Below are 914,111 nucleotides of genomic sequence, written 5' to 3' on the forward strand. Positions count from 1 at the left end.
CTGGCGGCGGAAATGCCCTGATCAAACGGATTGAGGACGAACCTGATCTCGCCTTTCGCAGCTATGGCCTAGACATGGCTCATAAGCACCGGCCCGAGATGAAGCTGCATGCAGGACTAGCCCATGGCGTGATTTTCGCGCCAGCAGTTGTGCGCGCCTATCGCGGTATGCTGGTCGAAGTGCCGCTTCACCTGGGCGCGATTGATAGCAAGCTAACGCCAGACCACCTGCGCGAGGCTCTGGCTGAAAATTACCGCCAGTCATCAATCGTTACCGTCGCCGCATCCGAGCCGCTGACCGAACTGAACGTGCGTGAAGGCGAACCAGCAAGCGATCTCGATGACGCTCTATGTCTGCGGCAATGAGGGTGGTTATCACGCACGCCTGATCGCGCGGTTGGACAACCTTGGCAAAGGCGCCAGCGGCGCGGCGGTTCAAAACCTCAACATCATGTGCGGCCTGCCGGAAACCACAGGCCTTCGCCTGCCCGGTTGAGTCCCTCGCGGCTAAGCAATTTCCCTAAGTCCCTGCCTAATTTTTAGGCAATCAGAGTCTGTGCTTTGGGCAGGCCTATACCTACAAAGCCGGGTGAGACATGATCTTGCGCTGCATCCAATTCAAACGAATGGCCCTTGCGCAGCAGGCCAGATCATCTAACCCAATCCATCACAGAGATTGGCACGATTCTTGGATCGCGCGTGTGACAGTATAAGGCGGCCATAACCGCCTGACAGGGGAGAGCGACCAGGCCGTGAAAAAAGTCGAAGCAATCATCAAGCCATTCAAACTCGACGAAGTGAAGGAGGCGCTGCATGAAATCGGCGTGTCCGGTATCACGGTTACCGAGGCGCGCGGCTTTGGCCAAGCAAAAAGGCCATACAGAGCTCTATCGCGGCGCCGAATATGTCGTCGATTTCCTACCCAAGGTAAAACTCGAAGTCGTCATCAGCGATGATCTGGCCGAACGTGTGGTGGAGGCTATCGCAGCCGCCGCGCAAACCGGCCGCATTGGTGATGGCAAGATCTTCGTCTCGCCGATTGAGACCGCCCTGCGCATCCGCACGGGCGAGACAAACGAAGACGCGATTTAAATTTCAACCACCTCTCTGCTCGCAAAAATGCGGGCGCAAACACCAGATAAGCTGGAGAATTACAGACCATGGCAAGTGCAAAAGACATCGTAAAACAGATCGAGGAACATGACATTGAATGGGTGGACCTGCGTTTCACCGACCCTAAGGGCAAATGGCAGCACCTCACCATGTGCGGCAGTGTTATGGACGAAGACGCGCTTGACGATGGTCTGATGTTCGATGGTTCGTCCATCGAAGGTTGGAAAGCGATCAACGAATCCGACATGATCCTGAAGCCTGATCTGGGCACCGCCTATGTCGATCCGTTCAGCGCGACTCCGACGCTGATCTTGTTCTGCGATATTGTTGAGCCATCTGATGGCCAGCTGTACGCCCGCGACCCGCGCTCCACCGCGAAGCGCGCTGAGGCCTATCTCAAATCAACCGGCATTGGTGACACCATCTATGTCGGGCCAGAGCCTGAGTTCTTCATGTTTGACGATGTCCGCTTTGAAGACGGATATGCCGGATCAGGCTTTGTAATCGACGATATTGAACTGCCAACCAACACTGGCAAGGAATATGAAGGCGGCAATATGGGCCACCGTCCGCGCGCAAAGGGCGGCTATTTCCCAGTTGCTCCGGTCGACAGCGCCAGCGACATTCGCGGCGAAATGGTCGCCACAATGATGGAAATGGGCCTGCCCATGGACAAGCATCACCACGAAGTTGCCGCCGCTCAGCATGAGCTTGGCATTACCTTCGGCAATCTCGTCCAAACCGCTGACCGCGTGCAGATCTATAAGTATGTCGTGCAGCAAGTCGCCCATGCCTATGGCAAGACGGCAACCTTTATGCCTAAGCCGATTAAGGACGATAACGGCAGCGGCATGCACACCCACATGTCGATTTGGAAAGACGGCGTGAACACCTTCGCTGGCAATGAATATGCCGGTCTATCGGAAACCTGCCTCTATTACATTGGCGGCGTCATCAAGCACGCGAAGGCTGTCAACGCCTTCACCAACGCCACCACCAACAACTACAAGCGTCTGGTCCCAGGCTTTGAAGCGCCGGTTCTGCTCGCTTACTCAGCGCGCAACCGCTCTGCCTCTTGCCGCATTCCATACGGTGCTGGCGAGAAAGCCAAGCGGGTTGAGTTCCGTTTCCCAGATGCGCTGGCGAACCCATATCTCGCCTCTGCGGCGCTTATGATGGCCGGTCTCGACGGGATCGAGAACAAGATCCACCCGGGCGAAGCCATGGACAAGAATCTCTATGATCTGCCGCCAGCTGAGCTTGCTGACGTGCCAACCGTTTGCGGCTCCTTGCGCGAGGCGCTTGAGGCTCTGGAAGCAGATCACGAATTCCTGCTGAAGGGTGACGTGTTCTCGAAAGACCAGATCGACGCCTATGCTGAGCTGAAGTGGGAAGAGGTGTCGCGCCTTGAAACCACACCGGCGCCGGTCGAGTTTGACATGTATTACAGCAGCTAATCCAGCGCTGACGCATCACATTAAGGGGGCGCTAAGAGCAATCTTGGCGCCCCTTTTGTTTGGCGCCTCACGCGCGCTGACACTACGCCGCAATACGCAGCAGGTTTCGCCCACTTTGCTTCGCTTGATAAAGGGCGCGGTCGGCCTTCTGCACTGCCTTTTCAACGCCCTCAATCTCGTCGACCGCTGCCAGCCCCGCGCTCATTGTTACCTGCTCTAAACCAGCGATATCCCATGGCTCCGCCGCGACCTCGACACGCAGTCGTTCGACAATGTCATGCGCGGCCGCACCGTCCTCACCGGGCAGGACCACGAGAAACTCTTCCCCGCCGATCCGCCCAACGCAGTCGCCAAGGCGCAATTGTTCAGAAACGATTTGCGCAACACGCTTCAGCACTTTGTCGCCTGCATGATGCCCATGATGATCGTTGACCGCCTTAAAGTGGTCAATATCGATAACTGCAATGGTCATAGGCGTGCCGCTGGCCTTGGCAACGCGGGCCGCTGCGCGCAGTTCGCCAAAGACCTTACGCCGATTGGCGATCCCGGTGAGCTCATCCGTTTCGGATAAACGCAGCGCTGTTTTCGCTTCGCGCAGCGCATCACGCCGCGCCACTCGCAAGGCTTCGAGCGTTTCGGTTTGCTCAGTTATATCCTGAAACGTTCCAAACAACCCTCGGAATGCGCCGGATGCATCATATCTGGGGCGGCCAATGCTGGAGACATAGCGGATGACGCCATCCGGTCTGACAATCCGAGCTTCATAGGCGAAGGGCACGAGGTCTTCCATCGCGGCCAGCAACAACGAGCGAACCCTGTCTCTATCTTCCGGATGATAACGGTTGAGCGAGCCTGCTTCCCCAAGTGGCATCGCCCCGACCGATTGTGGTTCACCTGGATCAATCCCATGAATATGGAACACCTCTTCTGACCAGATCAGTGTCGCATTGTCCGGCTCCAGTGCCCAGTGCCCCACTCGCGCCGTTTTCTCAGCCAGTTCGAGCAATTCGGTCGACTGGACGTAGCGATCAATCAGCTTCGCCTTTTCTGCCATCAGGGCCGACAGAGGCCAGACAGAACACAGCAGGCTAAGCAAATAGAATTGTAGGAACAACGTATCCCATTGCAGCGCGAATTCGCCGATCACCGGGGCTGAAAAATCGGTCTCCAATGTGGCAATCACCGCGATAAGGCTGATACTGATAGCGGCCCCGCGCGAGCCATAGGTGTAGGTCGCAGCGGCAATTGCGATCACTGGCAGGAACAGAAACTGCCCCTCGCCAAGGGCCAGTGCAGCCCAACAAACGATCCCGACGAAGCCGGTGAAAAGTACAAACCGAAGCACCGATCCGCACGAGACCTGCTTGAGTTTAAGTGGAAACTCATTCGCTGCTGCCACGATCAAAGGCGTCACGATCAGCATCCCTAGGCACACCGTCGTGAACCACACTACGAAGAAGGGCAGCGTCAATTCGCCAGCCAGTAAGGCCGCAATGGCCGCGCTCGCTGCGCTGCCAACGACGGCCGCACCGAAAAATGTCGCGAGCCAGCGTTGATCATCCAAAGTTCGCGGAACGCCAGAGGTGCGAATGACCAGCTGGCTGATCAAGAGCCCTTCGACCACATTGGCGGTAGTAAACGCGAGCGCCGTTCCAAGGGATGCACCATAAAGCACATTGGCAGCGATGCTGGCAGCGGCCACTGCAATAGCCATCGCAGCGATCTGATTTCGCCGAGCGAGGAGCAAAGCTGAAACGAAAACACCGCTGGCAGGCCAAACGGTGGCAACCCCGCTGACCCCCAATGCAATTTCAAAGGAGAAGCAGGCCGCCAGAAAATAGGCAGTTCCCACTATGCATCCGATTGCCCAGTTTTTTACCGGGGCGTCAATTTTGGAAGAGTTCCCGTTCATCCAGCGGGGCCTGCGCCACAAATGTTAAGATAGAGCTTTGCAATTGTAACTGGATGTAAAATTTGCATCGGTCGCTGCGCAAACTTTCCATTTTCCTACTTGCCTACAATCTGCCTAATAGGTTCGCCTCTGTTCCCATTAGGAGGCGACCGCCGTGCCAGATCTCACCCAAAAGTCTCGCAAGCCCTTATTCGACACCATCCGCGCGATGCTGGGCCGGGGCTTTCGCAAATCCGAAGTCGTCGCGCTTGATCGCGCAATTGATTGCGCCACCGGGGATAAGACGGCCTGCATGCCTGAGCGCAGCCATGTGTCCGTGCCGATTATTAAATCCGCGCGTTCTGGCATGCGAATTGGAGAGCAAGGCATTGCCATAATCAAACGGTTTGAAGGCTGCGCGCGGCTGCGCACTGATGGCTTGATAGAGGCCTATCCCGACCCCGGCACGGGCAGCGAGCCCTGGACCATCGGTTGGGGCGCAACCGGGCGCGGGCTTGGCGCGGATGACCGGATTGGTCCCGGCACCGTCTGGACTCAGGCAGAATGTGACGCGCGTCTGGAGGAAGACCTTGCGCTATATGCCGCCGACGTCGCGCACGCTCTCGGCGATGCCCGCACCAGCCAGGCTCAATTCGATGCCATGGTGAGCTTTCACTACAACACTGGCGCGATTGCCCGAGCCACCCTGACGCGCAAGCACAAGGCGGGCGATTTCGACGGGGCGATGCGAGAATTTGCCCGCTGGAACAAGGCTGGCGGGCGGGTGCTTAAAGGGCTGACGCGGCGCCGGGCTGCGGAGGCCAAGTTATATGCGTCTTGAGTGTTGCTGCGTCTGTTTTGGACTAGGCCGGAACCCAGCGCCAAGCCTGCTCAATAGTCGCGGCTAATCTCTGCCACCACGCTTTGCCGCCCAATGGTCGACACACTACCTAGCAAGGCCAGCCAGCGCGTGATCCGGTACTCCACGCTGGTGGCGCTGTATCCGCGTCCATCGGTCACGATCTCAACATAGACGCGGCGGCCAAGGTTCTTGCCCAGCGCCACGCCTGTGCCGCGGTTAAGCGCAGGATCGGCGCTGACAATGCGCAACTGATCAAGGCCTATCGCATTGCGCAGTGCGGCTAACCGGATCCACCCCGCCGCCGCCGCGCAGGCTCGCCAAGGCTGCGCCCAATTGCAGCGCATCGGTGGCGGACAGGCTGGTGATCGAACCGCCGAACAGCAGGCGAGCGAGGATTTCCTCCTCCGGCAATTGCGGGTTAGAGCCAAAGGTGATCTCTGGACTTTCGGAATTGCCGCCGATCGCCACCGTCACATTGACGCCATCCGCACTTGTAGCCGCCTCGATGTCGAGGCGCGGATTGATCGGCTGGTTCACGTCAAAGGCGATGCGCCCGCGCGTTAGGTCAAACCGCGTGCCGAGCAAAGGTGTAGGCTCCGCGCACCAACCGCGCCTCGCCGCCGATGCGCGGGTCGCTGGTCGTGCCGCGTAGTGCGATGTCCGCGCCCCATTCGCTGTCCAGACCCAGGCCATCGACGGAAATCCGGCTGTTTGTGCTGGCATCCACCAAATAGCGCCAGGTTGATGCAGAAGCGGTCCTGGGGCGCGCATCAATCGGCGTGTTCACTTCTCTGGTGCGCACCTCGGGCAGTGCCAAATCCTCGGCAGCAACGCCCAGCGCCCAGCTCGCCCGATTGATCCTCAACCGCCCGGCAATGGTTCCCCCGCTGCCATCAGAAATAATCCGCAAGGGTCCAGTCAATGTCGCGGACAGGCCATTGGCGTTGAGCAGGCGTGCATCATCCACCGCCGCGCGCAGATCGATCTGCGGCGGGCGGCCCGATTGCAGTCCGGCGAAATTGACCGACCCGCTCCCGCTGACAGTGCCGCCGCGCGCAGTTGTTCCGGCGAAACGGGCTAGGCGTAGGCGCGATCCAGCGAACTGCCCGCGCACAGCGACATTGGCGATATCTGTGCCAGACAGCGCGCTTTGCACCCGCAGATTGTCGCTCGCGACCCGGCCATTGAACACGGGGTTAGAAAGTGTGCCCGTCACCTTTGAGGAAACCGTCACCGGACCGGTTAGATCAAACGTTTCGATCCCGATCAGGCGCCAAACTCCCTCAGCCGGGCCGTTGTAGTTGAAATCCGCAGCCAGCTTTCCACGCCGCAGCCGCTCCATCAAAGCGCCATTCAGCGGCACCGCAGTAATGTCCGCCTTGACCCGGCCAAGCCGCCGCCCCTCTTCGCGCAGCACCGCGCCGCCGCTCAATCGGCTCGGCGTCAGATCCAGCACCGCAAGCACATCGACTGGGCGCGAGGATAGGACGAGACCGGAACGCGTGAAGTTCTTGATCTCAACCCTGGCGTTGGCGTTCGGCGGCGCGCTGCCCGTTTGGCGGTAATCGATCAGGCCAGAGATGACACCGCCAAAGCCAAGATCAGCAATCGCGAGATCGGCCAGCGAGAGCGGCATGTCGGCAAGTTTCGCCTGCACGGCGGTCTCCGCCCCGCCAAGCGCGCCCTCAACGATGGCATAGCCGCGGCCAAACCCGACCTGCGTTGGGGCAAGGCTCCAACCCTCCTGCCCCTCGGCCCGGGTCAGGACTGCGCGGCGAGGCATCGTAATATCGCGGCCTGCAAACTCACCCCGCGCCAGGAGCGCGAGGCGACGCGGCGCGATATCGCCATCAAACTTCAGCGCAAAGCGATCGCTCCGCCGTCCGGCAATCGACCCGGTCGCCTTACCTGTTCCATCGGTAACATCGGCCTTGCCCGCGAAGCGGCCGATGAACAGCGCGCCATATTCCAGGCCGGAGCCAGAGATGTCAGCATTGATGCGGCTGGATCCCTCGGTGAAGGCTCCGTTCGCGTTGATATCGGCGCTGGCCAAAGCCAAAGTGGTGGCCCCGCCAAAGCGCGCGCCGCGGACCGTCAAATCGGCGTCGAAGGCCTGAGCCGTCCCCTCTGGCACCAGCGCGATTGTCCCGCCAATGCCGCCGCCACTGAGCGTCAGATTTCCGCTTAGGCCGCGCTCTTCCAAAGCGAGCGCACCTGTCACATCAGTGCGCCAGATTTTGAGGCTTGAGATGTCGATCCGCGCCGGACCATCGCCGGGCAAGGCAAGGCCCAGTGCCCCTTTAAACGGGCCAAGCAGAGACCCCCCTCGGTATCGATCGCAAAGCCATTGTCACTCGGCGCAATCGCGACGCGGACATTGGCGAGACCAGCTGCGGGCAAGGGATCCGCGAAGACCAAAGTCGCGCGCGGGCCATCACCGCCGAACGCTCCATCAATCGTGAAGTCGCCGTAGTCCGCGTGCCGCCCGGAGCCGACAAGGCTAGTCGTGCCATCAACCACTCGTCCATCAGCAGCGAGAGACAGTTTCACGCTGTCCGCCTCCAGCGCGGTGAAGGAGAACGGCGAATTGCCACCGACCGAGAGCCCGCCGCGCAGTTTTATCGGGCCGCCAGCTACATTGGCGACCGTCTCATTGGCGATGCTGGACAGCTCGCCTGCAAAATTCGCTCGCAGGCTCCAGGGGATGTTCGCACCCAGTTTCAGCAGGACTTTTGCGGTCGCATTGGCACTGCCAATATCGGGCAGATCAAACCCGCGCGCACTGACCGGCCCGGCCAACGCATAAACCCCCGCCGACGTGTCACCTCGCAGCGTGAGATTGGCCCCAAGCGTTTCAAAGGCGAGGCGCAGGTTATCGCTGGTAAGGCGTCCCTCTCGCCAATCTAGGCCGCCGCGCAAAATGCCGCTGGTCAGCTTCGGGTCGAGCGCGGCAATGCCAGTCGTTACCCCGCCGCTGGTCGTATCGAGCGGCACCGACCAACCGGCTCCATCATAGCGCGCCGTGCCGGACTGGACGATATTGGCGACCTCAGTCTCGCCAGAGATAAGCGTGCCGATTTGCAGGGAATGCTCGGCCGCTAACTCACGGAATGGGCCGTTCAATGTTGCGGAAAGCCGGGTGTTTTGCAGCGAGACGGCTGAACCGAGCAGCGCAGGATCGCGCAGCAGAGCGCTCAGCCCAAAGCCATCAAAACGGTTGTCAGCCAGATCAACCGCGCCCTGGCCCCGCGCGAACAGTGCGGGGGTAGCCGCAGCAAACCTTCCGTCAAAAGTGCTGTCTTCCAGCGTTCCAACCAGCGACAGCGAAAGAGCATCGCCCAATGCCCGTGCCGCGATCCCAGTGCCGGTGATCGGCGGAGAAACCTGCCCCAACAGGCTGTATTCGCCCGCGCGATTGGTGATCTGAAAACCGGCGACGCGCGACGGATCTTCACCGCCCATCTCCTCCACCAGCAGATGGCCGAGCCATTTCTCCCATGTCCCCTCGCCATCAATGCGTGCGCGGTAGCCGCGATCAAGCCCCGCCATTTGCGCAATCACACCAGCGGCGGGCGCGGCATAGTCGAGCTTTATGTCGAACTCGTCGCCATCCGGCATGGCGTTCAGCAGCAGGGCGATGCGATCTTCGCGGCCCAAAGTGCCTTCCAAATCGACAAAGACACGACCAGAGCGGATGTCAGCCTCCGCCGACAGGTTCACTTGCTGCGCATCCTCACCGGCAATGCCTGGGGCAAGCGTCAGGCTGTCGATGGTCAGCTCATCAACGCGAATATCAAAGTCTGGCAGGATCGGTGCGTCTGGGTCGCCGGGAAGCAGCTCGGGCAACCGGCTGAGCGTGCCGCGCCGCGCGCTAAGCTCTCGAATGTCGATGCCGGTGGTCAGCCAGGCGAGCGGGTTCCAATTGAGATCAACCTCCGGGATCGCGAGGAATTCTCCCACCGGATCAAACACCGTCACATCGTGCAGCGTAGCCTTTCCGTAAATATCGCCCTCGATCCGCCCAACCTCAAAGCGCAGCCCTGATGCTGGCGCGACTTGAGCAATCTGATCGGTCACAAAGCGCTTGCCGATTGGCGTGCTCAAAAACGCGGCAGCCAGCACCAGCGGCAAGAGGATAATCGCCAACGCCCAGCCAAGCCGCTTTGCCCAGCGCCGCTTGCGCTTCACCGGTGAGCTGTCAGCCTGCGTCTCGATCACGGCTTCGTCGCTCATCAGAACGCCTGCCCCAGGCTGACATAGACGACAACCGGACTGTCGAACTCATTGGGATTGAGCGGCACGCCAACATCGACACGGATCGGGCCGAACCCGGTTTTGTACCGCGCGCCCACACCAGCACCGACGCGGATCAGGCCGAAATCCGGCGTGTTGTCGACCGAGACAGAGCCCGCATCAACGAAGGGCACCACTTCCAGTGCACCGTCGAACAAGCCCGTTTCGATCCGCGCTTCGAGCGAAAATTCCACTAATGAGCGCCCGCCTGTGGCTTCTCCGGTGTCGGGATTGCGCGGACCGATGGCTTGAAAGCCATAGCCGCGCACCGAACCGCCACCGCCAGCATAGAGCCGCCTTGAAGGCGCAATGGCATCAACACCCGCCCCCTGAATGGTCGCGAATTTCGCGCGGCTGGCAATTACAGTGGAACCGACCGATTGGTAGTAGGTCGCATCCGCTTCGCTGCGGAAATAGAAGCTGGTTGCCCCGCGCGATTGCGAAACCTCAGGCGCAAGGAAACCGGTAAGCCGGTATCCGCTTGTGGGGTCGAGCAGATCATCGCTGGCATCGATGGTTGCGCGGCCAAACAGCGCGCCAATGACAAAGTCCTGACGCGGGGATTCCGCGCCATCAATCCCTTGGTTGCGCTCATCAGAATACAGCAACTCGCCGCCCAGTGCCCAGCTGAATGGCTTTTGGAACAGCAGGTTGGAAAGCCGCTCAAATGTGCCGCGCAGGCCAATCGTGCGGGCATCCACCGCCTCGGTTTCAATATCACTGGCATAAGTATCGAGGGTAAGGACTTGGTCACGTGCGCGGAAATTGCCTCGCTTGAGGCTGAGGCTGGCCAGTCGTTCGCGCGTGCCGAGGATCCCGCGCAGGGTCAGCGCCCCTTCTGGCGGGAAGAGATTGCGGTGTTCCCACCCCGCCTCAACCTTCAGGCCATCCTCAGAGCCAAAGCCAATCGCGCCAGAAATCGTGCGCAGCTTGGCCTGCTCAATCCCAACATCGAGTGCGACTACGCCCGGCTCATCACCGCGTGGCGGAGTGATTTCTCTGGGCGTCACGGTGACCGTCGAAACCAGTCCCGTCGCTGTGACCGCCCGGCGCAGGTCAAATTCCTGACTGCGCCGATAGATATCACCCGGATCAAAGCGCGCAATCCGCGAGAGGTGCTTGCCAGACAGGAACTCCGGCTGGCTACTGGTGACTTCGCCGAAGACATATTTGCCGCCTGGCTCAACCGGCAGTGTCAAATCGCCCTCGCGCCGGGCGTGATCGATCAGCAATTCCGGCTCTTCGATCTCCGCAAAGGGATAGCCGCTTTCGCCCAGCGCCGTATCCAGCGCAATCTGCTGCTCAACAATCCGGTCGGCATACAGCGGGTCGCCAGGCTGGATCGCAAAGGCATTGCGCAGATCGAGATAATCGAGCGCGCTGGAAAGAGCGCCGAGATTGATCTCGCCAAAAGAGTATCGCGGGCCAGGCAGAATATCGAAGCGAGCACGCGGCCGAGCGCTGGCGGTGTCTTCACCGGGTCGAACGCCGGACAGTTGGCGGATCACCTGGCCATCGTAATAGCCATAATTGCGCAAAGTTCGCTGAAGCAGGTCTTGATCAGACCGCGCACGCGCCGCCAATTGCGCGATACTGGCCTCGCCGCCGCCCAGAGTTTCCACGGTAGAAAGTGCTTCAAATCGGGCGAGAAACGCCGCACGCTCAGGGAAACCCTCTGCATCGGCGGGAAAACCCAACTCCAATTCGTCAGATATGTCGAATCGGGCGAGCTCTGGCAGGTCGATGAGATCGGGCGCATCAATCTCCGCCAGCGCCTCGGCCTCAGGATCAGGGGTAAGCGGTTCGGGCACCGCAATCGTCAGCGTTTCGAGTTCTTCGGCGACCCGGTCCGGCGCACCCGCAATATCGGTCACGGGATCGTTCGCTGGATCAGGGTTGTCCAAGACCGTTGCGGCTGGCCCCGCGCCTTGCGTCGCCCAGCCTTCGGCATTCTCCACCGCGCTATCCGGGATCAGATCTTCAAGCGAACGCAGCGCTGGCGGAGCAGCAGGTGCTGGCGCTTCGCTTGGGCTTTCTTGGGACACTGCACCCTCGGCATTACCCTCGATGGCGCGTTCATTTTTGGCCGGTTGCACAACCTCTGGCGAGGCATTCTGCGCATAGGCATACGGACCATGCACAGCGCAGCCCATCGCCGCAGCAAGCCCGATGCCTCGCAATGTCAGAGGATTATGTCGCTGGAAATTTGACCGGCTGGCCGTCTTTACCGCGCGCGCCCTTGATCGGCTCGTCAAGCGAGTCTTTGGGCGCAGTGGCCTCAGCAATAAGCTCGCTTTGCTCTTCATCGGACATACGTTGCCAGCCGTCACGGGTCAGCCGTTCGAGCGGGCGATAGCGCACCTTATATTGCATCCGCGGCGATCCTTCGACCCAGTAGCCCAAATAGACATAGGGAAGCCCTTGCTCCGCAGCGCGCACTATGTGGTCGAGAATGATAAAGTTGCCAAGCCCCGCGCGGGCTTCATGATCGGGATCATAAAAGCTGTAAATCATCGACAGACCGTCGCCTTGGCGATCAGTCAGACAGGCACCGACCAACCGGCCTGGCTCGCCATTTCGGCTTGGCTCACGGTATTCGACAACATAGCTGGTGACCGGCGTATGCTCGACCATGTCAGCATAATCGAGTTCGTCCATTGCCGCCATGCCGCCATCGGGGTGGCGCGCGCCCAAATATTTGGCGAGCAGCTCAAACTGCTCATCGGTTGCCCATGGCCGGCACTCGGTAACAACGAGATCTTTGTTGCGCTTCATCAGCCGCCTTTGCGTACTGGAAGGCTTGAACTCGTCTGAGACAACCCGCACCGAAACACACGCCTGGCAATCAATGCAGCTAGGCCGATAGGCGACCGTTTGGCTGCGACGAAAACCAATCCGGCCAAGCGCTTCGTTCAACTGATCCGCATGCCCGCCTTTAAGCTCAGTGAAGACCTTGCGCTCGCTTTTGCCCGGCAAATATGGGCAAGGCGCAGGGCTGGTAACAAAGAAACGAGGAAAGCGGATCGGGGCCGTCACGAGTTTGCCTTGCGTCCTCTTGCAAAGGGTGAATCAGGGGATTGGGCGTTAAGACATTCTTATGCCTGTTTGGCCGCCGCAGTAAAAGTATCTTAACCACAAAACAGCGTTAATAAAGTCTTACTTTGCACATTTCGCCGCAGGAATGGCGCAATTGCGTGGGGTAAGAATTGGGATTGACGTCGATCCAGATACAGTTTGTGCGCCAGAGGTTAACGCGTAACTGAACGAAAAGCAGTCGAGATACGCCAGCGCCCTCAGGTTCGCAGAAGGGCGATCATGTGAGGCCAGCAATGTCTCAGAAGCGGCTTAAGCAAGCTCCGCCACGGTTACTTTGTAATCCGCCTCGCGTAGCGCCGCGACCAAAGCATTGAGTTGATCGGCGTCGCGTGCCTCGCATTCAATGTCAGTTATCAAGCCCTTCGCAGGCAGCGTGGTGAAGATGCGCTGGTGATAGATCTCGATGATGTTCACATTGTGCGCGTCGAACAGCCGCATGACCTTGAACAAAGCGCCTGGGCGATCCTGCAAAGTCACACGCAGACGCGCCAGCCGCCCTTGCCGCGCAAGATCGCGCAGAAGAACATTTGCCAGTAGGCGGGTGTCGATATTGCCGCCGCACAAAACCATGCCCAGCGACTTTCCGGCGAAGCGTTCTGGATGCTGCAAGACCGCGGCAAGGCCAGCCGCGCCCGCGCCTTCGACAACGGTCTTCTCAATTTGCAATAATAAGGCGACCGCCTTTTCCAGCGCTGGTTCATCAACCAACAGGATATCATCGACTCGATCTGCAATCACCTTGCTCGTGAATTCGCCGGGCTGTTTGACCGCGATCCCCTCAGCCAAAGTGTCGCCGCCGCAGATCCGCTCTTCGCCCTTGATCCGCGCATACATGCTGGGAAACAGGCTTGCTTGAACTCCAACCATTTCGATGTCCGGATTGAGCGCGCGGGCGACTGTAGACATACCAGAGATGAGACCGCCGCCACCAATGGGCGTGACCAGGCAATCAAGGTCAGACTTTTGTTCCAGCATCTCCAAGGCAACGGTGCCTTGGCCAGCGGCAACATGCGGATCGTCAAACGGGTGCACAAACGTCAGCCCCATTTCCTGTTCCAGCTTACGCGCATGGGCGTTGGCATCGTCAAATGTCTCGCCTTCGAGCACGACATTACCGCCGACGCTCTCGGTTTGCATCACTTTAACTGTCGGCGTGGTGCGAGGCATCACAATCGTCACCGGTACGCCCAGCCGCGTGCCATGATAAGACAGCCCTTGGCTATGGTTTCCCGCAGACGCCGCGATCACACCGCGAGTACGCTGTTCTTCGGTCAGTTGCAGCAAGGCGTTGAGGGCGCCACGTTCTTTGTAAGCGGCAGTGAATTGCAAGTTCTCAAATTTCAGCCAAATCTCTGCGCCGGTAATCTGCGACAGAGTTATCGAGTGCATCATCGGCGTTTTGACCACCGCGCCATCAATGCGCGCCGCGGCGGCTCGCACATGATCAAGGGTGAGGTCAGCAGGGCCGCAATTCGCAGGGGCTGATGTGATGGCAGAGGCAGATTGTGCTGTCATAGTGCCGGGGCGAGTAAGCCTTTGCAGAGCGAAGGGCAATTCCAATTGCGCGATCTGCTTTATTGGCAGCTAGGGCAATTGCCATTACTGCCTCGCCCCATGAGCAAAATCCAAGTGAATTCGGACCTGACAATCGCCTTTATCGGCCTTGGTGTGATGGGCGGCCCTATGACCGGGCATCTCGCGCGCGCAGGCCACAAAGTAAGAGCGTACAACCGTTCACCAGAACGCGCAGCCAGGTGGCAAGGTGTCTGGGCCAAGGAAGGCCTCGACGTCGCTTTCGCCGCATCACCTGCAGAGGCGGCGATCAGCGCGGATATCGTTTTTACCTGCGTGGGCAATGATGAAGACCTCGCCAGCGTGACCTTTGGAGAGACCGGCGTCTTGAGCGCGATTGCAGAAGGCGCTTTGCTGGTCGATCACACGACCGTATCAGCAGATATGGCCCGGCAGCTGGCGGCGGCCTGTACGGCCAAAAACGTGGATTGCGTGGACGCCCCAGTTTCGGGCGGACAGGCTGGCGCAGAAAACGGTCAGCTCGCGATCATGTGTGGCGGCAGCGAAGAAGCCTTGGCCCGCGCCGCTCCGATCATGGATTGCTACGCCAAATCCATTGTCCATGTCGGAGAAGTTGGTGCTGGGCAGACAGCCAAGATGGCCAATCAGATGTGCATCGCCGGTATACTTGCTGGCCTGTCCGAGGCCATAAGGCTGGCCGAGGCCGCTGGCCTTGATATGGACAAGACCTATCAAGCGATCTCTGGCGGGGCGGCGCAAAGCTGGCAAATGGACAATCGCTGGGCCACCATGGCAGCCGATAGTTTCGACTTCGGCTTTGCCATCGATTGGATGCGCAAGGATTTAGGCTATGCTCTGGACGAGGCAAAACGCCTGGGGCTGTCTTCACCCGTGACAGCGCTGGTCGATCAATTCTATGCCGAAGTGCAAGCGGGAGGAGGCGGGCGCCGCGACACCAGCGCGCTCATCACCCGGCTGCCGCAAACCAAGAAGGACTAAGACAGAGATATGATCCGCAAACTCACCGCCGCGCTCGGCGCCGCCACAGCTATTCTCGCGCTCAGCGCCAGTCCTGCTGCGGCTGACACGTTGGTTTATAATGTCGATGGCATCACCATAGGCGAAGACGGCGAACTGAAGCGGTTCGTCGGACTGGTGTTTGATGAGGAAGGCAAGATCACCGATCTGGTCGAGCGCGGTGAGGAGCGGCCCGGCGACATCGACTTTGGCGTGGACGGCGAAGGCCGGGTCATGCTGCCCGGGATGATCGATGCACACTTGCACGTCATGGGCGTTGGCTTTGGCGCGCTGACGCTTGATCTGTCGCAAACCACCTCGCTAGAAGACGCGTTGGCAAAGATCGCAGAATTCGCCGCGGAGAATCCTGGAAGGCCATGGATCCTTGGCCGCGGCTGGAACCAGGAGAAATGGGGCCTGGGCCGGTTCCCAACCGCCGAGGAATTGGATGCAGTTGTGCCTGATCGTCCCGTCTGGCTGAGCCGAGTGGATGGCCATGCGAGCTGGGCCAATACAAAGGCGATGGAAGCCGCCAGCGTAACAGCCGCCTCGCAGTCACCCAGCGGCGGGCGGATCATCCGCAAGCCCGGCAGCCAGGAACCAGCAGGCGTCTTCGTGGATGCAGCGGAAAGTCTGGTGAATGCGGTGGTGCCCCCGCCCCGCCCGGAAGACCGCGATCTGGCGTTGCGCAAAGCGCAGGAAATTCTCTTCGCCAATGGCGTGACCGCTGCGGCCGACATGGGCACCTCGATTGAAGACTGGCAGACCTATCGGCGCGCAGGCGACAATGGCACGCTCAAGATGCGGATCATGTCCTACGCCCGCGATATTGAGACGATGTCGCTGATCGGTGGGCCTGGCCCAACACCTTGGCTGTATGATGACCGCCTGCGCATGGGCGGGATCAAGCTCTATCTCGATGGCGCTCTGGGCTCGCGCGGGGCAACGCTGAAAGAACCCTATGCCGATGAGCCTGGCACACGCGGCCTGCCGCTGTTGTCGCAGGCGCAATTGCGTAATTTGATGAGCCGTGCAGCGCTCGATAACTTCCAGCCTGCCGTCCATGCGATTGGTGATGCGGCAAACTCCGATGTGCTGGCTGCGATTGAGGAGCTCAACTCAAGCTACACTGGCGATCGCCGCTGGCGGATCGAACATGCCCAGATTGCCGATCCAGCTGACCTGCCAACCTTTGGCAAGTTCGGGATCATCGCCTCAATGCAACCTCTACACCAAACCTCTGACCGCCTAATGGCAGAGGCACGGCTTGGGCCCGACCGTCTCGGCGGTGCCTATGCCTGGCGCAGCGTGCTGAATGTTGGAGGGCGCCTGGCCTTTGGATCTGACGCTCCGGTGGAACCTGCTGATGCCTTCGCCGGCCTTGCTGTCGCAATCAGCCGCACGGATGCGGATGGTCAGCCCTTTGGGGGATGGCGTGCGCAGGAAACGGTGAGCCGAGAGCAAGCTCTACGAGCTTTTACCGCGGATGCCGCCTTTGCCGGATTTGCCGATGGGCGCTTTGGACGCTTGATACCCGGCGAGCGTGCCGACTTCTTGTTGGTCGACCGTGATCCGATGCTGGCCTCACCCGAAGGCATCCGCGCAACCCAAATCAGCGAAGTATGGGTTGGCGGCGAGCAAGTCGTCGCGCGCTAAGCCCACGCGGCCTCTGCGCGGTTGCACGTGGCGCATCACAGGGCCATTGTCTGATTGATCACAAAGTGAATTGTTCGAAGCACACGGATACCCTGCTCTGGATAAAGTATTAAGTGGTCCTGGGTATGTTCGAGTTGAGCTACGAGGAGTGAGAACCGATTCGGTGCTCGCGTGCTATTTGAAGAGGGGCATAGTGAGCAGTTGCAGCATTTTTCGCACTCGAAAGTGCGTCAAAAATGCATCATGTCGCAGACTGTTTCGCTACACCTCTGATAGAAAAGGATTTTAAAGACCATTTTGGCTGCACTACATTGCAGATTAGGGTTGCCATGAAGAAATTGATCGCCTAATTAACCAACGAATTCCGAATTCAAGAAAATCAATCAGGAGAATATTGATGAAATTCCGTACGCTTGCCGCTGCAACAGCAGCAGTTTCGCTCGCAGCAACCCCGGCTATCGCAGAAGCCGCATTTGACCGTTCGGCTGCTCCAGTCGAAGGCGAAAGCGAACTCGAAGGCGGCTCGGGCATCATTATTGCAATTCTGGCAGCAGCAGCTGTCATTGCGGGCATCGTGATCGCTGCAGACGGCGACGACGATCCCGTCAGCGCCTAAGACGCGAAACACTATCAAGAAGAATTACGGGGTCCTTCGGGACCCCGTTTTTTGACCTTTTGGGAGATCAATCGGTGGGGCGATGGCCGCACGCTCAGCACAGGTTTAGGCCCTTAGTGTAATTGATGCTTTGAAGGATCGGATGTTAAGGCATGCTCGCCAGCAAATCTGCCAACATGCTTGGAACGATAGCACCAATGCGTTGCAGCTATTCTTCCACTGACCTTCATAGGGCGCGAAAACTATCTCACTTACAGCCCTCGGTCGGATTACGCCTAGATCAAATTCGCGTCCGCTATTGATGTGCTAGCCAAAGAACCAAGACTTGCCAGCGTTGGTGGCAAAGCGCTAAGCTTAAGCGAAAGCTCTAGACCTCGCCCAAATCGCTACGACCAACAGCCTCATCGTCATCTCCCCCTAAAGCAGCGGCAGACACGTCTCCGCCCTCCACAATGCTTCCTTCGTCCGACGCATCCGCATCTTCGCCCTCGGCACTTTCATCATTGCCACGCCCGCGCTCTTGCAAGCGCATCAGCACAAGCGATCCTTCGAACAGCAACAACAGAGGCACCGCCAGGATCACCTGTGAACCGGGATCAGGGGGCGTCACCACTGCAGCAAGCGCCACAACGCCGACAATCACATAGCGGCGAGCGGCAACGAATTGCGCCCGCGTGACGATGCCTGCCCGGTTCAACAGCAGCAGCAAGACCGGCAGCAGAAAGCTCATCCCAAAGGCGAGAATGAACTGCATCACCAGACTGAGATAGTCACCAGCAGCGGGTAGAGCCTCAATATTGAGACCGCCAGCTTCGCCCTCAAAGGTCAGAAACCACCGAAACGCCGTTGGCATAACAATAAAGTACGCCAGCGAACCTCCTGCTAAGAACAGCACCGGCGTTGCCAGTAGAAACGGCAGAAACGCCTTCTTTTCTTTCGCGTAGAGACCCGGCGCGATGAAGGCCCACAATTGGTTCGCAATCACCGGGAAGCTGATGAAGAACCCGGCGAATAGAGCGACCTTCAACTCTACGAAGAACACTTCATAAAGTTTGGTAAAAATCAGCTGGCCCTCGCCTTCAGGAAAAGCGTCTTTCAGAGGCTGAATCAAGAAGCCCAAAATCTCGTCTGCGAAATATAAGCAAACGCAAAACGCCAGTGTCAGCGCAATGACCGAGCGCACCAGGCGGCTGCGCAGTTCGATCAAATGATCAAGCAACGGTGCCTGCGTCTCGTCGATATCTCTTATGCCCAGAGCCATTGCCGATCTCTAGCCCTTGCTCTTCGACGAAGGTTTTGGCTTGGCCTTAGATGTGCTTTTCGAAGCGACTTCAGGCTTCTTTGCGGCCTTCTTAGCTTTGGGTTTCGGGCGCGCAGCAAGCGGCAGCTCCGGTTCTTTCGCCTCAGCTTCGGCGGCACCATCCGCTTTCTTTGCCGCCTTGGCCGCTGACTGACTGCTCGCGCTTGCCTTAGGTTTCGTGGTCGCCTTTGCTTCAGCCGTGGCAGGTTCGGGCGCTACGGACGTCGCCACTTCGGGCGCCTGGGCTTTGGGCGCAACAGGCGGAGGGCCAGTCATCACCGGCTCACCAACGGCGGCTTCTGCCGAGCCAGACTGGCGCTTCATGATCTCTTCGTTCTGCGCCTGCCACTTCTTTTCCATGTCCTCCAGATCGGCTTCGCGCACCATCGCATCAATGCCTGTGCGAAAATGCGAGGAAACCTTGCGGACCTTGCCAATCCAGCGGCCAGCCGTACGCATAGCCAAAGGCAAATCCTTTGGCCCGATTACGATCACCGCGACAATCACGATGACCAGCAATTCTGCGGCGCCTAAATCGAACATATTTAGCTGGTCCGGCGCAATGCCGCTCTCTGTTCAGAGGTTACTTGGACGCGTCTTTCTGCTCTGCAGATGCGGTCTCGCTCGTCGCCGCGCTCTTGTCCGCAGGCGGTTCAATTTGCCCGGCTAGCTCCGATGGCTTGGCCGCAGGGGCGTCGACGTCCTCGCTCATGCCCTTTTTAAAGCTGGAGATGCCTTTGCCGAAGTCGCCCATCATTTCTGAAATGCGGCCTCGCCCAAACAGGATGAGGACCACGACGGCGACGATGGCGATTTGCCAGACACTAAAACCCATGGGGGAATGACTTTCTCTGCTTAACCTAGAACGCCAATATAGGCGCGATGACGGCGCGGCGCCAGTCGCTAATCCAATGCATGCGGCGGAGAGTTGGTATCAGCATCAGCCGAGCCGGAGTTTTCTGAAGTTTCAACAGCGTTTGAGGTCTCTGCATCTGCCTCGTCTTGCTCCTCAGACACGGCATCGCTGCCCGATACTTCCGCCTCGTCTGTATCGCCAGTGTCCGGGCTCATCGCCTCTTCCAGCGCATCATCAACCGGGTCGAGCAGGCCAGCCGCCTTCAGCTCGTCAATGCCCGGCAAGTCGCGGCGCGAGCTTAGCCCAAAGTGATCGAGAAATTCCGGCGTTGTCGCATAAATAACCGGGCGGCCCGGCACATCGCGGCGGCCAGCCAGCCTGATCCAACCCGCCTCCATCAGCACATCGAGCGTGCCCTTGGCGGTCTGAACCCCGCGAATGGATTCGATGTCAGCTCGGCTAACCGGCTCATGATAGGCGATAATGGCAAGCACTTCGGTCGCGGCGCGGCTCAAACGGCGCACTTGCTCACGCTCTCTACGCAGCAAATGCGCAAGGTCCGGTGCGGTTTCAAAATGCCAGCGTTTGCCGCGCTCCACCAGATGGACGCCGCGTTTTTCGTAAAACTCGCTCAGTTCTTTTAGTCCATCGCGCACATCGGAATGGCTGATCCCGCCCAGATGCGTGCCCAATGCCTCAATGCTCATTGGCTCTTCAGAGGCAAACAAAGTCGCCTCTAGGCTGCGCGCGATCTCGCTCGGCCCTTCGATCACTGCGCGCTCACTTTCTCTCGCAGGCGGCGAATGCGCAGCGCGCCGTAGGCCTCTTCCTGAGACAGCTCTGCCCGGCCCAGCCTCGCTAGCTCAAGCGCAGCGACGAAGCTGGAGGCGAGCGCAGACTTGCGCAGTTTCGGCTCTGCATGCGGCGGCAGGAAGTCACGAATCTCCATCCAATCAAGCGTGACGCCCAGCATGGAAGAGACCCGCTCCAGCGCGCTGTCGAGCGTCATAACCGGGCGATCAGAGACGTGATAGATACGCGGCGCGGTGCGCGCCTTCACTTGTCCGTAAGCCTGGATCAGTGAGAAACTATCGCACTTCCACTGCGTCTTGCGATCGATCCGCAAACCCTCTGGTGCGCCGCGCGTGAAGATGTCGCGTCCAATCCGGTCGCGCCCCATCAGACGGGCTGCGGCCTCGCGCATCGCGCCCAAACGCTGGAGCCGCAATTGCAGACGCATCGCCAGCTCTTCTGGACTTGGGTCTTCCTGCTCATCCTTGGGCAACAGCAGCGCGGATTTGAGATACGCCAGCCACGCCGCCATCACGAGATAATCGGCGGCCAGCTCAAGCCGCATGGCCTCCGCCTCCTCAACATAGGTGAGGTATTGATCGACCAGCGCGAGGATCGAGATTTGCCGAAGGTCGACTTTTTGCCTGGCGCGCAAGGTCCAGCAAAAGATCGAGCGGCCCTTCCCAACCATCAAGCTCTAGATAGAGCGCCTTCTCACGCTCGCTCTTTTCTGACGCCGCGCCATCGGGATCGCCCCAATGCGCTTCGCCAGCGCTGTTCACGCTGCCTGGCTCCGGCTTTTCGCCGCTGCCGCCCTCTAGCATGAAGCCATCAGCGCTCATGCCGCCGCCTCCGCAATGTTCAGCAGAGCATCGCGTTTTGCGAGCAGGTCGGACGCCTCGCCCAAGTCATCACGCAGCTGAGTGCTTTCCAGCGCGCGATGGAGCCGCACCGCCGTCGCTTCAGACATGGCAGGCAGAACCTCAGCTATACCGCGCATATCATCCATCTTGCCCCAGCAATTGAGGATAATGTCGCAGCCCGCAGCATGCGCCTTGGCCGAGCGCTCTGGGATCGTGCCCTCCAGCGCTTCCATATCTATATCATCGGTCAGCAGCAGGCCGTCAAAGCCAATAGCCCCACGAATGATCTCGGCAATCACTTTGGAGGACAACGTAGCCGGATTGTCTGCATCCCAGACCGGGAATAGGAGGTGCGCCGTCATCCCCATCGGAACAGAATTAAGCGTCCGAAATGGAGCAATATCGCTCTCCAATTCCTCTGCGCTGGCATCCACTCGCGGCATTTCCTTGTGCGAATCCACTGTGGCTCGGCCGTGACCTGGCATATGCTTGATACAACCAGCAACTCCGCCAGTAGTCAGGCCATCAAGGGTCGCACGTCCCAAAGCGGCAACCTGCACGGGGTCACTGCCCAAAGCGCGGTCTCCGATCGCATCGGTTGTTCCCGGTTGGCGAACATCGAGCGGTGGGTGATAGGTGACCGTAATGCCCATCGCCGACAGTTCCAGCGCCATCGCATGGGCATTTGCCCGAGCGGCTTCGATCGCGCTGGCAGGTGCAATTTGATAGAGCCGGTCGAACGCCTCGCCTGCGGGATAATGCGCCCATTGCGGTGGACGCAGCCGAGCAACCCGGCCGCCCTCTTGATCGATAGAGACCAGCAAGCGGTCACGGCCATGCAGACTGCGCAGATCATCCGTCAACGCGCGCAGCTGCTCTGCATTGTCGCAATTTCGGCCAAACAGGATGTAGCCCGCCGGATCGGCCTCCTTAAAGAAGGCGCGTTCCTCCTCGGTTAGCGCGGGGCCAGAAAGTCCAAAGATGGCCGGTGTCATTGGCGAAACCTTGCAGGCGCGCCCGGTTCAATCAAGCGTGGTAACCCTGATCCGTGGGGAAAAGTGGCTGGACTTGTCGCCTCAACGCTTCACCTGGCAGGCAACGCCATCCGCCTTGAGATCGCTACAGAGCTTTTGCGCAGCGGCAAGATTGCCCGCCACCGCCTGCAAACGGTAGACCGTACCGATGTCCGCCTCGCCCTTTTGGACGCGGTGACGCACACCGCTGAGCACGCTGGTCTGACGCGTCAGCGTGACCCAGCCAGCCTCGGCCTTAGCGCGGGTGCCATAGGCGCCAACTTGCACGCCAACGGCGCTGCTTGCGGCGGGCTTATCCTCGGTGCTGCGGGTCGCGATGGCAGGGCCGGTGCTGCCCGAATTGGCGCCGGAGCCGCTGCCCGATGCAGTGCCGGCCGCATCAGAGCCGCCCGCGCCTGCACCATTTTCAGCGCCTGAACCGGCGCCTTCACCCGCTTCGGCGACTACGCCGTCACGGCTCTGGCCTTCGCCAACGGCCGGGGCGACATTGCCGGTACCTGCAAATTCTTTGCCACCGGGATCATCCGGACGCTCTTTATAAGGGCCCTCTGGCGCCACGATCGTGCTTCCATCGGCGACCAATTCCTGATCGCCGGTTTTGTTGGTGACGAACCACACCGCGCCGATCACACCGGCCAACACGACCAGCAGGATCGCGGCAAAGCCAATAATCCGGGCGGCATCTACCCCGCCATCATCATCTTCTTCGTCGGATTCCAGCCACGGCAGGCTTTCTTCTTCTGACAAGTCAAGTTCGGCTGCATCGCTCATAATTGTCGCCCGCAGACATCACCGCCCGCGGCCCCTTCCATTAAAAGCCTCTCGGCCCTCACATAGATTCCACCGCCTCAACGCCGAGCACGCCGAGACCATTACGGATCACTTGCCCGATTGCGTCAGCAAGGAAAAGCCGTGTACCCGTTAAACCAGCATCTTGTTCCAAGATGAAGCGCTTTTGCGGCGAATCATTGCCGAGGTTCCAGAAAGTGTGAAGCTCTGAGGCCAAATCATAAAGATAAAAGGCGATCCTATGGGGCTCGCGCGCCTTTGCGGCGGCCTCGATCTCACGCGGGAATTGCGCGGCAAAACGGATCAGAGCCAGCTCTTCATCGCCCAATTGCGCTAAATTCTTGTCCGATGGGGCCAGACCAGCCTCGGCTGCCTTGCGCAGGGTCGAACGGATCCGCGCATGCGCATATTGGACATAGAAGACCGGATTGTCCTTGCTCGCCTCGACCACCTTGGCGAAATCAAACTCCATCTGCGCCTCAGGTTTACGGGTCAGCATGGTGAAACGCACCACATCCTTGCCCACTTCGCTGGCCACATCGGCGAGCGTGACAAAGGTGCCAGAGCGTTTCGACATCTTCACCGGCTCACCGCCGCGCAGCAGCTGAACCATTTGCACCAGCTTGACGTCGAACGGGGTTGGGCTGCCCTGCCCTTCGCCCAGCGCCGCAACCGCGGCTTTGATCCGCTTAACTGTGCCGACGTGATCCGCGCCCCAGATATTGATCATCGCATCGGCGTTTTGCGCCTTTTGCATATGATAGGCGAGATCGGCACCGAAATAGGTCCAGGAACCGGAAGATTTCTTAATCGGTCGGTCCTGATCATCGCCAAATTTGGTCGAGCGGAACAGCGGCAACTCAACCGGCTCCCAGTCCTCAGGCGGGGCCTTGCCTTTAGGCGCTTCAAGCACGCCGTCATAAACCAGATCATGCTCGCGCAGCCACGCCTCGGCGGAATCGGGTTTCCCCTCGCGGTGCAACTGAGCCTCTGAGGCAAAGACATTGTGATGAATGCCCAGCACAGCCAGATCAGCCTTGATCAGCTCCATCATCGCATCGACGGATTGCTCGCGAAACAGCGCGAGCCATTCGCTTTCATCCGCGTTCGCGTAGGCATCGCCGTGTTCTTTCGCGAGCGCCGCGCCGAGCGGTTTCAAGTAGTCTCCGGGATAGAGCCCTTCTGGGATCGCGCCAATATCCTCGCCCAGCGCCTCGCGGTAACGCAGATGCGCGGAGCGAGCGAGCACGTCGACCTGACCGCCCGCGTCATTGATGTAATATTCGCGCACCACCGAATGGCTAGGCAAATTCGAGCAGGCTGGCTAGCGCATCGCCTACCACTGCGCCCCGGCAATGGCCCATATGCATTGGCCCGGTCGGGTTCGCAGAGACATATTCGACGTTCACCGTGGTGCCCGCGCCCATCTCAGAGCGGCCATAGGCGTCGGCCTTCGCAGCTATTGCAGCTAGCTCAGCCAGCCACGCAGCGGGATCGAGCCGCAGGTTGATGAAACCCGGTCCGGCGATCTCTGCATTGGTGATTTGCGGGTCCGCCTCAAGCTTCGCCGCGATTTTCTCAGCCAACGCGCGCGGATTGGTCTTCGCCTGCTTTGCCAGCACCATGGCGGCATTGGTTGCCAGATCACCATGGCTTGGATCTCGCGGCGGCTCCAGCGTAACATTGGCGAAATTGGTACCCTCAGGCAGCACGCCTTCCGCTTCCAAAGCCTGAAGCGCGCTGTGGGTCTTGGCCGCAAAGGCGGCGTAGAGTGTTGGTTGATCAGTCATAGGAAGCACGCGCTACCTTAATTTTCTGCTTGCGCAAGAGGATCGCGGTCCGAGCAACGGTCGCAGAGCGACCGCAAGGCCGACCGGCCGCCCGCAGCGACGCGACCTTTGGTCGCATGAGCGAGGAAATCGCACACCGGATGGTGTGCAGAACGACTTAACGCGTGGCGTTATAGGCCAGCTGCTGCTCAGTCAGTTGAAAGCCGACCAGCATTTCAAAACTGGTTCGCTGGATCGCCGCGCGGACCTCTGGTGCAGACAACGGATCAAGCGCGGCATCGACATCGCCAGGTCGTCGCTTGCGTGTGATCCGCTCACGGATATCGGCGGGCAAGGTCGCATCTGCACGGTTGATGTAAGAAGCAGCGGTTCCGCTGGCCTGCGCGCGCTCCTGGCCATCAGCGAAATTGATCGTCACTTCGCCAATGCGTTTTGAAACAACTGCGCTGCCGCCCTGCAGAACAGTAACGAAGTAAGGTACCGTGACGGTGCGTGCGCCGCGAACGTCGGTGCGGCGGGCCAGGACGTCAAAACTCGCTTGGCTGTAGACCTTCTCGCCGCCCTCATCACAGGTGTGGCGCAGATTCGTGATCGTCGCGGTCATATCCAGATTGGCCGCCGTCTGATCGCCAGCCGCACGAAACGCAGTGATATCGCCGGTATAGTCAGGAATGCCGACCGATGGGCAAGATGTCAGGACGGCGGTGATACCGACCCCTTGATCAACCACCAACTCGCCTTCGCGGGCACAGCCAGCAAGGGCAGCAACAAGAGCTAGAGCAGGCAAAATCGGCTTGCGAAACGTCATCAACTGGGTCGTCCTCGATTAATCGATCCAATGCGCACGCATCTAGTAGCGGCGCACCACAAAAACTGAAGTATCACGCCCTAGCGGCGGACGTCGCAAAGCGCTAGAGGGGGCGATATGAATGCTCCCTTTCCCAATTCCGATAATGGCGGGTCGTCTGCCCCAGGCGGCGGACAAGCTGACCAAACCCCGCTAACCCTGCTGATCGCGGCCCCGCGCGGCTTTTGCGCTGGCGTAGACCGGGCGATCGAGATCGTCGAAAGATCGATCGAGCGCTACGGCGCGCCGGTCTATGTGCGCCATGAAATCGTCCACAACAAATACGTCGTGAACTCGCTGAAGGCGCAAGGTGCGATCTTTGTTGAGGAATTGGACGAGGTGCCCGACGATGCCCCGGTAGTGTTCAGCGCGCATGGTGTACCGAAATCAGTTCCGGCTGAGGCGCAGCGGCGCAATATGATCTATGTCGATGCAACCTGCCCGCTGGTCTCCAAAGTTCACCGGCAGGCTGAGCGTCAGTTAGAGAAAGACCGGCACATCATCTTTGTCGGTCATGCGGGCCACCCTGAGGTGATCGGGACGATGGGTCAGGTTGACGAAGGCCAGATGACCTTGGTCGAGACTGTTGAAGACGTCGACAAACTACCGTTTGAAACCAATGATGAGCTTGCTTACCTGACGCAGACCACTCTGTCTGTCGATGATACTGCAGAAGTGATCGCGGCACTCGAATTGCGCTATCCCAATATTCGCGGCCCAAAGGCGGAGGACATTTGCTATGCGACCTCCAACCGCCAGGCCGCCGTCAAACAAATCGCAGGGCAATGCGACCTGTTGTTGGTGATTGGTGCGCCAAATTCCTCAAATTCGCTGCGACTCGTCGAAGTGGCAGAGCGGCTGGGCACGCCTGGCAAATTAATCCAGCGCAGCAATGAGATTGAACCTGCTTGGCTCGACGGAGTGGAAACGCTCGGCGTGACCGCCGGAGCCTCCGCACCAGAAATCTTGGTGCGCGAAGTGGTCGCCAAGATCACGGAACTGCGCCCGGTCAACGAACAGACAATCACGGCAGCGGAAGAGAAGATGGTCTTCAAGCTGCCGCGCGAATTGACCGACTAAGGCAGCGAAGCTCGCAGACGAATGGCGGTCTACACCCACCTTGGCGCTGAGGAATTGGCACAGCTGATCGCGCATTACGATGTTGGCGATCTCGTCTCGGCCAAGGGTATCGCCGAGGGCGTCTCGAACTCAAACTGGCTGATCGAAACGACGGGCAATGGCGCAGGCGGTTCACCCACACGTTTCATCCTGACCATGTATGAGCGCCGGATTGAGCTCAGTGATCTGCCCTATTTCCTAGGCCTACTCGATCACCTGTCAGCTGGCGGCTGCCCCGTGCCGCGCACCATCCATGACCGTGACGGCGCCGCGTTTCGGATGCTGGATGGCAAAGCGATCGCGCTGATCGAATTTCTTCCAGGTGTTTCACCAACTCAGCCAACTGTCGCTCAGGCGCGGGCAGTGGGCGGCGCGCTAGCGCAAATGCATCTCGCCTCGGCTAATTTTGAGCTAACCCGCGCCAATACCATGGGCTTTGCCGATAACCTTGCAGTGCTGGAGAAATGCGGAGAGGCGGGCCTTGCCAGCATCGACCAGGCACTTCCCGCAGTGCTAGGCCCAGCCAAGGCCGCAGCTGCGCTCGATTTATCCGCCCTTCCCATGTCCAACATTCACGCCGATCTGTTCCCGGACAATGTCCTGATGCTGGGCAATCAAGTTTCGGGCATGATTGATTTCTATTTCGCTTGCCGAGGCACCATGGCCTTAGACCTTGCGACCACCCATGCTGCGTGGTGCTTTGACCCTTCTGGCAAGCGCTACAATGCCGATCTCGGAAGCGCGCTGATCGAAGGATACGAGGCGGTTCGCCCGCTAGAGATCGCTGAGCGTGAGCTGCTGCCAGAAATCGCCAAGGGAGCCTGCCTGCGATTTGTCGCAAGCCGCGCAGAGGATTGGCTCGATACGCCGGATGACGCATTGGTCACACGCAAGAACCCATTGCAATTCGTCTCACGATGGCACTTTTACGACGAAGTGGGCCTAGGTATATTTGCGTAAGCTAACTATTCGGGCAATGGTGGATGCTATGAAACACGTCGAGATTTTCACTGACGGCGCCTGTAAAGGCAATCCCGGCCCGGGCGGCTGGGGCGTGCTGCTGCGCTTAGGCAAGCATGAGAAGGAATTGTCGGGCGGAGAACGCGACACCACTAACAACCGTATGGAGTTGATGGCGGCCATCAGGGGTCTTTCCGCTCTGATCGAGCCATGCTCTGTCGATCTCTATTCGGACAGCAAATACGTGCTCGACGGGATGACCAAATGGGTTGCCGGCTGGCAAAAGCGCGGCTGGATCAACGCCAGTAAGAAACCCGTTCGCAATGCCGATTTGTGGCATGAGCTAATCGACGTCTCGGCCAAGCATCAGGTTGAATGGCACTGGGTCAAAGGGCACAGCGGCCACCCAGAAAACGAGCGTGTCGACAAGCTCGCCAGCGATCAAGCAAACCGCGCGGCATCCGCCAGCGACGAAGAAGAGAGCGAAAACGCCTAAAGCGTGCTTGCGCGATTTGATGCGCGCCTAGTGACCGCAATCTACTGAGATCAAACAAAAGGCGGCGCACCATTCAGGTACGCCGCCCTCATATCAGTATTGTGCAACAGCAGCGGCGGCAATGCGCCAGCCGCCAATGCGACCTAGGTGTTGTCTTCGGTCGGCGCGCCAGGGCCATTCTTCTTGATCGAATCGATCGCATTTTGCGCGCTCGACTTGCTAGAATAACCTTGGGTGGAGAACATCACTTCTGAATTGTAGCTAAAGCGCACACGAAATTCGCCTGCTTTGTCTTTGTAGATTTCAAATTTATGCGACATCAGATTGTCTCCTGTAGTTTTGAATTCGTCCGCGATTCGAGAGCTTACAGATCAAAACAAGGTTGGCTAGGCATCGGTTGTAACAAAACGTTGCGGCGCGTAGCGCGCGCGCTCAATCCCGTTGGTCATTGCATCCACGCTCAGCCCCAAAAGCTCTTGTGCCGCCAACCGCGCCGCCGCGGGCGCGGTTTGAATACCAAAGCCGCCTTGACCTGCGAACCAATAGAAGCCGGGGGCATCTGTATCATAGCCATATACAGGCAGACGGTCCGGCACGAAGCTGCGCAAACCGGCCCAGCGCCGCTCAACATGCTCGATCTTCCAGTCGACGACCGTTTCAAAGCGCTCGATCGCGCGGGCGACATCCAGTTCTTCCGGCGCGGCATCGCACGGCTCACTGGGAATTTCGTCATGCGGACTCAGCCACAATCTCCCATTGTCCGGCTTGAAGTAGAACCCGCCATTAATGTCGAGCACCAGTGGTAGATCGTCCGTAGCTTCAGGTGCTACCCGCAATTGCACGACCGTGCGGCGCATGGGCGCAATCCCTAGCGGTTTGACACCTCCGGTGACTGCAAGCGCATCGGCCCATGCTCCTGCTGCGTTCACGACTCTTTCGGCCCCATAAGTTTCGCCGGATTCGAGCGTGACCGCCCATAGGCCGGTGTCGGGATAGCGTTTTAGTTTTGCTACACGCGCGCGGCAGACAAGGTCGACGCTGCGCTGGCGCATGATCTTGAGGTAATGTTGGTGCAGGCCCGCCACATCGATGTCCGCGCAGGCCGGCTCCCACACTGCATGACGCCATTCACCTCGAACATGCGGAACTTTGGCGGCAATCTCCGCGAGCGAGAGCCGCTCTATAGTGACGCCAGTGTCCGCAAAGGTCCGCTCAAAATCGGTAAGGGCACCGAGATCTTCATCCCGCGCCAAATGCACTGCGCCGCGCGGTTTCAGAAACCCGCCATCACGCAAATATCGCCCTGACGCGAGAGTGAGCGGCACCACGCCTGGCCCACCATAACACTCATCCCAGAAGGCCGCAGATCGCCCAGTTGAGTGGTATCCGGGCGCATCCTCTGCCTCCAGAACCAACACTTTGGCATGAGCGGACAGTTCAGCCGCAAGACTAGCGCCCGCTATTCCGGCTCCGACAACCGCAAAGTCATAGATTCCATCGGGCATCAGCTTGCAGGTTTAGGCGCGACCTGATCAAGAAACTCGGTGATTGCGTCCATTGCTCGGTCTCGCACCGCATCAACCTCGCGCAGTATCTCATGGCGAGCTTCTTCGCCAAAGGCGCACAGCTCTCCCTTGGGAAGGCGCTCTACCGCACGCACGCAATCGGCATGGCTCACCAGCTTATCTTCTGAGGTCGAGAGAATGAGCACCGGCACATCGACCGATTCCATTGCGCCGGGTGCTTCCAGCACTCTGGTCGAGGCATAGGCGCGTTCCACCCAGCCCCAACTGCCCGGCCCCATGACCAACTCTGGGCGGTGCTCCCGCCACCACAGCTCATCGTCATAGCGCTCATCATCATGGGTCAACAAAGTGCGACGGCGCGCGGGCATCTCGCCGGGCTTCTCGCTCCATTTCCACGCTTGCCGGGTTGGTTCGCCGACGACATTCATCAGCTTTGCCGCCCCGTGGAGCACCGCCAGTGGCAGCGGCGGCCCCGCCATGCCGAGCATGGGCGCGCTTAACACCACCGCCTTGGGCTGGACGCGACGTTCAATCAGTGCACGCATAACGAGATGCCCGCCCATCGAATGTCCGGCCAATACATGCGGTCCTGGCGTCTCAGCGATCCAATCCGACCAGAAATGCGCAAGATCATCCACCCAGGTCGCGAAATCATCAATGTGTCCGGTAACCTCGTCATCACCGAGCTGGCCAGAGCCCGCCTGCCCGCGCCAATCCGCCGCTGTTACGCGCCAGCCATCGCGGTGCCATTCATCCAGGCTTTCGAGATATTTTTCGTAATTGTCGCCTCGGCCTGGCAAAAACAGGATGGAGCCGCGCGGACTTTCATCGCCAGTTGTGGAGATCTGCCAATCAATCCGGCGCAATTCATGGCCATCTTGCGCATGCCAAATGCTCTCGCTGGCAGCAGCGGGAATTGCCCGGCGATCCATAATTACAACGCCTCTCGATCGGCGCGCCAAGAGGGCATTGCAGACGTCACTAATTTCATCCCTTCGGGGTTGGTTACTATTTGGTAAGTCATAATCTGTAGCAACACCCTTAGAAGGACCGACCAGACGAGCTGGCCGTCAACCTTTGGGGGCCAAATGTTTAGTGAGACTATCCAATACGGACTGCTGATTGCCTTGGCAATTGCGCTGTTGTTTGCAGCCTTTACGGACATTCGTAGCCGCAGAATCGCCAATTGGTTGAACCTAGCGATTGTCGTTGGCGCACCGGTTTTTTGGTGGGCCAGTGGCATGTCTCTGCTTCCGGAAGGGCCGAGCATTTTTAGTCCGACCAGTGTCGCCCTGCAGGTCGGCGTCGCACTCATAACCTTTTTTGCCATGGCTCTTTTGTTCGCGCTCAAGATGATGGGCGGCGGCGATGTGAAGCTGTTGGCTGCACTTGCGCTGTGGATCGAACCCGGCGCCTTCATGCAATTGCTGATCATCATGGCGCTGGCTGGCGGCGTGCTGACCATTGTGATGGCTGCTTATCATTTCATGCGTCAGCAAAAAGAACGCATCGCAATTCCATACGGCGTGGCCATCGCGGCCTAGCGGCCTGTGGGTCATTTATCCGAAGATTTTCTCCAGCGCGGCAATGGCTGCGAATTTGGGGTGAACCCGATTTTAACCAATCCGCGCTTAGAAGGCGCAAATCTACCCGCCCGTGAATTCATCTGGGCCATTACAAGGGGGCTATAAAGCCATGGACAGGAAGAAGCTTGTTTTGCTCATCGGAGCGCTGATCATCGCGGTCGGCACTGCCTTTGCTGCACGCAGCATGTTCGCAGGGGCCGCCGCCCCGGAAGTTGAGGCTGCTGCTGTGCCAGTCGGTCCAAAGGTCTTGGTTGCGCAGCGCGCGCTTCCAACCGGCACCATCATCACCGCCGATGCGCTGAGCTATCAGCAATGGCCGGAAGAGCTGGTGCAGGATGCCTACTTTATTGATGGCGAATCAGACATCACGCAATTGCTTGGCACTGTGGTACGTCACCCAGTCACCGCTGGCGAACCTGTGACTCAAGGCTCGCTTGTCAGCCCTGGCGATCGCGGCTTCCTCGCTGCGGCGCTTGGCCCAGGCATGCGCGCCGTTACAGTGCCAGTGTCGGCCAAGACCGGTGTTGCAGGCTTCGTTTTCCCGGGCGACCGTGTTGACCTGGTTCTGACCCAAACGGTCAAAGGTGAAGGCGCTGCGCTCAAGGCAGCGGAAACTGTACTGCGCAATCTACGCGTGCTCGCAACTGACCAGTCAACCGAAACAACAACAACCGAAGACGGTAGCAAGACCATCGTTCGCGCGTTCCGTACTGTCACCATCGAAGTGACACCGAAGATCGCAGAGAAGGTTGCTGTTGCACAAACCCTCGGCACGCTCAGCCTGGTTCTACGTTCGATTGCAGACAATCAAACTGAACTTGAGCGCGCAATTGCCTCTGGCGATGTGAAAATTCCAGAAGGCGCAACGCCTGAAGAAGAAGAAAAGCTCCTGCGTTCAGCGATGAGCCGTCCAAACGACAAGGGAACCACGTTCTCGACCGGCGGCGATGTATCGCGCTTCCAACGCAAGACAGTGCCTGCTCAGAATTCTGGGAAGGCGCGGGTAACTCCTGCCGCACCGGGCGTATCTGCGAAGATCAACGGTGCACCTGTGAACCGCGGCCCAGCCGTACGTGTCACTCGCGGCAAGCAAACCAGCGAAGTTCCAGTTGGCGGTGTTCGCGGTGCAACCACTTCCTTCCGTCAAGGCCAAGCGCAAAATGTGCGTGACGCCGGTCAGACTGCACCTGCTGCAGGCGCATTGCTGATCCGCTGAGGGAACAGAACATGACAAACCAGATCAAAAGTTTGGTTGCCGTCAAAACGGCAACATGGAAACCATCAAGGGGCTATAAAATGAAACGCCTGTCTACTGCAAAAATGCTGCTGGCCAGCATTGCCGCGCTTCCGCTTGTTGCGGCTCCGGCAAACATTGCCACCGCTCAGCAAGTGAACAGCCCGGATCAGGACGTTGTCCTGTCAATCGGCAGCGGCCAATTGGTCACCGTGCCTGGCGCGATGACGGATGTCTTCATTGCCAACGAGGCAATCGCCGATGTGCAGGTCAAATCGCAGCGTCAGCTGTATGTTTTTGGCCGCTCAGGCGGTGAAACAACGATCTATGCCAGCAATGCGTCCGGCAATGTGATCTGGTCCGCCAACATTCGTGTTGGATCGAACATTGGCAGCATCGATCAGATGCTGGCTCTTGCGATGCCGCAAGCCAAAATTGGCGTTGCGACCATGGGCACCAACACAGTTCTGTTGACCGGTACCGTGAAAGCACCGGAAGACGCAGCTGAAGCAGAGCGCCTTGTCCAAGCCTTTGTTGGCGAAGGCGCAAACGTAATCAGCCGATTGAAGACAGCGACACCGCTGCAGGTCAATCTCAAGGTGACGTTTGCAGAGGTCAGTCGCTCGCTCACTCGCGACATTGGCGGCAATTTGGCCACTTTTGACGCCTCAACTGGCGGTTTCCGCGGCGCCATAGGAAATGGCCGCAACTTTACCAACGGCGAAGTTAACTTCGCGGGCCCATTGGCCGCAGGTAATGGTGTAGCTCAGCCCGCTCTCGTTGGCGGCCGGATACCGCTCCTGCGCCCGGATGGCACCGTTGCTGTCGATCCTGTGACAGGCGCTATCTTGTTTGAAACACTTCCTGACATTGCAGGCACCGCTGTTAACAGTGCTGGCGGCACCACCTTTGGTGCTCTGGGTCAGCTCTTTGGCCTGGACGTCACGGCTGCGATTGATGTTGCTGAACAAATCGGCCTGATCACGACCTTGTCCGAACCAAACCTCACTGCGCTTTCGGGTGAAACGGCTAGCTTCTTGGCTGGCGGCGAATTCCCGATCCCAATCAGCGAGGGCCTCGGCTCGGTCTCAATCGAGTATCGCAATTTCGGCGTTAGCCTTGCCTACACTCCAACGGTTCTGGCCAATGGTCGAATTTCGCTGCGGGTTCGCCCAGAGATTTCCGAGCTTTCTACGCAAGGCGCGGTCACGCTCAACGGCTTCCAGGTTCCGGCTCTCACAATCCGCCGGACGGAAACGACTGTCGAGCTTGGCTCTGGCCAAAGCTTCATGATCGCAGGTCTGATGAGCAATAACTCACAGAACTCGATCGACAAAGCACCAGGCGTTGGTGACATTCCAATTCTCGGCAACCTGTTCCGGTCGCGCGCTTATCGTAAGGGCGAAACTGAACTGGTGATCATCGTCACGCCTTATCTGGTGAAACCAGTCAATGCGAATGAGATCAAGCTGCCAACGGACGGCTTCCGCGCGGCAAACGAAATCCAGCAACTGATCGGTTACCAAGACAGCGCCAGCGAAAGCGGTGCGGTTCGTCCTGGACCAACCGCTGCTGGCGACGAGAATGCACCGGAACCATCGGTAAGTTCTGCTGATCCTGCTGCAATTGTCCCCGGCTCTAGCCGCGAAGACGAACGCCGCGCCAAGAAAAAAGACCGGAAAAAAGACCGTCAGGCTGACGCCGCGGCTCCCGGCTTTAGCCTCTAATCGAAGTGAGAAAGGTAAGAATGATGCCCAAAGCAACTCACAGTAAGCTGGCCAAGCTGCCCGCTATTGCCATTGCCCTCTCGCTTGGAACGGTGCTCGCTGGATGCGGCGGTATGCCGACCGACCGGAGCCTCTACAGCACCAAGCAGCCGGTGATCGAGCGAACAAATTTCACACTTGATGTGCAAACCAACCGTTCGGGTTTGCCAATCTCGGAACAACAACGTGTCAACGGTTGGTTCGAGACTATGGAACTGGCCTATGGTGATCGCATTTCGATCGATGATCCAACCAACAACCCTGCGCTAAAGACTGCCGTGAGCGATCTAGCAGGTCGGTACGGTCTGCTGATCAGCGACACAGCGCCAACGACGGCTGGTTTCCTAAACCCCGGCCAGGCCCGCATCGTTGTGACCCGTTCAAGTGCAGCGGTTCCAGGCTGCCCCGATTGGTCAGCCACATCGGATATGAATTACAACAACGCTACCAGTCCAAATTACGGCTGCGCAATCAACAGCAATCTTGCTGCCATGATCGCTGATCCGGAGGACCTACTCGAAGGCAACAAAGGCACTGGCGAAACCGTCATCGCCACAAGCAACAAAGCCATCGACACGTTCCGCAACACTGCACCATCTGGTGCGGGCGGTCTGCCAGCAGCTTCAACCGGAGGGAATTGATCCATGAACGCGCCTTGGAATTCCGGACTACCCGGCAATCGTGATCCATTTGCGGCCTATATCTGCGATGACAACGCACTCGACGTCCTTCGTCCAGTGGTCATCGAAATGGGCTGGCAGCCAGAGAAGTGCAACAAAGGTGGACTGCGCAATGCGATCCAATCGCTGTCAGTCAGCGCCAGCCCTGCCATCCTGCTCGTTGATTTGTCTGAAAGCGGCGACCCGCTGAATGATATCAACGCACTGGCTGAGGTCTGCGAACCCGGTACTGTCGTGATCGCTATTGGCCAGGTCAATGACGTACGTCTCTACCGTGACCTGCTTGCCAGCGGCATTCACGATTATCTGCTGAAGCCGTTGTCTGCTCAACAAATCCACGATTCGCTGAATCAGGCTCTCAACGTCTTCACCTCGCCAAAAGCCGGCGAAGCGGAGCAAGTGCAGCGCCATATTTCGACCGCAGTGGTTGGAACGCGCGGCGGCGTTGGCGCGTCAACGCTGGCAACTTCGCTGGCCTGGCTGTTCAGTGATGAACACAATGCGCCAACCGCACTGCTTGATCTTGACGTGCATTTCGGCACCGGCGCACTTGCGCTGGATCTGGAGCCAGGTCGCGGTCTGACCGACGCGATTGACAATCCAAGCCGAATTGATGGGCTCTTCATTGAGCGCGCCATGATCCGCGCCAACGATAATTTGTCGATCCTCTCTGCTGAGGCACCGATCAATCAGCCATTGATGACTGATGGCGCGGCATTCTTACAATTGGAGGAAGAATTCCGCCAAGCGTTTGAAATGACTGTGATCGATTTGCCGCGCAATATGCTGATCAACTTCCCGCATCTGCTGGGCGAGGTTAACCTCGTTCTGGTTACCTGCGAGCTGACCCTGGCATCTGCACGTGACACAATTCGCGTTCTGTCCTGGCTGAAAACCAATGCTGCGCACGCCCATCCGATGGTCGTTGCCAACAAGGTTCAAAACGCCACCGCTGAGATCAGCAAAGCTGACTTTGAAGCATCAATTGAACGCAAGATTGATTTCGTAATTCCATACGACATCAAAGCCGCGTCCAATGCTGCGAAGCTTGGCCAAGTGTTTGTTGATGCCAACCGCTCGAGCAAATCCACTGCTGTTATCAAGCAGATTGGTGAGCGGATTATGGGCGCCGATGAAGACGATTTGGAAGCACTGACAGAAGAGAAGAAGTCGCTTTTGGGCGGGTTTGATCTGAAGTCGCTGTTGTCGAAGAAAGACAAGTCAGAGGCCGAACCGGCTGAATAACAAGCATTAGAGGGGCGGCTCGCGGCAATTATCGGCGCGGCGCTCCTCTCCTCGCTTGCTGATCGGTCACGCCTAAACAAGGAAAGGCGGGAAGGGAAAGCATGGATATCTTGCAAATCCTGCTCATCACTACGGTGATTTTTGCAGTCCTCGTTGGCGGCTACGTCCTCGCGACTGGCTCAAACTCGGGCAAGGCTCAGAAACGACGCCTTGAGGCCCTGAGGTATCGCCATTCGCAAAGCACCGACGCCAAAGTTGATGCGCAACTGAAAAAAGCGATCGCGGCTCGCAAGCCAAAGGCTCAAAAGGTCGCTGGCGCAAGCTCACGCACCGAAGCGCTGGCCATTCGGCTCGATCGCACCGGTAAGCCTTGGACATTGTCGCAATATCTCTATGCAACCCTTGGCCTTGCCTTGGTGTTTGCAGTATTGGTTTACATCAAATCCGGCGCACTTTTGCTCTCGCTTGGTGTTGGCCTATTGCTTGGTGCTGGCATTCCGCATTTGGCCGTGAATTTTATGATCAAAAAGCGCACTGCAATGTTCAACGCAAAATTTCCTGACGGCATTGAGTTGCTCGTCCGGGGCCTACGCTCTGGCTTGCCAGTTACCGAAACTCTGGGCGTTGTTGCGCAAGAAGTCGAAGGCCCAGTGGGCATCGAGTTCAAGGGCATCACCGAACGCATCCGCATCGGCCGCACTATGGAGGAATCGCTCCAGGAGACCGCTGATCGGCTTGGCATTCCGGAATTCAACTTCTTCTGCATCACGCTGGCCATTCAGCGCGAGACCGGCGGTAACCTGGCAGAGACACTGTCGAATCTGGCTGATGTTTTGCGCAAACGCTCGCAAATGAAGCTGAAAATCAAAGCGATGAGCTCTGAATCCAAAGCTTCTGCCTACATCGTTGGCTCGCTGCCTTTCATCGTCTTTGCGATGATCTGGTGGATCAACCCAGGCTATCTTGGCGGCTTCTTTACTGAGGATCGACTTATCATTGCCGGTCTGGGCGGCCTGACTTGGATGTCGATTGGTGTGTTTATCATGGCCAAAATGGTCAGCTTTGAAATCTAAGTGAGGGACGAGATACTATGATTAATCCTCAACCCGGCCCCACTTTGCTTGGTTTCGACGTTATTGTCGTCGGTACGATCCTGGCTGGCCTTGCTGCCTTTGCTGTGATCATGGCGATTTATGCCGCTGTGACGATCAAAGATCCGATGTCCAAGCGTGTTAAAGCGCTAGAAGAACGCCGCGACGAGCTCAAAGCTGGTATTGTCACTGGCAATACCAAAAAACGCGCCAGCCTGGTCCGTAAGACCGAAGGCACTGACAAGGTCAAAGAGCGCCTTGACAGTATGAAGATCCTGCAGGATAGCCAACTGCAAGACATTCAGCAGAAGCTGGCTTACGCAGGATACCGCAACAAAGAACTCGCGGTTTACGTCATCATGCTGCGAGCGATCTTGCCTATCGTAATAGGGGCAATCGCAGCGACCGTAATATACTTGCTCGATTTCTTCCCAGACTGGGGTGCGTTCAAGCGTGCAGGTGCGCTCACCGTGGCAGTCTTTGGTGCCTACAAAGCTCCAGAATTGTTCTTGTCCAACAAGGCAAGCAAACGGACGCTGGAAATCCAGCGAGGCCTTCCAGACGCGCTCGATCTGCTCGTTATTTGCGCAGAAGCCGGTCTTACGGTCGATGCCGCGTTTAACCGCGTCGCCAAGGAATTGGGCCGCGCCTATCCGGAACTGGGCGATGAATTTGCCCTCACCGCGATTGAGCTGTCCTTCCTGAACGAGCGGAAACAAGCGTTCGACAATCTGGCTTATCGGGTCAATCTTGACGCCGTCAAAGGCGTGGTGACAACCATGGTTCAGACCGAGCGTTATGGTACACCGCTGGCATCCGCGCTGCGGGTCCTGTCAGCAGAGTTCCGTAACGAGCGGATGATGCGCGCCGAGGAAAAGGCCGCCCGTCTGCCCGCGATTATGACCGTACCGTTGATTTTGTTCATTCTGCCGGTGCTGTTCATCGTTATCCTTGGTCCAGCAGCTTGCTCGATCTCGGATGCACTGATTAAGGAATAAAGTCCGACATCACTCAACGCGCCGCTTGGCATGGAGCAAGCTCAAACGGCGCACAGACGAAAGGCCCGGCTACACAGCCGGGCCTTTTTGTTTGGGGTCGAATTGTATTGGGAGGTTGGAGTCCGCGTCAGACCGCTTCACCACCCTCGCCCAGCAATCCGGCGCGCTCGCGCATACGGTGCAGCAGCTCGCGAAACTTCATCTGCTCATCAATTGTGAAATCGGCAAAGAGTTCGCTCTCGGTCGCCTGCGCCAGCGGCATCACTTCACGGTGAATGGCCCGCCCGTCTTCGGTCAGCTCCAGCAGGTGCGAACGTCCATCGCGCGCATTGGGAGCCCGGGCGATAAGCCCGCGTTCCTCAAGCACTTTGCAAGCTCGGTTAACCGCAACCTTATCCATCAAGGTCGCCTCGGTCAGGGCTCTTTGTGTGAGCCGCCCTGTGCCATCCTTGGCATCGCCAAGCACTGCCATCACCCGCCATTCCAGAATCTTCAGGCCAAAGCGTTTGCGATAGCGCTCAGCGATCAAGCTGCTGACAGCATTGGACGCAATTGACAGCTGGTAGGGGAGAAAGTCCGCGAGTTGTCCCGGCATTGTCGAGAGAGCGCCGGTTTGCACCGTACCCGCTCTCCTATGTTCGCCCCCTGCTTGGCTCACCTGTGCGCTCCGTTTGTTCGCTGCAACCTTATCACTCACAGCATTGGTTTCCCATGAAACCAGCCGCGAATGCAAGCTTGGCTGTTGAGCAGTCGCTATTCGTAAGTGACTTCGTCCCACCACGGATAGAAATCGGGCATGTCTTCGCTGACTTTGCCAGGATACATGGCTTTGCGTTTTTCAAGGAAGCTGGCGATCCCCTCTTTTGCATCCTTGCCGCGCGACAGCCGGTAAATTGCCCGGCTGTCAATCTTATGCGCTTCCATCGGATGATCGGCGCTGGCGAGCCGGTACATCATCGCCCGTGTCATCGCGACCGATACGGCGGAGGTATTTTCAGCGATCTCACTCGCAAGGTCGCGGGCAACATGCAGCAGATCAGATGGCGCATGGACAGAGCGCACCAGCCCGCCCGACTTCGCCTCAGCAGCATCAAACACCCGGCCCGAATAGCACCATTCGAGCGCCTGGCTAATCCCGACGATCCGCGGCAAAAACCAGCTTGAGGCCGCCTCTGGTACGATCCCGCGCCGGGCAAAGACGAAGCCATAGCGGGCGGTTTCGCTAGCCAGCCGGATATCCATCGCCAATTGCATGGTCGCGCCAACGCCCACCGCCACGCCGTTGCAGGCGGAGATCAGCGGTTTTTTGCTCTCGTAGAGCCGCAGCGTCAGCAATCCGCCACCATCGCGCACACGTTCATCAGACAGGTCATCGACTTCGTTCGGATCAGAGAACACTTGCCCTCCGCTTTCCGGGGTCAGGTCCGCGCCTGCACAAAATGCCTTTTCACCGCTGCCTGTGAAGATCACCGCGCGCACCGCGTTGTCTGCGTCGATATCATCCATCGCCGCTATGATCTCCGTCCCCATCGTGCGGGTGTAGGCGTTCATCTTTTCCGGACGATTGAGCGTGATGGTCGCAATGCCATCGGCCTTGTCGACGAGTATCTGGGTGTATTCGGTCATATTGCGTGCTCTCCTTCTCAACACACCTGACACACCTCTTTGAGGAAGAAAACTGTCCTTCTCAACAAGCTCTACACTGCTGGATTGAATACGAAGTCCGTTTCATCGCTAAGATCCGATCCTCGTCAAAGGCCCGCTATCCTCAGCGAGTGCCTTTGAATTGTTGAGGCACGTGGGTCTAGTCAGGGATAACCAACCGGTAGAGCGTTACGCGCTGGATCAAGCCTTTGTCGGTGCGGACCTCTTCCGCCACCGCGACAGATCCGTATCCGGCGGCAAGAGCGCGCCCAAAGCGTGCGCTTTCCTGACCGGCTTCGTGGTGATAGGTCAAAAGGCGGTCACCCGTGGTGCCATTGAGTACGACCAACCCGCCCCGTCCCGCCAACGAATTCGGCCAGTCGGGAAGGGCCGAAATCAGCAAATTTTGCTCACCGATCAGGCCCGATGGAAACCCTTCCCCACTGACTCCGTTCAAGATTTCATCAGACGTTGTTGGGGCACCTCGGTCCTCGAGCGTGAATAACAATTCGCCGCTGTCCAGATCATAAGAGTGCACACGCCCTGAGGGCCAATTCAAAGGACCCGTTTCGCCCAAACTCGATACATGTAGCCGACCATCCGATAGGACGAGTGACCGACCAAACATGGATGCTTTTTCCGATGCTAGGCCGATCGAGCTTGTATTGCAAAGAGCCATCTTTCGAATCGAAGACCCAGACCTCGCCGCGCGCATAGAGAGCGGTCGGCCCCGAGTGACCATTTGAAGCGATGGCGATATGCGTTTCGTTCATCGCGATCGTATGGCCAAAATAGCTCAGGCGGCGACCATTCTCGGGCACGTTTGGCTCGTCGATGGTAAGCAATATCTCCCCGGTTTCGGCGCTGAACACCCAAGCGCTGGCGCGTCTGTCCCTAGTTGTTGAAACAGACACGAGAATGCGCTCACCGTCCAAGGCCAGGCCAGCGATCCCAAACCACGCAGATTCCTCGGCGCGCGGGTTCTCTATGCGGCGCAGCAGCTTTAGGGTCTTCGCGTCGTAGACCAGCAACTGGCCGCCAGCTTCTGGTGAATGCTTACGATGAAGTACGGTGACAACAAAGTGATCATTCGCTGCGATCGCTTCGCCAAATCCGTCAAAAGGCCGTACATCAGGGTGATTGAGGACGTCGCCGGGCTCACCGCTTTCAATATCGAACGCGCGGATTACTTGATGCTGCCGATCCCCCTTGGGCATGAAGCCAGCCACCAGAACATGCTCTGGCGTGATCGCGAGTGTCGGCTCCAGCTTGAAGTCCGAACCATAGCCCCCGCCGTCATAGCTCCAAACCTTTTCGAGGCGTAGTCCGGCTCTATCCCCCTCCTCGGCGAGGGCGGGATTGGCCTTCAGGAAGGCGGCGATGATAACCAACGCGAAAAGGCGGAAGAGCCAAATGGCCCGAGATTGAAAGATCTTCTCGTAAGCCAACAGACCCTCCCGCCTTTTCTACTAAGCCCTGATAAACTGCCGTTTCAAGGATCCACCTTGGGCGGCAACCTAATCTAGGTTCATACCATCAACGCGGTGCCATACGGATACCGCCGTCGAGGCGCACGTCTTCGCCATTGAAGTAGCCGGTTTCGATCATCGTCATCGCCAGCTTCGCGTACTCGTTAGGGTTGCCCAGACGTTTTGGGAATGGAACGGAGGCTGCGAGTGCTTCCTTCACTTGCGGCGGTGCAGCGTTCATCAACGGGGTTTCGAAGATGCCCGGCAGGATGGTGTTCACCCGAATGCCTTCGCGCATCAGGTCGCGAGCGATTGGCAAGGTCATGCCGACAACGCCGCCCTTCGATGCGGAATAGGCCGCCTGGCCAATTTGACCGTCTTCAGCAGCGACCGATGCCGTGTTGACCATCGCGCCGCGCGCGCCGTCTTCATTAATCGGATCAAGCGTCATCATGCCGGCCGCCGATTTGGCGATGCAGCGGAACGTACCGATCAAGTTCACCTGAATGACGAAGTCGAAAGCAGAGACGGGAAAGTGCTTGATCTCGCCAGTTTGTTTGTCGCGGCTGGCGGTCTTGATCGCATTGCCGATGCCAGCGCAATTCACAAGGATCCGCTCTTGGCCGTGCGCTTCGCGCGCTTTGGCAAAGCCAGCGTCCACGTCTTCATCGCTGGTCACATTGACCTTGCAGAACACGCCGCCAATCTCGGCGGCCATTGCCTCGCCCTTCTCTTCGTTCATATCGAAGATCGCGACTTTGGCACCTTTGGCCGCGAGCGCGCGGGCCGTTGCCGCGCCGAGGCCGGATGCGCCGCCGGTGACGACGGCTGGGGTGTTTGCAGATACTTCCATTGCTTCAATTCCTCTCAAATGAGTTTGTATTCTTAAAGAGCCTCAACGATGGTGACATTGGCAACGCCGCCGCCTTCACACATCGTTTGCAGGCCATATTTCTTGCCATGACGTTTCAGCCCATGGACGAGCGTTGCCATCAATTTTGTGCCCGACGCGCCGAGCGGGTGGCCCAGTGCAATCGCGCCGCCATGCACGTTCAGCTTTTCTGGATCGGCGCCCGTGTGCTTCAGCCATGCCATCGGTACAGGAGCGAAAGCCTCGTTGACCTCGTAAAGATCAATATCGTCGATCTTCAGGCCAGCGCGTTCCAGCGCGCGGTCAGTTGCAAACAGCGGCTCTTCCAGCATGATAACAGGGTCGCCCGCCGTGACGGTGAGGTTGTGAATGCGCGCCATTGGCGTGAGATTGTGGCGTTTAAGAGCGTCTTCGCTGACCACCAGAACCGCAGAGGATCCGTCGCAAATCTGGCTGGCAGAGGCGGCGGTGATCCGCCCCTCTGGCGCGAGCAGTTTGACGCCCGAAATCCCTTCAAGCGTCGCATCAAAGCGGATACCTTCATCCACCGTGTGCATGGCATCGCCTTCCGGCGTTTCGATCGCAATCGGCGCGATTTCGTCTTCGAATGCGCCCGCCTCGGTCGCCGCGATCGCGCGCTTGTGGCTCTCCAGCGCGAATGCGTCTATCTGCTCTTTGGAGAAATCATGCTTCTTCGCGATCATTTCTGCGCCCATGAACTGGCTGAACTGAACGCCCGGATATTTCTCCATAACGCCAGGCGACATGTAATTGCCCAGCCCCTCTTTCATATGCAACGTCATGTTGGACCCCATTGGCACGCGGGTCATGCTTTCAACGCCGCTCGCGATCACGACGTCCTGCGTCCCGCTCATCACGGCTTGCGCAGCGAACTGGATCGCTTGCTGAGAAGATCCGCATTGGCGATCAATCGAAACGGCTGGCGTTGTTTGTGGCAGCAGCTTTGACGCGAGCACCGCCATCCGGCCGACCTGCCCGGCCTGCTCACCCGCCTGACTGACACAGCCGCTCACCACATCATCAATCGCGGTGGGATCAATGCCGCTGCGCTCAACAATCGCGTCGAGCGAATGAGCCAGAAGATCAACCGGATGAATGCCAGCAAGCCTGCCACCTCGGCGCCCTCCGGCTGTGCGAACGGCGTCAACGATATAAGCGGTGGTCATAGCGGCAAGATCCTCTCAAGGCAGTGTCCGGGCGGCCCCATTCTTGGACCTGCTCCATGTTATGGCCACCGGGGTAAGGTCCGCTTACGTAAACGTCAACCAAGATTCTGATGGAACCATGCACCTACTGGTTGACGCTACGAAGAGTGCCAGCAGCACTCAGTTTAAGCGCCGCACTCGCACACCGAACTTTCCATTTATTTTGGCTTTAAAACTGCCAAACGCTGCCTTTTCTATGATGACCGTATCGCCTGCTTTATAACGCTGACGACCCACAACCGACTCAGTCTGAAGCCAGCGAGCGCCATCTTCGAGCTCGAAAACGTAACGACCGTTGTCGCCGCGCTTAGCGCTGACCAATGTCGTTGTAATCCTATTCACCCCCTCGTCATCATCATCGCTGCCGCCGAATATCTTCAGCGAAGGTAACCGCAGACCAAACACACCGCGTCTGGCTTCTTGAATTTGCTCTCGATCTGCAATGACCAAATCGCGTGATGCTTGTGCCTCATAGACCCGCCCAACTTCACGATCAAAACACGCCAAGCGTGCCTCAGGATCTTCTAACTCGCGACATTGAAACATGCTATCGACTATAGCTGGCGTATCGCTGCCAATCTCCGATACGTCCTGTGCCTCAACAGAGGTTCCGGCGACCATAGCCACTCCGAAAACGATAAGGGCAAAATAAGCGCGCATTGAGTTTCCTTTCAGCTTCACAATTGTCACAGCAATTCCAAAAGGCAAACAGCTAAGTGTTAGCAAGCCAATTGTGAATGTCGAAAAGTCCCATGCGATCGGCTAATTTGCGTGGTTAACTGGGCGATCGAAGCAGTGTTGCAAAGCTGCTACACCAGGATTTCAATTTCGCGAAAGCTAAGTCGGATGCTTCCCATAGCCGCGCAAAGGCTTCTACGTCGAACCTAGGCAATAGCGGGTCCCTACGTGTTCGAGTCTTTTTGAACATAAGTAGTGTGCCTTTGCCGACAAATTGGATGCGTTTTGATGCTGACACTAAGGCCAGCATCAGGGACTGGATTGCATCTTGACGTATGTGAGCCAATTTTGGCTAGCATTATCATAAGGGTATGAAACCATATGAAGATTTCCAATCAACTCCGACTGAGTGCTGGTTCGCTCGCCGTTGGATTGGCATTGGCATCGGTTCCGGCCGTTGCACAAGACGCCGAAAGCGACGACGCAGTAGCTAGTGGCGAAGATGCCGAAAACGCTATTATCGTTACCGGCTCGAGGATCTCTAATCCGAACTTGGAGCTTTCGAGCCCGGTTGCAGCGGTGACCGCAGATGAAATTGATTTGCGTCAGGCAAACGTTGTCGAGGAATTCCTTCGTGAAATTCCTGGCGTGGTCCCAAGCATCGGTGCTCAGGTTAACAATGGTAACGGCGGTTCAACATTCTTGAACCTGCGTGGTATTGGCGCGAACCGCAACATCGTTCTTTTGAACGGTACACGCGTAATCCCAGCCGGCCTCGCTGGTATTACTAACGTCGATATCATTCCATTGGCACTAATCGAACGTACAGACGTTCTGACCGGTGGTGCTGGTGCGGCTTATGGTGCCGATGCCATTGGCGGTGTTGTCAACTTCATCACCAAGAGCGACTTCCAAGGCGTTGAACTTAGCGCAACTCAAGGCATCACTGAGCAAGGTGATGGTGAAACATTCCGCATTGATGCAACCATTGGAGGCAACTTTGATGATGGACGCGGTAACGCGACACTGAGCCTCGGTTACACCAATCGTTCAGAGGTTCTGCAGGGTGGTCGAGACTTCTCAGTCTTTAACGTGAGTTCAGTAACTGGCGCGCCTGGCGGTTCTAGCACCGCTGCGCCGACGCGCATCAACGTGCCTAGCTTGGGTGGCTTCCAACAGATTTCCGAAGATGGAAGCACTTTGGTGCCGTTCGACCGGCCATTCAACTTCAACCCGTTTAACCTTTTCCAACTCCCCTTGGAGCAGTTCCGCATCTTTGGTACGGCGTCATATGAAATCACCGATGGTGTTTCATTGTATTCTGAGGGTCTGTTCACGCAGAGTACGAACACAACAGCGATTGCGCCATCAGGTTCGTTCGGTGTGAACTCGCCTTTGCCGCTCAACAATCCGTTTCTGAACGACAACATTCGTAACATCATTTGTGCTGATCAAGGCATTTCTCAAGCAGCCTGTGATGCAGCCGGTGCTACGACGTTCGGTCCAACATTAGCTGACGGTTCTGCCAACCCAGACTTCTTGGCTCCGGTAACCAACCTCGCGCGTCGCTTCGTGGAATTGGGCCCAAGGCTTAATGAGCGTCAAACGCGTGTGTTCCAGGTAAAGGTCGGCGCTCGCGGCGATATTACCGACAGCATTGAGTTTGATGTCTTCGGCGCTTATGGTGAAAGCGACCTGCGCAGTGCACAATCCGGCAACGGAACGCGTACACGTCTTGATCAGTCTATTTTCTCGGTCGATGCTAATTCTTGTATCGACCCAACTGGTGGATGTGTTCCAATCAACCTATTCGGCCCAGTAGGTTCGATCACGCCTGAGGTTGGTGCATTCTTGGATGTTGGCAACTTTGCCTCCACAGCAACAAGCCTTGGGCAGATCCAAGGTTTTGTTAGTGGCGATTTCGGTCTCACTATCCCTAGCGCTGACCAGCCTGTTAGCTTTGTGCTTGGTGCTGAATATCGCGAGTACACCGCCTTTACCGCATCAGATTTGCTTTCGCAGACACCTGGCGAAGTTCTAGGCAACGGAGCAGCAAACCCGAACCAAGGTGGCAGCTTTGACGTCTCCGAAGTGTTCGGCGAACTCATTGTTCCATTGGTCTCCGGTGCTGTCTGGGCTGAAGAGCTCAACCTCGAACTGGGCGGTCGTATTTCAGACTACTCAACAACGGGTACAGAATACACTTGGAAAGCTGGCGGTAGTTGGACTGTCATCGATGGTTTCACCGTTCGCGGTAACTACCAGCAAGTGACACGTGCACCAAATATTGGTGAGCTTTTCGCACCGCAGATCACTGGTCTGGATAACAGCTCAGAAGATCCGTGTCAGGGCAACAACCCTGTTGTGGATGCTGCTCTCCAAGCTGTTTGCTTGGCACAAGGGGCACCTGCGACCACTATTGGTAATATCATCCCAGATCCAGCTGGTCAGATCAATGTAACCACTGGTGGCAATCCAGATCTGGGAGCGGAAAATGCCGACACCTGGACCATTGGTTTCGTCATTCAGCCTGTTGCAATCCCAAGGCTTTCGATCACTTTCGATTACTACAATATCAGTATCTCTGATGCGATTAGTAACCCGACCGTTGGTGATGTGTTCGCATCTTGCTTTGGCCAAGGCTTCAGTGGCGCTGGCGGCGCCCCTAACCTGCCAGCTGGCGCTGCTACATCTGATGCTTGTACAAGCATCGGGCGTAACCCATTCAGCGGAAATCTGTTTGGCGATGTTGCCATTACTCCGGGCCTCCCGCAGGTATTGACCAACCAAGGTGCTATCGAAACAGATGGGATTGATCTTGCGGTTAACTACTCGCGTGATGTTGGTTTTGCGGATTGGAGCATCAATGTTCTTGGTAACTGGACGAACCGTTCGACCTTCAATGCCAACGCTGGCGATCCTGCCTCGCTGAATCGTGAATGTGTTGGCTTTTTCAGCACTAACTGTAACCTTGCAGGTTCTATCCAACCTGAATTTAGCTTCACTACTCGCAACACCTTACAGTTCGAAAACTTCGACCTGTCGTTGCTGTGGCGCTACATTGACTCGGTTGAAATTGAACCAGAGGTTGCAGGTAACTTCCTGCCTGAGTTTGAGAGCATCGGTGCTGAGCATTACTTCGATCTGACGGTTCGCGCGAAAGCGACCGAGAACATCGAAATCACGCTCGCTGTTCTGAACTTGTTCGACAACTCTCCAACCGTAGTTGGTAGTGACGTTGGCACCACCGCCTTTAACAGCGGTAACGTGTTCCCATCGACATATGATCCACTGGGACGTCGTTTCTCGATCACGGGACGCCTGAAATTCTGACCTTTGAATGTCAGTTAAATCAACTAAGGGGCTGGCTTTCCGGCCCCTTTTTTATTTCTGGTCAACCGAGGGTACTCAACAAATCCTTGCACACCAGAAAGCCGTAGCGCGAACTCCAATAGCACTCCTTTACTCACAAGGCGCAGGCATTCTGAATGCCTAAATCACTCATACTAAAAGATTATCTATCGATTCGATTGCCTCTGACTACCTCGGCTGAGATAGCCTCCGAAGGCACAACTGGAATGTTGCAATTCTGATACACCATAGGTTCATTTTCAAAAGACGCGATGTAAGGCTTCACATTCAAACGCAGAGCGGTCTTTACTCCGCGCAGGAATAGCCTGCTCGGATTCTTGACGTTGCAGCGTCGGATTTGAGTTAGCTACTACCTTATCGAAAGGGAGGACATCATCGCAAAGTCGCACAACGCCTAGGCGATGAGTGCTTTCCTAAAGAATGCCCATTATCGCATTCACAAAAAAGATTTGGACCAATCATAGGGGTATGAAACCAAATGAAAATTTCAACACAACTCCGGCTTAGCGCCGGATCGCTAGCCGTTGGGCTTGCGCTCGCATCGGTTCCAGCTTTAGCCCAGGATGCCGAAACTGCTGAAACAGCAGACGGCGCGGCGGAAGAAGATGGCCCAGGAATCGTGGTTACTGGTTCGCGGATTGCGCGCCCAGAAACTGAAGGTGCAGCACCGCTTATCGCAAGCATCGGCGCTGAAGAGATTGAGCAACGCTCATTCAACAACATTTCTGAAGTTCTGAACGAAATCCCTGGCTTTGGTGTCGCGGTTTCGTCGAACGGCGGCCAAGCTGGCTTCTCTGTTGGTCAGAACTTTGCGAACCTGTTTGGTCTCGGGTCACAGCGGACTTTGACACTCGTCAATGGTCGCCGCTTCGTATCGTCAAACACAGCTTCCAACTTCAGCGGTGCGGCATCCGGACTGCAAGTTGATCTTAATGTAATCCCAGTCTCACTTATTGACGGTGTTGATGTCCTAACAGTTCGCGGCGCTGCAACTTATGGTTCAGACGCGGTCGCAGGCACAATCAACTTGCGTTTGAAAGACGACTTCGAAGGCCTGGAAACAACCACTCAATATGGCCTTTTTGACGACGGTGACGGTGAAACTGTCCGCACCTCGGTAACGGTCGGCGGGAACTTCGCTGAAGATCGCGGTAACATCGCAGTTAACTTCGAATACACCGATTCCTCAGGTATTCTTGCAACTGCCCGCGACCGTACATCGGCGCAATTGTTCCGCAGCGGCGACACACTACTGGTTAATCGTCGAATTTCAGCCCTCACTCGTGGCGGTATTCCGACACAGGGCTTTACATTTGGTTCGGCTTTGCCAGCCTTTGGTGCTGGCTTTACTGGCCCCGGCGGCGGTATCGTTCAGTTTGCACCTAACGGCGATCTTGTACCGTTTGACCTCGGTGAGACGAGCGGCGCAGTCAACTCTTCGGGCGGTGACGGACTGACGCTCGCTGACACTGCGCAGATTTCTTCCGCGCTCGAACGGTTGACGCTCTTTGCGACCGGTCACTATGACCTCACTGACAACGTACGTTTCTTCTTCGAAGCGAACTATGCCGATACCAACTCTACTGAATTGGCCAACCAACCCGTCTTCCAATCACAGCTGTTTGGCGGCGACTCAGGCGGCCTCGGCATTTTGTTGAGCAACCCGTTCCTGAACGATCAGGCTCGCGGCGTACTTTTGGCACCAGGCAATCTCGCTGACGCTGGAGGTGTTCAAGTGTTGAACTTCGATACCGATGGTGACGGTGTTGATGATGACACTCAGTTCTCGCTCCAACGCGCAAGCCTCGACTTGCTCGGCGGCAACAATGCGAACTTCGGTCAACTCGACCTGTTCCGCTCAGTCTTTGGGATTGATGGAAACCTTGAGCTTGGTGGACGCGACTACGCGTATGAAGTTTCTTATTCCTACGGTCGGTCGCAATCAATTGCGACCAGCACCGCGTTGGTACAAGAAAACTTCATCAATGCAGTTGATGCAGTCGCCGATGCAGACGGCAACATTGTATGCCGTGTAACTCGCGACGGACCGGCAGCTGCCTCGACTTCTGCTAACGTTGCAAACACTCCAGAAACACCTAATGCAGTTTCAGGTTGTGTGCCGCTTAACCTCTTCGGTGACGGCGCTCCATCAGCTGCTGCGATTGACTTCGTGACGACTGGTGTGACTTCGGAATCGGTAAACACACAGCGGATCTTCAACGCCAACTTTGGTGGTTCACCGTTCGACATCTTCGACAACCCAGTGTCGTTCAATATTGGTTTTGAGAATCGTAACGAGCGGTCGCGCTTCACTCCTGATGGCTTTTTGCAAGAAGGTTTGGGTCGCGCTGTCGCGATTTCCGAAGTTGTTGGTTCGTTTGAAACCAATGAGTTCTTCGGCGAAGTCTTCGTTCCAATCATCCAACCTGAGAACGGCTCGTTCGTTTATCGCTTGGAACTTGATGCATCACTTCGTTACATCGACAACAGCCTCGCTGGCTCCGATGAAGTTTGGACCGTCGGCGGTGTGTTTGCACCAATCGAAGATGTCACCTTCCGTGGAAGCTATACCGAGTCGGTTCGCGCTCCTGCGATCACCGAACTGTTCCTGCCGGCTGTAAGTGTATTCTCATTTGCAAACGACCCATGCGATGTGGATTTCGTCAACGACGGCCCAGATCCAGCAACACGTGCAGCTAACTGTGCCTCGATCGGTATTGATACGACGACTTTCGAATCTACCATTCAAGATGCTTCGCAAGAGATTACAAGCTCGGGTAACCCGAACTTGCTCAACGAATCATCAAGGGCTTGGACGGCTGGTGTCATCCTTCAACCTCGTTTCATTCCAAACTTCAGTCTCGCCATTGATTGGGTCGATATTGAGCTGACAAATGCGATTGTAACACTAGGTTTGACCGATATTCTGGCAAGCTGCTTTGACAGCACCAACTTCCCGAACACACCCACATGTGGTCAGTTCACTCGCGATGCGACTGGTCAGATCACTGGGGCGCTGACCGGAGATTCGAACGCAGGTTCATTGAACTTTGCGGGCCTGCAAGCCACGGCGCGTTACAATTTCGATCTGAACGACGTCTTTGGTGGCGAGAGCGATCTCGGCACTATCGGGCTTGTTGGTCGTTACTTCTATCAGGATGAATCGAACCAGACGATCGTTGACTCAACCACCAACTTCAACGGTGAGACGGGTGATTTCCGTCACGAGGCGAATGCAAGCCTTACATATCGTAACGGTGGCACAACCTTCTCGCTCACGGGCGTATACTTCTCGTCATCAATATTCGACCGAGACGAAGCGCCAGAGGACATCCAAGACTTCGACCGTCTTAGCGATTACCTCCTGATCAACACCACAATCCGCCATGAGATTGATGAACGAATTACAGTTCGTTTCACAATCGACAACCTTTTCGAAGAAGAGGCTCCGTTCCCATCGGCTGCGACTAATACCTTCAACGCAGGCATTCTTGGCCGCCGTTACACGGTCGGATTTACGGGCCGTTTCTGATAAGGGGACCCACGACAAAATAGAAAAGGGGCGGGAATTACTCCCGCCCCTTTTTTGCTCATCTTCTAGTGAGAAAAATAGGCAGCCTATTTCTTACAAAACCGCCCAAAATCTCTCTCGCCAGACTATCCGATCATTCTACACGGCGCATTCTCAACCATGGATTGTTACGGATCTTAACCAGAAAGCTCCCCAAAGAGGCACGCTTAATCAAGACTGTATCATCTACCCGAGGGCTTCTCGACAAACTGCGGCTGTCGGTCTGCTCCCAAATCGATCCATTGCTCAAGCGGATACGCCACTTGCCTCGACCAAACTGCCGAGAAGACACTATTGATGTGCTTACCTCATTGATATTTTGGGCCTCTTGGTCGTCGCCGCCAAAGAGTTTAATCTTCGGAAGATTGAAACCAAACAATCCCTTGCGGGCTTCTTTAACATCCTCGCGATCTGCAATGATCAGCTCGTTGTCCGCTTCGGCTTTGTCCAAAGCATCAACTCTGGCGTCATAGCAAGCCACCCGTTCTTCAATGGTTTCAATCTGTCGGCAATCAAGCAATTGAGAGAAAATCTCGGGTCGGTCAGTATCCAATTCTGGTTGCTGCTGTGACCAAGCAGGAGAAGCTTGAAATGCCAAAACTGCGCCGCAGGCAAGCGCCGCCGCTTTCACTAAGAGATTTTCCATAAAGGTCGCTTTCAAAGAAGGTCTGACAAGAAGTGGTGATGCTAACAGCGGTAGCCGCATGCATCAAACATCGCTTCCTTTTGCATACACTCAGCCCGCCCCTAACTCTCGACGTCCATCTTCAGCTCCCCGTCGCCTTCGTCGATCTTCACCGTCGAGCCATCGGGTACGCCGCCTTCCAGCAGCTTTTCAGCCAGTGGATCCTGCAGATAGCGCTGCACCGCGCGCTTCAATGGCCGCGCGCCATAGACCGGATCATAACCCACACGGCCCAGCCAGCGCAGCGCCGCCTCGGTCAGATCAAGTTCGATCTTGCGGTCCTTAAGCAGCTTTTGCACGCGCTTCACCTGGATCGCGACAATCGGCGCCATGTGCTCCATCGCGAGGCGGTGGAACAGGATAATCTCATCCAGCCGGTTGAGGAACTCTGGGCGGAAATGCCCGCGCACCACATCCATCACCTCATTTTCGACATCGGCCACCTTACCATCGTCGGGGAGGTTGGAGAGGAACTGACTGCCCAGGTTTGAGGTGAGGATGATCAGCGTGTTCGCAAAGTCGACCACGCGGCCTTGCCCATCGGTCAGGCGGCCATCGTCGAGCACTTGCAGCAGCACGTTGAAGACATCGGTGTGCGCTTTTTCGACCTCGTCGAACAGCACCACCTGATAGGGCTGGCGCCGCACCGCCTCGGTCAGCACCCCGCCCTCGTCATAGCCGACATAGCCGGGAGGCGCGCCGATCAGCCGGGCGACGGAATGCTTCTCCATAAACTCACTCATATCGATGCGGACCAGCGCTTGATCATCATCGAATAGGAATTCAGCGAGCGCCTTGGTCAGCTCGGTCTTGCCGACGCCGGTTGGGCCGAGGAACAGGAATGAGCCAAGCGGGCGGCCCGGGTCTTGCAGGCCGGCACGCGCGCGGCGCACGGCCTTGGAGACGGCGACAATCGCATCGGACTGCCCGATCACGCGCTTGCCAATGATCTCTTCCATCTGCAGCAGCTTGTCGCGCTCGCCTTCCATCATCCGTTCCATCGGGATGCCGGTCCAGCGGGCCACAACGCCTGCAATGTCCTCTTCGGTCACCTCTTCGCGCAGCAGCGCGTCTTCATTGAGGTCTTCGGCCTCTTCCAGGCGCTTCTCCAGCTCGGGGATCTTGCCGTAGGAAAGCTCACCGGCCTTGGCGAGATCGCCGACCCGCTGGGCCTGCTCCAACTCTAGCCGGGCGGCATCAAGCTCTTCCTTGATCTTGCCTTCAGCCTGGATCTTATCGCGCTCATTCTGCCAACGTGTGGTCAGCTCCGCGCTCTCCTGCTCCAGATTGGCCAGCTCTTCCCGCAAAGCGACCAGCCGGTCCTTGGAATTGGCATCGCCTTCTTTTTCAAGCGCGCTTTCCTCGATCTTCAACTGGATGATCCGGCGATCAAGCTCGTCGATCTCCTCCGGCTTGCTCTCCACCTCCATACGGATGCGGCTCGCGGCCTCATCCATCAGGTCAATCGCCTTGTCGGGCAGGAAACGGTTCTGGATATAACGGTTCGATAGCTGCGCCGAAGCAACCAGCGCACCGTCGGTAATCCGCACGCCGTGGTGCAGTTCATATTTCTCTTTCAGCCCGCGCAGGATGCTGATCGTGTCCTCAACGCTCGGCTCATCGATATAGACCATCTGAAAGCGCCGCTGCAGCGCCGGATCTTTCTCGACATATTTCTGATACTCATCAAGCGTGGTCGCACCGATGCAATGCAGCTCGCCGCGCGATAGGGCAGGCTTCAGGAGGTTGGAGGCATCCATACTGCCTTCACTTGCACCCGCCCCGATCAGAGTGTGCATCTCGTCAATGAACAGGATGATCTGCCCATCGGCGTTCTTCACTTCGTCGAGCACAGATTTCAGCCGCTCTTCAAACTCGCCGCGATATTTCGCGCCCGCGATCAGCGCCCCCATATCGAGCGACATCAGCGTGCGGCCCTTCAGGCTGTCCGGTACATCACCATTGGCGATGCGCAGCGCTAGGCCTTCTGCAATCGCAGTTTTGCCCGTGCCGGGTTCGCCGATCAGCGCCGGGTTGTTCTTGGTCCGCCGCGCCAGGATCTGAATCGTCCGGCGAATTTCCTCGTCCCGGCCAATCACCGGATCCAGCTTACCATCGCGCGCCGCCTGGGTCAGATCGCGGGCGAATTTCTCCATCGCATCGTAAGAGCTTTCCGCATTCGCGCTGTCGGCTTTGCGTCCGCCGCGCAGCTGGTCAATGGCGGAATTGAGGCTTTGCGGGGTCACGCTTGCGGCCTTCATCGCCTCACCAGCGGCACCCGATGCGAGTGACAGGGCGACCAGCAGCATTTCGACCGTCACATAGCTGTCCCCGGCCTTCTCTGCGATCTGCTCCGCATTATCGAGCACGCGCACAGTGTCATTGTCGAGACCAGGGGTCTGCTGAGCGCCGCCGCCGGTCACAACCGGGATCTTGCCCAGCCCCTCATCGACCTGGCTGACCGCCAGGCCAGCCTCACCGCCCGCACGCTGGATCAATCCTGCTGCCATGCCCTCTTCGTCTTCGAGCAACGCCTTCAGCAGGTGCAGCGGCGTAATCCGCTGATGGTTCATGCGGATCGCAACAGTCTGCGCGCTTTGCAAAAAACCCTTGGCCCGGTCGGTGAATTTTTCGAGATTCATAAAAGACCCCTCATTCAAAAAATAGCTGCCCTCAAAAGAGGTGTATTACTAGACTAGGTGGGTTCCCACCGGCGCTTTGCAAGTCCTGTATGCGACACCGCTTCGCAGTTGACCTTGTCTGGCATGCGGGCGATGCTGGGGCAAATATTGTCCCGGGAGAGGCACGTCGATGAAATGGTTTAAGCGCAGCGGGGCGACGCTGCTGGTATTGCTGATCGCGGGCTTTATTGGATTGGCGACGTGGGAGCCGTTTTTTGCCACCTCCGCTGAGGCTCCGGAAAAGAACCAATACAGCGCCGAGATCATTCGCGACGAATTTGGCGTGCCGAAGATTTACGGCAAGACCGATGCCGATGTCGCCTTTGGTGTGGCGATTGCTCAGGCAGAAGATGACTTTTTCACACTGCAGGATGTCGCGGCTATGTCTCGCGGACGCTACGGCGCGATTGCGGGCGAGGAAGGCGCGCAGTTCGACTTTGCTTATCACCTGCTCGATGCCCGCGGCACGGCGGACCGGCACTATGACGCTTTGCCAGCGGACACTCGCGCCTTGTTTGAGGCCTACGCTACCGGCCTCAACCAATATGCGGCGGACAATCCCGGCGAGGTGAAGCTAGCAAATCTGTTTCCTATGAACGGCAAGGATGTGGCCGCCGGATTTGCCCTGCGCCAACCGTTTTTCTTTGGGCTGGGCAATGTGATCGGGCCGCTGGTGGCTGGTGAAGAGCTGCGCCGCGAGTTTGGCCCCGACATTCCCGGCTTTCCCCGCGCGCCCGGACCAAGCAATGATGCACCGGGAGAGGCGCAAGCTGAGAGCGAACAGGCCTCCTACCGACCTCACCCTTTGCCCGCCGCGGGCGATGATGCCGGATTGCTGGGGTCCAACGCCTTTGCCGTAACGCCGGACAAGTCGGGCGGGCCGACAACACTGATCTCGAACTCGCACCAACCGCTGCGCGGCGGGGTCGCGTGGTACGAACTGACAGTGGAGAGCGAGGAAGGTTGGCATTTCACCGGGGCCAATTTCCCCGGATCGCCCTTCCCATTCCTTGGCCATAACCGGCACCTTGGCTGGACCAATACGGTCAATCGCCCGGACATGACCGACATTTACGAGCTGACACTGGACGAGAGCGGCACGCGCTACCAGCTTGATGGCGAATGGCGCGATCTGGAAAGCAAGACCGTGACCCTGCCGGTAAGGCTGGGCCCGATCACCCTGCCTGTGCGCCGTACGGTGCATCGCAGCGTCCATGGCCCGGTTATCATCAATGACAAGGGCGCCTTTGCGATCCGCTATGGCGCGATGGACAGCCTTGATCAGCTCGATGCCTATTACCGCCTCAACAAGACCACCAATCTGGAGGAATGGCAGGCGCAAATGGCGCGAATGGACATTCCCAGCACCAATTTCATCTATGCCGATAAGGCGGGTAACATCGCCTATGTCTACAATGCGGCGATCCCGGACCGGCCAGAGCTGGATGAGGTAGAGGCCAATTGGCGCGGCGTTCTGCCCGGCAATCGCAGCGATCTAATCTGGGAAGGAACGGTGAGCTATGAGGAACTGCCCAAGCTGATAAACCCCGCGTCCGGATGGCTCTATAACTCCAACAACGAGCCCTTCACTGCGGCGGGCGCTGGCAGCGACCTCGATCCGGCGGATTTCTCGCCCGTTCTGGGTGTCGAGCGAAAGCAGACCAACCGCTCGCGCCGCGCGTGGATGCTCTTGTCTGAGGCGGGCGTGCTCGATCGCGAAAACCTAGAGCGGATAAAATATGACGTGACCTATGAGCGCGCTGGCTATGTCGCGGATTTGTGGGATGCCTTGGAGGCGCTCGATCCGGCGGGCGACGCCGACCTTGCCGAAGCGCGCGATCTGCTGCTCAGCTGGGATTTCACCGCCGACAGCGAAGGCCCGGCCGACGCGCTCGCTCTGCTGATGATCCGAGAATATATGTCGGCCGAATATCAGAACAAAAACGACGCGCCCGACCCGCGCGAATTCCTGCTAGAAAAGCGTGCGCACCTGATGGAGCACTTTGGCCGGATCGATCCGCCCATGTCAGAGCTGCTGCGGCTGCGCCAAGGGGATGTTGATCTACCGCTCGATGGCGGGTCCGACACTTTGCGCGCCTCCACCACCTGGCAGGTAGATGATGACGGTCGATTGTCTCTGGTTCACGGCGACAGCTTTATCCAATGGGTTGAGTGGCCAACCGATGGCGGGCGGGTGTTTTCACGCTCGATCCAACAGTTCGGCGCGGCCATCACCCGGCCAGACAGCCCACATTACACCGATCAGATGCAATTGTTCGTCGATCATCAGTTGAAGCCGGTGTATTTCTGGCGCGACGACGTGATCGCCAACGCCGCCCGGCGATATACCGTTAGCAATTGAGCGCAATCATGCTTATTTGGCGACTATTCAAAATGATCGGGTCAAAACGATCAGGTTAAAACCATAAAGCCAATTTCAAGCACAGCTTCTTTGGGGACTATTATGCTTTCGCGTTTCACCACCACCACTTTCACCGCCATCGGCCTCGCGCTGGCAGCAACCGCAGCCGCGCCTGCTATTGCGGATAATCATGCCGCGGCCTCCGAGGTGACCAGCGACCTCAGCGATCTGGTTTCCCAGGTTGCCATTCCGTTTGAGGAATTTGAGCTTGAAAACGGGCTGACCGTGATCGTTCACGAAGACCGCAAAGCGCCGGTAGTTGGTGTTGCCGTATGGTACAATGTCGGTTCCAAAGACGAGCCTAAGGGCCAAACCGGCTTTGCCCACCTGTTTGAGCACCTGATGTTCAACGGCTCTGAAAACGCGCCGAACGACTATTTCCAATATCTGCAGGAAATGGGTGCTACCGATTACAACGGTACAACCAATTTCGACCGTACCAATTATTTCCAAACGGTGCCCCGCCCCGCGCTGGAACGCGCGCTGTGGCTGGAAAGCGACCGCATGGGCTATCTGCTAGGCGCAGTGACGCAGGCCAAGCTCGATAACCAGCGCGGCGTGGTGCAAAACGAGAAACGTCAGGGCGACAATCAGCCGGGCGGCCTCATATTCTACGAGATTCTCGACACAATGTTCCCCGAAGGCCACCCCTACAGCCATTCTGTGATCGGCTCGATGGCTGACCTTGATGCGGCGAGTATGGAAGATGTGCGCAATTGGTTCCGTGACAAGTACGGTCCGAACAATGCGACCCTGGTGCTGGTCGAGCGATATTTCTGCCGCCGAAGCGCGCCCGATGGTGGAAAAATGGTTTGGCCTGATCGCGCGCGGCCCGGTCAACAGTCCAGCAGAGGCCGCCGTGCCGGTTCTTGAAGAAGACGTACGCTCGGTCATGAAAGACAAGGTCGCAGCGACCACCGTCAACAAATATTGGGCGGTCCCGGGCATTACCTCTGACGAGCTGACGGCGCTGAACGTGGGCGCCAGCGTGTTCGGTGGGCTGTCCTCCAGCCGCCTTGACGAAATTCTGGTGCGTGAAGAGCAATTGGCCGTTGGCGTATCGGCGGGTAATTTCGACTTCCAGCGCGTCGGTATCCTGACCGTCAGCGCCACTTTGCGTCCGGGCGTAGAGCTCGCCACGCTGGAGGCGCGCCTTGATGAGCTGATCGCGGAATACATCGCCGAAGGTCCAAACGAAGACGAAGTGCGCCGCGCAGCGACCAGCTCCTTGGCTGGCACCATTCGCGGCCTTGAGCAGGTTGGCGGCTTTGACGGCAAGGCCGTAACCCTCGCGCGGGGCGAAGTGCTGGCCAGCGACCCAGCGTTTTATCGCACCCAACTGGACGTTCTCGCCACGCTGACACCAGCCGACGTCAAAGCAGCAATGCAGCGCTGGATGACCCGCCCTGCCTTTACTCTGGTGCTAGAACCGGGTGAGCGCGATGGAAGTTATGAAGAGGCAGCCTCGGTCGCAGCAGCAGATGCAGCCACCGATGAAGCGCCAGCTGATGACACTCTAACCGTTTCGGTTGAGCGCCCAACGCCGCCGATCGATACGGTAGCAGAGCTCGATTTTCCTGATGTGCAGCGAGCGACCTTGGCCAATGGTATGCAGGTCACCTACGCAAAGCGTGATGCAGTCCCTGCGACCTATGTCACGTTATCATTCGATGCAGGTAATGCGTCTGATCCCGCGGGCAAAGACGGGCTTGCTGGCCTGACGCTTGGCCTGTTTGACGAAGGTACGGCGGAAATGTCGTCACAGGACATTGCAGAGGCGCGCGAGCGTCTCGGCGTCAACATTGCTAGCAACACCAGCGCAGATCGCTCCACCTTCCAACTTTCCGCGCTCTCCGCGAACCTCACTCCATCACTCGACCTGATGTCGAAGATTATCCGTGAGCCAGCGTTTGATGCGAGCGAGCTGGAGCGTGTCCGCGCCCAGACCATCACCGGGATCAAACAGCAGATGAATTCGCCGCAAGGTGTGGCGGTGCGCGCGATTGGCCCGGAAGTGTTCGGCGCTGACAGTCCTTACGGCAACACCAGCACGGTTGAGAGCGTCAGTGCGATTAGCCGCGATGATCTGGTTACGTTCAAGGACAGCTGGATCCGGCCGGATAATGGCGAAGTCTTCGTGATCTCTGATCGTCCGCTGGATGAGATCGTCACCTCGCTCAACGCAGTGTTCGGCGATTGGACCGCTCCGGCAGAGACTAAGGGCGCTAAGAACTTTGGAAATGTCGAGGAGGCTGAAGGCAATCGGATCATCCTGATCAACCGTCCGAACTCACCGCAAAGCTTCATCCTTGGGGCGCAGCTAACCCCATTGGATGCAAGCGATCCGGCCTATGTCGACTTCACCAATGCCAACAACTCGCTAGGCGGCAACTTCCTCGCCCGATTGAACTACAATCTGCGCGAAACCAAGGGTTGGAGTTATGGCGTGCGCGGTGGAGCGCAGGCACGTGAAAACGCGGTGGTGTACCAAATCTCTGGCGGCGTTCAGGCCGATCGCACTGGCGATTCAGTGGCGGAGATGATCCGCGAAACCACTGAGTTCCTTACAGCCAATGGCGTGACCGACGAAGAGCTTGCTCGCAATGTTGCCGCAGAAGTTGGTGAACTGCCCGGCCGATTTGAGACCTCTGCCGCCGTGCTGCGCGCTTTGCAGACCAACGCCCAGTTTAAGCGCCCGGACAACTACCATGAGACGCTGGTAGATCGCTATCGCGGCCAAACCAAGGAAAGCCTGGACGCCGCCGCACGCGCCGCGATCAGCGCCGATAAATTCGTTTGGGTTGTCGTTGGCGATGCCAGCGTCGTTCAAAGCCAGCTGGAGCAGCTCGGGATGCCTGTGGAGGTGCGCGAGCTGCCTTCAGCCGAATAATCGCATGAGGTTATGTTCAGCCACTAAGCCGCTCTGGCGATAGTGGTTGAACACTACTGACACGCGTGTAAATGAGGATGCCAGAGTTTCTGAGCACCCCGCTCAGTCAAGACCAACGGAGAATATTATGTCACTTTCAGGTAGCTATACCACCACCGTTAAAAGCCCAATGGGCGACCAAGCTAAGCACATTCACCGTCGTCGACAATGGCGACGGCACGTTCAGCGGCAATATGGCCGACGGAATGGGTTCGATGGATGTTGAGAACGGTAAGGTCGACGGCAACACGCTGACCTGGGAAATGAACATGACTGTTCCAATGCCAATGAAGCTTGAATGTGAAGCCACCGTCGAAGGTGATACGCTGGCTGGCAACGTCAACGCAGGCGCATTTGGCGCAATGCCAGTGACCGGCACCAAAACTGCCTAAGCCACTCGCGTAATAGCGAATACAAGGGGTCGTCGGAGCAATCCGGCGGCCCTTTTGTTTTGGAAAGCATCTGATACCTTACTGTTTTTCTGTGGGGGAGGAAGATCATGAGACAACGATTGAAAAGACAGAGTATGGGATTTGCAAGTCTAGCCGCACTTGCCATTTTCACGGCAAATCCGGCTTCAGTGGCGGCGCAAGAAGCCGAAGCTGCCCAGTGCGAGTTGCATATCTGGCCGAGTGAAGCCTTCACCAGCATCGGCTTCAATATGGGCACTCTGTTTCCCGGTTTTGATGAAGCCGAAGTTGAAGAGCAGTTCTATCAATTGGCCGGGCAGGAATTGCAGTTGAAGGCGCTTGAGAACAGCGACATCAAAGGCACTTTAGGCCTTCCAGCCACCACGCAAGTCATCGTCCACGATAAGCTGGAGGATTATAAGGTCACGAAGAAGCGCAAAGAGCGACGCGCGCCTTCGGCGGCTCCGTGCTACTATGAACTTCATATCGGTTTTCATTACCTCGTCGAAGACGTCGTATGGGGCGATCGGTTCGCCAGCTATTTCGATTTCCGCCAATACAGCAATACCGATGAGTGGGATTTTCGCTACAAAGGCGAAGGCGCAAACAAGATGACGGCATTCCCCGTATCTGAAGAAGAAGATCTGGAAAGCATAACCGCAGAAATTCGCGTCGGGATCGAGCAGAACTTTGCCGAATATGCGGTCAAGGCGCGCAAGAAGATGGCCCGGAAAAGGCGGAAATAGAAACCGAAAACCGCCGCTGAATCTAAAGGCATTGGAAAATTATGCCTCAAGATTGTCGGATATCGACAATCTTGCCTGCCCGTGATGCGCTATATCCTTTGCCAGAGCGGCAATGCCGCAAGCGGGGAGGTCAGGCGTTCATGCTAATCAAGTTCGCATATCGTATCGCAGCGATCCTATCGAAAATTTCGCCGGGGATCGCGCGCTGGATCAATGGTTTTGCGATTGGCCGCCTGGTCAAAAAAACCCGCAGCCGCCCGCATCCCTGGAGCACGCTAAGCGAGCATGTCAGCTGGCGCGGCCTAACCGATCGCAGCTACAGCGCGCGGCACCTGCCCGCTGCCACCATTCCTGATTTGCCAGACAGCGCGCGGGTCGCCGATCTGTTCCGCGTGCCCGATGGTGAGGAACAGCGGTTATGTCCCAAATCGACCTGCCTGTTTCCGGCCTTCGCGCAATATCTCACCGACGGTTTCATCCGCACGATGATCTCCAACAATTTCGCCACTGGCGAGAGTTTTGAAGACCGCGCGCGCAACACCTCCAATCACGAGATTGACCTGTGCCCGCTCTATGGCCGCACCCAGTCGCAAGTCCATGTCCTGCGTACCCTGTCTCAGGTGCCTGGCAAGCGCGGCAAGCTGAAATCTGAGATCGTTAATGGTGAGGAATATCCGCTGCGCCTGTTCCAGCCCGGCGGCATGGAATTCAACCCGGGGTTTGTCGGCGAGGATGGTGAGCCTTTACTCGATACGCCACTGGGCATTGATCACACCACGCCTGAAATGCGCGAGACCCTGTTCGCGGTAGGCGGCGACCGCGCCAATGCCGCACCGCAAGTGACCATGCTCAACACGCTGTTCCTGCGAGAGCACAACCGGCTGGCTGATATGATCGCCTGCAGCCATCCCGATTGGAACGATGGCCGGGTGTTTGACGCCGCGCGCGCCTGCAACACCGTCATCTTCATCAAGATCGTGGTTGAGGAATACATCAATCACATCAACTCGACCCCGCTGATGCTAAAGGCTGATCCCTCCGCTGCGTGGAATGCAGAATGGAACAAACCAAACTGGATCAGCGCCGAGTTCAGCCTGCTCTACCGCTGGCATTCGCTGATCCCGCAGATGATGGTCTGGGCGGGAAAGACACTGCCCGGCGGCGCCTTGCGGCTCAACAATGCGGTGGTGCTGGAACATGGGCTGGCGAACGCTTTTGCCGATATTAGCGCCAATCAGGCGACCGAGCTTGGCCTGCACAACACCGCGACATTCCTGGTCGATGTGGAGGAAAGTGCCGTGAAGCAAGCGCGGCACAATGATATCGCGCCCTTTACCCGCTATCAGGCCGCCTTTGGCGAGGAACCTGCGAGCAGTTTTGCCGATATTACACCGGACCGCGCGCTGCAGAGCGAACTGGAGAGTCTGTATGGCACCGTCGACCGCTTAGAGTTTTACACCGGCCTGTTTACTCAGCCGCGCACAAAGGATGGCCCACTGCCATCGCTACTGCAAACCATGGTGGCGGTGGATGCGTTCTCACAGGCACTCACAAACCCGCTGCTCTCAGAGCACATCTGGGGCGACCCGACGGTCCGCCGGGATACCTTCACGCAGGAAGGCATCGAGGCGATCGAGGCAACATCCACCCTACACGATGTCCTGATCCGCAATGCAGAGGGGCTTGATGGCCGCTTTGTCGGGATGACCCGCGAAGGCTGGAGACCAGGGCAGGAGTAATCGGCTACGATCACCGCAAGCGACTTTTAGGATTGCATCGCCAATAAAAGCATGGAAATACTTCCCTGGGAATAGGGGGAAATATGAAGAATACACCACGCATTGCACTATCCGCGATGGCGCTCGCCATCACCGTTTCCGCATCCGCACAGGAGGCAGAAACAGCACCAGAGGCTAATGCCGCAGAGCCAACTTGCTCGCTGCATGTCTTTCCGACCATCGAAGGCCAGGCACAGAATATCGGCCTGTTTGGACCAGGTCTGATTAACCAGGCGATCAACAGCGACAAAAACATCTCCAATGCCGAGTATATGCGCGAGGCATTGAGTCCGCGTTTTCAGGTTGAATCGTTCAAAACGATTGACCTTGCCGAAGCTGTCGGCCTGCCAGATGGCACCGAAGTCATTTATGAAGTTCCCATTGCGGATCGCGACATAACGACAAAGGTCAAAACACGTCTGACTGACAGCAATGCCGAGTGTTACGCCGAGCTTATCGTGACGCAGAACCTCTATCAGAAAAAAATGATCTATGGCCGATCACTCAACAACCGGTTTATCTTCAAGGATTTCCGGGGCGGGCTAGAAAAGACCAAGATGATCAAAGGACGCGGCGGCAATGGCATTAGCCACTTCCCGCCAAAAACCGTTGAAGATCGTCCTGCCGCCGATGCAGATTTGCAAAGAGCATTCCTTGCCAACTTTGACGAATATGCAAAACGTTTCCAGTAAGCGCAGCATGCTAGGGGTGCGTTTGGCACTCGGCCTTCTTGCCGCATGCAGTGTTCAGCCCGCGTTCGCGCAGACTGAACGTTACATTGCCGCAGAAGACCGGGTGACAGAGCCCGCACGACCGATAGCTGTAATCGTCGCTCAGGAAGAATTGGCCACCAGCATAGAATTGGGGCGCATTGTTCCCAATGAAGGGGGTTTGCTCGGTGCTCTTGTGGATAGGACCCCCGAGAGGCTGGCACAAAATGCTGCTGCGAAAGCTTACGGCTTTGCTAGCCCATTGAGAGAGGCCCTAGGCAAATTTGATGCTGCGCCGTTGGCGCTGGCCGCGACCAAGCAAGCGCTTGTCCAATCAGACTGGTTTGCAGCCCCGACTCCGCAGGCCTATTCCGGCAGTTCCATGGCGATAACGACCGAAAACCCGCGGGCCGCTGAGGGCGATACAACGGTCAGCATGACCTTTAATATCGGGGCATTCGGCAATGAAGCGAATGACAGTATCGGTGCGATAAACTGGAAAAGAGAGAGTGAACGCCTCGAGCAGGAGTTCGCCGCAGCCCATACGGGCGCGAAGGAACTGGCGATCATCAGCTGGCGCTATCAAACGTCGGCTGACTTCACCAATATGCAGGTGATCGCCGATATCGCCATCAGAAGCCCCAAGGCACCTTTGCGCCAATATCAACAGCAGTTGATCAGCGTGGTTAAGCTACGCCGTCCGACTTTCGCCGAAGAGGACAATGTGGCTATCTGGGCAGCGAATGATGGGGCCTTGGCACGTGAGGCGCTCGAAATGGCATTTGCCCGCGCTGGCGAGGTGCTTCCAGCCGTGCTCGCGCTTGATGAGCAAGGGTACAAGAACGCGACGAACAAGAAGAAAAACCCTCGCGCAACAGGGGCGAATTTTTCCGGCCCTCAATTGCTGCGCGATGACAAGGGATCGGTCTTTTTTGCCAAAGATGGCGATCAACGGCTTCGCGCATTTGTAGCGGTTCAAACCATCCGCAATTGATCCGACAGACTGAGCGGTTTTTCGATCAACGAGACTTCGCCGAAAGGGCTTTCCAATTTAAGTCTAAGCCCTTTCGGCGGTGTTCTTTTCCATCTTTCGTGGACAGGCCTCTAAAACCTACCCCAGCTTATCCTTCAGGATTTGATTGACGACACCAGGATTGGCTTTGCCCTGCATCGCCTTCATGGTTTGTCCCACGAAGAAGCCGAACAGCTTGTCCTTGCCGCCCTTATATTGCTCAACCTTGTCCTCGTTATTAGCGAGGATTTCGTCGATCGCGGCCTCAATTGCGCCGGTATCGCTAACCTGTTTCAGGCCTTCGGTATCGGCAATCTCTGATGGCTCACGCCCGGTTTTCAGGACGATCTCATAGATCTCTTTCGCCTGTCCGCCGCTGATCTCGCCCGCATCCTGCATCTTCAGGATCGCGGCCTGAGCTTCTGCGGTTGCGTGCTCAGCATTGGCTTCATCGCCGAGCATTTTCATAACGCCCGGCGCGACGGATAGTGTCCAGTTCGCGACCTGGGTCGCGACCTTTGCCTCTGGCTTGCCAATCGCGCCTGCGACCGCTCCCAACAAAGTTTCAAAGCGTGCAAATGTCTCCACCTCAGCGGACAGCTCGCGTGCATTATACGGTGTCAGGCCCAGCTCATCAGTGTAGCGCGTGCGCTTCGCATCGGGCAGCTCTGGCAGGCTAGCACGGCATTCTTCGAGGAAGGAATCCTCAAGCTCAACCGGCAGCAAGTCGGGATCGGGGAAGTAGCGATAATCATGCGCGTCTTCCTTGCTGCGCATGGTCCGCGTGGTGCCGGTGGCGACGTCGAACAGGCGGGTTTCCTGATCAACCGTGCCGCCGCCCTCGATCAAATCGACCTGACGGCTGGCCTCGTATTCAATGACCTGCATGACAAAGCGAACGGAGTTCACATTCTTCGTCTCGGTCCGGGTGCCCAGCGGATCGCCCGGCTTGCGCACAGAGACATTGACGTCGGCCCGCATGGAGCCTTCCTCCATATTGCCATCGCAGCTGCCGACATAGCGCAGGATGCTGCGCAATTTGCGCACATAGGCGCCCGCCTCTGCGGGGCTGCGCATATCCGCCTTGGAGACGATTTCCATCAGGGCAACGCCGCTGCGGTTGAGATCGACATAGGACATGGTCGGGTGCTGATCATGCATCAGTTTTCCCGCGTCTTGCTCCACGTGGATGCGCTCAATCCCGATGACTTTGTCTTCCGGAATGCCCGCTTTCTCATCGGCTTCGACCAGCAGCTCACCCTCGCCCACAATCGGGTGGTACAGCTGAGATATCTGATAGCCTTGCGGCAGATCGGCATAGAAGTAATTCTTGCGGTCAAAGCGTGACCATTTGTTGATCTCAGCCTTGATCGCCATGCCGGTGCGCACGGCCTGACGGATGCATTCGGCATTGGGCACAGGCAGCATGCCGGGCATGGCTGCATCGACCAGGCTGACCTGCGTATTTGGCTCCGCGCCAAATTCGGTCGAGGCCCCTGAAAAGAGCTTGGAATTGCTTGTCACCTGCGCGTGCACTTCGAGGCCGATTACGACCTCCCATTCGCCCGTTGCGCCCTGAATGCGGTAGTTACTCATCAATCCTCCGATGGCTCGTCAGCGGGCCATTGCGCCGATGACGAGTGCAAGAAAACCAGATTGCTCAAGCCGGGATAGCGGCTGAATTCTTCTGCTTTGCGATAGCCGAGCTCCTCTAGCAATGCCATTGCTTTTGCGCGATGGCTTTCCTCGATTTCGGCGAAAATTGGCGGGGTGCAGCGCGCGAGGGTTTCGGCCATGCCGTTGATCACGGCCAGTTCGTGCCCCTCGGCGTCGATCTTGATGAAATCCACCTGCGTTCCGGCCAGCACTTTGTCGCCCCGTGCCAGGGTAATGCCTTGCGTCTTGCCGCTGCCCTTAGCCTGATGGTCAATCCGGGCAGCGCCCAGATTATTGGTGGTGAAGGCAAGCTGAGCCTCGCCGTCCTCATCCGATAGGCCAAGGGGGTGAACAATGGTCTTTTGCGTGAGACCATTGAGCGCAAGGTTGATTTCTAGCAGGGTCTGCGCCTCAGGATTGGGTTCAAATGCGATGATGCGATCCGCGCCAAGGACTGTGCCCGCAAACACCGCGTGATTGCCGACATTTGATCCGACATCGACATAGGTTCCGCCGCTGAAATAGCGGGCGATGATGGCGAGCTCTTCCGACTCATAGAACCGGCCGCGCACATGCTCTTGCTGGATCAGGTCACGCTCATTCCTGACAAAGAAGCGCGCAGTGTGCTCGCCGTGGGTGACGGGCGCGATGACCCCGCGCAGCTCACCCGCCGCTTGCTTGCCCCAGCCGAGCGAGAACCCGGCATAGCCGCCGGTGCGCGCACTCGTCATCGGGCGGATGGTGAGGCCGCGCCTGCTCGCGGCGCCGCGCGCCTTGGCCAGCAGTTTGCGGATCATGGCGCGGCGTCCTCAATCAATTGCTTCATCGCTTTTGCCCAAACGCTCCAATCCAGACGTTCCTCACTATCACGCAATGCCGCCGCCGACAGCGTCCGATAACGCACGGGGTCATTAGCGAGCGCCGTAATGGCCGCCGCGAAGTCCTCTGCCCCCGCGTCTGGCGGCAGGAGCAGACCGGTCTCACCGTGCTTCACCACCGTCTCCACCCCGCCTGTGGCAAAAGAGATGGACGGCAAAGCCATTGCCGCCGCTTCGGCGAACACCATGCCCAGCGCCTCTGCGTGGGTCGGCAGGATGAAGAGATGCGCGCCCGCAAACAGCGCCTCCAACTGGGCCGCCTCTGCGGGATCACCCTTATCGAGCCGCCCGTGGAAACGGACATTATCTGGCACTGGCCCGCGCGCAGCGGAGGCCTCTACCCCGACGATATCGAGCATGCATTCGGTTCCGCGTCGAGCCAGCAATCGTGCGGTCTCCAGCGCAATCTCGCCGCCCTTGCGATCCCACGCAATGCCCACGAACAGCAGCTTTATCGGGCCATCTGTCAGTGTGCGGACCTGAGGCGCATCCGGCTTGGCCATGTTCGGCCCCCAGGGCAGCACCGCGATCTTTGCCGGATTAATTCCAAAGTCTTGGCTCGCCGATGCCGCCGCCCAATCGGAGGGATAGGTCAGCCGCTGCGCCTGCTCCATTGCAGCGCGCTCCATCGCGCTGAACCCGCCGCGCACCCACGGCCATAGACGCTGCATCTCTGGGTAATAGCGGGTGAGCGCGGTGCTGGTCGCATCGGAAATGAGGATTTGCCGGGTGTCCTCTCCCAGCATGCCCGCGAGGCCAGAGGAGGCGGCGGAGACATAGACATCCGCCCCGCTTTGGCGCAGCCGCCGCCGCGCAGGCACGCTCGCCAGCCGGATCACCCAGCGCAGCATGCGAATATCGATCCGCCCTCCGCTAAGTCGCAAGATCAGGCGCGCAAACGGATGGAGGAAACGCGGGAACGGGCGGCGCTCAACATAGGTGACATCGCAGACCTCGCGCAGCGCGCTCAGCGCATAGTACGGCGTGCCAGACCACAATTTTATGTCGAACGGATCGCCGCCAGCGAAGAATGCGACTTTAGGCGAGCGTGTGGGAGTGGCAGCGGGCTGCGGCAGGGTAGAGGTAGGCCCAGAAGCCAGTTTAGCCATCCCCGCTCGTGTCAGTGCCCGCGTCTTTATCGGCGGGCTGAATGCGCTTGGCGGGGGTCGGGTTCTCCGGCGGTTCGCCTACCAAGCCCTCAGGTTCATCAAAGGTCGAGGCCTTGGGCAATGTCTTACCGCTCTCGCTGTCAAAGCGCGCCTCGCCGTGATCAATCGTCTTGGACAGATACATGGCGAGGCCCGCCAAAAGCACAAAAGCGACCAAAAACACCATGATGAATATGGCGGTGAAGGTCATCCTACCACCACTTCTCCGGTGCATGGTCGAACCCGGCGCGCTGCTGGATCGCGAGGCCCGCATCGAGCACAGTTTGCTCGTCATAGGCCTTGCCCACCAATTGCAGTCCGAGCGGCAAGCCATCGGAGTTGAGCATCGCAGGCACGCTCATCGCGGGCAGCCCCGCGAGCGACGCTGGCACGGCAAACACATCGTTCAGATACATCGTCAGCGGATCGGCATCGAGCGAACCTAATGGGAAGCTGGCCGTTGGCGTGGTCGGCGCGAGGATCAGATCGCACTCACTCCAGGCTTTCTCAAAGTCCTGCGCCACCAGAGCGCGGATTTTCTGCGCCTGGTTGTAATAGGCATCGTAAAATCCTGCTGAGAGCACATAGGTGCCGATCAGAATGCGGCGCTTCACCTCATCGCCAAAGCCCGCCGCACGGGTTTCGGCGTACATATCCTGCAAGCCAGCCCCATCGGGCAGATCGCGCAGGCCGTAACGCACACCGTCATAGCGCGCGAGGTTGGACGATGCCTCTGCGGGTGCGATAATGTAGTATGCTGGCAGCGCATATTTGGTGTGCGGCAACGAGACGTCGACGATCTCTGCGCCAGCATCTTTCAGCCACGCCTTGCCCTGTTCCCAGCTGTCGAGGATCGCCTGATCGGTGCCCTCCATCCGGTATTCACGCGGGATGCCGACCTTCTTGCCCTTTAGGTCAGCCGACAAGGCCGCTTCCCAATCGGGCACATCAACCTTTAGCGAGGTCGAGATCTTTCGGATCGAACCCCGCCATCGCGCCCAGCATGATCGCGCAATCTTCCACCGAGCGCGCCATTGGCCCAGCCTGATCGAGCGATGAAGCAAACGCCACCACGCCCCAGCGCGAGCAGCGACCGTAAGTAGGCTTAATCCCGCAAATACCGGTGAAGGCAGCAGGCTGGCGGATCGAACCGCCCGTGTCTGTGCCGGTTGCAGCAGGCGCGATCCGCGCGGCAACCGCGCTGGACGAACCGCCAGAAGAGCCGCCCGGCGACATGGCCGCATTCGTGCCTTCCTTGCGCCAAGGCGAGGCAACATTGCCGAAATAACTTGTCTCGTTGGAGCTACCCATGGCGAACTGATCAAGGTTCAGCTTGCCCAGCATGCCTGCGCCAGCAGCCCAGAGATTGCTGGACACGGTGCTTTCGTAATGCGGCGTGAAGCCTTCCAGAATGTGGCTCGCCGCGGTGGTTTGCACGCCCTCGGTTGCGAACAAATCCTTCATGCCGATCGGCACACCGCCCATCGCGCCCAGCTCTTCGCCCTTCGCGCGCTTCGCATCGGCCACGTCCGCTGCGGCCAGCGCATGGTCAGGCGTCGCAACGATAAAGGCGTTAAGCGCGCTCGCCTCTGCCACGGCGACGTTGAAGCCCTCCGCCACTTCGCGTGCGGTAAAATCGCCCTTGGCCACGCCATCGCGAATGGCCTTGATCCCGAGATTGGTAAGTTCAGTCATAATCCGTGAGTCCCCGCGAAGGCGGGGTTCTCAATCCGCACGCGCTTCGCCAGATAAAAAGAGGTCCCCGCCTGCGCGGAGACTTGCAAGTGTCGAAACACTGTCATTCAATCACCTTAGGCACACCGAAAAAGCCGTGCTCTGCCGCCGGGGCATTGGCCAACACATCATCGCGCCGCCCGCCTGCGGTCTTGGGATCGGCATCGATCACATCCGCGCGGAGGCGCAGCGCATTGGGTATGACCGCGCTCATTGGCTCAACACCGCTGGTGTCAACCTCGCCCAACTGCTCAACCCAATCGAGGATATTGCTGAGTTCTGGCGCCATACGCTCCAGCTCTTCATCACCCATCTTGATGCGGGCGAGCTTCGCAATCTTTTCAACGGTGGCTTTATCGACCGACATAGTGATCCGTCCTTTTGGCGACTATTGACCCGGCTGAATTTGCTGCGGCGCGCCTTCTGGTGGAGGACCACCGGGGCCGCCTGGACCGCCCAGCCCGGCTGCGCCCATGGCTTGCTGTAGAATGCCGAGTTTGCGCTGAAATTCTTCCTCCGTCATGAAGTCGACCATCTCAACCTCAAAAACCAAATCTGCACCCGCTGGGATCGGCGCATTTGGCGGCGGCGCATCACCGTAAGCCTGATCAGCCGGAATGAAGAGTTCGTATTGGCCGCCCTTTTGCATTTGCACCGCGCCATCGCGGAAACCGGGCAGCATCTGAGCAAGAGGCAGAGGATTGCCATCGGGGAAGATACCTTCAACCGGCAGCGGTATATCCTGAGATTCGTCGAACACCTCGCCCGTGTCCGCCAGCTTGCCCTTATACTTCACGAACACGACATCTTCTGGACCCGGCATTTCGCCAGTGCCCTCCACGATGGTGTCGAGCGACAGGCCCTTTGGCATGGCCGACCATGCCAGTGCACCGCCAATAAGAATGGCAATCAGCACGCCAAACCACAGCTTGGTCAGCGAGCCCTTGGCAATCGGTTGCAACTGAACGCGAGTAACTTCGGCCATGTATCGATCCTGATATAAAGGTGGCGCCAAACAAAAGGGCGCGGAATGAACCCGCGCCCTGATGGCTTATCATGTTGTAGCATTCAAGCGAATATCGCTCGAAAAACAGACGGCTTACTTAATGCCGTCGCGTTCCATACGCTTACGCTCAAGTTTGCGTGCGCGGCGCACAGCGGCGGCCTTTTCACGGGCGCGCTTTTCGCTTGGCTTTTCGTAGTGGCGACGCAATTTCATTTCGCGATAGACGCCTTCACGCTGCAGCTTCTTCTTGAGCGCGCGGAGGGCTTGATCAACATTGTTATCGCGAACCATGATTTGCATAAAGCGAAACTACCTTCTCAAATTCAATCGGGCCCGCACCATTCAGCGCGGGAAGCACCATATATAGAAACAACGAAAATTGCGCCGAATCCATACGGAACGGCTAAATCTGAATCGCGCCTAGTGGATTTGCGGCCCTATGGCAAGTTTTTGTGAGGGGGCGTCGGACCTGGCGGAGCAGCAAACTTGCAGCGGAGAATAAAATCGCGTGTGCTGGCATTGCGCAGATGACGAATGCAGCCACCCGGTCTAAGAGCCTCGCAATGTCTGCCACACTTTCTCCTTTTATGGCCACGTCCATTGTCGCGCTTGGCGGCGCCGTGGGCGCTGCGGGTCGCTATCAATTGGGCCGCGGCTTTGCGCATTTCGTTGGCGTACCAGGCACGCTTCCCTGGGCGACGTTGACCGCCAATGTGCTGGGCAGCCTGGCAATGGGCGTATTGTTCGGCTGGCTGGCACGCCATGGCGGCGCAAGTGAAAGCACGCGGCTGCTGCTGGGTGTGGGCGTGCTCGGCGGGTTTACCACTTTCAGCGCATTCAGCCTTGAAATGCTGCAACTGATTGAGCGCGGACAGGCGGGCCTTGCCATCGGCTATGCGCTGATCTCTGTTTTGGCGGGCGTCGCGGCGCTTTACGCAGGCCTTATCATTATGCGGGGTGCAGCATGAGCAATTCTGAAGCAGAAAATGCGGCCGGTGCAGACAAGAACGTGCGTCAGTTTACCGTTGGCGAAGATGATGATGGCATCCGCCTGGATCGCTGGTTTAAGCGCAATTTGCCGCAAATCGGCTTTGCCACTGTCTCGCGCTGGGCGCGCACCGGGCAAATCCGAGTGGATGGCAAAAGAGCGAAGCCTGAGGACCGCCTGAGCGAAGGGCAAGTTTTGCGCGTGCCGCCGGGCGGTGAGCAGAAAGAGCGTGGGCCGCGCCAGCGCCGCGAGCTGACCACGGAAGAAATCCAAGAAGCGCGCGATATGGTCATCCGCGAGACAAAAACCGCGATTGTATTCAACAAGCCGCCGGGCCTCGCGACCCAAGGCGGCAGCAAGACGCACAAGCATATCGACGGCTTGCTTGATGCCTTCGTCCCTGCAGAGGGTGAGTACAACGCCGGGGTGCGCCCGCGCCTCGTCCACCGGCTGGATAAGGACACCTCCGGCGTGCTGTTGGTGGCGCGCACTCCGGGCGCAGCGGCAAGTTATTCCAAGCGGTTTTCCGGGCGCAGCGCGCGAAAGGTTTACTGGGCGCTGGTGGTCGGCATTCCAGAGGTTTCGCAGGGCACGATCGACGCGCCGCTCGCCAAGCAGCCCGGCTCTGGCGGGGAAAAAATGCATGTCGATGAGGAAGACGGCCAACCGGCCAAGACCCGCTACCGCGTGGTGGAGCGGGCTGGCAATCGCACCGCATGGGTTGAGCTGGAGCCGCTAACCGGGCGCACACACCAACTGCGCGTGCATATGGCCGCGATTGGCAATCCGATTGTGGGTGACGGCAAATATGGCGGGCAAGACGCGTTTCTGACCGGTGCGATCAGCCGCAAGATGCATCTGCACGCGCGTCGCCTGATCATCTCAGAGCCGGGCCGGGGAACCACTGGTGATAAGAGCAACAAGGGCAAGGAAACCGGCGGCGGACGGCTGGATGTGGTCGCCGATCTGCCAGAGCATTTCGCCGCCAGCATGGAAGCGCTCGGCTTTGATGAAAACGCCAGCAATGCCGATCCCAACCTTGATCTTGCCCCGGAAAAAACCAAGGCGGAAAAGAAGCAGGTCGCGCGTCAGCACGCCAAAAAATACCGCAAGGAACGCCGGGGCGAGCGCAAGACCCGAACGGCTGGAACGCGCGGGAATACAGGCGGCGATCCCAAGGGTAAGAAGCGCAAACCGCTAAAGCGTTCTGGCAAGCCCAATGGCAAACCCGCAGGTAAGCGTAAATGAGCGCTGGCGCAGGCAAGCTCGCAGTGTTCGACTGCGATGGCACGTTGGTCGATGGCCAGGCGGACATTTGCGATACGATGGAACAGGCCTTTGAACGCGCCAAGTTGACCCCGCCGCCGCGCAATGACGTGCGCCGGATTGTCGGCCTCAGCCTGCCGGTCGCAATCCGCAATCTGGCCCCGGGAATTCCCGATGATGATGTGAAGAACGTCGTCGAGTTCTACAAAAGCGCCTACTTCGCGCGCCGCCAAGAGGGTCTGCTGCACGAGCCGCTGTATGACGGGATCGCCGACCTGCTTAACCGTCTGCGCGACGATGGCTGGCAGCTAGCCGTGGCGACCGGCAAATCGGATCGCGGCCTGGAGGCGGTGCTGGCCGCGCACAATATTCGCGGGCACTTCGTGTCCCTTCAAACCGCCGACCGGCACCCGTCAAAACCGAACCCTGCGATGTTGGAGGCCGCCGTTTTTGAAGCTGGGGCGCGCCCGCAAGATACGGTGATGATCGGCGACACCACCTTCGACATCATGATGGCCGCAGAGGCGAACATCCGCAGCATTGGCGTCGCCTGGGGCTATCACGAGCCGCATGAGCTGACCGAGGCGGGCGCAGCTAGCATCGCGGCGGAGGTTGGCGAGCTGGAGGCGCTGCTATGACGGACAAGCCGCCGATTGATAAAGAGCAACAAGCCAAACAGCGCCTCGCCATGATGAGCGGTGCGCGGTTCCTCGGCATTGGGGCGGTCATGCTGGGCATTGCGATGACGCGCGGCGTGGTGGAGGGCTATCCCGACTGGCTCGGATACGTCATCAGCGTCGCGGGCATGCTCTGCTTTTTCTTCGGCCCCTATGCGCTAGTGCGGCATTGGAAAGGCCCGAAAGAGTGAAGCGGTTCTACAAGCAAGTTGCCGTGACCCAGCTAGACGATGGCGCGGGCTGGCAAGTGACGCTGGATGGGCGCGGGATCAAGACCGTTCGCGGTGCGGCCCAGGCCGTGCCCAGCAAAGCGCTGGCCGAGGCGATGGCGGCGGAATGGTCCGAACAAGGCGAAAAGCTCGACACCAGCAAATTCGTCTACCGCGATATGGCCGATTACGCGCTCGATGTGGTTGCAAGCACGCGCGGTGATTTGATCGACAAGCTGCTAAACTACGGCGAGACCGACACTCTGTGTTACCGCGCCGACCCAGAGGATGCGCTGTTTGCGCGCCAGCAAGAGGTTTGGGAGCCACTGCTTAAGCCTTTGGAAGAAGAGAGCAATATCATCTTCACCCGGGTCAGCGGCATCGTTCATAAACCGCAAAGCAAGGCGGCGCTTGCCGCTTTGCGCACCCGGATCGAAGGACAAAGCGCATTTGCATTGGCGGGGCTGGAGGCGATGGCATCTTTGGCCTCTTCGCTGATCACAGCCATTCTGGCGAGCGAGCCGGGCGCGGACGCAAAAAGCCTATGGGATGCGGTGTGCGTAGAAGAATTGTGGCAGGCCGACCTATGGGGCAGCGATGAAGAGGCCGAAGAACGCCGCGCCAAACGCCGCGCAGACTTCCTCGCCGCTCAGCATTTTGTCGAACTTTCCTGCGCTTAGGTGAGAGCGGTCTAGCCCTCATTCATCCAAACAGTCACTTCAGCAGCAACCTGATTGGCCGCACGGTTAAGCGCTTGGCCGACATCACTCGGCTCTGCCAAGACGCCCGTCTCGACCGCTTCGAACCGGCGTGTCTCAAATTTGCTGTCCTCTGCCCCGCCATCGGTGGAACGGATCGCATCAAATTGCACCACCACGGCAGAGCGGGTCGCGTCATAGCCGAACTCGCGCAATGTCCCGCGCAATGCGCGCGGCGCATTCAGCGGCGTGTCCTCTGTGTCGAGCACCAATACGCCAGTTTGCATCCGTAGGCTTTCACCGATCAACCGGCGGAACAGGCGGGCGGGCTTTTCAACCCAGAATGCCTCTTGCAGATAAGCGATTTCCGTGTCGCTGACCTTCACCGGTACGCGCAGCACATCAAGCTTTGCCGGAACCTCTGGGATTAAAACTGCAATCGCGCCTTCCGCACTCGCCGCGCTGGTCGTCGCCTCGCTGGCGGTCGCTGTTGACGACAGAGTGAGCAGGCTTTCCGGCGGCTCTGAGCCTAGGCTGACGCAGGCGGAAAGGCCCATGGCCAGCGGCGCGAGCAATGCCAGTTTCGCAGGCCTCAATGCGGCGGGCAAACGGCCAGATGAACGGTTCATAGTGAGCGGCCCTCTCATGGCTCGTAATCCGGTAAAGTCTGACCCTGCAGCAGCGCACTTGCGCCCTGATTGTCGAGCTTTTCAGTAACATTGCGCAGCGCCCGGCTGGTCGCGCGCAGATCCTGCAGCGTCGCCTCGGCGCTGGGAATGGTGCTCTCGCGCAATTGCCGTGCGGCGGGCCGTGTATCTTCCAGCGTTTTCGCCAGCTCTGCCGCCGCCAGATTGGCCGAGGCGAGCGTACCGCGCAGTTCCTTAGACAGCGCAGTGCCTTCTTGATTGATCAGCGTATTGGTCGATTCGGTGATCTGCTCAAACGCATCGAGCGCCTCGCCCGCTTCACGCAGGGCGACCTCCAACTCTGTAAAGGTGCCCTCCAGCCGCGGCGCGGCATTGGCCAGCTCGCCCGACAAACGATTGGTGTTGGCCAGAATGCCAGAGATTTGCTCCTGGTTGTCAGGGCCAAGAATGGTGTTGAGCTGTTCCGTCAGGGTCGCCAACCGTTCCAATAGCAGCGGTGCGTTCGCAACAATTTCGCCAAAGCCGCCGCGACCCGGCGGGATTACCGGCGCGCCTTCTGGGCAGGCGGTCGTCTCGCAAGTGATCGCGGGCGCATCCTTGCGCGCCCCATCGAGCAGAATGGTGGAGACACCGGTAAAGCTGGCTTGAATGGTTGCCTCGGTCCCGACCAGGATCGGTACGTCTTCTTTTACCCGCACGCGCACGCGAACGAATTCCGGGTCTTCGCGAGACAAAGCGATTTCACGCACTTGGCCGACGGGTACGCCCGCGTAGGAAACCTGGCTGCCATTGGCGAGGCCGGAGACAGACTGGTTGTAGAAGATGTCATATTCGTTCTGTTCGCCCTGCCCCAGCCGCGCGATCCAGACGATAAACGCCGCCAGCGCCGCCAGCAGCACCAACGTCACAGCTCCTACCCAAAGGTGATTGGCCCGTGTTTCCATTACCCTACCTATGCCTGTCCATCGCGCAGCTTGTCCATGGGCTTGTCTATAGACTTGCCCATCTGTCTATCCCTGCTCGCCGCGCTGATGCGTCGATAATGCCGCGCGTCCGCGCGGGCCGCCGAAATATTCGGTGATCCAGGGGTGACCGGTTTCGATCAGTTCTGGGATGGTGCCCACCGCCACCACTTGCTTGTCCGCCAGCACCGCGACCCGATCACAAATCTCATACAAAGTGTCGAGATCGTGGGTGATCAAGAACACCGTTAGGCCAAGAGTTTCCTTCAACTCCTTGGTCAAGCTGTCGAAGGCAGCAGCGCCGATGGGATCGAGGCCAGCGGTCGGCTCATCAAGGAACAACAGCTCTGGATCGAGCGCGAGTGCGCGGGCGAGGCCAGCGCGTTTCTTCATACCGCCGGACAGCTCAGATGGATATTTGGCGATGGCATCTTCGGGCAGGCCAGATAGCAGCACTTTGTAACGCGCAATCTCGCGCCGCAGCTCATCATCAATGTCCGGGAAGAATTTCTTCAGCGGCACTTCGACATTTTCGCCCACGGTCAGCGTCGAGAACAAAGCCCCGCCCTGAAACATCACGCCCCAGCGGCAGCGCACGCCGAGGTCTTGATCGGGGTCGATCCCGGTGATCTTGCGACCAAACACCGAAATATCGCCAGCGGTGGGGATTTGCAGGCCGATGATCGAGCGCATCAGCACCGATTTACCGGTGCCAGATCCGCCAACCACGCCGAGGATTTCGCCTTGGCGCACTTCAAACGACAGGTCTTCGTGCACGGCAAAATCGCCGAACCGGTTCTCCAGCCCCTCAACCACAATCGGAGGATGACCGCTAAAGCGTGGGTGGAGCGTATCTTCCATACTCACCCCCAACCAATTTCGGTGAAGAACACGGCGAAAAACGCATCGAGCACAATGACCGCAAAGATCGCAGAGACCACAGCCATAGTGGTGCGCAGGCCGACCTGTTCGGAATTCCCCTCCACCCGCATGCCGTGATAACAGTTAGCCAGGCCAATGATCAGTCCGAACACGGGCGCTTTGATCAGGCCAACCCACAGATCATAGGTCGGCACAACCTCCTGAATACGCTCCAGGAAGGTGAAGAACGGAATTCCTAGCGAAAATTGCCCGACCACAGCACCGCCGATTATGGCGACGATTGAGGCGTAGAAACCCAGCAGCACCATCATGAATGTGGATGCAAGAATGCGGGGGATCACCAACACCTCTGCAGGTGAAATGCCAATGGTGCGCATCGCGTCGACCTCTTCGGTCAGTTTCATCGTGCCCAGTTGTGCGGCAAAGGCGCTGCCCGAACGTCCAGCCACCATAATCGCGGTCATCAGCACGCCCAGCTCGCGCAGGGTGATGCGGCCCACCAGGTTCACGGTCAGCGCCTCTGCGCCAAATTGCTCCAGCTGCACTGCGCCCTGCTGAGCGATCACAATGCCGATCAGGAAGCTCATCAGGCCGATAATCGGCAAGGCAGATACGCCAACCAGCTCCATCTGACGAACCATCGCCTTCATCGGGAAACGGCTGGGGTGGCGCAGCAAGCGGCCAGCGGCGATCAAGACCCGGCCAAGGAACCCGACAACGCCGATGATCCCGGCGCGCATGTCATAAACCAGCTCGCCCATCGCCTCTGGCACGCGTTCCCACACCGGCACGCGCGGCGGGGTGATATCGGCATCGCTGCCCGCCGTCTCGACCGCATTGAGCAGGCGCTTTGCGCGCGGGCTAGCCCCGGTGATTTCTGCCTGGTGATCGGCGGCGAGGCGGCACATCACCCAGGCGCCAATGGTATCGATTTCCTCCACGCCTGACAGATCAATGGCGGTGATCTCTTGCGAGAGACCGCTTAGCTCCCGGTCGAGCGGGCCGACGGAGGATACGAGCAAGGGTCCCTCGAGCGCCAAGGCAATGCGCCCGGCCTCGTCCTCGGTCACAGAGAATTGCGCGGCCCCGTCCATGGTTAAGGCTATGCGGACAAATTTCGCGCATCACAAGTCATCTGTGTCTGCACATACGAAACTCTCCGTTGCGTCGCAGCATGACGGCTGTATTGAGAAGTTGACTTTTTCTGAGGTCCGTAGCCTCCCACGCCCTCCGCCCTACCACCCGGAACCTACCGGGACATATCCGGGTGGTAGGGCGGAGGGTGCGGGAGGCTTGGCATCGAGCGTTAGCGAGCAAACGAAATAAACATGACCGACCAATTACCCACCACATTTAGCCCCGCCGATATTGAGGCGCGCTGGTACCAGCATTGGGAAGAGAAAGGCCTGTTCCGGCCCGAGCGTCCGGATGCGGAAGCCTTCACCATCGTGAACCCGCCGCCAAATGTCACCGGGTCGCTGCATATCGGCCACGCGCTCGACAACACGCTGCAGGACATCGTCGTGCGGTATGAGCGGCTGCGCGGCAAAGACGCATTGTGGGTGGTCGGCACCGACCACGCCGGCATCGCCACGCAAATGGTGGTCGAGCGCCAGATGGAAGAACGCCAGGACAAGCGCACCAATTATTCGCGTGAAGACTTCGTCGACAAGGTTTGGGAGTGGAAGCACGAAAGCGGCGGCACGATCACGCGCCAGCTGCGCCGACTGGGCTGCTCAATGGATTGGTCGCGAGAGCAATTCACGATGGACGAGCACTTCACTAAGGCCGTGCTCAAAACCTTCGTTGACCTCTACAATGACGGCCTGATTTACCGCGACAAACGGCTGGTCAATTGGGACCCGAAGCTGAAGACCGCAATTTCCGACCTTGAGGTGGAAACGCAAGATCTGAAGGGCAGTTTCTGGCATTTCAAATATCCGCTGGAAGACGGCGTGACTCTGGATGATGGCCGCGACTACATCGAGGTCGCGACCACACGGCCCGAGACGATGCTGGCCGATATGGCGGTCGCGGTGCACCCCACGGATGAGCGCTATGCCAGCGTCGTTGACAAGCATGTCGTGCTACCGATCACGGGGCGCAAAGTGCCGATTGTTGCCGATGAGCACGCCGATCCAGAGCTGGGCAGCGGCGCGGTGAAAATCACGCCGGGCCATGACTTTAACGACTTTGAAGTTGGCAAGCGCGCTGGGATCGCTGCGGGCGATATGCTCAACATGCTCGATGGTGACGCCAATGTTTGCCAGACCTCGGACGGGCGGGTGCCAGAGGAATTCCTCGGCCTGCACCGTTTCAAACGTGATGGTACGCCGGGCGCGCGCGAATTGGTGATCGAGCGGCTGAAGGAGCATGGCTTCCTCATCCCACATGTCACCAAGACAAAGAAGGGCGAAGAGGTAGAACTCGACGCTGAACCGCGCACCATTGCGACGCCATTTGGCGATCGCGGCGGCGTGGTGATTGAGCCGTGGCTGACCGATCAATGGTATGTCGACGCGGAAAAACTCGCAGCGAAACCAATTGAACAGGTGAAGTCGGGCGAGATCGAGATCATCCCGCAAAGCTGGGAGAAGACCTTCTTCAACTGGATGGAGAACATCCAGCCATGGTGTGTGTCGCGTCAGCTGTGGTGGGGGCACCGGATTCCGGCGTGGTTTGGGCCTGGGAAAAACACCGACGGTTCGCTTTTCGTCGATATGTCGGACAATCTCGGGAATGAGGCTTTTGTTTGCGAGAGCGAAGAAGCCTTTCTTGCCAAGGCTCACGAATTTTATGGTGAAAATGTCGAGTTTGTAGAACTCGCAAATTGGGCCGAACTAAGAAACTGGTGGATGGAGCATTGGGCCGACGATGAACTCCGCGCAAATGACGTTGGAAAAATCCCTTTTTTCCGCGATCAAGATGTCCTCGACACTTGGTTCTCTTCCGCGCTGTGGCCTTTCGCCACGCTCGGCTGGCCCGAGGAGACATTCGTTCGTGCTGAGCCTGTCGAAGTACGAGCGGATAACGACGTTTCCTCAGACGACACCGGCCCTTCGACAAGCTCAGGGCAAACGGTGCCGTTATTGGAAAAACACTTCCCCAACAATCTGCTGATCAGTGGCTTCGACATCCTGTTCTTCTGGGACGCACGGATGATGATGATGGGGCAGTACAATATGGGCAAAGCGCCCTGGCCCAAGCTGTATCTACACGGCCTGGTCCGCGCGGCAGACGGCGCGAAAATGTCCAAGTCCAAGGGCAATGTCGTCGATCCGCTTGGCCTGATTGACGAATATGGCGCGGATGCGCTGCGGTTCTTCATGGCGGCGATGGAAAGCCAGGGCCGCGATATCAAAATGGATAATGAGCGGGTCAAAGGATACCGCAATTTCGCGACAAAGCTCTGGAATGCGACGCGTTTCTGCCAGTCCAATGGCATTGGTGCATCCAGCACTCTGGCCGCGCCTGAGGCGCGGCTGGCGGCGAACCAATGGATCATTGGCGAGGTTCAGCAGACCGTAGAGGCGCTGGATGCGGCGATGGCCGATCTACGCTTCGATGCGGCGGCGAACACGATCTATCAATTCACCTGGTCGCGCTTTTGCGATTGGTATCTGGAGCTGATCAAGCCCGTCTTTGCTTCTGAATCCGTTCGCCCTGAGGTCCTGAGCCCGTCGAAGGGCGAAGGGTCGGATTCAGATGCCGCCCGTACTTCGACAAGCTCAGCACGAACGGCTGTGGAGGAAACTCGCGAGGTCGCCGGATGGGCGCTCGATCAAATCCTGGTTATGTTGCACCCGTTCATGCCGTTTATCACGGAAGAACTGTGGCATGCGCAAGGCGCGCTAAACGGCCCAGAAAACGGAAACCCTCGCAGCGAATATCCAATCATCACCGCCAAATGGCCCGATCCGCGCGCGAATGTCAGCAAGCCTGCAACCCAAGCGATTGACTGGGTGATTGAACTAACCAGCAACGTCCGCAGCGCCAAAAACGAGCTGGGCATTGCGCCCGGCGCGAAACTGGCGGCTTTCTTGCCAAGCGCATCGCAGCTGGCAAGCAGCACAATCGAGCGCAGCAGCGCCGCGATTGAACGGCTCGCCCGCCTGACCCCGGTGATCCTGGGCGAGGCGCCTGATGGCCCGGCCATGCAAGTGACCGCAGGCAGCGACGTGTTCGTAATACCCCTCGAAGGGATCATCGATATCGCCGAGGAAAAGGCTCGGCTGGAGAAAGCGCTCGCAGCAAGCCAGAAAGAGGCAAAGTCTCTCGAAGGCCGCCTGGGCAATGCGAACTTTGTCGAACGCGCCAAGCCCGAAGCGGTAGAGAAGGCCAAAGCCGACTTTGCGCATCACTCGGCCGAGGCAGAGCGGCTTACAGCAGCGCTGGCGCGGCTGGGGTAGTTTCCCGCCTCCATGCGTCCGTATAGATGCCACGGTGCTAGCTGGTTTCAAGTAAGCACTGGGGCTGTGCTATGGGCAGGTTTTGGGGGTGAAAGCGGGCATTCGGCTTTCCGACAACATGCTTGACTAGCTGAACACGTAAAGCCTTTACCTGCCAAACGATGGCTAAACCTCAGAGAATTTTTGTCCGTTTCGTTTGTTACCGCCGTGTTGAGTCCCAGAAACAACGACTTGGGTTGTTTCAGGCGTTCAATGAGGCAAGAGACTCTGATTTTGCACCATCTTGGGCACTGAAGCGGATTGGCGAATTGTCTGATTGGTTCCAGCAGAACTTGACGGTGCCGAGCCAATTTTCGCGAGGTAGCTGGAAAGGGCGTGGGCAGCCGGGACTTTCTTGGTTCAAGCCAGTTGCAACAGAACATATAAAACAAATGCACCAACTGAAACTAGCGCTGGAAGCCTGTGGCGTTCACGTGGATATTCTTACCACTCGTGATCCCGGCTACGTCATATGGCAGGATGAACATCAAGTAGTGGCGGAACCCGGAGCGCGAAAATTCTAGCGATAAGGTCCCAAATTGGGTCGATAGCGGAAGGTCGACTCTTCTCGAATGTGCTACATAGAGTAACGCTCTTCCATAGTTTCCTACGCTGCCGGGATATGCGAAAGGTGCGGGTTATGAGCTATGCTGCACCCCCCGCTTCAATCGATAAAACCGATTAATACCCGCGCCTGTGATCGATTGGTTTTAAGCTCTAAGACTGTGTTCCAGGTGTTCCAAGCGTGCATTCCTGTCGGTGAACCGAGTGAGGCCGAGCCACCCGCGCCCTCCACCCTTCCACCCGGATGGTATCCCGGTAGGCTCCGGGTGGAAGGGTGGAGGGCGCGGGTGGCTCGGTCACTCACAACAGAAAGCGCTCAACCATGAAGCTGGTGCTGGCCACAGACGGAGCGGTCGCTGATGGCGGTGGACCGGAGATCTTCGCCTCTTTGCAAGGCGAAGGGCCGAGCGTCGGAACCCCGGTCGCGTTCATGCGGCTTTCGCGCTGCAACCTAGCCTGCACGTGGTGCGACACGGCCTACACCTGGCGCTTTGACGAGAGCCGCCCGCACCGCGATGGCATCGCCTTTGAGCGCAAGGCCAATCAGGTGTCGCTGGAGGTTGCCGATGTCGCAGCGCGCGTCTTGGCGCTGGGGCAGAAGCGGCTAGTCATCACAGGCGGAGAGCCGCTGTTGCAAGGCGCGGCGCTGGCTGATCTGATGGCGCTCATCCCAGATATGGAGATCGAGATTGAGACCAACGGGACAACCAAAGCGCCGTCTCATGTCGACATCCGCGTCGATCAGTACAACGTCAGCCCCAAGCTTGCGCATTCGGGCAATGAGGGGAGCCAAGCGCTGATCCCGGAGCGGCTCGACTTCTACGCTTGTGACCCGAGGGCCTACTTCAAGTTCGTGATCGCTGCGCCCGAGGATGTGGAGGAAGTGATCGCCTTACAGACGCGCTATCGCTTCAAACCCGGGCACGTCTTCCTGATGCCAGAGGGGACCGATAGCGAGACACTGCGCACGCGCGAAGAATGGCTCAGCCCGCTGTGCCTGAAGCATGGCTTTCGCATGTCAGACCGGCTGCACATCCATCTGTACGGTGATGAGCGCGGAACCTAACCTTGGCTACGCCAGCGCTGGACAACGCGATTGACGACCTCTTCCTCGCCGCCACCTTCGGACCACAGGTCAACAAAGCTCGGGTCTTCAGATGCCGGACGCTTGCTCTCTTCCAGGTTGTCGAAGCTCACGCGGATCGGGATTGCGACACCCTCGCCGCAGATGATCACCTCGCGGTTGCGCAAGGCGGGAATGGAGTCGAGGAAGCCGCGCGCACCTTCTGGCATGGCCGCCTTCACGAAGGCTTGGTCGCGGTCGTTGTTGAGACGCATGGAAAGGATGGTGCCGCATTGTGACAACACGCCTTCGGCAAGGTCAGATGGGCGCTGGGTGATAAGGCCCAGGCTGATGCCGTACTTCCGGCCCTCTTTGGCGATCCGGCCCAGGATGCTGGCAACCGACGAACCATCTGAGTTCTTCTCGTTTGGAACGTAGCGGTGGGCCTCCTCGCACACGAGCAGGATCGGGCGGGTCTTCTCTTCGCGTCCCCAGATCGCAAAGTCGAACACCAGGCGGCTGAGAACAGCAACCACGGTCGAGGTGATGTCCGATGGGACGCCCGAAACGTCTATGATCGAGATCGGTTTGCCATCGCCAGGCATGCGGAACACCTTAGCGATAAAGTCAGCCATCGTATCGCCGACGAGCATGCCGGAGAACATGAACTGATAGCGCGGATCGGCTTTGAGCTCGTCGAGTTTCCCTTTGATCCGCATATACGGCGCAGAGGAGGTGGCCTTGTCGAGCTTGCCCATCTCATCCTGTAGCTTGGTCGCGAGGTCAGACAGGAGATACGGAATGGGCGAGTCGGCAGTGATCTTGCCCATCGTCTCCGCTAAGCGGTTCTTGGAGCGAGCATGCAGCAAGCACTTAGCGAGAATGTCAGAATCAACCTGACGTTCGTTGCCGTCGCTGGTGAGGAGGACTTCGCAATGCTCCTCAAAGTTCATCAGCCAGTACGGCATTTGCAGGTTCGATACGTCTAGGATGTGACCGGTTTGGCGGAAGGCTGCGGAATACTCGCCGTGAGGGTCAATCATGACGATGTGACCTTGGGGCGCGGCCTCACAAATGCGGTGCAGGATGAGCGCGGCGCTGGTCGACTTACCGGTACCGGTGGATCCCAGCAGCGCGAAGTGTTTGCCCAACATCGCGTCGATATACATGCCGGCACGGATGTCCTTGGTCGGATAGACGGTGCCAATCGTGATGTTAGCGCGGCCATCGCTGGCGTAGATCTGTTTCAGATCCTGCGTCGTCGCCGGATAAACCAGCGCGCCAGGAACCGGATAGCGTGTGACACCGCGGCGGAAGCCGTGGATACGCCCGGTTAGCTTCTCTTCCTGGCCTTCGCCAAGGAAATCGATATTGGCGGTGATGCCTTGATCGTTGCGGCGATCCTTGCGTTGGTCGCGCACATTAGCCAGCAACCAAGCATCACCGACACGGATCTTGATCTGGCTGCCGACCTGGCCAGCTAGCGCGATGGAAGGATCGACGTCTTCCATACATTCGGCAAGGCGCTGAAGATCGATGGCGACTTGAGAGCCTGCACCAGATATCTCCAGGACGACGCCAATCGGTTGCTTGGCATTTTCGTGAGACCTTTGCTCAGCGGCCGACAGCGAGCTTGGCTCAGCCGCAGCGGCGGGCTGCGGCGCTGGAGCCGCTGAAGGTGCTGGCGCGGTCGTAGCCGCTGGAGCTGCAGTTGGCGCAGGCGCACATGTGGCTGCGTTCATCCCTGCAACTGCCTCGTTAGCGCCATCCGTGGCGCGAGCACCGCTTTCTTGCGAACGTCCAAAACCTGGATTGCTCATATCGGTCATGAGATCACTCTTTCCCCAAAATTATCTGGGACGAGCGGTAACCATATTGGGGTTAAGATCGCGTCAAGATTGCCCGAAAAGCTGCGCCCTGCGCCGCGCTGTAAAACAGCTTAGACCTTCGCAAACACCCGGCCAGCAAACCACCCCATGAAAACCGACAGAGCGATTGCGCCCAGCCCATAGAGCAGCGCCCAGCGATTGGCGGCATTCACAACCCGCCCCTCTAGCCCGACTTTTTCAACCGTGATTGGCGCGGTCGCGCTGGCAAGCACCCGGCCATCAGCAATCGCGAAGGTTTCCGCTGTGTATTGCCCCGTTGTCACATTCGAGGGCAGGTTGATCCGCGCCTGATACAGCACCTTTTCCGTGATGCGGACGCCATTCATATCCTCTTTGTAGAGCCCCAGCCGCCTGCGCATATCAACCAAGCCATCGGAAAAACGGGTCTGCTTTTCCGGTTCAATCTGCCCGGAAGGGCTGAGCTGAATAAAGCTCGTGCCCAGCTCATAGATCGCGGCAGTACGCTCATCGACAATTTCAGGGATAGGGCGGGACGATGCGACCGCGAAGAATGCGGGTGCAGAGCGGAAATCAGTGCTGCCAGCGTTCATCCAAATCCCAGCAATGCGATCTTTCTCACGCAGGCGGATCGCCTCAGCCAGCCCTTTCAGAACAACCACAATATCGTATTCGGTGCCGCGTGCAGGGCCTGCCGGATCGACGATTGCACCATAGAGGAGCAGATCAGCTCCGGTGAAGCCTTGGCGAACCTCCACCCGGCTTTGACTGACTTCTGGCACCAGAATGGGCTCACGCTGAGCGCTCAAAAAAATCGCCGCAAGGCCCAGGAATACAAGGCGCGCCGCCGCCATCATAGCGGGCTCACCGTGTAAATCTCATCAGGCTCAATACCCAAGCCATAAAGCATGCGCAGCGCCACTAAGATCACGATCCCGGCCAGGATCAACCGTAGCAGCTCTGGCTTCGCCTTGAGCGCGATCTGCGTGCCAAATTGTGCGCCCATCACCGAGCCGAGCAGCAGCAGACCTGCCAAGACGATGTCCACCGCTTTGGTGGTCAGCGCATGAGTCATCGTCGTCACCATCGTCACAAACAAGATTTGGAACAGCGAGGTTCCCACCACCACATTGCCGCTCATCCCCAGGAGATAGAGCATTGCGGGTACCAGAATGAAGCCTCCGCCAACGCCCATCAGCATGGTGAGGATACCCACCAGCACGCCCAGGATAAGCGGCGCAAGCGGGGAGATATAGAGACCGCTGCGATAGAACCGCCAGCGGATCGGCAGATTGGCAACCAGTGGGTGGTGGCGGCGTTTGCGCGGCTGCTTGGTAGCGCCCTTGCGCGGCCATAGAGCCTCCACCGCTTCTCGCATCATCAGCCCGCCAATCGTGCCCAGCATCACCACATAGAGCACGTTGATCACGACATCGATCTGGCCAATGGATTGTAACAGTCGGAACAGCAACGCCCCGATCAGCGCGCCGACAACACCGCCGCCGACCATGACCAGCCCCATACGGTAATCGACACCATTACGCTTGCGATGCGCGAGCACGCCCGACACGCTGGCGCCGGTTACCTGCGTCGCCGCAGAGGCGGCCGCGACTGTTGGCGGAATGCCATAGAAAATCAGCAATGGCGTGGTCAGAAACCCGCCGCCAACGCCAAATAGGCCGGAAAGAATACCCGTCAGCCCGCCCAGCATGACGATGTAAAAACCGTTCACTGACAGATTGGCTATGGGCAGGTAGACATCCATGGCAGCGGAGTAGCCCAGCAAGCCTCTGGATTAAAGACAATGCTGCACGCAAACCCCGTTATTCATGAAGGGGTTGCGGTGAAGCCTCGCTCAAAAGCGAGTAGAGATGGTCGCAGCAACGCCTGACGACGGCGCAGCATCGCCAGACACACGCTCTCGCCAATCGACCGAAAGGCGCGCTGGCACCTGGCCAATGCGCACATCCAGGCGCGCGGTTGGCCCCAGATCGACCCGGTGAACGTCCGCCGCTTGCCCAACCCCTTGGTACCCGGCCCACGCGCCGCCGCCCACGCTGACGCGAGCCGATTGCGACGTGGCAAGATCGAACTTGGCGACCTCCCGCGTCACCGCCAGTTGGCCATCAACAAAGGCTGTGGAGCTGTCGCCGCCGACATATCCGCCTTGGGCATAGACTTCAGCTTTCGCGCCCACTGGCAAAGACAGCGGCGGGATTTCGGTCGTGGCAAAGGCAGCGCCGCGTACTTCGGTATCAAAAGTACCGTCAGTCACTCGCATTTCACCGTGCAAACGCAGTGGCACCGCGCCAATTGGACGTGCGGACACTCCGAGCGCAGCTTCGCTCTCTCCATTGCTGACCAGCGCGCGGTAGGCGCGAACATAGGCACGCGGATCATGACGAGAGCTAGGCACAACGCGATATTGCAGCACTGCGCCCGCTTGGCTCGCGCCGTAGACGGGAACCCGCCCTTGCGAAATCAATCCGGAATTGGAACCCTGACGCCAGAATGCCCAGGCATCGAGCGACCAGCGATCCGATTTGGCAGTGTCGGCGTCTCTGTCCGTACCGCTTTTCGGTAAGCTCCAGCCAGCGCCCGGCGCGTCTTGCATCAGTAAGCTAGGAGCGCTTGAACGCGCCCATGCCTCTTCAACCGCGCGCGGCAGCGGCAGCTGGCTCATCGCCGCCATCAGCAGCATCTGGTGGCCTGCCGCAATTTGCAATGTGTCCGAGAATATCTCTTTGCCGCGCAGCTCATCTGCGGTGAGGCCCATTGCAGGTGCTCTGACTTGAGCGGGCGCGATAAAGCCTGTGCTGGCGAGCTGAACCGGGCGTACCGCTCGCGCAGGTGCGAGATCAGGCTCAGACGGAGCCTCAGTCAGGATCGCATCAACCGATTTCGAAAAGCTCTCGGGTATGAGAAACGGGCTTTCCCACATCATAGCGCGGCCGCTGATCCATACAGCCAAGACAAGCCCAAGCATGGCGAGCGGCCCGCCACGGCGTGATTGCGAAACCTGGGTCATGATCGACCACCTGCTGGCTCGATCAGCCGGGCAGGCTGCGCCGAATGGTCTGTTTTGTCCCACACGATCGCGCGTCCAGCGAGCGTCCCGATGTAAGCCATCACTGCGCGGCGACCAGCCATGATCGAAATGACGTTGGCAACCGGAATGCGCAGGACCGCTCGGACACCCTCCGCCGTGCCATATTCACGCGCAGTGAATGCAAACCGCGAGGCCGAGCGCCAACAAAATGCGGCAAGATTCACCCAAAGCAGTACGATCGCCATCTGAGAAAACGGCAATGGCTCGCCATATCCTAGCTTGATCCCGAGCCAGATCGCAGCGGAAACAGCCAGCAAAGTATAGCCCATGATCAAAACCAGGGCGGTAAACGGACCGCGCCGGTCGCGCGCTCGCATCCAGCTCTCGATGAGACCTCCTGACCAGCCCATCCTGTCCCAACCTTGTAAGGCAATGCCGTGCACCCAACGGGTCTTCTGGCGCACCACCGTATCGATCCCATCAGGGAAGAATGCACGGGTCGCAATCAACCGGCCATTCGCGGCGCGTGCGCGTATGAAGCGCGACTTTCCGCCCATCTCTGTGATGCTGAGACCCATCTCATAATCCTCGGTCAGGGAATCCGCGACGAATGGCTGACGGTCGGCATGGCGCATGCGCAATTGCTCGATCGCCTCTCGCTCAATCGCGCAGCCAACGCCCGCCCCGGGCAATGCCGCGCCTAGAGCATCGCGCACCACCATGCCCTTGCTGTGGGATTCAGCGAATTCCTCGCAATAATGGCTACCTATCCAGCGGCTTTCCTCATTTCGCAACGCATGGACGGGAAGCTGCACGAATTGCGCGCCGCCCATATGCTGGCCAATATGCCGATCGAGCAGCGACAGTGCGGCGGGGTCGACCAGATCTTCTGCATCGTGGAACACGACCATATGATTGCGCACACCGCGGCGCCGCTCATCATCGCACATCGCAGCGTAAATCCGGTTCAGACAATCGGCCTTGGTACTGGGCCCGTCGCGGTCGTGAATCACGATGCGAAGGCGTGGATCGCCATTGGCGGCGTCACTGGCGGCCGCGATAGTAGCCGAGTCGTTGCGGTAACAGCCGACGTACAAACGCAGGCCCTTCTGAGGCCAGCGGCCCAGCACTTCAGAAACCGTAACGCCGATCACCTCTGCTTCGGACCAGGTCGGGATGAAGACCGCCGCATCGCCGCACAACTCGCGCGTTTCGTTTTCATCTTTTTCAAATTGTTGCGTTTTTGCACGCCCAGTGAGCTTCAACCACAACCAAGTAACGTCTATTAAAAGATCGTCGACTGCACCAATTAGGAAGAAAATACCTGCGAATAAAAGTAGCTCTTGCTGGAACAATACCAACCACTGCCAGACGTCAAAATTCATTACTTGCAAGGCTGCCCCCATCCCCACTTGTGTAAAACAACCTATCGCGCTCGGTTAAGGCTTGCAACGGGAGAAAGTTTTAGAGAGGGGGTAGAGCAACTATGGCTCAATCAAACTCCCCCTTACGCTCGGTGTTCGCGCCAGTGCGCGCCTTGTTCGTTGGCGATGCGTCTGCTGGCATACTGCTGATCCTTGTGGCGGCCGCCGCAATGCTGGCAGCCAACTCTTCCTTGTCGGGCGAATATCGCGAGCTATTCTATGGCGATCTGGCCTGGACGCCGATTGCAAAGCTCGATGATCTGCACCTCTGGATCAATGACGGACTGATGGCGATATTCTTCTTCGTCGTCGGCCTGGAGGTAAAGCGCGAGCTGGTTGGCGGGCAATTGTCTGACCCGGCTGCACGCAGACTACCCATGGCCGCCGCTGCGGCCGGTATGGCGGTCCCTGCCCTTGTCTATATCGCGGTTTCTGGCGGCGGAGAATATGCCAGTGGCTGGGCTATCCCTGCGGCGACCGACATCGCCTTTGCGATGGGCGTACTTGGTCTGCTGGGCAGCCGGGTGCCAGCATCGCTGCGCCTGTTCCTGCTAACGGTGGCCATCGTCGATGACATTGGCGCGGTGATGGTGATCGCCGTGTTCTATACACCGACGATCAAGCTCGCATGGCTGGTCGCCTCAATTGTCGTTTTCGGCCTAATGATTGCGCTAAACCGGATGAAGGTTAGCGTCTTTAGTCCCTACATCCTGCTCGCCCTGGTGCTGTGGTACTGTGTGCTCAACACCGGCGTTCATGCCACCATCGCTGGTGTTCTGGCGGCGCTCACGATCCCTATGCAGCGCAAGGATGGCAATTCCATGCTGGAGCGGCTTGAGCATGGGATGGCCCCGTGGAGCGCCTATCTGGTGGTACCCGTATTCGGTTTCGCCAATGCCGGCGTCTCGTTTCAGGGCATGGGGATTGGCGCATTGTTTGATCCGCTACCCGTGGCGATCGCAGCAGGCCTTGTGGTCGGCAAGCAATTGGGCATCTTCACAACGATTGTGATTGCGGAAAAGACTGGCTTTGCTCAGCGTCCGGAGGGCGCGAGCTGGGCGGAGATTTGGGGCATATCGATCCTGTGCGGGATCGGCTTTACCATGAGCCTGTTTATCGGCGGGCTCGCATTCCCGACCCAACCGATGTTCATCGAGGAAGCGAAAATTGGCATCCTTACCGGCTCGGCAATTTCGGCGGTGCTCGGCTTTATTGTCTTGCGTCTGACCACGACGCATCCCGATGCCGACTGTGACGATCAGGGCAATCAGCCCGCCAACACGTAAAGCGTAGGCAGCTCAGCCGCTCTAATCTGAATTACTCATTGGGCATACTCACCGCCATATGCGGGCGCCCATGCCCGATCAGTTTCCTACCAACTGCCGATATTTTCCATACTGGCCCACGGCTCTTGCGGTTCCAGATTGCCGTCCTGCAGCAGCTCAATCGAAACGCCGTCTGGTGACTTTACAAAGGCCATATGGCCATCGCGTGGTGGGCGATTGATGACCACGCCCGCATCCATCAGACGCTGGCACGTGTCGTAGATGTCCTCCACCCGGTAGGCGAGATGGCCGAAATTGCGACCATTGTCATACGTCACTGCTTCACTGCCATCTTCAGATGGCCAATTGTAGGTCAACTCAACTTCGGCCACGCCTTCCTGTCCCGGTGCGGCCAGGAAGATCAGCGTGAAGCGGCCCGCCTCGACATCAAACCGTCGCACTTCCTCCAGCCCGATCAGCTTAAAGAAATCGACCGTCGCATCGGGATCGGTCACGCGGATCATGGAATGAAGATATTTGGTCATGATGGGCCTTTTTCAGTTCAAACTCAGTTCATCGACAAATAAGCACAATTCATCGCATCAACAAAGGAGGATGTGATGACGGATACAGCGACGGATACGCAGCAAGAGATGGAGCGTGAAGGTGCGCGGCGCAAGGGCGGGATTGGCCGAACCACCACGCGATGGTTCGGCACAGCCGCCATCGCAGCAATCGGCATGACCTTGGGCGGGTATCTGCTTGGCGACGGGCTACTGCGAGCGAAGGAAGCCGAACGTTCTGTCACCGTACGCGGATTGGCCGAGCGCGACGTCACGGCCGATCTCGCCACTTGGACGATTTCTTACTCAGCCAGCGCGGCCAATCTTGCGGAGGCGCAAGGGAAAGTGCAGCGAGATACTCGCGCAATCGAAGGCTTCTTTAGAGGGCTCGGATTTCCAGCAGACAGTCTGCAACCGACCGGGGCTAATGTTTCGAGCCACACGAACCGAGGCGTTACGACTTACACCGTTCGTCAGCGACTCGCGCTGAGAACCGACAATATTGAACTCGCACAAAAGGCGGTTGCTAATCAGTTCGATCTGGTTGGGCGCGGTGTATTTCTGGAAGAAGGCTCTGGCATGAGCTACACCTTCACCAAATTGAACGACATCAAGCCGGAGATGGTAGCCGAGGCGACCCGCGATGCCCGCGCCTCTGCGGAGCAGTTTGCGCAAGATTCCGGCTCAGGCGTCGGCGCGATCAAGGATGCGACCCAGGGATACTTCTCTATCGAAGCCCGCGATGGCGATGGCGGCGGATGGGGCAAGAGCGACAGCCCTTATAAAAAGGTCCGTGTCGTCACCACGGTGAACTTCTCGCTTGATTGAGTAGGCGCTCAGCCTGACCTGTTTGGCACGAAATCGGCGGAGCACTCAATCCGCCCAAAACAAAAAGGCGCGGGGACAATGCGCATAGCCCCCGCGCCTTTTCTGCTCCACTCGCAAAAGTGGGATGTGACCCTAAGGGCCTAGATGTGATTAGATGCTGGCGCTCAATGTGAACACAACAGCATCATCGGTGAAGACACCGCCTGGATCGATCAGGCCATCGCCTTCGACACCAACGTACGAAATGCCGACGCTGAGCGGTCCGTGGACCGATGCTTCTGCACCGATTGACCAGTCAAATGCCTTGCTGTCATTCGTGAATGTCAGGAAGCCATCGGTGTAACCAAGGTGACCAGTTAATGTGATCGGCGTATTTGGGATTCCGACACCTACATCACCGTAGATGTAGAAGTTGTCAGTACTGCCGAGCGAATCCTGATCAGGCGCATAAGCGACGCCGACCGTTGTTTCAGCTGGACCAAATGTGAAACCAAGTGAGCTGTAGAATTCGATATAGTCGAAATCACCAGCCCCAGCGTCTGGATAGAGATAGGCGATCGCGCCCACATCTAGGCTTAGGCCTTCGGCGACATCACCGCTCCAACCACCGTATACGTCAACTTCAGTTGAACCAAAACCAACCGTGTCCTCATCAAGTGAAGAGGCCCAAGTGCTAGGCATAAATGCCGATGTCGGTTGAGAGATCGATGCCGCCCTGAATGGCAATTTCGCCGCCGGACAGGTCAACACCGCGGAAGCGGTATTCGCTGACCAAAGCAACATTAGCGGTCACTTCAAAACCAGCTTCGCCATCGGCATAGCTTGCTTTCGCAGCGTCAACCGGCGCGCTTTCGCGGTCAGTTTCACTATCAATAACGGTAGCAATTTCGGATGCTGCCAGGGCTGGAGTATTCTCGCCAGCTTCGGCTTCATTAGCAAATGCTGGAGCTGCAGAGAGGAGCAAACCAGCGGATAGAGATGCGGCGGAGAGGCCGCGTTTGGACGTGAGCATTACAACTTCCTTATGTTGTGTTGTTGCTTCGTCCCACCTGCGTCATCAGTGGTTACCAACTTATTTACGGCAATCTCATCTGAGTACGCAGTTTTCTTGCCCAGAAATGCCGCAGCGCACAAGAGAAATTGCGCATTCGCCTGTGAACAGTCGCAAGTGTGTGGATTTTGCATCACCCGGAAAGTGAACGCTCGATCAGTTGCTGTTCAGCCCACACTTGCCTAAAGCGCCCCGACGCCCAACTACGGGCGCGACCGCATTCTTATTGCACCATGATCAAAACGCTTCGCAAACTCTTCCAATCGCGGCCCGACGCGCCTTTGCCTGCCGTTCCTGCTGGGACGCGCTATTACGCGATTGGGGATATTCATGGCCGACTTGACCTGTTCAAGGCATTGATCAAAGCGGTTGAGGCGGATGATGCGGAAGCGGGCGAGGCCAATAGCCATGTTATCTTGCTTGGCGATCTGGTTGATCGAGGCGACGACAGCGCAGGTGTGATCGCGCGCGCGCGGAAGTGGCAGCAGAAGCGCCCTGTCCGCATTCTTGCAGGCAATCATGAGGAAATGTTCCTCGAGGCCTTTGATGATATCGATGTGCTGCGCCATTTCCTAAAGCATGGCGGGCGCGAGACAATTCTGAGTTACGATATCACGCCGAAGATGTTCAATGCGATGTCGCTCGAGGAACTGTTCAAGGCGCTGCCAGAGATCGTTCCGGCTGAAGAGCGTGCATATGTCGAAGCGTTCGAGGAAATGATAATCGCTGGCGACTATTTGTTCGTTCATGCCGGAATTGACCCTGCGCGCCCCCTGGATGAGCAGAAGCGCAGCGACATGCTGTGGATTAGAGATCGTTTTTTGCGGCACCAAGGCGGATTTGGCAAAGTCGTCGTGCACGGCCACACCATCTTTCCCAATGTGATGGACAATGGCCATCGGATTGGGGTCGACACCGGCGCCTTTCGCTCGGGCGTACTCACGGCGCTGGTGCTCGAAGGGACCGAGAGAAGAATTCTGCAAGCTGTTGATGATAATGGCACGATAAAGACATTCAACGAGGAACAAGTGCGATGAAAATTGCCATGGTTGGGTCGGGCTATGTTGGCCTGGTATCGGGCGCATGCTTTGCGGATTTTGGCCATGAGGTCGTCTGCATCGACAAGGATGACAGCAAGATTGCACGCCTCAAAGACGGCATCATGCCGATCTACGAGCCTGGGCTTGATAGCCTTGTCGCAAGCAATGTCGCCGTCTAGCCGCCTTTCTTTCACAACCGATTTGGCTGCTGGCATCGATGGCGCACAGGCGATTTTCATTGCGGTTGGCACGCCAAGCCGCCGCGGCGACGGCCATGCAGACCTGACCTTTGTCTACGAGGTAGCCCGCGAAGTCGGCGAACACCTAGCCAATGAAGCGGTGATCGTTACTAAGTCCACCGTGCCAGTTGGCACCGGCGATGAGGTTGAACGGATCATCGAAGACACCGGCACTGAGCATAAGTTCGCGGTCGTCTCTAACCCGGAATTCCTGCGCGAAGGCGCCGCGATTGGCGACTTCAAACGTCCCGACCGGATCGTAATAGGCGCGGAAGATGATCTGGGGCGCGAGATCATGCGCGAGGTCTATCGCCCGCTGTTCCTGAACGAATCGCCCATTCTGTTTGTTGGTCGCCGCACCAGCGAGCTGATCAAATATGCCGCCAACGCATTCCTCGCGACCAAGATCACATTCATCAATGAAATGGCCGATCTGTGCGAAAAAGTGGGCGCCAATGTTCAGGATGTCGCGCGCGGCATCGGCATGGACAATCGGATTGGTTCTAAGTTCCTCAACGCTGGACCGGGTTATGGCGGATCATGCTTCCCCAAGGACACGCTGGCGTTGCTGAAAACAGCTGAAGACTACGACAGCCCGACCCGGATCGTCGAAGCAGTGGTCAAGACCAATGAGAGCCGCAAGCGCGCGATGGGCCGCAAGGTGCTCGATGCGCTGGGTGGAGCGGAAAAGGCGCGTGGCAAGAAAGTCGCCATGCTTGGCCTGACCTTCAAACCAAACACAGACGACATGCGCGACTCCCCCGCGATCGCCATTGCTCAAACCTTGGGTGATGCCGGGGTAGAGGTTGCCGCGTTTGATCCCGAAGGCATGGAGATCGCCAAGCCTCTAATGCCGAATGTGATCATGTGCGAAGAGCCTTATGCGGCGATCAAGGACGCAGATGCTGTCGCTATCGTGACCGAATGGGATGCTTTTCGGGCGCTTGATCTGAGTCGGGTGAAGGAGCTGGCCAATGCGCCCGTGATCGTTGACCTGCGCAATATCTACAATCCGGATGATATGCGATCTGCTGGCTTCGATTACTCCAGTATCGGCCGAAATTAACCATAACTAACAATAAAATTTGGAATTTTCCACGTCGGTAAAACGCGGCTCAGAACCGCAGTTTCCCGGCTGTTAGCGGCTGCGCGTCGCAAAATAAAAGCACGTTTTTGTCGTTTGGTTCAGCGATCGTGCAGAATTCGAGTCGTGTTCATGGTTAAAATATTGTAACTTCCGAGTCGTTGATAGAAACAACTTAGTGGGGGTTTAATATGATTAAACGGTATGTTCTTTCCAGCGCAGGCGTAATCGGCATCGCAAGTGGGCTCTTAGCGGCACCTGCCTATGCCTCTGAAAACGATGGAGATAGCGAAGGTATCTCAACTGAAGCGCAAGGCGATTTCGTCGGTTTCAGAATCGAGCAGAGCAGCACCTCATTCGAAGTCCCTGAAGTTGTTATTCCAGCGGCAACCGCCACAATCGCCCGTACTTCGCGCACAAGCGGCGGCTATATCGGTTCGATCAGTGATCCAGAACAACGTCTTCTAGTCCGTGATGACGTTGGCGTCGATTTCGGCGATCCTGATAACATTGCGCCATATGCAGTGCACATTTTCCAGCAGCGCAATTCAGATGGCGGCGTGTTCTTCAACTGCTCAGGCAGCGTGATCAATCCGCGCACGATCCTAACTGCTGCGCACTGCGTTAACGGAAGTGATGGCCCAATCGCGACCACTTCGTCGGAAACTTATGGTTTGCCGGGTTCAGGAGCTGACACCACGCTGCTGATCTCGACAGGGCAAAGCAGCGCAGACCGCCTGTTTACCTATATTGATACGGGGGCAGGCTATGCTGATGGCGGCGTCGCTTCGAGCACTGACGTAGTGATTCATCCCACTGGCAACGCCGATAACACTGGTCTCGGCTTCCCATGGGCAGACATTGCTCTGATCGCAGTGGACACGCCGATCACCGATGTGCCGTCCTTGCCTCTACTGCTTACGCCGCTGTCAGAGCTCACTCACGTGGTGCAAGTTGGATATGGTACAAATGGCACCGGCCTGACCGGTGGTTCGAATACCGGTGACCGTTTCCTTCGCCGTGTGGGTGAGAACATGCTTGGCCTGCTCGGCAGCACAGCAGACTTTATCGATGGAGTTTTCCCGGCACTTGCGCCCTCATCATCATCCCTCGGGTTTGAAAGCCAAGTCTACTACTGGACCGACTTCGACAATCCTGGTCGTACGCCAGAACAACAAGCTGGTTGCGACTTCCCAGGCGATACAATCAGCTGCGGCACTCTCGAAGATGTGCTGGCAATCGATTTCTTCGATGGCGATGCTCTTCCTGGCGAAGCCGGCACGGGTCCTGGCGACTCAGGCTCACCACTTGTCGCTGATCAACTTGCGGAATTCCCGCTTGCGATCGGAGTTCTCTCGGGCGGGTTTGATTTCTTCGGCCTAGGTGGCACTTACAGCGACGTAAGCTTCTACAATCCGCTGTTTCCATTCTTCGAATTCATCACAGAGAACACGGCTTACAAGTATGTTTCTGCGAAAGCTGGAAACGGTCGCTGGTCTGATCCAAACCACTGGACTCAAGATCTCGATCCGGGCTTCTTCATCCAGGATGCCGATGGCAATATCGTGAATGGCATTCCAGGCGGAAACGAGCCAGGTATCACGGCATCAGGTCCGAAGCTTGGCACGGTTCTGGGTCAGGACATTTCAGGCTTCAGCACCGATATCACCCCAGGTTTTGAAGACATCCCAACAACGCTTCCTGAAAGTTCCGCTCTGCTTGGTCCGGGTTCAACCGGGTTTGTGCCAAACAACACAGACGGAACCCCAGGGACTGCGTTTGAAAACCCAGCGCAATATTTCGACGTTCTGCTGACCAATCGCGGTCGGACACGCGTCGACATTGATGTCGAGATTGATCGTCTGACGGTCGACAATGACCGCGCTGTGTTCATACTGCCTCGGCGTTACGAGTTCACTAGCATCATCGGCGTAGAGCAGTTCTCTGGCGAATCGCGCATCGACGGTACGTTGAACACAGGTCTTCTGACCTTGCTCGGCGGTGAGTTCGTCGGTCGCGGCACCATCAACACCAACGCATTCTTCAATGTGAACGGTTTTGTTGGTCCGAACCGGCTTGGCCAGGTTGGCACGCTGGCCATCAATGGTGACTATGTTCAAACCAGCGGCGGCTTCTTGTTCGCTGACTTTGAAACCCGCGGAAATCAAGTTACATCTGACTTGCTTGAAATCTCCAATCTTGCCGTCCTCGGCGGCAACCTTGTTGTCTTCAGCGAGCGCGGGACGCCACAGTTCGGCAGCACCTTCACTGTTCTAAGCGCAGGCGAAATCGACGGTGCATTTGACACGACCTTGCTGATTTCTCAGTCGCCACTGCTGACTGCCGAAAGCCGGGTTGAAGGCGGGGACGTCGTCGTCGAAATCGGCGCGCTCAGCTTGGCTGGCCTGCTCGGACAGGGTAGCTCACTGGCTTCACTTGGCACATCGCTTGATACGCTGCGGTTTGGCGGACGCTATGCTGAATTCGCCGCAATCTTCGATGTCATCGACAGTGCTGGCGCAGATACGCTTGGTGCATCGCTCGGCGCTTTGACGCCGATCAATGCGTTCAATCAGCAAACGATCGCGAACGGCTTTTCGCAGCGTTTCACTGGCCAAATCGCGCAGCGCACTCTCGCGCTTCGCGGTGCGAACAGCGCAGCGGCTGGCTTCTCTGCAGCGGGCAACGCTGGATTTGCAATGGGCGGTTCGGCTCCACAGCAAGACGGTCAGTTGGGTTTCTTCGGCACCGTTAGTGGAACCTTCCTCGATGCAGGCAGCGTCGACCGGTCTAGCGGTTCGAATGCCTTTGAGGAGGCCGCCTTTACCCAAGCGGGTGAACTCACCATTGGTGCAGATCTGCGGGTCTCGGAGAATTTCAGCCTTGGTGTTGCGATGACAAACATTCGCAACAGCGCAGCTGGAATTGGCGCTTCACGGCCAAATGAAGATGAAAGCCGGTCGGCTGCGATCTATGCCGCCTATCAAGCGGGCAATGGCTTTGCTGATATGTACTTCGGCTTTGCCAACCAGAACTATGGTACGGAACGCGCAGGCACTGCGGGCTTCAGCTCATCGTTCAGCAGCGCGCTTGGCCAGGCAGATGGTGAACAAAGCTTCGCCGGGGTTCGCCTTGGGTACGCATTCGACATCGCCAAGGGCTTTGAAGTTGGTCCAGTTGTGAGCATGGATTATGTTCGCAACCAGATCGGCGGCTACTCAGAGTTCGGTGCTGGCAAGCTCGGGCTTGATGTGCAGGGCCGCGATTTCACCTCGCTCGGCACGAAGGTTGGCCTGATGTCATCACTCGACCTTGATGTAGGACGCACTGGCAAGATCACGGCCTTTGGCTCGGTCGCCTACGCCCGCGAATTGGCGGACAATGTCGACACGGTTACGGCCAGCTTCTTCAGCGCACCAGATGCCGCATTCCAGATCAGCAACCAACTCGATCCAGAATGGGTATCGGTAAACGCTGGCGCTGAAATGGCTCTGTCTAGCCGCGTGAAGGCTGCGCTCTCGGTCACATCTGATCTTGGCCGCGGTGTCCTCACCAACAATCAAGGAAGCTTCTCGCTGAACTGGAAGTTCTAAGCTAGAAACTGACGCACACCAACAAAGGCCGGGTTCCCGACAAGGGTGCCCGGCCTTTTCGTATCGGGGCAGCATCAATCGCGCTGTGCCTTGCTCAAAACCTTGCAATTTGTGCTATCCGCTAGATAAGCGTCCGTAAGTGGATGCCCCCTTTGGAGAACACAATGATCGACACACTCGGCTGGCTGAGCACAATCTTCATTTTCGTGATCGGCTTGATTTTGGCAGGAGTAGTCATCCTGTTTTTCATCGACCGTTTTCAAACCGCCGATGCCGTGCGCCGCAACTACCCCGTTATTGGCCGTTTGCGCTACGTTTTCTCGGAGCTGGGTGAGTTCTTCCGTCAGTACTTCTTCGCAATGGACCGCGAGGAGATGCCGTTTAACCGGGCTCAGCGCGACTGGGTGTACGACGCTGCTGGTGCCAAATCCACCAATGTCGCGTTTGGCTCGACCCGCAATCTCGATCCCGTGGGCACGCCGATCTTCGTCAATTGCCCCTGGCCTACGCTGGAGCAGGACGCGGTTGAGGCGGGATCCCTGGTCATTGGCGAAGGCGCAGCACGCATCCCCTATGACGCCCCGTCGGTCTTCAACATCTCCGGCATGAGCTACGGCGCGCTGTCCACTCCCGCAGTGCGCGCGCTGTCGAACGGCGCGGCAAAGGCAGGATGCTGGATGAACACCGGTGAAGGCGGCCTCTCGCCCTATCACCTCGAAGGCGGCTGCGACATCGTCTTCCAGATTGGTACAGCCAAATACGGCGTGCGCGACAAGGACGGTAACCTGTCTGACGAGAAGCTGCGCGAGGTCGCCGCTCATGATCAAGTCCGCATGTTTGAGCTCAAGCTTTCCCAAGGCGCAAAGCCCGGCAAGGGCGGCATTCTGCCCGCTGCCAAGGTCAATGAGGAGATCGCCGCCATCCGCGGGATCGAGCCGCACACGGCCTCTATCTCGCCCAATCGCCATCCCGACATCGGCAATATTGACGAGCTGCTCGATATGATCGCCCATATTCGCGAAGTCACTGGCAAGCCGGTCGGCTTCAAGACTGTCGTCGGCGCTTACGGCTGGCTCGATCAGCTGTTCACGGCCATTGGCGAACGCGGCATCGCCAGCGCGCCCGACTTCATCACCGTGGACAGCGGCGATGGCGGGACCGGCGCTGCACCCCTGCCCCTGATCGACAATGTCGGGCTGACCCTGCGTGAGAGCCTGCCGATGATGGTCGACCTGCGCGACAAGCACGGACTGAAAGACCGCATCCGCCTCATCGCCAGCGGCAAGCTGGTGACACCCAGCGAGGTCGCCTGGGCGATGTGCGCGGGCGCTGACTTCGTGATTTCGGCGCGCGGCTTCATGTTTGCGCTCGGCTGTATCCAGGCGATGAAGTGCAACAAGAACACCTGCCCGACCGGCATCACCACCCACGATCCGAGCCTGCAGCGCGGGCTGGACCCGACCGACAAGGCGGTGCGCGTGGCCAACTTCGTCGAGCAGATGCGCAAAGAGGTGGGCGTGATCGCGCACAGCGTGGGCGTGCATGAGCCACGCGAGATGCGCCGCTATCACGTGCGGATCGTATGTGCCGATGGGCGTAGCCGCCCGCTGGATGAGCTGTATCCGAGTGCTGGAGTTCGCGCAGCCTGACACTCCACTCGCCGCTCGTAACACACGCTTGGAACGGCTGGAACACAGTATAGGGCCAAAAATCCAATCGATCACAGACGTGCTGATTGATCGAGTGGATCGATTAAAGGCCTGAGGCTCTGGGCAGCGCCGTTTGAGTCTTTGTATTGCGCGCTCGTATCCGCGAGCGCGATTTCCTCGGCCCTGCCAGGCCTGCGAGCGGCCGTTTTCTTTCGTCCTACCGCTTCGCTGTTTGAGGACGAGCGGACCTTGCAGTCGATTGATCGCCGACCGTGCTCCGCAACCAAGCCAATGGGTATGCGCAGGGTTTCTTGGTGCTCGTCCGATGGCCTGGATTGATCCCAGATTCTTTTGCGGTGAGCGTATTGCAGGGAGAAGCATGCCCCAGCCCTAACGGGCGCGCGCCAAGTAGGAAAATTTCTGCTCCCCGCTCCCTATCATCGTCATGCTGAATTCAGTTCCGCGTCCATCGCCAGTTCCGTGCTTTGTTCGTCGTACGGGGAATGGATCCTGGAAGCGCAGCTGGCCAAAGGTCAACCAAGTTCAGGGTGATGCGTTTTTTGTTCCGCAGCACATCCGTGCTGCGATTTGTTCTCCCTTCGGTCGTTCAGCTTCGCTTCCCTCGCGGCTTGCGGACAAGTCCGCGCCGCTGCGGGCGGGGACAAGCCCCTTGCGAGGCCTGCGGCCTCGATCCATTCCAAGCCAATTGGCAGGCTCCAGGCGTCTTGGCGCGATGTAACTGGCTTGGTCGCGGAGCACGGTCGCGCCAGCGATCGCAAGGGCGACGCCCGCCCGGAGCGCTTTTGCGCGGAGGAAAGCCAAGTGAACGGATGTGAACGCTTAGCGCCTGAGGCTAAAACAAAAAGTCAGGGGGCCTCATAAGCCGGGTTCTGTCTCCGCACGCGGTTTCCTCGAGGGGACCAGCCACGCGGCGGCAACCATTCATCTGGGCTACGGATTGCTCCGCAGCTCAAGCAGCCAACCCGGGTCTCTCAGAGCGAAGCGCTCCTGCCGCAAAACGGCGCGAGACCCCTATTTGGCCTTGCTCCGGGTGGGGTTTGCCATGCGGACCGTGTTACCAAGGCCCCGGTGCGCTTTTACCGCACCCTTTCACCCTTGCCTGTGACCTTTAGGGTCCATCGGCGGTATACTCTCTGTGGCACTTTCCCTGAGCTTCAGGCCCGAAAGCCCTCGCTCGGCGGGCGTTACCCGCCACCCTTGCTTCGTGGAGCCCGGACTTTCCTCGCACCTTCAAACCCGCTCATCCTGAGCTTGCCGAAGGAACGCGGCTGCCTTGGCCCCCTGACGAGTGGCGCTATAGAGAAGCATGCCCAATAAACAAAGGGCCAGCTTTCCTGTGAAAGCCAGCCCTCTGCACGTCATGTTCCAAGGTACGAGCGGTTATTCGCCTTAACCGCCAACATTCTCGGCGTTCTCATCGGTTGAGATCAGGAATTTCCAGATCAATGCGCCAATCGCGGCACCAACCAGTGGTGCGACCCAGAACAGCCACAGCTGACCCACAGCACCCGTCTCGGCATAGAAGGCAACGCCGGTAGACCGCGCTGGGTTCACCGAGGTGTTGCTGACCGGGATAGAGATCAGGTGGATGAGCGTTAGGCCAAGGCCGATCGCAATCGGGGCAAAACCGGCTGGCGCCTTTGGCGAGGTCGAGCCCAGAATGATGATCAGGAACATCGCCGTCAAAACGACCTCTGCGATCAGAACTGCGTTCATCGAATAGCCGCCCGGTGACAGCTCACCAAAGCCATTGGAGGCAAAACCGCCTGCGCCGCTCCAGTCCGCGGCTCCACTAGCGATCACGAACAATATGCCGGATGCGACGAATGCGCCCAGCACCTGAGCCGCCCAATATGGGATCAACTCAGCCCAGGAGAAACGTCCGCCAACGGCCAGGCCGAGCGAGACGGCAGGGTTGAAGTGGCCGCCAGAAATATGTCCCACGGTGTAAGCCATGGTCAGGACAGTCAGACCGAAAGCCAGCGATACGCCGACAAAACCGATCCCCAATTCAGGAAAAGCTGCTGCGAGCACCGCGGAACCGCAGCCTCCAAACACCAGCCAGAACGTGCCGAAGAATTCAGCGAATAGTTTTTTTGTCATTTTGGATCCCTCCCTCTCATTCTCGACGACCAGAACCGTCAGGGGAGCAGTGTTAACGCAGAATTCACCATAACGCTCGGCGAAATTATAAATTTACATTGCAGCGCCTGCGAGCGCAGCAGTCTGCGTTAGCGCGAGATCCCCCGATCCCGATCAAGCAGCAATTGAAACAGGATTGCGCCAATTTGTCCATCAATGACGCCATCGATCAGCTCTGGCCGCCAGCGGCGCTGAAACGCCTCAACCGCTTTGATACCGTCGGTGATGTCATAGCCATAGCGTTCCAGAGCGAGGTAAAACGCCCCATCATTGTCGAACGGATCGCCAAGTTCGAGCTTGGCTGGTTTGGCGAGAGTGAGGCCGCAGCGCGCGATCCGATCCCACGGGAACAGCTCGCCCGGATCGATCTTACGCGCCGGGGCAACATCGGAATGGCCGATCACATTCGCGCGTGGGATGTCATATTGCTTCACAATCCGCGCCATCAGCGGCACGAGCGCCTCGATCTGAGCCTCTGAAAAATCGCGGTAGCCAAGGCCGTGCCCCGGATGGTCAAGCTCAATCCCAATGCTGGCAGAATTCACATCACTCTCGCCCCGCCAATAGCTCTTGCCCGCATGCCAGGCCCGCTTTTCCTCAGGGACCAGCCGCGTGACGACACCGTCTTCGCTGATCAGGTAATGCGCGCTGACGCCTGCTCCCACGTCGCACAGACGCTCTATCGCGGCCTCGGCGCTTTCCATTTCGGTATAATGGACGACCAGCATATTGATCGCCGTCTTGCGGTCGTTGAAATTGGGAGAGAGCCGCTCTGCATGGACCAGCTCATCGCCAGTGCCTAAGTTCGGCTCCGATCCCGGCTCTGACCCCTTCCCCGGCCCAGCCACGAGCTTAGCCGATCATCCCGGCAGGCTGCGGCATAACCGCACCCATCACCAGAGCATTGTCATCCAGCTTATATTGCAGGCCGCCGCCGTTTTCTTCCGCCAGCATCGCAATCATATGTGCCGCCGCCGTGCGGCTCGACAGTTCTGTCGGCTTCAAATCGCCTTGCAAAGCGCTGCCGATATTCTCGTCGAAAGCGATCCTATTACCGTTCGCGCGAACCACAATCTCGACATTGCCCTCGTGCAATTCTGCGCCAATATCCATCGTCCCGCCCCGGATCAGCGCATCGAGCGCAATGTGCGCGAGGTTCAGCATCACTTTCACCGCAGGCTTGGGCAGGGTTTTCTCGGTGATGGCCCAATTGAGCTGCACTTCTTTGGCGTCCGAGGCGAGCGCGGCGATCACATCATGCGCTTCTTCCACTGGCACAGCCTCGCCAAATCCGCCCGCCGCGCCGAACGCGAGACGGAAGAATTTGAGCTTGTCAGTGCTGATCTTGGCGCTCTGTTCCAGCAGTTCGACCACCTTCTCGCGCATTTCGGGATCCTGCTCTTCAGCGAGCAGCTCTAGCCCATTGGCGAGCGCCCCAACGGGGGAGAGCATATCGTGGCAAAGCCGCGAGCACAGCAGGCTCGCGAGGTCAGTTGGCGAAGTCATGTTGACTGTCTTAGCCCTCCAAAGGCTGTCTGCAAAGCAATTCGAAGCCGCCTTCCACCGCGCGGTAGAGGCCAAGCGCGCCCTCGCCCGCTATCGCCCAGATCATTCCATCGCCCGCCGACATGGTTATGTCAGTCTTGGATGGCTGCGCTGGCCCGGTCGGGTGCGAATGGAAATAGCCCAAAACCTGCGGGCTATCACCCGTTCGCGCGGCGCGGTGCGCGTCAATAAGCGCCTGCGGATCGATTTCGAAATGGGTTTCCGGCGAAGGGTGGACATTGCGCGCCGGAATGAACCCGGTGACCTGCTTCGCGCCGTCTTGGGTGCGCGTGCCCGTCAAGATCCCGCATGCCTCCCGTGGGTGGGCATCGCGGGCTGCCTTGGCCAGTGCAGTGGCCACATCTCTTGTCACTGGGATCGCCATCGCGCATGGCCCTAGCATGAGCGGCGACAAAGTCATCACTGGCACAATTACGAACGCGGCGCGCCTCGATAAGGCGCTGGCCGAGGCGACCGAGCTGTCCCGTGCGCGGGTGCAGGCCCTGATCGCGGAGGGCCGCGTGACGCTGGGCTCGGCTCCGGCGACCTCTCCCAGCGCCAAGGTGAAGACCGGGGCCGAATTCTCGATCCATGTGCCCGCCGCCAGCGAAGCGGAGGCTCAGCCGCAGGATATTCCTATCGAGGCGGTGTTTGAGGATGAACATCTGATCGTGGTCAACAAGCCTGTCGGGATGGTCGTCCACCCAGCGGCGGGCAATGCCGATGGCACGCTGGTCAATGCCCTGCTGCACCACTGCAAGGGCGAGCTGTCCGGCATTGGCGGGGTTGCGCGGCCCGGCATCGTCCACCGGATCGACAAGGACACCTCTGGCCTGCTGGTGGTGGCCAAATCCGACGCTGCGCACGAGGGACTGGCGAGGCAATTCGCGGATCATTCGCTGCACCGCCGCTATATCGCGGTTTGCGCCAGCCACCCGGCGGCAAAAGAAGGCCGCATTGACGAGCGAATCGGGCGTTCTGACGCCAATCGCAAGAAAATGGCTGTGCTGGACAAGAATTCCTCGCGCGGGAAACATGCGGTCACCCATTATAGGGTATTGGACCGACTCGAATCGAGCGCGGTGATCGAATGCCGGCTGGAAACCGGGCGAACCCACCAGGTCCGCGTTCACTGTGCATCAATTGGCCATCCGCTATTAGGAGACCCAACTTACGGAAAGACACCCAAGACGCTGAAATCCCTGCTCACTTCGCTCAAATTCGCGCGGCAAGCGCTGCATGCGGCGGAATTGGGCTTTCTCCACCCGATTTCTGACGAAAAACTAAGGTTTCGCGTGGATTTACCGGAGGATATGCGGGAACTAATCGACGAACTGGGGCGTTTTAATCGATGAAAGTTGAAGCAAAACACAGCTAAGCAACGTATATGTAACCGTGTGGCCCGAAAAAACGGATGCTCATTAGAGGTCCAAACGCAGCGGGTTGACGCAAGAAAGGTTAGGAACACAGTGACTAAGACGAAAACGGCAGTCCCGGCCCTGAGCGGCGAGCAAAGCCTCAATCGCTATCTCTCCGAGATCAAGAAATACCCCGTGCTGACCGCTGAGCAGGAATATATGCTCGCGAAGCGCTATCAAGAACATGAAGACCCTGAGGCGGCATCTCAACTGGTGTCCAGCCACCTGCGACTCGTGGCGAAGATCGCCATGGGTTACCGCGGCTATGGCCTGCCGGTCAGCGACCTCATTTCAGAGGGCAATGTCGGCTTGATGCAGGGCGTCAAGAAATTCGAAGCCGATCGCGGCTTCCGCCTCGCGACCTATGCGATGTGGTGGATCAAGGCATCCATGCAGGAATTTATCCTGCGCAGCTGGTCGCTCGTAAAAATGGGCACCACCGCTGCTCAGAAAAAGCTGTTTTTCAACCTTCGCCGGATGAAGAAACAGCTTGAGGCGTACGAAGACACCGACCTGTCGCCCGAGGATGTGACCAAGATCGCAACCGATCTGGGCGTGCCGGAACAGGAAGTCATCAACATGAACCGCCGCATGATGATGGGCGGCGATGGCTCCCTCAACGTGCCGATGCGCAATGGCGAGGACGGTTCTGGCGAATGGCAGGATTGGCTGACCGATGATCGTCCGTTGCAGGATGAGATGGTCGCCGATGCTGAGGAAGCCAATGTGCGCCACGAAATGCTGGTTGAGGCGATGGACAGCCTGAACGAGCGTGAGCAGCACATTCTGACCGAACGCCGCCTGACCGAGAAACCGCAGACGCTGGAAGAACTCAGCCAGGTTTATGAAGTGTCGCGCGAGCGCATTCGTCAGATTGAAGTGCGCGCCTTTGAGAAGCTACAAAAGGCAATGCAGCGGATCGCAGGTGAGCGTTTGCTGCCTGGGGTGGCTTAAGTTCGCAGCGTACGCGCTAGATTGAATGACTACGAAGGGTCGGACTCGCTCATGGGCTCGACCCTTTTTCTTTGCGTGATTTCTTCGCGCCATCGCGTCTCAATTGAGCCATTCGCATCTATGATCTGCATTTCCTGAACAATGGAGCGTGTAATTTCCCCAAGTTCTGGTCCCACGGCAAAGGTGACCGTGAACTCACCAGAATAATTCTTCGCAGCCAGTTCTTCTTTCATCTCTTCTAATGATCGCGAGGAACCGCTCAGCTCTTCAAGAATCTCAAGCTGTCGCAACTCCTGAGTTCGCAAAAAGGCCGGATCTATCTGCCCGTTCGCGACAAAGGCCTGCTCATCAAGATCGCTTGAGACCTGCGACAAGGTCGCTTTGCCTGAATTGCCGCTGAGGGTGTAATTTGCCCCATCCTCGAGTCTAAGTGAGACCAGATCATACCTGTCGATCGTCTCAAGAATGGCGCGAGGGTCACATTCGATCTTGAATACCATCCAGGTGAAATAGTGTTTTCCGCAGACCTCCATTGTCGCTTCGATTTCTTCGAGAAAATGATCCCGGCGCGCTATCATCTGAGCCTCGTTCACAATCTTTCGATCGTCGGGGCCGCATCGGAGCAAGCGCACAGGAACTTGCCACTCTACAAGTGGGCGAGGCTGACCAGGATTGTCCACGATATCGAAAGACCGCTCCAAACAGCCATTCTCGCGCGCATGCACCTCTTCCACATAGAGATAACTGCCTCGGGAAGAACCTGAAGACATTTCGCCTTCTGATTTCGTTTCGTAAGAGATCAAGATTTCGTAGCGCTCAGCGGCGAACGCTGGCCCGCTCATGGCGAGCATCAGAAGCGCCGTATAAATGCCCGCAATGCGCCTAATCATACCTTATTCCTTAACTCGCAGGCGCCAAATCCAGCACCGCTGAAATCATTGCCTGTGTGCCCAATGTCACGCTTTCGCGCGGTGCGACCTTGAACAGCGGGGAGTGGTGCGATGGCACTGCGGGGCCGCCATTGTCTTCGGCATCGAACGCGGCCTGAGGGGTGCCGCCGACCGTGAAATAATATCCCGGCACGTCGAGTTCCTCGGTGACGAAATAGGCAAAATCTTCTGCACCCATGCCCTTTTGCTCCCATGGCTCGAAAGTGTCTGCGCCAAGATCGCGTTTCATCACCGCGTTGAGGCGGCGCGCGAGCTCCGTGTCGTTATTGGTTACCGGCGTGCCCTCGCTCACCTTAACCTCCACCGGCAAATCGTCCGGCAGGCCATGCGTCTTGCCCATGCCAACGGCAATCCGCTCAATCGTCTCGAGCAATTGCGCACGTGTTTCCTCATCATTGGCGCGCACGGTCAATTGCAATTCGGCGCGGTCAGAAATGATGTTGTGTTTGGAGCCTGCATGAAACGAGCCGACGGTGATCACGGCGGGCTTCAGCGGCTGAACCTCGCGGCTGACAATCGATTGTAGCGCGGTGACGATTTGCGATGCGATATAGACCGGGTCCTTGCCGCGGTGCGGGCTGGCGCCATGCGCGCCGACGCCCGGCACCAGAATATCGACCGAGTCCGCGCTGGAATATTGAATGCCTTCCGATGCGGATAGCTTGCCCGTGGCCAGGCCCGAATTCACGTGGAACGCCAGCGCATAGTCAGGCTTGCCAAACCGCTCGTACAATCCATCGGCCAGCATCGCCTTCGCCCCGCCAACGCGTTCTTCCGCGGGTTGGACGACGAACATGATCGTGCCGCTCCACTGGTCCTTCATCGCCATCAGACGGCGCGCTGTGCCGACCATGGAGGTGATGTGCACATCATGGCCGCAGGCATGCATAACTGGATATTCCTGACCATCCTGGCCGATTTGCGTCGCGGTGGAGGCGTATTCGAGGCCGGATTTCTCCACCACTGGCAGGCCGTCCATATCCGCCCGCAGCAGGATTAGCGGACCCTCGCCATTGCGCATCATTCCGACAACGCCAGTGCCGCCGACATTCTCCGTCACCTCAATGCCGACCGCGCGCAATTCCTCCGCCATGCGGGCAGCGGTTTTGCCTTCGAGGAAGGACAGTTCCGGGTGCTTGTGAAAATGGACGAACAGCGGCTCGAGATAGCTATCGTAATCCGCCTCAACCGCCTGTGCCAAATTGTGATAGTCGGCGGCGGCCGGAACCGAAAACGCCGCGACGGCGAGCGTGGCGGCAGAACCGGCGGTGCGAAGCAAATGCATTGAATTGTCTCCCGGAAACCTGTTGGCTTCAGGTTCAAGCATGGCCCTACCCAGATCGCAAGGTGTGCGTGATTGCGCCGCAAACAAAGAGCAATTAGAGGCGATGCTGTTATGCGCCGCAGCCTCTTCTTCCTCCTACGCTTTACGGCCAAGTTCCTGTTGTGGTTTTTTGGGATATCGCTCGCGCTGATCGTCCTGTTTAAATTCGTGCCCGTGCCGATCACCGCAACCATGCTGATGGATGAAAACTCCGTCACCAAGGATTGGGAAAGCCTGGACAATATCGATCCCAATCTGGTTGCCGCCGTTATCGCCGCGGAAGACAGCAAGTTCTGCACGCACACTGGCTTTGACACCGAAGCGATTGAAAAAGCGCTGGAATACAACGCAAAGGGGGGCCGCATACGCGGCGGCTCCACCATATCGCAGCAGACGGCCAAGAACGTGTTCTTGTGGCAGGGCGGCGGGTATTTCCGCAAAGGGCTGGAGGCCTATTTTGCCTTTGGCATAGAGAAAATCTGGGGCAAGCGCCGAATTATGGAGGTCTATCTCAACGTCGCAGAAACCGGCATTGGCACATATGGCGCAGAGGCCGGAGCACAGCGCTATTTCGGCAAGTCTGCCGCGCGGCTCGCCCCGATAGAGGCCGCCCGCATGGCCGCCGCCCTGCCCCTGCCCAAGAAACGCGCCGTTATCGCGCCCAGCGGATGGCTGGCCCGCCATGGCAACACGATCCGCGCCCGAATCAATGTGGTGAAACGTGACGGGCTGGATGATTGCGTCTACGATTAAGTGGATGGGGTCATCGCACGCACATAATCGTCATAATCACGCTCATGATGATGGGCACTCGCATGGTCATGCGCACAGCCATGCGCCGGGCCATTATGGGCATGGCCATTCCCACGCTCCGGCCGATTTCGGTATGGCCTTTGCCATCGGCATTGCGCTCAATTCGATCTTTGTCATTATCGAGGCCACATACGGCTTCCTATCGGGATCCATGGCGCTGGTCGCCGATGCGGGACACAACCTGTCCGATGTACTTGCGCTGATCCTGGCCTGGGTCGCCAATATCGCCTCGAAGAAGCCCGCCAGCGCGCGCTACACCTATGGCTTCAAGAGCTCCACGATCCTGGCAGCGCTCGCCAATGCGCTGCTGCTGGCGATGGCGATTGGGGCGATCCTGTTTGAGACCGCACACCGCCTGTTTGAACCGGCTCAGCCGCAAGGCATGGTGATGGTCGTGGTCGCCGGGATCGGCATTGTGATCAACACCGTCACCGCCCTGATGTTCATGCGGGGGAGCAAATCGGACCTTAATATCCACGGAGCGTTCCTGCATATGGCGGCCGATGCCCTGGTCTCGCTTGGCGTGGTAATCGCAGGAATTGCAATTATTTACAGCGGATCGGAGTGGATTGACCCACTTGTCAGCCTGATCATTGTTGGCGTAATTGCATGGGGAACATGGGGACTGGCCAAGGACAGCCTCAAAATGGGCTTGCTCGCCGTGCCTGCCGGGATTGACGAAGCCGATGTGCGGCTTCATTTGGCAGAGCTTGATGGAGTGGACGAAGTGCACAACCTGCATATCTGGCCAATGTCGACAACCGAGACCGCGCTGACGGCGCATCTGGTGGCGCCCGGCGGATGTGACGAAAGCTTTTTGCGCACAGTGACTGACCAGCTGGAACAGAAATTCGGAATCAGCCACACCACCATTCAAATCCACCGCAAGCGCGATGACGCGGGCTGCTGTTGATGGCGGATGGGCCCACACCGGCCAGAGCGGAAGCGCGCGAGGCGCTAAAGACGGCCATGGCGCGGCTGGCCGAGGGTGACCGCAGTGCGCTGGAAGATATTTATCGCGCCACACGGGTGAAACTGTTTGGGATTTGCTTGCGTATCTTAGGCGACAGGAAAGAAGCCGAGGACGCGTTGCAGGACGTCTATGTAAATCTGTGGCAAAGGGCGGATCGCTATGATCCCACCCGGGCGAGCCCGATCTCGTGGTTGGCGACGTTCGCGCGCAACCGCGCGATTGATCGTCTGCGCACGGGTAAGGTGCGCGGCGGCGCTGTGCCTGTGGAAGAGGCCGCTCCTCTGCCCGATCAGGCGCCGCTGGTCGACAGTCTGCTGGTCGATGCGGAGCAAACCGCACAAATTCACACCTGCATTGAGGGGCTGGACGAAAACGCGCGCGGTCACATTCGCGCCGCCTTCTTCGATGGAAAAACCTATGCCGAGCTGGCTGAGCATGCCGATGTTCCGCTGGGCACGATGAAGAGCTGGATCCGCCGCGGGCTGCAACGCCTGCGCGCTTGCCTGGAGGCGAGCGAATGAGCGACGAGAACGGCATGGACCGCGAAGAGATCAAGCGCGACGATCCGATGTTGGCGGCGGAGTTTTCGCTTGGCCTGCTGGAGGGTCAGGAATTGCTTGCCGCGCGCGGAAAACTGGCCAGCGATCCCGACTTTGCCTGGCGCAAGGAATGGTGGGACAATTGGTTCGCACCGTGGACCGATGAAATCTCCGGTGCAAAGCCGAGCGCAAAAGTGTGGGCTGAGATTGAAGCCCGCGTGCGTGCAGCATCAACCCATGCGGAGACAGGCCTGGACAGCGCCAATGTCGTAGAATTGCAAAGCAAGGTGCGACGCTGGCAATGGGTCAGCGCGCTAACCAGCGCAGCGGCGGTCGCGGCCCTTGCCTTGGTTGTCCTGCCGGCTGGTACGGACAGTGTTCCCACGCCCGGCGCGAGCGAAGCGCCGCAAATCGCGGCGGCGAACCCGCTGGTCGCGCAAGTACCGATTGGCGATACCGGTCTACGCCTCGATGTGACGTATATGCCCGATAGCGAGCGCATGTTGGTGGGCGCGATTGGCCTGACTGCAGACGGCGTTCACGATCATGAGCTGTGGCTGGTGCCAGCCGATGGCACCCCACTGCAATCCCTTGGCGTGGTGACGCCGGGCGAGGTCCGCAGTGTTACCCTGCCTAAGGAGATCACTCAGAATATGGGTGACGGCGCCGAGCTGGTGCTGACGCGTGAACCGATTGGCGGCAAGCCAGAGGCGCAGGATGCTCGAGCCCCGTGGTCGCACAGGGCGCATTCAATCAGGTTTAGACCGCAGGCTTTCCGCCCGCTCCGCTTACATTACCATTGGCGCGCCTGACGCCTGGCATGCCAAAGCTCTGCCAGAAACCGGGTGCCTTGCGGATCGCGGCAACATCCGTCTTACCATTGAACAGCAGCCGCAGCAGCGCAAACCGGCGGACCATCGTTTCATGGAACAGGATCACCGTTGCCGCCGCCGCGACCGTCAACAACGCCCATTCCAGCGCAATCGGCCATTCCACATGGGTAAACCCGCGCCCATAAATATAGACCAGACAATGGTGGAACAGATACATCGATAGAGCGCTGTCGGCGAGCCACCGGGTGCGCAGGCTGTCGTTTGAAAAGTGGCGGTAAAAGAACTGGATCAGGAACAAGACGAGTGTCCAGATCGCCAACTGGTTGAGGAACAGCATCGCCATACCGGCCGCGAAGCCTTGATCGGGGTTCGCATATGGTTGGAAAGCGAAGGCCAGCACCGCAGCAAACGGCATCCATGCGCGCCATGTGCGCAGCCGGTCAAGCAGGCTGAGCGAAAGCGCGGCCGCCACACCGAGCACGAAGAAGGGAAACTCGCTGATCAGCTTGTACCAGCTTTGAAAGCCGGGGAAGAGCAAATCATACCCACCCGGTACCTGGCTAGCGACGGCGAAATTCACAGTGTTGGCCGCAGCCAATGCGAGCACGAATAACGCAAAGGCCCAGCTTGATTTCAACCAGCCAGCGGCGCGGTCCACCATGCGCAGCGCGCCTGTGCGGATCGCAGCCCCCTTCGGGATTGCAGCCTGGACGATGGCCGAGAAGATAAACATCGGCACCAGGCTGACCAGGAACCACAGATGCAGCGACCATTCCCCGCTGACCCAGATCTGCGCGAACCCGCCGCTTTCAATCCAGCGCATCAGTCCGCTGTCGCCGGTCTTGTCATTCCAGCGCAGGTAATGTTCCAGCATGTTGAACGACAGCGCGATCGCAATCAGTGGAACGACAGTTCGCATAAAGCGATTGCGCAAAAACCCGCCCGGTGTGCGGCGCGCCAGCATGAGGACGGTGAAAAACCCGCCGACGAAGAAAAATGTCGGCGTGATCACCAGATGCAGACCGAAAATCACCCAATCGAAGAATTCATGGCGCTGTGCATTGCTGGTGATCCAGGGACGTGCAGGCGCGTATACCGTCGCCGCATGCAACGCGACCGACAGGAACATCAACACAGAGCGCATGCCGTCGATATCGTGATAATGTTGGGCTGGCTTCGAATTGGGCATTGAGGGTTATAGATCCGTCGCTTGATATTGAGAGCTGTGCTGGTCTGTCACACACTGCCTGCCACTCGCTTGCAATCGCACGCAAAGGCGCGTCCCAATTCGAGATGACGGCTCTTCAAAGCGTTAATCTCATGCCCTTTAAGAACCCCATAAAATCCGCGAAATTCAGAGCGTTTCCGTACAGTTTCTGTACCTGCGACAGAAAAATTTTCACATTGTCCGCATCCAGCACATGAGCGTTTGCGTAGCTCCCACCATGCAAGAACGGGAGGTCTTGCGGATAAAGGAGAACCCGAATGCCTAAGACCTCGACCAGTTCAATAGTTAAGGCCGCCGCCCTTGCAGCGATCGCCGCAACCACCGGCTTTGCGGTGCTGAACACCACCCCGCTTGCGGCTCATGGTCACAAGAACGCTGAGAAAAGTCAGCCGAACATCGTACAAACCGCCCAGAGCACTGGCGTACACAACACTCTCGTCGCTGCCGTGACCGCCGCGGATCTCGCAGGCACGCTCCAAAACCCTGGCCCATTTACCGTGTTTGCGCCGACCGACGCGGCGTTCGCGAAGCTACCGGAAGGCACGGTCGACACACTGCTCAAACCTCAAAACAAGGGCACACTCACCAACGTGCTCGTCTACCACGCAGTGTCCGGTGCGGTATCGTCGAGCGACCTCGTAAAACTGATTAACAAACATGGCGGCGAAGCGACAATCGACACGCTCGCTGGCCAGAAACTGACGGCACGTCTTGTCGGCGACACCATCGTGATCACCGATGCAAAAGGCCGTGCGACCGCAGTGACCACCGCCGACGTCATGACCTCAAACGGTGTCATCCATGTGACCGACGGCGTGTTCCTCCCCGCATAAGAACACCGCCTTCCCCCTTTCGCGCCGCTGCATCCTTCCCTTCCCTCCCACATGCAGCAGTGCAAACCAAGAACCCCGCTTGGCTGAGTGATCGGCGAAGCGGGGTTTTTCGTATTCCTATTCGGAAAGATCGAGATCGAAGTGCAGCACATGCTGGGCTGCGCCCAGCTTTCCATAAAGCGCGATAGGAGGCTCATCGCCTTTATCCGCCTGAACGAAAACCGCGCTTGTCCCGGATGCTTCGGCAATCGCCGCTAAAGACCGGAGCAAAGCCTCAGCAATGCCCATCCTGCGAAATGGCTCGGCAACCGCCAGATCATAAATGTAGATTTCTGAGCGCGCCTGCTCGAACTTTTGAAGGATATAAGCGCTCAGCGCGCCAACAACTTCGCCGTTTCGAAAGGCGGCAAGCTGAATGAAATCAGGCTTTTGGAGCAGTGCAGAGCAATACTCGTCATCCGGTTGATTGCGCTCATATTCCTCTGACTGCTCGAAAGCCTCAGAGTATACGCGCAACGCCGCGCGAAAGTCCGCCAGATCGGATGACGTTAGCCTACGGATCGAAACTCCGGCAGGCGGCAGCAAATTAAGCCGCCTCTTCCTTCTCTTCGCCCTTGCCGCCGAGTACCTGGACCGGCGCTTTTTTACCCTCGACCACTTCGGCATCGACCACAATTTCGGTCACGCCTTCAAGGTCGGGCAAGTCGAACATCGTGTCGAGCAAGATACCTTCGACGATTGAGCGCAGCCCGCGCGCGCCCGTCTTGCGCTTGATCGCGCGCTCCGCGATCGCTTTGAGGGCATCATCAGTGAAGGTCAGCTCGACATCTTCGAGTTCGAACAATTTGCCATATTGCTTCGAAATGGCGTTCTTAGGCTCGGTCAGGATGGTGACCAACGCATCGACATCCAGATCGTGCAGGGTCGCAATCACTGGCAGACGGCCAACGAATTCAGGGATCAGGCCGAATTTCAGCAGATCTTCCGGTTCGCTCAGTTCCAGCAATTCGCCTACATTGCGCTTGTCCGGGTCAGCAACATGATTACCAAAGCCAATCGAGCGCTTTTGCAGGCGATCAGCGATAATCTTGTCGAGGCCCGCAAACGCGCCGCCACAGATGAACAGGATGTTCGTGGTGTCAACTTGCAGGAATTCCTGCTGCGGGTGCTTGCGGCCGCCCTGCGGCGGGACAGAGGCGGTGGTGCCCTCCATCAGTTTCAGCAGCGCCTGCTGAACACCCTCACCCGACACGTCGCGGGTGATCGATGGATTTTCGGCCTTGCGGGTGATCTTGTCGATCTCGTCGATATAGACGATGCCATGCTGCGCTTTTTCAACGTTGTAATCCGATGATTGCAGCAGCTTCAGAATGATGTTCTCAACATCTTCACCGACATAGCCCGCCTCGGTCAGAGTGGTCGCATCCGCCATGGTGAACGGCACGTCGAAGGTGCGCGCCAAGGTTTGCGCGAGCAATGTCTTACCCGTGCCGGTCGGCCCGACCAGCAGGATGTTGGATTTCGCCAGCTCAACACCGTCGGCTTTGCCGGAATGCTTCAAGCGCTTGTAGTGGTTGTGAACCGCAACCGAGAGATTGCGCTTGGCGCTGTCCTGGCCGATCACATAATCATTGAGCGTCGCGAAAATTTCGGAAGGCGTTGGAACTTCGCCCTCTTTCTTGCTCGACGATGCCAGCCTTCGTCTCTTCACGAATGATGTCATTGCACAGCTCAACGCATTCATCACAGATGAACACGGTTGGCCCGGCAATGAGCTTGCGCACTTCATGCTGCGACTTCCCACAGAAGCTGCAATATAGGGTGCTCTTACTGTCAGTTCCGCTCAACTTGGTCATTTCCTATTGTCCTGGGCCTTCACTCGCACTGGTCTAAACTACAGCGTTTGTAATCCAATTACCAAACCGAGTGCCCGGTGGGGATTCGCTCAACAATATATAGGGCCGGTTGTGAATCAACATTAACGCGGCTCTTTTTGGGCGATTGCCCAGTTTTGGCGTCTTTAAAGTCGCACTTTGGCCGCCTGTGTCCCGGCGTGGGATGCCGAACGAGCGATTCTTAATCGCGATTCGGCCAGGCACGGCCAAAAAATGCGGTTCAGACCGCTCGCCTTATTCCGGCGCGCCGCCCGAACCCTTCTCATCATCGCCCGAGTCGCCCTCTGGACGGGTTTCAAACACTTTATCGACCAGACCGAATTTCATCGCCTCGTCCGCTTCCAGGAAAGTGTCGCGGTCCATCGCCTTTTCGATCTCAGACAGTTTCTTGCCCGTGTACTTCACATAGAGATCATTCATGCTCTTTTTGATCCGCAGGATCTCACGCGCCTGAATCTCAATGTCAGAGGCCATGCCGCGCGCACCGCCGGATGGCTGGTGGATCATGATCCGCGAGTTTGGCAGAGCGACACGCATGCCCGGCTCACCAGCAGCGAGCAGGAAGCTGCCCATGGAGGCCGCCTGGCCCATGCAAACGGTCGAAACGCGCGGTTTGATGTATTGCATCGTATCGTGGATCGCCATGCCAGCGGTCACAACGCCGCCCGGCGAATTGATGTACATCGAAATTGGCTTCGACGGGTTTTCGCTTTCAAGGAACAACAACTGAGCGGTGATCAGCGAGGCCATGCCGTCTTCAACCTGGCCAGTTACGAAAACAATCCGCTCTCGCAGCAGGCGGGAGAAAATGTCAAAACTGCGTTCACCGCGGCTGGTTTGCTCAACCACCATCGGCACCAATGCGCCGGTTGCCGGATCGCGAGTGAATTGCCCCTGGGTGCCGTGCGTTTCGCCAGAATTGCCGAACAGGTTGATCATGTGCTGGTGGTCCTTCTTTATCTCGGTTCTGCTATGTCGGGGGCACACGGAAAATGTTCAAGGGCCTTAACCTTCACCTGTGCATTCAATCACAGTTTCTTTTTGCGAGATCAGACGCGTGAACACACGCGCAAATGCCGCCAAACTGGAATGGGAATCCAGCCGGCGGCATTTCTGTATTGTTTAGTTTTAGCGCGGCAGCGGGCCGAGCCGCCACCTGTGTGTGAGCTTAAGCTGCGCGCACCTGTTTAAGGAATTCGGCGACCTGCTCACGCAGTTTCTCAGATTGGACTGACATTTCTTGCGAACTCGCGAGCATTTGCGTCGCTGTGCTGCCCGCGGTCATGGAAACTTCGCTCACATCTTCGATGGTCGCGCTGATATCTTGGGTGTTGCGGGCTGCCAAATCGATGCTTTGCGCCAGATCCTGACCAGCAACGGCCTGCTGATCGACGGCGCTGGCAATCGCGGTTGCAGTCGATTCCAGAGCAACCACTTCGGTTGAGATGAGTGCCAGCGCAGACGCGCTTTCACCGGTTGCGTCCTGCATTTCACGAATCAGACCCTCAACTTCTTCAGTCGCGCGTCCGGTTTGCGAGGCCAGCTCTTTCACTTCGGACGCGACGACAGAGAAGCCACGTCCCGCTTCACCGCCGCGAGCAGCTTCGATCGAGGCGTTAAGTGCGAGCAAGTTAGTGCGTTGAGCAATACCAGCGATCACTTCAACGATCTGGCTGATGCGATCTGCAGAACCGGTCAGACCGGTAATGGTTTCATCCGCTTTCGCCGCTGCTTCAGAAGCTTTGCGGGCACGCTCAGACGACGAGGCCGCCTGGCGGCTAACCTCATTGATCGACATCGCAAACTCATCAGATGCCGACGCCGCGCCAGTGATGCCGTCCGATGCTTGCTTCAGGCTCGAATTGGCGGCGTTAACCGTCTGGGAAGAAGATTCGACATTACGCGCCAGATTGGTGGCGGAATCTTCCATTTGACTGGAGGCGGCGGCCACCCCGGAGGCGACATCGCCAACAGTCTTTTCAAATTTGTCGGCGAGCGACTTGAGCAATTTACGTTGCTCTTCCTGAGAACGTTCGCGTTCTTCTTTGATTTCACGCTCACTCTCAAGCTCACGCTCTAGCTCGCGTTTGGCCTGCGCGTCAGCTTCGCTTTGAACGCCCCGCAAAACAGTAAGAGCAGCAGACAAAGTACCGATCTCATCTTCGCGCTCAGCCGATGGGATCTCAAGGTCAGTTTCACCAGCGGCGATCCGTTCACTAACATCGCTGATGTCAACGATAGGTGCGACCACCTGTTTGGCGACAAGACGTTTGCCCAGAAACACCAAGCCGAGTGCGATGAGCAAACCAGCGATCAACGAAGCGATCAGAACCTTGATTTCGAACAAACCTTCGCCAGAGGCGGTTTTGACGCGGGCGGCGGCGTCTTCACGCACCTCGACAATCAGGCCGACAGTTGCGTCGATTGCCTCATAGCGTGGTCCAAGAAAACTCTCTTGCAAGGCGATGTCACGCGGCGCATCGCGCACCTCACCCAGAATGGTGACGATGCCATTCAGCTCATTATCGAGCTGCAACACTTTGGGCATATAGGCTTCATCAACAGAACCCGCCGCAATCGCCAAACGATCATTCATTTCAACCGCTTCATTGGCATATTTGAACGCAAGTTCTATACGTTCGTTGTCAAAGTTTCTCGCACGATAAGCGCCCATCTCGTCTTTTGAGAGCGAGACGTTTCTGTTCATACTTGCCGTAAGAAATGCGACTTCAGTCAAGCTGGCAAGCGTGTTGGAGCGTTGCTCCATCCGCAGCGCACCAATGGTGCCCACTGCGCCGAGCACCAAAACCAGCAAGGCGAACATATTGAACACCCGGCCAACCTGACCATTAATCGAACCGCTTTCAAAACGGCTTTTGACCCACGACATGCTGAACCTATTACTCATAATGCATGTTAACCCATTGTTCCTGGGGCCACGTCAGGCGACATGCCTACGTAAGTTGCCCTAAAATCGACTTAGGGTTTAGCCGCACATGGTTAAGGATGAGTTAGGATGGGCGCAGCGAACGCGGGCCTCACCTGCGTGCTGCTTACCAATACAAACGAGCCGCAACCCATTATCTGGATCACGGCTCGTTTTATGTCAGAGCTTTGCCTGGCTTGCCCCGCCACATCGCAGGGGCAAAGCGACCGCGCGTTATTTCTTCTTCGCGGGCGCTTTCTTGGCAGCAGGCTTCTTAGCTGCTGGTTTTTTAGCCGGAGCCTTTTTTGCAGGTGCCTTCTTGGCGGCTGGCTTTGCATCCGCTTTTGCCGCCGGTTTCTTGGCAGGAGCTTTCTTCGCCGGGGCTTTTTTGGCCGCCGGTTTCTTGGCTGGTGCCTTTTTCGCCGCTGGCTCTTTCTTATCCGCAGCCTTCGCAGGCGCTTTTTTCGCTGCTTGAGCTTCTTAGCTGGTGCCTTTTTCGCCGCCGCTTTCTTGGCCGGGGCCTTCTTCTTGGCGGCTGGCTTGCTATCAGCGGCTTCATCCGCTTCGATTGCAGCTTGCAGTTCTTCCTGCGTCACTTCACGCTCGGTGACTTCCGCCTTGTCAAACAGGAAGTCGACGACCTTGTCTTCATAGAGCGGCGCGCGCAGCTGAGCAGCGGCCATTGGCTCTTGCTGAATATACTGCATGAAACGCTCGCGATCTTCTTCGCGATATTGCTGAGCAGCTTGCTGCACCAGCATTTGCATTTCTTGAGCGGTCACTTCGACGCCATTTACCTGTCCGATTTCGCTGAGCAACAGGCCCAAACGCACGCGGCGCTCGGCGATAGAACGATATTCGTCCTTCTCCGCTTCGATTTCTTTCAAAGCGTCTTCAGGTTTCTCTTCCTTCGCGGCTTCTTGCTGAAGCTGAGCCCAGATTTGCTCAAATTCGGCATCAACCATGTTCTCTGGAACGGCAAAGTCATGACCCGCTGCCAATTGATCGAGCAAGGCACGCTTCATTTGTGTGCGTGTAAGACCAGCAGTCTGCTGTTCCAGCTGACTCTTCATGATCTCTTTCAACTTGTCGAGATCATCTAGGCCGAGGCCTTTGGCAAAACCATCGTCGATCTTGGTATCGGTTTCGACCTTTACTTGCTTCACAGTGATGTCGAACTGAACCGCTTTACCGGCGAGATGCGCGGCCTGGTAATCTTCAGGGAAGGTGACGTCGATGGTCTTCTCATCGCCGGTCTTCGAACCCGTCAACTGCTCTTCAAAGCCTGGGATGAACTGGCCTGAGCCGAGCACCAATGGCGCGTCTTCGGCTTTGCCGCCTTCAAACTCTTCGCCGTCAAGCTTACCCACGAAATCGATGATCAGCTGATCGCCATCCGCTGCCTTCTTCGATTTGGCTGCGTCTTTGTAGCTCTTGTTCTGACCAGCGAGACCTTGCAGCGCTTCTTCAATCTGTTCGTCCTTCACAGGAACGACCAGCTTCTCGAGTGTCAGGCCATCGGTGCTTGGCGCTTCAACCTCTGGGAGAATCTCAAGCTCAACCGAAATCTCGGCGTCTTTGCCTTCTTCATAGCCCTCGGCCAGCTCAACCTTAGGCTGCATCGCAGGACGCAGGCCTTCGTCGGTGAGCAATTTTTCCAGCGAATCGCGAATCGTGTCGTTCACAACCTGCGCATGCAGCTGTTCACCGTGCATTTTCTTGACGAGATTGGCTGGCACTTTGCCGGGACGGAAGCCAGGCATTTGCACCTGCGGGGCGACCTTCTTGATCTCCCCGTCAATCTTTTGCGCCAATTCCTTGGCAGTGACAGTGATCTGATAGGCGCGCTTCAGGCCTTCATTGGTGGTTTGCTTGGTCTGCATTGGAAAAACTGAAACCTTCTCAACAATCTCGTAAGTTCAGATACTTAACGTCGCAACGACGTGTATCTGATATGCGAATTCTCAACACCGGCGCGGAAAAACATTGGTGCGGGCGAAGGGACTCGAACCCCCACATCTTTCGATACTGGTACCTAAAACCAGCGCGTCTACCAATTCCGCCACGCCCGCTTGATTGAACGAAGCCGCGCGGGAAACCAACCGGCCCCCGCGCGCATTGCGCTCGCCTCTAGTCTGGTGCGCGAAAAAGGGCAAGCGGAACGATCTTGTTCCGCCGCGCACCTGCGACTATGGACGCTCCAGAACTTTCAAACGCTTGTCCCCGCCGTCTTTGGCCAACCCATGTGCATATCGCCATGAGTGGCCAGAATATCAGCGTGGGCAAACTCTGGATTTGGATAAAGAGCATGACTGAAGAAACAAAGCCAACGGTCAAGCACCGACACGCCGCCAGATCATCTGTCTGTTAATCCGCGCAGCAAGCATTTCGATGCAGACGTTCTGCAACGCGGGATCGGCATTCGTTTTAAGGACCGCGTGCGCAACGATATTGAGGAATACTCAATTTCCGAAGGCTGGGTGCGCGTACAGGCGGGCAAGACGGTCGATCGCAAAGGCCAGCCGCTGACCATTAAATTGAACGGCCCGGTAGAGGCATGGTTCGAAGACCTGGGCGACAGCCCGCCCATTGCCAAAGCGGAATAGACCCGCCGCTCGCCTACACCGCTGCTGCGGCGCAGGCCTGAACAGGACAGCGCGCGAGCGGTAAGGACAGCATCATGACACCGACAGATAAACCGCAAGTCATCATTATTGGCTAAGCCCAATGTTGGCAAATCGACATTGTTCAATCGACTGGTGGGCAAAAAGCTTGCGCTGGTCGATGATCAGCCGGGCGTCACGCGTGATCGCCGGATGGGTGATGCCGAGCTTGCTGGCCTGGAATTCACCGTGGTCGACACCGCCGGGTGGGAAGATGAAGACCCCGACAGCCTTTCTGGCCGGATGCGTCAACAGACCGAGGTCAGCATTGAGGGTGCAGATGCGATCCTGTTCGTGATCGATGCACGCGCGGGCGTGACCCCGCTCGATCAAGAGGTTGCCCGGTTCCTGCGCGAACAGCGCGAAATCAAGGGTGAGAAAGTGCCCGTCGTGCTCGTTGCGAACAAAGCCGAAGGCAAACAGGGCGAGGACGGCATTCTGGAAAGCTACTCGCTCGGCATGGGTGAGCCGATCGGGGTTTCCGCAGAGCATGGCGAAGGGGTCGCCGATATGTTTGGCGCGCTGTGGCCGCTGATCGGAGACAAGGCAGAGGCGCTTAAGGCCGCAGCACAATTTGCACTTGATGAGGGCGAGGAGGCCCCGCTCGGTCCGCTGAAGTTGGCGATTGTTGGCTAGGCCGAACGCGGGTAAATCGACGCTGATCAACCGGATGCTGGGCGAGGACCGCCTGCTGACCGGGCCAGAGGCCGGGATCACTCGCGATTCTATTGCGGTCGACTGGGACTGGGCCGATCCCGATACAGGTGAGACGCGAGAGATCCGTCTGATCGACACCGCAGGCATGCGCAAGAAACGCAATGTGACCGAAAAGCTGGAGAAGCTGTCCGTCGCCGATGCCCGCCGCGCGGTGGACTTTGCCGAGGTCGTGGTGCTGCTGCTCGACGCGACTCAGGGGCTTGAGCACCAAGACCTCAAGATCGCCAGCATGTGCCTGGAAGAAGGCCGCGCGCTAATGATCGCTATCAACAAATGGGATATTGCTGAGGATCCCAGCGGATTGTTCAACGGCATTCGCCGCGCGCTCGATGACGGTCTGGCGCAGGTTCGCGGGCTGCCCCTGTTTGCGGTCTCTGCGAAAACCGGCAAAGGGCTCGACACCATGCTCTCCGGCGCGTTTGAAATTCGCGAAAGCTGGTCGAAGCGTGTGCCCACCGCCGCGCTCAACCGCTGGTTCGACGATGCGCTGGCGAACAACCCGCCGCCCGCGCCAAAGGGCCGCCGGATCAAGCTGCGCTATATCACGCAGGTCGGCACCCGCCCGCCGCGCTTTGTGGTGTTCGGCAGCCGTCTGGAAGTGCTCCCGACCAGCTACGAACGCTATCTTGTGAACGGCATCCGCTCCAAACTCGGCTTTGACGCCGTACCGGTGCGCGTATCGCTGAAAAGCCCGAAGAACCCCTACAATGCCAATCGCGGCGGAGGCGGCAATTACTCAAGCGGGAGCGACAAATCGTGATGCTGGATTTGCTGGCAGGGTCGAACATCGCGACCGACCTGCTCCAACGCACGCAAAATACCTCTGACGTGCTGCGCGCGGTTCAATTGAGCCTCGCCCCGGCCTTTCTCTTGGTCGGTATCGGCAGCATTATGAATGTTATGATGCAGCGGTTGAGCTGGGTCGCGGGCCGGATCGAGCGCCTGTCGGAACAGATCGAGGAAAAGCCCAATGCGCGCTCGACGAGCGAACGCGAATGGCTACGTGCGCGCTGCAGCATCTTGCACGCCAAGCGATCATGTTCTCCACGGCTGCAGCAGTCGTGATCAGCGTTGTGATCGCCGTGCTGTTTGTATCGGTCTATGTCGAGACACGGATCGGCACGATTGTCGCGGTTCTGTGGGTTATCACAATGGCGCTCTTGATCACCGGCCTTGTGCATTTCCTACGCGAGACACTGCTTGCCGCCCGCGGGCCGCAATCCCCAATGGAGTGACCCCCACGGGCTCACTTCTTCGCGTCGGGATAGCCCGTTCCGGAGATGTGATGTTGATACAGGCAAAGCGGGTCATTCAAATCCGTTGGCTTCGGGAACGGCTTTTTCTTCTTCAGCAAGAGATTGCTGATCAGGAAATCAAGAGTGGCGGCTTCCTGTTCGTGGTCGAGATCGAATGGAACGCCTTTGTCATCCAAAGCGGCACGGTCTGCCTGCGCCACCACAAGAGATGAGCCCCGCTGTTCAAGAGTGACGCGAAAGACCGCCATTCCGGTCCAACTTCGGAAAAAGAGCAGATTTGGCTCGTCGTAGTAGACAAACCATTTGTCCTCCATCTCGCACGGGATCAGGCCTCGCTTCAGCAGTCCAAACTCCAAAACCGAGAATGTGTCCCGGTAGGGAATTCGTACTGTCTCGCCAAAAGGTTTGTTCTTCCAGCTATCGCTGACGGCAATCGACATCACTCTGCGCCCGCTGGCTTGCTTTGCAGTTGCACGTAATTCTCCAAACCCATCCGCTCAATCATATCGAACTGAGTTTCGAGAAAGTCGACGTGCTCTTCTTCATTCGCAAGAATGCCAGCGAAGAGATCACGGCTCACATAGTCCCGAACCTTTTCACAATATTCAATCGCATCGGTCAGCAGAGGGATCGCGTCTTCTTCCACCGCCATGTCAGCCTTGAGGATCTCCTCAACCGTCTCGCCAACGCGCAAATTGTGGATCGCCTGAAAATTGGGCAGTCCGTTGAGGAACAGAATGCGCTCAGCCAGTTTGTCGGCGTGCTGCATTTCTTCAATGGATTCCCCGCGTTCATATTCGGCGAGTTTGGTGACGCCCCAATCGTCGAGCACGCGGTAATGCAACCAATATTGGTTGATCGCGGTCAGCTCGTTGGTGAGCGCCTTGTTGAGAAATTCGATGACTTTTGGATCGCCCTTCATGGGTGATGCTCCTTGAATAGATGGCGCGCTGTGGGGCGCGGATTGGCGGTGACACTGTTTTTGGTATGCGCACTATATGCGCGCAAAACCGCCACCATTCAAGGTATCGATCCATAAAAATGTATGATTTTCAGCTACTTGCGATGCCCTCGCAATAGCGCTTTGCCAGTTCAGATTGCGAGTTCTTTGCAAGAAGTAAGACGCTCAGCCACGAGGCGCACTTCATCCAGAATTTTGTCAGCATCTTGAAGGCATTGGCCGCAGTTGGGGCGCTTGCCGAGCTTTGCATAGACCGCTTCTGCATCGCCAGACGTACCGCGGCCCGCTTCACGCAGGTCAGATTCACGGATCGCATTGCAAATACAGATATACATGACGGCTTTTCGCTACTCCTGCGAATCAATTGCAAAAGCAATTTATGCGAATTAATCTCAATAGCAAGAGGATTCTATTTGTCCCGCATGTCATGCGGTGCGCAAAATCCTCGAAGCCTGCAGATAAGTCCTCGCCTCTGCGGGTGGACATGAGCCCTTGCGGTCGCCGACGCGACCGAACTCCGCTTCGTTATGTTTTGAGAGCAAAGCCTCTGGAGCCTACCGGGATAAAATCCGGATGGACGGATAGAGGGTGCGGGCGGCTGCGGTTCTAAAATGAAGGAGCCATCACCGCCTCATCGGGAACAATCTGCCATAGGTCAGGCAGCGCCAAAGCCATTCCAGCGGGCCATAGCGGAACCTATCCAGCCAAGGCTTCGACCAGGCCAGCATGATGATGCAAACAGCCAACACCACCATGTAAAGCTGAGGCCGATTGAGCTCACCAAACAGGCCCAAGGCCCAGCCGTGGAATACAAACAGCATCAGCACCGAGGTGCCGATATAATTGGTGAAGGCGGCGCGTCCTGCGGCGGACACCCGCTGTCCCAGCCATCCGGTCGCCTTGGGGGCGAATAGCACCAGCAATGCTGCCATTCCCAGAACCATCATCAGCCTGGGTAGCGGGCTGATACCCACAAAGGCGGCGAGCGTTCCGTAATAGGTGAAGCCGTTTGACCTGGCCCACAGCGCAATCAGCAGATGCAGCAAGGCACCGGTAACAAGGCCGATCCAGCCCCATTTGCGCAAGGTCAAAGGTGCCCAACCCCCGCTGAAAAATCCCATCCGGTAAAGCGCCATACCGAGCAGCATCAGGGGAAATGTCTCAAGCGCAAAGAACATCGCATTGCCGAAGAGATCAAACCCATGTTCCTGCGCGCGGTGCTGAACAAACCCGCCATAATCACCCGATTGCTTGATCTTCGTTTCAACCACGTAGTCAGCCAATGCTTCTTGCTTGGCGCTCTCCAACCCATCACGCATCTCGCTGAACGCGGCTTGATCCCCCATCGGCGTGTCGGCCACAAAGGGTAATGGCACCATCATCAAAGCGTAGACGATCGCGCCGACCAGATAGCCGAGCAGCCCGACCTTAAGCTGCGTTTCGGCCTGCCATTTGAGGCACGGCAATACGATCCACCCGACCAGCGCATAATAGGCCAGAATATCGCCCGCCCAGATGAAGAAGAAATGGATCAGACCAAACTGCAACAGCCAGAACAATCGCCGCGCCTGCAGCCAGCGCGTCTCGCCGCGCGCCCATGCCCGCTCCATAAACAGATAAAGCCCCGCGCCGAACAGGATGGTGAATAACCCCCGCATCTTGCCGTCTATCACGGTGAATTGCGCGACCCATTGCCACCCGCCAGGATCATTGGCGGGGACGAGAAACGCCTCGGGGAACATGTAAGCGCTAAACGGTTGGCCAAAGGCGATGATATTCGCGGCCAGAATGCCCATCACGGCAAGGCCGCGTATGAAATCGAGGCTGCTAATACGGTCTGCGGTTTTAGCAGGCCCTGCATCAGGCACGTCATCGCCAAACGTATGTTCGTCCGCTTGCTCGTTCAGCGTATCACTCATGCAGATCCCACCCTTTTCCGGGCTGCATGATAGCATGCCTCACCTTCAGGGAAAGCGAGGCTGTGGGTAGCGCGTGAGCAGCATTCGGGCTTTCACCGAACGGCCAAGCGTCATTTCTTGGTGACGAGACAGCCTTGACCTTGAGCGTTCAAAGTGTTGCAGGCCTTTTGCGCCGATGCGCGTGAGGCAAAACCGCCCGCTTGCAGACGCGTGACCCGGCCCGCTGGCACCAGAATTTTGCGCGCGCCCTGCAATGCATTGGAACCGGAAAGCTTTTTCCAAAGCCGATCAGCATTGCCAGCCACGCCAAACGCACCGAGCTGAACCCGCCAAGGGCCATTCCCGGCCGCGGCAACGCGCGGCGCAGGCGCAGCCGCGCGAGCCGGAACAGTCGCCGCCGGAGCAGCAGCAGTGCCGGCAGTCGTAGGGCCGTTAAGGCTAAAATTAGTGTTCAATTGCGACCCGTTTGACGAAGGGGCCGGTGTAGCTTGCGCGATCCTCGGCGCAGGCTGAGCGCCGGATGGCAGGCGATTAAGCTCCGCTTCGGCCAATTGCGCAGCGCGCAGCTTTGCAGCTTCTGCCTCCAAATCACGTGCGACCGACTGAGCCATTTGGCGCTGCTCAATCGGGATATAACGGTCCATTTGCGCCACGGCATCCTTTGCCTGTGGGAGCCCAGCAGAAACCGACAAGGTCAGAAAAGCATAGGCACGCACCCAGTCTTTCGGTGCGTAGTCGCCATTAAAATGCGCCAGTCCCAAAATATACTGCGCGCGCGGATCGCCGCGCTCTGCCGCTGCCGTTACCAACGGCATGGCTTCTGATTGTTCACCTTGCTGGAACAATAGCAGACCGTAATTATCGGCCGCCTTCACGTGCCCTTTGCGCGCTGCCTCTGCATACAGGGCACGCGCGCGCTCCACATCAATCTCAACCCCGCGGCCAAGGCGGTACGCCTGGGCTAGGTTGAACATCGCATCGGCATCGCCGCGCCCAGCCGGGCCGCGCCATTGCTCAACCGCGGTGACAAAATCGCCAGAGCTCCATGCGTCCACGCCCGCCTTCACATCAGCCAATGCCGGCGCTGCTGCCATAGCGATAGCTGCGACTGCACCGCTTACGGCCAGCCGCATCCCGGCAAGCACGCGGGCAGGTGCAGACTTAGAATCGGCATCAAAGGCAAGGAAATGGACCATGATCATTCTCTTATAAATAGCGTCAAAAACTGTTTTTACCGCGCGATTGCTGGCGCATCCGAGCGGGCAAGTGTGCCTTATAGTGAACGATCCGTTAGGAATTCGTTGCCATACCCTAATCGCAAGCAAGATGTTGGTTTCGCAAACCTCGTTAACTGTAAATTAGGGGTATCCTGCGATCTCAGTGTCATCCAAGCCGCAATCAGGCGGCGCCAACGGCCTAACAGGGGGACCAAGGCTTTGCGTGTACTAGCTTTAGCATCGCAGAAGGGCGGATCAGGGAAAACAACCCTTTCCGGACATCTCGCCGTCCAAGCACAGCGTGCGGGCGCTGGCCCAGTCGTATTGATCGACATCGATCCGCAAGGGTCGCTAGCCGATTGGTGGAACGAGCGTGAGGCAGAATATCCTGCCTTTGCTCAGACGACTGTTGCTCGCCTCGCCAATGACCTTCAGGTTCTGCGTCAGCAGGGCTTTAAACTGGCTGTGATTGACACGCCGCCAGCGATCACCATGGCCATTCAGTCAGTTATCGGCGTTGCCGAGCTGATCGTAGTGCCAACTCGTCCAAGCCCGCATGATTTGCGCGCTGTTGGTGCGACGGTTGATCTGTGTGAGCGCGCTGGCAAGCCGCTGGTGTTCGTCGTGAACGCCGCGACGCCTAAGGCGAAGATCACTTCAGAAGCCGCTGTGGCTCTGTCACAGCACGGCACCGTCGCCCCGATCACGCTGCATCATCGCACCGATTATGCCGCCTCAATGATCGATGGCCGCACGGTTATGGAAGTTGATCCGGAAAGCCGCAGTGCTGCTGAAATGACAGCGCTCTGGAAGTATATTTCTGACCGGCTTGAGAAGAATTTCCGCCGCACCGTATTCGCCGCACCTGGCACTCAGCAGCAAGCTGTCGGCGGTGGCCGTCCAGCTGGCGGTGGTGGCTTCGGTCGCCGCGTCGCTCAATAAAGGAGCACCTGCGCGATGACTGAAGCAAGCTTTGCCTCGCTGAATTCCGCGCTGCTCGCTCGTAAGGGCGGGGCCAAACCGGCTATGCGCCCTCAGCTCACCAACCTTCCTGATGCAGGCAAGCCTGCAAATCTGGAAGACCTGGGTTGGAACGATATGGGTGCAGAGGAAGAAACAGAGAACCAAGCGTCTAGCGCAAATGTGGTTCACTTGTCCCCGGCAGAACCCAATGACGCAGACGCTGAAGAGCATGAATGGGACGAAAACGCGGACACACCCGATGTGCTGCGCCAGCAAGAAGAGCTGGCCACGCGCATTGAAGGGGAAGCCGCCGAAGCGTCCGCAGCGGTGCCTGCCAAAAAGAGCAGCAAGCCCGCCAAAAAGCGTAAATCCGCGAAAGCATCCGGCAGTTCATCTGGCCGCCGCGCTGCTTTCACTTTGCGGCTCGACACCGATCGCCATCTCAAACTTCGCCTTGCTGCGACAATGCAGGGCAAGAGCGCACAAGCGGTTGTTACCGAAGCGCTCGACGCCATGCTGGAGCAGATCGACGACCTCGATACGCTCGCGCAGAAGATGAAACGCGACTGATTTGTTAACTTTTTGCATCGTACCAAGACAGCAGAGTTACTCACAAGGACTATGACCATGGACCGCAGCGAAACCTACAAAATGACCGGCCCGAAAATGAGCCTCATTGTTTCGACCGCACTTGCCAGCGTTGCGCTTGCAGGATGCACCACCTCGGCTGCACCGCCTGCCCTATCCTCTTTCAGCAAGGCGCAAACCGCGCTGGAAAAAGGTCAGGTCGATAAGGCTGTTACGCATGCTGAAGCAGCAGTTTTGGCTGATCCTCGCAATGCAGAATTCCGTGCGATGCTCGGCGCTGCTTATCTGGAATCGGGCCGTTTTCAATCGGCTGCAACCAGCTTTGACGATGCCCTGGAACTTGGCGACACCGATCCGCGTACTGTCCTCAGCTATGCGCTGGCTAAAACCGCGCTCGGCGACAAAGGCAGCGCGCTTGCGAAACTGGATGCATGGTCTTCTGATATTGATCCTGCTGATCTTGGCCTTGCCTATGCCTTGGCTGGCAAGCCGCAGCAGGGCGTCCACGTCCTGACCAATGCTCTACGCGGCGGCCAGAACAGTGCAAAGGTTCGTCAAAACCTCGCCTACACCTATGCCCTCGTGCGGCAATTGGCGCGCTGCCCGCGTTATGGCGGCAGAAGATGTGCCAGCTGGTGAAGTGAACAACCGGATTGCTGAATGGGCCGCACAAAGCGCGCCTGAGCAATACCAAACCCGCGTCGCAGGCCTGCTGCGCGTAAACCCAGCGCAAGATGGCGGCCAGCCGCAATATCTCGCGCTGAACAATTTCCCAAGCCAAGACGTAATGGTTGCTGAGGCGGCTGCTCAGGCACCAGCAAATGCAGTGGAGCCAAGCGCAAGCGAAGCTCTCGCCTTTGGTGTTTCGAACGACAGCGCCGTTGAAACCTTTGATCCGGCACCTGCCGCGGCTCCTACACGGGTCGCTGAAGCACCCAAGCCAGCACCGGCTCCAGCCCGCGCTCGCTTCGTTTCAAAACCTGTCGTGCAGGCTCTGCCTGCAAGCTACGCCAGTAAAGAGAAACGTCCGACACGAGTGGCTGCGGTGTCAAGCCAGCGCCGCATGGCAGCGGTCGCAAGCGGCTCTGCTGACACGCACATGGTCCAATTCGGCAGCTTCTCAAGCCGGGCCGAAGCCGACCGTGCATGGAAAATCTACCAGTCACGCTATCCGCAGCTGAAAAATCACGATGTCGTGATCACGCAAGCTGAAGTGAAAGGCAAAACCTTCTTCCGCGTCGCCGCCGCAGGCTTTGGCCTCAGCAGCGCACGCAGCATGTGCTCGACCGTCCGTTCGGCTCAGCAAAGGCTGTTTCGCCTATGCCAAGATCAACCCGCCAAAAGGTGCGATTGATCGCGGAGTGCGGATCGCAGCGCGCACAAGCTAAGATACAAAATCCCTCTGGAACTTTCCAGAATTCAGCAAGACTGCCCCCGGTGTCGCGAAACGCCGGGGGCATTTTTTTGGGTAACATATGCTGCGGGCTAGCTAGGTCAAACCACGACAAACGCCGCTCAAACGATTTGCACGCCGCCTTTGAACAGCGCCTTCACCCTGCCCTGAGTGCCTTGACGATCAAACGGGGTGTTATCGGCGGTCGCCGACATCTTGCGGCGATCGATGATCCACGGCGCTTCTGGATCGATCAGCGCAACATCCGCCTCCAGCCCGGCTTCTAGCTGGCTAGGCCAGCACGCCAAGCAACCGGGCCGGATTGCCTGCGAGCAATGCAAAGGCGCGCCCCATATCAATCACTTCATCGCGCACCAGGGTCAGCGTCATCGCCAGCAAGGTCTCTGCCCCGGCCATCCCGGCCTCTGCATCCGCAAAGGGCAGGCGCTTATCCTCTGGCCCGCGTGGATCATGGCCCGACGCAATCACATCGACGGTGCCGTCGCCAATCGCCGTAAGCGCCGCCTGCCGATCCGCTTCGCTGCGAAGAGGTGGTGAGAATTTCGCGAAAGTCGGGAATTGCACCGTGGCGAGATCCGACAGCATGAAATGCGCAGGGGTGATCCCGCAGGTCACATTCACGCCGCGCGCCTTCGCCGCGCGCACCAGATCAAAACCCGCCTGCGTGGTCACCTGACGAATATGCAGCCGAGCGCCTGACATTTCAGCCAGCGCAATATCGCGCGCGATCGCCAGTGCCTCTGCCTCTGCCGGAGCGCTCGGCAAGCCCATGCGGGTCGCCATTTCGCCAGCGGTCGCCGCTGCCTCGCCGCTCAAGGCATCGTCCTCACCATGCGCAACAACGACCAGATCAAGCATTGCGGCATATTGCAGCACGCGCAGCATCACCCCGGAATCCGCGATCCAGCGCCGTCCGGTGGCAATCCCTCTCGCACCTGCATCCTGCATCAGTGCGATCTCTGCGAGCTCTCGCCCCTCCAGCGCGCAGGTCGCTGCCGCCAGTGGATGAACCCACAGGTCTGGCTTACCGCTTTTGGCGATCATGCTGACCCGGCTGGGGTAATCGAGCGGGGGGGACTGATTCGGCATCAGAGCCGCGCGTGTGATACCGCCAAAATGAAACGACGCCTTGTCGATCCGGAACACGCCCAGATCCACCAGGCCCGGCGCGATTATCTGTCCGCGCGCATTGACCACTTCGTCGCCGTCCTGCGCGGCAATATCTGCACCAACTTCCGTGATCAGGCCGCCATCCAGCCGGATGCCGCCACTGACCAGATCGCCGGGCATCGCCAATTGACCGCCAGTGATTGTGAGAGGCCGTGACTGCTTCATGATGCACTCCCCTCGCCGATATTCCAGCCTTCAACCCCGCGCGCGCTGCGGGTCAGAATGTCAAGCGCTGCCATGCGGATTGCGACCCCCATTTCCACCTGCTGGGTGATGATCGACCGGTCGAGCATGTCAGCAACCTCGCTGTCGATCTCGACCCCGCGATTCATCGGACCGGGGTGCATCACCAGCGCATCTGGCGCCGCATTCGCAAGGCGCGCCTGCGTAAGGCCGTAGAGATGGTGATATTCGCGCTCAGATGGGATGAATTGCCCTTGCATACGCTCCGTTTGCAGGCGCAGCATCATCACCACATCTGCGCCCTTCAAAGCGTAATCGAAATTGTGGAACGGCTGCGCACCGATCGCCTCCACGCCTGCTGGCATTAAGGTCGGCGGTGCGCATAGCCGCACGCTTGCACCCAACGCTTGCAGGCACAGCAGGTTGGAGCGCGCGACCCGGCTGTGCAGGATATCGCCGCATATTGTGATGGTGAGCCCGGTAAAATCCTCTGCAGTCTCGCCGCGTTTGCGCAGCGCATGCCTCAGAGCCATCGCATCGAGCAGCGCCTGCGTTGGGTGTTCGTGACTCCCATCGCCCGCATTCAACACGGGGCAGTCAACCTTATCGGCGATCAATTGCGTCGCGCCGCTCGCCCCGTGGCGGATCACGATAGCATCAGGGCGCATTGCGTTAAGAGTGATCGCCGTATCGATCAGCGTCTCCCCCTTTTTTACAGAGCTTTGCGCAGCATGCATATTCACCACATCCGCGCCCAGTCTTTTGCCCGCAATCTCAAAGCTGAGCAGCGTGCGGGTCGAGTTTTCAAAAAACGCGTTGATAATCGTTTGCCCGGCCAGCAGATCGGTATGCTTGGAGGGTTGCCGGTTGAGCTCCACCCATTGCTCCGCAGACTCAAGCAGATAAAGGATCTCGTGGCGCTCCAGCTGGCCAATGCCAACCAGATCGCGGTGCGGGAAGGCCAATCGGCCCGCTGGATAGCGGCCGGAGCCTGTGTTTTCGCCGGACAATGTCATTAAAGCCATGCCTTTAGTCGAGGGCTGTCGCACGCTCAACCCATTGATGGGTAAGTTTTGCGCTGTTTGCGATGGAAGTTTGCGCAAAGCATGCCTAGTCTAGGCGAAACACGCGCATGGCGCGCGATAATTGGGAATGATTTCATGAGTTTTGTGGGCAAGGTTTGGAAACTGCTGGTCGGTGTTAAAGACGGGCTGGTGCTGATTTTCATGCTGCTGTTCTTCATGGCGCTGTTCGCGGTGCTTTCTGCCCGCCCCAGCCCTGGCCAGGTGCGCGAAGGTGCGCTGCTGATCGAGCTGGATGGCTTTGTTGTAGAAGAACGTTCCGAGATTGACCCACTGCAAACCTTCCTGAGCGGTCAGGCCCCTGTTGCCGAACACCAATCACGCGATCTGGTTACCGCGCTCAACGCCGCGGCATCGGACGATCGGATCAAGGCTGTCGTATTCGATCTCTCCTCCTTTGTCGGCGGGGGCCAAGTGCACTTGCAGGCCATTGGCGAGGCGATGGACCGCGTCCGCAAAGCGGAAAAGCCGGTACTCACCTATGCACTCGGTTACGGCGATGATCACATGCATCTGGCCGCGCATGCAACCGAGGTATGGCTCAATCCGCAAGGTGCCGCATTGATTGCTGGACCTGGTGGCAGCAATCTCTACTACGGCGATCTGCTGGAACGTTTGAATATCAACGCTCGCATCTACCGCGTTGGCACATTCAAATCCGCTGTTGAGCCTTACTCACGCAATTCCATGTCTGATGCCGCGCGCGAGAATCTGGCCGGATTGTTCGGTGCAATGTGGGAAGAATGGCAAGCCAACGTGAAGAAAGCCCGCCCATCGCTGGACCTTGAGCGGGTGACCAGCGATCCGGTGGAATGGATCACTGCATCGCAAGGCGACCTGGCCAAGGCGGCGCTTGACGCTGGCCTGGTCGACAAGCTGGGCGACCAAATTTCCTTTGGTGAGCGCGTTGCCGAGCTTTCAGGCGAAGACGCATGGAGCAAGAAACCGGGTGCCTTTGCAAAGGCTGAATTTGCCCCCTTCCTTGCCGATGTCACCCCATCGGCTTCTGGCAAGACCATCGGTGTCGTAACCGTCGCAGGCGTCATTGTAGACGGCGATGCCGAGCCCTGGATCGGCCGGTGGAGAGCGGATCGCCGGTATGCTCGACGAGGCGCTGGATGATGATCTTGCAGGCCTTGTCGTGCGGGTCGACTCCCCCGGTGGCTCTGTGTTCGCATCGGAAGAAATACGCCTGGCGATTGAGCGTCACCGGGCGAAAGACATTCCGGTTGCCATCTCATTCGCCAATGTTGCGGCCAGCGGCGGCTATTGGGTTGCAACCGCAGGTGATCGGATATTCGCGCAACCAGAAACGATCACCGGTTCCATCGGTGTGTTTTCCGTTCTGCCAACATTTGAAGGTGCTGCGGCAGAGCTTGGCGTGAATGCAGACGGTTATCGCACTACGCCATTATCGGGCCAACCTGATCCGATTGCGGGTTTCAGCCCAGAAGTTGACGCGATTTTGCAAGCTTCGGTTGAAAACACATATTCGGATTTCCTCGGCATTGTGGCGAAAGCTCGCAATATGGACAGCGCACGAGTTGATGAAATCGCGCAAGGGCGCGTTTGGGATGGCGGGACGGCGCGCCAACTCAAACTCGTCGATCAGTTCGGCGGGCTAGAAGAGGCGCTTGCTTGGGTCGCGGCCGAGGCAGAGCTTGAGGAAGACGGTTACAGTCCGCGTTTCCTTGGTGCTGGCACCGCGCAATACGATTCCCTGATCCGTCAAATGCTGACCAGCACCAGCCCGGAAACCGCGGGCACGCGCGGCGGCGATCTGTTTGCGATGGCCGCGCGGGAACGTGGCGCGCTGCTCGGCCAGCTCGCCAGCGACGTTGAGCGCCTGTCGGGGACGCCTGGGATACAGGCCTATTGCCTCGAATGCCCTGCGCCCCCCAGCGCCGCGCAGAATAGCAAGGGACAAGGCATACTGACCATGTTGAAGGCTCTGTTCGCGGACTGATGTGCGGGCGACTGCAATTGGGCGGCCTAAATTGCTAAGGCGATTCTATGAGACGAGAGAAGTGCGCTTCTAGGAGCCTTTTCCAAGACTCTACTTGCAGTCGACCTTAACCAAATCGGCGGCGGCGTTCTCTTTGGACGGGCACCGCTGCTGCATTCGCGCCCGCACGGCCTTGCGCACCCTCGCCCCAGTCGCTTGTTGGCACATCAAATGCGCGAACGTAATCGGCAAAGCGCTCTGCCACCTCATCCGCGCTCACATGAAAATCACTGAGCCGGTAGACATGCGGATGGCGCTTCAGCGATTTTGACCGCTCCAGATAATCTGCCATCTTGGCTTCTGCTTAGCCCCATATCGAGATCGAGGAAACGATAAATCCGCTCCATCTCACCGTGCCAATCGCGCTCCACATCGTCATATTGCACATCGATCATGCGCTCCGGCCCCAGCCCCTCGCGCGCCGCACGCATCCGCTCAATCTGCTGCTCGGTCTTAGCCAGCCAATCGCGCCCAATGCGTGCTGGATCAACATGATCGGAATAGATGATCGTCTGGTTCCAGGCGAGCGAGGCGGCGCTGCCAACAAGGCTCCTTGGATCGCGGTGGGTAAAGATCAGGCGCGCATCGGGAAACACATTCAGCAAGGCGGGCAGATCCAGCATGTGCTGCGGTGTCTTCAGGATCCACGGGCGCAGCGGAGAGGCTTGCTGTGACCAGCCGATCAAGCGCAGCAGATTGGCCAGATGGCGGTAAGCCGGCTGTCGCATCTTCGGCGGCGCACCACGAAGAATAGCTGGGCACTTGCCACTGCGCATCATGTTTCATGCCCCACATGCTGGAGACGAGCAGGCCCAGCTCCTCCTCCGGCTCAAAGGGGCCAGTGGGATGGATCGAGAGCGTGCGCGGATTGGCCGCCCGCGCGACCTTCATGATCCGCCGCGCCAGCACCGGACGGAAATCCTCCGCTTTGCCCGCCAGCACGTCTTCAAAATCCGGGCGCGGCACCGGGCTGATCGTTTCAAAACTGCGCATATGGGTGAACCGCCGATCGCTCGCCAGCAGGCGGTGCAGCCGCGTGGTGCCTGAACGCATCGGACCCACGATCACCACTGGACGCGGAATTGGCCGCTCCAAAATTTCCGGGAACCGGTCGAACCAGTGCTGCGCCCACAACCGGTCGGTCAGCACTTTGTTGAATTGCAGCACCGCGCTGTGCTGGCCTGCGAGATTGAGCCGCGCCTCACCGCGCACCGCATCCAGCAGCACCTCAAAGGGTCGCTCAAACCACGGATCGCCAAAATCGGCCAGGCCAGTCTTGCGCGCTGCGGCCTCCATCAACGCACCCATACTGAAACGCGCCGGGGCCAAAGCACCCAATCGTTCACCCGCACCAAGCAGGCGGTTCAGCCCAGCGATAAATACGGTTCTTTGCGGCGGCGCGACCCGTCCGTGCTGCATGAGGTTACCCTCTGTTATTGCCCCTGTTCGCCGCGTTTGCCCAGCGGCGCTGATCTGACGTCAGCCCTCTGGTCTAGCCGGTTTGGATCACCGCGCAACCTGGTGCAGGGCACTTGTCCGCATATGCACTGGAATTTGGCCAGCCAAGCGGGCATAGGCTGGCCCCATGCACGATATTCGAATTATCCGAGACGATCCCGCCGCCTTTGACGCCATTTTGGCGCGGCGCGGGCATGAAACTGTGGCACAAAACATAGTGGCGTTGGATGAAGAGCGCCGCGCGGTCGCAACCAAGTTGCAAGAAGGACAAAGCCGACGCAACGAGGCCTCTAAAGCGATCGGTCAAGCCATGGGCCAGGGCGACACCGCCAAGGCCGAAGCGCTGAAAGCAGAGGTCAGCGAACTCAAAAAGACGCTGCCCACTTTGGAAGAGCAAGACCGCGAACTGGGCGAAAAGCTGAAGATGGCTTTGCTCGTTCTGCCCAATGTGCTGGCTGACAGCGTGCCAGACGGGACAAGCGAAGACGACAATGTCTACTTGCGCGAATGGGGCGAGAAGCCGGTCTTTGATTTCAACCCACAGGAACACGCCGACATCGCCCCTGCGCTCGGCATGGACTTTGAGACTGGGGCGAAAATCTCTGGTGCGCGCTTCACTTTTCTGCGCGGAGATATTGCTCGTCTGCACCGGGCGCTGGGCCAATTCATGCTCGACACGAACACAAGCGAGCATGGCTACACCGAGTGTAATCCGCCGCTGCTGATTCGCGAAGAATCGGGCTATGGCACCGGCCAATTGCCGAAATTCGCCGAAGACCTGTTCCGCACGACAGAGGGCCATTTACTGATCTCCACCTCAGAGATGACGTTGGGCAATTCGTTCCGCGAGCAGATTTTTGAAGAGAGCGATTTTCCGATGCGGATCACCGCGCTGACCCCTTGCTTCCGCGCGGAGGCTGGCGCGGCGGGGCGCGACACGCGCGGCTTCATCCGCCAGCACCAGTTCGAGAAGGTCGAGTTGATCAGCGCCGCCCTGCCCGACCATGCAGCGGAGGAACATGCGCGGATCACCGCCATTGCTGAAGGTTTGCTGCAAAAGCTTGGCCTGCACTACCGGGTGATGGAACTTTGCGCGGGCGACATGGGCGCGACCATGACGAAGACCTATGACCTGGAGGTTTGGCTGCCGGGACAAGGCGCCTACCGCGAGATCAGTTCCTGCTCGGATGGCGGCACCTATCAGCCGCGCCGGATGAACGCGCGTTACCGCCCAGAAGGCGAGAGAAAGACCGAGTATTTCCATCTTCTCAACGGCTCCGGCCTGGCCGTGGGCCGCACTCTGGTGGCGATCATGGAGAACTACCAACAGGCCGATGGCAGCGTTCTTATCCCAGAGGTTTTGCATCCCTATATGGGCGGTGTGACCAAGCTGGAGCCTCAGGCAAAGGCAGGCGGCGCTTAATGCGCATATTGCTGACCAATGATGACGGCATCCACGCGCCCGGGCTTGAGGTGCTGGAAGAACTCGCGCGGCAGTTTTCAGACGACATCTGGGTTTGCGCCCCATCAGAGGAACAATCCGGCGCTGGCCACTCGCTGACACTCAATCAGCCAGTGCGCCTGCAGCAATTTGGCGAGCGGCGCTATGCCGTCACCGGAACGCCGACCGACAGCGTAATGATGGCCCTGCGTGAGGTGATGGACAGTCCGCCCGACTTGATCCTGTCCGGTGTCAATCGCGGTGCGAACCTGGGCGATGACATCACCTATTCGGGCACCGTCTCCGCCGCGATCGAGGGTGCACTTGCAGGCATTCGTTCAATAGCTTTCTCGCAGGTTTACTCGCGCCAGAGCATAGAAATCGCCGATCCCTTTGCCGCCGCCCGCCAATGGGGCGCAAAGGTGATTGAGCCGCTGCTTGACGTGCAATTTGCCGAGCGCACGCTGATTAATGTCAATTTTCCGCCGCTTAAGGCCGATGCAATCAAAGGTATTCGCGTGGTCCGCCAGGGCTTTCACGATTACTCACGCGGCAGCATTGTCGAGGGGCGTGACCCGCGCGGCAGCCGCTATTTCTGGTTCGGTCTGCACGCCATTGAGCACACGCTCGATCACGGCACCGACCTAGAGGCGATTGACGATAGCTACATTGCCGTTACCCCTTTGCAGCTTGATTTGACGCATTATTCTTCGCTCGACATTCTAGCGGGGAAATTCGCCGAATAGGGGCGCAGGACGGGGCATGGCTAAGCAACTCGACACTTTGTTACCCAAGGACGCGCCCAAGCAGCGCAAGTCCGGCTTTCGCCCGTTAAGACGCGCGGTCAGAATCCCGGTGTGGGGCGATTTAGGCATTCGCCTGGGCCTGGCCCTACTGCTGATTTCCATCGTGGTCATGATCCATTGGTTCGATCGCGGCGGATTGGTCGACAGCGTCGATGGCGAGGTCAGCTTTCTCGACATCGTCTATTTCACCATGATTTCGATCACCACCACCGGCTTTGGCGATATCGCCCCGGTTACGGACCGGGCGCGGCTGGTCGAGGCGGTAATCGTGACTCCAATCCGCTTTGCCGTGTTTTTCATCTTTGTAGGCACCGCCTACAATTTCATCATCAAGCGCAGCTGGGAGAAGTGGCGCATGAACCGCATTCAAGAGAAGCTCTCGAACCATGTCATCGTCCTCGGCTTTGGCGTTTCCGGCTCTGAAAGCGTTGCCGAACTGATCGAGCGCGGCATGGAGCCAAGCAATATCGTGGTCGTCGACCCGAGCGAGGACCGGCTCGTTGAAGCGGAAAAACTCGGCGTCAACGTGATGAACGCGGATGCGACCCGCGACCAGACCTTGAACGCGGTGCAGGTGGGCACCGCGCAATCGGTGTTGGTGTCCGCTGGCCGGGACGACACATCGATCCTGATCGTTCTGACCGTGCGCCATCTCGCGCCCAAAGTCCCGATCAGCGTGGTCGTACGCGCGGATGATAACGAGCTGCTGGCGCGGCAAGCGGGTGCAGACAATGTCATCAACCCGGTGCGCTTTACCGGCCTGCTGCTGGCAGGCTCTGCGCGCGGCGCGCATATCTCGGACTACCTCGCAGACCTCGCCTCTGTCACAGGTCGCGTCCAGCTGGTCGAGCGGGTCGTGACCGAAGAGGAATGCGGCTGCTCCATCGAACAGCTCAGCACGGGCGGGCGCGGCCTGCGCGTTTACCGCGACGGCCGGGCAATCGGCTTTTGGGAAGACGAATGCCAGACCTTGCAAGCAGGCGACGTGGTGGTTGAGATCGTCCCGAGCATGAACGGCGAGACCAAGGGCGACGGGCACTAAGCCGGGCGGCACGCCATCTGATCTCGCTTAATGCTATGGCAGATAAGCGTGAACGAAGCCCATCGCGGTGTAGAACAGCAGCCAGTAACCTGCATCAATGAAGAACAGCGCTTTGCCCTTTTGCGAGAACAGGTAGGCCGTGCCCAGAGCCGGCACGATAAAGCCCAGCGCAACGCCAAATGCGGTCATCACCTTAGCCTTCACAGATAGATCTGCATCCAGCAATTCGTAGCTGTGAAAGGTGTGTGCGAGAGCCCAGCTGGCGAGCAGTGAGAACGCAAATGCTCCGCCATAGATCAGACCCATATTGCCTTCTTTGATCTGTTCTTCGGTCAGGCCGACAGCGCCCATCCATTTCTTGCCCATGACCGGTCCGTACCAAATGCCGCCCACCACAAATCCGGCGAGCGCGGCCAGAAAAACGGCCAGCCAATTCACATCAAACAGGTTCATAATTACCTCTCCATCTTCTCGAAGGCCGCTCCACCCGCGCCCTCCACCCTTCCACCCGGATTGTACCGGAAACTGCTCCGGGTGGAAGGGTGGAGGGTGCGGGTGGCTATGGCACTGTTAGGAGAACGAGTGTAGGGGCGCGGCCAGATATGACGACAAACACATCAACCACCGCTTTGCCCGACCAAAAGAAGGTCGGCATGGTCTCGCTCGGCTGCCCTAAGGCGCTGGTCGATTCCGAACGCATCCTCACGCGGCTGCGCGCCGATGGCTATGCCATGTCGCCCGATTATGCCGGGGCCGACGTGGTACTGGTCAACACTTGCGGGTTCCTGGACAGCGCGAAGGAAGAAAGCCTGGCCGCGATTGGCGAGGCGATCAATGAGAATGGCCGCGTTATCGTGACCGGCTGTATGGGCGAGGAAGCCGACGCCATTCGCGCCGCGCACCCGCAAGTTCTGGCGGTCACTGGCGCGCATCAATACGAGCAGGTGGTGGAGGCCGTGCACGAGCATGCCCCGCCCAGCCAAGGGCCGTTTATCGACCTGATCCCGCAGCCGTCTGAGCACGACATCAAGCTGACCCCGCGCCATTACAGCTATCTCAAGATCTCTGAGGGCTGCAACCATTCCTGCGCATTCTGCATCATCCCGGATCTGCGCGGGAAACTCGCCAGTCGCCGGATTGACGCGGTGCTGCGCGAGGCGGAAAAACTGGTTGCCGCCGGTACAAACGAGCTGCTGGTGATCAGCCAGGATACGAGCGCTTACGGGGTCGATACCCGCCACGAAACCAAGCCCTGGAAGGGCCGCGAGCCGCGCGCGCATATGACAGACCTCGCCCGCGAGCTGGGCCAATTGCGCACGCAGTCGGGCCAAACGCCTTGGGTGCGCCTGCACTATGTCTATCCCTATCCGCATGTCGACAAGGTCATCCCGCTGATGGCCGAAGGCTTGCTGACGCCCTATCTCGACATTCCGTTTCAGCACGCTTCGCCCTCGGTTCTGAAACGCATGAAACGGCCCGCGAACGAGGCCAAAGTGCTGGAGCGGCTGCGCAATTGGCGCGATATCTGCCCCGATATTGCAATCCGATCGAGCTTCGTCGTCGGTTTCCCCGGCGAGACTGAAGACGACTTCAAATATCTGATCGATTGGCTGGAGGAGGCTCAGCTCGACCGCGTCGGCGCCTTCCGGTTTGAGCCGGTCGAGGGTGCGCAGGCCAATGCCCTGCCCGATCCCGTGCCAGAGGCGATCAAGGAAGAACGCTATACCCGGCTGATGGAAGTGACCGAGAGGATCAGCGCAGCCAAGCTAGCCTGGCAAAGTCGGCCGCGCCTTGCCGGTGATCATCGACGAGGTCGGAGAGCCGGATGAGGACGGTGATATTGGAGCGAGCGGACGATCTCAGGCCGATGCGCCTGAAATCGACGGCCAAGTGCATTTGCGCAATGTCCCAGCTGATGTGACGCAAGGCGACATTGTCACCGCTGTCATCGAAGAGGCCGATGCGCATGATCTGTTTGGCGTGATCGCCGAGCCTTAGGGCCAGACATCTAATTCTGGCTCGAGCCCCAGAGATAGAGACCGCCGATGATCAGCGAGATTATGAACAGCTGCTTCCAATAGGAACCAACGATCCCCGCAGGGATAAGCGGCACGAGATAAAGCGGCCATCCCTCCAGCTCTGAGTTATCCGAGAGATAGCCGAGCGTCAGCAGGTAAGTGACGCCAAAGAACACGTAATTGCCCGCAGTCCATTGCTTGGCCGTGCTGTGGGCGGCGGCCTGTTGCCGCGCCTTGGCAGGCTTTGCCCCGCGCTTCGTTGGCGCAGAGCCGCGCGCGGGCGATGGGTCCGTCACCGTTCCGGCGCCATGGCAATTCCAGCACGTGATCGTGTCGCGGTCACCAGTTCCGCTACCTCCGCATCCCATGCAAGCCTGGTTCATATGGCTGCCCTGGCCCGATCCGCCACAACTCGCACAATTGCGATAGCCATTGTCGATCTGGCCACCAGAGCAATATGGACAAACAGCCAACGCACCCTCCCCCTGACTTCAAGAATCGCGTGACACCAAGCTAGCGCACCAATCTTGAAACGAAAGAGGGATTCGATGCCTGTCGGGCCAAGACCATTCTGTGACACGTCATTAGACGAGCTTTACACGATCGCGATTGGCCCAATGGCAAAACAGTGGGTCGTGATGGAACATTTGCCCTCTCCGGACAAAACGGCCACTGGTTGTGGCTGCTGGGCGCGGGCTAGAAGCAGAGGCGAGCTGGCTGAATATCCCAGACGGGACAATTGGACCTGAAAGAGCGCAAGAAGCGCATATTTGAGGACAATGTGCCTGCCAAATTTGAGTGACCTATGCCCCTCGACATCCATGCGACCTTCACTTTCGAATTCGATGGGCCGGGCGATGCCTTGCTGCAGTTTGAGGTTGCGGAACTGCCCAGCCAGCGGATTCTCTCGCAGAACCTCGAACTGACAGACGAAGCAGCGAGCACTAAAGTGCCAGCGCATGATGGGATTGGCACACGCATTTGGGTGAGCAGCACTGGTCAGTCCGAGACCACATATCGCGCTAAGGTGGAGACGCAGCGTCCGCCGATAGAGCTGGCTACCCTGCCCCAGCTGGCCGTGAGGTCCATCACTGGAGAGGCGGCGCAATATCTGTTCGATTCGCGCTATTGCTCGGTCGGTCCGTTTCAAAACTTCGTCGAGGCGGAATTTTCCGGCACATCAGGTGGTACTCGGATTGCCGCAATTTCAAGCTGGTTGGCGGACAATATGCAATATGAGCCGGGAACAAGCGGCGAGCAAACCACCGCCACTGACAGCTTTGTCGCGCGCCAAGGGGTGTGCCGTGACTATGCCCATGTCCTGATCGCGCTGGCGCGGGCGTCGCAGATTCCTGCGCGCTATGTCGCCTGCTATGGCCCCGACGTAAGCCCGCAGGATTTTCACGCAGTGGCCGAAGTGTTTCTCGCCGATCCTGATCATCCGGAACACGGAGCATGGCACTTGGTAGATGCGACCGGGATGGCGAAACCGTCGGAGCTCGCAATTATCGGGGTCGGGCGCGATGCGGCAGATGTGAGTTTCCTCACAACGTTTGGTCCAGCGCGTTTTCTATCATCCAAGGTCGAGGTGAAGCGGGCTTAGTTTTGGGAACCGTGCCACCCGCTCCCTCCGCCCTTCCACCCGGATAGTATCCCGGTAGGCTCCGGGTGGAAGGGCGGAGGGAGCGGGTGGCTGCGGCTAAGGTCCAATAAAACGACAACCCAATCAAGAACTCCCGCGCTTCAGCAGCTTCACCGGCACGCGGCGTATCCCGGAATGCGGCCCGCCAGAGGTCACAGCCTCGACCAGCAAACGCCCCGCCTGATCCAAATCCGGTTCGATCGTACTGAGCGTCGGGCTGGACAGCTCACCCGCTTGCAATCCATCAAACCCGATCAGCTTGATCTCTTCCGGCATTTTGCGACCTGCCGCGTTCAGCGCCTCCAGCACGCCAAAGGCCAGCGCATCGCACACCGCGAATACACCATCCGCTGCAAAGCCATCGGCCAGCATTCGCTCCGCCGCCGCGCGCCCTTGGTCATGGCGGTCGTCTTCATCGCCGATTTCAACCAAATGCGCCTCTAGGCCAAGTTCTCTTGCACGAGCCAGAAAAGTATCCGCACGCTCTGCAAACTGCCGCTGTGTGCCGCCGCGCGAGCCGATACAGGCCAGTTTCGTACAGCCTTGCTCGGCCAGATGCTCTGCCGCCATGCGCGCGCCCGCATCATTGTCAGACGAGACCCAGTCGAGATCTCCCAGCGGAGAACCCCAATAGGCGACCAGCTCGCTGGTCTCGCCAATCCCGCGAAAGTACTCCCAAGCCGGACGGTTCAGAGTGGTGCCGATCACGATCAATCCCTCGGCCTGGCCGCGCTCCACGTAGTGACCAAACAGCTTGTCCTCATCGCCTTGCAGCGAAACGAGCACTTCCAGCCCGCGCTCGGCGGCCGCAGCGCAGACCCCGCCTAATAGCGCATAGGAAAACGGGTTCACATCGCGGGCATTGCCGCCCGGCTTGGTGATCACTACCGCTGCCAAAGTTCCGGTGTGCCCGCGCCTTAGCCGCGCGGCGCGCTCGTCAACGAAATAGCCGAGCTCGCTTGCGACCTCCAGCACGCGGCTGCGCGTGGCCTCGCTGATCACAGCCGAGCCGGATAGCGCGCGCGACACCGTCGACTGGCTCACGCCCGCCCGCTCTGCAACGTCAAAACTGGTAACCCGCGATTGTCTGCGCGCAGGATCCATCTTTCCCTCCCGATTAGCCTTGCTGGGCAATCTAGCTAGCCTAGCTGAATAGCTATGCGAACCTATGGCCCAGCAATGCGCTTCGCGCTAGAACCCAATCGCCGCAATCCATAGCTGCGGCGCGCGGGAGAATTAAACGCATGCCTGAACCCAAGCTCTCTGCTGATCGATTGCTCTTGTTTGGAGCGACCGGCGATTTGTCGCGCAGAATGCTGTTGCCGAGCCTTTGTGCATTGGATGCAGACGGGCTGCTCTCGCCTGATCTGAAGATCATCGGCACCGCGCGCAGTAACATGGACGATGCGGAATTTCGCAATTTGGCGCGCGAGGCGCTGGAAACCTATCTGCCTGACGAACGGCGCGGCGGAATGGCAGCATTCCTCAATCGTCTGTCTTATCAGGCACTTGATGCCAGCACGCTCGACGGGTTTGACGCGCTTGCGGACAAAGTGAACGAGGCCGAGCCCGAGCGATTCCGGCATGGCGATTTTCCTCTCAACCGCGCCCAGCCTGTTTGGCCCAACGATTGCTGGCCTGAAACACGCGGGGCTGACTGGTGACAATGTCCGCATGTGCCTGGAAAAGCCACTCGGGACTGATCTGGCGAGTAGCTGCGTCATCAATGACGCGGTCGCCGATGCATTCCCGGAAGACCGGATTTTCCGGATCGACCATTATCTCGGCAAGGAGACGGTGCAGAACCTGCTCGCCCTGCGCTTTGCTAATATTCTGTTCGAGCCGATCTGGAACTCGAACTATATCGACCATGTGCAGATCACGGTTGCCGAAACCGTTGGTTTGGAAGGCCGCGTTGCCTTTTATAACGATGCCGGGGCGCTGCGCGATATGGTTCAAAACCACATGCTGCAATTACTGGCACTGGTGGCGATGGAGCCGCCGACCAGCTTTGATGCAACCGCAGTGCGCGATGAAAAGGTAAAGGTGCTACGCGCCTTGCGCGAGGTTCAGGCCACCGAAACGGTGACGGGGCAGTATCGCGCTGGTGCTATCGGCGGCGAAGCCGTCCCTGGCTATGACGAAGAGCTGGGCAAGCACTCTGACACCGAGACATTTACTGCGATCAAGGCGCATGTCGACAATTGGCGCTGGAAGGGCGTGCCCTTTTATCTGCGCACCGGCAAACGCCTGCCCGAACGCGTGACCGAAATTGTCGTCAAATTCCGCTGCGTTCCGCACTCCATCTTTGAAGGCATGGGTGCAAGCATGCTGCCCAACCGGCTGGTGATCGGCATTCAGCCGGAAGAGAACATCTCGCTGTCTCTGATGGCGAAAGTGCCCGGTCTGGGCCAAGACGGCATTTCCCTACGCGAAGTGCCGCTCGACATTGCCATGCCCGATGCCTTTGTCGGCCAACACCGGCGGATCGCTTACGAGCGCCTGCTGCTCGATCTCATTCAAGGTGAGCAGACATTGTTTGTGCGCCGCGACGAGGTGGAGGCGCAGTGGCAATGGGTTGATCAAGTCCGCAGCGCTTGGGAAGCCGCCGGGGTCAAGCCGCAGACCTACACCTCGGGCAGCTGGGGGCCGAGCAGCGCCATTGCCCTAACCGAACGCGATGGGGTGACCTGGCATGAGTAATCTCAACGATGTGATCCACCGGGTGACTGAGCGGGTGATTGAAAATTCACGCGCTAGCCGCTCCACCTATCTGGAGCTGATTAAGCGCGAGGGCGATCGCCGCCCTGAGCACAAGGATGTGGCGTGTTCCAACCTCGCCCACGCCTTTGCCGGCGCGCTGGAAGACCAAGACGCGATGAAGGGCGGGCGCGGCCCGAATGTCGGCATTGTCTCCGCCTATAACGACATGCTGTCCGCGCATCAGCCCTATGGCCGCTATCCCGACCGGCTGAAGATCTACGCCCGCGAGGTCGGCGCCACTGCACAGGTCGCTGGCGGCACGCCCGCCATGTGTGACGGAGTGACGCAGGGCGAGGATGGGATGGAGCTGTCGCTGTTCAGCCGCGATGTGATCGCAATGTCGACCGGCGTCGCCCTGTCGCACCAGATGTATGATGGGATCGCCTGCCTGGGCATTTGCGACAAGATCGTGCCCGGCCTGATGATCGGCGCATTGCGCTTTGGCCATTTACCCGCAATTTTTGTGCCCTCCGGCCCGATGCCATCGGGCATTTCCAACAAGCAGAAACAGGAAACCCGCCAGCTCTATGCCGAGGGCAAGGTTGACCGGGACGCCCTGCTTGAAAGCGAACTTGGCAGCTACCATTCGCCCGGCACCTGCACCTTCTATGGCACGGCCAATTCCAACCAGATGATGATGGAGATGATGGGGCTGCATGTGCCCGGCTCTGCCTTCGTCACGCCTGGCACGAAATTGCGCCAGGAGCTGGACCGTGCAGCCATGCACCGATTGGCCGAGCTTTCCGGCACGGCCGAACGCACACTGGCGCAAGTGGTCGATGAAAAGGCGATAATCAACGCGGCGATTGGTCTGCTCGCCACCGGCGGATCGACCAATCACGCGATCCATATTCCGGCGATGGCGCGGGCCGCTCGGCGTCATTTTTGACTGGGATGATCTGGCCGAGCTTTCCAGCGTCGTGCCCTTGGTTGCCCGTGTCTATCCCAATGGTTCCGGCGATGTGAACCAGTTCCATGCGGCGGGCGGCATGGCCTATGTCGCGCGCACTCTGCTGGAAGCCGGATTGTGTCACGGCGATATATTGACCATGTGGGACGGCGGATTTTCGGCCTACACTGCGGAGCCTGTGCTGGATGCCGAGCAGAAGCTGAGCTGGGTCGACGTGCCCGAAAGCCGTGATCTCGACATGCTGCGACCGGCCAGCGATCCTGTACAGCCCGATGGCGGAATGAGGCTGCTGACCGGTAATTTGGGCCGCGCGTGCTTCAAGTCCTCTGCGGTTGAGCGCGAACGCTGGACCGTCACGGCGCCCGCGCGCATTTTCGAAACGCAGGCTGACGTGGTCGCCGCGTTCAAGGCTGGCGAGCTCGACCGGGATGTTGTGGTCATCGTTAGGTTCCAGGGGCCGCGCGCCAATGGCATGCCAGAACTTCATGCGCTCACCCCTTCGCTCACCGTGCTGCAAAATCGCGGCCATAAGGTCGCATTGGTCACCGATGGCCGGATGTCCGGCGCGAGCGGGAAAGTGCCCGCCGCGATCCACATCACGCCAGAGGCCAAGGGCGGCGGGCCGCTTGCCCATTTGCAAGATGGCGATGTGATTACCGTTTGCGCGGAGACCGGAGAGCTGTCGACCACCGCCGATCTATCGGCGCGCAAACCCGCCGCTGACCCGGCGCAGGAACAAGGCGTGGGCCGCGAGCTGTTCCGCATGTTGCAAAACCAGGCCGACGGGGCGGAGCAAGGCGCCTCCGCCATGCTCGCCGCGGCGGGGCTGTAAAGCATGAGCAGCACGGATATCGTCGCGGTTGATATTGGCGGCACGCATGCCCGCTTTGCCATCGCCAGCGTTTCAGCAAATGGCGCAATCGCACTGGGTAATCCGACCACGCTTCACACAGAGGACCATGTCAGCTTCCAAACCGCTTGGGAGGATTACCGTGATCGTTCTGGCGGCACTCTGCCCCAGAATGTTGCGCTGGCGATTGCTGGACCGATCACTGGCGAGGTGATCCGCTTCACCAACAACCCCTGGATCATCCGCCCTGCCCTGGTGAATGAGAAACTGGGCACCATCCGGCATACGATCGTCAATGATTTTGAAGCGGTCGCCTATGCAGTCGCGCGCCTGCCAGAGGAGCACTTTGTGCACTTGACTGGCCCGGAACAGCCGCTCGCCGCTACCGGCACACTGAGCGTGATCGGCCCTGGCACGGGTCTGGGCGTCGCCCATCTTTGGCGCGGGGCGAATGGGGAATTTCGCGTGCAGGCGACCGAGGGCGGTCACCTCGATTTCGCTCCAGTGGATGCTATTGAAGACGCGATCCTTGCCCGGCTGCGCAAACGCCACAATCGCGTATCGGTGGAGCGGATCGTCTCTGGCCCCGGCATTGTCGACATCTACCAAACGCTTGCCGCACTGGAGAACCGCACAATCGCCGAATGCGATGATATCGAAATCTGGACCAAGGGCACGTCTGGCGAAGACAGTCTTGCCGCCGCCGCTGTTGACCGCTTTTGTATGGCACTGGGCAGTGTGGCTAGGCGATATCGCGCTTGCCCAAGGCGGCTTTGACGGCGTCGTAATCGCGGGCGGACTTGGCTACCGGATTCGCGAAACGCTCGCTTCCTCTGGCTTTGCTGGCAGGTTCCGTCACAAGGGACGCTATCAAGAATTGATGGCCAGCATACCAGTCAAAATCGTCAGCCATCCGCAACCTGGCCTGCTCGGCGCAGCAACCGCATTTGCAAGAGAACATCTGTGAACACCAAGCCTTTGAAATCCGTTACTGATCTGCATGCCCGACTAAGCGATCTGCACCAGCAGACGCGCGAGACGCCGCTGTTCAATCCTGTGTTTCAGCTGGGGCTGGACCTCTCGCGCGCGCTCGAAGGCGGCAATGCCAATCTCGACGAGCTGGAGGCGATGGTGGCTGAGCTGGAATGCGCCAGCCTGCAATCGCGCGCCTCGCGCCTGCGCCGTCTGGTCTCGCCCGTTTCGAATGAGGCGAACCGCGATGCGCTGAACGCCAGCCTCTTAGGCGCGAGCGATTTTGCTAAGCTGCGAGCGCGCTGGGAGAACCCCAGCTTACACGCGGTGTTCACCGCGCACCCCACTTTCCTGCTGACGCCAGAGCAATCAGATGCGGTTGCCACCGCAGCCGGCAGCGACGGCGTTATCGGCAAAGAGGTGTGCGTCACCGGGACAGAGCGCCCGGCGATCACCCTGCAATATGAGCACGGACGCGCAATGCGAGCCATCGGCCATGCTCAGGATGCGCGCGATGCCATCGTCGGTGATGTGCTGAGCCATGCTCAGGCGAATTGGCCCGACCAGTGGCAAGAACTGGCCCCCGTACCGTTCCGCTTCGCCACCTGGGTCGGATATGACATGGATGGGCGGACCGACATCAAATGGTACACCTCCATCGGCTTCCGCTTGGCAGAAAAGGCGGAACGCCTGGGCCGCTATGCCGATAGCCTCGCCGCGATTGACGGCGAACACAGCCTGATCAAGACCCTGCGAGATGCCCAAAGCCATGCGGCCCTCAGCGCGCGCGAATTTACCAGCGATCTTAGCTCGCCCGAGGCGCTTTCGCTCGCCGCGAACCGGCTCACCGCTGACAATCCAGCCAAGCTGCTGTCGCTCAAGCCCTTGATTGCACAGCTGGAAGACGAGGCGAGCGCAGCGGAGGCCGCGCGCGCAGTTGCGCTGAAGACGCTGGCTGCGGCCATGCGCGCCGATGGCCTTGGCATGGCGCATGTGCATTTCCGCGTGAATGCGAAGCAGCTTCACAACGGCATCCGCCGCCGGATCGATCCGGACAACACGCTCGATCTCGCCAGCAAGGGCGCGATGGCAACCCTGCGCAAGCTGCTGGGCGAGGTGAAGCCGCTGCGCACCAATTTCGCTTCGCTCGCGATCGAAAGCTCCACTGCGATCCGGCAATTCCTAGCGATGGCGCAAATCCTGGGTTCTGTGGACGCGGACACACCGATCCGCATGCTGATCGCGGAATGCGAACAGCCATCGACCATTCTTGCTGCGCTCTATTTCTCAAAGCTGTTCGGGATCGAGGATAAGGTAGACGTATCGCCTTTGTTCGAAACCGAAAGCGCGCTGGAACACGGCGGACGTTTCCTAGAGGCGCTGTGCGCTGAGCCAGAATATCAGGCCTATACCCGCACGCGAGGCAGAGTGTGCATTCAAACTGGCTTTTCCGATGCGGGCCGGTTTGTGGGTCAAATCCCTGCCAGTCTCGCAATCGAGCGCCTGCAAGGGCGCATGGCACAAGCCATGGCGAAGAACGGCCTGAATGATGTCTCGGCGCTCATCTTCAACACACACGGCGAAAGCATGGGCCGCGGCGCGCACCCCAGCGGCTTTGATGACCGGCTTGCGTGGCCGCTAAGCCCGTGGGCCCGCAGCCGCTTTTCGGACAAAGACATCGTGCTGGAGCCTGAAGTCAGCTTCCAGGGCGGCGATGGCTATATGTTCTTCGCCACACCAGAGCTGGCCCGAGCGACCCTGACCCGGATTGCGACCGCACCGCTCAATGATCCGGCGGCGGCAGAGGATCCGTTCTACAGCCGTACGGACATCAGCCTCGATTTCTACCGCGCCATCCGCGCGAACCAGCGTCAGCACCTGCGCAGCCAGACCTATTCGCGCGCGGTCACCGCGTTCGGCTTGGGCCTACTCAATTCCACCGGCAGCCGCGTTTCACGGCGTCAGTCTGACCTGTCGGCGGATCGCGACATGTCGCTGCGCCAGATCCGCGCGATCCCGCACAATTCGATCCTGCAACAACTCGGCTATCCGGTGAATATCATTTCCGGCATCGGCAGTGCGGCGGATGGCAATTATGAAGAGCTAGCCGCTCTGATCAAAGAGAGCCCACGCGGGCGCCAATTGATCCGCTTGGCGCGTGCATCCAATGCGCTGGCCAGCATCAAAACTGTCGCCGCCCACGGCGAATTGTTCAATTCCGCCTATTGGGCGAGCCGACCCTATCGCGGCACGGAAAGCCATCTGTCCGCCGCGTGCGAGACCTTGGCCGAATATCTCACCAAAGATGACCGTACCGGGGTGTTCCGTGCGGCTCGCCTCGCGCTTGCGCGTCGACGCGCTCAAATTCCATCGCTTGCTCGATCTGATCCCAGACGAAGCGCCGCTGGAAGACCGCGAGAACACCCGCCGCACCATTGGCGCTGCTCAGGCGCTGCGCCTCGCGCTAATGCAGCATATTTTCCTACGCGCCGTTTCAATCCCGGCCTTTAGCCGCGCGAACGATATTAGCCGCGACGATGTGCTGGAGATGGTGTTCAGCCTCAGGATTGAAGACGCACTGGCGCAGCTCCGCCGTGCTTTCCCAACCTCATTCCCTCAGCCAGAGGATTTCGCCGTTGATGCAGCGAGCGATTATCCCGACGGGGACAATGAAGGTTACGCGCAGATTGGCCGTGATTACATCGATCCAATCGAGCGAGCTTACGATCTGATGCTGAGGTTGACGACGGCCATTGCCAACGAATTTGGCGCTCATGGGTGAGCCGTTAGAGCGGGACGAGTAGAAGCAAAAATCAGCTAACGAACGGCCTGATGTTAACATTTTCACATGGGGATCGTCTCGCGAAGGGACGCACAAGCGTTAGCCACTAGCGACTCACGAGATTTTACGGCATAAAGCGCGATATGTTAAAAATCATCAAATCTGCCCGCATTGCTGCCGCGGTCACCCTCGTCTCCCTGGCTGGTACATCAAGCCTAGCCGATGATCAGATTGCTGCCGCTGACGCGGCGGAGGCTGCAGAGCAAGTTGCCGATGCCGCTGCTCAAGAGGCAATTCGTCCAATCGACCCAACGACCGGCGGCGAAACCCTGGTGGTCGATCCAAGCCTGCCCACTCCATATGATGCAGAGGCCGCTGCGATTGCCGCCGGCCTGCCACCGATTGACGAGGTGGCACCTGAACTGCCGGTGCTCACGCCCCGCGCTGCTGGCCGGGAAGCCGGCGTGACTGCTGCCCGAACGATCTCACGCGAGGTGATCCAAGACGTACCTCCACCGCCGCCAGAGCCAGACGATCCATTCGTCGTCAACTCGATCCTGCCGATCGAAGGCAAGATTAGGTATGGCGAGTGGTTCTGGGACGAAAGCAATGCGCCCAAGACGGGAAAGCTGGTAATCACAGTTGATCTTGATGCCCGCGTGATCAGCGCATTTCGCGATGGCCACGAAATCGGCACCGCTGTCGCTCTGCTCGGTACAAAATCTCATCCGACCCCGCTCGGCACGTTCCCAATCCTGACGAAGGAAAAGGACAATGTGTCTGAGAAGTATAACAATGCGCCGATGCCTTACACGCTGCGCCTGACCTGGGATGGAATAGCCATTCATGGCTCACCAGTGCTCAACGGCTATGCCAGCCACGGCTGTGTCGGTGTGCCAGAGGAATTCGCAGCCAAACTGTTCGCTATCGCGAAGCGCGGCGACAAGGTTGTGATCACACGCGGCCAGATGATCGGCGTGGGGGACGCAATCATCTGATCCGCTGATGCGGTGTGCGCATTCCGCGCCGAGTGCTGCTTAATGCATCGCTCTGGGCGGTTCGGGGGCGAACCGCCACACCCGCATCATCATCCCCAAGTTCTCGATTTTTTCCGTTCCTGGCGTAATCAGCACGCCGGATAGTGAGGCATTTTCGCCCTCCCACAGGCGGTTGAACGCGCGGCCCGCTTCGCTGCGGCTCGCATTTCCACCCAGAGCAGCGATGATACGAATGATCGTCTCAATCGAAATCGCGCGTGGGACATTGGCGTAATATTTGTATTCGGGTGCGCCGCCGCTGCCCTCTTCTCGGTAAACCTGAGTTTCCCAATCCTCATCTGCGTACCATTCGATCGCGCGCCAGGCCTCGGTTAGATGCTGCGCGCTATTTGCCAAAGCGCTGGTATCGAGCCAATCAGCCTCTGCGATACGTACGCGCATCCGCGCCCGGTCAAACCGATCATCGCGGTTGGATGGGTCATCAGCGGCGATGATCCCGGCATCCGCTACAATCTGCTCCAGCTCTGCCTTGCGCCAGCTTAACAGCGGGCGCAGCAGCGCGATCTCAGTTTCGGGTAGCCTTGTCGCGGCGCGCACCCCGGCAAGACCGGACAGACCGCTGCCTCTGCCAAGGCGCATCAGCAGCGTTTCCGCCTGATCATCGGCGTGATGGGCAGTTGCAACCGCTCCAAGTTGATATTCTGCGGCCCACTCGGAAAGCGCGGCGTAACGCGCATCGCGCGCTTTAGCCTGCACATTGCCACGGGCAAGCTGGACACTCAGCGCGGTGAAAGGCACGCTGAGTTCTGCGCAAATGCGCTCCACCAATGCCACCTCGCTGGCGGCTTCAGCCCGAAGTCCGTGATTGACGCTGGCGACCGCGATTTCGCCGTCATTCTCGGCTGCGGATGCATGCGCAATCAGCAGCATCGCAAGACTATCTGCTCCACCTGAAACCGCCAAACCAAGCTGACCTTGGCGTTCATCCAGCGGCCACAGCGAGAGCAAATCCTCCCGCCATCGCCCGGTCAGGTCAGATGAGACCGCCCTATCAATTGCAGGTCACTCGCTGGCGATTGCGCTCATATTGGTTGGACAGGCGCCCGCTGGCTAGCGCTGGATAGGTCTCGCCAAACTCCGCCAATGCGATGCAGGCCCGGTTTGTATCATTGAGCGCGATCATCGCCTCTGAGAGATAAAGCAGGCTGTCGGCCGCACGCGGGGCCTGACGATCAGCCTGATAATTGCGTAGGAACCACTTGGCCGCCTCTTCCGGCATATTGTCGTCGAGATAGGCCCGGCCTAGCAAATTTCGGCCATAGGTTACGCGCCAATGCGAGCCATATTGCTCAACAAAACTGTTGAGCTGCTGGCGAGCTTCAGGGAAGTATCCAGCGTTCCACAAGCGAAAGCCATAGGAATATTCATCATCCGCTGGGTCTTCAGTGATCGGCTTTGTGATCGCCTGAACCGCGGCGAGGCGCTCAGCGCTTGGTCCGCTGGCGGCATTGGAGGTGCTATCACCGGCAGACTGGCTGCCCGTATCGGATGCACCATCGCTCATCGCGCTAAGATTGCTGTCCGATGCGCCAACGTCGGGTCCCGTGTCGATGCTCGGCACAGGAATGCTGCTCGATTCAAGCGCGGTCACGCGGGCTTCGACTTGACTGATCGAATTGCCATTCTGCTCTGCAAGGGCGGTCAGTTGCTGCAATTGCTGCTCCATCGCATCCAGCCGAGCGAGAATATCAGTCACCGCCGTGGTCGAATTGCTGTTTGCCGGGCGAGCTGTGGTTTCACCGGGCGCAATCTGCGGCTCAAAAAAGCGGCCATCGCCGCCAGGGAAGACATTGCGCTGGAGCGCGCGAATTTCCGCCTCAATCTTGCGCAGGCGCGCCTCAGAATTGTCCTGTGCCATAGCTGGTACAGGCGTGGTTGCGACGACCGCCGCGGCCAAACCAGCGGCGAGCAGTCGCCCTCCGGCCTTGGCGAAAAGAACACGGTTTGAAATGAGTGCGCGCATCTTTGATCTGGCTCCCTCTTTGCAATTGCGGCGCTTTACCAAGCGATTAAGACCCCCCGCCATGGCCAAAAGCCTCCGATCCTGAGGCTCTTACGGCAAGGCGCATGCGTGATTTGACGCAAAGCGCATGAATATAGTCCGAATCTGTGCCGAGGTCATGACGTCAAGTCGAGGGTCATAGGGGCTAAAATCCGTGGGTAAGATGCCCCAATACGCCAAATTGCAGCATGCGCAGCACATTTCCCGCCGCATACCGGCATAATTTTAGTCCAGGATGGCCAAATTCGTCCTACGTGTCTGGGGTCGCGTCTTCGCCAGCCTGCTGCGCGCGGGCAAGCAAAGCATCGGCAGAGATCGCAACATCGCGCATGATAAAATCATCCTCTGCCAATTTGGGCACAGACTTGCCATCAATGGTGATCGCAAAGGCATCAGGTCGCCCGGTCCATATTTGGGGCCCCTGCGCATCAGATGGGATTTCAAACCGTTCGCCGCTGGCCATTTGTTTTTGCAGCAATTGGTTATCGTTAGCGTCGTAGAACTTAACCCAGACGCCTTCTTCCAATGCCGTAAAGACAACCTGCCCGTCGCCGCTCGCCGCGCCCGGCGCGTTAGCGCCATCAACTCCGTCTACGGCGTTTTCGCCACCATCGGCCAAGACGGGCTCATCCCCCACCAGCGGCGCGGGGCCAGCACCAGAACCATAGTAGGACGAATAGAACGTCGCCATTCCGGCAATCAGCAGAACCGCCGCGAAGGCTCCTGCCCATGCAAGGCCAGAAGACGGCAGTTTCGCCGCATCACCCGGCTCCATGCCCAGCGGGACCAATTCGCGCCCAGCCTCTGCCGTACTGAGTTCCGCCCGAACCTGATCCGCGATCTGCGCCTCGTCCAACCCCATCATCCGCGCATAGGTGCGCGAAAAGCCAATCGCATAAGTGCGCGCTGGCAAGGCAGAAAAGTCTCCCGTTTCAATCACTTCCAGATGGCGTTCTGGAATGCGTGTTTCGGCTGTTACCTGCGTGAGCGAGAGACCGCGCTCCTTGCGCGCACGGCGCAATTGTGCGCCCACGCCCTCAAGAGGCAGTTCTTCAACCGCTGTTTCTTGTTCGTTGTCCATGACCCGAACCATACGACCTTTTGTTTGCGGGCCTTTGAACAGACCCTTATTTTTCCCCGAAGGTGCTAAACAGCAGACAATCGTTTGCAGCCTGCGCTGTCAAGCATTCTTGCAGTTCGCCGCAGCATCATTCCGACAGAACGGCGCTGACGCACGCTCAGTTAACGCACGAATACGTCAATCGGTTTCAATATCGCGATCAGCCGCCCAGCGGCTCAACTCATCGCGTAAATTGACGTTGGGGTCCGCCAGCCAGTCATTCATGCTCAGAGTTATGTCTTTAAGATCGACCTTGCGGACCAATTCCTTGATCGGACCAACCGCGGCAGGCGTAATTGAAAGTCGCCGAAAACCGATACCCAGCAGTGCCAAAGCCTCTAACCGGCGACCGCCCATCTCGCCGCATACGCCGAGCGCCACATCCATACCCTCGGTCGATTGGGTGACCCGCCGCAGGAACCGCATGATCGAGGGGCTGAGCCAGTCATAGCGTTCGGCGAGCAAGGGGTTCGCGCGATCCGCAGCAAACAGGAATTGCGTGAGGTCATTTGTGCCGACTGAGAGAAAACTCAGCTTCGGGCAGAGAATATCGAGCACTTCGGCAAGCGCAAGCACCTCCAGCATGGCACCATAATAAATCGCATCCGGGATCAGCTTCTTCTTGGACCGCATAAACGCGAGCTGTTCTTCAAACACACTCTTGGCCGCATCAAATTCCCAAGGCTCTGAGACCATTGGGAACATAACGTATAGCGGACGGCTCGCAGAGGCTTCTAGCAAAGAGCGCGCTTGAACCTTCAGCAGGCCCTCACGCTCCAGCGCCAGGCGCAAGGCGCGCCAACCCATCGCCGGATTCTCGTCATCATTTGCCTGGTTCGACGCAAGGTAAGGCACCGCCTTATCGCCGCCGATATCAACTGTCCGGAAAATCACCGGTTTATCGCCAGCCGCCTCCAGCACATCGCGGTAAAGCTTCGTCTGCCGCTCTCGCTGCGGCAAGGTGGCGGAGACGAGAAATTGAAACTCCGTACGGAACAGGCCCACACCGTCCGCGCCTGTCATGGCCAGCGAGCTCATGTCATCGCGAAGCCCCGCATTCATCATCACTTCGATACGGGAGCCGCAGCGCGTGAAAGGCTCCACATCTCGCAATTCCGCATAGGCGGCCTGCTTCTCACGGGATTTGGAAAAGCGCGCGTCAAATGCCTCGGCCATTTGTGCACTGGGCCTCACCGTCGCATTCGCCTTGTCCGCGTCGAGCAATATCTCATCGCCTTCGCGTATAACTCCGCGCAGGCCAGTCGCACGGCCGAGCACTGGCACGCCCATGGCCCGCGCAACAATCACGACATGCGCGGTGAGCGAGCCCTCCTCCAGGATCACGCCTTTTAAGCGGCGACGATCATATTCGAGCAATTCTGCTGGGCCCAGATTGCGCGCAATCAGGATAGTATCCCGGCGCAGACCCTGGCTGGCTGCCGTACCAAGCTGGCCAGAGACAATTCGCAGCAGCCGGTTGGATAAGTCCTCCAGATCATGCATGCGATCCGCCAACAGGGCGTCATCAATCTCGCGCATGCGCATCCGGGTGCGCTGCTGGACCCGCTCAATCGCGGCCTCAGCCGTCAACCCGCTGTCAATCGCCTCGTTGATGCGGCGCGACCACCCCTCATCATAGGCAAACATTTTGTAGGTCTCGAGCACTTCCTCGTGCTCTCCGCCGACCCCGAATTCCGCTTGACTGGAGAGGTGATCAATCTGCTCGCGCATCTTGTCGAACGCGCGGTAGACCCGTGCCCGTTCGGCCTCAATATCATCGGCCATAACCTGTTCGATCTGAACCCGCGGCTGGTGGTAGACCGCCAGCCCGGAGGCCAGCCCCTTCACCAAAGCCAGGCCGTTCAAGGTCTGCGTTCCGGTCAAACCCTCGGCGAGGCCGCGCGCTTCCTCCTCATCAACCAATTCGGCATTGGCGATCAGTTCAGACAGCACCATTGCCGTGGTCTGCAGAGCCTCGATCTCGATATCTTCGTATCGGCGCGGCTCAACATGTTGGACGCAAAGCACGCCCACGGCCCGTTCCCTGTAAACAATTGGCACATGCGGCAAAGGAGTGGAATTTCTCTTCGCCCGTTTCTGGGCGGTAGAGAAAGTCAGGATGCGCCTTTGCCTCAGCAAGGTTGAGCGTCTCAACCTTGTCAGCGATCGTTCCGGTCAACCCCTCGCCAATGGCCATGCGAGTCACGTGCACCGCTTCTTTGTTCAGACCCTTGGTCGCGAACAATTCCAGCATGCTTTCACGCAGCAAATAGATTGAGCACACCTCGCTGCTGAGAGTGTCGCCAATGATATCGACGACAGAATCGAGCTTGCCTTGCGCGTGCATACGCGAAGCCATCACCTCATGCAGGCGGGTGAGAATTTGACGAGCAGAGGCGGCGGCGGACATCACCGCTCCTAACTAGGCAATGGCGCCTGCAAAAGCAAAGCCGCCACCAAGTGAAATTGCGTTCGTAATGGTGGCTTTGGATGCGGGCGCGGATTTACGTGCTGTGCGACCAGATCGAAGTTAGATGCGCTGAATCTCTTCCTTCAAACGCAATTTGCGCTTTTTTAGCGCTTGAATAGTGGCAGCATCAGGCACGGGCCGGTTCATCTCGTCGCGCAATTGGGCCTCTAGCCCCGCGTGCTTTGTTTCAAGCGCATTGACGTGGGATAATCCTGCAAACGATGCCATAAATGATCTCCATCATGATGAGGTTAAATAAACCCCTGTTGGAGCGACTCGCCTGCGTGCGGACGAACCGCCGAGGGACATAGAACCATAAGATCGCCTGCTTGCAAAGCGGTACATTAAGGCCATTGCGTGGCACGTGGCTGGTATCAGGCAGGCACCCTCGGCAAAGTACTGCTTCTGCAAATTCACAATCATAGTTGGCCGGAGCGCTTCGGGCAGAAGTTTATTTGATAGGCTTATTGGTATCTTTGCGCGGATCGGCATAATGCGCACAAAGACCAATGCATAAGAACCCATAAGAAGAGTGATGCACCCGCATGAATAAGGCTGAACTTGAAAAGCGGCTGACCTTATTGGTGTCGGAGCACCGCGATCTGGACGTCGCGATTGATGCGCTGACAGAGGCGGGGCAGAAGAGCGGCTCGGTCGATCAACTGCAAATCGCGCGGTTGAAGAAACGCAAATTGCGGCTGAAGGATCAGATCGCACTGATTGAAGACCGCCTGCTGCCGGATATCATCGCCTAGACCGCTGCGCAAAAGGCGAGAAAAGCTAGCCGTTTGTGTGTCAGCACGGGACGGTTTATAATTTCGCTCAGATATTCTGGTTACCAAGCTGGCGGCACTTTCGCATCGAGCCTAGCAATCTGGGCCACATATGACCCGCACAACCAATCTCTCTCGCCCGATCATTGAGGCACTCTATTCCGAAGCTCTGGTGCTGGCGGATGATGTCCGCGCAGTGTTTGCACTGGGCGCCAAAGAGCCCGGTATGGGCGAAAATGACGAAGTGCGCCTTGCCCTCTCAATTGAGGGGTTGAAGACCACAACGCGCATGATGCATGTGCTGGCCTGGCTGTTGAATCAGCGCGCCTATTTCTCTGGCGAACTGACAGAGAACCAAGTTCGCCGCCACGGCGAATTGCCCGGTGACCGCGACAGTGATGCAGCGCAATTGGCTAAGCTAGAGCCGGAAACCCGCGAATTGATCGAAGAGACCGTGAAGCTTCATCACCGGATTGCCCGGCTTGACGAGGCATGGCGCAAGGGCTTTGAAGTGGCCTCACCAGCGCGCGCGTTTCAGGACAAGATCGGCCGCGCCTTGGGGCGTTTCGGCTAAGGATTTCTCCGCGCTTCGTGACCACCCGCGCCCTCCACCCTTCCACCCGGACGGTATCACGGTAAGCTCCGGGTGGAAGGGTGGAGGGCGCGGGTGGCTATGGCATCCTAAGACTAAGCCGCCGCCAGTGCCTTCTTCCAACGGGCCAAGCGGTCTTCACGCACATCATCGGACATTGCTAGGCGTAAAACTGTTGAGAGTGCCGCGCATCGCCTGCGCTGCCGTTGAGAGATCGCTGTGCATCCCCGCCCCAGCCGCCGCCAGCATCGCTGCGCCCAGCGCGGTCGTCTCGACGAATTCAGGCCGCTCGACGGTGATGTTCAGCACGTTGGCCAAATCCTGTGCCATCCAGTCATTGGCGCTCATCCCGCCATCGATCCGCAAGGTTCCCCAACCGGTGCCATCCTTGGCAAAGGCCGATGCGAGGTCATGCGTTTGATGCGCCATCGCCTCCAAAGCAGCCCTGGCCAGTTCCGCCTTACCGCTCGCAAAGCTCAACCCAGAAATAAGGCCGCGCGCCTCCGCCCGCCAATGCGGCGCGCCTAGTCCGGCCAGCGCCGGGACAATCGTGACCCCGCCCGTGTCAGAGATACTGCGCGCCAGTTCCTCTGTCTGACTAGCAACGTCCACAATGCCGAGCGAATCCCTCAACCATTGGACCAGCGAGCCAGCCACGAAGACCGAGCCTTCAATCGCATAGGTCCGCTGCCCGCCAATCTGTGTGAGCACAGTCCCAAGCAGGCGGTTTTGCGAGCGCGGAATTTGCGCGCCTTGATTGGTCAGCACAAACGCGCCGGTGCCGTAGGTCGCCTTGGTTTCGCCCGGCGACAGGCAAGCCTGACCAATCGTCGCCGCTTGCTGATCGCCGACCATGCCGGTGATCGGGATTGCCCGACCAAAGATGTCAGGTGACGTCTCAGCCAGGGCGCCAGACATATCGACCACCTCTGGCAAAGCGGATTGCGGCACGCCCAGCAATTCGCACAGCCCCACATCAAATTGCGCACCATCCAGCTCAAGCAGGAGCGTGCGGCTCGCATTGCTGGCATCAGAGATATGGCGTCCCGCTGTCAGCTTAAACGTCAGCCAGCTCTCAATCGTGCCAAAGGCCAAGGTGCCTCTATCCGCTGCACCGCGCACCTCGGGCGAATTGTCCATCAGCCAGCGCATTTTCGTGCCGGAGAAATAAGGGTCGAGCAGCAATCCGGTGCGCTTTTGCACATCCGCCTCATGCCCTTCCGCGCGTAGACCGACGCAAAATGGCTCAGTCCGCCGGTCCTGCCACACAATCGCGCGGGCCAGCGGCTCTCCGGTGTTTTTATCCCAAGCAACCACGGTCTCGCGCTGATTGGTGATGCCGATACAGGCGATGCGCTCTGCCCCGCCCGCTTTCTCGATCACAGCGCGCACGCAGGCCAAGGTTTTGTCCCAAATCTCGGCCGCATCATGCTCAACCCAGCCTGCTTCAGGGTAATGCTGCGTCAGCTCCTCCTGAGCGCTGCCGTGAAATGTACCTGCCGCATCGAACAGCATCGCGCGGGTCGAGGTGGTGCCTTCATCTAGGACAAGGATGTAATCAGACATGGGGTTCCCTCTATTTTTTTGCCTTTCCTAATCGGTCACGCAGCGACCGCAAGGCCGACAGAACTTCGTTGTGTTTTTCTGAGTACCGGAGTAAGCCACCCCCTCCACCCTTCCGCCCGGAATAGTTTCGGATACGAGCCGGGTGGAAGGGTGGAGGGTGTGGGCTGGCTAGGCAATTCTCGACAGAGAACTCAAACGCCTTCATACGCAAGTGCATGACCGGACTCCCTCAAAAACCTTGGCCGACGGGCACCGCTGAACAGCTCGATCCGCTGATCCGCCGGGTGCTTGCGCCCAATCCATCGCCTTACACCTACACTGGCACGCAGAGTTATGTTGTGGGCGCAGGCGACGATGTTGCGGTGATCGATCCCGGCCCCAATGAGCCCGCGCATATCGACGCCATTCTGGCCACAGTGGGTGAGGCGAAAATTGCCGCGATCATGTGCACCCATACGCACCGCGATCACTCGCCCGCTGCCGCGCCATTGGCGCAGCGCACTGATGCGCCGATTGTTGGCTGTGCGCCGCTGGTGCTGAAATCGGATCGTCCGCGCGCCGACGAATCTTTTGACACCACCTATGCGCCTGACCGCGTTTTGGAAGACGGCGAGCAAATGACCGGCACGGGCTGGACGCTCACCGCCGTGCACACGCCGGGCCACACCTCCAACCATCTGTGCTTTGCGCTGGAAGAGAGCAAAGCGCTGTTCACCGGCGACCATGTGATGGGATGGTCAACCAGCGTCGTCATCCCGCCCGATGGTGACATGGGTGAATATATGAAAAGCCTGGAGCGGCTGATGGCGCGCGATGACACAGTCTATCACGCGGCCCATGGCGCCGCGATCACTAAGCCTCAACAACTGGTGCGCGGCATGATTGGCCATCGCCGTCAGCGCGAAAATCAAATTTTGCGTCTGATGGGCGAAGCCGCCCGGCCCATCCCGGAGTTTATTCCGGCCATGTACAAAGGGCTGGATGAGCGGCTGATCCCAGCGGCAGAAATGAGCGTCGAGGCACATCTCATCGATCTGGAAAAACGCGGGCTGGCGGCCCAGGACGCAGGCGTTTGGCGTACGATCTGAGCTGGGCCTAAGCCACCAATTCTGCTCGATTTCACCGCATTTCCTACCTATATGACCCCAGCAACTGATTTTCACGGGATCTGATATTATGACCGCCCCAACCAAAGTGCCCTCTGGCAAAGACTTGCTGGCTGAAATTGATCGCCTGCGTAAAGAACGCAATGCTGTGATCCTGGCGCATTATTATCAGACGCCCGATATTCAGGACATCGCCGACTATGTCGGGGACTCGCTCCAGCTCAGCCAGATGGCGGCGGATACGGATGCGGATGTTATCGCCTTTTGCGGCGTGAAATTCATGGCCGACACCGCGAAAATCCTCTCGCCAGAGAAGATCGTCGTGCTGCCCGATATGGATGCCGGGTGTAGCCTGGAAGACAGCTGTCCGCCTGAGAAGTTCAAGGCCTTCCGCGAAGCGCATCCCGATCACATTGCGCTGACCTACATCAATTGCTCAACCGAGGTGAAAGCGCTTTCGGACATCATCGTCACCAGCTCCAGCGCAGAGACGATCCTGCAGCAGATCCCGGAAGAGCAGAAGATCATCTTTGGCCCGGACCGCCACCTTGGCGGCTATCTGGCGCGCAAGTTCAATCGCGAAATGCTGCTGTGGCCGGGCGTGTGCATCGTGCACGAGGCATTCAGCGAGACGGAGTTGCTCAAGCTTAAAGAGCAGTACCCCGATGCACCCATCGCTGCGCACCCGGAATGCCCGCCAACCATCGTCGATCATGCGGATTATGTCGGCTCAACCAGCGGCATTCTGAAGTTTGCCAAGGAATTCTCTGGCGACACGCTAATCGTCGCGACCGAGCCGCACATCATCCACCAGATGGAAAAGGCTTTGCCGGAGAAGAACTTTATCGGCGCGCCGGGCGCGGACGGAAACTGCTCCTGCAATATCTGCCCCTATATGGCGCTCAACACGATGGAGAAGCTCTATGTCGCACTGCGCGATTTGGAGCCGCAAATCGTGATTGAAGAAGAGCTACGCCTAAAGGCCAAGGAGAGCCTCGACCGGATGCTCGGCATGGCCGAGCGGCACGGTGGGCCTAGGCGATCTGGGCAAGGTCGCGTTCACGGCGGATTGATAGGACTCTCGGCAGGCGTGATCAGGCTGGCGGGGATACAATGCAAACAATCATTGAACTTTCGGGACGCATTGCGGTGTCTCTGGTTGTGGCTATTTTCTTCCTGCTAGTTGGATCTGCGCTCCACGTGACAAGCGCGATTGATGATGGTGCGCTAAGCAATCGAGAGGCTATCTGCCTTGATGCAGACGGGCTTGAAAAGCTCGCATCAGATCGGGGCGAACAAATAGAAGACTGGTTCTTTGTTCGGCAAATTCACTCACACTATTATTCTGGAATTTACACAGGCCCTAGCCTTGGCTGGCGCGGTGCCCTCATCTGGGTCGGAACCCGGGTCGCGATGAGTGCTTATGACCGGAGCCTAATTGCGAACCGTGGATTAGCTAATCTGCAGCGCTGCGCCGAGCGCGGCGAAACGATCTAACCCCGCTTCATTCTCGCAACCACCAAAGCGTTCCCCACCAGCACCATCCCAAGCAAATCGAGCGGCGTCAGCACTTCGCCAAATACGCTGTATCCGATCAGCGCCGCGACCGCGGGCTGGGTCAGCAGCGCCAGCCCGATGATCAGCGGCGGGAAATGGCCAAGCGAATAGACCAGCAGCCCCTGCCCGATCAGCTGACTGCTCACAAACAGGATCAGGACGGGTGTCCAATCTGTCGGCCAAACTGGCTCGCCCAGCGCCAGTGCCAGCACAAGCAACACCGGACACGCAAACACGCTGACCCAGACCAGCAGGCTCCACGAGCCAAACTGCGAGCGCGCGCCCTGCAAAGTGATCAAGTAAATCGCATAGAGTAGCCCCGCGGCGAGGCAAAACAGATCGCCGACAAAGGTCGAGGTCGAAATCTCCAGGCTGCGTCCCAATAGGATCGCAGCACCGGCAAGGGCACAGACAATCGCGAGCCATTCAAACCTGCGCGGCAACATGCGCGCCATGATGAAGCCCGAAAACAGCAGGATGATCGACCCGGCATTGCCGAACAGGGTCGCATTGCCCAGCCGGGTTAGCCCAATCCCGATATGCCAGCTTGCCAGATCCAGCGCGAATGCGGTCGCCCCAAGCGCCACCAGCACCAACGTCTTGCGCGGCATCCCGCCCAGCCGCTGACCGCTCATCCGCGCGAACAGAACCAGAAATGGCAGGGCGAGAAACAAACGCCAGAACCCGGCGCTGACCGGACCGGTGTCGGCTAACCGTACAAGCCAGGGCCCGGTTGCAAGGGCGATATTTCCGCCCAGCAAAGCCGCGAGCAACATCACCGCTTTCGCATCGAACAGCTTTTTTTGGGACGTCCCACTGTTTTCCATGCTTGCGCCCTAGCCCGCAATTCCCCAAGTGCTCAAACACAAAAGATTGCAAAAGAGGACCAATCCTATGCACGATGCTCTCTTCCAGCCGCTGAAAATGGGCGCGCTTGAGGCCAAAAACCGTATTTTTATGGCGCCGCTCACACGCGGGCGCGCGGCCGAACCCATGTTTGTGCCGAACGCCTTGATGGGCACATATTATCGTCAGCGCGCGGGCGCTGGCATGATCCTGACCGAGGCGACCGGCATCAGCCGCGAAGGCCTCGGTTGGCCATCAGCGCCCGGCATCTGGACCGACGAGCAGACCGAAGCGTGGAAACCAATCGTTGAGGGCGTGCACGAAGAAGGCGGGCTGATCGTCTTGCAGCTGTGGCATATGGGCCGGATCGTTCATCCCTATTTCCTCGATGGGAACCCGCCGCTTTCCGCCAGCGCGACGACTGCGCCGGGCGAAGCGCACACCCCCATCGGTAAGCAAGCCTATGCCGAAGCGCGCGCGGCTACGCTCGATGATATCAAGCGTACGATCGAGGATTATCGCCGCGCCGCTGAGAACGCCAAGAAGGCCGGATTTGACGGCGTGCAATTGCACGGTGCCAATGGTTATTTCATCGACCAGTTCCTGCGCGACAAGACGAACCTGCGTACCGACGAATATGGCGGTTCGCCTGAGAATCGCACGCGCTTGATGCGCGAAGTTCTCGAGGCACTGATCGATGTCTGGGGCGCGGACCGCGTTGGCATTCGCCTGTCGCCCAATGGCGATTCGCAAGGCACGGATGACAGCAATCCAGAAGCAACCTTTGGCGCGGCGGCCAAGGTCTGCAACGATCTGAACCTCGCCTTTGTTGAGCTGCGCCAGCCAGGGCCGGATGGCACCTTTGGCCAAACGGATGTTCCGCAACAGGATCCGCTTTTCCGCGAGCACTACAAAGGCCCGCTAATCCTCAATTCTGACTACAGCGCCGAGGAAGCGGATGCGGATGTGACCAGCGGTCGCTGCGACGCCGTCAGCTTTGGGCGCCCCTACATCTCCAACCCGGATCTTGACGTGCGGATCGCCAAAGGCGCGCATTTCAACCCGAACACGAATGTTCCGAAGAGCTGGTACTTCCCAATTGCCGAAGGCTACACCGACTATCCAACGTTGATAGAAGAGCAGGCAGCCACGGAAAACGCGGCCTAATTACTCGCCTGCGTCCTCTTCAGGGGCAGGTTCAGAAGGCGTTTCTGGGGCCGGAGCATCTGCGGATGTTTCGGCCTCTGCCGTTTCAGCCTCATCTTCACTGGCATCGCCAGCATCACTCGCATCGCTATCACCGCCCGAGGAGCTTGGCGCACCGCTTGCACGCGGGGCCAATGGCGATTGCGAGCGCACCTCCTCAAGGGGGAGCATGTCGTCGCTAATCGATCCGCCCAGCACTTCGCCTGTCGCTTCTGCCACCTCGCCGCTGCTGCTCGCCTCTGGCGCAGGATCATCACCGCACGCCGCCAGTGCCACGGCCAGCGGCGCAAGCATAAGCGGGTGGGCTTGAGTTATTGTGATGCGCATCGTCGTGCCTCGGCCTTATCGAGTGTTTCCAAAAACTCGCCAGCATGGGCGATCAGCGCCTCGTCCCATTTGGCGGGCGAAATGTCGAGGCCCAAGCGCGACAGGCTGGTGACCCCGTATTCTTCGATCCCGCACGGGACAATCCCGGTAAAATGGGTGAGATCCGGATCAAGATTGACCGAGAAGCCATGCATCGTGACCCAGCGGCGCACGCGCACGCCGATCGCTCCGATCTTTGCCTCGCGCCCGTCGACATCCCGTGTCCAGATGCCCACCCGGCCATCAACTGCCCAACTTTCCACCCCGAATTCGCGCAAAGCGGCAATCACCCAGCCCTCCAGCGCATGAACAAAGCAGCGTACATCTTTGCCGCGCCTATTCAGATCGAGCATAACATAACCAACCCGCTGACCCGGCCCGTGGTAAGTGTAGCGTCCGCCGCGCCCGGCCTTCACCACCTCAAATCGCGGATCGAGCAGCTCGTCCTCTGCGGCGCTGGTACCTGCGGTGTAGACGGGAGGATGTTCGAGCAGCCAAACCTGCTCACGCGCGCTTCCCCCGGCAATCGCCTGGTTGCGCGCCTCCATCTCTGCCAGGGCGTCAGTGTAGGGCACCTGCCGCTCCTCACGCCGCCAATCGATCGCGGTGATCGATGATGCGGGCAAGGTATCTGGTGATGTCTTGGCGGCAGCGGTCATATGATGATTGCTTGGGGGCATCGAGTGCGCTTATCAAGAGCGAAATTATCTAGGGGAAGTACACGTGAAGCTGGATATGGGCCAAGCCTGGACGCACGCAACCGCGATGCTCGGAGCCAATCGCGAGCTGGTGATTATCATCGCGGGCCTGTTTCTATTCCTACCGCAATTCGCATTGGCCGTGTTTCTTCCAGAAGCGGTGAACCCGCCGCCACCGGCAGGCGATCCTTCTGACTTCCAAGCGATCATGGATGCATCGATGAGCGCGATGAGCGAGCAGTACAGCAAGTACGGCTGGTTGTTCATCGGCATCACTCTATTTCAAACACTCGGAACCCTGGCATTGCTGACGTTACTAACGGACACATCCAGACCAACCGTGGGCGAGGCAATCAAACTTGGTGCACGCGGGCTGCTGCCTTATATTGGTGCAGCAATTATCATGGCGCTTGGCGCAGCTATTGTGATTGGCGTTCCGGTGGGCTTGCTAAGCGCGCTCGGCGGCCCGGCGGTTGCTCTCGCTGTTCTGATCGCAATTCCATTGGTCATCTATGTCGCGATCAAGTTCTCGCTCTACACCGCCGTGATCGCGATTGAGCGTGAGTACAATCCCATCAACGCGCTGAAGCGATCGTGGCAATTGACCAAGGGCAACAGCTTTCGCTTGCTGTTGTTTTTGTTCCTGCTTTTCCTCGCTTTTGGAGTCGTGTCGCTCGTCCTGACTTTGGTCACGGGTACGATCTTCGCCGCACTGGGCGGAACAATCGAGCAGATTGGCAACGGATTTATTGCTGCCTTGGTCAGCGCCGTATTGGGCGCAGTTTTTCTGGCCGTATTCGCAGCGGTCCATGCGCAATTGTCTGGCGATCAAGCTGGCCGTAATGTGCAGGATGTTTTTGAGTGAGGGCTGAGCAGCGCCTTACGCAGTCGCGGGTTTTGGCGGTTAGTCCTTAGGCTCTTTCCACGCCCAATAGAGCTTGCACGGCAGGATGTTGAGCCATTCAAAACCTGCATCAATGCGCTCAAAGAACTTCGCCGATTCATCACGAACTGCCGAGCTGAACTGATAGGCGAGGAATGCGCCGCCCGGCTTGATCACTTTGTAGGTCGCCTCGGCAATCTTGGTCGCAACGCCTGCAGGCAGGGTTGAGAACGGCAGGCCTGACAGCACATAATCCGCATCAGACAGGCCGAGCTCAGCCAAGTGCTGCTCGACATGCTCAGCCGAGCCAAGCACCGCATGAAAGCGCGGATCGCGGATCGTCTTGGTCAGATAGTCAATGTAGAGCGGATTGGTGTCAATCACGACCAGCGCGCCGTCCCCGCGCAGGCGATCAAGCACTGGGCGGCAGAACGTGCCGATGCCTGGGCCGTATTCCACGAACACCTCGCATTTGCCCCAATCCACTGGCTCCAGCATTTTTCGCACGGTAAAACGCGAGGATGGGATAATCGAGCCGACCATCCGGGGGTGCTCCACAAATCCGCGAAAAAACACCGCGCATTGCGCGCCGTAACGCTGCCAGCGTGCGCGCCAGCCGCCGCGGCTGCCAATTGCCAAATCTTCAGATTGCATCGAGTGGACCTATCGTCGCTTATGATAAGGGGGCAAACAAGAAACGCTGATCCGCCTTGCAGAGGCGCTAACCAATTGCAAGCCGAGGCGCGCTGGCCTAGCGCAACTGCGACCTATGGCCGATGCAAAACCCGATCTCGAAACTCAGCCCGACAATGCGCTGAACACCGCCAGCGAGGGCACGAGGCAAAGTTCGGTTTCGCGCGGCCGCATGACATTACTGTTCACGGTTATGCTGGTAACGGCGGCGGGCAATACGGCGATGCAGTCGGTCATGCCCTCGATTGGCACCGCCCTAGAGGTCAACGATGTCTGGATCAGCCTAGCCTACAGCTGGTCTGCGCTGTTGTGGGTGGTGTGCGCGCCGATATGGGCGCGCCGATCAGACAAGCGCGGCCGCAAATCGATGATGGCGCTCGGTCTTACCGGCTTTGTTGTATCGATGGTGCTATGCGGAGCCGCGTTATGGGCGGGTCTCGCAGGCTTTATGACGGCCTTTTGGACCTTGATCGCCTTTGCTGCGGCGCGCAGCCTGTTTGGCGGATTTGGCAGCGCCGCACCGCCAGCCGTGCAGGCCTATGTCGCATCACGCACGCCCCGGTCTGAGCGAACCAATGCGCTATCACTCATTGCCTCCAGCTTTGGGCTTGGAACGGTGATTGGGCCGGTGCTGGCTCCCCTAATGGTGGTGACATTTCTGGGCATTGGGCTGGTTGGCCCATTCTTGGGCTTTGCGCTGCTTGGTCTCGCGGCGCTGGTGCTGCTGCGCTTGTACCTGCCCAATGATGTACCGCAATTTGCCGCACGCGGGCAGGCCGCCTCCTATTCTGGAGGGTCTGAAGGCCTCGAACTTGATCCGGATGATGAAGAAATGGCCGGGCAACCTAGCGCACCTGATCGCCTGAAGTGGCTAGATACACGGGTGCGTCCATGGGTTTTGGCCGGGCTGATCGGGGGCCATGCACAGGCCATGATTATGGGTATTACCGGGTTCTTGGTACTCGATCGGCTGAACCTGCGGGCTGATCCGGAACAAGGCGCAACCTATGTCAGCCTGGTGCTCGCCTTTGGCGCAGTGGCGACCTTGCTTGCACAATGGGGGCTAATCCCGCGCTTTAAGATGGGACCACGCATTGCGACATTATCGGGCGTGATTGTTGCGGCGTTTGGAACTGCGATCCTGGGGGCAACCAACGAGCTATTCGGCTTGTCGCTTGGCTATGCCATTGCCTCTTTGGGTTTTGGATTGTTCCGGCCAGGCACAACAGCGGGCACGTCTTTAGCCGTGACGCGGGCCGAACAAGGGCAAGCATCGGGCATTGTAGCGAGCGTTGCAGGCGCGAGCTTTATCTACGCCCCCGCGCTTGGCGTATGGCTGTATGGTATCAATGACTGGCTGGGTTTCGGCCTGGTGATCGTTCTATGCCTGATTGTCGCGATCCTGGGCTGGCGAGGTCTTCAAGCCGACGCGCAACTGACCGGCAAAGAAGCTTAGAGGATCTCGCGCACCACGTCCTGCGGCTAGGCAGAGCCGAACGCCCTTTTCAGTCTCAACCAAAGGGCGCTCCAGCAAGGACGAATCCGCCGCCATCGCATCGAGCACAATATCTGCCTCGGCATCTGGCAGTCCGCGTTCCGCCGCATCGGTGCCGCGCAGACGCAGCCCTTGCTGAGGTGTAATTCCAGCATCCCTGTAAAGCTGAGCCAGCTTTTCGCGGCTCGGCGCGTCTTTCAAATACAGCACCACATTGAGCTCAATGCTGTCTTGCTCTTCGAGGATTGCCAGAGTTTTGCGCGAGGTGCCGCATTTCGGATTGTGCCAGATGGTCGCTTTCATAGGTGCCGTTCCGCTTAGTGTTTGGATGGATGTTTCAGGCGCCAGATAACCGATTGCGCACACAAAAACCACACTTGCAATAAATAGTATTGCGAATCATTTTCAATTCACTTGCAAATGAGAACGGCTTGCAATAGCAGCCTGTCCCACACTCTTTGGACGGAAAGATTCTCACCTATGAACACTCGCCTCTCCCGCGCTACTCTGCTGCTCAGCAGCGCATGTTTTGCATTCCCAGCTATGGCCGAAACGGCTGATGATGAGGGCGAGACAGGTTCCTCAGACGGAGCTCGGATCGTAGTCACGGGACAGGTGCTTCAATCAAACGAAGTCAATTCGGTGAAAACGCCGACCCCAATCATCGACGTGCCGCAATCACTGTCCATCGTGACCTCTGAGCAGATCACTCAGCAGGGCTTTGACAGCATCGGCGACATCATCCTTTACACCCCCGGCGTCACCAACTCTCAAGGCGAAGGGCACCGCGATGCAGTGGTCTTTCGCGGGGTGCGCTCAACGGCGGACTTCTACGTCGATGGCGTACGCGACGACGTGCAATATTATCGCGGGCTGTACAATCTGGAGCAGGTTGAGATCCTGCGCGGACCCAATGCATTGCTCTTCGGACGCGGCGGCACCGGCGGCATCCTCAACCGGGTGACCAAGAAGGGCGTGATTGGCGAACAATTTGTCGGCTATCAGGGCTCTATCGACACATTTGGCGCATTCTCTGGTCAAGTGGACCTGAACTTCGCCACCAGCGAAAGCTCCGCCTTGCGGATCAATGCCTCATACGAAAATCTGAACAATCACCGCGACTTCTTTGACGGAGAGCGGATCGGCATCAATCCGACTTTCCGCGCGGAGCTTGGCCCGGACACCATCATCGATCTGTCCTACCAATACGCCAATCACGACCGCTTTATCGATCGCGGCATCCCATCGGACAGCCTAGGCAATCCGGCGCGTCAGTTGGAAGACATCACCTTCGCCGACCCGGAAAACAACTTCCTCGAATTCGAAGCGCATGTGTTCCGCGGGACGATCCAGCACGCTTTCTCTGAGAATTTCAAAGGCAACTTCAACGTTTCCTATGGCGACTATGACAAGGTGTATTCGAACCTGTTCCCGGTGGGCTTTGATGAGACCACCAATGTCGTTGACCTCGACGGTTATATCGACACCACACAGCGCGAAAACTTCGTTCTCTCCGGCAATTTGGTCGGTGATTTTGAGACCGGAAGCCTTTCGCACACGCTACTATTCGGTGCAGAATACATTGACACGGTGAACAATAATGACCGTTTCAACACTTTGTTCGACACGTCTGATGACGATGTTGAGAGCTTCCTGGCGGTCCGTCCGGTGGCGATCAATAACTTCGTCGGCACCAACGCAGACGGCGACCCAACAGCATTCGCATTTTCCGCCTTGAACGATGACACAGAGGCTGATGTGCGGGTGTTCTCGATTTACATCCAAGACGAGATCGAAGTCACAGACTGGCTCAATGTCGTCATCGGTGGCCGCTTCGACAGCTTTGATATCGAAGTCCTCCGCCTCGACAATGGCGATTTCCGCACGCGTAAAGATGAAGAATTCTCTCCGCGCGGTGGCATCATCATCAAGCCGCAAGAAAACGTCTCAATCTATGCCAGCTATTCGGAGAGCTTCCTGCCACGTTCGGGCGGCCAGTTTGCCAATATCAATGGCAACAACAACATCCTTGACCCGAACACGTTTGAGAATATCGAGCTTGGTCTGAAGTGGGATTTCGCTGATGATCTGAGCTTTACCGCTGCGATCTTCGAAATCGAGCAATCCTCACCCGTCGTCTCTGACCTTGACGCCGGCACATTCGATATCATCGACACGCAGGTCCAAGGTTTTGAAGCGCAAATTCAGGGCCAGGTCACACCGTGGTGGTTTGTCTCTGCCGGATACAGCTATATTGATGGCGAACAGGCCAATGAAACATTGCGTCCGCGTGAACTGCCTGAAAACCAATTCTCCGTCTGGAACCTGTTCCAACCGACCGAGCGTTTGGGCATTGGTGCGGGACTAACCTATCAGGATGAGAGTTTCGCGGATAACGGCAATAACGTCACGTTGCCGGACTATGCACGGGTAGATTTGGCCGCGTTTTACGATGTCTCCGACAATCTGCGCGTTCAGGTGAATATCGAAAACCTGTTTGACGTTGATTACTTCCCGAATTCACACACCGCCGACAACATCACCGTGGGCGCGCCGCTAAACGCGCGCTTCACGATCAGCGGTCGGTTCTAGGAATAGCGCGAGCGGTCTTGCCTAGCCAGGCCCGGTAGGCCGCTCTATTCCTCCGGCGACGAGGTTTCTTCTGAGCTCGGCGCCGCTGCCGTGCCGAGGCTGCCATTGCCAACCCTGAGGGCGGGAACATTCTCCGCCGCGTCAGCCGAACTGATGCCCGGTGCAGGCGCTGCGCTAATGCTCTCTTGCCTGCGAACCACCCGCCCCGCGCGCTCAACCGCGCGGATCAGGCGCGGATAGACACCGCAGCGACAGATATTAGGAATAGCCGCTTCGATTTCCTGCTTGCTCGGCGCGGGATTGCGCTGAATGAGCGCCGCTGCGGCAATGACAATGCCCGGAGTGCAATAGCCGCATTGGATCGCTTGTTCGGCCACCATCGCCTGCTGAACAGGATGAGAGCGGTCGCGCGATAACCCCTCGATCGTGGTGATAAACCGGCCCTCGGCCTCAGCAATGGTGATCAGGCACGAGCGCAGCGCGGCGCCATCGACCAGAACCATGCAGGCGCCCACGCATGATCCTCCGCCGCAGCTTTTCGTGCCTGTAAGGTTCGCCGCCTCGCGCAGCGCGTAAAGCAGCGGAGTATCAGGATCCATGTCGAATTCGACTGGACGATCATTGACTGTCATGCGCGGCATCAGCGCATCCTAACCAGACAAACCTGCTCGACGATCAATCGCGCCAGGAAGTGTCGATCCGGTCAATCTTGCGCTTCCACGCCTCAAAATCGAACACGCCAGCACCGCCTTGGCTTTGCATGACGGAGATATCGCGCTGGTGCACATCGACGACCTCTTGCGGGACAATGTTGGGATTGCCCATGCCGAGGGTCGCGACCTGAATTTCGCAGGCGCGCTGGAGTGCCCACATCTTCACGAACATGCCCTGGATCGTTTTATCCATCACAACCGGGCCGTGATTGCGCAGCATCAAGATCGTATGATCGCCGAGGTTCTCGACAAGGCGCTCACCCTCTTCTTCGCGAACGGTGACGCCTTCAAAATCGTGATAACCAATCTGACCCTGGAAATTGCAGGCGTAAAAATTGGTCGGCATCAGGCCGTCTTTGTGGCTGCATACCGCCATTGTAGCAGTTGTGTGCACGTGACAGATCGCGTCTGCCCGCGCGCCCAAATGCTTATGAAAATAGGCATGCTGGGTGAAGCCGGCCTTGTTGACCATATATTGCGATTGCCCGACATTGTTGCCTTCAACGTCGATCTTTACAAGGTTGCTCGCTGTCACTTCATCATACAGCAGGCCGAAGGGATTGATGAGGAAGGTATCTTCCTCGCCCGGCACCTTAATCGAGATATGGTTGTAGATGGATTCGCCCCAGCCCAGATGGTCGAAAATCCGATAGCAAGCAGCGAGATCGAGCCGCGCCTGCCACTCTTCTTTGCTGCATTCGATGCTCGGTTTCAACTGGGTCGCCATTGGGCTCGCTCCTCAATACAAATTGTTGTTCGAAATACTTATCGCATGATTGCCGCGCGCGGCACAAGCATTTCGCCGATCACCGTCGCACTTTAGCGGCATTTCGCTTTGCCAAGCGGCGACAGCCCAGCTAGTCGCGGTGAGAAATGAGCAATACTGATCAGCCGCAATCGGCCGAACCCAAAAAGGTATCGGCCAAACTAGCCAGCGGCTCCATTCCCGGTCATTTGATATCGCAAACCATGCCCATGGTGATCGGTGTGGCCGCGATCATGTCGATTGGCCTCGTCGATTCCTATTTCATTGGTCAGTTGGGCAGCGCAGAGCTAGCCGCGATTGCTTTCGTCTTCCCCATATCTGTCGCGCTGAGCAGCCTTGGCGTCGGCGTAATGGTCGGCATCAATTCTGTGGTCGCAAGGGCGCTGGGCGAAGGTGACCGTGACAAAGCGTTAAGGCGGGCCAATTTTGGTGTGCTGTTTGCCATCGCGACCGGACTGGCGATTGGGCTTACCCTGTTCGCTATCCTCGATCCGCTGTTCAAGCTGATGAATGCGCAGGCGGAGCTACTGCCAATCATCAAGGTGTACATGCAGCCCTTCGCCCTGGGCTTTCCGTTGATCGTCATCATCATGGGCCTGAACGGTGTGCTGCGCGGACAAGGCGAGGCGCGCAAAACCAGCTATGTCTCGGTCACCTATGCGGCGGCCAATTGGGTGCTCGATCCCATTTTAATCACCGGCGCATTCGGTTTTGAAGGCTATGGGATTATCGGCGCCGCCTATGCGACCATCATTGGCTGGGTCTTGGGCCTGATGGTAGCACTTTACCTGCTGTCGCGCACGCAATTGCCCTTCAGCCCGTCGCAGCTACGCGGCGGCGCAAAACTTGAACCGATGCTGGCAATGCTGCGCGTTGGTGTACCTGCAGCATGCTCGAATGCGATCAATCCGATTGGGCTGTCGATCCTTACCGCTCTGATCGCCGCAGAAGGTCAAGCCGCCGTCGCGGGCTTTGGCGCGGCGGGGCGGCTACAGAGCTTTGCGGTGGTGCCGCTGCTCGCACTGTCTGGCTCAATTGGTGCGATTGTAGGGCAGAATTGGGGCGCGCAGCAATTCGACCGAGCGCGCGAGGCAACCCTTTATGCTGGCGGTTTCTGCATTATTTGGGGCCTAACGCTGGCCATTGCCATGGTCGCAGCCGGGGAATGGTTCGCCGATTTCTTCACCGAAGACCCGGCGGTCATCGCCGAATTCGCACTTTACCTCCAGATAGCTGCCTGGGGCTATGCCGGGTTTGGCCTGCTGATTGTCGCCAATGGCATTTTGAACGCGGTCGACCGGGCAAGTTTTGCTCTGTTCCAATCGGTCTCTCGCGTCTTCCTGATCATGCTCCCTGTGGCATTCATGCTGCAATCAGAACGGGGCAGCGCCGCCATCTACATCGCAGAACTCGCCGCAAACCTGTTTGGCGCGGTAAGCGCATGCCTGATTATCACCTTTGTTTTGCGCCGCGCGCGGTCCAGCTAACATGCACAAAACACGGCTTTGGTGACCGTTCGTTAACCATCGTGAGCCATAGAGACCTCTGGAAACAATTAGGGGCAATGGCGTCATGGATGACCTGCTGGCGGATTTCGTCGCAGAAACCCGGGAAATGTTGGAGGCTAGCGAAGGCGAGATCATCGCCTGGGAAGCCGATCCAACAGATCGCGCGCGTTTGGATACGATTTTTCGGTTCGTGCACACGGTGAAGGGCAATTGCGGCTTCTTCGATTTTCCGCGTTTGGCGAGCTTAAGCCACGCCGCAGAAGATGCCCTGTCCGATTGCCGTGCTGGTCGGCGCGAAGCCGATAGCGCTCTGGTGAGCGCGGTTCTGGCCGTGATCGACCGGATCGTGGAAATGGTCGACATTATCGAGGCTGGCGATGAAATCCCTGAAGGCAGCGATGAAGCCCTGATCGCCGCATTAGGCGAGAACAGCGACCTGACCGCAGGTGAGATTGACGGTTTGTCCGATCTGGTTGGTGCCGTTGAAGAGGTAGCCGCCGCGATAGAAAATGCGGAAGAAGGTGCTGCTGACGAAGGACAAGGCGAGCAAGAAGCCCCGCGCGCGCCTTCTCAAAATGCCGGTGTCCAGCGCTCCATCCGCCTGCCAGTTGACCTGCTTGACCGCGTGATGAGCGGCGTTTCCGACATGGTTCTGGCTCGCAATGACCTGGCCCACCGCCTGCGTCAGGCAGGCAACCAGCCAACCATTGATGGCCCGTTTGAGCGCCTGACCACCATTCTTTCCGATGTCCGCGATGCCATCACCCGAATGCGCATGCAGCGGATCGAAACACTTTACACCGCCCTGCCCCGCTTGGTTCGCGATCTGTCGGCCGATCTTGGCAAACAGGTGATGATCGATCTGGAAGGCGGCGATGTTGAGCTCGACCGTGAGATGATCGAGACCGTCCGCGATCCACTGACCCATATTATCCGCAACGCGATCGATCATGGGATCGAAGAGCCGAGCAATCGCATGTCAAAGGGCAAGCGCGAGATCGGCATTTTGTCGATTTCCGCTCGCCAGTCTGGCAACACGATCTCCATCGTGGTCAGCGATGATGGCGATGGTCTGAATGAAGAGCGGATTGCCGCCAAAGCGGTTTCTGTTGGTCTGATCACCGCAGCCGAGCGCGCAGCAATGAGCCGCGAGAAAATCCTGCAACTTGTGTTCGAGCCTGGTTTCTCAACCGCCGAAACGATTAGCAATGTCTCAGGCCGCGGCGTTGGCCTTGATGTGGTTCGCGATAATCTAGAGCGCGTGGGAGGCTCCATCAGTGTCTCCAGCACGCCTGGTGTCGGGTCGATGTTCACTCTGAAGGTGCCGCTAACGCTCAGCATCATTGCAGGCCTAACAGTCGAAATCGGCGATCAGCGCTTTGCCATTCCGCAAAGTTACATCGAAGAGATCATCGATTCGACCTCAAAGTCGCTCGATTTCACTCGCGTTGGCGAGACCGCTTTGATCACCTTCCGCGGCAACCGGATCCCATGCCTATCCTTGGCAGAGGTGCTGGGCCTACCGAGTACAGACATCGCCGAGGGTGAACACACCATGGTGCTATTGCGCTTGGCCAGCGGCGATCTGTTCGCCCTGGCGATCGACCGCATTCACCACCACGGTGACCTCGTGGTTAAACCACTGGCCCCGGCGGTCATGAACTGCGGCGTATATGCCGGTTCAACCCTGTTGGATGATGGACAACCGATCTTGCTGCTGGATGTGACCAATGTCGCAGCGGAACATGGTCTGGTCTCTGATGCCCGCACCCGCGTGCTGCAAGCGGCAAACGAGCAAGATCAGGACGCCGGTGAGGCGCTCAGCCGCGCCATGCTGTTCACCGATTACGAAGGCCGCAAGCGCGCCGTTCGTCTTGAGCTGGTCCAACGGATCGAAACCGCCAAGGCGAAAGAAGTCGACATTTCGCCGGATGGCAAGCGCGCCGTTATCGATGGTGTCATTCTGCCACTGGTCGGGCTGCCGAGCGGTCAAAAACCCACTGGCAAGATCCGTCTATTGAGGTTGTCGGACGACACGTGCGAGCTGCTTTACGCCGTACGCGAGGTTGATGACGCCGTTGAATTGCAAAATGCGCTTAAACCGGTCGATGATGATCCGCTGGTAGAGGCTCTCACTCTGGTTGATGGACAGACAATCGCGCTCATCGATGGGCATGAGATCTTTGCTCGCTATGGCGAGCCGCCAGAGCTGACAAGCAAGCCAACCTGTCATCTGCCAGACAGCGACTGGGCGCGCACAATCCTAGGCCCTCTGGTCAGCGCCGCCGGTTATGAAGTCGTAAGCGGCACAGACGAGGCAGGTGATATCGCCATCGTCCTGGATGACAGCGAACCAGATACGAACTTGGCCGAGGGTGAGTTCATTCGCCTTCGCAGCCATCCAGATACATCCGACAATGATGGCTCCATCTACCGCTATGATCGCGATGGATTGGTCGATGCGCTGCGCCGCGCACGCGCGGGAGGTAAGTGATGAACGATTTGATGGTCATGGTCGAAATTGGCGGCCGCCGCTGCGCATTGAACGCACATGATGTTTCCTCTGTAATAGAGCTTGGCGTGGTCACGCCTGTGCCACGCACAGCTGACTTTATCGCTGGGATCACAGCTATGCGCAGCCAATCGCTGACTGTAATCGATTGCCGCCGCGCCCTGGGCATGGATCCGAAGAAATTTCCGACCGATCATCGCGGTGCCGTGGTTTCGATCGCCAACCATTCCTACGCACTGATGGTTGATCGGATAGACGACATTAACACCGCTACGTCCGAAGCTGAGAATGTCAGCGGCGGGTTCGGGCCAGAATGGTCACGGATCACCACTGGGATGGTTGAAACCCCAACCGGCCCAGCTTTGCTGATCGATCTTGCTCTGCTCATCGCAGGTCCAGAATCTCTCGGAGCGGCTGCTTAAGACAAAACTTACGGGTGAGGCGTAAGCAACATCGAAGGAACAACAGGGGTCCTTATGAAAACGTGCCTGATAGTCGATGATCTCGCGTGTAATCCGGAAGGTTTCAAGACATATTCTCGAAACCCTTGGATTCGTCGTGGACGAGGCCGAAAACGGCCAGATGGGGCTTGATCGCTGTGATGAGCAAATGCCCGATGTGGTGCTGCTTGATTGGAACATGCCGGTCATGACCGGTATCGAGTTTATCACACAGCTGCGCAAGCGTCCGGATGGCGACAAACCTAAGGTCGTGTTCTGCACTACCGAAAATGATGTCGCGCACATTCGCGAGGCAATCCAAGCCGGTGCTGACGAATACGTCATGAAGCCGTTTGATCACGAAACACTCCAGATCAAACTGCAGCTGGTTGGATTCGCGTGAGCGCACACACACCCATATCTAAACGTCCTTTACGCAGGAATTCGCCCAGCAAAGAAACTGGCGATTCCTCTGTCAAAGTGATGATTGTCGACGATCTCGCTTACGGTTCGCACCGTTTTCAAGCGAATGGTTGAAAGTGATCAAGCGATGTCAATCGCTGGCACGGCGAGCAGCGCAGAACGCGCGATCGCAGAACTTAAAACCACACATGCCGATGTAATTCTGCTCGACCTGGAAATGCCAGGAATGGGCGGACTGGATGCCCTGCCAGAAATTCTCAAGACCGCAAAAGACACACAGGTCTTGGTCGTATCTTCGCTGACGCAAGACGGCGCAGAACACACAATGGCCGCCCTTTCCATGGGCGCAGCCGACACGATGCTAAAACCGCGCCCCGGCGGCTTCAACGAAGAATATCGCGAGCAATTGCTCAGCAAAATCAGAGCGCTGGGCAGCCATGAAGGCAAAAGCAATGACGCGGCTCCAACGGCGACAGCCAAAAAGCCAGCGAAGCGCGCAATTGCTCCAGCGAAGAAACGCCCAGAGTTGCTTGCCATTGGCGCATCGACCGGCGGCATCCATGCGCTCAATCTGCTGCTGCGCGATTTGCCACCGAGCTTCGACCTACCAATCCTGGTTACTCAACATCTACCAGCGTCTTTTATCCCAGTCTTTGCCCGCCAAATCGAAGTCGCATGCGGGCGCAAGACGATGGTCGCTGAAGAAGGCACCGTCATCACGCCTGGGGAAATCGCTGTCGCGCCAGGGCATGGCCACATGACGCTGCGTCGCAGTGGTGACCGCTTAATCACCAAAACATCGAACGCGCCTGCGCGAAGTGGATGTATGCCGTCTGTCGACCCCATGTTGGAAAGCATTGCCGAAGTGTGCGGCGGTCAAGCCTTGGCGATTATCTTATCGGGCATGGGCCGCGACGGTGCGCAAGGCGCCGAGGCACTTTACAACAACGGCGGCGTTGTTTTTGCGCAGAATGCCGACACCAGTGCTGTCTGGGGTATGCCAGGCGCGGTAACAAAGGCCGAGCCTCGCCAGTCTGGTCGGAACACCTGAGGATTTGCGTGAGGCGATGATCGCTCTTGCTGGCCCAGCGCGCGCGGATGCTGCAGCATGGAAGTAAGCGAAGCATCCCACCAGATTATCGCGGATCTCTTGGCCTCGCATACTGGGCAACACCTGACCGAAAGCCGCCGATGGCGAGTTGGCACGGCCCTCTCGGGTGTGTTCCGCGAGCATGGCATTAGCAATATCGACCAGTTGGTTTGCCTATTGGCAGATCAGGGGCAGGAAAGCCTCGCCCAAAGCGTGGTCGAGGCATTGCTCAATAATGAAACCTATTTCTACCGCGACAAGCCAACTTTCGATCAGCTACCAGACAATGTTCTACCAGAGCTCGCCGAAAAACGCGCAGCAGCTAAGCGTCTCTCGATTTGGAGCGCCGGCTGTTCAACCGGACAAGAAGTGCATTCAATCGCGATGATGTTTGCTGAGCAAGCAGCGCGTTGGCACGGCTGGACAATCGAAATTCTGGGAACAGATATTTCGCACAGTGCCATCGCCACCGCTCGCAGCGGCAGCTACACTCAGTTCGAAGTGCAGCGTGGCCTTAGCGTCGCGCAGATGCTGCGCCATTTTGATGAGACCACCACCGGTTGGCAGCTTCACGACGACGTCTTGGCCTACACCCGTTTTCAACAACACAATGTGCTCAAAGAGCCGCCTAGCCGCCAGAAATTTGACTTGGTCTTGTGCCGCAATGTGCTGCTGTATTTTGATCCTATCACACGCCAGGCAGCCTTTGAGCGTTTGCGCAGCGCGCTGGCACCTGATGGATTCTTGATGCTCGGCGCTGGAGAGACTGTGGTTGGGCAGACAGATGCCTTTGCGCCGATTTCAGGCCGCGCCAGCATTTACAGTCCGGTCTATGCTACTACTCAAGCCACACGCATGGCCGCGATCGGATAGATCACTCTTTACTCACATCGTCAAAGTGCGCCGACAAATTCGTTCATCAGCTACAAATTTTTCGAATGGCCCATGATAAAAGTGATATTTTTCAATAACTTCAATAAAACGCAATTTACGCTTCTTTAGCTAATTCCCCTTAGCAACAACATTCGCAAAAAAGCGCCATAGAGCGCAATACGGGGAAATTTTGGTGCTAAACAAATGGACAACTTTACGGCTCACGCCGTCTACGATGGTCGTCGCACCATTCGTAATTTTGTCACTGATCTTTGGCGCCATCTCTCTCATCGTCATCATGAGCGACGAGATCGAGTTTCGCTCTCCCTCAAGCCTTTTGATTGCTGGGATCCTCGTCTACGCGGCAACCATCTTCTTGCTCAGCCGCCTTGGCCTAATGCAGGCCCGCGAGCTGGAGGCAATGACCACAACCGACACGCTAAGCCAACTGCCCAATCGGCGCGCCTTGCACCAAGATATCGACAATGCTCTGCGCACGCCAACCGAGGTAGCGGTGGCCATTATCGACTTGGATAGCTTCAAGCAGGTCAACGATCACTTTGGCCATTCCGTTGGTGATCAGTTGATCCAGAAATGCTCCGACATTCTGCGATCCGCTAGTGAGCCAGAGGCGCGCTGCTATCGTTTGAGCGGCGATGAATTTGCAATTCTAATGGTCGGCGAAGTCGCGGGAACCATTCTGGAAGGCATGTCGCGCACCGTCCTGGAACAATTGGCCAAACCACTGGCGATCGGCGAACGCAGAATTCCCGTTGGAGCGAGCGTTGGCCTGGCCCGCTGCACGGGTGATGAGCCGGTCGAATCTTCAGAGCTCATGCGCCGCAGCGACGTCGCTATGTTCATGTCAAAGCGCGGCGGCAAGATGCGTTGCACTTGGTTTAACGAGAACTTTGACCGTCGCCGCGAAGCCGTACGTGAACTCGATGAGGGACTCCGTAAGGCTCTTGCAGAAGGTGAATTTGCACTGGCCTATCAACCGTTGGTGGATGCGGATGACGGCACGATCGTGGCGGTTGAATCACTCTTACGCTGGAACCGTCCGGACGGAGAAAACATAGGTCCAAATGTGTTCATCCCGGTTGCTGAGGAATCCGGCCTGATCAATGCAATCGGTCTCTGGGTTCTGCGTCAGGCCGTAACCGATGCCTTGTCGTGGGACGAAATCAAGTTGTCTGTGAACATATCAGCGGCTCAATTACGTAATCCCGAGTTCCCGGTCCAATTGGGGCAAATTCTCGAAGAAAGCGGCTTCCCGCCGCAGCGTCTCGAGCTTGAAATCACAGAAACCTGCCTCGTGCTCGACCCAATCGTGGCGGAGCGCACGCTCGATGTCATTCGCGGCTTTGGCGTCAATGTGGCACTAGACGATTTCGGCACAGGTTACGCATCAATTGGTTTCTTGCGCCAATTCCGGTTTGAGAAGCTGAAGCTCGACCGCAGCCTTGTGGTCCAAGCCGGTGATGATGAAGGCAGCCGGGCGATGATGCTCTCCAGTATCGCCGTGGCGCGCGCCCTTAAGATGGAAGTGACCGCTGAGGGTGTAGAAACAACAGCTCAGGCTGATTTGGTTCGCACGGCCGGTTGCGATCAAATCCAAGGCTGGCTCTATTACAAGGCCATGCCCGCTGGTGAAATTGCAGGATTGCTTACCTCACCGACTGGAGAGGCTGGAGGCGCAGCTGAGCTTAGCGACGAAACCGCGGCATGATTTATCAATAATAAAATTCAATTATTGATACTGCATATTTATTATATCCAATATCAAAAAATTCACTTCAAATATAAATAACGACAATCCTAACACTCTAATGAAGGATTTATAAAGGATTTTCGTTCAGGAATTTTATTAGACGACGACCTGAGTTGGGATATTCCGAAATGAACATTACGACGCAGCAGGAAGAGCTCGGACGGCTCGCAATGCCTGAATTTGCGCGCAAAATGGAAAAAGAGATCGCTGCTGAAATTGCGGATCTCGATCAGTCTACTGATCAAACGAACAAGAGTTTTCTCGACCGAATTAAGTGGTTTCGCAATTTGCGGATCGCTGGCAAGATCAAGGCAATATTCGGCACATTCTTTGCGGTTTGCTTCGCGATGACCCTCGTCCTCGGTCTCGGGCTAACCGAGCTGTGGCAGCGCACCCAGACCAATAATGAAATCAACAATGCGGTCCTCGCATCGGTTGATCTGCGCGGCACCACTGGAGAGCTACGCTACAATTCTGTTCGCTACATCTTCGGCGGCGAAGACATAGCGCTAGAGCGGCAGCGCGACAGTTACGAGGCGGCTCAAGCACAGGTTAACCAGATCGAAGGCATCGTCTCGGCGCAAGTTCCGCAAATGAGCGATCGACTGACGCAAATTCAGACCGATCTTGTTGCGTACAATGCCACATTCAACAATCTGCGAGATAGCTTGGAGCGAGAGGGTCGCAGCGAAGCATCCATTGCACTGTCTTACGAGCTATCAAACCAAGGCGATACTTTGTTTGCAGACTCACGGACTTTCGCAATCGACCTTTCTGTCTACGGCGAGCAAGTGCGCGAACGAGGTGTCGACTATTTCTTTGGCATGGTTGGGATTGTCGCTGCGCTCGGCTTCTGCGCGACACTAATCCTACTGCTCGGCCTGCGTTACATGTCGTTCGGCATTGGTCACAGCATTTCAGACATTACAGAAGGCATGAACCGCTTGGCCAAGGGTGATCCCAATTTCGAGATACGCGGTCATGGCCGCGGCGATGAAATCGGCGACATGGCGAAATCGTTGGAGCTGTTCAAACGGGCCAACCGCCAAATGGAAATCTGGGCCAGCGAGCGAGCAAAGCGCGCCGAAGAACAGATCCAAGAGCAAAAAGAGCGCGAGCAAGAGCGCGCTGAGAACGAGAAGCGCAAAGCGGAAATGCTCAATGAACTCGCCAAGCAATTCGAGCAAACCGTAGGCGATGTTGTCCAAGGCGTGGCCGCCGCATCAAGCCAATTGCAAGTCACCGCAACCAATATGGCCTCTTCCGCTGAGCAATCGAGCCAGCGCACCAGCGAGGTCGCGCAAAGCATGAAAGAAGCCAATTCCGGCGCGACCGCGGCGGCAGCAGCGAGCGACGAGTTTGCCATGTCAATTGGCGAGATCAGCCGTCAAGCGACCTCTTCAAGCGAGCTCGCTCGTCTGGCGACCGATGCCACCAACGAAGCAGACACGACCATTTCGGAACTCTCAGCCTCTGCGGAACAAGTTGGCCAAGTGGTAGAACTGATCCAGACTATTGCTCAACGCACCAATCTGCTAGCGCTGAACGCCTCGATTGAGGCTGCGCGCGGCGGCGAGGCAGGACGCGGCTTTGCCGTGGTTGCTAGCGAAGTGAAAGAACTGGCGATGCAAACCAGCCGTGCGACTGAAGAAGTCGCCGCGCAGATCAGCGCGATGCAGGATACAACCGGCGCAAGCGTCAATGCTCTGCGCGCGATTGCTAAGCCAGGTTCGCGATCTGGAAAGCACCGCGATCTCAATCGCCAGCGCCGTTGATCAGCAATCGGTCGCTGGGCAGGACCTCGCCCGAAGCATCGATATGGCTGCACGAGGAACAGATCAGGTGTCAGTCCACATTTCCGATGTGCGCGAATTGTCACTCTCAACCGGAACCGCCGTCGGCCAAGTGCTGACCAGTGCCACCGACCTTGAGGAACAGGCTGGCAGCCTGAAAGAACATGTACAGGCGTTTCTGACCCGCGTGCGTGCTGGATAAGGCCTCTACAAGCGCTCTAACGCGCTACCTCGGACCACGTAGACAGCCGAGCCACAACCGATCTCAGTGACAAATTTGGATACTTTGCAAACCGCTTCTGCGATTCGCTCTAAGCAACATTGAGACCGTTTGGCATTAAACTTAAAGCAGGCTAATTTTTCCTGATTGCGCCTGTTGAAGGCCCCATTTACTCAAAATTTACTGCTGCGACGCAGCAGCTGTGCCACTTTGCTGACTGCAGCCGTCAATCGCAGCGCCGTCGATAGTCTTCAGACTTCTTAATATTTTAACCATTCACATCAATCCAAGTCCAACTGACCCTCTGTAATCCATGCAACACGAAGGCGTCCCTGCACGCCGAATGATTGATTGGATGAACAGAATGGCTACCAAGTTTGCATCAGGAGTTGCTGGAATTGCGATAGCGGCATCGCTCGCAGCCCCTGCCTATGCCCAAGATCAAACGGTCGACGAACTTCCTGTTTTGGATGAAAGAGACCTCGTTCTTGCTAATGAACTGTCGGCTAACACACATCGCCTGTTACCACTGAATGCTAAGACGGCGCAGGAAGATATCCTTAGCTCGCCAGCATTCGCCGCTTGGTCATCAGATCAAGCCACCGGCAATGTTGTCACCGCGACCCCAATCAACGCGGCTATCAACACTGTTCGCACACCAACCGCTTCAACTGTTAACACCGACCTCAGCGCAAACACAGGCCGTGTGACGCTGCGCAGCATCGACCCATTCTACGGCGACATTAATCCCTTCTACGGCGACATTGGTGCATTCTACGGCGACATTGGCGCGTTCTACGGTGATATTAACCCGTTCTATGGCGACATTGATGCCTTCTATGGCGACATCAGCCCCTTCTACGGCGACATTGGTGCGTTCTGGGGCGATATTGACGCATTTTATGGCGATATCGGCGCATTTGATGCGACCAACCTGAAATTGCTAGGTGATTTCTGGGCCGAGAGCGGCGCTCAAATGGCCGCTGCCGATGAAGTCTGGGGCAGCCTCAGATACACCGAAAGCAACGGCCAATTCACGCCTGTCTATGATGGCACCCCGAACCGCATCCTCAATGCGCTTGGCACGCTCATCGACCAAGCCGAAGTTCAGTTTGGTGCAGCCTATGAAGCCGAAACTGGCCGCTCTTTCCGTGATGATTTCGTCACAGAGGTTCTCGCGCGTCACGGCGTTGACCTGAACGACCGGGTTTCGCTCGCTGGCAAATCAGCCAATGATCGCGCCGCATTCTTCCTCGATTGGCACGACAGCTTGATGGGCTATTCCGGGATCGATCATGTTGATCACTGGATGAATACGATCAACTGGACGCCCTCAGTTACGCAAATTCAAGGTTCAGGGAGGCAGGCCGTTATCGGCGTGGTCGATGGCAGCTTTAGCGCCGATTCTGACCTTGCTGATAACATTGCCTGGTCGGGCGGCGGCGCAACATCGGTCAATGGCCATGGCGCAGGCGTTGCCAGCCTGATTGCCGCTGCGCATGATGGCGAAGGTATTTTGGGCATCGCGCCACAGGCACAGCTCGCAACATACAATCCATTTGATGCCGATAACACCGCGACTTGGGCCGGAGTGCAGCAGGGTATTGAGGAACTGCTACTCGCATATGTTGGCGGCAACGACACAGGCTATGTCAGTGTCGTGAACCTGTCGCTGGGCGAGAGTGGTTGGGCGGTCTCACAAGGCTTGGCTGATGTATTGAACAGCAATCATCTGAGGCGGTACAATAATGAGACGACATATGTTGTCGCCGCTGGCAATGATGGTATTACGCAAACGGCTGATATTGATTGGGATTATTCCAGCGACACAACCTTTATTCTGGTTGGTTCGCTTGGTCTGAATGGTGAAATCTCCAGCTTCTCCAACCGTCCGGGCAGCGCATGTCTGCTCGACAGGGGCGTATGCGAAGCCGGTAATGAACTTTACAATCGCACGATTGTCGCACCGGGTGAGTTGATCCTTGTATCGGATGGCGCAGGCGGTGTGGTCCGCCGTTCAGGCACTTCCTTTGCAGCTCCCCTGGTATCAGGCGCAATTTCTCTGCTGCATGATCGTTGGACTTGGCTTGCACGCAATCCTGAAGAAACGGCAGAGATCATCTTCCGTTCTGCGCGCGATCTGGGCGTACCTGGAGTGGACGAAGTATATGGCCATGGGTTGCTGGACGTTGCAGCGTCGCAATCGCCGCTCGATTTCAATGCTTTGACATTCAAATCTCATCGCGGAAATGGCAAATCCACTGTCGCGGTCACCACTTCGGTCAGCGAGCTGCTCGGAGCGGGAATCCCAGGGCACTGGGAAACTGATGGGGCATTCATCACAGCGATCGAAAAGATCGGTAACACATACCGTGACTTTGCCATCCCGGTATCGTCACTCACATACGGCGGGACCACAGATGTGCTTGGCCGGGGTGAGCAGCGTTTCCAGGACTTCATCACAGGCCGGTTTGAAAATTGGTTGCTGAGCAAGGGCGCTGACAAGGATGGTAACGGCAAAGTTGGCGTGACCCAGATCACTTCTGCTGTTGCTCCAACTCGTGGCGAATGGAGCCTGCAATATGATATGATCGCACCGCGTCTGACTGATGAGGGTGCCATTGATCCTGTCCACACCGCAGCCAGCCTGACTGATCCGAGCGGCAAGTTCTCTTTCACCGTCGGTCATGGCCAAGGCGCGCTTTCGCTGACCGGACAACGTTTCGGCTTGATCAGCGATCACGATCAGGATGTTGGCGGTGTAAACCCCATTTTGGGTCTTGCATCGGGTGAAGTCTTTGGTTCTGCAAGCTTCAAGCCGACGCCCTCGACCACCATCACTGCTGGTTTCAGCGAGGAACGCGAAGATTGGCAAGATATCTCGGGTGTGTCGGAACTGCAGCGTGAAATTCAGCGTAACCTTGGCGCGCGCGAGGCGCGTGCCATGACCCTTGGCGTTGAGCAGAAGGTGACAGACAATGTCTCGCTCAACATTCAATGGACCAATCTGCGTGAAGATGATGCGCTGTTGGGTGTGCAAACATCCTCTGACGAATTCCTCGGCAATGGTTCAAGAACGGACGCTGTGACCATTTCTGCGACCGTCAATGTTGGCCAGGGCTTTTCATTCGACCTGTCGGCAACCGGAGCGGGCACCGATACTGCTGGCGGCCAATTGTTCGCGAATAGCAATCGTATCACCAGCACCGCTGGCCAGATCACGATGAACAAGCGCGGCCTGATGGGCAGCAATGATGTGTTGCGCGTCTCTGTCGGTCAGCCGCTAACAGTGGAATCTGGGCAGCTTGAATTTACCTCAGAACAGGTTGTTGATCGTGAGACCGGCGAATTGGGTTTTGTGACCCAATCTATCGGTATTGAAACAAAACGCCGCATGACAGGGGAAATTGTTTACGCAACGCCGCTAAGCAAGTCTTCGGAGTTAGGATTGTTCGGTCGCTACATCAGCGATGGCGATGGCGATGACCGCCGCAGCTACGTGCTTGGTGCGAGTGTCGGCCTACGATTCTAATCCGAAACGGCAAATAGTCCGACTTTGAAGGTATCTATCAAGGCGGAATGGGGAAACAGGGGACTGACATGAGCAGACTGATCAAAGGATGGACCGCACTGCTTGCGGCTGCATTAGCGGTCTCTATGCCGGTGTCCGCCGCGGCGACTGCCCCTGCCCCCGCTGGCGCATTCGAAGACACGATTGCTGAGGCGAAGTCCCTGATGATGGGCGATTCTGCACAGGCGCTTAAACTCGCCCGTGAAGCCAAAGATCTCGTTTCAGGCGACACTCAAGCTGAGGCCAAGTCACGCCTGACCGCGCAATGGCTCGAAGGCGAAGCCCTGATGCGGCTCAATCGCGGCGACGAAGCGCAAACAATCATCGCATCGGCATTGAACGAAGTGGCTGAAAGCTTCCCTGGCGACAAACTGCACGCTGATCTGTTGCGTTCGCAAGCTTCTTATAAGGCTCGACAGGCTGAATATGGCGAAGCTCTCTCGTTCTTCCTCGAAGCGGATGAGCGCTACAAAGCTCTGGGCGAAAACCGCAGCCGCGCGATTGTGCTGCAAAATATCGGTTCGCTCTATTCTGATGCGCGAGATTATGAACGCATGCTCGGCTATTACCGCCAGGCGGGCGAGGCCTATCCTGAAGACAACGCCCTCGCCCTCTCAGCACACAACAACACCGGCAACGCGCTGAAGCAGCTCGATCGGTTGGAAGAGGCCGAGGACGAATTTCGTCAGGCGCTATCGGTGGCGGGGAAGATGTCGAGCCCGCTGCTAGAAGCTCGGATCCTGACCAATATCGCATCGACCCAATATCTGAACGGTCAATATGCCGCTGCGGAAGACACGGCGGCGCGCGGCCTGCGCATCGCATACGACCAAGCGCCAGAATGGCGTCCATTCCTATATGGTGTGCGCGCACAAATCGAACTCAACCGCGGTGACCTGAATCGCGCCGGTGAATACATCGGCCGCGCATTTGACGGTCAGAAACTGGATGCGACCTCGCCTCTGTTCCGCGATTTTCACGATGCCGCCCACAAAATTTATTCTGCGCTCGGAGAGTACAAGCTCGCCGCCGATCACTTGGCCGCATTTCACCGGATTGAGGGCCAGGCACAGGACCTCTCCGCTGTCGCCAACAATGCCCTACTTGGTGCTCGCTTCGATGCAGAAAACAGAGAGCTGCGCATTTCGAAGCTGTCGGCAGAAAAAGAAGCGAACGAAGCCCGTCTGACCAGTGCGCAGAACCAAGTGTACTTGCTCTCAGCCGTCATCGGCCTCGTCATCGCTGCCTTCGTTGTCGCTCTCCTGATCCTGCGTACAGTGAACCGCAGCCGGGCCGCGATTAGCGCCGCGAATGAGAAGCTTACCTATGTGACCCAGCATGACAGCCTGACCGGGCTATTCTCGCGCGATCACTTCCGCAGCCAGCTTGAAAGCGTCTCTCAAACCTGCGCAGAAACCGGTGAACAAGGCGTTCTGATGCTGATCGACCTTGATCGATTTAAGCAGGTGAACGATGTGTACGGCCACGCGGTCGGCGACAAACTGCTGGCAAAAGTGGCAGAGCGTTTCCGCACTGCTGCTGGGCCAGATGCCGTTATCGGCCGTTTGGGCGGCGACGAATTTGGCCTGTTCCTGCGGCCATCAACCAGCATTGAAGAAGCAGCCAAGGTTGCTGATAAGCTCATCGAGCAAGTTGGCGAGCTTTACCAGGTTGGCGATTTCGAACTCGCAGTTGGCGCATCGATTGGCCTGACGTCAATCACCGGCGGCGTGTCCGACAGTGTGTTGATGACCAATGCTGACCTTGCTCTCTACGAGGCCAAGCACCGCGGCCGCGGCACCCACGTGTCCTATGCGAAGAGCATGCGTGATCGCCTCGAAGATCGCTCTGACCTTGAAAACGATCTCTCGGCTGCGCTTGAGAACGGCCAGCTGTCGATTTCTTATCAACCAATCATCAGTGGTTCGAACCGCGAAGTGATGGGCCATGAAGCCTTGATGCGCTGGAACCACCCCGAACGAGGCATCGTCCCACCAAGCGTGTTCATCCCCATCGCTGAAGAAGCTCTGCTGATAGAACAGCTCGGTGCGTGGATGCTACGGTCCGCATGCGCAGAGGCCGTAAACTGGCCGGAGCATGTCAAACTTACCGTCAATGTCTCGTCCTTGCAGCTTACGACCGGCGCGTTCCTCGCAACCGTGGTCGATGCGCTGGCTTCGAGCGGCCTTGCTCCAAATCGCCTGTTGCTGGAGCTCACTGAAACAATCCTGCTTGAAATGGACGATGAGCTTGAAGCTCAGCTCAAGAGCCTTCGAGAGCTTGGCGTGTCGTTTGCGTTGGATGATTTTGGCCGCGGTTATTCATCGCTCAACTACATCGAGAAAATGAACTTCTCGATGATCAAGATTGACCGCGATTTTGTGCAAGCTGCGGCAGCTGGTTCGCGCAAGAGCCAAGCGGTTGTGACCGCTATCGTCTCGTTGGCGCGCTCGCTGGAGATTGATGTGACGGCAGAAGGTATCGAGCAAGAAGAGCAAGCTGAAGCGATGCTTGCGCTCGGTTGCTCTTGCTTCCAGGGCTTCCACTTCGGGCGCCCTGAGCCGGTGGCGCATGACGGTTCTGAGGATGATGACGTCTCTGCTCTGAAAGTGGCTTGAGCGGGTTATACACCAACCACGCCAAGGCCGAGAATACGGTTCGATACCTTGGGGGAAAGAGTGGCCTGCAAACTGAAGTGGTAGTGGACCGCCCAACTTGCTTTCGCCCACTCAATACCCAGCATCCTTCGCATCTGCGCTAGCCATCGCGGTCGCCGGGGCAGCGGCGGCAGTGCGGATCAAAGTCTGAGCCTCAGCAATAGCAGCCACTTGTTCCATCTCGTCGGCCTGGATTTGCGTGCCCATCTCAAGCAAACGGCCACTGATCACGGTACCTGTGTTTGCCTCTTCTTCGACGGTCACGCCATTGCCGCTTGCAATCGCCTTGTCCCATTCTGCTCGAACCACCGCCCAGTACTCTTCAGTTGCTGTCCAGTATGCGTCAGCGGCTTGGGTCGGATAGCCGTCAAACGCGACATAAGTGTTAAGCACACTCTCCTGTACATAAGGCACTGCTTTACCATCGACCCACTTCATCTTGGTGTTGTCCTGCCAGTGAATCCAGCCGCCAGGAAAAGGCTGATGACGGTTGATCGATTGGTAGTGGTCATATTCGGGGCTGCGCGTGGCATCGCGCCGCGCGAGTGGCCGTACCGTCCAATTGGAACGCCAGCGACGCACGCCATTGGTGGTTTCCCACTGGCCCCAGCCAGCATAGCGCGGGCTGTCATCAACCTGATACACTGTTTGCGACCAACGGCCGACACGCATGGGCTCGGGCACATCTTCGAGCACCCATTTGCCCCTGCTGTTGTACGTCACGATTTGCTTGGGCTCATATTCCCAATCTTGCCGCCAATGCTTGATAACAAATGGATTTGCCTCTGGACCAACAACCAGCAGGTGCTGCAGCACGATCTTGCGGCCCGTATCCTCGATTACCCGCACGCTTTCGTGCCCGCCAGAGATTTTGGCATCAATCGGCTCATAGTCTTCGCGCCATGGCGTGGTTTCTTTCATGTCGAAAGTGACCTTGAAATCGCCCGCCATTGCCAGAATATCGGCACGGTCCGCCTCGAAAGAGGCGCTTTCTTGTGCGGCGGTGCGCTGGTCAATTGGAGCGTCGGCGAGCGCTGGACTGGCGGCGAGAGCGATGGCGCAGACAGCGCTGCCAATTAGGTTTGGAAGTTTCATGGGTTCATTCTCCAAAGGTCAAAAGGTGGCGCTAAGCGAGACGCTGAAATTGCGGCCAGGCTGAGTGAAGGCCTCGGTGATGTCGGACGTTTCGGTGAGGCCGCGAACATCGCTCCAATAGGAATAAGTCTCATCCGTGATGTTGAAGAGACCAGCTCTGAGCGTGAACATGTCGTTGAAGCGATAGAATGCTGTCGCATCAAGAATCGCGAATTCGGCCGGGCGAAAGCAGGCATCACTGCAAACGCCGACGGTTTCATTCGCCTCCTTACGCGCATTGTAAGTCACGATTAGGTCGCCGCCGAACCGGCGGTCTGGATCACGGTAGCCGATGCCGAACACTGCATTGAGCGGATCTATGGTTGAGAGTGCGGCGATGGGTGCGCCGGGCGACCTAACTTCACCATCGGCATAGGCGATTGCAAAACGGGCGCGAAAACCGTTTTCGGCTTGGTAACTGGCCCGTGCCTCGACACCGTGAACCTTCACGCTGTCGAGGTTGATGAATTGGAACACCGCTGGATCAAACGGAGAGAGACGGTCATGTTAACCTCACCAGAGAAGATCGGTTCTTCAACGCTGGAAGGCCTAAACTAAGGCAACGCCTAGCAGTAGCATGGGCGCAAACTGACCGAAGCGTAACTGAGAGGCAATTCGTCGCGGACTGGAGCCGGACGGTTAGGGACTCCGCGATCGACCTGTTGGACGTTGGCACTCACCGCGTCGGCGCAGATGCCGCTCTCGAATGGGGAGTGATTAGCGGTACTGTGGGTTATCTGCGGATAAACCGCTTCAGTGGATTCCTGGAAAAGTCTCCGTCAAGGCAAGCTGAACTCTCGGCCCTCAGAGAGAGCTTGGAATGCATGAGCAATGACCTCGAACCAACCGAACGAATAGTATTGGATGTCGCCCACAATGGCGGCGGCAACGACGCAGCGGCGATGACCGTCGTTGAACACTTTCTCGACCTGCCCCGCGATGTGTTGACCTACCGCGTCACTGGCGTGCCGGATCAAACCGTTCGCTTGTCGCCGTCGCGTGACAAAGAACCGAAGCGCATCCAACTGGTATCAAGCGAGATTACAGCGAGCGCGGCTGAGGCATTCGTCCTCATGATGCGCGCACTGCCGCACGTCGAACATGTCGGAGAGACCACAAGAGGCGATATCTCATCGCTTCTCCCGAAACCTCTACCGCGCGGGTTCCGCGTGACAGTCGCGTATCAGCAGGTGCTGGACGCCGATGGTAATTGGTACGAAGGCCAAGGAATCCTTCCCGAACGAAAGGTTGACCTATTCCCAGAAAACGGACTGTTCACCGGCTATGCGGATGCAATCCAGTTCCTCGCGGACGACGTAGGTTCGATGCCTTGAATCGATATTCTTCTCGAACGGCATCAGCGCGATATATCTACTCTTGGCTGGCGTCCGTTATGGGTCGTTAGTTGACGGTCCACTTTGCGATTTTTGACTACCTAAAGCAGACAGACCGTAATCGACCCAAATACAGACATTCGAAAGAGCAAGAATGGGTCAGGAGAGGTTTACTCCTGACCCAATAGTCTTGAGTTTTAGAACTCTCCTGCGATGCCTGCCCGCACGCTGGTGGAGTTGCCGCCTGCGTAGGTTACCCCTGCGGTGATGGCGAAGTCGCCTTCGAACCGATGCATCAGTCCAGCGGAGAAACCAACTTCGCCGCGGTACGTCGCGACATTGCTGGCATAGCTGGTTTTACCCGCTGCACTTGGGAAGTGCGGAGAGGCTTGCGCAGCGATGGAAGCAATGCCCCGCTGTGCATCGCGGTCAATTGTGCTGGTGAGGTCGAACAAAGTGTTCACCCTTCCTGACAGCGCATCGAACTGAGCGGTTCCCACTTGTGAAACGGTGTTGAGGGCGCGGCGGACATTGTCGACTGAGGCGGCGGTTGCAACGCTCTGGCGGCCAAGCGTGCCATTCGCGTCGACGGTCACCGCATCCACGGGGCCAACCTGCGCAGCCGTGGAGGCGTCAATGTCGCCAATCCGCACCGAGGATCCATCTCCGCCCAGCGCAACCTGATTGTTCGCAGTGGACGCTGCCTGAAAGCCAACTGCGGTCGAATTGTTGTGCGTCACGCTCGCCTCGCGGCCAACAGCGGTACCAAATTGTGCGGTTACCTCGCTTGAGCTGCCCACCGCTGTACCCGCGCTGCCGCTGACATTGGCTTGAAAACCAACCGCAGCCGCTGAGTTGGCTGTCGCAGCGATGTTCACACTAGTCCCAATGCCGGTCGAGAAAGCGCCCTCAACGCGGGCTGAGTTGCCGATTGCGGTCGCATTGAGCGACCGCGCTTGAGAACCCGTCCCAAAAGCCGACGTCCCGTTCGAAGTCGCGACCGAGCGCGCACCCACAGCCGTTGCCAAAGCGCCATTGGTCCGCGCCCTTGCGCCAAACACAGACGCCTCCTGACCAATCGCATTCGTACCCGACCCCACAGCACTCGCATCCTGACTGCTCGCAACAGAATCCGCACCAAGAGCAATCGACGCAATACCCGTCGCCTGTGCTCTGGCGGCACCGGCAAAGCTGCTCACACCGCTGGCAACAGACACTGCACCAATTGCAGTTGCGCCTTCAGCCGTTGATTGTGCCCCAGAGCCTCCTTCTGAACCCAAGTTGCCGCCAATAGCGGTGGCGCCCGTTGCGCTGGCGGCTGAACTGAATCCAACTGCCACAGAGGTTCCGCCGGTTGCATCGGCTCCCGCGCCAAAGGCAGATGCTCCGTCCCCGGTCGCGCTGCTGATCAAACCGACACTTGTCGCAAATGTCCCGGAAGCAGATGAGTCCTCGCCGAGCGCTACGGCTGCCGAGCCTTCTGCGGATGCGTCATGCCCGATAGCAATCGCTCCTCCTGAGGTTGTGCTTGCAGTGCGACCAATTGCAATTGAATCGTCTGACAAAGCATTGGCATCCGCACCCAGCGCGACCGCCGCACGGCCGGTTGCCTGCGCGCCCGTGCCGCCTTCGCCGTTCTCGTCGCCGCCGATTGCGATTGAGCCAACACCGCTCGCATTGGTGTTATTACCAAGCGCTACCGCGGAGTTTGCAGTCGCAGCAGCCTCTATGCCAATTGCGGTGCTTAAAGAAGAATCTGCGAAGGCGAGATCGCCAATTGCGATAGAGCCGAATCCACTGGCATCGGATTCTGAGCCGAGAGCAACCGATTCATTTCCGGTCGCCTGAGCGTTTTCGCCAACAGCGGTTGCACCATCACCGCTGGCCGTCGCGCCCGAGCCGACTGCAGTCGAAATATCTCCACGGGCGTTCGCTCGGCTTCCGACCGCCGTGGTGCCGAACATGCTCGCAACAGCGTCCGAACCAATGGCTGTCGCATTAATATCAGTGGCTTGCGCGCCCAGAGCGTCTGCGTCGTTGCTGTTGCCGCCAATGGCGGTTGCACCATTCTGCGTAGCGTTCGTAGCCACGCCAATTGCCGTAGAACCAGACCCAGAGGCGACGCTGTTAACGCCGAATGCATTCGAATTGTCGCCGCTCGCGTTTGCCGAAACGCCTACTGCAGTGGTTTGTACACTTGTAGCTCGGCTGATAGTGCCAACTGCCGTTGAATTTCCCCCAGTGGAAACTGAGTCTGCGCCAATCGCTGTTCCCCTGAGTGACGATGCATCGGCGCCTACTCCGCAAGCGAGCGTGTCATCATCACCATTGTCGTCGGTGGCATCGCCAGTGGTATCGACATTTGTATCGGCATTGCCATCACCATTGGTGTCGAGCAGGCAGGTTTCGGCCTGCGCGGGGTCGGGTTGGAAAGTCAGCGAAGCCAAAGTTGCTGTGGCGGCAGTCGAAAGCAAAAGTGTCTTTTTCATGTTTGGTGTCCCTGTCTTGATGTTTTTCACAAAACAGACGAGGCGCTTTGCTGCCCTGAAAGCAGCGGCCCAATGAGGTGTGACCAATTGGAAGGGTCGTACGATGACCAATCAGCCACACCTCACCGGCAGGGCGCCTCGTCTTCGCAGGACGTGATGACAGGCGACCGTTGTAATGAGCGTTGTAAAAAGCGTGGTAAGACCGTTGTAATTTGCGCTTTGATCCACTTTTCTTGCGAGAAAACGACCTTTTTCGGATTTTCAGCCAGATTTCAGGAAATCTTGGACCAGTTCAACGAATCGGGTCGAAGCCGGTTCTCGGCCCAATAACAGGTGATTCTGGCTCTCAACGCTGGCCAGCTGCGCACCCGGAATCCGCGATGCGATGGAGCGCCCTGTCGCAAACGGGATGCGCATATCCCCGCGGCTGTGAACCACCAACGTCGGGCATTGCACTTTTGCCAAGTCATCCCGCACATCGATGGTTGAGAACGCCTCCAGAAACCGCACGGCATTTTCTGCCGATGTGGTGAGGCGTTGAAACTCATCAAACCAGTCGAGTTCTTCCGGGCTCGCATCAGGCATAAAGGTGCGCGAGAAAACGTGGCGGTAGGCCGGATTGTCCATGCCCCATCCAGTTTCGGTCAGAACCATCACGGCCTCGCGTTCCCGCACTTGATCGGGGGTCGCGTCAAATCGCCACCCTTGATCATAGGCACCGAACAGGATCAGCTGAGAAACCCGCTCTGGGTACAGCGCGGCATAGCGGATCGACACGGCAGCCCCTTGGCTGATGCCCAGCAATGGGAAGCGCTCCAGCCCAGCCGCATCTACGACGCATTCTAAGTCTTCAACAAATTTGTCGAACGTGATCTCGTCGGCATCCCAATCGGATAGGCCGCATCCACGCTCATCATAACGGACGAAATTGTGCGACCTGGATAACTCTTTGAATAGAGGGCTCCACACCGGGGCATCCCAATCAAGCTCCAGATGGTTCAGCCAATTGGCCGCCTTTACCAACGGCGGATTGGCCGCATCGCCGACACTGGCCCAGGCGATCGAGACACCGTCACCGCTATCAACGAAACGGATTTGCTGCTCTTCAGGCGCGAGCAAATCGCGCGGTGTGGTGAGTGCTTTGTCGGCCTCCTGCTCGATCTCAAAGACGGGCGGTTCGATACCTGCTTCGCCAAAGGTCTTGCGCAGATGGCTAAGCCAGTCCAGTTGCAGCCGCGCGGCCAGCAGCATGGTATTTGGTTTCAAATGCAGTGTGGGCCGCCCCGCGCGAATAAGGCGTCTGCCGCATCCAACGCTCAGCCCATTTGTCCCGCGTTTGCCAGGGCAGTTCATCTTCCCTTGCAAAACGTTTGGCCACGCTGGCGCGCAATCCCACGTAATCCTGCCGGTAGCCCTCAAGCCAAGTCATAAATTCAGATTGATTGGGCAACTCGCAATCAACCAGCGGCAGCCCAGACATTGCCTTCCAAACCTCGTCCGCTTCTTTTTCGGTCTGGTAGCCGCAATTGGCGAGGTCGTTCAGCTTGTCTCTGTCAAACAGCGCTTGGCTGCTGTCGAACCAGATCGTATCTCGATTAGAATTGACCGGTTCATACCCGTCAGCGTTCACCAGTGTTCTGAGTTTTGAAAGCGACCAGCGAAGCCCGGCCAGGGGATCATCGGTGTTGTCCCAGAACAGCTCACACAGATCGCGCCGCGAATGCCGCTTGCCTGTGATCGCGAGATAAGCGAGCAGGGCGCGGGATTTGCGGGAAGATGGAAGCTCGAGAAGCGCTTCACCGCGCCGGATCTCAAACGGTCCGAATGTCTGAATCTCAAGCGTCATGGCTTACTGCAACCCTGATTTGCGACCCACACTTACGTCAATAGCAACCAGAGACAGGGGTCAAGCGGATAGCGTGGTTCCTTACGCTGCTATTCGCAGCATAGACTGAGCAACAAACAGTCTACGCGAGCTAACGTCTGCTCCCACCCCCATAGGGAGACGAGCTGCTAGGCGCGGGCTGCGGCTCACTAGCTGTCTATCAGTTTACTCGGTTTGATCGCCAAAAGCCGACAGTTCGCAAACGACCCAGTAACGGACGAAACCCTCACCCGGCCTTGCGAATGGATGTAGGAAGAAGCTTAAGCTGAACTTTCCAATAGTTCCTTCGCCAGCTTGGCAGCTTTGTTCTTTCCACTAAGTTTTTCCAAGTTGGAGCGCATCGGCTGCGAGAGCGGGAGGCCGCTCACAGCCTGCGTTTCACTCAAGCTTTCGAGCAGGTAAAAAGCGTTGCGCTGCGTAAAGTCGAAGCCCGAAAGCCAATGCTGAAGGGTTTGGCTGATTGCCAAAGCATGCAAGGGCGAGGCTTGCCCGACCTGCGTAAGGCTCGCGCCCACTCGATTGAATTTGATCCACTCGCCGTCCGCAAGCTTGGTCATAACTTCGCCAAACTCAACCGGGTCGAAGGTGCAGTTGTCAATCCCTTCGATCATCGCGTCGATCGCAAGGCCTTTCGCGTCAGCATCCTTCCCAACAAGGCCGAGAGCGAGCATCAGATGCCCTCCTTCCCCCCAAGGGCGACCTTTCACGAACAGCGCATCAAAAAGACCATAAGTGGGCGACCAATTGCTCGAATCCTCATCGATTCGTGCCATTAGCGCTTGCGTCGCACGGAAATAGGCGGCGGTTGCATCGAGTGGCCAAACAAAGGGAAGCAATTGCGAGACCCATACGCAATTGAGCTCAGATGACCAGAAATGGCGCGGCTTGGCATGTTGATTGGCTGCGGCGGTTGGAATGTCTCTCCAGTCCGGGACTGGTCTCAGCTTAGACTTGCCAAAACCGAGAGAGAACAGCTTCCCCTTTTTCGACCCTATGCTTTGCGGTCCTTCTGCCGCCGACACCGAAAACTGGAGCGATGGTACCTTCCAGCGCATGTTCTGATAGCTCTCAGCCTTGTGGGATGTCGACCATTCGTATCGCGCTGGCCTGACACTCCCTGGCCAATCATCCAGCACGCGCATGCTCGCGAACTCCTCGCTCCAATTGCGAGAAGGATCATGCGCACGGGCGGCGCAAATCCAGGCAGGATAATGGACTGCGTCATTCATTTCTGGATGCTCATCGCCGCCAAGCGCAAAGCGCGCAATCCTGCCTGTATCGCCGGGCACGGTTGCAATTTTACCTAAGGCCTCTTCGCGATTGTCAATTGCAAGCCGAAGGAGCGATCGGTGAAAATCGATCGAACCGGGTAACTCTGGATCCTCTGACGCCATTTGAAGACGTTCCACCCAGTCCAGCGGGTCGATCCAACCACCACGATGGGTTGGCGTGCAAAGGAGTTGCTTTGGTACCCGGTTCCCGACACTCACCGAAATCTCTCGCAAATGCGCGATCATTGGAATGAAGACGTTCTCACGAGAGTAGTAGGGGATGTCGTTGCTGTTCGCTGGGTGCTCGCTACCTTTTGCCCAGGAATAGATCAGCGCGCGCAGATTCTCGCCAACACCGGGAGGTGCTGACCCTATCCCGTTCTGACTTGGCACACCTTGGCTTATCCTATGGATCAATGGTGCGACACGCTGGTCGAAATCATCCGGGCGCTGGTCGGCAAATCGACTGATCGCGTCCACAATCCGCTCGATCTCATCCGCGCTATCGACCACTTCGACCGCATGAAAGGCAGCGTCGATCAACTCGCTCAGCGTAGCAATAGGTTCGATGCGGTCCTCGTCGAACAGAACTTTGGCTGAAAGGATGTCCGCGCTCAGCGCCTGATAGGATACTGGTGTAAGGGAGGCAGCTTCTGGCTTTACCGGTTCAAGACCGGACTTTGCCAAGAGCGCTGCAAACTGTCTCTGGTTGCTCGCAAGAACAAAGCTCGAAGCCGCGTTGATGCTCTCCCAATGCGCCTGGTCCAACACAGCGGAATTGGCGTCTAGCAACGCGATAGCCTTTTCCTGCACATCCGAGTTTTCGTGCCGCAATGCTTCGCTCACGCCCCCGAGAGCCGCCGGATCGATCGCGCCTGCTTTGCCGCAGCGTTTGATGATTCTCTCAAGCAACTTGAGCGCAGAGATCGCTGTTCCCTTTGCGGGATGCGCGAAAATCGCGTTCAGCTCACGAATTGCAAGGGTGGTATCGAGTTCACCAAATCCTTCGACCTTAGTGAGCATATCGACCGCAAATTTCTGCACATGGCCAACCTTATGGCAGAGCAGGTCGATCAAACCCGACTGGCGAAAGAGCAGTTCGTCTTTGGTCGGACTCAGGCTCTTGAAGAACTTGGAATAGCCAGACAGCTGGTTTTGTTTGATATCAGCTCGCAAGCCGGACAGCGCGAGATCGAGCAATTTTTCCCGACTGTAGTGCCCTTCATCAGAGAGCCTCTTGAGCGCGGCACTCCAGCTTTCCCAATCGTCACCTGCGCCTTTTTGTAGCCACGAGTTGGTGTTGAAGGCGTTAGTCTCCGCTCGAAAGAGGCCTTCGATATCGTCCAGCATGTCTGGTTCGTCGAGCAACTGTTGTGTAATTGGAGGGACACACTCATCCCTTCGAGGGCCGTAAAATCCAGTGCGCATCAAATGACCAGCGAACATGCGATAATAGCCATCGGCTTTGGGCTTTTCACAGGCACCGTTTTTGATCCATCGGCGAATGGTCGCGAATTCGAGATGGGTCCATTCCTTTTCGAGCTCGTGCTCGATCCAGTCGTTCAACCAATCTGGCTTGCGGTCGCCCAAAATGGCGTCCCGTTGGTCGGGGTAGGTGTAGTAGTCTTGCTTCTTGGCTGCGGAGAGCGGACCGCAGGCGTAGATCGCCAACGCGGCGCGTTTGGTCTCTTCACGGTTCCAGGGGCCATACCCCATTTTGTCTTTCTTTTTCACGGCAAGTTTCAGCGCCTCCGAAGCGCCCGCATTCACCTTGCCACGATTGAGTTGAGAGAAGAGCTTTTGCGCGGTGGTTGAAAGTTTGGCGCGATCGGCTTCGGGCATCCCGGCGAAAGCTCGAGGAATGTCGCGCGGGTCATCGCCAGAAAGGATCAGGTTTTCCAATTGCTCGGGGTTCATTGTGCAGCCCCATTTTTACTGATTTCCTCGTCCAACAATGAGGCGGCAAGGATATGTTTGCATGGGCCGCGCTGCCCCTGATACTTGCTGAACCAAGGACAGGTGCAGGCCTCACGATCCGGGCCAAAGCGGACACGGTGCATGGTGCCGGTACCTGCGACCTCGAAGATCGCGCTGCCTTCCTCATCATTCTCTGCCAGGCATTTGACTTTGCCTGCATCAATCAGTTTGCGCGCATTGATAAGGCGAGGCTGCATTGCCTCGACCTTGCCAAGATCAAAGGGTAACTCGCGATGGAAGTAATGCGCACCGCCCGCATCATAACCTGCAAGACCTCGGCTGCCGAGCACAGCGAGCGCGCCCTTGACGTCGTGTGGTGTGACACCCAAGTGCGCGGCAAGGCCTTCGGGATCGACTTCCGATTGCCATTTAAGGCCAGCTCTAACCTCCGCAATCACGGCCTCTTCTGGCGGGTTCGCAAGCGCTGAGAGCACCTGCCCTTCCCCAGAAAAGCCACGATAGACCTCGGGGCTGATAAGGAGGAAGAACGAGCCTTGCTCATAGCAAACCTCCCACGCGCTCGCTCCGCTGGAATCGTCAGCCCACACCTTCAAGGTTTTGGCCCGCAATAGAAGCGGTTCAATCACTTTCACACGATGCGTCCCTAGAATGGGCACCGCCCCGCGTTGCTCGCGCTGGCTTGCCCGGATCGAGCGTCCTGAGGAGATCGCATAGGTTGGGCGCTTGGGCCCGCTAGCCTTCGGGAGCGAGCGCAGGAAGCGCAGGGCATCAGCAGCAGGCACCTCCATCTTGAGGTCGAGCCGCGGCAAATAGGCCTGCACCTCGCTGAACCCCTTAATCCAGCGCAACGGCAACTTCACCTTTTTCTCTACCGTGCGCTCATTGCCTTTGGAGAGCACAACTTCATGAGCGCCAACCGCAAACTCAACTTGCTCATCATCGCGCAGTCGCAACAGCGCATTCCGCATGTCGGTATTGAAATCGACGTTGGTCGTACCGCGTCCGTGGCAATCACCTTCGAACACGCCTTCAGGCAAGTCGACGCGCGCGTAGACCCCGCAGCACCCGCTGAAACCTTCTAGCCGAAGCAAGTTTTCGTTGCTGGTCAGCACCGGGTCGAGATTGGGCGGGATAGGTAGAAAGAAATGCGTGCCGACAACTTCGCTCAGCACATAGAGCAACTCGCCGGTTATTCTGGGCTGGCGCAACTTGCCGTCGAAGAAGTGCGGCTTTGCGTGGTCAGCATCGCATGTCGCCAAAGAAAGCTGAGGCCTACCGTGATCGTTTGCCGCCAATCCCGATGGGAATGCATATTGATATGTGAAATCAAGCGAAGCTGACATGTGATCCTCCTGCGATTGGAAGACTAATCACCACTCAATTCATGTCAAAGAGAGATAGTCGAACACACCACCTTTTTCTGAAAGTTCGTTTAACCTAGACACGGTGAGCGACTTATCATCACGAAATGCCAATGTCCGCTTTCACTCCCAAAGAGCGGACTGGATCATGATCCAGCCGCAGTCCTGTAAGCAGTCCATCAGCTCTGTCGAGCTAACAGCCATAAGCGGACCGGCTGGTCACGACCCAGTTGCTGACATCGCGAAAAACTGCAATCACATTGGCATGCGCTGGCCATATCCACGAATACCGGAGTTGTGCAGAGGACTGCCTTCCTCTTTTGCAGAAGGCGAGAGGAAGTTTGATCGACGGGTCAAAGTTAAGTTCCCGGTTGGCAGTCGCGAAACCGACTTGATCTCTCAGGTTAGCGAAGCTGGTTTTGCTATAGATCGAAGCCAAGCCAAATGTCGTTCGGCGACAATTACTCGTGGCTTGATCATGAAGACACTTTGGTCTGTCCGGCTCTCAGCTGGACAATGAACTCGATCAAGAACGCTGTGACTAGGCTAAACAGAATAAGCCCGTTGGCTGCGATAATTCCGGAGAGAAGACGCCAGTCTTTGCCTATAACCACATCCCCAAAGCCGAGTGTGGTGAACGACACGACGGAGAAATAGACAGCCTCTTCCATGGTGTCGAATTGACCAAGGACCATAAACGCGCCTGACCAAATCCAGACTGAGACAGTAAGCGCACCGAGCATCCATAGTACGACGGCTGAAAGCGATACCATCAGCTTTAAGAGCCGATGACCAGCGACCATCCAGTCCCCCAGCCGTGTGAGAGCCATAGTGGCCGCGGCTATAAAGCCGACCGTTACAAAAATGCTGATGCAAACGATGCTAGCACCGACGAGCAATTGGATGACCATATTTCGCGTTTGCCTCAGTGACTGACGGTTGCTTACCCACGTAAATTGCTGCAGCACTTGTGTCGAGGCGCACGACTTTAGTCGATTCTTTTCGTTCAAGGGGAGCTACTTGGTGGGATATGCTCGGTGGAAGTTGGGTGCGATTGCCTTGCTGGCTGCGCTTGCGGGCTGCTCAGGCGGTGATGTCGATGATCCTGAGATCGTAAGGCCTGCGAAGTTGCTAACCGTCGAAGCCGCCGATGAACGGCTTGACGTGAGCTTTCCGGCTATCGTTGAAGCTCGAAGTTCCTCAACCCTTACGTTCCAGGTTGGCGGATTGCTCGAAGCCTTTCCGGTTTCCGAAGGCCAATTTGTGCGTAAGGGACAGCCTATCGCGCGGCTGTCGCAGCGCCGATACCAAAATGCGGTCAATTCTGCGCAGGCGCAGTTTGCGACCGCACAAGGTGAGTTTGACAGCGCAAGCGCGCTTCTCAAAGAGGATGCAATCGCCGCTATCGTTGTCCAACAACGAAGGGCGCAGCGCGATGTTGCAGCCGCCACGCTCGACAGCGCTAAGAAAGATCTTGCCGACACGGTCCTTCGCGCACCGTTTAGCGGAATCGTTGCAGAAAAACTTGCAGTTCGGTTTGAAAATGTGAGCGCACAGCAGGACATTGTGAAACTACAATCGACCGGCGCAGCAGAAGCCGTAGTGAGCGTACCGGCAAGCCTGGTTCCTCGCTTCGCAAATCGCGCGCCAACAGACGAATACGTGGTCTTGTCCGGCGCGCCTGATGTTCAGATACCAGGCCGTTTCCTTTCGGCTCGAACGCAGGCCGATACTCAGTCCCAAACCTTTACCGTAAAATTCGCGTTCGACCCACCTACTGGCGTGACGGTCCTTCCTGGAATGACCGGAACTGTGTTTGTGAGCCGCGACCTCTTGGCAAACGAATTGCAGGGTGATGGCGTGAGCTTACCTGTTGGTGCAATCCTGTCCGATGGGAAGGCGCGCTTCGTGTGGGTGGTGGATCGCAAGACCATGACGGTTTCAAAGCGCAAGGTTACGGTCGGAGAGGGTACTGGTGCAGAGGTGCCAATTACGGCTGGTCTAAAGCCAGGAGAGACCATAGTCGGCGCAGGTGCAGCTTATCTCCACGAGGGGATGAAGATTCGTCCCTATGAAGGTTGAGGGCGAGCGCAATGGGTGCCGCCGAATTCTCGATCAAGAACCGCTTGATCCTTTTCATTATCATCACGCTGGTGATGTCAGGTGGTTGGTATAGCTATCAGAACATTGCTCGCTTCGAAGACCCTGAGTTCACGATCCGCACCGCTCAAGTGGTCACTCAATATCCCGGCGCTACGCCCGAAGAGGTAGCGAACGAGGTCACAGAAACGCTGGAAAGCGCGATCCAGCAATTGGGTGAAGTGGATGAAGTCCGCTCCGTTTCTTCGGCGGGGCGCTCTGAGATCAGCGTTGATATTCTCTACAGTGCCTCTCCGACAAAAGATGACCTCCAGCTTATCTGGACCAAACTTCGCAACAAAGTGAACGATGCCACTGGCCAATTGCCGCCCGGTGCCAGCACGCCCTATGTCGCCGATGATTTTGGCGACGTTTACGGCCTGTCATACTTGGTAACAGGCGAAGGGTACTCGCCCGCTGAGACATACGAATATGTGCGCTCCCTTAGAACCGAGTTGCTCGAGGTCGAGGACGTTGCGAAGGTTCAGTTGTTTGGCGCGCAACAGGAGGCAATCTATGTCGAGGTCTCGCGTGAAAGAGCCAATGCACTGGGTCTTTCTGTCGAACAGATCTACGGCGATTTAGCTCAGCAAAACTCGGTCGTACCGGCTGGCGATGTTCAGTTTGGCGACCGCCGCATGACCTTTCAGATCACCGGTGAAATCGGCTCTGTAGATGCCATCCGCAATCTGGTGATCTCGACCGCAACCTCAGGCCAACTTGTGACCTTGCGTGATGTTGCGACTGTCACTCGGGATTACATTGATCCACCGGCCAATTTGGTCCGCTGGAATGGCAAGCCCGCAATCGCAATTGGTGTTTCGAATGTCTCTGGGGCCAACGTCTCAAAGATGGGCGAGGCAATTGATGCGAAACTGGAGGAAACCAAACCGCTGCGTCCAATCGGCATCGAGGTTCATGAGTTTTACCACCAGGGTAAGATCACGACAGAGGCTGTCTCAAACTTCGCGATCAATGTGATTGCCGCTCTCGTGATTGTACTGGTTACCTTGTTCTTCTTCATGGGGCTGCGTTCAGCCCTGATCATTGGGGCGACCCTGGTCGTCACCATTGCTGCCACGCTTGCAGTGATGTTCTTCTGGGGCATTCCGATGCACCGCATTTCGCTCGGAGCTTTGATCATCGCTCTGGGCATGCTGGTCGACAATGCGATTGTTGTGACTGAGGGTATCTTGGTTGGCACGCAGCAGGGCCGCAAGAAACTCGATATTGCTAAGGAGATTGTGGCGCGCACAAAATGGCCACTTCTTGGCGGCACTCTTGTCGGCATTATTGCCTTTGCTCCGATTGGTTTTGCCCCTGGATCGACGGCAGAGTTTACGGGTGATTTGTTCTGGGTGGTGATGATTTCATTGCTGTTCAGCTGGGTGTTTGCGATCACCATTGTGCCGCTCTTTGCTGATCTGCTGTTTGAGGAAAGCGATGGTCCCGCTGAGGAGAAGCCTGAGCACCCTTTCTTCACTCGCTATCGTTCCATGATGAAGCAAGTTTTGGCGAAATCGAACCTCGCAATCCTTGGCGTGGTTGCGATGTTTGTGCTGGCAATATTAGGGTTTAACTTCGTCAAATCTGGCTTTTTCCCGCCGTCCACCAGCCCACAAATAGTGGTCGATTTTTCGATGCCTGAAGGCACAGACATCTCGGTGACGAACGCAAATATGCGAGAGCTGGAGGGCTTTATCTCCGGCCTTGACGACATCGAAGGGGTTCAGACGCTGGTGGGGCAAGGCACGCTGCGTTACATGCTGGTTTACGCCCCTGAGTCCCCGAGCACAGCCTATGGGCAGTTTCTTATCAAGACAGCGAGCTACGATGCGATTGCTGGTCTACTGCCTCAAATCCAACAGCACATCGACGCCAATTTTCCGAATGCTCAGGCGAAAGTTTGGCAATTCCAGTTGGGCCCCGGTGGCGGCTCAAAGATTGAGGTCGAATTCTCAGGGCCAGAGCCTGCAGTGCTGCGTGAGCTCGCCGATAAGGCCAAGGCCGTCATGGCGGCCGATGGCCGCGCCATCTCGATCAAGGATGACTGGCGGCAGCCGGTTAGCGTCGTCGAAGTCGTCTACGATGCGGATAGCGGGCGCAGGCTGGGCATTTCCCGCGAAGACCTCGCTAGCGCCCTAAGAACGAACTTCTCGGGCCACGACGTTGGGGTTTACCGTGAAGGTGACCAATTGATCCGGATCATCTCCCGCGCACCGGCGCGTGAGCGGCTGGATGAGGCATCTTTGCGCGGCGTGCAGATCATCAGTCAAACCACTGGCCGTTCGGTGCCAATCCTCGAAGTCGTCGATGGATTTGAGACAAAGTGGCAGAATGCGAAACTGCGCCGGGTGGACCGTGTTTGGACCATCAATGCCCAGACCGATCCTTTGCCTGGTGAACTGGCCTCGACCCTTTTTGAGCGGCTCCGCCCGCAGATTGAGGAAATAGCGCTTCCCGAAGGATACCAGCTCAAATGGAACGGCGAGTTTGGTGACAGCGCAGAAGCCAATGAGAGCCTTGCCAGCACGCTTCCAATGGGCTTCCTCGCTATGGTGCTGGTGGTTGTGGTTCTCTTCAACGCGCTGAAACAGCCGCTGATCATTTGGCTGACGGTCCCGCTCGCTTTGATTGGGGTGGTGATCGGGCTACTCCTGACCGACACTGCAATGGAGTTCATGGCTATTCTTGGCCTTCTTTCGCTGTCTGGCCTACTCATCAAAAACGCCATCGTTCTGGTTGATCAGATGGACCTCGAAATACGCGAGGGTAAGCCGCGCTATGATGCTGTGCTCGACTCCGCTGCGAGTCGCGTTCGACCGGTTATGATGGGATCGCTCACGACTGTTCTCGGTGTCATTCCACTGTTCTTAGACGCCTTCTTCAAATCGATGGCGGTCGTGCTGGTGTTTGGCCTGACATTCGCGACCATCCTCACGCTTGTGATCATTCCGGTCTTCTACGCAAAGTTCTTTGGCATCACCTCAGATGAGACCGCGCAGCCCCAAGACGCTCCAGCCGAAGGAGCGACCGCATGAGCAAAATGGTCAGCAGAATAGCTCTTATGGCGGCCTTAAGCGCCTTGCTCGCATCCTGCGCTTCGGTTGGCCCTATCAATGACGCAGAGGCAGAACAGCGCGCTGTCGAGAGTGTGCCGCAAGTGCCTTCGCAATGGACCTCAGCGCGTGAAAGGCTGGGCGAAGTCAATGTCGGCTGGATTGCCGCGTTCGACGATCCAGTTCTGGAAGAATTGGTGGCGGAGGCGCAGCGCAACAATCGCAACTTGCGAGCCGCAGCTGCCAATGTGCGCAGATCGTGGGCATTGGCGCGTCAGGCCGGAGCGCCGCTCTTGCCAGCGGTTGGTGCTTCTGCGGGCGCTTCCCGTACAGAGATTATCGACGGCCCCGGCGATACGACGACTTTCGACGCTGGCATTCAAATCTCCTACGAAGTCGACATCTGGAACCGTATTGAGGCAGGACAGGCGGCAGCCATTGCCAGCGCTGAAGCGGCAGAGGCTGATTATCTCTTCGCGCAATACTCAATAGCAGGCGCGGTCGCGCGCAGCTATTTCCTAGCTATCGAGGCTCGCGAGCAAGTCACGGTCGCGCGCAGCGTAACCGACGCGCTAACTGAGATATTCCGCATCGTAGGACTGCGGTACCGTTATGGTTTTGCCTCAGCCTATGATGTTTCATTGGCGGAAGCAGATCTGGAATCGGCAAGAGACAGCCTCGCCGCTGCGAAGAACGGAGAGATTGAGGCGCTTCGAGCGCTTGAAGCTCTCGTCGGGCGCTACCCCAGCGGCCTGCTGAGCACGTCACAAACATTACCCATCCAGCCTGCTCCTCCAGGCGCAGGCTTGCCATCAGAATTGCTTGAACGTCGCCCCGATGTGATTGCCGCAGAACGCACCATTGCTGCGACGCTCAATTCTCGCTCTCAGGCCCGCGCTGCCAAGCTTCCTAGCCTGTCCCTATCTGGTTCTGTTGGAGGGGTCTCTTCAGAACTTGAAAATGTGCTCGATCCTGCAAACATTGCCTGGACGCTTGCGAGCAATATTCTCGCTCCGATCTTTCAGGGCGGCGCGCTGGATGCCGCCATTGACGCGGCTGATGCGGATGTCGATGCAAGCGTGGCTATCTACGCCGACACGGCCATCAACGCATTCAATGAGGTGGAGTCCGCGCTGGATCGTGGGGTATACCTGCGGGATCGCCGAGCGGCATTGGAGAACGCGGCTGCCCAATCACGCAACGCGCTTCGCCTCTCCAATCTCCAGTACGGCGAAGGTGAGATCGATTTGATCGACGTGCTGAGCATTCAGCAGCGAGTTTTCGGTGCAGAGAGCAGCTTGCTCGCAATCAAACGAGCCCAGCTCAATCAATACGTCGAGCTAAGTCTCGCGCTGGGCGGAGACTGGCGTGGTTCGTCGGCTCAATCTGAAACAAGCGAGTAGGCGCTTATGGAGTTCAATGGCGCAAATCTCCTGCAACTAGACAATTTCGTCACGTTGACGGTCGGGATTATCGTCTTGTTTGTTGGGATCAAGATCACCGACCGGATCGGATTTCTACAACGCTATAACATCCCAGAGCCAGTAACCGGAGGGATTGTCGCCTCAGCTATTGGGTTGTTGGCCTATTCTGTGTTCGGGCTTGAAGTGGAGTTCGACCTCTATGCCCGTGATATCTTTCTGATCTATTTCTTCACGACGATTGGCATCAACGCTCGCTTCAGTCAGCTTATGGCTGAGCGGTAAACCGCTTGTGATTCTGTTGCTTCTCACGCTCACATATCTCGCGATCCAAGACGGGGTTGGGTATCTTGCCGCAAGCGCCATGGGCCAGCCGAGCGGAGTTGGAATACTTGTCGGTTCAGCTTCGCTGGCGGGAGGGCATGGAACCGCGATCGCTTGGGCTCCGACTATCGCGAGCGAGCAAGGTGTCACCAACGCGCTGGAGATTGGCGTTGCAGCAGCGACAATTGGTCTAGTGATTGCCAGCGTCATAGGCGGCCCAATCGCCAAGTTCCTTCTAACGCGGCACAACCTCAAATCTGAGAGCGATAGTGATCTCTTAGTCGGCATAGAGCGGGGCAAGCAGGATACGACGTCGATAACTCATATCAATCTTATGGGCGCGATCCTGATCATCCATGTCGCGATGATCCTCGGTTATGTGCTCAACGAAGTTACCCAAGAGCTTGGACTGAAACTGCCACTGTTTGTCTCTTGTATGATGGTCGCGATCCTCATGACCAATACGATCCCGGTGATTTTCAAGAAGGTGCAATGGCCCACTGGCTCTAAAGCGCTTGCCCTCATATCCGATTTCTCCCTTGGATTGTTTATCGCCATGTCCTTGATGGGGATGAAGCTATGGGAGGTCGCTGGTCTTGCCTAGCCCGCTATTCGGCCTGCTCGCTGCGCAAGTTGTGGTGGCGGTCGCCTTCATCCTGTTTGTAGTCTTCCCGGTCATGGGGCGTAACTATTTCGCCGCTGTCCTGAGCGCAGGTTTTGCGGGGTTCTGCCTAGGTGCGACACCGACTGCCATTGCAAACATGTCCGCTGTCACAAAGACGCATGGACCATCGCCAACTGCCTTTATTATCGTACCATTGGTTGGGGCATTCTTTGTCGATGTCGCCAACGCATTCCTGATTCAGTTCTTCACCTCACTTTGACTGCCACTCACTTAAGCGAAGGAAATCCGATGAAATTGATTGCCGTTTTAGCCGTAGCTGCGTCACTCGCCGTGAGTGGATGCGCAACCACCGGAAGGATTTCTTACGACAGCGATCCTACCCAGGATTTCACACAGTACTCGACTTTCGCTTGGGCTGGTGAACGACCAATGTCTGTCTTTGGGGATCGTTTGGTTCCTTCTACCGTCCAGTCTCAGGTGGCTGAAGCGATAAAGGCGGAACTCGCTCAGAAGGGCTACCGGTTCACCACAAACGTGGAAGAAGCAAATTTCGCAGTCTCTTTCACCATCGGGACCCGCGATGATGTAAGTGTAGTACAAGTGGCTGATCCATTCTGGCAAAACAGACTGAATTGGGAGTGGGGCGCTGGTTACTGGCCCGTCTATGGAACATTTAGACCCACGCGAACCCAGGTTCGAGAATACACTGAGGGCACATTGGCAATTGATGTGTTCGATGTTGGTCGGAAGTCTCCCGTCTGGCACGGGGCGGGAACACGCAATCTCTCGAGGGAGGAGCTTCGTGGAGAGGCCAATACAACGTCTGAGGCTGTAGCTGCCATTCTGGTCGGCTTCCCACCAAGCTAAGGTCGCCAAGATGAGTTCAAAAGATGAGACATTCGCGCTTCTGAAAGACAGCCTCGATGAGGCGCAAGTGTCCGTGCGAGCGTATGACACCAAGGCGCAGATCGTCGGTGTGGGTTATATATTCGCATTGAATGTCATCGGTGACATTGGTCGGTTAGCATCAGAACCAGGCGGCGGCAGCGCAGTGACCATTGTTGCTGCCTGGTTTCTAGTGATTTTGCCGATCACGTTCTTCGGCTATGTTCTTTACCCGGTCAGGAAATCGACCCAGTCTGAAACTAACGATGGCCGGAAGCATATCTTCTATCTGCATCCGGAGCGATACGGTTCAGCACAGCAATTGATCGAAGCTGTCGAGGGCTGTGACCCTGTGGACGAGATCGCGCACGAGCTCATGCAGGTTTCGGAGTTGCGTGAAAGCAAGCGGAAGAGGTTCGTTGTGGCCCTGGCTAGTGCTGGCGTAACTTTCGCCGCACTCTTTGCCAGCCAGCTCTTAACGAGCGCCGATCTGCTTTAGTCGAGAATATGCTTCTTCAGCACTTCTAGTGCTTTCGCATCGGGCTTGTCGACGCATTCGAGCATCGTATTGACCACCGCAACTTGCACTTCGCGCGGCGACACATTCGCGTCAGCCTTCAGGCCTTTCGCATATCCAAAGAGCAGCACCATTGCGAAGCCTCTATCGTCTTCGCTCAAAGTCGTAAGATCCCAGCACAGCAGTGCATCAAGGTCTAACGGATCATCGGATTCCAGGCCGAAATCATTAACTTCGGACTCCAGACCGTTCTCGTCAGTCTCTTGAGCATGCACCGGAGCGAATGCCATAGCAATGGCCGCGAAACTGACGCCAAATTTCTGCATTATCTTCATTCTGCAAGCTCCTGTATCGACGCGCCCATGCAAGCATCGAGTTCAAGTCTATAGATCCGGGCTTTGCGCCGCTCTTCCTTCTTGGCTTCGCCTCGCTTGATCGCACCGACAATACCACCGATAATTGCGCCACGGCGCTCGGCTTTCTTGCGTTCTTTTTTGTTCTTCCCCGCAAGTAACCCGCCCAATGCCGCGATGCCTGACCCTTTGGCCGCACCTTCCAATGCGCCTCCTGGCAGATATTTGTTTGGAACACGGCCGTTATATCCAGAGAACTGCACCGCTCTTTGATGGCAGTACTCATAACGAGATTGCCTGTCTTGCGCTTGAGCAGGGGCAAGAGCTGCGCAAGCGAGTGCTCCACACAATAATCCAAGCTTGAATCGCAACCAAACCTCCCGCTAAATTTCACACTAACCTTAGCACTTAGTCGCAGATTGGAAAGCTTCATCTCAGCAGCGTGAACCGTTGGCCTAGAACCGCCATCACGGTGCCACTTTATGTCACCATCAATCTATCCGTGTTCGCCGAAAGGCGGCCCTGAAAACCTTGTGGGAGGGATGCTCATTGCAGTTTGCCTCGTTTTGTTTGTTTCGATGTCATTCCGTGGGTAAGTTGTGCCGCCATGGGGGCGAATAGAAAACCATTGGGCTCACCACGTGATTGGCTTGCGGCATGAGCATTGCTCGCAAAGTTCTTGCCGGACTGATTGTGTTGGTCGCGCTCGTAGCAGCATTGACAGTCTACTTCGTCTGGTTCCATATTCGGATCGAAGGCTACCCTGTGCCCGCTAGGCTGGAAACCAAGGCTACCTACGAGCAACAGGAATCCGTGGTTGTGAGCACGGTCTCGCTGCCAATGAACGCGATCCGGTTAGGACTCGAAAGGGATGTTCCGCGAAAGCTTGTGTCGATCAATGAACGGGTCGATGATTGTGTGCCGCGCGAGACCGTTCGCATACTAAAACAAAACCTGTTCAAGACGCCGCGTTTTGGATGCGACCTTGTGGGCGAAATCAGACGTGGGACAATCTCCTTTGCTGCAGGTGGTGGTTCAACGCTTAGCGCGCGAATGCCGATTAATGCGACAATCGAAATTCGTAACATTGGCGACGTGATCAAGCGCGAAACGGCGACAGCCGCAGCGATTGTAACGATGCGCGCGCGGCTTGGGATCGGGCGGCGCTGGCAATTGCAACCCGATATCGATCTTTCCTACGAATGGTTTGAAGAACCTGGCGTCGACTTCTTGGGGCAGCGCATCCGCTTCACCAAGCAAGCAGACCGGGAACTTGCGAAAATTCTGCCCAAGATTGAGCGTCAGCTTGCGGCGCAAATCGCCTCCACCGATGTCCGTTCAGAAGTTGATCAATTGTGGCGACAAGCATTCACCGTCGAGTCGATCAATCGTGAAGCTCCGCCGGTCTGGATGCGACTGTCTCCAAAAGGTGCGGGTGTCAGCAATCCCAGAATCGGACCAAGTCGCCTGGCGTTTGATGTCATGCTGCGCGCGAATGCTGAGCTATTTGTCGGCGACGAACCGAGCCGCCCCACACCAATCGCATTGCCCGGCAACATTGGTGTCCAGCGCGGCTCGGGCTACTCTCTTACAGTACCAATTCTCGCCGACTACGATCAGATAGAGCCTGTGATACTCCGGGCACTCCAACGGTTAGCCGAGAAAGGGATTTCGCGGGAAGATTTCGGACATCTTGAAGTGTCGTTTGAAAGCGTCGAGCTCTATGCGACGCACAATGGCCGGATCGCAGTAGGCATCGACACAGAAGTAGAACCCATCGGAAACATCACTGGAGGCATTTGGGGGCGTTGGCGCGGCGTGGTGTGGCTGACAGCTGTGCCTGTGTCGGAACCTGGAAGTGAGGTTATCAGGGTGCGCGACCTCGAACTCTATGGCGATATGGACAGCGATGTAGGCGACCTAGTGGTGCGGGTGATTGCAAGCGATGAAGTCCGCACTGAGATTGAAAGAGCTTTGGTTGAAGATTTCCAGAAAGACTATGACGAAGTTCTTGAGAAGGCGCGCGAGGGCCTGCGTTCGATACGGGTCGGTAAAGTGACACTTAGCTTTGGCGTGGACAAGGTTGAGCACGGAGCGATAACACCAACGGGTGAAGGATTGTTCATGCCTGTGTCGGCGACCGGATCAGCGCGCATAACCGTCCCAGTGAGGTAGCAACCAAGCTTACTGTGCTGTTGTTTCCTTTGATATAAGCTCGCCCCAAAGCCAGCCGAGAATGCCGCCAAAGACTACGAAGTATAGCAGCGTGACGAGCAAAGCGCTCACACTGGCACGGTCTGTCAGCAATGCGTATCCCGATACAGGAGCGCATGCGACCCAAATCAAAACTCCGTAGACGCAGCCCTTGCGTAGGCTTGTTGCATCCGGAAGCATATCCTTCACCAAGCCAAATATCGGCCCAAGTAGGAAGCTGCCCAGCAATACGTGCGCGACAAATCCGAAAACAGGATTGATGGGAAACAAGCCTTGTAGAATCGCTACTAGGTCGAGCTGAGGCAGTAGCCCGCTTATCCAGTTTGCAAGCATCAAGGTCGTAAGCGCACTGGTGGCAAGAAACCCGCAGGCTACCGCGCGACCGAATTGAAATGACATCGACTTCCCCCAAAACTTAGAGTGTCACACACCCTTTGGATGACGCTGGCTCTCATCCTGACGCTTGCACACCGATTACAGCACTCTTCACAATTCGTCACAACCTGGATGAAAGCGGCTCAAAGAACCCGGTGCTGAAGGCCAAACAACGACGCATTTGACAGGGGCGATCCAGGCACTTCGCCTAGCAGTCATTTTCATTGGTCTGCTTTCACCCCCAGTATCCGCCATCGTCAGATCAAAATGACTACGCCGCAAGCGGACGACATCGTCCTCCATACCATTCCAGTCGCCAATATCGCTCCTCGACACTCTCTGTCACGCTAGAGTGCGCATCAGCCTGCTTACTATTTGCCTACAGCTGGAACGCAAAAAAGCCCCACTGGTAACAATGAGGCTAATCTATTGTGGGTTTTCAAGGATACGATGGTTGCGGGGGTTGGATTTGAACCAACGACCTTCAGGTTATGAGCCTGACGAGCTACCGGACTGCTCCACCCCGCGGCACCGTTTGACGCCATTAGAGACGTCAAAAGGGCTGTCCTTGACGGATCAGCCCTTTGACTAGTGAATGGGTTTATCCCGCAATCCGCAAGCTACAATGCCTGGCAGCGACCTACTCTTCCATGCCTTAAGACATAGTACCATCGGCGCTATCTGGTTTCACGGCCGAGTTCGAGATGGGATCGGGTGGGTCACAGACGCTATGACCACCAAGCAATGAAGCTTGCGGAAAACGGGTTTAAATCGATGGACTTGGTTTAGTGTTCTTGGGCGTATCTGGCTTGAGAAATTCTCTACCAATCAATGAAAGCCACGCAGGGCTGACGTTGATGGTGCAAATTCTACAAGCGCGAACAGAACTATTAGGACTGGTTAGCTACACGCATTACTGCGCTTCCACACCCAGCCTATCAACGTAGTGGTCTACTACGGTTCGATGATACCTAATCTCAAGGGAGGCTTCCCGCTTAGATGCTTTCAGCGGTTATCCCGTCCATACATAGCTACCCAGCGGCACTCCTGGCGGAATGACTGGTACACCAGAGGTATGTTCACCCCGGTCCTCTCGTACTAGGGGCAACTCCTTTCAAGTATCGACGCCCACGGCAGATAGGGACCAAACTGTCTCGCGACGTTCTGAACCCAGCTCACGTACCACTTTAATTGGCGAACAGCCAAACCCTTGGGACCTGCTCCAGCCCCAGGATGTGATGAGCCGACATCGAGGTGCCAAACACTGCCGTCGATATGAGCTCTTGGGCAGTATCAGCCTGTTATCCCCGGCGTACCTTTTATCCGTTGAGCGATGGCCCTTCCACGAGGGACCACCGGATCACTATGACCGACTTTCGTCTCTGCTCGACCTGTCGGTCTCGCAGTCAGGCATGCTTATGCCATTGCACTCTCGCAGCCGGTTTCCAACCGGCCTGAGCATACCATCGCGCGCCTCCGTTACTCTTTAGGAGGCGACCGCCCCAGTCAAACTACCCGCCATAGAGGGTCCCTGGTCCGGATAACGGACCTAGGTTAGACATCAGAAAACAACAGGGTGGTATTTCACAGGTTGGCTCCACTCGGACTGGCGCCCAAGTTTCAAAGCCTCCCACCTATTCTACACAGTTCTTTCCTAATGCCACTCTAAAGCTGCAGTAAAGGTGCACGGGGTCTTTCCGTCTAACCGCGGGTACTCCGCATCTTCACGGAGAATTCAATTTCGCTGAGCATATCCTGGAGACAGTGGGGAAGTCGTTACGCCATTCGTGCAGGTCGGAACTTACCCGACAAGGAATTTCGCTACCTTAGGACCGTTATAGTTACGGCCGCCGTTTACTTGGGCTTCAATTCGGAGCTTGCACTCCTCCTCTTAACCTTCAAGCACCGGGCAGGCGTCAGACCCTATACGTCGTCTTGAAGCCGACTTAGCAGAGTCCTGTGTTTTTGATAAACAGTCGCTACCCCCTGGCCTGTGCCCCCTGATAAGAGTTGCCTCGAATCAGGGCCTCCTTCTTCCGAAGGTACGGAGGCAATTTGCCGAGTTCCTTCAGGATACTTCTCTCAAGCGCCTTGGTATACTCTACCTGACCACCTGTGTCGGTTTCGGGTACGGTCTATATGAAGAGGCTATTTCCTGGAACCGCTTGGCTGCTCCCTCAATCCAATAAGAGGAAACAACTTCCACGATCCGTCACACATCTTCAGGCCCACGAATATTAACGTGGTTCCCATCGACTACCCCCTTCGGGCTCGTCTTAGGGGTAAGCTTACCCTGCTCCGATTAGCGTTGAGCAGGAACCCTTGGTCTTTCGGCGAGAGGGCATCTCACCCTCTTTATCGCTACTCATGTCAGCATTCGCACTTCCGATATCTCCACCGTCGGTTACCCTTCGGCTTCATCAACTTACGGAACGCTCCGCTACCGCTGCAGTAAACTGCAACCCTAAGCTTCGGTGAATACCTTTAGTCCCGTTACATCTTCGCCGCAGGAACCCTTATTTAGACCAGTGAGCTGTTACGCTTTCTTTAAAGGATGGCTGCTTCTAAGCCAACCTCCTGGTTGTTTTGGGATTCCCACATGCTTTCGCACTTAGGTATTACTTGGGGACCTTAGCTGTAGGTTAGGGCTGTTTCCCTTTTGACGACGGACCTTAGCACCCGCCGTCTGTCTGCCAGACAAGACTCGATGGTATTCGGAGTTTGGTTAGGTTTGGTACCGCTCGCGCAGCCCTAGCCCATCCAGTGCTCTACCCCCATCGGCATACATCTGACGCTCTACCTCAATAGATTTCGCGGAGAACCAGCTATTTCCCGGCTTGATTGGCCTTTCACCCCTAAACACAACTCATCCGAGCATTTTTCAACATGCAACGGTTCGGCCCTCCAGTGCGTGTTACCGCACCTTCAGCCTGGTCATGCCTAGATCGCCGGGGTTCGGGTCTAATCCAACATACTCAGTCGCCCTATTCAGACTCGCTTTCGCTTCGCCTACACCTAACGGCTTAAGCTTGCATGCTAGATTAAGTCACTGACCCATTATGCAAGAGGTACGCTGTCACCCCCTATGGGGCTCCAACTGCTTGTAAGCATCCGGTTTCAGGTACTGTTTCACTCCCCTAATCGGGGTGCTTTTCACCTTTCCCTCACGGTACTGTGTTCGCTATCGGTCATGTACGAGTATTTAGGCTTGGAGGGTGGTCCCCCCATGTTCAGACAGAATTTCACGTGTTCCGCCCTACTCAAGTCCTTTTCAATCATTTTTGCATACGGGACTGTCACCCACTACGGTCTCACTTTCCAGAGAGTTCTGCTAATTTATGAAAAGGCACTGGCCTGGTCCGCGTTCGCTCGCCACTACTAACGGAATCTCGGTTGATGTCTTTTCCTCCAGGTACTGAGATGTTTCAGTTCCCTGGGTTCGCTTCACCAAAGCTATATATTCACTAAGGTGATACCTTATCCACCTCTCTCGGATCACCCGAAGGTAACCAGAAAGAAATGGTGAAGGTGGGTTTCCCCATTCGGAAATCGCCGGATCAAAGATTGCTCACATCTCCCCGACGCTTATCGCAGCGTGCCACGTCCTTCTTCGCCTGTACATGCCAAGGCATCCACCAAATGCTCTTACCTCACGCTTGAGAATCCACACCATCAACGACAAGCCTGCATAAAAGCTGCCGTCTTCATGATAGTGCAGAGAATTATCTCAGCCAGATAATCAATTTGATTGATTTGTGATGGCACCATCCCTCCAGCTAGAGCCTAAGCCCTTGCTAGCAAGACGATACCGCCACGGCATCGATTTAAAAACCCATTCACAATGTCAAATGATGTGCGGCCGAAGCCGCATACTCGCGATCAGAGTAAACTCTGCGCGAGATCCGCTTTCTTTTCATCCTGGAGTACGATCTAATTTGTCTGGTGGAGCCTATCGGGATCGAACCGATGACCCCCTGCTTGCAAAGCAGGTGCTCTCCCAGCTGAGCTAAGGCCCCTAAAGACCAGACAATAACTGGTAGGTCCGAGTGGATTTGAACCACCGACCTCACCCTTATCAGGGGTGCGCTCTAACCAACTGAGCTACGGACCTACACTCCTCGAGCGACCGTTAGACCGCGAGGGGCGTGAGCCAGCTCAGGTGTTTGCACCACGCGCAGCTTTCCAGCTGCCCGAGGGCAATCTCCAGTGATGAAAGGACATGAGGACGACGGCAATGTTCTTTGGAAGTCACGAAGCTCTTCCCGACGCAAGGTCAGGCGCTTTCGCAAATATCCTTAGAAAGGAGGTGATCCAGCCGCAGGTTCCCCTACGGCTACCTTGTTACGACTTCACCCCAGTCGCTGATCCCACCGTGGCTAGCTGCCTCCTAAAAGGTTAGCGCACTATCTTCGGGTGAAACCAACTCCCATGGTGTGACGGGCGGTGTGTACAAGGCCTGGGAACGTATTCACCGCGGCATGCTGATCCGCGATTACTAGCGATTCCGCCTTCATGCTCTCGAGTTGCAGAGAACAATCCGAACTGAGACAACTTTTGGAGATTAGCTCACACTTGCGTGATAGCTGCCCACTGTAGTTGCCATTGTAGCACGTGTGTAGCCCAGCCTGTAAGGGCCATGAGGACTTGACGTCATCCCCACCTTCCTCCGGCTTATCACCGGCAGTTTCCTTAAAGTGCCCAACTAAATGATGGCAACTAAGGATGAGGGTTGCGCTCGTTGCGGGACTTAACCCAACATCTCACGACACGAGCTGACGACAGCCATGCAGCACCTGTCACTAGGTCCCCGAAGGGAAGGAATCTGTCTCCAGAAACCGTCCTAGGATGTCAAAGGCTGGTAAGGTTCTGCGCGTTGCTTCGAATTAAACCACATGCTCCACCGCTTGTGCAGGCCCCCGTCAATTCCTTTGAGTTTTAATCTTGCGACCGTACTCCCCAGGCGGATAACTTAATGCGTTAGCTGCGCCACCCAAGCTCTATGAGCCCGGACAGCTAGTTATCATCGTTTACGGCGTGGACTACCAGGGTATCTAATCCTGTTTGCTCCCCACGCTTTCGCACCTCAGCGTCAATAATTGTCCAGTAAGTCGCCTTCGCCACTGGTGTTCTTCCGAATATCTACGAATTTCACCTCTACACTCGGAATTCCACTTACCTCTCCAATATTCTAGCTCACCAGTTTCAAGGGCAGTTCCGGAGTTGAGCTCCGGGATTTCACCCCTGACTTGATAAGCCGCCTACGCGCGCTTTACGCCCAGTAATTCCGAACAACGCTAGCTCCCTCCGTATTACCGCGGCTGCTGGCACGGAGTTAGCCGGAGCTTATTCTCTAGGTACTGTCATTATCATCCCTAGTAAAAGAGCTTTACAACCCTAAGGCCTTCATCACTCACGCGGCATTGCTGGATCAGGCTTTCGCCCATTGTCCAATATTCCCCACTGCTGCCTCCCGTAGGAGTCTGGGCCGTGTCTCAGTCCCAGTGTGGCTGATCATCCTCTCAGACCAGCTATAGATCGTCGACTTGGTAGGCCATTACCCCACCAACTATCTAATCTAACGCGGGCCCATCTAAAGGCGATAAATCTTTGGTCCGAAGACATTATCCGGTATTAGCTCAAATTTCTCTGAGTTATTCCGAACCTAAAGGCAGGTTCCCACGCGTTACGCACCCGTGCGCCACTCACCCCGAAGGGTTCGTTCGACTTGCATGTGTTAGGCATGCCGCCAGCGTTCGTTCTGAGCCAGGATCAAACTCTCAAGTTTGTGTCACATACAAAACCAGCACGAACCGAAGTTCGCTAGCCAGTCAAGCATGAGCTTCAAGGAGCCGATTACCTGCTGTCAAACGTAATGGATACGAATGAACATGCATCATTAAGGATGTGCGTGGTGCACTTCCAAAATGTGGCAATCGGCATAATTTAACCGGTATCCAGAGCCTTAAAATCCCTGGACCGGGCGCCGTCGCCCACATGTCCCTTCATCATATACTAACAATGTCAAAGAGCCATCCAACATAAGAAGCGGACAACAATGGTTCCCCGATTTGCACCGGGGGCCGGTTGTCCGTTTATGTTGGCGACCGTTGCGATCGAAGCCGGTAAAAGCCGTCAGCGCCGCGTCGGTGGAGGTCATCTAGGCGGGGACTGAGATTCGGTCAACGCCTTTTTGCAATTTTATTTCAAAGAACCTCAAAACCCACGCTTTTCCGAGGGTCTCACGGCACTCTAGCCTGCTTAAAATGGGGTCATACGGCTCCTTTTCAACACTTGGCCGCAATGAATCGACGAAATTGCTCACGCTGCATAGTCCGATTTGGCCATTTAGAAGGGCAGATTCTTCACCTTTTAAGGTTAAGGGCCAAGGGATGAGCGGGACGCACCCTATTTCCGAAGCAAATTCGGGCGATGATTCGCGCGCAGGCGATAACCTGCATGCCGCAAAGCTGGAGGGTGTGGAGCAAAGCACAGACGGATTTGCCGGACGCGTTCGCTCCGCGGTGAAATGGCGCTGGGGCACGCAGGTCGCGGCTCAGATCATTACCTGGACTTCGACCATATTGGTCGTGCGGCTGCTCGAGCCAACCGACTACGGCCTATTTGCCATGACCCAAGTGGTCTTGGCCGCGCTCGCGATCCTCAATGGACAGAGCTTTGCGACATCTCTGGTGCAGACCGAGAAGATTGACGAGCGGCGCATCGGGCAAATCTTTGGGCTGCTGCTCTTGTTCAACGGATCAATGGCGCTCGTGCAGTTTCTGTTTGCGCCTTATGCGGCCACTTACTTTGGAGAACCCTTGGTGGCTGACATGCTTCGGATCCAAGCGGTGATCTTCTTCACGGTGCCGTTTACCGCCCTACCCTCTGAGCTACTGGCTCGGCGATTGGAATTCCGCAAGCAAGGTCAGGTCAATATGGCCTGCGCCGCCATCGGAGCAATCACCGCTTTGTCGCTCGCATGGCTTGGCTTTGGCGTTTGGTCACTGGTTTACGCCCCGATCGCCATGTTCATTAGCCGGGCCATTGGGCTTTCCATCGCAGCGCGCCTTTTGGTGAAGCCGATATTCGATCCGCGCGGCGCCTGGGATCTCGTAACTTTTGGCGGCACGCTGACGCTCTGCCAAATCTTCTGGATCATCCAGAGCCAGAGCGACATCGTGATCGTCGGCCGCCAAATGTCGACCTATGACCTAGGCCTTTACTCAGAGGCCCTATTCCTAACCCTCATCGTCACTGGCAGATTCTTGCCGCCGATCAACGAGGTTGGCCTTGCCGCCTATTCAGAGCTGCACCGCGCCAACAAGCCGCTGGGCCCATACTTCTTGAAGACGGCGCGAATGGTCATGATGGTGACCGCACCTATATATGTCGGGCTGGCGCTTACCAGTGAAGCAGCCATATTGACGCTGTTTGGCGAGAAATGGGCCGGCATGATCCCGATTGTCGGCGGGCTTGCGCTCGCAATGCCATTCTTTGCGTTGCATCTGATCTGCTCGCCAGTGACCAATGCCATGGGGCGCACGCAGGTTTATCTAGCGACCAGCCTTTCAGGCGCCATCATTATGCCGATTGCATTCCTTTGGGGCGTTCAGTTCGGAGCAATGGGGCTGGTTCATGCTTGGTGGGTCGCTGCGCCATTGCTGTGCTGCATCACACTCTCGCTCACCTTACCACGCATCGGTGCCTCAACGCTCGCTCTTTTGAAGGAGGTAGCGCCAACCGCGATTGCTTGCGGCGCAATGGCGCTCGCCGTGCTCACTCTGCAAAGATACGCCGCTTTCGGCTCACCGCTGCTTGACCTGTTATGGAACGGGTTTGCCGGGGCAAGTGTCTATGCCGCCACTTTCTGGTTCGGTTGGAAGGTCAAAGTGCGCGAGACTTGGAATTTGCTGCGCAATCGGGGCGCTCAGCCAGCCTTGGCAAAAGATTAGTCCTGCCGCAAACGCAACCCTATCTCACTTCGGCTTGGGGAATCGCCGATCGTCTGATAGTCTAATTCCCTCAGGCAGCGCACGGCATCCCAGCATGCGCTCATGGTAGGACACATTATGCATTCTCTCTGGTACGGACCCGCACTTTCCCTGGCATTCATTGGCATGGGGCAGCAGCAGGGGGATCAATCGATCGCGCCCAACTTCACCAATCCGAACACCGAGATCTTAAGCCTTGAAGAAGAGCGCAATGAACGCATGACTGTGCCGGTCACTATCGACGGTGCTGGTCCTTACAACTTCATGATCGATACCGGCAGCCAGGCAACCGCTGTCACACACCGCATCAACAATGCGTTGGGCCTGGAATCGCTTGGTATGGCGACCCTAGTCGGGATGGCCAGCCGCCGCCCGGTCGAGGTGGTGGAATTGGACAGCCTGGAACTCGGGGGAAGCACGATCCACAATCTTGCGGCTCCGGTTCTCTACAGGGACCATGTTGGTGCCGACGGCATCATCGGGCTCGATACCTTGCAAGATTTCAGAGTGCTGATTGATTTCCGCGAAGAAACCATGGTGATTGAAGACGTCACCAAACAGAAAACCAGCCGAAGAGGCTTTGAAATCGTGGTGCGGGCGCGCCACAAGCTGGGACAATTGCTGATTACAAACGCGCGGGTTGAAGGAGTGATGACCACAGTCATTATCGATACGGGCGCGCAGGCTAGCCTCGCCAACAACACGCTGCGCAGGCGCATTCGCACCAAGCGCGCCGAAACCGTGCAGACCACTGACGTCAACGGCGTTTCCGCCTCTGGTGAAATGTCATTTGTAAGAAGACTCGAGATCGGTGGGGTCAATCTTAGTAATGTGCCGATTACCTTCGCCGACACACCAGCCTTTGAAGCGCTTGGCCTCAAGGACAAGCCGGTGCTGTCGTTGGGTATGAACCATCTGCGGTTATTTGACCGAGTCGCAATCGACTTCTCGCGCCAACGTGTGCTGTTTGACCTCCCACGCTCGGCGGACAGGGGATTACGCGACATAACGCATTCGGCCCGCTACAACTAAGCTCCAAGATTACACCACCCTCTTGAGAGCCTTGCGCTTGGCGTAAGGTGCGCCCACATGGTCGCCACCGATGCCGCCTGACACATCCACATCTGCCGACCATACAAACCGCCCGCCTGAGGCGGAAAGCTGGGCAACGCTAAAACGATTTCTCCCCTACCTCTGGCCCAATGACAATCCGGGCCTGCGCTGGCGCATCGTCATTGCGATGGTCCTTGTACTAGCGGCTAAGGGCGTCACATTGGCGCTCCCATTCGCCTATAAACATGCCGCCGATGCGATGGCCGGACCAGTCAGCGAGGGCGCAACCGTCGCTCTGGCATTGGTGGTCGCATACGGACTGGGCCGCTTCACCTCACTGCTGTTCGACAATTTGCGCAACATCGTGTTCGAGCGTGTCGGTCAGGCCGCGACCTTGAGCCTGGCGGAAGATGTCTTCCACCGGTTGCACCGTCTGAGCCTGCGTTTTCATCTGTCGCGCCGCACGGGAGAAGTCACCAAGATCATCGAACGCGGAACGAAGAGCATCGACATGATGCTCTACTTCCTGCTGTTCAACATCGCGCCGACCGCCATTGAGCTGATCGCGGTGGGAGTAATTTTCTACCTCAATTTTGGGTGGGAGCTGGTCGCCGCTACCGCCGTCACGGTGGTCACTTATATTGCGGTCACGCGCTGGATCACCGAGTGGCGCACGAAGTTGCGGCGCGAGATGAATGATCTTGATGGTCAGGCATTGCACCGCGCGGTCGACTCGCTGCTGAACTTTGAAACCGTAAAATATTTTGGCGCTGAGGAGCGCGAGGAAAAGCGCTACAGCCAGGCTGCTCGTGCCTATGCCGAGGCTGCAATCAAGAGTGAGAACTCACTCGGTCTGCTCAACATAACGCAATCGCTGATCACCAACGCTCTGATGGCAGGCGCGATGGCCTACACTGTGTGGGGCTGGAGCAAGGGCGAGCTGACAGTCGGTGATCTGGTGCTGGTCAACACCTTCCTGATGCAGTTGTTCCGCCCGCTCGATCTGCTCGGTTGGGTGTATCGCACGATCCGTCAAGGCCTCGTCGATATGGCTGAGATGTTCAAATTGATGGATACAGAGGTTGAGGTGCGAGATGCACCAGACGCTCCTGCGCTCATCGTTCGCCAACCTCATTTGGCATTCGACAATGTCACCTTCGGCTACGAGCCAGAACGGACGATCCTTCACGGGCTGAGCTTTGAAGTGCCGGCCTCCGGCAGTATCGCAATTGTTGGACCCTCGGGCGCAGGAAAGAGCACCATCGGGCGGTTGCTGTTCCGTTTCTACGATCCAACCTCCGGTCGGATCTTGATCGACGGCCAAGACATTGCTGAGGTCGCGCAAGACAGCGTGCGCGAAGCAATAGGTATCGTCCCGCAGGATAGCGTGCTGTTCAACGATACGCTGCATTACAATATCGGCTATGGCGCTGCCGGTGCGAACAACGATGTGATAGAGAAGGCCGCTCAGGACGCGGCGCTGACGCCGCTCATTGCTGGATTGCCCGATGGGTTTGAGACCATGGTCGGCGAACGCGGTCTGAAGCTATCCGGCGGCGAAAAGCAACGGGTGGCGATTGCTCGCACGCTTGTCAAAGACCCGCCAATCCTGCTGCTCGATGAGGCGACTAGCGCGCTCGATACGCGGACCGAGCAAGAAATATTGGCCACTTTGCGTCGCATCGCCGCTGGCCGGACGACCATCGCAATCGCGCACCGGCTGTCAACAATTGCCGATGCGGATCAGATCATCGTGCTGGAGACTGGGCGCCTTGCCGAGCAAGGCACGCATTCCGAGCTGCTCGGCAGGCGCGGTCTCTATGCCGAAATGTGGGCGCGACAGGCCAATGAGAGCGCAGAAGAGACGGCAGGCATTGCAGAGCGATGAGAGGCAAAACGCCGCTCACCGCTCCTCATGTCTGGTCTTTATTCGCCCACTGAGGCTGAACCGGATGGCTTACGCAAATCGCTCGCTGCTAGGTCAAGATCGTCAAAAGCGATCACCTCAACCTCGCCGCGCAGAGCCTGAAGATCTTCCAAGAAGTCCTCAGCCTTACCGACGATCACCAGCGATGTGCGATCTTTAGTCAAATATTCCGCCGCAACCTGTGCCGCTTCTTCAGCGCTCACATCCGACAAACGATCAGCGATCTGGAACGCCTCATCCGGCTCAAGCCCGCGCAGCATTGCACCAGCAACCAGCCCATTAAAGCCGCCGCTAGTTTCCAGGCTGCGAGCGATCGCTCCGCCTAGGAACAGGCGGCGCTTCTCGATTGCGTCTTCACTCGCTGGCTGAGCGCTCAGCTTCTCAAACTCATCGAAAAAGACCGCTGCAACCTCATCCGCCGTCGCGTGATCAGTCTGCGCGACTGCGCGCCAAACGGCTGCATCTGCAAGCTGAAGCATTTGGGAATAAGCGCCGTAAGCCAGCGCACGCTTGGTCCGAATCTCTTCAAACAAGCGCCCGTTGGAGCCTGATCCGAGCACGGTATTGGCCAGCCACACAGGATAGAAATCCTCATCCGAACGCGAAGTGCCTCGAACACCGGCAATCACAGCGGCTTGGCCAGCGTTAGGCATATCAATCACCAAGGTGCGCGGAGCAGTGCCGCTACCAGCAGGGTTCTGAACCTCGGCGGGCGGCGCGCTACTGGTCTGCCATTCGCCAAACAGATCCCCTGCCAACGTTGCCGCCTCGTCTGCGGTAATGCCGCCGCTCACCACAATCTTCGCCGATCGCGGATGCCAATAGGCGGCTCGACTAGCCAGCAAGTCTTCGCGGGTAATATTGGGAATACTGCTCACTGTGGCCACCCGGCCATATGGGGCATCACCATACATCACGCGGGTCGCGACCAATCCGGCCAGCGAGCTTGGATCGTTAAGCGTCGCGTCAAGTCCATCCAGCGCCCGTTGACGTTCCCGTTCCAATTCCTCGCTTGGGTAGCTGGCATTCTGGATGATATCGACCAGAACCTCTCCTGCTTTATTCAGATTGACCGCAGGCGCGGTAAGGCTGGCAAAGGTGCCGTCCTGGCCGGTACTTATGTTGAGCGAAGCACCAAGCGATTCCAATGTCACTGCAATTTCAGGAGCGCTCCGCGTTGTCGTTCCTTGATCGGCCAGGCTTGCAACAAATCCAGCAAGGCCTGCCTTGTCAGCCGGATCGCTTGCGTTCCCTCCAGGGAATACGACGGTGATTGTTGCGATTGGCACATCGCTGGTCTGGGTTGTGACCAGCGGAATGCCATTGGCCAGCGTGCTCGTCACAAAGTCGCTACGCACAACCTCCGGCGCATCAATAGGAGCCGGGGGTGCCATGCGCTCACCTTCAGGCAGCAGCTCCAGCGGTGCACCCGTGGCGGGCGGCACGGTTCCATAGTTAGGGCGCGGCACCGGATTAGCATAGCTGGACGGATCGTCCTCACCAGCAGCATAGGTCATGGCGACTTTCACATTCGGATCGAGCCATTTGGCAGCCACGCGTCGCACGTCTTCGGCTGTGACCGAAGCGATTCTGACTAGGCGTGCATCAGCGGCATCGGGATTGCCGGTTGAGACCAAAGCCTCACCCAGTTCAAAAGCGCGTCCACGCACAGTCTGACGCCTCGACAGAGCAGAGGAGAATATCTCGTTCTTAGCCTCGGTCAGCTCCGCTGCGCTCACCAGCTCTGTACGAACACGCTCCAACTCAGCGTTCAAAATCGCATTCGCTTCTTCGGAATTTGCCGTCGGGCTGAGCACCGCGAAATTGGCGATAAAGCCGCCGTCCATCGTCATTGTATCGAAATGCGCCGCCTGAACCGCTTTGCCGCTACGCACCAAAGCCGTGTGCAACCGGCTGCTCTGTCCACGCGACATGATCTCAGATAACACTTCGATCGCGGCTGCATCCTCGCTGCTAACAGAGGGCGCTTTCCAAATGCCGCCGACAACAGGCAGAGACACATTAGGCGCGGTTGCAGCGATTGAACGCGGTTCCGTGCGTATAGGTTCTTCGCCTTCGATCTTTAGGCTGATCGGATTGGCGCGCGGCTCGATATCGGCGAAATATTGATCGACCAACCCACGCAGTTTTCCTATTTCGAAATTGCCCGCAACGATCAACGTTGCCGTGTCGGGACCATAATAGGCCCGATGGAACGCCCGGGCGTCTTCCAATGTGGCCGAATCCAAATCTTCGATCGATCCAATACCAGGACGGCGCATCGGCAGCACATCAAAGGCATTCTCTGGAATCACGACCCGCTGAAGCCGGCCATAAGGCGGCGCAAGCACGCGGGTGCGCAGTTCCTCTTTCACCACATTGCGCTCATTCTCAAACACTTCGGCATCGACCACTGGGAATGCCATCCGCTCGCGGTGGGTCCACAGCATCGTCTCAAGATATTGCGCAGGCACCGTTTCAAAATAATTGGTGCGGTCGATCCAGTTTGAGGCATTGCGCTGGCCGCCAACATCCTCGGTCAGCTTATTGATCATGTTGTACGGCATATTCACCGTCTTGCGGCTGAGGATATGCTCGAACAAGTGCGAAAAGCCCGAGCGGCCTTCCGGGTCGTGTTTCGACCCAACCTTGTACCACAGCGACGTCGTTACGTTGGCGGTTGTGTTGTCTGGCAGGGCGATCACCGTCAGGCCATTGTCCAGCTGCCAACGAGTATATTCGATCTTGGGAGCAGAGAGAGTTGGGGCCTCCTGCGCGCCATCACCGGAATGGTCATCGGCAAAGGCGGGCGCGCTAAAGGCTAAGGCAGCGGTTGCAACGCTGGCAAGAAAAGTACGGTGAAATGTCTGAGTGATCATGCTTTCAGTCCCCGGTCATGAAAGTGTTGGGAACTGTTAGAGCCTTCTTAGCCTGTAAGCTCAAGCGATGATCGAGGCCTTGCTCGCCGAACGGCTGAGAATCATCGATCTGCGTCGTTGGCGAGTGCACTCAATATCCGGACCGCTTCGTCTCTGCGATCCCACGGTACAAACAGATGATCATGGTGAAACGCTGCAATGACATTGCAGGCGATGCCTGCCCCCGCCAACGCAGTGGATGCAGCGGCAGTTAGGCCCACACCTTCCAGATCAGAGTGCACTTGCAAGGTGATCCTCGCGAACCGGGGCAGGCCCGCCGCCATCTCCCATTCCTGGTCCAGCGCGAACACATAAGTCGTGCCCTCGTCCTCGTGGACGGAGGCGAACATGCCGCTCAGTTCAATCGAAAAATCGGTCCAGCGATCCTCCGACATGAACACATAAGGCAGGTCATGCAGCAACGGATCCATTCCCTTGAGCATGCCAGACAGGTCACTGATGGGTTTGCTCGTCATAGGATATACTTCGACAGATCGCTATTACCGGCAAGCTCAGTCAAGCGGCCACGCACATAATCCGCGTCGATTGTAATAGTTTCACCGGTGTGCTCTTCCGCTTCAAAGCTGATCTCTTCGAGCAGTTTTTCCATCACGGTTTGCAAACGCCGCGCACCAATATTCTCGATGCTCTCGTTCACTTGCGCGGCAATCTTGGCGATTTCCCTCACCGCATCATCCTTGAAATCCAAAGTGACATCTTCAGTCCCGATCAGCGCGCGATATTGCTCGACCAGATTGGCCTTTGTCTCGCCAAGAATGCGCACAAAGTCTTCTTCCGTCAGCGCGCGCAGCTCGACCCGGATCGGCAAGCGCCCCTGCAATTCAGGCAACATGTCCGAAGGCTTGGCCAAATGAAACGCCCCACTGGCGATAAACAGCACGTGGTCCGTCTTCATCGGGCCATATTTGGTGCTGACCGTTGTTCCTTCAATCAACGGTAGAAGGTCGCGCTGCACGCCCTCGCGACTAACCGAGCCGCCGCGAACATCAGAGACGGCGATTTTATCGATCTCGTCCAGGAACACGATCCCGTTGGTTTCGGCATTACGCAATGCCGTTTGCGCAACGTCATCATCATCGAGCCGCTTGTCCGCCTCTTCATCGACAAGCTTGTCCCACGCCTCTGGCACGCGCATTTTGCGGCGCTTTGTGGGGGTCTTGCCGAGCGCTTTACCCATCATATCTGACAGGTCGATCATGCCCATATTGCCGCCCATATTGCCCATATCAAACGGCATATTGGGCGTCTCGGTTACATCGATTTCGACCTCGACCTCATTCATCGCATCTTGCACAATTCGCTGACGGAAGCTTTCGCGGGTCGCCTCTGAGGCGTTGTCGCCGACCAATGCGTTGAGCAGACGCTCCATCGCCGCATCGGAAGCAGCTTCGCGGACAGCATATCGGCGGCGCTCTTTTTCAAGCCGGATCGCTTCTTCGGCCAGGTCGCGGGCAATCTGCTCCACATCGCGGCCGACATATCCGACCTCGGTGAACTTGGTGGCCTCGATCTTCACAAAGGGCGCTTCTGCGAGCTTAGCGAGGCGTCGGCTAATCTCCGTCTTGCCGCAGCCCGTTGGACCGATCATCAGAATGTTCTTAGGCGTGACCTCATCGCGCAGATCCGCGTTCAGTCTCTGCTGGCGCCAGCGATTGCGCAGCGCGACCGCAACAGCGCGCTTGGCGTCCTTTTGGCCGATGATATGCTCATCCAGCGCGGCAACAATTGCCTTGGGTGTAAGATTGTCTGTCATGATTATCCGTCAGGAAGAAAGAGGAAGCTCAGCGATCGGCGAACTTAAACCGTTTCGAGTGTCACATTGCCATTGGTAAAGACGCAGATATCCGCCGCCACTGCCATAGCCTTGGTCGCGATCTGCTCCGCATCTTTCTCATAGTCGGCCAGTGCTTTGGCCGCGGCGAGGGCATAATTGCCGCCTGATCCAATCGCCGCAATGCCGCCTTCCGGCTCCAGCACGTCTCCATTGCCGGTCAGCACCAGCAAGGTCTCGCTGTCTGCGACGATCATCAAGGCTTCAAGATTGCGAAGATATTTATCAGTCCGCCAGTCCTTGGCGAGCTCCACCGCCGCGCGCAGCAATTGACCAGAATATTGTTCCAGCTTTTTCTCAAGCCGTTCAAACAGGGTGAAGGCATCGGCGGTCGCGCCTGCAAAGCCAGCGACAACCTTGCCGCCCTCGCCAATTCTGCGAACCTTGCGAGCGTTGGGTTTCATCACGGTATTACCCATGGAGACCTGGCCATCGCCAGCGATGACGATTTTGCCATCGCGCTTAACGCCAACAATGGTGGTGCCGTGCCACTGGGTCAGGCCGTGGCTCGCCGTATCGTTACTCATGGCAGGCGATATGGGCGCTCAATTCCGGCAATCAAGCAAGCGCTATTGCGGTCCGCCCGGCCCAACGCCGGAGCCAACCGTGCCGATATTGCCAAACAGGTCTTCCAGGAAACCGCGCTCGCGGCCCAGGGTCGGCGTCTTATCACCATCAGGTGAGAGGAAGACGACTTGATCAAGTCCAGCGTTTTCGACGGAGGCGACATTGCCCTCTGCATCAAATTTAACCGCCAAAACGGAATGTTGGCGAATGCGCGGGCGCACCAATGGACGGCGGCCGGTGACGCTGGAGACATAATACCAGGTTGGCTCACCATATTGGCTGGTGAAGCTCGGGCGGCCCAAGGTACCCTCGACAGAGCGCTGATTATCAATCCCAGGTTGGACCGATTGAAGCAGGACGTTGTCGACGACATAGCCGCGCGTCTCTCGAATAGAAGAACACCCGGCCAGCACCAGTCCAGCACCGGCCACCAAGGTCAGCACACGTGCCTTACGCCAGATGTTCGCGCCCGCTGCACTATCAAGCCTATTCATCGTGTCCGCCAATCCTTCAATTCATGACCAATCTGGGGCCATCTATTGCCGCATTTCAGCGGCTTCCTATATCACATCTCGCAAGGCTTTAAGCGGCTGATCCGCACCTTGCAACGCCGCTGTCTATCGCAGCTGGGGTGAACTGGTTGAATTCTGGCTGAATGCGGCGGAGAATCGTGCCCGCGAGGCTGAATGTTGAGGCGAAAGGGCCCTGAATGTCATTCCTATCGAAACTGCTCGGCACGGCGCCTGATCCGCGTGAGAAAGTGCGACCCCTGTGGCACCGTGTAATCGAGCTTGCGCGTGAGCCAAGCTATTATTCTGAATGCGGCGTCGATGACAGTGTGGATGGCCGGTTTGACATGATCACCGCTGTGCTCAGCGTCGCGATTCTGCGCCTAGAGGCAGCAGAGATGCGTAGCGAAAGCGCTTTGCTCGCAGAACTGTTTGTTGAGGACATGGAGGGTCAATTGCGCGAATTTGGCGTCAACGATGTGGTCGTGGGCAAGCGGGTCGGCAAATTGATGGGCGTGCTTGGCGGCCGGTTGGGCGCCTATCGAAGCGCCTTTGGCGAAAGCAATGCCGCCAAAATTACAGACGCGGTCGTGCGCAATGTGACATTTTTAGAAGGCCGCGACGAAGCGGTATCGGCGACCTGTGTTTCGGGTAAGCTGCAAGAACTTTCGGTCCGTCTGGCCGCGCTGAGCGATGAGCAAGTGATCAAGGCAGACAGCGTAGCATGAGCGCGTCTGAACTCAGCCGAATGGTCAAGGTCCGTCCTCTGCCTGCAAAGCCTGTTGTGATTGAGGCAGATGACGCGGAAAGGAGCGCTCTGGCGAGCCGGTTTGCGCTGGCCAGCATATCCTCCTTAAGCGCCGAGATGTCTCTAGAAAGTGCTGCGACTGACGCAGTGCTGGCCAATGGGAAAATGCACGCCAAATTCACGCAGATTTGCGCCGTATCGGGCGAGGAATTTCCGGTCGAGGTGAGCGAAGAGATTGCGCTCAAATTCGTCGATGCGGAAACGACCCGCGCCGCCCTCGCCGATGCCAGCGAAGACCTCGAAATCGAATTGTCCGGCGAAGACCTCGACGAGATTGAATATTCGGGCGACGCCTTTGATCTGGGCGAAGCGGTCGCGCAAAGCCTGGGTCTAGCGATTGATCCTTACGCAGAAGGACCAAACGCCGATGCGGTCCGCACCAAGGCAGGCATCGTCGCGGAAGGCGAGCAAGACGGCCCGATGGCAGAGATGCTCGCCGCGCTTAAGAAGAGCTAGTCCGCCTTCCACGGATTGAAGAACAGCTCCTCGACCGCAACATCGAAATAGGCGGCCAAGCGGTACGCCATCGGCAGTGAGGGATCGTATTTGTCGGCCTCCACGGCGATGATCGTCTGGCGCGAGACCTCCAAAGCCTCAGCAAGATCAGCCTGATTAAGGCCCCGTCCTTTGCGCAGATCGCGCAGGCAATTCTTCATTCTGCCGCGCCCCGACCGCGAAATTTCCAGACGAGCCAGACAATAAGCATTCCGGCAAACTCGGCGCCGAATACGTACCCTGCTCCCATGCTCATTTCACTGTGCCGACCGGTCATCACTACCAGAGTGATCAGCATAACCACCGCACCGATATTTCCACCCCACCACCAGCTAATCAGTTGACCCTGCTGCTGCAGGTCATCGGTTTTTTGCCACCACAGCCAAGATGCGAAAGCAACGACGCCTGCAACCACAAACAAGGCAGGCAGGACAATTTCTGGATTCTCAACGCCGCCAGTCGCCGGCACGGTTCTTCCGATTATGAAACCCGCAACGAGAGCGGACCCAAAAGCCAAAGCAGCCGCCAGCCAAAACATCTTGCGATACGTCATTTACGCATTCCTCTATTGCAACAACAATGTAGAAACCTTTTAACATTTTATGAGAGATGTCAAACTCTTTTAACATTTCCCATTTCGGCAAACAAAAAGCCCCGCAGAATTGTCTGCGAGGCCCTTTGCTGTTTGGGTTGGTTCGAACCGATCAGAACGGGATGTCGTCGTCGAGGTCATCGTAACCTCCGCCGCCGCCAGCGTTCCCGCCGCCTTGATTGCCCCCGCCAGAGCCGCCCCCAGAACCACCACCGCCTTGGTTCCAGCCGCCTCCGCCTTGGCCGCCGCCGTAACCGCCGCCTGAGCGACCACCACCGCCGCCTTCGCCGCGACCATCAAGCATGGTCAACGTGCCATCAAAGCCGCGCAGCACCACTTCAGTGGAATAGCGATCATTGCCCGATTGATCTTGCCATTTGCGGGTCTGAAGCTTGCCCTCGATGAAGACCTTTGAACCCTTCTTGAGATAGTTTTCGACCACGTTGACCAGGCCCTCTGAGAAGATCGCCACGGTATGCCATTCGGTGCGTTCTTGCCGCTCGCCCGTGTTGCGATCCTTCCAGGTCTCGCTGGTCGCGATGCGCAGGTTGGCAACCTTGCCGCCATTCTGAAAACTGCGAATTTCGGGGTCAGCGCCCAAATTGCCGATCAGCATTACCTTATTGAGCGAACCCGCCATGTCTTGAAACCCTTTGCTTGTGTTGCTGGGAACGCGGCAATGCCCGCGGCCCGTGTTTGCGATTCCCTGATGTCATAAGCGAGCAGGCAAGCAGAGGCGAGCGCTGAACGCGCTTATCCACCTCCATCTTGACGGTAACCTTATGTGCTTGGGTAACGCAGGCGGCCCAGGAAGCGTGACAGGCTGAAGGTCTCGCGCTCGCCGCCTAAAAACTTTGCCTTGGCTTTTTCAAACTTCATGACGCCATCGATGCGGCGATCGAGGAAGGCATAGGTTGTCTCTTTGCCTTCGCTGTCGTCGTTCACGAACACGGCCAATGTCGCGCTGTAGATTCCGGCCAGGATCGTGCGCTTCGTATAATGGTTGTAATCGGTCGCGGTGTCACCAGCGAGCCGCCACATCAAGTCAGCCGAGCTCCAGCCGATTTTGAGCGATGCAGGCGCGTTGTGCGGCATGGCCATGATCGACAGCGCCCGGCGTAGAGCCTCATCCAGGCCATCGACTGCTTTCAAGCGGAACACGACCAGCTCACGAATGCGCTCGCGGATCTTCAGCTCACCGAGCTTTTCAGCGGGCCATTCCGCCTCCATTTGCGCGTCGATATTCTCGATCCACGCCTTGATCATATCCATCGCGCCGCCGGGATAGGCCAGCTTTGCGACATCTGGATCGGCGCCTGCCATATCCGCGGCGGCGAGCAGAGCCGTTTCGTTCCAGCCATCAAAGATGGCCGAGGCCGCGATATCCGGGGCCAACGCAACGCGCAGCTCATCCAGGGTCATGTCAGAAAAGTCGGTCATCTCAAAAAGAAGGCCCGTAGTTGCGATCCGTTCCCTTTTCTTCACGCTCTTTGTCGGCGCGGGTGAATTCCGCGAGGATCGCGCTGTTGGAATTCATCAGCTCAACATAGTCCCGCGCCGAACGCCCGGAATTGTCATTGCGGTCTGGGTCAGCCCCTTTTTCCAGGAGCAAACGGATAACCGCAGTGTCGCGTCGATGCACGGCGGCAATCAGCGGGGTTTCGCCAGCCTTATCGCTTACGTCTACCTGTGCGCCGCGTTTAACCAGTTCCTCCACCCCATCAACAAAGCCCAACGTAGTGGCCATTTGCAGCGGAGTTACGCCTTTCTTATCGCGGATATTGGGATTGGCACCGCGTTGCAGCAGGAAGCGCACCCAAACAGTGTCTCGCCTAGCCACCACGATGTGCAGGCCAGTCTCACCAGACGTGATGTCGCGGCTGTTGACGATGGTCGTCCCTGGCTCATTCAGAAAATCCGTCGCCGCATCCCCGTCACGGTCTTTCACGGCCTTTAGAAACTCAAACCCGTCGGAAAAACCCTGAGCTGCCAGAGGCGCTGTCATCACCGCTCCACCAAGTCCCAAAGCCATTGCTCCGCCGCAAGACAATACCGCCGCAGCGCCAACACTGCGCAAAAATGAGCGCCCCAAGCTTCTATCCTTTCACATTTCCTGCCAGATCATTATTGAGGACGCAGTTAAGCGAAGCCCCAATGTTTCGATCCGTTTGAACCAAGCCCAGTTAGCAGACCATGAACCAGCGCGCCAACACCTTGAATCCAGCACCGCGTTTTTTTGCGAGCCTTGCGCTTGCCGCCAGCCTGGCATTGGCAGGCTGCTCTGGCATGCCAAACCCTGCAGAAGACCCCGGGGAGCCGCCGCTGGCTGGCGCCGATATCGGCGGCCCGTTTGAGCTGATCAACTCCGCAGGAGAAACGGTGCGCTGGGCCGACTTTGATGGACAATACCGCATCGTCTATTTCGGCTTTGCCTTTTGCCCGGACGTATGCCCCACCGACGTGCAGCGCATGATCCAGGGGCTTGGCCAGTTTGCCGAGAGCTCTCCGGAGCGTACTGACAACATCCAACCGATCTTTATTTCCGTCGATACAGAGCGCGACACACCGGAGATCGTTGGCGAATTTACCTCAGCCTTTTCTGATGAGCTGATCGGCCTCACCGGCAGCGCCAAACAGGTAAAAACAGCAGCGGACAATTTCCGCATCTTCTACGAGCGCGGCGAAGACACGCCAGGCGGCGGATATCTGATCAACCACTCCGCCATCACTTATCTGTTTGGGCCTGGCGGCGAACCGCTCGCCACTTTACCAACCGATCAGGGGCCAGAGGCGGTTGCAGCAGAACTCGACAAATGGGTGAGCTAAGAGACGAATTTTGGACGCTTAAGCTGGCAGAGCTTAACCGCGCAGAATGGGAAGCACTATGCGATGGCTGTGGGCGCTGCTGTCTGCATAAAATCGAAGACGCTGACACGGGCGAGATCACCGACACCAATGTCGCCTGCAAATTGCTCGATTGCGAAAGCGCACAGTGCAGCGATTATCGCAACCGCAAGGCCTTCGTGCCCGATTGCCTGCGCCTGACACTCAAGATCGTAGAGGACGTCCCCTGGCTGCCCTCGACTTGCGCCTATCGGATACGTGCAGAGGGGCGCGATTTGCCCGATTGGCATTATTTGATCAGCGGCGACCGTGAAACGGTGAAACACGCCGGAGTGTCAGTGGCTGGCCGGGTTGTAAGCGAGAATGACGCTGGCCCGCTGGAACATCATATCGTCGAATGGGGCGAAGGCGTCGGCAGCTCGCCTTTTGTGAAGGCAGCATCATGATTGATTGGCTGCGCCGCGCCGAGACCAACACGCCCGTCACCCACGAGATTGAGCTGGGCGATCAGACCCTACCCATTGCGCTCAGGCGCATGAAAAATGCGAAGCGGCTGACCTTGCGTCTTGCGCCTGATGGCAGTGAAGTGCGCATCAGCATGCCTGCCTGGGCGCGCACGGGCGAGGCGATCAATTTTGCCCGCTCGCGCACCGAATGGCTAACCGAGCAATTGGCGCGCATCCCGCGCCGCTGTGTGCCCCAGCCTGGTGGTGAAATCCTGTTTCGCGGTGAGCCACTCGTGGTTGACTGGTCGCAGGATGCCCCCCGCCGCCCGCGCAAAATAGGCGATCAGATACAGATCGGCGGGCCGGAAAACGCGCTGGAGAAACGCCTCAAAAGCTGGCTCGAACGTGAGGCTCTGGCCCTGTTTGAACAAGACGTGTCGGACTATTGCGAGCGGGCCAAGCTGGAAAAAGTGCCGGTCGGCCTGTCGCGTGCGCAAAAACGCTGGGGCAGTTGCTCTGAGAAAAGCCGTATCCGTATCAATTGGCGATTGGTGCAGGCACCAGATTTCGTCAGGCGCTCAGTGGCCGCGCATGAGGTCACCCATCTGATCCATTTCGATCACAGTCCGGCATTTTACGCGCTGCTCGATGATCTCTACGAAGAGGATATCAGCCGCGCCGATCGCTGGTTGAAGGAACAAGGCCGCACGCTTTACGCCAGCTTTGGCTAAGGCGAGCGCTCGCTCAAAAGCATCTCTGGCATAGCGTCCATTTGCGCCCTATATTGCGGGCATGCTTTCGAAATCGCGTTTCAATCCAAAGGCCGGCATTGCAGACTTCTGGTCGGAGTTTCGCAAGCCTAATCCCTATCGCTGGCCGATCCTGTTCGTGTCTTCGCTGCCGTTTGCACTCATCATGCTGTGGGCGACATCGGAAACCGTATACCTACCGCCTGAACGCCCGAGCGTGACCTACATCACCAGCTTTGCGCCGGATCGCACTGACGAAGAAATCATCGCCTCCAACGAGGAAAATCAGACCGCGAAAGACGAGCGCGCAGCCAGGATCGCGGAATATGAGCAACGCAAACGCGACGCTTACAAGGCCCTAGGCGCAGCGAGCGGTTTTGACGTGGAAGAAATGGAGCGCCAAGCGGAGGCGGACCGCGCCGCAGAAGCCGCAGCCGAGGCGGCGCGTCTTGAGGCGCTTTCATCCCGCAACCAGCAAACATCCGCGGCGACCAGTGAAAGCGAAACACCATAGCTTTGCGGGCCGCACATTCCGACGATGTCTGGATGGAGGCAGCCGCCCGGCTGTCTGCTCGCGCCCGCCCACTCAGCCGCCCCAATCCAGGCGTAGGCGCGCTGATCGTGCACGATGGACGGCTAATTGCTCGCGGTTGGACACAGGCTGGTGGCCGCCCGCATGCAGAGGCGCACGCCCTATCCACTCTAGGCCCAGACGGCGCGAGGGGCGCGACCATCTACGTGACGCTGGAGCCATGCGCGCACACATCAGAGCGCGGGCCATCCTGCGCAGACCTACTTGTTGCAGCTAAGCCTGCGCGCGTTGTGATCGGACAGGGTGACCCCGATCCGCGCACCGCGGGCGCTGGCGTAGAGCGCTTGCGCGCGGCCGGGGTTGAGATCGCAGTGCTGGAGCACACAGGCGCACAGCGCAGCCTCGCTGGCTATTTGACGCGGGCCAAGCTTAGCCGCCCCTATGTGACGCTGAAGCTTTCTATGTCATTGGATGGCTGCATCGCGCTGGCCGACGGGACCAGCCAATGGATCACTGGCGAGGCTTCGCGCGCGCATGTTCATGCTCAGCGGGCTCGCCATGATGCGATTCTGGTAGGCGGCGGCACTTGGCGCGCGGACAAGCCACGTCTCGATGTTCGACTGCCCGGTCTTGAAGCGCGCAGTCCCTCACGCGTCGTGCTGACCCGTGGCAACGCGCCGGAGGGCGTTGAAGCCCTAAGCGCGCCAAGCGAGATCAGCGCACTTGAAAGCGTACAGCACCTCTATGTTGAGGGAGGCGCGCAGACAGCGACAAGCTTTCTGAAAGAAGACCTCGTTGACGAGCTACACCTTTACCGCGCGCCCATTGCCATCGGCGACGGCCTGCGCGGCCTAGGGGCATTGGAAATGAAATCGCTGGACGCGGTGCATGGCCGCTGGGCCAGCGCAGATCAACGCCAGCTTGGCAGAGACACGTTCACGTCGTATCTGCGTCAGCGCTAACAAGGAACGCATTCATGTTTACCGGAATTGTTACCGCCATCGGCACGATCCAGTCTCTCGATCAGCGTGGCGATTTGCGCGTTCGAATTGCCGCCCCATTGGACCCTGCCCGGATCGACATTGGCGCTTCTATCGCTTGCTCCGGCGTTTGCCTGACGGTGATTGATCGCGGCGGAGAGGCCGGTGATGCCTGGTTCGACGTGGATGTCTCAGGCGAGACTGTGTCCTGCACAGTAAGGGATATGTGGACCGAGGGCCGCACACTCAACATTGAGCCTAGCCTGCGCGTTGGCGACGAGATTGGCGGCCATATCGTGACCGGCCATGTCGATTCGATTGGTGAGGTTGTGCTGGCCAAAGAGCAGGGCGATTCCTGGAAAGTCGCAATCCGCGCGCGGGCCAGCATGGCCCCCTTCATCGCGGCCAAAGGATCGATCACGGTTGATGGCGTGTCGCTAACAGTGAATGATGTGCGTGATCGCCAGGATGGTGCCTGCGACTTTGCACTCAATATCATTCCGCACACCAGCGAGGTCACCACCCTTGGTCGGCTCACTACGGGTGATCAGGTCAATCTGGAAATTGACGTGCTCGCGCGCTACCTAAAGCGGATGCAAGGTCTGCAGGCGGCCCCTTAACTCTCATCCGCTTCGTCATCTGAAGCTTTCAAGACGAGCGTCCCAGAGGCGAAGCTCTTCGCAGTAATCTCATAGACGATGTGAAGCACCCGTTTCCCCTGATATTGAGTCAGTTCAGTGCGGCGCGAACGCTCTGCACCAATATTCTCGAGCGCAATGCGAGAACGATAATTGGTCTCACCCACCCGAAAGTCGACCCGCGCGACGCTCTCAAAAGCGTGCTCAAGCATCAATCGTTTCATCTCTTGATTGATGCCCCGACCCCAATATTTCGGGGCGAGAAACGTCCAACCGATCTCCACCGATCCGCCATCCACTTCGTCAAACACCTGAAACCGGGTCGAACCGATGATAGCATCTTTGGCTCTGTCGATGATCGCCAGAGCCCCGCCTTGTGCCATCGCATCGTCAAAAAATGGACGGAACACATCTTCCCGCCAGCGGTCATGCATCGGGTGCTGTTCCCACACGGCAGGATCAGAGGCGATGGCGAACAGCGCCTCCCAATCGTCTTCGTGCAGAGGTCTTAAGAGAACCCGCTCCCCTTCCAAGGTTGGCTGACGGTCCATTCGCGCTGCCCTTAACCGGTTACATCAGCGACAGCGGCAATGAATTTGTCAATATTGCCCATGTTCAAACCAGCGATGTTGATACGGCCCGATGCGGCCATATAAATTCCATGGTCTTCACGAAGCGTCGCCACTTGCTCCTTGCTCACCGGAAGAACGGAGAACAGGCCGTTTTGCTGACCCAGCGGCGCCAGATCGACCCCGCCAGTCTGTCCAGCATCTGCAAGGCGGGTCCGCACTTGGCGCATCCGCTCGCGCATGGTGTCCAGTTCATCGAGCCAAAGCCGTGTGAGTTCTCCATCGCGCAGGATCTCACGCACCGCTGAGCCGCCATGGTCAGGCGGCATAGACCAGCTTGCCCGTGCCAGTGCATTGGCGTTAGAGAACGCCTTATCGAGCACGGCCTGATCGTCGGCCATGATGTAAAACGCCCCAACGCGGTCGCGGTACATGCCAAAGTTCTTGTCGCAGCTGTAGGCGATGAAGGCCTCTGGCACTTTGGCTAGTACGCTGCGCAGTCCCGCTGCGTCTTCTTCCAGCCCATCGCCGAGCCCTTGATAGGCGGTGTCGATGATCGGGAAGATGCCTGTTTCCGCTATGGCATCGCCAATCGCGTCCCATTGTGCGGAGGTGTATTCCACACCCGTCGGATTGTGACAGCAACCATGCAGAAGAATACCCGAATTGGGTTGCGCAGAGCGAATGGCCTCTAGCACGTCATCAATATTGGCTGTCCCGTCCGCCTTGGCGTGTTCAAACGGAGCGAATTCAAGCGCAATGTCGCGAAAGATTTGCGCATGGTTGGGCCAACTTGGCGTGCCCATATACAGCCGCTCCAGCCCAGCCTTCTGCGCCAAAGCCGCCGCAAGCCGAACTGCGCCGGTCCCGCCGGGAGTTTGCATCCCCGCGATCCGCCCGCCCATCGTCGCATCATCACCAAAGATATAGGGCATCAGCGCATTGACGAAGCCCATGTCGCCTTCTGGCCCGAGATAGCTTTTGCTGTCCTGATTATCGACCAACCGCTGCTCTGCCGCCTTGATCGCAGCAAACACCGGCGTGTCGCCGTCATCCGTGCGATAGACACCGACACCCAGGTCGATCTTATCGGTGCGACTGTCGTCAGCGTAAAGCTTGATCAGCGCGAGCAGCGCGTCGGGCGATTGGGTTTCGAGTCGATTGAGCATAGCGCCATGCGCAATGCCGCGTGGCGAGCGATGCCGCAACCAGCTTTTGCGCTATTTTGGCTAAGTTATACGGAACAATTCCGGTTTTGCTTAGAACGGCAGCCAACGCTGCTTCTTGGAAAATTTCATGTAGCCTGCGTTAACGCCCAGCCGTAGGCCAGCACCGACCCGGATCGGGATCAGCACAACGTCGCCCTTGCGCATGTAGCTCGCGTGCATGCCGCCCACGAGATAGGCCTGACCTTCGCCCGCTGGATAGCGTTCGTAGAGCTCCTCAGTGTCATGCAAGTTGTAAACCAGCACGAAGGTGTTGCCCGCGTTTGCACCCGCATCAAAACCAATCGAAGGTCCGGTCCAATAGACTTTGCGCTGACCTTCGATCTTATGGTGCAACATGCCCGAGCCATAGCGCGCGCCAACGATAAACGCACCGCCAGCTTCGCGTCCGATGATATAGCCGTTGGGCTCGCCCTGTTTCTTGAGCAAATCTTCGATCAATCCGGCCAGACCCTCTGCGCCTTTGCCAAACACGCCCTCAGCCGCGCCAATCAGATCATCTTCGCCGTAGGTGTCAGCATTGGCGGCCTGGATCGATGGATCAGCCCCCACTTCACCGGCTGCATCGGGGTTCGACCATTCCGGGGCTGTTTGTGCATCGGTGGAGTAGGTGGCGAACTCATCATCGAAGGTCGGTTGAGCTAGGCTGCGATGCGGGAGCGGAAACTCCCCACTCAGTCGAAGCATTATTGTTCGCTGGTACTGGCACTGGGGCATTGCTGCCCGTTGCCGCGGCACTTGCAGGGTCGAGCAAATCGCCATCGATTGGAGCAAGATCAGTCTGCGCAGAGGCATCATAGGCCTCATCAGGATCGAATGACTCAACCCCTTGGGCCGCCAGGGGCGCGCTCAAAAGCGCGATACTTCCCGCAATAGCGAGACCCGTTCGAGTGATCAGCTGCTGTAAAACCATCAGGTTTGACCTTCCTATTTTCGTCTTCAGGCCTGTTCAGGGCCGAGCAGAGTCCTTTGCTGCCCGCACGACAATTGCCCGGCGATGAATCGAATCGAAAACGCGATGAAGCGAATCGATTTCCCGATAGATTGCGAAAATGCGACGCTTTAGAGCCAGTCTGATGCGCATAATCATGGCGCGAACCCGCCTATGCCGCCGATCAGATCAACACGATCCGCCTATCTTCGCAAATTTTTTGAAAAGAGGTACCTTGCCGCTGGCAATCGCCGCGCCTATAGCGCGCCTTCGCAGCGAAAACGCAGTGCGAGCGTTGCGGAGACGTGGGTGAGTGGCTGAAACCAGTTCCCTGCTAAGGAACCATACCTACTACGGGTATCGAGGGTTCGAATCCCTCCGTCTCCGCCACCATTCTTCAAAAGTTACGAGAGTGACCAGGCGGCGAAGACAAGCGCGCTGATTTGTAGCCCTGCCTCAATATGTGGCGGTTGCCGGGCTGACTTTCTTTTCTGCGTCTTTCGCCAACGCCTTTGTCAGTTCGTCTGCGCTCATCGGTTGGCCAAACAGAAAACCTTGAACCGCATCGGCCCCAACACGCTTGGCAACCAAAAGATCGACTTCGCTTTCGATCCCCTCCAGCAAGCACGCGACCCCCAAAGTGCGCGCCATGCCAGCGAGGGAGAACAGCACCTTCTCAGTCATGGGATCGCCTGAGTTCTCCATCAGCGACCGGTCCACTTTTAGCTTTTCAATTGGCAAACGCCTCAGATAGCTGAAGTTGGAATAGCCAGTGCCAAAGTCATCCAGAGCTATAGAGAAGCCAATCTCGGAAAGGCGCTTGAGATTGGTGGTCGCTTTGTCGAGGTCAATCATCATGGCCGTCTCGGTCACTTCAAATTCGACCAAGGCCGGGTCAATTTCAAACTCTTCAGCCATTTCAACTATCTGATCAATGCTCGGATCACTGATCAGATCGTGGCACGAAAGGTTGATAGCGATCGGCACCGGAGCTGACCACATCGATAGCGTGCGGAACGCCTGCTCGACGACCGTCAAAGTGATCTGCGTAATCAGGCCGCTTTCTTCTGCCACCTTAATAAACTTGCTCGGCTCCACTTCGCCGATAATCGGACTTGACCAACGCGCCAAAGCCTCCGCCCTGACGATCCGATTATGGCGCAAATCCACCTGCGGTTGATACAGCAGTTCAATTTCATCTGGCAGGCTCGCAAAGCGAAGCGCCTGCTCGACCTTGTAACGTTCATCTGCCTGCCTCGCATGGACCTCGGTGAAGACTACGGTGCGGTTTTTGCCTTGCTTTTTGGCCGCCATCAAAGCGTAATCGGCTTCATTGATTTGCGACCGTGCCCCTTGGGTCAAGTCCATCATCTTGCATCCCATGGACCCTGAGACGCGCACATAGCGCCCTTCGATCACATAGGATTTGGCGAGCTCTTCCAGCAATTCATCGCACCAGGCCCTGACTTCCGTTTCATCACCACTGGACTTGAGGATGATATTAAATTCATCACCGCCCATCCGGCTGACATGCGCCGTGTCACCGCAATGGGCCATAAGCCGTTCGGACACTTCCTTAAGCAGCAAATCGCCGACCAAATGGCCGTGCACATCATTGACCGCCTTAAATCCATCAAGATCGACTAGGATCAGCCATAGGTTTTGCACCTGTGCCTTTGGATCGTCGCGGCTTTCTTTTGCTTGGCGGCTGATATCATGCTTTGATTTGCGAAGAGCCTCGAAGAATGCGCGGCGATTGGGCAGGCCAGTTAGGCTGTCGGAGAGCGATTTGTGCCGCAAACTCTCGCCAACCACTCGGGCTTCTTCCAGTTGATGTTCAGCGTCGAGCTTTGAAGTGGCGATGTAAGTGATCGCTTTGCGCAGGTAATAGGTGATCGAGAGCGAGGCCATGATCGCGCCGAAAATCAGAAAACCATAGGTCGCCTGGTCACTCGTCTCAAGCCTCGGGACGTAGGTGAGGAAAGCGAGACATGCGAAGACGATTGAAAGCACGGATTGGCGCGTGCTGACGCTGGAAAGTGCAAACAGCATCACCAGAATCACGAAGTACACCATTTTTTCCGGCTCAAACATCAGATTGAGCGTTGTCACGACGTTCATCACAACCAAGAAGTTCAGAACGACCAGCAGGCGTTCCAGCATTTCGATCTCAGTCTTTTCACGCAGCCGAAAAAAGCCAACGACGGCAATAACAGAAGTTAGCGACGCGATGCCGACGACGGCCCAGAGATCAAAGCCTTCAAAATAAAAGAAATTAGTCGGCAGGAGCAGCAGATAGTACGCAGCAAAAACTGCGAAATAGCCACGAATAATCGGCCGATAGATCTCCTGCACCGCCGAGGCAGTTTTGGATGTCATTGAGGCTGATAGCTTCGCCATTGGCGTTTACGCTCCGAGATCGAAGGAAACCCAATAGATGTAAGTGGTTAAGGCGAGGTAAGCATTCGTACGCAGATTCTGCGGTCAAATCTTCATCAATTCTGAGATTTGTGCTATTGAAATGGCACCAAAGTAATGCCGTCAGCTGTTTGAATTAGGCGGAATGTTCTTCGCGCGCCAATTCATGCAGCCAATCGGCGTGACGCGGGGCTTTCTTCGTCTTTGACCATTCATCCAGCATCAGCGGGGCAACCCGCTTTAACTCCGCATATTGCTCGACTGTGCCGATGTCGGCGGCGAGTTCGACGCGGTGACCATTGGGATCGAAGAAATAGATCGACTTAAAAATGCCGTGATGCGTGGGGCCAAGCACATCGATCCCTTGCGCCTCTACATGGACCTTTGCCGCGAGCAATTCGGCTTCGCTACCCACCCGGAAGGCCAAATGTTGGACCCAGGCTGGTGTATTTTCGTCACGCCCCATATCTGGTTGATTGGGCAGCTCGAAAAATGCCAGAATATTGCCGTTCCCCGCATCAAGAAAGACATGCATATATGGATCATAATCACCCGTCGAAGGGACATGATCCTCGGCAAAAGCCGTCGTGTATTCCATGCCCATGACGCGGGCGTACCATTCGACGGTCTCTTTGGCGTCCTTGCAGCGGTAGGCGACGTGATGGACGCCGCCCAGTTTCACGGGATGGGAGTTAGCGGCCGCGCTCATTCAGCTCAGCTCTTTTTCAACATCAAGGACACCGCGCGCGACCTGATCGCGCTCAATGCTCTCAAACAGAGCTTTGAAATTACCTTCGCCAAAACCGTCTTTGTAGTCGCCCACGCGCTGAATGAATTCGAAGAAGACCGGGCCAATACGTGGTTCTGCGAAGATCTGGAGAAGCAAGCGAGGGCTGCCGCCTTCGGTCGTTCCATCTAGCAATATTCCGCGCGACTTAAGCGCTGCTTCGTCTTGACCATGGCCCGGCAGGCGTTCCGACAGCATCTGATAGTATGTCTCTGGCGGAGCAGTCATGAACGGCACATCCAGCTGCTTAAGGCTGTCCCAACATGCAACCAGATCATCACAGATCAGGGCAATGTGCTGAATGCCTTCGCCGTTGTATTCGCGCAGATATTCCTCGATCTGTCCCTTGCCGTTTTCGCCTTCCTCGTTCAGCGGAATGCGGATTTTGCCATCAGGTGCTGTAAGCGCCTTCGAAGTGAGGCCGGTATACTCGCCCTTGATGTCGAAATAACGGATTTCCTGGAAGTTGAAGAGCTTCTCATAGAAATCGGCCCAGTAGGCCATCCGCCCACCATAGACGTTGTGCGTCAAGTGATCGATCAATTGGAAACCGCAACCTTCAGGGTGCTTTTCGACGCCAGGAAGGTATTCAAAGTCGATGTCGTAAATAGACAGGCCTTCGCCCGCTTCATCAGCATAGCGATCAATAAGATAGAGGATCGATCCGCCAATCCCGCGAATGGCCGGAATGCTGAGCTCCATTGGGCCAGGAGCATTGGCAACAGGCTCTGCACCTTGCTCCAATACATGCTCATAAGCAGCGGCGGCATCACGTACACGGAAACCCATGCCGCAAGCGCCAGGGCCGTGCTCACGCGCAAAGTACCAAGCGGCGCTGCGCGGCTCATAATTCACGATTAGATTGATGCCGCCCTGACGCCACAGATTGACGTCCTTAGAGCGGTGCGTCGCTAAATGGGTGAAGCCCATGGCTTCAAAAACAGGTTCGAGCATGCCCTTTTCAGGAGCGCAAAACTCAACAAACTCAAAGCCATCAAGGCCAGCCGGATTATCGAACAGATCAGATGGATGCTTGGTCATGCGCGCGCCTACTCAAGAGCTAGTTGGTTACGTTTGTAACTAAATACTCTGTTCGTGGCACTATGTCAAAGGGCAAACGCACCGATTTTGGAGTGGAACCCCCAGGGCTAGACCCCAACGTCTTTGCTAAACGACGCGCCCAATATTGCGCCTGCGCTTATCCTGAGTGACGGCCAGTTTTGCGCCGAATGGTTGCCCTCCAAGAAAGGCCTTCGCGGTCGCTTCATCGCTGAGATCAGAATTGCCGCTCACACGCTCTCCATTGGCGTTCCGGCCGAGCCAGATGGCATCGCTGCCCGCCTTTGAGTGATTGATCGTATAGCTCTCAACCGTGGCGCTATCGAATGGCCCCTCACCGCGCGGCACTGCATTTGTGGCCATGGGCAGTTTCTCAAACCGGTCATTTGCTGACCAATCTGCGGGCTCGGCCGAGTAAATGCCAGTCGCATATTTGCTCATCCAGCCGCCATTTGCTCCGACCAAAGCGTATGCGCCGCGATTGCTGCGGACGCGCTCCACAGCCTCGCAAATCGCATGGGCTGAGTAATTGTTACCGGCACCGCCAAAGAACGGCAGCCCGCCGGTCAACGTCAGCCCGCGCGGGTCATCATGCGCGATGCCAAAATGCTCGCATTGGTTGAACACTGGGATCGCGAAACAGGAGTAAAAGTCGAGAAATTGCATCTCTGTCATGTTCCTGCCTGCGCGTTCCAATGCTGTCTCAACGCTGGCAATTGAGGCCGGATTGGCGGACAGATCTGGTCGCTGAGACAATTCCAACTCGGTCGCCGATGACACCGCATGGATATGCACCCATTGGTCTTCGGGCACGCCCAGCTCACGCGCTTTTCCGGCACTGGCGAGGATGATCGCGGCCGCTTGGTTCACCTGATCACGGGCAACCGTCATTCGCGCATAGGGTTCTGCAACAATCCGGTTGCGTTCCGTGATTGTTGCCAGTTCTTCGGCTGTGCGCTCTTTGGGGGCCGCTGCATGAGGATTGCTCGCCGCGACCTTGGTAAAAGGCGCAAACAGCTCACCAATCTCGCGGCGATATTCGTCGAGGTTCTTACCTATCTTCGCGCGCCGCGCGTTTTCGGCCAGGGCGTAGAGCGGGATGGCGCCGGTTGCGCCATGCGCGAACAGACCCAGCTCCATCAGCCCGTCATTGCCGAATCCGCGATCTTCGAGCTGCCCACCAACCTCTTCTGACCAGTCTGGCTTCTCGCCCTTCGCCGCTAGAGCGAGAAAGGTGGAGATCGCCTCTGATCCGACAATCGCCGCGCAATCGGATTTGCCAGCTGCAATGTCGCTCGCAAACTCGCCAACCAAATGCTGATTGTACTGGCCGCCAGTGGTCGAGAGGATCGCACGTTCAGGGTCCGCACCCACCCGTTTCGCAAAGCTGCGCGGAACATTATCCGATGCGCCAAAGGGCGGTTGGCGGTCCGGACGCGACATTTCAAACGCCCGGATCGCCGCCAGAGTATCAATCGCCGAAGCAACATCCCCGTCAGCGCCAGTGTCAGCAATGGCCGCCGCGAGAGCCCGCCCTCCCAGATCAGCATAGGACAGCGTTTCATAGCCGGCCTGCTGGACTCGCTCGGAATGTTGACCAACGCCAATAATGACGGGCGTGTTGTCAGCAATCATATACTTAGCCTTAGTCTACGAAGTCGGTCACACGCTCGACAACAATCGCCGGAGCCATACCGCCCGCAGCGCACATCGTGACGAGGCCGTAGCGCTTGTCTTGCCGCTCAAGCTCATCCACCACCGTGCCGATCAGGATCGACCCGGTTGCGCCAATCGGGTGGCCGAGAGCGATAGAACCGCCGTTCACATTGACCTTGTCCCAATCGAGATCGAGATCGCGGACAAATTTGGCCGCCACAACAGCAAACGCCTCGTTGATTTCAAACAGGTCGATGTCGTCTTTGGTCAGGCCGGCCTTTTCCAACACCTTCTTGGCCGCTGGCACCGGCGCGTTGAGCATCAACGTGGGGTCATCACCCATATTCGCCGTGGCAACGATGCGTGCCCGCGGCTTCAGTCCGTTTTTCTGAGCGTAGTCTTTGCTCGCGACCAGAACCGCTGCCGCGCCATCAACCACGCCGGAAGAATTGCCCGCATGGTGGAAGTTCTGAATGTCGACATCAGGATACTTCTGATTGATCAGCCCGCGGAATGTGGTGCCATTGGCATCCAGCGGAACGTCTGCGATCTTGGTGAATGCAGGTTGCAACTCAGCCAGCCCTTCACGCGTGGTTTGCGGACGCGGATACTCATCCTTGTCGAGGATCACATTGCCCTCATCATCGACCACAGGGACAACAGAGTTATTAAATCGGCCCGCCTCGATGGCTTCGGCGGCGCGCTGCTGAGAGCGATATCCGACCTCGTCCAATTCCTCGCGAGTAAAGCCCTCAATTGTGGCAATCGCATCGCCGCAAATGCCCTGATGCGATTGCGGATGAACGCTTTGCAGGCGCTCGTTATAGCTGCCCATCATTGGCGGCTTTATCCCAGCCTTCATCTTCTCCTGCGCCATAGCAGCGGTAAGGCTCATCATCTCTGTCCCGCCTGCAACCACGCAGTCTTCCATACCGCTCATTACCTGAGCGGCCGCCAAACTCACCGAGGTGATGCCGCCGCCACAAAACCGGTCGAGCGTAGTGCCGCTAGAGGTTATGTCATAGCCTGCATCGAGTGCAGCCATCCGGCCAAGATCGCCAGCCTGCATCCCGTCCTGCGTGGAAACCGACCAGATCACATCATCAACTGTGCCGGTGTCCAGGCTGTTGCGGTCCTTGATCGCCCGCATCACGGTTGCCGCGAGATGCTGCGGATGTTCTGCTGCCAAAGCGCCTTTACCCTGCTTGCCAATTCCGCGCGGGGTGCGCACCGCATCGATGATATATGCCTCAGCCATGATTTCCTCTTCCACTTTTCCAAATTGCAGTTGACGTGTCCGTAAACCGCCTGCACCACTGATACAAGAATTCAGTTTCAAATCGAAATGGCAAAATGAACCGCCATCAGAAAAATGGAGAGAGCGAATGAGCGAAGGCGCAACTCAAGAAGTGCTAACCGAGGAACGTGATGGCGTCTTGACCATGACGATCAATCGGCCGGAAGCCAAAAACGCAATGACGAAAGCGGCATCCGAAGCGATTGCCGCAGCGCTAGATCGGCTGGATGCAGAAGACCACCTGCGCGTCGGCATCATTACCGGCGCTGGCGGCACATTCTGCTCCGGCATGGATCTTAAAGGCTTCCTGCGCGGCGAGACCCCGAGCGTGCCGGGCCGCGGCTTTGGCGGACTTACGGAAAAGGGCCCGGCTAAGCCGTTGATAGCAGCTGTTGAAGGTTACGCGCTGGCTAAGCGGAATGGAGCTGATGATCTCTTGCGACCTGATCGTCGCCAACAAGGACTCGAAATTCGGCATTCCGGAGGCGAAGCGCGGCCTTGTCGCCGCAGCGGGCGGCCTCATCAAACTGCCAACCATGATCCCACCCAAGATTGCGATGGAACTGGCACTAACTGGTGAGTTCATCGGTACGGACCGGGCTTATGAATTGGGCCTGCTCAACCATGTGACTGATGGGCCAGCACTCGACGCGGCATTGGAACTGGCCAAGAAAATTACGGCTAATGGTCCGCTCGCGGTCAAGGTCTCGAAACAGATCGTCGCCGAATCCCGCCTATGGGGCGATGACGAGCGCTGGAAAGAACAGGCCAAGCTGATGGGGCCAATCTTCGTTTCGGAAGATGCGCGCGAAGGCGCAGCGGCCTTCGCCGAGAAGCGCGCGCCCAATTGGAAGGGTAAGTAGAAAATAGTTTTTGCTTGAGAGGCCGAGACCACCCCCGCCCTCCACCCTTCCGCCCGGATTATCCCGGTAGGCTCCGGGTGGAAGGGTGGAGGGCGGGGGTGGTCTCGGTGCACAGGAGAGAGAAATGCCAGTCATCAATGTAGCGCAGCCAGAATTCATGGAAGACGAAGAGATTTCGATCTTCGCTGACGCGGTTGGCAAATTTTATCAGCAACATGCGCCGGAAAAGCGCATCCTAAAATGGCGCGAAGACGGTCAGGTAGAACGCGAGTTTTGGAATGAGGTCCAGCGAAGCGGGTCTGCTCGGTGTCTCTGTGCCGGAAGAATATGGTGGGCATGGCGGCGATTTCCGTCACGACATCGTTGTGATCGACCAACAGGCAAAGCACGGCGTCGAAGGCTTTGCCGCCAGCCTGCACAACACAGTGATCCTGCCCTATCTCGTGCGTCACGCCACAGAAGAGCAGAAGAAGAAGTATCTGCCCAAGCTGGTGACCGGCGAGCTCGTCAGCGCGATTGCAATGACCGAACCCGGCGTTGGGTCAGATCTGCAAAGCATCACGACGACGGCGCTTAAGGATGGCAATGGCTACCGCATCAACGGCGCCAAGACCTATATCTCTAGCGGGCAGACAGCCGACTTCATTATCGTTGTCGCCAAGACTGACCCCAATGAACGCGCCAAGGGCATCTCGCTTATGCTGCTCGAAACCGAGGGTGCAGAGGGGTTCCAACGCGGCAAAAAGCTCGACAAGATCGGGATGGACGCGGCGGACACCTCAGAGTTGTTCTTCGACGACGTGTTCGTTCCAGCGGAAAATGTGCTGGGCGGGGTAGAGGGCAAAGGCTTTTACCAGCTGATGGGCGAGCTGCCTCAGGAACGCTTGATCATTGCCATGGGCGCGATGACAGGAATCGAAAAGGCGCTCGAGACCACCATGGAGTTCGTCAAGGATCGCAAGGCCTTTGGTCAGACCATCTGGGATTTCCAGAACACGCAGTTTGTGATGGCTGAGCTGGCTGCTCGCAGCACCGCGGCGCGGGTCTTCGTCAATCATTGCATCGCCTTGCACCTCAAGGGCGAGCTGGATGTGCCCACCGCGTGCATGGCCAAACTCATGGTCACAGAACTGCAGGGTGAAGTCGTCGACAAATGCCTGCAGTTCCACGGCGGGGCTGGCTTCATCAACGACTATCCAATCGCTCGCATGTACCGCGACTGCCGCATCACACGGATCTTTGGCGGCTCAAACGAAGTAATGAAAATGGTGATCGCCCGCGGGATGTAAGGTTCAGCGCACTACGCCGGACAGCACCCACACGGAAAATCTTACATATAAAAAGGGGCGGCTCGCTTATGCGGACCGCCCCTTCTCTTTGCCCTCTCCCAAAGGCAAATTAGCTGATCGACAAAATGGTCAGAACTTTGCTCGCACAGTCACGCCATAGGTGCGCGGCTCTTCGAGGAACGCACTGCGACCCTCAGTGCCCGCAGCGACTGAGCCAACCAATGGAGTGTTGAACGTGATCGCACGCGTCACCTCATTGGTGACATTGCGACCCCAAACCTCGATTGTGTATGTGTCACTCGGATCAGTGAAACCAAGTCGCAAGTTCAGCTTAGCGTTGGCGTCCTGAACGTCGAACGGAATAAGGCCAAGACCGTCTTGCGGATTGGTGCTCGTCCGACGGTCCGATTCATAGCGCAGGTTTGCATTGGCCAGCATGTTCCAGCCACCCCCGCTAATCGGACCATCATAGGTCATTCCAAAGATTCCCACGATTTCAGGTGCGTTGGTTAGCGAGGAACCGCACAACCCAGCAGCCGGATTGGCTCCACCTGCGGCAACAAAGCTTGCATCACAGTTTCCGCCATATTGCGCGTCCGTATATGTGACGGCAACTGAGTTGCTGATGTAATCGGTCCATTGCGCAAACAGCTCAAGCTCAATGCCTTTCGAAGAAACATCATCGACATTGAACGTCTGGAACTGTGTGCCAGTGAATTCGAGCACCTGAAAATCGGCCAGGTCGGAGTAAAACAGCGCGATATTAGCGCGTGCCCGTCCATCCAATAACGTGGATTTCAGACCGATTTCATAAGCATCAATCTCTTCCGAACGGAATCTGGGATCAGCTCCGCCGATCGCAGCCGACGCATCCAGGTTGAAACCGCCCGCTTTGTAGCCGTGCGTAAAACCAGCATAGAGCAGCAGATCCGCATTCGGTTCGTAGCCAACCTGCGCGGTGTAGATAAATTCATCGTCAGTGAACGTATCGTCAAATTCGACAGGCAGGCCTGCCGTCGCAGGGTTGGTTCCACCAAAAGGATCGGCTGGCGCTGCGAACACAAAGCAGTTGAGTGCTGCCCCTGCGCCCGCAATCGCCGGAATTTGCAAAGCGCCTGCACCAGCTGGGCCAAAGATGGGTGCCAGCGCACCGTTAATCGCGTCCAGCCCGGTAGTATCTCCGCCAGCCGCAGCACCAAGTGCCTGTTGAAGCCCGCCAAAGAACGCACGGCTCGCCGCGCACGCATTGCCGGTTGAACTCAGCTGATCGTAGCGAGCATCCTTCTGGTCATCGACATAACGCGCACCCAGAGTGATGCTCAATTCATCCGTCACATTGAAAATGTTGTGAGTGAAGACAGAGAAAGAAGTGCCTTCCTGTTCAAACCGGTTGAGACTTGACTGCGCTGCAATCGGGCTTTGCGCAAAGGCTCCCTGCGCAAAAGCCGCGTCGGTCGGATCAAGAACACCGTTGGAGAAGATTGAACCGGCATCGGCGACACCCTGGAGTGCAAAACCAGGCAGACCGAAGGACTGGCCGATCAGACTGCCAAACTCTGGCCCCAGACCGAGAGCGAACTCCTCGACAATCTGCTCGTCAGAGTAGAACACTCCGACCAGCCAATCGACTACGCCATCAAAGGCATCACCTTGCAAACGTCCTTCGACTGTCCAGGTTTTGATGTCGTCAAACGTGGGCGGTGTTCCGGCTGGGAATGTCGATCCTGACACGGAATAGACGAGCCCCCCATTAAAATCGTCCTGCCGGCTTTCGCCAAGGAAGTCGCGATAGGAGCCGATGATGGTCAAATCAGCACCACCCAAATCCCAGTTCAACTCGGCAGAGACACCCCATTGCTCGATATCGTTCTCGAAGCCCTGTGAGTTCGAAATCCGATCGAGCGGAAATGGGAACTCGTTAGTCGTTAAAGTCCCAGGCGCCTGCGTGCCATTAGGGAAAAGCGCATCTGAAACCGCCTGAGGCGCACCAGTTGCCGGGCGCAGGGTAACCGAATCACAGCAATTCTCATCAGTTTGCTGATAGTCGGCGATCAATCGCAAGCTTAAATCCGCGCTCGGTTCCCACAAAAGTTGGCCACGCAATAGAAAGCGATCTCGGTCGTTCGATTCTGTTCCATTGAACGGATTGGTCACGAAACCATCACGCTGGCGATAGGAGCCGCTAAAGCGAACACCCAACGAGTCCTCTACCAGAGGCGCATTTAATGCGCCTTGGACGTTGATCAGATCGAAATTCCCGTATGTCGCCGTCACTTCGCCGCCAAACTCGTCCAGTTCAGGCAGCTTATGGCGAACGACCAGCGCACCGGCTGTTGTATTGCGTCCAAACAGTGTGCCTTGGGGACCGCGCAGAACCTCTAGCTGAGCCACATCTACCAGCTCGCCAAGAGCGATCCCAGGGCGTGACTGATAGACACCATCGATGAACACCCCAACCGCGCTTTCAAGGCCAATGTTGTTGCCGGTCGTACCTACCCCGCGCAAGCGGATCGAGGTGCCCTGCGATTCCGTTTGAGAGGATTGAATATTAAAACTTGCAGAAACAGCGCCCAGCGTTTGGATATTTGCGATCCCTTGCTGTTCGAGCTGCTGCGGCGTGACCGCCGTCACGGCGATAGGAATATCCTGAACGTCCGATGCGCGCCGCGTCGCGGTAACGATAATTACGTTATCCGGAGCTTCGGGTTGAGCCGACGCTTCTGCGTCTTGCGCGAATGTCGGTACTGTGAATGAACTGCAGGCCATCAGACCAGCGGCGTAAGCCACGAACTTTTTCGTCATAGGTTTCCTCTCCAACAAACCGATGTCTTATTTTTTTAGACCGCAGACTAGTCACGCGCGAATTCAATTCGCAAGGGCGCGGCGCTAGTTCTCAATGATTGATGCAAAAATGCAACATATCGTGCTGCAGCGCAGCAAAAATGCAATTTCTGCTGCGCCTGCGAAATATCCTTGCGGGTTAGTCGGAATTAGTCCGCATGGCCGCTAGATCAGTTTTGCCGCTGAATTAAAAACCGTAACGCAGGCCAAACCACACAGTGCGCGGCACTCCGAGATCAATCGCACCGTTCGAATTGCGGGTGACGATTTCTTCATCCAGCAAGTTCTCACCGCGCAGCACAGCTGAGAATTGCCCGGCAATTGGCACTTGGAAAAACGCATCAAGAGTGGTTGCCGCAGGCAAGGACGTGGTTTCTTGATCGTCCTCGAACTGAGCGCCAGTGTGGCGCAGCGTACCTGCGAGCCGCCAACCTTCGGCTGATTGCCACGCAAGCGTCGCGGAGAAAGCAAGCTCTGGCGTTTGCGGAGGGCGATTGCCGTCGAGCGCGATCGATGCGCCGGATCCGGCGATCTCTGCATCCGTGTAGGCAAGCGAACCGTTGAAGGTCACCTGACCAAATTCGAGCCCAAGCGCGGCCTCAACCCCTTGCGCTTCAATGGCTGGCAGGTTTTGCCGCTGCCGCAAGGTTGGAGTGAGCGTCACGTTTGCAATGGCGTTCTCAACCTGATTATCAAACGCAGTCAAAGCCAGGCTGACATTCTCATTGGGCCGCCAATCCAAACCAATTTCAAACCCTTCGAGCCGCTCATTTTCAAGCGCTGCATTGGCCTGTGTCACAACAGGAAACACCACAAAAGGACGGTACAGCTCGTTCAAGGTTGGCAGTCGCAAACCAGTGTATGCCGCCGCGCGCAGGGCCAAACCGCCGCCAACATCGTAGGATGCGCCAGCACGCCAAGAGAGCGTCCAGTCGCTGCGATCGGGAGCGATCGTTTCGCTGACCGAAACCCCACCTGCATCGACAGCCCGGAAGAAGCCATCGGAGATTACTGTGCGGTCGGCCCGCAAACCACCCGTCAGCAGCAGCGCACCAATCTGCCAATCGTCCTCGACGAACAGGCCGAGATCGCTGTTGGTGCCGCCCGCGCGGCGGCGTTCGCGCAAATTGCCAGTGAAGGCACTGAACGCCTCCTCCTGAAGCTCACCATCAGAGCGGCGATAGTCCACGCCCAGCCGGACATTGTGACCGCCGCCAACCGGCGGGCGCACTTCGATTTTGCCGCCAAGCCCGGTTGAGGGCGTGTTGCGCTGATCAAGCACGCGCACAAAGCGGGTGGAGCTGATCACGATATTGGAGAAATTACGCGCCTGAACATAGGCCAACGCATCAAACTGCCAATCGCCTCGGCCCACGAATCTGATACTGGCGTCTTGGCCTTCGCTGGTCGAGATCAGCACCGTCAAAGCGGAGTGTGCGCGCATCGTCAAAGACCTGCACCCGCGCTTGCAATTCAACGTCATTGGTCAACGGCGCTGCGGCGCGCACTCCGACACTCCAGCTATCAAAAGCAGCCCGCGCTGTTGCGGGTACGCGTTGGTCCTGAGGCGTAGTGAAGAACCCCTGCCCGCGGTCCCACCGGCCGCTCACAACCGCAAAACCGGAGCCTAGATTGGCACCAAGACTGGCGCTCGCTTCGGTTTCCTCACGGTCGTTCACCAGCAGGCTAGCGTTCACCGGACCAAGCGTATCGAGGCCCGCGCTTTCAAGCTCAATCGTGCCAGCCAGCGCGCCCGCGCCAAACGGGCCAGAGCCGCCACCACGCGTAACGCGCACCCGGCCCAATTGCTCCGGTGCGATCGAACTGAGCGGGACGAAACCAAAGAACGGGTCGGTGATCGGCACACCATCAAGCACCACCAATGCGCGGCTTGTCGCATTGCCGCCTAGCGCCCTCAGGGTAACGCCCTGTGCGCTGGGGTTGGAAGAGCGGCTGTCGGAGCGGCGGAACTGCTGGAAACCGGCGACATTGCGCAACGCATCCTCGATCCGGCCAGAACCGGTGGCGATTATCGCATCGCGGTCAATTTCGCTCGACGCATAGACGCCGGTGGATGCTGCCTGCTCCAGCCCTTCACCGGTGACGACAATCACATTGTCATCGACATCGGAACCTTGATCTTGAGCATAGAGCGGGGCGGATAGAACGAGGGGGAGAGCGGCCGAGAGCGACCATCGTATTTTCAACATGGGCAGGCGCTTAGCGCAGCCGCACACGCAAGTCAGTTGCAAAATGCAATCGTGACTCGCTTTTACAGCCATCGTGTGCTTACCTCCACACCAATAGGAGAGAGAAGACGATGCTGGCCACTGCACCAGAGGTTGATGTTCTAATTGTTGGAGCCGGAATTTCCGGCATCGGCATGGCTGCGCACATGGAAATGAAATCGCCGCATCATTCCTATGCGATCGTCGAACAGCGCGACAATTTGGGCGGGACTTGGGATCTGTTCCGCTATCCCGGCATCCGGTCAGACAGCGATATGCACACGCTGGGTTTTGATTTTGAGCCTTGGCGTCACGAGAAAAGCATCGCTGATGCACCGTCCATCCTCGAATACCTCAACAAAATCGCCGATGAGCGCGGCATTCGCCAGCATATCCGCTTTGGTCACAAAGTGATCTCAGCCGATTTCCGCGATGACGAGGCCCGCTGGCATGTCGAAATGGAGTTGGGTGATGGCACCCGCACTCGCATCACCGCAAACTTCCTTTACCTCGGCTCTGGCTATTACGACTATGATGAGCCGTTCGACCCCGGGTTCGATCTGGGCGAATTTGAGGGCACGGTGCTGCACCCGCAATTCTGGCCAGAGGATTTGGACTACACCGGTAAGCGCGTGGTCGTAATCGGCTCCGGCGCGACAGCGGTAACGATCGTGCCTTCGATGGCAGACAAAGCCGCCAAGGTTACGATGCTCCAAAGAACACCCACCTGGATGTTCTCGCATCCTGCGAAAGATAGAATCGCCAATTTCCTACACAAGGTGCTGCCAGAAAAGCTCGCCTATAAGATCACCCGGTTCAAAAATATCTGGATGCAGGACTACGCGTTCAAAACAGCGCGCGACAAACCGCAAAAGGTCAAGGACAACCTCTACAAACGGATCGAGAAGGCGCTCGGCAAGCACTACGACAAGGCCGCCTTCACCCCGCCCTACAACCCGTGGGAACAGCGCCTGTGCCTGGTGCCCGATGCCGATCTGTTCGAGGCTATGAAAGCTGGCAAAGCTGAGATTGTCACTGGGCATATCGCAAAATTCGAGAAAGGCGGCGTGCGGCTGAAATCCGGGGAGCTGATTGAGGCCGACATTGTCGTGACGGCAACCGGATTGAAGCTCGCTGTCGCAGGCAAGATCGCGCTTAGCCAGAACGGCACCCCAACGGATCTCAGCCAGCGCTTTTATTACAAAGGCTGCATGTTCTCTAATCTGCCCAACCTTGCTGTGGTTTTCGGTTATCTAAACGCCAGCTGGACCCTGAGGGCGGATATCAATTCAGATTACATCTGCAGGCTGCTCAATCACATGCGCGAGACCGGCACAACCATTGCCACCCCCACCCTCACCCAAGAGGCGGAAGCGGGCTTGGAAGAGGATGATATTTTCGATTTCTCCAGCGGCTATATTCAGCGCGGCAAGCACATCATGCCAAAGAACGCGGTCGATTACCCGTGGCGGCTCAATCAGGAATATGTGCTCGACCGGAAACGGATGGCGAGCGACCCTCTGGACGATGGTTGGCTGAATTTCAGCAACACTAGAGAAGAAACAGGTGCATCAGGCGGTGAACTTCAAGCGGCGGATTAGGCACACACGCAAGAGCGCAAACGCTTGAGGTCAAAGCAAGACTCACCTAGGCCGTTCGCCCATGACCACATCGGATAAAATCTGGACTGCGGGCCTCGTCATTATCGGTGATGAGATCCTTTCCGGCCGCACCCAAGACAAGAACATTGCGCAGGTCGCATCCTGGCTGCAGGTGCAAGGCATCCGTCTGGCAGAGGTGCGGGTGGTGCCCGATGTCGAGGACAAGATTGTCGAGGCGGTCAACGCTCTGCGCGCTGACAATGACTATCTGTTCACCACCGGCGGGATAGGTCCAACGCATGACGACATCACAGTCGATGCCGTTTCCAAGGCGCTCGGCGTGCCCGTCGTGATCAATGAAGAGGCACGGGCATTGTTGACCCGCTATTATGAAGACAAAGGCGGGATCAACGAAGGCCGTCTGCGCATGGCCCGCGTGCCTGACGGCGCTGAGCTGATCCCCAATCGCATGTCCGGCGCACCCGGTATCCGGCGCGGCAATGTGATCTTGATGGCCGGTGTCCCGCATATCGCGGCAGGCATGCTAGATGCACTCACTGGCAAGCTAGAAGGCGGCGCGCCGCTTATCACAGAGACCGTCGGCTGCTGGATCGCGGAAAGCGAAGTTGCCAAACTGCTGGCCGAAATCGAACAGGCCCATGAAGGATGCCAGATCGGCTCCTACCCGTTCTTTCGTGAAGGCAAAGTGGGCGCCAATTTTGTGCTGCGCTCAACCGACTCAGAAACACTGAAATCATGCGTCGATGCGCTGTGCGATGGGCTAGCAGCAAGCGGCTATAATTTCACTCCGGGCGGCATTTAACCAGAAATCGGCAAAGATTGGCGCGTCCTTACAAGGAATCGCCGTTATTTCTATTTCGGACAAAAGCAAATTGCGTCATCTTCTCTTTGTCTAATCAAAGGGGAGATTGTGAGATGCCCAACCCATCACCTTCCGTCATTACCGCACTTTCCCCCAGTAATGTGCGGCCCTTGGGAAAGACTGCTGAAGGCCATCCGGTTGTTCGCGTTGAAGCGGGGCCAGATGGCGAACGCGCAGACTACATCATTGCAGACAGCCGGCGCGGTTGCGCTCGAAGGCGAAGCGATCAACCGGGCTGAGGCCAATTCCATCCAGGTGGATGACAATCTGATCGAAGTCGTGGCTCAGCGCCGCGCAAGCTTTGAACATGCCTATGTTGAGGCCTTGTTTGGCGGCCCACCGCCCAGCGGCACGATTGAGGACATCGTCAACAATGCGATGCGCTGGATCGCGATCCTGCCTGACAGCACGCGAGTGGACGTGAAGCGCGGCCTGTTCCTGTTGGAGCTGTGGCTGCGGCGCAGCTTCACCGAACTCTCAATCGCGGAACGCCAGCAGCGCCTGACGGACAAGATTGCCGAGGCTGATTTTGGAATCATCCGCTCGCTTGGGCGGCTAAGGACGGTGTTCTACTCCGCCTATTATCAGCAGCCCGGCAGCTGGAACGGCATCGGTTTCGTCCCCCCGCAATCGCGCGCCAATGCAAAGCCATTTGCAGACACCGATGATCTCACCTGCAGCGATCTAGCCGATACCGAAAACTGCGATTGGCTGGTGATTGGCTCTGGCGCGGGTGGAGCAGCCGCTGCCGCCGCGCTTGCAGCCAAAGGCGACAGTGTTTTGATCATTGAAAAGGGCGATTATTGGTCGACGGCGGAGATCCGCCATAGAGACGCAGAGCAATATGCTGGCATGTATATTGGCGGCGGCTTGATGACCTCCAGCAATCGCGAGATTGCGATCCTTCAGGCCGAGTGCATTGGCGGATCATCTCTGGTCAATAACGGGATTTGTTTCCGCCCCGACCAGGCCAATCCGCACCCACGCACGCAGGATGTGATCCAGCATTGGAAAGACGAATATGGCGTCGATGTGAACGCTGGCGGCAAGCTGACCGCAGCGTTTGACCATTTGTGGACTCGGCTCGGCATTGCAGAAATCCCCGAGGAAATATCAGGACCAAACGGCGCGCATCTACGCACTGCTTGGAATGCATTTAAAGCTCAGGGGCACGGCCGCGCGGACGATGCCAATGTCGAGGCCACTCGGTTTGAGAAGAACTATGGCCATGGTTCGCGCAAATGCTGGGGCTGCGGCTACTGCAATTCCGGCTGCGCCTATGATCGCAAGAGTTCGGTTGTCCAAACCCTGCTGAAAGACGCCCTAGCAAACGGTGCGCGGATTGCGGAAAACACCGCCGCCTTTCGCATCAATATTGGCTGGAACCTGCACAACAAGCCGGTGAAATCGGTTGAAGCGCGCCAAAACGGCCGCCATGTACGCATTCGCCCGGCCAAGGGTGCAATTATAGCGGCGGGCACTGGCGCGTCCTCGGCCCTGATGGAACGGTTCAATTTTGCCGATATTGGCGAGCAGATTGCCTGCAATCTGGCCTGCCCGGTGATCGCAAAAATGCCTCATCCGGTGAACAGTTGGGACGGCGTGCAGATGGGCACTTATGTCGACCGCGGCGATCACCTGATCGAAAGCTGGTTCCACCCGCCCGCCACTTTCTCTGCCTCAATGGGCGGATGGTTCGGTGAATACGTCCGCCGGATGGAATCCTATTCGAACCTCGTTTGTCTCGGCATCCTGATGCCTGTCAGCGATATGGGCGAGGTAAAAGGCGGACAGTTCAGGGTCAAATTGAAACGCAAGCACCGCGAGCAATTGCGCGGATTTGTGATCGATACCGTAAAGATGCACTTCGTGCGGCGGAGCAGAGGAGGTTTACCTACCCACCTCCAGCAATGTCACCGTTCGGCCAGGCGACGATATTGAGGCTCTGGTGGAACAGCACCTCAAAGACGGACACGACTTCATCGTCAGCACGTCCCACCCGCAAGGGGGCAATGTGATGGGTTCAAACCCCAACCGATCTGTGGTGGGCGCAGACTTGAAGGTGCATGGCACCGGCAACCTCTATGTCGCTGACGCGAGCGTGTTCCCATCTTCGATTCGGATCAACGCGCAAATGTTCACCATGGCGATGGCGCATTCTGTCTTTGCGTGAAGGGCCACCTTTGCATGACGGGATTGCGGCATGGGTCGCTCAAACGACCCTTTAACCCTTTTTCGTTATTCCGCAGGCGCGATGACGCAGGCCTTTATCACAATTGATACCGAGTATTCCGCCGGGCTGTTCACCGGCGTGAGTAAGGCGGAGCGGGAAAGCAATTTTGCGCGTTCCATCGCCTGCATTACGCCCGATGGGCTAAGCCGGGATCACGCACAAGCTTGCCAAGTTTGCCGAGCACAATTTGAAGGCTGTGTTTTTCGTCGATCCTATGCCTGCCATGATCTGGGGCATTGCCGCGATCGAAGATATTGTCGGACCAATCATCGAAGCCGGTCAGGATGTTCAACTGCATTGCCATACCGAATGGCTGGAATTGGCCGGTTCTGCCGCTGTCCTGAAAGACCGCACGGGCGGCAATATCAAGGACTTCACATTCGAAGAACAATGCCAGCTGCTCGAATATGCACGCGATGTGCTAATCGCGGCAGGGGCACCCAAACCGGTCGCTTTTAGAGTCAGCAATTATGGCGCGAACAATGACACATTGCGAGCGTTGGCCGCCATCGGAGTGCGCTATGACAGCAGCCATTGCCCCGCTCTGGTGGCAGGCGGCGCGTGCGAGATTGCGTTGACCGAACGCGACCGCTCGCCAATGCTGTATGAAGGGATCATCGAAGTACCTGTGGGCGCAATTGCGACCATCACCGGCGGTCTGCGCCACGCTCAGATAACCGCGCTTTCACTCGGCGAAATGACTGCGGCATTGCGCTATGCGCGCAGCACCGATCAACCCAGTTTTACGCTGGTGACACACAGTTTTGAGCTGGTCAATCGCACCAAGATGACGCTGAACCGGGTTGTGAACACGCGGTTTGAAGGGCTGTGTGAGGCGCTCGCGGAAATGGAGGGCGTCACTACCAGCAATTACCGGGACACCCCGCCGCTTCATGGCTCCGCCGCAAACCCGCTGCCGTCCAACCCGCTGCCCGCAAACCCGCTGCGCACTGGCTGGCGCATGGCAGAGCAGTTCGCATCAAACACGTTCTACGGCGCGCTTTGATGACAGGCGCAAGCACCTCTATTGACTTCACAGTCGGTTCGCGGCGCTTGCTGTCCATCGGCCGGGCGCTGTCGACCTGGGCCTTCACCTTGCAAGATGTGCTGGCAGCAGACGATGCGCCTTTAAGTGCGGCGAAGTCTGGGCCGGACGGACTGCGCATACTATCCGCACCGCAATCCGCTGTGGCCGCGATTCAGGCGCAATTCCCGCAGTATCTGATCGGCGGACGGCAGGATTATCAGCGCCACTATATCGATATGCGACCGGCGGTTTGTCCGAGTTATGAAGATTATCTCGCCCGCTTTTCCGGCAAGACTCGCTCCACCCTGCGGCGTAAACAGCGCAAGCTGGCGAGTGAGGCAGGCGAGGGCTTTGCCATTACAGAGCACCGGACGCCAGACGAAGTCGCCGCGTTTTTCGATGCGGCGCTGCCATTGTCGGCCAAGACCTATCAGGCGCGCCTGCTTGACGCTGGCCTGCCGGAAACGCCGGAGGCAAGGACCAAGCTGCTCACCAAGGCAGAAGCAGGCGAAATGCGCTGTTATCTGCTGCATGCTGGCCCCAAAAGTGCCAGTAAGCCGATCGCCTATCTGTCTCTGCCGGTAATCGGCGACACGCTTGTCTATGCACATCTAGGCTATGACCCGGAATGGTCGCGGTTCTCGCCAGGCACAGTGTTGCAGATGGAAGCGCTAGAACGCCTGTTTGCGGAAGCGCGCTTTGCCTATTTCGATTTCACGGAAGGCGACGGCGCGCATAAAGCCATGTTTGGTAGCGATAGCATAGACTGCGCTAGCTTCGTGATGCTGAAACCAAGCGTTGCCAATCGCACATTGCTCAGCGCTCGCGCCGGATTTGATGGTTTGGTTGCAGGGACCAAAAGCGTCGCAGGACGCTCAGGGGCATTGAGCAAATTTCGCGGCTTGCTCAGGGCCTAGATACAAAAAGGGCCGGAAGCTTCTGCTCCCAGCCCCTTCTATCAGTATGAACCAATTGGTTCCGGAGGAACCGCAAGGCCGACTGGCCGCCCGAAGCGATGCGACCGCAAGGTCGCATGAGCGAGGAAGCGAGAGCGCGGATGCACACTCGCCCCAAGTCAATTACGCGCCTTCGATCTCAGCGAAGTCGATCTTAACACCTGGGCCCATGGTCGAGGTCAGAGTGACCTTCTTCACATATTTGCCCTTTGCGCCCGATGGCTTGGCTTTGACAATCGCTTGTGTCAGCGCTTCAAAGTTTGCCTTCAGCGCATCGTCAGAGAACGACAGCTTGCCGATGCCGGTGTGGACAATGCCCATCTTCTCAACGCGGAACTCAACCTGGCCGCCCTTGGCGTCCTTAACGGCTTGCTCAACGTTTGGAGTGACCGTGCCCAGCTTCGGGTTTGGCATCAGGCCTTTTGGACCCAGAACCTTACCGAGGCGGCCAACAACGCCCATCATGTCCGGGGTCGCGATGATCCGGTCATAGTCGAGATTGCCAGCCTGCATGTCTTCCATGAGGTCTTCCGCGCCAACCTTGTCAGCGCCAGCGGCAGTGGCCTTGTCCGCGTTGTCACCGCGCGCAAACACAGCAACTTTCACATCTTTACCGGTGCCTGATGGCAGCGAGACCATGCCGCGAACCATTTGGTCAGCGTGGCGTGGGTCAACACCCAGATTCATTGCAATCTCTACAGTCTCGTCGAACTTCTTCGACGCATGCTCGCGCAGGGTCTTGATCGCATCGTCAACGCCGTAGAGTTTTTCTGAATCGAGCTCAGCACGCAGTTTTTGATTTTTGGTAAGCTTCACCATGATCAGCCCTCCACCACTTCGAGGCCCATCGAACGAGCAGAGCCCGCGATGATCTTCACAGCCTGGTCAATATCGTTCGCATTGAGGTCTTTCATTTTCGCCTCAGCGATTTCCTTCAGCGCGCTGGTCTTGATCGATCCAGCAACAACCTTGCCCGGCTCGCCAGAGCCTTTCTTCAACTTCGCGGCCTTCTTGATCAGGTACGATGTCGGCGGGGTTTTGGTGGTGAAGGTGAACGAGCGATCCGCATAAACCGTAATGGTCGTCGGGATCGGGGCATTCTTCTCAAGGTCCTGTGTCGCGGCGTTAAACGCCTTACAGAATTCCATGATGTTAACGCCGCGCTGGCCCAATGCTGGGCCGATTGGCGGTGATGGGTTTGCTGTACCAGCTGGAACTTGCAGCTTGATATAGCCTTCGATTTTCTTGGCCACGCAGGGCCTCCTTTCACACTGTCAGATGCGCGTTTCAGCTCACCTGCATGTTAAGCGGTCAAACAGCCCATTTGCATGAGCCTCCCGCACGAGATTTCCGTCAGCAATGCACAATGCTCTGCCGACGAAGCAGCGCGCATAACGCGGCACGGATAAAAAGCAAGCAAATTTACGGCCAGACGCGGTCTATAAACCAGCTTGCGAACGGCTTAGCTTGTCCCGCGCCGACGCGCTAGCTCCGCGCGCGGCGTTTTCATGCCCTTGGTCCGGCTGGTGAGGTGATATTTCCGGCATAGCTCACAGCGATAGGCACGCAGCTTAAACGGTGCCGCCTCGGCGGCCGCCTCAGCCTCATGGGCAGAGGCAAACCGCGTCTTCTTGCGGCAGATGGAAAGCTTGGTCTTCATAAAGCAGCCTTAGCCTAAGGCGTGGTTGTGACCTCGAAGTCATCTACCCAGGCCACGCCTTCGCCATCCATAATCTCTGTGCCCACTTCGATATCTGCAACATAGAACTGTTGAAGTCCGAGATCTTTGAATAGCGGGTCGCTAAGCAAGCTTGCCGCGTCAAATCGCATTTCGAATGACGGTTCTTCGGCTTTGATCGCCAAATAAATCCATTGGTTATCGTTTACGCCGGACGCGTCGCCCCAGTTTCGATCAAGCCAAACTGACCATTTCTGACCGCCATCCTCGATTACGCCGATGCGCTCACCAGCCGGATCCATCTGCCCTTTGGTCGCATAGGTCCAAAACATGATTTCGGCGCGGATGATCGCACGGTTTTGCTCATCACCGATCTCGGGACTGTCGACCAGCCACATGGTCGTCGCGATATTGTAATTGCCGTTTGAAACGACACGCAGCCTATGCGCAATTTCGAGCTTTTGCGTATCGGCCAGAGCCAATGGGAAACGATCGTCAATCTTGGGCAGCGGATCCCAAGGCGAAGAACCAATCTTTACCTGGGGCTGAGCGAAGATGTCGCTGCTGGAGTCCGGCCACCGCCAATACCAGCCATAGGTCGGATTATCGGCGTTGCCGCCTTCGACAATGCATTGGCGCCAATCGAAACCGCCTGCTGCGCCCTTGTTCCAGACATTGTTGTAATAGATCGCGCCGCCATGTTCGACGGATGCATAGTCAGCGCAATTGAGCTCGGTAAACTCAGGCAGATCGATAGGAATTGGCTCTTCAGCACAACCAAGCAAAGCCAACACACCGAGGAGCGGTGCGGCCTTTGCCAATCGATGCAAACGTGAACGCAAGGCGCCTACTTGACCAGTTCAACCTGTTCAAAGTCGAGTTCGACAGGAGTCGCCCGGCCAAAGATCGATACCGATACCTTGACCTTCGCCTTGTCGAAGTCGAGCTCTTCGACCACGCCATTGAAGCTGGCAAATGGCCCGTCGAGCACTTTGACGCTGTCGCCAATCTCGTAATCGACATTGACTTGCTGCTTGGGTGCAGCCTTCGCCTCTTCGACCCCGCCGAAATAGCGCGCGGCCTCTTTTTCGCTGATCGGTTGCGGCTTGTTGTTGTTGCCGAGAAAACCGGTGACCTTCGGGGTGTTTTTGACGAGGTGATAAATGTCGTCATTCATCCGCAGCTTCGCCAGAACATAGCCCGGCATAAACTTACGCTCGACCTGGACCTTCTTGCCGCGTTTCACTTCGGTGATGGTCTCGGTCGGCACTTCGACTTCCTCGACGCCTTCGGACAAGCCAAGCCGCTCAGCCTCAGAGATGATCGCCTCTTTGACCTTGTTTTCGAAGCCCGAATAAGCGTGGATGATGTACCAGCGAGCCATGATTAATCCCTAGAAAGTCGAAAATGAACCGGTGAGCCGAGCGGGAGGTGATCCTCGCCGCACGGTCAAATTATGCGAGTGTGAGAAGCCAGCTGACGATCCCGCTGAAGACAGAATCGACGGCAAGGAAGAACAACGACAAGATCACCATCATGATAAAGACGAAGATCGCGGTGCGGATCGTCTCTTCACGCGTCGGCCACACAACCTTGCTGGTCTCAGACCGAACCTGGTTCATGAACTCAGCGGGTGATGTTCTGCTCTTTTTCTCTTCGGCCATAATGCTAAGCCTTATCGTCCTTGAATACTCTCGCGGGTCTTTCCGCCATAGACTTTCAGGTAGGGTTCTACGCCGCCCCGAACAAGGTCCGGGAGGGGCTGGTCTGATTATCAATGTCTGAAAGACGGCTGCGTGCTTACTCGCGAGCCGCAGCAATAGCAAGCGCTCTCGCTCGCGAAATCCGAATTTGGAGGCTGCTCATAAGAGGAAAGTTAAAATGCTAGCCAAGGCGCAGGCACGGCTCTAGCGTGCGTCGCTTCATGCCCCTGGGATCACCGTGGGCGCTCGCTACAAATACAATTCCTTTGGGGGATCGCCGAATCATGGCAGCAACAGACACCGGATCTATGAGTTTGATTGATCGCGTCACCAATGTTTCAGACTTCATCTGGGGCGGCACGTGGAACGGCGAGCAGGTACTGCAGATCGCGGGTCAGCCAGTTCCGCCGATGACGATCATTTTGCTGGGCATTGGCCTATACATCATGTTCGGCCTGCGGTTCTTCCCAATCCGCCAATTGGGCAGTTCTTTCAAAGGGCTGTTCAAAAGCCGCAAGGGCGAAGGCGAGGGGGAGATCTCTCCATTTGCCGCACTGTCCACTGCGCTATCTGGCCAAGTCGGCACGGGTAACCTCGCCGGTGTCGCAACCGCCATCGCACTCGGCGGACCGGGCGCGATTTTCTGGATGTGGGTGACCGCGCTGATTGGTATGGCGCTGGCATTTGCTGAGGGCTCGCTCGCGATCCGATACCGCGAAAAGACCAGCGACGGCGTCTATCGCGGCGGCCCGATGAGCTACATTATGATGGGGCTCGGGCCAAAATACACCTGGCTCGCAATCTTCTTCTGTCTCGGAACTTTGTTCTCCGCACTTGTGACCGGCAATTCGATTCAGGCCAATGCGGTCGCGGATGGCCTCAACGAGCTGTTTGGCATTGAAGAAGCCATTGGCGGCGCGATTGTCGCCATCGCGGTGTTCATCGTGATCATCGGCGGGATTAAGTCCATCGGCGGCGTCGCGGAGAAGATCATTCCGTTCATGGCGGGTGCCTATATCATCATGGCAATCATCGCGCTGATCCTGAACATTGCAGACATTCCAGCGACCTTTGGCCTGATCTTCCACGGCGCGTTTAACCCGCAGGCGGCAACCGGCGGCTTTGCTGGCGCAGCGATCATGCTGGCGATCAGAGCCGGCGTTGCGCGCGGGCTGTTCTCTAACGAGGCAGGTCAGGGTTCGACCCCAATCGCTCACGCGGTGGCGCAAACCAATGATCCGCAGCAGCAAGGCCGCATGGCTATGCTGGGCACCTTCATTGATACGATTGTGATCTGCACCATGACCGCGCTGGTGATCCTGACGGTTCAAGGCGACTTCACTGGCGACGGTATTGCGGTGGCACATGCATGGAATTCGGACCTCGAGGGCTTTGCCATGACGTCCGGCGCATTCGCCGCAGCCTTCCCGATCGAGATCGCAAGCATTCCAATCGGAACGCTGATCGCATCGACGGCGCTGATCCTGTTTGTGTTCACCACACTGCTCACGTGGAGCTATTACGGCGAACGCGCGATCACCTTCATCTACGACCGTATCCCGGGCTCGACCCGGGGCGGCGAGAAGGTCTTGCACATGATCTGGCGCGTCCTGTGGTGCGTTGTGATCTACCTTGGCAGCACGCTCGACCTGACTTTGGTCTGGCGTCTCGGCGATATCTCAAACGCGGCCATGGCATTGCCGAACCTCTTGGCTCTGGTCTTACTATCGGGCGTGGTGTTCAAGCTCGCCCAAGGCGATAAGACAGCGGGCAAGGACTATCGGGCCGACACACCGGAAGAGCCTGAAGAGTACTAAGGCTGAGGTCGGCTCAACCAGCCGAGCCTCATCCCTTCACCAAAACCATTAAGGGCCGGTCTGCCAGGTACAGACCGGCCCTTTTTAGGGTATGAGACATGAGAAGCTATCGGACCGCGTCAAAGCGGCCCGTGGTTCAGCGTTTGAAAAACAAACGAACGAAGCGTTCGCCTGCGCCAGGTTCATCACAGTCCATCGGACGGATGGGGCCATGCTTTTTCCGCCGCAGCAGCTCATCAGTGTGTGGTCTAGGGCTAGACCAGCGATCTCGCTTGCTGCCGGTTGGGCTGATTACACCTGACAGACGCCTTTCCATGAATAGCTCCATGCTGCTGGCCTACCGAGATGGTCATCGCGCCGGGCCGGGGTTTCGTATGGCTCAAAGTCGTTCGCAAGGAACGACCGTTCAACTACGGTGTACCCCCAATTGACCCGCCAATAATTGTCGGAACGCGACAATCTCTCCGGCGGGCCAGTTTTCAGTGGCGCATGGGTCGCCGCCCAGCCAATCGGCACGCGCCCAAGCACAGCGCGCTCGAGTCGCTGGCGCTGTTTTTCGAATGTGGGAAAATGGCAGGGGCACAGAGACTCGAACTCTGGACCTTCGGTTTTGGAGACCGACGCTCTACCAACTGAGCTACGCCCCTGCATGGGCGGGCTGCGCATTAGATCAGCAAATCGCGATAGGCAACACAAGATCAACATACTTATGGTGAGGGCGCATCTCATCCTGCTATAGGCAGATGCGATATGCACTCGCCCTTCCCCTCGCCAATCCCGCCCGACATGCTGTTGCTCGCCTATCAAAGCGGCATTTTCCCGATGGCGGACCGGCGCGATGATCCTGATGTCTTTTGGGTCGAGCCGCGTGAGCGGGCGATTGTTCCGCTTGAGACCTTCCGCATGTCGAAATCACTACGCAAGACCGTGCGGCAGGATCGCTTCGCCGTCACGCTCAACCGCGATTTCTCCACCGTGATGCAGGCCTGCGCCGCGCCGCGTCCGGGCCATCCGGAGAGCTGGATCAGCGAGCGGATCATTGCCAGCTACAAAGAGCTTCACGCGCATGGATCGGCACATTCCATCGAATGCTGGATCACGCCAGAACAGGAGGATGGCAGCGCGCCAGTGCTCGCCGGCGGACTCTATGGTGTGTCGTTCGACCGGGTGTTCTGCGGGGAAAGCATGTTTTCGCGCGCGGACAATGCCAGCAAGGTCGCGCTGACGTGGCTGGTCGCACTGCTGAGGCACGCGGGATATGAGTTGCTCGACTGCCAGTTCATGACCGATCATCTCGCGTCTTTGGGTGCGGTCGAAATGCCTCAAGCAGACTATCTGGAACTGGTTCAGAAAGCCCGCGAAGCGCCGCCTCGGCTCAGTCTAAACCAAGCATTTAGAGAATTTGCCGATCCCGGCGCTCATTCCCCAGGTCACTCTTCTCCAGGAAAGGCCATCGCGCAATCTTTGACCCAGACGTCATAGACCGGGTGCTCAACCACATTCAGGCTTGGCGAGTTCTTAAACAGCCAGCCGGAAAAGACCGTTTCAAAATCATCTGATCCGCGCTCTTGCACCAGCACCTGGACAAAGGCGCCAGTTTCCTGAGGCATTTCCCATGGCGCGGTACGTTCGCACGCCTGAAGCCGGATCACGACCGGGCCAGAACGGCGGGTCTCACCCGGCTTGATCTCAAAATCCTGGCTGACATTGTTGCGCTTGTTCAGCAGACCAATGGTCGCCACCCGTTCGGTCATCGGGGTTGCACCCTCAACCTCTTCCACGTCGATTTCGGAAACTTCCGAGCCTTCTAAGCCTTCTGGTACTTCGGTGGCGCGGGCGGCTTACTCCGCTTCAGGAGTACCGCTTTCGCACGCAGCCAAGGCCAGCGCCAATACGGGAATGAAAGCCGCGCGCATCAGGCTCACCCCTCCGGGGTCCACGCCTCGTAATCTCCAACTGCGCGGGCGCGTTTGCCGCCCTTTTCCAGTGCGCCTTGCGGACGGTAAGCTTGCGCCGTGCCGGTCGCATTCGGAATGTAATCCGCTTCCCAGATCTTTGCCGGGGGCAGGTTACTCTCTGGTACATCATCGAACGAGCCATGCAGCCAGCCATGCCATTCTGAGGGCACTCGGCTGGAATCGTTGGCGCCGTCGTAGATCACCCAGCGCCGCTCACGACTGATATTGGAGCCATTTGGCTTATCGCCCGCACGCGGATTCTTGGCCTGGCGATAATATTTATTGCCCTGCGCATCGGTGCCAACATGCTCACCATTGCGGCCCGACCACAGAAGCGTACCGATGGTGGCGCCGTCCCACCAAGTGAAGATTTTTCCGAATAATCCCATGGGCGAAGCGATTAGTATGATTCGGTGCGGGCTTCAAGCGCCAGAACACGCGGATTTGGGCATTCTCGCACCCGCCGCGCGTCAGCAGGAGCGAAGGTTACTCAGGCAGCTTGTAAGTCACGAGGTCTCCGGGCTTGATGCCCAGTTCTTCTGACAGGCCCGCACGCACTTCAAACACCGCGCTGGCGATCCCTTTCGAAGGCACCGATTCGAGCGAATAGGGCACGGTGTTGGCGGCAATATTGCTGATCCGGCCATCAGTCCCGATAAAGATGATATCCAGCGAGAGCGGTGTGTTCTTCATCCAAAAGCTGCGCTGCTCCGGCGGGTAAGAGGGAAACAGCATTGCTTCATCATCGGCAAGCTCGGTACGGAACATCAGTCCGCGAGCCTGCTCTTGCGGGGTGATGGCAAGCTCTGTGTTGAACACATGCGTACCCGCCGCGCCTTCGATGGTGACGTCGATCACCTGCAAGGTTGAAACCGGATGATAGCGCGGTGCCTCTTGGGTCACCACGGTCGTATCAGCGCCACTGCTGGCCGATTGACTGCCCGCCGCCTCGGGCACAGCCTCTGCCGAGCGAGCATGCGGCAAGCATGGCTGCCAAAATAAGCGATGCAGACTTCACCACGGTCCCCCGCCCGTGCGGCCAAATTCCCCGCTCTCGCTGTCCTCGTCCTGCGCCTCGGCTAACCATTGTTCTATCTCTTCCTCGTTCTCAGCGCTCACAATAAAGCGCGCGGCGGCAAAGTCATGCCCGCCTCTTAGCATCGCTGCAATCTGCTTTTCGCGCAGCTTGGGGTCCATGTCTTTCTGGCAAAACGGGCCAAAGCGGCGTTTCTTTGCGAGCAATATCGCCGCATGTCTGGCTGCCGCCTCGCTGGGGGTCTGATCGCTGCGCACGCCCTCTTCAATACCAGCCGCATAGAGCGCTTGATCCACCCTCCTAGCGCCAAGGCCGCGCGCCATCATGTCGCGGCTCTTCGCCTTGGCATAGGCCGCATCATCGACATAACCCAGCTCGATCAGGCGCTCAACAATTGCGCGCACATCAAGCCGGGGCTGAGCGCCGTCGTCATCATCATCGGCCCCCGCGACCCCGCGTTCGCGAATTTTGCGCGCCAGATAGGCCTCAAGTTTGGCCCCGCTGGTCGCAAAACGAGCGACATAGGAAAGTGCTAAATCACGCAAGGAAGTTTCATCGAGCGGGCGGCGGCGACGGCTCGCTCGGTCGTTTCTTGCGCCATGTTTTGCGCGACTCGCCGAGAAGGGTTTGGTATCTTTTGAAACCATCTTGCCTTATTGGTGCCACACTCGTTATCAAATAGCTAAGTGTGGAGCGTGTTGGATTAGATGTCCAGCGCGCAACGCAGACGGGATTTGGCGTGCTATGCCGCGCTGTAACTGACGGGTTTCGCTAGAAAATTATGACCGACGCCGCATTGACGCCGACGCCGAATGATTGCGAATTGCCGCGCATCAGAGCGCAGTTTGAGACGTTCAACGACGCGATTGACTACGCTGCGAAGAGCCAAAAGGGCCTCAACTTCCATGATATGCGTGGACAATTAGAGCGCGTTTACCCCTATTCTGAGCTTCGCGAAGACGCCCTTGTTATGGCTCGCCGCCTCACCGCGAGCGGGATTGGCAAGGAAGATCGCATCGCCCTGATCGCGGAAACCGGACCGGAATTTGCCGCGCTGTTTTGTGCCTGCGTCTATGTTGGCGCGTGGCCCGTGCCTCTACCGCTACCAACCAGCTTTGGCGGCAAGGAAAGCTTCATCGATCAGCTTGCGGTGCAATTGAACAGCTCCGATCCAAAGATCCTGATCTATCCAGAAGAAATCGCTGAAATGGCGAGCGCTGCGGCGACACGCCAAGGTTGCCCCAGTGAAAGCTGGCAGGATTTCGTGAAACGCGAGGCGCCCGAATGCGAGCTGCCGAAAGCTGATCCGGAAGACATCTGCTATTTGCAATATTCCTCTGGCTCGACGCGCTTCCCCACCGGGGTTGCGGTGACCCACCGGGCTCTGCTGCATAATCTTTACGGCCATTCAACCAGCATGCAACTCGGCGAGAACGAACGCTGCGTCAGCTGGCTGCCGTGGTATCACGATATGGGTCTGGTCGGATGCTTCCTGTCTCTGATCGCCAATCAGGTTTCCGGCGATTATCTTAAACCAGACGCCTTCGCCCGCCGTCCGCTGGCATGGCTCGACGTGATCAGCCGCAATCCTGGCAGCACGCTCTCTTACTCACCGACCTTTGGCTATGACATTTGCGCGCGCCGCATTTCCAGCCAGAGCAATGTCGCGGAACGTTTTGACCTGTCGCGCTGGCGCGTCGCGGGCAACGGTGCAGATATGATCCGCCCGGACGTCATGCAAAGCTTCGTCAACGCCTTTGCAGACGCTGGCTTTAAAGCGAGCGCCTTTACCCCCTCATACGGCCTGGCCGAGGCGGTTCTGGCGGTAACTGTGATGCCGCCTGGCGAAGGCATTCGGGTTGAGCTGGTCGAGGAAGAGCGCCTGTCCGGCACGCCGCGCGACATCTCACGCCCGGCCCGCTACCGCGCGATCGTCAATTGCGGCAAAACCCTGCCCGATATGGAAGTCGAAATTCGCGGCGAAGACGGCCATGCGCGCGGCGACCATCAAATCGGCAAAGTCTGGTGCCGCGGCCCCAGCGTGATGCATTCTTACTTCCGCAATGAAGAAGCGACCGAGGATTGCCTGATCGATGGCTGGCTCGATACCGGCGATATGGGATATTTGGCCGACGGCTATCTGTTCATTGTCGGCCGCGCCAAGGACATGATCATCATCAACGGCAAGAACCACTGGCCGCAGGATATTGAATGGGCGGTCGAGCAATTGCCCGGCTTCAACCACGGCGACATCGCCGCGTTCTCGATCGAAACCGACAATGGCGAAGAAGCGCCCGCTGTGCTGGTCCATTGCCGCGTCTCCGACCCGGCGGAGCGCATTCACCTGCGCGAACAGATCGCTGACAAGGTTCGCTCTGTCACGGGGATGAGCTGCGTCGTGGAATTGGTGCCGCCGCGCACTTTGCCGCGCACCTCCTCTGGCAAGCTAAGCCGGGCCAAGGCGAAGAAGCTCTACCTGTCAGGCGAGATTGTCCCGCTGGAGCTGGCGGCTTAAGTCTATTAAGTTTGAGCAATCGCTCAAACCTGCTGAGCCACCCGCTCCATACTCGATAACAAACCTATTCAGACAGATCAGCCCAGCGCGCGCGCACTGTTCCAGAGCTCGCCTCGACGCGGGCCTGCAAGCCGTTTTCCGCCATCAGCTCGGCGGCACGGGCGGCATTTTCTGCATTGCCCGAAATCACCACAGGCACATCGAGCCTTTGCCCGGCCCAAGCCGTAACGAGCAGCGAAGTCATGCCTGCGGCTGTTGGCTCGCCCTCTTCAAATTCGATTGTTTCCGGCAGGCGCCCCATTGGTGGGAGCAGTTCGATAGTCCATTCTGGCTCAGTCGCAGCAATCCGTTCCTCCAGCGTGCGATAGGCGGACAAGGACGCACCATCGAGCCGCTTAGAACGCACCATCGCCTTGCGCCGCGTGCGATCAACCAGGACGTCCTCAACCGGAACGCCTGCGATCAGCGCCAATCGCTGAGCCAGGTTTTCCGCGCGCGCTGTCGCGGCGGCCTCTTCATTGGCGCGGGTGGCGGAAATTTCGGCCTCTTCAGCTGCGCTGGCGCTGGTTCCGACCTGGTATTGCGTCAGGGTCAGTTCAACCGGACGCCCCAGCTCAGCTCATCAATGCACGTTCAACATCCGTTTCCGCATCCGCGCGCAGTCGCGGCGTCAGGACGGTGGCATTCACACCCAGCCCTTCTCCGCCAAATTCAATCTCCATTTCGCTCAGGCGAGAGCGATCATCAAAGGTCTCAACGATCTCGCTGCGGACAATCCGCTGAGCATTCGCCTCCCACGCGATTTGGCTAAGCGACAGGCCCAAAGGCACGGCGAGCGCGATAAAGACCACCGCCACCATCAGATTTTGAAAATAGGTTTGCCGCTGGCTGAGCGCATGGCGGAAGCCATAGAGGCGCGCCATCGCCCAGGCGACCAGCGCAATCGTGATAAGGTTGGTGACATACAGCAACAGCGCGCCGGAGAAGACCGTCCAGTTCGAGGTCGCCAGGCCAAAGCCGACCACCGCAAGCGGCGGCATCAAGGCGGTCGCAATCGCAACGCCCACAATCGTGCCCTCGCGCCCGCGGATCATCGCATAGGCACCCGCCAGCGCCGAAAACAGCGCGACCATCAGATCAAACAAGTTGGGCCGGGTGCGCGCTGCGATCTCTGGCGTAATCGTCTGGATCGGCGAGAAAAACACGATCAGCGCGCATAGAGCGACCGCCATCACACTGCCCCAGGCCAGGCTGCGCGCGGATTGTTTCAACCACTGATAATCGCCAATCGCCAGGGCAAAGCCGAGGCCCATAATTGGCCCCATCAACGGTGACAGCAACATCGCACCGATCACCACCGCTGGTGAGGACAGCAGCAGGCCGAGGATCGCGATCCCGCCGCTCATCGCGGTCATAAACAGATAGCGCTCTGAAAGGGCGCAATCCTCGCGCCGCTTCTCAATCACGCTCGATTGCTGGACGGTCCCCACAACATCTTCGAGCCACCATCTCCGCCAGCTGAACAGGACACGCGAAAAGCTCGATTTTGAAGGGGTCGGATCGGGGTGGCCGGTCGCCTTGGAGGCCGCAGACGTACCCGCAGCCGATGACGCCGCCGCCATGGCCGAGCCTTGCCCCGTATTGCGCGCGGTGTCCTGATCCTCGCTCAAATCCGCCCTGCGATCCCCATCATTCTGCATGATTATGTCCGTGTCTTTCTATGCTCACCCCTATGCGGTTACGCGTAAAATCCCGCAAACAAAAGCATGCTCGCGAATGCCCGGCTGTCACGCCTGGGCCAGCGCACGCTTTTGAATGGACGCATGCCCAGCGATAAGGCACTATCTTGAATAGTGTGTCTTAGATTACTAATACAGTAAGAGAGATGCAGCCAGTTCAAGCCGCTGCCACCAGCATATAGGCTGGCGTAAGCCACGACTTCAGGGAGTTGAAGAAGCCCGATGAATACGACGGAAACCACCACCAAGACGGTCACCGATTTTGAATTGAGCCCGCCAGATCCCGTGCCAGCGGTTGCGCCGGAAAAGGCCGCAGGGCTGGTCCCGGTGGACGAGGAAAAGAAGTCCAAGCTCGATGAGAAGGTCGATGGCTTTGTGACGGAACTCGTTGCGGAGGACGCCAATTCACCAGCCTTTGGTGAAAAGGTCGATCAGATCACGCGCATGGGACAGGAGCAAATCCGCGCCGCTGCCGCAATGTCCAACCGCTTCCTCGATCGCCCAGTGCGCTCAATGGACGGTGACGGCACAGTTGGCGCCGATCTGGCGGAGCTGCGCCGCACGGTCGAAGACCTCGATCCCGGCCGCAAGGGTAAGCTGCTGGCGCCGCGCAAGCTGTTTGGCATAATCCCGTTCGGTAACAAGTTGCAGAACTATTTTGACAGCTACACCTCTTCTCAGGGGCACATTCAGGCCATCCTGGAGCGGTTGTCCTCTGGCAAGAAAGAACTGCACGAGGACAATGCAGCGATTGATGTCGAGCGCCAGAAACTATGGGCGGCGATGGGTGAGCTGGAGCAGATGATCCACATCGCCAAGAAGCTCGATGCCAAGCTTGAGGCGAAAGCCGATGAGCTGGATGCGACCGATCCCGCCAAGGCAAAAGCTCTGCGCGAGAGCGCGCTGTTCTATGTCCGCCAGCGCACGCAGGATCTGCTGACGCAAATGGCAGTCAGCGTTCAAGGCTATCTCAGCCTTGATCTGGTGAAGAAAAACAATGTCGAGCTGGTCAAGGGCGTGGACCGCGCCAGCACCACGACCGTGGGCGCATTGCGCACGGCGGTGACGGTGGCTCAGGCGATGACGAACCAGCGGCTTGTGCTGGGCCAGATCACCGCGCTCAACCAGACCACAAGCGACATTATCGATTCCACCAGCACGCTGCTGCGCGAGCAGACCGGCCAAATCCACGAGCAGGCAGCCTCCAGCACCATTCCACTGGAAACGCTGCAGCGCGCGTTCCAGAACATCTATGACACGATGGACGAGGTCGACGAGTTCAAGGTGAAGGCGCTCGCCAGCATGAAACAAACCGTCACCGTGCTGACCGATGAGGTTGAGAAGTCGAAAGGCTATATCGCCCGCGCGGAAGGACAAGCGCAGGCTGAGGCCAAGGTCTCCTCTGAGCCGTCATTGCTGGCGCTGGAGAGCTAAGGCTGGCGATGCAAGACACCACCACACAATCGGATCAGATCCTGAGCGCTGCGGGCAAGAGCCTGCAGGTGCAGCGCGAAGGCGGCACGCACCGGCCCGGCGATTCCATCGGCAAGGGCTCGGCGGGTGCCAAACGCAAGAATTGGCTGAAGCGAGCAAAATACTTCGCTGGCGCCATCCTGACGATCTTGGTCACGGCATCAATCGCTGGCGTGGTTCTGGATGGCATCGGCTTCACCGGCGTTATGATGGTCGCACTCGCGGCGATGGCGGCGGCCTTCGTTTTCGGAAATTATCCCAAGATCAAAATTCCCAAACGCACTGAGCTGAAGCAGGGCGAACCGAAACAAATGGTCGCCCGCACAGAGCTGTGGCTGGAGGCTCAGCGCCCCGCCCTGCCCGCACCGGCGGTGAAGCTGGTCGATGAGCTTGGCGTGCAATTGGATGCCCTCGGGCTGCAACTGGAAACAGTCGATCAATCCCACCCCAGCGTCGCCGAAGTGCGCGAGCTGGTGGGTGAATATATCCCTGAGACAATCGACAATTACCGCAAGATCCCGGAGCATTTGCGCAGCGAAGATCACGTCGGCAAATCGGCTGATGATCGTCTGGCTGATAGCCTTGGCAAGATCAGCGGTGAGCTGGACCGTGTCACCCGCCGCCTGGCGGAGGGCGCATTAGACGATCTGGCGATCAAGGACCGTTATCTCGAATACCGCTATGGCGGGGCAGAGGGGCTGGAGGACACACCGAAATGAGAATTGCCCTGCCGCACGAATTGGGGCGCGAGGAGGTTCGCCGCCGCATGCACGAACATGCTGGTGAAATTGGTGGGTTTTTTCCTGAAGGCATGGCCGAGGTTGAAACGTCCTGGCCGCATGAAGACAGAATGGACCTGCAAGTCAGTGTTTTCGGCCAGAGCGTTACCGGCTTTGTAGAAGTGGAAGACACACAGGCGATCATTGAGTTTGAACTGCCGGTAATCTTGAGCATGGCCAAACCGCTAATTGAAAAGGCCGTTCGAAAAGAAGGCGGCAGATTGCTCGAAAAGCACTAGAGCGTATTCCTTCCTCCCATGCAGCAGAGGCGGCGCGCTCAAACCTGTTTGGCGCTAATCAGCAAAGTCACCTTGGCATCGGAAAAGTCGAACAGCCTAAGGCCGCTCGCAACCACACATTCACCGGCTTGGGCGCGCGTATCGTCGCAATCGCCCGCCGCCTGGGCAGACCATCTGACCTCACCTTCGATTGGCAACACCAATATCGGGCCGTCAAAGGCCGCGCTGGTTTCTACATCCGGAACACCCTCAACCCGGTCGACACGGAAATGCGGCGCATCGAACAGGACCTGCCCTCGTTCGGCAATCGTGCCTGCATGCCTGGCCTCATACCTGCCGCAGCTCGCAACAGCCATCGCGCGCTCTAAATGCAGCTCGCGTGGGCGACCGTAATCATACAATCGGAAGGTGGTATCGCTGTTCTGCTGCACCTCGATCAGCTTCAATCCCGGCCCAATTGCATGGACCGTTCCCGCTGGCAGAAAGAACAGATCGCCAGCCTTCGCCTCATACCAGGTCAGCAGGCCTTCAATATCACCGCTGATCGCGGCCTGTTTCATCTGCTCAGACGTGACCGGCTCTTCAAATCCAATTGCCAGCTTCGCACCCGGCTCTGCATCCAGCACCAGCCAGCATTCATCCTTGCCCGCTTCATCGCCCTGGGCATCGTCATCACCGGGGTGCACCTGAACCGACAATTTCTCGCTGGTGAAAAGATATTTGACCAGCAGTTGTTCCAGCTCTGGAGGAGGTTCAAACCAGACCTCACCAACCAGCATCGGCTAAGCCGTCAGGGCCCTTGGTTCGCGCGACCGACCGGCGATCAAACGGCGAGGGTAAATTGGCCCGCCCCCACACCTTCTCAACCCGGCGCGTGGCAAGCTTGCGAGCGAAGTGGCCCGGCTCCATTTCGAAGCGCTTGGTTGCTGGATTAGGGCTCATTGCTCATTTGGTCCTGAGAGCTTGCCCACTTTCTGTGCGCCATCGCGGGTAGTTACCAATACCTCGTCGCCATCGACGATGATGCACACATCCTCAAGCCCAATTGCAGAAATACGCGGTCCATCGCTGATCGCGAGCACGTTTTTGCAATCGGCAAGCTCGCCATTTTCGGGGGCGACATTTCCGCTCTCACCACTTTGCAGTGCATCATGCAGCGCAGCCCAATTGCCAATGTCCGACCAGCCCATATCAGCGGGCACCATGGCGGCCCGCGCGGTGTTTTCCATAACCGCATAATCCACCGACTCGCCGGTGATCGCCGCAAAGGCATCGCTGGAAGGATTGAACCGCGCACCTTCCTCGTCACCATGATCGACAGCACGCCGAACCAGCTCCGCCATATCCGGGCGATGCGCAGTCAATTCATCCAAAAACGCCCCCGCACGAAAGGCAAAAATGCCTCCGTTCCAGCTGTAATCGCCGCTACCGAGATAGGCCCGCGCTGTCTCCAGATCTGGCTTTTCGACAAAGCGCTCAATCACAAAACCACCCGGCAAAGGCTCGCCGCGCCTCAGATAGCCATAGCCCGTTTCAGGGCGATCTGCCGCGATCCCAAAGGAAACCAGGTGGTCGTCCTCCGCCAACTCAGCAGCAGCACTAGCGGCTGCGCAAAAGGCCGCTGTGTCCGCAATGTGATGGTCGCTCGGGCACACCAGCATGATCGCAGTCGGATCAAGCCGCGCCGCAGCCAGCGCAATGGCCGGGGCCGTATTGCGTGCCGCCGGTTCAATGATCAGCTTTGCGGCGCAGGACATGTCCGCCAACTGCCGCTCTATCAGATCCGCATGCGCCTCACCCGCCACAACCATAGGCGCTGCGAACTGCCTGGCATCATTGGTCCGTTCAATCGCCTGCTGAAACAAAGTCGTCTCACCGATCAACGGCAGGAACGGCTTTGGCTTGTCCCGGCGACTAACCGGCCACAGCCGAGTACCCGCGCCGCCGCACAAGATAACAGGATGAATTTTGGCTGAGGTCATAGGGCAGGAGTCATAGCGCGAGAGGGACTAACGATGAGTAACAAGGGTCAGGACCCCAGGATATCAAAACCACCTTTGCCGCCAATAGAACGGCGCTGCAACAGGATTACCATTGGCATCTTGAGTCTAGCCGAAAACCCAGCCTGCCCTCGACCAGCTGGCAAGTGATGCGGTCGGCCTCTGCGTCCGGGCTAGCCCGGTAGATTGAGCAATTGCGGGCACGCCCATCAACCCCAACCGTCACTTTCACGATCACTTCGGTTCCGCGCCGCGCTTTGCGGCCACCCTCTGGAACTGGATAATCGCGCGCATTGTTGATCGATCCGGATATATGGACTGGCTTGCTGACAGCAATGCCCCCCTGCCCGCCGCCGCGATTGCCGCTGCCTGTGCCCAGGCCGCTGCCCGCTGCGCCCGTGCCATCGCCGGTCTCACGAGCGCCAGAATTGACCGCCGTGCCGGTGGAGGAGGCGCGCGGCTGAGGGCGGTCTTGCTTTACCGGCACCTTCGGAGTGGGCGCGGTGACGGGTTTCGGCACGGCCTGACGCCCTGGATCGCCTTGCGCGCCCTCATCAGGTTGCGGCTCATTTTCAGGTGGTGGCGGATCTGGCGGAGCAGTAATCGTTACCGAGAATGTCGAGACGACGCTGCGTTCAACCGATGCCGTCAAGTCAGGCGCAAAGGCACGGGCAAGACCATAGAGCGCGGCCAAATGAGCCAGCACGATGAAAACCAGCAAGGGCCAACGCGGTCGGCGGCCACGCGCCGCATAGTTCGCTTTTGCCATAACCTCCCCCATTGTCCTTTGCGTCTTTAGGTATTTGTCCGCATCTCAACGCGAACGCGGCGGTATGCACTATACGCCATTGTTCAAGGGTTAGCGATGGAGTGCAAGGTTCGTGCACGCAGTAAAACCCATAGAGCTGGCGCGCCTGGCTTGCTTTGCAATAGGTACGATCGACCGCCGAAGCGCGATGGGCGCGGCAATTGGCTTTGTCGTGTTTGCAGCGCTGGCGATCATCAGCCTCGAATTATCGCGTTTCGGCGGCGCTTTGGCCAAGATTTGGCTCCCGAATGCGGTCGCTGTCGCGTTTCTGCTGCGCGCCCGACTGAACAATGAAATCCCATTTTTGGCCGCGATCTTTGTGTCGGGCTTTATTGGCAATCTCAGCCCCGATTTCCCGCTTCATCAGCCGCTTGTGTTTGCCGCAGCCAATATCGTCGACATTGCGATTGTCGTCTCTCTCGTACGGCTAGCGTGCGGGACGCACCCCGACATGACCAACCTGGAGCATCTGGCCAAGATTGTCCTGGTCGGCGGGCTGGTTGGTCCTTTGCTGTCCGCATTCGTCGCAGTGCTAGCGATGGTTCCTGACATGGCGGCCATGGCTGACACGGTGAAGACATGGTTCCTTACCGACAGCCTCGGCATGGTGTTGATCGTTCCGACAGCCTTGCTCCTCTATGACGCCATCCGAAACTATCGACGCCCTGACAATGCGCAGCTAATCGAGCGATCAGTCTTACTGGTAGCTGAGCGCCGGTTGCGCTTTCCTGGTGTTCTACCAACCCAGCTATCCACTGCTGTTTCTGATCCCGCCGATCACTTTGCTGCATGCATTTCGTTTAGGCAGCACGGGTACTGCGATCTTCGTGGTATTGCTGGCGTTTGTCGCCATGGCCATGACCTGGAGCGGACACGGCCCCATTTCAGCGGCTAAGCGCGCCCGCTAAGATGCAGGCGCATCTGCTCCAGGCATTTGTCGCTGCCAACTTTCTAACAGGCCTGCCTGTTGCCGTCATTTTGGCTGGGCGCGAACGGATGATGGAGGAGTTGGAAATAGGCCGGCGTGAGCTAGCCCTATTGGCGGACAACACCACCGATGCATTGATGTGTTTTGACCTTGAGGGGCGCTGCACATACGCCTCGCCATCGGTTGCGAGCGTGATGGGAGAATCGCCGGATAACTTCATCGGGAAGCGGCCCAGCGACCGGACACACGAGGATTCTCGCGAACTTATCTCTGAAGCCCAGGAGCGCTTGATCTCCGGCGCAAGCACAAATGAGCGCTTCACCTATCGCCGCTTCTCCGACAGCGAGGACGGCCTGCCGGTTTTCATCGAGGCAGAATGCGCGATCGCTTGCAGCCCCGAAACCGGAGAGCGCGAGGGCATTGTTGTTTCAGCGCGAAATGTGACTGAGCGAGTGGAGCTGGAACTCCTGCTGACCCGCGCCCGGCGCAAGGCAGAGCGTGCAGCGCGGGCGAAATCAGAATTTCTCGCCAATATGAGCCATGAAATCCGCACCCCCATGAACGGCGTGCTCGGATTTGCGGAACTGACCTTGCAAAATGAGCTCGATCCAGAGCAACGCCGGAACGTGGATCTGATAGTGCAATCGGGTCGTTCCATGATGTTGCTGCTCAATGACATCCTCGATTTCTCCAAGATAGAAGCAGGGCAGATCAGCATCGACAAGCAGGCACTCGATCTTGATGCGACCCTGGAGGAATGCACCGCCCTGCACCGGCCAAGCGCCGAGAAAAAAGGCCTAGAGCTCCATTTCGAAAGCGAAGCAGACGAATCCTGGGTAACAACCGATGGGCTGCGTGTGCGGCAAATTGCCCTCAACCTGATCGCCAATGCGATCAAATTTACCGAGTTCGGCCGCGTCACGGTCAGCTATCGGATTGAGTCCGGCAAGATCATTGTTCAAGTGTTCGACACCGGAATCGGGATCAGTCCCGAACGCCTGAGCAGCATCTTCAAACCCTTTACTCAGGGTGAGAACAGCACAGCGCGCCGCTTTGGCGGGACTGGACTGGGCCTTTCCATCAGCCGTCAACTGGCTGAATTGCTGGGCGGGAGCTTGAATGTCCAAAGCGAGCCAGGGCGCGGCTCATGCTTCACTCTGGCACTGCCATTTTCCAAGGCCCAACCCTTGCCAGAACTGGAACCCGCATTCGAACCGCCAAAGCCAGAGCAGCTGCCGCGCGGATCGCGCATCTTGCTGGCGGAGGATCACGATGTGAACCGCCTGCTGGCCACGGAAATGCTCGAGCAATGCGGCCAGAACGTCTCGACCGCGCATGATGGGAATGAAGCGATCGCTATGGTGATCGACGCATACCTTCGCGGCGATCCCTATGACCTTGTCTTGATGGATGTGCAGATGCCAGGATGTGACGGTTATGCCGCAACCCGCGCGATCCGCGGCGAAGGGATTGGCGGAGATATTCTGCCGATCATAGCGCTCACCGCCAATGCGTTTCCCGAAGACATCACCGCTGCGCGCGAATCCGGCATGCAGGCACATCTCGCCAAGCCGCTCCAATTCACAAAGCTGGCCCATGCCCTTCAGCGCTGGCTACCGACCAGGATTATCGATGCCAGTCCTTCGGCTGAGCACGAAGACGATCCTCGACAACAACAGCTCGCGGATCGTGAAGGCGCGCCAGAAAGCCATGCTGAACTTGCAGCCAGCTCGCAGGTTATCGACTTTCCGCCCCCTCCAGGCGAGCAATTCCACTCGCATTCCCCCGCCTTGCTGCAACGGTGGGAAACCCGCCGTGAGGAGGCTTTGGAAGCGCTGCAAACCGCGCTCAGCCTGGGCGGTTTTGATGAAGAGCAAAAGGAGGAGGTGATGCGGCTGCTGCACAAGCTTGCCGGAACCGCCGCCATGTTTGGCGAGGCGGAGCTGGGCGACCGGGCTGCCATGTTGGAACGAGCACTGCGCAGCAAATTTGATCCTGCGGTCCAACTCAATTTGCTGCGCGATGTGCTCAGCATTGCCGAGGACCGAGACCAAACCTCAGCGCGAAGCGGCGGCGCTGGCGGTTAAACCAGTCCTCAAAACGCAAACGGCGGAGCCCGCTAAGGCCCCGCCGCTCGTTTGGCTAGTCAGTCAGCGACGAATTAGAATTCGTAGCGTGCACCAACTTGAATGCGCCAGATGCTGCTGTTCACAGCGACATTCGGTTCGGCTTCAAAACCGCGGAAGCTTTCGAGACGGTAACGACCTGCGTCATCGAACTCACCACGAAGCAAAGCTACGCGGCCATCAAAATCGCCAAATGACCGACGAACATTCCAGTCGCTGTCGAGCAAGTTCAGGAAGTTCGAGAAGTCAGCGAATATTTCAATCCGGTCGTCTTTGATCCCAGTCAGGCTTCCGATGAACGGCAGCTCTTGGGTGAGGCGGAAGTCCACGTCGAAGAACCACGGGTTGCGGCAAGTGTTACGGCTGATCGTTTGACCCGGTGTAAAATCACAATTTAGGTTTACGCGTTCACCATTCGGGATCACGAACCCATTGTTAATCGCGTCAAGGAAAGACGAGACATCCGCCAAAACAGACCCACCGATTTGTTCACCAGCTGCATTGAAAATCGGAGGTGCAATGTTCGGATCGTCGATGCCAGTTGGAATGTAAGCGAGAATGTTTTCCTCTGCCGAACCGCTATCGCGGAAGTCGGGTGAGCCATCGTCAAAGGTCAAGCTGTAAGGACGGCCTTCCGATGCGCGGAAGAAGATGCCGAGACCCGTATCATAGCCTTCGAAGAACTCCTCACGGAAGAACATCGACAGAGTGATGTTGTGACGCGTTTCAAAACCAGATTGCGAGATAGCCGGGTTTTGCGGATCGAACACAGCCGTTCCGTCAAACTGCGAGCCTGCGGTCGACGAACGCGAGTTGATCGTTTGCTCGCTGTCGTTGAACGCATAACCAAGGTTGACGTTCACGCTGCCGTTCTCGGTGAACAGACCTTCACTGAAGCGCTTGGTCAGGATGAATGACAGGTTGTGGCTGTCAAAGCTTGGACCATTGGTCAGTTGCAGGAATTCATCAAGACCGGTGCCAAAGCATGGATCGGTTACGCCAACGAATGTCCCGGCATCACGATCAAATGTCGCGTTACAATCGGTACGCAGTGGATCAATCGCCGCGATGATCGGGCGACCGTCCACTGTAAAGCCGTCCAATGCCTGACGGGTATCGACGACCTGCAGAAGGTCGCGAATTGCCAGCGTGTCGTTGAAACGGGTGTAGATGTAATCGACGTTCAGCTTCCAGTTTGAGAAGAACCCGGTGTCGGTGCCAAGATCAGTGGTAAAGCCGATGTTGGCGCGCAGCGCGGTTGGGATATTGAAGTCAGGATCGATGTTCTGAACCTCACCGCCACCAGCAGCAGCACCGGCAGCACCGGCATTGATAGCGCATTGTGGGAAACCGGTGAAAGCACCACCAGCAAGCACTGAGATCTGACCGGTAACAGGATCGATGTTCAGGTCAGCCGCGTCGCAATCATCAGTGTTGCCATTGACAGATGCAAAGCCATCGTTGGAAAACGCGTTTGAGAAGAAAACGACCGGATCACCGCCTGCAAAGACACCAACACCGCCGGTTACGCTGGTGTTTGAGAAGAAACCTTCATTGTCGAAATTATAAGTCGCGGAGAGGCGCGGCAAAACAACCGGGTCGATCGAGCCGAAGGACACGCTGTTGCTGAAACCGAGCCGGTCTACGAACAGCGGGTTGTTGCGCGGGGCATCGCCATCATAGAGCTGAACACGGACACCGGCAGACACGTCCAATTGGCTGTTTACTGACCAATCGTCCTGTACAAATACCGAGTAGACTGTGCGGCCAAACTGCGCCGCAGCATTGTTGATATCCCCATCAATACCGGTGCGGATCGTACCCCCGCCGATTGGATCGTCGAGATCCACGATATCGTCTGGCCCGTCAAAATCGCCCCCAGCGTCGACAACACCGAACGCACCTGCAAGCAGGCCTGCTTCAAAATCGGCAAGGCCGTCAAAAAACAAAGTGCCGGTCGCATTAATGGCAAACAAGTTGAATACTTCGAGATCATTGATCTCAGCGCCAAATTTCAGCTGATGATCACCTGCATCGTAGTTCAGAACGAAACGAGCTTGGTCAATCCGGGTGTTCAGCGCGTTGGCCGAACGGAAAATACCTGGGCCAGTTGCAAGACCACCATCTTCACCGTCAGGGATCAGCCCGTTTGTTTCGTTAGGGAAGCCAACAACAAGGCGAACAGTCGGATCATCCGTTTGCGCTTCGTTAAAGCCAACCGGACCTTGCACGTCGGCAACATCGGCGCGGCTGAGACGCAATTCGGTCGAAACCTTATCGCTCCAGTCAGAATACAGACGCACAGAGTAATAGTCCGAAACTGTACCTTCGTCTTCAAACGAGTTGATGCCAGTCAGCGTGTTACCGCCGCCATCGAACTCGACGTTGGTTTCTTCAAGACGCTGATAGGTTGCCTCAAGACGGTGATCATCATTGATGATTGCGTCGAGGCGGCCAAAGTAACGCACGTTACCTTCTGGCAAGGTTGTTGGGATCTCGCCAATGTCCTGACCATAGACGTCGCGCGCAATGCGAGCGAATTCGTCAAACTGGGCTTGAGTGACAAACTCATCCTCATCGGCAGCACCTGACCCAAATGGGCCACGGTTAAAGCCGTCTGCAATCGTCACTTCCTCGTAGCCGAGCGAGAAGAACAAGCGATCAGGAATGATTGGGCCCGAGAGGGTCGCGCCCCAGCGCTCCTCGCGACCGGCATTGATCGTCCGAACGCCGTCCGGGAACTCGAGCTCGTCGCCCTGAAGGCCTTCGTCAAAGAAAGTGTAGAATGCTGAACCGCTAAATTCGTTGGTACCAGCCTTGGTAACAACGTTGACGAGACAGCCGGTGAAGTCGGAATATTCTACATCGAACGGAGCGAATTCAACCGAGGTTTGCTCGACCACATCAAATGGCAGCGGCAGAGAGTTACGAGCGGCAAATGGCGTACCATTCAGGCCAAACACGTCCGACTGAATGATACCGTCAACGGTGAAAGTGTTGCCACGGTCATTGCCGCCGAGGCAGGAAATGCGATCAACGTCGTTGTTCTGCTCAAGGCTAACGCGTGGGTCGATGCGAATGATGTCGCGAACGTCGCGAGTGATGGATGGGAAGTTCTCTAGAGTTTGCGTGTCGAAGGCTGTGCCTGGGCCAACTGCGAGCTGGGTTACGCCTGCGCGGGCGCCGGTCACGATGATCACATTGTCGGTGCCGCCAGCAGCGCTAGCTTCGAGAGTGAAGCGGAATGCGGTGTTACCTGAAATGCTTGTGAAGACGTCTTCAACCGTCTGACCTTCAAAGCCAGGTGCAGTTACTGTGACGGTGTACGGGCCACCGGGCGGCAATGAACCGACGCGGAAGTTACCATCCGCTCCTGCCGTAACTTCGCGAACGGCGCCGGTGCGCGTGTCGGTGATGGTTGCGGTCGCACCTGGAAGCGCGTTACCGCTAACGTCGATTACCGAGCCTTCGATGCCGGATGTAATGCTTTGCGCGGCGGCTGGCGCTGCGATGGTTGCCGCGGCTGAGAGGCTTACGACGCTCGCCGCCAAGAGATATTTGAGTTTCATTGGTAGAGTCCCCTGATCACAGTGGATGGATGTGAACACGCCCCCAATAGGGCCGTTGCGGGACGCTAAAAAGACCGATTTGTGACAAATCCGTTACGCTATCCACTGCCTGAGCGGCCGAGCGCAATCATGACAGAGTTTTCCACCGCAAGACTCGCGGTTTCCTGCAGGTTAGCGGCCTGGTGTTGCTGCAGTGCAACAAAATATTAGATTCGTGACGATTTCGGTCAGTGGAGGGCTGATCAGGCCAGATTGATCTCGCGCAGGCGCTGCATCAGAAAGTCATGGGCTGAAATTGGCTCTGCGGGTGCCGAGTCGCTCGATGCGTCGGTGCAGCTTGCCAGCGGCTCGATCAGGTAATCAGGCCGGAAATGCAGGAAAAAGGCATAGAATAGCGCGATCTTTGTGCCGCCGGGCCGCGCGGGTTCACCACCCGGTGAGTGGTTGAGCGCAGGCGGCCATTCGTCAGCCGCTCCAGCATATCGCCAACATTGATGACCAGCGCGCCCTCAGGCACATCAATCGCCTTCCACTCGCCCGCCTTGGTCAGCAGTTCGAGCCCGGCCTCTTCTGCGCCGAGCAGCAAAGTGATGGTGTTGATATCGCCATGCGCAGCGGCGCGGATCGCGCCCTCTGGTGCATCGGGGCCGAGCGGCGGATAATGCAGCAGGCGCATCACCGAATTGCCGTCCTCAACCGTCGCTGCGAAGAAATCCTGCGGCAGTTCCAGATGCAGCGCAATCGCCTCCAGCGCGCGCGCGCCGGCCTCTTCAAACGCGGCGTAAAGCTCGCTGAAGGTGCCCTCAAATCCGCCCACCTCGGCGGGCCACACATTCGGCCCCATGAACTCTGCCAGCGGGTGATCGGCGGGCAGGCCCCGGCCAACGTGCCAGAATTCCTTCAGGTCATGGACGCTCGCATCCTTGGCCTTCTCCGTGCCGAACGGGGTGTAGCCGCGCGCGCCGCCTCCGCCCTCGATCTTATACGCCCGCTTGACCTTGTCCGGCAGCGCAAAGAACTCTTTCGAGAGCGCCTCGGCCCTATCGATCAGCTCTTGCGGAATGCCATGATCGCGCACAACCGCGAAACCATATTCGGCAAAGCTGCGACCAAGCTCGTCAGAGATCGTCTCCAGCGGCTGAGCCAGAGAGACAATTGCGATATCAGGGGCGGTATCAGTCATAGCGGAATACGTAATACGCGAAGGCCAATTGTTCCAGTCTAGAGCGGCAAGAACAGGCCAGCCAGCGCCGCGCTCATCAGGTTTGCCAGACTCCCAGCGGCCAATGCCTTAAGGCCAAGCCGCGCGATCACGGGCCGCTGGTTCGGGGCCAAGCCGCCCGTCACCGCCATTTGGATCGCGATGGAGGAGAAGTTCGCAAACCCGCACAATGCAAAGGTGACAACCGCACGGCTGCGCTCCGTCAGGCCTTCGACCGCGCCCAGTTCAATAAAGGCGACAAATTCGTTGAGCACGATCTTGGTGCCAAACAATCCGCCCGCAATCTGCGCCTGATCCCAGTCCGAAATCCCGATCAGGAACATCACCGGCGCGAACAAATAGCCGAGCAATTGCTGGAACGAGATGTCGGGATAGCCGAACCAGCCCCCAACCCCGCCAAGGAGACCATTGGCGAGCGCAACCAGCGCGACAAACACCATCACCATCGCGCCTACGGCCACGGCCAGCTTTACACCCGTGGTGGTGCCCTGGGCCGCCGCCTCGATGATATTGGCGGGCTTTTCGCCCTCTTCAAAGGTCTCCGACACAGTCGCATCGGCAATCAACGCGTCATGCGCCGCCGCCTCTTCGGGATCATCCGGCATGATGATCTTCGCCATCAGAATGCCGCCCGGGGCCGACATAAACGCCGCCGCCAGCAAATAAGGCACCGCCTCATCGCCCAAGAAAGACGCATAGGCGGCGAGGATCGTGCCTGCGACCCCGGCCATGCCGACGCACATCAAAGTGAACAGGCGTGATGGCGGCAAGGCGGCGAGATAAGGCCGCACGACCAGCGGGCTTTCGGATTGGCCGACAAAGATGTTGGCCGCGCTGCCCAGCGCCTCCACCTTGCTGATCCCGGTCAGCCAGCCAATCGCCCCGCCCAGCCAGCGCACCAGACGCTGCATAATGCCAAGGTAATAGAGGATCGAAACCAGCGCGGCGAAGAACACAATCACTGGCAAGGCTGCGATCAGGAACGTGTTGGCAAAGGGATTGCTACCCATCGGCCCGAACAGGGTCTCAATCCCCTGCACAGAATAGCTGAGCAAGGCGATCACGCCGTTCGACATAAATTCAATCGCGCCAACGCCAAAATCCGTGCGCAGCACCAGCAGCGCCATCAGCGCCTGCAGGGCAAAGGCGGCGCCAACCACGCGCAGTTTGATACGCTTCTTCCCATTAGACAGCAGAAAGGCGATGGCCAGGATCGCAGCGATCCCGATGAGGCTCATGACAAATGGCGGCATGTTTAAGCGCGAGGCTCCCCTAAATGCGCGTACCCTGCGCAAAGAACATGCGCGCCGCGATCTCTCGGCACGCGGGAGAGAACCTTGCCGCTTGCGCGCAAACAGTCAATTCTCGCGGGTGTGAGAGGCGTTGATAGCGCGCGCGCCATCGCTTTTCTTTTCCGCCCGTGGAACTTACACGTGATCCATGAACACAGCGACACCGGCGCAGGCCCAATCCACCAGCGAAACGTCCCCAGCCGCCAGCGCGGCCTAGCATGATACAGATGCCGCGCGGGCTGTTTGTCTATCTGATGCTGTATGGCGGGATGACGGTGCTGGCAGGCGTGTTGGCGTTTAAGCAAGTGCAATTGTGGCCGACCGATCTAGCGGTGGAATCGGGCATTTTCGCGTTTCTCATTCTGGTCGTCATTTCCAGCACAGTGTCACAGCTTTATGGTCAGAAATACGCAACCCGGATCGTTTGGCTGGGGTTTGTGCCGCTACTGATCGCCAGCGTGCTGATGCAATTGGTGCTGGCTCTACCGCCCTCAGTGGAAATGCTGAGCGGGCGTGCAGACGACCTCGCCGCGTTTGAACGAGTGCACAACACCGTATGGCGCGTATGGGCGGCGGGCCCAGCGGCCTACATCGTCTCACTGCTGCTCAATATCTGGATATTTGACCGACTGCGCGGCAGCGGAGAGGCCAGCACGATCGGCCTGATGATCCGCGGCGCAGTGGCCTCTGCGCTCAGCCAAGCGGTGGACTCGGTGATCTTCATCACTCTCGCCTTCTACGGCCTGTTCCCGATTATGGACCTGCTGATCGGACAAGTAATCGCCAAAGTGGCGCTGTCTATTGTGCTGGTGCCGTTCCTGATCACCGGCGGCGTGCGGCTGGCAAAGTGGCTTGATGCTCGGGGGTGAGGTTGGTGTTACCGGGGACGCATTGGTGTTGCCATTGTGATCCCGGCATCCTGAAACCATACGCGTCATCCTGAACTTGGTTGACCTGCGGTCAGCTGCGCTTCCAGGATAACCGCGGCAGCTAGCGCGAGACCGATAGGGTTATCCCGGATCAAGTCCGGGATGACGCTGGAGGTGTATCTGGCTGCTGACAAACGTAACTTGCGCCGCCGCGCTATCCCAAATCCAATCCCGTCATGCTGAACTCGTTTCAGCATCCATCGCTGCGCTCCAACGAAGATATTCGTCCTGAGGATGGACCCTGAACCAAGTTCAGGGTGACGAAACAAGACCAGGCACGGCAGCGCGTGGATTTTCCTACATGAGGGCGACTGGCTATGCCGGGCCTATGCTTTTGCTCGCCGTGCTCCAACATCCGATTAATCGAGTAAATCGATCAATCAGCCCATCTGTGATCGATTGGTTTTTCGCCCTAAGACTGTGTTCCATCCGTTCCAAGCGTGCTTCACCAGCGACGAACGGAGCGGCCATCAAGCGCCGCATGCCAGTCCTCAAGCTCTCCCGTGCAGGCGCGCTACTCGGCCAGGAACTGCGGGGTCAGCCGCTTGTTCGAGGCTTGCTCATAGGCATAGCCCGCCTTCAGCAGCAGCCCCTCCGACCACTTGCCCGCGTAGAAGCTGATCCCAATCGGCAGACCCTCGATCCCGCCCATCGGCACCGTCAGATGCGGATAGCCAGAGGTTGCAGGCAGCCAGCTCGCGCTGGGTCCGGAGAACGTGTCCCCATCGCCCAGGGTAGAGCGCCATGCCGGCCCAAGCGTCGGCGAGACCAGCACGGCCACGTCGTTCTCGCGCAGCAGCCGGTCGATGCCCTCAACGCCCGCAATCCGCTTGGTCGTCTTGAGCGCCTCCAGATAGCGCGGATCGGTGAGGCCCGCCTGGGCCCGCGCCTGCTCGAACAGCTCCTGGCCGAAATGCGGCATCTCCACCTCGGCATTGGCCGTGTTGTAGGCGATGAGATCGGCCAGAGTGCGCGTGGTCACGGCCTCCGGCGTGGTGGCGAGATAGGCGTTGAGATCGGCCTTGAACTCGGTCAGCAGGATGAGGAACTCCGCCTCACCCAACGCCTCCTGATCGCTGTCGCTAATGCCGCGAGCCTCGATCTCGACCAGCACTGCGCCCTGCGCCTCCATCACGGAGAGGGCGGCGTCGAACTGCTCTATGATCGCGGGGTTACCGCCCACCTGATCTCGCATCACGCCGATCCGCATGCCCTTGAGGCCTTCCGGAGTAAGCTCCGCCGTGTAGTCAGTCTTCTGACCATCCGCCTCTGCGGTCGCGGCATCATCCGGGTCGGTGCCGACCATCGCGGTGAGCATCATGGCCGCGTCCATCACGCTGCGCGTCATCGGCCCGGCGGTGTCCTGAGTGTGGCTGATCGGGACGACATGGGTGCGCGAAACCAGCCCGACGGTCGGCTTCAGACCGACCACGCCATTGGCAGAGGACGGGCACATGATCGAACCGTCGGTCTCTGTGCCGATCGTGCCCGCAGCCAGCGCCGCCGCCATGGCAGAGCCGCTGCCGCTGGAAGAGCCGCAGGAGTTGAACGGCAGGCGGTGCGGGTTCTTGACCAGCCCGGCGACCGAGGTCCAGCCGCTGGTGGAATTGGTGGAGCGGAAGTTCGCCCATTGTGAGAGGTTCGTCTTGCCCAGGATGATCGCGCCCGCATCCTTGAGTTTACGGATGAGCGGGGCATCGCGGTCTGTCACATTGTCGCTGAGCGCGGTGGACCCGGCGGTGGTGGGGACTGGGCCAGCGACCTCGATGTTGTCCTTCACCAGCAGAGGGATGCCGTGGAGGCTGCCCAACTCATCGCCATCGCAGCGCTCTGCATCGCTGGCCTGCGCGAGTTCCAGCGCGTCAGGCATCAGCGAGAGGACGGCATTGAGTTGGGGCCCGCCATCGGCATCGTCAAGCTTCTCGATCCGCGCAAGATAGGCTGTAACAATGGCCTCGCTAGAGGTTTCACCCGCCTCCAGCATGCCCGCGAGGTCCGCTAGGGAGTGGTCCTCCACATTGCCAAGATTGGCGCTGGCCGCGGCCAACTCTGGAACAGCGCAGGCGCCCGAACCGAAAGTGCCGCTAATCGCATCACACGCCGTTAGCGACGCACATGCCGCTACGCTCAAAACCACCCTACGCAGCATCAACCACCTCATCGTTTGTCATAATAACCCAAAACACAAAGGGCGAAGCAGTGTGGTAACTGCCCCGCCCCTTGGTGTCACTGTTTGCGTGCGCTTAATAGGTTGCGCGTGCGCCTAAGAAGAAGAACGTGCCAACCGGACTGACCGGGAAGGCTTGCTCTGTCACAAATGGGTTGCGGTCAAACACATTGTTGACGCCGCCATAAATGTCGACCGTGTCATTCAGATCATAGTTGAATGAAATGTCGTGAATGAACGCATCGCTCGAAAGGCCGTTTTCAGCAGTAAATTGGAAGGTCGGTCCATTACCGACCGACTCGATTTCCACGGCTCGCAGCCCCTGACTATCGAGATACGTCGTCGACCAAGTGAAGCTGAGCTTCTCATACTCAGCCGTCAGTCCAGCCCGACCCGCCCATTCTGGACGCTGCAATTCGCCAAGTTCAGGATCAACCAGAGTGATGTCGCTTGGGTCGAAGAAATTATTGAGCTTATCGACCCAGGTACCGCTTGCATTCAAAGTGAAATCAAGTGGGCCAATATCAAAACGATACTGCATTGATGCTTCGATCCCCGCAGTTTCCTGCCTCGCAAAGTTAATCTGCGACTGTCGCAGGAAGAGGAAGCCACCATTGTCTGTACGGCGATCCACCGCGGTGCAAAATGCGTTGTCGATCGATGAACTATCGACACAATTGTCGACAATGTCCTGCGCACTTACCGCGTTGATCGCGTCCTCAAGCTCGATATTGTAATAATCGACGCTCAGCACAAAGCCTGGCAAGAAACGAGGTGTGATCTGCGCCCCGACGGTCCAAGTCGTTGCAGATTCCTCTTGCAAATCCGGGTTGCCAGCGATTGAACCGGAGAAACGCGCCGTCAACGGGTCGACAAAGGAATATGTTCCGGTGCCTAGCGTCGGATCTATCCCAATGCTGGCAAAGATTGCCTCACAATTGGCTTGGCGCAAGCCAGGATCACTTGCCGTCGCGAGTTCCGCAACGTCGCAGGGATCAACAGGGCGGAAAGTCGCGCCTTGCGCCGGACTGAACAACTCAGAGATGTTAGGTGCACGAACCGCTTCTGCAAATGTTGCACGGAAAAGAATGTCTTCTGTCGGCGCCCATAGACCACCGACATTCCACGTGAAAGTGGTTCCCACAGACGAATAATCAGAATAGCGCGCCGCCCCGCTCAATTCGAGCGTCTCTGCGAATGGCACACCGGCAAGGATTGGCAAGCGCACTTCACCAAACAATTCATAAACAGTGAATTCACCGCCATCATTGTCAACCGTCGCATCGGGATCAAAGACCAGGGAGTTCGCCGCTGTTGGCAAGTCGCGGATCAAGTCGCCCTCAGTGGCATCCGGTGTTGTCACTGGAATCACACCGCGCACCAGCGGATCAAAATTTGATCGGCTGATTTCCTCGCGGAATTCAAAGCCGCCTGCAAATCCAATTGGACCGCCAGGTAGCTCAAGAAATGCACCAGTATCTCCGGTAAAGACCGCGCTGAAGACCATCTGCTCAAGCGTGAACTCATTCACTGTCGTGGTAGTGATGAAGTCGATCGCATCTTGGCTGATCGCGCCCACTCCGCCAAGGATATTGGCTGGGCGACACGATCCGTCACCAGGATTGAAAGTAAAGAAGCCAGGATCGCCCACCGGTATTCCAAATGGAGTGGTGGCTGGAGCAGTGGGATCAATGTCTGAACGGCAAATAGGATTGCCGGTTACCGGGTCTGAAACGACATCAATTGCCGCAAAGAAGCGATCGGTGATCACTCGGTTGGCATCGAATGATGTTTGATCAAAGCGACCGTAATTCCCGCTGATTTCATAACTGAAGTGATCAGTGATTTCGCCTTTGAGACCAGCGACAAAACGTAGGGTTTCAAACTCATTGCGATTGCGGTTTGGTCCCAAATCTGCGGGATCGCGCGTGATATAAAGACCTTCATCCGTGCCATTGCCAAAGAAGAGCGGTGCAACAAACTGCTCTAGCTCAGGCGTGATAAACGGGTTATCCGCCCGGATCGTCAGCAAATCATAAAAGGTGTTTGGCTGCGCCTGAAACTCCGCCGAATTGGATACAAACTTTCCTTCGAAGAAGAAGGTTGCTTCTGACGAAATTTCAAAAGTGAGATTAGCGTTCACCGACCAACGTTCAGTCTCTGGAATCAGTGAATTGACATCAAAGTTATTCGGAATGCCATTACCGCCAAATTGGTTGAAAGTACCGGTAACAAGACCGTCTTCGTAAACCGACAAGCTGCCATCATCATTGATCACCGCACAACCGCCAGCCAATCCAAACGCACCAGGATTGAAAGTGCTGTTAAAGCCCACCGAGCTTTCGAGGCAATCGGCGATTCCATTGCCATTGATGTCCGGTCCGTCAGAAAGGCCAATATCACCTGGCGCAATGACGCCTCCTGCGGCGGACAGTGAGAAACGAGGATCGGTCGCAATAAAGCGGGTCGTGGCGTTAGCAGCACGGTCAATCAATGCCTGCTCCGCTGGAGTTGGCGTAAAGCCTAGTCCGGTGGTTGGGATAAGCGAGCCGGGCGCGCTACCGTTAAAGTTCGGCGTATCAGCACCGCCTAACTCGCCGGCTTGGAACCGAAGTGCCGGGTTTGCTTGATCATCGAACAAGCCATTGTTGCGTGAAAAGTCGCGCTCGCCAAACTGCAGCTCATTCCCGCGGGCATATTCGCCCGAGACAACTAAATTGCCACGGCCATCTGCGAAGTTCACGCCCCAAGTAAGGTCGGTATTAATCCGAAATGAATCGCCACGCGACGAAAGTCCCCCTTGAATGTTTCCTTCGAAGCCCTCGAAATCATCACGCAGCACAAAGTTCACAACACCTGTAACAGCATCAGCACCATATATCGAAGATGCACCGCCGGTAAGCGTCTCGACCCGCTCGATCAGTGCAGTTGGGATCGAGTTGATGTCGACTGCTTGTTCACCTGCAACACCAGAAACGTGACGGCGACCGTTGACCAAAACCAAGGTCCGGTTGGCTCCAAGCCCGCGCAGGTTCAGAATCGATTGCCCAACAGCCTCGGAGAATACCCCATCAATGGATGCTTCTGCCGACGTCGACGTCGAAAGAGCAGGAATATCGCGCAGCACATCGACTACGTCGGACGTGCCAGTCTGTGTCAGCTCCTCGGCATCAAGCGCCAAGATCGGTGCCGCTGAGCCAATGTTTGGGTCACGTGCGATCCGCGAACCGGTAACAACAATAACTTGCTCTTCTTCGACCGTCTCTTCATCCGGCCCAGACTGCGCATGAGCGGCAAATGGCACCATGCTGGTCGCGGCAAGCAGCAGTGCGTGACCTGAAAGTTTGAAGCTGCGCATAAAATTCCCCTGTACGTTGTATTCTGTTCCCAGGAGAAAGCTTGCTGCAATGCAACATGGTGTCAAGATGATATGAGGCGGTTGGCGCTCGAAAGGCGTTTCAAAGGCAGTTTTGTTGCAAAAATGCACGCATCACAATCGTCCAGGAGCGTAGAGGGCCTTTTGGACGTGCGGCGATGTGTCTAATCCGACGTTACAGGCGCGGAAAAGCACTGTGTCGGTTGCTTACTCCGACTTGTAAACTTCGCCCTGCTTCATGACGAAGGTCACATTTTCGAGCAGTGAGATGTCCTCCAAAGGATTACCGCGGACCGCGATGATATCGCCCGAGGCGCCGACCTTGATCACACCAACATTTCCCTTTTGGCCCAAAGCTTCAGCAGCATTATATGTTGCTGCCCGCAGGGCTTCCGCAGAAGTCATGCCAAAACGCACCATGCGCGAGAGCTGCTTCGCGTTATCACCATGGGGGTAGACCCCGGCATCAGTACCCAGCACCATTTTCACGCCGGCTTCATGCGCCCGGCGGAAATTCTCGCGCTGCGTCTGGCCAGTCATCCGCTCTTTTTCCAGGCTTTCGGGCAAAATTCCCGCTGCCTCCCCCTCACCCAAGATGAACTCTGTGACGTAAATGTCCATCGACAGGAATGCGCCGTTCTCTTTCGCCAGCCTGATGCCTTCGTCATCAATGAAGCTAGCATGCTCAATCGTATCGACGCCCGCCTTCAGAGCATTGATGATGCCTTCGCTTCCGTGTGCATGGCTAGCGACCTTCATCCCGTGGCTGTGCGCTTCTTGGGTAAGCGCGGTCAGCTCTTCCAGAGTGTACTGCGGCGCACCAACTTTTGTCCCCTTGGACAGAACACCGCCGGTCGAGCAGGTCTTGATCAAATCGGCGCCAAACTTTCGGTTTTTGCGCACTTTGGAACGCGCGGCCCACGGGCTGTCAGCCACGCCTTCGCCAATTGCTTCATATTCTGGGGGCAGGAGATTGTTGTCCGAGCAATGCCCGCCAGTAATCCCGATCGGCGGACCAGAGACGAACATTCGCGGTCCAGGCACGTCGCCTTCTGCGATCGCATCGCGCAATGCGACATCGCCAAAACTGCCCGCGCCAACATTGCGCACCGTTGTAAACCCAGCCATCAGTGTGGTCTTGGCGTTCACCACGCCAGTGATCGTTGCGCGCTCATCAGAAATTGCGAGCCTGCGATAGCCATGGCTATCGGAATCGCTGGTCAGGTGAACGTGCATATCAATCAAACCTGGCATGATCGTCATTTCGCCGAGATCAATGACTTCATCAGCCTCTGCATCGGTCGCTTCATCGAAGGAAATATCGGTGATTACGCCGTCAGTGATTGTGATCACCGGGTCATTGAGCAGCCGCCCACTTTCCACATCGATCATACTGTCGGACGTAACAATGACCGTCTCCGCCACAAGCGCCGTAGAGCTGAGGAGCAATGATGAAGCGAAAGCAATGACCGGCAGTTTCAAGCATATTCCCCTTGTTGCATTGCAGCGAAAGCTAGCAGCTTTCCGGCGCGCGGCAAGAGCAAGCGCTAGGCTAGCTGGCTCCTTACCTTCAATACCGCCAGCGCGCCTGATCAAGTCGCCGCATTCTACCCGGCTGATACCGAGGCACGGAGCGACGCGTGGTGGCAGTTCAACAGCTGGTGGCTCGTCCGGCCTCGCCGAAATTCAACTCACGCTAGGCGAACAGGGCAATCTCGTCCGGTCAGGAAACATCCTCAAAAAGATCACAATGAGCAATCGGAGCAAGATGCGGCTGATTTCCCTGCCCAGGCGGGCAAGGCGCGATCACGGCTATATTCAGGTGATTTGCGGCACGAAATTGAGCTTTCTTCGCTATATTTCAAAGCTCAATCCTTATCCGGGTCAATTGGTGCCCGTGCCGGGCTCATCCCTGCGAAGCTTCCCGCCTCGAGAAGATGGCTATGAATTCAATCGGCATGCATATGGAGCGCAAAGGGCGACAAACACTCCTGGAGTCTTGAGGGGCAGCTTTCTTGCGATGGGAGAGGTTGGCCTTGGATCGACATATGTAGCCCTCATCGCACTCCGAAGGGACTTCGAAATTAGACGCGCCGAGACCGAGAATTGTCTATTCGACCATGAAAGCGCCGTCTGCCAACAATTCTTCAAAGAAACGAGACCCTCCGCCGCAGCCTATTTGGCAGCGCAGCTATTGACAATTCCGAGAGGTCAGTAGCGGGCGCTTCAGACAGGTCGAAGTATTGCAGCGTGATCCTTGCGAGAATTGATGCATGCAAACTCGCGAGGGCGGCTTAGGACTTCGATGCGATAATCGTCCAGATGCTTCCTCAAATGCGCTTCGAACGACGCTGTAGATAAGTATTGCCCCATCGCCACCAGTTGAACGGGCATGAGATATAAGAAAGCCACGTCGACTAGATTGGATACAATAGTCATTCAAGAACTTAGGAACGAAGGAACAAAGTGACTCAGATTTTCGTAACCTTGGCCAAAAGCACTTTGGGCGTGTGCAAAAGCAATTATTCTGATACTATTTTTCAAGAATCGGTTAGAGCAAATGGTGCGATTCATTGAGTGACAAGGTCCAACACAGCAAGCGATTATTCAAACGTCAACTAAGCGAGTTACTCGACGAAAACGACCTGCTCGACGAGAATACATCTCTGCTCATATGGCGGCCACGCTTTCTCCCAAATAATCTTGAAACACTCTTCACGACAATCGAGGAACGAAACCTTGGGATGGACATTGGTGAAGGTCTTGTCGGACGAGCCGCCGAAACCCGCGCTCAAACTGACGGACACTTCACCAAATCCGCAGCTACTCACCACCCCAAGTTGGTCGAAAAGTATAAATGGAAATCGTTTCGCGTTGTTCCCATTGTTCTTGATGGCACCCTTATCGGGATTTACGCACTCCACTCTAATGTGAAGAAGCAAAGCTGGCCCGTCACACCTGCCTTGCTTCACAATATGATCGAAATGGGGCTACTTCTCATCGATGACGCAACCAATTCGGATGTCAAAGACAAGTCACTTGAAAAATCGCTTTTGTCTTTAGAGGTGGGAAGGGCAGCTGAGGATCGCTTTCACGACATCAAAGAGACTCTCTTTATGGCAAACGGCGCCTTAGGCGCACTTAAGAAAAGTCGCCTTGATCCAAGAATGCACACAAAAAACCTCGGCATTGTTTCCAAGCAACTGGGTGCCGCAAAAGAACTTGCAGAAAAATATATTGAAGAGGCGCGCAACCCAAACCTCCTTGACCGTACTCCATTCGACCTAAGGTTATTGCTACGCGCGCGCGTCAAAGACCTTGAACTCCGTTCAAAGCAAAGAGCGTCTCACAGGCAAAGAAAGATCGACGTTCATCCAAATTTCCCAGATGAGCCGGTCATGATAAATGCAGATATAGATAGGCTCGACCGTGCAATTGGAAATGTTTTAAACAATGCGGAGCACTGGGTAATCAGATCAGTCAGTGGCACCGTGAGGATAGAAGTCCATTTGGATGCAGATGATGATTTTTGTTACCTGCGAATCTTTGACTCCGGCCCTGGGATAATTGAGCCCCAAAGAGCATTAGAAAAAGGGTACTCTCTTCGAGGAGGAACAGGCTTGGGGCTCTCTATCGCAAAACGAGTAGTTGAATTGCACGATGGATCACTTGATATCAGCAGTAATGTGCCTCATTGGACAGTGATCGATATTTTGTTACCACTGGCTCATGAGGGGTGAATATGTGTCGGGTACTTTGGGTCGACAACCACGCTGCAAACCTAGAACCGTATGCATCAGAATTGAAGTCGCACGACATCGAAGTCGACCTATTCGCAAACCCGGACGAGGCTATGGCCGAGTTAGAGGCTAAACCTGAAGCGTATTCTTGCATTCTTTTAGACATTAGATTCTACAAGCCCGATCAGATCCCTCAAGATGAGAAATCCATTCTCAACGGATTTGAGTTTCTAGATCGCCTCCAAAGCAACGGGCGTGCGCTTCCCGTCTGTGTCCTGTCATCGTTCCTACATTTGAAAGAGAATGAAGAGAGGCTGGCGGACTACACAAGCTCGGCGAAACTTCGAGGTATCGTATTGGACAAGTTTGTCGCGGATACGGACAGCGAGTTATTTCAATCAAAGTTTGTTGAACCAATTGTAGAATTCGTGCGGCTCGTCGAAGATGAAGGATTTGATCGCGGGATTCGATCATATGAAACACAGGTCAATGTACTAAGTCCGTTTCGCGTAAGTTACAGCAGGTACATTGGTCTGACGAAAAAACAGCAAGCGGCTTTGCGGCGTGAAGCCAAAGGTATTGTGTCGGGAGCACTTAGCGAGCTTAGGAAGCGGGAGGGCATCGTCTGGGCCATGTATCTGGGCTCCAGAAAGAAGCCATACCGTGTCGCAACAAGCGCCGACGAAATTCCCGATAGCGAAGATGTAAAGGCTCTAGCGCTTGAAAGAGACAGGATTCCCTTCCAATTTCGCACAGGGACTAAGATTGAGGACAGTTGGGGTGGTTGCGGCAGCTCACTTGAGCAAGGCTCCTACGCTAAGATCGCCATGTCAGCGAAGGGCGAAACTCAAGAAACGGAATGGAAGGTGCACTTTGATTCGGGAGCCTACGAGTCCTACTTTAGTTTAGAAGAGTTTTTGGATTTGGGGTTATTCGTTGATCCGGCTCTAATGATTGAAGATACGCATCGAGGTGTTGACTTCAGCTACCGCCGGGAACCAGTGCGGCTAAGGCTAAGAGACCCAGAAACCGATGAAACGATTTACGTTCACGCGCATCTGAATCTTGTTGAAGGATGGAGCGGCAGCCCCTTTCTCGCTCCTTGCGCCAAAGGCTGTACAGAGGGCACGCGTTTCTTCGTTGGAAGCGTGCGAAACTGTATCAATCGCCCAGGCTTGATAGGCAGATCATTCCTGATCGAAGGCAAATTGGTTGCAACATTTAACCCTCTTGCTCCAACGCTAAAGGTATCGACTGTTGAGTGAAGAACTTAAAGAAATCATCGTAACTTGTAGTTCCGGCATCCTCGGCCTGTTTTTCTTCGAGTTTCAGAGAATCTACAAATGCACGGTAGTCGGCAAACATCCTGTTCCCAACAACAGGCTTTGGTGGCACGCGTTTGGCCTTTCTGGTCTGGCAATCGTCTCTGCCATATTGGCATTGCAATTTGCCAAGGGCGAATTCGTGGAAGGATTAATCTTGGGCTTTGCAGCACCGAGCGGGCTCAAGGCAGTACTTTCCAAAGAAACGCCAGATTCTAAGATTGATGACAAATGGATCGAAGAGCTTGACGGATCGAGCGTCCGATCAAGGAGCGGAATCGATAGGAAAGCTGTAACTTGGCTAAACTCCTATTTCGACACAGGCCGTCTTGGCTAAGTATACGCTCCCGAGGAGACGTACGGCTTCCACAGACCGTCTCATACGAGTTACCCCACCATTTTGAGGCGTTAAATTCTCAGGACTCAAGAACCAAATGAGGCAGGAGAATTGAAATGACGATGGTAGGTTATGCTCGCGTAAGCAGCAGCTCACAGTGTTTAGAACTTCAAGAGCAACAGTTGACAGAGATTGGCTGTGTGAAGCTCTTCTCCGAGAAAGCTAGCGGTACATCAGCTGGCAGTCGCGACGCCCTTCAGGACGCGCTAGAATGGCTCAGAGAAGGTGATACGCTTGTAGTTACTCGGCTCGACCGCTTGGCTCGATCTGGCAAAGACCTTCACACCATCATCGATCAACTTCAGGCCAAGAAAGTTGGCTTCCGTTGCCTTCAGCAAGGCGCGGTGGATACTACGACTAGCATGGGAAAACTCGTTCTCGGAATTCTCGGCGCTGTGGCTGAGTTCGAAACAGATATCCGCAAAGAACGGCAACGCGAAGGTATCGAGAAAGCTAAGAAACGCGGTGTCTACAAAGGTCGTCCGGCAAGCATCGATGCATCTCAGATCAGAGCTATGAAATCGGCTGGTATGGGTGCGAGCACTATAGCCAAGGAAATGGGTATCGGTCGCGCTAGCGTTTATCGATTGCTAGCTCGCCCTGAATGACCTTGCCTTGAACTGGTAATATGGTTTCGTATTACCGCTCAAGGGCAAGGTTTCAAATATCATCGATCAGCAAGTGCGTCTTCGTATTGCCTACGGCTGATTTCAGCCGCGTCACAATTGGTTCCGTAGCTTCGGCACGACAGCTCCAATGACTCAGCTGCATTGCGCAAGTGGCCCAACATTTGGGGGTCGGCGGCACTTTCTATATCGGGCGCGCTTGAACCGACCGCAGCAATTGCCTCATCTGCAGCTCGCTCTAATTCGTCAAGATCGTCAGTGGAGCTAGCAGGGATGCTATTGCTTTCGCCTAGCAACTCACTTGTGGCCTGAGCGCTGGCCCGGTTGCCGATGCTGATCGCTGCTTCTGCGGCTTCTTGGTAGAAGCGAGCTTTCGCAAAGTCTCCATCCATCCTCGCCTCTTCATGAAGCCGAAATGCATTCCTAGCATCTTCAAGGGCGTTCTTGGCGTCGATATCCGCGTCCCCTGTAGGCACACGAACTAGACCATTGTGTGTCGTTGGTTGTGGGTCATGCAGAACGGCGTATGAAGCTCCGGCGAGCGCGACAGCTCCTAGCGCCCAATACAATCGTGATTTCATTTGATAGCCTCCCAAGTTTGAATGAAGAGGCATTCCCGGGCAAAGCCGGGTGTTAGTAACTCCATGCACGCACAGAGCGCCGCCACCTTTAAGCGAAAGCTCTGGACATACGTGTGCGGCCACCCGGCCAGAAACTTGACCGGCGCGTGCACTGTGAGGTTACTAAGCCCCACGGTTAGGATTCACCAACCGCAATGCGTTCATACGAATGAGAAATGTTTGGCGCAAGCTACTGAGAACATATATCGTACAGGCGTATCTGATATTGGAGTTCTGAAATGCCTGCCACGCCTGACAAACGAGATTGGGAAGCCGAAATCATTGAGCAGAATGACGCGGGTACACTCTTCAAGTTTCTTGCTGAATTGGAATATGAAGTTCGCAAAGAGGAAACGGGTGAATTGCAGAACTGCGCTATTCGGCTCCATAATGAGGGCCAGATCGACTTTCTGGCTCCCCTAGTCGGCATTGAAAACGGAGGTGATTTCGATTTCTTCGGTTTACAGCAGTTCTATTGCTCAATCATTCCCGAATTGAATGCAGAACCATTGGAGATGATTGATGCGGTATCGGCCTTAGTTAGAGCGGCTGGAAATGACCTAGCGGGAGGCTATCCCAACACGGCGATCAAACAATGGGCTGAGAAAAATCAAAATGCAAATCAGGTACTCGAAGCACTAGAGCCACTAACTGAGTCGAACCGATTTTACAGAGCGCTCTTTCTTCGCGCTGGTAGCGACTATGACTTTGATTGTTTCTTTGCTGTTGCTGTTGAAGGGCTCTCGACTGAATGTGAGCACCATCGTCTGGCAGCAATAATGGCTCTTGGCGATATGGGACTCGCTGACAAACCAGAATCTAGAGACATTGTATTAGAGAAACTCCTGTCTCTGGTGCCAACTGCAAATGACGGAGAGTCAGCGACGATTGTAAAGGTCATTGCCAATTTGTTTGCGGATGATGGCGGTGGCATCATGAATGACTCAATGCAGTAGATTGGATCGACTCAAGTTGGCCTGCGAGACTCCATGAGGAGGCAGGTTCAGCGTGGAGCTTTTCAATCTAGCGCAGCGCTGGACCTGCCATAGCACGAGATAACGGTCTGGCGCCCGGACCCATCGCTCTGCGATGGGCTTTCAGTATCGCCTCCCTCCAGTTCCACAACTTGTTGAAACGGATGATGAGGATGGAAGCCGGAAAGTGGCGATCCCAATTGCTGACTTACGCGCAGCCCTCAAGCACCCTAGTGAGACCAGCTATACCTTCCTTGAAGGCAAAAGGGACGCAACCGTTACAGCGGCGCGTCCCTTGGTGATCACTAAAACAATCTCAAATGCCCCATAAGCTTAGTTTGAACGACCGCACTTTGCAATGGAATCCTCAGCAGGTCGGCAGTTCTAGCCAATATCCGTTCTTACGAGCAGTTAGACTTGGGCACTTTTGCCGTGAGCGAAATGTTCGATGTTGGCTTCTGATGCTCAAAAAGCAGCCGTTCCGCTAACGACCAAAAAACGGACATCGACAACTCAATTCGTTCGTCAAACATCCGGGCATTGTACGGGGTCGGCAATGAAACCCTGTCAGCAGTATTGCGTATAGCTTTTACTTGCCGCTATGGTGATTTCGATATTCAGAAGGAGAGGCGAGTCTTGCGAAAGCCGAATTTTAACAGCGCAGCCGCGGCATTGACTCTAGCAGCTTTGTTTGCCTCACCTGCGCAAGCTAGGTTTTTGCAGACCGACCCGATTGGCTATGAAGATCAGGTCAATCTCTATGCTTATGTTGGAAACGACCCGATAAATGGTGTTGACCCAACCGGAGAATGCGAGGTCGATGCTGACGGTAATCAGGTGGGGGTATGTCCAACGACCACTCAAGCAGCAAACATCTTGTCAGGGCAAATGTCCAATCCAAACAGCATAGCGCCTCAAGTCGAAGCTTCAGCCGTTCAGGCGGGCATAAAAATTGAGTTCTCGGTAGATCCAAACGCTGGAAGCGACGCAACGTACTATGCCAACGCCGACCCAGAGGCTGGCTACAATGGTGAGCTATCCATTGGCTTGCAACAACACACCGCAATTGGAACTCTCGTAGATGGTGGCCCCGAAGGCGTTATCCCATTTCCGACCGACGAGGTGCTTGAGCACGAGCTTAGCCACGGGCTTGATGACGTCACAGGAACGTCAAGATACGGCTCTGGCACGATCGATGCCTCAGGCGCGACTGTAAACGTTATTCCCGCAGTTCCAGTTTTCGAGGGCTTTGATCCTCCGCCTGCGGTCAATCTAGGTCGGGGAGAAGCAAGGGCGGTCAATCGCACGAATGTCTATCGACGCAGCATGGGGCGGACTCGGCAAAGGACGCGGTATTGATGCGTCAGTTTGTAGCGATCAGTTCAGCATTCTTTTTCTTGGCGACCACTAGCTCTCCGAGCTTTGCGAGAGCAGTGCGCGATTGCCCACCGCTTGCCACTGACGCTATCGGTATGACTGTTGAAGACGTTGTAGAACAATCCAGCGATGTAGTTCTTGCGGTAGCCCAGGACTTTACATCGCCTGACGATCTGCCAAGCATCTTGGGTTTCTACGAATTCGACGTCGGCAGAACGATAAAAGGCGACATGGGCATCGGCCCTCTCCAGGTTCTCGGATTTCAGCCCTACTCGAATTTGCCACAACATTATATCGATGTAACAGCTGAACATGAGAGGCGGGGAAGCCAATATCGATCGACTGAGTTCAACAAAGTAAAAGTGGGCGATGCTTGTCATCTAGCCTTCAAGGGGCTGCGCGGTTATTCCTATCTGCTGTTCTTCAAAAATGATGAGCTTTGGGGCTTCAATGTCATAAACAATCGACAGCGTGATGCGCTCTTGCAGCGTGTTGAAGCGGCGGAGCAATAGGACACAATTGCCACGCCTTTTCGCTGCCTTCTGCGCGATTGCCGCACATGTGCTTTGGTCGGCACCTCTCGTCGCCCAATCCCCCGCCGAAGTCGTTCACGCTGTTATCTCAGCTCCTGACAGCCAATTGAGCTATGAGCAGGCGAAGGTGGCCTTCGACCGTATCATCGCTCCAGAGCTGGACGAGGCAGCTGTCACAGCCGAGATTGACCAACTCGCCAGTGCCGCCGATCGCATCGCGGCGGGCGGCAACGATATCGCCGAGCTTCAGGCGGTACGGCAGGTCATTTACGAAACGGGCGCATGGAACGAGGGTAGGCCGTTCGTCTACGACCATGACGACCCTTATGGTCAAGACCTGCGCAACAAGCTCCTCGAAACATACTTCGATACACGGCGAGGCAACTGCGTCTCGATGCCGATATTGCAGCTTATCGTGGCCGAGAGGCTGGGGCTGAACGTCTCGCTATCGACAGCCCCGCTTCACGTGTTCATGCGCTACACCAACCCGACCAACGGTCGCAGCATTGCAATAGAGTCTACAAGCGGAGGCCATCCCGCCCGCGAAAGCGAGTATTTCGAGCAGATGGGCGTGACGCAAGAACAGGTGGATAGCGGCATCTATCTCGGGGTGCTGACCAAGCGCGAGAGCATTGCCGTCATAGCCAGCACAGTCACCGAATGGCTGATGAGCCGCGGCCGATACGATGACGCAATAGCGGTCGCAGACGTACTTCTCGAATATTACCCGAGAGATGTTCACGCGATGCTGACACGCGGCTCGGCACATGGTGAGCTGCTGCGCACCGAGTTCATTGAGCGTTTCCCGAACCCGCAGACGATACCGCCCAGCTTGCGGCCGCGCTTTCAGATGCTCGCCAGCCAGAACGCGGCAGCTTTCCAACAGGCGGAAGCTTGGGGGTGGAAGCCATTGGCGCAATAGCGGATCGGCAACGTCCACTCCCCCCATAATCAGTCATAACACGATGGCTAGAACTGGGCCGGAAGCTGACATTCCGGTTTGGATCAACCAAAGCTGAAAAGCCGATGTTTCACTTCTAGGCAATCTCGAAACATCTCGATGTCGGCCCACATCCTTGGCGCCGATCCGTATTAATCTTGAGCTGGCTTACCTGATCGAACGGATCCGGCTGGCGCTGAAAACTGCCATCACAGCAAGTCCCGCGGAGATTTGCATGAGCGGAGTGAGCTCAGATTGAGACAAATCATTGGAACTAAGAATGATCGCAAGGCTTGGAGCGATGATAGCTGGCAGCGTGTTCGTGAGGTTCATAATGCCCAACGTTCTGGCCCGTGACTTGGAGCTAGCCAGCAATTGCGTCACGATTGCGGTGTCGATCGTAAGGAATGCCGTAAGTCCGGCAATGAACGCGATATAGGCAGCCAAGACCACGTTCCATACGGGCCACAAAACCATGCTGATCAGAGCAATTGCGATGGCACACGCCGCGCCGAGCACGAACGCCTTGCGGACGCGCAATCGATCAGAAAAATAGCCGATCAGCAAAGCAGTGAGAATTGCTACGGGGGCCGCGCCAGATGTCATGACGCCCATGGCTTGCTCTGCAGAGCTGGCCGGAAATTCCGCCTCGTATCTAACCACATCTTGTAGGTAGTAGATCAGATAGCCAAAGATCACCGCGCCGGACACTTGGATGCAAAATCGTGCAATCCAGGCCCAGACAAGGTCGTTCCCCGGAGAGCTATCCGTTCTGGCCAGCATCAGGTCGTGCGGCTCTGCATGAGCGAGGTTGGGCTGTGCCCTGGCTAGAATGAGCAATGGCACGATCAGGATAAAGATGATGATTGCGATCGCCAAAAGCCGCTGATCATTGTTTTGAAACAAAGGCCTGGTCAAAATAGCGACGGCGAAAGTACCAATCGGCAGCCCCATGTTGACCAGAGCCGCTATACGCCCCTTCGCGTGATGTGGGACTTTGTCAGCGATAAGCGCGCCCAGCGGTGAAAAGAGAAAGTTCAAACTCAGCTGGAACAGTACAATCGCAAAGATGAGCGCCGCCCACGAATTGGCATTGGCAAAGACCAGGTAGGATATTAGGAGTGCACCGAGACTGGCGGCTATCTGTACAATCCGGCTGCCGCGTCGTTCAAATAGTTTGTCGCTGACCCATCCCGCTGCGATATTGGCAAGGCTTGCGGTTATTGCCCCCGCGAGCAACGTGAAGCTGAGCAATAGCAGCTTGTCGTCTGGCGCAATCTCCTCCGCCCTGAGCGGCAGGATAAGAACCAAGAGCGGCACAAACGCGATGGTTGCACCAGCGTTTGCTGCAGCATAGCCAGCTACGAATAGGCCAAGTTTTGATGGTTTGTCGCTTGCCGTCATTCCGGAGCAGGTCCGGTCGTCCTGCGAATTATGAGCTCAAATGGAAGGGTGATTTCAGCCCCTTTTTGACTGTCAATCTTTTGCTCGATTAGTTCACTTGCGGCGCGGCGAGCCATAGCTGCAATGGGCTGTCGAATTGCGGTAAGCGGCGGCACGCTAAAACGGACGCCCGGTGTATCATCGAAGCTGATCACCGAAAGGTCTTCGGGGACGCGAATACCAAATTCGTCGGCTTGGTGCAGTACAGCGAACGCCATCTCATCATTGCTGGCCAGGATCGCAGTGGGCCTATTTTCTGACGCAAAGAGGTTCTTTGCCGCCAATTCGCCGGAAGCAAAGCTGAAGTCGCCCGGCTGCTCCCAATCTGGATCAATCGGCGAATTGGCCCCGGCCATTGCTTCACGATAACCTTTCAACCGCGAAGAAGACGCAAGATAGTCTGAGCTGCCCGCGATGAACGCAACTTTGCGATGTCCTAAACCAAGCAAGCATTGTGTTGCCGTTTGAGCCGCCGCCATGTCATCCATCACGATATTGATGCCGTCGGTTTTGTTTGAAGAACCGATCCGCGCAAAAGGCGTCCCATTGGCCATCAACAGATCGGCCAAGTCCTGATTTTCACTATGCGGGGGCGTTAAGATGACACCATCCGGGCGGAGCGACGACAGAGCGCCCGCCAATTGCTTTGCAGCAGCAGGATTTTCTGTGTCGACCAAGTCGAAGATGAGACGAAAGCCGTTCTTCTCGCATTCCATCATGCCGCCGAATAGCATTTGATCGACCCAGTCATTTCCGCGCCCGACGCCCCAATTATCCAGTGTCCGCGCCCGGTCATTGATCGCGAGAATCAAGTAGGATCGATTGCCCCCCATTCTGCGCGCAGCGATGTTTGGAACATAGCCAAGTTGGTCAATTGCGGTTTGGACCTTCTCTCTCAAAGCCACCTTTACATTCGGAGATTTGTTGATGACGCGCGAGACGGTCTGGTGCGAGACGCCAGCCGCCGCTGCCACATCTCGGATTGTTGGAGACTTTGTTCGCGATTCGCTCGCCAATTTCTTCCCCCTGAGACATGGGTGGACCATCCCGGCCACCATAATTCGCTGTGCACCCTACCAAAATTGTCACACAAAACCAGCAGAATGTGATCGTTCACATTTTTTGGTTGTGAACGATCACATTTTCATTCTATGCAAGAGTCATAGGCAATTCGCGACAAGCGAATGCAAGGGGAGAGGCAGGATGATTCTACGTCGTACAATTCTATTGGCAGGTGTCGCGGGTGTTGCGCTGGCGCAGCCGACTTTGGCTCAAGAGCAAGCCGCACAGGGCGAGGCCGAGCCAGCGGCTGAGGCCGAAGATACGAGTTCCGACAACTCAATCATTGTTACCGCCGATCGGCGCGAGCAATCACTGCAGGATTTCGCCGGAACTGCATTTGCTATTAGCGGCGAAGATCTGCGAGCCATCGGCGTGCAGAACGTCACCGACCTGCAAGAGAGCATTCCCGGACTTTCGATCGCCAACAACCAAGGCAATATCGAAGTCTTCATTCGCGGCATCGGCAGCACCAACAACACTGAACTGGGCGACCCCGCCGCAGCGTTTCACTTCGATGGTGTGAACATTCCGCGCCCGCGCGGCATCGGCTCTGCCTTTCACGATATTCAGCGTGTTGAGGTGAACGTTGGTCCGCAGGGTACGTTGCGGGGACGCAACGCGACCGCAGGCTCTATCAACGCAATCACTATCCGTCCCGGACTTGGCTCACTCGATGGTTCAATCGAGGCGGAGTATGGGAACTTCGATCACCTCTCTCTACGCGGTACCCTCAATGTGCCCATCGGTGACGATGTAGCGGTTCGTTTCTCTGGGCTCTATCTGGAGCACGATTCCTATTACAACAACGTCGGGCCTGTTCAGGGCATTGATGTCGCCGAGGCAGAAGAGAACTTTGCTGGCCGCGCTCAGATATATTGGGAGCCAACCGATCGCTTCTCAATTTTGCTCGCGGGCGAATATATCGATGAGGGCGGCACCGGCTATACCGGGTCCAACTTCGCGCTGCCGCTTGGCGTCGCTGAAGAGCTCTCTGAAATCGAAAATCGCGAAGTGTCCTTGGACGAGATCGGCATAGGCGATCCGCGCGATGTAATTGCGCGCGGAATCACTCCAATCTTGGACACCCAGCATTGGGGCATTCGCGCCCATATTCAATATGAGGGCGATGGCTTTAACATTGAATACACGGGCAGCTACCGGGACATTGATTATGATTACACCGCGACCACGCCGCTGACCCCCAATTTTCCGGGTGTGCTTGACCGGCTCGCAGGCATCCCGCTTGATGGCAGTGCGCCGGGTGTGGACCCAGCGATTATATTGGCGGAATCGCTCGACAATTTCTCACGCTTTCAATCGATCACAGATTCGCGCGCTCATTTCCATGAGCTGCGACTCTTCAACAACGATGGGCCTTTGATCTGGAGCTTGGGCGCACAATTCATCCGTGAGGACCAATTCTCGTTCCTGGCCTCGACCGGAGACCGCAGTCCGTTCTTCCAAGGCATTGAGTTTAACACCAATGTCGATACCGAATCCTATGGTGCTTATGCCGATGTGACCTATTCGGTAACGGACAAGTTTCGCGTGACTGGCGGCATCCGCTACACCGATGACAGCAAAGAACGCTCCGGCGTCGCTGCTCGCTATGGCATTGCTTTGGGTGATGACAATTTCAACTGCTGCTTTGGTGTTAGAGCAGGCACGGAAGGGTTTGAGTTTGCTGGCCGAGGCCGCACGATCTTCAATCCCGATACTGATGGTGATGGCACCATTTCAGAAGCAGAAACCTTTGCCTTTCACCGCAACGGCATCGCTGTGTTTGGCGCGCGCGACAACCTCGGCGCTATTTTGGACGCAGGTCCGATCCCGGGGCACTTTGATGATGTTCCCAATGGCGTTCCATGCCTGGATACCAACTCGGGTGACGGACTAACCTGTGATGGTTTCGCGGCGACAACTCAGTTTACGTTCTCTGTCCCGTTCCAAGGTCAGATATTTCAACAGGAAGGCAACTTTGACGATAGCTTCGTCGATTGGCGTCTACGTGCAGAATATGACATCACAGAAGACAATCTGCTCTACGCGTTAGTCGCCAATGGCCATAAATCAGGCGGTTTCAACGATAACATCGGTGATCTGGGGCCTGCTCCGACGTTCGATACTGAAAATGTTGTTCTCTATGAAATCGGCAGCAAGAACCAGTTTGATATCGGCGAAGTTGGTGTCCGTCTGAATGCGTCCCTCTTCTACAATGATTATAGCGATCAGGTTTTCACAGGCCTGCTGAGCGTTCAGACTGCGGTTGATTTCACCAACAGCTTTGGCGGCGATATCATCGCACCACCTGACGGCACCAACACAGATCTGGTTGTGTCATTCACCTTCAATGCCGCCGACTCAGAGATCTATGGTGCGCAGATAGATGGTGGATTTGATTTGCCACATAACATCAAGATAGACTTCTCCGCCCTGTGGCTCGAAGCTGAAATCTTGGATTCTGTCGCAATTCCGGACTTCCGTTTCCAACCTGATGTGGATGCGGTGAACTCCGGACTGCGCGAGATTGAAGGTTTCCGTCCGCCGCGCACTCCGCGTTGGCAGCTGAACGGCAAGATTTCACAAGTGTTTGAACTGCCGACGGGGCAATTGGATTACGTGATCTCGATGGGGTATCGCTCATCGCAGTTCCATACCATTTTCAACAGCAACCAATTTGACGAAAATGGTCTGAACCCGGTGCAGGTAACCAATGGCCGGTTGCTGGATCGGATTGATGGCTACTTCACCATGGATATCGGTGCGGGTTGGACGATCGATGACGAAGGCAAATACCGACTTGAGGCCTATGCCAACAATGTAACCAACGCGGTGCACGAGGCAGCGATCCAGATCACTCAGTTCGACAACACCCGGTTCTTCACCCGGCCGCGGACCTATGGTGCGCGCATCCGCGCCAAGTTCTAGGCGCTAGCAGCTAAGGGAATATTGGCGCTGTGCGAGGGCACACGCCGATATTCCCGCCGATTGTGTTGTTGGAGAGGATTGGCGAGCTATGATAAAATCACTCAGTATTTGTGTTCTCGCAGCCGGTTCACTGGCTGGAATTGCTGGCACTGCGCTTGGTCAAGATAACGCCGCGAACGCGCCGGATGTGGTCACGGATACGGCATCGACCGCGTCCAAAGCCGCTGGCGAAACCGTCGAAACGAAAGTTCCGATCGGCTATGAATTGGTGTGGTCGGATGAGTTCGATCAGCCCGGCCTGCCTGATCCGACGAAATGGAAGTACGATGTCTATCGAAATGCGGACGGCTGGTACAACAACGAAAGACAATATTACTCGGCCTCTCGACTTAAGAATTCACGGGTAGAAAACGGCCACCTGATCATTGAAGCTCACCGCGAGGAATTGAGCAAAGACGAGTTCCCCGACTGGGGCGGCCAAGATTACAGCTCCGCTCGTCTCATGACCAAAGGCTTAGGTGATTGGACCTATGGTTTCTTTGAGATCCGGGCCCAAATCCCTTGCGGCTTGGGTGCGTGGCCCGCGATCTGGACCTTGCCATCCGACCCCGATGTCGAATGGCCCTCCGGCGGGGAGATCGATATTATGGAGCATGTTGGTTTCGAACCCGGCACCATCCATCATAGCGTCCATACCACAGCTTTTAACTTCTCTCGCGGATCGCAGATGACGTCAAAGCACGATCTGCCCGCCGCGTGCGATGCAATGCAGAAATACCAACTCCTGTGGACGCCTGATTTCCTCCTGTTTGGCGTCAACGATCGACCCAAATGGCTGTTCAAGAAGGAAAGCTCGAACAAGAAGCGCTGGCCGTTCACAAGGCCGCAGCATCTTCTCGTAAACCTTGCAGTGGGCGGCAATTGGGGCGGTCAGAAAGGCCTTGATAACGACATTTTTCCTGCCCGGATGGAGGTCGACTACGTGCGTGTTTATCAACCATTGGCCCAAGCTGGAGATGAGCAATGATCCGCTCTTTGATTGCAATTGCCTCTTTGGCAATGCTGGCATCGTGCACGCTGACGCCCGATCCCATTGAGACGCGGGCACTCAAATTGCTCGAGCGAATGACCTTGGAGGAGAAAGTCGGCCAGATCATTCAGGCTGATATCGCCTCCGTCACTCCGCAGGATGTGACGACATATAATCTTGGCTCAGTACTCAACGGCGGCAATTCTGCCCCGGGCGGCGGGAAGACCGCCCTTCCAGAAGAGTGGATCGCCCTTGCAGATGAATATTGGGAGGCGTCGAAGGACACGTCCGATGGCGGTGTGGGTATTCCGCTTTTGTGGGGCACGGACGCAGTTCATGGCCACAATAACCTCCAATCCGCGACGATCTTTCCGCACAATATCGGACTTGGGGCGGCCAATGATCCCGAATTGATCGGACGGATCGCGCAGGTCACGGCCCGCGAAATTCGCGCCACGGGAATTGATTGGACCTTCGCCCCGACATTGGCGGTTGCCCGCGATGACCGTTGGGGTCGCACTTATGAAAGCTATTCTGAAAACCCGGAAATTGTCGCGAGCTATTCCGCAGCGATGGTCGAGGGTTTGCAAGGTAAATCGGGCGAGGATGGCTTCTTGCTGGGCGAAAACGTGATTGGCACGGCCAAGCATTTCATCGGTGATGGAGGCACGGGCCTTGGCATCGACAAGGGCGATACGCAGGGGGATCTTGCCGACGTTTTGGAGCTACATGGTGCTGGCTATGGCCCCGCTATCGATGCTGATGTGCAAGTTGTCATGGCGAGCTTCTCCAGCGTGAATGGCCGCAAGATGCACGGTTATCAGGAACTGCTTGATGATTATCTGCGCGGCGAACTGGGCTTTGAAGGCTTCGTTATTGGCGACTGGAACGGTCACGCGGAAATTCCGGGCTGCACGGCGACGAATTGCGTCGCGGCACTCGATGCAGGGCTCGACATGTATATGGCACCTGACAGTTGGCGCGGGCTCTATGACGAGTTGCTGGCAGCAGCGAAATCGGGCGAGCTCGATATCGACCGGCTTGATGAAGCTGTGCTGCGCATTTTGAAGGTGAAGATCCGTGCTGGCTTGCTTGATGCGGTCAAACCGTCAGATCGCGCTGCGAGTACGCCTGCTGCGTTGGGCGCGGATGAGCATCGCGCCATTGCCCGAGAGGCGGTTCGCAAATCATTAGTGCTGCTCAAGAACAATGGGTCAGTTCTGCCATTGCAACCGGGGCAAAATGTCATTGTCATCGGCAGCGGCGCCGACAGCATCCAACAGCAAACCGGCGGATGGACGCTCAATTGGCAGGGCACTGGCAATACGAATGACGAGTTTTTGGCCGCGCAGAGCATCTTTGCAGGACTGAGCGAAGCGCTCGAAGCCATAGGCGGCACGGCTACTTTAGCGAGCGACACCGACTCTTCCATCGATGCTGATGTGGCGGTCGTGGTCTTCGGTGAAGAACCCTATGCCGAATATCGCGGAGACCGATCAGATCTTGTCTATGAAACAAACGAAGGCGCTGATCTGGCATTGCTGAAATCGTTCAAGGAACGCGGCATACCAGTTGTCGCAGTGTTTTTGTCGGGCCGCCCGCTATGGGTGAATACCCATATCAATGCCTCGGATGCGTTCGTTGCGGCATGGCTGCCTGGGACAGAGGGTGGCGGCGTAGCCGATGTCTTGGTTGGTAATGCAGAGGGCGAAGCACGTCACGACTTTACCGGGACACTCTCCTTCACCTGGCCTGCTCTTGGAGATGGCAAACCGCTCAATGGGAAGGATGCAGACGGCGCGTTGTTCACCCTCGGCTATGGGCTCAATTACGGCTCGACAAAAGCGCTAGAGCGGTTCTCGGAGGATCCCGGAATTGACTTGAGCAGCGCCTTTGATGGGACAATCTTTGCTCGCGGAGATGCGGCTTCTGGGTTCAGTGTCTTTCTGGGCGACAGTTCGAATGCCAATATTCCGCTGACTTCACTCGCCGGGCAAAGCTTATCGGGCTCGATCAGGGTCAAAGGCGTTGATCACCTGGCGCAAGAAGATGCGCGAATGATCACATGGGACGGCAATGGCCAAGGGCAATACAGTCTTCGCGCCAATCGAGAGCTCGACATTGGCGCTTCTGATCTACCAGCTTCGCTTGATCTGGTGATTGAATGGAACGTCGAAACCGTCCTGACGAATAAGCTTGAGTTGATCGTGGGGTGCGGAGAGGGTTGCTCCGGTGTGCTGGGCATCACTCAAATTGCGCGTCAGGCAATCGACAGGGGATGGACCAGCGTTCGCGTACCTTTGGCTTGCTTTGAGCAGGCTGGACTCGACAAGGCGCTTGTGAAGACACCGTTCGCTTTACGGAGCAGTGGGCGAGCACAGATTTCAATCCATTCGGTTGTTTTCGAAGAGCGCGGTTCCGACCAGATCGAGTGTTCAATTTACGGATAAAGGCCGGTCTAAGGCATAGGAAGGCGCTCCTTACACGCGCTTTGAGGGAGACGAGGTTGTGACGCTTGAGACGATCGATGTGGTGATCATTGCTGGGTATGCGGTGGCGTTGCTGGGGATCGCTTTGGCGGTGAGCCGCGAGCCTAAGGGTCGCGATAAGAACACCGAAGATTACTTCCTTGCTGGCCGCGCTTTGCCGTGGTGGGCGATTGGTGCCTCGCTGATTGCATCGAACATTTCAGCGGAACAGATTATCGGTCAGTCCGGCCAGGGCTTTGCCGTCGGTATAGCGATCGCGGCCTATGAATGGCAGGCGGCGCTGGTCCTGATCATTGTTGCAAAGTACTTCCTACCGATCTTTTTGAAGCGGCGCATTTATACGATGCCGCAGTTCCTTGAGCAGCGGTATGGCTCCGGCGTGAAGACGCTGATGAGCGTGTTCTGGGTCGCGCTGTATACTGCGGTTAACCTCACCACGGTGCTGTGGCTTGGCGGCCTTGCGGTGGAAAGCCTGACGGGGTGGGGCGTGCTCACTTCTATGGCGGCGCTGGCTGCCTTTGCCGCACTCTATTCGCTCTATGGCGGGCTGAAGGCGGTTGCGCTGACGGATATCATTCAGGTTGTGATCCTGATCCTGGGCGGCTTTGCGATCACTTGGTTTGCGCTTGATGCTCTGCCAGCGGATGGCGCGCTGGGCGGACTGGGTTACCTTATGGGCGAGATGCCGGGCCACTTTGAGATGATCCTCGATAATGATCATCCCGCCTATAACGATCTTCCGGGCATCTGGACGCTGCTGGGCGGGCTGTGGGTGCTGCACTTTAGCTATTGGGGTTTTAACCAGTACATCATCCAGCGCGCGCTTGGCGCAGAGAGCCTGGGTGAGGCGCAAAAGGGCCTAGCGTTCGCTGCGTTCCTAAAACTGGTGGTGCCGTTCATCGTTGTGATCCCGGGTATCGCCGCGGTCATTCTGGCTCAGCAAGGCGCGCTTGACGGCGCGGCTTTGGCGGAGCGTTCAGACCGCACTTACGGCGAACTGATGGGCTTTGCGCCCGCTGGGCTGCGCGGCCTCGTGTTTGCAGCCCTAATCGCAGCGGTGGTGAGCTCGCTCGCCTCGATGATGAACTCGATCTCGACCATCTTCACAATGGATCTCTATCGCAGCGTGAAGCCCGATGAGACCGAGCAGCATTATGTGACCGTTGGCCGCGTGGCAGCCTTCACTGCAATGGCGCTAGCGCTGGTTCTGGCCCGGCCGTTCCTCGGCGGGTTTGAAAGCGCGTTTCAGACGGTTCAGGAATACACCGGCTATATCGCGCCGGGCGTGGTGATCGTGTTCTTGCTCGGCTTCTTTGATAAAAGGGCCAATGCGGCTTAGCGCCTTTACCGCGCTGATTGGGTCGGTTGCGCTGAACTTCATCGTCAACGCGGTTCTGCCTGATCTGCCATTTGTGGTGCGGATCTGGATCGTGTTCCTGGTTGGCCTTGTTGCCGCAGCCATCGTCTCACGCATGACGGCAGCACCGGATGAAGAGCAGACCGTCAAGCTGGGTGATATCAGCTTTATGACCACCGCATTGTTCAACACGCTCGCAACCATCACCATCGCTATCCTCATCGGCCTCTACGCATACCTATGGTAACGGAAGGCTAAGCGCAGTTCCGATTTCGCTCGCACCTAGAATACAAAGAGAGACGCAAGTTGGCCGCCTGAACGTCCGCTTTCAGGAACTAAGACCTCGAATGCTTGCGTCTTGGATTGGGGCGCATTTCTGCCGCGCAATGAGTTTGCTTTCCTCTTCTGGTTGCCCTGGTTCTGAGAAGTCGGATTTCGCCTCCGCAATTTTTCGTTGCTGATGGTTACCCCCGAAACTCTTTTGGCATACGCTCGAAGCACAGCTTTTCGGCTTTCCTCAAGTCGCTTACCAGTGTTTGATATCGAGGGAGCTCTTCAGTCCAAGAGCGGAAAATTTCGATCCGCTCATTCAGCTTTGGAAAGGTGCGAACCTTAGCGTAGCGATCTATCGCGTCGAACACTTCTTCGTGAAACGGCACTTGGCCGCGGTTGATTAAATAGGGAATCATATGCCTGTAAAAGCCACAAAAGCTGTTCCAAAGGTCGTGGTTTTGTAAGGCGTCCGCCCATTCGAGCAGCAAAACAATCGCGGCGAGCGTTTTAAAGTTCGGAAACTGCTCCAATTCGTAAAACATCCGATCAATTGACCGACTTAGGTCATCAGAACCATACCCACCTCGCAATACAGTTTGACGCACCGGATCACCAAGCGCTCCGATCTCCAGGATTATTCGGTCTTCATCGAAGTGCTCACCCGCTAAGATATCCCACATGCCAGTGCGGTAGATACTGCCTGAACCTGGAAATCTGAAATCAGTCATCGCTACGCGATACGCACCATTGTGCGGAGACGCATCACGCAAACCGCGCTTGTAGCGCTCCCACGTACTTCGGTCACCATTGCCGCCGTCTACCACTTTCCAAAACCAGTATGGTGATCGTCCGCCCAATCCTCGGGACGTTATTTCAAACCACACCTTAGTGCGCAGTTTCCCTATCGGACCAGCATGCGGTCGACCCTTCGCCATCTGGCTTGTTTATCTGCCAAAAAACAACGTGTCCAAAAAAGGGGAGCGAATGGCCACCTTAACAGATCGAATTGCTGTCGGCAGAAAGCGGGACGAATCGACTGCTTGAGGGCCAAGAGTGACGAAGTGGGACCACGAGGAAGACAGAATGCAGCAACTGATTGAAGCGCACGGACCATTGATGACTGGGCAAGCACTCTGGAGAACCCTTGGGTTCACAAGTGCTGCAGCTTTTCGCAAAGCACGTTCGCGTGGTCAGGTTGGTGTGCGGGTGTTCCAGGTCGAACACAGGCGCGGGACCTATGCTTTCACCCGAGATGTGGCCGAATGGCTCATTAAGTTAGATGAGGAGACCAGAACATGATGTAATCCCGAACAAGATACCCGGGAAAAACAAAGGCCCCACCGCGTTGGTGAGGCCTCTGTGCGATTGATCGCGTAGCAACATCAATCTGCTCCCAAAATTCCGAAAATGCAACCTCCGAATTCGGAGAAAGATTCTGCGCGCCGGTAATTGGCGCAATGGGAGACGTTCAATGCACCCATATCGTGCAATGCTTTATCAAGTCCTTGAAGGCCGTCTATCGGCCAATGCAATCGCTGCCCAACGCAATATGTCCCATCATACCGTCAGGCGGGCCATGACGATCATCGAGCAAAAATCGATTGATCGCCAGGCTATCGAGAGTTGGGACGATCACGAAATGATGACGGAATTCGGTTCTACTCGAAGCGCTCATCCTATCTTCGAAGAACCTGACTGGGACGCCGAGGTCGCCTATTTGCGGCAAGGATTCAGTCGTATAGAGGCGCATAATCGGTACGTCGAGAATGCCGAGCCAGGATCGGCAATGAAGTACCGGACATACTGCAAACGCATCAAAGATCATATTGCGACGCTCGACCCTGTGATGAGTCTCGATCATCCGCCTGCCTATGCGATGCAAACTGACTTTGCTGGCTATCAACCTAAAGCTTGGGACGGTGAGCCTGCCAATATTGTCACATTCCAACTCTTCATTGCCACCTTGCCTTTCTCGCGGTTGATCCACGCATCAATTACCCGGTCGCAGAAGGTGCGCGAGCATATTCTCGCTAACGTCGCAGCGGTTGAGTACTTTGGGGGCACCACGATTGTGATCACACCGGACAATTTGAAGTCCGCAATCATATCTCGGCCCAGGTTCGGTCCCGCTCGGGTGCAAGTAGACTACCAGGCTTTCGCTGACCATTATGGCATGGGGGTAGTTCCGGCTCGCGTTAGGAAAGCGCAAGACAAATCCGCAGTTGAAAATTCTGTGAAGCTGATACAGCGCAGCTTGCACCTTCGGTTCATCAATCGGCCTTTGCCTTCTCTGCCCGAACTGAGGCAAGCGCTCGGCGAGATCGTCGAAAATTGGAACTCACGCACGCTCAGGCGGGCGAATGGTCACAGCCGCCGTTCGCTTTTCGAAGCCGAAGAGCAATCCCACCTCCGGCCTCTCCCTGAAGATCGCTTTCAGCCTGCGGAAATGAGAGGCGAGGCACTCGTTGGGCGAGATTATCATGTGAGCTGGAAGGGCTGCTATTATTCGGTACCACATCAGCATATTGGCAAAAAGGTGTCGCTAAGGGCCAGTGACAAGACGGTCGATATCTCTTTGAATGGTCGAGAGGTCGCGGTCCATCCAAGGCTGCATCAAGTAGGCAAGCGCCAAACTGATCCACAGCATAGGCCGATTGCGCATGCGGCTCGTGCAGAACCGGATCTCGAGAAGTGGGCGCAGACATACGATGTCGCTGTCAGACAACTTGCTGCTGTCGAAATGGCAAAAGACGTGACCTCGCAGCAACGATCGCGGCGCACTGCTTGGATCAAAGACCTACCGCGCATCCACTCTCGACGACGGTTCGAATTGGCCTGTGTTAGAGCTGTCTCTTCCAACGACCTGCGTTTTGAGCACGTGCAGAATGTCCTTGAACGCGGAATCGAGTCCTCTCCGAGCGGCTCCCGGGCGTCCGGCAAATTTTCCCCAGACAAGAACGTAAGAGGGAATGATTATTACGGCAGACAAGGAGATGCGGCATGAGCATTGAAACAGTCCGCCAATCTCTTCGTGAATTGCGCCTCGACGGCATGTACGCAGCTCTCGACCAGCAAAGCACTTCAACGGCCTATGCGGAGATGGCGTTCATCGATCGGCTCGAGCATCTTGCGATCAGCGAGAAGCTCGAGAGGCAGACGCGAACCCGCCAAAGGCTTTTTCGTCAAGCGAAGTTCAAGCACAAGACCGCTGACCCGGCGGACATCCAGTTTGGCGGTGAGAGGGCACTCGACAAATCGCAGATCGCAGAATTGCTCACGTGCGACTGGATTGAGCATACCGACAATCTGCTAATTTCCGGTGCCACTGGGACCGGAAAAACATGGCTGGCATGTTGCTTTGGAGTAGCAGCGGTCAATCAGGGTCTTTCGGTCAAGTACTTTCGAACGAACCCACTCCTTGAGGAGATGCGTCTGTCCCATCACGATGGCTCAATCGCGAAACTCCGAGCGTCGCTTGTGCGGGTGTCGCTCTTGATCTTGGATGATTTCGGTATCGCGCCCGTAAGCGAAGACGCGAAAGAAGACCTGCTTGAGCTATTGGATGGCAGGAGCGACAACGGATCGACTTTGATAGTCGGTCAGCTCGATCCTTCCGAATGGCATAACTACTTGGACTCTCCGCACCTCGCGGATGCCATTGTAGACCGGCTAACCCAGAGATCGCACAAGCTCGCGCTTAGAGGGCCATCCCTGCGAGCACGTCGATAGTCAATGTGGTGGCGGGCCCGAATTTGGGTCCGCCATTTCATTCGCTTTCTAGCTAGTGCTTGCACAGGGCACCAAGGCCGGCACGGCGCTAACATGCGCTTGCCAGTCAGGTCGCCATGCAACAACGAGTCTAGTTGGAGGCTGCCTCTAGATGAGGATGACTCCTTTCAGATTTCGATGCAGCGAGCATTGGAGGCTCTAGCAAGGCCTGTACAAGAATTGTCTGTTCATTCCGTCGTTGAAATAATTGGAAGGAAACCAAGCCTAATCACCGAGAGCTTGCTGTTCGATCTAGCAAGCGTCATTGACGACCTAGACGTGAAGAATGCAGGCACAATCAAGGGTCTGGATTATGGCTTGAGTGCCATGATACGTGTTGGCGGAAGCCAGAAGGCTCTATGGCTGCTGGAACACGTTGTCGCCGGACAAGACGACTCTCTAGACCTTGGCGTATTTGATTCATTCCAACATGCAATCTTAGAAAAAGGCGGAGATGAACTCGGCGTGGCGATTGTTGGCTGGTTAAAATCCGGCGCACCACAGCTTTGCGAATTGGCGAACGAAATGGTCTCTGGTGTCGCTGGAGACCCAATGAGATTTTCTATCGATTTCGCGGCTTTGAAACTGGAAGATCGAGAACAAGTCTTCGTATGCCGAAAGGCAATTGGATACTTATTCTTCCATCCCGTGACAGCGGCATCGATCATTATCTCAATGCTACGATCATCGTATGGCACACTTGCTGATGAGCTGGTTCGCAACCTTTTTGACCCTCTGCTTCTGAATTTCTCTGGTGAAACTCGCAAGTACGTCGAAGAAGTGTCCAAAGACACAAACGACCCCGCCAATGCGTCTGCCAAAAAAGCACTCGTGCTCATTGATGAATACATAGACGGCTTGAGGTCAGTCGGAGATGTTGCCGAGCTCCGTCCATCAGAAACCGAGCGGTTAGTCGAACGGCGCCACCATGCTCAAAAGATGGGTACTGCCTACAAGGAAAGTGAGAAAAAATCCGTGTTCGCAAACCTCTTCACACGAAAGGTACTGCTGTATGGAAATGGTTCGATTTTCACCGTTCATGCGGCTGATGGGAAGGTTCAAAAGTCCGCCACGAAATTGGCAACTCACAGCGTGTCCATTGAGTCTCCACGTCAGCTTACGATTGACCCCTTCGATCTTGATATGACGCTTCGCGTGCTTCGCTCGGAAAGGTTGGCCAATGATACTTCTGATTAGGGAATACTTGGCATCGCTAAAGGAACGAGGAGAGCTGGATGCGATCTTGCCTGACCTCTTGACTGGGAACGGGTTCGAAGTGATTTCCAGACCATCTATTGGCACGTCTCAATTCGGTGTGGACGTAGCAGCAGTAGGTCAGGACGTAGACGGCCAAAAAAAGCTGTTCTTGTTCTCAATTAAATCGGGTGATCTCACTAGGACAGAGTGGAATTCCTCAGCAAAACAAAGCATCCGCCCTTCCTTGGACGAAATAAGAGATGGTTACATCCCAAGCAGGATTCCATCAAAATACAAGAATCTGAAAGTCGCAATCTGCCTTTGCTTCGGAGGTGGCGTTGCCGAAGAAGTTCAGCAACAACTGCGAGGCTACACCTCGCGAAACACTTCCGACAAGCTCGAATATCAGGAATGGAACGGAGACCTCCTTGCTCAAAAAATTGAACAGGGAATTCTTAGGGAAAACCTCTTCCCAAAAAGCTTTAGAGACCTGTTACGCAAGGCTTCTGCCATGGTCGAAGAGCCTGATGAGTCAGCACGTTATTTCCGCAGGCTGGTCAACGAGCTTACGGCTGGTGATGACCTCAACGATCACGATAAAATTAGGGTTGTGCGTCAGCTAAATATCTCTCTTTGGCTGCTTTTCGTTTGGTCGAGAGAGGCTGGAAATGTCGAGGCTGCTTACGTTTCTAGCGAGTACTGCATATTGAGAGCATGGGACGTCCTGAAAGATGTTCTGAATGGACGGCGTTCTAAGAAGCAAGAAAGCGCGGGCTATGCTTTCAACCAGTTGGTCGAGCTGAATTTTGCAATCTGGGGCGAACTGTATGGCAAGAAAATGCTCCCTTATGTCGGTGTTCGCGATGGCATCTCTTCCGCCGTTCAATCTCCGGTAGGGATAGATGTAAATCTCAAGCTTCATGAAACACTAGGGCGTCTAGCGCTGCGCGGTCTTTGGATGATTTGGCAAAACTCGTCTTCGAATGACTCCCCAGAGTTTCTTCGCGGGGAGGTGGAGGAGGTCGATAACCTCGCCGCCGAAATTGCTCAGCTAATCACTAACAATCGTGTCTTACTTCTGCCGATCTTAGACGATCATGCCGTTGATATTGGGCTTGCACTTACATTTCTCGCGTCACGAATAGGTTATCATGGACTAGCCTGCGAATATGTTACGGAGCTAAGCAAGAACATTGAGTTCGCGTTCAAAACGAACGGCCCCTACCCTACCTGCAAGACGTCGTACTGGGAGCTGGTCGAACACCCCAGCGAGAACACAGACGCATACCGTCAAGATGCGACTGCAGGCAGTGTGTTGATACCCCTGCTAGCATATTGGTCGGCTCGGCTAGGGTTATCGGAGAATCTATCTCGGTTGGCTCAGTTCGCGCAAAGTGAGCTTCAGCACTGCACACATCAATTTTGGTTTCCCGATAGTGCTTCAGAAAACGAGCTGTTTACTGGAACTCCACAGACCGGAAACATGCTCACCGACATTCCGATTACAGATAATTCCGAGGAGATATTGGAGTTTATCTCCCAGCACGTTCGCGAAGATGACGGGTTTCGTGAGCTGTCCTGTGTCCAATTCGGCCATTGGATAATTGTTCTCGTCGCGTGCCGATACAATCGATTGCCTGTCCCACCCCATATTTGGGAGAACTTCGATTTCCCTACAAATGAGCTGTCGCCTGGCGAGTAGTACTGCGCTCCTTCCTTGCTATTTGCTCGGCGACGAATGCGCTCACATATACTAAAAGGAAACTGCGATGGTAGCATTCAACACCGATGGCCCAGAACTTAGTCCGGTGCGCACGGCTCTAACTGACGATGACTACGCAGAAGGAAGCTACCTCGGCCTCCATACTACGGAATCCGCATCGATCTGGCTTTATCGGGACAACCGACTGGTCTGGGTAACTGGAGACTTTCCGCCCAACGTAGGGTTCTCCCACAGTGAAGCTGGTGAGCAAATAATTGGTTCGCCACATCTCACCTTGCGTGAGTTTTTAGATGGGCACGAGAGATTCGGCGCAGAGGTAGCTATTCAGCGGATGAAGCTGATGCCAGAACAGTTCCATCCGCGAATAGCACGGCCAGCTCCACACCATAACCTTGTCCCACCGGGTGAACTTCCGCTTCTCCAAGAGCAAAGAGACCCGCTGTTTCTATCTCTCGATCAACTTAGAACTATTGTCTTACGGCTCGAGAAAATCCTGAGCGTTGTCCATCCTCACGCCGAGAATTTTGGCGTGTATGGAAACACCATTCGCGACTTGTTGTTCCTTTGTTGCACAGAATGTGAAGCGCAGTGGAAAGGGATATTGAAGGCCAACAACTATGCCGGACAACCAAGAAATTGGAACCGTGGCGACTACCAAAAGCTCGCCACGCCAATGCGATTGAACGAGTATTTGATTAGCCTCGCTAAGTTTCCATGGTTGGGCACCTTCAGGCCGTTCTCAGCTTGGGCATCTGACAATCTAGCAAAACCTCAAGGTGAACGAGATAAGCTTGAATGGTTCGATAACTATAACGCGGTGAAGCATGACCGAGAGCAAGAGATCGCACGTGGCAACCTAAAGTCTGTGATCGAGGCCGTTTGTGCCACATGGGTCATGATGATCTCTCAGTTCGGCTTTGCTGGGATGCGTGAAAATTCCGACCTACATCGGTTTTTCCATTTCTATGAAGGCCCATCGTGGCAGCTTTCCGAGGCGTATTTCGCACCAGGACAAACCACAGCAGGCTGGAACCCTGTCGCGCTTCAACTTTGACCGCAAGGTTTAACAGCCAGATAGGTTAGCAATGCAACAGCCATTGCTACAGAGACTGCTACAGAGCCTCTATCACATCTCTATATATTTCAATATCTTAGAAAACTGGTGCCGCTTAGAGGACTCGAACCTCTGACCCCATCATTACGAATGATGTGCTCTACCACCTGAGCTAAAGCGGCGCCGGTGGGTGATAGTGGCGAACCACCCAGATATGTATCTTCCCAAGGGAAAGATGGAGGCCCGAGCCGGAATCGAACCGGCGTACACGGATTTGCAATCCGCTGCGTCACCACTCCGCCATCGGGCCAACCCTTTTGGTCTTACGACCTGCGGAGCGCGCGCACTAGCGATTCGCGGCGGCAAAGGCAATGCGCCTTGTGCCCTTTGCGCGAAGCGAGCGAGTTTCCGTAAGGGCAATCTGGACGCAAGCACTTTGGCGCGGCAGAGATGATAGCCATGACTATCGCGAGCCTTCTCGAACCGATCACCGGCAAGCCCGGCCCCGCCCGCCTGGAGCATGCCAGCGACTGGATGCAGGGACGCACTCTATATGGCGGCGCGTCAGCGCTGGTGGGATACACCATGGCAGTGCGTGCCTTTCCTGATCTGCCCCCGCTAAGGGCTGCGCAAATCGGCTTTGTCGCGCCGATCGGCGAAGAGATCGAACTGAAGGCTGAAATTATCCGGCAGGGGCGCAATGTCACTCAAGTCCGCAGCGAAATTTTAAGCGAAGGGAAAGTCGCGCTTACCGGCTTCTGGCTGTTCGGTACCGGCCGCGATCCCAATGCGCTGCGCCCCTCCAGCCCGCCAGACGATTGGCCCGGCGGCCCTGAGGAAGCGGCCCAAGCGATGGCCGGGCAGGCGCTAGCCTTCATCCAGAAAAATTTCGATGTGCGTTTTGGCCAGGACAAAGGCAAAGACCACGGCGCGACCGTGCGTCGATGGGCGCGGCTGACCGAAGACCACAGCCTCGACACCGTCAGCCAATTGGTGTTGATGGGGGATGTGATGCCGCCCGGTGCGATGCGGATTATGCAGCGAATGGGGCCGATCAGCTCGATCAACTGGTCGTTTAATGTGCTGGAACCAGAGGCGAGCAATCCCGATGGCTGGTATCTGGCCGAAAACGCCAGCCAGCACGCCGACGATGGTTATTCCTCAGAGCGACTACGGATGTGGAACAGCCAAGGTCGCCAGATGCTGGACGGGCTGCAATGCGTCGCGGTGTTTGGCTAGCGCAGCAGGCGGGTTAAGCCGCAGCTTCACACATCGTCGAAATTGGCCTTGCGCTTTTCCATGCCAGCCATCACCGCCTCGACCTGATTTTTGGTGCGCATGATCCCGTGCTGCTCAATGCTTTCCTCCATCAGGATCGTATCGGTGTCGCTTTCCAGCATACCTGCTTGCAACCGTTTGGCTGCCCGGATCGCATGGGGATTGCGATTGGCAATCTCGCTGGCGATCAGAGTGGCGCGCGCGACCGGATCTTCGTCAACGTGGGTTGCAAGGCCCAGTTGATGCGCCTCCGCTCCGGAAAACTCGCGATTGGTATAAATAAGCTCACGCAACACATCATCACGCACCAGCCCGCGCCACAGGGCATAGCCACCCATGTCCGGCACCAGGCCCCATTTCATCTCCATGATGGCCATACGGGTCTCAGGATGGACCACGCGAATGTCAGCACCGCTGGCAATCTGCAATCCCCCGCCAAAGCACACGCCATGCACCGCCGCAATCACCGGCACAGGTAGCTTGTGCCATTGCATGGCCACCTGCTGAAACTTGTTGGCATTGCCATAGGTCCGCTCGGTCAATTCCGGTTCATCCGGACTGGGTGGCCGCGAGAAATTCGACAGGTCGAGCCCAGCGCAAAACGCACGGCCTTCACCGGATAGGACAACCGCCCTCAGGCCCTTCATCCGCTGCAATTGGCTGCTCGCCTCAATGATCCGCTGAAACATCTCAGGATCGAGTGCATTCATTTTGTCGCCGCGAGTAAAGCGCACCTGCGCCACCCCATCATCACTCAGCTCAATCGCAATGCGATCATTGGAAGTCATTGCAGCAGCTTCGGACATTGTCTTTTCCCTCAAGGTCTAGGAAACGGGCGCTCCGCCTCATCTACCAAAAGACTGCCGCAAGGCGTTCCTCAAGTCCAGACACACCTTAGGGTTTGCCGCTGACTTCGTTCTCGTCATGCTCCGACGTTTCATTAGAAAATTTGAACACACCCGGTTCAGCGGGAACATCGAGGAAGTACCCACGGTTTTCATCCGTCACCAGGATGTGCGCCAGATCGAAACCAGCCAGTTTTGCCCGAACACGGGCGACGTGGACGGCAACACTATTGGTCTCTGGTTCGTACATTATGCGCCAAACATCGGCGAGCAATTGCTCTCGCGATAATGTAACCTGCGGCTCTTCAGCGAGCCGCCACAGCAGTTCAAATTCACGCGGATGAAGCCCGAGCCAGCGATCCTCGATCCGGCCATCGCGATGGAAAAGGTCCAGTGTTAGATCACCCGCCTCCCGAAATCTGGGGATCAGCGCGTCGCCATCAGGCACCAGATTATAGGCTGCGATCGAGCTCACGGCCCACTCCATGATGCAGCACCCCACATTGTACAACCGCCCCTGAATTCGGCCTACAGACAGAATAGGCGAAGTATTAACGCCATCCGCTATCTTAACTATGTTCGGTATTATGCATCTTAAAGGAATGTACAATGAATTCGTTCCCGGCCTCAGCTCGGCATTTTTCAAATGTCAAGTACATCAATTACTTGCGCATATCTGTGGCGTGATTTTCTTTGAAAGCACTGTGGGCGCCATTCAGAAACGCCCATCTCTTCGGGCACTAACAGTGTGGCGGCCCACCCTAAACCTCCCAGATTTGCGGGGGTGCTTTAAGCGCTAGCGTCCATGATATCGCTGAGCGCCTGAGCGGCGCTAAGCGCCAAGATAACAGCAAGAAGGACACCGAAGGCGATCCCAACAACCGCTGCTAGCCGGGCCAAGACCCCATAGCGGCCATCAAAAATGCCGAGCGAAATCTTGCTTTCGCTGGTTCCCGGGAAGCCCATCTGCCCGGGGAATTGAACCGGACCAATAAATGGCTTCACACCCGGGCTGCCTTCGCCTGCCCCTGATCCGGATGGTGAAGGCTTCGTCGCGCGATATTTCTCAACCAGCTCATTTAGGCTGCCAGCTTCATAGACGTCTTTAAGAGCCCTGATATGCTGATTGATGCGGGTCTCAGAAACCCCCATCTCCTGAGCAATAACTTTGATCGGGACGCGCCGATCAATCCGCTCGATAACGTCACGCTGCCGATCGGTTAATGGCCGTGGGTCGGCGGATGGCATTTGCCTCTCCTCAAATCGGCAGTGCTTTTGCGAAAAACGCTCGCCAAGCCATTCCGCTCCGAACCAAACTCAAGAATTTCTCTTTGAGCCATTCTCTATCTCAAGACGCCCCCGCGTTGAGACCAAGCGAGGCAAAATACTTTTTAATGTTTCTCGCCGCTTGCCTCAGCCGCTGCTCATTTTCGACCATCGCAATGCGTACAAAGCCTTCACCTTCCTCTCCGTAACCAACGCCAGGAGCAACAGCGACCTCCGCCTCGGTCAGCAGTTTTTTGGAAAATTCAAGGCTGCCCATCTCCGCGAGCGATGGCGGCAAAGGCGCCCAGGCAAACATAGAAGCCGATGGTGACGGAATGTCCCAGCCCGCGCGGCCAAACGCCTCCACCATCACATCGCGGCGTTTGCGATAGAGGTTGCGATTGCTTTCAACGATGTCTTGCGGGCCATTGAGCGCAGCGCAAGCCGCCGCCTGGATCGGCGTAAATGCACCATAATCGAGATAGGATTTCACCCGGGTCAAAGCGGCAATCAGCTGCTTATTACCGACCGCAAAGCCCATTCGCCAGCCAGCCATCGAATACGTCTTTGACATGCTGGTAAACTCAACCGCGACGTCTTTTGCCCCTTTCACCTGCATGATGGAGGGCGTTGGATTGTCGTCATAATAGAGCTCTGAGTACGCAAGGTCGGACAGGACCCAAACCTTGTTCTCGCGCGCCCAAGCAACCAGCCGCTCATAAAATGCAAGGTCGACAACTTCTGCCGTTGGGTTTGAAGGATAGCTCACAACCAGCACGCTGGGGCGTGGCACGGTGAAGTTCATCGCACTTTCGAGCGAGCGCCAATAATCTTCGTCAGGCGTCGTTGGGATCGCGCGAATAGTCGCCCCTGCAATGATGAAGCCAAAGGTGTGGATCGGGTATGATGGATTCGGTGCAAGGACGACGTCACCCGGCGCAGTGATCGCATTGGCGAGACTGCCTAGCCCTTCCTTCGATCCCATAGTAACCACGACTTCGCTCTCAGGGTCGAGATCGACCCCGAAGCGGCGACCATAATAATTCGCCTGAGCCTTGCGCAGACCCGGAATGCCTTTGGACTGCGAATAGCCATGCGCATTGGGTTTCGCGGCGACTTCGCACAATTTGTCTATCACGTGTTGAGGCGGAGGTTGATCCGGGTTTCCCATACCCAGATCAATAATGTCCTTACCTGCCGAGCGCGCTTCGTGACGCATCGCATTAACTTCAGCGATTACGTACGGCGGCAGCCGCTTCATACGGTAGAATTGGTCGTTCATTGCGATCCTTACCCAGTTTTGCGCAATCATCATAGCGACAGGAGCACGAATCAGTTTAGGCGATTAACGGTCGAAGTGGGAAGGCAATTTCGCTATTCTGCTGGGGAACGTCAGAGAACCCCCTATGGTGAGTTGGGAAAGCGGAGCACAAACGGCCATGTCACAAGACGATCCCTCCAACACAATGCTAGGGGGCGGCGAACCATTTCGCGCCTTTTTCGATATGCAGAGCGAGGCGATGCGAGAGATGTTTTCGCAAGCGACCAGCAACGGCGCGCCGGGCGCAGACAGCATTGGCGGCGAGAACAGCGGCGGCCTATTTAGCAAAACACCCTCTGCTGGCGAGCTGGCCGAATGGGCCAAAGCCAGTTCGGAGCTGCAGAAAATGTGGCTCGAATTTGCCGCCTATCAGGCCAGTGAAACCGCAAAGAAGGTGACGCAAGGCAGCAATCCTTTGGATCCAGCACAGTGGATGCTGATGACGCAAAGCCTTTTGAAGCAAGCACCGACCAATCCGCTGGAGGCGTCGGCCAAGCTTGCTCAGGAATCGCTGCAATTGTGGCAAGGCGTAATGGGCCGGTTCGCTGCGCCTATGGCTGGCGGCGTCGCGGCCGCCTCTAAAGGCGAGCCGCAACTGCCGCGCAAAGACCGCCGCTTCGCCGATCCAGCGTGGAGTGAGTATCCCGCCTTTGCTCTGCTGCACCAGACTTATCTGATGCTTGCGGAGCATTTCCAAGCTTCCGTCAAATCGATGAAAGGCGTCGACAAGGAAAAACGCCGCCAGTTGGAATTTGCAGTGACCGCTCTGGCGGAGGCGATGAGCCCGGACAATTTTCTGCTCACCAATCCGGTTGTGATGAAGCGCACGGTTGAGACGCGCGGACAAAATCTGGTGCGCGGGATGAAACACCTCATCACAGATCTTAAGCGCGGGCAGCTAACCCATACAGATGCCAATGCCTTTACCCTGGGTGAGAACCTGGCCGCGAGCCCCGGCAAGGTCGTGCACGAAACCGATCTGTTTCAGCTGATTCAATACAGCCCATCGACCAAAGACATCTATGACGTACCGCTGGTGATCTTCCCGCCATGGATCAACCGGTTCTACATCCTCGACCTGACACCAAAAAAGAGCTTCATCAAATGGGCCGTTGATCAGGGCCTGACCGTATTCGTGGTCAGTTGGAAGTCTGCCGATGAGAGCATGGGTGAAGTTGTATGGGATGATTATATCCGCTCACAGATCGAAGCGATCGATCTGGTGAGAGAGCGCCTGTCCGTTCCCGCAGTGCATACGATCGGCTATTGCGTAGCAGGCACCACGCTGGCTGCGACATTGGCTGTGCTGGAGCGCCGCGGCGAGGCGGACAAAGTCAAATCAGCGACATTCTTCACCGCGCAAGTGGACTTTGAGAAGAGCGGAGAGCTGAAACACTTCATCAAAGACGGCCATCTGGAAATGATCGATACGCTCTCTCCCAAGGGCTATCTCGATGGCCGCTATCTTGCGGCGACCTTTAACGCGCTGCGCGGCAAGGACCTGATCTGGAATTACGTCGTCAACAATTACCTGCTGGGCGAGGATTATCCCGCCTTTGACCTGCTGCATTGGAACGGCGACGTCACCAACCTGCCGTCCAAATGGCACAATGGCTATCTGCGCGACCTCTACCGCGACAATAAGCTGGTGGTGCCAGATGCGCTGTCGGCCGACGGCACACCGATTGATCTGACGCAGGTCAAAACGCCCAGCTTTGTCCAAGCCGGTAAGGAAGATCACATCGCGCCAGCGGAAAGCGTGTGGCGCCTGACCGAACATTTCAACGGACCGATGGAGTTCCTGCTCGTCGGCTCCGGTCATATCGCTGGCGTCGTGAACCCTCCGGCAGCGGGTAAGTATCAATATTGGCTAGGTGATAGCGAAGCAGGATCACTCAAAGCCTTCGTCGAGAGTGCAGAAGAGCATCCGGGCAGTTGGTGGCCGCATTGGCTGGGCTGGCTGGACCAGCAGGCGCCGGAAAAAGTACCTGTAAAGGGCAAGCGCAAGCCTGGTGGGCGCGGTGATACAGTCATCGAAGATGCGCCCGGACGCTACGTTAAAACCCGCTAAATATCTGCTTTAAAGCTATTTATTCACCTATTGTGCAGTGCACAAAAAATGCTTGACTTCGCAGTTGCAATCACTATTTTGTGCAGTGCAACATAAAGTGAGGTTACTATGGCTACCAACGCCCCATCTAAGATTGATGCTGCTGCTGAGAAGGCATATGCCGAAGCTGCTACAAAGAAGACTGTCAGCGAAACATCTGCTCCAAAGGCGGTTGACGCCGACGCACCGAAGCCGACCCCAAAGGCAGCGGTGGTGAAAAAAGCGGCCGCTGCTCCTGCTGCTAAGAAGACTGCGGCGAAAAAAGCACCTGCCAAGAAAAAGGCAGCCGCGAAGAAGACCGCTGCGAAAAAGAAGCCAGCGGCGCGCAAGGCAGCCCCTAAGAAGGTCGCCACTAAAAAGACCGCTGCGAAGAAGCCTGCTGCCAAGAAGGCACCAGCAAAAGCCGCAGCGAAGACCACAGATACCAATCCAGTCATCAAACTGAAGGACACCATCATGGCCACTGCCAAGAACACCGACATCACCGCGACTGCCAAAGAATTGGCCGCTGACGTCCAAACCCGCGTAAAGACCGCCGCTGCCAAGGGCACTGAGCTGGCAAGCGAAGTTGGCGAGTTCAACAAAGCCAATGTCGATGCCGTCGTTGAATCGGGCAAGATCCTGCTTGCTGGCATGCAAGACATGGGCCGCGAGCAAGTTGAAACCGGCAAGACCGTCGTTGAAACCGTCACCGGAGACGTGAAAAAAATGGCTTCGGTTAAGTCGCCAACCGAACTGATCCAGATGCAGGGCGAATTGACCCGCCGCAACTTTGACGCGGTTGTCTCTTACGGTTCCAAGCGCACCGAAGCATGGGTGAAGCTTTACAACGAAGCGTTCGCACCAATTTCGAACCGCGTTAGCGTAGCTGCTGAGAAAGTCTCGAAAGCTGCCTAATTCGAACATTCGAATTTGAACAAAGAGCTTTTCAGAGCCAGCCTCTCCACTCTCCCAACTGGCTCTCGAAAACGCGCGAAAGCGCCGGGCCGGATAGACCATCATGGTTTGTCCGGCCCCCTTATTTTTAAGCACTGAAATGAGCATGCCTGCGCCGCGAATGCGCAGAAACTGTACGGCAATCAGGCAAATCGTCTTGGTAAAACCTTAAGGTTGCGCAAGGCACCTTGCAGATGGACCAACCTTTCCGATATTGCACATCATGATGACTGACACTCTGCTTCTCACCCTCAGCCATGCGACCACACCTCTATTGCCGCCGCAATTGTCGGCTGAGCGATGACAGCGATGACGGGTCGGAGAGCGAAGTTGGTGTCGCGACCAAAACTCGCACAAAGCCAAAGAAACCCAGCCAATACAAAGTGCTGCTGCTGAACGATGACTACACCCCGATGGAATTCGTAGTGATGGTTCTGAAGCGCTTCTTCTCGATGGATTTGGAGCAAGCGACGCGGGTGATGCTGCATGTGCATCAAAAGGGCGTCGGCGTGTGTGGGATCTTCCCCTATGAAGTGGCCGAGACGAAGGTCAATCAGGTGATGGATTTTGCCAAGCAGCACCAGCACCCGCTGCAATGCACGCTTGAAAAGGCGTGAGGGTAGCGCGAGCCACTGAGCGCGCAGCCCGCTAGCCTTATGGGGCAGCCCACCATCCACAACCCGATCCGGTCGGCGAAAACCAGGAAAGCGTTTGGGGCTATCCGCGCCCAGCCATCGCGGAGCCGACCACCCGCCGGATTGCGATCGTGCATCGCGGTGTCACATTGGCCGATACCACGGCCGCTTTCCGCACGCTCGAAACCAGCCACCCACCAACCTATTACCTGCCGCAGGCAGACATCGCGATGGAGCATTTCAGCCCCAATCCGCGCCGCTCTCTATCTGAGTGGAAGGGGCAGGCAAACTATTGGGATGTGACCATTGGCGAGGAGCAGCTGGAGGAGGCCGCTTGGTCCTACCTCTCGCCCACGCCCGCATTTGAGAAAATCGCTGACTATATCGCCTTCTATCCCAACTTCTTCGACCAATGCATGGTTGATGGTGAACAGATCACGCCGCAACCAGGGGGATTTTATGGCGGCTGGATAAGCCAATATGAGGTCGAGCCCGTTCAAAGGCATTCCCGGCAGCCGGTTCTGGTGAGCCTTGCGGTATGGGGCTGCTACTCTCAGACCGTGCAGCTACCCTGCCCGATCAGTCAGAAGCCATACATCCACGACGCTTACGCAGACGGCAGATGACCCCGGTCAAAAACCTCGCTATGGGCCTTGATAAGACACCGCTTCGCTAGGGCAATTACCCGCGCGAACACGCCGCGAAACCTTTGGATGTGAAAGCCAGCTAAGCTCCCGTGCTCAACGCTTTTCCCAGTATTGATCGATATATCTTCCGGCTGGTGGTGTTTCCAATGCTGGGCGTGTTTGCGCTCGCCGCCTCGCTGCTGATGCTCGACAAAATGCTGCGATTGTTCGATTTTGTCGCGGTTGAGGGCGGCCCGATTGGCGTTGTTTTTAAGATGCTGGGCGCGCTGATCCCGGAATATGCCAGCCTCGCGATCCCGCTGGGCCTGCTGCTCGGTATTCTGCTTGCCTTTAGAAAACTGGCGACCTCCAGCGAGCTCGATGTGATGCGTGCCGTCGGCCTCAGCTATTGGCGGCTGCTGCGTGTTCCCTATGCGATCACATGCGTACTGGTGGCGATCAATGTGGCGCTGGTGTTTTATGTCCAGCCGATCAGCCGATATTATTACGAGCAGATGGAATTTGAGCTGCGCTCTGGCGCGCTCGGTGCATCGATAAAGGTTGGCGAATTCAACACTCTGGCCGACCGCATGGCTTTGCGAATTGAGGAAAGCGAAGACGAAGGACGGCGGTTGATCGGCATCTTTGCCCGTGTCTCAAACTCTCAGGATCAAGTGCTGTCGATCAGCGCCCGCGAAGGCGCGTTTCTGGCGACCAGCGACGATCCCAACACGATCATCCTGCGCCTGTCCGAAGGCACCATCGTACAAGACACCGGCAGCGAGACCCCGCGCGTTCTGTCCTTCAGCCGCCATGACCTGCCCATAGACCTGCCCGCGATTGAGGAATTTCGTGCGCGCGGCGATGCGGAGCGAGAATACATCCTGCCCGAATTGCTCAGGATCGGATGGTCAGATGACAATGTCGCAGAGCTGGACCGTGACGCCAGCCAGGCGAGCTTTCACTTCCGATTGGTCGAGGTGGTTATGATGTTCCTGATGCCGCTGCTGGCGGTGGCATTGGCGATCCCGCCCAAACGATCGACCAGCGCGTTGGGCGTGTTCGTCTCGATCGTGATGGTGGTCGCCTATCACAAGATCAATCAATATGGCGAAGACATTGCGACGCTGGGCCGGATAGACCCGATTATCGCATTGTGGGGCCCGTTTGTGGTGTTCGCCGCGCTGATCCTGTGGATGTATTACCGCGTCGCCCATGTGCCCGGCGGGCAAGCGATTGGCGCGCTGGAAACTGGCACTGCCAAAATCGGTAAGGGATTGCGCAAGCTGTTTGACCGGCGAAAGCCGCACCGACTGCGCGGGCCCGATCCTGACCCGCAACCATCACCAGCGGAATAGGCAGAGTATAGCCTCAATATGCAGCTCGACTTTTTCCCTTCGCGCACGCTCACGCTCTACCTGGCAAAGATGTTCGTCGTGCGGATCCTCGCGGTCCTGGTGATGCTGGTGCTGGTGTTGATGATGCTCGACCTGCTGTCGAACAGCGGCGACATCCTGGCGGTGCCTGGCAATGGCGATAGCGAGGTCTGGAGATATGCCAGCCTGCGCATTCCTCAGCTAATATCGCGCTTCCTGCCCTATTCTGTGCTGCTCGCGACGCTGATCACCTTGGTGACGCTGAACCAAAACAGCGAGGTCGTAGCGATGAAGGCCGCTGGCCTCTCTGCACATCAAGTGCTCTCACCTCTGCTGCTCACAGCCGCGTTGGTTTCGGTGATCAGCTTCGGTTTTCACGATCGCGTAGTGACCCGGGCGACCGCTACACTCAAAGCCTGGGAGGCAGCCGATTATGGTCCGATACCAGAGGCCTCCAGCATTAAGGCCAACGTTTATCTCACCGATGGTTCTAGCATTTTGTCTGCCGCCAGCCTCAGCGGCACGGGCGAACAAATCACCATGACCAATGTCACCTGGTATGAGCGCGCACCGGGCGGCATCATTCGCCAGCAAGTGCGTGCGCCGCGCGCTGTCTATGCCAACCCCGGCTGGAAACTGGAAAATCCAGTGAGCTTTGAGGTTGGCAGCGCGGACAGTCAGCCGCTGGAAAACCTGACCGTCGGAACAAGCATCTCGCCAGAGCGGATTGGCCTGGAATCGATCGATCCAGAGGCTTTGTCCTTCTTCGAGCTGTCAGAAACAATCGATGCCTATGAGGCCGCTGGCCGACGAACCTCAGAAATGAAAGCCAAATGGTGGCACAAATTGTCCGGCCCGCTATCCGCATTTCTGATGCCGCTGCTGGGTGCAATCGCCGCCTTTGGCCTCGCCCGATCAGGTCAATTGTTCGTGCGCGCGATCATCGGCATGGGTCTGGGCTTCGCCTATTTCGTGGTCGACAATGCCGCACTGGCGATGGGCAGCTTTGGCGGGTATCCGCCGTTCCTGGCCGCATGGGCTCCGTTCTTCCTGTTCTTCCTTGTGGGTGAGACCGTTCTCATACGGACCGAGGAATGAGCGGGTTCTCCATTCGCCTCTCGTGCAAAGAGGATGCAGAGCACTTCTTTCGTGTCGAAGATGATGCGGCGGAACTATTGCGCCAGGCTCCTGAGCTGGAGGGCATTCCGATCCCGCCTACATCCAGCGTCGAGCATCACATCAAAGCGATAGCGCATGGACGCTCGCTGACCGCCGTAGCTGGCGAGGAAATCGTCGGCTTTGCTGAAGCTGGCCCAGTTCGCAGGGAACTGCATTTGCACGAGCTCAGCGTATCACGACAACACCAGAGGCAAGGGATTGGTGCAACCCTGCTGGGCGCTTTGAAAATTGATGCGCGCAACTCCGGCTTCAAGGCGATCACACTCAATACGTTTCGCGATATCGCTTGGAACGCGCCGTTTTATGCGCGGCATGGCTTTGTTGAGGTAGAGAATTTTGAAGGGCGCCCGCATTTGGCTGAATCGCTGGAGGGTGCCGTCGCTTTAGGCATTCCCGCCGAGAGCCGCTGTGCGATGATCCATTTCCTCGATTGAGCGACCTCGCGGTGGTCATGAGCGCTTTCAGCCACGCTTTGCCGCAAGCCGGTTTAAACACACCCGCCTTCCTGCCTAAGCTGAGCGCCAAGCCTTGGGAGGACAAAAATGAAGTGCATTCAACTCATCGGCGCATTGGGCGCGGCCATGCTGCTGTCAGCCTGCGGCAATGGCAATGATGAAACCGCTGAGGCCTCAGCAGAGTTAATCCCGCTAGAGGATGTCGATGCGCCGACCGATGAAGAGATGGCTCTCGGCGTGGGCGCAGAGGATGCGGCCGATGGCGGCGGCAGCAGCAGCGGCAATGATGCGGTCTCAGGCCTCAACATCACCAGCGGGCCAGATTATGGCGGGGACGCAGCGAGCGGTTCTGACACGATGATCCGCGGCGAAAGCTCGCAAGAGATCGATGCCAAAGCGTCCAAACTGATAAAGGCTGACCCAGTTCAGTAGCCTTAGCCGTCGCCGCTCAGCGCATCATAGTGCTGCGCGCGATCCGGCCAACCAGCGGCAGCAGGCCGGGATGGTTTGCGCCGGAATAGGTTGAACCTGCACCGAACTCCGCCGCCAGCCGCCGATGCGCCTCTGGCAGGTCGTGATAGGGCATGGACGGCATAAGATGGTGGAGCGCATGATAACGCAGACCAACAGGCGCCCAGACCTCGGCAATCGGGCCGGGAGGCGGCACATTCACGCTGTCGAGGAATTGCGCGGTCACCGTCATCGGCTCACCTTCGTTCTCCCACAAATGCGCCACCAATGTGCGTAGCTGGTTGAGAACCGCAGTGAGTGACAGAATAGCAAGCGCGATCAGGAGTGGTTGCCAGCCAAACACCTGCGTGCTGGCGAGCAGCGCCCATGACCAGACGAAGACGCCCGCCTCTTGCCATTTCACCTGGCGAGACAGCTCACCCTTCGGCGGCTTGCGACGAAAATCAGGATTGATCGAAAGCGCGGAAAACCGCTCCCACACGAAAGTGCGAACCGGCGGGATAATTGCGCCCAATGGCACCAAGATCGCCGCGCGCACGATCAGAGCAATTGGCGCGAGAAACGCGACCAACACAAAAGCGGGCAAGCTCCACGGCTTCATCAGCGCGAGTGGCAGATATTCAGGATCTTCGATCGTGCCATAGCGTGTGCGAGTGTGGTGGATCGTATGCACACCCTCATACATGAAGCTGGGGGTCAGCAGCGGAATGCCAACCAGCAGGTTCCAGCCCTTGCGAAAGCCGGGCAGTGCATCGCGGTGAATATGTGTAAGCTCGTGGATGAACATCAGCGAGCGGTAAAGCGCCAAGGCCGCGACCAGACCGAACACAGCCGATAATGCGAGATTACCTGACAAGATCGCGCCTGCGATACCCGCGTATCCGACACCGGTCGAAATCAGCATGTCAGACCAGTAAACGCCCGCACGTGCTTCGCCCAAATCCTTGGTCAGGTCGCGCGCGGCGCGCAGCATATCTTTGTCGTCGGTCGTCTGGAACTGCGCACGCGTGGGCACATCAGCAGTGTCGCTGGGCACGTCCTTGGCAGGGATCAGAGGTTGCTCAATCATCGTTATTACGGTGCTTTCAATTCCGCCATTTAGGCGATCTTACCGGCGAGGACAAACGCATCCTGTTGGCAAGAGTGATCGATTCTCTTGCACGTTGGCCGCTGCCGGGACAAACAGACGCCTTGGCAATGGGCTGAACAAGGCGATCTGCGTGACCAATGCGCAAATAAGCATCGAAGCGGTAAGCGACAAGCGCGGGCGGGCGCAGTTCGTTGATTTGGGGCGAGAATTTGCAGCATCTGTGCCGCACCACGTCCCGCAATTGCGCTCTGAACTGCTGGAATTGGTCAACCCGGACAAGAACCCGTTTTTCAAGCACGGCAAGGCGCAACTGTTCATCGCCCACCGTGATGGAAAAATGGTCGGGCGCATTTCAGCACAAATTGACGAGCTGGCGCTGGCCATGCCTGCTGAACAGGGCTTTGGCCCGGGAACCGGTATGTTCGGATACTTCGATGCAGCCGACGAACACGTGGGTTCAGCTCTGCTGGAAAAGGCTCAGAGCTGGCTCGCTGAGCAAGGGATGACGCGCGCCGTTGGCCCGATTTCCATGGCCATGTGGGAGGAGCCAGGACTGTTGGTGAGCGGGCACGACCATTCGCCCATGATCATGATGGGTCATCATCCCGCGCAATATCAAAGCTGGATCGAAGACGCAGGCTACAGCCGCGCAAAGACGCTCTACACCTATGATCTCGACATCACGAAAGACTTCCCGCCGCTGGTGCAGCGGATCGTGAAGTCGGGCAAGCGCAACGAGCGGATCGCCATTCGCCGCGTCGACAAATCCAATTGGGACCGTGATGCAGAGATCGTGCTGTCGATCCTCAATGATGCATGGTCAGACAATTGGGGTTTCACACCCTTCACCCCGGAAGAGGTCGCCTATGCGGGCAAGAAGCTGAAGACAATCATCTTCGAACCGCTGAATATGATTGCCGAGGTTGAGGGAAAACCGGTTGCCTTCATGCTGACCTTCCCGGACATCAACGATGTGTTAGACAAGATTGATGGCAAGCTGCTGCCGTTTGGTTGGTTTCACATGCTGCGCTGGCTGCGCGGGCCGCGCGGATCAGGCATGCGAGTGCCCCTGATGGGGGTTCTAAAAGAAGTGCAGAACTCGCGCTTGGCAAGCCAGCTGGCCTTCATGATGATCAACGAGATTCGCGAGAGCGCCCACACCACCTTTGCCTCCAAGCGTGCAGAGATCGGTTGGATCCTGGAAGATAATCAGGGAATGGTTGCGATCGCCGACACGATCCAGGCAGAGATCAACCGCGAATATGCGATCTATGAAAAACCGATAGCTTAGGGGCGAGCACCCGGACATTCCGTCTTGCAGACTGTAACAAGAACACCGATCTGTCCGTAAGGTAGATTGTCGTTCGCTAGTTCAGCCAAGGGTGAAGCATGCTCTCATTTCGCAAAGGCAAAGCCGCCCTAGCCCGCCTTCCTCGGCGTGTTCTGGTGGTTGAAGATCATGCTGAGCATGGCCGCGTGCTGGAAGAAGCCCTGATCCACGAAGGCGTAGACGAAGTGAACATCTGTCCTTCAACCGCTTGCTCGCTTGAACGCCTGCGCTCCGGCTCGTTCGACGCGATTATCCTTGATGTGCATTTGGCCGACAGCGACATGGGCTGGGAAGTCGCGGAACTTGTCGATGCTGTTGGCGGCGATGCCACTCGCATCATTTTTCAAACTGACGATCCCAGTGAAATCCCGCCAGCGGTTCAGAAACTCGGCCCTGTCCTCACCAAACCATACGGGCCAGACGACCTCATTGCGATGCTGAAAACGGCCCCGCGCAAAGGCATGTTTGATCGGTTCCGTCGCAGCCGTTGAACTCAACAAAGCTTTGCACGAATACAAAAAAGGCCTCCACTCGGATGAGTGAAGGCCTTGGGATCGTACCACACGCCGCTTGGACGGGAGGGGGTCTCGGCGGTGATACAGACAAAATGCGCCGCCTTCGCTCTGGTTCCCGTTGCCTTGAAATTTTTTGGAAACTTGCCTTCCAGATCGGGCAAACCGGGATCGCCTTCGTTCCGGTAGCCAAGACATGCATTCGTCTGTGACATGACACCCGTTGCAACCAAGCGGGCGCGCGCCGCGTAACTGCAAGGAAGCTATAGAATAGGTGCACCAACCCGCTATAGAGGTGCTCAGATCCTTGAATGAAAGCGAACCAATGCCACTTGGCCAAGACATTGCTACCAATCTTCCTTATTTGCGGCGCTATGCACGGGCGCTGACCGGCGCGCAAAACACCGGCGATGCCTTTGTTCGTGCGACCCTAGAGGCGGCGCTGGCTGACGAGACGCTGAAGCAATCGCTCGAAGGCGGCCGGGTCGCATTATACGCTGCATTCAACAAGGTCTGGTCGAGCGCCTATATGGAAGTCGCCAAAGACGAAACACCAGCGGGCGAGCATGAAGCAGCGGCGAAAGCGCGGCTTGAGGCAATCACACCGCTCAATCGTCAGGCCTTGCTACTCACCACACTGGAAGACTTCACGTCTGCGCAAGCGGCGCAAATCATGGAACTTGAACCAGCAGATGTTGAACGACTGGTGCAAGAGGCGGTGAGCGAAATTGACCGCGAGACCAGCACCGAGGTGCTGATTATTGAAGACGAACCGCTGATCTCAATGCAGCTCGAAGATTTGGTCAAATCGCTAGGTCACACGATTTGCGGCACGGCGGCGACGCGCACGCAAGCGCGCGAGGTCGTCGCGGAAAAGACCCCAGGATTGGTGCTGGCCGATATTCAGTTGGCCGATGGCTCATCCGGCCTAGACGCAGTCGACGACATCCTGACGATTGGCGATGTCCCGGTGATCTTCATTACCGCCTATCCAGAGCGTCTGCTGACCGGGGATCGGCCAGAGCCAACCTATCTGGTGACCAAGCCATTTGAGGAACGGACCGTCAGCGCCGCCATCAGTCAGGCGTTGTTCTTCGGCTCCAGTAAACCGCTCGATTGATGTTCTAGGCAGGCTGCCCGATCAATCAGCCTGCCAATTGATCTCGAAGTTGAAACTCGCCAGCAGGGCGAACCGGCACGCGCATAGTGCAGCGCACGCCGCCAGTGTCGAAATGCAATTCAACCGGATGCCTTAATTCGTGAGCGACGATTTTCTGGATCAGTTCCGTGCCAAAGCCGCTTCCGCGCACCTCGCTCACCTCTGGTCCGCCCGCTTCCAGCCATTCCACTTCGGCCAAATCCGGATCGACCAAAGACCATGTGATCGACACCCGGCCTACATCATCGCTGAGCGCGCCATATTTGGCCGCATTGGTGGCAAGCTCGTGGATTGCCTGACCAAGGGTCAACGCGTCATTGGGGGCAAGCTCAACATCGGGACCTTCGATCTCGACCTCATGCTCTCTTGCTGCGCTGACATGCGCCAGCTCTGCTTTGACGACGGAGGCAATGGGTGTGGTTCCCCACTCCGAATTGGTTAGTAAATCGTGGGTCGCGGACAGGGCCCTGATCCGCCCGGCCAGCCCTTCCGCAAAATCATCCAGATTGTCTGCCCGGCGCCGCGTCAACGAAAGCAGCGAAAGAACGTTTGCAAGCGTATTTTTAACCCGGTGATTAAGCTCTCTAGTCAGTGAATTGCGGATCGAATGCTGTTCTTCGAAGAATTTCAGGCGCGCGTTGTCCTTGGCTATTTGCCGGGTCAGGATCCGCGCAAGCATTGCCAGCAAAGCGGCAACCGAAAGACCGAGCAGCAGAGTAACCACAGACAGCGGGGTCAGCAAAGCAGGCGTCGGGGCGGCCACTTCCAAACGCATAGTGCGATTGGCAATCTGGATCGGTCTTTCGATCACATTGCTAGTGGAGGCAGTGGAAGAACGCTCTGCAAGCAATGCAGCCTCATCCTCCATCCCGTCAAACAGGCGTACAGCCAGATCGTTTTCAATCGCCAAATCCAGCGCCGCTGCAAGGAACATGTTCGCGTTAAACGCGCGGTGGACAAAGCCCCCTAGCTCAACGTCAGCCGTATTCCCCGCCAGCACCGGCATAACAATCAGAAAGGCAGGAACCTCGCCGCCCTCCGGGCCAGCAATCATCAGCCTGCCAGAGGATGATGGTGCGCCGCTGCCTTGAACTGCGGTCAGAGTTTCTTGAAACATCGGGATTGCTTGCCCGTCAACATCGGCAGGGTCAGCGTGCGACAGCCAGCCCATTGGCCCTGCCCCTGGCACTTCAAAATCCCCCTCCATCTCAGTGCTAAATTGCTGGAGCAGTTCCGGCGTGGGCCGCCCGCTGCTGGACAGCACCACAGCGCCCGCGTGCATGTAAGACACGGCAATATTGGCTTCATGGCCAAGCTCAGATGCGATGGATGCGGCGATCTTGCGGGTCTGCAAGCTCTCGCTGTGGCGCGCACCTGTCTCAATCGCGAATACGCTGAGCAAGGTGACAACGGAAATAGCGAGAAAAATGATAGCAGGCACGGCGCTCGGATAGGCAATCAACCATTGCCGAACCCCGCCAAGCGGCACAGTATCTTTTCGTTTAGATGCCTTCGCCTGCATCAGTCCAAGCTCTTAGTTGTCAATGGCAGGGGAACAATACATAGACCGTATCGTTCCCAAATTCATATGTAGTAATGCCACCGATATGGCCTAACATGCCGGTGCCTTTCTCCTATCGCGGAGTATATCAGGATCAATTATGGCCTCGGGTAAAGAAATATCGCCGACTGACGCAGCGGCGGAAAAACCAACAAGCGCCAAGGCTATGGAGCAGCCACAATGGGCTGACGGGCTCAAGCAATTGTACGATTCCGTGGTCGAAGAACCGCTTCCCGACAGCTTCAAAAATCTGCTGTCTCAGCTTGATGTAACTGATCCAGATGATGCCAGTCAGAATGGGAATGGCTGATGTCGGTCGAGACCCGCAGCGCCTCTGAAAAAGCTGACTTTAAGCGCGAACTGACCGAGGTCGTACCGCATTTGAGGGCCTTTGCACGCGGCCTATGCGGCCGCCCCGACATGGCCGATGATCTGGTTCAGGAAACCTTGTTGAAGGCGTGGGCCGCGCAGGCCCGATTTGAGCCAGGCACATCAATGCGCGCCTGGACCTTTGTAATCCTGCGCAATGCCTATCTCACAGATATGCGGCGCAACCGTTTTCGCGGCGATTATGATGAGACGGTGGCAGAGCGCATCCTGACCGCGCCAGCTGGACAAGAAGAACCAATCCACCTGTCGGACATGCACCGTGCGTTGCTGACGCTGCCGCCGGAACGGCGCGAGGCCTTACTATTGGTAGGCGCGGGCGGATTTTCTTACGAGGAAGCCGCGCAAATATGTGGCTGCGCCGTCGGCACGATCAAAAGCCGCGTGGGCCGCGCTCGCTCCACACTCAACAGCATGCTGGCAGAGGGCAATATCCCTCAACGTTCAATCGGGGATGATGCCGCGCACCGCGCCATTCTAGAAGAATTGGACGATGTCGCTGCGGGCAATGGCGAAACCGCGAAGATCGATTAATTCACGCCCGACCTGCGGGCTTGCAAGAGCGTAACTTCAAAACTTCCCGCATCAGGCGCTTGGCGCGGCTTTGCAGTCCTGCAATAAGACCAGCGACAAGCTGGAATTGCCTGAAATGACGAGCGAAACACCCAACCCGCACCCAAGCGAGCCGAGCGCCACCCCTGCGTCAAGCAGACGGCTGGCCTTTGCTGAGCAGGAGGTGCGGCTGGTGTCGGCCCTGGTTTTGCTGATCGGGATCGGCCTGTTCCTCGCGCTACCCTTCGTTTTGTCGATTGGCTCGGTTGTGTTTTTGCCGCTGGTCACAGCGATCTTGCTCACCATCCTGCTTTCGCCGCTAGCGGACAGGCTGGCGCGGATCGGCCTACCCAATGTGCTCGCATCCCTGGGCGCGTTGATAGCGTTTCTGGCGGTCGTGCTGCTCGCCCTCGCGCTGGTGCTTCAACCCGCCCTTGCCCTGTTCGACACCTTGCCCGCCATTACTGAGCAAGTGGGCGCGCGTTTTGCTGAGCTGCGCGATCAGTTTGAATGGCTTGCCATCATCAACCGAGAGCTGGGCGAAATATTGGGCGAATCCGGCACACGCGAAGTCGTGCTCGCCACCCCAACCCTGCTCGAACAGATCGCTTGGTCCACGCCCAGCGTGCTGATCGAGGTCTTGATCACTCTGCTGATGACCTTCTTCATGATTGAGGCGCGCGTCCGGCTGAGGCGGCATTTGCTGTTTGACCGTTCTAGCTTTGGATCGAGCGTCAAGGCCGCGCGAGTGCTGCGCGAGGTGCAGGACCGGGTTGCCGCCTATATTCTCACCGTTGGCTTCATCAATGCCTGCATCGGCGTGGTTGTGGCCCTGGGCGCGTGGGCGCTGGGCGTGGAGGCGCCGATCATGTGGGGCGGGCTCGCTGCGATCCTCAATTTCGTGCCCTATATCGGCCCAATCGCCATGGCTGCCCTGCTCGGCATGTTCGGGATCGGCACCGCAGATACTGTGTTCCTCGGCCTGGTCCCGGTTACCGCTTACATCGTGCTTCACACGGTGGAGGCGAATGTCGTCACCCCATCAATTCTGGGTGCGCGCTTCACCATGAACCCGGTGATGATCTTGCTCGCCCTGTCCTATTTCACATGGATCTGGGGCGTGCCGGGCGCGCTCCTATCCGTACCAATCCTGCTGACGCTCACCGCATTGTTCGATCACATAGGCAGCCCCAATCTGATCGGCTTTGTGTTTGGCGAGCCCCTGTTTGGCAGCGAGCTGTTCAACCGCAGCCCAGAAGAGGAAGCTGGTCCGGCGGGTTAGCCCGGCAAAGCCTCAAGCCTTAGATCGGTCGACCGTGCCAGCCACCGCCACATTCATTGTGACATTGGCCAAAGTGCGCATGATATCGGGCAACATTTCCACCGCCACCAGCAATGCCAGCGGCTCTATTGGCACACCCATGGCGAGCGCGATCGGGCCAATCGATACCACGAAACTGATGGAGCCAGGCAGGCTGACCGAGCCGATGGAGATGACCACCGCCACGCCAATGCCGATCAGCATCAGCGGCCAGGATACCTCTATTCCGGCCAGGCTGGCGACATACAGCGCCACCGCCATATTCATCGCCACGCTGGTCGCGCGAAAAATCGCCACCGCCAGCGGCAGCACGAACTCGCTGGTTTCCTCGCGCAAGTTAAGCCGCCCAGCGCTGTCCAGCATTGCGGGCAGGCTGGCGAGCGAGCTTTGAGTGGAAACCGCGACCGCTTGGGCAGGCAGCACCGCTTTCGCAAAGCGTAGCGGGCTGACCCCGCCCAGCGCCCATGCCATCAGATAAGCTAGTATCAGGATAAATCCGCCCATCGCGGAAACGACCAGAATGTAATGAGCCAGCGTCGCAAACGCGCCGCCGCCACTTTTCAGGCCCACTCCAAAAGCCAGCGCAAACACGCCGAGCGGCGCGATCCACAGCACCCAGCCAATGATCATCAGCATGGTGTTGGCCAGCGCATGGAAAAAGCCCAGCATCCGCTCGCTCTGATCCTGGGGCAGCCGGGTCACGGCGACCGCGAACAGAGCGAAGAATATGGTGAGTGGCAACATCGCCGTTTCCGCAGCCGCAGCGATGATATTGGGTGCGATCAGCGAGGCGAGGAAATCGAGCACACCGGGCACTTGCTGCTCGCCGTCCGGAACGGCGGCCAAAAATCCGCTCGCGCTGTCTGGGATAGGCAAGGCGCCAAGCACTATCGGCATCATCAGGGCTGTGAACAATCCGCCTGCGACGAGCACAGCAAACACAAGAGCCAAAAATCGCCGCGCCGCTGCGCCCGCCCTCGCGGCCTCGGCCATTTGCGCAATGCCCAGCACCAGCAGCGCCGCGACCAGTGGGATGATCGTCATCTGCAGCGCCCGCAGCCACAGGCTGCCGATCAGCGCAACAATCTGCTGCAGCCAGTCGGTGATCCCACCGTCCGACAGCACCATGCCCAGCAGCAAGCCAGCGACCAATCCGGCAAATGTCAGCGCCACTGGCAGACGGATAGACGCCAGCTCATAACGCTGTCCGCTTGTCGCTGCTGCGCTTTGGCCTTCAACTTCGCTCAAATTCTGTCCCCTTTGGGCCTTGCGCCCTTCCATTCGTGCGATAACCGCGCCAGAAGCGCCTGACAAATCGGCTTTTGCCCCGCGCGCACCCGCGGCGGTGCTTTCATGGAGAGAACAGACACAGCCATGGCACGCAAATTCTTTGGCACAGACGGCATCCGTGGCCGCACGAACAGCGATGTGATGACATCGGAAATGGCGATGAAAGTGGGACAGGCAGCGGGCGCTCACTTCATGCGCGGCAAGCACCGCCACCGGGTCGTGATTGGCAAGGACACACGCCTGTCCGGCTACATGATTGAAAGCGCGCTGGTCGCGGGTTTCACAAGTGTCGGCATGGATGTGATCATGACTGGCCCGATCCCGACCCCGGCGATTGCTTTACTCACACGCGAAATGCGCGCCGATCTGGGCGTGATGATTTCGGCCAGCCACAACCCTTACGAGGATAATGGCGTCAAACTGTTCGGCCCGGATGGCTTTAAGCTGTCTGATGAGGACGAAATGCAGATCGAGGAATTGCTGGAGCTACAACCGGCGCTGGTCGATGCCTCGCAAATTGGGCGCGCACGGCGGATCGAGGATGCTCGCGGACGCTACATCCACGCGGTCAAGCAATCGGTCTCTGACGAGGTCAGTTTTGACGGGCTGAAGGTCGTGGTCGATTGCGCCAATGGCGCAGCCTATGAAGTGGCTCCATCGGCGATTTGGGAACTCGGCGCGCAGGTCATCACCGTCGGCGTTGACCCCAATGGCACCAATATCAATGACGGCGTTGGCTCCACCGCGATTGAGGCGTTGCAGGCCAAAGTCGTTGAGGAGCAGGCGCATATTGGCATCGCCTTGGATGGTGATGCAGACCGGCTTATCGTCGTTGATGAAAAAGGCCGCGCGGTCGATGGCGATCAGATCATGGCTCTCATCGCGACGCGGATGCATGAAAAGGGCGCACTGACGGGCGGCGGCGTGGTCGCCACCGTCATGTCCAACCTGGGGTTGGAGCGGCATCTTCAATCGCACGGCCTCACGCTGGAGCGCACGAAGGTTGGCGATCGCTATGTGCTGGAGCGCATGAAAGAGGGCGGATTTAACGTTGGCGGCGAACAATCGGGCCATATGATCTTGCTCGATCACGCAACCACTGGCGATGGTACGGTCGCCGCGCTTCGCGTGCTATCCAGTCTGGTGCGCGCTGATAAACCTGCCAGCGAGCTGCTGCATGTGTTTGACCCAGTCCCGCAACTGCTCAAGAACGTGCGCTATTCCGGCGGCAAGCCGTTGGAGAACGAAGCCGTAAAGCAGGTTATCAGCGAAGCGGAGGCAGAATTGGAAGGCAAAGGCCGCTTGGTCATCCGCCCATCCGGCACAGAGCCGGTGATCCGCGTGATGGCGGAGGGCGATGACAGCGACCAGGTTGAGGCGGTGGTCGGCCGTATTTGCGACGCCGTGCGTGCCGCCGTTTGAGTAGCAACTCAGAGGACCAAGACCATGCTGGAAATGCGCCCCGATTGCGAGAAATGCGGCATCGATCTGCCTGCTGAGGCACCTGGTGCATTCATCTGCAGCTTTGAATGCACGTTCTGTGCGGAATGCGCGGACGCGCACGATGACCAATGCCCCAATTGCGGCGGCGAATTGATGGATCGGCCCACCCGCACAAAGGCTCTACAAGAGAAATATCCGCCCAGTACGGAGCGTAAGTTCAAGGGATGAGCGAGAACGCACCGCCTGCTCCGCCGCGCATTTTGGCGATTGCCGGGTCCGATTCCTCTGGCGGCGCTGGCATTCAGGCCGACATTAAAACTATCACCATGCTGGGCGGCTACGCGATGACCGCCATCACCGCCGCGACCGCGCAAAACAGCGTAGGAGTGCAAGCAATCATGCCGCTGTCTGGTGACTTTGTCGCCAAACAGATCACCAGCTGCATCAACGACATCGGTGTCGATGCGATCAAGATCGGCATGCTGCATGACGCCGACATTATTGCGCATGTGGCGGACGCGCTGGAGCTGATCGACAGCCTGGTGCCGGTGGTGCTTGACCCGGTTATGGTCTCTACCTCTGGGGCGACCCTGATCGCGGATGAAGCGATTGAAATCATGCGCGAGCGATTGTTCCCGCGCGCCACAATCATCACACCGAACCTGCCAGAGTTACAGCATCTGGTCCGCCGCAACCTTGGCGATACGCGCCTGATTGAAGACGCCGCCGAAGAGCTGATCCGCGCCCATGGCTGCGATGTGCTGGCCAAGGGCGGACACACAGAGGACGCACGTATTATCGATATTCTGGTTCGCTCTGGCGAAGTGCCCAAGCACTTTGCTCAAGCCAAGATCGATACCCGCCACACTCATGGCACAGGCTGCACTCTCTCATCCGCCATTGCGGTGCTGCTGGGCCACGGCCAACCGCTCGAAAACGCAGTCCGGTTGGGGCAGACCTTTGTGAGACAGGCGATTGAAGCATCGCCAGGGTACGGCGTTGGCAACGGACCTCTAGGTCATCAGGCGGTGCGCAGCCTATGATGGAGCCGGTCATCCGAGTGGATGGCCAAGGCGCCAACCCAGTGCGGGGCCGCGTGCGGATCGATTGGCCGAAGGCCGTATGGAACGCTGGCATGCTAGGCGGGACTGTGGCTGCGCTTTTTGTGGCGAGCGGGCCTGCCATCGCGCTCTTCCTGGGGCTCACCTATTTCACGCTGCTGATCGGTCACAGTGTCGGCATGCACCGGATGATGATCCACCGGACGTTCAGGGCGCCCAAATGGCTCGCCAGAGCGTTGATTTATATCGGCACCTTGGTCCCATCGGGGATCATTCGCATCCATGACACCAGAGACTGGGCCCAGCGCGAGCCGCAATGCCATGACTTCTTCGCTCACCGCCGCTCACTGGCACGGGACCTCGCGTGGAACCTGTTCTGCAAATTTGAATTCGAGCGCCCGCCAAGGGTGGCAATCGAGCCTGAAATCGCCGATGATCCGTTCTACTGGATGCTCGATGCGACATGGCGATTGCACCAAATCCCGCTGGCCATCGCCCTATATTGGATCGGCGGCTGGGCCTTTGTACTCTGGGGCATATGCGCCCGTGTGTTCGTGAGCACGGCAGGCCACTGGACCATCATCTACTTCTGCCAAAACCCCGGCCCCGGCCGCTGGCTGGTGCGTGATGCGGGCATTCAAGCCTCCAACCTGCCCGGCCTTGGCCTCATCACCTATGGCGAGTGCTGGCATAACAATCACCATGCCTTCCCGGAATCGGCACGCATCGGCATTGAGCCGGGACAGGCCGATCCGGGCTGGTCGGTGATCGCCGGATTGGGACGTTTGGGCCTCGCCCATGACATCGGCACCCCGCGCCAGCAGGATCGCCGCGAAGATTTGGTTGAGCGAGGTCGCGCTTAGCAATTGATAAAAAGTGGCGTAGCCACCCGCTCCCTCCAACCCTTCCACCCGGAGCCTACCGGGATATCATCCGGGTGGAAGGGTTGGAGGGAGCGGGTGGCTACGGTCAGCTTAAGGGGAAAACCCTAGCGGTTCAGCTCGTAAAAGTCCGAGATGTGCGACCACGCCTCATCCGCTGTTTCGCACCAATGGAACAGCTCAAGGTCTTTCTTGGAGATCGTGCCTTCCTCGGCAATCGCTTCGAAATTGACCACGCGGTTCCAGAAATCCTTGCCAAACAGCAGGATCGGAATGGGCTGCATCTTGCCGGTCTGGATCAGGGTTAGCAGCTCAAAGAACTCATCAAATGTGCCGAACCCGCCCGGGAAAACCGCAACGGCACGCGCGCGCATCAGGAAGTGCATTTTGCGCAGTGCGAAATAGTGAAAATTGAGACTGAGATAGGGCGTCACATAGGAATTGGGCGCTTGCTCATGCGGCAAAATGATATTGAGCCCGATCGATTCAGCGCCAGCATCCGAAGCCCCGCGATTGGCCGCCTCCATGATCGATGGACCGCCGCCAGAGCACACGACAAATTGCCGCTTGCCGTCTTCAACGATCCCTTTTTCCGAGACCACTTTCGCCAGCTTATGCGCCTCGGTGTAATATTTCGACTTTGCCGCCAGGCTGGCTGCGACCTTCTGTTCGTACTCGCTGCCATTCTTGGCCGCCTCGACCTTCGCATCCGCTTCTTCGGGCGAAGGAATTCGGGCCGATCCGTACATCACCAGAGTGGAGCCAACGCGCGCCTCGTCCAGCAGCATTTCCGGCTTCAATAGCTCAAGCTGAAAACGCACCGGGCGCAGCTCATCACGCAGCATGAAATCGACGTCACGAAATGCCAATTTATAGGCCGGATGTTCGGTCTGAGGTGTGTGCTCAGGTGCTTCTTCAGCAAAGCGGATTTCCTGCTCTGCACGGTAAAACTTGCGATCTGTGAGGTCTTTTTCAGTCATATCAATGCCCTTAGGCGCAGAGCCATGCGCGGGCAAGCCGAGCTGAGATGCGACTGAGCCGAAATCGCTCAACACCCCCTTCAAATGCTCGCCTTAGTTGATAAATCTGCGTTGCTAAGCTGACGTCTTACCCGAGGGAGCTATCAATTGACCGCCAAATCAAGTTTTCCCAACTGTGTGCGAGCCTTTATGATCCTTGCATTATCAGCCTGTCTGCTGCCCGCGAATGCCGTATCGGCTCAAAGCTCGGCTGAATTAGCCGAGGCCCTTAAGGGGTTTGGACCTCAGACTAGCTTTACCTGTCAAACAAAGGCCAGTGGCATTCAAGGATGTTGGGATGTGCCTGCGTGTGGAACACTGGAGGAAACATCGCACCGGACGATCATAGAGTTTACCGCTGACGATTTTTTCCTCACGCATTTGATCCAGTACAATGCCCGGGGCTGCAAAGACCGTGATGTCGCTTTCGTGATAACTCAAACTCCACCGGAGGAATGGAATTCTATGTACGAGATGATGGATCGCGAGATACGATCTGGTGGACGAAGGATGATCTATCAGGACATTTTTTTCAAAATTGGCATGGACGCGATGGCTGGCGAGACCCTCGGCTATAAACTCGAGGGCGGGCAATTGTGTTTCTTGCCGTCACAAATCACGTCGAATGACTTCTCCACACTGAGCGATGGGCTGCTCGGCAAATGGGCGTATGAAGAAGAATACTTCTTCAGCGGGCAATATTTGCGGGACATGACAGCATGCCTCTCCAGGTCCACCCCCTTTTAGCGGATACCGAGAACCAGCACGCCGCGCCGCTTGCCCTAAGGCGCGCTATCCGTTAGTTTTCTTTTCAGGTCCTCGCGAGAATATGCACGCGAGAGGAAAAGAAAGAGTTGAGTATGGCGGATCTGTCTCCGCCGGACGGTTTTAAAAAGGCTGGCAGAAAAAGGGGACGCAAGTCCGGTAAAGTAGCCGATTTTCGCTACAAACGCGCCCACCAGCCCAATGAAAGCAAGCACCCCGCCCATGGTAAGCCGGGTGAGCATTCTCGCGGCAATCGCGCGGGTGGCCGATCACATCGCCCCAATGAAGCATACGCTGCACTCGACCTCGGCACAAACAATTGCCGGCTTTTGATCGCACGCCCTTCTGGCAAGGATTTTACCGTCATTGACGCGTTTAGCCGGGTGGTGAAACTGGGCGAAGACCTCGCCAGCACTGGCCGCCTGTCTGACGAGGCGATGGACCGCGCGCTGGGCGCGCTGTCGATTTGCGCAGACAAGCTGCGCCGCCGCAAAGTTCGCTTGGCACGCTCGGTCGCCACAGAGGCCTGCCGCAGGGCCAGCAATGGTGCCGATTTCATCGAACGCGTCCGCCAGGAAACCGGCATCGTGCTCGACATTATCAGCGCAGAAGAAGAAGCACGGCTCGCGGTTCTCGGCTGCCATATCCTGCTGGAGCAAGGTCACGGACCAGCGGTCATCTTCGACATTGGCGGCGGCTCAACCGAGCTTGTGCTGCTGGAACCGGGCGGCAAAGTCCCGCGCATTATCGACTGGCAAAGCGTGCCCTGGGGCGTTGTCTCGCTGACTGATACGGTCAGGCGCGGGGCCAACACGGCAGAAGGTAGAGCCGAACGTTATGCTGAGATGCGCCGCCGCGTATCCGAAAGTTTCGCCCCATTTGCTGAGCGCATCAGCGAGGCCGCCGCGCATGATGATATCCGCCTGCTCGGCACCAGCGGCACAGTTACAACCCTCGCCAGCCTGCATCTTGAGCTGCCACATTATGATCGCAAGGCCGTTGACGGTCTGATCGTGCCGTCTCGCTCAATGCGCGACATCAGCACGCGGCTTTCCACCATGTCGCCGGAGGAGCGCAGCGAGTTGCCCTGTATTGGCAATGACCGGGCCGATCTGGTGGTTGCGGGATGCGCGATTTTGGAATCGATCCTCGACCTGTGGCCGGCAAGCTGCCTGGGCGTGGCGGATCGGGGCATCCGCGAAGGCATTTTGCGCAGCCTGATGGCCGCCGAACGAGATGGAGAACGCAGCATGCGTGCCTTGCAAAAAATACGCGCGGGCGAGGTTCCTGTCGCCGGTGAAGCCGCCAAAAGCGGCGAGCAATAGGCGATGACGCGATCTGGCCGCGACCCTGAAAAGCGGGTGCGAAAATCGCGCAAGCGCACCGCATCATCAACCCGCTGGCTAGAGCGTCAGCTGAACGATCCCTATGTCAAAAAGGCCAAGGCGGACGGCTATCGCAGCCGCGCGGCCTATAAGCTGATCGAGCTGGACGAGCGCTTTGCCCTGATCCGAGGCGCCAAGCGCGTCGTTGATTTGGGGATTGCACCGGGCGGCTGGGCACAAGTGGTGCGCAAGCAAGCACCGCGCGCCGCAATTGTCGGGATCGACCTGCTGCCAACCGAGCCGATTGAAGGCGTCGCGATCCTGGAGATGGATTTCATGGCCGATCACGCGCCCGCTGCTTTGCAAGCGGAGCTGGACGGCAAGCCCGATCTGGTGATGTCGGATATGGCGGCCAACACGGTGGGCCATAAACAGACCGACCATTTGCGCACGATGGGGCTGGTTGAGGCGGCGGCATGGTTTGCCACGGAAAACTTGGAGGAAGGCGGCACCTTCATCGCCAAGGTGCTTGCAGGCGGCACGGACACCGATTTGCTCAACCTACTCAAGAAGCACTTTAAGAGCGTAAAGCATGCCAAACCCCCGGCAAGCCGCAAGGGATCATCGGAATGGTATGTCGTGGCTCAGGGATTTAAACCCGGCATGGAGGCTGGCTAAAGCCTGATAGAAAGACAGACGTGGCGCCGCCTAACGTATGCGAAGCGCTCAGCGCTTATTCTGCGGTCGCTTCTTCTATCTCAGCAGCTGCGTTTTGCTCAGCTTCCGCTTCTGCAACTTCGCCTGCTTCACCCTCGGCTGCATCTTCCTCACCGCTCTCATCAGCCACTGCTTCAACATAAGCTGGCACCTCTAGGCTAGAGCCGAGCGAGTTCATGTAGACCGCAACAGCGGCGCGGTCTTCAATCTTCGACAGGCCAGCAAAGCTCATCTTGGTGCCATCGGCAAAGCCGCGCGGGCTCTTCAACCAGGCATCCATTGCGTCCCAATCCCACACGCCGTCTTTGCTGGAAAGCGCCGAACTATAGGCGAAGCCAGCAACGCTCTTGCCAATCGGTTTACCCATAATACCATAGATATTGGGACCAACGCCGTTCGCACCGCCTTGATCAACCGTGTGACAGGCCGAGCATTTGGCGAACACTTGTGCGCCTTTTTCGACGGTGGTCTCCGTCATGTTCAGCGCCTCAGTCATGGTCATTTCAGCCTCAGCGGTATCTTCCACCACGCCTTCAATCTCATAGCCCAATTGCTCAGGGCGCTCCGGATTGTCAGCATGGAAATACTTCCCACTCAAAATCGAGAAGCCCAGCGCGATAATGCCTGCAAACAGCACCCAGCCAGCGGCGGTGTTAAAACGATCATCCATGGTGAATTGAGATCCGGTAATCTTGCTATGGTCAAAGTTGAGGCCGCTCTAATCGCCGATGCCCTTTGGTGCAAGAGTGATCGCAGCATTACGCATTGCAGCAAATGCAAGCGGGTCCAAGAGCGAGCTTGCGAGTGGGCCGCTCCCTCTCTAGCAAGCGTGGCTGTATGCACAGTTTTCCCGCTCCTGCCCTCGCCATTGTTGAAACCATGCGCGCCGCCGCCACCAAGCAGCCGGAGCGCGCGATCGCGTTTCAAGGATCGCCGGGCGCCAATTCGCACCGCGCCGCGACCGAAGCAGCAGCAGACTATCTGCCGCTGCCCTGCTTCAGCTTTGAAGATGCACTGGAGGCAGTGAAAGACGGGCGGGCGGCCCGCGCAATCATCCCGATTGAAAATTCGCAGCACGGCCGGGTTGCCGACATCCATTTCCTGCTGCCAGAAAGCGGCCTGTCGATTGTTGGCGAGTATTTCATGCCGATCAATCACGCGCTGATGGGGCTGGGCAGCGGGCCATTCGAAGCTGCCTACAGTCACCCGCAAGCGCTTGGTCAATCACGCTTTTTCCTGCGTGAACGCGGCATTGTTCCGCTAAGCTATGCCGACACGGCGGGGGCCGCCGCCTTTGTATCGGAGCGCGGCGATCCCAAGCTGGGCGCGATTGCTCCGGCGATTGCAGCTGAGCTTTACGGTCTCGAAATCGCTCTGCACAATGTCGAGGACAGCGCGGACAATATGACCCGCTTTGTGATTTTGGCCGAGACGCCAGAACGCGACGAAACGCTGGACGGCAGCGAGGCGATCACAACCTTTGTGTTTGAAGTCAAAAACATCCCCGCCGCGCTCTATAAAGCGATGGGCGGTTTCGCGACGAACGGCGTCAATATGACCAAGCTGGAAAGCTATCAAAAGGGCACGAGTTTCTCTGCAACCGCTTTTTACGCTGATATTCTGGGCGCGCCGGGTGATCCGGCGGTGGACCGGGCACTGGAAGAACTCGCGTTTCATTCCAAAGAATTGCGGATTTTGGGCACCTATAAACAGGGCCGTGCCCGCCAAATTACTTAGGCGATTCGCCAAATTCGCGGGCCAAGGGTCACGCACACACCCAATTGTTTAAGGATCGGGTGTTGCGCCCTGCAGCGCCCCGTGCCACGAACATGCCCACATGACGAGCGTAACAGGGACCAATTCAGGGCCAATAGAGGCCCCCGGCGATGGCTCTGCTGTTGGCGCAGACGATGCGGCGCTCAATCCCATCAACAGCGCGGATGCACCCGGTAGTTGGCAGGAACTGCGCAGTGATAGTGATATTCAATTTGAACAGATTGAAATCCCTCCTATCCCACCGCGCGAACCGGGCCGATTTGAAGAAGCGCTGCAAAGCCTGGCTGATTTCTTCAGCCCGCTTGGCGGTATGTTCGGAGGCGCATGGCCGATCTTGCGATGGGTGTTTCTGGCGCTGCTGATCGCGGCGGTATTGTTCATTATCTGGCGCATGTTTGGCCCGTTGACTGGATTGCGCGCGCGCATAGCCGAAGCGGAAGAAGAGATTGAATGGCAGCCGGACCGCGCGCAGTCGCTGGCCCTGCTGGAGGATGCAGACAAGCTCGCCGCCGACGGGCGTTATGACGAGGCGGTACACCTGCTGCTGCAACGCAGTGTCGGGCAAATCGCATCTGCACGGCCGGATTGGGTGGTCCCGTCCAGCACCGCGCGCGAACTGGCGGCATTGCCTGCCCTCTCGGACGCGGCCCGCGCCGCCTTTCGCACTATCGCAGAGCGGGTGGAGCAAAGCCTGTTTGCCCTGCGCTCGCTCGATGCTGGTGATTGGGAGGCCGCCCGCAAAGCCTATGCCGATTTCGCCTTGGCCAAGATCGAAGGCAGCCATCAAAAGCGCAATTTGATTGACCGCGACGCCGCGGCAGAGGCGGGCGCATGAGCGGCGCACTGCAACAGGCCAACAACCGGCGCGGCGGCGGTGGTTTCAGCCGCCGCATAGTGCTGGGCCTTGTGCTGTTTGGCTTCCTCGCCTTCATCGCCATGCTCTATTTCATCGGGGCTGGTGACACGCAGGGGCGCGGCAATAATGGTGCGGCCCACGCCGCCTCCAATGGTCTCAATGGCTATTCCGGCTTGGTCAAGCTGCTGGAGCTTGAAGGTGAAGCCGTCTCCACCTCACGCTCGCCAAGCGGGCTGGAGACGCCCGATCTGTTGGTGCTGACCCTGCCACAATATTTCGACAAGGATGAACTCGGCGAGATCCTGCAAAAGCGGGCCTATCTCGGTCCGACCATGGTCATCCTGCCCAAATGGTTCGCCAGTGGTTTCCCCCCGGAGCCGAAAGCCGGGTTGAGGAAGATATTGAGGACGATTGGGTCCAGTTAAACAGTGCGATCCCGTTTGATTGGAGCGAAAGTCTGCCCGATCATTATGCGATAGAGACCGAGCTAAAGAACGCAAAAGATGGACCCAACAATTGGGCGGGTCTTGAGCTAACCGGCGCATTGCCAACGGACACGAATATTGTTGTGACGGACCGCGGCAACGGTGCGGCTTTAGTGGTGAACCAGAGCGGGGAACCCCTCGCCCTGTCATTCCTGGTTGCGGATCAATTTGGCACCACCGGCGACAATGAAGAGGTGGTCTTCGTCGTCGAGCCTGATCTGGTCAACAATTATGGCCTCGCTGATCCCAGCCGCGCGGCGCTCGCTCTGGCGCTGATTGACGAGGCAAGCTATGGCTATGAATATCCAATCGTCTTTGACCTTACGCTCAATGGTTTTGGCGGTTCGACCAATCTTCTAACCTTGGCATTTCGTCCGCCGTTTCTGGCCGCCACCTTGTGCCTCATCCTGGCCATGTTGATTGTCGGCTGGCGCGCGTTCAAACGCTTTGGTCCGGCGGCGGCTAGCGGGCCGGACATTGCCTTTGGCAAACGTCGCTTGGTCGCCAATGGTGCGGGGTTGATCGTAAAGGCACGTCGCCTGCGCTTGCTCGCCGATCCTTACGTCGCGCTATCCGCACGGCAGCTGGCGAGCAGGCTGGGACTGACCAAGCCTGACGAAGGCACGATTGACGAGGCGGTTCGGCGTATATTGCCCGAAGATCCGCCATTTTCTGTGAGGGCGCAGCAATTGCGCGCCGCACGTTCACCATCCGATATTCTGCGCGCCGCGCGCGCGCTCAAAGAGCTGACAAGGAAACTCCAGAAATGAGCATGAGCCTCGAAGAACTGCGCGAACTGGCAGACGCGATCCGTGCCGAAGTGGCCAAAGCCATCGTCGGCCAAGACGAGATGATCGACCAATTGCTGATCGCGATGATCAGCGAGGGACACGTGTTGCTAGAGGGCCCTCCGGGCACAGCCAAAACCTTTCTGGCGCAGAGTTTTGCCACCGCGCTGGGCCTTGATTTTGGCCGTATCCAGTTCACGCCGGACCTGCTGCCGGGCGACATTCTGGGCTCCAATCTGTTCAACTTTCAAACCAGCGAGTTCACCCTGACGCGCGGGCCGATTTTCTGCGAGCTGCTGCTCGCGGATGAGATCAACCGCACACCGCCAAAGACACAGGCTGCCTTGCTGGAGGCGATGCAAGAACGCCGCGTCACTCTGGACGGCGAAACTCATCAGCTGGCCGAACGTTTCATGGTCGTCGCGACCCAAAACCCGATTGAGAACCAGGGGGTCTATCCCCTGCCAGAGGCACAGCTCGACCGGTTCCTGTTCAAGCTCTTGGTACAATATCCCGATGAGGCAGAAGAGACCAAGATCGTCACCAGCTATGGCCAGAAGCAAGGCCCGATCCGGCCCGCAACGCTCGGCGTGACGGCGGTAGCCGACACGGCAAAACTGATCGCGGCCAGCGGCGCACTGGACCATGTGACGGTTGCCGAGAAAATAACCGGCTATGTCGTGCGGCTGGTGCGGGCGACGCGCGAACATGCGGAACTTTCCGTCGGTGCGTCTCCGCGCGCCGCCGTGATGCTTGCCAATGCCGCCCGAGCGCGCGCAGCGTTGCACGGCCGCGCCTATGCCATTCCCGACGATGTGAAGGCGCTTGCCGTCCCCGTGCTGCGCCACCGCCTGACGCTCAGCCCAGCGGCCGAGATCGAAGGCCGCGATATTGAGGCACTGGTCGCTGAACTCATCGAAAGCACCGAGGCGCCGCGCTAAAACCATGGCTCTCGCTTTGCCCAAACTGGCAAATATGCCCAGCCTGCCGATCGTGCCGACAGAGCGCGCGGCGTGGCTGGCGGCTGGTTTTGCACCGGTCGCTTTGGTGATTGCGGCGATGGCGCCGGGCACATGGATCGCGGCCCCCGCGGCGGCGATTGTCCTGCTGCTGCTGATCGTGCTGGACGCGGGGTTGGCAGGGCGCCCTGGAGAGTGGGACGTTCGCGCCCCGCGCGATGTCGAGGTGGGCCAGCCTGCTGCACTCACCATGCTGGCAGAATTTACTGGCGGGCAGATCTCGCGGGTGGAAGGCGCGCTGGAATTTGACCCGCGGCTGGGCGGCGGCGGCCGCGCAGAGCTGAGCCTGACCCCGCATTCCACCGAAGATTATTACACCGGCACTTATCAGACCAAGCCGGAGCGGCGCGGCACCGCGCAGGTTCCGCGCGCATGGCTGCGCTGGGCCGGTCCGCTGGGTCTCGGCGCGCGCCAGCAAAGCCGAGAACTGGATACAGAGCTCAGGATCTGGCCCGATCTCTCGCCGGTGCGCAGCCGTGAGCTTCAGACATTTCTGCGCGATGCCCAAACTGGCCTGATCGCCAGGCGTATTCGCGGCGAAGGCACTCAATTTGAGGCTTTGTCGGAATACGAACCGGGCATGGACCGCCGCCGGATCGATTGGAAAGCCAGCGCCCGCCACACCAAGCTCTATGCCCGCGAAAACGAAAGCGAGCGCAACAATCAGATCGTCTTCGCGTTCGATTGCGGTCAGGCGATGTGCGAGCCGGTGGACGGCATGCCCCGCATTGACCGGGCGGTGTCCGCCGCCCTCACCGCATCCTACGTGGCGCTGAAGAGCGGGGACCGCGTCTCTCTGTTCGGTTTTGACCAGCGACCACAGGTAATGACGCCCTTCGTCGGCGATGCACGCGCATTCCACCGCCTGCAAAGCGCAGCCGCCTCGCTCGATTACACCAGCACAGAGCCGAACTTCACGCTCGCGCTAGCGACCCTGACCGCCAAGCTGCAACGCCGCTCGTTGATCATTCTGTTTTCCGATTTCACTGATCCGACCGCAGCGGAATTGATGATCGAAAGCCTTGGCAGGCTCGTCGACAAACATCTCGTATTGTTCGTCACCATCGCGGATAGCGAGCTGGAGGAATTCATCGCTGAAGAACCTTCAGACATCGCCATGCTCGCACGCAGCGTCACTGCCGATACCCTAGCCAATCAACGCCGCGTCGTACTGCAACGCCTGCGCCGCATGGGTGTCGATGTGATCGAGGCCCCGTGGGATCAGATCGGCTATCAGTTGATCGACCGATATTTCATGATCAAGAACAGCGAGGCGATCGGATGAAGGCCCCTGTTATCTCCAGCTGGTTTGGCAAAACCCAGATTGAAGCGCCCGCCGATATTGAAAGTGCTGCGCTGCGCTCCGACCGTTTCCGTTTGGAGCGTGAAGGCGATTGGCGGCGGCTTGAAGAGATCCTGAAGCGCATGGAGCGCGGCGGATTGCGGCGCGTGAGCGATGAGGATTTGCTCGCCCTGCCCACCCTCTATCGCACGGCGGCATCCAGCCTATCCGTCGCGCGCGAAACCTCACTCGATGCGTCGACCTTGCGCTATCTTGAGAGCCTGGTGCAGCGCGCCTGGTTTCAGGTTTATGGCCCGCGTCAGGGCTTTGGCGGCTGGCTACGCTCGTTCCTGTTTGGTGGATGGAGCCGCGCAGTGCGCGAGATTTGGCTGGAGATTTGCATCGCCTTGGCCGTGATGGTCGCCGGCACAGTGGTCGGCTGGCTGCTCGTGGTGCAAGACCGCGAATGGTATTTCCGGCTTGTGCCCACCCAATTCCTCGACACCCGCGTGCCGGGCGCCAGCCGCGAGGTTTTACAAGAATCGCTCGCGGTAGAGCAGGACGCCAGCGGGCTATCAGTATTCGCCGCCGGCCTGTTCAGCAACAATGCCGGGGTCGCGATCCTCGCCTTTGCGCTTGGCTTTGCCTTTGGCATCCCTTCGCTGATGCTGCTGGTGCACAATATGGCGGTGCTGGGCGCAATGTTGTGGCTGTTCGCGGGCCAGGGGCTGACCGTGGAATTCGCTGCATGGCTCAGCGTCCACGGCACAACAGAGCTGTTTGCGATCCTGCTATCCGGTGCGGCGGGCCTGCATATCGGGCGCTCCATGGCCTTTCCAGGCAATCGCTCTGTCCTAACCGCAGCGGCGGAAAGCGGACGGCGCGGCGCAACCGTGATGGCAGGCGTGGTGCTGATGATGGTGGTCGCTGCTATCTTGGAGGCTTTCCCGCGCCAATTGGTCGGCGGAATGGAAGACCGCTTCTTGATCGGCGGAACAATGCTCGCGCTGTGGCTCGCCTATTTCTTTGCCTATCGGCCCAAGAATATTGAGGACCCCGCATGAGCGCCGCGGCAGGCAGCTATGAATATGTCAACAAGAGACAGCGCACTCTGGTCACGCCGGAGGGCATAACCGTGCCAATCGTGGTCGCATCGCGCGGATCACGCGTCGGCGCTTTGGTCCTCGATTTCGTGCTGCTTTATGTGGGCCTGACGATCTTTGTCCTACTGATGGGCTGGATTGCAGGAGGCCTGTTCGACGAAGTCACAAGCGAAATGGAAGAGAGCATCTCTGGCGCTGGAGAGTTCCTCGTCATCGTCTTCATCCTAATATTGTTCCTCGCTCGCTATGGCTATTTCCTCGCCTTTGAGCTTGGTCCGCGCGGCGCGACCCTGGGCAAGCGCGCGACCGGAATACGCATCGCGGCACGCGATGGCGGACGTCTAACCGCAGAGGCCGTACTGGCGCGCAACCTGCTGCGCGATATTGAACTGTTCATGCCGCTGGTCTTCCTGATCTTCGCCCCCACTGGCGAGATGGGCAATGCGGGGCTAGCAGGTCTGGCCTGGTTCATGGTGTTCATGGCCTTCCCATTCTTCAACAAAGACGCTTTGCGCGCTGGCGATGTGATCGCGGGCACTTGGGTGGTCGAGGCACCGCGTACGAAGCTGGCCGAGGCGCTTTCTACGCAGGGCGCCGCGCGCGGGCAAAGCGGCGTTACCGGGGCGCTTTATGAGTTCGGCGATGAGGAGCTGTCGGTCTACGGCGAACATGAATTGCAGACGCTGGAACAGGTGCTGCGCGATGGAAGGGGCGAGGCGATTTCGGCAGTGCACGCCACCATTTGCGGCAAGATCGGATGGGATCCGGGCGCCGGTGATGAGCGAGCATTCCTAGAGGCGTTTTATGCGCAGCTGAGGGCCAAGCTGGAAAACGATATGCGCTTTGGCAAACGCAAACAGAACAAGTTCGCATGAGCAGGTCCGGCGATCCTGGCGGAGCACCCAAAGCCCAGCGGCGCGCAGTCCTATCGGGAATGCTGGCAAGCGCGGCGGCGGCCTGCGTACCGATTGACCAAAGCGCGCTCGGGCGCCTTTCGGCCCGGCTGCGCATTCTCGAGGCCGCAAGCGCGGGCGGCGCATTGGGCGCGGCCATCATCGATACCGAAACCGGCCAGTCGATCAGCCACAATGGCTCCGCTCGGTTTGGCCATTGCTCTTCATTCAAAACCTCGCTTGCCGCGCTGGTTTTGGCTCGTCACGCCTCCGGCGCGATTGATGCTGACCGGAATGTGCGCTGGAGCGAGGAAGAACTGCTGTCCTACGCGCCCTTCACCACACCGCGCCTTCAGCAAGGGGCGAGCCTGCGCGAGCTTGCCGAGGCGACGCAGAAAACATCCGACAACACAGCGGCCAACGTACTCCTCAGAGAGCTTGGCGGGCCAGATGCCCTCAACCAGTTCTGGCGCAGTATCGGGGATGAGACGAGCCGCCTCGACCGGATCGAGCCAGCGCTCAACAATGTGCCGTTGGGTGAGGTCCGCGATACCTCAACCCCGCTCGCCATGGCCCGCACCCTCGCCAAGCTGACCTATGGCAATGTCCTGCCATCGGAAGAACGCGAGCAATTGCGCCGCTGGATGGTGGACACGCAGACCGGGCTCAAGCGCGTGCGAGCGGGCCTGCCCGAAGGCTGGGCCGCGGGCGACAAGACCGGCACATCCTTCTGGCCGGGCATGGGCAGCCTGTATGTCGATATTGGCTTTGCCGAGCCGCCGGGCAGAGCGCCAATCGCCTTCGCCGCATATTTCCGCGCCAAGGATACGCATCAGCGAGTCGAGCCAGCCGCCGAGGCACTGCTGGCTGAAATTGGCAAAGTGCTTGTCGACTTTGCTCGCGGCTAAAAAAGGAGACTGGGCGGCTTAGGCCCGCGCCTCATTCGCCCGCAAAAATCGCCACTTCATTCACGCCGTCGCTGGTCGCCCGCCCGCGGTACATGCCGGTGGTGTTGAAGCTGTAGAGCGCATAGCCATCCGGTGTCACCAGGATCACGCCGCCGCTCCCGCCCAAATCCTTGACCTCGGCCATAACGGCATCAGCTTCCTCCTGCACGATTGCTTCGTCGAAGATGAATTCAGAGGCATGCACGATATAGGTCGGGTTGCCGTCGGTATCGAGCGGCACGGTCGCTTGCGCCGCGTCAATTTCTTTGCGGAAGCGGTGGCGCAGCCGCGAGCATATCTCTTTCGCCACGCCAACCCGGATGAAATATTCGCCAGAACCCGTGGCCGAGACCGCGCAAGAGCGGTTGTCGGCATAATTGCCCGCGCCAATCATGGGGGAGTCCCCGATCCGGCCCCAGCGTTTGCCAGTCATCCCGCCGGTCGAAGTGCCAGCGGCCAAATTGCCGGACAGATCAAGCGCCACCGCGCCAACGGTGCCAAATTTGTGATCGACATCAATCGCGGAGAGCTGACGCGCCTTCATCCGCACCAAAGCCTCGCGGCGATGCTCTGTCGCAAACCATTCCGGCCCGGCGGTCTCCAGCCCTTTGGCGGCCGCGAATTCCTCTGCGCCCGCCCCGCTCAGGAACACGTGGCGGCTTTCGGTGCGTACTTTGTCGGCCAGCAAAATAGGGTTCTTGATCGCCTTGACGCCCGTCACTGCGCCTGCGCTGCGGTCGTTACCAACCATGATTGAGGCATCGAGCTCGTTCTCCCCTTCCCAGGTGAACACCGCACCGCGCCCAGCATTAAACAGCGGATTATCCTCCAGCGGAACAATTGCTGCCTTCACCGCATCGACCGCGCTGCCACCGTCTTTCAAAATCTGCGTGCCGCGATCCAGCGCGTCTTGCAGCGCGGCCTCGTATTGTACCCGCAGCTCCGGCGTGATCCGTTCTGGATCAAGCGTTCCCGCCCCGCCATGGATCGCCAGCGACCAGCGCGGCTCGTTAGGGTCTTGAGCAAAGGCGGGAGCAGTTAGCGGGCCTGCCGCCACCAGACCAAGAAACAAACCCAAGGCGAAGCGCGTGATCGTCGTCTGCATAGGCGCGATCATACCTCTCATGCGCGAATAGGCCAGTCCCAATCCTCAGCCCCCCTTCAACAAAATTTACAACTGTTCGCTTTGTAGAAACCTACACGGCGTCTAGGCTGAACTTCAGTAATGAGGGGATCTCCTATGCAAATTGGCAATTATCAATTCGATCAAGCGCTTGCGATGGAACTGCTTGAAAAAGCAGCGTTCGCAGTCGCTATTCTGGTGGTCACATGGCTGCTTGCGAAAGCGGCTAAATGGGCTTTTGCGACACTCGTCGACAAGGTCAGCATCTTTCAACGCGCGACCGGTAGCGGTGAGAGCATCGGCACATCGCTTGGAAAAATCGTCTCGCTGCTGATCTGGCTGTTCGGCCTGCTCGGTATTCTTCAAGTGCTAGAACTTGATGGGGTCGCGGGGCCAATCAACGAACTGCTCAATAATATTATGAGCTATGTTCCCAACCTCGTTGGCGCAGGCTTGCTGCTGTTCATCGGCCTCTTAATCGCTGGGATCGTTCGCGATATCGCAACCACCGCCATGCAGACGATCAACCTCGACAAGTGGGCGAATAAAGGCGGCGTAGAGAACGTCACCGGCAATTCCACGATTAGCAAGACGCTGGGCACAATCATTTACGCCCTGATCGCTATTCCAGTGGCCATCGGCGCTCTTGGGGTGCTGAACATCGCGGCCATCTCTGGCCCAGCCACTGAAATGCTGAGCCTGATCATGGGCGCGATCCCGAACATCATTGCCGCTGGCGTGTTGCTGGGCATTGGCTACCTGATCAGTAAATTCGTGGTCGGCATTCTCAGCGAATTGCTGTCTGGCCTCGGCGTTGATCGTCCGATTGCCGCAATGGGCTTGCTTCCAGAAGGAACCAACGCCTCTGACGTGTTTGCCCGGGTTGCTCAAATCGCCATCATCTTGTTCTTCGCAATCGCTGCGACCAAGGTTCTTGGCTTCCCAGAGCTGACCGGTATCCTTGATCAAATCCTTGGAACGGGCGGAAACGTGGTGTTCGGCGCGGTCATCATTGGCGTTGGCTTCTTGATCGCTAACCTGCTGGCTAAACTGCTCGGCGGTTCCGATGGCGGTTCGATGGCGAGTTCAGTGGTGCGTTATGCCACCATCCTCGTCTTCACGTTCATGGGTCTTAGCAACATGAATGTCGGACAAGACATCGTGAACATCGCCTTTGGCGCACTGGTGATCGGCGGCGCGGTCGCTGCATCGCTGGCCTTCGGTCTTGGTGGGCGCGAATGGGCCGCCAAGAAGCTGGAGCAATTCGACAAGTAAACCGACTGCTGGCGTCCCCTGCGGGACGCTGGCCTAATCACATGACGGGGCGCGGTGGCTATGTTACCGCGCCCCAATTGTATGTGACAAAGGGATGGATCAAGCATGGACAAATTTGGCGTACAATCGACCACGGATGAAGTGCTGTCCGGCGTGGATCTATCCGGCAAGACCGTGTTCATCACCGGCGGCAATTCTGGCCTGGGTCTGGAGACGGCGCGGGCGATGGCGACCAAGGGCGCTCATATTGTGCTGGCTGGGCGCAATCAGGCAAAGCTTGATGCGGCGAAGCAGGGCATCGTGGCAGAAACGCCCGGCGCTCAGTTGGAGACGATCATTTGCGATCTCGGCTCGCTTGACAGCGTGCGCGCATGCAGCGCAGAGGCGACCGGGCGCTTTGCCAAGATTGATCTGCTGATCAACAATGCTGGCGTCATGGCCTGCCCCAAAGAAGCGACAGCGGACGGGTTCGAACGGCAATTTGGCACCAATCACCTGGGCCATTTCCTGCTGACCAAGGGGCTGATGCCGCTGGTTGAAGCGGGCACAAACAAGCGCATCGTCAACCTCTCCAGCCGCGGCCACCATATTGGCCCGGTTGATCTGGACGATCCCAATTTTGAAGATCGCGATTACAACGAATGGCTGAGCTATGGCCAATCCAAGACAGCAAATGTGCTTTTCACCGTGGGTCTGGAGGACCGCTTTGCCCCGCATGGCATCCACGCCTTTGCCGTGCATCCGGGCGGGATCAACACCAATCTCAGCCGGCATTTGAGCGAAGAGCAGGAGCAGGCATTGATCGAGCGGGTCACCAGCAGCGATCCGAACTTCGCCTTTAAGAGCATCCCCCAAGGCGCTGCGACGCAGACCTGGGCCGCAACCGCGCCAGAGCTGAATGGCAAAGGCGGGCTTTACTGCGAAGATTGCCATGTTGCCGAGATTGACGACCAATCCACCAAGGGCGGGGTGCGCAGCTATGCTCTGGATAAGGGCAATGCAGGCCGGTTGTGGTCGTTAAGCGAGCAGATGGTCGGCGAGAGCTTTAGCGCCTGATCCTTCGTCGCGACCGCGCTACGCCTCGGCCAAGAACTGCCGAACCAGCGCGAACACATCCTTCGCCTCGCGCGTGGGTGTGACCGCCATGAACACATGCGGTGCGCCCTCATATTCATAAAGCTTGGCATTCACGCCCGCATCGCACAGCTTGTGTGTGAAGGTGCGGCTGTCGATGATGAACAGATCGTGCTTAGGCCGGTAAAAATGCGGGTTGGCGGCAATTGCGCCAGTGCCTCGGGCGCAGCATATAGCGGGCTGCACTCAGCGCTGGCTGGATCACGCTCGTCAGCGAACATCGCACCGCAGCTGCGCAAGGTGCCGATCTTCAGCATGATGTCATGCGGCTCCACCGCCTGCATCGCGGGATCCGCCATCGTTACATCGAGCCACGGCGCAAACAATGCGAGCTTACCAGCCTGCGGACCGCCCGCCTTCGCCAGCTGCAAAGCCAGGCTGAGTGCCATGTGCCCGCCAGCGCTGTCGCCGCAGATCACGATCCTTTGCGGATCATGCGTTTCTGCAAGCTTGGCAAAGGCGGCATCAGCTAGCCTGTCCGCACGCGAATAATGGTTTTCCGGCACGACCTCATACATCGGCAAGGTAATGCTAACGCCCGCCTGACCGATCAATTCGGCGGCTAGCGGCCAGTGCTCCTTGAACATCGGCAGGATAAATCCCCCACCGTGGAAATAAAGCATGTGCCAGTCCGCTGGACCCGATTTGGGGTGTAAGGTGACAAGCTTCTGACCCTCAGCCTCCCAATGCTCGATTTGAAATTGCTGCTCAAACTTGGCTAGGCATGGGCGCGTCTTCGGGGAGTTTGCGCGACGCCATATAGGAGGCAAAATCTCCGGCATCATGCGGGAAAACAGCGCTTTTGCGCGACATGATCAATTTGACCAGCCGCATGGTCAGGCTTGCCTTGGCGCTGCGCAGTTCGATCGAGGTTCCGCTAAGCATGGTCTCTCCCTTTGACTCAGGTCAGGACCCATTAAGCACATGACCGTGGCTTGAGCCAGAATCTTTCAGGGCACGGAGCGAGCGACGAATACCTAAGCAGCGGCCGCTCTAGGCGAGCCCTATGATCAGCCCGTCATTGAGCCAGCGCCCCAGCATCGCGCCAGCTCGCATCGCCGCATCTGCGATGTCTTGCTCACCGGCATTGTCGCCCGCTAGCAGCATGCAGATCTCGCCATAGCTAGCGCCGCTTTGAACCGCGGAAAACGCGCGCGCTTGCTCTGCCTCGACCATCACAAAAACTGGTTGTTCGCCTTCGCGCCAAACCAGGCAGCCGCCGGGGCTTTCGAGCGTGAATTCGCCGAGTTCTGCGCCATCTTCACCCAGACTGTTCCAGATCACGGTGAGATCATGCGCCACCTCGCGCGCGGCGGCACGCGGTGCAAGCATCAGTTTCATCGCGCCCCAATCGGCATCGCCAAACTGCGCCGTTGCCGTGCCAAAACCTGTCCCATCCAACGGCTGAACATCCGCTGCAGTCGCCAGGCCCAGCATGGTCCATTCCAGCCAGGCAAGCTCGGCCACTTCCGGATTGTTACCGAACAACTGAGCGCAGCTTTCATCAAAGCCCGCACCCGCATCATCAATCGTCCAGCTGGCAGGAGGATTGGTGATCGCATGATGCGCAGCGACCTGAGCGAAGGGCCCATCGCCGACATAATGCTTCACCCGTTCAAACGTATCGCTGAGCGCATCCATCAAGGCAGAGCGATAATTGCCCCGGTAAACCTGCATTCCGGCAGCCTGTGAATTGCCCCAACCATCGGGCAGAGGCACGTTTTCATCGAGCACTTGCGCCATAAAGGCGGCCTGCTGCTGAGCGAGATCAGCGGCGCTCATGCAGGAACGGGCTCCAGAGCCTCTTTAGCCAAGCCGCGCGCACGCTCCAGCTCTGCCAGCAGTTCGGGCAGCGGCGGAATATTGTCATCACGTTCAATCATTGTCGCGACCGGTACCGGCAGCATGCGCAAAGCCTTGGTATAAAGCGCCCACACCTCGTCGCACACTTCGCGGTCATGCGTGTCGATAATGATATCCCGCTGCTCATTTGCCGGATCATGTCCGGCCAAATGGATCTGGCGAACGCGCTCCAATGGCAGGCCAGCAAGATAGTCATCGGCTGAAAATCCGTGGTTCTGGCTGCTGACATAGATATTGTTCACATCGAGCAGCAGATAGCAGCCCGTGCGACGCGCCATTTCCGACAGGAATTCCCACTCGGTCAGCTCGTCCTCGGGGAATGTGAGATAGCTGGAAGGGTTTTCGAACAGCATTGGCTAAGCCAAGGTGACTTTGCGCGCGATCAATATTGGCGCAGACCGCATCGAGAGCCTCCCCGGTCAGTGGAAGCGGTAGCAGATCATGGCTGTTATGTGCGCTCGTGCGGGTCCAGCACAGATGGTCTGACACCCACAAAGGGTCGATCCGGCGTTCCAATTGCTTGAGGCGGTCGAGATAATCGGCGTCCAATCCGCCCGCCGATCCAATCGACATCGACACCCCATGGATGATCACCGGGTGCTTTTCCCGCACCGCTTCAAGAATGCGCAATTGGCGCCCGCCTTCGATCATATAGTTTTCCGAGATCACCTCAACGAAGTCGACCGGCACATCCCGCCCGTTGCCGCGATCCAGAAAATCCTCGTAATGCGTACGCCTGAGACCCAGGCCAAAGCCGCCAAATGGCGCAATCGTTTCTTGTGTGGTTTGCATATCTCTTCCCGCTATAGCAGAAATTTAGCGGTCTAGTACGCTCACATTCCTCGTCCATTTGAAGGGTCGATTAATGGGCAGACGTGCAAGCGCACCAGACCGCTTGGCGACCGCGCGCTCATACTAGGGTTGAGCGCGCGTTCGCCAGACTTTGAAACATTGCTACGCTGCGGGTTTTAAGGCGCTGCCTTGCAATGCATGCTTCATGGATAGTGTTCGCGCGTGAGGGCGCAGGCGTTACACCTGCCCTTTAACAAATGACCTCCTGCCAAAGAAAAACAGAAAAAAGTGCCCACCTGTAACCATTGCATGTAGGGCCACGAACTCATGGTCAGTCCCGGCATTAAGCTGGACCAACACACCGATTAAGATTTTTGGAGAAACATCATGAACGCTAAGTCAATCGCCACCTTCGCTGGCCTCGCCATGACCGCCGGTATCGCAGCCGGACTTGCATCCACACCGGTTGCTGCGCAAGGTGCCAAAGAGAAATGCTACGGAGTTTCAAAAGCAGGCAAAAATGATTGCGCTGCCGGTCCAGGCACCAGCTGTGCAGGTACATCGACCCGCGATTATCAAGGAAATGCATGGACCTATGTCGACAAAGGCAGCTGCGTTAAAATCAGTACGCCTAAAGGCAAAGGTTCGCTAAAGCCGGTTAAGCGCTAAGCAGCGCGGCGAATTCTAGGAGGAATTTATGAGCAGCGTAATCTCACTATATGACCGGTTGGTCGGGCTGTTATCTGGCCGATTCTTTGAAGGGCTTGCGCTGCTCTTCACCCGTATCGCGCTCGCCGGAGTATTCTGGCGGTCGTACAAAACCAAGGTCGAGGAAGGCACGTGGCTTCAGATCAGTGAAGTGCAATACTTCATCTTTGAGAATGAGTTTGCAGGCCTTCCTTTGCCAACCAACATAGCGGTGCCGATGGCAACCTATGCAGAGTTTTTGTTCCCGATCCTGCTGGTGCTTGGACTGTTCACTCGGTTCTCAGCGCTCGCATTGATGGGCATGGCAATCGTCATCCAGTTATTCGTATTCCCTACCAGTGATCACTTCTTTGGCTGGGCTGTTACGATCATCGCTCTGGCGCTGGCTCTGGTCTCTCGCGGTGGCGGTATCTTCTCCGCTGACGCTCTGATCGCTAAAGCACGCGGCCAGTAACGGGAGACGGGGTTGTGATCGCTGACGAAGTCACCCTTGCCCGCCTGATGGCATCGGCACAAGACGGCGACAAAGCCGCCTACAATGTGCTGCTGTCAGAGGCGGGGATGTGGCTAGAGAGATATTTTCGCCGAGCGCGTGCCACCGTCCCAGCTCGATGATCTGGTGCAGGACGTGCTGCTGGCGATCCATCATAAACGGGCAACCTACGATCCAACCCGCCCGTTTATGCCGTGGATGGCCGCCATTGCCCGGTATCGCTGGGTCGATCATTTGCGCAAAGTGTATAAGCACGAGAGCAAAGAAATCGAAGATGACGATGCGGTGCAGGATAGCGACGAAGAAGTGACGCTGGCCCGGGTCAGTCTTGAGCGGCTGTTTAGCCACCTCAATGAAAGCCAGGCAGAGGCCATCGAACTGGTCAAAATCGAGGGGCTTTCGATCCGCGAAGCCTCCCAAAGAACAGGCCAGAGCGAAAGTCTGGTTAAAGTGAATATACATCGCGGCTTGAAGAAGCTTGCCGCGCTGGTTGAGAAAGCTGATTAAGATGAACACTACACGCGAAAACATGATTGCAGGGCTAGCTGACGATCTGGAACCGGTCCGCCGGATTACGGCTCAAGGCGGTCTGATGCTGGTGGGCTTTGCCACGCTGGTTGCCTTTGCCGTGTCAGTGGCCGTGTTCGACTTCTGGTTCGGCATGTTCGAAGGCAAGGCCTCCTCGTTCTTTTGGGTCACCAATGGCCTGGTCCTATTGCTTGGCGTAGCCTGCGCATTGGCTCTGGTCATGGGCGGATCTCCGCGCGTTGGCCAGCGTGAAAACGCCCCTGGTTGGAGCGCGGCAATGCTCGCTGTTCTGCCAATCACAGTGGCACTGAGCGTGACGACTGGTAGCCATGATCATGGGGAGCTGGTCACACCGGTTGCCTGGATGTGCACCAAGGCTTCGCTGTCTGCTTCATTGCTGGTTGGCTTAGCGTCCATCCTGTGGCTGCGCCGCAGCGCACCGGTCTCGCTAGAGCGGTCCGGCTGGCTGACAGGTACAGCAGCGGGCGCACTTGGCACCTTCGCTTATGGCATCACCTGCCCGGTCGACAGTGTCGCACACCTTGGCCTGTGGCATGTTGTGCCCGTGGCAATTGCGGCTGTCATTGGCCGGATCGTGGTTCCCCCACTGATCCGCTGGTAACGGCTAAACCTCACAGTAATTCAAGCGGCGGTCGGCGTTCAGTTGGCCGCCGCTTTTGTTTGCGCGCCCTTAGCCAACCCGCGCCTGCGTCATTGCCCCTGCCCATCAACGCGCCTATATCGCAAGGCATGTCTTCAATACGGCCCTGGCGCGATATCGAACGGCGGCAATGCCGCCAAATCATGGTTGGCGATGTGCCGGTAGGCGGCAATGCGCCGATCACCGTGCAGACCATGACCAATACCCCCACCGAAGATGCTGTCGCGACGCTCGATCAGATCCGCCGGTGCGAAGAAGTGGGCGCGGACATCATCCGGGTGTCCTGCCCGACAGAAGAAGCGACCGCGGCCTTTAGCAAGATCACCAAGGCTGCGCGCATTCCGATCGTGGCCGACATCCATTTTCACTACAAACGCGCGTTGGAAGCAGCCGACGGCGGCGCCGCCTGTCTGCGCATCAACCCCGGTAACATCGGCAGCAGTCAGCGCGTGGGTGAAGTTGTCCGCGCAGCCAAGGCCAATGGCTGCGCGATCCGCATTGGCGTGAACGCTGGTAGTCTCGAGAAGCACCTGCTCGAAAAATATGGCGAGCCCTGCCCAGAGGCGCTGATCGAAAGCGCGCTCGATCATATCAAGTTGCTGCAGGATCACGATTTTCACGAATTTAAAGTCGCCGTGAAAGCCAGCGACGTCTTTCTCGCAGTGGCCGCCTATCATGGTCTGGCGGAAACCGTCGATTGCCCGCTGCACCTGGGCATTACCGAGGCAGGCGGATTGATCGGCGGGACAGTGAAATCCTCGATCGGCATGGGCAGCCTGCTGTGGGCGGGGATTGGTGACACGATCCGCGTCTCGCTGTCGGCTGAGCCAGAGGAAGAGGTCAAAGTCGGCTATGAGATGCTCAAGTCATTGGGCCTGCGCACACGCGGCGTCCGCGTCGTGTCCTGCCCCAGCTGTTCGCGCCAGGGCTTTGACGTGATCCGCACGGTTGAGACGCTGGAGAAGCGGCTGGAGCACATCAAGACGCCCATGTCTCTGTCCGTGCTCGGCTGCGTCGTCAATGGCCCGGGCGAAGCGCGCGAAACCGATATTGGCCTGACCGGCGGCGGCAATGGCAAGCACATGGTCTACCTCTCCGGCGTGAAAGCGCATGCGATCGATGATGAGAACACACTCGAACACATTGTTAAACTGGTCGAGGAAAAGGCAGCGAAGATCGAGGCAGGCGAAGCCACCGCCTTTGATCCGCACGCAGTCGAGGCGGAAGCAGCGCCAGAGGCTGCCGAGTGATCAAACAATTGTTTGGCGGACTGGCTGGCGGGCTGTTGGTGACCGGCGGCGTCATGGCGGCAGGAACGCTGTCCACCTCGCACGACTATCCCGAGGCAAAGGCCTATGACGTCTCTGAGAGCGTGGACGCCGATGTCGATGCTGCGTTTGAACGGGCAGCAGCAAACGGTAAACTCGTTATGCTGGTGATGGGCGCAAACTGGTGCCACGACAGCCGCGCCCTTGCCGGCTGGCTTCAGACCGATCGCTTCGCCGCGCTGATCGACGCAGAATACGAACTGGTGTTCATCAATGTCGGCATGCCGCAATCAGGCGACGGCCATAATCTCGCGATTGCCCAGCGGTTTGGGATTGAGGACCTGCCCGGCACGCCCAATGTGCTGATCCTGACGGCTGAGAGCGAGCTGCTCAACGCGGACACGGCGACAACCTGGCGCAACGCCGCAAGCCGTGATGAAGACGCGATTTACGGTGAGCTTGAGGCCTGGAGCCGCTAGTAAGACGAAGCCGTTATGAAATCGCGGACGCAAAACCAGCGGGGCAAGCAGCCTGGCTGCCGGTCATGATGACAATCACAACCGGCGCCGATCACAGCTAGCCGATCGTGATATTTGAACCGTGCGGCCTTATTGGGCTTGGAACTCGTCTGGGCTTTCAGCTCTCCACTCAAGACCTTCAGGTAGTTTTCATAGATACTGCCGCTGCTCACGATCTTCAGATATCCGCCATAAGACGACACGGTTCCATCGGCGTCCTGTTTCACCATGACATAACCACCCGGCCCGCGCTCGCTTGCCGGTACAGTCGCCCACATATCCTGAAGCTGGAACACCGGTTGGCGGTTTACGACGCCGTTTTGCGCAACGGAATGAAGGGTCGTCGGCGTATCCGGATTGCCAGGCCAAACCAGTATCAACAGCGGATCGCGGCCTTCCCTCGCGCTAATATTGCCTGAGAAGCAGGGATTGCCTTTCTCCTGATACCCGAACCTGTCCACCGCGATGCTCAATCCCGTTGCGCTGCTCGGCTGCATTTCGCGGCGTTTTTTGCCCTCGGCAATGCAACTGCGCAAATGCTGTCTGGTGGCCTGTTGTTTCTTGAGGAAATCCTCGATCAGTGCGTCACCGCGCGCCTTTTCAGACGTCCGGCCAGTCCAGTTAACCGAAAGTGCCCAAGTGAGCATATTGCATGCCATGATGCTCTCTGAAATCTTAACTCCGCTGCTACCGGGCTGATAATCATAGGTCACTTTAACGCAGGCAATTGGCTCACCGGCGAAATCCATCCTGACTTCTTGAACATCGCTTTTTGCCGCGATCTTCCCCCTTCTTCGATACTGGCAGAAATACGTTCAACCATTGTCGAAGGGGTCTCATCCCGGTCGAACGGCCTGAAATTGAAGCTGGTTCGGATGGTCTTGCCATCGCCATAACTGCAGGCAACCGAATGCCCCTGGATGGTGTATTGCCTCCGCACATTCAGCGGCACACCAGAGGTCTCCACCGGACACTTCATGCTGGTTAGCCAGTGAACATAGGCATCACCCGATTGGATGAAGGCCTGCGCCGCATCGTTTTTCACCGGCTGAGCATAAAGCGAGCTGCCCGGCCGCGCCGCATCATATTGTGCCGACGCCTGTGACGCTGGCAGGCAAATCGCTGCTCCGCTGACCATTATTGTTGCGATAATATGTTTCATTACGACGCTCCCCAAAAACTATCCTAAAGGAACATTCGCTTAATGAACAATGTCTTAATGGCCGCATATTGACTTGAGCAAAGAGGCTCGCGAGTGATGCCAGGGTGCTCCACGTCGTTCATCACGCAGACTACATGGCCCCTCGTCCAGAGCGCGGCACCTTCAAATTCGACAAATATTATCTCGTCATGGAGGCGCTCAGGGAATTTGGGCGAGAGAGCGGCGCGGCGATCACGGAGCATGCGCCTTTGCCGATCCCGCGCGAATGGCTGGAGGCGGTGCACGATCCGGCCTATGTCGAGGAGGTTTTCACCGCCAGCGTCCCGCGCGAAAAGGAACGCCGCATCGGCTTTCCCGTCACCCCGCACATCGCCAGCCGCGTCGCTCACACCAATGGCGGAACGTGGCTCGCGGCGAAGCTGGCAATGGAGCACGGATATGCCGCAAACAGCGCCGCGGGCAGCCACCATGCGCTGGAGAACACAGGCGCGGGTTACTGCGTGTTCAACGATCTGGCCGTCGCCTCCAACCGCCTGATTGCGGAAGGGGACGCGGCGCGCATATTGATCGTCGATCTCGACGTGCATCAGGGCGATGGCACCGCTAGCCTCACCGCGCTACGCGATGATATTTTCACGCTGTCGCTGCATGCGGAGAAGAATTTCCCGGTGCGAAAGGCACGCTCTAATCTGGATGTGCCGCTGCCCGATGGTGTGGACGATGATGGCTATATGGCGGCGCTGACGCTGCATTTGCCCCGCGTTTTTACCGAGTTTACGCCCGATTTTGTGTTTTATCAGGCGGGCGTTGATCCCCATGCAGAGGACAAGCTCGGGCGGCTGGCGCTGTCGGACGAGGGGCTGATCATGCGGGACCGCTATGTCGTGCGCGAGGCGCGGTCACGGGGCCTTCCTGTGGCCAGCGCGCTGGGCGGCGGGTACGGCGATGATCAGGCGGAAATTGGTGCGCGCCACGCCCGGTCCATGCTGGCGATGGCGGATGAAAACGCGCGTGTTTCCGCGCGCGCGCCGCTCTTTAGAGAGGCTTAATCTCGCCCCGCTAAGCTGCGTGGTGATGGAACGTTTTATTGTCTTTGCGCTTGCCGCCTGCGGCTTTGCCTATCTGGCTGTACCCTCTGCTGATGAGGATGCATCCGAGAGCGATACGAGCGCGTCTGCATCGCGCTTTGGTGGTACTTCCTCTGCCCAATCACAATCCAACGCAGCATGGTCTGCGGGTGAGCACGTGCTGGAGCGAAAGCCGGATGGGCATTTTTACGCCTCTGCCTACGTCGATGGCGCGGATATTCGCATGCTGGTCGACACCGGGGCGAGCGTGATCGCTCTGACCGCGGATGACGCGCTGGCCGCTGGCCTGCAATGGGACGAGAGCGAAGTCCGCCATATTGGTGCAGGCGCAAGCGGCGCGGTGTACGGCGTGCCGACGCGCCTTAACGAGGTCGAAATTGGCGGCATGACCCGGCGCAACATCCCCGCCGTGATCATTCCAGAGGGGCTCAGCATATCGCTGCTCGGCCAATCCTATCTATCCAAGATTGGCACGGTCGAAATCGCCGATAATCAGATGGTTATGAGCGCGCAATAGCGCGTACTGGCGCTCGCTCACGCGGCCTCAAAAATAGATGTCGATGTAATCGGTTAGCCGGTCGCACCATTCAAATTCGCGCAAACGCCAATATTTGCGGTTCTGCGTTATGCCGAAACGCCATTGTTTATTCCCGCGGCAAAAGCGCTCACCATCTGGCGAACCGATGATCTTGATCTCGCCCTGAAACAGGAAATAGTCCGAGCCAATTTCCGAAATGCGCCCCTCCAACTTCAAGCCCGAGCCATCCTCGCCCTCTTGCTTGCCGGTCAGCCACCAGACCCCGTCTTCATCGATCGCGATGAACACCGGCCCGCGCTGCTTCCAGCTGATCCACTGCAGGGTTATGCCAGAATTACCAAACAACCGCTCAGCTGCTGCCTGATCCGTAATCTTGGTCGGCGTTTCAGGGATTTCCGCCGTCTCAACCGTGATGATCGATGGCCCCTCCGCCATATTCTTGCGGACGATGGAACGGTCGCTAAGCTCGGGCAGATCCACCGGGGCGGCATAGGCCGCTTCCTCTGGTTCTGGATGCGTTTCGACCGGCGGCTCTGGCGCGGGCTGCGGCTGTGCCACCGGAGGCGGCACCGACGGAGCGCTGCTGAGCTGAGGCAACGCATCCACTCACCAACAAGCACCCTGAAACCAAGGCAAAAACCAGCCCCATTCGCGCATTCATTCGCTCACTCCCAGCTTGCATGGCCTTGCATGACACAGCAAAAGACGCCACGCATTCCGCAATAAATTGCAGCGCAAGGGATACCAGAGCCATGGCCGAATTCGAAACGGATTATCTCGTTATTGGCGCTGGCGCGGTGGGAATGGCGTTTGCCGACACCCTGCTCGACGAAGATCCTGATTGCCACATCACCATTGTCGACAAGCATGCAAAGCCGGGCGGACACTGGAACGATGCCTATTCCTTTGTGACGCTGCACCAGCCGTCGAGCACCTATGGAGTCAATTCGGTGGAGCTGTGCACCAACCGGGTTGATGCACATGGGCATAATGCGGGCATGTATCCGCTCGCCAAGCATGCGGAAATCCTGGCCTATTACGAGCAGCTGATGAATGAACGTTTCCTGCCTAGCGGGCGGGTCACCTATCTGCCGCTGAGCGAGTATCATGAGGGCCATAAGGTCAAAGGCATTTTGTCGGGCGAAACCCGGCAGGTGAATGTCCGGCGCAAACTGGTGGATGGCACCTATTTCCAGACCTCGGTCCCCTCCACGCATAAGCCCGCTTATGAAATCGCCGATGGCACACCCTTCAGCATTCCAGGTGAGCTGCCGAGCCTTTGGAAGGGGGCGGATAATCTGCCTGAGCATTTCGTGATCCTGGGCGCAGGCAAGACCGCGATGGACACCGCCGTCTGGTTGCTGGAGGCGGGCGTTGCGGCGGACCGGATCGGCTGGGTGCGCCCACGCGACAGCTGGATGTTCAACCGCAAGTTCCTGCAACCGGCGGAGCATCACCTCGACCGCCTGGTTGATTTCCAGCGGAGGCAAATGCGCGCCGCCGCAGCCTCCGAAAACGGTGATGAAATGTTCGCAAAGCTGGGCGAAGAGGGTCTGATGCTGCGGATCGATCCAGAGACCAAGCCGGAAATGTTCCACTTTGCAGTGATCTCTGAAGGTGAGATTGAGATGCTGCGCGGCATTCAGCAAGTCTATCGCCAGGGCCGGGTCACGCGCATTGAGCCGGGCAAGATGCACTTTGCGAGCGAGGGCGTGGACGTGCCAGCACGCACCATGTTTATCGATTGCACTGCGTCGGCTGTGCCGTTTGACGCGCGCAGCAATCAACGCCCATTCTTCGATGGCGACACCATCACCCTGCAATTGGCGCAGTCCCCGTTCGTGCCCTATAGCGCATCGCTCGCAGCCTTCCTGGAGGCGAATTTCGACACCGATGACGAGAAAAACGCTCTAACCCCGCCTGCTCCGCTGACTGACACGCCGAGCACCTATCCGGCCGCGTTTCTTGCCAATTTGCGCAGCACCGGGCTGCTGTCACAAAACGAAAAAACCAATGCGTTTAACGCGCGCAGCCGCCTGCACCCGACCGGCCCGGCGGTGGCCAAAATGATGGCGGAAGGCAGCCCAAAACTCGCCGCGATTGCCGACATTGGCTCGGTCGTGAAGGAATGCATGCCGGGGATCATGGCGTTGGGGATGAAGGCCTTTGCCGAGCACAACGCCGCCCCGACGCGCGAAACCTCGGGCATGAAAAACGAGACCTAAAACTCACCCCAAAATTGATGTGATTTTTTGTTCACGAAAAGGATAGATTTGCGCTAGTAGTTTAGGGATGATGAAACGGCGCGATCTTCTCAAAACTGGCCTTGTCGCAGGCGCGGCCTTGGCTGCACCTGCATTGCCAGCGACGCTCGCGGCGCAGCCGATCAAAGGCTCTGTGCGCGACCGCAAGCTGTTCGATATTGCCCAGCGTGAGCTGAACCGGGCGGGCGCGGCGATCTGGAAACGCGACATCGTGGGCATTGCTGATTTCGGCGTGCACTCGGCCCAGCGGCGGTTTCACTTCGTTAACTTGGACCGTCAAGAGGTGCAAAGCTATCACGTCAGCCACGGCACCGGCTCTGATCCAGAGCATGACGGCTGGCTCAACAATTATTCCAATGTCGAAGGCTCCCACGCGACCAGCCGCGGTGCCTATGTGACGTGGGAATGGTATGTCGGGCGCTATGGCACATCCGTGCGGCTGGGCGGGCTCGACCCAACCAATGATGCGGCCCTGCGCCGCTATATCGTGATGCACCGCGCCAAATATGCAGAGCCTTCGCATATTGACCGCTGGGGCTTGCTGGGCCGTTCCAATGGCTGCTTTGCGCTGGGCGAGGAGCAATTCCGTATTGCCCTGCTCAACCTGTCTGGCGGGCGTTTGCTGTTTGCCGACAGCCTGGGCCTGAACGAGGATGGCAGCATCGCGCAGCGTCCTCAGCTCGAACCACTGCAGCCAGCGCGGCCTGGCGATGTTCAGCGCTACGCCCCGGGATCGTTCTAAGACGGTGTCTTATCGACCGAGCCATGCTGGGCTTGAGCTCAATATTGGATCAGCGCTCAGCGGAGTTTTGCCAGCCAGCCTTCAAGCTGCTGCCTGCGGTTCATTGTGCCTGTGGATTTACGTCGTCATTTCGGGATTTACCCCGCAATTCGAACTCAGTTTTCTGTCCATCGGATCGATTTTGGTCAGCTTCTTCCTCATGATGTTTTTCGGGATCATGATCGGCACAGCATTCTGTGCATTCTATATCACCGTGGTCGGCGTGCCCATTGCCGCGCTGCTGCGAGACAACATCGAAAAACCCACAGCCGCATGGATTTCCGTCGCCGCCGCAACGCTCACAGCGATTGCTGCGTCTTACCTAATGGCAGGAGGGGACTTCTCTTTGCAGGAAGCGGAGAGCCAGTATTGGCTGGCAGCGCTGCTATGCTACGCCATTCCAGCCAGCCTATTGTATCGCCAATCGGTCGTCGCCGCGCGGCAATTGAGCCAGTGGGCTAGCTAACCGCTAGCGCCTACCCCCCAACGCGCGGATCGTCCTCAATCACAATAACCTCATCGTCGCTCACATTGGTGCGATTGTCGACGCGCGGCTTGTCCAGGCTCGCGAGCACCGGCTTATCCCGTCCATAAATATCCTTGAAGGTCGACATGTTGCCTTCGATGTCGGACGCCATCGTGAAATAGGTGATGTAGGCGGGCATTTCCTTCTTGATCGGAACCTTGGTGTATTTGCCCGAGGTCGCGATCTCGACCGCCCTTTCCTTGCTCGCGCCCTTGCCCAGGATCGCCATCGTAATCGCCAGCTCCAACGCCCGCTCGGTGCGGATACAGCCATGGCTCAGCGCGCGATTAGCGTTCTTAAACAGATGCCGCGATGGCGTATCGTGGAAGAAGATCGCGTGGCGATTTGGCATTTCCAACTTCATCCGGCCCAGCGAATTGCCTGGCCCGGGCTGCTGAACCACGGTGATCCATCCGTTTGAATTCTTGGTCGCCTTATAGCCATTGCGCCGTGCCCAGGCAGGGTTGCTCAGCACCTTATTGCCCAGCCCTTCGCCCTTCACGATTGATTGCGGCACGGTCCAGGTCGGGTTGAACACCACGCCTGAAACCATCTCGGCCAGCTGCGGGGTCGCGGTGCGGCCCGGCTTGCCCACGACGGTGCGATAGGTGGAAATAATCTTATCGTTCACCGTCAGGCGCAGCTGATATTCCGGCACATTGGTGATCAGATATTGCTTGCCCAGATCGCGGGCGAGCCAGCGCCAGCGGTCCATATTCGCGCGGATCAGCTTGCGTTTGGCGGGTTCGCTCGCCGGTGTCTTGGCTAGCTCTTCCTTCAGCCGCGCATAATCGGGATGGGTCGGCGCAAGTTGCGCCAGAGTGCCCGCGATATCGCCGGTCTGAACGGCTTTTTCCAGCAGGTCTGCGGTGCGATAGGTGTCGCGGTCTGGGTCAACCACAAACCATTGTTTGCGCGCATCCATCGGCGTGCGGCCATCACGCATATCTTCCACCAGCCAGCGGAAATTTTTGGACGCCAGCATGTCGAGCTCTGCCGATGGACCGGAAGCCTGCGAAACTTTCAGCGCTTGCAGATCATAATCCGCCGGATCGAGGCCTTCGCTGGCAATGCCTTCGATCACCGCGATCAGAGCAGCGGCGTTTTCAGCCGTCCAAGCCTGAATATTCGGCTTTGGCGTGGGATCGAGATCGCCTTGAACGACGGGCGCGGAAACGCTGCCCGGAAAAGCCTCTTCAAAGCTGCCAGATTGCTCCTGCGCTGTCTCTTGAGGGGGAGTTTGCGTTTCAGCGGCTGGTTCAGCCTGCGCATCAGCAAGCAGGTCAGCAGGCTCGGCCTGCTGCGCGGAGGCGCCGCCAAAAGCGATCGCTGAAAGTGCTGCTCCAGCGGCAAATTTGCTGAGGAAATTACGCATAAATGTCTCTAGCATCCCAATACGCGCCGCCCGGTGACGGCGCAGTAACCATAGTTATAAGGCTCTGAAGCCCCCCGATTCAAGCGGATGTTTATGCGATATGCCCTTTCGCTTGGCTGAATCGCTGGAGTTTACACAAATTAACGAGAGGCGCGGGGACAGCCCGTGTGCAATCGCCCTAGCGGAGCCATGCGAACGTAGACCTCCACGCGAGTTTCCAAGTGACGCGCCGCCGATGCGCCATTAGGGGATGCCGCAATGCATAGCTCCCACCGTCTTTTGCCTTTTTTGGCCGCTTTTGCCGGGGTCGGGCTGCTGTCCTTGATGGATGCCTTTATGAAGGGCGCGGCACTTGCCGCCGGGGCCTATACCGCCACCTTGCTGCGCGCGCTGATCGGGGCGGCAATGATTGCGCCATTTTGGCTGGTCCCGATGCTGAGGAAGGGCGCAGCGCGGTGGCCAGAGCGCACCGTGATGAAGCTGCATTTGGAGCGCGGGATCATCTCCGCCTTTATGGCGCTCAGCTTCTTCTATGCGCTCACGAAAATGCCGCTAGCAGAAGCGATTGCTATTAGCTTTATCTCGCCGCTGATTGCGCTGTATTTTGCGCGCGCACTGCTGGGTGAGGAAATCCAGCCGCAAGCGATCTATGCCAGCATCATCGGCTTTATCGGCGCGATTGTGATTATCGGCGGACAGTTTGGGCGCGCGGAAATGAGCAATGATCTCATCCTCGGGCTGATCTCGCTGATATTCTCCGCCTTGCTCTACGCCTATAATTTCATCGTCATTCGCCGCCAGTCGCAGGTTGCCGGGCCGGTCGAAGTGGCCACCTTTCACAGCGGGGTCGGCGGGCTGGTGCTGCTCATCTTCGCGCCATTCCTATGGTCCACACCAGATCCAAGCGCGGTCGGGTCCATTGCGATTGCCAGTGCCTTCACCGTCACCGGCGCAATGGCGATTGCCTGGGCCTATGCCCGGGCGGAGGCGCAGGCGCTGGTGCCGATTGAATATTCCGGATTTCTCTGGGCCAGCGTGCTCGGCTGGCTATTCTTCCGCGAGGAAGTGACGCTGACGACGCTCGCCGGCACTGCGCTGATTATCGCAGGATGCTGGCTCGCGACACGCAAGACGCAGCCGGTTTCGCCAAGCAGCAGTGCAAGCGAAACCTTTTGAGGCCAGCTAGCTGCCCTGCACCGGATAGGGCCGCTGGCTAAGCTGCTGCTGATTGCCGAAGCGGCCATTGGTCTTGTCGAGGAAGAACGCCACGATCTCTGTCCGGGTCATACCGTCCAGCCGATGACCGGACCATTCGATCCAGCGGTTCCACGCTGTCGCCGAACCATAGCCAACATTATAGGGCTCACCAATCGGCGCACCGCCCAGCAGATAGCGCCGCTGGACCGTGCGAACGACTTCAGAATCGGGCTAAGCCGCGGTAGATCAGATTGAGCGACACCCACTTTGAGTCGTCATAGAAGGTGCTCATGTTGCAAATCCCGTACTGCCGGGGATTGGCGAAGGCGTTCTTTACATAGCTACGGCGGCCACGATCCTTGCATCCATGATAATATCCAAGCGAACCGAACACCCGAGCAAAATACTGCCGCTCGCTCTTGTTCATGCCAGTGACCATGCGGGCCAGGCTGTTGTGCGCCTCTGCCGCTGATTTGGCCGAAAAGCGCGTACCATCATCGGGGATGCTAAAGGTCGGCAGGGCATAAGATCCATCTGCCGTTTTATCGGCTCGCGGCCCAATTGCACTACCAATCAGGCCGACCGTTTCGTCCATGACTGTGGTGCAACCAGTCGCAGCGATCAACGCCGTGCCCAAAACAAGCGATCGAAAAACTCGTGTCATTTGCATATCTCCCCCGCACAATAGCCACTGCGCGCTAAGTCTTTTATTATGAATGCAAATTTAACGCAATTGCGCGCCACAGATGAGTGTAGTTGCGGGTATAATCACCATCACGGCCACCGTCATAGCGAACACAAAAAAGGCCGGATCAGCGCGCAAACGCCGATCCGACCAACCCCCTTGGTAAAGCCGGTTATGAACTCTACGGTTCGTTTCCAGCTGCGACCCGAGGGCTATTGGTTGCCCCCAATTGGACCAACGCCGCCGAGTACCCCTGTGGTGCCTCCGCCTGTTCCCCCGAAAAGGCGATGGCAGCCCCAAAACAAGCAATGACCATCATCACTGCGCCCAATAATCCGGCGCGTAAGCTGTTGATTTTCGCTTTGTGCGACTGCGCGTTTCTATTCATTTTTATCGCGTCCCTGCTGCGAAAACGCTTTTGCACCGAAGCTCGAGATTCGGAAAGTTAACTATTGTAAAATCTGAATTGGCGTGATTGCAGGGGCCACGCCGCACTTGACCTAGCGGCCAAGGTCTAGCAGGTGATCCAGCAGACATTTCTCCGGCGCGGAAACCGCCCGGAACACACCACAGACAAGGAAGAAACGCCTCGATGACACAGGTCGGCAAGGACACGCTCGCAACCCGCTCAACCCTCAATGTTGGCGGCACTGAATACGCTTATTATTCGCTCGCGAAAGCGGCCGAGCAATTGGGCGACGTCTCCAAGCTGCCGATTTCTTTAAAAGTGCTGCTGGAGAACATGCTGCGCTTTGAAGATGAGGGCTTCACCGTTGGCCGCGAGCATGCGCAGGCGATTGTCGACTGGCAGAACAACCCGGTCACCGGTAATGAGATCCAATACCGCCCGGCCCGCGTGCTGTTGCAAGATTTCACTGGCGTGCCGTGCGTGGTGGACCTCGCCGCGATGCGGGATGCGATCAAAGAACTGGGCGGCGACACCGCCAAGATCAATCCGCAGGTTCCCGTCAATCTCGTGATCGATCACTCGGTTATGGTCGATGAGTTTGGCCATCCACAAGCGATGGAAGCCAACATGGCACTCGAATATGAGCGTAATGCGGAGCGTTATGACTTCCTCAAATGGGGTTCGAAGAGCTTTGAGAACTTCTCTGCGGTTCCTCCCGGCACGGGCATTTGCCACCAGGTGAACCTGGAGCATATCGCCCAAGGCGTATGGTCGAGCAAGGATACCAGCGGCGCGATGGTCGCCTATCCTGACACGTGCGTTGGCACCGACAGCCACACCACCATGATCAACGGCCTGGGCGTGCTCGGCTGGGGCGTTGGCGGGATCGAAGCAGAGGCCGCTATGCTCGGTCAGCCGATCTCCATGCTGATCCCGGAGGTCGTCGGATTTAAGCTGGAAGGCCGCATGGCCGAAGGCATCACCGCCACCGACCTGGTGCTCACCTGCGTGCAAATGCTGCGCGAAGTGGGCGTGGTTGGCCGCTTTGTTGAATTCTACGGTCCGGGCGTTGCCAACCTCACACTCGCTGACCGCGCGACCATCGCCAATATGGCGCCGGAATATGGCGCGACCTGCGGCTTCTTCGGGATCGACGACAAAACGCTCGACTACATGCGGCTCACCGGCCGCTCAGAAGAAAACATCGCTCTGGTTGAAGCCTATTCGAAAGAGCAAGGCATGTGGTTCGACCCGGCGAATGAGCCAGTGTTCACCAATACGCTCTCGCTCGACATGGGTTCGGTGGTGCCAAGCCTGGCCGGGCCGAAGCGTCCGCAGGACAAGGTCATCCTTCCTGAGGTTGACGAGCTGTTCAATGGCGACCTCAAGACCACGTATAAGAAAGACGCGCCGGTTCGCGTCGGTGTTGACGGCAAAGACCACGATATTGGCGACGGCGACGTCGTGATCGCCGCGATCACCAGCTGCACCAACACATCCAACCCGGACGTGCTGATCGCCGCTGGCCTCGTCGCGAAAAAGGCGAATGAGCGCGGCATGCTGCCTAAGCCTTGGGTGAAGACCAGCCTCGCACCGGGCAGCCAAGTTGTGACAGACTATCTGGTCAAATCTGGCCTGCAAGATGATCTCGATGCCATCGGCTTTGACCTCGTCGGCTATGGCTGCACCACCTGCATCGGTAACTCTGGCCCGCTCGCTGCGCCAATCAGCGCGGCGATCAACGGCAATGACATTGTCGCGGCCTCTGTCCTGTCGGGTAACCGCAATTTCGAAGGCCGCGTTTCGCAAGATGTGCGCGCCAACTTCCTCGCATCGCCGCCGCTGGTCGTCGCCTATGCACTGAAAGGCACGGTAACTGAAGACATCACCGCCACCCCGCTGGGCCAGGATCAGGATGGCAATGATGTGATGCTGGCCGATCTGTGGCCAAGCAATGCGGAAATTGCCGAGCACCGCGCGGCCAATATCGACCGTTCGATGTTCGAAAACCGCTATGCCAACGTCTATGACGGCGATGAGCACTGGCAGGCAATCACAGTTGAGCCATCCGACACCTATCAATGGCGCGCGGGCAGCACCTATGTCGCCAACCCGCCATACTTCGAAGGCATGGGCATGGAACCTGCGCCAATCACCGATATCGAAGGGGCAAAACCGCTCGCGATCCTCGGCGACTCGGTCACCACCGATCACATTTCGCCCGCTGGCGCGATCAAGGAAGACAGCCCCGCTGGCTCCTATCTCAACAGCAATCAGGTCGCGAAGAAAGACTTCAACTCCTACGGCTCACGCCGCGGCAACCACGATGTGATGATGCGCGGCACCTTCGCCAACATCCGCATCAAGAACGAGATGGTCCCGGGCGTCGAAGGCGGCGAGACCACCTACAACAGCGAGCAAATGCCGATTTACGATGCCGCCATGAAGCACAAGGCGGACGGCACTCCGCTGATCGTGGTCGGCGGCAAGGAATATGGCACCGGCTCTTCACGCGATTGGGCGGCAAAGGGCACCATCCTGCTCGGCGTGCGCGCTGTGATCGTCGAGAGCTTTGAGCGGATCCACCGTTCGAACCTTGTCGGCATGGGCGTTCTGCCGCTGCAGTTTAAGGACGGCGACACGCGCAAGAGCCTGGGCCTTGGCTCAGACGACAGCTTCAGCATTCGCGGTCTGGCCGATCTGACCCCGGGCCAGGACGTGACAATCGACGTGACACGCGCCGATGGCAGTACCTTCAGCTTCACCGCGCTGTGCCGGATCGATACCGCGAACGAGATGGAATATTACCGCAACGGCGGCATCCTCCATTACGTTCTGCGCAAACTCGCAAGCTAAGAAAGCAAACGCGCAGGCTCGCACAGCAATGATTTCGATCATGGCGGCGAGCCTGTGCCTTGCTGCTTGCACATCTGAGGCATCAGAACAGGCGGCGGATGCAGCAACGGAAAATGCGAGCGCCGAGGCCGCAACCGATGCAGCCCCGGAAACTGCTGTGGTCGACCTCAGCGTCGAGGAACTCGCCATCTTCATGGAAAGCGGCCATCTCCGCCTCATAGATGTACGCACCGCCGAGGAGGTGGCTGAGGGCATGATACCCGGCGCAGAACACATCATGCTCGATGATTTTGATCCTGCTAAGCTCGATCAGCACGACATCCAGGAAGTCGTGCTTTACTGTCGTTCGGGTCGCCGGTCGCGGATTGCAGCCGAAAAGCTCGCGGCGCACACTGGCGAACCAGCCCAGCATTTGGGCGGCGGCATCATCGCCTGGCGTGAGGCGAACAAGCCAGAGACGACGCCGTAACCTCTAGGGTTTGGCCGACCGCAAACCGGCCGCATCATCGCCATTCACGATAAAGTCAGCCGCGTGAGCGCAGTTTTCCAGAAATGCTTCTGGGAGGATGATTTCATGCGACTGTTTCTGATGACTGCACCAATGCTTGCACTGGTGGCCACGGCAGGTGCCTCGGCCCAAGATCAAACGCAGCCGCAGCCCGACGTGTTGGAGAGTTCATCTCCACAAATCGACTTTCCCGCTTTTGCCGCGCTCACAGCAGAAGTTGCTGAGCTGCGAGAGCGGCGCCTTCTGCCCAAGGATGAGTTTCTGAAGCAAGCGCTCGCCGATGGTGCCCTATTGCTCGACACCAGATCTGCCGAAGCGTTCCGGCTTGGCCATATTGAAGGCGCAGTGAACCTGCCGTTTTCGGATTTTACCGAGGAGAAATTGGCCAAGGTGATCGGCGAAAACCGTGATCGTCCGATCTACATCTATTGCAACAACAACTTTAGCGATAATGTCGAACCAATCGGCCTGAAGGCAGCGCCGCTCGCACTCAACATCCCGACCTTCATCAATCTGGTCGGCTATGGCTATGACAACGTGTGGGAGTTGGACGGCGTGATGCCGATCGCGGACGTTCCATGGACGGGCGAGCCGATGTTTGCGCAGCTTCAGCCAATCCCAGAGCAAGCCACCCCGTAATGAAAAAGGGCGGCCCCAACGCGGAACCGCCCTTTTCATCAGGAGATCGTGTGAGCGCGAAGGCTCAATAGCGAGGCTTAGCCGCCGCGCTTAATCCGAAACTTCTTGCGGCCCAGGATCGCGGCTGCCGCCAAGCCAAACAGTACTGTCATCGGCGGTGCAGGGACTTCTGTGCCGCTGCTGGTGCCGCCCGAAGAGCTGCTGGAGCTCGACGAAGACGATGACGAGCTCGAAGAGCTGCTGCTTGAACTGGTTGAGCCGCCCGATGACGAGCCAGAGCTGGAGCCTGAAGAACTCGACGACGAAGACGAGCTGCCCGACGAAGAGCTGGTGCTGCTGGTCATATCACCCGAGGTGCTGCCGCCGCTGGTCGACATGCCAGACGTCGTGCTGCCGCCGGATGAGGATGAGCTGCTCGATGAAGAGCTGCTGCCCGAAGACGAGGAGCTGGACGATGCGCCGCCGGAGCTGCTGCCACCTGACGATGAACCGGATGAGCTACCTGAAGACGAGCCAGAGCTGGAGCCGCTAGAGCCGCCATTGCTGCCGCCCGATGAAGACGAACTGCTCGACGAAGAAGACGAGCTGGAGGAAGAGCTGGACGATGATCCGCCTGAGCTGCCACCGGTTGAGGTCATGCCCCCGGTTGTTGTCGAAGAGCCACTTCCGCCGCCAGAGCTGCCACTGCTGGAACCGCCTGATGACGAACCTGATGAAGAGCCGCTGCTCGAGCCAGACGAGCTGCCTGAGCTGCTACCGCCGCTGGAACCGCCCGAAGATGAACCCGATGAAGAGCCACTGCTCGAACCAGACGAGCTGCCTGAGCTGCTGCCACCAGAGGACGATCCGGACGAACTGCCCGAAGACGAACCTGAGGAGGAGCCACTGCTCGAACCGCCGCTTGAAGTCATCCCTCCAGTTGAAGTGTTGCCACCAGTCGAAGTGTTGCCGCCAGTGGAGGTGTTACCGCCGCCGGATGAGCTGCTGGAAGAAGACGAAGACGAGCTGGAAGAGCTCGAAGAACTCGACGATGACGAGGATGAACTCGAAACATTCCCAGACGAGCTTGAAACGTTGCCCGACGACGACGAAACATTGCCCGATGACGACGAAACATTGCCAGAAGAGCTTGAAACCTGGCCGGTTGAACTCGACACCTGACCAGTAGAGCTGCTCACTTGACCCGTAGAAGAGCTCACCTGTCCGGTCGATGTGCTGACCTGACCGGTCGAAGAAGACACATTGCCCGAAGAGCTAGACGTCGAGGTCGAAACCGCGCCGGTAGACGAGGTGATCTCACCGCTAGAGCTGGTTGAGGTAACCACGCCCGAAGACGATGTGGTCGAGGTTGAATTGTCGATATCAATAATGATGTCGCCAGAGGATGAAACGCCATCGCTGGTCGTGCCGCCGCCAGAAGTCGTAGTGCTGACCACAGAGACATCACCGCTCGACGAACCGCCGCCGCCGAAGAACCCGCCGCCAATAAAGCCGCCGCCGAAACCACCAAAGCCGCCGCTGCCGCCGATTACAATCGGAGCCGCGCTGCCCCCGCCGCGAATTGGCGGCAAGGGTGGAAGCGGCGCTGGAGCGTAAGCAACCTGAGCGATGGGCGGGCACTCAGCTGGATCGAAATAAGTCTGCACAATGCGGCCTGCACCAGCGCCAGCGACTGCACCAGCGCCTGATGCAGCGTTCGGACCACCAAAGCCAGACTGTTCTGGCTGGCACTCAATCGTGCGCTCTACGATACGCTGAGCGGCGCTGCTCCGGTGGAGGCAGTTGACGCGTGCGTGTCTTGATCAGTTGCGGCTCGCCCTTCACCAGACGGGTGCGGGTTTCGACCAGCTTCCCATCAATATTGGTGGTGAACTGCGGATCATCCGTGTTCATCGGCTCTGCCACTCGCACGGCGCCCCCGGTCATCAGGGCGAGCCCTGCGGCGGTGGCTGATAGCTTAGCTGCGGCCAGTTTGATCGACATGAGTTACGAACCTTGCATTTGCGTGGGCGGTTAAGAGGCGGCCCATCCGCTCCTTCACCAAATCCAATCTTCTCATGATGCTTGGGCAGGGCCGTGCACAACGCGGTTAACCATGAATCACAGCGGCTAACGCTGAAAATCCCGCCAAAAGCGTGGTTTTTCAGAGGGCCTGTCCCAGTTTGACACCGAATATGCGGACTAAGTAAGCCGCTGAGTTAGCCTGACGCGCTTAATCGCCTTCGCCAAACATGCTGGGCTGGCCATCGCCGCTAGCCCGATTCGCAGCCGTGGGCGCTGGCGGGGTCATTTCCAGATGTTCCCACCCGCCATCATTGAGCACCCGGCCGCGCGCTGTCCGCGCCAGCAGGCCAAGCTGGATCAGATATGGTTCGACCACATCCTCCACCGTGTCGCGCGGCTCTGCGAGACCCGCCGCCAGCGTCTCCACCCCCACCGGACCACCCTTATAAGTGGTTGCAATCATGGTGAGATAGCGCCGGTCCATCGCATCCAGGCCCAGCCGGTCAATCTCCAGCCGGGTGAGCGCATTGTCCGCGCCCGCGCGCGTCACCGTGCCCTCGCCCGCGACATGGGCAAAATCGCGCACACGGCGTAGCAAGCGGCCAGCCACCCGAGGCGTCCCACGCGATCGGCGAGCGATCTCACGCGCGCCCTGTTTATCAATGTTCAGACCCAGCAGCCGCGCCCCGCGCGTCACCACCTGATCCAGCTCATCATGGGTGTAGAAATTGAGCCGAACCGGAATGCCAAACCGATCGCGCAAAGGCGTCGTCAGCAAGCCTTGGCGCGTGGTCGCACCGATCAAAGTGAACGGCGGCAAGTCGATCCGCACGCTGCGGGCAGACGGCCCCTCTCCAATGATCAGATCGAGTGCGCGGTCCTCCATTGCCGGATAGAGCACTTCCTCGACGACCGGGTTCAGCCGGTGAATTTCGTCAATGAACAGAACATCATGCGGCTCTAGATTCGTGAGCAGCGCGGCGAGATCGCCGGCCTTTGCAATTACCGGCCCAGAGGTCGCACGGAAACCCACGCCAAGCTCATTAGCGACGATCTGCGCCAGCGTGGTCTTACCCAGCCCCGGAGGGCCAAAGAACAACGTGTGGTCCATCGCCTCACCGCGCGATTTCGCGCTTTCGATGAACACGCGCAAATTATCGCGCGCGGCCTCTTGGCCGATAAACTCCTTAAGCGATTTGGGGCGCAGCGCCGCATCCGGATCGTCCGGCTGCCGGTCAGGCGAATGGATCGGTGTCTCTTCGGTCATGCGCCCTCCTCTTCCTGTGGCATGATGCAGTCGCGCACGCCCGGCCCGTCAAGCAATGTGCCCCCTGCCTCCTCGCACTCGCTTTTGCCAGAGATTTCAACCGCGCCGCTCGCGCCGAGGATAAAGGCGACCACCACCACGCCCGCCAGCAATGGCAAGAGCCAGCGCGGGATGTTCAATCCAGGGCGAAGGTCATTGTCCTGCGTCAAAACGGATTCACCGTATAGCCGTTTTGCTGGAGCAAAGCATGAGTGTTCCTTTGGTGGTCATATTGAGTGCACAGAGTTCGGGCCGTCATGCTGAACTTGTTTCAGCATCCATCGCCCGTCACAAGGCACCTTGTGAAGCGCGATATCCAACCCTGTGTCTACATTCTGGCAAGCGGATACCGAGGCACGCTGTACACGGGTGTTACCTCTGACCTGCCCGCGCGCCTTTGGCAGCACCGCGAGGGAATCACTGGAGGCTTCACCAGCCAATATGCGGTTCACCGATTGGTTCATTTTGAGGTCTTCGGCGCAATGGACGGTGCCATCACCCGCGAGAAACAGATCAAAAACTGGCGCCGCCAATGGAAGATCAATCTGATCGAGGATGCCAACCCGCATTGCCGAGACTTGGCGGTTGATCTGGGCTTTGAGCCTTTGCCTCTGCGTGGCGATGGTGATGGTGATGGTGATGGTGATGGATCCTGAAACAAGTTCAGGATGACAGGGAGGTGATGTGGCAACTCTTCCATTATCGTCACCCCGGGCTTGATCCGGGGGCCATTGCCCTTGCAAAAAAGTTGAAAGCGAAGCTTGGTCGGTACAACCATACGCAAGATGGCGAACTTGAAAATTCTGGAACGGATGATCAAGACTTCGTGACATAACGGTCCAAACAATATGCAACGCAGAACAAAATCCCCACAGCCAGCCATTGCATAGCTGGGACGATAAGCATCACGATCGCATTTAACGGATCGGGTTCGACTGAAAACAAACCTGTCCATTGTAGATAGTAGCCCAATGCTGCGACCAAGATCACGGCGGAGTACAAGAGAATGGTAACCCATTCCGTAGCGAATTTACGGCCTAACCAAATGCCAATTCCAATCGGCAAAATCACCCAAAATCCCAGACCTACGATGAATGCGATAGATAACAAATCCAAGGGTTCATCAAACGCGCCAAGTTTGAGAAATAGGACCATGATCGCGGCAGAATACGCGCCACCGATCACGATGAACGGTAGCTTGGTCGACTCCTCCATCACCCCGCCGCCTTCTTCAGTGCCACCCGGATCAGATCGCCTTCCTTTGCATCCTCGCCCAGCTCGCTTTGCGCGCGGGCCACAGCCTGCGCCGCGACCGCTGGTTTGAAGCCGAGGTTCTCCAGCGCGCTCACCGCGTCCGCGCTTGCGCCGCCTGCTTGTGAGACCGCACCAACCGGCGCTCCCGCAATCCCACCGCCGGGCAGCGCGCCGGCCTTATCTTTCAGCTCGTTAACGATCCGACTTGCCAGCTTTGGCCCCACGCCCTGCGCCCGCGCGACTGTGGCCGCATCGCCGCCTGCGCAGGCATCGCGCACTTCGCCGGTCGACAGGGCAGAAAGGATCGCCAGTGCCACTTTGCTGCCCACCCCTTGAACGGTGGTGAGCAAGCGGAACCAATCGCGCTCTGCGCTTTCGGCAAAGCCAAGCAGGCGCATATCGTTCTCGGATACCTGCAAATCGGTGTGGATCGTGCAGGCCTCGCCCACCTCGCCCATCGCGGCGAGCGTTTTCGTGGAGCAATGGACCAAATAGCCCACGCCCTGAACATCGACGATGGCCCAATCCTCGCCCGTTTCATCGAGGCGTCCGGATAATTTCGCGATCATATTCGTGTTCCCTTGGACATGGTTTGTTCCTGCCTTAACCGCGCGGCTTTGACCAGAGGAAGTTGTTTGTTTTGCGCAAGCGCCGGTTTTTTGTTTGGCCTCCAGCGCCGGCTGTTCGCGTCCGCTCACTCAGGCTTCCGGCCTATCGGCCGACGCGCGGTCGCGCTTGCGGCTCGCTGGTCGCTCGCCGAACCATTCCAGGCCGGTCGCAGCGGCTTGGTCGCGGAGCACGGTCGGCGATCAGCCGACCGCAAGGGCGACTGCCCGCCCGCAGCGGCGCGGACTTGTCCGCAAGCCGCGAGGATATCGCAGCACGGATGTGCTGCGGAACAACAAACCCCATTTTCCTACCTCAGGGGCGATCGCTATAAACCTGCCCATGCAAACCGCCCCGCTCTTCGCACCTTTCACGCTTAATCGGAATTTCCGATCAATGGGAGCACCGGTGATCGATTGCTTTTCTTCTTCTAGACTGTGTTCCAGCCGCTCCAAGCGTGCGTCACGCGCGATGAACCGAGCCGCCTGCGCCCTCCACCCTTCCACCCGAAGCCTACCGGGACACAATCCGGGTGGACGGGTGGAAGTAACGGTAGCCATGCAACCAGAACAGACGCGCAGCCAAAGGTGGACAAACGCGGCGAGATTGGCGAATTGGGCGGCTATGAGTTGGAACACCTTCGGACGCGCATTGCGCTTCACCACTTGGGGCGAGAGCCATGGACCGGCATTGGGCGTGGTGCTCGACGGGTGCCCGCCGGGCATTGCGCTGAGCGAGGCAGACATTCAGCCGTTCATGGACGCGCGCAAGCCGGGCACGAGCAAGTTCACCACTCAGCGCAAAGAGGCCGATCTGGTGCGGATCCTTTCTGGCGTGTTCGAAGGCAAAACCACCGGCACGCCGATCAGCATGATGATCGAAAATACCGATCAGCGCAGCAAGGATTACGGCGAGATCGCCAAGAGCTATCGCCCTGGCCATGCGGACTATACCTATGATGCGAAATACGGGCACCGTGACTATCGCGGCGGCGGGCGCAGTAGCGCGCGCGAGACCGCGGCACGAGTGGCGGCGGGCGCGGTGGCGCGGCTGATCATCCCAGAGGTCACCATCACCGGCTTCGTGTGCGAGCTGGGCGGGGACAGGATCGACCGTGAGGCGCTCAACCTCAGCGAGATCGCAGGCAATCCGTTCTGGTGCCCAGACAGCTGGGCGGCGAAACGTTGGGAAGAGCTGGTCGATAGGGCGCGCAAGGATGGATCATCGCTGGGCGCAGTGGTCGAATGCGTCGCGGAAGGCGTACCTGCCGGATGGGGCGCGCCGGTCTATGCGAAGCTCGACAGCGATCTGGCCGCCGCGATGATGACGATCAACGCGACCAAAGGCGTTGAGATTGGCGATGGGTTCGAGGCAGCGCGGCTGAGCGGCGAGCAAAACGCCGATTCGATGAGCCCGGGCGCGGATGGCACGCCTGAGTATGCGAGCAACCATGCGGGCGGGACAGCAGGGGGCATCTCAACCGGGCAGCCTGTGGTGTGCCGCACGGCGTTCAAGCCAACCAGCTCGATCCTGACGCCAGTGGACTCGATCAACTCTGATGGAGAGGCCACCAAGGTCCGCACCAAGGGGCGGCACGATCCCTGCGTCGGCATTCGCGGAACCCCGGTGGTGGAGGCGATGATGGCGCTGGTGCTGGCCGATCACAAGCTGCTGCACCGTGCCCAGGTGGGCGGCGCATAGCATGCGGGCCTGCAATACAGATCAGCGCGCAGTGCGAACGGCGTGAACACTACCAAATGGCCTTGGCTTTCGACCAACGCCGATTGCCACATCACCCGCCATTGGCTAGCTAGCACGGCGCTTTGTCCCCCTCCAACGAACAAGCAGGTATCCCCATCCGCTCTTCCCCTTCTCAGCACTCAGACCACCACCTTGAAAGCTCGGCCAACGGCCTGGAGGAGGTAAGCTCTGGTAAGCCCCTGTAACCACCGCCGAAGAGGCTGAACGAGTGATCAACCCGCGCGCTCTGGCCCGTGAGCTGGCGGCGTTCCGGACGCCGCGCGTCTCGCGCAGCATCTGGGAAGTGGCCTCCACCTTTGTGCCATTTGCGGCGCTGCTGGGTGCGATGCTGTTCGCGGTTCAGGCCGGTCATACCATTGCCTTTGCGCTGACTCCGCTGGCAGGAATGCTGCTGCTGCGGTTGTTCATCATTCAACACGATTGCGGGCATGGATCGTTCTTCAAGAGCAAGACCGCCAACACCTGGCTCGGCCGCTCCATCGGCGTGTTGACGCTGACCCCCTATGATTGCTGGAGGCGCAGCCACGAACTGCATCATGCCAGCACGGGCAACCTCGATGCGCGCGGGTTTGGCGATGTCGATACGCTGACCGTGCGCGAATACCGGGCAAAGAGCTGGCTTGGGCGGTTTGGATACCGGCTCTATCGCCATCCGATTGTGCTGATGGGCATTGGCCCGGCCTATCTGTTCCTGCTCAGGCACCGCCTGCCGATTGGGCTGATGAAGGATGGATGGGTCTATTGGATCAGCGCCCTGGCCACCAATGCCGTTGCCGCAGCGCTGCTCATTGCGCTGGGCCTGATCTTTGGAGCCTATGTGACCGCAATCGTGTTCCTGCCAGTGCTGCTGACCGCCGCATCGGTTGGCGTATGGCTGTTCTATGTCCAGCATCAGTTTGAGGATGCGCATTGGGACACGCGCGAAAACTGGTCTTATCACGAATCGGCAATTGGCGGCAGTTCCTATCTACACCTGCCAGCCGTGATGAATTGGTTCACTGGCAATATCGCGATCCACCACATCCACCATCTGGTCAGCCGCATCCCGTTCTACCGGCTGCCCACCGCGCTAAAGGCACACCCGGAGCTGGCAGAAGTCAACCGCGTTGGCCCGCGCGAAGCGGTCAGCTCAATGTGGCTGGCGCTATGGGATGAGGATCGCCGCAAATTGATCAGCTTTCGCGAGGCCAAACGGCTCTCAATCTGAGCAAAGAACGCGGAAGTCCCAAGACGGTGAGGTGCGCAATTGGCCTTGCGACAAATCGATCCTGTCAATCAATCAGCGCATATTAATCGATTAGACAGATCACACTCAAACCGTCATCTTCTGCTCATAACCTTGGCTCACCCCCGAGTCTCAACTGGATAGGAGAATCCCGATGGATGCAAAGACTGGTGAAATGAATGGCTGCCCCTTTAATGGTGATGGCACGATGCGCTCGCTTTTGGGCCGGACCAATCGAGATTGGTGGCCAGAGGCAACCCAGCTTGAAATCCTCACTCAGGAAGGTCGCGACGCCAACCCCTATGGCGACGACTTTGACTATGCCGAGGCTTTCAACACAATCGATTACACTGCGTTGAAGGCAGACCTCACCGCGCTGATGACCGACAGCCAGGATTGGTGGCCAGCGGATTATGGCCACTATGGTCCGTTCTTCATTCGCATGGCGTGGCACGCAGCTCGGCACCTATCGCACCGGCGATGGCCGCGGCGGCGCTGGCAGTGGGCAGCAACGGTTTGCCCCGCTCAACAGCTGGCCAGATAATGGCAACCTCGACAAGGCGCGCCGTCTGTTGTGGCCGATCAAGCAGAAATACGGCAAGAACATCAGTTGGGCTGACCTGTTCATCCTCACTGGTAATGTCGCGATTGAATCAATGGGCGGCCCGGTATTTGGCTTTGGCGGCGGACGTGCGGACGTGTTCGAGCCGGAAAGTGTCTATTGGGGCACCGAAGAGCAGTGGGTCAACGAAGGCGTTGCCACTCGCATCCGTCCCGATGACGGCGCAGAGATCGAAAACCCGCTGGCAGCAATCCAGATGGGCCTGATCTACGTCAATCCAGAAGGGCCGGGCGGCAATCCTGATCCGCTGCAATCGGCCCGCGACATGCGCGAAACCTTCGCCCGCATGGCGATGAATGACGAGGAAACCGTCGCATTGACCGCTGGCGGCCACGCATTCGGCAAGGCGCATGGCGCGCAGCCGTCTGACACATTTGGCGGCGCTCCAGAAAGTGAAGAGCTGCACCAACAAGGTTTGGGTTGGCTGGTCGACGAGGAAGAGATTGCCAAGGGGCACATCACCACCTCTGGCATCGAAGGCGCTTGGTCGAACAATCCAACTGCATGGTCGCATGACTACTTCCGGATCATGTTCAAATATGACTTTGAACTGGTGCACTCACCGGCCGAGCGCTCAGCAGTGGACGCCAATCAATCCTGAAGAAGCCGACATGGCGCCGGACGCTCGCGATCCTTCGAAGAAGGTTCCGACCATGATGACCACTGCCGATATGGCGCTGAAGATGGATCCGGAATATCGCAAGATTTCCGAACGCTTCCTGGCCAACCCAGAGCAGCTGGATGACGCATTTGCGCGCGCATGGTTCAAACTGTGCCACCGCGATATGGGTCCAAAGGTCCGCTACATGGGTCCAGAGGTTCCAGAAGAAACCCTGATCTGGATGGACGCCGTTCCTGCCGGAACTGAGCCTGCTGAGAGTGCGGTTAACGCATTCAAGTCGGCCATCCTCGGCAGCGGCCTGACCGTCAGCGAGCTGGTCAAAGCAGCATGGGCCTCAGCTTCAAGCTATCGCAATTCGGATCACCGCGGCGGCGCCAACGGTGCCCGCGTGCGGCTCGCCCCGCAAAATGGCTGGGCGGCAAACGATCCCGATGAGCTGGGCAAAGTACTCGCCAAGATCGACGAGCTACGCGGCGACATCTCAATGGCCGATGCAATCGTGCTGGCCGGGTCGGCTGCGGTTGAGAAAGCCGCTGCGGACGCTGGCCACAGCGTAAGCGTTCCGTTTGCTGGCGGCCGCGGCGACGCGACCGACGAGCAGACTGATGCGGAAAGCTTTGAGCCGCTGGAGCCGTTTGCTGATGGCTTCCGCAACTACCTCAAGACGAAGGCTAGCGTGCGGACCGAGGAAATGCTGATCGACCGTGCGCATCTGCTCGGCCTGTCCATCCCGGAAATGACCGTTCTGGTCGGCGGTATGCGGGCGCTTGGCGCGAATGCTGGAGGCACCAGCCACGGCGTGTTCACGGACCGCGTTGGTCAGTTGACCCCGGACTTCTTCACCAACCTGCTCGACATGGGCACCAAGTGGACCCCGGTCGATGGCAGCGGCGATGAGGAATACATCGGCACCGACCGCAAGACCGGCGCCGAGAAATACCGAGCCACCCGTACGGACCTCGTCTTCGGCTCCAACTCGCAGCTGCGCGCGCAGGCAGAAGTCTATGCTGAGGCTGGCAATGAAGCGAAGTTCGTCGCCGACTTCGTCTCGGCATGGACCAAAGTCATGAACGCAGATCGCTTTGATCTGACCCATGCGAAATACCACGGCTGATCGGGCACAAGCCTGATCGGGTCGCAAGAAAGCCCTCGGCAGAAATGCCGGGGGCTTTTTATTTGGGACTTTGGGATGGGTCAGGAGGTTGATAGGGCCGCTGCCCTACGTCTCTACCGCTGCCGTTTCAGAACCAGATAGAGCGCACCTTCGCCGCCGTGGCTGCGATGCGCGGCTCTAACCGCAGAGATCGCACCAGTATGCGGTCCAGCGGCAAGCCAATCCAGCAGTTTAGCTCTGATCGCACCGCGTTTTTGCCCGCGATCCGCCGGGTACACCGGACGCGAACGCCCCGCAATCACCAATACGACCCGCGCATCCATCGCCCGCGCTTGGTCAAGCCCGCTGGAAAGCCGCGTGTAAGCACTGTCGAGCGTGTGGCCATGCAAATCGAGAGTGTAGTCGGGCACAATGCGCCCAGTTTTGAGTTTGCGATCCCAATGCCCATCAAGACTGGACGGGGCCGCCTTTGGCTGCGGGGCGGCAATAACCTTAGCGGCGGCGCGCGGGAGTTTCTTGGACTGCTTGCGCATTGGCGAGACCGGCTGCGGCGCTTTCAAGCCAGTCTTGGGCTTCGCCTTGGTCTGCACGCCAGCGGTTGGCTCTTGCGGCATCACAGGCCGCACGCGTCCCTCTAGCGGGGTTACGCTCTGCGCCAAATGCGCCCAAGCAGCAGCCTCTTGCTCATTGAGGCCGCGCGGGATGCTCATCGGTTGCTGTGGCGTTCCACTACGCCGCGCGGAAGCAGGATGAGCGCTTGGCCGCGCCCGCTCATACCGCCAGCGATCTGACGCGCGTCTTCGCCCGCCCCCCAAAAGGTGTCGAAGCGGTTCGGACCTTTGATTGCCCCACCTGTATCCTGCGCAATCCATAGGCCATCGGCGACATCGCGGTCGAGATCGAGCCAGACGGGCGCACCGTAAGGCACAAAGCGCGGGTCAACAGCGACCGAGCTTTCCCGACGCACCGGAATACCAAGCGAACCCAAGGGGCCATCACCAGTCAGCTCACGGAAGAAAATCCAGCTTTTGTTGAGGCGCATCAGCTCGCGGCCTTCCTCTGGATTTTCCCGGATATAGGCCATGATGCCTTGCATGGAGCCAGCATATTTGCCCGGCCCCTCGCCGATCAAACCCCGGTCCCGCATGACCCGGCCAACGCCGACATACTCACGCCCATTCTGCCCGGCGTAACCAATGCGGATCACTTCGCCATTAGGCGTCCGCAGGCGTCCGGAGCCCTGAATTTGCAGGAAGAAGAGCTCAACGGGATCGGCGGCCCAGGCGATGACGGGCACACGGCCGTCTAGCGCGCCCTCTTCAATTTCGCGGCGCTCGTAATAGCGCACAAATTCGCCCGCTTCATTGGTGCGTCCCAGCGGCGGACGCCCTGTGCGCTCTGCCTCGGGAATATCCGCCGTCCATCCGCGTTTCAGATCGCTCGGCATCGCATAGATCGGCGTCTGAAAACCAGGAGCCCGCGTGCGGCTTGCGCGGATTTCAGGTTCAAAATATCCGGTCGCAAAGGCCTCGCCTGTGCCGACAATGGCGGTTTCAAAATAGGTGGCAAAGAAAGTGTCGGCGGTGCCGCGATTGCGGGGGGCGGCCTCGCAAGCTCGCTGCCAATCGCTGGGCCGGGTCAGGCCGGTGGTGTCCTCACGCCGCAGCAGGCTGGGGCAGCTTTCGATAAATGAGCGCAGAGCCCCCTCTGCATCCGCCTGAGCATAGCCAAGCCCAGACACGAATGGGCCAGGCTTCACGCCCGCCATCAGCGCGCTGGTCGGCGCAGGTCCGGTAGGAGCAGGCGGCGCAGTGGGCGCGGTCACAGGTGGCGGCGGTGTCGTAACAACCGGGCCGCTTGGCGCGTTGCTTTCAGGGATTACGCGAACGCAGCCGGACAAGAGGACAGCGATCGCCAGAACCAGGCCTGTGCGCATTGTACTCTCCTTAGGGTCAGTGTCCGGTGAGGCTAATACTTAGCCTTCGTCGGTTTCGTCGAGCACCCAGTTTGGATCTTTATCGCTCACATTGCGTGAGAACACCCAGATGTCGCGGCTTTCGATCGCATCATCGAGCGAACCAGCGATCATGTTGCCGTCCTTGTCGCGCGTAACAGCCGCGATATCGGCCACGAACAACAAAGCAATCCGGGCCATCCGGCCATCAAGCTGCGCCGAGTGGATTTTCGTCTCTTCGATCCGGATCAACTTGTTGTCGAGGGTGTGGTTAACGGCCTCACGCTCATCAATAGCGGCGGAAAAGCCTTCAAACACATCGTCATCGCACAGATCGCGCAAGGTCTCACGGTCGCCCTGCCAGAATGCCTCAAGCACCATGGTGTAGGCTGCGCGTCCGCCCTCCAGGAACGAGGTGAGGTCAAACCGGCTGTCCGCCGCCGCGATCTCGCGAATGCCGCGTTCGACCGCTGGCAAGACGCCTGTGATCTCTGGTTGAGGATTGGCGGCCACCGGCACCGCCGCCGGGCTGGGCGGGGTGTGTGGCGGCTGTTTTCCGCTCGGCTCAAACCGGTTTGGAACCGATTCCTCTTCATGCTCTGCGCGGCGGCCAAGCACCGAATAGAGACGCAGCCCCAAAAATGCGGCGATCATGGCGAGGATGATAATTTCAACAATCACGTTTGTAATACCTGGTTGGTTTGGAATCACGCGGACACGCGATCTCCGAGTCCTACATACCTTAAGTGCCTTAAATAGGCGCTAAATACAAATCGACAACGACCTTTGACGTGCCCGTTAAAGGTTTTTGCCTGCATCTCATCCGGTTGCGAGCACGGCTCGCGCCTGCTAGGCGCGCCGCCAACCGAATACCTAATCACCCTGCGCGCTGTGCAGGCTTCACATTATCCATCATGGAAAGAGTTTAAAAATGGCCGAAGAAGGCGACATCCTAACCGATCTCAACAATCCAGCAAGCCGGCGCGAATGGCGCCGATAATCAACCCGCAGCTGGCCTGATTACACAATATGTCAAAGACTTGTCGGTCGAAAATCCGAATGCGCCAGACGTATATCAATGGCAGGATCAACCGCAGATCGACGTGCAGTTCAATATTGGCGCTGAACAAGTGAACGAGAATGTTCACGAGATCACGTTGAAAGTGAACATTGATGCCAAGACCGAGCAAGGCAGCGCCTATCTGGTAGAACTGGCCTATTGCGGCCTCATCGGTGTGCGCAACCTGCCTGAAGATCAGACCCATGCGTTCCTGTTTGCCGAAGCGCCGCGTCTGCTTTTCCCATTCGCTCGCCGCGTTGTTGCCGATGCCGTGCGTGATGCTGGCTTCCCGCCGCTGCTGATGGATCCGATTGATTTCAATGGCCTCTACCTTCAGCAGCTCGCTCGCAAGCAGCAAGAAGAAGCGGCCGCTGGCGGTGTGCCTGCTGGCGAAGCGTAAGGCGGACTTCTGCTTGGCTCAGCTCACAGGCTTTCAAACCGCTAGACCTGTGATAGGGCTGGTGCAGCCATGAGCCTGCTTAAAAATGTCGGAACCATTGGCGGGTTAACCCTCGCCAGCCGGGTCGCTGGGATGGCGCGCGAGATGATTTTCTCGCGTGTCCTCGGCGCCAATGACATTACCGACGCCTGGTTTCAGGCTTTCATTATCCCGAATGTGTTCCGCCGGTTGTTTGCCGAAGGGGCATTTTCGGCTGCTTTCGTGCCGATGTTCTCTAAGCGCCTGCACGGCGACGGCAGCATGGAAGAGGCGCGCTCGTTCAGCGCTGATGTGCTGAGCGTATTCTTACCAGTACTGATTGCGCTGGTGGCGATATTTGAGCTCACCATGCCGGGCGTCATCTGGCTGCTCGCAGAAAAGCCAGTTGACGAGAACACCTTCCCGATTGCGGTCGATTTCGCCCGGATCATGTTCCCCTATATTGTGCTGGTCAGCTTGGTGACATTGTTCACCGGCATGCTCAATTCGGTCTCTCGCTTTGCGCCCGGGGCCAGCTTTCCGATCATATTGAATCTGGTGCTGATCGCCGCCTTGCTGATCGGCGAGCGCTGGATGGCAACCGGCGCCAGCCTAGAGCAGGTCGCCTATGGAATCGCTTGGGCCGTCACCGGTGCAGGCGTGATGCAGCTTGCCTGGCTCTACTACTGGGTCAGGGTTGAGGGCTTCGAGGTCAAAATGCGCCTGCCGCGCTTAACACCGGAGGTGAAACGGCTCGGCATCATCGCTCTGCCTGCCGCGATTGGCGGCGGCGCTTATCAGATCAACACTCTGGTCCAGCTCTATTTTCTCAACCAGTTGGAGACCGGCGCGGTCAGTTATATGAATTATGCCGACCGGCTCAATCAATTGCCGCTCGGGATCATCGGCATTGCCTTATCGACCGCGATCCTGCCAACCTTGTCCAAATTCGTCGGCAGCGACAATCACGAGGGCGCATCGCAAGTCCAGTCTGACGCGATCGAACTCGCGATGCTGCTGACGCTGCCCGCCACAATTGCCCTCGCGATTTGCGGCGTGCCGTTTGTGACCATGATTTTTGAAGGCGGGCGTTTCGCGATCGAGGATGCCAATCAAACGGGCGCTGTCCTAACCGCGCTGGTGATGGGTCTGCCTGCATATGTGCTGATCAAAGTGCTGGTGCCGAACTTTTATGCGCGCGCCGATACGAAGACGCCGGTTTACACCGCCTTTGTCGCGCTCTTTGTGTTCATCACCTACAACATCCTGTTCCTGGAAGCATATGGCGTTGTCGGCGTCGCCTTGGCCAGCGCGGCCGGTGCGTGGATTAATGTCACAATCCTCTATGTGATCCTCGCCATGCGCGGGCACTACCGCGCCAATTGGCAGCTGGTCGGTCGGATCGCGCGGCAGCTCATCGCCGCCGCCGCAATGGGCGCGGCGCTGTATTTTACCAGCGGCATGCTGTCCGATTATTACTCCGCTGGTATCTTTGCCCGCCTGTTTGCACTCGCGGTGCTGGTCGGCGCGGCGGCAATCGTCTATTTCACCTTGGCTTTCGCTCTGGGGGCGCTCGACCGCGAACGGATCGCCAAGCTCACCCGCAAATCAACCTAAACTGAAAGAGCCTATTTCCCATGCAAGTCGTCTCCGGCATTCAGCCTACCGGCAATCTTCACCTCGGCAATTACCTGGGGGCGATCCGCAATTGGGTGAAGATGCAAGACGATATTGGCGACAATGGCCAATGCCTGTTCTTTCTAGCTGATCTGCACGCAATTTCACTGCCGCATGATCCGGTCCAGCTTAAGCAGTCGACGCTTGAGATGACTGCTGCCTTGGTCGCTTGCGGGGTCGATCCGTCACGCTCGGTTCTGTTCAACCAAGCGCAGGTTCCAGCCCATGCAGAAATGCAATGGCTGCTGAATGGAACGGCGCGGATGGGCTGGCTCAACCGCATGACTCAGTGGAAGGATAAGTCGGGCAAGAACCGTGAGGGGCAATCGATTGCCCTGTTCACCTATCCTGTCCTGCAGGCTGCTGACGTCTTGCTGTACCAGGCGACTCATGTGCCAGTTGGCGATGATCAGAAACAACATCTGGAGCTAGCGCGCGATATTGCGCAGAAGTTCAACACGGATTTCGCCTCTGAAGATGCGCCGGTCTTTACCCTACCCGATCCTTACATTCCGCCAGAAGCCGCGCGGATCATGTCGCTGCGCGATGGCACAGCCAAGATGAGCAAATCTGATCCGTCCGATCTCAGTCGTATCAACCTGACCGATGATGCTGATACCATCATGAAAAAGGTGAAGAAGGCAAAGACGGACCCAGAGCCGCTGCCAAGCGAGCTGGAGGGGCTGGAAGGCCGCGCAGAGGCACTGAACCTTGTGAGTATCTTTGCCTCGCTGGCAAGCATCAGCAAGGAACAGGTTCTGGTTGATTTTGGCGGTCAGGGTTTCGGAGCGTTCAAGCCTGCTCTCGGCGAGCTTCTGACTGAGAGTTTTGCGCCGGTTACCGCCCGTTTCCGGGAACTGATGCAGGACCGTGAAGCGCTCGATGCGATCCTCGCGAAGGGAGCGGCGAAAGCGCGCGAGCGCAGCGCGCCGACACTAAAAGCAACCTATGAGGCGCTTGGTCTGGTGCGTGGCTAGACATAGCTGCAGTCGCGATAAATCGTATTTTGCACGCTTAAATGCACGCGATTCAGTCATTACGCGTTCAAAATGCGTTCAGGCCACGTCTTTACACTTAGGCCTGCTGATGACAGCTTGCCGATTCGATGATGGGATTCGCACCAGGACTTTATGGCGCGAATGAAGGGAAATGGCGGCGGCAAACCATGAGCCTTTGAAAGCCATGTGAGTGATAAGAGGTAATGCCATGACCAATTCCGATACTTCCTCGGCGAAAACGCCAGGCCGCGCGCTATTGAGGCGTTTGGGACGTGCGAGCGTGCCAATGCTGCTGCTAAGCCTCGCAGCCTGCGCCACGCCGTTTAAGGCCGATGTCTCGCGCTTCCAAAGCGCGCTGCCCGCTCCGACTGGTCAGACCTTTGCAGTCGTCGCCGACGATCCGAAGCTCGCGGGTGGCTTAGAATTCGCGCAATATGCCGATTTCGTGGAATCGGAAATGGAGCGGCTCGGATATTCGCAGGCTGCGCCTGAAGCAGCGAACCTGCTGGTGCGTTTCGATTATGGGATCGACAAAGGACGCGAGAGAATTCGCACCACGAACGCTGGGTTTCGCAGTGATCCCTTTTTCAGCCCCTGGTATCGCGGATTTGGCTTAGCGCGGCTTCTATCGCGGTCGAGGTTTCCATCGCAGCCGTTTTGGCGGTGCCTGGGGATTTGGCTTCTATGATCCGTGGTTCGGCGGACCAGAAGTGCGCAGCATCACAGTCTATACGAGCGGTATCGATATGAAGATCGACAGCGCGGCGACCGGCGAGCGCTTGTTTGAAGGCAAGGCTGAGGCCGTCTCCAGCTCAAACCGGTTGCAATATCTGGTTCCGAATCTGGTGGATGCGATGTTCACAGACTTCCCCGGCAATTCGGGCGAGACTTTGCGCATCACCATTAAGCCAGAAAGCAAAAAAGTCCGCCGCACCGACTAGTCGGAAGGCCGATCACTCCTTTCCCTTGGACGGGATTGAAGAGGCGGTGCTGGAGACAGCGCCGCCTTTTTTGCGTTTGGAGCGCTGCTAAAGCTTGCCGTGGCCGCCGGTGGAACCAAATCCGCCCGCGCCGCGCTTCGTTGAGTCGAGCTCTTCTACCTCCACCCAGGCGCCTTGCGTAACAGGAGCCAACACCAGCTGAGCAACCCGGTCACCACGAGCAATTGCGAAGGGTTCACCGCCGTGATTGATCATGATGACTTTTAGCTCACCGCGATAATCAGAATCGATTGTACCGGGCGTATTGGGAACGGTAATCCCATGCTTCAGTGCGAGGCCGGAGCGCGGGCGCACCTGAATTTCAAACCCTTTGGGAATGGCGACCGCGAGGCCGGTTGCAACGGCATGGCGCGCACCTGGATCAATGGTGACATCTTCTGCCGCGACAATGTCCATGCCTGCTGCGCCGTCCGTGGCGTATGCTGGCAAAGGCAAGCCTTCTCCGTGAGGCAAGCGTTTCAGTTCAACGGAAATTGGCGCAGATGGTTCTACTCCGGCGCCCGGAGCACCCGACTGACCGCTCATTCGGCGGCCTCGGCGGTCAAAGTCTCTGCGATACGCTCTACCAGAGCCAGCGCAACCGCGCGTTTGGGCATCTTGTCGAGGCTCTCCACCCCTTCGCTTGAAACGATATGTACGGTGTTTTCATTGCCGCCCATCACATCGCCGGATACATCATTGGCCACGATCCAGTCGGCGGCCTTGCGCTTGCGCTTCTTCTTAGCGTTTTCGAGCACATTTTCGGTCTCAGCCGCAAAGCCGACGACCAGTTCTGGGCGATTCGAGCCTGCGGCAAGGTTAGTGAGAATGTCTGGATTTTCAGTAAGCAGCAATGCGGGAGGAGCAGAGCCGCGCTTCTTCATCTTCTCAGACATGTATTCTTTCGGTTTCCAGTCGGCCACGGCCGCCACCATCACGGCTGCATCTGCGGGAAGAGCCGCTTTCACCCGCTCTGACATTTGCGCAGCGCTCTCGACATCAATCCGGTCAACACCGGCGGGCGTTTGCAGGGCGACTGGCCCAGCCACCAGAGTAACCTTTGCGCCCAGCGCAGCGGCAGCAGCGGCAATGGCAAAACCTTGTTTACCGCTTGAGCGATTGGCGATGTAGCGCACCGGATCGAGCGATTCCCACGTTGGCCCGGCGGTCACGAGCACATGGCGTCCCTCAAGCGGGCGGTAGTTCGGATCAACATCAAAACCGCCGCCGCCCAGCGCATCATCCAGCGCGGCTTGAACGCCGTCCTCCAAGGATGCCACTGGCCCGGTCAGCTCGGGCGCGGCTTTGCGTTTGTCGACTTCGTGGTTGATCGCACTTGGATCCATCGGCGGCGCAGCGCCTGCTCCGCCCTTCTTGGCGAGCAGAGGCCCACCAAAGTCCGGATTGAACTCAGGCGCTTCTTCGATCTCACCGTCTTCGGCCAACTCCGCCGCCTCGGCATCATCGAGATCAGCCGCTTCGACATATTCGGTCTCGATCTCTTCATGCGTGCGCTTTGCGGTGGAACGCGGAATGATCATCGACAACAGGCCGCCCAGACCGCCGCTTTTGCTCTCCGGGTCTTCTTCTTCGTACTCCGGTTCAGGCTCAATCGCCTCCACCTCATACTCGTCGTCCGGTCCGTCATTGGCAGGCACAGCAACGGGAGTGGCCGCTGGCACGACCGGCTCTTCAACTTCAATGTCAAAGTAAGACGCAATTTCGCGCCAGATCGCATCCGGCTCTGGCAGGCGGCCATAGCCAAACTCGCCGCAGGCCATCGGCCCCTCATCGGGGTCCAGTACATTGACACCCGCCTGGCGCAGCCATTCGATATTGCGCTGGGTCGCCTCATGCTCCCACATGCGCACATTCATCGCCGGCACAGCCATAACTGGCTTGTCGGTCGCCAGAATCAAAGTGGTCGCCAGATCGTCTGCGATGCCAGACGACATTTTGGCCAAGAGATCGGCCGTCGCCGGGCACACGACCACAAGGTCAGCCTCACGGCTCAGCTCGATATGACCCATCTCGATCTCGTTCTTGAGATCCCAGAGATTGGTGTAAACTTGATTTTCGCTCAAAGCGGCGAGCGACATGGGCGTGACGAATTGCTGACCACCTTTGGTCACAACGCAAGTGACATCGCCGCCGCCTTTGCGGATCAGGCGAACCAGCTCGCAAGCCTTGTAAGCGGCAATTCCGCCGCCCACGACCAACAGGATTTTCGGCCGTGCTTCGGTCATTTTTGCGTCCTCACACATAGACTTACACATGGGCCGAGCAAGCAAACAATCACTCGCGTCACTCCCTCACATCACATTAACGCTGTTTCAGAACCTAGACGTACAGCGCCCTTGGGCCAAGCCCAAGCGAGTTCCTTGGGATACAATGGTTAATTAAGCTTGATCAATGGCACATTAAATCGAGTAAAATCAGCGATAATTTAACCGATCAAACCCAACGCCATCGCGCCGAACATCGCCCCTGCCCCGGCAACGCCCGCGATGAGGTACCCAAGCACACTGCCGCCCTGGCGCGGTTTGCGGTCGGTCATCAATGGCACATCGGGCAGCGGAGGCTGTTCTGGCGCGCCGCCTTTCGCTGGGAAGCGGTCCTCAATCCGGCGGATCAAACCGGGCAGACGCAGGAAGGTTTGCGTGTCTTCCTTAATCCGTTCGGCAACCGCGGCCTCTGGCCCCAATTCGTCGCGGATCCAGCCGCGAACATAGGGCGCTGATGTGTCCCACATATTGATCTGAGGGTTGAGCTGGGTCGCGATGCCTTCGACCATCACCATCGTCTTTTGCAGCAGCAGCAGATGCGGCTGCGTCTGCATGTCAAAATCCCGCGTGATCGCAAACAGCCCATCGAGCATTTGTCCAACGCTCAGCTCGCTCACCGGCTTGCCGCGCATCGGTTCGCCAACGGCGCGCAGTGCGGTCGCAAATTCGCCAACCGAGTGATAGCTCGGCACATATTGCGCCTCGAAATGAATCTCGGCCACGCGCTTATAATTGCCCGTCGTCAGGCCATAAAGGATCTCTGCGAGCCATTGCCGCGCGCGGCGATCAATCCGGCCCATGATGCCAAAATCAATCGCGACAATCGTGCCGTCTTCTTCAACAAACAGATTGCCTTGGTGCATATCAGCATGGAAGAAGCCTGCGCTGATCGCCTGCGTCAGAAAGGATATCACCAGGCGTTCGGCGATATGCGGCAGGTCGTGCCCCTGCGCTTTCAGCTCTTCAATCCGGCTGATCTTCACCGCATTGATCCACTCAACCGTCAGGACCCGGCCATTGGTGCGGTCCCAATCGATCTTTGGAATGCGGTATCCTTCGATCCCGGCCATGCCCTCGGCCAGCTCTGATGCAGAGGCCGCTTCGCGCCGTAGATCAAGCTCGCTATTGGTCCAGCGTTTGAAATTGGCAATTGTCAGGCGCGGACGCAGCCGTTCTGCTTCGCCGCCAAATGCCTCAAGGTGCGCCGCCGCCCATTCATAGGTCTGAATATCGCGCGCAAATTTTTCGCGAATGCCAGGCCGCAGCACCTTAATCGCAACTTCGCGGCCATCCGTGGTCACACCCTTGTGAACCTGAGCAATGGATGCCGCGCCCACAGGATTGGGGTCTATTTCGCGAAACAGAGTCTCCAGCGGCGCACCAAAGCTGGCCTCAATCACGGCCTTGATCTGAGCGAAAGGCACAGGTGGCAGATTATCCTGCAGGCTGAGCAGATTGTTCGCCGCTTCCTCGCCCACAATATCGGGCCGCGTGGCCAAAGATTGCCCCAGCTTGATCGCCGCCGGACCAATCGCGCGAAAAGCCCCCGCATAGTCAGGTGTGCCAGACTTGCCAGTGAGGGATATCCAGCGCGCCAGCTTGACCAATCGCCGCACAGGAGGCGGTGCATTGGGATCATTCTCGATACCGACGAGCGCACGGCGGCGAGCGAGCGTAATGCCCCACTTCAGCAGGCGGAGAAGATGTGTCGCGGGCTGCGTCACCCTAGATCTTCCACCCCGAGTGAATGGCCACTGCGCCGCCTAGGATCGGCTCCACCTTGGTGTTGGCAAAGCCCGCATCGCGGATCATCTGCTCAAACTCAGGCATTTTTGGGAAACGGCGGATCGATTCAGCAAGATAGCGATAGCTTTCTTCATCTTGAGCAATGATTTTGCCCATCTTCGGCATGATCTTATGCGAGTAAACGTCGTAAACCTCTTTGAAGCCCGGCCATTCCGTGGTCGAAAACTCCATGCAGAAAAAACGTCCGCCAGGTCGCAGAACGCGGTTTGCCTCACGCAGAGCCTTTGGAATATCAGTCACATTGCGAATGCCGAATACGACTGTGTAGGCATCGAAACTGCTGGAGGCAAAGTTAAGTTCCTCCGCGTTCTGGCACGACCAGACCAGCGAACCCTCATCGTCCTGCAAGCCCCGATCCATCGCCCGCTCAACGCCCACATCGAGCATATCCTGATTGATGTCGCACACCGTGATCGCTGCGCCGCTGGGCGCCATGCGAAAGGCGATATCACCGGTGCCGCCTGCCATATCGAGGATCGTCTCGCCCGCCTGCGGCTTCACCCGCCTGACAAAACGGTCCTTCCACAAACGGTGCATGCCGCCCGACATCGCATCGTTCATGATGTCATACTTGCCCGCGACGCTGGAAAATACATCACCAACGCGGCGGGTCTTTTCCTCTGGGGCCACTTCTTCGTAACCGAAGGATACTGTCTTTTCGCTCATGGCGCAGAGCCTTAGGGGAGTTTGTGCAGCGCGCAAAGCTTGTTACAGCGTATGTTTGTTGCGATGCTTTCGGCTTCTGCCGAAAGCGGCCGTAGCCACCCTTCCACCCGGAACCTACCGGGACACCATCCGGGTGGAAGGGTGGAGGGAGCGGGTGGCTACGGTTCGCGAGTATCAGCGAGCCTAAGAACAATGCCTGAATTACCAGAAGTTGAGACCACCGTTCGCGGGCTAGAGCGCTTTATGCTGGGTGAACGTATTTCGCGCGTCCAATTGAACCGCCCCAACCTGCGCCGTCCCTTTCCGCCAGACTTGGTGCAAGTGATGACTGGCGCAGTGATCACCGGCCTTTCACGGCGCGCCAAGTATGGCCTCATTGATCTCAATCGCGGCCAGTCGATGATCTTCCATCTGGGGATGAGTGGACGCTGGCGAATCGATCCTGAAACGCCCGACAAACACGATCATCTGATCATCGAGACAGACGATCATCAATTTGCGCTTTGCGATCCGCGCCGCTTCGGCTCGGTTGATCTAGTGCCGAGTGATGCGCTGGACCGGTGGCCGCAATTTGCAAACCTTGGGCCGGAGCCATTGGGCGATGACCTCAGCGTGGATCACCTGAAAGCTGCGCTGAAAGGCAAGACCCAGTCGATCAAATTGTGCCTGCTCGACCAGAAGATTATCGCCGGTCTAGGCAATATATATGTCTGCGAAGCTCTGTGGCGTTCTGGCATTCATCCCCGCAAGCAAGGTGGCAAGGTCACAAAGCCGCAGCTTGCTCGGCTGGTGCCAGCCATTCGCAATGTGCTTGAAACCTCGATCCGCGATGGCGGTTCGACCTTACGAGATTATGCGCAGCCCGACGGCGAACTGGGCTATTTTGCGACGCGCTTTGATGTCTATGACCGGACAGGTGAGGCCTGCCGCAATGAAGATGGTGGAACTATCAAGCGCATCGCGCAGGGCGGGCGCAGCACGTGGTTCTGCCCCAGGTGTCAAAAGTGAGCGCCGCTTAGATTGACGTACCCTCAGCCAGGGCGGCACCAAAATCATTGACGATTCGCAAGGCTGGCCCTATGTGCCGCGTTTTCCGGCGAACGGGTGAATTCCTGAGCGCCGATTCTTCGAGCAAACGATATTAGAGATCAGGCCATCATTGGTGGCCCGCAGAAACCGCGAGACAGACACAGATATGGCCAATACGCCGCAAGCCCGCAAACGCATCCGCCGCAACAATCGCCGTGCGGAAATCAACACAGCCCGCATGAGCCGTATCCGCGGTTTTGTGAAAAAGGTCGAAGCCGCTTGCGAAGCCGGCGACAAGCCTGCTGCTGCTGAAGCGCTCAAGGCTGCTCAACCTGAAATGGCTCGCGGTGTTGCTCGCGGCGTTATGCACAAAAACACAGTCGCGCGGAAAATGTCGCGTCTCTCAAAACGAGTCGCTGCGCTCTGATTCGCACCCACTCGCATCCGTATTATTGCGGAGAAATATACATAAGGGTCGGGCCGTATTGGCTCGGCCCTTTTTGTTTGCGGGAAACATGACAAGCCTGACACACTGAGAGCTTAGGATTCCCCGCGATTCGCGCGGTCATAAACCAAAAATTAAAGGTAATTCAGCGCGTTGAACGGAGGCCTGCGGGTCACAGCCGAGTCAATAGAAATATTTCTGTTTTTTTACATTATGCACCCTTGCCTGATGGTGAAATGCATAGGTACATCATAACTGACTCGGGGCGGGACAGCCTGGGTTTTTAAAGTTTGAATGAAGAGGGGAAACCCGGATCTTTGGATTCCGGGTCATGGGAAGGCTTTGCCTGTCATGAAGTTGGGGAAACGCTCCAGATCAGCGGCTCTGGAGTTGGCACAGGATTACGTACGATGGTTCATAAAATAGATAAGGCGCGGTCTACGCGTCGGAAAGCAGATGACGACTTGATGGAAGATTCCGAAGCTGTGAACCTCGCTGCCGATTGGTCAGATATCAGCCAAGGACTTCGCAAGGATCTGGGCCATCAATTGCACAGCCAATGGATCAAGCCGATCCAGGTTGGCGGCATTGATAAAGAGACCGGCACGCTCGATCTGTTTTTGCCAACTGAGTTTTCTGCCAATTGGGTGCAAGACCGGTTTCATGACCGCTTGCAACTCGCTTGGAAGATTGCGCGCAGCGAAGTTCGCAATGTTCGCGTGCAAGTTCACCCCGGACGCCGCCAATTGCCAGAGCTGCGGCTGGACAATGGCCGCCGCCCCGCCAATGACGCGGATGCCAGCGCAATCGCGATGGCTGCCGGTACGATTGGCGATGCAGGCTTTACCAGCTCCGTAGGGCTCGACCCATCACTGACCTTTGCCGCCTTTGTGACAGGCGAGGCCAATGTGCTCGCTTGCAATGCCGCGCAGCGCATGGCCGCAACTGAGCAGCCGCAATTTTCGCCGCTCTATCTGAAGGCTGCGACCGGCCAGGGTAAGACCCACCTGCTGCACGCGATTGGCCATGCGTTCCTGCAAGCCCACCCGCGCGCACGGATTTTCTACTGCTCTGCTGAGCGCTTCATGGTCGAGTTTGTCCAAGCGCTCAAAGCCAACCAGATGATCGAGTTTAAGGCGCGGCTGCGCAGCTTTGATCTGCTGCTGGTTGACGACATCCAATTCATCATCGGCAAGGCAAGCGCCCAAGAAGAGCTGCTCTATACAATCGATGCGCTTTTGGCTGAGGGCAAACGCCTCGTCTTTGCCGCTGACCGAGCGCCGCAGGCGCTCGACGGGGTTGAACCGCGTCTCCTGAGCCGTCTGTCGATGGGTCTGGTTGCGGACATCCAAGCAGCCGACATTGAGCTGCGTCGCAAGATCCTTGAATCGAAACTCACCCGTTTTGCGCCTCTCAACGTGCCGGACGATGTGATCGATTTCCTCGCCCGCACCATCACTCGCAACATCCGCGAGCTGGTCGGCGGCCTCAATAAGCTGATCGCTTATGCGCAGCTGACCGGCCAAGAGGTATCCCTGCAGCTCGCCGAAGAACAGCTGACCGATATTCTTTCGGCCAATCGCCGCCGGATCACGATTGATGAGATCCAACGCACCGTCTGCCAATTCTACCGGATTGATCGCAGTGAGATGTCGTCCAAACGCCGCGCCCGTGCCGTTGTTCGGCCGCGTCAGGTCGCAATGTATCTTGCGAAGGTGCTGACACCGCGCAGCTATCCAGAGATTGGCCGCAAATTTGGTGGCCGGGATCATTCGACAGTTATCCACGCAGTACGGCTGATCGAAGATCTGCGCACGCGCGATGCGGATATGGATGGCGATGTGCGTAGCCTGTTGCGCCAGCTGGAGAGTTGATTTTTTGAGGGCGGCCTAGCCCGCAAGATAGCTAAGCGGATGTGAACGCTGGCCCCTGAAGTTCACAAGAACCCAACAGTCTGTCGACAGGGTCATCAACAGCCTTGCCCACAGGCTGTCGACAGGCTGTGAACATGGTGCCAACAGGCGGTGCATGACTGTTTCCAGCGCCTTATCCCCTGCCCGCCTTGATCGCTTTGCGCGCCATATTGTGCTGCCGGAGATTGGCGGTGCGGGTCAGGTCGCACTCGCTGATAAACATATCGCGATGATCGGGCTTGGCGGGATTGGATCGCCTGCGCTGCAATATCTGGCAGCAAGCGGAATTGGGCGCTTCACACTGGTCGATGACGATGTGGTTGATACCAGCAATCTCCAGCGCCAGACTATTTTTTCATCCCGCGATGTTGGGCACGGCAAGGCTGTTTCGGCGCGCCGATGGCTGGCAAATTTCGATGACGAGATCGATGCGGAGATCTCTGACACCCGGATTGATCCTGATAATGCCCACGGCCTGATCGGTAGCGCTGATCTGGTGCTCGATGGCACAGACAATTTTGCCACGCGTTTAGCCGTATCCGATGCATGTGTGACGGCCGGTGTGCCTCTGCTCAGCGCAGCCGTTGGCCGTTTTCAGGGCCAAGTTGGTGCCTTTGCTTAGCCACCTAGCTGACCATGCCTGCTATCGCTGCTTTGTCGGCGATGCGTTTGACGCAGAAGACTGCGACACATGCGCGGAGGACGGCATGCTGGGCGCGATGGCGGGCTGGGCTGGCAGCTTTGCAGCCATGCAGGCCGTGCGCGTTTTGCTGAGCGGTGTGAGCGCCTTTGGCGATCCGCAATGGGGCAAAATTCATATTCTGGACGGGATGAAGCCCGGTATGCGCACGCTCAGCATTGCCAAAGACGCAGCGTGCAAGGGTTGCGGAACCTCAATCGCCTAACACCTCATCCACCCATTGCGGCACCAAAGCACTGGCCAGCCCATGGCGCGCCTCCGAAAAATGATGTGTACCCTCGCTTGGCTCCAGATTGAGTTCCAATGTCTGCACACCCGCTGCCTTTGCTTCCTGCACAAAGCCCGCCGCTGGATAGACCGCGCCGCTAGTACCAATGCTGACGAACAAATCTGCGCTCAGTAAGGCCGCGTAGATACGATCCATCTGATACGGCATTTCGCCAAACCACACGACATCCGGGCGCAGGGTCGGTGCCTGACAAACCGGGCATGGCGGGCGATCCGTCATCGGGGCATCCCAGGGCGAACGAATGTCGCATGATTGGCACAGCGCGCTTTTCAATTGCCCATGCATATACAGCACGTCACAGGCACCGCCGCGCTCGTGCAGATCATCAACGTTCTGCGTAACAAGCAGCACTTCACCGGCAAATTCCTGGCTCAACCGCGCCAGCGCGCGGTGGGCATCGTTCGGCTCTACTGTCGCCAGCGCTTCGCGCCGCATATCGTAAAACCCAAGCACCAGATCGGGATCACGCGCAAACCCATCTGGCGTCGCTACATCCTCAACCTTGTGCTGTTCCCACAGCCCGCCAGCAGATCGAAATGTATCAATCCCGCTCTCTGCGGAAATTCCTGCGCCTGTCAGGATGACGATGCGTTCAATGTCTGCCATGAGCCATCAAACACTTTGAATAGGTTGGTAGCAATGGCGGAAATCGGAATTATCGGCAGCAAGGGGCGAATGGGCGAAGCCTTAAGCCGGGCCATCGCGGATGCTGGCCATCAATTGGCGGGCGGCGTGGATCAAGGCGAGACGCCTGGCCCATTGGCGGCCGCGTCTGACGTGCTGGTCGACTTTTCCGCTCCGGCTGCATTGCAAGCCAACCTAGACGCTGCGCTTGCCGCCAGCACGGCGATTGTGATTGGGACGACGGGATTGGAAGCGGAACACTTCGCTGTGATCGAAAAGGCGGCTGAGACTATCCCTGTGCTTCAAACCGGCAACACTTCACTGGGCGTCACCCTGCTGGCTCATCTGGTGCGCGAGGCGGCGAGCAAGCTTGGCCCGGAGTGGGATATTGAGGTGCTGGAAATGCACCACCGTCACAAGGTCGATGCTCCCTCTGGCACGGCCAAGCTGCTTGGCGAGGCGGCGGCTGAAGGGCGCGGTATTGATCTTGCGAGCCATATTGAAAGCGGGCGGCACGGAAACACTGGCGCGCGCGCCGAAGGCGCAATTGGCTTTGCGGCGCTGCGCGGCGGCAGCGTTGTCGGCGATCACAGCGTCATTCTGGCTGGCGACGAAGAGCGCATTACCCTCTCGCACAGCGCAGAAAACCGCATGATCTTTGCGCGCGGCGCCGTGAAAGCGGCGGGATGGCTGATCGGTAAACCCGCTGGACGCTACACAATGAACGACGTTTTGGGATTGTGATCAACCGCCAATGACCAAAGACCAGATCTTCGAATTCTTCCGCCGTCTGGCTGAAGACAATCCAGAGCCCGAGACCGAGCTGGAATATGGCAATGCCTATCAGTTGGTCGTCGCCGTGGCCCTGTCTGCGCAGGCAACCGATGTTGGCGTCAACAAGGCGACGCGCGCGCTGTTTGCGAAAGTCGAGACACCGCAGCAGATGCTCGATCTGGGACTGGAAGGCCTCACCGAGCACATCAAGACAATCGGGCTGTTCAACTCCAAAGCCAAGAACGTCATCGCGCTCTCGCAGATCTTGATCGACGATTATGGCGGCGAAGTTCCCGATACGCGCGAAGACCTCGTCCGGCTGCCCGGTGTGGGGCGCAAGACGGCGAATGTCGTACTCAATTGCTGGTTTAAGCAAGAGACCTTTGCGGTCGACACGCATATCCTGCGGATGGGCAATCGCACAGGCCTGGCCAAGGGTAAGACGCCGGAGCAGGTCGAAGCAAAGCTGGAAAAGCGCGTTCCGCAGCCCTTCCGCCTGCACGCGCATCACTGGCTAATCCTGCATGGCCGCTATGTCTGCAAAGCACGAACGCCTGAATGCTGGCGGTGTCAGCTGGTGGACCTGTGTAGCTTCAGGAAGAAGGTGCTGGAGAAGCCGAAGGGGCGGTGAAAGCAGCTATTGTAGCGATAAATACGAAATGATACGTTATCACAATGCAGGCACGTCACATACTGATCGCCGTTTTACCACTATGCTTTGCCACTAGCGCATCAGGCACTTCACTAATCTGCAGTGATCCTGATCGCGCAGGTGTCAAGGGCAAGGCAATAGTCTCTCTCCCGACCGACGATATTAACATGCTAGACCGGCGCTTCGAATGGACTGCAGCGCGAATTGGATTGTTAACTTGGGGAGTCGGTACTTCCAGAAGAGGACGCGAAACAAGTCGCACACTCGGAATGCAAAGCCCCAAGGTAAGTGTTAGTATTAGCGCTAAATGGGAGCCGGGCCAAAAGGCTGCAATATTGATGGTCGAGCGTACATGCTACACTGACGATCTTGAGCCTTGGCAGCCTTATTGGCGTGCATTCTTGAGCGAGCTGCGCAGAGCGGGCTACCGTGTAAGAATGAGCTAAAAGGGAACCCACGGGACGAACGGATTAAACATCATCCGCGCTGATCATTTCCTCGCGGTCGATCTCGTCCAGCAGGCTCGCCACTGTGGTCGCTACGGCTGCATCGCCGCTCACATTGGTGGTGGTCCGCATCATATCCATGATCCGGTCAACACCGGCCACAAAGGCGATGGTCTCCAACGGCACTCCCACAGCGCCAAACACCAGCGCCATCATTATGAGGCCTGCGCCCGGAATGCCCGCTGCGCCAATCGCGCCGAGCGTCGCGAGGATTGAGATGAGGAAATACTGACCCCAGCTGAGATCCACACCAAAGATCGAAGCGCCGAACAGGGTCGCCAGGCCGAGATACATCGCCGTGCCGTTCATATTGATTGTCGCGCCAAGGCTGATCACGAACGCGGCGATGGAATTGGGAATGCCCAAGTTTCGCTCTGCGCAGCGCAAAGTGACGGGCAGCGTCGCATTGGAGCTGGCCGTGGAATAGCTCACCGCTACCGCGTCCACGATCCCGCGGAAGAAATCGATGATCGGCAGTTTCGCGATCAGTTTGATCATCGCCGAATACATGACGCCAATGATCAGGAAGCAGCCCAGATAGTTGAGCACGACAAGCCAACTCAGAGCCTTCAGGGCATCCACGCCGAGCGTACCCGCGACCCAAGCCATCAGAGCAAACACGCCAAACGGGGTCAGCTCCATCACGATCATCGTGACCTTTTGCATCACAATCGCGCCGCTATCGAAAATCTTCTGCACCGGCTCGCCGTCGCGCCCGGCCATCAGAATGCCGATCCCGATCAGGAGGGAGAATACGATGAGTGGAAGCACAGCGACATCCGCCATCACCTGAACCGGGCTTTCAGGGACGACGGAGAGCACCATATCGACGGCAGTGGTTTCGTTGGGTTCAGGCGTCGGAACTTCGGGCGTGCCAAGCTCTTCCTTGCTCGGGAAAAGCCCCAAATTCACAGCGGCGGTTCCAAGAGCCAAACCCAACCAGACAGCGATCTGTCCGCTCACCACAAACAGAATAATAGCGCGCCCACCAACCGCGCCAAGCTTCCGCAGATCGCCGATGGCCGCGACACCCGCGACGAGGCTGAAGAAGATCAGTGGGACGACCAGCATCTTGATCGACTTGATGAAGAAGTCGCCGATCCACTTGATACTCTCTGCTTCCGGCCCCCAGTAGAGGCCGAGAGCAATGCCCAGAATGAGCGCCCCGATAACGCGTTGCCACAAGGGAATATTGAACCAAGCCTTCAGCACATCTGCGCTCCCGCGTTTAGTCGTGTTTTAGAGCGGCCAAGGCCACATTCGTATATATCCGGGCCAGCGCATCCAAATCAGCAATGGCTACCGCTTCATCGCGCTTATGCATGGTTGCGTTGCAAAGCCCAAATTCAATCACTGGACAGACATTGCGCAGGAAACGCGCGTCCGACGTGCCCCCGCTAGTTGATGCCTCTGGCACGATGCCGGTTTCCGCCTCAACCGCATCGGCGATCATCTGCGAAAATGCCCCTGGCTCGGTCAGAAATGGCTCGCCCGAAATGATCGGCCGTGCTGCCCCGCCGTGGTTTTCGGCGATGGAGCTGACCCTGTCAGACAGGCTGGCGCCGCTGTGCAAATCGTTGAAACGGATCGAAATGCGCGCCTCCGCCTTTGCCGGGATCACATTGTGCGCCTTGTTCCCGACAGTCAGATCGGTGATTTCCAGATTGGACGGTTGGAACCAATCGGTTCCCGTATCCAAAGTAAGCGCATCAAGCTCGGCAAGCATCGCCACGAGCTTGGGTAGAGGATTATCAGCCAAATGCGGATAGGCGACGTGGCCCTGGGTGCCTTCAACGCTCAACCAGATATTGACGGAGCCGCGCCGTCCGATCTTCATCATATCACCGAGCCTGTTAACGCTGGTCGGCTCACCCACAAGGCACAGATCAGGCTGAATGTCCTGCTCGCGCATATAGTCGATCAGCGCGCGCGTACCGTGCAGCGCGGGGCCTTCTTCATCACCTGTGATGATAAAGCTGATCGTGCCCGCATCCGCTGGCACATCGGCAATGGCAGCGATCATGGCGGCGATCGCGCCCTTCATATCGACCGCGCCGCGGCCATACAGCAGATCACCTCTGATCTCCGGCTCGAACGGAGCGCTGGTCCAGCCCTCACCGGGAGGGACCACGTCCAGATGGCCTGCAAAGGCGAAATGCTTGGAACCTTCAGGCCCCTTGCGTATCGCGAACAGGTTCTCAACCGCTGCTTCATCGCTGCCCTCTGGGCCGTCGCCGCGCGTGAAACGATGCACCGCAAAGCCGTGCGGGGCCAGCATCGCCTCCATCGCATCGAACACCGTGCCGGTCGCTGGCGTAACGCTGGGCGCTGCGATAAGTCGCTGCGCAATCTCAAGAACTGTGGTCATCGTCGCTAGGCTTAGCAGGGTGTGTGACTTCGCCAAACCCGCTTTTCGCACTGGTGCGCCGATTATCGCCCGCGCCGCTCCGATTCCGGCAATGGTCCTGGGGCAAAAGCGCTTTCGAGCAGCTCGGCAATGCGGATGCCAGCCTGCTGGACGCGCCGCCGCGCGATCGGCACGCCTTTGACGATGTCCTCTTGGCTGAGGGCGGTCTTGTTTGGCAGCTGGCCTCCGCAAACATCCTGCGTGTCAAAGGCGGTCGGATAGACGAAATCGCGGGCAATCTTCCAGCTTTCCTGGCCCCAATCCGCCGGTGATCCGCCGCCCAGTTCGCTGCGTTCTGCTGCGCTGTAGGACCGAACAACAGGTCGCTCACCACTGGTGATCGCGCGCTCCGCCAGGGGACCATCCCAGATCCAATGCAGATTGAGACTGGGGACGATCCCATAGTCCGCCTCTCGGTCATTGCCGCCGCGATCATCCTTATCGCCCGAGTGCAGCGGCATATGAATGTCGCCCGCGAAATGGACCATGAAGGCCAGCGCTTCCAAGCGGATATGATCCGGCAGGCTTTCGTCGGCGAGGATGCGGTGGCTGCGCTCAATCTGGGCGGTGACGCAATTCCCGCCAGAGCAATTGGCGCGCGGATTGTAAGCCTCGCAAATCGGTGTCGTGCGGTAATGCCAGGCGGCGGTGTAGCCCCAGCGCCAGCGAGTCCGACGGACGCAGTCCGGCCAGACAGAGGCCTCTTCTAACGTGGAAAGCGAGCATTCCGGCGTGCCAAGCAGCGCCTCCGAGCGCAGCAATCGCGCTATCTCAGCGCGTGCCCTGGGCGAGATATTTGCCTCGCCGATCTCAGCAGTCTTGCCGTGCGCATAAAAACCCCAAGCGAAAGCGGGGTTTGGTGCAGCGAGCATGATTGCCAAGGCGCACAGCCACAGCCTTGCGAAGGCACGCATCAGCCGATCGTCTCGTACTGTTCAATCACCCATTGCTCTTCTTCAGAGGCTCCGATCCATTCCTGCATCCAGGCGTGTTCCCACAAGGCTTGCATATAGGCCTCTGCAAAGCCGGGAACGCCAATGCCGTAAGTGATGAAGCGTGAGACGACCGGCGCATAGAAGATGTCCGCAGCACCAAAGGTTCCGAACAGAAATGGCCCGCTGCTGCCGTACCGCGAGCGCGCCTCCGCCCATAGAGTCAGGATACGCACAATATCTTGGCGAGCTTCTTCCGAGACGTCTTCCAACTTAACCTTGCGGCGGACATTCATCGGCAGGTCTTTGCGCAGCGCGGCATAGGACGAGTGCATCTCAGCCACCATGGCGCGGGCCATCCCGCGCGCACTCTCATCCTTTGGCCAGAAACGGTCGCGCCCAACTTTGTCGGCGAGATATTCCATGATCGCGAGGCTATCCCAAATGACCTTGTCATCATCCCACAGGATCGGAACCTTGCCGTGCGAGGGTTGCATCTCGCCCATACCTTGCTTTTGCTCTTCCCAGCCTTCGCCGAGGATCGGCACCGTCAATTCTTCAAATGACAGCCCAGATTGCTTCGCCGCCAGCCAGCCGCGCAGCGACCAGCTGGAATAATTCTTATTGCCGATAATCAGCTTCATGACGGCTTGCTCCATCTTGCGGGGCTTAGAGGTTTGAGGCAATTATCCGCCTCGCTTTGCGATGCCCTAGATATTCAGTGTTTCGCTGTCGAGGCTGAACGGGTTACTTCTTGGCATCCAATCACAAAAAGGCTCTTCGCCCAGACATGGCTACACCACCATTCCACCTCGCCTTCCCGGTTGATGATCTTGCCGCCGCGCGTTCTTTTTACGGAGGCGTCCTGGGGTGCGCAGAGGGCCGCAGCAGCGACGAATGGATCGACTTTGATTTCCATGGTCATCAGATTGTTGCGCATCTGGCACCGGGTGCGGCTGGCGATAGCGCGAGCAATCCTGTCGATGGTCACGGCGTACCGGTGCCGCATTTCGGATTGGTCTTGGATATGCTCGCCTGGGAAGCGTTGGCGGAGCGGCTGAAAGACGCGGGCACAACGTTCGTGATCGAGCCAACGGTGCGCTTCAAAGGCGAAACCGGGGAGCAAGCGACGATGTTTTTTCGCGACCCTTCCGGCAATGCGATCGAGATGAAGGCTTTCGCCGATCCCGATCAGCTGTTTACGAAGTAATCTTTAGGTGAAGTAACTCTCACCCATAGCGTCCAGCAACACGGCTGCACGAAGCTCCGCAATACCCATGCCCTTCTCGCTGCTGGTGATATGCAGTTCAGGAAAGGCAGCCACATGTTTGCGCGCCTCAGCGGAAACCGCCTCTGCCGTTTTGGCTAGCTCGCTGGCTTTGATCTTATCCGCCTTGGTCAGCACCACGCGATAGCCGACGGCTGCCTCGTCGAGCATGGTCATCATTTCGCGGTCAACATCTTTCAGGCCATGGCGGCAGTCGACGAGCACAAGATTGCGAGCAAGAACGGGCCGTCCACGCAAATATTGACGGACAAGCTTCTTCCACGTCTCGACCACTTTGGGCGGCGCCTTGGCAAAGCCATAGCCCGGCATGTCGACGAGCCGGAACTGGGTCGGCTCACCCACCTCGAAAACATTTAGCTCCTGCGTCCGGCCCGGCGTAACCGAAGTGCGCGCGATTGAGCGACGCCCGGTTAGCGCATTCAAAAGCGAGCTCTTGCCGACATTGGAACGCCCGCAAAAGGCGATTTCCGGCACCGTCGGCTCGGGCAGGAATTTGAGCTGGGGCGCGGACAACAGGAAGTCGACCCGCCCGGAGAAGAGCTTGGAAGCGGCGCGCTCACGAAATTTCTGCGCCCGCTCCTCTTGCTCTTGCTGCTCTTTTTCTGGGGTCACGCCTCGCCCTTTGACTGGTCCTCAAGCGCTTTGCTGCGCTCCTTCTCGGCCTTTTCCTTCTCCGCAGCAGCGCGCAATTGCGGGTGCTTCGAATAGAGGTAGCTTTGCTGAGCCAGCGTGAGGATGTTCGACGTTACCCAGTAAAGCAGCAGACCGGCCGCAAACGGCGCCATCACGAACATCAAAATCCACGGCATGAAGTTAAAGATTTGCTGCTGCATCGGGTCCATTGCCGATGGGTTCAGCTTAAACGTGAGCCACATGGTCACACCAAGCAGCACAGCGAGCACGCCAATACCCAGGAAACCGGTCACTTCGAATGGCAGAAGGCCGAACAGGTTGAGGATTGTCCAGGGATCTGGTGCGGACAGATCCTTAATCCAGAAATCAACGAGCGGCTCGTGCCGCATTTCAATCGCCAGGATCAGAACCTTGTAGAGCGCAAAGAAGATCGGAATCTGAATCAGCAGCGGCAAACAACCGGCGAGCGGATTGACCTTCTCATCCTTGTACAGCTTCATAATCTCTTGCTGCTGCTTCTGCTTGTCGTCCTTATAACGGTCCTGGATCGCCTTCATCTTAGGCTGAACCGCCTTCATCGCGGCCATGCTGGCGAACTGCTTTTGCGCGATCGGGAATAGCAATCCGCGAATGATCACAGTGAGCAGGACAATCGCGACACCGAAATTGCCAACGAAATCGAACAGAGTCTTGAGCAGCAGCAGGAGCGGTTTCTCAAGGAACCAGAACCAACCCCATGAAATCGCCAGACCGAAGTCATCGATCCCGCTCTCCTCATATGAATCCAGCACCGCACTCTCTTTGGCACCCACGAACAGCTGCGTTGTTTGCTCAATGGATTGCCCGGCAGGCAGGGTGACAGCATCATAGATCAGATCGCTGCGGTAAATCTCTCCGCCTAGTGCACGGAAGTTGGTTTCGAAGTTTCCCTCGCCCGGGACAAGTGCGGAAAGCCAGTAGCGATCTGTAAAGCCAAGCCAATTGGCTTTCCCCTCAGGGGTGTAGCTGGGGACCTCGTCGAGGTCATCATACGCGTATTCTTCGTCGATCGTGCCGCCAAACACACCGACTGGGCCCGCATGGACAATAAATTCGTCTGCCGAGGCATTGGCGCTCGTGCGGTTGATCAGCGAGAATGGCTGAACCACCGCCGCAGCTTCGCCAGCATTGGATACGGTTTGCACCGCCTCCAGCATGTAGTTGTCATCAATCGAAAGCTTGATCGAATAGGTCAGTCCATCGGCGGCCGTGTGTGTTAGCGTGACCGGCGTATCTACGGTCAGCCTCTCCGCGTCGGCAGTCCAGACGACATCCGGGCCCAGCCGCTCAGCATTAGCGAGAAAGCCAAACTCAGCAAAATACTGGTTGTCGGTGCGATCCGGTGCGAACAGCCGCACTGGGCCGCTGTCATCGTCAATCGTCTGGCGATGATCCTTTAGGACAATGTCATCAATCCGCGCGCCAACAAGGTTGATTGAACCAGCCAGGCGCGGCGCATCAATCGCCACCCGTAGCGGGTTTTCCAAGGCTGCATCCAGATCAACTGGCCCCGCCGCAGGCGTCACGCCGCTGGGCAAGTCCGCTGCAACGACGCTGGTTCCCGGGACATCGCCCGCGCTCGCAGCCGCCGCTGGGTCAACCTCTTCGGTCGACGCCGTGATCGCGGCATCCGGATAGAACTGGCGCATGGCCACATCCCAACCGAGAATAAGCAGACCTGAAAGCGCTACGGCCAGCAACAAATTACGCTGATTGTCCAAGAGTAAATCCTGTTTGTGTGTTTGCCCGATTTGGCAGCAGGCGTGTTATATAGGTATGACAGTCAAAAATGCGAACTCAAGGGACGGGATCATATCCATGCCCGCCCCACGGATGGCAGCGCATTAGCCGCTTCGTCGCCAGCCATCCACCCTTGATCGCGCCATATTTCCCCAAGGCTTGGATCGCATATTGCGAACACGACGGCGCATAACGGCATGTCGGCGGCAAAATCCGGCTTGGCCCCCATTGCCACAACTTGGCGATAAAGATCAGAACGTGCTTCATGACGGAGTCGAACCACAGATCTTCTGGCTGGGAATTTGGCGCTTGCCGCGCCGCGGCCTGCGTCCACGGGCCGGATCGCCCTTCCCCGCCTTGGCGCGCTCCAGTGCATGCTCAAGCTCTTGACCCAGCGCGTCAAAGTCGCGCTCCACGCCGCCTGCTCGGCCAATCAGCACATGATCATGATCCGGCAGGCCAAACTGAGGCAAAGCCGCGCGCAGTATTTCGCGGAACCGGCGCTTCATTCGGTTGCGAACCACGGCATTGCCGATCTTTTTGGTGACGGTAATGCCATAGCGCTGACCCAAACCGCCATTGGGACGGGTGAGCAAGACAAATCCGGGCCGCGCCACACGCAAACCGCGATTCGCCGCCAAAAAGTCAGACCGCTTTGTAAGAACTTGAGCCATTAAGGTGCTGCTATACGCAGAACGGGCCCCCAATGGGAGCCCGCAGCATACGACGTCTCAGTCGTTAGCAAAAACTGCGCGTCCCAGCAGGGACGCCGACAGTCTAATTTACGCGCAAAGGGTCTTGCGGCCACGCTTGCGGCGAGCGCGCAGAACCTTGCGGCCACCTGGCGTTGCTTTGCGAGCGAAGAAACCGTGGCGGCGGGCGCGCACGAGATTGCTTGGTTGGAATGTCCGCTTCATATCGTCCTCGAAATCAGTGTGCTCAGCAATATGCTAATCTTTATTGCCGCGCGAATAAAAAGGGCCGCCTGCTGGCGACCGCATTACGAGCGCGCAATTATGGGAAAGCGTACCCTGAGTCAAGCATTGCGAGCTCAACATGAGCGATATCGTTGAATGCCAGTTTGATGGTCGGCATCATGATAAAGTTCAGATCAATCTGACGCTGGCGCTCAACCTTTGGAGCACGTGCAGGACGCTCGGGGCGCAGCCACGTGCGCATTTCGTCCGCGCCGAGCCATTTGGCGCTTTGATGCGGCACAGAATTGGTCATTGCGTAAAAGTCGCGCGCGCGCACATCGCTCATACCCATCTCAGTGTAGTAGTCGAGATAGAGACGGTTTTCCGGCGCGTCCGGAGCAAAGTCTTGTGGTTGACGACCATGGTTGTCGAGCCAGGAATGCACCGCAAACTCGGCGCCGTCTTCCATAGTGCGGGTCTTGCCCGCCAGGAACAGCTCAACCGCGCCAGAGCGCACAGAGCCGCCGTCGGGAACATGGGTGGAGATGCCAGCGGCGCGAATGGCGCGGCCCACGGCAAGGTTGGCAATGTCATCGCTGGTGCCCGGAGCCTCGATCATTTCAAGGTGCTTAAGACCTGGAAAATCGCGCAACATCGCGTTGAAGTATTGCGGGCTCATCCGGTTGGTTGATCCAACCACAGCGGCACGGCTCTCATCAAGAACTTGGAACGGACCATATTGCGCCAATGCCGCTTTCGCTGGCCGCGCAGCAGCCGGCTGCGGCGCAGCATAGCGGGCCGTCATCGCGTCGGCTTGCGGTTCCACATAAGTGTATTCGGTAATAACTGCGCTGCTGCCTGCCGAAACCGACTGGAAACTAGCGGGCGCAGCGGCTGAAGACTGCAGACGCACCCAGCGCTGAGCCGCAGGGTCCCATTCTTCCACCCAACGTTCCACCGCGACTGACCGCGATGCTGCAAATTCTTGCGCAGCGGCAACACTTGGCAATGCAAGTAAGCTGAAAATAGCGATGAGCAGGCGAGTAACATGTTGCATCCCTAATCTTTAGAATCGACATATTTTAGGAATGGCGAAGTTTTATGCTTGCCAAGACGTTTAGGAATTGCACCTATGCAATCGAATAGTGCGAATGAATGAGTTTTGGGTGGCTATCGCACTATAGTTATTAGGGGGTTACTCTTTGGTCGCGCTGGTCAAAACGGTCGCTTATCTCGGGCTCGAGGCGCGCGGCGTAGAGGTGCAATGCCAAGTCGCGTCCGGCTTGCCGCGCTTCACCGTGGTCGGATTGCCAGATAAAGCCGTCAGCGAAAGCCGAGAGCGAGTGCAGGCCGCACTGGCTGCGATGGGTCTAGCCCTGCCCCCGAAGCGGATCACCATAAATCTGTCTCCCGCCGATCTGCCAAAGGACGGCTCGCACTATGATTTGCCAATTGCGCTCGCGCTGCTCGCGGCGATGGGCGTGACCGATGCAGAGCAATTGGGGGACTGGCTGGCCGTTGGAGAGCTCTCACTTGACGGCCGAATTGTCGCCACGCCGGGCGCATTGCTGGCCGCACTGCATGCGAGTGAAAATGAAATCGGTTTAATCTGCCCGGCAGAGCAAGGCCCCGAGGCAAAATGGGCCAGCGGAATACCGGTATTGGCGGCTAAGGATCTGGTCAGCCTGCTCAATCATCTCAAAGGCACGCAGACCCTGGCAGAGCCAGAGCGGGGTGCGATAGAGGAAAAGCCGATTGGCGCAGACCTGAAACAAGTTAAGGGTCAAGAAACCGCCAAGCGCGCGCTCGAGATCGCCGCCAGCGGCGGGCACAATATGCTGATGATGGGGCCGCCGGGATCGGGCAAGAGCCTGCTCGCATCCTGCCTACCCGGCATTTTACCAGAACTTACACCGAGCGAGGCGCTCGGCATTATGTAGCATCCGCACCAAGATAGTGACTGATACCACCACAGACAATGCGCTATGTATCGCAGGCAATGACAGACTATATGATAAACGGCCTTGTAAAGCGCAGGGCAGAGCTAGCAGGCGAGATAGCCAGCACACACGAGGCGCTGTGCAATCTGGTCAAAGACCTTGCCGCCATCGATGATGCGCTGCGAGTGGTCGCGCCAGACATGCAGGTTGAAGCTATCCGGCCCAAGATGTTCCGCCCGCCAGAGGATTGGGCCTCACGCGGTCAAATGAGCCGTCTGGTGCTGACCATCCTGCGCCAATCGCATGATAAGCTAACCACCCGCGAGATAGCCGCCCAGATGATCCTAGAGCGCGCTCTGGACGTGGAAGACCAGAAGTTGCTCAACCTTATGACACGGCGTGTAGGCGCTGCCCTGCGGCACCAGCGCGACAAGGGGCGTGTGGTGCACAGCGAGGGGCCGGGGAACTATTTGCTTTGGAGTGTGGTGGGGTAGTTGGTCGTTAGACTAAATGACAATTCCACAGTGTCACGTTGCCGCTTGCATCATCGATTGAATAAGAAATTACAAATGGCGGGAGGCGTGCGAGACTTGGGCTTTCGTAAATCCAAATGCCGTCAAGTCTGGGATGGGGCACGCCTATCATGCGCGGATCACGCTTGGCCATATCCTCGAAATTTTGCAGGATTTCTAAGACGCCAAGCTGATCAAGATTGCCCAGACGCTGCCAATATGCGGCTTCGAAAATCTGAGAGTTTCGACATACCCATGGGGTTTCCTGTCGATCTCTCAGTTTCAATTTCGTCTATTCCTTTTTCTACCGCCTCGAATGCCTCTGGCGAAGGCTCCGTCGACAGAAGTAACGTAGCAGAATGATAGGGAATTTCCCCCCCATCTCTGCCATATCCCAAGGCATACTGTGACTGTATTCGCTGATGCTACGAGCAGTATGCTTACGGCAAACAAAATCGATTATATCGTCAAGAAAATTCGACTCAGTTTCATTGAGGACGTTCTCGGGTTTCGCCACAAGAGCGTGATATTCCTTTTTCAAGAAACCGTGATAGTTGACTTGATCGACCCTTATGTCACCAGCAGTAGTCATATCGCGTAACTGCGCGAGTAGCTGGTCTGCCATAGGGCCGTTCGGGCGCTTTCTGTAAGTTGCCCCGACCACAACCTGCCGCAAATGGGCATACATCAGCATATCAAGGAAATATAAAACCTTGTGGAGTTTCACGGCCCCAAGATCAGCAGGGTCACAAGCATGACAGACGTGCAGGATAACTGCACGCATCTTGTCCCGATTAAATTGAACCTGAGCCATAGAATTATATTGACACAAGTTGACGGCGAGGTCAATAAATAAGCTATTGATTAATAATGTTAAAATATGACTCCTAAATCAATGAGTTATGCAGCCCTCTGCCAGTACCCAGTCCAATCCCGGCTCTGGCGGCTAGACATAGCCGCCCCCGTCAGCGTCATCGCCTGTGACCCGTTATCAATCCGGCGGTTGTCTTCACGCCATGCCGCTTCACCAGCATATGCCTTGAGATAACGGCCTGCGATATGGTGGTGCGTCCCGACTTCCATCCGGCGCAGGCGTGAGAAGTAGCTTTCGGCTTGGTTGGTGCAAACGCCCTTGTCCATGAATTGGACGCTGTGATTGACGCGGTGGGCATCCCAGCCAGAGTGCAGAGCGTCCCAGCCCGTGCCCTCATCGGCATGGATCGTGGCGAGCGTTCCAACATGATCGCGAACGAACGGAACTGCATCGCCTTCATTGGCGACCACGAACGGCAATGACCGGCCACGGCGCTCACGCATGATGACCACACATTTGCGCTTGCCTGAGCGGTTCATTTTGAGGCGCAGGTCTTTGCGGTCGGCTTTCTTGTTTGCAGGCTTCACATAGCCGCCAAAATAGCCGCCATCGATCTCGACAACGCCGTTGAGCTTGGTTTCTGCGAACTCACGTTGCATCGCCTCGCGCAGCTTATGAAACAGCACGAATGCGGTCTTGTATTGCACGTCCAGATCGCGGCTCGCTTGTAGGGCAGACATGCCTTTAGCGCCGTTCACGAACAGCACGATTGCCGCGAGCAGATCGGTGAATGACAGCTTGCGCGAGGCAAAGATCGTTCCGCTGGTAACGCTGAACTGGTGATAGCAGGCCGAGCATTTGTATTTGCGGCGGCTCTTGAGGAAATAGTTATCAGCACAGCCGCAGCGCGGGCAGATCGCCTCACCATCGGTTTCAGGCCAACGCATCTCACAGAACAATCCGTAAGCAGCATCCTCGCCCATGCGAAAGACCTTCGCCAGTGAGAGGGTCCGAGCTTTAGCGGAGAGGAGAAAGTGTTGTGCCATTGTCATTGTTTCCAGTATGTATGCACTTTATATAGTGGCATTACGCACTGTTGTCAACGACAAATGTATCGCCTATGATGACATGCAGCATCATAGGAGTGAACATGCCGGTTCAAGACAAAGAATGGGAAGACAAGGTAAAGGGAATGCTCAAGGCGGAATTGAGCCGCCGTGGGATCACGTACGCACAACTAGTCGGTAAGCTCGCTGACATAGGCGTTATGGACTCTGAGCCGAATATCAGGAACAAGATCAGCCGGGGTAAATTTACAGCGGTGTTTCTTGTTCAATGTCTGACAGCAATCGGGGTTACAGACTTGCGCTTATAGGTGCCCTAGCCGCTTTGGTCTTCGTTTCATTGGGGGCCGGGGCTTTCTTTGGCTCGCTATACGCTCCCAATAAAAACTACTATCAAACAGAAGCTGCCAGCGGCAGTCAGACAAACCCAAGCCACTCCCCAAAGAATGGTTTGGCCGACGCTTCTGGCATCCCCGGCATTGTCGAGCGCTCGATAGCCAACCCAAAGCCCAAGGCATCCCAAGAACGCGAACAGCGCGATCTCGCCGCCCAAGAGTCCATGGCGACGTTCGCTTTTTGGATGTTCTGTGCGGTAATTCTTCAAACTGCGCTGGCTGGAGGTGCTTTGATCGCGCTTGTTAGGGATTTGCGTCAAAATCGTCGCAGCGTTGATGCTTACGTCCAAGCGGAAAGTTCCATGCTTGCGGGTGGAATTGAACTGGTCGGAGATGAGGGCCTTTGCATTGTTTACCGCAATATCGGGCGAAGCCCTGCCTTTGTCGCCATGTGCGATGTGGCTTTCGATCCCGGAGAGGGTAAAGTGATCTCCGCCCCGATGACGAACGTGAGTCATCCTCAAGGTATAGCTGTGGAGCCGGGAAAGACCTATAAATCCAGCCCCATCCGCCTTCCTGACAAGGTTTTGGTGAATGTAGTGTCTGCTGTACTGTTTAGGGACAATGTCCTCGGCTACCAAGTCAGCACAGTCACCATATCTCTTGAACGCCTCACTGGCGCTATAACCCCCATCTTCGGCTTCGACTTCAGCGAATGGAAGGAATGGGGCGATAAACTGAATCGCAGCCGCCAAAAATAATTTCAGAAACATCGAAGCGTACTCCTTATTGGAGCGGCATCGTTTGCAGTGCACCTGCCCTCATGTGTGAAGGCAACCGTCATCGGTTTGGTGCGTCTGCTACATAATGCCGGAGGCGCTGGAGGTGTCGATGGTGCAATCGGTCGCCGGATTGCTCGACAGCGGACGGATCAGCCGGTCACGGCCCTTCCGCGCACCGCATCACTCAGCCAGCATGGCCGCCTTGACCGGAGGCGGCCTGAAAGTCCGCCCTGGCGAGGTCAGCCTGGCGCATCTCGGCGTGCTGTTCCTCGACGAACTGCCGGAATTTCAACGTCCAGTGCTCGATTCCCTCAGACAGCCGCTGGAGACGGGCCATGTCGACGTCGCCCGCGCCAATGCGCACGTTACCTTTCCGGCCAGAGTGCAATTGATAGCCGCCATGAACCCCTGCCGCTGCGGCCATGCCGGCGAACCGGGCCATGTTTGCGCGCGCGGGCCGCGCTGCGCCACCGAATACCAAGCGCGCATCAGCGGCCCCTTGCTGGACCGGATCGACCTGCATGTTGAAGTGGTCGCGGTCAGCGCAATGGATATGGCCCTGCCGCCAGCGAGCGAAGGCAGTGAAGCCGTGGCGCAAAGAGTCGTAGCAGCTCGCCGGGTTCAGGAGGGACGCGGCGTTCGCTCCAATGCGGAACTCGATGGCGAGAAGCTGGAACATTATGCCTCGCCCGATGATCACGGTCGGCAATTGCTGATGCAGGCGGCGGAGAAGCTGCGCCTGTCAGCGCGCGGATATACCAGAATGCTCCGGGTCGCGCGGACAATCGCTGATCTCTCAGGAGCGGAGACTGTTGGACGTGCGCATATCGCCGAGGCGCTTAGCTATCGCCACCAACCCGCGCGCATGTAGAAAACAGGCAAGCCTCAGGATTAACCCGCCGCGCGCTTGGCGGCGGCCAGATCAACCACATCGCCGCGCGTAAGATCGCCCTCTGCCGACGCGATAGAACCATCGGAGCGTTTGCCGAGGTTTTCGCGCGCAACCAGCCACAGGTCTTCATGCGTCAAAATGCGTCCGTCATGAGCGAGGATTGACACCGGACCAATCGGCAGGCGGTCCTGCTCATCGACAAGCACGGGGCTTTCCTCCACCTCGACACCGTATTTCTGGCCCCATTGGCGAAGCGCAAGCATCGCAGGGAGCAAATCGAAGCCTTTGGGCGTCAGCCGGTATTCAATCTTGCGGCGGTCATCGGCGCATGGCTCTCTTTTCAGGATCCCATGTTCGACCAGTTTCGCCAGCCTGTTGGACAGAATATTGCGCGCAATGCCGAGTTCACTGAGGAACTCCTCGAAATGGTGCAGCCCGTTAAAGCTCGCCCGCAGAATCATAAATGACCAGCGTTCGCCCATAACTTCAAGTGCTTGCGGTAAGCCGCACTCGGTTAGTTCACGCAATGGCTCGCGGATATCGCCCATAATTCAGTCCTCTCCCTGAAACCTTTTTAGCGCGATTTTCAGATGACGCAAAAAGATTTCAGTTTTTAGTTGCAACTCAAAACCTAATCGCTTAGGTAGTGATTCGCAACTGGTTCTGAATTGCAACTGATTTAACGCCTCAAACAAGGAATGAACGATGACCTTCTCCCTTTCACGTTTCAGCCGCCTATCGGTTTTCGCAATGGCATTAGTTTACACTGGCCTGACATTCGGTGTGGCAACGGCGCCCGCGATGGCGAAAAGCGGCCCTTACTACACCGTAACTCTTGCTCAGCCCGCAGATGACAGCCGCACTGTCGCATCCGGCGTCGCTTGGTCATGCAAAGGTACCACGTGTGTCGCGAACAAAGGTCCTTCACGCCCACTTCGCATCTGCCGCGGCCTCTCACGTGAATTCGGTGAGATCGTGAGTTTTACCGCCAAGGGTGAAGAGCTGGCAGCAGACAAGCTGGCCAAGTGCAACGGCAAGTAAGTCGACCTAAAAGACCTCCTCTCGTCCGAAGCTCTCCAACTCGGACGATGAATGATGGCCCTCGGCGCTTCCCCAACCGGCGCCGGGGGTCTTTTATTGTAGGCCCTGTTGACCAACTCCATCGGGTCACGGCGATACAAGAAACGGCCAACTAGAGGAGTGAGGACGACGGACATGCTGTTGCATATTCAAGGACGAACGACGCTTAGCTGGCCGTTTCTTGTATCGCCCCATTAGGGGTTTGACCAAAATTCACCCTCACTGCGTTGCAATCACTTGAAAGTGCGCCGCACTTCCCGCGTGATCGCGCCTTGTGAAAGGCGAATTTTGCTTCAAACCGTGATCCCGAGGGAGTTGGTCAACAGGGCCTAGCCTGCCAAGAAGCCAGAGGAGCGCAATTGCGCTTCTAGATTTTGCGCATCGGTGAACAAATGCGCCGACCAACCGCGAGCCTGTGCCGCCTCAATATTCGCAGCATTATCATCGGTGAAGAACAGCTCTTGAGGCCCAAGACCACTTCGCTCCTCGACAAGCTCGTAAATGCGCGGATCAGGCTTTGCGACCTTCTCTGTGCCTGACACGATGATATCTTCAAACAGGTCAAAGATCGGATGTTCGGGGCGGAACATGTTCCAGAATTCATGCCCAAAATTGGTCAAGCAATACAGCGGCACGCCATCGGCATGCAGTCGCTTGACGATATCGTGCGTCCCCTCGACGGGGCCGGGCACGGTCTCGTTAAAACGTGTGGTGTAGGCATTGAGATGCGTCTCATATTTTGGGAACATTGCAATGCGTTCGGGAACCATGTCACCCAGCGGGCAACCGCGATCATGCTGGAAATGCCACTCTTCGGTCACGACATTGGCGAGGAACCAGTCGAGCTCTTCAGGGTCCTCGATCAGCTTTTCGAAAAGAGCCCGAAGCTGCCAGTGGAACAGCACGCGCCCCACATCAAACACGACCGCAGCCGGTGACTTACTCATTGGGAATGCTCCAAATACGGCAACGGCCCGCTCTCCATTGCGGAGGCGGGCCGGTGCGGTTGCTCAATTGCCTCTTGGACAATTGGCCATAACAGGACTGATTAGCCCTGACGCGCCTTGAAACGGCGATTGGTCTTGTTGATCACATAAGTGCGGCCGCGACGACGAATCACTCGGCAATCGCGGTGGCGGTTTTTCAGCGACTTCAGGCTGTTGCGGATTTTCATTGTCTGTCTTCCAAAAGGTAAGCGCGCCGGAGATAGCCCCGACGCGCGGAATTTGTTGAGCGGCCATTAGCGCCAGAGACCGCCAAGGTCAAGCAATCTAGGCCGTAAATTCATACGCCATACGACCTAGCGCAGATCTGACAGCTTTCGCTCCCACGCCAGCGCATGGGTGATAATCGTGTCGAGGTCAGCGTGCTTGGGCTGCCACGGCAAAGTGGACTGAATCCGCTTTGGGTCAGAGACGAGCGAATCGGGATCGCCAGCGCGGCGCCCTTGAAGCACGCGGTTAATCGGGCGATTCGTCACGCGATCAACCGCGTCCAGCACCTCAAGAACCGAGAAACCGCGGCCATATCCGCAGTTCATCGTGAGGGAGCGTTTGGGCTGCTCAATAAGTGCCTCAAGCGCCAGCACATGCGCCGCCGCCAGATCGCTGACATGGATATAATCGCGCACCCCCGTGCCATCGGTGGTGTCATAATCCGTGCCAAACACGCTCACCGATTCGCGTTTGCCCAGCGCTGCCTCAACCGCGACCTTGATAAGATGCGTTGCCCCAGCGGTTGATTGCCCACTGCGCGCCTCAGGATCAGCGCCCGCGACATTGAAATAGCGCAGCGCGCAGTAGTTGAGATCATGCGCCGCCGATACGTCCCCCAGCATTTGCTCGGTCATCAGTTTTGACCAGCCATAGGGATTGATCGGATTGCGCGGCGTGTCCTCGGTCACAGGCGATGTTTCTGGTACCCCGTAGGTCGCGGCGGTAGACGAGAAAATGAAATGCGGCACGCCTGCCTTGGTCGCAGCCTCAATCAACGCCCGGCTCTTCGCGGTGTTGTTATGATAATATTTCAACGGATTTTCGACGCTCTCAGGAACGATTATCGAACCCGCAAAATGCATGATCGCGCCCGTTCCCTGCTCGGCAAATATGCGCGCCAGCAACTCCCCATCCTCAATGTCGCCCTCGTAAAGCGGAACCCCATCGGGAATCGCAAAACGAAAGCCGGTTGTGAGATTGTCGATCACCGCAACTGGCCAGCCTGCATCTTTAAGCGCAAGCACCGCATGGCTGCCAATGTAACCGGCACCGCCTGTTACTAAAACTGGGACTTTAGAAAATTCGGTCATAGGAAGGTCTTAGCAAGCTACATGTGCAAAAGCGTAGATGGCTCATCGAAAGAAACGCAGTTTTGCACAATCGCGCCAATGGGTCCAAACAGTGCGCCGCTGAAACGGGATTACGCGATCAAACGTCGCACATATTTAAAGGAGGTCGACATGGCTCAATCCATTAGGAAACAAGCAGCAATGCTCATCGCATTGGTTGCCACCACCGCACTAGGCGCCTGCGCCACCGTTCCGCCGCCCAGCCCTGTTTCGGTAACTCGGTTCCATCAGCAAGACACGCTTGGCCAAATTGGCCAGGGCATTGTGTTTGTCGAAAGCGCGCCTGACGAGAGCAATGCAGACCTTGAACTCGCTCCATATAAGGCCGCGGTGGCAGCAGAGCTGATGGCGCTTGGCTACCGCGAGGGACCGCGCAACGAAGCAAACGCTATCGCCAGCATTTCGCTCGAACGTTTTGAAGCGCAGAGCGAGCGCCAAGACGGCGGGCCCGTTAGTGTCGGGGTCGGAGGCCGGACTGGATCGTTTGGCTCCGGCGTTGGACTAGGGATTGGGATCAATCTGGGCGGCGGCAGCAACCGCGCACGTATCGGCACTGAGCTGGCTGTCACATTGCGGCCCGCCAGCGCCCGAACATCATCTCCAGGTAACCTGTGGGAAGGGCGCGCTCAAATCGAAGTGTCGCAGGACACACCTGAAGATCAGGCAGCCTCAAGCGCACCAATTTTAGCAAAAGCCTTGTTTCGTGATTTCCCAGGGGGCAATGGCGACACCGTAACGATTGAATTGCAAGATATTGAGACGAGTGAGTGACAAAAATAGTGAATGACATTGCCATTGATGCCGAGTTTGACAGCGGCAATATCCAAGTTCTCTCCGTCTCCGGAAACACCGCCAAACTGGCCCTGCGCAAGGACCACATGTCGGAGTTTGCTCAGTGGTTCCATTTCCGGGTCACTTGCGCAGCCGACGAAGAGCTAACGCTGAAGATCACTGACCTTAATGATAGCGCGTTTACAGGCGGCTGGCCTGATTATAACGCCTGCGTGTCCGAGGATCGCGAATTCTGGGCGCGCGCGGCCAGCAGCTTTGACAAAAGCGAGGCCAATGGCACGCTAACCATCAGCTATGTCCCGTCTGGTAATATCGCTTGGTTCGCCTATTTCGCGCCCTACTCCATGGAACGGCATCATGACCTAGTATCAGAGGCCGCCGCTAGCGAAGGTGTAGACCTCCTACGCCTTGGCACCACTCTAGATGGCCAACCGATCGATTGCCTTGAAATGGGCGAAGGTGAACGTTCCGTCTGGCTCTATGCGCGCCAGCATCCCGGTGAAACACAGGCAGAATGGTGGATGGAGGGCGTACTGGAATGTCTGACCGATCCGACTGATCCGGTCGCGCGGGCATTGCGCCGCAAATGCCGCCTACACATTGTGCCCAATTGCAATCCGGATGGATCACGCCGCGGCCATCTGCGCACGAATGCAGTTGGCGTCAATTTGAACCGCGAATGGAACGAGCCGAGCGCCGAGAAATCGCCCGAGGTCCTCGCGATCCGCAATCATATGGACGCGACCGGCGTCGACTTTGCAATTGACGCACACGGCGATGAGGCGATCCCCGCCGTGTTTCTGGCAGGCTTTGAAGGCATTCCATCCTGGACCGACGAGCAAGGCGAGGAGTTCTACCGCTATCAACGCATTTTGGACCGGCGAACGCCAGACTTTCAAACAAAGCTCGGCTATCCAAAAGCCCCCGCTGGCAAGGCCAATCTCGGGATCAGCACCAATTTGGTTGCGGAACGTTTCGGCTGCACCGCCATGACTTTGGAAATGCCCTATAAGGATTTGGCCGATGCGCCAGAGCCAGAGCAAGGGTGGTCACCAGAGCGCTGTAAGCTGCTCGCCCGAGACTGCCTAGCTGCACTGCTAGAATGGTTGGATGAGCCGCAATAGGATTTTACATCCGGTTCAGTCTGCTCGCAGCCCGCGATGTGCTACTATCAAGCATATTGCATAAAAAGGGGATGAGACAATGGCCGCAAATTTGAACTGGAATCGCCGCGACATTCTGCTTGGAACAGGGGCGCTCGGCATTGCGGCAATGCTCCCTGCCCCTGCATATGCCCAAGGGCTAAGTCTGACCTCATTGCTGGGCAAGGCCAGCGACAGCGCTCTCGACCAGCTCGCGCAGCCCGGTGCCTTTTACGGCGATGAGGCCATTCGCATTGGCCTGCCCATCATCGGCAAGAAGCGCGGCGGACTGCTCGGCTCAATCCTGGGTGCAGGGCGAAAGCTCGGGATTCTTGATGGTGTCACTCGCCGGATCAATGATGCTGCCGGCATCGCGGCAGGCGAAGCCAAGCCAATCTTTCGCGATGCAATTGGCGATCTCTCGATCACCGATGCGCCAGGCATCATTTCGAAAGGTGATGGCGGCACACGCTATCTGCGCAGCAGCGCAAATGACACGCTGCAAGGCAAGCTCTCTCCGCTGGTCGACAGCGCGCTGGAAGAGCTGGGCGTTTATGGTGAGTTTGAAAAGCTATCGAGCCAGCACCGCTTTATCAGCGCGGCCGGGCTCAATCGTGAACGGATCAACAGCAGCGTGACCGATCAGGGACTCGACGGAATCTTCTCTTACATCGGCAACGAAGAGCGCGCTTTCCGCAAAAACCCGCTTGGTGATGTTGGCAAGGCCTTGGGTGACATTTTCGGCAATTAGGGCCCTGATCCTAAGCCAGATGTGTAGGCCCAAATGCGTGCGGGAGCAGCTGTGAGAGGGCGACGCGACGGATCTCATCCGCGCCGACGCACAAAATCTCCGGGTCGGTCCCGCCCAATTGCGCGAGCTCATTCAGCACCTGACGGCACCGCCCGCACGGCGTGATTGGCAGCCCGTCATCGCTATTATGCGGCCCAGTAACAGCCGCCGCTATCAGCCCGCCGCGCCTAGGCCATCAGCCATCGCCTTGGACACTGCGATCGTCTCCGCACACAGCGCGAGACCGTAGCTTGCATTCTCAACATTGGTACCGGTCACGACCGTCCCGTCGTCAAACAACAGCGCAGCCCCAACTGAATAATTGGAATATGGCGAGTAGGAATGCTCAGCCGCTTCGCGCGCAGCAGCCACCAGTTCGCCGACATTCAATTCTGGATGACCACCCATTCTATCGGCTCCTTTGCCGCTTCACTGACCAATTGGCTGTTAGCGCTCCATAGCAGCCAAGGCCGCCCGGCATAGGCCGGTTTTGCGCGGTCACGCTCCAGCCAAAGGTCGCGCTCAATATTGCCAGCCACCGAATGGCGTTCTTCAAACTCGCGGCTGATTTTTAGCACCACTGGCTTGCCCGCATGCATTTCGATCTGATTGATTAAAGTCATCAACTCACTTTCGACCGCTGCATCGCTGATCGCGTCTTCGCAGGTGTCAGCCACCATTGATAAGGCAATCGCTGGCGGCAGCAGGTCGGCGCTGCGCGGAACCATGCGAGTAAAGCGGGCCGATTGCGGGTCTGCACGTTGACACGGGTTGAACACATGCAGCATTCCGACCTTCATCCCGCTGCGCTCGGCCGCACTTAAGTGCTTCGCAAACTCAGGATCAGGCCGCGCAATCGGATCGCCCAAATCAAGATAGACGAATTGTCCGCCCAGCGCCTTGAGCGTTTCAAACCGGACGTTCTTTGCTCCACTGGCGACCACTGCGCCCTGCTCTGGAAAGACCGCCTCATCAGGCCGCCAACTGCGCATGTCCCACCAAAACCAAGCAGCATAGACGATCGCCAGCAACGCGAAGCTGGAAGCTGCGTACACCAGCAAGCGCCCACGGCGAGGTTTCCCCGTGCGCGCGGGGCGTTGCCGTTTGGCCTTGGTCTTGGAACGACTGCTTACCACGTCTTGTGCCCTGCCCTGCCTTCAGCCTTTGATATGCAAAACGCAGATCAGCGTGAACAATCGCCGGGCCGTGGCGAAATCGGTTTCCACTTTGCCTTCCAAGCGTTCAAGCAAGAGTTCTGCAGCATCATTATGAATACCGCGCCGCGCCATATCGATCGTCTCAATCTCTGACGGCGTCGCCTTGCGAATGGCCTGATAATAGCTATCGCAAATGGCAAAATATTCTCTAATCGGACGGCGAAAGCGCGCCAGGCCAATCACCAGACTTTCAAGCAGCGTTTCGTCTGTATCGCTGATATCCATCGCGAGCTTAGCCATCACGCACCGACAATTGCAACCGGTAAGGCCCATCTGAACCGCGCTCTGCACTGCGCAATGGCTTAAAGCTGTTTTCCTCGATCAGGTCATAAATCGCGACGCGCCGCTCCTGCTCAACATCTGCATTGCGCCAGAGGATCGTCTCCTCATCCAGCGCAACATGCGTGATGCGATAATTGCCCGATTGGCTCGCAGAAGATTCGCTTGGCGTGACCATTACAAGCATCGCCTTCGCAGATCGTATCGGGACAGTTCAAGCACTTCGATCAACCATCCCCGCTATCCACAGCCAAGTGAGGCGAATTTGCCGCCATTTGCCCTTGCGCCATTTCCCATCCGCTGCGCAAGAGACGCGCATGGCCGAACCTGAAATTCTTCTCCCCATCGATTCTCAAACCGACAATGCTCGCAAGCTGCCTTCTAACCTTGAGGCGGAAGCGGCGTTTCTGGGTGCAGTACTGATCGACAACCGGGTGATTGAGGAATTGCAGACGCCATTGCGCCCAGATCATTTCTTCGAGCCTTTGCACGACCGGATATACACTCGCATCCTCACTTTGATTGAGCGCAATGCGACCGCCAGCCCGGTCACACTGCGCCCGTATTTTGAGAGTGATGAGGCGCTGAAAGAGCTGGGCGGCACGAGCTATTTGGCTCAGCTGACCGCGAACGGCGCAGGCCTGCTCGCCCCGCGCGAATTGGCTCAGCAAATCTACGATCTCGCTCTGCTGCGGGAGCTTGTCAGCGTGGGCCGAGGCCTTGTGGAAGGCGCGCTGGATACCAGTGAAGAAGTCGATCCGATGGACCGGATTTCCCAAGCGGAAGCCGACTTGTTCAAAGTTGCCGAGGGCGCGGCGACGGGGAGCGAAGCCTCGACCTTCCGCGACGCGGCCCTCACCGCGATCAAGATGGCCGAGGCCGCGATGAATTCAGGCGGCGGGCTATCGGGAAAGACGACGGGCCTGGACTCGATTGATCGCAAGACATCGGGCCTGCACGCATCCGACCTTATCATCCTCGCTGGACGCCCGGGCATGGGCAAGACATCGCTTGCCACCAATATCGCCTTCAATTGCGCCGAAGCCCATTTGAATTGGGAGCAGGACGGCGGCGAGTTCAACTATGGCGCACCGGCGGCCTTCTTCAGCCTTGAGATGAGCGCCGACCAGCTCGCTACGCGTATCCTCGCCGAGCAAGCGGAGATCAGTTCTGAGGCTTTGCGCAGCGGTAAAATGAGTCGGGAGGACTTCCAGAAATTGTCCTTCGCCAGCCAGCGCCTTGCCGAACTGCCCCTCTACATTGACGACACGCCTGCTCTCACCATTGGGGCCTTGCGGACGCGCGCACGGCGGATGAAGCGGCGTCATGACATCGGCCTGATCGTAGTCGACTATTTGCAGCTGCTGCAAGGTTCGGGCCGCGCCAATGACAACCGGGTCAACGAAATCTCTGAGATCAGCCGCGGTCTAAAGACGCTCGCGAAGGAACTAAGTGTCCCAGTGATCGCGCTCTCGCAGCTCAGCCGTGCGGTTGAGCAGCGCGAAGACAAACGCCCGATGCTCTCTGACTTGCGCGAATCGGGCTCGATTGAGCAAGATGCCGACATGGTCTGGTTCGTCTATCGCGACGATTATTATCTGGAGGCTACCAGGCCCGATTTCCCGACCGAGGCGAGCACTCCAGAAGCGGTTGAGAAATACCGCGCCTGGGAAGAATCTTACGAGCAGGTCAAGAACAAGGCTGCGGTCAACGTTGCGAAGCAGCGTCACGGCTCGACCGGTATGGTCCCGCTGCATTTCCAAAGCGAGTTCACCAAGTTTACCTCGCCAAATCTGAAGGATTATTCGGATTACGGATACGAGTGATATTGAGGCGAAAGACCGACGTGGTTAGGAATTGAGCCTGCGTGCAGCCCAGGCATCCGCCAATCCGAAATAGAACCACAATCGCCAGCGCAGGCGCGTGAAGAAGGTGGCGTTTTCGCTGTACCACTCCGGCGTGATCGGCGTGCTCGCGCTCTCCAAGTGATCCATGAATTCACGCAAGCGCTCAGCCAGTGCTTCATCTTCCACCCGCACCATCAGCTCCAGATTGATCCGCACAGACGGGCGGTCCAAATTTGCGCTGCCAAAATAGCTGATCGCATCCACGACGAGCAGTTTCATGTGCAGTTTGCACGGGCGAAATTCGAAGATGCGAACGCCCGCTTTGAGAAAGCGATTGTACAGCAATCTCGCCGCTTCGATCGTCGCCATAATGTCCGACTTTCCCGCCGTAATCATTCGCACATCACCGTGCTTTGCGACGCGGGCCATTTGACGCCGAATGCTAAGCGGCGGAGAGAAATAGGCAGTCACGAAATCCAGCCTTGTGGCCTTCGCCAAGTCTTTCTTCAGCCGATACGCCCAATTCTGCGCACGCACGACCGGCCCGCCAAGTACGAGCTGCACCTGCTCGTCGCCGGGATCCCAATCTCGCACCATTTTGCGAATTCGGCGGAACTGTGCCCCTTCGCTTTCCACCCAGCTACAGATACTACCAAACCATTCGCCAAATCGGCCAACAACGGGGCCTTCAATTGCCACGCCAAGATCGCACCAGCCGTTCTTCTCTGGAGGGTCATAATAGTGGTCAGAGACGTTGGAGCCACCCGTCATCACCCGCGCGCCGTCGGCGATCGCGAATTTTTGATGGTTGCGAATAAGGTATCGCACACCCCAACGCGGAGAGAAGATGGAGAAACGTCCTCCGGCTCTTTCCAATGGTTCGAAGAAATCGGGCGGGGCATCGCTGCCAAAGGCATCCACGATCAGGTGAACCTTTACCCCGCGCTCAGCCGCCCTAACCATCGCATCGCGCACTTTTGTGCCTGAGGCATCATCTTGAAAGAGGTAATAAAAAACCTCCAGAGAGCGTTCCGCTTCGTCAATATGACCGAGCAAGGCGGCAAGTCTGTCTGAACCTCTGGGGTAGAACGTAAACATGTGGCCCTGAGCTTCCATCTGGAAACTATCTGAATCGCTGTAATCGCTCGTTGGCGTTTCGGCAGGATTGGGCGCAGGTTGCATAGGATCACCCTCTTAGTCCGCGAACCGCAGAAAGCTCGCATTTCTTGACTCAGACCGGCCCTGCGACTAACTGCAGCGCTCATTTTTCCGAAAAATCTAATTTAAGAGGCCAGTATGGCACGCGTTACCGTTGAAGATTGCGTAGACAAGGTTCCAAACCGTTTTGATCTGGTGCTGCTCGCAGCTCAGCGTGCGCGCGAAATCTCTGGCGGTGCGGAACTGACCCTCGACCGCGACCGTGATAAGAATCCGGTTGTGGCCCTGCGCGAAGTCGCCGAGCAGACGATCAAACCGAAGGAATTGAAAGAAGCGCTGGTTACCGGACTTCAAAAAATCCTTCCTGATGATGAAGATGATGCCGATGAAATCGGTTCGCTGAGCCAATCTGCGGAAGCCCTGCGGATTACCGCTTCGGCTCCGACACGCTCAACGTCGATCGGTTCAGACTACGACGGCAGCTAAGACTGCTGACACATTCACGCGCGCTTTTGTGCGCAGTTTACGAAAGAGGCTGCCGGTTGGCGGCCTTTTTTGTGCCTATCTGATCGCTTCTCCTCAAAATGATTGAAATACGGCAACCTCAGGTCTTTCGCCTTCGTCTTCATGCTGCCTATAAGGCAGCAGGTGGATTGAGGGGGCTATGAGCGACATAACCGAAGGCGTTGGCGCCGCGATTGAAGGGAGCATGGCCAGCCGCGCTGTCGAACCGGCACACGGCGAGAACGCTGCACTGAACGCAAACGGCGACGCCGTAACCACCTGCAAGAATTGCGGGTCCGAGGTGACCGGCGAGCATTGCTCTGCCTGCGGCCAGAAACGGCACATCCACAGCAGCCTAGCCGCAATCGCTCACGATCTTATCCACGGTGTCCTTCACCTGGATGGAAAGCTGTGGCGCACATTGCCAATGCTGGTGTTTAAGCCCGGCCAATTGACCCGCCGCTATATCGACGGGGAACGCGCGAAGTTCGTCAGCCCAATGGCGATGTTCCTCTTCACCGTCTTTCTGATGTTCGCAGTGTTCCAAATCGCTGGGATTAGCACACCAACCACCCTGCCAGAGAGCACCAACGTCTATATCTCTTTGGATGAAGCGCAAGAGCAAGTGATAGCGGACCGCGATGCTGCGGCTGAAGCGCTTGAGAACATGCCCACAGGCTCGCCAGGACGATTGGCAGCGGAGATTGCACTCAGAGAGGCGGAAGAAGCCGTCAAAGGAATAAATACGGTCGATGAGATGATGCCAGATGCCGCTGGACCGAGCTCACTCAATGGCACCGGTATCGACGCATTTGACGAGGGGATCATCAAGAAGTGGAATGAAAACCCGGGACTGATGCTCTATAAGCTCCAGAACAACGCCTATAAATTCAGCTGGCTTTTGATCCCTTTATCGATCCCATTCGTATGGGTCCTGTTCTTTTGGAAACGTCGTTTCAAGGCCTATGACCATGCGATTTTTGTGACTTACTCGCTGGCATTTATGTCGATGCTGTTCATCATCGTCTCGATGCTGATTTTGGCCGGGGTAAGCGAAGGCTGGATCGTCTTGATCACGTTTCTCATCCCGCCAGTGCACATCTACCGCCAACTTAAGGGTGCCTATAATCTGTCACATTTCTCGGCCTTTTGGCGAACGAGTACATTGCTAAGTATGATCATGCTGCCGATCACGTTTGGTTTCGCATGGCTGCTGTTGATGATTGGAGCGTTCTGAGCGCGATAAAAAAGCGCCGCAGCGGCTAAACGCATGCTCTCCTGATAGAAAGGGGCGCCTGAGTTGCCCCAGACGTCCCAATTTACTTGCATGATTTAGATCGAGGTTATGCACCCTGCGGTGCGGCCCCGCCTTTGTCATCTTTCGATCCAAAGCGCTTGCCCGCTTTCGGGATCGCAGAGCCATGGGCCGGTTGAACCACCGCTGGGCCTTTCGGCTCATCAGGTCGGTCCATCTTACCCGTGTCGAGCAATTGCTTGATCTCATCGCCGGTCAGGGTCTCATATTCGAGCATGGCCTGCGCCAAGAGGTGCAATTGATCCTCATGTTTCTTGAGCAATTGGGTCGCGCGCTTATGCGCCCCATCGACCAGGCCCTTGATCTCAGCATCGATCAGCTTGTTCGTTTCTGCACCGCCCATTGTACGGGCAGTCTGGCCCATGCCCAGATAACCTTCCTGGCTCTGCTCATATTGCAGCGGGCCAAGCTTTTCCGACATGCCCCATTTGGTCACCATATTGCGGGCCAAGTCGGTCGCATATTGGATGTCAGACGAAGCGCCAGAGCTAACCTTGTCGTGACCAAAAATGATCTCTTCAGCCACACGTCCGCCCATGCTGACAGACAGGTTCGCGTGCATTTTGTCACGGTGGTAGGAATAGCTGTCCCGCTCTGGCAGGCGCATGACCATACCCAAAGCGCGGCCGCGCGGAATGATCGTCGCCTTGTGGATCGGATCGGATGCTTCCTCGTGAACGGAAACAATCGCGTGACCAGCCTCGTGATAGGCAGTCATCTTCTTCTCGTCTTCGGTCATGACCATGGAGCGGCGCTCCGCACCCATCATGACTTTGTCCTTCGCATCCTCAAACTCACGCATGGCGACCAAGCGTTTGTTCCGGCGCGCGGCCAGCAAGGCGGCCTCGTTCACCAGGTTAGCCAGATCAGCGCCAGAGAAGCCAGGCGTACCGCGAGCAATCGTGCGAGGGTTCACATCCGGTGCCAGCGGCACCTTTTTCATGTGAACGCCAAGGATCTTTTCCCGGCCATCAATATCAGGGATCGGAACCACAACCTGACGGTCGAAACGGCCAGGACGCAGCAGCGCTGGATCGAGGACATCAGGACGGTTGGTAGCCGCGATGATGATGATGCCTTCGTTCGCTTCAAAACCATCCATCTCAACCAAGAGCTGGTTGAGCGTCTGCTCACGCTCATCGTTGGAGTTACCCAGGCCATGGCCACGCGAGCGGCCAACCGCATCAATCTCGTCGATGAAGACGATACACGGAGCGTTCTTCTTCGCCTGCTCAAACATGTCGCGCACGCGGCTTGCGCCGACGCCAACGAACATCTCGACAAAGTCAGAGCCTGAAATCGTAAAGAACGGCACGCCCGCCTCGCCCGCAATCGCGCGGGCTAGCAAAGTCTTACCGGTACCAGGCGAACCGACCAACAATGCGCCCTTCGGGATTTGACCGCCAAGCTTGGAGAACCGCTGAGGATCTTTCAGAAATTCGACGATTTCCTCAAGCTCTTCGCGAGCCTCATCAATGCCTGCGACGTCATCAAATGTGACGCGCCCCTGGCGTTCAGTCAGCATTTTAGCCTTGGATTTCCCAAAGCCCATGGCGCCGCCGCCACCACCTTTTTGCACTTGGCGCAGCGCAAAGAATGCGATCCCGAGGATCAGAATAAACGGCAAGGCCTGGATCAAGATAACCCAGAGCACATTCATTTGCTCAGGGGCCTGTCCGGCATATTTCACTTCGTTATCGTCGAGCAATTGAGTGAGTTGATCGTCACTCGGCACCGGAACAGTCGAGAACGTCTCGTCATTGTTCTTAAGTTTGCCGGTGATCAGGTCAGGCGCAATCTGCACCTCTGAAACGCGCCCTTCAGCGACTGCTTCGCGGAATTCAGAATACCGCATCTGCTGGCCAGGCGCAGCATTGGAATTGCTGAACATCGATACCACGACGAGCAGCGCCATGAAGATGCCGCCCCAAATCATCAATTGTTTGACCCAAGGGTTTGGGTTTTCAGGTGGTGTTTGCTGCGGGTCGTTTTCGTCGCTCATGCGCTCAGATTCCTTGTTCTCACCCGATTATGTAGGTGAGCAGAGATGAATGGCAAGACATCCTTATACGTATCGGATCATGCGAAATTGCGAACAGAATGATCTGTTTTTGCGATTCAAGCCAATTGGTTATGCTTTTACAGGCGAGTAGGCGCGCAGGAACACTTCGACTGCGCCGCTGATCCGGGCGTCCCTGGCCTCCGCCGTTATCACCTCACCAAAACGCTGTTCCAGGTCGCCCATTCCCTTGCACATTGCGACAAACTGTTCCGCGGCCAAGTCAGGATTTGGCACGGATAGCTCTCCTGACGCGTCAGCATGAGCAAGAAATTTACTGAATGCTCCCTTCATCCGCCAAGGCCCAGCTTCGAGAAATTCTCGCCCAATCGACGGATTGGTTTCTGTCTCGGCGGCAATTCGTCGCTCGAATTGGACCATTTCTGGGCGCGAAAGAAAGGCAAACATTGCCTCTCCAATCACACGCAGACGCTCTTTAATTGATGCGTTAGAGGCCGAATCGATCGAGAAATAGCCACGCATTTTTTCGCATTCATGGTCAACAGCTGCGGCGAACAACCCGCGCTTATCGCTAAAGTGATTGTAGATTGTGACCTTTGATACGCTCGAGCATCGGCAGCGATCTGCTCGATCGAACTTGCCGCAAATCCAACATTAAAAAAGGCGCGCGCACCGGCCTCCACGATTGCCTCTCGCTTCGCAATATCGACCGGCCTTCCGGTTCTTTTTTGAAACTGGGTTGACAAAGTGAACGGCTCCGTTCATTTAAACGCGACCGTTCAATAATGTGATAGACGTCACAAAGACGCAACCCCCTCTCGCCGTAAAGGTTCCCGCCACGTGCTTTGGATTGCGATACGAATGCTGACCGGCGATGCCCAAAAGTTCTACGGGCTATTGTTCGGTATTGGCTTTTCAACCCTGCTGATCACGCAGCAGCTGACCATCTTCGTGAATCTGGTCGAGCGCGGCGCAAGCGGCGTCTACAATGTACCAACGGCCAAGATTTGGGTGATGGATCCGGTCAGCCGAACGACCGATGTAAACTTTGCGATGCCTGCGACAGCGCTCGACCAAGTGCGCTCCGTGCCTGGCGTGGAATGGGCTGTCCCGCACCTGCGCGCCGCTGCAAACGTCCGCACAAGCAACGGAGATCTTGAAGGCGTCACAATCATCGGAGTTGATGATGCGAGCTTGATTGGCCTGCCTAAGAATATGGTTGAGGGATCGCTAGACGTTTTTGCTCAACCGGACACTGTCGTGATCGATGATGTCGGCATCAACAATATGTTTGAGGATGGGACCGATCCCATCGGCCAGAGACTAGAGCTCAACGACCAGCGCGCCGTCGTTCGCGGCGTTGCCGATGCAATCCCGAGCTTTACCAGCCAGGTCACGCTTTACACGAAGTACAGCCAAGCGCTCAATTACGTGCCGGGCACGCGCAACCGGATGAGTTTTGTGCTCGCCGGGATTAGCGATGGCGAAACCGCCGAAGGCGTCGCTGATCGCATTGAAGAACAAACCGGCCTGAAAGCCGAAACCCGCGACGAATTGGCGCAGGCCGGTGTGGACTTCATCATTGAGAACACTGGTATCCCGACCAATTTTGGGATCACCGTTTTGCTTGGCTTCATAGTCGGCGTGGCGATTGTTGGCCTCACTTTCAGCCTATTTATCAGAGACAATATTAAGCAGTTTGGGGCGCTCAAAGCGATTGGTGTGACCAACGCCAAGATCATCCGCATGGTCGCCGTCCAAGCGGGCCTCGTCGGCTTCATTGGTTACGCCATCGGTGTGCTGGGGACGGTAGGCTTTCTCTACGCTTTCTCGGGCAACCCCTTCTTCAAAGGGTTCTATATTCCCTGGCAAATCCCGCTGGTGAGCCTAGCCTCGGTCATCATCATCCTCGCGATTACAGGCTTTATAGCGATCCGCAGCGTGCTGCGCACAGAGCCAGCAGCGGTGTTCCGGTGAGCGATATGGCACAGACCCAAAGCGCTCCTAGCGAGGTACCACCGCGCGAGGCCGCGATTTGCGCTCGCGGAATCGTGCGCGACTTTCAGGCCGGGCAGTCCACGATCCGGGTGCTGCACGGTATCGATACCGATATTCAGCCCGGTGAGCTGACCTATGTCGTTGGCGAAAGCGGCTCCGGCAAAACCACCTTGATCTCCATCATGTGCGGGATCCTATGGCCGACCGAGGGCGAGGTTCGTGTGTTCGGCACCGACATCTACAATCTCAGCGACACAGAGCTTGTGAACTTCCGCCTGGAAAACATCGGTTTCATTTTTCAGCAGTACAATCTCATTCCCTCAATCGATGCGGCGGCCAACGCCGCCGTGCCGCTGATCGCCCAAGGCATGGCCATGGAGCCAGCGCGGCGCAAAGCGATCGAATTGCTCGATGCGCTCAACATCGGCGATCAAGCGAACAAGCTGCCCAAACAGCTCTCTGGGGGACAGCAGCAACGCGTCGCAATTGCCCGCGCATTGGTTCATGAACCCCGCCTTGTGGTGTGCGACGAACCAACCGCTGCATTGGACGCTAAGTCCGGGCGCAGAGTGATGGATTTGCTGCGTGAGGTTGCGGTCGCCGAAGACCGCGCCTGCATCATTGTGACCCACGACAACCGTATTTTCGATCTCGCTGACCGTATCCTCGTGCTTGAGGACGGGCGGGTCACACATGACGGCACAGAAATGCCGGACGACCACTAAACCTTTTTCGTTCTCCCTTCGAGGCACAGCCATGGCTATTTTACCTGAAAATCTCAGCTTCTCACGCAAGATCATGCCCATACTGGCCATCATTGGCCTGATTGCGGCGGTGTATTTCATCGTGACGGGCCTGCCCGATCGCGAGTTATCCGAGCCTGATCGTGAACCACCCAAAGCGAGCGGCGAACTTGCCAATTCAGCGCGCGTGGCCGAGCGCGGGCTTGGTCGAGCCATCGAGCGAGATTATCGATGTCGGGACGGCCCTCTCAGGCCTGATCGCCGACCTGCGGGTTCAGCCGGGCGATTTCGTTGAGAAGGGACAGCCGCTGTTTGTCGTTGACGACAGAGCCATTCGCGCTCGCCTCCAGGAAACAAACGCAGCCGTTGGTGAAGCCCGCGCGGCCATTCGCGAAGCTCAAACCGCGCGCAACAATGCACAGCGCCAACTTGCGCTATATACCCAGATCGACGATCCAGCCGCAGTCAGCCAATCCGAAGTCATTCAGGCCGAAGGCGAGGTTGCCGCGGCGACGAGCAGGTTAGAGCTTGCCCGCGCCCGCCTGGCCGCCGCGCAAGCTGGAGCGGCGAGTTCGCGAACCGAGCTTGGCCGGTTGACCGTGCGCGCACCCATTGCTGGCGAGATTCTGGCGGTGAACATCCGCCCCGGCGAGTTCGTCTCCAATCAGGGCGGCGGCAATTCGCTGCCCTTCATCCAAATGGGTGAGACACGCCCGCTCCACGTGCGGGTCGACGTGGACGAGAATGAAGCCGTCCGGCTGAGCCTTGGCGCATCGGCCATCGTCAGCCCGCGCGGCGCTGCAGATCGCCAGGTGGAGGCGAAATTCGTCCGCGCCGAGCCGCAGGTTGTGCCCAAACGTCAATTGACAAATAGCGCAGCAGAACGAGTCGATGTTCGCGTGCTTCAGGTCATCTATGCACTGCCAGAAGGCGATGCATTCCGTGTCGGGCAGCAGGTAGACGCGTTCATCCCAGCCCGCAGCAGCTCCAGCGATACCGCCGAGACACCTGACGGTGAGACGGAGGAATAGCCGATGGCCCGCCTCTCCTCCTCCGTGGTCCTACGCCGATCCTTCGCTGCGGCGCTAGCCCTCTCGCTCGGCGCCTGCGTCGCTGGACCTCCGCCAGAAATCGCCACGCCTGCGCCTGAGCTGCCAGAGAGTTTTCTCTTCGCGCCCTCAACCGAGACGAGCGCCACTCTGGCTGAGCTTTTACCAAGTGGTGACCCGGCGTTTCTTGATCTGTCCAGCCAGGCATTGGACAGCGCCCCCAGCCTTCAGGAGGCCTTGGCCCGCATCGATATTGCGCGCTCCGGCGCCCGGCGCGCTGGCGCAGCGCGCCTCCCGCTCGTCACCGGTGATGCATCGGCAACTGGCACGCGGATCAATCCCAATCAATTCGGCGACGGCGCGGCGCAGGGCGGCTTTATCGACACCGAACAGGTGCAATATGGCGCCAATATCGCGGCCAGCTGGGACTTGGATTTGTTCGGCCGTCTGCGTGCGCAAGAACGCGCGGCCATCGCCCGAATTGATGCCGCCAGCGCCTCTGCGGGTGCCGTCCGCTTGGCACTGGTCGCAGAGATCGCAACCGGCGTGATTGATTGGCGCACGTTCTCTCAGCGGCAAGAGGCGTTGGAGCAAGACGTGCTCGCCGCCGAACAACTCGCAGGGCTAGCCAAAACTCGCGAAGACGCCGGGCTAGCCCCCGGATTTGACCGCGTCCGCGCAGAGGCGGCGGCAAGCGCCTCGCGCTCTCGCTTGGCCGCTCTCACCAGCGAGCGGGTCCGCATCATTGGCCGCTTGGTCACGCTGACGGGCCAGAACGCGAGCTTCGTCACCGAGGCTCTGGAAAAGCAAGGGCCGCATGGGCGGGCGGGCGCTGGCACCAGCCGCCGTACCATCCCTGGTGCTGACCAACCGGCCTGACGTCTTGGCGGCGACAGCAGAGCTGGCCGCAACCGACGCAGACCTTGCCGCAACCGCGCGCCAGCGCTTTCCGCAGTTCACTCTTTCCGCCGCGCTCGGCCTGCTCGCATTCAACCTGGGCGATCTATTCGACTCAGCCTCTCTGGTCGGCTCACTCAGCGGAGGCTTGGCCGCGCCCCTGCTCGACTTTGGCCGGATAGAGGCCGAGATCGACGGCGCTGCGGCAACCAAGAGGGCCGCGTTCGCCGCCTATCGCGGAACGGTGTTTCAAGCCCTCGGCGAAGCAGAAACCGCCTACGGCCTGATCGAAGCGAGCGACCGCGAAGCGGATCTGGCGGTAAAGGAAAGAGACGAATTGCAGCGCGCAGCCAGCCTCGCCAATTCGCGCTACCGCGCTGGGCTAGCCGATTTCCTGACCGTGCTAGAAGCCCGCCGCGCCGCCGATGCAAGCGGAGAACGCGCCGCCGCCGCACTGGGCCGAGCGCAGCGCGCGCGTGTGCTGCTGTGGCAGGCATTGGGCGGGGAGCAAATGTAGGCGGCGGCCATCGGTCGCCGCAGCCTTCAGTTAACTTAACTCGAATACCTAACGACGGCTGACGCGCTGTCCTTCTTGCATGATCGATTTTTGCCGGTTTTAGCCCAGAGCCGACTTTCTGCTTTCGACCCAGTTTAAGACGTAGCGCCTCCATGGAGTTTTCGTCTGTTTTTGGGAGTCGGAACCGTTGATGGTAACGTTTCAAACTGGGTCGGGAGCTGAACGTCTGCTTCTCCGCATTGGCTGTTAGAAGCAGACAGTCGGCAATCGGCCCAGTTCAAGCCATCGTTCAACGTCCGAAGTTGGGGGTGAAAGCGGACAATCAGTTCAACTGTATCCTATGTAACACGTGGGCGCGCGAGGGTTGGATGCGCGCCCACCGTATGGGTGCTAGAACTTGGCTGTCGCCTCAATTGACCAGGTCGAAGGCTGCGCGCGGAATCCGATATCCTCGGTTAATCCAGCGAAATTGCCGGGATTGTAGTCAGCGTAGTATGCTTCACCGAGAATGTTGTTTGCGCTGAAGAATAGACCGAACCGGTCATTCTCGATCCCGACACGGAAGCTAACCAGATCTATAGCTTCTTGAACATCAACATTGTCCACCTGCCAAAATTTATCTCCGCGCAATTCCCAATCGCCGCGAATCAGCAAGTCAAGATCGTCTGTTAAAGCCGCATTGTATTGGAAGCCAAGATTACCATTGAAATCGGTCGTCTTGGGCGTCTTATTCCCGACCGTGCTTGGGTCAAGCGCGTTCGCTTTGATCTCGGTGTCGGTAGTGCCAATACCAGCGAAGATCTGAAGCCCATCGGCGACCAAAGCTTGGGCCTCCAGCTCAATGCCAAAGATGTCCACTTCGTCTATGTTGCCAATGATTTGTGATGCTGTTGTGGCATCCACAAAGAAGAACTGAAAGTCATCACTCTTGGAGAAGTAGATCGCTCCATTGATGATCAGACGGTTGCCCAAAGAGCTCGTCTTAAACCCGGCTTCGAAATTTTGAAGGTATTCATCATCGAACGCTGGAATAGCAGTACCAGGAGCGTTGAAGCCGCCTGAGCGGAAGCCCGTGCTGTAAGTACCGTATATGAGTGCGTCGTCGGTAAAACGGTATGTCAGCGTGATCTTGGGTTGAACAGCATCAAAGCTGTCAGAGACAGTACCCCCATTGATCAAATCGGTTTGCTCACGTTCATCGCGGTCATAGCGCAAGGCACCCTGCAAGATTAGGCTGTCTGTAAGGTCGTATTCAAAGTTCGCGTATACCGCGTAGGCATCATTGCTATCGCTTGCATTGTTGTTGATGATGACCAGTGCGGGATTATCGATTTGATCGCGTGAACCGACCCCGCCGGTGGTGGTTCCCTCCAGATCAATAAAACCACGTGTCTGAAGATCGCGGTTGGTGTGCAGATAATACGCCCCCAATATCCATCGGAAGGGAAGGCTATCATCGGACACATAGCGCAGCTCTTGGCTTAGCAATTCGACGCCGAGATCTTGACCTTGGCCCAGCTGAAGGTTCAGCCCCGCAAAACCATCAGGATCATCCACTGCGTTCGAGAAATCGAGGTCGCCGCGATAGTCTTCGGTCAGATCGGTGTATCCGCTGATCGATGAGAGTGTGCCTCCTCCTAGCGCGAAATCCCATTTCATTGTGGCTTCAAAGATGTTGCCAAACGTTAGGCCTTCGATGTTCACCGAAGGGGCTACGATTTCGTTGGCATTACCAGAAGCTACTTGAGCGTCGTAGATACCGCCAGCTTGAAAATCCCGATAGGAAGCGCGCAAATCGACCTCGACTGAGGGACTCAGCTCGGCGACAAATCGTCCACGCAATTCCCAATCGTGATCAACGAAATCAACGTTTTCCCCAGTGAAACTATTTTCAATTCTTCCATTGTCGGTGACATAGTTACCCGAGACACGGAGTCCCGCAGAATTACCAATTGGTGCCGAAACTGCAGCGCTCAAGTTCACAAAATCGCCGCGACCATAGATCGCCCGCGCCATGCCAGAAAAATCATCACCTGGACGCTTGGTTACGATGTTGATTGCCCCACCGATAGCATTGCGTCCGTACAAGCCGCCTTGCGGTCCCTTGAGAACCTCGATCCTCTCAAGATCGAACAGATTGAGCTTCAACTGCTTTTGATTGTTCTGCGGCACTCCATCAACGATGACGGCCACGGGGGAATCGGCATTGTTGATCTGCGTAACACCGCGCACCACAACGAAACTGTTAAGGTAGGTAAAACTGTCATCGAATGAGACGTTCGGGACGAGATCGATGAAGTCTTGTGTAGAGATGATTCCAGCATCTTCGATCTGATCTTCTCCAAAGGCGGCAACCTGGATCGGCACATCCTGCAGTTCTTGTTCGCGTGTTTGTGCAGTGACAACGATCGTGTTGAGCCCCTGCGTTTCCGCCTCAGCCTCTTCTTGTGCGACCGCTGGGCCAGCCCATGCCATCGCGATGGCACTGGCGATGCTACCCATCGCAGTCAGTTTCTGTTGTGAAGCCTTTTTCATATTGGTCCTCCCATCCTTTCGATCCTTTGTCACTGATTGTCTCCAATCAGCTGTTTCTTAACTCGCTGAGCGGTCGATATTTCTCTTCAATCTGAAATGCAGCTAAGCCCCATCACCTCAAGAGCAGCAGCCGTGGTCAATGCTGGCGGAGCACCGCACGCGATCACGGAAACACGTTGGCCATATGCCAGGCGCTCTGTCGGGATTGCCTGCCCGGTCTCAGTGTCGACAATCGTGATAAGGTCAGGGACAAGCGCGCGAAGCTGGCCGTTGATATAGGCCGTTAGATTTTCGTTCTGGAAGGCAATCGAAGCCTTGCCAGTCGCACCTACAGCTTCAATTGTGCATTCTCCGAATACCCAGCCATCGCGGGTATTGCGTTCCACGCCGGTTATCTTGCCAGAGTGGATGCAGCTCGGATCATCATAATATCGGTGCGCGTCGAGCGCGCTCAGTAGTCGATCAACTGGTGACATGTTACCATAGCGCTCACCGCTAACAGCCTCGCCTATTTCGATAGCCGCGCTGAGCGTGTAGTTGACGCAAGCTGTTCGAGCCTCAGCCCCTGTCATCGGATAGCATGACATGCATCCAGCAGCACCCATTACTGCCACGACTGGGCGGGCGAAATCTTCAGCCTTTTCGCCGCTCTCCGCCTCGAACAGCACAGTATTTCCGTGTTCGTCAGAAAGGGTCATCGGCGCGCAGGCAACGCTCGACCACGTTGAAGCTAGTCATCTGCAATTGAGGAAAGGCTCGTCCCATACCGTCTGCATTGAGAATGGGGAGTTGGCGCATGGCCGCATAGGCGACCGGCATCATCGAATTACAGCCACCAATCTCTGCAGAGGTGATGACACTCGCTTGCCTGTCTAGGTGCCGTTCAAGAGCGCGCACCGCCCTGTCCTGATCTTCGAGAGAGAAGAGTTTTTCGATCATCACAGTGGGCGCGCCCATCGCAGCTGCGACAAACACATTGTCGCTATCCGAAAGCGCAGTGGGATCGGCCAGCGGAACCGGACCGAACTGCGCCAAGGCTTCACGGCAAAGGAGCGAGCCGAGGTAGGGATCTCCTCCGCCACCAGTGCCAAGAAAGGCTGAACCGATTGCGAGGTGTTCAATGTTGTCTAGCGAGATCGCATCAATCATACTCCAGCTCCTTGCTTTCAAGATTGCCGACCGCGCGGCACACGATACGAGTTGCGCCTCCGGGCAAGTATTGAAGTGGGAAAGTCTCCAGATCGGTGATCTCGACTGACGTTTCTGATGCGCCCGCCTCTACTGCCTTATCGATTGCTTCGCCGCGGGCTTGCTCAAGCGCCTTTTCCCGATCTTCCTCAGTTTCGATGGTGAATATCCGGTCGATTTCACCGCTAACTTGGCCGATTGCAGCTCCAATTGCGTTGGCAACTCCGGCATGATCAGGCCGCAGCATCTCGGAGACGCCCGCAGGCTTTTCATTGACGAGAATACTACCGCCACCGACGAGGATCATCGGAACTGGATCAGGGTTCGTTTTAACCTTGTCGATCGCAGTGGCGATGATCTGCTGAATGCCCTCTGCGCTACCTGAAACCACTTGCAGATCTAGGTCAGCGAGAAGGGAAGGATCGCCAAATTCAACCCACCCCCAGCAACCGCAAGGTCGCTGGTTGTGAGCTGGTCTCCACCAAAAATGAGCGCTTCTTCGGTAAGAGCGAAACCAACAGAGTCCGGGCCTATCGTGATCTTGCCGTCGGTGAGGCGCACTCGCGACCCACCCCCTAGACCAACCGAGAGGACGTCAGGCATCCGAAAATTGGTGCGAACGCCGCCGACGTCCACATGAATGCTCGATTGGCGAGGAAAATTGCTAACCAGAACTCCGACATCGGAAGTCGTACCTCCGATATCTACTACGATCCCGTCCTTGATGCCCGTAAGCCAAGCGGCGCCGCGTAAGCTGTTGGTTGGTCCCGCGGCAAACGTAAGCACCGGATAGTGCCGCATCTGCTTGGCATCCATTAGGGTGCCATCATTCTGGCTAACGTAATAAGGGCAAGTAAGCCCGAGCGTCGAAAGGGCATCTGCGAACGCATTGGCTACCTTCTTTGCCAATGGCCGTAGACTTGCATTCATGATCGCGGCGTTCTCTCGCTCTATAAGCCCCGTGCGCCCAAGTTCGGAAGAAAGAGAAACCTCAAGCCGTGGTTCTGCATCTCGAATGATCTCCGCCGCCCGCCTTTCTTGCGCATCATTGAGTTGGCTAAAGATCCCAGAAACCGCGATTTGCGTGATGCCGTCGAGCGCTGCCGATCTCGCGATCCGGCCAACCTCTGCTTCGTCTAGTGGGGCAATCAGTCGTCCATCAAATTCGTAACCGCCACGAACAAGCTCGCCGCCAGCGAAGACTGATTGACGCACATCATCAGGCCATCCCGAAAACGGAGGTATTCCACGCGATGCTGGCAGTCCGAGCCGGATGCAGCACACCTTGGCCAGCTCGCGCCGTTGAATGAAAGCGTTCGTGAAATGCGTCGTGCCAATCATCACCGCGGAGATATCTTCCGGTGACGAAGCCTGTTGTGATAGCAGTGAACGGATTGCATCAACGATACCGCTACCGACGTCGCTGCTTGTGCGCACTTTGATCGATGCGACGACCCCCGACGGGCCAACAAGAACCGCGTCGGTGTTCGTGCCCCCTACATCTACGCCAATGCGCAATCCTCATCTCCCACCTTTGCCGCTGGGAGAATGCGGCGTGCAGAGAGAAACACAACCAACGTAGTAGGGAGTAGGCTCAGCCTACTTAGTAGTCATGCTCTGAACCTGTATATGCAGGACTACTCAAATTGGTAGCTCAAGCGATCTATATCCACCCCTTTTGCTTCGCAGAAAGCACCGCCGCAAGGCGGTCATGCACCCCGAGTTTTCGGAAAATATTTTTCAGGTGATAGCGGACACCGTGATCACTAATGCCAAGGTATCGAGCGATTTCTTTGTCTGAATCACCTTCAGAAAGCGCTGTAACGATATCCATTTCACGCTTACTAAGTTTGCCATTGGGCGAGCGAATGTCTTTCCGTTCCGTTCCGATCTCGGTCAAAATCTTGAGCTGGCTCTTGTTCAGTGTGCCTGTAGCAATTGATTCTTCGCTGTATTCAGGAATGATGGGGCCGACCACATCTTGCGCAACCAGCCGCATTCCAGTGTTGCTCGCCAATACAAGTATGCTCTCCAGGTGGGTCAATGCATCTCTCCGCTGATTGCAGCGATGGCAGAGGAGGAAAAGCGTCAACGAATAACGGAAATGCGAATGAGTGAGTGACTGCTCGATCGCTGCTTTGCTGGCCGAATGAAGGAGGGCAATCGCTTCTTCCGAACGACCCGACATATGGTGGCTATATGCTGTCGCAAGATTGTAGGTTTCGCGTTCCTGCCAGCTCCAGACATCTTCATTTACCAAGAAGCTATTGTCCATACTCTCGGCAAATTGATGGCCAAGAAGGCGCGCTTCACCTTCGAGACAAGCCCCAAGCCCCTTCAATAGGCGACCTACTCGGCCTAATCCTCGTGCATCGAGTTTTGCCTTTTCTGTTTCGAGGAATTCGATAGCCTTTGACAGACCTTGTTCGCGCAAGAGAATACGCGCCATCGGCTCATACGCCGCGTAGTAGATGTCGAACCACGCTTCTCCATCAGGCAATCGATTGCCTGATTTTCGCAGTGAATTGCGCGCACTTGTTAGGCGGCCAGTTTCAAATTCAACCTTTGAACTGAGCGCTGCGATCACTGTTTCTACGCCAAAGTCGGACGCAAACTCTTCGCGCCATATCTTGCGGGCGGCGGAGATGGCAGAGCGAGCCTGCACCATAGCGCCTTGCGCAATTTGGATGCCTGCCTCGTGGAGAAAGAGGAACATTATGTTGTACCGCGATCCAGCCCTCTCCGCCTCCCGCCTTGCTTCAATCAGGCTGGCGTTGGCGGTCTTGAACCTCGCTCGTTGTGAGTTCAGAATACAGCTAAGGGTTGCGAGAAATGATTGCCAAGCCGGTTCGGTAGATTGTTGAGCGAGCAAATCAGCCAGTAACTCAATGTCATGCTGGCGAGCAAGCGAGCAACCATACACCAAAAGCGTCACACGAATGATTTCGATTTCCGTCCTCATCGTGTCCGCAACGCTCGGGTCTGATGCAAGCTGTTGAAGCTCCACTTCCGCACGACCAATCTGTCCAAGTTTGAGGTCGACTATGCACCGCATCATTCTCAGGGCTGGAGACCTTGAAATCACGTCGGTGCTAGGCGTTTTCAACCAAGGATTGTAGATCTGAAAAGCCGCAGTGCACCCAAATAAGCAAGGCTCCGTGCTGCTCCGCAATTTGTGCAATCCTGTCTGGCTGGCCCGCGGCTGCTGCCAGTCTCGCTGCATCGCTCAAATTTCCATGTATTGAGCAACAGTCTACCAGCTCGATCATTGTGCGAACCTGGGCTTGTGGATCTTCCAGCTGTGCGTTCTCACGAACGAACAACTTCAGCGCCGGACTCAGCCAAATCACGTCATCCGATTGTCCAACCAATCCGCCGAGTTTGATCGCCAGGTTCGTTATTACTCGGTCATGGCATTCTGCGTTCCTCAACAAAATCTGGCTCGGTTGGGACAACAATGCAGTGCGACCCAGCGCTTCACGCTCTCTCTCGCTGAGAAGCGCCCAGATCTGAGTTTTAATGAACTCAAATAGGCCTGTTTCATACAGAATTTCGTGGTCTTGAAAGCTGCGCGCCAATTCACTTGACCGAAGAGCCCAGTCGATCAACATTTCAGCGGCAATCGGCCAATGACCTACAATCTCAGTGAGCCGATTGCGATCCATAACGCCACTAATTTTTGTAAACAGCTCCCTCCGCTCTAGATCGGTGAGCGCTAAGAAGTCAGATCCAAACCATTCCACATGACCGGCAGTGCGCAATCTTCCTAAATCTAAAATCGAGGGCTCGTCCATTGCGATAAAGAGTCGCTGACTGGATTTCGTTCGAACCAGCCGGTCCAGAGCTAGGCTAAAGTACTCTTTGTCAGCATCCGCAACATCGCTGACAAAGATAGCGGATATTTCAGGTCGCTCAATGATCGAATTCGCAGCTGCTCGGGGATCGTTGATATGATTGAGACGGTCGAAGAACAGCGAACTTCCGTCAGCCTGAGCTTCATTCCACAGCGCACCAAGCAATTTCCGTTTCCCGAATCCAGGGGGCGCGCAGAAGACGATGATCGGACGATCATTATCAATTCGACCTCTGATGCGATCAACTGTTTTAAGCATCAGAAACCCCTCAAATCTCGAGCTACTACTAAGTAGTATTTTAACCTCAAAAAGTCCACGCGGACATCGGTTGTCAGCAGTTTGGCCCATCAATTTCTCGCCGTGACAGGCCTGAGCGGTTTTGTGACCGATTTTGGGTCGAAAGCAGTCAGTCCGCTTTTGATGGAAGTCCAGACAAAGCAGACGGGCTGCTGATAGATGGCTTAGCGAGGTCGGCATTGGTCAGCCCTTGGGGGTGGAAGCGGACACAATTATATGCCGGCTTAGCTCAGTTGGTAGAGCACCTGATTTGTAATCAGGGGGCCGCGAGTTCGAATCTTGCAGCTAAGCACCACTTCTCGCTTCTATTTTTGCACCTAACGCGATCCTGCGCCCGATTGCATAGGCACCGTCGGGCCTGCGGGGAAGCATCCACCCTTGTGGTCCGCTTCCCAGTACCAATCTTCACTCGCCTCAAAACTCTCCTGCGATGCCTGCCCGCACGCTGGTGGAGTTGCCGCCTGCGTAGGTTACCCCTGCGGTGATGGCGAAGTCGCCTTCGAACCGATGCATCAGTCCAGCGGAGAAACCAACTTCGCCGCGGTACGTCGCGACATTGCTGGCATAGCTGGTTTTACCCGCTGCACTTGGGAAGTGCGGAGAGGCTTGCGCAGCGATGGAAGCAATGCCCCGCTGTGCATCGCGGTCAATTGTGCTGGTGAGGTCGAACAAAGTGTTCACCCTTCCTGACAGCGCATCGAACTGAGCGGTTCCCACTTGTGAAACGGTGTTGAGGGCGCGGCGGACATTGTCGACTGAGGCGGCGGTTGCAACGCTCTGGCGGCCAAGCGTGCCATTCGCGTCGACGGTCACTGCATCCACGGGGCCAACCTGCGCAGCCGTGGAGGCGTCAATGTCGCCAATCCGCACCGAGGATCCATCTCCGCCCAGCGCAACCTGATTGTTCGCAGTGGACGCTGCCTGAAAGCCAACTGCGGTCGAATTGTTGTGCGTCACGCTCGCCTCGCGGCCAACAGCGGTACCAAATTGTGCGGTTACCTCGCTTGAGCTGCCCACCGCTGTACCCGCGCTGCCGCTGACATTGGCTTGAAAACCAACCGCAGCCGCTGAGTTGGCTGTCGCAGCGATGTTCACACTAGTCCCAATGCCGGTCGAGAAAGCGCCCTCAACGCGGGCTGAGTTGCCGATTGCGGTCGCATTGAGCGACCGCGCTTGAGAACCCGTCCCAAAAGCCGACGTCCCGTTCGAAGTCGCGACCGAGCGCGCACCCACAGCCGTTGCCAAAGCGCCATTGGTCCGCGCCCTTGCGCCAAACACAGACGCCTCCTGACCAATCGCATTCGTGCCAGTGCCAACAGCGCTGGCATCCTGACTGCTCGCAACAGAATCCGCACCAAGAGCAATCGAGGAAGCACCGTTCGCATTCGCCTCTGTGCCGAGCGCAACTGCATTTATGGCGAGCGCTTGCGCACCTTCGAAATTCATGTCGTCGCTATCTCCGCCAATCGCGATTGCGCCATCAAAAGCGGCATCACTAAACGTGCCCAGCGCGATGCTTGCGCGCCCTGTGGCTGCAGCACTAGCTCCGATGGCCGTACTTCCCGCGCCGTCAGCTTGCGAAAGCAAGCCAAAGGCGCTGCTGGCGGAGGCGGAGGCAACGGCCTCTGAGCCAAAAGCCGAAGCCCCAAAACTGACCGCTACTGCATTAGCTCCTATCGATGTCGATTCTTCTCCAGAGGCTCTAGCAGAATGGCCAAAGGCCGAGGATCGTGATGCGGAACTCGATGCGGTCACACCAAAAGCGACAGACTGGTTTCCGTCAGCACTCGCAACCGTTCCCACTGCTATGGCATCAATCCCATCCGCTGAACTACTGGTGCCAATTGAAATGCTAGCATCCCCTCTCGCGCTCGCACCAACGCCCAAAGCTATTGTGCTTCCGACGGCAAACGCCCTTGACCCGATGGCAATAGCCCTTGAGCCGGTGGCCCTGCTTGATGCGCCGAGCGCCATTGCATCAATTTCAGATGCGGTCGCATCACTACCGAATGCTAGGGTGAAAGGGGCACGAGCGTCCGCATTGATGCCGAATGCGATACTCTCACTGCCTGTTGCATTTGCGCCTGATCCCAATGCGATACTGCTCAAAGCCGACGCTTCCGAACGCCTGCCAAGCGCTAGACTTGAAGAGCCGCTCGCTGCCGCCTCAAAGCCAAGCGCTATCCCGTTTGTGCTCGCGGCCGCAGTTTGCCCAATCGCAATGGCGTTGGTTGCGTTCGCTTCGCTATCTGCCCCAATTGCAATCGCTGCCATTCCTGTTGCCTGCGCGCCAAGCCCATCGGCATCAATATCGCCGCCAAGAGCTGTTGCACCAGCACCAGAACTTTCCGCAAAAGATCCAATTGCAATCGTGTCTCGAACTGATGCGTTTGCTCCATGTCCGAGCACTGTTGAGAACTCGCCAGCAGCAGATGTCTGTGTACCAATGCTCGTCGCGAAAGCTGCCGTTGCCCTGGCTGTGGAACCAACCGCAGTGGAGGCTGCGCCCGACGCAACAGCCGCATCAATGGCGCCGCTAGCGTCAATATCTCCGCCAACCGCCGTCGCTCCTGCGCCTGTGGCCTGAGCGCCGCTGCCAAGGGCAGTTGCTCCCTGCTGTGTGGCATCGGAATCCTCGCCCACAGCGACGCTTTCATCGCCGCTGGCCGTGGCGAACTCGCCCACCGCCGTTGACGCTACACCGCTTGCCTCGGCATCGCCGCCGACTGCCGTTGCTCCATTGGCTCCGCTGGCGTCTGAGCCAACTCCGCACTCAACCGACTGGCTGCCGCCAGTTGGGTTGGTGTTGCATTCCGCCGTGCCATCAGCGCGTGCTTGCGGGGCGGCAATCACAAACGAGCCCATTGCGGCCAGCATCGCAGTGCTGGCAAAGAACATTGTCTTCGTCATTGTTCATCTCCAAATTTTAGAGGGTTCTCAGCGCTTTTCCGGCTCAAGCATTTCGCCGGGGAACTGTGCATCATCGTCATCGCTCAGCGATGGGTTCTCTTCCGGCGTTTGATCCGGGATCGTGATGCTCTGCCCGCTGGGACGCTGAATGACAGGACGCTTGGGTGATAGCGCTGGACGCGCGGTAGGGGCCGTACCGCTGCGCGAAGGCAATCGCGATTTGCGCGGCACACTCATGCGTGCCTTGCTGCCCGAGAGGTATCCTACCTGAGTGCTAGCCGTCAGTGTTCCGTTCTTCGAGAACAGCGTGCACTCGGCCGGAGCCCGCTTCGGCAGAACAGTGCGCGGCTTGTAAGTAAAGCCGGTGCATGTTCCATCGCGATAACACGCATCTGAGCATGCTATCGGATCCTGATTTGGGATTTTCATCGTCCCCATCACAGTTCCGCCTGTAATCGCGCGGCCTGGATAGGGATTGAGCTTTGACACATCGGTAAGAAAGCTCAGCTTCGTGCCGGAGACCGCTTGAGTGAAGCCATGGCTACGGGTCGCCGCACGAGGCAATGCAATCATGCGCAATTGGCAGATCGGTTTGCGATTTGGCGCTTCCTGAACATAGGAATAGGCGTTGCAATTGCTGTCCGCGTCACAGGCCTTGCGGCATGTGATCGCATTCTGGCCGCGATTGCTCATCGTGATGGTATTGATGATATTGCCAGAGCGAATGAGATTGCCCTCTTCGATATAACCGTTTGAAACGCTGCCGATGGTCTGCGCAACGACTGCACCGCCTAGGCCGATACCGAGTAGCGTCAGGCAAATTGTGAAAAATGTACGCATGATTTCCTCCCTGAGAGGTGAGATTTATTGCTTTGTGATTTGAACGTTTGTGTCGCCGGTCATCTGCGCTTGAGCGAAGATGCTGCAGTTGCCTTGTCCGCCGAGCGTGAGCTGAATTTCAGCGAGGCCCGGAGGGCCGCCAGTCGCCGCACTGCCACCGCGCATCTCTGCCGCGGCCGCATAGAATGCGGCGACCTGTTCAGGCGTGCTGGCGGTGGTGAAAGTTCTGCCATCGACATTCATCGGCTGGGCGCCGCTGGCATCAGGCAACGCAGGCAGATCGCACGGCATGTCGCCGTTTTGCGATGCCGCCTCGCGCAATTTTGCCGAGAGCTCGACCGACGCCTGTTCAATGCCCGTCGCCATATCACTGGCGTCGTTGATTATGTCTTCCGCAGTCGACTCCGCGCCGTCGCAACCTGCGACTAGAATAGCCGGAATGCAGCACAGCAAAGTGCATGGCTTTTTCATCGATATTTCCCCTGAACAGTGTGATGGATCACGACCTTGTTTTATGGGGATGCCAAATGGAGCGCGCGGCCAGCGCTGTCATACACCAGATGGTGTATGCGCGTATTTTACTGTGGCTTTTTTAGGAGTAACTGCTGCTTTACGTAGCGATAGCGCTGGTTCAATCGGCGGCTGCGTGGGCCGCGACAGGAGTGCCAATATAGCCAGGAGAGCTGGCCTCAATATGCTGAATCACACGCCGAGCGATCTCTTCTGAGCGTTTGTAGAAATACATCTCGCCGCAATCGGGCAGCTCTGCAAATTGCGCCGCATCACCAAAGCTCAGCCCTTGCTTGAAATCTTCAAACGGGTGCACGCGATCTTGATCCGGCACCAGAAATAAAGACGGGCATTGGTCCTGCTCAAGCAAGCGCAGGATCGGATCGCGGGAAATGGTCAGCTCTCGCGTGTAGACCTCTGGACCTTGGACCAACAAATGGTGCGAGGCTGCGCGGATCAGGCCAGCGTTCTTGCCGCTGCGGAAGAATGCCCGGTCAACGCCGTCGTCCCCCATCAGCTTGTCGATGTACCAATCCACTCCCACGCTTTGCATATTGCGGTAGGCGATGCGGCTAAACGCTTTGAACAGGCGCGGGGCGCGGTGAGACACCCGAAACACCATCCTTTGATAACGGCGCATGCTGGGTTCGAGCGGCAAATGCGCAAACCAAATGTATCCCAGGCTGGTGAACGAACTGATCAGATCGGGGCGCTGCTCCACTGCGAGGCTTAGGGAAACAAGGCCGCTGCTAGCGGTGATGGCGGGAACTTGCTTCAACCCTAGGTGCTCACAGAACTCAGTGATTGCAAAGGCGCTGTCGTCAGCTGTACTGAGCCCCGGATCATACTCACTGTGACCAAATCCGGGACGTGAAGGGATCAGAACCTTCAGACCAGCATTACGAAACAATCGTTCGGCCTCTGGTGGGAAGATATGGCCCAGAGTGTGCCCATGGATAAACAGAACCGGCATTCCGTCTTGCGCGCCTTGCCAGCTGTAGGCGATCTCTCGGCCATCACTTCGCGTGAATGTCGCCTCTCGCCCAATCGGATTAGACCAACTGGCCAGCCTAGACTTGCTGTCGATCGCGGCGCGGGCGCACAGCAGGGAGAGGATCTGGAGCAATTGCGCCTGACTGGCCGATTGCGTCTTGGCGAAGACTGATTTCAGCTGCGTCTGCACGGTCGCCAAAGTGGTGCCTCGGTAGCTTGCAACGGCGCCAGTATCGCGCAGTTCGTAGAACTGGCGCGAAATTTCGCACTCGGCCCGGGTAAGGCCAAAGGCCTCCTGCAATTGCAAATCGACCGTGTCAGTCCAGGGGATATCGAGCATACGCAGGGCAATGCAGCCATGATCGCGATTGGTAGTCTCGACAATAATAGCCTCAGCCAGTTGTAACGGACCCGGTGCGTCGTCGTCTTCGGTGTAGCCCAAGCTGTCGAGCCGCAAGATAATCCGCCGGCTATTACCCCTGAGGCGAGCGCTGGCGGTGAAATCGCGGAACTGTGTGCGATAGACCGGGTCAATCATCTCAAAATCGAAGCTTTGACCTGGCCGGGCGTCAAACAATTCCGCGCCATATTCATTGGTAAGGATGATCTTGCCAAACGGATCAATCACTATCGCAGCGGTTGGCACTTCTTCTACTGCCCGCTCCAGCGGATCGCGCGACACGCTGCTGGATTGACCTTCGACAATGGTCTCGATCGTATCGAGCTCCCGGACCACGACATCACGCAAGCCTTCACCGTGAACTGGGCTTTGTGAATTGTAGCGGCGCTCCAGGGTTGCAACCAGATTGTCGAGCGCATCTGGCTCACCCGCAGCGCGGTACAAAGCAGAGACCAGAGCTATGTCGAGCTCCGCCAACAAGTCTTTGTGATTACTGGCTTTGACCCTCATCCGGCGAGACTATAACGGCGCAGTGTAAATACAAGCGCGAAGCGCGCATGCTCGGCGATTTTCTGATGAACGATCTCCAGTCCGCACTTGGGTTGTGAGCGAAAGGTCTGCTTTCTAGGTACGATCAACTAAAACCGGACGGTCTACACACGGCCCATTTGCAGATCACGCACGCGATTAGAAACTTTTCACTGTTCGGATGTATGCGTTTCGTCATGAGCAAGTTTGTCACATTCGAAACCCGACCTTCGACAATCAGAGCAGCTGACGAACAATCAGCAGCTCGGCCTGTATTTTCACTGCATTGCGTGCTGATGGCGCGCAAATCACCTCTCCTACTGCGAAATGGGATGCGTATGGCTGGTACGTCGAAGTCACGGATGGAGGCGTTCAACTTACCTGTATGATTCAGCGGTCAGATGAGTGGTTGCTAGTGTTAAGCAGCACGCGCAGTCTGGTCGATCGACTAATGGGGCGAAAGCACGAGGCTGAGCTCAACGTATTTGCAGTCGCCGTTGTCAGAGCTGTCGAAGAAGCGTTCAACGTTCGCGCGCGTCTGTTTCGGGACGAGCAGGCTTTTCGCGCAGGCTAGCTGGAGCGTCGCAAAACACCACTTGGCTATTGGAACTGATGCGTGAACAGAAGACTGGCAGGGGCAAAATGGCAGAGGATACCAAGAGCAAAATCATAGAACTCTTCGAAGCGGCCCGGGCCACCCCAGGGGTTGAATTTGATGAAGGCCATTTCCTGGACTATTTGCTGCCCGATCCAAAAGGGCAAGGTATTGTCCGAAATAGCTTTGCCTAGCTTGAGAAGATTCAATTCCTATATCGAACAGGTGCAGATCGAATTTAGTGTGTGCTTCTCGCTTCAAGATTTGGAAGCGAATTACTCGCTCGACAAATTTGCGAGGCGAACCGAAGAACTAAGCACGCGTCCAGCAGGCTCAATGCGATCGCTACAAAATCAGAAGAGGGCGGGTGCGGGTTTTGGGCCGATACTTCTGCTGAACATCGTGCTGCTCTTTGTCGGATTCGCCGTCCAGGATGTCTGGTGGGCGCTGGGTCTTGTTGTTCTGACGGCTGCCATTGCGAACATGTGGTTCCTTAAGTTTGCGTCAAAGAGACGGACTTATCTTCGAAAGCTAGAAGAGCTCATCTCAAAGAAGCAAGCTTGACGTGCGATTGCTAGTCGCTTGGTGAGAGGCTGGCTTCGGGCCTTGCTATGCCGAAAGCAGACAGTTTGCAATCGGCCCAGGAGCCGTAATGTCGGCGAGGCCCCGGTGGCAGCTACCACAATCGTTCTGCACCTTGAATTCCAAAGCTAGGCCCTCCTTTCAGGAAGGCTGACCTTTTCGAGATTTAGGATTACAGCGACGATTTGAGCATAGACTGGCCCGATTTCAATCTCGATGCACTTGACGGCTAGACGGAGACTCAGGGCTTTGGATCTCGATCGAGCGATACTCGATATGGAGTTCTATCTTAAGTGAGTCAGGCGCTTTGCGGAGACGGAAATCGAGTGACGCGCCCCAACTTCAGAATTCGGTCTACTGTGCCCGTTCCGCGCGCTCTCCAGCCCTCACCCAAGCTGCGATTCTCGACAAATTTGACCGCAGCCTATTAACATTATTGTTAATCAGAAAAGCCCCCTCAGCCCCCGAATTCTGCGACGAATGGCTATAAATCCAAGGTGAGTTGCATTGACTGCAATTCAAAACAGGCGCAATCTTCAAGGGTGTTCTGATGTCGCATCAGCGCATGTAGCATTGGGCGCAAGCAAGCTACGTTCCCTGAACCTTTAAGGCAGGGCAATTAGAGAAAAATATAACCATCGGGTCAGAAATCGGCACGCGGTAAGGCGTGCTGCAATTCTGGCTGCATGGGCGATTTTTGGAACGATGCGTGAGGTAAGGTGCGCGTGAGGTCGGCTGCTGCTGGCCGCAGAGGGGCAATGCCAGATGATGAAGCAAATTGACACGCAAGCGCTCATAAGTCGGGGGCACACACTCAACCGTGCGGTTCCGCCGCCCGCCGCCTTGCCGCCGTTGAGCGGAGCCATGCACGGCACCGATGCGATCCTTTCTGCCCAAGAACGGCTGAACAAACGCACCCATATCATGCTCGATAGGACTGGTGCGATCATCGCCATTGGCGAGCAGGCCAAGTCGAAAATTGCAGAACTGAACTGCTATTCGATCATAGATGGCCGGTTGGTCGGCAACAAGACCGACGCCAAGGAACCCCTGGAGCGCATGTTGAAGTTGGACGCGGGCGCAGTCGACAGCGCCATCATTCCCTGCAACACCTTGCGCGGTCATGTATTGCTGTCTGCTACCGGGCTTTGCCAAGATACCATTTTGGTCAGCCTGCATATCGCCAGCCCCGGCCATGGCGCTGAACTGGTCGACCTGACAAAGGCGTTTGGCCTGACGCCAAGCGAAGCGCATATCGTCGAATTGCTGCTGGGTGGTCACGGCCCATCCAAGATCAGCGAGGAGCTGAATATCTCTGTCCACACCGTGCGCGCGCACCTGCGCCATTGTTATGACAAGCTGGGCGTTAGCTCGCGCGAAGAATTGTGGCAGACACTCGCACCCTATCAAATCTAATCTACACAGTAATATACTGAAACGTGTCGTTTTTTTACAAATTTCTATAGTCATATTTGACTACTAAACCTGTGTGATGCGGCCGAAAACGAATCGGCATATAACTCCAATCATATTCAACGAACGGGTCGTCTGGAGCAATCGCTCCTTCGTCTTGGTCTGACGGCAAATATGCCGCGTACACCTTGGCGAACCACTGTATTTAACAGGGATAGGCGACATGTATATTCTACAAGAACTGCCAAGCTTTGCCTAGCCGCGCTGGTGTCCTAGCGACTGGTGCCAGCCTTTTGGCCATCACAGCCATCCCTGCCGCCGCGCAAGAGGGCGAGTTCCCTTCCAATAAGGATCAACACCCTGGCGAGATCGTATATGCTCGCGATGTGCCCTATGGCACGGCCACCCGGCGCATCGCGCAAGGTGAGGCCAGCACGGTTGCGCCCGATCAATCCAAACTCATCCTGGAATCAATGCTTATCGGCCTAGAGCCGATGTCCGATGCTGACCAAGCTGGTGTCACAGCCCCACTCTCCCGCACCCTGAATGTGGCGAACCAAGCGGTCAGCATCGGACTAACCCCAGTCACAGGGCCGCAAAGCTCTGGCGATTTCACCCGTTCTGAAAGTGGCGCGAGCTCGGCTGGCGGCATTGTGGGTCGCGGCCTCAGCGTCCTGCCATCCGCGCTCAGCGTGATCTCTCGCACAGCGGGGAGCGGACAATGAAAAGCGCGCGAACCCTTCTTAGCAGCGCTGCGTTGCTGCTGCCGATCTTGGCATCACCGCTTGCGGCGCAGCCAGCCGAGGCGGGGCAAGCCGAGGCAGAGCAAGACAGCATCGAAATCGCAGCGGACACGCTCAGCGACAATGGCGGACGCGTGGCTGTGAATATTGCCGCTGGTGATGGGAACCAGCAATTGGGCAGCGCCGTGGTGGCGATGGGCGATATCGCGATCACCGGCCACAGCGCCGAGCAAATGATGGACGTGCCCAGCGGCGCTGACCGCGCAACATCCATCACAATCGGCGCAGGCGCGCTGTCAAACAACACCGGCATGGTGAGCCTCAATCTCACCGTGCAGCACACACAACCAGTCAGCCAATTTGGCTGCACTGGCTCTAGGAAACAACGGAGTGGTCTCTGACCAGATGCTCGCCCAGTCGAGCGCTCCCACAGATCCGACGGGTTCACCAGCCCAAGCTCTCAAAACCAGCAATGATCGCATCGACATCGATGACGCTGCATTCGCTGGGAACAGCGGGCTTGTGCAGGTGAATGTTGTCGGAGGCGAGAGGAATTCCTCTGCCAACACCTTCGCGCTGAACATCTCGGCCGGGGGCAAACCTTGAACCGAAGCAATGGAGTAAGGACTATGAAAAAGGTAATGCTAGCTACGGTGGCGGTTTCGGCTTTGGCCGTAACTGCCCCCGCCATGGCACAAGACGGCGGCGAAGTTGGAGGCCAAGACGGCGAATCCAGCCTTGAAGTTGATCTGCGCTATGCGAACAACATCGACACCAGTGTGACCACCGATGTCACCTATGAGAAAGACGTCGCCCTTCGCGGTGCCGTTCGTCTCCGGGGGGAAATCGAAGTCGACAGCTCAGCTGTTGCGGTCACTGATGCGAAGCAATTCCTCACTGGCGTAGTGGTAAACTACCGCGAGGAAAATGAGCTCAACGGTGAAAACGGATTTGTCGATCCGGTTTTCGGCCAGGGCTATAGCGAGCCAGGCGATCTGCCAGGCGGCTTCTTCGATGGTGAATTGCAGCCGCAAATTCGCGCTGGATTCTTCGCGCCGATTATCAACACGGTTGACGCGTTCAATGTCGATTCCTCGGGTAACATCGGGGTCAACCTGGCGGCTGGTTATTTCAACCAGCAAATGAACAGCGCGTCGATTTCTGTGTCGGCAAACAGCGATCCTGAAGCATCAGGCGGTTGGGCAGAAGCGTCCACCACCGGACTGCAATCACTGATCGGTGTGGCACAATTCGCTGCTGAAGACTTCCTCGACGAAGATGATCCCGAAGCTGGCGGCGGCCGCAACAACTTCCGCGATCGCAACACCATTCTTGGTGCGACGATCACGGGTTCAGGCAATATCGGCGTCAACGTGGCGACAGGCAGCCTCAATCAGCAATCCAACCTGATGACGCTGGCCACCGCAAACGATGCCGATCTGGCAGAGGCCAATGCTGGTCTGGTTCAAACCGCTCTTTTGAGCCGGGTTGAGCAGCAAGACAGCATCAACTCGATCTCTGGTCTCGATGTCAGCGGTGCCTCAGGCAACATCGGCGTGAACTTCGCCGCTGGTGTCGGCAACCAGCAAACCAACTCGCTGACTATCGCAGCGTCGCAAGGCGGCGGTGACGCCGGCGGCGGCGGCGCTCCTGGCGACGGCAGCTAATCGATTGCCCGCGCGGGCGGGGGAGAGGAGACCTTACCTTCTCCCCTCCCCACCTTCCCCAGCCGCGCAAACGGCTTGGGGAAGGTCCCCCGCTCGCAAAAGCCCAGCTCGCACGAGTTAGGGAAGCCCTCTGCCCGAAGCATGGAGCAGGTTTACAATGTCTCAGAATTCACTCTTTCGGTCAAAAATGCGTGGACTCGCATTGGTAGGCGTGTGCGCGGCGATGGTTTCCGCCTGCAGCACCGCTCCGGCTGGAAAGACACCGGTCTGGCTCGGCCAGATCTCCCCAGGTTCCCCCGTGATCAGCGCGCAGCCGCGCAGCTGGAAAGCCCAGAAATTCGACCATCTCGTGCGGCAAGAAGCCGACTTTAGCTGCGGCGCAGCGGTGCTCGCAACGATATTCAACTATGCCTATGGGCACACCACGACCGAGCGGCAGGTGCTGGTCAATATGCTCAAGATCGCAGATCCTGACCTTGTCCGGCAAAAGGGTTTCTCGCTGCTCGACATGAAGACCTATGCGACCTCTCTCGGGATGAGCGCAGAAGGCTACCGGATTGATTACGATCAACTCGCCAGCCTGGAATTCCCCGCCATCGTCTTGATCGATGTGCGCGGCTACAAACATTTCGTCATCGCTCGCAAAGTCTTCGGAGACAGGATCGCGATCGGTGACCCAGCCCTCGGCAATCGCACAATGACCCGCGACAAATTTGAAAGCGCGTGGAACGGCATTGCGTTTGTCGTCGTGGGCGAAGGCTATGACCCGGACAGTGTTCTGGTCGATCCGCCCTCACCGCTTTCTGCGCGGCGCCTGCTGATGACTACCGCCAGCCTGCCCGCCACCGAAGCCGCCGAATACGGCTTTTCACCCGGATATGATTTTTGACCACCCTAGCGCCCCCAAAGGAGGATGCCATGCGCACGCCAACAGCCAGACAAACGGCTCTAAAATCGAGTGTCACAGCAGCGGCACTCTCCATTTCACTGGTTTACGCAGCGGGCTCTGCACCAGCGGCTGCGAAAGATCATTTCGCTTCGCTGGGCGATCTCGGCGCGCCGGTGGATGACGAGGAACTGGGCGAGGTCCGCGGCAAGTTCATCCGGCCAGGCGAGGTATCGTTCTTTGGCATTTCCATGGTCACCAGTTGGCAGGATGAAAGCGGGATCACCACGACCGCACGGCTGATGTTCAATGTCAGCTTTCTGGACAGCGGCAGCGGCGGCGATCCAGCTCCGCAATTGCTGGTGGGTTGGACCCGTGAGGGCGACCCAGCCATGGATGTGACAGACAGCCATTCCGGCTACACCCCCGTCATCACAGCGCAAGAGGTGCTGCCCGTGGGTGAGCTCGGCAGCACGCAGGGCGCAGCGCAAGCGAATATCATTGCAGGAGCAGACAACTCGGCGATCAACGGCATGCAAATCGCTTTGGTTCCGTCCTCAGACATCGCAGCGATGAACACCGATGGTCTCACCCCGATTACCGAGACAACCGGTACTTCGTTCGCCGATGGCGATGCTCTGGAATTCCGCGTCGGCACCAACGAGCTGGCGCTCGCACTGTCCGGTAATGGTGGCAGCGACAGCGCGCTGCAAAGCGTCGGCGGTGATCTCGGCCGGATGCTGCAGCAGACCACGATCAACAGCGATGGCAATCTGGTCGGCAATACCGCCGCGATCATCATCGGGACGGACATTGGATCGACCGATTTCAACGCCGTGCGGGCGACAGAGGCCCTGTCCGTGATGCGCGGCCACGGTTTCTAAGCAGCAATTTTCAAAGGTGGTAAGGCCATGAAAAAACTCTCTCTCATCACGCTGGCGGCGGCTGTGTTTGCGGCATCCGCCCCAGCCCAGGCAGAAAACGCCAGCGGGCAATTCGCCGTCGAAGGGCCGGGCCGAGCTGACCTGCGCCGCTTTCACCGATGCGCGCAGCGACAAAGGCTCAGCAGAATTCCAACGTCTCATTGGTTTTGTTGAGGGCTATCTCAGCGCTGCCAACCGCTATGAACCGAACACCTTTGATCTATCGCCGTGGCACAATGCGGCGGCGTTTGACCTGATCCTGGAAAAGCACTGCACAGACAATCCTGAGGATACGATCGTCGGCGTGGCGCAAAAAATGGTCTCTGCCCTGCGCCCAGTGCGCGTCGCCGATTATTCGCCAATGGTCGAGGTGGGCTCAGGCGAGAACCGCGCCTTTGTTTACAAGACGATCCTGCGCCGCACTCAGGCCGCCCTGCGCTCGCGCGGGCTGTATGAGGGCGAGGAAAACGGCAGCTACTCGCCGCAAATGCGCGATGCGCTGCTCGCATTTCAGAAACAGAGTGATCTTTTTGAGACCGGCGTGCCCGATCCGGCCACGCTTTGGACACTGCTCAATCCGTAACCACGGATGAGCTTAACCAGACGGGTCGTCAGGTAAGAGGACGAAAGTCATGGACCGCACATTTACACGAGCCGCCTTGATCGCGAGCAGCGCGGCCGCGCTCACGCTGCCTTTTTCGGCATCCGCTCAGGACCTTGAAACTGAGGTTGAGCAATTGCGCGCGCAAGTTACCGAGATGGAGGAGCGAGAGGCGCGCGCCAATGCACGTTTGCAAGCGTTAGAAGAGCGGCTGCTGCACATTGAGGCAGAACCAATTTCGCCGGACGAAGCGCTGACCATCAGAGGCCGCGCTATGCCCGCGCAGACCCGGCCAATGACGCTCAATCCCTCACTTGATAACTTCCGCGGGGCGTACCCTACGCTTACCCGAGAAGGCGAGGCCCGGCTGGTGCAAATCCAGCAGGCCGAGGACGCCGCCCAAGCCCCCGGACTGAGCGATCAGGCAGAGGAGGAGAGCGTTCAAAAGGCACCTGATGCCTCCGCAGCCGTGGAAGACATCGTGCAGGAACAACAGGGCCTCCAGACCAGCCGCTGGGGCGCTGATCTATCGGTCGGCTATTCCCGCTTCAGCGACGCACGAATCAACCTCGATGGCTTTCTGGCATTGGATGCAATCTTCCTCGGCACGATCAGCATTGACGAGGTGGACGCTGACATCTTCACCAGCGAGGCCACGTTGCGCTACGGCGCCAATGACAAGCTGTTCCTCGATGCCAGCGCACCATTCCTCTACCGCACATCGACCTTCCGCAGTGGCGGAGCTGGTGGCGCAGCGAATGCGCCAATTGAGGCCAGCGTTAGCGATGGCGGGCTTGGCGATATGAGCGTCGGTGCGAGCTATCAATTGCTCGCCGAAACGCTGCGCCGCCCGAATGTCGTGCTCAGCGGCCGGGTCAAAGTGCCGACCGGGCAAGAGCCGTTCGGGATTGATTTTGTTGAAGTTGTCGGCAGTGAAGGCAATTTACAGGTACCGGAAAAACTCGCCACGGGCAGCGGCGTTTACGGCGCATCGCTTGGCGTCTCCGTGCTCAAATCGCTTGATCCTCTGGTGGTGTTTGGCAGCGTGAATTACTTCCGCAATTTTGAGCGTAACTTTGGCGATATTGACGAGAGCCCCGGCCCGCAACCGGGCCGGGTCGATGTTGGCGACGCCGTGCAACTCGGCGCTGGCCTGGCCTTTGCGCTCAATGATCGATCGAGCATTTCCATGTCTTACTCGCAGCGCGTGGTTGCTCGCTCGCGTATCCGCCTGGAGGGGCAGGAGTGGCAACGCATCGTCGGTAGCCAGGCCAATGTCGCGCTGGTTAATTTGGGCGCCACGTTCTCGCTTGGACAACAGCTCTCACTGGTTTCGACCGTTGGAATTGGGCTCACCGATGACAGCCCTGATATGGTGGTCGGCCTGCGATTGCCGTACCGTTTTTGAAAACAGTCCGGCGCTAGCCGGGGACTCCTTGACACCGCACTAAGTAGAAAGGACCAATTTGGCGGTGTGTGGAGGTTTGCCTCACCGATTGAAGGCACGCTTTTCCCGCCGTCATACATTCAGAAACGATCAATTTTGGACGTTTCATTGGTGCAGCGATTTTGCCCGAATCGGGCGATGCCGTTAACCATGATACGTGACGAATCCAGATCCTCTGACTATCCAGCGGCAACACGCAGCCGACTTGCTCGCCAGTTTGACCGACCGTCAGACGGAAGTGATGGAGCATGCCGCGGCTCATTTGCCGAACAAAGAAATCGCCCGAAAGCTCGGCCTCTCGCCCAGCACCATTGAGCAACGCTTTCAATATGTGAAGGCAAAGCTTGAGACCACTGACCGCGCATCCACCATCCGCGAATATGTTCGACTGCGCGCAATATGCGGTCAAACCACATATGGTTTTTCCCATCTCGATCCAGAGCCTGCATTTGACCAATTGGGTGGCCAAGACGCGGTTCAAGAAAATCGACCAACCCCGCCAAATTTGGCCACTGATGACTATTCGTCGCTCGATTTTCCGCCCTCGCGCCTTGAGGTATTGGATGGAAAATACGGCCCGTGGTGGCGGTTACTGGTGGTCTTCACGATCGCTTTCACCGTCGCTGCCACGGCTTTGGTTGTCACCGCAATCAGCGTGACAGTCGGCGATATTCTCTGACCATGCCTGCGACCCTTAATGCACGATGGTGCGCATGGAGAATATTATGAGAATGACAGCACAAGACCTCGAACTTGCCAATCAAATCAGCGAGCTTAATCACCTGCTAGCCGCTGACACAGATACCAATCTGGGGCAAATCGGCGAACTACTCAGCCTCGCAACCAAGGCACGGATTGAGATGGATGTTGACGTCATCGACGGCCAACGTCCGATCAGTCACCTGACCGATGCGATGCGCAGTGTCGCCGAAGCCCGTAAGAGCCTTGCCTTGGCACACTCTGCGATGGATAAGCTCATTCAAGAACAAGCGGATGGCAATTGGATCTGCCCAGATAGGGCCTCCGAAACACAGCCTGCTCCAGTATTGAAGATCGCGAGATAAAACTTGGCATTGCCAGATTTCAACGAGCCGACCGTTGTACTGTTTTTCAGTATCCTAGCTTTGGCTGCCGCGTTGTCATTCTGGCGGGGCGGGGCGCCGGAGAAATCCGGCGCCTTTTTCATGGTTTGGATGATCCTCATCCAGAGCATCGCTTATGGCTCTGTTGCAACCCGATTCTGGGAAGTGGATCCTGTTGCATTGCTAGGCGATTCGATCCTGTTTGTGGGATTCGGCGCTATCGCGCTCAATGCAAAAAGGATCTGGCCATTGTTTGCTGCTGGTCTGCAATTGATCAGCCTTTCAGCCCATTTTGCGAGACAAGTCGAAGATGATGTGATCGCTTTAGCTTATGCAACGATGAAAGTTGTTCCAACTGGCCTGGTTTTGTTGTTATTGGTCATAGGCACCTTATTCCATCAACACAGGCTTAGAAAACTGGGCAAGGATCTGTCCTGGGCTGATTTTGAATTATGGCGAGAATTGTGGCGAGCACCTTCAAAGCAATATATCGACGAGCATCGGGTCGCATTTTCGCGCAGCTGGATCGGTGTGCCCATTGCTGTCTGTGGAATGCTCGTGATCTGCTATTGCATCAGCGCTTTGATGATACCTGAGACCCCAGAAATTGCTCTCGGTACGGTGACCGCCTTATCGGCCATCGGCGGCGCAGCAATTGTCGGCGGAACTTGGCTGCATCAGCGCGAAACAGCGCGACACTCAACTAAGACCAAGGCATTCCGCGACAAATGGAAATTCGGCGTACCCATGCCGCAATCATCTGGCGGCTAAAACTAGGCTGGTACGAGGGCTATCGGAGACGCGGCACACCAATCGAAAGATTTTCCTACGTATACGCGCTTTGCTATTTCAGCCGACATGATGATCTTGCCAAAACACCATTCCTACGGCCATTTTCCGGGTCTGGAACGAGCAATCGCCAAAAGTCACACATCCGGCAGCTTGTGTGAGATTAAACAATTGTTCTTAAGTGTGAAATTCCAAAAGTCACACTTTTGCAAATCGTATATGTGTTCCAAGCTGAAACCATCCAGTTCGAGGGTTTTGCAAAATTACCAAGGCATTTCAGCCACAAACGTGATAGGGCACTGACCATCAAACCATTGCACAAGGAGCTGCCCTATGTTGTCCAGCCGTCTTTCCCGCCCTGTCTTTGCGTTCGCAATGATCGGCGCATTGGCCGCCTGCGGCGAAACCGCCAACGACGCAGCGGCGCCCGAAGCGGTAGAGATCGCCAGTGAAGACGCCTCCATCATTGAGGTGCGGCAGGGCAACTTTGAAGAAATCGGCGACGCATTCAAGGCGATCCGCGGCCAGTTAGAAGCCGGCGCGCCAGACTTCGGCGTGATCGAGGCGAGTGCGGGCACGATCAACGCCAATGCGCAAAGGATCCAGGACCACTTCCCAGAGGGTACAGGCGTAGACTCAGGCGCGGATACCGAAGCGCTGGAGAGCATTTGGGAGAAACCTGAAGAGTTCGCAACCGCCGCGCAAAAGCTGGTCGACACCAGTGCCGCTTTGGCCGCAGCCGCTGGCACAGGCGATATGGCCGCAGTCGGCGAAGGGGTGAAGAACATGGGCGGGTCTTGTAAGGCCTGCCACGACAACTTCCGCCTCGATAAGGACTGAGTGAGGCACTCTGGCTGGGCCGTGTTGTGAGGTTGCAATCTGCGAGAAGGGCCTGCCTCGAACTGGCTCAGGAATGATCCATGTTGCGTCAGAAAACACCGATTTGGGATTGGCCTGTGCGACTCTCGCATTGGGGGTTTGCACTGCTCGTCCCGGCAATGTGGTGGACCGCCGAAAACGGCGAGATGGGCTGGCACATGCGCCTGGGCCTCGTACTTCTCGCATTGGTGCTGTTCCGTATCCTGTGGGGCTTGGTCGGCAGCGAGACGGCGCGCTTTAACAGCTTCCTTCGCTCGCCGTGGGCAGGTCTGCAAGACCTATTTGGGCGTTATAAACGCAACCCTTTGGCCATCGGTCATAGCCCGTCCGGCGGGTGGAGCGTTGCGGCTTTGCTTCTGGTAATGCTCGCTCAGGCCAGCATGGGGCTGTTCGCTGGTGACCCATATGACGGCGCGACAGGGCCGCTCAATTCGCTGGTCGGAGTGATGACGGCGGACTGGCTCACCGACTGGCACGAAACAGGCTTCTGGGTACTCGTCGCATTGATTGCGCTGCACTTGCTCGCAGTGTTTGGATACCAATTCCTTGGCAAGCGCAATCTCATCGGCCCGATGATCACTGGCGCGGCGAAGTTCGACAAACCAGTAGCGGGCAATGCCGGTGGATCGACATTCAGAGCGTTCATGTGCCTAGCGCTGGCAGGCGGCGTCGCAACGGCAATCGGTACTGGCTTGGTCGCACACTGGCTAAGCGGATAGCTGCGCAATCTCCGCGCCTTATACAAATACGATGCATTCACTCCGAATTTTGGGAAACAGCGGCACCGTCAAGCGTTGGGTCAGAAACGAAATGCACATTTCCACCTAAGGGAACCAATACGTGATTAACAAAGTGAGCGAAGCCCTACGCGACTTCCTCAAGCAGGAAAGCGCGGGCGGCATAGTCCTGATCGCGGCGGCGGCATTAGCCCTGCTGGCGGCGAATTCGCCCTTCGCGGCCGCCTATTTCGATGGCTTGAATACGCAAGTGACCGTCGCCGCCGGCAATTTCGCAATCGATAAAGCGCTAATCCTGTGGATCAATGACGGCCTCATGGCGGTATTCTTCTTCCTCATTGGATTGGAAGTGAAGCGCGAGGTTATCCAGGGCCAGCTATCTAGCTGGGACAAAGCCTCACTTCCATTGGTCGCAGCGATTGGCGGCATGGCAATCCCGGCGCTGATCTTCCTCTCGATCAATTCCGGAACCCCGGTAAACCAAGCTGGCTGGGCAATCCCAGCGGCGACAGACATCGCCTTTGCGCTGGGTATCTTGTCATTGCTTGGCCCGCGAGTGCCCGTTGCGCTCAAAGCCTTGCTGCTCGCGATTGCTGTAATCGATGATATTGGCGCGATTGCCATTATCGCCCTGTTCTACTCAGGCACGCTCGACACCGATATGCTGGTCGGTGCTGCGATCGCCTTTGCCGCCCTGGTAGCGGTCAACCGCATGCGGATAGGCTCCAGCATTCCCTACGTGCTGCTGACCATTGTGATGTGGGTCTTTGTGCTGAAATCTGGCGTGCACGCAACATTGGCCGGCGTTGCCGCAGCGATGACCGTCCCGTTGACCGCGCGCGGCGGCTCGGAGCCGCTGCTGCGGATGGAGCACGCTCTACACCCTTGGGTTGCGTTCATGATCATCCCAATCTTCGGCTTTGCCAATGCTGGCGTCAGCCTGTCGGGCATTTCTCCGGCTGATCTCGCCGCACCGCTACCGCTAGGCATCGCGCTTGGCCTGTTGATCGGCAAGCAAATCGGCGTCTTCGGGTTTGCCTTTGTTGCTGTGAAAGTCGGAATCGCCAAGCTGCCAGAAGGCGTCAACTGGAAGCAGATCCACGGCCTCTCTCTGCTCGCAGCCATCGGCTTCACCATGAGCCTGTTCATCGGCAACTTGGCCTTTACAGACCCAGCTCAGGTTGATGCGGTCAAGCTCGGCGTGTTGTCGGGATCGCTGGTGTCGGCTCTGGCGGGCTTCTTCTTGTTGAAGATTACCCTGCCCAAAGAGTCCGCCTCGGCTCCAGTGGAAGCAGCAAGTGTTGCGTCCTGATTTGAGGGCTTTACAGCACGGGGCATGAGAAAACCTGCGTTGAAGACAGTCGAAATTGGGGGCTGCGACCTAGCCTATTGGGAGTGGCCAGGCGCCCCAGAGAGCGGCGGATCACCGCTTGTCTTTGCGCATGCAACCGGCTTCCATGGCCGGGTGTTTGATCCGATCATCGAACGCTTTCCTGAGCGAAGAATTATCTCGCTGGATCTGCGCGGGCACGGCCAATCAGAAGGTGGACCAATCGCCAATTGGGCTGAAATCGCCGATGACATTGCGGCCATGCTAGCCCACCTCGACCTGAGTCAGGTGATAGGCATTGGGCATTCGATGGGTGCGCATGCATTGCTACAGGCAGCGCATGAACATCCACATCTCTTCAAACAGCATATCCTGTTTGACCCAACCGTGCTGCCACCCGAGTTCTATGAACTGGAGCAAGACCTGTTCACCGCCAACAACCCTCATCCCGCGGTCCGGCGAAAGCGCGAATTTGCCACGGTCCAGGCGATGATGGAGCGATTTGAGGATCGCGAACCTTACAGCCTGTTCGACCGCCGCGTGTTCGCCAATTATTGCCAATATGGGCTTGTGCCTGTTGCCAATGGCGATGGAATGGAGCTGGCTTGTTCGCCAGAGGTGGAGGCGGGCGTCTACGCCAGCAGCCGCAGCAACAGCGGCATTCATACGGCCGCTGCCAAGGTGGCCATTCCGGTGCTGATTGTGCGGGCAAAGCAGACAGGGCTGAACGACTTCAAATCCTCGCCAACCTGGCCCGGACTAGCGGCAGCAATGCCCAATGCAACCGACATGCACAGGCCAGACCGTACGCACTTTCACCCACTGGAAGATCCAGAGGATGCCGCACGGATTATCGCTGAGGCTCTGCTGCCCTGATGCACGCTTGTGCTCCAGCGACTATGCCGCCTCAGGGATGCTGTCACTGACACTGCCTGAGGTGCGCACAGATTGTGCCGCTTGCAACAGATCGTTTAGATCACCGCGGACGGTCACAATTTCGGCCAGGATCGGCTGGGTCATGTTGCGCCGGATCTGCGCCGCTAGACCGCCATAGAATTGCACCAAAGCTGCGCGCAAGGGATTGTCGGAGGCTACTCCGCGGCACAGCCACAGGGTGATCCCATGCGCGCGGGACAAGGGATCGCGCGCGGCTTTGCCGCCCGCTGCGCAGGCAAGCTCAGCCTGACGCAATGCCGCCACAGCCTCCTCCAAACATATCCGGGTCAGGTCATCGCCGCCGGATGCTTCAATCCGGGCATCAAGGTCGACCTTGCGATACGCCGCAGCGGGGTTTTGAGAAAATGGCCTCATATCCTATCCCCCTAGTTTCGGTTGAGGTCGAAATGGGCGCTCAGGACTACGAAGTTCTGCTGGGCGGGGTCAGCCTCGCTCACGGCCGAGTTCGCCCCGACCGTTTGCTGGCGATTGACGCAGGCGATGTCCGCCAGGGCCACGGCCTAACCGGCGAGGCAACGCGCGACCCAAGCTTTGACTGCCCGGCGATCTGGATCGAGCCGCGTGAGCGTGACCATGCAATTGCGGAAGGTTTCCTGACCGTCGATCCCAGCACAGTCATCGCCACCCATGCCAATCAGGCGCTGCTCGCACAGGCCCAGGAACTCCTCGGACCTGAGGAAGTGCGCGAATTGCTAGATGCGCTCAAAGAAAGCTCACCCAGCCTCGTTGAAACCGTCCATCCAGAGCCATTATCGCTGGCCGCGATCACCCGCATCTTCCGCGCCTTGATCGCCGATGGAATTGGTCTAGGCCATCCACAAGCGGTCCTCACCAGCCTCGCGCTCGCCCTGCAACGCACACAAGAATTTGACCTGCTAGTCGATGCAGTGCGCGCCGATATGGGCGCAAAGCTGATCGCGCGAATTTGTGAGCCGGGTGCGCGGCTGAGGGTGGCGACCCTGGATGCCAACCTCGAGGCCGCGATCCTAGGCAGCGTGCCAGATCCCGCCTCGGGCCAGCCGCTGATCGAGCCGGAATGCGGCAGCATGATTGCCGAAACACTCACCCGGATTTTGGAGGCAGAAGGCGAACCGATTGCACTGATTGTTCAGCCGCCTGTGCGCCTTTCGATCGCTACCCTACTCAGTCAACGAGTTCCGCGCTGTTTAGTGCTGTCGATCAACGAATTGCCAACGACCCAGCCGGTCGAGGTGGTCGGCGTGATTGGCGCGGAGGCTGAACCTCAATCGCCCGCTGATACTTTACCAGATGAAACAGCGGCGACGGCCGCCCAAGACGAGCCAGGAGCAATGGCCGCATGAAACACGATCCGAGCAGCCTTACGAGAACCGCGCCCACCGGGGCGGCGGGCTATGGTGCTTCAAACCGGGCAGAGATAGACGACCGCGTTCGCCGCTTCATGCCGCTTGTCCGCAGCACCGCCTGGCATGTCTATGGGATGGGCCGCGAGGGATTAGAGGTTGAAGACCTGATGCAGGTCGGTGTCATCGCGCTCACCGAATGCTCCATGCGGCATTCCGGCCCGACCGAAGATGGCTTTGCCGCATATGCGAAAATTCGGGTGCGCGGGGCAATGCTCGATCAGATCCGCAAGCTGATGAACGACAGCCGCACAGCGCGGAAGAAACGCGCCTATTACGAGGCTGCACTGAGCGAATTGCGCGCAGAACTGGGGCGCGAACCCAGCCGCGCAGAAATCGGAGATCGCCTGAAAATATCCGATGCCGAATTGCTGGAGATTGAGGCGTCCGGCGTCACCGTCACCTCAATCTCAGAGGAATATGATGAAACCAGCACGGCCTTTGCCAGCGACGATCCAGACCCCTTCGAAGTCTTGTCAGACATGGAAGACCGCGAGCGCTTGGTCCGGGCAATGACCGAATTGCCAGACCGGCTAAAACTGGTGTTGCAATTGTTCTTCGTTGAGGAAATGAACCTCACCGAGATCGCTGAGATTTTGGAGGTCAGCGTCCCGCGCGTGCACCAAATCAGAGCCAAGGCTCTGAAGGATCTGCGAGCTCTGATCGAAGCGGACTAGGCCCTATTGGCTGCCCCCATCACCATCTCCGTGGTTGTGGCCGCCGCCCGCATGGGTTGCCGCCTCTGATCCGCCAGCATTGCCGCCTTGGCCGCTTTCCCACCAATAGGCTCGGCGCCCACCAGTGCCGGTTGCGACTTCCTGCATAGTCGCGGTGTCGTACATCCGGCCCCCGATCATCACGCTTTCGATTTTGTCGGTGTCGCGGATATTGGCGGTTGGATCAGCGCCCAGCACCAGCAAATCTGCTAGCTTGCCGACTTCAAGACTGCCCACGTCCTTTTGCATACCGAGCGATTCCGCAGGCCAAATAGTCGCGGTTTTGAGCGCTTCAACCGGGGTCATCCCGCCGCGCGCAAAGGTCCAAATTTCCCAGTGAGCACCAATGCCAGGTTGCTGACCATGCGCGCCGATAGAAACCTTCACGCCGCGATCCGAAATCTTCTTCGCTTCGCGCGCAGCATTGTCGTCAACGAATGCCCATTCGGGTGCCTTAGTCCGCCGCGCGGTGGCCGCGAGCAGCACCTTGGGCGGGGTGTGGATCATCAGCGGATGTTCGAACACGTCGGTCGCTTGCCGCCAATAAGGATCACCGGCAAGCCCACCATACGTCACATTGAGCGTAGGGGTGTAATTCGAGTTTGATTGACCGAAGAATTGCAGCACGTCCTCGTAAAGCACATCGCCCGGTACATTGTGCTCGATAGTCGAATTGCCATCCGCGATGAGGTTCATATCCATCCCGAACAGCGAGCCACCTTCGGCGACGTTGAGCATATTCTCTTCGGCCGCTGCGCGCGCCACCATCTGGCGTTGGTCACGCCGGGGCTGGTTGTAGTTCTTTACCGAAATGCCGCCCTGCGCTTTGATTCGACGGACATGCGCGAGCGCATCTTCGTAAGAGTCGATCCGCGCATACACGCTCGGAGCCTTCGCACCGTAGATGATCTCTCCGGTAGAAAAGATGCGCGGGGCGAGCAACGTTCCCGCCATCTGCCGCTCGGCTGAAGCAAAGATAAGGCTGGAATTGCTCGAGGGGTTGTGCGTCGTGGTGGTGCCGAGCGCTAAATCTTGCACGAGGCTCCAGTTCTGCTGCGGGACCAAATCGCCCGTGCCGTGGGGGCCATGATGGTGCGCATCGACAAAGCCGGGCATGATCACCTTGCCGCTGGCATCGACCATAGCCGCGCCGTTGGGAGTGGCCACCTCGCCCGCCGCGCCAATCGCCGCAATCCGGTCGCCCTCGATCACGATCACGGCGTTCTCGATCATACCCGCATCTTGGGTGCCCAGCCCAGCGGCCATGGTCAGCACTTTCGCGCCGGTAATGACAACCGTGCCACTGGGCTTTTCAGCGGTAATTGTGATCGCCATCGAAATGCCGCTGTCCGGCTCTTCATAGCCATCTGCGTCATCCTCACCCTTGGGCGCGTTGCGGAAGAAATCGCTAACCTGCGCTTGCTTCAGCTCCGGCCCGATCGACCAGAACAAGGTCTCTCCTCCGCGTGCCCAGCCGAGGTAATCCGCCCCGCCGCTAGACACTTTGGTGACCGGAACAGGTCCCTTGGTCTCGTTCACATCGACCGGCTTGCCACCCGGAATAACCGGCATGGCAAACACTTCGTAATTCTGGCGAAAGGCGATGGTTTTGCCATCCGGCGAAACCTGAAAATCATTGACCAGAGTGCCGGTTGCATGGGTGCGCTTTTTCTCGCCATCAAAATCGGCCGACATGAGAGCCAGCTTGTCGCCATCGCGGCCGATCATGAAAATGCGGGTCGCATCCGCGCCGAATTGCGGGCGCGAGCCGGAGCGGGCGACCATTTTGGGCGCGCCGCCGCCAACGGCCTGCAGATAGATCCCGGTGTTCTCGGAAAATTCCGGCGCGGTGAGATAGCCGCCGCTGCGCTTTTCATAGGCGACCATGGCGCCATCAGGTGAAAAGGCGAGATTAGCGTAATGCCCTGGCTGCTGAGAGATTACCCGCGCGCCTGAACCGTCAGCACTGGCGACAACAATCTTACCCAGCCCCTCATCCGTCCAACGGACAAACGCGATGCGCGATCCATCGCGGCTGTAAGCGGGAAAGGCTTCGACAGCATCATCGCTGCCGCCGATCAAAGGACGGGCTGCGTCTCGGCCCCGCGCGGACTTCGTATAGAGCTTGCCAAGGCTCTCAAACACCACGCGGCTCCCATCAGGGGACAATGTGCCGAACTTCGCCATCTTGGTGGCAAAGCGATCAGGCGAGACCTCGATCTCAGGATGCGGCGCATCAGCAATTCCGCGCGTGTCGCTAATGCGGAACGGGATCACCACATGGCCGGACCCATCGCGGTTCACGCGGTTCAATTTGCCGCCCGCCCAGAACACGATGGATCGGCTATCAGGCGTCCAATCCATATTGGGATAGACCCCGGTTACCGCCCAGGTTTCCTGCACATCGAGGTCTAGCGCGCCGTAAACCATCCGCTCCCGCCCGCTGGCGATTTCCTTGACCCACAATTGCGAAGTGTCTTTGTCCCGCCGCACAAACGCGATCTCAGTTCCGTCAGGCGAAGGCGCAGGGCGCACAGCGCCGCCATAACCATCGACCGCCGTGGTCACTTCGCCTGTTTCCAGATCGTGCCGTTCAATCGCAAAGATACCGGCATTGGAATCCTGCGCATAGATAAAGGTGTTCCCCGGTGTCGTGTTGCGGGTGTAGTAAATCGCCTTGCCATCGGGCGCGAACACCGGCTCACCCAGCTCTTTCTGCAAGGCTTCGCTGGCGCGCTTCACCACCTGCACACCGCCGCCGCCAGAAATGTGGTACATCCAGATCTCACCCGTGCCGAGCGAACGCTGGGTCGTAAAATGCTTCTTGGCCGCAATAAAGCGCCCGTCCGGCGACCAAGTCGGCTGATTGAGCAGGCGGAATTCTTCCTTGGTCAGCTGACGTTTGTCAGAGCCATCGGCATTCATCACCCAGATATTGTTCGCCCCGCCGCGATCCGAGGTAAAGGCAATGCGCGAGCCATCAGGCGAAAAGCGCGGATGCACTTCCCAGCTTAGCCCCTCGGCAATGCGCGTAGGCGTGCCGCCGGTGATCGGCATGGTGTAGATATCGCCAAGCATGGTGAAGGCGAGCGTGTCGCCATCGGGCGCGACGTCCACGTCCATCCACGTGCCTTCATCGGTCTCAATCGGCACTTGTTCGACTGTCGCACCCTTAGGCGCTTCGATGTCCCATTCTTTGTCGTCCTGCGCGAAGGCCGCGCCGGGCATGGCGAGCATGGAACCCGCGAGAAGGGTGCCAATGACGTGAGGTGCGAAGCGGCGCATGGTAAGTCTCTCCCTGTGTTGGGACTGAGACTAGCGCGGCGCAACGATATTGCTAGAGCTTGATAGAAGTCGTTAGTCGAATTGCCCGCGTTTCGGCCCCAAATAGCCAAACAGATAGGCCGCCACCTTGCGCATCTGAATTTCCTCGCTGCCCTCCGTAATCCGATAGCGGCGGTGGTGGCGATAGATATGTTCGAACGGCGTGTGCCGCGAATAGCCGATGCCGCCATGAACCTGCATCGCCCGATCCGCCGCCTCGCAACACAGCCGGTTAGCCCAATAATTGCACATCGAGACCTTGTCGGAGATCGTCCGTTCGACCTCTTCGTGCGGCATGTTATCCATTTCCCACGCAGTCTTGAAAATCAGCAGACGCAGCATCTCGGCCTGCGTGGCCAGCTCGACCAACGGGAACTGGATCGCCTGGTTTTTCGCCAGTTCCTCGCCGAAAGGTTTGCGCTCCCGCGCGTATTTCACACTCTCCTCGATGCAGAACATCGCCGCACCGCAAGAACTCGCCGCCTGCCGGATGCGGTTCTGGTGGACGAAGCTCTGTGCCAGTGCGAGACCGCGCCCTTCCACGCCAAGGATCGCGCTGTCCGGCACCCACACGTCCTTGACCGAAAGCCGCGGGTGATCAGTGGGCATGTTAAAGGTCCACATCCACTCCTCGATCTTGATGCCGGGATTAGGGTTGGGGACTAGGAAACAGGTGATGCCGCTGGCATCGCCCGCTGCGCCGCCAGTGCGCGCGAACATCGCGCAATGGGTCGCGGCGTGCATGCCGGTGATCCACATCTTCTCGCCATTGATCAGCCAGCCATCGACACCGTCGCGTGCCTCACGCACTGCGTGTGTCTCCATATGGGTGGCGTCGGATCCGTGATGCGGCTCGGTAAGGCCAAAGGCGAGCCGCGTTCTACGCTCGAAACCTCCAAGGATGAATTCCTGTTTCTGTTCGTCGGTCCCCCATTGATCGAACATCGCGACAAAGGGGAAGTTACCGACGATCGAGTGCTCGTTCTGAAGGTCGTTGTGCAGGCCGAGACCCGCCCTCGTAAAGTGCTCGCGGATTACCGCCATCCAGAGGTTCGATCCGTCTTTGCCACCATATTGAGCAGGTGCTGAGAAACGCCAGTGTCCGGCGGCATCGGCGCGGCGCGTGGCCTCCTTGAGCAGTTCTTCCCACTCTTCGCGCGGCAGGCCCCCACGATCCCAATCGGTGCGCGAATGCTCGCGGCGATGGTCGAAGAAACGGATATTGTCGTCTTGCTGTTCCAGCGGCTTGATCTCGGCCTCAATAAAGGCGTCGAGTTCATCAAGATAGGCCGAGAGATCGGCGGGAATTGCGAAGTGCATTTAGTCTTCTCCAGTCCATAATTTCCACGCCGCTTCAAGCGCAGAGTATTTCGGCACATCCACCGTCAGCTTTTCCAGCGCTGCTTCCTTCATTTCGGCAAGAAGACCTGGTGATGCCAGCGTTTCGTCACCGCTTAGAATGTCCTGCGCCAATTCGTAATCCGAATGCGGCGGCAGAATGGCGTCGTCGCGTGTGATCATGCCCAGAGCGTTACGCGCCACCGCAAGCTGGAAACGATCATGTCCTTCGACCTTATCTTTAAGCGTGACTAACCATTCTGAGATCGCGGTCGCCATCTCTCCTGTGGTCGCTTCACCGCGTTCAGCTGCGGCAGAGATGTCCGGATCAACTTTCTGCGCACGCTCTTCCTCCGGCGCGTCCTCCTCCAGCAGCATCAGCAAGTCGAGTTCCTGCTCGCTCGTGCGCCTAGAGATCACCACGCGCTCCAGCATGCGGTCCTCACCGCTGCGCCAAAATTGCGCCATCTTGAGGCAGCCCAGAGCCCACCACACAGTGCGATGGATCAGCCAATAACGGAAGCGGGCGGCGTCGACTGTGTGGCCACTCTCGGCCTCATATGCGGCAAAGTATGCCTCCAGCGAGCCAAGCCCGAGTGCAGGCCGATCATACCGCGCAAACCGCCACACCGCCATGCAGCCAAAGGCCAGGTCTTCATGCGGATCGCCGAAATGCGCGAGTTCCCAATCAAGCACCCCTGTAAGATGCCCCTCCTCCGCCAGCAAATTGCCGAGTCTGTAATCACCGTGATTGAGCACGGGTTCGCAAGGCTCAGGACAATTGTCCTCCATCCATTTCAGACCTAGCGCGATGATCGGGCGGTCACCGCCCGCCTCCTCAAACTGCGCGCGCAGATCGGCAATGGCCTCTCGGTAGTCCATCACCGGCACCGCATCGGGCACATCATCGCGGGTCAGCGAGTGAATACGGGCCAGGTCCTGCGCCGCCTCTCGCAGCAGAGCATCCGCCTCGTCAAACTGCAGGATCACCTTAGGGTCGGCCGTGCCCGGCAATGCGCGCATCACAAAGCCGCTGCCAATGCCGTCCTCCGGCTGTAGCTCAGCGATCACCTCAGGCGCGGTCACACCGGCAGCATTTGCGGCGCGGATCACTGCTGCCTCGGTATCGTGACCAAACGGGCGATCATTCATAAACTTCAGGCTGGGCGCACGGCGCAGGACGAAGCCCTCGCTGTCGCTGAAGAACCGCCAGCTCTCCATAGTCGCACCGCCGGTCAGCCGCTCCAGCCCGACCGGAGCTTCCATGCCTGCGCGCGCCAAAACCCGGCTCAGCCCTTCGATCAGATCATTGGCGTCAAATGTCATCACTTCCCCTCACGTCCATTCGCTGTAAGAAGTGCACGCAGATAGGGCCGACCGCAAGCTCTTCGCTCATCGCAATGGGAAAGACCACGACCGCAATGAAGAAACGATACGTAGCGCTGAGCGCCCTCGCCCTGCTCGGAATTGGTGCAGGCACCGCGGCCTATGTCGCTAGTCCGACCGTACATGAGGGTATGGATGGCGAGACTCCGGAGCTGGGGCGCTATGGCGAGTATCAAGTCGGTACCGAGGAGACGGTGTTCAGCCTGCCCGGTCGGCTGACCTTCACCAAGTTGGGTCTGGCGAGCGGACAGGTCGAAGAGCACGTGCGCGAACTCAAGGTACGCATGTTCTATCCGGCCAGTGCGGCTTCTGGCGCAGAACCGATCACTTACGAGCACACCATGATGCCGCCAGCGATGGAGCCGGTATCGCTGGAGTACACCGGACGAGCTTTTGCAGGCGCGGAGCCGCTCTCAGACCAGCAATTTCCCCTGGTTGTTATGAGCCACGGCTTTAACGGCTGGAGCACGCAGTTCAGCAATCTGGCGGAACACATCGCCTCGCGCGGCTATGTCGTTGCCTCCATTGATCACGGCGATATGCGGATCGAGGGCGTAACCGACTTCCTCTATTCCTTTACCAAGGTCCTGGTCGATCGCTCTCTCGATCAGCGCCAAGTGCTCGGCGAACTGGTCTCGCGCAGCGCCTCTGGTCAGACAGGCGTATACAGTGCGATTGACCCAGAGCACATCGCGGTCATTGGCTACTCCATGGGTGGTTATGGGGCGCTGGCAACAGCGGGCGGCGACTATGACTATGACAGCGAGACCTTTGCCCAAGTGCCCGAGGATGCGCTGGCGCAACTGCGCGAAGCGGCGAGTGAGGATGCTGGGGTGGATGCCGTCGTGGCCTTTGCCCCATGGGGCGGACAACCGGACAACCGTGTATGGAGCGCTGAGACGCTAAGCCAGATCAGTGCGCCGGTGCTGATGGTCGCTGGCAGCGAAGATGACGTTTCCAACTACGCAGACGGCATTAGCTGGATTTTCGACCAATTGACCGGGACCGCTCGGCATATGCTGGTCTACCGCGAGGCCCGCCATAATACCGTCGGCAATGACTTCACCGTTCCGGATGATGCGCCGTTTCGCGTCGCGGAGTTCCTGGCCGAACCGGTGTGGCGGCAAGACCGCATCAACGGCATCAACCAGCATTTCGTCGCCGCTTTCCTCGACCTGCATTTGAAGGGCGATGCGGACAAGGCGAGCTATCTCGACGTGCCAGCGCCGAACTCCAACGACAGCAGCTGGGAAACCAGCTTTGGCGAACAGCTCAATGGCAAGTTTGCCGGACCGGACGAGCCAGAGCATTGGCGCGGTTTCCAGAACCGCTGGGCCGTGGGCCTCGATCTACTGCGCAAACCAGCGGGTGAATAGCGCACATTCTTAGGCAGGCACGTCCGCTCCAGACAGAGCCGCTTGGGCCAAGCACTGCTGCGCCTTCCATAGATCAGAGTTTGGTCGGTGTTTGGAACACAGTTCGCGTTTTCAAAAGTGTGACCTTTGGCAGAGAGGCACACGTTTTCAGAGCTTTAGAGCAGTTCGCGCGATGCAATGTGTGACTTTTGAGCGAATCGGCGCAAACCGTGCCTTTGCCGTTTAAAAATAGACGGTCACACCTGGTGATAGACGTTTCAAAGAGCCTCCAGCGTCCTATCGACACCGCTACGAGTAGGAAAACCGCGCGCTTGGTTGGTTTGCATTGGCGCCGCGCCTGCCCAACTCTCCCTGCACAAAAGCAAACGGCCACCCAGTTTCCTGAGCGGCCGCTGCTTAAATCGTAAAAGCTTGGATGAGCTTGGTAGCGCTGTCCTAGCTCAACTGTTTACGCATCCGCTTCGCGCGGGATTGCGGGCTGGGGTGCGTCTTCAGCAGATCAATTCCGCCGCCAGAGCTCAGTTCACCCAGTTTCTCCATCGCTGTGATGCAGGCCTGCGCATCATAATTATTGGCGCGCATAAATTCGATCGCATAATCGTCTGATTTACGCTCGGCCTTTTGCGAATGCTGTGCGGTGACAACATCGCCAAACATCTTGCCCAGCTCTGAATTGGCCAGCTGAGCGAACATCACTGCTCGCTGTACCGGCTACGCTAAGCGCTGCATCTTGTTGCAAAGAGCGCTTCATACGCTTTTTGCCATGCTCCAGCTTAACGTGGCCGATCTCATGACCGATCACACAGCGCAGCTCATCATCTTCAAACTTGTCCATCAGGCCAGCGAAGACACGCACCGTTCCATCACCCATGGCAAAGGCGTTCACGTCCTTCACAAGATAGGCCTTAATGTCGAGATCGAGCCCGTCGTAGCTGTCTAGCCCCTCGGTAAGGGCAGCCAGCCGCTGACCATAGGGATCATCCAAGGTGGCAACCGGGTTCTGGCTATCCATTTCCTCGGACATTTGACTGAAGAAAACGACGATTTCCTCATCAGAGAAGCTCGCCGCCTCCGCGACCTTCTTGGCTGATTTGACGACATTGCCGACATTAAACTGCGCCTGCAAAGGCATCGCTGCGCCCAGTCCAGCAACAGCAGCCACCGCTGCCAGCATTATGCCGCGCGACTTAGAAAATTTGAGCGCCATGATTGTGCGACCCCTCCTGATCAATAACATTCACATACCGGGATTATGCCGGAACATTGTCTTTCTTTACAGTAATTACTTGCGGATATGTAAATTCCTTCAGGCCTTCCTTGCCATATTCCGCGCCAAAGCCTGATTGCTTGTGCCCGCCAAACGGAGCGAAGGGTGACAAATGCATGAACTCGTTGACCCACACGGTGCCGGTTTCCAGCTGTTCTGCAATCTCAACGCCTTTGTCTGCATCGGCCGTCCAAACCGCACCTGCCAGGCCATATTCCGAATTGTTGGCACGCTGGATCACTTCTTCTTCGGAGGAGAATTTCATCAGCGGCATAACCGGGCCAAATTGCTCCTCGGCCACGATCCGCGCATCTTCCGGCGGATTGTCGAGAATGGTGATCGGCACGTAATAGCCAGAGCCTGATGGATCAGTGTCACCGCCGACCAGGAATTTATAGCCGTTGTCCTTGGCGTCCTCTATCAACTCAACCACGCGGTCAAACTGCTTCTTGTTCTGGATCGGTCCAACGCCGGTACCTTGCTGAGCGCCATCGCCCACCTTCACCTGGCTCGCATATTCGGCGATCGCAGCGGACAGCTCGTCATAGATATCTTCATGGATATATATGCGCTTGGCCGCGATGCAGACCTGGCCAGCATTCTGGAAACTGGACCAGAATAATTGCTCCGCCACCTTCTTGGGATCGGCATCCGGCATGACGATGGAGGCATCATTGCCGCCCAGCTCCAGCGTGATGCGTTTCAGGTCGGCACTTGCGCCTTCCATGATCTTCTTGCCCGTCGCGGTTGAACCAGTGAAGGTTACCTTGTCGATATCTGGATGCGACGTGATCATCGGGCCAAGATCATCATTGCCGGTGATAATGTTGACGACGCCTGCTCGGCACTTTGTCCGCGATCAGCTCTGCAATGCGCAATGTTGCCAGCGGTGTGAAAGGCGAAGTCTTGAGCACAATCGTGCAGCCAGAAAGCATCGCTGGTACGATCTTCTGGATCGCCATCATGACCGGAAAGTTCCACGGCACAATGCCGCCGACCACGCCGACCGGGACGCGGCGCGTACGGCTCAGGCGGGCATCGCTGTCTTCGTTGATCTCATCTTCCAGCTCGAGGGTCGATTGTGCCGCGGACATAGCGGCGGCCCCATAAATTTCGCCTTTGGCTTGCTCATGCGGCTTGCCCTGCTCGCTAGTCAGCAAACGGAACAGCTCGTCGGCATTTTCCTTGATCGCGCCGGAAATCGCCATAATCGCCGCGCGGCGTTCTTCCAGCGGGGTTTTCTTCCAGGTCTTAAATGCTGCGCGGGCTGCGGCGACCGCTTGGTCCAGCTCCGCCTGACCGCAGACCGGCACCTGGCCGATGACTTCTTCATTGGCCGGATTGACCACGTCGAGCACGTCGGTGGTGGAAATCATCTCGCCATTGATGAGATTTTTGTACTGGGTGACCATGGAAATGCCTCTCTCGAATCTTTTCTGGATTTGTGTTGGCAATCAACGTGGACCTTTGGCCAGCAAAGTTCAATCGCATTTGCAGGCTCACACGATAATGCTTGCGATCTCCAGCGACCACGATCAATTGCGGAGTGCAACCGAAAATCTGGCACCGGCCCGGAAAAGGAAGACGATATGTCCGACGCCCCAAACGACCTTGTCATCTATGGCAGCCCCATCTCTCCATTCGTACGCAAAGTTGCCAGTGTCTGCCTTGAAAAGGGCGCTGGCTTTGATGTCGAACCAGTCAACGTGTTCGATCCTCCACAATGGTTCAAAGACATTTCGCCAATGACGCGCATTCCCGTGCTGCGCGACCGCGCGGTCGCGGCTGAGGGAACAGACGGCACCATTGCCGATTCCTCTGCAATCTGCGGCTATATCGAGGCGAAGCATCCCAACCCTGCGCTCTACCCTGCCGAGCCATTTGCCCGCGGGCGGGCGCTGTTTTTCGAAGAATACGCCGACACCATGCTGGCTCCCGCCGGGGGTCTCGGCATCTTTCGCCCAATCTTCTTTTCGATCACCAAAGGCGAGGCGCCTGATCTGGAGACCGCGCGCGAGACATGGGCGACAAAACTGCCGCCAGTGTTCGAATATCTGGAGAGCGCACTGGGCGACAATGAGTTTTTTGCTGGTAACGCGCTGTCGATTGCGGATATTTCGGTCGCCTGTTGCCTGATGCAGGTTTCGCTCGTCGCTGAAACCCCGCTGAATAAATGGCCTCGCTTCGCAGCGCATTTTGAACGGATGCAGGCGCGACCATCGATTGCTCGGCCCGTTTGCTCAGGCGGGCAAAGCCGTTCGCAAAGCCTTGCCCGAACCCTTCGATCTGACTTAACGCTTTCTTGGCGGTTCCGCCCGCATCGGACACGCTCTTTCGCGCAATTTTTAAAGGATGAAACGCATGGCTTAGCCCATGGACAATCGGGATTATCGGAGGCTCGGGTCTCTACAATATCGAAGGGCTGAAAGAGCAGCAATGGATCGCGGTGGAGACCCCTTGGGGCGAGCCATCGGACGAGATTCTGTGCGGGCGGATCGGCGATGTTCGGGTGCGATTCCTGCCGCGTCATGGCAGGGGCCATCCAATTACCCCAAGCGAGGTGAATTCGCGGGCCAATGTGGATGCGCTAAAACGCGCTGGCTGCACCGACATTCTGGCCATTTCGGCGGTGGGATCCCTACGAGAGGAGCTGCCTCCGGGCCATTTCGTCGTGGTCGATCAGTTCATCGATCAGACCAAAGGGCGCCCCTCAACCTATTACGGCTCAGGCTTTGTGACCCATGTCTCCATGGCCGATCCGGTGTGCGGCTCAGCTGTCGCAAATGGCCGCCGATGCGATTGCCGAGGCGAAGGGCAAGGTCACCGCCGGGGCAACCTATCTGGCGATGGAAGGACCGCAATTCTCCACCCGCGCGGAAAGCAGAATGTACCGCGAATGGGGCGCCGATGTGATCGGGATGACCGCCATGCCAGAGGCAAAACTCGCCCGCGAAGCAGAGCTGCCCTATGCGCTGATCGGCATGGTCACCGACTATGATTGCTGGCGTGAGGGCGATGAGGTCGACGTGGCGCAAGTTGTCACCCAGATGCAGGCCAATGGCGATCTGGCACGCGAGATGATCGTGCGTTTGATCAATGCGCTGCCTGATGGGCGCAAACCCTCACCAATTGATACCGCGTTAGATGATGCAGTGATCACCGCGCCTGATGAGCATGATCCGGAATTGGTTGCCCGTCTGGATGCGGTCGCAGGCCGTTTGATCGGGCCGCTCTAACCCCGCGCTCAGCGACGTCAGTATTGGCGTGTGTCGCAAGGGCTTGCGCGGCGATCCATCCAGGTTCAGATCACCGGATCAGTGCAATCATATAAGTGCGAATCGCCAGCTGTGACGAACCTTCAACCGCTCGACCGATCTGATCTGCGCCGCGCCTATCGCGCGGAGGAAAACGCCTGCATTGCAGAGCGCATTGAGCAGGCCGCCCCCGCCTCGCGCCTGCATCAGGCCTCGGCTGAACTGGCGACCCAATTGATCGAGGGCGCGCGCACGAAAAAGGCCAGCGGGATCGATGCATTCCTGCAGCAATTCGGGCTCGACACAGAAGAGGGCATCGCCCTGATGTGCATGGCCGAGGCGCTGCTGCGTGTGCCCGATGCCGAGACTGCGGACGCATTGATCAAGGATAAGATCGGCGCAATCGATTGGTCGGAGCATTTGGGCGAAAGCTCCTCCACCTTCGTCAACGCGGCGACATTCTCTCTGATGCTGACCGGCGAGGTGATCGACCCGCCAGAGGCGCATCAGCGCGGCATGGGTTCCAGCCTGAAACGCGCGGTCAATCGACTCGGCGAACCTGTGGTGCGCAAGGCGACCTTGCAGGCGATGAAAATCCTCGGCGGGCAATTCGTCTTTGGCCGGGACATCGACGAGGCACTGGACCGAGCCAAGCCGGAACGCGCTAAGGGTCTCACGCACAGTTTCGACATGCTGGGCGAAGCGGCAATGACCTTTGCCGATGCCGCGCGCTATCGCGAGGCGTATGAGGGCGCGGTCGAAAGGCTTGCAAAAGAGGCCAAGGGAGGGATCGGACCTTCGCCGGGCATATCGGTGAAACTGTCGGCCCTGCATCCAAAGTATGACTTTTTGCATGCGGATCAGGCCCGCACCGACCTGGTTCCAATCGTTCGCGCGCTGGCCGAAAAGGCGCGCGATGCCGACATCCATTTCACCATAGATGCGGAGGAAGCCGAACGCCTCGAACTCTCACTCGACATTATCGAAGAACTGATGGCGGATGACAGCCTGTTCGTGCGCGCCGATGGATCGCGCTGGGAGGGGTTTGGCCTCGCCCTGCAGGCCTATCAAAAGCGCGGGCTGCCGCTGTGCGATTGGGCCGCCAAGCTAGCGCGCCGCCATGGCCGCAAGCTGTTCGTTCGCCTCGTCAAAGGTGCCTATTGGGACAGCGAGATCAAGCTCGCCCAGGTCGGCGGCCTCAGCGATTATCCAGTGTTCACACGCAAGCTTGCAACCGATGTCAGCTACCTCGCCTGCGCAGCGCGATTGTTTGAGCACGGCGATGTGATCCGCCCCGCCTTTGCCACCCACAACGCCTACACCATCGCCGCGGTCAAAAGCCTGGCCGCAGGCAAATCATATGAATTCCAGCGCCTGCACGGCATGGGCGAGGAGGTGTATGATGCGCTGGCCGCTCTGGAGGGTAACAACCGTACACCGGTGCGCATTTACGCACCGGTTGGCGGGCACAAGGAACTGCTCGCATATCTCGTGCGCCGCCTGCTCGAAAACGGCGCCAATACCAGCTTCGTGAACCGGATGGGCGATGCCGATATCGCCGCCGCTGATCTGGCCGGGGACCCGGTTGCCCAGCTGGCCGGATGCAGCCCGCTGCGCAATCTCAACATTCCCCTGCCCGCCGACATTTTTGAGGGCCGAACAAACAGCGCCGGGATCGACCTGTCAGACCCCCTGGCGCGCGGCCCGCTGGAGGTGCGCCTTGGCGAGCTGGCTCAGCAGCAATGGAACGCCAGCCCCACCTTTGTCAGTGAAGAGCCGGGCGAGATCGCGCCGATCACCATGCCGCATGATCTGGGCAGCCAGGTGGGCACGCACCGCGACGCGACGGCAGAGGAAGTCGATTATGCAATCACCAGTGCGCTCGCGATCCAGCCGGGCTGGGATGCGCTGGGCGGGGAAAGCCGGGCCGCGCTGCTCGACGAGGCTGCCAATCTGTTCGAGGCGCATTCGGCCGAATTCCTATCCCTATGCCAACGCGAGGCGGGTAAAACCCTGCCCGATGCGGTTCTGGAGCTGCGCGAAGCGGTCGATTTCCTGCGCTATTACGCGTGTGAGGCGCGCCGCCAATTTGCCGAACCGACCGTGCTGCCCGGCCCAACGGGCGAAGAAAACCTGCTATCGCTGCATGGGCGCGGTGTGTTCGCCACGATCAGCCCGTGGAACTTCCCGCTCGCTATCTTCATCGGCATGGCATCCGCCGCGCTGGCCGCCGGCAATGCTGTGATTGCCAAGCCTGCCGAGCAGACCCCGTTGATCGCGGCGCTGGCCGTGAAATTGTGCCATGAGGCGGGCATCCCGGCAGAGGCACTGCAATTGCTGCCAGGGGCCGGCGATGTCGGGCAAATGATCACCTCCGACCCGCGCATTGCCGGGGTGGCATTCACCGGCTCCACAGAGACCGCGCGCGCCATCAATCTGGCACTGGCGGGCCGCGACGGCCCGATCGCCACCCTGATTGCGGAAACTGGCGGGCAAAACGCGATGATTGTCGATTCCTCCGCCCTGCCAGAGCAAGTCGTGCGCGACGTTCTGGCCAGCGCATTTCAAAGCGCGGGCCAGCGCTGCTCCGCGCTGCGCGTGCTCTATTTACAAGAAGATGTTGCGGATGAAATGCTGGCCATGATCCGCGGTGGTTTCGATGCGCTGAGCATTGGTGATCCGCGCCAGCTCTCAACCGACGTTGGCCCGGTGATTGATCCCGATGCTCAAGCCGCGCTGGAACGCCATGTGGCCCGGCGAGAGCAGCTGGGCGGTACCGTCTGGCGGGGCGAACTGCCCAGCGGCACAGAGCATGGTTGCTTCGTCGCGCCTACAATCATCGAAATCGACTCTATCCTGGATCTGAAGCGTGAGAATTTCGGCCCTGTCCTGCATGTTGCCCGCTTCGCAGCGAGCGAGCTTGACCAAGTCGTCACCGATATCAACGCCACTGGATTTGGCCTGACTTTGGGTCTTCACAGCAGGATAGAGAACACCCGTAAGCGCGTGCAGGCCGTCGCGCGGGTCGGCAATTTCTACGTCAATCGCAATCAGATCGGCGCGGTGGTGGAAAGCCAGCCATTCGGCGGCGAGGGCCTGTCGGGCACCGGACCAAAGGCAGGCGGCCCGCACTACCTCGCGCGCTTCGCAACCGAACGCGTCAGTTGCACAGACACAACGGCGGCGGGCGGCAATGCCAGTCTTTTGGGCCAGCCTGCTGCGCCAACCCTTGCGAATTGAGCGAGCTTCGACTTATCACGCCGCCCATGAAACGGATCGCCACCCTCATCGTCACTCTGCTCGCTCTGATTTGGAGCGGGCCCGCCTTTGCGGCGGTGACCATGCATTTTCACAGCTTCAACGGATCGGTGCTGTTCGGGCGCTATCCCCATACCTTCATCGTGCTTGAAGGGACGCTGGGATCGGGCAAGGTGGTGAACGAGAATTATGGCTTCACCGCGAAGAAGGTCTCGCCCGCGATTTTGAACGGGCCGGTGGTGCACGATATCAGCGTGGAGAAGCCAAAATACCTCAAGAAAACCAACCGCCATTTCAGCGTGCGGCTGACCGATGCGCAATATGAGCGGGTGAAGGCCGAGGTGAGCAAATGGCGCAATGCGCCGGGTAAATATTACGACCTAGACACCCGCAATTGCATCCACTTTGTCGGCGCAATGGCGCAGATCGCCGGGCTAAAAGTGAATTACCCCGACAACATGCTGAGGCGGCCGAAGAAATGGCTGAACCATGTAACCGGGCTTAATCCGGCGCTGGGCGCGAAGGTGATTAAGTGAGGATGACGGGTGTCGACTTGTGGATTTGGCCACCCCGCATCCAATTTTTGTCGGGTAACTGGCATTGCCATCCGCTTCCCTAGCTAATAATTCAGGGCGATGCTTTGGAACATAATCGATAAGCGAACACGACCCTATCGATGGCGTGAGGTCAATGCGATTGTGGAGGCAACCGAGCATGACAACTCGTGTAAAGATGCCGACCAAGCGCCTGAAAGCGATCCCATGTCTGTAGTGGATTACGAGGCGCTTGAAGCTATTTCGGTTTCTGAAGCTGTAAAGTGGGCAGAGAGCCAGTCTTGTCCTGTAACTCTATATCTGTACGATTTAGGGAGCGGGTTCGCGAATGAAGAACACTTCTCAAGCCTAGAAGTGCGTTTCGACAACAATTAGCACCCCTAGTCTATCGCCTTGGTTCGGTTTCAATCTGCAGATCGCATTCTGCGGATAACATTTCATAAGCCAATTCCTCCCACACCTAAAATCTTGGCCGCGCTTGCCCCCGCGCGCTGCTTAGGGAATCAATCGCGCATGGCGATTCTTTCAGACAAGTGGATTAGGTCCAAGGCGCAGGATGAGGGCATGATTGAGCCCTTTGTTGAGGCTCAGCGGCGCGAAGGCGTCATTTCTTATGGCCTCTCTTCCTATGGCTATGACGCGCGGGTCGCAGATGAGTTCAAGATCTTCACCAATGTGAATTCGGCCACAGTTGACCCCAAGAGCTTTGACGCGGGCAGCCTGGTCGACCGCAAGACCGATGTCTGCATCATCCCGCCCAATTCCTTCGCTCTGGCGCGCACGGTCGAATATTTCCGCGTGCCCGAAGACGTGCTGGTGATCTGCCTTGGCAAGAGCACCTATGCGCGCTGCGGCATCATCGTGAATGTCACCCCGCTGGAGCCGGGCTGGGAGGGGCATGTGACGCTGGAATTTTCCAACACCACGCCGCTGCTGGCCAAGATTTACGCCAATGAGGGCGCGTGCCAGTTCCTGTTCTTGAAGGGCAATGAGCGCTGCGAGACGAGCTATAAAGACCGCGCGGGCAAATATATGGGCCAACGCGGTGTGACCTTGCCCCGGCTCTGAGTGCTAGCATCAGGCCAACGCTTACCAACTTAGGAACCTCGCCTGCCGTAACGGCTTTGACTCTCCCGCTCCGCACGCGCATCAAGTCTGCGCAAGAGGAGAGTTTTCGTATGGCTAAGACCGAATTCGACATCATCATCTATGGCGCCACCGGGTTCACCGGGCGGCTCGTTGCTGAGTATCTGAGCAATCATTATGAAAGCCGCGATGATGCGCCCAGCTGGGCGATGGCCGGACGCAGCCTGGAAAAGCTGGAGGCGGTTCGCGATGAAATCGGTGCGCCAGCGAGCACGCCATTGGTGGTGGCCGATGCCGATGACATGGCCAGCCTTGAGGCTATGTGCGAGCGAACCAAGGTCGTGCTGACCACGGTCGGACCGTACCAGCTTTACGGTGACAGTCTGGTCGAGGCCTGTGTCAAAACCGGCACTGATTACACCGATCTGTGCGGCGAGCCGACCTGGATGCGTGAAAAGATCGACCAGTTCGGTGATGCCGCCAAGGCCAGCGGTGCGCGCATCTGCTTCTCCAGCGGGTTCGATTCCATCCCCTTCGACCTCGGCGTGTTGATGGCTCAGAAAGAAGCGAAGAAGCGCTTTGGCAAGCCAGCTCCCAGAGTTCGCGGCCGCGTGCGTGCGATGGCGGGCGGCGCGTCAGGCGGCACCGTGGCCAGCATGACCGAAACGATGAAGGCGGTGGCCAAGAACCCCAAGCTCATCAATGTGCTGCGCAGCTCTTTCGGCCTCACCCCAGGGTTCGAAGGGCCAAGTCAGCCCTCTGGCATGGTCCCGACCTATGAGAAAGACCTGGACAAATGGGCCGCCCCGTTTGTGATGGCCGCCATCAACACCAAGAACGTCCACCGCACCAATTTCCTGCTCGGCCACCCATATGGCGAGGATTTCGTCTATGATGAGATGATGCTGACCAGCCCAGGCGAAGCGGGCAAAAAAATGGCTAATGCCGCCGCTGAGATGATGAAAAACCCTTTCGGCGCCAAGCCGCCTAAGCCGGGCGAAGGCCCAAGCAAGGAAGAGCGTGAGAACGGATTTTACGACGTGCTGTTTGTGGCCGATATGCCGGATGGAGAGAGCCTGCATTACGGCGTCAAAGGCAAATATGATCCAGGTTACGGCTCGACCAGTCGGATGATCGCAGAGACCGCGATTGGCCTGCTCAGTTGCCAGGCCGAAGGCGGCATTGGCACGCCAGGTTCCTTCATGGGCGAGGATCTGGTCAAGCGGCTCGAAGAGCATGCTGACCTGACGTTTGCTCTGGAGAATTAATCCGCGGCCAAAGCCGAAACGAAGCATAGAAAAAGGGCAGGCCTGGCATTCGCCGGACCTGCCCTTTTTATTGCGTTCCCGCTTAAGCGGCCAAGTTAGAAGCTGAAGCGGACGTTCGCTTTCAAATTGCGCCCGGCCAGCGGCACGAAATCCTTCGTGAAGCTTGCATGCCGAGCGGCCAACAACATCGAACAGATTATCGACGCCGACCACCAGAGTTACGTTCTCACGGCTCGGCAGAGGGCGCCAGGCCACCGATAGATTCACAAACGCAAATGCATCGGTTTCTGTTTCAAAGGCGTCGACATCGTCTTGCTCGCCAAACCATTGCACCTCTGCGCGCGCGTCAAACGCATCAGTTTGCAACTCCAGCGCACCCAGCAATTCAATCGGCGGAATGCGTGGCACTGCGGTGCCATCGTCAAGCTCTGCCTGAATGTAGGAACCGCGCAGGTCCGCCAGCAATTCCATCTCGCCCGTTTTGAACAATGGGAATTGGACGTCGCCTTCGATCCCGAAATAGTTCGCATCATCCTGAAGGAAGACGAACACTGGCAGACCGTCCTCTTCCTCGCCATTACCGGAGAGGAAGATGTAGTCGTCGAACCATTGGTTGTAGACGGCGACATTGAATTTCGCCGGACCCACTTGGCCCCGCGCGAAAACTTCAACGCCCCATGCGCTTTCGGTCGACAGTGTGGTGTCCCCAATTTCGAACTGCTGGGTCGCAATGTGTGGGCCATTGGCGAACAATTCTTCCGCCGCCGGAGCGCGTTCTGCGCGCGAGACATTTACGCCAGCGCGAAAGGCCTCGTCGGCCTCGTAGACCAGACCGAGTGCGCCTGAGAAATTGGTGAAATCACGCGAGACGCCCAGGTCCTGCGAGGAGACGTCGGTGAATTCGATCCGGCCGGCGGCCTCCAATTGAATGGGACCGGGGCCGAATTCCTGCAGCGCAAACAGCGCAAATTGATCGGTGGTGTTCGGGGCGACAAAGGCCTCCTCCCCGATCGCCTGGAAATCGCGGTAGGTGTATTGCAGGCCAATCGAACCGCGCGACGGCCCAGTTTCGCTTTGCGTCAGTTCAACCCGCGCCTCTACGCTTTCGACATCGAACACGGTGCCGATTTCATCGCCTTCAAATTCGGTGTGGGTGTAATCGGAATAGCCAAATCGAACCTTCAGCCGCTCAAAAAAGCCATCGCCCAGGTCGAGATCGGCAAGGAAGTCTGCACGGAATTGCTCGAGGCCGATGGTGACGATTTCCTCACCCTCTTCCTCGCCTTCTTCTCCCTCTTCACCTTCGCCCTCGGCGTGCTCTGTGCCCGGACGACCGGGGACACCATAGTCGGTGTCATAAAAGCCAATCGACGCGCCAAAGACGTTATTACCAGAGATAAAGCTGAGGCCGGCATTGGCAGTCCAGGTTTCGGTCGCAGAGTTGGGAATGACGCCGCGCGCTTCGGCTGCTTCACGCAGTTCCGCGGCCTCTTCAACCTCGCCTTCGGCTTCTTCTTCATCCGCCAGCTCAAAAATTTCATCGCGCAACTCCGGCGCGATTTGGAAACCACCGATCTCCAGATCATTGGTGTTGCGATAGCTGCCGTCGACGTGGAACACGAAATTGCTGCCCAGTGGCACGTCGAGTGATGCGCCAAGATTGCGCAGGTCGCTGGCGGTGTCAGCCGCCACAATCGCATCGAAATGCAGTGCCTCATCCGGGATCCGACGTGGAATGCGCTTATCGATCACATTGACAGCGCCGCCGATTGCCTGGCTGCCGAACAGAAGTACTGCCGGGCCGCGCAGAACCTCGATCCGCTCGGTTGTCAGCGGCTCAATCGTAGTAGCGTGGTCGGCAGATGTGTTGGAGACATCAGCCGTTCCCAGACCGTCGACCAGAATGCGCACGCGCTCACCTTGGAAGCCGCGCAGAACCGGGCGCGATGCACCGGGAGAAAAGCTGGTGGCGGACACGCCAGGCAACTTGGCCAGGACTTCGCCGATCTGCCCGTTCAGGTTTTTCTGTATGTCTTCAACGTCCAGCACGGATGTACCGGCGAGAACATCCAATTGCTCCAGCCCAGAGGCGCTGACGATGATGTTGCCTTCGTAATCGACTTGGCGATTGTGCAAATCGTCTGCGAGGCGTTCCTCGGCCTGATCAGCGTCTGGTTCCGCTTGCGCCTGGGCGGCGGCAGGAGTTGCAATCAGCCCAAGCGAAAGAACAGTGGCAAGCGCCAAATGAGAAGTTGTCGGTTTCATGATCGTCCCTGATCGAGATTATTGAATGTGATAACGTAACACGCCACTAGCAGAGGCGCACCTAGTTGCAAGCATGATCTTTGGTGCTTCGACGAATCGCTGTGAATGGCCGATGAGCAGCACGGCAAGCCGCCCTGCGCCGGGCGCTAATTCAAAGGTGCGAGTGTAGAAGCCGCGCCAACCATATGCGCTGCCCCAAATGCGGGATGCATCCGTCGAATAAAGAAATGGAGCGGGCGAGGCGATTCGAACGCCTGACCCCAACCTTGGCAATATTCGATGCGATGCTAAGTGTCTGTTGAAAAGCGATGAATGCTGGCGATCACTAATCCGAATATATGTGTGTGGGCTGCCGATCCTTGACCGTACTTTACACTCGTTGGTTTGACGAAAGACCTCTGGATTCTACCATCTCAGGCCAACATCAAACTGATCTGGCTAACGATGAAATCCAAAGATCGAGACGAAAAATATTTGAAAACAACAGTAGAGACGGCGCCTATACTCAAGGACGACAACAACTTCAGTAACAGTTGCCTATGAGCAGAGAGTAGAAAATTTTACAGAGAAACAAATTCCGATGAATATTTCATTCTTGGCTTCGACGCGGAGATTAAAACACCGGACGAAGCATTGCCATACGAATGTTCTCTCATAGCCTTTGCTCGCTAGAGCTGACACAAAATATCTTAAGAAAGGCCAACCAGACATAATTCGTCTACGGCAAATGCTCTGCGCGGCATGGCCTCAGTCCAAAACTGGCCTATGCCGCCGCGTCCGACGGCGGATGTCCTTTACAACCTGCTCCGCAGGTTACTTCGAGTTCGGCTTTTTGGTTCTCATCTTCGTTCCTTCGTCACCACGACGAGAACGAAAACACTCCTAAACCTCAACCACTAATCTGTGCCATAGGTGCTGACGGAGCACAGCCTGATCAGCTGATCAATTATGGCGCTACATGCCAGTCGGTTCGTGCACTTGGATACGCATCGTTAGCGCTCCTATGGACGGGTTAGCCGGGGTTTGATCCACGCTGGGTTGCGGGAGGGGGCGTGCGCGTTGCCGCCGGAGGATCACGGTTTGGTGCGGCAGGCGTGTTGGGTGTTGTAGTGGCAGGAGTACTGCCCGTTGGCGCCGCAGGAGAATTCTGATTTGTCGCACCGGAAGGATTGCGTGCCGGTGTCGCAGGAGCAGGGTTTTGCGCACTCACTCCATTTTGACCGCCCTGATTTTGGGCAGTGTTGTTGGCCCTGGTCGCTGAACTATTGTTATCTAAATCGATGTTCGGAGTATTGGGAGGGGTCAATGGTTGCCCTGGCGCGAGGCTCGGCGCTCGACGGCTCGCACGCGCGGTATCGCGCGCCTTATATCGCTCTTGGCGCGCTGCTTCAGCCTGCAACATCAACTCTGTCTCTCGGTCGGGATTGAGCGAATTTTGCCCAAGTCGTTTCTGCGCTTCACGGGAGGCGAGTCGGTCCAGGGGAACCTGATCAGTCCGAAAGTTGAGCTCGACCCGGCTGGTGAGGTCCGCACTCGCTGAAAGATCCTCGCTGGTCGTGGTATCATTGGTGCGGACATAGCCAATCGTCGAGCTCATACTTGCGGAGGCACTCCACCAACCGAAACCAACTTTCCCACTCGCGGCTATCGAATGACGCGTATCAAATGATGATGTATCGCGGTCTTGCGCGGCAGATGTTGCATCGATGTGGAACCGCATTCCCGCCGTGATCTTACCAGAATCTATGACAATCCGCTGCATTCCCATGCGGATCATAGTCGCAAGCATACCCTGACGATTCTTGGCAAGCGCGCGGCGAACAAAAGGGACGAGTGATTCCGCACCTCCCGTTGGCACTTGCGCGTCATGCTCAAGCGACAAAGCAGCGCGCAGCGCATCCTCGCTTGGTGGCGAGCCAACAGGTCTGATCCGCAAAGGTTCTGCGTCGTCATCATCATCTATGCTTGGGAAGTCGTCTTCTTCCTCGTCCTGCCCATCAATCGCGTAGCTAGTGGGAAACTGCTGAACCAACCAACGTCTCGCGGCGTCATCATTGCCGCCCAGTGAAGCGAAACCATCGAGTGACTGGGAAACACCGCGGATGAGCTCCAGATACTGCTGAAGCTGCTGTTGATTGGTGTCCACCATTGCCTTGAAGACGCCATTGATTAACTCGGCAACAAAGCGTGGGAATGAGATGGCTTCGAGCACATTGCGAGTGGTTTGACCTATTCGGTCAACTGCTGTGCCGGAAAAGGCATCTCCGGCATTCATCGCCTTGGCCGGGATTTTCTTATCGCCTGCTAGGCTCGTTGTCATTCAATTGCGGCGGCAAGGGCGCGTCAGAATTGCGCTGTGCGTCAATATCTTCTTCGAGCAGTTTTGCCGCTTCCGCGATGCGGACCAGCGAGTGAGCAATCTCACGCCGCGTTGGGCGATCCACACCATCAAAGCCATCAGCCTGAGATAAAACCGACTTGATCCCCTGGCGCGTTGCAGCGCTAGGTTGCGCGAGCTGCTCCGCCGTGGAGGATTGGCTGGCCATGCCTAGCGTCCAAGATCGAGCCAGGAGCCGGTCGATTCAGATGCGGAGCCTCCCTGCGCTTGGCGCGATCCATCAACCGCCTCGATAAGCGTAATCGTTTCATCCACCCAGTCGAGCGCCGCTGCCAGAACTGGAGCATCTGCAGTAGGGCGATGAGTAGAAGCATCTTTCTGTTCGAGAAAATCGCCCAACCAAGCGAGAAGAACCATCCCTGCACGCCCTCGCCGCAAATGATTAAGAGTCGGTCGTACAGGCCTTCGCTGCCGGCGATCAATTGCCGCGACGGATTGCCAAAGCGATCGAGCACCAAGTGCGGTTCGTATCTTTGGATGGTTCAGTATGGCAATGGAGCGGGACAGACTCGCAATAATGTCGCGCGCCATTATCAGCACCATATCATTGCCCGCCTGAACCAAATTTTCGGATAAGCGCCGAGCCGCACGTCGCATGTTAACCAGTGGGCCACCATCTGCAGCGTCAATAATTGCTTCGCAGAGCGCAAAAAGCCGTTCTTCAAATCCATTGTTGGTACCGCTGAAGCTGTCCACCACATCCGCTGGGGAACCGAACAGGCTCGCAAACAATGCCTGACGCTCCTCTGGCGCTGCACGTTCTTTTCGGTTCTCCCAGAATGTGACGATCAATCCGGTTGCATCGCCAAGATCATGCATGATTTGGCCCGAGCGAACCATTCGAGTCAGCGCGTCAACCGCTTGGATCAGGCCCGCAGATTCAAGGGCCGATGCCAAGTAGAGGCTCGCGACAGCTCGGATTTGCATTGGGTTGGCCGACGCCGCCTGTGGGATATGGATGACGCCCAGTTCGGACAGCATAACTGAATGCGCCTCAGCCGAAAGGAGCAAGTTTGCGGCATCTTCGACAGCACGCTCCACACTTAACGCGGCAGACGTTTCAAATGGGATGGCGCGGGTCATGGCGATTGTGTTCCGTTATCGATGTTTCCAGATGAGCTTCCGTCCTGCCGGTTGTCTTTGTCAGACGCTGGGGCTGCATTCCCCTGGATTGCGCCAATCATTTCCGGTGTCGCCATTTTCTCGAGCGGTAAGTAGTCGGACTTGAAGTTGACCCGCACCTCCCCTTGCATTTTGGCCGAGAGATCAAGGCGCGATTCGCTAGACTCATCCACGCCCGTTTTTACCGTTGCGACATGGCTGCGTGAGTTGGTGCTCACAGTTCCGCCGCCAAATCCAAGGAAGCTACCACCGCCAAAACTCGTCCGCTTGTGCCGCCTTGTCTGGCGATCATATGACGAGGCCTTGTAGTCGCGCTCCGCCAGATCGGTTGATCGCATATTGAACTTCACCTTCGCCGTGATTGAGCCATCGGTGACCACGATCCGGTTGATTCCCAACATCACCATTGAAGCGAGCAATTGCTGACGAGAACGTGCCATAATCAGCCGTGCACCATTGACGAGCCGCAATTCTTCTTGGTCGTCGCTTAGATCCTCGACCGGTCGGCCGGACATACCCATGGACTGGTGAATTTCTCGCATCCCCCCGTCATTGTCTTCATCTTTGGCGAGGAGGCGTGAATTGCCATCATCATCGACATTGACATCCAACAGGTCGGGAAAGCGATCAACCAGATAATCGCGTGCCTGCCCGACCCCGATATTCTCATTCATATATTCTTCGGCAGACTTCGCTACATTAGCTACCAGCTCGGCATAGGCCCGCATTTGTTCGATCGACGTTTCGACGATTGTTACGAAAACGTTCTGGATCAATCCGCCAACGAATGAGGGGAAGTCGACCTCATCAACTAGGCGGACAAATTGATCAGTTCCTTGTTGCGCTGCTCCAGCTTCGAAGTCCTTGCCAGCAAACCCGGGTGACTGCGCCAGGTTGCGTTTTACGAGTTCATTTGGATCGGTACGCCGCAGCGGTTCATCGCCTGAGATCGAGCTGCCTGTGCCTTTTGCGCAGGATCCTGCATCGCATCGCTGACGACGCTGTTAGGGTCATCAACATAAGCGAAGAGCTTGACCATGTTGTTGGCGAGATCGAGCTGTTCTTGCTGTTCCATCTCGCCATAGGCGGGAATGCGGGTAAGCATTTCGCGCACCATGGGGCGAACCCGGCGGATGGCCTCGTCGCTCAGGCCCTCCGGCTTTTCATCGTGTCGAGACGTGGCTTGCGGTGTATTTGGAGGGGCATCGCCTTCATGAACGGGCGCTGGCCCATCGCTTGGCTCCTGCCGCGCCGTGTATGCAGCTGTTTGCATGGCAGAATACCCTAGGCGTTTGCCGTCTGATTTTGAGCACTGGCGCCTTCCGCCTCGTAGACCGGACGGTTGTGATCAACCGGTTTTGACCGCATTTGAATCGATGCCATCATCTCGGGCGTGGCCATTTTCTCAAGCGGCAAATAGTCCGACTTGAAGTTCACTTCGACATTCCCGGCAAGGCTGGCACGTGCAGACAATTGGTCCGTTTGAGCATCCGAGGCAACCGACATCGCGGTGAGCACTGGCCTCTCGGCATACTTATATTTACCCTTGGTATAATATTCTGAATCCCGGGTCACATGGCGCTTGCGTCGGCGCCCCTTCCTTTCATAACTAGTGTTGCCGCTCGCCTCGAATTCACCTTCGCGATTGGCCATTTTCTGTAAGGAGCCGTCTGCATTCCGTGCAAAATCACGAGCCATTGCCGACCGTGATAGTTTACGCTGGCTCGATGCATTAAAATCATACAGAATGCGGGCCTGGATCTTACCATTGGTAACTACGATGCGATTAAGCCCCATCATCACCATGGTTGCGAGCAATTGTTGGCGCGCGGTCGCGATATGACTACGTGCAGCCTTGATCAGCTTGGCCTCTGCTTCGGGGTCTGAGACATCAATTGATGTGATGCCGCCCTCGACTAGCTCTCCCATAGTTTGCTGTACGCGGGAAAGTGCACTTTCCTGATCGACATTGTCGCGCAATTGCAATCGCGGTTCTTTCGAGTCTGAAAAGTCGTCTGTACCGATCGAGAAGATATCCGGAAACTGCTCGACCATCTGGTCGCGGCCGTCATCATCAGATGTGTTCTCGTCTCTGAACTGATTGAGCGACTTAGAAACATCCGCGACCATTTTCGAATAGGCTTCCATTTGCTCTATCGAGGAGGTCACTATCGAATTGAAGACGCCGTCGATTAACCCGGATACGAAATCGACGAAGTTGATCTGGTTCATGAAGTCAGCGGCAGCCTCTCCACCAGCTCTCACCGCACCTGCATCGAAATCGTCTCTACCGATCGCATCAACTGCTTCTTGCCCTTCGTTGAAACTTGTCGACGGATCGTTCATCGCCGCGCTGGTGACACTTTGCATGCCTTTGTCTGCGTCCGGTCCGCCGACAAGAGCATCCGCGATAAGCGCGGTGTCACGTGCGACCTGTTTTTGCTGCGCAGCTGGCAACTGCCCGAAAGCTTCGGATCGGCTGAGGAGATCTTTGACTTGCGCACGCACTTCGGGCCGCGGGGTCGGGCTGTCATTGATCGACTGGGCCGCGCCTGTATCGGCCGGCATCACACGGGCAGTTTGAGCGGTCATGGTTCAATCCTTTCTTGCGCCCATGTAGGACGCCGGGGAAGCGGCTCAGGCCGCGATAGTTTGCGAGCCGAGCCGTGCCGCCGCTGGAGAGATTTCAAATTCGACAGGTCTTAGGACCAAGTTGATTTTGGCAGGCCCTTTGGTGCCGATCCGGATGCCCAGGATCGAAAACCGCCCTGGCCAGACATTGTCTTCGGGAGTGAACGCTTCGAGGAAACGCTCGAGAGCGGTCAATTCAGCCGGACGTTCACGCAGATTCATGGTCAACAATTGCAGAAAGTTTGGCGGCACATCCGAGATCGCATCAAGCATGATCTGCATTTCCATCTCGACGCCCTCCGGACCGCGTCCGAATGCGACCAGCGTCGAACCGCCAGGCAGTTCAAACCGGCCACCGAGTGCGACCCCGACAACTTGCATGATCGGCGCAATGCGATTGCCAAGGCCGATTTCGCGCATCATGGGTTCCAGATCCGCCAGTCGAATGCCATTGGTCAGCAGGAAGCTCATCCACTGCGCACCGCTGGTCCGTCCAGCAATTAATGTGGTGAAGACCGGCTTCAATCCAGGCAAAGCCGCCATTGCATTGCCAACCAGTCGGGCGAGGTTGGGATTCACGATAATGTTGCTAGGATCGCTACTTTCATAGCTGACGGTCGCAGTCTCCAGCCCGTCGCTGTCAAAGCTTGATCCGAAGAACGCCCCATATTGCAGATTATTACTACGAGTTCCGCTGCGAAAGGGTTCACTCGCCTGGTCGAACCATCGCAAAGCTGCGCTGCCGAATTGCTGGTCAAGCAGCCCGCGTGCTTTTTGACTGGTGAAATCACGCTTGTCAGCGGGTCGTGCATGTGGACCGAGCGGTTCCATCTCGAATGACAAGACGCCCGGGCGCCGCGCAAGAAACTGCGACTGGATGGGTGCCGCTCCGGGCGAAAGCGCATTGCGAGCGTATGCCGGATCGTCTTCAGGGTCATGAAAACTGTCATCAATGACCCGCCCGACATAGTGGGACGGATCGGCAGTACGCAGGGAATGCGCGGCCTTTAAGAGTCGGGACTTCACCCGGTTGGCCAAAGGTTGGCTATGCATGATCTATCTCCAAGTTCGATACTCTCGTCGCTGCGCCTCAATATGCGGCGTAGCCAGACCGATCGTGGCCATTGGCCATCTGCGGTTGATGACCGAAGCTGACGCCTAAACCTGCGCCTTCGAGCAGATCGCGTGCGATCGACGGCATCTGGATTGGCTAAGCTTGGCTGCTGGGGCGACTCGCGTGGCTGCGACATCTGTTCAATCCGAATGTCATCCAGCGCAGAATCAGCAAGCCAAAGCTCGCAAGCGTTGATCAGATCATAGTCGGTTGGATGCGAAGTGGCGGTTTGCCCAGCCATCCGCGCGGGCGGATTGGATACATCCTTCAACTCAATGATTGGCATTGTCGGATCACGCAGCCGGTCAAGATTGTCACCTAGCCAGCGGACACAAATTGCACCGCTTGTAGCAAGCGTACGATATTTGCTGGAGTTGCGAGCACCGCCAAGCTCAACCTGTGCGATCTGGTCGATAACGCCCCACATATCGCGAGCACCAAAGGCGCTACGGACTTCTGGATCAGACAAAAGTTTGATCATCTCATTGATCTGCTCTTGCAAATCAACAGCGGCGTAGAATGCCATGCCATAGCCATGCAGGGACATGTTGGTGACCAGGTCACGCGCAGCCTTCTTCACCTGTTGCTGATTGATCGCCGAGGGCAATTCTGACCGCAGCAATTGATCAACCCGGTTCTCACGAACCAAGGAAGAAACCGAGGAGACAAAACGCAGCCACAAATCCTGGAAATCACTGTTTGAAGAAGCGCCTGGTTGGCCGCTCGGCAGGCCCAGCGTCATGGCATAGAATGTTTGCCGCTCAACCTCGCTCATCCGGTTGGGCGCATTACGCCAGTAATTGTACAGCTGAGTGCCAGCCGTCCCGCGGGTCAGAGTGATGTAGCCTTGCTGCGACATCTCTACCAGCTTGTCGACGACTTGAAATGCTTTCAATTCCTCAAACATTGACGCGAAGATCATAGGGCCCATCAGATAGATATTATCTGCCACCACATTGTCGTCGATCCATGAATTGAGGTCGGGCAGATCAATCGCCATCTCATGCAAAGGGATATCGCTTTGATCATCCGGCCCAAGATCGGTTGAGCGATCCAACAGCTCATCGACAAATGGTTTCAACTTGGGATTGTCCGCAGAAATGTTGCGATCAATCAGATCGCTGACGACATCTGCAAATTGCTTGGTGAATATGTTTGGGGTCTGACGGGAATTGACCCGCACATCATTGATGGTGATCAGCAAAGTCCGCTGAGCAAGGTCCATCTGTCCGGCGATCTTGCCCAATGCGCTGTAAAAACCCGCCAAAAATTTGGCCATATTGGGGTGATTGGTGTCTGGCCCGGTTTCCGGCTCATTATCCGTCCCAACCGATAAGACAGGAGGTGTGGCGACCTTGCGAGAGCACAAAATGCCATAAAGCAACGCGCTGCGGACCATCTGCCTGTCATGATCAAGGTTGTCGAGCGCTGGCGTGAAACCGATCTGGCCATTACTGTGTTCGACGGTCACCGGCGTTAGATTACCGTCATTGCTGCGCAAGGCGTGGCGCAGGGCGACAAACAGCGGATCAATATAGATACCACGGCCTGGTTTCAGTGCGGCTAGTGCCTTAAGTCGTTTGAGCTCTTCAATATCGGGCTCACTTAAGACTCTGCCGTTTTCCACCCGTCGATTGATTTGCTCTAACCGCTGGCGCAGCCTTTCGCGCGCTTTCTCTTCGCGGTTTTGAATATCGACAAATCGCGTCTTGTTCGGAATATTCGGAGCGCTGGTTCCTTCGCTTGCCATATTAATTTCCTTTCGTATTCGATGCGTAATCTTTGTTCTAAGCAGGGCTGAATGGGATGACGGTTAGCTAGGCATGGGCCGTCCCTCCGAATTCAACACTAGGATCGGCGTCAATTGCCTCATCCAGCATGGCTAAGGCGCGGCCACCGTCGAGAATTCCAGCACCATGACCTTGGGTATTGCCTTCTCGATGGGTGCGAGCACTGGTCGTTAGTAGCGTCTTCACATCGCGCGGCGAAAGCGGTGCTGAGCGGCGTTGCGCGCGGGAATGAAGTAGGGCTGCAACCGATGCGACAAACGGCGCGGCGAAGCTGGTTCCGGTGGCGCGTTGATAGCCCTCAAGGTGGGCCGTTCTCACCCTTTCACCCGGGGCGCATAGCGCTACATGATCGCCGCTTGTGCTAAACTCGCTAACCGTTCCGTCAGTACTGACAGAACCGACCGCCACAACTTCAGGGAAAGCGGCTAAGCCAGTAAGTGCGCCGATCGCCGCTATTTCCCGCTGCTGCGACCAGAGTACATCCCTGAGCGGTCGCAAACTCCACCGCCTCGCGATGCGGCTTATCCAATGTCGGATCAAGAGAGGCATCGTCGGTTCCAAAACTCATATTGATGACTTTCGCGCCGAGTTGGACTGCCATCACCACACCAGCATCAAGATCGCTAATCGCCCCGACCCCTACAGGGCGCTTCTTACCTGGAAACAAAGCGGCTCCAAGCGAGCGAATGGGCAGCACTTGGCATTCACCAGCCATACCGGGCGGAATGTGCTTGCCAGCGGCCCCGATAATGCCAGCGCAGCCTGTGCCATGGCCGACATGACGATCGGATGGATCGACATCAGCCCCGGCATTGTCACCCAACAGAGCAATCCCACCAGCCAGTTCGTCATGCCCGAGCTGTACGGTGTCAAAACCGCTGCGTAGCCCGCGTGAAAACTCACGATGGTTGGGGTTCACACCGCTATCGACAACGGCCACAATAACAGCTGGATCGCCTGGTTCGCGGGCCAAGGCCTGTCGTCCATTTATTGCGTCGCGATGCAGCCAGCCACCTTGATCGTCACTTCGGACATTGTCGAAACGCGAGCCAAAGGTATGTTCTTGGTTATCCCGCTCTTCTGAAGACAGCGGCTCATCCATGCCCAAAGCAACAAGATAGTTTGGTGTTGCGCTTTCCACGATATCCAATTGGCGCAACGAAATGGCCATCGAACCAACATGTGTGCCCGGCTCGACATCAAGCCGTAGCACGCGTGATATGCCGCAAGCTTCCTCTGCGTTTGTGTAATTGCGGTTGCGTTCACCGACGCGCAACAGCGCGCTTTTGGCGCTGTGCAATCGGCTGATCCGAACAGCGCCGCCAAAGGTGCTGGCCACGCGATCAAACGCCGCATGCCCGGTTCTATCAACAGCACCGCAAACGCCTTGCCGGACATCAAGTGCCGCGGGCAGATGATCGGGCGTTTCACCTGATTTTAAGCGCACCAGAAGGCTGGTCGGGGACGCATAAACTCCGGTATAGTGATGCCATGGCTGGACCATGCGAGGCAGTCTGATCATTGGACTAACTCCTTCACTTCACCATTGACCGCGTTCGCCGTAGAAAGTGGCTCACCTTGGGTATTGGCGTCTATGTCGAACCACAGATCGGTCTTCGATTTGTCATCGAATGCGAGGCTCAATTGACCCCCGAACTGATCGCTACGCGGTGTCAGAACGATATCCGTATCACTTGCCTGAACGACACCAACAGCTTCGCCATTGATCTCCGCGCGAGGCGGCTGGCCGTCGCGGATGAGATTGCGGCCACGAATGCGCAGCCTGCGTCTCCCATCGGAGGTCCGATCCTCGGCCTCAACGCCTTTCACCTCAGGTCGGGTGGCCTGCGATAAGACTCGCTCAAGCTTCTCGATGGGCAACCGCGTTATGCGCCCTACTGACCGCCCGAACCCTTGCTTACGCACCTCACGAAGCTGCGAGACGGTGCGAACGCCAATTCCGTCAAGCCGGGTTAACTCATCGGCAGTCAGATCGACCGATGCCTCTTCCAACAGAGTATCGTCTTGATTGTCAGTAGACAATTGAATCGCATTTTCTTCAATCATCGGCTTGGTAATCGCCGTGAAGACCAGATGCAGGGTACTCGCGTTGGTGTCGCCTGATCCTGCAGGCTTGATGCGGACCTCACCTGAATCCATTTCGACATGGGCTTTCAGATCCATCGAAATGTCTTTGATCGCGAAGGTTAGCGGCAGACTGTCATTCTGCGCCTTGAGTGTCATGCGAGCTTGCGCGGTGTCTAGCTGCGACTGGACTGCCTGAATGAAGTCTTCCAGCGCGACGATTGAGGTAGGCTTGTTCCTCATGCCACACCCCCTGTAACGATGGTTGCGACCAGGCGGCTTACCGGCACATCAAAGTCGCTTCGCATGCGCGTGCGAGGGCTGTCAGCCAAAACCACCCAATCGCCGTCGCGATGTTCAATGACTGTCTCAACCGGAAGATCAAACTCGACAGAGCTTGCAGCCACACCGACTTGATCGAGGTCAGTCGGACGAAGCGAACCAGACTGCCGCACGCCGTCCATCAATTCGACCAACATATCATCAAGGGGGCGACGTGGTGCGATCATCCTGTGGCCCCCGGCGGCGGCGTCACTTGCACCGGTGCAATCGCACCAGGTTGCGGGGTGGCAGATTGTGGCACAGTCGGTTGCGGCTGTGGTTGCTGTACGGGTTGGGCGCTGGGTTGAGGTTGAACAGCTTGCGGCACTTGAGCTGCTGGCGCCACCGCTGCTGGCTGCTGAGTAGGCGCTATTTGTGTGTTAGCTTGCTGCGGCTGACTGGCGACTTGCCGGGCGGCCTGAGTCAAAGCAGGCCGTGCCGCTCGCTCCAGCAGAGTTTGTTGTGCGTCATCAACAAAGCGATCGAGCGGCAGCGTTTCGCTCGAGAAGTTGATTTTGACCTGGCCAAACAGATCCGCGACGAGCGAGCTGTCCGTTTGCGCGTTCACACCAACGGTGGAGACCTTGGTCGTCGATGCTTGATATGTCGTGCTACCCCGGGTCGCCCAGCTTCCCGAGGATGAACCCGCCGGATCATCGCTCACCGCATAGTCTACTCCGCTATGATCGGCAGCTGCGGCACGGAGCCGCATTCGCGCTGTGATAGAGCCATCGTCAACCTTGATCCGATTGAGACCCAGCATGACTAAAGTTGCGAGCGTTTGCATCCGATCGCGAGCCATTCTATCACGGGCGCGAGGGACCAGCTGTTCATCAATCAGTTCTGAATTCAGAGATTCCCCGGCCAAGTCGAATTCAGCCAACCAGTCAGGAGAAAGTTCATCGCCAAAGGTATCATCGCTGCCCCGCGGTAGCACCGCATAACCCCCATCATCCTGCGCCAACTCAAGGTCGCCAGGATGCTGTGAAACAAGCCAGTCTTTCGCCTGATTTACAGAGATGTTCTCATCACGAAACTGTTCAAGTGGTTTCGAAATAGCCGAAACAAGATCGGAAAAAGCTTCCATTTGCCTGATGGATGAATCGACCATCGCGTCCCATGTTCCGTGGATCAACGAGGCTACAAACTCTGGAAAATCAAGCTCGTCAGAAAGAGAGCCTGCCCGCCGCCCGATTGTCTGCGTCGCAGCCTCGCGGGTCGCCGAGGAAGAGTCACCATTTTCACCTTGCGCGCTCAAGAAGCCGTCATCCTGGCTGCTGCCAGGTTGATCGTTGCTTTCGTCTCGGCTCCAGAAGCCACCGCCAGACATCGCTTGCGATCGCGCCGCAGATCGACGTCCAGTACTCGGCGGTGCCGGAGGGAGCTTGGGAGCGTGAGGCACTCTCTGCACCTCTACTCAGCGGGGATGAGCGCGGGATCACTCGCCTCAAGCGCTGAGGCCTGGATCCAATCACCACTCACTTCGAAAGTGCCGTCCCCATACAGTTGGATATGGCGTTCAGCGATGACATCAGAGCCTATCGTTCTGGTAAAGCGATAGGTGAAAGTAAGCCGGAGACCGGCGGCACCATTGCTACCATGCGACCGGTCATCATCCATAATCCTTGCACGGACTGAGAGCCCCCAACCGACCGCGTCGTTCACGCCAATATTGGTAATAGAGACATTGCCAAGCGAGGTGCCGTTATACTGCCAATCAATCTGGAACCAGGCGTTGATGTCATCGACAAGACCGCCAGCCGTTGGCCAATCATTGAGCATGATAGGTGCGGCATTCTGGAACGGTGCCGGATTGCTGGGCACAATATTGCCAGGGTGTTTGATCTCACGGAATTGATCAAGTTCCCAGCTAACATCGCCGCGATTGTCACGTATTTTGGTCAGCACCAAGCGACCTGCTGCGACACCGGCAGAGGTCCGGGTGCGGCTCGAACTTGCAGCATTGCCTGAAGCGTCATTGCCGCCGCCATCCATAGCGCGGGAACGAGGTGGAGGAGCGGGCGGCAATGCCGCCTCTTCTGACGAGTGGGGATTATCCGATCCCATGGATAGGGCCGAAGTCTGAATCCAGTCGCCCGACACTTCATAGGTCCCGTCACCGTACAGCTTGACGATACGCCGTGCGATTACCTCCGAGCCAATTGTCCGGCTGAAGCGGTAATGGAAAGTGAGCTTGAGCGCCGCTACATTGCCAGAATGGTGCACCATATTGTCGTGCATGATCTGTTCGGTAACGTGGAGACCCCAACCCACTGCGTCATTGACGCCCATATTATCAACGCGGACATTGCCTAGCGACCGACCGTCATACTGCCAGTTGACCTTGAACCATGCGCTGATGTCGTCAACCAGACCGCCTGCGACAGGCCAGTCATTGAGCGAGACCTGCTGGCCATCGCGCACGGTGCCACGGTTCTGTGGCACTTGGTCACTAGGATGTTTCCAGCCACGCAGCTGGTCGAGCTCCCAACTGACGTCGCCTTCATTGCTGGCGATGCTGTCAATGACGAAGCTGGCTGCGGCGATCGCGACGGTGGCTGTGGCGCCGCCATCCATGAGGTGTGCATGCGGCTGAGGCGCCGGTGCCAAACGAGTGGCCTCACCGCGACTGTCGCAGTCTGCGTGACCCATCGCAAAGCCTTCAGGCGCAGACGCAGTCGAGGTGTTGGCTGTTCGACCTTGTGGGATGCCGGGTGAAAGTATTTGGACAAATGTCTCATCTGCATTGCCCCGCGCGCCCAGCTCATATTCGCTGGAAAAGCGTGCGTAATCCATTGAGCTGCGGCTGCCACCATGCGCCGGATCGAGATAGCGGACGTGATATTGACCATCCAGTTCATACATCCCAACAACCAAGACGGCGTGGGTGTTGCCGGTCGCGCTACCAGTTGATTTGCCGACATAGAGTGGCCCAAAGTCAGCGATCAGATCCCAAAAGGATTCGGCCGGAAAACTCTGTGGTGGATGCGTGTTCAGATTCAGCTTGGCAGCGACATCGTCGCGCTGCGACCACGGCAAGACTTGATTGATATCGTGACCACACAAATCAGCGATCTGCTCTGGTGACATACTCACCCCATCGCGCCAGCCCACAAGCATCGCCAGCGTCGTTGCCCAACATGCCAATGGCGTTGGCTGCGCCAGCAGCTCGACTCCATCCCAATTGATGCTGCGGCTTGGTGTGCTCATCGCAACCGGCCCGCGATAATTCATTGGATCGGCAAGATTGCCATTGCTGGGCATTTGCGGCTCAGCTTGCAAAGGCGGATCGAGCACATCGAGCAGTGGAGTGACTTGGGTTTCAGGAAGGCCTAGATCAAGCGCTTGTCCAATGCGGTCAGCAAAGGGGCCACTGATCCGTTTGGCGCGCTCGCGAGACTGTCCAGGCAAATACGGCATGACCGCCTGATTGCCAGCACCATCCATTGCGGGATCAACGTGCATATCGTCACCAAACGCTCTCGCCGCTTGTTCGCGACTAGGCAGTTCGGGAATATCACCGAAACCATCGTCATAATCGGCGGAGTCGGGCAACTTGTTTGGTTCTGCACGCCCGTTTGCTGGCGATGCGGATGGCGCGCGGCGAGTTGGCTCAGCGCCCGGCGTCGCCCTATCGCCCGTCCATTCCATAATTGGAGTAGTGTTGGCCACGTTGCCACCGAAATTGCGCCGGAGCGAGCGTCCTGTGAAACCTGACAAGGAAACATAGGGGCTTCCTTCGCGGGGTACCGCATCTACCTCAAGCGGGCCGCCCTCAGCCGATCCCGTCGCAAGAGCGAAGAACAGCTTATCCTGACCGATAAAGCGCGCGAGGATCTCTGGTGGGACAACGAACACACCCTCGCCGCGCGGAATTGAGAGCATTCCATGCTCTCGGCTAGTATAGAAGTTGGCGGCAGTACGCTGATCGCGCTGGTCGGCTGCAAACAACCTTATGTTGGTGGCCAGCACCACTTCCGCCTGGGATTGTGGACGGCTGGTTTTGATCGAGAACCCAAGGATTGGAAAGCGGTCGTTTACCTGCATGCGATTGGGACGGATTTGTGCTGTCATGACATCTCACCTGTCTTTCTTGGGATGGGTTGCGCGTCGTTTGTTTTTGCGACGTGGCATTGAGCGCAGTTCGCGTGCGCGTTCTTCGAATTGGTCGGGCAAGGATCGCAATATGATGTCGAATGAAGAGCCACTTTCGACAATGGCTCTGATCGGGCCATGCTCAGCCTCATGCTCGGTCACGGCGTGGCTGAGCAGCTCTGACAACATTTTCGCGTATGAAGGGGAAATGGCAACTCGCGTGTGGATCGAGATGTCGCTTGGCACCAGCTTGGTCAGATGGCCGGAACTGCCCCAACTCGATGAGAAATTCATAGAGGTTATGAGCAACCTCAAAATAGTTGACGTAAAGCGAGACCGGATCGCCACGGCGAATTGCCACACCGTCAAGTGCCTCTGGCTCGCTCATTAGATTGTTCTGCCATCTGTCATTACGAAGCATAGACAGCAGGATCCATGCCAAGATAAAGTATAGTTGTTTTTCAATTATTTATGTGATTTGAACAATCCGATGACCTGTAACATGATACGCTGATGTTACATTCAATGTGTCACAAAGAACCGCATCCAATCAGGCGTCTGAATCACCATCTTCTCGTTTAGATTGGCTGTCTGAGATATGATATTTGGTCAGCTTTCGATACAAAGTCATCCGAGACCAGTGGAGTGATTTCGCTGCCTTTGCCTTGTTCCAATTGGTCTTCTCAAGCGCTGCCAGAAGACGCGCACGCTCATCCCTTCCTGTAAATCGATAGCTCCGCCGGAGGCGTTCGAAGGCCCGCGGAATATCGTTTACAGTGACTAAGCCGTCGGGTGGGTCAATGAAAACGCCTTCAACGAAATTGCGAACCTCGCGAATATTGCCTGGCCATTCATAGTTTGAAAGCACGTCGAGCAGCTTTGGATCGATGCCAGAAACATCTTTGCGTCGCTCGCGGTTGAAACGACTCAGGAAGTGATCGACATAAACCGCGATGTCTTCTGGCCGGTCCGCCAGACAGGGTATGTCGATCCTTGCAACATTCACGCGGTAATAGAGGTCATCTCGAAATTCGCCATCTGCAACTGCCTCTTCTACGTCAACATTGGTGGCAGCGATAATCCTGACATTGAGTTTGAGGGGTTTCGAAGCTCCGATCGGAAAGGCTTCCTTTGCCTCTAAAAGACGCAGTAGCTTTGTCTGGCTATAAGGGGACAACTCACCAATCTCGTCGAGGAATAAAGTCCCATGGTCGGCCATCTTGGCCTTTCCATCGCGCGATAAGGTGGCGCCAGTAAAGCTCCCTTTTTCGAAACCAAACAACTCTGCTTCAAAGAGGCTGTCGGGGATCGCGGCACAGTTCAATGCGACAAATGGCTTGTCTTTCCGATCGCTTGAGAAGTGTATCGCCCTCGCAAAATGCTCTTTTCCCGTTCCTGTACTGCCAGAGATTAGAGTTGGGGCATCAGACCGTGCTATTTTAGGTATTTCGGAGCGAAGTGATCGAATTGAATCACTCTTTCCTAATATATCTGTAATAGAAAGGTCCACGGCTCCTCTTCCCGCGACCAAATCTCACGCTTGATTTTGTTTTATGCGTGATTGGGAAATCGTTAAAGACTTCAGTTTCGAAGATCGATTTGAGACTATGACCCTCGATCCGAGTCGGTCAACTCTGTTAACCAGCGCTCCGTCGCGACCTGATCTCGTCCGGTAGCATATTCACTCGCGACCTATGTAAACCGTATCAGTCTTCGTGTGACAAACCTTGAAGCGGCTTCCAGTTCATCTTTCCGACGAGTGCTCCGTCTCAACCGGTCTCGAACAGATTGTCATCGGAATTGCGATCAACATATTTGTTGTAGGGGTCGATCCCGACATATGTCGGTTGCTTGTCAGTGACGATCCGAATTTGCTGCTCCCCACTCTTTACCGGCTGTCGCTCCATCAAGAGGACATTCGATTTATCGAACGCCCCGAGGCCAGGTCGGGCCGTAAACGCACCCACTTCTATCTGGTCGGCTAGCGGCGCTTCTGTCTCAGCACCTTCTCCATCGGCATAGAATTTGGCCGCGCTCACCGTGATGACTGTTTCCCATGAACCATCTGGCAATTCGCTGCTCTGTGCTTCTTCAACCTTGAGATCATACAGCGTGATCTTGCGCAGCAGATCCTCAACCAGCTGGCGCTCTTCAGTATTGCGGGCGAGGCTTTCAAAGCCCTCTACCAAATCGGTTGAGATCGCATAAGGAGGCCCCTTGAAGCGATAGCGATCGAGCAGCTCAGACAGCATCACATTGACGCGGTCTTCGCCAAGCCTGTCCTGAAGCAGATACATAACGACTGCGCCTTTGCGGTAGTGGATGTAGCCCTGATCCTCAACCTGGACGAGCGGTAGCTCTTCAATCGCTTCGCCGCCTCGTGAAGTGAGGTAATTATCGAGCTCAAATTTGAGGAAGCGCCGCATTTGGTCTTCCCCATAAATCTCCTTCATCACCATCATCGCGGAATATTGCGCCATGGTTTCGACCAAGATCGTCCCGCCCTGTTGGTTAGCGCTGATGATCTGGTGCGCCCAATATTGGTGGGCGACCTCGTGGGCGACAACATAAGTCACTGCATCAATGTCACCTTCATCAGCATAGTCGGCGACGAACCCTATACTCTCCGAATAAGGCATCGTGCTAGGCGAAAGCCTGCGCGAAACTGGCGTAGCCGGGAAACTCAATGATGCGCGCATGCGGGAACTGATATGGTCCCAAATTTGCCCGGTAGTATTTGAGCGATTTTTCCAAAGCATCGAGCATTCGCTCAACATTGGTGTCGTGCGTCTCGTGGTAATAGACCTGCAGCTCTACGCCATCGACATTGCGCGTCGCAATTTCGTAGTCGGCGGACTGAATGGAGAAGAACGAGAGGATTGGACTTTCAGAAACGAAGCGCGCCGTACGCCTGCCCCCTTCGACCTCGTCCGATACGCGCACACCCGGCGCAATGGGCGTTTGGCCAGCATCGGTCGTCACCGTGATGTCAGCTGTAACCCAGTCTGCGCCAACATAGTTCTCCTGCCTCGACGCCTCGTCTCCAAGCGGCGCAGGGCGTAGCTCAGATGGTAGATCATATTCACGGCGCGTCGCCCGATCTTGCAGCAGGCCCGAACGGTTCATGCCGATTTGCGGCGCGAATTCTGAATTGTTCAGGAAGGTGCCGTTCTTCACAAGGCGCGTATCGTTCCCGCTTGCACGGATGCCGCGTTGCCAACGCCTAGTCTCGAAAGTCAGTTCGCTGGTCGCCCCAGGGGCCAAGGGCTCATCGAACCGATAGATGCGGTACTTGAACTTCTCATCATTGGTCTCGAGCGTAGCGCCCGCCACCTCAATGCCCAGGATTTCGGCATCTGCATCTGGCAGGCGCACATGCAGATGCTCAATCACCTCGTCGGTGTCATTGAGGATCGCATAACGTCCCCTCGCCTCCATCCGTATCTCCTCAGGAAAGAGATCAACCTCGAGGCTGACTTGCGTGACGGTAAGCTGCACCAGAGTTTCGTACTGGAGGTACTTTTTCTCATATTCAGCAAGCGTCGCTTCATTGTCGTCGCTAGTCCGGTACTGCTCCACCCGATTCATCTGGTTGAACAGATAACCGCCAGTAACAGCAGCGAGCAGAACGCCAACGCCCAACATGGCACCTGCAGGCGATTTAAGGCCCTCGGGCAATCGCTTCAGGCGCGGCTTCAGCGCAGCGTCCGCGCCGCGGCGCCACAGCAAGTGCGCGAGCACAGCAAGGATCAGCGCGAAAGCGCCCCAATATAGCCTCAGCCCCCACCCAAGAGCATCCCCAACGGCGTTCCCGTTGATGTCGGAAACCGGGTTTCCGCCCGTCGAACCGTAGAGATAGAGCGGATGCTCAAAGCCCAGGCTCGACAGTACAAGCTGCGCTACGATGTAGATCACCATGACGCCCCAACCGACGAACTTATTCGGGCTAAGCGCCTGCACAAACACGGCAAGGATTGCGGTAATCAGCATGTTGATAGAAAAGGGCAACAGGTACCAATCGAGGTACTTGCCGATCTCTGGCGTGGCCCCGCGAATGGACTGGATCAGGACGGCTGACATGACACTTGCCAGAAGTGCGGTGAACAAGACGACGCCGACAGCAATCGTCTTTGGCACCATGTAACTCCACCCGGGGACCGATGTGGAATCAATCAGCTCATGCATTTTGCGGTCGCGGTCACGCCACACCAGCTCGCCAGCATAGTAGATGGCGATGATAACCGGGATGATGCCGAAACCGCCCTGCAGGATAGGAATGACCGTAAATGTCAGCGGACGACTGGGCGTGCCATACAGCTGATTGCCGAGGAGCAAAGCGCCCGATGTATTGAACAGACCGACGAGGATCAGAACGAAAAATGCCGGGTGTTTGATGACCTGCGCTACCTCGAACCGGGTCCGAGTGACCAGCCGCGCCCATGCGCTATTCTCTGGACGCAGAGCTGGGAGAGTGTCGACAATACGCGGCTCAACCTTGGCAAGCTTCGCCTGCTTTTTGGCTTCCCTCCGCAGCTTGCGCTTGGAGACGCCCTTCTCTGTGAAGCTGAAACGCCAATAGGCAAGGCCCAGCATCACCAATGCAAAGCTGATCCAGATGATACGATTAGCCAGCAATCCGCCTTCTAACGCGGGTACCAGAACATTGGATTCCGCCGCGGTCCAATAGCGGGTCGCATTAGCAAGAGCACCAAGACCAAACGGCTCAAACAATGCCGCGGTATCTTGCAAATCAGGCTAAGCCCTGGACTGCTGAAATCAGAACCGTCCAAAGGACCAGGAACGCCACAACCGCGACATAGGTGTACATCATTGACCGGGTCATGGTCGCCACTGCGAAGAACAGCGCGCAGACCATAAACATGCCTGGCAATGCGAACACGAAATAGGCGCTGGCGTAGTACGATAGCTTGTTCGGTCCGAGAGTTTCTGGATCGACCCAGGGCATAAGCGAACCGAGCCAGATCGCCAGCGGGACAGTCGCAAATGCTAGAGCCGCAGCTAAGAATGCGCCCGAAAATCGCCCAAGCAAATAGTCGAATTTCCCGACCTGCGTCGAACGGACCATTGGCCCAAAACCGCTCTCATCATCACGCACAATCACATTCGCCACAAATGCGGTAGAGACGAACATGAAAAACACCGTCAAAATCAGATGCGTCTGAATGATGGCAAGCGGGCTGTTGGCGTTAACATTTCCGCCGCTGCCGATCTGAATGTCACTGCTGGTCGCCGCACCAAAGGTGATCAGGAAGAATATGACAGCGGCAACCCAGAAAACTGGATTACGCAGCTGATAGCGCAATTCGAATGCGGTGATTTTACCGAACATTCCGATCCTCCTCAGGCCGCTGCAGAAGCAGTAGGAACATCACGGCGCGAATGCGCAAGCGTCGAGAAGTAGACATCTTCGAGGCCTCCATCGATGCCCGTAAAACCGTCTCCCGGATCGTTATTCGACAGGATGTGCACGATGGTCCGTCCGGCGAAAAGCCGGGTCGAGATGACTTCGTACTGCTCCCGCACCTTTTCGAGGTCAGAACGGTCAATCGTCTTCGCCCAGACGGTGCCACGGGCTCTTTCGATCAGGTCTTTAGGGGCGCCTTCAAGCTTGATTTCGCCCTGTACGATCACGGCCATGTTAGGGCAAAGGTCCGATACGTCCTCAACAATGTGGGTTGAAAGAATGACCACAACGTTCTCACCGATTTCGGCTAGCAGGTTGAGGAAGCGGTTGCGCTCTTCCGGGTCTAGACCGGCGGTTGGCTCATCAACGATGATAAGCTGAGGGTTGCCAATCAAGGCCTGAGCAATGCCAAAACGCTGCCGCATACCCCCAGAAAAGCTCAGGCAATGGCCTTCTTACGCACGTCCCACAGGTTCGTTTGCGCCAGTAATGTTTCGACCGTGTCTTTTCGTTCGGAGGAGGACGCGACACCTTTGAGCACGGCCATATGGTCGAGCATGTCGTAAGCGGAAACGCGCGGGTACACGCCAAAATCTTGCGGCAAGTAGCCAAGCGTTTCGCGTAGTTTCTCAGGTGTAGCGAGCACATCGATATCGCCAAATTTAATCGTGCCTTCGCTCGGTGTTTGCAGCGTGGCGACCGTCCGCATCAGAGTGCTCTTGCCCGCCCCATTGGGCCCCAACAGGCCGAACATCCCGTTGGGTATGGTCAGCGATACGTTGTTAAGGGCTCGTGTTCCGTTCCCATAAACATGGGTGACGCCGTTCAGCTCGAGCATAATACAATCCCTCCGTTTGGGAGAGAGGTATCAGGGTGTAATACATTGATAAAGCGCCTCTGTCGAAAAGTATGTGTTGTTCGACCTTGGGTCGCTTCATTGCCTTGCTTCACCCACGATGTCACATTCAGACAGACCGTGCATATTTCCAACATCTGGATCGAAACTGACAACCTGCTTCCGAGCTCAATCATCCAACCAACAAACTGTTGCCTTCCGGCTCCTGGTCCTCGCCATCCGTTCAAGCGAGTTCGGTAATGGGTGAATGCGATTCTGGAAGCCCAACGCAAAGCGATGGGTCCGGGTGCCAGCCCGTTATCTTGCGCTCAGGCAGAGCCGGCGCTGCGCTAGATTGAAAAGCTCCACGCTGGCCCTGCCTCCTCAAATGAGTCAGCTCAGTCAGCAATCCGGAGCCACTTGGGATTGAAAGTGCGAGTCAGAAGAAATGGCGTCAACAGTCACCTGAACTCCCGAAGATGTCTAACCAGCGTTCTCCACGCGTTGAGAATCGAAATGGAGCCATCTTGAGACTTGGGTTTTAATCCGAGGAAATGTCGGGATCCGGATATCCGAAGATGATCCAAACATGCACGAAATCAGCGACCGAGAAAACGGCGTTAGAATAAACCACTGGTTTTAAGAAGAAAATGGAGCGGGCGAGGCGATTCGAACGCCCGACCCCAACCTTGGCAAGGTTGTGCTCTACCCCTGAGCTACGCCCGCTCACTGACGCTCTGCGTGGATGCGATAGATTCGCTATTCCTCGCCGGGGAGGTGGGCAGCTAGCAGCGAGCACGCAGGCCTGCAAGTCTAAAAGTCATTTGCCGCAAAAAGTCTCATGGTTTGGCAACTGACCGATTGCCAAACGCGCCCGCACCAGCAAAACTCAGACCTTCACATTCATCGCCCCGCGCCCCACATTGCGTGGTGTCACAGCAATTGCGCACATACGCGCGGCACAAACAGGAGCAAACCCCTTGGCCAGCATGGGTCTCAATCTTGAAGAGCAAAAGGCGGTTGATCGGTTCCGCACTGAAGTGGTCGAGCCGTCACAGACGAAACTGGTGATCCTAGACTTTTGGGCGGAATGGTGTGGGCCGTGCAAGGCGCTGGCCCCGATGTTGGAAAAAGTCGCCGCTGAATACGCCGACAAGGGTGTGGTTCTGGCGAAGCTCAACGTCGATGAAGAGAAATTCATCGCCGGTCAGTTTCAGGTCAAGTCTATCCCGACTGTCTACGCGATGTTTCAGGGTCAGCCGGTTGCCGACCTGACCAGCGCGCGTAGCGAATCGCAATTGAAGGGTGCGCTTGATCAACTGCTCTCGCAATTGCCAATCCAGGCAGACGCGGCCGATGGCGAACCCCAAGGGCCTACGCCAGAAGAAATCGAGCAAGCCATCGGCATGGCGGAGCAATCGCTGATGGAAGGCGATGCGGACCGTGCGGCGGGCATGTTCGCACAGATCACCGAATTTGCGCCCGGCCATGCGATTGCGCATTCTGGCCTGGTCCGTGCGCTCATCCAATTGGGCAAGACCGAGGAAGCGGGCCAGGTTTTGGCTGCGATCGAAGAAGACGAGAGCCTGGCGAAAGACCCGGCGATTGCCGCGGCCAGAAGCGCGCTCGATCTTGCCGGAACGCAGGTTGACGATGGCGAGCTTGCCGGACTGCAAAGCGCCGCCAAGGCCGCACCAGAGGATATGGATGCGCAATTGGCCTATGCCGAGGCAGCATTTGCGGGCGGAGAGCGCGATACCGCGGCTGACACGCTGCTGGCCATGGTCACCGCTGACCGTGAATGGAACAATGGCGCGGCGAAAGCCAAGCTGCTGCAAATCTTTGAAGCCACCGGCCTGGAAGACGAATGGGTTGTCGCCACTCGCCGCCGCCTGTCAAAGATCCTGTTCGGCTAAGCCCAGCATGACCACCCGCCTCTCCATCTTCCCCCTGCCCGGCGCGATCCTGTTTCCAGGATTGCAATTGCCGCTGCATATCTTTGAGCCACGCTATCGCTCGCTGGTGGGTGATGCCTTGGTGCGGGACCGCAAGATCGCTCTGATCCAGCCGCAACGTTCAATCGACGGCGCACCGCTCTATACGATCGGCTGCGTCGGGCGCATTGGTGAAGTCGAGGCGATGGAAGATGGCCGCTACAACCTGATCCTTGAGGGCGAGGCCCGCTTTAAGCTGATCCGCGAATTGGATGTCGCCACCGCCTTTCGCCAGGTCGAAGGCGAGCTGATCGAAGATGACGAGAACGACGTGCTGAGCGCGATTGAGCGCGCAGGCTTTGAACAAGAGGCGCGCCGGTTCGCGAGCGCACAGGGTTACAGCGTTGATTGGGATTCGGTCGAACGGCTCGATGATTTCTCGCTCATCAATGGCGTCTCGCAAATCGCTCCGTTTGATCCCGCGTCCAAGCAGGCATTGCTTGAGGCTGAGAATATCCATGCCCGCTGCGAACTGCTGATCCAGCTGATGCAATTCTTTGGCCACGGCGATGGCGGCGAAGAGATTATGACGCTGCAATAGGTCTGGCGCGGTCCATCCGGACTGCGATTTCCTCGCTCATGCGATCAAAGATCGCCTCGCTGCGGGCGGCCACTTGGCCTTGTGGCGCATCGGATCGATTGGACCGACGACCCAGCGGCCTTTGCAACCCCAAGTCGCAGCTCAACACTGGCACCCTGCCTCCAACCGAACTAAACGGTTACTTATGAATGTTCAGGTCTTTGCCACTCGTGGTGAGCGCACCCGCGCCCACATCGTCTCTGTTGCCGTCAGCCTGTTCTGGCGCCGCAATTTCCACGGCGTTGCCGTCGACGAGGTGGCCAGCGCAGCGGAAGTCAACAAAGCCACCATCTATCGCTATTTCGCCGACAAGCGTGATTTAGCCCTCGCCGTTGTCAAACAGCATGGAGCCGCCACTCTGGAGATGGTTTTCCAGTCCAGCGCGGAGCACAATCCAGCGCCGGAGGCCCGCCTCGCAGGCATTTATTATCATATCTACAGCGTGCATGCTGAACTTTGCAAAGAAGAGGGCGATGTGCATGGCTGCCCTATTGTCGGCCTCGCGCTGGAGCTTGGCCAGGACATGCCAGAAGTGCGCGTTGAGGCAGCACGCATATTCGACGCGGTCGAGGCGCATATGCGCGAAATCGCGGCGGATGCCATTGCCTCTGGCCATGCAGCAGGCGATCCAAAGATGCTGGGGCGCACGCTTACTCAATTGCTCCACGGAGCTTTCACTTCAGCGCGCCTCTCATCCGAACCAGAACGCATTCTGGACGCCGGTCACGCCTCGCTCAGCCTGATTGGCTTTCCCGAAACAGACATTCTTGACCCGAAGGCGAATTGATCATGAACCTGCCAATATACTCCGCACTCCTGGGTACTTTCCTGATAGTTTTGCAAGTCGGCTTAATGCTGAGCGTTGGCCTGCACCGATCAAAAGGCCAATTCATTGGCAATGGCGATGACCGCGATCTGGAGCGCAAGGTGCGCCGACATGGCAATCTGGCTGAAAATTCCGGGCTTTTTCTGGCGGTAATTGCCCTGCTTGAGATAATGGTGGGGCAAACCACATATGTCTTCGCGCTATGCGTCCTGTTCGCCGTGGCTCGCGTGCTTCACGCGCTTGGATTTTCATCGCTCGCAGGGTCGCACGGCGAAGATCTTTCCGGAGGCCGCAAAGTCTTCGCAGGAATGCGGGCCATGGGCGCGATGGGCACACTGCTAACCGCGGTAGGCCTGACCTACGGGATCCTTTCAAACTTGCCCGCGGCGGTCTAACTCAGGAAATCGCCGAGCCGCCCAGTGCAAACGCACCGCGCAGGCCGTCAATCACATATTGCGCCGCGAGCGCCGCCAGCAAAACGCCGAGCAAGCGGGTAATCACCGCCTCCACCTTATCGCCAAACACGCGCATCAGCGGACCCGCCGCTACCAGCGCAATGGCCGTAATCACGAGTACCAATCCAAGCGCCGCGAACACTTCGATGGTTTGAGCGGTTCCATCCGCCTCGTTCATCAGCAGCATGACGGCGGCGATCGCGCCGGGCCCAGCAAGCATCGGCATAGCCATTGGGAAGACGGACACGTCCTCAATTTCTGGGTCGGCGCTGATCTTGTCGGCGCGTTCATTGCGGCGCTGCGTGCGCTTTTCAAACACCATCTCAAACGCGATCCAAAACAGCATCAGCCCGCCCGCAATGCGGAACGAGTTGAGCTCGATATGCAAGGCCGACAGCAGATCTTCGCCAAAGAACGCAAAGATCACGAGAATGACGGCGGCAATCCCGCTGGCCCGCAGCGCCATATTACGAGCCTGGGCGGGTGTCGCCCCCTTGGTCAAACCAGCATAAATCGGCGCACAGCCGGGCGGGTCGATCACGACAAACAGAGTGACAAAAGCCGATACGAAAAGTTCGGGCAACATGGTCCTTATTCCCTTGTCTCAAGCGCCAGGTTAAGAGACTCGTCATAGGCAGTCTGCCAGCTACCCTTGCTCAGATAGTCGAGCACAAACCGGCGGCGCGTATCGCTGTATTGCAGCCAACGCCAACGCAAAGTGCCATCGCGCGACAGCTTTCCGCCCTCGGTGTAGCCATCGCCAATTATCACAGGTGGCGGCGGCGGGATGGTCTCGCCGCGGCGCGAGCAATCGGCCACATCCGCGCGAATGGAATCGAGCGCGGTCACCACAATATCGCCCTCTTGCGGAGCCTCGCGCGGTGGCGGCTGCGGGTTGTCTGGACCGAATATAAAATAGGAGTAGCGATAGTCGTTCTCCGCCTGACGCTCCCACACGGCGATGTAATTGCCAACAATTCCATCCTTGTCGCGGAAGCGCCCCTGACTGACAGCAGTCGCCCCATCACAGCTCATCCAGACACTACGCGTGCCCCATGCAGGAGCTTCGTTGGGATCATTGTTGAAGCCGTTAGCGCTGGCCACACTAACCAGGCCTTCACCCAAATGGATTTGGCCGCCCAGAGTGGCGAATTGCTGTAACGCGGTACGGACACCTTGCTCCTTGCCGGTGCGGGAAAATGCAATCTCGGTCGCAACAATACGGCTTGGCTGAGCCTCGCCCGGTGCACCGACGAGAGCGCGGTTGATGACTTCATTTGACGGACCGCGCTGCGGAGCGCCGCAGGCTGATAACGCGGCCAAGCTGGCCAGCACCAATGTGCGATTAAATGCGCGGATCATCAACTACTCCGTTCGTGCTGAGCCTGTCGAAGCACTGTCCTTATTTCTACACCGACGCTCTTGGTAACAGAACGGCCCTTCGACAAGCTCAGGGCAAACGGGATTTTGCTTATGCTAAAGCCCCTCCGGCACGGCGAGGTCCGCATTGCGATGTGCGGCGACCAAAGTGTTGCGCAGCAACACGGCAATCGTCATCGGGCCAACCCCGCCAGGCACTGGCGTGATCGCAGCGGCCACTTCGCTGGCCTCGTCATAGGCGACGTCGCCCACAAGTCGGCCTTTCTCCGCGCCGGGTTCTGGCGGCAATCGGTTAATGCCAACATCAATCACAGTCGCGCCATCCTTTAGCCAGTCTCTGCCGATCATCTCTGGCCGACCAACTGCCGCAACGACGATGTCCGCGCGCTTAACAACGCCTGCCAAGTCCTTGGTCCGGCTGTGCGCGATAGTGACGGTGGCATTGGCATCAAGCAACAGTTGAGCCATCGGCTTACCGACAATGTTGGAACGACCAATAACAACCGCCTCGAGCCCGGAAAGGTCGCCCAGCCGGTCGGTCAACAGCATCATACAGCCCAGCGGAGTGCACGGGACAAAGCCCGATTGTCCAACCGACAGCTTAGCCAGCATTGATCACGTGGAAACCATCAACGTCCTTATCCGGACTGATCGAAGCAATGATCGATTGCTCATCGAGATGGCCAGGCAGCGGCAGTTGAACCAATATGCCATCGACCGCTTCATCATTGTTGAGCTGATCCACTAGGGCGAGCAAATCCGCCTCGCTCGTGTCTGCGGGCAGGCGGTGTTCAAAGCTTTCCATACTGGCGGCGACGGTCGCCTTGCCTTTGGAGCGGACATAGACGTTGCTCGCCGGATCCTCTCCCACCAGCACCACGGCCAGGCCCGGCTTGCGCCCGGCGGCTTCGGCAAATGCCGCCGCCGATGCGCCAACGCGCTCGCGCAATTTGGCCGCGAAGGCTTTTCCGTCAATTCGTGTGGCGGTCATTCTGGCATGCTTCCGATGAAATTGAGTGAGGTCAAACGCTGTTAATCACTGCGCCCAGAATGATCAGGATAATTTGCAGCGTGATGATCAGCACAAGAGGCGAGAAATCAATCGCACCCGTTGCTGGCATGATGTTGCGGATCGGGCGCAGCACCGGGTCCAGCAGGCTGTTAATCGAATTGTAGAACGACATCAGAAACTGATTGGATGGGCTCACCACGTTAAAGGCGAACAGCAGGCCAATCACAAATTGAATGATGATGAGCATGATCAGCGCGCTCGTGAGCAGCGAGACAATGTCGTAAACGGCGTATAATCCTTGCATCATTTGGTCTTTTCATTGGTGGGTGGGGCATCGCATGCACCACTCGGTTGAAGTCCCTAAGGCCGTATTACCCGACTAATACGCTTCATTCCAGCTTTAACAGTGGTTTTACGCGTGCACCAGCGTGCCAGCGCCGCGTGCTGTGAAGAATTCCAGCAGCATTGCGTGCGCCACCCGGCCATCCAGCACAACCGCCGCTTCACAGCCGGATTCGACCGCTGTTACGCAAGTCTCCAGCTTGGGCACCATGCCGCCTTTGATCACGCCGCTATCACGCAATGTGCCGATTTGCTCCGGATTGAGATCGGTCAGTAATTCGCCATCTGCATCAAGCACGCCCGCCACATCGGTGAGCAGGAACAGACGCGCCGCACCCAGCGCCGCCGCAATCGCGCCTGCCATCGTATCGGCGTTGATATTGTAAGTCGCGCCGTCTTCCCCGGCGGCGATAGGCGCGATGACCGGGATCATTCCGGCGGCAACAGCAGTGTCGATCACGCTGGTGTCCACCTCTGCCGGTTCGCCGACAAAGCCGAGGTCTACCACCTGCTCAATATGGCTTTCCGGATCGCGCGTGGTCCGTTCCACCTTGCGTGCGCGCACCAGCCCACCGTCCTTGCCAGAGATGCCTAGCGCCTTGCCGCCCGCCTCTGCCAACCAGCCGACCAACTGTTTGTTGATCGCGCCGGACAGGACCATCTCCGCGACCTTTGCGGTCGCTTCATCGGTAACACGCAGGCCATCCACAAAGGTGGTTTCAACGCCGAGCTTCTCCAACATCTCACCAATTTGTGGGCCGCCGCCATGGACAACGACCGGATTAATCCCGACCGCCCTGAGCAGCACAATATCTTCTGCAAAATCACGCGCAGCCTGAGGATTGCCCATCGCGTGCCCGCCATATTTCACCACAAAGGTGCGCCCGGCATAACGCTGAAAATAGGGCAGCGCCTCGATTAAGACCTGCGCCTTGGCAATCTCTTGGGCTTGCGTCTCGCTGGATGCGGTCATGGATAACGCTCTTCTTTGTTCAAATTTCGCGGGCGCCTTGAGGCCATTACAACCTCGGCGCTAAGCGCAGCGCTTAGCGGCTAACTCGCTCGCTGGAAAGCGCTGTGCAGAGCTGCAGCCACGCCAAATCGCACCTTCGGGCTTGCAATTGAATTGCATGGGCGCTTAGACCTTTAAAGCGCGGACTGCGAACTGCTCATGAGGCGGTGTATGCGTTACCCCGCCGACTGGAATTTCTGGAGGACAATATGATCACGACTCGCACTAAAGGTTCATTCACTCTCGCAATCGCAGCAGGCCTTGCCGCAGCATGTTCAGGTGGCGGTTCAGCCCCAGCTGCTGAAGAAGAAGCTGCAGCAACCACCGAAGCAGAAGCTCTCGCAGCGGCCGGTGGCGGCGAAAAAGAGAAGTGCTTCGGCGTTTCGCTCGCTGGTAAGAACGACTGCGCTGCAGGCCCAGGCACGAGCTGCGCTGGCACAAGCACCGAAGACTATCAAGGCAACGCCTGGACCTATGTTGATGCTGGCACATGTGTCGACATCGAAACGCCAAATGGCAAAGGTTCGCTGACCGAGATCACTGCCTAAGCTGGCGAATATCTGGGCAGAGGCCCGGATCTGATATGTATGAGGGCCGCTGGGAGCAATCCTTAGCGGCCCTTTGCTTTGGCAGGCTACGCTCAGGCTTTGCTTTGCCGCTTGTGGCGCTGCTACATGGCGGCGATGTTCAAACGACGATCAGGCATTTCGCGCAGAAGCTGGTGGGCAACGGCGCGTGTGATTGTGCTGGCTCTGGCCGTAACCGCGCTGTGGTGGTTCGTGTATCGCCCGCTGACCGCTGAGGGTGAATGGATCAGAATTGAGCAAGACTACGGCCTATGTGCCATGCGCAGCGATAGGGCCGTCCAAGGTTGCGTGATTGATGGCGATACGCTGGCAATCGGTTTTGGCGAACGGGCCCGACGGATCCGATTTACCGGGTTCGACGCGCCAGAACTGGACGGGGCCTGCGAGGCGGAACAGACGCGCGCCATCCAGGCTCGCGATTTCCTCCATACGTGGCTGAACGACGCGGCGTTTGAATGGAGCGGCGCGGACCAGCCGCCCTATGACCAATATAACCGCGAGCTGCGCGAGGTAAGGCGCAAGCAATCTAGCAATCGCCATGAGTACTTGGCTGAAACCATGATCGGGCGCGATCTTGCCGCCCCATCCGGTTGGGGCACGACCCCGCGCAATTGGTGCGAATGAGAGCACAGCAGCCTGCCTCTTCTCCCCCGGGTGCAGTTGCACAACCCGCACGGTTCGCTACGTAGAAGCATATAGACGCATCTCATGGGGGATCACGCAATGAACGATACCAACACCAACAGCCCGGAGCCAAGCTCTGGCAATCGTCAGCCCACGCCGCATAACGGAGGCTTTGACGCCAACCGCCCCACCATCATCAGCCTGCTCTATCTTGCTAGCTTTCTGACCGGGATCACAGGCATTGTTGGCGTTGTGCTTGCCCATATATGGCAGGGCGAAGATCAAGAACCGTGGATGGCCTCGCACTTCACCTATCTCATCCGCACCTTCTGGATCGGCTTCGTCGCCTCGATCGTCGCAGGTCTGCTGACCATCGTGCTGATCGGCTTTCTGCTGCTTCCAGTTATCGCCGTTTGGGTTGGCGTGCGCAGCGTGATGAGCTTCCTGAAAGCGCAAAAGCAAGAGCCTATGCCGGACCCAGAGACGCTGGCGTTCTAAGGCCGGACGAACACCGCGCTGCTTGCAGCGTTTGACCCACAATCGGGGCTTAGCCATGCGCTGGCCCCGTTTCGTATCTGAGTGCTGGGCAGTGATACCATTCACTCATCATGTCCGCAGACGGCGCCGCGATACGTAGCAGCCCTAAGGATTCGACCGGATAATGCCTTGAGCCTTGCTGGGCCATTGCATGGGGATGGTTCTCCGCACCCTCCCCTTCCACCTGCGCCTGACTTGCGCGTCCCTGGCCGCGTTCATCACCATGGCCTTCACTTCGTCGCTGAGCGGCATCGCCCAAGCCCAAGCGAGCGAAGTCGCCGACACCGAACGCGCCCACTTCCCGGTCTGCGTCGGCTCTGGCCGGATCACCTGCATCGTCGATGGCGACACCATCTGGTATCGCGGGACCAAGATCCGCATCGCCGATATCGACACGCCAGAGGTCTCTCGCCCCGCCTGCCCGCGTGAGGCGCGCCTCGGCGATCAGGCGACTGCACGCATGCAGGCACTGCTGAGCGCCGGACCATTCAGCCTGGGGCAAAGCGCCGATGGTCGCACGTCTGATCACTATGGCCGCGCGCTCCAGGTGGTGACCCGCAATGGCCAGAGCCTGGGCATGATGCTCGTCCGCGAAGGCCTCGCCGAGGAGTGGGGCGGGCCGCGCATCAACTGGTGCTGATCGGGTGGCGCGGGCCGCGCCGCGCTGATACCACGCGGTATGATCACCATCCTCAGATTCGCCGCGCCAGGCATCGCCGCCCTCTCGCTCACCGTCGCTTGCACCCAGCCAGCCGAAGACGTAGCGCTGCCAGCGGCCGCTGACACTCAGGCTGAGTTCTGGGCCGCGCTCTCCACCCATTGCGGCAAGGCCTATGCTGGCCAGCTCACCAGCGAGGACGAGGCGGATGCGGACTTCGTCGGCAAGGCCATGGTCATGCAGGTCCGCGAATGCAGCGATACGCGCATCGCCATCCCCTTTCACATCGAGACCGAGCCCGGCGTTTGGGACCGATCGCGCACCTGGCTGATCACCAGGACCGATGCCGGTCTGCGCCTTAAGCATGATCACCGCCACGAGGACGGCGAGGAGGACGAGGTCACCATGTATGGCGGCGACACCGCCAATGCCGGCACCGCCATGCGTCAGGAGTTCCCCGTCGATGCAGAGAGCATCGCCCTGTTTGAGCGTCCTCAGTTCGGCGACACGTACTGCGCCTCTGTGGTCAACATCTGGAGTGTCGAGGTCGACCCAGCGGACAGCGAGACGCCCACCTTTGCCTATACCCTCAACCGCCCAATCCGCATGGCCCGTGACAAGGGCGATGATGGCTCCTGCCCGGGCCGCTACATGGGCCGCACCTTCCGGGTTGAGTTCGACCTGACGAAGGAGGTGGAGGCCCCGCCCGCCGCCTGGGGCCAGGTGTAGGCGCACGCTCCGCGCCATCTCACCCGCGCTCGGCTCGTCGCTGCTGAGCCACGCTTGGAACGCCTGGAACACTGTCTTAGCGCTTAAATTCAATCGATCACAAAGCGTGCCTTTGATCGCTTTTTCCGATTGAAACTGCACGTGATCCATCCACGCTGTATACCCGCGCAGGGTCCCTGTAGGAAAGCAATGCTGGCGACCTGATGCCTCGGTTCAGCGGCCCCAATCGTCCGAACCGCCCTCGTTAAGGGCATTCTCGTCACCGCCGCACAGACAGAGCTGCGCACGGCCTATTCGTCATCGGGCCTGTGGTGTAGCGTGAAGCGTGCGCTAGGCCGCGAAGGATGATCCAATGGCAAAAGTAAACGCATGCGATGTGCCGGAGGGCAGCCTGCTCGCCGAATTTGGCGGGCCGGATGATTACCGCGATTGCTTTGCGCGCGCGGTGCCGGGTGAGGTGACGTTGGCGGCGTTTATCGAGCGGTTTTATTGCAGCATGGCGTTCCGGCCGGAGCGGTTGGCGCTGGGCCTGATCGGACGCGGTGCGAGCAATGCAGACGCGGCAAAGCTGGCGCGCGGCGAAGCGCAGACCTTCGCGGCGTGGAATGTGGTGGATCGGTGGGAGACTGATGCAGAAGGCTTGGTCGCGGAGCACGGACCCGGAGGGTCCGCAAGGGCGCCAGAAGTCGGGGGCGCCCGCCCGCAGGCCCGCGAGGGCCGAGGAGATCGCACGCCGGATGGCGTGCGGAACACAAACAACCCGCAAATCCTGCTGCGTGATTTCTCTGGCGCAACCGCAAGCTGGCTCTCGGTTCAACCCGGCGAGGGCAGCACGGTATTGATGTTTGGCAGCTGGCTGACCCGGCCCGACCGCCCGCTCGTCAAAGCCGCGATCCCGTTTCATGTGTGGTATTCAAAGGTACTGTTGGGCGGGGTTTAGATTGTCAAGTCAAGTGGTAGATCAGAAATGTCTCGAAGACGCTTTCCTGCGATCATTGTTTCCAACTGCTCAATTCGGTCGTCACCACCAACTATATGCAGTGCTCTTTGCAACTCAGGCAACGCAAAGTGGTAGACACAATCTAAATCGCCTGTGCCAAGCGCCAAAGATGCAAGCCGTCCGGGGGTTGGCTCACCAGTCACCACACAAATATGTGGCAATCTGCCCTTTCGGTTTCGAACGAGATTTAGACCCTCTGACCGCGCGTTTTGAGCACGATCACTTCGGATGGTCCACTTACAACTTATCGAAGCATGCAGCGTGCACAACTCTTGGTTGACAGCGCGGATGCTCGAATGACGTCCCGTTACTTTATCAACTAGTTGACCGTTAGCATTAATTTGTTCGTCGCCTTCCGGCTCGCGCCCGACGACAACATCTGGTTTAATCAAATAATCCGACCCAAGAGCGGTTGCCATTTGTGGGTATTGAGCAGCAAGCTGTTCAAGATCATCAAGGTGAGAATATTGGTCAAACTCGGCGATCTGCCCACCTTTCCTTACGAAAAACTTGCCTGGTCTGAGACCAGAAAAGCGTTCAAAAGAAGTTGCTACAAAACGGGCACAAATCTCTTCAAAGCTTGATCCAGCAGTTTGGCCGGGCAACTTCTCAGCAGTTGACACGTCTCCAATCTCGTCGAGAAGAGCAAGAGCTATAGCTTTGGATACTCTACTTCCTCTATCAGCATTACTTGGAACGCCATTTGCGTCGACCGTCAGTATCGATCCAAGAAGTGTCGCGTGAAACTCTCGTCTTGCTTCGGTGAGAAATGCAGTCATCAAGCCGCTGCCGTCACGGGAAAGAGGCCTTTCGCGTTAAGCGTCATCTTCAGTTTTTGTGCAACAACTTTGGCCACTGGCGGCGGAAACGCGTTGCCGATTTGACGATAACTGGTCGTCTTGCCACCGGAGAATTGCCAACTATCCGGAAAGCCTTGAATTCGTGCCGCCATTCTCAATGTCAATCGAGGCATGCCAACAAAGTCCGGTTCAGGAGCGTCGTTTGCCAGACTTTTTCCCTCTACACCGAGCGAAGCCCATGCACGGCGCGCACGTGTCGGGCCTAGATCTGGCCCTCCATGCTTTTTTGACCCCCCAACAAGCGTTGGGGCAATTTCATTTGCCCGCTCGGCCCACTGATCAGCTCCACGCCAGCCGTTGGATGCCATTAAGTCCCGCAGACACTCGCCGACGGTAGGCGGATTTTGTGGCTGGACTTCCGGCCAGTCGAAAGCGTCTACAAGTTCTTTTCGAAGCGCGACAATCACCACTCTTGGGCGGAGTTGTGGTACGCCAAAGTCAGATGAATTCAGCAACCGCCAATCGACGTGATATCCAAGTTTCGAAAGCTGCCTTTTAAGCTGCCCGCGATAGTCTTCAAATACAGCAGAAAGAAAACCGCGGACATTTTCTATCATTACTGCTTTTGGTTTAATCTCATCAATCAGTCTGATCGCCGCAGGGAACAGGTTACGCTCGTCTTTCTCGCCAAGCTGCTTCCCAGCAACCGAGAATGGTGGGCAAGGCAGTCCCGCCGTTAGCAGTTCTAAGCCTTGGAACGGCCTTCCATCGAATTCCGCCATATCCGTTGCTCGAACGTCCCAATGAGGGCGGTTGAGCTTCAGCGTCTTGGCAAACTCAGGTTCAATCTCGACTAGCGCCTCATGCCGAAACCCGGCTTGCTCAAGACCAAGAGCTTGGCCGCCAGCACCGGCGCAGAATTCGATGGAATGCATGCGATACTCCCTATCTATCGCAAGCGATATGTTCTTTGTCTGTTCCGGTCAAGCGGAACCCTACTCCGCCGCTTCGGTTTCTCCGAACATATCCGGGCCGCCTTCGTCCGCTGCCTCTTCGTTCGCCGCGTTCGCTTTCTGGCGGTTGTCGAAGCTGGACCACACGGTATTCCAGTCGCCCTTGGTTGCGCCCTTTGAGTATTCGGTCGCGCGGGTTTCAAAGAAGTTCGCGTGCTCAACGCCGTTCAGTAGCGGGCTGAGCCATGGCAGTGGGTGCTCATCAATCATGTAGATCGGCTGGAGGCCCAGCTGGCCCAGACGCCAATCGGCGATGTAGCGGATGTACTTCTTGATTTCCTTCGCGCTCATCCCGTTGACCGGGCCCATTTCAAACGCGAGGTCGATGAACGCATCTTCCAGCCGCACGGTCTTCTGGCAGACATCAACGATGTCTTCCTTCACCGCCTTGGTCAGGCAATCACGCTCTTCACAGAAGGTGTGGAACATCTTGATGATGCCTTCGCAGTGCAGCGATTCGTCGCGCACGGACCAGCTGACGATTTGCCCCATACCCTTCATCTTGTTGAAGCGCGGGAAGTTCATCAGCATCGCAAAGGACGCGAACAATTGCAACCCTTCGGTAAAGCCGCCGAACATGGCGAGCGTGCGGGCAATATCCTCGTCGGTGTCGACGGTGAATTGCTGCATGTAATCATGCTTGTCGGCCATTTCCTCATATTCGAGGAAGGCGGAATATTCGCTTTCCGGCATGCCGATCGTATCGAGCAGGTGGCTGTACGCCGCGATGTGCACCGTCTCCATATTGGAGAATGCGGTGAGCATCATTTTGATCTCGGTCGGCTTGAACACGCGGCCATATTTGTCGTGGTAGCAATCCTGCACTTCGACGTCGGCCTGAGTGAAGAAGCGGAAGATTTGCGTGAGCAGATTGCGCTCATGCTCAGTGATCTTTTGCGCCCAGTCGCGGCAATCCTCACCCAGCGGCACTTCCTCTGGCATCCAGTGGATTTGCTGTTGACGTTTCCAGAAGTCGTAAGCCCACGGATATTCGAACGGCTTGTAGGTCTTGCGGGCTTCGAGCAACGACATGTGGTGTTCCTTAGATTGGTGTTCTTTGGCTCTTATAGGGAATCAAACTACGAAACCGAAGGCAAGGAGGTTGATTCATGCGGGGATAAACCGTGCAAAATGTGAGTCGAACCGTGTGGGGGCATCCGTCCTCTTCCGCGCCCTTGCAGCCCATGCAACGGCCCCGCGCGCGTCTGGTGCAAGTGCCGCCATCGGCGCGCATAAAGTGCATAGCATATTACGCGATCCTAACCCAGAATTAAGCACCTCTTGCTAGGCGCGCGGTAATGGGTGTTTTACGGCAATTCTTTCCAGCACATGGTGGGCTGGTGCGCGCAGCAAGCGAGGCTGCTGGCTCGGATGCGGGCGGCCATGCTGGTGCGGCGCCTGCTCGCGTGTCTGATCGAGCGCCTCAAACACTGCCAGCGGCCACCTTTGCGCCCGCTCAAGGCAGCGGCGATGCGCCTAGCCAGCGATACAGACACCAGCGGGCCGTATCTCGACGCTGCGGCGCTCGACACGGTCATCCGCGATGGCTCTGCCGAAGGCTCCTGGCCATTGCCGATCCGCCAAAGCTATGCGCTCGAGACCGTGGCGCGGCAAAAATCTGACCATCGGTTCTTGTTCGTTCTCGGGTTTTTGATCGGGCTTGCTACGATCCTGCTTGATCTGATGATCCACCCGGCAATAGCCGCCGAGGGGGCCTTCTTAAGGGCAATTGTAATCATTCCCATCACCGCTCTTGGCCTGATGGCTGGCGCGCGCGGATGGCACAGGCTTATGTCGGTCTGCCTGGGAATAGCCCCGATCGCATTTGTCGCGGTGATCGTCCATCTGGCGTTACAAATGCCGACAGAAAATACCGCGCGCTATCTCACTGCCACGGGACTTATCATTGGCATCGCCAATATCGTCTTTCCGTACTCCATGCGCCAGTTGTTGGCGTTTAACGCCGCCTTTATTTGCGCCGCATTTGGCATGGTGATGCTTGGCAGCTCTGATGGTTTTACGCACTATCTGGATTACCTCGCCCTGCTGTTCGTGGTGAGCGGCGCGACTCTGCCGCTGGCATACCGGATCGAACGGCTGCGCCAGCGCAATTTCCTGCTCAGCCTACGTGCCTCCGAAACATCGCGCGAGCTCACGTTAGCGAACCGGGCTTTGCGCGAATTGTCAGAGCGAGACCCGCTCACCGGGATGGGTAACCGGCGCTATTTTGAGCAGGCCTTCGCCAAGAAGATCACACCGGCGGGCCAGGCCGATGATGCGGGCGCCATGCTCTCAAGTGGCCGTATCGCGATCATGATGATTGATCTGGACAGCTTCAAACTGTTCAATGACACCAACGGACACCGGGCGGGCGATCAATGCCTGCTGCTGGTCGCGCGCGCATTACAGCGCGTATTCAGCGATAGCGATGGAATTGTCGCGCGCTATGGCGGAGAGGAATTTGTCGCTGCCATTCGCGAACGCGCGCCCGGCGATGCCGCGCGCCTGGCGGAGGAGGTTCGCCATGCAGTGGCGACCATGAAGCTGCCTGCCAATGTGAACAACACCTCGCGCATTACCACATCGGTGGGCGTAGCGCTGTCGCCAGCCACAGCCACGCTGCCGCGCGAAGATCTGATCGAGATGGCGGATGCGGCACTTTACAATGCGAAGCGAAGTGGCCGTGACCGAATTGAAGTGGTCGAGGTTGCAAAGCCGATGCGCCTTAGCGCTTGATGGCCGCGCGCCGCATGGCTCGCCTAATCAGAGCGGCGGCTCTTTGATCCGAAGAAGCTTCCCCCGCCCAACACCGTGATGCCAAGGAAGAAGCCAAAATCATACCAGGCGCCTTTATTGGGCACGGCGTAGACGGCAATGTCCGGATTGAACAAAGACCCTATCCAGGCCCATGGAAAGACGAACCCATGCCATAGGCCCCACAGGAAACCGGGCGTTCCTTCATCACTGGCGACCCCGGCATCAATCTGGCTGGCGCAGGCGGACAGCAGCACAATCAATCCAGCCGCGGTGAGCACGCGCAGCGGGCTCATGATAGTCCCGCCTCAATTCCAATCCAGATCTGTGGTTGCATCGCTCAAAAAACCTCGATTGCGCCAACATCCGGCAAGACAAATTTCAAGATAACATAGGCCAGCAAGGGAAGCGAAACGGAAGCGAGCATCATCAGATTGACGACATTATCGCGCATCATCCCGCGCGCTCGCATGAACATGAAAATCGGAATGTCTATAATCGCGACAAACAATAAGAACCCAGGCAAAACAATATCTAAGCTCATTTTATCCTCGCGCGGCTTGGGCGGGTAATGCGGCGTCTAAACAAAGCGGCGGGCCGATCCGCCCCTGCTTTCGTCGCGGTAAGCCTTTGCCGCCGCGTTCCAATCCGCCGCAGCCAACGCGGTGAAGACACGGTCTGGCAATGGTCGGGTGAAGGCCAATCCGGCATTGCCGCCAATTTGCCAGGCGACCTCGGCCAGATGCGGACCGGTGCCCGCGATATACAGGCGAACATATTCGCCGAGCTTAAGGCGCCCCTGCCGGTCGTGGATCATGCAGCCGCCAGCGGACAAATCCTCAAGCTCCACATCCCACTGCATCCCGCGCGATGTGCGGTATGATCCAGTGGCGTTGAGCGGGACACGTGTAGATTGCCGGGTTTTCATAGCGTTAGGCATACAACCATGAGTTTGATGCAAAGAAAAGCCCCTATGCACAATTGCTTGATATGAAGGGCGAATGCGGGGCGTGGATCACCCAATTGAATGCAAAGTCTCTGGGCGAAAACGCCATGAAAAAGCCCCCGAAAGCGTGACGCTCGCGGGGGCCTTTATCATTGAATTGACTCTGCGAACTCACTGGCAGCTGAGGCACTCATCATAATCTGTTTCTGGCACACCCAGATCCGCCTTCAGCTCAATCTCTGGTGCGTCGGCGGTGTTGTCAGCCTCCACTCCGCCGGCAAAGCCTGCGCGCTGGATTGATTTGGAGCGGAGATAATAGAGCGATTTGATGCCCTTCTCCCACGCCTGGAAGTGCAGCTGCATCAAATCCCATTTCTCGACATCGGCCGGAATGAACAGGTTCAGCGATTGCGCCTGGTCGACATAAGGCGAACGGTCCGCGGCGAATTCGAGCAGCCAGCGCTGATCGATTTCAAAGCTGGTTTTGAACGATGCCTTTTCTTCGTCGGTCAGGAAGTCGAGGTGTTGGACGCTGCCGCCCTTCTCCAGGATCGAATTCCAGACATTGTTGGAATCCTTCGACTTCTCACGCAGCACTTTTTCCAAATATGGGTTCTTCACGATGAAGCTGCCCGATAGGGTTTTGTGCGTGTAGATATTCGCCGGGATCGGCTCGATACAGGCACTGGTGCCGCCGCAAATGATCGAGATCGACGCGGTCGGTGCAATCGCCATCTTACAGCTAAAGCGCTCCATCGCGCCCATGTCTGCCGCATCGGGGCAAGGCCCGCGTTCCTGCGCCAGCAGCATGCTCGCCTCAGACGCCTTGGCCTGAATATGCTTGAACATTTTGAGGTTCAGCGCCTTGGTCATCGCGCTTTCAAAGCCGAGCCCCTTCGATTGCAGGAAGGAGTGGAAGCCCATGACGCCCAGACCCACACTGCGCTCACGCTCTGCGGAATATTTGGCGCGGGCCATCTCGTCCGGCGCGCGGTCGATGTAGTCCTGAAGCACGTTGTCGAGCATGCGCATCACGTCTTCGATGAACTGCTTGTCGCCGTTCCACTCATCCCATTTTTCCAGGTTGAGCGAAGACAGGCAGCAAACAGCCGTGCGGTCATTGCCGAGGTGATCAATGCCGGTTGGCAGAGTGATTTCGCTGCACAGGTTGGAGGTTGAAACCTTCAGGCCCAGATCGCGGTGATGCTTTGGCATCATGCGGTTCACCGTGTCGCTAAACACAATATATGGCTCGCCGGTTGCCAGACGGGTCTCAACCAGTTTCTGGAACAGGCTGCGGGCATCGACTTCGCCGCGCACTTCACCGGTCTTTGGCGATTTTAGGTCAAACATGTCGCCAGAACGGACCGCTTCCATAAATTCGTCGGTCAGCAGCACGCCGTGGTGCAGGTTCAACGCCTTGCGGTTGAAATCGCCCGATGGCTTACGGATTTCGAGGAATTCCTCAATTTCCGGGTGCGATACGTCGAGATAGCATGCCGCAGAGCCGCGCCGCAGCGAACCTTGCGAGATCGCCAGAGTGAGGCTGTCCATCACCCGCACGAACGGGATGATGCCGCTGGTCTTGCCGTTTAGGCCAACCGGTTCACCAATGCCGCGCACATTGCCCCAATAGGTGCCAATGCCGCCACCTTTGGAGGCCAGCCAGACGTTTTCATTCCAGGTGCCAACGATGCCATCGAGGCTGTCTGACACAGAGTTCAGATAACAGCTGATTGGCAGGCCGCGCGAGGTGCCGCCGTTCGACAGGACCGGGGTTGCCGGCATGAACCACAGCTTTGAGATATAATCATACAGACGCTGGGCGTGATCCTGATCATCGGCATAGGCATCGGCCACGCGGGCGAACAGGTCCTGGAAACTTTCACCAGGCAAGAGATAGCGATCAATCAGCGTTTCTTTGCCGAACTCGGTCAGATTATTATCGCGCGATGGATCGGTTTTCACGTCGAATCGGCGGTCATTGACCTTCTTGCTGTCAGGTTCAGCCGCAGCTTTCGCTACCTCTGCAACCGCGCCAGCCAAGGCCTCGCCCGCTTTCGCGGCGACCAATTCTTCGCTGCCTCTATCGTCTGCTTGCATATCCATCGCCTGCTTTTCGGTTGTGCTGCCTTCGCCTGATGATTTGGCCTCTGCTGGGGCCACATCAGTCTGCTGGTCGAGACCGTCGGTCACACCCATGGCTGCATCGTCTCCGTTCCGAAAATCCATTTATCCTTGCCCCGCTTATGCCTCGCAGTGGTTTTATCCTTACCCATGCGATGTTCTTTATGTGTTCGACTCGGCAGGACGTGTCCCACCTAGCATTAAAAGTACCCCAGGGCGCGGATTACTTATCCCCGCTACCCACAGCCCCAGCCGCATTTTGCCCGATCTTCAGACCGAATCTGCCCCCATCGCAGATATGGTGTCTGCGCCTGACTTTAACTAGGTCTTGTGGGTGTCCTTGCGGCAAGAACCACTAAATACTGAATCAGAGGGGCCTCAGACGCAAGAGGGTAAATGTAAATTTACCATGTCGATCGGCTCAAACGGCTGGTGTGTTATATCGCTGCAACGCCGCGACGCGCCGGAAATGCTAGGGTCGTCAAACGCGCAAGCCCTAAAATGAATCTGCGAAAAAATTTTTGCGGGCAAAACCGTGATGAAGACCCTTTGAATCATTCGAATCGAACCGCGCAATTTTTGAATATGCCTGAGCCTGCAGTCGCAAAATGACGCAGGCGTCCCCTGATCATGAGGGCGAGCGAGACGCAATGAACAGATCAGCGCTCCAGCGCAGCTTTAGCGGATCCGTGTTAAAGCGCTCTTTTGGCGTGTCGGTGGTGGTCGGCACCGCATTGACCGCTATCAATCACGGCTCATGCGATTAATGCGTCCTGACCCTAAGCCGCGACCGTTTCACTGGCACTGGCCGACGCAGCATGTTCGGCGATCTCGCCTGCGATCTGATCAATCAGCGGCACCGGCAGATCATGGCCCCAGCCGGGGATCGTTACCAGCTTTGCGCCTTTGATCGCTGCTGCGGTTGCGCGGCCGCCTTCGACCTTTACCAGCGGATCATCCTCACCGTGCAGCACCAATGTCGGCGTGCTGACACTGGCCAGTCGGGCAGTGCGATCGCCATCGTCAATGATCGCGGCAAGCTGGCGCGGCAGGCCAGCGGGATAGACGCTGCGCTGGACCCCGGCGCGCACTCGCTCACGCTGCCAATCGGGATCGGCGCGGTAGCCGGGCGAACCAATCGCCTGCACCACCTTCATCCCGTGCTCGACCAGATACTCTTCCTCTATGGAAGTCAGCGGCGCTGTGAGTGTTTCAATCGCCTGCTTGTCCGCCTGGGGCAATTTGGGATCGCCCGTGGTGGAGAAAATCGAGGTTAGCGAGAGCAGCTTATGCCCATGATGCACCGCCATCAATTGCGCGATCATCCCGCCCATGCTTGCGCCAACCACATGCGCCTGGCTGATGCCCAAGGCATCGAGCAAGGCCGCGCCATCATCGGCCATATCTTTTAGCGTGTAAGGCACCTTTGCGGGCCAGCCGATCTTTGCGCGCAGCACCTGCCACACCACGCCGGGCGCCTTCGCACCTTCAAATTTTTGAGACAGGCCAATGTCGCGATTGTCATAGCGGATCACGCGGTGCCCCTTGGCCACCAGCGCCTCAACCAGCTCAATCGGCCACAAGGTCATTTGCGCGCCCAGCCCCATCACCAGCAGCACAGACGGATGGCCCGCTTCGCCATGCTCTTCGTAAAACAGTTCAATTCCATTGGCCGTGATGCTGGGCATATTGGGTGTTTCCTCTCATTCTTACGAATGACGATAACACGCGATTCTGCCCGGGCAAGATGACGTAAGGGAAGCCAAAGCCACGCACCGCAACCCGCCCCTTGTTTTTGGCAAGAGGCGGGCGCGGGTCATGCCGCCGAGGCGGCAACTGAGAAAAGCATCAGGCCACTTAAATCCCGACGGTGATGAATTCGCGGCTCTCATCGGCGGAGGCCAGGCGGGTGCGCTCTGACTTTTTGAGTTCGGCGGCCAGCCGATCATGGATATGGGCATTGTCGGCAAAGATGATACTGGCCAGAAAGCGCGCCTTCGCCCGGTTCGCCACGGGCACTTCGTCCAGCGTGTCGAGTTTGCGCACCGCGCGCTTGGCCAGCCGCTCGGCGATCCAATTGGCGCCGCTCTTGTACAGCTTTATATTATCGGCCCTGCCGTCTTCGCCCAACGTAAAGCTGACCTGGACGATACCATTGTTGGGCCGAAGCCTTGCTGAGCTCGGCCTATGCGAGAGTGCACGGTTTAGATCGCGCGTTGTCTTCTCTCGCCACTCCGCCATCGCAGGCTTGGATTGAACAACGATGGGCTCATCACCGCCTGCCAGTGCGGGGGTAGCGGCAGGCAATGACAGCATCAGCGCAAATGCGCTGCTGGCGGCTAGTTTGGTAAGGGAATTCATTGGATCATCCTCTATAAGGTCTCTGGATGATCGGCCTTGAGACCGTCAGCGCCGAGCACAGTCCCAACACTCGTGCAATGGCATCTTTGGTCGATCGGACGCGGCGGATTTGTGCTACTCAGCGGGAAGAGAAAAGCACAGGGGATCTTCCGCTCGCGTCCAATTGCAAACTGGAACAGGGTTGGGGGCAACGCAATTGCCGCTCGCTTAGTGGGCGATCAGGCTGGACGAACGACGGCTGTGATCGGCGAGCGGGGAATATGGACCGACGAAGGGAAAGGCGTCTTATCCAGGGCGGCGGGGGTACGCAGCGCGAGACGGCGGTCCGGCAAGCACGTTCAAGGCCGCCAGTCAGGCCCAGCGACTGGGAAGCCTTCCGCCTCCAGTTGATCGAGAACGCCGTTCTCCTCAGCCAGCACGCGCAAGGGAACAACCGCCAATGTCACCCCCGTCTCGCCGCCAGCCTCGGCAATCATACCAGTCCATTGGTCGCGTATTTCCGTGCCCAGTTCTTGATCCGCCCACGGCCAGCATTGGCCCAGCGCAATCTCCAGCGGGTTCGCCATCACGGCGGGCACATCAGAGCTGCGCCAATCATCGCCGCGTTTCTCAATCAGCTCCGGCCCGATTTCCGTCGCCGTCATCGCCGCCTCCAGACACGGGATGTGTGAGGCAGGCTCTGCCGCGGCCAGATCATCGAGCAGGTCTTCGCCGCGAAACCGCTCTGGGCGGATAATTGGCACATCGGCCTTATCCGCCGCCTTGCGCACGATGTCAGTCGCATCTTTAGTAGTTTCATCATCAAAATCGAGCCGCCGCGCGAGCAGGTCAAACGCTGTCATCAAGAAACTGCCGCGGGCATAATCCTTGTCATAAGTCGTCTCCAGCGCGCTCAGCCGCGCCAGTTGCGTCTCATCAAGGTAGTCTGCTGCAACGGTTTTCTTGGGCAGCTTGGTAAAGCTCCCGCCGCTGAAAATCAGACGGAAGACATCGCCTGGAGACACCTTGGGCTGGGCGCGGATGATCACGCGCTGCGCCTCGCCCGCAACCTCTTTCAACCGGTCGGGCTGCCACGGCGTTGCCTTGGGCACGGCGGCAATCTCGCCGACCAAAATGATAGTGCCGCTTGCCGTGTCGATCGTCCACATCGGCGCACCGGAACGCTGAGCGGTAACGACGATTGAATTGGTGGTGCCGCCTTGCGGCGGCTCTTGGGCCAAGGCAAATGTGGGGCAAAGACTTATCAACCAGAATACGCACCCAAATTGAAGGAAAGACCGCATCAGGCGCTCAACCCCCTCGCCCTAAAAAGTGATACGAAAGCGCGATTTAGCTTAGTCGACATAAACGGCAATAGGATCAATGAGAGTTTCGTTCGGCAATAGATTATACATAGCGTTATCAATGCCAACGACAGCGTCCTGCAAACTGAGAAGCGCCCCCCGAAGGTTTTCATTGTCGATTTCAGGCATGTCAGCGCTTTCCTCGCCAGACCGAGAAACCTGACCGATAATAACTAGATCACGCTCGGTTCGCCTACCATACTTCCTTATCATTAGACCTAATGGTTGACGAAGAAAACTCCGGTCCAACGCGGCCGTAAACAAACGATCATCTTGTTCGATCATGATCTCCAAAGAATCATCAAATGCAAACTCGAGCATCTCGGACATCGCCTTGGTGACCCTTGAGTCCAATTGCAAATTCATCGACTTGGCGAGCTCAATGATGGCTTTATCGCCTTTAACAACTGCCTTCTGCTTCGCATTCCGATTCCGGTCGAGGGACTCTTCGGACAAGCCCCTCATCTCCCCAGTTTCTGCATCAATCACCTGCGTTATGACTAAGTTCTTTCCAAATTGATTGAACTTTTCAAACAGCATCCGAGCGTGTGGGATATCTTGAATAATCGCTTTGCCACGAACCTCTATGAACCTAGATGATTCTCCGTTCCTAGGAACGCCCAAAAGAGATTGCTCGCGCAGTTTTCGCTCAACCAAAGAAAAGGCATGATCAGAGAGGGTTTTGGTTTCAGCCCGCCCTATGCTTGACCTGAAAATGGCACCCAATTTCTCGCCGCTACCTATTGGGCCTTTTTGGCGCTCTTCCCGCTCTTTCTCATCATCAACAAACGACGATATTGATTCGACAAATCCGTCAAAAAGCTGCGATGAAACAGAAACTAGCTTGTCAGTATCCAGGTAGAGAAACTCTCTAATCAAATTTGTTTCGCTCTTTAAAGCGCTCATAGTGATCTTTCCTTGTACGTATAAGGCTCCACAGAGACAGCCCGACTCCCCATACCGAGACTGTGATGGCAAGTATTTCCGTGACTGCAAGGAAATCAATCATCTACTCGCCCCCAAAATTGAACGATGGCAAAGAAAGCAAGGCCCATTAAGCACGATACGCTCGCCAGTATCACTGCTATCCGCAAGACTCGCCCTTCTTGTGCGGATGGCATCAGCCCTGCTTGGTGCGCCAAGAGGAAACCGTATACAGTAATGAATAGCAGTGAGAGCCCATTATATGCGGTTCGAAATTTAAAGGATCCGTCACTCAAATCCTCGATTTCATTTATCATAGAGACATGGACAACGAGGCCTAGAGTAATCAGGTCCCCACTAAAGAATGGCTCAGTTTCTCCGTTTGAAATGTAGAAAGCAATGAGTCTAATCACCGCAGGAAGTAGTCCGACCCCCAAAGTGTACATGAGCCACTTGACGAAATTCGGCTTTCTCTTGATCGTACTCAAGGCACCAGCACCGTATCCTGCGGCACCTCGTCCATCTCCGGATAATCGAGCGTGTAGTGGAGGCCCCGGCTCTCGTGCCGCGCCAGTGCGCTCCTTACGATCAGCTTGGCCGCCTGAAGCAGATTGCGCAGCTCAATCAGGTCGGTGGTGACGACAAAACTGCCGTAGTAATCCTCAACCTCTTGGCTGAGCAGATCGATCCGGTTGGCCGCGCGCTCTAGCCGTTTGGTGGTGCGCACGATCCCGACATAGTTCCACATGAACCGGCGGATTTCGGTCCAGTTTTGCTTGATGACAACTTGCTCGTCGCTGTCTGCCACGCGGGTCGCGTCCCACTCGCGGATAGTGGGCGGCTGCGGCAGATCAGCCCATTTGGACAAAATGTCTGACGCCGCTGCTTCGCCGTAAACAAAGCATTCCAGCAGACTGTTTGACGCCAGCCGGTTCGCGCCGTGCAGGCCGCTTTCGGTGCATTCGCCCGCCGCCCACAGGCCGGGCAGGTCGGTGCTGGCATCCAGGCCAACGACCACCCCGCCGCAAGTGTAATGCTGGGCCGGGACAACCGGGATCGGCTGGCTCGTCATATCGATCCCCAGCCCGGTCAGTTTTTCATCAATGGTCGGGAAATGCTCGCGCACAAATTCCGGCGGCTGATGGCTGATGTCGAGATGGACATAGTCGAGACCATCGCGCTTGATCTGATCATCAATCGCGCGCGCCACGACATCACGCGGGGCCAGCTCCATCCGCTCTGCATCGTAATCCGCCATGAACCGATGCCCGGTTTCCGGATGGAGCAAATGACCGCCTTCGCCGCGCACCGCCTCTGTGATGAGGAAGTTTTTGACCTCCAAATTATACAGACACGTCGGGTGAAACTGCATCATTTCCATATTGGAGACGCGGGCACCCGCGCGCCACGCCATCGCAATGCCGTCGCCGGTTGCCCCGCGCGGCGCAGTGGAAAATTGATAGACGCGCCCCGCGCCGCCCGCCGCCAGCACGGTCGCCCGCGCAACATGGCTTTCGACCTCACCAGTTTCCTCGTTCAGAGCATAAACGCCCCAGACATGGCCTGCGCCGGAATAGCTGGTGCGGTGGCGATCCGTGATAAGGTCAATGCAGGTCCGCCCGGCCAACATGGTGATGTTCGGATTGGCGTTCGCGGCGTTGAGCAACGCCTCTTGCACCGCCCAGCCGGTCGCATCATCGACGTGCACGATGCGGCGATGCGAATGCCCTCCTTCGCGCGTCAAATGCAGATCGCCGGAATCCTGGTTAAACGGCACGCCCAGCTCAACCAAACGGTCGATGCTCGCAGGCGCCTGCTCGATCACAAACTCCACCGTCTCACGGTCGTTTAGGCTGGCGCCCGCCACCATCGTATCGCGCACATGGTTTTCAAATGTGTCGCCCGCATCCAGCACGGCGGCGATCCCGCCCTGTGCCCACGCGGTCGATCCGCCGGTCAGCGAACCCTTGGCCAGCACCAGCACGCGCTTGGTCTCTGCCAGCGCGAGCGCAGCGGTGAGGCCCGCCGCGCCAGAGCCGATAACGATAATGTCATACACCTTACGTCCAGACAAAATAATCCTCCGCCCAGGTGGAGCGTCCAAGTGCGGCGTCTATCTGCACGCTATCCCAGTTGCCCAAGCTGGTGAGAATAGAAAGGCTACAGTGCTTAAGCGAACCGTCGACCAACGATGGACGCCATATACTGTTATTTTTCCTTTTGCTTTTCAAGATTGTCAATCATTTTGGTTGTGATTTGGGACCACCCTAAAAACATCCCGATGCCGACACAAATGATTGGGAACCAAGTGGTAAATTCGCTACCGGTAATCGCCAGAACAACACCAATAATCGCTGCAATGCCCGGAACTATCCTGAGCTTTCTCATCAAAACCGCGATTTCCTCGGGTGATTTTTGTTCTGCCATCAATTTACTCCTAAACCGTTTCGCTGACGAGCGCGCATAGCGGGCAAGTCCATTCCTCAATAACGTGTCGAACTCTTTTGGCTAGTTTGCTGTTACCGTATGGTTTCATAAGAGTTTCATAGTGGTAACAACGCGACCAGTGACCTTAGACTCACCTATGGGATAAGATGCCGTCAGTCATTGTGCGTCATGGCTGTCCTATTGCGGCGCTGCAAGTCTACAGCTTAGCCCGCGACAAGACGATCAAAGCGCATAGCAATCGAGATCTTCAGCGACGCTGACGGGGCCAGAGTAACTCTTGGCAATCGCGGCAAGGCCATTTTCCAAATCATCCAACGACCGCTTCATATTATGCGTTAGCACCACGCGCGCAGGCGCCACTGCGCCCGCCAGCTCGCCAATTTCCTCTGGCGTGCGGTGCAGACCGCGCGGCTGGCCCGCCTGACCATTGATCACGTGGTGCGCGAACAGGATCGTGGGTTTGCTACCGGTAAGCTCGCTGGCAAATCGCTCGCTTTGCGCGCTTTGATCTCCGGTGATGACAAAACTTGCCTCGCCCACTTCCACCGCAAAGCCCAGCGCCGGGGCAGCGGCATGGTTCACCGGATAGGCAATTACCGAATAGTCGTTCGATACGTCTAGGCCTGCAGGTTCGCCCGCGCCTTGATCGGCCGCGATATCAGTAACGAGCAGCTCGCGCTTATTCTCGCTACCGTCGTCATAACCGCCGAGATAGGCAAAAGCGCCGCCATCTTTGGAAAGCAGGCGATCCATAAATTCGCTGGTGCCGGGGAAGCGTTCCGCGCCATCGGGGCCGTAAACCAGCAGCGGCAAGCCGGGGCCTTCAAACCCACCAGTGTTCAGAATACCTGCAAGGCCGCCAGCATGGTCCCCATGCAAGTGGGTGAGCAATATCGCATCGAGCGTGGCGACCTTGCCGCCTGCCTGAGCGAACCTCAGGAAACTGCCGGGTCCCGCATCGATCAGCAGCCGCGCCTCGCCGTCGATCCACAGCAGGTAGCTGGTGCCTGCACGGTCTGCCTCTGCAATCGGTCCGCCGCTGCCCAGCACTTGCAAGGCGGCGCCTTCGCTGGGGCATTTGGCAGGCTGCTCACCGCGCGGAATATTGGTGACCACGGCAGTGTTTTCAGCAGTGGAGGCCTGAGCATCGCTGCCGATGCTGGCCAATGAGCATGCACTGAGCGCAAGAGCCGCCAATACAGTGCTGGTCGTTCTCAGTGCGTGCATCTCAGTTCTCCTTTATTGGCGGCCAACCCTAGCTCGTGAGCTGGACGAACACATCCTCCAGGTCCGCCTCGCGCGTGGTCACATCCTCAATCGTCAGGCCCTGGCTTTGCAGAATCGCCAGCACCTGGCCTGCGTTGAGTTCGTCCTTGTCATAGGTCACCTCGACCCCGCGCTCACCCGCAAGCTCTACCTTGGTAAAGGCCTCATGCGAAGGCGCTTTGGTAAGGTCGGCATCCACTGTGACCGCGACGATTTTCTCGCGCGCCATATCCACCAGCTCACGCGTCGGCTTGTCCGCAATCAGCTCACCATGGTTGATGATCGCAATCCGGTCGCACAATTCCTCAGCCTCTTCTAGGTAGTGCGTGGTCAGCACGACCGTGACACCATCATCATTGAGCTGGGTGACCAGCTCCCACAATTGCCGCCTCAGCTCCACATCCACCCCGGCAGTCGGCTCGTCCAGCACCAGGATCGGCGGCGAATGTACCATGGCTTTTGCCACCAGCAGCCTCCGCTTCATCCCGCCGGACAATGTGCGGGCATAGGCATCACGCTTATCAGCGAGGCGGACAGCGGCGAGCAATTCCTCACTGCGCCGATCCGCGGCCGGAATACCGTAAAATCCGCCCTGGTTCTCCAGCACTTCATAGGGCGTAAAAAACGGGTCAAACACGATTTCCTGCGGGACAATGCCAATCGCGCGGCTGGCGTTGCGGCGCTGGCTATCAATGTCAAAGCCCCAGATGTTCACATTGCCGCCGGTCTTATTGACCAGCCCGGCAAGCGTGTTGATCAGCGTGGATTTGCCCGCGCCATTGGGGCCAAGCAGACCAAAGATCTGGCCTTGCGGCACATCAAAGCTCACATCATTGAGCGCGAGCTTGCCCTCTGCCTCGCCACCTTTCGCGCCCTTTGGCGCGGCATAGCGCTTGGTCAGATTCCGGATCGAAATTGCGGGCTCATTGCTCATGCGCCTCCCCATAAACGAGCGCCGTGCCTGCGCAAGGCCTGCGATACGTAGATAGCGCGCAAACGAACGATTGAATTTGCGCCACTTCGCGATTATCGCGCTTGGCCATGAATACCGCTCCACCAGAAGTGCTGATCGTTGAAACCCGCCGCGTGAGCTGTGACGGGGCCAGCGGCATTCGCGGCGGCAAGGACTATCGCCCTGCCGCATTGGGCCATCCGCGCATCTATCTGGAGATTGACGAGCACGGCTATGTCGATTGCGGCTATTGCGACCGGCGCTTTGTGCTGAAAGGCGGGCCAGCCGACGGCGTGGACCAGGCCAGCCTGCCTGATATTTCAGAAGGCGGCGATCCCGGCCACCGGTAATGGACCCAAAATGCCTGACGGGGCACGACCAAAACCAACCCCGCATGCCCAACCCACGCGTGCGAAGAGTCAGCCATCGTTCACCTGACACGCTTTATCTGCTATGGCTTAGGGTCTTAGCGTAGGAGAATGTTCATGGTTCGCTCGTCTAAATTTCTCGCCCTTGCCGCCGCCAGCCTGGCCGGTGCCGCTGCGCTTGGCACGCCCGCTGTGATGGCCAAAGACAAGCCCACTGGCGAAGAGAAACTGGAAAAGATGCTTGAAGGACGCGTCGCCGGTGAACCGGTGCGATGCATCCGTGAGAAGGCCAACCGCAGAATGCGTACGATCAATGACACGGCCTATGTCTATGGCAGTGGCAACACGATCTATGTTCAGCGCACACGCCGTCCGGAAAGCATTGATGATGATGATATTCTGGTGATCCGCAAGTTCGGCACATCACAGCTGTGCCGCCTGGATCAAATCACCACGGTTGATCGGTTCAGTGGTTTCTTCACCGGCGCGGTCTTCTTTGAGGATTTTGTCCCCTACACCCGTGCGGACAAGGCGGAAAACGCCGACAGTTAGGCATTTTCTTACGGAGCAGAGCAGGCGATCCTCTCTGGCACGTCAGTCTTATAGCGCTCTTCCAATGCATCGCGGTAAGCGCGCCTGCGTGGACGCAGTTCATCAATCGGCGGCATAGATGCAGCCAAGACATCATCCAGGTCTTGCCGGATGTTGGCCTGCGCCATTTGCGTGACTGATACCTTATACTGGCTGAGGACCTCTTCAGCCTCTGGTGCCCAATCACCATCGCTCTCACTCAGTAAAGCGGCCAGTTCCTCGCGGCGCCAGTGCGCCTCTTCGCTACGCTCGGTCGGGGTTAGCATCTCTTTATACAGCGCGCTTCGCTCGCTTGCCGACAGATCACGCGGTGCCGCAATGACCCGGCGCGGGTTGAGGGCAGCATTGGCAGCGGCGCTCGGCGAGCGATCCGGCAAGGTCAAACTGGCAGTAATCCCAGCGATACTTGCCGACTCTTCCACTATGGGTAGCCGATCTTCCATAAAATTGCGCACCCGCGCGGCGCCATGAACCTCTCCGAGAAGCCAGCTAAGAATGCAGGGTGCCGCCATCGCCAAAATCCAAAACTCAAGTGCGATAAATTCCTGCATGGGCAGTCCCTGACTGAGCGCCAGCATCTTAGCCGGTGCAGCGTTTTTCCAAGTTTTCGATCCCTCAGCAGGCCTTTTCCGGCGCGCTGTTCAACCTAACTACCCGAAAGGTCGCGCTGTTTTCATTCGGTTGACTACGAAGCGCGGCATTAAGCAGCCACAAACCATAGCTCACGCATCGCCGAAAATCGCCGCGTTATCTTAGTTTGCAAGTGGTTTTGCGCTCGCGTTAGGGGATGCCCTTAAGCCGACATTTGCCCATTCATGCGCGCCAGGATCGTTTCCGCTTCACTCATGATGCCATCGATCAATTCCTGGCAGGTCGGAATGTCATTGATCAGGCCAGCGACCATGCCGCAACTCCACGCGCCCTTATCCATGTCGCCTTCCATCATGATCGATGGATAAACGCCTGCGACCTCATCGATGATGTCCTCAAATTTGAGGTCATCGCCAAGCCGCTTTTCCTTCTCGATCAGGCGCTCAACCGCGGCATTGGTCATCACCCGCTCTGTGTTGCGCAGTGGGCGCATGACCAGCCGGGTATCGAGTTCGGATGCGGCAACAATCGCCTTCTTCACGTTTTCGTGAACGGGCGCCTCCTGCGTGGCAATAAAACGCGTGCCCATATTCATGCCTTGCGCGCCCATCGCCAGGCTGGCGACGAGTGAACGGCCATCAGCCATACCGCCAGAGGATACGAAGGGAATTTCCAGCTCATCGGCGGCGCGCGGCAACAGGATGAAGTTTGGAATATCATCTTCGCCTGGGTGCCCGCCGCATTCAAAACCATCGACGCTTACCGCATCACAGCCGATTTCTTGCGCCTTAAGGCTATGGCGCACGCTGGTGCATTTGTGGATCACCTTGATCCCGGCATCTTTCAGCGGGGGAAGCAATTCAGATGGGTTGCGGCCAGCGGTCTCCACCACTTTCACGCCGCCTTCGATCACGGCCTTCACAATCGCTGGATAGTCTGGCGGGGTCAGCGTCGGCAGGATGGTGATGTTCACGCCGAACGGCTTGTCCGTCATATCCTTGCAGCGGGCGATTTCATTCGCGAGGTCCGCTGGCGTCTTTTGCGTCAGGCCGGTGATAATCCCGAGGCCGCCCGCATTGGAAACAGCCGCTGCCATTTCAGCAAATCCGACATAATGCATCCCACCCTGAATAATCGGGTGCTGGATGCCAAACATTTCGGTGATTGCGGTTTTCATAAGCGTGATCCTCTCGCATTTGTATCTTGAACGCAGGGATTGCGAAGAATCGCGCCGCTTGCAAGCATGCTTTTGGGGAGGGCGTTGCTAAACGGAGCGCGCCGTAGCGTAAGGTGCGAGGCCCGCCGTCACCTTGCCGCCCGCGACGCATTCACCGTCAATGCAATGCCGCCCAATATCATCGCGCCGCCAATGACGGCGCCCATCGTCAGCGCCTCTGCCAGAAACAGCGCCCCGCCCAAGGCTGCGACCACAGGCGTTGCCAATTGCACGCTGGCGACCGTCGCCAGGGCGAGCTGAGGTGCAACCTTGTACCAAACCACATAGCCCAGCGCCGATGTGACCACGCCAGAGATTACCGCCAGCAATACGCCGTCCCAGCGCGGCATAGTGCCATCGAGCAAGAGCATGGGTGCGACGATAACGCTGGCGATCAGGAAATATCTGGCGGTGCTGCCTGTTGCTCCGCCCGGCGCGGTACCCGACCCGCGCCCGATCAGAGTGTATACGCCCCAGGCCATGCCTGCCCCCGCCATCAGCAGACCAGGCAGAAGGCCCGCCGCGCTGCGTCCCGCCTCCCAAGGCGCGAGCACATAGACCAATCCGCCCAGCGCCAGCATCAGGCCAAGCCAGCCACGCGCGATCAATCGCTCTCCGCGAACCACTCCGATGGTGATGATCGTTGCCTGGACAAAGCCGAACAGGATGAGTGCGCCGATCCCGGCACTCAAATGCAGATAGGCAAGCGAGAACCCGGCGACATAGGCCGCAAGCGCAAACGCCCCGGGCAGATCGCGATGCGATGGCCGCCCGCCCAAAAACGGCAAGAGAACCAAGGCTCCCGAAGCCAGGCGGATCGCAGAATACGCGCCTGCCTCTATCGCGCCGTCAGCCAAAGCGGCCCGCGCCAGCAGCGAATTGCCGGCAAAGGCAGCGACCGCGAGCGCGGCAAGCAATCCGGTCAACAGTGCGCCCGCCTTCATGGCCGCTCCGCCCGGCCCGTGTCGCAATATTCGCCCGCGGGGCATCCCTCACATGCGGCTTTGCGTGGGCGGCAATGCGTCTGTCCCAATTTCTTGAGCAGGAGGTGGTGCTCGTCCATGTCCTCTGCGCTCCATTCCGGTGGCACAATCGGCATCAGCGCATCATAGGTGCGCGCAGTATCCGCTTTGACCGGGACAATCCCCATGCGCTGCATGATCCGCCGGTGATGCCCGTCAATCACCATCGCTTTGCGATTGAAGGTGCTGGCATTCATCACCCCGGCGCTGTTCTTGCGCGCGACGCCGGGCAGCGTCTCCAGCCACGCCATCGCATCCTCGGTGGGCAGGTTGGAGAGGTGCCGCAGATCAACCGAGCCGCATTCTTCAATGATCGCATTCAAGCATTGTTTCAGCCGCTTTGCTGCCACGCTGGGGAAGGTCTGGCGCTGCAATCGCGCCTCCAGCTCCGCTTCATCTGCCTCGGCCACTGCCTCCCACGATCCATATTCCGCCAGCAAAGCGTCGGTCGATGCGTTGGAGGCCGCCGTCTTGGTCTGCGCGCCGATCACCCCGTGAACCAGCACCCAGACAGGATCGTGCCGCTTATCAGCCGGGCGACTGATCCGTCCGAATGACGCGATCAATCCCGTCTGCAAACGGCGCAGTGTTTCGGTGCGCGGATCAGAGCCGAGGTCGAGCTGCATATCCCTTCCTTAGCGTGAAAAGCGAGGCTGCATAGCGGGCTTAGATTTGCGACTCGCTGGCGCGCCTCATTCATGGCACGATGACACACCCCGCCCGATAAAGGTCGCATAGGAGAATTGCCCGATGACATCCGCCCAAGCCCCAATCGCCTCGCCCTTCGGATATCGTTCAACCGCGCGCGAAGTGGCGGACGGGATCGACCTGTCCGGCAAAGTGGTGGTGGTAACGGGCGGCTATTCCGGCCTTGGGACCGAAACCGTGCGGGCGCTCGTTGGCACTGGAGCGAAGGTGATTGTCGGCGCGCGCCGGGTGGAACAAGCCCGTGAGGTCTTAGCCGATATGCCCGGCGAGATCGCAATCCTAGAGCTTGATCTCTCTGCGCCCAGCTCAATCGACGCCTTTGCAATCGCGCTGGCCGAACGCACGGACCGCGTGGATATTCTGGTCAACAATGCCGCGATCATGGCATGCCCTCTGGCGCGCGATGAGCGCGGATATGAGGCGCAATTCGCGACCAACCACCTGGGCCATTTTCATATGACCGCACGCCTCTGGCCGCTGCTGAAGGCGGCGGGCAATGCCCGCGTTGTTGCGCTGTCATCGATCGGGCACCGCCTCAATGGGCTAGACCTGGAAGACCTCAATTTCGAACGGCGTGATTATGACAAATGGCTCGCCTATGGTCAGGCCAAGTCCGCCAATGCGCTGTTCGCGCTCCATCTCGACAGACTGGGCGAGCCGCATGGCGTGCGCGCCTTTGCCGTCCATCCCGGCGGGATCGCCACCCCGCTCCAGCGCCATTTAACGATGGAAGAACAGGTCGCCATGGGCTGGTATGACGAGGAAGGAAACGTGCACGAGGCGTTCAAATCCACCGAAGAAGGCGCCGCGACCAGCACTTGGTGTGCCGTCTCGCCGCTGCTTGAGGGGATGGGCGGCGTCTACTGCGAGGATTGCAATATTGGCGCGATGGCGAGCGAAGACACGCCGCGCGGCTCCGGCGTCTATCCGCATATTCGCGATGAGGCCTTGGCTGAGGCTTTGTGGGTCAAATCAGAAGAGCTGACCGGCGTTCAGTTCGCGGCCTAAGCGCGCGCCTTACGCCGGATGATCCAACCGCTCAGCGCCAAGGCAATACAAGGCAGCCAGATCCATCTAAGCTCTGACGCCAGCGTCACCACCCCGCGCACGGAGAAGAAATCCGCCCCAATGGGAGAGACGCGCACAGGCGTGTAAGGCGCAAAGATGCGGGCGTTGTCGAACGGCCACCACAATGCCGCGCCCAGCCCGCCGCTGGTCAGCGTGTCGAGCAGGCCGTGGCTGGCCATCGCAAAGGTCAGGAACGCCCAGGCACCCAAACTTCGCGCCTCTTTCCAGATCAGCGCGGTGGCGGCGGCGAACAATGCGGCAAAGGCGAGCGAATGCGTAGCGCCGCGGTGCCCCCATTCATGCGCATAATCGATCCCTAGGGGAAAACCGATGACATCGGCGTCAGGCAGGATCGCAAAGGCAGACCCGGCAATGGCAAGCTTTGGCGAAATGCGCCCGCGCCCCGTAGCAGCGGCAATGGCTAACGGAACAATGGCGTGGGTGAAGATGGTGGGCATTACAGAGTGGTACCTCTTGCTTTGCGCTTGTGCGATGGCAGCGGGCTGACCACCAAGGACCGCGGGAACAATCCGTTCGTCCTGAGCCTGTCGAAGGATGAACGTTGAGAGATCACTTCACGAACGCTTCGAGCGAGCAAGAACCGATATCTTTTCCCAATCCCCTTCAATCAACGCCTCTTTCTTTGCGCGCGACCACCCTTTGATCTGCCTCTCCGCCGCCAATGCTTCGTGCCTGGTTGGAAAGTTTTGGCTCCACACCAAGGTGACGGGCCTACGGTTTCGGGTGTATCCAGCGACCGAGCCTGATTGATGCTGAGCCATGCGCAATTCCAAATTGTCGGTATGACCGGCGTAATAACGGCCATCCGCGCATCGCAACATGTAAGCCCAGAATTCCATTTGCAAATTCTATGACATTTTCGTCCTTCGACAAGCTCAGGACGAACGGAAGAAGGGAAACGGTGGATCAATCCGCGTCGCGAATCACTCCCATTCAATCGTGCCCGGCGGTTTGCTGGTGTAATCATAGACCACGCGGTTGATGCCCTGCACTTCGTTGACGATGCGGGTTGCGCAGCCGGTTAGGAAGCTGGCGTCGAACGGATAGACATCCGCCGTCATGCCGTCGGTGCTGGTGACCGCGCGCAGGCCGCAGACATTGTCATAGGTGCGGTGGTCGCCCATCACGCCGACGGTTTTGACCGGCAGCAGAACGGCAAACGCCTGCCAGATGGCGTCGTACAATCCGGCATTCCGGATCTCTTCGAGATAGATCGCATCCGCCTTGCGCAGGATATCGCAGCGTTCTTTGTTTACTTCGCCCGGAATGCGGATCGCGAGGCCCGGACCGGGGAAGGGATGGCGGCCAACGAATTGCTCATCCAGGCCAAGTTCCCGGCCCAGCGCGCGCACTTCATCCTTGAACAGCTCTCGAAGCGGCTCGACCAGTTCCATCTTCATCCGCTCTGGCAGGCCGCCGACATTATGGTGGCTCTTGATCGTCACCGATGGCCCGCCGGTGAAAGAGACGGACTCAATCACATCGGGATAGAGCGTGCCCTGCGCGAGGAAATCGGCCCCGCCCAATTTGTTCGCCTCTTCCTCAAACACGGCGATAAACTCGCCGCCGATGAATTTGCGCTTCGCCTCTGGATCAGAGACACCGGACAGGCCCGCCATAAAGCGTTCCTCCGCGTCTACCACCACCAGCGGAATGTTGTAATGATCGCGGAACAAGCTCTCAACCTGCTCCCGCTCATTGAGGCGCAGCAAGCCATGATCAACGAACACGCAGGTTAGCTGATCACCGATTGCTTCGTGGATCAGGATCGCGGCAACAGAGCTATCGACCCCGCCGGATAGACCGCAAATCACCCGACCAGAGCCAACCTGCTCACGGATTTCGGCGATCTTTGTCTCGCGGTAAGCGGCCATGGTCCAATCGCCCGCCAGCCCGCAGACCTTATGCACGAAGTTCGCCAACAGCTTCCCGCCATCGGGCGTGTGGACGACCTCTGGGTGGAATTGCGTGCCGTAATATTGCCGCTGCTCATCGGCGATCACCGCAAAGGGTGCGCCGTCGCTGGTCGCGACAATCTCAAAGCCGGGGGCAAATTTGGTAACCTTGTCGCCGTGGCTCATCCACACTTGGTGGCGCTCGCCCTCGGCCCAAAGCCCGTCGAACAGAGCGCAAGATTTCGTCACGGTTAGGAACGCGCGGCCAAATTCGCCACCGTCTCCGGTCTCGTGGCCGGGCCGCACTTCGCCGCCCAGCTGGTGCGACATCACCTGCTGGCCATAACAAATGCCCAGGATCGGCACGCCGGCATCAAACAGCACCTGCGGCGCGCGCGGGGAACCCTCGTCCGGAACGCTGGCCGGTGATCCAGACAGAATAATGCCCTTCGGCTTCATCCGGTGAAAGGCTTCCTCCGCCAGAGTGAAGGGGGCAATCTCTGAGTAGACCCCGGCCTCGCGCACGCGGCGCGCAATCAACTGGGTCACTTGGCTGCCGAAATCGACGATTAGGATGGAATCGGGCGTATGGGTGTCTGACATGCGGGCCGGGTTAGGCAGCGGCTGCGGCCAAGTCCAGTGGTGCACGAGCGGCTTTGCGCAATCATGCGAAGCGTGCATCAATTATGTTGCAAAAAACGCAAAGACTTTGCGAATTTTGGCATTTGAGTTCGATTGCATGAAACACCATTTGTCTCTTGCAACAACGAACTGAGCCTCCTCTCCCGCTCTCTTCGTTGTCGCACCGGTGATGGCCAAGCTTCCCTCGCTGGCCATCACCAGCCTGCTTATCGTCCCCAGTCACGGGGCAAAGCGAGTCGGCGGACGCAGAGCCTGAGGCGCGAGCAATCGCGCAGCACGGCAGAAACGAACGTCGCCCGCCCGCCAGCGCCCTCCCCCGGGTGCATGATGCGGACCCTCCCTTCCCGTGCGAAGGGGGCGATAAGCCCAGCAGGCATAAGAGACGCGGTCGACTTGTCCTCCCTCAGGGCCTTCCCTCGGCCCCTCTGGCGGCCGCGTCTCGATTGCCTGCGATCTACATATCGAACGGGACGGTCTGAATTGTGCCGCTTACGCGGCGCGAAGCACCCTCTGCGCCTGACCATCTGCGAAATATGTGGTCGTGGATACGTAATGAACACACGGCAGTGTGTAACTTTATTGCGGTCCCTGCGAAACTATAGCCGACACCAAATTCAAGACTCATTCAAAGGAATTCAAAATGCGTATCATCTCTGAGAAAATTCTCGCCCTGACCGTTGCCCTCGCCGTAAGCGGCGCTTCGTTTCAGGCCATCCTCGTCTAAAAATCAAAAATAATTATTTATTTTATTCAATGACATAGACGATTAATTACGAAAAAGTAAAAAAGTTCGCGTTGGTCTGTAACGCAATCGGCAAACCCCGCGAACTCTCATATGCAAGCCCGAGAACAACCCCTCGGGTCGCACAATGCGCGGTCACTGGCTCACCCCCCTGACCCCCCTGAAGCTGGTGGCCGCGCCCCCTCTCATAAGAAAAGACGATCTGAGTGAACGAGCTCAGCCTATCCTGCGAGAGACTCTGCTTGCTCACGCAACTCCGTCTTCAGCAATTTACCAATGTGGCTGCGCGGCATTTCCGCAATCACATGCAATTGAGACAGCCGCTGGGTCTTGCCCAACCGCGCGTTCACCGCGCCGCAAATCTTGGCTGCATCGCGCGCCGCCTTATCCAGCACAACAAAGCCGACCGGCGTCTCACCCCATTGCTTTGATGCGATCCCAACCACGGCTGCCTCGACCACGTCTGCTTCTTTCTCCAACTCCGCCTCCAGATCGCTGGGGTAGATGTTAAAGCCGCCAGAGATGATCATATCTTTGGCGCGGCCGACCAGCTCGACAAAGCCTTCCGCATCAACCCGGCCAATATCGCCCATCCGCATCCAGGCCTCGCCGGTTGCGGGATCGGTCCATTGCGCCTCGGCGGTTTTGCCCGGCTGGTTCTTATAACCCGCCATCATGGTGTGCGAGCGCCCGATGAGGTTACCGGGTGTGCCAGCAGGCACAGGCTGATCCTCATCATCCAGCACTTTGAGCTCGCTGCCCGGGGCGGGCCGCCCAACCGTGTGCAGCTTGTCTGGGAATTCGTGACACGCCAGCAGGCACACGACCCCGCCTTCCGTCATCGAGTAAATCTCGATCAAGCCGCCCGGCATGCGGGAGAGCACCTCACGCTTCAGCTCAGCGGAGAAGGGCGCAGAGGTGCAATATTTGAGCGCGAGCGAAGTCAGATCAAAATCGTTAAACCGCGCAAAATCCATCAGCCGCTGATATTGCACCGGGACCAGCATGGTCACATTGGTGCGGTCAGATTGAGCATGGGTGAGCCAGCGCTCGCAATCAAACTTGCCCATGATGCGCACGGTCCCGCCTGCCAGCAGCGGCGGCAGGAACGCGACCATGGTGGTGTTGGAATAGAGCGGCGTGCTGGCGAGCGAACGAACCTCCAGCCCCGCCTCCAGATAAGAGACAGCGGTCGTGGCAAATTGCCGCCACCGCATTTGATGCGAATGAACGATCCCCTTGGGAATGCCAGTTGTCCCGCTGGAATAGATGATGTTGAAGGCATCTTTCGGATCCGGTTTAAACGCTGGGGCATCGGTGCCCACGGGCGCCATCCAACTGCCCACATCTTCGAGCGGCACGTGCTCAAGCTCTGGCAGGAACGCCGCGCCCAACTCATCTGCTTTCGCAGTGTCGATAAACAGATGCCGTGCACCGGAATCTTTCGCCATCCCTGCCAATTGCTCTGGCGATGCGCTGGTTGTGAGCGGCGCGGCGACCCCGCCTGCGCGCACGGCGGCCAGAAAGACCACAGCGTAATTGATGCAGGATGCGCCAAGGATCGCGACCGATTGCCCGCGCTCCAACCCCGTTTCCACCAGCCGCGCAGCAAGCCTTGCCGTAAGTTGGTCTAGCTCAGCCCAAGTAATCGAACTCTGCTCGTCAAGCAGAGCGAGCTTATCGGGCTGGATATCGGCCCATGCGCTGAGGATTTCGGGAAAGGAGCCATGGGGCTCCGTCAAACGGGCAAGCATTGTGTTGGTGATCATATCGGCAAACCTTAATGCCCCGCGCGCGCTGCGCAATGGTTCAAGATAGTAGCATAATCCGTTAAGGCTTGCCTGCAAGAGTGCACAAAACACCCGCGAAAGGCACCAAAGACCAATGGCACATCAATGGATTAATGCAGCGAAGGTTTGCCTCACCAGCGCGGCTCTTGCCTGTCTCACCGTGCCTGCTCTGGCGCAGGATGCGCCGCAGCAAGATCAAGCGAAGCAAAGGGGCGGCGAGCTAACGCGAGAGAACGCACCGCAAGGCCTGCGCCGTGTCAGCGGCCCGAGCATTCTCGTGATCCTCGCCCATCCAGATGATGAGGTGACCATCGCACCGATCCTTGCCCGGGCGGCCCGCGATGGGGCGGACATCAGCCTGGTTTTCGCAACCAGCGGCGATGCCGGGCCGGGCACCAGCAGCCTGGAACCCGGCGAAGAGCTGGCCCGCCTACGCGAAGGTGAAGCGCTATGCGCGGCATCTGCCTTGGGCCTTGAGGACCCGATATTCTGGGATTTGGGCGATGGCACATTGGCTGATCAACCGCGCGATCCCAACAGCGCATCGCGCCAAGCGCTCGCCAAGATTACCGTGATCGTCGCGCAAAAGCGCCCGCAAGTGATTATGACCTGGGGGCCGGATGGCGGGTATGGTCACGGCGACCACCGCATGATCAGCGCGGCTGTCACGCAGGTTGTGCAGGGAATGGAAGGGCGCCGACCAGACCTGCTCTATTCTGCCATTCCCGCCGGATCGCGCCCTGATCTGCCAGAATTTGAAGCCTGGGCCACCACGGCCCCCAACCTCGTGACCGACCGGCTGAGTTATCAGCCTCAAGATGTGGAAGCCGCCGCGAGCGCAATTGATTGCTATAAAAGCCAATTCAGCGAGGAAGCTCGCGCTGCACTTGCTCCGCTATTGCATCGCACGATCTGGCGAGGGTCAGTGCATTTCCGGCTCGCCTTTCCAGCGCAGCGATAGTCGCGGCGGCGACGGAATCGTCTAGCGGGATCCTAATTTCGCATCTGGTCCATAATCTCGCGCAGTTGCGTCAAGAGTGGGTGGATTTTCTCGAGCAATTCTGGCGGCACTTGAGCATTCGTATCCGCAATCGGAGCGGCCAATCCGGCGATGCATTGTTCGCGCATGGATCGTCCCTTGTCCGTGATGCTCACCCGTTTTCCGCGCCCATCGTCTGGGTTTGCCGTGATCTCGACCAATCCCGACCGCTCTAAACGAGACAAGGTGTTGCTCATGGTTGGGCGGCTGACCTGAAAATCCTCGGCCAATTGCGCGGGAGTGCGATATTCATGGCCCAAGCGGACAAAGTGATTGAGGATACCGAACTGCGCGATGCTCATGCTGCGCGGCAAGACCTGTGTGAAGGCATGGCTGGCCAGCTGATCAATGATCCCGATTTCGGTGAACACACCAAATGCAAGCTGGTCGGACGAGGTCATGCCAAACGGGTCTCCAACGGCCAGCGCGGTGCCGGGCCTGTCACTGGTCCATAGCCCACCCGCGCCAGCATCTGAACCCGCTCTGCCCCGCTTGCACCCAAAAGGCTGTGTACGCGGCGGTACATCGGCTGAACCTCGGCATATTCCTGTAAGCTCTGGCTCATCGGGTGCATGCCCAGGCTCAACGCGGTGGCCTGCAAATTCGCCCGAACATATTGGCGACCCGCCTCAAGTTGGTCGGCGCGCGAATTGCCTGGCGTTGTGATCCAGATCAACGCTGGGATAGAGCCATAGGTTCGGCGCATCATATCGAGCCCTTGCTGAAAGCCGGAGCTTTGCGGGTCGGCCAAGTCTGCGCGGGTCACGAAACCCGTCAGCTCACCAGCTTCGATCATCGGGCCGTGCAATTCGATCCCATCTGGATTTGCATCCACCTCTGCATGACCAATCCGCATCAGTTCGACGCTCTCCATATTGGCGGCGTGGGTCGTCATCTCGGTCTCAATGCCGGCAACGATCTCTGCACGTAGCTGATCAAGGAATGCGCTATCGTTGGAGAATGATCCGCCCGATGCGGTGATCGCTTCCAGATCTTTGCGCGCGACCTTCCGCCCTAAATCATATTCCTCTTTGTTGGAGCGGCGCCGAACGATTTGCGGGAACAACAGATCGCCTTGCGGCGCGGTGCTGGGCGCGAAAGTAAGACGCGCAATCGGGCGCGTGTCGAGCGCGCTTGGGCTATCGCCTTCGGGGAAAGGATCGATCGTCATCTCCACCCCGCGTTGGGCCGCGGCGATACGTGCGGTTTCCAGGAATGTCCCAAAACCGATGGTTATTTGGCGATCAAACGGATCGGTAATCGGCAGATCGCGTGACAGATCAGTGGTGATTATCGCTTCGTCTTCACCAATCAACTGGATCACCCACGGTTGGCGATTGTGCGGATTGGGCGCCAGGATCGCATGCCGGAACGCATCGAGCCTCACATCCTGCGGTGGAGTAGGATCGAGATCCCATGGGCCAAAGGCGGTTTGCGGCGTGCGCGTAACCCGCCAAGCCCCGCCTGCTGCCACCAATGCCATTCCGCCTAAACCTGCGGCCAAAATGCCTCTGCGCGAAACCGCCATCTCTCACCTCCAATATTTGATTAGATAGCTAACTATCTTAAGATAGAGAGAAATGCAAGTGGCCGGTTTTGGCACACCGGCAGGCCGCGATTTGCATGGGCAAAAATGGTTGGTGGAAAAGCCCCTTCCAGGGGCGGCAAAAGCTTGGGGTTCGCCCGCAGAGCGCCTATATGATAGGCATGGATGAGAACACCCCAGAAACACCCGAAAACACTCCTGAAACCGGCTCCAGGCCGGAAAAACAGCAGGGCGAATATGGCGCCGATTCGATCAAGGTTCTGAAAGGCCTTGATGCGGTGCGCAAACGCCCTGGCATGTATATCGGCGACACCGATGACGGGTCGGGCCTGCACCACATGGTGTTTGAGGTATCGGACAACGCAATTGACGAAGCGCTGGCGGGGCATTGCGACCTCGTACTGATAGAGCTCAACGCCGATGGCAGCGTTTCCGTAGAGGACAATGGCCGCGGCATTCCCGTTGGCATGCACAAGGAAGAGGGCGTGTCCGCCGCCGAGGTCATCATGACCCAGCTGCACGCGGGCGGTAAGTTCGAAAACACCTCTGACGACAATGCCTATAAGGTTTCTGGCGGCCTGCACGGCGTGGGCGTTTCCGTGGTCAACGCTCTGTCAGAATGGCTTGAGCTGAAGATCTGGCGCGATGGCAAAGAGCACTGGATGCGCTTTGAGCACGGCGATGCGGTGAAAAGCCTGGAAGTGCTGGGCGACGCACCCAAGGTTGATCAGAACCCGGACGACAATGGCTTTAAGAAGGGCACCCGTGTGACCTTTATGGCCAGCGAGACGACGTTCAAAAACGTCACCGTGTTCGATTTTGACAAGCTGGAGCACCGCTACCGCGAGCTTGCCTTCCTGAACTCCGGCGTGCGCATTCTGCTGCGCGACAATCGCGGCGAGGAAGTGCTGGAGCATGATCTGTTTTACGAAGGCGGGATCGCCGCATTCGTGCGCTATCTTGATCGCAATAAAGAGGCGCTGATCACCAATCCTATCTCTGTCTCGGCAGAGAAAGAGGGCATTGGGATCGACGTCGCGCTGGAGTGGAACGACAGCTATTACGAGAACGTCCTCACCTTTACCAACAACATTCCTCAGCGCGATGGCGGCACGCACCTCGCCGCCTTCCGCGCGGCGCTGACCCGGACGCTCAACAATTACGCAGCGGCCAGCGGCCTGCTCAAAAAAGAGAAGGTCAGCCTGTCGGGCGAGGATATGCGCGAGGGCCTGACCGCGATTGTCAGCGTCAAATTGCCTGATCCGAAGTTCTCCTCACAAACGAAAGACAAGCTGGTCAGCTCTGAAGTGCGCCAGCCGCTGGAATCGCTGATGGGTGAGAAGATGACCGAATGGCTGGAGGAAAACCCAGCCGAAGCGAAAATCATCGTCCAAAAGATCATCGATGCCGCCGCCGCTCGCGAAGCTGCCAAACGCGCCCGTGAGATGAGCCGCAAGGGCGCGATGTCCGTTGCATCCCTGCCCGGCAAGCTCGCCGATTGTCAGGAACGCGACGCGACCAAGGCCGAACTGTTCCTGGTGGAAGGCGATTCCGCTGGCGGCTCTGCCAAGCAAGGCCGCGACCGCAAGACCCAGGCGATCCTTCCGCTCAAAGGTAAGATCCTCAATGTGGAGCGCGCGCGGTTTGACCGGATCATCTCATCGAAAGAGGTCGGCACACTGATCCAGGCGATGGGCACCGGCATTCGCGATGAGTTCAACCTTGAGAAGCTGCGCTATCACAAAATCGTGATCATGACCGATGCCGACGTCGACGGCGCGCATATCCGCACCCTGCTGCTCACCTTCTTCCACCGGCAAATGCCAGAGATCGTAAAAGCCGGACACCTCTTCATCGCTCAGCCGCCGCTGTACAAGGTCGCGAAGGGCCGAAGTGAGGTCTACCTCAAGGATGACCGCGAGCTTGATCGTTATCTGATCCAAGGCGGATTGCAGGGCCGCGTGCTAGACAGCGGCAGCACGCAGCGCAGCGGCAATGAGCTGGAGGCGCTGGTCGATCACGCGCTTCGCATGCGCAATCTTATCGCCTTTGCGCCGCGCCGCTATAACTCCGCCATTATCGAGGCGATGGCGCTCGCCGGGGTGTTCAATCCCGATGATCTTGGCTCTGGCGCCGCGCTCGATAAAGCCGCTGCGCGCCTGCAATCCGGCGATGCGGACGCGAAATGGAGCGCGCGCCGTACCGAAGATGGCAGCATTGCCTTTGAGCGGTTGTGGCGCGGCGTCACCGATGCGCATTTGTTTGAGGCGAAGTTCCTCGAAAGCGCCGAGGCGCGCAAAATGCACAGCGTCGCTGGCGAAGAGGCAGATGTTTACGAGACACCCAACGTGCTGATCAAATCCACTGCCAGCGATAGCGATGATGCAAGCGAAGAGAGCGGTGATGACACGCCGGTCGCCGCCAGCAGCGATGATGCGATCACCCGCCCGACAGAACTGCTAGATGCGGTTCTGACCGCTGGCCGCAAAGGCCTCTCGATCAGCCGCTATAAAGGTCTGGGAGAGATGAACGCGGAGCAATTGTGGGAAACCACGCTTGATCCAGAGGCGCGCGTGTTGCTGCAGGTAAAAGTCGAAGACGCGGACGTAACGGATGAGATTTTCACCCGCCTGATGGGTGATGTGGTGGAGCCGCGCCGCGAATTCATTCAGGACAACGCTCTCAACGTCGCGAACCTTGATGTCTGACGACTTCAAGAACCGCTTGGGACTCTGAACGTCGCAAACCTGGATGTGTAGGGGTTAACGGAGCCGATCCGCGGCTTCTAAAACCCTTACCCATCCATCATCGCTGGCGGGCCTTATGGCGCGGAGACTCTTGAAACCGCCCGTGTTTTGGCCGAGATGGAACGCTATGAGCGAAGCCCATCACAAAACCCCGCTAGAGCAGTCCAGTTTCCTATTGCTGGTCGCCGCTGTCACCGTCCTGCTGCTGGTGATTGTCTGGCCGTTTTTTAACCCACTGCTGTGGGCGGCGCTGGCCGCGGTTATGTTTCGCCCGCTGCACCGCTGGGTTCTGGCACGCGTTGGCGGACGGATGAACCCCGCCGCCGGGATCACCATGCTGATCATCACCTTTGCGGTGCTGCTGCCTGCGATGTTTATCGGCGGATTGGTGATCGACGAGGCAGCAAGTGTCGTCGCCGCATTCCAAAATGGCGAGATCGACATCGCCGCATGGTTCAACACGGTATACACCGCAATTCCATTATCGATCCGTGAGAATCTGGAAACGTCCGGTTGGACCGACCTTTCCAATCTTCAGGCCCGGGCGCAGGAGGTGATCGGCGAAAGCGCCGGGATTATCGCACGCCAAGCGGTCGCCGTGGGTGGCGGCGCGCTCGGCTTTTTCCTCAGCTTCACCATCGGGCTGTATGTGACATTTTTCCTGCTGCGTGATGGCAAGCGGGTGGGCGAGACAATCCTCTCCAGCCTGCCATTGGAGCGGCCGATCGCGGACCGGTTAGCAGAGCGCTTCCTCTCTATTGTCCGCGCCACAGTCAAAGGCTCGTTAGTCGTTGGTGTGGTCCAAGGAGCATTGGGCGCGATCACATTCTGGATCGCAGGCATTCCCTCGGCCATCCTCTTCGGCGTAGTGATGGCGATCCTGTCGTTGATCCCGGCGGTCGGCACGGCGCTGGTGTGGCTGCCGGCAGCCATTTATCTGCTAGCGGTTGGTGAGATATGGCAGGGCGTATTCGTGCTGTTTTCCGGAGCATTGGTAATCGGCATGGCCGATAATGTGCTGCGCCCCATTCTGGTGGGCCGCGACACCGGCATTCCCGATTGGATCATTCTGGTTACGACATTGGGCGGGATCGCTTTTGCAGGCTTTTCCGGCATCGTTCTCGGCCCGCTGGTCGCGGGACTTTTCCTTGCCAGCTGGTCAATCCTACAGGAACAGCGCGCCGAGGGCGAGGAGAGCGCTCCGGCCTCACCCGCCGCCTGAGTCGATGCAGTGATGGATTGAAATATGCGTGTATCCTGCCCATGTTGTGCGGGTGAGAGACAGCCCAGCAATATCGGATAGAGCCCAGTAATGCAGTCTGTGGTGAAACCCGGCAGTCAGGCCGAGCAGGTCGGGCGGCTCATTCTGGCGGTGGTCGTGATCCTGTTCATCCCGGCACTGCCGTTTGGCAATTACATCATCTATCCATTCTCAATCCTCACCACATGGTTCCACGAAATGGGCCACGGGATGACCGCGATTTTGACCGGTCAGGAATTTGAGCGACTGCTGATCTATGCCGATGGATCGGGCGTCGCCGAAAGCCGCCTCGACAGTGATGCCTGGCCCCTTCACCAGAGCCGCGATTGCCGCTGGCGGTCCGTTGGCGCCCAGCGTGGTTGGCGCGGCGTTGATCCTGGCCAGCGCCAATGCGAAATATTGGCGGCTAGCTCTCCTCGCGCTGGCTGGAGCAATCGCGATCTCCACCGTGTTCTATGTCCGCTCCGGCGTGGGTCTGGCGATGCTGCCACTGGTCGGCGCGCTGATCGGCGTGATCGCGTGGCGCGCGCCCGATGGACTCGCCCGCTTTGCACTGCAATTTCTCGGCATGCTGGCAGCGATGAGTATGCTGCGTGATTTCGACTATCTGTTTACCGAGCGCACGGTGATCGGCGGCAATCCCATGCTGTCGGATACCGGCGCAATTGAAGCGGCGCTGTGGCTGCCGCATTGGTTCTGGGCGGCGGCCCTGATTGCGACATCCACGCTGATGATCGGGGCGAGCCTGAAATATGCGCTGTCTGACAAAAGCAAACCGCGCAGCCCCCTGCCGCGCCCCAACAATGTGCTGCAATTTAGGGACCGTAAGGATTGACGTTCGCTGGCAGCGCTAGGCCACGATCCAGCCTATGTCGCTATCCTGATCGTGTTGACCCCGCCCGCTGAACCACCCGCTTCGCCAGACAATCCGACAAAGATAGTGTCGACGATCCGTGCAAGCTTTTCTTCGGTCAGCTTATCGCCCAGCATTACCAGAGCATCGGGCATGGTGTAGATGCTGACCATCTGATTGATCAGCGACAGTGCCTCATCAATCTCCAGCCCGGCAAAGAAGCCATCAACCTGAGCCTCGGCAATCAATTCACACAGATAGTGATCGGCAAGATCAATATGCGAGCGAATGCGTTCGAAATTTTCCGCGCCCAACTCACACAGGATCTCGAAATAGGCCGGGTTCTCGTGGTAGCGATCGCGCGAGATCACAAACCGGCGACGGAAAAACTCATATATCTTGCGATTGGGCGGCAGGTCACTGGCCATCACTTCTTCAATCGCGGCATTATTCGGCTTCAGCCAATGCGCCGCGACCGCATCAAAGAAGTCATCTTCATTCTCGAAAATCTCATCGAAACGTGCGCGCGACAGGCCGGTTTCCAAGACCACGGTCTGCATTTCGATTGCGCTGCCGCGCTGATCCACCAGGTCAAGCGCAAGCTGCGCAATTCGTTCGCGCTCGCTCTCGATTGTATCCTTGGTCAACGGCATCTGGACTACCCTCCTAATCCTGACGCTTATGTAGGGGCGCACCGAGGCGTGTTAAAGGCATAAGGCAGCACTTTTGCAGGTTGGATTGGTAAATTATGCGCCGGGCAGTTTCATTCGACCGTAATCAGACGTCGTTCTTGCCATCAATGATGGCCTGGGCCTGAGCCTCCAGCACTTTATAGCGCGGATAGTCAGGGATTTTCGACAGCAGCCACTCAGCGATTTTCATCAAGTCTTCGCCGTAATTCCCGCTTGGGATCATCGGTGGGCCAAAGCCAATCGTCTTCTTCTCATTGTCGGCATAGGCCGGAACAATCGGCACACCGGCGGCCTGAGCGATGTGATAAAAGCCGGACTTCCATTTGCCATCGGAAGAACGTGTGCCCTCCGCTGCCATCACCAGCGCCAGCTCTTCGCGCGCGGCAAATTCCTCGGCGACTTGCTCAACCGCACTGTTGCTCTTGGTGCGGTCGACCGGAATGCCGCCCATATCGAGCATGAAATTGCGCATGATCCCCTGGAACAGAGTGTGCTTGCCCATGAAGTTCGACTTCACCTGTTCAACATCGGTCGCACCAGCGAAGAAGACGAAATCCCAATTGGAGGTGTGCGGCGCGCCCGCGATGACATATTTCTTTATGTCTTTGGGCAGCGGGCTGATGACTTTCCAGCCGTTCCAATTGTAGATCAGCAGGATGATGCGGCGCACGATCCGCGAGAGGATCGTCGGCTTGCGCAGCTCTTTGCTCGGTATGGTTTCGGTCAATTCTCTCTCCCCCAGCAACTGGGTGAGGGCGTTGTGCCCTTATTGTAGGCAGTTACGCAAGGGGGAGAGGGATGGTTTCAGCCAAAGACAGTCAGTCCCGATAGCTTGGAGGAATCTCTTCCCACTTAGCCTTATCAGGTTGGCTCTCACCATCCAAAAATTGGCAAAAGGCATCGATCATCTCTTCACGCCCAAACAAGTGAATTTCGATGTCCTTGGCCCAAAACTGCCACCAATGCCTCGGGAAGATGTGTTTCGGGCGGTCCGGTGTAACGCCCCGATACCATTGGTTTGGATTCGGCCCACGGCGCTCAAGATAGAAACCCACTTCCCCCGAAGGTTTTATAAACGCCATAGTGTGGAGGTAGTCCTTCTCAGTCTTCTCAAGCTGAGCGATCCACCCATCCGACACCTTTTCGGAATCAAGAGCGCAACGCAATTGCTGCTCTGTCAAACCCTCAAGCCCGACATTCTCCGTCCAGAATTTCATGAATCACATCCTGAACACACCAAAGCTTGGGCGCTCTGGAATCGGCGCTTCGAGCGTCGCGGCGAAGGCTAGACCCAGAACGTCGCGGGTCTGAGCGGGGTCGATTACCCCATCATCCCACAGGCGCGCGGTCGCGTAGTAGGGATTGCCCTCATCCTCATATTTCTGGCGGATCGGGGCCTTGAACGCCTCGGCTTCATCGTCGGACCATTTGTCAGCATCGCGGTGAACCGTGGCGAGCACCGACGCAGCCTGCTCTCCGCCCATCACGCTGACCCGCGCATTTGGCCAGGTGAACAGGAAACGCGGAGAGTATGCCCGCCCGCACATGCCGTAATTGCCAGCACCGAAAGACCCACCGATCACCACGGTGATCTTGGGCACGGTCGCTGTCGCAACTGCCGTCACCAGCTTCGCGCCATGCTTGGCGATGCCCTCCGCTTCATATTTGCCGCCGACCATAAAGCCGGAAATATTCTGCAGGAACAACAACGGAATGCGGCGTTGCTGCGCCAGCTCGATAAAGTGCGCGCCCTTTTGCGCGCTTTCGGAAAACAGCACACCGTTGTTGGCCAGGATCGCGACCGGCGTGCCCCAGATATGCGCAAACCCGCACACCAAAGTGCTGCCGTAATGCGCTTTGAACTCGTGAAACTCGCTGCCATCGACCAGCCGTGCGATGATCTCTTTCACATCATAGGGCGCGCGCACATCATCCGGCACGACAGAGTAAAGCTCGTCCGCGTCGAACTTTGGCGGGCGCGGGTCTTTGCTCGCAATATCGCTTGCGGCTCCTGTGTTTTCGCCAAGGTGCGAGATGATGTCGCGCACAATCGTCAGCGCGTGCTCATCATTTTCGGCCAGATGATCGACCACGCCGGATTTCTTGGCATGCAAATCGCCGCCGCCCAGATCTTCGGCGGTGATTTCTTCGCCCGTCGCCGCCTTCACCAGCGGTGGACCTGCGAGGAAGATCGTGCCCTGCTCTCGCACAATCACCGTCTCGTCCGACATCGCCGGTACATAGGCGCCGCCTGCGGTGCAGCTGCCCATGACGCAGGCGATTTGCGGAATGCCAGACGCGCTCATGTTGGCCTGGTTGAAGAATATCCGGCCAAAGTGATCGCGGTCTGGAAAGACCTCGGCCTGATGCGGCAGGTTGGCCCCGCCGCTATCGACCAAATAGATACACGGCAGGCGGTTCTCCTGCGCGATTTCCTGCGCACGAAGGTGCTTTTTGACTGTCATCGGATAATAGGTGCCACCCTTCACGGTCGCGTCATTGCACACGATCATCACCTGACGGCCCGACACGCGGCCAATCCCCGCGATCATGCCGGCGCCGGGAATATCGGTATCGTAAAGACCATTGGCGGCGAGCTGGCCGATCTCAAGGAATGGCGAACCGGGATCGAGCAGGCGTTCAACCCGTTCCCTTGGCAGCAATTTGCCGCGCGACACATGGCGCTCTCGGCTGCGCTCTGATCCGCCCAGGGCAGCCTGCGCAACGCTCGCACGCAGATCGCTCGCCAGCGCCCGGTTATGAGCGGCGCGCGCCTTCGCCTCTGGCGCATCGCAGTCGATTTTTGACGTCAACACAGGGGCGGTCATCTGCAAGCTCCGATCAGGGCGAGAATTCCGGCAACCGCCATGGGTATCCAGCCGGGGTGTTTGAAATGAGAGGTCGCAATATCCGCTAGACCCAGGGCGATCCAGAACAATCCAATCAGCACCACCAGTCCGCGCGGTGTGTCTGGCCAGGCCACGGCGGCGGCGCTCAAGATCATAAAGGCGGACAGCGCGTGCCACAGATAGCGCAGAAGGATGGGAGCGATTTCCATGTCAGGATGCGGGTTGCCGCCTTCAAGCATGGGACCAAGCACCGAGTTCACCCCGCCGGTCGAGTGCAAAATCGCAGTGATCGCCATCACCGCGGCCGACAGCAACAGCCAGATTGACGTTCCGATCAAGCGTCGTCCCCCAAGCCCTTTACAATGATCGATTCCGCTGTGCTGCCCGCATCGCGGAATTTGCTGCGCGACACATGCCGCTCTCGGCTGCGTTCTGACCCGCCAAGCGCGGCCTTTGCCACGTATTCGCGTAGATCGGTTGCAAGCCCGCGATTGCGCTCCGCCCGCACTTTCGCCTCAGGGCTTTCCATATCGAGCTTGGATGTGAGAGTGGGTGCGGTCATTGAGCAGAGCGCCTCCATTGGGATTGATCACAGCGTGGGTCTGGTTTCCGTCGATTAGAACGTATACGGGCACATTCCATCGCCGCTTCGGTAAAATCAGACGGTTCAGGAAGCCAAGCTAGGCATTGGGCAGCCTTTGGCATTCAACAACATTATTCCTGAGTTTATCGCGAGCCATCGACTGTTCATCCAGATAGCGCGCACTGTTTGTGGGTGTCCCCCAGAACCACTCACCTCATCTCTGGCATCAATTGCTGCGATCTGTTTTTCATGCTCGACAATTTGCGCCATGATCTTCTGGCAATCTCCCGCACTAGCAAGCTGCGCGACTCTGGCACTTTGTGAGGGATCAAGCGAAGCAGGCTGTGCTGCAAGGCCCGTTGACACCTGTAGTATTCCGAGGCTGCAAATAGCTGATACTAAGAATTTTTTAGACATAGCACTCTCCGCTTTTACCAAATTGTATTGATTGGATTCACCCAGCCGCCCCAATCAGTTCGCGCCCGATCAGCATCCGGCGAATTTCGTTCGTGCCAGCGCCGATATCGAGCAGCTTCGCATCGCGCATATAGCGCTCCACCGGCCAATCCTTGGTGTAGCCCGCTCCGCCCAGCGCTTGCACGCTTTCAGCCGCCACGCGGAACGCATTTTCACTCGCTAGCAGGATCACGCCCGCGGCATCAAACCGGGTGGTCTGATCGCCATCGCACGCCTTGGCCACGGCATAGGTGTAGCTCCGCGCCGATTGCAGTGCGACATACATGTCGGCAACCTTGGCCTGCATCAATTGGAAGCTGCCGATTGGCTTGCCAAACTGCTTGCGCTCGCGAAGATAGGGAATGACGCAATCGAGGCAGGCCTGCATAATGCCTAGCTGAAGCCCAGCGAGCACCACGCGCTCGTAATCCAGCCCGCTCATCAGCACGCCGACGCCGCCGTTCACCGGCCCCATCACGCGGTCTTCTGGAATATGACAATCGTCAAAAACCAGCTCTGACGTGGGTGAACCGCGCATGCCGACCTTGTCGATCTTCTGACCGATGGAGAAACCTGCATCACCCTTTTCGATCAGAAAGGCTGTGATCCCGCGCGAGCCCGCATTGCCGTCGGTTTTAGCATAGACCACCAAAGTGTCCGCCTCTGGTGCATTGGTGATCCAGAACTTGGTGCCATTGAGCACATATCCGCCCTGAACAGCTTCAGCCTTCAGCTTCATTGAGACCACGTCCGACCCAGCGCTCGCTTCGCTCATCGCCAGCGATCCGACATGCTCGCCGCTGATCAATCCGGGCAGATATTTCGCCTTTTGCTCTTCATTGCCCCACCGGCGGATCTGATTGATGCACAGGTTGGAATGCGCGCCGTAAGACAGGCCAACGCTGGCCGACGCTCGGCTGACTTCCTCAACCGCGATAACATGCTCCAGATATCCGAGCCCAAGTCCGCCATCGGCTTCATCGACGGTCAACCCGTGCAGGCCCAGCTCACCCATTAGCTGCCACAATTCGCGCGGGAACCAGTCTTCGCGGTCGGCCTTTTCTGCCAGCGGCATGATCTGCTCATCGGCAAAACGGCCAACGCTGTCGCGGATCATCTCGGCCGCTTCGCCGAGCTGAAAATCAAAGTCTGGGGTGGCGCGCATTTTTCATTACCTTGCGTGAAATAATATGTTCCACTCGCCATATCATTGCGCGGCCTAAGCGCAAACTCTCTAAGCACGCTTCCCTCGGTGCTGAACCTCAATTTGAGCTCAGACGTGATTACTGTATGTGAGGCCTGAAAGGACCTGTTCCCTGACACTTTTGGACTCGCCCCCCTGGCCATCTGACCAGTCTCCCGCAAAGGAGTTTTGCGAAGAGCGCAGCCGACTACGCGTGCTGGCGAGCTTCGATCTGGACGGTGTGAGCGGCGATCCGGAATTGGTGCGTTTGGTCAAGTTTGCCGCGAAATTATGCGACGCTCCGTCGGCATCGGTCAGCCTGGTCGAGGAAGAGCGGCAGCGCTTTATCGCCAGTGAAGGGCTGGACATAACCGAAACCCCGCGTTCGACCAGTTTTTGCGCACAAACCATGCTCGGCGATGATCTGCTGGAAGTGCTCGATGCAGCCCATGACGCGCGGTTCCAGGACTATGCTTTGGTGCGTGAGGCCTCGCACCTACGCTATTATGTGGGGGCACCGCTGATCTCGTCCGAAGGCGCGCCGATGGGCGCCCTATGCGTGACCGACACGGACGCACGCTCGCAAGGTCTGTCAGAGTTGCAGCGCGGCGGACTGATCGTGCTGGCCGACGCGGTAAAGCGACGCTTAGAGGCGCACCGGCAGGCGCATCTGGCCGTCTTTGAGCTTAAGGAAAGCGCAGAGCGCGTGCAGTTCATCCTCGACGGCGTGCCCGATATCGCCTGGTCGGCTGCGCCCGGCCCAGTGTTTGACAATTTCAACGCGCGTTTCACAGAGGTAACCGGAGGCGCGCCGCCCAGCGGCGTGGATGATTGGCGCGCATTCATTCACCCTGACGACTTCGAAGCGTCCTTGGCTAAGTTCCAAAAGGCCATGGCGACCGCCAGCGAATTTGCCGATGAGTGGCGCCTGCGCCAGGCCGATGGCTCTTACCGCTATGTCATCTCGCGCGCAGTTCCGTCGACCGATGATCCGGCCACTGCGCGCTGGTTTGGCACGCTGACCGACATCGACGATCGTTACCGGATGTCGCAAGAGCGCGAGTTACTTGCGGGCGAGCTGGCGCACCGGATCAAGAACATCTTTTCGGTGATCACCGGACTGATCTCACTGCGGTCGCGCGGGGATGATGCCAATCAGAAATTCGCCGAAGAACTCAACACCAATCTTCGCGCGCTCGCCCGGGCACAGGAATTCGCCATGCCGGTCAGCGGAAGCCGCGGCGAAACGCTGGCCGATTTGTTGCGCGTATTGATGGCCCCATACGGCGCGGACAGCTCTGATGTCGTCAGCATTGCCGGCGATAATGTCGACTTTGGAGGGGGCGCGGCGACACCTCTGGCACTGATATTCCACGAGCTGGCAACCAATGCCGCCAAATATGGCGCGCTTAGCGTTCCCGCAGGCCGGGTGGCGATTGATATCAGACAAACTGGCAATGATGTCACAATCACATGGAGCGAAATTGGCGGACCTAAAACTGCCGAGCCGCAGGAAACCGGCTTTGGCTCGCGCTTGATCAGCATGGCCATCGATCATCAATTGGGCGGCTCCATGACCCAGGACTGGCAGAAAAGCGGCCTGATCATCACAATAAGTGTTCCGCGAGAGCGCCTAACCCAGTAGGCTCCTTGCCATGCTCTTACGATCACGCACATTCAGCCTTTTCGTCGGCGGCCTGTCTTTCACGCTCGCCGCCTGCGCACCAGCGGAGGACAGCAGCTCTGATGGTGCAGATACGGCCTCTGAAACACCGAGCAATAGCTCCGCACCGACTGCAGTATCCAACGATGCGCCAATGGCGAAAACCGGCTGGGTCGCAATTGGAACAGACGGCGCGGTCTACACCACATTCTTTGACCCCGATGGCACGTACCGCGATTTTCGCAATGGCGATCCCGTGCAGCAGGGCAGTTGGGAACGGCGCGAGGATGCGCGGCTGTGCCTGATCCCTGCGGGCGAGCAAGTGCGCGGAGAATGCTGGTCAACCGGCGCGGTGGATGATGAAGGCAACATGCGCACCGTCGATGGGACGGGCCGAGCGATTGAGCTGAGACGCGTGACCTATATCGCGCCAGCAGTCCCTGCCCAAGATAACGACGTGGCGGACAATGCCGAAGGCGAGGGTGAGGGTTAAGCCATCACCTCACCTACCTTGCTGAAATTTGAGGGCGCCAGTCGCCAATACGGCGATGTGATCGCGGTGGGTTCAGTTGACCTCGAGATCGCCAAGGGCAGCTTCGTCGCTTTGGTCGGGGCATCCGGATCTGGCAAATCGACGCTCCTCAAAATGGTCAACACTTTGGAAGTGCCGAGCGCTAAGCAAAGTGCTATTCGCGGGCGATAATGTCACCGCTCAGCCGCCAGCGGCTCTGCGCCGCCGGATCGGCTATGTCTTTCAAGGGATCGGCCTGTTCCCACATCTGCGCGTGGGAGAGAACATCGCAATCGGTCCGCGCCTCGCGGGTGAGACTTTGGACGCACAGCGCATCACGCAGCTGCTCGAACTGGTGGAACTGGAAGGCGCAATGGCGAATAGAATGCCGGACGAGCTGTCTGGCGGTCAGCGCCAGCGGGTCGGCGTCGCCCGTGCGCTAGCGATTGAGCCGGAATTGCTGCTGATGGATGAGCCGTTTGGCGCGCTCGATCCGATCACGCGCGATGCCCTGGGCGAAACGGTCAGAGAGCTGCATAAGCGCCTCGGCCTCACCACCATCATGGTGACCCACGATATGGCCGAGGCTCTGCTGCTGGCGGACCGGGTGCTGGTAATGGAGACCGGCGCGATTGTTGCCGATGAAACGCCGCGCGCCCTACTTGCGGGCAAAGGCGGAGACACCGCGCAAGGCCTCGTCGCGGTGCCGCGCCAGCAAGCGGAAAAGCTCGCAGCGATGGAGGCGAGCGAGCCAAAGTGAGCGAATTTCTCGACATACTCTTTGGCCTTGGCGACAAGCTGACTGCGCATATCGTGCTAGCGGCCAGCGCGATTGGCCTTGGCATTGCGGTTGCTCTGCCGCTCGCAGTCTGGGCCAGCCGCTCGCGCCCTGTCGCACGGGTCGCATTGGGCTTTGCGAGCCTCGTTCAGACCATCCCGGCGTTGGCATTGCTCGCACTGTTCTTCCCAATCCTGCTTTCCTTACGCGCCGTATTTGGCGAAGGCCTACCCACGCTTGGCTTCCTACCTGCGCTGCTCGCGCTCGCGCTCTATGCGCTGCTGCCGATCCTGCGCAATGCCGTGACCGCACAGGCCAATCTCGATCCCGGCGTGCTGGAGGCGGCCGACGGCGTCGGCATGACCAGCTGGCAGAAATTGCGCATGGTCGAGGCCCCGCTATCCGCACCCTTCATCATGGCCGGCATTCGCACCGCCAGTGTATGGACCATTGGCGCGGCCACGCTCTCCACCACGATTGGCCAGCCCAGTCTGGGCGATCCGATCTTTGCCGGGCTGCAAACGCAGAACTGGGCGCTGGTGCTGGCAGGCTGTTTTGCCAGCGCGGCTCTGGCGCTGATCGCGGACAATTTGCTTGGCCTGATCGAGCGCGGCCTTGCCCGCCGATCGAAAGTCATGTGGGGCAGCGGGCTGATCGCGGTTGCCGCTGGTATTGTCGCAGCGCTCAGCGTGCAATTCGGCGGGACAAAGGAAGACATGATCATCATCGCGTCGAAGCAATTCTCCGAGCAATACATCCTCGCGCAATTGATCGGATCGCGGCTGGAGGCGGCGGGCTATGCAGTTGAATACCGCGACGGCCTGGGCTCGGCCGTGGTGCACAATGCGGTCACCAGCTCAGCGATCGATATCTCGGTCGATTACACCGGCACGATCTGGACCAACAATTTGAAACGCACCGACAATCCAGGGCGCGAGGCGATGTACCAGACCATCAAGGACTGGGAGGCGGAGGAGAACGGCGTGCTCGTGCTCGGGCGGCTGGGGTTTGAGAACGCCTATGCCTTCGCCATGCGCGAAGATCGCGCAGCGGAATTGGGCCTCACCTCGCTGGAGGATTTGGTCCGTGTCGCCCCTCAGCTAACGGTTGGCGGCGATCCCGAATTCTTCGAACGCCCAGAATGGATCGCGGTGCGCGATGCCTATGGCATGCGCTTTGGCCAAACGCGCAATTTCTCGCCAACCTTCATGTACAATGCACTGACCTCTGGCGAGGCCGATGTGATCAGCGCCTACACCTCCGACGGGCGCATTGCGGCGGACCGGCTCGTGGTGCTGGACGACCCACGCGAGGCTTTGCCCAGCTATGATGCGATGCTGATGATTTCGCCGCGCCGGGCGAATGATGCGGCGCTTCTGGCGGTGCTTGAACCGTTGATCGGAGCCATCAGCGTCGATGCCATGCGCGAGGCGAACTTCGCCGTCGACCGGCAAGAGGATAAGCTCAGCCCGAAAGAGGCGGCTGAGCAATTGGCCGTTGAACTAGGCTTAGACTAGCGCGCTTTACGCCACAGCTGTGTTTGGCAAAATGGGCCGATACATCCCTTCACTTCCAAGACGTTCGCGCTTTTGCGGCGCAAGACTGAACGATAGCTTTTGCCATCATTTGGATCGTAAATGCGTCCGCGCCAAACATCGCCATCTTGTTTGAAACTGGTCAGGATTGGCAGGCCCAGCAGCTTGCGGTTCCGCTTTGCTTTGTCAGGATTGTAAATATCACGCTGATCGGCCCCATCAGGCGGAGTGATAAGAAAACGTGCGATCCTGCCGCAGGTGGTTGCACCGCATTTGCCAATAGAAACGACCGCATCTTTATCTTCCGTAACCCAGCGCCCCGAGATCGGATCAGCGGCGTAGGCCGGGCTGGCAGTCGCCGCGATGGCAGCCAGAACGGGGGCGACGATAGCAAAGCGCAGCTGCATCATATTCTCCAAAATTATAGGCACGGTTATAAAAGAGCATTCGCAGGCGGAGCGCCAGTGGTTACAACCCGCTCAAAAGCCGGCGCCATGCTTGGGCCAGCCGCCGCCCGACAGGCCTATGACCTTGAACAGCTCACCCATTTGCCCGGCCTCCACCAGCCGGTCTCTTTGTCGTTGAAGCTTGGCCGCATTTTCTGGCGATTGCCGCTGCAATGCCTCCAGCCGCGCATCGATCCCGAGCGCGCTCAGCCATTGCCCCTGCGTGGTCAACCCCATGACATTCGCACCGTGCTGCTCCGCCGTCTCGCTTAGCTGGCCAAAATCGACATGCGCGGTCAGGTCTGCCTCACCCGGCGTGGCAAAGACATCGACCTTTTGATGCGCACGGATCGCTTGCAGGGTTGAGCCGGGAATGAGTTTCGCCGCGCCATAATCCACCACCAGCGCCGCGCCGCCTTGACCTGTGAGCCGCTCGGCAATCTCGGCCATAACGCTCGCGGCGGCAGGACAAGTCTCGATCAATGTGCCTTCAGCGGCACCGCGCCACTGCTCCGGGACGGCGGCATCCATCGGCTTGTCACCGGCAACGAAGACGAGGTCGTCGCCCTCCAACCCGATCATCCGTTCGCGCCAGCCGCCGGGCGTGCGCAGCAATTGGCGGATCGGCAGCGCATCGAAAAATTCATTCGCCACCAGTAGGATCGGCGCATCATCAGGCAGGCTGCCAACATCATCGTGATGCGTAGCGCCAGACATGGCGCCGCGTTGAACGGCGCGCAGGCTTTCCGACCCCTCAACAAAATGCACTTGAGGCTTAAGCCCGAAACGCGCCGCCGTGCGCAGAGCATCACTAGCCAGTGTGCCGCGTCCTGGGCCAAGCTCGACATAATGGACATGCTCTGGTGAGCCCATTTGCGACCACAGATCCGCCAGCCACAGGCCGATCAGCTCACCGAACATCTGGCTGATTTCAGGCGCAGTGATAAAATCACCGCCACTGCCCAGCGGATCGCGGCTGGTGTAATAGCGCGCGTTGCTCTCACCCATGAATTGCGGCAGGCTGATCGGCCCAGTCTCTCGGATCAACCGGCGAAACATGGCCGTCAGCTCGCCAGTGGCGCGCTCACTCATGCGGAGGCCGACGCGCTCCCGCCGGTGCCGACAGGCTTTTTCATGACTGCATACGCCGTTACGGCCAGACCGATCAGGATAATTGGAATGGTCAACCATTGACCCTGGCTAAGGCCGGTCTCAGTGACCCGGTAGGCCAGCTGAGCATCGGGCTCGCGGAAGAATTCATTGATAAAGCGTGCGCTGCCAATGCCGAGCAGGAACACGCCCGAGAGCAGCCCGCGGCGATAGCGCGCGCCGGTTTTCCAGAACAGCAGCAACAAAATAATGAGCAGCAGCAGGCCTTCGAGCCCCGCTTGGTAGAGTTGGCTGGGATGGCGAGCGACTTCGCCTCCGCCGGGAAAGATCATACCCCAGGCAACATCCGTCGGGCGGCCCCACAACTCACCATTGTTGAAATTGGCCAGCCGTCCCAGGAACATACCCATCGGTACGGTGGTGCAAACATAGTCGGCGACCCGCACGAAATCGAGCTTACCAGACCAAGAGACCCAAACCATCGCCGTGAGCACACCGAGAAGGCCGCCGTGGAAGCTCATGCCGCCGTCCCACAGCCTCAGCAGCTTCCAGCTGACAAAGCCATCTCCGCTGAAATCGGTAAACAGTTCAGGCTGATAGAACATGGCGTAGCCCAATCGCCCACCCAAGATCACGCCAAGTGTGCAATAGAAAAACAGATCATCGGCGTGCCGCTGAGCCATCGGCGCGCCGGGCTGTTTGAGCATTTTGGACACGTGCCAATAAGCAAAAATAACGCCCAGCAGATAGGCCAGCGAATAATATCGCAAGGTGAAGAAGCCTAGATCAATGCCCGGCGTAAATCCAAGCTCTGCCCAATAGATTGGGTCGGCGGCGCCGCTGGCGGCGAGTAATGACAGCACGAAGCGAACCTCTTATTCACGCAAATGAGACGTCAAAGCGCCTTTGACGCGTCCTTGATGCGCGGCTTTTGGCACAGCGAATGGCCCGGGGGAACCCTCCGTTATCGGTGCGCATTACAAGTAAGAGGAAAACGGGCGTCGGTTTGCGCTTGCCGCACGCTGGCGCTCACCTAAAAAGAATAAAAAGATAAGGAGAGAGATTCGCATGCCCACACAGCTGGACACTGCACTTGAGGCGATCATCGGAGAGTTGACCAAAGAAGGTCAGCCATTTGTCACCAAACAGGTTGAACGTGGCGGGGTAGAAATGCCCGCATTTCTGGGCGCGCCGCCAACTTTGGCGCATTATTTCGCGCATTTCTGCAACGAGCACAAAGATGTCGAATTTTTGGTCGACGGCGATCTGCGCATGACCTTTGGCGAATGCTGGCATGCGGCGACCCATGTTGCCCACGGTCTAGCGACCCAGCATGACGTGCAGAAAGGCGACCGGATCGGGATCGCGGCGCGCAATTCGGCCAATTGGATGATCGCCTATATGGGCATCATCATGGCTGGCGGCTGCGCGACCTTGCTCAACGGTTTCTGGTCGGGTGATGAGCTCGCCTACGGTATTCGCTTGGCTGAATGCAAAGCGGTGGTGGTTGATGCGGGCCGGGCAAAACGTCTGGAAGGCAGTGATCACAACGCCAAGCTGATCATGATGGAGCACGACTGCGCGCCATCGCAGGGGCTCAAGGCGACTTGGGCTGAGGGGCAGACCGCCATGGCGATGCTCGGCCAGTTGGGCGCAGATGACCTGGCGACCATTCTCTACACCTCTGGATCGACCGGCCAGTCGAAAGGCGCATGGTCCGATCACCTCGGCGTGGTCAGCGGTACAATGAACTATGTAGCGCAAAGTGCGATGGCCAAGCTGTTGCTGGAAAGCCAAGGTCAGGAACTCACTGACCAGCCATGCGCGCTGATCGCTGTGCCGCTTTTCCATGTAACCGGCGAAATTCCGCTATTCCTCCAATCCTATGCGATTAGCCGCAAGCTGGTGCTGATGCCGAAATGGGACGCAGAAGAAGCGCTGCGCCTGATGGAGGCAGAAAACGTAACCTATTTCGTTGGCGTTCCGCTGATGAGCTATGAGATGGCGACCCATCCAAACCGCAGCAGCTACGATCTTTCCGCTTGTAAGAGCTTTGCCGCTGGCGGGGCGCCCCGCCCGGTTGAACACGTCAATAAAATCAAAGAAGCCTTCCCAGAAGGCTTCCCGCTGCTCGGCTATGGCCTGACTGAAACCAATGCGGTGGGCTGCGGCAATTTCAACGAAAATTACATAGCGAAGCCAGGATCGACCGGCAAAGCCAGCCTGCCACTGGTTGATCTGCGCATCCTCAATGATGACGGCGATGAGCTGGCTCAGGGCGATGTTGGCGAGGTCTGCATCCGCTCGGTCGCGAATTTCCGTGGCTATTGGAACAATGACGAGGCAACCGCCGCCGCTTTCACCGACAATCAGTTCTTCCGCACCGGTGACCTCGGTTATCTCGATGAAGACGGTTATCTCTTCATCGTCGACCGCAAGAAAGACATCATCATTCGCGGCGGTGAGAACATCACCTGCATCGAAGTGGAAGATGCGATCTATGCACATGCAGACATCGCGGAATGCTCTGTTTTCGGCCTGCCGGATGAGCGCATGGGCGAAGTGCCAGCAGCGATTTTCCGCGTGAAAGACAGTGCGGCGGCGATGAACCAGGCGCAGTTGCGTGAGTTTCTGCTCGACCGGATTGCGCCGTTCAAGGTACCATTGGAAGAGCATATCTTCGTCTCAACCGAAGCGCTGCCGCGCCTCGGCACGCAGAAGATCGACAAGAAGAGCCTGCGCGAGCAATTCACCGCGCAAATGGAACAAGCATGAGGGCGCCGGGCACGCTGCATAAAGCATGACGGCTGTGCCCGGCCCTGCGAAAACGCCGCGCGTGCCTCGGCAGCGCGCGATCATCGATCGCCGTGCTCTGGCAGAGCAGGTCACTGCTCTCGCTGAGGAGCGCGGAGCCGATGGGCGCACTCAGATTGTCGAGACGCTGCGCAGCGCCTTGGACGCGGGCCGCGCGGAACTCTCTGAACGGCTAAAACAAAAGCCCTCTGCCGGACATGAATGCGTCGCGGGCCATGCCTTTCTGGTCGATCAATTGGTGCGGGTGATCCACGATTACGTAACCAGCCATGTCTATCCCGTCGCCAACCGCACCACTGCGGAACGCCTCTCAATCCTGGCGGTCGGCGGTTATGGCCGCGCGGAAATGGCGCCGCATTCCGATGTCGACATCGCCTTTATCACCCCGATGAAGCGCGCGCCCTGGTGCGAGCAGGTGATTGAGGCGATCCTCTATCTGATGTGGGATTTGGGCCTCAAGGTCGGACATTCCAGCCGCACCATTGCCGACACGATGAGCATGGCCCAGGAGGATCTGACGATCCGCACCGCTCTGCTCGAAGGGCGCTTCATCTGGGGCGACCAGCCGCTCTATGACCAGCTCAGCTCCCGTTTCTGGAGCGAAGTAGTCAGCGGCAGCGAGCGGCAATTCCTCACCCAAAAGCTCGACGAGCGCAACGAGCGGCACAAGCGGATGGGCAACAGCCGCTATGTCGTGGAGCCGAACATAAAAGAGGGCAAAGGCGGCCTGCGCGATCTGCAAACATTGTATTGGATCGGCAAATATATTCACCGCGCCCGCAACGCCGCCGATCTGGTCGATGTCGGCCTGCTGACCAGCCAAGAATATCGCAGTTTCCGCCGCGCAGAAGGATTCTTGCTCGCAGTGCGATGTCACATGCACGATCTTACCGACAGAGCTGAAGATCGATTGACCTTTGACCTGCAGCGGCAGGTAGCAGAGCGAATGAATTTTGCCGATCGGCCAGGCAAGAGCGCCGTTGAACGCTTCATGCAGTTCTATTTCCTGCAGGCGAAACGGGTGGGCAGCCTGACCGGCGTGTTCCTGGCTCACCTGGATCAGAAGTTCGCAAAGAAACGCGCCTCCAGCGGCTTTTTTGCAGGCTGGGGTCAAAAATCTCGTACGCTCAAAGGCTACACAGTGTTTGGCGGCAAGATTAAGGCCCCGACCAACAAATGGTTCCGCGATGATCCGGTCCGCCTGATTGAACTGTTCCAACTGGCGGAAGCGGAGGGTCTTGAGGTTCATCCCGAAACCATGCGCCAGGCCGACCGTGACAGCCGCCTGATCAACCGCGCAGTCCGCCGGGATAAGCGCGCCAATGCTCTGTTCCTATCGCTGCTTGGGGGCCGCAATGATCCTGAAACGGCATTGCGCTGGATGAATGAGGCAGGCGTTTTTGGCCGATTCGTCCCCGATTTTGGCCGCGTAAACGCTCAGATGCAGTTCGACATGTATCACCACTATACCGTCGACGAACATACGATCCGCGCGATTGGCCTGCTCAACAAGATCGAAAAGGGCGAGCTGAAGGACGACCACCCGCGCGCCACGCGGATCATTCACAAGCTCAAATCGCGCCGCGCGCTGTATGTCGCGGTGCTACTGCATGACATTGCCAAGGGAAGAGGCGGCGATCATTCGGTTCTAGGTGCAGAAGTCGCCGAAGAGCTGTGCCCGCGCTTTGGCCTGGACGAAGAAGAGACAGAGTTGGTCGCGTGGCTGGTGCTGCAACATCTGCTGATGAGCTCCACCGCGCAAAAGCGTGACCTCACTGACCCGCAGACCATCGAAACCTTCGTGGCGGAGGTGCAAAGCCTGGAGCGTCTGCGCAATCTGGCGATCCTGACCGCAGTCGACATTCGCGCGGTTGGCCCCGGCACCTGGAACAGCTGGAAAGGTCAGCTGCTGGGCGAATTGTTTGACGGAGCGCAAGAGCGCCTCCGGCTTGGCCATATGCGGCATGGCCGCAAGGAACGCGTTGCTGCCAAGAAAGCAGCGGCGGGCGAATTGCTGGGCGAGAAATCGGCATTGGTCGAGGAAGTCGGCGATCTGCTGAGCGATGCCTATTGGATCGCTGAACCGGTGGACATCATCGCGCTGAACCTGGTTCAATATGATGTAGCCCGCAAAGTTGAAGACCATCTCTCGATCCATTGCGAAGTCTATGAACAGCGCGGCGCAACCCTCGTCAGTGTGATCGCGGCCGATGATGCGGGCCTGTTTTACCGTATTGCTGGCGGCATCCATCTGGCCGGTGCAAACATTATTGATGCCCGCATTCACACCGCGAAGAGCGGTTATGCCGTCGATAATTTCCTGGTTCAGGATCAACATGGCCAGCCGTTCAGCGAAGACACACAAATTGCGCGCCTGAAGACAGCGATCACAGACGCGCTGACAGGCAAGACATCTTTGGTGCCGAAGCTGGCCGCACGCCCCCTGCCGCACCGCCAGTCAAAGGCGTTTTCCGTCGCTCCGCGGGTCAATTTCGACAACGAAGCCTCTGGCCGCTTCACCCTGATAGAGGTGACTGCGCGCGATCGTCCGGCTTTGCTCAACCGCTTGGCCCATGCGCTCTATCAGTCGAACCTGATCGTCCATTCGGCCCATATCACCGCCTATGGGGAGCGGGTGGTGGATACGTTCTATGTGACTGATTTGACCGGTGCGAAGGTCAAGGCGGCAGAGCGGTTGAATGAAATTCACAGCGCTCTGCTAGAGGCAGCAAGCGACGAGAAGCAGCGCCAGTTGGAGAAGGTTTGAGGGTTGCTACGGCCGATTCAAACCAAGCTAATCGTCTGCCATCACTAGCAGAAACGCAATTTTACGGTCATCAAAACCAACAAACGCCCATTCAAAAACCGCATCTGAGATCGGGTTCCAAAGTCCATCAAAACGATTGCTTAAAACGGTCAGTCGCGCTGGCCTAAACGCGTTAATAAAGTCAGTAGCGCAGGTGTGTGCTCTCGCTTTTCCCAACCACTCGCTGCTAGACATAACCATGTCATGCGCTAGCGCATCGGCCATGACGTTGAGCGCAGACCTGGCTCCCCTAGAACCTCGAGCGGCGTCGAGCAGCTCCCAATTGTAGCCGATTGGCCCAAAGCCAAATTTCTTTATGTATTCGTCAGCAACTTGCTGCGGCGGATCAAAACTCTCTTCAAAGCTATCCCAATGAAACACCGTTCGAGCATGCGTCTCTAGTGGCTCACGCCAACGCGCAATGAAGGCCTCCAGACCTGCACGCTCATGTGGCATAAGGTCGCTCATCCACGCGCACCGAACAGGGCCGTGCCTACCCGCACATGCGTCGCGCCCAGCTGGACCGCCGTCTCATAATCGCCGCTCATCCCCATGGAGAGGCCCGCAAGGCCATTGTCCTGTGCAATCTTATGGAGCAACGCAAAAAACGGCGCAGGCTCAATATCGGCAGGCGGCAGGCACATCAGACCTGCGACCGGAATGCCCGCCTCGCGCACTTTGGCCAGCAAATCCGGTAGATCAACAATAGCGCAGCCTCCCTTTTGCTCTTCCGCGCCAATATTGACCTGGATAAAACACGGCACCTTTCTGCCCGTCTTGTCCATCGCCTTGGCCAGAGCTTTCAGCAGGCTTGCCCGATCAAGCCCATGGATACAGTCGAACAGCTCCACCGCATCCTCCGCCTTGTTGGACTGCAATTGCCCGATCAGATGCAGCTCCACATCGGGATATTGCGCGCGCAGTGCGGGCCATTTATCCTGCGCCTCTTGCACGCGGTTTTCGCCAAACACACGCTGCCCCTCCTCCAGCAGCGGCACAATCCGCTCTGCCGGATGGGTTTTGCTGACTGCGATCAGGGTGACATCCTGGGCTTCACGCCGCGCAATCTTGCACATCTTGGCAATTTTGGCCTGCACTTCGCCAAGCGGTGTCTGAGCTATTTCCATATCGTCTTGTCCTTTGCCCGCGCTATAGCGGAGCCATGGCGTCACACCAGACCATCGCTGCTGAGCTTGCCCAATTTGTGGCTCATCTCTGATGCGCGCAATGATGCTGGGCTGGAGCAGACCTTGCGCGCATCGCCGCGCGGCAGCGGGTTTATCTATCGCCATTATCATTTAGGCGACCCGGCTCGGTGGGAGCGATTTCGCGCGCTGCGCAAGGTTGCCAAGGCGCGCGGACATGTGGTCATTTTAGCCGATAGCGCGCTGACCGCGCGGGAATGGGGCGCAGATGGCATTTACGGTCCGGTCCGATCTTTGACCCCGCGCCGCTCAGACATGCTGCATCTCGCCACCGCACATGACCTGCGTGAAATTGGCCTTGCGAACCGCTTTGGCGCGGATGCTGTGCTACTCTCACCGGTGTTCCCAACCCGCTCTCATCCCGGCGACAAAGTGCTGGGAACTGCTCGTTTTCAGAGCCTTAGCCTGTATTCCCATGCGCCTGTCATCGCATTGGGAGGGATGAATGCTCAGCGTGCAAAGCGGCTAGCGTGGCACAATCATTCTGTGCGCTGGGCCGCAATCGACGGGCTTTCTTGAGCTATCTGTAAGAGGACCGTTACCGCCCGCACCCTCCACCCTGCCACCTGGATCAGCTTCGGAAAACATCCGAGTGAAAGGGTGCAGTGCGTGTATCCAAACCAGCCAGTTTCACCGTACTATCGCTCTTGGCTTGACCCCGAGTCCTCGCTCTGCGATTCTTGGGTGACCAATTCAAAGGACGCGAGAACATGGCGACACGGGCCATCAACACCAGAAAAGCCAATCCAGACTGGCGGGCAGCTTTCCGCCGGTCGATGCGCCGCTTTGCGCAGATGACAGGCGCGGCCGCGCTGATCGGGACGCTCGGCTTTCTCTCGCTCTCACTCGCCAGCTACACCCAAACCGATCCCAGCCCCTCAACCGCCGCCGCGGCCAACGAAGTCAGCAATTGGATGGGTGTCTGGGGCGCATGGGCGGCCGACCGGGTTCTATTCGCATTTGGCCTGACCGCGATTCTGCTCTTGCCGCTGCTCTATATCTCGGCGCGCAAATTGTGGCTCGATGTTGAAAACGGCGATGAAGAAGAGACCACGCGCTGGTGGCTGCCCACTGGCCTGCTGCTGATCGCAATGGTCCTGCTATCCACTGTGCTGTCGCTCGCCTTTGACGGGACGGGCGGCACTTTGCCCGCACAATTGGGCGGCGTTTCGGGCTTGCTTGGAGCCTCCGCCATCGAGGCAGTGGCTGGAAGGTTCGGCGAAGGTGCACAAGGTTGGGTCATCCTGGGTCTAGCGCTCGCTTCACTCGCCGCCGGTGTAGCGCTGCTCACGCGTATCTTCGCGATTGATTGGCGGGCGCTGCTGACGCTGCCAGACTTTGTACGCGGCAAATTGCTAGCGCGCGTGCCCGGCTTTGGGGGCCTGCCCGATGGGCCTGACCTGTCGCTGCCCAAGCTGTCCAGTGAGCCTAAAAAGGCCAAAGCCAAGGGTAAGGACAAGGCCGAGCCGGTCATTGAGCCATCCCCGCGCCGCGCCCCGGAGATCACCGATCCGTCTGCCCCGCCAAAACGCGCGGCCATGGCCAAAACAAAGCAGCGCGATATGTTCGCGACCTATGATCTACCCAGCCTAGATCTCCTCACCCCGCCGCCAGAGGACTTCGCGCCCAGGCTCGACAAGCTGGCGCTGGAACGCAATGCGCGCCTGCTGGAAAACGTGCTCGACGATTTCAATGTGAAGGGCGAGATCACTGCCGTTCGCACTGGTCCCGTCGTCACCATGTACGAGCTGGAGCCTGCGCCGGGCATCAAGGCCAGCCGGGTGGTTGGCCTGGCCGAAGATATCGCGCGCAACATGTCGGCCATTTCAGCCCGCGTCTCGCCGATCCCGGGTAAGACCGTAATGGGCATTGAGCTGCCGAATGCAGACCGGCAAATGGTGATGCTGAAAGAGCTTGCTGCCTGCGCGGACTTTGCCGAAAGCAAGGGCGCATTGCCGATGATTCTGGGCAAGGACATCGCCGGTGAGCCGATCATCGCCGATCTTGCAGCGATGCCGCATTTGCTCGTCGCAGGCACCACCGGCTCTGGTAAATCGGTTGGTCTCAACTGTATTCTGCTATCGCTGCTCTACCGCTTCACGCCGCAGCGGAATGCCGCATGATCCTAATCGATCCTAAGGTGCTGGAGCTGGCGAGCTACGACGACATTCCGCACCTGCTCTCACCCGTGGTGACAGAGCCGCACAAGAGCGTGCGGGCGCTCAAATGGGCGGTTGAGGAGATGGAGCGGCGTTATCGCATGATGTCCTCGGTCAACTCGCGCAATATCGGCAATTTCAACGAGAAGGTCAGCGCGGCTGCGGCCAAGGGCACGCCGCTGGGCCGCCGCGTGCAGACCGGATTTGATCCAGAAACCGGTGAAGAGCTGTATGAAGAAGAGCAGCTCGATTATGAACCATTGCCGCTGATCGTGCTGATCGTCGACGAGCTAGCCGACTTGATGGTCACCGTCGGCAAAGAGATCGAGGTTCTGATCCAGCGCCTGAGCCAGAAATCGCGCGCGGCCGGTATCCACCTGATCATGGCGACCCAGCGCCCATCGGTCGACGTTATCACCGGCGTGATCAAAGCCAACTTGCCGACCCGCATCAGCTTTAAGGTCACCAGCCGCATCGACAGCCGCACCATTCTGGGCGAGCAAGGCGCAGAGCAACTGCTGGGCAAAGGCGACATGCTTTATAAGCCAAACACCGGCGCGATGATCCGGGTCCACGGTCCGTTTGTCTCGGACGAAGAAGTTGAAGCGGTGGCTGACTTCTGGCGCGCTCAGGGCAAGCCTGACTATGTCGATGCGGTCACCGAGGAGCCGGAAGACGGCGGCGGATTTGCCTTTGAAGACGAGATGACCGCCAGCGACGATCCGGCCGAGCGCAAGTATCGCCAGGCCTGCCAGGCAGTGTTTGAAGCGCAAAAGGCCAGCGGTTCCTGGCTGCAACGGCAAATGGGCGTCGGCTACAACACGGCAGCGAAATGGATCGAGCGGATGGAGAGCGAAGGTCTGGTCGGCCCGGCAAACCATGTCGGTCGGCGCGAGATTTACCGCGATCAGGATGGCAACCCGCTGTAGGTCGATTGGCAATGCCCGATGAGACCATGCAGACGGGCGAGCGGAACCACGCGATCATCCTGTTCGATGCCGAATGCGTGCTGTGTTCGGCGAATGCTCGGTTCGTTCTAAAATTTGACCACACGGCTCATTTTCGCCTCGCCTCCATGCAAAGTGATGTTGGCGCCGATCTGTTTAGGCGTTTCGGCATTGACCCCAGCGATCCCGACACAATCATCGTGGTTGAAGGCGCGCATGCCCGGCGCGACAGCGATGCGGTGATCGCCATTTACGAAGGGCTTGGCTGGCCGTGGAAGGCGGCAAAAGTGCTGCGCATATTCCCGCGCGCGATGCGCGATCCAGTCTACCGCCTGATTGCCCGCAACCGCTATAAGATCTTTGGCAAGCGAGAGACCTGCTGGCTGCCGCCGGAGCATTTGCGGGACCGCATGCTGTGAAGACAGCGCTGATAATCGGCGGCTATGGCGGGTTCGGGGCCCGGCTTGCGCGGCGATTGGACGCAGACGGTTGGCACCTCATCATCGCTGGCAGAAGCGCCGAGAAAGCTGATGCAATGGCCAGCACATTGCAGTCCGCCAAAGGAATTCGGCTCGATCGCAGCGGTGACATTGCCCCATGTTTGGAGGCTCACACCCCCTTTCTCCTCATCGATGCAGCCAGCCCCTTTCAAGACAGCGATTACAGGGTGCCTGAGGCCTGCTGCGCACTCGGAGTGCATTATCTCGACCTTGCTGATGCGCGCGCATTTGTGACCGGCATCAGTGCGATGGATGCGCGAGCACGCGACGCGGGCGTGGCGGTGATTTCAGGGGTCTCCAGCGTCCCGGCGCTGTCTGGTGCGGTGCTGCGCGGCCTAACCCGAGACTGCGAGGCCGTGACGCGGGTCGACATGGCGATCAGCGCCTCTGACAAGGCCAGCGCAGGCACTTCGGTCGCATCGGCGATCCTGTCTTACGTGGGTCAGAAGCTGCGCATCTGGCAGGGTCAGCGGTGGGGAACCTCGCATGGCTGGCAGCAGGTGGAACGAATAGGACTGAAAACTAAGGACAGCACGCGTATCTCGCGGCTGGTGGCTCTGGCGGATGTGCCCGATCTTGACCTCGTCCCCGCCTCTCTGCCTGGAAAGCCGGCGACACGGTTCAGCGCCGGGCCTGAGTTCGGCTTTCAGGTGGTTGCCATGTGGCTGCTCAGTTGGACGGTGCGCTGGAGCTGGCTGCGTTCTTTGGTCGGATTGCGCAGGCTATTGCTGCCGCTGCAAAAACTCACCCAGCCATTTTCCAACGGCAACAGCTTTATGACGGTGTGCGCGTGCGTGAAAAGCTCCGACGGGTTTGAGAAACGCGCATGGCATCTCATAGCAAGGGATGGAAACGGCCCGGAGATCCCGGTCTTCGCCGCGCAATTGCTGGCCAACGCATTGGCAGGTGCAAAGGTGACCGCTGGTGCAAGAGCGGCCCATGAAGAGCTGACGCTTGCTCAGTTTGAGCCGCTGTTCAGCGAGCTTGACCTGGAGACGAGCGCTAGCGCGGTCCCGTACATTCCGCTCTACAAAAGAGTGCTCGGCAATAGCTTCGAGCGCCTACCCAAAGCCGTGCGAGACTTACATATGCTCTGCGGAGACGCCGGTGCGCAGGGAAGTGCCACGGTCACTCGCGGGACGAACATTCTCGCCCGGCTGATTGCCGCCCTCATCCGCTTTCCAGAGGCGGGAGAACATCACCTGCACCTTGAATTTCGCGAGGATCATGGCCGCGAAAAATGGATCCGCGATTTTAGCGGACGCCGGTTTCACAGCGTTCTGGCAGAGGTGGACGGTCATTTGACCGAACGCTTTGGCCCATTGCGTTTCACCTTCGATCTGCCTGTCAGCGAACAAGGATTAGAAATGCAGATCACGCGCTGGACGGCCTTTGGCATTCCCATGCCGATGATGCTCGCGCCGCGCGTAAAGGCCAGCGAGACCCAGGATGGCGAAGACTTCATTTTCGATGTGGCAATGGCCCTGCCGCTGATCGGCGATCTGGTCCATTACAAAGGGCGGCTGCGGCCGATCTAGTCGGCGTTCCATAGCCCCAAAAGCAAAGGGCGCGGCCCGGCGTCAAGCCAGACCGCACCCCAAGCGCATATTGTGTCGCTGATTACTCAGCCGCTGGCGCTTCCAGCTCAGCCTTGGTCAGTGTCAGAAGGTCGGTTACCCGCGCTTCGTTCGCCGCCATCACGTCGGCTGGCGATGCGACCAGGCCGATCTTGGCGAGCGGGCCGTCAGCCTTCCAGTTCTTCACCCATTCAGCCAGGTATAGGTCGAGGCCTGGGATCGCGTTCATGTGGTTTTTCTTCACATAGACATAGAGCGGACGCGCGCCAGGATAAGCAAAGCTGGCGATGTTGTCGTATGTCGGATCGACTTCGTTCATCGGCAGGCCTTTGACCTTGTCGGCGTTCTCTTCGAGGTAAGAGAAGCCGAACACGCCGACCGCACCGGGATCATTTTCGATCTTTTGAACGATCAGATTGTCCTGCTCGCTCTGGTCAACATAGGCACCGTCGCTGCGCACTTCGGTGCAAACCTGCTGATGTTTGTCTTTATCTTCCGCTTTCAGTGCTTCCATTTCTGGATTGCTGTCACAGCCAGCCTCAAGCACCAATTCTTTCAGCGCGTCGCGCGTGCCAGAGGTTGATGGCGGGCCGTAAACCAGGATCGGCTCAGCAGGCAGCGATGGATCAACATCGGCCCAGGTCTTGGCTGTTTGCTCGCCGCCATATGGGCTTTTTGCCAGCGCTTCGTAAACGATCCTTGGTGTGAGGTTCAGCGTGATGCCGTCTTGCGCAGCGGCAAAAGCAATCCCGTCGAGGCCAACTTGCAATTCGATGATGTCATTAACACCGTTTGATGCGCAGGTCTCAAATTCACTAACCTTCATACGGCGTGATGCGTTGACCATGTCGGGTGTGTCGGCGCCTTCACCGCCGCAGAACAGCTTAATGCCGCCGCCAGAACCGGTGGATTCGATCAATGGTGATTTGTAGTCAGGGTTCGAGCGAGCGAAACTCTCTGCCACTTGCTTGGCAAATGGATAGACCGTCGACGAGCCAACAGCGCGGATCGAATCGCGGGCACCGCCACCACCAGCGCCTTCGCTGCAACCAGCGACTGCGACCGAAGCCATAAGAGAGATTGCAATTGTTTTAGTGAGTTTCATCAGGATAGTCCTTGATAGAAGAATTCATGGGCGCGCTATGCGGCCTTTGTGACATGCTTATGACAGCAACAGGCGAAACGCAGAGCGTAGCCCGCCATGCCGCCGCCGCGTAATTAGAAGTCGATCTGAGCGCGAATGCCAAAGGAATCCACGCCGTAAGACGTGTCACCCGTGGCCGTTGGCAAGACCGCATCATTGTACTGCAGGCGACCGTAATTTGCGAGCAGCATGGTGTAATCGGTTGGCTTCCAAGCCAATGAGACGAAATAGCCGTTTTGCTGACCACCCAGGATCGGCCCATCATTAAGGTCCAAATAATCATAACGGAGGTTTAGCTGAAGCGATCCAAAGCCGCCTTCACCAACCGGATTCGCTGGCTTAGAGCGGCCAAAGACCCCACTCTTGTACCCGCGTGTATCCCCTTTGGTCAGGTAGTAACCAACGCTCGCATAACCGCCGAAAAATGTCGGATCGGAGGCCGCCAGCGGGGTGTCGACAGTTTGCCAGAAAGTTTCGGCCTGTGCATGAAAACGCCCAGCAAGTACCGCAGCCTCTAACCCAACGCCCAACTCACTTTCCGCCGCAAAATTACCGGTGCTTATGAACCGGTCAGAGGTGAAGTGGACCAGTGGCCGTTGGCGATAACGAACCGTGCTGCCGTCTTCGAGACTGTTGTAATGCAGCGAGCCGCCAAAGTGCAGCTGTGTATCGCCGACCTTGGGCATGAACACCGCCCGGCCATCCACGCTCCAATTTTGATTGGAGAGATCATCCATATTGTCAGTGAACACCCCGCCTTGCAGCAAGACATCACCCGCGTTGTATTCCGCGCCAATCCCGACGCGGCGCTCAAAACCAAACGCATCGGTAAAGGCAGCACGTTCTAGAAAAGTTGTGTGGACGCTGCTGGTGAGTTCTTCCAAACCTTGGAAGGTGTTAAAATGGCCAGCACTGATCTTAAGGCCGTCATCCTTATACGTGATAATCGCATCGGTGACGGTTAGATCGCTTCCGGCAAAATCAACCTCCACTTTGTAGCCAAAGCCTCCGGGAATTGAACCCGACACACCCAAACGCGCTCGGCGCGCTTCGCTGCCAAAGCCTTCATTGCCGGTGGCACCGTCCGGCGCGTTCACAAAGCCCGCATCATATTGCAAACGACCACGTGGCTTGAAGCTCCAACCGCCTTTGCCTTTGATCTCTGGCGCCCCTTTAAAGGCAATGGTGGTTCCATCGTCTTCTTGCTGAGTTTCCTGAACAGCCGCGATCGCCGTTCCGGCGGACTTAGCCTCGGCTTTCGCCGCCACGGCCTCCGCTTCGACCTCTTCCAGCTCACCTTCGAGCTGATCAATTCTGGCCGCCATTGCGGCCATTTGCGCGCGCATTTGCGCGCGCATTTGCGCCATTTCTTCGCGCAGATCGCCGCCGTCTTGAGCGCTGGCAGGGGTGGAAACCACCATGGCGCCAGCGAGTGCAATAAGTGAAGTTTTACGTGTCATTGGATTCCCCAACCTTTGCAGATTCGAGACGCCTCTATGACCGGTATGCGACGGATTAGTGACAATCGCTGCCATAACTTTTCAACAGGCCAAACATTGCAGCGGTGCCGCACGGCTCACCGGCGCCACACGACCCGCATCGCCTGACCAAGAGCCTCAGAGCGAATACTTGGAAGCATTTGTCACAGCGCGAAAAACGTCGGATTTTCTTACAAGATTTTAACCTGCTCTAAGGAGTTTTACCGTAGTTAACATCTCGTGACACGGGTGGGTATTAACGATCTTCTTCTGGCGCTGATTTTCGCGCTGACGGCCGCACTGGGCATGTCGCCCGCTGCAGCGGCAGAAACGCGTGCGCCGTGCATTGTCTCAGGTGTGTTGGTGGACGCATCGGGTCAAACTCCAAAAGTTAACGCGGCGGCCAACACCGAGCAGAACTGGAATTGCAAACCCTTAACCAATGAGCCCGCTGGCGGGGATTGGACTTTGCGGTTCGATATCGCTGAGGGCGAGACCGCACCCAAAGTGCTCTACACACGGCTCGGCCATTTCGATCAGCTCGATCTGGCGGTGCAAGACGTCAACGGTCGCTGGACATATGAGACGAAAACGCTCGCCGATATGCACAGCGTGATCGGCTCTCCGTACATTTACACGGACCTGCCGGGCAGCGCCGCGCCGCCGCGCCAAGTGCTGGCCGCTTTCACAGGCAATGGTCACGGCCCAACCCTCACCCGGGCCAAGCTGATCGAAGAAGCTCCTGGCCTCAGTGAGGGCGACGTTGCTGCTTTGCTGGCATTGGCCGCCTTGATCGGCGTGCTGCTGATCCCGATCGCGCTCGACGGGGCATTTTTGATGGTGCTGCGCCAGTCCTTCCTCGCTTGGCACATTGCTCTTTCAGTTGTGTTTGCCATCATGATCGCGACGCGGGCCAATCTGTTTGGCCTGCTGATGCCCATGAGCGCCGAGGTTTTGCGCATCGGCCTGATCATGAGCATGGGGTTGGGTGTGGCGGTCGCGCTGATGTTCACCCGCAGTTTCATTGAACCGGGCAAGATCTCGGCCAAGCTCCATCGCATCATTCCTTATGCAGCAGTTTGGACCGTCGCGGTCAGCATCATCCATGCGGCATCCTTGGATGTGCTTCGCCCCCTTGGTGGTAATTTCCATTCATTCAGCATGGCCGTACCGATCATCGTGCTGGTCATGGCATTGGTTGATGCCTGGCGCCGGGGCAGTCGTTCGGTGAAGTTCCAGGTGTTCGGTTGGGCGCCCATGTTCTTGGCGACCTTCATCCAGATTGTGACCCATGTCTTCCCACTCGGTGTGCAACAAGACGCGCTGCCAATTTTCTATATCGGCATTCTGTCAGAGGGCATTGGCACAGCTTTGGGTGTGGCGGACCGTTTCCTACAGATCCGCCGCGAGCGTGACCGGGCCCTGCGCGATGCGCGCGAGCTCACACATTTGTCAGAACATGATCCGCTCACCGGCCTGCTCAATCGCCGCGCAGTGGAAACGCGCTTCGATGATCTGCGCGAGCAAGGGTTTGACACATTCGCTTTGCTTGATCTCGACCGCTTCAAACTAGTCAATGACAGGTTTGGTCACCAGGCTGGCGATGCTGCTCTAACAGCCTGCGCGGATGCAATTCGCGGCGGCGAGAACCGCGATCTCGATTGCGGTGCGCCTGGGCGGCGAGGAATTTGTGATCCTGCTACGCGGCAAGAACACGCGCCAGCGCGCGGAGGCTTTTCGTGAAGCGATCCCGGTGCGAATTATGCATCAGGTTGAGGGGCTGGATATGCCAGTCACCGCCAGCATGGGGCTGATCGAATTGCCGCGCCATGACACGACTATGATGACCTTTGATGACATGTACGCCCGCGCCGACATGCTGCTGTACGAAGCGAAGGCCGCTGGCCGCAACCGCATGAATTATGAGCGTCTGACCCTGTTTGCAGGCTCACCCAAGAGAAGCGCAGAAAAAACCGCCGCCTAACCAGCAGCCGTCGATGCTCGCCAAGCGCGATATCGCTTTGCCCGCTGCGCCGCGCGCCATTGATCGGCCAGCAATGCCCGAATAGGCCAACCGCCATTCCCGGCCGGATTTCCCTTGGCCATACTTTCCAATTGCGCCTTGGTCAGGGCCATTGTTGCCAGCGCTTTCAACGTATCGTTCGACCAATTGGCCTCTGGCAATTTCACATCCGCATTCTGTTTAGTTTGCCAATGTTTAGGCAAAGCTGGATCAGCAGCCAGCGCGCGGGCAATGCCGAGCAACTCGACACCGAAGCCGTTCTCGTCCTGCGTCAGCGCTGCCTCTGCCACGTCCAGCTTTGTAATCCCGCCCGTCACCATGATCGGCATGTCCGCGACCTTGGCAATATCGCGGGCAAAATCGACGAAATAGGCTTCGCGCTTCTCGGTTGAAGTGCTGGGCGCTTCCTCTTGTGGATTGCCCTGCATCGCCGGGCTTTCATAGGATCCGCCGGACAGCTCCACAAAGTCGATCCCGCGCCCTTTGAGCCATTGGACCACCTGGCGAGCATCTTCAAATTCAAAACCGCCACGCTGAAAATCAGCGGAATTGAGCTTAATTCCGACGCCAAAGCCTTTGCTCACCCGCGCGCGGACAGCATCGACGATTGCCAGCAGAAAGCGCGCGCGGTTTTCCAGACTGCCGCCCCACTCATCGCTGCGCTGATTGGTCAGCGGAGAGAGGAACTGGCTGACCAAATAACCATGCGCACCGTGAATCTGAACACCATCAATGCCAGCCGCCTCAGCCAGCTCCGCTGTGTCAGCAAAGCGGGTGATGATCGCAGCTATCTCATCCGTTTCGAGCGCGCGAACCGGCGCAAATAGAGAAGAGAACTTGCCCAGGTTAAGCTCCACACCCGATGGCGAGACAGCGGTTTCTCCCATGTTCTTATAAAGCTGACGGCCCGGATGACTGATCTGCAGCCAGAATTGACCACCGCCTGATTTGGCCTGCGTCGCCCAGTGTTTGAACGGGGCAAGATCAGTGCCCTTTTGCAGGACAACGCCGCCCGGCCCGGTCAACGCGGATGGATCAACCATGACATTGCCCGACAGGATCAAACCTGCGCCGCCATCCGCCCATTGCTGATAGAGGCTGAACAGCTTCTCGCCCGGCAATTGGCCAGGCTGGACCGCAAGGTTCTCCTCCATCGCCGCCTTGCAAATGCGGTTGGTCAGTATCGTGCCATTCGGCAGCGTCAAAGGTTCAAAAAGCAGGTTGGTCATGAGTTCTCACTGATTTGAAATGGAGCAATGACTTCGGGGCGCACGCGGGCCAGGCGCTGGCTCGCGCGTTCCAGCATCGCCCATGTGGTGCGGGCCGCGACGATCACTTGGCCGCTGGCATCGCGAAACTCGACAAGGCGGTCTGACTTTGCGCCCTTGGGAGGGTCGGGGATCCAGGTGGTACCCTCGCACGTCTCGCCGCTGGCGATATTGCCGCGATAATCGATCTCATGCCGGATCACGACCCAGAAGAACGCCTCAACATGCGCAGGATCAGCCGCCGCCTCCCAATGCGCGGTCGCAAGGTCCTGGATCCACTGGACCCAGACCGAATTGTTCACATGGCCAAGCTCGTCAATATGCTGCGGCTCAGCAGTGAAGGTACGGGCAAAGGGACGGTTCACGCTGCTGCCACGCCAACGCCGAGCGTGCCCAAATCATGGCGAGCCTGCGCCGCATCAGAGAATAATCTTGCCTCCATGCCGACCGCCTCGGCGCCATCGACATTGGCTTTTACGTCATCAAGAAATACACTCTCAGCGGCATCAATTCCCGCCGTATCGAGGAGCCAGCGATAGATCCGTGGGTCTGGCTTGAGTATGCCCAACTCGGCAGAGACGGCCGCAACTTCGAACAAGGACCAAAATTCGAGAGTCTCCTTCAAGTGTGCCACAATTTCATGGACGTTGTCGGTTATCGCAAACAGGCGATAGCCCGCCGCACGGAGATCATGCATTAATTCTAAGGTGTCGGTCTTAAGCGGAAAACTGGCCATCAACTGATCGTAGAGTTTATCAATGTCACTCGGACTGAATTCATAGTCGCAGACATAGCGATCCTTCGCCTCAGCTAGGCTTATCTCGCCGCGATTAATCGCAAGCCAAAGCGGGTTGCCGCGTAATGGCGAGACATATCTATCCGAACAAACCCGTTCCGATCCGAGCGCCCGCTGCTCAATACCGAGCGGGTCCCACGGAACGATCACATTCCCGACATCAAACACGATATTGCGGATCGTCACGAAGCTCACTCTCCTTCCGTCATCCCCATCTGCCACAGGATGAAGGCGAATTCTTCGGCCGTTTCGCGCAAGGAATTCCACCGGCCCGATTGGCCGCCATGCCCCGCGCCCATATTGGTCTTCATCAGCAGGATATTGTCATCGGTCTTCGTGTCGCGCAGCTTGGCGACCCATTTGGCCGGTTCCCAATAGGTCACGCGCGGATCATTGAGGCCCGCTGTCACCAGCATCGGCGGGTAGTCCTGAGCCTTCACCTGATCATAGGGCGAGTAGCTGAGGATATAGGCAAAGGCCTGCTTGCTCTCGATAGGATTGCCCCATTCCTGCCATTCGCCAGGGGTCAAAGGCAGGCTCTCATCCAGCATGGTGTTCAGCACATCGACAAACGGCACGTGGCTGACGATGGCGCCATATTGCGCCGGGTCTTGATTGATGATCGCGCCCATCAATTCGCCGCCTGCCGAGCCGCCGCTGGCGGTAACTTTACCCTCTGCGGTGTAGCCCTGAGCAATCAGGCCGCGGCCCACATCGACGAAATCGTTGAAGGTGTTGGTGCGCTCATTCAGTTTGCCCTGAAGGTACCAGCGCCGCCCCAGGTCATCGCCGCCCCTGATATGGGCGATGGCATAGGCAAAGCCGCGATCAACCAGGCTGAGGCGCGTGGTCGAAAAGCCCGGCGGCACGGCATAGCCATAGGCACCGTAGGCATAGAGGTGGAGCGGGCCGGGGCCTTCTACGCCTTGCATAGAGAGCAGATCCTTGCGGTCTTTGCGGTAGACGATGCTGACCGGCACCATCGTGCCGTCGCGGGCCTCAACCTCCAGCCGCTCTGTTGCGTAAAGGCTGGCGTCATAGCCGCTCGGGATTTCCTGCTGCTTCAACAGTGTGAGGTCAGCGCTCGCCACGTCATAGTCATAGACAGAATCCGGTGTGATCATGCTCTCGTATGACAGGCGCAGGGTCGACACGTCGTATTCAGGATTGTTGGACAGACCTGCGTTATAGCTCGCCTCGGGAAAGGCGATTGGCTTGACCACCGTCGGCGCGTCATATTGCCGCAGCTGGATCTGATCGAGGCCGTTCAAACGCCCCTCTGTCACGAAGAAGTCCTTAAACAGCTCAAAATCGGTGAGATAGAACTTGTTGGAGCCCGCAATCACCGTTTCCCAATTGCCCGGCGCATCAATGCTGGCCTTGGCCAGACGGAAATTGATGTGCTCATCATTGGTCCAGATGAACAATTCGCCATCGCGCACATCGACCGAATATTCGACGCCCTTTTGCCGCGCTTTCACGAGGATCTGCTCGCCGGTCGGATTGTCCGCACGTACCAGGCGCACTTCGCTGGTTTCATTATCGCCGCTGGCAATCACCAGCCAGTCTTCCTGGGCGGTCAGGCCGGTGCCGACAGAGAAGCTCTCATCGGCTTCCTTGTAGAGCACAACGTCCTCTTCCGATGGCGTGCCGATGACGTGCAATTTCGCCTCGAGCGTGCGCCAATTCTCGCTCGATGGGCCGTAGACCAGCGCAGTGTCATTCGCGACCCAGGTCAGGCCGCTGCGCAGGTTGGGAATTTCGTCATCTAGCAATTCGCCGGTCCGCAAATCCTTGATCCGCCCGGTGTAGCGTTCTGCTCCGCTGGTGTCGGTGGAATAGGCCAAGTATCGGCCATTCTGGCTGATCGAGGCCGCGCCAAGGCGGAAATATTCCAACCCCTCGGCCAGCACGTTCTCGTCCAGAATTAGCTGCGGCTCAGCTGCGTCCCCATCAACCACCGCTTTGCGGTAATGCTTGCGGTATTGCGCGCCCTCTTCAAACTCTGACCAATAGAGGTAATCACCATCCTTTTGCGGAACCGTGCTATCGTTTTCCTTGATGCGCGCGCGCATTTCGGTGAAGAGCGCCTCGGTCAGGCCCGCCTGCGAGCCCATATTCGCCTCAAACCAGGCGTTTTCGGCCTTCACGTAATCCAGTACATCTTCATCATCGATCACCGGATAGGATTGATCTTTGAGCCAGTGATAGGGATCAGAAACCGTGATCCCGTGATGGGTGAATGTGTGTTCGCGCTTTTCCGCAATCGGCGGAGAGGTAGGGGCCGTCTGGCCCGTTTCACTGGTCACGTTGGGTTGGTCCTCTTGAGTCATTGCCTGGGCGGATTGGAGCGGCAGAGCGGCCAGCGCGATGGCTAGCGTGAATTCGCAGGCTGACACGCTCGAAAGCGAGGGCATACGAGTGCTTGCCATGGGTTTAGCCGATCCTTTGCCAAATTATCGCAGCGCTTTAAACACCGCGCGCTGCAAACTATGCTATTGTCATAGCCGAACAATTGCGCGTCGCAAGCGCACGCCCCGTTAGGAAACGACCAAATGCTGATGCAAACCCATGAAGCCCGCCTGTCCGCCCTGCGTGAGGAGTTGAAACGCCGCGATCTCGCTGGCTTTGTCGTACCCATTTCCGATGAGCATATGAGCGAATATGTTGGCGACTATGCTCAGAGGCTTGCCTGGCTCACCGGGTTTGGCGGATCGGCCGGTTTTGCGGTCGTCACTCTGGATCATGCCGCAATGTTCGTGGATGGGCGCTATACGGTGCAAGTCCGCGATCAGGTCGACGGCGCGCTCTACGAATATCGCAGCATTCCGGGTGACAACTTCACGGCATGGCTGGCCAGTAACGCTGAGCAGGGCGCGAAGATCGGCTATGACGCATGGCTGCATACGGCAGGCTGGGCGAAGCAGGCTGGCGCGCAGCTCAAAGACAGCGGGCTGGAACTCGTCGCGACCAGCAGCAATCCGATTGATGCCGTGTGGCAGGATCAGCCAGAACCCTCGCTTGCCCCCGCGATTGTTCACGAGGATATCCATGCGGGCGCCAATTCGGCGGAAAAGCGCGCGCAAATCGCCGATTGGCTGAAAGAGAATGGCCATGATGCGCTGGTGGTATCGGCGCTCGATTCGATCGCTTGGTTGCTCAATATTCGCGGACAGGATGTGACCCATACGCCGGTGGCATTGTCCTATCTGATCGCTCATGCTGATGGCCACGCGGAGTTGTTTATTGCGCCTGAAAAAGTCACTCCGGAGCTGGTTCAGCATCTGGGCAATGCGGTCACGATCCGCGCGCGCGAAGAATTCAGCGCGGCACTGAATGAAATGGGCGGCAAGAGCGTGAGCGTTGATCCCAATTTCGGCGTGGCGGCCATTGCCCAAACCCTGACCAAAGCAGGCGCGAAAGTGGCGCTGAAAGCCGACCCGACGATCCTAGCCAAAGCGATCAAGAACCCGGTCGAGCAGCAGGGCCACCGCGACGCGCAGGCGCGTGACGGGGCGGCGGTTGCCCGCTTCCTGCGCTGGCTGGAGGTGACCGCGCCAAGCGGCGAGGTGGACGAGCTGGCTGCGGCAGCGAAGCTGGAAGAATTTCGCCGCGAGCATGAGGGTTTGCGCGATCTTTCCTTCGACACCATCTCAGCCGCCGCTGGTCATGCCGCGCTGCCGCATTACAAGGTCGATGAAGACAGCAATATCGCCATACCGCCCGGCAGCATTTATCTGGTCGATTCCGGCGGGCAATATTCCGACGGCACGACCGATATCACCCGCACGGTGTGGATCGGAACAGCCGATGGCAGCGCAGAACCAAGCCAGGAAATGCGCGACCGCAACACACGCGTTCTTAAAGGGCATATCCAGATCGCTAAAGCTGTATTCCCACAGGGCACCAGTGGCGGGCAATTGGATGCGCTCGCGCGGCAATATCTGTGGGAGGCAGGCGTCGATTACGCCCACGGCACCGGCCATGGTGTCGGCAGCTTCCTCGCCGTGCACGAAGGGCCTCAGCGCATTGCGAAGCCGTCGGGCGGGCAGGCTGGGACAGGGCACGAACTGCATGCCGGCATGTTCCTCTCCAACGAGCCGGGCTATTACAAGCCCGACGCCTTTGGCATTCGGATCGAGAACCTGGTGCTGGTCGAGGAACGCCAGATTGAGCAGGCGGAGGGCACCTATCTGGGGTTTGAAACGCTTACTTTCGTGCCGCTGGATCGCAAGCTGATCGACAAGGCGCTGCTGACACAAAGTGAGATTGCCTGGGTCGACGGCTATCACGATCAAGTGCACGCTTTGCTTGCCCCGCAGCTGGATGGCGAAGACCTTGCGTGGCTGGAGCGGGAATGCGCACCGCTCTAACCGGCGGTATGCAAACGTTAATCTAGAGCGCTTGCGATCCTCTCTTTGTTCCTGTAATGTTCCATTCATCGAGTCGTATTGGTGCTGGGCCGATGCGCGCATTTTGAGGAGGAACAATCATGATCGGCTATGTAACCCTGGGCACCAATGATCTGCCGCGCGCAGCGGAGTTTTACGACGCCATTGCAGAGCAATTTGGCGTTGGCCGCATGATGGAATTTGAGACATTCATCGCCTGGGGCTCGATGGGCGGCGCACCGGGCGTTGCCGCGACCAAGCCATTTGACGAGCAAGAAGCGACCGCAGGCAATGGTACGATGGTCGCATTGCAGGTTGATAGCCCGGAAAAAGTGCAGGCAGTCTATGATGTGGCAATGGCGAAGGGCGGCAGCGACGAAGGCGCTCCGGGGCCGCGCGGCGATGATGGCTTTTACGCGGGCTATTTCCGCGATCCTGACGGCAATAAGCTCAACGTCTTTTGCATGACCCAAGGCGGCTAAATTCAGCCGGAGGAGCATATCATGACCGCGCGCAAATTGAGCGATAGCTTTATCCATCTGGGGTTGGGCGCAAGCTCACATCCACAGCCACCCTTTTCTGGCATGGAATGGTATGCCGATTATGGCGCGCGGCATGGCGAGGACGGGCCGGAGGGACGGCTCGTCTCGCAGCACAGCTTTACTGAAAGCTGGGACGTGTGGGAAATGCATCCAAGGGGCAGCGAAGTGGTGATTTGCACTGCTGGGCAGATGGTGCTGACCCAAGAGTTTCCCGATGGGAAGATAGCAAAAGTGCCGCTTACCGCCGGTGAATATGCGATCAATCCGCCGGGTGTCTGGCACACTGCAGACGTGACCAGCGAAGCGACCGCGATCTTCATCACCGCCGGAGAGGGAACTGAGCACCGCACTCGTTGAGCCTGCGCCATAGCCGCAGACTGTCGGCGAGATGAACAGTCAGGTGTGACTGATACAAAGCGCGACAATTTGGCAGCGATCCGAGATAATCCTGCGACATGCACGGCTTAGAAGGGGTCTTATGAGCTGCGGTGGACGCATAGAGCGACATACCCCTGCGTAAAAAGCCAAACCTTCCCCAAGGACTGGCTAATAGCGGGCCTTCGCTTCCTCCCTGCGAAGAGCCAAGCCAGTGCGCCGCCGCGGCTCTTCTGATAGACCTTCAACGAGGAGCAATACGCATGAAAAAGATCACCCTCACATTGTCCGCTGCGGCACTGGCACTTGGTATTGGCGGCGCAGGCGCTGCTATGGCCGACCATCACGGCGGCAAAGGCAAAGCAGACGCAAACGGCGACGGTGTCGTCTCATTGCAGGAAATGAAGGCGAAGAGCGCTGAGCGCTTTGCCAGGTTGGACGCCAATTCTGATGGCGTTTTGAACGCAGAAGATCGCACAGCCAAACGCGCAGAGCGCTTTGCCGCCGCCGACACCAACAATGATGGCGAGCTGTCCAAAGCCGAAATGGCCGCAGCGCGCGAGGCCCGAAACGCGAAACGCGAAGAACGCCGAGCCAAGCGGGCCGAAAAACGCTTTGCAAGACTCGATAGCGACAACAGCGGCGGCGTAAGCCAAGCTGAAATGGCCGCTGCCAAGGAGACGCGCAAAGCACGGCGCGGTGCGCGGCACGGAGGCGATAGAGCCGCGCGCGGTGGACGCCGAGGCGGAGACCGCATGATGCGGATGATGCGCCGAGCCGACACCAATAACGACCAAGCGGTTAGCCGCGCAGAATTTGATGCCGCGATTGAGGCCAGGTTTGCCCGGATAGACGCCGATGGCTCCGGCACAATAACCGCCGAAGAACGCAAGGCTGCCCGCGAAGCCCGCCGCGCTCAGCGTCAGGAACGTCGCGGAGCACGCTGATAGCGCCGCGAATTGGCGCAAAGCACAAGGCCCGGCCCGCTCGCCGCTCACTTACGAGTTGCGCAGCGGGTCGGCACGCGCCATTCCCGCATGGCATAGACTATGACCGATCCGGCCCACACCTCGATCCTGCTCGTCGATGACGAGGCGACCCTGCGCGAACCGCTGGCCGAATATCTGACGGGTCAGGGCTTTACCGTCACCGAAGCGCAAAGCGCCGCTGCCGCGCGCACGGAGCTGCTCAAGGCCAAGCCCGACATCGTTCTGCTCGACATCATGATGCCGGGCGAAGACGGCCTTTCGCTGTGCCGCCATATGGTCGAAACCCAGCAATTGCCCGTCATCCTGCTAACCGCGCGCGGGGAGCCGACCGACCGGATCGTCGGTCTGGAGCTGGGCGCGGATGACTATGTCGTGAAACCATTCGAACCGCGGGAGCTGGTCGCGCGCATCCGCTCTGTCCTGCGCCGCGCTCAGCGGGGCCCTGCCGCACCTCTAGATGCTCAGGATCTCCATTATAGCTTCGAAGGTTGGTCGCTTGACCCCCTAAAGCGCAAGCTGACCGATCCAGAAGGCATCACCGTGCCCATTTCAACCGCTGAATTTCGGCTGCTGCGCGCTCTGCTCGATCATCCACGCAGTGTGCTGGACCGCGATCAATTGCTCGACATGGTTCAAGGGCGCGAGGCACATTTATTTGACCGAGCGGTTGATAATCAGGTCAGCCGCCTGCGCCGCAAGATCGAGGTCGACAGCCGCGATCCACAATTGATCCTGACGGTGCGCGGTGGAGGATACCGCTTTGCCGCTCAGGTCACCCGCTTTGCATCCGATACGCCCGCATGAAGCGCCTGCTCCCTCAAAGCCTGCTGGGCCAGGTGATGCTCGTGCTGGCGATTGGCCTGATGGCTGGACAGGCGATATCCGCTGCCTTGCTGTACCGCGCGGCGGAGCAGCGCCGCGAAACCGGCCTGGTCAGTGCGCTGGCGTTTCAGCTGGTGGCGGAAAGCGGACGATCAGATCTGACGGGAAGAGAAGCGCGCCGAGCAGCACGCCGCGAAGCGCGCAGAGCAGACCGGATCGCACGCGGATTGCCGATAAGGGACCGCCGCACTGACGGCGAAGGCAGACCTGGAGGCCGTCCCTTTGCGCGGCCATTCAGGCTGGGCATTGAATACACCGAAAAACTTCCAATTGGTGCCCAAGAACCGCGACTGCCCGATTATGAAAGCGCGCTGCGCGAGGTTTTGACCCAGCAAGATGTTGAGGCCGGATATATCATCATCGCGCGGCGGATCGCGGGTGATGATCCGTTTGTAAAAAAGCGTATGCAGGATCGGCCTCGCCTGCGCTCACCGGGATGGGAGGAACGACCGATATTGGTTGCCGCCATCCAGCGCGCCGATGAGGCCGGATGGCTGATTGCCCGCGTCCCAGAGCCGCGCGCACCGCGCAATGCGATTGGTACGATCCTCCTGCAAACTGCCGTTATCTTCGCCATTCTGTTTACGCTGCTCTATTTCGTGCTGCGGCGGATCACCCGGCCATTGGCGGCACTCACGGCGCGGGTCGGTGACTTTTCGCGCCAGCCCGATCAAGCGGTGAAACTGGAAGAACGCGGGCCCGGTGACATGCGGCGGCTGATCGCGGCGCATAACGCGATGGAGGCGCGGATTGCCGCCTTGCTCGACGAGAAAGACGTGATGCTCGGCGCGATTGGTCATGATCTCAAGACGCCTCTAGCGGCCTTAAGAGTGCGGATCGAAAGCGTGCCCGACGACACCCAGCGAGAGCGCATGGCGGACAGCATTGAAGACATTACCAAGACGCTGGATGACATTCTGGTGCTGGCCCGGGTCGGCCGGGTGAACAACGGTTTTGAAGATGTCGATCTGGCGGCACTGACAACCAGCGTTGCCGAAGAATTTGAGGATCTGGGCGAGCCGATCACGCTCGAAGATCCTCCGCGCCTGGTGGCGCGCGCGCAGGTCACATGGCTAAAGCGGGCGCTGCGCAATCTCATCGCCAATGCCCTGCGCTACGCCAAGAGCGCGAAGGTCTCTCTTCTCGATGAGGGTGAAGCGATCATCTTGCGCGTCGATGATACGGGTCCCGGAATTCCGCCGAGCGATATTGAGGCGATGATGGAACCCTTCACACGCGGTGAGACTTCACGCAACCGCGCAACAGGCGGCGCGGGCCTGGGCCTAACGCTGGCGCGCGCCATTGCTGAACAGCACGGCGGGACGCTGACACTTTCCAATTTGCGCGAGGGCGACACGGTCAAGGGCCTGCGGGCAGAGATTGCGCTTCCAAAGGGCGAAAACACAGGGCAAGGATAGCACCAAACAATACAACCGGAGTGCCCCCCTTGCCCCATACTCTCTACGCCGCCCCGATCTCGCTCTATTCCGGCAAGGCGCGCAGCTATCTCGATTGGAAGCAGGTGGATTACACCGAGGTGCTCTCCACCCCGGATGTCTATGCCAAGGTCATCATTCCGAATGTCGGGCGCCCGGTAATCCCGGTGATGCAAAATGATGATGGCTCGATCCTGCAGGACACCACGTTGATCATTGATCATTTTGAAGCCAGTGAAGGCGGGCCGTCAGTCTATCCGGATACGCCGCGCCAGCGACTAGCCGCGCTGCTGCTCGAATGCTTTGGCGATGAATGGCTGGTGATCCCGGCGATGCATTATCGCTGGAACTACAACGAAGAGTGGGTTTACGGCGAATTTGGCAAAACCGCGCTGCCCGATGGTACGCCGGAGGAGCAATATGCGACCGGCAAAGAGCGTGGCAGCATGTTCCGCGGCTTCGTTCCTATGCTTGGCATCAATGACGCAACAATCCCGGCGGTTGAGGCGAGCTATGAGGCACTGCTGGCCGATTTGGACGCGCATTTCGCGGTGCATCCTTTCCTATTGGGATCGCGGCCCTCGATCGGGGATTTGGGCCTAATCGGGCCGCTCTATGCCCACCTTTACCGCGACCCAGCATCGGGCGAGATTATGGAACGATTGGCTCCGCGAGTGGCCGAATGGGTCCGCCGCATGGTCGATGTGAAGGCGCCGCTGTCGGGCGAGTTCCTGTCCAATGACGAAATTCCCGAGACGCTGCTGCCGGTGCTGGCGCGGATGATGGGTGAGCAAGTGCCCTATCTTGCGAAAGTGGCGAACATGTTTGGTGAGTGGCTGGCCGCCAATCCGGACACGGAGATCCCCCGCGCGGTTGGCATGGCAGACTTCACGATTGAGGGCACCAGTGGTCAACGCATCGCAGTGCCCTTTAGCCTGTGGATGCTGCAACGCGGGCTCGACTATCTCGCCTCGCTCGAGGGGTCAGGCCGCGATGCCTGCGAAGAAATGCTGCGTTCGGTCGGCGGCGAAGCGCTGCTTCAATTCAAAATGCCTGCGCGGCTGAAGTTCGAAAATCACGTTCTCAAAACCGCTTGATCGCTGAGTCAACGGGCCAGCGGGCGTTCCTTATCGCCGTATAGCTCCCCTGCGGGCGAGCCGATCAGAATGCTATTTTCTGTCGCGGAATACCGCATCTCACTGGTCAAAAGGGCACGAAATTCAGCGTCCTTTATGTCATCCGCGCTGGTGCAATTTTCACCTTCGGTCACAGCCAAATCTACGATGCTAATCCGGTTTCCATCCAGCACGTATCCACCAACGAAGGAGGCGCAGCTGAACTTCGCGGTGACTCTGTCGTCACTAAATCGAAGGTATTGATTATCCAGCGTTTTAGTATAGGCTGATCGCTCTGAATTTAGTAGAAAAGCCTCCCATGTGGTGCCTGACAACGGCATCTGGTTAGACGCTGTTACTTCCGCCTTTTGCAGAGCTCCTTCTATAGTTACGGTACCAGTTACAGTACCATCATGCTCAGAGATCAGCATGATCCGACCATTGCCCAGATCACGGGCCGTAAATCCACCGCCAACTATCTGTGCCACCGTCTGGCCCTGCGCCAGCATTCTACGCCCCCTTGAGGTGTTTGCCGTGCACCCCTTTAGTGTCTGCGAACCCGGACCAGCGAAGTATCGCGCGCCATTGGCAAGGCCTTGGCCAAAGTAGCTGTTGCAGCCATCATAGCCGCCATATTCAGATGGGCTAAATTGCACACTGAAGCTGCTCAATGCACGCTTACCATTGACCGCAACCACCATATAGCCGCCATTCAACCGCTCTGCAGTCGGTCCGCTGTTTACAGCTATGCCCGGATCGGATGCGATGGGACCAGGTGTTGCACAACTGGAGAGCGCAGCCGAAATTCCGAATAGGGTGAAAGCCAGCTTCATCGCATCAAGCCCCCGATAAGGTTCCTCACAAATCGCCCAGCCACCGGCCCGGCCAGATCGGTCGCGATGGAACCCACCGCAGATTTGATGCCGGATTTCATCGGGTTGGCGCGCGATTTCTTGCCGAGAATTGCAGAGGCAGCTGCACCTGCCATTCCGCCCGCGGCCACTTTGGTGCCGCGCGACAATGCCTTTTCCCACATGCTCTTGGTCTTGCGCGGGCGCTTGCGCACCTCTTCCTCGCCTTGCTCCTCAACCTCCTGCGCGGTTTCAGCGGCATCGGCGGTTTTGGCAGCTAGAATTTCCTCTGCGCTCTCGCGGTCGATCGCCTCGTCATATTTGTTTTCAAACGGGCTGATCGATTGAATAATCGCGCGCTCTTTGGCGGTCACCGGGCCGAGGCGCGAACGCGGCGGCTTGATCAAAGTCCGCTGCACCACGGTCGGCGCGCCATCTTCGTCCAGGGTCGAGACCAGTGCCTCGCCCACTTTCAGCTCCGTAATCGCTTCTTCGACATCGAGGTCGGGATTGATCCGGAATGTTTCCGCCGCCGCCTTGATCGCGCGCTGATCGCGCGGGGTGAAGGCGCGCAAGGCATGCTGCACCCGATTGCCCAGCTGGCCCGCGACCTCTTCGGGAATGTCGATTGGATTTTGCGTCACGAAGAATACGCCAACGCCTTTTGAGCGGATCAGGCGAACGACCTGCTCAATCTTTTCCTCCAGCGCTTTGGGCGCATCATCGAACAGCAGGTGCGCCTCATCAAAGAAGAACACGAGCTTGGGTTTCTCAGGATCGCCAACCTCGGGCAGGCTCTCAAACAGCTCCGCCAGCAGCCACAGCAGGAAGGTGGCGTACAGTTTCGGGCTACGCATCAACTTGTCGGCGGCCAGCACGTTGACGATGCCGCGCCCGGTTTCATCACATTGCAAGAAGTCGTCGATTTCCAGCGCAGGCTCGCCAAAGAAGTAATCCGCACCTTGCGCTTCAAAGCTCAGCAATTGACGCTGGATCGCGCCGACCGATTGCTTGGACACGTTCCCATACTTGCCGGAGAGCTCCTTGGCGTTCTCATTGGCCCATTGCAGCATGCTCTGCAGATCGCCGAAATCAAGCAGCAGCAGACCATTATCGTCGGCATGGCGGAAGATGATTTGCAACACGCCTTCTTGCGTGTCGTTGAGATCGAGCAGGCGCGAAAGCAGCAGCGGCCCCATCTCCGAAATGGTCGTGCGGATCGGATGACCTTGCTCGCCGTACAGATCCCAGAAGACCACCGGATTATCGGAATAATCATAGTCGTCCATGCCAAGCTCTTTGGCGCGCCCTTCAAGCTTGTCAGCGTGTTTGAACTTTGCACTGCCGGGCATGGCGATGCCAGACAGATCGCCTTTTACGTCAGCGACGAACACCGGCACACCATTGGCAGAAAAGCTCTCAGCCAAGCCCTGCAAGGTGACCGTTTTACCCGTGCCGGTTGCGCCCGCGATCAATCCGTGACGGTTCGACCGGCTGAGTGCGAGATGCTGATTCTCACCATTGCTGCCCAGCCCCAGAAAGATTTCGCCTGGAATATCGCCCATGTTCGGATACCGCCCTTTTTATCATTTTGTCTTACCGAATGTGTGAAGTGAGAGGGCCAAACGGTCAAGGTGTCGCTTGCACGCAGTGACGTATGCCGCGACATAGGTGGTCGACTTGAAGCGTGGATGCTCTAAAGGCTGGGCACATGGGTGAGGCTACTGCGTTTATTCTGCTGGACGATGCGCGCGAGGAAAATGCCGATGGCGCCGCCGCCGCGCCTGCGCGCCTATATGAAAACCCCCGCCAGATTTTCGCCGCCTACCGCCCGGATGAGGTAGAGCGAGCCTTAACTGATGCGCGCGCTGCGCAAGCTGAGCAAGGCGGCGAGCTGGCGGGTTACATTGCCTATGAAGCAGGCCACGCGCTAGAGCCGAAACTGGCCAAACTCGCCGCCAATCGCAGCGGTGCAAACGGTCCACTGGTGTGGCTCGGCCTGTTTGATAGGGCAGAGGAAATCCCCGCTGGCAATGTGCCAGGCTGGCTGGCTATGCGCGCTGAGGACAGCTGCACTGACACAGGCGGCACGGGCGCGTCCTCGATCGGTCCGCTCGACCCCGGACTTTCCCCCGGAGGATACTCCAAAGCGTTCGAGGCGTTGCAGGAGGCGATCCGCGCAGGCGATATTTATCAGGCCAATCTCACCTATCCGCTGGCCGGATCGTACCGCGGCGATCCGCTGGCGATCTATGCGCAGCTGCGCAGCGCGGCGAGCGCTGGCTATGGTGGGATTGTGTTTGATGGCTCGCATTGGCTGCTAAGCTTCTCTCCAGAGCTGTTTGTCGCGCTCGATGGCAAAGATGCCAAAGCCAAACCGATGAAGGGCACGCGGCCGCGCGGGCATGATGCCGCGTCCGATGCGGCGCTGGCCGATGATCTAGCGACATCGGAGAAAGACAAAGCGGAAAACCTGATGATCGTTGACCTGATGCGCAATGATCTCAGCCGTATTTCAGAGCCGGGCAGCGTGCGGGTTGACAAGCCCTTTGCGGTCGAGAGCTATCCGACATTGCATCAAATGGTCTCTACGGTACGCGCCCGCCTGATACCAGAGAACGGCCCGGTTGATCTGGTGCGCGCCCTGTTTCCCTGCGGATCGATCACCGGCGCCCCAAAAATCCGCGCGATGGAGCTGATCGGCGATTATGAGCGAGACGCGCGCGGGCCCTATTGCGGCGCAATTGGCAGGATTGATGCCGATGGCTCGGCTGCCTTCAACGTCGCCATTCGGACCCTGCGCCTCACCCCAATTGAGAACGCACAAGGCAATGCCGTACTGGGCGTGGGTTCCGCGATTGTCGCCGATAGCGAGATGATCGCCGAGCGGCGCGAAAGCGAGGTCAAAGCCGGGTTCGTGCGGCGCGCCTCACCCGATCACACAGCCCCGCAAGTGGACCTGATTGAGACCATGCGGTTTGAGCCGGAAAGCGGGATCGACCTGCTGGAGCTGCATCTGGGCCGGATGAAAGCGAGCGCGGCGACGCTGGGCTTTTCATTTGATCGCCACGCGGCGCGCAATCAGATTCAGGCCCTGTGTTTTGATCTGGAGACCGCGTGCAAGGTTCGCCTACTGGTCTCTCGGCTAGGCTCGCTTGCTTTGGAAACAGGGCCGCTGCCTGCGCCCAAAGGCAAGGGGTTTGAGTGCATCGCTCTACCGCTGCCGCTGGATCCGTCAGACTGGCGTTTGTCGCACAAGACGTCCGACCGCAGCTTTTACGAAGACGGGCTGTCTGCCGCACGCGCTTATGGCGCAGATGAAGCCATCTTCGTGCGTGACGATGGCCTCGTGACAGAGGGCAGTTTCAGCAATGTCTTTGTGGCAAAAGACACTGGCGATAAGGATAGTGTGCTGCTGACCCCGCCCGCCACACTCGGCCTGCTGCCTGGAATATTGCGCCAACATCTGATCTCTGAAGGCCGAGCAGTCGAAACGGAACTCACACTTGCCGATCTCGAAAATGGTTTTGTGCTAGGCAATGCCTTGCGCGGGCTAAACCCAGCCCGGCTCAAACTTTCATAAAGGCGCCCTGCCCAATGCTCCCGATATTGTTCGAAGATGGCGAGGCCCTAGTGATCAATAAGCCTGCCGGCCTGCCAGTGGATCGTCCGCGGCGCGGCGGACCCTGCCTATTCGATCACCTTGATGAGCTGAAATTGGGATTTCAGCGATTGCCGCATGCGGTTCACCGGCTGGATACAGACACCAGCGGCTGCTTACTGCTGGCTCGCAATCCCAAGGCGTTGAAGCGTTTCAACAAGGCGTTTGAAGATCGCGCCGTTTCTAAGACCTATCTGGCGGTGCTCGACGCGGTGCCAGCGGAAAACTCTGGCACGATTGAACTGGCGCTGTCTAAGATTAGCTCGGCTGAAAAGGGCTGGCGCATGATCGCGGCGAAAAAGGGCAAGCCTGCTATCTCGCATTGGGAGGTGTTGCAGACAATTGGCGAGGGCGACAAACAGCGCTCTCTAATCCGCTTTCGGCCAGAGACCGGGCGCACGCACCAATTGCGGGTTCACGCGCTCCTGGGCCTGGGCGCGCCGTTGCTGGGCGATCCGGTTTACGGGCCGGTGCGCGGGCAGAACAAGGGCGCAGGCCGCACCATGCTGCACGCTGAAACCATTGGCATTGCGCGCAGCACCAAGCCGACGATCACCGCCCATGCTCCATTTCCGGAGGATTTCGTGCGTGCTGGCCTGACTGCGCCCGCTCCGCCCGAGGTCACCGAACCCACCATCAACGCCGAACAGGACGATGGATAAAGATCTGCTCGAACGCGCGCACGCCCAGGCGCAGGAGAGCTTCCTCGCAGGCTCTGGCCCGGGCGGGCAGAACGCCAATAAGGTCGCGACCGAAGTGCAGTTGCGCGTCAATATTTACGCTCTGCGCCTGCCCCCGCCGGTGTTTGCGCGGCTCCGAACAATCGCGGGTAGCAAGCTGACGGCGGCCGGCGAACTGCTGATCACGGCGCGCGAACATCGCACGCAGGAGGCCAATCGCGGCCTAGCCCGAGAGAAGCTGGAAAGCCTGCTGGAAGAGGCCCATAAGCAGCCCAAGCGGCGAGCCAAAACCCGGCTCAACCGGGTGGGCAAGACCAAGCGGCTCAAATCGAAGAAAGCGCGCGGCACAGTGAAGGCCAATCGCGGTAAGCCCAGCCGCTCTGATTGGTAGGCTCACGCCCGCGCCGAATAGTCAGATTTGCTTGACTCTGGGCGGTGAATCGATAAATGGCGCGGCTTGCAAGGCGATGCTCCGCGCGTCGCCTGATTTTTTTCGGCTCAAACCCGTTTGCCTGGGTGGGCCCACCAGATAGAATTAGGATAACGCGATGGCGAAGCCCGCAACCGTCAAGATCAAGCTCGTCTCGACCGCCGACACGGGTTTTTATTACACGACCAAAAAGAACCCGCGCAACATCACCGAAAAGATGGTGTTCCGTAAGTACGACCCGGTTGTTCGTAAGCATGTCGAATTCAAAGAAGCCAAAATCAAGTAAGCTTCTGACCGCGGCTCTCCAGCTGATCGTAGCCGATCAGGCGGCCTGCGGTACTCCAGACCTTTAGCGGATGCGCCCCGCATACGGCGCCCATGACCGCGCTTTGGCGCGGTTTTGCGTTATTAGGCCCGGCTGACCGCGTGTATCCCGCTTAAGCGCTTGCAAAATGCTCAGTTCAGCCGCAGTTCAACGCCAACGCATTACTCGCAGGGGTTATGAGCATGAACCTTTTTAGATTTTCTAAGCCCTTCGCCGCCGCTACCGCGAGCGCAGCAGCAATTGCCGCCGCTTTTGGCTTGCCCGCAGAAACCAGCTTTGCCCCTGCACCGCCTGCCTATGCACAAGCGAATGATCTTGATGTGGCCGTCGGCGCATTGCGCGCGATCTCAACCATGAAGGCCGATTTCTCGCAAATTGACCGTCAGGGCAATGTGATCGCGGGCGAAATGACGCTGAAACGGCCGGGCAAAATCCGCTTCGAATATGAGAAGGGGACCGACCTGCTCGTCGTCTCCAACGGCAAATCGCTCTATCTGATCGATTATACCGTTGATCAGGTCGAACGCTGGCCGATCAGAAATTCGCCGCTCGGTGCGCTGCTAGATCCCACCCGCGATGTGAAAAAATTCGGCAAGATGATGCCAACCGGCAATGACGATGTGATCAGCGTCGAAGTGCGCGATCCAAAGCGGCCTGAATTTGGCGTGATCAATATGATCTTTGTTCGCGACGGCACCGCACCTGGTGGATGGCAGTTGACCCATTGGGTCGCGCTTGATTCGCAGAATCACCGAACTACTGTTCGGCTAAAGAATCATCGCTATGGCATGTCGGTTGCTGACAGCGCATTCAGATTTAGAGATCCACGCAAATCATCTCGTCGACCGGGTTGAACGGTTTGACCGCGTTTAGTTGTAGGAATACGACAAAGCCCGGCACATATTCATTTACCTGTAAGGCGAATAGGCGTAATTTTCTTTTGCAAATCAGTTGAGGGCGGGTTTCCCCCCTGTTGCCCCAACCCTTGTTCAGGCTGATTTGTACAAGCGTGACGAACGCTCACATGGAACCCTTGCCCCATTGCCCCCGGGGTGAGGGTTTTTTGTTTTCTATTCGCCTTATGCTTGCTGCGAATTACAAGCCGTTCGGCTTCCGGTGCTCACGCACAAAAAGTGCGCTGCGCGCCGGTTCCAACGGCTCACAATTCACGCTGGCGCCTAAGCCAAATATCTTTCTGCTTTATTCCCAGCCGAAGGCGCTGCGGATGATATCGTACACAACGTTCTGTTCGATCACGCCGCGCGCTTTGTCTGCGCCGGGGCCTTGGGCATAAAGCGCCACGTCCTCACCAGCGTGGGTCTCGCTACCCGTCGGTATTGCGGATTGCTGGCGCGCATTGATGCCTGTTTCTGGAATCGGGCGTTCGGCCAGGTTTGCGATAGATCCCGGTCCATTCGCATAGCCAAGCGTCGTATAAGGCCTGCCATCTTCCGCCTTTGCCGCCTCGGCCACTTCAGCGCCGCCGCTCTCTGGCGGGACAACGAGGCCAAGAATGTCATTCCCGCGCCTCGGATAACCAGCGATGGTGAAGACGTGGCTGTGATCCGCCGTCACCATGATCAGCGTTTCTTCCGGATCGGTATTGTCGATTGCATATTGGATCGCATTGGCGAATTCGACTGTCTCTTCCAAAGCAAATCCCGCTTTGCCCGCGTGGTGGCCGTGATCAATCCGCCCGCTTTCGACCATCAGGTAATAACCATCCGGATCAGACTTAAGCCGCGCAATAGCTTGGCTAGTCATTTCGGTCAGGGTTGGCTCGCTCGCGCCCTTGTCACTGCCGTCCATCCGCTCTGCCATGTATGTCATATGGCTGGGCGAAAAGAGACCAAGCACCGGCTTGTCCTTTGGCGCTGCATCCAAACCAGCAGCATCGCGTACAAGGGTGCCGCTGGTGCGAGCGACCCAGTCAGCCGGAAGGTTTGCATTGGAGTTCAACCGGCGGCTCCCATCTTCAACCCCATCTCCAAAGAACAATGCAGACCCGCCGCCCAGCGCCACCTGAAAATCGGCGTTAATCAACTGCGTCGCGACATCATCGCATCCCAGCCCGCGTTGATCCTCTGGAATGCCATTGTCCGCTTCCCAATTGCGATCGGCGCTGCGCGCATAGACACTCATGCGGCGTCGCATGCGTAATCCGCGCGGTGGAAACGATGCCCAAAGCAAGGCCTCGCCGATTCACTTCTTCGCCCAGAAGAGGCAAGGGATTGGCAAGGCCCGACGCACAATCGGCTCGAACGACATCTGGTCCTACGCCCAGCACACCGATTTTCGTCTTTTGCCCTGAATGCATTGCGGTGGCTGTGCCCGCGCTATCGGGCACCTGCGCGTTGGTGTTATAGGTCTTCACCAGCGCGACATTGTCGAACTTTTCAAACGGCAGGACATATTCCTCGCCCGATTGTCCGCGTTTTTGCCCGGCATAAATCCGCGCGGCAGTGATCGTCGAGATACCCATGCCATCGCCGATGAACAGGATGACGTTCTTGGCTTTCTTGGGCGCAGGAGCCTCATCTGCGGCCACCGGTGTAGGCGTACTCACCACCCCTTGTGATCCATCAGCATAGGTACATGCGCCTAAAGAGAGCGCAGCCCCAGTGATCAGCAGATTGAGCGAGCGGGTGAGTTTCATAATTGGACCTCTCAGGAAAATCTCGACCTTCGCTATCGCGTTTCATTGCGACGGTAAAATGAAAGCTGGCGTTTCTTGTTGAGACGAGGCGTCGCCTGTTGTTGAGACGAGCCATGCGTGCGGACTGGCTGGGTTCATAAACAGACACGCTAGATTTTGTGCCCAGCTCTGCCTAAGCCTGCGCGCATGATCTCTATTGCCACTTGGAATATCAATTCTGTCCGCCTGCGCCTGCCCCAAGTTGAGCGCTTTCTTGCCGAGCATTCGCCCGACGTCCTGTGCCTGCAGGAAATCAAATGTCAGGAGCATCAGTTTCCCGCTGAGGCGCTGGCTAAGCTAGGTTACGAACATATCGCGGTGCACGGGCAGAAAGGCTATCACGGGGTCGCCACGATCAGCCGCGTGCCCCTACGCGAATATTCGCGGCACGATTGGCAGGCCAATGGCGAGGCGCGCCATGTCGGCGTTGAGCTGCTCGATGCGCCAGAGGGCAACGCCATGATGTGCCTCGACAATGTCTATGTGCCCGCGGGCGGCGATGTCCCCGATCGCGAAGTAAACACCAAATTCGGCCAGAAGCTCGATTTTCTAGCCCGCATGACCGATTGGGCTGGCTCGATTGAGCAGCCGACAATGATCGTAGGCGATTTCAATATCGCTCCGCTGGAAAGCGACGTGTGGGGACACAAACAGCTCTTGAAAGTCGTCAGCCACACACCGCTGGAGGTGGATACCTTAGACAAGTTCAAGGCCGCCCATCAATGGGTCGATGTCGGGCGCGAGTTTATCAAAGACCCAGAACGTTACTATAGCTGGTGGTCGTACCGCTCGCCCGATTACCGCAAGAATGATCGCGGGCGCAGGCTTGACCATATGTGGGCCAGCCCGGCGCTGGCGGCCAAGGCGTCCGGCCACCGCATCGTCGAAGATGCGCGAAGCTGGGAGAAGCCGTCTGATCACATTCCGCTAATCACAGAGTTTTCGTTCTGAGCGAGGCGCCTGCCTCCGATCTCTCACCCGCTCGGCGCGCGGCGCAAGCGGTCGATGCCTTGCGCCATGGCTGGCCCTTGGCCTTTGCCGGTGGGCCGGTCTTGCTGCCGGTGGAAACCGCGATTGCGCGAGACGCCACTGCGCCGCAAATGCTGATTTCGGCGGCACGGGCAGCGACCCTGAAGCTCGCCAATCAGCGTGCTGCCGCTGTCCCGCACGCCCCGGTCCTGATCTGCGGTGGAGATTCATTCAGCCTGCGAGAGGCTTTGCCGATTGCGGACCCGGCGCTAGATCTTAACAACCCGCTGAAGGGGCCCTTCCGCGCGGAGAGCTTGGACTGGGAAGAGACCGCCGCTGCCGCGCTCGAACTGGCGCGGATCGCAGGGATATTGCCCGCCTTCCTGGTCAATCCAGATAATGCTGGCGAAGCGCAAGGTATCGCTGCATCCGACCTTGCCCATTATTCCGCCACAGGCGCGCTCAGCATCGCGACCCGGGCGCGGCTGCCGGTGAACGCCAGCGATACGGCGGAGATCGTCGCCTTCCGCTCCAGCGCCGATACACGCGAGCATGTGGCGCTGATCATTGGCGCGCAAAGCGGCGACAAACAGCCGCTGGTACGACTTCATTCTGAATGCCTCACTGGCGATATCCTGGGCAGCCTCAAATGCGATTGCGGGCCTCAGCTCGACGCGGCCCTGGCCGCCATGGCCGAAGAAGCCGCATCCGGCGGCTGGGGCGTGCTGCTGTATCTGAGGCAAGAGGGCCGCGGGATTGGCCTCATCAACAAGCTGCGCGCCTACAGCCTGCAAGACGCCGGATTTGACACGGTTGAGGCCAATGAGCGCCTGGGACTGCCCGACGAAGCGCGCGATTTCCCGATCGCGGCGCGAATGCTGGAATTGCTTGGCGCGCGCACCATTCGGCTGATGACCAACAATCCGCGCAAGGTTGAGGCGCTGACAGCAGCAGGTGTCACAATCAGCGAGCGTGTGCAGCACCAACTGCCCGATAACCCGTTCAATGCCCGCTATCTGGCGACCAAGCGCGACAAATCAGGGCATTTGCTGAAATGACCGCAATCACAATCCGCCCCGAGGCACCCGGCGATCAAGGCGCGATCCATGAGGTCACAGAGCAAGCCTTTCGCCCGATGCCTTTCAGCGATGGCAGCGAGCCACGCATTATCGATCAATTGCGCGATGACGGCGATCTGACACTGTCACTGGTCGCCGAGGATACCATGCAGATCGTCGGCCATATTGCCTTTTCACCGGTGACCATCACCGACGCGGCCACCGGTTGGTATGGCCTAGGCCCGGTCGCCGTGCGGCCTGAACTGCAGCGGCAGGATATTGGTGGGCGGCTGATCCGGCGCGGTATTGCCGACATGCGAGAGCGCGGCGCGAGCGGTATCATTCTGATCGGCAGTACGGACTATTATCCGCGTTTTGGCTTCAAGCATGAGCCACAGCTGACCTATGCTGGCGGGCCAGCGGAATATTTCCAATGCCTGTTGCTGGAAGGCAAGTTGCCCAAAGGCGAGGTTAAATACGCGCCCGCATTTGGATGATCCCAGGCGCCCAGCGCCCTAGCGCTGTTGATATTGCGTCACGCCATCCATCAAGCGGTTGCCAGACATAACCACCTTTGATCCGGTCCAGTCCGCCAGAAACGTGCTGGATCGGCTGAGGCCGGGCACAAAGCGCGCCTCATTGTTCTGGACCCGCAAGCCATCGGACGGATGCAGGACTGTCTCCGCACCGAGCGCGATGAAGGCTGAATAATTCTCTTTATCGCGGCCCTGCACAAACCAATTGCCGGTGATCGTGCCGCGCGCGCCGGCTGGCAGGTCGATCATATAATTGGTGCCGCGCCCACTCGCATCGTCGAACGAATTGCCTCGAATCGTCACCTTCCCAGACCGTGCTTTCACATAATGCCCGCCAGTTCCGCGTTCGAATCGGCTGTCGACCACCGACAGCTCGCCATAATTGCCGACATAAATCGAATGCGCACAGCCTGCCGAATGTTCGCATGTGCCCAGCCCGCTAAAGGTCGAGCGGGCGATATAGATGAAGCCCCGAGCGTCATCAGCGGTGAGAATTCCTTGCTGGCTGTCTTCGAAACTCGAATAGGCGATGTTGAGGCTGCCACGTTCCAGCCGGATTCCTGCACCATTGCCATCAGCGACTGAAATGCCCCGAAAGGTCAGCCCGCGAATCTCTGCGCCATTGCCGCGCAGCACCAGCGCCGCTTTACCTTCGCAAGCCCTGCGCTCAAAGACGGCACTGCCTGCCTTTTCCGCTGTGTAAGTGATCACGCCAGCTTCCTGAACGGCGCATTGGCGGTAATTGCCAGGAGCAACTGAAATGGTCGCCTTGCCCGATCCGACGGCACTCACGGCGCTTTGCAGCGAATTGTAGGAGCGCCCGGTCTCGACAATGGTGAAGTCCCCGCCAGCCTGCTGAGCGACGGCGGAAGGAGCGCATAATGCGAGGGCGAGGGCGGATGCAGCAAGTTTGTAGTTCATGAACGTGAGGATAGCAGCGCCTTCGCCAAGCGCCGCCGAGCAATCACTTGGCGTCCCTGCGCGGTACAACTATCGGCCAGAATGTTGAATTCGCGCTTGGCGAGCAGGGGCACAGGCGGCTACACCAGCGCCGGGCAAAGGTGGGGACGCGCCCTACCAAAACAAATCAGGGTCACTCAGGAGGAAAACCCATGAAGAAATTGACAAGCATGATCGCAGTGGCTGGTGCCACTCTCGCACTCGCCGCCTGCGGCAGCGCGGACGACGCATCGGTGGATGCAACCGCCGATACGGTTGAAATGCCAGCGGATGAAGCGCTTGAGCCAATCGTAGAAGAGCCGGTTGAAGATGCCGCGGCGGTCGCAGAAGAAGTCGATCCAGCCGATACCGCCGTTGACGAGGCAACCGCCACCGAAGCAGCAGACGCAGCCGCAGTGGTAGCCGACGAAGCAGCAGCCGCTGCTGAAGCCGCCGAAGCAGCCGAAGCAGCCGGCGCGAGCCTGGATCAAGTGGTGGACGCGGCCGAGAATGCTGCTGAAGCTGTTACTGAGTAATCCGCTCAAAATGATTGGGAAGTGGGCCTTGGCCAGAAGCAGCGAAAGCAGCCGCGCCGCCGCCCGCTTCCCATTTTCCCGCGCCGCGATCTGCGCACCGTTCACGCTGGCTCTGGCCGCTTGTGGCGGTGAGAGCGGTGATACGGGGCCCGGCGCGGTAAGCGAAGGCGAGGCCCAGGCGCTCGATGAAGCCGCAGAAATGCTGGATGAACGCCGCCTGCCGCCAGAGGTGCTGCCAACCGCCGCGCCTGACATTCCAGACCCATCCCAAGCAAATGGCGAAAGCGCGGACGACAGCACAGGCGATAACCCGCAATAGCCCGATCGCATAAACGCCAAAGGACGATTTCGATAATGAGTGCAGGCCAAGCCAATGCTGGGATGGATCACGATACGTTTGAGCAATTTGCCGAGCAGCTCGACCGCTATGTCAAAGAGCGCCTGATCCCGGCCGAAAACGATGTGATCGAAAACGACGCAATCCCGCCAGAGATCGTCGATGAGATGCGTGAGATGGGCCTGTTCGGGATTTCCGTGCCTGAAGAATATGGCGGTGCTGGTCTGAACACCCGGCAATATGCCCGCGTTGTAAACGCCATGAGTTATGCGGCGCCCGCCTATCGCTCAATCTTCTCAATCAATGTCGGCATGTTTGCGAGCGCGCTTAAGAACGGCGCGACCGAGGCGCAGCGGGCCGAATGGTATCCGCAGCTGGTCGAAGGCAAGATCGCTTGCTTTGGCCTGACCGAACCTGGTTCGGGCAGCGACAGCGCCGGTCTGCAAACCACCGCAACCCCAGACCCCGATGGCAATGGTTGGGTGCTCAATGGCACCAAGCGCTACATCACCAACGCACCGCATGCCGATGTCGCATTGATCATGGCGCGGACCGAAAAAGACAACCTGCCCAAAAACGCCCATGTCAGTGCATTTCTGGTGCCGATGAACAGCCCAGGTATTTCAACCGGTTCGCCGGACAAAAAGATGGGCCAGTCCGGATCACACATTTCCGACATCATGCTAGATGATGTGAAAGTGCCCGGCGACGCTTTGCTGGGCGGGGAAACCGGCAAGGGCTTTCGCTTTGCGATGCAGAGCCTCGACAATGGCCGCATTTCTGTTGGCGCGGCGGCAACCGGCTATGCCCGGCGCGCGCTCAATTCTGCGCTACGTTATGCCAATGAACGCCAGGCCTTTGGCGAGCCGATTGCCCGCTTTCAACTGATCCAGGCGATGCTGGCCGACAGCGAGACCGAGATTTATGCCGCTGAATGCATGATGCGCGATGTGACCGAACGCGCGGATCGCGGCGAGAATATCATCACCAAGGCGGCCGCGTTCAAAGTCTTCGCATCGGAGATGTGTGGCCGTGTGGTGGACAGAGTCGTGCAGATTTATGGCGGCGCGGGTTACCTCGCTGAATATGACGCAGAGCGATTTTACCGCGATGCGCGGATTTACCGGATTTACGAAGGCACCACGCAAATTCTCCAGCTCCAGATCGCCAAGCATATGCTGCGCGAATGGGAAAGTTTGAATGGTTGAGTTTTTGTTTCCGCACGCCATCCGGCGCGCGATTTCCTCGCTTACGCGACCTGAAGGTCGCATCGCTGCGGGCGGGCAGGCGCCCTTGCGGCTCGCAAGCGAGCCGATCGGAACAAGACATAGGATTAAGCTCTAACCCGATGTACCAACTCCTCAATGACCTCTCGATCGTCGAAGTCTCCAGCTTTGTCGCATCGCCAACCGCTGGCCTATATTGCGCGCAAATGGGGGCCGAGGTGATCCGCGTCGATCACACGGCGGGCGGGCTCGATTACGACCGCTATATGCTGACCGAAGAAGGGCGCAGTCTTTCCTGGGAGAACCTCAACCGGGCCAAGAAATCGGTCGCGCTCGATCTGCGCAGCGGCGAGGGCCGCGAGCTCTGCGTCGAGCTTGCCGCGAAGACCGGCCAATGCATCACCAATTTGCCGGAAAAGAGCTTTCTCAGCCACGCGGCGATGCAGGCGAAACGTGACGATATGATCAGCGTGCGCATCATGGGCTGGCACGATGGTCAGCAGGCAATGGATTTTACTGTCAACGCAGCCGCGGGATATCCGCTGATGACAGGCCCGGAGGAATGGGATGCGAAGACCGCACCTCCGGTCAGCCAGCCGCTGCCAGCATGGGACTTTATCACCGGGGCCTATTCAGCCTTTGCCTTGATGACAGCGCTTCATAATCGCACCGCAACAGGGCAAGGGGCCGAGATGCGCGTGCCATTGGGCGATGTCGCGATTGGGACGATGGCAAATTCGGGCACCATGGCGGAAATGCTCTATCGCGGATCGGATCGCGAGCGGCTGGGCAATGCGATCTGGGGTGCGTTTGGACGCGATTTTCAAACCAAATGCGGCACCCGCTTTATGGTTGCCGCACTCACTCCCAAGCAGTGGGCCGAGCCTGGTCAAGGCATTCGATGTGGCGACGCCAATCGCCGCGCTTGAGCAGGAATTGGGCGTTGATTTCAAGGCTGGCGACCGGCCGCGGTTTGAGAATCGCCACCGCCTGTTTGACCTGTTCCAGAGCGCCGCGGAAATCCAAGACTATCCAGCGCTTTCCGCCCGCATGGCTGCCGAAGGCTGCACCTTCGAGAAATACCGCTCGCACCACGAGGCCTCAACCGATCCGATGCTGGTGGACGACAATCCGCTGTTCGGCCCCTCGCCTACGAACCCATCGGGCTTCGAATATCCGGCGACCCGCAGCTTTGCGAATATGCCGGAGCATCAAGCCGGAGACCCCGCGCCCGCGCCATTCCTTGGCCAGCATTCTGAAGAAGTGCTCGCCGACCGGCTCGGCCTGTCATCGGGCGCTATTGCTAAGCTGGTGGATGCAGGAACCGTCGCTTTGTCCGATTCAAACGCCAATTACGAGAACCGCTAATGACCCGCCGCGCAGCCATTGTTTCGCCCCTTCGCACCCCCGTGGGCAAGTTTCTGGGTGGTCTATCCAGCCTGGATGCCGGGCAATTGGGCGCAGTCATACTCAAGGCGCTGGTGGAACGTAGCGGGATTGATCCGGCACGGGTCGATGATGTCGTATTTTCCCAAGGATACGGCAATGGCGAAGCGCCCGCGATTGGGCACTGGGCCTGGCTCGCAGCGGGCTTGCCATTGGAAGTGCCAGGATATCAGCTGGATCGGCGCTGCGGATCAGGCCTGCAAGCGGTCGCCAATGCGGCGATGATGGTTGAAACCGGCATGGCCGACGTCGTGGTCGCCGCAGCGGGTGCGAGAGCATGTCGAACGTAGAGCATTACACAATTCAGGGCCGCGGCGGTGCGCGAATGGGCGACATCACCCTGCATGATCGCCTGTCTCGCGGACGTTTAATGAGCCAACCAATCGAGCGCTTTGGCGTGATCACCGGGATGATCGAAACGGCGGAAAACCTAGCCAAGGACTATGAAATCACCCGCGAGCAGGCAGATGCCTATGCCGTGCGCAGCCACCAAAACGCCGCCGCCGCATGGGAGGCGGGCAAGTTTGACGAGCAATTGGTGACGGTTGATGTGCCGCAGCGGCGCGGGGACCCTGTGATCGTTGCGCGCGACGAAGGCTTTCGCGCCGATGCCACCGAAGAGAGTTTGGCCAAATTGCGCGCGCTCGATCTGAAGCGTGATCCAGACGCCATCGTCACGGCTCGGCAATGCCAGCCAGCAAAACGACGCAGCGGCCGCCTGTCTTGTAGTGGCCGAGGACAAGCTTGAAGAATTGGGCCTAGAGCCAAGCCTGTGGTTTGGCGGATGGGCCGCGGCGGGCTGCGACCCGAGCCGCATGGGCATTGGCCCCGTGCCAGCGACGCAGCGCCTGTTCGAACGGCGCGGCTATAGCTGGGACGACATTGACCTCGTGGAACTCAACGAAGCCTTCGCGCCGCAAGTGCTCGCGGTGCTCAAAGGCTGGGGCTGGTCAGAGGATGATAGCCGCCGCGAGATCCTCAACGTCAATGGTTCAGGCATTTCGCTCGGCCATCCGATTGGCGCGACCGGTGGGCGAATTCTTGCCGATATGGCCGCTGAAATGCACCGGCGCGGCGCACGATATGGCCTCGAGACGATGTGCATCGGCGGCGGGCAAGGCATCGCTGCTGTCTTTGAGCGCGCCGCCTAATGAGCGGATATGAGGCATGGGTCGGGCGCGAGCAGCGCAGCTCTGATCGGCTGGATGAGGGATTGGCTGCACGCTGGTTGGCGACTTTTATGTTGGACGACCCGAACCGCCCGTGCCCTCCACCCTTCCACCCGGAGCCTACCGGGACACAATCCGGGTGGAAGGGTGGAGGGCACGGGCGGCTCGGGATTCCAAAACTTCTTCCCCAAGGCATCCATCTCGCGCTTTGCACTCCGGACGCGCCAACCGCAACTCTGGGAGAGGACGGCCATCCGGCCCGCGATGACAGCATGGACAGCTTCCTGCCGCCGGTTCCAATGCCGCGCCGAATGTGGGCCTCCAGCGCGATCAAATTCATCTCGCCAATTCCCCTTGGTGCCAGCATTGCGCGCACCAGCCGCATTCTATCCGTGGATGTAAAATCAGGCGGGTCGGGAGAGCTGGTGTTCGTCAATGTCGGGCATGAGGCGAGCGCTAATGGTACGCTCGCCGTCAGCGAAACTCAGACCTTGGTTTACCGTGAGGCTGCACCGGTAGACGCACCGGTATCGCCGCCGCCGCTCGGCAAGGGCACGTTCGATCCCGCCGAGTGGGACGCCCACCGGGAGCTTACCCCCGATCCGCGCCTGCTGTTTCGCTACTCAGCGCTGACCTTCAACTCGCACCGCATTCACTATGATGCGCCCTACGCTGAAGCTCAGGAGCGCTATCGCGGCTTGGTCGTGCATGGGCCGCTAACCGCCTCCTTGCTGCTGCAATTGGCGGCGCGCGAGCTGGGCGAAAACATTCTGCGCAGTTTCAGTTTTCGCGGCACTTCGCCAGCTATTGCCGATGAACCGCTACACCTGGTGATGCGGCGATCCGATGATGGCTATGAGATGGGTGCCTTTGCTGCGGATGGTCGCCAAGTCACCAAGGCCAAGGCGAGCACATAATCGCGCCTTAGCTTTGCTTTGGCGGCCGCCCACGGCGGGGCGGCTCGCTGCGCTCCAGCTTGATCCCGCGCGCCGACAAAGCTTCACGCAGGAGCATTTCAATCTCAGCATTGGCTGAGCGTAATTCGGCGGCAGCGAGGCGTTCTATCGCCGCATGCACCGCCGGATCGAGTCTCAGCGCAAAAGCCTTTTTCTTCGGTGCAGCCATGGCTGCCTCCCGTTGTCACGGTTTATTGGTAAAGCGTGCCTGCGTTGACCACTGGCTGTGCTTCGCGGTCGCCGCACAGAACGATCATCAGGTTGGAAACCATGGCCGCACGCCGCTCATCATCTAGCTCGACGATGCCGTCGCTAGACAATTTGCCGAGCGCATCCTCGACCATACCAACCGCGCCAATCACCACCTTCTTGCGCGCGGCGATCACCGCATCGGCTTGCTGACGGCGCAGCATGGCGCCCGCGATTTCTGGGGCATAAGCGAGGTGAGTAAGGCCCGCTTCATCGACGATAATCCCGGCAACGATCAGCCGCTCATTCAGCTCTTCGCGCAGCTCAGCGTTCACGACATCGGCGCTGCCGCGCAGAGTTGTTTCATCCTCGTCCGACATATCGTCATAGGGGTGGCGCGCGCCCACAGTGCGGAGGCCCGCCTCGATCTGGATGTTCACAAACTCCTTATAATCGTCGACATCAAACACTGCCTGCGCACTGTCCGACACGCGCCACACGACATTACAGGCGACCTCAATCGGATTGCCGCGCAGATCGTTGATCTTGACCTTTTCGGAGTGAATGTTGTGGGCGCGCACACTGACTTTCTTCTTGATCATCCATGGCCAGACCCATTGCAGGCCCTCATCGCGCACCGTGCCGCGATATTCGCCAAACAGAGTGATCACCGCCGCCTGATTGGGCTGGATCATGAAAAAACCGATCGAACCGATCAAAACAACCAGAATCCCCAGCACGATTGTGCCAACAAATGCCAGCTTTTCTGGTTTGGTTGCGCCGCTTTCTGGAACCACGCTAAAGATAACGAAGAGCACCAAGGCCGTGACCACCGCCAGCACTGCGAGCATGACGTAGCCATTGTAGGCAGATCCCGCTCGCTCGCTGCTGCGGGTCATAATGTTGGTTGTATCGGACATATCATGCCTCCTCTGATATAAATATGATATCATAATTATATCATGGAGCGATTTTGTCAATCCTAGTCAGGAAAGTCGGCAATCGGCTCGATCACGCCGTAGCTCTCCGCCTTGGGCGCGCTGCTTAGTTTCGGAAAGTCGATCTCTGGCGGCTCAACATGGGTGTCCGGCAAGCGGTCGAGCAGATCGCGAATCAGTGTGAGCCGCCCGCGTTTCTGATCGTTGAAATCAACCAAGGTCCACGGTGCGTTGTCGGTATGGGTCGCGCGCAGCATGGCTTCGCGAGCGCGGGTGTAATCGTCGTATTTCTCACGCGCGGCCAGATCGACCGGCGACAATTTCCAGCGTTTGAGCGGATCTTCCAGCCGCTCGGCCAGGCGTTCTTCCTGCCGTTCCTGATCGGTTGTCAGCCAGTATTTGAACAGAAGAATGCCACCATCGGTCAGCATTTTTTCAAACACTGGCGCCTGCTCCATAAAGGCGGCGACCTGCGCCTTGTTCGCATAGCCCATCACATCTTCAACGCCCGCCCGATTGTACCAACTGCGATCGAACAGTACGATTTCACCGGCGCAGGGCAGATGCGCAATATAGCGCTGGAAATACCACTGTGTCTGCTCATCCTCGGTCGGCTTGCTCAGCGCGACTGTGCGGCATTGACGCGGGTTGAGCTTGTCCTGCACCGCGCGGATCGCGCCGCCTTTACCAGCGGTATCGCGCCCCTCAAACAACACAACGATCCGCGCGCCTGTCGTGCGCGCCCAGCGCGCCATTCCAACCAGCTCTTCCGTCAGCGGCTCCAGCGCCTCGCGAAATTCCTTACCCTTCATGCGCCTGCCTCTCTTGAGCGATTTACCCTTGCACTATCGCGGTGGTAGTCCAAATCTGAAGGCTATGGCTACACTAAGCGAACCCGAAACCGATTTTGCGCGCCTCCCCGATCTGCCGGAGGACGTTTTTACCGCGCCGCTCCAGAAACCTGACCATTTGGGTGAGGATTGGATTGAGCCTGTGCAGGCGCATTACCGATCAGAAGATCACGCGATCTGGAACGATCTGTTTGCGCGGCAGATGAAGGTTCTGCCCGGGCGCGCGGCAAGCGCCTTTATGGCGGGCCTTGAGAAGCTCGATCTGGGGCGCGGCGGCGTGCCGGAATTTGGCAAATTGTCTGAGGAATTGAATGCGCTGACGGGCTGGACGGTTGTGCCTGTGCCAATGCTGATCCCTGATCACGTGTTCTTCTGGCACCTTGCCAATCGCCGCTTCCCAGCGGGCAATTTCATCCGCACGCGAGAGACATTTGACTACATTCAGGAACCCGACGTGTTCCACGACGTATTCGGCCATGTGCCGATGCTGACCGATCCCGTGTTCGCCGATTACATGCAGGAATATGGCCGTGCCGGGTGGAAGGCGATGCGCTATAACCGTCTAAAGGCGCTGGGCGCGCTTTATTGGTACACGGTCGAGTTCGGCCTGCTCGAAGAGACAGACGGCATTAAGGCTTACGGTGCCGGCATTTTGTCCGGCCCCACAGAGGTGGTGTTTGCGACCGAAGCGAAGAGCCCCAACCGCATCATGCTCAATGTCGATCGGGCAATGCGCACCGACTATGTGATCAGCGATCTGCAACCTACCTATTTCGTAATTGAAAGCTTTGAGGATCTTTACCGTCAAACGGTGGAGCGCGATTTTGACCGACTTTATCGCAGCCTCGCGGCAAGCTTCACTTATGCCAACAGCGCGGTGATCGATGTCGACAATGTGGTGAACCGCGGATCACAGGAATATCATCTGCGTGGTGGGCGCGGGAGCAATGCGGATCCTGTGTGATTCTTAGTGTTCCGCAAATGCATCCGCGTTCGCGATATCCTCGGGCCTAATCGGCCCTGCGGGCGGCCAGTCGGCCTTGCGGTCCGCTGATCGCGAACCGTGCTCCGCGACCAAGCCACAACTACTATTCTCTAAAACTTTACTACGAAGATGAGATTATAGGCGGCCAGCACGACCAGCGCCGCGAGCGCAGCCACGCCCAGCGCCATCCAGCCAAGCGCCCCAAACAGCGCGCCGCCGTTCATAAACAGCCCGCCAATCGCGCTCGCCAACAGACCCAGCCCAATATTGCGAAAGATGCCGCCCGCCTCCTCTGTGCGGACCAGGATTGACGCGAACCAGCCCAGCAGCGCGCCCATCACAATCAGTATCAAAATCGCCATTGATCGCTCCTCACGCGGTTTAGAAAATAATCAGCAAGGCGGCGCCCATCGCCACGCGGTAAAGCACGAAAACCAGCATCGATGCTTTCTTGAGGAAGTTCATCAGGAACGCCATCGTCAGGAACGCCGCGACAAACGTCAACACTCCCGCTATCAGCGCTTCAAATGCAAGTTCGCCGCCTGCCTCAAAAATCTCTGGTACGATCAGTACACCTGCACCGGCCACCGCCGGGATCGACAAGAGAAACGAAAAACGCGCCGACTCAACCCGGCTGTATCCCAGCGCGCGGGCCGCCGTCATCGTGACGCCAGAACGGCTTGTACCGGGAATAATCGCCAACGCCTGAGCCAGGCCGACGATCAAGCCGTCACGCCAGGTCATATCCTCAAAGCTCTTATGATCGCGCCCGAAATAATCCGCGATGCCCAGCAGGATGCCATAGAAAATCAGATTGACCGCGATCAAATCGGTGAAGCGGATCGACGACATCAGATCATCATCAATGATGGTGATGCCAAACACGCTTTCCGCAAAGCCATTGAACAGGCCCATCTTGATCGACAGGCCAAACACCACCGCCGGAATCGTGCCGAGCACAATCCACCAGAACAATTTGCGCTCTGACGGTGCTTGCCCAATGCCAACCGATGCAAAGCCGCCGCGTGCAAGCACGACCACATCCTTGAAGAAATAGACGATAATCGCGAGCAGAGACCCAACATGCACCGCCACATCGATCAGCGGGCCCTGGTCAGAAAAATCGGTCAAATAGGGGATCAGGATCAAATGGCCTGACGAGGAAATCGGCAGGAATTCCGTGATCCCTTGGACGACCGCGATGAGAAGCAATTGCAGGAATGTCATGACGTCACTGCCTTGGCATGCGGCGGTGCCAAGTCAATTTTTTTGTTGGATTTCGGGTCTAGAACCAAGCCAGCCTTGCGGGCTGCCCGAAGGCAGCCCGTTTCAGCTCAAACTACACGTTTTAGCGCGCGCTCAATTACCAGATTTTCACGCGTTCTTCTCGCGGGATGTACATCGCATCGTCTTCGGTCACGCCAAAGGCTTCGTACCAGGCATCCAGATTGCGCACGACGCCGTTCACCCGATATTCCTCTGGGCTGTGCGCGCCGGTGCGCAGACGCAGGCGATAATTTTCCTCGCGCTGAGCCGAGCGCCAGACCTGCGCCCAAGCCAGGAAGAACCGCTGATCGCCGGTGAAGCCGTCGATCACAGGCACGTCTTTGCCTGCCGTGGCAATCTTATAGGCGCGGTAAGCAAGCGACAGCCCGCCAACATCGCCGATGTTCTCACCCAGCGTCAGGCGGCCGTTCACACAGGTTTCGCCTTCGTCAAACGGGCAGAACGAACTGTATTGCGCGACGAGCGCATCACCGCGCTCATCAAAGGCCGCGCGGTCTTCATCGGTCCACCAATTGCGCAGTTTTCCGGTACCGTCGGACTTGGATCCCTGATCGTCGAAACCATGACCAATCTCATGTCCGATCACCCCGCCGATCGCGCCGTAATTGACCGCAATATCAGCGCTCACGCCAAAGAATGGCTGTTGCAGGATGGCGGCGGGAAAAACGATCTCGTTCTTGGTCGGGTTGTAATAGGCATTGACCGTTTGCGGCGTCATAAACCACTCGGTCCGATCAATCGGCCCGCCCAGTTTGGAGATATTGTCTGCCAGATTCCAAGCCCCGGCGGCAATCGTATTTTCCAGCGGATTGTCGGCGGTAATCTCAAGACCGGGATAGGTCTCCAGATTGTCACGGTAGCCGATCTTGGGATCGAAACTGTCGAGTTTCGCCTTGGCCTCGACCTTGGTTTCCGCACCCATCCAATCGATCTCTTCGATGGATTGCGCCATAGCGAGGCGCAGATTGGCGACCAGTTCGTCCATCGCGGCTTTGTTTTCAGCTGGAAAATAGCGCTCAACATAGCTCTTGCCGACAAGTTCGCCCAAGGCGCCCTCAGTGGCATCAATCGCGCGCTTCCACCGCGGGCGCTGCTCTGGCGTACCACGCAGTTTCTTGCCGAAAAATTCAAAGCGCGCCGTGTCGAAACGGGTCGGCAAGACAGCGGAATTGTTCGAAAGGAATTCCTTGATCGTCCAGGCCTGCAATGTCGCCAGATCGGTTTCGGCCAGCACTTCAAACATGCCGGGCAGGCCTTTGCCAATCTTGGCGACAGTTGCCTCATCCAGGCCCAATTCCTTGATCCGCTCCTCGCTGGGTGGGATGGTGCCAACGACATAAATCGGCGATTTCGACAGACCGATTGTATCCATGATCGCACCCACCGGAATGTCGCCAGCCATCGCGGCCATTTCTTCCTTGGTCACAGCGTTATAGGTGAGGTCACGGTTACGGCTGACGGTGCGGTCCCACAGCACTTCTTTCGCGAGCCGTTCTTCAAACGCATAGACCGCAGCCGTAGCGCCCGCAGGATCAGCATAGCCCGCCTCGCCAAACAGGAAGGTGAGATAATCCTTGTAGAGCTTGATCGTCTCAAGCCCTTTCTCGCTGGTGTCGGTGTAATAATCGCGGTCTGGCAGGCCAATTCCGCCCATGCCGATATAGGCGACATAGCGGTCTGGCTGTTTCGCATCGACGTTTACAAACCCGCCGATGGGCGATGAATACCCTGGCGTCGCCCACAGCATCGCGAGATCATCCAACGTGCTCGCAGCGATGATCTTGTTGAAATAGGGCTGCGCTGGGGCAAGGCCAGCCGCATCAATCGCTGCGGTGTCCAGGAACGCGTTGTGCGCATTTACAATCCGCTGCTCGTCATTGCTGAGCGTGGCCGGGTCTTTCGCGACCAGCTCGTCGATCAAAGCCTTCACATCACTGGTGCTTTTCTCGCGCAGCAGGTTGAACGCACCAAAGCGGCTGAATTCAGCTGGTAGAGGGTTGGCATCAAGCCATTTTTGATTGACGTATTTGAAGAAGTCATCGCCGGGATCAACGTCGGCGGAGATCAGCTGAGGATCAACGCCCCAAGCGCCAAAGCTCATGGTTGGGGTGCCGGGTTCTTGGGCCGCATCGGCCGCGCCTTCTGCAGCTGTGTCGTCCAGAAGAGTTTCAATAGCTGCATCCGCATTCGCATCATGCGTGGTGCCAGCGAGTGCCGGATTGGCGCACATCAGGGCGGCGAGCCCTGCGCTGAGAAGAGCTGTCTGTTTGATCATATTACCAGTCCCATGGTTATCGTTATTCTAAATTCCACCCCAGCCTCTTTAACCCGCGCAGCTCAGTAGAGTCGACGTTTGTCCGATTGCAGTCGCAATTGGTCGATTAGTTGGTGGTGGGAGAGGTTGTTTTTGAACCACGCCACTCGCCTCCCCAACCGGCCACCAATGGTAACTACCAGAATTGGTGGCCTGGTGGAGAGGCGGGTGGCTACGGTCGAGGCCCCAAAAGCTACGCGGCCTGATCGCTGGCAAATTGCAGCTTCGCGAGCCGGGCATAGAGCCCGCCTGCCTTTACAAGGGCGTCATGCGTGCCTTGTTCGGCAATCTTGCCTTCGTCGAGCACAATAATCCGGTCCGCCTTGCGCACAGTCGCCAGCCGGTGAGCAATGACCAACGTCGTGCGGTCGGTCATTAGCTGATCAAGCGCCTGCTGCACCAATTGTTCGCTTTCCGCATCAAGCGCGCTGGTCGCCTCGTCAAGGAGCAGGATCGGCGCATCTCTCAAAAGAGCACGCGCAATCGCCAAACGCTGTTGCTGACCGCCGGACAGCTGCGTTCCGCCTTCACCCAGATCGGTGTCGAGCCCTTTCGGTAGGTCGCGCAGGAACCCCACAGCATTGGCAGCGCTCGCCGCCTCCCAGATCGCCTCGTCATCGGCATCCCAGCGTCCATAGCGCAGATTGTCACGGGCATTGCCGCTGAACAGCACGCCGTCCTGCGGCACGAGTGCGAGGCGTTCGCGCAGGTCCGCCGGGTCCGCTTTCGTCAGAGGAATGCCGTCCAGGCGGATGGTGCCGGATTGCGGATCGTAAAACCGCTCAACGAGTTGGAAAATGGTCGACTTGCCCGCGCCTGATGGACCAACAATCGCGACTGTCTCGCCCGGCTCAACCTCCAACGTGAAGTCGTGCAGCGCGGCGACTTCCGGGCGGCTGGGATAGCGGAATGTCACATTGCGAAACGACAGATTGCCGCGCGGCGGCGTGGGCAGCGCCTGCGCCCGTTCTGGGCTGGAAATGGTGGGTTTTGCATCAAGCAATTCAGCGAGTCGGCTCGCCGCGCCCGCCCCGCGCAGTAGATCGCCATACACCTCTGTCAGGGCGCCAAATGCGCCCGCTACCAGGCCGCCAGTGATCACAAAGGCGAAGATCGTGCCGCCCGATATGGTGCCATCGCCAACCGCAATCGCCCCGCGCCACATCAACAAAGTGATCGCGCCGAAAATCAGCATGATGATGACCGATGTCATCGCTGCGCGGATCATGATCCGGCGCTTAGCGGTGTTGAACGTCGCCTCCACCGCCTCGCCAAAACGGTCCGCCTCGCGCGCTTCCTGATTGAAGCTTTGCACGATTTTCATTCCGGCCAGAACTTCAGTCACCATCGCGCCAACATCTGCCACGCGATCCTGGCTGGTGCGCGACACGTTGCGTAGCCGCCGACCGAACACCGTGATCGGGATGATCACCGCCGGAATGACCAGCATCAGGCCCAATGTCATTTGCGGCTGCAGGTAAAACAACAGCGCCGTACCGCCAATCGCCATCAGCGTGTTGCGCAAAGCGATCGACACAGTCGTGCCGACAACCTGCTCAATCACCGCTGTATCCGACGTCATCCGGCTGGAGATTTCCTTGGGGCTGTTCGTTTCGTAAAAACTGGGCGCCTGACGCAGCAGATTGCGCTGAACCGCACGGCGAATATCGGCCACCACACGCTCGCCGATCCAGCTAACGAAGTAGAACCTGAGCGCCGTGCCAATGCCCAGCACGACGACAATCATCAGCAGATATTGAAACGCAGAATTGATCTGCGCGCTGGTAGCCCCGCCGCTAAATGCCTCATCAATGATCACTTTGAAGCGCCATGGAATCGCCAACGTCGCCGCCGCTGTGATCAGTAATGCGATCAGCGCCAGCGCAACCTGAGTGGGGTATTGCGCAGCCGCGGAATAGATCATCCGCAGCGGGCGCAGCGATTTTGCGGGTTTTTCGGTGGTCTCACCGGCACCCTCCACCTCGGCCCCGCGCGCCTTGCGCCCGCGACCAAACAGTCCGCGCCTTTGCGGCGGCGTATCGTCTGCTTGTGTGAGATGCCCGTCCATCGAACCGCCCATCTAGGGACAAACCGGCGGGTTTTCACGTGCAAAATCGCATATTCCCACCGAAACAGCCCAAAACTGGTGGAATCGTAAAATATTGTGCATTGCACAATTGTTCATAAAGGCCCACCTATACCCGCCAAGCGCCCGGCGAAGAGGCGCCTTCTTGATACGGGTTTTGGCTCGATACGGGTTCTGAACGGCCCGGCGATCTCGGCGACAGAACTCGCGCAGAGCCACAACAGGGGAACGACTTGCTTTACCACGCCTATGAATTGCAGCGCAGCTGGATGAATTCGGTCAGCTCGCTGGCATCGATCAGCGCATCTATCCTGAACAATCCAGCCAATCCGCTGGGCAAGTTTGGCGTGGGTTCAATGGCGGCCAATGCGTTGGATGTGTTCGCCCACGCCACCGCGCCTTATGGAAAGCCTGCCTTTGGCATCACCGAGATCGACATCGATGGCAAAATCTATCCGGTGATTGAGGCAACGGTGGTCAATCGTCCGTTTGGTGATCTCAAGCGCTTCCGTTTGGACGGCGTTGATGATGCCAAGGCGAAAAAGCGCCCCAAAATGCTGATCGTTGCCCCGATGAGCGGGCATTATGCAACTCTGCTGCGCGGCACAGTGGAGCGGATGCTGCAAAAATTTGAGGTCTACATCACCGATTGGGCCGATGCCGCGACAGTGCCCATGCACGAGGGGAATTTCGACCTCGACGATTATATCGACTATTTGATGGAGTTCCTCGAATATATCGAGGGCCAGCAGCCAGGCCAGCGCCCGCATATGCTGGCGGTGTGTCAGCCATCGGTGCCAGCCTTTGCCGCCACTGCGCTGCTCAACCAGCACAAATCAGCCGCCGCGCCCGCGACGCTCACCATGATGGGTGGACCAATCGATACCCGCGAAAGCCCAACTACGGTCAACGATCACGCGATGAACCGCCCGATTGAATGGTTCCGTCAATCCGTCATCACCACCGTACCGATGAATTATCGCGGCGCCGGGCGTAAGGTCTATCCCGGCTTTATGCAGCTGTCCGCCTTCATGAGCATGAACCTGCAAAGCCACATGATGAGCCATTACGAGATGTTCAAACATCTGACCGCGGGCGACGATGCGAGCGCGCAAGCGACAAAGGATTTCTACGACGAATATCGCGCCGTGTGCGATATGACGGCGGAGTTTTACCTCCAGACGGTCGAGGAAGTGTTCCAGAAGCACTCGATCCCCAACGGCACGTTTGAGCATAAGGGCGAGGTGGTCGACCTAACCCAGATTACGGGCACCGCCCTGCTAGCCATCGAAGGCGAACGCGATGACATTTCAGGGATCGGCCAGACCAAGGCGGCGCTGAAGCTCGCGACCGGCCTATCCGAGAAGAAGAAGCGCTACTACATGGCCGAGGGCGCCGGACATTACGGCATCTTCAACGGCAGCCGCTGGCGGACAAAGGTCGCGCCGGTCGTGGAAGAGTTTGTGGCGGCGCATTCGGGGTAGGGCCTTCCGCCTCATGCAGAGATCCGCTTCCGACCCATTTGCGGACATATCAGAAGTGTGATCTAGTTCGCATTATGCGAAGTTCGATAACAGGCTTTTCCATTCTCCTACTACTAGGAAGTTCTTTGATCGGATGCTCCACTGAACCGGACATCCGGAGTCATCTAGGAAATGGTGACGAGCAACCTCCAAAACCCATAACCGAAGACGAACGCATCTTTATCGAGGTTCGTGGCGACCATTACGATCAAGGCAATCTTCGTAACAACCTCGCCGTAACAAATGTCTTTATCGAGATTAGGCCAGACCGGATGATCTATTCGAAGAGATTTACCGCGACCTGGGCCAATGATCTCGTACCGGAGATGGAAATCGAATCACTGGATCGCCAGCCACTTTCCGAGGACGAATATCAGACCCTGCGACAAAGTCTTTCGGCTTATGGACCTGCTACACATTCTGAGACAGACTTGGCTCTAACCCCCAAAGATTGTGCGATTTCGATTCACGGAGTTTCTCAGGCATTCATTTCTTACGGGAGCAGTTTTCAAGAAGCTAATGGCCGCTTCGTTTTTCCAAGCCATTGTGAGAGCCCGAGCGGCCAAGTTGTCAAACACGATCTCAACTCGATCTTGGCTAGCCTACCACCACTTAAAGGACTTGAAGGCTATAGAATAGATTGACGGTATGACGTCTGCTCCAACCCCCCAATAGCTGTCGTTGGCGGTAACTTGGTATTGCCGCCTCTAACCCTCAATCTTCGGTGTCCGGAAAAACAGCCGTTTGATCACTCGCCGCGCCCACAGCAGCAGCAGGACCACCAGCACCAGCAGGACCAGCGCAATTCCGCCCGCCACCAGTGGATATTCGTAAGCGACATAAAGCAGGCCCACGGTCGCGACGTCTTCTGCGCTGGAGGCCATCACATTGCTGACCGGCTCGGGCGAGGTGTTGACCACGGCGCGCGCACTCGCTTTGCCGCCATGCGCCAGAAAACTCGCTCCGCCCCCCAGCAAAAACGCGACCACCTGCATCGCCGGGTCCGAGGGATCAACGATCGCCAGCGCCAGCAAGGCCCCGCCAACCGGGCGCACCAAAGTGTGCACCGTGTCCCAAATGCTATCGAGCCACATTACCTTGTCGGCGAAGAACTCCGCCAGCGCGCCGAGCGCTGCAATGCCCATCACCCATGGGTTTTCGAGTACGCCCAGGCTGGCGAGATGCTCTGGGATTGGAATCGCATCGAGCCGCATCGCAAGACCCGTTGCAAACACGCACAGATAGAGCCGCCAGCCGCTGAGCAGACTGACACTTCCCGCAATCCCGATGATTTCCATTATGCCCATGGGACGAGTGTAGCCCTAAATGCCCAGAAAGAAAAAGGCGGCGCAGGATCACTCCCACACCGCCTCACAATCTTGCCTTTGGGCCTAGCCACCCGCGCCCTCCGCCCTTCCACCCGGATTATCACACCGGGTTAGTATCCGGGTGGAAGGGCGGAGGGCGCGGGTGGCTAGGAAACGGGGAAGCCGGATGGCCTCCCCGCCTCACAAATCAAAACACCTCGAACATACCAGCTGCGCCCATGCCGCCGCCGACGCACATGGTGACGACGACATATTTCGCGCCGCGGCGCTTGCCTTCGATCAGGGCGTGTCCGGTGCAGCGTGCGCCGGTCATGCCGTATGGGTGACCGATCGAGATTGAGCCGCCGTTGACGTTCAAGATGTCGTTATCAATGCCGAGCTTGTCGCGGCAGTAGAGAACCTGGACGGCAAAAGCTTCGTTAAGCTCCCACAGACCAACGTCTTCCATCTTTATGCCGGTTTGCTTGAGCAGCTTCGGAATGGCGTAGACCGGACCAATGCCCATTTCGTCTGGTTCTGTGCCCGCAACCGCCATGCCGACATAGCGACCAAGCGGCTGGAGACCCTTTTGCTCAGCGAGCTTGGCTTCCATCAGGACGCTGGCCGACGATCCATCAGACAGCTGCGAAGCGTTGCCGGCGGTGATGACCTTGTCCGGACCCATCACCGGGTTGAGGCCCGCAAGGCCCTCCAGCGTCGTCGAAGGGCGGTTGCCTTCATCCTTGGTGATCGTCACTTCCTGCTGCGAAACTTCGCCGGTTTCCTTGTTCTTGACCATCATAGTGGTGGTCACCGGGACGATCTCGTCGTCGAACTTGCCCGCTTCCTGACCGGCCGCAGTGCGCATCTGCGATTGCAGCGCATATTCATCCTGCGCTTCACGGCTGATGCCATAGCGTGCAGCAACCGTTTCCGCCGTTTGCAGCATCGGCATGTAGACATCTTTATGCATGGCAAGCAGCGATGGATCCATCTGCACGCGCATTTCCGGGGTCTGGACCATTGAGATCGATTCCTGACCGCCGCCGACGACGATATCCATATTGTCGACCACGATCTGCTTCGCTGCGGTGCTGATCGCCATCAGGCCCGAAGAGCACTGGCGATCGATGGTCTGCGCCGCGACGGAAACCGGAGCGCCGCCGCGAAGAGCGACCTGACGGCCGATATTGCCCGCCTGCGTGCCCTGGGTAAGGACTGCACCCCAGACAACATCGTCGATTTCAGCGGCATCGATGCCGGCACGCTCTACTGCTGGGGCGAATGAAGCGGCACCAAGGGTGGCGCCAGGGGTGGCGTTAAAGCCGCCCTTATAAGCCCGGCCAATTGGGGTGCGGGCGGTGGAGACGATGACTGCGTCACGCATGGGATATTCCTTTTTTATGTATGAGTCCCCGCGACGGCAGAGACCTCTTTGAGTTAGTGCTTCACGGAGGGAGAACCCCGCCTTCGCGGGGACTCACGGCTTCCTTAGACGAAGAACTGAGTGATCCACTCGCAGATCAGGGCGGGCTTTTCTTCGCCTTCGATCTCGATCGTAATCTCGCAGGTCTGTTGCCATTGGCCCGGGCGCTTTTCGATCATTTCGGTCAATTTCCAATGGCCGCGAATGCGCTTGCCAGAGCGGACCGGAGCGATGAAGCGGGTTTTGTTGCCGCCATAGTTCACGCCCATCTTCACGCCTTCAATCTTGGGCATGTCAGAATTGGCGGACAGGTACGGGATCATCGACAAGGTCAAAAAGCCATGCGCGATGGTGCCGCCAAACGGCGTCATCTTGGCGGCTTCTTCGTTGATGTGAATGAACTGGTGGTCGCCGGTCGCGTCAGCAAACTGGTTGATGCGTTCCTGGCTCATTTCGGCCCATTCGCTGGTGCCGAGAGTTTCGCCGACCTTTGCGGCCAGATCTTGGGGGGTCATGATCGTGTCTCCTGCCAAAATTACGCGCTTCTGGCCCGAATCTGGGCGCGGCGCTTAGGCGGAGTAATGGCGCATCATAGGCTCAAGCGCAATGAGGTTTCCGTAAACGTCAACTTGCCGTTACGGCATTGGCGCTAGCTGCCGCGGCTTGCCCACTTCCGCGCGCTTTGCGACGCGCGCTGGCACCAACATGACCCGACTTTTCCGGGCCATTCTTGAAACGTTTCGAATCAAGCCTGCGGCAATAGGAATAGAGGGCAATCTGCAGGCCAATCAGCTTATAGAACATCGGCTGGTAAGCGATCCCCTGGAACAGCGCGCCAGTTAGGTAGATCAGGCTGGCCAGTTGCAAAGCGACGGCCAGGGGCGCAATCCATCCCTCTCGCTCGCTCGTCTGGTCTTTCCAGCGGCTGCGAATGCGCTCCATCTGCCACACGCCCAACCCTTGCAGCCACAGCCAGATCGCAAGGCCTGGCCAACCTTGTTCACCCAGCAGCTCAAAGATTGAGGAGTGGAACGCGCGCGCCTCGTCTGTCACATCGCGGTATTCGACCGAAGTCGTATTGCCGACCGCCTCACGCACGGGCAGTTCGTAAGTGAAGGAATTGCCGAGGTAGGAATCAAACCCGCCACCAAACGGCTTTTTCGAGGCGTATTCATAAGTCCAGGTCCACACCGCCACACGGGTAGAGGCGCTTTCATCCCCGCCCGGTTGAGCGATAGTGGCCATGCGCTCGTAATAGCTTTGCGGCAGAAACGGCAGTGCGATAATGCCCAGCACTCCGCCAGCAGCCATAAACAGCACGCGCCGTTTGACATAGCGCAGCAGCAGCAAGCCCAGCACAGCGATACAGACCAGGCCGGTGCGCGCTTCTGTACCGATCGGCACCAGCAATGAGGCAAAGGTGAGCGCCACGGCAAATACATTGGCCGACCAATGTTTGGGCAGGATCGTGCCAAACCGCACAAGCCACCAGATCAGCGGGATCAGGCCGATCGCAACCGTCGCCAAGGTCGAGCTTTCGTAAAGGCCACTGTTGTCATCGACGAAGAAATTGAGGTTTTCATAGCCCCCGCCGCCCAGCACGGTTTTCATCCCCGTGCCGATCACAATGGTCGCAACCGACAGGACAATCACCAGAGCTAGCGCCTCCAGCCGTAATCGCGTGGTGATGGTCAGCGGCATAAAGATCGCAAACAGTAACGCCTTCCACACCCATTCCCATTTGGTCTGCGCAGCCTCAGGGAAATCGGCGTTTTGCGTCGTCCACCAGCAATAGATTAGCAGCGCCAGCATCAACGCCTGACGCAGGGAGAAGCGCGCGCCCTCCTTACGATCGAGCAGCAACCAGCCGCCAAATGCCGCGCCAAAGGCGATGAAGGACACCGGAATTGAGGTGATGATCGAATAGCCGATCCGCTGCGGCGCAAGAATGTCGATATAGACATAGAGTAGCACCCACAAATAGGGGCGCCTAAGGCCAAGCAGCAGGACAAAGCCGATAAAGGCGATGAAGATGAGATCGAGCATTAGGCCGCCGTCTCATCTGGTGCAGGCGGGATGGAATTGAGCGTTTCACCGCGCGCGGCCTGTTTGCGGGCCGCCAGCGCGTCTTTGCGCCGCTGTTCCTCGGCCGCCTGATTGTCCGCAATCGCCGGATCCACGTCCAGATCATCGCGCCACACCAAGCGCAGCAGCGCAATGGCTAGCAAGCCATGGCCGAGTGCAAGGGCGAAATAATCGATCATTCTACGCGTGGTTCCCGCATGATTTATGGCAGGCACAATCACCCGCATATCAGGCGCTCTAACCAAACGCAGTTGACGTCCCGTTAAGGACAATCAGGCATAGCATCCTTATTATGCGCGTCCTTCACGTTCTCGACCATTCACTGCCGCTGCATTCCGGCTACACCTTTCGCACCCGCGCCATCCTAAAGGCTCAGGTCGCGATGGGAATCGAAGTGCGCGGGATCACGGGCCTGCGCCACAGTGATGACGGCGCTCTCAGCGATCCAGAAGTGGTCGATGGCCTGACCTTTCACCGCAGCACTGGGATGGCTGGCGGCCCTCCGGTGATCAATGAAATACGCGAGATGACGCATTTGTCGCTCTCAATTCAGGAACTCGCCAAGGACTGGCGACCCGACATCATCCATGCCCATTCCCCGGCGCTCTGCGGGGGTGCCGCGTGGCGTGCGTCTCGCGCGCTTGATGTCCCGTTCGTCTATGAAATCCGCGCCTTTTGGGAAGACGCAGCGGTTGGCAATGGCACGGGGCGCGAGGGATCGACCAAATACCGCATGACCCGCGCGCTGGAGACACAAATCGTCCGCCGCGCCGATGCGGTCTTCACCATTTGCGACGGGCTGCGCAGTGACCTGGTGCGGCGCGGGATCAATCCGGGCAAGCTTGGGATTATGCGCAATGGCGTGGATATGGCCATGTTTGGCGATCCGCCGCCGCGCGATGAGCGGCTTGCGAGCAAGCTCAATATCGAAGCTGATACGCCGGTAATCGGCTTTATCGGCAGCTTCTATGCCTATGAGGGGCTGGACGATCTGATCGCCGCCATGCCCCGCCTGCGAGAGCAGCAGCCGGGCACCAGGCTGCTGCTGGTGGGCGGAGGCGAAATGGAGGCTGAGTGGCGCGAGCAGGCTGCAAACCTGCCCGATCCCGATGCCGTAATCTTCACCGGGCGGGTGCCGCATTCCGAGGTTGAGCGTTACTATTCACTAATCGATGTGCTGGCCTATCCGCGCAAGCACAGCCGCCTCACTGATCTTGTCACTCCGCTGAAACCGCTGGAGGCCATGGCGCAGCAACGCATTGTCGCCGCGTCCGATGTTGGCGGCCACCGCGAGCTGATCACACACAATGAAACGGGCTTTCTCTTCCCGCCAGACGATCCCGCCGCCTGCGCCGATGCGCTCGCCAATATGCTGAGCGCGCGCGAACGCTGGGACGGGGTGCGTATGCGCGGATTGGAGCATGTTCGCCGCAGCCACGACTGGGCGCAAAACGCCAAACGTTATCGGGACGTTTACCAAAGCTTGCTAGCCACACGGGAAGCAATGCCAAACGCCATGGACGGCGTGGGCGCGAATAAACTTGGGGCGAATGGGTAAAATGGGCTTTCGCGAAGATTTGCACAGCAAGAGAGAAGCCGCGCGTGAGCGCGCCGAGCTGGCGGCTGAGGATGCTCACCGCGAGGGCCAATCCCTGTTTGAGCGGTTGAAATCCAAAGGTCGCACAAAGGTTGGACCTGCGAAAAAGCGGCGGGCCTCTAAGACTTCGATCGCAGCGCATAAGGCGTTTGTACCGCTACTCGCTGGATGGGGCGCAGCCTTGGCAGGTTTGACAGTCGCCATTCTGCCCGCACCCAGCATCACCGCCATCATGCACACCACTCAGTTGACCGTTTTGGGCGACGCGGGCCGGATCGTGCTCGCACTGCTTGCGGCTCTCTTTGGCGGATTGATCGCCTTTGCGATTGCCCGTGTCTGGAGCAATTCGGCATCGTCACACCGCTTTAGCAACACAGCCGGGCTAGACAGCGAATACGACCAGCTACGCCCGATTGATCCGAGCGCAGAGCTGGGCAGTGAAAGTCTCGATTCACCGATTGATCCAGAACTCACAGCTGATTTTGCCGCCGAACTCGCTGACGAGAATGCAGAATTGATCGAGACAGAAGAGTTTGAGCACGAGCTTACCGAGCCAGAATTTGAGCAAGAGTCATTCGAAGCAGAAGTTGAAGCCCTAGCTGAAGAATTCGCAGACGAATCAACCGACGTGCCCCTCGACGAGCCACTCGATCTAGGTATGATCGCCGAGGTTCTGCCAGAGGATGAATTGGTGCTCGACACCGAGGCTCCCGAGCCAGAAGTGCACGTCCAAGAACCCGAGCAAGCGTTGGAAACTGCGCCGCCCCTGCCCGAGGACGCACCAGATTTCCTGCGCGGTGCCGCACTCGATAGCCTGCGCCAGATCCCTAAGGACGAGCTCAGCCTGATGCAGATGGTGGAGCGCTTTGCCGCTGCGCTGCATGCGCACCAGGCGATCCACGGCGAAGGCGCTCAGCCGCGCCGCGATGCTGCTCTTGCCGAAGCCTTGCGCGCATTGTCTCTCTTCACCGAAGGCGAGGCCAAGATGGCGCAAATCCCAGCAGCCGCTGCGGTGGCCGATGGATCAACAAGCCTCGAGGGCACGGCCGCCCTTGGCGCAAGTGGCTTTTCTGAGCGTGCTCAGCAGACCGAGCGCGAATTGCGCGATGCTCTGGCGAAATTGCAGAAGCTCAGCGGCGCTGCTTAGTTTGTTTTACGCACGCCCATCCGGGCGCGCGATGTCCTCGCAGCTTGCGGACAAGTCCGCGCTGCTGCGGGCGGCCACAAGGGCCTTGCGGTCCGCTGATCGCCGACCGAGCTCCGCGACCAAGCCAGATAGAGGGCGCTGGTTCGACGCCACAGGCGTTGCAAGGGGCTTGTGCCCGCCCGCAGCGACGCGACCTTCGGGTCGCATGAGCGAGGAAAGCCAAGTGAACGGATGTGAACAGCTAGCGCTTGAGGCTAAACAAAAACGCAACAAACCCCCCACTTACTTGAGCGGTGCGCAATCGCGCTAAAGCTCAGGCATAGCTATGCGAAAGAATGCTACGTTCTTCGCGGTTGCAAAATCTCGATTCTGTCGGCAAAAGGCTCCCAAGCGATGCGGATCGCGCCCCTTGAGGGTCATTCCGCGTGCATTTCTGCCTAGCCACAAGCCCACCGGGCCTGTCGCCAGTGCCGGCGATCTGACAGAATGGATTTTTCGATGGGACAGCCCGCGGCCCAAGGCCTTTATGACGCTCGAAACGAACACGATGCCTGCGGTGTCGGCATGGTCGCGCATATTAAAGGCGAAAAGAGCCACTCCATCATTGAGCAATCGCTCGAAATTCTGAACCGCATCGACCACCGCGGCGCCGTGGGCGCAGACCCTCTGCTGGGCGATGGCGCCGGTATTTTGCTTCAGATTCCAGACCCTTTGTTCCGCAATTGGGCAGCAGAAGCTGGCTATGATCTGCCCGCAGCGGGCGATTATGCGGTGGCGATGTGCTTCATGCCTCAGGACGCCGCGGCCCGCGCATTCGTAACCGAGCAATTTGAGAAATTCACTGCCAAGGAAGGCCAGCGTTTTGTTGGCTGGCGCGATGTCCCAACCACGCTTGATGGCCTGGGCAAAGCAGTGATCGATTCGATGCCTGTAATCCAACAGGCGGTGATCGCGCGCGGCGAAAACTGCGCCGATCAAGACGCGTTTGAGCGTAAGCTGCTGGTGATTCGCAAGCAGGTGCAAAATCCACTCACCAAACTGGCTGAAAAGCATGACCTGCCCGGCCTGACCCAGCTTTATCTGCCCAGCTTTTCCAGCCGCACCATCGTCTATAAGGGCCTGCTGCTGTGCGATCAGGTTGGCAGCTTCTTCAACGATCTGCGCGATCCGGCCTGTGTTTCTGCGCTCGGTCTGGTGCACCAGCGCTTCTCGACCAACACCTTCCCCAGCTGGCGCCTGGCCCACCCGTTCCGCCTGATCGCGCATAATGGCGAGATCAACACGGTGCGCGGCAATGTGAACTGGATGAACGCCCGCCGCCGCACGATGGAAAGCGATCTGCTGGGCGTTGACCTTGATAAGATGTGGCCAATCATCCCGCACGGCCAATCCGACACCGCCTGCCTCGACAATGCGCTCGAGCTGCTGCTCGCCGGCGGATACAGCCTCGCCCATGCGATGATGATGCTGATCCCAGAGGCATGGTCCAAGAATGAGCTGATGGATCCAGATCAGCGCGCGTTCTACGAATATCACGCCGCGCTGATGGAGCCGTGGGATGGCCCCGCAGCGGTGGCCTTCACCGATGGCCGCCAAATCGGCGCGACGCTGGATCGCAACGGCCTGCGCCCGGCGCGCTTCTGTGTCACCAAAGACGACATCGTCTGCCTCGCCTCCGAAAGCGGCGTTTTGCCCTTCGCAGAGGAAGACATCACCCGCAAATGGCGCCTGCAACCGGGCAAGATGTTGCTGATCGACCTGGAGCAGGGCCGCATCATCGAAGATGACGAGCTGAAGGCTGATCTAGCGGGCGCAGAGCCCTATGCCGATTGGCTCAAAAAGGCTCAGTTCAAGCTGGAAGATATCGCCGATATCGAACCGGAGCTGTCCGAAGTGGTTGAGCGCGATGAGGCGGATGGCAATTCACTGCTGATACGCCAGCAAGCCTTTGGCTACACTCAGGAAGACATCTCGCGCTTCCTCGAGCCTATGGCGGTGAACGGCGATGATCCGCTGGGATCGATGGGCACCGACACCCCGATTGCTGTGCTGTCCAACAAGTCGCGCCTGCTTTACGATTATTTCAAACAGAACTTTGCGCAGGTCACCAACCCGCCGATTGACCCAATCCGTGAAGAGCTGGTGATGAGCCTGCTGTCGATGATCGGCCCGCGCCCGAACCTGCTTGGCCGAGAGGCTGGCACGCACAAGCGGCTGGAGGTGGAACAGCCGATCCTGACCAATGATGATCTGGCCAAGATCCGCACGGTTGAAAATGCGCTGGACGGTGCATTCCGCTGCGCCACGATCGATATGACCTGGGATGCGGAGGCCGGCGTCGAAGGCATTGAGCTGGCGATTAAGGAAATGTGCTGGGCAGCGACCGAGGCGGTGCTGCAAGACCATAATATTCTGGTACTGTCAGACCGCGCACAGAATGCGGACCGCATTCCCATGCCTGCCCTGCTAGCGACTGCTGCGGTGCATCACCATCTGGTGCGCCAGGGCCTGCGGATGCAGACCGGCCTGGTCGTGGAAACCGGCGAAGCGCGCGAAGTGCACCATTTCTGCGTGCTCGCAGGATACGGCGCAGAGGCGATCAACCCCTACATGGCGTTCGAAACGCTGGAGGATATTCGCCGCAAGAAGCACCTGGAGCTGGACCCGCGCGAGGTTGAGCAAAATTACATCAAGGCAATCGGCAAAGGCATCCGCAAGGTCATGTCCAAAATGGGCATCTCGACCTATCAATCCTATTGCGGGGCGCAGATTTTTGACGCGGTTGGCCTGTCGACCAGCTTTGTCGAGAAATACTTCACCGGCACAGCGACCACCATCGAAGGCGTCGATCTGGCGCAGGTTGCCGAGGAAAGCGTGCGCCGCCACGCGCAGGCTTACGGTGACAATCCGATCTATGAGAGCATGCTCGATGTTGGCGGCATCTATCAATACCGCCTGCGCGGGGAAGAGCACGCCTGGACGCCTAAGAACGTTGCCGATCTTCAGCACGCCGTGCGCGGCAACAATCCGTCGAACTACGAAGAATTTGCCAAGAGCGTGAACGAGCAATCCGAACGCCTGCTGACCATTCGCGGGTTGATGGAATTCAAGAAAGCCGATGAGGCGATCCCGCTTGACGAGGTTGAGCCAGCATCGGAAATCGTCAAACGCTTTAGCACCGGCGCGATGAGCTTTGGCTCGATCAGCCACGAAGCGCATTCAACCCTGGCGGTCGCGATGAACCGGATTGGCGGGCGCTCCAACACCGGCGAAGGCGGCGAGGAGCCGTTCCGTTTCAAGCCGCTGGACAATGGCGATTCCATGCGCAGCCGGATCAAGCAGGTGGCCTCGGGACGGTTTGGCGTCACAACGGAATATCTCGCCAACTCCGACGACATCCAGATCAAGATGGCGCAGGGCGCAAAGCCGGGTGAAGGCGGTCAGCTGCCCGGGCACAAGGTCGACAAGCGGATCGGCGCGGTGCGCCACTCAACACCGGGCGTTGGCCTGATCTCACCACCGCCGCACCACGATATTTACTCGATCGAAGACCTCGCTCAGCTGATCCACGATTTGAAAAACGTGCAGCCATCGGCGCGCATCTCGGTAAAGCTCGTGTCCGAAGTGGGCGTGGGCACGGTCGCCGCTGGCGTTTCAAAAGCGCGCGCGGATCATGTCACCATCTCCGGCTATGACGGCGGGACTGGCGCATCGCCGCTGACCAGCCTGACGCACGCCTAGCAGCCCGTGGGAAATTGGCCTCGCCGAGACTCAGCAGACCCTGCTGCTCAACGATCTGCGCAGCCGCATTGCCGTGCAAGTCGACGGCGGCCTGCGCACCGGACGCGACGTCGCGATTGGGGCCTTGCTCGGCGCAGACGAGTTTGGCTTTGCCACCGCCCCGTTGATCGCGGCAGGCTGTATCATGATGCGCAAGTGCCACCTCAATACCTGCCCGGTTGGCGTCGCCACGCAGGATCCAGAGCTGCGCAAGCGCTTCACCGGCCAGCCAGAGCATGTCGTCAATTACATGTTCTTCGTCGCTGAAGAGCTGCGCCAAATCATGGCCGAAATGGGCTTCCGCACGGTCGATAAAATGGTTGGCCGCGCCGACCGTCTCGATATGAGTCGGATGCACCGCCATTGGAAGGCAAGCGGGATTGATCTCTCGCGCCTGCTGCACATGCCTGAGCTGCCAGAAGGCGCGCCATTGCAGCACACCGAGGGTCAGGATCACGGCCTGAGCGGCGCGCTCGACAATGCGCTGATCGCGGATTGTACTGAGGCGATTCAGGCGAAGAAGCCGGTCCAATTGACGTACGAGATCGCCAATAAGAACCGCACCGCTGGCGCGATGCTATCCGGCAAAATCGCGGCAACACATGGTCATGAAGGCCTGCCGCCGGAGACGATCCGCATCAATTTGAGCGGCGTCGCAGGCCAAAGCTTTGGCGCATGGCTGGCCCATGGGGTCACGCTCGATCTGTCGGGCGATGCCAATGACTACGTGGGTAAGGGTCTATCAGGCGGGCGCATCATCGTACGTCAGCCTGATGCGGCAAGCCGGGACCCAAGCGAGAACATCATCGTCGGTAACACCGTGCTGTACGGCGCGATTGCGGGCGAGGCTTACTTTGGCGGTGTCGGTGGCGAGCGCTTTGCCGTGCGCAATTCCGGCGCGATTGCCGTGGTCGAAGGCGCAGGGGACCACGCCTGCGAATATATGACCGGCGGCGTTGTTGTGGTGCTGGGCAAGACTGGCCGTAACTTTGCCGCTGGGATGAGCGGCGGCGTGGCCTACGTCTATGACCCGGATGGCACGTTCGAAAGCCTGGTGAACAAGGCGCAGGTCGATCTGCTGCCAATCTCTGCAGAGCCTGACGCCGAAGACGGCACCGGACGCCCGGCGCAGCGCGCCAGCTCTGTGCATGATTTCGGTATGGGCGACATGCTGCGCCACGATGCAGAGCGGCTCAAGATTTTGATCGAACGCCATCAATTGCACACAGGCAGCACCAAGGCTGGCGAATTGCTTAGCAATTGGGAGCAATCGCTGAGCCAGTTCGTCAAGGTAATGCCGAGGGATTATGCACGCGCGCTAAAGGCTCTCGAAGCGGAGCGCGAAGAAGCCGCCTCGGTCGCAGCAGAATAGAAACAGAGTAGACACCATGGGCAAAGACACCGGATTCCTCGAAATCGAGCGGCGCGAGCGCGACTATCTCGACCCCAAGGAACGACTGAGCAATTACCGCGAATTCGTGGTTCAGCCCGATGATGCGACGCTGTCTAATCAGGCGGCGCGATGCATGGATTGCGGCATTCCCTATTGTCACAATGGCTGCCCGGTAAACAACATGATCCCGGACTGGAATCATCTCGTTTATGAGAACGACTGGAAGAACGCACTTTCCGTCCTCCACTCGACCAACAATTTCCCGGAATTCACCGGCCGCATCTGCCCCGCCCCGTGCGAGGCGAGCTGCACGCTCAACATCGTCGACCAACCAGTGACGATCAAATCGATCGAATGCGCGATTGTCGATCGTGGGTGGAAAGAAGGTTGGATCGAGCCGCAAATGCCCACCCAAAAGACCGGCAAGACCGTCGCTGTGGTCGGATCAGGCCCCGCTGGCATGGCCTGCGCCCAACAATTGGCGCGCGCTGGCCACACCGTCACCATGTTTGAGAAAAGCGACCGGGTCGGCGGGCTGCTGCGCTATGGCATTCCTGACTTCAAAATGGAAAAACAGCTGATCAACCGCCGCTGCGTCCAGATGGAGGCCGAAGGGGTTGAGTTTAAAACCTCAAAAGAGGTCGGCGTCGACGTGTCGTTCCAGAGCCTCAATGAAAATTACGATGCGATTGTCCTGTCCGGCGGCAGCGAAGACGCCCGCGCGCTCTCCATTCCCGGTGCGGAAATGGACGGGGTGCGCCTGGCGATGGAATTCCTGACCCAGCAGAACAAGCGCAATGCCGGCGACGAAGAATTGCGCGCCGCCCCGCGCGGCAGCCTGCTCGCAACCGGCAAAGATGTGGTCGTGATCGGCGGCGGGGACACCGGCTCTGACTGCGTTGGCACCTCCAACCGGCAGGGCGCGAAAAGCGTGACCCAGCTGGAAATCATGCCCAAGCCGCCTGAGAAGGAAGACAAGGCGCTGACCTGGCCCGATTGGCCGCTCAAACTGCGCACCTCCTCCAGCCATGAAGAAGGCGCGAACCGCGATTGGGCGGTCCTGACCAAGCGTGTGGTTGGCGACGGCGAGAAAGTTACCGGCATTGAATGCGCGCGGGTCGAATGGGTTGACGGTCAGATGCGCGAAATCGTCGGCAGCGAGTTTACAATCCCGGCTGATTTGATCCTGCTCGCTATGGGCTTTGTCGGGCCGAAGAAAACCGGCCTGCTCGATCAGGCAGCGGTCGAATTGACGACGCGCGGCAATGTTGCAGCGAACGAAGATGACTACGCCACCAGCGTGGAGAAGGTCTATGCCTGCGGCGATATGCGGCGCGGACAGAGCCTGGTCGTCTGGGCCATCCGCGAAGGGCGGCAATGCGCGCGCAGCGTCGATGAGGCTCTGATGGGCGCAAGCTCTCTGCCACGCTAAGAGAAACGACAGTTTCTATGGCGCGCAAATTTCTCATCACTGGTTGCTCCGGTGGTGGGAAATCCACACTGCTCGCCATCTTGTCTGACCTCGGTTTTCCGGTCGTCGAGGAGGCTCGGCAGGCGCGTTGTCGCTAAGCAAGAAGCTGCGGGCGGCTCCGCCTTTCCCTGGAGCGATATGGCCGCGTTTCTGCGCGAGGTCGAAACTATGGCAGCCGCTGATATCGCCAAAGCAGTGGACGCCCCCGGTCCGGTTTTCTTTGATCGCGGCCTACTCGACACCGTTGCAGCATACGAATTTCATCTGGGCGATCATGACGCCGCTCGGCGCACTCCATTTCGTGACCTGACGGCCTACTATGCCAAGCAGGTTTTTATCGCCCCACCATGGCCAGAGATTTACATTAACGATGCCGTTCGACAGCATGATTTTGAGCTGGCCGTGCGCGAATATGAATACACGCTCTCAATCCTGCCGCGCCTCGGATTCGAACCGGTGTTCCTGCCACTTTCAGAGCCACAGGAACGCGTACGATTTGTCCTAAGCCATATTGGCGAAGAATGGCCTCACCCTAACCTTGGTTGAAGTGCTGATCGATAGAACACTTTTCTCCGCAGTTTTGAGTGTCTAATCGCGCTCGCAGTACCGGGCATTATTGCTAGTGTGTTCTATCAATTTCTTGACCGCTCAATCAATTGCGCCAATCAGCAGTTCTATTATTGAGTGACACCAAGTTTGAGCTAAGTGCTTGACCAGCCAGTTCTTGTAAGGCACCAAAGCATAATACGGTGGGAGAGAAGCGATTGCCTGCGCAATGGCGCGGTGGATTGCACAAGACACTATGCGGGTCGTACCGATAAGTTCGCACAAATTTCGATGTACGCGTCTCACCTTCATTGCTGCAGCAATGAGCGCAGGACTGCTTGCTGCCACCCAGCCTGCGGTTGCTAAAACCACGCTTGAGGATGAATTTGACGCGGTGTTTGCTACAGCTGTAGCTCATTCGGAACAGGCCGATCCAGTTCCCGAAACCATAGCTGCATCCACAGCCGCATCGCAGGATGCCGCAGCACCCACGCCTCTGCCAGCACTTGTGCCCGTCGCCGCACCGCAGGCTCCACCGCCGTCCAAGCCGATCGAGGCCAAGCTCGCCATCTCTCAATTCGTTGATGTTCCCGTCGCTGGCAATGCGCCCGGCACGGTGCGCTACAGTGGCCGGGCCGATGCCTATATCGACATCCAAGGCAGCGCCCTGGGCCTTGATGACAGCTGGACATTCACGCTGCGGCCCGAGTTCACTTGGGGTCAGGGTTCCAACGGCGTGATCGGTCTGATCCCGAACAACACCGCCCTGTTTCGCGGCGAGGATGCGGGCGATTTCGACATCTCGGCCAGCGTTTCCAAACGCTGGAAATCGGGCACCAAGCTGACCGTGGGCAAGGTCAATGTGCTTGACCTCGGCGGGAAGCTACCCGTGGTTGGCAGCAATGGGCACTATGGATTCCAGAACCTCAGTGTCGCCCTGCCGCCATCCGCAATCATCGCGAACACACTCACCGGCGCACTGCTGGAGGTGCCGACCGACAATGCGCTTTACCGTTTGTGGGTGTATGATCCGGATCTCGCAGTTTGAACGGACCGGGTTTGAAACCGCCTTTGGCAGCGGGGTCGGATTTCTCGGCTCTGTCACAGTGCCGGTAAAGATTGGCGGCAAGCCGGGCTATTATGCGCTCAAACTGTCGGGCTCGACCCGTAATGATATAAATGCAGGGTCACTGCCAGCGGCATTGATCCCCGCGCCAGGATCCAGCTTTGGCAATACGCGCGGCGAGTTTGCCGCCGTATTTGCCGGCTATCAATTCCTCGATGTCTATCCAGAGGCACCAGGCAAAGGCTGGGGCATTTTTGGCCAGGTGTATGGCTCGCTCGGCGATCCGACCTTCCTTGATTACAGCGGTTTTGTCGGCGTTTCCGGAAATCCGCGCGGCCGCCCGCAAGACCGATTTGGCGCGGCAGTGTTCCAATATTCCCTGACAGACGAGCTGGTGAGCGTGCTCGCCACGCGGCTCGGCCTGGAAGACGAGCGAGGCGTCGAACTGTTCTACACAGTGGGCGTTGCTGATACATTCGAGGTTACCGCCAACACCCAGCTTATAGACAGCGCGGTCGCAGCGCGCGATACAGGCGTGCTGTTGGGGATGAGGCTGAATGCGACCTTCTAAATTTGCTGGAATGGCAGTGCTGTCGATGTTGGCGCTGTCAGGCTGCGTGCAGGGAAGCCACGTCCAATCGGCAGACCGCAGCGCCAAGCAAGAACAGCTGATACCAGCGGTTGCTCCCCTAGCACGGCTCCCAAGATTGATTTCGTGGGACGTTATGACGGTGGATCTTTTGAGACTGCGATGGGCATGCTGATCAATGACGATGGCACGTTCCATTGGGGCCTGTCCGTCGGATCACTAGACATGCGCGCGCGCGGAACGTGGGATCAGGAAGGCGAGGTGATCATCCTCACCTCCGCTCCCAAACCTGTTCCACCCGAGTTCAACTGGCTTGGTTCCGAAACATATCCCGGCGCACCAATGGTGAAAGTGGTCTGGGCGAGCAATGCAGAACCCTTCCAATACGCCACCGTCCTGATCGATTGCGCGGATGGCACGCGCTTGATCGATCAGGTTCCCTCAGAAGGATGGTCGCCACCCGAAGGCGAATGCCCAAAACCCGTCTCGCTGAGGCTGGAAGAGGGCATTTATGATGTCCAATCACAGATCTATGATCTGAGTGAATTCGGCTGGACGCCGGGCAGCACCATCACCTTTACATTCAAGCGCAATGATCTGGGCGTAGCGGATTTCACGGGGATGGTCGGCATCTTGGACGACAATGTCCTGAAATTCGCACCAAGCGCCGGATCGGATCCGCGGCTGGGACAGTTGGAATTACGTAAGATACCGCCGCACCTTTACGACCCTGTGGTTCCTGCGGAACCTAAAGCGTCGCAAGAGGCTGAAACGCCCTAGCCCTAACCCTCACCACCCGCGCATTTCACGCAGGTTGGGACGCTCGGATCGTGGCGCAGGCGCGCCTCTGCAATATCCTCACCGCAGGTCGCGCAATACCCCCACTCATCCTCGTCCAAGCGCTCTAGTGCAGAGGCAATGCGCATGCGTTCGCCCGCGCGGCGGCGCTCCTGTGCCTGAGCCATGGCCTGCTGCTGCATCGCATCCATCCGGCTTAGGCGTCCGACGCTGTCCTGTTGCAACATCACGGGCGCGCGGCTTTCGGTGCTGATGCGGTCTTCCTCTGCGAGTTCTTCCTGCCGTTTGAGCAGGGCGGTGCGGGCCTCATCCTGGGTCATAATCGGACTTTCCTACAGCACGCGGTTTGAGGCAAGTTCGCGCGATGATTTACCTCGCTCTACCCTGCCGCAATTCCAACATTTCAAAAGTCACACTTTGTCATGCGCGGATCGTCGCAAGCTGTTATAATCACTATTCTTTTCACCAAAAGTCACAGATTCGAAATTCGCATCTGTGTTCCAAGCCGCTACAGCGCCCAATCAATCGGTGTGAGGTCGTGGCTTTCAAGGAAGGTGTTGATTTGGCTGAAGGGTTTGGAGCCGAAGAACCCGCGATAGGCCGACAAGGGGCTGGGATGCGGACTGGTGAGCACCAGGTGATGCGGGGCCCCGCCAAGGGCCTTCACCCGGCCCGCCTTCTTCGCCGCATGACTGCCCCACAGCACAAACACGCATGGGCTTCCGCGCTCCGCCACCGCCGCAACGCAGGCATCCGTAATCGCGTCCCACCCGCGCCCGGCATGGCTGCCCGCCTGCGCGGCCTCAACCGTCAGCGTGTTGTTGAGCAGCAGCACGCCTTGCCTGGCCCAGGGTGTGAGATTGCCGGTGGTGGGCGGCGCGATTCCCAGGTCGCTCTCCAGCTCTTTGAAGATGTTGGCAAGCGAGGGCGGAGCCTTCACTCCGTCTTGAACCGAGAACGACAGGCCATGCGCCTGGCCTGGTCCGTGATAGGGATCCTGACCCAGCACCACCACGCGCACATCCTCCAGCGGGGTCATCGCAAGCGCGGCGAGGCGCTGCCCACGCGGGGGATAGATGACCTTGCCCGCATCCTCCTGCGCACGCAGCCAACCGCCAAGCCGCCGCGCCTCAGCACTGGCCAGCACTGGCTCCAACGCGGCGCGCCAGCTTTCAGGGATCGGATCTCTGCTCATACATCAAAAGCTACACTGCCCGCGCACCCTCGCGCTATGTCCTCTTCCCCTCTTTCCCCAATGCTTCTAGGAGAATGAGCTTATGACAGTCCATTTCCATGAAGAAGACCTGCCCGCAGGCGTACTCGCCGATGGCCCAGTGGCCGTTGATACTGAAACCATGGGCCTGATCACCCACCGTGATCGGTTGTGCGTGGTGCAGATCAGCGATGGCAAAGGGGACGAGCATCTGGTGCGCTTTGGCCCGGATAGCGACTATGCCGCACCCAATCTGAAGGCAGTGCTGGCGGACCCTGCGCGGATAAAGCTTTACCACTATGCCCGCTTCGATCTGGCCGCGATCCATTACTATCTGGACGTGATGGCCGCACCGGTGTTCTGCACCAAGATCGCCAGCAAGCTGGTGCGGACCTACACCGACCGCCATGGTCTGAAGAACCTGGCCAATGAGCTGCTGGGTGCAGAGATATCCAAACAGCAACAATCGAGCGATTGGGGCGGACCGGAGCTGAGCGAGGCGCAGCGTGAATATGCGGCCTCTGATGTGCGTTACCTGCACGCCATGCGAGAGGAGCTGATCAAGCGGTTAGAACGCGAAGGGCGCACTGAGATCGCGCAGGCCTGTTTCGACTTCCTGCCAACGCGCGCACTGCTCGACATGGCGGGTTGGTCAGAGCATGACATCTTCAGCCACATGTAAGGCAAGGCTGGGCAAAGCACTCTCATGGTCATCAAACGGCGCATCGAAACAAGCAAGGCAAAGGCGCTTCGCGGCAAGCGCCAACACTTTGCCGCGCCTGGTGGCTCGCATGACAAGCTCGTCGGCTTCTTGGCCCGCGCTTTGCCGATGGGCGTTGGGGTCATGGCGGCGTTGATGATCATCACCCCGCTGTCGCCGCGCGGCGAAATCTCATTCCTGCTCGACCGCAACAAAGTGGCGATGATCAGCGAACGGCTCAGCGTGGATAACGCCATGTACCGCGGGCGCGATGAACGCGGACGACCGTTCTCGATCCAGGCTGGCGAAGCGGTGCAGCGTTCCAGCGCCGAGGGCATCGTGCGCATGGACGATCTGATCGCGCAATTGCTCTTGCCAGAAGGGCCTGCGAGGATCAGCGCTCCTGGTGGGGCCTATGACATTGATGAAGAGGTCGTTGATGTTGACGGCGCCGTAAGGTTACGGGCCGCCGATGGCTACACCATGACCGCGCGCGGCGTGTCCGTTGACCTTGAAGAGCGCGCGATGCGCGGCGACGACGGGGTCGAGGGTGCTGTGCCTGCTGGCACTTTCAGCGCCAACGCACTGAGAGCGGACCTGTCTGCACGCACGATTACGCTGGAAGGCAATGCAAAACTGTCCATGATACCGGGCGAATTGAGGATACCATGACGCACACCGCACCCCCTTCACTGACCCGCACTGCCGCCCGCTGGGCGCTGGGCGGATTGGTCGGCACCGCTGCCTTTATGGGCGCGATCCAGGTCGGCGCCCAGGGTATTGCCGCGCACAACAGCCGCGCCCCGGTGGACTTCGACGCGGGCCGGATTGAGCTGCAAGATCGGGAAAATCGCGTGGCTTTGTCGGGCAATGTGATCGTGCGTCAGGCTGGCCTCACCGTGCAATCGAACCGGATGCTGGTGAATTACAGCGACAGCGGATCACTCGATATTCAGCGTATTACAGCAACCGGCGGCGTCACCGTTTCGCGCGGTGATGAGCGGGCGAGCGGCGATGTCGCGATCTATGACTTTGGCAGGCGGATCATCACAATGTCAGGCAATGTGCGGCTCGCGCGCGGCGGCGACCGGTTGAACGGCGGGCGCTTGGTGATCGACCTTAGAACCGGGCTTTCCAGCGTTGATGGCCGGGCATCGGGCGGTCCAGCTGGGACTACACAGGGTTCAGATGGCCGGGTAACGGGCAGCTTCTCCGTCCCGCAAGACGGCGAATAAGCGGCGCTCAAAAAGCACGGTCGTGGCGCAGCACCGACAAAGTGCGCAAAGTGATCTCCACATCGCGGCGCAGGGTCCAGCCGGCGATATACTCAAGGTCGGATTGAAGGCGATCGGTTAGGTCGGATTCCCGCTCTGTCGCGCCCCGATGCCCGCGCACCTGAGCCAGCCCGGTTAGACCAGGTTTGAGCGAATGGCGCCGCCAATATTGGCCATCGACCTCCCAAAACAGCTTGTCGCCCGCCTGGCTGCCGAGCGCGTGAGGACGCGGCCCAACAATCGACATCTCACCGCGCAACACGTTCCAGAGCTGCGGCAGCTCATCAATGCTGCTAGAGCGGATGAACCGGCCAATGCGGGTTATACGATCATCGCCGCGCGCGGTTGATCGCTCGCCGCTCTCATCCCCGCTTTCCGGCCGCATGCTGCGAAATTTGAGCATGTTGAAAAACTCATTGCCACGCCCAACGCGCCGCTGAGCGAAGAGCACAGGCCCGCCGTCCTCCAGCTTAATCAGCAGCGCAAACACAGCCAGCACAGGTGACAAAACGATCAGGCCGATCGACGCAAGAACGATGTCGTAACATCGCTTCGTCGCGCGGGCCCGCATGCGGAGCGGCCCGGTCGACACGACCAGTGAGGTTACATCCTGCACATCGTATCGCTGCACGCCCATCGCTCCCAAGCGCTGCGCAGGCTCACTCAGAATCTCGCCAAATACCCCAACAGATTTGAGCAGGATCGCCCATTGCTGACGCCGCAGGGAGGAGCTGGAAATGACCACATTGTCTTGATTGCGCAGCAATTGCCCAATCTTGTCGCGCATATGCGGATCGTGGCTGCCCGGATCGAGGCCCAGTTCACGCGCGTCAATCACGGTCGCGTCGCGCAATGCAAAGGCGGGGCCGCCATCATCAATGACGAGATAATTGCGGATCTTCCCGCCCCAGAACCGGGCGATAAACGCAACCAATCCACGCCGCGCCAGCGCCATCAAAGTAAAGGACAAAATGAGCCCCAGCGACATTGAGACCCGCGAGAACTCCGCATTGGCTTTGGCGAAAAAGGCGAGAAAGTTGAGCAGGCCAACCGATATCACCAAGGCGACCGCCAGTTTTCTGACCGCATAGCCCCAGTCGGTGAGCGACCGGGCGCAATAGCTCGTATTGTAAAGCGCTATCGTAAAATAGATCGGCAATAATATCGCCGTCGCCAGCACGGCGCGTGGTTCCCACCAAATGTTTTCATAGGCGAAAGCCGCAAATACAAATCCGAAATGCAATAAAATCAGATCGATGAGTAGCATTGCAATATAGGCGCGAAGTCGCCGACGCTCCAACGAGGGCGCCGATTGTAGCTGTGTCTGTTGCGACCGCGCACTAGCGACAATCGGTCCCGACAGCTTATTCATGATCCTATCAGCATCATTTCTACGACCCCGGTATTTCTACCTAAGGGAGAGTCTAATGCAATTGGATCAGCAACGCGAATTTTATGCCGAGCGTTATGCCGCAAGAATTCACCGCCTGGCAGCAAATCTGGCGATCTCCGCAAGACCTTGGGCGAGCAGCATCTCCGCCGCCTGACTGTTAGACAGCAAAGTCCTGTGCATTTCGACCAGGCGCGGGATCAGCCGATCCAGCTTGCGTGCATGCCATTTCGTCAATTGCTGACGGATGTCGCGCTCCTCACGCCAAAATATGCCGAGCTGCGCCTTTTCGCCCTTACCCAGATTGTCGAGTGAACCGCGCGGGCCAAGCTTCGCGGTGATCTGAGCCAATTGCGCCGCACGCCGCTCTATCGCGAGCAGTAAGCCCACGGGGTTCAGGCCCAGCTCCCGCATGCGGCGGATTTCGCGATCAATCCGGGGCAGTTCTCCGCCCATCACCGCATTGACGAGTGGCTGAAACCCTTCTTCCTCGGTAGCGGCACCAATCTCTCCATAATCTTCGATCGAGGCGGTCTTCGGCTCAAGCGGATCAGCACCGCAATAAAGCGCGAGCTTGGTCACTTCTGATTGGGCCAACCGCACGTCAAGGCCGACCGCGCGCGCAATACGCTCCGCCAAATCACCGCCCAGTCGCAGACCCGCAGCATCCGCCATTGCCCGCACTGACACCGCGACAGAGGAAAGGTCCGGCGGCCAGAACATAGCGACCATACCGTCTTTGCGTTTCTCGATCAGCTTGGCCGTGCGCGCTTTATCGGTGGCGGAGGTGGCAACGATCAGGACCGGAGCCGCCTCACCCGCACCTGCTTCGCCTGTCTCGATCAAGGCTTTGACCGCATCATGCGCTTCATCGCCATTGGCGCGGACAAACAAATGACGCTTATCGCCAAACAAGGAGCCAGAGCGGGCCTCATCCCCCAACATCGCCGGGTCTCGTTTGAGGTCACCGCCAGAGATCTCGATCCGCTCGCCCGCGTCGGGCAGGCCTTCGATAATCTTGGTGGCGGCTGCAGACGCCCCTGCCTCATCGGGTCCGCAGAAAAAGAAGATGGAGCAATTGGCAGCGCCGCTGGGTAGGCCGCGTGCAAAATCGCGCTGGGTCGCCTTCATTGGCCCGCTGGCGCGCTACCGACCGTCTTGGCTTGTGCGCGCAAAGTCAGGGCGATCTGGGTCACCATTCGGTCCGCCACCTCTTTGGAAAGGTTTTCAAGCGCGGTCTGCTCCGCCGCAATTGTCGCAAATTCTGAGGAGACCACATCAATGCCCGCATCTGCGCCAGCAGTCGCATCGAGCAGGATTTCGCCGCTGGCAATATCGATCAATTGATAGCGCGCGCGCAGAATGCGGCGCTCTCGGCTGATCGTGTCATCATTGAGCACACCCAGCGCCTCAAGCGCATCATCGAGCCGCACGTCTAACCGGTAGCGCGGAGCGACAGCGCCCGACACTTGCAAACGGTCCTCCAACGCCCCGCGCAGCAGCCACCCGCCGCGCCCGGGAATGGTCGGGATCTGTACCGCGGCCAGTCCATTGGTCACCCCCGCATTGGTGCCGTCGCTCGAATAGAGCGGTTGCAGGCCGCAGGACGCCAGAACCGGCGACAGCGCAACACACGCGAGCAGGGCAAGTGCGCGGCGCATCATGTAACGATGTTCACCAGTCTATCAGGCACCACGATCACTTTGCGTATCTCCGCTCCGTCGAGTGAACGCTGGACCTTCTCGCTCGCCAGCGCAAGCGCTTCGAGGTCTTCTTTCGCAGCCCCTTTGGGCGCGGTCAGTGTATCGCGCAGCTTGCCCTTGTGTTGGACCGCGATGGTGACTTCATCCTCAACCAGCATGGCTGGATCATGCACGGGCCAGGCGGCGTCCGCGATCAGGCCGCTTTCATTCTGCCTCAACCAGATCTCTTCGGCCAGATGCGGCATCATCGGGCTGACAAGATGCAGGATGGTGCGGATCGCGAAATTGCGACTTTCACTGGGGGGCGCTTTTTCCGCCGCTCCGGTAAGCTCGTAAATGCGCGCGACCGCTTTGTTAAAGCTCAGCGCTTCGATGTCTTCAGCGACCGCAACCACGGCCTGATGAGCCTTGCGAGCGAGCGCTTTGTCTTCGCCTGAGGCGGCAGGATCAACGCTTTCGAACAGGCGCCAGAGCCGCTGTACAAACCGTCCGCAGCCTTCAATCCCGGCCTCTGACCAAGGCAAGTCGCGCTCTGGCGGGCTGTCGGACAGCATGAACCAGCGCACTGCGTCTGCGCCATATTCATCGATAATTCCATCTGGGTCGACGACGTTTTTCTTCGACTTGGACATTTTAACGACGCGGCCGACTTCGACTTCGAGACCACTGTCGGTCTCAAAAACCTTTCCGTCACGACGCACAACTTCGTCGGGCGAAACCATGTATGACCGTGGCAGTGTCGTCCGGCCTTCGTTGTCAGGGATGAATACCTTATAGGTCTCATGCGTCACCATGCCCTGTGTGAAGAGCGCAGCGAAGGGCTCAGCCACATCGATCTTGCCGATATGCTTGAGCGCGCGGGTCCAGAACCGGGCATAGAGCAAGTGTAGGATCGCGTGCTCGATCCCGCCAATATAATGCTCCACCGGCATCCATTTCGCGACTTCTTCTGCGTTGAATGGCGCATCCACAGGCTGGCTGGCAAAGCGTAGAAAATACCACGAGGAATTGGTGAACGTATCGAGCGTATCGGTCTCGCGCCGCGCATCACCGCCACATTTGGGACAAGCCGTCTTGCTCCAGGTCGGATGGCGTTCCAGCGGATTGCCCGGCGTCTCAAAATCAACATCGTCGGGCAGCGTGACTGGCAACTGATCTTTCGGCACGGGCACAACACCGCAAGTATCGCAGTGGATGAAGGGGATCGGTGTGCCCCAATATCTCTGGCGCGAAACGCCCCAATCGCGCAACCGCCAGACAGTGGTGCCATTGCCCCATCCGCCCGCTTCTGCGCGTGCATTCACCTCGGCCTTAGCAGCCTCAACACTCATACCATTGAGGAAGTCAGAGTTGACGATCACACCGTCTCCGGTGGCCGCTTCGCCCTCAAATGGAGCGTCAGCTTCGCTCACGTCGCTGGCGACAACGCGCGTAATCGGCAGGTCATATTTGGTTGCGAATTCAAAGTCGCGCTGGTCATGGCCTGACACGCCCATCACCGCGCCCGTGCCGTAATCCATCAGCACAAAATTGGCGATAAACACCGGTAGAGGCTCACCAGTGAAGGGATGCTTCGCCGTAACGCCCGTATCAAAGCCGAGCTTTTCAGCGGTTTCCAACTCTGCTGCGGTTGTTCCGCCGCGCTTGCATTCTTCGATAAAACTCGCCGCCGCTGGATCGCTCGCGCCGACTTGCTGCGCCAATGGATGATCGGCCGCTACCGCACAGAAACTTGCGCCGAAAATCGTATCCGGACGCGTCGAATAAACCGGCAGCTTGTCGCCATTTGAAAGCTCAAATGAAAACTCAAGACCGGTGGATTTCCCGATCCAGTTTTCCTGCATCAGCCGGACTTTCTCAGGCCAATCTTTCAGTTCACCCAGGCCATCGAGCAGTTCGCCTGCAAAATCAGTGATCTTTAAGAACCACTGATCCAGCTTGCGCTTTTCAACCTCAGCGCCGCTGCGCCAGCCCTTGCCATCAATCACCTGCTCATTGGCGAGAACGGTCATGTCGACCGGGTCCCAGTTCACCTCGCTGCTGCGGCGATAGACCAGCCCGGCTTCATACATGTCGATGAACAGCGATTGTTCATGGCCATAATATTCTGGATCGCAGGTCGCGAACTCGCGCGTCCAATCAAGCGCAAAGCCGATGCGCTGCAATTGCGCTTTCATCGCCGCGATATTGGCCCGGGTCCAGCTGCCGGGATGGACCTTCTTTTCCATCGCCGCGTTTTCAGCCGGCATGCCGAACGCGTCCCACCCCATCGGATGGAGCACTTCGTGTCCGCGCATCTTCTTATACCGCGCCAGCACGTCGCCCATGGTGTAATTGCGCACGTGCCCCATATGGATGCGGCCCGAGGGATAGGGGAACATCTCAAGGATGAAGCTCTTAGGCTTGGACGAAGAGCTGTCAGCGGTAAAAGTGCCCGCCTCGCTCCACGCACGTTGCCAGCGCCCGTCGGCCCTGGACGGATCAAAACGCGTATCAGTCATGAAACCCCGCTAGGGAAATTTGGCTTAGCTGGCTACAGCTTTGCGGCGCAGATCGCGCGCTTTCGTCAGGATAATGTCTTCCAGCTTCTGAACGGTCGCGGCCTGTACCGGCGCATCGACCCATCCGCCACCCTGAGCGACCTGACGACTGGCGGCAACGCGCAAGGCATCGGCGCGCAAATCCTGATCAAGGATGGTCACGGTCACTTTCACGCGCTCGTTCGGATTGCTGGGGTTGGCATACCAATCGGTAACGATCACGCCGCCCGCACTGTCGGCTTGAAGCAGCGGAGCAAAGCTGACGGTTTCGAGAGATGCGCGCCACAGAAAGGAATTGACGCCAATCGTATTGACCTGAGAGGCGACCATATCCGCCTGCGGACGTTCGCCGCCGCCACATGCAGCCAGGGAAGCTGCTCCCAATCCGGCAAGAAAGACGCGGAACGAATAAGAAAGCGTATTTTGAGCGCGGGTCACAGCGGTAAATTCCTTTTGCATCACGAACAGCCTCTATAACCTCACGGGCCAGCGCGGCAAGCGGTCACGAGACCAATCGGGGCCAATTATCCGCGTATTCTAGCGCGGCATGCGCCTTTATAGCGGCTGAACTGCGGCATTGGACGGCAAAACATTCTGCAAATCCAATTGTGTGCACAATGCAACAGATTCGTTTGAGTCTTGCCAAAAACGCTAGGTCAAGGCGGGATTCAACCTCCGGAGGATTGCCTAGAGGCTGCTCATAGTTCTATTATTCCTATTGCTGCATAAAAGTAGCGAGTCGTTTCGGGGCAAACTCAGCCAATGTTCAGGCAGGGGATGCTTTGATCAGAACGATAATGATCGAAGGATTTTGAGTGAACGCCATGGCAGGCAAGGGTAACCAGATTGGAAGTAAGGCGCAGCGCAAGCTGCCGCTGATGCTTGCCGCTGGTGCGCTGGCACTGGGTGTTCCCTCAACCGGCCTTGCCCTGGTCAGCCTCACAGAGAGCGTGCCCGGGCTGGAAACATCCGCACTCGACATTTTCACACCCGCATCGGTTGATCCAGAGCTTGCCGCGATATTCGCAAGCAAGGATGGCGGCGACGGCATGCGTTTCACCCCAGCTGGTACCGCGAGTTCTGGCAATGGTGATCGCACGGTAACCGTCGCTGTTCGAGTGGACAGCGATATCGCTGAGGCAATCTCCGTGCGCTCTGCAATTGACGCGGCGCCCGGCGTAGGCAGCGGTATCGCAGCCGTGCAACCCACGCGTTATAACCTTGGCATTGCGCGCGGTTATGACAGTTTTGCCCGGCCAGTCGCGCTGCCCGACACGGTTCGAAACCTGTCTATGCCTGACCTTGCAACGTTTGAGCCTGCTGGCCCAACCGCCAAGGACAAGCCAAGTCGTCTTCAGCCGCGGATCGAGCTGGAAAGTGACAATGTTGCAGGTACCTCGCCCAATACGCTGGGATCGCTTGAGCGGCAGACCCTTGATGTGGGCGGCGCTTACCGGATTTCACGCAACCTCAATGTGACGGCCGGTGTGCGCCTGTCGCAAGAGCGCGATCGTTTGGATCCGCTGACCAATGCCGAACAAGACAATCAGGCTGTTTACGTCGGAACTCAGTTCAAGTTCTGATCGGCCTCTCGCTCGTTCGGGCTACAGAAATTCGTATGCAAGACCTCGCTTTCGCGGGGTTTTTTGTTGCCTGACGTTACGGCAAGGGTATCCCTGAGATGGACAAACGATTCACAGGGATGACAGGCATATGAGCAAAGTAGCAATCGTCACCGGAGGCACACGCGGCATCGGAGAGGCCATATGCCAACGCCTTAAGCGGCAAGGTCACACTGTCATCGCCAATTACGGCGGCAATGATGAAAGCGCGCGGGCCTTTACCGAGGCAACCGGGATCCCCTCAATGAAATGGGACGTGGGTGATCACGAAGCCTGCCTCGACGGCTGCGCCAAAGTGGCCGAAGCGCATGGTCCGGTCGATATCGTCGTCAACAATGCCGGCATCACGCGCGATGGCACTTTGCACAAGATGAGCTTTGACGACTGGAATGATGTTATGCGCGTCAATCTGGGTGGGTGCTTCAACATGGCGAAGGCAACATTTCCCGGTATGCGCGAGAGAAACTGGGGCAGGATAGTCAATATTGGCTCAATCAACGGACAAGCTGGCCAATATGGCCAGGTCAACTACGCCGCCGCCAAATCCGGCATCCATGGGTTCACCAAAGCTCTCGCACAGGAAGGCGCCAAGTTCGGCGTGACCGTTAACGCCATTGCTCCCGGCTATATCGACACCGATATGGTCGCAGCTGTTCCAGAACCTGTTCTAGAGAAGATCGTCGCCAAGATACCCGTAGGACGTTTGGGCCAGGCGGAAGAAATTGCGCGCGGCGTTGCCTTTTTCACCTCGGACAATGGCGCTTTCATGACCGGCTCCACCATGAGCATCAACGGCGGCCAGCATATGTATTAGGATCAGGCTGGGTCAGGCATCTGATCCCGGCGCAGGTTCAGGATCGGGGTCTCGCGGGGCAAACTCCCCCAGCAGCGCGGCCGCTGACCAAACTCCAAGAGTGATCACGAGTTTCTCGTCAACGCCCTCGATCGCTTTTTCGACCAGCCCCAGCCACGCATACGCGGCCATAAAGACCGTCAGTTGCACGGCCAGCCAGATCCGCCGTGTGGTCTTGGAGACCATCAGGATGAAGCCGATCAAGGTGGCGGTGATGAACAATAGGATCGCATAGTCGGACGAACTCAGATCGGTCAGTCCAGCAAAGTTGACGCCAACAATCGCACCAAAGAACAGATTGAGCGCATCGACCGAGGCTCGATATTCGGATTCACGCAGGCGGCCGGTGTCGCCCAGGCTTTTTGCGATCTCTTTCACACTCTGCGTAATCACCCCCTTGCGATCAGCCATCAGCAATCCCCTTATCCGACTTCTGCACTGCAAGACTTAGCGCTCTGGCGCGAGATGGGAAGCCCACCGGGGACCACGAGCGGATTTGAAGGGCAGACTACTTCAGGCGAAACTTTCCGCGCGCGTCCTCCACTTTATCGCGCGCCGCACAGCCCGGAGCATGGTCATTCACCAGACCCATCGCCTGCATAAAGGCGTAGGCCGTCGTGGGGCCGACAAACTTCCAGCCGCGCTTTTTCAGATCTTTGGAAAGAGCCGTGGATGCACCGGTTGAGCCTAGCATGTGCTTGCCATCCCAAAGGCGCTCACGCGGCTCAAACTGCCAGAAATATGTCGCCAGAGAGCCCTCATCTTCAACCATTTCGATCGCACGCCGGGCATTGTTGATCGTCGCCTCGATCTTGCCGCGGTGGCGAATGATCCCCGTGTCTTGAAGCAAGCGTTCAACGTCCGTTTCGTCGAACTCCGCCACTTTGTGAAAGTCGAAATCATGAAAGACGGCGCGAAAGTTCTCACGCTTTTCCAGGATCGTTCGCCAGCTCAACCCCGATTGAAAGCCCTCCAGGCAAATCTTCTCAAACAGGCGGCGATCATCGCCAACCGGATAGCCCCATTCCGTATCATGGTACTGCTCATATTGCGGTGTCGCGCTCGACCATCCGCAGCGCGCAACTCCATCCTCGCCCGTCACTATCTCGACCATTTCACCCTCCGAATTTCTAGTAGAGAGCACCAGATCGCCGGACGCACGTCAATCGCCAATGGGCAAGGCACAGCCAGTGCGCTATCGCTGACGGCGCTATGGCGGACACACCCTATCACCCTCCGGTCAAACGCTCGGTTGAGATCGCCGGGCATAAGACCTCGATTAGCCTGGAGCCGATATTCTGGGATATGCTGCGCCGCGCAGCAGAGGCAGAAGACGTCCCGATCAATGCTCTGGTCGGGCAGATCGACGAAGAGCGGATCAAGGCTGAGACCCCGCCGGGCCTCGCCGGAGCTATCCGCATTTGGCTGGTGAGCGGGAAGGATGGCCATGAATTTGGCAGATAGCGGCTACTTGCACTTACCGGGATTGATCAAACAGAACCTATCACAATGGCATGAGCTTACGCATGCCGAATTCGCACTGCACAAACCTGGTCATCGAATTTCGTCCAACCCCAACCTAGCATCAGCCATTGTGGGCTTGCTCAAGGAGCCAGATCTTCAAGCCGAAATGCGCGGGCGCTGGCGATGTGTTCGAGCAATCGCCTTCAATAAAACTCCAAGCAAGAACTGGGCTCTTGGATGGCACCAAGACCGCACAATCGCAGTCAAATCAAAGGCAGACACCGAAGGTTTTGGCCCGTGGTCTGAGAAAGACGGCATCACCCATGTCGAACCTCCATTCAATTTGCTGGAACGTATGGTAACGCTAAGGCTTCACCTTGATGACGCCGATGAAGACAATGGAGCGCTTCTTGTAGCACCGGGGAGCCACCTGAATGGGCGCATTCCTGAAGTCCAAATTTGCGAATCTGTTGCTAACGCTGGAAGTGTAAGCTGTATCGCCAAAGCAGGTGACGGTTGGCTCTACGCGACCCCAATTCTTCATGCTTCGGGTCGTTCTATGGAGAACTCCGCCAGGCGAGTGCTTCACTTAGACTTTTCCAAAGATGCTTTGCCTGGCCCACTAGAATGGCACGGGATCGGTTAGTTCATCCTCAGTCGTCGACCCGCTCAATATCCGCGCCGACCAGCTGAAGCTTCTCCTCCAGCCGTTCATAGCCTCGATCAAGGTGATAGATCCGGCGCACTGTCGTCTCGCCTTCCGCCGCGAGCGCCGCGATGATCAGGCTCATTGAGGCGCGCAGATCGGTTGCCATCACCTCTGCGCCAGTCAACTCAGAGGGGCCTTTCACAATTGCCGTACGGCCCTCGGTCGCAATATCCGCGCTCATCCGCGACAGCTCCGGCACGTGCATAAAACGGTTCTCGAAGATCGTCTCTTTCAGCACGCTGGTGCCATGCGCCTTGCAAAGCAGGCTCATCAATTGCGCCTGCATATCTGTGGCGAGGCCGGGGTAGGGCGCAGTGATGAGGTCAGTAGCCTTTAGCGGTCCGTCGGCGCGCACCGTCATGCCGCGCGCGTCTTCTTCAATCTCCACCCCGATATTGCGCAGCGCATTATTGGTCGCAGTCATCTCGCTGGCATTGGCGCCTTCGAGCCGCACTTCGCCGCCTGTGATCGCCGCCGCGCAGGCATAGGAGCCCGCTTCGATCCGGTCGGCCATCACCTTATAAGTCGCGCCATTGAGGCGTTTGACGCCGTGAATGGTCAGATCAGATGTGCCGATCCCTTCGATCTCTGCACCCATCGCGGAGAGCAGATTGCACAGGTCAACAATCTCTGGCTCGCGCGCAGCGTTGAAAAGACGGCTTGTACCATTGGCGAGCACAGCCGCCATCAATGCGTTTTCGGTCGCTCCGACAGACACCACTGGAAAATCAAAGTCCCCGCCCGGCAGCCCGCCATCGGGCGCAATCGCTTTTACATATCCTTGCGCCAGCTCAATCTCTGCGCCGAACGCTTCAAGGGCCTTGAGGTGCAGGTCAATCGGGCGATTGCCGATTGCACAGCCGCCCGGCATCGAAACCGTCGCTTCGCCTGCGCGCGCCAGCATCGGCCCAAGCACCAGGATAGAGGCGCGCATTTTGCGCACCAAATCATAAGGCGCGACATTCGAAGTCAGGCGCTGAGCCTCAAAGGTGACGACCCGGCCAAAGTCCTCTGGACGCTTGCCCTGAATGCTCACCGAGACACCAAATTGACCCATCAAATGCTGGAACCCGTCAATATCCGCTAGCCGCGGCAAATTGCGCAAGGTCATGGGTTCTTCGGTCAGCAAAGCACACGGTATCAACGTGAGCGCCGCGTTCTTCGCGCCAGAGATCGGCAGAGTTCCTGAAAGGCGATTGCCGCCCCGAATAAGCAATTTGTCCATCGTCATGCCTTAGCCAAAAACGCGTGCCGCGCAAACGGCATCTCCGCCCGCCATGCACGCGCCAGTTGACGCGCCTCTGCTTGCGTCCGTATCCCCGGGCCATGACCAATCACAACGCCACCACACCAAAGCCGATCAAGAAAGCGGTTTTCCCCGTTGCTTAGCCTTGGCACGCGCTTCTTGCCTGCGACCAAAGCGATCCCGAAGGAACTGCTGCCCATCGTTGATCGTCCGCTGATCCAATATGCGGTGGACGAAGCGCGCGAGGCCGGAATCGAGCAGATGATCTTCGTCACCGGCCGCGGCAAAACCGCAATCGTTGAGCATTTCGATGTCGCTTATGAGCTGGAAAGCACGATGAGCGAGCGCGGCAAAAAAATGGCTGTGCTCGAGCCGACCCGTGCCACCCCCGGCGATATCATCACCGTTCGCCAGCAAGTGCCGATGGGTCTTGGCCATGCGATCTGGTGCGCACGGGCGATTGTCGGTGATGAGCCATTTGCGATCTTCCTTCCCGATGAGCTGATGATTGGAAAGAAAGATGGAACCGGGTGTATGAAGCAAATGGTCGATGCCTATCAGCAGACCGGCGGCAATCTGATCAGCGTGCTGGAGGTGCCGCGCGGCGAGGTCTCAAGTTACGGCGTGATTGATCCGGGCGCAGAGAATGGAGCGCTGACTGAGGTGCGCGGGCTGGTTGAGAAACCCACCGTGGATGAAGCGCCATCCAACAAAATTATCTCAGGACGCTACATCCTACAGCCAGAGGTGATGCGCACGCTAGAAACACAGGGCAAAGGTGCAGGCGGCGAAATTCAACTGACCGATGCAATGGCGCGAATGATTGGCTCGCAGCCATTTCATGCGGTGACATTTGATGGCAACCGTTACGATTGCGGCAGCAAAGTGGGTTTTGTTGAGGCAACCCTAGCCCTGGCATTGGAACGCGAAGATATGGGTGCGGAAGTGCGCGCTATGGCAACGAGATTGTTGGGTTAGCTTCCCTCGAACCCAAAAGTCGTCATGCTGAACTTGTTTCAGCATAACCATAAGCAAAAAGGCGCTGCCCCAGATAGCACAGCGCCTTGATTTGCGATGGACCCTGAAACGAGTTCAGGGTGACGATGTATGTTTACTCAGCCGCTTCGTGACCTCCGCCGCTGCCATCCGCCAAAGAGGCACCTGGCTTTGGCGCGTGATCCGCTTCCGCTTCGATAACCTGCTTCTCAACATCGCTGAGAACTTCAGTCAGTGTTGGCGCCCCGCCATCATCGCTCTCTTGCGCCGCCGCTTCCACGAGTGATCCGAGCGAGGAGCCATTGAGGCCCAGCTCTTTCATCAATCCATCAAGCACCGGAGCCTGAGCGCGGTAAGCAAGAGCTGCGGAAACCGCATCGGTGGCAAGGTTGCCGGAACCGCCGCCTGCGCCGCCGCCATCATTGGCCGCGCCATTGCCAGAGCCGCCATTGGTGAGCCCGTCGACCTGAACGATCTTGATCGAGTCGATCGCTTCCATCGGTTTCGCGCTTTCACGGATAACCTCTGGCAGCACTTTGAGCAGAGCCAGCTTGGTCTGCAGGCTAATTTGATCCATCGAGAGGATGTTGGCCGCCTCGTTGATCGCTTCCTGACCGGCTGCCTCGACCTCAAAGCGGACCCGGTCAGCCTCGGCGCGCAGGATTTCAGCATCCGCGTCGCCCTTTGCCTCAAGTCGGGCTGCCTCAGCACGGTTGGTTGCCGCGTCTTTCTCAGCTTCAGCCTCGACCTTGATGCCAATCGCTTCGCGCTCCGCAACTTTCGCCGCTTCGATCAGTTCAATCTTCTTCTGACGTTCGGCAATCTCGCTCTCACGAGAGGTCGCAACCTGCTCTTCAGCAGCAACCGCTTTGGCACGGGCCGCATCGGCCTCAGCCTTGGCCTGGCTTTCCTCGCGTGACTTGTTCTGAACCGCGATCTGCTGCTCTTGGCGGGCAATTTCGAGCGCTCGGGTCTGATCGATCCGGGCTTCCTCAACCAAACGATCCGCTTCGATCTGCTGAGCATCGACCTGCTTTTTCGCCTCGATCTTCGCCGCATCGGCTTCGCGCTGGCGCTCTGCCTGCTCGCGGGCAATTTCCGCCATTTGAGCCGCACGGCGCACTTCAACCTCGCGTTCCTGAGCAAGCCGTGCGTATTCCTGATCACGGCCGATTTCGAACGATTTGGCATCGGCCTCTAGGTTCTTCGTTTCCATCTGAACCCGCGTGTCTTGCTCAATATCGTTGCGCAATTTCTTGCGCGCTTCAATTTGCTCGGTCAGCTTGGTCAGACCCTCGGCGTCAAACGCATTGTTGGCGTTGAAGTGCTCAATGCTCGTCTGGTCGAGACCAGTCAGCGAGACCGATTCGAGTTCCAAACCATTCATGGCCAGATCGTTTGAGGAGACTTGCTGCACCTTTTGCACGAAGTCCGCGCGCTGTTCGTGCAGTTCATTCATGCTCATTCCCGCCGCAACGGAGCGCAACGCATCGACGAATTTACCTTCGACGAGATCTTTGAGCATTTCTGGCTGCATAGTGCGCTGACCCAGGGTCTGCGCGGCCATCGCAATCGCTTCGGAGTCCGGGCGGACACGGACATAGAATTCCGCCTTCACATCGATCCGCAAGCGGTCGAGCGTGATCAGTGCCTCTCCATCGCGGCGAACCACCGCCAGCACCAAAGTGTTCATATTGACCGGCATGGTCTCGTGAAAAATGGGTAGCACCAGCGCGCCGCCATTCATCACGACCTTCTCGCCGCCAACACCGGTCCGCACAAAGGCGATTTCCTTCGATGCCCTGCGGTAAAGCCGCATCAGGAAACCGATAACGATGATGAAGAACAACAGGCCTGCGCCTATGAGTATAGCTAAGTCAAAAAATTCTGGCATTTTCTCTCCTATGAGGTTTCGATTTTGGGCTGAACCTAGTTCAATTCGAGCAAGCGATTTTCGTAGCGAATGGCGAAGAACGTTCCTTCTTCGCGGCGCACCAGCAGAACTGTTTCGCCTTCGCGCAATTCCGCGCTCGGATCATGGGGCTCAACCATGACAAAATGAGGTTGCTTGAAACGATCGAGCACTTTGGCCCGCGCTGGTGACCCGGCGCGCGCGGTACCCGTCTGGATGATCGCATCGCGCCTGATTAAGCTGCTCAGCCCAACCGCGCTCGTCTCATCCTTGGGCAGCAGCGCACCAACCGGCCTGACGAAAGCAGCATTGGCGGGCACGGCGGCAAATCCAGCAAGCGGCGCGGCCAGCCATGCGGGCAGCGGTGCGCCGAGCAAGCCTGCGATCACGGACTGACCGATCACACCAATTGACGCAAAGACCAGCAGCAGACCGGCGAGCCAGATCAGGAAGGGCACTCGGCCAAACCCAAGCAGGCTGAGCAATCCATCCATAAACCCGCCGGATGTGATGGCTTCGATACCATCAGTATCGACATCAACATCGAGATCTAAATCAACGTCGACATCTGCCCCATCAAACATATCCGCCACGCCCACCACTTGCGCGATGGCTATGATCGCGAGCAGCATTAATGCGATCGCAAATGGCAGATTGTGTATCTCAAACAGGCTCAACGGCCCGTCGCTGCACCAATAGCAACGCCTCTGTTCCAAGTTTTTCCCATGAACGCAGTGTTAACACATGTTGCAAGCAAATGACAGGAAAATCGTGATGGCAGATTGAATAATGCGCAAACGCCATCAATATTGTTATTCAGACCTTGTTTTATTGCAACCACTCCCCATATCGGGGGATTAGGAGGCTGCAATTCGCAGCGGCAAAGCCTTTAAACCACCAACAAATGTCGACCTGGCGCGTTTGGCTTCTCCGGCCAGTTCAACACTTTCAATCCGGTCGAGCAATTCTTCAAACAGAATACGCATTTCAAGGCGCGCGAGATGCAATCCCAGGCACTGATGCGCGCCCGCGCCAAAGGCGAGATGCCGATTGGGTGAGCGCCCAGCGTCAAAGCGTCGTGGGTCAGGAAATTGCGCCGGATCATGATTGGCCGCGACGTAATTGATCATCAGCCAATCGCCCTTGCGAATTTTCTGCCCGCAAAGCTCCACATCCTCAGCCGCAGTGCGCATGAAGTGTTGCACCGGAGAGGTCCAGCGAATCGCTTCTTCAACGATACCGGGCAACAGGCTGCGATCGGCCCTTACCCGCGCAAATTGCTCTGGATCTTGGGCTAGTGCCATCATCGCACCAGCGGTCGAAGCGCTGGTCGTATCATGCCCAGCCGCCGCAAGAATAATGTAATAGCCCATCATATCGCGGTCGTTGAGCGGCGCGCCATCGACGGTCGCATTGGCAATCACGCTCGCCACATCGCCCGTAGGCTTGGCGCGCTTCTGCGCTGTAATCCTGGCAAAATAGGCCTCAAAATCTTTCACGGCTCCGGCAACCAACTGCGTGATCTGCTCCGGCGTCATATTCGCCATGCCCGACTGATTTAGCTCATCGTCCTGTCCGCCAAACATCTGCTGGGTCAGCATCAGCATGCGCGGCTCATCCTCCTCGGGCACGCCGAGGATCTGCATCACCACATGCAAGGGATAGGGCGCAGATACGAGCTTGACGAAGTCAGCATCCGGTCCTGCCGCTAGCAAGCGGTCGACCGTCCGCTTTGCCAGACTGCGGATCTCCGCCTCAACCGTGCGCAGGTTCTTGGGCATGAACCATTCCTGCGTCAGCTTGCGATATTTCATGTGGATCGGTGCATCAAAGGTGACGAGGCTGGCTACCATATGCTCGCTGCCGCCGGTCATGGCCTTGGCGAATTCGATCCCCTCATCGAGCGAGAACACCACCGTTTGCGGATTGTTGAGAAAGTTCTGATTGTCTTTCGACACTTGCATCACCGCGTCATAGCCCGTGACCAGCCAGAACGACCGGTGGAGCCCTTCTTCCCCCTCAATCCTGACAACCGGCGTTTCAGCTCGGATCGCATCGAACCGGTCGAGCAGGCTGTCCCACTCAGCATAGCTCGCCGGGTCAATCACCGCGCGGGCCAGCTCCGCATCCAGCACTGGAACGTTTGTCATCAGGCCCCTCCGGCTCTTATTTTGGCTTCATATTCATCTCTCAGCTCGCGCTTATAGAGTTTACCATTGGCCTCACGCGGCAGATCGGGGCGGAAATCAAACAGTTTGGGCATTTTGATGCGCGCGAGATTGGGGGCGAGAAATTCGCGCAGCTCCGCCTCCAACCCCTCTCCAGCATCGCCCATATCCACCGGCTGCACCACGGCGACAACCTTCTCGCCGAGATCGGGGCAGGGTGCACCAATCACGGCCGCATCCATCACTTTAGCGTGGGTTTGCAGCAGGTTTTCCACCTCCTGCGGATAGATATTGACCCCGCCAGAAATGATCATGTGGCTCTTTCGATCGGTCAGATAGAGAAAACCGTCCTCATCGACATGGCCGATATCGCCCAATGTCATCCAACCTTTAGGATGCATCGCCTCGGCGGTCTTGGCCGGATCGTTGTGATAGGTCGGCAGGATATCGTTTTCGAAATAGATCAGGCCATCTTCGTCAGGACCAACCTCCTCACCATCGGGGCCGCAGATATGTAGCTTGCCATGGATTGCGCGGCCAACACTGCCCGGATGAGTCAGCCAGTCCGGCGCCTTCACCAGGGTCATGCCAATGCCCTCGCTACCAGCGTAATATTCATTCACGATCGGACCCCACCACTCGATCATCTCTCGCTTGATTGGCACGGGGCAAGGGGCGGCGGCATGGAGCGCGCGCTGATGGCTGGAAAGATCATATTTGGAGCGCGTCTGCTCATCCAATTTCAGGAAACGCACGAAATGGGTCGGCACCCATTGACTGTCGGTGACCTTGTACTTCTCGATCGCGGCCAGCGCATTTTCCGGATCGAACTTCTCCATTAAGACGACCGTCCCGCCCAGCCGGTGGACTGTTGAGCACCATCCGATTGGTGCAGCATGATAGAGCGGCGCTGGCGAGAGATAGATCATCGAACCATCTGCTGGCATACCAGCGCCCATCATACCCAGCGCCATGAGAGGATTGGGGGCCTGCGGATCGGGATCTTCTGGCGGAGCGGGGCGCACGCCCTTGGGCCGCCCGGTCGTGCCGCTGGAATACAGCATCACAAGACCAGCGGTTTGCTCAGCCAATGGCTCGGGAATCTCAGCGCTCAATGCCGCGGCGAAATCCTGCGCATCTCCGCTGTCCATTATCAGCATGTCGAGATCCGGACATTCCACCCGCACCGCCTCCAACACATCGGCGAATGCCCCCGATGTAATCAGCAGCTTGGTTTCGCTGTCTCGAAGGATATAGGCGATTTCTGGCCCGGTCAGCCGGGTGGAAATCGGCACCAGCATCGTTCCCGCTCGCTGAGAGCCCCAGATGATAGTGAAATACTCCATCCGGTTCTCCAGCAGAACCGCGAAGGCTTGATCCGGCTTCACACCGCGCGCGCGCAGCAGGTGCGCGAACTGATTGGCCTGGTTTTCCAGCTCACCAAAAGTCAGCGCCTCCCCGCTGCTCGCCATGATTACAGCGGCTTGGTCTGGGCTGTTTTGCGCATGCGCAATTGGATGCAGGCTCATCGATATCTCTCCCATGCGGCGCATTGAGGCCGTCAGTTGCGAGACGAAACCTAGCTTGCGCAGCGCAGCTCGCAAGTCAATTCGCAGAAATATTAGGTGCCGTTGAACGAGCGGGAACGCGCCCAGAAAAAAGGCGGCGGGATAACCCGCCGCCTATGTTCGAACACCCTCTCCAATGTTCGATCCCGCGTTCAGCGGGTAAACTCTTAAAAGCGCGCTGAGCCCCTAAGGGCTTATTCGCCGCCGCGTCCTTCAAGGACGGCCTGACGGTCAAATTGCTGCTGCGCTTGTGTCTCTACCATATAGGGAATGGGATTGACCGCAACCCCATCAATCCGCACTTCATAATGCAGGTGCGGGCCAGTGGAGCGGCCGGTTGAACCGACATAGCCGATGATGTCGCCCTTTTTCACACGCTCACCAGCGGCAACCGCCAGTTTCGACATGTGGGCATAGCGCGTTTCAAGGTCAGCGCCGTGATCGATGCGAATGTAAAGGCCGTAGCTCGAGAACCATTGCGCCTTGCCAACAATACCGTCAGCGGTTGCAAAAATTGGAGTGCCTGTTGGCGCGGCAAGATCAACACCTTTGTGAGCCCGGCGTTGGCGCAGAACGGGATGATTGCGCATGCCGTATCCGCTGGTCAGTTTGAAACCGTCCAATGGCATCCGTGATGGGATAGCAATGCTGGGTTGTTCAGTTGGAGCGTTTGGCCCCGCGTTATCGAGCGCCTGCCAGTTGGCGAACAGCTGCCTGAACTGCACGTCGCCGCTCGTCAAATTATCATCCTGGGCCGCGCGGATCGGCTCGCTAATATCAACAGCAGCGTTAGCTGAACTGTTAGCTGAAGCTGGCGCTGCAGCGGCGATTGCCGCCATGCCAAATGCGCTCAAAGCAGCTCTAACAATGTGACGCTTCGTAAGCGTTGTCATCAAATGATGCCCTAAATTTCGGCGCAATTGCGCCCGATTCCGTTTCGAAAGGACTTATTCGGGTTCAAATCTTAAAGAGCAACTTAACTGTAGAACTCCCGCGATAAACCGGCTGCAAGACGCGCTGAGTCGTTAAATGGCGGTTTAACGGCGCCCCGAAAGTAAGTTTTTACTAACCTTTTCCACGTGGATTCGGGCGATTCCTGCGCCTTATCGGCCAATGCGATAAAGTGTTTGGTGCCAAACGCGACATGGCGAATTTCGTCGTCAAGGATCTCGCGTCAAAATTTTTGCGCCGTTCTCATCACCTGCTGCCCGGACCCGCTCTAGGGTCGCTGGCGTGACGTCCAATCCCCGCGCCTCCAACACCATTGGCACAATAGCGAGACGCGCCAGGACATCATGCTTGGTCTCGTCTGCCGCCTGCCACAGTCCGCCATGGGCTGGCAGCGCGCCGTAATAGCTGCTGAGCGTCTTGAGCTTACGGTCGAGCAGAGCGAAATGCATCGCCTCATCAGCGGCAACACTCAGAAAATCAGAGACAAATTCCTCACCCATCTGCTCGCCGAAACGGCCCGCCATATCGAGCGCGAGATCAATCGCGACGAACTCTATGTGGGCGAGGCTATGCCACAGCGCGATCCGGCCGCGCTCTGATCCACCTTTGCCGCGCTTGGGCATCTGACTGGGCGGCAAAAGCTCCGGCTCGCTGGGGCGCGCGGGCTCATCTGGCATCGTGACGTCAAACTGCCATTCGAGCGCGCCCTTGTTCCAGCGGCGTACGACGTCGCGCGTCGCAAAGCATTTTGCGCGCGGATCAGCGGTGAGCAGTGCGCCGCGAATGGCAGAGGCCAAGGATTGCATTGGAGCTTAGAGCGCCTTAGCGGCTGCGAGCACTTCTTCGGCGTGGCCTTTGACCTTCACCTTGTTCCAGACCTGCGCAATCCTGCCGTCTGCGCCAATCAGATAGGTGGTGCGGACCATTCCCATATAGGTCTTGCCGTACATCTGTTTCTCGGCCCAAACGCCGAGCGTGTCAGACAATCCGCCTTCTTCTGCATCGGTCGCCAGCGGAGTTGTGAGATCATGCTTGGCAATGAAGTTCTGATGCTTCTTTGCGCTGTCCTTGCTGACGCCAAGCAGCTCCGTTCCCGCCGCATCAAAATCGCTTTTGAGCGCAGTGAAATCCTTCGCCTCGGTAGTGCAGCCCGGCGTGTTGTCCTTAGGGTAGAAGAACAGCACCAGCTTCTTGCCGTGGAAATCCGACGGCTTAACCGTGCCGCCATCGGGCGTGCCCATTTCAATATCGGGCAGGGCGTCACCAACGCTCGCAAAATCGCTCATTCGTCAATCTCCAATTGGTGCTCGAGAATCGCCTCCCAAGCTTTGGCGACCTCATGCCGCGCCTCGGTTAGGCTGCGCAAGAGGCCTTTGTAATTCTGCGCCTTGCAGGCCCGCGCCAGCGCATCGGCAGCAGCGGGCGGAGGCTCTTTACCATCAGGCGCAAGCAAGCGCCCCGCCACCAGAATACGGGTCATCAAATCATAGGCTGCGATCAGAGGTTGCGGCAGAACGCCCTCGTCCACCAGCATGGGAATGGCCGCACCAAGATCAGGATTGAGCCCCTTGCCATCGCGCAATTGCAGGAAGTGGATGAGGAACTCAAAATCAACCAACCCGCCGCGCAGCAATTTCACATCCAGCGGCCCGCGAGCAGGCTTATGCTGCGCCATTTCACTCCGCATGGTCAGCACATTTATGCGCAGTTCCGCCGGATCGCGCGGCTTACAAAGCACCCCGGTGATGATTTTGTTGAGCTGGTCGCGCTCCGCCTCTGGCCCGATCAAAACTCTCGCTCTCGCCAGCGCCATATGTTCCCAGGCCCAGGCCGCCTCGCGCTGATATTTGGCGAAGGCTTCGAGCGATACCGCCAGCGGGCCTTGGTTCCCCTGCGGGCGGAGCCGAGTGTCCACTTCATAAAGCGCACCTTGCGCCGTAGGGACAGATAGGGCTGCGCTAATGCGGCTGGCCAAGCGGTTGTAATAAAGCGTTGCGCCAAGCGACCGTTCACCGTCGGACTGCGCATCGAAATCGCCTGAGAACAGATAGATAATGTCCAAGTCAGATGCGTGAGTCAGCGCCCCACCACCAAATCTGCCCAGCCCTAAGACGCAGACCTCGCTGCCGTTGATCTGTCCGTGCACCCGCTCGAATTCGCGCGCGGCTGCATCCGCTGCCATTTTCAGCCCCGCCTCGGCCACGCGCGACAGACCGCTCGCAATGTCGATCGGATCGCTCAGCGCCTCGATCAGCTGCACGCCGAGCGCAAAGCGCTGCTCGCCTGTGACCACGCGAATAGCGTCCAACTGCGCCTCGTAATCATCGCGGGCAGCGATCCGCCGCATATCTTCGGCAATTTCGCAGGTAGAGCCGGGCAGCTCCAACGCGCTTTCATCGATCAGAATGTCGAGCAGTTCCGGGCGGCGGCCAAGTTCATCGGCGAGCATGGGCGACAAAGTGAGCGCGCCGACCAATTGCGCCAGCAGCGCCGGGCGCGCGGAGAGCAGGTGAAACAGGTTGATCGCAGAAGGCGCATTGGCGAGCACACTCTCCCACCGGGTCAGCGCGCGGTCCGGGTCATCCGCCCCAGCAAAAGCAGCCACCAGTTCAGGCAAAAGAGCATCGAACGCCGCAAGTGCTTGCGGGGTACGCAAACACTGATAGCGCCCCTCACGCCATCCCCTGATCCGCGCCGCCAGCCTGTCCGGCTCAGCAAAGCCCAGATTGCTCAATTGCTCCGTCAAGGCTTCTGCTTGTGGCGGCTCTGGCACGGGTGGAGAGGCGCTGACGTCATCGCCGATGAGCTTGTCATAGACCGCGCCTACCGCCTGCGTCAGCGCGTCCAGCTCTGCAATCAGCACCGCGCCACCTGCCAAGCCGTCAAGCCGAGCGACCGCATCCAGGGCCGCGCCTTCGGGTAAGACATGCGTCTGGCGATCGTTCACCATTTGCAATCGGTGCTCAATCACGCGCAGACGGTCATAAGTCGACCCCAGCAAAGCCGCTTCATCGCCATCAACCCGGCCAGCCGCCACCAGAGCATCGAGCGCCGCGCACGTGCCCTTCACCCGCAGGCTGGGATCGCGCCCACCATGAATAAGCTGATGGGTTTGCGCGAAGAACTCTATCTCACGAATGCCGCCGCGCCCGCGCTTCACATCAAAGCCAGGACCGGGGCGGAGCGGGCCGTCATGGTTTGCACGGATCTGTGCGGTAAGCTGACGGATTTCTTCGATCGCGCCGAAATCCAGACTGGATCGCCAAACGAAGGGCTGAATCCGCTGTAGAAACGCTTCACCTGCAGCGATGTCGCCAGCGCAAGCGCGCGAACGGATAAAGGCCGCACGCTCCCACGCCAAAGCAGCGCTCTCATAATGGGAAAGCGCCGCGCCTTCTGAAACGGCCAGTGGGCTTACCTCGCTGGCTGGGCGCAGCCGCAGATCGACCCGAAAAGCAAAACCATCAGCAGTGTTTTCGGACAGCAATTGCACGATCTGGAGGGCATAACGCGCGGCTGCCTCGCCCGGCTCATCCTTGGTGCGGCGCGGCAGTGTCTCTGGATCGTAAAGCAGGATCGGGTCAATGTCGGAGGAGTAATTGAGCTCTCGCGCACCCTGTTTGCCCAGCGCCAAAGCATAGAGCCCCTGCGCTACCTCTCCACCGGTGCGTTCTGCAATAACATGGGCAATCGCCAGGTCGAGCGCACGGTCGGCACAGTCAGACAATTCCTGCATCACGCGCGTGAGCGAGAAGGCCCCGGCCAGATCACCTATGCCCAGCGCAACTGACAGAGCAATCCGCTCTCGCCGCAAGGCAACGCCCAGATCATCCGCGCCATCACCAGCGCACTTCGCCCATGACAAAGCGCCCTCGGCATCTCCGCCACCCAGCAATTCGGCAAGCTGCGGCATCCGCTTTAGCCCGCGCGCCAGAAACGGCGCCTCGGCCCGCGCCCGCGCCAATGCCCCATCCCAATCGTGCAAATTTGCCTGCGCCATCTCCGTCTCAATGGCGCGCGAACGCTGGTCTCGCAAGCGCTCCTGCGATCGATCAGGCGCGCATCGCGCCTTGCGGGCCGCGCTCCGCTCTGCAAAAGGTGCGCGCAATGATTTTGGATAAGAGGAATCACCGACAATGATCAAACAAGCATTAAAGCTTGGCGGATTGGCCGCTTGCGCACTTGCGCTGACGGCATGCGATGCGATGAGCTCGCTCGGCGGCGACACTGGCATGGACGGGATGGACATTCCTGAAGTGGCGGCAGGCGAGCTGTCTGAAGAGACAATGGTCGACATCACGCGGACGCTTTCCAGCGACGAGTTTGAGGGTCGTATGCCCGGCACCAAAGGCGAGGAACTGACCGTTGCTCTGCTGACCGAACGTTTCGAAGCCGCTGGCCTTCAGCCCGGCAATGGCGAGAGCTGGGTACAGGAAGTGCCGCTGGTAGAAATCACCGGCAAAAACTTTGCGCCGCTCACCATCACCAATGGCGATACCGATCTGGTCTATGATTTCGGCAGCGAATGGGTCGGCGTAACCTACCGCGAAGATGCGCAAACGCAGCTGACTAACAGCGAAATGGTGTTCGTGGGGTACGGCATCAACGCACCAGAGCGCGATTGGAACGATTACGAAGGCGTCGATGTCAAAGGCAAAACCGTGGTCGTGTTGGTCAATGATCCTGACTATGAAACCACCAGCCTTGAAGGCAAATTCAACGGCCGCGCGATGACATTTTATGGCCGTTGGACCTACAAATATGAAGAGGCCGCCCGCCAGGGCGCAGCAGGCGTTCTGATTGTCCATGACACCGAACCTGCAAGCTATGGTTGGAACGTGGTTGAAAGCAGCTGGTCCGGCCCGCAAGCTTATCCCGCTCGCGGTGACAATCCTCCGCCGCTCACCACGATGAATGGCTGGATCCAGAAAGAGGCTGCGCGCGAATTGCTGGCCGCAGCAGGGCAAGATCTCGACGCGCTGACAGCTGCGGCGAAGACTGAAGGATTTGAAGCGGTTGAGCTGGGCATGTCAGCCTCCACCAGTTTTGAAAACGACATTCGCACGTTCAAATCGCAAAATGTCATCGGCGTTCTGCCGGGCAGCGAAGCGCCTGACGAATACATCATCCACACCGCGCACTGGGATCACCTTGGCCGCTGTAAACCAGCTGCAGATGGCGATGACATTTGCAACGGTGCGGTCGACAATGCGACCGGTACTGCGGCCTTGGTCGCTTTGGCCGAGGCGCATGCGAAAGCTGGCGCGCCTAAACGTAGTCTCGTGTTCCTGGCCGTGACGGCTGAGGAATCCGGCCTGCTCGGCGCATATTACTATGCCTCAAACCCAGTGTTCCCGCTGGATCAGACGGTTGGCGGGATCAACATGGATGCCTTCCAGGTTGCTGGCCCAGCCAAGGATGTGACCGTAGTTGGCCCGGGCAAGTCTCAACTCGACGCCTTTATGATGGCGGCGCTTGAGGCCGATGGCCGCACCATGACACCCAATCCGAAGCCAGAGGCGGGCTATTACTACCGCTCTGATCACTTCGCCTTTGCCAAGCAGGGCGTGCCAATGCTCTATATTGATGGCGGTGAAGACCTGGTCGAAGGCGGCATTGATGCGGGCGCTGCGGTGGCCAAGGATTACACCGAAAACCGCTATCACGGGCCAAAGGACGAGTTCAACGAAGAGTGGGACTGGTCCGGCGTGATGGGCGATTTGCAATTGTTCTACCGGATCGGGCGGATGATGGCGGAAAGCAGCAGCTGGCCGAATTGGAACGAAGGTGATGAGTTCAAAGCCACTCGCGATGAAAGCTGCGCCAGCGCCAAGACGGGCTGCTGATTCAGCACCCGTTTAGCTGACGAATCGAAAGCCGGTTCATGACCGTCCTGATGCCTCCTGAATGGGCACCGCAGGAATGGTTGTGGATCGGCTTTCCGCATCTGGCCGAAGAATGGCCGGGTTTTCTTGCGGCTGCACAGGAACAGATCGCGGCCTTTGCCAACGCTGTGGCTGACAGCGGTCAGGCAGTGCGTCTGCTCGTGCGCGATGAAGCGCACAAAGCCCGCGCCCGCGCTCTGGTGAGCAAGGCGGTGAAACTGGAACAGCGGATTTACGGCGATATTTGGCTGCGCGACACGGGGCCGCTGATCGTGTCAGATAATGGCGAGCGCGCCGCGCGCCGTTTTGGCTTTAATGGCTGGGGCGGCAAATATGAGATGGCGGGCGATGAGAGCATTGGCGCAGAATTGGCGCGAGATGCCGATCTGCCCCTCAAAACCTCGCCGATGATATTGGAAGGCGGCGCGGTGGAAGGCGACGGCACCGGGCTGTGCGCGGTGACTGAGCAATGCCTTTTGAACCCAAACCGCAATCCCGGCATGTCGCGCGCAGCGATCGAGGCGGAGCTTGAGCGCACGCTCGGGTTCGAACGGGTGCTGTGGCTCGGCGATGGCCTGATCAATGATCACACTGATGGCCATGTCGACAATCTGGCGCGCTTTGTTGGTCCCGGCCTGCTCGTTATTCCGCATGCCACGGGCGATGATGATCCCAACGCTGCAATCTATGCCGATGCAAAGCGCCGCGCCGAAGCATTTGGAGTGGAGGTGGTGACCATCCCATCGCCCGGACTGATCCTGCGCGATGGCGAGATTGAACCAGCAAGCTATGTAAATTTTGCCATCACCACGAACCTCGTTGTGGTGCCGACCTTTGGCTCAGTGCATGATGCGGAGGGCGTCGCGGCAATCGCCGCACTATTCCCGGATCGGCAGACCATCGGCCTGCCAGCGGATGCCGTGCTCGCTGCAGCGGCGGCGGATTTCACTGCGCCAGCCAGCAAATGCCCTCTGCATTCATTTAGCCAATTGTGGTTAATCTTAACGACCTGTTAGCATTTGCCCGCGAACGTAGGTCTCATGGACAAAGCAATCGCCATTACTCGCAAGCCTTTGCAGCTTGCAGCGGCCCTTCCGGCCGATATCGCCCGCTCAGTCATTGTGCTGGCATGCGGCGCGGCGCTGATCTTTGCCGGGCAACCGCTCCCACTGTAAGCTTCCCTCGCTGTAACCAAACAGCAAATCCCAACGAATATCCCCACATTGCTCAGCGGATATTTGAGGGACGCGCATGACAAAAACTCTACTCGGTCTGGCCATCGGCTCCGCCGCGTTGGCAATCGCTTCTGTCGCTGCGCCAGGTTTCAGCCAAGAGCAAAGCCCGCCTGAGCAGACCGGAACTTTAGGCGAGCCTGTCCTGTTGGAATTGTTCACCAGTCAGGGCTGTTCATCCTGCCCTCCTGCGGACCGGCTGTCGGCCAAGCTGGCGAGAGAAAAGGACCTCGTCGTGATCGCTCGTCCGGTCACCTATTGGGACCGTTTAGGCTGGAAAGACACGCTTGCGCGCGAAGATAACACCAACCTGCAGCGCGACTATGCGCGACGCGGGCTCGCTGGGTATAACGGCGTCTACACCCCGCAATTGGTGATCGATGGAGAGCTCGGCCAGGTCGGCTCCAACGAGCGCATCAATCGCCGCCATATTGCGCTGGCGCGAGGATCACAAAGCGCCGCCATTCGCATCAAGCCAGCAGGCGGATTGGGCTATGGCATTGGCCTCAGCGGAACAGCCGAGAGACCCGCCGAGCTGGTGCTGATGGCGGTATCGAGCGAGGAAAGCGTCGCGATTGGCCGCGGAGAAAACGGCGGCCGCCGCATCTCCTACACCAATGTTTTGCTGGATGAAAAAGTGCTGGCCCGCTGGGATGGCGGCACGGCAAGTGTTGAGCTGCGCCAAGACAGGCTAACCACACCGGGAGCAGATGCGCATGCTTTGGTCCTGCGCGAGCCAAACGGCGGGCGAGTGCTCGCCGCGCGCTGGGTCCGCTAAAACAGACGGGTGAGAGCCGCGAAGGCGGCAGCGAACAGCACCAGGCCTACAAAACTCCGCCAGACCGTATCGCTGATCCGGCCATAGGCGAGGCCGCCTAGCCAATTGCCAAATATCACAGCGGGAAACAGCCCGGCCGACAAAAGCACCACTCGCTGATCAATCACGCCAGTCAAGGACCCTGAAATAATCGCTGCGATCGAAGCAATCGTGAAGATCAGCAGCATCGAAGCCTTGGCCGTGTCGCGCGGGATCGCCCGGCCGACGTAATAAGGCACAACCGGCGGCCCTGGCATGCCAGCAAAACCAGTGAGGATACCGCTGGTCAGTCCGGTTGCCCCTGTCTGGAGCGGGCCGGGAACGCTGGCTGAACGCTGAGGCAAGAGCACCAGCGCAAAGGCTGACAAGGCTACCATTGCGATGAGCAGCCGCGCGAGATCATGCGGCGTCACAGACAACAGCAGCAATCCCGGCGCGGTTGTGACCGCTACAAGACCGCTGATCATCCATGCGGATTTTTCAGCGCCCAGCACCAAGCGCCTGATCTCCAAAAGACCGATAAACAGCATCAGGAAATTGGCGATCATCACCGCCTCAACCGGGGTCAAGGCTAGCGCCAAAACCGGCACCAGCAAGATCGCCATGCCGAACCCGGCCAGCCCGCGCACAAAAGACGCACCGATAGTCGCTGCGAACGCCGCCGCAATCTGCGCTGCATCAAGCCCGGCCAGCCATTCCATGATCTATGCGATCAAATGCGCTCAGGCGCAAAGATCAGGCGGGGTGGCCGCCTTTGTGATCAGCGCCAGGGCGTCATCCAAAGACAGCACTTGCTGGTCTTTCTCACCCAAGGTCCGCAGGGCAATCGTGCCCTCTTCTTCCTCGCGCTTGCCGACCACAAACAGATACGGAACCTTCGCCAGCGAGTGTTCGCGCACCTTGTAGTTGATCTTCTCATTGCGAAGATCGCCTTCCACCCGGATGCCTGCCGCCTCCAGCTTCGCCATAACCTTTGTGGCATAGCCATCAACGTCCGACACAATCGGCGCAACCACGGCCTGAACCGGGGCAAGCCATGCTGGCAAACGGCCAGCATAATGCTCGATCAGAATGCCGATGAAGCGCTCATAAGAACCGAAAATCGCGCGGTGCAGCATAACCGGGCGGTGCTTGCCGCCATCCTCACCAACATAAGTCGCATCGAGACGGTCGGGCAGAACGCGGTCACCCTGGATCGTGCCAACTTGCCATGTCCGGCCAATCGCATCAGTCAGGTGCCATTCCAGCTTTGGCGCATAAAACGCGCCTTCGCCGGGCAGCTCTTCCCAGCCATATTCTTCATTGTCCATGCCCGCTTCGGCCACGGCATCTCGCAATTCTTGCTCCGCCTTGTCCCAATCGGCATCAGAGCCGAAGCGCTTTTCCGGACGCGTGGCGAGCTTCACATGATAGGTGAAGCCAAAGTCTTTATAGACGCCGTTTGCAAGCTCACAGAATTTGCGCACTTCCTCAACCACTTGGTCTTCGGTGCAGAAAATATGCGCATCATCCTGAGTGAATTGACGCACCCGCATCAGGCCATGCAGCGCCCCGTGCGGCTCGTTACGGTGACAGCAGCCCATTTCACCCAGCCGTATCGGAAGGTCGCGATAAGACGTGATGCCTTGCTTAAACACCAGCACGTGGGCCGGGCAATTCATCGGCTTGATCGCCATCCAATCGGCGTCTTTTTCAACCGCAGGTTTAGCCGGGCCATCGCCGTCTTCGTCCACTTCCGGGACCATATCAGGCACGGCAAACATATTTTCAGCATATTTGCCCCAGTGGCCGGATTGCTCCCACTGTCGAATATCCATCAGCTGAGGCGTCTTGATCTCGCGGTAGCCCCCGCCGTCCATCTTGCGGCGCATATAGGCCTCTAGCTCGCGCCAGATCCGGTAGCCCTTAGGATGCCAGAACACGCTGCCATGGGCTTCTTCCTGAAGGTGGAACAGATCCATCTCGCGGCCCAATTTACGGTGATCTCGCTTGGCGGCTTCTTCCAACCGATGAAGATGCTGTTTGAGCTGTTTCTTGTTGAGCCAACCAGTGCCGTAAATCCGCGTGAGCTGCGCATTGCGCTGGTCCCCGCGCCAGTAAGCGCCCGCCACCCGCATCAGCTTGAAGGCAGCTGGATCCAGTTTGCCCGTGGAGGCCAAATGCGGCCCGCGGCACATATCGAGCCACGCCCCTTCGCTGCGTGGTTCGCCTGACCAATAGACCGTCAGCTCTTCGTTCTCGGGCAGCTCCTTGGCCCATTCAGCCTTATACGCCTCACCGTCCGCTTCCCATTTCGCGATCAGATCAGCGCGCGACCAGACCTCGCGTACCAATGGCTTATCGGCGGCGATGATCTCGCGCATTTTCTCTTCAATCGCGGGCAGATCATCCATGCTGAATGGCTCGCGGTCGGCCGGAGCCATCACGTCATAGTAAAAGCCATCATCGGTCGCGGGACCAAAGGTGATCTGCGTGCCGGGATAGAGCGCCTGCACGGCCTCAGCGAGAACGTGCGCAAAGTCATGGCGCGCCAGTTCCAGCGCATCGGCCTCATCGCGGCTGGTAATCAGCTCAAGCTCAGCGTCACCCTCGAACGGGCGACCAATATCGCGCACCTCGCCGTTGACGCGCGCGGCCAGCGCAGCCTTGGCCAAGCCCGGGCCAATCGCGGCGGCCACATCGGCCGGCGTGCTGCCTTCCGGCATTTCACGCAATGTGCCATCGGGCAGGCTGATTTTGAGCAATTCGGTCATCGTTCTTCCGTCTTGTTTGCGTTCACGCCCATGACACACTCACGCGCGCGCTTGAAGAGCGGTGTCTTGGTAATTTCAGCTCTTTCAGGAGGCTGACACCGCGCCGCCCGAAACCGAAAGTTCGGGGCGCGGGTGTGGCTGGATCAGACCAACAGCAACCGGCCCCGGAAATCCGGGGTGGTGGTAGTGGTGGTGGTAGTCACACGGTTGGCCATGAGCGCAGATATAGGCGCGGCGAATGGCGATGTCATTACCCGTGTTTAGCAGCACTAATCGGAAAGCAACCGCTCCATTATGGAAAGTTTGCTTGACAAATATACGAATCAATGACAAGTATACTTTCCATAGTTGAAAGGGAGCTTTACCAATGACAATTCGAAACAAAGCTATGCTATGGGCCGTGATCATCATCACCGCCGCAATATTTCTGGCCGCAAGTGAGCTAAGCAATGGCGCGTCCTTTGGGATCATAGGCGGCCTGAGCGGCGCAGCGATGGGCATGCTCAACGGTGGGTGCAAGAGCAATTCAAAGTGCCTGCTATGAGCGGGGCAACAACAGAAAGCCGGGGCGTTTTGGGCCGCGGACCAGTGTTCTGGGGCGTGTTGATGCTCATCGCCTTTGGCATCAGCGCTGCGCTGAGCATTTCGGGCGCAGTAGAGGGAGCGGCTGAGATCATCCTGATGATCGTTCCAGCAGCACTGATTGTTCCACTGTTCACCTCCGCCAGCAGACGGATCGATTCAGGCGGTGCGGGGTGCCTGAAGGGCGAGGCGCAAAGGCGCTATCTCAAACGCATCGCAATTTCGACCAGCTGCTACATGGTGGCGATGGGCCTGCTCGTCTATGTCGATAAGGCAGAAAATGTGGATGTCGCGATCAGGATACTGGTCGCATTGCTACCCGGGTTTGGCGTGATTGGCGTGTTTTGGGCCATCGGACGCTTGATCGTCGAAGAGCAAGACGAATTCATCCGTATGCTCGTCGTGCGCCAATCGCTTATCGCCACTGGATTCGCCCTCAGCCTCGCTGCGGTCTGGGGTTTTCTGGAAACCGCCGATCTGGTTCCGCATGCCGACGCCTTTTGGTGGCCGGTGCTGTGGTTCCTTGGCCTTGCCATCGGAGCGGTTTCCAACCGTATCCAATACGGCACATGGGGCGCGGTGTAAGCGCCATAACCATCATAAATTTAGGAATTCTACCATGAAGATGAAAATAAGCAGGCTCGATTGGTTTCTTGTTCTACCCCTGCTTGCCTCAACCGTAATGATCGCAGAGATCGACCCACCGCGTGTGAGCGCAATAAATCTCACCCAGTGGGAGCAAGCGGGCATTCTTGTCCCGATAACGCTGATAGTCAGCCTTCTGGTTGCGATCGGCGCAGCAATTGATCGGCGATGCAGCGAAGAATATCTTTTTCAGATCATGGCCAATGCCGCATTGGTAGGTGTCGCCGCTTCTATGTTCGTGCACATGTTCTGGATCATCGGGACCAAAGTCTTTGACCTGCCTGATATGTCTGCAGAGAACGTGGTCGGGGTTACCATGCTGGCCCTGACACTTAGCTATTACTGGTTCCGCTTCAAAGGCATCAGCCAGTGAACAATCGCCTCAAAGTGCTGCGCGCAGAGCGCGATTGGAGCCAGCAAGACCTCGGAGACAGGCTCGGCGTCTCGCGCCAATCCGTCAATGCGATTGAGAAGGGGCGCTATGACCCGTCCCTGCCGCTCGCGTTCAAAATCGCCGATGTGTTCGGCCTTGCGATCGAGGATATTTTCAGCCGCGACTAAACCCTGCTCGCCGCCAAAGCGCTCCGATCGCATGCATCCCGCTTCACCCGGTTGCGTATGACCCCAGTGCGCCGAGTGGAGCGGGTTTTGCCGCGTCAGCCCCCTTGCGCGCACACGCTGCCTGCAGGCATGAGGGCGCACATGAGCGATATTCGATTTCACGAGTTTGACGATGGGCGGAAAATTGCCTTTCGCCACATTGCAGGCACCGGCCCGACAGTGGTCTTTCTGCCCGGCTATATGTCGGACATGGACGGAGGCAAGGCGAGCGCAATGTTCGCACGCGCGGCGGAATTCGGGCGGGCCTGCCTGCTGCTCGATTATTCGGGCTGCGGGCGGAGCGATGGCGACTTCGCCGATGGAACTCTGTCCCGATGGCGCGATGAAGTGCTTGCTTTGATCGAGGCCTATGTCGATGGTGACGTGCTGCTGATCGGCTCATCCATGGGCGGCTGGCTGATGCTGATGGTGGGTGAGGCATTGGGCAAGCGGCTGACCGGGCTGATCGGCATCGCGGCTGCTCCCGACTTTACGACATGGGGCTTCACCGACGAGCAGCGCGGACAGATGGCAGCGGACGAAGTGCTGTATGAAGATAACCCTTACGGGCCAGAACCAACGCCCACCCATCCGGGCTTTTTCGCGGATGGCGAGGCCAATCTGAAACTGGACAGCGAGGTCGCGATTGATTGCCCGGTTCGGCTGCTGCACGGCCAAAAGGACGAGGATGTGCCATGGGAAATCAGCCTGCACCTTTCCAAGGCGATACGTTCGGACAATGTACAGGTGACCTTTGTCAAAGACGGCGATCACCGCTTGTCGCGCGAGAATGATATCGCGCTGCTGCAAGCGACGGTCGATCAATTTTACTAGGCGAATATCACAGTGTCTTTTTCCAGCGCGCTCATCCTCATGCTGCTTCAGGTTGGCCCCAACCCCAGCGCTGGCGCGATCCAGGGTGCACCCGATGAGCTGCTCAATCGCCCACCGCGCACCACGAATGAAATTGCCCCGCCGCAACCCACCGATCCGCTGAGCATTTGGCTGGCCGATTGCCTTGATCTAGTCGAGAGCGACCCGGCCCGCGCCCACACCAAAGCGCAGATCGAGCGCAACCAAACATCCGGCGCGGCCAGGGTCATCGCCAATCACTGCCTGGGGCTAGCCGCGACAAAGCTGAACCTGTGGGACGATGCGACTGCCGCTTTCATCGCGGCCCGCGATGAAACGCCTGCGGAAGAGCCGAGAGCGCGGGCACGTTTTGGCGTCATGGTAAGCAATGCCGCCCTGGCAAACACTCTTTGGGCAGACGCCTACAATATTTTGAGAAAGGCACGCATTGACGCCAAAACTGCTGCGTCTGGTGCGCTCCAAGCAGCAGCAGCACTTGATATGGCTCGCGCCCTGGTTGAGATTGATCAGCCAGAAGAAGCACTCATCGAATTGGACAATGCGACACGCTTCATGCCTGGCGACGCGGAGGCATGGCTGCTCAAAGCAACGCTACTACGGCGCGAAAACAAACTGCCCGAGGCGCAAACGGCGATTGAGAAGGCGGCTGGCCTTGCCCCGCTTGATCCGCAAATCGGGTTGGAGGCGGGTGTGATCGCGGTGCTGGATTCGCGCGATGATGCCGCCCGCGCCAGCTGGCAATCGGTGATCGACACTGCGCCCAGCAGTCCGCAGGCAAAGGCCGCTAGCGGCTATCTGAAACAGCTGGGCCCTGTTACACCAGCCCCATAGTAAGAGGGCTGACATGACCGAATTTTCTGTGCTTGATCTGATCCCGGTTCGCGAAGGCGGGAATGTGGCAGAGGCTTTGGCCGATGCGACTGATCTGGCGCGCGCGGCAGAGCGCATGGGTTGCAAACGCTTTTGGGTGGCGGAACATCACGCGATGGATGGGATCGCGGGCGGCGCCACCTCTGTGGTGCTCGCTCATATCGGCAATGCGACCCGCCGGATCCGGATCGGCTCTGGCGGGATTATGCTGCCCAATCACACGCCGTTCCAGATTGCTGAGCAATTCGGCACATTGGACGCCTTGTTCCCGGGCCGAATTGATCTGGGGTTGGGAAGGGCACCTGGGGCCGGGCCAGAATTGCAGCGTGCCTTGCGCAAAAACCTGCATCAGGCGGCTGAATATTTCCCGCAGGATGTGGCGGAACTGCGCGCGCTTCTGACCGGCGATCCCGACCTGCCAATCGCAGCCACTCCGGGCCTGGGCGCTAGGCCGGAGATGTGGATGCTGGGCTCCAGCCTGTTTGGCGCTCAACTCGCAGCTAAACTCGGCCTACCCTATGCGTTTGCCGCGCATTTCGCACCCGATCATTTGGATGCTGCGCTGGAGCTGTACCGGAGGGACTTCGAACCGTCAGACGCGCTGGATCGCCCGCATGTCATGGTGGCGATGAACGTCTTTGCCGCGCCAAGCGAAGAGGAAGCCCGTCTGCTTGCCTCAAGTCAGCAGCAAAGTTTTGTTCGGCTGCACAGCGGCAATCCCGGCAAACTGCCACCACCGATTGCACAATACACCTCGACCCTGCCCGCGCCAGCGCGCGCCATGCTCAACCATATCGGCCAAGCAGCAGCCATCGGCACCGCCGATATGGTGGCGAGCCAAGTCGGCGATTTCATCAAACGTACCGGCGCGGATGAGATTATGTTGTGCGGCGCGACCTATGATCCAGCGGCCCGAATTCGCTCGCTGGAAATCACAATGCAAGCGCTTCGAACTGGAGAGAAGGCCGCTTCAACCGCGACGTAAGTCTAAACAAAAAATTTTGCGCGGGCAGGTGTTCGACACGGTTGCGCGACTAAGCCAATCTCGACTATCGTTGATGGAATAATGCGCTCACGCATAATATAATATCAAAGGGGCGAAGATGGTTTCGAAACCCGCTAAAAAGCTCGCAGGAAAAGCTTCAGCCAAATTAAAATCGGTGCGCAATCCGCGCCGCAGCAAGCATCATTCCGCGCTGTCAGACCGGCTGAGCAATGCGATCCTGCCCGGTGATACGCCCTTTGCCAAGCGAGCGCTGGAAGAGGCGACTGCGTTTCTGCTGGCCGCAGCCGAGCAGCGCGAGATAAATCACGCGCCGCTCGTCATGGAAACCGAAACCGATGAGCGGCGCATTATGCGCATCGCTCTGGTCAATGACGATATGCCGTTTCTGGTCGATTCGGTCGCCTCTGCGCTCGCGACCCAAGGAGTGACGATTGACCGGCTGGTGCATCCGATCATTTCAGTGAAGCGCGATAAGTCGGGCAAACTTACCGAACTCGGCTCTGGCGATGCGCGCGAATCGATGATCTATATCGAAACGCCTCGGATCGACGCGCGCCAACGCCGCGAATTGCTCAAAGAACTGCGGCTGACTCTGGGTGATGTCCGGGCCGCCGTAAATGATTGGCCCAAAGTGCAATCCGCCATGGAGGCGGATATCGGGCGCATGAAAGAGCCGGAATTCAAAGATCTGCTGACATGGCTCAACAGCGGAATGTTGACTCAATTGGGCCATGTAACCCGCCGCCGCGATGGCAGCCAATCCGGCCTGCTGGGGATTTGCCGCAAGAGCGCACGCGCTTTGCTGGCCGATGCGTCATACGATAAAGCATTCAAGTGGTTTGGGCAGAAACGCCCCAATGGCCGCACGCGAGAGCTGCTGATCATCAAATCGAACCACGCGGCCAAAGTTCACCGGCGTGTGCCACTCGATCTGTTTATCGTTCCAATCCGCAAGCAAGGTAAAGTCGTTGCCTTGTCGATTCATACCGGCGTGTGGACCAGCGCCGCGCTTGCCTCCGCGCCCGCCGCCGTGCCGCATCTGCGCGAAAATCTTGACACGCTGACTAAAGAGCTTGGCTTCAACCCTTCCGGGCACACCGGTAAAGCGCTGGTCCATGCCTTTACTGCTCTGCCGCATGATTTGCTGATTGCGTTCAACCGCGCGGACATTGGCCGCCTGGCAACTACTATGATGAGCCTGGTTGATCGGCCAAGGCCGCGCTTGTCGCTCGCAAGTTCGCAGTTGGGCCGCCATGTGTTTGCCTTTGTGTGGCTGCCGCGAGACTTGCTCTCCACTCAAGTGCGCTTGCAAATTCAGGAGCTGCTGACCGCCGAGGCGGATGCGAAAGTCCTGGATTGGAGCCTGGAGGTCGAAGGTGGCAATCTGGCGATGCTGCAATTCGTACTCGACATTCGCGAAGCCAAAGCAATGCCGGAAGAGGATGAGCTGGAAGGCCGCCTGGAAGACATGCTGCGCGGATGGGGTGAGGGCGTTGAGCGCCATCTTGCCAAGAGCGAAGACCCTGCTCGCGCAATGGCGATTGCGGCGCGTTATGCCGGTGCGTTTCCGGCCAATTATCGCTTGCTTTATGGCACCGCCGAGGCAGCGACTGATATTCGCCGGATCCGCGCCCTCAGTGCACGCACCAGCGGCGATGATGCCATCCAGCGCGATGTGCGATTGTACCATCTCGACGGTGATGCAGCCGACAATCTGCGCCTCAAAGTCTATCAAAGCAGCGGCGCCTTACCCTTGTCTGATGCAGTGCTGGCGCTGGAGAACTTCGGCTTTCGCGTGATCACAGAAATCCCAACCGCGCTTGACGATGGCACGCTCGGCTCGATCCATGATTTCACTCTCGCTTTGCCAGGAGGAGATGAGGCTGCTCCGCTACTGGAGCGTGCGGATATTATCGAGCAAGCAATCGCCGCCGTGCTGAATGGCAATGCGGAGGATGACCCGTTCAACCGTCTGGTGATCGGAGCGGGCCTAAGCGCGCAGGAAGCCAATTGGCTACGCGCCTTCTACCGCTATCTGCGCCAGACCGGTATGGGCTTCACAATCTACACCGTGGTCGACGCGCTGGCCGCCGCCGTGCCGGTAACCAAGGCGATGATCGCGCTATTTGCCGCGCGTCATGACCCCAAATTTAAGGGCAACCGCGAAGAGGCGGAAAAGAAAGCGCAGTCCGACTTTTCACGCGGGCTGGCCAAGGTGTCCGCGATCAATGATGACCGGCTGCTGCGGCTTTACAATGCAGTTATTAGTGCGATCCTGCGCACCAATGCGTTTGCCGATGCCGCGGTGGAAGCGCTGGCATTTAAGTTCGATTCTGCGCAGGTGCCCGGTCTGCCAAAACCCGTGCCATGGCGCGAGATTTTCGTCTATTCCCGGCGGGTGGAGGGCATCCACCTGCGGGCTGGCGTGATTGCGCGTGGCGGCCTCAGATGGTCAGACAGGCGCGATGACTTCCGCACCGAGATCCTGGGCCTCATGAAAGCGCAGCGGGTTAAAAATGCAGTGATCGTTCCGACCGGAGCGAAGGGCGGCTTTTATCCAAAGCAATTGCCATCACCAGCGAAGGATCGCGATGCCTGGGCCGCAGAGGGCCAGACAAGCTATGAGATTTTCATCCGCACCCTGTTGTCGATTACGGACAACATTGTGAAGGACAAGGTCGTCCACCCAGAAGGCGTGGTGGTGCATGACGGCGAAGACCCCTATTTCGTGGTCGCCGCGGACAAAGGCACCGCGCGTTTCTCCGACGTTGCCAATGGCATCGCAGAAAGCCGCGATTTCTGGCTTGATGACGCCTTCGCCAGCGGCGGCTCAAACGGTTATGATCACAAGGCCATGGGCATCACCGCGCGCGGCGCGTGGGTCTCCGTTCAGCGGCACTTCCTCGAAATGGGGATCGATGTGCAAAGCGACAGCGTCCGCGTGGCGGGCTGCGGCGATATGTCGGGCGATGTGTTCGGCAATGGCATGCTGCTGTCGAAGGCGATTAAGTTGGTTGCGGCGTTTGACCACCGGCACATCTTTATCGATCCCGATCCCGACCCGGCGCAAAGCTGGAAAGAACGCAATCGTCTGTTCAATCTGCCGCGCTCAAGCTGGGAGGATTACAATTCGAAATTGATCTCCAGCGGCGGCGGTGTGTTCTCGCGCGATCAAAAGAGCATCAAGCTGCCCAAGAAAGCACGCGAAATGCTTGGGCTTGAAGAGGCTGAGATTGCGCCCGATGATCTGGTGGCGGCGATCCTCAAGGCGGAGCTTGATCTGATCTGGTTCGGCGGAATTGGGACGTACATCAAAGCCGAAAGTGAAGGCGATGCAGCGGTTGGCGATCCCGCCAATGATGCGTTGCGCGTAACCGCCACCGAAGTGCGCGCGAAAGTCATCGGTGAGGGCGCAAACCTTGGCGTGACGCAGGCAGGCCGGATCGCATTCTCGCTAAATGGCGGGCGGGTGAACACCGATTTCATCGACAATTCGGCCGGTGTTGATTGCTCCGATAACGAGGTGAATATCAAGATCGCGCTCGCTGCTGCCAAACGCGATGGCAAGCTGACCGAGAAGAAGCGCGTCTCCGTGCTGGAATCGATGACAGACGAAGTCGCGGCAATTGTACTAGAGGATAACCGCCTGCAAGCGCTAGCATTGTCCATTGCGGAGGCTGGCGGCTGCGAAGCGACCGCGTCTTACACGCGCCTTATCGAAACGCTCGAAGACATGGCCGATCTTGATCGCCGGACAGAGGGACTGGCATCTAGCGAGGCGTTGATCCGGCGCGCGGGCGAGGGCCACGGAATGACCCGGCCAGAGCTTGCGGTGCTGCTGTCCTCGGCCAAACTCGCATTGCAGGATGCGATCGAAGAAAGCCCGCTATCCGCCGATAAGGCTATGGAGGATGCGCTGATAGCGCTGTTCCCAGAGCCGATGCAAAAGGGTTATGCGAAGCAAATCAGGCAGCACCGCTTGCGGCGCGAGCTGGTAGCAACAGAACTCGCCAACCGCATCATCAACCGCATGGGCATATTGCCCGCATTCGAACTGGTCGAGGAGGAAGGTGCCTCGCTGGCCGCGGTGACCAATGCTTTTGTCGCTGCCGACCAATTGTTTGGGACGCGGGCCATCTGGGAAGAGCTCGACAAGGCCAAGATGAGCGAAACCACGCGAATCATGCTGTTCGAGCGGGTCGCCATCGCCTTAAGGGGCCATATGGCGGATTTGTTGCGCGCTGGCGCGGCCAAGCGACCGCCCGCTGAATTGGTCGAGGAATTGCGCGCCGGTATCGAGGAATTGCACGATGCCACGGACGCTATGCTGGCCGGTGAATCGCGCCAACAAGCGAACAAAATGCGCAGCGAGCTGGTCGAAGCGGGAACTCCCGAGACGATTGCCAAAAAGGTCGTGCATCTGTTCGAAATGGACGGCGCAATTGGTCTGGCGAAGCTCGCGCGCGACGCCGATGTTGCGGCGCTGCAGCTCGCCGATGCCTTCACCGACATGGGCGTGCGCCTGGGCCTCGACTGGGCCCAGGCAACCGCTGCGCTGATGGAACCATCGGATGTTTGGGAGCGCTTGTTGGTCGCTGGGTTAGCGCGCGATTATCAGCAGATGCGGTTCGATTTCCTGCGCCAACTGGTTCGGCGCAAGAAAGGCAAGGCTGATCCGGCCCATGCGGTGGAGCAATGGGCGAGCGACAATGCGCCCGCGATCCGCCAGTTTAAGGCAATGGTTGGCCGAGCAAAAGCGCACACGCCGGTGGCCCCCGCTGTGCTCGCACAAATCGCCAGCCAGGCACGCAATTTGCTCGATCCTTAGGTCATAATCGCCCGTCCGATGCGCGCAATACGCTTGACCTAAGCCAATTTTGGGGCAAGCGTTCGCGCCATGGATAGCGCCGATATCGTAATCGTGGGCACCGGGCATGGCGGCGCGCAAGCGGCCATTGCCTTGCGCCAACAGGGGCATGAGGGTTCGATTGTGCTGGTTGGGCGTGACGCCGCGCCGCCATACGAACGCCCGCCTTTGTCGAAGGAATACCTCGCCGGGGACAAGCCGTTTGAGCGGATTTTGATCCGGCCTGAGAAGTTCTGGGCAGACAAGGATATCACCCTGCATCTGGGCCAAGGGGTCATCGAAATTGACTGGATGGCGCATGAAATCGCACTGATGGATGGCAACCGGATTGGCTATCGCAAGCTGATCTGGGCAGGCGGCGGCGATCCGCGCAGGCTCCCTTGCCCAGGCGCCAATTTGAGCGGTGTCTTCTACGTCCGTGACAAGCGCGATGCCGATGCGATGATGGCTGCGATCAGTGGCGGCGCGAAGCGCGCAGTTGTGATCGGCGGCGGCTATATCGGGCTGGAGGCAGCCGCTGTGCTGCGCAAGCTGGGCGTCGAGGTTACCTTGGTAGAAGCTCAGGCGCGCCTGCTGGCCCGCGTTGCTGGCGAGGAACTATCCGACTTTTACGAAGCAGAGCACCGCAGTCACGGCGTCGACATTCGGCTCGGTGCGAATGTTCAAGAAATATCCGAAACAGACGGTCAGGCCAGCGGCGTCTTGCTGGAAAGCGGCGAAATGCTCGAATGCGACATGGTTGTCGCAGGGATTGGCATTATCCCCTCCGTAGCGCCTCTGATCGCGGCGGGTGCTGCTGGATCGAGCGGCGTTGACGTCGATATCTATTGCCGCACAACCCTGGACGACATTTATGCGATCGGCGATTGCGCTGCTCATGCCAATGATTTTGCCGACAGCGCAGTGATCCGTCTGGAATCGGTGCAAAACGCGCATGACATGGCGAACACAGCAGCGCGCGCGATTATGGGCGATAAGCAACCCTATCACGCCCTGCCATGGTTCTGGTCGAACCAATATGACCTTAAACTGCAAACCGCAGGCCTCAGCCTGGGTTACGACGAGACGATCCTGCGCGGCGATCCAGCTGCACGCAAATTCTCGATCGTCTATTTGAAAGAGGGGCGGCCGATAGCCTTCGACTGCGTCAACGCGATGAAGGATTATGTTCAAGGGCGAAAATTGCTCGAAAGCGAGGTCAAGGAAGTCGATAAGGCCCTGCTCGCTGATCCCGAAGTGCAGCTAAAAGAGCTCCGCTAAACCGTTAGTGACGGTTCTACACGACAATCCGAAAGAGACATTTTCATGCAAACAGAGGATGGCGGCTCCATGCTTCAGGGGCTGAAGGTACTGGACCTGACTACGGTTGTGTTTGGCCCCTATTGCACGCAAATCCTTGCTGACCTTGGTGCTGACGTAATCAAGGTCGAGGCACCGGGCGGCGATGCGTTGAGACATTCCGCTAGGCCCGCAAAGACGGCCGGGATGGCGCCGAGCTTTCTCGCTCTCAATCGCGGCAAGAAATCGCTGCCGCTCGACCTGAAGGACGACGAGGCGAAAGCGCAATTGCGCGAGCTGGTGGCAGAAGCAGATATGCTGATCCACAATATCCGCGCAGAAGCGATCGAACGGTTGGGGTTCGGATATGAGGCGGTCAAGACGCTCAACCCCGATATCATTTACGTTCATTGTGTCGGCTTTGGCTCCGATGGCCCATATGGCGGATTGCATGCCTATGACGATGTGATTCAGGCGGCGAGCGGCGCGGCCACCCTGCTGCCCCGCGTCGATGGCAATGAAAAGCCGCGCTATTTGCCTTCGCTGATTGCAGACAAAGTCGCCGGATTACACGCCGCCTATGCTTCAATGGCGGCGATGATCCACAAGCTGCGCACGGGGAAGGGACAATTCCTCGAGGTGCCGATGTTTGAGGCGTTTTCGAACTTTATGTTGAAAGAGCATTTGGGCGGACTGACATTCGATCCACCAGTCGGCCCAGCCTGCTATGCCCGTCAGATTGATCCAGACCGCCAGCCTTTTCCGACCAGCGACGGCTATATCTCCATCGTCCCCTATCAAATCGACCATTTTCTGAAGGTCGTGGCACTGCTCGGCGATGAGGAATTTGCGAAGGAGGCGCGGTTCCAAAGTGTCAAAGGGATCGTCGAAGGCAGCAGCGATCTTTATCGCCGCATTGGCGAGCTGAGCGCGCAAAAAACCACCAACGAAGTGCTAGCGATAATGCGCGCGGCGCGAATGCCCGCCATGCCAGTGCGCGATATGCAGGATATGACCGCGGACCCACATTTGGACGCTGTTGGCTTTTTCGAACGCAGCGAGCATCCGACCGAGGGCACGGTGCTGAACCTGCGCGAACCGACCCGGTTTTCCGAATGGAGGCCCACAGAGCCGCGACCAGCGCCCAATCTGGGCGACATCTCGGACGGCTTCGATAGTTAGGGTCTTGGCCCTAGCCAGTGGGAAGCTGCTTCAAGGCCCAGCGCGCGGCGTCCGCAACTACGGGATCGGCGTCGCTTAGTAAGGCCTCCACGGGTGCAATCAGTTCGGCATCACAGCTGTTTCCTGCGGCATAAAGGCAATTGCGCACAAACCGATTGCGGCCAATCCGCTTAATCGGGGAACCGGAAAATACGCTGCGAAAGCCAGCGTCATCTAGCGCTAGCAATTCAGCCAGACGCGGTGCGGCGAGTTCAGCGCGCGGCAGAAATTCGCGTGCAGCGTGAGCGGACTGCGCAAATTTGTTCCACGGGCACACCGCCAAGCAATCGTCGCAGCCATAGATCCTGTTGCCCAGCGCGCCGCGAAACTCCTCCGCAATGGGGCCCTTGTGCTCAATCGTTAGGTAGGAAATGCAGCGCCGCGCATCGAGCCGATAGGGACTGGGAAAGGCGTCGGTTGGGCACGCATCGAGGCACGCTCGGCACGATCCACATTGGTCCCGCTGTGGCTCGGTTAAGGGCAAGCCCAGCGTGGTGTAGATCGCCCCAAGGAACAGCCAGCTACCATGCTGCGGACTGACCAGATTGCTGTGCTTGCCTTGCCACCCGATCCCGGCCGCTTCACCCAGCGGCTTTTCCATTACAGGCGCTGTGTCGACGAAGACTTTGACTTCGGCCTCCGGCGCCTCCGCCACCAGCCAGCGCGCCAACGCTTTGAGGCGTTTTTTGACCAGATCGTGATAATCCTTGCCCTGCGCATAGACAGAGATGCGCGCCCGCTCTCCATACGCCTCCAGCGCTAAGGGATCATGAGACGGCGCATAGCTCATGCCGAGCGCAATCACCCGCTGCGCCTCTGGCCATAGCCCCTGCGGCGAGCGGCGGTGATGCTGGCGAGTATCCATCCACTCCATAGAGCCGTGATGCCCCTCGCCCAGCCATTGCTCCAGCCGCTCTGCGCGCACCGGATCTTCTGCCGCACTCGTCACTCCAAAGGCGGCAAAGCCAAGCTCGCGCGCTTTGTTTTCAAGGCGTTTGCCAAGATCAAGTGTTGCGCCTGCGTTAACCACGCTTAGGGTTACTCCCGTTTAGGCCCGCCCACTAACGGTGCTGGCCATGGATATGGCGGTAAGCGATCAATCAATCTTGAGCAATGAGCAGAAACCTCTCGCGATCGAAGCGCGCGGGCTCGTCAAACGCTTTGACGGCACATTGGCCGTGGGCGGGGTCGACCTCGAAGTGCCTGAAGGCGCGATCTATGGTGTGCTCGGCCCCAATGGCGCGGGCAAGACCACGACGCTGCGCATGTTGCTGGGCATTATTGATCCAGACGAAGGCGTCCGCCGCGTGTTCGGATATGACCAACCGCACGATATTGGTCGCCTGATCGGCTATTTGCCGGAAGAGCGCGGCCTGTACCCGGCGATGAAATCCATCGAAGCGATTGCATTTATGGGCGCCTTGCGCGGCCTGCCGCTGGCCGAAGGGCGCGTGCGCGGGCTGGAACTGCTCGAACGCCACGGGCTGGGCCACGCCGCCGAACGCCAAATTCGCCAGCTATCGAAAGGGATGGCGCAGACGGTGCAATTGCTTGGCACGCTGGTGCATCAGCCGCGTCTGGTCGTGCTGGACGAGCCATTTTCGGGACTTGATGCGATCAACCAAGGCAAGCTGGAGGGAATGATCCGCGCACTGGCCGATGACGGCGTGACGGTGATCTTCTCCACCCATGTGATCCACCATGCGGAGCGCCTGTGCGAAGGCGTGGCGATCATTGCCGGAGGCGAAGTTCCCTATGCCGGCAGTGTTGAGGCCGCCCGTGACCGGATCCCGGCGCAGGTCCGGCTGGAAACACGCGCCCGCGAGGGCGGCTGGACCGCTGCCTTGCCAGAAGACACCCGGCGTACGGGCGATTTCTTCACCTTCTCTCTGCCTGACAGCGGGATTGAGCCTTTGTTGCGGACCTTGATCGAAGGCGATGCAGGCATCCTTTCACTCTCGATTGAGCGGGCCGGTTTGCATGATGCCTTCGTCCATATCGCGGGCGAGGCGGCGGCCAGGCAGCTCGAAGTGGATGCCGCCGCATGGGGAGCAAAGCTGATGAGCAATTTTGATCAAGCAGCAATTGCCGCCAAACCTCGGTTGAGCTATTTTCAGGCGGCATGGGTTGTGGCTCGGCGTGACTTCGTCGCTGTGCTGTTCAGCCGCGCATTCCTGTTCTTTCTGATCGGGCCACTTTTCCCGGTTCTAATCGGCGGACTGGCAGGCAGCATCGGCAAGACCACATCACAGCAAGCCGTCAGCGTCGAAATCGGCTTGGCAATGAGCGCGGCAGATAACGCCGCGATGGAGGCTGCCGCCGAAACGCTCCGCCCGCAATTGGGCAGCGCCTCACCGGTGCTCAAACGCGTACCTGAAGCTGAAAGCACCGCTGATTTTGACGCCCGCGCATTCCTCGACACCGGCGGGCGCAGCTATGTCGCGATCCTGACCGGCACCTTAGAAGAACCCAAGCTGGTCGGCACGCAAAGCCAGGTCGACCGCTGGAAAGGCCGGATTGAACTGCTCGCGGCCACCGCCAGCGCCTCGGCGCCCAGCCGCTATCCCGATGCGACCAGCGAGATTGTCGTCTCCAGCGGGGCATCCGACCGGTATAGCCGGGTGCGCACGGCGCAGGCCGCGCAAATGGTGCTGTTCCTGCTGACCATCTTGCTAGGCGGTATGGTGTTGTCCAACCTTGCCGAAGAAAAAGGCAATAAGATCATCGAAATTCTAGCCGCCGCCCTGCCAATGGATGCGGTCTTCATGGGCAAATTGTTTGCCATGCTGGGCGTTTCCTTCGTCGGAATTGCGGTATGGGGCACAACCGGATGGGCATTCTGGGCGGTCGCCGAAGACGCCATTGTCACCGTCACACAGACCAATTTCCGCGATCTACCCGGCCCAGCGATAGGCTGGCCGATGTTCATCGCGCTCGGCATCATTTATTTCTCGATGGCCTACCTGCTGCTCGGCTCGCTGTTCCTCACCATTGGCGCCATGGCCAGCAGTGTGCGCGAGGTCCAGACCATGTCGATGCCAGTCACCATGCTTCAAATCATGGTGTTCTTCCTATCGGCCGCGAATATCGGGCAGACCGGCACACCGTTGGAACTGACATCCGTGGTTTTCCCGCTGTCATCGCCCTTCGCGATGATGGCCAGAGCAGCGTTGGAAGAAACGCTATGGACGCATGCAGTCGCGCTAGTTTGGCAGGCATTTGCTGTGTTCATCCTGATCAAGGGCGGCTCCACACTGTTCCGCAAGCGAGTGATGAAATCGGGACCAGGCGGCGTGAAAAGGCGCCGGTTTTGGCGGCGCAAACCGCAAGCGGCTGAACCTGCTGAATAGGTTCCTTATCGCAACTGACTATTGACACTGCTGTCAGTTAAGGCACCATGCGACTCACCAGAGCGGCCAAAGCCGCCGGATAGGAGAGAGACATGGCAACGATTGCGCCGCCTGCGAGCGATCAGAATTCCGCACCTGAATGGCGCACGTCGCCCACGGCGCATGAAGCGTTGATGGAACATTTTGCCAAGCATCCCGAAGAACGTCCGCAGCATTCGCACAAATGGGACGTCAGCCGATCAGACATCTATTACGAAGATCGCTGGCAGCCGATCTTCAAGGAAATGCAGGATGCAGGCCCGCTGCACTACATCCCGGAAAGCCCTTACGGCCCCTATTGGGCGGTCGTCGGACACAAGGCGATCCAGCACATTGAGGCTCTGCCAGAGGCGTTTTCCTCCAGTTGGGAATATGGCGGCATCACCATTCTGGAACGGCCAGAAGATGAAGAATTGAAGCCAGAAGAAGAGCGCTTCGAATTGCCGATGTTCATCGCCATGGACCGACCCAAACACACCGGACAGCGCCGCACAGTTGCGCCCAAATTCACGCCCAGCGCGATGACCGCGATGGAAACCGACATCCGCGCGCGGACCGGCGAATTGCTGGATTCGCTGCCGCGGGGCGAAGCGTTTGATTGGGTCGACAAGGTTTCAATCGAGCTGACCACTGGCATGCTCGCTCTATTGTTCGATTTCCCATGGGAAGACCGCCGATTGCTGACATTCTGGTCGGACTGGTCAGGCGATACAGAATTGGGTTCGATCCGCGAGTTGGACGAATACAGGCGCGGCATCCTGCACGAAATGGCGGCCTATTTTCAGCAGCTCTGGGTCAGAAAAACGCAGGAAGAACCCGGCGATGATCTGATCTCAATGATGATCCATTCTGATGCGATGAACCAAATGAGCCCGCAGGAATTTATGGGCAATCTGGTGCTGCTGATCGTGGGCGGAAATGACACCACTCGCAACACGATGAGCGGGATTGTCCATTCCCTCGACAAATTTCCTGATCAGCGCAAATTGTTCGAAGAGCAGCCGGAACTGATCCCCAATGCGGTGCAAGAATGCATCCGTTTCCAAACGCCGCTGGCACATATGCGCCGCACCTGCACCGAGGACACTGAGGTATTTGGCCAGACCATCAAACAGGGCGACAAGGTCGTCCTGTGGTATCTTGGCGCAAACCGTGAAGAGACGGTGTTTGAGAACCCGCACAAGCTCGACATTACGCGCGATAATGCACGGCGGCACATCGCCTTTGGCTACGGTATTCACCGCTGCGTCGGGGCGCGGTTGGCCGAATTGCAATTGAAGGTCTTGCTCGAAGAGATGCACAAACGGCGCATGCGCGTGCATGTCGCCGGCGATGTTGAGCGGGTGCGCGCAAACTTTGTCCATGGCTTCCGCACATTGGAAGTCGAAATCACCGAATTCTAGGCATATTTAGGGGGGAATTTTTCGCAAAAATTGTAACCTTTTAACCTGCGTGTGCGTATTTACGGATGATAGAATTCCTGAATCTAAAGAGTTACGCCATGACAGACACCAGACAAGACTTTGTCTCGCACCGCCGCACGTTCCTCGGCCTACTCGGCCTAGGCGCGGCTATGCCAACGCTCGCCGCTTGTGGCTTCTCGCCGGCGCAGGCCAAGAGTTTTCCCATCGCGCGCAGCGACGCAGAGTGGCGCAAAAGGTTGACCCGCGAAGAATACCGCATTCTTCGCGAGGCAGGGACAGAGCGCGCGTTCACCTCTCCGCTCGACAATGAAAAGCGCAAGGGTACGTTCGTTTGTGCTGGCTGCGGCAACGAACTCTATTCGTCTGCCACCAAATACGACAGCAAGAGCGGTTGGCCGAGCTTTTGGAAGGCTTTGCCAGGAGCGGTCGGGACGGCCACCGATTATAAGATTGGCTATCCCCGAACCGAAGTGCACTGCGCCGATTGCGGCGGGCATTTGGGCCATATCTTTGGTGACGGGCCAGAGCCGACCGGCAAGCGCCATTGCATCAATGGTCTAGCGATGGATTTTGTCCCGGCCTGATAGAGCGGCCAGATGGGCGCGAGCTTAGTCGCGCTTAATCCGCCAGACTTGCAGGCTGCCTTTTGTCTCTAGCTTGACCGGCTCCAGCCATTGTGGCGCGGCGCCATCACGCACGCGGGCGATAAGTCCATCTGGCGCATTGTCGGCGTAGAACATCGGCTCTCTGCGATCGGCACAGACGGCAACATAGGCGCTGCCGCGACTGATCAGTTTTTCGCGCGCCTCATCGGGACTGGCCATCCAGGTCTCAATCACAAAGCGAATGCCGGCATCGCCGCGATGATGGCCCGAGCCAACAATTGTGTGCTCTGTTTCCAGAAGCAGGCGCGGGGCAATGTCGAGCGGGGAGAATACTTCACCGGCGGGTAAGGCGCGCAATTGCTCAGCCGCTGCGGCGATTTCGCATTTGGAGGCGGGCGGCGGTGAAGGCGGCAATGAACCGCCCAGTAAAGTGGCGCGCGCCGGGATCGCGAGACCCAGCAGCATGATGGGGATCGTTGGCAACAGAGCCATCATCACGCCAATCAAAGCCATCACCCGCTTTGGCACTTGCTGCATCACCCGGATGGCGCGCAGCCATTGGCCCGCCTGCCATGCCAAAGGCACAGCGGCGAGCGTAATCGCGGCGGCCCCAGCGCGGGAAACCAGCAAAGCAATCGCCGTAGCCGCAAGCAACACCAGCGTATATTCGGTCCAGAACCGGCGCAGCCATTCATGCGAACGCGACACCAGATTGAGGGCCGCAAAAATGCCAATGATTGGTGTGACAATCAGATGCAGGGCCGGACTGAAGGACAGGCTCCAAAGCGGCTGCCCTTCGCGAACACGGTCATGCCACAGCTTATCCACGACAGGATCGAGAGTGGCAAATCCGCCGCCTGCGCATTGCGGCGCAGTGCCAAGCAAAATCGCAATTGCGCCGCCGCCAACAACGCCAAATCCAAGCAGTAGCGCAGGCAGAGGCATGGGTTCAGCGCGCGCCAAAACCGTGAGAGCAAGCGCGCCCCAACCGAACATGCCAAGATGCACCAGGCCGATCGCATCGCAATAGACCGCTAAATCACCGATCCCTCGTGTGGAGAGAAACAAAGCGAAGCTCAGCAGCGCCAGGGATTGCATGGTCGCGAGCAGCCAGATGCGATCATTGCGATTGCGCAGCCAGCGGAGTGCCATGACGCCGCAAATCACCGCCGCCAGCGGCAGACCCTCAATCGAGATCGAGAGCCAGATCGCAAGCGCCCCGCCCGTAGCCCAGCCACCCAGGCAGGCATTGCGCGCCATCATGCCGTTTATCGCAGCCAAAGCGCATACAATTTGCCAACCATGATGATCGATCCGCATTGGTGAAAGTTGAAACAGCAGCGGCATCGAAACCGCCAAGACCAGACAGGTGGTAAATGTCTCGCCTTCGCCCAAAAGTCGCCAGGCGATGCGGGCTGCGAACAGCATCACAAACGCCAGGGTCACAAGCGGCACTATGATCAAGGCCGCAGTTTCCGCATGGGCGCCGCCGATCAACGGGGTGAGAGCAAAGATGATCGCCGCCAAGGGCAGATCGACCAAGCGCGACCAATGCATGGGCACGCCGCCATTTATCGCATCAGCGCGGTATTGCGTGAGGTCAAACCAGCTTTGCCCGGCCAGCAAATCGCGCACTTGAACAAGGCGCAGGGCATCGTCAGGTCCCGAAAACTGCATTCCTGTAATGGCGCCCCATTTCACGGTAATCAGGAACGCGGACAGCGCAAGCCACACAATCCCAACCCGCATCAACAGGCCGGGTGCAAACAAAGATCGGCGGCGCTCGGTAAGCATCGCTTTACCCTTGCGCCTCGGAACGGAAAACAACTTTGCTGCGCAGCAGCCACGTCGCAGTGAAGGCGACAACAATCGCAATGCCCTTGGCGATACGCGGATCCAATCCGGCCCAATCACCCAAGCCCACAATCGTGATCGTCAGGCCAAGGCCAACCAGAGCCGAGGCGACAAACAGCGCCTTTTGCCGGGTGCGAGCGCTGCCGCGCTCAGCCACATTGTCCTGAAAGACTGCGCGGCTCGACATCAACCAATGCGCGAGGATCCCCAGGCTATAGCCAATCGCCGAAGCGACAGCGGCGATCATGCCCAAAGATAGCAGCGCGAGAAAGCTGCCAACATCGACGGCCAAAGCGCCAACGCTGGCAAAAATGTAACGCAGAAAACGCAGGTCACGCAGTTTGACAAAAATCTCGGTCATCCGGCCCTCCATCTTCTGTCTTTTGCTTCAAGTTCGCCGATTGCAGAGTCGTAGAAACTAAGGGCGGCGCGGCAATTCGGGCAGACCGCCTTGCCTCGCCCGCTTCCTCTTCACGCAGATTTCTTGATCCGCTCTGGCACGTCGCGCATCGAATTGAGCGCGGCGGCCTGATCTTCGGTCACTGGCTTCTTGGCGGCAACATCAGGCGCCATTTCCGGCGCGGCTTCGCGCGCTGGCAGAGCCACTTCTTCGCCTTCATCGCCCGCTTCGTGATACTCAGCGTCTTCGTTGACACACCAGGTGTCGTAAACGCGCTCACCAGCCAGAATGTTCTCAACCGTCAGCATCGCGGTCATCATCGCGTGATCCTGATTGTTGTAGCGGTGCATACCGTTGCGGCCAACGAGGTGGAGTGACGGATGCTTCTCTTCCAGCTCCATTCGCATGGAATCAACATTGGTCTCGTATTCGTCGTCGTAAACCGGATAGGCTTTTTCCTGGCGGACAACCGCGCCGCTGACGACCATCTTTGGATCGCACAGGCCGAGGATTTCCATTTCCTTGGTCGCTTGCGCGATCAGATCTTCATCAGAGGATGACCATAGGCCGTCCCCTTCAAAGCAGAAATATTCGAGGCCAACACAGGCCATTTCATCGTCAGGGATCATTTCCGGTGACCAGCTGCGGAAGTTTTGCACGCGGCCAACCTGCACGCGGTCATCATGGATATAGATCCAATTGTCCGGGAACAGATCTTCTGACTTCACCATCAGAGCCACGGTCAGGAAGTCGCGATATTTGAGCTCGTTCGCCTGCAGGCTTGATTGCGGCAGCGGATGAAGCCGCTTGGACAGCTCACGCATTGGCGCAGAGCTGATCGCGTCCCTGGCACGGATTTGAACTTTGCCGTTCGCCCCCTGAGCCGTCATCGACCAGCCGCCATTGCCGTCGCTGGCGAGTTGATCGAGCGCATGGCCCATCAGCACCTGGCCATTGCCGGTCGCCAGAATCTTATCGCGCGCCGCATCCCACATCATGCCCGGGCCAAGCCGCGGATAACGGAAGGTTTCGAGTAGCGTCTTGGTTTCCATGCCATCGTTCGGCTTCTTGTTAAGGCCGAGCGAACGCTTGAGACCATCGGTGACAGCGCTCCATAGTGAAAGGCCCTTGATCCGCTGAGCCGCCCAATCGGCACTCATTTCATCACACGGCATGCCCCACACCTTCTCAGTGTAGGTTTTGAAGAAGATCGAATAGAGCTTCTTGCCAAACTGGTTGGTGGTCCAGTCTTCAAAGCTCTTCACATCTTTGATCGGGAACAGCTTGTAACGCAGATAGCTCAGCATGCACGCGGTCGAGCGCAGGATGCCAAGATTGCCGAGCGCTTCGAACGCACGCAGCGGGTAGCTGTAGAACTTGCCCTCGTAATAGATGCGGCTCATGCGCGGGCGCTGGATGAAATCATCCGGCAGGATCTCATTCCACAGATCAACGACCTGTTGGCTTTTTGAAAAGAAGCGGTGCCCGCCAATGTCAAAGCGATAGCCCTGATGCTCCACCGTCCGGCTTATGCCACCAACATAGGTTTCGTCTTTTTCGATAATTGCGACTGTTTTTCCCTGCTTTGTCAGCAGATAAGCAGCCGTCAGACCAGCCGGACCTGCACCGATGATCGCTACATCGACGTCAAGAATTCCGTTCTGTGTCGTAACACCCTGTTGCATTCGGGCCCCCATTTAGATTTCCATCCTGGGGAGTGAAGGAAAATGGTTAGCAGGCCGTAAACGTACCGTCGGCGCAGCACAGAATTTACGAATGTGCTGTGGGCTTAGTCATGGCTGAGCAAAACGGGCGCTTGCAATTCTGCGGCCAACCGCGCGAACTCACCCAAAGTGTAGGTGTCATCAAACACCACGCCATAATGGTTGTCACGGCGCCAACGCACTTTTGCGCGCACCTCTTTGAGGCCTTCACCTGAGATTGTGACGGTCTGATCGATCGCAAACAAGCCATCACATTCAAGCCGTGCGCCTTGCTGGGATAAGTTCTCAACAAACGCCTCATACTTTCCGGCAATGGTCGCCACATCCACCGGGAAGTACATGCCCAGCCGCATCCCGCGCTTGGGATATTCACCGGCCTCCTCGACCAGTTTTGCGACATCCACTGGCTGAGCGAACTCAAACCCGGCTTCATTGCCGCGCTCCCACACGCTGCGGATCTCATAGATCGCGCCGCTGGGCATATGCAGCTCCATCGTCTCGCACGAAGGCAGGTTGTGAAACATGCGAACGCTGATGCCGGTTTCAGAGACGTCGCGAATGACGCAGACAAATTCGCCTTGGCCGGAGATTAACTTCGCCGCACGAATGAGAATAGTCACCCGCTGCGCCCGGCGTGCGTCATCGACCGCATTTGGTGCGGTGTCGTCAAACTCAGGCGTTTTTGCCGCTTGATCCATGCTGCATTACCGACCTTAAATACCAGATGATCTGGCGCGCCTGCCCATTCCACGGGCCAACTCTAAGGATAGGATTAAAGCAAATCGGGTTAAGAGCAGGATAACGTCGTCATAGGGGCCTGATAGATCGCGATATTCTGTGAGTTCAGAGCGCCGCAATGCCCGGATGAGAGGTGGTGCGGGTGGCGGGACTCGAACCCGCACGATCAAAAGATCAGGGGATTTTAAGTCCCCGGCGTCTACCATTCCGCCACACCCGCTTTGCCGCTGCCCTAGCGAGAGATTTGACGCGCTGCAATGCACGAGCAGCCATGGACATCCGCGCCGTCATGCGCCAGCAGAGCCTCAAGCAAACCGGCAGCGAAAAGGCGAGGGCGCACAGTGGCAGATGCCAGCGAAATCATTGAAACGATCCAGCCCGCGGTCACCCTGCTAGGGTTGGGAATTGGTGCGGCGCTGGTATCGCGCGCCTGCCGCCTTAACCCCATCGTTGGCTATCTTGGGCTTGGCCTCGCCATTGCCGCATTGGGATACAAGGACGCGTTCAGCGGGCCAGTTGTGGTAACCTTGGCAGAGGCCGGGGTGATGTTTCTGCTTTTTAACCTAGGCCTGCACTTCTCACTTGGCCGGATCCGGGCGGAGGCACGCAATATCTTCGGGTTTGGCAGCCTTCAGATGCTGGTGGCCGGTGGGGGCTTTGCTCTGATCTTCCTCGCTATTGGTCTGCCGGCAGCCTTCGCGATCATAGGCGGGTTCGCCATGGGCCTGTCCTCTACAGCTGTGGTTATTGGACTCGTGCGGGAGCGCGATCAGGAAGATTGCCCGGTGGGGCGCGCTTCACAATCGATCCTGATCTTCCAGGATATCGCCGCGATCCTGTTACTCGTTGCTGCTGGCGCATTGGGCACAGGCGGCGCGCTGGCCCCGCAATTGGGCTTAGCTGGCGCAAAAGCACTCGCCGCCTTTGCCATCGCCGTACTCTTCGCCCGTTACCTAACGGGGCCATTGTTCCGCCTGATCGCGCGGGCAGGCAGCTCTGAGGTTTACACCGCAACCGCACTATTCATTGCACTCGCCGCTGGATATGCGACCGGGATCGCTGGACTATCGCTCACACTCGGGGCGTTTCTAGGCGGAATGGCGGTCGCAGATTCGCGCTATCGGATCATGGTCCAGACAGAGATCGACGCCTTTCGCGGATTGTTCCTGAGCTTTTTCTTCATCTCTGTGGGCTTGAGCATTGATCCGGTGCTGCTTGCGGAAAACTGGATGCTGGTCCTCGCAGCAGCGGCGGGCCTCATCACGCTCAAATGCCTGTTCAACGTGCTGGCAGGCCTTGCCAATCGCTGGTCTGTTCCAGGCTCGATTCAGCTCGGCTTTCTGTTGGGGCAAGGCAGCGAGTTTGCGCTGGTACTGTTTGCCCTACCGGCCATCGCTGGACTGATTGAGCCACGCATGCTGGCGATATTGGTGACAGCCATTGCGATCAGTCTGGCGGTCACACCGTTCATTTCAAACCTCGGGCGAACCTTTGCTGGTAAGCTGCGCACCGGGCCAGCGGACAAGAAACTCGCCGGTGACAATGCCCCAGTGGTTATTGTGGGCTTAGGCCCTTCGGGACGGGCGGTGGCCGATGCGCTGACGCTGAATGGAATTGGCTATCTCGCAGTGGAATCGGAAACTGCGCGCTTCGAAATCGCGCTCGCCGATGGCTATCACGTGCATCATGCGATTGCCGCGGACCCCCGCAGTTGGGATGCGCTGGGCATGGCCAAACGCGAGGTTGTACTCGTGTCGACGGGCAATGTTCAGATCACTCGCGAACTGACACCACTGGTCGAAGAACGGCTGCCGGATGTGCGCCGGGTCGTCTCAGCGCGCGGACCGGCCGAAGTTTCCGCGCTTGGCGACAGCCGTGCGAGCATCATCGACGTGACAGCGCAGGGCGGAATTGAGCAGGTCGTTGAGGCCGTATTTTCAGCACTGGGGATTGAGCGCAAACGCCAAGCCGGACCTGGCGAACTCCAAGCAGAAATGATGCAGGACGCAGCATAAAGGCCGCGCAAAAGCGCAGACAATCACAACAACGATTTTGGTGGGCGCTTACTCGCCGTTGAGGCGGCGGCGCATTTCCTTGCCCGCCTTAAAGTAAGGCACGCGTTTCGCGGGAACACTCACTGCTTCGCCAGTGCGCGGGTTGCGGCCCTGGCGTGCTTCACGTTCACGGGTCGAAAACGCCCCGAAGCCGCGCAGCTCGACGCGGCCGCCTTCGGCCAGTCGCTGCGAAATCTCGTCAAAGAAAATGTCGACGACTTGCTCAATCTCTTCAGCGCGCAGCTCAGGATTGTCCTTGTGCAGCGCTTGGAGCAATTCGGATCTGATCATGTCAAACTCCTGGCATACGTCAATTCTACGACGCCGCCCGCGGGGTCACCCCCAATTATTGCCTAACCCCGACCCGCTGGGTTGCGAACTATGCAACGCACACTGGCAGAGCCGAGCCATTCCTGCAAGTCAGCACCGAAATATTACCGCGCCAAATAGTTCATTCTTAGCAATCAGGCGAGCCCAAAGCGCTCAATATATTGTATTTGCTTACAAACACTCGCGCCGCACTTGCTTAATTTGCCTCTAAAGTATCGACCAATTCCGCCAAATCAATGCCCAACCGTTCCATCCGGCTGCGGATTTCTGGCCATTCTTCGCGCAAAAACTGCTCACGCTCGCTCGAACACAGCCTGCCCGCCGCACCAGAAACGACATACATGCCGACCCCGCGCTGAACCTCGACAAGGCCGTCATTTTGAAATTGCTGGTATGCTTTGGCGACTGTCAGTGGATTGGCCCCCTGTTCCGCCGCGAGCGCTCTTACCGATGGCAACATCTCCCCTTCCGGGTATTTGCCTTCGATGATGGCGGCGGCGATCTGATCGCGCAGCTTAAGATAAACGGGTCGACTTTGGCTCATATGTCCTCGCTAGGTGCATCAGTGACATAATACACTCATGCGCGTCAAGTTCCCGGACAATTCGCTATTGCCGCGATTTTGCGGCCAGCCGCGACGCATTTGCGTGCAACTAAGGCTTCACAGGCGAGAAACAGCCGCTAGGGTGCGCTCCATTCTGGTCCCCTGGGGAGGGCGACCACACGAGAGGGATTACACACTCAAATGGCAACTCAACAACTTGCTCATGGGGACAGCGCGGGGACTATCCTCGGCCACCCTAAGGGCCTCTTCGTCCTATTCTTTGCCGAAATGTGGGAGCGTTTCTCCTACTACGGCATGCGCGCCCTGCTCATTTTCTATCTGACCAAGCATTGGCTGTTTTCAGATAGCGATGCAGGCATCATCTACGGCGCCTACACCGCGCTGGTCTACATCACGCCGGTCGTTGGCGGGTATATGGCAGACAAGGTGCTGGGACAGAGAAAAGCGGTGGCCTTTGGCGCTGTTCTGCTGACGCTGGGCCATTTCTTTATGGCCTTTGAAGGCGAAGCTGCCGCAGGCAATACCGACAATCCGGTGATCTATGTCTTCTGGCTGGCTTTGGCGCTGATTATTGTCGGCTCAGGCTTCCTGAAAGCGAACATCTCTGTGATCGTTGGACAGCTTTATCCGCGCACGGACGTGCGGCGTGATGGCGCTTACACGATTTTCTACATGGGCATTAACTTGGGTGCTGCGCTTGGCTCTTTGCTGTGCGGCTACATCGGTGAGACCTATGGCTGGGCTTATGGCTTTGGTTTGGCGGGGATCGGCATGCTGTTTGGCCTGTTGGTGTTTACCTGGGGCAAACCAATGCTGCTTGGCCGAGGCGAACCGCCTAAACCTCTCAGCAAAGCGACCGAGTGGAAGATGTACGGCATTGGCGCGGCGCTCGTCGCGATTTGCTGGGCACTCATCCAATATCAACAAGTCGTCGGCTGGCTGCTCGGTATATTTGGGCTTCTGCTGGTGTCCTATGTGATCTTCACTTCGGTCACCAAGCTTGACCCAGAAGACCGCGACCGGATTTTCGCAGCGATGTTCTTGATCATCACATCGATCATTTTTTGGGCTTTGTTTGAACAAGCGGGCTCGTCGCTCAACCTGTTCACCGATCGTCACGTTGATCGCGGCGGTGTGCCTGGCTTCGACATTCCAATCGATCAATGCGATCTATATCATCCTGCTCGCGCCATTGTTTGCGACAGCTTGGACATGGATGGGGCGCAAAGGTGTGGAGCCGTCCTCGCCATTTAAGTTTGGCCTCGGCGTCATTCAGGTCGGATTGGGTTTCTTGGTGCTGGTTTGGGGCGCAAGCTCGGTCGGCATCAATGTGCCAACGCCGGTGATCTTTATCTTCCTGATCTACCTGCTGCACACCACGGGTGAGCTTTGTCTTTCACCTGTTGGCCTGTCAGCGATGAACCGCCTGGCGCCTGCGCACATGGCTTCACTCATCATGGGCATGTGGTTCTTTGCTTCGGCAACGGGCAACTTCGCCGCTGGCCTAATCGCAGCAGCCACAGGCGCGGAAGGCGTCGGCGAAGAAGCGGGCAAGCAAGTCGTTCTCGATGTCTACTCGACCGTGGGTTGGGTGGCCGTTGCAGTTGGCATCGGCGTGCTGGTTATCAGCCCGTTGATCAAAAAGCTGATGCATCTCGACACGCTCACAGACGACGAAGGTCTGGCTGGCGCAGCAGAAGCCGGTTTGGAAGCGCAAGAGGCAGGCATTCGTCCGGCCACGCGTCCGGCAGAATAATAGGAAAACGGGGTAATATGATGCGAGCAAAAGCGCTTCTCATGTGTGTGGGGGGCGCTTTTGCGCTCAGCGCCTGCACTGCGGCCGGATCGTCCGGCGAGAGTTCGGTCCAATCGGCCTCTTCCGCCGATACTGGCGATACGCGTACGGAGTTTCTGGGTGAAGACGGCAACGTGCCCTTCCCTTCAACCTATCGCGCCTATCCCGGTGCCGACACCTTGATCATCCCGACCACCGTTTTTGACGGTACAGGCGGGCGGATTGACAATGGCTGGGTGCATTTTCGCGACGGCAAGATCGTTGCTGTTGGCGGGCCAACCACGGCACCGCCAGAGGTAGCAAACGTTGTCGATGGCTCGGATAAGTTCGTAACGCCTGGCATCATCGATATTCACTCGCACCTGGGCGATTATCCCACCCCGTCTGTCCCCGCGCACGGCGATGGCAATGAAGCCACCTCGCCCACCACGCCGGACGTTTGGACCGAGCATTCGGTCTGGCCGCAAGATCCCGGCTTCAGCCGTGCGATGGCCAATGGCGGGATCACGTCACTGCAGATCCTGCCCGGCTCTGCCAATTTGATGGGCGGGCGTTCTGTAACGCTCAAAAATGTGCCCAGCCGCACGGTGCAAGGCATGAAGTTCCCTGGCGCACCATACGGCTTTAAAATGGCCTGCGGCGAGAATCCAAAGCGCGTCTATGGCGGGCGCGGGCGCAAGCCTTCGACGCGGATGGGCAATTTCGCAGTCAATCGCCAGACCTGGCTCGATGCGATCGCTTACGCTGAGAACGATGATCCCAAGCGTGATCTTGGCCAGGAAACATTGGTCGGCGTGCTCGACGGCGATATCCTGGTTCACAACCATTGCTACCGCGCGGATGAGATGGCGCTGGTGATGGATATGGCCAAGGAAATGGGCTATAAAGTCAGCGCGTTTCACCATGCGGTTGAAGCCTATAAGATCGGCGATCTGCTGCGCGAAAACGGCGTGTGCAGCGCGATCTGGGCCGATTGGTACGGCTTTAAGATGGAAAGCTATGACGGGATTCCGCAAAACGCCGCCTATCTTCAACGCGAAGGCGCCTGTGTGGTCATCCACTCAGATGATGAAAACTCAATCCAGCGTTTGAACCAAGAAGCTGCGAAAGCGCAGGCCGCTGGTGCTCGCATGGGGGTCAACATCAGCGATGCCGATGTGATCAGCTGGATCACTTTGAACGCAGCCAAGGCGATGGGCATTGACGATATGACCGGCAGCCTCGAGCCCGGCAAAATGGCCGACGTCGTGCTGTGGAATGGCGATCCGTTGAGTGTGTATTCACGGCCAGAGAAAGTCTGGGTCGATGGCGCGCTGCTCTACGACGCGAATGATCCAAAACGCAGGCCGGTGAGCGATTTTGAGCTTGGCCAGCCCGGTGCAGGAGATGTGAAATGATGAAGCGTCTTTTGACCAGCGCGGCCTGTGCCGCCATCGCACTTGCCGCTCCTGCCGCTGCGCAGGATGTGGCCATCGTCAATGCCACGGTCGCCAGCGGTGATGGCAGCGAGCCTGTCGCCGGCAGCCGGGTCATCGTCCGCAATGGAACGGTGTCGGTCGTTGGCCCCAACGCTCCAGTGCCCGCCAATATTCCAACAATCGATGCGGGCGGCGCATTCGTCACGCCTGGTATTGTAGCGGCGGTGACTGACCTCGGTCTGTATGATGTGGGCGCAGTTGGCGCGAGCAATGACAAGTCAGCAGGCGATGCTCGTTTCAACGCGGCGCTTGATGTGGCACCGGCGATCAATCCCAGCTCTCAGCATGTGAAGGTCAGCCGCGCTGGCGGCGTCACCCGAGCGCTGGTTACTCCGTCGCACGGCAATTCGCTGTTCGCGGGACAGGGCGCAGTGATTGACCTTGGGGCTGATGCCAATGCCGTGATGCAAGCCAGGGCTTTCCAACTGGTCGATCTTGGCGAGACGGGTGCGCGCCTATCCGGAGGCAGCCGCACGGCCGCCTACGTTGAGCTGGAAAACGCGCTGCGCGAAGCCCGTGCCTTTGCCGCTGGATCGTGGGAGGGCGAGGAAGCGCTGCTTACCCGCGCAGACGCCGCCGCTCTGGTGCCGGTGATCAATGGCTCGCAGCAGCTCTATGTCGAGATTGAGCGCGCCGCCGATATTCGCAATGTGCTGGGCCTGAAGCGGACCTATCCAAAGCTTGATCTGGTGCTGGTTGGCGCAAGCGAGGGCTGGCTGGTTGCGAGCGAAATTGCCGCTGCCCGCGTGCCCGTGATCGCCGATGCGCTAGATGATCTACCTGCCAGCTTTGAGCAATTGGGCGCAACCCAGTCCAATGTTGGCCGCATGGCGGCGGCGGGCGTAAAGGTCGCGATTGGGCGAATGTCCGGAGGCACAGATGGCCATCCGCGTAGCGCCGCACAATTTGCTGGCAACCTTGTAGCTTTGGGCAAGGTTCCCGGCGCGAGCGGACTTTCCTGGGGTCAGGCCTTCGCCACGATCAGCTCCATCCCGGCGGAGATTGCTGGACATGGCGGCAAGTTCGGCGTTCTGAAAGCGGGCGCAATCGGCGACGTCGTGATCTGGGACGGCGACCCCTTGGAGGTCGATTCTGTGCCAAGCCGAGTGTTCATTGCCGGTATCGAACAACCGCTGGACAATCATCAGAGCGAGCTGGCCAAACGCTATCTCGATCTGGATGAGAGCCAGTTGCCAAAGGCGTATGACTGGTGAGCCGGGTTCTCGCTAGCGCCGCTTTGTGCGCCTCACTCCTCGCCACCACGCCCGTCTTCGCGCAAGGCGAAGCGCCGGAAAGCACCGTCGACAATGCGCAGAGCCTGTCATGGCACACCGCTCAGCAAACCTATCTGCTAGGCCTGAAACCCGCCGATGGTTGGCGCTATATCGATGGCGGCATTCGTTGGCGCTGGCTAGAGTACAATGGCGGCGAAAACCGCCCCAGAGTCTCGGACACTGTCACAGTTCATTACGAAGGCGCGCTGATCGATGGGACTGTATTTGACAGCTCCTATCGGCGCGGACAGCCAGCCACATTCCCACTGGCGCGGCTGATCCCGGCGTGGCAGCTTACCATCCCGCAAATGGCGGTGGGTGAGACCATTGAAATCGCTGTTCCGGCAGATCTCGCCTATGGAGCACAAGGCAGCAGGTCTATTCCGGGCAATGCAACACTGATCTTCAAAGTTGAACTGATCGGGATCGCTGAATAGGAGCGGTTACGCAAGTAAGTCAGGCCGACGCGGCGGACCATTGCCCCGGCGCTTCGCCATCATCGAACAGGTGCTCTGCACCCCATTTGGCCATCTCGGCATAGAGCGGGACCAAGGCGCAAGCGCTTTCGGTAAGCAGATAGCGTGCGCGCTTTCCTGTTGCGGGTTCGCGCGTGATCAGCCCCGCTTCTTGCAGGATCGCAAGGCGCGATGTGAGCGCAGCCCGGTTGACGTCGAGCCGAGCAATGAATTCTTCAAATCGCTCAGCGCCCAAGAACGCCTCTCGCAAGATCAGCAAGATCCAGCGGTCTCCCAGCAGCCGCGCTGCACGGCCAATTGGGCATGGGGCGCGAGAGGCACGATACGTTTTCATACAGGCATTCCTGAAAGCCAGTGTCAGTAATGTGTCTGTATATCAGACTTGCGTGAAATCATAGCAAGTGGCACATAACATCTGTTTTGCAGACTTTATGTGGGGAAGCGCTATGAATCGAAACCGATTTGACAGCCCTGAAGCCGCCATCGCTTATATGAAAGCGGTCGCGGTCAAGAAATCAGGCTTCAGCAACTGGCTGGACGTGGAGCCGATCAAAGTGTGGCAGGGCGAAAGCGAGCTAACCCTAGAACTGCGGCCTGAAATGCAGCAGCATCACGGCTTTGCCCACGGGGCAATCGTCGGTTTGATGGCCGACAATGCCTGCGCCTGGGCTAGCGCTTCTGTTGTGGGCGACGTTGTCACTGGAAGTTATACGATCAATTTCCTGCGCCCAGCCAAGGGCACAAGGCTGCGCGCGAAAGGTATAGTGATCAAACCAGGCAAACGCCAAGTCGTTGTCCGAGCGGATGTTTGGAGCGAAGGCGGAGATGAAGCCCAGCACGTGGCCACAGCGCAGGCGACCATCATTCCAACCGGCATACCCTCACAAACAGTGCCGTGACACTCGCCGCATAGCTGAGGCGATTTGCCGCACGAGCCTCTTCAATGTTAGACTGCCCTTCATGAATAGCGCTTTGGTTGAACTCGCCGTCGCCAACGCCGCCTTTGTCGGCACGCACTTTGCCATGTCGCACCCGCTGCGCGCGAGCCTTGTCCGCATAACAGGCAAAATCGGTTTCCAGATCCTCTACTCACTCGTAGGCGCGGCGACGCTCGCTTGGGTCTATTTCGCCTTTGTGGAGGCGCCGGGCGGCGACTTGCCTGGATCAGGTGAGATCGGATGGATCCTCGCAATGGTCTTGATCTTGCCCGCGCTGGTCTTGTTCGCCGGGTCTTACATCGGCAATCCGGCCTTGCCCACTCCCATGGCAGAGGAGCAAGCTCGTGCCGAGCCCAAGGGTGTTTTCGCGGTCACCCGCCACCCGATGATGTGGAGCTTTGCTCTGTGGGCGGCATCGCACATCATCCTTCTGTGGTCCTGGCGCACCATAATCGTTGCGCTGTCGATGGGGTTTCTGGCGCTCGTGGGCGCAAAAATGCAGGATCGCAAGAAGCAGATGCTGATGGGTGATGCTTGGGTGCAATGGGAAAGCAAGACAAGCTATTGGCCGCGTTGGGGCAAGCTGTTCGGCGCGGGCGCTTTGCCATGGACCGCCGGGCTGATCCTGTTCGTGTTCCTGAGCTGGCTGCACACGCCGCTCGGTGGAATTTCCGCAGGCATCTGGCGCTGGTTTTAGGGCAGCACTCGCTCCGCCACATCGTTTGCAGCCGTCAGTTCCAGAGCGAAAATCCAATCGGCCCGCGCCTCGCCAGAGCTACGCACAAACGACAGCTCGTGACCCAGCCCATCGAAGGATTGAAACTGAGCATTGGACGCCGCTTCAGCCAAAGCGCGGCCCTGTCTTTGCGGGATTAGGCCATCTCTTGTTCCGTGCTGCACCAGCACCGGGATACTGAGCTGCGTAATCTTATCCAGATTGCGGTATTGATCACGGACCAGTGGCTTTGCCGGGAGCCACCAAAGATTAGCCGCCGCTGCCTCTGGCAGAGACGTGAACGGCGACACCAGGATCAGCGCCGCTGGATCATGGCGCAGAGCCATTTCCGTCGCCACCCCGCCGCCAATGGAATTGCCAACAATCACGGTTTGCGCAGCCGGTATGCCGAGCGCGCTCAACCAAGCAATGGCCGCATCGCCATCTTTATAGAGACCTTCCTCGGACGGTTCACCCGGATTGCCGCCATAGCCGCGGTACTCGACCATCAGCACACCAAATCCGCGTTCTGCCAGCGCAGCATTGGCCACGCCCGCTCCGGTCAGTGATCCGCCATTGCCGTGGAAGTAAACAAGCGTTGGTAAGCCGTCGCTCGCCACACGATAGAACGCTCGCAATGCCAAGCCATCCTCGGTTGTCAGCGAGACCTCTTCATAACCGGGGATCAGCGGTGCGGCCTCCTGCGGGGCAGGATAGATCATCTTCGCTTGCATCGTCCAAAGCAGAATAATCAGCGCCAAATACAGCGCCGCGCCCACCACCAGCAAGCGGATCAGGATCGCAGTCATGCTGAACTATTCGCCTTTGAACTCAGGCACGCGCTTCTCAATCAAGGCCGCGACACCTTCGGCATGATCGTCGGTCATGTGCATCAGCGCTTGGGTGTTGGCCGCCATTTCGAGAGCACTGTCGTAGCTGACTTGTTGGCCCTGGCGCAGCAGCATCTTGGCATGGCGTAGGGCATGCGGCGGCATGGCCGCGACTTTGGTCGCCAAGGCGCAGGCCTCCTCCATCAAAATGTCGTGTTCGACCACGCGGCTGACCAAGCCCCATTCTTCCGCCTTAGCTGCGCCGATCACATCGCCGGTGTAAAACAGCTCGGACGCACGGCTTTGCCCGATGACGCGCGGCAGGATCCAAGTGCCGCCATCGCCGGGAATAATGCCAAGCTTTAGGAAGGTGACACCGAATTTCGCTTTGTCGGAGGCGATGCGAATATCGGCAAGGCAGGCGACATCACAGCCGAGCCCGATTGCTGGGCCATTGACCGCCGCGATCACGGGCACGCGCAAGCCATACAGTGCACGCAGCATGAGGTGGATGTTATCGCGGTAACCGTCCGATATGGAGGGCGCCGACCCACCGAACGTGCCGGTCTTGCTCTGCATCGCTTTAACATCGCCACCCGCCGAAAAGGCACGGCCAGCCCCGGTCAGTATGACGCAGCGCACGTCCATATCGCGGTTGATCGCATCGCAGGCAGCGCGAAATTCATCGCCGTCGCCGGGCGCACCCAGCGGATTCATGGTGTCCGCGCGGTCGATGGTCAGTGTGGTGACGGGACCGTCACGGCTGATAGCAAGCAATGGCATGGGTATCAGGAGACCGCCTGCCAGAAGGGATGTCAACGGAAATTCGAGGAGATTGAAGGGGCTAGTGGCCCGGCAAAGCCTATGTTACGGGCAATCTTGGGTTGGGGGCTGGAGAATAGTAAATGCCTAGCCTTCCGTTAGCGGTCATAACATCACCGTTGTTGTTGAACCAGCCGGTGGCGCATATTGCGGCCCCGACGCCCTCGCTTCTGCAAGAGGTCTTGATCTCCTCGTCGCACATCGATGATACGGCTGTTTCGCTCATTCCATCGAACTGGTCGCTCGCCGCTAAACAAGACACGGTAGAAAGTCCGCCCACCGCAGAAACTCAACCCGGAGACGAACCACAACCAGGGCAAGATGCCAGCGAGAAAGGCGAGCCAGTCAACGAGATCATCGTCGAAGGCGACTATGGCCCTACTGAAGGTGATCCGCTGGAACGCATAAACGCCGACGCCTTTCGGATCACACAGGGCATCGACGAAGCTGTCGTCGGGCCGCTCGCCTACGCCTATCAAGACGGATTTCCCGGCCCGATCCGCGATGGTCTGCGCAATGCTGTGCGCAATTTGGGGGAGCCGAGCAATGCGCTCAACTTCCTATTGCAGCTCAAGATTGGCAAAGCGATTGAGACGGTCGGCCGGTTCGCAATCAATTCAACCCTCGGAATTGGCGGTTTGTTCGATCTCGCAGGTGAACCGGGAATCGGCCTGCCTTATCGGCGCAACGGCTTTGCCAATACGTTTGGATATTACGGGATCAACTCTGGGCCTTATCTCGTACTGCCGCTCGCAGGTTCCACCAGCGCCCGCGATGTAATCGGCAACAGCCTGGATAACCTGTTGCTCCCCACACTTGTCGGCGGACCTTTTTCAGATCCGGCCGTCGGCATTCCATTGTTCGCGGTCAGCTCGTTGCAGTCACGGCTGGAAATCGATGCACAACTAAGACGGATCAATAATTCGGACGATCCCTATGCTTCCATGCGCGACGGCTACCTGACGGAACGCGAAGCCACCATCCAGGAGTTTCGCGATGGATCACCCTTGCAAGGTATTCCAGACACTGAGCGACCTAATGGCGAGCGGTTGATGCCAATCGCGAACGATCCCACACCAGAAATCGAAGAAACTAGCGCTCAAGACAGCAGTGCGGTTTGCGTGAACAGCCTCAACATCAGCGAACTGCCATGCAAGCTGAGTGAAATCGTGTTGGTGCAAACCCGCAAGAGTAGCCCAACGCGATAAGCCGGACCTAAGCCCGCGCACCTTCCACCGCTGCTGAATTGTGCTTCAGCGCTTTCAGCACGCAATCGACGATTTGCGGCGCGTTGAGGCCAGCTTCGTCATATTGCTTATCTGGCGAATCCTGATCAATAAAAATATCGGGCAAGCGCAAAGTACGGACCTTCAAAGCGGTGCCGCTATCGCCATCGGTTAGGCCTTCATCGCTGGCATAGGTCAGCACATGTGCGCCCAGCCCGCCAATCGCGCCCTCTTCGACCGTCACCACAACCTCATGCGTGCGCATCAGTCTGGCGATCAAATCCTCATCCAGCGGCTTGGCAAAGCGCATGTCGGCGATGGTCGTCGATAGGCCCTTCGCCTCTAGCTGATGGGCGGCCTTCTTGGCCTCTTCCAAGCGGGCGCCGAGCGAGAGGATTGCAACCTTGCAGCCCTCACGCACGATCCGGCCTTTGCCGATTTCCAGCTTCTGCAGCGTCTCTGGCATCGGTACGCCGACGCCACTACCGCGCGGATAGCGGAAAGCGATTGGCCCCTCGTCATATTCTGCCGCAGTGTAGGTCATATGCGCCAGCTCTGCTTCGTCAGCCGCCGCCATCACCACCATATTCGGCAGAGTGGCGAGATAGGTGATGTCGAAACTGCCCGCATGGGTCGCGCCATCGGCTCCGACCAGGCCTGCGCGGTCAATCGCGAAGCGCACTGGCAGGTTCTGGATCGCGACGTCATGCACCACCTGGTCATAGGCGCGCTGAAGGAAGGTTGAGTAAATCGCTGCGAAGGGCCGCATGCCCTGCGCCGCCAACCCAGCGGCAAAGGTGACGCCGTGCTGTTCAGCAATGCCGACGTCAAAGCTGCGCTCTGGATGCGCGGTGGCAAAGCGGTCCACCCCGGTACCGGATGGCATGGCAGCGGTAATCGCACAGATCCGATCATCCGTCTCCGCCAGCTTCGCCAGAGTGTCGCCAAACACGTTTTGGTACGCGGGCGGGCCAGCCGCGCCCTTTTTCTTCTCACCTGTGACCACGTCAAACTTCGGTACGCCGTGATATTTGTCGGCGCTTTCCTCAGCGAATTTATATCCCTTACCCTTGGTGGTAACGACATGGATCAAAACCGGGCCTTCGGATGTGTCGCGCACATTTTCCAGCACTGGGATCAGATGATCGAGATTGTGGCCATCGATCGGGCCGACATAATAAAAGCCGAGCTCTTCAAACAAAGTGCCGCCGGTCACCATGCCGCGCGTGTATTCCTCTGCCTTGCCGATCGCTTCATGCATCCGGCGGCTCATTTTCTTGACCGCCCGGCTCGCAAGACTGCGCAGGCCGAGATACTCACTGGAGGAGACCATCCGCGCAAGATAGGCCGACAGTCCGCCAACCGGCGGAGCAATCGACATGTCATTGTCATTGAGGATCACGACCAAGCGGTTGCTTGGCCTGAGCCGCATTGTTCATCGCCTCATAGGCCATGCCGGCGCTCATCGCGCCATCGCCGATCACTGCGATCCCGCGCCCCGGCTCACCCTTCAACTTGTTCGCCACCGCAAAGCCGAGCGCAGCCGAGATCGAGGTGGAGCTGTGCGCGGCGCCAAACGGATCATATTCGCTTTCCGTCCGCTTGGTGAAACCAGACAGGCCGCCGCCGCTGCGCAAGGTGCGAATGCGGTCACGACGCTCGGTCAGGATTTTGTGCGGGTAGCATTGGTGGCCCACGTCCCACACCAGCTTGTCGTCGGGTGTGTTGAACACATAGTGGATCGCCACGGTCAGTTCGACCACGCCAAGACCAGAGCCGAGATGCCCGCCAGAGACGCTGACCGCATCAATCATCTCTTCGCGCAATTCATCAGAAAGTTGGCGGAGTTGCTCGGCCTTAAGCTCCCGAAGTTGCGCAGGATTATCGACTGTATCGAGCAGCGGAGTGTCAGGCTTGGATGTCATTTGAAGAGCCTTACACCTTCAAAACAAAACTGTCGATGAACGCTTTGTCGCTAGTGAGGCACGGTTTATCGCCATCGCATGCGGCAAATGCAACGCTGTGTCGCCCACCTGTCGTTTAGGTGCATGCGCGGCACAGACCGCGAATCTCCAACACCGGGCGGCGCGTTTGAAAATCCCGCGCGCTGGCAAGGCTGCGCACTGTGCGGCTGACTTCATCATCGTCAATATGCGCGGTATCGCCGCATTCGTCGCAGACGAGGAAGATGCAATCATGGGCGCAGCCAGGATGCGTGTTCGCAAGATAGGCGTTTGCGCTTTCCACCCTTAGCGCGAGATTGTTGCTCACGAACAGATCAAGAATGCGGTAAACGCTGTTGGGCGCGACGCGCTTTCCGCGTGATGCAGAGAGGTTATCGGCTATATCGTAAGCGGAGGCAGGCCGTTCATGCTTGGCGAGCTCGGTAAACACCGCCTCGCGCATGCCGGTCCATTGCTCGCCCGCTGCGACTAATGCGGTTCGGGCGGCCTCAATCAGGTTCTCGCCAGAATGCTCTTCGTGTGAATGGTGATCGTGCGCTGTTGCCATGGCTCAGGATATAGCCATGCTTGGCAGATTACGCCAGATGTATGGGGAACAGATCTAAGTCGTCACGGACTTACTCAGCCGCGATGATAAACTCGCTTGAAGCTGGAACCGGATCAAATTCCTGCATTTCCGCCGCCTGAGCCGGGCTAGCGAATTCGCCGCTCAACCCATCGGTTGCGCTCAAACCCACCAGAACAGCGCCAACGGCAAAGCCGACGGCGAAGCTGCGATAAAGGTCAGATTTGAACAGTCCCATGGGGCGTCTCTTGCGGTTTGGTTGTTGTCAGTGGAGGGCTTTAGCACCCAGCGCTTTCCAACTCGTGAACGATGGCTTCAGACTGTGTTTCGCTAAATCACTCGCAAAAGTTACGCGTGAACGCGCAAAAAGTTGCCTTTTCGTTTTCCGCAGCACCTGCGTGCTGCAATATCCTCGGAATTTTTGTTTCGCCTCAAGCGCTTAGCGTTCGCATGCGCTCACTTGGCTATCCTCCGCGCAAAGCGCTCCGGGCGGGCAGTCGCCCTTGCGACGCCTACGGCGTCGATTCAGTCCAATTCTACTGCTTTGGTTGCGGAACTCGGTCGGCGAGGAGCCGACCGCAAGTCCGACCGGGCGCCAGCAGGCGATCCGTAGCGAAGCGAAGGGATATCGCCGAGGACGAGGTCGCGGATGCGCCCTCGCAAAACTAATGCCTAAAGTGCCGCATCCCAGTTAACACCATCGCCAGGCCTGCCTCATCTGCTGCTGCGATCACTTCCTCATCGCGGATCGATCCGCCCGGTTGAATGACGGCGGTCGCCCCCGCTTCGGCGGCTGAGATCAGGCCGTCAGCAAACGGGAAGAAAGCGTCTGAAGCAACTGCACTGCCCTGAGTGCGCGGCGCATCCCATTCATAGGTCTCAGCCGCTTCTGCCGCTTTGATCGCGGCAATCCGGGCCGAATCGCGCCGGTTCATTTGGCCAGCGCCAATGCCAGCGGTCGCCCCGTCCTTAGCATAGACAATTGCGTTGGACTTTACATGCCGAGCAACTGTCCAGGCGAACAGGCAATCCTTCAACTCTTGCTCCGTTGGCGCGCGCTTGGTCACCACTTTCAGATCGTCCGGCAGGACAGCACCATTGTCACGCATCTGCAACAGCATACCGCCCGCAATGGTCTTCATCATAAAGCCGCCGCGGCGCGGATCCGGCAAAGTGCCACATTCGAGTACGCGCAAGTTCTTCTTCTTGGCGAAGATTTCACGCGCCTCAGCGCTCACCTTTGGCGCGATGATGACTTCAGTGAAGATACTGGCGATCTGCTCTGCGGTCGCGCCGTCCAGCTCTGTATTGACCGCCACAATCCCGCCAAAGGCAGAGACACTGTCGCACTTGAGCGCCGCATCCCATGCCTCGACAAGGCTGGAACCTTGGGCGACGCCGCAAGGGTTGGCGTGTTTGACGATCACAACCGCTGGGTCGCTCCCAGCGAATTCCGCCGCCAATTCCAGTGCCGCATCCGCATCGTTCAGATTGTTGTAGCTGAGCGCCTTGCCCTGCAATTGCTCCGCCTGCGGAACACCCGCTGCACCGGCGGATTGCGGAACATAGACCGCCGCCTGCTGATGCGGGTTCTCGCCATAACGCAAAGTGTCGGAGCGTTTGAACGCTATCGGCATAGTGTCGACAAAGGGCGTCGCTTTCAGCGCCTCTGCGCCCAGCGGATTGGTAAAGGCATCGCCGAACGCAAACCAATTGGCAATCGCCGCGTCATAGGCGGCCGTGCGAGCATAGGCCTTGCCCGCCATACGGATTCGAAACGCATCTGACGTCGCGCCGTCATTGGCGTCTAGCTCTTCCAGCAGCTCTGCGTAATCGGCGGCGTCGGTCATGATCGTCACAAAGCCGTGATTTTTCGCCGCAGAGCGAACCATGCTTGGCCCGCCAATATCAATGTTTTCGATGATCTCCGCCCGATCCGCGCCCTTCGCAACGGTCGCTTCAAAAGGATAGAGATTGACGACAACCAGATCGATTGCACCAATGCTGTGCTGATTCATCGCGGCAACGTGTTCGTCATTGTCGCGTAGCGCGAGCAATCCGCCGTGCACCGTCGGATGCAGGGTCTTCACCCGGCCATCCATCATCTCTGGGAAACCGGTGAGGTCAGAAACATCGCGCACGTCCAGGCCCGCCTCACGCAGCGCCTTTGCCGTGCCGCCAGTGCTGACCAGCTCAACGCCTCGCTCTGCCAGGGCCTTGCCCAGCTCTGCCAATCCGCTTTTGTCGGACACCGAAAGCAGTGCCCGTTTGATCGTTTTATCAGCCATAGATGTCGGCCCTTGGGCCTTACCCCATTTTCTTAAGCAGCCAGGAGAATTCTCCTCCACTGCGCGATGTCATACCTTCGATAACCAATTGCTCGGTCGCATGCGGCGCGCCCGCGCCGTCGACCCAGAGACTGTCTTCGCAGTTCAAAGTCGCCGTCTCATCATCGCCGCGCATGCGGAATTGCCACAGGCCGCCATCTGGCAGCAGCAGGCTCGCCCCGCGCTTATCATCGGACAGATGCACCTCAACCCCGCGCCCCAGGTGGAAACGGATGGCAAAGCTGATCTTGCCCCGCTTGGTCTTGCGCGAAGCGGGCAGCAATACGTCCTGACCGGACAGCTCCGTGCCGTCGCTGCGCAGCGCCAATGTGCGACGATGAGTCAAGCCAAAGCGAGCGGCATAGCCATCGTGACTGGCTTCGATCAAAACCGCCGCATGGCTGCCTTTGCCAGAGCTGCCCTCGCCAATCAGCCGCCGCTCAACCTCTACCAGTTCGGCACCTTTGCCCAGCTTACCATGCAGTTTGACCGCAGTGGAATTGGCATCGTTTAGCACCAGAGTGGAATGCGCCGCCGTTGCGCGCAGGCCCTGGCGAATGCGTGCAGGAATTTGGCCGCCAGCCAGCGCCGAACCACCGCAATTGACGACCAGACGCTGAGGCCCGTCGGACATTTCAAACGCCAATGTGGATGCGCAGCCGCAGCGGGTATGGCGCGCACGGGGCGGCGGGGCTGCGTCAAATTGCACCACCGTTTGGCCGCCGCGCAGCCGCTGATACCCCCAATGTTCGACATCTTTTAGCGGACGAGCACGAATGCCGCTGGCCGCAATCAAGGCCGAAACCCGGTCCGCGCTGATCGCACCATTGCCCTGCCAATTGCCCAGAGCTCCATCGCCGTGGCGCAAGGTTAAAAGCGGCGGCACGAGCAATTCGCGCATCACACCAAAGGCTTGCGGAGGCTCAATATTCGCCGCTTCATAGCAAGCGTCGAGATCGATCAGCAGCGCGAGGCTGAGCATTTGGGCATCGGGACAGCGCGACAACACGCCGCCATCTTCCGCCACCAGATCGCCCAGTGCACGGATCAGGCCAGCCTCGCCATAAAGCCGCGCGAGGGCGCCCCTCTGGCAGCAGCAATCCCGCAGCAGTGATCGCGGACCAGCCCGCAAGCTGACCCAGGCCGCTGACTCCGCTGTTCGAGACATTACGATCAAGCCAGCGCGCAGTATCCTCGATCACGCTGAGCAGCCGCGCCTTGAGCTTTGGATCGCCGCCCGCCAGCACCAGCGGCGCATGAACCAGCCAGGCGAGCAGTCTTTGCCCGGTCAGCTCCACATCCCATGCCCGGCCTTTGCCGGTCGATGGGCAGGCATTGAGCCAGGCACGTGTGATCCGCTCAGCCACAGGCACGCAGTCTTCGCGCGGTGCGCTGCACGCGAGAGCGCGCAGCCAGCCAAATCCGTGAACCAGCTGATCAAACACGGGGCCAAGGCGATTGGAGGAATCAAATTCAACCCGGGCGATGGGCAATTTCGCACCATTGATCAGGAAATGCCCCGCCCTCAGCGCAATACCAGAAGACCGGTCCCCTTTGAGCGGGCTGTCGACCGTTGCCAAAACGCGCGTCTTGCGCGGGCGACGAAACGGAGCCGACAGAGCATGACCCGGCACTCCAAGACGGTAAGCAAAGCGGAGCATAGCCTCGCCCGGGCTGGCCCGCGGGGCAATGACATCGGTTAGCGCGAGCGCGCGGTCGGCGGCCAATGGAGCAGGGGTCTCGCCATATTTGTGTGCGCCGTCAGGACCATCACCAGTCGGTGCAATCAACCGCTCATCACCATCGGGCAGCGGGATCGCAAGACTGGGCTGGCGCTCATCCGTTTCTGTTTCGCTGGACTGAACGGGTGCATTTACGCCTGCTTCGTCGCGGGCCTCCCCCTCAGTGTCGCGAAACAGCGAGTCCATCACCCCTCGCCCTTAAGCGCGGAAATGTTGGCGGCGTAATGATCTGGCCCGCCTTTAAACGTGGCCGAACCGGCGACCAGCACATCGGCCCCGGCATCAACGCACAGCCGAGCGGTTTCCGGGTTCACCCCGCCATCCACCTCGAGGTGAATATCGCGGCCCGTCGCATCAATCATCGCGCGAATGCGCTCAATCTTGGCCAATTGCGAATGGATGAAGCTCTGCCCGCCAAAGCCGGGATTGACGCTCATCACCAGGATCAGGTCGGCAAGGTCAATGAGATTGTCGAGCACATCCACCGGCGTACCGGGGTTCAAAACCACGCCCGCCTTTTTGCCTAGCGCCCGGATCGCCTGCAGCGTCCGGTGGCAATGCGGCCCAGCCTCTGGGTGAACGGTGATGATATCCGCACCCGCCTCAGCGAATGCCTCTAGATAGGGATCAACCGGCGAAATCATCAAATGCACATCGAATGTCTTGGCCGTGTGCGGGCGCAGCGCCTTCACCACATCAGGACCGATAGTGATATTGGGCACGTAGTGGCCATCCATCACATCAATGTGGATCCAATCGGCACCAGCCTCATCGATCGCGCGCACTTCCGTGCCAAGCTGCGAAAAATCAGCCGATAGAATAGAGGGAGAAATCAGCGGTGCTGCCATGACGGGTCCATTGCCGTGTGTCCTAGCGACACGAAATTTGCACTATGCCAGGTTAATGCCGAAGTAAGGGTGCGCGAATCGGCTAACAACAGCCGTTTTGCCCTTTTCCACGGGAGTTAAGCCGAGCTGCGCCTCTACCAAGCCTGAACGCATCAAATCAGACAAATTCAGCCGCAATTCAGCGCGGCACGGGCATAAGCATTGTCATACGGGCCCGGCAATGGGCCAGAAACGCTGCGTCTCAAAACGGCGCAGCGGGGGCAAAAGACAGAATTGAAGGTTAGTATGAAGACTATTTTCGCAGGATTGAGCGCGCTTGGACTGGCGCTGACAGGCGCTGCTGCGCTGTCCACTCCGGCTGCCGCGCAGGGAGAATATCGCCAGAAGATCTCCAATGACATGCGCAAATGCGCGCCCGGCAAAGGGCCCGCGGTCCGCGTGACGGTGTCCGGCATCAAAAGCGCAACCGGCAAGGTGCGGGTGCAGCTCTATCGCGGCACCAAGGCCGAATGGCTCGCGAAAGGACGCTGGCTCAACCGGATTGAGGTGCCTGCGCGCAAAGGCAATATGACGTTCTGCGTCCCCGTGCCCGCTAGCGGCAGCTATGCAATTGCCGCGCGCCACGATGCCAATGGTAATGGCGAGACCGATATTCGCCAGGATGGCGGTGCGATGTCGCGCAACCCGTCGATCAATATCTTCAATCTGGGTAAGCCGAGTGTCAGCAAGACACGCTTTAACGCAGGCACAGGCGTCAGCTCGATTGCCATTCAGATGAAGTATTTCGGCTAGACCTCAACCCTGACGGCGGTGCCGCCACAGCGCAAACAGCACGCTGGGCGCCGCCAATAGAGGGTATTTCTCACGGAACGGCGTCACTTCAACCGGCATACCGGTGTGGCGCTCCACCTTCCACGCGGCATAGCGCGCCGCGCCGTCGAAGGTCGTGCTGGCCTTGATCAGGCGCAGGAAATTGAGCGGTTTGCCAAGCCGCCTACGCTTGCTCCACCAGGCCAATATCCGCGCGCGCTCTGCTTCCGGGAGGTGCGGCGTCAAACGTTCACCATCACGCTCAAATGCGATGCCTTGCGCGGCAAGGGCAAGCGGCAGCAGGCCAGAAAAATGCTCCGCATTAACCGAGAGAATATCGTTCTCACGCCCCGCTTTTTCGACCCGGAATTCCGCTTTGTACGTCGCCTGGAACAGTGCGCGCCAGTAATCCTCGGCATTGCCGGTTTCGGGTCCTAGTGCCGCGGCCAATCGTGCCGCAGTCATTGCCGCCTGCGCAGCAGCAGCCATGACGTCAGCCCGCGCGGCGGCGTCGCTGGTCCAGATCAGAGCGCTGGGCTGAACGAAGCGCGCCCAAATCGTGGTGTCGGTCAGCTCACCTGCCGCCGCTTTCGCAAAGGCCGCCAAGGACATGGTCGCGACTTTGGCCCTTAGAGTCGTGCCACCGGCAATCTCTCGCTCATGATAGCTGACGCGCGGCCAAATCCGCTCGATCTGATCACCGGGAAGCAGCACGTAAAAGTCGAGCACACCGTCAAGCGATCCTGTGCGCAAATTGGATCCATAGAACAACACCGCCCGCGCGCCCGCTGCCTCGCCCAGAGTGGCCGCAAAGGCGCGCACTTCATCGCCAATTGGCGCGGCCAATTGTTTGGCGATGCGCGCCTCAAGCGCCGCTGGCGCCTGCTCCTGCGCGTTCACGGGGTTACGAATTCCAGCTCTTGGCTTTGCTCGATCCGATATTTCCCGGCCGGGAATGCCTCGCCGTCCAAGATCACCTGACCATCAATATCGAGTGTAAAGCTGGGCGCGCTAACCTGGTGAATGCCGCGTTCCCGCAGGTTTTTCGGCGTCCAGCCGCGCGTCAAAATCGGCAGCAAAGCCGCGGTCCGGCGAGAGATCTGATCAAGCGCGACGAGCCGCAATCCCTTGGTCAGCTTGCCAAATGGCTTAAGCCCCGCAGGCAAACGCTCCAAAGTGGAGGCAAACAGCAGCTGCTCGGCGTTTGGGATCACCGTGTCCGCTATGCTCCATCAAGGCGCTGTTCGGCCCAAGCCTAAGTTCCATTTCAGCGCCGCGGCGCCAGACATTGCCTCGCGAGCCGAGCAGCGATTGCAGGATCACCCAAGCGGTAGCCACGGCAACGACAACGGAATCGAAAGCGCCCAGTCGGTGCGCGCTTTGGCCAGTTTGCGTGGTTGCCCGCGCAAAAGCGCCCGCGCCCATGATAAAACCCAAAACGCGCGCCTTTGGTCCGGTCAGCGCGGTGAGCGCCATCGGGCGGCGCATAATCCGCCCGCCATTGTCCAACGCGTCAATCGCGCCTTGCAGCGTCCAATCGAGCGGCACGTCGAGATCAACGGTCAGCGCATTGGTCTTACCCTTAGGCAACACAGCAATTGGCGGCCAATCGTCGCCAAAAATGCTCTGTCCGCAGGTCAGCACATCACGCACAGTGCCATCGCCACCATTGATGACGAGCAGATCAATTCCGCGTTTCGCCAGGCTAGACAGGGCCTGAGGCAGTTGATTGCGATCACCAGGTTGAACGATGAAGACATCCGGGCTGATCCCGCAGTCAAAATCCTGGCCCTTATTGCGGTGGCTGCGCGGGTTGTAGATCACGCCAACGGTTGGCACTTCACCCGGCGCGCGCGCGCGGCGCGGCTTTGATCCCGGTGCAGACACGGCTCCGCGCGCAGCATCTGGCTGCGAACTCTGCGGAAATTCGTATATCGACGTGCCCATAATTGCGGCTCCTAGCGGCAAACAGGGTTAGTCTGCCAGAAATTTCTCACCCGGCTGACGTTACGGTTGGCGGGCGCGGCTGGTTACATCGGGGCTAAATTGCCGATGACAAGCCCGTATTTGCGATCGGCGGAGGCACATGTGCACCAGATACGGCGCGGCGCGCGCAATTCGGGCTGGCCCGCAGGGGGTGAGCGGGGTTAGACTGCGGCCCATGCTTACATCCGCGCTCATTTCGCCCGACCTTGCCGCCTCTGCCGAGGAGCTTGCGCCTGACCTTATTGCGCTGCGCCGCGCGATCCATGCCGAACCGGAATTGGGGCTCGAAACGCCCAAAACGCTGGCCAAAGTGCGCGAAGCACTGGCTGATATTGACCTTGAATGGCGGATTGGCGCCTCTTGCACCGGAGCGGTCGCAACTCTGAAAGGCGCGAAACCGGGCACGCCGGGGCGCGAGCGGGTCGTCTTGCGCGGCGATATGGACGCCTTGCCGATGGCGGAGAAAACCGATCTCGAGTTTGCCTCCACTATCCCTGGGCGAATGCATGCCTGCGGGCATGATACCCACACCGCCATGTTGGTGACTGCAGCCAAGCTGCTTGATGCGCGCCGCGCCGATATCGCGGGCGAGGTCGATTTCATGTTTCAACCGGGCGAGGAGGGGTATCACGGCGCGCGCTTCATGCTCGAAGACGGATTGCTTGGCGGGGACGACGAGAGTGAACGCCCATTGCCGGACGCAGCCTTTGCACTGCACATCATGCCAAACGCGGCATACGGCGTGCTCGCGGGCAGGCCGGGTCCGCTGATGGCGGCGGCCGATCAATTCACAATCACGGTGACGGGTAAGGGCGGCCACGCCTCTATGCCGCATGATTGCGAAGATCCCGTACCAGCCGCCGCGGCGATCGTTGGCGCGCTGCAAGCCATGGTAACACGGCGCTTCAATGCCGCCAGCGCAGTCGTGGTGACTGTGACGCAAATCCACACTGGCACGGCGCATAATGTCATCCCCGATGACGCCGCTGTGTCAGGGACGATCCGCACTCTAACCGCAGAAAACCGCGTAAAAGTGCACCAATTGATAGCTGACGTCACTTCGAGCACAGCAGCGGCCTATGGCGTCACGGCGACCTGCGAGATCGAACCTGGCTTTCCAGTGACGTTATGCGATGGGCGCGCGGTGGAGCTGGGCCGGAAGGTTGCTAGCGCTTTGAGTGACAACGGAGCAGATGCCTGGCGCGACCTCGCCGACCCGATTATGGGCGCGGAGGATTTCTCTTATGTGCTTGAGAAAGTGCCGGGCGCGATGTTCTTCCTCGGCGTGGCCCCAGATGGCGAGGATTGGAGCAGCTGCTGCGCCATTCACTCGCCCCGCATGCATGTCGATGAAAGCGCACTGCCCAAGGGCGCAGCGATGCTGGCTGGCTGCGCGCTGGAGTTTCTCGAAAACGGATGGGCGTGATTTGAAGCGTCAAAACTCAGTCGGCCCGCCATCCCTGCACCATTCGAGCTGGAACATACCGGGCGAGCGACAAGCGTGGCATAGGCCTAGATCATAACCCTAGAATACGAATGGGAAGCGAACGACCGCGCGCATATCGGTCGCGTCATCGGTAAGGCCCGCTTCGATCCCGAAATTCACGCTCGTCTTTGGATTGATCTTATAGGTCGTCCCAAACAGAAAGCGCCCAATCTGGAGATCACGTGACCTCTGAGTAACCGATTCCGCACCTTCGGTCAGCGCCCGTGTTGTGGTCTCGGTTCCAAAGCCCCAGCTGTGCGCATAGCCAAAGTTAAGCGACAGTCGCGGATTGAGCGCAAGGCCGACGCCGGCGCTGAAGGAAAGGACGTCACCGGGATCCACTCGTTCGATCTGCACTGGCGGCAATACCGCATTGACGTCACGTGCGAAGTTCTTGGTATAGCTCAAGCTACCGAACAAAACGCCCGGATCGCTTGGGATAATGGCGGTGATACCCGGGGTCACGCCCCAGAAACCTGAGCCGGTCGCCGCTTCACTCGCTTCACCAAATTGGTTGCGGTTGAGTTCGAATGGGCCTCTTCCGGTTGGAATGTCCACCTGTAGATTGCCGATCAGATAGGCGCCAAAGCCCTTGGGAGCGTGCAATTGCTTGCGTAGCAGCACTTCGACATCGCCGATGCCATAACCGTTGGCGCTGTTGTCAATCTCGCGCGTGTCGCCATTCGCATCAGGCCCAGCCACAGGCGTCAGGACTGAGGTGTCCCAGCGGGCGATAAACGGCACATCAACGCCAATTTCCAGATCATCGGTCAGGCCATATTGCAGGCCGACCTTTTGGGTGAACACGTCCTGGCGGCTTTCGTTGATATCAAACACGCCGACGAGGACGGATTCGACCACTTCGACACCGCGGAAGAGTGCACGGTTACGGTCAGCGCGGGCATAGCTCCACTCGACCTCACCGCTCAATTTGCCCTTTTTGGTGATAGCGCTTCCCTGACGGCCCAGCGCGGCAATTTCTGGTTGGCGATCGGCATCTTCCGGCGCAACGCCCACCGCGCCTTGCGGACGGCCCTGGGAACCGCCTGTTTGCGCGTTCTGAGCACCTTGTGGGGCCGCAGTGGCAACACGGCGCGGCGCGGCACCAGACTGAGCCTGAGAAGGTGTAGCGGCCGCACGGCGAACCACGGGTTCTTCGCCTAGAGCAAGCGCCAAGCGTCGCTCCATCGCGTCCAATTGGCTTTGCTGTGCCCGAAGCGCGCTGATCTGCTGCGCGATCGAATCCCGTTGAGCTGACACTTCAGCGCGCAATTGCGCCAGTTCAGCCGCGTTTGTCGGGGTTTTAGACTGTATGTCCGGATTTGACGCTACTTGAGCCGCAGGCTTGGCCGAGCGCGTGCCAACAGGCTGCACGACGGGCCGCGAAACCATCTCGATTTCGCGCGTCGGAGTGCCAGCGCCTTGCCCTGCGTTCTGGGCAGCGGCTGGCCCTGCGAGCAAAGCGGCGCCCATAAGAGCGAGGCTCAGAAATGCGTTGCGCATTGTGTATTACCATCCGTCCGGACAGTCGCGACTAAGGTCAGTCGAAACTGAAGTTTGCTGCATCCTCAGCAAGCGCGCCCAGAGACGGTATGAGCGAACCAATTTGACCAACAACCGTTCTCGACAAATCGAGATCAATGGACGTGACGGTCGAAATAGCGCGGTCATCGGCGGAATTGGTGATAATACTGCCGGTCGTCCGGCCTGCCAGGTGAACAACCTGGGTTTGAGGAACCGAAATGGTTATACGGCTACCTGTATCGTCGCCCTCGGCTTCCACCGAAACGTTCTGAGACACTTGCTCAATCGATACAACGGGTCCGCCCTGAGCCAGCACATAGGACGAGCGCAATACGAGCTCTCCATCAATGCTGGTTTCCTGGGTGATGGCCAAGTCCAGATCGATGCCACCGGGAAGAATAAAGCCGCCGCGTTCACCAGCCAAAGCAGCGTCATCCATCGCCGCAACCGCGCCAAATGGCGATTGCGCAGCGACAGGTGCAGCCACAAAGGCAAGTATCACAGCAAGAAAGCGAATAAATCGCATCGTTAAAATTCCCCGTAACCCGGCGCGGTAAGGTTCAGAACTTGCTGACTCACCGGCTGGAACATGCCCTGGTCCGCCCCAAATGCTGCGACGCGGCCCCATTGCGCGTCTGCATTAAAGGCAAGATGGTTAATATTTGCTCCACCTGTCACGACAAAATAGACGCCGTTCCAGGTTTCTTCGAATTCTTCGCGGTCCATCCGGCGCAGCCCCAGCGAGGGATCTCCGACCAAGACGAAACCGTCTTCAATGCCCTTGACCACCACGAAATGGCGGTATCCACCCGGCGCGATCAACGCGATCCCAGGGGTTTCAGCCTGGCGAACTTGGTCAAGCGAGACCTTATAGCCATTTGCGTCAATTCCCTGAGCGCCAAGGTAACGTTTCATGTCGAGCAGCGAGAAACCCTGTTTCTGGATTGCTTCCTGATCGCCATCACGCCACATGCCGCGAAACACCAGACCTTCACCTTGATCGCGGCCATAATGGTACGTCAGCAGCGTTGCGAGCGCGGCAGAACCGCAACTGAAATCAAACTGCTGGCGAATAACCGTGTCATAGCGGGTTTCGACCATGCTGCGCGGCGCAGTTTCCAGCGCCAGCGTGCTAGGCATGCGTTGTGAGCTGAAACCCGCCGTCATCGACGGGCACAGCGGCACAAGCAGGCAGGAGCATAGCCCCTGCCATTGCCGTGATCATTCGTGAAACGCCGCCAAATGCCATATTACAATCCCAGCTTACTGAGCCGGAAGCGCGATGTTCACTTGAACAGCGGCGTTGATTGCCACGTTATTGCCGGTGTTGGCATTGAGAATGGTTATTCCATTCAGATTGCTAAAGGCACTATCGCTGATTGAGATCGTACCCGTGTTCGAATTGTCGCCGACGCTATTGCCGCCAACGCTGTTCGTCTGATCCGAATTGGTCAGCTGGGTCAGGTCTTCACGGCCAGCGATTTTCGCCAGCTTGCCCTCATCCACCGGAGTGGCGTCAGCAAACACTGGCTTTGCCACAGGCGCAGTCTGCTCTGCAGGCGCTGATTTGGCGTCTTCGGCAAGTGCCGGAGAGGCTACAGCAGCGCAAGCCATTGCAAATGCCATGCTAATCTTAGTCATAGCTTTAACTCCTTGTTTTCAGGTGCCCACGCCAGCCCACCTCTGTGGGCAGGCGGCGCAAAGCAAACCTGAAAGCGACTTAGTTTACGTCGAAGTTTTCGCTCGACACGGCAATCGTAACGCTCGCATTTTGCGAAGCGCCAACGCCGGTGTTTTGGTTGAGAGCGTTCAGGCCTGAATAGTTGCGGAAGGCATTGCCTGAGTTGCTAAGACGGTTCACGAAACGAGCCGAATCTTCAACGTCGCCAAAGTCCACATCAACGCCGGTTACAACGTTAGACAGGGTCGCTTCTGCAACGATCGCATTGTCATTGAAGACATTGTTGCTGTTGAAGTTGGTGTTCGCAGTGAAGGTGTCCGAGTTGTCATCGAAGCTGTCATTGAACGTGCGCTCTGAGTTGTCGCTGCTGTTGACCGAATTGTCATTGTTGCTGTCAACGAAATCGCGGTTGTCATCAAAGCTATCGTTGAACTCACGGTTTGAGTTGTCGTTGAAGCTGTTGTTGTCCGAATTGTCATCGAAGCTGTCGTTGAAGTTGTCGGTGTTGTTGTCGAAGCTGTCTTCAACAACCGTCACGTCTGTGTCCACGACTACAACATCGTTGTCGACGTCGACGTCAGTGGTCGAGCCAAGCAGCGTCCTGAGCGAAAGCTGAGGTGCTGGTCGCTAGTACAGCAACAGCGGCAAAGATTGCAGTTTTCATTACTTGGTCTCCTAAACGAATCGTGGACACCGATGTGCCCGTCGCTCAGCAACAATACGGAGGAACCCTGTTACAAAAGGGAAACCTATGTACCTAAAAGGAAGTTAATTTTGGGGTCCTGACGCCCGGTAGAGCGGGTTTTAGGCCCCTTAATTTTGGTCTGTTGGATCGCGCCAAAACGAATCGCAACCACTCCCCGTTTGAGCGGTGATCACGTGCTCTTTGCCCCCTTAGAAGCGATAGCCAATTCGGACGCCGACACGGATTGCATCATCATCAAAGCGTTCATCATTGGAGGATTTGATGCGGTATTCCGCACTGGCATTGGCATAGAGCCCGCGCGATGCGCGGCCCCAGGCAAGCTCCACCGCGGGCGCAACATAGCTGTCTTCGCGCAATGCGCCGCTGGGGTCACCTTGAGCGATGCGAGCGTCATAATCCCACTGGCGATATTCGAGCGACGGGCGCAGCCGCAGGCGCTTGGCAATCGGTAGGCTGTATTTCACCCGCGCGCTTTGACGTTCAAAGCTGCGGCGCGGCTCGTTATCGCTTTGCATGTCTTCTTGGCGAACATCCAAACGGACCCAATGATAGCGGCCAAGGCGGCGGTTGTATTGCGCAGTCACCTGATAGCCATCACCATCACCGCCCACGCTCGTATCATACTCACGCTCACGGTATTCGGCGGTTACGCGCACCCGATCGTTGCCACTTTGCCATTGAACGCGCGCGCCTATGCTCGTTTGATCTGCGCTAAATGCCTCCAAAACAGCGATATTTTCAAAGCGGCGCAGATGGCCGCGCAGCTGAACTTCCTCAGAGACTTGATGCGTCACGTGCAAACGACCAACCGCGGTTTCCAATCCATCGCGGGCCTCGTCGCGAAACTCAAAGATACGTCCTTCGGCCTCCGCCCGAACACTTGTCGTCTCGCTGAGGTCAAATGTCACGCCAAGCCGGGCGCGCACGCCCACGCCAGAGCTGTCGATTGCATCGCCCTGATCAAAATCCACGTCGGATTCGACCCCGCGAATTTCGACCAACCCATCAAATTGGACGCGATCCACTGAGGCAGCTTCTTCAACGACCACTTCTTCTTGTGGTTCGGCCACCTGTGCGCCCGCAGGCGAACCCAGTACAGCCAGGGCAAACGCTGGCGCCAGCCATGTCATGCGCTGCGGCATCGACGTCCAGAACGGAAACTTCACGGTTTGATCCTTTCTTTGAGGCTTTTTGCAGCCTTCCGGAGATGCTCTTGGAGCTCCTCCTCATTCATTCCAGCTTCGATCAGCGAATGCTCATGCGTGCGCGCCATCTCGCTCAGTTTGGGATCGCCAAAAGTGCTCGCGGTCCCCGCTATCTGATGAAGCAAGTGCCTAATTTCATTGATGGTTGCATCGCTAAAGTCGGAGTTCTTAAGCGCAGCTTCGACCAGTTTGAGGGTGCGCGTATTACGGTCTCGAAATTGCTGCTCCAGCGCCTCGAGTAGTGCTGGCTCAATGGTGGTGGTTGATTTTGCCGACTGCTTGTCAGCCTTGTGGCCCCAAGCCTCCAGCGTCGCACCCAGATCCTTGAGCGCGACCGGCTTGGCCAGGAAAGCCTGCATTCCGCAGGCGCGGTAAGAGCGGATTTCGTCAAAACTGGTGGCGGCGGTGACTGCGATAATAGGCAATGCCTCAGCATCGAACCCGCGAGCGCGCAGGCGCCTGGTCGTCTCAACACCGTCCAAAATCGGCATCATTACATCGACCAACATTAGCGAATACGGCCGTCCGTCGGCTTTCGCGGTCTCGACCATGTCAATCGCCTCCAGCCCATTGGCGGCAATATCCATATCGACTGAGAAATGCTCAGCCATCGCCCGCATCGCCTCGGCGCTGATCGGCGTGTCTTCGGCCAACAGCACGCGCAGCGCTTTTGCGCTGGCACCAGCTTTTGCGGTCGTCCACTGGGTGTTTGATGCTTCTTTCACCCGGCGCTTATGTAAGAATATGATTAAGACCGAGCTAACGATGTTTGCCTAAGCCAGAACCCTAAAAGCGTTCACTCCTTCGTGACGTCATTTTAGGTGCCGTGCGCCATACAGCCACCAGTGGTACGTGGGCCGTGTAGCCCCCTTAATAAACAAGCCTGTGATGATTAACGTATAATTAGTGATAATTCCTTAGCGCCAGACCCTGAATAGTAACCATGAAAGGCAGCTTTGCTGGCTGCTTGGCCGGATTGTTTCGGCCGCGCCCACCAAGACATGGCCGATTGAACGGCCAGTTTGACTGGGAAAACTAAGGGGGTCTGGGGCATATTGGCAGTTGGGTAAGCATCGCCATCATTCTCGCATCCGTCCGCATAGCGGCAAGAGCGAATGAGGCTGCGTCATCCCATTATCTGCTGATCCCACACATATCGTGACCGCGCTTTCGCCCACACCTACCCTGGAAGACAGCAAGCCATCAGGCGGTGCGCATGCGCGCGCGAACACGCGCAACTCGCGGCGCATGCGCGCTGTCCGGCGCGAGCTGCTGGGCCAATGGCTTGGCCCGCTGCTGGTCGCGATTGCACTGGCTGCCCTTCATCAGCTTGGCGCCTTTACGCAAGTGGATGGGCGGTTCTTCGATGCCGTCACCGTCAACCAAGCGGGCAGCCAGCCCAGCGTCGTGGTGATCGAGCGTGATCCCGCTTTCGCCGCGCAAGACCCAGCCAAGTTCACAGCATTGGAACGCTCGCTTGCCAATCTTGGCGTTGAGCGGATCGGCTATCTCAGCGCTGACCGTGGCCGCGTCGCCTCAAGCGCTGTTCCCGTCATCATTGGCCTGCCAGCGCAGCAACTACCCGAAAATGAAAGCTGGAAGCTGGAAGCCACAGGCACTGTCGGATCGGCCATACCCACGGCGCGGACCTTGGCTCCGGCGCAATATGGCATCAACCGCGTGCAATCAGCGACCCTTCCTGGGCGCAGCGAGACCATAGCGGTGTTTGACGCAGCACTCGCTGACAAAAAGCCGCCACGCGGTGAATTTCTGGTGCCGATGCCAAACCGTCAAAGCATCCCGATCCTGAAGGCCAGCCAACTAACCAACGGCGAGATCCAGCCGGGCGAGTTAGCCGGTCTGGTCGCCATGGTGGTTCAGCCAGAGGCGCTGCGCGGATCGCTCAGCACGCCGCTTAGTCCGAATGATCATTCCACCAGCGAGGCGATTTTCCGCGCCCACACAGTGAACGCACTCAGGACAGATCAAATCAGCTATTACGCCCACGATTGGCAGGTGTGGGTAATGCTGCTCGCGCTCGGCGCGCTGCTATCGCTGGTCTACCGCGAGACCGATCCCAAGCGGCTGGCGGTGCTCATACCCATCAGTTTCAGCCTGTTGATCGCCGCGGCCTGCTGGGCCGTTTTGCTGTTTACGGCCACTTTGCTGCCCGTGGCCGCACTGATGCTGGCCCCATGGATCATCACCTTCCAGCGTGTGATCGAGCGCGAAACTTCGCAAGATCGCCGCTTGGAACGCACCGCCTCGCGCGCGGTGCAAAGCTCATTCAATCGCTCGGCCCTGCGTGAAGGCGCACGCCTGCCGCAGCTGCTGGGTTCCGCCGCACAATATGCCGGGGTTGAGCGCAGCCTGTTGGTCGAATTGCTACCCAATGGCCAGCTACAGCCGGTCGCGGGCAACAACGCCTCGATCGAAGACATTGCCATTGCGCCAAAACAGCTCGCCGCGATCTTGAAGGACCTGCGCGCGACCTTTGCGGTGCGCGATGCCGCCGATATCGTGCCTAGCTGGGCAGGCGAAGCACGGATCGGCTGGGTCGGCGCGGGCGATCAGCAATTGTTCTGGCTCCACACCCGACCAGACACCGCCACACCGGGCAAATCGGCGCATCTGGTGCGCGCAATTGTCACAAGTTTCCGCGAGCTGTTCCGCTGGCGCGCTGATCTCAACGCGCGGGCCAGCCAGGAAAGCCGCTATCTGCCGCTCGATGATAAGGTCGCAAGCGCCATCGCACTGGTCGCCAACGAATCTGAGCAAGTGCGCCGCGGGTTCGACACGATCGACACCGCGGTTATCATCTTCCACCTGATCGGCTCTCCCCTGCACGCCAATGAAGCGATGCAGGAGCTGTACCGTGAGGCAGGGCTCAACCTGTTCGACACCTCGCTGTCAGAGGCTTTGCTGGCGCTCACTGAACTCGATGCAGAGCGTGTCGAGGCCCTGATCGAAGACCTGATGCTCAACGGCTCTGAAATGCGCATGCCGATGCGTGATCTGGGCGACGGCAATCGCCAGAGCGAGCGGATGCTGCGCCTCGCCGCACCTGTCAGCCATGCGCACGGCGCGGATCGTATTCTGGTGCTGGAAGCGATTGATATGCGCGATGTGAACCGCGCCGCTGACCTGCGCAAAGCGGTGGCGAAATTCATCGATCTGCAATTGCGCAATGATTTTGAAGCGATCCTGCTTGGCTCTCAGCTCGCCAGTGATGAGCGCCTGGCCAGCGAGCAAGTGCGCAGCGTGGTTGAACGCATTAGCGAAACCGCCCGCCGCGCCACCAGCCGCCTTGACGAAGTTGCTGGCTTGATCCGCTCTGAAACGCGTGACCTGACCGAGGCCTGCTATCCAGTGGACGCCGCCGCTGTTGCCAAAGATGCGATTGCCCGCGCCTCCACTCTGGCAGATGAGCTGGGCGTTATTATCGAAGCGGAGCACCCAAGCGTCAGCGGTTTCACTCTGGCAGAGCCCAATGCGCTGGCTGATATGCTGGTCGCAATGCTGCGCGTGGTGATCGCCGATACGCCGCAGCACGGCGTGGTCAAACTGAAGCTCGAGGAGCTGCAAGGGCGCACACACATCCGGATTTCTGGCGGCTTTGGGATCGGCTTTGACCGGCTATTGTGGCTGATCGCCAATTACGAAGAAGGCGCGGTCGGCGAATACCGCGTGATTGGCGAAGGTATGGCCAAGGTCACGCGCTGGTCGGCCAGCGTTTCCTATTGGGGCAGCCAGTCCAATGGCTTTGGTTTTAACGTAGATTTGCGAGGGGTCGGCTGATGGCGGCGCGTATTCTGGTGATCGATGACGATCCCATTCTGGCGGGGCTGTTGCAGCTGACGTTGCAACTCGAAGGCTATGAAGTCGACGTGGCGAGCGACGGAGATGCGGGCCTTAAACAGGTGAAGGCCACACGCTTTGACTTGATCCTGCTCGATCTTGTCATGCCGAAGATTGACGGAATCAAATTCCTGCGTCTGCTAGCGGAGAGCGACGCGCATCGCCCGCCGGTAATGATCGTGTCCTCTGCAACCGAAGAGAAGCTGACCGAGCAGCACCTCGCCCTGGGCGTGGTCGATATTGCCCGAAAGCCAGTGGAGCCTGCTGAGCTGGTCAAGCGCGCCGCGCGCGCGCTGGCTGGCGGAACCGCGCCTGTCTCGGCTGGCACAGCAGCGGAGCAGGGCTGAGACGAGCGCGCCGTGGACCTTTTTCCTCTCACCATATTTCCTGAAGGCGGATTGGCCGGATCGATCATCACGACCGTGTGGATCGGTGTGTTCGTCATGTGCTTTTTCAACCTGCGCTATGGCTGGGTGCTGTCAGGTCTGGTGGTGCCGGGCTATCTCGTACCGCTGATGATCGTGAAGCCGTTTGCGGCGCTCGTGATCAGCGTCGAGGCGGTGGTCGCTTACCTCATCGTCTGGGTTTTTTCTCAAAAGCTCGCGCCGGGCCGATTCCCCAGCTTGTTTGGCCGCGACCGCTTTATGGGCCTCATACTCGCCAGCATCGCAGTGCGGCTATCATTTGATGGCCTGCTGCTGCCGGAATTTTCCGGCTGGCTAGAGGAAAACTTTGACCGGCGGATCGATTGGGAAAACAATCTGCAAAGCTTCGGCCTCGTCATCATCTCGCTGATGGCGAACCAGTTTTGGAAGCCGGGGCTGAAGCGCGGCCTGCCGATGGCCTGCGTTACGATTGGCCTCACCTATCTGATCGTGCGTTACGGTCTGATGGAGATTACCAATTTCCGCATCAGCGGCGTGTTCTACCTCTATGAAGGGCTGGCAAGCTCGATCCTCGCCGGTCCCAAAGCCTATATCATCCTGACACTGACTGCGCTGATCGCGAGCCATTACAACGTCAAATATGGCTGGGATTTCTCCGGTATTCTGATCCCGGCGCTAATCGCGCTGCAATGGTATCAGCCGACCAAAATCCTGACCTCGTTCGGCGAAGCCATCCTGATCTATTGCATCGCGCGAATGATCCTGCAGCTGCCGTTTATGGCTAATGTCACGCTAGAGGGCGGGCGCAAATTGCTGCTATTCTTCAACATCAGCTTCGCTTGGAAAATGGCGCTGGGCTGGTTCATCGTGTGGCAGGGTATAGACGTAAAGACGACCGATTTCTTCGGTTTCGGCTATTTGCTCTCCACACTGATCGCGATCAAAGCGCATGATAAAGACATCTTCCCGCGCCTTGCCCGCTCAACCTTGCAGGTCAGCCTGGCTAGGCGCAGTGATCGGCAATTTCGTAGGGTTCACGCTGACCGCTGCGACCGCGCGCGCACCGTGGAACGATGGACCTATCCAAGCCGACGGTCTGCGATCTGGCCATTCGCCCCAACTCAACGCACTGATCGTGAACGCGGTTGGCGATGCGCACACCCGCATGATGCGCGGCGCGGCCCAGCCCCTGTCGAATGAGGGGCGCAGAACCCTCTCGCGATTGGTCGAATTGATCGAAGAAGGCGTGCCTGAAATCGCGCCGGAATTCCACCAACGCGCCAGCGGTTGGCGTCTGCTCAGGATCGAGGATGGACGCCTGGCGATCATCCGCGATGACGACAAAGGCGCAGAATTGCTGGTGTTTGACCCCAATGCTGCACGCGACGAGGCGATTATTCTGCCCGACCCGACGGCCATGCCAGGGCTCGCCAATGCCGCCCTCGCCTTGCAGCGCAATCAGGATGCTCGATGGCTGGTGCTCGCCGCGCCTGCGCCAGCCGGTCGAACCAGCGACAGCAATGTCGCGCAGATATTCATCGATGCGACTGAGACCGCACATATTGTGATCAGCGCAGCAGGTCCGGGCTCTGCCTCACGCTTTGCCTTTGCCGATGGCGCAGCCGCCGCCGCCAATGTTGCGGCGCTGCGCCAAGTTGCGCCTGACCTAAAAGTCAGCCTGGCTGGCGAAGGGCGCGGACTGCGCGGTGATTACGCGACATTGGAGCTGAGCGAGGCGTCCTTGCGCCATATCGCCAGCCTGACCGCGCCCGCTCGACGAGCGGAGCAGCCCAAAGTGTGCACTCTGTCCCGCAGTGCGGCCGAAGACAGCCATTGGAACGACCTGCCTCAGCTGGCCTTTGCCCGGTTTGAAATTGCCGCGCCCATGATTGAGCGCGTGCGCGCTGGTGAAGCACCTAAGATCGCCAGTGCGGCGGCGCAAATGGCCGGCATGGACATCACCCGCTGCCGCTTCGGCTCCAAAATACACTGGAGCCTGTCTGCCGCTGGCCGCGATGAAGGCAATATCTTCCTCGCCGAGGGGCAAGAGCCACAAAAGGCAGTTTTGACCTTCGAAAACTCACGCGGTGTCCTACCCGCTAGAATTGGCGTAGCGGTGCACCGCGAATGGAACTCCGGCGCATTATTTGTCGCCACTCGAAGCGACAGTTTCCTGCGCGATCCGAACACAATCTTTGATGTAACATGGCAGGAATGGGTCCGCAGCCAAGAGGGCGTGGCTGACCCCATGATATTCCAACTGCGCGCCCGCCCACGCGAGGCGGTCGATTATCAGGGCGGTGTTGATGTGCTCGTTGCGAAAGATCGGATCGGGCCAGAACAGCCCGCGTTTGGCGAGGTTATCTCGGCCCTGCGCAGCGCCGGGTTGCGCGCTGAAACGGTTACCAATGCCCACCATCAGGCGGGCATGGAGGCCCGCCCCAGCATGTCGCTGCGCTATATCGAAAGCACCAGCGAACGGCGCTATGCCTTTGGCTGGTTGATGTTCTCTGGCATCGGGGAGCGGGCGGAATGACCTTATCCCAGCTTGCCAAGACTCTGGTGTTTTCTTTGCTGGCGCTGGCATCTGGCTGGGCCGGACGCGAATACGCACTTCCGCTCGCCAGCTATCTTACCGATGTGCGCGATATCACCGCGCGCGATGCCCGCATTTCTAAGCGCTCCATTGTCTACCGCATTCCAGAGAATGAACCGCTCGCCTTCAGCTTTTCCCAGCTGGCGACCAAGGCCAAAATCCTGCTCGCCCCCTCAGTAACAGAAGACGTCCGCGGCCTGGAGAACGGCTTTGTTTACGGCTTGCGGATGCGCTGGATCGGCGCAAATGGCGAAGAAATTTCCGTCCATGATGCCTATCTTCAGGCGGATTCCCCCGATGTCGTGTTTGCCTCGGGCAACACTTGGCGGTTCTTCCGCACACAGCCAGAATTGGTTGCCGAGCAAGACCAATTGCTGGTCGAAAGCCCAACGCCCGCTGCGCGGCTAGAGCTGGAAATGTTCGACATTGACCGCGGCATTCTGGGTGTCGATGTGCAGGTTTTTGAACAGCACACCTATCTCGGGTCTCAGTCTCTGGCGGCTTACCAACGGCTGAACGATGAAACGCGCGAACGGATGGCTGAGCCTAATGCGTTTCCAACCGATATGCTGACACGCGATGAGCGCCTGCATCTTGGCCGCAATCAATGGCGCGCGGTTGGTCCATTGGGCATTAGCGGGCGCGATTACACTATGCTGGTGCTATATGAGGCATCGCGCGACGATATCTCGGACAGCTTTGGTGAAGGAAGCGCGCCATGAGCCGCGCGAAGCCAATATTGGCGGGCGGTGCAGCGGCGGCGATTGTCGCGGGCGCGGCCTATCTGTTCCCCCCATTTAGCGGGGTTCAGGGCACAGCCATGGCAGGCAATGCTGAGCTGGCCCGCGCGCAAAGCGCCTTTGCAGAGCTGCTCAGCGGCAACAAAGGTGGCTTGGCAGACCTTGAAGGGATGGGCCTTAAGGCATCGGCCGTGCCCGACGCGCCGGACGCTGTGCTGCTGAGTGAAGGCACTGGCGATTGTCAGGCACGCGGAATTTATTGGGTCCGCGAAGGAGCCGCTCGACCGCTGGCGATCGCCGCGCCGCACCGCGGATCAGACCGCCACACCGGTAGTCTCGCTTCCGCTTTGTTTCTGGAAACAGGCGCGCAGGCCGCCGCCTGGAATTCTGCGCCGCGTCGCAAGATCAGCGGGTGCGAGCACGCGCTCGATCTGGTCCGCACCAAGGATCATTTGTTCAGCGCCTTCGCACTTGGCTTTGCTGAAGCCGCGCCAAACGGCCTGAACGTGCAGTTGCACGGGTTCGACGGGGAACGCCGAGACAGCATAGCTGCGCAGAGCGCCGGCATGATCCTCAGCAATGGCACCGAAGAACCGAGCGAGCGGCTGCTGGATCTGGCGGACTGCCTAAGCATCGCCTTCGCGCCCGTTCCTGTGCTCGTCTATCCCGGCGACACTGGGGAGCTGGGCGCGCTCTCGAATGCTCAGGGGCAATTGCTGCGTGAGGCCGGGTTTGACGGTTTTGTCCATATCGAAATCTCCGCTGGCCTGCGCGCCGCAATGGTCGAAGACGGCGCCTTACGCGCAAAGTTGGCCGCATGTCTGGTGGAGGCCTCGGCATGAGCGTCCACGCCAAGATTGAAGCTGGGCTCGCCGCGCCTCAGGAGCGCATGCTTGCGGACCGCTTGGCAGCTCGGCCTTGCGCCTAAAATGCGCCCCGTTTTCGAGGATGTACACGCTGAAATCTTGGCGATGGCGTCCAAGCAAAGTGAATTTGCCGATCCACGTACGCACGCCGAATTGCTCGCGCGATATTGCACCAAACAAAGCGATTCCATCGCCGCACTGGCCAATGCCGAGCGCGAGTTTCAGACCCGCCACGCCAACGCCATTGACCAGGCCGAACAGCGCGCCGCGATCCTTGATTTCGCCCGTGCATTGGGAGCGGACCGCAAGCAATTGAACAGCGACCGCAAGGCGTTCGATACCTATTTCGATGCCGATGCGGCGGTTGAGCGGTTCCATAAACGCGTTGGTGAACGCGAGCGCGCCCTGGCCCATGCGGTTGAGCGGCTCGGCCTGATCGCCGCCGATGCGGTCGCGGCTGACCCCATGATGGTCCACACCGCATTCTTCGTCGATCTGTTCGACGATCTGCTGGACGCGATGCGCAGCTGGCGCGGGGATGCGCGCATCCGCTACGCCGCACACACCTGCCTCGCGACCATCGCCAAGCAAATCGACCATTGGCCCTTTGGCGCCTGGCTGGAGGCTGTACTGAGCGCGACGCGCCGGGTGTGCCTGGATGAAAGCGAAGATGTATGGGTGCAATGCGCCGCCTTTGACGCACTGCTCGCGCTTTCGCCCAAGTCCATAGCGACCGCAGTGAACGCTCGGCTGAAGCAGCCGCTCTCGGCCAAGCTGGCGCGTGCGGCGGACAATGAGCTGTTCCTGCGTCGCCATCTGGTGCGCCTGCTGAGCGCAAACTTTGCGCTCGATGAAGCGTTTGCGAGGTTGCTGAAGAAACTGGGCGAAGACGAAAGCGGCGCCGTGCGTCAATCGCTCGCCGATACACTGCACCTGCTGCCAAAGCCTGTCGCGGCTGAGACGATTGTCGCCCTGCGCGATGATAGCGACACGCAAGTTCGCGCCGCAATCTTCGCCGATGTCCCGCGCATGCTGCGGGCGATGACGCCGGACATTTACGCCGCACATATCGGCCATATTCTGGCTCATGACAGCGATGAATTCGTGCTGCGTATCACACTCGATGCAGCATCAACGCTTGCCGCCTTCTGCCGCCAGTCGGACGATCTGGGATGTGACCAGACCATCGCTCAAATCCGCCAGCATATTGCCATGTTTCAGGCGCGCCGCCTTTCGCCCAAGCTGCTGCGCTGGGCTGATGACGCGGCTGAACGGGCATGGCTGATGTCAGACCTTGATGCGCTCGAGATTGCCGAAGCCATCCGAGAGGTCACCCGCGACCAGTTGGAGGCGGAAATCCGCCCGATCAAAGCACTCAAACCTTGGCTCGACAAAGACAGTGAGCAGGTCGGTAGGGTGATGGCCGTGCTCGCTCAGAACGATTTTGGCCTCTCGCTTAAGACCGGTCGCCGTCCGCGCATTCAGCGTGGCGAATGGATCAAACGGCGGCTGTGGCGCGTCCTGTTCGAAGGGCGCAATTCCGCCACCGATAAACGCCAGGCGCATATTCACACCACCGGACGCCATTATTTCGGCGCGATACTGGCCCCAAGCGCACGCATGGCCGAACTCGCCCCCACTAAAGTTCCGGGCGAACCCCTGTTTGAAAGCAGCGAGGGCGGCTGGCGCAATTACCTGCCACTGATCGATATGGTGCTGGCTGCATTGGACCAAGGCGAGCCGATTGAGATATTCACCAGTGCCGGGATCACAACCCTGACCCCGCTCGCTGGCCTGTACAGCCGCGCGCGCGCATTCTGGCGCATCTCGCGCGGGTCTGCGCCGCTCGCCAATCAGCGCAACCGAGAGCCTGCGGAATTCCTTGAGGCCCTGCGCGACCATGGGGTCGAGACCACGTTTCGCGGCTATGACGCGGACAGCCCAGCCAATCCCGAAATCGCCAAGTTTTTCGGGGCGGAGGAGCCAGCATGATCGATACGCTCGCCCCTCTCGCGGACAAGGCTCTGGTCTATGCCTCCACGGTCTATGAGAACAATCTCATCGAGCTGGCGATCTTCCTTATCGCCGCCAGCCTGTGGTTCTTCACCCGGCATATCGCGCTTGGCTGGTACGCTCGGCGTCTGCGCAAATCGCTGAGCCTGGTGCTGGGCGGTTGGGGCACGCGCGGCAAATCCGGCACGGAGCGGCTGAAGGCAGGCCTGATGAATGCGGTTGGCCCCTCTATCGTATCCAAAACCACTGGCTGCGAGGCAATGTTCCTGATCGGCACGCCGTTTGGCGGCCTCACCGAAATGTTCCTGTTCCGCCCCTATGACAAGGCGACCATCTGGGAGCAATTCAACCTGATGAAGACCTCCAAGGGTCTGAAAACCCGCGTGTTCCTATGGGAATGCATGGGCCTCAATCCCGATTATGTTCGCGTGCTGCAGCAGGATTGGATGCGCGACGATATTGGCACTATCACCAACACCTATCCCGATCATGAGGACGTCCAAGGCCCGGCTGGACGCAATATTCCAGAGGTCATGTGCGAGTTCATTCCGAACGGATCGCAGCTGCTCACGACCGAAGAGGAAATGCTGCCTATCCTGCAAGAGGGCGCGGCCAAAGGCCAGACAGACATGCGCACTGTAGGCTGGAAAGAAGCCGGACTGGTGCATCAGGATCTGCTCGACCGTTTCCCCTATGAAGAGCACCCCTATAACATCGCCCTGGTAACCGCGATGGGCGATGAGCTGGGTCTGGGCCACGATTATTGCGTGCGCGAAATGTCGGACCGGGTGGTAGCCGATTTGGGCGTGCTCAAGACCTATCCGCGTTCCACGATCAATGGCCGCACACTGGAATTTATCATGGGCATGTCGGCCAATGAACGCTTTGGCGCGATGGGCAATTGGGACCGGATGGGCATGGCCGAACATGACCTTGCGAAAGACCCAGAGATCTTCATCAGTACCGTCGTCAACAATCGCGCCGACCGCGTTCCGCGTAGCCGCGTGTTCGCGCGCATGCTGGTGCATGATGTCGCGGCCGACCGCCACGTGCTGATCGGATCGAATGTCGAGGGGCTGATTGGCTTCATCAACGAGGAATGGGAGGCCTATGCCGCCAACCTCACCCTATTTGAAGATGACACCGAGCCACTGGCGAAATTGGAAGCCCTGACCAAGCATCAGCGCATCGCTCAGAACCAGGCGAGCCTCGATGGACTGCTGACAGCTATGCTTGCACCGCAGGCAGATGTGCTGAGCGCGGCAGACGCGATTGCAGCGGCCAAATCTAGCCAGCTCGCCGAGACATTGAGCGGCGCCGGCGTCCAAAACTACGAGGCCATTCTCGCGCATTACGAAACCATGGCAGAAAACACGCGCGCCCTCGCCGAGCTCCAGCAAGCGGTCGCCGAAGGCGGCGATCCGGCTACTCTTGATGCACAAATGCACGCGCTGCTGAGCAAAGCCTTCAAGGCCAAGCTGCTGCCGGTACGCGACACCTATACGAAGGGTGAGGCGATTGTGCGCCTGGTCGCCGACAGCACCCCACCGGGCCTAACCAATCGCATCATGGGCATGCAGAACATCAAGGGCACTGGCCTTGACTGGGTTTACCGCTGGCAGGCGTGGGAAACGGTCGCCAAGGCGTGCGAGCAGCTCGCCTCTGACGAGCCGACCGAGATTGAGCGTGGATACCGCGCGCTCGCCAGCTTCCAGGAGTTCGGCATTCTGAGCGAACGGGCGGTTCTGGAAAGTATCGCGTCTGCCCGCACGCACCTCAATTCCCTGGCGAGCATTTCGCCAGCGCAATTGGACGCTCTCACCGCGCGGCTCGACAAACAAGTGCGCGCACAGGATCCGATCGACGCGAATGACGATGGCAGCGATGATGAAGCGCGGAGCGCCCTTAAAGAAACGGCCGATCGTCTGATCAATATGGCGGAGGGCTTTATCGACCCGAGCGATGCCGTGCGCCGCCGCCGTACCTCTGACAAAATCTACAAGGCACTGATCGCGGAGCAGGTATCCCTGCAACGCGCGGCGGCAGAACTCAAAGAAATCACCTCACGGCAAAAAGGCGGCTGGCTGTCCAAATCGATCAAACAGCGCGGCGGTCGGCTGCTCTCATTCAGGAAAGCGGCGTAATTGCGGGACTTGTGAAGGTGCATGCGAGTGACGGCTGCTTTGTGAGAGGCGTGTGGAGTGTGGCACGCGCCGAGATCTGAGATCTCAAAGCACCACACCAAAATGGCGCACCTAGAAGGAGAGACTTCGAACGCGCTTTTTGATACTTTAGCACAATGGAACGACCATCTCAAAGCTTCTGACTTGAAGGGAAATGATGGGCCGAAACCATGACGGGTTCGGTTCACGAGACTTTCAATGAGGCGGCTGGTAGCAAGCGAGAAAAGCCTGATTATGGTAAGCCTGTATCTGTGCGCTTCACACAAGAAGAGCGATTAGAGCTTGAGCGCAAGGCGGGTGACTTGACGCTCAGCGCCTATGTGCGAGCCCGCTGTATCGGCGAAGAGGCCTCTGCGCATCGCACACGAGGCAAACGTCCCATCAAGGACTTTGAGGAACTGGGGCGAGTGCTGGGTGCGCTTGGTCGCTCTCAGCTTTCTAACAATCTGAACCAACTGGCTCGGGCTGCGAATAGCGGAACGCTGGAGCTGCCACATCAGACGCAGGCTGCGATTGAAGATGCTGCTGGCGATATAGCCTTCATCCGCGAGTCTCTCGTTAAGGCCCTAGGCCTACAGGAGCGTGCGCCATGATCTTTGTCGGCAATTCACGCGGGGGCGGTCAAAACTTGGCTCGCCATTTGATGAGCCCTGAGAATGAGCATGTGACCGTCCAGGAGATTTCCGGCTTCTCTGGCGATGATCTGGCCTCAGCTTTCAAAGAAGCGGAAGCGACAGCACGCGGAACGCGCTGCCAAAAATACCTGTTCTCGCTCAGTCTTAATCCTCCGGCTTCTGAAAAGGTTGGAACTGATGTTTTCCTGGACACGATAACAGAAGCGGAAAAACGGCTCGGCCTTGCTGGCCAGCCGCGAGCTGTGGTCTTCCATGAGAAAGGCGACCGCAGGCATTGTCATGTCGTATGGAGCCGCATTGATTGCGAAGAGATGAGGGCCATTCCCCTAGCCTTCACAAAACGCAAGCTGATGGAGCTCTCGAAGGAAATCTATCTTGATAGAGGTTGGGAAATGCCGGGTGGCTTCATTCAACCCGCATTGCGAGACCCGAAGAACCTGACACTTGCTGAATGGCAACAAGCCAAGCGGGTTGGGCAGGATTCTCGTGAACTCAAAGCCATCTTCCAATCGTGCTGGAAACAATCAGACGATCAGAAGTCTTTTGGTAATGCGCTCCAGCAACATGGCCTTGCTTTGGCTAGGGGAGATCGTCGTGGCTTTGTCGCTACCGACATCAATGGCGAGGTTTATGCCATCGCGAGATGGTGCGGCGTAAAAACCAAAGACGTGCGCAATCGTCTTGGCGAAGCCAAGGCTTTGCCATCGCTGGACCAAGCGCAGGCGAGTTTAGCTGAACGCGTCATTCCTAGCCTTCAAAAACTCGAAAAGGCGCAAGCCCAACAACGCAAGCGCCTTTTGGAGCAGCAGGAGCGTGCAGTGTGGGAACTCACCGCAAAACACCAAGCTGAGCGACATGCCCTGAGCGATCGTCACGAAAAACGCGCATTCAGGGAGCTCGAAATTAGACAAGCCCGCTTCAATAAGGGGTTGCGCGGTTTGTTTGATCGTATCACTGGCGCTCACAGCAAGATGAAGAAGCAAAACGAATTTGAAGCTTCTCAAGCATCGAAGCGTGACCAACAAGAGCGCGATACAATAGTGCATCGCCATCTGAGCGAAAAGCGCGACAGCCTGAAACGCAACAGCGATGTCCTGAAAAAAGCACAGCGCCTAACACGCGAGCTGGGTCGCGATCTCACGCGCCTCAAAGAAAGGAGTGGTGCTGATCGTCCTTCTGGCAGTGGGCCCGGTCGCGATGTCCGTTAGTTGAGTGACCGTCTCAAAAGCAGCTATTCGGCAAACGACTCAAATACAGACATTCGAAAGAGCAAGAATGGGTCAGGAGAGGTTTACTCCTGACCCAATAGTCTTGAGTTTTAGAACTCTCCTGCGATGCCTGCCCGCACGCTGGTGGAGTTGCCGCCTGCGTAGGTTACCCCTGCGGTGATGGCGAAGTCGCCTTCGAACCGATGCATCAGTCCAGCGGAGAAACCAACTTCGCCGCGGTACGTCGCGACATTGCTGGCATAGCTGGTTTTACCCGCTGCACTTGGGAAGTGCGGAGAGGCTTGCGCAGCGATGGAAGCAATGCCCCGCTGTGCATCGCGGTCAATTGTGCTGGTGAGGTCGAACAAAGTGTTCACCCTTCCTGACAGCGCATCGAACTGAGCGGTTCCCACTTGTGAAACGGTGTTGAGGGCGCGGCGGACATTGTCGACTGAGGCGGCGGTTGCAACGCTCTGGCGGCCAAGCGTGCCATTCGCGTCGACGGTCACTGCATCCACGGGGCCAACCTGCGCAGCCGTGGAGGCGTCAATGTCGCCAATCCGCACCGAGGATCCATCTCCGCCCAGCGCAACCTGATTGTTCGCAGTGGACGCTGCCTGAAAGCCAACTGCGGTCGAATTGTTGTGCGTCACGCTCGCCTCGCGGCCAACAGCGGTACCAAATTGTGCGGTTACCTCGCTTGAGCTGCCCACCGCTGTACCCGCGCTGCCGCTGACATTGGCTTGAAAACCAACCGCAGCCGCTGAGTTGGCTGTCGCAGCGATGTTCACACTAGTCCCAATGCCGGTTGAGAAAGCGCCTTCTACCAGAGCGGAGTTGCCAATAGCGGTCGCGTTCAAGGCCCGTGCCCGTGAACCCGTCCCAAAGGCCGACGTCCCGTTCGAAGTCGCGACCGAGCGCGCACCCACAGCCGTTGCCAAAGCGCCATTGGTCCGCGCCCTTGCGCCAAACACAGACGCCTCCTGACCAATCGCATTCGTACCAGACCCCACAGCACTCGCATCCTGACTGCTCGCAACAGAATCCACACCAAGCGCAATGGCATCATCAGCCGATGCTGTAGCATCCGTGCCAAGCGCAATGGAGGCAGAACCGGTCGCTTGAGCTCCATCGCCAAAGAGGTCATCACCGTCTCCGCCAATTGCAATGGATCCAACTCCCGTTGCATTGGCGCGTCCTCCAATTGCAGTCGCGTGCGCACTGCTAGCCCTAGCGAAATACCCAATGCTTGTCGCTTCGAACTGAGTGGCTTCTGAGTCCACGCCCAGCGCAACCGCATTGGTGGCAGTAGCTCTTGAAAGCGCACCAATACTGGTGGATCGCAGCCCCGTGGCCTGCGTCAAATAACCCAAGGCGCTGGCATTTTCTGCCGTAGCAGTTGAATTGGCGCCAATAGTGGTGGAATGGGTGCCTCTTGCAAAAGCCCCAACGCCAAAAGCGCTAGCTCTGTTCTGCGATGCTTCTGAGCCGGAACCAACGGCGGTAGAGAACGTGCTAGAAGCTTCGGCACTTGAACCTAGTGCAGTCGCGCTTTCTTGAGTCGCCTCGGCTCTCTGACCAATGGCGGTTCCATTCACGCCGCTTACTAGCGCTTCGTGTCCAACCGCTGTTGCAGCCCCTGCGGCGCCCCCCACAGTGCGTGCGCCAATAGCAATACTTCCTCTCCCGCCATTGGCAATCGCATCCAGACCGATTGCGATTGAGTCTTGAGCGGAGGCTCTTGCTCCATTGGTGCCGCTGTCTGCGGAATCGGCGCCAATGGCTATCGTACCTGCGCCATTGGCCAATGCGAGATTGCCTATTGCAATGGAGCTAGAGCCTGTAGCTCGGGCACCCACTCCGCAGGCGACGCTGTTGTCGCGATTTAACGAGTCCGCTCCACCATCATTGTCGCGGAATGTAATGTTGTCATCGGCATTGCCATCATTGTCGCGGTCGAGCAGGCAATCGTCTGCCTTGACCGTTTGCGGAGTCACTATCGTTGCTGACACCGCAACGACGGCCGCTGCCCCCATCAAAATTCTGCGCATATGTTTTCTCCCTGATGTCATTCACGGGAGCGGGATAGTTAGAGGTTTTTGAGCTGTCGTGAGGCGGATCCCTCATATTGTATTATTGGAGCCGAATTTGGTTGGTTTGGCGAGGAAAATGAGGGACTATCCCTCTTCAGATCGGCAGGCCAAGGTCTGTTTCGGCAATAGGAGGCGCGCTATGATTTCGAGGAGGCTACAATTGGCTGGATTGGTCCAGCAGGCCTTCTTTCAGAGCATAAGCGATCAATTGAGCGACCGAGTGAACATCAAGCTTGGCCATCAGTCGGGTGCGATGATTGTCGACCGTTTTGGCACTCACGCCCAAACGCTGCGCGATTTCGATATTGTTGTATCCGTCGGCAATCAAATGCAAAACTTGGCGTTCGCGCGACGTCAAAGGAGCTGCTTTGGACAGCTTTTCCAGTACGGCAAGCGTATCTTTGGAAACATAGGAGCCGCCGTTCAAGACAACTTTGAATCCCTTGCGCATTTCATCCGGCGCGTCCGACTTCAGAAACAACCCATCAACCTCTGCGGCGATCCAATCGGCAAGATGTCCTTTGGCAGTAAAGCCCGTAATAACAACAACGCGAGTCTGCGGACTCCACCGGCGCACTTCAACGAACGCTTCCATACCCTTGGCAAGGGGCATGCCTGCATCAAGGGTAAGCAATGCCGGCTGCAATTCCTTGGCCAGCGAAATCGCTTCCAAGCCGTTTTCCGCCTCACCCACAACTTTGACGTCAGAAGCTTCTTCGAGGATCGCGCGCAAACCGTCACGAACAACCGCGTGATCATCCGCGATCACAGCGTGATGTGGGCCAATCGGCAATGACAAGCGTACCTCTCCTCAAAAGCATAGCAACCCTATGCCCGTGGTTTGCCATTGTCTTGTATTTTGTGCTCGGCATTACACCGATTGCTGCGCAGACGCTCGAGCTAAACACGGACAATGATGATGTAGATATCATTCCACACTTGCTAATCGTGGGCGATCATACCTTCGATTTCCAAGACAATGCGCAGCGACAAAGTGTGGCGCAAAATGCGCTTGAGGCGCCAGAATTTGAGCTAGTCACTCAAGAAAAGATGGGCGAGCGGCTTTGGGCTTATGTGCGGATCAAAAATGCGTCGGAAAGCGGCATAAGTAGGGTTCTGGATTCGGAGCATTTCACGAATAGGGGCTACGCGGTTTATTTGGAGCGCGCTGGCATACCGGAGCTCATCTTGGATTCTCGAGAACCGGCCGTTGAGATCAAAGATCGTCTACGTCCAGAACTCTTCCTTGCTTCCAATCCTATCGTTCTAGAGCCTCAAGAAACGGTCGGATTATGGGTTCAATTCGAATCAAAAAGCGGTGACAGCGCATTCCCAATGTATCTGAGGTCTGAGGCCATTTTGACGGATCATCGGACTAAGCACTCCAAAATCAATCTAATGTTCTATGGAGTGAGCGTCACCCTTCTTATTTTTCTAGTACTTTTGTCATTTCTACTTAAGTCTCGACCTGCTCGTTTCTATGCCGTTTTCCTTTTAGGAATGATATGTCTTAACCTGCAACAGGATGGATACTTCAGCTTATTCTTATACTCGGGTGATAGTATTTGGAATGTCTATACGCGGATGTTCTGGCAGGTGATTATGGTGGTGTTCTACCTGCTCTTTATGACCTCGTTTCTGAACCTCAGAAACCGCCATCCAATCCTATCCAAAGTCCCTGCCATCTTCATTCTTTTCGTTTTTCTCTACGGCCTTTCCTATCCGATCTGGGGCGTAACGGAACTGTACCGCTATGGTATATCAGGAATCGGCGTGATCTTTGGTTTTCTGAGCGTCGCATTCATCGTCTTGGCGTTCAAAGCAAGGACCGATGGAAGGTGGTTTTTTGTGGCTGGGGTTGGGATTTTTCTCAGCTATTTAGCATATAGCCTCGCCAACGGATTCCTCTGGGAATATGGCTTCAACTTTGAAGTGATCGCGACGGTGAAGGTTTTGCAGTTGCTGGATGCTTCGGTGTTTTCCGCTGCGATGCTGCGTCAAACATTTGTCCTGCGCCAGCAGCGCGATGCGGCGTTAAACAGCGAATTGGCAGCAACGCAAGAAAGCCTGACCGCAACACGGCTTCAGCTCGAGGCTGAACGAGATCGAGACCGTGCAAAGGTCTTGGCTGAGAAGCATAGAGAGCGATTGGCCATGACCAGCCATGATCTTCGGCAACCGCTTACTAGCCTGCAACTCGCGCTCGAACAGGCCGAAACATCTGATCCTGATCTCAAAAGCAAACTGGCATCGGGTTTGGAATATCTCAATGTCGTGCTGGGCTACACACTTAGGAGCACAAGGCCGAGTGCAGATGGTGCGGATGAACATGTGGCACCAACCGAAAAAGTTCCGATCCAAGTCGTCTTCGACAATCTCGAGCGGATGTTCGGTGCCGAAGCGAAGGCAAAAGGACTGGAACTGAGATTCGACCCCTCTGCGGCGACCGTAAGAACTGACGCCATCGCACTAGTTCGCATGCTGTCCAACCTTATCTCCAACGGAATCAAATACACCGATGAAGGTTTAGTAGAAGTTTTGTGTGTCGAAGAAGGCGATAGTGCCTCAATCAAGGTTCGTGACGGCGGGAGTGGCTTAACCGAAGCGCAATTGGCACGTTTCAAGGAACCCTATGAGCGCAATGAAAGCGATGACGACGGAGAAGGTTTGGGTCTACATATTGTCACAACAATGGCGAAACAGTCGAGTTTACTATTCGATGCAGAAAGCTCCGTAGGTGAAGGCACGGTCTTCAGGTTGGGCGGCTTTCCGATATGCACTTAACGTCCGCTTTCACTCCCAAAAACCGGACATTGAAGACCGGAAGGTGAGTGACTGCTTTCGGACGCGGTCTCGTTGTGCTCGAACGTCCAAAACTGGACCGTGTTTGGACGTTTTCTTATGCCAGAGCATTAACAATAATTCTGCTGAGAAGCATCAGATCGGTAATTTTTTCGGGCTGAAAATGCTGGTGCGAGATCAGAATTTGATCTCGTCTCGAGTGCAAATTGATTGCAGCGCTTCCGTCAGCAAATTGCCTTGTTTTCTGTCTTTGTTCCCGCCCTCAAAACTCAAGCCATCTTGATTCTGTATTCCTATGGAACAGCTTCCCCTAGCTTTCGGCTTGGTCCTCGTGGACCGAGAACAGAAAATGTGCGGACAACCTATCGTATTGCGATGGATGCTCACTCTAGGAAATTTTCGACTTGACCTATTTACTTCAAAATACTCTTATGCAGTCAAAGGGGAGAGCAAAAATGAACCGACATTCTTTGTACGTGGGGTCATCGCTTGCTGCTCTTTGTTTGGCCTACGCCGCTAATGCTCAGCAAAGCACAGAAACTTACTCATATGATGCTTTGGGTCGATTGATTACCACCAAAACGGTTGGCGGCCAAAACAATAATGATACGCATTCCATTTGTTATGACGACGCGGGCAATAGGACGCAATATTTAGCAACTTCCAATGGCTCTGCCGCGAGTTGTTCGGGCGCAACCCCTCCTCCGCCACCTCCGCCTCCGCCGCCTCCGCCACCTCCGCCTCCGCCACCTCCGCCACCTCCTCCGTGGGACGACTGTGGGCCGTATATCTGTTTCTAGCTGTCAACGATTTAGGGATGCGCAGACAATTTCGGTGAGAGAGCAGTGCGAATTGCAAACAAGCACTGAGTTTTTGAAGTGATTGAGAGAATGATGAGAAGATCAATATCGAAACAAACAAGCGCAATTGTTTGCGTTGCATTGGTAAGCGCCTCGATTGCGTTTTCCTTTTCAGGTTCGTTAGTATCCAAAGCGTATGCACAAACACCAACGCTAATCTGCATGGATCGAATGACCAGCGGACGCCCCAATGGGGATTTACGCTTCAAAGCTATTCTGAAGCCATCATTTCAGGGAGCGTTCGCAGAAAGTGGGTATGAAGTTGCCGAGTGCGATGCGCTTACCAATGACGTGGTGGTATATCGCGATCAACTCTGCGGTTTTGCTGACAATGCACCGCAAGAAATCGCGCACAGATTTACGAGCGTGCATGGTGTTTCAGCTCGGTTGTTATGTGATGCGGTGCTCTGAGCGCTTCGCTCATTTGGCTGTTTGTCAAAACTGCTTTCGCAGCGGGATGCGAATGAAAACGGGAGGTCAAGGGTGGGAAAGGCTTGGATTGGGCGGTTGAGCGTTATTGGGTTTGGGCTACTCGCGTTCACGTCGACCAGTGCGTTAGCGCAGTATGCCAATGATGACATCACCGATCTGACGCCGCCTGAAGTGCCAATCGTTGATGATCATTTTGTAAATATCCAAACAAGTGCCCTAGATATTACGGTTCCAGGCCTCACCATTGGGCAAGGAAATTTGACGCTTGCATACAATGTTAAGACCGAAGGCAGCTATTTTCGTGGCGGACACTACAATGGCTATGAGGGCTTTATCCAACTTTGTGATGTCGCGGACCAGTTGAACTACGGCCGCGGATGTCGGTTCTATGGTGGCGGCAACGCACTGCAGGTGCGATTTGGTCATTTGCGCGAAACTTTCTATCAGTCCGGAAATATTTGGAAGCCTGCGAACCAACGTGGCGCTAAGTTTGAGGACCTGGGTAGCACCTGTCTTTACACCACGCGAGACGGTGTGAAGGTGCGATATGAATCAAGGCGGGAAACAGGTCGCCCCCATTGTTTAAGCAATGAAATCCTGGATGTAACATATCCTGATGGCCGCGAGCACGTCTATACAGGGGCCGGAACGAACGATCTTGCAGCGACGAACATTCGAACGAACTACGGTTTAATGCTCAAAATGCGCAGCGGAGCCAATTCGAACGCGTTTAATCGAGGAATAGATGAGGTCGATGCAGTCAATCTTGCGGTCGATTATTGCGTCGAAGATTTGGTGTATTGCGATTTCAGCAGAGCTTGGCCATCGGTGAAAATCGAGAAGCGCGCCTTTTCGATTTCGCCTGCGGAAAACTATCGACCGAATTACGGATACATCGGCAGCCTCAACTACGAAACCGACGTCATTGATTACATGGGCAATACGACCCGTTTTACAATGGACAGCCTCGGACGGATTAAACGCTACCAACCTGCCGGTAGCACACAAGCTCCGTATGTTTACGTTTACTGCACTGAGTTGAACGCCTCGGATAGTGGCCAAAATATGGTCAACTGTTTCAATCCTCCGGAGTATTATAGGTTTCTCGATGGTGATTGGACGGCGAGTGGGTCTATTGATCCAAAGCTCCTTGAGCGCAATTATCATCGCAACAAGATCACTAACTCTTCTCTCTATTCTAATACCATCGAGTACATAAATAATAGCACCAGAGACGGTCCATCTTATTTGCCCTTCACACGCTGGACTGCTGGTGGATCAGGGGGGACTGCGCGAAGAGTTAGAGGAACAGGCAACTCAACGCCTGGCCTCCCGCACTATGGCGGTGCGACTATTTCGGTATCGGACAACAGAGGTAACTATGCTCATTATGAGGCAACCAATCGCAATTTTGTAAAGACCGTTGCATCTGATGGCCAAACGCCTGTTACCCTTGACTACGATAGCCGCGGCAATGTTATCAAAACATCTCAACCTCTGAATTCACAGCCCGGTTCACCGCGCATCGAAACGACCGCTTCCTACAGTTCCACCTGCTCCAATCAGGTGGTTTGCAACAAGCCCAATTCGACTACTGATGCGAAAGGCAATACCACCAACTATACATATGACCCCACTCATGGCGGCGTGCTCAAGATAACTGGCCCTGCCGATACCAACGGCATTCGTCCTCAGACTCGGTTCTTCTACACCAAGCGCCATGTTTGGACGAAAAGCAGTTCGGGCGGGTACAGCAGAGAGCCAACCGGCATTTGGCTCCTGACATCCCAAGAGTTCTGCAAGACCACAGCGGCGAGCGGAAATGGCTGTACGGGCGGCGCGGCGGATGAGGTAGTCACTACCTATGATTACGGCCCTGACAGTGGTCCCAACAACTTGTGGCTGCGCGGTATGGTCGTGACAGCAGATGGGCAATCACTTCGGACCTGCTATCGCTACAGTGCCTGGGGTAAGAAGCTGAGTGAGACCCAGCCAAAAGCCGGCCTGACTTCGTGCCCTGATCCATTGATGGTCGCAGCTCCTCCAACGCCGCCACCGCCACCGCCTCCGCCAGAGCCAACACCACCTCCATCTCCTCCGCCATGCATCACCTATGTGAACTGCTGATTAGTGGGAGACAGTAAGATGAAACTGACTGGTCTATCCGCACGCAAATTTGCCTTTGCGCTTCTTCTTTCAGCGAGCTTTGGGAGCACCTCAGCGGCCAGCGCGCAGTCTGCTCCATCGGACTACACAACTGTTGTTCGCTATGATGCGTCTGGCTAAGCAAGCAGGTACTATCGCTCCCGATCCAGACGGGACTGGGCCACTCAAGCATGCAGCTACACGCACTTCGTATGACGACGAAGGCCGACCGATAAAGGTTGAGACTGGCGAACTGTCTAGTTGGAAGAGTGAAGCACTTGATCCCAGTGACTGGGGTGGATCATTCACGGTCTTGAGTAGCACTGAAACGAGCTATGACCCTTATGGCCGTAAGAGCAAGGTAGTTACAAAAGGTAATAATCACGTAGCAACAAGCGTTGTCCAATATAGCTATGACAGCGCGGGTCGCCCACAATGTACAACCGTGCGGATGAACCCATCACAGTTCAACAGCCTTCCAACCAGCGCGTGCTCACTCGGCACCCAGGGATCGCATGGCCCCGACCGGATCGAGCAGACGACTTATGATGGTCAATCCCGCGTTCTCAAGATTGAGCGAGCCGTAGGTACGCCGCTTCAACAGGATTATGTCACTTACACTTATGAAGGTTCCGATCGTGTCCCGCAAACAATCAAAGACGCGAATGGCAACTTAGCAAAGCACACTTACGATGGCTTTAAGCGGCTCGTCGCTTGGCAATTCCCGAAGAAATCAAATGGCGCAGAGACCGCGCCTTGCAACATCGGGACAGTAACCGAACGTAGCATTGGCGGTGTGCTGGTTTCTGGCCCTGTCGATGCGCGTGGCTCAAGCGACGACTGCGAAAAATACAGTTATGATCGCAATGGCAATCGAGTTCGTCAGGTAAAGCGCGATGGCTCGGTGATCAATTACGAATACGACAACCTCAATCGCATGACCAAGAAGCTCGTGCCTGCACGATCTGGTCTCAACACGATCCACACCCGCGATGTCCACTACAGCTATGATCTACGTGGGTTACCGTTTGTCACTCGTTTTGACTCGCTTTCAGGACCGGGGCAGGTCAATTTCTACGACGGCTTCGGGCGGTTAAAGCATACGCATGACAACACATCCGGGATCGGACGAAACCTCAACTATTTGCACGACGCCAACGGCAATCGGACGGAAATCAAGCATCCTGATCTGCAGGTCTTCCGCTACAATTACGACAAGCTCAACCGGCTTGCGGGGATCAGGCAAGGCTCCACTTGGCTAGGCAATTTCTGGTATAACCAGCGCGGGTTGCCCGATCGGCTGTCTTGGCAATACCACGCTTTGAGCGATCATATGCGCAGCTTTGAGTATGATGCGGTTGGGCGGCTCGAAGAGATTGATCTCGATGTCCATTACGGCTCATCTGACGTCACCTGGAATTACACCCGCAATGCGGCCTCGCAGATATCGAGCGAGACGCAGAGCAATGATGCCTACAGCTGGGATGGTCACGTTAATCTCAATCGCAGCTACACGACCAATGGTCTCAATCAATATGAGAGCGCTTAGCTCAGCCAGCTTCACTTACGATGCCAATGGCAATCTAACCTCTGATGGTACCAACACTTATACCTATGATATTGAGAACCGCCTGGTACGGGTGGTGGATGGCGATGGCCATGCTGCCAATCTCTACTACGATCCGTTGGGCAGACTTTACCGCACGACGTCAAACAAACCGGGCTACGGTCAAATAAATTACCTCTATGATGGCAATGCGCTGGTCGCAGAGTATCTTAGCAATGGCACTATGGCCAAGCGCTATGTTCACGGCGCCGATCCGGGCGCGGATGATCCGCTGATTGAGTACCAAGGCGCGTCGATCTCCAACGCCCATCGTAAGTTCCTCCATGCTGATCCGCGAGGAAGCATCGTCGCAGTAACTGAATACCGCGGCGCCACCATCGCAAAGAACACCTACGACGAATACGGCATCCCGGGGTCTACCAACACTGGGCGGTTCCAATACACCGGCCAGGCGTGGTTTCCAGAGATCGGCCTCTATTACTACAAAGCCCGGTTCTACTCACCGACGCTGGGCCGGTTCCTCCAAACCGATCCCATCGGATATGAAGACCAGTACAACCTCTACGCATACGTCGGAAATGATCCTATCAACGGCGTTGATCCGACGGGGCTGCAAGCGGCCTCGTTACCGACAAGCTCATGCAACGAGCAAAGATGTACCGTAACTTGGCAAACCAATACGCCAGGGGGACACATATTGTCTCAAGCAGCAAAGGGAGCTGTTGCCGTTTGGAATGCAGGCGTTGCACTCTACAATGGCAACAGCTCAGATACCAGCGATGAGAGCGTCCCAGCTCCAGTCACACAGGCTGATGTAGAAAAGCGGCATGAGGGCGTAACCGTCTACAGAGTTTGGGGTGGCGGAGCTGGACCGAATGGTCGTTCTTGGACCCCCATCGACCCACGCAGCCTCCCTGATGTGCGCGACAATCTAGGTTTACCTGACGTAAACACAGCGGAAAACCTGACAACTGGGAGGCTTGTTGATACAACTGGCATAGTTGTAAAACCGGCCGATCCGCTTGATGGGAATCGTGGAGGGGCACCTGAAATTTTTGTCCCAAATCCGACGGCGCAGGTCGAGGTATTAGATCAGGAACCATTCGATGAGCGACAATAAAGAGAACTTAAGTGGCATGACAGTCAACGAACGTTTAGGCGTTCGCGGTCTATTTGAGGCATATGACGAGGCGGTCAAAAATCGTGATCGATCTCGCTTGGCTGAGATTTTACGCCAAGTGGAGGTTGACGAACCCTCAATCGCTCTGACGATTGCAAAGCAAATTGGCTAATGCTCGACATGGTCTTGTCAGACTAACTCGGGATTTCTGATTTGACGTGCTCGCGGCTGACTTTGAGCCGCAAGTCGAGAGCCAAACCGCCAAGCCCGTTCGAGGGTTTTAGCTGATCACCTGAAGGCATTAGTTTTGTGGTGATGATGCATGTCCGCTTGCACCCCCAATCTCGGTCATTACAAGCAGCACCAGTTGGTGACGAAAGCGGACATTCACAATTGTGCCGGTCCACCAATCCAATCGGCGGGAGCTTGGTCGAGGGCTTCCAAAGGGGCTGCCGAAACGCCCCTTTCGGTTATGGGGTCAAGGGGAGCTCGAAGGCTCCTTTTGTCGATGGGATTTCACAAGGGAGCTGCGAAACGCTCTCTTTGATCTTTCTGAAAGAAGCGATGGGTTTGCAAAGGGAGAGCGAAGTCTCACTTGCGAGTGATTGACCGACGATACGGTCTTTGGTGCGGAATATGGCTCTGACATCTGGCCTATTGCCAGATCCTCAGGATGCCTGCTTGCCGCGCCAAGGGCGAGAGGGATGCAACGGGAGAGCGCTTAGCGTCTCCCTTGCCAAGGTCAGCGTTGTTCAAAATTTTTCAAATTTTGTAATACAACGCACACCTTGCCTTCGTTCTTATTCTATCCGTGTAAGACAAAGTTGCCTTTGTAGTACAAAGGCCAGCCTCAAGCTCAGAGGGCAAATAGCTCCACCCTCACCGCCTCGTCAAAACCTGGCTGGACAGACCACCGGCTCAACAGGCACTAAAAGGGGGCGACGCCCCGCCGACAGGCCGCGTCGCCAAGCTACAGATTAACGCCGAGCATACCACGTGCCCTTGCCTTTGCCGTGCTGTGCCAGATGACCCGCTTCGACGAGAGCAGCGAGATGCTTCTTCACCGTATTGCGATTGGCACGTGTAAGATCGACTATCTGCGCATTGGTCAACCGACCATGCGCGCGCGCCAACTCCAAGATTTTGAGAGACAGCTCGGGAAGCTGCTCAATGATGATCTTCTCACGCTTGATCTTGGCTTCTAGGCGCGCCTTTTGTTGCTGCAAGGCGCGAAGGAAGAAGGTCACCCATGGCTGCCAGTCGGGCGTATCAGTGCGGATGGTTCCCTGAGTTTGGCGAAGAGCGAGATAGTAGGCTTCCTTCGACTGCTCGATCACACTTTCGAGCGAGCTATAGGGTACGTAAGCGTACCCGCCTTGCAGCAGCAAAAGCGTCGTTAAGACACGGGAGAGCCTTCCGTTTCCGTCTTGGAAAGGGTGGATCTCCAAAAAGACCACCACGAAGATCGCCGCAACAAGCAGAGGGTGTAAATCCCTTTGCTGCTGGCGATCGCGTGTCCATTGCACCAGCTCCTCCATTAAGCGCGGTGTGTCGAACGGCGATGCGGTTTCAAACACCACGCCGATCTCACGGCCCTCTTCATCAAAGGCGCTCACATTGTTGGGCGATGTTTTGTAGTCCCCGCGATGGCGCTCGTCCTTCTGGCTATGCGCCAGAAGATCACGGTGAAGTTGGCGTATATGGTTCTCTGTGAGGGCTATGGCATCGGCATTGCCAAAGACGGTTTCCATCACCGCCGCATAGCCTGCGACCTCTTGCTCGTCGCGGCTATCAAAGCGGTTGATGTCGATATTGGTTAGAAGCTGCTCAACCTCTCGGTCTGACAGCTTACTGCCTTCGATCCGAGTTGACGAGCCTATGCTTTCGATGGTGGCCACACGGCGCAGCGCTGAGAGCCTTTCGGGAGCAAGCGTGCCAAGGGCCTTCCATGCGCCTTTGAACTCATCGATCTCGGCTATGAGAGATAAGATTTCAGGAGTGATTTCTAAACTGTCGGTGCGGTTGGGCATATCCATAAATATACCCATATTTATCCAAAAAGCAAGATGCACCCAAAAAGATAACCATAAATACCCAAAGCGCAATCGTAGCCATTTGATCATCTATAGGTGACCAAATACGCTACCCGGCTTCACATCTATGTGAAGATTAGTAGCAGTGGATGCAGCCACCGCTCAAAGGAGCGATAGCTGCATATCGGCAGGATCAGCGATGGCGTAAACATCGCGCGCCATCATCATGGTGGCTTTGCCTTCAAAGATAGGCTTAGCGGTCACAGGATTGTGAATGTCTCGGCTTGCCCAGATCTTGAGGCCTGATCCTTGGAAGGTGATGTGGAGCTGGCCCGGACCACCAGACCCGCCAAAGATTCCGAGCGAAGCAGCAAGCGCGGATGCGAGCGCCTTGTCGCTCATCCCGTTTTCAATCTCATTGGCACGGCGTTTGGCAAATCCTGAGGTCGCTTTGCGAAACGCTTTCTCGCGTTCCTGCGCTGTAAGAGGCGTAGAGCCGCTCACTGAGCGGCTCTAGCTTGATTTTCTTCGATTGGGAAAAGGTAGAACCCATCATCGATCACCTGTTTGCCGGTGAGCCGAACGTAAAGGCTTTCTTTGCCTTCTCGCTCATAAGCGACACCGAGGCGAATGAAGCGGGCTTTATCGCCATATCCTGTGCGGGTCTTGACCACGTGACTTGGCTGACTTGGGCTTGGACGGTTTTGGTTTTGAGTGTTGGATTGTGCGTCTGACATTTTATATCTCCTTGTCATCTTGGTTGCTGGCCGGATCGTCCGGCCTATGACCGACCGATGGCTGCGTGCGACCTGATCATGACAAGGGGCAATACGGTCTGAGCGCTAGCGCTCAGAGTGGTGCGAGCAGCCCCTTGCATGCCCGGCAGGGGCGAAGCATCGGGTCCAAGCTGCTAACGGCGTAGAGGGAAAGGCAGGACGCTCCGGTCTAGTGGCGCGGTGTGCTTCAAGGAAGATGATGGAAGAACAGCACAGCCTACAACACAAAAGCCCCGCTGGAGCATGGCGGGGCTCTATGGAATTCTTCAAGTACCCTGCCTAATGCAGGGTCACGAGACCTGGCGGCTCCTTCAAGAGCTGCTCGTAAGCGTCAAGGATCTGCATGCGGGCATCATGCGTCCTCTTGCCATCGAAGAAGTGGTAGAGATTCCTTACCGAGAGCTGATCGGTGTATATTCCCGTCTCGCCGGTCTCGCGAAGAACGCGGCGGCGATTGGCCTCAACAATCCTCGTGATCTCGGAATGGTAGAGCGTCATTCCAACCTCAAGCTCAAGCTTCCGTTTGGCCAAAGAGTTACGAATGTAATTACGATGGCCGGGGGTGTAGATCGTGCGAACGATGATCGGCGGGTTGGATTCAGAAAAGATAGGCATAGCGGGATTCCTCAAATTGGGGTGGCGGATAAAACGTGAAGTCAGGGTGGTGGCAGTCTCGTCTTATTGAGGAGAGCTGCTCACTGGCTTTGGCGGGGTATTTGATTGGAAGGATCACACTGTCCTCCTATGTTTGAGTGGAAGGTTGAGGATCGGACGCAAACCGCCCGATCCTCGGCTTGATTAGAGGGGAATACGGTCGACGGCGCCGGATTCATAAACTGGGTTGCGGCTAGTTGCTTCAGGGCGAGAATGCGCGCGCGGCTCATGACCAAATGGGGTAGGAGCAGGAAGAGGTGCCGACGGGGCAGCTGGAACCAGTATCACCAAAAGCGTCACGACTAGGATTGGCAGGCACTCTATGATCACACTGACTGAGATTAGCGGTGCAAGATCACCAGAGTGCTTCGCGATAAGCTCGAAGCCTTCTACCTCGCTTACCTCTTGAGGGTTGCGCAAAGTTTCGGCTTCCAAAGCGGGCAGTTCACCGCTGATCCTACGCGCAGGCGCTGCAAATGCTTCTGTGAGTTTGCGTTCAGCTTGCGCGGATAGACCAATCCGTCCCCAATCCTTTTGCAAAGAATCCGAAAGGCTTCGCAGAAGCGGGATCGGTATTTGGGAGTTCAACTCCTCTGATGTTGAGTTCAGCTGCGCAGTGAGTTCGCGAATGCGCAGGCTTTTCTCTTCAAAGCTCAAAGAACTCTCGCTTTGAACGATGCGCAGACTGCTCAGGAGCTGTCGCCCAGAACGGATCAGGGGGCCAGCTTCCGCCCGCGTGGCGATAAGCTGTGTAGTCGCACGCTCCGCTGCTGTTTCTACACCGCGCAATTCTACGGTGGTCCGGCCAATACCCGAAGAATCTCCAGACACTGCACCATTGGCTAGCTCTTGAGCGTACATGCCCTGTGCCGTTGCACGTATTGTTTCAGCCAAAGGCAAGAGGCTTTCCGCTTCGGTGGCTGCTTCGGACTTCGCCAAAAACATGGCTTGTGCCTCTGCAATGACTGCCTCGTTTTCCAGAACGCGAGCCTCTGGCGTTGCCAAATACAAAACAGAGGTTGTTCCGCTAAAGCATCCCACAAAGGCCGCAGCGAACAGCCAAAGCATGAAAATGCGTGGTAAGCTTTCTGCTGGAGCATTTGGCACGACCCTCGTACCGATCAGGTTCAACCCGATAAGGGTGACTAAAAGCACCGCAGAGATAATGACCGAGACCAGCCAATCAGATGCATCAGCCTGATCGGCCCTTTGGGTGCCCAGCAAATATAGAAAGGTGAAAAAAGTTGTCGCTAGGGCAGCAAGAATTGTGCTGGCGATTAGAACATTGTGAACACTGGCTGGAATGGCCGTTTTTTGACCATGCTGCGCTTGAATACCCATGTGAACAACTCCTGCTTGATCGAGCCACATTGGCCCGTGATACAGGATAGCTAATATAGATCATGGCTTAATTCAAGTTAATTCATGACTTAAAGTTCCGTCGGTCTGGCGCGCGTCATCTTGGCCCCATGGGATGATTTTGATTTAGGAAGTCTAATACAGCTTGCTCTACGAGGGCACTCTGACTGACACCCGTAGCCTTCACCGAGCTTTTTATACGGTCAATAAGTTCTACGTTGAGGTTGAACTGAATCGGCTTGAACTGGCCACTCGGCCCCGTTCGCCTTTGCCTACCAACCTTCAACCCGCCGATTTCTTGATCACTTTGGGCCTGCTGTTCGACCACAGCTTCGTCAGGTCGAGCAACCCTCTCTTCTAAAGCTGCTAAACGGTTTAAAATGTCAGTTAGCTCTTTACCTTCCATACTCTTCGGGGGCGCGGTGCTATCATCCTCCCCTTTATAAGCAGCATTTATATCATAATCACTATAGTATTGAAATATAATATTACTGAAGTTCTCTGCTGGGATGCGATCTGCATTCAACGAAGAAATAATATTGCTTTCTATGTCAACAAATAGAGGCGGCAACCCCTCGGTCAATTTCTCAAACGCAATGAAACTGAATGCGCCCTCCTTTGAACCAGATAGCGTGGTGTAGAGCTCATGGACGGATGGGTCAGTTTCCAGCGATTTCTCTAGAAGATTCTTTGTGATCAAGTCACGAGAGCGTTTTTCCGGCTTGAAATAAGTCTTATTGATAAGATGGCCGCAAAAAAGCCCCTCTCGTTCATTGAGCGGAATATATACCGGGGAGTACTTTGGATGATATGCTCCAAGGGCATCTGGTTTTGAAGACGGCCGCATCACCAAGATTTGTTTGGCGCGATCCCTCTTGCCCTTGACCGCGTCCAGCTCCAAAAAATCGACCTTGCTCAATTCAGCAGACAGAAGCTCTTTGCCTATGATGGCCGATTGCACTTCTCTTCCACTCTCGTCAGCTGAACCTTCGAGATCGTTGTTTTGATTTCCACGTCGGAGTACGCCGACAGGCACGCCTGCACGATTTCCAAATATAGCGTCTGCAAGCTCTTCTTCAGGTGTCATGGAAGCCTTCTTCCGTTCTTTATAAAGGCAAAGCATGTTTTTAGCATTGCAAACCATGGCCTGTCTATATTAAGTCATGATTTATATCGAGTGTTCGTACCTTCGCTCGCCTCCTTTCGACGAGGCCTTTCCTATTAGAGAACCCAATTAGTGGTTCATTGGTTTCACATTCATTGAACGCCTGAAGCGGCGACCTTACGCGTCCAAATATCTGACCTCTTTTCCTGTCATCAAAGACAGGAGAATCATGATGGACGACAAGAAGAAAGAAACCCCGCAGCGCTCGCGCACGTTTCCGATGGGTGAACCCAAAGAGTTCAGCCAAGTAAGGAATCCTCCAAGGATTGAGCCTATGCAACCCGTATCGCAGCCAAAGCGTTGGCTGCGTATGCTGGCAACCTTGGGTGCACCCGGACTCGTATTGATGGCGGGCATGGCAACGGTTGAGGTCTTTGCACCCGAAGACTGGAAGCCAAGCGTCATGGTCGGCGAAGCCATCGCTAAATATGAGGTGACGGTCATCCGCGAAACGCTGATTGACCGGGCGGAGGCCGAAGAGAAGATCGCCGAGGCCCGCGCTGATGGTGAGCGACAAGCTGAAATCAACTTTCAGGCACAACTGAAAGAACTAGAGTTCACCTATCAAGTGAAACTTGCGCACGCTAATGCGCAGTTTCAGACAAGCATGGACGCATACCAGGCGCTCTATCAGCGCGCCAACATGATTCAGCAGGCGACGTTGCAGATGGAAGCGACTGTTCTGCAATACCGGCAACAGCAAATTGCTCAGACACAGGCTGGCAAGAGCTTTGTCGCCAATGCTGCGGATATTGGCTGCGTGTTTGTGCCAGAGATGTGTGCGGTCAGCGATGAAATCCGTGAAGACATAGCGGATGAGTTGGTTCAGGCTGGACGGCACGGCGCAGGTAGCATCGCACAGAGTTATCTGCGCGATATGCCTACAGCAGCCGAGCTTCAGACACGTATTCTGTCTGCCGAACCCCAAAAAACCAACTAATGCGATCCCCGAGCCTAGAGATAGACTCGGGGCAGCTCATTCAAGGAAGACGATATGTCCATGCGAAACGGTTCCTACGCGCGCATTGTTGACGGCATGGGTTCGGGGAAATCTCAGGTCAATGACAACACCCCTACTAAAACCAAACCATCGCCAAGCTCTGCTCGACCAGACTTTAGCGATAGCAAGTCCAATCAAATGGAACGCAAAGCCGGGCGCGCCATGGAAAAGCTAGCGCCAACACCTGATCGCGCGCCGCAGCCGCGCGGTATGGGCGAGCGAGCCGTCAATCGAAGCGCGCATTACGCAAAAATGCACAAGGCGCATGAAGAGAACCGCAAGCCAGCAAAATCACAAAAGCTTCGGGATGCTATGGAGCAAAAGGTGCATAAAGCCGGAAAGAGCTTGAACCAGCGTCAAAGCGAAGCTTCCCAAAGCAAAGGCCTTGGAAGATAAGCCTTGCGCAAAGCGCTAAGGGGGCAAGCATTAGCGCGTCAGCCTATCAAACATCTCATCTTCAAAATATGGCGTCCGCCGGATGGCAAATGGCCCCTCGCCTGACACAAATGCAATTGCCATTCCGCTTTCACGGTTGAAATAGCGCGCCAGCTCATCCGGCGTCATAAGCGGTGTCTTATAAATCTGCTCAGACTTAGAGATTCCTTTTGTAGCAGAGCTATTCTCGCTTTGCTGATTGGTCAGAGAGCTATGCTGCGAGCCCCCTTCTGTGCGACCTTGCGACTGGCTGTTTGCTGTCGAGCGTTTCATCCGGCGGTTGAACACATCGAAGAGCGATTGCCCGCCTTCGACTGCCGCTGTTTCGCTAAGCGGTGCCATGTCGGATTTGGATTGTGAGCTGCTGTCAGAGAAGCTCCGGCCTTCGCTTTGGCTTTCACTGTTGCTGCTTGATTGCCCTTCTGTTTGAGATTGGCTTTGCCCTGCATTCTCCCGAATGATTTCAGTTTCGCCGATGCGCCTGGATAGCCATTCAAGCGTGGTTAGATCACTGTTTGCAAAAAACGTCATCGTTCCCGCATTGGCAATGAAGGTCTGCCAGCTCTCTTTGTAGTGCTTTTGCATCTGCGAGAGGTCTTGCACGATGGGCCATAGCTTAACGCCATATCCAGCCATAAGGCCCGCCGCTTTTTCCAGCATTTCCATATGACCTAGCGAGGCGAACTCATCGAGAATAAACAGCACTGAATGCCCGCACGCGGGCTTCTCAAGTCCAATCTCTTCCATACGGAAGAGCATGACCGAGATGAGAAGCCGCAAGAACTGAGCATGTGTCGGAAACATGCGAGCGGGCAAGCAAAGATAAAGGGTCATCCCGCCTTTCGCGGTTTTGATCGCATCGATATCGAAATTGCTTGTCCTAAGCGCGTCTTTGATTCTCGGAGTGCCAAGGAAGCGCAAATTGCGCCTTGCCGTGCTAAGCACACTACCGCGTTCATTGTCGCCCATCTCATTGACGCACTGAGCTGCGCCAATGATCGCGTCACGGACATCGGGGTTAGCGGCGTCGGATAGCGACATATGCGACCACAGAGCCGAGAATGGATTGGGAGCTACAGGAATGTAGCCCTCTTCATCGGCACGCTTTTCCATTTCGGCGGCAAGCAGAACTTCCGCAAATTCTGGATCGCCTTTGTTTAGGAGCTGATGCACCCGGCCAAGATTACGCTCCGATGCCGTTTCCGTGTCGCACACATGCAAGATAAGCCCAGCAACTAGGTCACGGGCGGATTCATCCCAATGCGAATCCTTCTGATTGGTCTTAACGACCAGGCTGTCTGCGATCATGCCTACAATATCGATGGCTTCGTCGCTCTCGATATTGACTAGATCAAATGGGTTGAAGCGTCCGATAAACTCTTCATTGAGGCCTGACTCGCCAAGAGGATCGATAGCAAGCACGGTGTGGCCTGTCTTAGTAGCGCGGTGCTTTGCGGTAATTGCCGCATTCTCACCCTTTGGATCAATAACAACCGCGCTTCCTGGCCACAGGAAGAGATTGGGCACAATCAGTGAGGTGCCCTTACCTGACCTGTTACCTGCTGCTGTAAAAAGGTGACGATCATCGGTGATGCCGATCCGCTCGCCCCTGCCGTTTTGACCAAGATAGACTGAACCGTGCTGATAGCTATCTGTCGCGGGGCACCACCGCGCGCTTGCTAGCAATTGGGATTTGGAGCTTCCAACACCGCGAGGAGGCTGGAACGGGAAGCGGGTATTCGTGGGCACGCAAGAATTTCCTTCAGAGTTTGAAAGAGCGTACAAGTTGGCAGAGTAAGGCCTCCATCCAGTAGTCATGAAACTAGAACGCCCGAACTACGCAACAGATCGCCTAAGCCTGTGGATCGTTTGGTATTCTGCGCCTTCAATGCTCGTCGCTGCTGTATAATCAATACGATGACGATTTACGTGCCGATCACTGATGAAATACGCGAAAAACTGATCTCGGAGCGTAAACGCACAGGTGTTGGACCGACAGCGCTTATGCGCGGGACGGCACATGACCCTGAGCGCCCCACTACGCTCAAGGGTCACACAATATCGCTTTGGCTCAGCGGTAAAATCGAGAGCGCGCGGCAAAGCCAGCTGGACTACGTCTTAAACAAATGGGCATCCCTACCGGATGCTGAAAGCAAGAATGCACGCACGCCAGAAGAACGCATTGCTCTCACATATGAACACCTAGGCATCATCGACAAAGCTTGGTCCGATGGTTTGCTGCCTGACAAGATATTGCAGTGCTCTGATGTCCCCGAAGGATTGAACGCGACCATCATCCGCACCTGGAAGGATCGGCGCATAAAGTCCGCTGCAAAGCCCTATCTTGGGTTCGTTCTGCGGCACTGCACAGCCCTTGCCTCAAACTAGATAAAATTTGAGCTAAATTTGCTTCAAATGCGAGCATTTCCATAATCTTTTTTAAGACTTTCTCTATATAATTTAATGAGTTGGGAGAAACGCGCGGTTTAACCGCCTCCTGGAGGAGAACAAAAAAGAATTACGGAGTCTGACAAATGGTCGGATCACTTCTAAATCACATGAATGACCCTTTCGCCAGATTGGAATCTGAGCAGAGCTTGGTCGATTTCACCCATTTTGGCGGTGCAAGAGCATTCGATACAATGGGGTTTGCCGATAGCGAAGGCGCGGCGAGCGGACGTGCTGGTACGCAAGAAGTCGATAGCGAGAAACTCGAGAAGTTGGAACTTCAGCGTCAAAAGCGCGTAGAGCGCGATAAAACCAGTGAGCTGATTGAGCTTGGATATCAGCTCAGACAATCACGCACTGAAAGCATCACCGTTGGTGGTATCAGTCTTTCAATTGGTGAATGGCAGGATATCAAAGACACGCTTAATGATCCTGCGAAGCTGGCGTTACTTAAAGAGCAAATGCGCGCTCAAGGCAAAACTGAGGCCGAGATTGATGAGAGTATAGATGTCGCCAGAATGGCATCGAATATTGCGGTCAAGAAATATCAGGGCAAACCACTTACATCTGAAGAGCAAGCGTTCGCAGACAGCTTGGAAAATGACCCTGCAACCCAGCAACAATTTGACCGCGTTGCAGAGGATGTCGCAGCTATGAGCAATAGCCGATTAGAGAGCGATCGCAGCTTAAACGAAGGTCAAAACGCAGAGATAGCTGATCTTGATTCTAGCGCTGCAAGAGAAGTCTTTGCGGTGAAGGTTGTACAAGATAGCGACAGCATTGAGATTGCTGAGGCATCTCGACAGTCAGCGTCGTTTGGAAATGAAAACCCTTTTGCCAGTGCTTACACTCCATCAACCGACTTCAACGCCAGTGCATCTGGTATAGAAACCGTCGCAGCTGCGCCTCAAGCTATCGTTGACAGTGGAGCCAAGCCAGTTGGACTAGCGAACGGTTAGAGCAGCAACTTGCTGCGGGAATGCTTCCCTATGGGCATCTAGAGCATTTTGGCGAACAAGCGGGCGTAAATCCTTGGCATTATTTGTGCCGACAACCCCATCAAAGCGTGGCTCACTTCTCGCATAAATCTGAAAACCAGCATCGCCTTCTAGACCGTTTGTGTCTGGCGCGAGCACAAAAGCTATCGGAATTCCGATACCTGCCAAATCTCTAGCGGCATTATAAGCTTCTTGCTGAATTGCACGAGTGCCACCCCAAACCACAATGGCGACCTTGTTGTGAGAGGCATTGGCCACGATGTATCTGGCATCATCAATGGCGCGATCTTGTATCCCGATAAACTGAACTGCAGCCTGGGGCGCTTGAGTTGCTGTGACACTGCTAGCTGTCGTAGTGGCTTCACTGTTTGTTGCTGTCTCAGTTTCTTCAGCGCATGCAACAACCGGAGTCGCCAGCATTGTAGCTGCCAAAAAACTCCCCAAAACTCTTTTCGCCAGTGACGCCATTTTCATACCCATAAACTCTGTGTTTTATGAGCCGACAATAACGACCGTTTTTGTCAAGCTGGGCATGAGCGAGGAGGTTCCGGTAGAAAGATGCCAAACGAAAAGCCTTGAAATAATTACAATTTTCTAGTAGTTTACAATGAAATCGCAGTGCTAGAATGGTCTAGCCGCAATTGGGGAAGAGCCGCCAGAATTGACCGTGACAAAAACGGTCCTTTTTGACAGATACGGCCTAGGTTTTGAGGAACTCTTCGCTACAATCCAATGTGAGAACCTGCGCGAAAATGACATGGCCATCAGAGCAAATAAGCGGGTCGGATATGCGCGGGTATCAACCACCGATCAGTCGCTAGAACTGCAATTGGATGCACTGACGAAAGCTCAGTGCGATCACATTTTTAGCGATGATGGCATTTCAGCGATTGCGCGTTCGCGGCCAGGATTTGAAAAAGCGCTCCATCATCTTAAACGCGGCGATACGTTGGTGCTGTGGAAGATGGATCGCGCCTTTCGCTCTCTTCGCCATGCCCTTGATGTCTTCGAAAACTTTGAAGAACGCGGTATCGAGTTTCTAGTTCTGACCGAAGGTATAGATACAACAACTCCTATGGGGCGGTGTTTCTTCCAAATCCGCAACGCGTTTGCTGAGTTGGAGCGCTCGCTGATCTCCGAGCGCACCAAAGCTGGTCTTGAGGTGGCGCGCAAGCGCGGCAAGCGATTGGGACGCCCACCTGCTCTATCCTCTCAGCAAATACGTGATGTGCGAACGCGCAGGCTCGCCGGTGAAACCATGACCGCAATGGCTGCACAGCACCGCGTCAGCGAACGCACGCTCTATCGCGTTGTGAATGGATGCTAGCGAGCTTGGGCAAAGCGTCCTTCTAAAGCGCGAACAGATCCCCTTGCTTGGACAGCAATTCATCCAGCCAAATAAGATGCGCAAAATCATTGAACAGGTGATTGTGCTTGAGACTGATATTGGTGTGAATGTCGGCGCATGATGGCTCACACGGTTCCGCCCTCTCCGTGCGGAATGCCGCCAACTCTCGCGCTCGCGCGCGGTAGCCGCTTACATCTCGTGAGAAATCTTCCAGCACTTTGGCTCTGATCGAGCGCAGAGCGTGTGAGCGCTGTGGTTCAGGCCTATCGTCTGCGGTCGTGATATCTTCCCGCATATAGCCTCGATAACCGCTTTGACTCGCGCTCTGCTTAATTTGCTTGAGCGTGAGCACCTTGCCGCCAAGATTGTAATACCATGGATGGCCTGCACCATATCCGCCGTGCGTGAATTCAATTGGTTCTTTTCTCTGGCACATATCAATGCGCCCAAAAGACATGAACCTGATCGAAGGCTGTCTTTATCGTTAGAACGTCGCTTATCTCGAGGTCACGCGCCATCTTCTCATAGTCGATGTAGAAGGCGAGATTTTCAGGGATGGAAGCACCTTGCTCAGTAAGCTCCTGCGCAAAGTCTGACAGGCTTTCATATTCACCTACATAGTGATCTTCGAACGCTTTCTTAGCCTCGTCTAGCTCGCCATAGTGTTCCAGAATCTTGCCGCCGAGCGCTCCATGCTCATCAATGAATTCGGCTATCTCTGAAACGCTCTCAAAGCCTTCATATTCTGACACTGAGTAGCCTTCAAAGCCCTCGTAATCATGGATTGCCCATTCTTCTGCATCCTCAATCGGAGAGGCCAAAAGCATCGTGCTCACCTCTTCCCAGATGTCATAGGGATCTTGGTTTGCATCAATCCACTTCCCGTGCAGTTTACCGTTATTGTAAGCGGCTAAACATGCCACATAGATTCTGATTTCTCCTTGGTTGTCTGTCATTTTCTTCATCCTTTCCTTGGGTTTGGGTTCGTCATGAACCCTTGCCTTCCGGCGAGGATGGGTGTGCAAACGGCGCGGAAAAATCGCGTCTCTAGTGGTGCGGGCGCAATGCAATGAGCCACGGTAGAGCGTCTATTTTTATCGAAGTGCGCTGAGGGCAAGGCCCTAAGAACGCGTCAGGGATCAAAGCCTTTGGCCGAGATCATTAGCTCGGTTCACGAGAGCCCGCTTGGACGCCAAAAATCAAATAAGAAGCTCTGCTTTGCTCAAGCTTCAGCAAAAGCGATACAAGCTCATGCACATGTCTTTGCTCAAATTGAGCCTGCCTTTCGGCCTGTTCGAAGGTCGGTTTTAGTCCAAAGTCTGCTCTTGAAACATCAAGCCCATGTATGGGCTGCTTCTCATATGGTTACGCTTCAAAGATGAATGATGTCAGATCAGATTTGTCTGCTCCTGTCTCCATCGAAGGCCGCAATGGTTGCGGTCTCAAAAGGAGAAAGACAATGCACGAAATATTCAACATCGCATCGCTGGCGAAACTGTCAAAAGCTGAGCTGTTAGGCTTGTTGGCAAACTGCCAAGCGAAATTGGCTGAGCCTCAATCCGAACCAGAGCAAGCGGCGATCCGATCGAAGATCAGCTTAATCCGTCTGGCGTTGACGCATGGCTAAGCGGGGGCCGCGCAGCTAAATACGTTCAAGACGATTGACCTTTCTTTTCAAGCGGCAGCTTTGCGCCCCATATTCAGTCATGCATTGCCGTCTAATAATTTCCTGAAAGCAGACGTTTGCTAAACTGGCATCACGCACTCGCGAGGCAGTCCCGGAGCGCTTGGTGAATGTCACCGGTGCCACCCTGTGTGTTCGCTAGAAGTGCTGCAGTGGTGTTTGTTCTGGGCGCGTGAATCCAGTAAGCTCCGAAGCCTGAAATAAGCCCTGCGTGTGAGTAGTATCGCTCGCCTGCTTGGACCCATGTGTTCATGCCCAATCCATAGCCAAGTTCTGTTGTGTTATCGGGCCATGGCAGCGGATCAGAGCCCGGCGCCGTATACAGTCCATGCTGAACGAGTCGACCATCGCTCAGGACGGCATGCCGTGTCATTTCTGCTAAGCTTTCAGCACTAACGATTATGCCATTGAACAAGGCATCGCTGAATGAAAGAAGGTCGTTCACGCGGGAGCGCAACCCGCCTGCAGCAAATGGCATAGGCTCGAACCCTGTTTCGACAAACTTATCATCTGACATAACGTAACCCTTAGCCCAACGTGGCTTGGGGCGACGTGGGTCTTCCAATTCTGTCAAAATGGCACCAGCTTCTGATAGAACGAGTCTTTGCAGAGCCTCTTGATATGTCTGGCCAGTCACATTCTCGATGATCGCACCCAAAAGCAAGTATCCGCTATTGGAGTAGTCACGTTGGGTTCCTGGGTCGAATAGAGAAGTCGTATCCATTCGTGCCAACCACCTATGTGCTTCACGATCACTCATGAACTCATCGGGCGTGTTGAATGGTAGAAGGCCCCACCAATTCGGGATGCCTGAGGTGTGCGTCAACAAGTGGTAGATTGTAATTTCATTGGCTCGGGGAAAATCTGGAAAGTAGCGTTCTATTGTCTGATCAAGTGACAAATGCCCGAGCTCTTTCAGTTTGAGAACCGTGGTCGCTGTTAGAGGTTTGGTGATCGATGCGATCCGAAACTGAGTCAACTCATCGACAGGCGTTTTGCATTCTGTGTCGGCATAACCAAAATATGCCGCTTTTCGATTATGACCATCGCTGACACCGATCGAGATTCCAGTAACTTGATCATCCGAGACCAAACGTTCCGCATCGTCTGACAGGTTTGCGAAAATTCTCTTAATACAAGTTCCATCTTCCCCATCTTGCCGACTTGTATCCCTCTGAGCCAGTGCAATTGTGCCCGGTAGCAAAGAAGCACCCGCTACAAGCATCAGCGTACGTCGTGACAAATTCAACATATGGACTCCATCAGTATCTAAGGTGTTCTTTGATAATCTGCCCACGCATGGGTGACTTGTCCGTTTCGCGGAAAAGCTTGCCGAATTCGCGGATACTTGATTTTGGGGCGCTCTAGACTTGATCGCGCTTCAAGTCCCTCCGGTACTCGGACGGTGTCACACCTTCGCTGTGTTTAAACGCGCGGTTGAATGGCGACAGCGATTTGAAGCCGCAGTCCATCGCAATCGTGAGGATTGGAAGATGCTCCATATCTGGGTCTTCGAAGCACTTTTTGACCGCTGCAATTCGACATGCGTTTATGAAGACGCTGAAGTTCTGGTGACCGAGGGTTTGATTGATGAAGGCGCGCAGCCGATGCTGCGTAACACCCAATTGCTTTGCCAGGCTGACAATCGTCAAGTCGGGGTTTTTGAAATACTCTTCTTCGCCCATCAATGCGTCAAGCTGCATTGCTAGATCTTGATCTTGCGAGCTTGGACTTAATGTGCGGTCTGATACTGTTTGAAAGTTGAAAGCCGCTTTGTCTGCCTCAAGGAGCCAGTAGCATGCCCATACTATTGCAGGCCAAATCGTCGCTATCCAAATTGTCGGCCGTGGAGGATAGGTCGAATTGATCAAAACAGCTTCAACCAGAGCAGCGCTGAGCGCAACAAAGGCTATGACAAGCACAAAATAGAGACGAGCGCGGCGGCGATTCTCGAGCAAATCATCCGCACGCCCCCGCAAGGCCGTAAGGACTAAGTGCCCCATCAGAAGCAGCGAGAAGAATTCCGATAGATAGATGAAACGCAGCGGCTCCGTCGTGATCAGATTGAACTCATGCAACCTTACGATCAGGATCGGCACGCAGTAGACGCATGCGACCATCAAATGGACAGGGCGCAATGCAAAGCTGGATTGGAAGAGAGACAGGGCAAAAAGCCAAACGAAGACCAAGTGAGGAACATCAAGAAATCGCACTATCACATGCAAGGCCTCAGGCAGCTTTAGCTGGTCTATTGTGAGGCCCAGAAACGCAGCCGCGACTGTGAGGCACGCCATGAACAGATACGGAGCGCCAGGCCAACTGCGTAAGTCTCGAATTGTGAATGTAGCCAGCAAGAGCAGAAGGCCAACGCCCGTAAATCGTATGAATGCATCAACGAGGATCATTGTAGGTATCAGTGGTCAGGCAATTGAGGAGCGTCGTGGATGAGCTGCTGCCAGCGTTGCCTTGTCCTTTAGAGGTGCTTTTGGCGTCCGACTTGCCGCGAAGTAAGCTCAGTGATGGCCTCAATCCGCTTCCTTCCATCAGGTTGTAGCCAGATAATTGCTAGCGCCCCATAGCATCAATCCGAGTCGCAAATGCTGATCAGAGCTTTCCAGCTCTTATCCACTTGCTAAGCCTCCCCCAATTTTTGACGCAGTTGAAGAGTTCAAGTTTGAGGTTTTGTGACTGAGGGTATTCGTCACACGCGCTGAAGCTGGCGAACGCGATATTGACCATTTCATCGAAATAGGACGGAATTTCCTTGCTCTCGTCGCATTCATCACTTGATCTACGCCAAAACTCATCATTTTGGTTTGATGCCTCGACATAATACTCGTCGAAAGAGCAAAATCTAGGACTCGGAATAAAGTCTGGATCAGGATCCAAGATTGGTTCCGCTATTTGCGGCAGGATGGCCGCATCCAGAGCAATCAATTCGTTCCATTTATCTAACGACGTAGTACCGGTCATGGTTTTGGAGATATAACCGCCAGAGGTGCCTTCTGACTTGCGCCATTGACGGGTCTTCGCGCCTACTCGCACGATACGTTTCACGTAATCCACCTTTATCTCAATTGAAATTCGGCTAGATTTCCTCTCATTCTCTCTCCTTACGTAAGTTCCGCGCCGAACGCTTCGCTCATGCCAATCGAGTTCTGAAAGCGATCCATAACCCGCCCAATCATCGGGAAATGTCCGATCATTTTCTGGATCCTCAGCCGATAGAGGGCTTGAGACGGCTAAAGCCCAAATGACAAAAAAGGTGCGAACCAAAGACAAGAGCATACCTTTGAAGTATGAGGAATCAGGGTCTGTAAGATCGACGGTACTTCGCGAAAATTGAAGCGAAAGTGCTGCTTGTACAACTGGATGGCCTAAGCGAAATTGAAAGTCAAAAGCTTGATCGTAACATTCTCCGCCGACTGAGCGAATGCACATGAGTTATCGCAAAGTTTTGAGGAAGATGGACATGCTCATCCGCCGTACCCTCACCGCCTCATTCCGCAACGGGTACAGTTAGTCTGACAACACCGTCCTGTGAGATGCTGTGGGAGAGATACGTGATAGTGAGCGCGCCAACCTGACTATCCAGAACACGATGCGTCGGATTGTCGAGAATTACCTAGTTGTGCTCGGCGGCTTGCTCCCGGACGATATTGTTGCGAAGTTCGAAGGCCGCGAGGCGCAGATTTGCCGTTCCCTTTTTCCTGGACTCACGATGGATCCCATACTGCGCATGATGAAATCTATCTCGCCGCAGATGACAACGCCGTGCAACAATACTTAGGTGTGTTTGAAAGGGTCCTCATCAAAACCGACCACCAAGCGCATTACGACATGATGATGCGGATCGAGAGCGACAGTTTGTCGGCGGCCGCTGAAGCGGCGCAAGACAAAGCGGAAGCCTGAGTCCATGATCTGAAAGAAGCGTCCTACACGCTCCCAAAGTTCGACGCTTGATCCTTTTGCCTCTTCGATGATGGGAGCCGCATAGCCAAGGTGATTAGCATAACGGCCTGCAGGCGGTCGTGACCTGCATTTCGGCTTTCCACGATCCAGCCACCGAAACCCGACCGACTGCTTCCGGCCCACCTTGAGCCATCGCTAAGCGTCGTATTCTGGGGGTGGAAGCGGACGTCGGCTCGCGAATTAGAACCAAGCTCTCAATCCGAAAACGAACTTCAAGCCATCCGGGTCGTCGCCAGCGGCTCTGGCGATGTCAGCGGTTTCTCCCAGCGCAGCCTCGTATTCGATGCCCACATAGGGCGCGAACTCGCGTTCGATCTCGTAGCGCAGCCGAACACCCGGCTCGATCTTGGTGATCCCTTCACCGATACCGCGTTCTGGAATGTCTTGTGCCGACAGTTCAACCTCGAGGCGTGGCTGCACGATGAGGCGCTGTGTGATGCGCTGGTCGTATTCGCCTTCCAAGCGCGCCGTAAGGTCGCCGCGATCCGACAGGAACAGCGCACCATTGACATGGAACATGTAGGGCGCGAGACCCTGCACACCGACAACCAGATGACCGCGTGTGTCCGGCTCAGGATCAAAACGCACACCCGCTTGCAGATCGAAGAAGGGGCCGATTGCGCGGCTATAAAGCGCCTGTATCTCTGCATCCTCCAATTCGCCGCCAAACACGCCTTCGCCCTCGGTTTTCAAGACGAAGCGGTTGATGTCGCCGCCGTAGAAGGCTTGCGCGTCCCAGACATATCCACCCTCATCGCCGTCCGCCGCGATGCGTGCTTCAAGTCTCTCGATGAGAACGCTACCCGTGCGCATCCCGCCATTCTCGCGGGCTAGGTTCTCGCGGCTTGGAGCCATCGCATCGGCACCCCAGATCGCATCGGCTGCATGCCGAGGACCTTCCAAGGCTCGCGCAGGCACCGCGTCTTCCGGCGCAGCGCCGGGAACAGACTTGTCCGTAGTCGCGCCGTGCTGGCTGTGATCCATTGCCCCATGATCCATGGTGGAATGGTCAGCGTGCTCGTCCTGCTTGTCGTCGCCATGGCCGGAGTGATCCATTGAACCGTGGTCCATTGCGTCATGGCCGTCGTGCTCATCTTTCGGCGGGCACTGTTCGGGCGGAAGGTGCCCCATTGCGCAGTGATCCATTTCCGGCTGCGGTCCGCTTCCATGAGAGGAATGATCCTGCGCAGCTAATGGCGCGCATAGCGACGCGGCAATCAGTGCCGCGCCGACAGGCCAAAGAGCGCGCATCAGCCCAAAGCCCCATCGGGGAATGGACGCACGGTCACGACCTGCATCATCCCTGCGTGCATGTGGTAAAGCAGGTGGCAGTGGAACGCCCAGTCTCCCGGCTCGTTCGCGGTGAGATCGAATGTTGCTGTGCCGCCCGGTTGCACCACCATCGTATGCTTCAAGGGCTGGTGCATATGGTCCGCGCCGTTCACCATCTCGAAGAAATGGCCGTGCAAGTGTATCGGGTGGGCCATCATGGTCTGATTGACCAGCTTCACACGGACACGCTCATCATAGCCGAAGCGGATTGGGTCATCGGTGACGGACGTGAATTTCTTGCCGTCAAAGGACCACATGTAGCGTTCCATATTGCCGGTGAGATGTATCTCCATCTCTCGTTCAACTTCGCGGTGTGGATTCATGCGCTTGGCCTTAAGGTCGGTATAGCGCAGCACGCGGTGGGGAACTTTGTCGAGGCCAAGTCCGGGGAAGTCCATCCGGTCAGTCGGCATCGGCGCGACCATATCGACGCCGGGGCCAGCCTCAACATCATCGGGCAGAAGCGAGGTATTGCGCATGTCGTGGTCCATACCGCCCATGTCGGGGCCCATCTCTGCATGAGCAGCGTGATCCATCATGCCCATGTCAGTCATGGTCAGCGTCGGTATCTTGCGCAAGGCAGGCGGTGTGGCGATGTGCCCCTTGTGGCTGGTGAGCGAAGCCACACCCATTCCGCTGCGATCCATCGCTTCAGCAACGATAGCGTGGCTGCCGTCAGTCGGCGCGACAATCACGTCATAGGTTTCCGCGACGCCGATCTGGAACTCGTCCACTTCGACTTCGTCCACATCCTGCCCGTCGCATTGGATCACCGTCATCGGCACGCCGGGGATGCGGACGTTGAAGAATGTCATGGCGCTGCCGTTAATCACTCGCAGCCGCACGCGTTCGCCCGGCTTGAACTCCAATTGCAGATCATCGGAAGGACCGTGTCCGTTGATCAGGTAGGTGTAGGTCTGGCCCGACACATCCGCGATGTCGCGCGGGTTCATGCGCATCTGTCCCCACATGCGGCGCATTTCGCCCGACATGTCGCCCTCGGTCGCGCTTTGCATTTGGTTTTGGAAATAGTGTTCGCCAACCTTTAGCAAGCGCATGATCTGGTGCGGGTGGATTGGCGTGAACTCTGACAGAAGCACCACATAGTCGCGATCATAGCGCGGGGCTGGCTCTTCGCTTTCGATGATGATTGGGCCGTAGTGACCAGCCTGTTCTTGCAGCCCAGAGTGTGAATGCCACCAATAGGTGCCGGTCTGACGTATCGGGAACTCATAGGTGAAGGTCTCGCCCGGCTTAATACCGGGGAAGCTGACACCGGGCACTCCATCGAACTGAAATGGCAAAAGAAGCCCGTGCCAATGGATCGAACTGTCCTCGTCCAGATTGTTGGTGACGTGCAGCCGAACGTCCTGTCTCTCGCGCAAGCGGATCAGCGGGCCGGGCACCGTGCCGTTCACGGCAAAGGCATGACCCGAACGTCCGCCAGTCATGAAATGCGCATCGCCAATCGAGAGGTTGATGTCCTCGCCAGACAACTCTCCAAACCCTTTGCTGGCATGTGGCATTGATTGACCACGCGCCCAAGCAGGCATGGGAAGCGACGATGCTGCGGCCAGTGCAGCAGTGCTGCTGATCAGGTTGCGGCGGGAGAACTGGGGCATGGCGAACGTCATCTCTGTTGTAGGATTGCCAAGACCTATATATACCCCCTAGGGTATTTCAATCGGGAACGGCAATTGACCAAGAAAACAATAGCTACGCTGAACCGCCTCAAACGGATTGAAGGCCAAGTGCGCGGCATTGCGCAAATGGTCGAGGACGACCGCTATTGCATGGACATCCTGCACCAGATTGCAGCGATCAAATCGGCATTAGCTAAGGTGGAGACGCAGGTGTTGAAGGACCATGCGGCGTGTTGCGTTGCTGAGGCTATTGCCAGCGGTGACGAAGGCGAGCAGCGCGAAAAGTTCGAGGAACTCGTGGACCTGTTGGAGCGGACGCGGAAATAGCGGTTAAGGAGACTAAAGCCCCTCGATCTTTTCATGTCGGCCTGTCTCACACTGGCCATGATCGTTAAGCGCTTCCATCACTCGGCATTCACCGACCTTTCCCCCTTCACAGCTTTGGGTGATCCGCTCTAGTTCTCGCTCCAGGGCTTGAAGCTGTGCGATGCGTTCGCGGACAACAGCGAGTTGTTTCTGGGCAGTTTTGTTAACAGGCCCACAGTCATCGTCCGGCACAGCTTGAAGTTGGATCATGCTCCTTATGGCGTCTGGCGAGAAACCAAGGTGGCGGGAATGCCTGATGAAGGTGACCCGCTTAAGATCCTCTTCTCGATACATTCGCCGACCGCCCGCGCTCCTCTCAGGCTTGGAGATCAGCCCAACCTGTTCGTAGTAACGAATGGTCGTGATCTTGACCCCTGAGCGCTCCGAAAGCTCACCAATTGACATTGATTTCATAGGTTTGTCACTTTTCGCTTGTTTCTACAGCCACTGTAGCTTGTATCGAGCTGTCTGTCATTACGACTCAGGATAAAAGAGCGATGTCAGGCTGCTGCGAAGAGAAAGTGTTTGATGGGCTATCGCCCTCCTACAAGCGCGCATTGATTGCTGTCATAGCGATCAACGCGGCCATGTTCGTTGTCGAGATGTGGGCAGGAGTGACCTCAGGCTCGCAAGCCTTGAAAGCCGACGCTTTGGACTTTGCCGGAGATGCGGCGACCTATGCCCTTAGCTTGGCCGTGATCGGGGCAGCTGTTCGAACGAGAGCAATAGCCTCTCTCGTAAAGAGCGGATCGCTCGCGCTGATCGCCATTGCGGTTCTCGGCATGACAGCATTACGCTTTGCAGAAGGCTCGCCTCCCGAAGCTCAGACTATGAGCTTGGTCGCACTTCTCGCGCTCGCCGCAAATGTCGCGAGCGTCATCATTCTGCTCAAATGGCGTGATGGCGACAGCAATGTCCGCTCGGTTTGGTTGTGTTCTCGCAATGACGCGATCGGGAATGTTGCTGTGATCGTTGCAGGGCTTCTGGTCGCTGTAACTGCTAGCGCTCTGCCAGACCTGCTCGTGGCTATTCTTCTTGCAGGGCTTTTCCTCCGTTCGTCCGTATCAATCGCTCGCCAAGCGCTTTCAGAAATGGGTTCAGCTGATGTCAAACCCGGCTGCACGGTAGGAGGGAGCAAGAATGTCCAATAGCAATCAGATGCGGATCGTTTCATTCCTTGAAGCTGAGTATCGCTATGCGCGCAGCGCCGCCGAGGCGGGCAAAACGGAAAAAGCATGGCGACACTTGGAGCGCGCACATATTGTCGCCCAAGGAATGCTCTTGCCTCATATCTATTCGCATTGGCGTATGCTTGTGCTTGCAGCCAACACGGCAGATTTTCGCGAGATGTTCGGGCAGTTTATGCGCCTCGCCCTTGCGCCACTAGGCAATCTCACCGGTCGGCTCCCCATTGGCAACACAGGCCGCTCAGATGTGAGCGCGTTCGTCCAAATGGATATTCCTGCCGATCTTCAGGCCATTCTCGAAGACCCAACCAAACAACCGTCAAATTGATAACAACCCTCCGAAAGACCTCTTGTGACCTCTCCTCTTCGCACCCCAATATTCTTGAGCGCCGTCGCCTTTCTATCTCTCCCGTCATCTGGCTTTGCGCAGGACCAGTCAGCCCCTGCTTCTCCTGCTGATGAAGCCGAAAGTGACCAAGCTGATGCCGCGCAGGAAAGCGACGATTACGACCAGGCCGAAGATGAAGACGTCATTATCGTACAAGGCATTCGTCGCCCCCGCCGAGTGCAGGATCAGCCTGTTCGTGTCGAAGTGCTTCCACGGGAAGAGATCGAAGAAAAGGCGATTATGCGCCCGGGCAACATTGCCACCCTTGTGAATGAAACGGGCGGCGTCCGGGTTCATATCACTTCCCCGGCACTCGGTGATGCGAACATACAGATTCAGGGTCTGGAAGGACGCTACACTCAGCTTCTCGCTGACAACTTGCCTTTATTTGGCGGGCAGGCCTCGTCGCTCGGCTTGTTGCAAATCCCACCAACTGACCTTGGGCAAGTAGAGGTAATCAAAGGCTCGGTATCCGCACTTTATGGCGCGTCGGCGCTTGGTGGGGTCATCAACCTTATATCCAAACGACCGGGCGATGCCTTCGAGGCTGAGGCGCTGTTCAACATCACCTCGCGAAATGGGCAGGACTTCACGAGTTATGTGGCAGCGCCTGTCAGCTCCAATCTCGGATTGTCGTTGACGACAGGTGCGCACAGGCAATCAGCTCAGGACATCGATGGTGACGGTTGGGCAGACATGCCCGGCTATGATCGTTTCGTGGCGCGTCCAAGGTTGCAATTCAACGGAGACGACGGAAGCTCGGTTTACCTAACGCTTGGAGCAATGACAGAGGATCGCGCTGGCGGTACTCTGCCGGGCCGCACCGTGCCTGACGGAACAAGTTTCGTGCAGGCACAAGATACTGATCGCTTTGACGCAGGCGTGGTCATCAGCAAGCCATTGTCCGACAGCACAACCGTTGGCGTGCGCGGTTCGGCCATGCAGCAGGATCACATTCACCAATTCGGCGATGTGGTGGAAGACGATCGTCATATCAGCGTTTTCGGCGAGACCTCCGTCACAATCATCGATGGTGCCACGTCACTGGTTGGCGGTGTCGCCTTTCAGTCGGATCGTTACCGTTCCGAGACCTTTCCTGCCTTCGACTACACTTATGATGTGCCGGGTCTCTTTGGTCAGGTCGAATATGAAGCATCGCTTGACCTCACACTGGCTGCCAGCGCTCGTGTCGATTTTCACAACGAGTTCGGCACTCAGTTCAGCCCTCGGTTTTCCGCGCTCTACAGGCCGGGAAATTGGACGATCCGTGGCTCCGTTAGCAGAGGCTTCTTCGCGCCCACGCCATTTGTAGACGAGATACAGGCTGCGGGCTTGTCACGGCTAGAACCACTTCGCGATCTCGAAGCAGAGACGGCCCAAACTGCCTCGCTCGACTTCAGCTATTCCGATGGCCCATGGGAAGCGAATGCAACGCTCTTCGGTGCCAACATAGACAATGCAACCCGACTTGTAGAGGTTGCGCCTGAAAGGGTTCAGATCGTCAACATCGACGGAATCACGCGAGTGCGCGGCACTGAGCTTCTCTTGCGATACAAGAACGACGGTTTCACAGTCACCGGAAGCTATGTTTTTGTAGATACAAGCGAACCTGATCCAAGCGGAACCGGTCGCAGCCAGCTTCCCTTGACGCCAAAGCATACGGCGGGGCTTGTCGCCATATGGGAAGAGCATGGCAGTCATAGACTAGGCTTCGAGGCGTACTACACTGGCAGGCAAGAGCTGGAGGACAACCCCTTTCGCGAGCGCTCACGCTCCTTCTTCTTTCTCGGGCTGCTTGGTGAAGTAACACGGGGCAACGTGAGCTTCTTCCTCAATGCCGAAAATCTGCTCAACATTCGCCAGACCCGCTACGATCCGCTTTTGCTGCCACAGCGAGCCGCGAGTGGGGAATGGACGGTCGATGCCTGGGCACCGCTTGAGGGTTTCACGCTGAATGGGGGTTTCCGCCTCAAGTTCGGTAGTTGATGATTAGTATTACCGAGGTGTGGTTCGAATGGGCGCTCTTTGGCGTCTCGGCTAGCGCAATTATCCTTATCTTCGCGCTCGCGGCAGTGGCTGCATTGCGAAACGACTTCCAGTTCTTCCCGCCGCCAGGCAAGCAAAGCTGGCAACATCGCACGTTCCTTGTTCTCTTTCGGCTCTTCCTTTACCCGCTGATTGCATTGACTGCGGTTGTATTCGAGCCAGTGCCTCAATCCACCTTTGCTCTGCACTACGGTTTAGGCGGGCTGTTGTTTGTTTGCGGGTTCGGAATGGCCGTCTGGATCACTCTACAAATGGGCTGGCGCAACGCCTTTGGAGAGAAGCGCGGCCTTGTCACTGATGGTTGGTTTAGGTTCAGCCGTAATCCTGTTTACGTTGCAACTGGGATTGGGCTTACGGGCTGGGGTTTGATCGCCAACCAATTACCAGTGGCGATCCTGCTGGTTGCTTGGGCTGTCCTCTACGTGTTTGCGCCATTCTTCGAGGAACCCTGGATGGAAGCTCAATATGGCGAGGCCTATCGGGAATATAAATCAAGAACTCGGCGGTTCGTTCGATGAAATGGCAGAACCTCTTCGTAGCCGCGTATCCTCTTTTAGCAGGAGCAATGCTCCTCGGGTTGGGATTGCTCACGCTGATCCGACCTGAAGTTCTCGAATACTATTCGATTGGTGTTGGCACTGCCTCGGCGCGGACGGCCGTTCGAGCGATGATCGGGGGTGGCGAGATAGGAATTGGATTAGTCGTGCTAGCGGGCGGTAGATTGGGGTTGTTGGCCAATCAAAGGTGCGCAATCGCGGCAATCATCTTCATCTGTGTTTGCCTAGCGAGGCTGTTGGGCGCGGGAATTGAAGGCGATTTGCATCTAACTAGCCAGCCACTCAGGGAGGCTTTTGTGGAGCTAATTCTCGGCTGTCTTGGCGCAATCGCGGCAATCATGAATCGTAAGGTTGAATTGAACGGCTGAAACTGGGTCGTTAGCAGAAGGTCTGCTTTGCCACTGGTGAGCTGAAGAGTGTGCGAACCACTTTCGGCCGAAGTGACTGATTCTAGTTGCTCTAAATAACGGATGTGGGTCAGAACTGCCAGCTTGCTGAGGATTCCATTGCACGTTGCGCTCGTTCTCGCTAGCTTACAAGCGTATTAGAGGTTGCTATAGTAATCACAAAGGGACGCACCGCTGCTACGGTTGCGTCCCTTTTTGCTTATGTGGAAGGCTTAGCCGATCTCCCAAGCGCGCTTGAGGGTAGTAGGTGAGTCAGCAATGAGCACCGCCAAGTTCCGGCCTCGACCCTCGACATCCGTTTCAGCAGGTTAGGCAACTGGTGGAAGGAGATACTGAAAGCCCATCGCAGAGCGATGGGTCCGGACGCCAGACCGTTGTCTCGCGCTAGGGCAGGTCCAGCGCTGCGCTAGATTGAAAAGCTCCACGCTGAACCTGCCTCCTCATGGAGTCTTGAAGGCTAAAGCGAGTCGGTTCAACTTACGGCGCCGAGTCATTCATGATGCCACCGCCATAACATTCAATCGAGGCTAGATTTTGCATGTTTGCGAGCCTCACTCCCTCCACTGGGCCTTTGCGTAGACGAACATTTTGGAAAGGCTTGGTCCCAAGAAGATCGCCGCTGGCCCTTCCCGGTGTCTCAAATGAAGGCCGCTGCACAATCGCATAAATGGCAATCGTCGGATTTCGAAAAGATACGAGAGCAAGCACAACTGCTGCCCGGGACCGCATCAATCTCTTGGCGCAATGCACTCGATGAAGATGAAGATGCGGTGCGAGAGTGGGCGGAGAGCTGGCAAAGCGAACAGCAAGAAGACTCATTTGATGATCAATTTCTGTCAGATGCGGAAGCGCTGGCAGAGTTAGAGAGGAAGCTGATTGATAAGAAGCCAGCCGTAAGAAATCGAGTGAGCAAGTCGATCGAGAGGGGCTCAATTGGCGACAAGCTAAAGCGTCACAATGGCTTTAAGTGCCAAATCTGCGAAGCCTTAGGGCTAAATCCGATCGGATTTAAGAAACTCAATGGCGATCCATATGTCGAAGCCCATCATGCTACTCCCGTGGCTGACCTGGAGGTTGGATCACTTTCTGCCTCCAACATCATGATCATTTGCCCAAATCACCACCGACAAATGCACTATGGAGAAGTCGTTTTAAAACGAACCACTCACACTTTTGAGCTGAGAATTGACCAAAGAGAAATCTCCATTCCCCGTTTCAACATGGAGGAAATCGCGAGCAAGCGTGAGTAGGCTGCGATTGCTATATGCTTATTTTTCTTCTGTAGCCCGATGGCAGGGCGGGTAACCCATTGAAATAATGGCGCACCCGAGAGGATTCGAACCTCTGGCCTCTGCCTTCGGAGGCACAAATATGGTGCATTATGCTGCAACGCAGCAAAACAAAAATGAACTCTAAACAACTATTTTTTATAGGTTAAATTGACTTCTTAGAGTTGCAAATCGTTCGCATTTGTTGCACTGCGTTCACACCTCCTGCACTTACATTTCACTTACGGATTCGCTACTTTGTGATCGAAGGAAAGATCGCAATGCATGCAGCGCTTAACAATTCCGTGGCATTGAGGGCAGCGGCCAAGGCGAAGCCGTACGAATTGCGCGACCCTAAATTCGGCGGGCTTCTGCTTCGAGTCCAACCATCGGGCGTAAAGACCTGGTATCTCGAATTTGAACGCGGCAAGCGTATTCGGCTCGGCCGCCTCACAAGTATGGGATATGGTGAAGCGGTTGAGGCTTCAAAGAGCGCACTTGGCCCCTATTGGGCCGGTGTCGATCCGCGCATCGAGCGCCAGAAGCGCAAGCAAGTCTCAACTTTCGGCGAGTTCATCGATGAGCACTACGCCGATTGGGCTCGGGTCCACCAGAAGACAGCCGAGGCCAATCTCAAGCGCCTAAAGGTTGCTTTCAAGAAGTTTCTCAAGATGCCTATGGCGACCATCTCGCCACTCGATATGGAACGCTGGCGCGCCCAGCGCATGAAAGACGGCGTCAAGCCCAACACCATCAATCGCGACATCACAGCGATCAAGGCGGCGCTCAATCGCGCAGTCGAATGGGAACTGATTGCAGTGAACCCGATCGCCAAGGTCAAGAAAGCGCGCGAGAACAAGGAAGTCCGTGTTCGATACCTGGACGAAGCCGAAGAATATCGCCTGCGCGCCCAACTGAAGAATCGCGAAGACAGAATGAGGAATGAGCGCGACACAGCCAATCAATGGCGTCGCGAGCGCGGCAGAGAGCTTTTGCCCAGCCTACGCGCCTTTCCTTTCAGCGATCACCTAATGCCGATGGTCCTTCTATCGCTCAATACGGGTTTGCGGCGCGGTGAACTGTTCGACCTCAAATGGTCGCATGTAAATTTCGATCGGCGTATCGTTACCGTGTCGGCTGAGACTGCAAAGTCGCGCAAGACACGGCATATTCCACTTAACGCAGAGGCCTATGAGACTCTTAAATCCTGGCGCTCGCAATGCGACCTCGGCAACAGCCGTGTGTTTGAAAGCGAAGACGGCGCGCGCTTCGACAACGTCAACTCCTCGTGGAAGAAGTTGCTCACTGACGCGAAGATCTTGGATTTTCGCTGGCACGACATGCGCCATCACTTCGCCTCGCGTCTTGCTATGGGCGGGGTTGACCTCAACACTATTCGCGAACTGCTCGGTCACAGCGATTACGCGATGACGCTGCGCTATGCTCACTTGGCTCCAGAGCACCGACGCGAAGCTGTCGAGGTCCTCGACAAGCCCAGACCGCACCTCAAGATCGTGGCCGCGAACTGATGCTGACGGTCTTGGAGCGATATTCGCTGCGCAGTGAATATTGCGATTTGAATGAATTTGGAGCATCGGGATCGGCATGTGATCCAGCGCACCCGAATGCAGAAAGCCATGCTCGGCTGCATTGGACCAAAGGTCAACTTCTGATTGACTTTTTCACCTCTCGCGCATATCAATCAGCCAACAGAACCCGCCACGCCTCTCAACGATGCGCACCAGGCGGGTCATTTTTTGCCCAAAATCCGTATGGCAGGAGGCCGGATTGATGCCGCCTAAGCCGCTCTACAACAAGCCCTCACTTTCGTTGGCCGATCAAATCGCGAAGCTTGAAGCAAATGGCATGGTGATCGACGATCACGCCATTGCAGAACACTGTTTGCAGCACATCAGCTACTACAGGCTAAGCGCCTACTGGCTTCCGTTCGAGCATCCAAAGGGCCAAGCTGGTCCGAGATTCCGGACAGGCACCAACTTCCAGACCGTACTCGAGCTCTACGAATTCGATCGCAAATTGCGCCTGCTCGTTCTCGACACAGTCGAGCGGGTTGAAGTAGCGGCTCGTGGTGCTTGGGCATACGAGATGGCGATGCTGGGAGATGGCTTCTCCTACCTCGAACAAGCAATCTATGCCGATCATAACAAGTTTAATCGCAACTGCGCTCGACTTGATAAGGAAGTTGCCCGATCAAAAGACACGTTTGTCCGTCACTACAAACGCGAATATTCTGGTCCGGCGAGGCCACCAGTTTGGATGTCATCAGAACTGCTATCGTTCGGACTGTTGTCGCAATGGTATGCGGCGCTCAAGGAACCGAGCCTCCGGCAAAAAGTCGCGGATCCCTTTGATCTCGACGAAGTAATCTTCGTGACGTTCCTCCACCAGTTGGCGATTGTCCGGAACATCTGCGCCCATCACGGGCGGTTGTGGAACCGAACTCTCGACGTTTCACTCAAACTGCCGAAGAAATCACCACCGGAATTGGCAACGGCTTTGAACCGTGCCGCGCCGAAAAAATCTACAACACGTTGGCGATGATCCAGCATTGTCTGGACCGCGCAGAACTGGGCAACACATGGCGCGAACGGTTGCAAAGGCTGGTTGGTGAAATGCCCTTTGGCGACCCACAAATGATGGGCTTCCCAAACGACTGGGCTGACTACAAGTTATGGGGCGACACCAAATAACGTAAAAGACGCTCATGGACGGGCTTGCCGCTCAGCCGCCGCCTTTCGTTACGCCGCGTATCGCCCATCCTTAAGCCGTCTTGCCTGGCCGATAGCAGTAAGCGAGTCGAGGATTGGGCGCACGCTGGCGGCGCGTTTGCCTTTGAATGTGCGGGCGACATCTTGCGGGGCAAGCGGTACTGTTGATGAAGAAAGGACAGCGGCGACGGCGCTGACTTGTTCGGGCAGCTTTTTGGGCCACGGCACGACATTATCGGGCACGGGAGCGGAGGTTTCGCCAAGGTCAAGCGTTTGCGAGACAGGTGCCTGATAATCGGGGGCCTGATAGTCCGGGCGCAGCCAACGGATCAGTCCCTTGGTTTCCTCAGCTGCACGCTCTTTGTTGAGCGAAACCAGACGGGTGAGGATCTCTTCATCGGAAAGGTCGGCGGGCCAACCATACGCTTCGGCGGTTTGGCGGTCGATTGTATCGTGATGCTGGCGGATCAAAGTTACAAGGCCGCGATCATGGATGTCGCGTTCATCATCGGTCAGCGCGCGGCCCTTGCTGTCATTAGCGCGCAAGGCTTCGAGCACATTGTATATCTTGGTGAGGGTCAGGTCTTCATGTTCAGCCAGCACCCGCTTGCGCAGCGCATCGAGCGCTTCGGCTTCTGTGCGGATTTTGTTTTTCAAGGGTTCGGGTACATCTGCGGGGAAGGGAAATTTACCAAAACAATCCGAATGATTGTAGTTTGAGTCGTTTCCAACACCGAGCCAACCCCCAGTACGCAATGCCCACACAAGGTGTATTCGACTGCTAAGCGTGCCAAGAATGTAAGCATCCCTCGTACCGATACCTATGATCTTCGCATCCAAGATCGTATCGCTAGAGACAAATGTAAAGATACGATGTTTTGCGGTTCTACACGTCGCAATTGCTCGATCGATCCCAGTCAGAGCACGACGCAAAGTAGGCGCATTTTCTCCAAAGAGCCACCAATTGTCCCTTCGTGTAGCGCGCCGGTTTTGATCACGCTCCGGTTTGACCAAGTTCACGAGGTGCTGATACAACTGGGGAGCCGTTTCAGACGCCTTAGCGGCGGATAATCCGTAAAAATCGACGACCCACTTCTTTTCATGTCTCTGCACGAGGTCGCGCCCAATCAAATAGGGTTTGAGATGCGTAGGAAGCTGATCTTGATTGATTCCGTACGCATCTAATTGCGCTTCGGACAACCTAAAGCCAAGTCCTAGCGGGTTCATTCCTTGCACAGCTAACCGCTCGTTGGCGCGCAATTCATCGGCATCTTCGAGGCTTGCACCAACACTCAGGTCAGAGTTTATTCGTAGGCCATTTGCCGATTCCATATTGACCCAACGCTCACCATACCCGTTGGGAATCAGGCCTTCATCAATGACTTCTTGAAAGATCGGTTGGCCTGAGCTTCCCGCTGTCGTCATTGCTATGCGCACATCCGCGCCATCCGCTCCGTCCACCCAAGGATGATCCGGAATCGCGAAGAGAAGTTTGCACTTAGCCTTTTCGATGACCGAGCGATTGAATGTCTGCGTAATCGAGTTGGTCGTTATAAAGCCGAAGCGTACCGTTTCACTTCTGACAGTCGCTGCGGCTGAAATCGCCCACCAATACATGACGAAATCAACTGACTTACTGATCTTTGGATAAGCCGCTCGGACAGCTTCCGTATATCCATCGCCCAGCCTTTCTCTCATACGCTTATTACCAATGAACGGCGGATTCCCGACAATGAAGTTCGCCTTTGGCCAGGTTGTCGCGCGGGGCTTGATGTAACGATAGAGTTCCTTGCGGCCCGTTTCGTCAGGGACCAACTTCCCCGTGACAAGATGCTCTTTAAAGCTCACCCCATCCCAAATGGTGAGCGCATTTCCCTCCTCATCCCTCTCGAGCACACGGTCATCATAATCAATCAGCGCATCGCGATTCTCGATCGTGCGAATGTCCTTCAAGATCGGCTCTGGCGGCGCGCGGTCTTTGCCGTTTACCCGGAAGTGCCATTGGAGATAGCCGATCCACAGCACCAGCTGCGCGATGGCGGCGGCGCGCGGGTTGATCTCGATCCCGAGGAAGTTCTCCGGCGTGATCGTGTGGCCAGTGATCTCTGCCACATATTGGTCGTCACCCAGCTCGACGAGCAGATCGAGCACTTCGCCCTCCAGTTCCTTCATCCGCGCCATGGCGACATAAAGGAAGTTGCCGGTTCCGCATGCCGGGTCCAGCACGCGGGTCTGGGCGAGCTTGGCGTGGAACCCCTCCACCAGATCTTTTGCCTCCGCCGCTTTCTCTGAACCGATAAGCTCGGAAGCAGCAGCGCGAACCCCGTTCCAGTCAGCGCGCAGCGGCTCCATAATAGTGGGGCCAATCAGCCGCTCAACATAGGCGCGCGGCGTGTAATGCGCGCCAAGTTTAGCCCGCTCTTTGGAGTTGAGTGCGCGTTCGAGCAGAGTGCCGAAAATCGCTGGTTCAACCTCAGTCCAGTCTTTGTTTGCAGCTTCGATGAGAACCTGAAGCTCTTCGGCATCCAGGGGCAATGCTTCGGTATTCTTGAAGAGGTATCCGTTGAACTTGCGCACCTGCAATGCGAGCGCAGGTGAAAACTCGCCAGAATCCATGGCCTTCCAAAGGGCGGTTAACGACATCGGCAGATTGCCGAGATTGCCTTGATGCGCTGCAAGGAGGTTTTTGAAGCTGTCTTTCGGCAGAAGGACTTCGGTGTCTTCTGCGAACATGGTGAACAGCACGCGCATCAGAAATCCGCTAACTGTTTCAGCATCGTGAGTGCGCTCTAAACGCTTAGAGAGGTTTGCCAAGAGATCGGCAATCTCTCGCGTGACCACTGCGGAACGCGACGCTGGGTCGAGGCTTTGCGGATCGGTCCAAATTCTGGCGAGGCGCTCGCGCACTTCCTCCTTGCGCAAATCCTCCAACATGATGCGATAACCGGCGCGGTCGGGGAATTGGGAATAGGCTTTGCCAGTGCCGGTGAAATCGGCGTAGACCTCTATGCAATAACCGATGTCCGTGACGAGCAGGAAAGGCGGCCAGCCATGCTCCGTAGGCAGCGCTTTGGCGTAGCGTTCGGCCTGCCCCTTGGCCTCTTGCATCGCCTTTGCCCAAGACGGCGTACCCCGACGCGCTGTGCCTCGCGCAACGCGGGCCTTGGCCGTTTGACCGAAAAGATCGAGATCTTCATCACCGCCTTCAACGGCGACGCGGTCCGCTTCGCTGCCTTGTTTGGCCTCAAGAACGAAACAATCGCGCTTGTAGCAATCTATCCGGCCAAAGCTTTGGGTTCCATCGCCATTGTCTTGGAACACTCGCCGCTCGAACACATAATCATTGGTCGTGTCGTCAGCCTTTGCCCCGCGAGGCGTATCGACGCCGAGAAGTTGAGTCAGGCCATTGATAAACAGTTGGGTGTTGGCGAGTTCGCTGCCGCCCGTTTCGCGCCAATCGGCGATGAATTGTTCGATTTGTTCTTCGGAGGCAGTCATCAAGTCCTTGTAGTCAAAAGACAGACTACGCGGCAATTGCAATATGGGCTCAACTCCCGCTTTGCTTTGCCGATTGTAAGTAGTCGGCTGCCTTTGTAGCTGCACTCGCGGCGGTAAAGATCGCGCGGTTGTCGGCCTTGAGCACCTTGAGCCAATTGGCGAGATAGCTGGCGTGGTCCGGACGTGGACTCGTGGAAAGGCCAAGATCGCCGCATAGAAAAGCCGAACCAAGCTCGGCGACCAGTTCCTCCATGGCATAGGCCTCGTCACCAAACCGCTTGCCAAACTTGCGTGCGAGCCGGTGGTCTGCGCCAGACCAATGGACAAGTTCGTGGAGCAAGGTCGCGTACCAATTCTCGCCCGCGCTTCCGCTGGCGGTGGCAAAGAACCGCTCACGGTCGGGCATCGTGATAATATCGGTCGAAGGGGTATAGTGAGCGCTTTCGCCTTGGATGCGCACACTTGCACCCGTTCTTTCGACAAAGGCCTGCGCTTGCGGGATGGGGTCAAACTCTTCCCCTTCCGGCGTATCGGGGATCTCATATCCTTCGACCTGGCTGACATTGAATACATGGGAGGCCCGCGCGAAGATGCGACCACGGCTCTCGTCTTCCTTGGTCTTTTCATCCTCGCGCTTGTCCAGAACCTTGTAGAACACAATCGGTGAGGCCTTCTCGCCTTTCCGGACTTGTGCTCCGAGTGACTGCCACTGGCGATAGGTCGCCCAGAGCCCATGGCCGAAGTCTTGCGCCTCAGCGCTGGCCCAAAGGGCAAGGACGTTGACGCCGCGATAAGCGTTTTTGCTCACAGCGTTCACCGGTCGTGAGAGCGGCGCAGTGCTGCGATGCCAAGGGAGCGAGAATTTCTCAGTGCCATGTTCTAGAGCTTCGATGATCTGGTTGGTGATGGTGTCGTAAATGCTGGTAGTATTGGTGCGAGCCATGTTGAAAATCCTTCGTCCAATCGTTGGGAACGCGGACAAAGGGACGGGCCGAATTGGCCAGGTGGGTCAGCAGTTAAGCGGAACAGGCAACACGGGAGGGCTTCAGCCCTAATGGAGCGGGCAGGCTGTTGATCCCATCAGGCTCGGCCTGTCGAAAGGGAGCAGTTCATTCCATCGAGAGGACCAAGGACGCCATGGCCTGCCGCCGCCGGGGCTTTTAATCACCCCAAACCAGCTCCCATGGCCTTGGATTTGCTGGCCTCAGGAGTGCTCGGTGCCATGGCCATCTGCTTCTCACCTGCACGTTCGTAGATCGCGCGGATGAGCTTCGCCTTATCGTCTGTGACAATCACTGCCTGTGTTTTGGCGCGCGAGAGCGCGACATAGAGCATTTTCTGATCGACCAAATTGGTGGAACGGCTGTCGGCATGGATCAGGACGCGGCTTGCAGTCTGGCCTTGGGCAGCGTGGGCCGTCTGGACATAGGCATGGCGCAGATGGGAGTCGCGAGGATCGGAGAGATCGAGTTTTTGCTCACGCCCGTTGGCGAGCTTCATCGTTGCGAGGCCGCGAACGGAATCGATGCGGGTGATAGTGCCGCCAAGTCCATTGACCCGTCCAGCCTTGCGATCGTTACGCGTGAACTGCACCTGATCTCCAGTGCGCAATTCCATTGGCTTGCGCTCGAAGACCTCGGCCTTGCCAGCGCCCCATTGTCGGGGACGCCAATCAATCGCGCGTCCATCGCCGCCTTCCAAGGAAACGCTCGCCTGCTCTCGATCGACAGAGGCAATCGTGAAGCTCTCACCTCGGCGCACACCTTTGGCGGTATAGTCGCGGCTGAACCGGACGACATCGCCAACATCATAGCTTGCAGCCTCTCGGGCCTCGGCACGGGTAAAGCCTTTTGCCTGAAGTGCTTCAAAGCGGACGGCATCTGGCGATAGTTCACTGCGCTCGGCAAGCTGAGCGCGGACCAAATCGGTGAGGCTATCGCGTCCTGCTCGTGATGGCTCGATCATTAGCGTTCGCGCACGTTCTTCTGGCGATAAGGCGAGATACTGCTCGGCCATTATGCCAAGGCGTTCATCTGCTGATGCGGCTTCAATGACTTTCCCACCGCCATTTTCCAGAGCCGCGAGAGCCTTACCGGCATGGCCTTCAATTGAAGCCATAACGGCTTCTCGGGTTTGCGTGTTAGTCTGCCTAACGACCTCTGCGAGTTTCGCGGTCGCCATGCCAGCTTGCTGCAACTGGGCAAAGGCTGCACCTGCGCCAACGGAACCCAACTGCTTCACGTCGCCGACCAGAACGAGCCGGGCTTCCGCTTTATCGGCACGGGTCAAGAGCTTCGCCATGTCGTGTGCCGATAGCATCGAGGCTTCATCGACTATCCATACAGCGTTCTTACCTGTTTCCTTAGCTTCGGGGGCGAGCAAATGCCTTGCCACCGTGTCGCCGCGTAGGCCAAGTGCTTCACCCAGCACGGTGGCTGCCGATGCTGTGGGCGCAAGTGCCGTTACCTCCAGTTTGTGCTTCTTGGCCTCACGGGCATATGTCGCGAGCACGGTCGTGGTTTTGGCAGTCCCGGCGTAGCCTTGAACAGCGGTGATGCGATCCCGCGAGGTTAGCAGATCTGCGGTTGCCCGCTTCTGGTCATCGGTCCAGGCATAGCCAGAACGCGCCGATTGGCGTGCAGCGCGCTCGATTGTTCGTGCCGCCGCCACCGGACTGCTCAGCGATTGCGCCATGCCGCGCCCTGCTTCGGCGAGCCGCAACATCGTATGCTCTGTCTCGATGGCCTGAGGCGTCGTGAACCCGCCAAACTCCGCCCCGCGCCGGTCCAGGAAGGCGCGTTGGACGAGCCCGCCTCGTTCAGCAGCCTCGACAATCGCGGCGCTGATTACACCGTGCCCGACCTTGCCAAAGGTGAAGTCCCCAGCCTCGCGTGCAAGCGTGCTGGCTGAAAACACAGCTTCTCGCTCGGACAGCTTGGCAGCGGCCCAGACCACTGCCTGCCGCGCCAGCAATTCCGGGCTGGCGGTAGCTTCGCTGGTTTGAGCCCGCTCTCTCGCTTCACCGATCAGCTTTGCCCGTGCCGCCCTGTCGAAACCATTGGTATCAGCGGTTGCCCGCCAGTCAGCGCGCAAGGTGCTATGATCTCGCATGGGTCTTGGCCTCGCGCGTATCAAGCGCAGCGATCTGCTTTTCGGCAGCGCTTGCCTCTGCGCGGCTCGAGCCGCGCTCGGCAAGCCGGGCGTCGATCGCTGCGGTGCGCTGGCTCAGCGCGTCGATAGACTTTTCTGGGATACCTGCGATCTCGAAAAGCGAGTCCCCTTCGACACGGCTCAGGACATGCTTTCCTGCCTCGATCTTGTATCCCAGCGCAGCAACGCCATGCGCCAGTTCCTGCCGGTAGATCGCGCCGATCTCCTTTTGCAGCTGGTAGAAGGCACGCGGCTCAAGACTGCGCCAGTTGCCATCCTTGTCCTGCGTCGCGTTGATGATCACGCCGTGGGTATGGAGCTGGGGGTCTTGTGACCGGCTCGTCGCATGACGGAAAGTGGCGATCGCAAGATTGCCAGTCGCCTCGCGCTCGACCACGCCGCTCTGCCTGACCCGCGTTGCCGCCATGTGTTTCTCAACATGGGCGAGCGCCGTCTTTACCGCTTTCCCATGCGCTTTGATCAGCCGCTTGTCTCCGGCAACCTCGGCCATGATCGAAACCGACTTTGGAGCCGAAAAGGTAATGTCCCAGCCTGGACGGTGCTCGACTTTGCCTTCACGCACAGTGCCCAGCTGCTTGCCCGCGATCTGACCTTGGAGCAGTTCGCCAAATCTCTGGCGATCAACCTCTCCCGGCAAGCCAAGCTTCTCCGCCGCCTCACCAAACCACTCTGAGGGAGCCATACCGCCTTCGGCATAGTAGTCGTCGGTCTCATAGTAGCTTGCAGCCTGAGCCGCGCTTGACAGGGCAGAGACAGTGGCGACCATTATACCGGCCCTTGCTGATTAGCGCGCCCATTCTCGCTTTCAGCTTCGTCCTCGCCGACCTGCGAGCCTTTCGCGATCTCACTCACCTTGCTCCAAAGCGTGTCCGCAGGATCACCGGGGATGTAGCCAGGCTGGCGCGCTTCGCCGCGCTGCGTGATGTGGTCAGCAGTGAGACTGACCTTGGTCACCGGAAGCCCGTCTGGCAGCAGCAAATAGCCTTTGTAAGGACTAAGCCGCAGATCACTTTCGAGCACTGCTGCACGAAACTGGCGCTGCGTTGCCATGGTTGTTCGCGGACCCTGATTATTGATGGCAAGCGTATCGGTTGCAACGCGCATTTCGATCTCGCACTGGCCGATGGTTTCGCTCGCCCATTTGCGAGTTTCCTGATCCACCGTTTGCAAGAAGAGCTTGGTGTTGCAGCAAGCAAGCATGGCTTCGGCAATGTTCTCGCCGTAGCGATTGCGCATTTGTCCGAGCGCCTGAAAGGTGAGCACGATCGCTGCGCCAAATTTGCGACCTTCAGGTAAGAGCCGGGCCAGGTTCTCGACGCGGGGAAGATCGGCCAGCTCATCGAGTACAAACCAAATGCGCCTGTCTGAAGATGGTGAAAGCCCCAGCACCGCGCTTGCGGCGCATTCGAGCCAGCAGGCCATAAGGGGTTTGGAAGCCTCGAAGTAGTCTTCCTTGCGCGGTACAAATATCCAGGGCTTTGCGCCCTTGCATTTGTCCAGATTTACAATGAATTCGCGGAAAGAAAAGGGATCGCCCTCGTCCTGCTTGACCTTCAAGAACTGGATAAGGTTGGCAGCCTTAGCAAGCATAAAGAGCACGCTGCCGGTGGCCCGATCTGCGTCATCAGCAAAGGTACGAGCTGACGATGTGTGCCCCAGCCATTCCTTCAACTGCTCTTTGCTTTTGACCTGTAGGGCTTCGAGCAATGCTTCAAGGCTGCAGTTCTTTTCCGCCCATAAAGAGCGCATCATATTGGCGACGAGAATACGGCTCGTCTCAAGCCAGACATCATCATCCTCACTGCCCGTTTCTGCCACCAATTGGCGCGCGATACGGTCTGCATCAGCGGGGTGCGAAATCTCGTCAAAAGGAGACCAATAGGTGCAGCGCGCATCGAAGGGATTGAGGATAATGTCGCCGCGTGCCGGGTTGTAATAATGCGCGATGAACTCTCCGCTCGTGTCATAGACAAGGGCCGCCTCACCGCGAGCTTCGATCCCATCGAGCATTTGCCGAAGGACAGTCGTCTTCCCGCTTCCGGTCGTCCCCAGAAAGGCAAAGTGACGGGTCTCCATGCGCTGCGGGACCGGGACCGGACCGATACGAAGAGCATCTCTGCCACTAAGCAGAGTGGTCTGCGCAGCAACATCGGTTTCATCAGCCAAATGGGTTCCTCCTATGACCCTGTCGGCGAGCGTATCTTTGCCTTGCTCCGCCATGGTGCGCTTGATGAAGTGGGACGCCAGAACCCCGATGCCGAGCCCCGCAAGCGCGCCGCCTATGACCAGTTTCATAGCCTTCTCAAAGGTCGCGGCAACCAGCGGCTCACTGGCAAACGCTGATGCCGAAACAGTCCAGCTTTGACCGTCCATCGAGACCTTCATCATCATATCCTTGCCAGAAAGATCACCCAAAAAGGTGAGCAGGCTCGCCCCTATGTACTGGGCCGCAACGGTGACCTCTTCGGGCATCAGACGTAGCTGAGGCACGATGATCGCTCCGGCCAAAGACGAGACAAGAATGAGCTTGGCAAAGAAGCCAAAGCGCTGCTGCCAGTGCGCCATGCGCACCCGCCAAAGGGCATGGGCGCGGGTGACAAAATCGATCCCATAGCTCATGACTTCGGCTCCAGCGCCAGGGAGCGTTGGCGCTCAAAAGCGGCCCGCGCTTCGGCGGCAATGGCCTCATCAGACTGCTTCTTACCAAGCGCTGCATTGCGCGCATAAGCATAGGCTGCGCAGGAAGTGAACAGAGCCCGGTCAAGCACCCGCTCGGTCTCTGCGAGGCGTTCCGATATGGAACCGATCTCGCCTGCCAGCTCGGCCAGATCAGTCTCCTTGTCCATGCCATGCAGCAGCGAAAGCAAACCCGCTTCCACCACTCTTGCGAGCATGGCGTATTGGGACAGGCCGCGCCGCTTCGCAAAGTCAGCAAGCAGCCTGTGCTGCGACGGATTGAGGCGCACCGTCTGCGCCCGCGCGCTCATCGGTCCGCTCCGGTTGAGATGCTATCCGCCATCGCGAAGAATGGCGCAATTGCACGGGTCTGCAAAAGGCAAACGTCGCGAGATGCTATCAGCATCTCACCAAACCCGCAGAAATCCTCAATGCACCCGTGCGTGGGGTGTGTATCCATTTTCCGGGCTCGATGCGTAGCATCGCGGCCCTCTCTCATTTCCATCTTTGTGAAGTTTTTATCCATCGCAGACATCCTCCTTCTGTGCTGTTGGAGGCGTCGCAGACAGGATCAGATTGCGGGCGACATCATCGTCGAAGTAGCGCTCTCGAGACTGGCGGGAAGGCAACTGCCGATGCGCCATATCGGGGCGCGTGAACCAGCGAAGTAGTGCCTGGTCGATCGATGATCGGATTTCTTCTGCGAGAGTGTTGGTCTCTTCTGGCGTGAGGTCCAGCCACCCGAACTCCGTGCGCAGCTGGCTGCCGAGCGGATACCCGGTTCCAGCTCTGCTTTGGTAGATTGGGCCTTCGACTGTGAGGCCGCACTCGTGGCCCTCAAACCGATCTAGAACGGGACGCTCATACCAGAGCCACGGCCTTAGTGTATGTCGCCGGGAGCGCCCATCAGCATTGTCTGCAACAAGCAGTTCGACGAGTCTGGCAGTGCGCCCTTTGTCATCAATGGGAACGCGGGCGATGATCCAGCCCTGCTTTAACAAGGCTGTTTTAATCCATGATCGGATAGACATTTGGGAGTATCTTTCTGCGGACCATTGCCCGCATTAGCGGGGTCAATAGCGGCGCATAGGGAGGGCCTCGATCCAGTCGTCGATATCTGTCGACCGCCAGCGGATACGTCCACCGCCAATGTCTATCGGATGAGGAAAGGCACCCTTGCGAATGCGCCTCCAGATCGTCGTTCGGCTGCGAATGCCGGTGAGGCGCATGACCTCATGGCAGGTGAGTAGTTCGATATTCGACATGACAGATTCCTTTGCTTCAAGGTTCTGTCACCGTTGCCGCACTCCCCTCGCGACGTTGGGTTGGTTCTCAAATTGCCGTTGCGGACCGTGCGATCAGATATTCAACTCAGCGCCACCGTAGGCTTGGGTGACGCGAGCAAGGCTATGCGAATCGCAAGGGTGTAGGAAAGAACAAAAAGAGATCAAATCTCGTTCCGTCTTTGCATGCAGACCACTTCGGATGCTTTGGGATGCTATGAGACGCGAAACAAATTTCGAGCAGCATTCAATCGACCGAGAGTGAGTCAGCAATGCGCCCTAATGTCGGCCATTTGATGGACATTCTGCTCGCCCTGAAAGCGGACAGAACCTGTTCGACCGCGCGCTCATGACAAGAATTGGCAATTACTAATCCAACACTCCGTATTAGGATGGTCGACGCACGAACGAGGATCGAAAACTGTTCACGACGCTTCGTAAGTCAGAGGCTGCCGCATAAGCTGCGGGTATCACCAATAGCGTGAGGAACGTTGACGTTGTGAGACCGCCGATAATGATGAAACCCATTGCGTTTCTCCACTCGGCTGCATCTGACTGGGCCAATGCAACGGGCATCAGCCCGAAGACGGCAGCCAATGCTGTCATGAGTACAGGTCGCAAGCGTTCCGGCGCGGCATCGCGCATGGCCGTGGCCGCGTCTTTACCCGCCTGTCGGTATTGGTTGGCAAGATCGACAAGCAGAATGCCGTTTTTCATGACTATCCCCATAAGCGCGATCATGCCGATCTGGGCGAACAGGCTCATCTCCTGTCCCGCCGCCCACATCACGAAATAGGCGCCGGAAAAGGATAATGGCGCTGTTAGCATGATGATAATGGGTTGCCCGAAGCTGTTGAACTGGCTCGCAAGGACAATGTAGAGCGCGACGATCGCCAATGCGAAGGCAAAGATAATCGCCTCGCTGGTTTCGGCGAGCCTGCGAGCAGTGCCTTCCATTTGCGTTGTTAGATCTGCTGGCGCTGGTCTGGCGGCCAGTAGGTCTTCCGCATCGGATACCGCAACGCTCAACGGCACACCCGGTGCCGTATTTGCGAGCACTGAAATCTGGCGGGAGCGATCAATACGTTGGATTTCAGCAGCGCTCAGCGCAACATCTATATCGGCAATCGCGGCCAGATCGACCAGCGTGCCCTGCCCAGTTCTGAGCGGTATGGCCTCGATATCGCTCAATTCTTGCCGCCCGCTTTCCTCCATTCGAACACGAACGTCATAGCGGCGCCCATCCGCCTCGAAGGTTCCGGCATCGCTCCCACCGACAAGCGTAAGCGAAGCGGCGGCCAAGCTGCGCGCCGAGATACCAATATCTGCTGCGCGCTCTCGGTCGAGCACAATTTGCAGCTCGGGTCTGCCGCCCTCATAAGTTGAACGCACGTCGACGAAATCGGACCGCGCGGCCAATTCGCCTTCGATCAATTGCGCGTATTCGTTGATTTGGGCGGTATCCGCCCCGGTAATGATCAGTTCAATCGCTGTCTGCCCAACCCCGGCGCCTGATACCCAGGGAACTTCCGCCACCGACACTTCCCGAGCTGTCGGAACATTGTGGAGCATCGCCTCGCGCGCGAAAGTCATCACGTCGTTTTGCGTTGCCTCCCGGGTGCGCTTGTGCGTCAAGCCGACATAGACATCGAGTTCATTGACCTTTGGATTGGTCCCGCTGCCTGCGCTTACGAAAACAAGCTCGACCTCCGGATTTTCGCGCAAGGCCGTATCGACCTGTTGCGCAGCATCTCTCGCCGCAGCGACCCCGGTATCGAGCGGGAGCTTAACCGTCGCGAGAAATTCCGACCGATCCGTAGTGGACATGAATGTGCTGGGGACAAGCGCAGCGAAAAAACCACCCAAGAACACGCTAGCAAGCGCTCCGCCAAGCACGAGGTAATGGCGGCGGATCGCCCATGACACTAACCTTTCATAGCGTTTGCGCATCCCGACATGAAACTGTTCAATACGTGCGAACCTGCCACTATCTGCATGTTCGGGACGCAGCAACCGTGCCGATAGAGCAGGCGTGAGAGTGAAGGCGACCAGCATCGAAACGCTGACCGAGAATACGATAGCCAAGCCATACTGGAAGAAGAAACGGCCCACGATCCCTTCCATGAAGGCGATCGGCACGAACACCGCCAGCGTCGCAAAAGTCCCTGCCAGCACGGCCAACGCCACCCGTTTGGTAGCCGCATGGGCAGCTTCGGCTGCCTCTGCACCTTCATCCACATCGTTTTGAACCGCTTCGACTACGACAATGGCGTCATCCACCAGCAGGCCGATGGCGACCGTAAGCGCCAACAAAGTGACCATGTTGATGGTAAAGTCGAATGCAGCAAAGGCTACGAAAGTTGCGATAATCGAGGTGGGGATGGCCAGCAACACGATTATGGTCGCGCGCCAGCTGAGAAGGAAAAGAAAGGTCACCGCGACCACGAGCACCACAGCAATGAAAAGGTCGAACAGCACGTCACCGATGGCTTGTTCGATGAAGCGCGAAGTATCACGCGCGATGACGAAATTGACGCCTTTGGGAGCCGTCTCACGAAGGGTCTCGATCTCTGCACGGATTTGCTCTGCTACCGCAACGGTATTCTCGCCGCTCTGCTTACGCACTTCGAGGACAACGCCTGGTTCACCATCGAGTTGTGCATAGCTGGTCTCGTCTTCAATCGAGTCCTCAACCCGTCCGACGTCGCCGATCCGTACGGTCTGTCCATTGGGCCGATAAGCGATCGGAATTGCCGCGAATTCTGCCGCGCTTTGCGCTTCGGCGAGGGTCCGGATACCGAATTGGCGCGTGCGTCCTTCCGTGACGAGGCGCCCTCCGGGCAGCTCGGCATTCTCGCGCTGGATTGCGCCAAGCACGTCATCCGCTGTGACCCCGCGTGCGCGCATCGCAGGCGCATCGAGCCAGATACGCATTTCACGCTCGCGCCCTCCGATGAGCTCAACCGAGCCTACCCCGGCAACGCGCTGCAAACGTTCTTTCACCTCTTCGTCCGCGAAAGTGGTTAGGTCGCGGATAGGCATTTCACCCGATAGAAGGACCGAGAGGATTGGCGCGGCATCGGGATCGACCTTCTCGATCACGGACGGCTCGGAATCTGTGGGCAGATCGGCTCCCAGCCGCGACATCTTGTCGCGCACTTCCTGTGCCTTTAGATCGGCATCTTCCTCCAGCTCGAATTCGAGATTGACGATGCTGACACCGTCGGCGCTGATCGAGCGCATCTGACGAAGCCCAGCGATTGTATTGAGCTGTTCTTCAACGATGTCGGTGACTTCGGTTTCTACCGTACCGGGTGATGCACCGGGCAATGTGGTGGTCACAGAAACATAGGGAAATTCAACTTCTGGAAAAAGGTCAACGCCAAGCCGATTAAATGAGACGAGCCCCAGCACAACGAGCGATGCGATAAGCATCGTTGCAAAGACCGGGCGTCGGATCGATACGTCCGCGAGCCACATATCAGTTCAGGTCGCCGGTTTGGCGAGGTTCTACCAGCTCGCCGTCTCGTAAGGAAGCTCCCGGATCGAGGACAAGCTCATCACCCGGCTCCAGCCCCGTTCGAATGCGAATGCGGTCGAGATCGAGACTCTCAAATGTGACTTCTTGGCGCTGTGCTTTCCCATCGGCCACCACGAAGACATGCGCAGCGGAGCTGTCGCCGAGGATAGCAGTGCGTGGCACAATGATAGCTTGCACTGTTGGCACGTCGATTTCGGCTCGCGCGGCCAGACCGGAGCTTATGCGGTAGTTCGGATTGGCGATGGGTAGCCGCAATTCGACCATCCGGCTTTCGGGATCGACCCGGTCGTTGATGATATAGACAATGCTATCGAGCGGCTCATCGAACCCTTCGATGTAGACACGAGCGGGCATATTTCGCCGGAAGACGTCAACATATTCCTGCGGCGCGTTCACGATGGCGGCAACCGTTCCGAGTTCTTGCAATTGGAGTGCCGCTGATTGTCCTCCCATTGAAAAGCGGTTGTTGAGATAGACCCCTTCATCGACGAACCTGGCTGTAACTACGCCATCGTATGGCGCTCGCGTGATGGTATCGGACAACGCTTGCTGCGCGGTGCCGAGCGCCGCCAAAGCTTGTGTTTTTTGCGCTCGCGCAACGGCAAGTTCCGTTTCGACCGCATCGACCTGCGCTTTTGATACGAAACCCTTAGGTGCAAGCGCGATAACCCGTTCGTAGCGCCGCTCTGCCTCGATCGCTTGGGCATTGGCGAGATCGACGGCGGCCTGCGCTTCGGCCACGCGCCGCTGGTAGTCAGCCTGACGGATGCGAAAGAGCGGTTGGCCGCGCGATACCCTGTCGCCGACCTTCACGAAAATGCGCTCAACCGGCCCCTCTGCAAGCGCCCCGATCGAGCTGCTTTGCTTGGCCGCGATGGTGCCGAATGCTTTCACCGGGTCGGCGAGCAATTCGGTTTCGACGGCCAATGTCTGAACTTTGCGCGGACCAGACTGCGTTTCTTGGTCGGCCTCGATTTCGGCCACATCACCGGAGCATGCGGCAAGAGCCAAACAGAAAGCAGCTAGAGTGGCGCGCGCTAACATATGTAGGCCCCCCTGCCGCTGGCGATCAGTTTGCCTTCCGGTCCAACTATCCGGCTTTCGGCAACTGAGATTTGCCTTCCGACCTTGACCACTTGGCCGGTCACAGTGAGCGGCCCAGAAGTCGCCGGGCGATGATAGTCAACTCTAAGATCGGCGGTCGCTTTCGCTGTCACGCCTTGCGAGAGCAAAGTGTAAAGCCCGGTGAGGTCAATCAGCGAAGCAAGCACCCCGCCATGAACTGAACCGATCATCGGGTTCGAGATGATCTCTTCGCGCCATGGCATTTCCAGCTCAATCTGCTCGCTCGAACACGACTTTACCGTCAGGCCAAGCCATTGATGAAATGGAGCAATCCGCAACAGCTCATCAAGGCGTTCGCGATCGATTGGACCCTGCTCCTTGCTCATGCTGTAGCACCTTGGGGTGGATGATGGCGGGTTAGGAAATCGAGGATCGCTGCCGAAAAGGCATCGTTGGCGTCACCCACGACCATATGCGTTGCGTCTGCGATGTCGGAATATTCGGTGTGCGGGACTAGGTCGCGCAAATGCGCCACCGCCTCTTCGGAAACTAGATCGCTCGATCCTCCACGAATGAGATGCAGCGGCAGCGAGAGTCGACTGGCCGCATCGCTTAGCGCATCGAATTGCCGATCCTGATGAGCCGGATCGCTTCGCTTCGCGGTCATGATATTGCGGATAAAGGCTGGGTCCCAGTGCCAATAGTAACGACCGTCTTCCTTCTGCCGCAAATAGCGCCGTAGACCTTCTCCAGCCCTGCGCTTACGGCGATGCGGCATGTAGCTCGCGATGACTTCTGCCGCTTCTTCAGGCGAAGAAAAACCAGTCTCGACGTGCTCTTCCATGAAACCGACCACACGCATCACACCGCCCGGTTCCATACGCGGCGCGATGTCGACAAGAGTCATTGATGCAAAGCTGTCTGGCGCAAGATGCCCTTCGGCGATCATTCCGGCGATTCCACCGAGAGAAGCACCCACTAGCGCTGGGGCGCGGTCCATCTGCGAGGCGATTGCAACGAGGTCAGAAGCGAAGTCTCGAAAATCGTATGCTCCGCTCGCAGCCCAATCGCTGTCGCCATGACCGCGCATATCGATCGCAATTGCGCGGTAGCCAGCTTTGGCCAGATCACCTGTCACGCGCTTCCACGCACGGCGCGTCTGCCCGCCGCCATGTGCCAGCAGGATGGGCATCGCACCCTCGTCACCAACCGCCTCTGCGGCAAGGGAGAGTCCTCCCGCTCCATCAATTCTGGTGGTCAAAATCTCCATATCGCAAGCCACTATATTGTAAATTGCTTTACAGTAAATGACTTTATCTAAACCGATGCTGTGTTAAGGTGCCTTGCATGGCAACAAAGCTCGACCACGATCCCGATGAAAAAGCGGCGGCATTCCTGACCGATCAAGACCGGTTGGTTTTTCTCTTGGAAGAGCTGACAAGACGATTGCGCCGAACCTTCGATACCTCAGTCGAACAGTTTGGACTCACTCGCACCCAGTGGCGCGCATTGGCCTATCTCTACCGCACACCCGGCATGACCCAGACCGAACTGGCCGGGAAGCTGGAGCTGGAGCGTGCAAGCATCGGACAGGCTATTGACCGACTAGAAGAGTTGGGCCTGGTAGAACGGCGCAGCGCCAAAAACGACCGCCGAGTGTGGCAGGTGCACCTGCGACCCGCTGCAATCGAGTTACTCCCACAGATGCGAGTCGAAGCGGATCAGGTCTATGCGCGCTTGCTTGCGGGAATAAAGGGCGAGGACTTGGAAACGTTCAAGTCCACCTTGGCCGCAATGCAGAGCAATCTGGGCGATGCCTAACGGGCGGAAGAAAATTGCTCATTGCGAGCTAGATTCGGTGCCAACACCGAGAAGCGGGGGTAATTCTGCTCATTGGCCTTTTGTGTCCGCAAATAGGTCGTAAGCAAAATGTCTGGTTTATAGCTGTGATTGGCCAAAAGCAGCCTGACAGCAATCGGCCCACGTTGAGCCATCGCTCACCGACTGAAATTGGGGGTGAAAGCGGACATTGCCAAACTGCCGTTTCAGAGTTTGGCCTGCCCCATTATGGTGGTCCACCGGTTAAGTTAGAGTTCCGACCACAACCGTCCACGCTTGCCTGCTTCTGCGGCACCTTGAGCCCCTCACGTCGCCATATCCGTTCAAGCCGCTTGGTGTTCACCAACCAACCTTCATTGCGCAGCAGTGCTGTGATCTGACGGTAGCCATGGCGGCCATATTGCTGAGCTAGGCGGACAATCACCGATGTCAGTGGCTTCTCATCTGCAGGTTGCGTTGGGTCGAGCGGTGCTGGCCAACGACCTTGTAGGCACGACGTTGGGACACGCCCAACACCTCCTGCACATGATCGATGGCCAGTCGACGCCGTGAAGGCTTAGTACTTTCCCTCCACAACCTCCTTCAATACTAGGGCATCCAGCGTCAGATCAGGCACCGCTTTCCTATGCCGCTGGTTCTCCTTCTCCAGATCCTTCAAGCGCCTCGCCTGGTTCACCTTTAGTCCGCCATACTCACGTCGCCAGCGGTAGTAGCTCTGCTCCGAGATGCCCAGCGACCGGCTGATCGCACCAACCCTCTCTCCCTGCGATAGCCTCACCTTGGCCTCACGCAGCATCCCGACAATCTGTTCTGGCGTGTATCTCTTCCGTGCCATTCTCAGCTCCTTTCAAGCTGTAAATAGCCAAAATCCTAACTCTCAGTGTGGCTCACTTTCCTAGGGGCAGGCCAGGGTGCTGTTAGGCGCAATGCGCGACCCTTGCAGTCAGTCTGACAAGACCAATAGCCGTGCAAGCGGGCCGCCCTTGTCGGAAGAGTGCGAGCCTTGGTTGTTAGTATAAGGACGATCCCCGTCCCAACTAACAAATTGATCGACGACTTTATCGGCTTCGATATCGGTTAAGGATACGCGAGAATATGACATCTCACTGGGCCAAGCGAGTTGGTCTCGTTCGGCAGCGAGTAGATATTCAGCTGTTGATGTATCGACTTCTTGAGCGGTGATGCATATCGTCAAATCTGATGCAATATGACGATCATCAATTTGGCTTGTCAGTTTTGCCTCCCTACCAAGGCAAGCGTCTTCATTATATCCCCGTTGATAACGGATGATTGGACTCTCCCCAATCTCAATGAAATCTAACGTTCCGTCTCCAACCTTCACTAGGAACGGCGCATAACATTGTTCAAATGAGTGAGAGCCAAAACAGGAATAGGCAGCTTGCTCGACTCTCGAAAAACCAGGATCGCGAATACGCAGACTTTTTACCGTAACATCCTGACCAATAGAAGTTTGTCTTTTCGGAGAATTTCTAAAATCACTCTCTTGGAGGCTGGCAACTGGATATTGCGCAAAATACAGAGCACCAAGAGCAAGGTAGCCCCAAATCCCCCAGACAAGAGGGTTGGATGCGCGGCGAAATCGAGGAAAGAACTGGAGAGCCAAACAGACGGCCAAGCTGATGAGGAAGATCAAATTCAGAGCCAAAAAATTTGCGTAATCTTCGGTCAAAAACATGCCAATCCTCCGAACTTCGAATGTCCCATAACGTTAGTCCGGCCGCACCTTTCGATGTCATGCGTCTCAGCGGATGAGTCGCAAGCTAAAGGCTGACCTTCCGTTCCGTCCAATCGGCGGCGGCCACCTCGCTAGCCGCCTGATTTATCACCGCTTTCACCTATCGACCACGAATGCTCTGCCGTAATCGGCCTTAACCGCACCCTTGGCCCAATCCGCCATCAGATCGTAATAGTCTGGCGTCACTTGGGTCATTTCACGTGAACCATCATCGCGTAAAGTGTATTCCCACATGCCGTGATCAGTGTCCGGGAATGTGTAAATCGTGATGTCTTTGCCTTCCTGTCTGAGAGTGGACAGTCTCTCTAACGTAAGATCAATCGGTGCTTCACGATCTTCGCTTAGCGAGAACCCAAAGTTGAGGCACATCAACGCTTCGCATCACAGCCATTGGGTTTAGCGTCCAGTCAATATCTAGATCGTTGAAGCGTGGGACGCCATTTTCAGCCAGTTCCGCTGCAGACGTCTTCAAAAAGACACCGCTATATCCCCCTTGGATCACTGAGAACCAAGGTTCTGCAGAGTACCTTCGTTGAAGATCGCTTAGTTCATCCAGACCATCGGTATAATCGGATGAGGCAATTCTAGCTGTCACGTCGGTAATCTCAACCGCTGCCGCCAGAACGCTCTCTGGGTATCCTGCGTCACGAAGTTCCTTTTGGACCTGTGCTGCATCTTCTTCCCGAATATCGGCAACAAGGCCGTATCCAATGCTGATGAAATCAGCCCGCGCATCTTTGGCGGCGAGCGGTGCGATCCACCCTCCTTGGCTCAGCCCTACGAGACCGAGGCGCCCAAACCGGCCTTCGGCCAATCGCTTTGCCTCTCGAGAAGCCGCCACCAAGTCCTTTGCAAGCAATGGAAAGTTCTGACTGTATCGGCCCTCAGACTGTCCCGTACCCCGCTTGTCATAGACGAATACCGAGATGCCACGTCCCACCATCTGATACGGATCGCGCGCCCGCTCAATCCAGGCCGTATCTTCGGAGCCATGTGCAAACACCAATAGTGGCGTGCTATTATCGGCACCAATCGGTTCAATAAGACGGCCGGTTAGCAGAATGCCATCGGCGAGAAAGTGGGTGTCGGTTTGGATGATGGGAACTCTATCCCAGACTTCAGCACTTTCAATACGCACGTCCCCGTCGCCGCATTCTACCATTGCTCCCGGCGATTGAATATTGCCCAGAATGCCATCGTCGAAGCTATACGCGAAGCCCTCACCAGACCGGGTTATCGCTACAAATCGCCTGGCGTCGGTCCGATAGATTCCGACCTGGCATGCCAGAGGCGAGAACTCCCGCGTCGCCTGTGGTGTTCGCAGCTCAGAAGCGGTTTGCAAAGCAGGCATGCAAGCGGATGTGAAAAGGGCGCATGCGAATAAAGGAGAGTTTCCTAGTGTCATGTTTATGTCATCCGGCGTGAGTGAGATAGATCAACCTACTCTCTTGTTTGTCCAATTGGCGATTGGGCTACATTGTTATCAGCACTCTTTGTGGTCAGCGGGGGCCAAAGGATAAAGAGAATGATCAGCATAGTACTCAACCCGGCCGGTAGAAATATACTCCATGGCTGCAGCGCGATCATGACATTGCCTCCAGCTGCGGAAAGCAAGGCACCGAAACTGCCAAGCATTTTGACGATGTGCTCGTTCAACCATGAGCGTTTCAGCCAAGCTGCTCCGCCAATATTGCGCAGAAGATCATAGAAGGAGAATGCAAACATATTCCCAAGAGCGGAATAGCTTATTGTTGCTGCGTCCTGTGGTCCGGCCTGGATTAGAGCGATGATTCCTAAACCAGCAAGAATGGCGGCGCATGAGAGAGCGTTGTCGAAGGTCTTTGGTCCGCTCGTCCGAATAGTAAATACACGCACAGCGGAGATCAGCAGGTAGCTCGCAGACAGAGTCAGGGAGGCAAGGAGGGATCTAAAGCCGAAGACAAATGTACCAATGACGGCTGTCACCAACGCAACGGACATGACGAGCACGAAGAGCTTGCCGACGCGACGGTGCGTTGCACCTCCCTTGCGAGAGAAGATTTGATAAATGCCCAGCAAGATTGCCAAGGTTCCAAAGCTGACGTGGATGAGAATATTAAAATTATGTGCGAAGCTGTAATCAGCAAGCACCTCTAGCCAGTGCATAGCAGAAGTATCCTTGTTATGATGCTGTCTTTCCGTCAGAATTATGGGCTACAGGAAAATGTTGTGAAGTCGCTAGAAGCCGAATTGTACGCGGAATTCGCAAGTGGTAGCGTAAAGCCGCTGGCGTTTCGCGAATGGTAGAGAGATCAAAGCCTGTTTCACGCATGCGAGGGAGGACGCGCGCATTGGAGGGCGCGTTCATTCTGATTCTTGGTTTAGGGATCGGCCTTGCCGGGCCTTATGGTACTTTCGTTTCCCTCTCTTTGGAAACGCGTCTTTTATACTGGGTGACCATGCTGTTCGTGCCCTGGTGTATCTGGCAGGGGTTAAAAGCTCTTGTGATGCTGATTGCTCCGAGTTCGTTTTCACCGCGCCTGATGACAGCCTTGTTGATGCCTGGCTTTGCGATTGTCGGTTCGGCTTTCGGCGTACTGATGAATTGGCTCTTTGGCTTGATGCCAATGGATATGCCCTTCCTGCAGGCTTGGCCTATCGCGCTGGTTGCTTGGCTTGGCTTTTCGTTTCTGATCGTTTTACCACTTTTGATACTTGGTCAGGAGATCAGCCGCACCAGTGAACGCGAGGGCGCGTCCAAGGCAATAGACCTTCTGAAGCGCAAGCTCCCAGCAGAGCTACAAGCGAGCCCTCTCATCGCTATGAAAGCAGAGGATCATTATGTCCGTGTCTATGCTGAGACTGGGGATACATTGATCCTGATGAGTTTCGAAGATGCGCTCATCGCAGTGGCAGGGTATCAAGGCGTACAAACACACCGCTCCTGGTGGATTGCACTGGATCAAGATATTGCCAAAGCAAAACTACACTCGCTTGGCGCCTCTATTACCCTTAGACAAGGGGTTAGGGTTCCGGTCAGCCGCAGGCGTAAAAAAGCTGTCAAAGCGGCCTTGGCAGGGTTGGTATAGCGCCCGCTAGTCAAACACTGAACTTTCGACTTTTTTGGGTCGGAAGCGGAAGGTCTGCTTCAGTACACAGTCTCGGCCAAGCCGACATTTCTGCAAGTCATCTCACAGCGCAAAGCCAAGCCGATTCGTACAAATTTGGACAGTTACGAACCTTTATGGACGCACGAGCTTGCAAAAACTGCTGATTTTCCGGGGAAAAATCACGGCCTGCACTTATATTTCACTTACGGCCCTCCTCGGCGAAATTGTGCGGCGCGGCAAGTGTTTGAAAAAGCTGGCGCACCCGAGAGGATTCGAACCTCTGGCCTCTGCCTTCGGAGGGCAGCGCTCTATCCAGCTGAGCTACGGGTGCCACGACGCCTCACGGCATCTGCGGCGCGCGTCTAGCAAGCTGATCACCGCCGCACCACCCAAAAACGCGTTTCGCGGCGCATTTGCCTACGCGCGGTTAACCGATCGGCAATACGCCTAAGCTAGTCCGGATGGCCTTATGTCAGCATTTTATCCCGACCAAGCTCGCGCCATGCGCCGCGCCGCAGCAGCACCCAAGCCGCAAGCCCAATTTGCACAAAATTGGCGGCACCTGCACGATCAAGCGGGCGAAGTGGCTGAGCTTGCCGAGCTATCGGGCGAAAAGTTTGAAGGCGAGATCGCTGCGTTTCCCGGCAATCTCTCGGATGCTGGAAAAACCGCTCAGGAACTGGCCTGGCAAGGGATCGAAGACATTGATGCGATGTTGCAGCCGGGGTTGACCGCTCTACGCACGATCACCGCGCGCGGCCAGGATGCGTCGGTGCCGGCGCTGGCGCTGTGGCGTGAGTTTCACTGCGCGCGCGGCGCGATGTTGCGCCTGATCGGCGTGGATCACAGCGCGGCGCTTGGGCGGAATGCCGCCTGAAATTAAGCCGAACACAGCGCAAGAGGCTTGACCAAGTTCTTGCTATGTTCCAGTTTCATTGAATGACCAGTGAGACCTCCACCACCATCGATTCGCAGCGCCCCGGCGGTTCAGCGGCCAGCCCGCCCCCTGTGACCGCCAAAGAAGCGGCGCGCGGGATCATGCGACTGTTTGCGCGCAATGACATTTGGTGCCTGCCGGAAATGCCGCTCAAAAATGGACGACGGGCCGATCTGATGGGGGTCGATGCCAAGGGGCAGATCGTGATCGTAGAGATCAAGGTCGCGCGCAGCGATTTGCTCGGCGATAGCAAGTGGCCGGATTACCTGGATTTCTGCGATCGCTTTTTCTGGGGGCTTGCGCCCGGATTGGATCGCAGCCCGCTGGAAAGTGAGGCCTATCAACCGGACGCCTGCGGCGTGATCGTCGCCGATGGTTATGATGCAGAGATCCTGCGCCATGCCCCATTACAGCCGCTCGCACCGGCACGCCGCAAGGCACAGGTGGAGCGCCTGGCCAGAGCGGCGATGCGGCGGCACACCGCAATACTCGATCCTGACTGCAGCGATCTGGCACTCGGTTAGGTTCGCGGGCAGCCGCCCGGTCGGCCAGCAAGCGACCACCGCACAAGCTCATAGGCAAAGCGCCTGTTCTGCGTCATAGTCCGCGCGATGGGCATGGTTTATGATTGAAGGCTATAGCATCCCGGTCACCATTGCGCTGAGCAGTGCGGCAGTAACCGTGATCATTGCTCTGCGCTATCTGCTTACCAGCGGATTGTTCGACCTGCTGACCCGTAAGGCCCGGCCCGGCCTGTATGATGGGCAAGGCAAACAGATCGCGCGCGAAATTCGCTGGTCGCTGCTATCCGCTGGGATATTCGGCGTGCCCGCTGCGGCCGCGATCTGGAGCTGGCGGCATCACGATCTCACTTTCCTTTACAGTGATATAAGCGACTATCCGCTGTGGTATCTACCGGTGTCGCTGATGCTCTATCTGCTGGCGCATGACACCTGGTTTTACTGGACTCACCGGCTGATGCACCGCCCGCGCTGGTTTAAGTTGGCGCACCGGGTCCACCATGACAGCCGCCCGCCAACCGCCTGGACGGCGATGAGCTTTCACCCGATTGAGGCGGTGAGCGGCGCGATCATCATCCCGCTGCTGATGTTTGTGATTCCCATTCACGTCGTGACTTTGGGCATTGTGCTGACCGTGATGACGGTGATGGGCGTGACCAATCATATGGGGTGGGAGATATTTCCGCGCTGGATTGTTCATTCCGCGTTGGGGAATTGGGTGATAACAGCCAGCCATCACGAGCGACATCACGAGGATTATCAATGCAATTTCGGACTTTATTTCAGAATATGGGACAGGATTTGCAAAACCGATTCTGGATTGTCGCGCCGTATAGTCGAACAGGCCGGACACGCGCCGGGATGAGCCGGATCATCGCCTCCAGCCTGATCACAGGCACAGCTGCGACGGGCATGGCCGCCCCAGCTCAGGCGAGCGAGGTGGAGATCTCGATCACCAATATTCGCTCGACCAAAGGCGTGGTCCGGGCCTGCCTGACCAAGCATAAAGAGAGCTTTCCCAATTGCCGCAAAGACCCGAACGCCCTGCGCGTGGTCGTACCGGCCACCAAGAATGCGAAGATCCGCTTCACCGGCGTTGCACCGGGCACCTATGCGATTGCGCTGCTGCATGATGAAAACGACAATGGCAAAGCGGACCGCGCCCTTGGCATGATGCCCAAGGAAGGGTTCGGCTTCTCTCGCGACGCAAAGGTTCGCCTGGGTCCGCCCAAATACAAGGACGCCGTGTTTGAGCATGGCACCGCCAATCAGGCGATGACCATAAAAATGCGCTACTTGCTCTAACCCCCCATGGCGCAAAACTATGGCAGGCTGACGCCAGCCCGCCGGAAAGCCTTCTGAGCGGAGCGGAACCCTAACTTCCAGGCTAAGCAAAACACCACGACGTCAATCCAGCAAACCGGCGGCATGCGCGCTTAAAGACGCCTTTTTTGATGACGGCACAACTTTCCCGCGCAACTTAACGACATGTTTACCATGCACCTTCAAAACGCTCCCAAGAACCGTTTAAAAAGGGGCAATTACGGGCCATGGACAATCTTCGGGGCGCTTTCGATTCTACGGAACCAGCCGACGACAATCAGGATTGGGATACCGGTGAAGAGCAGGACGCACGCGACCTGCCGCCGGATCTCGATCGGCCAGGATGAGCGCCGCATGCAAGTGCGCGCTTACAATCACTGGGCCAGCCTGCTGGGTGAGCGCAATTTCCCCGCGATTGATTCGCTAGAACCGGAAAGCCTGCCTGATTTCGGGCCCTATTCGGTTGTGCTCGATTTCTCATCAGGCATCGATGATCCCGCTGTGCGCTTTCTGGGCGGCCTACTGGCCGAGGAATGCGGTACAGACGGCCATATCTCGCAGCTTTCCGATGTTCCGCCGCGCTCTTTGCTGAGCCGGATTACCGATCACTACATGCAAATTCTCGCCAATCAGGCCCCGATTGGTTTTGAAGCGGAGTTTGTGAATCAGCGCGGCGTTGCGATCCTGTATCGCGGCATCTTGCTGCCATTTTCCAGCAATGATGACACCATCGATTTCATCTATGGCGTGATCAATTGGAAGGAAATGGCCGATCAGGTGACAGCTGATGAGCTGCTGCTTGAAATTGATCAGGCGCTGGAAAGCGAAGAAGAAATCGAAGCCGAAGCGGATGAGCCGCAAAAACATGCCGCCGACGCGCTTGCTGAATGGGCAGATTCATGCCGACGACCGAAATGAGCGAAGCCGCAAGCCACGAACCCGCTGAGTCAGAAGTGCTGGACCTGGATGTGGTGGCTGAAGAAGAAGAAAAATCACCACTCGACCTAGGCGAGTTTGCCAGCATCGCATCAATTGGCGGCGCTGCAGGGTCCGCTGAAGAGGACGCGGAATACGGCGAAAAGGACAGTGCCGATCTGCCGATGCCGAGCTTTGGCGATTACGGCCTCGACGAGCCGGAAGACGAAGACGAGGAAGAAGACAGTTCAGCCGATTATGGCTTTGCCTCGTTGACCGATTACATCGAAGCACCGACCAAAAAGGCCAAAGCGCTGGAAATGGATCCGGACGAGCTTGAAAGCGAAAACGCTGAGATGGGTTCGGGCGAATACAATCCAGCCGATTACAATGCTGGCAATGACGATGCGGCGGATTACGCCCAGGATAACGCAGAACCAGAGCATGTCGCAGACCTACGCCCGCTCAATCCTGTCCCCGCTGCACCTGTTGCTAGCGAGCCTGAGCCGGAAGCAATCGAGCCGGTGGCTGAAGAAGCCCCGATTGAAGAGGCTCTTGCTGAAGAACCAGAAGCCATCGAGCCAGAGCCTGTGGCCGAGGAAGCACCCGCCGCGCCAGCCGTCCCGCAGCGCACGTCGCTTGAGGAAGTGGCTGATGCGATCAGCCTCGCCGATGAATTGCCAGAGGACGCAGGTCTGTATGATTGCCTTGCCTCTGCACGCGAGCTGGCTGAGACCGCCAACGCAACTGAAGATCGCAGCCGCCAAGCGCTTTATGCCGCTGTTGGCCGCGCCTATGACTTCTCGCTCGCCGCCAAGGATGCGCCAGAGGATTATGCTGAACTGATCGCGGAAAGCGGCCTAACCGTTCAAGAACGCGCGCCGATGACCCCGGTTGTGAAGCTGGTGTTTGGCAGCGATTACGACAAAACGCGCCTTACCGAATATGCGACCGTCCTGACCCATGCACACCGCGTTGGTTTGGAACGGGGCAGCCTCGCTGGCTTCCTGCGCGAAGCCGAAGGCGGTCTCAAAGGTGTCGTCAGTTCCGAGCGCCGTCTGCGCCGTGAAGAAGCCGGCAAGCCGGTTGAAGAGGCGGGCAAGGTCCGCGCTGAACTCGCTAATAAGCTGCGCGAGCTGGAAGCTCTCACCTTAGAAGCGCTGAGTCATGAAGGACCAGAATTTGGCCTGGTCATGGTTCGCCGCAATGAGCTGGGCGAAGTCGAGCTACTTGGTGAGATCGAGCAAGACATTCCGATGATCGAGCGCGCCGCTCGCAAGCTGGTTGGCTAACACAACACCGCCAGAACGAACTACATCGCTGCAAATTTTTGACGCCTTCGGCCCTATACGCATGGGACCGGAGGCGTTATCGCGCGCGCTCTATTCAATCGAAATCCTCTGGCGGAAACAGACACAATTGGGCGTGCTGCGCTGCGCAAGAGGCCTTTGGGGCAAGCAATGAAAAGCAAGAAGGTGCGCGTTATGCTGTGGGTGCTTGGCACGATCGTGGCGCTGGTTTTGGTGAGCGGATTGGCGCTACAATTTGCGATTTCGCGCAATGGCCCCGCCGTGCTGACTGCGGTCGATCGGTTAACCGGCGGCACAGACAATGTGGTCCTGCTGACCGAGGCTTCTATCGGCGAGAGTGAGGCGCAAAACCTGTTCGTCTGGGGGCCTGAGAACGCTGGTGAGGACGCAGCGAAGCGCCCAGTCCTATTGTTCGTTCACGGAGGCAGCTGGCGCTCTGGCGATCCGGAAGATTATGGCTTTGTTGGCCGCGCTTTCGTGCCCAAAGGTTTTGTCGTGGTGCTCGCCGGATACCGCTTGCACCCAGAGGCGGTCTATCCCGCGATGCTCGAAGACGCTGCTGGCGCTATCGCCTGGACCAAGACGGAAATCGCGCAATTTGGCGGCGATCCAGAACAGATTGTGGTCGCCGGGCATTCTGCCGGGGCGTATAATGTCGTTATGGCTGCGCTGGAGGAGCAATGGCTCGGCGCGCACGGCCTCAGCACCAGCGATATCGCCGGCGTGGTCGGCCTGTCCGGCCCCTATGACTTCTATCCATTCGACAGCGATTCGACGATCAACACATTCGGTCCCGCTGATGATCCGGAGGCGACCCAGCCGGTCAATCACGTGCGCGGCGATGCCCCACCAATGCTGCTCATCCACGGGGAGAAAGACACGTTGGTCTATCCGCGCAACACGCGCGAGCTGGAGAAACGCATTACGGCGGCTGGTGGCAGTGTACGGACCAAATTCTACGCCGAAATGGAGCACAACGACCCGCTGATTTCCATGGCTGCGCCGTGGCGAAATTCGCGTGATGTCGACGAAACAATTGCACTATTCGCCAAAGAAGTTGGCGCGCAGGCAAAGACTTCAGTTCCGGTTCAGGACGAGATCACGCTAGTCCTGCGGGCATGCGCGCGCTTTTGCATCCTTTCGCCCGGCCTTCGTCTCGTTTAGCGACGGCGGCATTCGCACTGCTTGCCAGTTTCGCACTGGCGATAGAGACCGCCTCTGCCCAATCGATCCTGCGCGATGCAGAAACCGAGGCCCTGCTGGCCGATATGGCCGCACCCTTGATCGAGGCGTCCGAATTGGAGCCGGGCAATGTCGATATTGTCCTGATCAACGACCCCTCAATCAATGCCTTCGTCGCGGGCGGCCAAGTGGTCTACATCCACTCTGGCCTGATCGATGCCGCTGATACCGCCAATGAAGTGCAAGGCGTGATCGCTCACGAGCTTGGCCACATCACTGGCGGGCATATCGTGCGCTTTGGCGAAGGCGCGAGCGCGGCTAGCAATATCTCAATCCTCTCGCTGCTGATCGGCGTTGGCGCGGCTCTGGCCGGGGCCGGTGATGCTGCACTCGGCGCAATTCTGGCGGGCCAAAGAGCGGCGCTCGGCCGTTTCCTGGCGTTCAGCCGGGTGCAGGAAAGCGCCGCCGATGCGGCGGGCGCACGTTACCTTTCAGAAGCCGGAATTTCAGGCCGCGGTTCGATCAAGTTCTTCGAAAAGCTGCAAGGTCAGGCACGCCGTTATGGCTATGCTCGCGACGACGAGGCGGAATTCACCCGCACTCACCCGCTTTCAAGCAATCGCATTGCCCGCCTGCGCGAGGCCTATACCGTTGATCCTGCTTGGGACGCCCCCGATGATCCTGCGCTTCAGGCCCGGTTTGAGCGCGTAAAGGCCAAGCTTTATGGCTTTTTGAAAGACCCGAAACGCACGCTCAACCGCTTTCCAGAAAGCGACACCAGCATCGCTGCGCGCTATGCCCGCGCTTATGCATTCCACAAGGATGCCCAGATCGAGCGCGCTCTGGCAGAGGCGGATGGCCTGCTCGCAACCGATGCGAACAACCCCTATTTCCTGGAAGTGAAGGGGCAGATCCTGCTCGAATCCGGCCAGCCTGAAGAGGCGCTGATCCCGCTGCGCCGCGCAACCGACATCACGCTCAACCAGCCGCTGATCGCATCAATGTTTGGCCATGCCCTGATCGCGACCGAGGATGAGGCAAATTTTGCCGAAGCAGAGCGCGTTTTGCGCGCCGCTGTCACGCGCGATCGGCTCAATCCCTTCGCCTGGTATCAGCTCGGCGTGGTCTATGCCGCACGCGGAGACATGCCGCGTGCGCGCCTTGCCAGCGCCGAACAGCAGGTGATGACGCGGCGCTATCCTGAGGCCTTGCGCAGCGCACAGGCAGCCGAGGCAGGATTGCCGGTGGGCACGCCAGACTGGATCAGGGCGCAGGACATTTCGCTGCAAGCGCGCAGCGAACTGGAACGGCTGCGCGATAGCCGCTAAAGCGCGGCCAAGAGCAGCCACGCCTTTGCTGGCCACGCAAGAATTGGGAACAGCATTTTGATCAAGACACTCGCAACCGCGTTTCTGGCGCTCGTCTTTGGCTTTTTGGGTGCAGCGACCTGGTCCTATACGGGCCTGGCCGACAATCGCACCCGTGCCTTCATGATGGAAAATCCTGAAATGCTGCCCGAAATGGTTGAGGCGCTGCGCGACAAGGAATCCGCCGAGCAACTGGCCGATGTCCGCAGCGAAGTCGTCACCCCCTTCCCCGGCGCGGTGATCGGCAATCCCAATGGCACCAAGCTCCTCGTCGAATTTACCGATTACAATTGCCCCTATTGCGAGGCGAGCCTTGAGGATGTGAACCGGCTGGTCGCGGAAGACCCCGAATTGATGGTGGTCGTGCGCGAATGGTCAATCTTTGACGGCAGCGAAGGCGCCGCACGCATGGCCTTGGCGGCCGCGATACAGGGTAAATACGCGGCTTTCCACGAGGCAATGTTCCGCCTTGGTCCGGCGACACCTGAAACGGTTGAAGCGGCCGCTCGCGAAGTGGGCCTCGACTGGGAAAAGGCACAGGCAGATGCGGTTTCCGACACAGTGAGCGTGGAACTGGCCCGTAACCTCTCGCTTGCTCAACAGCTCGGCTTTTCCGGCACGCCCGCATGGGTCACCGGCAATAAAGTGATCGGCGGCGCGGTCGGCTATGACGCGCTGAAAGAAACGCTGGGTGAGGTCGGCGCAGAAGCGCAATATTCCTCTGGCGCCTAATGCTTGGGCAGGGTCAATTTCGGCTTTGGACGCTAACCGGCACGATTGCCTGTTTGATGATAGGCACGCCCGGATTGGCGCAGGATGAAGCCAAGCCCGCGACGCCGTCAGAGCCAAATTATTCCGCAAAGCTGACCGCACTTAAAGAATATCATGCGCTCGACCAAAGGTTGCAGGATGTCGGTTGGCGTTTGGTGCGCGGGAACGCTGATTTTTGTTCAAAGACTGTGCAATCTATCGGTCTGCAATTGCAGGACATGGTTGCCTTTAAAAAGCCGACCTCGCCGCGCGCCACCCTGGGGCTATTCGGCGACTTCGCGGTTCAGACGGTCGCTCGCGGATCACCCGCTTGGAACGCAGGCGGGCTAGGTTTTGGCAGAGAAATCACGCGGCTGAACGGCCAAGAGATCAACAGTTGGCCCGCAGAGGAGCGCTCCCATTGGCAGCGCCTCACTCGCGCGCATGACTTTATCGACACAGCGCTCAGGCAGGATGGCCGTATCATGATCGGGCTGGCGAGCGGCGGCGACCTGCTGATCCCATCGGTGAAAGCCTGCGCCACACGCTTTGAGTTGGCCGGAAGCAGCAAGCGCGCGCTTGCCGAGGGCACCCGCGTCGTGATCGGGGCGAAATTTGTCGGTTTCGGTTATGCAGAGGATGAATTCGCCGCCGCGATCGCGCATGAGCTGGCGCACAATCTGCTGGGCCACAGGGTGTGGCTCGATGCCAATGGCCGAAAACGCAAAAATGTGCGCCTGACAGAGCGTGAGGCCGACCGGCTGATGCCATGGCTGCTCGCCAATGCGGGCTATGAGCCGAGCGCGGCACACCGGTTCATGACCAGATGGGGCCCAAAACACGATGGCGGCCTGTTTCGCGGGCGCACGCATGATGGCTGGGACGAGCGAGCCGAGTTCATTCAGGCAGAGGTCGAGTTGATCGAAGCCCTACAAAAATCGCCCGCGTTTGAAGGGGCCGATTGGCGCGCAGACTTCCGCCGCGAGATCGATCCCGAAAGCCCGCGAAAGTAGGGGGCGCGCCCTCGCGACACGCTCAAAGCAACTAACTGACTAAACCTTTGGGCAGCCCAAACCGCTCAATTCTTTGTGCAATCGGCAGTTTTCCGAGGCAGAAAGTGCGGTCCGCGCGATCACCCGCAGGCAAAACTAGCTGCCATCCATCGCACAATTCGTCTACAAGGGTCGGCCATGGCAATGCTACCCATTCAGCCTACGCCGTTCTTTGCCAGCAAGAACAGAGCGTTCTGGACCCTCCAGCTCTCCGGCTGGGGCGGCTATTTCCTGCTGAGGACCGTTGTCGCGGTGGCAAATGATCAGCCACTCGATCTGGTAGTCCTGCTGCTGCTCACAACCATAACCGGCTTTTCCATCACGCTCGTTTTGTCGGTGATCTATCGCCAGCTAATTGGCCGCCAACCCATCGTAACCTGGGGAACGACGGCCGTCGCCGTGCTGGTTGCGGTCATCATTCACGCCTCAATCGATGCCTGGGTGCAGAGCCTCTATATCGGCGGCGCGAGCGAGACGAGCTTCGCACAGCGCCTGATTGGCAGCTCCTTCATCCCGCTAACCCTGCTGGGCGGGTGGAGCGCGCTCTATTACGCGATCAGCTACTTTCTGACCGTCGAAGAGCAAGCCGACCGGCTTGAGCGGCTGGAGGCGCAAGCAACCAGCGCTCAGCTGGCAATGCTGCGCTATCAACTGAACCCGCATTTCCTCTTCAACACTCTAAACTCGATCAGCACTTTGGTACTCCTGAAACAGACCGAGCCCGCCAATGCGATGCTCACTCGCCTCTCCAGCTTCCTGCGCCACACTCTGGTCAGCGAACCGGGCAGCCAGGTGACCCTGGCGCAAGAGGTCGAAACACTGCAGCTTTATCTCGATATTGAGCGGATGCGGTTTGAAGAGCGGCTGCGCACCAAATTTGCGATTGAAGATGACGCGATGGACGCGCGCCTACCCTCTATGCTGCTGCAACCCTTGGTCGAAAACGCAGTGAAATACGCCGTTTCCCCCCAGGAAGAAGGCGCGCAGATCACCCTTTCCGCCAGGATCATGGCCAGGCGCCTGCGCATCACAGTCGAAGACACCGGCCCCGGCGCGAATGCGCCCGTCCGGCACGAGCTGCTCGATTATGAGCAGGACAAAGCCAACCAGCCGGTCTCCACCGGCGTCGGCCTGGCCAATATTCGTAACCGCCTGATGCAGGCTTACGGTCCCGATCATAAATTTGAGACCCGCTCCGACCCAGGCGGCGGCTTTGCCGTCACAATTGAAATCCCCTTCCAGATGGAAGATGAATTTGCACTTGGCCCTGATGCTCAAGCTGCAACTGCAACCGGCTCCGACCCCGCGGATGCCAATTCTGCCGCCCCCGGCACCAACCCCCAGCCAGCGTCGGTGATTAGGCTTAATCCCAGACGCGCCATTGGACCTGCTGCATGACCATACGCACAATCCTAGTCGACGATGAAAAACTGGCCATTCAAGGCCTGCAATTAAGGCTTGAGCCTTTTGACGATGTCGAAATTATCGACACCTGCTCAAACGGGCGCGAAGCCATTCGCAAAATCAAAACGCAAAAGCCCGATCTGGTGTTTCTCGACATCCAGATGCCCGGCTTCGATGGATTTTCTGTCGTCAAAGGCGTGATGGAAATCGAACCGCCCCTGTTCGTGTTTGTTACCGCCTTTGAAGAGCACGCGATCCGCGCGTTTGAGACCAATGCGGTGAATTACCTGATGAAGCCGGTCGACGAAGATAAGCTCGCCGATACGCTGGAGCGGGTGCGCCAACGCATCACGGAAAAGAAATCGGCTGAAGAAGCAGAAAAGCTCAAAGACGTGCTGGCCGAAGTCGCACCGGACAAAGCCGATGAGTTCTGCGAAGCCGCAGCGGAAACGTCCGAACGATTTGAGAAGCTGATCAATGTGAAGGATCGCGGACAGATCTTCCGCGTCGAGGTCGAGTCGATCGAACATATCGAGGCGGCCGGTGATTACATGTGCATCTACACCGGCGACAATTCGCTGATCCTGCGCGAGACGATGAAGGATCTGGAGCGCCGCCTTGACCCGCGCAAGTTCCAGCGGGTGCACCGCTCCACCATCGTGAACCTTGATCAGGTCCGCCAAGTAAAACCGCACACCAATGGTGAGTGCTTCCTGGTGCTGGATTCAGGCGCAGAGGTGAAGGTGAGCCGCAGCTACCGTGATGTGGTCGCCCGCTTTGTGCATTAGTTTGTTTTGCGCAGATGCATCTGCACCTGCGCCCGGCGTTTGAGGGTCAAAAAGAAAAATCCATGCGCTTGAGGCAAAACAAAAAAACCGCCACACAGCGTAGATGACCCAATTCACCATCCCCGGCTTTGACCTCGACCAATTCGTCCGCAGCACTTTGGCGGAGGACTTGGGAGAGGGACTGATCGGCGGTGGGCGCGATGTCACCTCGGAAAGCGTGATCCCCGCCGATGCCCGTTTCGCTGGTGTAATGGACAGCCGCGATGCGATCGTCGTCGCGGGACTGCCCATTGCCGAGGCATTTTTCCGCGCGCTGGAGCCAGAGATCGAGATTGAGTTGCTCGCGCAAGATGGCGATGCGGTGGAGCCGGGCACCGACCTTATACGGCTATCGGGCAATGCGCGCGGCCTCCTAACCGCAGAACGCAGCGCGCTCAATACGGTCCAGCACCTCTCCGGCATTGCCACCATGGCCCGCGAATATGTGACCGCGATGGATAATCCCGATTGCACCTTGCTCGACACGCGCAAGACCATTCCCGGCCTGCGCCATCTGGAGAAATACGCCACCCGCATGGGCGGGGCGAGCAATCACCGCATGGGCCTGTGGGATGCCGCGATGATCAAGGACAACCATGTCGCCGTCGCAGGCTCCGTAGGCGAAGCCGTGCGCCGCGCGTGGGAGGCCGGGGTGGAGCACATCATCTGCGAGGTTGACCGGCTCGACCAGATCGGCCCGGCCCTGCAAGCGGGCGCGCATCATCTGCTGCTCGACAATATGTCGCCAGAGACCCTGCGCGAGGCGGTGGCGATGATCGATGGCCGCGTGCCGTGCGAGGCATCGGGCGGGATCAACCTCGACACGATCAAGGCAAAGGCTGCCACTGGGGTGCAATTCGTCTCGGTCGGGCGCCTGACGCAAAGCGCACCCGCGGCTGACATAGGCCTCGATTTCAAACCGGTATGAAGATTGCTTGTCGGGCTCGCACAATAGCCGCAGCAACCAAGGGCGCCCCGGGATGATCGAGCAAATACGCTTGCGGCCATGGCCAATCCACGGATTTGCGGTGATTTTTCTGGGCGTAGGCCTGTGGGCGCTGATTGGCGGCCTCAACGACATTGACGGGTGGCTTGCCCAATATCGCAGTATGTTGCCTCAATTCCCATGGGATCGCGACTGGATCATCGTCGTCCTTTCAGCCCGGTTCTCAATCGTCTGCATTCCCGTAGTCGCGATCTGGTGCTTTCACAGCGTGGTCGCGCGTGTTCTGGTGTGCGCATTTACTCTAGTCCCGCTGATGGGCATCATCCGCCAGCTTGGCGGTGCATTGGATGCCCTAAGTTGGGACGCGATGGCCGGAGGCGGGCTTCTGGTCGTGGGCTGTGCGCTGCTATATTCGCCATCAGCGCGCGCATGGTTCACGCCAGAACCCCTGAAACAGGAGGCTGTATTCGAATGAGAATGATCGCGCTCCTCGCCGTCACGGCCATGGCATTGCCCACAGTTGCACACGCCCAGGCCTATCAATGTCAGATGCCCCGAATCAGCAACGTGCCGCAGGTCTCACCAAATGGGCAGACGCGCAAATTGCCGATCACTGGCTATACTATGGCGCTGAGCTGGTCGCTCAGCCTTTTGCCGCACGCGGAAGGACAGTCGCTCGCACTCTACACAATGCAGCGGCGACAACGGCAGTTTTGGCCTGATCGTCCATGGCCTGTGGCCTGAAAGTGGGCGGACATGGCCGCAATGGTGCCCCACGCAGGGGCGCCTGACGCCCACCGAAACGCGCCGCAATATGTGCATGATGCCCAGCACCCGGCTGGTCGCGCGGCAATGGGCCAAACACGGCAGCTGTATGACCAAGCGGCCCGACACCTATTTTAAGGTAACACGGATTTTGTGGGAGAGCCTGCGCATTCCCGACTATGATCGGATCAGCCGCGAGGACGGCCTCACCGCCGGGCGCATTCGCCAGGCGTTCGCCGATGCCAATGGCGGGTGGAGCGCCAGCCAAGTGGGCGTGAAGCTAAACCGGCAAGGCTGGCTGGAAGAAATCCGGTTGTGTTACAATAAACGCTTTCGCCCCGCCCGCTGCACATCCAGCCGTTACGGCGCAAAGGACGGCGTTCGGGCGAAGATCTGGCGCGGGCTTTAGAAATTCTGTCTGCGGAGGCAGCGAACAAGGCGTTCTTAATGATTTCCACGTAAGACGCGATGGAACGCTGCCCGGCGGATCGCGCATTGCGACCCGTTGGCGCACGAATTTCCAAGCCGCATTGGGCAAATTTTGGGCGATCTTATGAGTGTCGGTGAAGTCTTAAGAAAATGGGGTCTGGTGCTGCGCGGCAAACGCTCAGCGACACGTCCTCGGCTAACTTCGCGCTTGCTGATTACAGATTTGGCGATTGCTGTCGTGCTTGTGGCTGGCGCCTCATTCGTGGCTCAATACGGCTTTAACAATCGCGAACTGGTGGCCACGCAAACCTCTCTGGCCGAAGTCGAAGATATCATCAAAGACCAGCGAGCGGCGGCGTTTGAAACTCATGTAGCCGCTTCTGCACTGCGAGAAAGCTGGGACATGTCATCACGCGAAGGGCAAATTGAGCTGCGCGGTGACCTCAAAGCGGCCAGTGCAGATTTCTCCAAAATGGCAAGTCAGTTGACCGGCGATCCACGCATCAACTCTGACCCGGACTTTGAAAGCGGGCCAATCGCCATGGAGCAGCTTTCGGCATTGTCCGCAGAAATGCTAGAAGCCAGCCAAGCAGGCGAAAACAGTCAAATCCGGCGTAATATCGCCATTGAGCTGGCTAAGCAACTATCGCTTCCTGCTTGGGATCCTGGACAGTGTTGAAGCCAATGCTGGCAAACGGCTCGATGAAAACCAGGTTGAAATCAGAAATCAAACCGAAACTCTCGTCCTCGTTATTTCGATTGGCGTCGGTATTTTGATCATCGCGCTGCTTTTGCGCGTTGCCTTAACTCGGCGTTGGATTGTTAAGCCCGCGAACAATCTCGCGGAGATTACGACCGAATTTGCGAACGGCGATGTGTCTCGTGAAGTGCCTGAAATGCACATTGATGAGCTTCAGAAAATTGGCGATGCACTCGCGGTATTTCGCCGTATGAGCATGGAAGCAGAGGATCTGCGTAAGCAGTCTCACGAAGCCCGATTGCGCGAGCATGAGGCCCATATGGAGCTGGAGCGTAAAGAACTGGAAACGCAAAAGCGTATTGATGCAGAACGCCAAACGGCGATCATGGATATGGCGAAAAGGTTCGAAACGTCGGTTTCAAGCGTGGCACGCGCTGCCAGCAAAGCCACATTAGAGCTCACCGAGACGGCCGAACAGCTTGCCAATGCAGCGACTGATGCTGGCCGCCAAGCGAGCCAAATCTCCGCGACCTCTGGCGAGGCCACACAAAACGTTCGGTTTGTGGCCTCAGCGATTGAAGACCTCTCTTCATTCGTTCGGGAGATCTCTGACCAGGTGAGTAAGCAGACCAGTCTGTCACAGGCGGCCCAGCAGGATTCTGTGTCCAGCGTTTCCTCGGCTCAGACGCTGGAACGGGAGGCGGCAAGTATTGATAACATCGCCAATGTGATCGTTGATCTGGCCGGGCGCACCAATCTGCTGGCGCTCAATGCCTCCATTGAGGCGGCCCGGGCTAGCGAAGCGGGTGCTGGCTTTTCCGTCGTGGCGTCGGAGGTCAAAAGTCTGGCGCAACAATCAAGCCGCTCCGCTTCTGATATTGGCGGCGTACTAAGCTCTGTGAATGGCGAGGTCGAGCACGCTGTGCACTCCATAACCGGCGTTGCAGAATCGCTCGAGCAAATCAGCAAGATTGCCCTGCAAGTGACCAGTGCGATGGGCCAGCATGAGAGCGTCGCGACCAACATATCGAAGCATGCTGCTGAAGCGGCGACCGGGACCGAGCGGGTCAATGCAAAGATTGTCGACCTTGCGGCGAATGCTGAACAGGCTGGCCAGCTCTCTCAAAAGGTAAAGGGCGCAGCCCACGAGCTGGGGCAGCAGGCGCAGGAACTGGACAAGGCCGCCCAGGAATTCGCGCAACTTTTACGAGTGGCATAGCGGACAGTCGATCGCGACTGAAACGCGGCGCAGGCTAGCCTCAAGCTGGGCCGTAATGGCTGGCTGGGGGCGGCTGAAGGGGTTTTAGAAACCCTCCCGTCATGACGCACTTAGCTACATGCAGAAGGCTGTGCGTCAGGTTCACCCTTGGCAGCATAAAACTTAGAATACAGCTCGCAAGGAACATCGCCCGTCGGTCGGACCATCTCCAACATCTGGCCGCCACTATCGACAAAGAAGGTCGCTGCTTTCGCGGATCGACCATTAAAATCAGCATTCAAGATAAGTATTCCGTAGGCGCCGCTCCTCGCGGCTTCATGCACATCTAAATCGCTCGCAGCCTCCGCCATCAGCGCCCTAAATTCCGCATCACCCATCTGAGCTTGCGCATCGGTCATTTGCTGTTCGAAGGTCGCAGGATCGTCTGTCAGCTGGGCGGCTTCCGCGATTTTCCCTTGGGCCGCATTCTCTCGCACGCTTACATAGACCGCCTGCATATCATCAGAGGTGGCAAGGGCTTCAGAACCGCAACCTGCTAGCAAGCCTGCGAGACCAGTTATAAAGAGGATGGAATGGCGCATATTGGCAAGTCCCTTCGTTGGAATCGGGCGTATGCTAGAGCCACTGCGTTTGAGCTTTATTAACGGGAAGGCCAGTTTTCCGGATCGCAAAGGGCCGACGATCACCGTGACGCGTTCAGATCGGGCCGTTACAGCACGAGGGACGAGGCGCGGCAAAATCTAACGGGAAGAGGTCACCGCCGCTCCTGGAAAAACGCGCGCAGCAATTCCGCCGCCTCTGCCTCGCCCATGCCGGAATAGACCTCTGGCCTATGCAGGCATTGGTCCTGTTCAAACACGCGCGCGCCGTGCTCAACCGCGCCGCCCTTGGGATCGCTCGCGCCGTAATAGACCCGCGCAATCCGGGCATGGCTGATCGCGCCTGCACACATCGCGCAAGGCTCCAGCGTCACATACAAATCGCATGTTCCCAGCCGATCTTGGCCAAGCTTCGTCGCGGCCTCGCGCAAGGCGCGGATCTCTGCATGCCCGGTGGGATCGGGGGGCTGGCGCGTGGCATTGGCCGCGACCGCGATCACTTTGTCACCCTGCATCACAACCGCACCGACCGGCACCTCACCCGCCTGTGCGGCTTCGTGCGCCGCCTCAAGGGCGCGCATCATCGGTTGCGGAATGGGCCAGCGGGTCATAAGCGGTCGCTATACGGCGCAGCGAATAGGCGCAACTTTGCTTGACGATTCGCATTGTGGAGGCTATCCGCGCGCCTTTCCGGGAACACCCGAACTTTTTAGGCGGCCGAATCACTTGGCCACCTGTCACTGTGAACAGACGAGAGATATCATGTCGCGCATTTGCGAACTGACCGGCAAAGGTCGTTTGACTGGCAACAATGTTAGCCACGCCAATAACAAGACAAAGCGCGTGTTCTTGCCGAACCTGCAGCACGTCACTCTGCTCAGCGAAACGCTGGAGCGGGGCTTTAAATTCCGCGTATCGACCCATGGTCTGCGCTCGGTTGAGCACAATGGCGGGCTCGACAATTGGCTGCTGAAGACCAAGGACGACAAGCTGTCTGCCAATGCACGCAAAGTGAAGCGTGAATTGGTCAAGGCGCAAAAAGCCGCCGCATAAGGCTGGCGAGCGGGCCGGATTTACCGGCTGCGTTTTCCTGACGGATTTTAGAAAGGGCGTGCGGGCGAAGGCCTTGCGCGCCTTTTCATTTGCCTGCGGCAGATTCGTTTTGGCCAGGCTGCGGGCGGCCCGCGTCGCCTTGCGGTTCATCGGGGGGCCAGGCCAACCTCAGCAGCAAGGTGCGCTGAAACGCGGAGACATTGTCATCGGCGATGAGATAGAGCGAGCCTGCCAGCGGGGCGTCTTCATCCTCTGCGTCCTCTACAGAACCATCGCCCTGCGCAGGAGCCGGGTACGGCACGAACTCTATCCCCTCAAAATTCTCGCCCCAATAGGCGTTGCCAAGTGTCGCCAACACGCCGCCGCCCCAGACTTCGCCCTCGGCAATCTCACCGGGGTCAGCGCGCACGAGGCGGGCATAGAATCTGGCTGGGAACGCATATTCTACCCGGCGCTCCAGAATGATCACATCGCCATCCGGCAGCAGAGCAGCATCGACCGGCGAATAGCCAGGGGTGGTGAAGAAGCGGAACTCTATCGCCTCGGCACCCTCCACCGGATCGCCTGAAAACAGCAGACCGGGGCGATTGGTCCGGCCGTCGCCTTCCGGAGCCTCGCCCAATACAAGAAAGCGGCCATCGCCGAGGCGGACAATGGTCTCAGGCCCGCTGTTGCGTGACCAATTGGCCATTTGCGGCGGTTTGGTGCGCTTGATTATGCCATCGGGCGCGATCCGCTCGATCACATTGCCATGCTCATAGGCGGCCCAGATCGTGCCAGTTTCGGGATCGCGGGTGAAAGCCTCGAGGTCAGCAATGCCGCGCCTCACCGCGCCATAGCCAGGTGGGAAATCGAGCACGGTGCCATCAGACACTGGCACGCCACCGACCATCCGTAAATGCATGACGCGGCCGCGGTCACTGCCCGCATAGAGATCGCCATTACCCAGCAGAATGAGCGCGGAATAGCCGCCGAAATGCGCGTTTTGGGAATCAAGCTGCCACGCACCGGTGATCCTTAACGGCCCGGTCACGCCGGAGCGCTGATCAATGTCGATCACCTCAACGCCAGCGCCGTATGAACTCGATTGATCAGTCCGCAGCCATGTGCCCGGCGCAAGGCCAAGCACGACCGCTAGAATCAGGATTTTGCGCCCCATTGTGGCTGGATGTCCTTGCCGTTTAAGCCGCTCTATTGCGGGCCGGTAAACAGCAGCGGGTCCAGACGGGTGTCATGCCATTTCAGGCCCCAGTGCAAATGCGGTCCCGTCGCACGCCCGGTGGCGCCAACATTGCCGATATATTCGCCTTGCTTGACCGCCTGCCCTTCCCGCACGGCGATTTTCGAAGCATGCAGAAACGCGCTGTTGAGCCCTGCGCCGTGGTCTATGATGATCAGGCCGCCCTCGAGGCTAAAGCCAGTGCGCGCCAGAACCACAACGCCATCGGCGGGGGAGACGAACAGCACACCATTACCGGGCGCGATATCGATCCCGGAGTGGTAGGAGCCCGGCTCACCGCGATAGATCCGCTGACGCCCGAATAAGCCCGAAATCCGCCCCTTCACCGGCCAGATAAAGTCCTGCTTCCACCCTTCAGCGCCGGTTACCTTCTCCCGCGCCGCCTTGATCGCTAGCCATTCCGGCTCACGCTTTTTCCACCATGCCTCGCTCGATCGGCCCGTACCGCGCGCCACATTGACGCGTTGGATGTTCCATTCGCGCGGAGAGATCGCCAGCTCTTCGGTAACAGTCTCACCGTTCTCCAAAGTCGCGGACAAAGTCAGACTGCCGGGGCTGTCGCGGTCAAAGGCGGCGAAGAAATTGCCGCTGCCTGCGCTAATGCTGAGCGTTTGGTCACCCAAACTCGCCGACACCGTCCCGCGCGGCACACGCCCGCGAATATACCCGCCTTGGGTCAGCTCGCCCGAAAAACTCAGTTGCGGCTTGGTCTTCGCCAGAACCGAAGCGGGCGCAGTGCCGATCCGCTCTGTCGCCGGTTTCGGCTGCGGCCGCGCGTCTTCGATGGTGGCGGTGTAGGCTGGCTGCGTTTGAGCAGGGTCAGCCGTAGCCGATTCCGGCGTGCTCGCCTCCCCCGAGGCGCAGCCGAGCAGGCCAAGCACCACAGCAAGGCCAGCGCCGCGCAGACTGCCCAGCAACGCGATCATATCTCGCCCAGCAAACGCTTGGTTGAAATCTCGCAGGTTGCATAGGCCTCTTGCCGATCCGCGCTCCAATAGCGTAGCTCTTCCAGCGGGATAACCTCGCCGCTGACCGCGCACAGCACGTGCTGGCCCGGTCTCAGAACCCGAAAGGTGGAGGGGCCATAATGGAGTTTTGCGGCTTTATCGCCCGATGACATCAACATGATTTTTTCTCTAGCATGGCGAGTTAATCAAACAAATCCGTTTGCGCCGCGTTGCCGGGCTTAGACGGTTTCGCGCGCCGTTTCGCTGGCCTAGGCGCAGGCGCGGCCGGTCCAGGCGGCTGCTCAGGTGGCGGTGCAGACTGCGCAGAGGTGCCAGCTTCACCGCCTGCTATCACCTCTAGCTCGCCGTCCTTGAATTGAAGCTTAAGCGCAGATTCCTGCTGCGCCTGCGCCTTACCGGTCAGCGCGCGGCCTGCGCCATCGCGCACAATGGCATAGCCGCGCTCCAGCGGTTTTTCCGGGTGAAACTGGCTTGCGAGCCGCGCCAGCGCATCCAGCGTCTCGCGCTTTCGCACCAATGGCTGCTCCACCAAGGCCGGCACCAGCCGCACTTGATCGAGCCTCCGCCGCGCATCCTGCGCCCCGCGCCGCAATATCGCAGGCGACAGGCGCGCCGAGACCCCGGCCAGCGCCTCGCGCCCTTGCCCCGCGCTCATTGTCAGGCCGCGCCGCAGACGTTCGGCCAAATCATCGAGCCGCTGGGTCTGCGGCTGAAGCAGGTTTTCCGGCAGCGGCAGGCGCTGAACGCGCGCCTCCAGCCGTTCGCGCCCAAGCTCCACCGGGCGGTGCACCGCGCGGCGTTGACGAGTGGCAAAGTCGGATAGGGTCGCGGCGAGATCTGCCCGCACGGGCACGGCCATTTCCGCCGCTGCCGTGGGTGTGGGCGCGCGGCGATCCGCCGCATAATCCACCAATGTCGTATCGGTCTCGTGCCCGACCGCCGAGATCACCGGGATCGTCGAGTCCGCAACGGCGCGCACCACCTCTTCCTCGTTAAAGCCCCATAGGTCTTCGATCGAGCCGCCACCGCGCGCCACAATCAGCAGGTCGGGACGCGGGGTTGGCCCGTCCGGCCCCATTTCCGAAAAGCCCCGGATCGCGTTTGCCACTTGCGATGCAGACCCCTGCCCCTGAACCAGCACCGGCCAGACCAGCACGTGGCTGGGGAAGCGATCCGCCAGGCGGTGCAGAATATCGCGGATCACAGAGCCCGTGGGCGACGTCACCACGCCAATCACGCGCGGCAAATAGGGCAAAGCCCGCTTGCGCTCGCTGGCAAACAGACCCTCTGCCGCCAGTTTCGCACGCGTCTTTTCTAGCAGAGCCAGCAGCGCGCCCTCGCCTGCCAGCTCCAGATTGTCGATCACGATCTGATATTTTGAGCGGCCCGGATAGGTCGTCAACTTGCCGCTGGCGATCACATCCAGCCCGTCTTCCGGGTTAAACGCCAGCTTCGACGTGTTGCCGCGCCACATCACCCCGTCGATCACGGCCTTTTCGTCTTTCAGCGCACAGTACATATGGCCCGAGGCGGCGCGCTTTACGCCCGACATTTCGCCGCGCAGCCGGACATAGCCAAAGCGATCCTCGACCGTGCGCTTCAGCAGACCAGAAATCTCGGTGATCGACAGCGGCTGAGCGTTGTCGCCCTCTCGCTCTCGCGCTACGAGATTGGCCTGTTTATCACTATCAATCGGCGGGGAAGCCATGAATATCCTTTTACTTGGGTCGGGCGGGCGCGAACATGCGTTAGCGTGGAAGCTGGCGCAATCCCCGTCATGCACAAAGCTACACGCTGCCCCCGGCAATCCCGGCATTGGCGAGGAAGCAGAGCTGGTCACTTTGGATGCCAGTGACCATCTGGCGGTCGCGGCGTTCTGCGCGGAAAAGGCGATTGATCTGGTGGTGATCGGGCCGGAGGCCCCGCTGGTCGATGGCCTGGCCGATAGCCTGCGCGAAGGCGGCACCGCCGTATTCGGCCCCTCTGCCGCCGCGGCTCAGCTGGAAGGCAGCAAGGGTTTTACCAAGGAGCTGTGCGACCGCGCGAATATCCCCACAGCTGGCTATGTCCGCACGACCTCGCTCGACGAAGCCGAAGCTGCGCTGGCCAAATTTGACGCGCCTTACGTGCTGAAGGCCGATGGGCTGGCGGCGGGCAAGGGCGTGGTGATCGCCGAAACCCGTGAAGAGGCCGAGGCGGCGCTGGCGGATATGTTCGGCGGACGCTTTGGCGCGGCGGGCGCAGAGGTGGTGATCGAGGAGTTTATGCGCGGGGAGGAGGCAAGCTTCTTCGCAATCACCGATGGCACCGCGATCCTGCCATTTGGCACCGCACAAGATCACAAGCGCGTGGGCGAGGGTGACACCGGGCCAAACACTGGCGGTATGGGCGCTTATTCGCCGGCCCCCGTGCTGACGTCAGAGCTTCAATCCCGCGTGATGGACGAGATCATCACGCCGACGGTTGAGACCATGCGCGCGGAAGGCATGCCCTATTCCGGCGTGCTTTATGCCGGCCTGATGCTGACCGAAGCGGGGCCAAAGCTGATCGAATACAATTGCCGCTTTGGCGATCCGGAATGCCAGGTGCTGATGACGCGGCTGATCAGCGATTTGGCCGAGATCATGCTGGCCTGCGCCAAGGCTGAACTCGCCGGGTGCGAGGCAAATTTCTCACCGGCCACGGCGATGACCGTAGTGATGGCGGCGAAGGGCTATCCCGGCACCCCGGAAAAGGGCGGGCGGATCGATCTGGGCCTGGCAGAGGCACTGCGCGATGGCGGCGCAGCCAAGGTGTTCCACGCTGGCACGGCGATAGTCGATGGACAGCTCGTGGCGAATGGCGGGCGCGTGCTCAACGTTACCGCCAAAGGCATGAGCGCCACCGAGGCCCAGAAAACCGCCTATGGCGCAGTTGATGCGCTGGATTTTGAGAGCGGCTTTTGCCGGAGGGATATTGGCCATAGGGAAGTGGCGCGTGAGGTTGAGCGAGAGGCCTAGCTGAGGCACTGATTTTCCTACTTGGAGAGCGCTTGCTAAGGCTAGCACCGCTCTTTCACATCGTCAGACCCCAGCAGCTCTTGATCGACAAATCCGATTATGCGCGCCTGCATCAATCGAATCGATTTTCGGCCCTAGACTGTGTTCCAGCCGCTCCAGGCGTGCTTCAGCAGCGGTGAATGGAGTGAGGCTTACCAATTGTGCTAGCATGAACCAGCTCGAACCCGTCAGGGTTCGCAAGGGCGACTGCCCGCCCGCAGCAACGCGGCCGTTAGGCCGCATGAGCGAGGAAACCGCAGGTCCGGATGGACCTGCGCAACGTCAAAGCCTCTCTGCCATCATCGCCTTCATGTCTGCTTCGAGACGCGGGCCATAGTGAGAGATCACTTCAGCGGCCGTGATTGCACCGCGCTTCAGACAGCGCGTCAACGGCTCTCCCTTTGCGTAACCAGAGAGGAAGCCCGCAGCGAATTGATCGCCTGCCCCAGTGGTATCGACGACCTTGTCGACCGGCTCAGCGGCAACCTCGGCCCGCTCACCGTGGGCAACAGCAATTGCGCCGTGCTCACCCCGGGTGGCGACCAGCACAGGCACCTTGCCAGCCACCGCCGCCACACCTGCTTCAAAGTCATCCTCACCCGTCAGCGTTGCAAGCTCACTTTCGTTGACGAACAGTATGTCGATCAGGCCAGCATCAATCATCTCGCGGAAATCGTCGCCATGGCGATCAATTACAAAGCTCTCACTTGCCGTAAAGGCGATCGTGCGGCCCGCTGCGCGCGCAACCTCGATGGCGCGGCGCATGGCGCGGCGCGGCTCCTCTGGATCCCACAGATAACCTTCAAGATAGAGGATCGCACCACTCGTAATCAGCTCTTCATCAAGAGCGGCAGCAGGCAGAAATTGGCCCGCACCAAGGAAGGTATTCATCGTGCGTTCGCCATCTGGCGTCACGAAGATAAGGCAGCGCCCGGTTGCAGGCTCACTGCTGCGCGCAGGGGTATCAAAATCGATACCAGTCGCGCGCATATCATGGCGAAACACCTTACCCAGCTGATCATCCGCCACCTGGCCAATAAACGCGCATTGCATGCCGAGCGTTGAGAGACCTGCGAGCGTATTCGCAGCCGAACCACCAGACATCTCTCGCGCCGGTGGCATCGCCCTATAAAGCTCCTCTGCGCGCGGTTCGTCGAGCAGCATCATGCCGCCGCGATTAAGATCAAGCTCTTCAATCAGTTCGTCTTCGCAGGCGGCGATCACGTCCACCAAAGCGTTCCCAATGGCGATAACATCATAGCGCGGCTCGTTTACGGGTTCTGACACAGCAAAGTCCTGTTTGGCTAAAAGTCTGAATTGCGCCGCAGCGCCTAGCCCGCCTGAGGGCGCAGGCCAAGTGTTACCGGACGACCCTTGCTGAGCGCCGAGTTTGACTTGCACGCGTGGTTCTCGCAACGGTGACACTATGGAAGCGGTCATCACGGCATTGGCGAAGGCATTTGCACAGCTGATCGACCGGGCTGTGCTGAAGGTGCTAGCCAAATCGCTGCTGATCACTTTAGCGATCTTCGCCGTGCTGGGCACGGGCATGTGGTTCGTGATTGAGACCATGGTGGAGCGCTGGATTGCGCCCTACAACAACGCGGATTACACCGGCACAATCACGGCAGGAGTGACGGTGGTGATTACGCTGCTGATGGGTTGGTTGCTGTTTCGCGTGGTGGCCCTCGCCGTGCTGCAGTTCTTCGCCGATGAAATCGTGCGCGCAGTGGAGCAGCGCCACTATCCGGACGCCGCAAGCACAGCGCGCGACCTGCCGTTTCGGGAAGACCTCAGCAACAGCCTGCGCGGTATCGGCCGGGCCGTAGGCTTCAACCTGCTGGCTCTGCCCGTCGCGATCATCCTGTTGTTCACAGCCATTGGCCCCGCCTTAGTTTTCCTAATCGTCAACGCAGTGCTATTGGGGCGCGAACTCACTGATATGGCGTGGCTTCGGCATCGCCTGCCGGACGATACCGGCACCCCAGTGAGTGCGCTTCAGCGATTGGCGCTGGGCGGGGTGATTGCGGGATTGATGCTGGTGCCTTTTGCAAATCTGCTTGCCCCGATCCTGGGCGCCGCTGCGGGCACCCATTTGACGCACCATGCACGCGGCCGCTTGACCCGCGATCAAAGAGGCCGCGGCGATGCGTAAAGAGATTGGCCTGGCGGCGACATTGCTGCTTGGCGCCTGCGCCAGCACTTCAGGCGGCGGCTCCACTCAAAGCCCTGGCGTGACCCGCACTGGCCCGCTGACCACCACCGTGCGCGGTGAAGACCTACCCGCGGGCGGCGGGTTCAGACCTCCGACAGTGCAAAATGCCGGGGGTCTGGGCGGCGTAATTGGGGCGCGCGCAGAGCAGCTCACCGCCAGCTTTGGCGATGCCCGTATTGACTTGGTCGAGGGGGACGCGCGCAAGCTGCAATTCGCAGGCGAAGGCTGCGTACTCGATGTCTTCCTCTACCCGTTGGAGCCGGGCCAAACACCGACCGCGACCTATGTCGAGGCGCGCAATCCACAGGGCGGCACCAGCGTGGATGAGGCAAGCTGCGTACGCGATTTGGCCCGCCGCTAAAGCGCACTCAACTGCGGCCTCGCAAGCAATGGTAACCCGGCTTTAAGCACTTTTGCGCTAAACCTCAGGGCAATTGCGAAGGGAATTTGACACGCCATGACAACCCAATTTGCCGATCTCACCCGCCGTGCCAGCGAAGACGGGCACATCTCAGCTGAAGAATTGCTCTCTTTGCGCCAACTCGGCTGGGGCGATGGGATTATCCACCGCGCAGAAGCAGAAGCGATTTTCGCGATCAACAATGCGCTCGAGAACTCTGGCCCGGAATGGACAGACTTCTTTGTCGAGGCGATTGGCGAATTTGTCCTCAATGGCACCGATCCGCGCCTGATGTGCGATGAAGATGAAGCCAAATGGCTGATCGCTCAGATCGATCACGACGGCAAAGTCGACAGCATGGCCGAACTCGAAGCGATCGTTCGCATCATAGAGCGTGCGCAAAACGTGCCAGACACTCTCAAGCATTACGCGCTGAAACAGGTTGAAAACGAAGTGCTGACCGGCACCGGCCCTACCCGCGATGGCGGCGAATTGTCGGATACCCATATCAGCGCGGCGGAATGTAAGATCCTGCGCCGCCTGATCTTTGCCAGCGGCGGGCACGGCACAGCCGCCGTCACCCGGTTCGACGCAGAAATGCTGTTCCGCCTGAAAGACGCGACCAAAGACGATGCAAATGCGCCGGAATGGGCCGATCTGTTCGTTGATGGCATCGCAAACTACCTTAAGGGCTTTCACCTCGCCCATGCTCAGATCAGCCATGAGCGCGCCAAAGAGCTGGAGGCGTTCATCGCCGACAACAGAGCGAATGTTGGCCGCTTCATGGGCAGAATGGCGAAATCAGCACCGGACGTCGCCAACAATTTTGGCAAAGTGTTTGGCAAAAAGAGCTCGAATTCTCAGTTCGAAGAACGCGCCGCTGAAGGCAATATCGTGACCGAAAACGAGAACGCCTGGCTGCAAGGCATGGTCGATGCGGACGGCGAATTGGATGCACTTGAACAAGCTCTGATCAAACGCCTCAGCGAAGAGGGCTGAACGCCCAGCTCTGCGGGAAGCTCAGGCAAGCGGCTTTTGCAGCCGATCCTGGCGCGGCCTAGACCATAAAGCTTTCGCCGCAGCCGCAAGCGCCCTTGGCATTGGGGTTCTCGAAAGTGAACCCAGCTGTGAAGTCGTCTTCGACCCAATCCATGGTTGAGCCGACCAGATAGAGCACGCTCGCTCCGTCGATGTAGAAGATGCCGCCTGGCGTTTCGATCTTCTCATCCATCGCTACCTCTTCGGTGATATAATCAACCGAATAAGCGAGGCCGGAGCAGCCGCGACGCGGGGTCGACAGCTTCACGCCAATCGCATCGTCCGGTGCTTTGCTCATCAGCTCGGCCACGCGCGCCTCTGCGCCCTTAGTCAGCGTGACAGCCGCGGGGATCTTGCGCGTCTTGGTTTTGAAATCAGTCATGCCGCCAACTCCTTCTGCCAAAACAAAGCATGGCCTTTGTTTGGGTCCAGTTGATAGTCGCCGTAACCCAACGAGCTGTATAGCGCCTTGGCAGGCTCATTCCCGCTCAGAACTTCCAACGTAACTTTGCACGCTCCGTTTTCAGCTGCGATAGCCTCAATCTCCGCAAACAAGGCCTTGCCCAACCCCCTACCGCGATAGGCCGTTTTGACCACAATATCGTGAATGTTGACGAGCGGCTTCGCAGAAAACGTCGAGAATCCAAAAAAACAATTTGCCAGTGCGGCTGGCTCCCCATCGCAATATGCTATCAGGGAGAAAGCGTTCTGTTGCTCCTGCAGACGCGCAGCAAGGTTGGCGCGAACTTCGGGATCGAGGGGGTTCCTCCCCCATTGGATCGAGCGCATAATAGCCCAGCAAATCAACTAGATCTGCAGCATCTTGTCGATCAGCGTAGTCGGTCTTTTGGATTGTCACGGCACTCATCACAGCATTCCTAACTCAAGCCGCGCCTCATCGGTCATCTTGTCCGGACCCCAAGGCGGATCCCAGACCAAATCAACTTCGGCATCGCGAACGCCCGGCACGCTTGCCGCGCGCAATTCCACCTCGCCCGGCATGGTTTCCGCAACCGGGCAATGCGGCGTTGTCAGCGTCATGGTGACGGTCACATCGGCCTCGTCATCCACCTCCACGCCATAGATCAAGCCCAGATCATAGATATTGACGGGTATCTCAGGATCGTAAATTTCCTTGAGCGCATCGACGACCGCCTGTTGCAGATCACCGCCCGCGCCGCCGACCTCCCCGGTCGCCGGGGCCTGAGCCAGAAAGCCCTCAAGATAGTCGCGCTTGCGCGGCTCATCAGACACGGCCTCAACCTCTGCGTCAGGGTCAATCGCATCATCCACCCGCGCGCGCTTTGGCTTATTCGCCACCACGTCCTCGTTCGGCGCAGGGGCCGCGACAAATTTGGTGTCATCTTCTGGCTTGTTCATTACGAAGTTCCCAAAAACAAACGACGCGTGCGCGCAATCCCTTCGAGCAGCGCATCAACATCATCATCATTCGAATAGAGCGCGAAACTGGCCCGCGCAGTTGCTGGAACACCCAGATGCTCCATCAGGGGCTGTGCACAGTGGTGTCCCGCCCGGATCGCGACATTGGCCTCGTCCAGGATCGTGCCCAGATCATGCGGGTGAATATCGTCGATCGCAAAGCTGACGATGCCTGCGCTATCCGCAGGGCCGAACAGGCGCACATCATTCATCGCGCCCAGTTCCTGGCGCAGCCGAGCGACCAAAGCGCTCTCCCGCGCATGGATCTGGTCTAGGCCCACGTCGCTGACATAATCAGCCGCCGCCGCAAAGGCGATTGCCTCAGTGATGGCTGGCGTGCCTGCCTCGAACCGCTGCGGCGCAGGGGCGTAGGTCGTCTTTTCAAAAGACACCCGGTCGATCATCGCGCCGCCGCCTTCCCAAGGGGGCATGGCGTCCAGAATGTCCGCCCTAGTCCAAAGCGCGCCGATCCCGGTCGGGCCATAAAGCTTGTGCGCTGAGAAAACGTAGAAATCGCAAGTCAGCGCCGCCACATCGACCGGCATGTGCGGGGCCGACTGACAGCCATCGAGTAGCAGCTTTGCGCCGACCTTATGCGCCAGACCGGCTGCGCGCTTCGCGTCCAGAACAGAGCCCAAAACATTGGAAACATGACCAAAGGCGACCAGCCCATGCCGCTCAGTCAGCATGGCTTCGGCTGCGTCCAGATCAATCTGGTGATCATCGGTCAGCGGGCAGACATCGATATGCGCGCCGACACGCTCAGCGAGCATTTGCCACGGCACAATATTGGAGTGATGCTCCAGCTGAGAGAGCAGGATCCGGTCGCCAGCGCCAATGTTGGCCTGTCCCCAAGTGTTCGCGACAAGGTTGATCGCCTCGGTCGCACCGCGTGTGAACACCAGCTCGTTTTCCTCACCGCCAATGAAGCCGGCAACCGTGCGCCGGGCGCCTTCGTAGGCCGCAGTCATCTCCGCTGAGCGCGCATAAACGCCGCGGTGAACGGTCGCATAATCCTCGCCCATCGCGCGGGCCATCGCTTGGATCACCGCCTGCGGCTTTTGGGAGGTCGCAGCGGTGTCGAGGTAATGCCACGGCGCACCGTCCCGGCCGACCAGGCCAGGAAAGTCAGCGCGGCGCAGATCGCCAGCGTCGCGGGTCAAGGCAGCGGGCGCGTTCACAGCGCGCTCCTCTCCAGCGCGGCCAGCGCCACATCCAGCAGCTGCGCTTGCGCATTGGTGTCGTCCATCGCCACCAAAGCATCGCCAATAAAGGCCTGAACGAGCAAACGCTGAGCAACATCAGGAGCAATCCCGCGTGCGGCCATGTAATATCGTGCATTCTCATCGAGCTGACCCATGGTAGCGCCGTGTGCGCATTTCACATCGTCGGCGAAGATCTCGAGCTGAGGAACGGCGTTGGCGCTCGCGCCTTTTTCCAGAAGCAGCGCCTTAAAGTCTTGGGCCGCATCGGTCTGTTGCGCATGGCGTGCGACGTTAATCTCACCCAGGAAATTGCCCGAGGCGGTGCCCCAATGCACGCTGCGCACCGTCTGGTTGCTGGTCCCGTCTGGCTCTGCATGAATGGTCTTGGTCACGAACTCGCGGGTGGCATCGCCGCCGCCAATCGTCACGCCGCCAAATTCAAAATGCGCCGCGCGGGCCAATGTCACTTCAATCTCCAGCCGGGCTGAGCCGCTGGCTGCATTGACCGCGAAGAACTCCGCTCGCGCGCCTTCGCACAGCGCCACGCGCAGCCGCGTAACCGCAGGCGCATCGCCGTCCAGCACAAAGGTCTCACTGAGCGTCTCGCCCGCTGGCACCGCAATTTCACGCCAAGTGTTCAGCGCGGCGGCGCCAATCGCCTCTGCCGCTGAAATATCGGCATAGCGCCAGGCCTCATCGTGCCGGGTTGGAAGGGTGGCCAGTTCGTTCACGCCGCCGCCCCAAGGTTTTCGGCCATAACCGCGTCATAGCCTTCATTCTCAAGCCGCAGAGCCAGCTCTGGACCGCCGGTTTCGATAATCCGGCCATCGGCAAGCACACTAACGAGGTCAGGCTTCACGACGTCAAGCAGACGTTGGTAGTGCGTGATCAGCAGCACGCCCTTATCCGCTGCGCCGCCTTCTGGGCGCATGATGGCATTAATGCCCTCACCCACCACGCGCAGCGCATCGATATCAAGCCCGCTATCGGTCTCATCCAGCACCGCCAGCGACGGGGCAAGAATGCCCATTTGCACCATTTCAGCGCGCTTTTTCTCACCGCCGGAAAAGCCGACATTCACGTGCCGTTTTAGCATGTCCATATCCATGCCAAGCAGGCCTGCCTTTTCCTTGGCGAGTTTCAGAAATTCCACGCCGGACAACGGCTCTTCGCCGCGCACTTTACGCTGAGCATTGAGCGCCTCGCGCAAGAACTGCACATTGGAAACACCGGGGATCTCAACCGGATATTGGAAGCCGAGGAACAGGCCAGCGGCTGCGCGCTCATGCGGGTCCAGATCCAGCAAATCTTGGCCCATGAACTCGACACTGCCGCCGGTCACTTCGTAACCCGGCTTTCCGCCCAGCACATTGGCGAGCGTCGATTTGCCCGCGCCATTGGGACCCATAATCGCATGCGCCTGGCCGGGATGGATTTCGAGGCTCAATCCTTTGAGGATCGCCTTACCGGCGGTTTCGGCGTGGAGGTTTTCAATCTTCAGCATTGCAAATCTTCTCTTAAATAAATGTCTGTCGCCAGCTCGGCTCAATCGCGGCGGCGGGGGTAATCTTGGTTGGGGTTTTCTTCGCGGTGCGCGCGTGCTGCGTCCTTCTTGTCGCCGATCCGCATCCGCATGCCGATGGTGATCCGCTCCAGCACCTTGTCCATGTTTTCCAGGATGTGCTCGGCCTTGATCCGCATCACGCGAATGCCGACCGCCTCCAGGCTTTTGTCGCGCCGCTTAGAGATCGCCAGATCATCATCCTCTTCCTCGATGATGATCGCCATGCCCAGATTGTGACAATTGAAGTCAACAATCGCGCTGCCGACGACTGCGAAGCGTTTGAAGGTGTAGCGCCCCATATCGGCATCCGCGAATTTCGCCGCGAGCGCCTTGTTAGCAGGGCTCGCAAAGCGCCGCATTTCGCGCGCACGGTCATGCAGCGCGTCGAGGCGCTTGTCGGAGATTTTCCACCCGCGCCCCTTTTTGTTGAGGGTCTCAGGGTCAATCGCTTCGTCAGAAGGCTTGAGGGCGAGTTTCTTGCGTTCAGTCATTGGTTCGCATCTCTCTCACTTTGAGACAGTCGAGCCTCGACATCGGACTTCACTAAGTCACTCAAACCCAGAGAGTCAGAAGCCCATACCACGGTTATCGCAAAAGAGAGTATCGCCGCACCTATCGTTTGCATTGTGAAGAATGTTCCAATCAATCCCCATTTAAGGTCAGCCTCAACGGCATCCGAGGGATTTAAAAGTGGGTGCCCACGTGTAGCGATCAACCGCAATAGCATCCAAACAAGGCCCGCAGTTATCATTGAAAAGAAGAGGAATGTGATCACCCCACACTCCCTTCAAGCGAGATCGCCAGCAGCTTCTGCGCTTCGACCGCGAATTCCATTGGCAGCTCTTTCAGCACATCTTTCGCGAAGCCGTTGACGATCAAGGCCACAGCCTCTTCCTCGTCCAGCCCGCGTTGCTGCGCATAGAACATCTGATCTTCGCTGATCTTGCTGGTGGTCGCCTCGTGCTCGATCTGAGCGCCGGGGTTCTTCACCTCGATATAGGGCACCGTGTGCGCGCCGCATTCATCGCCAAGCAGCAGGCTGTCACACTGCGTGAAATTGCGCACGCCGTCGGCATTGGGGCCAACCCGCACAAGGCCGCGATAGGTGTTGTTCGACTTGCCAGCCGAAATACCTTTGGAGATGATGGTCGAGCGCGAACCCTTGCCATTGTGGATCATCTTAGTGCCGGTATCGGCCTGCTGGAAATTGTTGGTGACCGCAACCGAGTAAAACTCGCCCACGCTGTCTTCGCCATTGAGCACGCAGGATGGATATTTCCACGTCACTGCAGAGCCTGTTTCGACCTGCGTCCAGCTGATCTTTGAGCGGTCACCCTGGCACAGCCCGCGCTTGGTCACGAAATTGTAGATCCCGCCCACGCCTTCAGAATTGCCGGGATACCAGTTCTGAACGGTGGAATATTTGATCTCGGCATCTTCCATAGCGACCAATTCGACCACGGCGGCGTGCAGCTGGTTCTCATCACGCATCGGCGCGGTGCAACCTTCGAGATAGGAGACGTAAGCGCCTTTCTCGGCGATGATCAGGGTCCGCTCAAATTGGCCGGTGTTCTCCGCATTGATGCGGAAATAGGTGCTGAGCTCCATCGGGCAGCGCACGCCTTCTGGCACATAGACAAATGTGCCATCGGAAAAGACCGCGCAGTTAAGCGTCGCGAAGTAATTGTCGCGCTGAGGGACCACTTTGCCGAGCCATTTTTTGACCAGTTCTGGGTATTCCTTGATCGCCTCAGAAATCGACAGGAAGATGACGCCTGCCTTCTTCAGCTCTTCGCGGAAGGTTGTCGCGACGCTGACGCTGTCAAACACGGCGTCCACCGCGACCTTCTTTGCGCCTTTAACCCCGGCGAGCACCTCTTGCTCGCCAAGCGGAATACCGAGCTTGTCGTAGACGGCCTTGATGTCCGGATCGAGATCATCGAGCGAATCCAGCTCGACCTTCTTCGTCGGCGCGGCGTAATAATAGGCATCTTGATAGTCGATTTTCGGATAACCGACCTTGGCCCAATCCGGCTCTTCCATCTGCTCCCACAGGCGGAACGCCTTCAGCCGCCAATCGAGCATCCATTGCGGCTCGCCCTTTTTGCCCGAGATAAACCGCACCGTGTCTTCGGTGAGGCCTTTTTCGGCAAATTCGGTGTCAATTTCCGCCGACCAGCCATGCTCATATTCCGCCGCATTGGCGGCAGCCTCTTTGGCCTCGGCGTCCATTTCAGGCGCATCGGAAAGCGGGTTTTCCTGAATATCGAGATTATCGCTCATACCAGTTCCTCTGCATGCACCAGCTGCGTCAGCGGAATATCCGCCAAGGCGCCGCGCAATGCGGTGTTGATGATCGGCCAATGCGGTTTCATTTCGCAAGTGGCCTCAAAGTCGCAATCGTGGGAATCGACGCAGGCGGTGAGAGCGATCGGCCCCTCTACCGCTTCTATGATATCAACCACGCTGATCGCCGCCGCCGGACGCGCCAATTGCAATCCGCCGTGCGCGCCGCGAACCGATCGCAGTAGGTTTGCGGCGCTGAGCTTTGACACGAGCCGCTGAACCGTCGGCACAGGCAGGCCCGTTTCCTTGGCCAGTTCAGCCGCGCTCACCCGCCCATCGCCGCAATGGCTGGCGGCCTGGCGCATGATAATCACGGCATAATCGGCAAGGTTTGAAAGGCGCATGGCTCGCTACGTTTCCAGAGTGATGACACGGCCAAAACTCTTAATCGGACAGATTCGTTCCGAATTGCAATTAAGAGCGAATTCATCCGAATTCAACGCAAATGCGCCTGTTGCGAGTCGTTAGCGCCTAGCGCGGTTTTGCCTTGGGCCGTAAACTCACGACCCGTCTGTCATGATCGCCAAGCGCTTATTGATGTAGCGCTCCACATTCTCTTCCAGAATATTGAGCGGAACCGGCCCAGTTTTCAGAACCACATCGTGAAATTCGCGGATATCGAACTGACCGCCCAGCCGGGTCTTAGCCTGCGCACGCAGCTCCATAATCTTCAGCTTGCCGATGGTATAGGCCGTCGCTTGGCCCGGATAGACGATGTAACGTTCAATCGCCTTGCGAATATCACCGTCGGGATTGGGCGTGTTATCCGTGAGATATTGGATCGCCTCCTCCCGGCTCCAGCGTTTGTCATGGATGCCGGTGTCCACAACGAGGCGGCAGGCCCGCCAAAGCTCCATGCCCAGCTTAGCCAAAATCGGAATAGGGATCGGTGTAGAAGCCCATGTCCTTGCCCAACTCTTCAGAATAGAGCCCCCACCCTTCGGTGTAGGCGGTGACCCCGCCGAACCGGCGGAACGGTGGCACATCGCCAAGCTCCGTCTGAAGCGCACGCTGCAAATGATGGCCGGGTGAACCCTCGTGATAGGCCAGCGCCTCCAGCTCGTTCTTGGACATATCGCGTAGATTGTAGAGGTTCACGTAATAGGTGCCGGGGCGTGATCCATCCGGCGCCGGGCTTTGGTAGAACGCCTTGCCTGCGCTCTTTTCACGGAATGCCTCAACCGGCTTGATCACCATCGGCGCCTTAGGCAACACCGCGAAATAGTCCGGCAGCTTCGCCTCTAGCTTGCGCAGCACCGCATTGGCATCGGCGAGATAGTCTTCGCGGCTGGTGTAAAAGAAGCGGTCGTCGTTGCGGGTGAACTTGAAGAAGTCCTGTAGGCTGCCCTCAAACCCGACCTTGGCCATGATCGCGCGCATCTCACCGTGGATCCGTTCAACCTCGCTAAGGCCGATGTTGTGGATCTCATCAGCGGAGAGATCGGTGGTGGTGTAGTTTTTGAGCAAGGCTTCGTAGTAGGCCTTGCCCTCGGGAAGCCGCCACACGCCGTCATCGGTGGGCGCGATGGCTTCCTGGCGTTTCATCTCAGCTAGCAGCGCTCGCAAGGCCGGAGTGGCTGTCATCACCCAAGCTTTGGTCGCATCCATCTTAAGCGCGATTGTAGTGTCATCACCCAATGAGAGCGCATCGACCTTCTCACCAAAGTCGTTCAGCACAGCGTTATCGTCGCCGGCATTGAGCAAGTTCTCGATGTCGGAGATCACATAGGGATAGACCCATTTGGGCGGCATCACGCCATTCTCCGCCCGCTCACGCGCTTCGACCATGAGCGTATCAATCACCGCGCCCAAGCCCTCTATCCGACTGATGTACGCCTCGGCATGCTCGGCGGTGTCGACCCGGTGAATGTTGATCAAAAAAGCAGGAAGTTGGCTCTGCGCTCCGCGCATCTGATTGAACAGATAGACATTCTTGCGATATTTATGCGTGCGTGCGCTGCGCTCCGCCATCGCTTCGAACAGCCGAAACGACAGCGCATCGTCACCTGACAACCCATCGAGATTGTATCTATCACGCAGTTCGCTGGCGGTGTTTTGCAGCAATTGCGCTTGGGCAACCGCACCCGCATCGCTGTAATCATCCCACTCGCCATAGGCTGTATCACGAATACCGCGATACGCCTTACCTTGAGGCGATAGAACCAATTGCGCTTCGTCATATTGCTTGAAAAATGCGCCCATTGTCGGAGCTGCATCGGCGGTCAGCGCGGGCTTGTCTGCGCTGGCGAGCTGCTGCTGCGCGGTGGGCGCACAAGCGGAGGCAGCCAAGGCAAGAGTGGAGCTAAAGACAATAGCGAAGCGTCGCATAGATATCCTCATAACTGGTAATGGCAGCGTTGGCGGGGCAAATTTCCGCAGGTCCTAGCCCAGTTCGCGAAAATTCTTCAGGTCGATCATTTCATTCAAGAATGGGCTGTCATCATCGCTCAACCGCGCTGGGGTGCGCCCGGCAAAACGCTGGATCTCGCGAATCATATGCGATTGATCGAAAAATGCATCGGCCAATTCTGCCTCATATTCAGGCGTGAGCTGCGGGAAGGACAGCCATGCCGCAGCTCTCAAGGCGCGGTATTTGCGCGCGAGCGCTTGCGGTGGGAGGCCAAAATACCGCTCGACCAGGCGCTGAACCTGCCGTTCGGAATAGGACGCCGCCGCCATCAAGTCCGCCAGATCCGGATTGAGCGACGCACCCAGCCACCGATTCACTGTTCGAATCAACTCATTGTGGCGTGCCTTGAGTGGCCGTACCCGGCCTTCTATAAATGCACCGATTTCAATTGCGCATTCGCGCCCGCTGAATTTACCTGCACGATATCCGGCATTGAGACGTTCACCCATGGCCACAACTTCGCCGCCGAGTACGGTGCGCGCCTCGATCATCCGATCTCGATGCTCGCCTGCATGCAAGCCAGTGAGTGCACCCCAGCCTTGCGGGGTGAGGGCCGCACCAATCACATGAAATGGTCCTTCAACAACAATCGGCGTTGCAGTTGAAAGCGGCGTGAGCATTGCAATTGCTGGGTTGGAATCTCGGCGCCCATTCGGGAACAGCATTTCGCCCCTTCCAAGCGGGAAAAGTGAGAGATGGCCGATTGAGGCTTAGCTGAATGTCTCGGATTTCCGCTTCTTCACAGCGAAAGTGATACAGGGTTGTCACATAATCACTGATCGCGGATGGCGGCGCGATGTACTCAATAGAGATGAGGGATGCAGGGGTAAGCTCAAACCCCGCTTCAGAAAAATCAGACTCGCTCTGAATCGTTGTTGTGGAGTGATAGTCAACCATTACGAGCGCCTCATCGGGCGAGGCCTAGCCGCTTCCCCTATGATTTAACACAAAAAAAGGACGGCTCTCAAACGAGAACCGTCCTATTGAAGTTGAGGAACTCTTCGCATTGCTGCTCCGAGCCCTTCGGGTCGCACGCATCATGTAGGACAGAAATACGGCGAATAATTGTATGCAAACGACAAATTGCAGTCCCCCCCACAATTTTTCTGAATTCTGTTGCGCAAACACCCTCGACAAGCATGCAAATATTGCGATAGCGCGCAGTTATGTTGTTTCGCTTTTTACGCCCGGCAATTTTCTCGCTTGATTCGGAGAAGGCTCACCGACTCGGGGTGACCGCGCTCAAAGCGTCGCCGCTGCGCGCCACCTCACAAACGGGGCCGGGCGCAATCGAGATTGCTGGGCTGCATTTTCCCAACCCAGTCGGGGTGGCAGCCAGCTTCGACAAAGATGCAGAAGTTCCGGATCAGCTGCTCGGCCTAGGCTTTGGTTTCACCGAAGTCGGCTCGATCACCCCGCGCCCGCAAGCTGGCAATCCAAAGCCGCGCCTGTTCCGCCTGGTAGAGGATAGGGCCGTCATCAATCGCATGGGCTTTAACAATGGCGGCGGTGCAGCGGCACTTGCCCGGTTGGAGCGGCGCAGAGACAACCCTGGTATTGTCGGCATTAATATCGGCGCGAATAAGGATTCAGAGGATCGCATCGCCGATTATGCAGCGATGGCGCGAATGATGACCCCGCTCGCCAGCTATCTCGCAGTGAATGTTTCCAGCCCCAACACCCCTGGGCTGCGCGCGCTGCAAGACGAAGGCGCGCTCAGCGAATTGATCGACGCCGTGATCGAGGCGCGTAAAGAGGCCTGGCACAGGTCTCACAAAACTGCCGCCGATCTTCCTCAAGGTCGCCCCAGACCTGATGCAGGATGATATTGATGCAATCGCCCGGATCGCTCTGGACAAGCGGCTGGGCGCGCTGATTGTCTCCAACACAACCATTTCGCGGCCAGCACTGCGTTCACACCATGCGGGTGAGGCCGGCGGGCTTTCCGGTGCGCCATTGCGCAAACTGGCGCTCAAACGCGTGCGGGATTTCCGCGCAGCGACCGGCGGCGGCATCCCGCTGGTCGGCGTTGGCGGAATTGCCAGCGCCGAGCACGCGTGGGAGCGCATTCGTGCGGGCGCCAGCCTGGTCCAACTTTATTCTGCCATGGTCTATGAAGGCCCCGGCCTTGGCGCTCAGATCGCGCGCGGTTTAGAGCGGTTGATGAAACGCGATGGGTTCACCAGTATTGCAGAGGCAGTCGGAACCGAATAGCGCTGCGAAGCATGATCAAACGCCTTTCTGCAAGTCTCGCCGTCGTTGCTCTTCTCACAGGCTGCTCAGCCTACAGCTCTCAAAGCTCTGCCAGCAGCACCGCCGCACCAGCTGAGCCTGTCCTCACCGGTGCGGTGAGCAGCGCCGATCCGCGCGCCACCGCCGCCGCACGAAGCAATCCTGGCCAAAGGCGGCTCTGCCACCGATGCCGCGATTGCAGTGATGCTAGCACTGACCGTGGTGGAACCGCAAAGCTCAGGCATTGGCGGCGGCGGCTTTCTGGTCCGGGCCGATGGCAAGGGCGGCGAATTGCTGACCTATGATGGCCGCGAAACCGCGCCTGCAGCGGCAACCGGCACACGCTTCCTCGATGAAAATGGCGAACGCTTGCCGCGCGAGTTGCGCGTCCTTTCCGGCCTCAGTGTCGGTGTGCCGGGCAATCTTGCCCTCGCAGCAAAAGCGCATGCAACGCACGGCAAATTGCCTTGGGCAGACCTGTTTCAGCCCGCCATCGCTCTGGCTGAGGATGGCTTCCGCATGAATGTGCGGCTCAACGAATCGCTGTCTGGCCGCAATAAAGGACGCGCCGGGCTGACCGCAGAAGCGCGCGCCGTTTTCTTTGGTGCGGATGGCGAACCGCTGCCGGTTGGCTCCATCATCCGTAATGGCGAGCTGGCCGAGGCGCTCACGGATCTGGCCGAGACCGGGGCAGAGGCGCTGTATGATCGCAATGCTGCGGATTTGGCGGGATATATCGCCGAAAAGACGCCGCAAGATGGCAAGATGACCACGGCGGACATCACTGGCTATCGGTCCAAACTGCGCGATCCGGTCTGCGCGCCCTACCGCGAATATCAGGTCTGCGGCATGGGTCCGCCCTCATCAGGCGGCGTTGCGGTTGCGCAAATGCTGGGACAGCTAGAGCGTTTTGACCTGGGCGCACTTGGGCCAGAAAGCCCCACATTCTGGCACCTTTTTCTGGAATCTCAGCGAGTCGCCTATGCCGACCGCGAGCTGTATATTGGCGACAGCGATTTCGTGAGAGTGCCGGTGAAGGGTCTGGTGGATCCCGCCTATGTCGCGAGCCGCAGTGCGCTGATCAGCCCATCGGCCACGATCACCGACCTCAAACCAGGCACGCCTCCTGGGGCCCCTCTTGCCCGCGCAGATGGTAACGAGCCACTGGAGCAGGGCACGACCCATTTCTCCGTGGTCGATGGCAATGGCAATGCGGTCAGCTACACCTCAACCGTGGAGGGTGCGTTTGGATCAGGCCTATTTTTTGGCGGGTTCTACCTCAACAATGAGCTTACCGATTTCAGCTCCACTCCGTTGGTCGATGGCAAGCCGGTCGCCAATGCGGTCGCGGGCGGAAAGCGGCCCCGCAGCTCTATGGCACCGACAATCGTACTTGATCAAAAGGGTGACGTTATCCTGGTGATTGGCGCGGCAGGTGGACCGACCATTCCAGTGCAGGTCGCTCGCTCCATCATTGGCGTGATCGATTTCGGACTAAGCGCACAGGACGCACTGGCTCTGCCGCTGATTATGTCGTTTGGCGAAACCGCCGTGATTGAACAGGGCTCCATGCTGGAGGATATGCAGGAAGAGCTGACAGCGCTGGGCCACACACAGATCCGTGCTTTTGGCCCGCCGCTAAAGGCCAACGCATTGCGCCGTACATCGGATGGTTGGGAAGTGGCCACCGATCCGCGTATCGCACCAAAGCTGGTCTATACTCGCTAGCGGCGTTGCTAGGCCGTGGAACTCGGCTCACCACCGATGCATTACCTCTTCAAACCGGCAAGCACCATTGACGCTTGCGCTAATTCTGGGCGCGCCTAATCTGCGCAAAACTAGAAAACTGGTGGGGGAGCCAAATTTCAGTGCCGCAAGACACGCATCTCAACGACATCGATAATGCGAACAATCTCGTCGAATTGTTCCTGAAACGCGCGGATGAAAAAGGCGATGCGCCGTTTCTGGGGCGCAAAGCCAATGGCGAATGGACCACGCAAAGCTGGCGTGAGGTAGCAGAGCAGGTCTGCTTGCTCGCAGAGGGGCTGCGCCGGATTGGCCTGAAAGTCGGGGACCGCGTGGCGCTGGTCTCAGAAAACCGCCCCGAATGGTGCATTTCCGATCTCGCTGTGATGGCCGCGGGCTGCATCACTGTGCCAACCTACATTACCAATACCGAGCGCGATCATTGCCACATCCTGGACAATTCCGGCGCGCGCGTGGTGATCGTCTCGACCGAAAAACTGCTGGCCCCCGTGCATGGCGCGATCCAATCGACCGGCATTGCCGACCATGTGATCGGCATCGAAGATCTGCACCGCAAGCAATCAAGCGGCTTTGAGTACCACAACTGGGACAGCATGGTGGCGGGCGATCCGGCCCAGGCCCGCGTAGCCGTGGAAGAGCGCCTTAAGGGCATTACGCGCGACACCACCGCTTGTCTGATATACACCAGCGGCACCGGCGGCGCCCCGCGCGGGGTGAAGCAGCATCATGGCGCGATCCTGTGCAATGCAGGAGGCGCAGCTGAAATCCTGATCAATGATTTTGGCATTTCCGACGAACGTTTCCTGTCGTTCCTGCCTCTCAGCCACGCTTATGAACATACGGGCGGGCAATATCTGCCAATCTCCGTCGGGGCAGAGATCTATTACTCGGAAGGCCTAGAGAAACTCGCCAGCAATATCGAGGAAGTGCGCCCGACCATTATGGTCGTGGTCCCGCGCCTGTTCGAAGTGCTGCGCAGCCGAGATCCTCAAGCAGGTCCAAAAGCAAGGCAAGCTCGCCAATTATCTGATGGACCGCGCACTGACGATTAGTGAGAAAGCCGCCGAGCGCGGTAACAAGCGCAAACGCGATAAGCCGATGGACTTCATCGTTGAGCGCACTTTGCGCCCAAAAATCCGCGACAAATTTGGCGGCCGGATCAAAGCTATGGTTTCTGGCGGAGCGCCGCTCAACCCAGACGTTGGCACATTCTTTGAGGCAATGGGCCTCACCATGCTGCAAGGTTATGGCCAGACCGAAAGCGGCCCGGTGATCAGTTGCAATCGCCCAGCAACTGGCCTGAAGATGGACACCGTCGGCCCGCCGATGCGCGGGGTGGAGATCAAGATCGCCGATGATGGCGAGATTCTGTGCCGCGGCGAGTTGGTGATGCATGGATATTGGCAGAATGACGCCGAAACCGCGCGCACGCTTATGAGAGATCCCAATGATCCCAATGGTGCGCCGTGGCTGCACACGGGCGACATCGGGCATCTGGATGAAGCAGGCCGGATCGTGATCACCGACCGTAAGAAAGACATGATCGTCAACGACAAGGGCGACAATGTTGCCCCGCAAAAGATTGAAGGCATGCTGACCCTGCAACCGGAAATCGCGCAGGCGATGGTGAGCGGGGACAAGCGGCCCTATGTGGTCGGCCTGGTTGTGCCGGACGCAGAATGGGCGGTCGAATGGGCGCGCGCCAATGACGAGAAGTTCGACATGACCGCTCTGCAAGACCTTCCGGCCTTCAAGACCGCTGTTCGCGCAGCCGTTGACCGGGTGAACACGGATTTGTCGGTGATCGAGAAGGTACGCCAGTTCACCTTTGCTGATGAAGCGTTCTCAATCGAGAATGAGGAGATGACGCCGAGCATGAAAATACGCCAGCGATAAGATCCGTGACCGCTATCAGGACAAGATTGGCGGGCTGTATCGGAGCTAAGAGGCGTGTTGGCTACAAACGCGATGTGGGGAAAAGTGATCGTCCTAAACGGGGTGTCCAGCGCGGGAAAAACCACGCTAGCTCGATGCCTCCAAAACAGATTTAGCGATCCTTACTTGCACGTTCAGTTAGATGCTTTTTGGAGCATGACGCCAGAGAACATCCCAGCGAATTCTGTGAATTTTCCCAATATGAAGTTAGCGATGGCGAGATCAGTCAGAGCAATGGCGGAGACTGGTCATAACGTTATTGTAGATATCGTCCAAAATGGCGCCAGCTCCCACGACCATTTCGTCCGATCTCTCGCGGCGATTGATACACTCTTTGTTAAAGTCGAATGCAATCTAGAAGAGTTGGAACGGCGCGAAAAAGGACGCGGCAATCGAAAACTAGGCTTAGCGAGATCGCAAATCGCTACTGTGCATGACGGTATCCACCATGATCTTGAACTCGACACATGGGCAATACCTCTAGAGGATTGTGCTGATCTTATTAAAGCTCACCAAAGGCGCGGGCACAAGTCTTAGTCTGGGTTGTGAGATCGCGCTCAGCAACCAATTTCAAACCAGCTCAGCTTCCTCGACATATTCCGGATAGAAGCTGGGCGTTTCATCTGACCATGCAGGAGCCGTTGCCGCCGCTTCACTAAGCGATTGCAGCAGGACCTTGCGGCGTTCCGGCTGAATTTGCGGCAAAGCGCTGGCCGCACAGAATGCTGCGGGAAGAAACGGGCGAGCTTCTGCGCCGAGCAAGCGCTCGTAGAGGAAGCGAAACGCGGAAAAGCTGGTGATCGCATCCGCTTGTAGGTCGAAGGTCGCCATGCGGATCAGCTTGCCGATAAAAACCTCGGTGTCGGCCATACCATGCTGAGCCGGGACCAACGCACGCAAAGATTTGAGATCCTGATAGGCAACATATTGGCGGCGGATCGCGGCGTTTTCTCGCGCATCACGGGCCCACAGCTTAAAGGCGTCCTTGCGGCTCAGACCAATGTCGAGGCTGCACTTGATATAGCGCTGCTCAGCGGCGCTAAAGCCTGCGAACTCGCGCATTTCGCCGATTGCCATAGATGTACTGCCCACGGTCGCCATGAAAGTCTCCTCTGCGTTGAAGACGGTCATCGCGGAACTTGGTTAATAGGTAGTAACCCGTAGGTAAAATTTGTTGAATCGGCGTTTTGTTTTGCACGCCCATCCGGGCGCGGGTGGCTCCGGTCCATGGGAAAAATCCCTAGATCAATCCAGCCAAAGGCGAGCTGGGATCGGCATATTTGCGACGCCCCATACGGCCCGCCAGATAGGCATCGCGCCCAGCCTCCACCGCCAGTTTCATGGCGCGCGCCATGCGGATCGGATCTTTCGCCTCAGCGATGGCGGTGTTCATCAGCACCCCATCACAGCCGAGCTCCATCGCAACCGCCGCATCAGACGCCGTGCCAACACCTGCATCGACCAGCACCGGCACGCTTGCGCCTTCGACGATCAGGCGGATGGTCACCTGGTTTTGGATGCCTAGGCCTGAGCCAATCGGCGCGCCAAGCGGCATAATCGCCACTGCGCCCGCATCCTCCAATTGTTTGGCAGCGATCGGATCATCGACGCAGTAAACCATCGGGTGAAAGCCCTCTTTGGCCAGTACTTCTGTGGCTTTCAGGGTTTCGCGCATATCCGGGTAAAGCGTGCGCGCCTCGCCCAACACCTCCAGCTTGACCAGATCCCAGCCACCTGCTTCGCGCGCTAGGCGCAGCGTCCGGATCGCATCATCTGCCGTGAAACAGCCAGCGGTGTTGGGCAGATAGGTCGTAACCTTCGGATCAATGAAATCGGTCAGCATTGGTGCTTTGGGATCGCTCACATTGACTCGGCGCACAGCAACGGTGACAATTTCCGCGCCGCTCGCCTGCAATGCATCGGCATTCTGCTGAAAGTCCTTGTACTTACCCGTGCCGACAATCAGCCTCGAGTGGAAGGTCCGGCCCGCCACGCTCCAACTGTCATCGCCCGAGACGCTTTGCTCGCCGCCGCCCACGAAATGCACGATTTCTAGAGCGTCCCCGTCCGCCAAGGGCGCCTGTTCAAGGGTTGAACGCGGCACGATCTCACCATTGCGCTCGACGGCCACTTTTTCAGGCAATAGCTCCAATTCGCGCACGAGGGTGGCGATTGTGTCAGCGCTGGTCTGGCGGATGTCACCATTGAGGGTGATGCTTTTTTCTGCAGTCATGTGCGCCGAGATAATGGCATCGCCGCGCGGCGCAAGCATAAGCGCATATCGGGTGGCAATGGACGCGAGTAGCGGGCGCGAATTAGCAGCAAAATCAGCGCACTAATGCGTTGCGGCTTGATTAGTGGGCGTGCCGCAAATTGAGCACATGCCCGCAAGTGACGAGGGAAACGCCGATAATCGTAAGGACGGCTTCCTGTACGCCATGCGGCACAGCCAAAGCGCCGCCCATGAAAGTCAGACCCGTCATAGCGATCACAAAGGGCGCCGCCTGGCGGTGCTTAAGCGCACCCCAACCAATCGCCACCGCTGCCACAATCAAGGCAATCACAAGGCCAAAACGATGGAGGTCCGGCGAGAGCAGGAACTGTCCGCCGACACCCAATCCCGACACAATAAAAATCGTCGCGACGCAATGCAGCGCGCACAGGCCCGAGAGCCAAATGCCGGCCCGGTCGAACCGGCCGCGAATCGAGGTATTGGTGTCGGTCATGATGACTGAGGACCATGTATGTAATATTATACCATTCTGCAAGCAGAACTAGATCAAACGCTGTAAGCCGGGGTGCCTGGTTGCAGGATGCGCAAGGCCATTTGCGATCTACATACTTGCACTTCGCCACTGCGCAGGACACTTAGACGCCCGAAATGGCATCTTCGCTTCATCCTGCTTCATCCACTGTGGCACCCGCCGCCGGGCTAGGCCGCCCGCTGGTGCTTGTGCGCTGGCTGATGATCGTGGCCGCAATGGTTGTAGTCATCGTGATGGTTGGCGGGATCACGCGTCTTACAGAAAGCGGCCTGTCGATCACCCAGTGGGATTTGGTTTCCGGCGTGCTCCCACCGCTGAGCGAGGAGGCATGGCGGACAGAATTCGATCTGTACCGCCAAACGGGCGAATACCGGTTTGAAAGCGGCCCTGCCGGAATGGATTTGGAAGCCTTCAAACTCATCTATTTCTGGGAATGGTTCCACCGCAATCTGGGGAGATTGATTGGTTTGGCATTTGCGCTCCCGATGGTGTGGTTTTGGGTGAAGGGGGCGATCCCCAATGGCTATAAGATTCGTCTGTTCGCGCTGCTTGCCTTGATTGGATTTCAAGGGGCGCTGGGGTGGTACATGGTGTCCTCCGGCGTGGGCACAGACCTCACTGATGTTAGCCATTTCCGCCTCTCGGCACATTTGCTCACCGCCTTTTTCTTGCTGGGCGGACTGGTCTGGACAGCGCTCGATCTGAGAGCTTTGTCGCGCGATCCGCAGGTCAAACCCGCTCCGCTCACTGCTCCAGCATTGATAGTGGCTGGTATTTTATTTGTGCAATTGCTGCTCGGCGCATGGGTCGCCGGCCTTAATGCCGGGCACGCCGCCTATGATTGGCCGCTCATGAATGGGAGGCTCATTCCCGAGGTCAATTTCACTCAAGGCGTATTGTGGACACTGACCCATGATCCGTTTTTGCTGCATTGGTTGCACCGCTGGTGGGCCTGGATCGCAGTCGCTGCTCTGGTGTGGATCGCGCGGCGCGTGCGCAAGACCCATCGCATGGCGTCCATCGCCGTGCACAGCGCCTTTGGCGTCATGGTGCTACTCGGCATTGCGACCGTGCTGAGCGAGGTTTCTTTGTGGATCGCCGTCGCACACCAACTGACCGGGGCGTTGCTGGTCGCCAGTCTCGCCTGGGCAATGCACAGTGACGGGCAAAACGCACTGGCAACTGTGCGGGTATAAGGCCTGAAATTGCGCTACACCGGGTGAATGACTGACCCAGCGACCGATACCAACTCCGCCTGTTCATCTGCGCTAATATGGTGCCCGTTCCCCGATCGCGGCAGCGCGCGTGACGTGGCAGGCGTACTGCTGGAAGAAGGCTTGATTGGCTGCGCCAATATGATCGGCGGGCTCGAATCGATCTTTAAATGGCAAGATACAATCGAGACGAGCAGTGAAGTGGCAGTGCTGTTAAAAACACGCGGCAATCTGCTCAATCGCACTATTGAACGCCTTGGTGTATTGCATCCCTACGATAGTCCAGCAATACTTGGCTGGCACTGTGACGCGGCCCACCATAAAACAGAAACATGGTTGGCCGCGCTTCAGCCGCGTTAGAATACGTTAAGGTGGGTAACGATGACTGAATTCACTCGCCGGGCCGCCATAGGCTCGGCACTTGGAGCGCTCGTGGCGGGGGCAACCACGTCTAGCATACCGGCAATGGCGGCGGGCCGCCTGACTATCCCGGCAAATTCTATGCGACTTATGCGGCGGATTGAGCGAGAGCTGCGCGATGGAAAGATTCTGTCGGTGACCCGCCAATGGCAGGTCAACTTCTCCGCCCAAGGGCGCGGCATTGCGATCAATGGCCAGCAAATCTTCGCAAAAGTCGACGCGCCAGAGCAACTTGCCCAACTAGCCGCGATTGAAGAAGCCCGCTCAACCGACAGCATGTTTCCGATTCTGCTCGGCGAGGCAGGGGAGATCCTTGCCGCTGCGGCACATCGACCAGTCAGGAAGACGTCGATGCCGCAATCAAAGAAGCGGAAAGCATGATCAAGCGGCACAGTAGCTCAGCGACCCAGCGGGCGCAGCGCATGGCTTACCTGGCGCAATTGCAGCAGACTGGCGGCACGTTGCTTGAGCAGATGCCCCGCGATCTGTTCTATCCCAGCGAAGAGACAGTTCATTCCATAAAGCCGGTCAATTTGCCCGATGGCTCGCACGGGGAGTTTGAATTTAGCTTTTCGGCCCGCTGCGCGCCGGGCGAGCGCTGGCTTGCCCACGCCAAGCGGCAGATTATCACGCGTATTGGCGATGATGAGCGCCACTCGAGCGAAACCTGGGCGCTGAACGCATAAACAGCGCCTCGCCCCTCAATTGCTGGTGAAAATTTGCTAAGGTATTATTTTACCTCTCCCGAAACGCCCGGTTTTGCTTGACTTTGAGCCGTCTTAGCGACAAATCGCGCCTCATATCGGTAAGGATATGCTGAAAGGCGTACCTTTCGATTCGCAGCCGCGGCCCAAACGCCCGGCTGTTTTGATTTTTCAGGCCTCTTTTCTCCCGAATGGCGGCCTTAGGTTTAAGGAAAAGCCCATGAAGGCGCTCAGCAAGCAGACCCGGTCGATCAAACCGGCCGAGGTCGATAAGAAATGGCATATTATTGATGGCGAAGGACTGGTCGTTGGCCGTGTTGCTTCTCTCATCGCCAATATCCTGCGCGGCAAGCACAAGCCGAGCTACACCCCGCACGTTGACTGCGGTGATCACGTGATCGTCATCAATGCCGACAAGGTGAAATTCACCGGCAACAAGATGGCCAACAAGATCTATTATAAGCACACCGGCCACCCTGGCGGCATTAAAGAGACGACCCCGAATAAGATTCTGGAAGGTCGTTTTCCTGAGCGCGTGCTTGAAAAAGCTGTCGAGCGTATGATCCCGCGTGGCCCATTGGGCCGTGCGCAAATGCGCGCGCTGCACCTCTACAACGGCACCGAGCATCCACATGATGGGCAGAACCCAGCCGTGCTCGACGTTGCATCCATGAACCGCAAGAATAAGGTCTCTGCATAATGGCCGACGAAAAGAACACCGAAACCGAAACCGCGCCAGAAGCTGCGACTGAAACGCCAGCAACTGAAACCGCGACGGAAACCGTGTCTGATCTCGCAGATCTTAAGGACATTGCTGGCGATGCACCTGCAGCCGATGCCGCGGAAATCGCTCAAAATCCTGCTGCGCCCCTGCGTGAGCAAGAGCTCGACCAATATGGCCGCGCTTATGCCACTGGTCGCCGTAAGGATGCGGTCGCCCGCGTTTGGTTGAAGCCAGGTACAGGCAAGGTCACCATCAACGGCCGCGAGCAAGAAGTGTACTTCGCTCGTCCGACCTTGCGTCTGATTATCAACCAGCCATTCTCGATCACCGAGCGTGAAGGCCAATACGACATTGTCGCAACCGTTCGCGGCGGCGGCCTGTCCGGCCAAGCTGGCGCGGTAAAGCACGGCATCAGCCAAGCTTTGACCAAATATGAGCCTGCACTGCGCTCTACGGTGAAGGCCGCTGGCTTCCTCACCCGTGACAGCCGTGTGGTTGAACGTAAGAAATATGGCCGCGCGAAAGCCCGCCGGAGCTTCCAGTTCTCGAAACGCTAATCACGTTCACTGCGAACAAAATACGAAAAGGGCGGCTCTCCGATGGAAGGGCCGCCCTTTTTCTTTGTGTGGTATAAAGTCTGGTCAGATCGTGATCTGGTCCAACCGCCGTCAAGCAGCAATCATTTATTCTGGTTGCAGCAGCGTCATCGCCCAGGCCAGGCCAGTGCCAGCCAGAAACAGCGGCCAAGACCACAGGACAGCATATTCGCCCATACGCATATTGTGGATCGCCAGAAAACCCCCACTTGACCCTTGTGAGCCAATCACCAGCGCCACAACATATGTCAGCACGCCGCCCAAAATCATTGCTTTGATAGCATTCATGACCAACACTCCTCTGCCAAATCACATACGATCCATACTGCCGCACATTCGCGGTTTGACGAGCGATTAGCGAAATATGCCTAACATCTGGTTTCCATCCTGATCAGCGGCAAAATGAGGCGGGGTGCTTACTCAACCTATCGGCGGATCACCAACCACGCGCAATTCGGCAGTGATTGATCCGCCAGGCTCGCAATTGAGCACCTGATAACAAGGGGGTGCCCCATGCCGCAGGCGGGTCGAAAGGGTGCCAACTCCGATCATCCGCATGGAATGCCCACCACGAGATCGCACCTCATCGAACGGCGTATGCACGTGCCCCGATATCACGGCATCTGCGCCGAGCCGATGCGATGGCCGCAAAGGCCTCATCACCGCCGATAGTGGGATTGCCACCGGCGTTCTCTGGACCGAGCAGCGGATGGTGACACATCACAATCTTTGTACGTGGATCGCCTCCGAGCTCTTTTAGCTGCGTCACGGTGCGGGCCAAGGGCCGCCTACGCACAAACCCATCCGACCACGGAAAGCGCGGCTGCACACGCACCGTGGAGACGAGCGGAATAAGCACAACATCATCTGAATTGAGCTGAGCACCAGCCTGGTTAGTCAGCGCGCGGTAGCGCCGATAGGGATCGGTAAAACGCTCCCACAAGTTGTAATAGGGCATGTCGTGATTGCCAGCCTGCAGCACAGTCGGCGCGCCTAGCGAACGAAACCACTGCGCCGCATCAGCATATTCGCTGTGCTTGGCCCGTTGAGTCAAATCACCAGTGCACACAACCGCATCCGGGCGCTCTTGCTGGACCGCGGCGGCCACAGCGCCCAGCGCGGCGCGATCCTCAACACCAAAGTGCACATCGCTGATATGAAAGAGCCGAGTTGCCATAGCCCAAAGTGACAAGCGGGATTGCCGCAAAAGCGCAAGCGCAATCTGCTCCCTGGCCGACCCCTTAGATCTGATCTGACAAGATCAGCCAAGCTGCCAGCGCATTGAGCCCGCTGTATCCCAGATAAACCCAAACCAGCATGGGCCAACCATTGGCGGCCAGCATCATGGCGGCCAGCAAGACCATGAATTCGGTCGCAAGCGTCAGCTTCCCGCCTAGCATATGCACAAACCATGGCATTTGCCCAAGCATTGGGTGGCCGCTTTGCAGCACCGCCTGGTGCAAAGCGAAATTCCCCACGCCAAGGGCAAAAATGATCATCACCGGCAGCATGGCTGCACTATGGCGCAAACGCTGGTCTGCTGGAAAGGGTCATTCGTCGGGCAGTTTATCGCATCTGTCCGAAACGCGCCGCACCAGTCGAGCGACATTCTGCCGCGAACGAGCACCGAATGACCGCTCGTCTGCATTCCCCTAATTCTGATTGTGCAAGGGCGGTTACGGCAACCCCATTCGAACCCCCGCTCGAACCGGGCCGTTTCTTGCAAATGGAGGAATTTATGTTGAAGACAGTTTTGACCACTGCGGCCCTTGGCCTTGCGGTCGTGTCTACCCCCGCCCTTGCTGGTCCAAGCGACAATCCAAGCGTTGAGATCGCAATTGCCGATATCAATCTCGCCACACCGGAAGGTCAAGAACGACTTGATCGCCGAGTGAAAAAGGCAGCACAAGCCCTTTGCGGGGTGGGTACACGTCGTTCCGGCTCGCGAATCCCGTCAATGGACAGCAAGCGTTGCTACGCCAAGGCGATGAAAAGCGCCGAACAACAAGTGGCCACCCTGATTGAAGCCCAACAACGCGGCGGTTGATCCCAACATTCTAACAAGACCCCTATGAGCCTGAATTCAGGTCCATAGATGACGGCTCGAGCCCTAACCAGTCCCAGGGTTCGAGTCGTCTTTTTAATGTAAGGGGCGAGTGCAGTTCGGCGTCCACACGCTCAACAATCATTAGGCGCCCTAACGCCCCGCCATTCCCTTCACCTTTGAGAGATAGGTCCGGCCAATCCGCAGGGCTTCACCATTCTGCAACTCAGCAGACCACACCCCCAAACCATCATGACGCAGACCGCGAATGTTGTCGCGCCGCAAAATGGTAGAGCGGTGAATGCGGATGAATTCCTCGGGGTCCAGCCGTTTTTCCAGACCGGCAATGGTTTGGAGCAATAGATAAGACTGCGGCGCTTCATCAGTACCAATGTGCAGCCGAACGTAATCACGCTCGGCATCGATCTGATGCACCTCGCTGACCGCGACACGCAGCAATTCGGAGCGATGCGGAACCCACAGCTCATCCAGCCATTTGCTGGTCTTCTTGCCCGTCTCGCCGTGGCGGGCAACGGCTCGCTCAATTGCGCGGCCTAGACGGTCAGCAGAAACGGGCTTCAGGACATAATCAATCGCCTCTAGATCAAAGGCCTCTACCGCAAAGTCATCATGCGCCGTCACAAAGATGACTGCTGGCGGGTCTTTCATTTTGCCCAGCTTCTTGGCGACCCCGAGGCCATCGAGTTCTGGCATGGTCATATCGAGCAAAATCAAATCTGGGGTCAGCGCCTCGACCAACCGCAAGGCCGCGGCCCCATCGCTGGCGGTGCCAACCACATTGATCGAGCCGAGTTCGGCGCAAATCACCTGAATGCGCTCAACCGCCAGGGGTTCATCATCGACAATAAGCGTGCGCAATGCGCCGCCAGTTTCTTCGCTATCAGCCATTTTTGGTCAAAGGTATCCGCAGTTCTGTCTTATAACCGCCATCGATCGGGCTCGAACTCAGAACAATATCTGAACCGAAGCGTGCCTCCAACCGATCGCGCACATTGGCAAGGCCAATTCCGAAGCCATGGCTGGCATTTGCCGGAACGCCGGGCCCATCGTCGCTCACTGTTATTACCAGCCGATCAAACTCCTCGCGTGCCTTAACCGTGATAGTCACCGGGCGATTCACAGCAGACACCGCATATTTGACCGAGTTTTCGACCAAGGGCTGGAGAATCATGCCTGGCACGCGTGCATCCACAAGATCATCGGGCAGATCAAAATCGCAAATCAATCGCTCTGGAAAGCGCACCGCCTCAATGTCGAGATAGAGCTGCTGCAAGTCAAACTCGTCCTTGAGCCGAACGTCAGAGGTTGGCTCATCCGCAAGGCTGTGACGATAAAATCGCGACATGGTCTGGATCATACGCTCTGCCCGCTCTGCCTTGCCGGTCATCACCAAAGCGGACAGCGAGTTCAGCGTGTTGAACAGGAAATGTGGATTCACCTGATAGCGCAAAGACCGCAGCTCAGCCGCCTCTGCAGCGGACCTGAATTCCTGCCCGCGCCGCTCCGCCGCCCGAGCCTGATAACCTGCAAGAATTGCAAAATAGAGCGATGCCCAGGCGAGCAGCAAGAAATAGCGCCCAAGCGCTATATCGAACACTGCCTTCCACACATCCGCGCTGGTTTGCGCAGGAACGAGGATAACGCTTTCAGAATCGAGGACTGGATCGGTATCATCCGAGCCTTCCGGCCCAGGGCGTATCACTGGAACGTCAACTAGCAGATTACCTGCCTCATCACGGCGCATATTCACGCCACTTTGTTTCTCTGCGTACTTTCGCTGTTCAGTTTCTTGGATGTCCTGGAAGACCAGATGATTCGTCTTGCCGATCGCAAACGCAACCGGAACAGATAGGATGATCGCGGCCATCACCTTGATCCACACCGCTTTATGATCAAACAGCCGCAGCATACCCCACAGGGCAATCGTCAGTGCAATGCCAACCATGGACACGATGCCGCGCCGCCACGCCATTTCGACCTGGAGGTCGAACTCCATTACAAAACCGCGCATGGTGATGAGGGCAAAATAGGTCGCCCACATCACGATCATCGACAGCAGCACCATGCGGAAAGGCACGGTCGGTCGGGTTTCAGTGGTTTTTGAGATGCGCATTAGATCACCGCAAATAGCGCGCTCGGGAAAACATAGCCAATTTCTCGTCGGACACGGTCATGCTTTGGTCGAATGCCGGTCATAGGAGGATCATCCCTCCAAACTGGCATTCGAGCCGAATTCACGCGCTTACCTTGCTCAAACCCGCCTCTAAGCCCTTGGTTTGATCATTTCCGCAGGGACGATCCACTGGGAAAATTGCTCTTCCGTGAGCAAGCCAAGCTCCATGCCCGCCTCCTTTAAAGTCGTGCCATCAGCATGGGCCTTCTTCGCGATCTTGGCGGCATTATCATAGCCAATATGCGGATTCAGTGCGGTGACAAGCATCAGGCTCTCATTCATCAGCTTGTCGATTCGGTCGGTGTTTGCGGTGATCCCAGTCACGCAATTGTTGGTGAAACTGCGCGCCGAATCGGCCAACAGGCGCACCGACTGCAGCACGTTGTAGATCATCACCGGCTTGAACACGTTAAGCTCCAAGTGGCCGTTCGATCCCGCCACGCTAACCGTCGTGTGATTGCCCATCACTTGAGCGCAAACCATGGTCAGCGCCTCGCATTGAGTGGGGTTAACCTTGCCCGGCATGATGGAAGAGCCCGGTTCATTCGCTGGCAGGGCAATTTCGCCAAGGCCGCTGCGAGGACCAGAGCCAAGCAGGCGAATATCATTGGCAATCTTCATCAGACTGACGCCGATCGAGTTAAGCGCCCCAGAGAGCTCAACCAACGCATCGTGAGCCGCCAAAGCTTCAAATTTGTTCGCTGCCGTTACAAAGTCATGCCCGGTCAGTTTCGCTGCATGAGCCGCGAATTTCTCTGCGAAGCCGGCCTTGGAATTGATCCCAGTGCCGACCGCAGTCCCGCCTTGAGCAAGCTCCAGCACCCGCGGCAAAGCGTTTTCGAGCCGGGCGACGCCATATTCGACCTGCTTCGCGTAACCGGAGAACTCCTGGCCCAAGGTGAGCGGAGTCGCGTCTTGCAAGTGCGTGCGGCCAATCTTGACGATATCCGCGAACGCCTGGGCCTTCGCGTCAAGCGCAGTGTGAAGCCCGCCAAGTGCCGGGATCAACTGCTCCACTGTTTCGCTCGCCGCGGCTATATGCATCGCCGTTGGGAAGGTGTCATTCGAGGATTGACCCATATTGCAATGGTCATTGGGATGCACGGGGTCTTTGCCGCCGTGCTGACCGGTAAGAATCTGGTTCGCGCGGCTGGCGATCACCTCATTGGCGTTCATATTGCTCTGTGTGCCAGAACCGGTCTGCCACACGGACAGCGGGAATTGGTCGGCCAAAGTGCCGTCGATCACTTCATCGGCCGCCACGACGATCGCCTCGCCCAGTTTCGCATCGAGCACGCCCAGATCCATGTTGGCGAGCGCCGAGGATTTCTTCTGAATACCCAGCGCCTTTACGAGCGGCGCAGGCATAGTCTCATCACCAATTGCGAAGTTTGCCAAGCTGCGCTGAGTTTGCGCGCCCCAATGGCTAGCCGCCGGAACAGAGACTTCGCCGAGCGAGATCGGTTTCAATACGCACCGCGCCTTCGCCCGCTGCACCCATATTTTTAACGTCGCTCATCGAAGACATACTCCATTCGGTCTATTTTAGGCTCCCATAAGCACTGCTAATCGTGAACGTCAAAGCCCTTGGCGCTGGCGGTGCGAACAGCTAAACGTCTTGACGCGCTGTATTGCTGGAGTAATACAGCTCTCGTGGAGTGAACATGACTGAGTTAAATGCACCTGTCGCCCGCAAGGCTATGATTGACAGCCAGCTGCGGACCAGCGGCGTGAATGAAGAATATGTGCTGGCGCGCATGAATGCCGTACCGCGTGAGAATTTCGTGCCTGCCGAGGCGCGTCCCGTTGCTTATATGGACCGCGCCGTGCCGCTGGGCGATGGCCGCTATCTCTCATCGCCCGTTGTGCATGGGATGATGCTGACCGAGGCCGCTCCGAACAAAGACGACAGCGTTCTGGTGGTCGAAGGCGGAACGCAATATTTTGCAGAGTTGATTGGCCCACTGGTCACCGATGTTCAGCAGATCAGCGCCGAAGACGCTTTAGCCAAGAATTCACGCAAGACATTCTCTCTGATCGTGGTCGATGGCGCCATTGAGCATCTGCCAGACAGCCTCGCTAAACGGCTCGCCGAAAACGGCCGGATCGTCACTGGTATTGTTGAGAACGGCGTCACCAGGATCGCATCGGGCCGCAAGGTGGCCGGTTCAGTCACCCTGCAAGCGGTGCACGATATCGGGATCCCGGTTCTGCACGAATTTGACCAAGCGAAAAGCTGGAGCTTTTAACGCATGAAACGCGCGCCTCTGCCAAACATCCGCCGGATGAGTTCTCTGGCCAGCATTGCTGCGGCGCTCGCCGCCGGGGCGATAGCTGCGCCTGCACAAGCGGATACGCTGCGCGATGCCTTGGTCGAGGCCTATAAGACCAATCCGACACTACAAGGCGCGCGGGCAGACCAGCGGGCGACCGATGAAGGCGTGCCAATCAACCGCGCCAACGGATTGCCAACCGCGACCGTAACAGCGACCCATATCGAGTTTGTGCGCCGCTCGGCCAACTCATTCACCGCGCCGGAACGCAACCTTGGCGTCAATGCGGCATTGCTGGTTCCAGTCTATTCTGGCGGAGCCGTACGCAATGCTGTGCGCGCCGCCAAAGAGCGGGTCGCGGCTGGCCAGGCCACTTTGCGCAACACCGAAAGCACCGTGTTCAGCCAAGTGGTCGCCGCCTATATGGATGTGCTGCGGACGGAGGCCCTGGTCGCGCTAAGCGCCAATCAGGTCGAAGTGCTACGCATCAATCTGGAGGCGACCAGTGACCGATTTGAGATCGGCGATCTGACCCGCACAGATGTGGCGCAATCGCAATCACGGCTCGCACTGGCCGAGGGCGATTTGAGATTGGCTGAGGCCAACGTCATCTCAGCGCGCGAGGTCTATTTGCAATTGGTTGGCAAAGCGCCCGGCACGCTGATGGCGCCGCCGCCGCTGCCCGGCCTACCGGAAAATGTTGGCGAGGCCATCGTAACCTCGCTTGAAAACAATCCCAATTTAATCGCTGCCAAAGAACGTGCTGAGGCCGCAGGATATGACACTGAGGCAGCTGGCGCCGGGCGCCTTCCAACAGTGGGCCTGTTCGCCAATGGCGACTACAGCGATTTCTTCGGAACACTCGGCGGTCCGGTTTCGTCGGACTTCTCACAAAGTGAGAAGACAGCGAATGTCGGCGTCCGCGTGACGATCCCGATTTTTCAAGGCGGGCTGACCGCCGCGCGGCAACGCCAGGCGGGCGCACGCGAATCCTCTGCTTTGGAGGCTGTGATCGCCTCTGAACGCAGCGTCATTCAGGAAACTCGCTCAACCTATTCCAATTGGCGGGCCGCCAATGCGGTGATCGAAAGCTCACAAGTGGCCGTGGAGGCTGCTGAGCTCAGCCTGGAAGGCGTGAAAGCGGAAAACTCGATCGGCAATCGCTCGATCCTCGATGTGCTCAATGCGGAGCAGGAATTGCTCTCTGCTCGGGCGCAATTGGTGACTGCGCGGCGCAATGCCTATGTCGCTGGGTTCTCCTTGCTCGCCTTGATGGGGCAGGCTGAAGCACGCGATCTTAACCTCGATACTGGCGGCGTGTTATACGACCCGCAAGTTAACTATGAGCGGGTGCGCGGCAAAATTTGGGACTTTGATCGTGACCCAGAACCTTCGCCAAATTCGACCAGAACCGTTGACATTCCGGCGGCTGACGCGAAGATCGGCCCCACATTAGATTCAGACGAAGGCAATTGACACGCGGCTAACTATCCGTAACTGCGTCTGAAACTTAGTTAACATTACCAGCGAGCTAAGAGCAAAAAATGGCGCAAGATAACGAAGCTTCGGTCGAAGAAATCCTCGAATCAATCAAGAAGGTGATCGCCCGCGATAACCGCGAAGGCGCGTTGGAAGCTCGCCGTCGGCGCGAGGAAGAGGCTGAGCGTGCGGATACAACCAATGTTGCTGAAGACGCCGACGAAGTGCTCGATCTGGCGGAGATGGAATTCGCCGAAGACGTGGATGCCGATGATCAGGTAGGCGACGATGGCGAGTTTCTGCTGAGCGAAAATCAAAGCGAAGATCACGACCCGCAGCTCACCAATGAGGCGGTGCGCGGCGCAATGCGCGAGAACCTGGAAGCTTTGGCGATGCTGGCGGAGCCTGGCGCGCAACCGCAGATCGTTCGCTCTGGCGAGACGTCGCTTGAAGGACTCACCCGCGATCTGATGCGCCCAATGCTGGCCGAATGGCTCGAAAAGAACCTGCCCGGTATTGTTGAGAAGCTCGTCCAGGCGGAAATCGCCCGGATCGCTGGCAAACGCGGCTAGTTTTTGCGTCTTTGCGCGCTTCGCCGCATGTGAAACTCTAGCCACAGACGAACCCAGCGGTTAGGCCTGCTGACATGATAAAGCTCATGTCGCATGTTGCCGTATTTTCGGCGCTCACCGCCGCCTCGATTTTCGCATCGTCGCTTGCCGCCGAAGGCCATCCGAAGGACATTCCCGGGGTGGAAACCACCCCAATGTCAGCGGAGGATTTGATCACAACGCCGCGTCTCGGCGGTCCTATCGTTACGAATGATGGGCGTTTTGCGATTTACCGAGTAACGCGGACCGATCCGGCAAGCCTTAAACGCACGCCGAGCCTTTACCTGCTGGACCTGCAAGAGCCGGGCAAAGCTCCGATGTCTCTCAACTTGGGGCTCTCGGCCAATTCGCTCGCTTTCGGCTCCGACAATTACCTCTATTTTCTCTCTTCAGAGCACACAGACAAGAGCCAGGAAGAACGCAGCCGCATTTGGCGGGTCGCGTTAGAGGCCGATGGCAATGTGACTGGCCCGATATTGGTCGCTGACATGCCGCTTGCCGATATTCACGGCTTCAAACTGTCGCCGAATAGTGACCGGATTGCGCTATGGGCGCCAATCGCCCGTGATTGCCCGACCTTTGGCTGCAATGCGGACGGCAAAGCCCATCTGCCTGGGCCGGGAACGGGAAGGCTCTATGAGGGCGATGGCGGGTTCTTCCGCCATTGGGATACCTGGTCAACGTCTGGCACCTACAATCGGGTATTTGCCTTTGATCTAGCGGATGGCGTTGCCACAGGCGAGGGTGTGCCGATTGATGGCGCTGATCCGAAAACCGGCCTCACGGGCAACACGCCCACTATGCCATTTGGCGGCGGCGAGGATATTGTCTGGGCACCGGATGGATCGGGCATCTATTTCGTCGCCCGCGAAACCGGAGCGAAAGAACCTACCTCAACCGATCTTGATATCTATTTCTCCGACCTGTCCGGCGGAGCGCCAATCGAGCTGACTGCCGCGAACCAAGCGGTCGACACCGGCCCTGTGCCTTCGCCCGATGGCAAATATCTCGCCTATGTCGCGATGGCACGACCGGGATACGAATCCGACCGCACGGTCGTGCATCTTCGCAATCTCAAGACCGGTAAAACCCGCGCGCTGACCCAGGACTATGACCGCGGCTTTGGCGGACTTTCTTGGACGCCAGACAGCAAGGCAATTCTGGCCACGGCCGCTGATGTACTCGATACACCCGTGCTCAAAATCGACCCAAAGACCGGCGCGGTCGAAAAGCTCGACCTGATGGCTGGCAATGAAGCGCATATCGGCAATGTCACCCCATTGCCCGATGACCGTTTGCTGTTCACACGCGATTCGATTGGCGCTCCCGCGGAACTGTTCCTCTCAGACGGATATGGACAGGCCCGGCCGCTGACCGATGTCGCCACAACCCGTACCGGCAAGATGGCATCAACGGTGACCACACGTTTCAGTTTCTCTGGCGCAGGCGGTGACACGGTTTGGGGCCAGATCACGCGGCTTGAGCAGCAAACCGGCCCGATCCCCGCGATCCTCTACATCCACGGCGGCCCGCAAGGCTCATTTCGTGATGGGTGGTCAAGCCGCTGGAACCCTCGCGTTCTCGCAAGCCAGGGCTACGCCGTAATCTCAGTCGATTTTCATGGCTCCGCTGGATACGGCCAAGACTTCATGGACGCGATCAACCGTGATTGGGGCGGCAAACCACTCGAAGACCTGCAACTGGGCCTGGACGCGGCGCTTAAGCTCGACCGCCAGATCGATGGCGGCAACGTCTGCGCCATGGGCGCGAGCTACGGCGGCTATATGGTCAATTGGATCGCAGGAAACTGGCCGGATCGTTTCGCTTGTCTGGTCCAGCATGACGGCCTGTTCGACATGCGCAGCTTCTATTACTCGACCGAGGAATTGTGGTTCCCCCGTTGGGATTTCGGTGGATCATACAGTGAGGCACGCGAAACTTACGAGCGCTGGAACCCGGTCAATCACGTCGACAAATGGCAAACGCCAATGCTCGTGATCACTGGTGAGAAGGACTACCGCGTCCCTTACAGCCAAGGCCTGCAAAGCTTCACCGCACTGCAGGAACGCGGCATCCCCTCGCAATTGCTGGTGTTCCCGGATGAGAACCACTGGGTTCTGGGCGCGGAAAACTCGCTGCAATGGCACGAAACCGTTTTCAATTGGCTTGACCAATGGCTGGTGCAGAACGTCGAGACGATCAAAGAATGACGGATGCGGCGAACGAATTGAGCCTGCTCGCGGCGCAAACCGCATTATCCAAGAAATATGGCGCTGAGACCGAGCGTCATATCTTTCTGTGCGCGCTCAGCGAAAAGCAAAAGTGCTGCTCGCCAGAGGCAGGGGAAGAAGCCTGGACCTTCCTCAAGACGCGGATGAAAGAACTCGGCCTGATCGGGCCCAAGCGCACGTCAGAGCATCCGCGCGGGCCCGGCGGCGGCGTCCAGCGCAGCAAAGCTGATTGTTTGCAGATTTGCTCTCACGGACCAATTGCCATCGTTTGGCCGGATGAGGTTTGGTACCACTCCTGCTCGCCCGCCGTATTGGAGCGGATCATCAAAGAACATCTGATCGGCGGCGAACCCGTTGAAGAGTTTCGCCTGCAACCGGCACTGCGCGCGGGTTAGCCAGCAGGCGAGCGCTCAATCCTCATCGCGCTTGCTCCATAGCTCATCAGGATCGGGCAGTTTGTTGTCGACCGATTCGTCATGGCCCGTCCCATTGGACAGGAACACCAGCCCCATCAACCCGCCGCCGAGGAGCATCGTGAAGCTGATACCGAGTGCCACCGCGATATAGAAATGGACCGAAATCGCGCCATTGAATTTATACAAGAGAGCCAGCGCGATCGCCACGACGCCAATCGTCACCCCCATCAGCAAGCGCATGATACGGCGATACCGCGCCCAAGCGTAAGCGGCGTTTTCCGGATCGTCGAGCGGGGATTTTTTGACCATGCCCCCCACATGCGCCGGGGCTGGTGAGGATTCAATAGGCTTGCGATGGACCTAAAGGCGCTTTGAGGCTGCTAACGCGCGGCTGACGCCCTAAGTTAATCTGCGGATTCGCTTTTTTGCGATTCAAGTGGCATGTTTTGCAAGTCGTCATAGGAGGCCGCGCATCATGACAATCGCCAAAATCATCGCCAAACGATCTGCTTCGGATATCATCGCCTGCAACGTTGATACGCCGGTCTCGCAAGCGGTGACGATGCTGGCGGGTAAAAGGATCGGTGCCTTGCCAGTATTGGACAATGGCACGGTCGCTGGAATTCTGTCTGAAAGGGACGTGATTTACCGGATGGCGGAGGAAGGCGCGAGCTGTCTTAACAAGACGGTTGGCCAGATCATGACATCGCTGCAGCGGTGACGGTTGAGCCTTCGACGACAATCGATGATGCCCTGGCGCTAATGACCCGGCGGCGTTTCCGCCATTTCCCCGTGATCGACAACGGCGCGCTGTGCGCCTTCATCTCCATAGGCGATCTGGTGAAGAACAAAATTGACGAGGTTGAGCACGAAGCCGAGGCTCTGCGGACCTATATTCAAACTGGCTAATGCGGTGCCATTGGCGCGGTAGTGCTTGAGGATTGGGGCAAGGCCGCCTAAATTAGACCTATCATGGCCGAAACACTCACACTCACTCCCTCTGCGGCGAAGCGCGTTGCGCTGATCGCGCAGAAGCAGAAAGCGCCCGCAATTCTGCGCCTATCCGTGGAGGGTGGGGGATGCTCGGGTTTTCAGTACAAGTTTGATCTGGCCAAAGCGCCCGATAATGATGACAGCGTTAGCGAAACTGACGGCGTGAAACTGGTGGTTGATCCGGTCAGCCTTGACCTTGTCGGCGGCAGCGTAGTCGATTTCGTCGAATCGCTAGGCGGTGCGGCGTTTAAGGTCGAAAACCCCAATGCGGCGGCCGGATGCGGCTGCGGCTCCAGCTTCGGGATTTAAGTTAGACCCGCAAGGCTGTTTGGGCCATTACGGCTTTCATGAAAATTGCGACCTATAATATTAACGGGATCAAAGCCCGTCTGCCGCGCCTCAAGGAATGGCTCGCCGAAACGCGCCCCTCCGTGGCTTGCTTGCAAGAGATCAAAAGCCAAGATGAGGGCTTTCCGGCAAGCGATTTTGAAGAGCTCGGCTATCACGCGGTCTGGCATGGCCAAAAGAGCTTCAATGGCGTCGCAATCCTGACCGATGGCAAAGCGGGCTATCATCCGCCCAAAGAGGTGCAACGCGGCCTGGGCATTAATGGCCCGAAGGAAGGCGAGGGCGAGCAATCGCGCTATCTCGAGGCCGACATCACGGACAAGGACGGGAACACGACCCGGATCGTGTGCATCTATCTGCCGAATGGCAATCCACTGCCAGGGCCGAAGTTCGATTATAAGCTGGCATGGATGGAAAAACTGCGCACTCGCATGAGCGCAATCTGGGCTGAAGAAGTGCCTGCTGCAGTGCTCGGCGACTACAACGTGATCCCGGAAGATGATGACGTGTTCGCGGTAAAAGCCATGGCGAGCGATGCTCTGATGCAGCCAGAATCGCGCGCCGCCTACGCCAGACTGCTAGGCGATGGCTGGACCGACGCGGTGCGCACGCTCAACCCGCGCGGCGGCGTGTGGACCTATTGGGACTATCAAGCGGGCGCATGGCAGCGCGACCATGGCTTCCGGATCGACCATATTCTGCTCTCGCCGGAGATGGCCGATCGCCTAAGTGCTGTGGGCGTCGATAAGGAACATCGCGGGCGCGAGAAAGCCAGCGATCATGCGCCTGTCTGGGCCAGCTTTAGTTAGCCTCGTCCTAGCCACCCGCGCCCTCCACCCTTCCACCCGGAGCCTACCGGACACTGATCCGGGCGGAAGGGTGGAGGGCGCGGGTGGCGGTGGTTCTCCAAAACAAAAGCCCCCGCTGTTTCCAGCGAGGGCTTGCTAAACTCTTGAAGATCAAATTACCGGTAGAAGATATGGGTATTGATTGAGGCTCGCTGCGTCTTGTTGCGGCTCCATGAAGGACGCACATATTTCGCATGGAAATAAAGTGAATCGTCCGCCTCGGATTCCCACATCGCATCATGCGCGATTTGAGCAATCGCCTTGGCGCGCTTCCACGCAGCCGTACCGGTTCGAATGTTTGGCATCCGGCCGCCTTTTACGAAAGAGAATTGCGAGCGTTGATAGACAACACCGCAATAGCTTCCCGGGAAGCGGCGATCATCGGCGCGGTTCATAACAACCTGTGCGACGGCCAGCTGACCTACAAGCGGCTCACCGCGCGCTTCGAAATAGACCGCTCCTGCAAGACAGCGCAGTTCTTTGGACAATGTACCAGAGGTATCGATTTGACCGACAAGCTCACGCAGCGAGTCCGCTGTTGGCGCGGCCTGAGGGATCAAAGAAGCTTTATCGTCGTCTTCCAGTGTCTCCGCGGCCAGTGGCTGAACCACTTCCTGCGAAATGAAGACGGTATCGCTGCTCTCAGCGACCTCAGGGACGGACACCACTTCGGCGTCGCTTTCCTGAGCGACAGCGCCGGACATGTCGGCACTGGAGAAACTGATGGTGCCGATCGCGACAATCGCGGCTGCACTCAAAGAATAAGTCTTGCGACTCATGAACAATCACATTCTGTGCGGTGAGCAAGCTCCGACGCAGGCTAAGACCTGTTGCGAGTGTATTCGCGAATTAAGAGAGGGGTCTAAATATGCCTACCGGCTGCCCCCCGTCTGCGTGCTAGTTTGCCGACCTTATCGCCGTGTCAAACCGCCTACGCTCTTGGAAGCTATGCAGCCAGTTAGTCGCAACCGAAACTATGTCAAGTTAATGGAGGTTCGATGCGACGAAGCGTTCCGGGTCCGCGACGTCCACCTCCAGTATCCAATTATCGGGGTCTTGCGAGCCTCTACGATCCAAATATTCTGTAAATTCGTATGGTTTTTCAATATCTTGGATTTTTGTAGCAACAAAGGAGCGTGACCCATCAAGCTGCGGCATCCGCTCGTAAAGTGTTGCGTTTTCACCGCGATACATGGTTACCACGAGGATCGTTCCAGCGTCTCTCTCACCTTTGGAAAGCACCGTCGCCATGCCGCCCTGCTCCTCTGCAGCGCGTATCAAACCGGTGATTTCGATATGGGCAGGCAGCCGCGCGTCCATTTTACTCGCCTGAGGTGCCGGGGGCAGAGGTGTATCCAGAGAGGCTGGAAAGCGCGATCCGTGAACGCATGAATGTGCCGGTACCGCGGCCAATTTCATCGCCCTCTGCGTCAACCAGCCGCGATTCGGCTACAAACACGCGGCGTTTTCCGCTCACCCATCGTCCTTCGGCCACGACCTCACCCGCCCTGACAGGCTTGGTGAAGTGCAGGTTGAAACTGGTCGTGAGCAAAAAACGATCGGTTGCCAGGGTGTTGGCCGCATAAAAGGCCGCATCATCGAGCATTTTGAAATAGATCGTGCCGTGAGCCGCACCAGCGGCGTGAAACACATCTTCGGTGATGGTGAAAATCAGGCGCGAGCGCCCTTCCTCCAAAATCGCCAGCTCAGAAGCGAATTTCCCATTGATCGGAGCCGAGTTATACAATTGTTCAAGCGCGCGGTAATGCCGCTCAGCGCCTCCAGAAGAGGCCTCTGCGCCAGAACCGGTCGCAGGCTCGCTCATATGATCCTCAGGCGGCATCACGCAGGAATTGATTGGTCAAAACCGAATAAAGCGCGTCTGCATCCGGCGCCTCGAGCACCGCATCCAGGATCGCATCATCGCGCATTAGTCGCGAAATGGTCGCCAAAGCATGCAGGTGAGTCGCGCCCGCATCTTCTGGCGATACCAAGCCGAAAATCAGACTGACAGGCATGGCATCAGCCGCAGCGAAATCGACCGGTTGCTCCAGACGCAGAAGCACCACAGTAGGGCGCTTTACTTCGCGAGAGCGGCAGTGCGGAATCGCAACGGCCCGGCCAAAGCCGGTGCTACCAAGCGCCTCACGCTCTTCCAAACGTTCAAGGATATCCACGCGGTCAAGACCATGAACTTCCGAAAGCATTTCAGCAATTCGGCTCAGGACTTCCTGGCGCGTTTCCAAACGAGCCGAGGCGACCGCCTCGGGCAGCAATCTCAGATTTACATCCATCGCAAAAATCGTGATCCTAATTCAGTCACTCGCATTTCATAACCACATCACCGGGTGTTGCCGCTGTCCTGCGCGGCGCTTCTCCTGCGGTCATGAAGGGGCAATTCTGTCAGCAGGGGTGCTGCGCTGCCCTATCGCGGCTCAACCCAACCGATTGAGCCATCTGAGCGGCGGTAAACCATATTATGCCTCTCAGTGCCAGCATTTTTGAAGAACAATGCATTCGTATCGCGCAAATCCAGCATCATGACAGCGTCCGCAACGCTGTATGATGGGATGTCTGTACTGGTCTCTGCGACCACCAGAGGCGCATCAGCCACGACCTCTTCTTCGGGTTCGTCAGCTGCTGCAAAGATGGTGTAGGCCGCCTCTTCTTCTCGCTTTGCATGGTCGGCTTGCTCATGCCGGTCGTTAAGGCGGCGTTTGTAGCGGCGCAACTGCTTGTCGATCTTGGCCGCGGCATTGTCCAGCGCTTGATGCGCGTCATGCGCGTCAGCCCGAGCTTTCAAGATCAGCCCCTGCATCACATGCGTCACAATGTCGCATGAGAACGCGCCTGCAGGCGCTTTGCCAAAGGTAACGTGAGAGGAGATCGCTCGGTCGAAATATTTATCGACGATGCCGCCCAAACGGTCTTCGACATGCTCCTGCAATGCCGCGCCAGTTTCCACTTGATGCCCTGAAACCCGGATATCCATTGTGGCTGTCTCCTTTGTTGTGTTCGACCCAAATGCCCCAAATCCAATGCGCGCGTTATGATGTGAGAGAACTCAACGCGCCCAGATTGCCTTTTCAATTCCGTCCACGAACGCTTTATGCCGCGCCAATTCATCCGGCGTTGCGGCATGCGGGCGCGGTTCGCGGCGATCACGCCGCTTTGCTGCTGCAGCCAAAGCCGCTGCTGGCACGCTGACATCTTCCCGGCCGCTCGCCGCGTCAGATCCACCGTCCGACGCCAGTCCTAAGCCAATCTGGCGGCCACCGGTCAGCTCGACATAGACCTGCGCCAGCAATTCCGCATCGAGCAGCGCCCCGTGCTTCACCCGGTGGCTGCGATCAATGCCGTAACGCGTACAAAGCGCATCCAATGACAGTTTGGAGCCAGGATGTTTCTTACGCGCCAAGGCGACTGTATCAACCATCCGGTCCAGCGAGATCGGCTCCATCCCGATCAGCACCAGCTCATTGTTCAAAAAGCCAAAGTCAAAGCTGGCGTTGTGCGCAACCAGCGGCGCATCGCCCAGAAACTCCAGCAATTCAGCTGCTGTATCCTTGAACAAAGGTTTGGTCTCAAGGAATGAGATCGACAGGCCGTGAACTGCCTCTGCCGCCTGCGGCATATCGCGCTGAGGATTGTAATAGGCGTGATAGCTGGCGCCTGTTGGCACCCGTCCCACCATCTCAACACAGCCAATTTCAACCATCCGGTCGCCTGTCTTAGGATCGAGGCCGGTGGTTTCTGTATCAAAGACGATTTCACGCATTGGTGGTACTATCGGACCAAGATTGCGAAGGCGCAAGAGGTCAATTGAAGCAGCTTAACCCAAATTGGTGCCATTAGCAGGCGGTTAGCCCAAACCGCGTAGTGCGTCAGGCGGCGTTAGTGGTTAGCTGCGCAATCAATTCGCTGACCGCGGCCTCGGTTTCCTCCAGCGAAGTGCCTGTATCAATCACATAATCAGCACGTTTGCGCTTTTCAGTGTCGGGCACTTGCAGGCCGAGAATATGCTCAAATTTCTCCGCCGTCATGCCAGGGCGGGCAAGCACGCGCTCGCGCTGGGTCACTGCAGGGGCGGATACAACCACGACCGCGTCGACCGCTTCATTGCCGCCACCTTCAAACAAGAGTGGTATATCAAACACGAGTAGCGGGGCAGCGGCATTGTCTTGCAGGAACTCGGCACGTTTCTGACCGACCGCTGGGTGCACAATTCCCTCTAGCTGTCGCAGCTTTTCTGGCTCTGCGAAAACCAGTTTCCCCAGCGCCTCTCGCTCGACCCCATTTGGTCCTGTCGAACCAGGAAACGCGGCTTCAATCGCGGGCAGCAATGATCCGCCAGGGCCCTGCATCGCGCGCACTTCGGCATCAGCATCAAACACGGGAACACCTTGTGCCTCAAACATGGCCGCGACGGTCGATTTGCCCATGCCGATTGAACCGGTGAGGCCAAGGATGAAGGTTTTGCTCACTGAGATATCACCTCGCGTAGCTTTGCATCGTGATCGCGGGGCGGAGCTTGCCCGAAAAACTTCTCGAACGCCGCTGCCGCCTGTCCGATCAACATCGACAGCCCATCAATTGTCGGAAAACCTGCCTTGGCGGCATTCTGCAAAAACGGAGTCTCAACCGGGTCGGTGACGATATCATAGGCAATGCTCCCGGGCGGCGCGTGGCTCCAGTCAAACACCAGCTCTGGGCTGCCTCGCATCCCCAAAGGCGAGGCGTTCACCACCAGATCGAGGCATCTGTCGCGGTCATCAAAGGCAAAGTCGCTGGGGCGTGCGAAATGATCGAGCGGGGCGGTGTAATGCTCCCCCTCAGGGTGCAGTTCTTTCAGCAATTGCTTTGCCTTGGCTTGATTGCGCGCGGCGATCACGAGGGTGAAGCCATACGTCGTAAGCGCGGTGATAATAGCCCGGGCCGCTCCGCCGGTCCCAATGATGCGCGCCATACGGAACAGATGCTCGCCAGCCAGAATATCCTGCAAGGGCTCTGTAAAGCCAGCCGCATCAGTGTTTGCCCCAATCAGCTCCCCGTCCTCGCCGCGATAGACCGTGTTGACCGCACCGATTGTCTTAGCGTCGCCCTCAACCTGATCGAGAAGCGGGATCACCTCTTGTTTTAGAGGCATGGTGATGTTGCAGCCGCGCCAGGCCGGATCCTCACGGCGCTCAGCGATATAGCTGGCCAGATCAGCGCTGGTTACCCGGTGAGAACGATAGTCTGCGTCAATCCCGAGCTGTTTGAGCCAAAATCCATGGATCAAGGGCGATTTGGACTGCACAATCGGATCGCCAATCACCTCGGCATAGGGTTTTGTGGCGCTCATGAGGGGAGCACGTCCAATTCGCGCAGCGCGCCGAGCACAGGCAGTAGCGGCATGCCCAGCACGGTGAATTGGTCGCCTTCAATCGCCTCGAACAATTGCACGCCCATGGCCTCAATCCGAAAACACCCCACCGTGAAGCCGATCTCTGGCCATTCCTGGGTCAGATAATGCTCAATGAAATCCTCGGGCAGCTCGCGAACATGCAATTTCGCAAGTGACGTCCCGCTCCATTCGCATGTGTTTGCTCGCACCAGCGCTGCCGCGCTGTGCAGCTCAATCGCTTTGCCGGAGAAAAACCGCAAATGCTCCGCCGCATTCGCGCGGTCGGCTGGCTTGTCGAAGCGCTGACCGCCAGCCACCACCAGAGAATCACTGCCCAAAACCAACGCGCCAGGCTCGTCCGCCGCAATCGCCGCAGCTTTCGCGACCGCCAGCGCTTCGGCAATCTCATGCGGAGCAGAGCCCGCCATTTCCTCCTCAAGCGCTCGCTCATCAATCGCAGCGGGACGCGCTTCGTAGGGTACTCCGGCTGCATCAAGCATCGCGCGGCGAGAGGCCGATTTAGAGGCCAATATGAGTTTCGGGGCGGTGGCACTCATATCGGCTTGGACGTCCCATCAACCGGGCGATCTCGGCGCTGTCGTTCTTGCACCAGACGAATAATCGCCGCCGCGCTCTCCTCGATTGAGCGGCGTGTCACATCAATCACGGGCCAACCATTATCGGCAAACATCCGGCGGGCAAATTGCAGCTCGTCCTTCACGCGGTCACCGTCAACATAGGACGTCTCCGTGCCTTCATTGAGCGATAGCAAGCGGTTGCGGCGGATTTGGACCAAGCGCTCTGGTGCGGTGGTAAGGCCGACGACCAGCGGATGCCTAAGGCCGAAAAGAGCCTTGGGCGGAGGGCTTTCCACCACAAGCGGGATATTCGCGACCCTATAGCCGCGATTGGCGAGATAGATGCTGGTTGGTGTCTTTGAGCTGCGCGAAACCCCGGCCAAGACAATGTCGGCCTCTTCCCAATTTTCCCAGCCAATGCCGTCGTCATGCGCAATGGTAAACTGGATCGCCTCAACCCGCTTGAAATAGGCCTCGTCCATCAAATGTTGGCGCCCCGGGCGACCATGAGCTTCTTCGCCCAATTGCGTCTCTAATGCTGCTGTAACACCATCCAGCACGGGAACCGCTGGCAGACCGAGCTGCCGGCAATGCTCCTCCAGCCGGGCGCGAGTATCGGGATTGACCAGAGTGAACAGCACCAGACCAGGATTATCAGCCAGGTCGGGCACAATCCGGTCAAGGTGCTGGCGCGAGCGCACCATCGGCCAAAAATGCCGGTTTACCTCGGGATTATCGAACTGCGCCAGGGCTGCCTTGGCGATCATTTCCAAGGTTTCGCCGGTGGAATCCGATACAAGGTGCAGATTCAGCCGGTTCATAGCGTGTGGTGTTTGATCCTTGGGCGGCGATTTGCCAATTTCATGCTGTTTAGCCAGTGTGCTTTATCATCGGCGCGAGCATGTTGATAGACACTGGTATAAACCACGGGAGAAACCAGTCGACAAGATCGGGGACCGGAGTCATGCCCAGTGGCAGGCATTAGGGCCGCACGTTTGTCGACATGGGACAATGGTTTTAGACAGGCTGGGGAGAGCGGGGATAAGAATGGCTTGACCACATGAACACCTAGATTCGCGTTCACCTTTGGGTCTGTTCAGAGTCGGAGAAATCAGGCAGAGGCCGGTAATTCCCGATTTCCACAGGGCCAACAAACTCCTACAAACCTTATATAAATATATATATATTTATTGATTGGAACCGATCTATGCCGGGCATCTTGCTCGATACTCTTAAGGGAACCAAACAGGAAAAGGCTCCCATTTGGCTGATGCGACAGGCCGGTAGATATTTACCCGAATATAGGGAGTTACGGGCCGAAAAGGGTGGCTTCCTTGAGCTCGTATATGACAGCGAGGCTGCAGCTGAGATCACGGTCCAACCCATTCGCCGGTTCGGCTTTGATGGAGCGATCCTGTTTTCCGATATTCTCATCGTGCCACATGCCATGGGCCAAGGCCTTGCGTTTCTTGCAGGCGAGGGCCCTAAGCTCAGTCCCACTTTACTGGAGGCGAAGCTTGAAGATTTCACTGCGGCGCCAGAGCGGTTTGATCCCATTTATGAGACGGTGCGGCTAACGCGCGGTATGATCAGCGAAGAAGTGACCATGCTGGGTTTTGCGGGCAGTCCATGGACGGTCGCTACCTACATGATCGCCGGCGAGGGCAGCAAAGACCAGGGCAAAGCGCGCCTGTTAGCATATCGCGATCCGGCCCGGATGCAGGCAATCTTGGACGCGATTGTAGATGTGACTATCGGCTATTTGCGCGGCCAGATCGACGCCGGGGCGGAGGCTGTGCAATTGTTTGACAGCTGGGCGGGCAGCCTTGCGCCAGATGAATTTGAGCGCTGGGTTATCGCGCCCAATGCAAAGATTGTTGCCGCAGTGAAGCAGTCACACCCAGACACTCCGATCATTGGGTTTCCTAAGGGTGCGGGCGCGAATCTGCCCAGTTATGCACGTGAAACCGGGGTCGATGCGATCGGGATGGACGAAACGCTTGATCCAGACTGGGTCCATTCGGTGTTGCCCGATGGCATGCCGGTGCAGGGCAATTTTGATCCTTTGCTGCTGGAGGCGGGCGGCGATGCCGTGAGCGCCCGAGCAAAACTGATCCTTCGCGCTTTCGCCGAGCGTCCGCATGTCTTCAATCTGGGGCACGGCATTGGCCAGTTTACGCCGATCGAGCATGTCGAAATCCTGCTTGAGACCATTCGGGGCTGATCAGGGGATGAAATTCACGCCAAGTCTCCTTACACAGACCCTATGCAGGATCCTCTTTCGTTGATGTATGTGTGGCTCAAAGCAGGCCATGTGATTTTCATGGTGTTCTGGCTGGCGGGGCTCTTCATGTTGCCGCGCCAATGTATCTATATTCTTGATCACGCCAGCGGCTCTGAAGGTGAGGCGAAATGGGCGGAGCGCATGGGAAAGCTGCGCAAAATCATCATGACGCCCAGTCTCATAATCGTGTGGGTTTTGGGTTTGACTTTGGCCTATTCCACCGGTGCATTCACGCAGGGCTGGTTCCACGTGAAACTGGCCCTGGTGCTTGCGCTCACGGGCTATCACGGCTGGTTGGTTGCTCAGACGAAAAAGATGGCGCGGGGTGAGCGGCCGCTGACCGAAAGGCAATTGCGCATATTCGGCGAGGTGCCCGGTCTGATCCTCGTTCTGGTCGTGGTGCTGGTTTATACGCGGCCGTTCTAAACGCAGCTAATGTCGCGATATCAGGTTTTCCCCAGACTTATCCGTTGCGTTACACCTGGCCTTTCTCAGCTGAGCGGCAATTCGGCAATTGACCTGAGCGCGCGGCTCTCATATTTTGCAATTCATCAATCCGGCTTTGATGGCGTGACAATCGCGTTATCAGGTCTGCTTTCTCCAAGCCCAAGCCTGTTCGCAAACCAGCGATCTGGCACCTCTTTTTGAAAGAGGCACTGGCCCGCCGGTCATCTCGAAGACGGAACGTAAATTACTATGCATCTTAAAGACTTAAAACTGAAAACCCCTGCTGAACTCGTCCAGATGGCCGAAGAATTGGGCGTTGAAAGTGCCTCTACCATGCGCCTAGCAAGACCTGTTGTTCAGCATCTTGCGCGAGCTGGCCGAGGATGAAGAATACAACGAAGATATCATGGGCATTGGCACGATCGAGGTGCTGCAGGATGGCTTCGGCTTTCTGCGCTCGCCAGAGGCCAATTATCTCGCTGGCCCAGGCGATATCTACGTTTCGCCCAACCAAATTCGCAAATGGGGGTTGCGCACTGGCGACACTGTCGAGGGGCAAATCCGTGCACCAAAGGAGGGCGAGCGCTATTTCGCGCTGACCGATCTCACCAGCGTGAATTTCGAAGGCCCGGAAAAGGTGCGGATGCGCACCAATTTCGACAACCTCACCCCGCTTTATCCAGATGAAAAACTGACGCTGGATCAGGCCGACCCTACCGTCAAAGACAAGTCTGCTCGGGTGATCGATATCATCTCACCTCAGGGCAAAGGCCAGCGTGCATTGATTGTTGCGCCGCCGCGCACGGGTAAGACGGTTTTGCTGCAAAACATTGCGAAAGCGATCACCGACAATCATCCGGAGGTGCATCTTTTGGTGCTGCTGGTGGATGAACGCCCGGAAGAAGTCACCGATATGCAGCGCAGCGTTAAGGGTGAAGTTATCTCTTCAACCTTTGATGAGCCTGCCAATCGGCACGTTCAAGTTGCTGAAATGGTTATCGAAAAGGCAAAACGCCTGGTCGAGCACAAAAATGATGTAGTCATCCTGCTGGACTCAATTACACGCCTTGGCCGGGCCTACAACACGGTTGTGCCTAGCTCCGGCAAGGTTCTGACCGGCGGCGTGGACGCCAATGCTCTGCAGCGCCCTAAGCGCTTCTTTGGCGCCGCGCGTAACATTGAAGAGGGCGGCTCGCTGTCCATCATTGCAACCGCGCTGATCGACACAGGTAGCCGGATGGACGAGGTTATCTTCGAAGAATTCAAGGGTACGGGTAACTCTGAAATCGTGCTGGATCGCAAGGTGGCCGACAAACGCATCTTCCCAGCACTGGATGTTGGTAAATCGGGCACTCGTAAGGAGGAGTTGCTGGTTGAGAAGGACAAGCTCTCCAAAATGTGGGTGCTGCGCCGGATCCTGATGCAAATGGGCACGGTTGATGCGATGGAGTTCCTGCTCGACAAGATGAAGGATTCCAAGACCAACGAAGATTTCTTCGAAACGATGAACCAGTAAGCGCTGGCTGGCGATATGCTGAGGCAATATCTCTATATCAGCACGGCGCCGAGCCTCTCGCGGGAGGAAGTGGAATCGATCCTCACCAGCAGCATCCGTAACAATCCCACTCGCGGGGTAACGGGCTTATTGCTCTATAACGGACGCAATTTCCTTCAGCTGCTTGAAGGGGAAGAGGCTGAACTCGTTGAGCTTATGCTGCGGATTTCCTATGATCCGCGCCATTCTGGCCTATCTTTGCTTGATCGGCGCAATATTGCTGAGCGGGCGTGTTCGGGCTGGGCGATGAAGCGCATTTTAGTTGCAGAACCGGTTGAAGAGCGTCAGCGCTTGCTGGAGGCAGACCTTCCAGATGGTTTGGAGTCCGAAATACGCAAATTAATCGTGAATTTTGCGGTTTTGAACTAGGTATGGGCTTCGTTCACGAGGTGGGCTGGAATAACCTCTTCCTAAACTGCGTAGTTGCCGACTGATACGACTCATTGCGCTTCGCCAATGCCAAACCAAATGCTACATTGCAGAACGCAGAGCGCAAATGCTTGGGCGATAAGCCCGCGAGGATGGAGAGAGCACCCGATGAAGGTCAATATTGAGATTGATTGCACGCCAGAGGAGGCGCGCAGCTTCATGGGCTTGCCCGATGTGACCGAAGCCAACAACGCTTATGTTGATAACATCACCAAAGCGATGAAGGGCGTGAGCAGCCCGGATCAGTTGCAGGAATATGCACAAGCCTTGGCACCTATGGGTCAGATGGGGTTGAAGATGTTTCAGAACTTTGTTGAGAACGGGATGCGGGCAGGGGCGATGGGTGGATCATCACGCTCCAAGAAAGATAAGCCTGACGATTAAAATATTGAATTCAATACCATAATTGGATCTGTATTGAATGAGTGACACCATCTTTGCGATTTCCAGCGGTGCGCCGCCCGCTGCTATTGGCGTCATCAGGATCAGCGGTTCTGAGGCCGGATCTGCGCTTCGTAAACTGGCTGGGCAAGACTTCACTGCCCGCCGCGCGACACTTACGACGTTACGAGATGGCGACGGGGATACGTTGGATCAGGCACTGGTTTTGTGGTTCCCTGGCCCAGCAACGGCGACCGGCGAAGATCTGGCGGAATTGCATTGCCATGGGGGCCGGGCGGTCTTGGCTGCTGTTTCAAGGGCTTTAGAGGCGATTTCGGGCCTTCGTGCTGCAGAGGCCGGAGAATTCACTCGGCGCGCTTTTGCCAATGGCCGAATTGACCTCGCAGAGGCGGAGGGGCTTAGTGAGCTCCTTAGCGCAGAGACGGAGCTGCAGAGAGCCGCCGCCATCCAGATGGCGGGAGGGGCCTTTTCCGATCAGGTTGAGGCATGGCGCACCGCTGTTTTGCGGCTTTCCGCGCAATTGGAGGCGGCGCTCGACTTTTCGGATGAAGACGATGTGTCACAATTGCCCCCGCAATTTGCCGAAGGTATCGGGGTGTTGTCGCAAGAGCTGGAGGAATGGCTGAGCCGCCCGCGAGCCGAGAAACTGGGGGAGGGCTACCGAGTGGTGCTCGCCGGTCCGCCCAATTCTGGCAAATCAACCTTGTTTAATGCTCTGATTGAAAGCGAGGCGGCGATCACATCAGATATCGCGGGCACCACGCGCGATGTGATTGAGCGCAATGTGGCCATTGCGAGCGTCCCTTTTAGTTTCGTCGATACGGCAGGCCTTCGTGATGAGAGCGAGGATACAATCGAGCGGATCGGTATCGACCGCGCCCGTGAACAGTTTGCGCGAGCAGATACTGTTCTGTGGCTTGGACCAGAGGGCGAGGGGCCGGAAAGGGCTTGGGAAGTGGCGGCCAAGAGTGATGCGCCTGATTATCAGGCGAAACCTTCTGCGGATTACATATTATCAGCCACCAAAGGTGCGGGCGTCGATGAGTTGAAGCAGGGCTTGGTTGAGGCGGCGCGGGCAGCTTTGCCGAAACCCGGCGAGGCGGCGCTTAACGCGAGGCAACACGCAGTCCTGTCGGATGCCGCTCAGGCATTGCGCGGAGCGATTGATCAAGGCGATCCCTTGCTGTGTGCTGAGGAGCTAAGACAGGCTCGAGGTGCGTTTGATCGCCTCATCGGCCGTACGACCACGGAGGATATGCTGGATACGCTGTTTGGGCGTTTCTGCATCGGGAAATAGGAAAAGCCTCTCCTGATCGAGAAGTGCGGCGCACAAACTACCCAATTCGAGCGGTGTTTCACGTGAAACAGCTTTGACCCAAGCCGCGTGACGCCCTATCTGGCGCAGCATGCATAACTTTGATGTCCTGGTTATTGGCGGCGGTCACGCCGGTGTGGAGGCTGCCTGTGGGGCGGCCCGCATGGGCGCACGCACTGGGCTGGTCAGCTTCGATCTGGGCGCTATTGGGGCAATGAGCTGCAATCCGGCGATTGGCGGGCTGGGGAAGGGGCATTTGGTTCGGGAAGTCGATGCGCTCGACGGTGTGATTGGCCGAGCGGCAGACGCCGGAGCAATTCATTACCGTATGCTCAACCGCTCTAAGGGTAGCGCTGTCTGGGGACCTCGCGTTCAAGCCGACCGCGTGCTGTTCAAGGCTGAAGTCCAGCGGATTGTTAAGGCGCAGGCGAATCTAACGCTGATCGCGGGGGAGGCTGCTGCGCTTCGCCTCGAGAGCGGGCGTGTTGCTGGGTTAGAGCTTGCTGATGGTACAGTGCTGGATGCGCCGCGCGTCATCCTTTGCACCGGCACCTTTCTGGGCGGCACTTTGTTTCGCGGCGAAGAGCGCTTTACTGGCGGGCGCATTGGCGAGAACTCCGCTCAGCGTTTGGCGGAGCAATTGCGCAGAGCGGATCTGCCAATGGCGCGGCTCAAGACGGGTACGCCCCCGCGGATAGATGGGCGCACAATTGATTGGGCTTCCCTGCCAGAACAAGCCTCCGATTATGAGAGTTGGACGATGTCCGCGCTCACCGAAAGGCGAGCAAATCCTCAGGTCTTCTGCGCGATCACTCGGACCACGGAGGCGGCGCATGATGCTATTCGCGCAAACCTTCACCGGTCCCCGTTGTTCGCGGGCGCGATCGATGCAGCCGGTCCACGCTATTGCCCTTCGATCGAAGATAAGATCCACCGCTTTGGTGATCGCGACGGGCATCAGGTGTTCCTGGAGCCGGAAGGGCTGAACACTCATTTGGTCTATCCAAACGGGATCAGCACATCCCTGCCGGTAGATGTTCAGCACGATATGGTTCGCGCGATGGCTGGACTGTCGAAAGCGGATATCGTCGAGCCTGGCTACGCGGTGGAATATGACCATATTGATCCACGTGCACTTACGCCCGACCTTCAGCTGCGAGCGATCCCTGGCCTCTATTGTGCAGGTCAGATCAATGGGACTACCGGCTATGAAGAAGCGGCCGCGCAGGGTTTGATCGCGGGCCTAAATGCCGCCGCTGCAGAGACTGATCGCCAGGCACCAGTTCTGGACCGTGCCAATTCCTATATCGCGGTAATGATAGATGACCTCACTCTCCAAGGGGTGAGCGAGCCGTACCGAATGCTCACCTCACGTGCTGAATACCGCCTTCGCCTGCGGGCCAACAATGCTTCGACGCGTTTAACGAAGCTGGGTGTCGAAGCAGGGTGCGTGTCAAATGAGCGCTCAAAATGGTTTGAGCAGCGGGAGGCTGCGCGGACAGTTTTGGCGCCCTTGTTTGCGCAAAAGCTTCATTCCAAAGATCTGGCTGAGGCAGACCTTCCTGTCCGGCGTGATGGTGGTGAGAAGCCCGTCTCGGAATGGCTAAGACATGACGGCGTGGAATTTGCTGACCTGATGCCTTGGGTAGACACCGAACTTGCCGAGGCGCTTTGCGCTAACACCGATCTTGCTGATGAGATGGCCGAGGATGCCGCGTATGAGCCTTATCTCGCCCGTCAGGAGGCGGAGCTAAGAGACCTTCGTGCAAGTGAGAATCTGGCGCTAGCAGGGGACTTTCCGTTTGGCGAGGTTCCAGGGCTCTCATCTGAGATGATCGAGCGACTGACCTCTGCCAGGCCGCCAACCCTAGCTGCCGCGGGCCGTGTGCCGGGGGTGACCCCAGCGGCTCTATCGGCTTTGTTGGTTTATGCGCGTCGCTGGCAAACTGCGGCATGAGCGAACCGAATATCATTGAGACAGAGGAGCAGGCACGCGCTTATGTTAGCGAGTGGGCTGACGCTACGGCAATCAAGCGGTTAGAGCATTTTTCCACGCTGCTTCTCGCTGAAAACAAACAACAAAACTTGATATCGAAGCCCTCTGAAAGTCAACTATGGCAACGGCATATTGCTGACAGCGTCCAGCTTCTACAACATGTTTCACGTGAAACACGTGAAGATCGCACAGGTGTGCCGTGGCTCGATCTAGGAACAGGCGCAGGCTTTCCGGGGATAATTTTGGCTAGCTTGTTACCTAACATCCCAATAGTTCTGGTCGAATCACGGGTACGCCGCGTTGAGTTTCTGGAGCGTGTGGTGACCGAGCTTGACCTCAAGCGATGCAGCGTAGTGGGTGAACGTCTGGAGAAGATAAAACCATTTCCGGTCAATGTGATAACCGCGCGCGCCTTCGCACCGCTTGATAAGCTTCTCCGCCTTTCGCATCCGTTTTGTACCTCCCATACGCGTTATATTTTGCCAAAGGGGCGCTCCGCATCGGATGAGTTGGCCGGACTAAAAGCTCGCAATCGGCGGAAGTTCCACGTGGAACAATCATTGACCGATCGCGAAGCAGGTATCATCGTAAGTTTGTGATTTGAAATCGTCGCTTCGAATGGTTTCGTTTGCGGCGATTTTAGACTCACTTGAGCGCAAGCCCCCCGCAATTGGGGGCTTTTGTGCTTAGAGTTTGCTGGTTCAAGCACGAGTTAAGGAACGCGTTAAGATGCTGACAATCGCAATTGCAAACCAGAAGGGAGGGGTTGGGAAGACGACCACTGCCATCAATATTGCAACAGCGATGGCGGCAACGGGTTGGCGGACGCTGCTGATTGATCTCGATCCTCAAGGCAATGCATCGACTGGCATGGGTGTCGATGCGAATGATCGCGGCCTGTCGAGCTATGACCTCTTGGTCGATGAGATTGCTTTGGAAGATGCGGTGGTGCCGACCAGCATTCCTGGTCTCGATCTGGTTCCGGCGACGGTGGATTTGAGCGGTGCTGAAGTAGAACTAGTTTCTGTCGAAGAGCGGACTGGGCGTCTAAAAGCGGCGTTGGCTAATCACAGGGAGCACGACATTTGCTTCATTGACTGCCCGCCGTCTCTGGGTCTGCTGACACTCAATGCCTTGTGCGCGGCTGACACTCTGCTTGTGCCGTTGCAATGCGAATTCTTCGCGCTCGAAGGTCTCAGCCAATTGCTGCAGACGGTGGAACGGATTCAGCAGCGCTTCAACCCTGATTTAGGTATTATTGGCGTTGCGCTCACAATGTTTGACCGCCGTAACCGCTTGACCGATCAAGTCGCCGATGACGTGCGAGATTGCCTAGGCAATTTGGTATTTGAGACCGTCATCCCTCGTAACGTTCGCTTATCCGAGGCGCCGAGCCACGGGTTACCAGCGCTTGTTTATGACCATTCCTGCACGGGCAGCCGGGCGTACATCGCGCTAGCTCGAGAACTAATCGGACGATTCCCGCCAGAAAGGAAAGCCGCATGAGCCGCAATGTAAAACCGAACGCGAACCAATCTGGCGAGAAGATCGAATTCTCTGTACCGCATCGTGCACCTAGTGATCGTAAGAAGAAGCTCGGTAAGGGCCTCGGAGCGCTGTTGGGCGAAACTCAGCGTGAAGAGCCGCTTGTTCGTAGCGATATTGCGCAAGGCTCTGATAAAGCGATGAAAAGTGGAAATGCGAAGCCAGTCTCTGGCCTCGCGGCTCTACCAATTGCCTCGATTAGCCCCTTGCCAGGGCAACCACGCAAACATTTTGATGATGCGGCGCTTGCAGAACTGGCCGCTTCGATCGCGGCACGCGGTGTTATCCAGCCAATCATCGTGCGGCCGCGCGGCGAGGGCCGTTATCAATTGGTTGCGGGCGAGCGTCGTTGGCGGGCCGCGCAGAAGGCGCGCTTACATGAGATCCCAGCGCTTGTTCGTGAACTGAATGACCGCGAAGTGATGGCGCTGGCTCTGATCGAGAATATTCAGCGTGAAGACCTCAACCCAGTCGAGGAAGCGCGCGCTTATCAACGCCTTGCTGATACTGAGGGTATGACCCAGGCCGAAATTGCCCGCATGGTCGATAAATCACGCAGCCATGTTGCGAATTTTCAGCGGCTTTTGGGCCTTCCTGGCGCAGTGCTCGATCTAGTAGAGGGTGGCAGACTGTCGATGGGGCATGCGCGCGCGCTCATTGGGCAGGAGAATGCGGCGAGCCTCGCTCAACAGGCGGTGAACGATAATCTGTCTGTGCGTGAGATTGAGCGCATGGTTCGCAAGGTTGCTGGGAAAGTCGCGACGAAGGCTCCGAAAACTCAGGTGGGTGGACGCGACCCCGCGAATGACGCCGATATCGAAGCGGTGCAGCGTCATCTGGAGGAATTTCTGGGTCTGACCGTCCGGATTAAGGCCGATGCGGATCCGCGTTCTGGTGCAGTTACTATCCGCTATCGGACGCTCGATCAGTTGGATCTGGTGTGTCAGAGGCTAACGGGCGGCGACATCTAGGTTTCTCAGATATCCGTTGCACAAGATATCCCATATCTAAATCAGTGATTTAAAGTTTTCGCAGCTTTGCACTTCTCGCCTGTAGAAAGTTGCGCCGCGCAACTGCGCTCATCTAGTGCGCCGGGTTGAATGGTATCTTGCTCACGGGAAGCGTATAGCAAAGCACGCGAGACTCGCTGAGAGTCCCGCATGCTGCTGTATCAAGATATGACGGCGACTAGATCCGCCGACCCAACCTAGTTCTTGATCATTTTGATTGGACGCGGCGCTGGCAAGACCCGTGTTGGCTGCTTGATCATGCGAGGCTCAGGAATTGTCCGTTCACGCACTGGCTCTGGCACAAATTCCTCGCGCACAGTTTCGCGAACGATCACCCGTTGCCGCTGCGTGGTTTGAACGGGAACTAGAACAGTTTGCTGTACGGGTTGCGCTTGGTAGCAATTGCAGCCGCCATAGCCATAAGCAGGTGCAGCAATGGTCCTGCTGGCAAAACGTTGAGGCGGTGCGGCAACCAATCCAGTGTTATTTTGCAGATAATCGTTGAGCGCTGCCTCGCAATCATAACGATCGTCATCATCGCCGTCGCCGATCAAGGTGCCAATCGCCAGGCTAAGCCAAGCCGCCTGTACCCGCACCGATCAAAGTGCCAGCCAAACGCTCACCGCTTGATACCCGGTTGCCAATAATGCCGCCGGTGATTGCGCCGAGTAGGCCGCCAATAATGCCGCCCTTTTCCTTGCCATCGCGGCCGTCAGTGCGGCGGCGGCATTCTGCGAGCCATTGTTCACGTTCAAACACCACTGGCTGAGATACTGGGTAATACTGCACCGGCGCAGGTTGACCAAAACCACTATCCGTAGGCGGGATCGAGCGTGTCGCCGTGCGCGGTGTGATGTACCGTGTGCGGATGACAGTTTCGACCCCGTCTTCGCCGATGATGACTTCTTCGGTCTCACCCAAGGTCCGGCCGCCGGTTTGCGCTGGAGCAATGGAAGTCTCTGACGTTGGGGCTGGTGCAGTTTGAAGGTCCGCCGGGAGCGATTGAATCTCTCCCTCGGTCATCACCACCTCTGCCTGTGCGAAAGCAGGTGCGGCGCTGGCCAAAGCCAGCCCGGCGACCGGTACGCTGAGGCTGCGAAGCGCGAAATGGAGTGTCGACATCAAAAGTTTCCCCTGTGCTTATAGAGCGATCATGAGGCACGATATCGTGCGATTCGCACGCTGAACCCATGGCAAATTGTTAGTTACTATCAACTAACAGACCAAACCAGCCAAACAGGAGAACTGTCTCTTTTCGGGGCGATTAAAGGTGGAACTGCTGCGGTTGACCAGTAAGTTTAGCTGACTTAGGGCTAAATTCGATTCTCTAGCAACGCGGCAAGGGCCTCTAACCCGCTTGCATCCTCTTTGGTGAAGCGCGCTGCCTCCGGGCTGTCGCAATCGATCACTGCAATAACCTCACCATCGCGCATCACGGGCACGACAACTTCGGATTGGCTGGCGGCATCGCAGGCAATATGCCCAGGGAAGGCGTGGACGTCCTCAACCAACTGAGTTTCCCCAGTTGCAGCGGCTGCACCGCACACACCTTGGCCAAAAGGAATGCGAATACATGCAGGGCGGCCGACAAAGGGCCCAAGCACCAGCTCTTTTTCCGTCCCGTTTCGAACCACGCGGTAAAAACCTGCCCAATTGAGCCGGGGCACAAATTCCCAGATCAGCGCCGCGACATTCGCCATATTGGCAATGCTATCGTTCTCTCCGGCCGTAAGGGCGTCGGCGGCATCGGCCAATTGCCGATAAAGTTCGGCGGGCGCGAGGGTCTCATCAGGTTTGAAATCATACATGGCGATAGGCTGTCTAATCGCTTCCCCCATTGCCGCAAGGCCATGCCTCTTATATCGCAGGGAACTATGGCTATTATTCGTAAAATTCTCATCGCTTTTATTGTCCTGCTTGTGATCCTGGGCATTGCCGGTTTCTTTTTGACCCGCGGTGACACGGCGGATCTGTCGGTTGACGAGGTTGCGGGGACGGACCCAACCTTGGGAGAGCCTGATCCGGAGAGCTTCCCTACGGTGCAGATCGCAAAGCCGGTTGGCTGGGAAGAGGGCGCCTTGCCGGTGGCTGCTGAGGGACTGACCGTGACGCGATTTGCCGAAGGTCTGGACCACCCACGCGTGCTGTACGGTCTGCCGAATGGCGATGTGCTGGTCACTTTGACTCGGTCACCGAAGGCAAAGGATGATGGCGACGGTGGCATTATGGCCAGCATCCGCGGCTTTGTTGCAGAATATCTGTTCTCAGAAGCGGGCGCTGCTGGCGATTCGCCCAACCAAATCGTTCTGCTGCGCGATGAAGACGGCGACGGTGTCGCCGAAAAGCAGGTCGTCATCCTGTCCGCTGGGCTCGATTCCCCGTCCGGGATGAGCTGGAACGATGGCACGCTCTATGTTGCCAATCACAATGCTGTGCTGGCGTTCCCCTATGAACTGGGGGCGGAAGCCGTGACAGGCGAGCCGACAAAGCTGATGGATCTGGCACCGGGCGGCGGGCACTGGATGCGCAATATGGAGCTGCATCCGGACGGCAACCGTCTCTATGTCGCTGTCGGTTCGGTCAGCAATATCGGCGAAAGTGGGATGGAAGTCGAAGAAGGCCGGGCAATGATCTGGGAATATGATCTGACGGCTGGGCGTCAGCGCCAGTTTGCCGTCGGTCTGCGTAACCCCAACGGGCTGGACTTTAGCCCATGGTCGGGCGAGCTGTGGACCACGGTGAATGAACGCGACATGCTCGGCTCTGACCTAGTTCCTGACTATCTGACGAATGTACCCGTGGGCGCGCAATATGGCTGGCCGTGGCTGTATTATCGCACCAATATCGATCGCCGGGTCGAGGCGCCTATGCCGGCCTATCTCATGGAATATGCGCGTTACCCCGAATACGCGCTTGGGCCACATGTCGCCGCGCTGGGTCTCGTCTTCACCAAGGAAGGTCACCGCATGGGCGATGGCTTTGCCAGCGGTGCCTTCATTGCGCGGCATGGCTCATGGAACCGCAAGCCGCCGTCTGGCTATGACGTGGTCTATGTTGCCTTTGATGAACGCGGCAATCCTACGGGTAAGCCGGTGCCAGTGCTCACCGGCTTCCTGAATGAGGACGGCACAACAAAGGGCCGCCCGACCTGGGTTGAATGGGGCGGGGATGGCTCTTTGCTGGTGTCCGACGATACCGCAGGGATCATTTGGCGCGCCATTGCCCCCGGTGCGGAAGCGGGTGCCGCGATTGGACGTTTGGAAGGTGAGCGCTTGCGACCACAGCGAGAGCTAAGTGGCAATCCCACGGCCAGCTTTGGCGAGGATGACTTTGCACGCATCCAGCCTGCGGAATAGCGCCTCGCCCTAGACCTGGACCTCATGCAAAAGTCGCGCGGCGCAACATCGCTGCGGATTCTTTCCGCTCCGTTTAGCTTGCGAGTTTGTCTGCGCTCAGGGCGTAGAGCAGGTCTGATCCGCTGATTGCGCTGGCCTTTAGCCCGGCGGCTTCTGACACGATATGATCGAGGAAGAAGCGCGTCGTCACCGGCTTGGTCTCTGCCAAAGCAGGTGCGGCCCCTTCGGCCACCGCACGCACTTGGCGCAGCATTTGCCACCCTGCGACTGCCACGGCCACCATAGTGCAGAACGCGGTGCTGCCAGCCAAGCGATCATCCAGGCTTGCCTCATCACGCATCCAGCGGGCGATATTCGCGCAATCGCTGGCAAGCCCAGCCAGACCGACTTCGTCGCTCGCGTCTCGGGCGATCTCTTCAAACAGGCCAATCACTGTTTCGCCGCCGGACATGCCCAGCTTGCGCGTTACCAGATCGGCGGCCTGAATGCCGTTGGTGCCCTCATAGATCGGGGCAATCTTGGAATCGCGCCAATGCTGCGCCGCGCCGGTTTCCTCAACGAAGCCCATGCCGCCATGTACTTGAATACCGATGCCTGACACCTCGACGCCGATGTCGGTGCCCCAGGCTTTGACCAGCGGAACCAGCACTTCGGCGCGCTCACCAGCGGCTTCATCGCCGATCGTGCCGCGATCCACTTGGCTGAGCGCAGTAATAGAGCAGAGCGCGCACGCCTTCGGTTAGGGCTTTCATGCGCAGGATCATGCGCCGCACGTCGGGATGTTCGATAATCGCAACCGGGGTTTTGTCTGACGAGCCAGCGCGGGCCGATTGGACCCGGTCCATCGCATAAGCAATCGCTTGCTGGGTCGCGCGCTCAGCGATTTGTGCGCCCTGGTTGCCGACGTTGATCCGCGCATTGTTCATCATCGTGAACATGGCCATCAGACCGCGGTTCTCAGCACCAACCAGCTCTCCAATGCACTCGCCATTGTCACCATAGCTCATCACGCAGGTGGGGGAGGCATTGATGCCGAGCTTATGCTCAAGACTTACACAGCGCACATCATTGCGATTGCCCAGTGATCCGTCGTTATTGACGTGGTATTTGGGGACGAGGAACAGCGAGATGCCGCGTGAACCCTCTAGCGCATCGGGCAGTCTTGCGAGCACCAGGTGGATGATGTTCTCGGCCAGATCGTGCTCACCCCAGGTGATGTAGATCTTTTGGCCAGCAATCTTGTACTTCCCGGCGTGCTCACCCTCTGTGATAGGCTCTGCGGTGGAGCGCAGCGCACCCACATCGCTGCCCGCGCCTGGTTCGGTGAGGTTCATGGTGCCGGACCATTTGCCGCTAACCAGATCGGGCATGTACTTTGCCTGCTGATCCTTGCTGCCATGGTGGCCGATCGCCTCAATCGCGCCAACGGATAACATCGGCAGCAGGGTGAAGGCCATATTGGCGGACCCGAGGTTTTCCAGCACATTGCAAGACAAAGTAAAGGGCAGGCCTTGGCCGCCGAATTCCTCCGGCGAGGCGATCGCGTTCCAGCCTTGCTCGACATAGGCGCTGTAGGCGGGCTCAAATCCCTCTGGCAGACGCACCGCGCCATTTTCCAGCTTTGCTCCCTCAAGGTCGCCCACACGGTTGAGCGGCGCGAACTCACCCGCAGCAAACTGGCCCACGCCATCGACAATCGCCTCGACCAAATCGGCCTCTGCACTGGCAAAGCGCTCGCTTTGCGCCAGCTCTTCGATCCCGGCATTCACTCGGATGGCGAGCAATTGGTCTTGGGTAGGGGGCGTGTAAGGGGTCACGGGCGTGGGTCGTCCTTTGATTGGGTGCATTTCTCGGCTGGAGGCCGCCTGCCTCTTGGCAGCGCTTGCGCTTGAATATAGCGCAGATGGCATGAGCGACAAGAACCTTACGGAAGTGCTGGATGCTGATGCGCTGGGCATCGCTCGCGCGGCGGCGATTCTCGAATCGGGCGGGCTTGTCGCAGTGCCGACAGAGACGGTTTATGGGCTCGCGGCGAGGGCGGATAGCGCGGAGGCCGTGGCAAAGATTTACGCTGCCAAGGGACGGCCGGATTTCAACCCGCTGATCGTTCATGTGCGGGACTCAGTGCAGGCGGGTATGCTGGCCAAGTTGTCAGATGCGGCACGGCCGCTTGCCGAGCAGTATTGGCCCGGCCCGCTAACCTTAGTTTTGCCCTGCAGGCCAGAGGCAAAGCTCGCTGGCGCAGTGACGGCAGAGCTGCCGACGGTTGCGGTCCGCGCGCCTGCGCATCCTGTGATGCGGGCCTTGCTGGAGGCTGTGGATTTCCCGCTTGCCGCACCCTCGGCCAATCGCAGCGGGTTTATTAGCCCCACCACCGCGCGCCATGTGCTTGCCTCGCTGGATGGCCGAATTGATCTGGTTCTGGATGGCGGGCCAACGCAGGCGGGCGTTGAGTCGACAATTGTCGCTGTTCGCGGCGATGGTAGCTTGGAAGAATTGCGGCCCGGCCCTGTGGTATTGGGGGGGCGCATCGCGCGAATGTGAGTGGTGTTGAAGCCCCTGGTCAGCTGGCCAGCCATTACGCGCCGGGCAAACCAGTGCGGCTGAACGCTCATCATGCCGAGACTGGTGAGTTTTTGATCGGATACGGTGATGTGCTTGGCGATTGCACTTTGTCGGCAGCGGGCGATCTGGCCGAAGCCGCTTCCCGCCTCTATGGCTGCTTGCATATGGGCGCGGCGTCGGAAAAGCCGCGCATCGCAGTTGCGCCTATCCCAGAGGATAGCATTGGCATTGCGATCAACGACAGATTGCGCAGAGCAGCAACTCCGCCGGACTAATCGTCTTCCGGCTCCAGTGGGACGCTGGGTAGGATTTCCTGCATTTCGGCATAGGTCGCTTGAGCCTCATCGCAGGCCGCATCATCGCCTTCGCGGCATTCCTCGATCTGCTTGTCGTATTTGCGCTCAAGCTTGCCGAGCTGTTCCTCGCGGCGGCGAATTTCGCGCCCGCGGTTCTCGTCAGCCTCGGATTGGCTGGTGGTCGCAACATCCACGGCCTTGCCGGCCACCTTTACCGGCGCCGTCACTACGTCGAGCGCAGTGCGGGCAAGGCAGCCGCTCAAAGCGATGCTTGAAACAAGGGTGAGGGCCAGGGTTGAGGCAGGATGGGGCGCGCGCATACCGTGCTTGTCGCGCGCATCCCGCCGCTTGGCAAGTGAGGCCGCCGCCGGATTAGCTCTCGTCTGCCTCGTCTTGCGGTGTTTCTGTTTCTGTCGCTGGTTCATCTGCGGCCGGTTCTGCATTGGAGCGTGGCGCGCAATTGAGGTCGCCTGATCCCACTGCGTTGAGTTCGCACTGGGCGCTACCGAACACGTTGATATCGCCTGATCCCGCAATCGTAGCCTCGACCGTGCCATCAGAAGAGAAGGCGACATCGCCTGATCCACCAATCGTCACTTCGGCGCGTTCGGTTGTTAGATCATCGAGGTTTACGTTGCCGTTGCCGCCGATGACCACTTCCAACCGGTTTGCTGAACCTGCGCCGTTTACCGTGCCAGATCCGCCAATGTTTACGTCCAGCCGGCTGGCATCGAACTGCGCAACAGTTACACTGCCGGAGCCGCCGATGTTGATCGATGCGCTATCAGCCATAACCGGGGTTTCGACATTGCCGCTGCCGCCGATATTGATGTCGCGTGGTGCAGGCATGGTGATGCGAACGGTTGTCGAACCGCCGTTGTCCCAGCCATCTTCGCGGTAAATGGACAGATCGCTGCCATCGAGTTCGAAGCGCAAAGTTTCGGTCGCCTCTTCATCACCCTCGACCGTGATGTCGAGCGTTTCCCCTTCGGTGATGATGACCTTGTCCGGTCCGGCAATGGAGAGCGTATCAGGCGCCGCACCGCTCATCTCGAGGTCGGCCAATGGTACGCCGTCACCGCCGCCGATATTGATGTCCACTTCACAGCCTGAGAGTCCGAACCCCAGCAACAGGACAGCGACGGGTGCGATGCGTTTCGAAGTGGATGTCAGCATTGGGGATCCTCCAGGAGTATTTGAATGGCGTGTTAGTCATATAATACACTAGATGCGAAGGTTCAAGCACTGGCTTGGATTCTGATGCGCAAATGAAAAGGGGCCACCTACGACAGGCAGCCCCTTTGAAACGGTCCAATATAAGGGAGGCTTAGCTCTCCTCTTCCGGATTGTCGTAATATTGCGGCGCGTGTTCGCGCAGCACATCGAGAATTTTCTCAAGTGCGGTTGGCTCGTCGGTCTCTTCCATCGCGGCGAGTTCGCGTGCCAGACGGCTGGAGGCGGCTTCAAAAATCTGCCGCTCAGAATAGCTCTGCTCTGGCTGATCTTCAGGACGGAACAGATCGCGGGTAACCTCAGCGATCAGCACGATTTCGCCAGAATTGATCTTCGCTTCATATTCTTGTGCGCGGCGCGACCACATGGTGCGCTTGACCTTTGGTTTGCCCTTGAGCGTTTCCATCGCTTCTTTCAAAGTCTTGTCGCTCGACAGCTTGCGCATACCGATCGCCTCGACCTTATTGGTGGGCACCCGCAGGGTCATCCGCTCTTTTTCGAAGCGCAGCACATACAGTTCGAGCTGCATGCCGGCGATCTCTTCGTTCTGAAGTTCGATCACGCGGCCAACGCCGTGTTTGGGGTAAACGACATAGTCGCCAACGGTAAAAGCAGGCACATTGCTTGCCATGCGAATTCCTTTCAATTGGCTCAGTTCAATTGCAAGTAGCCGACATGTCTTTCAGCGGCGCTGCGATGTGCAAACGCCGTCCAAAACATTGCCGGATCTGTTGCTACTGGTCTGAAACCTTCCTGTTTTTCGACCCGGCGCCGGGACCAACCAGCGCGGTTGAACAATTATATAGCACAACCGCAACAAAATTGCAGAATCGCAACTCTATTGGTCGCCTGTCAGCGTTTCTAATGGTGGGAACGGATGCCCTTGCAGGATATTCGTTACGCTCTCGCTATGGCCGACGTTCAGGCGTTAGTCGCCTTCGCCCGGTGCCTCGCTAAAGTACTTCTCAAACTTGCCTTCAACGCCTTTGAAATCATCGGCGTCTGCGGGCGCTTCCTTCTGGCTCGTGATGTTGGGCCATTCAGCGGACAGCTTGGTGTTGAGCTCTAGCCATTTCTCCAGGCCGTCTTCGGTATCAGGCAGAATCGCCTCTGCTGGGCATTCTGGTTCACACACGCCGCAATCGATGCACTCGCTGGGATTGATCACCAGCATGTTGTCGCCTTCATAGAAGCAATCGACCGGGCACACTTCGACACAATCAGTGTATTTGCATTTGATACAGGCGTCGGTGACGACGTAAGTCATGAGGTAAGGCTTTCTTTCGATACCGTTTCGAGCGCTGCTAGTGCGCTTTACCCAGCGCGGTCAAGCTCGCGGTAGTGCGTGCGTGCTTCGTCGGGTGATCCGCGCCGCTTTGGCAGCGATGTGATCTCAACTACGCGCACTTCATTACCGATTGCTAAAGTCAGCACATCGCCTGCTACAACATCTTCGCTAGGGCGCATCACATGCTTTCTATTGCAGCGTAAAGAGCGGCTTGCGATCATCTTTTGCGCGCGCGATCGGGTCCGCGCGAGATCTGAGATAGACCAGCAAGCGGTCGAGCCGCATTAGCGCAAGAGATCCGCCAAAGCATCGAAGGCACCGCTGGCTTTGGCAGGGCCAGTGTCGGGCTTTTTGCTGCGGTTTTGCGACCGTCCCAGGGGTGGGCCTTTGCCCGCCTTGCTGTGCTTCGCGCCCTTGTTCTTGCCGCCTGCGTGCTTGTGGTCTGCGCCAGCACCTTTGTTTTTGGCATTGAGGCGGCGTCGGCGCGGATTGTCCTCTCCAGCGCGCTTGGGCCGCCAGGTCCAGCTGTCCGGTGCGGGCGGGCCAAATGCACCCTCGGCCAGCGCACGGGCGCGTTGCACTCTAAAGCCAGCAGCGCTTAGCAGGCGGCGGGCGTTGTCTTCCTCAAGACCAATCGAGACCGGCAGCGCGAGATCAAGCCCAAACTTCAGATTGCGCTGCTTGCCCGCCTTTTCTTGAGCCTTGCCGCGCGCATCAAAGGCGGCGCGGAAAATCTTCTCCGCCAGATCAACCCGGATCGCCTGACTGTCGAGCTGGAAGATATCCTGCAGGCAGGCCCTTTGCCTCGGGGATGACCGGCAACATGGCAGGATTAAGCGGACGTTTGTCGACACCCAGCGCGTGCAACAATTGCCGCGGGGCCGGTTTCAGCAAAGGCGCGGCGAAAATGTCGAGCGCGCCAAAAGTAATGCCCAATTTGCGCAGGAACGGACGCATTTCTTTAGGCAGATGTTCCAGCCCGGCCTTTTCACGGGTCACCACGCCGCGTGCATCGATCAGGATGTGCAGCAGAGCGCGCGCTTGCGATCCAGCCTCTGGGTCACGCGCCGCCTCGGTCAGCTTGCGCAATGGCTCAAGCGGTTCTAGCTGCCCTGTCAGCCATTGAGTCAGACCTGCTTCCAATGCGGTCCTCGGTACCTCTGGCAAGGTCGAGATATCGCGTGCCAATAACAGGCGCGGCGCCGCAAAATCCTCTGGGCCAGAGTTCGCTGAAAAGCTGATCTCGGCCAAAGTGCGATCCTGCCAGCGGATCGCACCGCGTGACAATTCCAATTCGCCAAGCCCCTCGGCCAGCAGCCAATTGGCCCGCTGGGTCAAGATAGTCGGTAGTGCTTTCTCCCCAGCAGCGAGCAGCATTTTCCGGTCCGCCACGGTCGCATTGGGGTCGACTACAAAGCGAAACCCATCGAGCCGACCAATCGGCTCGCCCTCAACGCACATTTGCCCATCGGGCTCCAGCGTAACTGGCAATGCATTGGCATCCTGTCCCAGCGACTTCATAAGTATTGTCGTCCTCCGATTGACGAACCTCTCGGTGAGCCGCCCATGCAGCGCATCCGATAATTTTGCTTCGACCGCGCGGGCGCGCGCAGCCATCTCATCTCGCGCCAGCACCCAATCGGGGCGCTGGCAAATATAGGCCCAGGATCGAATCGCAGCGATCCTACCCTGCAGTGTATCAATATCACCCTGCGTGCGGTCCAGCTCTGCGATCCGCGCCGCGACAAAGTCTGCGCCGATATAGCCATCGGCCATATCTTGCCAGAGCCGCGCGACGAAACGGGCATGATTGTCAGGGCCGATTTGCCGGAAATCAGGAAGACAGCATGCTTCCCAAAACCGCCGGACCTGCCCGCTGCCGCGAACCGTGCGGCCCAGATCATCCTCGGCCAGACGTTTCAGAACAGCGAGGTCAATCGCTCTGGGGGCTGCCGTCAAAACATTACTTTGAGGCTTGCTCTCTAGATCCCCGATCAAAGTGCCAATGCTGTCAAAGCGCGGCTCCGCCTCGCGCCAGAACAGCTTAGTAAGCGGCGCGAACTGATGTTCCTCAATCGCGTAAATCTCGTCCTCAGCGAATTCGAGCAGGGCGCCATTGCGGGTGCCGCCCCCGGCAAGGGTGCCGAAACTGCCATCGGTCTGGTGCCTACCCGCCCGTCCGGCGATCTGCGCCATCTCCGCCGGAGTGAGGCGGCGTTTGCGGCGGCCATCAAACTTACTCAGCGCGGCGAAGGCTACATGATGCAGATCGAGGTTGAGGCCCATGCCAATCGCATCGGTGGCGACGATGTAGTCAACCTCGCCATTCTGGAACAATTCGACCTGCTTATTGCGGGTTCGCGGCGATAGTGCGCCCATCACCACCGCTGCGCCGCCTCTGAATCGGCGGAGCATCTCAGCCATCGCGTATACCTGTTCGACTGAAAAGGCGACGATCGCGCTGCGCGGGGGCAGGCGCGACAGTTTGGTTTGGCCTGCATGGGTGAGGGTGGAGAAACGTGGGCGTTCGACCAACTCAGCGCGCGGGACCAGCTGTTTGATGATTGGCTCCAGCGTGGCTGAACCGAGGATCATCGTCTCTTCGCGGCCGCGCGCATTGATCAGCCGGTCGGTGAAGATATGGCCGCGCTCCGGATCCGCACCGATCTGAGCCTCGTCAATGGCGACAAAAGCGTGATTGCCTCCGGTGCGGTTCATCGCCTCCATCGTGCAGCAGAAATAGCGTGCGTTTTCCGGCTCGATCCGCTCTTCACCCGTAATCAGCGCGACTTGCGCATCGCCCTTGATCGCGCGCACCCGGTCATAAACCTCCCGCGCCAGCAACCGAAGGGGAAAGCCCATCATCCCGCTGGAATGGGCGCACATCCGCTCGATCGCCAAATGCGTCTTGCCAGTATTGGTCGGCCCGAGCACGGCTCGAACGCGGCTATCGCTGTGATTTTGGCTGGGGTTCCAAGAGTGTTGGGCAGTCACATTTCCGCTTGTGTCACCGCGATCGGCCTGCTGCAATAACCCGCGGGTAATCCCTTGGGCAGGTTCTCCACAAGTCACCGCTTGGGCGAGTCCTTTGGTCGTGAGTTAAGGCAGCATTTACTTTAATCGTGCAGGAAATCAGCCAATAGAGGTGATGCGCCACCAGATTCGGCTGTGCGCAGGATTAGCAAGCCTTGCCAGTTTTAGGATGCGAGTTGGATCACGCACGCGACATTGCTGATGGCGAAATCGCCAGTTCTGCAGATTCTGCGGAACTGACGGGCGTGGCTGATGCGAATCTCAAGGCTCCTGATGCGGGCGCATGCGAAGCGCAAGGTGACGCAGACCTGTTTAGCTATTTTGGTGATGACGCTCCGCAAACGGACGATACCGGCACCGCCGTTTCTACCAAAGTTTCGCTGAATCGCGCTGGCACTTGGCGCGATCGCTATGACGAATGGAAACATTCAGTCGAAGATCGCCTAGCCGGGATTGATCTTGCTCCTGACTTGGCAAGTAATATCGGCAGTCGCCGCTGGTTCCGTGGGTTCGGCACTATGGTGGGCCTGGCCGCTGTGGCGCTCGCCTTCTGGCCGGATATGAGCCCGCTTGAGGCCCGGCCAGCGATGAAAATTGATGCTGCCGCCCATGATGAGCTGCGCAGCCAGATGATTATGCCGCTGGCTCTGGGCGCCGATTCTGGTCGCCGGATGAGCCCAACGCCTGAGGTTATTCCGCTGGCCAGCGCGCCGGAACGCCCACAAATTGAGCTGGTTTCCATTTTGGCAGAGGGTGACAGCTTTCAAAGCATGCTCCGCCGTGCAGGCCTTTCGTCTAGCGACGTTAGCCGGGTAAGCGAGCTTGTTTCTGGTGCAATGCCGCTCAGCGAGATCGATGCTGGCACGCAAATGGACATTATCTTGGGTCGGCGGGAAGCGGATGGCGCACCTCGCCCGCTTGATGAGCTGTCCTTCCGCGCCCGGTTCGACCTGGAATTGGCGATCACTCGGGAAAGCGGGGCTTTGGCGCTCGAACGCAATATCATCCGCGTGGATGAGACACCTTTGCGCATTCGCGGGACCGTGGGTGATAGCCTGTACCGCTCCATGCGTGCTGCTGGCGCTCCAGCCAGCGCCGTGCAAGATTACATCAAGGCGATTGATGAGCAGATCGATATGGACCGCGAGGTTCGATCGACCGACGAGTTCGATATGATCATTTCATACCGCCGCGCCGCCACGGGCGAACGCCAGGCGGGCAAATTGCTCTATGCTGGCGTTGATCGCGGCGGAACGTCCAAGACGCAATTGATGCGCTGGGGCGAAGATGGCCGTTTTTATGAGGCTTCTGGTGTTGGTGAGCAGCGGGGCGGCTTGGTCGCCCCTGTACCCGGCCCGATTTCTTCGCGCTTTGGCATGCGCCGCCACCCGATCCTCGGCTATCGTAGGATGCATTCGGGCATGGATTTCCGCGCGCGCCATGGCACTCCAATCGTTGCCGTTACCGATGGGCGCGTGACCTCGGCTGGCCGTGCTGGCGGCTGCGGCAATGCGGTGAAGCTGGATCATGGCGGCAATCTGTCAACCCGCTATTGCCATATGAGTAGAATGTCAGTCAGCCGCGGGCAAAATGTCCGGCGGGGCCAAGTGATCGGCTATGTTGGTTCAACCGGCCTCTCCACTGGCCCGCATCTACACTATGAAATGTACCGTGGCGGCCGTGCGATTAACCCGGCGAGCGTCAAGTTCGTTACACGAGCGCAATTGTCTGGCGAGGAGCTCAAGAAATTTCGAGCAGCCCTTGGCCGTTTGAAGACCGTTGAACCCGGCCTAGCGCTCAAAGACCTGACCCCGACCAGCGACGAGGTGGCAGAGCCGCTGCGCGAGATCGAGAAGCTCGATACCGTCAAAGAGGTGGAATAGCGCGCCTGTTTTTAAAGAGGCTTGCTTCTCCACCTAGCTCCAGAATTTGAGGCGTGATTGCACGCGCTCAAAAATTGCGGCAACAGGTTGCCCATGACTGGCAGCTATCCCAACACCCGCCTTCGCCGCACTCGCTCCACCGGATGGAGCCGTGCCTTGCATCGCGAAACCGTGCTGACTTCGGCGGATTTGATCTGGCCCTTATTTGTCACTGATGGTGAGGGAGTGGAAGAGAAGATTGCGACGCTGCCCGGCGTCTCGCGCTGGTCGGTTGACGGCATTGTGGAGCGCGCGAAAGAGGCGATCGCTCTGGGTATTCCGGTCATCGCCTTGTTCCCCAACACTCAGGCGGACAAGCGCAGCGATGACGGCGTAGAGGCGCACAATCCCGACAATCTGATGTGCCGTGCGATCCGTGCGATCAAGGCAGAGTGCGGCGATGAAATCGGCGTGCTGACCGATGTCGCGCTCGACCCCTACACCGCGCATGGGCAGGACGGTCTGCTCAATGATGCGGGTTACGTGATGAATGATGAAACGGTTGCGATGCTGGTCGATCAGGCACTGAATCAAGCGGAGGCGGGCGCGGACATCATTGCTCCGTCAGACATGATGGATGGGCGCATTCACGCAATCCGTATGGCGTTGGAAATGGCCGGGCACACCAATGTCCAGATCATGAGCTATGCCGCGAAATATGCGAGTGCTTTTTATGGGCCGTTCCGCGATGCAGTTGGCTCTGGCGGTCTGCTGAAGGGCGATAAGAAAAGCTATCAGATGGACCCTGCCAACACCCTGGAGGCCTTGCGCGAGGTGGAATTTGACCTAGCGGAGGGAGCCGATAGTGTAATGGTGAAGCCGGGCCTCGCCTATTTGGATATTGCAACACGCGTGAAGGGCCAATTTGGCGTTCCTGTGTTCGCCTATCAGGTCAGCGGCGAATATGCGATGATCGAGGCTGCTGTCGCGGCGGGCGCGGGAGACCGCGATGCTCTGGTTATGGAGACATTGCTGGCGTTCAAGCGCGCGGGATGCTCTGGGATACTCACCTATCATGCCGCCCATGCGGCACGCCTTTTGAATGGCTGACTTTCGCCACGAGACGGAGCGGCTCGTCCTGCGCGATTGGCGGGAGGATGACTGGCCCGAGTTCTGGGAAGGCACAAACACGCCAGCGGTGATGCAATGGCTGGGGGGTGTGATCGACGGAGCCGGTCAAGACAGCGCGCGCCGCCGGTTAGAAGGGTATCATGCCGATCACGGCCACACTTTCTGGGCGGTAGAGCGTAAATCAGACGGAGCAATCCTGGGATTTTGCGGCCTAAAGCGCTGCAATGAACCCAAGGGGCCAATCGGCGATATGGAGGCGGGATGGCGCCTACGCGAGAGCGCATGGGGCCAAGGCTACGCGAAAGAAGCGGCTTTGGCTTCGATTGAGATCGCCTTTCGCAAATTTGGCGCGCCCCATGTCATTGCGCTGACAGTGGATGGCAATGCCGCAAGCTGGGGTCTTATGAAAAAGATCGGGATGCGGCGCCGACCCGATATGGATTTCCCAGACACCGTCTCTTGGGCAGAAGGCGAAAACATAATCGTCTATCGAATCGAGAAAGACGAGTGGGAAGCACAAAATGGGTGAGATTGTGCTGACGACCGAGCGATTGGAGCTGCGCCAGATTGGCAAAAATGACCTCGAAGCACACCTACAGCATCTCAATACCCCAGCTGTGATGGCCAAGCTGGGCGGTCCGCGCACGGCTGAGCAGTTGGCGGAGAAGCACGAGGCCTCGCGCGCTGGTTTCGCGCAGGATGACTTCGGCTTCATGTTTGCGTTTGACCGCAAAACCGGCGATCTGGTCGCGCATTGCGGGATGAAACGCGTTTCTAACCCGCTTGCGCCCAATATTGGCGATCATGAGATTGGCTGGCTCGTGCGCGAGGATCGCTGGCGCCAGAGTCTGGCAGAAGAAGCCATGCGCGCCGTGATCAATTGGGCGTTTGACACGCATAGCGCTCCGCATCTGGTTGCGCTCACCAGCGAGAGCAATATCGGCAGTTGGAAACTTATGGAGAAGCTCGGCATGCAGCGTCGTCCAGAGCTTGACTTTGATGATCCGTTCTTTGCCCCCGAACACAATCCAACCATTCAATACTCGCTCACTCGCGAGCAATGGGAGAACCATAAATGAACTCCGCCTCGCAGCACCCCGGTGTCAATATCATCGCTATCCACGGCAAGACGCCCAAGATTCACGAAACCGCGTTTATCGCGCCTGGCTGTACCATCATAGGCGATGTTGAGATCGGCGCAGGCAGTTCGATCTGGTACAATTGCGTGCTGCGCGCGGATGTTGCGCCAATCCGCATTGGCGAGCGGACCAATGTGCAGGATGGCAGCGTGCTGCATTGCGACGGGCCAAAACCGGGCGATCCCGATGGCTGTCCGCTGATCATCGGGGATGACGTGCTGATCGGTCATATGGCGATGGTGCACGGCTGCACGATTGCGGACCGCGGGTTTGTGGGGCTGGGCGCGATTGCGATGAATAAGTCCGTTATCGGCTCTGACGCCATGTTGGCAGCGGGTGCGATGCTGACCGAGGGTAAGGTGATGGAGCCGCGCATGCTGTGGGCAGGTCGCCCGGCGAAGCCGCTGCGCGAGCTAAACGATGCAGCGATTGCAGGCATGCGGCTGGGCGTGGCGCACTATGCCGAGAATGCGAAGCACCATGCTGAGGCGGTAGGCGAGGCGCTGGGATAACACCTCGCCGCGCATTTCCGCCTAACCCTGCGTGTTCAGATGCCGCAGCATGTGCGGCACCAGATCGGCCTTGCCGAGCTCTACACCCAGGCTGCGCATAATCGCGTAGGCGATGCTGGTGTGGAAATAGAAGTTCGGAAATGACCAGTCGGCGACATAATCGGTGACGGACAAGCGAAATTTCATCCCGTTTGGCAGTGCCAGATCGACCATGCTGTCGTCAGGCAGGAGTGTTTGTTCATCAAAGGTATCGAGCATCGCCAGAGTTTCAGCAATCCTCGCTTTTGCCTCCGCCAGAGTGGTTGGATCATCTTCATTCGATGCCAGTTCAGCGCTTGAGATCGTGTTTAGCGATTGCCGCGGAAAATTGACCAGCATCCGGATTTGTGTTGCGAAAGGCAGCATATCCGGCGCGAGGCGGCCATCAATGATCGTATCGGCGACTTCGTGGGCGGCTGCTTTGTCCAGCATTCCAGACAGTGCGGTGAGCATATTGCGATAGGTAGTGATGGGCATTGTGACCTCCAGTTGCATTTTGCAACTTAGATGCTGGGCGTGATTGGTCAATCCCTGATGAGCGACCTTAGGTTGTCCAACCAGTCCGCTTCATGCACTGGCTTGTCCCAGCGGATGCGGTGGATGCGCGGGAAGCGCATGGCCAAGCCGCTCTTGTGGCGCTTGCTTGAATGCACACTGTCGAAGGCAACCTCGAAGACCAGTGTGCGCTCCACCTCGCGCACTGGGCCAAACCGATTGAGGGTTGTCTGGCGCACAAGCTTGTCGAGCTTCTTCAGCTCGGCATCGGTGAAACCGGAATATGCCTTTCCCACGGGCAGCAATTCTGCGCCTGCGTCTGGATCGCCGTCCCAACATCCGAACGTGTAGTCCGAATAGAAGCTCGACCGCCTGCCAGAGCCGCGCTGCGCATACATCAGCACGCAATCCACCAGCAGCGGGTCGCGTTTCCACTTATACCACAGGCCGACCTTGCGCCCGGCGATATAGGGCGCGTCTCTGCGCTTCAGCATCAGGCCTTCGATTGCATCCTGGCGAGCACCTTCGCGGATTTCGGCGAGATGCGCAAAGTCGCGCGCCGCAACTATTTGCGAAAGGTCAAAGTGGCTGTCCGGAAGTCGCGGCATCACCGTCTCCAAAGCTGTACGGCGTTGCTCCCAACCCAGGTCGCGCAGATCTTTGC

General features: G+C 57.7%; 826 protein-coding genes, 12 tRNA genes, 3 rRNA genes, 1 other RNA gene and 61 pseudogenes (2 of these 903 cut by a window edge). 448 read left to right on the forward strand and 455 right to left on the reverse strand.

Annotated features, from left to right (window positions below):
• The 3 genes and pseudogenes from argC to glnA form a co-directional block, all read left to right on the forward strand.
• Positions 1–495, forward strand: a pseudogene (gene argC, locus AC0V6Z_RS00290) (N-acetyl-gamma-glutamyl-phosphate reductase) (it extends 439 nt beyond the left edge of the window).
• Between the two features lie 256 nt (positions 496–751).
• A pseudogene (locus AC0V6Z_RS00295) lies at positions 752–1,091 on the forward strand (P-II family nitrogen regulator).
• A 68-nt stretch (positions 1,092–1,159) separates the two neighbouring features.
• On the forward strand, positions 1,160–2,569 hold the full coding sequence (glnA, locus tag AC0V6Z_RS00300; protein WP_472639465.1) for a type I glutamate--ammonia ligase: 1,410 nt from the start codon (positions 1,160–1,162) through the stop codon (positions 2,567–2,569).
• A gap of 82 nt (positions 2,570–2,651) precedes the next feature.
• Here glnA and AC0V6Z_RS00305 read toward each other — a convergent pair whose 3' ends face one another.
• On the reverse strand, positions 2,652–4,421 hold the full coding sequence (locus AC0V6Z_RS00305) for a sensor domain-containing diguanylate cyclase (RefSeq protein WP_472639466.1): 1,770 nt from the start codon (positions 4,419–4,421) through the stop codon (positions 2,652–2,654).
• A gap of 214 nt (positions 4,422–4,635) precedes the next feature.
• Between AC0V6Z_RS00305 and AC0V6Z_RS00310 the strand changes: the two genes are divergently transcribed.
• Positions 4,636–5,301 carry a lysozyme gene (locus AC0V6Z_RS00310; RefSeq protein WP_472639467.1) on the forward strand — a complete coding sequence of 222 codons (666 nt, stop codon included), beginning with the start codon at positions 4,636–4,638 and terminating at the stop codon, positions 5,299–5,301.
• Positions 5,302–5,351: 50 nt separating this feature from the next.
• Here AC0V6Z_RS00310 and AC0V6Z_RS00315 read toward each other — a convergent pair whose 3' ends face one another.
• The 7 genes from AC0V6Z_RS00315 to AC0V6Z_RS00345 all read right to left on the reverse strand — a co-directional run bounded on the left by AC0V6Z_RS00315 (position 5,352) and on the right by AC0V6Z_RS00345 (position 14,226).
• On the reverse strand, positions 5,352–5,570 hold the full coding sequence (locus AC0V6Z_RS00315) for a hypothetical protein (RefSeq protein WP_472639468.1): 219 nt from the start codon (positions 5,568–5,570) through the stop codon (positions 5,352–5,354).
• 4 nt (positions 5,571–5,574) lie between these two features.
• Complete coding sequence (locus tag AC0V6Z_RS00320; RefSeq protein ID WP_472639469.1) at positions 5,575–5,907, reverse strand: translocation/assembly module TamB domain-containing protein; 333 nt, start codon at positions 5,905–5,907, stop codon at positions 5,575–5,577.
• Positions 5,888–7,603, reverse strand: coding sequence for a translocation/assembly module TamB domain-containing protein (locus AC0V6Z_RS00325; protein ID WP_472639470.1), 1,716 nt, complete (start codon positions 7,601–7,603; stop codon positions 5,888–5,890). The genes AC0V6Z_RS00320 and AC0V6Z_RS00325 overlap by 20 nt, the downstream gene beginning before the upstream one ends.
• Entirely contained in the window at positions 7,540–9,555 is a 2,016-nt protein-coding gene (locus tag AC0V6Z_RS00330) for an AsmA family protein (protein WP_472639471.1), read from the reverse strand. Before AC0V6Z_RS00330 ends, AC0V6Z_RS00325 begins: the two co-directional genes overlap by 64 nt.
• Positions 9,555–11,756 carry an autotransporter assembly complex protein TamA gene (locus AC0V6Z_RS00335; RefSeq protein ID WP_472639472.1) on the reverse strand — a complete coding sequence of 734 codons (2,202 nt, stop codon included), beginning with the start codon at positions 11,754–11,756 and terminating at the stop codon, positions 9,555–9,557. The genes AC0V6Z_RS00330 and AC0V6Z_RS00335 overlap by 1 nt, the downstream gene beginning before the upstream one ends.
• Positions 11,757–11,805: 49 nt before the next feature.
• Complete coding sequence (locus AC0V6Z_RS00340) at positions 11,806–12,651, reverse strand: arginyltransferase (RefSeq protein ID WP_472639473.1); 846 nt, start codon at positions 12,649–12,651, stop codon at positions 11,806–11,808.
• Between the two features lie 309 nt (positions 12,652–12,960).
• Complete coding sequence (locus AC0V6Z_RS00345; protein ID WP_472640805.1) at positions 12,961–14,226, reverse strand: threonine ammonia-lyase; 1,266 nt, start codon at positions 14,224–14,226, stop codon at positions 12,961–12,963.
• A gap of 99 nt (positions 14,227–14,325) precedes the next feature.
• Here AC0V6Z_RS00345 and AC0V6Z_RS00350 point away from each other — a divergent pair, with 99 nt between their 5' ends.
• The 3 genes from AC0V6Z_RS00350 to AC0V6Z_RS00360 all read left to right on the forward strand — a co-directional run bounded on the left by AC0V6Z_RS00350 (position 14,326) and on the right by AC0V6Z_RS00360 (position 17,533).
• The gene (locus AC0V6Z_RS00350; RefSeq protein ID WP_472639474.1) at positions 14,326–15,243 is read left to right on the forward strand and encodes an NAD(P)-dependent oxidoreductase; all 918 of its coding nucleotides are present in this window, start codon (positions 14,326–14,328) and stop codon (positions 15,241–15,243) included.
• 9 nt (positions 15,244–15,252) lie between these two features.
• Positions 15,253–16,917 (forward strand): amidohydrolase, encoded by a 1,665-nt coding sequence (locus AC0V6Z_RS00355; protein WP_472639475.1) that lies wholly within the window; start codon positions 15,253–15,255, stop codon positions 16,915–16,917.
• A gap of 397 nt (positions 16,918–17,314) precedes the next feature.
• Positions 17,315–17,533, forward strand: a complete 219-nt coding sequence (locus AC0V6Z_RS00360) for a hypothetical protein (RefSeq protein ID WP_472639476.1) — start codon at positions 17,315–17,317, stop codon at positions 17,531–17,533.
• 367 nt (positions 17,534–17,900) lie between these two features.
• On the opposite strand, the gene tatC is transcribed toward AC0V6Z_RS00360, so the two are convergent.
• From tatC to AC0V6Z_RS00405, 9 genes and pseudogenes are all read right to left on the reverse strand, one after another.
• Positions 17,901–18,794 carry a twin-arginine translocase subunit TatC gene (gene tatC / locus AC0V6Z_RS00365; RefSeq protein ID WP_472639477.1) on the reverse strand — a complete coding sequence of 298 codons (894 nt, stop codon included), beginning with the start codon at positions 18,792–18,794 and terminating at the stop codon, positions 17,901–17,903.
• Between the two features lie 9 nt (positions 18,795–18,803).
• Positions 18,804–19,376 carry a Sec-independent protein translocase protein TatB gene (tatB, locus tag AC0V6Z_RS00370; protein WP_472639478.1) on the reverse strand — a complete coding sequence of 191 codons (573 nt, stop codon included), beginning with the start codon at positions 19,374–19,376 and terminating at the stop codon, positions 18,804–18,806.
• A 40-nt stretch (positions 19,377–19,416) separates the two neighbouring features.
• Complete coding sequence (locus tag AC0V6Z_RS00375) at positions 19,417–19,668, reverse strand: Sec-independent protein translocase subunit TatA (RefSeq protein ID WP_472639479.1); 252 nt, start codon at positions 19,666–19,668, stop codon at positions 19,417–19,419.
• A 68-nt stretch (positions 19,669–19,736) separates the two neighbouring features.
• On the reverse strand, positions 19,737–20,396 hold the full coding sequence (scpB, locus tag AC0V6Z_RS00380) for an SMC-Scp complex subunit ScpB (protein ID WP_472640806.1): 660 nt from the start codon (positions 20,394–20,396) through the stop codon (positions 19,737–19,739).
• 62 nt (positions 20,397–20,458) lie between these two features.
• Positions 20,459–21,305 (reverse strand): annotated as a pseudogene (locus AC0V6Z_RS00385) (segregation and condensation protein A).
• A 14-nt stretch (positions 21,306–21,319) separates the two neighbouring features.
• Positions 21,320–22,339 (reverse strand): beta-N-acetylhexosaminidase, encoded by a 1,020-nt coding sequence (nagZ, locus tag AC0V6Z_RS00390; protein WP_472639480.1) that lies wholly within the window; start codon positions 22,337–22,339, stop codon positions 21,320–21,322.
• Between the two features lie 81 nt (positions 22,340–22,420).
• On the reverse strand, positions 22,421–23,149 hold the full coding sequence (locus tag AC0V6Z_RS00395; RefSeq protein ID WP_472639481.1) for an SPOR domain-containing protein: 729 nt from the start codon (positions 23,147–23,149) through the stop codon (positions 22,421–22,423).
• Between the two features lie 58 nt (positions 23,150–23,207).
• Positions 23,208–24,957 (reverse strand): annotated as a pseudogene (gene argS / locus AC0V6Z_RS00400) (arginine--tRNA ligase).
• Positions 24,958–25,114: 157 nt separating this feature from the next.
• A complete protein-coding gene (locus AC0V6Z_RS00405; RefSeq protein WP_472639482.1) occupies positions 25,115–25,765 on the reverse strand; it encodes a hypothetical protein in 651 nt (216 codons plus the stop codon).
• Positions 25,766–25,882: 117 nt separating this feature from the next.
• On the opposite strand from AC0V6Z_RS00405, the gene ispH reads away from it, so the two are divergent.
• The 3 genes from ispH to rnhA are packed head-to-tail and all read left to right on the forward strand — an operon-like array spanning position 25,883 to position 28,379.
• On the forward strand, positions 25,883–26,884 hold the full coding sequence (gene ispH / locus AC0V6Z_RS00410; RefSeq protein WP_472639483.1) for a 4-hydroxy-3-methylbut-2-enyl diphosphate reductase: 1,002 nt from the start codon (positions 25,883–25,885) through the stop codon (positions 26,882–26,884).
• Positions 26,885–26,905: 21 nt separating this feature from the next.
• Positions 26,906–27,883, forward strand: coding sequence for a homoserine kinase (locus AC0V6Z_RS00415; protein WP_472639484.1), 978 nt, complete (start codon positions 26,906–26,908; stop codon positions 27,881–27,883).
• Positions 27,884–27,911: 28 nt separating this feature from the next.
• On the forward strand, positions 27,912–28,379 hold the full coding sequence (gene rnhA / locus AC0V6Z_RS00420) for a ribonuclease HI (RefSeq protein ID WP_472639485.1): 468 nt from the start codon (positions 27,912–27,914) through the stop codon (positions 28,377–28,379).
• A 143-nt stretch (positions 28,380–28,522) separates the two neighbouring features.
• Here the strand turns inward: rnhA and AC0V6Z_RS00425 are convergent, their stop codons facing one another.
• The 3 genes from AC0V6Z_RS00425 to AC0V6Z_RS00435 form a co-directional block, all read right to left on the reverse strand.
• Positions 28,523–28,699: a YegP family protein gene (locus AC0V6Z_RS00425; RefSeq protein WP_472639486.1), complete on the reverse strand. Its 177-nt coding sequence runs from the start codon at positions 28,697–28,699 to the stop codon at positions 28,523–28,525.
• Between the two features lie 66 nt (positions 28,700–28,765).
• Positions 28,766–29,884, reverse strand: coding sequence for an NAD(P)/FAD-dependent oxidoreductase (locus AC0V6Z_RS00430; protein ID WP_472639487.1), 1,119 nt, complete (start codon positions 29,882–29,884; stop codon positions 28,766–28,768).
• Positions 29,884–30,837 carry an alpha/beta fold hydrolase gene (locus tag AC0V6Z_RS00435; protein ID WP_472639488.1) on the reverse strand — a complete coding sequence of 318 codons (954 nt, stop codon included), beginning with the start codon at positions 30,835–30,837 and terminating at the stop codon, positions 29,884–29,886. The genes AC0V6Z_RS00430 and AC0V6Z_RS00435 overlap by 1 nt, the downstream gene beginning before the upstream one ends.
• A 156-nt stretch (positions 30,838–30,993) precedes the next feature.
• Here AC0V6Z_RS00435 and AC0V6Z_RS00440 point away from each other — a divergent pair, with 156 nt between their 5' ends.
• The 7 genes from AC0V6Z_RS00440 (at position 30,994) to AC0V6Z_RS00470 (ending at position 38,505) form a co-directional block, all read left to right on the forward strand.
• Positions 30,994–31,449, forward strand: a complete 456-nt coding sequence (locus tag AC0V6Z_RS00440; protein WP_472639489.1) for an A24 family peptidase — start codon at positions 30,994–30,996, stop codon at positions 31,447–31,449.
• Between the two features lie 151 nt (positions 31,450–31,600).
• Complete coding sequence (gene cpaB, locus AC0V6Z_RS00445; protein WP_472639490.1) at positions 31,601–32,707, forward strand: Flp pilus assembly protein CpaB; 1,107 nt, start codon at positions 31,601–31,603, stop codon at positions 32,705–32,707.
• 80 nt (positions 32,708–32,787) lie between these two features.
• Entirely contained in the window at positions 32,788–34,452 is a 1,665-nt protein-coding gene (locus AC0V6Z_RS00450) for a type II and III secretion system protein family protein (protein WP_472639491.1), read from the forward strand.
• Between the two features lie 23 nt (positions 34,453–34,475).
• Entirely contained in the window at positions 34,476–35,132 is a 657-nt protein-coding gene (locus tag AC0V6Z_RS00455; protein ID WP_486176421.1) for a CpaD family pilus assembly protein, read from the forward strand.
• A gap of 3 nt (positions 35,133–35,135) precedes the next feature.
• Positions 35,136–36,416, forward strand: coding sequence for a CpaE/TadZ family protein (locus tag AC0V6Z_RS00460; protein WP_472639493.1), 1,281 nt, complete (start codon positions 35,136–35,138; stop codon positions 36,414–36,416).
• 101 nt (positions 36,417–36,517) lie between these two features.
• A complete protein-coding gene (locus tag AC0V6Z_RS00465) occupies positions 36,518–37,489 on the forward strand; it encodes a type II secretion system F family protein (protein WP_472639494.1) in 972 nt (323 codons plus the stop codon).
• Between the two features lie 17 nt (positions 37,490–37,506).
• Entirely contained in the window at positions 37,507–38,505 is a 999-nt protein-coding gene (locus AC0V6Z_RS00470) for a type II secretion system F family protein (protein WP_472639495.1), read from the forward strand.
• A 127-nt stretch (positions 38,506–38,632) separates the two neighbouring features.
• Here the strand turns inward: AC0V6Z_RS00470 and AC0V6Z_RS00475 are convergent, their stop codons facing one another.
• The 7 genes from AC0V6Z_RS00475 to AC0V6Z_RS00505 form a co-directional block, all read right to left on the reverse strand.
• Entirely contained in the window at positions 38,633–39,100 is a 468-nt protein-coding gene (locus AC0V6Z_RS00475) for a MarR family winged helix-turn-helix transcriptional regulator (RefSeq protein WP_472640807.1), read from the reverse strand.
• A gap of 158 nt (positions 39,101–39,258) precedes the next feature.
• Entirely contained in the window at positions 39,259–40,131 is an 873-nt protein-coding gene (locus AC0V6Z_RS00480) for a crotonase/enoyl-CoA hydratase family protein (protein ID WP_472639496.1), read from the reverse strand.
• Positions 40,132–40,309: 178 nt separating this feature from the next.
• Positions 40,310–40,606 (reverse strand): hypothetical protein, encoded by a 297-nt coding sequence (locus AC0V6Z_RS00485; protein WP_472639497.1) that lies wholly within the window; start codon positions 40,604–40,606, stop codon positions 40,310–40,312.
• Between the two features lie 67 nt (positions 40,607–40,673).
• A complete protein-coding gene (locus AC0V6Z_RS00490) occupies positions 40,674–41,597 on the reverse strand; it encodes a YncE family protein (RefSeq protein ID WP_472639498.1) in 924 nt (307 codons plus the stop codon).
• Positions 41,598–41,685: 88 nt separating this feature from the next.
• Positions 41,686–42,471, reverse strand: a complete 786-nt coding sequence (locus AC0V6Z_RS00495) for an SDR family NAD(P)-dependent oxidoreductase (protein WP_472639499.1) — start codon at positions 42,469–42,471, stop codon at positions 41,686–41,688.
• A gap of 32 nt (positions 42,472–42,503) precedes the next feature.
• The gene (locus tag AC0V6Z_RS00500; protein ID WP_472639500.1) at positions 42,504–43,676 is read right to left on the reverse strand and encodes an acetyl-CoA C-acetyltransferase; all 1,173 of its coding nucleotides are present in this window, start codon (positions 43,674–43,676) and stop codon (positions 42,504–42,506) included.
• A 159-nt stretch (positions 43,677–43,835) separates the two neighbouring features.
• The gene (locus tag AC0V6Z_RS00505; protein WP_472639501.1) at positions 43,836–44,441 is read right to left on the reverse strand and encodes a hypothetical protein; all 606 of its coding nucleotides are present in this window, start codon (positions 44,439–44,441) and stop codon (positions 43,836–43,838) included.
• Positions 44,442–44,774: 333 nt separating this feature from the next.
• On the opposite strand from AC0V6Z_RS00505, the gene AC0V6Z_RS00510 reads away from it, so the two are divergent.
• Together AC0V6Z_RS00510 and AC0V6Z_RS00515 are read left to right on the forward strand one after the other, a co-directional pair.
• Positions 44,775–47,726 (forward strand): TonB-dependent receptor domain-containing protein, encoded by a 2,952-nt coding sequence (locus tag AC0V6Z_RS00510; RefSeq protein WP_472639502.1) that lies wholly within the window; start codon positions 44,775–44,777, stop codon positions 47,724–47,726.
• A 517-nt stretch (positions 47,727–48,243) separates the two neighbouring features.
• Positions 48,244–51,297 carry a TonB-dependent receptor domain-containing protein gene (locus AC0V6Z_RS00515; protein WP_472639503.1) on the forward strand — a complete coding sequence of 1,018 codons (3,054 nt, stop codon included), beginning with the start codon at positions 48,244–48,246 and terminating at the stop codon, positions 51,295–51,297.
• Positions 51,298–51,430: 133 nt separating this feature from the next.
• On the opposite strand, the gene AC0V6Z_RS00520 is transcribed toward AC0V6Z_RS00515, so the two are convergent.
• Together AC0V6Z_RS00520 and clpB are read right to left on the reverse strand one after the other, a co-directional pair.
• The gene (locus AC0V6Z_RS00520; RefSeq protein ID WP_472639504.1) at positions 51,431–51,982 is read right to left on the reverse strand and encodes a hypothetical protein; all 552 of its coding nucleotides are present in this window, start codon (positions 51,980–51,982) and stop codon (positions 51,431–51,433) included.
• A gap of 101 nt (positions 51,983–52,083) precedes the next feature.
• The gene (gene clpB / locus AC0V6Z_RS00525; RefSeq protein WP_472639505.1) at positions 52,084–54,663 is read right to left on the reverse strand and encodes an ATP-dependent chaperone ClpB; all 2,580 of its coding nucleotides are present in this window, start codon (positions 54,661–54,663) and stop codon (positions 52,084–52,086) included.
• Between the two features lie 169 nt (positions 54,664–54,832).
• Between clpB and AC0V6Z_RS00530 the strand changes: the two genes are divergently transcribed.
• The 7 genes and pseudogenes from AC0V6Z_RS00530 to AC0V6Z_RS00560 all read left to right on the forward strand — a co-directional run bounded on the left by AC0V6Z_RS00530 (position 54,833) and on the right by AC0V6Z_RS00560 (position 64,691).
• Entirely contained in the window at positions 54,833–57,064 is a 2,232-nt protein-coding gene (locus AC0V6Z_RS00530; RefSeq protein WP_472639506.1) for an acylase, read from the forward strand.
• A gap of 102 nt (positions 57,065–57,166) precedes the next feature.
• Positions 57,167–60,014: pseudogene (locus AC0V6Z_RS00535) on the forward strand (M16 family metallopeptidase).
• Positions 60,015–60,141: 127 nt separating this feature from the next.
• Positions 60,142–60,445: pseudogene (locus tag AC0V6Z_RS00540) on the forward strand (hypothetical protein).
• Positions 60,446–60,579: 134 nt separating this feature from the next.
• Entirely contained in the window at positions 60,580–61,209 is a 630-nt protein-coding gene (locus AC0V6Z_RS00545; protein WP_472639507.1) for a hypothetical protein, read from the forward strand.
• 140 nt (positions 61,210–61,349) lie between these two features.
• Complete coding sequence (locus AC0V6Z_RS00550; protein ID WP_472639508.1) at positions 61,350–62,948, forward strand: peroxidase family protein; 1,599 nt, start codon at positions 61,350–61,352, stop codon at positions 62,946–62,948.
• 83 nt (positions 62,949–63,031) lie between these two features.
• Complete coding sequence (locus tag AC0V6Z_RS00555; RefSeq protein WP_472639509.1) at positions 63,032–63,679, forward strand: hypothetical protein; 648 nt, start codon at positions 63,032–63,034, stop codon at positions 63,677–63,679.
• Positions 63,642–64,691 carry a hypothetical protein gene (locus AC0V6Z_RS00560; protein ID WP_472639510.1) on the forward strand — a complete coding sequence of 350 codons (1,050 nt, stop codon included), beginning with the start codon at positions 63,642–63,644 and terminating at the stop codon, positions 64,689–64,691. The genes AC0V6Z_RS00555 and AC0V6Z_RS00560 overlap by 38 nt, the downstream gene beginning before the upstream one ends.
• Before the next feature lie 117 nt (positions 64,692–64,808).
• On the opposite strand, the gene gatB is transcribed toward AC0V6Z_RS00560, so the two are convergent.
• The 8 genes and pseudogenes from gatB to rpsU all read right to left on the reverse strand — a co-directional run bounded on the left by gatB (position 64,809) and on the right by rpsU (position 71,431).
• On the reverse strand, positions 64,809–66,305 hold the full coding sequence (gene gatB, locus AC0V6Z_RS00565) for an Asp-tRNA(Asn)/Glu-tRNA(Gln) amidotransferase subunit GatB (protein WP_472639511.1): 1,497 nt from the start codon (positions 66,303–66,305) through the stop codon (positions 64,809–64,811).
• Positions 66,305–67,162: an FkbM family methyltransferase gene (locus AC0V6Z_RS00570; protein WP_472639512.1), complete on the reverse strand. Its 858-nt coding sequence runs from the start codon at positions 67,160–67,162 to the stop codon at positions 66,305–66,307. The genes gatB and AC0V6Z_RS00570 overlap by 1 nt, the downstream gene beginning before the upstream one ends.
• A complete protein-coding gene (locus tag AC0V6Z_RS00575; protein WP_472639513.1) occupies positions 67,159–68,352 on the reverse strand; it encodes a glycosyltransferase family 4 protein in 1,194 nt (397 codons plus the stop codon). The genes AC0V6Z_RS00570 and AC0V6Z_RS00575 overlap by 4 nt, the downstream gene beginning before the upstream one ends.
• Positions 68,345–68,602, reverse strand: a complete 258-nt coding sequence (locus tag AC0V6Z_RS00580; protein WP_472639514.1) for a hypothetical protein — start codon at positions 68,600–68,602, stop codon at positions 68,345–68,347. Before AC0V6Z_RS00580 ends, AC0V6Z_RS00575 begins: the two co-directional genes overlap by 8 nt.
• A gap of 1 nt (position 68,603) precedes the next feature.
• Positions 68,604–70,086, reverse strand: a pseudogene (gatA, locus tag AC0V6Z_RS00585) (Asp-tRNA(Asn)/Glu-tRNA(Gln) amidotransferase subunit GatA).
• A gap of 103 nt (positions 70,087–70,189) precedes the next feature.
• Entirely contained in the window at positions 70,190–70,492 is a 303-nt protein-coding gene (gatC, locus tag AC0V6Z_RS00590; RefSeq protein WP_472639515.1) for an Asp-tRNA(Asn)/Glu-tRNA(Gln) amidotransferase subunit GatC, read from the reverse strand.
• 21 nt (positions 70,493–70,513) lie between these two features.
• Positions 70,514–71,110 (reverse strand): FKBP-type peptidyl-prolyl cis-trans isomerase, encoded by a 597-nt coding sequence (locus AC0V6Z_RS00595; RefSeq protein WP_472639516.1) that lies wholly within the window; start codon positions 71,108–71,110, stop codon positions 70,514–70,516.
• A 114-nt stretch (positions 71,111–71,224) separates the two neighbouring features.
• Positions 71,225–71,431, reverse strand: a complete 207-nt coding sequence (rpsU, locus tag AC0V6Z_RS00600) for a 30S ribosomal protein S21 (protein ID WP_006834591.1) — start codon at positions 71,429–71,431, stop codon at positions 71,225–71,227.
• Between the two features lie 263 nt (positions 71,432–71,694).
• Here rpsU and crcB point away from each other — a divergent pair, with 263 nt between their 5' ends.
• The 5 genes from crcB to AC0V6Z_RS00625 are packed head-to-tail and all read left to right on the forward strand — an operon-like array spanning position 71,695 to position 74,951.
• Positions 71,695–72,099, forward strand: a complete 405-nt coding sequence (gene crcB / locus AC0V6Z_RS00605; RefSeq protein ID WP_472639517.1) for a fluoride efflux transporter CrcB — start codon at positions 71,695–71,697, stop codon at positions 72,097–72,099.
• Entirely contained in the window at positions 72,096–73,367 is a 1,272-nt protein-coding gene (locus AC0V6Z_RS00610; protein WP_472639518.1) for an RluA family pseudouridine synthase, read from the forward strand. Before crcB ends, AC0V6Z_RS00610 begins: the two co-directional genes overlap by 4 nt.
• Complete coding sequence (locus tag AC0V6Z_RS00615; RefSeq protein ID WP_472639519.1) at positions 73,364–74,023, forward strand: HAD-IA family hydrolase; 660 nt, start codon at positions 73,364–73,366, stop codon at positions 74,021–74,023. The genes AC0V6Z_RS00610 and AC0V6Z_RS00615 overlap by 4 nt, the downstream gene beginning before the upstream one ends.
• Positions 74,020–74,253 (forward strand): hypothetical protein, encoded by a 234-nt coding sequence (locus tag AC0V6Z_RS00620; protein WP_472639520.1) that lies wholly within the window; start codon positions 74,020–74,022, stop codon positions 74,251–74,253. The genes AC0V6Z_RS00615 and AC0V6Z_RS00620 overlap by 4 nt, the downstream gene beginning before the upstream one ends.
• The gene (locus tag AC0V6Z_RS00625) at positions 74,250–74,951 is read left to right on the forward strand and encodes an ATP12 family chaperone protein (protein ID WP_472639521.1); all 702 of its coding nucleotides are present in this window, start codon (positions 74,250–74,252) and stop codon (positions 74,949–74,951) included. The genes AC0V6Z_RS00620 and AC0V6Z_RS00625 overlap by 4 nt, the downstream gene beginning before the upstream one ends.
• Positions 74,952–74,962: 11 nt before the next feature.
• Here AC0V6Z_RS00625 and AC0V6Z_RS00630 read toward each other — a convergent pair whose 3' ends face one another.
• The 4 genes from AC0V6Z_RS00630 to AC0V6Z_RS00645 form a co-directional block, all read right to left on the reverse strand.
• On the reverse strand, positions 74,963–75,598 hold the full coding sequence (locus tag AC0V6Z_RS00630; RefSeq protein WP_472639522.1) for an ABC-type transport auxiliary lipoprotein family protein: 636 nt from the start codon (positions 75,596–75,598) through the stop codon (positions 74,963–74,965).
• Positions 75,599–75,612: 14 nt separating this feature from the next.
• Positions 75,613–76,560 (reverse strand): MlaD family protein, encoded by a 948-nt coding sequence (locus AC0V6Z_RS00635; RefSeq protein WP_472639523.1) that lies wholly within the window; start codon positions 76,558–76,560, stop codon positions 75,613–75,615.
• Between the two features lie 66 nt (positions 76,561–76,626).
• On the reverse strand, positions 76,627–77,439 hold the full coding sequence (locus tag AC0V6Z_RS00640) for an ABC transporter ATP-binding protein (protein ID WP_472639524.1): 813 nt from the start codon (positions 77,437–77,439) through the stop codon (positions 76,627–76,629).
• Positions 77,440–77,441: 2 nt separating this feature from the next.
• On the reverse strand, positions 77,442–78,554 hold the full coding sequence (locus tag AC0V6Z_RS00645) for an ABC transporter permease (RefSeq protein WP_472639525.1): 1,113 nt from the start codon (positions 78,552–78,554) through the stop codon (positions 77,442–77,444).
• 234 nt (positions 78,555–78,788) lie between these two features.
• On the opposite strand from AC0V6Z_RS00645, the gene AC0V6Z_RS00650 reads away from it, so the two are divergent.
• The 3 genes from AC0V6Z_RS00650 (at position 78,789) to AC0V6Z_RS00660 (ending at position 83,538) form a co-directional block, all read left to right on the forward strand.
• Complete coding sequence (locus tag AC0V6Z_RS00650) at positions 78,789–81,869, forward strand: valine--tRNA ligase (RefSeq protein WP_472639526.1); 3,081 nt, start codon at positions 78,789–78,791, stop codon at positions 81,867–81,869.
• 161 nt (positions 81,870–82,030) lie between these two features.
• The gene (locus AC0V6Z_RS00655; RefSeq protein WP_472639527.1) at positions 82,031–82,432 is read left to right on the forward strand and encodes a hypothetical protein; all 402 of its coding nucleotides are present in this window, start codon (positions 82,031–82,033) and stop codon (positions 82,430–82,432) included.
• Positions 82,433–82,794: 362 nt separating this feature from the next.
• Positions 82,795–83,538 (forward strand): 7-carboxy-7-deazaguanine synthase QueE, encoded by a 744-nt coding sequence (locus AC0V6Z_RS00660; RefSeq protein ID WP_472639528.1) that lies wholly within the window; start codon positions 82,795–82,797, stop codon positions 83,536–83,538.
• Here AC0V6Z_RS00660 and AC0V6Z_RS00665 read toward each other — a convergent pair.
• The 5 genes from AC0V6Z_RS00665 to AC0V6Z_RS00685 form a co-directional block, all read right to left on the reverse strand.
• Positions 83,535–85,364, reverse strand: coding sequence for an ATP-binding protein (locus tag AC0V6Z_RS00665; protein ID WP_472639529.1), 1,830 nt, complete (start codon positions 85,362–85,364; stop codon positions 83,535–83,537). The two genes, AC0V6Z_RS00660 and AC0V6Z_RS00665, sit on opposite strands and share 4 nt — an antisense overlap.
• Before the next feature lie 110 nt (positions 85,365–85,474).
• Entirely contained in the window at positions 85,475–86,239 is a 765-nt protein-coding gene (locus AC0V6Z_RS00670; protein ID WP_472639530.1) for a TIGR02186 family protein, read from the reverse strand.
• Complete coding sequence (locus AC0V6Z_RS00675) at positions 86,236–87,147, reverse strand: sulfite exporter TauE/SafE family protein (RefSeq protein ID WP_472639531.1); 912 nt, start codon at positions 87,145–87,147, stop codon at positions 86,236–86,238. Before AC0V6Z_RS00675 ends, AC0V6Z_RS00670 begins: the two co-directional genes overlap by 4 nt.
• A gap of 90 nt (positions 87,148–87,237) precedes the next feature.
• A complete protein-coding gene (locus tag AC0V6Z_RS00680) occupies positions 87,238–88,410 on the reverse strand; it encodes a hypothetical protein (protein ID WP_472639532.1) in 1,173 nt (390 codons plus the stop codon).
• A complete protein-coding gene (locus AC0V6Z_RS00685; protein ID WP_472639533.1) occupies positions 88,407–89,816 on the reverse strand; it encodes a glycosyl transferase family protein in 1,410 nt (469 codons plus the stop codon). Before AC0V6Z_RS00685 ends, AC0V6Z_RS00680 begins: the two co-directional genes overlap by 4 nt.
• A 101-nt stretch (positions 89,817–89,917) precedes the next feature.
• Between AC0V6Z_RS00685 and nhaA (AC0V6Z_RS00690) the strand changes: the two genes are divergently transcribed.
• Positions 89,918–91,141: a Na+/H+ antiporter NhaA gene (gene nhaA / locus AC0V6Z_RS00690; RefSeq protein ID WP_472639534.1), complete on the forward strand. Its 1,224-nt coding sequence runs from the start codon at positions 89,918–89,920 to the stop codon at positions 91,139–91,141.
• 86 nt (positions 91,142–91,227) lie between these two features.
• On the opposite strand, the gene AC0V6Z_RS00695 is transcribed toward nhaA (AC0V6Z_RS00690), so the two are convergent.
• Positions 91,228–91,665 (reverse strand): VOC family protein, encoded by a 438-nt coding sequence (locus AC0V6Z_RS00695; RefSeq protein ID WP_472639535.1) that lies wholly within the window; start codon positions 91,663–91,665, stop codon positions 91,228–91,230.
• Positions 91,666–91,860: 195 nt separating this feature from the next.
• Between AC0V6Z_RS00695 and AC0V6Z_RS00700 the strand changes: the two genes are divergently transcribed.
• Positions 91,861–92,511: an SIMPL domain-containing protein gene (locus AC0V6Z_RS00700; protein WP_472640808.1), complete on the forward strand. Its 651-nt coding sequence runs from the start codon at positions 91,861–91,863 to the stop codon at positions 92,509–92,511.
• A 150-nt stretch (positions 92,512–92,661) separates the two neighbouring features.
• Here AC0V6Z_RS00700 and AC0V6Z_RS00705 read toward each other — a convergent pair whose 3' ends face one another.
• Both AC0V6Z_RS00705 and AC0V6Z_RS00710 read right to left on the reverse strand, forming a co-directional pair.
• The gene (locus tag AC0V6Z_RS00705) at positions 92,662–93,192 is read right to left on the reverse strand and encodes a TorF family putative porin (protein ID WP_472639536.1); all 531 of its coding nucleotides are present in this window, start codon (positions 93,190–93,192) and stop codon (positions 92,662–92,664) included.
• Positions 93,185–93,523: a TorF family putative porin gene (locus AC0V6Z_RS00710; protein WP_472639537.1), complete on the reverse strand. Its 339-nt coding sequence runs from the start codon at positions 93,521–93,523 to the stop codon at positions 93,185–93,187. The genes AC0V6Z_RS00705 and AC0V6Z_RS00710 overlap by 8 nt, the downstream gene beginning before the upstream one ends.
• A 272-nt stretch (positions 93,524–93,795) precedes the next feature.
• On the opposite strand from AC0V6Z_RS00710, the gene AC0V6Z_RS00715 reads away from it, so the two are divergent.
• From AC0V6Z_RS00715 to AC0V6Z_RS00730, 4 genes and pseudogenes are all read left to right on the forward strand, one after another.
• Positions 93,796–94,599, forward strand: a complete 804-nt coding sequence (locus AC0V6Z_RS00715) for a metallophosphoesterase family protein (protein ID WP_472639538.1) — start codon at positions 93,796–93,798, stop codon at positions 94,597–94,599.
• Positions 94,596–95,907: pseudogene (locus AC0V6Z_RS00720) on the forward strand (UDP-glucose dehydrogenase family protein). Before AC0V6Z_RS00715 ends, AC0V6Z_RS00720 begins: the two are co-directional and overlap by 4 nt.
• A gap of 209 nt (positions 95,908–96,116) precedes the next feature.
• Positions 96,117–99,518 carry an autotransporter domain-containing protein gene (locus tag AC0V6Z_RS00725; RefSeq protein ID WP_472639539.1) on the forward strand — a complete coding sequence of 1,134 codons (3,402 nt, stop codon included), beginning with the start codon at positions 96,117–96,119 and terminating at the stop codon, positions 99,516–99,518.
• Positions 99,519–99,682: 164 nt separating this feature from the next.
• The gene (locus AC0V6Z_RS00730; protein ID WP_472639540.1) at positions 99,683–101,167 is read left to right on the forward strand and encodes an FMN-binding glutamate synthase family protein; all 1,485 of its coding nucleotides are present in this window, start codon (positions 99,683–99,685) and stop codon (positions 101,165–101,167) included.
• A gap of 863 nt (positions 101,168–102,030) precedes the next feature.
• Here the strand turns inward: AC0V6Z_RS00730 and rnpB are convergent.
• From rnpB to AC0V6Z_RS00755, 5 genes are all read right to left on the reverse strand, one after another.
• An RNA gene (gene rnpB / locus AC0V6Z_RS00735) (RNase P RNA component class A) lies at positions 102,031–102,472 on the reverse strand.
• A gap of 105 nt (positions 102,473–102,577) precedes the next feature.
• On the reverse strand, positions 102,578–103,291 hold the full coding sequence (aqpZ, locus tag AC0V6Z_RS00740; protein WP_472639541.1) for an aquaporin Z: 714 nt from the start codon (positions 103,289–103,291) through the stop codon (positions 102,578–102,580).
• A gap of 128 nt (positions 103,292–103,419) precedes the next feature.
• Positions 103,420–104,058: an N-acetylmuramoyl-L-alanine amidase gene (locus AC0V6Z_RS00745; RefSeq protein ID WP_472640809.1), complete on the reverse strand. Its 639-nt coding sequence runs from the start codon at positions 104,056–104,058 to the stop codon at positions 103,420–103,422.
• 124 nt (positions 104,059–104,182) lie between these two features.
• Complete coding sequence (locus AC0V6Z_RS00750; RefSeq protein ID WP_472639542.1) at positions 104,183–104,836, reverse strand: histidine phosphotransferase family protein; 654 nt, start codon at positions 104,834–104,836, stop codon at positions 104,183–104,185.
• Between the two features lie 10 nt (positions 104,837–104,846).
• Positions 104,847–105,248 (reverse strand): M67 family metallopeptidase, encoded by a 402-nt coding sequence (locus tag AC0V6Z_RS00755; RefSeq protein ID WP_472639543.1) that lies wholly within the window; start codon positions 105,246–105,248, stop codon positions 104,847–104,849.
• 28 nt (positions 105,249–105,276) lie between these two features.
• Here AC0V6Z_RS00755 and AC0V6Z_RS00760 point away from each other — a divergent pair, with 28 nt between their 5' ends.
• Both AC0V6Z_RS00760 and rpoH read left to right on the forward strand, forming a co-directional pair.
• Positions 105,277–106,230, forward strand: a complete 954-nt coding sequence (locus AC0V6Z_RS00760; RefSeq protein ID WP_472639544.1) for an RluA family pseudouridine synthase — start codon at positions 105,277–105,279, stop codon at positions 106,228–106,230.
• Between the two features lie 114 nt (positions 106,231–106,344).
• Entirely contained in the window at positions 106,345–107,247 is a 903-nt protein-coding gene (gene rpoH, locus AC0V6Z_RS00765; protein ID WP_472639545.1) for an RNA polymerase sigma factor RpoH, read from the forward strand.
• Between the two features lie 29 nt (positions 107,248–107,276).
• Here rpoH and AC0V6Z_RS00770 read toward each other — a convergent pair whose 3' ends face one another.
• Together AC0V6Z_RS00770 and AC0V6Z_RS00775 are read right to left on the reverse strand one after the other, a co-directional pair.
• Positions 107,277–108,050, reverse strand: coding sequence for a hypothetical protein (locus tag AC0V6Z_RS00770; protein WP_472639546.1), 774 nt, complete (start codon positions 108,048–108,050; stop codon positions 107,277–107,279).
• 97 nt (positions 108,051–108,147) lie between these two features.
• Entirely contained in the window at positions 108,148–109,482 is a 1,335-nt protein-coding gene (locus tag AC0V6Z_RS00775; RefSeq protein WP_472639547.1) for a M20 metallopeptidase family protein, read from the reverse strand.
• 111 nt (positions 109,483–109,593) lie between these two features.
• Between AC0V6Z_RS00775 and mtgA the strand changes: the two genes are divergently transcribed.
• From mtgA to AC0V6Z_RS00795, 4 genes are read left to right on the forward strand one after another with little or no spacing between them, the layout of a single operon-like run.
• Positions 109,594–110,274 carry a monofunctional biosynthetic peptidoglycan transglycosylase gene (mtgA, locus tag AC0V6Z_RS00780; protein ID WP_472639548.1) on the forward strand — a complete coding sequence of 227 codons (681 nt, stop codon included), beginning with the start codon at positions 109,594–109,596 and terminating at the stop codon, positions 110,272–110,274.
• Positions 110,275–110,278: 4 nt separating this feature from the next.
• Positions 110,279–111,247, forward strand: coding sequence for a cation diffusion facilitator family transporter (locus tag AC0V6Z_RS00785; protein ID WP_472639549.1), 969 nt, complete (start codon positions 110,279–110,281; stop codon positions 111,245–111,247).
• On the forward strand, positions 111,247–111,828 hold the full coding sequence (locus tag AC0V6Z_RS00790) for a sigma-70 family RNA polymerase sigma factor (protein ID WP_472639550.1): 582 nt from the start codon (positions 111,247–111,249) through the stop codon (positions 111,826–111,828). Before AC0V6Z_RS00785 ends, AC0V6Z_RS00790 begins: the two co-directional genes overlap by 1 nt.
• A complete protein-coding gene (locus tag AC0V6Z_RS00795; RefSeq protein ID WP_472639551.1) occupies positions 111,825–112,658 on the forward strand; it encodes an anti-sigma factor in 834 nt (277 codons plus the stop codon). Before AC0V6Z_RS00790 ends, AC0V6Z_RS00795 begins: the two co-directional genes overlap by 4 nt.
• On the opposite strand, the gene AC0V6Z_RS00800 is transcribed toward AC0V6Z_RS00795, so the two are convergent.
• Positions 112,606–113,868 carry an acyltransferase family protein gene (locus AC0V6Z_RS00800; RefSeq protein WP_472639552.1) on the reverse strand — a complete coding sequence of 421 codons (1,263 nt, stop codon included), beginning with the start codon at positions 113,866–113,868 and terminating at the stop codon, positions 112,606–112,608. The two genes, AC0V6Z_RS00795 and AC0V6Z_RS00800, sit on opposite strands and share 53 nt — an antisense overlap.
• 296 nt (positions 113,869–114,164) lie before the next feature.
• Here AC0V6Z_RS00800 and AC0V6Z_RS00805 point away from each other — a divergent pair, with 296 nt between their 5' ends.
• Positions 114,165–114,740 (forward strand): fasciclin domain-containing protein, encoded by a 576-nt coding sequence (locus AC0V6Z_RS00805; RefSeq protein ID WP_472639553.1) that lies wholly within the window; start codon positions 114,165–114,167, stop codon positions 114,738–114,740.
• A gap of 117 nt (positions 114,741–114,857) precedes the next feature.
• Here the strand turns inward: AC0V6Z_RS00805 and AC0V6Z_RS00810 are convergent, their stop codons facing one another.
• From AC0V6Z_RS00810 to AC0V6Z_RS00840, 7 genes and pseudogenes are all read right to left on the reverse strand, one after another.
• Positions 114,858–115,301, reverse strand: coding sequence for a GNAT family N-acetyltransferase (locus AC0V6Z_RS00810; RefSeq protein ID WP_472640810.1), 444 nt, complete (start codon positions 115,299–115,301; stop codon positions 114,858–114,860).
• Positions 115,302–115,326: 25 nt separating this feature from the next.
• Entirely contained in the window at positions 115,327–116,463 is a 1,137-nt protein-coding gene (clpX, locus tag AC0V6Z_RS00815) for an ATP-dependent Clp protease ATP-binding subunit ClpX (protein ID WP_472639554.1), read from the reverse strand.
• The gene (locus AC0V6Z_RS00820; RefSeq protein WP_472639555.1) at positions 116,369–116,596 is read right to left on the reverse strand and encodes a ClpX C4-type zinc finger protein; all 228 of its coding nucleotides are present in this window, start codon (positions 116,594–116,596) and stop codon (positions 116,369–116,371) included. The genes clpX and AC0V6Z_RS00820 overlap by 95 nt, the downstream gene beginning before the upstream one ends.
• Before the next feature lie 273 nt (positions 116,597–116,869).
• The gene (locus AC0V6Z_RS00825) at positions 116,870–117,574 is read right to left on the reverse strand and encodes an ATP-dependent Clp protease proteolytic subunit (RefSeq protein ID WP_472639556.1); all 705 of its coding nucleotides are present in this window, start codon (positions 117,572–117,574) and stop codon (positions 116,870–116,872) included.
• Between the two features lie 229 nt (positions 117,575–117,803).
• Entirely contained in the window at positions 117,804–119,525 is a 1,722-nt protein-coding gene (locus tag AC0V6Z_RS00830; RefSeq protein ID WP_472639557.1) for a methyl-accepting chemotaxis protein, read from the reverse strand.
• A 270-nt stretch (positions 119,526–119,795) separates the two neighbouring features.
• Positions 119,796–121,444: pseudogene (tig, locus tag AC0V6Z_RS00835) on the reverse strand (trigger factor).
• 104 nt (positions 121,445–121,548) lie between these two features.
• Positions 121,549–121,633 (reverse strand) — tRNA-Leu (locus AC0V6Z_RS00840).
• Between the two features lie 240 nt (positions 121,634–121,873).
• Between AC0V6Z_RS00840 and AC0V6Z_RS00845 the strand changes: the two genes are divergently transcribed.
• From AC0V6Z_RS00845 to AC0V6Z_RS00860, 4 genes and pseudogenes are all read left to right on the forward strand, one after another.
• Positions 121,874–122,167 (forward strand): DUF3297 family protein, encoded by a 294-nt coding sequence (locus AC0V6Z_RS00845; RefSeq protein ID WP_472640811.1) that lies wholly within the window; start codon positions 121,874–121,876, stop codon positions 122,165–122,167.
• A gap of 74 nt (positions 122,168–122,241) precedes the next feature.
• Positions 122,242–123,701: pseudogene (der, locus tag AC0V6Z_RS00850) on the forward strand (ribosome biogenesis GTPase Der).
• Positions 123,701–124,006 (forward strand): DUF2721 domain-containing protein, encoded by a 306-nt coding sequence (locus tag AC0V6Z_RS00855; RefSeq protein ID WP_472639558.1) that lies wholly within the window; start codon positions 123,701–123,703, stop codon positions 124,004–124,006. Before der ends, AC0V6Z_RS00855 begins: the two are co-directional and overlap by 1 nt.
• Positions 123,979–124,176: a DUF2721 domain-containing protein gene (locus AC0V6Z_RS00860; RefSeq protein ID WP_472639559.1), complete on the forward strand. Its 198-nt coding sequence runs from the start codon at positions 123,979–123,981 to the stop codon at positions 124,174–124,176. Before AC0V6Z_RS00855 ends, AC0V6Z_RS00860 begins: the two co-directional genes overlap by 28 nt.
• Before the next feature lie 11 nt (positions 124,177–124,187).
• Here the strand turns inward: AC0V6Z_RS00860 and AC0V6Z_RS00865 are convergent, their stop codons facing one another.
• The 5 genes from AC0V6Z_RS00865 to AC0V6Z_RS00885 form a co-directional block, all read right to left on the reverse strand.
• Entirely contained in the window at positions 124,188–124,637 is a 450-nt protein-coding gene (locus tag AC0V6Z_RS00865; RefSeq protein WP_472639560.1) for a hypothetical protein, read from the reverse strand.
• Positions 124,637–125,119: a bacterioferritin gene (gene bfr / locus AC0V6Z_RS00870; RefSeq protein ID WP_472639561.1), complete on the reverse strand. Its 483-nt coding sequence runs from the start codon at positions 125,117–125,119 to the stop codon at positions 124,637–124,639. Before bfr ends, AC0V6Z_RS00865 begins: the two co-directional genes overlap by 1 nt.
• Before the next feature lie 170 nt (positions 125,120–125,289).
• Entirely contained in the window at positions 125,290–125,493 is a 204-nt protein-coding gene (locus AC0V6Z_RS00875; RefSeq protein WP_472639562.1) for a (2Fe-2S)-binding protein, read from the reverse strand.
• A 288-nt stretch (positions 125,494–125,781) separates the two neighbouring features.
• Positions 125,782–127,077, reverse strand: coding sequence for a DUF418 domain-containing protein (locus AC0V6Z_RS00880; RefSeq protein ID WP_472639563.1), 1,296 nt, complete (start codon positions 127,075–127,077; stop codon positions 125,782–125,784).
• 110 nt (positions 127,078–127,187) lie between these two features.
• Positions 127,188–128,273, reverse strand: coding sequence for an SPOR domain-containing protein (locus AC0V6Z_RS00885; protein ID WP_472639564.1), 1,086 nt, complete (start codon positions 128,271–128,273; stop codon positions 127,188–127,190).
• A 240-nt stretch (positions 128,274–128,513) separates the two neighbouring features.
• Between AC0V6Z_RS00885 and AC0V6Z_RS00890 the strand changes: the two genes are divergently transcribed.
• From AC0V6Z_RS00890 to AC0V6Z_RS00905, 4 genes are read left to right on the forward strand one after another with little or no spacing between them, the layout of a single operon-like run.
• On the forward strand, positions 128,514–129,236 hold the full coding sequence (locus tag AC0V6Z_RS00890; protein ID WP_472639565.1) for an AAA family ATPase: 723 nt from the start codon (positions 128,514–128,516) through the stop codon (positions 129,234–129,236).
• A gap of 15 nt (positions 129,237–129,251) precedes the next feature.
• Positions 129,252–129,827, forward strand: coding sequence for a hypothetical protein (locus tag AC0V6Z_RS00895; protein WP_472639566.1), 576 nt, complete (start codon positions 129,252–129,254; stop codon positions 129,825–129,827).
• Positions 129,828–129,884: 57 nt separating this feature from the next.
• Positions 129,885–130,484 (forward strand): tetratricopeptide repeat protein, encoded by a 600-nt coding sequence (locus AC0V6Z_RS00900; RefSeq protein ID WP_472639567.1) that lies wholly within the window; start codon positions 129,885–129,887, stop codon positions 130,482–130,484.
• Positions 130,456–131,199: an SPOR domain-containing protein gene (locus AC0V6Z_RS00905; protein WP_472639568.1), complete on the forward strand. Its 744-nt coding sequence runs from the start codon at positions 130,456–130,458 to the stop codon at positions 131,197–131,199. The genes AC0V6Z_RS00900 and AC0V6Z_RS00905 overlap by 29 nt, the downstream gene beginning before the upstream one ends.
• A 161-nt stretch (positions 131,200–131,360) precedes the next feature.
• Here the strand turns inward: AC0V6Z_RS00905 and AC0V6Z_RS00910 are convergent.
• Positions 131,361–132,594: pseudogene (locus tag AC0V6Z_RS00910) on the reverse strand (dihydroorotase).
• A complete protein-coding gene (locus tag AC0V6Z_RS00915) occupies positions 132,591–133,628 on the reverse strand; it encodes an aspartate carbamoyltransferase catalytic subunit (protein ID WP_472639569.1) in 1,038 nt (345 codons plus the stop codon). The pseudogene AC0V6Z_RS00910 and the gene AC0V6Z_RS00915 overlap by 4 nt, the downstream one beginning before the upstream one ends.
• Before the next feature lie 144 nt (positions 133,629–133,772).
• Between AC0V6Z_RS00915 and AC0V6Z_RS00920 the strand changes: the two genes are divergently transcribed.
• Positions 133,773–134,816, forward strand: a complete 1,044-nt coding sequence (locus tag AC0V6Z_RS00920) for a S49 family peptidase (RefSeq protein ID WP_472639570.1) — start codon at positions 133,773–133,775, stop codon at positions 134,814–134,816.
• Positions 134,752–135,660, forward strand: a complete 909-nt coding sequence (gene sppA / locus AC0V6Z_RS00925; protein WP_472639571.1) for a signal peptide peptidase SppA — start codon at positions 134,752–134,754, stop codon at positions 135,658–135,660. Before AC0V6Z_RS00920 ends, sppA begins: the two co-directional genes overlap by 65 nt.
• A 106-nt stretch (positions 135,661–135,766) precedes the next feature.
• Here sppA and AC0V6Z_RS00930 read toward each other — a convergent pair whose 3' ends face one another.
• The 3 genes from AC0V6Z_RS00930 to AC0V6Z_RS00940 are packed head-to-tail and all read right to left on the reverse strand — an operon-like array spanning position 135,767 to position 137,118.
• Entirely contained in the window at positions 135,767–135,991 is a 225-nt protein-coding gene (locus tag AC0V6Z_RS00930; protein ID WP_472640949.1) for a hypothetical protein, read from the reverse strand.
• Positions 135,927–136,295 carry a sulfotransferase family protein gene (locus AC0V6Z_RS00935; RefSeq protein WP_472640812.1) on the reverse strand — a complete coding sequence of 123 codons (369 nt, stop codon included), beginning with the start codon at positions 136,293–136,295 and terminating at the stop codon, positions 135,927–135,929. The genes AC0V6Z_RS00930 and AC0V6Z_RS00935 overlap by 65 nt, the downstream gene beginning before the upstream one ends.
• Positions 136,186–137,118 carry a sulfotransferase gene (locus tag AC0V6Z_RS00940; protein ID WP_472639572.1) on the reverse strand — a complete coding sequence of 311 codons (933 nt, stop codon included), beginning with the start codon at positions 137,116–137,118 and terminating at the stop codon, positions 136,186–136,188. Before AC0V6Z_RS00940 ends, AC0V6Z_RS00935 begins: the two co-directional genes overlap by 110 nt.
• A gap of 166 nt (positions 137,119–137,284) precedes the next feature.
• On the opposite strand from AC0V6Z_RS00940, the gene serS reads away from it, so the two are divergent.
• From serS to AC0V6Z_RS00955, 3 genes are read left to right on the forward strand one after another with little or no spacing between them, the layout of a single operon-like run.
• Positions 137,285–138,580 carry a serine--tRNA ligase gene (gene serS, locus AC0V6Z_RS00945; protein ID WP_472639573.1) on the forward strand — a complete coding sequence of 432 codons (1,296 nt, stop codon included), beginning with the start codon at positions 137,285–137,287 and terminating at the stop codon, positions 138,578–138,580.
• Positions 138,580–139,344: a 5'/3'-nucleotidase SurE gene (gene surE, locus AC0V6Z_RS00950; RefSeq protein ID WP_472639574.1), complete on the forward strand. Its 765-nt coding sequence runs from the start codon at positions 138,580–138,582 to the stop codon at positions 139,342–139,344. The genes serS and surE overlap by 1 nt, the downstream gene beginning before the upstream one ends.
• Positions 139,345–139,360: 16 nt before the next feature.
• Positions 139,361–140,446 (forward strand): potassium channel family protein, encoded by a 1,086-nt coding sequence (locus AC0V6Z_RS00955; protein ID WP_472639575.1) that lies wholly within the window; start codon positions 139,361–139,363, stop codon positions 140,444–140,446.
• Positions 140,447–140,479: 33 nt separating this feature from the next.
• Here AC0V6Z_RS00955 and AC0V6Z_RS00960 read toward each other — a convergent pair whose 3' ends face one another.
• Positions 140,480–140,899: a DUF1761 domain-containing protein gene (locus AC0V6Z_RS00960; RefSeq protein ID WP_472639576.1), complete on the reverse strand. Its 420-nt coding sequence runs from the start codon at positions 140,897–140,899 to the stop codon at positions 140,480–140,482.
• 149 nt (positions 140,900–141,048) lie between these two features.
• Here AC0V6Z_RS00960 and rimO point away from each other — a divergent pair.
• Positions 141,049–142,444: pseudogene (gene rimO / locus AC0V6Z_RS00965) on the forward strand (30S ribosomal protein S12 methylthiotransferase RimO).
• A gap of 10 nt (positions 142,445–142,454) precedes the next feature.
• Here rimO and AC0V6Z_RS00970 read toward each other — a convergent pair.
• Positions 142,455–142,937, reverse strand: a complete 483-nt coding sequence (locus AC0V6Z_RS00970; protein WP_486176422.1) for a hypothetical protein — start codon at positions 142,935–142,937, stop codon at positions 142,455–142,457.
• A 332-nt stretch (positions 142,938–143,269) separates the two neighbouring features.
• On the opposite strand from AC0V6Z_RS00970, the gene AC0V6Z_RS00975 reads away from it, so the two are divergent.
• On the forward strand, positions 143,270–144,067 hold the full coding sequence (locus AC0V6Z_RS00975) for a transglutaminase-like domain-containing protein (protein ID WP_472639578.1): 798 nt from the start codon (positions 143,270–143,272) through the stop codon (positions 144,065–144,067).
• 123 nt (positions 144,068–144,190) lie between these two features.
• Here AC0V6Z_RS00975 and AC0V6Z_RS00980 read toward each other — a convergent pair whose 3' ends face one another.
• Positions 144,191–145,210 carry a LacI family DNA-binding transcriptional regulator gene (locus AC0V6Z_RS00980; RefSeq protein WP_472639579.1) on the reverse strand — a complete coding sequence of 340 codons (1,020 nt, stop codon included), beginning with the start codon at positions 145,208–145,210 and terminating at the stop codon, positions 144,191–144,193.
• A gap of 140 nt (positions 145,211–145,350) precedes the next feature.
• On the opposite strand from AC0V6Z_RS00980, the pseudogene zwf reads away from it, so the two are divergent.
• The 5 genes and pseudogenes from zwf to AC0V6Z_RS01005 all read left to right on the forward strand — a co-directional run bounded on the left by zwf (position 145,351) and on the right by AC0V6Z_RS01005 (position 153,381).
• Positions 145,351–146,809: pseudogene (gene zwf / locus AC0V6Z_RS00985) on the forward strand (glucose-6-phosphate dehydrogenase).
• Positions 146,802–148,611, forward strand: a pseudogene (edd, locus tag AC0V6Z_RS00990) (phosphogluconate dehydratase). The pseudogenes zwf and edd overlap by 8 nt, the downstream one beginning before the upstream one ends.
• Positions 148,612–148,614: 3 nt before the next feature.
• Positions 148,615–149,596 (forward strand): annotated as a pseudogene (glk, locus tag AC0V6Z_RS00995) (glucokinase).
• Positions 149,593–152,383: pseudogene (locus AC0V6Z_RS01000) on the forward strand (phosphoenolpyruvate carboxylase). The pseudogenes glk and AC0V6Z_RS01000 overlap by 4 nt, the downstream one beginning before the upstream one ends.
• A gap of 143 nt (positions 152,384–152,526) precedes the next feature.
• Positions 152,527–153,381, forward strand: coding sequence for a L,D-transpeptidase family protein (locus AC0V6Z_RS01005; RefSeq protein WP_472639580.1), 855 nt, complete (start codon positions 152,527–152,529; stop codon positions 153,379–153,381).
• 39 nt (positions 153,382–153,420) lie between these two features.
• Here the strand turns inward: AC0V6Z_RS01005 and tilS are convergent, their stop codons facing one another.
• The 5 genes and pseudogenes from tilS to AC0V6Z_RS01030 all read right to left on the reverse strand — a co-directional run bounded on the left by tilS (position 153,421) and on the right by AC0V6Z_RS01030 (position 159,261).
• Complete coding sequence (gene tilS, locus AC0V6Z_RS01010; RefSeq protein WP_472639581.1) at positions 153,421–154,389, reverse strand: tRNA lysidine(34) synthetase TilS; 969 nt, start codon at positions 154,387–154,389, stop codon at positions 153,421–153,423.
• Positions 154,390–154,432: 43 nt separating this feature from the next.
• Complete coding sequence (locus AC0V6Z_RS01015; protein ID WP_472639582.1) at positions 154,433–155,404, reverse strand: tetratricopeptide repeat protein; 972 nt, start codon at positions 155,402–155,404, stop codon at positions 154,433–154,435.
• Between the two features lie 289 nt (positions 155,405–155,693).
• Positions 155,694–156,524 carry a helix-turn-helix domain-containing protein gene (locus AC0V6Z_RS01020; RefSeq protein WP_472639583.1) on the reverse strand — a complete coding sequence of 277 codons (831 nt, stop codon included), beginning with the start codon at positions 156,522–156,524 and terminating at the stop codon, positions 155,694–155,696.
• A 177-nt stretch (positions 156,525–156,701) separates the two neighbouring features.
• Positions 156,702–158,973, reverse strand: a pseudogene (gene ptsP / locus AC0V6Z_RS01025) (phosphoenolpyruvate--protein phosphotransferase).
• 120 nt (positions 158,974–159,093) lie between these two features.
• Complete coding sequence (locus AC0V6Z_RS01030) at positions 159,094–159,261, reverse strand: YdcH family protein (protein WP_472639584.1); 168 nt, start codon at positions 159,259–159,261, stop codon at positions 159,094–159,096.
• A gap of 317 nt (positions 159,262–159,578) precedes the next feature.
• Between AC0V6Z_RS01030 and AC0V6Z_RS01035 the strand changes: the two genes are divergently transcribed.
• Together AC0V6Z_RS01035 and AC0V6Z_RS01040 are read left to right on the forward strand one after the other, a co-directional pair.
• On the forward strand, positions 159,579–159,788 hold the full coding sequence (locus AC0V6Z_RS01035) for a YdcH family protein (RefSeq protein ID WP_472639585.1): 210 nt from the start codon (positions 159,579–159,581) through the stop codon (positions 159,786–159,788).
• A gap of 130 nt (positions 159,789–159,918) precedes the next feature.
• Positions 159,919–160,380, forward strand: a complete 462-nt coding sequence (locus tag AC0V6Z_RS01040) for a DUF1465 family protein (protein WP_472639586.1) — start codon at positions 159,919–159,921, stop codon at positions 160,378–160,380.
• A 113-nt stretch (positions 160,381–160,493) separates the two neighbouring features.
• Here AC0V6Z_RS01040 and glpK read toward each other — a convergent pair.
• Positions 160,494–161,964, reverse strand: a pseudogene (glpK, locus tag AC0V6Z_RS01045) (glycerol kinase GlpK).
• 215 nt (positions 161,965–162,179) lie between these two features.
• Here glpK and AC0V6Z_RS01050 point away from each other — a divergent pair.
• Together AC0V6Z_RS01050 and nadA are read left to right on the forward strand one after the other, a co-directional pair.
• Positions 162,180–163,052, forward strand: coding sequence for an MBL fold metallo-hydrolase (locus tag AC0V6Z_RS01050; protein WP_472639587.1), 873 nt, complete (start codon positions 162,180–162,182; stop codon positions 163,050–163,052).
• Positions 163,053–163,140: 88 nt separating this feature from the next.
• Positions 163,141–164,143 (forward strand): annotated as a pseudogene (gene nadA, locus AC0V6Z_RS01055) (quinolinate synthase NadA).
• Between the two features lie 420 nt (positions 164,144–164,563).
• On the opposite strand, the gene AC0V6Z_RS01060 reads toward nadA, so the two are convergent.
• Positions 164,564–165,454, reverse strand: coding sequence for a DMT family transporter (locus AC0V6Z_RS01060; protein WP_472639588.1), 891 nt, complete (start codon positions 165,452–165,454; stop codon positions 164,564–164,566).
• A 67-nt stretch (positions 165,455–165,521) separates the two neighbouring features.
• Here AC0V6Z_RS01060 and AC0V6Z_RS01065 point away from each other — a divergent pair, with 67 nt between their 5' ends.
• Positions 165,522–166,640 (forward strand): alkene reductase, encoded by a 1,119-nt coding sequence (locus AC0V6Z_RS01065; protein WP_472639589.1) that lies wholly within the window; start codon positions 165,522–165,524, stop codon positions 166,638–166,640.
• Here AC0V6Z_RS01065 and AC0V6Z_RS01070 read toward each other — a convergent pair whose 3' ends face one another.
• Together AC0V6Z_RS01070 and lipB are read right to left on the reverse strand one after the other, a co-directional pair.
• Positions 166,641–167,006, reverse strand: a complete 366-nt coding sequence (locus tag AC0V6Z_RS01070; protein WP_472639590.1) for a hypothetical protein — start codon at positions 167,004–167,006, stop codon at positions 166,641–166,643.
• Positions 166,991–167,704: a lipoyl(octanoyl) transferase LipB gene (gene lipB, locus AC0V6Z_RS01075; RefSeq protein ID WP_472640813.1), complete on the reverse strand. Its 714-nt coding sequence runs from the start codon at positions 167,702–167,704 to the stop codon at positions 166,991–166,993. Before lipB ends, AC0V6Z_RS01070 begins: the two co-directional genes overlap by 16 nt.
• A 64-nt stretch (positions 167,705–167,768) precedes the next feature.
• Here lipB and AC0V6Z_RS01080 point away from each other — a divergent pair, with 64 nt between their 5' ends.
• Positions 167,769–168,608 carry a DUF7847 domain-containing protein gene (locus tag AC0V6Z_RS01080; protein WP_472639591.1) on the forward strand — a complete coding sequence of 280 codons (840 nt, stop codon included), beginning with the start codon at positions 167,769–167,771 and terminating at the stop codon, positions 168,606–168,608.
• 39 nt (positions 168,609–168,647) lie between these two features.
• Here AC0V6Z_RS01080 and AC0V6Z_RS01085 read toward each other — a convergent pair whose 3' ends face one another.
• On the reverse strand, positions 168,648–169,280 hold the full coding sequence (locus AC0V6Z_RS01085; RefSeq protein ID WP_472639592.1) for a class I SAM-dependent methyltransferase: 633 nt from the start codon (positions 169,278–169,280) through the stop codon (positions 168,648–168,650).
• Positions 169,281–169,395: 115 nt separating this feature from the next.
• On the opposite strand from AC0V6Z_RS01085, the gene AC0V6Z_RS01090 reads away from it, so the two are divergent.
• A complete protein-coding gene (locus AC0V6Z_RS01090) occupies positions 169,396–170,775 on the forward strand; it encodes an MFS transporter (protein ID WP_472639593.1) in 1,380 nt (459 codons plus the stop codon).
• On the opposite strand, the pseudogene AC0V6Z_RS01095 reads toward AC0V6Z_RS01090, so the two are convergent.
• Positions 170,772–171,117, reverse strand: a pseudogene (locus tag AC0V6Z_RS01095) (ArsC/Spx/MgsR family protein). The gene AC0V6Z_RS01090 and the pseudogene AC0V6Z_RS01095 sit on opposite strands and share 4 nt — an antisense overlap.
• Before the next feature lie 177 nt (positions 171,118–171,294).
• Between AC0V6Z_RS01095 and AC0V6Z_RS01100 the strand changes: the two are divergent.
• A complete protein-coding gene (locus AC0V6Z_RS01100) occupies positions 171,295–173,406 on the forward strand; it encodes a TonB-dependent receptor (RefSeq protein ID WP_472639594.1) in 2,112 nt (703 codons plus the stop codon).
• 44 nt (positions 173,407–173,450) lie between these two features.
• Here AC0V6Z_RS01100 and AC0V6Z_RS01105 read toward each other — a convergent pair whose 3' ends face one another.
• Together AC0V6Z_RS01105 and AC0V6Z_RS01110 are read right to left on the reverse strand one after the other, a co-directional pair.
• Entirely contained in the window at positions 173,451–174,047 is a 597-nt protein-coding gene (locus tag AC0V6Z_RS01105) for a (2Fe-2S)-binding protein (protein WP_472639595.1), read from the reverse strand.
• A gap of 34 nt (positions 174,048–174,081) precedes the next feature.
• Complete coding sequence (locus AC0V6Z_RS01110) at positions 174,082–174,846, reverse strand: class II aldolase/adducin family protein (RefSeq protein WP_472639596.1); 765 nt, start codon at positions 174,844–174,846, stop codon at positions 174,082–174,084.
• Between the two features lie 146 nt (positions 174,847–174,992).
• Between AC0V6Z_RS01110 and AC0V6Z_RS01115 the strand changes: the two genes are divergently transcribed.
• The 11 genes and pseudogenes from AC0V6Z_RS01115 (at position 174,993) to AC0V6Z_RS01165 (ending at position 191,704) form a co-directional block, all read left to right on the forward strand.
• Positions 174,993–176,372, forward strand: coding sequence for an MATE family efflux transporter (locus AC0V6Z_RS01115; RefSeq protein ID WP_472639597.1), 1,380 nt, complete (start codon positions 174,993–174,995; stop codon positions 176,370–176,372).
• A gap of 85 nt (positions 176,373–176,457) precedes the next feature.
• Positions 176,458–178,887 (forward strand): chemotaxis protein CheA, encoded by a 2,430-nt coding sequence (locus tag AC0V6Z_RS01120; RefSeq protein WP_472639598.1) that lies wholly within the window; start codon positions 176,458–176,460, stop codon positions 178,885–178,887.
• On the forward strand, positions 178,887–179,327 hold the full coding sequence (locus AC0V6Z_RS01125; RefSeq protein WP_472639599.1) for a chemotaxis protein CheW: 441 nt from the start codon (positions 178,887–178,889) through the stop codon (positions 179,325–179,327). The genes AC0V6Z_RS01120 and AC0V6Z_RS01125 overlap by 1 nt, the downstream gene beginning before the upstream one ends.
• Positions 179,328–179,381: 54 nt before the next feature.
• A pseudogene (locus AC0V6Z_RS01130) lies at positions 179,382–179,748 on the forward strand (response regulator).
• Between the two features lie 147 nt (positions 179,749–179,895).
• Positions 179,896–180,819 carry a chemotaxis-specific protein-glutamate methyltransferase CheB gene (cheB, locus tag AC0V6Z_RS01135; protein WP_472639600.1) on the forward strand — a complete coding sequence of 308 codons (924 nt, stop codon included), beginning with the start codon at positions 179,896–179,898 and terminating at the stop codon, positions 180,817–180,819.
• A 57-nt stretch (positions 180,820–180,876) separates the two neighbouring features.
• Positions 180,877–181,731, forward strand: coding sequence for a CheR family methyltransferase (locus AC0V6Z_RS01140; RefSeq protein WP_472639601.1), 855 nt, complete (start codon positions 180,877–180,879; stop codon positions 181,729–181,731).
• A gap of 235 nt (positions 181,732–181,966) precedes the next feature.
• Positions 181,967–183,460: a putative bifunctional diguanylate cyclase/phosphodiesterase gene (locus AC0V6Z_RS01145; protein ID WP_472639602.1), complete on the forward strand. Its 1,494-nt coding sequence runs from the start codon at positions 181,967–181,969 to the stop codon at positions 183,458–183,460.
• A gap of 170 nt (positions 183,461–183,630) precedes the next feature.
• Positions 183,631–185,277: a methyl-accepting chemotaxis protein gene (locus AC0V6Z_RS01150; RefSeq protein WP_472639603.1), complete on the forward strand. Its 1,647-nt coding sequence runs from the start codon at positions 183,631–183,633 to the stop codon at positions 185,275–185,277.
• 43 nt (positions 185,278–185,320) lie between these two features.
• Positions 185,321–185,497: a hypothetical protein gene (locus tag AC0V6Z_RS01155; protein WP_472639604.1), complete on the forward strand. Its 177-nt coding sequence runs from the start codon at positions 185,321–185,323 to the stop codon at positions 185,495–185,497.
• A gap of 382 nt (positions 185,498–185,879) precedes the next feature.
• A complete protein-coding gene (locus AC0V6Z_RS01160; RefSeq protein WP_472639605.1) occupies positions 185,880–189,047 on the forward strand; it encodes a S8 family peptidase in 3,168 nt (1,055 codons plus the stop codon).
• A gap of 68 nt (positions 189,048–189,115) precedes the next feature.
• Complete coding sequence (locus tag AC0V6Z_RS01165) at positions 189,116–191,704, forward strand: EAL domain-containing protein (RefSeq protein ID WP_472639606.1); 2,589 nt, start codon at positions 189,116–189,118, stop codon at positions 191,702–191,704.
• A gap of 111 nt (positions 191,705–191,815) precedes the next feature.
• On the opposite strand, the gene AC0V6Z_RS01170 is transcribed toward AC0V6Z_RS01165, so the two are convergent.
• Entirely contained in the window at positions 191,816–192,838 is a 1,023-nt protein-coding gene (locus tag AC0V6Z_RS01170) for a DUF6607 family protein (protein ID WP_472639607.1), read from the reverse strand.
• An 18-nt stretch (positions 192,839–192,856) separates the two neighbouring features.
• The gene (locus tag AC0V6Z_RS01175; protein ID WP_472639608.1) at positions 192,857–193,354 is read right to left on the reverse strand and encodes a TonB-dependent receptor domain-containing protein; all 498 of its coding nucleotides are present in this window, start codon (positions 193,352–193,354) and stop codon (positions 192,857–192,859) included.
• Between the two features lie 251 nt (positions 193,355–193,605).
• Between AC0V6Z_RS01175 and AC0V6Z_RS01180 the strand changes: the two genes are divergently transcribed.
• Entirely contained in the window at positions 193,606–194,211 is a 606-nt protein-coding gene (locus tag AC0V6Z_RS01180; RefSeq protein ID WP_472640814.1) for a S41 family peptidase, read from the forward strand.
• A gap of 197 nt (positions 194,212–194,408) precedes the next feature.
• Here the strand turns inward: AC0V6Z_RS01180 and AC0V6Z_RS01185 are convergent, their stop codons facing one another.
• From AC0V6Z_RS01185 to AC0V6Z_RS01215, 7 genes and pseudogenes are all read right to left on the reverse strand, one after another.
• Positions 194,409–196,700 (reverse strand): hypothetical protein, encoded by a 2,292-nt coding sequence (locus AC0V6Z_RS01185; RefSeq protein WP_472639609.1) that lies wholly within the window; start codon positions 196,698–196,700, stop codon positions 194,409–194,411.
• A 261-nt stretch (positions 196,701–196,961) separates the two neighbouring features.
• Positions 196,962–197,951 carry an alpha/beta fold hydrolase gene (locus AC0V6Z_RS01190; RefSeq protein ID WP_472639610.1) on the reverse strand — a complete coding sequence of 330 codons (990 nt, stop codon included), beginning with the start codon at positions 197,949–197,951 and terminating at the stop codon, positions 196,962–196,964.
• Positions 197,914–198,546 carry an AfsR/SARP family transcriptional regulator gene (locus AC0V6Z_RS01195; protein WP_472639611.1) on the reverse strand — a complete coding sequence of 211 codons (633 nt, stop codon included), beginning with the start codon at positions 198,544–198,546 and terminating at the stop codon, positions 197,914–197,916. The genes AC0V6Z_RS01190 and AC0V6Z_RS01195 overlap by 38 nt, the downstream gene beginning before the upstream one ends.
• Before the next feature lie 299 nt (positions 198,547–198,845).
• Positions 198,846–199,727: a DUF7825 domain-containing protein gene (locus AC0V6Z_RS01200; RefSeq protein ID WP_472640815.1), complete on the reverse strand. Its 882-nt coding sequence runs from the start codon at positions 199,725–199,727 to the stop codon at positions 198,846–198,848.
• Positions 199,728–199,799: 72 nt separating this feature from the next.
• A pseudogene (locus AC0V6Z_RS01205) lies at positions 199,800–201,773 on the reverse strand (DUF6493 family protein); the annotation flags it as partial.
• Positions 201,770–203,137 carry an SWIM zinc finger family protein gene (locus AC0V6Z_RS01210; RefSeq protein WP_472639612.1) on the reverse strand — a complete coding sequence of 456 codons (1,368 nt, stop codon included), beginning with the start codon at positions 203,135–203,137 and terminating at the stop codon, positions 201,770–201,772. The pseudogene AC0V6Z_RS01205 and the gene AC0V6Z_RS01210, both read right to left, overlap by 4 nt.
• Positions 203,138–203,631: 494 nt before the next feature.
• Positions 203,632–204,066, reverse strand: coding sequence for an ion channel (locus AC0V6Z_RS01215; protein ID WP_472639613.1), 435 nt, complete (start codon positions 204,064–204,066; stop codon positions 203,632–203,634).
• Between the two features lie 112 nt (positions 204,067–204,178).
• On the opposite strand from AC0V6Z_RS01215, the gene AC0V6Z_RS01220 reads away from it, so the two are divergent.
• Genes AC0V6Z_RS01220 through AC0V6Z_RS01255 form a run of 8 tightly spaced genes read left to right on the forward strand, consistent with a single transcriptional unit; the run spans position 204,179 to position 212,107 of the window.
• Complete coding sequence (locus AC0V6Z_RS01220) at positions 204,179–205,237, forward strand: efflux RND transporter periplasmic adaptor subunit (RefSeq protein WP_472639614.1); 1,059 nt, start codon at positions 204,179–204,181, stop codon at positions 205,235–205,237.
• Between the two features lie 11 nt (positions 205,238–205,248).
• The gene (locus tag AC0V6Z_RS01225) at positions 205,249–208,335 is read left to right on the forward strand and encodes an efflux RND transporter permease subunit (protein ID WP_472639615.1); all 3,087 of its coding nucleotides are present in this window, start codon (positions 205,249–205,251) and stop codon (positions 208,333–208,335) included.
• Complete coding sequence (locus AC0V6Z_RS01230; RefSeq protein WP_472639616.1) at positions 208,332–209,756, forward strand: TolC family protein; 1,425 nt, start codon at positions 208,332–208,334, stop codon at positions 209,754–209,756. The genes AC0V6Z_RS01225 and AC0V6Z_RS01230 overlap by 4 nt, the downstream gene beginning before the upstream one ends.
• Before the next feature lie 6 nt (positions 209,757–209,762).
• Positions 209,763–210,059: a sodium/glutamate symporter gene (locus AC0V6Z_RS01235; protein WP_472639617.1), complete on the forward strand. Its 297-nt coding sequence runs from the start codon at positions 209,763–209,765 to the stop codon at positions 210,057–210,059.
• Between the two features lie 7 nt (positions 210,060–210,066).
• Positions 210,067–210,702, forward strand: coding sequence for a sodium/glutamate symporter (locus tag AC0V6Z_RS01240; RefSeq protein WP_472639618.1), 636 nt, complete (start codon positions 210,067–210,069; stop codon positions 210,700–210,702).
• Positions 210,695–210,982 (forward strand): sodium/glutamate symporter, encoded by a 288-nt coding sequence (locus tag AC0V6Z_RS01245; RefSeq protein WP_472639619.1) that lies wholly within the window; start codon positions 210,695–210,697, stop codon positions 210,980–210,982. Before AC0V6Z_RS01240 ends, AC0V6Z_RS01245 begins: the two co-directional genes overlap by 8 nt.
• A gap of 29 nt (positions 210,983–211,011) precedes the next feature.
• Positions 211,012–211,590 (forward strand): DUF4136 domain-containing protein, encoded by a 579-nt coding sequence (locus AC0V6Z_RS01250; RefSeq protein ID WP_472639620.1) that lies wholly within the window; start codon positions 211,012–211,014, stop codon positions 211,588–211,590.
• 10 nt (positions 211,591–211,600) lie between these two features.
• The gene (locus tag AC0V6Z_RS01255) at positions 211,601–212,107 is read left to right on the forward strand and encodes a Pycsar system effector family protein (protein WP_472639621.1); all 507 of its coding nucleotides are present in this window, start codon (positions 211,601–211,603) and stop codon (positions 212,105–212,107) included.
• On the opposite strand, the gene AC0V6Z_RS01260 is transcribed toward AC0V6Z_RS01255, so the two are convergent.
• Positions 212,104–212,460 (reverse strand): hypothetical protein, encoded by a 357-nt coding sequence (locus tag AC0V6Z_RS01260; RefSeq protein ID WP_472639622.1) that lies wholly within the window; start codon positions 212,458–212,460, stop codon positions 212,104–212,106. The two genes, AC0V6Z_RS01255 and AC0V6Z_RS01260, sit on opposite strands and share 4 nt — an antisense overlap.
• Positions 212,457–212,849, reverse strand: coding sequence for a hypothetical protein (locus AC0V6Z_RS01265; protein WP_472639623.1), 393 nt, complete (start codon positions 212,847–212,849; stop codon positions 212,457–212,459). The genes AC0V6Z_RS01260 and AC0V6Z_RS01265 overlap by 4 nt, the downstream gene beginning before the upstream one ends.
• Positions 212,850–213,135: 286 nt before the next feature.
• Between AC0V6Z_RS01265 and AC0V6Z_RS01270 the strand changes: the two genes are divergently transcribed.
• Complete coding sequence (locus AC0V6Z_RS01270) at positions 213,136–214,653, forward strand: DUF4403 family protein (RefSeq protein WP_472639624.1); 1,518 nt, start codon at positions 213,136–213,138, stop codon at positions 214,651–214,653.
• A gap of 9 nt (positions 214,654–214,662) precedes the next feature.
• Here the strand turns inward: AC0V6Z_RS01270 and AC0V6Z_RS01275 are convergent, their stop codons facing one another.
• From AC0V6Z_RS01275 to AC0V6Z_RS01305, 7 genes are all read right to left on the reverse strand, one after another.
• The gene (locus AC0V6Z_RS01275; protein ID WP_472639625.1) at positions 214,663–215,091 is read right to left on the reverse strand and encodes a DUF6789 family protein; all 429 of its coding nucleotides are present in this window, start codon (positions 215,089–215,091) and stop codon (positions 214,663–214,665) included.
• Between the two features lie 427 nt (positions 215,092–215,518).
• Positions 215,519–215,595: transfer RNA gene (locus AC0V6Z_RS01280), tRNA-Met, on the reverse strand.
• A 99-nt stretch (positions 215,596–215,694) separates the two neighbouring features.
• Positions 215,695–215,809: ribosomal RNA gene (rrf, locus tag AC0V6Z_RS01285) — 5S ribosomal RNA — on the reverse strand.
• 128 nt (positions 215,810–215,937) lie between these two features.
• Positions 215,938–218,726, reverse strand: a 23S ribosomal RNA gene (locus tag AC0V6Z_RS01290).
• A 281-nt stretch (positions 218,727–219,007) separates the two neighbouring features.
• Positions 219,008–219,083, reverse strand: a tRNA-Ala gene (locus tag AC0V6Z_RS01295).
• A gap of 18 nt (positions 219,084–219,101) precedes the next feature.
• Positions 219,102–219,178: transfer RNA gene (locus tag AC0V6Z_RS01300), tRNA-Ile, on the reverse strand.
• 188 nt (positions 219,179–219,366) lie between these two features.
• Positions 219,367–220,852, reverse strand: a 16S ribosomal RNA gene (locus AC0V6Z_RS01305).
• The 16S, 23S and 5S rRNA genes sit together here with 3 tRNA genes alongside, the layout of an rRNA operon.
• A gap of 604 nt (positions 220,853–221,456) precedes the next feature.
• Here AC0V6Z_RS01305 and AC0V6Z_RS01310 point away from each other — a divergent pair.
• The 3 genes from AC0V6Z_RS01310 to AC0V6Z_RS01320 all read left to right on the forward strand — a co-directional run bounded on the left by AC0V6Z_RS01310 (position 221,457) and on the right by AC0V6Z_RS01320 (position 225,999).
• Positions 221,457–223,019, forward strand: coding sequence for a lipopolysaccharide biosynthesis protein (locus AC0V6Z_RS01310; protein WP_472639626.1), 1,563 nt, complete (start codon positions 221,457–221,459; stop codon positions 223,017–223,019).
• Positions 223,020–223,136: 117 nt separating this feature from the next.
• Positions 223,137–224,090: an aspartyl protease family protein gene (locus tag AC0V6Z_RS01315; protein WP_486144564.1), complete on the forward strand. Its 954-nt coding sequence runs from the start codon at positions 223,137–223,139 to the stop codon at positions 224,088–224,090.
• Positions 224,091–224,160: 70 nt separating this feature from the next.
• Positions 224,161–225,999 carry an ABCB family ABC transporter ATP-binding protein/permease gene (locus tag AC0V6Z_RS01320; protein WP_472639628.1) on the forward strand — a complete coding sequence of 613 codons (1,839 nt, stop codon included), beginning with the start codon at positions 224,161–224,163 and terminating at the stop codon, positions 225,997–225,999.
• A 38-nt stretch (positions 226,000–226,037) separates the two neighbouring features.
• On the opposite strand, the gene AC0V6Z_RS01325 is transcribed toward AC0V6Z_RS01320, so the two are convergent.
• The 5 genes from AC0V6Z_RS01325 to AC0V6Z_RS01345 form a co-directional block, all read right to left on the reverse strand.
• Positions 226,038–228,917, reverse strand: a complete 2,880-nt coding sequence (locus tag AC0V6Z_RS01325) for a M16 family metallopeptidase (protein WP_472639629.1) — start codon at positions 228,915–228,917, stop codon at positions 226,038–226,040.
• Between the two features lie 101 nt (positions 228,918–229,018).
• Positions 229,019–229,432: an ACT domain-containing protein gene (locus tag AC0V6Z_RS01330; protein ID WP_472639630.1), complete on the reverse strand. Its 414-nt coding sequence runs from the start codon at positions 229,430–229,432 to the stop codon at positions 229,019–229,021.
• A complete protein-coding gene (gene hslU / locus AC0V6Z_RS01335; protein ID WP_472639631.1) occupies positions 229,429–230,730 on the reverse strand; it encodes an ATP-dependent protease ATPase subunit HslU in 1,302 nt (433 codons plus the stop codon). Before hslU ends, AC0V6Z_RS01330 begins: the two co-directional genes overlap by 4 nt.
• 44 nt (positions 230,731–230,774) lie before the next feature.
• Positions 230,775–231,335: an ATP-dependent protease subunit HslV gene (hslV, locus tag AC0V6Z_RS01340; protein ID WP_472639632.1), complete on the reverse strand. Its 561-nt coding sequence runs from the start codon at positions 231,333–231,335 to the stop codon at positions 230,775–230,777.
• Between the two features lie 42 nt (positions 231,336–231,377).
• Positions 231,378–231,869, reverse strand: coding sequence for an outer membrane protein assembly factor BamE (locus tag AC0V6Z_RS01345; RefSeq protein WP_472639633.1), 492 nt, complete (start codon positions 231,867–231,869; stop codon positions 231,378–231,380).
• Positions 231,870–232,084: 215 nt separating this feature from the next.
• On the opposite strand from AC0V6Z_RS01345, the gene AC0V6Z_RS01350 reads away from it, so the two are divergent.
• Entirely contained in the window at positions 232,085–232,612 is a 528-nt protein-coding gene (locus tag AC0V6Z_RS01350) for a ubiquinol-cytochrome C chaperone family protein (protein ID WP_472639634.1), read from the forward strand.
• A complete protein-coding gene (locus AC0V6Z_RS01355; RefSeq protein WP_472639635.1) occupies positions 232,609–233,148 on the forward strand; it encodes a YceD family protein in 540 nt (179 codons plus the stop codon). The genes AC0V6Z_RS01350 and AC0V6Z_RS01355 overlap by 4 nt, the downstream gene beginning before the upstream one ends.
• Here AC0V6Z_RS01355 and AC0V6Z_RS01360 read toward each other — a convergent pair.
• The 5 genes from AC0V6Z_RS01360 to AC0V6Z_RS01380 all read right to left on the reverse strand — a co-directional run bounded on the left by AC0V6Z_RS01360 (position 233,145) and on the right by AC0V6Z_RS01380 (position 235,871).
• Entirely contained in the window at positions 233,145–233,348 is a 204-nt protein-coding gene (locus AC0V6Z_RS01360) for a helix-turn-helix transcriptional regulator (RefSeq protein WP_472639636.1), read from the reverse strand. The two genes, AC0V6Z_RS01355 and AC0V6Z_RS01360, sit on opposite strands and share 4 nt — an antisense overlap.
• Positions 233,345–233,740: a hypothetical protein gene (locus tag AC0V6Z_RS01365; protein WP_472639637.1), complete on the reverse strand. Its 396-nt coding sequence runs from the start codon at positions 233,738–233,740 to the stop codon at positions 233,345–233,347. Before AC0V6Z_RS01365 ends, AC0V6Z_RS01360 begins: the two co-directional genes overlap by 4 nt.
• Before the next feature lie 151 nt (positions 233,741–233,891).
• A complete protein-coding gene (ssb, locus tag AC0V6Z_RS01370) occupies positions 233,892–234,419 on the reverse strand; it encodes a single-stranded DNA-binding protein (protein ID WP_472639638.1) in 528 nt (175 codons plus the stop codon).
• Positions 234,420–234,559: 140 nt separating this feature from the next.
• Positions 234,560–235,219 carry a COQ9 family protein gene (locus AC0V6Z_RS01375; protein ID WP_472639639.1) on the reverse strand — a complete coding sequence of 220 codons (660 nt, stop codon included), beginning with the start codon at positions 235,217–235,219 and terminating at the stop codon, positions 234,560–234,562.
• 1 nt (position 235,220) lies between these two features.
• A complete protein-coding gene (locus tag AC0V6Z_RS01380; RefSeq protein ID WP_472639640.1) occupies positions 235,221–235,871 on the reverse strand; it encodes an ankyrin repeat domain-containing protein in 651 nt (216 codons plus the stop codon).
• Between the two features lie 101 nt (positions 235,872–235,972).
• Here AC0V6Z_RS01380 and AC0V6Z_RS01385 point away from each other — a divergent pair, with 101 nt between their 5' ends.
• From AC0V6Z_RS01385 to AC0V6Z_RS01410, 6 genes are all read left to right on the forward strand, one after another.
• Complete coding sequence (locus AC0V6Z_RS01385; protein WP_486176423.1) at positions 235,973–236,605, forward strand: SCO family protein; 633 nt, start codon at positions 235,973–235,975, stop codon at positions 236,603–236,605.
• Positions 236,593–237,069, forward strand: a complete 477-nt coding sequence (locus AC0V6Z_RS01390) for a YcgN family cysteine cluster protein (protein ID WP_472639642.1) — start codon at positions 236,593–236,595, stop codon at positions 237,067–237,069. The genes AC0V6Z_RS01385 and AC0V6Z_RS01390 overlap by 13 nt, the downstream gene beginning before the upstream one ends.
• Positions 237,066–237,800: a M48 family metallopeptidase gene (locus AC0V6Z_RS01395; protein WP_472639643.1), complete on the forward strand. Its 735-nt coding sequence runs from the start codon at positions 237,066–237,068 to the stop codon at positions 237,798–237,800. The genes AC0V6Z_RS01390 and AC0V6Z_RS01395 overlap by 4 nt, the downstream gene beginning before the upstream one ends.
• 61 nt (positions 237,801–237,861) lie before the next feature.
• Positions 237,862–238,332, forward strand: coding sequence for a hypothetical protein (locus AC0V6Z_RS01400; RefSeq protein WP_472639644.1), 471 nt, complete (start codon positions 237,862–237,864; stop codon positions 238,330–238,332).
• Between the two features lie 32 nt (positions 238,333–238,364).
• Positions 238,365–239,312, forward strand: coding sequence for a bifunctional diaminohydroxyphosphoribosylaminopyrimidine deaminase/5-amino-6-(5-phosphoribosylamino)uracil reductase RibD (gene ribD, locus AC0V6Z_RS01405; RefSeq protein WP_472640816.1), 948 nt, complete (start codon positions 238,365–238,367; stop codon positions 239,310–239,312).
• A gap of 14 nt (positions 239,313–239,326) precedes the next feature.
• Positions 239,327–239,950 carry a riboflavin synthase gene (locus tag AC0V6Z_RS01410; protein ID WP_472639645.1) on the forward strand — a complete coding sequence of 208 codons (624 nt, stop codon included), beginning with the start codon at positions 239,327–239,329 and terminating at the stop codon, positions 239,948–239,950.
• Here AC0V6Z_RS01410 and AC0V6Z_RS01415 read toward each other — a convergent pair.
• The 3 genes and pseudogenes from AC0V6Z_RS01415 to AC0V6Z_RS01425 form a co-directional block, all read right to left on the reverse strand.
• Positions 239,947–240,519 (reverse strand): GNAT family N-acetyltransferase, encoded by a 573-nt coding sequence (locus AC0V6Z_RS01415; protein WP_472639646.1) that lies wholly within the window; start codon positions 240,517–240,519, stop codon positions 239,947–239,949. The two genes, AC0V6Z_RS01410 and AC0V6Z_RS01415, sit on opposite strands and share 4 nt — an antisense overlap.
• A gap of 11 nt (positions 240,520–240,530) precedes the next feature.
• Entirely contained in the window at positions 240,531–241,706 is a 1,176-nt protein-coding gene (locus tag AC0V6Z_RS01420; RefSeq protein WP_472639647.1) for an amino acid aminotransferase, read from the reverse strand.
• Between the two features lie 90 nt (positions 241,707–241,796).
• Positions 241,797–242,676 (reverse strand): annotated as a pseudogene (locus tag AC0V6Z_RS01425) (EipA family protein).
• A gap of 317 nt (positions 242,677–242,993) precedes the next feature.
• Here AC0V6Z_RS01425 and AC0V6Z_RS01430 point away from each other — a divergent pair.
• Positions 242,994–243,084, forward strand: a tRNA-Ser gene (locus tag AC0V6Z_RS01430).
• Positions 243,085–243,150: 66 nt separating this feature from the next.
• On the opposite strand, the gene AC0V6Z_RS01435 is transcribed toward AC0V6Z_RS01430, so the two are convergent.
• From AC0V6Z_RS01435 to AC0V6Z_RS01455, 5 genes are all read right to left on the reverse strand, one after another.
• Complete coding sequence (locus AC0V6Z_RS01435) at positions 243,151–245,073, reverse strand: putative bifunctional diguanylate cyclase/phosphodiesterase (protein WP_472639648.1); 1,923 nt, start codon at positions 245,071–245,073, stop codon at positions 243,151–243,153.
• A gap of 175 nt (positions 245,074–245,248) precedes the next feature.
• The gene (locus tag AC0V6Z_RS01440; RefSeq protein WP_472639649.1) at positions 245,249–245,821 is read right to left on the reverse strand and encodes a VOC family protein; all 573 of its coding nucleotides are present in this window, start codon (positions 245,819–245,821) and stop codon (positions 245,249–245,251) included.
• The gene (hppD, locus tag AC0V6Z_RS01445) at positions 245,822–246,940 is read right to left on the reverse strand and encodes a 4-hydroxyphenylpyruvate dioxygenase (protein ID WP_472639650.1); all 1,119 of its coding nucleotides are present in this window, start codon (positions 246,938–246,940) and stop codon (positions 245,822–245,824) included.
• Between the two features lie 126 nt (positions 246,941–247,066).
• On the reverse strand, positions 247,067–248,593 hold the full coding sequence (locus tag AC0V6Z_RS01450; RefSeq protein ID WP_472639651.1) for an acetyl-CoA acetyltransferase: 1,527 nt from the start codon (positions 248,591–248,593) through the stop codon (positions 247,067–247,069).
• A gap of 10 nt (positions 248,594–248,603) precedes the next feature.
• Complete coding sequence (locus AC0V6Z_RS01455; RefSeq protein ID WP_472639652.1) at positions 248,604–249,872, reverse strand: acetyl-CoA C-acetyltransferase; 1,269 nt, start codon at positions 249,870–249,872, stop codon at positions 248,604–248,606.
• Positions 249,873–249,999: 127 nt separating this feature from the next.
• Between AC0V6Z_RS01455 and AC0V6Z_RS01460 the strand changes: the two are divergent.
• Both AC0V6Z_RS01460 and AC0V6Z_RS01465 read left to right on the forward strand, forming a co-directional pair.
• Positions 250,000–250,774: pseudogene (locus AC0V6Z_RS01460) on the forward strand (crotonase/enoyl-CoA hydratase family protein).
• A gap of 124 nt (positions 250,775–250,898) precedes the next feature.
• Positions 250,899–252,063: pseudogene (locus AC0V6Z_RS01465) on the forward strand (acyl-CoA dehydrogenase family protein).
• 129 nt (positions 252,064–252,192) lie between these two features.
• Here the strand turns inward: AC0V6Z_RS01465 and AC0V6Z_RS01470 are convergent.
• A complete protein-coding gene (locus tag AC0V6Z_RS01470) occupies positions 252,193–254,865 on the reverse strand; it encodes a TonB-dependent receptor (RefSeq protein ID WP_472639653.1) in 2,673 nt (890 codons plus the stop codon).
• Between the two features lie 226 nt (positions 254,866–255,091).
• Positions 255,092–257,114, reverse strand: a pseudogene (locus tag AC0V6Z_RS01475) (TonB-dependent receptor plug domain-containing protein).
• A 110-nt stretch (positions 257,115–257,224) separates the two neighbouring features.
• Between AC0V6Z_RS01475 and AC0V6Z_RS01480 the strand changes: the two are divergent.
• The 6 genes from AC0V6Z_RS01480 to AC0V6Z_RS01505 all read left to right on the forward strand — a co-directional run bounded on the left by AC0V6Z_RS01480 (position 257,225) and on the right by AC0V6Z_RS01505 (position 263,793).
• A complete protein-coding gene (locus AC0V6Z_RS01480) occupies positions 257,225–258,733 on the forward strand; it encodes a flavin-containing monooxygenase (RefSeq protein ID WP_472639654.1) in 1,509 nt (502 codons plus the stop codon).
• Positions 258,734–258,794: 61 nt separating this feature from the next.
• Positions 258,795–259,556: a competence/damage-inducible protein A gene (locus AC0V6Z_RS01485; RefSeq protein ID WP_472639655.1), complete on the forward strand. Its 762-nt coding sequence runs from the start codon at positions 258,795–258,797 to the stop codon at positions 259,554–259,556.
• Positions 259,557–259,778: 222 nt separating this feature from the next.
• Entirely contained in the window at positions 259,779–261,557 is a 1,779-nt protein-coding gene (locus AC0V6Z_RS01490) for an FAD-dependent oxidoreductase (protein WP_472639656.1), read from the forward strand.
• Positions 261,558–261,564: 7 nt separating this feature from the next.
• Positions 261,565–261,789 carry a GMC oxidoreductase gene (locus AC0V6Z_RS01495; protein ID WP_472639657.1) on the forward strand — a complete coding sequence of 75 codons (225 nt, stop codon included), beginning with the start codon at positions 261,565–261,567 and terminating at the stop codon, positions 261,787–261,789.
• A 247-nt stretch (positions 261,790–262,036) separates the two neighbouring features.
• Positions 262,037–262,855 (forward strand): polysaccharide deacetylase family protein, encoded by an 819-nt coding sequence (locus AC0V6Z_RS01500; RefSeq protein WP_472639658.1) that lies wholly within the window; start codon positions 262,037–262,039, stop codon positions 262,853–262,855.
• Positions 262,855–263,793, forward strand: a complete 939-nt coding sequence (locus tag AC0V6Z_RS01505; protein ID WP_472639659.1) for a GNAT family N-acetyltransferase — start codon at positions 262,855–262,857, stop codon at positions 263,791–263,793. The genes AC0V6Z_RS01500 and AC0V6Z_RS01505 overlap by 1 nt, the downstream gene beginning before the upstream one ends.
• 162 nt (positions 263,794–263,955) lie before the next feature.
• Here the strand turns inward: AC0V6Z_RS01505 and rplA are convergent, their stop codons facing one another.
• The 6 genes from rplA to secE all read right to left on the reverse strand — a co-directional run bounded on the left by rplA (position 263,956) and on the right by secE (position 267,174).
• Positions 263,956–264,651: a 50S ribosomal protein L1 gene (rplA, locus tag AC0V6Z_RS01510; protein WP_472639660.1), complete on the reverse strand. Its 696-nt coding sequence runs from the start codon at positions 264,649–264,651 to the stop codon at positions 263,956–263,958.
• A gap of 2 nt (positions 264,652–264,653) precedes the next feature.
• Positions 264,654–265,085 (reverse strand): 50S ribosomal protein L11, encoded by a 432-nt coding sequence (rplK, locus tag AC0V6Z_RS01515; RefSeq protein WP_472639661.1) that lies wholly within the window; start codon positions 265,083–265,085, stop codon positions 264,654–264,656.
• Between the two features lie 209 nt (positions 265,086–265,294).
• On the reverse strand, positions 265,295–265,492 hold the full coding sequence (locus tag AC0V6Z_RS01520) for a hypothetical protein (RefSeq protein WP_472639662.1): 198 nt from the start codon (positions 265,490–265,492) through the stop codon (positions 265,295–265,297).
• A gap of 14 nt (positions 265,493–265,506) precedes the next feature.
• Positions 265,507–266,352, reverse strand: a complete 846-nt coding sequence (locus AC0V6Z_RS01525) for a GH12 family glycosyl hydrolase domain-containing protein (protein ID WP_472639663.1) — start codon at positions 266,350–266,352, stop codon at positions 265,507–265,509.
• A gap of 5 nt (positions 266,353–266,357) precedes the next feature.
• A complete protein-coding gene (nusG, locus tag AC0V6Z_RS01530) occupies positions 266,358–266,894 on the reverse strand; it encodes a transcription termination/antitermination protein NusG (RefSeq protein WP_472639664.1) in 537 nt (178 codons plus the stop codon).
• 70 nt (positions 266,895–266,964) lie between these two features.
• Entirely contained in the window at positions 266,965–267,174 is a 210-nt protein-coding gene (secE, locus tag AC0V6Z_RS01535; protein ID WP_472639665.1) for a preprotein translocase subunit SecE, read from the reverse strand.
• A 323-nt stretch (positions 267,175–267,497) separates the two neighbouring features.
• Here secE and AC0V6Z_RS01540 point away from each other — a divergent pair, with 323 nt between their 5' ends.
• Positions 267,498–269,030, forward strand: a complete 1,533-nt coding sequence (locus AC0V6Z_RS01540) for an alanine/glycine:cation symporter family protein (RefSeq protein WP_472639666.1) — start codon at positions 267,498–267,500, stop codon at positions 269,028–269,030.
• Positions 269,031–269,601: 571 nt separating this feature from the next.
• On the opposite strand, the gene AC0V6Z_RS01545 is transcribed toward AC0V6Z_RS01540, so the two are convergent.
• Positions 269,602–269,677, reverse strand: a tRNA-Trp gene (locus AC0V6Z_RS01545).
• A 103-nt stretch (positions 269,678–269,780) separates the two neighbouring features.
• Between AC0V6Z_RS01545 and aat the strand changes: the two genes are divergently transcribed.
• The gene (aat, locus tag AC0V6Z_RS01550; RefSeq protein ID WP_472639667.1) at positions 269,781–270,512 is read left to right on the forward strand and encodes a leucyl/phenylalanyl-tRNA--protein transferase; all 732 of its coding nucleotides are present in this window, start codon (positions 269,781–269,783) and stop codon (positions 270,510–270,512) included.
• Here the strand turns inward: aat and AC0V6Z_RS01555 are convergent.
• From AC0V6Z_RS01555 to AC0V6Z_RS01570, 4 genes are all read right to left on the reverse strand, one after another.
• Positions 270,461–270,784, reverse strand: a complete 324-nt coding sequence (locus tag AC0V6Z_RS01555; RefSeq protein ID WP_472639668.1) for a DUF2155 domain-containing protein — start codon at positions 270,782–270,784, stop codon at positions 270,461–270,463. The genes aat and AC0V6Z_RS01555 overlap by 52 nt on opposite strands.
• 167 nt (positions 270,785–270,951) lie before the next feature.
• Complete coding sequence (locus tag AC0V6Z_RS01560; protein WP_472639669.1) at positions 270,952–271,377, reverse strand: NADH:ubiquinone oxidoreductase subunit NDUFA12; 426 nt, start codon at positions 271,375–271,377, stop codon at positions 270,952–270,954.
• Between the two features lie 97 nt (positions 271,378–271,474).
• Positions 271,475–271,972, reverse strand: coding sequence for a DUF192 domain-containing protein (locus tag AC0V6Z_RS01565; protein ID WP_472639670.1), 498 nt, complete (start codon positions 271,970–271,972; stop codon positions 271,475–271,477).
• A gap of 30 nt (positions 271,973–272,002) precedes the next feature.
• Positions 272,003–272,569 (reverse strand): regulatory protein RecX, encoded by a 567-nt coding sequence (locus AC0V6Z_RS01570; RefSeq protein ID WP_472639671.1) that lies wholly within the window; start codon positions 272,567–272,569, stop codon positions 272,003–272,005.
• A gap of 236 nt (positions 272,570–272,805) precedes the next feature.
• Between AC0V6Z_RS01570 and AC0V6Z_RS01575 the strand changes: the two genes are divergently transcribed.
• A complete protein-coding gene (locus AC0V6Z_RS01575; RefSeq protein WP_472639672.1) occupies positions 272,806–274,539 on the forward strand; it encodes a fatty acyl-AMP ligase in 1,734 nt (577 codons plus the stop codon).
• A 64-nt stretch (positions 274,540–274,603) separates the two neighbouring features.
• Here the strand turns inward: AC0V6Z_RS01575 and AC0V6Z_RS01580 are convergent, their stop codons facing one another.
• Positions 274,604–275,011, reverse strand: coding sequence for a hypothetical protein (locus tag AC0V6Z_RS01580; protein ID WP_472639673.1), 408 nt, complete (start codon positions 275,009–275,011; stop codon positions 274,604–274,606).
• Between the two features lie 142 nt (positions 275,012–275,153).
• Positions 275,154–276,239, reverse strand: a complete 1,086-nt coding sequence (locus AC0V6Z_RS01585) for a TIGR00341 family protein (protein ID WP_472639674.1) — start codon at positions 276,237–276,239, stop codon at positions 275,154–275,156.
• Between the two features lie 261 nt (positions 276,240–276,500).
• Here AC0V6Z_RS01585 and AC0V6Z_RS01590 point away from each other — a divergent pair, with 261 nt between their 5' ends.
• The 3 genes from AC0V6Z_RS01590 to AC0V6Z_RS01600 are packed head-to-tail and all read left to right on the forward strand — an operon-like array spanning position 276,501 to position 278,769.
• A complete protein-coding gene (locus AC0V6Z_RS01590; RefSeq protein ID WP_472639675.1) occupies positions 276,501–277,712 on the forward strand; it encodes a toxic anion resistance protein in 1,212 nt (403 codons plus the stop codon).
• A gap of 8 nt (positions 277,713–277,720) precedes the next feature.
• Positions 277,721–278,470, forward strand: a complete 750-nt coding sequence (locus AC0V6Z_RS01595) for a hypothetical protein (protein WP_472639676.1) — start codon at positions 277,721–277,723, stop codon at positions 278,468–278,470.
• Positions 278,467–278,769, forward strand: coding sequence for a polyhydroxyalkanoic acid system family protein (locus tag AC0V6Z_RS01600; protein WP_472639677.1), 303 nt, complete (start codon positions 278,467–278,469; stop codon positions 278,767–278,769). Before AC0V6Z_RS01595 ends, AC0V6Z_RS01600 begins: the two co-directional genes overlap by 4 nt.
• 38 nt (positions 278,770–278,807) lie before the next feature.
• Here the strand turns inward: AC0V6Z_RS01600 and AC0V6Z_RS01605 are convergent, their stop codons facing one another.
• The 3 genes from AC0V6Z_RS01605 to AC0V6Z_RS01615 form a co-directional block, all read right to left on the reverse strand.
• Positions 278,808–279,548, reverse strand: a complete 741-nt coding sequence (locus AC0V6Z_RS01605; protein WP_472639678.1) for a class I mannose-6-phosphate isomerase — start codon at positions 279,546–279,548, stop codon at positions 278,808–278,810.
• Positions 279,549–279,707: 159 nt separating this feature from the next.
• Positions 279,708–280,751, reverse strand: a complete 1,044-nt coding sequence (locus tag AC0V6Z_RS01610; protein ID WP_472639679.1) for a mannose-1-phosphate guanylyltransferase — start codon at positions 280,749–280,751, stop codon at positions 279,708–279,710.
• Positions 280,752–280,857: 106 nt separating this feature from the next.
• Positions 280,858–281,538 carry a hypothetical protein gene (locus AC0V6Z_RS01615; protein ID WP_472639680.1) on the reverse strand — a complete coding sequence of 227 codons (681 nt, stop codon included), beginning with the start codon at positions 281,536–281,538 and terminating at the stop codon, positions 280,858–280,860.
• A gap of 112 nt (positions 281,539–281,650) precedes the next feature.
• On the opposite strand from AC0V6Z_RS01615, the gene AC0V6Z_RS01620 reads away from it, so the two are divergent.
• Entirely contained in the window at positions 281,651–282,472 is an 822-nt protein-coding gene (locus AC0V6Z_RS01620) for an MASE1 domain-containing protein (RefSeq protein ID WP_472639681.1), read from the forward strand.
• A 14-nt stretch (positions 282,473–282,486) separates the two neighbouring features.
• Positions 282,487–284,592, forward strand: coding sequence for a PAS domain-containing hybrid sensor histidine kinase/response regulator (locus AC0V6Z_RS01625; protein WP_472639682.1), 2,106 nt, complete (start codon positions 282,487–282,489; stop codon positions 284,590–284,592).
• Positions 284,593–284,666: 74 nt separating this feature from the next.
• Here the strand turns inward: AC0V6Z_RS01625 and AC0V6Z_RS01630 are convergent, their stop codons facing one another.
• The 3 genes and pseudogenes from AC0V6Z_RS01630 to AC0V6Z_RS01640 all read right to left on the reverse strand — a co-directional run bounded on the left by AC0V6Z_RS01630 (position 284,667) and on the right by AC0V6Z_RS01640 (position 290,675).
• Positions 284,667–288,200, reverse strand: coding sequence for a TonB-dependent receptor (locus AC0V6Z_RS01630; RefSeq protein WP_472639683.1), 3,534 nt, complete (start codon positions 288,198–288,200; stop codon positions 284,667–284,669).
• Positions 288,201–288,442: 242 nt separating this feature from the next.
• Positions 288,443–289,383 (reverse strand): annotated as a pseudogene (locus AC0V6Z_RS01635) (isopenicillin N synthase family dioxygenase).
• Between the two features lie 38 nt (positions 289,384–289,421).
• The gene (locus AC0V6Z_RS01640) at positions 289,422–290,675 is read right to left on the reverse strand and encodes a NupC/NupG family nucleoside CNT transporter (protein ID WP_472639684.1); all 1,254 of its coding nucleotides are present in this window, start codon (positions 290,673–290,675) and stop codon (positions 289,422–289,424) included.
• A 257-nt stretch (positions 290,676–290,932) separates the two neighbouring features.
• Between AC0V6Z_RS01640 and AC0V6Z_RS01645 the strand changes: the two genes are divergently transcribed.
• Positions 290,933–291,583 carry a queuosine precursor transporter gene (locus AC0V6Z_RS01645; protein ID WP_472639685.1) on the forward strand — a complete coding sequence of 217 codons (651 nt, stop codon included), beginning with the start codon at positions 290,933–290,935 and terminating at the stop codon, positions 291,581–291,583.
• 574 nt (positions 291,584–292,157) lie between these two features.
• On the opposite strand, the gene AC0V6Z_RS01650 is transcribed toward AC0V6Z_RS01645, so the two are convergent.
• The 3 genes from AC0V6Z_RS01650 to AC0V6Z_RS01660 form a co-directional block, all read right to left on the reverse strand.
• On the reverse strand, positions 292,158–293,792 hold the full coding sequence (locus tag AC0V6Z_RS01650; RefSeq protein WP_472639686.1) for an amidase: 1,635 nt from the start codon (positions 293,790–293,792) through the stop codon (positions 292,158–292,160).
• A gap of 94 nt (positions 293,793–293,886) precedes the next feature.
• Positions 293,887–297,168: a TonB-dependent receptor domain-containing protein gene (locus tag AC0V6Z_RS01655; protein ID WP_472639687.1), complete on the reverse strand. Its 3,282-nt coding sequence runs from the start codon at positions 297,166–297,168 to the stop codon at positions 293,887–293,889.
• A gap of 225 nt (positions 297,169–297,393) precedes the next feature.
• Complete coding sequence (locus tag AC0V6Z_RS01660; RefSeq protein ID WP_472639688.1) at positions 297,394–298,668, reverse strand: Xaa-Pro dipeptidase; 1,275 nt, start codon at positions 298,666–298,668, stop codon at positions 297,394–297,396.
• Between AC0V6Z_RS01660 and AC0V6Z_RS01665 the strand changes: the two genes are divergently transcribed.
• The 5 genes from AC0V6Z_RS01665 (at position 298,652) to AC0V6Z_RS01685 (ending at position 303,253) form a co-directional block, all read left to right on the forward strand.
• The gene (locus AC0V6Z_RS01665) at positions 298,652–299,404 is read left to right on the forward strand and encodes a hypothetical protein (protein WP_472639689.1); all 753 of its coding nucleotides are present in this window, start codon (positions 298,652–298,654) and stop codon (positions 299,402–299,404) included. The genes AC0V6Z_RS01660 and AC0V6Z_RS01665 overlap by 17 nt on opposite strands.
• 355 nt (positions 299,405–299,759) lie before the next feature.
• Positions 299,760–300,926, forward strand: a complete 1,167-nt coding sequence (locus AC0V6Z_RS01670; RefSeq protein WP_472639690.1) for an ATP-binding protein — start codon at positions 299,760–299,762, stop codon at positions 300,924–300,926.
• Positions 300,927–300,988: 62 nt separating this feature from the next.
• Positions 300,989–302,191, forward strand: a complete 1,203-nt coding sequence (locus tag AC0V6Z_RS01675) for a response regulator (RefSeq protein ID WP_472639691.1) — start codon at positions 300,989–300,991, stop codon at positions 302,189–302,191.
• On the forward strand, positions 302,184–302,585 hold the full coding sequence (locus AC0V6Z_RS01680; RefSeq protein WP_472639692.1) for a hypothetical protein: 402 nt from the start codon (positions 302,184–302,186) through the stop codon (positions 302,583–302,585). The genes AC0V6Z_RS01675 and AC0V6Z_RS01680 overlap by 8 nt, the downstream gene beginning before the upstream one ends.
• 122 nt (positions 302,586–302,707) lie before the next feature.
• Positions 302,708–303,253 carry a recombinase family protein gene (locus AC0V6Z_RS01685; protein ID WP_472640817.1) on the forward strand — a complete coding sequence of 182 codons (546 nt, stop codon included), beginning with the start codon at positions 302,708–302,710 and terminating at the stop codon, positions 303,251–303,253.
• A gap of 59 nt (positions 303,254–303,312) precedes the next feature.
• On the opposite strand, the gene AC0V6Z_RS01690 is transcribed toward AC0V6Z_RS01685, so the two are convergent.
• The gene (locus tag AC0V6Z_RS01690; RefSeq protein ID WP_472639693.1) at positions 303,313–303,852 is read right to left on the reverse strand and encodes a hypothetical protein; all 540 of its coding nucleotides are present in this window, start codon (positions 303,850–303,852) and stop codon (positions 303,313–303,315) included.
• 278 nt (positions 303,853–304,130) lie between these two features.
• Here AC0V6Z_RS01690 and AC0V6Z_RS01695 point away from each other — a divergent pair, with 278 nt between their 5' ends.
• From AC0V6Z_RS01695 to AC0V6Z_RS01710, 4 genes are all read left to right on the forward strand, one after another.
• Positions 304,131–304,847 carry a hypothetical protein gene (locus AC0V6Z_RS01695; RefSeq protein ID WP_472639694.1) on the forward strand — a complete coding sequence of 239 codons (717 nt, stop codon included), beginning with the start codon at positions 304,131–304,133 and terminating at the stop codon, positions 304,845–304,847.
• Between the two features lie 558 nt (positions 304,848–305,405).
• The gene (locus AC0V6Z_RS01700) at positions 305,406–306,224 is read left to right on the forward strand and encodes an RHS repeat-associated core domain-containing protein (protein ID WP_472639695.1); all 819 of its coding nucleotides are present in this window, start codon (positions 305,406–305,408) and stop codon (positions 306,222–306,224) included.
• Positions 306,221–306,754: a hypothetical protein gene (locus AC0V6Z_RS01705; RefSeq protein WP_472639696.1), complete on the forward strand. Its 534-nt coding sequence runs from the start codon at positions 306,221–306,223 to the stop codon at positions 306,752–306,754. The genes AC0V6Z_RS01700 and AC0V6Z_RS01705 overlap by 4 nt, the downstream gene beginning before the upstream one ends.
• Before the next feature lie 7 nt (positions 306,755–306,761).
• Complete coding sequence (locus AC0V6Z_RS01710; RefSeq protein WP_472639697.1) at positions 306,762–307,697, forward strand: transglutaminase family protein; 936 nt, start codon at positions 306,762–306,764, stop codon at positions 307,695–307,697.
• A gap of 186 nt (positions 307,698–307,883) precedes the next feature.
• On the opposite strand, the gene AC0V6Z_RS01715 is transcribed toward AC0V6Z_RS01710, so the two are convergent.
• Positions 307,884–309,119: an MFS transporter gene (locus AC0V6Z_RS01715; protein WP_472639698.1), complete on the reverse strand. Its 1,236-nt coding sequence runs from the start codon at positions 309,117–309,119 to the stop codon at positions 307,884–307,886.
• Positions 309,116–310,174, reverse strand: a complete 1,059-nt coding sequence (locus AC0V6Z_RS01720) for a LacI family DNA-binding transcriptional regulator (RefSeq protein WP_472639699.1) — start codon at positions 310,172–310,174, stop codon at positions 309,116–309,118. Before AC0V6Z_RS01720 ends, AC0V6Z_RS01715 begins: the two co-directional genes overlap by 4 nt.
• A 187-nt stretch (positions 310,175–310,361) precedes the next feature.
• Here AC0V6Z_RS01720 and AC0V6Z_RS01725 point away from each other — a divergent pair, with 187 nt between their 5' ends.
• The 5 genes from AC0V6Z_RS01725 (at position 310,362) to AC0V6Z_RS01745 (ending at position 318,271) form a co-directional block, all read left to right on the forward strand.
• Positions 310,362–313,148 carry a TonB-dependent receptor gene (locus tag AC0V6Z_RS01725; protein ID WP_472639700.1) on the forward strand — a complete coding sequence of 929 codons (2,787 nt, stop codon included), beginning with the start codon at positions 310,362–310,364 and terminating at the stop codon, positions 313,146–313,148.
• 88 nt (positions 313,149–313,236) lie between these two features.
• Positions 313,237–314,175: a glycoside hydrolase family 16 protein gene (locus AC0V6Z_RS01730; protein ID WP_472639701.1), complete on the forward strand. Its 939-nt coding sequence runs from the start codon at positions 313,237–313,239 to the stop codon at positions 314,173–314,175.
• The gene (locus tag AC0V6Z_RS01735; RefSeq protein WP_472639702.1) at positions 314,172–316,628 is read left to right on the forward strand and encodes a glycoside hydrolase family 3 protein; all 2,457 of its coding nucleotides are present in this window, start codon (positions 314,172–314,174) and stop codon (positions 316,626–316,628) included. The genes AC0V6Z_RS01730 and AC0V6Z_RS01735 overlap by 4 nt, the downstream gene beginning before the upstream one ends.
• A gap of 58 nt (positions 316,629–316,686) precedes the next feature.
• Positions 316,687–318,006, forward strand: a complete 1,320-nt coding sequence (locus tag AC0V6Z_RS01740) for a sodium:solute symporter family transporter (RefSeq protein ID WP_472639703.1) — start codon at positions 316,687–316,689, stop codon at positions 318,004–318,006.
• Complete coding sequence (locus AC0V6Z_RS01745; protein WP_472638090.1) at positions 317,996–318,271, forward strand: hypothetical protein; 276 nt, start codon at positions 317,996–317,998, stop codon at positions 318,269–318,271. The genes AC0V6Z_RS01740 and AC0V6Z_RS01745 overlap by 11 nt, the downstream gene beginning before the upstream one ends.
• Before the next feature lie 217 nt (positions 318,272–318,488).
• Here AC0V6Z_RS01745 and AC0V6Z_RS01750 read toward each other — a convergent pair whose 3' ends face one another.
• On the reverse strand, positions 318,489–319,121 hold the full coding sequence (locus AC0V6Z_RS01750) for a hypothetical protein (protein WP_472639704.1): 633 nt from the start codon (positions 319,119–319,121) through the stop codon (positions 318,489–318,491).
• 647 nt (positions 319,122–319,768) lie between these two features.
• Here AC0V6Z_RS01750 and istA point away from each other — a divergent pair.
• From istA to AC0V6Z_RS01775, 5 genes are all read left to right on the forward strand, one after another.
• Positions 319,769–321,301 carry an IS21 family transposase gene (gene istA / locus AC0V6Z_RS01755; protein WP_472639705.1) on the forward strand — a complete coding sequence of 511 codons (1,533 nt, stop codon included), beginning with the start codon at positions 319,769–319,771 and terminating at the stop codon, positions 321,299–321,301.
• On the forward strand, positions 321,298–322,026 hold the full coding sequence (gene istB, locus AC0V6Z_RS01760) for an IS21-like element helper ATPase IstB (RefSeq protein ID WP_472639706.1): 729 nt from the start codon (positions 321,298–321,300) through the stop codon (positions 322,024–322,026). The genes istA and istB overlap by 4 nt, the downstream gene beginning before the upstream one ends.
• A gap of 189 nt (positions 322,027–322,215) precedes the next feature.
• Positions 322,216–323,262, forward strand: coding sequence for a hypothetical protein (locus tag AC0V6Z_RS01765; RefSeq protein ID WP_472639707.1), 1,047 nt, complete (start codon positions 322,216–322,218; stop codon positions 323,260–323,262).
• A 7-nt stretch (positions 323,263–323,269) separates the two neighbouring features.
• Positions 323,270–324,964: a hypothetical protein gene (locus AC0V6Z_RS01770; RefSeq protein WP_472639708.1), complete on the forward strand. Its 1,695-nt coding sequence runs from the start codon at positions 323,270–323,272 to the stop codon at positions 324,962–324,964.
• Positions 324,965–325,031: 67 nt separating this feature from the next.
• On the forward strand, positions 325,032–326,039 hold the full coding sequence (locus AC0V6Z_RS01775; protein WP_472639709.1) for a hypothetical protein: 1,008 nt from the start codon (positions 325,032–325,034) through the stop codon (positions 326,037–326,039).
• A 106-nt stretch (positions 326,040–326,145) separates the two neighbouring features.
• On the opposite strand, the gene AC0V6Z_RS01780 is transcribed toward AC0V6Z_RS01775, so the two are convergent.
• Positions 326,146–326,221, reverse strand: a tRNA-Thr gene (locus AC0V6Z_RS01780).
• Positions 326,222–326,275: 54 nt separating this feature from the next.
• Positions 326,276–326,349: transfer RNA gene (locus AC0V6Z_RS01785), tRNA-Cys, on the reverse strand.
• 149 nt (positions 326,350–326,498) lie between these two features.
• On the opposite strand from AC0V6Z_RS01785, the gene AC0V6Z_RS01790 reads away from it, so the two are divergent.
• Positions 326,499–327,278: a thioesterase family protein gene (locus tag AC0V6Z_RS01790; protein WP_472639710.1), complete on the forward strand. Its 780-nt coding sequence runs from the start codon at positions 326,499–326,501 to the stop codon at positions 327,276–327,278.
• Between the two features lie 26 nt (positions 327,279–327,304).
• Here AC0V6Z_RS01790 and AC0V6Z_RS01795 read toward each other — a convergent pair whose 3' ends face one another.
• The 4 genes from AC0V6Z_RS01795 to AC0V6Z_RS01810 form a co-directional block, all read right to left on the reverse strand.
• Positions 327,305–328,123, reverse strand: a complete 819-nt coding sequence (locus AC0V6Z_RS01795) for a crotonase/enoyl-CoA hydratase family protein (RefSeq protein WP_472639711.1) — start codon at positions 328,121–328,123, stop codon at positions 327,305–327,307.
• A gap of 88 nt (positions 328,124–328,211) precedes the next feature.
• Entirely contained in the window at positions 328,212–328,637 is a 426-nt protein-coding gene (locus AC0V6Z_RS01800; protein ID WP_472639712.1) for a winged helix-turn-helix domain-containing protein, read from the reverse strand.
• Between the two features lie 314 nt (positions 328,638–328,951).
• A complete protein-coding gene (locus AC0V6Z_RS01805; protein WP_472639713.1) occupies positions 328,952–329,410 on the reverse strand; it encodes a helix-turn-helix transcriptional regulator in 459 nt (152 codons plus the stop codon).
• 100 nt (positions 329,411–329,510) lie between these two features.
• Positions 329,511–330,710: an LL-diaminopimelate aminotransferase gene (locus AC0V6Z_RS01810; protein WP_472639714.1), complete on the reverse strand. Its 1,200-nt coding sequence runs from the start codon at positions 330,708–330,710 to the stop codon at positions 329,511–329,513.
• Positions 330,711–330,834: 124 nt separating this feature from the next.
• Between AC0V6Z_RS01810 and AC0V6Z_RS01815 the strand changes: the two genes are divergently transcribed.
• The 8 genes from AC0V6Z_RS01815 to AC0V6Z_RS01850 all read left to right on the forward strand — a co-directional run bounded on the left by AC0V6Z_RS01815 (position 330,835) and on the right by AC0V6Z_RS01850 (position 338,498).
• Positions 330,835–332,820, forward strand: a complete 1,986-nt coding sequence (locus AC0V6Z_RS01815) for a PHA/PHB synthase family protein (RefSeq protein ID WP_472639715.1) — start codon at positions 330,835–330,837, stop codon at positions 332,818–332,820.
• Positions 332,821–332,928: 108 nt separating this feature from the next.
• Positions 332,929–333,756: a phasin family protein gene (locus tag AC0V6Z_RS01820; RefSeq protein WP_472639716.1), complete on the forward strand. Its 828-nt coding sequence runs from the start codon at positions 332,929–332,931 to the stop codon at positions 333,754–333,756.
• Between the two features lie 296 nt (positions 333,757–334,052).
• On the forward strand, positions 334,053–334,412 hold the full coding sequence (gene clpS / locus AC0V6Z_RS01825) for an ATP-dependent Clp protease adapter ClpS (RefSeq protein ID WP_472639717.1): 360 nt from the start codon (positions 334,053–334,055) through the stop codon (positions 334,410–334,412).
• 167 nt (positions 334,413–334,579) lie between these two features.
• Positions 334,580–335,056, forward strand: coding sequence for a DUF427 domain-containing protein (locus tag AC0V6Z_RS01830; RefSeq protein ID WP_472639718.1), 477 nt, complete (start codon positions 334,580–334,582; stop codon positions 335,054–335,056).
• 110 nt (positions 335,057–335,166) lie between these two features.
• Positions 335,167–336,414: an LPS export ABC transporter permease LptF gene (gene lptF / locus AC0V6Z_RS01835; protein ID WP_472639719.1), complete on the forward strand. Its 1,248-nt coding sequence runs from the start codon at positions 335,167–335,169 to the stop codon at positions 336,412–336,414.
• Positions 336,415–336,432: 18 nt separating this feature from the next.
• Positions 336,433–337,530: an LPS export ABC transporter permease LptG gene (gene lptG, locus AC0V6Z_RS01840; RefSeq protein WP_472639720.1), complete on the forward strand. Its 1,098-nt coding sequence runs from the start codon at positions 336,433–336,435 to the stop codon at positions 337,528–337,530.
• Positions 337,527–338,045: a GNAT family N-acetyltransferase gene (locus AC0V6Z_RS01845; protein WP_472639721.1), complete on the forward strand. Its 519-nt coding sequence runs from the start codon at positions 337,527–337,529 to the stop codon at positions 338,043–338,045. Before lptG ends, AC0V6Z_RS01845 begins: the two co-directional genes overlap by 4 nt.
• A gap of 108 nt (positions 338,046–338,153) precedes the next feature.
• A complete protein-coding gene (locus tag AC0V6Z_RS01850; protein ID WP_472639722.1) occupies positions 338,154–338,498 on the forward strand; it encodes a hypothetical protein in 345 nt (114 codons plus the stop codon).
• A gap of 16 nt (positions 338,499–338,514) precedes the next feature.
• On the opposite strand, the gene AC0V6Z_RS01855 is transcribed toward AC0V6Z_RS01850, so the two are convergent.
• The gene (locus AC0V6Z_RS01855; RefSeq protein WP_472639723.1) at positions 338,515–339,606 is read right to left on the reverse strand and encodes a fatty acid desaturase family protein; all 1,092 of its coding nucleotides are present in this window, start codon (positions 339,604–339,606) and stop codon (positions 338,515–338,517) included.
• Between the two features lie 151 nt (positions 339,607–339,757).
• On the opposite strand from AC0V6Z_RS01855, the gene AC0V6Z_RS01860 reads away from it, so the two are divergent.
• The 3 genes from AC0V6Z_RS01860 to AC0V6Z_RS01870 all read left to right on the forward strand — a co-directional run bounded on the left by AC0V6Z_RS01860 (position 339,758) and on the right by AC0V6Z_RS01870 (position 342,589).
• Entirely contained in the window at positions 339,758–340,918 is a 1,161-nt protein-coding gene (locus AC0V6Z_RS01860; protein ID WP_472639724.1) for an N-acetyltransferase, read from the forward strand.
• A 98-nt stretch (positions 340,919–341,016) separates the two neighbouring features.
• Complete coding sequence (locus tag AC0V6Z_RS01865) at positions 341,017–341,448, forward strand: response regulator (RefSeq protein ID WP_472639725.1); 432 nt, start codon at positions 341,017–341,019, stop codon at positions 341,446–341,448.
• A gap of 346 nt (positions 341,449–341,794) precedes the next feature.
• Positions 341,795–342,589: a response regulator gene (locus AC0V6Z_RS01870; RefSeq protein ID WP_472639726.1), complete on the forward strand. Its 795-nt coding sequence runs from the start codon at positions 341,795–341,797 to the stop codon at positions 342,587–342,589.
• Positions 342,590–342,614: 25 nt separating this feature from the next.
• Here the strand turns inward: AC0V6Z_RS01870 and AC0V6Z_RS01875 are convergent, their stop codons facing one another.
• Complete coding sequence (locus AC0V6Z_RS01875; RefSeq protein ID WP_472639727.1) at positions 342,615–344,150, reverse strand: sensor histidine kinase; 1,536 nt, start codon at positions 344,148–344,150, stop codon at positions 342,615–342,617.
• A gap of 139 nt (positions 344,151–344,289) precedes the next feature.
• Between AC0V6Z_RS01875 and AC0V6Z_RS01880 the strand changes: the two genes are divergently transcribed.
• From AC0V6Z_RS01880 to AC0V6Z_RS01890, 3 genes are all read left to right on the forward strand, one after another.
• A complete protein-coding gene (locus tag AC0V6Z_RS01880; RefSeq protein WP_472639728.1) occupies positions 344,290–344,499 on the forward strand; it encodes a NepR family anti-sigma factor in 210 nt (69 codons plus the stop codon).
• On the forward strand, positions 344,499–345,110 hold the full coding sequence (locus AC0V6Z_RS01885; RefSeq protein WP_472639729.1) for a sigma-70 family RNA polymerase sigma factor: 612 nt from the start codon (positions 344,499–344,501) through the stop codon (positions 345,108–345,110). Before AC0V6Z_RS01880 ends, AC0V6Z_RS01885 begins: the two co-directional genes overlap by 1 nt.
• A 70-nt stretch (positions 345,111–345,180) precedes the next feature.
• Positions 345,181–346,410 carry an AI-2E family transporter gene (locus tag AC0V6Z_RS01890; protein ID WP_472639730.1) on the forward strand — a complete coding sequence of 410 codons (1,230 nt, stop codon included), beginning with the start codon at positions 345,181–345,183 and terminating at the stop codon, positions 346,408–346,410.
• Between the two features lie 12 nt (positions 346,411–346,422).
• Here the strand turns inward: AC0V6Z_RS01890 and AC0V6Z_RS01895 are convergent, their stop codons facing one another.
• Positions 346,423–347,697 carry a dicarboxylate/amino acid:cation symporter gene (locus tag AC0V6Z_RS01895; protein ID WP_472639731.1) on the reverse strand — a complete coding sequence of 425 codons (1,275 nt, stop codon included), beginning with the start codon at positions 347,695–347,697 and terminating at the stop codon, positions 346,423–346,425.
• Positions 347,698–347,823: 126 nt separating this feature from the next.
• Between AC0V6Z_RS01895 and glmM the strand changes: the two genes are divergently transcribed.
• Genes glmM through AC0V6Z_RS01915 form a run of 4 tightly spaced genes read left to right on the forward strand, consistent with a single transcriptional unit; the run spans position 347,824 to position 351,106 of the window.
• Positions 347,824–349,161: a phosphoglucosamine mutase gene (gene glmM, locus AC0V6Z_RS01900; protein ID WP_472639732.1), complete on the forward strand. Its 1,338-nt coding sequence runs from the start codon at positions 347,824–347,826 to the stop codon at positions 349,159–349,161.
• A gap of 24 nt (positions 349,162–349,185) precedes the next feature.
• On the forward strand, positions 349,186–349,410 hold the full coding sequence (locus AC0V6Z_RS01905) for a DUF1272 domain-containing protein (RefSeq protein ID WP_472639733.1): 225 nt from the start codon (positions 349,186–349,188) through the stop codon (positions 349,408–349,410).
• A complete protein-coding gene (thiD, locus tag AC0V6Z_RS01910; RefSeq protein ID WP_472639734.1) occupies positions 349,407–350,225 on the forward strand; it encodes a bifunctional hydroxymethylpyrimidine kinase/phosphomethylpyrimidine kinase in 819 nt (272 codons plus the stop codon). The genes AC0V6Z_RS01905 and thiD overlap by 4 nt, the downstream gene beginning before the upstream one ends.
• Positions 350,222–351,106 carry an acyl-CoA desaturase gene (locus tag AC0V6Z_RS01915; protein ID WP_472639735.1) on the forward strand — a complete coding sequence of 295 codons (885 nt, stop codon included), beginning with the start codon at positions 350,222–350,224 and terminating at the stop codon, positions 351,104–351,106. Before thiD ends, AC0V6Z_RS01915 begins: the two co-directional genes overlap by 4 nt.
• A 125-nt stretch (positions 351,107–351,231) precedes the next feature.
• Here the strand turns inward: AC0V6Z_RS01915 and AC0V6Z_RS01920 are convergent, their stop codons facing one another.
• Complete coding sequence (locus AC0V6Z_RS01920; protein WP_472640818.1) at positions 351,232–352,104, reverse strand: LOG family protein; 873 nt, start codon at positions 352,102–352,104, stop codon at positions 351,232–351,234.
• A 339-nt stretch (positions 352,105–352,443) separates the two neighbouring features.
• Here AC0V6Z_RS01920 and AC0V6Z_RS01925 point away from each other — a divergent pair, with 339 nt between their 5' ends.
• The 3 genes from AC0V6Z_RS01925 (at position 352,444) to AC0V6Z_RS01935 (ending at position 354,911) form a co-directional block, all read left to right on the forward strand.
• Positions 352,444–352,890 (forward strand): hypothetical protein, encoded by a 447-nt coding sequence (locus AC0V6Z_RS01925; RefSeq protein ID WP_472639736.1) that lies wholly within the window; start codon positions 352,444–352,446, stop codon positions 352,888–352,890.
• A gap of 113 nt (positions 352,891–353,003) precedes the next feature.
• Positions 353,004–354,233 (forward strand): Ppx/GppA phosphatase family protein, encoded by a 1,230-nt coding sequence (locus AC0V6Z_RS01930; protein WP_472639737.1) that lies wholly within the window; start codon positions 353,004–353,006, stop codon positions 354,231–354,233.
• Positions 354,234–354,236: 3 nt separating this feature from the next.
• Positions 354,237–354,911, forward strand: coding sequence for an RlmE family RNA methyltransferase (locus tag AC0V6Z_RS01935; protein ID WP_472639738.1), 675 nt, complete (start codon positions 354,237–354,239; stop codon positions 354,909–354,911).
• A 55-nt stretch (positions 354,912–354,966) separates the two neighbouring features.
• Here the strand turns inward: AC0V6Z_RS01935 and AC0V6Z_RS01940 are convergent, their stop codons facing one another.
• Positions 354,967–355,620 (reverse strand): c-type cytochrome, encoded by a 654-nt coding sequence (locus tag AC0V6Z_RS01940; protein WP_472639739.1) that lies wholly within the window; start codon positions 355,618–355,620, stop codon positions 354,967–354,969.
• A 167-nt stretch (positions 355,621–355,787) separates the two neighbouring features.
• Between AC0V6Z_RS01940 and AC0V6Z_RS01945 the strand changes: the two genes are divergently transcribed.
• From AC0V6Z_RS01945 to bla, 9 genes are all read left to right on the forward strand, one after another.
• Positions 355,788–356,687, forward strand: a complete 900-nt coding sequence (locus tag AC0V6Z_RS01945; protein WP_472639740.1) for a prephenate dehydratase — start codon at positions 355,788–355,790, stop codon at positions 356,685–356,687.
• A gap of 100 nt (positions 356,688–356,787) precedes the next feature.
• A complete protein-coding gene (locus AC0V6Z_RS01950; RefSeq protein ID WP_472639741.1) occupies positions 356,788–357,561 on the forward strand; it encodes a hypothetical protein in 774 nt (257 codons plus the stop codon).
• Positions 357,558–358,007, forward strand: a complete 450-nt coding sequence (locus AC0V6Z_RS01955; RefSeq protein WP_472639742.1) for a hypothetical protein — start codon at positions 357,558–357,560, stop codon at positions 358,005–358,007. Before AC0V6Z_RS01950 ends, AC0V6Z_RS01955 begins: the two co-directional genes overlap by 4 nt.
• The gene (locus AC0V6Z_RS01960; protein ID WP_472639743.1) at positions 357,932–358,837 is read left to right on the forward strand and encodes a hypothetical protein; all 906 of its coding nucleotides are present in this window, start codon (positions 357,932–357,934) and stop codon (positions 358,835–358,837) included. The genes AC0V6Z_RS01955 and AC0V6Z_RS01960 overlap by 76 nt, the downstream gene beginning before the upstream one ends.
• A 2-nt stretch (positions 358,838–358,839) precedes the next feature.
• Positions 358,840–359,796, forward strand: a complete 957-nt coding sequence (locus tag AC0V6Z_RS01965; RefSeq protein ID WP_472640819.1) for an AAA family ATPase — start codon at positions 358,840–358,842, stop codon at positions 359,794–359,796.
• A 34-nt stretch (positions 359,797–359,830) separates the two neighbouring features.
• Positions 359,831–361,159 (forward strand): DUF58 domain-containing protein, encoded by a 1,329-nt coding sequence (locus tag AC0V6Z_RS01970; RefSeq protein ID WP_472640820.1) that lies wholly within the window; start codon positions 359,831–359,833, stop codon positions 361,157–361,159.
• Positions 361,156–362,220 (forward strand): stage II sporulation protein M, encoded by a 1,065-nt coding sequence (locus AC0V6Z_RS01975; RefSeq protein WP_472639744.1) that lies wholly within the window; start codon positions 361,156–361,158, stop codon positions 362,218–362,220. The genes AC0V6Z_RS01970 and AC0V6Z_RS01975 overlap by 4 nt, the downstream gene beginning before the upstream one ends.
• Positions 362,217–363,134, forward strand: a complete 918-nt coding sequence (locus AC0V6Z_RS01980; RefSeq protein ID WP_472639745.1) for an RDD family protein — start codon at positions 362,217–362,219, stop codon at positions 363,132–363,134. Before AC0V6Z_RS01975 ends, AC0V6Z_RS01980 begins: the two co-directional genes overlap by 4 nt.
• Positions 363,131–364,060 (forward strand): class A beta-lactamase, encoded by a 930-nt coding sequence (gene bla / locus AC0V6Z_RS01985; RefSeq protein WP_472639746.1) that lies wholly within the window; start codon positions 363,131–363,133, stop codon positions 364,058–364,060. The genes AC0V6Z_RS01980 and bla overlap by 4 nt, the downstream gene beginning before the upstream one ends.
• Positions 364,061–364,091: 31 nt before the next feature.
• On the opposite strand, the gene AC0V6Z_RS01990 is transcribed toward bla, so the two are convergent.
• Entirely contained in the window at positions 364,092–365,204 is a 1,113-nt protein-coding gene (locus tag AC0V6Z_RS01990; protein WP_486176424.1) for an isoaspartyl peptidase/L-asparaginase family protein, read from the reverse strand.
• Positions 365,205–365,339: 135 nt separating this feature from the next.
• Here AC0V6Z_RS01990 and AC0V6Z_RS01995 point away from each other — a divergent pair, with 135 nt between their 5' ends.
• A complete protein-coding gene (locus AC0V6Z_RS01995; RefSeq protein WP_472639748.1) occupies positions 365,340–366,497 on the forward strand; it encodes a mechanosensitive ion channel in 1,158 nt (385 codons plus the stop codon).
• A 105-nt stretch (positions 366,498–366,602) separates the two neighbouring features.
• The gene (locus AC0V6Z_RS02000; protein ID WP_472639749.1) at positions 366,603–367,553 is read left to right on the forward strand and encodes an SDR family NAD(P)-dependent oxidoreductase; all 951 of its coding nucleotides are present in this window, start codon (positions 366,603–366,605) and stop codon (positions 367,551–367,553) included.
• A 131-nt stretch (positions 367,554–367,684) separates the two neighbouring features.
• Here the strand turns inward: AC0V6Z_RS02000 and AC0V6Z_RS02005 are convergent, their stop codons facing one another.
• The 4 genes and pseudogenes from AC0V6Z_RS02005 to bufB all read right to left on the reverse strand — a co-directional run bounded on the left by AC0V6Z_RS02005 (position 367,685) and on the right by bufB (position 370,286).
• Positions 367,685–368,254, reverse strand: a complete 570-nt coding sequence (locus tag AC0V6Z_RS02005; protein ID WP_472639750.1) for an alpha/beta hydrolase fold domain-containing protein — start codon at positions 368,252–368,254, stop codon at positions 367,685–367,687.
• 85 nt (positions 368,255–368,339) lie between these two features.
• Positions 368,340–368,516, reverse strand: a complete 177-nt coding sequence (locus tag AC0V6Z_RS02010) for a hypothetical protein (RefSeq protein WP_472639751.1) — start codon at positions 368,514–368,516, stop codon at positions 368,340–368,342.
• A 108-nt stretch (positions 368,517–368,624) separates the two neighbouring features.
• Positions 368,625–369,413 (reverse strand): HvfC/BufC family peptide modification chaperone, encoded by a 789-nt coding sequence (locus AC0V6Z_RS02015; protein WP_472639752.1) that lies wholly within the window; start codon positions 369,411–369,413, stop codon positions 368,625–368,627.
• Positions 369,410–370,286: pseudogene (gene bufB / locus AC0V6Z_RS02020) on the reverse strand (MNIO family bufferin maturase). The gene AC0V6Z_RS02015 and the pseudogene bufB overlap by 4 nt, the downstream one beginning before the upstream one ends.
• Positions 370,287–370,673: 387 nt before the next feature.
• Between bufB and AC0V6Z_RS02025 the strand changes: the two are divergent.
• From AC0V6Z_RS02025 to AC0V6Z_RS02050, 6 genes and pseudogenes are all read left to right on the forward strand, one after another.
• Positions 370,674–370,955: a BufA1 family periplasmic bufferin-type metallophore gene (locus AC0V6Z_RS02025; protein ID WP_472639753.1), complete on the forward strand. Its 282-nt coding sequence runs from the start codon at positions 370,674–370,676 to the stop codon at positions 370,953–370,955.
• 28 nt (positions 370,956–370,983) lie between these two features.
• Positions 370,984–371,448, forward strand: coding sequence for a DoxX family protein (locus tag AC0V6Z_RS02030; RefSeq protein WP_472639754.1), 465 nt, complete (start codon positions 370,984–370,986; stop codon positions 371,446–371,448).
• A gap of 14 nt (positions 371,449–371,462) precedes the next feature.
• Positions 371,463–371,994: pseudogene (locus AC0V6Z_RS02035) on the forward strand (sigma-70 family RNA polymerase sigma factor).
• 1 nt (position 371,995) lies between these two features.
• Positions 371,996–372,637: an NrsF family protein gene (locus AC0V6Z_RS02040; RefSeq protein WP_472639755.1), complete on the forward strand. Its 642-nt coding sequence runs from the start codon at positions 371,996–371,998 to the stop codon at positions 372,635–372,637.
• Between the two features lie 128 nt (positions 372,638–372,765).
• Positions 372,766–373,926, forward strand: a complete 1,161-nt coding sequence (ispG, locus tag AC0V6Z_RS02045) for a flavodoxin-dependent (E)-4-hydroxy-3-methylbut-2-enyl-diphosphate synthase (protein ID WP_472639756.1) — start codon at positions 372,766–372,768, stop codon at positions 373,924–373,926.
• The gene (locus AC0V6Z_RS02050) at positions 373,923–374,423 is read left to right on the forward strand and encodes a thioredoxin family protein (RefSeq protein WP_472639757.1); all 501 of its coding nucleotides are present in this window, start codon (positions 373,923–373,925) and stop codon (positions 374,421–374,423) included. Before ispG ends, AC0V6Z_RS02050 begins: the two co-directional genes overlap by 4 nt.
• Here the strand turns inward: AC0V6Z_RS02050 and AC0V6Z_RS02055 are convergent.
• Entirely contained in the window at positions 374,420–375,211 is a 792-nt protein-coding gene (locus AC0V6Z_RS02055) for a hypothetical protein (protein ID WP_472639758.1), read from the reverse strand. The genes AC0V6Z_RS02050 and AC0V6Z_RS02055 overlap by 4 nt on opposite strands.
• Positions 375,172–375,624: a hypothetical protein gene (locus tag AC0V6Z_RS02060; RefSeq protein WP_472639759.1), complete on the reverse strand. Its 453-nt coding sequence runs from the start codon at positions 375,622–375,624 to the stop codon at positions 375,172–375,174. The genes AC0V6Z_RS02055 and AC0V6Z_RS02060 overlap by 40 nt, the downstream gene beginning before the upstream one ends.
• A gap of 134 nt (positions 375,625–375,758) precedes the next feature.
• On the opposite strand from AC0V6Z_RS02060, the gene AC0V6Z_RS02065 reads away from it, so the two are divergent.
• Together AC0V6Z_RS02065 and AC0V6Z_RS02070 are read left to right on the forward strand one after the other, a co-directional pair.
• Positions 375,759–376,673: a histone deacetylase family protein gene (locus AC0V6Z_RS02065; RefSeq protein ID WP_472639760.1), complete on the forward strand. Its 915-nt coding sequence runs from the start codon at positions 375,759–375,761 to the stop codon at positions 376,671–376,673.
• 25 nt (positions 376,674–376,698) lie between these two features.
• The gene (locus AC0V6Z_RS02070; RefSeq protein WP_472639761.1) at positions 376,699–377,229 is read left to right on the forward strand and encodes a retropepsin-like aspartic protease family protein; all 531 of its coding nucleotides are present in this window, start codon (positions 376,699–376,701) and stop codon (positions 377,227–377,229) included.
• Positions 377,230–377,256: 27 nt separating this feature from the next.
• On the opposite strand, the gene AC0V6Z_RS02075 is transcribed toward AC0V6Z_RS02070, so the two are convergent.
• Positions 377,257–377,808 (reverse strand): hypothetical protein, encoded by a 552-nt coding sequence (locus AC0V6Z_RS02075; RefSeq protein WP_486176425.1) that lies wholly within the window; start codon positions 377,806–377,808, stop codon positions 377,257–377,259.
• 194 nt (positions 377,809–378,002) lie between these two features.
• Here AC0V6Z_RS02075 and AC0V6Z_RS02080 point away from each other — a divergent pair, with 194 nt between their 5' ends.
• The 3 genes from AC0V6Z_RS02080 to AC0V6Z_RS02090 all read left to right on the forward strand — a co-directional run bounded on the left by AC0V6Z_RS02080 (position 378,003) and on the right by AC0V6Z_RS02090 (position 380,761).
• Complete coding sequence (locus AC0V6Z_RS02080; RefSeq protein WP_472639763.1) at positions 378,003–379,475, forward strand: NAD(P)-binding protein; 1,473 nt, start codon at positions 378,003–378,005, stop codon at positions 379,473–379,475.
• A 67-nt stretch (positions 379,476–379,542) separates the two neighbouring features.
• The gene (locus AC0V6Z_RS02085; protein WP_472639764.1) at positions 379,543–380,256 is read left to right on the forward strand and encodes a murein L,D-transpeptidase catalytic domain-containing protein; all 714 of its coding nucleotides are present in this window, start codon (positions 379,543–379,545) and stop codon (positions 380,254–380,256) included.
• A gap of 4 nt (positions 380,257–380,260) precedes the next feature.
• Positions 380,261–380,761 (forward strand): hypothetical protein, encoded by a 501-nt coding sequence (locus AC0V6Z_RS02090; protein WP_472639765.1) that lies wholly within the window; start codon positions 380,261–380,263, stop codon positions 380,759–380,761.
• A 10-nt stretch (positions 380,762–380,771) separates the two neighbouring features.
• Here AC0V6Z_RS02090 and AC0V6Z_RS02095 read toward each other — a convergent pair whose 3' ends face one another.
• Positions 380,772–382,196 carry a L,D-transpeptidase family protein gene (locus AC0V6Z_RS02095; protein ID WP_472639766.1) on the reverse strand — a complete coding sequence of 475 codons (1,425 nt, stop codon included), beginning with the start codon at positions 382,194–382,196 and terminating at the stop codon, positions 380,772–380,774.
• Between the two features lie 258 nt (positions 382,197–382,454).
• Between AC0V6Z_RS02095 and AC0V6Z_RS02100 the strand changes: the two genes are divergently transcribed.
• Positions 382,455–383,372, forward strand: coding sequence for a DMT family transporter (locus AC0V6Z_RS02100; RefSeq protein WP_472639767.1), 918 nt, complete (start codon positions 382,455–382,457; stop codon positions 383,370–383,372).
• Between the two features lie 241 nt (positions 383,373–383,613).
• Here the strand turns inward: AC0V6Z_RS02100 and AC0V6Z_RS02105 are convergent, their stop codons facing one another.
• Positions 383,614–384,057 (reverse strand): YceK/YidQ family lipoprotein, encoded by a 444-nt coding sequence (locus AC0V6Z_RS02105; protein ID WP_472639768.1) that lies wholly within the window; start codon positions 384,055–384,057, stop codon positions 383,614–383,616.
• A gap of 613 nt (positions 384,058–384,670) precedes the next feature.
• Between AC0V6Z_RS02105 and acnA the strand changes: the two genes are divergently transcribed.
• The 5 genes from acnA to AC0V6Z_RS02130 all read left to right on the forward strand — a co-directional run bounded on the left by acnA (position 384,671) and on the right by AC0V6Z_RS02130 (position 390,086).
• Positions 384,671–387,343: an aconitate hydratase AcnA gene (acnA, locus tag AC0V6Z_RS02110; RefSeq protein WP_472639769.1), complete on the forward strand. Its 2,673-nt coding sequence runs from the start codon at positions 384,671–384,673 to the stop codon at positions 387,341–387,343.
• 28 nt (positions 387,344–387,371) lie between these two features.
• On the forward strand, positions 387,372–387,812 hold the full coding sequence (locus AC0V6Z_RS02115; RefSeq protein WP_472639770.1) for a rhodanese-like domain-containing protein: 441 nt from the start codon (positions 387,372–387,374) through the stop codon (positions 387,810–387,812).
• A gap of 105 nt (positions 387,813–387,917) precedes the next feature.
• On the forward strand, positions 387,918–388,490 hold the full coding sequence (locus tag AC0V6Z_RS02120) for a rhodanese-like domain-containing protein (RefSeq protein WP_486176426.1): 573 nt from the start codon (positions 387,918–387,920) through the stop codon (positions 388,488–388,490).
• A gap of 105 nt (positions 388,491–388,595) precedes the next feature.
• A complete protein-coding gene (locus AC0V6Z_RS02125) occupies positions 388,596–389,651 on the forward strand; it encodes a hypothetical protein (RefSeq protein WP_472639772.1) in 1,056 nt (351 codons plus the stop codon).
• An 81-nt stretch (positions 389,652–389,732) separates the two neighbouring features.
• A complete protein-coding gene (locus AC0V6Z_RS02130) occupies positions 389,733–390,086 on the forward strand; it encodes a hypothetical protein (protein ID WP_472639773.1) in 354 nt (117 codons plus the stop codon).
• 135 nt (positions 390,087–390,221) lie between these two features.
• Here the strand turns inward: AC0V6Z_RS02130 and AC0V6Z_RS02135 are convergent, their stop codons facing one another.
• The 3 genes from AC0V6Z_RS02135 to AC0V6Z_RS02145 form a co-directional block, all read right to left on the reverse strand.
• Positions 390,222–390,473 carry a hypothetical protein gene (locus AC0V6Z_RS02135; RefSeq protein WP_472639774.1) on the reverse strand — a complete coding sequence of 84 codons (252 nt, stop codon included), beginning with the start codon at positions 390,471–390,473 and terminating at the stop codon, positions 390,222–390,224.
• A 229-nt stretch (positions 390,474–390,702) separates the two neighbouring features.
• On the reverse strand, positions 390,703–391,761 hold the full coding sequence (gene ruvB, locus AC0V6Z_RS02140) for a Holliday junction branch migration DNA helicase RuvB (RefSeq protein WP_472639775.1): 1,059 nt from the start codon (positions 391,759–391,761) through the stop codon (positions 390,703–390,705).
• Positions 391,758–391,970, reverse strand: a complete 213-nt coding sequence (locus AC0V6Z_RS02145; RefSeq protein WP_472639776.1) for a hypothetical protein — start codon at positions 391,968–391,970, stop codon at positions 391,758–391,760. The genes ruvB and AC0V6Z_RS02145 overlap by 4 nt, the downstream gene beginning before the upstream one ends.
• 87 nt (positions 391,971–392,057) lie before the next feature.
• Here AC0V6Z_RS02145 and AC0V6Z_RS02150 point away from each other — a divergent pair, with 87 nt between their 5' ends.
• On the forward strand, positions 392,058–392,456 hold the full coding sequence (locus AC0V6Z_RS02150) for a GIY-YIG nuclease family protein (RefSeq protein ID WP_472639777.1): 399 nt from the start codon (positions 392,058–392,060) through the stop codon (positions 392,454–392,456).
• A 160-nt stretch (positions 392,457–392,616) separates the two neighbouring features.
• Here the strand turns inward: AC0V6Z_RS02150 and AC0V6Z_RS02155 are convergent, their stop codons facing one another.
• Complete coding sequence (locus tag AC0V6Z_RS02155) at positions 392,617–393,015, reverse strand: hypothetical protein (RefSeq protein WP_472639778.1); 399 nt, start codon at positions 393,013–393,015, stop codon at positions 392,617–392,619.
• Entirely contained in the window at positions 393,015–393,623 is a 609-nt protein-coding gene (gene ruvA / locus AC0V6Z_RS02160) for a Holliday junction branch migration protein RuvA (protein WP_472639779.1), read from the reverse strand. Before ruvA ends, AC0V6Z_RS02155 begins: the two co-directional genes overlap by 1 nt.
• Before the next feature lie 661 nt (positions 393,624–394,284).
• Between ruvA and aroC the strand changes: the two genes are divergently transcribed.
• From aroC to katG, 3 genes and pseudogenes are all read left to right on the forward strand, one after another.
• Positions 394,285–395,361 carry a chorismate synthase gene (aroC, locus tag AC0V6Z_RS02165; protein WP_472639780.1) on the forward strand — a complete coding sequence of 359 codons (1,077 nt, stop codon included), beginning with the start codon at positions 394,285–394,287 and terminating at the stop codon, positions 395,359–395,361.
• A gap of 268 nt (positions 395,362–395,629) precedes the next feature.
• Positions 395,630–396,628 carry a fatty acid desaturase gene (locus AC0V6Z_RS02170; protein ID WP_472639781.1) on the forward strand — a complete coding sequence of 333 codons (999 nt, stop codon included), beginning with the start codon at positions 395,630–395,632 and terminating at the stop codon, positions 396,626–396,628.
• 172 nt (positions 396,629–396,800) lie between these two features.
• Positions 396,801–399,004, forward strand: a pseudogene (katG, locus tag AC0V6Z_RS02175) (catalase/peroxidase HPI).
• A gap of 113 nt (positions 399,005–399,117) precedes the next feature.
• Here katG and AC0V6Z_RS02180 read toward each other — a convergent pair.
• From AC0V6Z_RS02180 to AC0V6Z_RS02190, 3 genes are read right to left on the reverse strand one after another with little or no spacing between them, the layout of a single operon-like run.
• A complete protein-coding gene (locus AC0V6Z_RS02180; protein WP_472639782.1) occupies positions 399,118–399,714 on the reverse strand; it encodes a Smr/MutS family protein in 597 nt (198 codons plus the stop codon).
• Positions 399,711–400,940 (reverse strand): murein transglycosylase A, encoded by a 1,230-nt coding sequence (gene mltA / locus AC0V6Z_RS02185; RefSeq protein ID WP_472639783.1) that lies wholly within the window; start codon positions 400,938–400,940, stop codon positions 399,711–399,713. The genes AC0V6Z_RS02180 and mltA overlap by 4 nt, the downstream gene beginning before the upstream one ends.
• Positions 400,941–400,979: 39 nt before the next feature.
• A complete protein-coding gene (locus AC0V6Z_RS02190) occupies positions 400,980–401,639 on the reverse strand; it encodes a Tim44/TimA family putative adaptor protein (RefSeq protein ID WP_472640821.1) in 660 nt (219 codons plus the stop codon).
• A 250-nt stretch (positions 401,640–401,889) separates the two neighbouring features.
• Between AC0V6Z_RS02190 and secB the strand changes: the two are divergent.
• From secB to AC0V6Z_RS02215, 5 genes and pseudogenes are all read left to right on the forward strand, one after another.
• Positions 401,890–402,418, forward strand: a pseudogene (gene secB, locus AC0V6Z_RS02195) (protein-export chaperone SecB).
• A 69-nt stretch (positions 402,419–402,487) separates the two neighbouring features.
• Complete coding sequence (gene murJ / locus AC0V6Z_RS02200) at positions 402,488–404,053, forward strand: murein biosynthesis integral membrane protein MurJ (protein WP_472639784.1); 1,566 nt, start codon at positions 402,488–402,490, stop codon at positions 404,051–404,053.
• 20 nt (positions 404,054–404,073) lie between these two features.
• Entirely contained in the window at positions 404,074–405,090 is a 1,017-nt protein-coding gene (gene trpS / locus AC0V6Z_RS02205; protein WP_472639785.1) for a tryptophan--tRNA ligase, read from the forward strand.
• A 229-nt stretch (positions 405,091–405,319) separates the two neighbouring features.
• Positions 405,320–405,799 carry a DUF4136 domain-containing protein gene (locus AC0V6Z_RS02210; RefSeq protein ID WP_472639786.1) on the forward strand — a complete coding sequence of 160 codons (480 nt, stop codon included), beginning with the start codon at positions 405,320–405,322 and terminating at the stop codon, positions 405,797–405,799.
• 22 nt (positions 405,800–405,821) lie between these two features.
• Complete coding sequence (locus tag AC0V6Z_RS02215) at positions 405,822–406,052, forward strand: DUF4136 domain-containing protein (RefSeq protein ID WP_472639787.1); 231 nt, start codon at positions 405,822–405,824, stop codon at positions 406,050–406,052.
• A gap of 87 nt (positions 406,053–406,139) precedes the next feature.
• Here AC0V6Z_RS02215 and dut read toward each other — a convergent pair whose 3' ends face one another.
• The 4 genes from dut to AC0V6Z_RS02235 all read right to left on the reverse strand — a co-directional run bounded on the left by dut (position 406,140) and on the right by AC0V6Z_RS02235 (position 410,848).
• The gene (gene dut, locus AC0V6Z_RS02220) at positions 406,140–406,637 is read right to left on the reverse strand and encodes a dUTP diphosphatase (RefSeq protein ID WP_472639788.1); all 498 of its coding nucleotides are present in this window, start codon (positions 406,635–406,637) and stop codon (positions 406,140–406,142) included.
• Complete coding sequence (locus tag AC0V6Z_RS02225; protein ID WP_472639789.1) at positions 406,634–408,337, reverse strand: bifunctional phosphopantothenoylcysteine decarboxylase/phosphopantothenate synthase; 1,704 nt, start codon at positions 408,335–408,337, stop codon at positions 406,634–406,636. The genes dut and AC0V6Z_RS02225 overlap by 4 nt, the downstream gene beginning before the upstream one ends.
• A gap of 200 nt (positions 408,338–408,537) precedes the next feature.
• Positions 408,538–410,100, reverse strand: a complete 1,563-nt coding sequence (gene ubiB, locus AC0V6Z_RS02230; protein WP_472639790.1) for a 2-polyprenylphenol 6-hydroxylase — start codon at positions 410,098–410,100, stop codon at positions 408,538–408,540.
• A gap of 1 nt (position 410,101) precedes the next feature.
• Positions 410,102–410,848: a class I SAM-dependent methyltransferase gene (locus AC0V6Z_RS02235; protein ID WP_472639791.1), complete on the reverse strand. Its 747-nt coding sequence runs from the start codon at positions 410,846–410,848 to the stop codon at positions 410,102–410,104.
• A gap of 192 nt (positions 410,849–411,040) precedes the next feature.
• On the opposite strand from AC0V6Z_RS02235, the gene mutM reads away from it, so the two are divergent.
• The 4 genes and pseudogenes from mutM to AC0V6Z_RS02255 all read left to right on the forward strand — a co-directional run bounded on the left by mutM (position 411,041) and on the right by AC0V6Z_RS02255 (position 415,140).
• A complete protein-coding gene (mutM, locus tag AC0V6Z_RS02240; RefSeq protein ID WP_472639792.1) occupies positions 411,041–411,856 on the forward strand; it encodes a bifunctional DNA-formamidopyrimidine glycosylase/DNA-(apurinic or apyrimidinic site) lyase in 816 nt (271 codons plus the stop codon).
• 187 nt (positions 411,857–412,043) lie between these two features.
• Positions 412,044–412,304: a 30S ribosomal protein S20 gene (gene rpsT / locus AC0V6Z_RS02245; protein WP_472640822.1), complete on the forward strand. Its 261-nt coding sequence runs from the start codon at positions 412,044–412,046 to the stop codon at positions 412,302–412,304.
• A gap of 428 nt (positions 412,305–412,732) precedes the next feature.
• Positions 412,733–414,196 carry a chromosomal replication initiator protein DnaA gene (dnaA, locus tag AC0V6Z_RS02250; protein WP_472639793.1) on the forward strand — a complete coding sequence of 488 codons (1,464 nt, stop codon included), beginning with the start codon at positions 412,733–412,735 and terminating at the stop codon, positions 414,194–414,196.
• 154 nt (positions 414,197–414,350) lie between these two features.
• Positions 414,351–415,140 (forward strand): annotated as a pseudogene (locus tag AC0V6Z_RS02255) (HesA/MoeB/ThiF family protein).
• Here AC0V6Z_RS02255 and AC0V6Z_RS02260 read toward each other — a convergent pair.
• A complete protein-coding gene (locus AC0V6Z_RS02260) occupies positions 415,129–415,830 on the reverse strand; it encodes an NAD-dependent deacylase (protein ID WP_472639794.1) in 702 nt (233 codons plus the stop codon). The pseudogene AC0V6Z_RS02255 and the gene AC0V6Z_RS02260 sit on opposite strands and share 12 nt — an antisense overlap.
• A gap of 33 nt (positions 415,831–415,863) precedes the next feature.
• Between AC0V6Z_RS02260 and dapB the strand changes: the two genes are divergently transcribed.
• Positions 415,864–416,592 carry a 4-hydroxy-tetrahydrodipicolinate reductase gene (gene dapB, locus AC0V6Z_RS02265; RefSeq protein WP_472639795.1) on the forward strand — a complete coding sequence of 243 codons (729 nt, stop codon included), beginning with the start codon at positions 415,864–415,866 and terminating at the stop codon, positions 416,590–416,592.
• Positions 416,593–416,602: 10 nt separating this feature from the next.
• On the forward strand, positions 416,603–417,253 hold the full coding sequence (gene nth / locus AC0V6Z_RS02270; RefSeq protein ID WP_472639796.1) for an endonuclease III: 651 nt from the start codon (positions 416,603–416,605) through the stop codon (positions 417,251–417,253).
• Positions 417,254–417,744: 491 nt separating this feature from the next.
• Here the strand turns inward: nth and AC0V6Z_RS02275 are convergent, their stop codons facing one another.
• The 4 genes from AC0V6Z_RS02275 to AC0V6Z_RS02290 all read right to left on the reverse strand — a co-directional run bounded on the left by AC0V6Z_RS02275 (position 417,745) and on the right by AC0V6Z_RS02290 (position 421,763).
• Positions 417,745–418,992 carry a dicarboxylate/amino acid:cation symporter gene (locus AC0V6Z_RS02275; RefSeq protein ID WP_472639797.1) on the reverse strand — a complete coding sequence of 416 codons (1,248 nt, stop codon included), beginning with the start codon at positions 418,990–418,992 and terminating at the stop codon, positions 417,745–417,747.
• Between the two features lie 16 nt (positions 418,993–419,008).
• Entirely contained in the window at positions 419,009–420,148 is a 1,140-nt protein-coding gene (gene dapE, locus AC0V6Z_RS02280) for a succinyl-diaminopimelate desuccinylase (RefSeq protein ID WP_472639798.1), read from the reverse strand.
• 62 nt (positions 420,149–420,210) lie between these two features.
• Positions 420,211–421,101, reverse strand: coding sequence for a S1/P1 nuclease (locus AC0V6Z_RS02285; protein WP_472639799.1), 891 nt, complete (start codon positions 421,099–421,101; stop codon positions 420,211–420,213).
• The gene (locus AC0V6Z_RS02290; protein WP_472639800.1) at positions 421,101–421,763 is read right to left on the reverse strand and encodes a glutathione S-transferase family protein; all 663 of its coding nucleotides are present in this window, start codon (positions 421,761–421,763) and stop codon (positions 421,101–421,103) included. Before AC0V6Z_RS02290 ends, AC0V6Z_RS02285 begins: the two co-directional genes overlap by 1 nt.
• Positions 421,764–421,909: 146 nt before the next feature.
• Here AC0V6Z_RS02290 and AC0V6Z_RS02295 point away from each other — a divergent pair, with 146 nt between their 5' ends.
• Complete coding sequence (locus AC0V6Z_RS02295) at positions 421,910–422,329, forward strand: VOC family protein (protein WP_472639801.1); 420 nt, start codon at positions 421,910–421,912, stop codon at positions 422,327–422,329.
• 3 nt (positions 422,330–422,332) lie between these two features.
• Here AC0V6Z_RS02295 and yihA read toward each other — a convergent pair whose 3' ends face one another.
• The 6 genes from yihA to AC0V6Z_RS02325 all read right to left on the reverse strand — a co-directional run bounded on the left by yihA (position 422,333) and on the right by AC0V6Z_RS02325 (position 426,793).
• On the reverse strand, positions 422,333–423,019 hold the full coding sequence (gene yihA, locus AC0V6Z_RS02300; protein ID WP_472639802.1) for a ribosome biogenesis GTP-binding protein YihA/YsxC: 687 nt from the start codon (positions 423,017–423,019) through the stop codon (positions 422,333–422,335).
• Positions 423,016–424,800, reverse strand: coding sequence for a membrane protein insertase YidC (gene yidC, locus AC0V6Z_RS02305; protein WP_472639803.1), 1,785 nt, complete (start codon positions 424,798–424,800; stop codon positions 423,016–423,018). The genes yihA and yidC overlap by 4 nt, the downstream gene beginning before the upstream one ends.
• A 76-nt stretch (positions 424,801–424,876) precedes the next feature.
• Positions 424,877–425,086: a membrane protein insertion efficiency factor YidD gene (yidD, locus tag AC0V6Z_RS02310; RefSeq protein ID WP_472639804.1), complete on the reverse strand. Its 210-nt coding sequence runs from the start codon at positions 425,084–425,086 to the stop codon at positions 424,877–424,879.
• On the reverse strand, positions 425,083–425,493 hold the full coding sequence (rnpA, locus tag AC0V6Z_RS02315) for a ribonuclease P protein component (RefSeq protein WP_472639805.1): 411 nt from the start codon (positions 425,491–425,493) through the stop codon (positions 425,083–425,085). Before rnpA ends, yidD begins: the two co-directional genes overlap by 4 nt.
• A 108-nt stretch (positions 425,494–425,601) precedes the next feature.
• Positions 425,602–425,736, reverse strand: a complete 135-nt coding sequence (gene rpmH, locus AC0V6Z_RS02320) for a 50S ribosomal protein L34 (protein ID WP_119514694.1) — start codon at positions 425,734–425,736, stop codon at positions 425,602–425,604.
• 97 nt (positions 425,737–425,833) lie between these two features.
• Positions 425,834–426,793, reverse strand: coding sequence for an alpha/beta hydrolase (locus tag AC0V6Z_RS02325; protein ID WP_472639806.1), 960 nt, complete (start codon positions 426,791–426,793; stop codon positions 425,834–425,836).
• Positions 426,794–426,938: 145 nt separating this feature from the next.
• Here AC0V6Z_RS02325 and AC0V6Z_RS02330 point away from each other — a divergent pair.
• Both AC0V6Z_RS02330 and AC0V6Z_RS02335 read left to right on the forward strand, forming a co-directional pair.
• Positions 426,939–427,670: pseudogene (locus tag AC0V6Z_RS02330) on the forward strand (magnesium chelatase domain-containing protein); the annotation flags it as partial.
• Positions 427,671–427,747: 77 nt separating this feature from the next.
• Positions 427,748–428,170 (forward strand): hypothetical protein, encoded by a 423-nt coding sequence (locus AC0V6Z_RS02335; RefSeq protein WP_472639807.1) that lies wholly within the window; start codon positions 427,748–427,750, stop codon positions 428,168–428,170.
• A 7-nt stretch (positions 428,171–428,177) separates the two neighbouring features.
• Here the strand turns inward: AC0V6Z_RS02335 and AC0V6Z_RS02340 are convergent, their stop codons facing one another.
• The 3 genes from AC0V6Z_RS02340 to AC0V6Z_RS02350 all read right to left on the reverse strand — a co-directional run bounded on the left by AC0V6Z_RS02340 (position 428,178) and on the right by AC0V6Z_RS02350 (position 430,048).
• Positions 428,178–428,474, reverse strand: a complete 297-nt coding sequence (locus AC0V6Z_RS02340; protein ID WP_472639808.1) for a hypothetical protein — start codon at positions 428,472–428,474, stop codon at positions 428,178–428,180.
• A gap of 18 nt (positions 428,475–428,492) precedes the next feature.
• The gene (locus AC0V6Z_RS02345) at positions 428,493–429,002 is read right to left on the reverse strand and encodes a Panacea domain-containing protein (protein WP_472639809.1); all 510 of its coding nucleotides are present in this window, start codon (positions 429,000–429,002) and stop codon (positions 428,493–428,495) included.
• Between the two features lie 86 nt (positions 429,003–429,088).
• Positions 429,089–430,048, reverse strand: coding sequence for an IS1595 family transposase (locus tag AC0V6Z_RS02350; protein WP_472640823.1), 960 nt, complete (start codon positions 430,046–430,048; stop codon positions 429,089–429,091).
• Positions 430,049–430,152: 104 nt separating this feature from the next.
• On the opposite strand from AC0V6Z_RS02350, the gene AC0V6Z_RS02355 reads away from it, so the two are divergent.
• From AC0V6Z_RS02355 to AC0V6Z_RS02365, 3 genes and pseudogenes are all read left to right on the forward strand, one after another.
• Positions 430,153–430,377: a DUF6471 domain-containing protein gene (locus AC0V6Z_RS02355; protein ID WP_486176427.1), complete on the forward strand. Its 225-nt coding sequence runs from the start codon at positions 430,153–430,155 to the stop codon at positions 430,375–430,377.
• A 14-nt stretch (positions 430,378–430,391) separates the two neighbouring features.
• Positions 430,392–431,162, forward strand: coding sequence for a hypothetical protein (locus AC0V6Z_RS02360; protein ID WP_486176428.1), 771 nt, complete (start codon positions 430,392–430,394; stop codon positions 431,160–431,162).
• 109 nt (positions 431,163–431,271) lie between these two features.
• A pseudogene (locus AC0V6Z_RS02365) lies at positions 431,272–432,054 on the forward strand (YifB family Mg chelatase-like AAA ATPase); the annotation flags it as partial.
• A 20-nt stretch (positions 432,055–432,074) separates the two neighbouring features.
• Here AC0V6Z_RS02365 and AC0V6Z_RS02370 read toward each other — a convergent pair.
• A complete protein-coding gene (locus AC0V6Z_RS02370) occupies positions 432,075–432,623 on the reverse strand; it encodes a winged helix-turn-helix transcriptional regulator (RefSeq protein WP_472639810.1) in 549 nt (182 codons plus the stop codon).
• 157 nt (positions 432,624–432,780) lie between these two features.
• Between AC0V6Z_RS02370 and AC0V6Z_RS02375 the strand changes: the two genes are divergently transcribed.
• Positions 432,781–433,116 (forward strand): DUF8200 family protein, encoded by a 336-nt coding sequence (locus AC0V6Z_RS02375; protein ID WP_472639811.1) that lies wholly within the window; start codon positions 432,781–432,783, stop codon positions 433,114–433,116.
• Positions 433,117–433,484: 368 nt separating this feature from the next.
• On the opposite strand, the gene AC0V6Z_RS02380 is transcribed toward AC0V6Z_RS02375, so the two are convergent.
• The 3 genes from AC0V6Z_RS02380 to galE form a co-directional block, all read right to left on the reverse strand.
• Positions 433,485–434,102, reverse strand: coding sequence for an HAD family hydrolase (locus AC0V6Z_RS02380; protein ID WP_472639812.1), 618 nt, complete (start codon positions 434,100–434,102; stop codon positions 433,485–433,487).
• A gap of 101 nt (positions 434,103–434,203) precedes the next feature.
• Positions 434,204–434,329, reverse strand: coding sequence for a type B 50S ribosomal protein L36 (ykgO, locus tag AC0V6Z_RS02385; protein ID WP_007165381.1), 126 nt, complete (start codon positions 434,327–434,329; stop codon positions 434,204–434,206).
• A 126-nt stretch (positions 434,330–434,455) separates the two neighbouring features.
• Positions 434,456–435,460: a UDP-glucose 4-epimerase GalE gene (gene galE / locus AC0V6Z_RS02390; RefSeq protein ID WP_472639813.1), complete on the reverse strand. Its 1,005-nt coding sequence runs from the start codon at positions 435,458–435,460 to the stop codon at positions 434,456–434,458.
• Between the two features lie 150 nt (positions 435,461–435,610).
• On the opposite strand from galE, the gene AC0V6Z_RS02395 reads away from it, so the two are divergent.
• The 3 genes from AC0V6Z_RS02395 to AC0V6Z_RS02405 all read left to right on the forward strand — a co-directional run bounded on the left by AC0V6Z_RS02395 (position 435,611) and on the right by AC0V6Z_RS02405 (position 438,184).
• The gene (locus AC0V6Z_RS02395) at positions 435,611–436,270 is read left to right on the forward strand and encodes a DUF4136 domain-containing protein (protein ID WP_472639814.1); all 660 of its coding nucleotides are present in this window, start codon (positions 435,611–435,613) and stop codon (positions 436,268–436,270) included.
• Between the two features lie 8 nt (positions 436,271–436,278).
• Positions 436,279–437,415 carry a M14 family metallopeptidase gene (locus tag AC0V6Z_RS02400; RefSeq protein WP_472640825.1) on the forward strand — a complete coding sequence of 379 codons (1,137 nt, stop codon included), beginning with the start codon at positions 436,279–436,281 and terminating at the stop codon, positions 437,413–437,415.
• Positions 437,416–437,494: 79 nt separating this feature from the next.
• Positions 437,495–438,184 (forward strand): DUF4197 domain-containing protein, encoded by a 690-nt coding sequence (locus AC0V6Z_RS02405; RefSeq protein ID WP_472639815.1) that lies wholly within the window; start codon positions 437,495–437,497, stop codon positions 438,182–438,184.
• Between the two features lie 10 nt (positions 438,185–438,194).
• On the opposite strand, the pseudogene AC0V6Z_RS02410 reads toward AC0V6Z_RS02405, so the two are convergent.
• The 3 genes and pseudogenes from AC0V6Z_RS02410 to AC0V6Z_RS02420 form a co-directional block, all read right to left on the reverse strand.
• Positions 438,195–438,631 (reverse strand): annotated as a pseudogene (locus AC0V6Z_RS02410) (cytidine deaminase).
• Entirely contained in the window at positions 438,610–439,278 is a 669-nt protein-coding gene (locus AC0V6Z_RS02415) for a glycoside hydrolase family 25 protein (protein ID WP_472639816.1), read from the reverse strand. Before AC0V6Z_RS02415 ends, AC0V6Z_RS02410 begins: the two are co-directional and overlap by 22 nt.
• A gap of 102 nt (positions 439,279–439,380) precedes the next feature.
• A pseudogene (locus tag AC0V6Z_RS02420) lies at positions 439,381–439,897 on the reverse strand (UPF0262 family protein).
• 139 nt (positions 439,898–440,036) lie between these two features.
• Between AC0V6Z_RS02420 and AC0V6Z_RS02425 the strand changes: the two are divergent.
• Positions 440,037–441,545, forward strand: coding sequence for a replicative DNA helicase (locus AC0V6Z_RS02425; protein WP_472639817.1), 1,509 nt, complete (start codon positions 440,037–440,039; stop codon positions 441,543–441,545).
• A 24-nt stretch (positions 441,546–441,569) separates the two neighbouring features.
• Here the strand turns inward: AC0V6Z_RS02425 and AC0V6Z_RS02430 are convergent, their stop codons facing one another.
• Positions 441,570–442,748 (reverse strand): phospholipase D-like domain-containing protein, encoded by a 1,179-nt coding sequence (locus AC0V6Z_RS02430; RefSeq protein ID WP_472639818.1) that lies wholly within the window; start codon positions 442,746–442,748, stop codon positions 441,570–441,572.
• A 114-nt stretch (positions 442,749–442,862) separates the two neighbouring features.
• Here AC0V6Z_RS02430 and rpoZ point away from each other — a divergent pair, with 114 nt between their 5' ends.
• Positions 442,863–443,210 carry a DNA-directed RNA polymerase subunit omega gene (rpoZ, locus tag AC0V6Z_RS02435; RefSeq protein ID WP_472639819.1) on the forward strand — a complete coding sequence of 116 codons (348 nt, stop codon included), beginning with the start codon at positions 442,863–442,865 and terminating at the stop codon, positions 443,208–443,210.
• Positions 443,211–443,388: 178 nt separating this feature from the next.
• A complete protein-coding gene (locus AC0V6Z_RS02440) occupies positions 443,389–444,465 on the forward strand; it encodes a DUF3667 domain-containing protein (RefSeq protein ID WP_472639820.1) in 1,077 nt (358 codons plus the stop codon).
• Between the two features lie 106 nt (positions 444,466–444,571).
• On the opposite strand, the gene ftsH is transcribed toward AC0V6Z_RS02440, so the two are convergent.
• Both ftsH and AC0V6Z_RS02450 read right to left on the reverse strand, forming a co-directional pair.
• On the reverse strand, positions 444,572–446,545 hold the full coding sequence (gene ftsH / locus AC0V6Z_RS02445) for an ATP-dependent zinc metalloprotease FtsH (RefSeq protein ID WP_472639821.1): 1,974 nt from the start codon (positions 446,543–446,545) through the stop codon (positions 444,572–444,574).
• A 129-nt stretch (positions 446,546–446,674) separates the two neighbouring features.
• On the reverse strand, positions 446,675–447,085 hold the full coding sequence (locus AC0V6Z_RS02450; protein WP_472639822.1) for a TetR/AcrR family transcriptional regulator C-terminal domain-containing protein: 411 nt from the start codon (positions 447,083–447,085) through the stop codon (positions 446,675–446,677).
• Between the two features lie 318 nt (positions 447,086–447,403).
• On the opposite strand from AC0V6Z_RS02450, the gene AC0V6Z_RS02455 reads away from it, so the two are divergent.
• From AC0V6Z_RS02455 to AC0V6Z_RS02475, 5 genes are all read left to right on the forward strand, one after another.
• Positions 447,404–448,540, forward strand: a complete 1,137-nt coding sequence (locus AC0V6Z_RS02455) for an ABC transporter permease (RefSeq protein ID WP_472639823.1) — start codon at positions 447,404–447,406, stop codon at positions 448,538–448,540.
• Between the two features lie 5 nt (positions 448,541–448,545).
• Positions 448,546–449,286 carry an ABC transporter ATP-binding protein gene (locus AC0V6Z_RS02460; RefSeq protein ID WP_472640826.1) on the forward strand — a complete coding sequence of 247 codons (741 nt, stop codon included), beginning with the start codon at positions 448,546–448,548 and terminating at the stop codon, positions 449,284–449,286.
• Between the two features lie 188 nt (positions 449,287–449,474).
• Positions 449,475–450,335: an efflux RND transporter periplasmic adaptor subunit gene (locus AC0V6Z_RS02465; protein WP_472639824.1), complete on the forward strand. Its 861-nt coding sequence runs from the start codon at positions 449,475–449,477 to the stop codon at positions 450,333–450,335.
• 3 nt (positions 450,336–450,338) lie between these two features.
• Complete coding sequence (locus AC0V6Z_RS02470) at positions 450,339–451,232, forward strand: TolC family protein (RefSeq protein WP_472639825.1); 894 nt, start codon at positions 450,339–450,341, stop codon at positions 451,230–451,232.
• On the forward strand, positions 451,171–451,767 hold the full coding sequence (locus AC0V6Z_RS02475) for a TolC family protein (RefSeq protein ID WP_472639826.1): 597 nt from the start codon (positions 451,171–451,173) through the stop codon (positions 451,765–451,767). Before AC0V6Z_RS02470 ends, AC0V6Z_RS02475 begins: the two co-directional genes overlap by 62 nt.
• A gap of 390 nt (positions 451,768–452,157) precedes the next feature.
• Here AC0V6Z_RS02475 and AC0V6Z_RS02480 read toward each other — a convergent pair whose 3' ends face one another.
• From AC0V6Z_RS02480 to AC0V6Z_RS02510, 7 genes are all read right to left on the reverse strand, one after another.
• Positions 452,158–454,302, reverse strand: a complete 2,145-nt coding sequence (locus AC0V6Z_RS02480; protein ID WP_472639827.1) for a TonB-dependent receptor — start codon at positions 454,300–454,302, stop codon at positions 452,158–452,160.
• 86 nt (positions 454,303–454,388) lie between these two features.
• Positions 454,389–455,000 carry an S-methyl thiohydantoin desulfurase family protein gene (locus tag AC0V6Z_RS02485; protein ID WP_472639828.1) on the reverse strand — a complete coding sequence of 204 codons (612 nt, stop codon included), beginning with the start codon at positions 454,998–455,000 and terminating at the stop codon, positions 454,389–454,391.
• Positions 454,987–455,451: an S-methyl thiohydantoin desulfurase domain-containing protein gene (locus AC0V6Z_RS02490; protein WP_472639829.1), complete on the reverse strand. Its 465-nt coding sequence runs from the start codon at positions 455,449–455,451 to the stop codon at positions 454,987–454,989. Before AC0V6Z_RS02490 ends, AC0V6Z_RS02485 begins: the two co-directional genes overlap by 14 nt.
• Complete coding sequence (locus AC0V6Z_RS02495; RefSeq protein WP_472639830.1) at positions 455,444–455,881, reverse strand: hypothetical protein; 438 nt, start codon at positions 455,879–455,881, stop codon at positions 455,444–455,446. Before AC0V6Z_RS02495 ends, AC0V6Z_RS02490 begins: the two co-directional genes overlap by 8 nt.
• An 8-nt stretch (positions 455,882–455,889) precedes the next feature.
• The gene (locus tag AC0V6Z_RS02500) at positions 455,890–457,008 is read right to left on the reverse strand and encodes a hydantoinase/oxoprolinase N-terminal domain-containing protein (RefSeq protein WP_472639831.1); all 1,119 of its coding nucleotides are present in this window, start codon (positions 457,006–457,008) and stop codon (positions 455,890–455,892) included.
• Between the two features lie 145 nt (positions 457,009–457,153).
• The gene (locus tag AC0V6Z_RS02505) at positions 457,154–458,497 is read right to left on the reverse strand and encodes a helix-turn-helix transcriptional regulator (RefSeq protein ID WP_486176429.1); all 1,344 of its coding nucleotides are present in this window, start codon (positions 458,495–458,497) and stop codon (positions 457,154–457,156) included.
• An 85-nt stretch (positions 458,498–458,582) separates the two neighbouring features.
• A complete protein-coding gene (locus AC0V6Z_RS02510) occupies positions 458,583–459,602 on the reverse strand; it encodes a hypothetical protein (protein WP_472639833.1) in 1,020 nt (339 codons plus the stop codon).
• Positions 459,603–459,864: 262 nt separating this feature from the next.
• Here AC0V6Z_RS02510 and AC0V6Z_RS02515 point away from each other — a divergent pair.
• Positions 459,865–459,936, forward strand: a tRNA-Thr gene (locus AC0V6Z_RS02515).
• Positions 459,937–460,055: 119 nt separating this feature from the next.
• On the opposite strand, the gene AC0V6Z_RS02520 is transcribed toward AC0V6Z_RS02515, so the two are convergent.
• The 4 genes from AC0V6Z_RS02520 to AC0V6Z_RS02535 all read right to left on the reverse strand — a co-directional run bounded on the left by AC0V6Z_RS02520 (position 460,056) and on the right by AC0V6Z_RS02535 (position 465,771).
• Positions 460,056–462,551, reverse strand: coding sequence for a hypothetical protein (locus AC0V6Z_RS02520; RefSeq protein ID WP_472639834.1), 2,496 nt, complete (start codon positions 462,549–462,551; stop codon positions 460,056–460,058).
• A 27-nt stretch (positions 462,552–462,578) separates the two neighbouring features.
• Positions 462,579–463,391, reverse strand: coding sequence for a PAN domain-containing protein (locus AC0V6Z_RS02525; RefSeq protein ID WP_472639835.1), 813 nt, complete (start codon positions 463,389–463,391; stop codon positions 462,579–462,581).
• Between the two features lie 24 nt (positions 463,392–463,415).
• The gene (locus tag AC0V6Z_RS02530; RefSeq protein WP_472639836.1) at positions 463,416–463,862 is read right to left on the reverse strand and encodes a hypothetical protein; all 447 of its coding nucleotides are present in this window, start codon (positions 463,860–463,862) and stop codon (positions 463,416–463,418) included.
• Between the two features lie 160 nt (positions 463,863–464,022).
• Positions 464,023–465,771, reverse strand: coding sequence for a bifunctional helix-turn-helix transcriptional regulator/alpha/beta hydrolase (locus tag AC0V6Z_RS02535; protein WP_472639837.1), 1,749 nt, complete (start codon positions 465,769–465,771; stop codon positions 464,023–464,025).
• Positions 465,772–466,537: 766 nt separating this feature from the next.
• Here AC0V6Z_RS02535 and AC0V6Z_RS02540 point away from each other — a divergent pair.
• From AC0V6Z_RS02540 to AC0V6Z_RS02620, 17 genes are all read left to right on the forward strand, one after another.
• Complete coding sequence (locus AC0V6Z_RS02540) at positions 466,538–466,981, forward strand: hypothetical protein (RefSeq protein WP_472639838.1); 444 nt, start codon at positions 466,538–466,540, stop codon at positions 466,979–466,981.
• A gap of 783 nt (positions 466,982–467,764) precedes the next feature.
• Positions 467,765–468,415, forward strand: a complete 651-nt coding sequence (locus AC0V6Z_RS02545) for a helix-turn-helix transcriptional regulator (RefSeq protein WP_472639839.1) — start codon at positions 467,765–467,767, stop codon at positions 468,413–468,415.
• A gap of 248 nt (positions 468,416–468,663) precedes the next feature.
• On the forward strand, positions 468,664–469,137 hold the full coding sequence (locus AC0V6Z_RS02550) for a hypothetical protein (protein ID WP_472639840.1): 474 nt from the start codon (positions 468,664–468,666) through the stop codon (positions 469,135–469,137).
• Complete coding sequence (locus AC0V6Z_RS02555) at positions 469,134–469,556, forward strand: hypothetical protein (RefSeq protein WP_472639841.1); 423 nt, start codon at positions 469,134–469,136, stop codon at positions 469,554–469,556. The genes AC0V6Z_RS02550 and AC0V6Z_RS02555 overlap by 4 nt, the downstream gene beginning before the upstream one ends.
• Entirely contained in the window at positions 469,546–469,761 is a 216-nt protein-coding gene (locus AC0V6Z_RS02560; protein ID WP_472639842.1) for a hypothetical protein, read from the forward strand. The genes AC0V6Z_RS02555 and AC0V6Z_RS02560 overlap by 11 nt, the downstream gene beginning before the upstream one ends.
• A gap of 23 nt (positions 469,762–469,784) precedes the next feature.
• Positions 469,785–470,822 carry a hypothetical protein gene (locus AC0V6Z_RS02565; RefSeq protein ID WP_472639843.1) on the forward strand — a complete coding sequence of 346 codons (1,038 nt, stop codon included), beginning with the start codon at positions 469,785–469,787 and terminating at the stop codon, positions 470,820–470,822.
• A 157-nt stretch (positions 470,823–470,979) separates the two neighbouring features.
• Complete coding sequence (locus AC0V6Z_RS02570) at positions 470,980–471,711, forward strand: C39 family peptidase (protein WP_486176430.1); 732 nt, start codon at positions 470,980–470,982, stop codon at positions 471,709–471,711.
• Between the two features lie 29 nt (positions 471,712–471,740).
• The gene (locus tag AC0V6Z_RS02575) at positions 471,741–472,592 is read left to right on the forward strand and encodes a hypothetical protein (protein WP_472639845.1); all 852 of its coding nucleotides are present in this window, start codon (positions 471,741–471,743) and stop codon (positions 472,590–472,592) included.
• A gap of 67 nt (positions 472,593–472,659) precedes the next feature.
• Positions 472,660–473,214, forward strand: a complete 555-nt coding sequence (locus AC0V6Z_RS02580; protein WP_472639846.1) for a peptidoglycan-binding domain-containing protein — start codon at positions 472,660–472,662, stop codon at positions 473,212–473,214.
• Positions 473,215–473,263: 49 nt separating this feature from the next.
• On the forward strand, positions 473,264–474,640 hold the full coding sequence (locus tag AC0V6Z_RS02585; RefSeq protein ID WP_472639847.1) for a transporter family protein: 1,377 nt from the start codon (positions 473,264–473,266) through the stop codon (positions 474,638–474,640).
• 196 nt (positions 474,641–474,836) lie between these two features.
• Positions 474,837–475,358 (forward strand): LuxR C-terminal-related transcriptional regulator, encoded by a 522-nt coding sequence (locus AC0V6Z_RS02590; RefSeq protein ID WP_472639848.1) that lies wholly within the window; start codon positions 474,837–474,839, stop codon positions 475,356–475,358.
• Positions 475,359–475,404: 46 nt separating this feature from the next.
• A complete protein-coding gene (locus AC0V6Z_RS02595) occupies positions 475,405–475,743 on the forward strand; it encodes a hypothetical protein (RefSeq protein WP_472639849.1) in 339 nt (112 codons plus the stop codon).
• A gap of 3 nt (positions 475,744–475,746) precedes the next feature.
• Entirely contained in the window at positions 475,747–476,532 is a 786-nt protein-coding gene (locus AC0V6Z_RS02600; RefSeq protein WP_472639850.1) for a hypothetical protein, read from the forward strand.
• Between the two features lie 351 nt (positions 476,533–476,883).
• Positions 476,884–477,390 carry a c-type cytochrome gene (locus tag AC0V6Z_RS02605; protein ID WP_472639851.1) on the forward strand — a complete coding sequence of 169 codons (507 nt, stop codon included), beginning with the start codon at positions 476,884–476,886 and terminating at the stop codon, positions 477,388–477,390.
• Between the two features lie 80 nt (positions 477,391–477,470).
• Positions 477,471–478,148, forward strand: coding sequence for a cytochrome b/b6 domain-containing protein (locus AC0V6Z_RS02610; RefSeq protein WP_472639852.1), 678 nt, complete (start codon positions 477,471–477,473; stop codon positions 478,146–478,148).
• 121 nt (positions 478,149–478,269) lie between these two features.
• Entirely contained in the window at positions 478,270–479,478 is a 1,209-nt protein-coding gene (nhaA, locus tag AC0V6Z_RS02615; protein ID WP_472639853.1) for a Na+/H+ antiporter NhaA, read from the forward strand.
• 24 nt (positions 479,479–479,502) lie between these two features.
• Positions 479,503–480,372, forward strand: a complete 870-nt coding sequence (locus AC0V6Z_RS02620; protein ID WP_472639854.1) for an alpha/beta fold hydrolase — start codon at positions 479,503–479,505, stop codon at positions 480,370–480,372.
• 21 nt (positions 480,373–480,393) lie between these two features.
• On the opposite strand, the gene AC0V6Z_RS02625 is transcribed toward AC0V6Z_RS02620, so the two are convergent.
• A complete protein-coding gene (locus AC0V6Z_RS02625) occupies positions 480,394–480,807 on the reverse strand; it encodes a hypothetical protein (protein WP_472639855.1) in 414 nt (137 codons plus the stop codon).
• Here AC0V6Z_RS02625 and AC0V6Z_RS02630 point away from each other — a divergent pair.
• Both AC0V6Z_RS02630 and AC0V6Z_RS02635 read left to right on the forward strand, forming a co-directional pair.
• Positions 480,798–481,775, forward strand: coding sequence for an FHIPEP family type III secretion protein (locus AC0V6Z_RS02630; RefSeq protein ID WP_472639856.1), 978 nt, complete (start codon positions 480,798–480,800; stop codon positions 481,773–481,775). The two genes, AC0V6Z_RS02625 and AC0V6Z_RS02630, sit on opposite strands and share 10 nt — an antisense overlap.
• Positions 481,772–482,512, forward strand: a complete 741-nt coding sequence (locus AC0V6Z_RS02635) for a sigma-70 family RNA polymerase sigma factor (RefSeq protein ID WP_472639857.1) — start codon at positions 481,772–481,774, stop codon at positions 482,510–482,512. Before AC0V6Z_RS02630 ends, AC0V6Z_RS02635 begins: the two co-directional genes overlap by 4 nt.
• 3 nt (positions 482,513–482,515) lie before the next feature.
• On the opposite strand, the gene AC0V6Z_RS02640 is transcribed toward AC0V6Z_RS02635, so the two are convergent.
• The 3 genes from AC0V6Z_RS02640 to AC0V6Z_RS02650 all read right to left on the reverse strand — a co-directional run bounded on the left by AC0V6Z_RS02640 (position 482,516) and on the right by AC0V6Z_RS02650 (position 488,539).
• On the reverse strand, positions 482,516–485,836 hold the full coding sequence (locus tag AC0V6Z_RS02640; RefSeq protein ID WP_472639858.1) for an amidohydrolase family protein: 3,321 nt from the start codon (positions 485,834–485,836) through the stop codon (positions 482,516–482,518).
• Between the two features lie 72 nt (positions 485,837–485,908).
• Complete coding sequence (locus AC0V6Z_RS02645; protein WP_472639859.1) at positions 485,909–487,195, reverse strand: acyl-CoA dehydrogenase family protein; 1,287 nt, start codon at positions 487,193–487,195, stop codon at positions 485,909–485,911.
• Complete coding sequence (locus AC0V6Z_RS02650) at positions 487,196–488,539, reverse strand: phosphotransferase (protein WP_472639860.1); 1,344 nt, start codon at positions 488,537–488,539, stop codon at positions 487,196–487,198.
• A 95-nt stretch (positions 488,540–488,634) separates the two neighbouring features.
• Here AC0V6Z_RS02650 and AC0V6Z_RS02655 point away from each other — a divergent pair, with 95 nt between their 5' ends.
• The gene (locus tag AC0V6Z_RS02655) at positions 488,635–489,975 is read left to right on the forward strand and encodes an alpha/beta hydrolase family protein (protein WP_472639861.1); all 1,341 of its coding nucleotides are present in this window, start codon (positions 488,635–488,637) and stop codon (positions 489,973–489,975) included.
• 435 nt (positions 489,976–490,410) lie between these two features.
• On the opposite strand, the gene AC0V6Z_RS02660 is transcribed toward AC0V6Z_RS02655, so the two are convergent.
• From AC0V6Z_RS02660 to AC0V6Z_RS02670, 3 genes and pseudogenes are all read right to left on the reverse strand, one after another.
• Positions 490,411–490,668: a M48 family metalloprotease gene (locus AC0V6Z_RS02660; RefSeq protein WP_486176431.1), complete on the reverse strand. Its 258-nt coding sequence runs from the start codon at positions 490,666–490,668 to the stop codon at positions 490,411–490,413.
• Positions 490,583–491,182 carry a M48 family metalloprotease gene (locus AC0V6Z_RS02665; RefSeq protein ID WP_472639863.1) on the reverse strand — a complete coding sequence of 200 codons (600 nt, stop codon included), beginning with the start codon at positions 491,180–491,182 and terminating at the stop codon, positions 490,583–490,585. The genes AC0V6Z_RS02660 and AC0V6Z_RS02665 overlap by 86 nt, the downstream gene beginning before the upstream one ends.
• 43 nt (positions 491,183–491,225) lie before the next feature.
• A pseudogene (locus tag AC0V6Z_RS02670) lies at positions 491,226–492,654 on the reverse strand (aldehyde dehydrogenase family protein).
• 177 nt (positions 492,655–492,831) lie between these two features.
• Here AC0V6Z_RS02670 and AC0V6Z_RS02675 point away from each other — a divergent pair.
• From AC0V6Z_RS02675 to AC0V6Z_RS02705, 7 genes and pseudogenes are all read left to right on the forward strand, one after another.
• Positions 492,832–493,668 (forward strand): glutathione S-transferase family protein, encoded by an 837-nt coding sequence (locus AC0V6Z_RS02675; protein ID WP_472639864.1) that lies wholly within the window; start codon positions 492,832–492,834, stop codon positions 493,666–493,668.
• Positions 493,623–494,478: pseudogene (gene mtnP, locus AC0V6Z_RS02680) on the forward strand (S-methyl-5'-thioadenosine phosphorylase). The gene AC0V6Z_RS02675 and the pseudogene mtnP overlap by 46 nt, the downstream one beginning before the upstream one ends.
• 111 nt (positions 494,479–494,589) lie before the next feature.
• The gene (gene putA / locus AC0V6Z_RS02685; RefSeq protein ID WP_472639865.1) at positions 494,590–497,736 is read left to right on the forward strand and encodes a bifunctional proline dehydrogenase/L-glutamate gamma-semialdehyde dehydrogenase PutA; all 3,147 of its coding nucleotides are present in this window, start codon (positions 494,590–494,592) and stop codon (positions 497,734–497,736) included.
• 26 nt (positions 497,737–497,762) lie between these two features.
• Positions 497,763–498,290, forward strand: coding sequence for a hypothetical protein (locus AC0V6Z_RS02690; RefSeq protein ID WP_472639866.1), 528 nt, complete (start codon positions 497,763–497,765; stop codon positions 498,288–498,290).
• Between the two features lie 99 nt (positions 498,291–498,389).
• Positions 498,390–498,683 (forward strand): hypothetical protein, encoded by a 294-nt coding sequence (locus AC0V6Z_RS02695; RefSeq protein ID WP_472639867.1) that lies wholly within the window; start codon positions 498,390–498,392, stop codon positions 498,681–498,683.
• A 138-nt stretch (positions 498,684–498,821) separates the two neighbouring features.
• Complete coding sequence (dcd, locus tag AC0V6Z_RS02700) at positions 498,822–499,376, forward strand: dCTP deaminase (RefSeq protein ID WP_472639868.1); 555 nt, start codon at positions 498,822–498,824, stop codon at positions 499,374–499,376.
• 110 nt (positions 499,377–499,486) lie between these two features.
• Complete coding sequence (locus AC0V6Z_RS02705; RefSeq protein WP_472639869.1) at positions 499,487–500,662, forward strand: saccharopine dehydrogenase family protein; 1,176 nt, start codon at positions 499,487–499,489, stop codon at positions 500,660–500,662.
• A 252-nt stretch (positions 500,663–500,914) separates the two neighbouring features.
• Here the strand turns inward: AC0V6Z_RS02705 and AC0V6Z_RS02710 are convergent.
• The 23 genes and pseudogenes from AC0V6Z_RS02710 to AC0V6Z_RS02820 all read right to left on the reverse strand — a co-directional run.
• Positions 500,915–502,927: pseudogene (locus tag AC0V6Z_RS02710) on the reverse strand (TonB-dependent receptor); the annotation flags it as partial.
• A gap of 1,012 nt (positions 502,928–503,939) precedes the next feature.
• Complete coding sequence (locus tag AC0V6Z_RS02715; protein WP_472639870.1) at positions 503,940–505,247, reverse strand: hypothetical protein; 1,308 nt, start codon at positions 505,245–505,247, stop codon at positions 503,940–503,942.
• Positions 505,222–505,473 carry a hypothetical protein gene (locus AC0V6Z_RS02720; protein WP_472639871.1) on the reverse strand — a complete coding sequence of 84 codons (252 nt, stop codon included), beginning with the start codon at positions 505,471–505,473 and terminating at the stop codon, positions 505,222–505,224. Before AC0V6Z_RS02720 ends, AC0V6Z_RS02715 begins: the two co-directional genes overlap by 26 nt.
• 2 nt (positions 505,474–505,475) lie before the next feature.
• Positions 505,476–506,117, reverse strand: coding sequence for a hypothetical protein (locus tag AC0V6Z_RS02725; protein WP_472639872.1), 642 nt, complete (start codon positions 506,115–506,117; stop codon positions 505,476–505,478).
• 287 nt (positions 506,118–506,404) lie between these two features.
• The gene (locus tag AC0V6Z_RS02730) at positions 506,405–507,223 is read right to left on the reverse strand and encodes a hypothetical protein (RefSeq protein WP_472639873.1); all 819 of its coding nucleotides are present in this window, start codon (positions 507,221–507,223) and stop codon (positions 506,405–506,407) included.
• A 125-nt stretch (positions 507,224–507,348) separates the two neighbouring features.
• Entirely contained in the window at positions 507,349–507,720 is a 372-nt protein-coding gene (locus tag AC0V6Z_RS02735) for a hypothetical protein (protein WP_472639874.1), read from the reverse strand.
• An 11-nt stretch (positions 507,721–507,731) separates the two neighbouring features.
• Positions 507,732–509,039 carry a hypothetical protein gene (locus AC0V6Z_RS02740; RefSeq protein ID WP_472639875.1) on the reverse strand — a complete coding sequence of 436 codons (1,308 nt, stop codon included), beginning with the start codon at positions 509,037–509,039 and terminating at the stop codon, positions 507,732–507,734.
• Positions 509,040–509,084: 45 nt separating this feature from the next.
• Entirely contained in the window at positions 509,085–510,131 is a 1,047-nt protein-coding gene (locus tag AC0V6Z_RS02745) for a hypothetical protein (RefSeq protein WP_472639876.1), read from the reverse strand.
• Positions 510,101–511,942, reverse strand: coding sequence for a hypothetical protein (locus AC0V6Z_RS02750; RefSeq protein ID WP_472639877.1), 1,842 nt, complete (start codon positions 511,940–511,942; stop codon positions 510,101–510,103). Before AC0V6Z_RS02750 ends, AC0V6Z_RS02745 begins: the two co-directional genes overlap by 31 nt.
• A gap of 67 nt (positions 511,943–512,009) precedes the next feature.
• Entirely contained in the window at positions 512,010–512,390 is a 381-nt protein-coding gene (locus tag AC0V6Z_RS02755) for a S8 family serine peptidase (protein ID WP_472639878.1), read from the reverse strand.
• Between the two features lie 4 nt (positions 512,391–512,394).
• Positions 512,395–513,504 carry a S8 family peptidase gene (locus AC0V6Z_RS02760; protein ID WP_472639879.1) on the reverse strand — a complete coding sequence of 370 codons (1,110 nt, stop codon included), beginning with the start codon at positions 513,502–513,504 and terminating at the stop codon, positions 512,395–512,397.
• Positions 513,501–514,310 (reverse strand): hypothetical protein, encoded by an 810-nt coding sequence (locus AC0V6Z_RS02765; RefSeq protein WP_472639880.1) that lies wholly within the window; start codon positions 514,308–514,310, stop codon positions 513,501–513,503. Before AC0V6Z_RS02765 ends, AC0V6Z_RS02760 begins: the two co-directional genes overlap by 4 nt.
• Positions 514,307–514,576, reverse strand: a complete 270-nt coding sequence (locus AC0V6Z_RS02770; RefSeq protein ID WP_472639881.1) for a hypothetical protein — start codon at positions 514,574–514,576, stop codon at positions 514,307–514,309. Before AC0V6Z_RS02770 ends, AC0V6Z_RS02765 begins: the two co-directional genes overlap by 4 nt.
• Positions 514,573–515,718 carry a hypothetical protein gene (locus tag AC0V6Z_RS02775; protein ID WP_472639882.1) on the reverse strand — a complete coding sequence of 382 codons (1,146 nt, stop codon included), beginning with the start codon at positions 515,716–515,718 and terminating at the stop codon, positions 514,573–514,575. The genes AC0V6Z_RS02770 and AC0V6Z_RS02775 overlap by 4 nt, the downstream gene beginning before the upstream one ends.
• Positions 515,719–515,801: 83 nt before the next feature.
• A complete protein-coding gene (locus AC0V6Z_RS02780) occupies positions 515,802–518,462 on the reverse strand; it encodes a papain-like cysteine protease family protein (protein WP_472639883.1) in 2,661 nt (886 codons plus the stop codon).
• Positions 518,463–518,468: 6 nt separating this feature from the next.
• Complete coding sequence (locus AC0V6Z_RS02785; protein WP_472639884.1) at positions 518,469–518,777, reverse strand: hypothetical protein; 309 nt, start codon at positions 518,775–518,777, stop codon at positions 518,469–518,471.
• A gap of 256 nt (positions 518,778–519,033) precedes the next feature.
• Positions 519,034–519,993 carry a sigma-54 interaction domain-containing protein gene (locus AC0V6Z_RS02790; RefSeq protein WP_472639885.1) on the reverse strand — a complete coding sequence of 320 codons (960 nt, stop codon included), beginning with the start codon at positions 519,991–519,993 and terminating at the stop codon, positions 519,034–519,036.
• Positions 519,994–520,252: 259 nt separating this feature from the next.
• Positions 520,253–521,122, reverse strand: a complete 870-nt coding sequence (locus tag AC0V6Z_RS02795; protein WP_472639886.1) for a M1 family aminopeptidase — start codon at positions 521,120–521,122, stop codon at positions 520,253–520,255.
• A 4-nt stretch (positions 521,123–521,126) separates the two neighbouring features.
• Complete coding sequence (locus AC0V6Z_RS02800; RefSeq protein ID WP_472639887.1) at positions 521,127–523,232, reverse strand: ABC transporter permease/M1 family aminopeptidase; 2,106 nt, start codon at positions 523,230–523,232, stop codon at positions 521,127–521,129.
• 1 nt (position 523,233) lies between these two features.
• Positions 523,234–523,833 carry an ABC transporter permease gene (locus AC0V6Z_RS02805; RefSeq protein WP_472639888.1) on the reverse strand — a complete coding sequence of 200 codons (600 nt, stop codon included), beginning with the start codon at positions 523,831–523,833 and terminating at the stop codon, positions 523,234–523,236.
• 11 nt (positions 523,834–523,844) lie between these two features.
• Positions 523,845–524,333: a P-loop NTPase family protein gene (locus AC0V6Z_RS02810; protein WP_472639889.1), complete on the reverse strand. Its 489-nt coding sequence runs from the start codon at positions 524,331–524,333 to the stop codon at positions 523,845–523,847.
• Positions 524,334–524,347: 14 nt separating this feature from the next.
• Positions 524,348–524,746 carry an ATP-binding cassette domain-containing protein gene (locus AC0V6Z_RS02815; protein WP_472639890.1) on the reverse strand — a complete coding sequence of 133 codons (399 nt, stop codon included), beginning with the start codon at positions 524,744–524,746 and terminating at the stop codon, positions 524,348–524,350.
• A 648-nt stretch (positions 524,747–525,394) separates the two neighbouring features.
• A tRNA-Gly gene (locus AC0V6Z_RS02820) sits at positions 525,395–525,469 on the reverse strand.
• A gap of 263 nt (positions 525,470–525,732) precedes the next feature.
• On the opposite strand from AC0V6Z_RS02820, the gene AC0V6Z_RS02825 reads away from it, so the two are divergent.
• From AC0V6Z_RS02825 to AC0V6Z_RS02840, 4 genes are all read left to right on the forward strand, one after another.
• A complete protein-coding gene (locus AC0V6Z_RS02825) occupies positions 525,733–526,659 on the forward strand; it encodes a tetratricopeptide repeat protein (protein ID WP_472640827.1) in 927 nt (308 codons plus the stop codon).
• A gap of 7 nt (positions 526,660–526,666) precedes the next feature.
• Positions 526,667–527,278, forward strand: a complete 612-nt coding sequence (locus tag AC0V6Z_RS02830) for an LON peptidase substrate-binding domain-containing protein (RefSeq protein WP_472639891.1) — start codon at positions 526,667–526,669, stop codon at positions 527,276–527,278.
• 184 nt (positions 527,279–527,462) lie between these two features.
• Positions 527,463–528,104: a TetR/AcrR family transcriptional regulator gene (locus AC0V6Z_RS02835; protein WP_472639892.1), complete on the forward strand. Its 642-nt coding sequence runs from the start codon at positions 527,463–527,465 to the stop codon at positions 528,102–528,104.
• A gap of 2 nt (positions 528,105–528,106) precedes the next feature.
• Positions 528,107–528,538 carry an MAPEG family protein gene (locus AC0V6Z_RS02840; RefSeq protein WP_472639893.1) on the forward strand — a complete coding sequence of 144 codons (432 nt, stop codon included), beginning with the start codon at positions 528,107–528,109 and terminating at the stop codon, positions 528,536–528,538.
• Position 528,539: 1 nt separating this feature from the next.
• Here the strand turns inward: AC0V6Z_RS02840 and AC0V6Z_RS02845 are convergent, their stop codons facing one another.
• From AC0V6Z_RS02845 to argB, 5 genes and pseudogenes are all read right to left on the reverse strand, one after another.
• Entirely contained in the window at positions 528,540–529,181 is a 642-nt protein-coding gene (locus AC0V6Z_RS02845; protein ID WP_472640828.1) for a MarC family protein, read from the reverse strand.
• A gap of 8 nt (positions 529,182–529,189) precedes the next feature.
• Positions 529,190–529,960 carry a hypothetical protein gene (locus tag AC0V6Z_RS02850; RefSeq protein ID WP_472639894.1) on the reverse strand — a complete coding sequence of 257 codons (771 nt, stop codon included), beginning with the start codon at positions 529,958–529,960 and terminating at the stop codon, positions 529,190–529,192.
• Between the two features lie 114 nt (positions 529,961–530,074).
• Positions 530,075–530,969: pseudogene (folD, locus tag AC0V6Z_RS02855) on the reverse strand (bifunctional methylenetetrahydrofolate dehydrogenase/methenyltetrahydrofolate cyclohydrolase FolD).
• Positions 530,970–531,000: 31 nt separating this feature from the next.
• A complete protein-coding gene (locus AC0V6Z_RS02860; RefSeq protein ID WP_472640829.1) occupies positions 531,001–531,294 on the reverse strand; it encodes a YggT family protein in 294 nt (97 codons plus the stop codon).
• 108 nt (positions 531,295–531,402) lie between these two features.
• Positions 531,403–532,305, reverse strand: a complete 903-nt coding sequence (gene argB, locus AC0V6Z_RS02865) for an acetylglutamate kinase (protein ID WP_472639895.1) — start codon at positions 532,303–532,305, stop codon at positions 531,403–531,405.
• Between the two features lie 251 nt (positions 532,306–532,556).
• On the opposite strand from argB, the gene AC0V6Z_RS02870 reads away from it, so the two are divergent.
• The 6 genes from AC0V6Z_RS02870 to AC0V6Z_RS02895 all read left to right on the forward strand — a co-directional run bounded on the left by AC0V6Z_RS02870 (position 532,557) and on the right by AC0V6Z_RS02895 (position 536,419).
• Entirely contained in the window at positions 532,557–532,892 is a 336-nt protein-coding gene (locus AC0V6Z_RS02870) for a BufA1 family periplasmic bufferin-type metallophore (protein ID WP_472640830.1), read from the forward strand.
• Between the two features lie 126 nt (positions 532,893–533,018).
• The gene (locus AC0V6Z_RS02875; protein WP_472639896.1) at positions 533,019–533,555 is read left to right on the forward strand and encodes a thermonuclease family protein; all 537 of its coding nucleotides are present in this window, start codon (positions 533,019–533,021) and stop codon (positions 533,553–533,555) included.
• A 99-nt stretch (positions 533,556–533,654) separates the two neighbouring features.
• Positions 533,655–534,053 (forward strand): DUF4870 family protein, encoded by a 399-nt coding sequence (locus tag AC0V6Z_RS02880; protein ID WP_472639897.1) that lies wholly within the window; start codon positions 533,655–533,657, stop codon positions 534,051–534,053.
• Positions 534,054–534,243: 190 nt separating this feature from the next.
• On the forward strand, positions 534,244–534,732 hold the full coding sequence (locus tag AC0V6Z_RS02885; RefSeq protein ID WP_472639898.1) for a thermonuclease family protein: 489 nt from the start codon (positions 534,244–534,246) through the stop codon (positions 534,730–534,732).
• A 39-nt stretch (positions 534,733–534,771) separates the two neighbouring features.
• On the forward strand, positions 534,772–535,479 hold the full coding sequence (locus AC0V6Z_RS02890; protein ID WP_472639899.1) for a hypothetical protein: 708 nt from the start codon (positions 534,772–534,774) through the stop codon (positions 535,477–535,479).
• 352 nt (positions 535,480–535,831) lie between these two features.
• On the forward strand, positions 535,832–536,419 hold the full coding sequence (locus AC0V6Z_RS02895; RefSeq protein ID WP_472639900.1) for a hypothetical protein: 588 nt from the start codon (positions 535,832–535,834) through the stop codon (positions 536,417–536,419).
• Here the strand turns inward: AC0V6Z_RS02895 and AC0V6Z_RS02900 are convergent.
• The 3 genes from AC0V6Z_RS02900 to AC0V6Z_RS02910 are packed head-to-tail and all read right to left on the reverse strand — an operon-like array spanning position 536,416 to position 539,324.
• Entirely contained in the window at positions 536,416–537,258 is an 843-nt protein-coding gene (locus AC0V6Z_RS02900) for an NgoMIV family type II restriction endonuclease (RefSeq protein WP_472639901.1), read from the reverse strand. The two genes, AC0V6Z_RS02895 and AC0V6Z_RS02900, sit on opposite strands and share 4 nt — an antisense overlap.
• Entirely contained in the window at positions 537,258–538,214 is a 957-nt protein-coding gene (locus tag AC0V6Z_RS02905) for a DNA cytosine methyltransferase (protein WP_472639902.1), read from the reverse strand. The genes AC0V6Z_RS02900 and AC0V6Z_RS02905 overlap by 1 nt, the downstream gene beginning before the upstream one ends.
• 60 nt (positions 538,215–538,274) lie before the next feature.
• Entirely contained in the window at positions 538,275–539,324 is a 1,050-nt protein-coding gene (locus AC0V6Z_RS02910) for a ribonucleotide-diphosphate reductase subunit beta (protein ID WP_472639903.1), read from the reverse strand.
• Positions 539,325–539,594: 270 nt separating this feature from the next.
• On the opposite strand from AC0V6Z_RS02910, the gene AC0V6Z_RS02915 reads away from it, so the two are divergent.
• Positions 539,595–541,028, forward strand: a complete 1,434-nt coding sequence (locus tag AC0V6Z_RS02915; RefSeq protein WP_472639904.1) for a GGDEF domain-containing protein — start codon at positions 539,595–539,597, stop codon at positions 541,026–541,028.
• 23 nt (positions 541,029–541,051) lie between these two features.
• Here AC0V6Z_RS02915 and AC0V6Z_RS02920 read toward each other — a convergent pair whose 3' ends face one another.
• The 12 genes from AC0V6Z_RS02920 to AC0V6Z_RS02975 all read right to left on the reverse strand — a co-directional run bounded on the left by AC0V6Z_RS02920 (position 541,052) and on the right by AC0V6Z_RS02975 (position 553,395).
• Entirely contained in the window at positions 541,052–541,342 is a 291-nt protein-coding gene (locus AC0V6Z_RS02920) for a hypothetical protein (RefSeq protein ID WP_472639905.1), read from the reverse strand.
• Between the two features lie 44 nt (positions 541,343–541,386).
• On the reverse strand, positions 541,387–541,590 hold the full coding sequence (locus AC0V6Z_RS02925) for a hypothetical protein (RefSeq protein WP_472639906.1): 204 nt from the start codon (positions 541,588–541,590) through the stop codon (positions 541,387–541,389).
• Positions 541,591–541,626: 36 nt separating this feature from the next.
• The gene (locus AC0V6Z_RS02930; protein WP_472639907.1) at positions 541,627–541,974 is read right to left on the reverse strand and encodes a PilZ domain-containing protein; all 348 of its coding nucleotides are present in this window, start codon (positions 541,972–541,974) and stop codon (positions 541,627–541,629) included.
• 189 nt (positions 541,975–542,163) lie between these two features.
• Positions 542,164–544,224, reverse strand: a complete 2,061-nt coding sequence (locus tag AC0V6Z_RS02935; RefSeq protein ID WP_472639908.1) for a ribonucleoside-diphosphate reductase subunit alpha — start codon at positions 544,222–544,224, stop codon at positions 542,164–542,166.
• Positions 544,225–544,898: 674 nt separating this feature from the next.
• Positions 544,899–545,807 carry an alpha/beta fold hydrolase gene (locus tag AC0V6Z_RS02940; RefSeq protein WP_472639909.1) on the reverse strand — a complete coding sequence of 303 codons (909 nt, stop codon included), beginning with the start codon at positions 545,805–545,807 and terminating at the stop codon, positions 544,899–544,901.
• Between the two features lie 169 nt (positions 545,808–545,976).
• A complete protein-coding gene (locus AC0V6Z_RS02945; protein ID WP_472639910.1) occupies positions 545,977–546,480 on the reverse strand; it encodes an energy transducer TonB in 504 nt (167 codons plus the stop codon).
• A gap of 338 nt (positions 546,481–546,818) precedes the next feature.
• On the reverse strand, positions 546,819–547,727 hold the full coding sequence (locus AC0V6Z_RS02950) for a TraB/GumN family protein (RefSeq protein ID WP_472639911.1): 909 nt from the start codon (positions 547,725–547,727) through the stop codon (positions 546,819–546,821).
• Between the two features lie 87 nt (positions 547,728–547,814).
• A complete protein-coding gene (locus AC0V6Z_RS02955; RefSeq protein WP_472639912.1) occupies positions 547,815–548,729 on the reverse strand; it encodes a DUF6414 family protein in 915 nt (304 codons plus the stop codon).
• Positions 548,730–549,231: 502 nt separating this feature from the next.
• Entirely contained in the window at positions 549,232–550,821 is a 1,590-nt protein-coding gene (nadB, locus tag AC0V6Z_RS02960; RefSeq protein ID WP_472639913.1) for an L-aspartate oxidase, read from the reverse strand.
• A gap of 134 nt (positions 550,822–550,955) precedes the next feature.
• On the reverse strand, positions 550,956–551,174 hold the full coding sequence (locus AC0V6Z_RS02965) for a hypothetical protein (RefSeq protein ID WP_472639914.1): 219 nt from the start codon (positions 551,172–551,174) through the stop codon (positions 550,956–550,958).
• Positions 551,175–551,417: 243 nt separating this feature from the next.
• Positions 551,418–552,422 (reverse strand): MBL fold metallo-hydrolase, encoded by a 1,005-nt coding sequence (locus AC0V6Z_RS02970; protein ID WP_472639915.1) that lies wholly within the window; start codon positions 552,420–552,422, stop codon positions 551,418–551,420.
• Between the two features lie 28 nt (positions 552,423–552,450).
• A complete protein-coding gene (locus AC0V6Z_RS02975) occupies positions 552,451–553,395 on the reverse strand; it encodes an ABC transporter ATP-binding protein (RefSeq protein ID WP_472639916.1) in 945 nt (314 codons plus the stop codon).
• 107 nt (positions 553,396–553,502) lie between these two features.
• Between AC0V6Z_RS02975 and AC0V6Z_RS02980 the strand changes: the two genes are divergently transcribed.
• Positions 553,503–553,763, forward strand: coding sequence for a zinc-finger domain-containing protein (locus AC0V6Z_RS02980; protein WP_472639917.1), 261 nt, complete (start codon positions 553,503–553,505; stop codon positions 553,761–553,763).
• 135 nt (positions 553,764–553,898) lie between these two features.
• Positions 553,899–554,333: a hypothetical protein gene (locus AC0V6Z_RS02985; RefSeq protein WP_472639918.1), complete on the forward strand. Its 435-nt coding sequence runs from the start codon at positions 553,899–553,901 to the stop codon at positions 554,331–554,333.
• Positions 554,334–554,341: 8 nt separating this feature from the next.
• Here the strand turns inward: AC0V6Z_RS02985 and AC0V6Z_RS02990 are convergent, their stop codons facing one another.
• The 4 genes from AC0V6Z_RS02990 to AC0V6Z_RS03005 form a co-directional block, all read right to left on the reverse strand.
• Entirely contained in the window at positions 554,342–554,923 is a 582-nt protein-coding gene (locus AC0V6Z_RS02990; protein ID WP_472639919.1) for a hypothetical protein, read from the reverse strand.
• Between the two features lie 242 nt (positions 554,924–555,165).
• On the reverse strand, positions 555,166–556,140 hold the full coding sequence (locus AC0V6Z_RS02995; protein ID WP_472639920.1) for an NAD(P)H-dependent flavin oxidoreductase: 975 nt from the start codon (positions 556,138–556,140) through the stop codon (positions 555,166–555,168).
• 128 nt (positions 556,141–556,268) lie between these two features.
• Complete coding sequence (locus tag AC0V6Z_RS03000) at positions 556,269–557,123, reverse strand: DMT family transporter (protein WP_472639921.1); 855 nt, start codon at positions 557,121–557,123, stop codon at positions 556,269–556,271.
• Positions 557,120–557,827: an endonuclease III domain-containing protein gene (locus AC0V6Z_RS03005; protein WP_472639922.1), complete on the reverse strand. Its 708-nt coding sequence runs from the start codon at positions 557,825–557,827 to the stop codon at positions 557,120–557,122. The genes AC0V6Z_RS03000 and AC0V6Z_RS03005 overlap by 4 nt, the downstream gene beginning before the upstream one ends.
• 124 nt (positions 557,828–557,951) lie before the next feature.
• Between AC0V6Z_RS03005 and AC0V6Z_RS03010 the strand changes: the two genes are divergently transcribed.
• The gene (locus AC0V6Z_RS03010) at positions 557,952–558,917 is read left to right on the forward strand and encodes an oxidoreductase (protein WP_472639923.1); all 966 of its coding nucleotides are present in this window, start codon (positions 557,952–557,954) and stop codon (positions 558,915–558,917) included.
• Here the strand turns inward: AC0V6Z_RS03010 and AC0V6Z_RS03015 are convergent.
• The 4 genes from AC0V6Z_RS03015 to AC0V6Z_RS03030 all read right to left on the reverse strand — a co-directional run bounded on the left by AC0V6Z_RS03015 (position 558,914) and on the right by AC0V6Z_RS03030 (position 564,046).
• Positions 558,914–559,435: a metal-dependent hydrolase gene (locus AC0V6Z_RS03015; RefSeq protein WP_472639924.1), complete on the reverse strand. Its 522-nt coding sequence runs from the start codon at positions 559,433–559,435 to the stop codon at positions 558,914–558,916. The two genes, AC0V6Z_RS03010 and AC0V6Z_RS03015, sit on opposite strands and share 4 nt — an antisense overlap.
• A gap of 117 nt (positions 559,436–559,552) precedes the next feature.
• Complete coding sequence (locus AC0V6Z_RS03020; RefSeq protein WP_472639925.1) at positions 559,553–559,837, reverse strand: GIY-YIG nuclease family protein; 285 nt, start codon at positions 559,835–559,837, stop codon at positions 559,553–559,555.
• Positions 559,838–559,921: 84 nt separating this feature from the next.
• Entirely contained in the window at positions 559,922–561,496 is a 1,575-nt protein-coding gene (guaA, locus tag AC0V6Z_RS03025; RefSeq protein WP_472639926.1) for a glutamine-hydrolyzing GMP synthase, read from the reverse strand.
• A gap of 1,002 nt (positions 561,497–562,498) precedes the next feature.
• Positions 562,499–564,046, reverse strand: a complete 1,548-nt coding sequence (locus tag AC0V6Z_RS03030) for an AMP-binding protein (protein WP_472639927.1) — start codon at positions 564,044–564,046, stop codon at positions 562,499–562,501.
• Positions 564,047–564,161: 115 nt separating this feature from the next.
• Between AC0V6Z_RS03030 and AC0V6Z_RS03035 the strand changes: the two genes are divergently transcribed.
• Positions 564,162–565,028 (forward strand): PIG-L family deacetylase, encoded by an 867-nt coding sequence (locus tag AC0V6Z_RS03035; RefSeq protein ID WP_472639928.1) that lies wholly within the window; start codon positions 564,162–564,164, stop codon positions 565,026–565,028.
• A 32-nt stretch (positions 565,029–565,060) separates the two neighbouring features.
• Here AC0V6Z_RS03035 and AC0V6Z_RS03040 read toward each other — a convergent pair whose 3' ends face one another.
• Positions 565,061–565,507, reverse strand: coding sequence for a MarR family winged helix-turn-helix transcriptional regulator (locus tag AC0V6Z_RS03040; RefSeq protein WP_472639929.1), 447 nt, complete (start codon positions 565,505–565,507; stop codon positions 565,061–565,063).
• Positions 565,504–566,634, reverse strand: a complete 1,131-nt coding sequence (locus AC0V6Z_RS03045) for an Acg family FMN-binding oxidoreductase (RefSeq protein WP_472639930.1) — start codon at positions 566,632–566,634, stop codon at positions 565,504–565,506. The genes AC0V6Z_RS03040 and AC0V6Z_RS03045 overlap by 4 nt, the downstream gene beginning before the upstream one ends.
• Before the next feature lie 179 nt (positions 566,635–566,813).
• On the opposite strand from AC0V6Z_RS03045, the gene gyrB reads away from it, so the two are divergent.
• The 4 genes and pseudogenes from gyrB (at position 566,814) to AC0V6Z_RS03065 (ending at position 571,495) form a co-directional block, all read left to right on the forward strand.
• On the forward strand, positions 566,814–569,360 hold the full coding sequence (gene gyrB / locus AC0V6Z_RS03050; RefSeq protein ID WP_472639931.1) for a DNA topoisomerase (ATP-hydrolyzing) subunit B: 2,547 nt from the start codon (positions 566,814–566,816) through the stop codon (positions 569,358–569,360).
• 166 nt (positions 569,361–569,526) lie between these two features.
• Positions 569,527–570,621: an AI-2E family transporter gene (locus AC0V6Z_RS03055; protein WP_472639932.1), complete on the forward strand. Its 1,095-nt coding sequence runs from the start codon at positions 569,527–569,529 to the stop codon at positions 570,619–570,621.
• 90 nt (positions 570,622–570,711) lie between these two features.
• Positions 570,712–570,876: pseudogene (locus tag AC0V6Z_RS03060) on the forward strand (M50 family metallopeptidase); the annotation flags it as partial.
• Positions 570,877–570,958: 82 nt separating this feature from the next.
• Positions 570,959–571,495 (forward strand): M50 family metallopeptidase, encoded by a 537-nt coding sequence (locus AC0V6Z_RS03065; protein ID WP_472640831.1) that lies wholly within the window; start codon positions 570,959–570,961, stop codon positions 571,493–571,495.
• 32 nt (positions 571,496–571,527) lie between these two features.
• Here AC0V6Z_RS03065 and AC0V6Z_RS03070 read toward each other — a convergent pair whose 3' ends face one another.
• The 8 genes from AC0V6Z_RS03070 to AC0V6Z_RS03105 all read right to left on the reverse strand — a co-directional run bounded on the left by AC0V6Z_RS03070 (position 571,528) and on the right by AC0V6Z_RS03105 (position 577,258).
• Complete coding sequence (locus AC0V6Z_RS03070) at positions 571,528–572,166, reverse strand: hypothetical protein (RefSeq protein WP_472639933.1); 639 nt, start codon at positions 572,164–572,166, stop codon at positions 571,528–571,530.
• Between the two features lie 124 nt (positions 572,167–572,290).
• Positions 572,291–572,932: a lysophospholipid acyltransferase family protein gene (locus tag AC0V6Z_RS03075; RefSeq protein ID WP_472639934.1), complete on the reverse strand. Its 642-nt coding sequence runs from the start codon at positions 572,930–572,932 to the stop codon at positions 572,291–572,293.
• 91 nt (positions 572,933–573,023) lie between these two features.
• Positions 573,024–573,422 (reverse strand): hypothetical protein, encoded by a 399-nt coding sequence (locus AC0V6Z_RS03080; protein ID WP_472639935.1) that lies wholly within the window; start codon positions 573,420–573,422, stop codon positions 573,024–573,026.
• A gap of 3 nt (positions 573,423–573,425) precedes the next feature.
• The gene (locus AC0V6Z_RS03085) at positions 573,426–575,033 is read right to left on the reverse strand and encodes a carboxyl transferase domain-containing protein (protein WP_472639936.1); all 1,608 of its coding nucleotides are present in this window, start codon (positions 575,031–575,033) and stop codon (positions 573,426–573,428) included.
• Positions 575,030–575,392 carry a hypothetical protein gene (locus tag AC0V6Z_RS03090; RefSeq protein ID WP_472639937.1) on the reverse strand — a complete coding sequence of 121 codons (363 nt, stop codon included), beginning with the start codon at positions 575,390–575,392 and terminating at the stop codon, positions 575,030–575,032. The genes AC0V6Z_RS03085 and AC0V6Z_RS03090 overlap by 4 nt, the downstream gene beginning before the upstream one ends.
• A complete protein-coding gene (locus AC0V6Z_RS03095) occupies positions 575,389–575,616 on the reverse strand; it encodes a hypothetical protein (protein ID WP_472639938.1) in 228 nt (75 codons plus the stop codon). Before AC0V6Z_RS03095 ends, AC0V6Z_RS03090 begins: the two co-directional genes overlap by 4 nt.
• Positions 575,617–575,721: 105 nt before the next feature.
• Complete coding sequence (locus AC0V6Z_RS03100; protein WP_472639939.1) at positions 575,722–576,054, reverse strand: hypothetical protein; 333 nt, start codon at positions 576,052–576,054, stop codon at positions 575,722–575,724.
• Positions 576,055–576,091: 37 nt separating this feature from the next.
• Positions 576,092–577,258, reverse strand: a complete 1,167-nt coding sequence (locus tag AC0V6Z_RS03105) for an isovaleryl-CoA dehydrogenase (RefSeq protein ID WP_472639940.1) — start codon at positions 577,256–577,258, stop codon at positions 576,092–576,094.
• Positions 577,259–577,490: 232 nt separating this feature from the next.
• Here AC0V6Z_RS03105 and AC0V6Z_RS03110 point away from each other — a divergent pair, with 232 nt between their 5' ends.
• The 4 genes and pseudogenes from AC0V6Z_RS03110 to AC0V6Z_RS03125 all read left to right on the forward strand — a co-directional run bounded on the left by AC0V6Z_RS03110 (position 577,491) and on the right by AC0V6Z_RS03125 (position 581,745).
• Entirely contained in the window at positions 577,491–578,921 is a 1,431-nt protein-coding gene (locus AC0V6Z_RS03110; protein ID WP_472639941.1) for an HWE histidine kinase domain-containing protein, read from the forward strand.
• A 10-nt stretch (positions 578,922–578,931) separates the two neighbouring features.
• The gene (locus tag AC0V6Z_RS03115) at positions 578,932–579,432 is read left to right on the forward strand and encodes a hypothetical protein (protein ID WP_472639942.1); all 501 of its coding nucleotides are present in this window, start codon (positions 578,932–578,934) and stop codon (positions 579,430–579,432) included.
• Between the two features lie 3 nt (positions 579,433–579,435).
• A pseudogene (locus AC0V6Z_RS03120) lies at positions 579,436–580,210 on the forward strand (ATP-binding cassette domain-containing protein).
• Positions 580,207–581,745: a glycine betaine ABC transporter substrate-binding protein gene (locus tag AC0V6Z_RS03125; RefSeq protein WP_472639943.1), complete on the forward strand. Its 1,539-nt coding sequence runs from the start codon at positions 580,207–580,209 to the stop codon at positions 581,743–581,745. The pseudogene AC0V6Z_RS03120 and the gene AC0V6Z_RS03125 overlap by 4 nt, the downstream one beginning before the upstream one ends.
• On the opposite strand, the gene AC0V6Z_RS03130 is transcribed toward AC0V6Z_RS03125, so the two are convergent.
• The 3 genes from AC0V6Z_RS03130 to lgt all read right to left on the reverse strand — a co-directional run bounded on the left by AC0V6Z_RS03130 (position 581,742) and on the right by lgt (position 584,182).
• Positions 581,742–582,173 carry a DUF2147 domain-containing protein gene (locus tag AC0V6Z_RS03130; RefSeq protein WP_486176432.1) on the reverse strand — a complete coding sequence of 144 codons (432 nt, stop codon included), beginning with the start codon at positions 582,171–582,173 and terminating at the stop codon, positions 581,742–581,744. The genes AC0V6Z_RS03125 and AC0V6Z_RS03130 overlap by 4 nt on opposite strands.
• A gap of 69 nt (positions 582,174–582,242) precedes the next feature.
• Positions 582,243–583,301 (reverse strand): class I SAM-dependent methyltransferase, encoded by a 1,059-nt coding sequence (locus tag AC0V6Z_RS03135; protein WP_472639945.1) that lies wholly within the window; start codon positions 583,299–583,301, stop codon positions 582,243–582,245.
• Entirely contained in the window at positions 583,298–584,182 is an 885-nt protein-coding gene (gene lgt / locus AC0V6Z_RS03140) for a prolipoprotein diacylglyceryl transferase (RefSeq protein ID WP_472639946.1), read from the reverse strand. The genes AC0V6Z_RS03135 and lgt overlap by 4 nt, the downstream gene beginning before the upstream one ends.
• Before the next feature lie 205 nt (positions 584,183–584,387).
• On the opposite strand from lgt, the gene AC0V6Z_RS03145 reads away from it, so the two are divergent.
• Positions 584,388–586,094 (forward strand): class I adenylate-forming enzyme family protein, encoded by a 1,707-nt coding sequence (locus AC0V6Z_RS03145; RefSeq protein ID WP_472639947.1) that lies wholly within the window; start codon positions 584,388–584,390, stop codon positions 586,092–586,094.
• A 34-nt stretch (positions 586,095–586,128) separates the two neighbouring features.
• On the forward strand, positions 586,129–588,900 hold the full coding sequence (locus tag AC0V6Z_RS03150; protein WP_472639948.1) for a [protein-PII] uridylyltransferase: 2,772 nt from the start codon (positions 586,129–586,131) through the stop codon (positions 588,898–588,900).
• Positions 588,901–588,927: 27 nt separating this feature from the next.
• Here the strand turns inward: AC0V6Z_RS03150 and AC0V6Z_RS03155 are convergent, their stop codons facing one another.
• Together AC0V6Z_RS03155 and AC0V6Z_RS03160 are read right to left on the reverse strand one after the other, a co-directional pair.
• A complete protein-coding gene (locus tag AC0V6Z_RS03155; protein ID WP_472639949.1) occupies positions 588,928–589,407 on the reverse strand; it encodes a hypothetical protein in 480 nt (159 codons plus the stop codon).
• A complete protein-coding gene (locus tag AC0V6Z_RS03160; protein WP_472639950.1) occupies positions 589,404–590,066 on the reverse strand; it encodes a YggS family pyridoxal phosphate-dependent enzyme in 663 nt (220 codons plus the stop codon). Before AC0V6Z_RS03160 ends, AC0V6Z_RS03155 begins: the two co-directional genes overlap by 4 nt.
• A 75-nt stretch (positions 590,067–590,141) precedes the next feature.
• Between AC0V6Z_RS03160 and AC0V6Z_RS03165 the strand changes: the two genes are divergently transcribed.
• The 4 genes and pseudogenes from AC0V6Z_RS03165 (at position 590,142) to AC0V6Z_RS03180 (ending at position 595,288) form a co-directional block, all read left to right on the forward strand.
• A complete protein-coding gene (locus AC0V6Z_RS03165) occupies positions 590,142–590,663 on the forward strand; it encodes a thiamine phosphate synthase (protein WP_472639951.1) in 522 nt (173 codons plus the stop codon).
• A gap of 191 nt (positions 590,664–590,854) precedes the next feature.
• Positions 590,855–593,232, forward strand: a pseudogene (locus AC0V6Z_RS03170) (FtsK/SpoIIIE family DNA translocase).
• 11 nt (positions 593,233–593,243) lie between these two features.
• Positions 593,244–593,669 (forward strand): thiol-disulfide oxidoreductase DCC family protein, encoded by a 426-nt coding sequence (locus tag AC0V6Z_RS03175; RefSeq protein ID WP_472639952.1) that lies wholly within the window; start codon positions 593,244–593,246, stop codon positions 593,667–593,669.
• Entirely contained in the window at positions 593,666–595,288 is a 1,623-nt protein-coding gene (locus AC0V6Z_RS03180) for a saccharopine dehydrogenase family protein (protein ID WP_472639953.1), read from the forward strand. The genes AC0V6Z_RS03175 and AC0V6Z_RS03180 overlap by 4 nt, the downstream gene beginning before the upstream one ends.
• An 82-nt stretch (positions 595,289–595,370) precedes the next feature.
• On the opposite strand, the gene AC0V6Z_RS03185 is transcribed toward AC0V6Z_RS03180, so the two are convergent.
• A complete protein-coding gene (locus tag AC0V6Z_RS03185; RefSeq protein WP_472639954.1) occupies positions 595,371–596,432 on the reverse strand; it encodes a substrate-binding domain-containing protein in 1,062 nt (353 codons plus the stop codon).
• A 113-nt stretch (positions 596,433–596,545) separates the two neighbouring features.
• A complete protein-coding gene (locus tag AC0V6Z_RS03190; protein WP_472639955.1) occupies positions 596,546–597,931 on the reverse strand; it encodes an OprO/OprP family phosphate-selective porin in 1,386 nt (461 codons plus the stop codon).
• 267 nt (positions 597,932–598,198) lie between these two features.
• On the opposite strand from AC0V6Z_RS03190, the gene AC0V6Z_RS03195 reads away from it, so the two are divergent.
• Positions 598,199–599,692, forward strand: coding sequence for a sensor domain-containing diguanylate cyclase (locus AC0V6Z_RS03195; RefSeq protein WP_472639956.1), 1,494 nt, complete (start codon positions 598,199–598,201; stop codon positions 599,690–599,692).
• Entirely contained in the window at positions 599,577–599,933 is a 357-nt protein-coding gene (locus tag AC0V6Z_RS03200; RefSeq protein WP_472639957.1) for a diguanylate cyclase, read from the forward strand. Before AC0V6Z_RS03195 ends, AC0V6Z_RS03200 begins: the two co-directional genes overlap by 116 nt.
• Here AC0V6Z_RS03200 and AC0V6Z_RS03205 read toward each other — a convergent pair.
• Genes AC0V6Z_RS03205 through AC0V6Z_RS03220 form a run of 4 tightly spaced genes read right to left on the reverse strand, consistent with a single transcriptional unit; the run spans position 599,930 to position 604,369 of the window.
• The gene (locus AC0V6Z_RS03205) at positions 599,930–601,201 is read right to left on the reverse strand and encodes an NADH:flavin oxidoreductase/NADH oxidase family protein (protein WP_472639958.1); all 1,272 of its coding nucleotides are present in this window, start codon (positions 601,199–601,201) and stop codon (positions 599,930–599,932) included. The two genes, AC0V6Z_RS03200 and AC0V6Z_RS03205, sit on opposite strands and share 4 nt — an antisense overlap.
• Positions 601,198–601,605 (reverse strand): acyl-CoA thioesterase, encoded by a 408-nt coding sequence (locus AC0V6Z_RS03210; RefSeq protein WP_472639959.1) that lies wholly within the window; start codon positions 601,603–601,605, stop codon positions 601,198–601,200. The genes AC0V6Z_RS03205 and AC0V6Z_RS03210 overlap by 4 nt, the downstream gene beginning before the upstream one ends.
• A complete protein-coding gene (locus AC0V6Z_RS03215; protein WP_472639960.1) occupies positions 601,602–602,222 on the reverse strand; it encodes an HAD family hydrolase in 621 nt (206 codons plus the stop codon). Before AC0V6Z_RS03215 ends, AC0V6Z_RS03210 begins: the two co-directional genes overlap by 4 nt.
• Before the next feature lie 5 nt (positions 602,223–602,227).
• On the reverse strand, positions 602,228–604,369 hold the full coding sequence (locus tag AC0V6Z_RS03220; RefSeq protein WP_472640832.1) for a S9 family peptidase: 2,142 nt from the start codon (positions 604,367–604,369) through the stop codon (positions 602,228–602,230).
• A 222-nt stretch (positions 604,370–604,591) separates the two neighbouring features.
• Here AC0V6Z_RS03220 and AC0V6Z_RS03225 point away from each other — a divergent pair, with 222 nt between their 5' ends.
• The 7 genes from AC0V6Z_RS03225 to AC0V6Z_RS03255 all read left to right on the forward strand — a co-directional run bounded on the left by AC0V6Z_RS03225 (position 604,592) and on the right by AC0V6Z_RS03255 (position 611,748).
• On the forward strand, positions 604,592–606,409 hold the full coding sequence (locus AC0V6Z_RS03225) for an aminopeptidase P family protein (RefSeq protein ID WP_472639961.1): 1,818 nt from the start codon (positions 604,592–604,594) through the stop codon (positions 606,407–606,409).
• A 119-nt stretch (positions 606,410–606,528) separates the two neighbouring features.
• The gene (locus tag AC0V6Z_RS03230; protein WP_472639962.1) at positions 606,529–606,909 is read left to right on the forward strand and encodes a VOC family protein; all 381 of its coding nucleotides are present in this window, start codon (positions 606,529–606,531) and stop codon (positions 606,907–606,909) included.
• Between the two features lie 21 nt (positions 606,910–606,930).
• Positions 606,931–607,326 carry a cupin domain-containing protein gene (locus AC0V6Z_RS03235; protein ID WP_472639963.1) on the forward strand — a complete coding sequence of 132 codons (396 nt, stop codon included), beginning with the start codon at positions 606,931–606,933 and terminating at the stop codon, positions 607,324–607,326.
• 281 nt (positions 607,327–607,607) lie between these two features.
• Positions 607,608–608,291, forward strand: coding sequence for a hypothetical protein (locus AC0V6Z_RS03240; RefSeq protein ID WP_472639964.1), 684 nt, complete (start codon positions 607,608–607,610; stop codon positions 608,289–608,291).
• A gap of 102 nt (positions 608,292–608,393) precedes the next feature.
• Positions 608,394–609,137: a response regulator gene (locus AC0V6Z_RS03245; protein ID WP_472639965.1), complete on the forward strand. Its 744-nt coding sequence runs from the start codon at positions 608,394–608,396 to the stop codon at positions 609,135–609,137.
• A complete protein-coding gene (locus AC0V6Z_RS03250) occupies positions 609,134–610,633 on the forward strand; it encodes a sensor histidine kinase (RefSeq protein WP_472639966.1) in 1,500 nt (499 codons plus the stop codon). Before AC0V6Z_RS03245 ends, AC0V6Z_RS03250 begins: the two co-directional genes overlap by 4 nt.
• A gap of 29 nt (positions 610,634–610,662) precedes the next feature.
• The gene (locus AC0V6Z_RS03255) at positions 610,663–611,748 is read left to right on the forward strand and encodes a glutathione S-transferase family protein (RefSeq protein WP_472639967.1); all 1,086 of its coding nucleotides are present in this window, start codon (positions 610,663–610,665) and stop codon (positions 611,746–611,748) included.
• 8 nt (positions 611,749–611,756) lie between these two features.
• Here the strand turns inward: AC0V6Z_RS03255 and AC0V6Z_RS03260 are convergent, their stop codons facing one another.
• Together AC0V6Z_RS03260 and AC0V6Z_RS03265 are read right to left on the reverse strand one after the other, a co-directional pair.
• Positions 611,757–612,599, reverse strand: coding sequence for an META domain-containing protein (locus AC0V6Z_RS03260; RefSeq protein WP_472639968.1), 843 nt, complete (start codon positions 612,597–612,599; stop codon positions 611,757–611,759).
• Positions 612,596–614,182, reverse strand: a complete 1,587-nt coding sequence (locus AC0V6Z_RS03265) for a helicase HerA-like domain-containing protein (protein ID WP_472639969.1) — start codon at positions 614,180–614,182, stop codon at positions 612,596–612,598. Before AC0V6Z_RS03265 ends, AC0V6Z_RS03260 begins: the two co-directional genes overlap by 4 nt.
• 146 nt (positions 614,183–614,328) lie before the next feature.
• On the opposite strand from AC0V6Z_RS03265, the gene pabB reads away from it, so the two are divergent.
• The 5 genes from pabB to AC0V6Z_RS03290 all read left to right on the forward strand — a co-directional run bounded on the left by pabB (position 614,329) and on the right by AC0V6Z_RS03290 (position 618,567).
• Positions 614,329–616,200, forward strand: a complete 1,872-nt coding sequence (gene pabB / locus AC0V6Z_RS03270) for an aminodeoxychorismate synthase component I (protein ID WP_472639970.1) — start codon at positions 614,329–614,331, stop codon at positions 616,198–616,200.
• A gap of 14 nt (positions 616,201–616,214) precedes the next feature.
• The gene (locus AC0V6Z_RS03275; protein ID WP_472639971.1) at positions 616,215–616,940 is read left to right on the forward strand and encodes an RluA family pseudouridine synthase; all 726 of its coding nucleotides are present in this window, start codon (positions 616,215–616,217) and stop codon (positions 616,938–616,940) included.
• Entirely contained in the window at positions 616,933–617,349 is a 417-nt protein-coding gene (arfB, locus tag AC0V6Z_RS03280) for an alternative ribosome rescue aminoacyl-tRNA hydrolase ArfB (RefSeq protein ID WP_472639972.1), read from the forward strand. The genes AC0V6Z_RS03275 and arfB overlap by 8 nt, the downstream gene beginning before the upstream one ends.
• A 157-nt stretch (positions 617,350–617,506) precedes the next feature.
• On the forward strand, positions 617,507–617,674 hold the full coding sequence (gene rpmG, locus AC0V6Z_RS03285; protein ID WP_472639973.1) for a 50S ribosomal protein L33: 168 nt from the start codon (positions 617,507–617,509) through the stop codon (positions 617,672–617,674).
• A 221-nt stretch (positions 617,675–617,895) separates the two neighbouring features.
• Positions 617,896–618,567 carry a LolA family protein gene (locus AC0V6Z_RS03290; RefSeq protein WP_472639974.1) on the forward strand — a complete coding sequence of 224 codons (672 nt, stop codon included), beginning with the start codon at positions 617,896–617,898 and terminating at the stop codon, positions 618,565–618,567.
• 346 nt (positions 618,568–618,913) lie between these two features.
• Here AC0V6Z_RS03290 and AC0V6Z_RS03295 read toward each other — a convergent pair whose 3' ends face one another.
• Positions 618,914–619,855 (reverse strand): alkaline phosphatase, encoded by a 942-nt coding sequence (locus AC0V6Z_RS03295; RefSeq protein WP_472639975.1) that lies wholly within the window; start codon positions 619,853–619,855, stop codon positions 618,914–618,916.
• Complete coding sequence (locus AC0V6Z_RS03300) at positions 619,770–620,369, reverse strand: alkaline phosphatase (RefSeq protein WP_472639976.1); 600 nt, start codon at positions 620,367–620,369, stop codon at positions 619,770–619,772. The genes AC0V6Z_RS03295 and AC0V6Z_RS03300 overlap by 86 nt, the downstream gene beginning before the upstream one ends.
• A 186-nt stretch (positions 620,370–620,555) precedes the next feature.
• Between AC0V6Z_RS03300 and AC0V6Z_RS03305 the strand changes: the two genes are divergently transcribed.
• From AC0V6Z_RS03305 to AC0V6Z_RS03315, 3 genes are all read left to right on the forward strand, one after another.
• Positions 620,556–621,359 carry an exodeoxyribonuclease III gene (locus AC0V6Z_RS03305; RefSeq protein WP_472639977.1) on the forward strand — a complete coding sequence of 268 codons (804 nt, stop codon included), beginning with the start codon at positions 620,556–620,558 and terminating at the stop codon, positions 621,357–621,359.
• Positions 621,360–621,436: 77 nt separating this feature from the next.
• The gene (ribA, locus tag AC0V6Z_RS03310; protein ID WP_472639978.1) at positions 621,437–622,435 is read left to right on the forward strand and encodes a GTP cyclohydrolase II; all 999 of its coding nucleotides are present in this window, start codon (positions 621,437–621,439) and stop codon (positions 622,433–622,435) included.
• Positions 622,432–622,932: a GNAT family N-acetyltransferase gene (locus AC0V6Z_RS03315; protein WP_472639979.1), complete on the forward strand. Its 501-nt coding sequence runs from the start codon at positions 622,432–622,434 to the stop codon at positions 622,930–622,932. The genes ribA and AC0V6Z_RS03315 overlap by 4 nt, the downstream gene beginning before the upstream one ends.
• An 18-nt stretch (positions 622,933–622,950) precedes the next feature.
• On the opposite strand, the gene AC0V6Z_RS03320 is transcribed toward AC0V6Z_RS03315, so the two are convergent.
• Complete coding sequence (locus AC0V6Z_RS03320) at positions 622,951–623,892, reverse strand: right-handed parallel beta-helix repeat-containing protein (RefSeq protein ID WP_472639980.1); 942 nt, start codon at positions 623,890–623,892, stop codon at positions 622,951–622,953.
• Between the two features lie 191 nt (positions 623,893–624,083).
• On the opposite strand from AC0V6Z_RS03320, the gene AC0V6Z_RS03325 reads away from it, so the two are divergent.
• From AC0V6Z_RS03325 to AC0V6Z_RS03350, 6 genes and pseudogenes are all read left to right on the forward strand, one after another.
• Complete coding sequence (locus AC0V6Z_RS03325; RefSeq protein WP_472639981.1) at positions 624,084–624,446, forward strand: hypothetical protein; 363 nt, start codon at positions 624,084–624,086, stop codon at positions 624,444–624,446.
• 28 nt (positions 624,447–624,474) lie between these two features.
• Positions 624,475–624,765 (forward strand): hypothetical protein, encoded by a 291-nt coding sequence (locus AC0V6Z_RS03330; protein WP_472639982.1) that lies wholly within the window; start codon positions 624,475–624,477, stop codon positions 624,763–624,765.
• Positions 624,766–624,800: 35 nt separating this feature from the next.
• Positions 624,801–625,991 carry an acyl-CoA dehydrogenase family protein gene (locus AC0V6Z_RS03335; protein ID WP_472639983.1) on the forward strand — a complete coding sequence of 397 codons (1,191 nt, stop codon included), beginning with the start codon at positions 624,801–624,803 and terminating at the stop codon, positions 625,989–625,991.
• A 140-nt stretch (positions 625,992–626,131) separates the two neighbouring features.
• Positions 626,132–627,377 (forward strand): annotated as a pseudogene (locus tag AC0V6Z_RS03340) (CoA transferase).
• Positions 627,377–628,606 (forward strand): annotated as a pseudogene (locus AC0V6Z_RS03345) (acetyl-CoA C-acetyltransferase). Before AC0V6Z_RS03340 ends, AC0V6Z_RS03345 begins: the two co-directional pseudogenes overlap by 1 nt.
• Entirely contained in the window at positions 628,606–629,541 is a 936-nt protein-coding gene (locus AC0V6Z_RS03350) for an HTD2 family dehydratase (protein WP_472639984.1), read from the forward strand. The pseudogene AC0V6Z_RS03345 and the gene AC0V6Z_RS03350 overlap by 1 nt, the downstream one beginning before the upstream one ends.
• A 7-nt stretch (positions 629,542–629,548) precedes the next feature.
• Here the strand turns inward: AC0V6Z_RS03350 and AC0V6Z_RS03355 are convergent, their stop codons facing one another.
• The 3 genes from AC0V6Z_RS03355 to ppk2 all read right to left on the reverse strand — a co-directional run bounded on the left by AC0V6Z_RS03355 (position 629,549) and on the right by ppk2 (position 631,519).
• On the reverse strand, positions 629,549–629,749 hold the full coding sequence (locus AC0V6Z_RS03355) for a type II toxin-antitoxin system antitoxin (RefSeq protein ID WP_472639985.1): 201 nt from the start codon (positions 629,747–629,749) through the stop codon (positions 629,549–629,551).
• A 22-nt stretch (positions 629,750–629,771) separates the two neighbouring features.
• On the reverse strand, positions 629,772–630,689 hold the full coding sequence (locus tag AC0V6Z_RS03360) for an SPFH domain-containing protein (protein WP_472639986.1): 918 nt from the start codon (positions 630,687–630,689) through the stop codon (positions 629,772–629,774).
• Between the two features lie 62 nt (positions 630,690–630,751).
• Positions 630,752–631,519 carry a polyphosphate kinase 2 gene (gene ppk2, locus AC0V6Z_RS03365; protein WP_472639987.1) on the reverse strand — a complete coding sequence of 256 codons (768 nt, stop codon included), beginning with the start codon at positions 631,517–631,519 and terminating at the stop codon, positions 630,752–630,754.
• A 64-nt stretch (positions 631,520–631,583) separates the two neighbouring features.
• Here ppk2 and phhA point away from each other — a divergent pair, with 64 nt between their 5' ends.
• Positions 631,584–632,522, forward strand: a complete 939-nt coding sequence (gene phhA / locus AC0V6Z_RS03370; RefSeq protein ID WP_472639988.1) for a phenylalanine 4-monooxygenase — start codon at positions 631,584–631,586, stop codon at positions 632,520–632,522.
• A 131-nt stretch (positions 632,523–632,653) separates the two neighbouring features.
• On the opposite strand, the gene AC0V6Z_RS03375 is transcribed toward phhA, so the two are convergent.
• The 4 genes from AC0V6Z_RS03375 to AC0V6Z_RS03390 all read right to left on the reverse strand — a co-directional run bounded on the left by AC0V6Z_RS03375 (position 632,654) and on the right by AC0V6Z_RS03390 (position 638,068).
• Positions 632,654–632,905: a hypothetical protein gene (locus AC0V6Z_RS03375; protein WP_472639989.1), complete on the reverse strand. Its 252-nt coding sequence runs from the start codon at positions 632,903–632,905 to the stop codon at positions 632,654–632,656.
• A 19-nt stretch (positions 632,906–632,924) separates the two neighbouring features.
• Positions 632,925–633,770, reverse strand: coding sequence for an undecaprenyl-diphosphate phosphatase (locus AC0V6Z_RS03380; protein WP_472639990.1), 846 nt, complete (start codon positions 633,768–633,770; stop codon positions 632,925–632,927).
• A 136-nt stretch (positions 633,771–633,906) separates the two neighbouring features.
• Positions 633,907–636,105, reverse strand: a complete 2,199-nt coding sequence (locus AC0V6Z_RS03385; RefSeq protein ID WP_472639991.1) for a M13 family metallopeptidase — start codon at positions 636,103–636,105, stop codon at positions 633,907–633,909.
• Positions 636,106–636,337: 232 nt separating this feature from the next.
• Complete coding sequence (locus tag AC0V6Z_RS03390; RefSeq protein WP_472640833.1) at positions 636,338–638,068, reverse strand: ABC transporter transmembrane domain-containing protein; 1,731 nt, start codon at positions 638,066–638,068, stop codon at positions 636,338–636,340.
• Between the two features lie 395 nt (positions 638,069–638,463).
• Between AC0V6Z_RS03390 and AC0V6Z_RS03395 the strand changes: the two genes are divergently transcribed.
• Both AC0V6Z_RS03395 and AC0V6Z_RS03400 read left to right on the forward strand, forming a co-directional pair.
• The gene (locus tag AC0V6Z_RS03395; RefSeq protein ID WP_472639992.1) at positions 638,464–639,714 is read left to right on the forward strand and encodes a polyhydroxyalkanoate depolymerase; all 1,251 of its coding nucleotides are present in this window, start codon (positions 638,464–638,466) and stop codon (positions 639,712–639,714) included.
• A 125-nt stretch (positions 639,715–639,839) separates the two neighbouring features.
• The gene (locus AC0V6Z_RS03400) at positions 639,840–640,397 is read left to right on the forward strand and encodes a hypothetical protein (protein ID WP_472639993.1); all 558 of its coding nucleotides are present in this window, start codon (positions 639,840–639,842) and stop codon (positions 640,395–640,397) included.
• Between the two features lie 63 nt (positions 640,398–640,460).
• Here the strand turns inward: AC0V6Z_RS03400 and AC0V6Z_RS03405 are convergent, their stop codons facing one another.
• From AC0V6Z_RS03405 to AC0V6Z_RS03425, 5 genes are all read right to left on the reverse strand, one after another.
• Positions 640,461–641,060: a DUF4126 domain-containing protein gene (locus AC0V6Z_RS03405; protein ID WP_472639994.1), complete on the reverse strand. Its 600-nt coding sequence runs from the start codon at positions 641,058–641,060 to the stop codon at positions 640,461–640,463.
• 208 nt (positions 641,061–641,268) lie between these two features.
• Positions 641,269–642,447, reverse strand: a complete 1,179-nt coding sequence (locus AC0V6Z_RS03410) for an acetyl-CoA C-acyltransferase (RefSeq protein WP_472639995.1) — start codon at positions 642,445–642,447, stop codon at positions 641,269–641,271.
• A 104-nt stretch (positions 642,448–642,551) separates the two neighbouring features.
• Positions 642,552–643,001 carry a MaoC family dehydratase gene (locus AC0V6Z_RS03415; RefSeq protein ID WP_472639996.1) on the reverse strand — a complete coding sequence of 150 codons (450 nt, stop codon included), beginning with the start codon at positions 642,999–643,001 and terminating at the stop codon, positions 642,552–642,554.
• A gap of 109 nt (positions 643,002–643,110) precedes the next feature.
• Positions 643,111–644,532 (reverse strand): putative O-glycosylation ligase, exosortase A system-associated, encoded by a 1,422-nt coding sequence (locus AC0V6Z_RS03420; protein WP_472639997.1) that lies wholly within the window; start codon positions 644,530–644,532, stop codon positions 643,111–643,113.
• Positions 644,532–644,750 (reverse strand): hypothetical protein, encoded by a 219-nt coding sequence (locus AC0V6Z_RS03425; protein ID WP_472639998.1) that lies wholly within the window; start codon positions 644,748–644,750, stop codon positions 644,532–644,534. Before AC0V6Z_RS03425 ends, AC0V6Z_RS03420 begins: the two co-directional genes overlap by 1 nt.
• 110 nt (positions 644,751–644,860) lie before the next feature.
• On the opposite strand from AC0V6Z_RS03425, the gene AC0V6Z_RS03430 reads away from it, so the two are divergent.
• From AC0V6Z_RS03430 to AC0V6Z_RS03470, 9 genes and pseudogenes are all read left to right on the forward strand, one after another.
• On the forward strand, positions 644,861–646,129 hold the full coding sequence (locus AC0V6Z_RS03430; protein WP_472640834.1) for a TIGR04063 family PEP-CTERM/XrtA system glycosyltransferase: 1,269 nt from the start codon (positions 644,861–644,863) through the stop codon (positions 646,127–646,129).
• 1 nt (position 646,130) lies between these two features.
• Complete coding sequence (locus tag AC0V6Z_RS03435; RefSeq protein ID WP_472639999.1) at positions 646,131–647,315, forward strand: hypothetical protein; 1,185 nt, start codon at positions 646,131–646,133, stop codon at positions 647,313–647,315.
• Positions 647,316–647,813: 498 nt separating this feature from the next.
• Positions 647,814–652,467: pseudogene (gene gltB, locus AC0V6Z_RS03440) on the forward strand (glutamate synthase large subunit).
• A 16-nt stretch (positions 652,468–652,483) separates the two neighbouring features.
• Positions 652,484–653,920, forward strand: coding sequence for a glutamate synthase subunit beta (locus AC0V6Z_RS03445; protein ID WP_472640000.1), 1,437 nt, complete (start codon positions 652,484–652,486; stop codon positions 653,918–653,920).
• Positions 653,921–653,937: 17 nt separating this feature from the next.
• Positions 653,938–654,057: an AAA family ATPase gene (locus AC0V6Z_RS03450; protein ID WP_472640001.1), complete on the forward strand. Its 120-nt coding sequence runs from the start codon at positions 653,938–653,940 to the stop codon at positions 654,055–654,057.
• Positions 654,005–654,505, forward strand: coding sequence for an AAA family ATPase (locus tag AC0V6Z_RS03455; RefSeq protein ID WP_472640835.1), 501 nt, complete (start codon positions 654,005–654,007; stop codon positions 654,503–654,505). The genes AC0V6Z_RS03450 and AC0V6Z_RS03455 overlap by 53 nt, the downstream gene beginning before the upstream one ends.
• Positions 654,506–654,827: 322 nt before the next feature.
• The gene (locus AC0V6Z_RS03460) at positions 654,828–655,553 is read left to right on the forward strand and encodes a hypothetical protein (RefSeq protein ID WP_472640002.1); all 726 of its coding nucleotides are present in this window, start codon (positions 654,828–654,830) and stop codon (positions 655,551–655,553) included.
• Complete coding sequence (locus tag AC0V6Z_RS03465; RefSeq protein WP_472640003.1) at positions 655,531–656,142, forward strand: carbohydrate porin; 612 nt, start codon at positions 655,531–655,533, stop codon at positions 656,140–656,142. The genes AC0V6Z_RS03460 and AC0V6Z_RS03465 overlap by 23 nt, the downstream gene beginning before the upstream one ends.
• Positions 656,143–656,286: 144 nt before the next feature.
• Positions 656,287–656,940 (forward strand): hypothetical protein, encoded by a 654-nt coding sequence (locus AC0V6Z_RS03470; RefSeq protein WP_472640004.1) that lies wholly within the window; start codon positions 656,287–656,289, stop codon positions 656,938–656,940.
• Between the two features lie 2 nt (positions 656,941–656,942).
• Here AC0V6Z_RS03470 and AC0V6Z_RS03475 read toward each other — a convergent pair whose 3' ends face one another.
• A complete protein-coding gene (locus AC0V6Z_RS03475; protein ID WP_472640005.1) occupies positions 656,943–657,278 on the reverse strand; it encodes a TraR/DksA family transcriptional regulator in 336 nt (111 codons plus the stop codon).
• Positions 657,279–657,466: 188 nt separating this feature from the next.
• Positions 657,467–658,153: a uracil-DNA glycosylase gene (gene ung, locus AC0V6Z_RS03480; RefSeq protein ID WP_472640006.1), complete on the reverse strand. Its 687-nt coding sequence runs from the start codon at positions 658,151–658,153 to the stop codon at positions 657,467–657,469.
• Between the two features lie 82 nt (positions 658,154–658,235).
• Here ung and AC0V6Z_RS03485 point away from each other — a divergent pair, with 82 nt between their 5' ends.
• The 3 genes from AC0V6Z_RS03485 to AC0V6Z_RS03495 are packed head-to-tail and all read left to right on the forward strand — an operon-like array spanning position 658,236 to position 660,106.
• Positions 658,236–658,853, forward strand: a complete 618-nt coding sequence (locus AC0V6Z_RS03485) for a ribonuclease D (RefSeq protein ID WP_472640007.1) — start codon at positions 658,236–658,238, stop codon at positions 658,851–658,853.
• 24 nt (positions 658,854–658,877) lie between these two features.
• A complete protein-coding gene (gene lptC, locus AC0V6Z_RS03490; protein WP_472640008.1) occupies positions 658,878–659,543 on the forward strand; it encodes an LPS export ABC transporter periplasmic protein LptC in 666 nt (221 codons plus the stop codon).
• The gene (locus AC0V6Z_RS03495; RefSeq protein ID WP_472640009.1) at positions 659,540–660,106 is read left to right on the forward strand and encodes an LptA/OstA family protein; all 567 of its coding nucleotides are present in this window, start codon (positions 659,540–659,542) and stop codon (positions 660,104–660,106) included. The genes lptC and AC0V6Z_RS03495 overlap by 4 nt, the downstream gene beginning before the upstream one ends.
• Positions 660,107–660,113: 7 nt before the next feature.
• Here the strand turns inward: AC0V6Z_RS03495 and AC0V6Z_RS03500 are convergent, their stop codons facing one another.
• From AC0V6Z_RS03500 to AC0V6Z_RS03520, 5 genes are all read right to left on the reverse strand, one after another.
• On the reverse strand, positions 660,114–661,517 hold the full coding sequence (locus AC0V6Z_RS03500) for a sugar transferase (RefSeq protein ID WP_472640010.1): 1,404 nt from the start codon (positions 661,515–661,517) through the stop codon (positions 660,114–660,116).
• Positions 661,518–661,625: 108 nt separating this feature from the next.
• Positions 661,626–662,666 (reverse strand): DNA polymerase III subunit delta, encoded by a 1,041-nt coding sequence (holA, locus tag AC0V6Z_RS03505; RefSeq protein ID WP_472640011.1) that lies wholly within the window; start codon positions 662,664–662,666, stop codon positions 661,626–661,628.
• Positions 662,663–663,196, reverse strand: a complete 534-nt coding sequence (lptE, locus tag AC0V6Z_RS03510) for an LPS assembly lipoprotein LptE (protein ID WP_472640836.1) — start codon at positions 663,194–663,196, stop codon at positions 662,663–662,665. Before lptE ends, holA begins: the two co-directional genes overlap by 4 nt.
• Positions 663,196–665,739, reverse strand: coding sequence for a leucine--tRNA ligase (leuS, locus tag AC0V6Z_RS03515; RefSeq protein WP_472640012.1), 2,544 nt, complete (start codon positions 665,737–665,739; stop codon positions 663,196–663,198). The genes lptE and leuS overlap by 1 nt, the downstream gene beginning before the upstream one ends.
• 24 nt (positions 665,740–665,763) lie before the next feature.
• Positions 665,764–666,237: a DUF3576 domain-containing protein gene (locus AC0V6Z_RS03520; RefSeq protein ID WP_472640013.1), complete on the reverse strand. Its 474-nt coding sequence runs from the start codon at positions 666,235–666,237 to the stop codon at positions 665,764–665,766.
• A gap of 365 nt (positions 666,238–666,602) precedes the next feature.
• Here AC0V6Z_RS03520 and AC0V6Z_RS03525 point away from each other — a divergent pair, with 365 nt between their 5' ends.
• Together AC0V6Z_RS03525 and phbB are read left to right on the forward strand one after the other, a co-directional pair.
• Positions 666,603–667,361 carry a hypothetical protein gene (locus tag AC0V6Z_RS03525; protein ID WP_472640837.1) on the forward strand — a complete coding sequence of 253 codons (759 nt, stop codon included), beginning with the start codon at positions 666,603–666,605 and terminating at the stop codon, positions 667,359–667,361.
• A gap of 130 nt (positions 667,362–667,491) precedes the next feature.
• A complete protein-coding gene (phbB, locus tag AC0V6Z_RS03530; RefSeq protein WP_472640014.1) occupies positions 667,492–668,214 on the forward strand; it encodes an acetoacetyl-CoA reductase in 723 nt (240 codons plus the stop codon).
• Positions 668,215–668,226: 12 nt separating this feature from the next.
• On the opposite strand, the gene AC0V6Z_RS03535 is transcribed toward phbB, so the two are convergent.
• A complete protein-coding gene (locus AC0V6Z_RS03535; RefSeq protein WP_472640015.1) occupies positions 668,227–668,664 on the reverse strand; it encodes a hypothetical protein in 438 nt (145 codons plus the stop codon).
• A 97-nt stretch (positions 668,665–668,761) separates the two neighbouring features.
• Positions 668,762–669,367 (reverse strand): DNA-3-methyladenine glycosylase I, encoded by a 606-nt coding sequence (locus AC0V6Z_RS03540; protein ID WP_472640016.1) that lies wholly within the window; start codon positions 669,365–669,367, stop codon positions 668,762–668,764.
• Between the two features lie 98 nt (positions 669,368–669,465).
• Here AC0V6Z_RS03540 and AC0V6Z_RS03545 point away from each other — a divergent pair, with 98 nt between their 5' ends.
• Together AC0V6Z_RS03545 and AC0V6Z_RS03550 are read left to right on the forward strand one after the other, a co-directional pair.
• Positions 669,466–669,717 (forward strand): ribbon-helix-helix domain-containing protein, encoded by a 252-nt coding sequence (locus tag AC0V6Z_RS03545; RefSeq protein WP_472640017.1) that lies wholly within the window; start codon positions 669,466–669,468, stop codon positions 669,715–669,717.
• On the forward strand, positions 669,701–670,363 hold the full coding sequence (locus AC0V6Z_RS03550) for a phytanoyl-CoA dioxygenase family protein (protein WP_472640018.1): 663 nt from the start codon (positions 669,701–669,703) through the stop codon (positions 670,361–670,363). Before AC0V6Z_RS03545 ends, AC0V6Z_RS03550 begins: the two co-directional genes overlap by 17 nt.
• Positions 670,364–670,370: 7 nt before the next feature.
• Here the strand turns inward: AC0V6Z_RS03550 and murA are convergent, their stop codons facing one another.
• Positions 670,371–671,651, reverse strand: a complete 1,281-nt coding sequence (gene murA / locus AC0V6Z_RS03555; RefSeq protein ID WP_472640019.1) for a UDP-N-acetylglucosamine 1-carboxyvinyltransferase — start codon at positions 671,649–671,651, stop codon at positions 670,371–670,373.
• Positions 671,652–671,752: 101 nt separating this feature from the next.
• Between murA and AC0V6Z_RS03560 the strand changes: the two are divergent.
• Positions 671,753–672,650, forward strand: a pseudogene (locus tag AC0V6Z_RS03560) (UTP--glucose-1-phosphate uridylyltransferase).
• Between the two features lie 133 nt (positions 672,651–672,783).
• On the opposite strand, the gene AC0V6Z_RS03565 reads toward AC0V6Z_RS03560, so the two are convergent.
• The 8 genes and pseudogenes from AC0V6Z_RS03565 to glnE all read right to left on the reverse strand — a co-directional run bounded on the left by AC0V6Z_RS03565 (position 672,784) and on the right by glnE (position 683,267).
• Positions 672,784–674,562 carry a flotillin family protein gene (locus tag AC0V6Z_RS03565; protein ID WP_472640020.1) on the reverse strand — a complete coding sequence of 593 codons (1,779 nt, stop codon included), beginning with the start codon at positions 674,560–674,562 and terminating at the stop codon, positions 672,784–672,786.
• A gap of 35 nt (positions 674,563–674,597) precedes the next feature.
• The gene (locus AC0V6Z_RS03570; protein WP_472640021.1) at positions 674,598–675,296 is read right to left on the reverse strand and encodes a YqiJ family protein; all 699 of its coding nucleotides are present in this window, start codon (positions 675,294–675,296) and stop codon (positions 674,598–674,600) included.
• Positions 675,297–675,437: 141 nt separating this feature from the next.
• Complete coding sequence (locus AC0V6Z_RS03575; protein WP_472640022.1) at positions 675,438–676,730, reverse strand: cytochrome P450; 1,293 nt, start codon at positions 676,728–676,730, stop codon at positions 675,438–675,440.
• Positions 676,730–678,277, reverse strand: a complete 1,548-nt coding sequence (locus AC0V6Z_RS03580) for an acyl-CoA synthetase (protein WP_472640023.1) — start codon at positions 678,275–678,277, stop codon at positions 676,730–676,732. The genes AC0V6Z_RS03575 and AC0V6Z_RS03580 overlap by 1 nt, the downstream gene beginning before the upstream one ends.
• A gap of 233 nt (positions 678,278–678,510) precedes the next feature.
• Positions 678,511–679,209, reverse strand: coding sequence for a M23 family metallopeptidase (locus tag AC0V6Z_RS03585; RefSeq protein ID WP_472640024.1), 699 nt, complete (start codon positions 679,207–679,209; stop codon positions 678,511–678,513).
• Between the two features lie 83 nt (positions 679,210–679,292).
• A pseudogene (locus tag AC0V6Z_RS03590) lies at positions 679,293–680,073 on the reverse strand (ferritin-like domain-containing protein).
• 6 nt (positions 680,074–680,079) lie between these two features.
• Positions 680,080–680,553: a peroxiredoxin gene (locus AC0V6Z_RS03595; protein WP_472640025.1), complete on the reverse strand. Its 474-nt coding sequence runs from the start codon at positions 680,551–680,553 to the stop codon at positions 680,080–680,082.
• Complete coding sequence (gene glnE, locus AC0V6Z_RS03600) at positions 680,550–683,267, reverse strand: bifunctional [glutamate--ammonia ligase]-adenylyl-L-tyrosine phosphorylase/[glutamate--ammonia-ligase] adenylyltransferase (RefSeq protein WP_472640026.1); 2,718 nt, start codon at positions 683,265–683,267, stop codon at positions 680,550–680,552. Before glnE ends, AC0V6Z_RS03595 begins: the two co-directional genes overlap by 4 nt.
• Before the next feature lie 136 nt (positions 683,268–683,403).
• Between glnE and AC0V6Z_RS03605 the strand changes: the two genes are divergently transcribed.
• The 4 genes and pseudogenes from AC0V6Z_RS03605 (at position 683,404) to AC0V6Z_RS03620 (ending at position 687,162) form a co-directional block, all read left to right on the forward strand.
• Positions 683,404–685,113, forward strand: coding sequence for a M28 family metallopeptidase (locus AC0V6Z_RS03605; protein WP_472640027.1), 1,710 nt, complete (start codon positions 683,404–683,406; stop codon positions 685,111–685,113).
• A gap of 38 nt (positions 685,114–685,151) precedes the next feature.
• Positions 685,152–686,137, forward strand: a pseudogene (locus tag AC0V6Z_RS03610) (agmatine deiminase family protein).
• Between the two features lie 55 nt (positions 686,138–686,192).
• Positions 686,193–686,327 carry a hypothetical protein gene (locus tag AC0V6Z_RS03615; RefSeq protein ID WP_472640028.1) on the forward strand — a complete coding sequence of 45 codons (135 nt, stop codon included), beginning with the start codon at positions 686,193–686,195 and terminating at the stop codon, positions 686,325–686,327.
• A 76-nt stretch (positions 686,328–686,403) separates the two neighbouring features.
• Complete coding sequence (locus AC0V6Z_RS03620) at positions 686,404–687,162, forward strand: DUF1223 domain-containing protein (protein WP_472640029.1); 759 nt, start codon at positions 686,404–686,406, stop codon at positions 687,160–687,162.
• Here the strand turns inward: AC0V6Z_RS03620 and AC0V6Z_RS03625 are convergent.
• Positions 687,159–687,902: a sulfite exporter TauE/SafE family protein gene (locus AC0V6Z_RS03625; protein ID WP_472640030.1), complete on the reverse strand. Its 744-nt coding sequence runs from the start codon at positions 687,900–687,902 to the stop codon at positions 687,159–687,161. The two genes, AC0V6Z_RS03620 and AC0V6Z_RS03625, sit on opposite strands and share 4 nt — an antisense overlap.
• A 21-nt stretch (positions 687,903–687,923) precedes the next feature.
• On the reverse strand, positions 687,924–689,954 hold the full coding sequence (thrS, locus tag AC0V6Z_RS03630) for a threonine--tRNA ligase (protein WP_472640031.1): 2,031 nt from the start codon (positions 689,952–689,954) through the stop codon (positions 687,924–687,926).
• 367 nt (positions 689,955–690,321) lie between these two features.
• Between thrS and AC0V6Z_RS03635 the strand changes: the two genes are divergently transcribed.
• From AC0V6Z_RS03635 to AC0V6Z_RS03680, 10 genes are all read left to right on the forward strand, one after another.
• Positions 690,322–690,498 (forward strand): hypothetical protein, encoded by a 177-nt coding sequence (locus AC0V6Z_RS03635; RefSeq protein WP_472640032.1) that lies wholly within the window; start codon positions 690,322–690,324, stop codon positions 690,496–690,498.
• Entirely contained in the window at positions 690,495–691,121 is a 627-nt protein-coding gene (locus AC0V6Z_RS03640; RefSeq protein WP_472640033.1) for a hypothetical protein, read from the forward strand. Before AC0V6Z_RS03635 ends, AC0V6Z_RS03640 begins: the two co-directional genes overlap by 4 nt.
• 34 nt (positions 691,122–691,155) lie before the next feature.
• Positions 691,156–691,554, forward strand: a complete 399-nt coding sequence (locus AC0V6Z_RS03645; protein ID WP_472640034.1) for a hypothetical protein — start codon at positions 691,156–691,158, stop codon at positions 691,552–691,554.
• Positions 691,551–691,742 carry a helix-turn-helix transcriptional regulator gene (locus tag AC0V6Z_RS03650; protein WP_472640035.1) on the forward strand — a complete coding sequence of 64 codons (192 nt, stop codon included), beginning with the start codon at positions 691,551–691,553 and terminating at the stop codon, positions 691,740–691,742. The genes AC0V6Z_RS03645 and AC0V6Z_RS03650 overlap by 4 nt, the downstream gene beginning before the upstream one ends.
• Positions 691,743–691,883: 141 nt before the next feature.
• Positions 691,884–692,615 (forward strand): alpha/beta fold hydrolase, encoded by a 732-nt coding sequence (locus AC0V6Z_RS03655; RefSeq protein ID WP_472640036.1) that lies wholly within the window; start codon positions 691,884–691,886, stop codon positions 692,613–692,615.
• A gap of 12 nt (positions 692,616–692,627) precedes the next feature.
• Positions 692,628–693,485 (forward strand): tetratricopeptide repeat protein, encoded by an 858-nt coding sequence (locus AC0V6Z_RS03660; RefSeq protein ID WP_472640037.1) that lies wholly within the window; start codon positions 692,628–692,630, stop codon positions 693,483–693,485.
• Between the two features lie 13 nt (positions 693,486–693,498).
• Complete coding sequence (locus AC0V6Z_RS03665) at positions 693,499–694,509, forward strand: LLM class flavin-dependent oxidoreductase (RefSeq protein ID WP_472640038.1); 1,011 nt, start codon at positions 693,499–693,501, stop codon at positions 694,507–694,509.
• A 118-nt stretch (positions 694,510–694,627) separates the two neighbouring features.
• Positions 694,628–699,358, forward strand: a complete 4,731-nt coding sequence (locus AC0V6Z_RS03670; RefSeq protein ID WP_472640039.1) for an NAD-glutamate dehydrogenase — start codon at positions 694,628–694,630, stop codon at positions 699,356–699,358.
• 69 nt (positions 699,359–699,427) lie between these two features.
• On the forward strand, positions 699,428–700,657 hold the full coding sequence (locus tag AC0V6Z_RS03675; protein ID WP_472640040.1) for an NAD(P)/FAD-dependent oxidoreductase: 1,230 nt from the start codon (positions 699,428–699,430) through the stop codon (positions 700,655–700,657).
• 45 nt (positions 700,658–700,702) lie between these two features.
• On the forward strand, positions 700,703–701,857 hold the full coding sequence (locus tag AC0V6Z_RS03680) for a CaiB/BaiF CoA transferase family protein (RefSeq protein ID WP_472640041.1): 1,155 nt from the start codon (positions 700,703–700,705) through the stop codon (positions 701,855–701,857).
• A gap of 10 nt (positions 701,858–701,867) precedes the next feature.
• On the opposite strand, the gene queG is transcribed toward AC0V6Z_RS03680, so the two are convergent.
• Positions 701,868–702,926 (reverse strand): tRNA epoxyqueuosine(34) reductase QueG, encoded by a 1,059-nt coding sequence (gene queG / locus AC0V6Z_RS03685; protein ID WP_472640042.1) that lies wholly within the window; start codon positions 702,924–702,926, stop codon positions 701,868–701,870.
• 46 nt (positions 702,927–702,972) lie between these two features.
• Between queG and AC0V6Z_RS03690 the strand changes: the two are divergent.
• From AC0V6Z_RS03690 to msrB, 4 genes and pseudogenes are all read left to right on the forward strand, one after another.
• Positions 702,973–703,935 (forward strand): annotated as a pseudogene (locus AC0V6Z_RS03690) (ABC transporter ATP-binding protein); the annotation flags it as partial.
• 159 nt (positions 703,936–704,094) lie between these two features.
• Positions 704,095–705,246, forward strand: a pseudogene (locus AC0V6Z_RS03695) (ABC transporter permease); the annotation flags it as partial.
• Between the two features lie 92 nt (positions 705,247–705,338).
• On the forward strand, positions 705,339–706,688 hold the full coding sequence (locus AC0V6Z_RS03700; RefSeq protein WP_472640043.1) for a cytochrome P450: 1,350 nt from the start codon (positions 705,339–705,341) through the stop codon (positions 706,686–706,688).
• A 98-nt stretch (positions 706,689–706,786) separates the two neighbouring features.
• On the forward strand, positions 706,787–707,293 hold the full coding sequence (gene msrB, locus AC0V6Z_RS03705; RefSeq protein WP_472640044.1) for a peptide-methionine (R)-S-oxide reductase MsrB: 507 nt from the start codon (positions 706,787–706,789) through the stop codon (positions 707,291–707,293).
• 24 nt (positions 707,294–707,317) lie between these two features.
• On the opposite strand, the gene AC0V6Z_RS03710 is transcribed toward msrB, so the two are convergent.
• The 5 genes from AC0V6Z_RS03710 to AC0V6Z_RS03730 form a co-directional block, all read right to left on the reverse strand.
• The gene (locus AC0V6Z_RS03710) at positions 707,318–709,108 is read right to left on the reverse strand and encodes a hypothetical protein (RefSeq protein WP_472640045.1); all 1,791 of its coding nucleotides are present in this window, start codon (positions 709,106–709,108) and stop codon (positions 707,318–707,320) included.
• Between the two features lie 4 nt (positions 709,109–709,112).
• Positions 709,113–709,529 carry a GtrA family protein gene (locus AC0V6Z_RS03715; protein ID WP_472640046.1) on the reverse strand — a complete coding sequence of 139 codons (417 nt, stop codon included), beginning with the start codon at positions 709,527–709,529 and terminating at the stop codon, positions 709,113–709,115.
• A 110-nt stretch (positions 709,530–709,639) separates the two neighbouring features.
• Positions 709,640–711,253, reverse strand: a complete 1,614-nt coding sequence (locus AC0V6Z_RS03720; RefSeq protein ID WP_472640047.1) for an NAD(P)/FAD-dependent oxidoreductase — start codon at positions 711,251–711,253, stop codon at positions 709,640–709,642.
• 104 nt (positions 711,254–711,357) lie between these two features.
• Positions 711,358–711,990 (reverse strand): PilZ domain-containing protein, encoded by a 633-nt coding sequence (locus AC0V6Z_RS03725; protein ID WP_472640048.1) that lies wholly within the window; start codon positions 711,988–711,990, stop codon positions 711,358–711,360.
• Positions 711,991–712,164: 174 nt separating this feature from the next.
• Positions 712,165–712,250: transfer RNA gene (locus AC0V6Z_RS03730), tRNA-Leu, on the reverse strand.
• A gap of 121 nt (positions 712,251–712,371) precedes the next feature.
• Here AC0V6Z_RS03730 and AC0V6Z_RS03735 point away from each other — a divergent pair.
• Positions 712,372–714,045 carry a cation:proton antiporter domain-containing protein gene (locus tag AC0V6Z_RS03735; RefSeq protein WP_472640049.1) on the forward strand — a complete coding sequence of 558 codons (1,674 nt, stop codon included), beginning with the start codon at positions 712,372–712,374 and terminating at the stop codon, positions 714,043–714,045.
• A gap of 48 nt (positions 714,046–714,093) precedes the next feature.
• On the opposite strand, the gene AC0V6Z_RS03740 is transcribed toward AC0V6Z_RS03735, so the two are convergent.
• Positions 714,094–714,375: an integration host factor subunit beta gene (locus AC0V6Z_RS03740; protein ID WP_472640050.1), complete on the reverse strand. Its 282-nt coding sequence runs from the start codon at positions 714,373–714,375 to the stop codon at positions 714,094–714,096.
• A 235-nt stretch (positions 714,376–714,610) separates the two neighbouring features.
• Positions 714,611–714,958 carry a GntR family transcriptional regulator gene (locus tag AC0V6Z_RS03745; RefSeq protein WP_472640051.1) on the reverse strand — a complete coding sequence of 116 codons (348 nt, stop codon included), beginning with the start codon at positions 714,956–714,958 and terminating at the stop codon, positions 714,611–714,613.
• Positions 714,959–715,159: 201 nt separating this feature from the next.
• On the opposite strand from AC0V6Z_RS03745, the pseudogene AC0V6Z_RS03750 reads away from it, so the two are divergent.
• The 4 genes and pseudogenes from AC0V6Z_RS03750 to AC0V6Z_RS03765 all read left to right on the forward strand — a co-directional run bounded on the left by AC0V6Z_RS03750 (position 715,160) and on the right by AC0V6Z_RS03765 (position 719,963).
• Positions 715,160–716,735, forward strand: a pseudogene (locus AC0V6Z_RS03750) (peptide MFS transporter).
• Between the two features lie 41 nt (positions 716,736–716,776).
• Positions 716,777–718,171, forward strand: a complete 1,395-nt coding sequence (locus AC0V6Z_RS03755; protein ID WP_472640052.1) for an amidohydrolase — start codon at positions 716,777–716,779, stop codon at positions 718,169–718,171.
• A complete protein-coding gene (locus tag AC0V6Z_RS03760; protein WP_472640838.1) occupies positions 718,171–719,466 on the forward strand; it encodes an amidohydrolase family protein in 1,296 nt (431 codons plus the stop codon). The genes AC0V6Z_RS03755 and AC0V6Z_RS03760 overlap by 1 nt, the downstream gene beginning before the upstream one ends.
• Positions 719,463–719,963, forward strand: a complete 501-nt coding sequence (locus AC0V6Z_RS03765; RefSeq protein WP_472640053.1) for an FKBP-type peptidyl-prolyl cis-trans isomerase — start codon at positions 719,463–719,465, stop codon at positions 719,961–719,963. Before AC0V6Z_RS03760 ends, AC0V6Z_RS03765 begins: the two co-directional genes overlap by 4 nt.
• A gap of 19 nt (positions 719,964–719,982) precedes the next feature.
• On the opposite strand, the gene AC0V6Z_RS03770 is transcribed toward AC0V6Z_RS03765, so the two are convergent.
• On the reverse strand, positions 719,983–720,336 hold the full coding sequence (locus AC0V6Z_RS03770) for a winged helix-turn-helix transcriptional regulator (RefSeq protein WP_472640054.1): 354 nt from the start codon (positions 720,334–720,336) through the stop codon (positions 719,983–719,985).
• 112 nt (positions 720,337–720,448) lie between these two features.
• On the opposite strand from AC0V6Z_RS03770, the gene AC0V6Z_RS03775 reads away from it, so the two are divergent.
• Positions 720,449–720,901, forward strand: a complete 453-nt coding sequence (locus tag AC0V6Z_RS03775) for a PaaI family thioesterase (protein ID WP_472640055.1) — start codon at positions 720,449–720,451, stop codon at positions 720,899–720,901.
• 61 nt (positions 720,902–720,962) lie between these two features.
• Entirely contained in the window at positions 720,963–721,637 is a 675-nt protein-coding gene (locus AC0V6Z_RS03780) for an NnrU family protein (RefSeq protein ID WP_472640056.1), read from the forward strand.
• On the opposite strand, the gene AC0V6Z_RS03785 is transcribed toward AC0V6Z_RS03780, so the two are convergent.
• The gene (locus AC0V6Z_RS03785) at positions 721,634–722,464 is read right to left on the reverse strand and encodes an alpha/beta hydrolase (protein ID WP_472640057.1); all 831 of its coding nucleotides are present in this window, start codon (positions 722,462–722,464) and stop codon (positions 721,634–721,636) included. The genes AC0V6Z_RS03780 and AC0V6Z_RS03785 overlap by 4 nt on opposite strands.
• Before the next feature lie 6 nt (positions 722,465–722,470).
• Positions 722,471–723,268 (reverse strand): crotonase/enoyl-CoA hydratase family protein, encoded by a 798-nt coding sequence (locus tag AC0V6Z_RS03790; RefSeq protein WP_472640058.1) that lies wholly within the window; start codon positions 723,266–723,268, stop codon positions 722,471–722,473.
• Between the two features lie 122 nt (positions 723,269–723,390).
• Here AC0V6Z_RS03790 and AC0V6Z_RS03795 point away from each other — a divergent pair, with 122 nt between their 5' ends.
• A complete protein-coding gene (locus AC0V6Z_RS03795) occupies positions 723,391–724,515 on the forward strand; it encodes an MlaA family lipoprotein (protein WP_472640059.1) in 1,125 nt (374 codons plus the stop codon).
• A gap of 7 nt (positions 724,516–724,522) precedes the next feature.
• Here the strand turns inward: AC0V6Z_RS03795 and dxs are convergent.
• The 7 genes and pseudogenes from dxs to rpe all read right to left on the reverse strand — a co-directional run bounded on the left by dxs (position 724,523) and on the right by rpe (position 731,979).
• A pseudogene (gene dxs, locus AC0V6Z_RS03800) lies at positions 724,523–726,458 on the reverse strand (1-deoxy-D-xylulose-5-phosphate synthase).
• A 115-nt stretch (positions 726,459–726,573) separates the two neighbouring features.
• Entirely contained in the window at positions 726,574–727,044 is a 471-nt protein-coding gene (locus tag AC0V6Z_RS03805) for a Fur family transcriptional regulator (RefSeq protein WP_472640060.1), read from the reverse strand.
• Between the two features lie 70 nt (positions 727,045–727,114).
• Positions 727,115–727,300 (reverse strand): hypothetical protein, encoded by a 186-nt coding sequence (locus AC0V6Z_RS03810; RefSeq protein WP_472640061.1) that lies wholly within the window; start codon positions 727,298–727,300, stop codon positions 727,115–727,117.
• A 427-nt stretch (positions 727,301–727,727) separates the two neighbouring features.
• The gene (gene purH, locus AC0V6Z_RS03815; RefSeq protein ID WP_472640062.1) at positions 727,728–729,350 is read right to left on the reverse strand and encodes a bifunctional phosphoribosylaminoimidazolecarboxamide formyltransferase/IMP cyclohydrolase; all 1,623 of its coding nucleotides are present in this window, start codon (positions 729,348–729,350) and stop codon (positions 727,728–727,730) included.
• A 19-nt stretch (positions 729,351–729,369) separates the two neighbouring features.
• Complete coding sequence (locus AC0V6Z_RS03820) at positions 729,370–730,416, reverse strand: heparinase II/III family protein (RefSeq protein ID WP_472640063.1); 1,047 nt, start codon at positions 730,414–730,416, stop codon at positions 729,370–729,372.
• On the reverse strand, positions 730,328–731,317 hold the full coding sequence (locus AC0V6Z_RS03825; protein WP_472640064.1) for a hypothetical protein: 990 nt from the start codon (positions 731,315–731,317) through the stop codon (positions 730,328–730,330). Before AC0V6Z_RS03825 ends, AC0V6Z_RS03820 begins: the two co-directional genes overlap by 89 nt.
• The gene (rpe, locus tag AC0V6Z_RS03830; RefSeq protein ID WP_472640065.1) at positions 731,317–731,979 is read right to left on the reverse strand and encodes a ribulose-phosphate 3-epimerase; all 663 of its coding nucleotides are present in this window, start codon (positions 731,977–731,979) and stop codon (positions 731,317–731,319) included. Before rpe ends, AC0V6Z_RS03825 begins: the two co-directional genes overlap by 1 nt.
• Positions 731,980–732,264: 285 nt before the next feature.
• On the opposite strand from rpe, the gene AC0V6Z_RS03835 reads away from it, so the two are divergent.
• On the forward strand, positions 732,265–732,771 hold the full coding sequence (locus AC0V6Z_RS03835) for a DUF2141 domain-containing protein (RefSeq protein ID WP_472640066.1): 507 nt from the start codon (positions 732,265–732,267) through the stop codon (positions 732,769–732,771).
• A gap of 3 nt (positions 732,772–732,774) precedes the next feature.
• Here AC0V6Z_RS03835 and AC0V6Z_RS03840 read toward each other — a convergent pair whose 3' ends face one another.
• From AC0V6Z_RS03840 to AC0V6Z_RS03850, 3 genes are read right to left on the reverse strand one after another with little or no spacing between them, the layout of a single operon-like run.
• Positions 732,775–733,689 carry a hypothetical protein gene (locus tag AC0V6Z_RS03840; RefSeq protein WP_472640067.1) on the reverse strand — a complete coding sequence of 305 codons (915 nt, stop codon included), beginning with the start codon at positions 733,687–733,689 and terminating at the stop codon, positions 732,775–732,777.
• Positions 733,686–734,003 carry a hypothetical protein gene (locus tag AC0V6Z_RS03845; protein ID WP_472640068.1) on the reverse strand — a complete coding sequence of 106 codons (318 nt, stop codon included), beginning with the start codon at positions 734,001–734,003 and terminating at the stop codon, positions 733,686–733,688. The genes AC0V6Z_RS03840 and AC0V6Z_RS03845 overlap by 4 nt, the downstream gene beginning before the upstream one ends.
• Positions 733,939–734,736 carry a diacylglycerol/lipid kinase family protein gene (locus tag AC0V6Z_RS03850; RefSeq protein ID WP_472640069.1) on the reverse strand — a complete coding sequence of 266 codons (798 nt, stop codon included), beginning with the start codon at positions 734,734–734,736 and terminating at the stop codon, positions 733,939–733,941. The genes AC0V6Z_RS03845 and AC0V6Z_RS03850 overlap by 65 nt, the downstream gene beginning before the upstream one ends.
• Positions 734,737–734,950: 214 nt before the next feature.
• On the opposite strand from AC0V6Z_RS03850, the gene AC0V6Z_RS03855 reads away from it, so the two are divergent.
• Complete coding sequence (locus AC0V6Z_RS03855) at positions 734,951–736,201, forward strand: M20 metallopeptidase family protein (RefSeq protein ID WP_472640070.1); 1,251 nt, start codon at positions 734,951–734,953, stop codon at positions 736,199–736,201.
• A gap of 99 nt (positions 736,202–736,300) precedes the next feature.
• Here the strand turns inward: AC0V6Z_RS03855 and AC0V6Z_RS03860 are convergent, their stop codons facing one another.
• From AC0V6Z_RS03860 to AC0V6Z_RS03890, 7 genes are all read right to left on the reverse strand, one after another.
• Positions 736,301–737,764, reverse strand: a complete 1,464-nt coding sequence (locus tag AC0V6Z_RS03860; RefSeq protein ID WP_472640071.1) for a transporter — start codon at positions 737,762–737,764, stop codon at positions 736,301–736,303.
• Positions 737,765–737,801: 37 nt separating this feature from the next.
• Complete coding sequence (locus AC0V6Z_RS03865) at positions 737,802–738,311, reverse strand: hypothetical protein (protein ID WP_472640072.1); 510 nt, start codon at positions 738,309–738,311, stop codon at positions 737,802–737,804.
• Between the two features lie 2 nt (positions 738,312–738,313).
• A complete protein-coding gene (locus AC0V6Z_RS03870) occupies positions 738,314–738,925 on the reverse strand; it encodes a C39 family peptidase (RefSeq protein WP_472640073.1) in 612 nt (203 codons plus the stop codon).
• Between the two features lie 123 nt (positions 738,926–739,048).
• The gene (locus AC0V6Z_RS03875; RefSeq protein WP_472640074.1) at positions 739,049–739,426 is read right to left on the reverse strand and encodes a hypothetical protein; all 378 of its coding nucleotides are present in this window, start codon (positions 739,424–739,426) and stop codon (positions 739,049–739,051) included.
• A gap of 79 nt (positions 739,427–739,505) precedes the next feature.
• The gene (locus tag AC0V6Z_RS03880; protein ID WP_472640075.1) at positions 739,506–740,015 is read right to left on the reverse strand and encodes a hypothetical protein; all 510 of its coding nucleotides are present in this window, start codon (positions 740,013–740,015) and stop codon (positions 739,506–739,508) included.
• Between the two features lie 345 nt (positions 740,016–740,360).
• Positions 740,361–741,338 (reverse strand): hypothetical protein, encoded by a 978-nt coding sequence (locus tag AC0V6Z_RS03885; protein ID WP_472640076.1) that lies wholly within the window; start codon positions 741,336–741,338, stop codon positions 740,361–740,363.
• Positions 741,335–742,102, reverse strand: coding sequence for a response regulator (locus tag AC0V6Z_RS03890; RefSeq protein ID WP_472640077.1), 768 nt, complete (start codon positions 742,100–742,102; stop codon positions 741,335–741,337). Before AC0V6Z_RS03890 ends, AC0V6Z_RS03885 begins: the two co-directional genes overlap by 4 nt.
• Before the next feature lie 433 nt (positions 742,103–742,535).
• On the opposite strand from AC0V6Z_RS03890, the gene AC0V6Z_RS03895 reads away from it, so the two are divergent.
• The 9 genes from AC0V6Z_RS03895 (at position 742,536) to AC0V6Z_RS03935 (ending at position 755,862) form a co-directional block, all read left to right on the forward strand.
• Positions 742,536–745,175 (forward strand): hypothetical protein, encoded by a 2,640-nt coding sequence (locus AC0V6Z_RS03895; protein ID WP_472640078.1) that lies wholly within the window; start codon positions 742,536–742,538, stop codon positions 745,173–745,175.
• A complete protein-coding gene (locus tag AC0V6Z_RS03900; protein ID WP_472640079.1) occupies positions 745,175–745,582 on the forward strand; it encodes a response regulator transcription factor in 408 nt (135 codons plus the stop codon). The genes AC0V6Z_RS03895 and AC0V6Z_RS03900 overlap by 1 nt, the downstream gene beginning before the upstream one ends.
• 12 nt (positions 745,583–745,594) lie before the next feature.
• On the forward strand, positions 745,595–746,821 hold the full coding sequence (locus AC0V6Z_RS03905; protein ID WP_472640080.1) for a poly-gamma-glutamate biosynthesis protein PgsC/CapC: 1,227 nt from the start codon (positions 745,595–745,597) through the stop codon (positions 746,819–746,821).
• 1,332 nt (positions 746,822–748,153) lie between these two features.
• Positions 748,154–748,939 carry a hypothetical protein gene (locus AC0V6Z_RS03910; protein ID WP_472640082.1) on the forward strand — a complete coding sequence of 262 codons (786 nt, stop codon included), beginning with the start codon at positions 748,154–748,156 and terminating at the stop codon, positions 748,937–748,939.
• Positions 748,936–749,799, forward strand: coding sequence for a hypothetical protein (locus AC0V6Z_RS03915; protein ID WP_472640083.1), 864 nt, complete (start codon positions 748,936–748,938; stop codon positions 749,797–749,799). The genes AC0V6Z_RS03910 and AC0V6Z_RS03915 overlap by 4 nt, the downstream gene beginning before the upstream one ends.
• Before the next feature lie 51 nt (positions 749,800–749,850).
• On the forward strand, positions 749,851–751,815 hold the full coding sequence (locus tag AC0V6Z_RS03920) for a hypothetical protein (protein ID WP_472640084.1): 1,965 nt from the start codon (positions 749,851–749,853) through the stop codon (positions 751,813–751,815).
• On the forward strand, positions 751,812–753,980 hold the full coding sequence (locus AC0V6Z_RS03925; protein WP_472640085.1) for a hypothetical protein: 2,169 nt from the start codon (positions 751,812–751,814) through the stop codon (positions 753,978–753,980). Before AC0V6Z_RS03920 ends, AC0V6Z_RS03925 begins: the two co-directional genes overlap by 4 nt.
• Positions 753,981–754,189: 209 nt before the next feature.
• A complete protein-coding gene (locus tag AC0V6Z_RS03930) occupies positions 754,190–754,612 on the forward strand; it encodes a plasmid mobilization protein (protein WP_472640086.1) in 423 nt (140 codons plus the stop codon).
• Positions 754,609–755,862: a relaxase/mobilization nuclease domain-containing protein gene (locus tag AC0V6Z_RS03935; protein WP_472640087.1), complete on the forward strand. Its 1,254-nt coding sequence runs from the start codon at positions 754,609–754,611 to the stop codon at positions 755,860–755,862. Before AC0V6Z_RS03930 ends, AC0V6Z_RS03935 begins: the two co-directional genes overlap by 4 nt.
• A gap of 110 nt (positions 755,863–755,972) precedes the next feature.
• On the opposite strand, the gene AC0V6Z_RS03940 is transcribed toward AC0V6Z_RS03935, so the two are convergent.
• The gene (locus tag AC0V6Z_RS03940; RefSeq protein WP_472640088.1) at positions 755,973–757,913 is read right to left on the reverse strand and encodes a YadA-like family protein; all 1,941 of its coding nucleotides are present in this window, start codon (positions 757,911–757,913) and stop codon (positions 755,973–755,975) included.
• Positions 757,914–758,109: 196 nt separating this feature from the next.
• Entirely contained in the window at positions 758,110–758,724 is a 615-nt protein-coding gene (locus AC0V6Z_RS03945; protein ID WP_472640839.1) for a LuxR C-terminal-related transcriptional regulator, read from the reverse strand.
• Between the two features lie 23 nt (positions 758,725–758,747).
• Between AC0V6Z_RS03945 and AC0V6Z_RS03950 the strand changes: the two genes are divergently transcribed.
• A complete protein-coding gene (locus AC0V6Z_RS03950; RefSeq protein ID WP_472640089.1) occupies positions 758,748–760,739 on the forward strand; it encodes a sensor histidine kinase in 1,992 nt (663 codons plus the stop codon).
• A gap of 588 nt (positions 760,740–761,327) precedes the next feature.
• On the opposite strand, the gene AC0V6Z_RS03955 is transcribed toward AC0V6Z_RS03950, so the two are convergent.
• A complete protein-coding gene (locus AC0V6Z_RS03955) occupies positions 761,328–761,699 on the reverse strand; it encodes a hypothetical protein (RefSeq protein WP_472640090.1) in 372 nt (123 codons plus the stop codon).
• An 89-nt stretch (positions 761,700–761,788) separates the two neighbouring features.
• Here AC0V6Z_RS03955 and AC0V6Z_RS03960 point away from each other — a divergent pair, with 89 nt between their 5' ends.
• From AC0V6Z_RS03960 to AC0V6Z_RS03980, 5 genes are all read left to right on the forward strand, one after another.
• A complete protein-coding gene (locus AC0V6Z_RS03960; protein WP_486176433.1) occupies positions 761,789–762,028 on the forward strand; it encodes a hypothetical protein in 240 nt (79 codons plus the stop codon).
• A 96-nt stretch (positions 762,029–762,124) separates the two neighbouring features.
• Entirely contained in the window at positions 762,125–764,176 is a 2,052-nt protein-coding gene (locus AC0V6Z_RS03965; RefSeq protein ID WP_472640092.1) for a hypothetical protein, read from the forward strand.
• A 142-nt stretch (positions 764,177–764,318) separates the two neighbouring features.
• A complete protein-coding gene (locus tag AC0V6Z_RS03970; protein WP_472640093.1) occupies positions 764,319–765,743 on the forward strand; it encodes an RHS repeat domain-containing protein in 1,425 nt (474 codons plus the stop codon).
• A complete protein-coding gene (locus AC0V6Z_RS03975; RefSeq protein WP_472640094.1) occupies positions 765,730–766,881 on the forward strand; it encodes an RHS repeat-associated core domain-containing protein in 1,152 nt (383 codons plus the stop codon). The genes AC0V6Z_RS03970 and AC0V6Z_RS03975 overlap by 14 nt, the downstream gene beginning before the upstream one ends.
• Positions 766,868–767,053: a hypothetical protein gene (locus AC0V6Z_RS03980; protein WP_472640095.1), complete on the forward strand. Its 186-nt coding sequence runs from the start codon at positions 766,868–766,870 to the stop codon at positions 767,051–767,053. Before AC0V6Z_RS03975 ends, AC0V6Z_RS03980 begins: the two co-directional genes overlap by 14 nt.
• Positions 767,054–767,858: 805 nt before the next feature.
• On the opposite strand, the gene AC0V6Z_RS03985 is transcribed toward AC0V6Z_RS03980, so the two are convergent.
• The 6 genes from AC0V6Z_RS03985 to AC0V6Z_RS04010 all read right to left on the reverse strand — a co-directional run bounded on the left by AC0V6Z_RS03985 (position 767,859) and on the right by AC0V6Z_RS04010 (position 772,790).
• The gene (locus tag AC0V6Z_RS03985) at positions 767,859–768,917 is read right to left on the reverse strand and encodes a Fic family protein (RefSeq protein ID WP_472640096.1); all 1,059 of its coding nucleotides are present in this window, start codon (positions 768,915–768,917) and stop codon (positions 767,859–767,861) included.
• A gap of 159 nt (positions 768,918–769,076) precedes the next feature.
• Positions 769,077–769,418, reverse strand: coding sequence for a hypothetical protein (locus AC0V6Z_RS03990; RefSeq protein WP_472640097.1), 342 nt, complete (start codon positions 769,416–769,418; stop codon positions 769,077–769,079).
• Entirely contained in the window at positions 769,415–769,651 is a 237-nt protein-coding gene (locus AC0V6Z_RS03995) for a hypothetical protein (protein WP_472640098.1), read from the reverse strand. Before AC0V6Z_RS03995 ends, AC0V6Z_RS03990 begins: the two co-directional genes overlap by 4 nt.
• Positions 769,652–769,969: 318 nt before the next feature.
• Positions 769,970–770,305, reverse strand: a complete 336-nt coding sequence (locus tag AC0V6Z_RS04000) for a hypothetical protein (protein ID WP_472640099.1) — start codon at positions 770,303–770,305, stop codon at positions 769,970–769,972.
• Positions 770,306–770,488: 183 nt separating this feature from the next.
• Complete coding sequence (locus AC0V6Z_RS04005; protein WP_472640100.1) at positions 770,489–771,685, reverse strand: hypothetical protein; 1,197 nt, start codon at positions 771,683–771,685, stop codon at positions 770,489–770,491.
• Between the two features lie 115 nt (positions 771,686–771,800).
• Entirely contained in the window at positions 771,801–772,790 is a 990-nt protein-coding gene (locus AC0V6Z_RS04010) for a hypothetical protein (protein ID WP_472640101.1), read from the reverse strand.
• A 352-nt stretch (positions 772,791–773,142) separates the two neighbouring features.
• On the opposite strand from AC0V6Z_RS04010, the gene AC0V6Z_RS04015 reads away from it, so the two are divergent.
• The gene (locus tag AC0V6Z_RS04015; RefSeq protein WP_472640102.1) at positions 773,143–773,808 is read left to right on the forward strand and encodes a hypothetical protein; all 666 of its coding nucleotides are present in this window, start codon (positions 773,143–773,145) and stop codon (positions 773,806–773,808) included.
• Positions 773,809–774,078: 270 nt separating this feature from the next.
• Positions 774,079–774,264, forward strand: a complete 186-nt coding sequence (locus AC0V6Z_RS04020; RefSeq protein ID WP_486176434.1) for a hypothetical protein — start codon at positions 774,079–774,081, stop codon at positions 774,262–774,264.
• A 30-nt stretch (positions 774,265–774,294) separates the two neighbouring features.
• On the opposite strand, the gene AC0V6Z_RS04025 is transcribed toward AC0V6Z_RS04020, so the two are convergent.
• The gene (locus AC0V6Z_RS04025) at positions 774,295–776,052 is read right to left on the reverse strand and encodes a type IV secretory system conjugative DNA transfer family protein (RefSeq protein WP_472640103.1); all 1,758 of its coding nucleotides are present in this window, start codon (positions 776,050–776,052) and stop codon (positions 774,295–774,297) included.
• 168 nt (positions 776,053–776,220) lie between these two features.
• Between AC0V6Z_RS04025 and AC0V6Z_RS04030 the strand changes: the two genes are divergently transcribed.
• Positions 776,221–776,691, forward strand: coding sequence for a hypothetical protein (locus AC0V6Z_RS04030; RefSeq protein ID WP_472640104.1), 471 nt, complete (start codon positions 776,221–776,223; stop codon positions 776,689–776,691).
• A gap of 146 nt (positions 776,692–776,837) precedes the next feature.
• A complete protein-coding gene (locus tag AC0V6Z_RS04035; protein WP_486176435.1) occupies positions 776,838–777,710 on the forward strand; it encodes a hypothetical protein in 873 nt (290 codons plus the stop codon).
• Here the strand turns inward: AC0V6Z_RS04035 and AC0V6Z_RS04040 are convergent.
• Complete coding sequence (locus AC0V6Z_RS04040) at positions 777,696–778,217, reverse strand: hypothetical protein (RefSeq protein ID WP_472640106.1); 522 nt, start codon at positions 778,215–778,217, stop codon at positions 777,696–777,698. The two genes, AC0V6Z_RS04035 and AC0V6Z_RS04040, sit on opposite strands and share 15 nt — an antisense overlap.
• A gap of 289 nt (positions 778,218–778,506) precedes the next feature.
• On the opposite strand from AC0V6Z_RS04040, the gene AC0V6Z_RS04045 reads away from it, so the two are divergent.
• Positions 778,507–779,076, forward strand: coding sequence for a recombinase family protein (locus AC0V6Z_RS04045; RefSeq protein ID WP_472640107.1), 570 nt, complete (start codon positions 778,507–778,509; stop codon positions 779,074–779,076).
• 22 nt (positions 779,077–779,098) lie between these two features.
• Here the strand turns inward: AC0V6Z_RS04045 and AC0V6Z_RS04050 are convergent, their stop codons facing one another.
• The gene (locus tag AC0V6Z_RS04050; protein WP_472640108.1) at positions 779,099–779,533 is read right to left on the reverse strand and encodes a hypothetical protein; all 435 of its coding nucleotides are present in this window, start codon (positions 779,531–779,533) and stop codon (positions 779,099–779,101) included.
• Between the two features lies 1 nt (position 779,534).
• Positions 779,535–780,053, reverse strand: coding sequence for an antirestriction protein ArdA (locus tag AC0V6Z_RS04055; RefSeq protein ID WP_472640109.1), 519 nt, complete (start codon positions 780,051–780,053; stop codon positions 779,535–779,537).
• 503 nt (positions 780,054–780,556) lie between these two features.
• Between AC0V6Z_RS04055 and AC0V6Z_RS04060 the strand changes: the two genes are divergently transcribed.
• On the forward strand, positions 780,557–780,724 hold the full coding sequence (locus AC0V6Z_RS04060) for a hypothetical protein (protein ID WP_472640110.1): 168 nt from the start codon (positions 780,557–780,559) through the stop codon (positions 780,722–780,724).
• 130 nt (positions 780,725–780,854) lie between these two features.
• Here AC0V6Z_RS04060 and AC0V6Z_RS04065 read toward each other — a convergent pair whose 3' ends face one another.
• The 3 genes from AC0V6Z_RS04065 to AC0V6Z_RS04075 all read right to left on the reverse strand — a co-directional run bounded on the left by AC0V6Z_RS04065 (position 780,855) and on the right by AC0V6Z_RS04075 (position 784,222).
• Complete coding sequence (locus tag AC0V6Z_RS04065; protein ID WP_472640111.1) at positions 780,855–782,033, reverse strand: serine hydrolase domain-containing protein; 1,179 nt, start codon at positions 782,031–782,033, stop codon at positions 780,855–780,857.
• Positions 782,034–782,145: 112 nt separating this feature from the next.
• Positions 782,146–783,186 (reverse strand): helix-turn-helix transcriptional regulator, encoded by a 1,041-nt coding sequence (locus AC0V6Z_RS04070; protein WP_472640112.1) that lies wholly within the window; start codon positions 783,184–783,186, stop codon positions 782,146–782,148.
• 199 nt (positions 783,187–783,385) lie between these two features.
• Entirely contained in the window at positions 783,386–784,222 is an 837-nt protein-coding gene (locus tag AC0V6Z_RS04075; protein ID WP_472640113.1) for a hypothetical protein, read from the reverse strand.
• A gap of 252 nt (positions 784,223–784,474) precedes the next feature.
• On the opposite strand from AC0V6Z_RS04075, the gene AC0V6Z_RS04080 reads away from it, so the two are divergent.
• On the forward strand, positions 784,475–784,693 hold the full coding sequence (locus AC0V6Z_RS04080; protein ID WP_472640114.1) for a hypothetical protein: 219 nt from the start codon (positions 784,475–784,477) through the stop codon (positions 784,691–784,693).
• Positions 784,694–784,933: 240 nt separating this feature from the next.
• Here AC0V6Z_RS04080 and AC0V6Z_RS04085 read toward each other — a convergent pair whose 3' ends face one another.
• Together AC0V6Z_RS04085 and AC0V6Z_RS04090 are read right to left on the reverse strand one after the other, a co-directional pair.
• Entirely contained in the window at positions 784,934–786,004 is a 1,071-nt protein-coding gene (locus AC0V6Z_RS04085; protein ID WP_472640115.1) for a copper resistance protein B, read from the reverse strand.
• Positions 786,004–787,707 (reverse strand): copper resistance system multicopper oxidase, encoded by a 1,704-nt coding sequence (locus tag AC0V6Z_RS04090; protein ID WP_472640116.1) that lies wholly within the window; start codon positions 787,705–787,707, stop codon positions 786,004–786,006. Before AC0V6Z_RS04090 ends, AC0V6Z_RS04085 begins: the two co-directional genes overlap by 1 nt.
• A 75-nt stretch (positions 787,708–787,782) precedes the next feature.
• On the opposite strand from AC0V6Z_RS04090, the gene AC0V6Z_RS04095 reads away from it, so the two are divergent.
• On the forward strand, positions 787,783–788,055 hold the full coding sequence (locus tag AC0V6Z_RS04095) for a metal-sensitive transcriptional regulator (protein ID WP_472640117.1): 273 nt from the start codon (positions 787,783–787,785) through the stop codon (positions 788,053–788,055).
• Positions 788,056–788,067: 12 nt separating this feature from the next.
• Here the strand turns inward: AC0V6Z_RS04095 and AC0V6Z_RS04100 are convergent, their stop codons facing one another.
• Positions 788,068–788,508: a MerR family transcriptional regulator gene (locus AC0V6Z_RS04100; RefSeq protein WP_472640118.1), complete on the reverse strand. Its 441-nt coding sequence runs from the start codon at positions 788,506–788,508 to the stop codon at positions 788,068–788,070.
• Between the two features lie 83 nt (positions 788,509–788,591).
• On the opposite strand from AC0V6Z_RS04100, the gene AC0V6Z_RS04105 reads away from it, so the two are divergent.
• From AC0V6Z_RS04105 to AC0V6Z_RS04140, 8 genes are all read left to right on the forward strand, one after another.
• Entirely contained in the window at positions 788,592–789,245 is a 654-nt protein-coding gene (locus tag AC0V6Z_RS04105) for a cation efflux transmembrane domain-containing protein (protein WP_472640119.1), read from the forward strand.
• Positions 789,235–789,609, forward strand: a complete 375-nt coding sequence (locus AC0V6Z_RS04110) for a DUF3703 domain-containing protein (RefSeq protein ID WP_472640120.1) — start codon at positions 789,235–789,237, stop codon at positions 789,607–789,609. The genes AC0V6Z_RS04105 and AC0V6Z_RS04110 overlap by 11 nt, the downstream gene beginning before the upstream one ends.
• A 24-nt stretch (positions 789,610–789,633) precedes the next feature.
• Positions 789,634–791,655, forward strand: coding sequence for a TonB-dependent receptor plug domain-containing protein (locus tag AC0V6Z_RS04115; RefSeq protein ID WP_486176436.1), 2,022 nt, complete (start codon positions 789,634–789,636; stop codon positions 791,653–791,655).
• Positions 791,655–792,233 (forward strand): methyltransferase family protein, encoded by a 579-nt coding sequence (locus AC0V6Z_RS04120; RefSeq protein ID WP_472640122.1) that lies wholly within the window; start codon positions 791,655–791,657, stop codon positions 792,231–792,233. The genes AC0V6Z_RS04115 and AC0V6Z_RS04120 overlap by 1 nt, the downstream gene beginning before the upstream one ends.
• A complete protein-coding gene (locus AC0V6Z_RS04125; protein WP_472640123.1) occupies positions 792,230–792,640 on the forward strand; it encodes a hypothetical protein in 411 nt (136 codons plus the stop codon). The genes AC0V6Z_RS04120 and AC0V6Z_RS04125 overlap by 4 nt, the downstream gene beginning before the upstream one ends.
• 680 nt (positions 792,641–793,320) lie before the next feature.
• The gene (locus AC0V6Z_RS04130) at positions 793,321–793,929 is read left to right on the forward strand and encodes an HNH endonuclease (RefSeq protein WP_472640124.1); all 609 of its coding nucleotides are present in this window, start codon (positions 793,321–793,323) and stop codon (positions 793,927–793,929) included.
• A 299-nt stretch (positions 793,930–794,228) separates the two neighbouring features.
• On the forward strand, positions 794,229–795,476 hold the full coding sequence (locus tag AC0V6Z_RS04135) for a phage integrase (RefSeq protein WP_472640125.1): 1,248 nt from the start codon (positions 794,229–794,231) through the stop codon (positions 795,474–795,476).
• Between the two features lie 262 nt (positions 795,477–795,738).
• Positions 795,739–796,509: an Abi family protein gene (locus AC0V6Z_RS04140; protein ID WP_472640840.1), complete on the forward strand. Its 771-nt coding sequence runs from the start codon at positions 795,739–795,741 to the stop codon at positions 796,507–796,509.
• Between the two features lie 197 nt (positions 796,510–796,706).
• On the opposite strand, the gene AC0V6Z_RS04145 is transcribed toward AC0V6Z_RS04140, so the two are convergent.
• The 12 genes from AC0V6Z_RS04145 to AC0V6Z_RS04200 form a co-directional block, all read right to left on the reverse strand.
• On the reverse strand, positions 796,707–800,174 hold the full coding sequence (locus tag AC0V6Z_RS04145) for a class I SAM-dependent DNA methyltransferase (protein ID WP_472640127.1): 3,468 nt from the start codon (positions 800,172–800,174) through the stop codon (positions 796,707–796,709).
• A gap of 49 nt (positions 800,175–800,223) precedes the next feature.
• The gene (locus AC0V6Z_RS04150) at positions 800,224–801,117 is read right to left on the reverse strand and encodes an ArdC family protein (protein ID WP_472640128.1); all 894 of its coding nucleotides are present in this window, start codon (positions 801,115–801,117) and stop codon (positions 800,224–800,226) included.
• Between the two features lie 221 nt (positions 801,118–801,338).
• Positions 801,339–803,285 carry an ATP-dependent DNA helicase gene (locus AC0V6Z_RS04155; protein WP_472640129.1) on the reverse strand — a complete coding sequence of 649 codons (1,947 nt, stop codon included), beginning with the start codon at positions 803,283–803,285 and terminating at the stop codon, positions 801,339–801,341.
• Positions 803,272–804,111 carry a MobF family relaxase gene (gene mobF / locus AC0V6Z_RS04160; protein WP_472640130.1) on the reverse strand — a complete coding sequence of 280 codons (840 nt, stop codon included), beginning with the start codon at positions 804,109–804,111 and terminating at the stop codon, positions 803,272–803,274. The genes AC0V6Z_RS04155 and mobF overlap by 14 nt, the downstream gene beginning before the upstream one ends.
• Positions 804,111–805,964, reverse strand: coding sequence for a type IV secretion system DNA-binding domain-containing protein (locus AC0V6Z_RS04165; RefSeq protein WP_472640131.1), 1,854 nt, complete (start codon positions 805,962–805,964; stop codon positions 804,111–804,113). Before AC0V6Z_RS04165 ends, mobF begins: the two co-directional genes overlap by 1 nt.
• Positions 805,961–806,332, reverse strand: a complete 372-nt coding sequence (locus AC0V6Z_RS04170) for a hypothetical protein (RefSeq protein WP_472640132.1) — start codon at positions 806,330–806,332, stop codon at positions 805,961–805,963. The genes AC0V6Z_RS04165 and AC0V6Z_RS04170 overlap by 4 nt, the downstream gene beginning before the upstream one ends.
• 207 nt (positions 806,333–806,539) lie before the next feature.
• Positions 806,540–807,052 carry a hypothetical protein gene (locus AC0V6Z_RS04175; RefSeq protein WP_472640133.1) on the reverse strand — a complete coding sequence of 171 codons (513 nt, stop codon included), beginning with the start codon at positions 807,050–807,052 and terminating at the stop codon, positions 806,540–806,542.
• Positions 807,053–807,094: 42 nt separating this feature from the next.
• A complete protein-coding gene (locus tag AC0V6Z_RS04180; RefSeq protein ID WP_472640134.1) occupies positions 807,095–807,286 on the reverse strand; it encodes a helix-turn-helix transcriptional regulator in 192 nt (63 codons plus the stop codon).
• Between the two features lie 405 nt (positions 807,287–807,691).
• Positions 807,692–810,784 (reverse strand): efflux RND transporter permease subunit, encoded by a 3,093-nt coding sequence (locus AC0V6Z_RS04185; RefSeq protein ID WP_472640135.1) that lies wholly within the window; start codon positions 810,782–810,784, stop codon positions 807,692–807,694.
• 1 nt (position 810,785) lies between these two features.
• Positions 810,786–811,889 (reverse strand): efflux RND transporter periplasmic adaptor subunit, encoded by a 1,104-nt coding sequence (locus AC0V6Z_RS04190; protein ID WP_472640136.1) that lies wholly within the window; start codon positions 811,887–811,889, stop codon positions 810,786–810,788.
• Positions 811,883–812,296 carry a hotdog fold thioesterase gene (locus AC0V6Z_RS04195; protein WP_472640137.1) on the reverse strand — a complete coding sequence of 138 codons (414 nt, stop codon included), beginning with the start codon at positions 812,294–812,296 and terminating at the stop codon, positions 811,883–811,885. Before AC0V6Z_RS04195 ends, AC0V6Z_RS04190 begins: the two co-directional genes overlap by 7 nt.
• Positions 812,293–813,180: an alpha/beta fold hydrolase gene (locus AC0V6Z_RS04200; protein ID WP_472640138.1), complete on the reverse strand. Its 888-nt coding sequence runs from the start codon at positions 813,178–813,180 to the stop codon at positions 812,293–812,295. Before AC0V6Z_RS04200 ends, AC0V6Z_RS04195 begins: the two co-directional genes overlap by 4 nt.
• A 77-nt stretch (positions 813,181–813,257) precedes the next feature.
• On the opposite strand from AC0V6Z_RS04200, the gene AC0V6Z_RS04205 reads away from it, so the two are divergent.
• Positions 813,258–813,731: a MarR family winged helix-turn-helix transcriptional regulator gene (locus tag AC0V6Z_RS04205; RefSeq protein WP_472640139.1), complete on the forward strand. Its 474-nt coding sequence runs from the start codon at positions 813,258–813,260 to the stop codon at positions 813,729–813,731.
• Positions 813,732–814,009: 278 nt separating this feature from the next.
• Here AC0V6Z_RS04205 and AC0V6Z_RS04210 read toward each other — a convergent pair.
• From AC0V6Z_RS04210 to AC0V6Z_RS04230, 5 genes and pseudogenes are all read right to left on the reverse strand, one after another.
• A pseudogene (locus AC0V6Z_RS04210) lies at positions 814,010–814,584 on the reverse strand (transposase); the annotation flags it as partial.
• 108 nt (positions 814,585–814,692) lie between these two features.
• Complete coding sequence (locus AC0V6Z_RS04215) at positions 814,693–815,445, reverse strand: hypothetical protein (RefSeq protein WP_472640140.1); 753 nt, start codon at positions 815,443–815,445, stop codon at positions 814,693–814,695.
• 156 nt (positions 815,446–815,601) lie between these two features.
• The gene (locus tag AC0V6Z_RS04220; protein WP_472640141.1) at positions 815,602–815,874 is read right to left on the reverse strand and encodes a hypothetical protein; all 273 of its coding nucleotides are present in this window, start codon (positions 815,872–815,874) and stop codon (positions 815,602–815,604) included.
• On the reverse strand, positions 815,834–816,856 hold the full coding sequence (locus tag AC0V6Z_RS04225; protein ID WP_472640142.1) for a serine aminopeptidase domain-containing protein: 1,023 nt from the start codon (positions 816,854–816,856) through the stop codon (positions 815,834–815,836). Before AC0V6Z_RS04225 ends, AC0V6Z_RS04220 begins: the two co-directional genes overlap by 41 nt.
• Before the next feature lie 89 nt (positions 816,857–816,945).
• Positions 816,946–817,650, reverse strand: a complete 705-nt coding sequence (locus AC0V6Z_RS04230) for a DUF2306 domain-containing protein (protein WP_472640143.1) — start codon at positions 817,648–817,650, stop codon at positions 816,946–816,948.
• Positions 817,651–817,835: 185 nt separating this feature from the next.
• Between AC0V6Z_RS04230 and AC0V6Z_RS04235 the strand changes: the two genes are divergently transcribed.
• Positions 817,836–818,573 carry a LytTR family DNA-binding domain-containing protein gene (locus AC0V6Z_RS04235; RefSeq protein WP_472640144.1) on the forward strand — a complete coding sequence of 246 codons (738 nt, stop codon included), beginning with the start codon at positions 817,836–817,838 and terminating at the stop codon, positions 818,571–818,573.
• A 275-nt stretch (positions 818,574–818,848) separates the two neighbouring features.
• On the opposite strand, the gene AC0V6Z_RS04240 is transcribed toward AC0V6Z_RS04235, so the two are convergent.
• Positions 818,849–818,925 (reverse strand) — tRNA-Arg (locus AC0V6Z_RS04240).
• 138 nt (positions 818,926–819,063) lie between these two features.
• Between AC0V6Z_RS04240 and AC0V6Z_RS04245 the strand changes: the two genes are divergently transcribed.
• From AC0V6Z_RS04245 to AC0V6Z_RS04330, 18 genes and pseudogenes are all read left to right on the forward strand, one after another.
• The gene (locus tag AC0V6Z_RS04245; RefSeq protein ID WP_472640145.1) at positions 819,064–819,471 is read left to right on the forward strand and encodes a hypothetical protein; all 408 of its coding nucleotides are present in this window, start codon (positions 819,064–819,066) and stop codon (positions 819,469–819,471) included.
• 62 nt (positions 819,472–819,533) lie between these two features.
• Complete coding sequence (locus AC0V6Z_RS04250; RefSeq protein ID WP_472640146.1) at positions 819,534–820,055, forward strand: MmcB family DNA repair protein; 522 nt, start codon at positions 819,534–819,536, stop codon at positions 820,053–820,055.
• 100 nt (positions 820,056–820,155) lie between these two features.
• On the forward strand, positions 820,156–820,917 hold the full coding sequence (locus AC0V6Z_RS04255) for a sterol desaturase family protein (protein WP_472640147.1): 762 nt from the start codon (positions 820,156–820,158) through the stop codon (positions 820,915–820,917).
• Positions 820,914–821,357 carry a DUF2141 domain-containing protein gene (locus AC0V6Z_RS04260; RefSeq protein WP_472640148.1) on the forward strand — a complete coding sequence of 148 codons (444 nt, stop codon included), beginning with the start codon at positions 820,914–820,916 and terminating at the stop codon, positions 821,355–821,357. Before AC0V6Z_RS04255 ends, AC0V6Z_RS04260 begins: the two co-directional genes overlap by 4 nt.
• A gap of 245 nt (positions 821,358–821,602) precedes the next feature.
• Positions 821,603–822,200, forward strand: a pseudogene (locus AC0V6Z_RS04265) (PAS domain-containing protein); the annotation flags it as partial.
• 74 nt (positions 822,201–822,274) lie between these two features.
• The gene (locus AC0V6Z_RS04270; RefSeq protein WP_472640149.1) at positions 822,275–823,582 is read left to right on the forward strand and encodes a hypothetical protein; all 1,308 of its coding nucleotides are present in this window, start codon (positions 822,275–822,277) and stop codon (positions 823,580–823,582) included.
• A 168-nt stretch (positions 823,583–823,750) separates the two neighbouring features.
• Positions 823,751–824,764 carry an alpha/beta hydrolase gene (locus AC0V6Z_RS04275; RefSeq protein ID WP_472640150.1) on the forward strand — a complete coding sequence of 338 codons (1,014 nt, stop codon included), beginning with the start codon at positions 823,751–823,753 and terminating at the stop codon, positions 824,762–824,764.
• Positions 824,719–826,110: a M48 family metalloprotease gene (locus AC0V6Z_RS04280; protein WP_472640151.1), complete on the forward strand. Its 1,392-nt coding sequence runs from the start codon at positions 824,719–824,721 to the stop codon at positions 826,108–826,110. The genes AC0V6Z_RS04275 and AC0V6Z_RS04280 overlap by 46 nt, the downstream gene beginning before the upstream one ends.
• Before the next feature lie 57 nt (positions 826,111–826,167).
• Positions 826,168–826,881: a DsbA family protein gene (locus AC0V6Z_RS04285; RefSeq protein WP_472640152.1), complete on the forward strand. Its 714-nt coding sequence runs from the start codon at positions 826,168–826,170 to the stop codon at positions 826,879–826,881.
• A gap of 56 nt (positions 826,882–826,937) precedes the next feature.
• On the forward strand, positions 826,938–827,912 hold the full coding sequence (locus AC0V6Z_RS04290) for a M48 family metalloprotease (RefSeq protein ID WP_472640153.1): 975 nt from the start codon (positions 826,938–826,940) through the stop codon (positions 827,910–827,912).
• A gap of 177 nt (positions 827,913–828,089) precedes the next feature.
• Positions 828,090–829,349 (forward strand): sensor histidine kinase, encoded by a 1,260-nt coding sequence (locus AC0V6Z_RS04295; RefSeq protein ID WP_472640154.1) that lies wholly within the window; start codon positions 828,090–828,092, stop codon positions 829,347–829,349.
• On the forward strand, positions 829,346–830,143 hold the full coding sequence (locus AC0V6Z_RS04300) for a LytR/AlgR family response regulator transcription factor (RefSeq protein WP_472640155.1): 798 nt from the start codon (positions 829,346–829,348) through the stop codon (positions 830,141–830,143). The genes AC0V6Z_RS04295 and AC0V6Z_RS04300 overlap by 4 nt, the downstream gene beginning before the upstream one ends.
• 103 nt (positions 830,144–830,246) lie before the next feature.
• A complete protein-coding gene (gene nadC / locus AC0V6Z_RS04305; protein ID WP_472640156.1) occupies positions 830,247–831,110 on the forward strand; it encodes a carboxylating nicotinate-nucleotide diphosphorylase in 864 nt (287 codons plus the stop codon).
• 52 nt (positions 831,111–831,162) lie between these two features.
• Positions 831,163–831,603 carry a hypothetical protein gene (locus AC0V6Z_RS04310; protein WP_472640157.1) on the forward strand — a complete coding sequence of 147 codons (441 nt, stop codon included), beginning with the start codon at positions 831,163–831,165 and terminating at the stop codon, positions 831,601–831,603.
• A 67-nt stretch (positions 831,604–831,670) separates the two neighbouring features.
• Entirely contained in the window at positions 831,671–831,850 is a 180-nt protein-coding gene (locus AC0V6Z_RS04315) for a hypothetical protein (RefSeq protein WP_472640158.1), read from the forward strand.
• A pseudogene (locus AC0V6Z_RS04320) lies at positions 831,835–832,302 on the forward strand (ribonuclease T2 family protein); the annotation flags it as partial. The gene AC0V6Z_RS04315 and the pseudogene AC0V6Z_RS04320, both read left to right, overlap by 16 nt.
• A gap of 144 nt (positions 832,303–832,446) precedes the next feature.
• Positions 832,447–833,001 carry a hypothetical protein gene (locus tag AC0V6Z_RS04325; RefSeq protein ID WP_472640159.1) on the forward strand — a complete coding sequence of 185 codons (555 nt, stop codon included), beginning with the start codon at positions 832,447–832,449 and terminating at the stop codon, positions 832,999–833,001.
• Positions 832,949–834,241 (forward strand): methyl-accepting chemotaxis protein, encoded by a 1,293-nt coding sequence (locus AC0V6Z_RS04330; protein ID WP_472640160.1) that lies wholly within the window; start codon positions 832,949–832,951, stop codon positions 834,239–834,241. The genes AC0V6Z_RS04325 and AC0V6Z_RS04330 overlap by 53 nt, the downstream gene beginning before the upstream one ends.
• Positions 834,242–834,351: 110 nt before the next feature.
• Here AC0V6Z_RS04330 and AC0V6Z_RS04335 read toward each other — a convergent pair whose 3' ends face one another.
• Together AC0V6Z_RS04335 and AC0V6Z_RS04340 are read right to left on the reverse strand one after the other, a co-directional pair.
• Positions 834,352–834,822, reverse strand: coding sequence for a hypothetical protein (locus AC0V6Z_RS04335; RefSeq protein WP_486176437.1), 471 nt, complete (start codon positions 834,820–834,822; stop codon positions 834,352–834,354).
• Between the two features lie 173 nt (positions 834,823–834,995).
• Positions 834,996–835,451 (reverse strand): nucleoside deaminase, encoded by a 456-nt coding sequence (locus AC0V6Z_RS04340; RefSeq protein ID WP_472640162.1) that lies wholly within the window; start codon positions 835,449–835,451, stop codon positions 834,996–834,998.
• A gap of 151 nt (positions 835,452–835,602) precedes the next feature.
• On the opposite strand from AC0V6Z_RS04340, the gene rpmB reads away from it, so the two are divergent.
• Positions 835,603–835,893 (forward strand): 50S ribosomal protein L28, encoded by a 291-nt coding sequence (gene rpmB / locus AC0V6Z_RS04345; RefSeq protein WP_472640163.1) that lies wholly within the window; start codon positions 835,603–835,605, stop codon positions 835,891–835,893.
• A gap of 85 nt (positions 835,894–835,978) precedes the next feature.
• Here rpmB and AC0V6Z_RS04350 read toward each other — a convergent pair whose 3' ends face one another.
• Genes AC0V6Z_RS04350 through xseA form a run of 4 tightly spaced genes read right to left on the reverse strand, consistent with a single transcriptional unit; the run spans position 835,979 to position 839,809 of the window.
• Positions 835,979–837,052, reverse strand: a complete 1,074-nt coding sequence (locus AC0V6Z_RS04350; RefSeq protein WP_472640164.1) for an esterase-like activity of phytase family protein — start codon at positions 837,050–837,052, stop codon at positions 835,979–835,981.
• A 32-nt stretch (positions 837,053–837,084) separates the two neighbouring features.
• Positions 837,085–838,059, reverse strand: a complete 975-nt coding sequence (locus AC0V6Z_RS04355) for a M23 family metallopeptidase (protein ID WP_472640165.1) — start codon at positions 838,057–838,059, stop codon at positions 837,085–837,087.
• Positions 838,056–838,259: a DUF2093 domain-containing protein gene (locus AC0V6Z_RS04360; RefSeq protein WP_472640166.1), complete on the reverse strand. Its 204-nt coding sequence runs from the start codon at positions 838,257–838,259 to the stop codon at positions 838,056–838,058. Before AC0V6Z_RS04360 ends, AC0V6Z_RS04355 begins: the two co-directional genes overlap by 4 nt.
• A gap of 23 nt (positions 838,260–838,282) precedes the next feature.
• Positions 838,283–839,809, reverse strand: coding sequence for an exodeoxyribonuclease VII large subunit (xseA, locus tag AC0V6Z_RS04365; RefSeq protein ID WP_472640167.1), 1,527 nt, complete (start codon positions 839,807–839,809; stop codon positions 838,283–838,285).
• Here xseA and purD point away from each other — a divergent pair.
• A complete protein-coding gene (gene purD / locus AC0V6Z_RS04370; RefSeq protein ID WP_472640168.1) occupies positions 839,808–841,100 on the forward strand; it encodes a phosphoribosylamine--glycine ligase in 1,293 nt (430 codons plus the stop codon). The two genes, xseA and purD, sit on opposite strands and share 2 nt — an antisense overlap.
• A gap of 321 nt (positions 841,101–841,421) precedes the next feature.
• On the opposite strand, the gene AC0V6Z_RS04375 is transcribed toward purD, so the two are convergent.
• The gene (locus tag AC0V6Z_RS04375; RefSeq protein WP_472640841.1) at positions 841,422–842,426 is read right to left on the reverse strand and encodes an adenosine kinase; all 1,005 of its coding nucleotides are present in this window, start codon (positions 842,424–842,426) and stop codon (positions 841,422–841,424) included.
• 139 nt (positions 842,427–842,565) lie between these two features.
• Between AC0V6Z_RS04375 and AC0V6Z_RS04380 the strand changes: the two genes are divergently transcribed.
• The 3 genes from AC0V6Z_RS04380 (at position 842,566) to AC0V6Z_RS04390 (ending at position 844,753) form a co-directional block, all read left to right on the forward strand.
• On the forward strand, positions 842,566–843,294 hold the full coding sequence (locus tag AC0V6Z_RS04380) for an EI24 domain-containing protein (RefSeq protein WP_472640169.1): 729 nt from the start codon (positions 842,566–842,568) through the stop codon (positions 843,292–843,294).
• Positions 843,287–843,715, forward strand: coding sequence for a hypothetical protein (locus AC0V6Z_RS04385; RefSeq protein WP_472640170.1), 429 nt, complete (start codon positions 843,287–843,289; stop codon positions 843,713–843,715). Before AC0V6Z_RS04380 ends, AC0V6Z_RS04385 begins: the two co-directional genes overlap by 8 nt.
• Positions 843,716–843,811: 96 nt before the next feature.
• Positions 843,812–844,753, forward strand: coding sequence for a hypothetical protein (locus AC0V6Z_RS04390; RefSeq protein ID WP_472640171.1), 942 nt, complete (start codon positions 843,812–843,814; stop codon positions 844,751–844,753).
• 58 nt (positions 844,754–844,811) lie between these two features.
• Here the strand turns inward: AC0V6Z_RS04390 and AC0V6Z_RS04395 are convergent, their stop codons facing one another.
• From AC0V6Z_RS04395 to AC0V6Z_RS04450, 12 genes are all read right to left on the reverse strand, one after another.
• The gene (locus AC0V6Z_RS04395) at positions 844,812–845,174 is read right to left on the reverse strand and encodes a HesB/IscA family protein (protein ID WP_472640172.1); all 363 of its coding nucleotides are present in this window, start codon (positions 845,172–845,174) and stop codon (positions 844,812–844,814) included.
• The gene (locus tag AC0V6Z_RS04400) at positions 845,171–845,581 is read right to left on the reverse strand and encodes a GNAT family N-acetyltransferase (protein ID WP_472640173.1); all 411 of its coding nucleotides are present in this window, start codon (positions 845,579–845,581) and stop codon (positions 845,171–845,173) included. Before AC0V6Z_RS04400 ends, AC0V6Z_RS04395 begins: the two co-directional genes overlap by 4 nt.
• A gap of 78 nt (positions 845,582–845,659) precedes the next feature.
• Complete coding sequence (locus tag AC0V6Z_RS04405) at positions 845,660–846,172, reverse strand: SUF system Fe-S cluster assembly protein (RefSeq protein ID WP_472640174.1); 513 nt, start codon at positions 846,170–846,172, stop codon at positions 845,660–845,662.
• Positions 846,172–847,413: an aminotransferase class V-fold PLP-dependent enzyme gene (locus tag AC0V6Z_RS04410; protein ID WP_472640175.1), complete on the reverse strand. Its 1,242-nt coding sequence runs from the start codon at positions 847,411–847,413 to the stop codon at positions 846,172–846,174. The genes AC0V6Z_RS04405 and AC0V6Z_RS04410 overlap by 1 nt, the downstream gene beginning before the upstream one ends.
• On the reverse strand, positions 847,410–848,168 hold the full coding sequence (locus AC0V6Z_RS04415) for a SufD family Fe-S cluster assembly protein (protein WP_472640176.1): 759 nt from the start codon (positions 848,166–848,168) through the stop codon (positions 847,410–847,412). The genes AC0V6Z_RS04410 and AC0V6Z_RS04415 overlap by 4 nt, the downstream gene beginning before the upstream one ends.
• On the reverse strand, positions 848,165–848,941 hold the full coding sequence (sufC, locus tag AC0V6Z_RS04420; protein WP_472640177.1) for a Fe-S cluster assembly ATPase SufC: 777 nt from the start codon (positions 848,939–848,941) through the stop codon (positions 848,165–848,167). Before sufC ends, AC0V6Z_RS04415 begins: the two co-directional genes overlap by 4 nt.
• Positions 848,942–848,982: 41 nt before the next feature.
• Positions 848,983–849,492, reverse strand: coding sequence for an endonuclease domain-containing protein (locus tag AC0V6Z_RS04425; RefSeq protein WP_472640178.1), 510 nt, complete (start codon positions 849,490–849,492; stop codon positions 848,983–848,985).
• A 280-nt stretch (positions 849,493–849,772) separates the two neighbouring features.
• A complete protein-coding gene (gene sufB / locus AC0V6Z_RS04430) occupies positions 849,773–851,284 on the reverse strand; it encodes a Fe-S cluster assembly protein SufB (RefSeq protein WP_472640179.1) in 1,512 nt (503 codons plus the stop codon).
• Positions 851,281–851,691 (reverse strand): SUF system Fe-S cluster assembly regulator, encoded by a 411-nt coding sequence (locus AC0V6Z_RS04435; protein WP_472640180.1) that lies wholly within the window; start codon positions 851,689–851,691, stop codon positions 851,281–851,283. Before AC0V6Z_RS04435 ends, sufB begins: the two co-directional genes overlap by 4 nt.
• Before the next feature lie 156 nt (positions 851,692–851,847).
• Positions 851,848–852,204 carry a DUF885 family protein gene (locus tag AC0V6Z_RS04440; RefSeq protein ID WP_472640181.1) on the reverse strand — a complete coding sequence of 119 codons (357 nt, stop codon included), beginning with the start codon at positions 852,202–852,204 and terminating at the stop codon, positions 851,848–851,850.
• Positions 852,205–852,211: 7 nt separating this feature from the next.
• Positions 852,212–853,675 (reverse strand): DUF885 domain-containing protein, encoded by a 1,464-nt coding sequence (locus tag AC0V6Z_RS04445; protein WP_472640182.1) that lies wholly within the window; start codon positions 853,673–853,675, stop codon positions 852,212–852,214.
• A 54-nt stretch (positions 853,676–853,729) separates the two neighbouring features.
• On the reverse strand, positions 853,730–854,422 hold the full coding sequence (locus AC0V6Z_RS04450; protein WP_472640183.1) for a helix-turn-helix domain-containing protein: 693 nt from the start codon (positions 854,420–854,422) through the stop codon (positions 853,730–853,732).
• 501 nt (positions 854,423–854,923) lie between these two features.
• Between AC0V6Z_RS04450 and AC0V6Z_RS04455 the strand changes: the two are divergent.
• From AC0V6Z_RS04455 to AC0V6Z_RS04470, 4 genes and pseudogenes are all read left to right on the forward strand, one after another.
• A pseudogene (locus AC0V6Z_RS04455) lies at positions 854,924–855,971 on the forward strand (quinone-dependent dihydroorotate dehydrogenase).
• 222 nt (positions 855,972–856,193) lie between these two features.
• Entirely contained in the window at positions 856,194–857,717 is a 1,524-nt protein-coding gene (locus AC0V6Z_RS04460; protein ID WP_472640842.1) for a gamma-glutamyltransferase family protein, read from the forward strand.
• A gap of 140 nt (positions 857,718–857,857) precedes the next feature.
• Positions 857,858–859,701 (forward strand): annotated as a pseudogene (locus tag AC0V6Z_RS04465) (AMP-dependent synthetase/ligase).
• An 8-nt stretch (positions 859,702–859,709) separates the two neighbouring features.
• Entirely contained in the window at positions 859,710–860,228 is a 519-nt protein-coding gene (locus AC0V6Z_RS04470; RefSeq protein WP_472640184.1) for a chloramphenicol phosphotransferase CPT family protein, read from the forward strand.
• A gap of 33 nt (positions 860,229–860,261) precedes the next feature.
• Here the strand turns inward: AC0V6Z_RS04470 and AC0V6Z_RS04475 are convergent, their stop codons facing one another.
• The 3 genes from AC0V6Z_RS04475 to AC0V6Z_RS04485 form a co-directional block, all read right to left on the reverse strand.
• Positions 860,262–860,792, reverse strand: coding sequence for a hypothetical protein (locus tag AC0V6Z_RS04475; RefSeq protein ID WP_472640843.1), 531 nt, complete (start codon positions 860,790–860,792; stop codon positions 860,262–860,264).
• Positions 860,793–860,931: 139 nt separating this feature from the next.
• Complete coding sequence (gene thiS, locus AC0V6Z_RS04480; RefSeq protein WP_472640185.1) at positions 860,932–861,924, reverse strand: sulfur carrier protein ThiS; 993 nt, start codon at positions 861,922–861,924, stop codon at positions 860,932–860,934.
• Between the two features lie 121 nt (positions 861,925–862,045).
• Entirely contained in the window at positions 862,046–862,417 is a 372-nt protein-coding gene (locus AC0V6Z_RS04485) for a MerC domain-containing protein (RefSeq protein ID WP_472640186.1), read from the reverse strand.
• A 155-nt stretch (positions 862,418–862,572) separates the two neighbouring features.
• Here AC0V6Z_RS04485 and AC0V6Z_RS04490 point away from each other — a divergent pair, with 155 nt between their 5' ends.
• The 6 genes from AC0V6Z_RS04490 (at position 862,573) to rpsI (ending at position 866,075) form a co-directional block, all read left to right on the forward strand.
• Complete coding sequence (locus AC0V6Z_RS04490) at positions 862,573–863,652, forward strand: COX15/CtaA family protein (protein ID WP_472640187.1); 1,080 nt, start codon at positions 862,573–862,575, stop codon at positions 863,650–863,652.
• Positions 863,653–863,679: 27 nt separating this feature from the next.
• The gene (cutA, locus tag AC0V6Z_RS04495) at positions 863,680–864,030 is read left to right on the forward strand and encodes a divalent-cation tolerance protein CutA (RefSeq protein ID WP_472640188.1); all 351 of its coding nucleotides are present in this window, start codon (positions 863,680–863,682) and stop codon (positions 864,028–864,030) included.
• Between the two features lie 21 nt (positions 864,031–864,051).
• The gene (locus AC0V6Z_RS04500) at positions 864,052–864,471 is read left to right on the forward strand and encodes a hypothetical protein (protein ID WP_472640189.1); all 420 of its coding nucleotides are present in this window, start codon (positions 864,052–864,054) and stop codon (positions 864,469–864,471) included.
• Positions 864,468–864,776, forward strand: coding sequence for a hypothetical protein (locus AC0V6Z_RS04505; RefSeq protein ID WP_472640190.1), 309 nt, complete (start codon positions 864,468–864,470; stop codon positions 864,774–864,776). The genes AC0V6Z_RS04500 and AC0V6Z_RS04505 overlap by 4 nt, the downstream gene beginning before the upstream one ends.
• A gap of 238 nt (positions 864,777–865,014) precedes the next feature.
• Positions 865,015–865,494, forward strand: a complete 480-nt coding sequence (rplM, locus tag AC0V6Z_RS04510) for a 50S ribosomal protein L13 (protein WP_472640191.1) — start codon at positions 865,015–865,017, stop codon at positions 865,492–865,494.
• A complete protein-coding gene (gene rpsI, locus AC0V6Z_RS04515; protein ID WP_472640192.1) occupies positions 865,494–866,075 on the forward strand; it encodes a 30S ribosomal protein S9 in 582 nt (193 codons plus the stop codon). Before rplM ends, rpsI begins: the two co-directional genes overlap by 1 nt.
• 126 nt (positions 866,076–866,201) lie before the next feature.
• On the opposite strand, the gene AC0V6Z_RS04520 is transcribed toward rpsI, so the two are convergent.
• The 3 genes from AC0V6Z_RS04520 to AC0V6Z_RS04530 form a co-directional block, all read right to left on the reverse strand.
• Entirely contained in the window at positions 866,202–866,402 is a 201-nt protein-coding gene (locus AC0V6Z_RS04520; protein ID WP_472640193.1) for a hypothetical protein, read from the reverse strand.
• Positions 866,403–866,697: 295 nt separating this feature from the next.
• Positions 866,698–867,291 carry a metallophosphoesterase family protein gene (locus AC0V6Z_RS04525; RefSeq protein ID WP_472640194.1) on the reverse strand — a complete coding sequence of 198 codons (594 nt, stop codon included), beginning with the start codon at positions 867,289–867,291 and terminating at the stop codon, positions 866,698–866,700.
• A gap of 64 nt (positions 867,292–867,355) precedes the next feature.
• Positions 867,356–867,613: a hypothetical protein gene (locus AC0V6Z_RS04530; RefSeq protein ID WP_472640195.1), complete on the reverse strand. Its 258-nt coding sequence runs from the start codon at positions 867,611–867,613 to the stop codon at positions 867,356–867,358.
• Positions 867,614–867,840: 227 nt separating this feature from the next.
• On the opposite strand from AC0V6Z_RS04530, the gene AC0V6Z_RS04535 reads away from it, so the two are divergent.
• Positions 867,841–868,161, forward strand: coding sequence for a UrcA family protein (locus AC0V6Z_RS04535; protein WP_472640196.1), 321 nt, complete (start codon positions 867,841–867,843; stop codon positions 868,159–868,161).
• Between the two features lie 150 nt (positions 868,162–868,311).
• Here the strand turns inward: AC0V6Z_RS04535 and AC0V6Z_RS04540 are convergent, their stop codons facing one another.
• From AC0V6Z_RS04540 to fumC, 3 genes are all read right to left on the reverse strand, one after another.
• Complete coding sequence (locus AC0V6Z_RS04540; RefSeq protein ID WP_472640197.1) at positions 868,312–869,067, reverse strand: LytR/AlgR family response regulator transcription factor; 756 nt, start codon at positions 869,065–869,067, stop codon at positions 868,312–868,314.
• Positions 869,060–870,292 carry a sensor histidine kinase gene (locus tag AC0V6Z_RS04545; RefSeq protein ID WP_472640198.1) on the reverse strand — a complete coding sequence of 411 codons (1,233 nt, stop codon included), beginning with the start codon at positions 870,290–870,292 and terminating at the stop codon, positions 869,060–869,062. Before AC0V6Z_RS04545 ends, AC0V6Z_RS04540 begins: the two co-directional genes overlap by 8 nt.
• 150 nt (positions 870,293–870,442) lie before the next feature.
• On the reverse strand, positions 870,443–871,822 hold the full coding sequence (fumC, locus tag AC0V6Z_RS04550; RefSeq protein ID WP_472640199.1) for a class II fumarate hydratase: 1,380 nt from the start codon (positions 871,820–871,822) through the stop codon (positions 870,443–870,445).
• 194 nt (positions 871,823–872,016) lie between these two features.
• On the opposite strand from fumC, the gene AC0V6Z_RS04555 reads away from it, so the two are divergent.
• The 5 genes from AC0V6Z_RS04555 to AC0V6Z_RS04575 all read left to right on the forward strand — a co-directional run bounded on the left by AC0V6Z_RS04555 (position 872,017) and on the right by AC0V6Z_RS04575 (position 877,341).
• Positions 872,017–872,601 carry a protein-L-isoaspartate O-methyltransferase family protein gene (locus AC0V6Z_RS04555; RefSeq protein ID WP_472640200.1) on the forward strand — a complete coding sequence of 195 codons (585 nt, stop codon included), beginning with the start codon at positions 872,017–872,019 and terminating at the stop codon, positions 872,599–872,601.
• A 36-nt stretch (positions 872,602–872,637) separates the two neighbouring features.
• Entirely contained in the window at positions 872,638–874,101 is a 1,464-nt protein-coding gene (locus AC0V6Z_RS04560) for a TolC family outer membrane protein (protein ID WP_472640844.1), read from the forward strand.
• Positions 874,102–874,169: 68 nt separating this feature from the next.
• Positions 874,170–874,676: a DUF2497 domain-containing protein gene (locus AC0V6Z_RS04565; RefSeq protein ID WP_472640201.1), complete on the forward strand. Its 507-nt coding sequence runs from the start codon at positions 874,170–874,172 to the stop codon at positions 874,674–874,676.
• 74 nt (positions 874,677–874,750) lie between these two features.
• Positions 874,751–876,925 carry a dipeptidyl-peptidase 5 gene (locus AC0V6Z_RS04570; RefSeq protein WP_472640202.1) on the forward strand — a complete coding sequence of 725 codons (2,175 nt, stop codon included), beginning with the start codon at positions 874,751–874,753 and terminating at the stop codon, positions 876,923–876,925.
• Complete coding sequence (locus tag AC0V6Z_RS04575) at positions 876,922–877,341, forward strand: (2Fe-2S) ferredoxin domain-containing protein (RefSeq protein WP_472640203.1); 420 nt, start codon at positions 876,922–876,924, stop codon at positions 877,339–877,341. Before AC0V6Z_RS04570 ends, AC0V6Z_RS04575 begins: the two co-directional genes overlap by 4 nt.
• A 15-nt stretch (positions 877,342–877,356) precedes the next feature.
• Here AC0V6Z_RS04575 and AC0V6Z_RS04580 read toward each other — a convergent pair whose 3' ends face one another.
• Complete coding sequence (locus AC0V6Z_RS04580; protein ID WP_472640204.1) at positions 877,357–877,671, reverse strand: hypothetical protein; 315 nt, start codon at positions 877,669–877,671, stop codon at positions 877,357–877,359.
• A gap of 166 nt (positions 877,672–877,837) precedes the next feature.
• Between AC0V6Z_RS04580 and AC0V6Z_RS04585 the strand changes: the two genes are divergently transcribed.
• From AC0V6Z_RS04585 to xth, 4 genes are all read left to right on the forward strand, one after another.
• Positions 877,838–878,083, forward strand: coding sequence for a CBS domain-containing protein (locus AC0V6Z_RS04585; protein ID WP_472640205.1), 246 nt, complete (start codon positions 877,838–877,840; stop codon positions 878,081–878,083).
• Positions 878,080–878,271: a CBS domain-containing protein gene (locus AC0V6Z_RS04590; protein ID WP_472640206.1), complete on the forward strand. Its 192-nt coding sequence runs from the start codon at positions 878,080–878,082 to the stop codon at positions 878,269–878,271. Before AC0V6Z_RS04585 ends, AC0V6Z_RS04590 begins: the two co-directional genes overlap by 4 nt.
• Before the next feature lie 63 nt (positions 878,272–878,334).
• A complete protein-coding gene (erpA, locus tag AC0V6Z_RS04595) occupies positions 878,335–878,664 on the forward strand; it encodes an iron-sulfur cluster insertion protein ErpA (protein ID WP_472640207.1) in 330 nt (109 codons plus the stop codon).
• Between the two features lie 38 nt (positions 878,665–878,702).
• Entirely contained in the window at positions 878,703–879,512 is an 810-nt protein-coding gene (gene xth / locus AC0V6Z_RS04600) for an exodeoxyribonuclease III (RefSeq protein WP_472640208.1), read from the forward strand.
• A 155-nt stretch (positions 879,513–879,667) separates the two neighbouring features.
• On the opposite strand, the gene AC0V6Z_RS04605 is transcribed toward xth, so the two are convergent.
• The 10 genes from AC0V6Z_RS04605 to AC0V6Z_RS04650 form a co-directional block, all read right to left on the reverse strand.
• Positions 879,668–880,330, reverse strand: a complete 663-nt coding sequence (locus AC0V6Z_RS04605) for a cell wall hydrolase (RefSeq protein WP_472640209.1) — start codon at positions 880,328–880,330, stop codon at positions 879,668–879,670.
• A 205-nt stretch (positions 880,331–880,535) separates the two neighbouring features.
• Complete coding sequence (locus AC0V6Z_RS04610) at positions 880,536–880,871, reverse strand: DUF1491 family protein (RefSeq protein ID WP_472640210.1); 336 nt, start codon at positions 880,869–880,871, stop codon at positions 880,536–880,538.
• A gap of 1 nt (position 880,872) precedes the next feature.
• Positions 880,873–881,376: a PaaI family thioesterase gene (locus AC0V6Z_RS04615; RefSeq protein ID WP_472640211.1), complete on the reverse strand. Its 504-nt coding sequence runs from the start codon at positions 881,374–881,376 to the stop codon at positions 880,873–880,875.
• Between the two features lie 7 nt (positions 881,377–881,383).
• A complete protein-coding gene (locus tag AC0V6Z_RS04620) occupies positions 881,384–881,845 on the reverse strand; it encodes a PTS sugar transporter subunit IIA (protein WP_472640212.1) in 462 nt (153 codons plus the stop codon).
• Between the two features lie 131 nt (positions 881,846–881,976).
• Complete coding sequence (hpf, locus tag AC0V6Z_RS04625; RefSeq protein ID WP_472640213.1) at positions 881,977–882,543, reverse strand: ribosome hibernation-promoting factor, HPF/YfiA family; 567 nt, start codon at positions 882,541–882,543, stop codon at positions 881,977–881,979.
• Positions 882,544–882,615: 72 nt separating this feature from the next.
• Positions 882,616–883,329, reverse strand: coding sequence for a DNA polymerase III subunit epsilon (gene dnaQ / locus AC0V6Z_RS04630; protein ID WP_472640214.1), 714 nt, complete (start codon positions 883,327–883,329; stop codon positions 882,616–882,618).
• A 106-nt stretch (positions 883,330–883,435) separates the two neighbouring features.
• Complete coding sequence (gene coaE / locus AC0V6Z_RS04635) at positions 883,436–884,035, reverse strand: dephospho-CoA kinase (protein WP_472640215.1); 600 nt, start codon at positions 884,033–884,035, stop codon at positions 883,436–883,438.
• The gene (gene aroE / locus AC0V6Z_RS04640; protein ID WP_472640216.1) at positions 884,032–884,895 is read right to left on the reverse strand and encodes a shikimate dehydrogenase; all 864 of its coding nucleotides are present in this window, start codon (positions 884,893–884,895) and stop codon (positions 884,032–884,034) included. The genes coaE and aroE overlap by 4 nt, the downstream gene beginning before the upstream one ends.
• Positions 884,892–885,494: a Maf family protein gene (locus AC0V6Z_RS04645; RefSeq protein ID WP_472640217.1), complete on the reverse strand. Its 603-nt coding sequence runs from the start codon at positions 885,492–885,494 to the stop codon at positions 884,892–884,894. The genes aroE and AC0V6Z_RS04645 overlap by 4 nt, the downstream gene beginning before the upstream one ends.
• A complete protein-coding gene (locus tag AC0V6Z_RS04650) occupies positions 885,491–886,336 on the reverse strand; it encodes a pyruvate, water dikinase regulatory protein (protein WP_472640218.1) in 846 nt (281 codons plus the stop codon). The genes AC0V6Z_RS04645 and AC0V6Z_RS04650 overlap by 4 nt, the downstream gene beginning before the upstream one ends.
• Before the next feature lie 386 nt (positions 886,337–886,722).
• Between AC0V6Z_RS04650 and hemE the strand changes: the two genes are divergently transcribed.
• The 10 genes and pseudogenes from hemE to AC0V6Z_RS04700 all read left to right on the forward strand — a co-directional run bounded on the left by hemE (position 886,723) and on the right by AC0V6Z_RS04700 (position 896,459).
• On the forward strand, positions 886,723–887,739 hold the full coding sequence (hemE, locus tag AC0V6Z_RS04655) for a uroporphyrinogen decarboxylase (protein ID WP_472640219.1): 1,017 nt from the start codon (positions 886,723–886,725) through the stop codon (positions 887,737–887,739).
• Between the two features lie 42 nt (positions 887,740–887,781).
• Positions 887,782–888,225 (forward strand): CopD family protein, encoded by a 444-nt coding sequence (locus AC0V6Z_RS04660; protein ID WP_472640220.1) that lies wholly within the window; start codon positions 887,782–887,784, stop codon positions 888,223–888,225.
• 270 nt (positions 888,226–888,495) lie between these two features.
• Positions 888,496–889,762: pseudogene (rho, locus tag AC0V6Z_RS04665) on the forward strand (transcription termination factor Rho).
• A gap of 15 nt (positions 889,763–889,777) precedes the next feature.
• Positions 889,778–890,170 carry a BLUF domain-containing protein gene (locus AC0V6Z_RS04670; protein ID WP_472640221.1) on the forward strand — a complete coding sequence of 131 codons (393 nt, stop codon included), beginning with the start codon at positions 889,778–889,780 and terminating at the stop codon, positions 890,168–890,170.
• A gap of 168 nt (positions 890,171–890,338) precedes the next feature.
• Complete coding sequence (locus AC0V6Z_RS04675) at positions 890,339–890,614, forward strand: DUF6489 family protein (protein ID WP_472640222.1); 276 nt, start codon at positions 890,339–890,341, stop codon at positions 890,612–890,614.
• Positions 890,615–890,651: 37 nt separating this feature from the next.
• Complete coding sequence (gene mnmE / locus AC0V6Z_RS04680) at positions 890,652–891,929, forward strand: tRNA uridine-5-carboxymethylaminomethyl(34) synthesis GTPase MnmE (protein ID WP_472640223.1); 1,278 nt, start codon at positions 890,652–890,654, stop codon at positions 891,927–891,929.
• A 109-nt stretch (positions 891,930–892,038) separates the two neighbouring features.
• Positions 892,039–893,904 carry a tRNA uridine-5-carboxymethylaminomethyl(34) synthesis enzyme MnmG gene (gene mnmG, locus AC0V6Z_RS04685; protein ID WP_472640224.1) on the forward strand — a complete coding sequence of 622 codons (1,866 nt, stop codon included), beginning with the start codon at positions 892,039–892,041 and terminating at the stop codon, positions 893,902–893,904.
• Entirely contained in the window at positions 893,901–894,542 is a 642-nt protein-coding gene (rsmG, locus tag AC0V6Z_RS04690; RefSeq protein WP_472640225.1) for a 16S rRNA (guanine(527)-N(7))-methyltransferase RsmG, read from the forward strand. Before mnmG ends, rsmG begins: the two co-directional genes overlap by 4 nt.
• A gap of 130 nt (positions 894,543–894,672) precedes the next feature.
• Positions 894,673–895,449 (forward strand): ParA family protein, encoded by a 777-nt coding sequence (locus tag AC0V6Z_RS04695; protein ID WP_472640226.1) that lies wholly within the window; start codon positions 894,673–894,675, stop codon positions 895,447–895,449.
• Complete coding sequence (locus tag AC0V6Z_RS04700) at positions 895,446–896,459, forward strand: ParB/RepB/Spo0J family partition protein (RefSeq protein WP_472640227.1); 1,014 nt, start codon at positions 895,446–895,448, stop codon at positions 896,457–896,459. The genes AC0V6Z_RS04695 and AC0V6Z_RS04700 overlap by 4 nt, the downstream gene beginning before the upstream one ends.
• A 236-nt stretch (positions 896,460–896,695) precedes the next feature.
• Here the strand turns inward: AC0V6Z_RS04700 and AC0V6Z_RS04705 are convergent, their stop codons facing one another.
• The 3 genes from AC0V6Z_RS04705 to AC0V6Z_RS04715 form a co-directional block, all read right to left on the reverse strand.
• Complete coding sequence (locus AC0V6Z_RS04705) at positions 896,696–897,094, reverse strand: hypothetical protein (protein WP_472640951.1); 399 nt, start codon at positions 897,092–897,094, stop codon at positions 896,696–896,698.
• Positions 897,069–897,620 (reverse strand): glycine zipper 2TM domain-containing protein, encoded by a 552-nt coding sequence (locus AC0V6Z_RS04710; protein ID WP_472640228.1) that lies wholly within the window; start codon positions 897,618–897,620, stop codon positions 897,069–897,071. Before AC0V6Z_RS04710 ends, AC0V6Z_RS04705 begins: the two co-directional genes overlap by 26 nt.
• Before the next feature lie 191 nt (positions 897,621–897,811).
• Positions 897,812–898,306, reverse strand: coding sequence for a GAF domain-containing protein (locus AC0V6Z_RS04715; RefSeq protein WP_472640845.1), 495 nt, complete (start codon positions 898,304–898,306; stop codon positions 897,812–897,814).
• A gap of 66 nt (positions 898,307–898,372) precedes the next feature.
• Here AC0V6Z_RS04715 and AC0V6Z_RS04720 point away from each other — a divergent pair, with 66 nt between their 5' ends.
• Positions 898,373–899,854: a PQQ-dependent sugar dehydrogenase gene (locus AC0V6Z_RS04720; protein WP_472640229.1), complete on the forward strand. Its 1,482-nt coding sequence runs from the start codon at positions 898,373–898,375 to the stop codon at positions 899,852–899,854.
• Positions 899,855–899,927: 73 nt separating this feature from the next.
• Here AC0V6Z_RS04720 and AC0V6Z_RS04725 read toward each other — a convergent pair.
• Positions 899,928–901,701, reverse strand: a pseudogene (locus tag AC0V6Z_RS04725) (acyl-CoA dehydrogenase family protein).
• Positions 901,702–901,762: 61 nt separating this feature from the next.
• Here AC0V6Z_RS04725 and AC0V6Z_RS04730 point away from each other — a divergent pair.
• Positions 901,763–902,694 (forward strand): annotated as a pseudogene (locus AC0V6Z_RS04730) (L-threonylcarbamoyladenylate synthase).
• On the opposite strand, the gene AC0V6Z_RS04735 reads toward AC0V6Z_RS04730, so the two are convergent.
• The 7 genes from AC0V6Z_RS04735 to AC0V6Z_RS04765 form a co-directional block, all read right to left on the reverse strand.
• Positions 902,691–903,140, reverse strand: a complete 450-nt coding sequence (locus tag AC0V6Z_RS04735; RefSeq protein ID WP_472640952.1) for a hypothetical protein — start codon at positions 903,138–903,140, stop codon at positions 902,691–902,693. The pseudogene AC0V6Z_RS04730 and the gene AC0V6Z_RS04735 overlap by 4 nt on opposite strands.
• Positions 903,088–903,891 carry a head GIN domain-containing protein gene (locus tag AC0V6Z_RS04740; RefSeq protein ID WP_472640230.1) on the reverse strand — a complete coding sequence of 268 codons (804 nt, stop codon included), beginning with the start codon at positions 903,889–903,891 and terminating at the stop codon, positions 903,088–903,090. Before AC0V6Z_RS04740 ends, AC0V6Z_RS04735 begins: the two co-directional genes overlap by 53 nt.
• Before the next feature lie 151 nt (positions 903,892–904,042).
• The gene (locus AC0V6Z_RS04745) at positions 904,043–904,579 is read right to left on the reverse strand and encodes a CarD family transcriptional regulator (RefSeq protein WP_472640231.1); all 537 of its coding nucleotides are present in this window, start codon (positions 904,577–904,579) and stop codon (positions 904,043–904,045) included.
• 297 nt (positions 904,580–904,876) lie between these two features.
• A complete protein-coding gene (gene fdxA, locus AC0V6Z_RS04750; protein ID WP_472640232.1) occupies positions 904,877–905,215 on the reverse strand; it encodes a ferredoxin FdxA in 339 nt (112 codons plus the stop codon).
• A gap of 47 nt (positions 905,216–905,262) precedes the next feature.
• On the reverse strand, positions 905,263–905,415 hold the full coding sequence (locus tag AC0V6Z_RS04755; protein ID WP_472640233.1) for a hypothetical protein: 153 nt from the start codon (positions 905,413–905,415) through the stop codon (positions 905,263–905,265).
• 105 nt (positions 905,416–905,520) lie between these two features.
• The gene (locus tag AC0V6Z_RS04760) at positions 905,521–906,090 is read right to left on the reverse strand and encodes a hypothetical protein (RefSeq protein ID WP_472640234.1); all 570 of its coding nucleotides are present in this window, start codon (positions 906,088–906,090) and stop codon (positions 905,521–905,523) included.
• Positions 905,984–908,230: a helicase-related protein gene (locus AC0V6Z_RS04765; RefSeq protein ID WP_472640235.1), complete on the reverse strand. Its 2,247-nt coding sequence runs from the start codon at positions 908,228–908,230 to the stop codon at positions 905,984–905,986. Before AC0V6Z_RS04765 ends, AC0V6Z_RS04760 begins: the two co-directional genes overlap by 107 nt.
• A 215-nt stretch (positions 908,231–908,445) precedes the next feature.
• On the opposite strand from AC0V6Z_RS04765, the gene AC0V6Z_RS04770 reads away from it, so the two are divergent.
• The 5 genes from AC0V6Z_RS04770 (at position 908,446) to AC0V6Z_RS04790 (ending at position 912,913) form a co-directional block, all read left to right on the forward strand.
• Positions 908,446–910,152 (forward strand): M23 family metallopeptidase, encoded by a 1,707-nt coding sequence (locus tag AC0V6Z_RS04770; RefSeq protein ID WP_472640236.1) that lies wholly within the window; start codon positions 908,446–908,448, stop codon positions 910,150–910,152.
• 93 nt (positions 910,153–910,245) lie between these two features.
• Complete coding sequence (gene hemB / locus AC0V6Z_RS04775; RefSeq protein WP_472640237.1) at positions 910,246–911,241, forward strand: porphobilinogen synthase; 996 nt, start codon at positions 910,246–910,248, stop codon at positions 911,239–911,241.
• Positions 911,234–911,791, forward strand: coding sequence for a GNAT family N-acetyltransferase (locus tag AC0V6Z_RS04780; protein ID WP_472640238.1), 558 nt, complete (start codon positions 911,234–911,236; stop codon positions 911,789–911,791). The genes hemB and AC0V6Z_RS04780 overlap by 8 nt, the downstream gene beginning before the upstream one ends.
• The gene (locus tag AC0V6Z_RS04785; protein WP_472640239.1) at positions 911,784–912,341 is read left to right on the forward strand and encodes a GNAT family N-acetyltransferase; all 558 of its coding nucleotides are present in this window, start codon (positions 911,784–911,786) and stop codon (positions 912,339–912,341) included. Before AC0V6Z_RS04780 ends, AC0V6Z_RS04785 begins: the two co-directional genes overlap by 8 nt.
• Entirely contained in the window at positions 912,338–912,913 is a 576-nt protein-coding gene (locus AC0V6Z_RS04790; protein WP_472640240.1) for a gamma carbonic anhydrase family protein, read from the forward strand. Before AC0V6Z_RS04785 ends, AC0V6Z_RS04790 begins: the two co-directional genes overlap by 4 nt.
• 21 nt (positions 912,914–912,934) lie before the next feature.
• On the opposite strand, the gene AC0V6Z_RS04795 is transcribed toward AC0V6Z_RS04790, so the two are convergent.
• Positions 912,935–913,429, reverse strand: a complete 495-nt coding sequence (locus AC0V6Z_RS04795; RefSeq protein WP_472640241.1) for a DUF1993 domain-containing protein — start codon at positions 913,427–913,429, stop codon at positions 912,935–912,937.
• Positions 913,430–913,476: 47 nt separating this feature from the next.
• Positions 913,477–914,111 carry the 3' end of a cisplatin damage response ATP-dependent DNA ligase gene (locus tag AC0V6Z_RS04800; protein ID WP_472640242.1) on the reverse strand. It continues 961 nt past the right edge of the window, so the window shows 635 of its 1,596 coding nt (coding positions 962–1,596); its start codon lies beyond the right edge, outside the window; it ends in the stop codon at positions 913,477–913,479.

Source organism: Erythrobacter sp. SN6-5 (assembly GCF_057364945.1).

Excerpts from the sequence above, each read along its gene's own strand:
- AC0V6Z_RS01775 (WP_472639709.1), top strand. The coding sequence starts at position 325,032 with ATGGTAGCATTCAACACCGATGGCCCAGAACTTAGTCCGGTGCGCACG.
- AC0V6Z_RS03605 (WP_472640027.1), top strand. The coding sequence starts at position 683,404 with ATGATCAAACAAGCATTAAAGCTTGGCGGATTGGCCGCTTGCGCACTT.
- AC0V6Z_RS00750 (WP_472639542.1), bottom strand. The coding sequence starts at position 104,836 with ATGACTTCGCCAACTGACCTCGCGAGCCTGCTGTGCTCGCGGCTTTGC.
- AC0V6Z_RS03375 (WP_472639989.1), bottom strand. The coding sequence starts at position 632,905 with ATGGCGATTTTGATACTGATTGTGATGGGCGCGCTGCTGGGCTGGTTC.
- AC0V6Z_RS00980 (WP_472639579.1), bottom strand. The coding sequence starts at position 145,210 with ATGGATCCTGCGCGCAGACAATCGCGGGTTACCAGTTTTGACGTTGCA.
- AC0V6Z_RS03810 (WP_472640061.1), bottom strand. The coding sequence starts at position 727,300 with ATGGGACTGTTCAAATCTGACCTTTATCGCAGCTTCGCCGTCGGCTTT.
- AC0V6Z_RS02925 (WP_472639906.1), bottom strand. The coding sequence starts at position 541,590 with ATGAGCTTAGATATTGTTTTGCCTGGGTTCTTATTGTTTGTCGCGATT.
- AC0V6Z_RS00725 (WP_472639539.1), top strand. The coding sequence starts at position 96,117 with ATGATTAAACGGTATGTTCTTTCCAGCGCAGGCGTAATCGGCATCGCA.
- AC0V6Z_RS01215 (WP_472639613.1), bottom strand. The coding sequence starts at position 204,066 with ATGGTCATCCAATTGCTCGTCGGTGCTAGCATCGTTTGCATCAGCATT.
- AC0V6Z_RS03900 (WP_472640079.1), top strand. The coding sequence starts at position 745,175 with ATGGCGGCGCGTATTCTGGTGATCGATGACGATCCCATTCTGGCGGGG.
- AC0V6Z_RS01575 (WP_472639672.1), top strand. The coding sequence starts at position 272,806 with ATGACCGACGCCGCATTGACGCCGACGCCGAATGATTGCGAATTGCCG.
- AC0V6Z_RS02100 (WP_472639767.1), top strand. The coding sequence starts at position 382,455 with ATGCATAGCTCCCACCGTCTTTTGCCTTTTTTGGCCGCTTTTGCCGGG.
- AC0V6Z_RS00955 (WP_472639575.1), top strand. The coding sequence starts at position 139,361 with ATGGCTAAGCAACTCGACACTTTGTTACCCAAGGACGCGCCCAAGCAG.
- AC0V6Z_RS04335 (WP_486176437.1), bottom strand. The coding sequence starts at position 834,822 with ATGCGCCATTCCATCCTCTTTATAACTGGTCTCGCAGGCTTGCTAGCA.
- AC0V6Z_RS00545 (WP_472639507.1), top strand. The coding sequence starts at position 60,580 with ATGGGATTTGCAAGTCTAGCCGCACTTGCCATTTTCACGGCAAATCCG.
- AC0V6Z_RS03580 (WP_472640023.1), bottom strand. The coding sequence starts at position 678,277 with ATGAGCCTGCATCCAATTGCGCATGCGCAAAACAGCCCAGACCAAGCC.
- AC0V6Z_RS01345 (WP_472639633.1), bottom strand. The coding sequence starts at position 231,869 with ATGAATAGGCTTGATAGTGCAGCGGGCGCGAACATCTGGCGTAAGGCA.
- AC0V6Z_RS00610 (WP_472639518.1), top strand. The coding sequence starts at position 72,096 with ATGAGCAATTCTGAAGCAGAAAATGCGGCCGGTGCAGACAAGAACGTG.
- AC0V6Z_RS01645 (WP_472639685.1), top strand. The coding sequence starts at position 290,933 with ATGATACAGATGCCGCGCGGGCTGTTTGTCTATCTGATGCTGTATGGC.
- AC0V6Z_RS02895 (WP_472639900.1), top strand. The coding sequence starts at position 535,832 with ATGGCAAAAGTAAACGCATGCGATGTGCCGGAGGGCAGCCTGCTCGCC.
- AC0V6Z_RS02135 (WP_472639774.1), bottom strand. The coding sequence starts at position 390,473 with ATGTCGATCAAACTGGCCGCAGCTAAGCTATCAGCCACCGCCGCAGGG.
- AC0V6Z_RS01315 (WP_486144564.1), top strand. The coding sequence starts at position 223,137 with ATGCATTCTCTCTGGTACGGACCCGCACTTTCCCTGGCATTCATTGGC.
- AC0V6Z_RS04570 (WP_472640202.1), top strand. The coding sequence starts at position 874,751 with ATGATAAAGCTCATGTCGCATGTTGCCGTATTTTCGGCGCTCACCGCC.
- pabB (WP_472639970.1), top strand. The coding sequence starts at position 614,329 with ATGGGTGAGGCTACTGCGTTTATTCTGCTGGACGATGCGCGCGAGGAA.
- AC0V6Z_RS02475 (WP_472639826.1), top strand. The coding sequence starts at position 451,171 with ATGGGCGGGCGGGCGCTGGCACCAGCCGCCGTACCATCCCTGGTGCTG.
- AC0V6Z_RS00855 (WP_472639558.1), top strand. The coding sequence starts at position 123,701 with ATGCTGGATTTGCTGGCAGGGTCGAACATCGCGACCGACCTGCTCCAA.
- AC0V6Z_RS02525 (WP_472639835.1), bottom strand. The coding sequence starts at position 463,391 with ATGCGTACATTTTTCACAATTTGCCTGACGCTACTCGGTATCGGCCTA.
- AC0V6Z_RS03035 (WP_472639928.1), top strand. The coding sequence starts at position 564,162 with ATGGCACATCAATGGATTAATGCAGCGAAGGTTTGCCTCACCAGCGCG.
- AC0V6Z_RS01845 (WP_472639721.1), top strand. The coding sequence starts at position 337,527 with ATGAGCGGGTTCTCCATTCGCCTCTCGTGCAAAGAGGATGCAGAGCAC.
- AC0V6Z_RS02460 (WP_472640826.1), top strand. The coding sequence starts at position 448,546 with ATGGCACAGACCCAAAGCGCTCCTAGCGAGGTACCACCGCGCGAGGCC.
- AC0V6Z_RS03500 (WP_472640010.1), bottom strand. The coding sequence starts at position 661,517 with ATGAATAAGCTGTCGGGACCGATTGTCGCTAGTGCGCGGTCGCAACAG.
- AC0V6Z_RS01810 (WP_472639714.1), bottom strand. The coding sequence starts at position 330,710 with ATGAACGACCAATTCTACCGTATGAAGCGGCTGCCGCCGTACGTAATC.
- AC0V6Z_RS04615 (WP_472640211.1), bottom strand. The coding sequence starts at position 881,376 with ATGAGCGAGCCTGCGACCGGTTCTGGCGCAGAGGCCTCTTCTGGAGGC.
- AC0V6Z_RS00440 (WP_472639489.1), top strand. The coding sequence starts at position 30,994 with ATGTTTAGTGAGACTATCCAATACGGACTGCTGATTGCCTTGGCAATT.
- rpmG (WP_472639973.1), top strand. The coding sequence starts at position 617,507 with ATGGCGAAGCCCGCAACCGTCAAGATCAAGCTCGTCTCGACCGCCGAC.
- AC0V6Z_RS00355 (WP_472639475.1), top strand. The coding sequence starts at position 15,253 with ATGATCCGCAAACTCACCGCCGCGCTCGGCGCCGCCACAGCTATTCTC.
- AC0V6Z_RS02860 (WP_472640829.1), bottom strand. The coding sequence starts at position 531,294 with ATGCAAGGATTATACGCCGTTTACGACATTGTCTCGCTGCTCACGAGC.
- AC0V6Z_RS03595 (WP_472640025.1), bottom strand. The coding sequence starts at position 680,553 with ATGAGCGATTTTGCGAGCGTTGGTGACGCCCTGCCCGATATTGAAATG.
- AC0V6Z_RS02900 (WP_472639901.1), bottom strand. The coding sequence starts at position 537,258 with ATGACTGCATTTCTCACCGAAGCAAGACGAGAGTTTCACGCGACACTT.
- AC0V6Z_RS01440 (WP_472639649.1), bottom strand. The coding sequence starts at position 245,821 with ATGAGCGCGGCCGCTAACTCCCATCCCGTGAAACTGGGCGGCGTCCAT.
- AC0V6Z_RS03915 (WP_472640083.1), top strand. The coding sequence starts at position 748,936 with ATGAGCCGCGCGAAGCCAATATTGGCGGGCGGTGCAGCGGCGGCGATT.
- AC0V6Z_RS00460 (WP_472639493.1), top strand. The coding sequence starts at position 35,136 with ATGAACGCGCCTTGGAATTCCGGACTACCCGGCAATCGTGATCCATTT.
- AC0V6Z_RS01960 (WP_472639743.1), top strand. The coding sequence starts at position 357,932 with ATGGTTCGCCAGTGGTTTCCCCCCGGAGCCGAAAGCCGGGTTGAGGAA.
- AC0V6Z_RS04215 (WP_472640140.1), bottom strand. The coding sequence starts at position 815,445 with ATGTTTTTGACCGAAGATTACGCAAATTTTTTGGCTCTGAATTTGATC.
- AC0V6Z_RS03875 (WP_472640074.1), bottom strand. The coding sequence starts at position 739,426 with ATGACTAAGATTAGCATGGCATTTGCAATGGCTTGCGCTGCTGTAGCC.
- AC0V6Z_RS04395 (WP_472640172.1), bottom strand. The coding sequence starts at position 845,174 with ATGACTGATTTCAAAACCAAGACGCGCAAGATCCCCGCGGCTGTCACG.
- AC0V6Z_RS04355 (WP_472640165.1), bottom strand. The coding sequence starts at position 838,059 with ATGATCGCGTTGCTGGGCAGTCTGCGCGGCGCTGGCCTTGCTGTGGTG.
- AC0V6Z_RS00415 (WP_472639484.1), top strand. The coding sequence starts at position 26,906 with ATGGCGGTCTACACCCACCTTGGCGCTGAGGAATTGGCACAGCTGATC.
- AC0V6Z_RS00975 (WP_472639578.1), top strand. The coding sequence starts at position 143,270 with ATGCCCCTCGACATCCATGCGACCTTCACTTTCGAATTCGATGGGCCG.
- AC0V6Z_RS00715 (WP_472639538.1), top strand. The coding sequence starts at position 93,796 with ATGATCAAAACGCTTCGCAAACTCTTCCAATCGCGGCCCGACGCGCCT.
- AC0V6Z_RS02720 (WP_472639871.1), bottom strand. The coding sequence starts at position 505,473 with ATGGCCAGCCAATCCTCCACGGCGGAGCAGCTCGCGCAACCTAGCGCT.
- AC0V6Z_RS00825 (WP_472639556.1), bottom strand. The coding sequence starts at position 117,574 with ATGATCAACCTGTTCGGCAATTCTGGCGAAACGCACGGCACCCAGGGG.
- AC0V6Z_RS01730 (WP_472639701.1), top strand. The coding sequence starts at position 313,237 with ATGATAAAATCACTCAGTATTTGTGTTCTCGCAGCCGGTTCACTGGCT.
- AC0V6Z_RS03235 (WP_472639963.1), top strand. The coding sequence starts at position 606,931 with ATGACCGCGCGCAAATTGAGCGATAGCTTTATCCATCTGGGGTTGGGC.
- AC0V6Z_RS02880 (WP_472639897.1), top strand. The coding sequence starts at position 533,655 with ATGAACGATACCAACACCAACAGCCCGGAGCCAAGCTCTGGCAATCGT.
- AC0V6Z_RS04670 (WP_472640221.1), top strand. The coding sequence starts at position 889,778 with ATGCTGAGGCAATATCTCTATATCAGCACGGCGCCGAGCCTCTCGCGG.
- AC0V6Z_RS01665 (WP_472639689.1), top strand. The coding sequence starts at position 298,652 with ATGACCGGCAGTTTCAAGCATATTCCCCTTGTTGCATTGCAGCGAAAG.
- AC0V6Z_RS04055 (WP_472640109.1), bottom strand. The coding sequence starts at position 780,053 with ATGACAGACAACCAAGGAGAAATCAGAATCTATGTGGCATGTTTAGCC.
- AC0V6Z_RS04565 (WP_472640201.1), top strand. The coding sequence starts at position 874,170 with ATGGCGCAAGATAACGAAGCTTCGGTCGAAGAAATCCTCGAATCAATC.
- AC0V6Z_RS01795 (WP_472639711.1), bottom strand. The coding sequence starts at position 328,123 with ATGTCCGAAGCTGCTGCAATGACTTCCAATGATCGCATTGCGATTGAG.
- AC0V6Z_RS04485 (WP_472640186.1), bottom strand. The coding sequence starts at position 862,417 with ATGACCGACACCAATACCTCGATTCGCGGCCGGTTCGACCGGGCCGGC.
- AC0V6Z_RS01915 (WP_472639735.1), top strand. The coding sequence starts at position 350,222 with ATGATGGAGCCGGTCATCCGAGTGGATGGCCAAGGCGCCAACCCAGTG.
- AC0V6Z_RS00345 (WP_472640805.1), bottom strand. The coding sequence starts at position 14,226 with ATGACAGCACAATCTGCCTCTGCCATCACATCAGCCCCTGCGAATTGC.
- AC0V6Z_RS02765 (WP_472639880.1), bottom strand. The coding sequence starts at position 514,310 with ATGAGGAACAAGCCTACCTCAATCGTCGCGCTGGAAGACTTCATTCAG.
- AC0V6Z_RS02975 (WP_472639916.1), bottom strand. The coding sequence starts at position 553,395 with ATGAGCAATGAGCCCGCAATTTCGATCCGGAATCTGACCAAGCGCTAT.
- AC0V6Z_RS01375 (WP_472639639.1), bottom strand. The coding sequence starts at position 235,219 with ATGACCGACTTTTCTGACATGACCCTGGATGAGCTGCGCGTTGCGTTG.
- AC0V6Z_RS03185 (WP_472639954.1), bottom strand. The coding sequence starts at position 596,432 with ATGAAACTCACTAAAACAATTGCAATCTCTCTTATGGCTTCGGTCGCA.
- AC0V6Z_RS04605 (WP_472640209.1), bottom strand. The coding sequence starts at position 880,330 with ATGAGTCGCAAGACTTATTCTTTGAGTGCAGCCGCGATTGTCGCGATC.
- AC0V6Z_RS03030 (WP_472639927.1), bottom strand. The coding sequence starts at position 564,046 with ATGATCACCAACACAATGCTTGCCCGTTTGACGGAGCCCCATGGCTCC.
- AC0V6Z_RS04500 (WP_472640189.1), top strand. The coding sequence starts at position 864,052 with ATGACTGAATTCACTCGCCGGGCCGCCATAGGCTCGGCACTTGGAGCG.
- thiD (WP_472639734.1), top strand. The coding sequence starts at position 349,407 with ATGAGCGAGAACGCACCGCCTGCTCCGCCGCGCATTTTGGCGATTGCC.
- AC0V6Z_RS03995 (WP_472640098.1), bottom strand. The coding sequence starts at position 769,651 with ATGTCAGACGCACAATCCAACACTCAAAACCAAAACCGTCCAAGCCCA.
- AC0V6Z_RS04230 (WP_472640143.1), bottom strand. The coding sequence starts at position 817,650 with ATGCACTGGCTAGAGGTGCTTGCTGATTACAGCTTCGCACATAATTTT.
- AC0V6Z_RS03725 (WP_472640048.1), bottom strand. The coding sequence starts at position 711,990 with ATGGATCAAGCGGCAAAAACGCCTGAGTTTGACGACACCGCACCAAAT.
- dut (WP_472639788.1), bottom strand. The coding sequence starts at position 406,637 with ATGAGCGGTCAGTCGGGTGCTCCGGGCGCCGGAGTAGAACCATCTGCG.
- AC0V6Z_RS02610 (WP_472639852.1), top strand. The coding sequence starts at position 477,471 with ATGTTGCGTCAGAAAACACCGATTTGGGATTGGCCTGTGCGACTCTCG.
- crcB (WP_472639517.1), top strand. The coding sequence starts at position 71,695 with ATGTCTGCCACACTTTCTCCTTTTATGGCCACGTCCATTGTCGCGCTT.
- AC0V6Z_RS03360 (WP_472639986.1), bottom strand. The coding sequence starts at position 630,689 with ATGTCCGATACAACCAACATTATGACCCGCAGCAGCGAGCGAGCGGGA.
- thiS (WP_472640185.1), bottom strand. The coding sequence starts at position 861,924 with ATGACTGCAGAAAAAAGCATCACCCTCAATGGTGACATCCGCCAGACC.
- AC0V6Z_RS03545 (WP_472640017.1), top strand. The coding sequence starts at position 669,466 with ATGGCGGACACACCCTATCACCCTCCGGTCAAACGCTCGGTTGAGATC.
- AC0V6Z_RS03805 (WP_472640060.1), bottom strand. The coding sequence starts at position 727,044 with ATGGCAACAGCGCACGATCACCATTCACACGAAGAGCATTCTGGCGAG.
- AC0V6Z_RS01505 (WP_472639659.1), top strand. The coding sequence starts at position 262,855 with ATGACAGGCGCAAGCACCTCTATTGACTTCACAGTCGGTTCGCGGCGC.
- AC0V6Z_RS02120 (WP_486176426.1), top strand. The coding sequence starts at position 387,918 with ATGCGACTGTTTCTGATGACTGCACCAATGCTTGCACTGGTGGCCACG.
- AC0V6Z_RS03940 (WP_472640088.1), bottom strand. The coding sequence starts at position 757,913 with ATGCGCAGAATTTTGATGGGGGCAGCGGCCGTCGTTGCGGTGTCAGCA.
- AC0V6Z_RS01970 (WP_472640820.1), top strand. The coding sequence starts at position 359,831 with ATGCCCAGCCTGCCGATCGTGCCGACAGAGCGCGCGGCGTGGCTGGCG.
- argB (WP_472639895.1), bottom strand. The coding sequence starts at position 532,305 with ATGACCGCATCCAGCGAGACGCAAGCCCAAGAGATTGCCAAGGCGCAG.
- AC0V6Z_RS00675 (WP_472639531.1), bottom strand. The coding sequence starts at position 87,147 with ATGGATGTCTACCTGCCCATAGCCAATCTGTCAGTGAACGGTTTTTAC.
- AC0V6Z_RS03265 (WP_472639969.1), bottom strand. The coding sequence starts at position 614,182 with ATGGGCGATATTCCAGGCGAAATCTTTCTGGGGCTGGGCAGCAATGGT.
- AC0V6Z_RS01005 (WP_472639580.1), top strand. The coding sequence starts at position 152,527 with ATGTTAAAAATCATCAAATCTGCCCGCATTGCTGCCGCGGTCACCCTC.
- istA (WP_472639705.1), top strand. The coding sequence starts at position 319,769 with ATGCACCCATATCGTGCAATGCTTTATCAAGTCCTTGAAGGCCGTCTA.
- AC0V6Z_RS04060 (WP_472640110.1), top strand. The coding sequence starts at position 780,557 with ATGCACGAAATATTCAACATCGCATCGCTGGCGAAACTGTCAAAAGCT.
- AC0V6Z_RS02995 (WP_472639920.1), bottom strand. The coding sequence starts at position 556,140 with ATGAAAACCGCAATCACCGAAATGTTTGGCATCCAGCACCCGATTATT.
- dnaQ (WP_472640214.1), bottom strand. The coding sequence starts at position 883,329 with ATGCGTGAAATCGTCTTTGATACAGAAACCACCGGCCTCGATCCTAAG.
- hslU (WP_472639631.1), bottom strand. The coding sequence starts at position 230,730 with ATGACAGACAATCTTACACCCAAGGCAATTGTTGCCGCGCTGGATGAG.
- AC0V6Z_RS02810 (WP_472639889.1), bottom strand. The coding sequence starts at position 524,333 with ATGCGGCAGCGTTTTGGCATTGCTCAGGCCTTGATTGGCAACCCTCAG.
- AC0V6Z_RS01935 (WP_472639738.1), top strand. The coding sequence starts at position 354,237 with ATGACGCGATCTGGCCGCGACCCTGAAAAGCGGGTGCGAAAATCGCGC.
- AC0V6Z_RS01325 (WP_472639629.1), bottom strand. The coding sequence starts at position 228,917 with ATGATCACTCAGACATTTCACCGTACTTTTCTTGCCAGCGTTGCAACC.
- AC0V6Z_RS01880 (WP_472639728.1), top strand. The coding sequence starts at position 344,290 with ATGGCCTCGGGTAAAGAAATATCGCCGACTGACGCAGCGGCGGAAAAA.
- AC0V6Z_RS04385 (WP_472640170.1), top strand. The coding sequence starts at position 843,287 with ATGCGTAAAGAGATTGGCCTGGCGGCGACATTGCTGCTTGGCGCCTGC.
- AC0V6Z_RS02470 (WP_472639825.1), top strand. The coding sequence starts at position 450,339 with ATGGCCCGCCTCTCCTCCTCCGTGGTCCTACGCCGATCCTTCGCTGCG.
- AC0V6Z_RS00805 (WP_472639553.1), top strand. The coding sequence starts at position 114,165 with ATGCCTAAGACCTCGACCAGTTCAATAGTTAAGGCCGCCGCCCTTGCA.
- AC0V6Z_RS02985 (WP_472639918.1), top strand. The coding sequence starts at position 553,899 with ATGGTTCGCTCGTCTAAATTTCTCGCCCTTGCCGCCGCCAGCCTGGCC.
- rpe (WP_472640065.1), bottom strand. The coding sequence starts at position 731,979 with ATGGCAGCACCGCTGATTTCTCCCTCTATTCTATCGGCTGATTTTTCG.
- AC0V6Z_RS01975 (WP_472639744.1), top strand. The coding sequence starts at position 361,156 with ATGAAGGCCCCTGTTATCTCCAGCTGGTTTGGCAAAACCCAGATTGAA.
- AC0V6Z_RS03010 (WP_472639923.1), top strand. The coding sequence starts at position 557,952 with ATGACATCCGCCCAAGCCCCAATCGCCTCGCCCTTCGGATATCGTTCA.
- AC0V6Z_RS02910 (WP_472639903.1), bottom strand. The coding sequence starts at position 539,324 with ATGTCGTTGCTCGAAGCCCGCAAGACCTACAAGCCGTTCGAATATCCG.
- AC0V6Z_RS04225 (WP_472640142.1), bottom strand. The coding sequence starts at position 816,856 with ATGCCTGCTTTGCAAACCGCTTCTGAGCTGCGAACACCACAGGCGACG.
- AC0V6Z_RS03825 (WP_472640064.1), bottom strand. The coding sequence starts at position 731,317 with ATGGACTCGCTGTTTCGCGACACTGAGGGGGAGGCCCGCGACGAAGCA.
- AC0V6Z_RS02555 (WP_472639841.1), top strand. The coding sequence starts at position 469,134 with ATGAAAAGCGCGCGAACCCTTCTTAGCAGCGCTGCGTTGCTGCTGCCG.
- ppk2 (WP_472639987.1), bottom strand. The coding sequence starts at position 631,519 with ATGAAGGGTAAGGAATTTCGCGAGGCGCTGGAGCCGCTGACGGAAGAG.
- AC0V6Z_RS01980 (WP_472639745.1), top strand. The coding sequence starts at position 362,217 with ATGAGCGCCGCGGCAGGCAGCTATGAATATGTCAACAAGAGACAGCGC.
- AC0V6Z_RS04585 (WP_472640205.1), top strand. The coding sequence starts at position 877,838 with ATGACAATCGCCAAAATCATCGCCAAACGATCTGCTTCGGATATCATC.
- AC0V6Z_RS03020 (WP_472639925.1), bottom strand. The coding sequence starts at position 559,837 with ATGGAATTCTGGGCTTACATGTTGCGATGCGCGGATGGCCGTTATTAC.
- AC0V6Z_RS04205 (WP_472640139.1), top strand. The coding sequence starts at position 813,258 with ATGGCAACAAAGCTCGACCACGATCCCGATGAAAAAGCGGCGGCATTC.
- AC0V6Z_RS01330 (WP_472639630.1), bottom strand. The coding sequence starts at position 229,432 with ATGACGAGCAAACCCATCAGTGACCTGTCTGGCATGCTCAAGGGAATG.
- AC0V6Z_RS01165 (WP_472639606.1), top strand. The coding sequence starts at position 189,116 with ATGAGCAGACTGATCAAAGGATGGACCGCACTGCTTGCGGCTGCATTA.
- AC0V6Z_RS04740 (WP_472640230.1), bottom strand. The coding sequence starts at position 903,891 with ATGCTGACATCCACTTCGAAACGCATCGCACCCGTCGCTGTCCTGTTG.
- AC0V6Z_RS03950 (WP_472640089.1), top strand. The coding sequence starts at position 758,748 with ATGACAAGCGTACCTCTCCTCAAAAGCATAGCAACCCTATGCCCGTGG.
- AC0V6Z_RS04380 (WP_472640169.1), top strand. The coding sequence starts at position 842,566 with ATGGAAGCGGTCATCACGGCATTGGCGAAGGCATTTGCACAGCTGATC.
- AC0V6Z_RS00875 (WP_472639562.1), bottom strand. The coding sequence starts at position 125,493 with ATGTATATCTGTATTTGCAATGCGATCCGTGAATCTGACCTGCGTGAA.
- AC0V6Z_RS01385 (WP_486176423.1), top strand. The coding sequence starts at position 235,973 with ATGAACCAGCGCGCCAACACCTTGAATCCAGCACCGCGTTTTTTTGCG.
- AC0V6Z_RS04310 (WP_472640157.1), top strand. The coding sequence starts at position 831,163 with ATGATCGAGCAAATACGCTTGCGGCCATGGCCAATCCACGGATTTGCG.
- AC0V6Z_RS03700 (WP_472640043.1), top strand. The coding sequence starts at position 705,339 with ATGGCAACGATTGCGCCGCCTGCGAGCGATCAGAATTCCGCACCTGAA.
- AC0V6Z_RS04315 (WP_472640158.1), top strand. The coding sequence starts at position 831,671 with ATGTCAGATGCCCCGAATCAGCAACGTGCCGCAGGTCTCACCAAATGG.
- AC0V6Z_RS03680 (WP_472640041.1), top strand. The coding sequence starts at position 700,703 with ATGCAAACAGAGGATGGCGGCTCCATGCTTCAGGGGCTGAAGGTACTG.
- AC0V6Z_RS02660 (WP_486176431.1), bottom strand. The coding sequence starts at position 490,668 with ATGTTCGCTCAGCTGGCCAATTCAGAGCTGGGCAAGATGTTTGGCGAT.
- AC0V6Z_RS00360 (WP_472639476.1), top strand. The coding sequence starts at position 17,315 with ATGAAATTCCGTACGCTTGCCGCTGCAACAGCAGCAGTTTCGCTCGCA.
- AC0V6Z_RS01820 (WP_472639716.1), top strand. The coding sequence starts at position 332,929 with ATGGCTACCAACGCCCCATCTAAGATTGATGCTGCTGCTGAGAAGGCA.
- aat (WP_472639667.1), top strand. The coding sequence starts at position 269,781 with ATGCACTCGCCCTTCCCCTCGCCAATCCCGCCCGACATGCTGTTGCTC.
- AC0V6Z_RS00695 (WP_472639535.1), bottom strand. The coding sequence starts at position 91,665 with ATGACCAAATATCTTCATTCCATGATCCGCGTGACCGATCCCGATGCG.
- AC0V6Z_RS04545 (WP_472640198.1), bottom strand. The coding sequence starts at position 870,292 with ATGCGCATCTCAAAAACCACTGAAACCCGACCGACCGTGCCTTTCCGC.
- AC0V6Z_RS01400 (WP_472639644.1), top strand. The coding sequence starts at position 237,862 with ATGCTTTCGAAATCGCGTTTCAATCCAAAGGCCGGCATTGCAGACTTC.
- AC0V6Z_RS01600 (WP_472639677.1), top strand. The coding sequence starts at position 278,467 with ATGAGAATTGCCCTGCCGCACGAATTGGGGCGCGAGGAGGTTCGCCGC.
- AC0V6Z_RS03295 (WP_472639975.1), bottom strand. The coding sequence starts at position 619,855 with ATGAGTGTCTATGCGCGCAGCGCCGATCGCAATTGGGAAGCGGACAAT.
- AC0V6Z_RS04255 (WP_472640147.1), top strand. The coding sequence starts at position 820,156 with ATGATTGAAGGCTATAGCATCCCGGTCACCATTGCGCTGAGCAGTGCG.
- AC0V6Z_RS00455 (WP_486176421.1), top strand. The coding sequence starts at position 34,476 with ATGCCCAAAGCAACTCACAGTAAGCTGGCCAAGCTGCCCGCTATTGCC.
- AC0V6Z_RS02440 (WP_472639820.1), top strand. The coding sequence starts at position 443,389 with ATGAGCGACATAACCGAAGGCGTTGGCGCCGCGATTGAAGGGAGCATG.
- ribD (WP_472640816.1), top strand. The coding sequence starts at position 238,365 with ATGGAGGCAGCCGCCCGGCTGTCTGCTCGCGCCCGCCCACTCAGCCGC.
- AC0V6Z_RS04475 (WP_472640843.1), bottom strand. The coding sequence starts at position 860,792 with ATGGCGACCGTGGGCAGTACATCTATGGCAATCGGCGAAATGCGCGAG.
- AC0V6Z_RS03980 (WP_472640095.1), top strand. The coding sequence starts at position 766,868 with ATGAGCGACAATAAAGAGAACTTAAGTGGCATGACAGTCAACGAACGT.
- AC0V6Z_RS03930 (WP_472640086.1), top strand. The coding sequence starts at position 754,190 with ATGACGGGTTCGGTTCACGAGACTTTCAATGAGGCGGCTGGTAGCAAG.
- AC0V6Z_RS00375 (WP_472639479.1), bottom strand. The coding sequence starts at position 19,668 with ATGGGTTTTAGTGTCTGGCAAATCGCCATCGTCGCCGTCGTGGTCCTC.
- AC0V6Z_RS02260 (WP_472639794.1), bottom strand. The coding sequence starts at position 415,830 with ATGGCAGACATTGAACGCATCGTCATCCTGACAGGCGCAGGAATTTCC.
- AC0V6Z_RS02085 (WP_472639764.1), top strand. The coding sequence starts at position 379,543 with ATGATGAAACGGCGCGATCTTCTCAAAACTGGCCTTGTCGCAGGCGCG.
- AC0V6Z_RS00655 (WP_472639527.1), top strand. The coding sequence starts at position 82,031 with ATGGCTAAACCTCAGAGAATTTTTGTCCGTTTCGTTTGTTACCGCCGT.
- AC0V6Z_RS01615 (WP_472639680.1), bottom strand. The coding sequence starts at position 281,538 with ATGGCAAAAGCGAACTATGCGGCGCGTGGCCGCCGACCGCGTTGGCCC.
- AC0V6Z_RS03205 (WP_472639958.1), bottom strand. The coding sequence starts at position 601,201 with ATGACCAACCTGCTTTTTGAACCTTTGACGCTGCCGAATGGCACGATA.
- AC0V6Z_RS00800 (WP_472639552.1), bottom strand. The coding sequence starts at position 113,868 with ATGCCCAATTCGAAGCCAGCCCAACATTATCACGATATCGACGGCATG.
- AC0V6Z_RS01415 (WP_472639646.1), bottom strand. The coding sequence starts at position 240,519 with ATGGACCGTCAGCCAACCTTGGAAGGGGAGCGGGTTCTCTTAAGACCT.
- AC0V6Z_RS04525 (WP_472640194.1), bottom strand. The coding sequence starts at position 867,291 with ATGGCAACTCGGCTCTTTCATATCAGCGATGTGCACTTTGGTGTTGAG.
- AC0V6Z_RS02115 (WP_472639770.1), top strand. The coding sequence starts at position 387,372 with ATGATTTCGATCATGGCGGCGAGCCTGTGCCTTGCTGCTTGCACATCT.
- AC0V6Z_RS01270 (WP_472639624.1), top strand. The coding sequence starts at position 213,136 with ATGAGCATTGCTCGCAAAGTTCTTGCCGGACTGATTGTGTTGGTCGCG.
- AC0V6Z_RS04145 (WP_472640127.1), bottom strand. The coding sequence starts at position 800,174 with ATGACTGCCTCCGAAGAACAAATCGAACAATTCATCGCCGATTGGCGC.
- AC0V6Z_RS03040 (WP_472639929.1), bottom strand. The coding sequence starts at position 565,507 with ATGACCTCGTCCGACCAGCTTGCATTTGGTGTGTTCACCGAAATCGGG.
- rplA (WP_472639660.1), bottom strand. The coding sequence starts at position 264,651 with ATGGTGAAGCTTACCAAAAATCAAAAACTGCGTGCTGAGCTCGATTCA.
- AC0V6Z_RS01110 (WP_472639596.1), bottom strand. The coding sequence starts at position 174,846 with ATGGCGACCCAGTTGAAACCGAGCATCGAATGCAGCAAAGAAGAGTGG.
- AC0V6Z_RS02530 (WP_472639836.1), bottom strand. The coding sequence starts at position 463,862 with ATGAAAAAGCCATGCACTTTGCTGTGCTGCATTCCGGCTATTCTAGTC.
- AC0V6Z_RS04555 (WP_472640200.1), top strand. The coding sequence starts at position 872,017 with ATGACTGAGTTAAATGCACCTGTCGCCCGCAAGGCTATGATTGACAGC.
- AC0V6Z_RS02815 (WP_472639890.1), bottom strand. The coding sequence starts at position 524,746 with ATGCTCGAGCTGAACGGCGTCACCCATGTTTATGGGAACGGAACACGA.
- AC0V6Z_RS04220 (WP_472640141.1), bottom strand. The coding sequence starts at position 815,874 with ATGTGCCTCAACTTTGGGTTCTCGCTAAGCGAAGATCGTGAAGCACCG.
- AC0V6Z_RS03350 (WP_472639984.1), top strand. The coding sequence starts at position 628,606 with ATGAGCGGATATGAGGCATGGGTCGGGCGCGAGCAGCGCAGCTCTGAT.
- AC0V6Z_RS01395 (WP_472639643.1), top strand. The coding sequence starts at position 237,066 with ATGATTGATTGGCTGCGCCGCGCCGAGACCAACACGCCCGTCACCCAC.
- AC0V6Z_RS01595 (WP_472639676.1), top strand. The coding sequence starts at position 277,721 with ATGCAAGACACCACCACACAATCGGATCAGATCCTGAGCGCTGCGGGC.
- rsmG (WP_472640225.1), top strand. The coding sequence starts at position 893,901 with ATGAGCGAACCGAATATCATTGAGACAGAGGAGCAGGCACGCGCTTAT.
- AC0V6Z_RS00705 (WP_472639536.1), bottom strand. The coding sequence starts at position 93,192 with ATGCCTAGCACTTGGGCCTCTTCACTTGATGAGGACACGGTTGGTTTT.
- AC0V6Z_RS04050 (WP_472640108.1), bottom strand. The coding sequence starts at position 779,533 with ATGTGCCAGAGAAAAGAACCAATTGAATTCACGCACGGCGGATATGGT.
- AC0V6Z_RS03740 (WP_472640050.1), bottom strand. The coding sequence starts at position 714,375 with ATGATCAGATCCGAATTGCTCCAAGCGCTGCACAAGGACAATCCTGAG.
- AC0V6Z_RS01195 (WP_472639611.1), bottom strand. The coding sequence starts at position 198,546 with ATGACGCTTGAGATTCAGACATTCGGACCGTTTGAGATCCGGCGCGGT.
- AC0V6Z_RS03200 (WP_472639957.1), top strand. The coding sequence starts at position 599,577 with ATGCAATTCGCGGCGGCGAGAACCGCGATCTCGATTGCGGTGCGCCTG.
- AC0V6Z_RS02405 (WP_472639815.1), top strand. The coding sequence starts at position 437,495 with ATGGCCGCAAATTTGAACTGGAATCGCCGCGACATTCTGCTTGGAACA.
- AC0V6Z_RS02225 (WP_472639789.1), bottom strand. The coding sequence starts at position 408,337 with ATGACCGAAGCACGGCCGAAAATCCTGTTGGTCGTGGGCGGCGGAATT.
- AC0V6Z_RS04120 (WP_472640122.1), top strand. The coding sequence starts at position 791,655 with ATGATTAGTATTACCGAGGTGTGGTTCGAATGGGCGCTCTTTGGCGTC.
- AC0V6Z_RS03160 (WP_472639950.1), bottom strand. The coding sequence starts at position 590,066 with ATGGAAATAGCTCAGACACCGCTTGGCGAAGTGCAGGCCAAAATTGCC.
- AC0V6Z_RS01255 (WP_472639621.1), top strand. The coding sequence starts at position 211,601 with ATGAGTTCAAAAGATGAGACATTCGCGCTTCTGAAAGACAGCCTCGAT.
- AC0V6Z_RS01090 (WP_472639593.1), top strand. The coding sequence starts at position 169,396 with ATGGCCGATGCAAAACCCGATCTCGAAACTCAGCCCGACAATGCGCTG.
- AC0V6Z_RS01355 (WP_472639635.1), top strand. The coding sequence starts at position 232,609 with ATGAGCGCGTCTGAACTCAGCCGAATGGTCAAGGTCCGTCCTCTGCCT.
- clpS (WP_472639717.1), top strand. The coding sequence starts at position 334,053 with ATGCGACCACACCTCTATTGCCGCCGCAATTGTCGGCTGAGCGATGAC.
- AC0V6Z_RS01435 (WP_472639648.1), bottom strand. The coding sequence starts at position 245,073 with ATGACATCCAAAACTGCCTCGGCGGTGCAGGAGATCTATCGGCCGATT.
- AC0V6Z_RS04715 (WP_472640845.1), bottom strand. The coding sequence starts at position 898,306 with ATGTATGATTTCAAACCTGATGAGACCCTCGCGCCCGCCGAACTTTAT.
- AC0V6Z_RS04170 (WP_472640132.1), bottom strand. The coding sequence starts at position 806,332 with ATGAGCGCGCGGGCGCAGACGGTGCGCCTCAATCCGTCGCAGCACAGG.
- AC0V6Z_RS02770 (WP_472639881.1), bottom strand. The coding sequence starts at position 514,576 with ATGATCGCACCACGTCGCCCCCTTGATGATATGTTGGTCGAATTGATG.
- rnhA (WP_472639485.1), top strand. The coding sequence starts at position 27,912 with ATGAAACACGTCGAGATTTTCACTGACGGCGCCTGTAAAGGCAATCCC.
- AC0V6Z_RS03465 (WP_472640003.1), top strand. The coding sequence starts at position 655,531 with ATGATCCGGATCTCGCAGTTTGAACGGACCGGGTTTGAAACCGCCTTT.
- AC0V6Z_RS02485 (WP_472639828.1), bottom strand. The coding sequence starts at position 455,000 with ATGACCCTTTCTGACGAACACGGAAATACTGTGCTGTTCGAGGCGGAG.
- gatC (WP_472639515.1), bottom strand. The coding sequence starts at position 70,492 with ATGTCGGTCGATAAAGCCACCGTTGAAAAGATTGCGAAGCTCGCCCGC.
- AC0V6Z_RS03145 (WP_472639947.1), top strand. The coding sequence starts at position 584,388 with ATGCCCACACAGCTGGACACTGCACTTGAGGCGATCATCGGAGAGTTG.
- AC0V6Z_RS01850 (WP_472639722.1), top strand. The coding sequence starts at position 338,154 with ATGAAGTGCATTCAACTCATCGGCGCATTGGGCGCGGCCATGCTGCTG.
- AC0V6Z_RS01855 (WP_472639723.1), bottom strand. The coding sequence starts at position 339,606 with ATGATTGAGCAACCTCTGATCCCTGCCAAGGACGTGCCCAGCGACACT.
- guaA (WP_472639926.1), bottom strand. The coding sequence starts at position 561,496 with ATGTCAGACACCCATACGCCCGATTCCATCCTAATCGTCGATTTCGGC.
- AC0V6Z_RS04790 (WP_472640240.1), top strand. The coding sequence starts at position 912,338 with ATGAACTCCGCCTCGCAGCACCCCGGTGTCAATATCATCGCTATCCAC.
- AC0V6Z_RS02520 (WP_472639834.1), bottom strand. The coding sequence starts at position 462,551 with ATGACGAAGACAATGTTCTTTGCCAGCACTGCGATGCTGGCCGCAATG.
- AC0V6Z_RS01735 (WP_472639702.1), top strand. The coding sequence starts at position 314,172 with ATGATCCGCTCTTTGATTGCAATTGCCTCTTTGGCAATGCTGGCATCG.
- murJ (WP_472639784.1), top strand. The coding sequence starts at position 402,488 with ATGAGCCTGCTTAAAAATGTCGGAACCATTGGCGGGTTAACCCTCGCC.
- AC0V6Z_RS01955 (WP_472639742.1), top strand. The coding sequence starts at position 357,558 with ATGAGCGGCGCACTGCAACAGGCCAACAACCGGCGCGGCGGCGGTGGT.
- AC0V6Z_RS03390 (WP_472640833.1), bottom strand. The coding sequence starts at position 638,068 with ATGATCTATTCCGCGGCTGCGCAATACCCCACTCAGGTTGCGCTGGCG.
- AC0V6Z_RS02605 (WP_472639851.1), top strand. The coding sequence starts at position 476,884 with ATGTTGTCCAGCCGTCTTTCCCGCCCTGTCTTTGCGTTCGCAATGATC.
- AC0V6Z_RS03975 (WP_472640094.1), top strand. The coding sequence starts at position 765,730 with ATGAGAGCGCTTAGCTCAGCCAGCTTCACTTACGATGCCAATGGCAAT.
- AC0V6Z_RS04125 (WP_472640123.1), top strand. The coding sequence starts at position 792,230 with ATGAAATGGCAGAACCTCTTCGTAGCCGCGTATCCTCTTTTAGCAGGA.
- AC0V6Z_RS03250 (WP_472639966.1), top strand. The coding sequence starts at position 609,134 with ATGAAGCGCCTGCTCCCTCAAAGCCTGCTGGGCCAGGTGATGCTCGTG.
- glmM (WP_472639732.1), top strand. The coding sequence starts at position 347,824 with ATGGCACGCAAATTCTTTGGCACAGACGGCATCCGTGGCCGCACGAAC.
- rpsU (WP_006834591.1), bottom strand. The coding sequence starts at position 71,431 with ATGCAAATCATGGTTCGCGATAACAATGTTGATCAAGCCCTCCGCGCG.
- AC0V6Z_RS02840 (WP_472639893.1), top strand. The coding sequence starts at position 528,107 with ATGAACCTGCCAATATACTCCGCACTCCTGGGTACTTTCCTGATAGTT.
- AC0V6Z_RS01035 (WP_472639585.1), top strand. The coding sequence starts at position 159,579 with ATGAATAAGGCTGAACTTGAAAAGCGGCTGACCTTATTGGTGTCGGAG.
- AC0V6Z_RS00865 (WP_472639560.1), bottom strand. The coding sequence starts at position 124,637 with ATGTCGATTGCCGTCAGCGATAGCTGGAAGAACAAACCTTTTGGCGAG.
- AC0V6Z_RS02825 (WP_472640827.1), top strand. The coding sequence starts at position 525,733 with ATGGGTCTCAATCTTGAAGAGCAAAAGGCGGTTGATCGGTTCCGCACT.
- AC0V6Z_RS01260 (WP_472639622.1), bottom strand. The coding sequence starts at position 212,460 with ATGAAGATAATGCAGAAATTTGGCGTCAGTTTCGCGGCCATTGCTATG.
- AC0V6Z_RS04795 (WP_472640241.1), bottom strand. The coding sequence starts at position 913,429 with ATGCCCATCACTACCTATCGCAATATGCTCACCGCACTGTCTGGAATG.
- AC0V6Z_RS01715 (WP_472639698.1), bottom strand. The coding sequence starts at position 309,119 with ATGACGGCAAGCGACAAACCATCAAAACTTGGCCTATTCGTAGCTGGC.
- AC0V6Z_RS02585 (WP_472639847.1), top strand. The coding sequence starts at position 473,264 with ATGGACCGCACATTTACACGAGCCGCCTTGATCGCGAGCAGCGCGGCC.
- AC0V6Z_RS03865 (WP_472640072.1), bottom strand. The coding sequence starts at position 738,311 with ATGCGATTTATTCGCTTTCTTGCTGTGATACTTGCCTTTGTGGCTGCA.
- AC0V6Z_RS03415 (WP_472639996.1), bottom strand. The coding sequence starts at position 643,001 with ATGACCCCCCAAGATCTGGCCGCAAAGGTCGGCGAAACTCTCGGCACC.
- AC0V6Z_RS03305 (WP_472639977.1), top strand. The coding sequence starts at position 620,556 with ATGATCTCTATTGCCACTTGGAATATCAATTCTGTCCGCCTGCGCCTG.
- AC0V6Z_RS04150 (WP_472640128.1), bottom strand. The coding sequence starts at position 801,117 with ATGGCTCGCACCAATACTACCAGCATTTACGACACCATCACCAACCAG.
- AC0V6Z_RS03770 (WP_472640054.1), bottom strand. The coding sequence starts at position 720,336 with ATGAAAACGTATCGTGCCTCTCGCGCCCCATGCCCAATTGGCCGTGCA.
- AC0V6Z_RS03625 (WP_472640030.1), bottom strand. The coding sequence starts at position 687,902 with ATGGAATGGCTGGCCGGGCTTGATGCAGCGCAGATTGCGGCGGCGTTC.
- AC0V6Z_RS02355 (WP_486176427.1), top strand. The coding sequence starts at position 430,153 with ATGCCGGTTCAAGACAAAGAATGGGAAGACAAGGTAAAGGGAATGCTC.
- AC0V6Z_RS03085 (WP_472639936.1), bottom strand. The coding sequence starts at position 575,033 with ATGACCGCCCCTGTGTTGACGTCAAAAATCGACTGCGATGCGCCAGAG.
- AC0V6Z_RS01630 (WP_472639683.1), bottom strand. The coding sequence starts at position 288,200 with ATGAAACTCAAATATCTCTTGGCGGCGAGCGTCGTAAGCCTCTCAGCC.
- AC0V6Z_RS00670 (WP_472639530.1), bottom strand. The coding sequence starts at position 86,239 with ATGATGGCGGCGGCGCGCCTTGTATTCCTGGGCCTTGCGGCGATTTTT.
- AC0V6Z_RS02935 (WP_472639908.1), bottom strand. The coding sequence starts at position 544,224 with ATGGATTTTCGGAACGGAGACGATGCAGCCATGGGTGTGACCGACGGT.
- AC0V6Z_RS04000 (WP_472640099.1), bottom strand. The coding sequence starts at position 770,305 with ATGCCTATCTTTTCTGAATCCAACCCGCCGATCATCGTTCGCACGATC.
- AC0V6Z_RS02295 (WP_472639801.1), top strand. The coding sequence starts at position 421,910 with ATGGCTACACCACCATTCCACCTCGCCTTCCCGGTTGATGATCTTGCC.
- AC0V6Z_RS02480 (WP_472639827.1), bottom strand. The coding sequence starts at position 454,302 with ATGAAAAAGGCTTCACAACAGAAACTGACTGCGATGGGTAGCATCGCC.
- AC0V6Z_RS03670 (WP_472640039.1), top strand. The coding sequence starts at position 694,628 with ATGGTTTCGAAACCCGCTAAAAAGCTCGCAGGAAAAGCTTCAGCCAAA.
- AC0V6Z_RS00580 (WP_472639514.1), bottom strand. The coding sequence starts at position 68,602 with ATGACCTTCACCGCCATATTCATCATGGTGTTTTTGGTCGCTTTTGTG.
- AC0V6Z_RS04560 (WP_472640844.1), top strand. The coding sequence starts at position 872,638 with ATGAGTTCTCTGGCCAGCATTGCTGCGGCGCTCGCCGCCGGGGCGATA.
- AC0V6Z_RS01210 (WP_472639612.1), bottom strand. The coding sequence starts at position 203,137 with ATGTCAGCTTCGCTTGATTTCACATATCAATATGCATTCCCATCGGGA.
- AC0V6Z_RS03105 (WP_472639940.1), bottom strand. The coding sequence starts at position 577,258 with ATGCGCGCCACCCCAGACTTTGATTTTCAGCTCGGCGAAGCGGCCGAG.
- AC0V6Z_RS00500 (WP_472639500.1), bottom strand. The coding sequence starts at position 43,676 with ATGACCACCGCTTATATCGTTGACGCCGTTCGCACAGCCGGAGGGCGC.
- AC0V6Z_RS04530 (WP_472640195.1), bottom strand. The coding sequence starts at position 867,613 with ATGATCATTTTTGCCCTTGGCGTGGGGAATTTCGCTTTGCACCAGGCG.
- AC0V6Z_RS02785 (WP_472639884.1), bottom strand. The coding sequence starts at position 518,777 with ATGAATTTCTCATCGAGTTGGGGCAGTTCCGGCCATCTGACCAAGCTG.
- AC0V6Z_RS02430 (WP_472639818.1), bottom strand. The coding sequence starts at position 442,748 with ATGCAACCTGCGCCCAATCCTGCCGAAACGCCAACGAGCGATTACAGC.
- AC0V6Z_RS02795 (WP_472639886.1), bottom strand. The coding sequence starts at position 521,122 with ATGCCTTATTCGGAGAGTATAGGGTTCGTCGCCGACTATGCTGATGAA.
- AC0V6Z_RS01320 (WP_472639628.1), top strand. The coding sequence starts at position 224,161 with ATGCCGCCTGACACATCCACATCTGCCGACCATACAAACCGCCCGCCT.
- AC0V6Z_RS00520 (WP_472639504.1), bottom strand. The coding sequence starts at position 51,982 with ATGGAAAATCTCTTAGTGAAAGCGGCGGCGCTTGCCTGCGGCGCAGTT.
- AC0V6Z_RS00685 (WP_472639533.1), bottom strand. The coding sequence starts at position 89,816 with ATGAATTTTGACGTCTGGCAGTGGTTGGTATTGTTCCAGCAAGAGCTA.
- AC0V6Z_RS03335 (WP_472639983.1), top strand. The coding sequence starts at position 624,801 with ATGAGTGCAGGCCAAGCCAATGCTGGGATGGATCACGATACGTTTGAG.
- AC0V6Z_RS03520 (WP_472640013.1), bottom strand. The coding sequence starts at position 666,237 with ATGCAAAAGGAATTTACCGCTGTGACCCGCGCTCAAAATACGCTTTCT.
- AC0V6Z_RS03230 (WP_472639962.1), top strand. The coding sequence starts at position 606,529 with ATGATCGGCTATGTAACCCTGGGCACCAATGATCTGCCGCGCGCAGCG.
- AC0V6Z_RS02690 (WP_472639866.1), top strand. The coding sequence starts at position 497,763 with ATGAAACGGATCGCCACCCTCATCGTCACTCTGCTCGCTCTGATTTGG.
- AC0V6Z_RS01390 (WP_472639642.1), top strand. The coding sequence starts at position 236,593 with ATGGGTGAGCTAAGAGACGAATTTTGGACGCTTAAGCTGGCAGAGCTT.
- AC0V6Z_RS04540 (WP_472640197.1), bottom strand. The coding sequence starts at position 869,067 with ATGGCTGATAGCGAAGAAACTGGCGGCGCATTGCGCACGCTTATTGTC.
- cpaB (WP_472639490.1), top strand. The coding sequence starts at position 31,601 with ATGGACAGGAAGAAGCTTGTTTTGCTCATCGGAGCGCTGATCATCGCG.
- holA (WP_472640011.1), bottom strand. The coding sequence starts at position 662,666 with ATGAAGGCGACCCAGCGCGATTTTGCACGCGGCCTACCCAGCGGCGCT.
- AC0V6Z_RS01655 (WP_472639687.1), bottom strand. The coding sequence starts at position 297,168 with ATGCGCAGCTTCAAACTTTCAGGTCACGCACTGCTGCTTGCCGCGACC.
- AC0V6Z_RS03495 (WP_472640009.1), top strand. The coding sequence starts at position 659,540 with ATGACGCACACCGCACCCCCTTCACTGACCCGCACTGCCGCCCGCTGG.
- AC0V6Z_RS02040 (WP_472639755.1), top strand. The coding sequence starts at position 371,996 with ATGAACACTACACGCGAAAACATGATTGCAGGGCTAGCTGACGATCTG.
- AC0V6Z_RS03565 (WP_472640020.1), bottom strand. The coding sequence starts at position 674,562 with ATGCCAGAATTTTTTGACTTAGCTATACTCATAGGCGCAGGCCTGTTG.
- AC0V6Z_RS02510 (WP_472639833.1), bottom strand. The coding sequence starts at position 459,602 with ATGCTTAAAACAGTTGATCGCATCAGAGGTCGAATTGATAATGATCGT.
- AC0V6Z_RS01160 (WP_472639605.1), top strand. The coding sequence starts at position 185,880 with ATGGCTACCAAGTTTGCATCAGGAGTTGCTGGAATTGCGATAGCGGCA.
- AC0V6Z_RS02080 (WP_472639763.1), top strand. The coding sequence starts at position 378,003 with ATGGCCGAATTCGAAACGGATTATCTCGTTATTGGCGCTGGCGCGGTG.
- AC0V6Z_RS03155 (WP_472639949.1), bottom strand. The coding sequence starts at position 589,407 with ATGAGCGACCTTATGCCACATGAGCGTGCAGGTCTGGAGGCCTTCATT.
- AC0V6Z_RS04425 (WP_472640178.1), bottom strand. The coding sequence starts at position 849,492 with ATGACTGAACGCAAGAAACTCGCCCTCAAGCCTTCTGACGAAGCGATT.
- AC0V6Z_RS03130 (WP_486176432.1), bottom strand. The coding sequence starts at position 582,173 with ATGATGCAGCTGCGCTTTGCTATCGTCGCCCCCGTTCTGGCTGCCATC.
- AC0V6Z_RS04175 (WP_472640133.1), bottom strand. The coding sequence starts at position 807,052 with ATGTCTATCCGATCATGGATTAAAACAGCCTTGTTAAAGCAGGGCTGG.
- AC0V6Z_RS00550 (WP_472639508.1), top strand. The coding sequence starts at position 61,350 with ATGCTAATCAAGTTCGCATATCGTATCGCAGCGATCCTATCGAAAATT.
- AC0V6Z_RS03665 (WP_472640038.1), top strand. The coding sequence starts at position 693,499 with ATGACCGAATTTTCTGTGCTTGATCTGATCCCGGTTCGCGAAGGCGGG.
- AC0V6Z_RS02490 (WP_472639829.1), bottom strand. The coding sequence starts at position 455,451 with ATGATTGATGCGATCTCGCTAGACAACATTGAACACCTCGCAATCGGT.
- AC0V6Z_RS00510 (WP_472639502.1), top strand. The coding sequence starts at position 44,775 with ATGAAGATTTCCAATCAACTCCGACTGAGTGCTGGTTCGCTCGCCGTT.
- AC0V6Z_RS03525 (WP_472640837.1), top strand. The coding sequence starts at position 666,603 with ATGGCAGGCAAGGGTAACCAGATTGGAAGTAAGGCGCAGCGCAAGCTG.
- nagZ (WP_472639480.1), bottom strand. The coding sequence starts at position 22,339 with ATGACACCGGCCATCTTTGGACTTTCTGGCCCCGCGCTAACCGAGGAG.
- AC0V6Z_RS03675 (WP_472640040.1), top strand. The coding sequence starts at position 699,428 with ATGGATAGCGCCGATATCGTAATCGTGGGCACCGGGCATGGCGGCGCG.
- AC0V6Z_RS01685 (WP_472640817.1), top strand. The coding sequence starts at position 302,708 with ATGGTAGGTTATGCTCGCGTAAGCAGCAGCTCACAGTGTTTAGAACTT.
- AC0V6Z_RS02655 (WP_472639861.1), top strand. The coding sequence starts at position 488,635 with ATGAAGAAACGATACGTAGCGCTGAGCGCCCTCGCCCTGCTCGGAATT.
- AC0V6Z_RS04340 (WP_472640162.1), bottom strand. The coding sequence starts at position 835,451 with ATGACCCGCTGGCCCATTCCGCAACCGATGATGCGCGCCCTTGAGGCG.
- gyrB (WP_472639931.1), top strand. The coding sequence starts at position 566,814 with ATGGATGAGAACACCCCAGAAACACCCGAAAACACTCCTGAAACCGGC.
- ispH (WP_472639483.1), top strand. The coding sequence starts at position 25,883 with ATGAATGCTCCCTTTCCCAATTCCGATAATGGCGGGTCGTCTGCCCCA.
- AC0V6Z_RS00515 (WP_472639503.1), top strand. The coding sequence starts at position 48,244 with ATGAAAATTTCAACACAACTCCGGCTTAGCGCCGGATCGCTAGCCGTT.
- AC0V6Z_RS01140 (WP_472639601.1), top strand. The coding sequence starts at position 180,877 with ATGGAAGTAAGCGAAGCATCCCACCAGATTATCGCGGATCTCTTGGCC.
- AC0V6Z_RS03115 (WP_472639942.1), top strand. The coding sequence starts at position 578,932 with ATGCTCTTACGATCACGCACATTCAGCCTTTTCGTCGGCGGCCTGTCT.
- AC0V6Z_RS00430 (WP_472639487.1), bottom strand. The coding sequence starts at position 29,884 with ATGCCCGATGGAATCTATGACTTTGCGGTTGTCGGAGCCGGAATAGCG.
- AC0V6Z_RS02065 (WP_472639760.1), top strand. The coding sequence starts at position 375,759 with ATGGCCCCTCGTCCAGAGCGCGGCACCTTCAAATTCGACAAATATTAT.
- AC0V6Z_RS03380 (WP_472639990.1), bottom strand. The coding sequence starts at position 633,770 with ATGACATTCCTGCAATTGCTTCTCATCGCGGTCGTCCAAGGGATCACG.
- ung (WP_472640006.1), bottom strand. The coding sequence starts at position 658,153 with ATGAGCAGAGATCCGATCCCTGAAAGCTGGCGCGCCGCGTTGGAGCCA.
- glnE (WP_472640026.1), bottom strand. The coding sequence starts at position 683,267 with ATGGCGCAGGCAAATTTGCACGATTGGGATGGGGCATTGGCGCGGGCG.
- AC0V6Z_RS01930 (WP_472639737.1), top strand. The coding sequence starts at position 353,004 with ATGGCGGATCTGTCTCCGCCGGACGGTTTTAAAAAGGCTGGCAGAAAA.
- AC0V6Z_RS03055 (WP_472639932.1), top strand. The coding sequence starts at position 569,527 with ATGAGCGAAGCCCATCACAAAACCCCGCTAGAGCAGTCCAGTTTCCTA.
- AC0V6Z_RS00745 (WP_472640809.1), bottom strand. The coding sequence starts at position 104,058 with ATGCTGGTCGTCCATTATACCGAAATGGAAAGCGCCGAGGCCGCGATA.
- AC0V6Z_RS03720 (WP_472640047.1), bottom strand. The coding sequence starts at position 711,253 with ATGCAACAGGGTGTTACGACACAGAACGGAATTCTTGACGTCGATGTA.
- AC0V6Z_RS02210 (WP_472639786.1), top strand. The coding sequence starts at position 405,320 with ATGACCAATTCCGATACTTCCTCGGCGAAAACGCCAGGCCGCGCGCTA.
- AC0V6Z_RS04785 (WP_472640239.1), top strand. The coding sequence starts at position 911,784 with ATGGGTGAGATTGTGCTGACGACCGAGCGATTGGAGCTGCGCCAGATT.
- AC0V6Z_RS04110 (WP_472640120.1), top strand. The coding sequence starts at position 789,235 with ATGTCCAATAGCAATCAGATGCGGATCGTTTCATTCCTTGAAGCTGAG.
- AC0V6Z_RS03355 (WP_472639985.1), bottom strand. The coding sequence starts at position 629,749 with ATGGCTGCACCGAAGAAAAAGGCTTTTGCGCTGAGACTCGATCCGGCG.
- AC0V6Z_RS00665 (WP_472639529.1), bottom strand. The coding sequence starts at position 85,364 with ATGACCGATATGAGCAATCCAGGTTTTGGACGTTCGCAAGAAAGCGGT.
- AC0V6Z_RS04185 (WP_472640135.1), bottom strand. The coding sequence starts at position 810,784 with ATGTGGCTCGCGGACGTATCGATCCGACGCCCGGTCTTTGCAACGATG.
- aroE (WP_472640216.1), bottom strand. The coding sequence starts at position 884,895 with ATGAGCGCCACAAAACCCTATGCCGAGGTGATTGGCGATCCGATTGTG.
- AC0V6Z_RS01200 (WP_472640815.1), bottom strand. The coding sequence starts at position 199,727 with ATGCGCGTGCTGGATGATTGGCCAGGGAGTGTCAGGCCAGCGCGATAC.
- AC0V6Z_RS03615 (WP_472640028.1), top strand. The coding sequence starts at position 686,193 with ATGGACAAAGCAATCGCCATTACTCGCAAGCCTTTGCAGCTTGCAGCG.
- AC0V6Z_RS02990 (WP_472639919.1), bottom strand. The coding sequence starts at position 554,923 with ATGCAGGAATTTATCGCACTTGAGTTTTGGATTTTGGCGATGGCGGCA.
- AC0V6Z_RS00830 (WP_472639557.1), bottom strand. The coding sequence starts at position 119,525 with ATGTCGTGGGTCAAAAGCCGTTTTGAAAGCGGTTCGATTAATGGTCAG.
- AC0V6Z_RS00650 (WP_472639526.1), top strand. The coding sequence starts at position 78,789 with ATGACCGACCAATTACCCACCACATTTAGCCCCGCCGATATTGAGGCG.
- AC0V6Z_RS04325 (WP_472640159.1), top strand. The coding sequence starts at position 832,447 with ATGAGTGTCGGTGAAGTCTTAAGAAAATGGGGTCTGGTGCTGCGCGGC.
- AC0V6Z_RS03910 (WP_472640082.1), top strand. The coding sequence starts at position 748,154 with ATGACCTTATCCCAGCTTGCCAAGACTCTGGTGTTTTCTTTGCTGGCG.
- AC0V6Z_RS03860 (WP_472640071.1), bottom strand. The coding sequence starts at position 737,764 with ATGCGCAACGCATTTCTGAGCCTCGCTCTTATGGGCGCCGCTTTGCTC.
- ykgO (WP_007165381.1), bottom strand. The coding sequence starts at position 434,329 with ATGAAAATCCGCAACAGCCTGAAGTCGCTGAAAAACCGCCACCGCGAT.
- AC0V6Z_RS01745 (WP_472638090.1), top strand. The coding sequence starts at position 317,996 with ATGCGGCTTAGCGCCTTTACCGCGCTGATTGGGTCGGTTGCGCTGAAC.
- AC0V6Z_RS03325 (WP_472639981.1), top strand. The coding sequence starts at position 624,084 with ATGAAGAAATTGACAAGCATGATCGCAGTGGCTGGTGCCACTCTCGCA.
- rpoZ (WP_472639819.1), top strand. The coding sequence starts at position 442,863 with ATGGCACGCGTTACCGTTGAAGATTGCGTAGACAAGGTTCCAAACCGT.
- AC0V6Z_RS02285 (WP_472639799.1), bottom strand. The coding sequence starts at position 421,101 with ATGCGTGCCTTCGCAAGGCTGTGGCTGTGCGCCTTGGCAATCATGCTC.
- AC0V6Z_RS00395 (WP_472639481.1), bottom strand. The coding sequence starts at position 23,149 with ATGAGCGATGCAGCCGAACTTGACTTGTCAGAAGAAGAAAGCCTGCCG.
- gatB (WP_472639511.1), bottom strand. The coding sequence starts at position 66,305 with ATGAGTAACTACCGCATTCAGGGCGCAACGGGCGAATGGGAGGTCGTA.
- lptG (WP_472639720.1), top strand. The coding sequence starts at position 336,433 with ATGCAGCTCGACTTTTTCCCTTCGCGCACGCTCACGCTCTACCTGGCA.
- arfB (WP_472639972.1), top strand. The coding sequence starts at position 616,933 with ATGGATAAAGATCTGCTCGAACGCGCGCACGCCCAGGCGCAGGAGAGC.
- ruvA (WP_472639779.1), bottom strand. The coding sequence starts at position 393,623 with ATGATCGCGAAATTATCCGGACGCCTCGATGAAACGGGCGAGGATTGG.
- AC0V6Z_RS03620 (WP_472640029.1), top strand. The coding sequence starts at position 686,404 with ATGACAAAAACTCTACTCGGTCTGGCCATCGGCTCCGCCGCGTTGGCA.
- AC0V6Z_RS01070 (WP_472639590.1), bottom strand. The coding sequence starts at position 167,006 with ATGCGCATCACAATAACTCAAGCCCACCCGCTTATGCTTGCGCCGCTG.
- AC0V6Z_RS03985 (WP_472640096.1), bottom strand. The coding sequence starts at position 768,917 with ATGGATATGCCCAACCGCACCGACAGTTTAGAAATCACTCCTGAAATC.
- AC0V6Z_RS00640 (WP_472639524.1), bottom strand. The coding sequence starts at position 77,439 with ATGGAAGATACGCTCCACCCACGCTTTAGCGGTCATCCTCCGATTGTG.
- AC0V6Z_RS01105 (WP_472639595.1), bottom strand. The coding sequence starts at position 174,047 with ATGCCGCGCATGACAGTCAATGATCGTCCAGTCGAATTCGACATGGAT.
- AC0V6Z_RS04645 (WP_472640217.1), bottom strand. The coding sequence starts at position 885,494 with ATGAGTGCCACCGCCCCGAAACTCATATTGGCCTCTAAATCGGCCTCT.
- AC0V6Z_RS00615 (WP_472639519.1), top strand. The coding sequence starts at position 73,364 with ATGAGCGCTGGCGCAGGCAAGCTCGCAGTGTTCGACTGCGATGGCACG.
- AC0V6Z_RS01020 (WP_472639583.1), bottom strand. The coding sequence starts at position 156,524 with ATGGACAACGAACAAGAAACAGCGGTTGAAGAACTGCCTCTTGAGGGC.
- AC0V6Z_RS01250 (WP_472639620.1), top strand. The coding sequence starts at position 211,012 with ATGAAATTGATTGCCGTTTTAGCCGTAGCTGCGTCACTCGCCGTGAGT.
- AC0V6Z_RS04155 (WP_472640129.1), bottom strand. The coding sequence starts at position 803,285 with ATGCGAGATCATAGCACCTTGCGCGCTGACTGGCGGGCAACCGCTGAT.
- AC0V6Z_RS02780 (WP_472639883.1), bottom strand. The coding sequence starts at position 518,462 with ATGACAGCACAAATCCGTCCCAATCGCATGCAGGTAAACGACCGCTTT.
- AC0V6Z_RS02735 (WP_472639874.1), bottom strand. The coding sequence starts at position 507,720 with ATGCAAACAGCTGCATACACGGCGCGGCAGGAGCCAAGCGATGGGCCA.
- AC0V6Z_RS04035 (WP_486176435.1), top strand. The coding sequence starts at position 776,838 with ATGGTCGGATCACTTCTAAATCACATGAATGACCCTTTCGCCAGATTG.
- AC0V6Z_RS03420 (WP_472639997.1), bottom strand. The coding sequence starts at position 644,532 with ATGCTCGATCTCATCTTCATCGCCTTTATCGGCTTTGTCCTGCTGCTT.
- rplM (WP_472640191.1), top strand. The coding sequence starts at position 865,015 with ATGAAGGCGCTCAGCAAGCAGACCCGGTCGATCAAACCGGCCGAGGTC.
- AC0V6Z_RS00465 (WP_472639494.1), top strand. The coding sequence starts at position 36,518 with ATGGATATCTTGCAAATCCTGCTCATCACTACGGTGATTTTTGCAGTC.
- lptC (WP_472640008.1), top strand. The coding sequence starts at position 658,878 with ATGGTCATCAAACGGCGCATCGAAACAAGCAAGGCAAAGGCGCTTCGC.
- AC0V6Z_RS01360 (WP_472639636.1), bottom strand. The coding sequence starts at position 233,348 with ATGAAGAATTGCCTGCGCGATCTGCGCAAAGGACGGGGCCTTAATCAG.
- AC0V6Z_RS03410 (WP_472639995.1), bottom strand. The coding sequence starts at position 642,447 with ATGCGTGACGCAGTCATCGTCTCCACCGCCCGCACCCCAATTGGCCGG.
- AC0V6Z_RS04390 (WP_472640171.1), top strand. The coding sequence starts at position 843,812 with ATGACAACCCAATTTGCCGATCTCACCCGCCGTGCCAGCGAAGACGGG.
- ispG (WP_472639756.1), top strand. The coding sequence starts at position 372,766 with ATGTCTTCAATACGGCCCTGGCGCGATATCGAACGGCGGCAATGCCGC.
- AC0V6Z_RS04100 (WP_472640118.1), bottom strand. The coding sequence starts at position 788,508 with ATGAAATCAATGTCAATTGGTGAGCTTTCGGAGCGCTCAGGGGTCAAG.
- AC0V6Z_RS03715 (WP_472640046.1), bottom strand. The coding sequence starts at position 709,529 with ATGACCGAGATTTTTGTCAAACTGCGTGACCTGCGTTTTCTGCGTTAC.
- AC0V6Z_RS03640 (WP_472640033.1), top strand. The coding sequence starts at position 690,495 with ATGAGCGGGGCAACAACAGAAAGCCGGGGCGTTTTGGGCCGCGGACCA.
- AC0V6Z_RS01650 (WP_472639686.1), bottom strand. The coding sequence starts at position 293,792 with ATGCTGCGTAGGGTGGTTTTGAGCGTAGCGGCATGTGCGTCGCTAACG.
- AC0V6Z_RS02955 (WP_472639912.1), bottom strand. The coding sequence starts at position 548,729 with ATGAGCGCTTTAAAGAGCGAAACAAATTTGATTAGAGAGTTTCTCTAC.
- AC0V6Z_RS03240 (WP_472639964.1), top strand. The coding sequence starts at position 607,608 with ATGAAAAAGATCACCCTCACATTGTCCGCTGCGGCACTGGCACTTGGT.
- AC0V6Z_RS04085 (WP_472640115.1), bottom strand. The coding sequence starts at position 786,004 with ATGCGCGCTCTTTGGCCTGTCGGCGCGGCACTGATTGCCGCGTCGCTA.
- AC0V6Z_RS04710 (WP_472640228.1), bottom strand. The coding sequence starts at position 897,620 with ATGTCGACACTCCATTTCGCGCTTCGCAGCCTCAGCGTACCGGTCGCC.
- hppD (WP_472639650.1), bottom strand. The coding sequence starts at position 246,940 with ATGACCAAGCATCCATCTGATCTGTTCGATAATCCGGCTGGCCTTGAT.
- AC0V6Z_RS02945 (WP_472639910.1), bottom strand. The coding sequence starts at position 546,480 with ATGAATTCCCTTACCAAACTAGCCGCCAGCAGCGCATTTGCGCTGATG.
- AC0V6Z_RS01480 (WP_472639654.1), top strand. The coding sequence starts at position 257,225 with ATGCTGGCCACTGCACCAGAGGTTGATGTTCTAATTGTTGGAGCCGGA.
- AC0V6Z_RS04575 (WP_472640203.1), top strand. The coding sequence starts at position 876,922 with ATGACGGATGCGGCGAACGAATTGAGCCTGCTCGCGGCGCAAACCGCA.
- AC0V6Z_RS00475 (WP_472640807.1), bottom strand. The coding sequence starts at position 39,100 with ATGCCGGGACAACTCGCGGACTTTCTCCCCTACCAGCTGTCAATTGCG.
- AC0V6Z_RS03015 (WP_472639924.1), bottom strand. The coding sequence starts at position 559,435 with ATGCCCACCATCTTCACCCACGCCATTGTTCCGTTAGCCATTGCCGCT.
- AC0V6Z_RS04180 (WP_472640134.1), bottom strand. The coding sequence starts at position 807,286 with ATGTCGAATATCGAACTACTCACCTGCCATGAGGTCATGCGCCTCACC.
- AC0V6Z_RS04745 (WP_472640231.1), bottom strand. The coding sequence starts at position 904,579 with ATGGCAAGCAATGTGCCTGCTTTTACCGTTGGCGACTATGTCGTTTAC.
- AC0V6Z_RS04535 (WP_472640196.1), top strand. The coding sequence starts at position 867,841 with ATGGAGGAATTTATGTTGAAGACAGTTTTGACCACTGCGGCCCTTGGC.
- AC0V6Z_RS01695 (WP_472639694.1), top strand. The coding sequence starts at position 304,131 with ATGCCTGCCACGCCTGACAAACGAGATTGGGAAGCCGAAATCATTGAG.
- leuS (WP_472640012.1), bottom strand. The coding sequence starts at position 665,739 with ATGACTGATACGCGTTTTGATCCGTCCAGGGCCGACGGGCGCTGGCAA.
- AC0V6Z_RS03855 (WP_472640070.1), top strand. The coding sequence starts at position 734,951 with ATGCTTACATCCGCGCTCATTTCGCCCGACCTTGCCGCCTCTGCCGAG.
- AC0V6Z_RS04135 (WP_472640125.1), top strand. The coding sequence starts at position 794,229 with ATGCATGCAGCGCTTAACAATTCCGTGGCATTGAGGGCAGCGGCCAAG.
- AC0V6Z_RS03070 (WP_472639933.1), bottom strand. The coding sequence starts at position 572,166 with ATGCCGTTGACCAAGGATACAATCGAGAGCGAGCGCGAACGAATTGCG.
- AC0V6Z_RS03745 (WP_472640051.1), bottom strand. The coding sequence starts at position 714,958 with ATGAGCCAAAGTCGACCCGTTTATCTTAAGCTGCGCGATCAGATCGCC.
- AC0V6Z_RS03405 (WP_472639994.1), bottom strand. The coding sequence starts at position 641,060 with ATGGGCATAATGGAAATCATCGGGATTGCGGGAAGTGTCAGTCTGCTC.
- AC0V6Z_RS04090 (WP_472640116.1), bottom strand. The coding sequence starts at position 787,707 with ATGCCCCAGTTCTCCCGCCGCAACCTGATCAGCAGCACTGCTGCACTG.
- AC0V6Z_RS01520 (WP_472639662.1), bottom strand. The coding sequence starts at position 265,492 with ATGAAGACCAAGCTTTCCATCTGCCGCAAGAAGACGCGGTTTGCCTCT.
- AC0V6Z_RS02575 (WP_472639845.1), top strand. The coding sequence starts at position 471,741 with ATGCGCACGCCAACAGCCAGACAAACGGCTCTAAAATCGAGTGTCACA.
- AC0V6Z_RS03575 (WP_472640022.1), bottom strand. The coding sequence starts at position 676,730 with ATGACAAACGTTCCAGTGCTGGATGCGGAGCTGGCCCGCGCGGTGATT.
- AC0V6Z_RS03425 (WP_472639998.1), bottom strand. The coding sequence starts at position 644,750 with ATGATCGATTATTTCGCCCTTGCACTCGGCCATGGCTTGCTAGCCATT.
- AC0V6Z_RS03100 (WP_472639939.1), bottom strand. The coding sequence starts at position 576,054 with ATGTCTAAAAAATTCTTAGTATCAGCTATTTGCAGCCTCGGAATACTA.
- hslV (WP_472639632.1), bottom strand. The coding sequence starts at position 231,335 with ATGAGTAACGATACGGCGAGCCACGGCCTGACCCAGTGGCACGGCACC.
- AC0V6Z_RS03190 (WP_472639955.1), bottom strand. The coding sequence starts at position 597,931 with ATGACACGTAAAACTTCACTTATTGCACTCGCTGGCGCCATGGTGGTT.
- istB (WP_472639706.1), top strand. The coding sequence starts at position 321,298 with ATGAGCATTGAAACAGTCCGCCAATCTCTTCGTGAATTGCGCCTCGAC.
- mobF (WP_472640130.1), bottom strand. The coding sequence starts at position 804,111 with ATGGTCGCCACTGTCTCTGCCCTGTCAAGCGCGGCTCAGGCTGCAAGC.
- AC0V6Z_RS02395 (WP_472639814.1), top strand. The coding sequence starts at position 435,611 with ATGGCTCAATCCATTAGGAAACAAGCAGCAATGCTCATCGCATTGGTT.
- AC0V6Z_RS00860 (WP_472639559.1), top strand. The coding sequence starts at position 123,979 with ATGTTCTCCACGGCTGCAGCAGTCGTGATCAGCGTTGTGATCGCCGTG.
- AC0V6Z_RS04520 (WP_472640193.1), bottom strand. The coding sequence starts at position 866,402 with ATGAATGCTATCAAAGCAATGATTTTGGGCGGCGTGCTGACATATGTT.
- galE (WP_472639813.1), bottom strand. The coding sequence starts at position 435,460 with ATGACCGAATTTTCTAAAGTCCCAGTTTTAGTAACAGGCGGTGCCGGT.
- AC0V6Z_RS02850 (WP_472639894.1), bottom strand. The coding sequence starts at position 529,960 with ATGATCCGCGCATTTAATCGCACATTGGTGCTGGCCAGCTTGGCCGCG.
- AC0V6Z_RS04405 (WP_472640174.1), bottom strand. The coding sequence starts at position 846,172 with ATGAACAAGCCAGAAGATGACACCAAATTTGTCGCGGCCCCTGCGCCG.
- AC0V6Z_RS02325 (WP_472639806.1), bottom strand. The coding sequence starts at position 426,793 with ATGCAACATGTTACTCGCCTGCTCATCGCTATTTTCAGCTTACTTGCA.
- hpf (WP_472640213.1), bottom strand. The coding sequence starts at position 882,543 with ATGGATATCCGGGTTTCAGGGCATCAAGTGGAAACTGGCGCGGCATTG.
- sufC (WP_472640177.1), bottom strand. The coding sequence starts at position 848,941 with ATGCTGAAGATTGAAAACCTCCACGCCGAAACCGCCGGTAAGGCGATC.
- AC0V6Z_RS04460 (WP_472640842.1), top strand. The coding sequence starts at position 856,194 with ATGCTAGCACTGACCGTGGTGGAACCGCAAAGCTCAGGCATTGGCGGC.
- AC0V6Z_RS01060 (WP_472639588.1), bottom strand. The coding sequence starts at position 165,454 with ATGGAAAACAGTGGGACGTCCCAAAAAAAGCTGTTCGATGCGAAAGCG.
- AC0V6Z_RS02345 (WP_472639809.1), bottom strand. The coding sequence starts at position 429,002 with ATGGCTCAGGTTCAATTTAATCGGGACAAGATGCGTGCAGTTATCCTG.
- glnA (WP_472639465.1), top strand. The coding sequence starts at position 1,160 with ATGGCAAGTGCAAAAGACATCGTAAAACAGATCGAGGAACATGACATT.
- sppA (WP_472639571.1), top strand. The coding sequence starts at position 134,752 with ATGCCGAGCCCTGGATCGGCCGGTGGAGAGCGGATCGCCGGTATGCTC.
- dcd (WP_472639868.1), top strand. The coding sequence starts at position 498,822 with ATGGCGATTCTTTCAGACAAGTGGATTAGGTCCAAGGCGCAGGATGAG.
- tatC (WP_472639477.1), bottom strand. The coding sequence starts at position 18,794 with ATGGCTCTGGGCATAAGAGATATCGACGAGACGCAGGCACCGTTGCTT.
- AC0V6Z_RS00435 (WP_472639488.1), bottom strand. The coding sequence starts at position 30,837 with ATGGATCGCCGGGCAATTCCCGCTGCTGCCAGCGAGAGCATTTGGCAT.
- rpsI (WP_472640192.1), top strand. The coding sequence starts at position 865,494 with ATGGCCGACGAAAAGAACACCGAAACCGAAACCGCGCCAGAAGCTGCG.
- trpS (WP_472639785.1), top strand. The coding sequence starts at position 404,074 with ATGCAAGTCGTCTCCGGCATTCAGCCTACCGGCAATCTTCACCTCGGC.
- AC0V6Z_RS01905 (WP_472639733.1), top strand. The coding sequence starts at position 349,186 with ATGCTGGAAATGCGCCCCGATTGCGAGAAATGCGGCATCGATCTGCCT.
- AC0V6Z_RS01365 (WP_472639637.1), bottom strand. The coding sequence starts at position 233,740 with ATGACGTATCGCAAGATGTTTTGGCTGGCGGCTGCTTTGGCTTTTGGG.
- AC0V6Z_RS04005 (WP_472640100.1), bottom strand. The coding sequence starts at position 771,685 with ATGGGTATTCAAGCGCAGCATGGTCAAAAAACGGCCATTCCAGCCAGT.
- AC0V6Z_RS04720 (WP_472640229.1), top strand. The coding sequence starts at position 898,373 with ATGGCTATTATTCGTAAAATTCTCATCGCTTTTATTGTCCTGCTTGTG.
- AC0V6Z_RS02980 (WP_472639917.1), top strand. The coding sequence starts at position 553,503 with ATGAATACCGCTCCACCAGAAGTGCTGATCGTTGAAACCCGCCGCGTG.
- AC0V6Z_RS02055 (WP_472639758.1), bottom strand. The coding sequence starts at position 375,211 with ATGGATTTCGCCGGTGAGCCAATTGCCTGCGTTAAAGTGACCTATGAT.
- AC0V6Z_RS00575 (WP_472639513.1), bottom strand. The coding sequence starts at position 68,352 with ATGGCTAAACTGGCTTCTGGGCCTACCTCTACCCTGCCGCAGCCCGCT.
- AC0V6Z_RS02150 (WP_472639777.1), top strand. The coding sequence starts at position 392,058 with ATGCTGAACTTGTTTCAGCATCCATCGCCCGTCACAAGGCACCTTGTG.
- AC0V6Z_RS01030 (WP_472639584.1), bottom strand. The coding sequence starts at position 159,261 with ATGGCATCGTTTGCAGGATTATCCCACGTCAATGCGCTTGAAACAAAG.
- AC0V6Z_RS00790 (WP_472639550.1), top strand. The coding sequence starts at position 111,247 with ATGGCGGATGGGCCCACACCGGCCAGAGCGGAAGCGCGCGAGGCGCTA.
- AC0V6Z_RS04490 (WP_472640187.1), top strand. The coding sequence starts at position 862,573 with ATGGCATCTTCGCTTCATCCTGCTTCATCCACTGTGGCACCCGCCGCC.
- AC0V6Z_RS01540 (WP_472639666.1), top strand. The coding sequence starts at position 267,498 with ATGGCAGCAACAGACACCGGATCTATGAGTTTGATTGATCGCGTCACC.
- rpmH (WP_119514694.1), bottom strand. The coding sequence starts at position 425,736 with ATGAAGCGGACATTCCAACCAAGCAATCTCGTGCGCGCCCGCCGCCAC.
- AC0V6Z_RS02835 (WP_472639892.1), top strand. The coding sequence starts at position 527,463 with ATGAATGTTCAGGTCTTTGCCACTCGTGGTGAGCGCACCCGCGCCCAC.
- ssb (WP_472639638.1), bottom strand. The coding sequence starts at position 234,419 with ATGGCGGGTTCGCTCAATAAGGTAATGCTGATCGGCAATTTGGGCGCT.
- AC0V6Z_RS04020 (WP_486176434.1), top strand. The coding sequence starts at position 774,079 with ATGGGCGAGCGAGCCGTCAATCGAAGCGCGCATTACGCAAAAATGCAC.
- AC0V6Z_RS00885 (WP_472639564.1), bottom strand. The coding sequence starts at position 128,273 with ATGGTCCATTTCCTTGCCTTTGATGCCGATTCTAAGTCTGCACCTGCC.
- AC0V6Z_RS01155 (WP_472639604.1), top strand. The coding sequence starts at position 185,321 with ATGGCTGCACGAGGAACAGATCAGGTGTCAGTCCACATTTCCGATGTG.
- AC0V6Z_RS03780 (WP_472640056.1), top strand. The coding sequence starts at position 720,963 with ATGAATAGCGCTTTGGTTGAACTCGCCGTCGCCAACGCCGCCTTTGTC.
- AC0V6Z_RS03760 (WP_472640838.1), top strand. The coding sequence starts at position 718,171 with ATGAAGCGTCTTTTGACCAGCGCGGCCTGTGCCGCCATCGCACTTGCC.
- AC0V6Z_RS00900 (WP_472639567.1), top strand. The coding sequence starts at position 129,885 with ATGGACCGCAGCGAAACCTACAAAATGACCGGCCCGAAAATGAGCCTC.
- AC0V6Z_RS04250 (WP_472640146.1), top strand. The coding sequence starts at position 819,534 with ATGACCAGTGAGACCTCCACCACCATCGATTCGCAGCGCCCCGGCGGT.
- AC0V6Z_RS04700 (WP_472640227.1), top strand. The coding sequence starts at position 895,446 with ATGAGCCGCAATGTAAAACCGAACGCGAACCAATCTGGCGAGAAGATC.
- AC0V6Z_RS01410 (WP_472639645.1), top strand. The coding sequence starts at position 239,327 with ATGTTTACCGGAATTGTTACCGCCATCGGCACGATCCAGTCTCTCGAT.
- AC0V6Z_RS02070 (WP_472639761.1), top strand. The coding sequence starts at position 376,699 with ATGGAACGTTTTATTGTCTTTGCGCTTGCCGCCTGCGGCTTTGCCTAT.
- AC0V6Z_RS01940 (WP_472639739.1), bottom strand. The coding sequence starts at position 355,620 with ATGGATGATCGTTTTAACACCGCCGCTGGCTGGGTGCTGTTTGCAGGC.
- AC0V6Z_RS00425 (WP_472639486.1), bottom strand. The coding sequence starts at position 28,699 with ATGTCGCATAAATTTGAAATCTACAAAGACAAAGCAGGCGAATTTCGT.
- AC0V6Z_RS00710 (WP_472639537.1), bottom strand. The coding sequence starts at position 93,523 with ATGCTCACGTCCAAACGCGGCCTCTCCGCCGCATCTCTATCCGCTGGT.
- AC0V6Z_RS01145 (WP_472639602.1), top strand. The coding sequence starts at position 181,967 with ATGGTCGTCGCACCATTCGTAATTTTGTCACTGATCTTTGGCGCCATC.
- AC0V6Z_RS03000 (WP_472639921.1), bottom strand. The coding sequence starts at position 557,123 with ATGAAGGCGGGCGCACTGTTGACCGGATTGCTTGCCGCGCTCGCGGTC.
- AC0V6Z_RS02805 (WP_472639888.1), bottom strand. The coding sequence starts at position 523,833 with ATGTTCGGTAAAATCACCGCATTCGAATTGCGCTATCAGCTGCGTAAT.
- AC0V6Z_RS00555 (WP_472639509.1), top strand. The coding sequence starts at position 63,032 with ATGAAGAATACACCACGCATTGCACTATCCGCGATGGCGCTCGCCATC.
- AC0V6Z_RS01235 (WP_472639617.1), top strand. The coding sequence starts at position 209,763 with ATGGAGTTCAATGGCGCAAATCTCCTGCAACTAGACAATTTCGTCACG.
- secE (WP_472639665.1), bottom strand. The coding sequence starts at position 267,174 with ATGGCCGAAGAGAAAAAGAGCAGAACATCACCCGCTGAGTTCATGAAC.
- AC0V6Z_RS04435 (WP_472640180.1), bottom strand. The coding sequence starts at position 851,691 with ATGCGCCTTTCAAACCTTGCCGATTATGCCGTGATTATCATGCGCCAG.
- AC0V6Z_RS02370 (WP_472639810.1), bottom strand. The coding sequence starts at position 432,623 with ATGGGCGATATCCGCGAGCCATTGCGTGAACTAACCGAGTGCGGCTTA.
- AC0V6Z_RS03175 (WP_472639952.1), top strand. The coding sequence starts at position 593,244 with ATGCCCGATGAGACCATGCAGACGGGCGAGCGGAACCACGCGATCATC.
- AC0V6Z_RS02025 (WP_472639753.1), top strand. The coding sequence starts at position 370,674 with ATGAACGCTAAGTCAATCGCCACCTTCGCTGGCCTCGCCATGACCGCC.
- AC0V6Z_RS02010 (WP_472639751.1), bottom strand. The coding sequence starts at position 368,516 with ATGCTTAGCGGAACCTCGATCGAACTGCGCAGCGCCAAGGCAAGCCTG.
- AC0V6Z_RS03635 (WP_472640032.1), top strand. The coding sequence starts at position 690,322 with ATGACAATTCGAAACAAAGCTATGCTATGGGCCGTGATCATCATCACC.
- AC0V6Z_RS01120 (WP_472639598.1), top strand. The coding sequence starts at position 176,458 with ATGGATGACCTGCTGGCGGATTTCGTCGCAGAAACCCGGGAAATGTTG.
- AC0V6Z_RS01870 (WP_472639726.1), top strand. The coding sequence starts at position 341,795 with ATGCCACTTGGCCAAGACATTGCTACCAATCTTCCTTATTTGCGGCGC.
- AC0V6Z_RS02235 (WP_472639791.1), bottom strand. The coding sequence starts at position 410,848 with ATGAGCGAAAAGACAGTATCCTTCGGTTACGAAGAAGTGGCCCCAGAG.
- AC0V6Z_RS01015 (WP_472639582.1), bottom strand. The coding sequence starts at position 155,404 with ATGCGCGCACTCATTTCAAACCGTGTTCTTTTCGCCAAGGCCGGAGGG.
- AC0V6Z_RS03220 (WP_472640832.1), bottom strand. The coding sequence starts at position 604,369 with ATGACTCAAGAGGACCAACCCAACGTGACCAGTGAAACGGGCCAGACG.
- mtgA (WP_472639548.1), top strand. The coding sequence starts at position 109,594 with ATGCGCCGCAGCCTCTTCTTCCTCCTACGCTTTACGGCCAAGTTCCTG.
- nusG (WP_472639664.1), bottom strand. The coding sequence starts at position 266,894 with ATGGCTCGCTGGTACATCATCCACGCTTATTCGGGCTTCGAAAACAAG.
- cheB (WP_472639600.1), top strand. The coding sequence starts at position 179,896 with ATGTCAATCGCTGGCACGGCGAGCAGCGCAGAACGCGCGATCGCAGAA.
- AC0V6Z_RS04290 (WP_472640153.1), top strand. The coding sequence starts at position 826,938 with ATGATAGGCACGCCCGGATTGGCGCAGGATGAAGCCAAGCCCGCGACG.
- mnmE (WP_472640223.1), top strand. The coding sequence starts at position 890,652 with ATGAGTGACACCATCTTTGCGATTTCCAGCGGTGCGCCGCCCGCTGCT.
- AC0V6Z_RS01115 (WP_472639597.1), top strand. The coding sequence starts at position 174,993 with ATGAGCAATACTGATCAGCCGCAATCGGCCGAACCCAAAAAGGTATCG.
- AC0V6Z_RS02920 (WP_472639905.1), bottom strand. The coding sequence starts at position 541,342 with ATGAGCCCGCTGCGCGTGCTCACCGCGGCTGGATTGATTGTGCTGCTG.
- AC0V6Z_RS01275 (WP_472639625.1), bottom strand. The coding sequence starts at position 215,091 with ATGTCATTTCAATTCGGTCGCGCGGTAGCCTGCGGGTTTCTTGCCACC.
- AC0V6Z_RS04105 (WP_472640119.1), top strand. The coding sequence starts at position 788,592 with ATGTCAGGCTGCTGCGAAGAGAAAGTGTTTGATGGGCTATCGCCCTCC.
- AC0V6Z_RS03645 (WP_472640034.1), top strand. The coding sequence starts at position 691,156 with ATGAAGATGAAAATAAGCAGGCTCGATTGGTTTCTTGTTCTACCCCTG.
- bfr (WP_472639561.1), bottom strand. The coding sequence starts at position 125,119 with ATGAAGGGCGATCCAAAAGTCATCGAATTTCTCAACAAGGCGCTCACC.
- AC0V6Z_RS02015 (WP_472639752.1), bottom strand. The coding sequence starts at position 369,413 with ATGAGCGCCGCTGATCTCGCTCAGCAGCAGGCCGCCTTTATGGCGCAA.
- phbB (WP_472640014.1), top strand. The coding sequence starts at position 667,492 with ATGAGCAAAGTAGCAATCGTCACCGGAGGCACACGCGGCATCGGAGAG.
- AC0V6Z_RS02740 (WP_472639875.1), bottom strand. The coding sequence starts at position 509,039 with ATGACCGCTCAAACTGCCCGTGTGATGCCGGCCGATACAGGCGCGGCC.
- AC0V6Z_RS02105 (WP_472639768.1), bottom strand. The coding sequence starts at position 384,057 with ATGACACGAGTTTTTCGATCGCTTGTTTTGGGCACGGCGTTGATCGCT.
- purD (WP_472640168.1), top strand. The coding sequence starts at position 839,808 with ATGAATATCCTTTTACTTGGGTCGGGCGGGCGCGAACATGCGTTAGCG.
- AC0V6Z_RS00635 (WP_472639523.1), bottom strand. The coding sequence starts at position 76,560 with ATGGAAACACGGGCCAATCACCTTTGGGTAGGAGCTGTGACGTTGGTG.
- nadC (WP_472640156.1), top strand. The coding sequence starts at position 830,247 with ATGACCCAATTCACCATCCCCGGCTTTGACCTCGACCAATTCGTCCGC.
- AC0V6Z_RS01455 (WP_472639652.1), bottom strand. The coding sequence starts at position 249,872 with ATGGCTGAGGCATATATCATCGATGCGGTGCGCACCCCGCGCGGAATT.
- AC0V6Z_RS01555 (WP_472639668.1), bottom strand. The coding sequence starts at position 270,784 with ATGACCGAACGGGTGGCGACCATTGGTCTGCTGAACAAGCGCAACAAT.
- AC0V6Z_RS04040 (WP_472640106.1), bottom strand. The coding sequence starts at position 778,217 with ATGGCGTCACTGGCGAAAAGAGTTTTGGGGAGTTTTTTGGCAGCTACA.
- AC0V6Z_RS03970 (WP_472640093.1), top strand. The coding sequence starts at position 764,319 with ATGATGCGTCTGGCTAAGCAAGCAGGTACTATCGCTCCCGATCCAGAC.
- AC0V6Z_RS01225 (WP_472639615.1), top strand. The coding sequence starts at position 205,249 with ATGGGTGCCGCCGAATTCTCGATCAAGAACCGCTTGATCCTTTTCATT.
- lptE (WP_472640836.1), bottom strand. The coding sequence starts at position 663,196 with ATGCGCCGCGCACTTGCCCTGCTCGCGTGTGTTGCGCTGTCGCCGGTT.
- AC0V6Z_RS04065 (WP_472640111.1), bottom strand. The coding sequence starts at position 782,033 with ATGTTGAATTTGTCACGACGTACGCTGATGCTTGTAGCGGGTGCTTCT.
- AC0V6Z_RS03960 (WP_486176433.1), top strand. The coding sequence starts at position 761,789 with ATGACCAGCGGACGCCCCAATGGGGATTTACGCTTCAAAGCTATTCTG.
- murA (WP_472640019.1), bottom strand. The coding sequence starts at position 671,651 with ATGGACAAATTGCTTATTCGGGGCGGCAATCGCCTTTCAGGAACTCTG.
- lipB (WP_472640813.1), bottom strand. The coding sequence starts at position 167,704 with ATGACCGCTGCCGCCAAGACATCACCAGATACCTTGCCCGCATCATCG.
- AC0V6Z_RS02060 (WP_472639759.1), bottom strand. The coding sequence starts at position 375,624 with ATGAAACATATTATCGCAACAATAATGGTCAGCGGAGCAGCGATTTGC.
- AC0V6Z_RS03870 (WP_472640073.1), bottom strand. The coding sequence starts at position 738,925 with ATGCCTAGCACGCTGGCGCTGGAAACTGCGCCGCGCAGCATGGTCGAA.
- AC0V6Z_RS02000 (WP_472639749.1), top strand. The coding sequence starts at position 366,603 with ATGGACAAATTTGGCGTACAATCGACCACGGATGAAGTGCTGTCCGGC.
- acnA (WP_472639769.1), top strand. The coding sequence starts at position 384,671 with ATGACACAGGTCGGCAAGGACACGCTCGCAACCCGCTCAACCCTCAAT.
- AC0V6Z_RS01625 (WP_472639682.1), top strand. The coding sequence starts at position 282,487 with ATGCAGGCGCATCTGCTCCAGGCATTTGTCGCTGCCAACTTTCTAACA.
- AC0V6Z_RS04275 (WP_472640150.1), top strand. The coding sequence starts at position 823,751 with ATGAAAAGCAAGAAGGTGCGCGTTATGCTGTGGGTGCTTGGCACGATC.
- rpsT (WP_472640822.1), top strand. The coding sequence starts at position 412,044 with ATGGCCAATACGCCGCAAGCCCGCAAACGCATCCGCCGCAACAATCGC.
- AC0V6Z_RS03445 (WP_472640000.1), top strand. The coding sequence starts at position 652,484 with ATGGGCAAAGACACCGGATTCCTCGAAATCGAGCGGCGCGAGCGCGAC.
- AC0V6Z_RS01790 (WP_472639710.1), top strand. The coding sequence starts at position 326,499 with ATGACTATCGCGAGCCTTCTCGAACCGATCACCGGCAAGCCCGGCCCC.
- AC0V6Z_RS04675 (WP_472640222.1), top strand. The coding sequence starts at position 890,339 with ATGAAGGTCAATATTGAGATTGATTGCACGCCAGAGGAGGCGCGCAGC.
- hemE (WP_472640219.1), top strand. The coding sequence starts at position 886,723 with ATGCCGGGCATCTTGCTCGATACTCTTAAGGGAACCAAACAGGAAAAG.
- AC0V6Z_RS03135 (WP_472639945.1), bottom strand. The coding sequence starts at position 583,301 with ATGAGTGAGCGCGCCACTGGCGAGCTGACGGCCATGTTTCGCCGGTTG.
- AC0V6Z_RS04070 (WP_472640112.1), bottom strand. The coding sequence starts at position 783,186 with ATGATCCTCGTTGATGCATTCATACGATTTACGGGCGTTGGCCTTCTG.
- AC0V6Z_RS00645 (WP_472639525.1), bottom strand. The coding sequence starts at position 78,554 with ATGGACGGGGCCGCGCAATTCTCTGTGACCGAGGACGAGGCCGGGCGC.
- AC0V6Z_RS01585 (WP_472639674.1), bottom strand. The coding sequence starts at position 276,239 with ATGCAGAATGATGGGGATCGCAGGGCGGATTTGAGCGAGGATCAGGAC.
- AC0V6Z_RS00930 (WP_472640949.1), bottom strand. The coding sequence starts at position 135,991 with ATGGCAGATTATCTGGAGCGGTCAAAATCGCTGAAGCGCCATCCGCAT.
- dapE (WP_472639798.1), bottom strand. The coding sequence starts at position 420,148 with ATGACCACAGTTCTTGAGATTGCGCAGCGACTTATCGCAGCGCCCAGC.
- AC0V6Z_RS03550 (WP_472640018.1), top strand. The coding sequence starts at position 669,701 with ATGAATTTGGCAGATAGCGGCTACTTGCACTTACCGGGATTGATCAAA.
- AC0V6Z_RS04030 (WP_472640104.1), top strand. The coding sequence starts at position 776,221 with ATGACGATTTACGTGCCGATCACTGATGAAATACGCGAAAAACTGATC.
- AC0V6Z_RS04140 (WP_472640840.1), top strand. The coding sequence starts at position 795,739 with ATGCCGCCTAAGCCGCTCTACAACAAGCCCTCACTTTCGTTGGCCGAT.
- AC0V6Z_RS01040 (WP_472639586.1), top strand. The coding sequence starts at position 159,919 with ATGACCCGCACAACCAATCTCTCTCGCCCGATCATTGAGGCACTCTAT.
- AC0V6Z_RS01065 (WP_472639589.1), top strand. The coding sequence starts at position 165,522 with ATGCACGATGCTCTCTTCCAGCCGCTGAAAATGGGCGCGCTTGAGGCC.
- AC0V6Z_RS03315 (WP_472639979.1), top strand. The coding sequence starts at position 622,432 with ATGACCGCAATCACAATCCGCCCCGAGGCACCCGGCGATCAAGGCGCG.
- tatB (WP_472639478.1), bottom strand. The coding sequence starts at position 19,376 with ATGTTCGATTTAGGCGCCGCAGAATTGCTGGTCATCGTGATTGTCGCG.
- AC0V6Z_RS00905 (WP_472639568.1), top strand. The coding sequence starts at position 130,456 with ATGGCGGCAGAAGATGTGCCAGCTGGTGAAGTGAACAACCGGATTGCT.
- ruvB (WP_472639775.1), bottom strand. The coding sequence starts at position 391,761 with ATGACCGAAGAGACACCGATCCATTCGCCTGACCGGCAGCCGGACGAT.
- AC0V6Z_RS01170 (WP_472639607.1), bottom strand. The coding sequence starts at position 192,838 with ATGAAACTTCCAAACCTAATTGGCAGCGCTGTCTGCGCCATCGCTCTC.
- AC0V6Z_RS01990 (WP_486176424.1), bottom strand. The coding sequence starts at position 365,204 with ATGCAGACGACGATCACGCGCTTCGCCTTGGGTTTGTTTCTTGGTCTG.
- AC0V6Z_RS04620 (WP_472640212.1), bottom strand. The coding sequence starts at position 881,845 with ATGGATGTAAATCTGAGATTGCTGCCCGAGGCGGTCGCCTCGGCTCGT.
- AC0V6Z_RS02750 (WP_472639877.1), bottom strand. The coding sequence starts at position 511,942 with ATGGCAAGCGAAGGAACCAGCGCTCCGAATATTCCGAACAAGACGCGA.
- AC0V6Z_RS01965 (WP_472640819.1), top strand. The coding sequence starts at position 358,840 with ATGAGCCTCGAAGAACTGCGCGAACTGGCAGACGCGATCCGTGCCGAA.
- AC0V6Z_RS01640 (WP_472639684.1), bottom strand. The coding sequence starts at position 290,675 with ATGCCGCCATTTGTCATGAGCCTCATCGGGATCGCTGCGATCCTGGCC.
- AC0V6Z_RS04045 (WP_472640107.1), top strand. The coding sequence starts at position 778,507 with ATGGCCATCAGAGCAAATAAGCGGGTCGGATATGCGCGGGTATCAACC.
- scpB (WP_472640806.1), bottom strand. The coding sequence starts at position 20,396 with ATGAGCATTGAGGCATTGGGCACGCATCTGGGCGGGATCAGCCATTCC.
- AC0V6Z_RS02030 (WP_472639754.1), top strand. The coding sequence starts at position 370,984 with ATGAGCAGCGTAATCTCACTATATGACCGGTTGGTCGGGCTGTTATCT.
- erpA (WP_472640207.1), top strand. The coding sequence starts at position 878,335 with ATGGCCGAAACACTCACACTCACTCCCTCTGCGGCGAAGCGCGTTGCG.
- AC0V6Z_RS04610 (WP_472640210.1), bottom strand. The coding sequence starts at position 880,871 with ATGGACGCGCGGCTGCCTGCCCATATCGAAATCACCGGTTTGATACGC.
- fdxA (WP_472640232.1), bottom strand. The coding sequence starts at position 905,215 with ATGACTTACGTCGTCACCGACGCCTGTATCAAATGCAAATACACTGAT.
- AC0V6Z_RS03775 (WP_472640055.1), top strand. The coding sequence starts at position 720,449 with ATGAATCGAAACCGATTTGACAGCCCTGAAGCCGCCATCGCTTATATG.
- AC0V6Z_RS01605 (WP_472639678.1), bottom strand. The coding sequence starts at position 279,548 with ATGCTGGTTGGTGAGGTCTGGTTTGAACCTCCTCCAGAGCTGGAACAA.
- AC0V6Z_RS04015 (WP_472640102.1), top strand. The coding sequence starts at position 773,143 with ATGCAACCCGTATCGCAGCCAAAGCGTTGGCTGCGTATGCTGGCAACC.
- AC0V6Z_RS01350 (WP_472639634.1), top strand. The coding sequence starts at position 232,085 with ATGTCATTCCTATCGAAACTGCTCGGCACGGCGCCTGATCCGCGTGAG.
- AC0V6Z_RS01485 (WP_472639655.1), top strand. The coding sequence starts at position 258,795 with ATGACCACATCGGATAAAATCTGGACTGCGGGCCTCGTCATTATCGGT.
- AC0V6Z_RS01945 (WP_472639740.1), top strand. The coding sequence starts at position 355,788 with ATGCACAGTTTTCCCGCTCCTGCCCTCGCCATTGTTGAAACCATGCGC.
- AC0V6Z_RS01150 (WP_472639603.1), top strand. The coding sequence starts at position 183,631 with ATGAACATTACGACGCAGCAGGAAGAGCTCGGACGGCTCGCAATGCCT.
- AC0V6Z_RS00880 (WP_472639563.1), bottom strand. The coding sequence starts at position 127,077 with ATGAGTGATACGCTGAACGAGCAAGCGGACGAACATACGTTTGGCGAT.
- AC0V6Z_RS02375 (WP_472639811.1), top strand. The coding sequence starts at position 432,781 with ATGACCTTCTCCCTTTCACGTTTCAGCCGCCTATCGGTTTTCGCAATG.
- AC0V6Z_RS04450 (WP_472640183.1), bottom strand. The coding sequence starts at position 854,422 with ATGCTGTTCCCGAATGGGCGCCGAGATTCCAACCCAGCAATTGCAATG.
- AC0V6Z_RS04660 (WP_472640220.1), top strand. The coding sequence starts at position 887,782 with ATGCAGGATCCTCTTTCGTTGATGTATGTGTGGCTCAAAGCAGGCCAT.
- AC0V6Z_RS02540 (WP_472639838.1), top strand. The coding sequence starts at position 466,538 with ATGAAGGCCATTTCCTGGACTATTTGCTGCCCGATCCAAAAGGGCAAG.
- AC0V6Z_RS03835 (WP_472640066.1), top strand. The coding sequence starts at position 732,265 with ATGAAGACTATTTTCGCAGGATTGAGCGCGCTTGGACTGGCGCTGACA.
- AC0V6Z_RS03385 (WP_472639991.1), bottom strand. The coding sequence starts at position 636,105 with ATGATCAAACAGACAGCTCTTCTCAGCGCAGGGCTCGCCGCCCTGATG.
- AC0V6Z_RS03485 (WP_472640007.1), top strand. The coding sequence starts at position 658,236 with ATGACAGTCCATTTCCATGAAGAAGACCTGCCCGCAGGCGTACTCGCC.
- mnmG (WP_472640224.1), top strand. The coding sequence starts at position 892,039 with ATGCATAACTTTGATGTCCTGGTTATTGGCGGCGGTCACGCCGGTGTG.
- AC0V6Z_RS02570 (WP_486176430.1), top strand. The coding sequence starts at position 470,980 with ATGTCTCAGAATTCACTCTTTCGGTCAAAAATGCGTGGACTCGCATTG.
- nth (WP_472639796.1), top strand. The coding sequence starts at position 416,603 with ATGACCAAAGACCAGATCTTCGAATTCTTCCGCCGTCTGGCTGAAGAC.
- hemB (WP_472640237.1), top strand. The coding sequence starts at position 910,246 with ATGACTGGCAGCTATCCCAACACCCGCCTTCGCCGCACTCGCTCCACC.
- sufB (WP_472640179.1), bottom strand. The coding sequence starts at position 851,284 with ATGAGCGATAATCTCGATATTCAGGAAAACCCGCTTTCCGATGCGCCT.
- AC0V6Z_RS01885 (WP_472639729.1), top strand. The coding sequence starts at position 344,499 with ATGTCGGTCGAGACCCGCAGCGCCTCTGAAAAAGCTGACTTTAAGCGC.
- AC0V6Z_RS01185 (WP_472639609.1), bottom strand. The coding sequence starts at position 196,700 with ATGAAAAAGACACTTTTGCTTTCGACTGCCGCCACAGCAACTTTGGCT.
- AC0V6Z_RS01230 (WP_472639616.1), top strand. The coding sequence starts at position 208,332 with ATGAGCAAAATGGTCAGCAGAATAGCTCTTATGGCGGCCTTAAGCGCC.
- AC0V6Z_RS02595 (WP_472639849.1), top strand. The coding sequence starts at position 475,405 with ATGAGAATGACAGCACAAGACCTCGAACTTGCCAATCAAATCAGCGAG.
- xseA (WP_472640167.1), bottom strand. The coding sequence starts at position 839,809 with ATGGCTTCCCCGCCGATTGATAGTGATAAACAGGCCAATCTCGTAGCG.
- AC0V6Z_RS03300 (WP_472639976.1), bottom strand. The coding sequence starts at position 620,369 with ATGAAACTCACCCGCTCGCTCAATCTGCTGATCACTGGGGCTGCGCTC.
- dapB (WP_472639795.1), top strand. The coding sequence starts at position 415,864 with ATGGCGGAAATCGGAATTATCGGCAGCAAGGGGCGAATGGGCGAAGCC.
- AC0V6Z_RS03320 (WP_472639980.1), bottom strand. The coding sequence starts at position 623,892 with ATGAACTACAAACTTGCTGCATCCGCCCTCGCCCTCGCATTATGCGCT.
- AC0V6Z_RS00920 (WP_472639570.1), top strand. The coding sequence starts at position 133,773 with ATGAGTTTTGTGGGCAAGGTTTGGAAACTGCTGGTCGGTGTTAAAGAC.
- cutA (WP_472640188.1), top strand. The coding sequence starts at position 863,680 with ATGACTGACCCAGCGACCGATACCAACTCCGCCTGTTCATCTGCGCTA.
- mutM (WP_472639792.1), top strand. The coding sequence starts at position 411,041 with ATGCCTGAATTACCAGAAGTTGAGACCACCGTTCGCGGGCTAGAGCGC.
- AC0V6Z_RS00795 (WP_472639551.1), top strand. The coding sequence starts at position 111,825 with ATGAGCGACGAGAACGGCATGGACCGCGAAGAGATCAAGCGCGACGAT.
- AC0V6Z_RS04755 (WP_472640233.1), bottom strand. The coding sequence starts at position 905,415 with ATGCGCCCTAGCGAAGATGTTGTAGCAGGCGATGTGCTGACTTTAGCA.
- AC0V6Z_RS01100 (WP_472639594.1), top strand. The coding sequence starts at position 171,295 with ATGAACACTCGCCTCTCCCGCGCTACTCTGCTGCTCAGCAGCGCATGT.
- AC0V6Z_RS03225 (WP_472639961.1), top strand. The coding sequence starts at position 604,592 with ATGCTGATGCAAACCCATGAAGCCCGCCTGTCCGCCCTGCGTGAGGAG.
- AC0V6Z_RS00660 (WP_472639528.1), top strand. The coding sequence starts at position 82,795 with ATGAAGCTGGTGCTGGCCACAGACGGAGCGGTCGCTGATGGCGGTGGA.
- AC0V6Z_RS02650 (WP_472639860.1), bottom strand. The coding sequence starts at position 488,539 with ATGACATTTGACGCCAATGATCTGATCGAAGGGCTGAGCCGGGTTTTG.
- AC0V6Z_RS02545 (WP_472639839.1), top strand. The coding sequence starts at position 467,765 with ATGATGAAGCAAATTGACACGCAAGCGCTCATAAGTCGGGGGCACACA.
- yidD (WP_472639804.1), bottom strand. The coding sequence starts at position 425,086 with ATGAAGCACGTTCTGATCTTTATCGCCAAGTTGTGGCAATGGGGGCCA.
- AC0V6Z_RS01995 (WP_472639748.1), top strand. The coding sequence starts at position 365,340 with ATGCAAATTGGCAATTATCAATTCGATCAAGCGCTTGCGATGGAACTG.
- AC0V6Z_RS03935 (WP_472640087.1), top strand. The coding sequence starts at position 754,609 with ATGATCTTTGTCGGCAATTCACGCGGGGGCGGTCAAAACTTGGCTCGC.
- nhaA (WP_472639534.1), top strand. The coding sequence starts at position 89,918 with ATGGCTCAATCAAACTCCCCCTTACGCTCGGTGTTCGCGCCAGTGCGC.
- AC0V6Z_RS02350 (WP_472640823.1), bottom strand. The coding sequence starts at position 430,048 with ATGGCACAACACTTTCTCCTCTCCGCTAAAGCTCGGACCCTCTCACTG.
- AC0V6Z_RS01125 (WP_472639599.1), top strand. The coding sequence starts at position 178,887 with ATGAACGATTTGATGGTCATGGTCGAAATTGGCGGCCGCCGCTGCGCA.
- AC0V6Z_RS00570 (WP_472639512.1), bottom strand. The coding sequence starts at position 67,162 with ATGATCCGCAAACTGCTGGCCAAGGCGCGCGGCGCCGCGAGCAGGCGC.
- AC0V6Z_RS00680 (WP_472639532.1), bottom strand. The coding sequence starts at position 88,410 with ATGACCCAGGTTTCGCAATCACGCCGTGGCGGGCCGCTCGCCATGCTT.
- AC0V6Z_RS02380 (WP_472639812.1), bottom strand. The coding sequence starts at position 434,102 with ATGAGTAAGTCACCGGCTGCGGTCGTGTTTGATGTGGGGCGCGTGCTG.
- AC0V6Z_RS02450 (WP_472639822.1), bottom strand. The coding sequence starts at position 447,085 with ATGCGTGGCTATTTCTCGATCGATTCGGCCTCTAACGCATCAATTAAA.
- AC0V6Z_RS01725 (WP_472639700.1), top strand. The coding sequence starts at position 310,362 with ATGATTCTACGTCGTACAATTCTATTGGCAGGTGTCGCGGGTGTTGCG.
- AC0V6Z_RS00480 (WP_472639496.1), bottom strand. The coding sequence starts at position 40,131 with ATGACCGAATACACCCAGATACTCGTCGACAAGGCCGATGGCATTGCG.
- AC0V6Z_RS01590 (WP_472639675.1), top strand. The coding sequence starts at position 276,501 with ATGAATACGACGGAAACCACCACCAAGACGGTCACCGATTTTGAATTG.
- msrB (WP_472640044.1), top strand. The coding sequence starts at position 706,787 with ATGACAGACACCAGACAAGACTTTGTCTCGCACCGCCGCACGTTCCTC.
- AC0V6Z_RS01050 (WP_472639587.1), top strand. The coding sequence starts at position 162,180 with ATGACCGGACTCCCTCAAAAACCTTGGCCGACGGGCACCGCTGAACAG.
- AC0V6Z_RS02940 (WP_472639909.1), bottom strand. The coding sequence starts at position 545,807 with ATGCCCAGCATCACGGCCAATGGAATTGAACTGTTTTACGAAGAGCAT.
- purH (WP_472640062.1), bottom strand. The coding sequence starts at position 729,350 with ATGGCTGATAAAACGATCAAACGGGCACTGCTTTCGGTGTCCGACAAA.
- AC0V6Z_RS04360 (WP_472640166.1), bottom strand. The coding sequence starts at position 838,259 with ATGTTGATGTCATCGGGCGATAAAGCCGCAAAACTCCATTATGGCCCC.
- AC0V6Z_RS01950 (WP_472639741.1), top strand. The coding sequence starts at position 356,788 with ATGACGAGCGTAACAGGGACCAATTCAGGGCCAATAGAGGCCCCCGGC.
- AC0V6Z_RS03245 (WP_472639965.1), top strand. The coding sequence starts at position 608,394 with ATGACCGATCCGGCCCACACCTCGATCCTGCTCGTCGATGACGAGGCG.
- AC0V6Z_RS03290 (WP_472639974.1), top strand. The coding sequence starts at position 617,896 with ATGAACCTTTTTAGATTTTCTAAGCCCTTCGCCGCCGCTACCGCGAGC.
- AC0V6Z_RS02745 (WP_472639876.1), bottom strand. The coding sequence starts at position 510,131 with ATGCATAGCCAACCTTTGGCCAACCGGGTGAAGTCCCGACTCTTAAAG.
- AC0V6Z_RS03785 (WP_472640057.1), bottom strand. The coding sequence starts at position 722,464 with ATGACTGCGATCCTGATCCGCTTGCTGGTGGTGGGCGCGGCGCTGTAT.
- xth (WP_472640208.1), top strand. The coding sequence starts at position 878,703 with ATGAAAATTGCGACCTATAATATTAACGGGATCAAAGCCCGTCTGCCG.
- AC0V6Z_RS03460 (WP_472640002.1), top strand. The coding sequence starts at position 654,828 with ATGAGCGCAGGACTGCTTGCTGCCACCCAGCCTGCGGTTGCTAAAACC.
- AC0V6Z_RS00530 (WP_472639506.1), top strand. The coding sequence starts at position 54,833 with ATGAAATGGTTTAAGCGCAGCGGGGCGACGCTGCTGGTATTGCTGATC.
- AC0V6Z_RS03475 (WP_472640005.1), bottom strand. The coding sequence starts at position 657,278 with ATGACCCAGGATGAGGCCCGCACCGCCCTGCTCAAACGGCAGGAAGAA.
- AC0V6Z_RS02675 (WP_472639864.1), top strand. The coding sequence starts at position 492,832 with ATGTCCGACGCCCCAAACGACCTTGTCATCTATGGCAGCCCCATCTCT.
- AC0V6Z_RS01190 (WP_472639610.1), bottom strand. The coding sequence starts at position 197,951 with ATGCTGCTGGCCGCGCGGCTGCAACTGGACTGGCTTAGCCATCTGCGC.
- AC0V6Z_RS04580 (WP_472640204.1), bottom strand. The coding sequence starts at position 877,671 with ATGGTCAAAAAATCCCCGCTCGACGATCCGGAAAACGCCGCTTACGCT.
- AC0V6Z_RS04200 (WP_472640138.1), bottom strand. The coding sequence starts at position 813,180 with ATGGAGATTTTGACCACCAGAATTGATGGAGCGGGAGGACTCTCCCTT.
- AC0V6Z_RS03540 (WP_472640016.1), bottom strand. The coding sequence starts at position 669,367 with ATGGTCGAGATAGTGACGGGCGAGGATGGAGTTGCGCGCTGCGGATGG.
- AC0V6Z_RS01805 (WP_472639713.1), bottom strand. The coding sequence starts at position 329,410 with ATGCCATCCGCCGACCCACGGCCATTAACCGATCGGCAGCGTGACGTT.
- AC0V6Z_RS01865 (WP_472639725.1), top strand. The coding sequence starts at position 341,017 with ATGCTCTCATTTCGCAAAGGCAAAGCCGCCCTAGCCCGCCTTCCTCGG.
- rnpA (WP_472639805.1), bottom strand. The coding sequence starts at position 425,493 with ATGGCTCAAGTTCTTACAAAGCGGTCTGACTTTTTGGCGGCGAATCGC.
- AC0V6Z_RS02885 (WP_472639898.1), top strand. The coding sequence starts at position 534,244 with ATGGGGATGGTTCTCCGCACCCTCCCCTTCCACCTGCGCCTGACTTGC.
- AC0V6Z_RS00775 (WP_472639547.1), bottom strand. The coding sequence starts at position 109,482 with ATGCATTTGCTTCGCACCGCCGGTTCTGCCGCCACGCTCGCCGTCGCG.
- AC0V6Z_RS03275 (WP_472639971.1), top strand. The coding sequence starts at position 616,215 with ATGCTCCCGATATTGTTCGAAGATGGCGAGGCCCTAGTGATCAATAAG.
- AC0V6Z_RS03790 (WP_472640058.1), bottom strand. The coding sequence starts at position 723,268 with ATGCCATTGCTTGCTATCAGCCGTGACGGTCCCGTCACCACACTGACC.
- AC0V6Z_RS04075 (WP_472640113.1), bottom strand. The coding sequence starts at position 784,222 with ATGTGCATTCGCTCAGTCGGCGGAGAATGTTACGATCAAGCTTTTGAC.
- AC0V6Z_RS03925 (WP_472640085.1), top strand. The coding sequence starts at position 751,812 with ATGATCGATACGCTCGCCCCTCTCGCGGACAAGGCTCTGGTCTATGCC.
- AC0V6Z_RS00700 (WP_472640808.1), top strand. The coding sequence starts at position 91,861 with ATGACCTTGGGCGGGTATCTGCTTGGCGACGGGCTACTGCGAGCGAAG.
- AC0V6Z_RS04195 (WP_472640137.1), bottom strand. The coding sequence starts at position 812,296 with ATGAGCAAGGAGCAGGGTCCAATCGATCGCGAACGCCTTGATGAGCTG.
- AC0V6Z_RS00960 (WP_472639576.1), bottom strand. The coding sequence starts at position 140,899 with ATGAACCTGTTTGATGTGAATTGGCTGGCCGTTTTTCTGGCCGCGCTC.
- clpB (WP_472639505.1), bottom strand. The coding sequence starts at position 54,663 with ATGAATCTCGAAAAATTCACCGACCGGGCCAAGGGTTTTTTGCAAAGC.
- clpX (WP_472639554.1), bottom strand. The coding sequence starts at position 116,463 with ATGACATCATTCGTGAAGAGACGAAGGCTGGCATCGTCGAGCAAGAAA.
- AC0V6Z_RS00470 (WP_472639495.1), top strand. The coding sequence starts at position 37,507 with ATGATTAATCCTCAACCCGGCCCCACTTTGCTTGGTTTCGACGTTATT.
- AC0V6Z_RS02620 (WP_472639854.1), top strand. The coding sequence starts at position 479,503 with ATGAGAAAACCTGCGTTGAAGACAGTCGAAATTGGGGGCTGCGACCTA.
- AC0V6Z_RS02630 (WP_472639856.1), top strand. The coding sequence starts at position 480,798 with ATGGCCTCATATCCTATCCCCCTAGTTTCGGTTGAGGTCGAAATGGGC.
- AC0V6Z_RS01690 (WP_472639693.1), bottom strand. The coding sequence starts at position 303,852 with ATGAAATCACGATTGTATTGGGCGCTAGGAGCTGTCGCGCTCGCCGGA.
- AC0V6Z_RS04400 (WP_472640173.1), bottom strand. The coding sequence starts at position 845,581 with ATGCGCTCGATCCAATGGGGGAGGAACCCCCTCGATCCCGAAGTTCGC.
- AC0V6Z_RS04445 (WP_472640182.1), bottom strand. The coding sequence starts at position 853,675 with ATGCGACGCTTCGCTATTGTCTTTAGCTCCACTCTTGCCTTGGCTGCC.
- AC0V6Z_RS04270 (WP_472640149.1), top strand. The coding sequence starts at position 822,275 with ATGCCGACGACCGAAATGAGCGAAGCCGCAAGCCACGAACCCGCTGAG.
- AC0V6Z_RS01470 (WP_472639653.1), bottom strand. The coding sequence starts at position 254,865 with ATGACGAAAAAGTTCGTGGCTTACGCCGCTGGTCTGATGGCCTGCAGT.
- AC0V6Z_RS00730 (WP_472639540.1), top strand. The coding sequence starts at position 99,683 with ATGATCGACACACTCGGCTGGCTGAGCACAATCTTCATTTTCGTGATC.
- AC0V6Z_RS00450 (WP_472639491.1), top strand. The coding sequence starts at position 32,788 with ATGAAACGCCTGTCTACTGCAAAAATGCTGCTGGCCAGCATTGCCGCG.
- AC0V6Z_RS01560 (WP_472639669.1), bottom strand. The coding sequence starts at position 271,377 with ATGGGATTATTCGGAAAAATCTTCACTTGGTGGGACGGCGCCACCATC.
- AC0V6Z_RS03795 (WP_472640059.1), top strand. The coding sequence starts at position 723,391 with ATGCCTAGCCTTCCGTTAGCGGTCATAACATCACCGTTGTTGTTGAAC.
- AC0V6Z_RS00495 (WP_472639499.1), bottom strand. The coding sequence starts at position 42,471 with ATGGAAGTATCTGCAAACACCCCAGCCGTCGTCACCGGCGGCGCATCC.
- AC0V6Z_RS00760 (WP_472639544.1), top strand. The coding sequence starts at position 105,277 with ATGAGCGGCGACAAAGTCATCACTGGCACAATTACGAACGCGGCGCGC.
- AC0V6Z_RS03535 (WP_472640015.1), bottom strand. The coding sequence starts at position 668,664 with ATGGCTGATCGCAAGGGGGTGATTACGCAGAGTGTGAAAGAGATCGCA.
- mltA (WP_472639783.1), bottom strand. The coding sequence starts at position 400,940 with ATGCGCACAGGCCTGGTTCTGGCGATCGCTGTCCTCTTGTCCGGCTGC.
- aqpZ (WP_472639541.1), bottom strand. The coding sequence starts at position 103,291 with ATGACAAAAAAACTATTCGCTGAATTCTTCGGCACGTTCTGGCTGGTG.
- AC0V6Z_RS04780 (WP_472640238.1), top strand. The coding sequence starts at position 911,234 with ATGGCTGACTTTCGCCACGAGACGGAGCGGCTCGTCCTGCGCGATTGG.
- AC0V6Z_RS01815 (WP_472639715.1), top strand. The coding sequence starts at position 330,835 with ATGGTGAGTTGGGAAAGCGGAGCACAAACGGCCATGTCACAAGACGAT.
- AC0V6Z_RS03080 (WP_472639935.1), bottom strand. The coding sequence starts at position 573,422 with ATGAAATTCTGGACGGAGAATGTCGGGCTTGAGGGTTTGACAGAGCAG.
- AC0V6Z_RS02775 (WP_472639882.1), bottom strand. The coding sequence starts at position 515,718 with ATGTCTGGCGGTGGCTTCTGGAGCCGAGACGAAAGCAACGATCAACCT.
- AC0V6Z_RS02635 (WP_472639857.1), top strand. The coding sequence starts at position 481,772 with ATGAAACACGATCCGAGCAGCCTTACGAGAACCGCGCCCACCGGGGCG.
- AC0V6Z_RS03755 (WP_472640052.1), top strand. The coding sequence starts at position 716,777 with ATGTGTGTGGGGGGCGCTTTTGCGCTCAGCGCCTGCACTGCGGCCGGA.
- AC0V6Z_RS04130 (WP_472640124.1), top strand. The coding sequence starts at position 793,321 with ATGAAGGCCGCTGCACAATCGCATAAATGGCAATCGTCGGATTTCGAA.
- AC0V6Z_RS03260 (WP_472639968.1), bottom strand. The coding sequence starts at position 612,599 with ATGAAGCTGGCTTTCACCCTATTCGGAATTTCGGCTGCGCTCTCCAGT.
- AC0V6Z_RS00595 (WP_472639516.1), bottom strand. The coding sequence starts at position 71,110 with ATGGCCGAAGTTACTCGCGTTCAGTTGCAACCGATTGCCAAGGGCTCG.
- AC0V6Z_RS00620 (WP_472639520.1), top strand. The coding sequence starts at position 74,020 with ATGACGGACAAGCCGCCGATTGATAAAGAGCAACAAGCCAAACAGCGC.
- AC0V6Z_RS02425 (WP_472639817.1), top strand. The coding sequence starts at position 440,037 with ATGGCCGAACCTGAAATTCTTCTCCCCATCGATTCTCAAACCGACAAT.
- ftsH (WP_472639821.1), bottom strand. The coding sequence starts at position 446,545 with ATGAGCGACGAAAACGACCCGCAGCAAACACCACCTGAAAACCCAAAC.
- bla (WP_472639746.1), top strand. The coding sequence starts at position 363,131 with ATGAGCAGGTCCGGCGATCCTGGCGGAGCACCCAAAGCCCAGCGGCGC.
- surE (WP_472639574.1), top strand. The coding sequence starts at position 138,580 with ATGCGCATATTGCTGACCAATGATGACGGCATCCACGCGCCCGGGCTT.
- AC0V6Z_RS00350 (WP_472639474.1), top strand. The coding sequence starts at position 14,326 with ATGAGCAAAATCCAAGTGAATTCGGACCTGACAATCGCCTTTATCGGC.
- AC0V6Z_RS03005 (WP_472639922.1), bottom strand. The coding sequence starts at position 557,827 with ATGCAGCTCGACCTCGGCTCTGATCCGCGCACCGAAACACTGCGCCGT.
- AC0V6Z_RS02665 (WP_472639863.1), bottom strand. The coding sequence starts at position 491,182 with ATGGCGCTCAAATTTTCTAAGTCGCGCGGCATAATGCTGGCAGCGGTG.
- AC0V6Z_RS02695 (WP_472639867.1), top strand. The coding sequence starts at position 498,390 with ATGCTTTGGAACATAATCGATAAGCGAACACGACCCTATCGATGGCGT.
- dnaA (WP_472639793.1), top strand. The coding sequence starts at position 412,733 with ATGGTTCATAAAATAGATAAGGCGCGGTCTACGCGTCGGAAAGCAGAT.
- AC0V6Z_RS03585 (WP_472640024.1), bottom strand. The coding sequence starts at position 679,209 with ATGACAACGCTTACGAAGCGTCACATTGTTAGAGCTGCTTTGAGCGCA.
- AC0V6Z_RS04505 (WP_472640190.1), top strand. The coding sequence starts at position 864,468 with ATGATCAAGCGGCACAGTAGCTCAGCGACCCAGCGGGCGCAGCGCATG.
- AC0V6Z_RS02180 (WP_472639782.1), bottom strand. The coding sequence starts at position 399,714 with ATGAGCATCCCGCGCGGCCTCAATGAGCAAGAGGCTGCTGCTTGGGCG.
- AC0V6Z_RS02335 (WP_472639807.1), top strand. The coding sequence starts at position 427,748 with ATGATAAACGGCCTTGTAAAGCGCAGGGCAGAGCTAGCAGGCGAGATA.
- AC0V6Z_RS03710 (WP_472640045.1), bottom strand. The coding sequence starts at position 709,108 with ATGCTTACCGAGCGCCGCCGATCTTTGTTTGCACCCGGCCTGTTGATG.
- AC0V6Z_RS04350 (WP_472640164.1), bottom strand. The coding sequence starts at position 837,052 with ATGGGGCGCAAAATCCTGATTCTAGCGGTCGTGCTTGGCCTTGCGCCG.
- AC0V6Z_RS01920 (WP_472640818.1), bottom strand. The coding sequence starts at position 352,104 with ATGACTGAAAAAGACCTCACAGATCGCAAGTTTTACCGTGCAGAGCAG.
- AC0V6Z_RS04650 (WP_472640218.1), bottom strand. The coding sequence starts at position 886,336 with ATGAACCGGCTGAATCTGCACCTTGTATCGGATTCCACCGGCGAAACC.
- AC0V6Z_RS04300 (WP_472640155.1), top strand. The coding sequence starts at position 829,346 with ATGACCATACGCACAATCCTAGTCGACGATGAAAAACTGGCCATTCAA.
- AC0V6Z_RS04165 (WP_472640131.1), bottom strand. The coding sequence starts at position 805,964 with ATGAGCTATGGGATCGATTTTGTCACCCGCGCCCATGCCCTTTGGCGG.
- AC0V6Z_RS00405 (WP_472639482.1), bottom strand. The coding sequence starts at position 25,765 with ATGACGTTTCGCAAGCCGATTTTGCCTGCTCTAGCTCTTGTTGCTGCC.
- AC0V6Z_RS04245 (WP_472640145.1), top strand. The coding sequence starts at position 819,064 with ATGTCAGCATTTTATCCCGACCAAGCTCGCGCCATGCGCCGCGCCGCA.
- AC0V6Z_RS02760 (WP_472639879.1), bottom strand. The coding sequence starts at position 513,504 with ATGATCAGACTGCCTCGCATGGTCCAGCCATGGCATCACTATACCGGA.
- AC0V6Z_RS00915 (WP_472639569.1), bottom strand. The coding sequence starts at position 133,628 with ATGACATTGTCCGGCGAAAACACAGGCTCCGGCCGCTATCCAGCGGGC.
- AC0V6Z_RS02830 (WP_472639891.1), top strand. The coding sequence starts at position 526,667 with ATGACCACCCGCCTCTCCATCTTCCCCCTGCCCGGCGCGATCCTGTTT.
- AC0V6Z_RS01310 (WP_472639626.1), top strand. The coding sequence starts at position 221,457 with ATGAGCGGGACGCACCCTATTTCCGAAGCAAATTCGGGCGATGATTCG.
- AC0V6Z_RS01610 (WP_472639679.1), bottom strand. The coding sequence starts at position 280,751 with ATGACCTCAGCCAAAATTCATCCTGTTATCTTGTGCGGCGGCGCGGGT.
- AC0V6Z_RS02890 (WP_472639899.1), top strand. The coding sequence starts at position 534,772 with ATGATCACCATCCTCAGATTCGCCGCGCCAGGCATCGCCGCCCTCTCG.
- AC0V6Z_RS01420 (WP_472639647.1), bottom strand. The coding sequence starts at position 241,706 with ATGCTCAATCGACTCGAAACCCAATCGCCCGACGCGCTGCTCGCGCTG.
- AC0V6Z_RS01875 (WP_472639727.1), bottom strand. The coding sequence starts at position 344,150 with ATGCAGGCGAAGGCATCTAAACGAAAAGATACTGTGCCGCTTGGCGGG.
- AC0V6Z_RS04190 (WP_472640136.1), bottom strand. The coding sequence starts at position 811,889 with ATGTTAGCGCGCGCCACTCTAGCTGCTTTCTGTTTGGCTCTTGCCGCA.
- AC0V6Z_RS00895 (WP_472639566.1), top strand. The coding sequence starts at position 129,252 with ATGACTGAAGCAAGCTTTGCCTCGCTGAATTCCGCGCTGCTCGCTCGT.
- AC0V6Z_RS01450 (WP_472639651.1), bottom strand. The coding sequence starts at position 248,593 with ATGATTGCTGACAACACGCCCGTCATTATTGGCGTTGGTCAACATTCC.
- AC0V6Z_RS02290 (WP_472639800.1), bottom strand. The coding sequence starts at position 421,763 with ATGAAGCTGATTATCGGCAATAAGAATTATTCCAGCTGGTCGCTGCGC.
- AC0V6Z_RS04440 (WP_472640181.1), bottom strand. The coding sequence starts at position 852,204 with ATGGAGCTTTGGCGGGCCTGCCGCCTCGTTGTGGACACCGGCATCCAT.
- AC0V6Z_RS02965 (WP_472639914.1), bottom strand. The coding sequence starts at position 551,174 with ATGGCAGAACAAAAATCACCCGAGGAAATCGCGGTTTTGATGAGAAAG.
- AC0V6Z_RS04260 (WP_472640148.1), top strand. The coding sequence starts at position 820,914 with ATGAGCCGGATCATCGCCTCCAGCCTGATCACAGGCACAGCTGCGACG.
- AC0V6Z_RS04695 (WP_472640226.1), top strand. The coding sequence starts at position 894,673 with ATGCTGACAATCGCAATTGCAAACCAGAAGGGAGGGGTTGGGAAGACG.
- AC0V6Z_RS02705 (WP_472639869.1), top strand. The coding sequence starts at position 499,487 with ATGGCTAAGACCGAATTCGACATCATCATCTATGGCGCCACCGGGTTC.
- serS (WP_472639573.1), top strand. The coding sequence starts at position 137,285 with ATGCACGATATTCGAATTATCCGAGACGATCCCGCCGCCTTTGACGCC.
- AC0V6Z_RS00940 (WP_472639572.1), bottom strand. The coding sequence starts at position 137,118 with ATGCAGCACGGACGGGTCGCGCCGCCGCAAAGAACCGTATTTATCGCT.
- AC0V6Z_RS04295 (WP_472640154.1), top strand. The coding sequence starts at position 828,090 with ATGGCAATGCTACCCATTCAGCCTACGCCGTTCTTTGCCAGCAAGAAC.
- AC0V6Z_RS03955 (WP_472640090.1), bottom strand. The coding sequence starts at position 761,699 with ATGCAACGCAAACAATTGCGCTTGTTTGTTTCGATATTGATCTTCTCA.
- thrS (WP_472640031.1), bottom strand. The coding sequence starts at position 689,954 with ATGACCGAATTGCTCAAAATCAGCCTGCCCGATGGCACATTGCGTGAA.
- AC0V6Z_RS03045 (WP_472639930.1), bottom strand. The coding sequence starts at position 566,634 with ATGGCGGTTTCGCGCAGAGGCATTTTGGCCGCAGGTTTAGGCGGAATG.
- AC0V6Z_RS04280 (WP_472640151.1), top strand. The coding sequence starts at position 824,719 with ATGCGCGCGCTTTTGCATCCTTTCGCCCGGCCTTCGTCTCGTTTAGCG.
- AC0V6Z_RS03435 (WP_472639999.1), top strand. The coding sequence starts at position 646,131 with ATGGGCTTTCGCGAAGATTTGCACAGCAAGAGAGAAGCCGCGCGTGAG.
- AC0V6Z_RS02565 (WP_472639843.1), top strand. The coding sequence starts at position 469,785 with ATGAAAAAGGTAATGCTAGCTACGGTGGCGGTTTCGGCTTTGGCCGTA.
- AC0V6Z_RS02095 (WP_472639766.1), bottom strand. The coding sequence starts at position 382,196 with ATGCGTAATTTCCTCAGCAAATTTGCCGCTGGAGCAGCACTTTCAGCG.
- AC0V6Z_RS02930 (WP_472639907.1), bottom strand. The coding sequence starts at position 541,974 with ATGAAAACCCGGCAATCTACACGTGTCCCGCTCAACGCCACTGGATCA.
- phhA (WP_472639988.1), top strand. The coding sequence starts at position 631,584 with ATGGCTACACTAAGCGAACCCGAAACCGATTTTGCGCGCCTCCCCGAT.
- AC0V6Z_RS02875 (WP_472639896.1), top strand. The coding sequence starts at position 533,019 with ATGGCGGCGATGTTCAAACGACGATCAGGCATTTCGCGCAGAAGCTGG.
- AC0V6Z_RS01085 (WP_472639592.1), bottom strand. The coding sequence starts at position 169,280 with ATGCAATCTGAAGATTTGGCAATTGGCAGCCGCGGCGGCTGGCGCGCA.
- AC0V6Z_RS03095 (WP_472639938.1), bottom strand. The coding sequence starts at position 575,616 with ATGACCGCACCCACTCTCACATCCAAGCTCGATATGGAAAGCCCTGAG.
- rpmB (WP_472640163.1), top strand. The coding sequence starts at position 835,603 with ATGTCGCGCATTTGCGAACTGACCGGCAAAGGTCGTTTGACTGGCAAC.
- AC0V6Z_RS02645 (WP_472639859.1), bottom strand. The coding sequence starts at position 487,195 with ATGCACTTCGCAATTCCCGCCGATCTCTCGGCCTATCTTGATGAACTC.
- AC0V6Z_RS03065 (WP_472640831.1), top strand. The coding sequence starts at position 570,959 with ATGCCTGGCCCCTTCACCAGAGCCGCGATTGCCGCTGGCGGTCCGTTG.
- AC0V6Z_RS02970 (WP_472639915.1), bottom strand. The coding sequence starts at position 552,422 with ATGCACGCACTGAGAACGACCAGCACTGTATTGGCGGCTCTTGCGCTC.
- AC0V6Z_RS03450 (WP_472640001.1), top strand. The coding sequence starts at position 653,938 with ATGGCGCGCAAATTTCTCATCACTGGTTGCTCCGGTGGTGGGAAATCC.
- AC0V6Z_RS00330 (WP_472639471.1), bottom strand. The coding sequence starts at position 9,555 with ATGAGCGACGAAGCCGTGATCGAGACGCAGGCTGACAGCTCACCGGTG.
- AC0V6Z_RS01490 (WP_472639656.1), top strand. The coding sequence starts at position 259,779 with ATGGCGAACGCGCAGACTACATCATTGCAGACAGCCGGCGCGGTTGCG.
- AC0V6Z_RS04735 (WP_472640952.1), bottom strand. The coding sequence starts at position 903,140 with ATGAACCAGCGACAGAAACAGAAACACCGCAAGACGAGGCAGACGAGA.
- AC0V6Z_RS00820 (WP_472639555.1), bottom strand. The coding sequence starts at position 116,596 with ATGACCAAGTTGAGCGGAACTGACAGTAAGAGCACCCTATATTGCAGC.
- AC0V6Z_RS02640 (WP_472639858.1), bottom strand. The coding sequence starts at position 485,836 with ATGCGCCGCTTCGCACCTCACGTCATTGGCACCCTTCTCGCGGGTTCC.
- AC0V6Z_RS02005 (WP_472639750.1), bottom strand. The coding sequence starts at position 368,254 with ATGCTTTATTTCCACGGTGGGGGATTTATCCTGCCGATGTTCAAGGAG.
- AC0V6Z_RS00785 (WP_472639549.1), top strand. The coding sequence starts at position 110,279 with ATGGGGTCATCGCACGCACATAATCGTCATAATCACGCTCATGATGAT.
- AC0V6Z_RS02625 (WP_472639855.1), bottom strand. The coding sequence starts at position 480,807 with ATGAGGCCATTTTCTCAAAACCCCGCTGCGGCGTATCGCAAGGTCGAC.
- aroC (WP_472639780.1), top strand. The coding sequence starts at position 394,285 with ATGAGTTGGAACACCTTCGGACGCGCATTGCGCTTCACCACTTGGGGC.
- AC0V6Z_RS04010 (WP_472640101.1), bottom strand. The coding sequence starts at position 772,790 with ATGACACCTGAAGAAGAGCTTGCAGACGCTATATTTGGAAATCGTGCA.
- AC0V6Z_RS02155 (WP_472639778.1), bottom strand. The coding sequence starts at position 393,015 with ATGGAGGAGTCGACCAAGCTACCGTTCATCGTGATCGGTGGCGCGTAT.
- AC0V6Z_RS00630 (WP_472639522.1), bottom strand. The coding sequence starts at position 75,598 with ATGAACCGTTCATCTGGCCGTTTGCCCGCCGCATTGAGGCCTGCGAAA.
- AC0V6Z_RS03655 (WP_472640036.1), top strand. The coding sequence starts at position 691,884 with ATGAGCGATATTCGATTTCACGAGTTTGACGATGGGCGGAAAATTGCC.
- AC0V6Z_RS02715 (WP_472639870.1), bottom strand. The coding sequence starts at position 505,247 with ATGACAACGAGCCTAGCAGGCGATAAGAAAATCCCGGCCAAGGCGATG.
- AC0V6Z_RS03850 (WP_472640069.1), bottom strand. The coding sequence starts at position 734,736 with ATGGGCACGTCGATATACGAATTTCCGCAGAGTTCGCAGCCAGATGCT.
- AC0V6Z_RS02905 (WP_472639902.1), bottom strand. The coding sequence starts at position 538,214 with ATGCATTCCATCGAATTCTGCGCCGGTGCTGGCGGCCAAGCTCTTGGT.